Annotated in this window: 810 protein-coding genes, 11 pseudogenes and 3 riboswitches (2 of these 824 only partly in view); of the genes and pseudogenes, 491 read left to right on the top strand and 330 right to left on the bottom strand. The window is 64.8% G+C overall.

Going from position 1 to position 922,746, the window contains the following annotated elements:
* Positions 1-576: the 5' portion of a glycogen synthase GlgA gene (gene glgA, locus AB5K84_RS33235; RefSeq protein ID WP_038965823.1), read on the bottom strand. It extends 840 nt beyond the left edge of the window; 576 of the gene's 1,416 nt are visible here — the first part of the coding sequence; the start codon lies at positions 574-576; its stop codon lies off the left edge, out of view.
* Positions 577-770: 194 nt separating this feature from the next.
* Here glgA and AB5K84_RS33230 point away from each other — a divergent pair, with 194 nt between their 5' ends.
* The 3 genes from AB5K84_RS33230 to AB5K84_RS33220 all read left to right on the top strand — a co-directional run bounded on the left by AB5K84_RS33230 (position 771) and on the right by AB5K84_RS33220 (position 4,376).
* On the top strand, positions 771-1,943 hold the full coding sequence (locus tag AB5K84_RS33230; RefSeq protein WP_011085563.1) for a CaiB/BaiF CoA transferase family protein: 1,173 nt from the start codon (positions 771-773) through the stop codon (positions 1,941-1,943).
* A 172-nt stretch (positions 1,944-2,115) separates the two neighbouring features.
* Positions 2,116-3,183, top strand: a complete 1,068-nt coding sequence (locus AB5K84_RS33225) for an alcohol dehydrogenase (RefSeq protein ID WP_011085564.1) — start codon at positions 2,116-2,118, stop codon at positions 3,181-3,183.
* Between the two features lie 113 nt (positions 3,184-3,296).
* Positions 3,297-4,376, top strand: coding sequence for an isocitrate/isopropylmalate dehydrogenase family protein (locus tag AB5K84_RS33220; protein ID WP_038965830.1), 1,080 nt, complete (start codon positions 3,297-3,299; stop codon positions 4,374-4,376).
* A gap of 41 nt (positions 4,377-4,417) precedes the next feature.
* Here AB5K84_RS33220 and AB5K84_RS33215 read toward each other — a convergent pair whose 3' ends face one another.
* The 5 genes from AB5K84_RS33215 to AB5K84_RS33195 all read right to left on the bottom strand — a co-directional run bounded on the left by AB5K84_RS33215 (position 4,418) and on the right by AB5K84_RS33195 (position 8,958).
* Positions 4,418-4,702: a hypothetical protein gene (locus tag AB5K84_RS33215; RefSeq protein ID WP_011085566.1), complete on the bottom strand. Its 285-nt coding sequence runs from the start codon at positions 4,700-4,702 to the stop codon at positions 4,418-4,420.
* A 105-nt stretch (positions 4,703-4,807) separates the two neighbouring features.
* A complete protein-coding gene (locus tag AB5K84_RS33210; protein ID WP_011085567.1) occupies positions 4,808-5,623 on the bottom strand; it encodes an enoyl-CoA hydratase in 816 nt (271 codons plus the stop codon).
* A 127-nt stretch (positions 5,624-5,750) separates the two neighbouring features.
* Positions 5,751-7,100 carry a L,D-transpeptidase family protein gene (locus AB5K84_RS33205; protein WP_011085568.1) on the bottom strand — a complete coding sequence of 450 codons (1,350 nt, stop codon included), beginning with the start codon at positions 7,098-7,100 and terminating at the stop codon, positions 5,751-5,753.
* 410 nt (positions 7,101-7,510) lie between these two features.
* Positions 7,511-7,882: a helix-turn-helix domain-containing protein gene (locus AB5K84_RS33200; RefSeq protein ID WP_014497036.1), complete on the bottom strand. Its 372-nt coding sequence runs from the start codon at positions 7,880-7,882 to the stop codon at positions 7,511-7,513.
* A 29-nt stretch (positions 7,883-7,911) separates the two neighbouring features.
* Entirely contained in the window at positions 7,912-8,958 is a 1,047-nt protein-coding gene (locus AB5K84_RS33195) for a LysR family transcriptional regulator (RefSeq protein WP_011085570.1), read from the bottom strand.
* Between the two features lie 482 nt (positions 8,959-9,440).
* Between AB5K84_RS33195 and AB5K84_RS33190 the strand changes: the two genes are divergently transcribed.
* Together AB5K84_RS33190 and AB5K84_RS33185 are read left to right on the top strand one after the other, a co-directional pair.
* Complete coding sequence (locus AB5K84_RS33190; RefSeq protein ID WP_011085572.1) at positions 9,441-9,707, top strand: hypothetical protein; 267 nt, start codon at positions 9,441-9,443, stop codon at positions 9,705-9,707.
* A gap of 203 nt (positions 9,708-9,910) precedes the next feature.
* Positions 9,911-10,642 (top strand): cytochrome c biogenesis CcdA family protein, encoded by a 732-nt coding sequence (locus AB5K84_RS33185; RefSeq protein ID WP_011085573.1) that lies wholly within the window; start codon positions 9,911-9,913, stop codon positions 10,640-10,642.
* A gap of 25 nt (positions 10,643-10,667) precedes the next feature.
* Here the strand turns inward: AB5K84_RS33185 and AB5K84_RS33180 are convergent, their stop codons facing one another.
* From AB5K84_RS33180 to AB5K84_RS33150, 7 genes are all read right to left on the bottom strand, one after another.
* Positions 10,668-11,324, bottom strand: a complete 657-nt coding sequence (locus AB5K84_RS33180; protein ID WP_011085574.1) for an HAD family hydrolase — start codon at positions 11,322-11,324, stop codon at positions 10,668-10,670.
* 148 nt (positions 11,325-11,472) lie between these two features.
* Positions 11,473-12,390 (bottom strand): MBL fold metallo-hydrolase, encoded by a 918-nt coding sequence (locus tag AB5K84_RS33175; RefSeq protein ID WP_441232717.1) that lies wholly within the window; start codon positions 12,388-12,390, stop codon positions 11,473-11,475.
* Positions 12,391-12,494: 104 nt separating this feature from the next.
* Positions 12,495-13,700 (bottom strand): NAD(P)/FAD-dependent oxidoreductase, encoded by a 1,206-nt coding sequence (locus AB5K84_RS33170; RefSeq protein WP_011085576.1) that lies wholly within the window; start codon positions 13,698-13,700, stop codon positions 12,495-12,497.
* A gap of 121 nt (positions 13,701-13,821) precedes the next feature.
* Positions 13,822-14,112: a hypothetical protein gene (locus AB5K84_RS33165; protein ID WP_162494074.1), complete on the bottom strand. Its 291-nt coding sequence runs from the start codon at positions 14,110-14,112 to the stop codon at positions 13,822-13,824.
* Between the two features lie 97 nt (positions 14,113-14,209).
* Entirely contained in the window at positions 14,210-15,169 is a 960-nt protein-coding gene (locus tag AB5K84_RS33160) for a helix-turn-helix domain-containing protein (protein WP_370165409.1), read from the bottom strand.
* 294 nt (positions 15,170-15,463) lie between these two features.
* The gene (locus tag AB5K84_RS33155) at positions 15,464-16,921 is read right to left on the bottom strand and encodes a sensor histidine kinase (RefSeq protein ID WP_011085579.1); all 1,458 of its coding nucleotides are present in this window, start codon (positions 16,919-16,921) and stop codon (positions 15,464-15,466) included.
* Between the two features lie 342 nt (positions 16,922-17,263).
* Positions 17,264-17,608: a DUF1236 domain-containing protein gene (locus AB5K84_RS33150; RefSeq protein ID WP_011085580.1), complete on the bottom strand. Its 345-nt coding sequence runs from the start codon at positions 17,606-17,608 to the stop codon at positions 17,264-17,266.
* 138 nt (positions 17,609-17,746) lie between these two features.
* On the opposite strand from AB5K84_RS33150, the gene AB5K84_RS33145 reads away from it, so the two are divergent.
* Entirely contained in the window at positions 17,747-17,980 is a 234-nt protein-coding gene (locus AB5K84_RS33145) for a hypothetical protein (RefSeq protein ID WP_011085581.1), read from the top strand.
* Positions 17,981-18,102: 122 nt separating this feature from the next.
* Here AB5K84_RS33145 and AB5K84_RS33140 read toward each other — a convergent pair whose 3' ends face one another.
* Entirely contained in the window at positions 18,103-19,377 is a 1,275-nt protein-coding gene (locus AB5K84_RS33140) for a serine hydrolase domain-containing protein (RefSeq protein WP_011085582.1), read from the bottom strand.
* Positions 19,378-19,539: 162 nt separating this feature from the next.
* On the opposite strand from AB5K84_RS33140, the gene AB5K84_RS33135 reads away from it, so the two are divergent.
* Positions 19,540-20,457, top strand: a complete 918-nt coding sequence (locus tag AB5K84_RS33135; protein WP_011085583.1) for an intradiol ring-cleavage dioxygenase — start codon at positions 19,540-19,542, stop codon at positions 20,455-20,457.
* A gap of 15 nt (positions 20,458-20,472) precedes the next feature.
* Here the strand turns inward: AB5K84_RS33135 and AB5K84_RS33130 are convergent, their stop codons facing one another.
* Positions 20,473-22,212 carry a bifunctional protein-serine/threonine kinase/phosphatase gene (locus AB5K84_RS33130; protein ID WP_038965821.1) on the bottom strand — a complete coding sequence of 580 codons (1,740 nt, stop codon included), beginning with the start codon at positions 22,210-22,212 and terminating at the stop codon, positions 20,473-20,475.
* A 61-nt stretch (positions 22,213-22,273) separates the two neighbouring features.
* The gene (locus AB5K84_RS33125) at positions 22,274-23,113 is read right to left on the bottom strand and encodes a formate/nitrite transporter family protein (protein WP_038965820.1); all 840 of its coding nucleotides are present in this window, start codon (positions 23,111-23,113) and stop codon (positions 22,274-22,276) included.
* Between the two features lie 677 nt (positions 23,114-23,790).
* Between AB5K84_RS33125 and AB5K84_RS33120 the strand changes: the two genes are divergently transcribed.
* The 10 genes from AB5K84_RS33120 (at position 23,791) to AB5K84_RS33075 (ending at position 36,476) form a co-directional block, all read left to right on the top strand.
* Positions 23,791-25,110: a CmpA/NrtA family ABC transporter substrate-binding protein gene (locus tag AB5K84_RS33120; protein ID WP_011085587.1), complete on the top strand. Its 1,320-nt coding sequence runs from the start codon at positions 23,791-23,793 to the stop codon at positions 25,108-25,110.
* Positions 25,111-25,169: 59 nt separating this feature from the next.
* On the top strand, positions 25,170-26,066 hold the full coding sequence (gene ntrB, locus AB5K84_RS33115; protein WP_011085588.1) for a nitrate ABC transporter permease: 897 nt from the start codon (positions 25,170-25,172) through the stop codon (positions 26,064-26,066).
* A gap of 12 nt (positions 26,067-26,078) precedes the next feature.
* Positions 26,079-26,873: an ABC transporter ATP-binding protein gene (locus tag AB5K84_RS33110; protein ID WP_011085589.1), complete on the top strand. Its 795-nt coding sequence runs from the start codon at positions 26,079-26,081 to the stop codon at positions 26,871-26,873.
* Between the two features lie 338 nt (positions 26,874-27,211).
* Positions 27,212-28,591, top strand: a complete 1,380-nt coding sequence (locus AB5K84_RS33105) for an MFS transporter (protein ID WP_011085590.1) — start codon at positions 27,212-27,214, stop codon at positions 28,589-28,591.
* 123 nt (positions 28,592-28,714) lie between these two features.
* The gene (locus AB5K84_RS33100; RefSeq protein WP_011085591.1) at positions 28,715-29,143 is read left to right on the top strand and encodes a globin family protein; all 429 of its coding nucleotides are present in this window, start codon (positions 28,715-28,717) and stop codon (positions 29,141-29,143) included.
* Positions 29,144-29,153: 10 nt separating this feature from the next.
* On the top strand, positions 29,154-30,371 hold the full coding sequence (locus AB5K84_RS33095; protein WP_162494075.1) for an NAD(P)/FAD-dependent oxidoreductase: 1,218 nt from the start codon (positions 29,154-29,156) through the stop codon (positions 30,369-30,371).
* A 14-nt stretch (positions 30,372-30,385) separates the two neighbouring features.
* Positions 30,386-33,091, top strand: a complete 2,706-nt coding sequence (locus AB5K84_RS33090; RefSeq protein WP_011085593.1) for a nitrate reductase — start codon at positions 30,386-30,388, stop codon at positions 33,089-33,091.
* A 276-nt stretch (positions 33,092-33,367) separates the two neighbouring features.
* Positions 33,368-34,207, top strand: coding sequence for an aldo/keto reductase (locus AB5K84_RS33085; RefSeq protein ID WP_038965817.1), 840 nt, complete (start codon positions 33,368-33,370; stop codon positions 34,205-34,207).
* A gap of 187 nt (positions 34,208-34,394) precedes the next feature.
* A complete protein-coding gene (locus AB5K84_RS33080) occupies positions 34,395-35,336 on the top strand; it encodes a DMT family transporter (protein ID WP_028174794.1) in 942 nt (313 codons plus the stop codon).
* Between the two features lie 60 nt (positions 35,337-35,396).
* Positions 35,397-36,476 carry a zinc-binding dehydrogenase gene (locus AB5K84_RS33075; protein ID WP_011085596.1) on the top strand — a complete coding sequence of 360 codons (1,080 nt, stop codon included), beginning with the start codon at positions 35,397-35,399 and terminating at the stop codon, positions 36,474-36,476.
* Positions 36,477-36,587: 111 nt separating this feature from the next.
* Here AB5K84_RS33075 and ppk2 (AB5K84_RS33070) read toward each other — a convergent pair whose 3' ends face one another.
* Both ppk2 (AB5K84_RS33070) and AB5K84_RS33065 read right to left on the bottom strand, forming a co-directional pair.
* Positions 36,588-37,511 (bottom strand): polyphosphate kinase 2, encoded by a 924-nt coding sequence (ppk2, locus tag AB5K84_RS33070; RefSeq protein WP_441232716.1) that lies wholly within the window; start codon positions 37,509-37,511, stop codon positions 36,588-36,590.
* Between the two features lie 96 nt (positions 37,512-37,607).
* Positions 37,608-38,069 (bottom strand): Lrp/AsnC family transcriptional regulator, encoded by a 462-nt coding sequence (locus AB5K84_RS33065; protein ID WP_027546512.1) that lies wholly within the window; start codon positions 38,067-38,069, stop codon positions 37,608-37,610.
* 133 nt (positions 38,070-38,202) lie between these two features.
* Between AB5K84_RS33065 and AB5K84_RS33060 the strand changes: the two genes are divergently transcribed.
* Together AB5K84_RS33060 and AB5K84_RS33055 are read left to right on the top strand one after the other, a co-directional pair.
* A complete protein-coding gene (locus tag AB5K84_RS33060) occupies positions 38,203-40,566 on the top strand; it encodes a transketolase (RefSeq protein WP_011085599.1) in 2,364 nt (787 codons plus the stop codon).
* A 269-nt stretch (positions 40,567-40,835) separates the two neighbouring features.
* Entirely contained in the window at positions 40,836-42,266 is a 1,431-nt protein-coding gene (locus AB5K84_RS33055; protein ID WP_028174796.1) for an aldehyde dehydrogenase family protein, read from the top strand.
* Positions 42,267-42,484: 218 nt separating this feature from the next.
* On the opposite strand, the gene AB5K84_RS33050 is transcribed toward AB5K84_RS33055, so the two are convergent.
* Positions 42,485-43,453 carry an SMP-30/gluconolactonase/LRE family protein gene (locus AB5K84_RS33050; RefSeq protein ID WP_011085601.1) on the bottom strand — a complete coding sequence of 323 codons (969 nt, stop codon included), beginning with the start codon at positions 43,451-43,453 and terminating at the stop codon, positions 42,485-42,487.
* A gap of 91 nt (positions 43,454-43,544) precedes the next feature.
* On the opposite strand from AB5K84_RS33050, the gene AB5K84_RS33045 reads away from it, so the two are divergent.
* The 3 genes from AB5K84_RS33045 (at position 43,545) to AB5K84_RS33035 (ending at position 45,886) form a co-directional block, all read left to right on the top strand.
* Positions 43,545-44,369, top strand: coding sequence for an NAD-dependent epimerase/dehydratase family protein (locus AB5K84_RS33045; RefSeq protein WP_011085602.1), 825 nt, complete (start codon positions 43,545-43,547; stop codon positions 44,367-44,369).
* 328 nt (positions 44,370-44,697) lie between these two features.
* Positions 44,698-44,994, top strand: coding sequence for a hypothetical protein (locus tag AB5K84_RS33040; RefSeq protein WP_028174799.1), 297 nt, complete (start codon positions 44,698-44,700; stop codon positions 44,992-44,994).
* Positions 44,995-45,106: 112 nt separating this feature from the next.
* The gene (locus tag AB5K84_RS33035; RefSeq protein WP_011085604.1) at positions 45,107-45,886 is read left to right on the top strand and encodes a hypothetical protein; all 780 of its coding nucleotides are present in this window, start codon (positions 45,107-45,109) and stop codon (positions 45,884-45,886) included.
* Positions 45,887-45,938: 52 nt separating this feature from the next.
* Here AB5K84_RS33035 and AB5K84_RS33030 read toward each other — a convergent pair whose 3' ends face one another.
* On the bottom strand, positions 45,939-46,844 hold the full coding sequence (locus AB5K84_RS33030) for a transglutaminase family protein (protein WP_011085605.1): 906 nt from the start codon (positions 46,842-46,844) through the stop codon (positions 45,939-45,941).
* Positions 46,845-47,037: 193 nt separating this feature from the next.
* Between AB5K84_RS33030 and AB5K84_RS33025 the strand changes: the two genes are divergently transcribed.
* Entirely contained in the window at positions 47,038-47,301 is a 264-nt protein-coding gene (locus AB5K84_RS33025) for a GlsB/YeaQ/YmgE family stress response membrane protein (RefSeq protein WP_038965812.1), read from the top strand.
* A gap of 23 nt (positions 47,302-47,324) precedes the next feature.
* The gene (locus AB5K84_RS33020; protein ID WP_011085607.1) at positions 47,325-47,738 is read left to right on the top strand and encodes a hypothetical protein; all 414 of its coding nucleotides are present in this window, start codon (positions 47,325-47,327) and stop codon (positions 47,736-47,738) included.
* A gap of 44 nt (positions 47,739-47,782) precedes the next feature.
* On the opposite strand, the gene AB5K84_RS33015 is transcribed toward AB5K84_RS33020, so the two are convergent.
* Positions 47,783-48,712: a hypothetical protein gene (locus tag AB5K84_RS33015; RefSeq protein ID WP_441232715.1), complete on the bottom strand. Its 930-nt coding sequence runs from the start codon at positions 48,710-48,712 to the stop codon at positions 47,783-47,785.
* Between the two features lie 225 nt (positions 48,713-48,937).
* The gene (locus AB5K84_RS33010) at positions 48,938-49,621 is read right to left on the bottom strand and encodes a GntR family transcriptional regulator (RefSeq protein ID WP_028174804.1); all 684 of its coding nucleotides are present in this window, start codon (positions 49,619-49,621) and stop codon (positions 48,938-48,940) included.
* Between the two features lie 175 nt (positions 49,622-49,796).
* On the opposite strand from AB5K84_RS33010, the gene AB5K84_RS33005 reads away from it, so the two are divergent.
* The 4 genes from AB5K84_RS33005 to AB5K84_RS32990 all read left to right on the top strand — a co-directional run bounded on the left by AB5K84_RS33005 (position 49,797) and on the right by AB5K84_RS32990 (position 54,697).
* Complete coding sequence (locus AB5K84_RS33005) at positions 49,797-51,515, top strand: IlvD/Edd family dehydratase (protein WP_038965811.1); 1,719 nt, start codon at positions 49,797-49,799, stop codon at positions 51,513-51,515.
* Between the two features lie 61 nt (positions 51,516-51,576).
* Entirely contained in the window at positions 51,577-52,572 is a 996-nt protein-coding gene (locus AB5K84_RS33000) for a TRAP transporter substrate-binding protein (protein WP_011085611.1), read from the top strand.
* Between the two features lie 209 nt (positions 52,573-52,781).
* The gene (locus tag AB5K84_RS32995; protein ID WP_011085612.1) at positions 52,782-53,360 is read left to right on the top strand and encodes a TRAP transporter small permease; all 579 of its coding nucleotides are present in this window, start codon (positions 52,782-52,784) and stop codon (positions 53,358-53,360) included.
* Positions 53,357-54,697: a TRAP transporter large permease gene (locus AB5K84_RS32990; protein ID WP_011085613.1), complete on the top strand. Its 1,341-nt coding sequence runs from the start codon at positions 53,357-53,359 to the stop codon at positions 54,695-54,697. Before AB5K84_RS32995 ends, AB5K84_RS32990 begins: the two co-directional genes overlap by 4 nt.
* Before the next feature lie 2 nt (positions 54,698-54,699).
* On the opposite strand, the gene AB5K84_RS32985 is transcribed toward AB5K84_RS32990, so the two are convergent.
* Positions 54,700-55,494: an enoyl-CoA hydratase/isomerase family protein gene (locus AB5K84_RS32985; RefSeq protein WP_028174808.1), complete on the bottom strand. Its 795-nt coding sequence runs from the start codon at positions 55,492-55,494 to the stop codon at positions 54,700-54,702.
* A 228-nt stretch (positions 55,495-55,722) separates the two neighbouring features.
* Here AB5K84_RS32985 and AB5K84_RS32980 point away from each other — a divergent pair, with 228 nt between their 5' ends.
* Positions 55,723-56,943, top strand: coding sequence for an NAD(P)/FAD-dependent oxidoreductase (locus AB5K84_RS32980; protein ID WP_011085615.1), 1,221 nt, complete (start codon positions 55,723-55,725; stop codon positions 56,941-56,943).
* Positions 56,944-56,994: 51 nt separating this feature from the next.
* Here the strand turns inward: AB5K84_RS32980 and AB5K84_RS32975 are convergent, their stop codons facing one another.
* Both AB5K84_RS32975 and AB5K84_RS32970 read right to left on the bottom strand, forming a co-directional pair.
* Positions 56,995-57,903, bottom strand: coding sequence for a ribokinase (locus AB5K84_RS32975; RefSeq protein ID WP_011085616.1), 909 nt, complete (start codon positions 57,901-57,903; stop codon positions 56,995-56,997).
* Positions 57,904-57,920: 17 nt separating this feature from the next.
* Positions 57,921-58,814: a sugar kinase gene (locus tag AB5K84_RS32970; RefSeq protein ID WP_011085617.1), complete on the bottom strand. Its 894-nt coding sequence runs from the start codon at positions 58,812-58,814 to the stop codon at positions 57,921-57,923.
* Positions 58,815-59,038: 224 nt separating this feature from the next.
* Here AB5K84_RS32970 and AB5K84_RS32965 point away from each other — a divergent pair, with 224 nt between their 5' ends.
* The 9 genes from AB5K84_RS32965 (at position 59,039) to AB5K84_RS32925 (ending at position 68,492) form a co-directional block, all read left to right on the top strand.
* The gene (locus AB5K84_RS32965) at positions 59,039-59,887 is read left to right on the top strand and encodes a VOC family protein (protein WP_028174812.1); all 849 of its coding nucleotides are present in this window, start codon (positions 59,039-59,041) and stop codon (positions 59,885-59,887) included.
* Between the two features lie 181 nt (positions 59,888-60,068).
* Complete coding sequence (locus tag AB5K84_RS32960) at positions 60,069-60,776, top strand: TetR/AcrR family transcriptional regulator (protein ID WP_171463747.1); 708 nt, start codon at positions 60,069-60,071, stop codon at positions 60,774-60,776.
* A gap of 266 nt (positions 60,777-61,042) precedes the next feature.
* Complete coding sequence (locus AB5K84_RS32955; RefSeq protein WP_011085620.1) at positions 61,043-61,852, top strand: ABC transporter permease; 810 nt, start codon at positions 61,043-61,045, stop codon at positions 61,850-61,852.
* A 51-nt stretch (positions 61,853-61,903) separates the two neighbouring features.
* Positions 61,904-62,896, top strand: coding sequence for an ABC transporter substrate-binding protein (locus tag AB5K84_RS32950; RefSeq protein ID WP_038965807.1), 993 nt, complete (start codon positions 61,904-61,906; stop codon positions 62,894-62,896).
* A 118-nt stretch (positions 62,897-63,014) separates the two neighbouring features.
* Positions 63,015-63,863: an ABC transporter ATP-binding protein gene (locus AB5K84_RS32945; RefSeq protein ID WP_011085622.1), complete on the top strand. Its 849-nt coding sequence runs from the start codon at positions 63,015-63,017 to the stop codon at positions 63,861-63,863.
* Between the two features lie 4 nt (positions 63,864-63,867).
* Positions 63,868-65,265: a hypothetical protein gene (locus AB5K84_RS32940; RefSeq protein ID WP_011085623.1), complete on the top strand. Its 1,398-nt coding sequence runs from the start codon at positions 63,868-63,870 to the stop codon at positions 65,263-65,265.
* Positions 65,262-66,413 carry a Gfo/Idh/MocA family protein gene (locus AB5K84_RS32935; RefSeq protein ID WP_011085624.1) on the top strand — a complete coding sequence of 384 codons (1,152 nt, stop codon included), beginning with the start codon at positions 65,262-65,264 and terminating at the stop codon, positions 66,411-66,413. Before AB5K84_RS32940 ends, AB5K84_RS32935 begins: the two co-directional genes overlap by 4 nt.
* A gap of 10 nt (positions 66,414-66,423) precedes the next feature.
* Positions 66,424-67,629: a dihydrodipicolinate synthase family protein gene (locus AB5K84_RS32930; RefSeq protein ID WP_038965806.1), complete on the top strand. Its 1,206-nt coding sequence runs from the start codon at positions 66,424-66,426 to the stop codon at positions 67,627-67,629.
* A complete protein-coding gene (locus AB5K84_RS32925; RefSeq protein WP_011085626.1) occupies positions 67,629-68,492 on the top strand; it encodes a sugar phosphate isomerase/epimerase family protein in 864 nt (287 codons plus the stop codon). The genes AB5K84_RS32930 and AB5K84_RS32925 overlap by 1 nt, the downstream gene beginning before the upstream one ends.
* A gap of 28 nt (positions 68,493-68,520) precedes the next feature.
* On the opposite strand, the gene AB5K84_RS32920 is transcribed toward AB5K84_RS32925, so the two are convergent.
* Genes AB5K84_RS32920 through AB5K84_RS32910 form a run of 3 tightly spaced genes read right to left on the bottom strand, consistent with a single transcriptional unit; the run spans position 68,521 to position 72,008 of the window.
* On the bottom strand, positions 68,521-70,026 hold the full coding sequence (locus tag AB5K84_RS32920; RefSeq protein WP_011085627.1) for an adenylate/guanylate cyclase domain-containing protein: 1,506 nt from the start codon (positions 70,024-70,026) through the stop codon (positions 68,521-68,523).
* 26 nt (positions 70,027-70,052) lie between these two features.
* Complete coding sequence (locus AB5K84_RS32915; protein WP_063921428.1) at positions 70,053-71,192, bottom strand: substrate-binding protein; 1,140 nt, start codon at positions 71,190-71,192, stop codon at positions 70,053-70,055.
* Positions 71,193-71,252: 60 nt separating this feature from the next.
* Positions 71,253-72,008 (bottom strand): hypothetical protein, encoded by a 756-nt coding sequence (locus tag AB5K84_RS32910; protein WP_011085629.1) that lies wholly within the window; start codon positions 72,006-72,008, stop codon positions 71,253-71,255.
* A gap of 963 nt (positions 72,009-72,971) precedes the next feature.
* Between AB5K84_RS32910 and AB5K84_RS32905 the strand changes: the two genes are divergently transcribed.
* A complete protein-coding gene (locus tag AB5K84_RS32905; RefSeq protein ID WP_011085631.1) occupies positions 72,972-73,208 on the top strand; it encodes a hypothetical protein in 237 nt (78 codons plus the stop codon).
* A 513-nt stretch (positions 73,209-73,721) separates the two neighbouring features.
* Positions 73,722-75,443 (top strand): SulP family inorganic anion transporter, encoded by a 1,722-nt coding sequence (locus tag AB5K84_RS32900; RefSeq protein WP_011085632.1) that lies wholly within the window; start codon positions 73,722-73,724, stop codon positions 75,441-75,443.
* A gap of 147 nt (positions 75,444-75,590) precedes the next feature.
* Here the strand turns inward: AB5K84_RS32900 and AB5K84_RS32895 are convergent, their stop codons facing one another.
* The 4 genes from AB5K84_RS32895 to AB5K84_RS32880 all read right to left on the bottom strand — a co-directional run bounded on the left by AB5K84_RS32895 (position 75,591) and on the right by AB5K84_RS32880 (position 79,989).
* Complete coding sequence (locus tag AB5K84_RS32895) at positions 75,591-77,264, bottom strand: Spy/CpxP family protein refolding chaperone (protein WP_261340605.1); 1,674 nt, start codon at positions 77,262-77,264, stop codon at positions 75,591-75,593.
* Between the two features lie 304 nt (positions 77,265-77,568).
* The gene (locus AB5K84_RS32890) at positions 77,569-78,390 is read right to left on the bottom strand and encodes a 6-phosphofructokinase (RefSeq protein WP_441232714.1); all 822 of its coding nucleotides are present in this window, start codon (positions 78,388-78,390) and stop codon (positions 77,569-77,571) included.
* 64 nt (positions 78,391-78,454) lie between these two features.
* Positions 78,455-78,754 carry a 6-phosphofructokinase gene (locus AB5K84_RS32885; RefSeq protein WP_441232713.1) on the bottom strand — a complete coding sequence of 100 codons (300 nt, stop codon included), beginning with the start codon at positions 78,752-78,754 and terminating at the stop codon, positions 78,455-78,457.
* Between the two features lie 89 nt (positions 78,755-78,843).
* Positions 78,844-79,989, bottom strand: coding sequence for a fructose-1,6-bisphosphatase (locus tag AB5K84_RS32880; protein ID WP_011085635.1), 1,146 nt, complete (start codon positions 79,987-79,989; stop codon positions 78,844-78,846).
* A 621-nt stretch (positions 79,990-80,610) separates the two neighbouring features.
* Here AB5K84_RS32880 and AB5K84_RS32875 point away from each other — a divergent pair.
* Positions 80,611-80,973 (top strand): hypothetical protein, encoded by a 363-nt coding sequence (locus tag AB5K84_RS32875; protein WP_038965801.1) that lies wholly within the window; start codon positions 80,611-80,613, stop codon positions 80,971-80,973.
* Between the two features lie 535 nt (positions 80,974-81,508).
* Here AB5K84_RS32875 and AB5K84_RS32870 read toward each other — a convergent pair.
* Positions 81,509-83,215, bottom strand: a complete 1,707-nt coding sequence (locus AB5K84_RS32870; RefSeq protein WP_051000275.1) for an adenylate/guanylate cyclase domain-containing protein — start codon at positions 83,213-83,215, stop codon at positions 81,509-81,511.
* 173 nt (positions 83,216-83,388) lie between these two features.
* On the opposite strand from AB5K84_RS32870, the gene AB5K84_RS32865 reads away from it, so the two are divergent.
* On the top strand, positions 83,389-84,342 hold the full coding sequence (locus AB5K84_RS32865) for a hypothetical protein (protein ID WP_011085638.1): 954 nt from the start codon (positions 83,389-83,391) through the stop codon (positions 84,340-84,342).
* 293 nt (positions 84,343-84,635) lie between these two features.
* Here the strand turns inward: AB5K84_RS32865 and rocD are convergent, their stop codons facing one another.
* On the bottom strand, positions 84,636-85,850 hold the full coding sequence (rocD, locus tag AB5K84_RS32860; protein WP_028172441.1) for an ornithine--oxo-acid transaminase: 1,215 nt from the start codon (positions 85,848-85,850) through the stop codon (positions 84,636-84,638).
* A 194-nt stretch (positions 85,851-86,044) separates the two neighbouring features.
* Entirely contained in the window at positions 86,045-87,277 is a 1,233-nt protein-coding gene (locus AB5K84_RS32855) for a cytochrome P450 (protein ID WP_011085640.1), read from the bottom strand.
* A gap of 105 nt (positions 87,278-87,382) precedes the next feature.
* Here AB5K84_RS32855 and AB5K84_RS32850 point away from each other — a divergent pair, with 105 nt between their 5' ends.
* The 9 genes from AB5K84_RS32850 to cnbZ all read left to right on the top strand — a co-directional run bounded on the left by AB5K84_RS32850 (position 87,383) and on the right by cnbZ (position 98,841).
* Entirely contained in the window at positions 87,383-87,925 is a 543-nt protein-coding gene (locus tag AB5K84_RS32850) for a phosphonopyruvate decarboxylase (protein WP_028172439.1), read from the top strand.
* A complete protein-coding gene (locus AB5K84_RS32845; RefSeq protein WP_011085642.1) occupies positions 87,922-88,512 on the top strand; it encodes a thiamine pyrophosphate-dependent enzyme in 591 nt (196 codons plus the stop codon). Before AB5K84_RS32850 ends, AB5K84_RS32845 begins: the two co-directional genes overlap by 4 nt.
* A gap of 137 nt (positions 88,513-88,649) precedes the next feature.
* Positions 88,650-89,351 carry a TetR/AcrR family transcriptional regulator gene (locus tag AB5K84_RS32840; RefSeq protein ID WP_162185826.1) on the top strand — a complete coding sequence of 234 codons (702 nt, stop codon included), beginning with the start codon at positions 88,650-88,652 and terminating at the stop codon, positions 89,349-89,351.
* 1 nt (position 89,352) lies between these two features.
* Complete coding sequence (locus tag AB5K84_RS32835) at positions 89,353-90,543, top strand: efflux RND transporter periplasmic adaptor subunit (protein ID WP_028172437.1); 1,191 nt, start codon at positions 89,353-89,355, stop codon at positions 90,541-90,543.
* A gap of 73 nt (positions 90,544-90,616) precedes the next feature.
* Positions 90,617-93,712 (top strand): MexW/MexI family multidrug efflux RND transporter permease subunit, encoded by a 3,096-nt coding sequence (locus tag AB5K84_RS32830; protein WP_011085645.1) that lies wholly within the window; start codon positions 90,617-90,619, stop codon positions 93,710-93,712.
* A 160-nt stretch (positions 93,713-93,872) separates the two neighbouring features.
* Positions 93,873-96,455, top strand: coding sequence for a sensor histidine kinase (locus tag AB5K84_RS32825; protein ID WP_011085646.1), 2,583 nt, complete (start codon positions 93,873-93,875; stop codon positions 96,453-96,455).
* Positions 96,452-96,841, top strand: coding sequence for a response regulator (locus tag AB5K84_RS32820; RefSeq protein WP_011085647.1), 390 nt, complete (start codon positions 96,452-96,454; stop codon positions 96,839-96,841). Before AB5K84_RS32825 ends, AB5K84_RS32820 begins: the two co-directional genes overlap by 4 nt.
* Positions 96,838-98,085 carry an adenylate/guanylate cyclase domain-containing protein gene (locus AB5K84_RS32815; RefSeq protein WP_011085648.1) on the top strand — a complete coding sequence of 416 codons (1,248 nt, stop codon included), beginning with the start codon at positions 96,838-96,840 and terminating at the stop codon, positions 98,083-98,085. The genes AB5K84_RS32820 and AB5K84_RS32815 overlap by 4 nt, the downstream gene beginning before the upstream one ends.
* 9 nt (positions 98,086-98,094) lie before the next feature.
* Positions 98,095-98,841, top strand: coding sequence for a 2-amino-5-chloromuconate deaminase CnbZ (gene cnbZ / locus AB5K84_RS32810; RefSeq protein ID WP_011085649.1), 747 nt, complete (start codon positions 98,095-98,097; stop codon positions 98,839-98,841).
* A gap of 48 nt (positions 98,842-98,889) precedes the next feature.
* On the opposite strand, the gene AB5K84_RS32805 is transcribed toward cnbZ, so the two are convergent.
* The 12 genes from AB5K84_RS32805 to AB5K84_RS32750 form a co-directional block, all read right to left on the bottom strand.
* The gene (locus tag AB5K84_RS32805) at positions 98,890-99,780 is read right to left on the bottom strand and encodes an ABC transporter permease (protein ID WP_011085650.1); all 891 of its coding nucleotides are present in this window, start codon (positions 99,778-99,780) and stop codon (positions 98,890-98,892) included.
* Positions 99,781-99,784: 4 nt separating this feature from the next.
* Positions 99,785-100,726, bottom strand: a complete 942-nt coding sequence (locus AB5K84_RS32800) for an ABC transporter permease (RefSeq protein WP_011085651.1) — start codon at positions 100,724-100,726, stop codon at positions 99,785-99,787.
* Between the two features lie 31 nt (positions 100,727-100,757).
* Positions 100,758-102,269: an ABC transporter substrate-binding protein gene (locus AB5K84_RS32795; protein ID WP_038965798.1), complete on the bottom strand. Its 1,512-nt coding sequence runs from the start codon at positions 102,267-102,269 to the stop codon at positions 100,758-100,760.
* Positions 102,270-102,292: 23 nt separating this feature from the next.
* Positions 102,293-103,393 carry an ABC transporter ATP-binding protein gene (locus tag AB5K84_RS32790; protein WP_039184056.1) on the bottom strand — a complete coding sequence of 367 codons (1,101 nt, stop codon included), beginning with the start codon at positions 103,391-103,393 and terminating at the stop codon, positions 102,293-102,295.
* Entirely contained in the window at positions 103,393-104,382 is a 990-nt protein-coding gene (locus tag AB5K84_RS32785; protein ID WP_011085654.1) for an ABC transporter ATP-binding protein, read from the bottom strand. The genes AB5K84_RS32790 and AB5K84_RS32785 overlap by 1 nt, the downstream gene beginning before the upstream one ends.
* Positions 104,379-105,089, bottom strand: coding sequence for a DUF1028 domain-containing protein (locus AB5K84_RS32780; protein WP_011085655.1), 711 nt, complete (start codon positions 105,087-105,089; stop codon positions 104,379-104,381). Before AB5K84_RS32780 ends, AB5K84_RS32785 begins: the two co-directional genes overlap by 4 nt.
* Positions 105,090-105,099: 10 nt before the next feature.
* The gene (locus AB5K84_RS32775) at positions 105,100-106,905 is read right to left on the bottom strand and encodes a gamma-glutamyltransferase family protein (protein WP_011085656.1); all 1,806 of its coding nucleotides are present in this window, start codon (positions 106,903-106,905) and stop codon (positions 105,100-105,102) included.
* 87 nt (positions 106,906-106,992) lie between these two features.
* Positions 106,993-107,982 (bottom strand): ABC transporter ATP-binding protein, encoded by a 990-nt coding sequence (locus tag AB5K84_RS32770; RefSeq protein WP_011085657.1) that lies wholly within the window; start codon positions 107,980-107,982, stop codon positions 106,993-106,995.
* Positions 107,979-108,965, bottom strand: coding sequence for an ABC transporter ATP-binding protein (locus AB5K84_RS32765; RefSeq protein ID WP_011085658.1), 987 nt, complete (start codon positions 108,963-108,965; stop codon positions 107,979-107,981). Before AB5K84_RS32765 ends, AB5K84_RS32770 begins: the two co-directional genes overlap by 4 nt.
* A gap of 13 nt (positions 108,966-108,978) precedes the next feature.
* Positions 108,979-109,950, bottom strand: a complete 972-nt coding sequence (locus tag AB5K84_RS32760) for an ABC transporter permease (protein ID WP_011085659.1) — start codon at positions 109,948-109,950, stop codon at positions 108,979-108,981.
* Positions 109,951-109,960: 10 nt separating this feature from the next.
* Positions 109,961-110,941 carry an ABC transporter permease gene (locus AB5K84_RS32755; RefSeq protein WP_038965796.1) on the bottom strand — a complete coding sequence of 327 codons (981 nt, stop codon included), beginning with the start codon at positions 110,939-110,941 and terminating at the stop codon, positions 109,961-109,963.
* A gap of 104 nt (positions 110,942-111,045) precedes the next feature.
* Positions 111,046-112,641 carry an ABC transporter substrate-binding protein gene (locus AB5K84_RS32750; protein WP_011085661.1) on the bottom strand — a complete coding sequence of 532 codons (1,596 nt, stop codon included), beginning with the start codon at positions 112,639-112,641 and terminating at the stop codon, positions 111,046-111,048.
* A 399-nt stretch (positions 112,642-113,040) separates the two neighbouring features.
* Here AB5K84_RS32750 and AB5K84_RS32745 point away from each other — a divergent pair, with 399 nt between their 5' ends.
* From AB5K84_RS32745 to AB5K84_RS32720, 6 genes are all read left to right on the top strand, one after another.
* On the top strand, positions 113,041-113,298 hold the full coding sequence (locus AB5K84_RS32745; RefSeq protein ID WP_011085662.1) for a DUF6489 family protein: 258 nt from the start codon (positions 113,041-113,043) through the stop codon (positions 113,296-113,298).
* Positions 113,298-114,098: an esterase/lipase family protein gene (locus AB5K84_RS32740; RefSeq protein ID WP_011085663.1), complete on the top strand. Its 801-nt coding sequence runs from the start codon at positions 113,298-113,300 to the stop codon at positions 114,096-114,098. The genes AB5K84_RS32745 and AB5K84_RS32740 overlap by 1 nt, the downstream gene beginning before the upstream one ends.
* A gap of 47 nt (positions 114,099-114,145) precedes the next feature.
* Positions 114,146-115,696, top strand: a complete 1,551-nt coding sequence (locus AB5K84_RS32735; protein ID WP_011085664.1) for a WS/DGAT/MGAT family O-acyltransferase — start codon at positions 114,146-114,148, stop codon at positions 115,694-115,696.
* Between the two features lie 10 nt (positions 115,697-115,706).
* Positions 115,707-116,702 (top strand): alpha/beta fold hydrolase, encoded by a 996-nt coding sequence (locus AB5K84_RS32730; RefSeq protein WP_028172427.1) that lies wholly within the window; start codon positions 115,707-115,709, stop codon positions 116,700-116,702.
* Positions 116,703-116,831: 129 nt separating this feature from the next.
* Complete coding sequence (locus AB5K84_RS32725) at positions 116,832-120,068, top strand: bifunctional cytochrome P450/NADPH--P450 reductase (RefSeq protein ID WP_011085666.1); 3,237 nt, start codon at positions 116,832-116,834, stop codon at positions 120,066-120,068.
* Between the two features lie 76 nt (positions 120,069-120,144).
* Positions 120,145-120,819, top strand: a complete 675-nt coding sequence (locus tag AB5K84_RS32720; RefSeq protein ID WP_011085667.1) for a spermidine synthase — start codon at positions 120,145-120,147, stop codon at positions 120,817-120,819.
* Here the strand turns inward: AB5K84_RS32720 and AB5K84_RS32715 are convergent.
* Positions 120,816-121,730, bottom strand: a complete 915-nt coding sequence (locus tag AB5K84_RS32715; protein ID WP_011085668.1) for an alpha/beta fold hydrolase — start codon at positions 121,728-121,730, stop codon at positions 120,816-120,818. The genes AB5K84_RS32720 and AB5K84_RS32715 overlap by 4 nt on opposite strands.
* 167 nt (positions 121,731-121,897) lie before the next feature.
* Here AB5K84_RS32715 and AB5K84_RS32710 point away from each other — a divergent pair, with 167 nt between their 5' ends.
* The 16 genes from AB5K84_RS32710 (at position 121,898) to AB5K84_RS32635 (ending at position 135,806) form a co-directional block, all read left to right on the top strand.
* Positions 121,898-122,281, top strand: coding sequence for a hypothetical protein (locus AB5K84_RS32710; RefSeq protein ID WP_038965792.1), 384 nt, complete (start codon positions 121,898-121,900; stop codon positions 122,279-122,281).
* Complete coding sequence (locus AB5K84_RS32705) at positions 122,278-123,360, top strand: PHA/PHB synthase family protein (RefSeq protein ID WP_011085669.1); 1,083 nt, start codon at positions 122,278-122,280, stop codon at positions 123,358-123,360. The genes AB5K84_RS32710 and AB5K84_RS32705 overlap by 4 nt, the downstream gene beginning before the upstream one ends.
* Positions 123,357-123,950 carry a GNAT family N-acetyltransferase gene (locus tag AB5K84_RS32700; RefSeq protein WP_028172421.1) on the top strand — a complete coding sequence of 198 codons (594 nt, stop codon included), beginning with the start codon at positions 123,357-123,359 and terminating at the stop codon, positions 123,948-123,950. Before AB5K84_RS32705 ends, AB5K84_RS32700 begins: the two co-directional genes overlap by 4 nt.
* Positions 123,951-124,153: 203 nt before the next feature.
* Entirely contained in the window at positions 124,154-124,609 is a 456-nt protein-coding gene (locus AB5K84_RS32695) for a phasin (protein WP_011085671.1), read from the top strand.
* A 135-nt stretch (positions 124,610-124,744) separates the two neighbouring features.
* Positions 124,745-126,031, top strand: coding sequence for a DUF445 domain-containing protein (locus tag AB5K84_RS32690; RefSeq protein ID WP_011085672.1), 1,287 nt, complete (start codon positions 124,745-124,747; stop codon positions 126,029-126,031).
* A gap of 188 nt (positions 126,032-126,219) precedes the next feature.
* Positions 126,220-126,990 carry an alpha/beta fold hydrolase gene (locus AB5K84_RS32685; RefSeq protein WP_038965790.1) on the top strand — a complete coding sequence of 257 codons (771 nt, stop codon included), beginning with the start codon at positions 126,220-126,222 and terminating at the stop codon, positions 126,988-126,990.
* A gap of 198 nt (positions 126,991-127,188) precedes the next feature.
* Positions 127,189-128,052: a phenylacetic acid degradation operon negative regulatory protein PaaX gene (paaX, locus tag AB5K84_RS32680; RefSeq protein WP_011085674.1), complete on the top strand. Its 864-nt coding sequence runs from the start codon at positions 127,189-127,191 to the stop codon at positions 128,050-128,052.
* Between the two features lie 76 nt (positions 128,053-128,128).
* Entirely contained in the window at positions 128,129-129,121 is a 993-nt protein-coding gene (gene paaA / locus AB5K84_RS32675; RefSeq protein WP_028172418.1) for a 1,2-phenylacetyl-CoA epoxidase subunit PaaA, read from the top strand.
* Positions 129,122-129,131: 10 nt separating this feature from the next.
* On the top strand, positions 129,132-129,419 hold the full coding sequence (paaB, locus tag AB5K84_RS32670) for a 1,2-phenylacetyl-CoA epoxidase subunit PaaB (RefSeq protein ID WP_038965789.1): 288 nt from the start codon (positions 129,132-129,134) through the stop codon (positions 129,417-129,419).
* Positions 129,419-130,195, top strand: coding sequence for a 1,2-phenylacetyl-CoA epoxidase subunit PaaC (gene paaC, locus AB5K84_RS32665; protein WP_038965788.1), 777 nt, complete (start codon positions 129,419-129,421; stop codon positions 130,193-130,195). The genes paaB and paaC overlap by 1 nt, the downstream gene beginning before the upstream one ends.
* Entirely contained in the window at positions 130,189-130,692 is a 504-nt protein-coding gene (gene paaD / locus AB5K84_RS32660; RefSeq protein ID WP_011085678.1) for a 1,2-phenylacetyl-CoA epoxidase subunit PaaD, read from the top strand. The genes paaC and paaD overlap by 7 nt, the downstream gene beginning before the upstream one ends.
* Before the next feature lie 2 nt (positions 130,693-130,694).
* Positions 130,695-131,777 (top strand): 1,2-phenylacetyl-CoA epoxidase subunit PaaE, encoded by a 1,083-nt coding sequence (paaE, locus tag AB5K84_RS32655; RefSeq protein WP_038965787.1) that lies wholly within the window; start codon positions 130,695-130,697, stop codon positions 131,775-131,777.
* A gap of 101 nt (positions 131,778-131,878) precedes the next feature.
* Positions 131,879-132,328 (top strand): hydroxyphenylacetyl-CoA thioesterase PaaI, encoded by a 450-nt coding sequence (paaI, locus tag AB5K84_RS32650; RefSeq protein ID WP_038965794.1) that lies wholly within the window; start codon positions 131,879-131,881, stop codon positions 132,326-132,328.
* 32 nt (positions 132,329-132,360) lie between these two features.
* Positions 132,361-133,692, top strand: coding sequence for a phenylacetate--CoA ligase PaaK (gene paaK / locus AB5K84_RS32645; RefSeq protein WP_038965786.1), 1,332 nt, complete (start codon positions 132,361-132,363; stop codon positions 133,690-133,692).
* Between the two features lie 51 nt (positions 133,693-133,743).
* Positions 133,744-134,748, top strand: a complete 1,005-nt coding sequence (locus tag AB5K84_RS32640) for a quinone oxidoreductase family protein (RefSeq protein ID WP_011085682.1) — start codon at positions 133,744-133,746, stop codon at positions 134,746-134,748.
* Between the two features lie 2 nt (positions 134,749-134,750).
* Positions 134,751-135,806 carry a YeeE/YedE family protein gene (locus AB5K84_RS32635; RefSeq protein WP_038965785.1) on the top strand — a complete coding sequence of 352 codons (1,056 nt, stop codon included), beginning with the start codon at positions 134,751-134,753 and terminating at the stop codon, positions 135,804-135,806.
* Here AB5K84_RS32635 and AB5K84_RS32630 read toward each other — a convergent pair.
* The gene (locus AB5K84_RS32630; RefSeq protein WP_011085684.1) at positions 135,785-136,699 is read right to left on the bottom strand and encodes a DMT family transporter; all 915 of its coding nucleotides are present in this window, start codon (positions 136,697-136,699) and stop codon (positions 135,785-135,787) included. The two genes, AB5K84_RS32635 and AB5K84_RS32630, sit on opposite strands and share 22 nt — an antisense overlap.
* 101 nt (positions 136,700-136,800) lie before the next feature.
* Here AB5K84_RS32630 and pdxR (AB5K84_RS32625) point away from each other — a divergent pair.
* Positions 136,801-138,229: pseudogene (gene pdxR / locus AB5K84_RS32625) on the top strand (MocR-like pyridoxine biosynthesis transcription factor PdxR).
* Between the two features lie 9 nt (positions 138,230-138,238).
* Here the strand turns inward: pdxR (AB5K84_RS32625) and AB5K84_RS32620 are convergent.
* The 5 genes from AB5K84_RS32620 to AB5K84_RS32600 all read right to left on the bottom strand — a co-directional run bounded on the left by AB5K84_RS32620 (position 138,239) and on the right by AB5K84_RS32600 (position 143,008).
* Positions 138,239-139,462 carry a bifunctional alpha/beta hydrolase/OsmC family protein gene (locus tag AB5K84_RS32620; protein ID WP_011085686.1) on the bottom strand — a complete coding sequence of 408 codons (1,224 nt, stop codon included), beginning with the start codon at positions 139,460-139,462 and terminating at the stop codon, positions 138,239-138,241.
* 26 nt (positions 139,463-139,488) lie between these two features.
* A complete protein-coding gene (locus tag AB5K84_RS32615) occupies positions 139,489-140,151 on the bottom strand; it encodes a sulfite oxidase-like oxidoreductase (RefSeq protein WP_011085687.1) in 663 nt (220 codons plus the stop codon).
* Positions 140,152-140,155: 4 nt separating this feature from the next.
* Positions 140,156-141,478, bottom strand: a complete 1,323-nt coding sequence (locus AB5K84_RS32610; RefSeq protein ID WP_011085688.1) for an MFS transporter — start codon at positions 141,476-141,478, stop codon at positions 140,156-140,158.
* 33 nt (positions 141,479-141,511) lie between these two features.
* On the bottom strand, positions 141,512-142,732 hold the full coding sequence (locus AB5K84_RS32605) for a cytochrome P450 (protein ID WP_011085689.1): 1,221 nt from the start codon (positions 142,730-142,732) through the stop codon (positions 141,512-141,514).
* A 66-nt stretch (positions 142,733-142,798) separates the two neighbouring features.
* The gene (locus tag AB5K84_RS32600) at positions 142,799-143,008 is read right to left on the bottom strand and encodes a ferredoxin (RefSeq protein WP_011085690.1); all 210 of its coding nucleotides are present in this window, start codon (positions 143,006-143,008) and stop codon (positions 142,799-142,801) included.
* A 156-nt stretch (positions 143,009-143,164) separates the two neighbouring features.
* Between AB5K84_RS32600 and AB5K84_RS32595 the strand changes: the two genes are divergently transcribed.
* Positions 143,165-143,812 carry a TetR/AcrR family transcriptional regulator gene (locus tag AB5K84_RS32595; RefSeq protein WP_011085691.1) on the top strand — a complete coding sequence of 216 codons (648 nt, stop codon included), beginning with the start codon at positions 143,165-143,167 and terminating at the stop codon, positions 143,810-143,812.
* On the opposite strand, the gene AB5K84_RS32590 is transcribed toward AB5K84_RS32595, so the two are convergent.
* From AB5K84_RS32590 to AB5K84_RS32575, 4 genes are read right to left on the bottom strand one after another with little or no spacing between them, the layout of a single operon-like run.
* On the bottom strand, positions 143,809-144,447 hold the full coding sequence (locus tag AB5K84_RS32590; RefSeq protein WP_011085692.1) for an aspartate/glutamate racemase family protein: 639 nt from the start codon (positions 144,445-144,447) through the stop codon (positions 143,809-143,811). The genes AB5K84_RS32595 and AB5K84_RS32590 overlap by 4 nt on opposite strands.
* A 49-nt stretch (positions 144,448-144,496) precedes the next feature.
* Complete coding sequence (locus AB5K84_RS32585; RefSeq protein WP_011085693.1) at positions 144,497-145,510, bottom strand: amino acid ABC transporter substrate-binding protein; 1,014 nt, start codon at positions 145,508-145,510, stop codon at positions 144,497-144,499.
* A 12-nt stretch (positions 145,511-145,522) separates the two neighbouring features.
* On the bottom strand, positions 145,523-146,872 hold the full coding sequence (locus tag AB5K84_RS32580; RefSeq protein ID WP_011085694.1) for an aspartate aminotransferase family protein: 1,350 nt from the start codon (positions 146,870-146,872) through the stop codon (positions 145,523-145,525).
* Positions 146,873-146,875: 3 nt separating this feature from the next.
* A complete protein-coding gene (locus AB5K84_RS32575) occupies positions 146,876-147,748 on the bottom strand; it encodes a MurR/RpiR family transcriptional regulator (RefSeq protein WP_011085695.1) in 873 nt (290 codons plus the stop codon).
* A gap of 87 nt (positions 147,749-147,835) precedes the next feature.
* Here AB5K84_RS32575 and AB5K84_RS32570 point away from each other — a divergent pair, with 87 nt between their 5' ends.
* Entirely contained in the window at positions 147,836-149,023 is a 1,188-nt protein-coding gene (locus AB5K84_RS32570; protein ID WP_038965781.1) for an amino acid ABC transporter permease, read from the top strand.
* 2 nt (positions 149,024-149,025) lie between these two features.
* Positions 149,026-150,132 (top strand): amino acid ABC transporter permease, encoded by a 1,107-nt coding sequence (locus AB5K84_RS32565; RefSeq protein WP_011085697.1) that lies wholly within the window; start codon positions 149,026-149,028, stop codon positions 150,130-150,132.
* Between the two features lie 186 nt (positions 150,133-150,318).
* On the opposite strand, the gene AB5K84_RS32560 is transcribed toward AB5K84_RS32565, so the two are convergent.
* Positions 150,319-151,737, bottom strand: coding sequence for an amidase (locus AB5K84_RS32560; RefSeq protein WP_038965780.1), 1,419 nt, complete (start codon positions 151,735-151,737; stop codon positions 150,319-150,321).
* 126 nt (positions 151,738-151,863) lie between these two features.
* Positions 151,864-152,640, bottom strand: a complete 777-nt coding sequence (locus AB5K84_RS32555) for an SDR family oxidoreductase (protein WP_011085699.1) — start codon at positions 152,638-152,640, stop codon at positions 151,864-151,866.
* 155 nt (positions 152,641-152,795) lie between these two features.
* On the opposite strand from AB5K84_RS32555, the gene AB5K84_RS32550 reads away from it, so the two are divergent.
* Positions 152,796-153,869: a tartrate dehydrogenase gene (locus AB5K84_RS32550; RefSeq protein ID WP_011085700.1), complete on the top strand. Its 1,074-nt coding sequence runs from the start codon at positions 152,796-152,798 to the stop codon at positions 153,867-153,869.
* A 173-nt stretch (positions 153,870-154,042) separates the two neighbouring features.
* On the opposite strand, the gene AB5K84_RS32545 is transcribed toward AB5K84_RS32550, so the two are convergent.
* The 4 genes from AB5K84_RS32545 to AB5K84_RS32530 form a co-directional block, all read right to left on the bottom strand.
* Positions 154,043-155,116: a malate/lactate/ureidoglycolate dehydrogenase gene (locus tag AB5K84_RS32545; RefSeq protein ID WP_011085701.1), complete on the bottom strand. Its 1,074-nt coding sequence runs from the start codon at positions 155,114-155,116 to the stop codon at positions 154,043-154,045.
* A 12-nt stretch (positions 155,117-155,128) separates the two neighbouring features.
* Entirely contained in the window at positions 155,129-156,040 is a 912-nt protein-coding gene (locus tag AB5K84_RS32540; protein WP_011085702.1) for a glycerate dehydrogenase, read from the bottom strand.
* A 12-nt stretch (positions 156,041-156,052) separates the two neighbouring features.
* The gene (locus AB5K84_RS32535) at positions 156,053-157,303 is read right to left on the bottom strand and encodes a Zn-dependent hydrolase (RefSeq protein ID WP_011085703.1); all 1,251 of its coding nucleotides are present in this window, start codon (positions 157,301-157,303) and stop codon (positions 156,053-156,055) included.
* Positions 157,304-157,422: 119 nt separating this feature from the next.
* Positions 157,423-158,340 carry a LysR family transcriptional regulator gene (locus AB5K84_RS32530; RefSeq protein WP_011085704.1) on the bottom strand — a complete coding sequence of 306 codons (918 nt, stop codon included), beginning with the start codon at positions 158,338-158,340 and terminating at the stop codon, positions 157,423-157,425.
* A gap of 119 nt (positions 158,341-158,459) precedes the next feature.
* Between AB5K84_RS32530 and AB5K84_RS32525 the strand changes: the two genes are divergently transcribed.
* The 6 genes from AB5K84_RS32525 (at position 158,460) to AB5K84_RS32500 (ending at position 164,040) form a co-directional block, all read left to right on the top strand.
* Entirely contained in the window at positions 158,460-159,275 is an 816-nt protein-coding gene (locus AB5K84_RS32525; RefSeq protein WP_011085705.1) for a putative hydro-lyase, read from the top strand.
* A gap of 89 nt (positions 159,276-159,364) precedes the next feature.
* The gene (locus AB5K84_RS32520; protein WP_038965775.1) at positions 159,365-160,609 is read left to right on the top strand and encodes an ABC transporter substrate-binding protein; all 1,245 of its coding nucleotides are present in this window, start codon (positions 159,365-159,367) and stop codon (positions 160,607-160,609) included.
* Positions 160,610-160,762: 153 nt separating this feature from the next.
* A complete protein-coding gene (locus tag AB5K84_RS32515; protein ID WP_028172393.1) occupies positions 160,763-161,641 on the top strand; it encodes a branched-chain amino acid ABC transporter permease in 879 nt (292 codons plus the stop codon).
* Complete coding sequence (locus AB5K84_RS32510) at positions 161,641-162,624, top strand: branched-chain amino acid ABC transporter permease (protein ID WP_038965773.1); 984 nt, start codon at positions 161,641-161,643, stop codon at positions 162,622-162,624. The genes AB5K84_RS32515 and AB5K84_RS32510 overlap by 1 nt, the downstream gene beginning before the upstream one ends.
* Positions 162,621-163,352, top strand: a complete 732-nt coding sequence (locus AB5K84_RS32505) for an ABC transporter ATP-binding protein (protein ID WP_011085709.1) — start codon at positions 162,621-162,623, stop codon at positions 163,350-163,352. The genes AB5K84_RS32510 and AB5K84_RS32505 overlap by 4 nt, the downstream gene beginning before the upstream one ends.
* Entirely contained in the window at positions 163,336-164,040 is a 705-nt protein-coding gene (locus AB5K84_RS32500) for an ABC transporter ATP-binding protein (RefSeq protein ID WP_011085710.1), read from the top strand. Before AB5K84_RS32505 ends, AB5K84_RS32500 begins: the two co-directional genes overlap by 17 nt.
* 161 nt (positions 164,041-164,201) lie before the next feature.
* Here AB5K84_RS32500 and otnC read toward each other — a convergent pair whose 3' ends face one another.
* The gene (gene otnC, locus AB5K84_RS32495; protein ID WP_038965772.1) at positions 164,202-164,882 is read right to left on the bottom strand and encodes a 3-oxo-tetronate 4-phosphate decarboxylase; all 681 of its coding nucleotides are present in this window, start codon (positions 164,880-164,882) and stop codon (positions 164,202-164,204) included.
* 104 nt (positions 164,883-164,986) lie between these two features.
* Here otnC and ltnD point away from each other — a divergent pair, with 104 nt between their 5' ends.
* The 10 genes and pseudogenes from ltnD to AB5K84_RS32445 form a co-directional block, all read left to right on the top strand.
* Positions 164,987-165,904, top strand: coding sequence for an L-threonate dehydrogenase (gene ltnD, locus AB5K84_RS32490; protein ID WP_011085712.1), 918 nt, complete (start codon positions 164,987-164,989; stop codon positions 165,902-165,904).
* 16 nt (positions 165,905-165,920) lie between these two features.
* Positions 165,921-166,703 (top strand): 2-oxo-tetronate isomerase, encoded by a 783-nt coding sequence (gene otnI, locus AB5K84_RS32485; protein WP_011085713.1) that lies wholly within the window; start codon positions 165,921-165,923, stop codon positions 166,701-166,703.
* Positions 166,700-167,974 carry a 3-oxo-tetronate kinase gene (otnK, locus tag AB5K84_RS32480; protein WP_011085714.1) on the top strand — a complete coding sequence of 425 codons (1,275 nt, stop codon included), beginning with the start codon at positions 166,700-166,702 and terminating at the stop codon, positions 167,972-167,974. The genes otnI and otnK (AB5K84_RS32480) overlap by 4 nt, the downstream gene beginning before the upstream one ends.
* Before the next feature lie 170 nt (positions 167,975-168,144).
* A complete protein-coding gene (locus tag AB5K84_RS32475; RefSeq protein ID WP_011085715.1) occupies positions 168,145-169,836 on the top strand; it encodes a methyl-accepting chemotaxis protein in 1,692 nt (563 codons plus the stop codon).
* Positions 169,837-170,014: 178 nt separating this feature from the next.
* Positions 170,015-172,207 carry a methyl-accepting chemotaxis protein gene (locus AB5K84_RS32470; protein ID WP_162603503.1) on the top strand — a complete coding sequence of 731 codons (2,193 nt, stop codon included), beginning with the start codon at positions 170,015-170,017 and terminating at the stop codon, positions 172,205-172,207.
* A gap of 237 nt (positions 172,208-172,444) precedes the next feature.
* Complete coding sequence (locus AB5K84_RS32465) at positions 172,445-174,139, top strand: methyl-accepting chemotaxis protein (RefSeq protein WP_011085717.1); 1,695 nt, start codon at positions 172,445-172,447, stop codon at positions 174,137-174,139.
* 169 nt (positions 174,140-174,308) lie between these two features.
* Positions 174,309-177,488 carry an efflux RND transporter permease subunit gene (locus AB5K84_RS32460; RefSeq protein ID WP_011085718.1) on the top strand — a complete coding sequence of 1,060 codons (3,180 nt, stop codon included), beginning with the start codon at positions 174,309-174,311 and terminating at the stop codon, positions 177,486-177,488.
* A pseudogene (locus AB5K84_RS32455) lies at positions 177,475-178,353 on the top strand (efflux RND transporter periplasmic adaptor subunit); the annotation flags it as partial. The gene AB5K84_RS32460 and the pseudogene AB5K84_RS32455, both read left to right, overlap by 14 nt.
* A gap of 63 nt (positions 178,354-178,416) precedes the next feature.
* Positions 178,417-179,177 (top strand): IS5-like element ISBj2 family transposase gene (locus AB5K84_RS32450; RefSeq protein WP_110115815.1). Its coding sequence is split into 2 segments (ribosomal slippage): positions 178,417-178,756 and positions 178,756-179,177, totalling 762 coding nucleotides; the frame shifts between segments, so codons are not numbered across the junction.
* Positions 179,178-179,186: 9 nt separating this feature from the next.
* Positions 179,187-179,513 (top strand): annotated as a pseudogene (locus AB5K84_RS32445) (efflux RND transporter periplasmic adaptor subunit); the annotation flags it as partial.
* A 149-nt stretch (positions 179,514-179,662) separates the two neighbouring features.
* Here the strand turns inward: AB5K84_RS32445 and AB5K84_RS32440 are convergent.
* A complete protein-coding gene (locus AB5K84_RS32440; protein ID WP_011085720.1) occupies positions 179,663-181,180 on the bottom strand; it encodes an acetyl-CoA acetyltransferase in 1,518 nt (505 codons plus the stop codon).
* A 116-nt stretch (positions 181,181-181,296) separates the two neighbouring features.
* On the bottom strand, positions 181,297-182,430 hold the full coding sequence (locus AB5K84_RS32435; protein WP_011085721.1) for a nitronate monooxygenase: 1,134 nt from the start codon (positions 182,428-182,430) through the stop codon (positions 181,297-181,299).
* 268 nt (positions 182,431-182,698) lie between these two features.
* Between AB5K84_RS32435 and AB5K84_RS32430 the strand changes: the two genes are divergently transcribed.
* Positions 182,699-184,357, top strand: a complete 1,659-nt coding sequence (locus AB5K84_RS32430) for a flavin-containing monooxygenase (RefSeq protein WP_011085722.1) — start codon at positions 182,699-182,701, stop codon at positions 184,355-184,357.
* A 113-nt stretch (positions 184,358-184,470) separates the two neighbouring features.
* Entirely contained in the window at positions 184,471-185,346 is an 876-nt protein-coding gene (gene yghU, locus AB5K84_RS32425; protein ID WP_011085723.1) for a glutathione-dependent disulfide-bond oxidoreductase, read from the top strand.
* A gap of 175 nt (positions 185,347-185,521) precedes the next feature.
* On the opposite strand, the gene AB5K84_RS32420 is transcribed toward yghU, so the two are convergent.
* From AB5K84_RS32420 to AB5K84_RS32410, 3 genes are all read right to left on the bottom strand, one after another.
* Complete coding sequence (locus tag AB5K84_RS32420; RefSeq protein ID WP_028172378.1) at positions 185,522-186,799, bottom strand: acyl-CoA dehydrogenase family protein; 1,278 nt, start codon at positions 186,797-186,799, stop codon at positions 185,522-185,524.
* A 285-nt stretch (positions 186,800-187,084) separates the two neighbouring features.
* Positions 187,085-187,465, bottom strand: a complete 381-nt coding sequence (locus AB5K84_RS32415) for a VOC family protein (RefSeq protein ID WP_028172377.1) — start codon at positions 187,463-187,465, stop codon at positions 187,085-187,087.
* 131 nt (positions 187,466-187,596) lie between these two features.
* Positions 187,597-188,376, bottom strand: a complete 780-nt coding sequence (locus AB5K84_RS32410) for an SDR family NAD(P)-dependent oxidoreductase (RefSeq protein WP_038965770.1) — start codon at positions 188,374-188,376, stop codon at positions 187,597-187,599.
* 179 nt (positions 188,377-188,555) lie between these two features.
* Here AB5K84_RS32410 and AB5K84_RS32405 point away from each other — a divergent pair, with 179 nt between their 5' ends.
* From AB5K84_RS32405 to AB5K84_RS32395, 3 genes are read left to right on the top strand one after another with little or no spacing between them, the layout of a single operon-like run.
* A complete protein-coding gene (locus AB5K84_RS32405) occupies positions 188,556-189,344 on the top strand; it encodes an enoyl-CoA hydratase/isomerase (protein WP_011085727.1) in 789 nt (262 codons plus the stop codon).
* The gene (locus tag AB5K84_RS32400) at positions 189,341-190,327 is read left to right on the top strand and encodes a phosphotransferase family protein (RefSeq protein WP_011085728.1); all 987 of its coding nucleotides are present in this window, start codon (positions 189,341-189,343) and stop codon (positions 190,325-190,327) included. Before AB5K84_RS32405 ends, AB5K84_RS32400 begins: the two co-directional genes overlap by 4 nt.
* Positions 190,328-190,330: 3 nt before the next feature.
* A complete protein-coding gene (locus AB5K84_RS32395; protein WP_011085729.1) occupies positions 190,331-190,708 on the top strand; it encodes a DUF6285 domain-containing protein in 378 nt (125 codons plus the stop codon).
* A gap of 249 nt (positions 190,709-190,957) precedes the next feature.
* Here the strand turns inward: AB5K84_RS32395 and AB5K84_RS32390 are convergent, their stop codons facing one another.
* Positions 190,958-191,737 (bottom strand): enoyl-CoA hydratase-related protein, encoded by a 780-nt coding sequence (locus AB5K84_RS32390; protein ID WP_063921431.1) that lies wholly within the window; start codon positions 191,735-191,737, stop codon positions 190,958-190,960.
* Between the two features lie 210 nt (positions 191,738-191,947).
* Between AB5K84_RS32390 and AB5K84_RS32385 the strand changes: the two genes are divergently transcribed.
* A complete protein-coding gene (locus AB5K84_RS32385) occupies positions 191,948-193,222 on the top strand; it encodes an acyl-CoA dehydrogenase family protein (protein ID WP_038965763.1) in 1,275 nt (424 codons plus the stop codon).
* A gap of 117 nt (positions 193,223-193,339) precedes the next feature.
* Here AB5K84_RS32385 and AB5K84_RS32380 read toward each other — a convergent pair whose 3' ends face one another.
* Positions 193,340-194,917: a fatty acid--CoA ligase gene (locus tag AB5K84_RS32380; RefSeq protein WP_011085732.1), complete on the bottom strand. Its 1,578-nt coding sequence runs from the start codon at positions 194,915-194,917 to the stop codon at positions 193,340-193,342.
* 223 nt (positions 194,918-195,140) lie between these two features.
* Entirely contained in the window at positions 195,141-196,013 is an 873-nt protein-coding gene (locus tag AB5K84_RS32375) for an SDR family oxidoreductase (protein ID WP_011085733.1), read from the bottom strand.
* A gap of 105 nt (positions 196,014-196,118) precedes the next feature.
* On the opposite strand from AB5K84_RS32375, the gene AB5K84_RS32370 reads away from it, so the two are divergent.
* The 6 genes from AB5K84_RS32370 (at position 196,119) to ppc (ending at position 204,091) form a co-directional block, all read left to right on the top strand.
* A complete protein-coding gene (locus AB5K84_RS32370) occupies positions 196,119-196,928 on the top strand; it encodes a crotonase/enoyl-CoA hydratase family protein (RefSeq protein ID WP_011085734.1) in 810 nt (269 codons plus the stop codon).
* Between the two features lie 138 nt (positions 196,929-197,066).
* Positions 197,067-198,611 (top strand): acyl-CoA synthetase, encoded by a 1,545-nt coding sequence (locus tag AB5K84_RS32365; RefSeq protein ID WP_011085735.1) that lies wholly within the window; start codon positions 197,067-197,069, stop codon positions 198,609-198,611.
* Positions 198,612-198,742: 131 nt separating this feature from the next.
* A complete protein-coding gene (locus AB5K84_RS32360; RefSeq protein WP_038965766.1) occupies positions 198,743-199,537 on the top strand; it encodes an enoyl-CoA hydratase/isomerase family protein in 795 nt (264 codons plus the stop codon).
* A gap of 87 nt (positions 199,538-199,624) precedes the next feature.
* Positions 199,625-200,710 carry a rhomboid family intramembrane serine protease gene (locus AB5K84_RS32355; RefSeq protein ID WP_011085737.1) on the top strand — a complete coding sequence of 362 codons (1,086 nt, stop codon included), beginning with the start codon at positions 199,625-199,627 and terminating at the stop codon, positions 200,708-200,710.
* Positions 200,711-200,759: 49 nt separating this feature from the next.
* Positions 200,760-201,164, top strand: coding sequence for a YccF domain-containing protein (locus AB5K84_RS32350; protein ID WP_011085738.1), 405 nt, complete (start codon positions 200,760-200,762; stop codon positions 201,162-201,164).
* 128 nt (positions 201,165-201,292) lie between these two features.
* Positions 201,293-204,091 carry a phosphoenolpyruvate carboxylase gene (gene ppc, locus AB5K84_RS32345; RefSeq protein ID WP_011085739.1) on the top strand — a complete coding sequence of 933 codons (2,799 nt, stop codon included), beginning with the start codon at positions 201,293-201,295 and terminating at the stop codon, positions 204,089-204,091.
* A gap of 90 nt (positions 204,092-204,181) precedes the next feature.
* Here ppc and AB5K84_RS32340 read toward each other — a convergent pair whose 3' ends face one another.
* The 4 genes from AB5K84_RS32340 to AB5K84_RS32325 all read right to left on the bottom strand — a co-directional run bounded on the left by AB5K84_RS32340 (position 204,182) and on the right by AB5K84_RS32325 (position 208,006).
* A complete protein-coding gene (locus AB5K84_RS32340) occupies positions 204,182-205,300 on the bottom strand; it encodes an SMP-30/gluconolactonase/LRE family protein (protein ID WP_011085740.1) in 1,119 nt (372 codons plus the stop codon).
* Positions 205,301-205,428: 128 nt separating this feature from the next.
* On the bottom strand, positions 205,429-206,343 hold the full coding sequence (locus AB5K84_RS32335) for an SDR family oxidoreductase (protein WP_011085741.1): 915 nt from the start codon (positions 206,341-206,343) through the stop codon (positions 205,429-205,431).
* Positions 206,344-206,449: 106 nt separating this feature from the next.
* Positions 206,450-207,589: a thiolase C-terminal domain-containing protein gene (locus tag AB5K84_RS32330; protein WP_011085742.1), complete on the bottom strand. Its 1,140-nt coding sequence runs from the start codon at positions 207,587-207,589 to the stop codon at positions 206,450-206,452.
* A gap of 3 nt (positions 207,590-207,592) precedes the next feature.
* Positions 207,593-208,006 carry a Zn-ribbon domain-containing OB-fold protein gene (locus tag AB5K84_RS32325; RefSeq protein ID WP_038965765.1) on the bottom strand — a complete coding sequence of 138 codons (414 nt, stop codon included), beginning with the start codon at positions 208,004-208,006 and terminating at the stop codon, positions 207,593-207,595.
* A gap of 179 nt (positions 208,007-208,185) precedes the next feature.
* Between AB5K84_RS32325 and AB5K84_RS32320 the strand changes: the two genes are divergently transcribed.
* From AB5K84_RS32320 to AB5K84_RS32300, 5 genes are all read left to right on the top strand, one after another.
* Positions 208,186-209,535, top strand: coding sequence for an amidase (locus AB5K84_RS32320; RefSeq protein ID WP_011085744.1), 1,350 nt, complete (start codon positions 208,186-208,188; stop codon positions 209,533-209,535).
* Positions 209,528-210,214, top strand: coding sequence for a DUF2848 domain-containing protein (locus AB5K84_RS32315; RefSeq protein WP_011085745.1), 687 nt, complete (start codon positions 209,528-209,530; stop codon positions 210,212-210,214). The genes AB5K84_RS32320 and AB5K84_RS32315 overlap by 8 nt, the downstream gene beginning before the upstream one ends.
* Positions 210,215-210,496: 282 nt before the next feature.
* Positions 210,497-211,243 carry a 2OG-Fe(II) oxygenase gene (locus AB5K84_RS32310; RefSeq protein WP_011085746.1) on the top strand — a complete coding sequence of 249 codons (747 nt, stop codon included), beginning with the start codon at positions 210,497-210,499 and terminating at the stop codon, positions 211,241-211,243.
* 9 nt (positions 211,244-211,252) lie between these two features.
* A complete protein-coding gene (gene alkB, locus AB5K84_RS32305) occupies positions 211,253-211,906 on the top strand; it encodes a DNA oxidative demethylase AlkB (protein ID WP_038965755.1) in 654 nt (217 codons plus the stop codon).
* Between the two features lie 56 nt (positions 211,907-211,962).
* Positions 211,963-213,207, top strand: a complete 1,245-nt coding sequence (locus AB5K84_RS32300) for an MFS transporter (protein ID WP_441232712.1) — start codon at positions 211,963-211,965, stop codon at positions 213,205-213,207.
* Here the strand turns inward: AB5K84_RS32300 and AB5K84_RS32295 are convergent.
* The 6 genes from AB5K84_RS32295 to hpaH all read right to left on the bottom strand — a co-directional run bounded on the left by AB5K84_RS32295 (position 213,185) and on the right by hpaH (position 219,590).
* Complete coding sequence (locus AB5K84_RS32295) at positions 213,185-214,810, bottom strand: thiamine pyrophosphate-dependent enzyme (RefSeq protein ID WP_011085749.1); 1,626 nt, start codon at positions 214,808-214,810, stop codon at positions 213,185-213,187. The genes AB5K84_RS32300 and AB5K84_RS32295 overlap by 23 nt on opposite strands.
* Before the next feature lie 25 nt (positions 214,811-214,835).
* Positions 214,836-215,705: a fumarylacetoacetate hydrolase family protein gene (locus AB5K84_RS32290; RefSeq protein WP_011085750.1), complete on the bottom strand. Its 870-nt coding sequence runs from the start codon at positions 215,703-215,705 to the stop codon at positions 214,836-214,838.
* Between the two features lie 3 nt (positions 215,706-215,708).
* Positions 215,709-216,692, bottom strand: a complete 984-nt coding sequence (gene hpaD, locus AB5K84_RS32285; protein WP_011085751.1) for a 3,4-dihydroxyphenylacetate 2,3-dioxygenase — start codon at positions 216,690-216,692, stop codon at positions 215,709-215,711.
* Positions 216,693-216,822: 130 nt separating this feature from the next.
* Complete coding sequence (hpaE, locus tag AB5K84_RS32280; protein WP_011085752.1) at positions 216,823-218,361, bottom strand: 5-carboxymethyl-2-hydroxymuconate semialdehyde dehydrogenase; 1,539 nt, start codon at positions 218,359-218,361, stop codon at positions 216,823-216,825.
* On the bottom strand, positions 218,354-218,752 hold the full coding sequence (locus AB5K84_RS32275; protein WP_011085753.1) for a 5-carboxymethyl-2-hydroxymuconate Delta-isomerase: 399 nt from the start codon (positions 218,750-218,752) through the stop codon (positions 218,354-218,356). Before AB5K84_RS32275 ends, hpaE begins: the two co-directional genes overlap by 8 nt.
* A 31-nt stretch (positions 218,753-218,783) precedes the next feature.
* Positions 218,784-219,590, bottom strand: coding sequence for a 2-oxo-hept-4-ene-1,7-dioate hydratase (hpaH, locus tag AB5K84_RS32270; protein WP_011085754.1), 807 nt, complete (start codon positions 219,588-219,590; stop codon positions 218,784-218,786).
* 111 nt (positions 219,591-219,701) lie between these two features.
* Between hpaH and hpaR the strand changes: the two genes are divergently transcribed.
* From hpaR to AB5K84_RS32185, 17 genes are all read left to right on the top strand, one after another.
* Complete coding sequence (hpaR, locus tag AB5K84_RS32265) at positions 219,702-220,220, top strand: homoprotocatechuate degradation operon regulator HpaR (protein WP_011085755.1); 519 nt, start codon at positions 219,702-219,704, stop codon at positions 220,218-220,220.
* Between the two features lie 90 nt (positions 220,221-220,310).
* Entirely contained in the window at positions 220,311-220,538 is a 228-nt protein-coding gene (locus tag AB5K84_RS32260) for a hypothetical protein (protein ID WP_011085756.1), read from the top strand.
* A 115-nt stretch (positions 220,539-220,653) separates the two neighbouring features.
* Positions 220,654-221,430: an HpcH/HpaI aldolase family protein gene (locus AB5K84_RS32255; protein ID WP_008549964.1), complete on the top strand. Its 777-nt coding sequence runs from the start codon at positions 220,654-220,656 to the stop codon at positions 221,428-221,430.
* Between the two features lie 168 nt (positions 221,431-221,598).
* Positions 221,599-223,122, top strand: coding sequence for a UxaA family hydrolase (locus AB5K84_RS32250; RefSeq protein ID WP_011085758.1), 1,524 nt, complete (start codon positions 221,599-221,601; stop codon positions 223,120-223,122).
* Positions 223,123-223,293: 171 nt separating this feature from the next.
* Positions 223,294-223,815: a PAS domain-containing protein gene (locus tag AB5K84_RS32245; RefSeq protein WP_011085759.1), complete on the top strand. Its 522-nt coding sequence runs from the start codon at positions 223,294-223,296 to the stop codon at positions 223,813-223,815.
* Complete coding sequence (locus AB5K84_RS32240) at positions 223,793-225,097, top strand: methyl-accepting chemotaxis protein (RefSeq protein WP_028172347.1); 1,305 nt, start codon at positions 223,793-223,795, stop codon at positions 225,095-225,097. The genes AB5K84_RS32245 and AB5K84_RS32240 overlap by 23 nt, the downstream gene beginning before the upstream one ends.
* A gap of 294 nt (positions 225,098-225,391) precedes the next feature.
* Positions 225,392-228,661 (top strand): transglutaminase family protein, encoded by a 3,270-nt coding sequence (locus tag AB5K84_RS32235; protein ID WP_011085761.1) that lies wholly within the window; start codon positions 225,392-225,394, stop codon positions 228,659-228,661.
* A 27-nt stretch (positions 228,662-228,688) separates the two neighbouring features.
* Entirely contained in the window at positions 228,689-231,202 is a 2,514-nt protein-coding gene (locus AB5K84_RS32230) for a circularly permuted type 2 ATP-grasp protein (protein ID WP_011085762.1), read from the top strand.
* Entirely contained in the window at positions 231,199-232,077 is an 879-nt protein-coding gene (locus AB5K84_RS32225; RefSeq protein ID WP_011085763.1) for a transglutaminase family protein, read from the top strand. Before AB5K84_RS32230 ends, AB5K84_RS32225 begins: the two co-directional genes overlap by 4 nt.
* Before the next feature lie 315 nt (positions 232,078-232,392).
* Entirely contained in the window at positions 232,393-233,220 is an 828-nt protein-coding gene (locus AB5K84_RS32220) for a metal-dependent phosphohydrolase (protein ID WP_028172344.1), read from the top strand.
* Between the two features lie 120 nt (positions 233,221-233,340).
* Positions 233,341-234,237, top strand: coding sequence for an alpha/beta fold hydrolase (locus AB5K84_RS32215; protein ID WP_038965754.1), 897 nt, complete (start codon positions 233,341-233,343; stop codon positions 234,235-234,237).
* A 78-nt stretch (positions 234,238-234,315) separates the two neighbouring features.
* Entirely contained in the window at positions 234,316-235,833 is a 1,518-nt protein-coding gene (locus AB5K84_RS32210; protein ID WP_038965761.1) for an FAD-dependent oxidoreductase, read from the top strand.
* Positions 235,834-236,018: 185 nt separating this feature from the next.
* Complete coding sequence (locus AB5K84_RS32205) at positions 236,019-238,652, top strand: ATP-binding protein (RefSeq protein WP_051000272.1); 2,634 nt, start codon at positions 236,019-236,021, stop codon at positions 238,650-238,652.
* A 3-nt stretch (positions 238,653-238,655) separates the two neighbouring features.
* Entirely contained in the window at positions 238,656-239,771 is a 1,116-nt protein-coding gene (locus AB5K84_RS32200) for a sensor histidine kinase (RefSeq protein ID WP_011085770.1), read from the top strand.
* 129 nt (positions 239,772-239,900) lie between these two features.
* The gene (locus AB5K84_RS32195; protein WP_028172340.1) at positions 239,901-240,482 is read left to right on the top strand and encodes an HdeD family acid-resistance protein; all 582 of its coding nucleotides are present in this window, start codon (positions 239,901-239,903) and stop codon (positions 240,480-240,482) included.
* Between the two features lie 119 nt (positions 240,483-240,601).
* The gene (locus tag AB5K84_RS32190) at positions 240,602-241,813 is read left to right on the top strand and encodes an ABC transporter substrate-binding protein (RefSeq protein WP_038965753.1); all 1,212 of its coding nucleotides are present in this window, start codon (positions 240,602-240,604) and stop codon (positions 241,811-241,813) included.
* A 222-nt stretch (positions 241,814-242,035) separates the two neighbouring features.
* Positions 242,036-243,253, top strand: coding sequence for an acyl-CoA dehydrogenase family protein (locus AB5K84_RS32185; RefSeq protein ID WP_011085773.1), 1,218 nt, complete (start codon positions 242,036-242,038; stop codon positions 243,251-243,253).
* Positions 243,254-243,336: 83 nt separating this feature from the next.
* On the opposite strand, the gene AB5K84_RS32180 is transcribed toward AB5K84_RS32185, so the two are convergent.
* A complete protein-coding gene (locus AB5K84_RS32180; protein WP_051000273.1) occupies positions 243,337-244,287 on the bottom strand; it encodes an MBL fold metallo-hydrolase in 951 nt (316 codons plus the stop codon).
* 617 nt (positions 244,288-244,904) lie between these two features.
* On the opposite strand from AB5K84_RS32180, the gene AB5K84_RS32175 reads away from it, so the two are divergent.
* Positions 244,905-245,396 (top strand): septal ring lytic transglycosylase RlpA family protein, encoded by a 492-nt coding sequence (locus AB5K84_RS32175; RefSeq protein WP_011085776.1) that lies wholly within the window; start codon positions 244,905-244,907, stop codon positions 245,394-245,396.
* Positions 245,397-245,639: 243 nt separating this feature from the next.
* Here AB5K84_RS32175 and AB5K84_RS32170 read toward each other — a convergent pair whose 3' ends face one another.
* Together AB5K84_RS32170 and AB5K84_RS32165 are read right to left on the bottom strand one after the other, a co-directional pair.
* Positions 245,640-247,370: a methyl-accepting chemotaxis protein gene (locus tag AB5K84_RS32170; RefSeq protein WP_011085777.1), complete on the bottom strand. Its 1,731-nt coding sequence runs from the start codon at positions 247,368-247,370 to the stop codon at positions 245,640-245,642.
* 81 nt (positions 247,371-247,451) lie between these two features.
* Positions 247,452-248,798: an IS5-like element ISBj5_B family transposase gene (locus tag AB5K84_RS32165; protein ID WP_011084757.1), complete on the bottom strand. Its 1,347-nt coding sequence runs from the start codon at positions 248,796-248,798 to the stop codon at positions 247,452-247,454.
* Positions 248,799-249,112: 314 nt separating this feature from the next.
* On the opposite strand from AB5K84_RS32165, the gene AB5K84_RS32160 reads away from it, so the two are divergent.
* From AB5K84_RS32160 to AB5K84_RS32145, 4 genes are all read left to right on the top strand, one after another.
* The gene (locus AB5K84_RS32160; protein ID WP_038965750.1) at positions 249,113-250,495 is read left to right on the top strand and encodes an ethanolamine ammonia-lyase subunit EutB; all 1,383 of its coding nucleotides are present in this window, start codon (positions 249,113-249,115) and stop codon (positions 250,493-250,495) included.
* 152 nt (positions 250,496-250,647) lie between these two features.
* The gene (locus AB5K84_RS32155) at positions 250,648-252,234 is read left to right on the top strand and encodes a B12-binding domain-containing radical SAM protein (RefSeq protein ID WP_028172333.1); all 1,587 of its coding nucleotides are present in this window, start codon (positions 250,648-250,650) and stop codon (positions 252,232-252,234) included.
* Between the two features lie 6 nt (positions 252,235-252,240).
* Positions 252,241-253,026, top strand: coding sequence for an ethanolamine ammonia-lyase subunit EutC (gene eutC, locus AB5K84_RS32150; RefSeq protein WP_011085780.1), 786 nt, complete (start codon positions 252,241-252,243; stop codon positions 253,024-253,026).
* A gap of 205 nt (positions 253,027-253,231) precedes the next feature.
* Positions 253,232-255,598 (top strand): efflux RND transporter permease subunit, encoded by a 2,367-nt coding sequence (locus tag AB5K84_RS32145; RefSeq protein WP_011085781.1) that lies wholly within the window; start codon positions 253,232-253,234, stop codon positions 255,596-255,598.
* 28 nt (positions 255,599-255,626) lie between these two features.
* Here AB5K84_RS32145 and AB5K84_RS32140 read toward each other — a convergent pair whose 3' ends face one another.
* Both AB5K84_RS32140 and AB5K84_RS32135 read right to left on the bottom strand, forming a co-directional pair.
* The gene (locus AB5K84_RS32140; RefSeq protein WP_011085782.1) at positions 255,627-256,460 is read right to left on the bottom strand and encodes a hypothetical protein; all 834 of its coding nucleotides are present in this window, start codon (positions 256,458-256,460) and stop codon (positions 255,627-255,629) included.
* Between the two features lie 75 nt (positions 256,461-256,535).
* Positions 256,536-257,033 (bottom strand): hypothetical protein, encoded by a 498-nt coding sequence (locus AB5K84_RS32135; protein ID WP_027544089.1) that lies wholly within the window; start codon positions 257,031-257,033, stop codon positions 256,536-256,538.
* Between the two features lie 459 nt (positions 257,034-257,492).
* Between AB5K84_RS32135 and AB5K84_RS32130 the strand changes: the two genes are divergently transcribed.
* The 6 genes from AB5K84_RS32130 (at position 257,493) to AB5K84_RS32105 (ending at position 263,667) form a co-directional block, all read left to right on the top strand.
* Complete coding sequence (locus tag AB5K84_RS32130) at positions 257,493-257,726, top strand: hypothetical protein (RefSeq protein WP_028172330.1); 234 nt, start codon at positions 257,493-257,495, stop codon at positions 257,724-257,726.
* 191 nt (positions 257,727-257,917) lie between these two features.
* Complete coding sequence (gene hpnC, locus AB5K84_RS32125) at positions 257,918-258,802, top strand: squalene synthase HpnC (RefSeq protein ID WP_038965749.1); 885 nt, start codon at positions 257,918-257,920, stop codon at positions 258,800-258,802.
* On the top strand, positions 258,792-259,631 hold the full coding sequence (gene hpnD, locus AB5K84_RS32120) for a presqualene diphosphate synthase HpnD (protein ID WP_011085786.1): 840 nt from the start codon (positions 258,792-258,794) through the stop codon (positions 259,629-259,631). The genes hpnC and hpnD overlap by 11 nt, the downstream gene beginning before the upstream one ends.
* Positions 259,631-260,887 carry a hydroxysqualene dehydroxylase HpnE gene (gene hpnE / locus AB5K84_RS32115; protein WP_011085787.1) on the top strand — a complete coding sequence of 419 codons (1,257 nt, stop codon included), beginning with the start codon at positions 259,631-259,633 and terminating at the stop codon, positions 260,885-260,887. The genes hpnD and hpnE overlap by 1 nt, the downstream gene beginning before the upstream one ends.
* Before the next feature lie 51 nt (positions 260,888-260,938).
* Positions 260,939-262,921 (top strand): squalene--hopene cyclase, encoded by a 1,983-nt coding sequence (gene shc / locus AB5K84_RS32110; protein WP_011085788.1) that lies wholly within the window; start codon positions 260,939-260,941, stop codon positions 262,919-262,921.
* Positions 262,918-263,667 carry a phosphorylase gene (locus AB5K84_RS32105; RefSeq protein WP_028172326.1) on the top strand — a complete coding sequence of 250 codons (750 nt, stop codon included), beginning with the start codon at positions 262,918-262,920 and terminating at the stop codon, positions 263,665-263,667. The genes shc and AB5K84_RS32105 overlap by 4 nt, the downstream gene beginning before the upstream one ends.
* Before the next feature lie 77 nt (positions 263,668-263,744).
* Here the strand turns inward: AB5K84_RS32105 and hpnH are convergent, their stop codons facing one another.
* A complete protein-coding gene (hpnH, locus tag AB5K84_RS32100; RefSeq protein ID WP_011085790.1) occupies positions 263,745-264,905 on the bottom strand; it encodes an adenosyl-hopene transferase HpnH in 1,161 nt (386 codons plus the stop codon).
* A 35-nt stretch (positions 264,906-264,940) separates the two neighbouring features.
* The gene (gene ispH, locus AB5K84_RS32095; RefSeq protein ID WP_011085791.1) at positions 264,941-265,867 is read right to left on the bottom strand and encodes a 4-hydroxy-3-methylbut-2-enyl diphosphate reductase; all 927 of its coding nucleotides are present in this window, start codon (positions 265,865-265,867) and stop codon (positions 264,941-264,943) included.
* A 451-nt stretch (positions 265,868-266,318) separates the two neighbouring features.
* On the opposite strand from ispH, the gene AB5K84_RS32090 reads away from it, so the two are divergent.
* Positions 266,319-268,907 carry an MMPL family transporter gene (locus AB5K84_RS32090; protein ID WP_011085792.1) on the top strand — a complete coding sequence of 863 codons (2,589 nt, stop codon included), beginning with the start codon at positions 266,319-266,321 and terminating at the stop codon, positions 268,905-268,907.
* Here AB5K84_RS32090 and AB5K84_RS32085 read toward each other — a convergent pair.
* Entirely contained in the window at positions 268,875-269,516 is a 642-nt protein-coding gene (locus AB5K84_RS32085; protein WP_441232711.1) for a DUF2147 domain-containing protein, read from the bottom strand. The two genes, AB5K84_RS32090 and AB5K84_RS32085, sit on opposite strands and share 33 nt — an antisense overlap.
* A gap of 141 nt (positions 269,517-269,657) precedes the next feature.
* Between AB5K84_RS32085 and hpnO the strand changes: the two genes are divergently transcribed.
* The gene (gene hpnO, locus AB5K84_RS32080) at positions 269,658-271,049 is read left to right on the top strand and encodes an aminobacteriohopanetriol synthase HpnO (RefSeq protein WP_011085794.1); all 1,392 of its coding nucleotides are present in this window, start codon (positions 269,658-269,660) and stop codon (positions 271,047-271,049) included.
* Between the two features lie 8 nt (positions 271,050-271,057).
* Here hpnO and AB5K84_RS32075 read toward each other — a convergent pair whose 3' ends face one another.
* The 6 genes from AB5K84_RS32075 to AB5K84_RS32050 form a co-directional block, all read right to left on the bottom strand.
* A complete protein-coding gene (locus tag AB5K84_RS32075; RefSeq protein WP_011085795.1) occupies positions 271,058-271,366 on the bottom strand; it encodes a HigA family addiction module antitoxin in 309 nt (102 codons plus the stop codon).
* Between the two features lie 11 nt (positions 271,367-271,377).
* Complete coding sequence (locus AB5K84_RS32070) at positions 271,378-271,659, bottom strand: type II toxin-antitoxin system RelE/ParE family toxin (protein WP_011085796.1); 282 nt, start codon at positions 271,657-271,659, stop codon at positions 271,378-271,380.
* A 71-nt stretch (positions 271,660-271,730) separates the two neighbouring features.
* Positions 271,731-272,498, bottom strand: coding sequence for an anti-sigma factor family protein (locus tag AB5K84_RS32065; protein ID WP_011085797.1), 768 nt, complete (start codon positions 272,496-272,498; stop codon positions 271,731-271,733).
* Entirely contained in the window at positions 272,495-273,043 is a 549-nt protein-coding gene (locus AB5K84_RS32060; RefSeq protein WP_028172321.1) for a sigma-70 family RNA polymerase sigma factor, read from the bottom strand. Before AB5K84_RS32060 ends, AB5K84_RS32065 begins: the two co-directional genes overlap by 4 nt.
* Positions 273,044-273,170: 127 nt before the next feature.
* Complete coding sequence (locus tag AB5K84_RS32055) at positions 273,171-273,506, bottom strand: cupredoxin domain-containing protein (RefSeq protein WP_011085799.1); 336 nt, start codon at positions 273,504-273,506, stop codon at positions 273,171-273,173.
* 25 nt (positions 273,507-273,531) lie between these two features.
* The gene (locus AB5K84_RS32050) at positions 273,532-274,476 is read right to left on the bottom strand and encodes a metallophosphoesterase family protein (protein WP_011085800.1); all 945 of its coding nucleotides are present in this window, start codon (positions 274,474-274,476) and stop codon (positions 273,532-273,534) included.
* 179 nt (positions 274,477-274,655) lie between these two features.
* On the opposite strand from AB5K84_RS32050, the gene AB5K84_RS32045 reads away from it, so the two are divergent.
* Positions 274,656-275,522 (top strand): helix-turn-helix transcriptional regulator, encoded by an 867-nt coding sequence (locus AB5K84_RS32045; protein ID WP_011085801.1) that lies wholly within the window; start codon positions 274,656-274,658, stop codon positions 275,520-275,522.
* 22 nt (positions 275,523-275,544) lie between these two features.
* Here AB5K84_RS32045 and AB5K84_RS32040 read toward each other — a convergent pair whose 3' ends face one another.
* The 3 genes from AB5K84_RS32040 to AB5K84_RS32030 form a co-directional block, all read right to left on the bottom strand.
* Positions 275,545-275,868, bottom strand: a complete 324-nt coding sequence (locus AB5K84_RS32040; protein ID WP_011085802.1) for a putative quinol monooxygenase — start codon at positions 275,866-275,868, stop codon at positions 275,545-275,547.
* Between the two features lie 45 nt (positions 275,869-275,913).
* A complete protein-coding gene (locus AB5K84_RS32035) occupies positions 275,914-276,276 on the bottom strand; it encodes a hypothetical protein (protein WP_011085803.1) in 363 nt (120 codons plus the stop codon).
* Positions 276,277-276,423: 147 nt separating this feature from the next.
* Positions 276,424-278,043, bottom strand: coding sequence for a GMC family oxidoreductase (locus AB5K84_RS32030; protein ID WP_011085804.1), 1,620 nt, complete (start codon positions 278,041-278,043; stop codon positions 276,424-276,426).
* A 174-nt stretch (positions 278,044-278,217) separates the two neighbouring features.
* Between AB5K84_RS32030 and AB5K84_RS32025 the strand changes: the two genes are divergently transcribed.
* Entirely contained in the window at positions 278,218-279,390 is a 1,173-nt protein-coding gene (locus AB5K84_RS32025; RefSeq protein ID WP_011085805.1) for a M20 aminoacylase family protein, read from the top strand.
* Positions 279,391-279,562: 172 nt separating this feature from the next.
* On the opposite strand, the gene AB5K84_RS32020 is transcribed toward AB5K84_RS32025, so the two are convergent.
* Together AB5K84_RS32020 and AB5K84_RS32015 are read right to left on the bottom strand one after the other, a co-directional pair.
* The gene (locus tag AB5K84_RS32020; RefSeq protein ID WP_011085806.1) at positions 279,563-281,191 is read right to left on the bottom strand and encodes an inorganic phosphate transporter; all 1,629 of its coding nucleotides are present in this window, start codon (positions 281,189-281,191) and stop codon (positions 279,563-279,565) included.
* Positions 281,192-281,289: 98 nt separating this feature from the next.
* Entirely contained in the window at positions 281,290-282,699 is a 1,410-nt protein-coding gene (locus AB5K84_RS32015) for a UdgX family uracil-DNA binding protein (RefSeq protein ID WP_011085807.1), read from the bottom strand.
* 166 nt (positions 282,700-282,865) lie between these two features.
* Between AB5K84_RS32015 and AB5K84_RS32010 the strand changes: the two genes are divergently transcribed.
* The 3 genes from AB5K84_RS32010 to AB5K84_RS32000 are packed head-to-tail and all read left to right on the top strand — an operon-like array spanning position 282,866 to position 288,652.
* The gene (locus AB5K84_RS32010) at positions 282,866-283,651 is read left to right on the top strand and encodes an ImuA family protein (RefSeq protein WP_011085808.1); all 786 of its coding nucleotides are present in this window, start codon (positions 282,866-282,868) and stop codon (positions 283,649-283,651) included.
* On the top strand, positions 283,551-285,200 hold the full coding sequence (locus AB5K84_RS32005) for a Y-family DNA polymerase (RefSeq protein ID WP_063921433.1): 1,650 nt from the start codon (positions 283,551-283,553) through the stop codon (positions 285,198-285,200). Before AB5K84_RS32010 ends, AB5K84_RS32005 begins: the two co-directional genes overlap by 101 nt.
* Positions 285,197-288,652, top strand: a complete 3,456-nt coding sequence (locus AB5K84_RS32000; protein WP_011085810.1) for an error-prone DNA polymerase — start codon at positions 285,197-285,199, stop codon at positions 288,650-288,652. Before AB5K84_RS32005 ends, AB5K84_RS32000 begins: the two co-directional genes overlap by 4 nt.
* Positions 288,653-288,899: 247 nt before the next feature.
* On the opposite strand, the gene AB5K84_RS31995 is transcribed toward AB5K84_RS32000, so the two are convergent.
* Positions 288,900-289,670, bottom strand: coding sequence for an SDR family NAD(P)-dependent oxidoreductase (locus AB5K84_RS31995; RefSeq protein ID WP_038965747.1), 771 nt, complete (start codon positions 289,668-289,670; stop codon positions 288,900-288,902).
* 228 nt (positions 289,671-289,898) lie between these two features.
* Positions 289,899-290,186: a hypothetical protein gene (locus tag AB5K84_RS31990; RefSeq protein ID WP_011085813.1), complete on the bottom strand. Its 288-nt coding sequence runs from the start codon at positions 290,184-290,186 to the stop codon at positions 289,899-289,901.
* 121 nt (positions 290,187-290,307) lie between these two features.
* Here AB5K84_RS31990 and AB5K84_RS31985 point away from each other — a divergent pair, with 121 nt between their 5' ends.
* The 3 genes from AB5K84_RS31985 (at position 290,308) to AB5K84_RS31975 (ending at position 296,273) form a co-directional block, all read left to right on the top strand.
* Positions 290,308-291,708 carry a CoA transferase gene (locus tag AB5K84_RS31985; RefSeq protein ID WP_038965744.1) on the top strand — a complete coding sequence of 467 codons (1,401 nt, stop codon included), beginning with the start codon at positions 290,308-290,310 and terminating at the stop codon, positions 291,706-291,708.
* Positions 291,709-291,873: 165 nt separating this feature from the next.
* Entirely contained in the window at positions 291,874-293,118 is a 1,245-nt protein-coding gene (locus AB5K84_RS31980; protein ID WP_011085815.1) for an efflux RND transporter periplasmic adaptor subunit, read from the top strand.
* 38 nt (positions 293,119-293,156) lie between these two features.
* A complete protein-coding gene (locus AB5K84_RS31975) occupies positions 293,157-296,273 on the top strand; it encodes an efflux RND transporter permease subunit (RefSeq protein WP_011085816.1) in 3,117 nt (1,038 codons plus the stop codon).
* A 20-nt stretch (positions 296,274-296,293) separates the two neighbouring features.
* On the opposite strand, the gene AB5K84_RS31970 is transcribed toward AB5K84_RS31975, so the two are convergent.
* The 5 genes and pseudogenes from AB5K84_RS31970 to AB5K84_RS31950 all read right to left on the bottom strand — a co-directional run bounded on the left by AB5K84_RS31970 (position 296,294) and on the right by AB5K84_RS31950 (position 300,912).
* Positions 296,294-297,256, bottom strand: a complete 963-nt coding sequence (locus AB5K84_RS31970; RefSeq protein ID WP_011085817.1) for an amidohydrolase family protein — start codon at positions 297,254-297,256, stop codon at positions 296,294-296,296.
* 73 nt (positions 297,257-297,329) lie between these two features.
* Positions 297,330-297,617: pseudogene (locus AB5K84_RS31965) on the bottom strand (hypothetical protein); the annotation flags it as partial.
* A 23-nt stretch (positions 297,618-297,640) separates the two neighbouring features.
* A complete protein-coding gene (locus AB5K84_RS31960) occupies positions 297,641-299,071 on the bottom strand; it encodes a TolC family outer membrane protein (protein ID WP_011085819.1) in 1,431 nt (476 codons plus the stop codon).
* 187 nt (positions 299,072-299,258) lie between these two features.
* Positions 299,259-300,038: an enoyl-CoA hydratase gene (locus AB5K84_RS31955; RefSeq protein ID WP_011085820.1), complete on the bottom strand. Its 780-nt coding sequence runs from the start codon at positions 300,036-300,038 to the stop codon at positions 299,259-299,261.
* Positions 300,039-300,219: 181 nt separating this feature from the next.
* On the bottom strand, positions 300,220-300,912 hold the full coding sequence (locus AB5K84_RS31950; RefSeq protein ID WP_028172305.1) for a hypothetical protein: 693 nt from the start codon (positions 300,910-300,912) through the stop codon (positions 300,220-300,222).
* Between the two features lie 290 nt (positions 300,913-301,202).
* Here AB5K84_RS31950 and AB5K84_RS31945 point away from each other — a divergent pair, with 290 nt between their 5' ends.
* Both AB5K84_RS31945 and AB5K84_RS31940 read left to right on the top strand, forming a co-directional pair.
* Complete coding sequence (locus AB5K84_RS31945; RefSeq protein WP_028172304.1) at positions 301,203-301,748, top strand: sigma-70 family RNA polymerase sigma factor; 546 nt, start codon at positions 301,203-301,205, stop codon at positions 301,746-301,748.
* A 2-nt stretch (positions 301,749-301,750) separates the two neighbouring features.
* Positions 301,751-302,389: an NrsF family protein gene (locus AB5K84_RS31940; RefSeq protein WP_011085823.1), complete on the top strand. Its 639-nt coding sequence runs from the start codon at positions 301,751-301,753 to the stop codon at positions 302,387-302,389.
* Here the strand turns inward: AB5K84_RS31940 and AB5K84_RS31935 are convergent.
* Both AB5K84_RS31935 and AB5K84_RS31930 read right to left on the bottom strand, forming a co-directional pair.
* The gene (locus AB5K84_RS31935; protein ID WP_441232710.1) at positions 302,386-303,489 is read right to left on the bottom strand and encodes a DUF2336 domain-containing protein; all 1,104 of its coding nucleotides are present in this window, start codon (positions 303,487-303,489) and stop codon (positions 302,386-302,388) included. The genes AB5K84_RS31940 and AB5K84_RS31935 overlap by 4 nt on opposite strands.
* Positions 303,490-303,551: 62 nt before the next feature.
* Positions 303,552-304,709, bottom strand: coding sequence for a GGDEF domain-containing protein (locus tag AB5K84_RS31930; protein ID WP_011085825.1), 1,158 nt, complete (start codon positions 304,707-304,709; stop codon positions 303,552-303,554).
* 439 nt (positions 304,710-305,148) lie between these two features.
* Between AB5K84_RS31930 and AB5K84_RS31925 the strand changes: the two genes are divergently transcribed.
* The 4 genes from AB5K84_RS31925 to AB5K84_RS31910 all read left to right on the top strand — a co-directional run bounded on the left by AB5K84_RS31925 (position 305,149) and on the right by AB5K84_RS31910 (position 309,395).
* A complete protein-coding gene (locus AB5K84_RS31925; RefSeq protein ID WP_038965738.1) occupies positions 305,149-305,718 on the top strand; it encodes a sigma-70 family RNA polymerase sigma factor in 570 nt (189 codons plus the stop codon).
* Entirely contained in the window at positions 305,715-306,410 is a 696-nt protein-coding gene (locus AB5K84_RS31920) for a hypothetical protein (protein WP_011085827.1), read from the top strand. Before AB5K84_RS31925 ends, AB5K84_RS31920 begins: the two co-directional genes overlap by 4 nt.
* Positions 306,411-306,425: 15 nt before the next feature.
* A complete protein-coding gene (locus tag AB5K84_RS31915; RefSeq protein WP_011085828.1) occupies positions 306,426-308,111 on the top strand; it encodes a S8 family serine peptidase in 1,686 nt (561 codons plus the stop codon).
* 486 nt (positions 308,112-308,597) lie between these two features.
* Positions 308,598-309,395 (top strand): TIGR03809 family protein, encoded by a 798-nt coding sequence (locus AB5K84_RS31910; protein ID WP_051000271.1) that lies wholly within the window; start codon positions 308,598-308,600, stop codon positions 309,393-309,395.
* A 120-nt stretch (positions 309,396-309,515) separates the two neighbouring features.
* Here AB5K84_RS31910 and AB5K84_RS31905 read toward each other — a convergent pair whose 3' ends face one another.
* From AB5K84_RS31905 to AB5K84_RS31830, 16 genes are all read right to left on the bottom strand, one after another.
* Entirely contained in the window at positions 309,516-310,886 is a 1,371-nt protein-coding gene (locus AB5K84_RS31905) for a TIGR03808 family TAT-translocated repetitive protein (protein ID WP_011085830.1), read from the bottom strand.
* Between the two features lie 213 nt (positions 310,887-311,099).
* Positions 311,100-311,747, bottom strand: a complete 648-nt coding sequence (locus tag AB5K84_RS31900) for a pyroglutamyl-peptidase I (RefSeq protein WP_011085831.1) — start codon at positions 311,745-311,747, stop codon at positions 311,100-311,102.
* The gene (meaB, locus tag AB5K84_RS31895) at positions 311,744-312,733 is read right to left on the bottom strand and encodes a methylmalonyl Co-A mutase-associated GTPase MeaB (RefSeq protein ID WP_011085832.1); all 990 of its coding nucleotides are present in this window, start codon (positions 312,731-312,733) and stop codon (positions 311,744-311,746) included. The genes AB5K84_RS31900 and meaB overlap by 4 nt, the downstream gene beginning before the upstream one ends.
* 51 nt (positions 312,734-312,784) lie before the next feature.
* Positions 312,785-314,296: a tripartite tricarboxylate transporter permease gene (locus AB5K84_RS31890; RefSeq protein ID WP_011085833.1), complete on the bottom strand. Its 1,512-nt coding sequence runs from the start codon at positions 314,294-314,296 to the stop codon at positions 312,785-312,787.
* Between the two features lie 3 nt (positions 314,297-314,299).
* Positions 314,300-314,791, bottom strand: a complete 492-nt coding sequence (locus tag AB5K84_RS31885) for a tripartite tricarboxylate transporter TctB family protein (protein WP_011085834.1) — start codon at positions 314,789-314,791, stop codon at positions 314,300-314,302.
* A 161-nt stretch (positions 314,792-314,952) separates the two neighbouring features.
* Positions 314,953-315,945 (bottom strand): tripartite tricarboxylate transporter substrate binding protein, encoded by a 993-nt coding sequence (locus AB5K84_RS31880; protein ID WP_011085835.1) that lies wholly within the window; start codon positions 315,943-315,945, stop codon positions 314,953-314,955.
* 128 nt (positions 315,946-316,073) lie between these two features.
* On the bottom strand, positions 316,074-316,847 hold the full coding sequence (locus AB5K84_RS31875) for an RsiV family protein (RefSeq protein ID WP_011085836.1): 774 nt from the start codon (positions 316,845-316,847) through the stop codon (positions 316,074-316,076).
* Positions 316,848-316,879: 32 nt separating this feature from the next.
* Positions 316,880-317,176 carry a nucleotidyltransferase family protein gene (locus AB5K84_RS31870; RefSeq protein ID WP_011085837.1) on the bottom strand — a complete coding sequence of 99 codons (297 nt, stop codon included), beginning with the start codon at positions 317,174-317,176 and terminating at the stop codon, positions 316,880-316,882.
* Positions 317,177-317,213: 37 nt separating this feature from the next.
* On the bottom strand, positions 317,214-319,370 hold the full coding sequence (scpA, locus tag AB5K84_RS31865; RefSeq protein ID WP_011085838.1) for a methylmalonyl-CoA mutase: 2,157 nt from the start codon (positions 319,368-319,370) through the stop codon (positions 317,214-317,216).
* A 23-nt stretch (positions 319,371-319,393) separates the two neighbouring features.
* Entirely contained in the window at positions 319,394-319,858 is a 465-nt protein-coding gene (locus AB5K84_RS31860) for a GFA family protein (RefSeq protein WP_011085839.1), read from the bottom strand.
* Positions 319,855-321,726 (bottom strand): methylmalonyl-CoA mutase family protein, encoded by a 1,872-nt coding sequence (locus tag AB5K84_RS31855; protein ID WP_011085840.1) that lies wholly within the window; start codon positions 321,724-321,726, stop codon positions 319,855-319,857. Before AB5K84_RS31855 ends, AB5K84_RS31860 begins: the two co-directional genes overlap by 4 nt.
* 81 nt (positions 321,727-321,807) lie before the next feature.
* Positions 321,808-322,299 carry a 2-amino-4-hydroxy-6-hydroxymethyldihydropteridine diphosphokinase gene (gene folK, locus AB5K84_RS31850; RefSeq protein ID WP_011085841.1) on the bottom strand — a complete coding sequence of 164 codons (492 nt, stop codon included), beginning with the start codon at positions 322,297-322,299 and terminating at the stop codon, positions 321,808-321,810.
* A 1-nt stretch (position 322,300) separates the two neighbouring features.
* Positions 322,301-322,669, bottom strand: a complete 369-nt coding sequence (gene folB / locus AB5K84_RS31845; protein ID WP_027544155.1) for a dihydroneopterin aldolase — start codon at positions 322,667-322,669, stop codon at positions 322,301-322,303.
* Positions 322,666-323,526: a dihydropteroate synthase gene (folP, locus tag AB5K84_RS31840; RefSeq protein ID WP_028172291.1), complete on the bottom strand. Its 861-nt coding sequence runs from the start codon at positions 323,524-323,526 to the stop codon at positions 322,666-322,668. The genes folB and folP overlap by 4 nt, the downstream gene beginning before the upstream one ends.
* A 276-nt stretch (positions 323,527-323,802) precedes the next feature.
* Positions 323,803-324,210 carry a DUF4332 domain-containing protein gene (locus AB5K84_RS31835; RefSeq protein ID WP_011085844.1) on the bottom strand — a complete coding sequence of 136 codons (408 nt, stop codon included), beginning with the start codon at positions 324,208-324,210 and terminating at the stop codon, positions 323,803-323,805.
* Positions 324,211-324,234: 24 nt separating this feature from the next.
* The gene (locus AB5K84_RS31830; RefSeq protein ID WP_011085845.1) at positions 324,235-324,600 is read right to left on the bottom strand and encodes a hypothetical protein; all 366 of its coding nucleotides are present in this window, start codon (positions 324,598-324,600) and stop codon (positions 324,235-324,237) included.
* 347 nt (positions 324,601-324,947) lie between these two features.
* On the opposite strand from AB5K84_RS31830, the gene AB5K84_RS31825 reads away from it, so the two are divergent.
* The 3 genes from AB5K84_RS31825 (at position 324,948) to AB5K84_RS31815 (ending at position 329,477) form a co-directional block, all read left to right on the top strand.
* Positions 324,948-326,567: a helicase HerA-like domain-containing protein gene (locus AB5K84_RS31825; RefSeq protein WP_011085846.1), complete on the top strand. Its 1,620-nt coding sequence runs from the start codon at positions 324,948-324,950 to the stop codon at positions 326,565-326,567.
* Between the two features lie 132 nt (positions 326,568-326,699).
* The gene (locus AB5K84_RS31820) at positions 326,700-328,028 is read left to right on the top strand and encodes a glycosyltransferase family 87 protein (RefSeq protein WP_038965735.1); all 1,329 of its coding nucleotides are present in this window, start codon (positions 326,700-326,702) and stop codon (positions 328,026-328,028) included.
* A gap of 54 nt (positions 328,029-328,082) precedes the next feature.
* The gene (locus AB5K84_RS31815) at positions 328,083-329,477 is read left to right on the top strand and encodes a M20/M25/M40 family metallo-hydrolase (protein ID WP_011085848.1); all 1,395 of its coding nucleotides are present in this window, start codon (positions 328,083-328,085) and stop codon (positions 329,475-329,477) included.
* Positions 329,478-329,779: 302 nt separating this feature from the next.
* Here AB5K84_RS31815 and AB5K84_RS31810 read toward each other — a convergent pair whose 3' ends face one another.
* Positions 329,780-330,559 carry a class II aldolase/adducin family protein gene (locus AB5K84_RS31810; RefSeq protein WP_011085849.1) on the bottom strand — a complete coding sequence of 260 codons (780 nt, stop codon included), beginning with the start codon at positions 330,557-330,559 and terminating at the stop codon, positions 329,780-329,782.
* A 183-nt stretch (positions 330,560-330,742) separates the two neighbouring features.
* Positions 330,743-332,392 (bottom strand): glycosyltransferase family 39 protein, encoded by a 1,650-nt coding sequence (locus tag AB5K84_RS31805; RefSeq protein WP_011085850.1) that lies wholly within the window; start codon positions 332,390-332,392, stop codon positions 330,743-330,745.
* A 307-nt stretch (positions 332,393-332,699) separates the two neighbouring features.
* On the opposite strand from AB5K84_RS31805, the gene AB5K84_RS31800 reads away from it, so the two are divergent.
* Together AB5K84_RS31800 and AB5K84_RS31795 are read left to right on the top strand one after the other, a co-directional pair.
* Positions 332,700-333,563 (top strand): hypothetical protein, encoded by an 864-nt coding sequence (locus AB5K84_RS31800; protein ID WP_028172288.1) that lies wholly within the window; start codon positions 332,700-332,702, stop codon positions 333,561-333,563.
* 157 nt (positions 333,564-333,720) lie between these two features.
* Positions 333,721-334,137: a MucR family transcriptional regulator gene (locus AB5K84_RS31795; RefSeq protein WP_011085852.1), complete on the top strand. Its 417-nt coding sequence runs from the start codon at positions 333,721-333,723 to the stop codon at positions 334,135-334,137.
* A 134-nt stretch (positions 334,138-334,271) separates the two neighbouring features.
* Here AB5K84_RS31795 and AB5K84_RS31790 read toward each other — a convergent pair whose 3' ends face one another.
* Both AB5K84_RS31790 and AB5K84_RS31785 read right to left on the bottom strand, forming a co-directional pair.
* Positions 334,272-334,700: a SufE family protein gene (locus tag AB5K84_RS31790; protein WP_011085853.1), complete on the bottom strand. Its 429-nt coding sequence runs from the start codon at positions 334,698-334,700 to the stop codon at positions 334,272-334,274.
* A gap of 68 nt (positions 334,701-334,768) precedes the next feature.
* Positions 334,769-335,203: a DUF5330 domain-containing protein gene (locus AB5K84_RS31785; RefSeq protein WP_011085854.1), complete on the bottom strand. Its 435-nt coding sequence runs from the start codon at positions 335,201-335,203 to the stop codon at positions 334,769-334,771.
* A 389-nt stretch (positions 335,204-335,592) separates the two neighbouring features.
* Here AB5K84_RS31785 and AB5K84_RS31780 point away from each other — a divergent pair, with 389 nt between their 5' ends.
* The 4 genes from AB5K84_RS31780 (at position 335,593) to AB5K84_RS31765 (ending at position 338,994) form a co-directional block, all read left to right on the top strand.
* The gene (locus tag AB5K84_RS31780) at positions 335,593-337,497 is read left to right on the top strand and encodes a PAS domain-containing sensor histidine kinase (RefSeq protein WP_083860042.1); all 1,905 of its coding nucleotides are present in this window, start codon (positions 335,593-335,595) and stop codon (positions 337,495-337,497) included.
* Positions 337,490-338,233 (top strand): peptidoglycan-binding protein, encoded by a 744-nt coding sequence (locus tag AB5K84_RS31775; RefSeq protein WP_441232709.1) that lies wholly within the window; start codon positions 337,490-337,492, stop codon positions 338,231-338,233. The genes AB5K84_RS31780 and AB5K84_RS31775 overlap by 8 nt, the downstream gene beginning before the upstream one ends.
* A gap of 155 nt (positions 338,234-338,388) precedes the next feature.
* Positions 338,389-338,598 (top strand): hypothetical protein, encoded by a 210-nt coding sequence (locus AB5K84_RS31770; RefSeq protein ID WP_028172283.1) that lies wholly within the window; start codon positions 338,389-338,391, stop codon positions 338,596-338,598.
* A gap of 51 nt (positions 338,599-338,649) precedes the next feature.
* Positions 338,650-338,994 (top strand): DUF1491 family protein, encoded by a 345-nt coding sequence (locus AB5K84_RS31765; protein WP_011085858.1) that lies wholly within the window; start codon positions 338,650-338,652, stop codon positions 338,992-338,994.
* Here AB5K84_RS31765 and AB5K84_RS31760 read toward each other — a convergent pair whose 3' ends face one another.
* Positions 338,995-339,972: a DUF2336 domain-containing protein gene (locus AB5K84_RS31760; RefSeq protein ID WP_011085859.1), complete on the bottom strand. Its 978-nt coding sequence runs from the start codon at positions 339,970-339,972 to the stop codon at positions 338,995-338,997.
* 256 nt (positions 339,973-340,228) lie between these two features.
* Here AB5K84_RS31760 and AB5K84_RS31755 point away from each other — a divergent pair, with 256 nt between their 5' ends.
* Positions 340,229-340,417, top strand: coding sequence for a hypothetical protein (locus tag AB5K84_RS31755; RefSeq protein WP_028172280.1), 189 nt, complete (start codon positions 340,229-340,231; stop codon positions 340,415-340,417).
* Between the two features lie 14 nt (positions 340,418-340,431).
* A complete protein-coding gene (locus AB5K84_RS31750) occupies positions 340,432-341,193 on the top strand; it encodes a hypothetical protein (RefSeq protein WP_011085860.1) in 762 nt (253 codons plus the stop codon).
* On the opposite strand, the gene AB5K84_RS31745 is transcribed toward AB5K84_RS31750, so the two are convergent.
* Positions 341,177-342,052, bottom strand: coding sequence for a LysR family transcriptional regulator (locus AB5K84_RS31745; RefSeq protein WP_011085861.1), 876 nt, complete (start codon positions 342,050-342,052; stop codon positions 341,177-341,179). The genes AB5K84_RS31750 and AB5K84_RS31745 overlap by 17 nt on opposite strands.
* Before the next feature lie 93 nt (positions 342,053-342,145).
* Here AB5K84_RS31745 and AB5K84_RS31740 point away from each other — a divergent pair, with 93 nt between their 5' ends.
* The 3 genes from AB5K84_RS31740 (at position 342,146) to AB5K84_RS31730 (ending at position 345,440) form a co-directional block, all read left to right on the top strand.
* Entirely contained in the window at positions 342,146-342,973 is an 828-nt protein-coding gene (locus AB5K84_RS31740) for an MBL fold metallo-hydrolase (RefSeq protein WP_038965729.1), read from the top strand.
* A 323-nt stretch (positions 342,974-343,296) separates the two neighbouring features.
* Positions 343,297-344,289 carry a zinc-dependent alcohol dehydrogenase family protein gene (locus tag AB5K84_RS31735; RefSeq protein ID WP_011085863.1) on the top strand — a complete coding sequence of 331 codons (993 nt, stop codon included), beginning with the start codon at positions 343,297-343,299 and terminating at the stop codon, positions 344,287-344,289.
* A gap of 170 nt (positions 344,290-344,459) precedes the next feature.
* Positions 344,460-345,440: a tripartite tricarboxylate transporter substrate binding protein gene (locus AB5K84_RS31730; RefSeq protein WP_011085864.1), complete on the top strand. Its 981-nt coding sequence runs from the start codon at positions 344,460-344,462 to the stop codon at positions 345,438-345,440.
* 53 nt (positions 345,441-345,493) lie between these two features.
* Here AB5K84_RS31730 and AB5K84_RS31725 read toward each other — a convergent pair whose 3' ends face one another.
* Entirely contained in the window at positions 345,494-346,573 is a 1,080-nt protein-coding gene (locus tag AB5K84_RS31725; protein WP_038965728.1) for a Cj0069 family protein, read from the bottom strand.
* A 233-nt stretch (positions 346,574-346,806) separates the two neighbouring features.
* Here AB5K84_RS31725 and AB5K84_RS31720 point away from each other — a divergent pair, with 233 nt between their 5' ends.
* Genes AB5K84_RS31720 through AB5K84_RS31710 form a run of 3 tightly spaced genes read left to right on the top strand, consistent with a single transcriptional unit; the run spans position 346,807 to position 348,213 of the window.
* On the top strand, positions 346,807-347,040 hold the full coding sequence (locus AB5K84_RS31720; protein WP_038965727.1) for a hypothetical protein: 234 nt from the start codon (positions 346,807-346,809) through the stop codon (positions 347,038-347,040).
* A gap of 14 nt (positions 347,041-347,054) precedes the next feature.
* On the top strand, positions 347,055-347,288 hold the full coding sequence (locus AB5K84_RS31715; RefSeq protein ID WP_028172272.1) for a hypothetical protein: 234 nt from the start codon (positions 347,055-347,057) through the stop codon (positions 347,286-347,288).
* A gap of 37 nt (positions 347,289-347,325) precedes the next feature.
* On the top strand, positions 347,326-348,213 hold the full coding sequence (locus AB5K84_RS31710) for a DUF1259 domain-containing protein (RefSeq protein WP_038965726.1): 888 nt from the start codon (positions 347,326-347,328) through the stop codon (positions 348,211-348,213).
* 61 nt (positions 348,214-348,274) lie between these two features.
* Here AB5K84_RS31710 and arsC read toward each other — a convergent pair whose 3' ends face one another.
* The 7 genes from arsC to AB5K84_RS31675 form a co-directional block, all read right to left on the bottom strand.
* Entirely contained in the window at positions 348,275-348,676 is a 402-nt protein-coding gene (gene arsC / locus AB5K84_RS31705; protein WP_011085868.1) for an arsenate reductase (glutaredoxin), read from the bottom strand.
* Positions 348,677-348,753: 77 nt separating this feature from the next.
* Positions 348,754-349,809: an ACR3 family arsenite efflux transporter gene (gene arsB / locus AB5K84_RS31700; RefSeq protein ID WP_011085869.1), complete on the bottom strand. Its 1,056-nt coding sequence runs from the start codon at positions 349,807-349,809 to the stop codon at positions 348,754-348,756.
* On the bottom strand, positions 349,809-350,336 hold the full coding sequence (locus tag AB5K84_RS31695; RefSeq protein WP_011085870.1) for an arsenate reductase ArsC: 528 nt from the start codon (positions 350,334-350,336) through the stop codon (positions 349,809-349,811). The genes arsB and AB5K84_RS31695 overlap by 1 nt, the downstream gene beginning before the upstream one ends.
* Positions 350,329-350,691: an ArsR/SmtB family transcription factor gene (locus AB5K84_RS31690; protein WP_011085871.1), complete on the bottom strand. Its 363-nt coding sequence runs from the start codon at positions 350,689-350,691 to the stop codon at positions 350,329-350,331. The genes AB5K84_RS31695 and AB5K84_RS31690 overlap by 8 nt, the downstream gene beginning before the upstream one ends.
* 121 nt (positions 350,692-350,812) lie before the next feature.
* The gene (locus tag AB5K84_RS31685; RefSeq protein ID WP_011085872.1) at positions 350,813-351,355 is read right to left on the bottom strand and encodes a hypothetical protein; all 543 of its coding nucleotides are present in this window, start codon (positions 351,353-351,355) and stop codon (positions 350,813-350,815) included.
* Positions 351,352-352,626, bottom strand: coding sequence for an MFS transporter (locus tag AB5K84_RS31680; protein WP_162494076.1), 1,275 nt, complete (start codon positions 352,624-352,626; stop codon positions 351,352-351,354). The genes AB5K84_RS31685 and AB5K84_RS31680 overlap by 4 nt, the downstream gene beginning before the upstream one ends.
* Before the next feature lie 4 nt (positions 352,627-352,630).
* Complete coding sequence (locus AB5K84_RS31675; RefSeq protein ID WP_028172265.1) at positions 352,631-352,957, bottom strand: ArsR/SmtB family transcription factor; 327 nt, start codon at positions 352,955-352,957, stop codon at positions 352,631-352,633.
* A gap of 156 nt (positions 352,958-353,113) precedes the next feature.
* Between AB5K84_RS31675 and AB5K84_RS31670 the strand changes: the two genes are divergently transcribed.
* From AB5K84_RS31670 to AB5K84_RS31655, 4 genes are all read left to right on the top strand, one after another.
* On the top strand, positions 353,114-353,314 hold the full coding sequence (locus AB5K84_RS31670; protein WP_074077126.1) for a GDCCVxC domain-containing (seleno)protein: 201 nt from the start codon (positions 353,114-353,116) through the stop codon (positions 353,312-353,314).
* A gap of 90 nt (positions 353,315-353,404) precedes the next feature.
* Complete coding sequence (locus AB5K84_RS31665) at positions 353,405-353,722, top strand: ArsR/SmtB family transcription factor (RefSeq protein WP_028172264.1); 318 nt, start codon at positions 353,405-353,407, stop codon at positions 353,720-353,722.
* 47 nt (positions 353,723-353,769) lie between these two features.
* On the top strand, positions 353,770-355,140 hold the full coding sequence (locus AB5K84_RS31660) for an NAD(P)-binding domain-containing protein (RefSeq protein WP_011085876.1): 1,371 nt from the start codon (positions 353,770-353,772) through the stop codon (positions 355,138-355,140).
* 124 nt (positions 355,141-355,264) lie between these two features.
* Positions 355,265-356,473: an MFS transporter gene (locus AB5K84_RS31655; RefSeq protein ID WP_038965724.1), complete on the top strand. Its 1,209-nt coding sequence runs from the start codon at positions 355,265-355,267 to the stop codon at positions 356,471-356,473.
* Here the strand turns inward: AB5K84_RS31655 and AB5K84_RS31650 are convergent.
* Positions 356,459-357,259, bottom strand: coding sequence for an IclR family transcriptional regulator (locus tag AB5K84_RS31650; protein WP_011085878.1), 801 nt, complete (start codon positions 357,257-357,259; stop codon positions 356,459-356,461). The two genes, AB5K84_RS31655 and AB5K84_RS31650, sit on opposite strands and share 15 nt — an antisense overlap.
* Positions 357,260-357,440: 181 nt before the next feature.
* On the opposite strand from AB5K84_RS31650, the gene AB5K84_RS31645 reads away from it, so the two are divergent.
* The 5 genes from AB5K84_RS31645 to AB5K84_RS31625 all read left to right on the top strand — a co-directional run bounded on the left by AB5K84_RS31645 (position 357,441) and on the right by AB5K84_RS31625 (position 361,877).
* Entirely contained in the window at positions 357,441-358,601 is a 1,161-nt protein-coding gene (locus AB5K84_RS31645) for an aminotransferase class V-fold PLP-dependent enzyme (protein WP_162494077.1), read from the top strand.
* A gap of 19 nt (positions 358,602-358,620) precedes the next feature.
* Positions 358,621-359,529 carry an amino acid ABC transporter substrate-binding protein gene (locus tag AB5K84_RS31640; protein ID WP_011085880.1) on the top strand — a complete coding sequence of 303 codons (909 nt, stop codon included), beginning with the start codon at positions 358,621-358,623 and terminating at the stop codon, positions 359,527-359,529.
* 70 nt (positions 359,530-359,599) lie between these two features.
* Entirely contained in the window at positions 359,600-360,394 is a 795-nt protein-coding gene (locus tag AB5K84_RS31635) for an amino acid ABC transporter permease (RefSeq protein ID WP_011085881.1), read from the top strand.
* Positions 360,391-361,086, top strand: coding sequence for an amino acid ABC transporter permease (locus AB5K84_RS31630; protein WP_011085882.1), 696 nt, complete (start codon positions 360,391-360,393; stop codon positions 361,084-361,086). The genes AB5K84_RS31635 and AB5K84_RS31630 overlap by 4 nt, the downstream gene beginning before the upstream one ends.
* A 20-nt stretch (positions 361,087-361,106) precedes the next feature.
* Positions 361,107-361,877, top strand: a complete 771-nt coding sequence (locus AB5K84_RS31625) for an amino acid ABC transporter ATP-binding protein (protein ID WP_038965732.1) — start codon at positions 361,107-361,109, stop codon at positions 361,875-361,877.
* A gap of 325 nt (positions 361,878-362,202) precedes the next feature.
* Here AB5K84_RS31625 and AB5K84_RS31620 read toward each other — a convergent pair whose 3' ends face one another.
* From AB5K84_RS31620 to AB5K84_RS31610, 3 genes are read right to left on the bottom strand one after another with little or no spacing between them, the layout of a single operon-like run.
* A complete protein-coding gene (locus AB5K84_RS31620) occupies positions 362,203-362,787 on the bottom strand; it encodes a DUF1254 domain-containing protein (protein ID WP_011085884.1) in 585 nt (194 codons plus the stop codon).
* The gene (locus AB5K84_RS31615; RefSeq protein WP_011085885.1) at positions 362,784-363,362 is read right to left on the bottom strand and encodes a DUF1214 domain-containing protein; all 579 of its coding nucleotides are present in this window, start codon (positions 363,360-363,362) and stop codon (positions 362,784-362,786) included. Before AB5K84_RS31615 ends, AB5K84_RS31620 begins: the two co-directional genes overlap by 4 nt.
* Before the next feature lie 9 nt (positions 363,363-363,371).
* Positions 363,372-365,657: a transglycosylase domain-containing protein gene (locus AB5K84_RS31610; protein WP_011085886.1), complete on the bottom strand. Its 2,286-nt coding sequence runs from the start codon at positions 365,655-365,657 to the stop codon at positions 363,372-363,374.
* Between the two features lie 294 nt (positions 365,658-365,951).
* Here AB5K84_RS31610 and AB5K84_RS31605 point away from each other — a divergent pair, with 294 nt between their 5' ends.
* Positions 365,952-366,467 carry a YcgN family cysteine cluster protein gene (locus AB5K84_RS31605; RefSeq protein WP_011085887.1) on the top strand — a complete coding sequence of 172 codons (516 nt, stop codon included), beginning with the start codon at positions 365,952-365,954 and terminating at the stop codon, positions 366,465-366,467.
* Positions 366,468-366,619: 152 nt separating this feature from the next.
* A complete protein-coding gene (locus tag AB5K84_RS31600) occupies positions 366,620-368,206 on the top strand; it encodes an MDR family MFS transporter (RefSeq protein WP_063921435.1) in 1,587 nt (528 codons plus the stop codon).
* Between the two features lie 3 nt (positions 368,207-368,209).
* Here AB5K84_RS31600 and AB5K84_RS31595 read toward each other — a convergent pair whose 3' ends face one another.
* From AB5K84_RS31595 to AB5K84_RS31575, 5 genes and pseudogenes are all read right to left on the bottom strand, one after another.
* Positions 368,210-369,853, bottom strand: a complete 1,644-nt coding sequence (locus AB5K84_RS31595; RefSeq protein WP_011085889.1) for an alpha/beta hydrolase — start codon at positions 369,851-369,853, stop codon at positions 368,210-368,212.
* A 79-nt stretch (positions 369,854-369,932) separates the two neighbouring features.
* Entirely contained in the window at positions 369,933-372,971 is a 3,039-nt protein-coding gene (locus AB5K84_RS31590) for a GAF domain-containing protein (protein WP_038965721.1), read from the bottom strand.
* Between the two features lie 106 nt (positions 372,972-373,077).
* Positions 373,078-374,736: pseudogene (locus AB5K84_RS31585) on the bottom strand (thiamine pyrophosphate-requiring protein); the annotation flags it as partial.
* Positions 374,737-374,890: 154 nt separating this feature from the next.
* Positions 374,891-375,286 carry a hypothetical protein gene (locus AB5K84_RS31580; protein WP_038965720.1) on the bottom strand — a complete coding sequence of 132 codons (396 nt, stop codon included), beginning with the start codon at positions 375,284-375,286 and terminating at the stop codon, positions 374,891-374,893.
* A 232-nt stretch (positions 375,287-375,518) separates the two neighbouring features.
* Positions 375,519-378,272 (bottom strand): beta strand repeat-containing protein, encoded by a 2,754-nt coding sequence (locus AB5K84_RS31575; RefSeq protein WP_011085893.1) that lies wholly within the window; start codon positions 378,270-378,272, stop codon positions 375,519-375,521.
* Between the two features lie 337 nt (positions 378,273-378,609).
* On the opposite strand from AB5K84_RS31575, the gene AB5K84_RS31570 reads away from it, so the two are divergent.
* The gene (locus AB5K84_RS31570; protein WP_011085894.1) at positions 378,610-380,055 is read left to right on the top strand and encodes a hypothetical protein; all 1,446 of its coding nucleotides are present in this window, start codon (positions 378,610-378,612) and stop codon (positions 380,053-380,055) included.
* 1 nt (position 380,056) lies between these two features.
* Here the strand turns inward: AB5K84_RS31570 and AB5K84_RS31565 are convergent, their stop codons facing one another.
* The 3 genes from AB5K84_RS31565 to AB5K84_RS31555 all read right to left on the bottom strand — a co-directional run bounded on the left by AB5K84_RS31565 (position 380,057) and on the right by AB5K84_RS31555 (position 383,492).
* On the bottom strand, positions 380,057-380,740 hold the full coding sequence (locus tag AB5K84_RS31565; RefSeq protein ID WP_028172247.1) for a class I SAM-dependent methyltransferase: 684 nt from the start codon (positions 380,738-380,740) through the stop codon (positions 380,057-380,059).
* Positions 380,741-380,748: 8 nt separating this feature from the next.
* Positions 380,749-381,747 carry a glycosyltransferase family 2 protein gene (locus tag AB5K84_RS31560; RefSeq protein ID WP_011085896.1) on the bottom strand — a complete coding sequence of 333 codons (999 nt, stop codon included), beginning with the start codon at positions 381,745-381,747 and terminating at the stop codon, positions 380,749-380,751.
* A 182-nt stretch (positions 381,748-381,929) separates the two neighbouring features.
* The gene (locus tag AB5K84_RS31555) at positions 381,930-383,492 is read right to left on the bottom strand and encodes a hypothetical protein (protein ID WP_038965716.1); all 1,563 of its coding nucleotides are present in this window, start codon (positions 383,490-383,492) and stop codon (positions 381,930-381,932) included.
* A gap of 243 nt (positions 383,493-383,735) precedes the next feature.
* Between AB5K84_RS31555 and AB5K84_RS31550 the strand changes: the two genes are divergently transcribed.
* Positions 383,736-384,704 (top strand): phosphatase PAP2 family protein, encoded by a 969-nt coding sequence (locus AB5K84_RS31550; RefSeq protein ID WP_011085898.1) that lies wholly within the window; start codon positions 383,736-383,738, stop codon positions 384,702-384,704.
* 34 nt (positions 384,705-384,738) lie between these two features.
* Here AB5K84_RS31550 and AB5K84_RS31545 read toward each other — a convergent pair whose 3' ends face one another.
* From AB5K84_RS31545 to ku, 7 genes are all read right to left on the bottom strand, one after another.
* Positions 384,739-386,334, bottom strand: coding sequence for an MBL fold metallo-hydrolase (locus AB5K84_RS31545; protein WP_011085899.1), 1,596 nt, complete (start codon positions 386,332-386,334; stop codon positions 384,739-384,741).
* The gene (locus AB5K84_RS31540) at positions 386,331-387,251 is read right to left on the bottom strand and encodes a ribose-phosphate pyrophosphokinase (RefSeq protein ID WP_011085900.1); all 921 of its coding nucleotides are present in this window, start codon (positions 387,249-387,251) and stop codon (positions 386,331-386,333) included. Before AB5K84_RS31540 ends, AB5K84_RS31545 begins: the two co-directional genes overlap by 4 nt.
* Positions 387,248-388,789, bottom strand: a complete 1,542-nt coding sequence (locus AB5K84_RS31535) for a thymidine phosphorylase family protein (protein ID WP_011085901.1) — start codon at positions 388,787-388,789, stop codon at positions 387,248-387,250. The genes AB5K84_RS31540 and AB5K84_RS31535 overlap by 4 nt, the downstream gene beginning before the upstream one ends.
* Before the next feature lie 154 nt (positions 388,790-388,943).
* Positions 388,944-389,108 (bottom strand): Flp family type IVb pilin, encoded by a 165-nt coding sequence (locus AB5K84_RS31530; protein WP_011085902.1) that lies wholly within the window; start codon positions 389,106-389,108, stop codon positions 388,944-388,946.
* Positions 389,109-389,298: 190 nt separating this feature from the next.
* The gene (locus AB5K84_RS31525) at positions 389,299-389,502 is read right to left on the bottom strand and encodes a hypothetical protein (RefSeq protein WP_236842206.1); all 204 of its coding nucleotides are present in this window, start codon (positions 389,500-389,502) and stop codon (positions 389,299-389,301) included.
* Positions 389,503-389,685: 183 nt separating this feature from the next.
* A complete protein-coding gene (locus AB5K84_RS31520; RefSeq protein ID WP_028172241.1) occupies positions 389,686-389,922 on the bottom strand; it encodes a hypothetical protein in 237 nt (78 codons plus the stop codon).
* Positions 389,923-389,980: 58 nt separating this feature from the next.
* Positions 389,981-390,964, bottom strand: coding sequence for a non-homologous end joining protein Ku (gene ku / locus AB5K84_RS31515; protein ID WP_011085904.1), 984 nt, complete (start codon positions 390,962-390,964; stop codon positions 389,981-389,983).
* A 235-nt stretch (positions 390,965-391,199) separates the two neighbouring features.
* Here ku and AB5K84_RS31510 point away from each other — a divergent pair, with 235 nt between their 5' ends.
* From AB5K84_RS31510 to AB5K84_RS31445, 14 genes are all read left to right on the top strand, one after another.
* On the top strand, positions 391,200-391,355 hold the full coding sequence (locus AB5K84_RS31510) for a hypothetical protein (RefSeq protein ID WP_165448146.1): 156 nt from the start codon (positions 391,200-391,202) through the stop codon (positions 391,353-391,355).
* Between the two features lie 229 nt (positions 391,356-391,584).
* Positions 391,585-392,259, top strand: coding sequence for a response regulator transcription factor (locus AB5K84_RS31505; RefSeq protein WP_011085905.1), 675 nt, complete (start codon positions 391,585-391,587; stop codon positions 392,257-392,259).
* 94 nt (positions 392,260-392,353) lie between these two features.
* A complete protein-coding gene (locus tag AB5K84_RS31500) occupies positions 392,354-393,730 on the top strand; it encodes a sensor histidine kinase (protein WP_011085906.1) in 1,377 nt (458 codons plus the stop codon).
* 161 nt (positions 393,731-393,891) lie between these two features.
* Positions 393,892-395,295, top strand: coding sequence for a hypothetical protein (locus AB5K84_RS31495; protein WP_038965713.1), 1,404 nt, complete (start codon positions 393,892-393,894; stop codon positions 395,293-395,295).
* A 100-nt stretch (positions 395,296-395,395) separates the two neighbouring features.
* On the top strand, positions 395,396-395,665 hold the full coding sequence (locus AB5K84_RS31490; protein WP_028172238.1) for a hypothetical protein: 270 nt from the start codon (positions 395,396-395,398) through the stop codon (positions 395,663-395,665).
* Between the two features lie 131 nt (positions 395,666-395,796).
* Positions 395,797-396,906, top strand: a complete 1,110-nt coding sequence (ccmI, locus tag AB5K84_RS31485; protein WP_011085909.1) for a c-type cytochrome biogenesis protein CcmI — start codon at positions 395,797-395,799, stop codon at positions 396,904-396,906.
* Positions 396,907-396,940: 34 nt separating this feature from the next.
* Positions 396,941-397,450 (top strand): cytochrome c maturation protein CcmE, encoded by a 510-nt coding sequence (gene ccmE / locus AB5K84_RS31480; protein WP_011085910.1) that lies wholly within the window; start codon positions 396,941-396,943, stop codon positions 397,448-397,450.
* Complete coding sequence (locus AB5K84_RS31475; protein WP_011085911.1) at positions 397,447-399,429, top strand: heme lyase CcmF/NrfE family subunit; 1,983 nt, start codon at positions 397,447-397,449, stop codon at positions 399,427-399,429. The genes ccmE and AB5K84_RS31475 overlap by 4 nt, the downstream gene beginning before the upstream one ends.
* A gap of 4 nt (positions 399,430-399,433) precedes the next feature.
* Positions 399,434-399,916 (top strand): cytochrome c-type biogenesis protein, encoded by a 483-nt coding sequence (locus tag AB5K84_RS31470; protein WP_011085912.1) that lies wholly within the window; start codon positions 399,434-399,436, stop codon positions 399,914-399,916.
* 126 nt (positions 399,917-400,042) lie between these two features.
* Positions 400,043-401,386 carry a methyl-accepting chemotaxis protein gene (locus AB5K84_RS31465; protein ID WP_011085913.1) on the top strand — a complete coding sequence of 448 codons (1,344 nt, stop codon included), beginning with the start codon at positions 400,043-400,045 and terminating at the stop codon, positions 401,384-401,386.
* Positions 401,387-401,609: 223 nt separating this feature from the next.
* Complete coding sequence (locus tag AB5K84_RS31460; RefSeq protein ID WP_011085914.1) at positions 401,610-403,187, top strand: Do family serine endopeptidase; 1,578 nt, start codon at positions 401,610-401,612, stop codon at positions 403,185-403,187.
* 271 nt (positions 403,188-403,458) lie between these two features.
* Positions 403,459-404,139, top strand: coding sequence for a response regulator transcription factor (locus AB5K84_RS31455; RefSeq protein WP_038965709.1), 681 nt, complete (start codon positions 403,459-403,461; stop codon positions 404,137-404,139).
* Positions 404,123-405,583: a sensor histidine kinase gene (locus AB5K84_RS31450; protein WP_011085916.1), complete on the top strand. Its 1,461-nt coding sequence runs from the start codon at positions 404,123-404,125 to the stop codon at positions 405,581-405,583. The genes AB5K84_RS31455 and AB5K84_RS31450 overlap by 17 nt, the downstream gene beginning before the upstream one ends.
* A complete protein-coding gene (locus AB5K84_RS31445; protein WP_011085917.1) occupies positions 405,580-408,567 on the top strand; it encodes a bifunctional [glutamine synthetase] adenylyltransferase/[glutamine synthetase]-adenylyl-L-tyrosine phosphorylase in 2,988 nt (995 codons plus the stop codon). Before AB5K84_RS31450 ends, AB5K84_RS31445 begins: the two co-directional genes overlap by 4 nt.
* Here the strand turns inward: AB5K84_RS31445 and AB5K84_RS31440 are convergent.
* Genes AB5K84_RS31440 through AB5K84_RS31420 form a run of 5 tightly spaced genes read right to left on the bottom strand, consistent with a single transcriptional unit; the run spans position 408,524 to position 414,504 of the window.
* The gene (locus tag AB5K84_RS31440) at positions 408,524-408,757 is read right to left on the bottom strand and encodes a formate dehydrogenase subunit delta (protein ID WP_038965706.1); all 234 of its coding nucleotides are present in this window, start codon (positions 408,755-408,757) and stop codon (positions 408,524-408,526) included. The genes AB5K84_RS31445 and AB5K84_RS31440 overlap by 44 nt on opposite strands.
* Positions 408,747-409,574, bottom strand: coding sequence for a formate dehydrogenase accessory sulfurtransferase FdhD (gene fdhD, locus AB5K84_RS31435; RefSeq protein ID WP_011085919.1), 828 nt, complete (start codon positions 409,572-409,574; stop codon positions 408,747-408,749). The genes AB5K84_RS31440 and fdhD overlap by 11 nt, the downstream gene beginning before the upstream one ends.
* A 4-nt stretch (positions 409,575-409,578) precedes the next feature.
* Complete coding sequence (fdhF, locus tag AB5K84_RS31430) at positions 409,579-412,452, bottom strand: formate dehydrogenase subunit alpha (protein WP_011085920.1); 2,874 nt, start codon at positions 412,450-412,452, stop codon at positions 409,579-409,581.
* Between the two features lie 10 nt (positions 412,453-412,462).
* A complete protein-coding gene (locus AB5K84_RS31425; RefSeq protein ID WP_011085921.1) occupies positions 412,463-414,019 on the bottom strand; it encodes a formate dehydrogenase beta subunit in 1,557 nt (518 codons plus the stop codon).
* A complete protein-coding gene (locus tag AB5K84_RS31420) occupies positions 414,016-414,504 on the bottom strand; it encodes a formate dehydrogenase subunit gamma (RefSeq protein WP_011085922.1) in 489 nt (162 codons plus the stop codon). The genes AB5K84_RS31425 and AB5K84_RS31420 overlap by 4 nt, the downstream gene beginning before the upstream one ends.
* Positions 414,505-414,728: 224 nt before the next feature.
* Here AB5K84_RS31420 and AB5K84_RS31415 point away from each other — a divergent pair, with 224 nt between their 5' ends.
* Entirely contained in the window at positions 414,729-415,622 is an 894-nt protein-coding gene (locus AB5K84_RS31415; protein ID WP_011085923.1) for a LysR family transcriptional regulator, read from the top strand.
* A 2-nt stretch (positions 415,623-415,624) separates the two neighbouring features.
* Here AB5K84_RS31415 and AB5K84_RS31410 read toward each other — a convergent pair whose 3' ends face one another.
* From AB5K84_RS31410 to AB5K84_RS31350, 13 genes are all read right to left on the bottom strand, one after another.
* Complete coding sequence (locus AB5K84_RS31410) at positions 415,625-417,955, bottom strand: PAS domain-containing sensor histidine kinase (protein WP_011085924.1); 2,331 nt, start codon at positions 417,953-417,955, stop codon at positions 415,625-415,627.
* A 227-nt stretch (positions 417,956-418,182) separates the two neighbouring features.
* The gene (locus AB5K84_RS31405) at positions 418,183-419,556 is read right to left on the bottom strand and encodes a cation-efflux pump (protein ID WP_011085925.1); all 1,374 of its coding nucleotides are present in this window, start codon (positions 419,554-419,556) and stop codon (positions 418,183-418,185) included.
* Positions 419,557-419,727: 171 nt separating this feature from the next.
* Complete coding sequence (locus AB5K84_RS31400; RefSeq protein ID WP_011085926.1) at positions 419,728-420,696, bottom strand: zinc-binding dehydrogenase; 969 nt, start codon at positions 420,694-420,696, stop codon at positions 419,728-419,730.
* A 238-nt stretch (positions 420,697-420,934) separates the two neighbouring features.
* Positions 420,935-421,930, bottom strand: coding sequence for an NAD(P)H-dependent flavin oxidoreductase (locus tag AB5K84_RS31395; protein ID WP_011085927.1), 996 nt, complete (start codon positions 421,928-421,930; stop codon positions 420,935-420,937).
* Between the two features lie 1,076 nt (positions 421,931-423,006).
* Positions 423,007-423,654 (bottom strand): hypothetical protein, encoded by a 648-nt coding sequence (locus tag AB5K84_RS31390; RefSeq protein ID WP_011085928.1) that lies wholly within the window; start codon positions 423,652-423,654, stop codon positions 423,007-423,009.
* 58 nt (positions 423,655-423,712) lie between these two features.
* The gene (locus AB5K84_RS31385) at positions 423,713-423,916 is read right to left on the bottom strand and encodes a hypothetical protein (protein WP_018647766.1); all 204 of its coding nucleotides are present in this window, start codon (positions 423,914-423,916) and stop codon (positions 423,713-423,715) included.
* Between the two features lie 178 nt (positions 423,917-424,094).
* Positions 424,095-425,501 carry a hypothetical protein gene (locus AB5K84_RS31380; protein ID WP_063921436.1) on the bottom strand — a complete coding sequence of 469 codons (1,407 nt, stop codon included), beginning with the start codon at positions 425,499-425,501 and terminating at the stop codon, positions 424,095-424,097.
* Between the two features lie 298 nt (positions 425,502-425,799).
* Positions 425,800-426,585, bottom strand: coding sequence for a fumarylacetoacetate hydrolase family protein (locus AB5K84_RS31375; protein ID WP_038965702.1), 786 nt, complete (start codon positions 426,583-426,585; stop codon positions 425,800-425,802).
* Positions 426,585-427,604 (bottom strand): 2-dehydropantoate 2-reductase, encoded by a 1,020-nt coding sequence (locus tag AB5K84_RS31370; protein WP_011085931.1) that lies wholly within the window; start codon positions 427,602-427,604, stop codon positions 426,585-426,587. The genes AB5K84_RS31375 and AB5K84_RS31370 overlap by 1 nt, the downstream gene beginning before the upstream one ends.
* 101 nt (positions 427,605-427,705) lie before the next feature.
* Positions 427,706-428,134 carry a CBS domain-containing protein gene (locus AB5K84_RS31365; protein ID WP_011085932.1) on the bottom strand — a complete coding sequence of 143 codons (429 nt, stop codon included), beginning with the start codon at positions 428,132-428,134 and terminating at the stop codon, positions 427,706-427,708.
* Positions 428,135-428,335: 201 nt separating this feature from the next.
* Positions 428,336-429,658 (bottom strand): oxalate/formate MFS antiporter, encoded by a 1,323-nt coding sequence (gene oxlT / locus AB5K84_RS31360; RefSeq protein WP_011085933.1) that lies wholly within the window; start codon positions 429,656-429,658, stop codon positions 428,336-428,338.
* Positions 429,659-429,908: 250 nt separating this feature from the next.
* The gene (oxlT, locus tag AB5K84_RS31355; protein ID WP_011085934.1) at positions 429,909-431,195 is read right to left on the bottom strand and encodes an oxalate/formate MFS antiporter; all 1,287 of its coding nucleotides are present in this window, start codon (positions 431,193-431,195) and stop codon (positions 429,909-429,911) included.
* 247 nt (positions 431,196-431,442) lie between these two features.
* Positions 431,443-431,580 carry a hypothetical protein gene (locus AB5K84_RS31350; protein WP_165448147.1) on the bottom strand — a complete coding sequence of 46 codons (138 nt, stop codon included), beginning with the start codon at positions 431,578-431,580 and terminating at the stop codon, positions 431,443-431,445.
* A 343-nt stretch (positions 431,581-431,923) separates the two neighbouring features.
* Between AB5K84_RS31350 and AB5K84_RS31345 the strand changes: the two genes are divergently transcribed.
* Complete coding sequence (locus AB5K84_RS31345) at positions 431,924-433,255, top strand: Hsp70 family protein (protein ID WP_011085936.1); 1,332 nt, start codon at positions 431,924-431,926, stop codon at positions 433,253-433,255.
* A 161-nt stretch (positions 433,256-433,416) separates the two neighbouring features.
* Here the strand turns inward: AB5K84_RS31345 and AB5K84_RS31340 are convergent, their stop codons facing one another.
* Together AB5K84_RS31340 and AB5K84_RS31335 are read right to left on the bottom strand one after the other, a co-directional pair.
* Complete coding sequence (locus AB5K84_RS31340) at positions 433,417-433,860, bottom strand: SRPBCC family protein (RefSeq protein WP_038965703.1); 444 nt, start codon at positions 433,858-433,860, stop codon at positions 433,417-433,419.
* Between the two features lie 256 nt (positions 433,861-434,116).
* A pseudogene (locus AB5K84_RS31335) lies at positions 434,117-434,314 on the bottom strand (hypothetical protein).
* 366 nt (positions 434,315-434,680) lie between these two features.
* On the opposite strand from AB5K84_RS31335, the gene AB5K84_RS31330 reads away from it, so the two are divergent.
* The 3 genes from AB5K84_RS31330 to AB5K84_RS31320 all read left to right on the top strand — a co-directional run bounded on the left by AB5K84_RS31330 (position 434,681) and on the right by AB5K84_RS31320 (position 435,613).
* On the top strand, positions 434,681-434,890 hold the full coding sequence (locus tag AB5K84_RS31330; protein WP_011085938.1) for a cold-shock protein: 210 nt from the start codon (positions 434,681-434,683) through the stop codon (positions 434,888-434,890).
* A 98-nt stretch (positions 434,891-434,988) separates the two neighbouring features.
* The gene (locus AB5K84_RS31325) at positions 434,989-435,231 is read left to right on the top strand and encodes a hypothetical protein (protein WP_027546334.1); all 243 of its coding nucleotides are present in this window, start codon (positions 434,989-434,991) and stop codon (positions 435,229-435,231) included.
* Positions 435,232-435,388: 157 nt separating this feature from the next.
* A complete protein-coding gene (locus AB5K84_RS31320) occupies positions 435,389-435,613 on the top strand; it encodes a hypothetical protein (RefSeq protein ID WP_011085939.1) in 225 nt (74 codons plus the stop codon).
* Positions 435,614-435,655: 42 nt separating this feature from the next.
* On the opposite strand, the gene AB5K84_RS31315 is transcribed toward AB5K84_RS31320, so the two are convergent.
* The 4 genes from AB5K84_RS31315 to AB5K84_RS31300 all read right to left on the bottom strand — a co-directional run bounded on the left by AB5K84_RS31315 (position 435,656) and on the right by AB5K84_RS31300 (position 440,031).
* Entirely contained in the window at positions 435,656-435,838 is a 183-nt protein-coding gene (locus AB5K84_RS31315; RefSeq protein ID WP_028172216.1) for a hypothetical protein, read from the bottom strand.
* 360 nt (positions 435,839-436,198) lie between these two features.
* Positions 436,199-437,476 (bottom strand): formyl-CoA transferase, encoded by a 1,278-nt coding sequence (gene frc / locus AB5K84_RS31310; RefSeq protein ID WP_011085940.1) that lies wholly within the window; start codon positions 437,474-437,476, stop codon positions 436,199-436,201.
* A gap of 65 nt (positions 437,477-437,541) precedes the next feature.
* Positions 437,542-439,275 carry an oxalyl-CoA decarboxylase gene (gene oxc / locus AB5K84_RS31305; protein ID WP_038966066.1) on the bottom strand — a complete coding sequence of 578 codons (1,734 nt, stop codon included), beginning with the start codon at positions 439,273-439,275 and terminating at the stop codon, positions 437,542-437,544.
* 60 nt (positions 439,276-439,335) lie between these two features.
* A complete protein-coding gene (locus AB5K84_RS31300; protein WP_161537124.1) occupies positions 439,336-440,031 on the bottom strand; it encodes a GntR family transcriptional regulator in 696 nt (231 codons plus the stop codon).
* A gap of 346 nt (positions 440,032-440,377) precedes the next feature.
* Between AB5K84_RS31300 and AB5K84_RS31295 the strand changes: the two genes are divergently transcribed.
* The 11 genes from AB5K84_RS31295 to AB5K84_RS31245 all read left to right on the top strand — a co-directional run bounded on the left by AB5K84_RS31295 (position 440,378) and on the right by AB5K84_RS31245 (position 453,457).
* Positions 440,378-442,507 carry an acetate--CoA ligase family protein gene (locus AB5K84_RS31295; protein WP_038966065.1) on the top strand — a complete coding sequence of 710 codons (2,130 nt, stop codon included), beginning with the start codon at positions 440,378-440,380 and terminating at the stop codon, positions 442,505-442,507.
* Between the two features lie 166 nt (positions 442,508-442,673).
* On the top strand, positions 442,674-443,516 hold the full coding sequence (locus AB5K84_RS31290; RefSeq protein ID WP_038966068.1) for an IclR family transcriptional regulator: 843 nt from the start codon (positions 442,674-442,676) through the stop codon (positions 443,514-443,516).
* Positions 443,517-443,629: 113 nt separating this feature from the next.
* Entirely contained in the window at positions 443,630-444,598 is a 969-nt protein-coding gene (locus AB5K84_RS31285; protein ID WP_038966067.1) for a Bug family tripartite tricarboxylate transporter substrate binding protein, read from the top strand.
* Positions 444,595-445,080, top strand: a complete 486-nt coding sequence (locus AB5K84_RS31280) for a tripartite tricarboxylate transporter TctB family protein (protein WP_011085946.1) — start codon at positions 444,595-444,597, stop codon at positions 445,078-445,080. The genes AB5K84_RS31285 and AB5K84_RS31280 overlap by 4 nt, the downstream gene beginning before the upstream one ends.
* A complete protein-coding gene (locus tag AB5K84_RS31275) occupies positions 445,080-446,579 on the top strand; it encodes a tripartite tricarboxylate transporter permease (RefSeq protein WP_028172209.1) in 1,500 nt (499 codons plus the stop codon). The genes AB5K84_RS31280 and AB5K84_RS31275 overlap by 1 nt, the downstream gene beginning before the upstream one ends.
* A gap of 54 nt (positions 446,580-446,633) precedes the next feature.
* The gene (locus AB5K84_RS31270) at positions 446,634-447,431 is read left to right on the top strand and encodes an NYN domain-containing protein (RefSeq protein WP_011085948.1); all 798 of its coding nucleotides are present in this window, start codon (positions 446,634-446,636) and stop codon (positions 447,429-447,431) included.
* Positions 447,432-447,516: 85 nt separating this feature from the next.
* A complete protein-coding gene (locus AB5K84_RS31265; RefSeq protein WP_011085949.1) occupies positions 447,517-449,319 on the top strand; it encodes an adenine deaminase C-terminal domain-containing protein in 1,803 nt (600 codons plus the stop codon).
* A 152-nt stretch (positions 449,320-449,471) separates the two neighbouring features.
* Positions 449,472-451,262 carry a glyoxylate carboligase gene (gcl, locus tag AB5K84_RS31260; RefSeq protein ID WP_011085950.1) on the top strand — a complete coding sequence of 597 codons (1,791 nt, stop codon included), beginning with the start codon at positions 449,472-449,474 and terminating at the stop codon, positions 451,260-451,262.
* 11 nt (positions 451,263-451,273) lie between these two features.
* Positions 451,274-452,059 (top strand): hydroxypyruvate isomerase, encoded by a 786-nt coding sequence (hyi, locus tag AB5K84_RS31255; protein ID WP_011085951.1) that lies wholly within the window; start codon positions 451,274-451,276, stop codon positions 452,057-452,059.
* 12 nt (positions 452,060-452,071) lie between these two features.
* Positions 452,072-452,959, top strand: a complete 888-nt coding sequence (locus AB5K84_RS31250; RefSeq protein WP_011085952.1) for a 2-hydroxy-3-oxopropionate reductase — start codon at positions 452,072-452,074, stop codon at positions 452,957-452,959.
* A 114-nt stretch (positions 452,960-453,073) separates the two neighbouring features.
* Entirely contained in the window at positions 453,074-453,457 is a 384-nt protein-coding gene (locus tag AB5K84_RS31245; RefSeq protein ID WP_028172203.1) for a DUF1236 domain-containing protein, read from the top strand.
* Positions 453,458-453,496: 39 nt separating this feature from the next.
* Here the strand turns inward: AB5K84_RS31245 and AB5K84_RS31240 are convergent, their stop codons facing one another.
* The 3 genes from AB5K84_RS31240 to AB5K84_RS31230 all read right to left on the bottom strand — a co-directional run bounded on the left by AB5K84_RS31240 (position 453,497) and on the right by AB5K84_RS31230 (position 455,126).
* Positions 453,497-453,874, bottom strand: a complete 378-nt coding sequence (locus AB5K84_RS31240; RefSeq protein WP_038966059.1) for a VanZ family protein — start codon at positions 453,872-453,874, stop codon at positions 453,497-453,499.
* A 75-nt stretch (positions 453,875-453,949) separates the two neighbouring features.
* Entirely contained in the window at positions 453,950-454,558 is a 609-nt protein-coding gene (locus AB5K84_RS31235; protein ID WP_011085955.1) for a thiamine pyrophosphate-dependent enzyme, read from the bottom strand.
* Positions 454,559-454,568: 10 nt separating this feature from the next.
* On the bottom strand, positions 454,569-455,126 hold the full coding sequence (locus AB5K84_RS31230) for a thiamine pyrophosphate-binding protein (RefSeq protein WP_028172200.1): 558 nt from the start codon (positions 455,124-455,126) through the stop codon (positions 454,569-454,571).
* 267 nt (positions 455,127-455,393) lie between these two features.
* On the opposite strand from AB5K84_RS31230, the gene AB5K84_RS31225 reads away from it, so the two are divergent.
* The 3 genes from AB5K84_RS31225 (at position 455,394) to AB5K84_RS31215 (ending at position 457,420) form a co-directional block, all read left to right on the top strand.
* Positions 455,394-456,443 carry a hydroxyacid dehydrogenase gene (locus tag AB5K84_RS31225; protein WP_038966058.1) on the top strand — a complete coding sequence of 350 codons (1,050 nt, stop codon included), beginning with the start codon at positions 455,394-455,396 and terminating at the stop codon, positions 456,441-456,443.
* A 119-nt stretch (positions 456,444-456,562) separates the two neighbouring features.
* Positions 456,563-457,012: a flagellar basal body rod protein FlgC gene (locus AB5K84_RS31220; RefSeq protein ID WP_011085958.1), complete on the top strand. Its 450-nt coding sequence runs from the start codon at positions 456,563-456,565 to the stop codon at positions 457,010-457,012.
* A gap of 195 nt (positions 457,013-457,207) precedes the next feature.
* Entirely contained in the window at positions 457,208-457,420 is a 213-nt protein-coding gene (locus AB5K84_RS31215) for a hypothetical protein (RefSeq protein ID WP_028172197.1), read from the top strand.
* A gap of 3 nt (positions 457,421-457,423) precedes the next feature.
* Here the strand turns inward: AB5K84_RS31215 and AB5K84_RS31210 are convergent, their stop codons facing one another.
* From AB5K84_RS31210 to AB5K84_RS31200, 3 genes are all read right to left on the bottom strand, one after another.
* Positions 457,424-458,002 (bottom strand): GNAT family N-acetyltransferase, encoded by a 579-nt coding sequence (locus tag AB5K84_RS31210; protein WP_028172196.1) that lies wholly within the window; start codon positions 458,000-458,002, stop codon positions 457,424-457,426.
* A 6-nt stretch (positions 458,003-458,008) separates the two neighbouring features.
* Positions 458,009-460,366, bottom strand: a complete 2,358-nt coding sequence (locus tag AB5K84_RS31205) for an Orn/Lys/Arg decarboxylase N-terminal domain-containing protein (RefSeq protein ID WP_038966057.1) — start codon at positions 460,364-460,366, stop codon at positions 458,009-458,011.
* A 226-nt stretch (positions 460,367-460,592) separates the two neighbouring features.
* The gene (locus AB5K84_RS31200; protein WP_028172194.1) at positions 460,593-461,072 is read right to left on the bottom strand and encodes an Lrp/AsnC family transcriptional regulator; all 480 of its coding nucleotides are present in this window, start codon (positions 461,070-461,072) and stop codon (positions 460,593-460,595) included.
* A 141-nt stretch (positions 461,073-461,213) separates the two neighbouring features.
* On the opposite strand from AB5K84_RS31200, the gene ald reads away from it, so the two are divergent.
* A complete protein-coding gene (ald, locus tag AB5K84_RS31195) occupies positions 461,214-462,329 on the top strand; it encodes an alanine dehydrogenase (protein ID WP_011085963.1) in 1,116 nt (371 codons plus the stop codon).
* Positions 462,330-462,466: 137 nt separating this feature from the next.
* Here ald and AB5K84_RS31190 read toward each other — a convergent pair whose 3' ends face one another.
* From AB5K84_RS31190 to AB5K84_RS31180, 3 genes are read right to left on the bottom strand one after another with little or no spacing between them, the layout of a single operon-like run.
* Entirely contained in the window at positions 462,467-464,377 is a 1,911-nt protein-coding gene (locus tag AB5K84_RS31190; protein ID WP_011085964.1) for a flavin-containing monooxygenase, read from the bottom strand.
* Complete coding sequence (locus AB5K84_RS31185; protein WP_011085965.1) at positions 464,374-465,015, bottom strand: TetR/AcrR family transcriptional regulator; 642 nt, start codon at positions 465,013-465,015, stop codon at positions 464,374-464,376. Before AB5K84_RS31185 ends, AB5K84_RS31190 begins: the two co-directional genes overlap by 4 nt.
* A complete protein-coding gene (locus AB5K84_RS31180) occupies positions 465,012-466,505 on the bottom strand; it encodes an AMP-binding protein (protein WP_011085966.1) in 1,494 nt (497 codons plus the stop codon). Before AB5K84_RS31180 ends, AB5K84_RS31185 begins: the two co-directional genes overlap by 4 nt.
* Positions 466,506-466,676: 171 nt before the next feature.
* Between AB5K84_RS31180 and AB5K84_RS31175 the strand changes: the two genes are divergently transcribed.
* The 7 genes from AB5K84_RS31175 (at position 466,677) to AB5K84_RS31145 (ending at position 473,111) form a co-directional block, all read left to right on the top strand.
* Positions 466,677-467,936 (top strand): ABC transporter substrate-binding protein, encoded by a 1,260-nt coding sequence (locus AB5K84_RS31175; RefSeq protein ID WP_011085967.1) that lies wholly within the window; start codon positions 466,677-466,679, stop codon positions 467,934-467,936.
* A 90-nt stretch (positions 467,937-468,026) separates the two neighbouring features.
* A complete protein-coding gene (locus AB5K84_RS31170; protein ID WP_011085968.1) occupies positions 468,027-468,929 on the top strand; it encodes a branched-chain amino acid ABC transporter permease in 903 nt (300 codons plus the stop codon).
* Positions 468,926-469,945 carry a branched-chain amino acid ABC transporter permease gene (locus AB5K84_RS31165; RefSeq protein WP_011085969.1) on the top strand — a complete coding sequence of 340 codons (1,020 nt, stop codon included), beginning with the start codon at positions 468,926-468,928 and terminating at the stop codon, positions 469,943-469,945. Before AB5K84_RS31170 ends, AB5K84_RS31165 begins: the two co-directional genes overlap by 4 nt.
* Positions 469,946-470,090: 145 nt before the next feature.
* The gene (locus tag AB5K84_RS31160; protein WP_011085970.1) at positions 470,091-470,846 is read left to right on the top strand and encodes an ABC transporter ATP-binding protein; all 756 of its coding nucleotides are present in this window, start codon (positions 470,091-470,093) and stop codon (positions 470,844-470,846) included.
* Positions 470,843-471,556 carry an ABC transporter ATP-binding protein gene (locus AB5K84_RS31155; RefSeq protein ID WP_011085971.1) on the top strand — a complete coding sequence of 238 codons (714 nt, stop codon included), beginning with the start codon at positions 470,843-470,845 and terminating at the stop codon, positions 471,554-471,556. The genes AB5K84_RS31160 and AB5K84_RS31155 overlap by 4 nt, the downstream gene beginning before the upstream one ends.
* Positions 471,557-471,722: 166 nt before the next feature.
* Positions 471,723-471,941, top strand: a complete 219-nt coding sequence (locus AB5K84_RS31150) for a hypothetical protein (RefSeq protein ID WP_028172186.1) — start codon at positions 471,723-471,725, stop codon at positions 471,939-471,941.
* Between the two features lie 111 nt (positions 471,942-472,052).
* Positions 472,053-473,111, top strand: coding sequence for a YeiH family protein (locus AB5K84_RS31145; RefSeq protein ID WP_011085973.1), 1,059 nt, complete (start codon positions 472,053-472,055; stop codon positions 473,109-473,111).
* A gap of 134 nt (positions 473,112-473,245) precedes the next feature.
* On the opposite strand, the gene AB5K84_RS31140 is transcribed toward AB5K84_RS31145, so the two are convergent.
* From AB5K84_RS31140 to AB5K84_RS31120, 5 genes are all read right to left on the bottom strand, one after another.
* Positions 473,246-474,118, bottom strand: a complete 873-nt coding sequence (locus tag AB5K84_RS31140) for an ABC transporter ATP-binding protein (RefSeq protein WP_038966063.1) — start codon at positions 474,116-474,118, stop codon at positions 473,246-473,248.
* Complete coding sequence (locus AB5K84_RS31135) at positions 474,115-475,020, bottom strand: ABC transporter permease (protein ID WP_011085975.1); 906 nt, start codon at positions 475,018-475,020, stop codon at positions 474,115-474,117. The genes AB5K84_RS31140 and AB5K84_RS31135 overlap by 4 nt, the downstream gene beginning before the upstream one ends.
* Positions 475,017-476,438 (bottom strand): ABC transporter substrate-binding protein, encoded by a 1,422-nt coding sequence (locus AB5K84_RS31130; RefSeq protein WP_038966056.1) that lies wholly within the window; start codon positions 476,436-476,438, stop codon positions 475,017-475,019. The genes AB5K84_RS31135 and AB5K84_RS31130 overlap by 4 nt, the downstream gene beginning before the upstream one ends.
* A 181-nt stretch (positions 476,439-476,619) precedes the next feature.
* Positions 476,620-477,393 (bottom strand): Crp/Fnr family transcriptional regulator, encoded by a 774-nt coding sequence (locus AB5K84_RS31125; protein WP_171463750.1) that lies wholly within the window; start codon positions 477,391-477,393, stop codon positions 476,620-476,622.
* Between the two features lie 358 nt (positions 477,394-477,751).
* Positions 477,752-478,048 (bottom strand): gamma-butyrobetaine hydroxylase-like domain-containing protein, encoded by a 297-nt coding sequence (locus tag AB5K84_RS31120; RefSeq protein ID WP_038966062.1) that lies wholly within the window; start codon positions 478,046-478,048, stop codon positions 477,752-477,754.
* 215 nt (positions 478,049-478,263) lie between these two features.
* On the opposite strand from AB5K84_RS31120, the gene AB5K84_RS31115 reads away from it, so the two are divergent.
* The 16 genes from AB5K84_RS31115 to mmsB all read left to right on the top strand — a co-directional run bounded on the left by AB5K84_RS31115 (position 478,264) and on the right by mmsB (position 496,164).
* Entirely contained in the window at positions 478,264-479,037 is a 774-nt protein-coding gene (locus AB5K84_RS31115; RefSeq protein WP_011085979.1) for a ferredoxin--NADP reductase, read from the top strand.
* A gap of 102 nt (positions 479,038-479,139) precedes the next feature.
* On the top strand, positions 479,140-480,882 hold the full coding sequence (locus tag AB5K84_RS31110; protein WP_038966061.1) for a fumarate reductase/succinate dehydrogenase flavoprotein subunit: 1,743 nt from the start codon (positions 479,140-479,142) through the stop codon (positions 480,880-480,882).
* Between the two features lie 31 nt (positions 480,883-480,913).
* The gene (locus tag AB5K84_RS31105; protein ID WP_011085981.1) at positions 480,914-481,147 is read left to right on the top strand and encodes a 4Fe-4S dicluster domain-containing protein; all 234 of its coding nucleotides are present in this window, start codon (positions 480,914-480,916) and stop codon (positions 481,145-481,147) included.
* Positions 481,148-481,149: 2 nt separating this feature from the next.
* A complete protein-coding gene (locus AB5K84_RS31100) occupies positions 481,150-482,127 on the top strand; it encodes a HEAT repeat domain-containing protein (RefSeq protein ID WP_038966055.1) in 978 nt (325 codons plus the stop codon).
* Between the two features lie 132 nt (positions 482,128-482,259).
* Entirely contained in the window at positions 482,260-483,432 is a 1,173-nt protein-coding gene (locus AB5K84_RS31095) for a fumarylacetoacetate hydrolase family protein (RefSeq protein WP_011085983.1), read from the top strand.
* Positions 483,433-483,838: 406 nt separating this feature from the next.
* On the top strand, positions 483,839-484,804 hold the full coding sequence (ytfQ, locus tag AB5K84_RS31090; protein WP_011085984.1) for a galactofuranose ABC transporter, galactofuranose-binding protein YtfQ: 966 nt from the start codon (positions 483,839-483,841) through the stop codon (positions 484,802-484,804).
* A 117-nt stretch (positions 484,805-484,921) separates the two neighbouring features.
* Positions 484,922-486,466: a sugar ABC transporter ATP-binding protein gene (locus tag AB5K84_RS31085; RefSeq protein ID WP_038966054.1), complete on the top strand. Its 1,545-nt coding sequence runs from the start codon at positions 484,922-484,924 to the stop codon at positions 486,464-486,466.
* On the top strand, positions 486,463-487,455 hold the full coding sequence (locus AB5K84_RS31080) for an ABC transporter permease (RefSeq protein ID WP_011085986.1): 993 nt from the start codon (positions 486,463-486,465) through the stop codon (positions 487,453-487,455). Before AB5K84_RS31085 ends, AB5K84_RS31080 begins: the two co-directional genes overlap by 4 nt.
* Positions 487,452-488,432 carry a galactofuranose ABC transporter, permease protein YjfF gene (yjfF, locus tag AB5K84_RS31075; RefSeq protein WP_011085987.1) on the top strand — a complete coding sequence of 327 codons (981 nt, stop codon included), beginning with the start codon at positions 487,452-487,454 and terminating at the stop codon, positions 488,430-488,432. The genes AB5K84_RS31080 and yjfF overlap by 4 nt, the downstream gene beginning before the upstream one ends.
* Positions 488,429-489,199, top strand: coding sequence for a FadR/GntR family transcriptional regulator (locus AB5K84_RS31070; RefSeq protein WP_011085988.1), 771 nt, complete (start codon positions 488,429-488,431; stop codon positions 489,197-489,199). The genes yjfF and AB5K84_RS31070 overlap by 4 nt, the downstream gene beginning before the upstream one ends.
* A 2-nt stretch (positions 489,200-489,201) precedes the next feature.
* Positions 489,202-490,128 (top strand): Gfo/Idh/MocA family protein, encoded by a 927-nt coding sequence (locus AB5K84_RS31065; protein WP_011085989.1) that lies wholly within the window; start codon positions 489,202-489,204, stop codon positions 490,126-490,128.
* Between the two features lie 2 nt (positions 490,129-490,130).
* Positions 490,131-491,207, top strand: a complete 1,077-nt coding sequence (locus tag AB5K84_RS31060) for an aldose epimerase family protein (protein WP_011085990.1) — start codon at positions 490,131-490,133, stop codon at positions 491,205-491,207.
* The gene (locus tag AB5K84_RS31055; protein ID WP_038966051.1) at positions 491,207-492,085 is read left to right on the top strand and encodes an SMP-30/gluconolactonase/LRE family protein; all 879 of its coding nucleotides are present in this window, start codon (positions 491,207-491,209) and stop codon (positions 492,083-492,085) included. Before AB5K84_RS31060 ends, AB5K84_RS31055 begins: the two co-directional genes overlap by 1 nt.
* Before the next feature lie 72 nt (positions 492,086-492,157).
* On the top strand, positions 492,158-493,231 hold the full coding sequence (chvE, locus tag AB5K84_RS31050; RefSeq protein ID WP_011085992.1) for a multiple monosaccharide ABC transporter substrate-binding protein: 1,074 nt from the start codon (positions 492,158-492,160) through the stop codon (positions 493,229-493,231).
* Between the two features lie 168 nt (positions 493,232-493,399).
* Positions 493,400-494,977 (top strand): multiple monosaccharide ABC transporter ATP-binding protein, encoded by a 1,578-nt coding sequence (mmsA, locus tag AB5K84_RS31045; protein WP_038966050.1) that lies wholly within the window; start codon positions 493,400-493,402, stop codon positions 494,975-494,977.
* Positions 494,974-496,164: a multiple monosaccharide ABC transporter permease gene (gene mmsB, locus AB5K84_RS31040; protein WP_011085994.1), complete on the top strand. Its 1,191-nt coding sequence runs from the start codon at positions 494,974-494,976 to the stop codon at positions 496,162-496,164. The genes mmsA and mmsB overlap by 4 nt, the downstream gene beginning before the upstream one ends.
* A 102-nt stretch (positions 496,165-496,266) precedes the next feature.
* On the opposite strand, the gene AB5K84_RS31035 is transcribed toward mmsB, so the two are convergent.
* A complete protein-coding gene (locus AB5K84_RS31035; protein ID WP_091892367.1) occupies positions 496,267-496,422 on the bottom strand; it encodes a hypothetical protein in 156 nt (51 codons plus the stop codon).
* Positions 496,423-496,591: 169 nt separating this feature from the next.
* On the opposite strand from AB5K84_RS31035, the gene AB5K84_RS31030 reads away from it, so the two are divergent.
* The 15 genes from AB5K84_RS31030 to AB5K84_RS30960 all read left to right on the top strand — a co-directional run bounded on the left by AB5K84_RS31030 (position 496,592) and on the right by AB5K84_RS30960 (position 511,737).
* A complete protein-coding gene (locus tag AB5K84_RS31030) occupies positions 496,592-497,167 on the top strand; it encodes a cytochrome c oxidase subunit 3 family protein (RefSeq protein ID WP_011085996.1) in 576 nt (191 codons plus the stop codon).
* 2 nt (positions 497,168-497,169) lie between these two features.
* Positions 497,170-497,430, top strand: coding sequence for a cytochrome C oxidase subunit IV family protein (locus AB5K84_RS31025; protein ID WP_051000292.1), 261 nt, complete (start codon positions 497,170-497,172; stop codon positions 497,428-497,430).
* Between the two features lie 95 nt (positions 497,431-497,525).
* The gene (locus AB5K84_RS31020; protein ID WP_011085998.1) at positions 497,526-497,978 is read left to right on the top strand and encodes a c-type cytochrome; all 453 of its coding nucleotides are present in this window, start codon (positions 497,526-497,528) and stop codon (positions 497,976-497,978) included.
* A gap of 37 nt (positions 497,979-498,015) precedes the next feature.
* Entirely contained in the window at positions 498,016-499,362 is a 1,347-nt protein-coding gene (locus AB5K84_RS31015; RefSeq protein WP_011085999.1) for a cbb3-type cytochrome c oxidase subunit I, read from the top strand.
* A 62-nt stretch (positions 499,363-499,424) separates the two neighbouring features.
* On the top strand, positions 499,425-500,234 hold the full coding sequence (locus AB5K84_RS31010) for a CbbQ/NirQ/NorQ/GpvN family protein (RefSeq protein ID WP_011086000.1): 810 nt from the start codon (positions 499,425-499,427) through the stop codon (positions 500,232-500,234).
* A gap of 10 nt (positions 500,235-500,244) precedes the next feature.
* Positions 500,245-502,164 (top strand): nitric oxide reductase activation protein NorD, encoded by a 1,920-nt coding sequence (locus AB5K84_RS31005; RefSeq protein WP_011086001.1) that lies wholly within the window; start codon positions 500,245-500,247, stop codon positions 502,162-502,164.
* A gap of 73 nt (positions 502,165-502,237) precedes the next feature.
* Entirely contained in the window at positions 502,238-502,900 is a 663-nt protein-coding gene (locus AB5K84_RS31000; RefSeq protein WP_011086002.1) for an HAD family hydrolase, read from the top strand.
* Between the two features lie 6 nt (positions 502,901-502,906).
* The gene (locus AB5K84_RS30995) at positions 502,907-503,857 is read left to right on the top strand and encodes a sugar-binding transcriptional regulator (RefSeq protein ID WP_011086003.1); all 951 of its coding nucleotides are present in this window, start codon (positions 502,907-502,909) and stop codon (positions 503,855-503,857) included.
* 312 nt (positions 503,858-504,169) lie between these two features.
* The gene (locus AB5K84_RS30990; protein ID WP_051000291.1) at positions 504,170-505,480 is read left to right on the top strand and encodes an ABC transporter substrate-binding protein; all 1,311 of its coding nucleotides are present in this window, start codon (positions 504,170-504,172) and stop codon (positions 505,478-505,480) included.
* Positions 505,481-505,576: 96 nt separating this feature from the next.
* Positions 505,577-506,449 carry a carbohydrate ABC transporter permease gene (locus AB5K84_RS30985; RefSeq protein ID WP_038966047.1) on the top strand — a complete coding sequence of 291 codons (873 nt, stop codon included), beginning with the start codon at positions 505,577-505,579 and terminating at the stop codon, positions 506,447-506,449.
* A 3-nt stretch (positions 506,450-506,452) separates the two neighbouring features.
* Complete coding sequence (locus AB5K84_RS30980) at positions 506,453-507,283, top strand: carbohydrate ABC transporter permease (RefSeq protein WP_038966046.1); 831 nt, start codon at positions 506,453-506,455, stop codon at positions 507,281-507,283.
* A gap of 15 nt (positions 507,284-507,298) precedes the next feature.
* Positions 507,299-508,306: an ABC transporter ATP-binding protein gene (locus tag AB5K84_RS30975; RefSeq protein ID WP_011086008.1), complete on the top strand. Its 1,008-nt coding sequence runs from the start codon at positions 507,299-507,301 to the stop codon at positions 508,304-508,306.
* 30 nt (positions 508,307-508,336) lie between these two features.
* Positions 508,337-509,110 (top strand): SDR family NAD(P)-dependent oxidoreductase, encoded by a 774-nt coding sequence (locus tag AB5K84_RS30970; RefSeq protein WP_011086009.1) that lies wholly within the window; start codon positions 508,337-508,339, stop codon positions 509,108-509,110.
* A 39-nt stretch (positions 509,111-509,149) separates the two neighbouring features.
* Positions 509,150-510,796, top strand: coding sequence for an FGGY-family carbohydrate kinase (locus tag AB5K84_RS30965; RefSeq protein ID WP_011086010.1), 1,647 nt, complete (start codon positions 509,150-509,152; stop codon positions 510,794-510,796).
* A gap of 5 nt (positions 510,797-510,801) precedes the next feature.
* Positions 510,802-511,737 (top strand): carbohydrate kinase family protein, encoded by a 936-nt coding sequence (locus tag AB5K84_RS30960; protein ID WP_011086011.1) that lies wholly within the window; start codon positions 510,802-510,804, stop codon positions 511,735-511,737.
* Positions 511,738-511,744: 7 nt separating this feature from the next.
* Here AB5K84_RS30960 and AB5K84_RS30955 read toward each other — a convergent pair whose 3' ends face one another.
* Positions 511,745-512,632, bottom strand: a complete 888-nt coding sequence (locus AB5K84_RS30955) for a LysR family transcriptional regulator (protein WP_038966045.1) — start codon at positions 512,630-512,632, stop codon at positions 511,745-511,747.
* 134 nt (positions 512,633-512,766) lie between these two features.
* On the opposite strand from AB5K84_RS30955, the gene AB5K84_RS30950 reads away from it, so the two are divergent.
* From AB5K84_RS30950 to AB5K84_RS30925, 6 genes are all read left to right on the top strand, one after another.
* A complete protein-coding gene (locus AB5K84_RS30950; protein ID WP_038966044.1) occupies positions 512,767-514,188 on the top strand; it encodes an amidase in 1,422 nt (473 codons plus the stop codon).
* Positions 514,189-514,287: 99 nt separating this feature from the next.
* Positions 514,288-515,238 carry an ABC transporter permease gene (locus AB5K84_RS30945; RefSeq protein WP_011086014.1) on the top strand — a complete coding sequence of 317 codons (951 nt, stop codon included), beginning with the start codon at positions 514,288-514,290 and terminating at the stop codon, positions 515,236-515,238.
* Positions 515,235-516,128: an ABC transporter permease gene (locus AB5K84_RS30940; protein WP_011086015.1), complete on the top strand. Its 894-nt coding sequence runs from the start codon at positions 515,235-515,237 to the stop codon at positions 516,126-516,128. The genes AB5K84_RS30945 and AB5K84_RS30940 overlap by 4 nt, the downstream gene beginning before the upstream one ends.
* 2 nt (positions 516,129-516,130) lie before the next feature.
* Entirely contained in the window at positions 516,131-517,144 is a 1,014-nt protein-coding gene (locus AB5K84_RS30935) for an ABC transporter ATP-binding protein (RefSeq protein ID WP_038966043.1), read from the top strand.
* A complete protein-coding gene (locus AB5K84_RS30930) occupies positions 517,141-518,145 on the top strand; it encodes an ABC transporter ATP-binding protein (RefSeq protein WP_011086017.1) in 1,005 nt (334 codons plus the stop codon). Before AB5K84_RS30935 ends, AB5K84_RS30930 begins: the two co-directional genes overlap by 4 nt.
* Positions 518,146-518,199: 54 nt before the next feature.
* Positions 518,200-519,696: an ABC transporter substrate-binding protein gene (locus tag AB5K84_RS30925; RefSeq protein ID WP_011086018.1), complete on the top strand. Its 1,497-nt coding sequence runs from the start codon at positions 518,200-518,202 to the stop codon at positions 519,694-519,696.
* Positions 519,697-520,517: 821 nt separating this feature from the next.
* On the opposite strand, the gene AB5K84_RS30920 is transcribed toward AB5K84_RS30925, so the two are convergent.
* Together AB5K84_RS30920 and AB5K84_RS30915 are read right to left on the bottom strand one after the other, a co-directional pair.
* A complete protein-coding gene (locus AB5K84_RS30920; RefSeq protein ID WP_236842207.1) occupies positions 520,518-520,901 on the bottom strand; it encodes a hypothetical protein in 384 nt (127 codons plus the stop codon).
* An 8-nt stretch (positions 520,902-520,909) separates the two neighbouring features.
* Positions 520,910-521,083, bottom strand: a complete 174-nt coding sequence (locus AB5K84_RS30915; RefSeq protein ID WP_165448148.1) for a hypothetical protein — start codon at positions 521,081-521,083, stop codon at positions 520,910-520,912.
* A gap of 449 nt (positions 521,084-521,532) precedes the next feature.
* Here AB5K84_RS30915 and AB5K84_RS30910 point away from each other — a divergent pair, with 449 nt between their 5' ends.
* A complete protein-coding gene (locus AB5K84_RS30910) occupies positions 521,533-521,769 on the top strand; it encodes a hypothetical protein (RefSeq protein ID WP_038966041.1) in 237 nt (78 codons plus the stop codon).
* A 623-nt stretch (positions 521,770-522,392) separates the two neighbouring features.
* Here the strand turns inward: AB5K84_RS30910 and AB5K84_RS30905 are convergent.
* The 10 genes from AB5K84_RS30905 to AB5K84_RS30860 form a co-directional block, all read right to left on the bottom strand.
* Positions 522,393-523,946 carry a hydantoinase/oxoprolinase N-terminal domain-containing protein gene (locus tag AB5K84_RS30905; protein ID WP_011086022.1) on the bottom strand — a complete coding sequence of 518 codons (1,554 nt, stop codon included), beginning with the start codon at positions 523,944-523,946 and terminating at the stop codon, positions 522,393-522,395.
* Positions 523,947-523,952: 6 nt separating this feature from the next.
* Positions 523,953-525,059 carry a DUF917 domain-containing protein gene (locus AB5K84_RS30900; RefSeq protein WP_011086023.1) on the bottom strand — a complete coding sequence of 369 codons (1,107 nt, stop codon included), beginning with the start codon at positions 525,057-525,059 and terminating at the stop codon, positions 523,953-523,955.
* Entirely contained in the window at positions 525,056-525,742 is a 687-nt protein-coding gene (locus AB5K84_RS30895; RefSeq protein WP_011086024.1) for an AroM family protein, read from the bottom strand. Before AB5K84_RS30895 ends, AB5K84_RS30900 begins: the two co-directional genes overlap by 4 nt.
* A 2-nt stretch (positions 525,743-525,744) precedes the next feature.
* The gene (locus AB5K84_RS30890; RefSeq protein ID WP_038966039.1) at positions 525,745-526,827 is read right to left on the bottom strand and encodes an ABC transporter ATP-binding protein; all 1,083 of its coding nucleotides are present in this window, start codon (positions 526,825-526,827) and stop codon (positions 525,745-525,747) included.
* Positions 526,824-527,888: an ABC transporter substrate-binding protein gene (locus AB5K84_RS30885; protein WP_011086026.1), complete on the bottom strand. Its 1,065-nt coding sequence runs from the start codon at positions 527,886-527,888 to the stop codon at positions 526,824-526,826. Before AB5K84_RS30885 ends, AB5K84_RS30890 begins: the two co-directional genes overlap by 4 nt.
* A 28-nt stretch (positions 527,889-527,916) precedes the next feature.
* On the bottom strand, positions 527,917-528,783 hold the full coding sequence (locus AB5K84_RS30880; protein WP_038966038.1) for an ABC transporter permease: 867 nt from the start codon (positions 528,781-528,783) through the stop codon (positions 527,917-527,919).
* 8 nt (positions 528,784-528,791) lie between these two features.
* Positions 528,792-529,667, bottom strand: a complete 876-nt coding sequence (locus AB5K84_RS30875) for an ABC transporter permease (protein WP_011086028.1) — start codon at positions 529,665-529,667, stop codon at positions 528,792-528,794.
* Complete coding sequence (locus AB5K84_RS30870) at positions 529,664-530,446, bottom strand: IclR family transcriptional regulator (protein ID WP_011086029.1); 783 nt, start codon at positions 530,444-530,446, stop codon at positions 529,664-529,666. Before AB5K84_RS30870 ends, AB5K84_RS30875 begins: the two co-directional genes overlap by 4 nt.
* A gap of 178 nt (positions 530,447-530,624) precedes the next feature.
* A complete protein-coding gene (locus AB5K84_RS30865) occupies positions 530,625-531,251 on the bottom strand; it encodes an alpha/beta hydrolase (protein WP_011086030.1) in 627 nt (208 codons plus the stop codon).
* Entirely contained in the window at positions 531,248-532,186 is a 939-nt protein-coding gene (locus AB5K84_RS30860) for a ring-cleaving dioxygenase (protein ID WP_011086031.1), read from the bottom strand. Before AB5K84_RS30860 ends, AB5K84_RS30865 begins: the two co-directional genes overlap by 4 nt.
* 128 nt (positions 532,187-532,314) lie before the next feature.
* On the opposite strand from AB5K84_RS30860, the gene AB5K84_RS30855 reads away from it, so the two are divergent.
* Complete coding sequence (locus AB5K84_RS30855) at positions 532,315-533,238, top strand: LysR family transcriptional regulator (protein WP_038966037.1); 924 nt, start codon at positions 532,315-532,317, stop codon at positions 533,236-533,238.
* Here the strand turns inward: AB5K84_RS30855 and AB5K84_RS30850 are convergent.
* Both AB5K84_RS30850 and AB5K84_RS30845 read right to left on the bottom strand, forming a co-directional pair.
* Positions 533,231-535,924, bottom strand: coding sequence for a hybrid sensor histidine kinase/response regulator (locus AB5K84_RS30850; protein WP_011086033.1), 2,694 nt, complete (start codon positions 535,922-535,924; stop codon positions 533,231-533,233). The genes AB5K84_RS30855 and AB5K84_RS30850 overlap by 8 nt on opposite strands.
* A complete protein-coding gene (locus tag AB5K84_RS30845) occupies positions 535,921-536,952 on the bottom strand; it encodes an ABC transporter substrate-binding protein (protein WP_038966049.1) in 1,032 nt (343 codons plus the stop codon). Before AB5K84_RS30845 ends, AB5K84_RS30850 begins: the two co-directional genes overlap by 4 nt.
* Positions 536,953-537,246: 294 nt before the next feature.
* Here AB5K84_RS30845 and AB5K84_RS30840 point away from each other — a divergent pair, with 294 nt between their 5' ends.
* The 3 genes from AB5K84_RS30840 (at position 537,247) to AB5K84_RS30830 (ending at position 556,813) form a co-directional block, all read left to right on the top strand.
* Positions 537,247-537,993, top strand: coding sequence for a hypothetical protein (locus AB5K84_RS30840; protein WP_011086035.1), 747 nt, complete (start codon positions 537,247-537,249; stop codon positions 537,991-537,993).
* Between the two features lie 72 nt (positions 537,994-538,065).
* Entirely contained in the window at positions 538,066-555,123 is a 17,058-nt protein-coding gene (locus tag AB5K84_RS30835; RefSeq protein ID WP_441232708.1) for a leukotoxin LktA family filamentous adhesin, read from the top strand.
* Positions 555,124-555,127: 4 nt separating this feature from the next.
* Positions 555,128-556,813 (top strand): ShlB/FhaC/HecB family hemolysin secretion/activation protein, encoded by a 1,686-nt coding sequence (locus tag AB5K84_RS30830; protein ID WP_011086037.1) that lies wholly within the window; start codon positions 555,128-555,130, stop codon positions 556,811-556,813.
* A gap of 125 nt (positions 556,814-556,938) precedes the next feature.
* On the opposite strand, the gene bluB is transcribed toward AB5K84_RS30830, so the two are convergent.
* Genes bluB through cobU form a run of 3 tightly spaced genes read right to left on the bottom strand, consistent with a single transcriptional unit; the run spans position 556,939 to position 558,858 of the window.
* Complete coding sequence (gene bluB, locus AB5K84_RS30825; protein ID WP_011086038.1) at positions 556,939-557,571, bottom strand: 5,6-dimethylbenzimidazole synthase; 633 nt, start codon at positions 557,569-557,571, stop codon at positions 556,939-556,941.
* A gap of 4 nt (positions 557,572-557,575) precedes the next feature.
* Entirely contained in the window at positions 557,576-558,358 is a 783-nt protein-coding gene (cobS, locus tag AB5K84_RS30820; protein WP_011086039.1) for an adenosylcobinamide-GDP ribazoletransferase, read from the bottom strand.
* Positions 558,355-558,858 (bottom strand): bifunctional adenosylcobinamide kinase/adenosylcobinamide-phosphate guanylyltransferase, encoded by a 504-nt coding sequence (gene cobU / locus AB5K84_RS30815; RefSeq protein ID WP_038966032.1) that lies wholly within the window; start codon positions 558,856-558,858, stop codon positions 558,355-558,357. The genes cobS and cobU overlap by 4 nt, the downstream gene beginning before the upstream one ends.
* 127 nt (positions 558,859-558,985) lie before the next feature.
* On the opposite strand from cobU, the gene cbiB reads away from it, so the two are divergent.
* Positions 558,986-559,927 carry an adenosylcobinamide-phosphate synthase CbiB gene (cbiB, locus tag AB5K84_RS30810; RefSeq protein WP_038966031.1) on the top strand — a complete coding sequence of 314 codons (942 nt, stop codon included), beginning with the start codon at positions 558,986-558,988 and terminating at the stop codon, positions 559,925-559,927.
* Between the two features lie 11 nt (positions 559,928-559,938).
* Entirely contained in the window at positions 559,939-560,904 is a 966-nt protein-coding gene (cobD, locus tag AB5K84_RS30805; protein WP_038966030.1) for a threonine-phosphate decarboxylase CobD, read from the top strand.
* On the opposite strand, the gene AB5K84_RS30800 is transcribed toward cobD, so the two are convergent.
* The gene (locus AB5K84_RS30800) at positions 560,893-562,341 is read right to left on the bottom strand and encodes a cobyric acid synthase (RefSeq protein WP_011086043.1); all 1,449 of its coding nucleotides are present in this window, start codon (positions 562,339-562,341) and stop codon (positions 560,893-560,895) included. The two genes, cobD and AB5K84_RS30800, sit on opposite strands and share 12 nt — an antisense overlap.
* A gap of 11 nt (positions 562,342-562,352) precedes the next feature.
* Positions 562,353-562,988 carry a cob(I)yrinic acid a,c-diamide adenosyltransferase gene (cobO, locus tag AB5K84_RS30795; protein ID WP_011086044.1) on the bottom strand — a complete coding sequence of 212 codons (636 nt, stop codon included), beginning with the start codon at positions 562,986-562,988 and terminating at the stop codon, positions 562,353-562,355.
* A 40-nt stretch (positions 562,989-563,028) separates the two neighbouring features.
* Positions 563,029-563,248, top strand: a riboswitch (cobalamin riboswitch).
* 95 nt (positions 563,249-563,343) lie between these two features.
* Between cobO and AB5K84_RS30790 the strand changes: the two genes are divergently transcribed.
* The 7 genes from AB5K84_RS30790 to cobJ are packed head-to-tail and all read left to right on the top strand — an operon-like array spanning position 563,344 to position 571,266.
* Positions 563,344-563,718, top strand: coding sequence for a DUF1636 family protein (locus tag AB5K84_RS30790; RefSeq protein WP_011086045.1), 375 nt, complete (start codon positions 563,344-563,346; stop codon positions 563,716-563,718).
* Positions 563,715-564,764 (top strand): cobalamin biosynthesis protein CobW, encoded by a 1,050-nt coding sequence (gene cobW, locus AB5K84_RS30785; RefSeq protein ID WP_011086046.1) that lies wholly within the window; start codon positions 563,715-563,717, stop codon positions 564,762-564,764. The genes AB5K84_RS30790 and cobW overlap by 4 nt, the downstream gene beginning before the upstream one ends.
* Positions 564,764-568,012, top strand: a complete 3,249-nt coding sequence (gene cobN, locus AB5K84_RS30780; RefSeq protein WP_011086047.1) for a cobaltochelatase subunit CobN — start codon at positions 564,764-564,766, stop codon at positions 568,010-568,012. Before cobW ends, cobN begins: the two co-directional genes overlap by 1 nt.
* On the top strand, positions 568,009-569,172 hold the full coding sequence (cobG, locus tag AB5K84_RS30775; protein WP_011086048.1) for a precorrin-3B synthase: 1,164 nt from the start codon (positions 568,009-568,011) through the stop codon (positions 569,170-569,172). Before cobN ends, cobG begins: the two co-directional genes overlap by 4 nt.
* Positions 569,172-569,801, top strand: a complete 630-nt coding sequence (locus AB5K84_RS30770) for a precorrin-8X methylmutase (RefSeq protein WP_011086049.1) — start codon at positions 569,172-569,174, stop codon at positions 569,799-569,801. The genes cobG and AB5K84_RS30770 overlap by 1 nt, the downstream gene beginning before the upstream one ends.
* A gap of 2 nt (positions 569,802-569,803) precedes the next feature.
* Positions 569,804-570,535, top strand: a complete 732-nt coding sequence (locus AB5K84_RS30765) for a precorrin-2 C(20)-methyltransferase (RefSeq protein WP_011086050.1) — start codon at positions 569,804-569,806, stop codon at positions 570,533-570,535.
* Complete coding sequence (gene cobJ, locus AB5K84_RS30760; RefSeq protein ID WP_011086051.1) at positions 570,532-571,266, top strand: precorrin-3B C(17)-methyltransferase; 735 nt, start codon at positions 570,532-570,534, stop codon at positions 571,264-571,266. The genes AB5K84_RS30765 and cobJ overlap by 4 nt, the downstream gene beginning before the upstream one ends.
* Here the strand turns inward: cobJ and AB5K84_RS30755 are convergent.
* Positions 571,242-571,988 (bottom strand): cobalt-precorrin-6A reductase, encoded by a 747-nt coding sequence (locus tag AB5K84_RS30755; protein ID WP_011086052.1) that lies wholly within the window; start codon positions 571,986-571,988, stop codon positions 571,242-571,244. The genes cobJ and AB5K84_RS30755 overlap by 25 nt on opposite strands.
* On the opposite strand from AB5K84_RS30755, the gene AB5K84_RS30750 reads away from it, so the two are divergent.
* The 8 genes from AB5K84_RS30750 to cobT all read left to right on the top strand — a co-directional run bounded on the left by AB5K84_RS30750 (position 571,987) and on the right by cobT (position 579,189).
* On the top strand, positions 571,987-573,168 hold the full coding sequence (locus AB5K84_RS30750) for a bifunctional cobalt-precorrin-7 (C(5))-methyltransferase/cobalt-precorrin-6B (C(15))-methyltransferase (protein ID WP_011086053.1): 1,182 nt from the start codon (positions 571,987-571,989) through the stop codon (positions 573,166-573,168). The two genes, AB5K84_RS30755 and AB5K84_RS30750, sit on opposite strands and share 2 nt — an antisense overlap.
* A complete protein-coding gene (locus tag AB5K84_RS30745) occupies positions 573,165-573,533 on the top strand; it encodes a cobalamin biosynthesis protein (protein ID WP_028172124.1) in 369 nt (122 codons plus the stop codon). Before AB5K84_RS30750 ends, AB5K84_RS30745 begins: the two co-directional genes overlap by 4 nt.
* Complete coding sequence (gene cobM, locus AB5K84_RS30740) at positions 573,530-574,312, top strand: precorrin-4 C(11)-methyltransferase (RefSeq protein ID WP_011086055.1); 783 nt, start codon at positions 573,530-573,532, stop codon at positions 574,310-574,312. The genes AB5K84_RS30745 and cobM overlap by 4 nt, the downstream gene beginning before the upstream one ends.
* A complete protein-coding gene (locus tag AB5K84_RS30735) occupies positions 574,312-575,622 on the top strand; it encodes a cobyrinate a,c-diamide synthase (protein WP_011086056.1) in 1,311 nt (436 codons plus the stop codon). Before cobM ends, AB5K84_RS30735 begins: the two co-directional genes overlap by 1 nt.
* Complete coding sequence (gene cobA / locus AB5K84_RS30730; RefSeq protein WP_011086057.1) at positions 575,619-576,350, top strand: uroporphyrinogen-III C-methyltransferase; 732 nt, start codon at positions 575,619-575,621, stop codon at positions 576,348-576,350. The genes AB5K84_RS30735 and cobA overlap by 4 nt, the downstream gene beginning before the upstream one ends.
* A 45-nt stretch (positions 576,351-576,395) precedes the next feature.
* Positions 576,396-576,615, top strand: a riboswitch (cobalamin riboswitch).
* Positions 576,616-576,652: 37 nt separating this feature from the next.
* Positions 576,653-577,330: an energy-coupling factor ABC transporter permease gene (locus AB5K84_RS30725; protein WP_011086058.1), complete on the top strand. Its 678-nt coding sequence runs from the start codon at positions 576,653-576,655 to the stop codon at positions 577,328-577,330.
* A gap of 46 nt (positions 577,331-577,376) precedes the next feature.
* Positions 577,377-578,126: a precorrin-6A synthase (deacetylating) gene (gene cobF / locus AB5K84_RS30720; protein WP_011086059.1), complete on the top strand. Its 750-nt coding sequence runs from the start codon at positions 577,377-577,379 to the stop codon at positions 578,124-578,126.
* Between the two features lie 10 nt (positions 578,127-578,136).
* Positions 578,137-579,189, top strand: a complete 1,053-nt coding sequence (cobT, locus tag AB5K84_RS30715; RefSeq protein WP_011086060.1) for a nicotinate-nucleotide--dimethylbenzimidazole phosphoribosyltransferase — start codon at positions 578,137-578,139, stop codon at positions 579,187-579,189.
* Positions 579,190-579,195: 6 nt separating this feature from the next.
* Here the strand turns inward: cobT and AB5K84_RS30710 are convergent, their stop codons facing one another.
* Entirely contained in the window at positions 579,196-579,768 is a 573-nt protein-coding gene (locus AB5K84_RS30710; protein WP_038966025.1) for a histidine phosphatase family protein, read from the bottom strand.
* A 72-nt stretch (positions 579,769-579,840) separates the two neighbouring features.
* A riboswitch (cobalamin riboswitch) is annotated at positions 579,841-580,042 on the top strand.
* A gap of 113 nt (positions 580,043-580,155) precedes the next feature.
* Between AB5K84_RS30710 and AB5K84_RS30705 the strand changes: the two genes are divergently transcribed.
* Positions 580,156-582,504 carry a TonB-dependent receptor gene (locus tag AB5K84_RS30705; protein WP_162603506.1) on the top strand — a complete coding sequence of 783 codons (2,349 nt, stop codon included), beginning with the start codon at positions 580,156-580,158 and terminating at the stop codon, positions 582,502-582,504.
* A 12-nt stretch (positions 582,505-582,516) separates the two neighbouring features.
* Positions 582,517-583,938 (top strand): PepSY domain-containing protein, encoded by a 1,422-nt coding sequence (locus AB5K84_RS30700; RefSeq protein ID WP_011086064.1) that lies wholly within the window; start codon positions 582,517-582,519, stop codon positions 583,936-583,938.
* Between the two features lie 155 nt (positions 583,939-584,093).
* Here AB5K84_RS30700 and AB5K84_RS30695 read toward each other — a convergent pair whose 3' ends face one another.
* Positions 584,094-585,461, bottom strand: coding sequence for an amidase (locus AB5K84_RS30695; protein WP_011086065.1), 1,368 nt, complete (start codon positions 585,459-585,461; stop codon positions 584,094-584,096).
* A complete protein-coding gene (locus AB5K84_RS30690) occupies positions 585,442-586,632 on the bottom strand; it encodes an MFS transporter (protein ID WP_011086066.1) in 1,191 nt (396 codons plus the stop codon). The genes AB5K84_RS30695 and AB5K84_RS30690 overlap by 20 nt, the downstream gene beginning before the upstream one ends.
* Positions 586,633-586,658: 26 nt before the next feature.
* Between AB5K84_RS30690 and AB5K84_RS30685 the strand changes: the two genes are divergently transcribed.
* A complete protein-coding gene (locus AB5K84_RS30685; RefSeq protein ID WP_028172113.1) occupies positions 586,659-586,994 on the top strand; it encodes a hydroxyisourate hydrolase in 336 nt (111 codons plus the stop codon).
* Here AB5K84_RS30685 and AB5K84_RS30680 read toward each other — a convergent pair whose 3' ends face one another.
* From AB5K84_RS30680 to AB5K84_RS30665, 4 genes are read right to left on the bottom strand one after another with little or no spacing between them, the layout of a single operon-like run.
* Positions 586,995-587,810 carry an ABC transporter permease gene (locus AB5K84_RS30680; RefSeq protein WP_028172112.1) on the bottom strand — a complete coding sequence of 272 codons (816 nt, stop codon included), beginning with the start codon at positions 587,808-587,810 and terminating at the stop codon, positions 586,995-586,997.
* Positions 587,810-588,673, bottom strand: coding sequence for an ABC transporter permease (locus tag AB5K84_RS30675; RefSeq protein ID WP_011086069.1), 864 nt, complete (start codon positions 588,671-588,673; stop codon positions 587,810-587,812). The genes AB5K84_RS30680 and AB5K84_RS30675 overlap by 1 nt, the downstream gene beginning before the upstream one ends.
* Before the next feature lie 19 nt (positions 588,674-588,692).
* Positions 588,693-589,739 carry an ABC transporter substrate-binding protein gene (locus tag AB5K84_RS30670; protein ID WP_011086070.1) on the bottom strand — a complete coding sequence of 349 codons (1,047 nt, stop codon included), beginning with the start codon at positions 589,737-589,739 and terminating at the stop codon, positions 588,693-588,695.
* A gap of 29 nt (positions 589,740-589,768) precedes the next feature.
* Complete coding sequence (locus tag AB5K84_RS30665; protein WP_011086071.1) at positions 589,769-590,863, bottom strand: ABC transporter ATP-binding protein; 1,095 nt, start codon at positions 590,861-590,863, stop codon at positions 589,769-589,771.
* Positions 590,864-590,951: 88 nt separating this feature from the next.
* On the opposite strand from AB5K84_RS30665, the gene AB5K84_RS30660 reads away from it, so the two are divergent.
* Positions 590,952-592,331, top strand: coding sequence for an amidase (locus tag AB5K84_RS30660; RefSeq protein WP_011086072.1), 1,380 nt, complete (start codon positions 590,952-590,954; stop codon positions 592,329-592,331).
* On the opposite strand, the gene AB5K84_RS30655 is transcribed toward AB5K84_RS30660, so the two are convergent.
* Together AB5K84_RS30655 and AB5K84_RS30650 are read right to left on the bottom strand one after the other, a co-directional pair.
* Positions 592,332-593,081, bottom strand: coding sequence for an aspartate/glutamate racemase family protein (locus tag AB5K84_RS30655; protein WP_038966024.1), 750 nt, complete (start codon positions 593,079-593,081; stop codon positions 592,332-592,334).
* Between the two features lie 2 nt (positions 593,082-593,083).
* Positions 593,084-593,818, bottom strand: coding sequence for a GntR family transcriptional regulator (locus AB5K84_RS30650; protein ID WP_370163210.1), 735 nt, complete (start codon positions 593,816-593,818; stop codon positions 593,084-593,086).
* Positions 593,819-593,992: 174 nt separating this feature from the next.
* Between AB5K84_RS30650 and AB5K84_RS30645 the strand changes: the two genes are divergently transcribed.
* The 5 genes from AB5K84_RS30645 to hydA (AB5K84_RS30625) are packed head-to-tail and all read left to right on the top strand — an operon-like array spanning position 593,993 to position 598,770.
* Positions 593,993-594,997, top strand: coding sequence for an ABC transporter substrate-binding protein (locus AB5K84_RS30645; RefSeq protein ID WP_011086075.1), 1,005 nt, complete (start codon positions 593,993-593,995; stop codon positions 594,995-594,997).
* Positions 594,981-595,832 (top strand): ABC transporter permease, encoded by an 852-nt coding sequence (locus AB5K84_RS30640; RefSeq protein ID WP_011086076.1) that lies wholly within the window; start codon positions 594,981-594,983, stop codon positions 595,830-595,832. Before AB5K84_RS30645 ends, AB5K84_RS30640 begins: the two co-directional genes overlap by 17 nt.
* Positions 595,832-596,608 carry an ABC transporter ATP-binding protein gene (locus AB5K84_RS30635; RefSeq protein ID WP_011086077.1) on the top strand — a complete coding sequence of 259 codons (777 nt, stop codon included), beginning with the start codon at positions 595,832-595,834 and terminating at the stop codon, positions 596,606-596,608. Before AB5K84_RS30640 ends, AB5K84_RS30635 begins: the two co-directional genes overlap by 1 nt.
* A gap of 3 nt (positions 596,609-596,611) precedes the next feature.
* Positions 596,612-597,349, top strand: coding sequence for a maleate cis-trans isomerase family protein (locus tag AB5K84_RS30630; RefSeq protein ID WP_011086078.1), 738 nt, complete (start codon positions 596,612-596,614; stop codon positions 597,347-597,349).
* The gene (hydA, locus tag AB5K84_RS30625; protein WP_011086079.1) at positions 597,310-598,770 is read left to right on the top strand and encodes a dihydropyrimidinase; all 1,461 of its coding nucleotides are present in this window, start codon (positions 597,310-597,312) and stop codon (positions 598,768-598,770) included. Before AB5K84_RS30630 ends, hydA (AB5K84_RS30625) begins: the two co-directional genes overlap by 40 nt.
* A gap of 45 nt (positions 598,771-598,815) precedes the next feature.
* On the opposite strand, the gene AB5K84_RS30620 is transcribed toward hydA (AB5K84_RS30625), so the two are convergent.
* From AB5K84_RS30620 to AB5K84_RS30595, 6 genes are all read right to left on the bottom strand, one after another.
* Positions 598,816-599,652: an ABC transporter substrate-binding protein gene (locus AB5K84_RS30620; RefSeq protein ID WP_028172104.1), complete on the bottom strand. Its 837-nt coding sequence runs from the start codon at positions 599,650-599,652 to the stop codon at positions 598,816-598,818.
* A 71-nt stretch (positions 599,653-599,723) separates the two neighbouring features.
* The gene (locus AB5K84_RS30615; RefSeq protein WP_011086081.1) at positions 599,724-600,212 is read right to left on the bottom strand and encodes a MaoC family dehydratase; all 489 of its coding nucleotides are present in this window, start codon (positions 600,210-600,212) and stop codon (positions 599,724-599,726) included.
* Positions 600,213-600,221: 9 nt separating this feature from the next.
* Positions 600,222-601,805, bottom strand: coding sequence for an acyl CoA:acetate/3-ketoacid CoA transferase (locus AB5K84_RS30610; RefSeq protein ID WP_011086082.1), 1,584 nt, complete (start codon positions 601,803-601,805; stop codon positions 600,222-600,224).
* A 16-nt stretch (positions 601,806-601,821) separates the two neighbouring features.
* The gene (locus AB5K84_RS30605) at positions 601,822-602,964 is read right to left on the bottom strand and encodes an acyl-CoA dehydrogenase family protein (RefSeq protein WP_011086083.1); all 1,143 of its coding nucleotides are present in this window, start codon (positions 602,962-602,964) and stop codon (positions 601,822-601,824) included.
* A 15-nt stretch (positions 602,965-602,979) separates the two neighbouring features.
* Positions 602,980-603,348: a tautomerase family protein gene (locus AB5K84_RS30600; RefSeq protein ID WP_011086084.1), complete on the bottom strand. Its 369-nt coding sequence runs from the start codon at positions 603,346-603,348 to the stop codon at positions 602,980-602,982.
* Between the two features lie 3 nt (positions 603,349-603,351).
* Positions 603,352-604,437 (bottom strand): LacI family DNA-binding transcriptional regulator, encoded by a 1,086-nt coding sequence (locus AB5K84_RS30595; RefSeq protein WP_011086085.1) that lies wholly within the window; start codon positions 604,435-604,437, stop codon positions 603,352-603,354.
* A 184-nt stretch (positions 604,438-604,621) separates the two neighbouring features.
* Here AB5K84_RS30595 and dapA point away from each other — a divergent pair, with 184 nt between their 5' ends.
* The 11 genes from dapA to AB5K84_RS30540 all read left to right on the top strand — a co-directional run bounded on the left by dapA (position 604,622) and on the right by AB5K84_RS30540 (position 613,469).
* Positions 604,622-605,530 carry a 4-hydroxy-tetrahydrodipicolinate synthase gene (gene dapA / locus AB5K84_RS30590; RefSeq protein WP_028172098.1) on the top strand — a complete coding sequence of 303 codons (909 nt, stop codon included), beginning with the start codon at positions 604,622-604,624 and terminating at the stop codon, positions 605,528-605,530.
* A 14-nt stretch (positions 605,531-605,544) separates the two neighbouring features.
* The gene (locus tag AB5K84_RS30585) at positions 605,545-606,735 is read left to right on the top strand and encodes a CaiB/BaiF CoA transferase family protein (RefSeq protein ID WP_038966022.1); all 1,191 of its coding nucleotides are present in this window, start codon (positions 605,545-605,547) and stop codon (positions 606,733-606,735) included.
* Positions 606,732-607,895, top strand: coding sequence for an acyl-CoA dehydrogenase family protein (locus tag AB5K84_RS30580; protein WP_441232707.1), 1,164 nt, complete (start codon positions 606,732-606,734; stop codon positions 607,893-607,895). The genes AB5K84_RS30585 and AB5K84_RS30580 overlap by 4 nt, the downstream gene beginning before the upstream one ends.
* A gap of 11 nt (positions 607,896-607,906) precedes the next feature.
* The gene (locus AB5K84_RS30575; protein WP_028172095.1) at positions 607,907-608,314 is read left to right on the top strand and encodes a MaoC/PaaZ C-terminal domain-containing protein; all 408 of its coding nucleotides are present in this window, start codon (positions 607,907-607,909) and stop codon (positions 608,312-608,314) included.
* Positions 608,315-608,317: 3 nt separating this feature from the next.
* Complete coding sequence (locus AB5K84_RS30570; protein ID WP_011086090.1) at positions 608,318-608,749, top strand: MaoC family dehydratase; 432 nt, start codon at positions 608,318-608,320, stop codon at positions 608,747-608,749.
* A gap of 8 nt (positions 608,750-608,757) precedes the next feature.
* On the top strand, positions 608,758-609,699 hold the full coding sequence (locus AB5K84_RS30565) for a dihydrodipicolinate synthase family protein (RefSeq protein WP_236842210.1): 942 nt from the start codon (positions 608,758-608,760) through the stop codon (positions 609,697-609,699).
* A gap of 11 nt (positions 609,700-609,710) precedes the next feature.
* Entirely contained in the window at positions 609,711-610,013 is a 303-nt protein-coding gene (locus AB5K84_RS30560) for a DUF4286 family protein (protein ID WP_038966021.1), read from the top strand.
* A 121-nt stretch (positions 610,014-610,134) separates the two neighbouring features.
* Complete coding sequence (locus tag AB5K84_RS30555; protein ID WP_011086093.1) at positions 610,135-610,971, top strand: ABC transporter substrate-binding protein; 837 nt, start codon at positions 610,135-610,137, stop codon at positions 610,969-610,971.
* A 19-nt stretch (positions 610,972-610,990) separates the two neighbouring features.
* Positions 610,991-611,722: an amino acid ABC transporter permease gene (locus AB5K84_RS30550; protein WP_011086094.1), complete on the top strand. Its 732-nt coding sequence runs from the start codon at positions 610,991-610,993 to the stop codon at positions 611,720-611,722.
* Positions 611,719-612,510 (top strand): amino acid ABC transporter ATP-binding protein, encoded by a 792-nt coding sequence (locus tag AB5K84_RS30545; RefSeq protein ID WP_011086095.1) that lies wholly within the window; start codon positions 611,719-611,721, stop codon positions 612,508-612,510. Before AB5K84_RS30550 ends, AB5K84_RS30545 begins: the two co-directional genes overlap by 4 nt.
* 26 nt (positions 612,511-612,536) lie before the next feature.
* Positions 612,537-613,469, top strand: coding sequence for a dihydrodipicolinate synthase family protein (locus AB5K84_RS30540; RefSeq protein WP_038966023.1), 933 nt, complete (start codon positions 612,537-612,539; stop codon positions 613,467-613,469).
* 210 nt (positions 613,470-613,679) lie between these two features.
* Here AB5K84_RS30540 and AB5K84_RS30535 read toward each other — a convergent pair whose 3' ends face one another.
* Genes AB5K84_RS30535 through AB5K84_RS30510 form a run of 6 tightly spaced genes read right to left on the bottom strand, consistent with a single transcriptional unit; the run spans position 613,680 to position 619,246 of the window.
* Positions 613,680-614,984 carry an LLM class flavin-dependent oxidoreductase gene (locus tag AB5K84_RS30535; RefSeq protein WP_011086097.1) on the bottom strand — a complete coding sequence of 435 codons (1,305 nt, stop codon included), beginning with the start codon at positions 614,982-614,984 and terminating at the stop codon, positions 613,680-613,682.
* A 4-nt stretch (positions 614,985-614,988) separates the two neighbouring features.
* Entirely contained in the window at positions 614,989-615,747 is a 759-nt protein-coding gene (locus AB5K84_RS30530) for an ABC transporter permease (RefSeq protein WP_011086098.1), read from the bottom strand.
* Positions 615,744-616,559, bottom strand: coding sequence for an ABC transporter permease (locus tag AB5K84_RS30525; RefSeq protein WP_011086099.1), 816 nt, complete (start codon positions 616,557-616,559; stop codon positions 615,744-615,746). Before AB5K84_RS30525 ends, AB5K84_RS30530 begins: the two co-directional genes overlap by 4 nt.
* Entirely contained in the window at positions 616,556-617,572 is a 1,017-nt protein-coding gene (locus tag AB5K84_RS30520) for an ABC transporter substrate-binding protein (RefSeq protein WP_011086100.1), read from the bottom strand. The genes AB5K84_RS30525 and AB5K84_RS30520 overlap by 4 nt, the downstream gene beginning before the upstream one ends.
* A 22-nt stretch (positions 617,573-617,594) precedes the next feature.
* Complete coding sequence (locus AB5K84_RS30515; protein WP_011086101.1) at positions 617,595-618,386, bottom strand: class II aldolase/adducin family protein; 792 nt, start codon at positions 618,384-618,386, stop codon at positions 617,595-617,597.
* Positions 618,383-619,246, bottom strand: coding sequence for an ABC transporter ATP-binding protein (locus AB5K84_RS30510; protein ID WP_011086102.1), 864 nt, complete (start codon positions 619,244-619,246; stop codon positions 618,383-618,385). Before AB5K84_RS30510 ends, AB5K84_RS30515 begins: the two co-directional genes overlap by 4 nt.
* A 263-nt stretch (positions 619,247-619,509) precedes the next feature.
* Here AB5K84_RS30510 and AB5K84_RS30505 point away from each other — a divergent pair, with 263 nt between their 5' ends.
* From AB5K84_RS30505 to AB5K84_RS30445, 13 genes are all read left to right on the top strand, one after another.
* Positions 619,510-620,187 (top strand): GntR family transcriptional regulator, encoded by a 678-nt coding sequence (locus tag AB5K84_RS30505; protein WP_197535739.1) that lies wholly within the window; start codon positions 619,510-619,512, stop codon positions 620,185-620,187.
* A 68-nt stretch (positions 620,188-620,255) separates the two neighbouring features.
* Positions 620,256-621,035, top strand: a complete 780-nt coding sequence (locus AB5K84_RS30500) for an SDR family oxidoreductase (protein WP_011086104.1) — start codon at positions 620,256-620,258, stop codon at positions 621,033-621,035.
* 7 nt (positions 621,036-621,042) lie between these two features.
* A complete protein-coding gene (locus tag AB5K84_RS30495) occupies positions 621,043-622,188 on the top strand; it encodes a pyridoxal phosphate-dependent aminotransferase (RefSeq protein WP_011086105.1) in 1,146 nt (381 codons plus the stop codon).
* An 11-nt stretch (positions 622,189-622,199) separates the two neighbouring features.
* Positions 622,200-623,081 carry an alpha/beta fold hydrolase gene (locus AB5K84_RS30490; RefSeq protein WP_038966017.1) on the top strand — a complete coding sequence of 294 codons (882 nt, stop codon included), beginning with the start codon at positions 622,200-622,202 and terminating at the stop codon, positions 623,079-623,081.
* A 19-nt stretch (positions 623,082-623,100) separates the two neighbouring features.
* Positions 623,101-624,339: a Zn-dependent hydrolase gene (locus AB5K84_RS30485; RefSeq protein WP_244651875.1), complete on the top strand. Its 1,239-nt coding sequence runs from the start codon at positions 623,101-623,103 to the stop codon at positions 624,337-624,339.
* 8 nt (positions 624,340-624,347) lie between these two features.
* Positions 624,348-624,878 carry a flavin reductase gene (locus AB5K84_RS30480; RefSeq protein ID WP_038966016.1) on the top strand — a complete coding sequence of 177 codons (531 nt, stop codon included), beginning with the start codon at positions 624,348-624,350 and terminating at the stop codon, positions 624,876-624,878.
* Positions 624,865-626,805, top strand: a complete 1,941-nt coding sequence (gene pdxR / locus AB5K84_RS30475) for a MocR-like pyridoxine biosynthesis transcription factor PdxR (RefSeq protein ID WP_441232706.1) — start codon at positions 624,865-624,867, stop codon at positions 626,803-626,805. Before AB5K84_RS30480 ends, pdxR (AB5K84_RS30475) begins: the two co-directional genes overlap by 14 nt.
* 89 nt (positions 626,806-626,894) lie before the next feature.
* Entirely contained in the window at positions 626,895-628,904 is a 2,010-nt protein-coding gene (locus AB5K84_RS30470; protein ID WP_011086110.1) for a hydantoinase/oxoprolinase family protein, read from the top strand.
* The gene (locus AB5K84_RS30465; protein WP_038966010.1) at positions 628,901-630,481 is read left to right on the top strand and encodes a hydantoinase B/oxoprolinase family protein; all 1,581 of its coding nucleotides are present in this window, start codon (positions 628,901-628,903) and stop codon (positions 630,479-630,481) included. Before AB5K84_RS30470 ends, AB5K84_RS30465 begins: the two co-directional genes overlap by 4 nt.
* 11 nt (positions 630,482-630,492) lie before the next feature.
* Positions 630,493-631,788, top strand: a complete 1,296-nt coding sequence (locus AB5K84_RS30460) for a class-III pyridoxal-phosphate-dependent aminotransferase (protein ID WP_038966009.1) — start codon at positions 630,493-630,495, stop codon at positions 631,786-631,788.
* Complete coding sequence (locus AB5K84_RS30455) at positions 631,785-633,467, top strand: long-chain fatty acid--CoA ligase (protein WP_011086113.1); 1,683 nt, start codon at positions 631,785-631,787, stop codon at positions 633,465-633,467. Before AB5K84_RS30460 ends, AB5K84_RS30455 begins: the two co-directional genes overlap by 4 nt.
* A 111-nt stretch (positions 633,468-633,578) precedes the next feature.
* Positions 633,579-634,511 carry an N-carbamoyl-D-amino-acid hydrolase gene (locus AB5K84_RS30450; RefSeq protein WP_011086114.1) on the top strand — a complete coding sequence of 311 codons (933 nt, stop codon included), beginning with the start codon at positions 633,579-633,581 and terminating at the stop codon, positions 634,509-634,511.
* A gap of 5 nt (positions 634,512-634,516) precedes the next feature.
* Positions 634,517-635,185 (top strand): flavin reductase family protein, encoded by a 669-nt coding sequence (locus tag AB5K84_RS30445; protein WP_171463751.1) that lies wholly within the window; start codon positions 634,517-634,519, stop codon positions 635,183-635,185.
* Here AB5K84_RS30445 and AB5K84_RS30440 read toward each other — a convergent pair.
* Positions 635,182-635,844 (bottom strand): aspartate/glutamate racemase family protein, encoded by a 663-nt coding sequence (locus AB5K84_RS30440; RefSeq protein ID WP_038966008.1) that lies wholly within the window; start codon positions 635,842-635,844, stop codon positions 635,182-635,184. The two genes, AB5K84_RS30445 and AB5K84_RS30440, sit on opposite strands and share 4 nt — an antisense overlap.
* A gap of 56 nt (positions 635,845-635,900) precedes the next feature.
* Here AB5K84_RS30440 and hydA (AB5K84_RS30435) point away from each other — a divergent pair, with 56 nt between their 5' ends.
* From hydA (AB5K84_RS30435) to AB5K84_RS30375, 13 genes are all read left to right on the top strand, one after another.
* Entirely contained in the window at positions 635,901-637,370 is a 1,470-nt protein-coding gene (gene hydA / locus AB5K84_RS30435) for a dihydropyrimidinase (protein ID WP_011086117.1), read from the top strand.
* A gap of 16 nt (positions 637,371-637,386) precedes the next feature.
* On the top strand, positions 637,387-638,361 hold the full coding sequence (locus AB5K84_RS30430; RefSeq protein WP_011086118.1) for an NAD-dependent epimerase/dehydratase family protein: 975 nt from the start codon (positions 637,387-637,389) through the stop codon (positions 638,359-638,361).
* Position 638,362: 1 nt separating this feature from the next.
* Positions 638,363-639,112 carry an SDR family oxidoreductase gene (locus AB5K84_RS30425; RefSeq protein ID WP_011086119.1) on the top strand — a complete coding sequence of 250 codons (750 nt, stop codon included), beginning with the start codon at positions 638,363-638,365 and terminating at the stop codon, positions 639,110-639,112.
* Positions 639,109-640,539 carry an NAD(P)-binding domain-containing protein gene (locus AB5K84_RS30420; RefSeq protein ID WP_011086120.1) on the top strand — a complete coding sequence of 477 codons (1,431 nt, stop codon included), beginning with the start codon at positions 639,109-639,111 and terminating at the stop codon, positions 640,537-640,539. The genes AB5K84_RS30425 and AB5K84_RS30420 overlap by 4 nt, the downstream gene beginning before the upstream one ends.
* 124 nt (positions 640,540-640,663) lie before the next feature.
* Entirely contained in the window at positions 640,664-642,283 is a 1,620-nt protein-coding gene (locus AB5K84_RS30415; protein ID WP_011086121.1) for an ABC transporter substrate-binding protein, read from the top strand.
* 28 nt (positions 642,284-642,311) lie between these two features.
* Complete coding sequence (locus AB5K84_RS30410) at positions 642,312-643,346, top strand: ABC transporter permease (RefSeq protein ID WP_011086122.1); 1,035 nt, start codon at positions 642,312-642,314, stop codon at positions 643,344-643,346.
* Positions 643,343-644,191, top strand: coding sequence for an ABC transporter permease (locus AB5K84_RS30405; protein ID WP_011086123.1), 849 nt, complete (start codon positions 643,343-643,345; stop codon positions 644,189-644,191). The genes AB5K84_RS30410 and AB5K84_RS30405 overlap by 4 nt, the downstream gene beginning before the upstream one ends.
* On the top strand, positions 644,188-645,858 hold the full coding sequence (gene nikE, locus AB5K84_RS30400; RefSeq protein WP_011086124.1) for a nickel ABC transporter ATP-binding protein NikE: 1,671 nt from the start codon (positions 644,188-644,190) through the stop codon (positions 645,856-645,858). Before AB5K84_RS30405 ends, nikE begins: the two co-directional genes overlap by 4 nt.
* A 142-nt stretch (positions 645,859-646,000) precedes the next feature.
* A complete protein-coding gene (locus AB5K84_RS30395; protein ID WP_011086125.1) occupies positions 646,001-647,605 on the top strand; it encodes an ABC transporter substrate-binding protein in 1,605 nt (534 codons plus the stop codon).
* A 17-nt stretch (positions 647,606-647,622) separates the two neighbouring features.
* Positions 647,623-648,564: an ABC transporter permease gene (locus AB5K84_RS30390; RefSeq protein WP_011086126.1), complete on the top strand. Its 942-nt coding sequence runs from the start codon at positions 647,623-647,625 to the stop codon at positions 648,562-648,564.
* Entirely contained in the window at positions 648,561-649,484 is a 924-nt protein-coding gene (locus tag AB5K84_RS30385; RefSeq protein ID WP_011086127.1) for an ABC transporter permease, read from the top strand. The genes AB5K84_RS30390 and AB5K84_RS30385 overlap by 4 nt, the downstream gene beginning before the upstream one ends.
* A 19-nt stretch (positions 649,485-649,503) precedes the next feature.
* Entirely contained in the window at positions 649,504-650,493 is a 990-nt protein-coding gene (locus tag AB5K84_RS30380; protein ID WP_038966002.1) for an ABC transporter ATP-binding protein, read from the top strand.
* A complete protein-coding gene (locus AB5K84_RS30375; protein ID WP_011086129.1) occupies positions 650,490-651,476 on the top strand; it encodes an ABC transporter ATP-binding protein in 987 nt (328 codons plus the stop codon). The genes AB5K84_RS30380 and AB5K84_RS30375 overlap by 4 nt, the downstream gene beginning before the upstream one ends.
* 2 nt (positions 651,477-651,478) lie before the next feature.
* On the opposite strand, the gene AB5K84_RS30370 is transcribed toward AB5K84_RS30375, so the two are convergent.
* From AB5K84_RS30370 to AB5K84_RS30360, 3 genes are all read right to left on the bottom strand, one after another.
* Positions 651,479-652,423 carry an acetamidase/formamidase family protein gene (locus AB5K84_RS30370; RefSeq protein ID WP_011086130.1) on the bottom strand — a complete coding sequence of 315 codons (945 nt, stop codon included), beginning with the start codon at positions 652,421-652,423 and terminating at the stop codon, positions 651,479-651,481.
* A gap of 4 nt (positions 652,424-652,427) precedes the next feature.
* Entirely contained in the window at positions 652,428-653,846 is a 1,419-nt protein-coding gene (locus tag AB5K84_RS30365; RefSeq protein ID WP_038966001.1) for a cytosine permease, read from the bottom strand.
* A 289-nt stretch (positions 653,847-654,135) separates the two neighbouring features.
* Positions 654,136-654,630, bottom strand: a complete 495-nt coding sequence (locus tag AB5K84_RS30360; protein WP_051000287.1) for a MarR family winged helix-turn-helix transcriptional regulator — start codon at positions 654,628-654,630, stop codon at positions 654,136-654,138.
* 181 nt (positions 654,631-654,811) lie between these two features.
* Between AB5K84_RS30360 and AB5K84_RS30355 the strand changes: the two genes are divergently transcribed.
* The 10 genes from AB5K84_RS30355 (at position 654,812) to AB5K84_RS30310 (ending at position 665,559) form a co-directional block, all read left to right on the top strand.
* Entirely contained in the window at positions 654,812-656,089 is a 1,278-nt protein-coding gene (locus AB5K84_RS30355) for an amidohydrolase/deacetylase family metallohydrolase (protein ID WP_011086133.1), read from the top strand.
* A gap of 9 nt (positions 656,090-656,098) precedes the next feature.
* A complete protein-coding gene (locus AB5K84_RS30350; RefSeq protein ID WP_011086134.1) occupies positions 656,099-658,492 on the top strand; it encodes a xanthine dehydrogenase family protein molybdopterin-binding subunit in 2,394 nt (797 codons plus the stop codon).
* Positions 658,489-659,325 carry an FAD binding domain-containing protein gene (locus AB5K84_RS30345; RefSeq protein ID WP_011086135.1) on the top strand — a complete coding sequence of 279 codons (837 nt, stop codon included), beginning with the start codon at positions 658,489-658,491 and terminating at the stop codon, positions 659,323-659,325. The genes AB5K84_RS30350 and AB5K84_RS30345 overlap by 4 nt, the downstream gene beginning before the upstream one ends.
* Complete coding sequence (locus AB5K84_RS30340) at positions 659,322-660,521, top strand: xanthine dehydrogenase family Fe-S subunit (RefSeq protein WP_011086136.1); 1,200 nt, start codon at positions 659,322-659,324, stop codon at positions 660,519-660,521. The genes AB5K84_RS30345 and AB5K84_RS30340 overlap by 4 nt, the downstream gene beginning before the upstream one ends.
* 75 nt (positions 660,522-660,596) lie before the next feature.
* Positions 660,597-661,751, top strand: coding sequence for an ABC transporter substrate-binding protein (locus tag AB5K84_RS30335; protein WP_038965994.1), 1,155 nt, complete (start codon positions 660,597-660,599; stop codon positions 661,749-661,751).
* Positions 661,752-661,821: 70 nt separating this feature from the next.
* The gene (locus AB5K84_RS30330; protein ID WP_038965993.1) at positions 661,822-662,694 is read left to right on the top strand and encodes a branched-chain amino acid ABC transporter permease; all 873 of its coding nucleotides are present in this window, start codon (positions 661,822-661,824) and stop codon (positions 662,692-662,694) included.
* A complete protein-coding gene (locus AB5K84_RS30325; protein ID WP_011086139.1) occupies positions 662,691-663,737 on the top strand; it encodes a branched-chain amino acid ABC transporter permease in 1,047 nt (348 codons plus the stop codon). The genes AB5K84_RS30330 and AB5K84_RS30325 overlap by 4 nt, the downstream gene beginning before the upstream one ends.
* Positions 663,737-664,519: an ABC transporter ATP-binding protein gene (locus AB5K84_RS30320; RefSeq protein WP_038965992.1), complete on the top strand. Its 783-nt coding sequence runs from the start codon at positions 663,737-663,739 to the stop codon at positions 664,517-664,519. The genes AB5K84_RS30325 and AB5K84_RS30320 overlap by 1 nt, the downstream gene beginning before the upstream one ends.
* Entirely contained in the window at positions 664,512-665,216 is a 705-nt protein-coding gene (locus AB5K84_RS30315) for an ABC transporter ATP-binding protein (protein WP_028172051.1), read from the top strand. The genes AB5K84_RS30320 and AB5K84_RS30315 overlap by 8 nt, the downstream gene beginning before the upstream one ends.
* The gene (locus AB5K84_RS30310; RefSeq protein WP_236842212.1) at positions 665,209-665,559 is read left to right on the top strand and encodes a Rieske (2Fe-2S) protein; all 351 of its coding nucleotides are present in this window, start codon (positions 665,209-665,211) and stop codon (positions 665,557-665,559) included. Before AB5K84_RS30315 ends, AB5K84_RS30310 begins: the two co-directional genes overlap by 8 nt.
* Before the next feature lie 106 nt (positions 665,560-665,665).
* On the opposite strand, the gene AB5K84_RS30305 is transcribed toward AB5K84_RS30310, so the two are convergent.
* The 3 genes from AB5K84_RS30305 to AB5K84_RS30295 all read right to left on the bottom strand — a co-directional run bounded on the left by AB5K84_RS30305 (position 665,666) and on the right by AB5K84_RS30295 (position 669,405).
* Positions 665,666-666,526 (bottom strand): alpha/beta hydrolase, encoded by an 861-nt coding sequence (locus AB5K84_RS30305; RefSeq protein WP_011086143.1) that lies wholly within the window; start codon positions 666,524-666,526, stop codon positions 665,666-665,668.
* A 123-nt stretch (positions 666,527-666,649) separates the two neighbouring features.
* A complete protein-coding gene (locus tag AB5K84_RS30300) occupies positions 666,650-668,185 on the bottom strand; it encodes a glucosamine inositolphosphorylceramide transferase family protein (protein WP_011086144.1) in 1,536 nt (511 codons plus the stop codon).
* 29 nt (positions 668,186-668,214) lie between these two features.
* The gene (locus tag AB5K84_RS30295) at positions 668,215-669,405 is read right to left on the bottom strand and encodes a glycosyltransferase family 4 protein (protein WP_011086145.1); all 1,191 of its coding nucleotides are present in this window, start codon (positions 669,403-669,405) and stop codon (positions 668,215-668,217) included.
* Positions 669,406-669,683: 278 nt separating this feature from the next.
* Between AB5K84_RS30295 and AB5K84_RS30290 the strand changes: the two genes are divergently transcribed.
* Positions 669,684-671,780, top strand: coding sequence for a GumC family protein (locus tag AB5K84_RS30290; RefSeq protein WP_011086146.1), 2,097 nt, complete (start codon positions 669,684-669,686; stop codon positions 671,778-671,780).
* A gap of 7 nt (positions 671,781-671,787) precedes the next feature.
* Here AB5K84_RS30290 and AB5K84_RS30285 read toward each other — a convergent pair whose 3' ends face one another.
* On the bottom strand, positions 671,788-673,134 hold the full coding sequence (locus tag AB5K84_RS30285; RefSeq protein WP_028172046.1) for a lipopolysaccharide biosynthesis protein: 1,347 nt from the start codon (positions 673,132-673,134) through the stop codon (positions 671,788-671,790).
* 433 nt (positions 673,135-673,567) lie between these two features.
* Here AB5K84_RS30285 and AB5K84_RS30280 point away from each other — a divergent pair, with 433 nt between their 5' ends.
* Positions 673,568-674,791, top strand: a complete 1,224-nt coding sequence (locus tag AB5K84_RS30280; RefSeq protein ID WP_038965997.1) for an FAD-dependent oxidoreductase — start codon at positions 673,568-673,570, stop codon at positions 674,789-674,791.
* Between the two features lie 30 nt (positions 674,792-674,821).
* Here AB5K84_RS30280 and AB5K84_RS30275 read toward each other — a convergent pair whose 3' ends face one another.
* On the bottom strand, positions 674,822-675,958 hold the full coding sequence (locus AB5K84_RS30275; protein ID WP_011086149.1) for a GNAT family N-acetyltransferase: 1,137 nt from the start codon (positions 675,956-675,958) through the stop codon (positions 674,822-674,824).
* A 222-nt stretch (positions 675,959-676,180) separates the two neighbouring features.
* On the opposite strand from AB5K84_RS30275, the gene AB5K84_RS30270 reads away from it, so the two are divergent.
* The gene (locus tag AB5K84_RS30270; RefSeq protein WP_011086150.1) at positions 676,181-677,467 is read left to right on the top strand and encodes an O-antigen ligase family protein; all 1,287 of its coding nucleotides are present in this window, start codon (positions 676,181-676,183) and stop codon (positions 677,465-677,467) included.
* A 20-nt stretch (positions 677,468-677,487) separates the two neighbouring features.
* The gene (locus tag AB5K84_RS30265; RefSeq protein WP_038965991.1) at positions 677,488-678,513 is read left to right on the top strand and encodes a glycoside hydrolase family 5 protein; all 1,026 of its coding nucleotides are present in this window, start codon (positions 677,488-677,490) and stop codon (positions 678,511-678,513) included.
* A gap of 94 nt (positions 678,514-678,607) precedes the next feature.
* On the opposite strand, the gene AB5K84_RS30260 is transcribed toward AB5K84_RS30265, so the two are convergent.
* The 21 genes from AB5K84_RS30260 to AB5K84_RS30160 form a co-directional block, all read right to left on the bottom strand.
* Positions 678,608-679,234, bottom strand: a complete 627-nt coding sequence (locus AB5K84_RS30260; protein WP_011086152.1) for an FMN-dependent NADH-azoreductase — start codon at positions 679,232-679,234, stop codon at positions 678,608-678,610.
* Between the two features lie 3 nt (positions 679,235-679,237).
* On the bottom strand, positions 679,238-680,812 hold the full coding sequence (locus AB5K84_RS30255) for an isochorismatase family protein (protein WP_011086153.1): 1,575 nt from the start codon (positions 680,810-680,812) through the stop codon (positions 679,238-679,240).
* A 20-nt stretch (positions 680,813-680,832) separates the two neighbouring features.
* Entirely contained in the window at positions 680,833-681,681 is an 849-nt protein-coding gene (locus AB5K84_RS30250; RefSeq protein WP_011086154.1) for an MBL fold metallo-hydrolase, read from the bottom strand.
* Positions 681,682-681,712: 31 nt separating this feature from the next.
* The gene (locus AB5K84_RS30245; RefSeq protein ID WP_011086155.1) at positions 681,713-682,597 is read right to left on the bottom strand and encodes an amidohydrolase family protein; all 885 of its coding nucleotides are present in this window, start codon (positions 682,595-682,597) and stop codon (positions 681,713-681,715) included.
* A complete protein-coding gene (locus AB5K84_RS30240) occupies positions 682,594-683,721 on the bottom strand; it encodes a vWA domain-containing protein (RefSeq protein WP_441232705.1) in 1,128 nt (375 codons plus the stop codon). Before AB5K84_RS30240 ends, AB5K84_RS30245 begins: the two co-directional genes overlap by 4 nt.
* Positions 683,718-684,599 (bottom strand): AAA family ATPase, encoded by an 882-nt coding sequence (locus AB5K84_RS30235; protein ID WP_011086157.1) that lies wholly within the window; start codon positions 684,597-684,599, stop codon positions 683,718-683,720. Before AB5K84_RS30235 ends, AB5K84_RS30240 begins: the two co-directional genes overlap by 4 nt.
* 10 nt (positions 684,600-684,609) lie before the next feature.
* The gene (locus tag AB5K84_RS30230; protein WP_011086158.1) at positions 684,610-685,632 is read right to left on the bottom strand and encodes a xanthine dehydrogenase family protein molybdopterin-binding subunit; all 1,023 of its coding nucleotides are present in this window, start codon (positions 685,630-685,632) and stop codon (positions 684,610-684,612) included.
* Positions 685,633-687,219 carry a xanthine dehydrogenase family protein molybdopterin-binding subunit gene (locus AB5K84_RS30225; RefSeq protein ID WP_011086159.1) on the bottom strand — a complete coding sequence of 529 codons (1,587 nt, stop codon included), beginning with the start codon at positions 687,217-687,219 and terminating at the stop codon, positions 685,633-685,635.
* An 11-nt stretch (positions 687,220-687,230) separates the two neighbouring features.
* Complete coding sequence (locus AB5K84_RS30220) at positions 687,231-687,707, bottom strand: (2Fe-2S)-binding protein (RefSeq protein WP_027548905.1); 477 nt, start codon at positions 687,705-687,707, stop codon at positions 687,231-687,233.
* Between the two features lie 28 nt (positions 687,708-687,735).
* A complete protein-coding gene (locus tag AB5K84_RS30215; protein ID WP_011086161.1) occupies positions 687,736-688,554 on the bottom strand; it encodes an FAD binding domain-containing protein in 819 nt (272 codons plus the stop codon).
* Positions 688,545-689,000 (bottom strand): SRPBCC family protein, encoded by a 456-nt coding sequence (locus AB5K84_RS30210; RefSeq protein ID WP_011086162.1) that lies wholly within the window; start codon positions 688,998-689,000, stop codon positions 688,545-688,547. Before AB5K84_RS30210 ends, AB5K84_RS30215 begins: the two co-directional genes overlap by 10 nt.
* A gap of 5 nt (positions 689,001-689,005) precedes the next feature.
* The gene (locus AB5K84_RS30205; RefSeq protein WP_011086163.1) at positions 689,006-689,443 is read right to left on the bottom strand and encodes an SRPBCC family protein; all 438 of its coding nucleotides are present in this window, start codon (positions 689,441-689,443) and stop codon (positions 689,006-689,008) included.
* An 11-nt stretch (positions 689,444-689,454) separates the two neighbouring features.
* Positions 689,455-692,355: a flotillin family protein gene (locus AB5K84_RS30200; protein ID WP_011086164.1), complete on the bottom strand. Its 2,901-nt coding sequence runs from the start codon at positions 692,353-692,355 to the stop codon at positions 689,455-689,457.
* Positions 692,356-692,382: 27 nt separating this feature from the next.
* Positions 692,383-693,216 carry a phosphoenolpyruvate hydrolase family protein gene (locus AB5K84_RS30195; protein WP_011086165.1) on the bottom strand — a complete coding sequence of 278 codons (834 nt, stop codon included), beginning with the start codon at positions 693,214-693,216 and terminating at the stop codon, positions 692,383-692,385.
* A 3-nt stretch (positions 693,217-693,219) separates the two neighbouring features.
* Positions 693,220-695,436, bottom strand: coding sequence for an ABC transporter permease (locus AB5K84_RS30190; RefSeq protein ID WP_011086166.1), 2,217 nt, complete (start codon positions 695,434-695,436; stop codon positions 693,220-693,222).
* A complete protein-coding gene (locus tag AB5K84_RS30185; protein ID WP_011086167.1) occupies positions 695,429-696,211 on the bottom strand; it encodes an ABC transporter ATP-binding protein in 783 nt (260 codons plus the stop codon). Before AB5K84_RS30185 ends, AB5K84_RS30190 begins: the two co-directional genes overlap by 8 nt.
* Positions 696,204-697,286 carry a branched-chain amino acid ABC transporter permease gene (locus tag AB5K84_RS30180; protein ID WP_011086168.1) on the bottom strand — a complete coding sequence of 361 codons (1,083 nt, stop codon included), beginning with the start codon at positions 697,284-697,286 and terminating at the stop codon, positions 696,204-696,206. The genes AB5K84_RS30185 and AB5K84_RS30180 overlap by 8 nt, the downstream gene beginning before the upstream one ends.
* Before the next feature lies 1 nt (position 697,287).
* The gene (locus AB5K84_RS30175) at positions 697,288-698,298 is read right to left on the bottom strand and encodes a branched-chain amino acid ABC transporter permease (protein ID WP_011086169.1); all 1,011 of its coding nucleotides are present in this window, start codon (positions 698,296-698,298) and stop codon (positions 697,288-697,290) included.
* Positions 698,299-698,488: 190 nt separating this feature from the next.
* Positions 698,489-699,316, bottom strand: a complete 828-nt coding sequence (locus AB5K84_RS30170; RefSeq protein WP_011086170.1) for a helix-turn-helix domain-containing protein — start codon at positions 699,314-699,316, stop codon at positions 698,489-698,491.
* 123 nt (positions 699,317-699,439) lie between these two features.
* The gene (locus tag AB5K84_RS30165) at positions 699,440-700,690 is read right to left on the bottom strand and encodes an ABC transporter substrate-binding protein (protein WP_011086171.1); all 1,251 of its coding nucleotides are present in this window, start codon (positions 700,688-700,690) and stop codon (positions 699,440-699,442) included.
* Between the two features lie 236 nt (positions 700,691-700,926).
* On the bottom strand, positions 700,927-701,685 hold the full coding sequence (locus AB5K84_RS30160) for an SDR family NAD(P)-dependent oxidoreductase (protein ID WP_011086172.1): 759 nt from the start codon (positions 701,683-701,685) through the stop codon (positions 700,927-700,929).
* A gap of 168 nt (positions 701,686-701,853) precedes the next feature.
* Between AB5K84_RS30160 and AB5K84_RS30155 the strand changes: the two genes are divergently transcribed.
* The 6 genes from AB5K84_RS30155 to AB5K84_RS30130 are packed head-to-tail and all read left to right on the top strand — an operon-like array spanning position 701,854 to position 707,719.
* Entirely contained in the window at positions 701,854-703,113 is a 1,260-nt protein-coding gene (locus AB5K84_RS30155; protein WP_038965989.1) for an extracellular solute-binding protein, read from the top strand.
* Between the two features lie 2 nt (positions 703,114-703,115).
* Positions 703,116-704,057 (top strand): carbohydrate ABC transporter permease, encoded by a 942-nt coding sequence (locus tag AB5K84_RS30150; RefSeq protein ID WP_011086174.1) that lies wholly within the window; start codon positions 703,116-703,118, stop codon positions 704,055-704,057.
* Complete coding sequence (locus AB5K84_RS30145; protein ID WP_011086175.1) at positions 704,050-704,898, top strand: carbohydrate ABC transporter permease; 849 nt, start codon at positions 704,050-704,052, stop codon at positions 704,896-704,898. Before AB5K84_RS30150 ends, AB5K84_RS30145 begins: the two co-directional genes overlap by 8 nt.
* Positions 704,899-704,920: 22 nt before the next feature.
* Positions 704,921-706,018 (top strand): Gfo/Idh/MocA family protein, encoded by a 1,098-nt coding sequence (locus tag AB5K84_RS30140; protein WP_011086176.1) that lies wholly within the window; start codon positions 704,921-704,923, stop codon positions 706,016-706,018.
* Positions 706,019-706,028: 10 nt separating this feature from the next.
* Entirely contained in the window at positions 706,029-706,673 is a 645-nt protein-coding gene (locus tag AB5K84_RS30135; protein WP_011086177.1) for a ThuA domain-containing protein, read from the top strand.
* On the top strand, positions 706,670-707,719 hold the full coding sequence (locus tag AB5K84_RS30130) for a LacI family DNA-binding transcriptional regulator (RefSeq protein ID WP_011086178.1): 1,050 nt from the start codon (positions 706,670-706,672) through the stop codon (positions 707,717-707,719). Before AB5K84_RS30135 ends, AB5K84_RS30130 begins: the two co-directional genes overlap by 4 nt.
* Positions 707,720-707,775: 56 nt before the next feature.
* Here AB5K84_RS30130 and AB5K84_RS30125 read toward each other — a convergent pair whose 3' ends face one another.
* Positions 707,776-708,654: an IclR family transcriptional regulator gene (locus AB5K84_RS30125; RefSeq protein ID WP_011086179.1), complete on the bottom strand. Its 879-nt coding sequence runs from the start codon at positions 708,652-708,654 to the stop codon at positions 707,776-707,778.
* Between the two features lie 168 nt (positions 708,655-708,822).
* Between AB5K84_RS30125 and AB5K84_RS30120 the strand changes: the two genes are divergently transcribed.
* The 12 genes from AB5K84_RS30120 to AB5K84_RS30065 all read left to right on the top strand — a co-directional run bounded on the left by AB5K84_RS30120 (position 708,823) and on the right by AB5K84_RS30065 (position 721,561).
* Positions 708,823-710,457 (top strand): MFS transporter, encoded by a 1,635-nt coding sequence (locus AB5K84_RS30120; protein ID WP_063713265.1) that lies wholly within the window; start codon positions 708,823-708,825, stop codon positions 710,455-710,457.
* 60 nt (positions 710,458-710,517) lie between these two features.
* A complete protein-coding gene (locus AB5K84_RS30115) occupies positions 710,518-711,483 on the top strand; it encodes a nitrilase (protein ID WP_011086181.1) in 966 nt (321 codons plus the stop codon).
* Between the two features lie 7 nt (positions 711,484-711,490).
* Positions 711,491-712,108 carry a flavin reductase family protein gene (locus AB5K84_RS30110; RefSeq protein WP_011086182.1) on the top strand — a complete coding sequence of 206 codons (618 nt, stop codon included), beginning with the start codon at positions 711,491-711,493 and terminating at the stop codon, positions 712,106-712,108.
* A 108-nt stretch (positions 712,109-712,216) separates the two neighbouring features.
* Positions 712,217-713,167, top strand: a complete 951-nt coding sequence (locus tag AB5K84_RS30105; RefSeq protein WP_011086183.1) for a PDR/VanB family oxidoreductase — start codon at positions 712,217-712,219, stop codon at positions 713,165-713,167.
* Positions 713,168-713,184: 17 nt separating this feature from the next.
* A complete protein-coding gene (locus tag AB5K84_RS30100; RefSeq protein ID WP_038965985.1) occupies positions 713,185-714,525 on the top strand; it encodes a Rieske 2Fe-2S domain-containing protein in 1,341 nt (446 codons plus the stop codon).
* The gene (locus AB5K84_RS30095; protein WP_011086185.1) at positions 714,522-714,998 is read left to right on the top strand and encodes an aromatic-ring-hydroxylating dioxygenase subunit beta; all 477 of its coding nucleotides are present in this window, start codon (positions 714,522-714,524) and stop codon (positions 714,996-714,998) included. The genes AB5K84_RS30100 and AB5K84_RS30095 overlap by 4 nt, the downstream gene beginning before the upstream one ends.
* 7 nt (positions 714,999-715,005) lie before the next feature.
* On the top strand, positions 715,006-716,622 hold the full coding sequence (locus tag AB5K84_RS30090) for an ATP-dependent acyl-CoA ligase (RefSeq protein WP_038965984.1): 1,617 nt from the start codon (positions 715,006-715,008) through the stop codon (positions 716,620-716,622).
* A gap of 19 nt (positions 716,623-716,641) precedes the next feature.
* Positions 716,642-717,370 carry an SDR family NAD(P)-dependent oxidoreductase gene (locus AB5K84_RS30085; RefSeq protein WP_011086187.1) on the top strand — a complete coding sequence of 243 codons (729 nt, stop codon included), beginning with the start codon at positions 716,642-716,644 and terminating at the stop codon, positions 717,368-717,370.
* A 747-nt stretch (positions 717,371-718,117) separates the two neighbouring features.
* Positions 718,118-718,774, top strand: a complete 657-nt coding sequence (locus AB5K84_RS30080) for an antibiotic biosynthesis monooxygenase family protein (RefSeq protein WP_063713264.1) — start codon at positions 718,118-718,120, stop codon at positions 718,772-718,774.
* Positions 718,775-718,791: 17 nt separating this feature from the next.
* Positions 718,792-719,901 carry a D-alanine--D-alanine ligase family protein gene (locus AB5K84_RS30075; RefSeq protein WP_038965983.1) on the top strand — a complete coding sequence of 370 codons (1,110 nt, stop codon included), beginning with the start codon at positions 718,792-718,794 and terminating at the stop codon, positions 719,899-719,901.
* Between the two features lie 167 nt (positions 719,902-720,068).
* Positions 720,069-720,551 carry a GNAT family N-acetyltransferase gene (locus AB5K84_RS30070; protein ID WP_162603507.1) on the top strand — a complete coding sequence of 161 codons (483 nt, stop codon included), beginning with the start codon at positions 720,069-720,071 and terminating at the stop codon, positions 720,549-720,551.
* 128 nt (positions 720,552-720,679) lie between these two features.
* A complete protein-coding gene (locus AB5K84_RS30065; protein ID WP_011086191.1) occupies positions 720,680-721,561 on the top strand; it encodes a DMT family transporter in 882 nt (293 codons plus the stop codon).
* Positions 721,562-721,698: 137 nt separating this feature from the next.
* On the opposite strand, the gene AB5K84_RS30060 is transcribed toward AB5K84_RS30065, so the two are convergent.
* From AB5K84_RS30060 to AB5K84_RS30045, 4 genes are all read right to left on the bottom strand, one after another.
* The gene (locus AB5K84_RS30060) at positions 721,699-722,181 is read right to left on the bottom strand and encodes a MarR family winged helix-turn-helix transcriptional regulator (RefSeq protein WP_011086192.1); all 483 of its coding nucleotides are present in this window, start codon (positions 722,179-722,181) and stop codon (positions 721,699-721,701) included.
* The gene (locus AB5K84_RS30055; RefSeq protein WP_011086193.1) at positions 722,181-722,675 is read right to left on the bottom strand and encodes a MarR family winged helix-turn-helix transcriptional regulator; all 495 of its coding nucleotides are present in this window, start codon (positions 722,673-722,675) and stop codon (positions 722,181-722,183) included. The genes AB5K84_RS30060 and AB5K84_RS30055 overlap by 1 nt, the downstream gene beginning before the upstream one ends.
* A gap of 155 nt (positions 722,676-722,830) precedes the next feature.
* Positions 722,831-724,396: an indolepyruvate oxidoreductase subunit beta family protein gene (locus AB5K84_RS30050; RefSeq protein WP_011086194.1), complete on the bottom strand. Its 1,566-nt coding sequence runs from the start codon at positions 724,394-724,396 to the stop codon at positions 722,831-722,833.
* A complete protein-coding gene (locus AB5K84_RS30045) occupies positions 724,393-726,552 on the bottom strand; it encodes a thiamine pyrophosphate-dependent enzyme (protein ID WP_011086195.1) in 2,160 nt (719 codons plus the stop codon). The genes AB5K84_RS30050 and AB5K84_RS30045 overlap by 4 nt, the downstream gene beginning before the upstream one ends.
* A gap of 367 nt (positions 726,553-726,919) precedes the next feature.
* Between AB5K84_RS30045 and AB5K84_RS30040 the strand changes: the two genes are divergently transcribed.
* Genes AB5K84_RS30040 through AB5K84_RS30025 form a run of 4 tightly spaced genes read left to right on the top strand, consistent with a single transcriptional unit; the run spans position 726,920 to position 730,134 of the window.
* Positions 726,920-728,026 carry a cupin domain-containing protein gene (locus AB5K84_RS30040; protein WP_011086196.1) on the top strand — a complete coding sequence of 369 codons (1,107 nt, stop codon included), beginning with the start codon at positions 726,920-726,922 and terminating at the stop codon, positions 728,024-728,026.
* Positions 728,027-728,069: 43 nt separating this feature from the next.
* Positions 728,070-728,978 (top strand): fumarylacetoacetate hydrolase family protein, encoded by a 909-nt coding sequence (locus AB5K84_RS30035; RefSeq protein WP_011086197.1) that lies wholly within the window; start codon positions 728,070-728,072, stop codon positions 728,976-728,978.
* Positions 728,978-729,415, top strand: a complete 438-nt coding sequence (locus tag AB5K84_RS30030; RefSeq protein WP_011086198.1) for an acyl-CoA thioesterase — start codon at positions 728,978-728,980, stop codon at positions 729,413-729,415. The genes AB5K84_RS30035 and AB5K84_RS30030 overlap by 1 nt, the downstream gene beginning before the upstream one ends.
* A gap of 11 nt (positions 729,416-729,426) precedes the next feature.
* Positions 729,427-730,134 (top strand): hypothetical protein, encoded by a 708-nt coding sequence (locus tag AB5K84_RS30025; protein WP_246716298.1) that lies wholly within the window; start codon positions 729,427-729,429, stop codon positions 730,132-730,134.
* 2 nt (positions 730,135-730,136) lie between these two features.
* On the opposite strand, the gene AB5K84_RS30020 is transcribed toward AB5K84_RS30025, so the two are convergent.
* From AB5K84_RS30020 to AB5K84_RS30005, 4 genes are all read right to left on the bottom strand, one after another.
* Entirely contained in the window at positions 730,137-731,024 is an 888-nt protein-coding gene (locus AB5K84_RS30020) for an alpha/beta fold hydrolase (RefSeq protein WP_011086200.1), read from the bottom strand.
* A gap of 101 nt (positions 731,025-731,125) precedes the next feature.
* On the bottom strand, positions 731,126-731,581 hold the full coding sequence (locus AB5K84_RS30015) for a carboxymuconolactone decarboxylase family protein (protein ID WP_441232704.1): 456 nt from the start codon (positions 731,579-731,581) through the stop codon (positions 731,126-731,128).
* Positions 731,582-731,657: 76 nt separating this feature from the next.
* Complete coding sequence (locus tag AB5K84_RS30010; protein ID WP_011086202.1) at positions 731,658-732,992, bottom strand: epoxide hydrolase family protein; 1,335 nt, start codon at positions 732,990-732,992, stop codon at positions 731,658-731,660.
* A gap of 47 nt (positions 732,993-733,039) precedes the next feature.
* The gene (locus tag AB5K84_RS30005; protein ID WP_011086203.1) at positions 733,040-733,717 is read right to left on the bottom strand and encodes a VOC family protein; all 678 of its coding nucleotides are present in this window, start codon (positions 733,715-733,717) and stop codon (positions 733,040-733,042) included.
* Between the two features lie 149 nt (positions 733,718-733,866).
* On the opposite strand from AB5K84_RS30005, the gene AB5K84_RS30000 reads away from it, so the two are divergent.
* Positions 733,867-734,361, top strand: coding sequence for a MarR family winged helix-turn-helix transcriptional regulator (locus tag AB5K84_RS30000; RefSeq protein ID WP_162494078.1), 495 nt, complete (start codon positions 733,867-733,869; stop codon positions 734,359-734,361).
* Positions 734,362-734,422: 61 nt separating this feature from the next.
* Here the strand turns inward: AB5K84_RS30000 and AB5K84_RS29995 are convergent, their stop codons facing one another.
* Complete coding sequence (locus AB5K84_RS29995; protein ID WP_028172002.1) at positions 734,423-734,929, bottom strand: peptidoglycan-binding domain-containing protein; 507 nt, start codon at positions 734,927-734,929, stop codon at positions 734,423-734,425.
* Positions 734,930-735,411: 482 nt separating this feature from the next.
* Here AB5K84_RS29995 and AB5K84_RS29990 point away from each other — a divergent pair, with 482 nt between their 5' ends.
* Positions 735,412-735,654 carry a hypothetical protein gene (locus AB5K84_RS29990; protein WP_028172001.1) on the top strand — a complete coding sequence of 81 codons (243 nt, stop codon included), beginning with the start codon at positions 735,412-735,414 and terminating at the stop codon, positions 735,652-735,654.
* A 397-nt stretch (positions 735,655-736,051) separates the two neighbouring features.
* On the opposite strand, the gene AB5K84_RS29985 is transcribed toward AB5K84_RS29990, so the two are convergent.
* Genes AB5K84_RS29985 through AB5K84_RS29970 form a run of 4 tightly spaced genes read right to left on the bottom strand, consistent with a single transcriptional unit; the run spans position 736,052 to position 740,762 of the window.
* On the bottom strand, positions 736,052-736,765 hold the full coding sequence (locus AB5K84_RS29985; protein WP_011086207.1) for an ABC transporter ATP-binding protein: 714 nt from the start codon (positions 736,763-736,765) through the stop codon (positions 736,052-736,054).
* Positions 736,762-738,531: a branched-chain amino acid ABC transporter ATP-binding protein/permease gene (locus tag AB5K84_RS29980; protein ID WP_011086208.1), complete on the bottom strand. Its 1,770-nt coding sequence runs from the start codon at positions 738,529-738,531 to the stop codon at positions 736,762-736,764. Before AB5K84_RS29980 ends, AB5K84_RS29985 begins: the two co-directional genes overlap by 4 nt.
* Positions 738,528-739,571 carry a branched-chain amino acid ABC transporter permease gene (locus tag AB5K84_RS29975; RefSeq protein WP_011086209.1) on the bottom strand — a complete coding sequence of 348 codons (1,044 nt, stop codon included), beginning with the start codon at positions 739,569-739,571 and terminating at the stop codon, positions 738,528-738,530. The genes AB5K84_RS29980 and AB5K84_RS29975 overlap by 4 nt, the downstream gene beginning before the upstream one ends.
* Before the next feature lie 42 nt (positions 739,572-739,613).
* Positions 739,614-740,762 (bottom strand): ABC transporter substrate-binding protein, encoded by a 1,149-nt coding sequence (locus tag AB5K84_RS29970; protein WP_011086210.1) that lies wholly within the window; start codon positions 740,760-740,762, stop codon positions 739,614-739,616.
* A gap of 631 nt (positions 740,763-741,393) precedes the next feature.
* Here AB5K84_RS29970 and AB5K84_RS29965 point away from each other — a divergent pair.
* From AB5K84_RS29965 to AB5K84_RS29935, 7 genes are read left to right on the top strand one after another with little or no spacing between them, the layout of a single operon-like run.
* On the top strand, positions 741,394-742,185 hold the full coding sequence (locus tag AB5K84_RS29965) for an aspartate/glutamate racemase family protein (protein ID WP_038965978.1): 792 nt from the start codon (positions 741,394-741,396) through the stop codon (positions 742,183-742,185).
* 21 nt (positions 742,186-742,206) lie between these two features.
* Positions 742,207-742,635 carry an organic hydroperoxide resistance protein gene (locus AB5K84_RS29960; protein WP_038965977.1) on the top strand — a complete coding sequence of 143 codons (429 nt, stop codon included), beginning with the start codon at positions 742,207-742,209 and terminating at the stop codon, positions 742,633-742,635.
* A gap of 25 nt (positions 742,636-742,660) precedes the next feature.
* On the top strand, positions 742,661-743,839 hold the full coding sequence (locus AB5K84_RS29955; protein ID WP_011086213.1) for a thiolase family protein: 1,179 nt from the start codon (positions 742,661-742,663) through the stop codon (positions 743,837-743,839).
* The gene (locus tag AB5K84_RS29950) at positions 743,836-745,077 is read left to right on the top strand and encodes an SDR family NAD(P)-dependent oxidoreductase (RefSeq protein WP_011086214.1); all 1,242 of its coding nucleotides are present in this window, start codon (positions 743,836-743,838) and stop codon (positions 745,075-745,077) included. The genes AB5K84_RS29955 and AB5K84_RS29950 overlap by 4 nt, the downstream gene beginning before the upstream one ends.
* A gap of 34 nt (positions 745,078-745,111) precedes the next feature.
* Positions 745,112-745,894 (top strand): cyclase family protein, encoded by a 783-nt coding sequence (locus AB5K84_RS29945; protein ID WP_038965976.1) that lies wholly within the window; start codon positions 745,112-745,114, stop codon positions 745,892-745,894.
* A 57-nt stretch (positions 745,895-745,951) separates the two neighbouring features.
* Positions 745,952-747,109 (top strand): ABC transporter substrate-binding protein, encoded by a 1,158-nt coding sequence (locus AB5K84_RS29940; RefSeq protein ID WP_038965975.1) that lies wholly within the window; start codon positions 745,952-745,954, stop codon positions 747,107-747,109.
* A 9-nt stretch (positions 747,110-747,118) separates the two neighbouring features.
* Positions 747,119-748,783, top strand: a complete 1,665-nt coding sequence (locus tag AB5K84_RS29935) for an ATP-dependent acyl-CoA ligase (RefSeq protein ID WP_011086217.1) — start codon at positions 747,119-747,121, stop codon at positions 748,781-748,783.
* Between the two features lie 13 nt (positions 748,784-748,796).
* Here the strand turns inward: AB5K84_RS29935 and AB5K84_RS29930 are convergent, their stop codons facing one another.
* Positions 748,797-749,303, bottom strand: coding sequence for a MarR family winged helix-turn-helix transcriptional regulator (locus AB5K84_RS29930; protein WP_011086218.1), 507 nt, complete (start codon positions 749,301-749,303; stop codon positions 748,797-748,799).
* Between the two features lie 293 nt (positions 749,304-749,596).
* Here AB5K84_RS29930 and AB5K84_RS29925 point away from each other — a divergent pair, with 293 nt between their 5' ends.
* From AB5K84_RS29925 to AB5K84_RS29915, 3 genes are read left to right on the top strand one after another with little or no spacing between them, the layout of a single operon-like run.
* Complete coding sequence (locus AB5K84_RS29925; RefSeq protein ID WP_011086220.1) at positions 749,597-751,915, top strand: bifunctional salicylyl-CoA 5-hydroxylase/oxidoreductase; 2,319 nt, start codon at positions 749,597-749,599, stop codon at positions 751,913-751,915.
* A gap of 16 nt (positions 751,916-751,931) precedes the next feature.
* Positions 751,932-753,110 (top strand): acyl-CoA dehydrogenase family protein, encoded by a 1,179-nt coding sequence (locus AB5K84_RS29920; RefSeq protein ID WP_011086221.1) that lies wholly within the window; start codon positions 751,932-751,934, stop codon positions 753,108-753,110.
* Positions 753,111-753,128: 18 nt separating this feature from the next.
* Positions 753,129-753,569, top strand: coding sequence for a RidA family protein (locus AB5K84_RS29915; RefSeq protein WP_011086222.1), 441 nt, complete (start codon positions 753,129-753,131; stop codon positions 753,567-753,569).
* A gap of 11 nt (positions 753,570-753,580) precedes the next feature.
* Here the strand turns inward: AB5K84_RS29915 and AB5K84_RS29910 are convergent, their stop codons facing one another.
* The 3 genes from AB5K84_RS29910 to AB5K84_RS29900 all read right to left on the bottom strand — a co-directional run bounded on the left by AB5K84_RS29910 (position 753,581) and on the right by AB5K84_RS29900 (position 755,581).
* Positions 753,581-753,880: a hypothetical protein gene (locus tag AB5K84_RS29910; protein WP_038965974.1), complete on the bottom strand. Its 300-nt coding sequence runs from the start codon at positions 753,878-753,880 to the stop codon at positions 753,581-753,583.
* Between the two features lie 68 nt (positions 753,881-753,948).
* A complete protein-coding gene (locus tag AB5K84_RS29905; RefSeq protein WP_060911395.1) occupies positions 753,949-754,443 on the bottom strand; it encodes a flavin reductase family protein in 495 nt (164 codons plus the stop codon).
* A 55-nt stretch (positions 754,444-754,498) separates the two neighbouring features.
* Positions 754,499-755,581, bottom strand: coding sequence for an LLM class flavin-dependent oxidoreductase (locus tag AB5K84_RS29900; protein WP_011086224.1), 1,083 nt, complete (start codon positions 755,579-755,581; stop codon positions 754,499-754,501).
* A 123-nt stretch (positions 755,582-755,704) separates the two neighbouring features.
* Here AB5K84_RS29900 and AB5K84_RS29895 point away from each other — a divergent pair, with 123 nt between their 5' ends.
* Complete coding sequence (locus AB5K84_RS29895) at positions 755,705-756,622, top strand: LysR family transcriptional regulator (RefSeq protein WP_011086225.1); 918 nt, start codon at positions 755,705-755,707, stop codon at positions 756,620-756,622.
* Between the two features lie 12 nt (positions 756,623-756,634).
* Here the strand turns inward: AB5K84_RS29895 and AB5K84_RS29890 are convergent, their stop codons facing one another.
* A complete protein-coding gene (locus AB5K84_RS29890) occupies positions 756,635-757,519 on the bottom strand; it encodes an SMP-30/gluconolactonase/LRE family protein (protein WP_011086226.1) in 885 nt (294 codons plus the stop codon).
* 109 nt (positions 757,520-757,628) lie between these two features.
* On the opposite strand from AB5K84_RS29890, the gene AB5K84_RS29885 reads away from it, so the two are divergent.
* Complete coding sequence (locus AB5K84_RS29885) at positions 757,629-758,303, top strand: TetR/AcrR family transcriptional regulator (RefSeq protein ID WP_011086227.1); 675 nt, start codon at positions 757,629-757,631, stop codon at positions 758,301-758,303.
* A gap of 26 nt (positions 758,304-758,329) precedes the next feature.
* Here AB5K84_RS29885 and AB5K84_RS29880 read toward each other — a convergent pair whose 3' ends face one another.
* Positions 758,330-759,307 (bottom strand): tripartite tricarboxylate transporter substrate binding protein, encoded by a 978-nt coding sequence (locus AB5K84_RS29880; RefSeq protein ID WP_038965963.1) that lies wholly within the window; start codon positions 759,305-759,307, stop codon positions 758,330-758,332.
* Between the two features lie 188 nt (positions 759,308-759,495).
* On the opposite strand from AB5K84_RS29880, the gene AB5K84_RS29875 reads away from it, so the two are divergent.
* The 15 genes from AB5K84_RS29875 (at position 759,496) to fabI (ending at position 776,938) form a co-directional block, all read left to right on the top strand.
* A complete protein-coding gene (locus AB5K84_RS29875) occupies positions 759,496-760,266 on the top strand; it encodes an enoyl-CoA hydratase/isomerase family protein (RefSeq protein ID WP_011086229.1) in 771 nt (256 codons plus the stop codon).
* A gap of 1 nt (position 760,267) precedes the next feature.
* Entirely contained in the window at positions 760,268-762,391 is a 2,124-nt protein-coding gene (locus AB5K84_RS29870) for an acetate--CoA ligase family protein (RefSeq protein WP_011086230.1), read from the top strand.
* Positions 762,392-762,454: 63 nt separating this feature from the next.
* Positions 762,455-763,672, top strand: coding sequence for an ABC transporter substrate-binding protein (locus AB5K84_RS29865; RefSeq protein WP_011086231.1), 1,218 nt, complete (start codon positions 762,455-762,457; stop codon positions 763,670-763,672).
* Positions 763,673-763,729: 57 nt separating this feature from the next.
* A complete protein-coding gene (locus AB5K84_RS29860; RefSeq protein ID WP_011086232.1) occupies positions 763,730-764,941 on the top strand; it encodes an acyl-CoA dehydrogenase in 1,212 nt (403 codons plus the stop codon).
* A gap of 46 nt (positions 764,942-764,987) precedes the next feature.
* On the top strand, positions 764,988-765,758 hold the full coding sequence (locus AB5K84_RS29855; protein WP_011086233.1) for an SDR family NAD(P)-dependent oxidoreductase: 771 nt from the start codon (positions 764,988-764,990) through the stop codon (positions 765,756-765,758).
* 39 nt (positions 765,759-765,797) lie between these two features.
* Complete coding sequence (locus tag AB5K84_RS29850; protein ID WP_231166678.1) at positions 765,798-766,823, top strand: acyl-CoA dehydrogenase family protein; 1,026 nt, start codon at positions 765,798-765,800, stop codon at positions 766,821-766,823.
* A gap of 11 nt (positions 766,824-766,834) precedes the next feature.
* Positions 766,835-767,608, top strand: coding sequence for an SDR family NAD(P)-dependent oxidoreductase (locus AB5K84_RS29845; RefSeq protein WP_011086235.1), 774 nt, complete (start codon positions 766,835-766,837; stop codon positions 767,606-767,608).
* 13 nt (positions 767,609-767,621) lie between these two features.
* Positions 767,622-768,437, top strand: a complete 816-nt coding sequence (locus tag AB5K84_RS29840) for a carboxymuconolactone decarboxylase family protein (RefSeq protein ID WP_011086236.1) — start codon at positions 767,622-767,624, stop codon at positions 768,435-768,437.
* Positions 768,434-768,901 carry a tripartite tricarboxylate transporter TctB family protein gene (locus AB5K84_RS29835; protein ID WP_011086237.1) on the top strand — a complete coding sequence of 156 codons (468 nt, stop codon included), beginning with the start codon at positions 768,434-768,436 and terminating at the stop codon, positions 768,899-768,901. The genes AB5K84_RS29840 and AB5K84_RS29835 overlap by 4 nt, the downstream gene beginning before the upstream one ends.
* 12 nt (positions 768,902-768,913) lie before the next feature.
* Positions 768,914-770,413, top strand: coding sequence for a tripartite tricarboxylate transporter permease (locus AB5K84_RS29830; protein ID WP_011086238.1), 1,500 nt, complete (start codon positions 768,914-768,916; stop codon positions 770,411-770,413).
* A gap of 152 nt (positions 770,414-770,565) precedes the next feature.
* Positions 770,566-771,657 carry an AI-2E family transporter gene (locus AB5K84_RS29825; RefSeq protein WP_028171974.1) on the top strand — a complete coding sequence of 364 codons (1,092 nt, stop codon included), beginning with the start codon at positions 770,566-770,568 and terminating at the stop codon, positions 771,655-771,657.
* A 64-nt stretch (positions 771,658-771,721) separates the two neighbouring features.
* Entirely contained in the window at positions 771,722-773,941 is a 2,220-nt protein-coding gene (locus tag AB5K84_RS29820) for a TerB family tellurite resistance protein (protein WP_011086240.1), read from the top strand.
* A 29-nt stretch (positions 773,942-773,970) separates the two neighbouring features.
* Positions 773,971-774,933: a phosphate acetyltransferase gene (locus AB5K84_RS29815; protein ID WP_011086241.1), complete on the top strand. Its 963-nt coding sequence runs from the start codon at positions 773,971-773,973 to the stop codon at positions 774,931-774,933.
* A gap of 5 nt (positions 774,934-774,938) precedes the next feature.
* The gene (locus AB5K84_RS29810) at positions 774,939-776,153 is read left to right on the top strand and encodes an acetate/propionate family kinase (protein ID WP_011086242.1); all 1,215 of its coding nucleotides are present in this window, start codon (positions 774,939-774,941) and stop codon (positions 776,151-776,153) included.
* Positions 776,150-776,938, top strand: coding sequence for an enoyl-ACP reductase FabI (fabI, locus tag AB5K84_RS29805; RefSeq protein ID WP_011086243.1), 789 nt, complete (start codon positions 776,150-776,152; stop codon positions 776,936-776,938). Before AB5K84_RS29810 ends, fabI begins: the two co-directional genes overlap by 4 nt.
* Positions 776,939-776,967: 29 nt before the next feature.
* On the opposite strand, the gene AB5K84_RS29800 is transcribed toward fabI, so the two are convergent.
* From AB5K84_RS29800 to AB5K84_RS29785, 4 genes are all read right to left on the bottom strand, one after another.
* A complete protein-coding gene (locus tag AB5K84_RS29800) occupies positions 776,968-777,426 on the bottom strand; it encodes a MaoC family dehydratase (RefSeq protein WP_011086244.1) in 459 nt (152 codons plus the stop codon).
* Between the two features lie 13 nt (positions 777,427-777,439).
* Positions 777,440-778,090 (bottom strand): CoA transferase subunit B, encoded by a 651-nt coding sequence (locus AB5K84_RS29795; protein WP_011086245.1) that lies wholly within the window; start codon positions 778,088-778,090, stop codon positions 777,440-777,442.
* Between the two features lie 3 nt (positions 778,091-778,093).
* Positions 778,094-778,747, bottom strand: coding sequence for a CoA transferase subunit A (locus AB5K84_RS29790; RefSeq protein WP_011086246.1), 654 nt, complete (start codon positions 778,745-778,747; stop codon positions 778,094-778,096).
* Positions 778,748-778,975: 228 nt separating this feature from the next.
* Positions 778,976-779,146, bottom strand: coding sequence for a hypothetical protein (locus AB5K84_RS29785; protein WP_236842214.1), 171 nt, complete (start codon positions 779,144-779,146; stop codon positions 778,976-778,978).
* 101 nt (positions 779,147-779,247) lie between these two features.
* On the opposite strand from AB5K84_RS29785, the pseudogene AB5K84_RS29780 reads away from it, so the two are divergent.
* The 3 genes and pseudogenes from AB5K84_RS29780 to AB5K84_RS29770 all read left to right on the top strand — a co-directional run.
* Positions 779,248-779,373: pseudogene (locus tag AB5K84_RS29780) on the top strand (alpha/beta fold hydrolase); the annotation flags it as partial.
* 17 nt (positions 779,374-779,390) lie between these two features.
* On the top strand, positions 779,391-779,741 hold the full coding sequence (locus AB5K84_RS29775) for a phasin (protein WP_011086248.1): 351 nt from the start codon (positions 779,391-779,393) through the stop codon (positions 779,739-779,741).
* A 59-nt stretch (positions 779,742-779,800) separates the two neighbouring features.
* Positions 779,801-780,244 carry a potassium channel family protein gene (locus tag AB5K84_RS29770; RefSeq protein WP_011086249.1) on the top strand — a complete coding sequence of 148 codons (444 nt, stop codon included), beginning with the start codon at positions 779,801-779,803 and terminating at the stop codon, positions 780,242-780,244.
* 137 nt (positions 780,245-780,381) lie between these two features.
* Here the strand turns inward: AB5K84_RS29770 and AB5K84_RS29765 are convergent, their stop codons facing one another.
* Positions 780,382-781,065: a helix-turn-helix domain-containing protein gene (locus AB5K84_RS29765; RefSeq protein ID WP_011086250.1), complete on the bottom strand. Its 684-nt coding sequence runs from the start codon at positions 781,063-781,065 to the stop codon at positions 780,382-780,384.
* 326 nt (positions 781,066-781,391) lie between these two features.
* On the opposite strand from AB5K84_RS29765, the gene AB5K84_RS29760 reads away from it, so the two are divergent.
* Together AB5K84_RS29760 and AB5K84_RS29755 are read left to right on the top strand one after the other, a co-directional pair.
* A complete protein-coding gene (locus AB5K84_RS29760) occupies positions 781,392-782,024 on the top strand; it encodes a response regulator transcription factor (protein ID WP_162185827.1) in 633 nt (210 codons plus the stop codon).
* A 46-nt stretch (positions 782,025-782,070) separates the two neighbouring features.
* Positions 782,071-782,577 (top strand): response regulator transcription factor, encoded by a 507-nt coding sequence (locus AB5K84_RS29755; RefSeq protein WP_011086252.1) that lies wholly within the window; start codon positions 782,071-782,073, stop codon positions 782,575-782,577.
* Between the two features lie 21 nt (positions 782,578-782,598).
* Here AB5K84_RS29755 and AB5K84_RS29750 read toward each other — a convergent pair whose 3' ends face one another.
* From AB5K84_RS29750 to AB5K84_RS29740, 3 genes are read right to left on the bottom strand one after another with little or no spacing between them, the layout of a single operon-like run.
* Positions 782,599-783,177, bottom strand: a complete 579-nt coding sequence (locus tag AB5K84_RS29750) for an invasion associated locus B family protein (protein ID WP_028171962.1) — start codon at positions 783,175-783,177, stop codon at positions 782,599-782,601.
* A gap of 30 nt (positions 783,178-783,207) precedes the next feature.
* Positions 783,208-784,101, bottom strand: coding sequence for an alpha/beta hydrolase family protein (locus AB5K84_RS29745; protein WP_011086254.1), 894 nt, complete (start codon positions 784,099-784,101; stop codon positions 783,208-783,210).
* Positions 784,102-784,112: 11 nt separating this feature from the next.
* On the bottom strand, positions 784,113-785,801 hold the full coding sequence (locus AB5K84_RS29740; protein WP_011086255.1) for an aspartate:alanine exchanger family transporter: 1,689 nt from the start codon (positions 785,799-785,801) through the stop codon (positions 784,113-784,115).
* 143 nt (positions 785,802-785,944) lie between these two features.
* On the opposite strand from AB5K84_RS29740, the gene AB5K84_RS29735 reads away from it, so the two are divergent.
* The 3 genes from AB5K84_RS29735 (at position 785,945) to AB5K84_RS29725 (ending at position 791,264) form a co-directional block, all read left to right on the top strand.
* Positions 785,945-786,628 carry a YoaK family protein gene (locus tag AB5K84_RS29735; RefSeq protein ID WP_011086256.1) on the top strand — a complete coding sequence of 228 codons (684 nt, stop codon included), beginning with the start codon at positions 785,945-785,947 and terminating at the stop codon, positions 786,626-786,628.
* Entirely contained in the window at positions 786,625-788,316 is a 1,692-nt protein-coding gene (locus AB5K84_RS29730) for a SulP family inorganic anion transporter (RefSeq protein WP_011086257.1), read from the top strand. Before AB5K84_RS29735 ends, AB5K84_RS29730 begins: the two co-directional genes overlap by 4 nt.
* A 194-nt stretch (positions 788,317-788,510) precedes the next feature.
* A complete protein-coding gene (locus tag AB5K84_RS29725) occupies positions 788,511-791,264 on the top strand; it encodes a decarboxylase (protein WP_038965961.1) in 2,754 nt (917 codons plus the stop codon).
* 15 nt (positions 791,265-791,279) lie between these two features.
* Here AB5K84_RS29725 and AB5K84_RS29720 read toward each other — a convergent pair whose 3' ends face one another.
* The 3 genes from AB5K84_RS29720 to aspT are packed head-to-tail and all read right to left on the bottom strand — an operon-like array spanning position 791,280 to position 794,696.
* Positions 791,280-791,405: a hypothetical protein gene (locus AB5K84_RS29720; protein WP_257784510.1), complete on the bottom strand. Its 126-nt coding sequence runs from the start codon at positions 791,403-791,405 to the stop codon at positions 791,280-791,282.
* A 15-nt stretch (positions 791,406-791,420) separates the two neighbouring features.
* Entirely contained in the window at positions 791,421-792,971 is a 1,551-nt protein-coding gene (locus AB5K84_RS29715) for a TrkA C-terminal domain-containing protein (protein WP_011086259.1), read from the bottom strand.
* Positions 792,972-793,004: 33 nt separating this feature from the next.
* Positions 793,005-794,696: an aspartate-alanine antiporter gene (aspT, locus tag AB5K84_RS29710; protein WP_038965960.1), complete on the bottom strand. Its 1,692-nt coding sequence runs from the start codon at positions 794,694-794,696 to the stop codon at positions 793,005-793,007.
* Positions 794,697-795,042: 346 nt separating this feature from the next.
* Between aspT and aspD the strand changes: the two genes are divergently transcribed.
* From aspD to AB5K84_RS29695, 3 genes are all read left to right on the top strand, one after another.
* Positions 795,043-796,662: an aspartate 4-decarboxylase gene (gene aspD / locus AB5K84_RS29705; RefSeq protein ID WP_011086261.1), complete on the top strand. Its 1,620-nt coding sequence runs from the start codon at positions 795,043-795,045 to the stop codon at positions 796,660-796,662.
* A 68-nt stretch (positions 796,663-796,730) separates the two neighbouring features.
* Positions 796,731-797,165 (top strand): hypothetical protein, encoded by a 435-nt coding sequence (locus tag AB5K84_RS29700; RefSeq protein WP_011086262.1) that lies wholly within the window; start codon positions 796,731-796,733, stop codon positions 797,163-797,165.
* Positions 797,166-797,346: 181 nt separating this feature from the next.
* Positions 797,347-797,814: a hypothetical protein gene (locus AB5K84_RS29695; protein ID WP_011086263.1), complete on the top strand. Its 468-nt coding sequence runs from the start codon at positions 797,347-797,349 to the stop codon at positions 797,812-797,814.
* 94 nt (positions 797,815-797,908) lie between these two features.
* Here the strand turns inward: AB5K84_RS29695 and ppk2 (AB5K84_RS29690) are convergent, their stop codons facing one another.
* Together ppk2 (AB5K84_RS29690) and AB5K84_RS29685 are read right to left on the bottom strand one after the other, a co-directional pair.
* Positions 797,909-798,709: a polyphosphate kinase 2 gene (gene ppk2, locus AB5K84_RS29690; RefSeq protein WP_011086264.1), complete on the bottom strand. Its 801-nt coding sequence runs from the start codon at positions 798,707-798,709 to the stop codon at positions 797,909-797,911.
* Between the two features lie 42 nt (positions 798,710-798,751).
* Positions 798,752-799,204 (bottom strand): hypothetical protein, encoded by a 453-nt coding sequence (locus AB5K84_RS29685; protein WP_011086265.1) that lies wholly within the window; start codon positions 799,202-799,204, stop codon positions 798,752-798,754.
* A 180-nt stretch (positions 799,205-799,384) separates the two neighbouring features.
* On the opposite strand from AB5K84_RS29685, the gene AB5K84_RS29680 reads away from it, so the two are divergent.
* From AB5K84_RS29680 to AB5K84_RS29590, 19 genes are all read left to right on the top strand, one after another.
* The gene (locus AB5K84_RS29680; protein ID WP_038965970.1) at positions 799,385-799,819 is read left to right on the top strand and encodes a hypothetical protein; all 435 of its coding nucleotides are present in this window, start codon (positions 799,385-799,387) and stop codon (positions 799,817-799,819) included.
* Positions 799,812-801,044 carry an HlyD family secretion protein gene (locus AB5K84_RS29675; protein WP_011086267.1) on the top strand — a complete coding sequence of 411 codons (1,233 nt, stop codon included), beginning with the start codon at positions 799,812-799,814 and terminating at the stop codon, positions 801,042-801,044. Before AB5K84_RS29680 ends, AB5K84_RS29675 begins: the two co-directional genes overlap by 8 nt.
* A 467-nt stretch (positions 801,045-801,511) precedes the next feature.
* Entirely contained in the window at positions 801,512-803,425 is a 1,914-nt protein-coding gene (locus AB5K84_RS29670; RefSeq protein WP_038965958.1) for a sensor histidine kinase, read from the top strand.
* Between the two features lie 94 nt (positions 803,426-803,519).
* Positions 803,520-805,175 (top strand): DUF3300 domain-containing protein, encoded by a 1,656-nt coding sequence (locus AB5K84_RS29665; protein WP_038965969.1) that lies wholly within the window; start codon positions 803,520-803,522, stop codon positions 805,173-805,175.
* Positions 805,172-806,089 (top strand): DUF2950 domain-containing protein, encoded by a 918-nt coding sequence (locus AB5K84_RS29660; RefSeq protein ID WP_011086271.1) that lies wholly within the window; start codon positions 805,172-805,174, stop codon positions 806,087-806,089. The genes AB5K84_RS29665 and AB5K84_RS29660 overlap by 4 nt, the downstream gene beginning before the upstream one ends.
* Entirely contained in the window at positions 806,073-806,543 is a 471-nt protein-coding gene (locus AB5K84_RS29655; protein WP_011086272.1) for a hypothetical protein, read from the top strand. The genes AB5K84_RS29660 and AB5K84_RS29655 overlap by 17 nt, the downstream gene beginning before the upstream one ends.
* A gap of 657 nt (positions 806,544-807,200) precedes the next feature.
* Positions 807,201-807,548: a hypothetical protein gene (locus AB5K84_RS29650; RefSeq protein ID WP_011086274.1), complete on the top strand. Its 348-nt coding sequence runs from the start codon at positions 807,201-807,203 to the stop codon at positions 807,546-807,548.
* Between the two features lie 103 nt (positions 807,549-807,651).
* The gene (locus AB5K84_RS29645; protein WP_038965956.1) at positions 807,652-808,158 is read left to right on the top strand and encodes an A24 family peptidase; all 507 of its coding nucleotides are present in this window, start codon (positions 807,652-807,654) and stop codon (positions 808,156-808,158) included.
* A gap of 1 nt (position 808,159) precedes the next feature.
* Positions 808,160-809,113: a Flp pilus assembly protein CpaB gene (gene cpaB / locus AB5K84_RS29640; RefSeq protein WP_038965955.1), complete on the top strand. Its 954-nt coding sequence runs from the start codon at positions 808,160-808,162 to the stop codon at positions 809,111-809,113.
* Positions 809,113-810,315: an AAA family ATPase gene (locus tag AB5K84_RS29635; RefSeq protein WP_038965954.1), complete on the top strand. Its 1,203-nt coding sequence runs from the start codon at positions 809,113-809,115 to the stop codon at positions 810,313-810,315. Before cpaB ends, AB5K84_RS29635 begins: the two co-directional genes overlap by 1 nt.
* A complete protein-coding gene (locus tag AB5K84_RS29630; protein WP_011086278.1) occupies positions 810,312-811,688 on the top strand; it encodes a CpaF family protein in 1,377 nt (458 codons plus the stop codon). Before AB5K84_RS29635 ends, AB5K84_RS29630 begins: the two co-directional genes overlap by 4 nt.
* The gene (locus AB5K84_RS29625) at positions 811,685-812,617 is read left to right on the top strand and encodes a type II secretion system F family protein (protein ID WP_038965953.1); all 933 of its coding nucleotides are present in this window, start codon (positions 811,685-811,687) and stop codon (positions 812,615-812,617) included. The genes AB5K84_RS29630 and AB5K84_RS29625 overlap by 4 nt, the downstream gene beginning before the upstream one ends.
* Positions 812,614-813,522, top strand: a complete 909-nt coding sequence (locus AB5K84_RS29620; protein WP_011086280.1) for a type II secretion system F family protein — start codon at positions 812,614-812,616, stop codon at positions 813,520-813,522. The genes AB5K84_RS29625 and AB5K84_RS29620 overlap by 4 nt, the downstream gene beginning before the upstream one ends.
* A 2-nt stretch (positions 813,523-813,524) precedes the next feature.
* Positions 813,525-814,172 (top strand): methyltransferase family protein, encoded by a 648-nt coding sequence (locus AB5K84_RS29615; protein WP_011086281.1) that lies wholly within the window; start codon positions 813,525-813,527, stop codon positions 814,170-814,172.
* Between the two features lie 537 nt (positions 814,173-814,709).
* Positions 814,710-816,047 (top strand): TadG family pilus assembly protein, encoded by a 1,338-nt coding sequence (locus tag AB5K84_RS29610; RefSeq protein WP_011086282.1) that lies wholly within the window; start codon positions 814,710-814,712, stop codon positions 816,045-816,047.
* Entirely contained in the window at positions 816,047-816,463 is a 417-nt protein-coding gene (locus AB5K84_RS29605) for a TadE family protein (RefSeq protein ID WP_236842216.1), read from the top strand. The genes AB5K84_RS29610 and AB5K84_RS29605 overlap by 1 nt, the downstream gene beginning before the upstream one ends.
* Positions 816,464-816,850: 387 nt before the next feature.
* Positions 816,851-818,503 carry a type II and III secretion system protein family protein gene (locus AB5K84_RS29600; protein WP_011086284.1) on the top strand — a complete coding sequence of 551 codons (1,653 nt, stop codon included), beginning with the start codon at positions 816,851-816,853 and terminating at the stop codon, positions 818,501-818,503.
* 9 nt (positions 818,504-818,512) lie between these two features.
* Entirely contained in the window at positions 818,513-818,920 is a 408-nt protein-coding gene (locus AB5K84_RS29595) for a hypothetical protein (RefSeq protein ID WP_011086285.1), read from the top strand.
* A 79-nt stretch (positions 818,921-818,999) separates the two neighbouring features.
* Positions 819,000-819,536, top strand: a complete 537-nt coding sequence (locus AB5K84_RS29590; protein WP_236842217.1) for a tetratricopeptide repeat protein — start codon at positions 819,000-819,002, stop codon at positions 819,534-819,536.
* Positions 819,537-819,652: 116 nt separating this feature from the next.
* Here AB5K84_RS29590 and AB5K84_RS29585 read toward each other — a convergent pair whose 3' ends face one another.
* From AB5K84_RS29585 to AB5K84_RS29570, 4 genes are all read right to left on the bottom strand, one after another.
* Complete coding sequence (locus AB5K84_RS29585; RefSeq protein WP_236842218.1) at positions 819,653-820,150, bottom strand: hypothetical protein; 498 nt, start codon at positions 820,148-820,150, stop codon at positions 819,653-819,655.
* Between the two features lie 1,310 nt (positions 820,151-821,460).
* The gene (locus AB5K84_RS29580) at positions 821,461-822,540 is read right to left on the bottom strand and encodes a YeeE/YedE family protein (protein WP_011086289.1); all 1,080 of its coding nucleotides are present in this window, start codon (positions 822,538-822,540) and stop codon (positions 821,461-821,463) included.
* Positions 822,541-822,612: 72 nt separating this feature from the next.
* Positions 822,613-822,963, bottom strand: a complete 351-nt coding sequence (locus tag AB5K84_RS29575) for an ArsR/SmtB family transcription factor (protein WP_011086290.1) — start codon at positions 822,961-822,963, stop codon at positions 822,613-822,615.
* 37 nt (positions 822,964-823,000) lie between these two features.
* Positions 823,001-823,372, bottom strand: coding sequence for a hypothetical protein (locus tag AB5K84_RS29570; protein ID WP_011086291.1), 372 nt, complete (start codon positions 823,370-823,372; stop codon positions 823,001-823,003).
* 75 nt (positions 823,373-823,447) lie between these two features.
* On the opposite strand from AB5K84_RS29570, the gene AB5K84_RS29565 reads away from it, so the two are divergent.
* Positions 823,448-824,179, top strand: a complete 732-nt coding sequence (locus AB5K84_RS29565) for a cytochrome c biogenesis CcdA family protein (RefSeq protein WP_011086292.1) — start codon at positions 823,448-823,450, stop codon at positions 824,177-824,179.
* 1 nt (position 824,180) lies between these two features.
* Here AB5K84_RS29565 and AB5K84_RS29560 read toward each other — a convergent pair whose 3' ends face one another.
* The gene (locus AB5K84_RS29560; protein ID WP_162494079.1) at positions 824,181-824,900 is read right to left on the bottom strand and encodes a hypothetical protein; all 720 of its coding nucleotides are present in this window, start codon (positions 824,898-824,900) and stop codon (positions 824,181-824,183) included.
* Between the two features lie 54 nt (positions 824,901-824,954).
* Here AB5K84_RS29560 and AB5K84_RS29555 point away from each other — a divergent pair, with 54 nt between their 5' ends.
* The 14 genes from AB5K84_RS29555 (at position 824,955) to AB5K84_RS29490 (ending at position 835,728) form a co-directional block, all read left to right on the top strand.
* Complete coding sequence (locus AB5K84_RS29555; protein ID WP_011086294.1) at positions 824,955-825,569, top strand: SoxW family protein; 615 nt, start codon at positions 824,955-824,957, stop codon at positions 825,567-825,569.
* Positions 825,570-825,698: 129 nt separating this feature from the next.
* A complete protein-coding gene (gene soxX / locus AB5K84_RS29550; protein ID WP_028171929.1) occupies positions 825,699-826,142 on the top strand; it encodes a sulfur oxidation c-type cytochrome SoxX in 444 nt (147 codons plus the stop codon).
* A gap of 18 nt (positions 826,143-826,160) precedes the next feature.
* Positions 826,161-826,613: a thiosulfate oxidation carrier protein SoxY gene (gene soxY / locus AB5K84_RS29545; RefSeq protein WP_011086296.1), complete on the top strand. Its 453-nt coding sequence runs from the start codon at positions 826,161-826,163 to the stop codon at positions 826,611-826,613.
* Positions 826,614-826,630: 17 nt separating this feature from the next.
* Positions 826,631-826,957: a thiosulfate oxidation carrier complex protein SoxZ gene (gene soxZ / locus AB5K84_RS29540; RefSeq protein WP_011086297.1), complete on the top strand. Its 327-nt coding sequence runs from the start codon at positions 826,631-826,633 to the stop codon at positions 826,955-826,957.
* A 28-nt stretch (positions 826,958-826,985) separates the two neighbouring features.
* A complete protein-coding gene (gene soxA / locus AB5K84_RS29535) occupies positions 826,986-827,807 on the top strand; it encodes a sulfur oxidation c-type cytochrome SoxA (RefSeq protein WP_011086298.1) in 822 nt (273 codons plus the stop codon).
* 27 nt (positions 827,808-827,834) lie between these two features.
* The gene (soxB, locus tag AB5K84_RS29530) at positions 827,835-829,526 is read left to right on the top strand and encodes a thiosulfohydrolase SoxB (RefSeq protein WP_011086299.1); all 1,692 of its coding nucleotides are present in this window, start codon (positions 827,835-827,837) and stop codon (positions 829,524-829,526) included.
* 6 nt (positions 829,527-829,532) lie between these two features.
* Positions 829,533-830,804, top strand: a complete 1,272-nt coding sequence (gene soxC, locus AB5K84_RS29525) for a sulfite dehydrogenase (RefSeq protein ID WP_441232703.1) — start codon at positions 829,533-829,535, stop codon at positions 830,802-830,804.
* Positions 830,788-831,480 (top strand): c-type cytochrome, encoded by a 693-nt coding sequence (locus AB5K84_RS29520; RefSeq protein WP_038965950.1) that lies wholly within the window; start codon positions 830,788-830,790, stop codon positions 831,478-831,480. The genes soxC and AB5K84_RS29520 overlap by 17 nt, the downstream gene beginning before the upstream one ends.
* A 59-nt stretch (positions 831,481-831,539) precedes the next feature.
* Positions 831,540-831,941 (top strand): DsrE family protein, encoded by a 402-nt coding sequence (locus AB5K84_RS29515; RefSeq protein ID WP_231166726.1) that lies wholly within the window; start codon positions 831,540-831,542, stop codon positions 831,939-831,941.
* 14 nt (positions 831,942-831,955) lie between these two features.
* On the top strand, positions 831,956-832,861 hold the full coding sequence (locus tag AB5K84_RS29510) for an alpha/beta hydrolase (protein ID WP_011086303.1): 906 nt from the start codon (positions 831,956-831,958) through the stop codon (positions 832,859-832,861).
* 8 nt (positions 832,862-832,869) lie between these two features.
* Positions 832,870-833,313 carry a DsrE family protein gene (locus AB5K84_RS29505; RefSeq protein WP_011086304.1) on the top strand — a complete coding sequence of 148 codons (444 nt, stop codon included), beginning with the start codon at positions 832,870-832,872 and terminating at the stop codon, positions 833,311-833,313.
* Between the two features lie 101 nt (positions 833,314-833,414).
* Positions 833,415-834,506: a YeeE/YedE family protein gene (locus tag AB5K84_RS29500; protein ID WP_011086305.1), complete on the top strand. Its 1,092-nt coding sequence runs from the start codon at positions 833,415-833,417 to the stop codon at positions 834,504-834,506.
* A 107-nt stretch (positions 834,507-834,613) separates the two neighbouring features.
* Complete coding sequence (locus tag AB5K84_RS29495) at positions 834,614-835,165, top strand: YeeE/YedE thiosulfate transporter family protein (protein WP_011086306.1); 552 nt, start codon at positions 834,614-834,616, stop codon at positions 835,163-835,165.
* Between the two features lie 11 nt (positions 835,166-835,176).
* A complete protein-coding gene (locus tag AB5K84_RS29490; RefSeq protein ID WP_011086307.1) occupies positions 835,177-835,728 on the top strand; it encodes a YeeE/YedE thiosulfate transporter family protein in 552 nt (183 codons plus the stop codon).
* 11 nt (positions 835,729-835,739) lie between these two features.
* Here AB5K84_RS29490 and AB5K84_RS29485 read toward each other — a convergent pair whose 3' ends face one another.
* The 3 genes and pseudogenes from AB5K84_RS29485 to AB5K84_RS29475 form a co-directional block, all read right to left on the bottom strand.
* Positions 835,740-836,057, bottom strand: a complete 318-nt coding sequence (locus AB5K84_RS29485) for an ArsR/SmtB family transcription factor (protein ID WP_011086308.1) — start codon at positions 836,055-836,057, stop codon at positions 835,740-835,742.
* A gap of 418 nt (positions 836,058-836,475) precedes the next feature.
* A pseudogene (locus AB5K84_RS29480) lies at positions 836,476-837,515 on the bottom strand (Bug family tripartite tricarboxylate transporter substrate binding protein).
* 211 nt (positions 837,516-837,726) lie between these two features.
* Entirely contained in the window at positions 837,727-838,698 is a 972-nt protein-coding gene (locus AB5K84_RS29475; RefSeq protein WP_038965948.1) for a LysR family transcriptional regulator, read from the bottom strand.
* A gap of 161 nt (positions 838,699-838,859) precedes the next feature.
* Here AB5K84_RS29475 and AB5K84_RS29470 point away from each other — a divergent pair, with 161 nt between their 5' ends.
* The 21 genes and pseudogenes from AB5K84_RS29470 to AB5K84_RS29370 all read left to right on the top strand — a co-directional run bounded on the left by AB5K84_RS29470 (position 838,860) and on the right by AB5K84_RS29370 (position 861,916).
* Positions 838,860-839,480, top strand: a complete 621-nt coding sequence (locus AB5K84_RS29470) for a UbiX family flavin prenyltransferase (protein WP_011086312.1) — start codon at positions 838,860-838,862, stop codon at positions 839,478-839,480.
* Between the two features lie 25 nt (positions 839,481-839,505).
* The gene (locus AB5K84_RS29465; protein WP_038965946.1) at positions 839,506-840,921 is read left to right on the top strand and encodes a UbiD family decarboxylase; all 1,416 of its coding nucleotides are present in this window, start codon (positions 839,506-839,508) and stop codon (positions 840,919-840,921) included.
* Positions 840,922-841,045: 124 nt separating this feature from the next.
* On the top strand, positions 841,046-841,885 hold the full coding sequence (locus AB5K84_RS29460) for a helix-turn-helix transcriptional regulator (protein WP_011086314.1): 840 nt from the start codon (positions 841,046-841,048) through the stop codon (positions 841,883-841,885).
* Positions 841,886-842,027: 142 nt separating this feature from the next.
* Positions 842,028-845,021 carry a xanthine dehydrogenase family protein molybdopterin-binding subunit gene (locus tag AB5K84_RS29455; RefSeq protein ID WP_063921440.1) on the top strand — a complete coding sequence of 998 codons (2,994 nt, stop codon included), beginning with the start codon at positions 842,028-842,030 and terminating at the stop codon, positions 845,019-845,021.
* Entirely contained in the window at positions 845,018-845,833 is an 816-nt protein-coding gene (locus AB5K84_RS29450) for an FAD binding domain-containing protein (protein WP_011086316.1), read from the top strand. The genes AB5K84_RS29455 and AB5K84_RS29450 overlap by 4 nt, the downstream gene beginning before the upstream one ends.
* Positions 845,830-846,348, top strand: coding sequence for a (2Fe-2S)-binding protein (locus AB5K84_RS29445; protein WP_011086317.1), 519 nt, complete (start codon positions 845,830-845,832; stop codon positions 846,346-846,348). The genes AB5K84_RS29450 and AB5K84_RS29445 overlap by 4 nt, the downstream gene beginning before the upstream one ends.
* Entirely contained in the window at positions 846,341-847,885 is a 1,545-nt protein-coding gene (locus AB5K84_RS29440; RefSeq protein ID WP_038965939.1) for an AMP-binding protein, read from the top strand. Before AB5K84_RS29445 ends, AB5K84_RS29440 begins: the two co-directional genes overlap by 8 nt.
* 29 nt (positions 847,886-847,914) lie before the next feature.
* Entirely contained in the window at positions 847,915-848,721 is an 807-nt protein-coding gene (locus AB5K84_RS29435; RefSeq protein ID WP_011086319.1) for an enoyl-CoA hydratase/isomerase family protein, read from the top strand.
* Between the two features lie 77 nt (positions 848,722-848,798).
* Positions 848,799-850,129, top strand: a pseudogene (locus AB5K84_RS29430) (MFS transporter).
* A gap of 116 nt (positions 850,130-850,245) precedes the next feature.
* Positions 850,246-850,422 (top strand): hypothetical protein, encoded by a 177-nt coding sequence (locus tag AB5K84_RS29425; RefSeq protein ID WP_370163106.1) that lies wholly within the window; start codon positions 850,246-850,248, stop codon positions 850,420-850,422.
* A complete protein-coding gene (locus AB5K84_RS29420) occupies positions 850,361-850,645 on the top strand; it encodes a GMC family oxidoreductase N-terminal domain-containing protein (protein WP_028171913.1) in 285 nt (94 codons plus the stop codon). The genes AB5K84_RS29425 and AB5K84_RS29420 overlap by 62 nt, the downstream gene beginning before the upstream one ends.
* Before the next feature lie 152 nt (positions 850,646-850,797).
* Entirely contained in the window at positions 850,798-852,081 is a 1,284-nt protein-coding gene (gene otnK, locus AB5K84_RS29415) for a 3-oxo-tetronate kinase (RefSeq protein ID WP_038965938.1), read from the top strand.
* On the top strand, positions 852,078-852,725 hold the full coding sequence (locus AB5K84_RS29410; protein ID WP_011086324.1) for a class II aldolase/adducin family protein: 648 nt from the start codon (positions 852,078-852,080) through the stop codon (positions 852,723-852,725). Before otnK (AB5K84_RS29415) ends, AB5K84_RS29410 begins: the two co-directional genes overlap by 4 nt.
* Positions 852,726-852,739: 14 nt before the next feature.
* The gene (locus tag AB5K84_RS29405; RefSeq protein ID WP_011086325.1) at positions 852,740-853,528 is read left to right on the top strand and encodes a shikimate dehydrogenase family protein; all 789 of its coding nucleotides are present in this window, start codon (positions 852,740-852,742) and stop codon (positions 853,526-853,528) included.
* A 101-nt stretch (positions 853,529-853,629) separates the two neighbouring features.
* Entirely contained in the window at positions 853,630-854,760 is a 1,131-nt protein-coding gene (locus AB5K84_RS29400) for an ABC transporter ATP-binding protein (protein ID WP_011086326.1), read from the top strand.
* Complete coding sequence (locus tag AB5K84_RS29395; RefSeq protein WP_038965937.1) at positions 854,760-855,638, top strand: ABC transporter permease; 879 nt, start codon at positions 854,760-854,762, stop codon at positions 855,636-855,638. The genes AB5K84_RS29400 and AB5K84_RS29395 overlap by 1 nt, the downstream gene beginning before the upstream one ends.
* Positions 855,635-856,441 carry an ABC transporter permease gene (locus AB5K84_RS29390; RefSeq protein ID WP_011086328.1) on the top strand — a complete coding sequence of 269 codons (807 nt, stop codon included), beginning with the start codon at positions 855,635-855,637 and terminating at the stop codon, positions 856,439-856,441. Before AB5K84_RS29395 ends, AB5K84_RS29390 begins: the two co-directional genes overlap by 4 nt.
* A gap of 22 nt (positions 856,442-856,463) precedes the next feature.
* Positions 856,464-857,531 (top strand): extracellular solute-binding protein, encoded by a 1,068-nt coding sequence (locus AB5K84_RS29385; RefSeq protein WP_028171909.1) that lies wholly within the window; start codon positions 856,464-856,466, stop codon positions 857,529-857,531.
* 77 nt (positions 857,532-857,608) lie between these two features.
* Positions 857,609-857,932, top strand: coding sequence for a hypothetical protein (locus AB5K84_RS29380; RefSeq protein WP_236842222.1), 324 nt, complete (start codon positions 857,609-857,611; stop codon positions 857,930-857,932).
* Positions 857,922-860,183 carry a N,N-dimethylformamidase beta subunit family domain-containing protein gene (locus AB5K84_RS29375; RefSeq protein ID WP_011086331.1) on the top strand — a complete coding sequence of 754 codons (2,262 nt, stop codon included), beginning with the start codon at positions 857,922-857,924 and terminating at the stop codon, positions 860,181-860,183. Before AB5K84_RS29380 ends, AB5K84_RS29375 begins: the two co-directional genes overlap by 11 nt.
* A 35-nt stretch (positions 860,184-860,218) precedes the next feature.
* A complete protein-coding gene (locus AB5K84_RS29370; RefSeq protein ID WP_011086332.1) occupies positions 860,219-861,916 on the top strand; it encodes a N,N-dimethylformamidase beta subunit family domain-containing protein in 1,698 nt (565 codons plus the stop codon).
* 117 nt (positions 861,917-862,033) lie between these two features.
* Here AB5K84_RS29370 and AB5K84_RS29365 read toward each other — a convergent pair whose 3' ends face one another.
* Entirely contained in the window at positions 862,034-862,756 is a 723-nt protein-coding gene (locus tag AB5K84_RS29365; protein ID WP_011086333.1) for a GntR family transcriptional regulator, read from the bottom strand.
* Between the two features lie 234 nt (positions 862,757-862,990).
* Here AB5K84_RS29365 and AB5K84_RS29360 point away from each other — a divergent pair, with 234 nt between their 5' ends.
* The 4 genes and pseudogenes from AB5K84_RS29360 to AB5K84_RS29345 form a co-directional block, all read left to right on the top strand.
* The gene (locus AB5K84_RS29360; protein WP_011086334.1) at positions 862,991-864,217 is read left to right on the top strand and encodes an aminotransferase class III-fold pyridoxal phosphate-dependent enzyme; all 1,227 of its coding nucleotides are present in this window, start codon (positions 862,991-862,993) and stop codon (positions 864,215-864,217) included.
* A 334-nt stretch (positions 864,218-864,551) separates the two neighbouring features.
* The gene (locus tag AB5K84_RS29355; RefSeq protein WP_011086335.1) at positions 864,552-864,920 is read left to right on the top strand and encodes a hypothetical protein; all 369 of its coding nucleotides are present in this window, start codon (positions 864,552-864,554) and stop codon (positions 864,918-864,920) included.
* 719 nt (positions 864,921-865,639) lie between these two features.
* Positions 865,640-867,987, top strand: a pseudogene (locus tag AB5K84_RS29350) (TonB-dependent receptor).
* Positions 867,988-868,050: 63 nt separating this feature from the next.
* Positions 868,051-868,229: pseudogene (locus AB5K84_RS29345) on the top strand (ParB N-terminal domain-containing protein); the annotation flags it as partial.
* A gap of 179 nt (positions 868,230-868,408) precedes the next feature.
* Here AB5K84_RS29345 and AB5K84_RS29340 read toward each other — a convergent pair.
* The 3 genes from AB5K84_RS29340 to AB5K84_RS29330 form a co-directional block, all read right to left on the bottom strand.
* Complete coding sequence (locus AB5K84_RS29340) at positions 868,409-868,966, bottom strand: cytochrome b (RefSeq protein ID WP_011086339.1); 558 nt, start codon at positions 868,964-868,966, stop codon at positions 868,409-868,411.
* Between the two features lie 136 nt (positions 868,967-869,102).
* Positions 869,103-870,203, bottom strand: a complete 1,101-nt coding sequence (locus AB5K84_RS29335; RefSeq protein ID WP_011086340.1) for an ATP-binding protein — start codon at positions 870,201-870,203, stop codon at positions 869,103-869,105.
* Positions 870,200-870,886 (bottom strand): response regulator, encoded by a 687-nt coding sequence (locus tag AB5K84_RS29330; protein ID WP_011086341.1) that lies wholly within the window; start codon positions 870,884-870,886, stop codon positions 870,200-870,202. Before AB5K84_RS29330 ends, AB5K84_RS29335 begins: the two co-directional genes overlap by 4 nt.
* Before the next feature lie 216 nt (positions 870,887-871,102).
* Here AB5K84_RS29330 and AB5K84_RS29325 point away from each other — a divergent pair, with 216 nt between their 5' ends.
* The 3 genes from AB5K84_RS29325 to AB5K84_RS29315 all read left to right on the top strand — a co-directional run bounded on the left by AB5K84_RS29325 (position 871,103) and on the right by AB5K84_RS29315 (position 872,923).
* Positions 871,103-871,591, top strand: a complete 489-nt coding sequence (locus tag AB5K84_RS29325; protein ID WP_011086342.1) for a DUF2147 domain-containing protein — start codon at positions 871,103-871,105, stop codon at positions 871,589-871,591.
* Between the two features lie 199 nt (positions 871,592-871,790).
* Positions 871,791-872,288, top strand: coding sequence for an SH3 domain-containing protein (locus tag AB5K84_RS29320; RefSeq protein ID WP_011086343.1), 498 nt, complete (start codon positions 871,791-871,793; stop codon positions 872,286-872,288).
* Between the two features lie 137 nt (positions 872,289-872,425).
* Positions 872,426-872,923: a GNAT family N-acetyltransferase gene (locus tag AB5K84_RS29315; RefSeq protein WP_038965933.1), complete on the top strand. Its 498-nt coding sequence runs from the start codon at positions 872,426-872,428 to the stop codon at positions 872,921-872,923.
* 354 nt (positions 872,924-873,277) lie between these two features.
* Here the strand turns inward: AB5K84_RS29315 and AB5K84_RS29310 are convergent, their stop codons facing one another.
* Positions 873,278-883,903: a VCBS domain-containing protein gene (locus AB5K84_RS29310; protein ID WP_082901030.1), complete on the bottom strand. Its 10,626-nt coding sequence runs from the start codon at positions 883,901-883,903 to the stop codon at positions 873,278-873,280.
* A gap of 1,008 nt (positions 883,904-884,911) precedes the next feature.
* On the opposite strand from AB5K84_RS29310, the gene AB5K84_RS29305 reads away from it, so the two are divergent.
* From AB5K84_RS29305 to dhaK, 13 genes are all read left to right on the top strand, one after another.
* A complete protein-coding gene (locus AB5K84_RS29305; protein WP_236842223.1) occupies positions 884,912-885,241 on the top strand; it encodes a hypothetical protein in 330 nt (109 codons plus the stop codon).
* Between the two features lie 867 nt (positions 885,242-886,108).
* Entirely contained in the window at positions 886,109-887,467 is a 1,359-nt protein-coding gene (locus AB5K84_RS29300; protein WP_011086348.1) for an ABC transporter substrate-binding protein, read from the top strand.
* 70 nt (positions 887,468-887,537) lie between these two features.
* The gene (locus AB5K84_RS29295) at positions 887,538-888,512 is read left to right on the top strand and encodes a carbohydrate ABC transporter permease (RefSeq protein ID WP_011086349.1); all 975 of its coding nucleotides are present in this window, start codon (positions 887,538-887,540) and stop codon (positions 888,510-888,512) included.
* Complete coding sequence (locus tag AB5K84_RS29290) at positions 888,509-889,486, top strand: carbohydrate ABC transporter permease (RefSeq protein ID WP_051000396.1); 978 nt, start codon at positions 888,509-888,511, stop codon at positions 889,484-889,486. Before AB5K84_RS29295 ends, AB5K84_RS29290 begins: the two co-directional genes overlap by 4 nt.
* The gene (locus tag AB5K84_RS29285; RefSeq protein WP_011086351.1) at positions 889,483-889,683 is read left to right on the top strand and encodes a hypothetical protein; all 201 of its coding nucleotides are present in this window, start codon (positions 889,483-889,485) and stop codon (positions 889,681-889,683) included. The genes AB5K84_RS29290 and AB5K84_RS29285 overlap by 4 nt, the downstream gene beginning before the upstream one ends.
* A gap of 10 nt (positions 889,684-889,693) precedes the next feature.
* Entirely contained in the window at positions 889,694-890,791 is a 1,098-nt protein-coding gene (locus AB5K84_RS29280) for an ABC transporter ATP-binding protein (protein WP_011086352.1), read from the top strand.
* Entirely contained in the window at positions 890,784-891,812 is a 1,029-nt protein-coding gene (locus AB5K84_RS29275) for an ABC transporter ATP-binding protein (RefSeq protein WP_011086353.1), read from the top strand. Before AB5K84_RS29280 ends, AB5K84_RS29275 begins: the two co-directional genes overlap by 8 nt.
* Positions 891,813-891,824: 12 nt before the next feature.
* The gene (dhaL, locus tag AB5K84_RS29270) at positions 891,825-892,448 is read left to right on the top strand and encodes a dihydroxyacetone kinase subunit DhaL (protein ID WP_051000397.1); all 624 of its coding nucleotides are present in this window, start codon (positions 891,825-891,827) and stop codon (positions 892,446-892,448) included.
* Positions 892,445-892,837 (top strand): dihydroxyacetone kinase phosphoryl donor subunit DhaM, encoded by a 393-nt coding sequence (dhaM, locus tag AB5K84_RS29265; RefSeq protein WP_441232702.1) that lies wholly within the window; start codon positions 892,445-892,447, stop codon positions 892,835-892,837. The genes dhaL and dhaM overlap by 4 nt, the downstream gene beginning before the upstream one ends.
* A gap of 25 nt (positions 892,838-892,862) precedes the next feature.
* Positions 892,863-893,168: an HPr family phosphocarrier protein gene (locus AB5K84_RS29260; RefSeq protein ID WP_011086356.1), complete on the top strand. Its 306-nt coding sequence runs from the start codon at positions 892,863-892,865 to the stop codon at positions 893,166-893,168.
* A gap of 4 nt (positions 893,169-893,172) precedes the next feature.
* Entirely contained in the window at positions 893,173-894,792 is a 1,620-nt protein-coding gene (ptsP, locus tag AB5K84_RS29255; protein ID WP_011086357.1) for a phosphoenolpyruvate--protein phosphotransferase, read from the top strand.
* An 88-nt stretch (positions 894,793-894,880) separates the two neighbouring features.
* Positions 894,881-895,207 (top strand): hypothetical protein, encoded by a 327-nt coding sequence (locus tag AB5K84_RS29250; protein WP_370163087.1) that lies wholly within the window; start codon positions 894,881-894,883, stop codon positions 895,205-895,207.
* A gap of 36 nt (positions 895,208-895,243) precedes the next feature.
* A complete protein-coding gene (dhaK, locus tag AB5K84_RS29245) occupies positions 895,244-896,227 on the top strand; it encodes a dihydroxyacetone kinase subunit DhaK (RefSeq protein ID WP_028170688.1) in 984 nt (327 codons plus the stop codon).
* A gap of 170 nt (positions 896,228-896,397) precedes the next feature.
* On the opposite strand, the gene AB5K84_RS29240 is transcribed toward dhaK, so the two are convergent.
* Together AB5K84_RS29240 and AB5K84_RS29235 are read right to left on the bottom strand one after the other, a co-directional pair.
* Positions 896,398-896,721 carry a response regulator gene (locus AB5K84_RS29240; RefSeq protein WP_011086360.1) on the bottom strand — a complete coding sequence of 108 codons (324 nt, stop codon included), beginning with the start codon at positions 896,719-896,721 and terminating at the stop codon, positions 896,398-896,400.
* A gap of 136 nt (positions 896,722-896,857) precedes the next feature.
* On the bottom strand, positions 896,858-897,424 hold the full coding sequence (locus tag AB5K84_RS29235) for a hypothetical protein (protein ID WP_038967730.1): 567 nt from the start codon (positions 897,422-897,424) through the stop codon (positions 896,858-896,860).
* Between AB5K84_RS29235 and AB5K84_RS29230 the strand changes: the two genes are divergently transcribed.
* Positions 897,411-897,635, top strand: coding sequence for a hypothetical protein (locus tag AB5K84_RS29230; protein ID WP_162494080.1), 225 nt, complete (start codon positions 897,411-897,413; stop codon positions 897,633-897,635). The genes AB5K84_RS29235 and AB5K84_RS29230 overlap by 14 nt on opposite strands.
* Positions 897,636-898,395: 760 nt before the next feature.
* Positions 898,396-899,298, top strand: coding sequence for a hypothetical protein (locus AB5K84_RS29225; protein ID WP_011086363.1), 903 nt, complete (start codon positions 898,396-898,398; stop codon positions 899,296-899,298).
* A 124-nt stretch (positions 899,299-899,422) separates the two neighbouring features.
* Here AB5K84_RS29225 and AB5K84_RS29220 read toward each other — a convergent pair whose 3' ends face one another.
* Both AB5K84_RS29220 and AB5K84_RS29215 read right to left on the bottom strand, forming a co-directional pair.
* Positions 899,423-900,421 (bottom strand): hypothetical protein, encoded by a 999-nt coding sequence (locus tag AB5K84_RS29220; RefSeq protein WP_161535485.1) that lies wholly within the window; start codon positions 900,419-900,421, stop codon positions 899,423-899,425.
* A gap of 212 nt (positions 900,422-900,633) precedes the next feature.
* Positions 900,634-901,512, bottom strand: coding sequence for a hypothetical protein (locus tag AB5K84_RS29215; RefSeq protein ID WP_028170692.1), 879 nt, complete (start codon positions 901,510-901,512; stop codon positions 900,634-900,636).
* Positions 901,513-901,772: 260 nt separating this feature from the next.
* Between AB5K84_RS29215 and AB5K84_RS29210 the strand changes: the two genes are divergently transcribed.
* A complete protein-coding gene (locus tag AB5K84_RS29210; RefSeq protein WP_236842224.1) occupies positions 901,773-902,348 on the top strand; it encodes a hypothetical protein in 576 nt (191 codons plus the stop codon).
* 89 nt (positions 902,349-902,437) lie between these two features.
* On the opposite strand, the gene AB5K84_RS29205 is transcribed toward AB5K84_RS29210, so the two are convergent.
* The 9 genes from AB5K84_RS29205 to AB5K84_RS29165 form a co-directional block, all read right to left on the bottom strand.
* Positions 902,438-904,024: a methyltransferase regulatory domain-containing protein gene (locus AB5K84_RS29205; RefSeq protein WP_038967728.1), complete on the bottom strand. Its 1,587-nt coding sequence runs from the start codon at positions 904,022-904,024 to the stop codon at positions 902,438-902,440.
* 5 nt (positions 904,025-904,029) lie between these two features.
* On the bottom strand, positions 904,030-906,669 hold the full coding sequence (gene tssH, locus AB5K84_RS29200) for a type VI secretion system ATPase TssH (protein ID WP_011086368.1): 2,640 nt from the start codon (positions 906,667-906,669) through the stop codon (positions 904,030-904,032).
* 97 nt (positions 906,670-906,766) lie between these two features.
* Positions 906,767-907,831 (bottom strand): type VI secretion system baseplate subunit TssG, encoded by a 1,065-nt coding sequence (tssG, locus tag AB5K84_RS29195; protein WP_011086369.1) that lies wholly within the window; start codon positions 907,829-907,831, stop codon positions 906,767-906,769.
* Positions 907,795-909,762 carry a type VI secretion system baseplate subunit TssF gene (gene tssF, locus AB5K84_RS29190; RefSeq protein WP_028170696.1) on the bottom strand — a complete coding sequence of 656 codons (1,968 nt, stop codon included), beginning with the start codon at positions 909,760-909,762 and terminating at the stop codon, positions 907,795-907,797. The genes tssG and tssF overlap by 37 nt, the downstream gene beginning before the upstream one ends.
* Position 909,763: 1 nt before the next feature.
* Complete coding sequence (gene tssE, locus AB5K84_RS29185) at positions 909,764-910,312, bottom strand: type VI secretion system baseplate subunit TssE (protein WP_011086372.1); 549 nt, start codon at positions 910,310-910,312, stop codon at positions 909,764-909,766.
* Positions 910,313-910,494: 182 nt separating this feature from the next.
* Positions 910,495-910,980: an Hcp family type VI secretion system effector gene (locus AB5K84_RS29180; protein ID WP_011086373.1), complete on the bottom strand. Its 486-nt coding sequence runs from the start codon at positions 910,978-910,980 to the stop codon at positions 910,495-910,497.
* Between the two features lie 50 nt (positions 910,981-911,030).
* Positions 911,031-912,533: a type VI secretion system contractile sheath large subunit gene (tssC, locus tag AB5K84_RS29175; RefSeq protein ID WP_038967726.1), complete on the bottom strand. Its 1,503-nt coding sequence runs from the start codon at positions 912,531-912,533 to the stop codon at positions 911,031-911,033.
* Between the two features lie 16 nt (positions 912,534-912,549).
* Entirely contained in the window at positions 912,550-913,077 is a 528-nt protein-coding gene (gene tssB / locus AB5K84_RS29170) for a type VI secretion system contractile sheath small subunit (RefSeq protein ID WP_063713277.1), read from the bottom strand.
* A 139-nt stretch (positions 913,078-913,216) separates the two neighbouring features.
* Positions 913,217-914,530 carry an ImpA family type VI secretion system protein gene (locus AB5K84_RS29165; RefSeq protein WP_038967724.1) on the bottom strand — a complete coding sequence of 438 codons (1,314 nt, stop codon included), beginning with the start codon at positions 914,528-914,530 and terminating at the stop codon, positions 913,217-913,219.
* A gap of 347 nt (positions 914,531-914,877) precedes the next feature.
* Here AB5K84_RS29165 and AB5K84_RS29160 point away from each other — a divergent pair, with 347 nt between their 5' ends.
* The 6 genes from AB5K84_RS29160 to tssM all read left to right on the top strand — a co-directional run.
* The gene (locus AB5K84_RS29160; protein WP_011086377.1) at positions 914,878-916,746 is read left to right on the top strand and encodes a type VI secretion system Vgr family protein; all 1,869 of its coding nucleotides are present in this window, start codon (positions 914,878-914,880) and stop codon (positions 916,744-916,746) included.
* Between the two features lie 5 nt (positions 916,747-916,751).
* Positions 916,752-917,315, top strand: a complete 564-nt coding sequence (locus tag AB5K84_RS29155) for a DUF6931 family protein (protein ID WP_011086378.1) — start codon at positions 916,752-916,754, stop codon at positions 917,313-917,315.
* Between the two features lie 12 nt (positions 917,316-917,327).
* On the top strand, positions 917,328-918,707 hold the full coding sequence (gene tagH, locus AB5K84_RS29150) for a type VI secretion system-associated FHA domain protein TagH (RefSeq protein WP_038967723.1): 1,380 nt from the start codon (positions 917,328-917,330) through the stop codon (positions 918,705-918,707).
* A gap of 48 nt (positions 918,708-918,755) precedes the next feature.
* Positions 918,756-920,093 carry a type VI secretion system baseplate subunit TssK gene (gene tssK, locus AB5K84_RS29145; protein ID WP_027548748.1) on the top strand — a complete coding sequence of 446 codons (1,338 nt, stop codon included), beginning with the start codon at positions 918,756-918,758 and terminating at the stop codon, positions 920,091-920,093.
* Between the two features lie 308 nt (positions 920,094-920,401).
* Positions 920,402-921,616, top strand: a complete 1,215-nt coding sequence (gene tssL, locus AB5K84_RS29140) for a type VI secretion system protein TssL, long form (RefSeq protein WP_257784512.1) — start codon at positions 920,402-920,404, stop codon at positions 921,614-921,616.
* A gap of 43 nt (positions 921,617-921,659) precedes the next feature.
* Positions 921,660-922,746 carry the start of a type VI secretion system membrane subunit TssM gene (gene tssM / locus AB5K84_RS29135; protein WP_011086382.1) on the top strand. It continues 2,450 nt past the right edge of the window, so the window shows 1,087 of its 3,537 coding nt (coding positions 1-1,087); the start codon lies at positions 921,660-921,662; its stop codon lies off the right edge, out of view.

Below are 922,746 nucleotides of genomic sequence, written 5' to 3'. Positions count from 1 at the left end.
GAGGCCGTCGATGTGGAAGGCGCTTTCCGGTGCGCCGATCCGCCGCAGCGAGTCCTTCGGGAAGAGGCCCTGATAGGCGAGGTTGTGAATGGTCAGGATCGACGGCAGCTTGGCGCCGCGCCAGGCGAGATAGGCGGGCACGAGCGAGGCCTGCCAGTCGTTGGCATGGATCAGGTCTGCTGCCCAATTCTTGTCCAGCTTGCCCATGGCCAGCTCAGCGGCTGCCGAGGCAAAGCGTGCGAAGCGGATGTCGTTGTCCGGCCAGTCGCGTCCGGACTCGTCGCCATAGGGATTGCCGGGCCGGTCGTAGAGTTGCGAGCATAACAGCACATAGACCGGCAGGCCGTCCTTGGTCGCGGCCCGGCCGAGCGAGCAGGCCGGCAGATCCGCAAACGACGGGCAGCGGCCAACGATCTGAATATGCGTGAGTTGCTCGATGATGTCGCGATAGCCGGGCAACATGATCCGGATATCGGCGAAGGGGCGAAGGGCTCTGGGCAGGGCAGCGGAAACGGCTCCAAGTCCGCCGACGCGGACGAAGTCGTCCATTTCTGTCGTAACGAACAAGACCCTCAAGTACAGTTGCCCCTTGCCGATCCGGTTTGCTGCTATGCAAGAACGGGTCCAGTTGCCCCGCAATTCCCAAGCACGCCTGCGAAACGCCTCCGCTCGGTAAAGACTTTCCTACTCAGCCGCCGCCCTCTAGGGTCGGCGCACCAACAACAGAGAACATTCATTGTTCCTAGGATACGCCGGGAGACGCGGCACGCATGCAGCTAGCAGATAAGCATGAGAGCACGACGACAAAGGCCTTCGCCGGACTCAGGGTGCTGGATTTTTCGACCACCATCGCCGGTCCCCATTGCACGCGGATGCTCGCCGATATGGGCGCCGAGGTCATCAAGATCGAGACCGACGGCGGCGAGACAATGCGGACCCGGCCGCCGCTGCGCAAGGGGTGCAGCACCGTATTCGGCCAGCTCAATGTCGGCAAGAAGAGCGTCGTGCTCGACCTCAAGTCCGAGGACGGCAGGGAGGCGATCCTCCGGCTGGCCGCGACCGCCGACATCCTGGTCGAGAACTTCCGGCCCGGCGTGATGCACCGGCTGCGGCTCGACTACGACAGAATGCGCCCGGTCAATCCAAGGCTGATTTATTGCTCGATCTCGGGCTACGGCCAGAGCGGCCCCTCGGCCGAGCTGCCGGCCTATGCGCCGGTGATCCACGCGGCCTCCGGCTATGACATGGCGCATCTCGCCTACCAGCCCGGCCGTAACCGCCCCGACTATTGCGGCATCTACCATGCCGACGTCGTCACCGGCACCTACGGTTTTGGGGCGATTGCGTCGGCGCTCTATCAGCGCACGGTGACCGGGCTTGGCCAGCACATCGACGTCTCCATGCTGGAGTCGATGCTGACGCTGACTCTGATCGAGTTGCAGAGCTCGCAGTTCGCGGTGAAGCCGCCACCGCGCCCGATGTTCGGGCCGACCGAGACGGCCAATGGCTATGTCATGATCACGGTCGCGAGCGAAAAGACGTTTCAGTGTTTGATGGGCGTGATCGGACGCCCCGACTGGATTTCCGATCCGCGCTTCTCCGCCTACGCTGCGCGCCGCGAGAACTGGGCCGACTTGATGGACGGCGTCGAGGCCTGGTCGCGGCAGCTCTCGACCGAGGCATGCCTCGTCGCACTCGGTGCGGCCGGCGTGCCGGCCTCGGCCTATCGCACCGTCTCCGAGGCGCTGGCCGATCCGCAGCTCGCGCACCGGCAGGCGCTCTCGTCGGTGGAGGATGGGGGCGGCTCGTTCCAGGTTCTCAACCTGCCGTTCCGGATGTCCGGCGCCGATACGACGCCGGCCAGGGCGATGGCCGCGCTCGGCGAGCACACGGGTGCGTTGCGCGACGAGATTGGCCTCGCCGATGACGCGTCAATTCCGTGAGGCAAAACGGCCGCGCAAGGGTGACGGAAGGCTCGGTGCGGCGAGCAATGCGGCCTTGCGCGCGGCCGGCTTGCCACCGTCGGCCGGCGTAAACTAGACAGGTGCGCGTTTGTCTCGCCTCGCCGGCCGTGGCATGGTGGCGCGACAACAAGAAGCATGCGGGAGGACGCCGATGAAGAGTTTCAAGGTCGCCGATTTCAAGGCGCCGCTGCAGGAGTTCGACGAGCCCACGCCGCAGCCGTCGGGCACGCAGGTGCTGATCAAGGTGAAGGCCGCCGGCGTCTGCCACAGCGACCTCCATATCTGGGAAGGCGGTTACGATCTCGGCCATGGCCGCAAGCCGCTGTCGCTGAAGGACCGCGGCATCAATCTGCCGCTGACCATGGGCCACGAGACGGTCGGTGAAATCGTGGCTTTCGGTCCTGACGTGAAGCCGACCGACCAGGGTGATCTCAGGCTCGGCGATGTCGGCCTGGTCTATCCCTGGATCGGCTGCGGCAAGTGCGCGACCTGCCTTGGCGGCGACGAGAACATGTGCCTGACGCCGCGCTCGCTCGGCGTCTATTGCGACGGCGGCTATTCCGATCACATGTTGGTGCCGCATCCGCGCTATCTGCTGAACCTCAAAGGGCTCGATCCCGCGACCACCGCGCCCTATGCCTGCTCGGGCGTCACCACCTACAGTGCGCTGAAGAAGGTCGAGCAGCATTTCGACACGCCGATCGTGATGTTCGGCGCCGGCGGCCTCGGCCTGATGGCGCTGTCGCTGTTGAAAGCGATGGGCGGCAAGGGCGCGATCATGGTCGACATCGACGCCAGGAAGCGCGAGGCGGCGGAGAAGGCCGGCGCGCTTGCGACCGTCGATCCCAAGGCGCCGGACGCGCTGGAGCAGCTTGCCAAGAAAGCGGGCGGGCCGATCCGCGCCGTCATCGACCTCGTCGGCAATGCCGCGACGACGCAGCTCGGCTTCGACTGCCTGACCAAGGGCGGCAAGCTCGTCATCGTCGGCCTGTTCGGCGGTGGCGCGACCTGGGCGCTGCCGCTGATTCCGATCAAGGCGGTGACCATCCAGGGCAGCTATGTCGGCAATCTGCGCGAGACGCAGGAACTGCTCGACCTCGTGCGAACGAAGAACGTGCCGCCGATCCCGGTGACGCGTCAGCCGCTCGCCAAGGCCAACGACGCGCTGGTGCAGTTGCAGCAGGGCGCCGTGGTCGGACGCACGGTGCTGACGCCGTAGTTTCTCTTTACGTCATTCCGGGGCGATGCAAAGCATCGAACCCGGAATCTCGAGATTCCGGGTTCGGTCCTGCGGACCGCCCCGGAATGACGCCCGAAAATGCAGGAACCCCCATGTCCGCAAACAACGCCTTCCACATTGCCGTGCTCGCCGGTGACGGCATCGGCCCTGAAGTCATGGCCCCGGCGATCGAGGTGCTGCGCAAGATCGAACAGAAATCGGATTTGCGCTTCCGCTTCACCGAGGCGCCGGCCGGTGCCAACAATTATCTCGCCACCGGCAAGTCGATGCCCGAGAGAACGATCAAGCTGTGCGAGGAGGCGGATGCGATCCTGCTCGGGGCCTGCGGCCTGCCGTCGGTGCGCTACCCCGACAACACCGAGATCGCGCCGCAGATCGAGCTGCGCTTCATCTTCGATCTCTATGCCGGCGTGCGGCCGGCGCGGCTCATTCCGGGCGTGCCGAGCCCGATCGTCGGCGCCGACACGCGCGGTATCGACCTCGTCGTGATCCGCGAATCCACCGAGGGCCTGTTCGCCTCGATGGGCAAGGGCGTCGTCACCCATGAGGATGCGCGCGAGACCATGGTGATCACGCGCCGGACCTCCGAGCGCCTGTTCGAGTTCTCGTTTCGCCTCGCCGCACGCCGCAAGGCGCGCGGCAAGCCGGGGATGCTGACCTGCGTCGACAAGGCGAACGTGTTCAAGGCCTTTGCCTTCTTCCGCGGCATCTTCGACGAGATTGCCAAGAAGCATCCGGAGGTGAGGACCGACCGGCTCTATGTCGATGCCTGCTCGGCGATGCTGGTGAAGCGTCCCTGGGATTTCGACGTGATGGTGATGGAGAACATGTTCGGCGACATCGTCTCCGACATCACCGCGAGCCTGATCGGCGGTCTCGGCATGGCGCCGTCGGCCGACATCGGCGACAAATACGCCGTGTTCCAGCCTTGCCACGGCACCGCGCCCGATATCATGGGGCAGGGCAAGGCCAATCCGACCGGCATGATCCTGTCGGCCGCGATGATGCTGGACTGGATCGCGGACAAGCACGGCGTCGAGAGCGCGGCAGAAGCCGGCGAGACGATCGAACGTGCGGTGGACCAGGTCTATGCCGGCGGCATCAAGCCGATGGAGTTCGGCGGCAGCAACGGCACGGCCGACATCACGAAGGCGGTGCTGGGGGCGCTGTAGTCAGATGCCAAGAGAAAGGGGCCTCGCGGCCCCTTCGTCGTTCACCAGCGGTGCCAGTGGCGGTGACCCCAGCCCCATGGGCGCGGGCCGCCATAGTACCGGCGCGGGCCACCGTAATAGCCATAGGCGCCATAATAGTTCGGACGCCACCAGCAGCGGCCCCACTGATTACAGACCATTCGGACCTGATCGACGTTGGCGGCCGGACCGCTTGCGACGCGATCGGCCTGCGGAATCCCGTTCGGCATCGCCGCGAGCGCTTGCCCTGACGTCAGCGCAGCGCTGCCGAGCGCGGCCAGACCAAGCACAGCAAACTTGAGTTTCATCGCAATCTCCCTCGTTGGTGGCGGAAGAACTTGCGACGGATCAGTTGGTTGCTATCGCGGTGCAGGAGGCAGAGGAATTTAATCTTCCTGAATGCCGGTTCAGCTTCACCGCCCCGAAAATTGCGGCTTGCGCTTCTCCATGAAGGCCTGCCGGCCCTCGCGAAAATCGGCGGAGTCCATGCAGGCATGGCCGATCGCCTTGATCGCCTCCATGTCGCGACCGCTTTCGTCCTTCAGCACCTGTGCGATGGTGATCTTGGCGGCCTTGATCGCGAGCGGGGCGTTCTGCGAGATCGTCGCGGCGATCGCCATGGTCTCGCCCCAGAGCTGATCGTCCGGGACCACGCGCTCGACGAGGCCAATGCGCAGCGCTTCCGCGGAATCGATCCGCATGCCCGTGTACATCAGCAGCCGCGCCCAGGACGGGCCGACCAGCGACACCAGGTGCCGCAATCCGTCGTAGCCATAGGCGATGCCGAGCCTTGCCGCGGGAATGCCGAACTGGCTGCCAAGCGCAGCGATGCGGATGTCGGCAAGCATCGCGACCTGCATGCCGCCGCCGAGACAAAAGCCCTGGATGCAGGCGATCGTCGGCTTGGGATAGTCGGCGAGCAGCGCGCGCTGGGCGGCGCTGCGTCTGGCGTAATCCTCGGACGCCGCCGCGTTGTGGCGCGTCTTCTCGAACTGGCTGATGTCGGCGCCGGATACGAACGCCTTGCCGCCGGCGCCGCGCAGGATCACGACGCGCACCGCGTCGTCGTCGCGCAAGGCCGTCAGTGCCTCGCCAAATCCCTCCCACATCTCCAGCGACATCGCATTGCGCTTGTCGGGATTGTTGAAGGTGATCACGCCGACGCCATCAGTGGCGTGCTTGAGGATCTTGCCGTCGGCGTAGGAAGTTTCATTGGAAATGTCGGGCATCGCGCGCTCGCTTGTCGTAGGCCGGGCGCAATGTGCTGCCGGGCCGAGGTCCGGGTCAACCGCGGCGAGGCGAGGGGCTCTGCATCCGCCTGTGCCGCGATTGCATGGCGCGGCTACTGCGCCGATCCTAGCGCGTCATGTGCGCGGTCAGCGGATGGCTGCCGGCATTGCTGAAGAAGGCCGCCTCTTCCGCGGTCGCCTCCAGCAACTGCTCGTCCTGGTTATAGACGTCGTTGCGGAACTGGACGGTCTGGTCCTTGGTCATCCACGCCGTGAGATAGGTCCAGGCCACCGGGACCTTCTTCGCCATGGCGACGTCGAGGTGCTGGCCGGTCGCGATTTCAGCGTCGATCGCGGCGCGGCTCCACTTCGGCTGGTCCTTGAGCAGCCAGGCGGCGAGATCGCGCACGTTGTCGACGCGCGAGCAGCCGTGGGAATCGAAACGGTAGTCGTCGCTGAACAGATTGCGCTGGTTGGTGTCGTGCATGTAAACCGAGTAGGCGTTCGGCATGTCGATCTTCACCGCGCCAAGCGCGTTGAAGGTGCCGTTCTGCTGGCGCACAGTGAAGTTCGGCGTATGCGTGCCGGACCAGTCGACCGAATGCGGATCGATCGGATTGTCGTGGGCGTCGAGCACCTCCATGTGCATACGCGACAGGTAGGTCGGGTCCTTGCGCATATGCGCGGAGATTTCGGTCTTGGCGATCGATGACGGCACCGTCCAGGTCGGATTGAGAACGACGCTGGTGATCTGGGCCGTCAGTGTCGGCGAGGGCTTTTCGGTCTTGCCGACGATGACGCGATAGCGCCGCACCACGACGTCGTTCTCGACCGCTTCGGCAAAGGCCGCGGGGATGTTGACCACGACATAGCGCTGGCCGAAGCCGAAATTCATGTTCTCGAGCCGCTGGAGCGAAGCCTCCAGCTGCCGGATGCGCTTCTGCACGGAAACGTTCATCGCCGCGAGCGTGCGCGGCGTCACCATGCCGGTCGGCGCCAGCCCGTGGCGAGCCTGGAAACGCTTCACCGCGTCCGCGAGATCCTGGTCGAAGGCGCCGCTTGCCTTGTCGGCGGAAAGGTCGCCGGAGACGATCAGCCGCTTGCGCAGCAGGTCGTCATTGGCGCCCTGGACGCCGAGCGCGAATTTGGCGTCTGCCGGGATCGTCGGCCAGCCGCCGCGCACCGCGAGATCGGAATAGCTGAGCGCCGCGTCCTTGATGCGCTGGGCTGAGCCCTCGTCATAGGTCGGCTCGTGCGTCATCGCGAGCGCTGCGGCCGAGCGGCTTTCCGGCGTCGAGGCCGAGGTCGACGCGGCGGTTTTCGGCGCGGCCGCGTGGGCCGGATTGGCGGCGGCCGGCACGGTGCCGCCCGACGCCGCCGGGCTGGAGCCGGCCTGGCCCGTGGTCTCGGTCTGCGCGAGCGCGGAAGCGCTGGCGAAGAGGCCCATGGCAATCATCACGGCATGGCGCTTCGACATCTGTCTTGTTCTTCCCCTGAGGACGAGGCCCGGACGAGCGCTCGCATTGGCAATTTCCCGGTCGCCGCGCCGCGGGCGCCGATTGGTAAGATCGGCGGGAAGCTAGGGCATCAATATTGAGGTCCCATTAAGCACGGCAGTCGAAAACTCCGCGCGTCCAGTGCGGAGTCTCTCGATTGGGTCGCGGCAGGGTGGAGATGGGTTCGCGAAAACCGCGGGCGGGGGCAGGGAAAAGATGAAGAAAAAGATCAAGAAAAAGACCAAAAAAAAGGGCGGTCAGGCCGCCCCGAATGCCGCGCGCGGACGGCGCGCAGGCCAAATCCGATCCAGCAGGTCTCGTTCAATCCGGCCGCGCCCCCGTGACGCGGTGGATTGAACGTCGGCCTTGAAGGCCAGACCGCCGAGATGGATCAGGCTTCGTTCGCCGCGATCGATTCCATCAGCGAGACGAGCTGACGCTGCACCGTCTGGTCCTTGATCTTGCTGTAAGCGCGCAGCAGGCGGAGGCTGAAGGCCGAATCGAGGAACAGCAGGCTCTCGACTTCGCGCGCCTTGTTGTCGCCGTCGTAGAAGAAGGTCACGGGCACGTCGAGGGCGGTGGCGATCTGCTGAAGCCGAGCCGCGCCGACGCGATTGACGCCCTTCTCGTATTTCTGAACCTGCTGGAAGCTGACGCCGAGCTTCTCGCCGAGCTCGGCCTGCGAGATCTTCATCTCGACGCGCCGCAGACGGATCCGTTTGCCAAGCTCGATGTCGGGCTTGCCGGCACTGCGTTGCTTCATTCTCTTCGCCGCTGTTTTCATGTTCGTTCTCACCGTTCTTCGGTTGAAAATCCCCCGAAGAGCTGGGTCAGGGGTTCGCCCATATACGAGTCCTTGAATTCATGCGGGTGCACGAACTCTTCCTTAAACCACGGGAAGCGAGCCGGATTGAAAGCCTCGATCAGCCAGTCAATCATGTGCCGTACCCGCGGAATTCGGCCGCTACCGGGATGGTAGGACAACCAGATATCCAGCGGTCGGTTCAGCTCGACCTCCAGTGGAATCAACTTCCCGCCAAGCGCGACGGCGTAGCTCGGGAATACGCCGATTCCGGCGCCATTCGCGACAGCCCAGTAGTTGGCGCTTGAGACGTTGGTCTTCATGACCAGAAGGTCACGTTCAGGAACGCCCGGGAAGAAGCTCTCGAAAGTTTCCTTGGCGGCGAGCTGGTCGGCGAATTGCAGCACCAAGCGGTGCTTGATCAATTCCATTGCCGAGCGCGGAGCGCCATGTTTCTCGATGTATTTCTCGGAGGCCCAGAACATCAGATGCATGCGGCCGAGCCGCACCAGCTTGACGTCGAGCGCGGAAGGACGCGACAGGTGGATGGCGACGTCAGCCTCGTGGCGGGAGACGTCTGCGGATCGCATCGCGCAATGCAGGTCGACCAGAATCTTCGGATAGGCCTGCTGGAATTCGACCAGGCGCGGGGCGAGCCAGAACGTCCCAAGGCCCTCGGTCACCGCGACGCGGACCTCGCCGGACAGGACATTGGCCGTCGAATCGCTGGTGCGCAGCACGTCGAACGCAGCCGCCTCCATTCGTTCGACGGCGGAGACCACCATCGTGCCCTCGTCAGTCAGGTGGGTGCCGTGCACGTCGCGGGTGAAAAGGGTAGTGCCGGTCTGACGCTCGAAATCGTCGATGCGTCGGCGGACGGCGTTGATCGACAGCGACAGACGTTCGGCCGCCGAGCGGAAACTTCCGGATCGGACGACTTCCAGGAAAATCCGGGCGGCATCCCAATCCGAGAGGCCGCTGAGATTTGCTTTTTGGCGTTCCTCTAGTGGAACGCCCCTTTCCGCCAAGGAGTGCATACAAGTCCCTTCGGGTTGTTAAACTGGCAGAATCTGGCGCAAACCACAACCACGACGGGTTGGGGAATGGCGAGTTTTGAACGCCATCCTTACTACCTCGAAGGTGGTATCTGAGTGCGGCCAAGGGCTGGGAATCGGGCAAACTTTCGCCCGAATGAGGGGTGTCGCGTGAGTTCCGTTGCGAGCCGTGAAATGGCTGCGGGATTGTCGGCGCTGTCCGCAATGGATCTGCTTGCGAGAGAGGCGTTCCCGCCTTCCAGGACGGATCGATCACAGCGCATCGTGCGTTCTACCCTTCGTCGTTTCGCTGATGGCCAATTAAGCAGCGGGGCGATGTTCGCCGGAACCGCAGTTTCAACGCAGAAACACACTGAAATCATGTTCAGAGGCGCAGCGGCCTCGTGCTATCGTTGGCTCTCCATGGGGGCCAGAGGGGTCGTCACCAACACGTCTCGCAGGCCGAATTAACGGAAAGAACGCCGGTGTCGCATTCAGACGAACAGTTGCAGTCGGTGCTGGAAACGCTCGAGGAGTGCCGCAGGGTTCTCAACGAGATCAATAGCCGTGAGTCGGCCGAGCTGCTGTCCATTGTCATCCTGGACGTGCGGATGAAACTCAAAGGAATTGACAGTGCCGATCTCAAGGCATTGTGCGACGAAATGCTGCGGAGCGCTGCAAGCGAACCGCCACCCCCCTCCAAGCAGACGCAGGACCAGCCCCGGCGTCCGCTGCTCCGCGTGGTGAAGTAGCCGCGCCGCCGGATCTCGCTTTTTGGCGAGGTTTGTGCGCGTCCCGATGCCGCATCTGTGATTGCGGACGGCATCGGGAGGAGCCCTGGTTTTGTGCGCCTCTGTTGCGCATTTTCCGGCATCGGCTACACCAGAGCCGGTGCTCCGGGCCGCGCGCATTCCCCGCGCGCCGCGCCGGCGCCTGAGATGGCTCCGACTGCATCATGCAAAATGTTTCGATCCCGGCGGCGCTGATTGCCGGCCTCGTCAGCTTCCTCTCCCCATGCGTCCTGCCGCTGGTCCCGCCCTACCTGATCTATCTCACGGGCGCGACGATCGAGCATGTCGAGAGCGACGAGCCGTCATCGGCCTCCAAGCGCGCGATCATGATGTCGGCGCTTCTGTTCGTGCTCGGCTTCTCCACCGTGTTTGTGGCGCTCGGCGCCAGCGCCTCGCTGGTCGGCGGGCTGATCCGGGCCTGGTCGGCGGAGCTGTCGATCCTCGCCGGCGTCGTCATCATCGTGATGGGTCTGCACTTCCTCGGCCTGACGCGCATCGGCCTGTTGATGCGCGAGGGCCGGCTGCCGATCCCGAAACCCGTCGGCCTGTGGGGCGCCTACATCATGGGCCTCGCCTTCGCCTTCGGCTGGACGCCCTGCATCGGCCCGATCCTCGCCGCGATCCTCTCGATCGCCGCGGCCGAAGCCACGGTGACCAAGGGCGCAGGGCTCCTCGCGGTCTATTCCGCGGGCCTCGGCATTCCCTTCCTGATCGCCGCGCTGATGATCGAGCAGTTCTCCGCGCTGTTCGCGCGCATGAAGGGCCATCTCGTCAATGTCGAGCGCGCCATGGGCGTGTTGATGGTGATCACCGGCATCGGCTTTCTCACCGGCGCGGTCTCGAATGTGAGCATCTGGCTGCTGGAGACGTTTCCGGCGTTGCAGACGTTCGGGTAGGGCGTGTCGAATGGGAGTGCTGCAATCATTCCATGCTCAGCAAAGCCGGAAGGTCGCTCATGCGATGAAAGAGGTCGTCGCAGACAGCTGCTAACTCTTGCTCAATTTCCGGATCACCTCCGGTAAAGCCGAGGACCCTCATTCCTGCGGCCTTTGCTGCGCAAATCCCGGATAACGAGTCCTCAACAACGACGCAACGTGAGGGGTGAGCGCCCAACGTCTGCGCAGCATGCAGAAACAGGCCGGGGTCCGGCTTCCACGAACCAACCTCGTACGCACTGAATATGCGTCCTTCGAAGTGCCCCAGCAGGCTCGTCAATCCGAGTGCATGCGTGAGTTTCGACATGGGTCCGTTAGACGCCACGCAAACCGGAGCAGTGATTGCAGCCAACGCTGCATGGATTCCCTCGACAGGCCTCAGTTCGGCATCAAAAGCCAGCGCGGTTGCTTGCCGAACGTCGGCGACGAAAGTGTCTCGGACACTGCGGCCTAACCGGCGCTCGATTTCGCGCACGCAATCCGTCATCTTCACCCCTCGGAACGAACGTATCGCGTCTTCCATGCTGATCGACACGCCTTCCTCAGATGCTGTCCGGACCAGCACGGTCAGGGCAATGATCTCACTATCGACCAGGACACCGTCCGAATCGAAGATAATGAGTTCGGGACTTGCACAGGTCATCCTTGCGATGCTCCAAGCACATAGTTCATCGGTACTTCTCGCTATATCCGGGTCGGTGGACGGGGGCCATACCGGGCTGATTGAATTCAGGGCGCGTACTCACGAACGTCATGAGCACGCGCCCCGTTCGGCCTAACTCAACAGGCGGTCAGTAGTCCCAGAAGGCCGGCACAAAACGGAAGGCGTCGCCGTCGATCGCCACCCGGCCGATGGACGGGAACGGCAGGTGAGTGGCCACCAGCATCTCGCCGGTCTCGGCAAGCTCTCGCAAGAGACGGACACGAACGCGCGCGGCCTCCTCGGGATCGTGCTCGAAGCCGTTGTGCCAGTCGGGCTGTTCGAACCCGACCGCAAACACGGCGTCGCCGGCGAATGTCAGCGCATCGCCGCCGGACGCTACGCGCACCACGCTGTGTCCGGGGGTGTGACCGCCGGTGCGACGGGCGATGACGCCGGGCGCAATCTCGTGGGTCTCATCGAACTGCCGCAACTGACTGCCGTACTCGCTCACGAACCGCTTGGCGGTCGCGCGAAGCGCGTCCGGGAATCCCTGCGGCATGGCGGTCTGCGAGAAATCGGGCGACTCCCAGAATTTGACCTCGGCGGCGGCCACGTGGATCCGAAGGTCCTTGCGCAATCGCTTTTTCACCCCGTCGACGAGCAGCCCGCCGATGTGGTCCATGTGCAGATGGGTCAGCACCAGATCGGTCACGGACGACAGATCGATGCCGGCAGCCTCCAGTCGCTTGATCAACTGTCCGGCCCGCGGCAGGTGCAAGTTTGGGTCGGACCCCAGTCCAGCGTCGATCAGGATGGTCTTGCCGCCGCTGCGCACCATGACCGCATTCAGCACCCAGTCGAAGGCATCCTGCGGCAGGAACATGTCGTGCAGCCAGGCCGCACGTTCGGCCGGGGCGGCGTTGTGCGCCAACATCGTGGTTGGCAGCGGCAGCACGCCGTCGCTGACCACCAGCACGTCGATCTCGCCGACCTTCAGCGCGTAGCGCGACGGAACGAGCTCTTCAGGTCCGGATGACACGGGGTACGAGGTGTTGTGCAGATTCATGTCTGTCTCCTGTTTCATGGGAAAGTGGTTGGTCCTGGTTCTGGCTGGTCTTGGTTGAGCGGACCGCGTAGCCAGGAGAGCGCGGCCGTCATCGCCTCGTGTGGTCAGAGACTGGTCACGCGCTCCGGATCGGCCGACGCGAGCGCCGCGGCGCGCTCGGCCTTCGGCGGATAGATCCAGACGGTGTTGATCTCCTGCTTGGTCTTCTTGGCGACGTCGCCGACCAGCTCGACCTTGCGTTCCCAGCCGCGCGTGAACACCGCGCCGGCTTCGCCGAGATCGAGGCAGGTGACGTAGGCCTTCTGGTGATACGGCCTGGTCGGAACGCCCAGCAGCTCGGCGGCGGCGTTGTTACCGGCAAAGGCTCCCATGCGCGTGGCGTGCTGGCACGACATCAGTGCGTAATTGCCCTCGTCGTCGCATGCTGCGCGCGCAGCATCGCCGGTGGCGAAGACGCCGGCGACGACAGGCACGCGCAGATCTCGGTCCACCAGCAGGCGGCCGAAATTGTCGTGCTCGGCGGGAATCTGCGCGGTCAATGGCGCGGCGCGGATGCCGGCCGCCCAGACCACCGTCTCGGTTTCGATATGTTCGCCGGTCGATAGCGTCACGCCGGATTTGTCCAGCGAGACGACGCCGGCCCCGAGCCGCATCTCGACGCCGAGCTTTCGCAACGCATCCTCGATGAGCGGGCGGGGGTTTTCGCCCATGTCGGGCGCGATCGCGCTGTTGCGCTCGACGATGATGACGCGCGTCCTGGAGTCCTTGCCGAAGATGTTGCGCAGGCGCGCGGGCAGCTCGGTTGCCGCCTCGATGCCGGTGAAGCCGCCGCCGGCAACGACGACCGTGTCGCGTCCGTTCACGGCCGGCCGGTCGGCCAGACCGTGCAGATGCTTGTCGAGTGCGATCGCGTCATCGAGCGAGTCGACGCTGAAGCCGTGCTCGGCAAGGCCGGGAATGTTGGGGCGGAACAGCCGGCTGCCGGTGGCGATCACGAGGCGGTCGTAGGACAGTGTCGTGCGCGTGCCCCTGGGAGTGGCGATCTGCACCATCCGCGCCTTGGTGTCGATCGTCTCGGCGCTGCCCTGGATGTAGTCGACGTCGATCGCCCTGAGGACATCGAGCAGCGGTGCCGTCAGGGTTTCCGGCTTCGGCTCGTAGAGCCGCGGGCGGACCACCAGCGTCGGCTCCGGTGCGATCAGGGCGATTTCGAGATCGTCAGGCGAAACGCCCTGGATGTCGCGCAGGCGGGCCGAGGAGAGGGCGGCGTACATGCCGGCGAAGCCGGCGCCAATGATGAGCAGTCGCATGTGGTTGACTCCTGGGTTTGGTTCGTTCGGGACGTGCGCGCGTCATCGCCGCCGCCTTGTGTGGGCAGAGCCTGTGCGATCGACGATGACGCGACGAGGTGAAACGGAGACCGCCGGACCCTTACGGCGCGGCGCAGTTCGGCAGTGAGGACAGCAGCGCAGGGCCATCACATGCCGCCGGGCAGCTTCTCGGGCCCGATGTCCAGCCGCGCAGAGCTGCCGGCACCATCGGTTTTCTGGGCCAACCCTGATTGATCAGGATTGACGTCGCGGGATTGGCGTTTTGCGTCGCTTGTAAGGTCGCTTCTTCGGCTGTCGGCTGGGTGAAGCGTACGGTCAGCGAGAGCCCATACAGCAGCGCCGACGTGATGGCTTTCCGTCGCGGTGCGATTGCAAGGTGTTTCCAGTCCATCGTTGGTCTCCGTCCGCGTCGTGCGATGCCAAGATGTTTAGCGAACCAGATATCCGACTGCCCCAGAGCGATTGCCGTCCCTGTCGAGAGATTGCTGCTAACGCATGCGCCTGCGCCAATCGCTCGGCGTTTCACCCGTCAGCTTCTTGAAGGCCGCGGCGAAGGCGGTCTGCGAGGAATAGCCAAGCGCTGCGGCAACCGAGACGACCGATTCGTCGCTCTCCCGCAGCATGTTCATGGCCTGCTCGAGCCTGTGCTGGCGCAGCCAGGCATGCGGCGAGAGCCCGGTGCTCTCCTTGAAGGCACGGCAGAAGTGAAAGCGCGAGAGGCCGGCATCGGACGCCAGCGCATCGAGCGAGATGTCCGCATCGCTGTCCGAGCGCAACCGTTCGATCGCACGGAGAAGGACCTTCGGCGACAGCCCGCCCATGGTCTGTTGAAAATTGGTCGGCGAACCGGTGTGGGCAACCAGCAGGCGGGTGGCCAGAAGATCCGTCAGTTGATGACGGAACAACGTATCCAGGGCTCCGTTGCCCCCCAGCGCATCCGCTGCACTCAAGAGCAGTCTGGACGTGATGGGATCGGGATGCGCAGTCCGCTCCAGCAGGTCGGCCGGTTTTGCGGTCCCGGCTTCGTCGGCAACGCGCTTCAGTGTTGCATTCGGAAGATAGAGCTGGACCACATCGACAGGCTTCGGAATATCCCATCGGGAGCTCGATCCTTCTGGAATGATGATCACCACTCCAGGACGAAACGTGCCGATCGCAACCGATTTTCCCGACCGCCGCTCCATGCGCTGCATCATGCCGTTGTACGCCATGATCACATGGTGGCTCATGGGCTCGACGACGTCGTGCAATGGATCATGTTTCCAGTGGGCGATGCCGGCGCCGGAGGAATCCAATGCCATGCGAGCCGGTTCGGTCCTGAGCACCCGCGCCATCTCTGCGTCGGCGGCCCGCCGTTCGGAGGTCGAGCCATCGTCCGGCTGTGCGCCGGGTGCGGACGGCACGCCGTTGTGCGAGGGATTGCGCATGAGTGTGCTGCTCTCGATCATTGCGTGGCTCCTCCTGATCGCATCGAGCTTCGGATCAGGTGCCCGTATTTGTACGGGTCGGCGCACGTTCTAGGCGGCGCAAACTCCCAGCGTCTTTCCTGAAGCGGCCATGCTTTGTCCGATCCTGCTCCGGGCAGGCGCGCGTTTTCGAAAATGCACGACGGGCGGCGCTGAGTTGCCTGGGTCTTGAACGGAGATTTTGTGAAAGACGTTTTATGACAAAAGGTGCGAGGCCTTCACATGGCTATCGCTCTAACCTGCAAATCCGGCATTGGGGATGACCATCCCGTTGATTCACCGCGCCTCGTCCAGCGCGCAGGTCACCGTGCAGACGACGCCGCGCGGCAGGAAATCGACGGTTGCCTCGCCGCCGAGCTGGTCGCGGGCGCTGCGCTCGATCAGGCGCGAGCCGAAGCCGCGCCGCACCGGTGCCGTCACCGGCGGTCCGCCGATCTCGCTCCAGATCAGCCGCAGCCGCGGCTTCGGTGTGTCGGCGATGACTTCCCAGTCCAGCGTCACCCGGCCGGTCTCGTTGGACAGCGCGCCATATTTCGCGGCGTTGGTGGCGATCTCGTGCACGATCATCGACAGCACCACGGCAAGTCGCGGCGACAGCGGCACCGCGGGGCCGTCCATCCGGATGCGCTCGGGCGCATTGAGCAGGAACGGCTGGAGCGCGCGCGTGATCACCTCCTTCAGTTCCGAGCCGGCCCATTTCTCCTGGCTGAGCAGATTGTGCGCCTCGGCGAGCGCGCCGAGGCGGCCCTCGAACTTGGCCCGCTCCTCGCGGCTCGCGCTGCGGAAGGTCTGCACCGCGATCGCCTGCATCAGGGCCAGCGTGTTCTTGACGCGGTGGTTGAGCTCCTCGATCAGCAGATCGTGCAGCATCTCGCCGCGTGCGATCGTCGTCGCCATGCGGACAGCAAAGGTGAGGCCGGTGAGCAGCAGGATGCCGCCGATCAGGCTGGTGATGGCGATGTTGCGCCAGAGCGGGGCGATCAGTGAACTCTCGGCGACGCCGGCAGCCACGGTCCAGCCGGTCAGCCCCGAACGGGTGTAGGCGGCGGCGAGCGCGACGCCGTCGAGCGACACGGTCGGAAGTGCCGCCTCGTCGCTGCGGAACATCTCGGCGTAGAGCGACGGCGACGCGCGTTTGCCGAATGTCTCGCTGGGGTTCGGCGCGCGCGCGAACACGGTGCCCTTGGCATCGAGCAGGCTTACCGTCCATTGCCGGTCCGGGCGCTGCTTCTCCACCAGATCCTGAAAGATGTTGATCGGCGGGCTGAAGCAGAGGTCGTAGATCACCTCGCCGTTGCGAAACACCGGCACTTCGACGGTCAGAACCTGCCGCCCGTTGAGCGCGCCGGTGAACAGGTCGGAATATTGCGGCGCCCTGGTCGCAAACACCTTCTCGACGATCTCCAGATTGCCGCGCGGCGGCAGGCTCGCGGTGTCCTCCGTCGCCGAGGAGAACAGCAGCCGGCCCTTGCGGTCGGAGATCAGCACCAGGCCGCCCTTGCCATACTGGTCGAGGAAGCCGAGCGCGATGCGGCGAAAGTTCGGGAAGTCGTCGTTGCGCAGCGAGTTCGTCAGTGCGAGCACTTGCAAGCCGCCGGTCATCCGCTGCACCTCGGAATCCATCACCAGGCGCATGCTGCGCACGTTCTCCAACACGCGGCGCGTCGCGTCGCTGCGGTCCTGCTTGTAATTGTAGACGGCAATGCCAACCGCGAAGACGATCAGCGGCAACATCGTCCCCGTGACCAGGAGAGCGAGCCGGACCGGAAGGGTGAACCTAGACAAACGCGGGCGTCCCGATTCCAGCGCGACGGCGCCGGATTATGATTTTGTCAGACCATACGGTCAGGACGTGCGCCGCGCCATGATTTTTGCATTCAGCGAGCAGACCAGACGGAATCTTTGCAGCGCGGTCGCAGGTGTCTGCCGGTCAGCTCATGCCGATTGCGGCCAGCAACAGGCAGATGGCGTAGATGGCCGCCAGGCTGACACCGGCGATCCGGGCCTCTCGATGCGATGTCATTGTCAACTCCGGGAGGAGGCCGTCCTTGATGCGGCCCCCTCCATCACGTCTTGTCAGTCGATTTCCTGGACGACCGTCCGGGAGCCCGGATCCACCAACATCACGCGCTCGCCGGAATAGACGTAGCGGTACTTGGTGAGCGCGGGCCCCCAGTCGGCAGGAACCGCCTCGAGCTCGACATCGCTCGGCACCGTAGCGCCGACGATGATCTTCTCCTTCGTCGTCACGGGGCGAACGCGATGTTCGGTGATGTAGGATTTGATCCTAGTTCGGTATTCCGGCTCGATCTGAACGGCGGCCGCGTGCCCGGTTCCGGTGGTCGTCACCACGGTGGACTGCGCGAACGCGCCAGTCGAGATCATCACCGCCGCGGCGGAAAGCAGAAACAGCTTCTTCATCTTGTTCTCCTCGTTGGAATAAGTGCGGCGTCAACATCCCACTGCGGACGGCGTTCCTCTTGCTTAGGAACAAATTGCCATTTGTTCCCGTTCAAGAATCGGCCGGGCGGAAACGTCTGGCGATTGGAGGAGGATAAAATGAAGCTGAAGATCGCAACTGCAGCATTGATGGTTGCTGCATTGTCCCTGCCGGCGTTCGCGGCCGACGAGTTCTACGTCGTCCAGGACGTCAAGACGAAGAAGTGCACCGTTGTCGACAAGAAGCCCACGGACACGTCGATGACCGTCGTCAGTCCGTCGGGCACGATCTACAAGTCGCGCACCGAAGCCGAGAGCGGCATGAAGACCGTCAAGGTCTGCACGTCAAACTGAGGAGGATGGCAAACGGCGGTGCGTGTCGCTGTTCCTGCCGCGCCTGATCGTGCCGGAGATGCTCAAATGAGCGTCTGATATTGAGATTCCGCGGCCGACGGCCGCGGAATCGATTCAAGCGGTTACAGATTGCTCTCGGTGATCGCGGCATACACCATGCTGCGCAGCTCGCGCCGGAGCGGGTAGGCGCTCGACGGCAGCACCTGCGTCATGAAGATGGTGATCAATTCCTCGGCCGGGTCGATCCAGAACGAGGTCGTCGCCGCGCCGCCCCAATTGTATTCGCCGGGGCTGCCGGCGATCAGCGTCTCGGCCGGGCGCATCGTCACGGCAAAGCCGAGGCCGAAGCCGATGCCGTTATAGGTGGCTTCCGAGAACAGCGAGCGCGATACCTCGGGGAGGAAGCGGCCGCCCGGAATGTGGTTGGTCGTCATCAGTGCCAGCGTCTTCGGCCCGATCAGCCTGACGCCGCCGAGCTCGCCGCCGTTGAGCAGCGCGCGGCAGAAGGTGAGATAGTCCGCGGCCGTCGAGCACAGGCCGCCGCCGCCGGATATGAAGGAGGGCGGGGACAGGAACGAGCTCGTCGCCGGATCGTCCTGGAGCGTCAGGCCCTCGCGGCGCTGGCCGGCATGGAAGGTCATGCCGCCGCCCGGGTCCGCCGAATAGCAGGCAGCGAAGCGATGGGCCTTCGAGGCCGGCACGTGGAAATCGGTGTCGGTCATGCCGAGCGGATCGAGAATGCGTGCTTTGAGGAACTGCTCGAACGGCATGCCGGAAATCTTGCCGACGAGGTAGCCGAGCACGTCGGTCGCGACCGAGTAGTTCCAGGCCTCGCCCGGCGAGAACTCCAGCGGGATCTTCGCGAGCGCCTCGATCATGGTTTGGAGCGTGCCCGACTTCTCGACCTCGCCGATCTTCTCGGCGCGATAGGCGGCATCGACATTGGAGCGCTGCTGGAAGCCGTAAGTCAGCCCGGAGGTGTGGCGCAGCAGGTCGACGATCAGCATCGGCCGGGACGGCGGCCGGGTCAGGAAGGCCGGCGCGGTGCCGGCGACGAACACGCCGAGATCCTTCCATTCCGGAATGTACTTGGCGACGGGCTCGTCGATCGCGACGAGGCCTTCCTCGACCAGCATCATGAAAGCGACGCTGGTGAGCGGCTTGGTCATGGAATAGATGCGGTAGATGGTGTCGTCTTTGACCGGCACCTTGCGCGCGACATCGGCCAGGCCCTGGACCGAGCTGTGCGCGATCTTGCCGCGGCGGTAAACCAGAAGCTGGGTGCCCGGGAAGCGGCCGGCGTCGATGTACCGGTTCTTCAGGTGCGCATCGACGCGGTCGAGCGCGGCCTTGGACATGCCGACGGATTCGGGCGAGGCGGGGGTGGGGGCGAGCATCAGTTCCTCCGGGGCAGTTTCTCGACAAGGTGATAGCCAAATGGCAGCCCCATTCCAAGCCGGTTGCGCTTAACGCGGGCCGGCCGGGTGGTGTAGTGTCCGGCCTGGAACGCTTCCAGGGAGCCCGCCCGGGCCAACGAGAAAAATGCAAGGCAACGCACCATGACCCAGTTCAACGAGACCGAACTCACCGCAGCCGTGGTCGAAAGCTTCGACAAGACGCCGAACCCGCGGGCGAAATTCCTGCTCCAGGAACTGGTGAAGTCGCTGCACGATTACGTGAGCAAGACCGGTCTCACCTTCGAGGAATGGGAATACGCCATCGATTTCCTGACCCGCACCGGTCATAAATGCACCGACACCCGCCAGGAATTCATCCTGCTGTCCGACGTGCTCGGCGTCTCCATGCTGGTGGACGCGGTCAACCACAGGGATCGCGAGGGCGCCACCCAGACCACGGTGCTCGGCCCGTTCTATGTCGGCGAGCACAAGGTGACCGCGCACGGCACCGACATCTCGCCGAACAATCAGACCGGCGAGCGGATGTTCGTGCAGAGCCGCGTCACCGACCTCAAGGGCAAGCCGCTGGCGGGCGTTCCCGTCGACGTCTGGCATGCCGACGACGACGGCTTCTACGATTCACAGAAGCCGAACTATGACGAGGTCGGCGCCTCGGCGCGGGCGCGTTTCATCACGGACAGCGATGGCCGCTTCTTCTTCCGCACCATTTTGCCGTGCAGCTATCCGATCCCGACCGATGGCCCCGTCGGCGAGATGATCGTGCAGACCAACCGCCATCCGATGCGCCCGGCGCATGTGCACTTCCTCGTCAACGCAAAGGGCTACGAGCCGCTGATCACGCATGTCTTCATGGACGGCGACAAATATCTCGATTCCGACGTGGTGTTCGGCGTCAAGGATGACCTCGTCGCCAAGGTCGAGCCGCGCAACGACCTCGAGATGCCCGACGGCACCAAGGCGAGCGGGCAGTGGCATCTGATGACCTACGAATTCCACCTCAAGCCCGGCGGCGGCATGGCGCCGAAGCCGCTGGGGGTGAAGGCGGCGGAGCCGGCCTGAACCGACCTTGTCCGGCTATCGCAGCCGAAGCACCGCGAGCAGCGTGATGACCGCGCAGGCCAGGATCGCCGTGGTCAGCTTCCAGAACAGCAGCGGGTTGCGCTCCAGAAGCGGCGTGGTCCGCGTGGCGAGATAGGCCGGGTTGGGATTCCTGAGTTCGAAGACGAATTCGGAGAGGTCCTCGTGGCGCTTGTAGGGATCGGGATGCAGCGCCTTCCTGAGCGCGCCGTCGATCCAGCCCGGGATGCCCCGCTCGGCATCGATGGCCGGGCGATATCTCAACTTCCACGCGTCCGATCGTCCCCGGATTTTGGCGAGCTGGGCGCCGTAGGGGAGATGTCCGGTGAGCATATGGTAGCAAATGGCGGCCAGCGAAAACATGTCGGACCGCGGCGATCCCCCCTCGCCGAGGAAATATTCCGGGGCCGTGTACTGGACCGTGCCGAGAATTTCCTCGTCTGCCGATTTCGGCGCCGCCTCGGCGACGCCGGCGACCCTGACCGATCCGAAGTCGATGATCTTCGCAGTGCCGGTCTTGTCGATCAGGACATTGTCGGGCCTGAGGTCCTGGTGCAGCATCTCCATGCGATGGAAGGCGCGAAGCCCCGTGGCGATCTGCTCGACGATCCCTCGGACCGTCTCCAGATCGGGGCGTGGGTTGTCCAGCATCCACTGCCTCAGGGTCTGGCCCTCGATGAACTCGGTCGCGACGTAGAGGTAGCTGCGCCGCCGCGACTGTGACATCGGTTTGAGCACGTGCGGGCTGTCGATGCGGCGTGCGATCCACTCCTCCATCAGGAAGCGCTTGAGATAGGCCGCATTGTCGCGCAGGTCGATCGACGGCAGCTTGAGCGCGACCGGCCCCTCGGTCTCCGCATCGACGGCAAGGTAGATGTGACTGCGGCTGCTGCCGTGTATCTCCCGGACGATCCTGTAACCGTCGAACATCGCCCGTGGCTCGGGCAGCGCAGGAAGCGGCAGTTCGAAGGTCTGATTGAAGATGCCGGCCGAGTCGCGCTGCGGCACTGCGTCAACGCGGAGGATCTGGACGGTGATGTTGTCGTCGCTGCCGCGCCGGTACGCTTCGTCGACGATCGCCTTCGCGGCCCCGTCGAGCTCGGCTGCATGCTCGGCGATAGCGCTCGTGATGAAACGCTGGTCGACGAATTCGTAGGCGCCGTCGGTTGCGAGGATGAAGGTGTCGCCCGCCTCGATCTCGACCGTCTGGTAGTCGATCTCGAGCTGCGGGTTGATGCCGAGCGCGCGGCCGAGATAGGTCTGCTCCGACGACACGATGATGCGGTGATCGTCGGTCAGCTGCTCGAGCGCCTTGCCGGCGACGCGGTAGATGCGGCAGTCGCCGACATGGAAGATGTGCGCGGTGGTCGCCTTGATGACCATGGCGCTGAGGGTGCAGACATAGCCCTTGTCGCGGTCATAGGCATATTGGCTCTTGCGCGTCTGCGCGTGCAGCCAGGAATTGGTTGCGTCCAGCACGCGGCGGGCGGAGGTCTTCACCGTCCAGGATTCCGACGTGCAGTAATAGTCCATCAGGAAGCTCTTGACCGCCGACTCGCTGGCGATCTGGCTCACCGTGCTGCTGGAGATGCCGTCGGCGAGAACCGCCGCGATGCCCTTCAGGCTGAGCAGCGGCTCCTCCGGAATCAGGATGCCGTGAAAATCCTGGTTGACGGGCTTGCGACCCCTGTCGGAGTGCTGGCCGATCGAAATCAGGAGTCCGCGGGTCATCGTCATCACCGGCAAAGGAGAGCCTCACCCTGCTCGGGCGAGGCTCCCCTGTCGAGACGTTGTTTGATCAGGCCGCGACGCGGGACGGCGTGGTCTTGCCGGCCTGGCGCTTCGGCTGGGTCATGACGTGCGTGGCGTAGAGCGTCATGCCGGTGAAGGCGAGGCCGCCCACGAGGTTGCCGAGCACGGTCGGGATCTCGTTCCAGATCAGATAGTCCATGATCGAGAACTTCGCGTGCAGCATCAGGCCCGACGGGAACAGGAACATGTTCACGACGGAGTGCTCGAACACCATGTAGAAGAACACCAGGATCGGCATCCACATCGCGATGACCTTGCCGGGCACCGAGGTCGAGATCATGGCGCCGACGACGCCGGTCGAGACCATCCAGTTGCAGAGCATGCCGCGCAGGAACAATGTCGCCATGCCGGCCGCGCCATGCGCGGCATAGCCGAGCGTTCGGCCCTCGCCGATATTGCCGATGGCCGTGCCGATCTTGTCGGGGTCTTGCGTGAAGCCGAAGGTCGTGACGAAGGCCATCATGAAGGCCACCGTGAAAGCGCCTGCAAAATTGCCGACGAAAACGAGGCCCCAGTTGCGCAGCACGCCGCCAAAGGTGACGGCCGGGCGCTTGTCGATGAGGGCGAGCGGCGAGAGCACGAAGACGCCGGTCAGCAGGTCGAAGCCGAGCAGGTACAGCATGACGAAGCCGACCGGAAACAGCAGCGCCCCGACCAGCGGCTGGCCGGTGTTCACGTTGATGGTGACGGCAAACCAGGCCGCCAGCGCGAGGATGGCGCCGGCCATATAGGCCCGGATGATGGTATCCCGGGTGGACATGAAGATCTTGGACTCGCCCGCATCCACCATCTTGGTGACGAATTCCGAAGGCGCGAGATACGACATCAATGGTTCCTTTTGCTTCGTAAGTGAGATCGACACGCCCCCAAAGAGAGCGCGGCTGAACATCTTGGGCCGTGCGGACGGCTCTGCCGCGCACGAGGGCTATGGAGGTCTGGAAGCCTTGGGAATCGCGTCACGAGGACTGAGCCGAGAAGGGCCGCGAAGCAGTTGAGCTTCCGGTTTGCAGCCGCCAGAGGCTGCAACAATGCGGCAAGCCGCAGTCTTCGTTGACGACAATGGAAATGCAAGTCGCGTGCCGCTTGGGTGCGATAGAAAAGGTAAGCGATTTCAATTGGATGGTACGCGCCTCGACCCGGCTTTTGCCGGCTCTGCGGCCTTTTGCTTAGGCGGCTGCATAAGATTTGTGCGGCGCACAAGAAATGAGCAGTCCGCAAATTTCGCGTGCGCAGCAAAGCTGCGACAGACTGGCGCGGTGCATCTAACGTATTGAATTTTTGGATGTTTATGAGGTGTGGCGCTTGGCATGAAGCTTGAATAGTTCCAAGCCGACGCCATTGAAGCCGTCCCGCGAGACTTCTCATCCGATTTGCTGACGCCACCCGAACGGGGGTCTCCCCGTCGTGCGTTCGCATGCGCCTTTTTCTGGCGTCACGGACGGACGGGCTGCTCGTGCGCACTGACGCAATCATTCGCAACGACGCAAAAGGACGACACCGCCTATGACCAAGCGCATTCGCCGGCCTTCGGATACTGGCCTCAGCCGCCGTCAATTGTTGAAGGCCACCGGCAGCACCGCTGCCCTTCTTGCCGCCGCCAAGCTCAATTTCCCCGCCGGCGCGTTCGCGCAGGACGCCGGCCCCGAGGTCAAGGGCGCCAAGCTCGGCTTCATCGCGCTGAGCGATGCCGGTCCGCTCTTCGTCGCCAAGGACAAGGGCCTGTTCGCCAAATACGGCATGCCCGATGTCGACGTGCAGAAGCAGGCCTCCTGGGGCACCACGCGCGACAACCTCGTGCTCGGCTCGGAAGGCAACGGCATCGACGGCGCGCATATCCTCACCCCGATGCCGTACCTGATCTCGGCCGGCAAGGTGACGCAGAACAACCAGCCGACGCCGATGTACATCCTGGCGCGGCTCAATCTCGATGCGCAGTGCATCTCCGTCGCCAAGGAATATGCCGACCTCAAGGTCGGCGCCGATGCGTCAGTGTTGAAGGCGGCGTTCGAGAAGAAAAAGGCCGAAGGCAAGTCCGCCAAGGTCGCGATGACCTTCCCCGGCGGCACGCACGATCTCTGGGTCCGCTATTGGCTCGCCGCCGGCGGTATCGATCCTGACAAGGACGTCGAGACCATCACCGTGCCGCCGCCGCAGATGGTGGCCAACATGAAGGTCGGCACCATGGACGCCTTCTGCGTCGGTGAGCCCTGGCCCGGGCAGCTGGTCCACCAGGGCATCGGCTACACGGCCGTCAACACCGGCGAGATCTGGAGCAAGCATCCGGAAAAGTCACTCGGCATGCGCGCGGCCTGGGTCGACAAGAATCCGAAGGCGGCCAAGGCGATCCTGATGGCGATAATGGAAGCCCAGCAATGGGCCGACAAGATGGAGAACAAGGAAGAGCTCGCCACCATCATGGGCAAGCGGCAGTGGATCAACTGCCCGGTCGAGGACATCGCCGATCGCGCCAAGGGCAAGTTCGACTACGGCAACGCCGGCAAGGTGGTCGAGAACTCGCCGCACATCATGAAGTACTGGCGCGATCATGCCTCCTATCCGTTCCAGAGCCATGATCTCTGGTTCATGACCGAGGACATCCGCTGGGGCAAATACGAAGCCGGCTTCGACAGCAAGGCGCTGATCGCCAAGGTCAACCGCGAGGACCTCTGGAAGGACGCGGCCAAGACGCTTGGTGTCGCAAGCTCCGACATCCCGGCCTCCACCTCGCGCGGCAAGGAGACCTTCTTCGACGGCAAGGTATTCGATCCCGAAAATCCGGCGGCCTATCTGAAGTCGCTCGCGATCAAGCGCGTCGAAGTCTGACGGAGCCCTGCGGCCGCCGCGAGGCGGCCGCATCGTCCCGGAGCCGGAGAGAGATAGCGATGAACATGCCTGCCACGAAGATTGAGGTTGAGACCGCGACACCCGCGGGAAGCGCCGCGCCCGTCGTCGCGATGACGCCGAAGCGGCCGCCGCGGAGCGAGGCTTACGCGCGCATGGTGCGCGAGACCGCTGTGCGCGTCATCCCGCCGCTCGTCGTGATCGCGCTGCTGACGCTGGTCTGGGAGCTGGTCTGCCGCCGCACCGGCTCGGCACTGCCGCCGCCGTCGCGGGTATTCAAGGACACCAAGGAGCTGATCCTCGATCCGTTCTTCGACCATGGCGGCATCGACAAGGGTCTGTTCTGGCATCTCTCCGCCAGCCTTCAGCGCGTCGCCTTCGGCTATTCGCTCTCCGCGATCGCCGGCATCGCGCTCGGCGTGCTGGTCGGCCAGTCGGTCTGGGCGATGCGCGGGCTCGATCCGCTGTTCCAGGTCTTGCGCACCATCCCGCCGCTCGCCTGGCTGCCGCTCTCGCTCGCGGCGTTCCGTGACGGCCAGCCCTCGGCGATCTTCGTCATCTTCATCACCTCGATCTGGCCGATCATCATCAACACCGCGGTCGGCATCCGCAACATCCCGCAGGACTACCGCAACGTCGCGGCCGTCGTGCAGCTCAATCCGCTGGAGTTCTTCGGCAAGATCATGATCCCGGCGGCCGCGCCCTACATCTTCACCGGCCTGCGCATCGGCATCGGTCTGTCGTGGCTCGCCATCGTCGCCGCCGAAATGCTGATCGGCGGCGTCGGCATCGGCTTCTTCATCTGGGACGCCTGGAACTCCTCGCACATCAGCGAGATCATCCTGGCGCTGATCTATGTCGGCATCGTCGGCTTCGTGCTCGATCGCCTGATCGCGGGCCTCGGCAAGATCGTCACCCGCGGCACCGCGACGAACTGAGGGGAGGGACACATGACTGCCTATCTGAAGCTCGACCACATCGACAAGATCTTTACCCGCGGCGCCGCCACCACGGAGGTCCTGAAGGACATCAACCTGACCATCGAAAAGGGGCAGTACGTCTCGATCATCGGCCATTCCGGCTGCGGCAAGTCGACCCTGCTCAACATCATCGCAGGGCTGACCAACGCCTCGACCGGCGGCGTGCTGCTGGAGAACCGCGAGGTCAACTCGCCGGGACCCGACCGCGCCGTGGTGTTCCAGAACCACAGCCTGCTGCCCTGGCTCACGGTCTACGAGAACGTCAGGCTCGGCGTCGACAAGGTCTTCGCCAAGACCAAGACGCGGGCTGAACGCGACGCCTGGGTGATGCACAATCTCAATCTCGTGCAGATGGCGCACGCCAAGGACAAGCGTCCTTCCGAAATCTCCGGCGGCATGAAGCAGCGCGTCGGCATCGCGCGGGCGCTGGCGATGGAGCCGAAAGTGCTGCTGCTCGATGAGCCGTTCGGCGCACTCGACGCGCTCACCCGCGCGCATCTGCAGGACTCGGTGATGGCGCTGCACCAGAAGCTCGGCAACACCATTCTGATGATCACCCACGACGTCGACGAGGCCGTGCTGCTGTCCGACCGTATCGTGATGATGACGAACGGGCCGAGCGCGCGCATCGGTGAGGTGCTGGAGGTACCGCTGGCACGTCCCCGCAAGCGGCTCGAACTCGCCACCAGCACCACCTATCTGAAGTGCCGGCAGCGCGTGCTCGAATTCCTTTATGAGCGTCATCGCTTCGTCGAGGCCGCGTAAACGCGGCGTTAACGCGTGATGTGTCTCGCCTAATTTTGAGACATCAAGCTCAATCCTTGTGCGGCGCACAGGGATTGAGCGAATCGCAAAATTTGCGTGCGAAATAGCCCTGCAAATATTTCGGGCAATTCGAACAAGCCACTGAATTCCCTGTATTTCCCGAACGCGCGCAATTGGCACGGAAATTGAAACGTGTTTGCGCGACGCCAACGACGACGTCCCTCAACATCATCAATCAGCATCGTGAACTCGCCACCGGGGTGAAGCCTCGGAGCGCGCCTCCGTGGCCGGAGGCAGAGCCTGCAACGACGCAGCGGTGAGCCTAGAAGGGATACTCAATGACGAAGAATCCGACCTGGATTTCAGACTGGCGCCCCGAGGATGAGGCGTTCTGGAATGCGACTGGCAAGACTATCGCGCGACGCAACCTGATCTGGTCGATCGTGGCCGAGCATATCGGCTTCTCGGTCTGGCTGATCTGGAGCATCGTCACCACCAAGCTGCCGCAGGCAGGCTTCCATTACACCACCGACCAGCTGTTCCAGCTCGTCGCGGTGCCGGGCCTGATCGGCGCCTTGATGCGCTTTCCCTACACATTCGCGGTGACGACGTTCGGCGGTCGCAACTGGACCATTTTCAGCGCGGCCATCCTGTTCATTCCGACGTTGTCGCTCGCCTGGTTCGTCAGTCAGCCCGACACGCCGTTCTGGCTGATGCTGCTGATCGCCTCGACTGCCGGTCTCGGCGGCGGCAATTTCGCCTCCAGCATGACAAACATCTCCTTCTTCTTCCCGGACAGGATGAAGGGATGGGCGCTGGGCCTCAACGCGGCCGGCGGTAATATCGGCGTCTCCAGCGTGCAGCTCCTAACCCCGATCCTGATGACGCTCGCCGTCATTAACCTGTTCCAGGCAACCCCCGTCGACGGCGTGTTCCTTCAGAACGCCGGCCTGATGTGGGTGCTGCCGATCGCGATCGCGGTGTTCGGCGCGGTGTTCTTCATGAACAACCTGACCACGGCCAAGTCGTCGATCAGCAATCAGCTGGCGGTGGTCAAGCGCAAGCATACCTGGATCATGGCGTACCTCTATATCGGCACGTTCGGATCCTTCATCGGCTACTCCGCGGCGTTTCCGCTGCTGATCAAGACGCAGTTTCCGTCGGTGACGATCGCGATCGCGTTCCTCGGGCCTCTCGTTGGTTCGCTGTCGCGCCCGTTCGGCGGCTGGCTGGCCGACAGGATCGGCGGCTCGGTCATCACGTTCTGGAACTTCATCGTGATGGCGGGCGCCACCGTCGGCGTGCTCTATTTCGTCGGGCAGAAGGATTTCATCGGCTTCCTGTCGATGTTCCTGATCCTGTTCGTGACGACGGGCATCGGCAACGGCTCGACCTACCGCATGATCCCCTCGATCTTCCGCGAGCAGAACCTGTTCAAGGTGCGCGGCAAGGGCGATGCGGCGCGCGCAGCCGCCCTGAAGACGGCGAGTATCGAGAGCGGTGCGGCGGTTGGCTTCATCGGCGCGGTCGGCGCGGTCGGCGGCTATCTGATCCCGAGCGGTTTCGGCAAGTCGATCGCCATGACCGGCGGGCCGCAGCTTGCGCTCGCGATCTATCTCGCCTTCTACGCCTCCTGCCTCGGCCTGACCTGGTGGTTCTACCTGCGTCGCAGCCCGCAGCGTGAAGGCGCGCCAAGCCTCGCCGAAGCTCGCGTTTAGAGACTTGGTACGAATCTCGCTTCTCCCCGTACGCGGGGAGAAGACTCTCTGATGACGTTTGACCCATGAACCTTGTTCGCAACGACGCGGACAAAGGCAGACCGAAACAGACAGGAGAACATCATGACGCCCGAACAGATTACCCTCATCCAGCAGAGCTTCGCCAAGGTCGCGCCGATTTCGGAGACCGCCGCGGTGCTGTTCTACGATCGCCTGTTCGAGGTGGCGCCGTCCGTGCGCGCGATGTTTCCCGAGGACATGACCGAGCAGCGCAAGAAGCTGATGGGCATGCTCGCCGCCGTCGTCGGCGGCCTGTCGAACCTGGACTCGATTCTTCCCGCGGCGTCGGCGCTCGCCAAGCGTCACGTCGCCTACGGCGCCAAGGCCGAGCACTATCCCGTAGTCGGCGCGACCTTGCTGTGGACCCTGGAGAAGGGTCTCGGCGAGGCCTGGACGCCCGAACTCGCCACGGCCTGGACCGACGCCTACGGCGTGCTGTCCGGCTACATGATTTCCGAGGCCTATGGCGCTCAGGCGCAGGCCGCCGAATAGGAGATGCCTTGTGAGTGAACCGCTGGTCATCGTCGGTAACGGTATGGCGGCCGCGCGTCTGGTCGACGAGCTCGCCAAGACTTCGCTTGGCCGCTACGCGGTTGCCGTTATCGGCGATGAACCGAGGCTCGCTTACAACCGCGTGCTGCTCTCCTCCGTGCTGGCCGGCGAGACCGGCTCGCACGAGATCGAGCTGCGGCCGGCCGACTGGTGGCGCCATCGCGGCGTCACCGTGCGCTACGGCTACCGCGTCACCGAGATCGACACCGGCCGCCGCGAGCTCAAGATCGAGGGCGAGGAGAGCATGGAATATTCCAAGCTCGTGCTCGCCACGGGATCGACGCCGCTGCGGCTCAACGTGCCGGGCGCCGATCTCGCCGGCGTGCACACGTTCCGCGACACGCGCGACGTCGACCTGCTGCTGACGCTTGCGGCGGCGAAGAAGCGCGTCGTCGTGGTCGGCGGCGGTCTGCTCGGGTTGGAGGCGGCCTATGGACTTGCCAAGGCTGGCGCCCCGGTGACGCTGCTGCATCTGATGGACCGGCTGATGGAGCGCCAGCTTGATGGGCCGGCCGCCGATCTCCTCAAGACGCTGGTCGAGCGCAAGGGCATCCGCATCCTGCTCAATGCCAGCACGAAGTGCATCCATGGCGACGGCCACGTCGAGGCGGTCGAGCTTGCCGACGGCAGCCGCATCGAGGCCGATGCCGTGATCTTTGCCGCCGGCATCAGGCCCAACATCGCGCTGGCCAAGGACGCCGGCATCGCGGTCAACCGCGGCATCGTGGTCAACGACGTCATGCAGACGGCGTCACCCGACATCTTCGCGCTCGGCGAATGCGCCGAGCATCGCGGCACCTGCTATGGCCTGGTCGAGCCGGCCTATGAGCAGGCGCGCGTGCTGGCGCGGCATCTCGCCGGCCGGCCCGCCGCCTATCAGGGCAGCGTGGTCTCGACCAATCTGAAGGTCTCGGGCGTCAGCGTGTTCTCCGCCGGCGACTTCATCGGCGGGGAGGGCAGCGAGAGCCTCGTGCTGTCAGACCGCAGGCGCGGCACCTACAAGAAGCTCGTCATCGCCGACGGCCGGCTCACCGGAGCGGTGCTGATCGGCGATACCGTCGATGCGCTCTGGTACCTCGAGCTGATCCGCAACCGCGACAAGGTGGCGGCGATCCGTACCGACATGATGTTCGGCCGCGCGCTCGCGCGTCCTTCCAAGGCGGCTTGACAAGGCAGCTCGATATGACGGCGATCGACCCGAAGCTCCGGACCACCAAGACCACCTGCCCCTATTGCGGCGTCGGCTGCGGCGTGCTCGCAACGCCGGACGGCAAGGGCGGCGCGGCGATCGCCGGCGACCCCGATCATCCCGCCAATTTCGGCCGGCTGTGCTCCAAGGGCTCGGCGCTCGGTGAGACCGTCGGACTGGAGGGCCGGCTTCTTTACCCGATGATCCGCTGCAAGGGCGTGCTGGAGCGCGTTGCCTGGAGCGATGCGCTCGACCACGTCGCCCACCGCATGCAGCACATCGCGGCGCGCGACGGTGCCGACGCGGTCGCCTTCTATCTCTCCGGCCAGCTCCTGACCGAGGATTACTATGTCGCCAACAAGCTGATGAAGGGCTTTGTCGGCACCGCCAATGTCGACACCAATTCGCGGCTCTGCATGTCGTCCTCGGTCGCCGGCCACCGCCGTGCCTTCGGCGCCGACACCGTGCCCGGCTGCTACGAGGATCTCGACCAGGCCGACCTACTGGTCTTCGTCGGCTCGAACGCGGCGTGGTGTCACCCCGTGCTGTTCCAGCGCATGCTGAAGAACAGGCAGGAGCGCGGCGCCCGCATGATCGTGATCGACCCGCGCCGCACCGACACCGCGAGCGACGTCGATCTGTTCCTGGGGCTGAAGCCCGGCACCGACACCGCCTTGTTCTCGGGCCTGTTCGTCCATTTCGCCGACAGCGGCGCGCTGGACCAGGCCTACATCGCGAGCAACACGTCGGGCTTCGACGACGCGTTGGTGCGCGCGCGCAACATCGCCGGCAGCGTCACTGCGACCGCGCTGGCCACAGGCCTCTCCGAGCAGGACGTCGCGACCTTCTTCAAGATGTTCCGTGACACGCCGCGCGTCGTCACGCTCTATTCGCAAGGGGTCAACCAGTCGGCGCAGGGCACCGACAAGGTCAACGCGATCCTCAACTGCCATCTCGCCACGGGCCGCATCGGCAAGCCGGGCGCCTCGCCGTTCTCGCTCACCGGCCAGCCCAACGCGATGGGCGGCCGCGAGGTCGGCGGCCTCGCCAATCAGCTCGCCGCGCACATGAATTTCACGCCGCCGGACATCGACCGTGTCAGGCGGTTCTGGAAGGCTCCGCGCATCGCTACCCATGAGGGGCTGAAGGCGGTGCAGCTGTTCGAGGCGATCAACCGCGGCGAGGTCAAGGCGCTATGGGTGATGGGGACCAACCCGGCGGTGTCGCTGCCCGACGCGGACTTCGTGCGCGAGGCGCTGAAGAAGCTCGAGCTGTTCGTGGTCTCCGAGAACGTGCTCTCCAACGACACGGTCGAAGCCGGCCCGCACGTGCTGCTGCCCGCGCTCGCCTGGGGCGAGAAGTCGGGTACGGTGACCAACTCCGAACGACGCATCTCGCGCCAGCGCTCGTTCCTGCCGGCGCCGGGCGAGGCGCGGCCGGACTGGTGGATTCTCAGCGAGACCGCCAAACGTCTCGGCTTCGGCGACAGTTTTGACTACAAATCCGCCGCCGATATTTTCCGCGAGCACGCGGCGCTTTCGGCGTTCGAGAACGATGGCAGCCGCGATTTCGACATCGGCGCGTTGACCTCGCTCTCGAACGAGGCCTTCGACGCCTTGAAGCCCGTGCAGTGGCCGGTGCGCGAAGGCGGGGCGCCCGGCGAGCGCTTCTTTGCGAGCGGTGGTTTCTTCACCAATGACGGCAAAGGCCGCTTCGTCGCGCCGGAGGTGCCGGCGTTGCGTAGCGAGACCGGCGCGTCGCGCCCCTTACGGCTCAACACCGGGCGCATCCGCGACCAGTGGCACACCATGACGCGCACGGGCCTCAGCCAGCGGCTGGGCGCGCATCTGCCCGAGCCGTTCGTCGAGGTCCATCCCGACGACGCCGGCAAATTCGGCATCGCCCATGACGGCTATGCCCGCATCACGACCGATTACGGGCAGTGCATCCTGAAGGTGGTCGTCAGCGATCGGCAGCAGCGCGGCACGCTGTTCGTGCCGATCCACTGGAGCGCGATGAATGCCTCGCACGGCCGCGTCGGTGCGCTGGTGCAGTCCTTCACCGACCCGTTCTCGGGCCAGCCGGAATCCAAGGCGACGCCGGCCGCGATCGCGCCCTATGAATACGTCTTCCGCGGCTTCGCGCTGTCGCGCAAACAGCTCGACCTGCCGCCCAATCTGTTGTGGACGCGGGTCACGGTCAACGGCGGCTTCGGCTATCTCTTCGCCGACAACGCCGACCTGTCGCGCTGGCCCGCTTGGCTCGAGGGTGTCGCGGGCGAGGATGTCGCCGAGTACCGCGATTTCGGCGGCGGCGTCTATCGTGCGGCCTCGTTCGCGGGCGATCGCATCGAGACCTGCCTGTTCGTCGGACCCGCCCATGATGCCGGCGACTGGGAGGTGGTGAAGAGCCTGTTCGTGGCCGATCAGGTCACCGACGACCAGCGCGGCATGCTGTTGTCCGGCAAGTCCGGCGAAGGCGCCGCCGCGACCGGCCCGATCGTCTGCGCCTGCTTCGGCGTCGGCCGCGGTACCATCTGCGATACCATCGCGAGCGGCGCGCGCACGACGGCCGAGATCGGCGCCACGCTCAAGGCCGGCACCAATTGCGGCTCCTGCATCCCCGAGCTGAAGCGCCTGATCGCGACGACGGAGGTCGCGCCAGTGAAGCAGGTGAAGATCGCCGGTGCGGCGGGTTAGCGGTCGGCTCTTTCCATCGTCATAGCGAGCGCAGCGAAACAATCCAGCGTCTCTCCGTGGAGACAGTCTGGATTGCTTCGCTGCGCTCGCAATGACGATGTTGATGCATTGCGCAAACTAGCTCCCCATCGTCGTCCTGGCGAAAGCCAGGACCCATTATCCCGGTCAGCGTGGCGAAGGCACGCTGTGGCCACCATCTACTGCAACAACACCTCCCTGTGGTAATGGGTCCTGGCTTTCGCCAGGACGACATGAATGACGAAGATCGGACCGCACATGAACACAAACCCCTTCGGCAAGACCGGTGCCAACGTCTCCGTCATCGGGCAGGGCACCTGGTATCTCGATCATGGCGATCGCAAGCGCGCGATCGCGGCGCTTCAGCGCGGGCTCGATCTCGGTATGACCCATATCGATACCGCCGAGATGTATGGCGATGCCGAGCTGGTCATTGCGGACGCGATCGCGGGTCGTCGCGACGAAGTGTTCCTCGTGTCCAAAGTGCTGCCGAGCAACGCCTCGCGCCGCGGCACCATCACGGCCTGCGAGCGTTCGCTAAAGCGGCTCAAGACCGATCGCCTCGACTGCTATCTTCTGCATTGGCGCGGCTCCTATCCGCTCGAAGACACCGGCGCTGCGTTCGAGGAACTTGTGAAGGCTGGCAAGATCAAATCCTGGGGCGTCTCCAATTTCGATGCCGACGATCTCGAAGAGATGCTCGACGTCGCGGGCGAGGGCCGCATCGCCTGCAATCAGGTGCTCTATCATCTCAAGGAACGCGCGATCGAGCATGCCGTGATTCCGTGGTGCGAGCGGCACGGCGTCGCGGTCGTCGCCTATTCGCCGTTCGGCCATGACGATTTTCCGGCAAGCAACAGCAAGGGCGGCGCCGTGCTGGCGCGCATCGCGGAGGCGCGGCGCGTGACACCGCGTCAGATCGCGCTGAGCTTCCTCACCCGTGCGATTACGGTGTTCGCGATCCCGAAGGCGTCGTCGGCGGAACATGCCGGCGAAAATGCCGCTGCCGGCGATCTCGTGCTGACGAAAGAGGAGATTGCTGCACTGGATGCGGCGTTTCCGCGCGGTCCGAAGCCCCGAGGTCTGCCCATGCTGTAGTGCAGCAAGCGCGCATTCTTAATGGAGTATTGACGCGCGCAGCCCTCAGCGCATATCGGCATCCTGTTTTCGGAAGTTGTGAACGCGGCGCATTTGTCGTTTTTTACGAGCGCTCGATTCGCATTTTTCCCGAGTTCCAGCCGTGACCCCGCCGCCAGCCGCAGCCGCAAGGCTCGACAGTATTTCCGTGTCCATGCCCGAGAAGAAGCATGTCGGCCGCCGCGCACCTGCGCGCGTCGATCATCCCTTCAAGGGCATCGCGCTGATCCTGTTGTCGACGGTGTTTCTCGGGTGCTCCGACATCACCGCGAAATATCTTTCGACCAGCCTGCCGTCGATCCAGATCACCTGGATCCGCTTCCTCACCTTCGCGCTGATGTTCACGCCGGTGATGCTGCCGGCTTCGCCGCTCTACGCGATGCGCACCCAGCGCCTCGGCCTGCACGTGATGCGCGGTGCGGCGCTGCTCGGCTCCTCGCTGTTCTTCATCACCGGCCTGCGCTTCCTGCCGATCGCGGAAGCTTCCGCTACCGGCTTCGTCGCGCCGCTGTTCGTCACCGCGCTCTCGATCGTCTTCCTCGGCGAGAAGGTCGGCATGCGCCGCTGGTTTGCGACCGCGCTCGGTCTCATCGGCGTGCTCATCATCCTGCGCCCGGGCACCAGCGCGTTTCATCTGGCGGCGTTCTTCCCCGTGGTCTCGGCGGCCTGCTGGGCCGGCACGCTGATCCTGACGCGCATGATGAGCGGCCGCGAAGCGGTCATCACCACCATGGCCTATTCCTCGTTGACCGGTCTTGCGATCCTGACCGCGATGGTGCCGTTCGTCTGGGTCACGCCGTCCTGGACCGCGATCGCGCTCGGCATCTTCATCGGCGTCGCCTCCACCGCGGGCCAGTGGATCGTCGTGCTCGCCTATCGCTACGGCGACGCCTCGGTGCTCGCGCCGTTCTCCTATACGCAGCTGCTCTGGGTCAGCATTCTCGGCTTCTTCATCTTCGGCGAGGTGCCTGATGTCTGGACCGTCGTCGGCGCGGCCTTCATCGTCGCCAGCGGTCTCTACATCGCCCATCGCGAGCGCGTCCGCCGGGCCCAGCTCCTGGTGCTGGAAGAGCGTTCGCCGAACGCCTGACGCAAGTGCGCGCATCGCGCGTCGTGCTATCAATGCCTCCAACAACACGGGAGGAGCCGGATGCGCGCTGCGATCTTCAGGAACGGTGAGATTGTCGTTGGTCAGATGGTCGAGCCGAAGCCGGGCCCTGGCCAGGTGCTGGTCAAGACGCTCGCCTGCGGCATCTGTGGCTCCGACCTGCATGCGCGCCAGCACGCCCACCGCATGGTGGAGATGGCGCGGAAGGTTGGCCGCAAGCCGATGGACCTTACCCGCGACGTCGTGTTCGGTCATGAATTCTGCTGCGAGATCGTCGACTACGGCCCTAGCACCGCGCGCAAGCTCAAGCCCGGCACCCATGTCTGCTCGCTGCCGGCGCTGGTGACGCCGCAAGGCATCGAGGGCATCGGCTATTCCAACGATAATATCGGCGGTTATGCGGAAGCGATGCTGCTCAGTGAAGCGCTGCTGCTCGAGGTGCCCAACGGTCTGGCTCCCGAACATGCCGCGCTGACCGAGCCGCTCGCCGTCGGCGTCCACGCCGTCGCCAAAGCCAACATCAGCGGCGGCGAGGTGCCGCTGGTGGTCGGCTGCGGACCGGTCGGGCTCGCGGTGATTGCCGCGCTGAAGATCAGGGGGCTGCATCCGATCGTCGCCGCCGACTATTCGCCGGCGCGGCGCGCGCTTGCAGCTCAGCTCGGCGCCGACATCGTGGTCGATCCCAAGGTGTCGCAGCCCTACACGGCCTGGGCCGAGCACGCGCAGATGGCAGACGCCGAGAAGGCGGCGCGACCGCCGTTCCAGGCGATGCTGCCGGCGCTCAAGCCCGCGATCATCTTCGAATGCGTCGGCGTGCCCGGTCTGTTGCAGCAGGTGTTCGAGGGCGCCCCGCGCGATGCCAGGATCGTCGTGGTCGGCGTCTGCATGGAGAGCGACAGAAACGAGCCCATGCTCGGCATCATGAAGGAGCTCAACGTCCAGTACGTGCTCGGCTACACGCCGGAGGAGTTCGCAAGCTCGCTGCGCCTGATCGCGGAAGGGCAGGTGGACGCCGCAGCCATGGTGACGGCCGAGGTCGGCCTCGACGGCGTCGCAAAAGCCTTCGCCGACCTCGCCAATCCCGAGGCGCACACCAAGATCATCGTGCAGCCGTGGCGGTGACAGTGCCGTAGGGTGGGCAAAGCGAAGCGTGCCCACCATTCTCACCGCCAACGCGGGCACATGGTGGGCACGGCGCTACGCGCCTTTGCCCACCCTACGAAACTGCGGCCCTCAGTATTTCGCAGGCACGTACATCTCCTCCGGCGGGATCGGCCCGCGGTGGTAGTCGGGGTTACGGACGCGCGGCGGCAGCACCACCGGTGCGCGGCCGACCTCCCGGTAGGGGATCTGGCTCAGAAGGTGCGCGATGCAGTTGAGCCGCGCCCGCTTCTTGTCCACGGCATCGACGATCCACCATGGCGAGTCGGGCAGGTGGGTGTGCTCCAGCATCGTCTCCTTGGCCTTGGTGTACTGCTCCCAGCGGCTGCGCGCCTCGACGTCCATCGGGCTCAGCTTCCACTGCTTGAGCGGATCCCTGATGCGCATGCTGAAGCGGAACTGCTGCTCGTCGTCGGTGATCGAGAACCAGTACTTGACCAGGATGATGCCGGAGCGGATCAGCATCCGCTCGAACTCCGGCACCGTCTTGAAGAACTCCTGGTACTGATCTTCGGAGCAGAAGCCCATCACGCGCTCGACGCCGGCGCGGTTGTACCAGCTGCGGTCGAACAGCACCATCTCGCCGCCGGCGGGAAGATGCGCCACGTAGCGCTGGAAGTACCATTGCGAGCGCTCGCGCTCGCTCGGCGCGGGAAGCGCGGCGACGCGACAGATGCGGGGATTGAGCCGCTGGGTGATGCGCTTGATGACGCCGCCCTTGCCGGCGGAGTCGCGGCCCTCGAACAGCACCACGACCTTCTTCTTTTCGCTCTGCACCCAGTCCTGGAGCTTGACCAGCTCGCCCTGCAGCCGCAGCAGCTCACGGAAATAGAGCCTGCGATCCACCGTCGGGCGGAGCGTGCCGGTCTCGTCCAGCAGCTCGTCGAGCCTGCTGTCATCGAGCTCCATCTCCAGCTCTTCGTCGAGATCGTCGGTCATTTCCCGGATGATGCGCTCGCGTTTGGCCATTTCAGGGGTGCGGTCCGATGCGGTCATGGGTCCTTCTTTCGGCAGGGTGCCTGTCGCCCGTGACCATCGGCGGGGTTTATTGCGCCCTTGTGACACCGGTTCCGAAATAACCCGGTGGGGCCATCAGACCGGCAACGCGATCGAATATTTCACCTGACTGAGCGCAAAGCTCGACTCGATCGAGGCGATGCCGTCGAGCCGGGTCAGCTTGGTCTTCAGGAAGGTTTCGTAGGAGGCGAGGTCGGCTGCGACCACGCGCAACAGATAGTCGCGGTTGCCGGTCATCAGATAGCACTCCAGCACCTCGTCCCATTTCGAGATCGCGCGCGCGAAGCGGTTGAGGTCCTCCTCCTTCTGCCGCGCCAGCTTGATCGAGATGAAGACGCTGACATGCAGGCCGAGCGCCTTCTGGTCGACGGTCGCGATATAGCGCGAGATGACGCCGCGCTCCTCCAGGAGCTTGACACGGCGATGGCAGGGCGACACCGAGAGCCCGACCTTGTCGGCGAGCTCCTGCATGGTCAGCCGGCTGTCGTTCTGGAGGTAGCTGAGGATCTTGCGGTCGATGGCGTCGAGCTCGGGCATTGGGATGAAACCTGGGTCAGGGGGCATTCGATTGGTAAAATATCCCAATATCGGCAGGTATGGCGCGAAAAATTGAGAAGTTTGGCGGGGCCGGCAGGCGTATCATCGGGGCGTCATTTTCCGGAGCATCGCCATGCCCGTCGATTCCGCGCGCCTCGAAACCCTGACCGCCCTCAGCCGCAAGGCGCTGTGGCTGTCGTCATGGACCATCCACCACGCCAACCATATCCGTGCGAACGCGGACGGGTTGAAGGTCGGCGGCCACCAGGCCTCGTCGGCCTCGCTCGCCACCATCATGTCGGCGCTGTATTTCCATGTGCTGCGCCCTGAGGACCGCGTCGCAGTGAAGCCGCATGCGAGTCCGGTGTTCCACGCCATCCAGTATCTGTTCGGCCGGCAGAGCCGCGAGAAGCTGGAGAATTTTCGCGGCTTCAAGGGCGCGCAGTCCTATCCCTCGCGCACCAAGGACGTCGACGACGTCGACTTCTCGACCGGTTCGGTCGGCCTCGGCGTCGCGCAGACGCTGTTCGCCTCGCTGGTGCAGGACTACGTCAAGGCGCATGGCTGGATGAAGGACCGCCGCGAAGGGCGGATGATCGCGCTGGTCGGCGATGCCGAGATGGACGAGGGCAATATTTTCGAAGCCTTGGCAGAAGGCTGGAAGCACGGCCTGCGCAACACCTGGTGGGTGGTCGACTATAACCGCCAGTCGCTCGACGCCGTCGTGCGCGAAGGGCTCTGGGAAAAGTTCGAGACCATGTTCCGCAATTTCGGCTGGGACGTGGTCATCGTGAAATACGGCCGCCTGATGCGCGAGGCCTTCGCCGAGCCCGGCGGCGAGGCGCTGAAGAGGTGGATCGACAATTGCCCGAACGCGCTTTATGCGGCGCTGTGCTTCCAGGGCGGCGCGGCCTTCCGCAAGCATCTGCACGACGAGATCGGCGACCAGGGGCCGATCACCAAACTGATCGACAAGCGCAGCGATGAGGAGCTGCTGGCGCTGATGTCGAACCTCGGCGGCCACGACATGGCGAGCATGCTGGAAGCGTTCGAGTCCATCGACCACGACCGTCCGGTCTGCTTCATTGCCTACACCATCAAGGGCGTGGGCCTGCCGTTCCAGGGCCACAAGGACAACCACGCCGGCCTGATGACGGTCGCGCAGATGGAGAAATATCGCGAGAGCCAGAACATCCGCCCCGGCTACGAGTGGGACAAGTACGAGGGCCTCGCGCTGGCTCCCGCCGAGCTCGATGCCTTCCTTGCGCGCGTGCCGTTCAACCAGGACGGCCGCCGCCTGACCGCGCCGGTGGTCGAGGTGCCCGCGCAACTCGCCTTCAAGCCGGCGCCGCAGATGTCCACCCAGCAGGGCTTTGGCCTCGTGCTGAACGAGATCGCGCGCGGCGACAGCGAGCTCGCCAGGCGCATCGTCACGACCTCGCCCGACGTGACCGTTTCGACCAATCTCGGCCCGTGGGTGAACCGGCGCGGCCTGTTCGCAAACGCCGAGAAGGCGGACTTATTCCGCAGCGAGAAAATTCCGTCCACCTACAACTGGGACGCCTCGCCAAAGGGCCAGCATCTCGAGCTCGGCATCGCCGAGATGAACCTCTTCATCATGCTCTCGGCGCTCGGCCTGTCGCACCAGATCAACGGCGCGCGGCTCTTGCCGGTCGGCACGCTCTACGATCCCTTCATCGAGCGCGGCCTCGATGCGCTGAACTATGCCTGCTACCAGGATGCGCGCTTCATGGTGGCGGCGACGCCGTCAGGGATCACGCTTGCGCCCGAGGGCGGCGCGCATCAGTCGATCGCGACGCCGCTGATCGGCATGGCGCAGGATGGCCTCGCCTCGTTCGAGCCAGCCTTCGTCGACGAGCTCGCCGTGATCATGGGCTGGGGCTTCAATCACATGCAGCGCGATCCGGGCGAGGGCGGTTCCGTCTATCTGCGGCTCTCGACGCGCAGCATCGAGCAGGCGCAGCGGATCATGACGCCGGAGCTTCAGCAGGGCATCACCGACGGCGCCTATTGGCTGCGTAAGCCGGGCCCCAATGCCGAGCTCGTGATCGCCTATACCGGCGCGATGGCGCCCGAAGCGATCGAGGCGACCGGCTTCATCGGCGAGAGCCGGCGTGACATCGGGCTGCTCGCGATCACATCGGCCGACCGCCTGCATGCGGGGTGGACCGCAGCACGGAAATTGCGGCGTGACAGGCGCGGCGTGCAGCACCTCAGCCACATCGAGAAGCTGCTGGCGCCGCTGCCGCGCGACTGCGGCATCGTGACCGTGATCGACGGCCACCCGTCCGCGCTCGGCTGGCTCGGCAGCGTCCGCGGCCACCGCGTCGAGGCGCTCGGCGTCGAGCAGTTCGGCCAGACCGGCAGCATCGCCGACCTCTACCGCCACTACGGCATCGATGCCAACGCCATCATCGATGCGGCCGAAAGCCTCACCACCGGCGCGCCGGTGCTGCATCGGAAGATGGCGGTGTAGTTGAGGTAACTGCCCTGTCATTCCGGGGCGACGCGTAGCGTCGAGCCCGGAATCCATACTCCCGATCGTGGTCATGGATTCCGGGCCCGCGCCAAGTGGCGCGTCCCGGAATGACGCCTGAGGGAGCCTTGCCTCGTTCCCGCCATCGGCTCATATATCCTCCGTCCGCCGCAACGCTGGCCCCGCATATGGCGGGTTCAATTGCCGGCGCTTTCGTGCAAGGATGCCTGCCGAAACGCCCCCACCATGCCCCCAAGAAGAGGTTAACGATGGTCAATCGCATGCAATTCTACATCGACGGCGCCTGGGTCGATCCCGCCGTCAAGAAGTCCACCGCCGTGGTCAATCCGGCGACGGAAGAGGCGATGTACGAGGTTGCGCTCGGCTCCAAGGCCGATGTCGACAAGGCCGTTGCCGCCGCCAAGCGCGCCTTTGCAACGTTCTCCCAGACCAGCCGCGAGGAGCGCGTCGCGCTGCTCACGAAAATCATCGAGATCTACAAGGGCCGCCTCAAGGAGATCGGCGCTGCCGTCTCCGACGAGATGGGCGCACCGCTGCCGATGGCGGAGAAGCTGCAGGCCGGCGCCGGCCTCGGCCATCTCATGACCACGCTCGACGTGCTCAAGAACTATCATTTCGAGGAGCCGGTCGGCACCGCCATGGTGCTGCGCGAGCCGATCGGCGTGGTCGGCATGATCACGCCCTGGAACTGGCCGCTCAACCAGATCGCCTGCAAGGTCGCGCCCGCACTCGCCGCCGGCTGCACCATGATCCTGAAGCCGTCGGAGTTTACGCCGACCTCGGCGCTGATCTTCGCGGAAATCCTCCATGAAGCCGGCGTGCCGAAGGGCGTGTTCAACCTCGTCAACGGCCTCGGCCCCGAGGTCGGCGCCGCCATGAGCGAGCATCCCGATATCGACATGATCTCGTTCACCGGCTCGACCCGCGCCGGCATCGACGTGGCCAAGCGCGCCGCGCCGACCGTGAAGCGCGTCAGCCAGGAGCTCGGTGGCAAGTCGCCGAACGTCATCCTCGAAGGCGCCGACCTCACGAAGGCGGTGACCGGCGGCGTGATGCACATGTTCAACAACTCCGGCCAGTCCTGCAACGCGCCCTCGCGCATGATCGTGCCGCTGTCGAAGATGAAGGAAGTCGCCGCGATCGCGAAGGCCGTCGCCGACAAGACCAAGGCGGGCGATCCGCGCGCCGAAGGCACCACCATCGGCCCCGTGGTCAACCGCGGCCAGTGGGACAAGATCCAGGGCCTGATCAAGAAGGGCATCGACGAGGGCGCAACGCTCGTCGCCGGCGGCCCGGGCCTGCCCGAAGGCGTCAACAAGGGCTTCTACGTCCGTCCGACCATCTTCGCCGACGTCACTCCCGACATGACGATCGCCCGCGAAGAGATCTTCGGACCGGTGCTGACCATCATCGGCGCCAAGAACGAAGCCGACGCCGTGCAGATCGCCAACGACACGCCCTATGGCCTTGCCGGCTATGTCTCGGCCGACACGGTCGAGAGCGCCAAGCGTGTCGCCCGCCAGATCCGCGCCGGCAACGTCAACCTCCAGGGCGTGCCCAACGACCGCACCGCACCGTTCGGCGGCTACAAGCAGTCCGGCAACGGCCGCGAGTGGGGCAAGTACGGCCTCGAGGACTTCCTCGAAGTGAAGGCCGTCGCCGGCTTCAACGCGGCGTAAGGCTTAGCGCCTGAACCAACATGACGCCGGAGCGGGAAATCGCTCCGGCGTTTTTCGTTTGGTCTCTCTCCCGTCATTCCGGGGCGTCGCGAAGCGACGAGCCCGGAATCCATTTTGCCTCGGACGCTGCCGCACGATGGATTCTCAGATGCGCAATTGCGCATCATAGCTCGCGCCGAAGACGGCGCGCCCCGGAATGACGGAGGAGAGAGCTGCGCCTATCCCCCCAGCGCGCCTTGCGTGTTCACATACAGCGCGTAGATCGACTGGCTCGCCGCCATGAACAGGCGGTTGCGCTTGACGCCGCCGAAGCAGAGATTGGCGCAGCGTTCGGGCAGGGCGATGCGGCCGATCATGACGCCGTCGGGCGCGAACACCACGACGCCGTCGAGCTCGGGATCGCCCATGCCCCAGCCGCACCAGAGATTGCCGTCGATGTCGCAGCGCATGCCATCAGGCGTGCCGGGACCTGCGTCGATGTGCACGCGCTTGTTGGAGATCGTGGTGCCGTCGGCTGAGACGTCATAGGCGAGGATCTTGCGGTTCGGCACGCCGCGCGATTCCACGACATACAGAATCTTCTCGTCCGGCGAGAAGCACAGCCCGTTCGGCCCGAGCACGCCCTCGGCGACGATGTTCGCCTTGCCGGTTGCGGGATCGAGCCGGTAGACGTTCGGCTCGATCTCGGGCTCGGCCTTGTAGCCTTCGTAATTGCCGAGTAGGCCGAAGGTCGGATCGGTGAACCAGACGGAGCCGTCGGATTTCACCACGACGTCGTTCGGCGAGTTCAGCCGCTTGCCGCCGAAGGAATCCATCAGCACCGTGATGCTGCCGTCATACTCGGTGCGGGTTACGCGGCGCCCGCCATGCTCGCAGGTGACGAGCCGGCCCTGGCGGTCGCGCGTGTTGCCGTTGGCGAAATTGGAGGGCTTGCGGAACACCGAGACGGCGCCGGTCTCCTCCTCCCATTTGATGATGCGCTGGTTCGGGATGTCGCTGCACAGGAGATAGCGGCCGTCGCCGAACCACACCGGACCCTCGGCCCAGCGCAGGCCGGTCGTCAGCCGTTCCACCGCCGACAGTTTCAGCCAGTATTTTTCGAAGCGGGGATCGAGTGCCTTTATCGCCGGATCGGGGTAATAGGTCGCCGGCCGCCAGCCTTGAGTGTGGGACGATGCATCGTTCATGTGCAGGTCTCGTTGTTGCGTTCCCTCTGTCCAAGTCTGCTAGCATCAGTTATCTACGGCCGCAAATCGGTCACCACAGGCGAGGGAAGACATGCCGCGTATTCTGATGACGGGAGCTTCGGGTGGAATCGGCACGAGCCTGCGAAAGCTGCTGCCGCCGATCTATCCGGATCTCCTGCTCTCCGACATCAAGCCGCCCGCCGATCTCGGCGCGAACGAAAAATTCAAGGCGGCGGATCTCGCCGATCTCGCGCAGTGCGAGGCGATCTGCGAGGGCGTCGACGGCATCATCCATTTCGGCGGCTATTCGGTCGAGGGCCCGTGGGACGACATCCTCCAGGCCAACATCATCGGCGGCTACAATCTGTTCGAGGCGGCGTACCGCAAGGGCGTCAAGCGCGTGGTGTTCGCCTCGTCCAACCACGCCGTCGGCTTCTATCCCCGCCACCACAAGATCGGGACCGATGTCACCCCGCGCCCCGATGGCCGTTACGGCGTCAGCAAGGTGTTCGGCGAGGCCGTCGGTGCGCTCTACGCCGACAAGCACGGCCTGAAGGTGACGTGCCTGCGCATCGGCAATTTCGGCGACCTGCCGCTCGACCAGCGCCGGCTCTCGATCTGGCTGAAGCCCGACGACCTCGTGCAGCTTTGCCGCATCGGGCTCGAACATCCCGACATCCATTTCGAGGTCTTCTACGGCGCCTCCCTCAACGAGCGCGCCTGGTGGGACAACCACCGCGCCTACGAATTCGGCTATCGCCCCACGGGACGCGCCGAGGATTTCCGCGAGCACGCGATGGCCGAGCAGGCCAAGCTGAAGCCGGATCCGGTCGGCGACCACTACCAGGGTGGCGCATTCTGCAGCAACGAGTTCGACGGCGATGCGAGCCGCATCATCGACTGGACCAAGCGCTAGCGTCGTTGCCTGGAGGAATGCAGGTGCGCTCTCCCGGCCCCGCTTGCCGAGCCGGGAGAAATTCACTCGTGCGGTGAGCGTTGGGATTCCCGGTGGGGCGGGCCAGACTGGTGGAGGGGCCCCATCCCGAGTTGACGCGCATACGATCGTGATGGCGGCAGATATCCGAACGGCTCCTTGCGACTAACGTCTGTGTGCACACCGTAGAGTTCCGGATTTCCGTTTTTGGAAATAGGCGTTCTATTGTCGGAACACGTCAACGTTTCTTCTATGCATTGCGTTGCGCGGAAGTGACCGCCCTTTTCATTCTAGCGATTGTGGAAGCAAGATGCGCAAGATGGTTCTGTCAGGGGCCGCGGTGTTGACTGTCGTTCTCGTCGCGGCAGCATCCTGGCCAACGCCACGTCCGGATGTGGATCGATTCGGGGACAGTGTCTACGAAACCATCTGGTTCTGGCGCATCCCGGCCTACGCCTACAATCCGGCCTGGCGCGTGCGTTGGATGTGGAGCGATCCGCTCCGCGCGCAGGCAAGATGCTGCCGGATCACGCCGCAGCCAGTGTCTGGACCGGACTTGCGGGTTCCTCCGGCCGGTCAGACGATCGCGCGCTTGGCGGGCAAGTAGAGCGGCTCGCTGATCAAGAGCTTCATGGGACCGCGCGCAGAAATTCGCGCTTTCCACCTTGCGTGTGAATCGCAAGGGCGCCGAGCGTCTGATACGATCTTGAGGCGTCCGGGTGCGTCGCACGCTGCTGCCAGGCAGGCGCGTGGTTCCAGATATCTTGCATTTCTCTTCAAATGAGTTCCTTGCTTTAAGCTTAACCAGAAACCTGATCTTCGATTTACAGAAGCAATTCACAGTTTACCTTGTTCTTGAATCGGCAATTCAAGGACGCCAAACAATGCGCCGCTTAGCGCCCAACCTATGTCTTGTTATTGTTCTGGCGGCATCCAGTTTCAGCGCGCATGCCGACGAGAACAAATCTGGCGGCAGCTCCGCGTCGCTTGTTCCCCGCGCCAGGATCGAATGTTCGCTCAAGCGCAAGCCCGGCGAACCTCTCGATCCCCCGTCAACGGCGGCCATTCCCCACGCGGAATCCTTCGTTGCGAGCGAGCATTTCAAGGAGGACATCACGCCGACCGCGCCTGTCAAGATTGCGTGGCTCGGCGCGACCTTTGCGCGCCGGTTCGCCGTCAAGGTCGAAGCCGCGGACGATACGCCTCTGCAGACGCATGTTTTGAACAATCCCTCGAATTCCGGGCAGATCCTCGGCGAGCTGGGCGCTCGCGCCGAGAGCAAACTTGCCGACATCTGGTGTCTCTTGAGGCTGCAGGCCAACGGCGAAAGCGGGGCGCTGCAGACCAGCTCCGCTCCGAACCTCTTCTTTGTCCGTGACGGCGCGGGCGATCTTGGCGTGGTTGATGCCCTATGGGGTGGCGCTGGCTGGGAAATCGGGGCCAGTCCGGTCGGAAACCAACGGGCATGGACGTCAGGCACGCGCGTCTTCTCTCACTGACATCATCCGGCCCTCGCCCGGCCTCGGGACGTTTGACCGCCGCGCCTGTGGCCTATCCCTCCGAAGGATCGAGCATTTCGCTGAGCTTGCGAACGGCGACATTGATCGACATGCCGAGGTAGTCGCCGGAATCGCCGAACCACGAGCCGGCCAGCGGCACGGCCTGCCCCGGATGCCGCGCTATGGCCACGGGGATGAGGTCGAAGCCGGCGCTCAGGCTGTTCGTTGGATCGTAATCGAGCCAGCCGGCGCCGGGCAGGAATACCTGCACCCATGCATGGGTGGCGCCGGAGCCGGTCATCCCCACGGCGCCGCCGTCGAGCGCGGCGTCATAGAGATAGCCGCTGACGAAGCGCGCGGCAAAGCCGAGGCGGCGCAACGTCTCGATCATGAGCCAGGCGAAGTCCCGGCAGGTCCCGGATTTCGTACGCAGCGTCTCGCCGGGGGACTGGGTGCCTTCCGCATCTCTTCCGCGATAGCTGAACTCGCTGCGAAACAGGCCCAGCATCCGGCGCAGCACGTCGGCGGTCCGGTCCTGATCGCCGGCAACGAAGCTCTTGGTCCACGCCGCATGGCTGCCGTCTGGATCGTCGGCATGCGGACGCAGGTATCCTGCAAGATCGGTCCACTCATCCGGCGTGTACTGCACGGGGACTTCCTCGGCCCGCGGCTCCAGCGGAAACGTCTCCAGCCCCTTGACGCCGAAATAGATGCCGCGAACCTTGAAGGTGAAGGTCAGCTCGCTGCCGGGCTCGCTGAAGTCCATCACGGTGACGGCATTCGAGCGGGCGTCGGTGATCCAATGCACCTTTGATGGCAGACTGGTCGAAGCGGACCAGCGAAGCAGCCGGGTGGAGGCGCCGCGCCGCGGCAGGAACATGGCCCGGTGCGTGCCGAACGTCACCGGCTTTGCATAGCGATAGGTCGTCGTGTGCGTGATCTCGCCGATGATCGCCATGCATCATCCCGCTTCGCGTTGCGGAGCTCGTTGAGCGCCGTCTCACCAGGAAGAGCGGCCTGCAGCTTTCTGCTCGGCTGCTTTGGCCCATTGATCTAGATCAACGTCGTTCCCGGCGTCGTCTGGCCCATCAAGCGATCACGCATTCCTTCAGACGTTTGATGTCTCGAATTGACCGAATGGAGCGATGGACATGAGCATCCTTTGGACGATCATCATCGGATTTCTCGTCGGACTGGTCGCGAAGTTCATCATGCCCGGCGATAAGTCCGAGCCCAAAGGGTTCATTTTGACCACGGTCCTGGGAATTGTCGGCGCGTTCGTTGCGACCTGGCTCGGCCAGGCCGTGGGATGGTACCGGTTCGGGGAGGGCGCCGGCTTCATCGGAAGCGTGGTCGGTGCCATCATCCTCCTGTTTCTGTACGGCCTTTTCATGAGTCGTCAGGGGCGCGCCTGATCGATCCACATGATCGGCCGAGCATGAAAATCAAACTGCCAGCCGTCGCGTTGCTCGTACTAATCGTGTCAGGGCCGGCGCAGGCCGCGACGCTCAGCGAGGCCGAAGCAACGTTCCTCGACCAGCTCGTCACCGCATCCGCGGTGCTGGAGCAGCGATGCACCGGCTATGAGGTCGATGGTGCCGGCAGCGTTCAACTCGGCGCCCGACTTCTCGGCAGCCCTGATGCCGCGATGGCGATGATCGACGCCTATGCTGCGGCCATCAAGGCCCATGACGGCGAGAGCTACGATCCCGGAAAATTCCGCCCAGAGGTGGCCGAGTCCGCCGGAAGGACATTCAGGCGGGTCCGGACGGACTTGATCAGGAATCCGAAACGGGCCTGCGCCGGTCATGGCGAGACCAGCGTGGCGCGCGGCCTGTTGAGACGGTACTGAATGGTCATTGCGCGCCCGGCGACGAGCGAAGCGCGTCACCGAAATCAGCCGCTGGCGATGTCGCGGCTCATCTTTTGCAACCGCGCGAAAGCTGCCCACGCTTTTGGATATTCGGCGTGTCTTGAATCGATCGAGAGCAGCGCGCGGCATGCCTCGTTGATGTCCTCCGGTGATGGACGCATCGAAATGTCGGCCCATGACTCCGCCTGCTTCCAGCGGTCCTCGACGTCTTTCGCCAGGGCCAGTGCTTCGGACGGGGTTCGTTTCCGGGTTGATCTCGCCAATGCGTGATCCGGAGGAAATGTGGGCCACGCGGCAGGAGGTCGATCGGCTTGCCACTCACTCTCCTTGGCGACCCCACGGTTCGCGGTCGGGCCTGGTGGCTGTCCATTTGCAGCATCAGGCGGAACGGTCCGGGCGGCCAGCTCGCGGACCTGCTGCTCCATTGTGCCGCCAGATGACGATCCGCCCGCCGACGGTGCAGGCGTCGTCAGGCCGGGTGCAACCGACATGTGCACGTCGGGGGCGACTTTCTGAACGGTTCTGACGACCGACGACACGCCGGGTGACAGAGCCGGTCGCTGCTGCACGACCTTGTCCTCCTCAGTCGGGCAAGGTCTGTATCCCGAATGCTGATGCGTGATCCGACCGTCGTCATCGATGCGGGCAAAATCAATGGCCACGGTATAGACGAAAGCGGTTCCGATGGACTGGCCGGACTTGTCCCTTGCCTCGACACCGCCGCAAACATACCTCGCCGCGCCGGCCTCAATTGAACGCAAAGCGCTGAATTTGGCCGAGTCTGGATCGATCAGCGCTTTTCGGACTGCTGCGCGCGCTTTCATATGTTCCGAGGAGAACGTGCTAATCAAGACGTCCGGGTTGATGAAAGCGGGTTGATAGTACCACACATACTCCCCGGCAAAAAATGCTGCGCCAAAGGCCGTTGCGATCAGGAGACCAGGTACATTCATGCGATTGCTCCGGGCAATGGAACCCGGTATGGTTGTTATTTATTCCAGAAACCATTTGGGATAGAGTCCTCTAACAACCCGTTAATCGGTTGAGTGATTGAGCGGCATCTACCAGAAGATTATCGTCTGGTTGGATGAGTTCCGCCGGGTTCCATTGCCCCGGCGAGTTGTTCATCCTTCTCCGCATCGGCTGTTGCTGCGCCGGCGGGCCGACAGGCGCACGCGCTAGCGCTCGGTTTCGCCAGAAATCCGCGCCAGATAATCCGACTTGCTGAACTGCATGTGATCGACGCAGAGCTGCGCCAATGCCCAGCTGTCGCGGCCCTTCAAGAGCTCGATCATCAGCTCGTGCTGGCGCCGCGATTGCGCGAGCCCGTCGCGGTCGGCGAGGTTCTTGGCGCGCATCGGCAGCGTCAGGTTCATGTAGTCCTGGAGCGAGCGCACCAGATAGGGATTGCCGCAGGCGGAGAACAGCGCGAGGTGGAAGGCGTCGTTGGCCTCGTGGATGCCGCGCAGATCCTGCACGTCGGCCTTGGCGCAATATTGCCGTTGCAGCGTGGTCAATTCGTCGATCAGGCCTTGCGGCGCGGGCAGGGGGATCATCAGCGCGGCCTGCCGGGTCAGCATCTCCCGGACCTCATAGATCTGCCGAACCTCTTCTGCCGAATAGAACCGCACGGTGGCGCCGACATTCTTCTCGCGGCGGACGATGCCGCGCCGCTCGGCATCCACCAGTGCCTGACGCACGAAGTGGCGCGAGGTGCCGTAAGCCGACATCAGCGCGTCCTCGGTCAGGCGCGCGCCGGGCGCAAGGCGGCCGAAGATGATGTCCTCCTCCAGCCGCGCGACCACGTCGTCCGGATCGTCGCGCCGGACCGTCATGGCGTCTGCGGTGTGAATGTCGGACATCCTCTCAGCCTTCAGCACCGGGCCGGTCCGCCCTGTGGAGCAGGGAAGGGGCAGATTGTCAATAATTTGTGTCGCGGGCGGTGCCAGGAGCCGGAAATTGCCACCGTGGGCGCCTGCGTTATTGACAATCAGGGGGTAGCCTGTACGACAATGGCAAGGTGAACGGAGTGGCATGATGACGAGTGGCTTGCGCAAGGGTCTGACGAGCTATGGCGATGCCGGCTTCTCGCTGTTCCTGCGCAAGGCGTTCATCAAGGCCATGGGCTATTCCGACGACGCGCTGGAGCGCCCGATCGTCGGCATCACCAACACCTACAGCGACTACAATCCCTGCCACGGCAACGTCCCCCAGATCATCGAAGCCGCCAAGCGCGGCGTGATGCTGTCGGGCGCGATGCCGTTCGTGTTCCCGACCATCTCGATCGCCGAAAGCTTTGCGCATCCGACCTCGATGTATCTGCGCAACCTGATGGCGATGGACACTGAGGAGATGATCCGGGCACAGCCGATGGATTCGGTGATCGTGATCGGCGGCTGCGACAAGACTCTGCCGGCTCAGGTGATGGCCGCGATCAGCGCCGATCTGCCGACCGTTGTCATCCCCGTCGGGCCGATGGTGGTCGGTCATCACAAGGGCGAGGTGCTCGGTGCCTGCACCGATTGCCGCCGTCTCTGGGGCAAATATCGCGCCGGCGAAATGGACGATGCCGAGATCGAGGCGGTCAACGGCCGCCTCGCGCCGTCGGTCGGCACCTGCATGGTGATGGGCACGGCCTCGACCATGGCCTGCATGATCGAAGCGATGGGCCTGTCGTTGCCGATGAGCGCGACGATCCCCGCGCCGCATGCCGAACGCTTCCGCCTCGCTGAGGCGAGCGGCCGGGTTGCGGCCGAGATGGCCAAGACCAAGGGCCCGAAGCCGAGCGAGATCTTGACGCCGGCATCCTTCAAGAACGCGCAGGTCGTGCTCCAGGCGATCGGCGGCTCGACCAACGGCCTGATCCATCTGACGGCGATGGCGCATCGCTCGCCGCACCGGCTCGATCTCGAAGTGTTCGACCGGATCGGCCGCGAGGTGCCGGTGCTGGTCGATCTCAAGCCGTCGGGCGAGCACTACATGGAGCATTTTCATCACGCCGGCGGCGTGCCGAAGCTGCTGGCGCAGCTCGGCGATCTCGTCGATCTCGATGCGAAGACCATCACCGGCCAGACGCTGGGTGATATCGCGGCGAATGCGGAAGACGTGCCCGGCCAGGACGCGATCCGCCCGCGCAATAATCCGATCAAGAAGGAAGGCGGCCTTGCCGTCCTGCACGGCAATCTCGCCCCGCGCGGTGCCGTGATCAAGCAATCGGCTGCGAGCCCCAAGCTTTTGCAGCACACGGGGCGCGCGGTGGTCTTTGAATCCGTCGAGGACATGACCTTGCGGGTCGACGATCCCGATCTCGACGTGACTGCCGACGACGTGCTGGTGCTGCGCAACGCCGGCCCGAAGGGCGCGCCGGGCATGCCCGAGGCGGGCTATCTGCCGATCCCGAAGAAGCTCGCGCGCGGCGGCACCAAGGACATGGTGCGCATTTCCGACGCGCGGATGAGCGGCACGGCGTTCGGCACCATCGTGCTGCACATCACGCCCGAGTCCGCCGTCGGCGGGCCGCTGGCGCTGGTGAAGAACGGCGACATGATCCGGCTCGACGTTGCCAGGCGCAGCATCGAGCTGCTGGTCGACGCCGCCGAGCTGGAGCGCCGGCGCGCCACGCTCAAGCCGGCGGCGGCGCCCGAGGAGGCGCGGCGCGGCTACGCCTGGCTGTTCAACGAGACCATCATGCAGGCCGACGAGGGCTGCGACTTCGATTTCATGCAGAGGACTGGGAAGCAGACCGAGAAGGGGTGACCAACCACCCGAACGAACGCCCAGACCGCTGAAGCGGCGGGCGATAAAACAGGGGGAAACGATGATTGCACGATCCATGCGTGGGTTGGCGGTTCTGTCCGCCATGCTGTTCGTCACGGCGGCCGGGGCGCAGGAGGTGAAGCATTATCGCTTCGCCTACGACCAGCCGCGCAACACCGGCTATTCGATCGCGGGCGACCTCTTTGCCGACAAGCTCAAGGAATTGAGCAAGGGCACCATGATCATCGACCAGTATCCCGGCGCGCAGCTCGGGCAGGAGCCGCAGGTGCTCCAGCTCGTCAAAGCCGGCGACGTCGAGTTCGCCATCATCTCCTCGGCCAACACCGCGACGATCTCGCCGCAGGCCGGCGTGATGTCGCTGCACTTCCTGTTTCGCGACGAGAACCACGTCGTCAAGGGCCTGGCCGATCCCCGCGTGTTCGAAGCGCTCAAGACCATGATCGACGAGACCACGCAGGGCCTGCACGTGATCGCGACCGGCTCGCAGGGCGTGCGCCATATGTACAGCAGGCGGGAAATCCACAATGTCGGCGACGTCAAGGGCCTGAAGGTCCGCGTCCAGGCGACCGCGACCGAAGACCTGATGTTCCCGGCCTATGGCGCCCAGACCGTGCACATGCCGTTCGGCAGCGTCTACACGAGCTTGCAAACCGGCGTGGTCGACGTCGCCGAGAACAGCATCAACGTCTACCTCGTCAATAAGCACTACGAGGTCGCGCCGGTCCTCAACATCACCGAGCACGAAGCCAACAACGCGCTGGTGTTCATCTCCGACAAGCTCTGGCAGAGTCTGTCGGCGGAGCAGAAGGGGTGGGTGCAGGCGGCGGCCAACGAGATCAGCACCAAGGAGCCGCAGAAGGCGTTCGATCTCGAGCGCACGGCGGCCGACAAGCTGAAGAAGATGGGCGTCAAGATCGTCGACAATGTCGACAAGAAGAGTTTTACGGCAATCGCCGATCCCTATCTCGACAAGCTCGCCAAGGAGCTCGGCCCGCATGCCGAGAAGATCAAGAATTTGATCCGGTCGGTTAACTAACGTGATGCCGGAAGACGGTGCGCTCCCTCTCCCGCTCGCGGGAGAGGGTAGGGGAGAGGGTGTCTCCGCGGAGAGACTCCCAATGAGGAGGCAGCCCTCACCCGGCGCTCCGCGCCGACCTCTCCCGCAGGCGGGAGAGGTTCACCCAACCTGCAGTCGCCGATTCAACTGAAGCATTCTGCACTAGGCCCGGGACGACGGGGACGTAAATGGCCATCGCCGACAAACTGCTCGTTCAGCGGCAACGCCACCTGAAATGGCGCGGGCTCGACTGGCTCGAGCTTGCGCTGATGATCCTGTGCGGCGTGCTCTGCTTCGGCTTCTCGCTGTCGGTGACCGCCGACATCGTCACCCGCACCATCGGCCATCCCTGGCTGTGGCTTCAGGAGGTCACCTCGACGCTGTTCATCTACGCGATCTTCGTCGGCACGGCGGCCGCGACGCGGCGCAACGATCACCTCTATCTCACTGCGATATCCGAGGCGATGCACGGGACGCCACGGCTGATCGTCGAAGTCATCATCCGCCTGGTCGTACTCGGCGTCGCCTTCTGCCTGATCTGGTACGGCTACCAGAACTATCTCCGCGGCTTCGGTAGTTTTCGCCTGCCGTCGGGCACGCCGATCGCTTCGCTCTACGCGATCATCCCGCTCTCGGGCGTGCTGATCGGCCTGTTCACCATCGAGCAGCTCGTCAACGGCCTGCGCAACGGCTTTGACCATCCCGAGCCGCCGGACGAGGATGCCGCGCCCGGCCTCACAGAGGCGCAGATGAGGGCGCAGCCATGAGCGCACCTGTCGTCCTGGCGTTGATGTCGATCTGCTTCCTGTCCTTCGGTTATCTCGGCGTGCCCGTGCCGTTCTCGCTGATGGCCGGCGTCTTCATCGGCGCGATCCTGTCCGATGTGTCGCTCGCCGCCATCATCCAGAAGATCTTCGACGGCGTCGATTCCGAGGCGCTGCTGGCGATCCCGTTCTTCCTGCTGGTCGGCGAGCTCATGAGCTCGGCCAATGTGGTCGTGCGGATCGCCAACCTGTCGGTGTCGCTGGTCGGGCATATCAGGGGCGGACTGTCCCAGGTGGTCGTCGTCTTCAGCATGTTCTTCTCGGAAATGTCGGGCTCGACCACCGCCGACGTTGCGGTGATGAGCCGCGCGCTGGGTGGCCCGATGAAGCGCGAGGGTTATGAGCCCGCCTTCATCGCCGCGATCATCGCATCCGCCTCGACGATCGCAGCGCTGGTGCCGCCGAGCATCACGGCGGTGGTCTATGGCGCGGTCGGCAACGTCTCGATCGCCGGCCTGTTCATGGCGGGCGTGGTGCCGGGCCTGATGATCGGCATCGGCCTGATGATCTACTGCTACTTCTTCGGCCCCTCCGGCCTGCGCAAGCCGCGCGCGCCGCTGCGGCAGGTGGTGTTCGCGGCCGGCGATGCGGCCCTGCCGCTGATGATCCCGGTGATCCTGCTAGGGGGCATCTTGACCGGCTGGTTCACGCCCACCGAAGCCGGCGTCGTCGCGGTGGCCTGGATCGTCCTCGTGGTCATCCCCGCGCTCAACCGCGGCCACTTCACGAAGATCCCCTATGATTTCTGCCTCGCCGGGCTGATCTTCTCACTGCCGCTGATCACCATCGGCGCCGCCAACGCCTTCGGCTGGATGCTCGCTTACTTGCGCGGCGCCAGTTACATCGCCGAATTGATCACCTCGATCGCGGGTCACGATCCGCACCTGATCATGCTGCTGATGGTGCTGCTGTTCACCGTGGTCGGCGACTTCATCGAGCCGGTGCCGACCATCATCATCTTCATGCCGCTGGTCAACACGCTGACGGAGGCGGGCGACATCAATGCCGTGCATATGGGGGTGGTGCTGATCGCCACGCTCGCCTTCGGCCTGATCACGCCGCCTTATGGTTTGGTGCTGCTGATGGCGTCGAAATTCGTCGGCATCAGCTTTGCCAAGGCCCTGCGCGCCGCATTGCCGATCTATGTGGTATTCCTGGCGACGATCGCGTTCGCGATCTATTTCCCGAGCGTCGTGCTGTGGCTGCCGCGCCACGTGCTGCCGGAGTCGGTCGGCTGCTTCAAGTCGCCGGCGGGGACGGGCTATATCTGTCCGCAGTAGCGCTACTTGCCCTTGCTCGTGAATTTCTTCACGGCGAGCCGAAACTCCTCCGTGTTCATCGCCATGATGATCTTGTGCTCCTCGGCGTCGAGCTGCTGTTTCACCGGCGTGGTGGCCGCCTGGTAGACCAGCGACTTGGTGCCGGCGATCGCGGCAGGCGGGTTCTGCGCCAGACGCTCGGCGAGCTGCCGCGTCGCCGCCTTCAGCTCGGTCGCGGGAACGATCTTCGCGACCAGGCCCCATTCATGGGCCTGCTGCGCGGTAAAATTGTCCTCCGACAGGAAGATCTGGAGCGCGCGGCGGGAGCCGACCGTGCCGACGATGCCCACTGTAGAGCCGCCGTCCGGCGACACCCCGATCTTGGCATAGGCCGGCGTGAATTTGGCGTCCTCCGCGGCGATGCAGAGATCGGTGACGAAGGCGAGGCCCATGCCGGCGCCGGCGGCCGAGCCGTGGACGCTGGACAGCGACAGCTTCGGCATGCGCCGGATCGTCTCGATGAAGGCGTGATAGTGCTTGAGCAGCTCGCCGACGACAGGCGTCACCGTGCCCGCTTCGGCCGCAGCTCCAATCGTCTGCAGATCGCCGCCGGCCGAGAAGGCGCGGCCTTCGCCCTCGATCACCAGAACCCGGATGGCGTCGTCGCCCTCGATATAGGAGGCGAGCTGCTCGAGCTTTTGCGCAATGGCCAGGTTGATCGAATTGAACGCGGCGGGGCGGTTGAGCGTGATGGTCGCGATCGGGCCGTCGATCCGCAGCAAGGCGGGATCGTCGGGTTGGGAGATGGGAGCTGGCATCTTGGAAATCCCCGGCATGAGGTCGTTCGTGCAACTAAATCGCAGAAGGCGAGGGGAGACAATCCCCGCGCGCCGCTCTTGCGCAAGGCGGAACGATAGGCTCAAATGGGGCCGCCTTCGTTGAGGGACGGACACGAGCGCCGGCTCCTCCTAGGCTAGCCAAGCCAATATCAGCATGAGAGGAGACGACATGGGTCACGCTCGTGTCTCCGGAAGTGGGCTGTTCCAATGACTGGCGGTCCGGTGATCATTGTCGGTGCCGGCCATGGCGGCTACCAGGTCGCGGCATCCCTGCGGCAGGCGGGTTTTTCCGACCGCGTCTGCCTGATCAACGACGAGGCGCATCTGCCCTATCAGCGGCCGCCTCTGTCCAAGGCGTACATCAAGGGTTCGGCCGGGCCGGAGAGCCTGATGTTCCGGCCGGAGAAATTCTATGCGGATCAGAAGATCGAGCTGATCGCGGGCCGCGCGGTCTCGATCGACCGCGCCGGGCGCAGGCTGCATCTCGCATCGGGCGAGATGCTTGATTACGGCCACCTCGTGCTGGCGACAGGCGCGCGCAACCGGCTGCTCGATCTGCCCAATGCCAACCTGCCCGACGTCAAATATCTGCGCATTCTCGACGACAGCGAGGCGCTGCGAAAGATCATGCCGTCGAGGACGCGGGTGGTGGTGATCGGCGCCGGCTTCATCGGCCTCGAATTCGCAGCGACGGCCCGGATCAAGGGGCTGGAGGTCGACGTGCTCGAGCTCGCCCCGCGCGTGATGGCGCGCGCGGTGACATCAGAGGTCTCGGCGTATTTTCAGGCGCGGCATCGTGAGGCCGGCATCCGCATTCATCTCGGCGTGCAGGCTACCAGTATCGAGGCCGAGGACGGCAGGGTCACCGGCGTCTCCTTGAGCGACGGAAGGCATCTGCCCGCCGACCTCGTCGTGGTCGGCGTCGGCGTGCTGCCGAACATCGAGCTCGCGGCCGAGGCGGGGCTGCCGGTCGCTGCCGGCATCATCGTCGACGAATATCTCTCGACGGCCGATCCTGATATCTCGGCGATCGGCGACTGCGCGCTGTTCGCCAGCCCGCGCTTCGGCGGCTCGCTGCGGCTGGAATCGGTGCAGAACGCCACCGATCACGCCCGCTGCCTCGCGGCCCGGCTGACCGGCGACCGCAAGCCTTACGACAGCCATCCCTGGTTCTGGAGCGACCAGGGTGACGACAAGCTCCAGATCGCGGGCCTCACCACCGGCTACGATCGCGTCGTTCTGCGCGGCGATCCCGCCAAAAAGGCGTTCTCGGCGTTCTGCTACAGGGGCGACAAGTTGGTCGGCATCGAGTCCATCAACCGCGCCGGCGATCACATGTTCGGCCGCAGATTGCAGGGCATGGACCGCTCGATCACGCCGGAGCAGGCCGCGGACGAGAGCTTTGACCTGAAGAGCGCGCTGGCGTGAACTCTACTCCCTCTCCCCGCAGGCGGGGAGAGGCGGAGGAAGCGCCACGCTCTACAGAACGGCCGCCACTTCCGCGGCCGTCGGCATCGACGGCCCCGCGCCCATGCGCTGCACGCTGATCGAGGCGGCGGCGTTGGCGAAGGCGAGCGCCGTGCGCAGGGGGACTTCGTCGGCGAGTTGCGCCGCGAGCGCGCCGACGAAGCAATCGCCGGCGCCGGTGGTGTCGACCGCCTTCACCACGCGGCCGGGCACCGCAAACTCCTGGTCGCCGGCGAGGGCGAGCACGCCGCGCTTGCCGAGCGTGACGCAGATGGTCTGGTCCTCGCGCGCCTGAAGCTGCCGCGCGACCTGGATGATCCGCGCGGCCTCGTCGTTGTCGGACAGCTCGGTGCCGGCGAGGAAGCCGAGCTCGGTCTCGTTCAGCACGAGGATGTCGACCAGCTCAAGCAGCTCGTGGCCAAATTTTTGTGCCGGCGCCGGGTTCAGCAGCGTGGTGGCCTCCGCCGCCCGCGCCCGCAGGAAGAAGGCGGCAATCGTGGGGAGCGGAATCTCGAACTGGCTGATGGCGACATCGCCTTTGACGAGCGGGACGACACTGACGTCGTCGGCGCCGACCAGCGCATTGCTGCCGGGAATGACCACGATGGTGTTGTCGGCCGCCGCAACCGTGATGATGGCGGTGCCGGTGTGCGCCTCCGCCGTCTCCTGAACGTAGCCGAGATCGATGCCCTGACCGGCGAGGAACGCCCTCAGCTCGGTGCCGAATGAGTCCTTGCCCAGGCGGCCGATCAGCGTGGTCCGGGCGCCGAGCCGCGAGGCCGCGACGGCCTGGTTGGCGCCCTTGCCGCCGGGGAAATACAGCACCTGCTTGCCGGCGACGGTCTCGCCGACTTTTGGATGGCGGTCGGCCGTCGCCACCACATCCATGTTGATGCTGCCGGCGACGTAGACGCGCCCCATTTGAACCTCTGCGAAGACTAGGCCTTGACCTCGAACTCGTGCCTGACCTTGGCGATGTCGACAAGGGTCGGCAAGCCGGCCTCATTGCCGAGCCGCTGGATCTTGAACGTCGAAGCGGCGCGGGCAAAATCAAAGTGCTCGCGCCAGCTTTTGCCGGGATGGGCGAGGTAGGAATAGACATAGGCGCCGTGGAAGACGTCGCCGGCGCCGTTGGTGTCGATCACGCGCTCACGCGGGATCGGCATCGCCGGCATGATCTCGACCGCGCCTGTCTCGTTGTACCAGAGCAGGCCCTTCTCACCCATGGTGACGCCGCCGATCTTGCAGCCGCGGCTCTTCAGGTAATCGAGCATCTTCTCCGGCGTCAGGTCCATCTGCTCGCAAAGGCGCTCGGCGACGATCGCGACGTCGATGAATTCCAGGAGCTCGTGCGTGTTGGTGCGCAGGCCGCCGCCGTCGAGCGAGGTCAGGATGCCGGCCTCGCGGCAGACTTTTGCATAGTGGATCGCCGCATCGGGCTGGTGGCCGTCGATGTGCAGCGCGCGGCAGCCGCCGAGATTGAGGATCGGGAACGGATGGATGTGCTCGTCGTCGCGGCAGCGGACGATGGCGCGCTTGCCGTCCTTGGGCATGATGAAGGACAGCGAGGACTGGTTCACCTTTCGCGCATGCAGCGAGATCGCGTATTTCGCGCACATGTCCTGGAACATGCGCCCCAGCCAGTCATTGGCCGCCGTGGCGATCAGGTCGGGCACGATGCCGAGCTTGGCGCAGCAGAACGCCGCCGTCACCGCATTGCCGCCGAAAGAGACCGCGTAGTCGGTCGCCACGTGCTTCTCGTCGCCGGTCGGCATGTGGTCGGTGAGGAAGACGACGTCGATATAGGTCTGTCCGATAAAGAGAGCCTGCATTGGTTGTCCGTGATGCGCTGGGTGGTCCCGGCCGGCTGCTTACCTTAGCACCGCTTCGGCGGGAGCCAAAAATATTCGCAGAGCCAAAATATTTGCAGAGTCATGGCGATAGGCGCTTGAGGTCGGTATGGGGCCGGAATACGACCGTGGCAGGGCCAGCGTTGCCCGGGCAGAGCCGACGCCCCCAGGACGTTCGGTTCCGGCTCCGTCGGGAGGGAGGGAACATGATCACCGGCCTCGATCACGTCGTCGCTTTGGTCAGGGATATCGGTGCAGCCAAGGCGGCCTATCAGACGCTGCTCGGCCGCGCGCCGGCCTGGCAGAACTCGGGTGAGGGGGCCGACCGGGTGCTGTTCACTCTCGAGAACATGACGATCGAATTGATGGCGCCGAGCGGTTTCAGCGTGACCGCCGACCGGATGCGCGCGTTGCTCGACGACCAAGAGGGCGTGCTCGCCAGCCTGTGCTTTCGTGTCGCAGACATGAGCAGGATGCACCGGCGGCTGGAGCGGGTGGCCCTGAAGCCGGATCCGGTTGCCGAGGTCGAAAGCAGCGATTCTGAATCCGATGCCGTCCTGCATTGGAAACGCACGCGCGCCGCCACCGAACTCACGCGCGGCGTGCGGATGTTCTTCCTCGAGCTTGCCGAGGAGCGCCCCAGATCGGTCGCGACCGACATCGCGCCGATCGACGCGCTCGACCACGTCGTGATCACCACCGAGGATTCCGAGCGCGCCGCCGCGCTCTATGGCGCGCGGCTCGGGCTTGATCTCGCGCTCGACCGTTCGCACCAGGATTGGGGCCAGCTGATGTTCTTCCGTTGCGGCGACCTCATCGTCGAGGTGGTGCGCCGTCCTGTGGCGGGCGGTGACCTCGCGCATGACCGTCTCTGGGGCCTGAGCTGGCGGGTCGCCGACATCGACGCCACGCGCGCCCGCCTGATCGCGAGCGGCCTCGACGTCACCGAGGTGCGCAACGGCCGCAAGCCGGGCACGCGGATCATGACGGTGCGGAACGGCACCTGCGGCATCCAGACGGTGCTCCTGGAGCGGTCGCCGAAGCCGGCGGATTGAGATGGAGTCATTCCGGGGCGTCGCGCAGCGACGAGCCCGGAATCCATTCATCCATTGACCCTGCTGCACGATGGATTCCGGGCTCGCGCCCAAGCGGGCGCGCCCCGGAATGACGAAATATTCTCAAACGCGCGCCCGCGTGTTACACGCGTACTTTGAGAACCCCCAGCGAGCACCCGGTTTGGCAAAGGCAAAGAGAACTCTGAAATGGCAGCGCGATCCCGAGGGGATGCGGCTGCGCATTCTCGAGGCCGCCAAGCAGGAGTTTTCCGCCCATGGGCTTGCCGGGGCGCGCGTCGACCGCATCGCGGCCAAGGCCGGCGCCAACAAGCGCATGCTGTACTATCACGTCGGCAACAAGGACGAGCTCTATCTCGCGGTGCTCGAAGGCGCCTATGACAAGATCCGCAGCGAGGAGCGCGGGCTCGATCTCGAACATCTCGATCCGCCCGAGGCCATCCGCCGCCTGATCGAATTCACCTGGGGCTATTTCCTGCGCAACCCCGAGTTCCTCTCGCTGCTCCAGACCGAGAACCTCGCACGCGCCAAGCACCTGAAGCGCTCGACCAAGGTCAAGTCGATGCACTCGCCCTTCGTTGAGATGATCGGCACCGTGGTGCGGCGTGGCGTCGAGAGCGGCGACTTCCAGGTCGCGGTCGATCCGGTGCAGCTCTACATCTCGATCGCGGCGCTGAGCTTCTTCTATCTCTCGAACTCGGCGACGCTGAGCGTGATCTTCGGCCGCGATCTGCTGGCCAAGGACGCCAAGGATGAGCGCCTCGCGCACATGGCCGGCCTCGTGCTGGCCGCGCTGACGGGGCGGTCCACGGAGTTGCTGGAGATCGTCAAGGCGCCGAAGAAGCGTGCCGCGGTGGTGCAGACGGTTTAAGGCAAACTCTTTCCCCATCGTCGTCCTGGCCAAAGCCAGGACCCATACCGCGTGATCCATCGGTTGCGCGTGGTGCCAATCCCGAACGGCCGGCCTTCGCCAAACTTTGTCCTGTGGTTATGGGTCCCGGCCTTCGCCGGGACGACACTGAATTTGCGGAACCCCCGGCGCAAAACGCCACAGGGAAAGGTCTGGACAGTATTTATCCAACGAGTTAATTTCTCCCAAGAACGAACGAGAACGAAGAAGAATGCCGGGAGTGAGACGTGGCTGAATTGAAGCCGCAGAGTGCGGTGTCCAAGATGCTGAATGCGGCCTGGGTTCGGCCGTTCTTGTTCCTGGTCTTCATCGTGATCGCCTGGGATCTGGCGATCCGGCTGTTCAGGATTCCCGCCTACCAGATCCCGTCGCCGGGCGATGTCATCGCGGTGCTGCGCACCGAATGGCCGGAACTGCTGCGCCAGTCCTGGCCGACCACCTATGCGACGGTCTGCGGCTTCCTGCTGTCGGCGCTGTTCGGCATTCCCGTCGCCATGCTGATCGCGGGCTCGAAGACGGTAGAGAGCTACGTCTATCCGCTGCTGGTGTTCTCGCAGTCCGTGCCGAAGATCGCGATCGCGCCGCTGTTCGTGGTCTGGTTCGGCTTCGGCATCATTCCGAAGGTGATTTCGGCCTTTCTCCTCGGCTTCTTCCCGGTGGTGGTCTCGGCGGTGCAGGGCTTCAAATCGGTCGATCCTGACATGGTTGATCTTGCGCGCGCGATGCAGGGCAGCCGCTTCCAGGTGTTCCGTGCGGTGAACCTGCCGCATGCGCTGCCGGCGATCTTCTCAGGCCTCAAGGTCTCGGTGACGCTTGCTGTCGTCGGCGCCGTCGTCGGCGAGTTCGTCGGCTCCAATTCCGGCATCGGCTACGTCATGCAGCGCTCGATCGGCACGTTCGACCTGCCGACGATGTTCGCAGCGCTGGTGATCCTCGCGCTGCTCGGAGTCGTGCTGTTCTGGATCGTGGACCGGATCGAGAAGCTGGTCATTCCCTGGCATGTCAGCCAGCGCGAGGACGTGATTTTCGCCTCTTAACTTAAGCAACGGCCACCAACGGCCGAAACATAACGACAAGGGAGAGTGACGATGAAGCGGTGGATTGGGGCTGCATCGGTGGCGCTGATGGCGTTCGCGGCGATGCCGGCGCAGGCGGCCGACAAGGTCGTGGTGATGCTGAACTGGTACGTCTATGGCGAGCACGCGCCGTTCTATTACGGCAAGGCCAAGGGCATTTATGCAGCCGAGGGCATCGATCTCGAGATCCAGGAAGGCCGCGGCTCGGCTGCGACCACGCAGGCCGTCGCCGCCAAGACCGCCGATTTCGGCTATGTCGACGTGCCCACCATGATGCGCGCCGCCATCAAGGGCGCGCCCGTGGTCGCGACCGGCGTCCTGCTCCAGACCTCACCGATGTCCGCCATGGGCTTCGTCGACAAGAACATCAGGAAGCCCGAGGACATCAAGGGCAAGACGGTGGCGATCACGCCGGCGGACTCCATGACCCAGATCTGGCCGCTGTTCCTGAAGAAGACCGGCCTGAAGGAGAGCGACTTCCAGACGGTTGCGGGCGACGGCCAGACCAAGCTCAACGCAGTCATCAACGGCCAGGCCGATCTGCTGCTCGGCTACGTCATGGACCAGTCGATGAAGATCAAGGATGCCACCGGCAAGGACGTCTATCCGATCAAGTTCGCCGACTACGGCATCAACATGGTTTCCTCCGGCATCATCGCCAACTCCGACTATGTGAAGGCCAACGCCGATCTCGTCCGCCGCTTCATGTCGGCGACGACCAAGGCGGTCGAGGCCGCCGAGAAGGAGCCGAAGGCCGCGGCGCAGTCGATCCTCGATGCCAACCCGAAGGGCGGCAAGATCGACACGCTGACGCAGGGCTTCGAGCTGACCATTCCGCTCTACCGGACCGCGGCGACCAAGAGCAAGCGGCCGTTCCAGGTCACCGAGCAGAACATGACCGAGACCGTCAACCTGCTGGTCGAATATGGCGGGCTCGACGCCAAGGCCAAGGACAACCCGAAGGCCTTCTACACCAACGACTATCTGCCGAAGAGCGGCTCGTGAGCGACACACACCGTCATTCCGGGATGGTCCGAAGGACCAGACCCGGAATCTCGAGATTCCGGGTTCGCCCTTTGGGCGCCCCGGAATGACGGGCATATCGTCGAGTGGACCTGGTTAGATGAACCCAGCAACAAGACCGAACGACGCTAGCCAGCCGGCCGCGCATCTGAGACTGGTGAGCGACCGGGCCGCCGGCGAGGCGTCGGGCATCAAGCTATCAGGCGTGTCGAAGACCTACCGGACGCGCGACGGCGACGTGCCGTCGCTGCGGCCGCTCGACTTCCACATCAACGAGGGCGAGTTCTTCGTCGTGGTCGGCCCGTCCGGCTGCGGCAAGTCCACGCTGCTCAAGCTGATCTCGGGGCTGTTGCCGCCGACGTCAGGCGAGATCCTGGTCGAGGGCGAGAAGGTGACGAAGCCGCACGGCAATGTCGGCATCGTGTTCCAGAACGCGCTGCTGCTGCCCTGGCGCAACATCCTGTCCAACGTGATGCTGCCGATCGACATGAAACGGTTGCCGCGGCAAAAATATCTCGACCGCGCCAAGGCGCTGTTGAAGCTGGTCGGGCTCGAAGGTTTCGAGAAGAAGCTGCCGTGGCAGCTCTCCGGCGGCATGCAGCAGCGGGCCTCGATCTGCCGCGCGCTGGTGCACGATCCCAAGATCATGCTGATGGACGAGCCGTTCGGCGCGCTCGATGCGCTGACGCGCGAGCGCATGAATGTTGAGCTGATGCGAATCCAGCGCGAGACGAAGAAGACGGTGCTGCTGATCACGCATTCGATTCCCGAGGCGGTGTTCCTCGCGGACCGCGTGCTGGTCATGACCGAGCGTCCCGGCGCGGTCGCCGCGATCTACGACGTGCCGCTGCCGCGCCCGCGCTCGCTCGACGTGATGGCCGACCCGGTCTTCACCGAGCTCGTGCAGCGCATCCGCAAGCATTTCTTCTCGCAAGGGGCATTGGATTAAAGCCATGGCGCCGCGCCTGAAGCTTCGAGATATCACCTTCTTCGAACGTCCCGTGCAGTTCGCGCGGCCGTTCCGCTTTGGCGCCATCACCATCAACGCGACGACGCAGCTGTTCGTGCGGGTCGAGATCGAGGTCGAGGGCAGGGGAAGCGCCGTCGGCGCCAGCGCCGAGCTGCTGGTGCCGAAATGGTTCGACAAGCGGCCGGAGTTTTCTCCGGCGCAGACGGTCGACGGTCTGCGACGATCCCTGGAAATTGCGCGCGGGCTTTATCTGGCGCGGACCGGGTTCCTGACGGCGTTCGATCTGCATGCCGCGTGCATTGGTGCCCAGATCGCGACCTGCGCGAAGAAGAACATTCCGGCGCTTGCGGCGGCTTATGGCCTGGCGGAGATCGACAAGGCGATCCTCGATGCGCTGCTGCGCGGCGTTGAGACCGGCTTTTTCGACGGAATGGCCGGCAACGTTGCCGGCATCGATGCGCGACTATCGCCCGACCTGAAGGACGCGGAGATCGCGGCGTTTCTGTCCAGTCGGAAGCCGTTGCCGCGCGTTGCTATCAGGCATACCGTCGGCCTCGACGATACCGTGGAGGGCAAGGGCGGCGTCGCCGACGCTCATGAGAACGCCGGCGCGAGTTACTTCAAGCTGAAGCTGTCGGGCGATCCCGCAGCCGATGCAGCGCGATTGGCGCGGATCGGCAAGGAGCTCGATACACTTGGGCGCAGCTACAAGGTGACGCTCGATGCGAACGAGCAATACGCCGATCTCGCGGCGTTGCAGGCCCTGATGGATCGGCTCGATCATGATTCCGACTTGCGGCCGATCGCTTCTCGCTTGCTCTATGTCGAACAGCCGATGCCGCGTGACATTACACGGCAGTCGCCGCTCGGTTCGCTCGCCGCGCGCGGCTTCATCATCGATGAAGCCGATGATTCCTACGATGCCTTCCCTGCCGCTCGGGCTCTCGGCTATCACGGCATCTCCTCGAAATCCTGCAAGGGGCTCTACAAGTCCATCGTCAGCGCCACGCGCGCGGCAAAATGGAGCGGGGGCGGCGAAAAGTTCTTCGTCACCGGCGAGGACCTCACCTGCCAGGCTGGCCTTGCCGTGCAGCAGGACCTCGCACTCGGTGCCTTCCTCGGCGTCACCCACGCCGAACGGAACGGCCACCACTACGTCGACGGCTTCGGCGACACGCCGGCCGCCGAAGCTGCGGCCTTCGCGGCTGCGCATCCCGATCTCTACGCCGATGCCGGGCAGGGCATCCGTCTCTCCATTCACGACGGCGATCTCCTGACGGGATCGCTTCATGCGGCGGGCTTTGCGACGTCGGTCCATCCGGACTGGTCCGCGCTCCGCCCGCTCGAACAGCCAACATCACTTCAGGAGCAATTGGCATGACCACCCAACGCCTCGGCCTCATCATGAACGGTGTCACCGGCCGCATGGGGCTCAACCAGCATCTGATCCGCTCGATCGTCGCGATCCGCGACCAGGGCGGCGTCCGCTTGAAGAACGGCGACCGCATCATGCCCGATCCGATCCTGGTCGGCCGCAGCGCCGAGAAGGTCGAGGCGCTTGCAAAGCGCTTCAACATCGCGCGCTGGACCACCGACCTCGATGCGGCGCTGGCCGACAAGAACGACACCATGTTCTTCGACGCCGCGACCACGCAGGCGCGGCCGGGCCTGCTGACCCAGGCCATCAATGCCGGCAAGCACGTCTATTGCGAGAAGCCGATCGCGACGAACTTTGAAGAGGCCCTCGAGGTCGTCAAGCTCGCCAATTCCAAGGGCGTCAAGCACGGCACCGTGCAGGACAAGCTGTTCCTGCCCGGCCTGAAGAAGATCGCCTTCCTGCGCGACTCCGGCTTCTTCGGCCGCATCCTCTCGGTGCGCGGCGAGTTCGGCTATTGGGTGTTCGAGGGCGGCTGGCAGGAGGCGCAGCGGCCGTCCTGGAACTACCGCGACGAGGACGGCGGCGGCATCATCCTCGACATGGTCTGCCACTGGCGCTACGTGCTCGACAACCTCTTTGGCAACGTCCAGAGCGTGGTCTGCATCGGCAACACCGACATCCCCGAGCGTTTTGACGAGCAGGGCAAGAAGTACAAGGCGACCGCGGACGATTCCGCCTACGCGACCTTCCAGCTCGAGGGCGGCGTCATCGCCCATATCAACATGTCCTGGGTGACGCGCGTCTATCGCGACGACCTCGTCACCTTCCAGGTCGACGGCACGCACGGCTCGGCGGTCGCCGGCCTTTCCGATTGCATGATCCAGGCGCGGCAGGCGACGCCCCGGCCGGTGTGGAATCCGGACGAGAAGCGGCTGCATGATTTCTACGGCGACTGGCAGAAGCTGCCGGACAACGTCTCCTACGACAACGGTTTCAAGGAACAGTGGGAGATGTTCATCCGTCACGTCTACGAGGACGCGCCCTACAAGTTCACGCTGCTCGAAGGCGCCAAGGGCGTGCAGCTCGCCGAATGCGCGCTGAAGAGCTGGAAGGAGCGGCGCTGGATCGACGTCGCCCCGATCAAGGCCTGAGGAGGGAAGCATGAACAAGCCCGTCCTGCCCAAGCCTGCTCCTTCAATGTCGTCCTTGTCGCTCAAGCTGCCGAAAGCCGACCGCTCGATCGAGACCTACCGGCTCGCGGCCTCGCGAACGTTCCCGGCGAGGCTCGAAGGCCCGCTGAACCGCATCGCGTTCTCCGCCGTGCACACGGTCGCCGATCCCTTCGCCGACAACGATCCCTGGCTTTCGGTTGCCGTCGACTGGGACAAGACCATCGCCTTCCGCGAGCATGTCTGGGACCTCGGTCTCGGCGTCGCCGAAGCCATGGACACCGCGCAGCGCGGCATGGGGCTGGACTGGCCGACCTCGCTGGAGCTGATCACGCGCTCGGTCGCCGCCGCCAAGCGCCGCAACGCGCTGGTGTTCTCCGGCGCCGGCACGGACCATCTCGCGGTGGAGGATGCCAGGACCGTCGACGATGTGATCCGGGCCTATGAGGAGCAGATCTCGGCGGTCGAGAAGGTCGGCGGCCGCATCATCCTGATGGCGTCGCGCGCGCTGGCAAAGCTCGGCCGCAATGCCGACGATTATGCGAAGGTCTATGACCGCGTGCTGTCGCAGGTCCGCGAGCCCGTGATCATCCACTGGCTCGGCGACATGTTCGATCCTGCACTGACGGGATATTGGGGTACCAAGGACCTCGACAAGGCCATGGATGTTGCGGTGGCCGTCATCAACGCCAACGCCGCCAAGGTCGACGGCGTCAAGGTCTCGCTGCTCGACAAGCAGCGCGAGATCGACATGCGTCGTCGCCTCGACAAGCGCATCAGGATGTACACCGGCGACGACTTCAACTATGCGGAGCTGATCGCCGGCGATAGCCAAGGTTTTTCGCACGCGCTGCTCGGCATCTTCGACGCTATCGCACCGGCGGCGTCCTATGCGCTGTCGCGGCTGGCTGCCGGCGACGAGGCCGGCTTCCACGACGTGCTGGGACCGACCGTGCCGCTGTCGCGCCACATCTTCAAGGCGCCGACGCGCTTCTACAAGACCGGCGTGGTGTTCATGGCGTATCTGAACGGCCATCAGGATCATTTCACCATGGTGGGCGGGCAGGAGAGCGCGCGCTCGATGCTGCATCTGGCCGAGCTGTTCCGGCTGGCCGATCAGGCCGGCCTGCTCGCCAATCCTGAGCTGGCGACGCGGCGGATGACGACGGTGCTGGCCTCGCACGGGATCGAATCCTGATGCGCGATTTCTCTTCCGACCACCGCTGGCTGTCGCTGAATACGGCGACGGTCCGCAAGCAGGGTGACCTCGTCGCGATCATCGATGCCTGTGCGAAGCACGGCATCCGCGCCATCGACCCCTGGCGCGACCAGGTCGCATCCGTCGGTCTCGACCGTGCCGCGCGCGCGGTGCGCGATGCCGGCCTCGAGCTGTCAGGCTATTGCCGTGGCGGCATGTTCACCTCCGATGCCTCGCGCCGGGGCGAAGTGCGCGACGACAACCGGCGCTGCGTGGATGAAGCCAAGGCGCTGGGCGCGCCGTGCATCGTCCTCGTCGTCGGCGGCCTGCCGCAATATTCACGGCCGGGGAGCGAGCCGTCGAAGGACATCGCGGCCGCGCGCGGGCAGGTCGAGGAGGCGCTTGCCGACATGCTCGACTATGCCAGGCAGGCAGGCCTGCCGCTGGCCATCGAGCCGCTGCACCCCGCCTACGCCGCCGACCGCGCCTGCGTGAACACCACAAAACAGGCGCTCGATATCTGCGACCGGCTCGACCCCGGCCGCACCGGCATGCTCGGCGTCGCACTTGATGTCTATCACATCTGGTGGGACCCGGAGCTGATGAGCCAGATCGCGCGCGCGGGCAGGGATCGGCTGCTTGCCTTCCATGTGTGTGACTGGCTGGTGCCGACCAGGGACATCCTCAACGACCGCGGCATGATGGGCGACGGCGTCATCGACATCAAATCGGTGCGCAAAGCGGTCGAGGCGCAGGGTTTTGCCGGCTATTCCGAGATCGAGATCTTCTCCAACGACTGGTGGGCCAAGCCGATGGACGAGGTGCTGCGCACCTGCATTACGCGGCACAGGACGGTGGTGTAGGCGCCCCGCGCGCCGCCCTTGCGCTCGTTCAAGTCTGCGTCGGCGGGATTGTCATGCGATGGACCTCCATCTTTTGACCGATGCCCTTCAGGTTCTCGTAGTTGCGCGACACCGAGCGTGAATTGACGATGTCACCGACGCCCGGCGCCTCCATCGCGGTCGCACTGATGCAAACTTCGTCGACATCGGCGAGACCTTGCACGCGTGCGGCGATATTCACGTCCTGTCCGAAATAGTCGATCCGGTCGTTGAGATTCACCGCAATCGCCCGCCCCCTGTGGACACCGACCTTGAGGCCCAGCGGCCGCGAAGCGGTTTGGTTGAATCGCGACAGCTCTTCGATCATCTCGATGGCGGCGCAAACGGCATCCTGCGGACGCTCGAACCCGGCCATGACCGCGTCGCCGATCGTCTTGATAATGGTGCCGGATCGTTCCCGGATGATCCTGTTCAAGATCTCGAAGTGTTGGCGAACCAGAAAATACGCGTTCACGTCACCGACGCTTTCGTACAGCGGGGTCGACTTCTTCAGATCGGTGAACAGGAAGGTCATGTCTGAGACCTTGATGCTCTCGCCCTCATCCACCAGCTGCGCCTTGTAGAGTTCGCGGAAGCTCGGGGTGAGCAGCAACCGCTTGCCGGAAAGAAACGGTTCATACTCGACCAGATGGGGCGCGAAACCTGGGGGATACTGGACGAACCAGAAGCGACCGCGATCGTCGGTGCGGTTCTCGATCCGGATGGTGTGCTTGCCTGGGCTGAGATCGGCCGTCTGCCGGAACGAAAACTGCCCGTCGCCGAGGACCATGTCTTTCGGTGCCGTCGGCCGGTCCGGTACATGGAAGCGGCCCGACTCAAGTTGGACCAGCGTCTCTTGCGGCTCTGCCGGCTCCCCGTCCGCGAAGAAGACCAGAAGGAGTTTGTGGCTCAAATCCAGCACCTCGAAGCGGCCAGCCGTGACCTCGAAGTCGAAGCTGCGGTGCTCATGCGCCTCGATATCGGCGAATCCCCGTGAGAGCGCGGCAACGAGCTGCTGATGCGTCATTCCGTGCGGAGCGATGAAGCCCTTGGAGAAGTTGTAGCGCAGGTAAAAATCCTCGACAGACAGCCTTTCGGGATGGCGGAATATGATGTCGCGGACGCCGCTCGAGACCGTAAATGCGACCTGAATGTAGTCGTCCAGCGCCACATCATTGATCGCGTTGCAGAACGCGCACTGAAAGCGTGGATGGACCTGGTCGAGCTCGCGGAAGCTGCCAGCGACCTGCGGGCAATAGGCGCAGATCAGCAGCCAGTCCATATCGAACAGGCCCACCTTGGCAGCGTGCACGAACAGCTCGATCGCGTCGGCCTCGGACATGCGGACGGCGCCGCCGTATTGGATGGGGTTGACGCGAAGAAGATCATAGTCGTCGGCGGTCCGGATGAAGTGCTCGAGCTCCGGCAGAACATTCGGTGCCCAGCTTCTTGCCGCTCCGAGCGCGGCGAGACGCTGGCTCAGGAGACTCTCGTTGACTGGAGACGGGACACTCATCTCACGCTCCCTGCCTGATGGGCTGACTACGCTATTGGTCTCCGGCCGAACTCCGCGACGGACGGCACCATCGCCTCGTCCGGCGCGATAGGCCCCAGGCTCTCGACGATCTCGAAACGGCCGCTCTTTGCCCGCGCGATATACATGTTCATGCGGACGTGGTGCTGGCCGGGAACCATTTCCGCTGGACCACCCGGCCCCTCGGCGATCCCCGCGTGATCAAGCGCAGCGATGACGTCCTTCTGGCGCAGCGAGCCGGCCTCGTTCACGGCCGCCGCCCAGAGCTTGATCCCGCGATAGAGGCCGGAGCAGGCGCTGCCGCCCGTGAACTGCTCCTTGCCGGGATAGCGCTTGTCGTACGCGCCGAGCAGCGTCTTGCTGAAGGGATCGCTGACGTTCTGGTAGAAGTCGAGGCAGCCGTAGAGGCCTTCCACATGCGGCGCGGGCAGCAGGCCGAGCAGGTTCTCGTCGAAATAGGTGCAGATCAACTGCCCGCCGCGGTCCTGAAAACCGGCGTTGTGGAGTTGAGCGAAGAAGGGCACCACCCCGGGTGGAACGATGGTGTTGAACACCACTTCCGCGCCGCTGGACATGATCCTCGCAACTGTTTCGTCGTACTCCATGTGATCGAGGGGATGGTATTTCTCGCCGACGATGCTGCCGCCATTGGCGGTGACGAGCCGGCGGACCCTCTCGTTCATCACGTGCGGCCAGATGTAGTCTGCGGACGGCAGGTAGAATGTCCTGGCACCGGTCTTGTGCATCAGCCAGGGAATGAGCGGGTCGAGCTGCTGCGCCGGCACCGGGCCGGTGCAGAAGATCAGCGGGTCGCATTCCTGCCCTTCGTATTGCTCGGGGTAGATGTAGAGCGTCCTGCCCTTCACGACGGCGGGGCCCTTGATGGCCTGCCGCGTGGAGCTGTAGATGCCGCCGAAGATCACATCCACCTTGTCCTGCAACACAAGCTTGGCCGCCTTGGCCTCCGCGACCGCGTCGGTCGTTGCACCGTCCTCGAGGTAGAGTTCGATCTTCCGCCCCAGCAGGCCGCCATTGGCGTTGATCTCGTCAACCACCATCCTTGCCACGTTGGCGTTTGCGCGGCCCATGAACGAAAGTGCTCCGGTCTCCTCCGCGATCATGCCGACTTTGATCGACGCTTGTGTCATGGCAGACACTCCCCTGAGCTCTGTGCCCGCAAGTCGAGGCCGCTGCGCACACCAGGAAATTCAGCGACCGACTAGTGCTACGGCCTCCTGCTCCTCGGCAGGTGCGCCTTCATTGGTCCGCACAAATACAAAGCGGGATACCACGGAGATCTGTGCGTCGGCGCTGCCATCCTGGCCGATGAGAATGAGTCCCGCTCCGCCATTGGCTACATTCAAGATGACGGGGGCGCCCTTCCACGTCCTGATCGGCTCCATTCCGATGATGAGAAATTCGCCGATCGGCTGGTCAAAATATTGCAGCCTCAGCTGTGGCCCGACTTCTGCGGCCGCGAGTCCGAAACCCAGCTGCTTGGCGCGGGCATAAATGTCCGCCAGCGACGCGGTATCGGTCTTAAAGCCGAGTTCGGCTGCCGAGACCGCAAAAAGCTTTACGCTTGTTTTCGTGTCGCGAAGAGTAAAGGTCGGTCGTGCGAGAATTTCGCCGGCCGAGTTTCCGATACCGCAACCTACCGCATCCATTGCGTTACTGAGGGCAAAGAAATTTGCAAACGTCCCGATTGTGATCGTCTTCCACACGGGAACATCGACGGCGGATTCAATCGGGATTTGCGGCCTGTCAGCTGACGGAGCTTTCTTGAGCCTTAGTTGGTTCTGCAGGACATCTCGCGCCGTGCATTGAGCTCTGGCTTCGCTCGCAAACAGGAGAGTGCATGCGGTACAGAGCATCGCAACAATGAGAATGCCGCAGCGGCGCCATCCTGGCGAATGACACTGTATGGCACGGCAACTGACGTTCTTGCCAGCTGTTCGGTCCATAACGGACCCCTCTTGCGCTAATGCAGCGCCAAAAAATCAAACTGTCACTTCACAATGGTCGGGCCGGTTCACAGCAGAAAAGCCGTCGTTCTTGCAGCCTATAGAGTTTGGTCCCGGAAATCCCGCAAAGGTTCAGCGACGATGACGCGGGATGACGAACTCAATATAGGTCAGCGTGGGTGCACTTCTTGCGGAGGGGCTTGAGCGCACCAGGGTAGCGATAACGGAGCGGAAGGTGCGTACCGCGACGGCAGCGGAGATCGAGCTGCAGCTCGTGTTGGTCAGCGAGCTGGGAGTACCACCAATGATGAGGTGGACAGCCATCAGCTTTCAGGCAGAATGTCATCACCCCGATGCCGCAGCCTCGCCGCAGTATGTGCCAGATCGGATGTGGTAATCGGTGGCATCAACGATCAGCAGGCTCGGCGGATGTACCCACGCCTGATGATCTTGAATGGCCCCGACGTGTCATCCGTCGGGGCCATTGTTGTCGGGGCCATTGTTGTGATCGGCGTGCAAGACTGGCGACCTTTGCCGAGCCGGCGTGGTCCAGCCTGGGACCCGTTTCGTTGCGGCGAAAGGAAAGACCGCCGGAAGGCGGTCTTGCAGTCCAATGTGCCGGGCCAAAATAGTTTCGGGATCAAACTTTGTCCGGCCCGGTCTAATTGCAAGTTAACCATCATCCAGGGAAGGCCGCTCACAATTAAGATTTCAGTCCTGAAATGGAATGCACCGGCGACGTAGGCCTCTGGGGGGCCGCCGGACGCGCTGTCATTCTGCCCAGCGCCCCTTGCTGCCGCCAATGCCCGCGTCGTTCGGCTCGACTATTTCGCGAAAAGTCAGACGATTGCGCTGTCATCGATTGACCGTCAAACACCGGACTATCACTCGTCAATTCAATCTGCAAAGCTGTGACAACACAAATGCGCCTGTAAACAAACAAGCGCGCGAAGGAGGTTCGCAGTGGAGAAGGTGCAACGCTTGCGTGCGATGGGTTCGCTGTGCCGTCAACAGGCCGCATACAACAGCATGAACAAATGGAAGCTGCTCGCAGAAGCAGAATACTGGGATCACCTGGCCGATCTCGAGTTGTCTTCCTACTTCCAGCAATGCAACGCCGCTGGCTCGGACGAGATGGAGCGGTCTCAAGCGATCACAAAAACGGATGAGGCTGGGCAGAAGACGATTCCCGCCGCGTGAGGTCGGAACGCGGCTGTCGGCTGCATCCCGTGCCGTCTCGCAGGGAGCCGCGGCCCGGACTCGCGTGTTCTCGTCGAGCTTCGAAGCTGGGTGATTACGTTACCCCACATCGTTCGGCCGCTGCGCGATTGCAGCGAGAGAATACGACGCCGCCCTCATGGGCCTGCGACCTGTTGCAGCGTGTTGAAGTGCGCCTTCTGCTCGCTGCTCAGCGTGGCATAGAACTCGCCCAGGGTGGGCTCGACCACTTTGCGGCCCTCAGCATGGCCCCTCTGAATTGACTTCCGCTTTCAGCGGCAGAACGGACATTGGTCGGACTTGCCGCTGGATCGACCCGGTCGCGGGTGCCCCCAAAACGGACATGCCGCTGGCAACATTGGAGCGAATGAGCGGGGATGTGACATTTTTCCACTTGCCGAGAGACGCAACAGCCTAGACTGGCTTCCAGCTGGGCCAATCGCGGCCAATGTGTGCGTTGCCAACGAGCCTGGCCGGATCTGGAAGTGACCCCCAATGAAGCATTGGATCGATTGGCTGCCGGCAATCGAAACCCTCCGCCGATATGAGGCGGCGTGGCTTCCGCGCGATATCTTCGCCGGACTCGTCCTGGCGACGATGCTGGTCCCGGTTGGAATTGCCTACGCGACAGCATCGGGCTTGCCTGGCATCGCCGGTCTGTACGCAACGATCGTGCCGCTGTTGGTCTACGCGTTGTTTGGCCCCAGCCGCATCCTCGTGCTGGGACCTGACTCGGCGCTGGCAGCCGTCATCCTCGGCGTTGTCGTCCCACTGTCTGGCGGCGATCCTCTTCGCGCCGCGACGCTCGCTGCGATGATGGCGATCGTTTCGGGGACGGTATGCATTCTGGCCGGCATCGCGCGCTTGGGTTTTGTCACCGAGCTGCTCTCCAAGCCGATACGATACGGCTATATGAACGGAATTGCATTGACCGTTTTGATCAGCCAACTGCCAAAGCTCTTCGGCTTCTCGATCGAGAGCGAAGGACCTTTACGAAGCCTATGGGCGATCGCCGATGCAATCCTTGAAGGCAAGACAAACTGGATCGCATTCGGGATCGGGCTCGGCACGCTGACGGTCATCCTGCTGCTCCGGAACAGCAAGCGGCTGCCAGGCATTCTGATTGCGGTAGTCGGGGCGACCGCTATCGTCGGCGTGCTTGATCTTGGGACCCGTTACGGCGTGGCGGTTTTGGGTCCTCTTCCGCAGGGCCTGCCGGGTTTCGCGATCCCCTGGATCACCTACGGCGATATCGTGCCGGTACTGGTCGGCGGCTGCGCAATCGCGCTGGTATCATTCGCTGACACCAGCGTGCTTTCGCGCGCCTACGCCGCACGATTGGGCACTCATGTCGATCCCAACCAGGAGATGGTGGGGCTTGGCGCGGCCAATCTGGCAACCGGCTTTTTTCAGGGCTTCCCGATCAGCAGCAGCGCTTCGCGCACTCCCGTTGCAGAGGCGGCCGGCGCCCGTACCCAGCTAACCTCAGTCGTCGGCGCGCTTGCCATCGCCATCCTTCTGCTGGTGGCGCCAAACCTCCTTCAGCATTTGCCCACCGCTGCATTGGCGGCCGTCGTAATCGCCGCGGCGATCGGCTTGTTTGAGGTCACCGACCTCAAGCGAATCTATCGGATTCAGCAGTGGGAGTTTTGGCTATCGATGGTCTGCTTTGTCGGCGTGGCGGTGCTCGGAGTGATCCCAGGAATTGGTCTGGCAATAGCAATCGCCATCGCCGAGTTCTTGTGGGACGGTTGGCGCCCACACTCCGCCGTGTTGGGTCGCGCCCATGGCGTCAAAGGCTATCACGACATCACAAGATATCCGGATGCACGCCAAATCCCCGGGCTGGTCCTGTTTCGGTGGGATGCGCCGCTGTTCTTCGCCAACGCCGAATTCTTCAAAGAGCGCGTACTGGACGCCGTGGCGAAATCGCCGACGCCCGTACGCTGGCTGGTCGTTGCGGCGGAGCCTGTCACCAGCGTGGACGTCTCCGCCGGCGATACAATCGCCGAATTGGACGAGGCGTTGCACGCGCAGGGTATCGAGTTCTGCTTTGCCGAGCTGAAAGATCCAGTCAAAGACAAGCTGAAGAGATTTGGACTGTTCTCGCAGCTTGGCGAGCAATATTTCTTCCCAACCATTGGCGCAGCCGTTTCCAGTTACCTGGAAATCAATGGTGTAGAGTGGGAGGACTGGGAGGACCAAGCCAAACGTTAGGAAGTGGCATGCCGGGCTTGAATACACACGCCGATTGACCCCCGATTCCGGCCCTAATGCGAATATGCTTTTTGCAAAGCGCGCAATCAGTAAAGGTGCGCACCTGCATCGAGCGGCACAGGACGTGTAGCTCCCGCGACGCTGCCCTCACGGGCCTGCGATCTGTTGCAGCGTGTTGAAGCGCGCCTTCTGCTCGCTGCTCAGCGTGGCGTAGAACTCGTCGAGGGCAGGTTCGACCAGCTTGGCGGCCGCCAGCATGGCCTCAAGCCGGCGCTGCATCGCCTCCAGCCGTCCGACCGGCGTCAGCGGCACATCGTTCGGGCAGGCCGCCTGCAGGCCCTCAACGCCCTTCGCCGTCGCCTCGCTGAGGCGGTCGAGCGCCTCCTTCTGCTTGCCCGCGGGGTGGAGCACAGCCTCGATCCTCTGGATCGGCAGCTGGGTCAGGCCGGACTTCGGATCGCCGCATCCCTCTCCACTGGCTTGCTGCTGCGGCGGCGAGCGGTCGCCGACATTGGGGCCGAGCGCGTTGAAGCGGGCCTGCTGCTCGTCACTGAGCGAGTTGTAAAAATTCTCCAGTGCCGGGCGCACGATCTTGACCGCTTCCAGCGTCGCGCTGACGCGGTTCATCATTGCGCGCAAGCGGCCGGGCGGAGTTAGTGCGTAAGTGTCCGCGCAGGAGTCCTTGAACACACCGGCAGCGTTGGCAGCCGCGGTCTTCAATTGGTCGAGCAGCGCGCGTTGCTCCGGCGTCGGCCGCACCGCCCGCGCGATATCGGCAAGCGGCCAGGCGGTGACGCCCTTGTCCGGTGTGCCGCACAATTGCTGCAGCGTTTGCGGGCTCACGCTGGCGCGCTGGCGCGCGCGGGAGCCGCCGCCGGCTTGCGGATAGTCGTACGGGTTGATGCTGGCATAGGCGGCGTAGGGGCTGTCACCACCCCAGAACACGGTGTCGACGAAGTCGTCATAGGCGTACGCCCAATAGCCCGGCTCGTAGGCATAGGACCAGAACGTGTAGTCAAAAATGTCGGAATAGGCGTAAGGCCAGAACACGGGCCCAAGCCACGCCACGAACACCGCGGGATGGCGGTGTCGCCAGGCCTGCCGGGGCGCCCAGCCGCTCTGGCGGGCGACGAGGGCCGCCTGGGTTTGCGCAGAGGCCTGCTCGCGGAAGCGCTCGGCAAACCGCCCGCGCTCGGCGGCTCGCGCGGCGGCCGCCGCTGCGGTTGCCGTAGCGGCTGCAGTGGGAGCCTGCAGTCCCAGCCGCTGCTGGCGCGCCAGATCCGTCTGCTGCGTGCGCTGCTCGCGCTGCAGCAGGCGGTTCTGCGTCTGGAGCATCCGTTGCTGCTCGCGTTGCGCCCGCGCGCCCTCTGGCTTTTGCGACTGCAATTGCTGCACGCGCTGCTGCAGGCGATCGATGCGGGTCTGGCGCTCGGCGGTCTGGCGCGACAGCACCTCGCGCTGCCGCTGCTGCACCATCTGCTGGCGCTGCTGGATCTGTTGCTGATGCTGTTGCGCGCGCTGGTCGATCTGCTCCCGTCGCGACAGCCGCTCGCTCACGGCCGGCGCTGCGCCTGGGCCGGACGGGGCGGCAATATGCGGCGTCGGCCGCGGTGCCATGGCCGGACGTTGCGGCGCTGCCGGCGCGCGATGGAATTCAGGCCGCGGCGCTGCCACGTGCGGGGCGACCCGCTGCGGCGGTGCAGCGAAGTGGGGCGTCGGGCGCGGCGGTGGTGAGGCGATGTGCGGCGCGGGATGTGGCGCCATGGCCGGGCGCTGCGGCATGGCCGGGGGATGGAATGCCGGCGCGGCGGGACGCGCCATGGCTGGGGGCGCCGCCGGACGTGCCATGGCAGGTGGTGGTGCCGGCCGGGCCGCCGGCGCTGCGGCCGGACCCGGTGGTCCACCTCTTCCGTGTCCCTGGCCGAGTCCCTGGGCGGACGCGCCGACGCTCGTCGCCAGCACCGAGACACCAACCAGAAAGGCCCTCAGGCAAACGCCACGCGGACGCATGATCGTCGCTCCCAGCTCGTAATCGCCCACGACTTTCAACGCACGGGTAGCGGAATCGTTCGTTGTCGGCCGCGGCCGGCATTGCGATCTTCCGACGCAGGCAGCTTCCGGCACGCTAAGACGCGCGGTTGAGAAAGATCGGCAGCCCCTGCTTGTTGGCGTAGATGGGGCGGTAGCGCTCCGTGTTGTAGCTGCTCGCAACGTCCAATTTGCGCGGACCGAGCTTGGCGTCAGGGATGGGCACGAGGTCGTAGCGGCCCTCGACCAGCGCCGACATGAGGCCGGTCTTGCTTTCCAGCATGGCATCGTAGGCCATGTTACCGAAAGTCAGGGCCACAAGCTTGTCGATGAAGTCCGGATCGCCCGATCGCAGATCGTAGGTGAGATCGGAGGTGATCGTCTCCTCGCCGGTGCGCTGCTTGATCTCGTCGGCAAGCGATTCCGCCACGTTGGCCTTCTTGCGGTGACCGTAGGCGTCAGGCTCGCCGTATTCCCGCAGCTTGTAGCCTTCCCACTGAGCTCCCTCGCTGAGCACGATCAGCGCGTAGTTGCTTGGATTGGCGCGCTTGTCCTCGATGAGCAACTGGATCAGCTTGTCGAGGTCGACCTTATGCTCCGGTATGAGGCATCGTATCGAGGTCGCATACGCGGTGTAGAGTGCCGTAAATCCGGCATCGCGACCAAAGACGCGGAAAATGCCAATTCGCTCATGCGAGCCGACGGTGGTGCGCTGCCGCTGGATGGCATCGCTGGCGCGGGTGATCGCGGTCGAGAAGCCGATGCAGTACTCGGTGTTGCGGACGTCATTATCCATCGTCTTCGGGATGGCGATGATCTTGACGCCGAGTTCGTTGAGCTTGGCCGCATAACTGAGCGTGTCGTCGCCACCGATGGCGATCAGGTGTTCGATGCCAAGTCCCGAAAGGTTAGCGAGCACCCGGCTGGTGAGGTCCCATGTCTTTGTCGCGATGCCGCCGTTGGTGCTCAGCGAGACCGGAACCTCATTGCCGACGAGATGACCGGGCAGCTTTTGTATTTTGGAGGGATTGACGCGGCTCGTGCAGCACGGTGCCGCCGCGCCGGTCGATGGTTCGCGTGTTTTCACGGTTCAGCGGGATGACGTAGTGGGACCTGCTGTTTGGGTCGTCGAGGTTCAGGTGCGTGAGGGCCTCCCAACCACGGCGCAGACCGACAACCTCGATGTCGTCCTCACTGCCGCGATAAGTCACGCTCTTGATGACTGCATTGAGGCCGGCGACGTCGCCACCGCCCGTGAGAATGCCGATGCGTTTTCTTGCCATATCCACCTCCCGGATCGGCATGTCGTCATAGCGCCTGCATCTGTCGATTGAACGGTGAACATCGCTCCAGCTGTGATTGGAGGCGGCCGCTACTCGGCCGCTTCCGGCTTGCGGTCGTCGCGCAGTCGAAAACGCTTCAGCAGTCCGGACACGGTGTCGCGGAAGCCGCCATATTCCAGTTCGGAATAGGGTAGCATGGCGGCGCCGGACCAGCCTTGGCTGCGCATCTCGATGGCCTTGCGCTGGGCACGCCGGCGGACCTCATCCCATGCCGGGTTGTCGAAGAAATCGGTGTAGGATTCGGCAAAGCGGCCTTCCCTGTCGATCGAAAAGCCGACGCAAGAAACGATCGGCAGGCAGTACATGCCGGTAACGGGCGTGTTGAGTGGCACCGGCATGAGCGGCATCACATGCGAGCCGCGTGCATCGCCGCCCACGAAGTGCGCTTTGGCGAACGGCGAGATTATTTCCTCCGGAGCTGGGAAGATCCCCTGGTTCCTGACGATCGCGACTGGATCATCCTTGCCGGTGTACTTGCCTGCGATTGCGTGGAGGCGCTGTGCCGAAACGGCCACGACGACCTCGCCATGGGTTCGAGAAATGATGCGATCGATGCCGAAGCGCTCGTTGTCGCGAAGCAGGGCGGCAATGTGGTAGCTGTCGTCGGGTGCGTCGAGCTCGAGGAGGCTGTCGCCGGCTGTGTTGTCCATGTCGATGACATGGAAACGGAATCCCTTGATCATCGGAGGCAGCATCAGCCCCGCGCAGTACATGGGGTCGGCAAAGGCGAGATAGAGCGGCAGGTTGTAGGCGCCGGGGCCGCATTTGTCGGCCGCGAACACCATAAAGGACTCCGCGGGTCGCGCGCCGGAGAGGCTGTGGTCGAAGCTGAGCTCGGCGACGCCTGGGCCGGCGCCGCGAATGTTCCCGGAAGGCGCGTCGGCGAGAAGATCCTGGCCAGCGCCATAGAGCCCGGAGGTTTTCGCGACCGAGGTGGCCGCGAGGAACGTCTTCCAGGCGAGTTGATGGACCTCGGAGCTTCCTTCGCCCCGTGTGTGCGTCATGATGATCGCAATGTCGTCGCCGGTGTGGCAGATGAAACCGTCGATCAGCAGACCATTGCAGATCGCCTTGGCAACCTCGCCCTCGACAGTCGCCATCATGCGTGAAGACGGTTTCGTATGCCCGCCAACGGAGCCAACGTCAGCTTTGATGACTGAAAGAGTGAGTCTCATGAGCGTTTCTCCGATCAGCGCAGCTCAGCGCCTCCGGCTGCGCCGGGCACGGCGCTGCTCATTCGCGGACAAAAACGTCCGTCGCTCCGATAGGTTCCACGCACCCGTTCATCCGGTTGCCGGGATCATGCCGAGTTTTGCCTTAGGACCATGCGTCACTACTTGCTGCGCTGCACGAGTCCGGTTCTGGACCCGAAGCCAACGTTTCGGGCGTTTGCCACCTCGCCCAGCGCGTCAATGTAACCACGCGCAGACCCATCATCAAAAAGTGGAAGACCCGAGAACCTGAGGGTGAAGCCCAGCTTTTTCGACTATCGCCTTGCAGCGAGCTAACACCCCCAAAAGCGCGCTCTTGACCCTTGATCTAGATCAAACAGCGTTTGCGGCATTCTGCCCAATAGGCAGCATCCAGCGTGGTTTTCGATGTCTCCCGCAGAAGTCCGCCAGTCGGGGAAGATCGGAAGTGAGCGGCGCGCGGTCAAAGTGACGCGATTGACCCAAAGCCGTCCCAATCCTGGCGGTGCAATTTCCGCCGAAGTGGCACAGTCAGGCTCGCAAGCGTCGATAGGCGACTGCCAGACGTGGCATCTTGCGCCACGGTCCAACTGCAAGGAGCAAGCCATGATGAATCTAAAGGTTCTTGCCGCAGTCGTGATTGCGGCATCCGCCCTGTCCAGCTCTGCTGCACTGGCGCAGGCGGCCCTTTCCAATCCTGACGAATGCCAAGCTGAATTCGCGAGTTGCACGGGTCTTGGAACTGGGGGTACCCCCACCGGCGTCCATCGGCAATCAACTCGGCGCTCGGCGTATCGCCAGCCGGCGGCGGCGGCCGCTACCGTCGGCAGCTGGGGCAATTCCTACGCCATGTCCGGCGAGATGGGCTGGCACGGCAACTGGAATACGTATGCTGCCCGCAACGGCATCGTCTGCAAGCCCGGCACCTATTTCAAGGGTGCTGACGGTCTCCGGCATCTCTGCCAATAGGTCATCCGCTCTGATCAGGCGGCCCCAACGGGCCGCCTGTTTCATGCCGGAGAGTAGCTCTCGTTCTGAGTGGGCCAGCATGGAGGCAGGCAGGCGCTTGTCTGCCAGCTGATGACCGCTTCTGGCCCAGGCTGTGTGATAACCCTTTTGTCGACTGGCAGGTCGAGGGGCCCGGGATCGGTTTCGCGGCTAGAGTTGGCTCCGATACAAACTCCCCTACGCCTGCATCGCTTCCAGCAGCGTTCGGCAACCCAAGATCGCTATTACGCGTTTCATATTGTAGGCGAGCACATTGAGCGCCATCTCGGTCGCAACCTTGTGCCGTCTTCGCATCAGGAAGTGCGTCGCACCCATCCCGTCGTGCCGCGCGCCACGCATTGGCGCAGTCCTGAGCATCGAGAGTTCTACTTGACGGGCCTGCGCTTAGCCGCCGACGATGCGAAGTGACCGGCCCGCGCGCCAGATTTTTGAGCAGATCCCGGACTCGTCAGGGAAGGACTCGGAGCGGACAAATGGCTGGTTACGGTCCGCTCACTTATTTCTCAACGTGACGCCAGACACCGTCCCAGTCCGCGGCCGGAGGCGCGTGACCCAAATGCGCGATTCGTTCCAGAAAGACGCGCGTCGGACCGTCGTCGGGGATCTTGCACAGGCAGCTTTCGAACGCCGTCTGCGCAGTAGACCAGTTCCGGCTGCGATATGCGGCAAGTCCTTGCGCGAACAACACCCGCAATTCGTCCCGCGTGGATTCGAGCTCGCCGGCGCGACCCATCAACTCATAAATTCGCACCGGCTCGGTTTTTCCGGCGACCGTGATGGTGTCGATTTCGCGCGCTTCAATCGCGCCTTGTGCGAGCCGGAAAGTCTCCTCGCTGATGATGATGAGGGTTCCGTAGATCTTGTTCATGCCCTCGAGGCGCGAGGCAAGGTTTACGCTGTCGCCGATAACGGTGTAAGAACGAGCGGAATCCGAGCCGATGGTGCCAATCACGGCTTCGCCGGTGGCAATACCCATCCGGATCACCAGCTCCGGTGCGTTGCGCCGCATTCCAGTGATCTCCGGTACTTGCTCTCGCAGAGCGGCAATCGCGTCCTGCTGCTCCAGCGCCGCTCGGCAAGCATCGCTTGCATGTTCGTCTCCGTTTGAAAACGGCGGCACCCAGAACGCCATGACGGCGTCCCCGATGTATTTGTCGATGATCCCACGATGGCCGTGAATGACATTGGCCACCGCGCCGAAATAGTTGTTCAAGAGGTGAACGACGGCGCTGGCGGTTAGCTGCTCGCTGATGCCCGTAAACTGCTTGATGTCGGAAAAGAAGATGGTGAGGCTGCGCCGTTCGGCCTGATCCGCGCCACTGGCGATCAGCCGGCTGACGAGCCTGGGATCGACGAATTTTCCGAAGGTGTCCTTGACGCGGTCTCGCGCGCGCAACTCGTCGACCATCCGGTTGAACGAGAGTGCCAGCTCGCCGACCTCGTCGCGGGTGGCTATCAAAACCGGCTCGGCGTTCGTGCCCAGTTCAAGCGCCTTCGTGGTTGCGACAAGCTGACGCAGACCGGAGACCACGCGTGTCGATCCGATGGCGCTAACGCCCAGACCGATGCCGCATGCCGCAACGAAAAGGGCAAGGCTCAAATAGGTGTTCAACCGCTGCCTCGCGAGAACCCTGCGGGTCGACCGGTCGGTCAGATCGGCAAGCTCACGTCGAATCTGCGAGAGATCGGGGCCGAACGCCAGGGCGAATTTGGCAAATCCGCGCGAAATGGTCCGGGCCTCGTCGCGACGTCCCTCCGAGATAGCCGCAAGCGTGGCGTCCCTCACGGCGAGGAAGTCTTCCAGACTACGGCCCATGTACTTGAGGACGCCGGCCATGCGAGCCAGGTCGACGCGATCCTCAGTGTCGTAGCCGGGGTCGCCGGTTGCTTTGTGGAGCAAGGCTTCACCTGTCTTGACGGTATCGCGCAGCTCGTCGGCCGTTGCCCGCACTGCGGCCATCGCCGTCCGCTCCGTTCCAGCATCGGCTCGATCGGATATCAGGACACGCAAGACTTCGAGCTCGTATCTATCGGTAAGGACATCGAATTCAGAAACCATGCGCGATAACGGCAGCTCATATTCGGTGATGTTCCCGAGCTGATCGCTGTCGAGCTTTTGCGCGAAGCCGAGAACGCCGACGACTGCGCCGAAAATTGCCAGCAGAATGCCTGCAAGCAGAAAGATTTTCTTACGAATCGTCATGGTTAGCCATCGCCGCCACGGGTGAGCAAAAAGCGAAGACCGGGCGGACATGCAGTCCGCAACTCATCTAATCCTAAAGCAACGCCCTCTGACTACTCAAGGCCCCCCTTGAGCTTGCAATATGCTAATTTGAGCCGGCATGATCCCCGGTTTTTCAGCCCGGACGTTGCACCGTGACCGATGGTCGTCACCCGGCATGGACCGAGGAAAGCCGCTTCCGCGGTGCCCCCGACGATGTGGTTATCATCCCACTTGTTGTTATCACGCTCGCCACAAACAAGATCCTGCGTTTCGTTCTTTCGATCTTGATGCGGATGCTCGACTACGCCTTCCCTTTAGCAATGCAGATTGTCTGGCTTCCGCTCTTCGCGGCCAAGGTTCTTGGCGATGTCATCGTTACCGTCATAAACGGCGCGTTGCGCTTCCTTCTCCTATCCGAGGCGAAACGTCGACAGTGGAGTAGATCGATTCGCCGGAACTGGTTGTGGTTCCGGCGGAAGATTAGCTATCGGGCGTTCGAACAAGCTGTACATGATGCGTTTGAAGGCGGCATGGCATGGGTGTTCAGAGAATGCCGGCATCTCACGCCGAACACCGCATTGCTCGTGATCCTGTGCGCGGTACTTTGGCTGCCGATCTCTTTCGGGGCTGCAACGGCGATGCACGCGGTATTGTTTTCCAAGGTCACCTCCTGGCCAGCTTGGATGCAACTTTTGCATCCGCTCGCAACCGTCATAGCTAAGAGCAAGCTTTTGGTGCTACCGGTCTACCCGGCAGCCTGGCCGCAGGCCAAGAAACATCCATTCGTTCAGCTCGTATTCAAGGGCTACGAAACCATCAAGTGCGTGTATGTGATCAGAAAGGTCGGCTTTCGCTATCGGCAGGCAGAGATCGCCGGAATCGCGGCGGTTGAGAGGCTCGAGCGCACCGCCGGCCTCACATCGGCGGTGAGGTGGCTGCGCGAGACGCATGTCGCCGAACATTTCGGCGTCGAAAAGCCCACTCAGGAATTGCGTTCGTTCTTCGCGCGATGGTCAATTAAGTTTTCAGCTGAATACTACGAAGCGAAGGAACGGCAAGCGGGTGTCCCATCATCAAACAGCAGCAAGCCGCGAACGCTGAGGTGATCATCAGTCTTAAAACCGCCAACGGCCTCACCGTGCCGCCGTCGCTGCCTGGCTGCGCAACGAGGCGCAATTTGCTGCGATGCATGAGACCGGAAGTGGCCCATCGCGTCGTCTGGCCGCGGTGCGGAATTTGATCGCTACCAGGGTACAACGGACATTGGGCAAGCCTGCACCAATCAAGCTTGATTTCTGAGGACGCGCCCTGGCAATCGCCCACAACTTTCAGCGCACAGGTGGCGTAATGGCTCGTTGTTGGCCGCGGCCGGCATTGCGATCTTCCGACGTAGGCAGCTTCAGGAGAAATCCTGCGTCAGCGTCGTGGCGAACTGCTCCAGCGCCCAGTCGACCTCGTCGCTGGTGATCACCAGCGGCGGGGCGATGCGGATCGTGTGCCCGTGGGTGTCCTTGGCGAGGATGCCCTTGCCCTGGAGCGCCTCGCAGTAGCGGCGCGCGCGGCCGGCCTCGGGATGCAGCTCGACCGCCAGCATCAGGCCGCGCCCGCGTACCTCGCGGACCGTGTTGGCGCGGATGTCCTTCAAGCCTTCCAGAAGGCGCGCGCCCTGCCTGGCGGCGTTCTCGATCATGCCTTCCTCGACCAGCACGCGCATCGCCGCGCGGGCCACCGCGCAGGCCAGCGGGTTGCCGCCGAAGGTCGAGCCATGCTGCCCGGGTCGCAATGTCCCGAGCACTTCGTTGTTCGAGAGCACGGCCGACACGGGATAGAAGCCGCCGGACAAGGCCTTGCCGAGCAGGGTCACGTCCGCCTCGATTCCCTCGTGCTGTTCGGCGAGCAGCTTGCCGGTGCGGCCGAGTCCGGTCTGGATCTCGTCGAGCACCAGCATGACGTTGTTGGCCGTGCAGAGCTCCCGCACCTTGGTGAAATAGCCGGCCGGTGGAATGATGACACCGGCTTCGCCCTGGATCGGCTCGACCAGAAAGGCGACCGTGTTGGGCGTGATCGCTTGTTCGAGTGCCGCGGCGTCGCCGAACGGGATGATCCTGAAGCCCGGCGCGAACGGTCCAAAGTGTCCGCGGGTTTCAGGGTCCGTTGAGAAGCCGACGATGCCCAGCGTGCGTCCGTGGAAGTTGTCGGCGCAGACGATGATCTCGGCCTGGTCGTCCGGCACGCCTTTCACCTCGTAGCCCCATTTGCGCACCGACTTGATCGCGCTTTCGACCGCCTCGGCGCCGCTGTTCATCGGCAGCACCTTGTGGGAGCCGGTCAGCGCAGCGATCTCCTCGTAGAACGGGGCGAGCTGGTCGTTGTGGAAGGCGCGCGAGGTCAGCGTCAGCCGGTGTGCCTGTTCCACCATCGCCGCCAGAATCTTGGGGTGGCAGTGGCCCTGGCTGACCGCGGAATAGGCCGAGAGGCAATCGAGATAACGGTTGCCGTCGGTATCCCAGACCCAGACACCTTCGCCGCGCGACAGGACGACCCCGATCGGCTCGTAATTATGGGCGCCAAGGCGCGTTTCCGTTGCGAGGTAATCAATGACGGACGAGCTCATCTTTCGTCACTCCATTGCTGCGTGCCGGCGTCAACCGACTGCACCGCGCTCAAATCGGTCCGAGCCCGGCGCGATGCGCGAAGCCGCTGGTTTGCCTCCCTTTGTCAAATGGTTATGCGGATCCACCGAGGCAATCTTCCGTTAGCCTCCGCTACTGTGCATGGGGTTGTTTTCAACATTTTTGTTTCGAGGCCTCAGCCGATCGCGCAGGGCACGCTCAAAAAGCCGCGGAACCGCACCCGTCCGCCGCGCACCGGCCGGCCGTTCACGGCGTAGTTCGGGAAGCGCGCCAGGAAGCGCGAGATCGCGATGGCGACTTCGAGCCGCGCCAGCGCCATGCCGGCGCATTGATGCGCGCCGGTGGCGAAGGCGAGGTGCCGGTTCGGCGTCCGCGCGATGTCGAAGCTTTCAGGGTCGGGAAACTGCGCGGGGTCGCGGTTGGCCGCCCCGATGCACAGCGTCACCGACGTGCCGGCATCGAGCATGACGCCGCCGAGCTCGACCCGTTCGGTGGTCATGCGGTTGCCGAGCTGGTTGGAACTCTCGTAGCGCAGCATCTCCTCCACCGCCGTCTTGATCATGTCGGGGTGGTCGATCAGCCGCTGCTTCTGATCGGGATGACGGTCGAGCGCGACGAGGCCGTTGCCGATCAGGTTGGTGGTGGTCTCGTGCCCGGCATTGAGCAGGAAGATGCAGTTGTGCAGCAGTTCCTTCTCGGTCAGCCGCTCGCCGTTCTCCTCGCCGTTACCTTCTCCCTGGATCAGGCGCGTCAGCACGTCGCGCTCGGGATTGCCGGGCTTGCCGCGCCGGCGCGCGACCAGCGTTTCGAGATAGGAGAGAAAGTCCTTCACCGCCTTGTTGCCGCGCGCGGCCGCTTCAGGCGACACCACCGGTTCGAGGGCACCGAGGATCGCCAGCGACCAGTCGCGCAGCGGCGTGCGCTCGTCATGGGGAACGTCGAGCAGATTGCCGATCACCTCGATCGGGATCGAGGCGGCGAAGTCCTCGATCAGCTCGCAGCTGCCTTTGGCAGCGATGGCGTCGAGCAGGCCGTCGACCAGCTTGATGAGATCGGCCTCCATCCCTGCAATCGCCCGCGGCGACAGTGCCCCCATGATCAGGCGGCGTACGCGGGTGTGTGCCGGCGGATCGTTGAAGACCAGGCTCGTGGTGTGGTGCTCGTAGAGCGGGGTGTTGCCGTATTTCGGCGCGAACTCGCGCTTCTTGTCGGAGCTGAACGACTTGGTGTTCTTGTAGGTGGTGACGAGGTCGTCATAGCGGGTCAGGAACACGGTGCCGTTCGGCAGGCGCTTGACCGGCTCGTTCTCCCGCAGTGCACGATAGGTCGGGTAGGGGTTGTCGTAGAACTCCGGCGTCAGCTTCTCGAGGTCGAAGCTTGCCGCCAGCTCCTTCGCATCTGCGTTCATCCCGTTATACTCGCCGGTTAGGGCCGATATGCCGTTTTTGTTGTTCTGGTCGACGCGAGCATGCGTCTACAGTCTTCGCACCTTGCTAGCCGACCGGACAGGAAAATGCACGCACGCACGGATGCTGCCGACACGGCTCCTTCATGGCCGGACGATATTTTCGCGACCTTGCAACGCTTCGACGTCCGGCAGGTGCCTTACGTGCCCGATGCCGGCCATTCGAAGCTGATCCAGCGCGTGCTGGGGTCCTCCACGATGCGCGGCATTCCCTTGACGACGGAGGAGGAGGGCGTGGCGCTTCTCGCGGGCGCCTGGACGGGCGGCCAGCGCGGCGTCCTGCTGATGCAGTCGAGCGGGGTCGGCAATTGCATCAACATGCTGTCGCTGATCCCGATCCTGCGCTTTCCGTTCCTCACGCTGGTGACCATGCGTGGCGAGTGGGGCGAGTTCAATCCGTGGCAGGTGCCGATGGGATCGACCACGCAGGGCGTGTTCGAGCTCTCCGGCGTCAAGGTGCTGCGCGCCTCCAGTGCGGCCGAGGTGCCGGCGGTGATGGAGGCAGCCGCAGCGCAGGCCTATAACGCGCTCACGCCCACCGCCGTCCTGTTGTCGCAGCGCCTGATCGGCGCCAAGGTCTTCACCAAATGAGCAAGGCCAATCTCCTCGACCGCCGCCAGGTGGTCTCGACGCTGCTTGCGGACCGCAAGGACGTGGTTGCGATCGGCGGCCTCGGGGCCTCCACCAACGACATCTGCGCGGCCGGCGACCACGCCCGCAACTTCTATCTCTGGGGCGGCATGGGCGGCGCCGCGATGATCGGGCTTGGGCTGGCTTTGGCGCAGCCAAAACTGCCGGTGCTGGTCATCACCGGCGACGGCGAGATGCTGATGGGCATGGGCAGCCTTGCCACCATCGGGCTCCAGAAGCCGTCCAACCTCTCGATCGTCGTGCTCGACAACGAGGCTTATGGCGAGACCGGCGGCCAGACCAGCCACACCTCGGCGGCCGCCGACCTCGTCGGCGTCGCCCGGGCCTGCGGCATCGGGGACGCGCGCGCGATCTCGACCATGGCCGAGGTCGAGGCCTTTGCCAAAGCCGTCCACGACGTCTCGGCGGGCCCGCGATTTGCCAATGTGAAGATCGACAGCGCCAGCCTTGAGCGGATCTTGCCGAGCCGGGACGGGACCTACATCGTCAACCGGATCCGCGGCGATCTCGGCTTCCAGCCGATCTAGGTCCATTCCCCGCGGCGAACCTCGTCTGCACGTGCGCCGTGCAGGCGGGGCAATTTCCACTGAAATTACAACGCTTCAAGGTTGCGATGCAGCATAATGCTTGACTTTTGCGTGGGTGAGTGCTTACTCACTATCCTATGAGCTCACTGCGAATGACGAGCGACCTGAGGCGTCAATTGATCCTCGGCGCCGCAAAGCGCTGCTTTGCCCGACACGGCTATACCGGCACCACGACCAAGAGCGTGGCGGCCGCCGCTGCCATTTCCGAAGCCCTGCTGTTCAAGCATTTCCCCTCCAAGGCGGCGCTCTACGCTGAAATCCTCAGCGATGAATGCGAAGCCGATCCCGCGCTGACGGATCTTCTGGAGCGGGAGCCATCCACCGCCACCATGGTCGAGCTGATCCGCGGCATGGTCCAGCACTTCCTCCGCATCGCCGATGGTCCGGACCTGGAAGAGGCCCAGCGCCTGCGACTGATGGCCACGAGTCATTTGGATGATGGCGAATTCGCGCGTTTGCTATATGCCAAGATCGAGAAGCTGATCGGGGCGGTCTTCGTCGCCTCGCTCGAGCGTGCGGTTGCCGCCGGGGACGCGCGGCCCTGCACTGGCGATCCGCTCAACCTGTTCTGGTTCGCGCATCATTCGTTGATGACGGCGGCACTGACCAGGCTGCCGGCCACGCCCTGTCTCGCTTACGGCAAGGCGAACGATCTGGAGCGCCAGCTCTGTGAGTTTCTCCTGAGAGGTATCGGACTTAACGACGCCGCAATTGCTTCGCATTTGGGCCGCGATCAGGCCGCGGATGCGGGCAAGACGGCGATTGCAGAAAGCGCATGACATGAACATCGTAACCGAACACAAGATTTCGGGCGAACCGATCGACAAGGCTCCCAAGCGTCCGGTCCGGCCGGTGCTCTGGTTCGTCATTATCGGCACGCTGCTCGGCGCGCTCGTTGGCGGCCTCGTCTGGTTCAATTACTTCCGCGGCCAGATGATCAAGCAGTTCTTCGCCAACAACAAGCCGCCGCCGACCATGGTCAGTGCGGCCGAGGCGAAGTCCGAGGTGGTGCCTAACCTGCTGACTGCGGTCGGCGGGCTTGCCGCCGTGCATCAGGTCGACGTCAGCGCCGACGTCAACGGCCGCGTCACCGAGATCAAGTTCGAGCCGGGTTCGCATGTCGAAGCCGGCATGCCGCTGGTGCAGCTGTTCGACGCGCCTGATCAGGGCGACCTCGCCAACTACAAGGCGCAGGCGACCGTCGCGCAGCTCTCGCTCGATCGTGCCAAGCAGCTCGCCTCGCGCCAGTTCGGCCCGCAGGCGACCGTCGATACCGCGCAGGCCGCCTACGACCAGGCGATGGCCGGCATCGCCAAGACCGAGGCATTGATCTCGCAGAAGCTGGTGCGCGCGCCATTCTCGGGCGATCTCGGCATGCGCAAGGTCGAGGTCGGCCAGTATCTGACGGCCGGCACGGCGATCGTGTCGCTGACCGATCTGTCGGAGCTGTGGGCCAACTTCACGGTGACGGAAAAGGACTCGGGCAACCTCAAGGTCGGCCAGCCGGTCCGGCTGAAGGTTGACGCCTATCCGGGCCGCACCTTCGACGCCAAGATCACCACGATCGAGCCGCAGATCGCGACCGACACCCGCAACATCCGCGTGCAGGCGACCGTCGCCAATCCGGACAAGATCCTGAAGCCCGGCATGTTCGTGACCACCACGGTGGTGCTGCCGGACAAGCCGGCGGTGATCACCGTGCCGGAAACGGCGGTCGATTACACGCTGTACGGCGACTCGGTGTTCGTGATCACCGAGAAGAAGGAAGAGGATGGCAAGACCAGCCTCTCCGCGGTGCGCACTTTCGTGCAGACCGGTAGCCGGGTCGAAGGCCGCGTCGAAATCATCAAGGGTGTGAAGCCGGGCGACAAGGTCGTCGCCGTTGGCCAGCTCAAGCTGCAATCGGGCGCGCCGGTGTCGATTTCGACCGATCCGGCCCCGCAGATCCCGGCGCAGCCGCCGCGCTACTGACCCCTTGCCACCCTTAAGTGATCCGGCTCGGCCGGATCACTTTTCTAAAGAAAAAGAAATCGAGATCGCCGCGATGGCCTTTACCGATATTTTCATCAAGCGTCCGGTTCTGTCGGTCGTCGTCAGTCTGCTGATCCTGCTGATCGGCCTGCGCGCGGCGATGGTGCTGCCGATCCGGCAATATCCGAAGCTGTCGAACACGGTCATCAACATCACGACCGTCTATCCCGGCGCGTCCGCGGACCTGATCCAGGGCTTCATCACCACGCCGATCGAGCAGGCGGTCGCCTCGGCCGAAGGCGTTGACTACATCACCTCGTCCTCCGTGCTCGGCACCTCGACGATCCAGGTCTACATCAAGCTGAACTTCGATCCGAACCAGGCGCTCACCGAGGTGCTGGCCAAGACGAACTCTGTCAAATACCTGATCCCGAAGGAGTCGAACGACCCGATCGTCACCAAGACCACGGGCCAGACCACGGCCGTGATGTATCTCGGCTTCTCCTCCGAGGAGCTGTCGGGCTCGGCGATCTCCGACTATCTGACGCGCGTGGTGCAGCCGGTGTTGTCGACCGTCGACGGCGTGGCCTCGGCCGACATTCTCGGCGGCCAGACCTTTGCGATGCGGCTGTGGCTCGATCCCGTGAAGATGGCCGGCCGCAACGTGTCGCCCGCGGATGTTGCCGCCGCGATCGCCGCCAACAACTTCCAGTCCGCGGCGGGTCAGACCAAGGGCTATCTGATCGTCTCGAACATTTCCACGAACACCGGCCTGACCGACGTCAATCAGTTCAGGAAGATGATCGTCAAGGCCAAGGACGGCGGCTTCGTGCGGATGGAGGACATCGCCACCGTCGAGCTTGCAGCCCAGAGCACGGACGCGAGCGTCGCCTTCAACGGCGAGCATGCGATCTTCATCGGTGTGCAGGCGACGCCGCAAGGCAATCCGCTGACGCTGGTCAAGGGCGTGCGCGCGCTGTTCCCCGAACTGGAACGCAATCTGCCGCCGTCGATGAAGATGAAGGTCGCCTACGACTCGACCAAGTTCATCCAGTCCTCGATCGACGAGGTGGAGAAGACGCTGGGCGAAGCCGTGATCATCGTGATCGTGGTGATCTTCCTGTTCCTGGCCTCGCTCCGCTCGGTCATCATTCCCGTCGTCACCATTCCGCTGTCGATGATCGGCGTCTGCACGCTGATGCTGGCTTTCGGCTTCAGCTTCAACCTCTTGACGCTGCTCGCGATGGTGCTTGCGATCGGCCTCGTGGTCGACGACGCCATCGTGGTGGTGGAGAACATCCATCGCCATCTGGAGGAAGGGAAGACGCCGGTCCAGGCATCGCTGCAAGGCGCGCGTGAAATCGTCGGTCCCGTTGTCTCGATGACGATCACGCTCGCGGCCGTGTACGCGCCGATCGGCTTCCTCGGCGGTCTCACCGGTTCGCTGTTCCGCGAATTCGCCTTCACGCTCGCAGGCTCGGTGATCGTGTCAGGCGTGATCGCGCTGACGCTGTCGCCGATGATGTGCTCGGTGTTGCTCAAGAACACCGAAGAGGGCCGCTTCGCCAAGGCCGTCAACAAGGTGTTCGGCGCCCTGACGCGCTGGTATGGCCGCAGGCTCGATCGCTCGCTCGACTACAAGGCCATCACCGGCCTGTTCGCGGTGACGATCCTCGGGCTGGTCGGCTTCCTCTACATGCACACGTCGAAGGAACTGGCACCGGAGGAAGACCAGGGCATCGTGTTCGCGGTGACCAAGGCGCCGAAATACGCCAATATCGACTATGTCGATTTCTACGGCGAAAAGCTCGACGAGAAATTCCAGAAGTTCCCGGAGACCGATCTGCGCTTCGTGCTGAACGGCATCAACGGTCCGCAGGGCGGCATCGCCGGCATGCTGCTGAAGCCGTGGGAGGAGCGCAAGCGTTCGTCGATCCAGTTGAAGTCCTTGGTGCAGGCCGAGCTCTCCAAGATCGAGGGCGTGCAGGCTTTCGCCTTCAACCTGCCGCCGCTGCCCGGCGGACCCGGCGGCCTGCCGGTGCAGATGGTGATCAACTCCACCGCCGGATTCCAGACGGTCTATGAGCAGATGGAGAAGCTGAAGGACGCCGCGCGCAAGAGCGGCATGTTCATCGTCTCCGACAGCGACCTCGCCTATAACCAGCCGAACGTGCAGGTCACGATCGACCGTACCAAGGCCCAGGACCTTGGCATCAACATGCAGAACCTCGGCAGCACGCTCGCGGTGCTGCTTGGCGGCAATTACGTCAACCGCTTCAATCTCGAGGGGCGCTCCTACCAGGTGATTCCGCAGGTGCCCCGGGGCAATCGGCTGTCGCCGGAATCGCTCGGCGGCTACTATGTGACGACCAATACCGGCCAGCAGCTTCCGCTGTCGACCGTGGTCTCGATCAGGACCAAGACCGACCCGAACTCGCTGACCCACTACAACCAGCTCAATTCGGCGACGTTCTCGGCCGTGCCGATGCCTGGCGTGACTGTTGGTGCTGCGGTCGACTTCCTCGAAGGCGAGGCCAAGAAGCTGCCCCAGGGTTTCAGCCACGACTATCTCGCGGACTCCAGGCAGTATGTGCAGGAAGGCAACCAGCTCGCGATCACCTTCGGCTTCGCGCTGATCATCATCTTCCTGGTGCTGGCGGCCCAGTTCGAGAGCTTGCGTGACCCGCTGGTGATCATGATCTCGGTGCCGATGGCGATCGTCGGCGCGTTGATCCCGCTGTTCTTCGGCATGGCGACCATGAACATCTACACCCAGGTCGGTCTGCTCACCCTGGTCGGCCTGATCACCAAGCACGGCATCCTGATGGTGGAGTTCGCCAACGAGCTCCAGGTCAACGAGCGGCTCGATCGCCGCTCTGCCATCGAGATGTCGGCCCGCATCCGCCTGCGGCCGATCCTGATGACCACGGCCGCGATGGTGACGGGCCTGATCCCGCTCCTGACCGCGACCGGCGCGGGCGCCGCCAGCCGCTTCTCGATCGGTCTGGTCGTCGTTGCCGGCATGTCGATCGGCACGCTGTTCACGCTGTTCGTGTTGCCCGCCGTCTACGTGGTGCTGGCGACCGACCATCGCGCGGCGGCCGATTCCGAGCGGAACAAGCAGGTCAACGAGCTCGACCTCGGTGCCAAGGCGCTGCGGCCGACCTGAGGCCGGAAGCAACGAAGCAAAGGGCGGCAGCGGCCAATCCGCTGCCGCCCTTTTTTGTTGTGCCCGGCGACGCTGATGCGGCGGCCACCGCGGCCGTCGGGCGGGCCCTTTGCCGCGCTCGCGAGAGACAACGTCTCGTCTTCTTGCTAGATTCCGCCAGATGAGCCTCTCCCTGCATCCCGACGCCCCGCAAGCCAGGACGTTGCCGAGCGCGGCCCCGGATGGGGCCGTGGCCGGCGAGGCGGTGGGGCGGGGGATCAGGACCCGGCTGTTCACCAAATACGTCGCGCTGTTCGTGGCCGTCGTCGCCGTTGCGCTGCTCGCCAACGGGCTGTTCGAAGTCTTCTTCTATTATCGTGAGCACAAGGCCTCGCTGATCCGGGTCCAGCATGAGCAGGCCGAGGCGGCGGCCGCCAAGATCGGCCAGTTCGTCAAGGAGATCGAGAGCCAGCTCGGCTGGACCACGCAGCTGCCGTGGTCGGCGGGCTCGATCGAGCAGCGCCGGTTCGACGCGCTGCGGCTGCTGCGTCAGGTGCCAGGGATCACCGAGCTCGCCCAGGTGGATTCGAGCGGCAAGGAGCGGTTGCGGGTCTCGCGGTTGGCGATGGACGCGATCGACAGTGGGATCGACCTGTCGGGGGATCCAAAGTTCACCGAGGCGGTCGCGCACAAGGTCTATTACGGGCCGGTCTATTTCCGCAGGGACTCCGAGCCCTACATGACGCTGGCGCTGGCCGGCGCGCGCAAGGAAGCCGGCGTCAGCATCGCCGAGGTCAATCTGAAGCTGATCTGGGACGTCGTCTCCCAGATCAAGGTCGGCGAGCACGGGAACGCCTACGTGGTCGGGCCGGAGGGGCGCCTGATCGCGCATCCCGATATCAGCCTGGTCCTGCGCAACACCGACATGTCCGGGCTCGCGCAGGTGCGCGCCGCGCAATCCGGAGGCGGCACCATGTCCGATCCGCTTCCTGAAGCGCGCAACATCCAGGGGCGGAAGGTGCTGACCGCATCGGCCCCGATCGAGCCGCTGCACTGGACCATGTTCGTGGAGCTGCCGGTCGAGGAGGCCTATGCCGCGCTCTATGCCTCGTTGCAGCGGCTTGCGATCGTGCTGCTCGCGGCGTCGATCTTCGCGGTGCTTGCGGGGATATTCCTCGCGCGCCGCATGGTGGGACCGATCCAGGCGCTGCGCAGCGGCGCCGAGCGGATCGGGGGTGGCGACTTCTCCCAGCGCATCGCGATCCGGACCGGCGACGAACTCGAAGGGCTCGCCGACCAGTTCAACGAGATGGGCGCGCGCTTGCAGGAATCCTATGCCGACCTTGAAAACAAGGTCGAGCAGCGGACCGCGGAATTGAGCGAGTCGTTGCAGCAGCAGACGGCGACCGCCGATGTGCTGAAAGTCATCAGCCGTTCGGCGTTCGACCTGCAAACCGTGTTGAACACCCTTGTGGGCTCGGCGGCGCGCTTGTGTGACGCGGACGAAGGCACGATCTTTCGGCCTAGCGACGGCGTCTTCTATTTGGCGGCAAGCTGCGGGCTTGACGCGGAGCAGGAAAACAAGCTTCGGACATTCGCTTCCGTACCCGAGCGGGGAAGTGTGGTCGGGCGTACGCTGCTCGACGCCAAAACGGTTCATGTCCCGGATGTGCAGGCCGACCCGGAATATGCGCCTTCGTCCGCTCGAAGGCGTTCAAACGTGCGTACGATGCTCGGTGTGCCTCTGCTGCGAGAGGGGACGCCAATCGGCGTGTTTGTCTTGACGCGGCATATGGTGCGGCCGTTCAGCGACAAGCAAATCGAACTCGCCACCACATTTGCAGATCAGGCCCTCATCGCGATCGAGAATGTCCGATTGTTCGAGGAGGTCCAGGAACGCACCAGAGAGCTGTCGCGATCGCTCGATGATCTGCGCGCCGCGCAGGACCGACTGATCCAGACCGAGAAGCTCGCCTCCCTCGGCCAGCTCACCGCCGGCATCGCCCACGAGATCAAGAACCCGCTCAACTTCGTCAACAATTTCTCGTCGGTTTCGACCGAGCTGATCGACGAGCTCAACGAGGTGCTCGAAGCGGCAAAGCTCGACGGCAAGACCAAGGCGGAAGTTGACGAGCTGACCGCCATGCTCAGGGGCAATCTCGAGAAGGTGGTGCAGCACGGCAAGCGCGCCGATTCCATCGTCAGGAACATGCTGGTGCACTCGCGCCAGGGTTCCGGCGAACATCGCCCCGTCGATATCAATGCGGTCATGGAGGAGAGCCTCAATCTCGCCTATCACGGCGCGCGCGCCGAAAGGCCCGCCTTCAACGTCACGCTCCAGCGCGCGTTCGACCCCGCCGCCGGCCTGGTCGACATCTATCCGCAGGAGATCACGCGCGTCTTCCTCAACCTGATCTCGAACGGCTTCTATGCCGCGGCCAAGCGCAAGGAGAGCGTAGCGGACAGTTTTGAGCCGATCCTGAGCGCCGCAACCAGGAGCCTCGGCGACACGGTCGAGATCCGGATCCGCGACAATGGCACCGGGATTCCGCCCGAGGTGAAAGAGAAATTATTCAATCCGTTCTTCACGACCAAGCCGGCCGGTGAGGGCACCGGGCTCGGCCTGTCCATGAGCCATGACATCGTCGTGAAGCAGCACGGCGGCACGATCGACGTGAAGACCGAGCCCGGTATATTCACCGAATTCATCATCACGCTGCCGCGCACGATGGCAGCGGGCGACACTGCCGGAGGCAAGACTTGAACGTTTATATCCTGGTCGTCGATGACGAGCCCGACGTCGAGCCGCTGTTCAGGCAGCACTTCCGGCGCGACCTGCGCGCCGGCCGCTTCCAGATGGAATTTGCTCCCTCTGCGGCCGATGCGCTGAGGCGTGCCGCCGAAGTTCGCGATCCTTCGCTGATCCTGATTCTGTCGGACGTCAACATGCCCGGCATGAGCGGGCTCGACATGCTGCCGAAGGTGCGCGCCGACTATCCGCACGTTCCCGTCATCATGATCACCGCCTATGGCGACGCCGAGACGCGCAGAAAGGCGATCGAGCGAGGCGCCCACGCGCTCCTGACCAAGCCGATCGACTTTGCGCTGCTGCGCCAGGAGATCGACACGAGGCTCGAGCAAGCCGCATGACTGCCACCATCCTCTTCGTCGACGACGAGCCGGATCTCGAGGCGCTGATCCTGCAAAAGTTTCGCAGGCAGATTCGCGATGGGCTGCTCACCCTCATGTTCGCCCGCGACGGCCTCGAGGCGCTGCAGGCACTTGAGCAGAATCCGCATGTCGACATGGTGGTCTCCGATATCAACATGCCGCGGATGGACGGGCTGTCGCTGCTGGCGAAGCTCCAGGAGGCCGAGGACAAGAAGTCGACCATCATCGTCTCCGCCTATGGCGACATGAGCAACATCCGCATCGCCATGAACCGCGGCGCGTTCGACTTCCTGACCAAGCCGATCGACTTCGCCGATCTGGAGGCCACGATCCAGAAGACCATCGGTCACGTGGAGATGCTGCGCGAGGTGCGGCGGCGCCAGATGGAAGCCGAGCGCGCCCATGCCTCACTGTCGCGCTTCTTCTCGCCGGAGATCGCAAGGCGCCTGGCAGCGGATGTCGAAGGCAGCATGGAGGTGCAGTGGCGCGATGTCGCCACCCTCTTCACCGACATCACCGGCTTCACGTCGCTGGTCGAGAGCGCGGCCCCGCAGACGCTCGGCGAGCTCCTCAACGAGTATGTCGGCGGCATGACCGAGATCGTCTTCGCGCATGAGGGGACGGTCGCCAAAATCATCGGCGATGCGATTCAGGTGCTGTTCAACGCGCCTGGCGACCAGCTGGACTATGCGACGCGCGCGGTCGCCTGTGCGCATGATCTCGATGCCTGGGCGGAGGATTTCTCCGCGCGCTGGAAGGCGAGAGGCGTCAATTTCGGGGCGACCCGCATCGGCGCCCATGCGGGCCCGGCGCTGGTCGGCAATTTCGGCGGCAATCGTTTCTTCGATTACACCGCCTATGGCGACTCCATCAATATCGCGGCGCGTCTGGAGGCTGCGAACAAGCATCTGGGAACACGCATCTGCGTCAGTGCCAGCATCGCCGAGGGGGCCGCAAATTTCCATGGCCGTCCCGTCGGTGACCTGATGCTGCGCGGACGCAGCGAACCCCTGCGTGCGTTCGAACCGCTGGCAACGGCGAAATTCGAGTCGGCGGCGACAACGCGGTACTCCGAAGCCTTCGCCAAGATGGAGGCCGGCGACGCAGCCGCCATGCCGGCTTTTGCCGCGCTGGTCGGGATGCACGCCGACGATGCGCTGGCCGGTTTTCACCTGAGGCGCCTGCTCAACGGCGCCAAGGGCATTCGCATGCAACTGGAATAGGAGTTCGTCATGACGCGTGAGTTCTCTGCGGGCAATTATCGTTTCATTCCATCCGTGTTCCAGTATTCGGCCGGCGCGGCCGCGGATGACGGCTATGAGATCGAGCGCGTCCGGCTCGATCGCCTGGTGCCGCTTGCCGAGGGCTTTGCGCTCGCGGCGAAATTCATCCAGGAAGCCGGACGTCCGCTGACGGCGTTCTGCGCCTGCGAGTTGCGCTCACCGGCCGCCTTCAGCGAGGAGGGCTTTCGTGCGTTCAACCTGCACTATGTGAAGACGCTATCCGAATGGGGCATCTTCGACGGCACCACCAATCCGGTGGCGCGCAGCAATGTCTGTCCCGAGATCGATCCGCCGACCGAGCCATCGTTTTACGCGTTCTCCTTCACGCGCCCGACGCGGTCGAAGGCGCCGAGCTTCGTGATCGCTGGCGGTGCCGAAGCACGCGAGGGCAGCGGAACTTATGTCGAGCGCACGGTGCGCTACCGCGACCTTAGCCCGGAGGGGCTGCGCGAGAAGGTACGGTTCACCACCACCTCGCAGATGGAAAACCGGATGGCGGCCTTCGGCTTCGGCTGGAAGGACACCACCGGCGTGCAGGCCTATTCCGTGCATGACTTCCACCACGCGCTGGTCGACGAACTGGTCCGCCGCGGCGCGCTGCGCTCCGGCCTGACCTGGCATTATGCCCGCCCGCCGGTGGTCGATCTCGAATACGAGATGGATTGCCGCCGCGTGATGCGCGAGGCAGTGATCTAGCGCTGGCGGTTGATCTTTACCTCTCCCCGTCGGGGAGAGGAGCTAGCTTTATCGCTGCCTTGGATCGAGCGCGTCGCGCAGGCCGTCGCCCAGCAGGTTCAGCGACAGCACCACGAGGAAGATCGCAAGCCCCGGCCAGATCGCCATCCAGGGCGCCTGGGTCAGGAAGCGCTGCGCCGCGTTGAGCATGCTGCCCCAGGACGGTGCCGGCGGCTGCTGACCAAGGCCAAGGAACGAGAGCGCCGCCTCGGCGATGATGGCGGCGGCGATCGACAGCGTCGCCTGCACCAGCAGCGCCGGCAGGATGTTGGGCAGGATGTGCGAGAACGCGATCCGCCAGCCGGGGTTGCCGAGCGCGCGCGCGGCCTCGACATAATCCTCGGCCTTGACGCTCAGCACCTGGCCGCGGGTCAGGCGGATGAAGATCGGGGTCGCCGAGATGCCGATCGCGATCATCGCATTGCCAAGGCTCGGACCGAGAAACGCGGCCAGCGCGATCGCCAGGATCAGGAACGGGCAGGCCAGCATCGCGTCCGTGATCCGGCTGATCAGCGCATCGACAAATCCGCCGCGATAGCCGGCAAGCAGGCCGAGCGGCACGCCGACGCCGAGCGCGATCGCGACCGAGATCAGGCCCGCGAGCAGGGAGGCGCGCGCGCCGTAGACGACGCGGCTGAGGATGTCGCGGCCGAGCTCGTCGGTGCCGAACCAGTGCACCGCGGTCGGCGGCTTGCGTACCAGGCTCCAGCTCGTCGCGATGGGATCGTAGGGGACGATGAGAGGAGCAAGCGCCGCAAGCAGGATGAACGCCGTGATCACGACGAGTCCGAATACGGCGGCCTTGCGCTTGAACAACCGCCGCCGTGCGCGGCGCGCCGGGCCGTCTAGTTCGGACGCGTGCGCGGCGGAGGGGGCGGCGGGCAATGCGGCATCGGTCATGGCGCTAGCCCCGCAGCCGCGGATTGACGAGAATATAGGCGACGTCGGCAACGAGGTTGAGGGTGATGTAGACCGTGGCCGTCACCAGCACGACGCCCTGCACGACCGCGTAGTCGCGGTTGAAGACGGCGTCCACGATCAGCTTGCCGAAGCCGGGAATGGAGAAGATCTGCTCCGTCAGCACGGCACCCGACAACAGTGTGCCGAGCTCGAGCGCGCCGAGCGTGATGATCGGCGTCAGCGCATTGCGCATCGCATGCTTGAGGATGACGGAGCGCTCCGACAATCCCTTCGCACGCGCCGTGCGGACATAGTCGCTTTCCAGCACCTGGAGCATGGCACTGCGGGTGTGCCGCATCAGGATCGCGGAAATCGCGTTGCCGAGCACGAAGGCGGGCATGATGGTGGCGGCTAGGCTCGCGCGCCAGTCCTCGGTCAGCGGCACGTAGCCCGAGGCCGGCAGCCAGCCGAGCTTGATCGAGAACAGGAAGATCAGCAGGATCCCGAGCCAGAAATTCGGCGTCGAGATGCCCCACAGCGCAAACAAATTCGCGCCATAGTCCCAGGCCGTGCCCTTCTTCACTGCGGAGACGATGCCGGCGGGAATGCCGATCAAGAACGCGATCAGGATCGCCATCGAGCCGAGCTGGAGCGTCACCGGCAGCTTCTGCGCGATCAGCTCGCGCACCGGCATCTTGTTGCGCAAGGACTCGCCGAAATTGCCGGTGAGGACTCCCTTGAGCCAGTAGACATATTGCACGGGGATCGGCCGATCGAGCTTGTACTGCTGCCGGATCTGCTCGATCGCGGCGGGATCGCGTTCCTCGCCGGCCATCACCAGCGCCGGATCGCCGGGCAGCAATTGCTGGAGCGAAAAGATCAGCACCGACACGAAGAACAGTGTCGGCACGATCTGCGCGATGCGGTGGGCGAGGAAGTTCAGCATGGCCCCACGCGTTTCCCGGGTGATGTCGCGATCACTTGAACTTCAACCCGACCACGCGCACGAGGCCATCAGGCATCTGCCGGTAGCCCTCGAGCTTCTTCGTATGCGCGATCAGGAGCGTGCGATGATAGATGTAGATGATCGGCAGGTCGTCGAGCAGGATCTTGGTCAATTTGGCGTAGATCGCCTTGCGCTCCTCGACATTCGATGTGGCCCGTCCCTCTTCCATCAGCTTGTCGGCCTCGGGGTTCGAGTACACGCCGTCGTTCTGCGGCGCCTTGCTGCGCATGAAGATGTAGGAATTGCCGTCCGGGTCGATGCGTCCGCTCCAGTTGATCTGGAACACCTGGAACTCGCCGGCCTGCGCCTGCTTGAAGGTGGTCGCGAATTCGACGACGCGGACCTTGATGTCGAAGCCTGCCTCGGCGGCCATGGACTGCACGACCTGGGCGACGGCCTCGTACTCGGTGCCCTTTGGTACCATGTAGTCGACGGTGACGGGCAGGCTGACACCGGCTTCCTTCAACAGCGCCTTGGCCTTGGCGATGTCGCGACCCGGAATGGGGAAAGCCTTCTGATAGTATGGATGCGTCGGGCTGACCCATTGATTGCCCGGCGTGAACTCGCCGTTGAATACGACCTGGTTGATGGCCTCGCGATCGATCGACAGGCTGAGTGCCTGGCGCACCTTCGCCGATTGGCTGAGTGGCCCCTTGGTCTTGTCGTTTCCGATGTTGATGGTCAGGCCCTGATAGCCGAGCTCGGGAGCCGTCGACAGCACCAGCTTGGGATCGGCGCGGACGTCCTTGATGTCGGTGGCGAGCACGCGCTCGATCAGATCGAGCCCGCCGGACTTGAGGTTGGCAAGGCGCACTGTGGCATCGACGATCGGCAGGAATACGACGCGATCGATATGGATGTTGTCCTTGTTCCAGTAGTCGGCGAACTTCTCGAACACCATGCGATCCTGCTGCACGCGCTCGACGAACTTGTAGGGACCTGCGCAGACCGGATGCAGGCCGAACTTGTCACCGGCCTCCTTCGCCGCCTTGGGCGAGACCATCATGCCGGAGCGGTCGGTGAGCTGGGCGATCAGGGGCGAGTACGGCGTCTTGAGCACCAGCTTGATGGTCAGGGGATCGACGACCTCGACATGGTCGACGCTGGCGAGCTCGGACTTCCGGAACGAGGCCGGCAGCGTCATGTGACGTTCGATCGAGAATTTTGCCGCTTCCGCGTCCAGCGGCTCGCCATCGTGGAATTTGACGCCTGGCCGGAGCTTGATCGTCATCTCCTTGCCGTCGGCCGACGTCTCGTGAGACAGCGCGAGCTGCGGCACGATGTTGAGCTTCTCGTCGATGTCGAACAGCTTGTCGCAGAACGCGGAGAATACGATGCGGCCGACATAGGTGCGGCCGATGCTGGGATCGAGGATGTCGGGGTCTTCGGCGATCCCGATGCGAAGCGTGGTCTGAGCCTGGGCCGTGCCCACGAGCGACGTCAGCAAGGCCGACGCCAGGATTGTCAAACGCATAAAGCTCATCGCTCTCGACCTCTGTTTCACGGCTATGCGGGGTCCGTCCCCAATGAACTAACCCCGCCGCCGCGTGCTGCTTCCGGACCGCCGCTGAAGGCGGCAACCAATTTTTCAAGAACCGGCGAGAAGCCGCCATCCATGGGGACGATGGCCGCGGAGGACGGCAGTTCCGACGTTCGGTGGCAAGCTGTTGCATGTCCGATGCCATCCGAGACAAGCTGAGGCATTTCGCTGCGGCAGCGGTCCACGACATAGGGACAGCGGGTGTGGAAGCGGCATCCCGGCGGCGGATTCAGCGCGCTGGGGATCTCCCCCTGGAGCACAATCCGGCTGCTCTTTGCCCGCGGTTTAGGCACGGGAATCGCGGACAGCAGCGCGCGACTATAGGGGTGCCGGGGCGCGGCAAACAGCGCATCCGCCTCCGCGGTCTCGACGATCTGGCCGAGATTCATCACCGCGACGTGGTCGGCGATGTGCTTGACCACGGCGAGGTCATGCGAGACGAAAATGTAGGCAAGGCCGAGCCGGTCCTGGAGCTCGCGCAGGAGGTTGAGGATCTGCGAGCGGATCGAGACGTCGAGCGCTGAGACCGGCTCGTCGCAGATGATCAATTTTGGTTCGACCGCGAGCGCACGGGCAATGGCGATGCGCTGGCGCTGGCCGCCGGAGAATTCGTGCGGATAGCGTCGCTCGAGCCGCGGCTCCAGCCCGACCAGCCGCAGGATTTCCGCGACCCGTTCGCGTCGCCGTGCGGGTGGGACGAGATCGTGCAGCGCCAGCGGCTCGGTCAGGATCTGGCCGACCGTCATGCGCGGATTGAGCGAGGCGTAGGGATCCTGGAAGATGATCTGCGCTTCGCGGCGGAACGCGCGGAGCGCTCCGGCGTCGAGCGAGAGCAGGTCGCGGCCACCGAAACGGATCGTGCCCGCATCCGGCTCGATCAGCCGCAGCACCAGACGGCTGACGGTGGATTTGCCGCAACCGGATTCGCCGACCAGGGCCAGCGTCTTGCCGGCCTCGAGCGAGAAGCTGACGCCATCGACCGCCTTGACATGCGCGAGCGCCCGGCCGAACAGCGAGCGCTCGGCGACGAAATGCTTGACCAGACCTTCGACCTCGAGGAGCGCCATCACGACACCAGAAGTTCGAGCGGCGCGCGGATGCAGCGCGAGAGGTGACCCGGGCCGATTTCCACGAGCGGCGGCGGCGCCCTGGTGCAGGCGTCGAGAACGAAGGGGCACCGTGCGGCGAAGCGGCATCCGGCGGGCGGTTGCGCCATGTTCGGGACCATGCCTTCGATCGTCGCGAGCTGCTCGGCACGGTGGTCGAGCCGCGGGATCGAGCCGAGCAGGCCGACGGTGTAGGGATGCTGCGGGGCGGCGAACAATTCATCCACCGGCGCGCGCTCGACGATCTCGCCGGCATACATCACCGCGACCTCGTCGCAGACCTCGGCGACCACGCCGAGGTCGTGCGTGATCAGGATGATCGCCGCACCGCTCGCCGCCTTCAACTCGCGCATCAGTTCAAGTATCTGCGCCTGCAGGGTGACGTCGAGCGCGGTGGTCGGCTCGTCCGCGATCAGGAGGCGGGGGTCGCAGGCCAGGGCCATCGCGATCATCACGCGCTGGCGCATGCCGCCGGAAAGCTTGTGCGGATATTCGTCGACGCGCCGTTCGGGCGAGGGGATGTGGACGCGGCGCAACAGCTCGATCGCGCGCTCCCGAGCGCTGCGCCGCGAGCCGCCGCGATGGCGCAGGATGGTCTCGATGATCTGGTCGCCGATGGTGAAGCTCGGGTTGAGCGAGGTCATCGGCTCCTGGAAGATCATCGCGAGCCGGTTGCCGCGGAGGTCGCGCAAGGTCTGGTCCGGGGTCTTCAGCAAATCGAAGCCGTCGAAGCGGATCGCGCCCGATATCTCCGTGCTTTGCTTCGGCAGCAATCCCATGATCGCGAGCGACGTCACGCTCTTGCCGCAGCCGGATTCGCCGACGAGGCCGAGCGTCGCGCCATTGGCGACGCTGAGATCTACACTGTCCACCGCATGGGTGACGCGGCCATCGTCGCCGTGGAAGCGGATGCGCAGATCCTTGATCTCGATGAGAGGGCTTGTGCTCATGATTGTCTTGCACGGGCCGCGGCGATGCTCGCGTCGATGACGCTGCGATCGGTGTTGCCGGCCGGGTTCTGCCGCGTCGGCATGGAGTTGCGGAAATGCACCCAGAGCTCGTGGCTGACCCGTTCGAGCCGCTCGAGCTCGCCGAGCGGATCGGAATGGTCGTCGGCGCGAATGTCCAGCGCCGGCCATTCCTCCTCGCCGTGGATCAGGAGCGCAGCAGACTGCTTGCCGCGTTTGTCGCCGCCGGCGGCTTCGCCCGCGCGCATCGCCGCGAGCAGGCGGCGCGGGAAGGGCAGGCTGTCATTGGCGATGTAGGTCTTGGCGGTCTCGTCGAGCACGTCGGCACCCGCGAGCATGTTGCCGGCGATGGAGAAGCCGCTGCCCGCGATGTGGCCGCACCAGTCGACGCAGTCGCGCCCGGTGTGCGCAGCAATCTCGCCGCTCGCGTCCATGATGTGGATCTGGCGGCTTTCGCGCCCGTCGTCGGTCGCGAGCAGGCTGGCGAGTACGTCATGCGCGTTCAAGCCTTCACGCAAGAGCTTGACGCCGTCGATGCCGTAATAGGGATTCACGAAGGCCTGGGTTGCGATCGCGCCGAGGCCGGCGGCGATATAGGGCACGCGCGCGCCGACGGCGAAGAAGCGGGTCGCAACCGCGATGCCGAACTGGCCGGTGGCAGGATCGCGTGCGATGATCGACCAGGTCATATTCTGTCCATCAGCGTCCTGCTGCGTAGCCTTGCATGCCGCGCGGATTAGCGGCGGCGCGGCGGCGCACCCCGACGCGCGAGGCCGCAGTGAGGCGGCCTTCCGACCAGTCGGGCCCGATCTCGACGATATGTCCGCGCTCGCGCAGATTCTCGATCGCTGCCTTCGGTACGCGGTTCTCGACCACGAGCACGCCGGGGCGCGCGGTGCGCGGCCAGAACGAGATCGGGAAATGCTCGGAATGCCAGGCCGGTGCGTCGATCGATTCCTGAAGGTTGAGATTGCAATGGACGTGGCGCAGGAAGAATTGCGTGATCCATTGGTCCTGCTGGTCGCCGCCCGGCGAGCCCCAGGCGAGATACGGCTCGCCGTCGCGCAGCGCCATGGTCGGCGACAGCGTGGTGCGCGGCCGCTTGCCCGGCGCAAGCGCGGCGGGATGGTCTTCCTCCAGCCAGAACATCTGCGCGCGGCTGCCGAGGCAGAAGCCGAGCTCCGGAATGATCGGCGAAGATTGCAGCCAGCCGCCCGATGGCGTCGAGGAGACCATATTGCCGGCCTTGTCGATGATGTCGAAATGCACGGTGTCGCCGCGTACCTCGCCGAAGCGTCCGACCGTCGGCTCGCCGGCGCCGAGCGCGCCGACCGCTTCGCGCTGGCCTTCGGCGCGCCGCAGCTTGACGACACCGCCAAAGCCCTCGACCGAGCCGGGGCGGAAGTCGAGCGAGGCCTTGTCGGTGACGAGCTTGCGGCGTTCGTCGTTATAGGCATCCGACAGCAGCGTCGCGATCGGGATCTCGCTGAACTTCGGATCGCCGTAGAACTTTTCGCGGTCGGCGAAGGCGAGCTTGGCGCATTCGATCTGGAGATGGATGAATTCCGGCCCGGTCGGGTCGAGTCCGTCGAGCGCAAAGCCCTTGAGCAGTGCGAGCTGTTGCAGCGTGACCGGGCCCTGGCTCCAGACGCCGGCCTTGCAGACAGTGTAGCGGCCATAGTCGTAGGTAAGCGGCGCCTCGATGGTCGGCTGCCAGCGCGCCATGTCGTCGGCCGAGAGAACGCCGCGATGCGGCGAACCGCTGACGTCCATCACCTCTTGCGTGCGGCAGAATTTGTCGATGGCTTCCGCGACGAAGCCGTGCGACCAGGCCCTTCGCGCACGCTCGATCTCGGCGTCGCGGCCACCGTCGCCGCTCTCGGCCTCGCTGAGAATGCGGGCGTAGGTCGCGGCCAGCGTCTTGTTGGTGAAGAGCGTGCCGGGTTTCGGCACCTCGCCATTGGGAAGATACACCGCGGCCGAGGTCGGCCAGTGCTTGCGGAATAGCTGCTCGACGGTCTGGATCGTGGCGCAGGCGCGCTCGACCAGCGGATAGCCGTCGCGCGCGTAGGAGATCGCGGGCTCCAGCACGTCGCGTACGCGCATGGTGCCGTAGTCTCGCAAGAGCATCATCCAGGATTCGAAGGTCCCGGGCACGCAGGCGGCGAGCAGGCCGGTGCCCGGCACCATGTCGAGGCCTTCGCTCCTGTAATGCGCGATGGTGGCGCGCGCCGGCGCCGGGCCCTGGCCACAGATCACCTCGGTGCGGCCGCGCTTCACGTCGTGCACGATAACAGGCACGTCGCCGCCGGGGCCGTTCAGATGCGGCTCGACCACCTGGAGCGTGAAAGCGGTGGCGACGCCGGCATCGAAGGCGTTGCCGCCCTTTTCCAGAATGGCCATGCCGACGGCGGTCGCGATCCAGTGCGTGGTGGCGACGACCCCGAACGTGCCCTCGATCTCGGGGCGCGTCGTGAAGGGATCCGGATTGACGTTGCTGGCCATGGGATTTCGTTACCTTAGTTGTGGCGCGCGCAATTGATCACAGGCGATGCCGTGCCGCCAATGCGCAGGCCGCATGGCACGCGCGCGTCACGCCGGGACCGGCGCGGTGTTAACCGCATGGCAGGCGACGCCGCCGATCAGTTCCGGGGCTTCCTTGCGGCAGAGATCGAATGCCAGCGGACAGCGCGGATTGAAGGCGCAGCCGGGCGGCGGATGGATCGGGTTCGGAATCTCGCCCTTGACCGGAATGCGCTGGCGGCCGCTCATGGCAAGATCGGGCACGGCGCCCAGCAGCATCTTGGTGTAGGGCATGCGCGGCCGGGCAAACAGCTCGCGGCCTTCCGCGATCTCGACGATGCGGCCGAGATACATCACGCCGACGCGGCTCGCCATGTGACGGACCACGGCGAGGTTGTGGCTGATGAACATGTAGGTCAGGCCGAACTTGTCCTGGAGGTCGCGCATCAGGTTCAGGATCTGCGCCTGCACCGAGACGTCGAGCGCCGAGGTCGGCTCGTCGCAGACGATGAACTCGGCATCGGACGCGAGCGCCCGCGCGATCGCGATACGCTGGCGCTGGCCGCCGGAGAACTCGTGCGGAAACTTCAGCCGGTCGTCGGGATGCAGGCCGACGAGGCTGAGCAGCTCGCCGACGCGCGCCTGGATGTCGCGCTCGCCCTGGATCAGGTCGAAGGCGCGGATCGGCTCGGAGATGATGGCATCGACCCGGAAGCGCGGATTCAGGCTCGCATAGGGATCCTGGAAGATCATCTGGATGCGGCGGCGCAGCTTTCGCCGCGCCGGCGCCTGCCGCGGATCCCCCATCGAGACGCCGTCGATCTGGACGTCGCCCGAGCTCGGCGGCAACAGGCCGACCACCATCCGCGCCACCGTGGTCTTGCCGGAGCCGGACTCGCCGACCAGCGCAAAGGTCTCGCCCTTCCTGATGTCGAAGGTGACGTTATCGACAGCCTTGAGATATTCGAGATGCCCGCCTTCCAGCACGCGGTTGAGCCAGGGCTTCGAGACATCGAAGACGCGGCGCAGATTTGTGGCCTGGACGAAAGGGGCGCTCATGCCGCGCTCTCCGCCGGCACATTGTCATAGAGATGGCAGGCGACCGATTGGGCGCCTTGCGGCAGTGGCTCGGGCCGATCGACACGACAGCGGTCGAATGCGAACGCGCAGCGCGGATTGAACGAGCATCCGCGCGGAATCGCCGACAGGCGCGGCATGGAGCCGGGGATCTGCACCAGGCGCTTGTCCTCGCCCGCGAGCGTCGGGATCGCGCCCATCAATCCTTTTGCGTAAGGATGCAGCGGGTTCCTCACGACGTCCTGCACTGGACCGATCTCGGCGACGCGGCCGGCGTACATCACCGCGACGCGGTCCGAGGTCTCCGCGATCACGCCCATGTCGTGGGTCACCAGCATCACCGCGGTGCCGTGGTCGCGCCCGAGCCGCTTGATCAGTGAGATGATCTGCGCCTGCACGGAGACGTCGAGCGCGGTGGTCGGCTCGTCCGCGATGATCAGCTCAGGCTCGGCGCAGATCGCGAGCGCAATCACGACGCGCTGGCGCATGCCGCCGGAGAACTCGTGCGGATAGCCGTCGATGCGCTTTTCCGGCGCGGGGATGCCGACTTCGGCGAGCAGGTCGATGGCGCGGCGGCGGGCCGCCTGTTCGGACAAATTGAGGTGGGTCCGGATGGTTTCCACGATCTGGTCGCCGACCCGGTACAGCGGATTGAGCGAGGTGAGGGGATCCTGGAAGATCATGCCGATGCGTTTGCCGCGGATGCGGCGCATCTCTTCCGGCGGCAGATTGTCGATGCGCAGGCCGGCGAGATGAATCTCGCCGCCGGCGATGCGGCCGGGAGGATCAATCAGGCCGATTACCGCGAGGCCGGTGACGGATTTTCCGGCGCCGGATTCGCCGACTACCCCCAGCACCTCGCCCTTGGCGATGTCGAAGGAGACGTCGTCGATGGCGCGCAGCGTGCCGCGGCGGGAGGCGAACTCCACCTGGAGATTGCGCACGGAGAGAACAGGTTCGGTCATGGGCGACGCACACTCATCGAAGTTTCGGGTTGAGCGCGTCGCGCAGCCAATCGCCGAGCAGGTTGATGGAGAGGATCAGTGCGGCGAGCGCGAGCCCGGGGAAGGCGACGATCCACCATTCGCCCGCGAACAGATAGTTGTTGCCGATGCGGATCAGCGTGCCGAGCGAGGGCATGGTGTCGGGCAGGCCGACGCCGAGGAAGGACAGCGTCGCCTCGGTGATGATGGCGAGCGCGAGGTTGATGGTGGCGATGACCAGGATCGGGCCCATCGTGTTCGGCAGCACATGCCGCAGCATGATCACGGGCGCGGGCAGGCCGATCAGCTGCGCGGCGGCCACGTAGTCCTTGTTCTTCTCGACCATCACGGAACCGCGCACGGTCCGGGCATACCCGACCCAGAAACTCAGACCGATCGAGATCACCAGCACCACCAGCATGCTGGTGGCATCCAGCCGGTTGCCGAGGATCGATTTCGCGATGCCATTGACCAGCAGCGCGATCAGGATGGCGGGGAAGGTGAGCTGGACGTCGGCGATCCGCATGATCACGCCGTCGACCGCGCCGCCGAAATAGCCGGCCATCAGGCCGAGCGCGATGCCGAGCGCACCGGCGAAGATCACGCCGGCCACGCCGACGGCGAGCGAGATACGCATGCCGTAGAGGATGGCGGAGAACACGTCGCGACCCTGCTCGTCGGTGCCGAGCAGGAACGGGCTCTGGCCGTCGGCGGTCCATAGCGGTGAGATCCGCGAGTTCATCAGCTGAAGTTGCGCCGGATCGAACGGGTTCTGGACCGCAAGCCAGGAGGCAAAGATCGCGAGCAGGAAGAACAAGACCGTGATGGCGGCCGCAACCATGGTGAGCTTGGAGCGGCGGAAGGAATAGAAGACGTCGCTATCGAGCGCGCGGCTGAACCAGCCGCGGGCAGCGTGGGTCGGCTGCGTGCTCTGCTTGTCGGAATTGGAGACGACTGCGTCTGACATGCAGATTGCCCTATGTCGCGCGGCCGACGGTCGAGCGCAGGCGCGGATCGACCACGGTGTAGAGGATATCGACCACCAGATTGATGGTGACGAAAATCAGCGAGACCATCAGCAGGTAGGCGGCCATAATCGGGATATCGACGTTTTGCACGGCCTGAACGAACAGAAGTCCCATGCCCGGCCACTGGAACACGGTTTCGGTGATGATCGAAAATGCAATAACCGAGCCAAACTGGAGCCCGGCTACCGTGATCACGGGAATGAGCGTGTTCTTCAGCGCGTGGCCGAAATGGATGGCACGGGTGGTGAGCCCCCGGGCGCGGGCGAAGCGGATATAGTCGGTTCGCAGCACTTCCAGCATCTCCGCCCGCACCAGCCGCATGATCAGGGTCATCTGGAATAGGCCGAGCGTGATCGAGGGCATGATCAGCGCCTTCAGGCCCGACAGCGTGAGCAGGCCCGTCGTCCACCAGCCGAGCTTGACCACCTCGCCGCGGCCGAACGAGGGCAGCCAGCCCAGCGTCACCGCGAACAGATAGATCAGGAGGATGCCGATCAGGAACGTCGGCAGCGAGATGCCGATCAATGAGACCGCCTGGAATAATTTGGCGAGCGCGGTGTCGCGCTTGAGCGCCGAATAGACTCCCATCAGGATCCCGAACACCATTGCGAACACGGTCGCGCAGATCGCAAGTTCCAGCGTCGCGGGCATGCGCTCCATCAATAGCGCCGAGACCGGCTGGCGGAACTGGTAGGACACGCCGAACTTGAACTGCGCGGCATCGCCGAAATAGCGCACGAACTGCACCGGCACGGGATCATCGAGGCCGAGCGACTTGCGCACGGCTTCGCGTTCGGCCGCCGACGTGTCGATCGAGACGATCTGGTTGACGGGATCGCCGGCGAATCGGAACATCGAGAACGCGATGATGCCGACGGCAAACATGACGCCGATAGCCTGAACGGCGCGGCGTAGAGTGAAAGCGAGCATTTCTTCCACTGTCCTTGGGTGCGCTTACAGCCGACGACTTTGTCGGCCGGAAAAGGAAAGGTCCCGGAAGCCTGACGCTCCCGGGACCTCGTGTTCAACTGACGCTATTCCTTCTTGGTCGCCCAATGGAACATGACCAGATTGTCGGCGCGCTGCGGCAGGTTGACCTTCTTCGATACGCCCCAGGCCAGCGCCTGCTGGTGCAGCGGGATGTAGGACCAGTCCTTGTTGCCGATTTCGTAGGCCTGCTTGATCAGCTGGTTGCGCTTGGCGGTGTCGGTTTCGACCAGCACCTTGTCGGTGATGGCGTCGAACTCCTTGTTGCAGTAGCCGCCGAGATTGGCCTCGCCCCGTGAGGATTTCGCATCGTCGCGGCAGCCCATGATGTCAAAGAGCACGTTGTGGGAGTCCATCGTGCTCGGCGTCCAGCCCAGCATGTAGAACGAGGTCTGGTAGCCGCCTTGCTTCAGCACCTTGGCGAAGTACTGTGCCTTCGGCTGCGCCAGCAGATTGATCTTGACGCCGATGCGGGCGAGCATGCCGACCACGGCCTGGCAGATCGCGGCGTCGTTGACATAACGATCGTTCGGGCAGTCCATGGTGACCTCGAAGCCGTCGGGATAGCCGGCCTCGGTCAGGAGCTTCTTGGCGCCGTCGGGATCGAATTTCGGCCGCGTGAACTCCTTGGACAGTATGAACAGCTCCGGCGCGATCATCAGCGCCGACGGCGTCGCCAGCCCGCGCATCACGCGCGTCTTGATCAGCTCGATGTCGATCGCCTTGTAGAACGCCTCGCGGACCTTGATGTCCTTGAACGGGTTCTTGCCCTTGATGTTGGAGTAGAGCAGCTCATCGCGCATCTGGTCGAAGCCGATGAAGATGGTGCGCAGCTCCGGCCCCTTCAGCACCTGGGCATTCGGGCTGGAATCGACGCGGGAGATGTCCTGGATCGGCACCGGCTCGATGACGTCGACTTCGCCCGAGAGCAGGGCGGCGACGCGGGTGGCGTCGGAGGAGATCGGGGTGAAGATGATCTCCTTCAAATTGCCTTCGACCTTGCCCCAGTAATTGGGATTGGCCTTGAACACCGTCTTCACGCCGGGCTGATGGCTCTCGATGATGAAGGGGCCGGTGCCGTTCTCGTGGAGCGAGGCGTAGCTCGGCGTGGTCGCCGCCACCGGCGTCGGATCGACGACGTTGTTCTCCTCGGCCCATTTCTTGTCCATGATGTACCAGACATCCCACGCGTTATGCAGGATGGGGTTGGGCGAGGGCAGGACGAAATCGACGGTGTAGTCGTCGACCTTGACCACCTTGACGTCGGGCGCAAGGCGGGTCTGCATGTTGGACCCCTTCTTGCGGACGCGATCGGCCGAGAACACCACGTCGTCGGCGGTGAACGGGTCGCCATTGTGGAACTTCACGCCCTTGCGCAAATGGAAACGCCAGCGGGTCGGCTCCGGAGTTTCCCAGCTTTCCGCCAGCGCCGGAATGATCTTGAGGTCCTTGTCGCGCGCGGTGAGGCCTTGATAGACGTGACCGAGATGAGCGTGGGTGGTGCTCTCGTTGAGCGTATAGGGATCGAGCGACTTCAGGTCACCCTGGTTGGCATAACGTAGCGTCTGGCTCGACGCCGGCGAGACCGCCAACGCAAGCGTACCGGCGAGCGTCGCCGCAAACAGAGTTCGTCCGACTGACATTCTTGACCCTCTCCACTCTGCCGCGCCGTGATTTTTGATTGTTCGGCGGGGCTGATCGATCCATGTTGCCCAGAGTTCACGACCCGTGCAAGCGCCATTCCAGCAAGGAACGCGCCAAGTTGCACCGCTGTGCAGCAATGCTGACCGGCAATCTAGGGGAGGCTGGCGCGCGAACGACATTCGACTTTCGACCTGTGAAGTCCCGGGGTAAAGGGAAATTGGCCCTGTCGGCCGTTGGCGTCTCAGCCGTCCGAGCTGCGGTCGCGGCCGAGCAATTTGATTGACCATACCCGCCGATTGCGGGAGCCGGCGCCCCGCGGCGCGTCTGAGGTCGCTTGCGTTGCACACCGTGTCGCGGCGATACTCCAACAGAGTGCTCGAATCTCATCCGGAGGGGACATGAAAGTTAACATCGAAATCGACTGCACCCCCCTCGAGGCCCGTCAGTTCTTCGGATTGCCGGACGTCTCGCCGATGCAGATTGCCGTCATGGACAAGCTGCAGCAGCAGGTCCTGAGCAATATCGACAAGGTCTCGCCGGAATCGCTGATCCAGAGCTGGTTCACTTTCGATCCGAAGCTTGCCGAGCGGTTTCAGGACATGTTCGTCACCATGGCCGGCCTCGGCGGAACGCGCAGCAGCGATAAGAAGAAATAATGTCGGCCGGGCGGGACGGGCCGCAAGCGTCTGACCGGCTTCGTCCGCCGGGCCTTGGTTTGCTGCTCGCCGAAGCCCGCGGCCTGTTCGAGTTGAACGCCAGCCTGCTGTTGTCGCCGTTGCTGATGCGCGCGCCCAGGGGCGACGGCCATCCGGTGCTGACGCTGCCGGGCTTTCTCGCCAGCGATCTTTCGATGGCGCCGATGCGGCGCTATCTGAGTGAGCTCGGCTATGAGGCACATGCCTGGCGGATGGGCCGCAATCTCGGCGGGCTGGGGCGGATGCGGGAGGCCTTGCGCACCCGTCTCGCCGAGATCCACGCCGCGAGGGGGCGCAAGGTCAGCCTGGTCGGATGGAGCCTCGGCGGCGTCTATGCCCGCGATCTCGCGCTCCAGGCGCCCGACATGGTCCGTTACGTCATTACGCTCGGCAGTCCTTTTGCCAACGACGTGCGGGCGACCAACGCCACGCGGCTCTATGAGGCGCTGTCCGGCGAGCGGGTCGAGGATTTTGCCGAACTGCGCGAGGCGATCGCCGGCGATCTGCCGGTGCCGGCGACGTCGATCTATTCCCGCGCCGACGGCGTCGTGAACTGGCGGACCTGTCTGTTGCGCCCCTCGGACCATGCCGAGAACATCGAGGTGCACCTGGCGAGCCATATCGGGCTCGGCGTTAACCCCGCCGCGCTGTGGGCCGTGGCAGACCGGCTGGCGCAACCGGAGGGGGAGTTCTGGCCATTTGACCGGGCAGGGCCGTTTGCCATTGCATATGCCCCGCCGGAGCGGGCAATATCGGCCTGACGAGAAGCGCCGCCCAAGGCGCCCGTCAAATCTCGCGGGAGGGAACTATGGCTGACGGTAAGAAGCTGTCGTCGCTGGATGCGTCGTTTCTCTATCTGGAAACGCCGGAAATGCCGATGCATGTCGGCAGCATGGCGATCTTTCGCCTGCCCGACGATTACAGGGGCGACTTCTTCGAAGACTTCAAGGCGATGATCGTCTCGCGCCTGCACATCGCGCCGATCCTGAAGGCGCGGCTGGAGAAGGCGCCGCTCGACATCGACCATCCCTCCTGGGTCGAGGACGATCAGTTCGACATCGACCGTCACATCTTCCGCGCCAGCCTGCCGCAGCCGCGCGACCGCGCCACGCTGGAACGCATCGTCGGCTGGATGCACGCCAAGCTCTTGAACCGCGCCCGCCCGCTCTGGGAATTCTACGTGTTCGAGGGCATGAAGGACAACGAGGTCGGGCTCTATTCCAAGATGCACCATGCCGCCATCGACGGCGGTGCCGGCGCGGCGCTGACCAACATGATCTACGACATCTCGCCGATCCCGCGGAAGGTCGATCCGCCGGCGGCGGGAGCCAAGCCGGGGCAGGAGCCGCGTGACATCGCCGCCAACCTGCTCGATTCCTATCAGCAGCTTTTCAGCCAGCCGCTCGATGCTTCGGCCGCTGCGAAGAACCTGCAGCTGCCCCGCACCGGCAAGAGCGACATCGGCTCGATCCTGTTCGACAACGCGATGTACCAGATCGAGAGCGCGGTGCGCTTCGCCGGCAACATCCCGACCGTGCTCAAGAGCGTGTCCGACGTGCTCGGCAAGGTCGCCGATCCGAAGTCGCGCGAGAGCCTGGCCAGCATGGTGTCGCCGCCGACCATGCTCAACAAGACCATCTCCTCGGAGCGCAGCTTCGCCGGCGTGTCGATCCCGCTGTCGCGGGCGAAGGCGCTGGCCAAGCAGGCCGGCGGCAAGCTCAACGACGTCGTGCTGGCGCTCGCCTCCGGCGTGGTCCGCCGCTATCTCCAGCAATATGGCACGCTGCCGGCGAAATCCTTGACCGCCGCCGTGCCGATCTCGCTGCGCGAGGAAGGCAACACCGAGGCCAACAACCAGGTGTTCGGCATGATCTGCGCGATCGCGACCGACATCGACGATCCCAAGGCCCGACTGGAGGCGATCATCGCGCAATCGACCAAGTCCAAGGAGATGTCGCATCCGCTGCGCGCCCTGATGCCGCAAGTGTCCAACATCTCGATGCTGGGCGCGCCGATCATGGTGCAGATCCTGGCCTTGCTCTACAGCCGCTCGAACCTGTCGGACGTGCTGCCGCCGGCCGCCAACATCACGGTGTCCAACGTACCCGGGCCGCGGCAGACGCTCTACGCCGCCGGCGCGGAGCTGCTGCATATCTTCCCGGTGTCGATCTCGACGCACGGGCAGGCGCTCAACATCACGGTGCAGAGCTATCGCGACCAGCTCGATTTCGGTTTCATTGTCGGTGCCAACATCATTCCGCATGTGCAGGTGATGTGTGACATGCTGCCCGAGGAGTTTGCTGCGCTGGAGGCGGCCTATGCGCCGCCAGCGGCCGACATCAAGGGCGCTGCTGAGTAGGAATGTCCCGATGATCGAAATGCCGCCGCTCAAGTTCGTGCAGACGAACGGAATCCGCATGGGTTATTACGAGGCGGGTCCGGTCTCCGACACCCCGCCGATGGTGCTGTGCCATGGCTGGCCGGAGCTCGCCTTTTCCTGGCGCCATCAGATCAAGGCGCTGAGCGAGGCCGGAATCCGGGTGATCGCGCCGGACCAGCGCGGTTATGGCGCGACCGACCGGCCCGAGCCGGTCGAGGACTACGATATCGAGCACCTGACCGGCGACCTCGTCGGTCTGCTCGATCATCTCGGGATCGACAAGGCGATCTTCGTCGGCCACGACTGGGGCGGCTTCATCGTCTGGCAGATGCCGCTGCGGCATATCGGCCGCGTCGCCGGCGTGGTCGGCATCAATACCCCCCATACCAACCGGGCTTGGGCCGATCCGATCGAACTCCTGCGCGCGCGGTTTGGCGACAAGATGTACATCGTGCAGTTCCAGGACCCGTCGCGTGAAGCCGACAGGATTTTCGGCAGCCGCGTCGAGCAAACCTTCGATGCATTCATGCGCAAGCCGGCGCCGCGCCCGCCCGATGCGCCGGCGGAGGAAGTGATTGCCGGCGTGGGCGCTTCGCCGCGGGTCAATCTGGCGTTTCCGCAGATGATTGCGGCCTATGACGCCAAGCACGATCCGCGTACGCCGATCCTGTCGCCGGAAGAGAAGAAGGTGTTTGTCGACAATTTCACCAGGACCGGCTTCACCGGCGGCATCAACTGGTACCGCAACATGTCGCGCAACTGGATACGCTCCGAAGGACTCGATCATACGGTACGCGTGCCGTCGCTGATGATCATGGCCGAGAACGACGCGGTGCTGCCGCCGTCTTCCGCCGATGGCATGGACAAGCTGATTCCCGATCTCGAAAAATATCTGGTCCGCGACAGCGGCCATTGGACGCAGCAGGAGAAGCCGGACGAGGTCAGCGCCAAGCTGATCGAATGGCGTAGAAGGCGGTTTGGGTGACGATGCCGTCGTCAGTGTAAATGGAACGTCATTCCGGGGCGCCCGAAGGGCGAACCCGGAATCTCGAGATTCCGGGTTCGATGCTGCGCATCGCCCCGGAATGACGCGATCAGGGGGAAGCGCACGTCAATGTCATCCAAGAACCGTCTGGACCCGATCCCGCAGCCGCCGACCAAGCCGGTGGTCGGCAATATGCTGTCGCTGGACTCGGCGGCTCCCGTGCAGCACCTGACGCGGCTCGCCAAGGAGCTCGGCCCGATCTTCTGGCTCGACATGATGGGCTCGCCGATCGTCGTCGTCTCGGGCCACGATCTCGTCGACGAGCTGTCCGACGAGAAGCGCTTCGACAAGACGGTGCGCGGCGCGCTGCGGCGCGTGCGTGCGGTCGGCGGCGACGGCCTGTTCACGGCCGACACCAGGGAGCCGAACTGGAGCAAGGCGCACAACATCCTGCTCCAGCCGTTCGGCAACCGCGCGATGCAGTCCTACCACCCGAGCATGGTCGACATCGCCGAGCAGCTCGTCCAAAAATGGGAGCGGCTCAACGCCGACGACGAGATCGACGTCGTCCACGACATGACCGCCCTGACGCTGGACACGATCGGCCTGTGCGGCTTCGACTACCGATTCAATTCGTTCTACCGGCGCGACTACCATCCCTTCGTCGAGTCGCTGGTGCGCTCGCTCGAAACCATCATGATGACGCGGGGTCTTCCGTTCGAGCAGATATGGATGCAGAAGCGGCGCAAGACCCTCGCTGAAGACGTCGCCTTCATGAACAAGATGGTTGACGAGATCATCGCGGAGCGCCGCAAGAGCGCGGAGGGGATCGACGACAAGAAGGACATGCTCGCGGCGATGATGACCGGCGTCGACCGCTCGACCGGCGAGCAGCTCGACGACGTCAACATCCGCTACCAGATCAACACGTTTTTGATCGCCGGCCACGAGACGACAAGCGGCCTGTTGTCCTACACGCTCTATGCGCTCCTGAAGCATCCCGACATCCTCAAGAAGGCCTATGACGAGGTCGATCGCGTCTTCGGTCCAGATGTCAACGCGAAGCCGACCTATCAGCAGGTGACGCAGCTCACCTACATCACGCAGATCCTGAAGGAGGCGTTGCGGCTGTGGCCGCCGGCGCCGGCCTACGGCATCTCACCGCTCGCGGACGAAACCATCGGTGGCGGCAAGTACAAGCTCAGGAAAGGCACGTTCATCACCATTCTGGTGACGGCGCTGCATCGCGATCCCTCCGTCTGGGGGCCGAATCCCGATGCCTTCGATCCCGAAAATTTCAGCCGCGAGGCGGAGGCCAAGCGGCCCATCAATGCCTGGAAGCCGTTCGGCAACGGTCAGCGCGCCTGCATCGGCCGCGGCTTTGCCATGCACGAGGCGGCGCTCGCGCTCGGCATGATCCTCCAGCGTTTCAAGCTGATCGACCACCAGCGCTACCAGATGCACCTGAAGGAAACGCTGACGATGAAGCCGGAGGGCTTCAAGATCAAGGTTCGTCCGCGCGCCGATCGCGAGCGCGGTGCCTATGGCGGGCCTGTCGCGGCTGTGTCCTCGGCGCCGCGAGCACCGCGTCAGCCGACGGCGCGGCCCGGCCACAACACGCCGATGCTGGTGCTGTACGGCTCCAATCTCGGCACCGCCGAAGAACTCGCGACACGCATGGCCGACCTCGCCGAGATCAACGGCTTTGCCGTGCATCTCGGGGCGCTCGACGAATACGTCGGCAAGCTGCCGCAGGAGGGCGGCGTGCTGATCATCTGCGCCTCCTATAACGGAGCGCCGCCGGACAATGCGACGCAATTCGTCAAATGGCTCGGCAGCGACCTGCCCAAGGATGCCTTTGCCAATGTGCGCTACGCCGTGTTCGGCTGCGGCAACAGCGACTGGGCTGCGACCTATCAATCGGTGCCGCGCTTCATCGACGAGCAATTGTCGGGGCATGGCGCGCGCGCGGTCTATCCGCGCGGCGAAGGCGACGCGCGCAGCGATCTCGACGGCCAGTTCCAGAAGTGGTTTCCGGCAGCCGCGCAGGTCGCGACCAAGGAGTTCGGCATCGACTGGAATTTTACCCGCACCGCGGAGGACGATCCGCTCTACGCGATCGAACCTGTCGCGGTGACTGCCGTCAATACCATCGTCGCACAGGGCGGCGCGGTGGCGATGAAGGTGCTGGTCAATGACGAGCTTCAGAACAAGAGCGGGTCCAATCCGTCGGAGCGCTCGACGCGCCATATCGAGGTGCAGCTGCCATCCAACATCACCTACCGCGTCGGCGATCATCTGAGCGTCGTTCCGCGCAACGATCCGACGCTGGTGGATTCGGTCGCCCGCCGCTTCGGCTTCCTGCCGGCCGACCAGATCAGGCTTCAGGTGGCCGAAGGCCGCCGTGCGCAATTGCCGGTCGGCGAGGCCGTGTCGGTCGGCCGCCTGCTCAGCGAGTTCGTCGAGCTGCAGCAGGTGGCGACGCGGAAGCAGATCCAGATCATGGCCGAGCACACGCGCTGCCCGGTCACCAAGCCGAAGCTGCTGGCCTTCGTCGGCGAGGAGGCCGAGCCGGCCGAGCGCTATCGCACCGAGATTCTGGCGATGCGCAAATCGGTGTACGATCTGCTGCTCGAATATCCGGCCTGCGAATTGCCGTTCCACGTTTATCTGGAAATGCTCTCGCTGCTGGCGCCGCGCTACTACTCGATCTCCTCTTCCCCGTCGGTCGATCCAGCGCGGTGCAGTATCACGGTCGGCGTCGTCGAGGGGCCGGCCGCTTCCGGGCGCGGCGTCTACAAAGGCATCTGCTCGAACTATCTCGCCAACCGGCGCGCGAGCGATGCGATCTACGCCACGGTGCGCGAGACCAAGGCCGGCTTCCGGCTCCCGGACGATTCATCCGTGCCGATCATCATGATCGGCCCGGGCACGGGGCTGGCGCCGTTCCGCGGCTTCCTCCAGGAGCGCGCCGCGCGCAAGGCGAAAGGCGCTTCGCTTGGCCCGGCCATGCTGTTCTTCGGCTGCCGTCACCCCGATCAGGATTTTCTCTACGCCGACGAGCTGAAGGCGCTGGCGGCAAGCGGCGTCACCGAGCTCTTCACCGCGTTCTCGCGCGCGGACGGACCGAAGACCTATGTGCAGCACGTGCTCGCGGCGCAGAAGGACAAGGTCTGGCCACTGATCGAGCAGGGCGCCATCATCTACGTCTGCGGCGACGGGGGCCAAATGGAGCCCGACGTGAAGGCGGCCCTTGTCGCGATCCGTCACGAGAAGAGCGGTAGCGATACCGCGACAGCCGCGCGCTGGATCGAGGAGATGGGCGCGACGAACCGCTATGTGCTCGACGTCTGGGCGGGCGGTTAGGCCGAGCCACCTCCTGTAGCCCGGATTGCGGTTCGCTCCATCCAAGCTACGAAGCAAATCGTGCTAAAGCTCTCCCATGATTCCCTGGGAAAAGATCGACACCGCCAAAATCCCCGGCTCCGACGAAGAGCTCCGTCTGATGCGGCGGGGCAAGGAGTTCTCCATCAAGCTCGGCACCAACGAGCTGATGAACAATCGCCTGTCGGGCTCCGAGGCGGCACTTGCGACGCTGGCGGCGAAGCAGATCGAGACGGTCGGAAAGCCCGTCGTCCTGATCGGCGGCCTCGGCATGGGCTTTACGCTGCGCGCGGCGCTGGCCGTGCTCGGAGCTAAGGCGAAGATCGTGGTGTCCGAGCTCGTGCCGGCGGTGGTTGCCTGGGCGCGAGGTCCGATGGCGGAGGTTTTTGGCGACAGCCTCGACGATCCCCGTGTCAAGATCCGGGAGACCGACGTTGGAGAAATCATCCGCGCGCAGCGATCGGCCTTCGATGCCATCCTCCTCGACGTCGACAACGGGCCGGAGGGGCTGACCCGGAAGGGCAATGATGCGCTCTACAACGCGGGCGGGTTGAAGGCGGCCAAGACGGCGCTGCGGCCGGGCGGCGTGCTCGCCGTCTGGTCGTCGGGGCCCAACCCGGCATTCACCAGGCGCCTAAAGAGCGCGGGTTTCGACGTCAACGAAGTCAACATCCGCGCCACCGGCAGGGGCGGCGGCGCGCGCCATGTGATCTGGATGGCGAGAAAGCGCTAGGCAGCCTGTGCTGCCGCTCGACGCGCGTGCTTGTCGATGGCGCCGATGATCTCGGGCCAGAAACGCATCGGCAGCGCGTGGCCCATGCCTTCGACCATCAACAGCTTTGCGCCCGGAATTGATGCGGCCGTGTCCTTGCCACCTTCGGGATGGACCAGGGGATCAACCGTGCCGTGGATCACCAGCGTCGGCGTCTTCATGGCATGCAGCCGCTCCTTGCGGCTGCCCGAGGCAAGCACGGCGCGGAGCTGCCGGCCGACACCGGCCGGATTGAGCCCGCGCGCGAACACGCGCTCGGCACGATCAGGGTCGAGTGCTTCCTCTTCCGGAAAGGCCCCGGCGCGCAACACCTTCCAGGTCTGGCCGTAGCGGACGACGAACTCCTCCTTGCTGCGCGGCGGCGGCGCCATCAGCATGGCGGCGGCCTCGCGTGTCGGCGGCGGCACGCGCGGATTGCCCGTCGTCGACATGATCGAGGTCAGCGAGCGAACGCGCTCGGGAAACGACAGCGTCACCTCCTGCGCGATCATACCGCCCATGGAGGCGCCGACCAGATGCGCCGACTTGATGCCGAGCGCGTCCATCAGGCCGACGGTGTCCCTGGCCATGTCGATCAGCTTGTAGGTTGCGGCAACGGGAATCCTGAGGAAGCGGAGCTTCAACAGCTCGAGCGGCGTCAGCCGCTTGCCGCCCGTGAGATGGCTCGATTTGCCGATGTCGCGGTTGTCGAACCGGATCACGCGAAAGCCGTGCACGGCGAGCTGCTCGCAGAACGCATCGTCCCAATGGATCATCTGCGCCCCGAGCCCCATGATCAGCAGCAGCGGCTCGGCGTTGTCGTTGCCAAAAATCTCGTAGCAAATGTCGATGCCGTTGGCGCGGACGGTCTGGGGCGGCTGATGGGCGTTCACGGGCGCGGTCCCTCCTGCTGATCGATGCTGTATCGCACGGTTTTCCGCCGCAATGAAGCGGCGCGCGCATCAGCGCACCCGCTGCTTGCCGGTTGACCGGCACCGCGCAACGGTGTGGTATGGCAAAAAAGAAGGGCATCGCAGCTCTCGATACCAGGAGGACGCCGATGACCGACAAGACCAACGATCCCGTTGCCGTGTGGCAGAAGATGGTTGGCGAGATGGAGAAGGGGTTCAACTCTTTCGCCAATCAAGCCATGTCGTCGCCTGAGTTCTCGCAAGCGATGAATCGGGCCGGCGGCGTTGCTGCAGGTGCTCAGAAGCAGCTCGGCGAGCTCATGGAGAAATACCTCGTCAGCATGAATCTGCCGAGCCGGGAGCAGGTCACGGGTCTTGCGGAACGGCTGCAGTCGATCGAGGTCCAGATCGGCGAGATGAAGTCGATGCTGAGCCAGATGGCGGCAGGTTCCGGACTGTCGCAAGGCTTCGACGGTGCGCCGCGGCCGCCGCGGACGAAACGCCCGCCCTCCGAAGGCGGAGAGCCCAAATGAACGCGCCGACGGGACTTGATTTCGCTTCCATCCCGGAGCGCATCCAGTCCGAGGTGCAGCGCGCAATCCAGCGCAGCATCAAGGGCGTCGAATATTTCTCGACCTCCGGCCCGACGCTCGGCTCGACGCCGAAAGACGTGCTGCATTCACGCGGCACGATGAGCCTCTACCACTATCGGCCGATGTCGGACGAGATCTACCGGGTGCCGGTGCTGATCGTGATGGCGACCACCAATCGAGGCTACATCCTCGACCTCGTGCCCGGCCAGAGCTTCATCGAGTTCCTCCTGAGGCGCGGCTACGACGTCTACATGCTCGACTGGAGCGCGCCGCGTCCGGAAGAGAAGAGCCTGCGCATGGAGGACTACGTCCTCGACTTTATCCCGGATTGCGTCCGCCGCGTGCAGCAGGATTCCGGCGAGCAGGACGTCTCCGTCATCGGCTACTGCTTCGGTGGCGTGCTGTCGCTGCTCTACGGCTCGATCCACAAGGACGGGCCAATGAAGAACTTGATCTGCTTCACTACGCCGATCGACTTCCGCGAGATGAAGCTGTTCTCCAATTTCTCCGACCGCCGCTATTTCGACGTCGATCGCCTTGTCGACAGCATCGGCAACGTGCCGCCGGAGATGATCCTGTCCTCGTTCGAGATGCTGCGCCCGGCCTCGCGCACGGTGAGCCAGATCCAGCTCTGGGAAAACATCTGGAACGACGAGTTCGTCAAGTCCTACCGGATGTTCGATCGCTGGGCGACCGATACGCTGCCGCTGGCGGGCGAGTATTTCCGCACCATCACCAAGGACCTGATGTGGGACAACAAGCTGTTCAACGACACCATGTCGGTCGGCGGCCGTGCGGCGAAGCTCGAGGATATCAAGGTGCCGATCCTGCATGCGGTCGCCGAGCACGACCACATCGTGCCCTATGATGCCGCAAAACATTTGATCGCGAAGATTGGATCGGCGGACAAGGAAGAGGTGATGCTGAAGGGCGGGCACGTCTCGCTGGTCGCCGGCGCCAACGCGGTGAAACGGCTGTGGCCGAAACTGGACTCCTGGCTGGGGAAGAGATCGACATGAGTGAGCAGCGTTCCTATCCGCGTCAGGTCAAGACCGACGCCGGCGAGATCGAGATCCGCTTGATGTCGCCTGCGGACGAAGCCGCGGTGCTCGCCTTTGGCAAGGGCCTGCCGACGCACGATCTGCTCTTCCTGCCCCGCAACATCAGCGAGCCAAAAGTGCTCTCGGCCTGGGTCAAGGAGATCGAGCGCGGTGCGATCACGAGCCTGCTCGCCGTGAAGGACGGCAAGGTCGTCGGCTGCGGCACGCTGGTGCGCGATCCGCATTCCTGGTCGCCCCATGTCGGCGAGATTCGCATGGTGGTCTCGCTCGACGTGCGCGGGAAGGGGGTGGGGCGGGCGCTGTCGCAGGAGACCTTTGCGCTCGCGCTCGGCGCCGGCCTGGAAAAGCTCTCGGTCCAGATGACGGTCGACCAGCAGGCGGCGATCGCGGTGTTCGAAAGCCTCGGCTTCAAGGCCGAGGCGCTGCTGCGCGACCACGTCCGCGATGTCGACGGCAAGACCCACGACATTGTCGTGCTCGGCCACAACATCGCGCAGGTCCAGGCCCAGATGGAGGCCTATGGGCTGCCAGGTGCCGTCCAGCTCTAAAGACCGCGATCAGGCACGCCTTCGCCGGGATTGGTGAGGGAGGCATCATATTGCCTCCTGTTAAGGCTGTTCACGATTTCGTGATACTGCAGTGCAATATGAATGTTGCATCGCACAATTAACTATGCCATATAAGCCGTGCCCCGGGCCAATGCGGACGGGGTGAGCCCATAGCTCAGACCATTGAGGATGGAGAGAACCCCATGACCACTGAAACCAACACCGCTTTCGAGGGCTTCAAGGACGCTTTCAAGAACATCCAGAACCTGGAAGTTCCCGAGGCCGCCCGCGAATTCGTCAAGAAGACCGCCAACACCGCCAAGGACCGTGCTGCCGAGGTGTTCGCTGGCTCCGAGCGCGTGACCGCCGCCGTCGAGAACGCGGTGACCGAGTCCGTCACCGAGGCCGGCAAGATCAGCCGCAACATCCAGCAGGCGATCTACGAGGACGCTGAAGCGTTCTTCTCGGGCATCGACAAGCTCGCGTCCGCCAAGTCGTTCAGCGAAGCCGTCGAGATCCAGTCGAGCCTGCTCCGCTCCCGCGGCGAAGCGTTCGTCTCGCGCGCCAAGGCGACCACCGACTATCTCGGCAAGCTCGCCGCCAATGGTGCGAAGTCCGCTCAGGACAACTTTGCCAAGGTCTACAACAAGACCGCCTGATTGCGCGTCGCGTTGATAAACTGAATTTTGAGGCCCGCTTCGGCGGGCCTTGTTTTTTGCGCCGCCGTCATCGTCGGTCGTCATTCCGGGTCCGGTCCTGCGGATCGTCCCGGAATGACGTAAGCTCGGTGAATCATGACTTCTCCCGCCACCTTCTCCTTCGACACTCCCGGTGACGCCGAGCGGGCGGCCGAGTTGCGCCGCGTGAAAGCATTGGCGACGCTGGTGCTGGCCTCGATGCTGGCCTTGTTCGTCGTCGCGAAATGGCTTTTGCCCGTGCATCCTGTGTTCGGCTTCATCGCGGCCTTCGCAGAAGCCGCGACCATCGGCGGCCTCGCTGACTGGTATGCCGTGGTCGCGCTGTTCAAGCGGCCGCTCGGCCTGCCGATCCCGCATACCGCGATCATCCAGAGCAACCAGGCCCGCATCGCCGACAAGCTCGGCGAGTTCATCCAGGTGCATTTTCTCGAGGCCGGACCCGTCGAGGCCAAGCTGAACGAGATCGATTTCGGCTCCTTCGTTGCCGACTGGCTGCGCGATCGCAAGCGCAGCGAGGATCTCGCGCGCTTCGCGCTGCGTTTGTTGCCGGAGGCCTTCTCCGCGACCGAGACCTCCGGCCTGATGACCTTCATCATCCGCCGCATGTCCTCGCAGCTCCAGGCGATCGACCTCGCGCCGCTCGCCGCCGGCACGCTGCGCGGCTTCGTTGCGGAAGGGCGGCACCAGATCCTGTTCGACGATCTCCTGCGCGTGATGCATGACACGCTGAACCAGAAAGAGACGATGGCGATGATCCGCGAGAAGGTGCGCGCGGAGTTGCCGACCCTGCTCAGGCTCTACCGCGCCGACAAGTTTCTGGTGAACAAGATCGTGGCGTCGGCCACGGCCTTCTTCAACGAGGTGCGCAGCGATCCCAAGCATCCGTTCCGCGGCGAGTTCGATCGCATGGTGCTGACCTTCGTCGACCGGCTCGGCACCGACCAGGCCTACATCGATCGCATCGACGGCCTGAAACGCGATCTGCTGGCGCGGCCCGAGCTTGCAGATCTCGCCCGCACCGTCTGGGCCAACACGCGCTCCTTCATCGAGCGCAGCGCCTCCGGCGAGACACAGGTGCTTCAGCATCATCTCGTCGGCATGTTCGTCGCCGCGGGCGAGGCGCTCGCCGGCGATGCCGAACTGCGCGGCGAGATCAACAAGGGTCTGGTGACGGTGCTGCGCAGCTTCGTCGCCGACCAGAAGAGCGGCGTCTCCACCTTCATCTCCGACCAGGTCAAGGCCTGGGATATGGCGCAGCTGATTTCGCTGATCGAAATCAACATCGGCCGTGACCTGCAATACATCCGCTTCAACGGCTCGCTGATCGGCGGGCTGGCCGGACTTGCGCTCTACTCCGTAGAATTCCTGCTTCGATTGCTGTGACTTTTGCGTCACTGACGTTAGCATTAACGCGCGGGCCTATTGTGGCCCCGCGTCTCTCCCGCTTGAATGTCGGGCACCGGCCGCCTAGCTGATTCATGTTGCGCTGCGGAACGTTCAAGAAGCCGGCGTATTGGAATTCATGCCCATTTGCCGGCATCGCGGCCGGCGCCGTCCCAAGGGAAACATTGATGACCGCTACTGCCCAGACGCTGCGTCCGCCGTCCCGTACCCTGATGTTTCTGGAAGGGCGCGCGATCCACGAGTTCGGCGCATTCCTCGGCGCGCTGCCACTGCTGAGCCTCGCGCCGCGCGGCGATGGGCATCCGGTGCTGGTGCTGCCGGGCCTTGTGGCCTCCGACGCGTCCACGCGCGCGCTACGCACCTTTCTGTCAGGCAAGGGCTACGCGGTGAGTGGCTGGCGCCAGGGCCGCAACTACGGCCTGCGTCCGGGCGTGCAGCATGCGATGGTCGACCTGGTCCAGGAGCTCAGCGACACGCATGGCCGCAAGATCAGCCTGGTCGGCTGGAGCCTCGGCGGCCTCTATGCGCGCCAGCTCGCCAAGATGATGCCCGAGCGCGTGCGCCAGGTGATCACCCTCGGCAGCCCCTTTGCCGGCGATCCGCGTTCCACCAATGCCTGGCGTGTCTATGAATGGGCGAGCGGGCAGAAGGCCGATCAGGTCGATCCGCGCTTCGGCGGCGAACTCGCCGTTCCGCCGCCGGTGCCGACCACCGCCATCTTCAGCCGCACCGACGGCGTCTGCGCCTGGCAGGGCTGCATGGAGAAGTCCGGCGCGCAGACCGAGAGCATCGAGATCGAGAGCAGCCATTGCGGCATGGGGCATCACCCGGCTGCGGTTTACGCTGTCGCCGACCGGCTTGCGCAGAAGGAAGGCCAGTGGAAGCCCTTCGACCGCAGCGGCTGGCGCAGCCTGGCGTATCCCGATCCGCATAGGTAGCTTCTTTGCCTCTCCCCGCGTGCGGGGAGAGGCCGGATTGCATCGAAGATGCAATCCGGGTGAGGGGGAGTCTCCGCGAGTCCGTCTCTTACCGTTTTTGCAGAAGCAGCCCTCTCCCCGTAAGAACGGGGAGAGGGAGAGTAACGGCGTCGCTCCCGTCCATTGTCGCGCCTGCACCAAACGCGCTATGCCTCGCACATGGCGCATCCGCTCTCCCGCATCATCGACCAGCTCAAGCGCGAACCGTCGCGCACCGGCTCCATCGTCATCACCGTGTTCGGCGACGCCATCGTGCCGCGCGGGGGCTCGGTGTGGCTCGGCACGCTGCTGGAATTCTTCGAGAGCCTGGACATCGACAGCGGGGTGGTGCGCACCGCGATGTCGCGCCTGGCGGCTGACGGCTGGCTGACGCGTGAAAAGGTCGGCCGCAACAGTTTCTATCGTCTCGCCGACAAGGGCCACCAGACCTTCGAGGCCGCGACGCGCCACATCTACGATCCGCCGCCGTCGGACTGGACCGGGCGTTTCGAGCTGCTGCTGATCAATGGCGAGGACCGCGACGCCTCGCGCGAGGCGCTGCGCAATGCCGGCTTCGGCAGTCCGCTGCCCGGCGTGTGGGTTGCGCCGTCGGGCGTGCCGGTGCCGGATGAGGCTGCGGGCGCTATCCGTCTCGAGGTCTCCGCGGAGGACGACAGCGGGCGCCGCCTGCTCAGCGCAAGCTGGCCGCTCGATCGCACCGCGGATGCCTATCTGAAGTTCATGAAGACGTTCGAGCCGCTGCGCACCGCGATCGGCCGCGGAACGACTCTCTCCGACGCCGACGCCTTCACCGCGCGGATCCTGCTGATCCACCACTATCGCCGCGTCGTGCTGCGCGATCCGCTGCTGCCCGAGAGCCTGCTGCCTGCGGATTGGCCGGGCAGGGCCGCCCGCGAACTCTGCGGCGAGATCTATCGCGCGCTGCTTGCTCCGTCCGAACAATGGCTTGATGGCCATGGAACCAATGAAAAAGGGCCATTGCCGGCGGCGCGAAAACTCCTGGAACGGAGGTTCGGCGCCTGACCTTTATGTTACAGAAATATCTTGCATGACGTAATTTCTGTTATATATTATCTCCCAATAAAACGGGAGGATGCGCATGTACACCCAGGCGCTGAACACGGCCGAGACCGACGATCGCGGTCTTGAGGACGCAGGCAGGGCTGCGCAGTTCCAGGCCCGCATCGATGCGGAGGAGCGCATCGAGCCGAACGACTGGATGCCGGCGGCCTATCGCAAGACGCTCACCCGCCAGATCTCCCAGCACGCCCATTCCGAAATCGTCGGCATGCTGCCCGAAGGCAACTGGATCACGCGCGCGCCGACCTTGCGCCGCAAGGCCGCGCTGCTCGCCAAGGTGCAGGACGAATGTGGCCACGGGCTCTATCTCTATGCCGCCGCAGAAACGCTTGGCGCCTCGCGCGAGGAGCTGGTCGATGCCATGCTCGCCGGCAAGGCCAAGTACTCGTCCATCTTCAACTATCCGACGCTGACCTGGGCCGACATCGGCACCATCGGCTGGCTGGTGGACGGCGCCGCGATCATGAACCAGATCCCGCTGTGCCGCTGCTCCTACGGTCCCTATGCGCGCGCGATGATCCGCGTCTGCAAGGAGGAATCGTTCCACCAGCGCCAGGGCTACGAGATCATGCTGACGCTGTGCCGCGGCTCGGACGAGCAGAAGGCGATGGCGCAGGATGCGCTGAACCGCTGGTGGTGGCCGGTGCTGATGATGTTCGGTCCGCCCGACGCCACGAGCCAGCACAGCGACACCTCGACGAAGTGGAAGATCAAGCGCTTCTCCAATGACGAGCTGCGCCAGAAATTCGTCGATGCCACCGTGCCGCAGGCGCAATATCTCGGCCTCACCATTCCCGATCCCGGCATGACGCAGGATGCCGAGGGGCACTGGCGCTACAGCGAGATCGACTGGACCGAATTCAAGCAGGTGCTCGCCGGCAACGGCCCCTGCAATCGGGATCGCATGGCGGCACGCCGCAAGGCGCACGAGGAGGGGGCCTGGGTGCGCGAAGCCGCCGCCGCCTATGCCGCCAAGCGCGCGCGTCGCCAGACCGCGCAAGCAGCCGAGTAAGGAGATCACGATGGCCACGTCGAACACGCCGCTGTGGGAAGTCTTCATCCGCAGCCGCAACGGGCTCGCGCACAAGCATGTGGGATCGCTGCATGCCAGCGATGCCACCATGGCCCTCCAGGCAGCCCGCGACATCTACACCCGCCGCGGCGAGGGCCTGTCGATCTGGGTCGTGCCGTCCACCGCGATCACCGCGAGCGATCCGGCCGAGAAGGGCATGATGTTCGAGCCGGCGGAGTCAAAGATCTACCGGCATCCGACGTTTTATGAGGTGCCCGAAGAAGTGGGGCATATGTGATGCCGGTCGCCAACACCCAGGTCTCCGAAACGCCGCTGGTGCTCTACGCCCTGCGCCGCGCCGACGATGCGCTGATCCTCGGTCACCGGTTGTCGGAATGGTGCGGGCATGCGCCGATGCTGGAAGAGGACATGGCGCTCTCCAACATCGCGCTCGACCTCATCGGCCAGGCACGCGAGCTCTACACCTATGCCGCCAAGGCCGAAGGCAAGGAGAATGATGAGGACAAGCTCGCCTACCTGCGCGACGTCCGGCAGTACCGCAACCTGCTGCTGGTCGAGCAGCCCAACGGCGATTTTGCCCAGACCTTGGTGCGGCAGTTCTTCTATTCCGCCTTCGCCGACCTCTACTGGCGCGCCATGATGACCTCGCGCGACACGACGCTCGCCGCCATTGCCGCCAAGTCCGAGAAGGAGAGCGCCTATCATCTGCGTCATGCCTCGGAATGGATCATCCGGCTCGGCGACGGCACAGACGAGAGCCATCGACGAGCGCAAGCCGCGATTGATCACCTCTGGGCCTTCACCGGTGAGATGTTTGCCGTCGATGACGGCGAACGCGCCCTGATCCATGCGGGTATCGCCGTCGATCCGGGTATCTTGCGCGGTCGTTGGCTGAAGATGCTTTCCGATGTCGTCAGCGAGGCCACGCTCGAGCTGCCGCAGAATGACTGGATGCAGCAGGGCGGCCGCGTGGGCCGGCACAGCGAGCATCTCGGCCATCTCCTGTCGGAGCTGCAATCGATGCAGCGCACCTTCCCGGGGCAGACATGGTGACCGTGTCCGAGAGCGGTGCCGATCTGCGCCGGCGCGCCTGGGATGCTGCGGCGAGCGTGGTCGATCCGGAAATCCCGGTGCTGACGATCGCCGATCTCGGCGTGCTCCGCGATGTCGTTCTCGACGGCGACCATGTCGAGGTCGCGATCACCCCGACCTATTCGGGCTGCCCGGCCATGAACATGATCGCGCTCGAAATCGAGGTCGCGCTGGAGCGCGCCGGCTTCCATCGTCCGAAGGTCCGCACGGTGTTGTCGCCGGCCTGGACCACCGACTGGATGAGCGAGGAGGGGCGGCGGAAGCTGCGCGCCTACGGCATCGCGCCGCCACAGGCTTCAAACTCGCGCCGCGCGCTGTTCGGCGAGCAGTCTGTCGCGTGCCCGCAATGCGGTTCTGACAGGACCGAGCTGCTGTCCGAATTCGGCTCGACCTCCTGCAAGGCGCTGTGGCGCTGCAAGGCCTGCCGCGAACCCTTCGATTACTTCAAGTGTCATTGATCATGTCAGCAGCCGCACCGCGCTTCCATCGCCTGGCCGTCAACGATCTTCGCCGCGAGGCCTCGGACGCCATTTCGGTGACCTTCGCCATCCCCAGCGAACTCGCCAGCGATTACGCTTTCACGCCCGGGCAGTACCTGACGCTCCGCACGATGCTGGACGGTGAAGAGGTGCGCCGCTCCTACTCCATCTGCTCCGGCCCCGACGACGGCGAGATCCGCATCGCGGTGAAGAAGGTCGATGGTGGTGCGTTTTCGAGCTGGGCCGCCGATGAACTCAAATGCGGCGACGAACTCGACGTGATGACGCCGACGGGCCGCTTCGGCGCTGTCGCGCCGGCCGATACGGGGCGGATCCATGTCGGCTTTGCCGCCGGCTCCGGCATCACGCCGATCCTGTCGATCGTCAAGGGCGTGCTCGCACGCGAACCGGATAGCCGCTTCTTCCTGTTCTACGGCAACCGCACGACCGACAACATCATGTTCCTCGAGGCGCTCGAGGAGCTCAAGGACCGCTTCATCGACCGCCTCTCGATCTTCCACGTCATCTCCGGCGAGGAGCAGGACATTCCGATCCTGCATGGCCGGCTCGACGGCGACAAGGTGAGGGTGCTGCTGCGCTCGCTGGTGCCGGCGGGAAGCGTCGATCACGTCTTCATCTGTGGTCCGTCTGGCATGAGCGAGGACATCGAGGCGACCTGCCGCGATCTCGGTATCGCGGAGGAGCGCATCCACGTCGAGCGCTTCGTCTCGGAATTCGGCGGCAAGCCGCGGCCGAAGAAGGCCGTTGCACCCGACGCGCCACCGAAGGCGATCGCCTCGCTGATCATCGACGGCAAGCGCCGCGACGTGCCGGTCGCCGAGGACGAAGCGATCCTCGATGCCGCGCTGCGCGCCGGCGTCGACCTGCCCTTCGCCTGCAAGGGCGGCATGTGCTCCACTTGCCGCGCCAAGCTGGTCGAGGGCGAGGCGCCGATGGACATCAACTATTCGCTGGAGCCGTGGGAGCTGAAGGCCGGCTTCGTCCTGACCTGCCAGGCCAAGCCGTCGTCCGAGCGGGTCGTGGTCGACTATGACCATGTCTGATCGGGCGGATCAGTCCCCAACAATGCAAATGCGTCGCATTATTTGACAGCTCGAACCAACCAGCAGAACATCATGTGCAGGAAATTGGCCGGGAGAAGCGCGTGAACGTCAAAGCCGCCCTGTCGCCTGAGGATATTGCCCGCGCCTGCGCCGATGCGATGTGGGCGGAGGACGATGCCTCCAAAGGTCTCGGCATGGAGATCGTCGAAATCGGCCCGGGCTTCGCGACGCTGGCCATGACGGTGCGGCCGGACATGGTCAATGGCCAGCGCATCGCCCATGGCGGCTTCATCTTCACGCTCGCCGATTCCGCCTTTGCGTTTGCCTGCAACTCGCACAATGAGCGCGTGGTCGCGGCACAGGGCCAGATCACCTTCATCACGCCCGGCAGGCTCGGCGATCGTCTCGTCGCGAAGGCAAGAGAGGTCACCCGCAGCGGCCGCTCCGGCATCTACGACGTGCGCGTCACCGCCGGCGACATCGTCATTGCGGAATTCCGCGGGCATTCGCGCGTCATTCCCGGCACGTGGTTGCCGGCACACGACCAATAAAGAAAAGAACAGATCAATGTGGGGAAACGAGGATGGCTCTGACCAGGCTCAAGGAAGGTGGCACCAGCTATCGTGCCGAAATGGATGCGCATGAGCGCGCCTCACGTGACGAGATCATGGCGCTGCAGAAGCAGCGGCTGGGCTGGTCGCTGAAGCACGCCTACGACAACGTCGCGCATTATCGCAAGGCCTTCGACAAGGCCGGCGTGCATCCGTCCGACTTTCGCGAGCTCTCCGATCTCGCGAAGTTTCCGTTCACGGTGAAAACGGATTTGCGCGACAATTATCCTTTCAACATGTTCGCTGTGCCGCGCGAAAAACTGGTGCGCGTGCATGCCTCCTCCGGCACGACAGGTAAGCCGATCGTCGTGGGCTATACCCAACGCGATATCGACACCTGGTCGGAAGTCATGGCGCGCTCGATCCGCGCTGCCGGCGGCCGCACCGGCATGATCATCCACAACGCCTACGGATACGGCCTCTTCACCGGCGGGCTTGGCGTGCACTACGGCGCCGAAAAGCTCGGCTGCACGGTGGTGCCGATCTCGGGCGGCATGACCGAGCGGCAGGTGCAGCTCATCAACGATTTTCGCCCCGACATCATCACGGTGACGCCGAGCTACATGCTGGCGATTCTCGACGAGTTCAAGCGCCAGAAGCTGGATCCACGCCAGTGTTCGCTCAAGGTCGGCATCTTCGGCGCCGAGCCCTGGACCAATGCGATGCGCGGCGAGATCGAGGACGCCTTCGACATGGATGCGACCGACATCTATGGCCTCTCCGAGGTGATCGGCCCCGGCGTCGCGCAGGAATGCATCGAGACCAAGGACGGCCTGCACATCTGGGAGGACCATTTCTATCCCGAAGTGATCGACCCCGAGACGGGCGCGGTGCTGCCAGATGGCGAGAAGGGCGAGCTGGTGTTCACCTCGCTCACCAAGGAAGGTTTTCCGGTGATCCGCTATCGCACCCGCGACCTGACGCGGCTGTTGCCGGGCACGGCGCGGCCGGGCATGCGGCGGATGGAGAAGGTAACGGGCCGCTCGGACGACATGATCATCCTGCGCGGCGTCAATCTGTTCCCGACCCAGATCGAGGAGGTGCTGCTGGCCACCGACTGGTGCGGCGGCCACTTCATCCTCGAATTGACCCGCGAAGGCCGCATGGACGAACTGACCATCATTGCCGAGGCGCGGCCCGAGAGCTGGGACGGCCGCGGCCTCGTCGACCATGCCGACCGGATCTCGACCCACATCAAGAACACGATCGGCATCAGCTCCAACGTGCGGGTGGTCGCGCCCGCCACGCTGGAGCGCTCGCTCGGCAAGGCCAGGCGGCTCTACGACAAGCGCCCGAAGGATTGACTTGACCACCCGTAAGGGCGACAAGGCCCGCGAGAAATCGCGGGTCTTTCCATGTCACCAGCCGATACCAAAGCCGTCGAAGCGCGCTGTGTACGCCTCAATGCCAAGGCCGAGAACGCGGCCGCGCTTGCGCCGGTTGTCGAGCGTCAGACGCTCACGCGCGGTCCAAACGATCTCCTGATCGAGGTGAAGGCGGCTGCCGTCAATCCGTCCGACGTCAAGGCCGCGACCGGGCTGATGCCCTATGCCGTGTTTCCGCGCACGCCGGGCCGCGACTACGCCGGCGTGGTGATCGATGGACCGGCCGGCACGGTCGGCCGCGAGGTGTTCGGTTCCTCCGGCGATCTCGGTATCCGCCGCGACGGCACCCACGCAACCCATCTCGTCGTCGAGGCCGATGCTGTCGTGGAGAAACCCAGGACGGTGTCCTGGGAGGAGGCTGCCGGCATCGGCGTTCCCTTTGTCACCGCGATGGAGGGCTTTCGCCGCGCCGGCGTGCCGAAGGCCGGTGAGACCGTTCTGGTGTTCGGCGTCAATGGCAAGGTCGGCCAGGCCGCGGTGCAGATCGCGACATGGCAGGGCGCGCGCGTCATCGGCGTGGTGCGCAAGGCCGAGACCTATGAAGGCCATAGCAACGCGTCCATCGAGGTGATCGATGCCTCCGCGACCGATGTCGCCACGTGGGTGCGCGAGGTGACCGCCGGGAAGGGCGCCGACATCGTCTTCAACACGGTCGGCGATCCCTATTTCCAGGCCGCGCACAAGTCGCTTGCCTTGCGCGGCCGCCAGATCCTGATCGCCGCGATCGACCGCATCGTGCAGTTCAACATTCTCGAATTCTACAGAGGCCAGCACACTTACGTCGGAATCGACACGCTCGGCTTGTCCTCGACGGCGACTGGTGCGGTGCTGCGTGACCTCGGCCCCGGCTTTGCGAGCGGGCACCTCAAGCCGTTCCCGATCAAGGCGAATGCCATCTATCCGCTGGAGCGCGCCAAGGAAGCCTATGTCGCGGTCGCTGGCTCCTCGCGTGACCGCGTGATCCTGAAGCCGTGACGATGGAATCCACGCAACTCGTCATCCTCGCCGGCCTCGTCATCGGCCTGATCTACGGCGCCGTGGGTCTGCTGAGCGGCTTCTGCCTGATGAGCAGCATGCGCGGCCTTCTGGCGGAAGGAGACGGCCGGCTGGTGCGGTCCTATGCGCTGGCGATCGCTGTCGCGATCGCCGCAAGCCAGCTCCTGGTCGGCAGCGGTACCGTCGATCTCGGCAAGTCGATCTACCTGCAACAATCCTTCTCGGCGCCGGTGCTGTTCCTCGGCGGCCTGCTGTTCGGCTACGGCATGGTGCTGTCGAACGGCTGTGGCTCGCGCGCTCTGGTGCTGCTCGGCCGCGGCAATCTCCGTTCCTTCGTGGTCGTGATCGTGCTCGCCATCGCCGCGCAGATGACGCTCAAGGGCCTGGTTGCGCCGGCGCGCATTGCACTGGTTCAGGCCTCGCAAACCTCCGTCGGCGCCAATTCGCTGCCGTCCGTGCTGGCGACGCTCGGCCTTGCTGAAGCTCTCTCGCGCGCGATTGCCGCTGCCGTGATCGTCGTGGCATTGATCCTGTTTGCGTTCGCCCACCCGACATTCCGCCGTTCGCCTGGCCAGATCGCGGCGGGCGTCATCGTCGGCGTCCTCGTTGCCGGTGGTTGGTTCGTCACCGGCTATCTCGGCGCCGACGACTTCAATCCCGTCCCCGTGACCTCGCTCACCTTCGTCGCGCCGATCGCAGATGCCCTGCAATATGCCATGCTATCGACCGGCCTGACGCTCAATTTCGGCGTCGCGACGGTTGCCGGCGTCTTCGCCGGCAGTCTGGTGACGGCACTCGCTACTGGCCGCTTCAAGCTCGAAGGCTATTCATCGCCGCGCCATATGCTGCGCTCGGCGGGCGGCGCCGCGATGATGGGGATCGGCGGTGTGATGGCGTTCGGCTGCTCGATCGGACAGGGGCTTACCGGCGTGTCGACGCTGGCGCTGGGCTCGTTGGTTGCGCTCGCCGGCATCCTGCTCGGCACGACAGCGGGCCTGCGCGGCGCGCTTCGCGTTCAACCTCTCGCGATGGCCTGACTGCGCAGCAGGCGATCCCCGAGCGTTGCCAGGCCGATGCCGGCGACGATCAGTCCGGCCGCGACAGCAAGGCTCAAGTCGATCGGCTCGCCCAGCAGGACCGCCGCACTGGCGATGCCGACGAGTGGCGTCGCCGTGGTGCCGAGCGACGTCGTCAGCGCCGAGATGCTCTTGTTGACCATCGACATCGCCCAATAGGCAAGCGCCGTCCCGATCAGGCCGGAATAGAGGAACAGCAGCACGAGCCTCCACGACCAATTTACGTGCGGTATGCCGTCCACGATTGCCGCGGTGATCGACAGCACCACCGTTGCCACCAACACCTGCCAGATCAGGAGCTGAAGCGGGGAGGCGAGCCAGCGATGCGCGCGAATATAGATGATGTTTGCGGCCCACGCGATCGCTGCGAGGATGACCATGCCGGCGCCGAGCATGACGTTGCCATTGGTCCAATCGATCGATGTCGGGTTCAGGATCACGGCAAGGCCGATCAGTCCGAGCAGGGCGCCGGCGACCTTTGGCGCGGTCAGCGTGTCGTTCCCGATCAGGGGCGCGGCGATCGCGACCCAGAGCGGTGTGGTGTAGCCGAGCACGACGGCCTTGCCCGCGGGCAGGAAGCGCACACCGGCCGCAACCAGGACCGAGAACACCGTCATGTGCAAGAGGGCCACGCTGAGAACCACCGGAATGTCGCGCCGCTCCGGGATCACGAGATTGTTGCTCAGTCCAAGGATCACGAACAAGGCAGCCAGGGCGATCCAGCTGCGGATCGCCGAAGTCCACAGTGGCGAAAGGAACTGGACGAGCTGCTTCGTCACCGACCAGTTCACACCCCAGGCCAGCACGACGATGAGAAACAGGCCGACGGCGGCGCGGGGTGAAAGGGAGTTCATCTCGGAGGTCCTTGAAGCAGTCTGGCCTCGCGGATAGCATCCGGGCTGGCACCTGGAAAAGTGCCAGATCGAGCAGGAATAAGGTGCCAGTTTCAGAAGAGATGATCGCCGGCTTGATCGAGTTGAAGCGGACCGGTGAGGAAGGGCTGATGGCTCAACTGACGAGCCAGCTCAGGGAGCTGATCGGAAGCGGCCGCATCGGCAAGGGCCGCGGGCTGCCGTCGAGCCGACAGCTTGCGAGCGATCTCGGGGTCTCGCGCAACACCGTGACCTATGCGTTCGAGCAGCTTGCCGCCGAAGGGTATTTGGCTGCGTCGCACGGGCGGCGCCCGGTCGTGACGGTCGACGGCGGTGAGCGTATCGAAGCAGCTGGCGCCGCGACATCAGGTGTCCGCTCGGGCACGCCGCGCCTCTCTCCCTGGGCCTCAAAGCTCAAGCAGGCGGACTGGCCGATGTCCTATCTGGCGCAGCTAAAACCGTTGCGCCCTGGGCAAGGTGATTTCAGGGAGTTTCCGAACGAGGTCTGGGCTCGCTGTCTGCGCCGCAGCGCCGTGCGTGCGGCCAGGCGCGAGCTCGGCTCCGTCAACCGGCCGCGCTTACGCGAGGCGCTGGCGCATTATCTCGCGACCAGCAGGGGCGTTCGCGCCACGGCGGACCAGATCATGATCCTGCCGAGCGCACAGGCTGCGCTCACTTTGATCGCGGCTGTCGTCATCACGCAAGGTGACGAGGTCTGGGTCGAGGATCCCGGCTATCCCGGCGCCGCGGCTGCCTTTCGTGCCTCCGGCGCGCGTGACCGGCATCAGGCTGGACGAGCAGGGCATGCAGCGGATGCCTGGTGTCGCGGCTCCAACGCTGATCTTCATGACGCCATCGCACCAGCATCCGACCGGGCGGTTGATGTCGCTGGCCCGCCGCACCGAATTCCTGGGCATGTGCAAGCCCGGCAAGACCTGGATCGTGGAGGACGATTACGACGGCGAATTTCACTATGACAGCCGGCCGGTGCCGGCCTTGCAGGGGCTCGATACCCATGGCCGCGTGTTCTATGTCGGCACGTTCTCGAAGGCGATGACGTCGGATATCCGGCTCGGCTATCTCGTGGTGCCGCCGGCGCTGGTCAGCGCCCTGGAGATCGCGCAGCGGCATATCGGGCTGATCGCCGCCAGCCATGTCCAGGAAGCGCTGGCCGAGTTCATTGCCGACGGGCATTTTCTCGCGCATCTGCGCCGGATGCGCCGGCTCTATCACGCGCGCCGCGATCATCTCGTCGAGGGACTGGAGCGCCATCTTGGCGAGGTGCTTACGGCCGAGGTGCCCTCGGGCGGCATCCAGCTGGTCGCGCGCCTCAAGCGCGGTCGCGCTGATCAGGCCGCGGTCAAGCGCCTGGTCGCAGCGGGGGTTGAAACGCGCGCCTTGTCCAGCCTTGCGCTCGGCCGGCCGCGCGATCACGGCCTGCTGCTCGGCTTTGCAGCATGGCGCGAGAACGAGATCAGCGCCGCCGTGCGGACGATGGCATCGTGCTTCTAGCGCGCCGCGTTAGTCCATGGCCTTGGTCACGATGCGGATCTCGGAGGTCAGAGTGCGGTGCACCGGGCACTTGTCGGCGATCTCCATCAGCTTCTTGCGCTGCTCGGCGTCGAGCGCACCGTCCATCGCGATGTCGCGCTCGATCTGGTCGAGCATGCCCTCGCGCGTCTCGCATTCCGCACAATCCCTGGCGTAGATCTTGGAATGTTTCAGCGTGACAGTGACGCGGTCGAGGGGCAGCGATTTACGGTCGGCATACAGGCGCATGGTCATGGAGGTGCAGGCACCTAAGCCTGCGATTAGGAAATCGTAAGGTCCAGGTCCGGCATCCTCGCCGCCGGCGGCGACCGGCTCGTCCGCCACGAGGCGATGCGGGCCGATGGAAATGATCTGGTTGAACTTGCTCTTGCGGGTCTCCTGAACCACGACCTTGCGCGGCGCCTCCGTGAGATCCATCGCTTTGGCAGGCTTTGCGGCGTCGATATACCGGCTTGCCCAAGCCGCGATCACGTCGGCCGCATAGAGCGCGTCGGCCGGCCTGGTGAGGAGATGGTCTGCGTGGTCGAGCGAGACGAAGCTCTTGGGATGCTTGGCCGCGACGAAGAGCTTGGTCGCATTGTCGATGCCCACGGTATCGTCGAGCGGCGAGTGCATCACCAGCAGCGCCTTGTGCAGGCCGGTGACGTCCTTCATCAGCTCATGCTCGGCGATGTCTTCGAGGAATTCGCGCTTGATACGGAATGGACGCCCGGCAAGCGACACTTCGACCTCGCCCTGTGCGCGGATCGCGTCAACATGTTCCCTGAACAGGCCGGTGACGTGGGTGGGGTCAGATGGCGCTGCAATGGTCACCACCGCTTTCGCCTCGGGAACTTTGCTGGCCGCGGCCAGAATCGCAGCGCCGCCGAGGCTATGGCCGATCAGGATCGAGGGTGCCTTGCGCGTCGAACGCAGATGATCGGCCGCGCGCACGAGGTCGGCGACGTTCGAGGAGAACGTCGAATTGGCGAAATCACCCTCGCTGGAGCCGAGCCCGGTGAAGTCGAAACGCAGCACCGCGATGCCCTTGGCGGCGAGCGCGACCGAGATGCGCTTGGCCGCCAGCGTGTCCTTGCCGCAGGTGAAGCAGTGTGCGAACAACGCGAAAGCCGCGGGCTCGCCGTCCGGCAGCTCCAGCGCGGCCGCGAGCTGATGGCCGCCTTCGCCGGTGAATTGAAAGCGTTCCGTCGGCATGGCCTTCCCCCGTCTCTTGGTTGGACTTAATCGCCTGAATAGCGCTGCTCGGCCCAGGGATCGCCGCGGTTATGATAGCCGCGGACTTCCCAGAAACCCGGTGCGTCCTCGGTCTGGAATTCGATCGCCTGGAGCCATTTGGCGCTCTTCCAGAAATAGAGATGCGGCACGACCAGCCGCACCGGGCCGCCGTGCTCCTCCGTCAGCGGCTGGCCGGACCAGCTATGGGCGAGCAGGGCGTCCTCGGCGGCGAAGTCTTCCAGCGCGAGGTTGGTGGTGTAGCCGTCATAGGAATGCAGGACGACGAAGCGTGCATCCTCGCGCGGCTGGCAGGCCGCGAGCAGCTCGTGCGTGGCGAGGCCTTCCCAAAGGTTGTCGTAGCGCGACCAGGTCGTCACGCAGTGGATGTCGGAGGTGAACTGGACCTGCTTCTGCGCAGTGAACTCGGCGAAGGTCCAGAACACGGGATGTTCGATCGCGCCGTAGACGTCGAGCCGCCAGCGATCACGTGAGACCGGTGGCACGACTCCGAGGTCGAGCACCGGCCAGTCTTTCGTGAGGTGCTGGCCCGGCGGTAGCCTTTGATCTTCCGGACGCGTGATCTTGCCCGTGAGGAAGCGGCCCTCGCGCGCCCATTTCTCCTTGGTGCGCGTCAGCTTGCTGTCGGGCGGCTCGTTGTCGTCGGCCATCAGCTTACTCGTGGCGATGCATTGCGGAGGCGTGCTTGGTGTCGCGCATGGTGGAATAGATGATCAGCGACAGGCAGATGACGCCGCTGAGGTAGAAGTAGAACCATTCCTCGTGCCCGATGCTCTTGAAGTAGAGCGCGATCGCGGGTGCCGTGCCGCCGAAAATCGAGACCGTGATCGCATAGGGCAGGCCGACGCCGAGCGCGCGGACATTGGTCGGGAACAGCTCGGCCTTCACCACGGCGTTGATCGAGGTGTAGCCGGCGACGAACAGCCAGGCACAGCAGATCAGGATGAAGGCCATGAAGGGCGACTTCGTCTCCTTCAGTGTCATCAGCAGCGGCACGGTCGCCAGCGTACCGGCGACACCGAAGAAGATCAGCAGCGGCTTGCGGCCGATCTTGTCGGAGATCGCACCGTAGATCGGCTGCAGGATGGTCGCGAAGATCAGCGTGCCGAAGATCACGAAGGTGGTCTGGTCTTCGGTGAGCCCGACCGAGAGCTTGACGAAGGTCTGCATGTAGGTGGTGAAGGTGTAGAACGCGGCGGTACCGCCGGCGGTGAGACCCACCACCAGGAGCAGCTCGCGTGGGTAGCGCAGTAAATTGGTGATCGAACCGGTCGGCTTCACCACCTTTTTGGCTTCCTCGAAGGCCTCAGTCTCGTGCAGATTGCGCCGCATCACCGCGGCAAAAATCGCGAGCGCCGCGCCGATCGCAAACGGGATGCGCCAGCCCCAGGCCTTCAGCTCGTCGGGCGTCAGGAAGACCTTTTGCAGGAGCAGCAGCACGATGATTGCGGTGAGCTGACCGCCGATCAGGGTGACGTATTGGAAGCTGGAATAGAAGCCGCGGTGCTTGGGATCGGCGACCTCGCTGAGATAGGTGGCGCTGGCGCCATATTCGCCGCCGAGGCTGAGGCCCTCGATCACGCGGGCGAGCGCCAGGATCGCCGGCGCGGCGAACCCGATCGTGGCATAGGTCGGCGTCACCGCGATGATCAGCGAGCCGAAGCACATGAAGACGACGGACAGCGTCAGCGAGATACGGCGGCCGAAATGGTCGGCAAGGTAGCCGAAGAACCAGCCGCCGAGGGGACGCATCAGGAAGGTCGCCGCGAATACGACGGCGACGTTCAATTGCTGCACGACCGGGTCGTTGCCGGGGAAGAAGGCCGGGGCGAAATAGAGCGCGAACGCCGTATAGGCGTAGAAATCGTACCATTCGACGAGATTGCCGATCGAGCCGATGAAGATCGCCTTGATCCGCCGCTCGGCGTCGGCGACGTCAAAATGCTCGGAGGCCGGTTTGATTACTTGGTCTGTCACGTCCGGCCTCTCTCTATCCCTGTTTGGAGAGGCCTACATCGCCTTTCCGAGCAGAAATGGCAACTGCCGGGGGCCTCTCACCGTGCCCTGCGACCAGGTCACGGTGCCTGCCGGATCGAGGCGAAAATCCGGGATCCGCTTCAGCCATTCCTCCAGCGCAACCTGCATCTCCATCCGCGCAAGGTTGGAACCGACGCAGCGATGGATACCGAGACCGAACGCGGCGTGGCGGTTCTCCCGACGATCGATCACGACTTTGTCAGCGTCCGGAAACATTTTTGGATCGCGATTGGCGGCCGGGAAGGACAGCAGCACCATGTTGCCCGCCTTGACCGGGCAGCCCGAGATCGTGGTCTCCTTGACCACCTCGCGCGCCATGGTCACCGGCGAATAGGCCCGCAGCAGCTCCTCCACGGCGATCGGGATCAGACCAGGCTCGGCGATCAGCCGCTCGCGGTCGGCCGGCGTTCTGGCGAGATGCCAGAGCGAGGAGCCGATCGCGCTCCAGGTGGTGTCGATGCCGGCGATCAGGAGCAGGCGGAGTGAGCCCAGCACGTGGGACTCTTCCAGCGGCTGACCTTCCTTGTCCTTGGCGTTCATCAGATAGGAGATGAGATCGTCGGTCGGCCTCGATCTGCGCTCCTCGATATGCGTCCTGAAATAGGCGCTCATCTCCTGCACGGCCTGGAGCAGCATGGTCTCGTCCTTGATGCCGAGCTCCAGGATCATGTGGATCCAGTTCACGAAGAGGTCGCTGTCGCTCTCGGGAATGCCGAGCATATGGGCGATGGCCCGAACCGGGATGTATTTGCTGTAGCGCGCTGCGGCATCGACCTTGCCGTCGGAGATGAAGCCGTCGATCAGCTCGTTGCAGATGGTGCGGACCCGCGGCTCGAGCTTCTTCATCGCGTCCGGGGTGAAGGGCGGCAGCAGCAACTGCTTGGCCGGCTTGTGCACGGGAGGATCGGAGGTGATCGGCGGGGCGGCATTCCTGGCAATCTCCGGCCGCACGTCGCGGACGATGATGCGGCGCGAGGAGAAATGCTCGGTGTCGTTGGCGATCTCGCGCACCGCCTCGTAGGTCGTCGGCATGTAGCAGCCGAGGAATCGCTCGGTGTGCACGACCGGGCTTGCCGCGCGCAGCTCATCCCAGATCGGAAACGGATCGTCCGTCCATTGCGGATCGGTGTGGTCGAAATCGTTGACCCAGTCGGTGACGGGCGGATGGGCGACGGGCTCGCTGACGTCGGACATGTCGGGGGGAATCCTCGGCTGGTGGTCGCTGGAATCACGCGCACGCGGGCAGACAGGAAGCTCGCGCTACTCCTCGATCACATCGATTGCGATTTCCGGGCAGTTGGATTTGGCAAGCCACGCCTTCTCTTCGAGTCCCGGCGGGACCGTGCCATCGCCGGCTTCATGCGCGTTGCCGTATTCGTCGAGCTCGAACAGCTCCGGCGCCAGCGCCTTGCAGCGCGCGTGGCCCTGGCATTTGTCGGGATCGACGTGAACCTTCAGTCGCTCTGCCATTGCGGCTTCCCTGGTCGCTTGCGTGCGCGCGAAAGGCGGCCCGCGTTCCTCATGTCAATTTTATCGGCGGCATTTGCCGCTCGGTCTAAGTTATATGCTATTACATTCGCGGCGGGCTTCCCCTGTCAAGCGCAAACTTATAGGCTTTGCCGTAACATGCGTTCACAACTCGCTCGCAAGCCCGAGAATACCTACCACCATGGCGATCTCCGTGACGCCCTGATCAAGGCCGCGTTGCGCGAGGCAGAGCAGGGCGGCGCCGAGGCGATCAGCATCAAGGCGCTGGCAAAGCAACTCGGCGTCTCGCAGCCGGCGCCCTATCGGCACTTCGCCGACCGCGAGGCGCTGCTGGCGGCAGTGACGGCGGAGGCGTTCCGGCAGCTCAGCGCGATGCTGCGCGAGGCGATGGCAAAGCCCTCGAAGCAATCGAAATTGTCGAAGCTGGCGCAGGCGACGCTCGATTTCGGCCTGCGCCGCAACGGCATCTACCGCCTGATGTTCGCTTCGCGCACCGTCTCATGCGCGGCCAAGGGCAGCGAGCTGCACGAGGCGACGCGCGAGACGCTTGGGCTCGTGATCGAAGCCCTGGAATCGCCGGCGGTCGGTTATTTGCGCGAACGGCAAGCGCTGAAGATCTGGGCGGCGGTGCATGGCGTGGTGATGCTGGCTGAGCAGGGCCTGCTCACCGGCGAACCGGCGCATGCCACGCGCGAGGAACTGGTCGAGGATTTCGTCAGCGAAACGAAGGCTGCGCTCGCGGCGGCGATCAAGGGCGCACGGCGTCGGGGAAAGACCGGCGCTTAAGCCTTCGTCGCCAGCAACTTCATCAGTTTCTCAACAGCGCTGTCAGGCGTCGTCACGACCGGGCGGCCGGTGGCCTCCGCCACCAGAGGCGCCGTCGCCGCGATGCTGAACTGCGCGAGCGCAATGACGTCGCAATCGCGTAAGTCGCGCGAAGCTTCCACGATCAGCCGATCGTGCGTGGTGCGGTCGCCCCGATCGAGCGCCGCCAGTGCGCCCTCGGCGAGTTTCGGCACGATCTGGACCGAAGCGGGGAATTCCGGCGGCATCGAGACCAGCGTCGGCGGGAAGGTCGAGAGCAGGCCGATCCGCTTGCCCATCGTCACCGCGCGCTCGATCATCGCTTCGTTCGGCTTCAGCACTGGCATCGGCGCATGGGCGCGCGCCACCGCCTCGATACAGGGGCCGAAGGCCGAACAGGTGAAGAGGATCGCGTTTGCCCCCGTTGCCCCCGCGTAGTCGCCGAGCGCGAGGAAACGCTCGGTCATGGCGTCGGTGAGCTGGCCGTCGCGCGCGAGATCCGCAGACAGGCTGTCGTCGAGCAGGTTCATCAGTCGCGCCTCGGGCCACGCTGTCGCGAATGCCGCCTCGATCGGGGCAATGGAATGCTTCAGGGCGTGGATCAGGGCGATGCGCATGGGATTTCTCTTCTCCCTCTCCCCCTAAACGGGGGAGAGGGAGAATTCCTTACTTGAACGGCACGGCGTACATCAGGCCGCCCTTGCTCCAGAGGCCGTTGAGGCCGCGATCGAGCTTGAGCGGGCTCGCCTTGCCGACATTGCGCTCATAGATCTCGCCGTAATTGCCGGTGGCCTTGATCGCCGTGACCAGCCATTTGTTGTCGAGCCCGAGCCGCGAGCCGAGATCGCCGGAGGCCCCCAGCAGCCGCTGGATCGCCGGCGTCTGCGATTTCGCCATCTCATCGACATTGGCCTGGGTGACGCCGAGCTCTTCGGCCTCGATCAGCCCGTAATGCAGCCAGGTGATGATGTCGCTCCAGACCTCGTCACCGTTGCGGGTGAAGGGCCCGAGCGGCTCCTTGCTGATGGTCTGCGGCAGCACGACGTAGTCGGCCGGGTTGGGCGCTGCGGTCGTCACCGCGCCGGCAAGCGCGGACGCATCCTGGGTCATGGCATCGCAGCGGCCGCCGAAGAAGGTCTGGTACATGGTGTCGACGCGGTCGAACACCAGCGGCTTCCAGTCGATGCCGTTGGCGCGGCCGTAATCGCCGAGCGTAACCTCGTGCGTGGTACCCTGCGCGACGCAGACCGTGGCGCCCTTGAGGTCCTTGATGTCCTTTACGCCAAGGTCCTTCTTCACGACAAAGCCCTGGCCGTCGTAGAAGTTGATCGGGCCCTGGCGCAGGCCCAGTGTCACGCCGCGCAAATAGGTCTGCGTCGAGTTGCGGTAGAGCACGTCGATCTCGCCCGATTGCAGCGCGGTGAAGCGATTCTGCGCTGTCAGGGAGACGTAACGCACCTTGCTGGCATCGCCCAGCACGCCGGCCGCAAGCGCGCGGCAATAGTCGACGTCGAGGCCCTTGTAATTGCCTTGCGAGTCCGGCGCCGAGAAGCCGGCAAAACCTGCGCTGACGCCGCACACCAGCGTGCCGCGGCTCTTTACCGTGTCGAGCGTCGCCGCCTGCGCGGCCACCGCCGATGCTGCGAGCACGCCGGCTGCGATAACCACTTTCCTCATCATGCTACTCTCCCCTCAATGATTGACACTACGCAACACGTTGTCGACGGCGGTGCCGAGCTTGTCGACGATCAGGTCGATCTCGGCGACTGATGCGATATAGGGCGGTGCCAGCAGCACGTGGTCGCCGCGGACGCCGTCCACGGTGCCGCCGCCGGGATAGCAGCCGAGGCCGTTGGCGAAGGCCTCCGCCTTGATCTTCTGGTTGAGCTTGAGCGCCGGATCGAACGAGGTGCGGCTGGCGCGATCGGCGACGAGCTCGATCGCCCAGAACAGGCCGCGCCCCCTGATATCGCCGACATGGCGGTGATTGCCGAAGCGCTCGGTCAGTCGCTGCTCGAGCTGCTTGCCACGCTCCTTGACGCGATCGAGTAGGCCGTCCTCGCGGATCACGTCCTGCACCGCGAGCGCGGCCGCGCAGGCGAGGGGGTGCGCCAGATAGGTATGGCCATGCTGGAAGGCGCCCGAGCCTGACCGGATGGTGTCGATGATCCTGCCGCTCGCCAGCATCGCGCCGATCGGCTGGTAGCCGCCGCCGAGCCCCTTCGCGATCGCCTGGATGTCTGGGGCGACGCCTTCCTGCTCCCAGGCATGCGTGGTGCCGGTCCGGCCCATGCCGCACATGACTTCATCCAGGATGAGCAGCGCACCATGCCGGTCGCAGATTTCGCGCACGGCCCTGAAGTAACCGTCCGGCGCCGTCACCGCGCCGGCGGTGGCGCCGACGACGGGTTCGGCGAGGAACGCCGCAACGGAGTTGGGACCGAGCCGTTGAAATTCAGCTTCTAGCTCGGCTGCGAGCCGCGCTACGAACTGCGCATCCGACTCGCCGTCGTGTTTCTCATGATAAGCAAAGGCGGGAGTCACATGGCTGAAGGCGGCTGACAGCAGCGGCGCATAGGGCGCCCGGCGCCAGGCATTGCCGCCGGCGGCGAGCGCGCCGAGCGTATTGCCGTGATAGCTCTGCCGCCGCGCGATGAAATGCTGTCGCTGCGGCTCACCGCGCTCGATGAAATATTGCCGCGCGAGCTTGATGCTGGCCTCGATCGCCTCCGAACCGCCGCTGACGAAATAGGCGTAGGCGAGACCGCCGGGCTCGTGTCCGACCAGCGTCTCGGCCAGTGCTTCTGCCGGCTCGGACGAAAAGAAGGCGGTGTGCGCATAGGCGAGCGTCGACGCCTGCTTCGCCATCGCCGCGATCACACGCGGATGCTGGTGGCCGAGACAGGAGACCGCGGCGCCGCCGGAGGCGTCGATGACGCGCCGTCCGTCCTCGGCGAAGAGATAGATGCCTTCGCCGCCGATCGCCTTGGGCGGCGTTTCGCGTAGCGAGCGGTGCAGCACGCGGCTGGTGCGAGTGCTCATGGATCAACCTTTCTCCGAGACGTAGGTGGTAGCTGCGGCAAGCCGCGCCTCGGTATTCTCCAGACGCTTCTTCGCGGCGATGCCGCCGAGCGAGAACGTCACCGCGGCAAGCGACTGTGCAATCGCGATCGCGCCGGTGAGGCTTGGGAAAAAGCCCGGGGAAGAGGCTGCCTCGAACAGCAGCACATGGTCGGCGCCCTCGGCCATCGGTGCTGATACGCTATCGGCGATCGCAATCAGCGTCGCGCCGGCACGATAGGCGGCCTGCGCGACCCGGACGCTCGCGTGCGTATAGGGCAGGAAGCCGATGACGATGACGGCTTCGCCGGGGCGGAAGGCGCCAAGATCCAGATCGTCAGGACCGGACGCGCCGACGAGTTGCACCTGTTCGGGACGAAATAGCCGCAGTTCGTAGTTCAATAGTTCCGCGACGCTGCGGCAGCTGCGATAGCCCGCGATCCAGATCCGCTTGGCGTCGTGCAGCGCGCCGGCCGCCTCTGCAATCGGCTGCGCCGGAATGCGCGGAAGGCCGGCGGCCTCGGCCACCAGCTTGTCGGTAACGAGCGCGACGTCGGCGTGCGGACCATGACGCCGGCTCTTGGCGCGGCCGGAGAAGGGCGAGGTCTGCGATGGCCGCCGTGCCTCGGTCAGCGCCGCGCGCAACGCGTCCCAGCCGGAATAGCCGATGGCTTTTGCAAGCCGCGTGAACGCGGCGGGATCGGCGCCGGCAACGGCCGCGAGATCGCGCATCGAGCGGGTGGTGGCGTCGTAATCATTGGCGGCGACGAAGCGCCCGACCTCCTGCAAGCGCATCGGGAGCGATGGCAATGCAATGCGCAGTTCGCTCAGCGGCGAGGATTTCGCAGGCTCGGCCATGAAACATTTGTTGCATGAATTGGCTTTTGGTGCAACAGTTGACGTGCGCCGCCGGAAATCATTGCTTTTGAGAAGGATTTTTGCGCTGTGACATCAGATGGTCCGAGACCGCCGCCGCGCCGCCGCTTGTTCGGCGCCTTCGGACAACGGGAGCTGAAAGGCCTGTTCTGGCAGGTCCTGGTGGTCGGGATCGCGGTCGGGGTGATCGCCTTCCTCTGGTCCAACACCGTCACCAATCTCTCCGCTCGCCGGATCACCACGGGCTTTGCCTTTCTCGGCCGCGAAGCGGGCATGCCGATCGCCGACAGCCTGCTCGCCTACAATCCGCGCGACACCTACCTCTGGGCCTTCGTCGTCGGGATCGCCAACACTCTGCGCGTTGCGGTGATCGGCATCGTGCTCGCGACCATCCTGGGCACGCTGATCGGGATCTCGCGGCTGTCGGCCAACTGGCTGCTGTCGCGGCTCGCCGCCGTCTATGTCGAGACGCTCCGCGACATCCCGCTGCTGCTTCAGCTCCTGTTCTGGTACGTGCTGATGCAGGGGCTGCCGGCCGCGCGCGCGGCGTTCCGGCCGCTCGAGGGAGTGTTCCTCTCCAATCGCGGCCTGATCCTGCCGGCGATCCCGATCGGGGCGCCGCAACTCTGGGTGCTCGGCACGGCCGCGCTGGGCTGTGCCGTGTTCTATGTTTTCAGACGATGGCAGATCGCGCAGCAGATGCGGGACGGCAAGCCGCGGTCGGCATGGCCGTTTGCGCTCGGCCTGATCGTCATGCTGCCGGCGGCAGTGTCGGTGCTGCTAGGTGTGCCCTGGGCGATCGAATGGCCCGAGCTGCGCGGCTTCAACTTCGTCGGCGGGTTGACGCTGGCGCCGGAATATTTTGCGCTCCTGATCGCGCTCGTCGCCTACACCTCGGCCTTCATCGCCGAGATCGTGCGCAGCGGCATCCAGTCGGTGCCGCGCGGGCAGTGGGATGCCGCCAACGCGCTCGGCCTGCGCCGCAGCTTCATGCTGCGGCAGATCATCCTGCCGCAGGCGCTCCGCGTCATCGTGCCGCCGATGACGAGCCAATACCTCAACCTGACCAAGAACTCCTCGCTCGCGGTCGCGATCGGCTACCAGGACGTGGTCTCGGTCGCCAACACCACGCTGAACCAGACCGGGCAGGCGATCGAGGCGATCGCGCTGATCATGGCGGTGTTCTTGACCATCAGCCTCGGCATCAGCTTCTTCATGAACTGGTACAACGCGCGTATCGCGCTGGTGGAGCGCTGAGCATGACGGCGATCACCGATAGTCCGGATGCACCGCGCGCCGCGCGCCGCCCGCAGATGGGAAATCCGGTGCTGCGCTGGCTGCGCACCAATTTGTTCTCGTCGATCCCCAACGGCATTCTGTCGGTCGTGCTGCTGGCGATCCTCGCCAAGGGCATCTTCAGCTTCGTGCAGTGGGGCATCGCGAATGCAGTGTGGCTGACGCCCGCGAACGATTCCAGCGCGTGCCGTGCCGTCCGCGGCTTCGGCGCCTGCTGGGCGATCATCCCCGAGAAATATCGGTTCATCCTGTTCGGCACCTATCCGTTCGACGAGCAATGGCGGCCGGCGCTGTCGGTGGTGCTGTTCATCGCGCTGTTCTATCTCTCCAGCCGCCGTGCTTTCTGGCGGCGCGAGCTGGTCTATCTCTGGATCGGTGTGCTGGCGCTGATCAGCGTGCTGATGTGGGGAGGCGTGTTCGGCCTGTCCTTCGTGTCGCAGGACCGCTGGGGCGGACTGCCGGTGACGCTGATCCTGGCGACCTTCGGTCTCGCCTTCGGCTTCCCGCTCGGTATCCTCGTCGCGCTCGGCCGGCGCTCAAAGCTGCCGGCGATCCGCTCGCTCAGCGTGCTCTATGTCGAGCTGATCCGCGGCGTGCCGTTGGTCAGCCTGCTGTTCATGGCGAGCGTGATGTTTCCGCTGTTCATGCCCAGCGGCTTCAACATCGACAAGCTGCTGCGTGCGCAGATCGCGATCATCCTGTTTGCGGGCGCTTACCTTGCCGAAGTCATTCGCGGCGGCCTTCAGGCCGTGCCGCGCGGACAATACGAGGCCGCCGAGGCGCTGGGGCTGTCCTATTGGCGCAAGCACCGGCTGATCGTCCTGCCGCAGGCGATCCGCCACGTCATCCCGCCGCTGGTCAACACCTTCATTGCCTTCTTCAAGGACACCAGCCTCGTCCTCATCATCGGCATCTTCGACCTGCTGACGACGGCCAAGACGGCGATCATCGATCCGGCCTGGCAGCAATTCTCGGTCGAAGTCTACATCTTCGTCGCCGCGATCTATTTTGTGTTCTGCTTTGCGATGTCGCGCTATAGCCGCGGCCTGGAGGCGGCAAGCGGACGGTGAGGTGATCTTCCTTCTCCCCTTGTGGGAGAAGGTGGCGCGAAGCGCCGGATGAGGGGTTCTATCCTCGAGTTCGGACGGTGAGGGAGTCGCTCGCGGAGAGATACCCTCCCGTCTCGCCGCTTCGCGGCGAGCCACCCTCTCCCACGAGGGGAGAGGGGAACTACCGAGTACGTGTTGTAGATCGTGCTACTTCTTCACCTTCGGATCAATCGGCGTCGTGCCGCGCAGGCCCAGAATATCCTCCAGAACCTTCGCTCCCGCGAGCACTTGTGCATCAGCGCGGGGGGCTCCCACCACCTGGACGCCGACCGGCAGGCCTGACGCCGTGAAGCCGCAGGGCAGCGACAGCGACGGGCAGCACGCTAGCGTGATGGCGTAGACGATGCCGAGCCACTCGACGTAGTTGTCGAACCTCTTGCCCGCGCATTCGGCGACATAGCGGTCTTCGATCGGAAAGGGCGGCACGATCGTCGTCGGCACCAGCAGGAGATCGTAGGTCTTGAAGAACTCCACCGCGCGTGCAGTCATGCCGACGCGCTGCGCCTCGGCGCGCGCGAGCTGCTCGACGGTGAGCTTGAGGCCTTCCTCGATGTTCCAGATCACCTCGGGCTTGAGCAGGTCCCGCTTGGTGCGCAGCAGATTGGCCTTGGTGATGGCGAAATCGAACGCGCGCAGCACGTGGAAGCATTCATGCGCCTCGCGCCAGTCGGGATGGGCCTCCTCGACGATGGCGCCGGCCTCGGCAAAGCGCTCAGCGGCCTTGCGTGTGATGGCCTTCACCTCAGGATCGACGGGCGTGATGCCGAGATCGGGTGAATAGGCAATGCGCTTCGGCTTCTTGCCCGCCTGTGTCGCCGACAGGAACGACGTCGCAGGCGCAGGCAGCGACAGCGGATCGTCCGCATAGTCGCCGCTCATGGCATCCAGCAGCAGGGCGAGATCCTCGACGTTGCGTGCCATCGGGCCCACCACGCCGAGATTGCGATCGATCGCCGATTTGGGGGTATGGGCGACGCGGCCAATGCTCGGCCGCATTCCGACGACGCCGCAGAACGCCGCCGGGCTGCGCAGGCTGCCACCCATGTCGGAGCCCTGGGCGAGCCAGGCCATGCCGGTCGCAAGCGCCACCGCCGCGCCGCCTGAGGAGCCGGCGGCGGACTTGGACGTATCCCAGGGATTGAGAGTTGCGCCGAACACCTCGTTGAAGGTGTTGGCGCCGGCGCCGAATTCCGGCGTGTTGGACTTCGCGTAGACGACTGCGCCGTTGGTTTCGAGGTTCTCGACCATGAGGTCGGACTTCGCGGGGATGTTGTCCTTGAAGATCGGCGAACCCTGCGTGTTCAGCACGCCGGCGACGTCGGTCAGGTCCTTGATCGGCACCGGCAGGCCAGCGAGCAGCCCGCGCGCACCGGCCGGCTTCTGCATCAGCGCCTTCGCATTGGCCCGCGCGCGGTCGAAGCACAGCGTCGGCAGCGCGTTGACCTTGCCGTCGACCTCAGCGACGCGCTTCTCCAGCGCATCCAGCAGTTCGAGCGGCGAGACGTCGCCGGAACGCAACTTGTCGACGACGGTGCGGGCGGTTTCGCGGATCAGGTCTTGAGACAACTATTTTACTCCTATCTCTTGATTGTCATTCCGGGGCGCCCGAAGGGCGAACCCGGAATCTCGAGGTTCCGGGTTCGATGCTTTGCATCGCCCCGGAACGACGGTGGCTAAATAACCTTGGAGAAACTAACCCCACCCGGCACTGATGCCGCCATCCACCGTATAGATGACCCCGGACGTATAGCCGGCGCGATCCGACGCCAGGAACGCCATGAGGTCGCCGATCTCGCGCGCATGCGCGGGGCGGCCGAGCGGCAGGCTCTTCTGGAATTCCTTGTAGCGGCTCTCGTCGCCGAACTGGTGCATGGCCCGCGTCTTGAGCAGCGTGACGTGGCGGTCGGTGCCGACAGGGCCGGGATTGATGCCGACCACGCGGATGTTGTCGGCGAGGCTCTTGCCGCCGAGCGCGCGGGTGAACGCCATCAGCGCGGCATTCCCGGCGCTGCCGCAGATGTAGTTCGCGTCGAACTTTTCGCCGGCCGCACCGATGTCGTTGACGATGACCCCGCCGCCCTTCGCCTTCATCTGCGCGTAGATCTGCCGCGTGAGGTTAATGTAGCCGAACACCTTCAATTCCCAGGCGTGGCGCCAGGTCGCCTCGTCGATCTTGTCGATCGAGCCGCCGGGGATGTCGCCGGCATTGTTCACGAGGATGTCGATGTCGGCGGCTTCTGTGGCCAGCCGTGCGATGCCTTCGGTCTTGCGCAGGTCGACGATGCTCGTCGCGGCGTCGATCTGGTGAGCAGACCGCAAGCGGTCCGCCAGCGCCTTGAGCTGATCGCCGCTGCGCGCGGCGAGCAGGAGATGCGCGCCTTCCTCGGCGAACGCCTCGGCGGCGGCGGCGCCGATGCCCTTGGACGCGCCCGTGATCAGGACACGCTTGCCACGCAGATGCAGATCCATGGGGGTTACTCGCAAGATAGGAATACGATGAAATCAGTAGGCGGTCGGCCGTGCCACGGTCAACATTGCAGTGCAGCGTTGCACTGCCCGCGACTTTGGTTCATTGCAGGGCGATCAAAAGACGGCGGCTGCCGGACCAACCAAGGACGTTCTCGATGAGCAAAAAACAATACCGGATCGCGGTCATCCCCGGCGACGGCATCGGCAAGGAAGTGATGCCGGAGGGCCTGCGTGTTTTGGAGGCGGCCGCCAAGAAACACGGCGTGTCCCTGCATTTCGACCATTTCGACTTCTCGTCATGGGACTATTACGAGAAGCACGGCCAGATGATGCCGGACGACTGGAAGGAGAAGATCGGCAAGCACGACGCGATCTATTTCGGCGCGGTCGGCTGGCCGGCCAAGATTCCGGATCACGTTTCGCTGTGGGGCTCGCTGATCAAATTCCGCCGCGAGTTCGACCAATACGTGAACCTGCGGCCGGTACGGCTGATGCCCGGCGTGCCGTCGCCGCTCGCCAACCGCAAGCCCGGCGACATCGATTTCTGGGTGGTCCGCGAGAACACCGAGGGTGAATATTCCTCCGTCGGCGGCCGCATGTTCCCGGACACCGACCGTGAATTCGTCACCCAGCAGACGGTGATGACACGCACCGGCGTCGACCGCATCCTGAAGTTCGCCTTCGAGCTCGCGCAATCGCGGCCGAAGAAGCACCTGACCTCGGCGACCAAGTCGAACGGCATCTCCATCACCATGCCCTATTGGGACGAGCGCGTGGAGGCGATGGCCAAGAAATTCCCGGGCGTGAAGTGGGACAAGTACCACATCGACATCCTCACCGCGAACTTCGTGCTGCATCCTGACTGGTTCGACGTCGTGGTCGGCTCGAATCTGTTCGGTGACATCTTGTCCGATCTCGGCCCGGCCTGCACCGGTACCATCGGCATCGCGCCATCAGGCAACATCAATCCCGAGGGCGATTTCCCCTCGGTGTTCGAGCCGGTGCACGGCTCGGCGCCCGACATCGCGGGCCAGGGCATCGCCAACCCGATCGGCGCAATCTGGTCCGGTGCGATGATGTTCGAGCATCTCGGCGAGAAGGAAGCCGGCCGATCGATCGTGGAAGCGATCGAGCGCACGCTCGCCGAGCGCACGCTGCGCACCAGGGATCTCGGCGGCAACGCCGACACGACCGCCTGCGGCAAGGCGGTCGCGGATATGGTGGATTAAGCAGAGCTGCTAACCGAGGCGTCGTCCCGGCGAAAGCCGGGACCCATTACCCCAGGGAGTAGTTGCGGCGCGACGTTGGTGACTACGAGTCTTCGCCAAACCACCTTCTGTGGTTATAGGCCCCGAATCTGCGCTTCGCTGCGCTGATCCGGGACGACAGCAGTTGCGGTTTCCTACCCCACGATCTTCTCGATCGCGGCCTGATCCAGCCCGAACTTCTGCCCGGCCTCCAGAATCTCCTGCCAGGTGGTCGGATCGACCGGAATGCCTTCGGCGAGGCGCTTTTTCTTGGTCTCGCGCTCGGGCTCGCCGGCGATCTTGACCTTGTCGACGCCGGGGCCAGGCGGTGAGCCGGTGTGCCAGGCGACGAAGCTTTCGACTTCGCGTGCGAGGTTTTCGCCGGTGCCGAGCTTGCCCGGATCGATGATGATCGAGAGCATGCCGTTGAGGACGTTGTACTTGCCGTCGGACGGGCCCTTGACCACCTGTCCGCCGGAGAGCGCGCCGCCGAGGATTTCGCACACGAGCGCGAGCCCCGAACCCTTGTGCTCGCCGAACGGCAGAATAGCGCCGTACGGCGGGATCACGGTGTAGCGCGGATTGACCGTGGGCTTGCCTTCATTGTCGATGATGGTGCCGGGCTCCAGTTCGACGCCCTTGTTGTGGGCGACGCGGGTCTTTCCCTGCGCGATCCTGCTGGTGGCGAAGTCGAGCACGATCGGCTCTTTGCCCCTGCGCGGGATGCCGACGCAGAACGGGTTGGTGCCGTGGCGGGCATCGCTGCCGCCCCAGGGCGCCACGATCGGGCGCGAGATCACGTTGACGAAGTGAATCGATACAAGCCCGTGGTCGATGCACTGCTCGGCCCAGTGGCCGATGCGGCCAATGTGGTGCGCATTGGAAAGACCGACGAGACATACGCCGTTGCTCTTGGCACGCTCGGCTGCCAGCTCCATCGCTTCGTGGCCGATCACCTGGCCGTAGCCGGTGAGGCCGTCGAGGGTGAGGAGCGGGCCAGTGTCGAGCACGATCTTGACGTGCTGGTTCACGGCGAGGCCGCCGTTGGTGACGCTCTGGACATAGCGCGGGATCATGCCGACGCCGTGCGAGTCATGTCCCCTAAGATTGGCCTCGACGAGGTTGGCGGATACGAGCTCGGCCTCGCGGTCCGAGGAGCCGCCGGCCTTGACGATGGCGCGGACGACGCTGGTGAGCACTTCGGCCTTGATGGTGCGATAGTCAGCCATTTGTTGTTGCTCTTATCCCTTCACGATCCGGCGGCAGTGAATCCAGGCCGCTTCAATCAGGTTCTCGCTGGCCTCCGGCGTGCGGAACGCCGAATGCGCCGACAGTGTCACGTTCGGCAGTTTTGTCAGCGGATGATCGCCGGGCAGGGGCTCGACGTTGAAGACGTCGAGGCCGGCGTGACGGATGTGGCCCGACTTCAGCGCGTCGATCATGGCGACCTCGTCGACGACTGCGGCGCGCGCGGTGTTGATGAGGATGACGCCGGGCTTCATCGCAAAGATCTTCTCGCGCGTGATCATGCCGCGCGTTTCTTCGTTGAGCAGCAGGTGCAGCGACACCACGTCGCTGGTCGCCAGCACCGTGTCGAGATCGGTGAACGTGACGCCCGGGGAGCTCTTCGGCGAGCGATTCCAGGCGATCACCTTCATGCCGCTGCCGGACGCAATGCGCGCGACCTCTGCTGCGATGCCGCCGAAGCCGATAAGGCCGAGCGTCTTGCCGGTGAGCTGCATGCCGTCTTCGCGCAGCCAGTTGCCGACGCGCATCTCGCGGTCCATCATCGCGATGACGCGGGCCGAGGCCCACATCAGCGCGATCGCAGATTCAGCCACGGCGGTGTCGCCATAGCCCTTGATCAGGTGCACGGAGATGCCGAGCTCGGCGAGCTCTTCCGGATTCATGTAGCTGCGCGCGCCGGTGCCGAGGAACACGACGTGCTTCAGCCCCATGCATTTCTTCGCGACGTCCGTCGGCAGCGCGGTGTGGTCGACGATCGCGATCTCGGCGCCGTCGAGGATTTCCGGGTATTGCTCGGGCTTGATGTCCGGATCCCTGTTGATCCGCACCTTGGGATCGCCTGGTTTCTCCAGCCGCTCCATGATCACGGCGAGGGCTTCGTTGGCGTCGACGAAAACTCCGCGCATGGCTCTCTCCGGTCAGGCCGCGACGCCGGCGATCGCCAGCACGGTGTGCATCAGCACGTTGGTGCCTGCGGCGCAGTCGGGCTGCGTGGCATCCTCAAGCTCGTTGTGGCTGATGCCGTCCTTGCAGGGCACGAACACCATCGCCGCCGGCATGACGGTGTTGAGGTTGCAGGCATCGTGGCCGGCGCCGGAGGTGATGCGCCGAGAGGAATAGCCGAGCGTCTTCGCCGCGTTCTCGACCGCCGCGATCAGCTTGGGATCGAAATGCGTCGGCGGCTTGCGCCAGACCAGGTCGATCTTGACCTCGACCTTGCGGCGCGCAGCGATCTCGGCAATCGCGGCGCGTAGATCGCGATCGAGCGCGTCCATGATCGCGCCATCGGCACTGCGGCAATCCATGGTGAAGGCGATCTCGCCGGGAATGACGTTGCGCGAGGGGTTTGCGATCACGGCCTCGCCGATGGTGCCGACCGCGTTCGGCCCATGCTTCTTTGCAATCGCCTCCATCGCCAGCACGATTTCGGAGAGCGTGGCCAGCGCATCGCGCCGCAGCGGCATCGGGGTCGATCCCGCATGGCTCTCGAAGCCGGAAATCTTGCCGTCATACCAGAGCACGCCCTGGCCGGAATCGACGACGCCGATGGTCTTGCCCTCGGCCTCCAAAATCGGGCCCTGCTCGATGTGCAGCTCGACGAAGCAGCCGAGCTTCTGGAAGCCGACCGGCTTGTCGCCGCGATAGCCGATGCCGTCGAGCGCCTGGCCGACGGTGATGCCCTCGGCGTCCTTGCGTGACAGGATGTCGTCGGTGGTGAAATCGCCGACGTAAGCCGCGGACGCCATCATCGCGGGCGCGAAGCGCGAGCCTTCCTCGTTGGTCCAGTTGACCACACAGATGGGCGCCTCGGTCTCGATGCCGGCGTCGTTCAGGGTGCGGATCACTTCCAGCGCGCCGAGCGTTCCCAGGATGCCGTCATATTTGCCGCCGGTCGGCTGGGTGTCGAGATGCGAGCCGATGCCGACGGGCGGCTTCGACATGTCACGTCCCTTGCGCAGGCCGAACTGTGAGCCGAGCGCATCGACATGAACCTCGAGACCGGCATCCTCGCAGGCCTTGCGGAACCAGTCGCGCACCTGCTTGTCCTCGGCGCTCAGCGTCAGCCGCCGCACGCCGCCCTTGGCCGTCCCGCCGAATTGCGCGGTCTCGTGGATGGAGCCCCAGAGGCGGGCGGAATCGATTTGCAGATTGGTGGCGGCTCGGCTCATGCGGTCAGTCTCTCAGTTGTCATTCCGGGGCCCGACGAGCGAACCCGGAATCTCGAGATTCCGGGTCTGGTGCTTGCGCACCATCCCGGAATGACGTTGAAGGTTGTCCGGCATCCGTTTCAATGACGCGCCAGCGCGGGCGCGTCAACCGCGAGGCTGCTCTGCGCAATCTGACATGCAAGCTCGGCGACACGCTCCACCGCCACGACGTCGGGCGAGGCGAGCCAGCTCGCCGTGAACGTCAGCGGTGTGATTTCGAGATCGGTGTCGAGCAGTTGCAGCCGCCCGTCGGCGAGCTCGTTCTCGACGATGGCGTCGGGGATCACGGCGATCCCGAGGCCCTCGACCGCCATGTGGATAACGGTCGCGAGCGACGCAGAGGCATGCAGCCGTATCGGCGGCAATTCCGGCCGGTCGAACACCTCGCGCACGACCTCGTAAGGCTTGGTCTTGCGTGGGAAGGTGATGATCGGAAACCGTGCGAGCTCCGCCGGCGTCACCGGACCCTTGCCGAGCCCGAGCGAGGGGCTTGCGAGAAAGCCGATCGGGTAGTCGGCGAGCACGCGATTGTGCACGCCGGAGGCGGACAGCGGCCCAACCACGAAAGCAAGCTCGATCTCCTGCGCGAGGAGGCGTGCCGTGAGGTTCGGGGTGATGTCGACCTCGATCTCGAGCGACAGGTTCGGATAGATCTGGTTCACGCTTTTCACGAGGCGCGGCAGCCAGGTGTGCACGATGGTCTCGGCGACGCCGAGCCGCATCACGCCGCGCATCGCTGAGCGGTCGCCGATCTCCGCCATCATCTGAGCGCGGAGACCGATCAGCTTCTCCGCATAGACCATCATCTGCCGGCCGCTCGGCGTCGGCGAGGCCACGCGATGGTCGCGGTTGAGCAGCTTCACGCCCATCTCGCGCTCGAGCTGGGCGATGCGCTGGGAGATCGCCGGCTGGGTCGTGTTGAGGCGGGCCGCAGCGCCGCGGAAGCTGCCGAGCTTCACAACCCAGAGGAACGTCTCGATCGATCTGAAGTCCAGCATTGGAAGGATTTCCCCGATCGATAAATTGGATTTATCGATATTGATTAGAAAGGACGATTAGACTTTATAGCACGCTTGGTGTTGGCTGTCCTTGTCGAGTTTATAGGCAGGTCGATCAGATGACTGTTTTGGTGGCAGCGCAGCAAACTGAAACGCCCGACCCACTCCCGAGCCGCCAGGCGCGGCTCGCCTATCGCGGCGGCGAGGTGGGATCCACCGCCGGGGTCGCCCCCGGCTTCGTCCAGGGCAATCTGGCGATTCTGCCGGCGGAATACGCCAGCGCCTTTCACCGCTTCTGCCAGCTCAACCCGAAACCCTGCCCGATCATCGGCATGTCCGACGTCGGCAGTCCGCATATCCCCGCACTCGGCGCCGATCTCGACATCCGCACCGACGTTCCCCGCTACCGTGTCTGGCGCGATGGCGAAGTCGTCGACGAGCCGACCGACGTGACGGGCTACTGGCGCGACGATCTGGTGACCTTCGTGCTCGGCTGCTCGTTCTCGTTCGAGGAGGCGCTGCTCGACGAGGGCATGCCGATCCGCCACATCGAGCAGAACGTGCGCGTGCCGATGTACCGCACCAACATCGCCTGCGGCGAGGCCGGTCCGTTCGCCGGCCCCATGGTGGTGTCGATGCGTCCGTTCAAGCCGGCCGATGCGATCCGCGCCGTGCAGATCACCTCGCGCTATCCAGCCGTGCACGGCGCGCCCGTGCATCTCGGCCATCCGCATCTGATCGGCATCAAGGACATCGCCAAGCCCGACTATGGCGATCCCGTGCCGGTTGCCGACGACGAGATTCCGGTGTTCTGGGCCTGCGGCGTGACGCCGCAATCGGTGATCAACGCCGCCAGGCTGCCGTTCGCGATCACGCATTCTCCCGGCCTGATGCTGGTGACGGATCTCAAGAACAGGACCATGGCCGTGATATAGTGGGCAGCGTTTGCTGCTTCTTCGGGCTTTACCGCATCCATCAATCGCTTCATTCGATCAGCCGAAATTCCGTAACAGAGGACTTTGCCATGACGATCTCTCGCCGCGACGTGTTGCTGGGTGCCACCGCCACTGCAGCGCTGGTGCCGCTCGCTGCACGCGCCCAGACCTCGGAAGTCGTGATCGGCGTCATCTATCCGTTCTCCGGCGGCAGCGCGCAGCAGGGCGTCGATGCGCAGAAGGCCTATGAGACCGCGCTCGAGGTCATCAACAAGGACACCGATTTCGACCTGCCGCTGGCGAAGGGCGAAGGCCTGCCGGGCCTCGGCGGCGCAAAAGTCCGTCTCGTGTTCGCCGACCACCAGGCCGATCCGCAGAAGGGCCGCGCCGAGGCCGAGCGCCTGATTACGCAGGAGAAGGTCTCCGCCATCATCGGCACCTACCAGAGCGCGGTCGCCGTCACCGTCAGCCAGATCTGCGAGCGTTACCAGATCCCGTTCGTCTCCGCCGACAACTCCTCGCCGAGCCTGCATCGCCGCGGCCTCAAATATTACTTCCGTGCCGCGCCGCATGACGAGATGTACTCGGCCGCGATGTTCGACTTCTTCGACGCCATGAAGAAGAAGGGCACCAAGATCGAGACGCTGTCGCTGTTCCACGAGGACACCATCTTCGGCACCGACTCCGGCAACGCCCAGGCCAAGATCGCCGGCGAGCGCGCCTACAAGATCGTCACCGACATCAAGTACCGCGCCAACTCGCCGTCGCTCTCCGCCGAGGTGCAGCAGCTCAAGACCGCCAATGCCGACGTGCTGATGCCCTCGAGCTACACCACCGACGGCATCCTGCTGGTCAAGACCATGGCCGAGCTCGGCTACAAGCCCAACGCGATCGTGGCGCAGGACGCAGGCTTTTCCGAGAAGGCGCTCTACGACGCCGTCGGCGACAAGCTCGAAGGCGTGATCTCGCGCGGCACCTTCTCGCTCGACCTCGCGCAGAAGCGCCCGATGGTCGGCAAGATCAACGAGATGTTCAAGGCGCGGTCGGGCAAGGATTTCAACGACCTCACTTCGCGCCAGTTCATGGGCCTGATCATCCTTGCTGACGCCATCAGCCGCGCCAAGTCGACCGACGGCGAGAAAGTCCGCGATGCGCTGGCCGCCACCGACATCCCGGGCGAGCAGACCATCATGCCCTGGAAGCGCGTCAAGTTCGACGAGATGGGCCAGAACAACGACGCCGACCCGGTGCTGCTGCAATATGTCGGCGGCAAGTTCGTCACCATCTTCCCGCCGCAGGCCGCGATCGCCGAAGCGATCTGGCCGATGAAGTAAGCGTTTCGGAGAGCGGGAGCTCAGACTTGGCTCCCGCCCTCATCCTGAGGAGCGGGCGTAGCTCGCGTCTCGAAGGACGAGGGTGGGCCCATCCTTCGAGACGCGCGCCGCGGCGCGTTCTTCAGGATGAGGGCGTATTGTGGGGGACGACTTTTGACAGCTCAAGCCATTATCCAGAGTCTCGCGAGCGGCCTGCTCATGGGCCTGCTCTACGGACTGATCGCCGTCGGCCTCGCGCTGATCTTCGGCCTGATGGACGTCGTGAACTTCGCCCATGGCGAGTTCCTGATGATCGCGATGTATGTGAGCTTCTTCCTGTTCGCGTTCTTCGCCATCGACCCCCTGCTGTCGGCGCCGCTGGTCGCCGCGGCCCTGTTCGTGTTCGGGGCGGTCGTCTACCTCTTGATTGTACGCTTCGCGATGCGCGCCAAGGCAAACGCCGGCATGGTGCAGATCTTCTCGACCTTCGGCCTTGCCATCGTGATGCGCGGGCTCGCGCAGTTCTTCTTCACGCCGGACTATCGCAGCATTCCGCAGTCCTGGCTCGGCGGCAAGACGATCTCGATCGGCGGCATCTTCCTGCCGGAGCCGCAGTTGATCGGCGCGCTGGTCTCGATCGCGGCTTTCGCCGGCCTCTATTTCTTCATCAACCGCACTGACTTCGGCCGCGCGCTCGAAGCCACCCGCGAAGATCCCGGTGCAGTCGCACTCGTCGGCATCGACAAGAACCGCGTGTTCGCGCTGGGCTGGGGCCTGGGCGCCGCACTGGTCGGTCTCGCCGGCGCGATCATGGCGGTGTTCTTCTACATCTATCCGGACGTCGGCGCCTCCTTCGCGCTGATCGCCTATGTCACGGTTGCGCTCGGTGGTTTCGGCAGTGTGTTCGGCGCGTTCGCCGGCGGCATCATCGTCGGCCTCGTCGAGGCGACCACCGCCCTGGTGCTGCCGCCTTCGCTGAAATCGGTCGGCATCTACGCGGTCTATCTGCTCGTCGTCTTCATCCGGCCGCGCGGCCTGTTCGGATCGATGTGATGGACCAGAATTTTGCTACGCGGCGCCGCCGCGACCTGATCATCGCCGCGGTGCTGGCCGCGCTCGCGGCCCTTGCACCGCTGTTCATCAAGGATGTCTACGTCCAGAACATCCTGATCCTGACCCTGATGTACGCGGCGCTGTCGCAGAGCTGGAACATCCTGTCCGGCTATTGCGGACAGATCTCGCTGGGGCACGCGCTCTATTTCGGCATCGGCGCCTATACCACCGAGCTGCTGTTCACCAAGTTCGGCGTATTGCCCTGGTTCGGCATGCTCGCCGGCGGCGTGATTGCGGCCGTCATCGCAATGGGGCTTGGCTATCCCTTCTTCCGTCTGCGCGGCCATTACTTCGTGATCGCGACCATCGTCATCGCCGAGATCGGGCTGCTCCTGTTCCAGAACTGGGAATGGGCGGGTGCTGCGATGGGCATCACCATTCCGGTGCGCGGCGACAGCTGGCTGAAATTCCAGTTCATGCGCAGCAAGCTGCCTTACTTCTATTTCGCGCTGGTGCTGTGCAGCCTCGCCTGGTTCGTCACCTGGTGGCTCGAAGATTCCAAATGGGGCTTCTGGTGGCGCGCCGTGAAGGACAATCCGGAAGCGGCCGAGAGCCTCGGCGTCGTCGTGTTCAATTCCAAGATGGGCGCGGCGGCCGTCTCCGCCTTCCTCGTCGCCATCGGCGGTGCCTTCTATGCGCAGTTCCTCGCCTATATCGATCCCGAGAGCGTGATGGGCTTCCAGTTCTCGCTGCTGATGGCGCTGCCGGCCGTGCTCGGCGGCATCGGCACCCTGTGGGGGCCGGTGCTCGGCGCTGCCATCCTGATCCCGATGACGGAGCTGACACGCTCCTATATCGGCGGCTCCGGCCGTGGTGTTGACCTTATCGTCTATGGCGCACTGATCGTTGCGATCTCGCTGGCCCTGCCGCGCGGTCTGGTGAGCCTGTTCTCCCGTTCAAAAGCAAAGGGAGCCACGCGATGACCGCGCTCCTTGAAACCCGCGGCGTCTGGCAGCGGTTCGGCGGCCTCGTCGCCAACAGCGACGTGTCGATCTCGGTCGGCCGCGGCGAGATCGTCGGCCTGATCGGCCCGAACGGTGCCGGCAAGTCGACATTGTTCAATCTCATCGCCGGCGTCCTGCCGCCGACCCAGGGCTCGATCTGGTTCGACGGCGAGGACGTCACCCACATGCCGGCGGCCGAACGCTGCCAGCGCGGCGTCGGGCGCACCTTTCAGGTGGTCAAGAGCTTCGAGACCATGACCGTCATCGACAACGTCATCGTCGGTGCGCTCGTGCGCAACACGGTCATGCGCGAGGCGCGGCGCAAGGCGCATGAGGTGCTCGAATTCACCGGCCTCGCCGCGCGCGCCGACGTGCTTGCGAGCGATCTCGTGCCGGCCGAGAAGCGCCGCCTCGAAGTCGCCCGTGCGCTTGCGACCGAACCAAAGCTGCTGCTGCTCGACGAAGTCCTCACCGGCCTCACGCCGACCGAGGCGCAGACCGGTGTCGCGCTGGTGCGCAAGGTGCGCGATGCCGGCATCACCGTGCTGATGGTCGAGCACGTCATGGAGATCGTGATGCCGCTGGTCGACCGCGCCATCGTGCTCGACCTCGGCAAGGTGCTGGTCGAGGGCAAGCCTGCCGACGTCGTTCGCGATCCCAAGGTGATCAGCGCATATCTGGGAGATCGTCATGCTGTCAGTGCATGAAGTCACGACCGCCTATCAGGGTCTGGTCGCGATCTCCGCAGTCTCGATCGAGGTCGAGAAGGGCGAGATCGTCTGCGTCGCCGGCGCCAACGGCGCGGGCAAGTCGACGCTGCTGAAGTCCATCGCCGGCGCCGAACGCCCGCGTTCGGGCACCGTGACGTTCGACGGCAAGCGCCTCGACGGCATGGCGCAGCACCACATCACGGCCACCGGCATCGCCTATGTGCCGGAGAACCGCCGCCTGTTCCCGCGCCTGTCGGTGCGCGACAACCTTCGCCTCGGCAGCTATCTCTACCGCGGCGAGGCGAACCGCGAGGGACCGCTCGACCTCGTCTTCAACCTGTTTCCGCGTCTTCAGGAACGTTTGGAGCAGCGCGCCGAAACGCTCTCCGGCGGCGAACAGCAGATGCTCGCCATCGGCCGCGCGCTGATGACGCGCCCGCGGCTGCTGATGCTGGATGAGCCCTCGCAAGGCATCATGCCGAAGCTGGTGGACGAGATTTTCCAGGCAGTATTGCGCATCCGCGACGCCGGCATGACCGTCCTGATCGTCGAGCAACGCATGGCCGAGTGCCTGGAGATCGCCGACCGCGCCTACATCCTGCAAACCGGCCGCGTGCTGATGCAGGGCGCGGCGAGCGAGATCAAGGGCAATCCCGATGTGAGGAAGGCGTATCTGGGGCTTTAGCTAGACTGCCGCCGCAATCGCAGCCGTCATCCTGGGGGGGCGCGCTCTTTGCGCGCCTCGAAGGATGGGCCGCAAGCACCTGTAGCCCATCCTTCGAGGCTTCACCTTGCGATGCATTGCATCGCAAGGCTCGCACCTCAGGATGATGGCAGAGTATGCGGTTAATGTCCGTGCCCGTGCCCATGCTCCGGCAACGTCACCCCGAACACCTTCACCAGATCCGTCACCTGCTCCGGCGACAGATATTTCGGGTTCATCCCGCGCAGCAGCAGATAGAGCTTCGCCGTCTCCTCCAGCTCCTCCGTCGCGAACACCGCGGCCTCCAGCGTGTCGCCGGCGACCACCGGGCCGTGATTGGCGAGCAGGACGGACGAATATTTCCCCGCCAGCCCCTTGATCGCATCCGCCACTGCGGGATCGCCGGGGCGGTAATAGGGCACGAGCGCGGTCGCGCCGCATTTCATCAGATAATAGGCCGTCATCGGCGGCAGCGCGGCGCGCGGGTCGATCTCGGGCAGCATCGACAGTGCGACAGAATGCGTCGAATGCAGGTGTACGATCGCGCGTGCGCTACCGCGGGTGTCGTAGAGCGCGGTGTGCAGTGGAACTTCCTTGGTCGGTGCATCGCCCGAGATCGGCCGGCCTTGACTATCCAGCCGCGACAGCCGCGCCGGGTCGAGGAAGCCGAGCGAGGCGTTGGTCGGCGTCACCAGCCAGCCGCCATCGTCAAGCTTGACGCTGATATTGCCAGAGGAGCCCGGCGTCAGCCCGCGCTCGAACAGGGACCGTCCGAAGCGGCAGATATCCTCACGCAGCCTTGTCTCGTTGCTCATGGCCGTCATGCCTGCTTGTCTCACGCTTTGGCAGCGCGGCCAAGCCGTGTTATTCGGTTGCCAAGCTGCCGCAAAGGGCGGCTATTCGGGAAACGTTCGCAAGGGTCAGTTGCATGTCCGCCTCCACGTCACAGAATCAGCGTATCGCCGTCGTCGGGCTTGGCTCGATGGGGTTTGGCATGGCGACCTCGCTGAAGCGCGCCGGTCACGCCGTCACCGGCTGCGACGTCTCGGCTGATGCGGTGGCGCGCTTCGTGAAGGACGGCGGCGCGGGCGCCAAGACGCCGGCCGAAGCCGCCAGGGGCGCCGACGTCGTCGTCAGCGTCGTCGTCAACGCCGCGCAGACCGAGACGATCCTGTTCGGCAAGGATGGCGTCGCCGAAACCATGCCCAAGGACAGCGTCTTCCTGTCATCGGCCACCATGGATCCCGACGTGGCGCGGCGCCTGGCCAAACAGCTCGAGGCGACCGGTCGGCATTATCTGGATGCGCCGATCTCCGGTGGGGCGCAGCGCGCCGCGCAAGGCGAACTGACGATCCTCGCCTCGGGCAGCCCCGCCGCCTTTGCAAAGGCGCGGCCGGCGCTCGACGCCATGGCCGCAAAGCTCTACGAGCTTGGTGATGCCGCAGGGCAAGGCGCCGCCTTCAAGATGATCAACCAGTTGCTGGCCGGCGTGCACATCGCCGCCGCCAGCGAAGCGATGGCGTTCGCAGCCAAGCAGGGCCTCGACATCCGCAAGGTCTATGAGGTGATCACGGCCTCCGCCGGCAATTCCTGGATGTTCGAGAACCGCATGCCGCATGTGCTCGACGGCGACTATACGCCGCGCAGCGCGGTCGAGATCTTCGTCAAGGACCTCGGCATCATCCAGGACATGGCGCGCAGCGCCAGATTCCCGGTGCCGGTCTCCGCCGCCGCCCTCCAGATGTTCCTGATGACGGCTGCCGCCGGCATGGGCCGCGATGACGACGCCTCGGTTGCGCGCATGTATGCGCAGGTCACCGGCGTGAAGCTGCCCGGCGACAAGTAAGGATAAGAGGATTCCAATGCCCCGTTTCGCCGCCAATCTCTCGATGATGTTCACCGACGTGCCGTTCCTCGATCGCTTCGAGGCCGCCGCCCAGGTCGGCTTCACGGCCGTCGAGTTTCTCTTTCCTTATGAGCATCCGGCCGAGGCGGTCGGCGAGCGGCTCAAGCGCAACGGTCTGACCCAGGCGCTGTTCAACCTGCCGCCCGGCGACTGGAATGCGGGCGAGAAGGGTTTTGCTGCGCTCCCGGCGCGCTTCGCCGATCTCAAGGCGAGCCTCGAGACCGCGCTGCCTTACGCCAAGGCCACCGGCGTCAAGCGCCTGCACCTGATGGCCGGCCTTGCCAACCGCGGCGAGCGCGTCGCGATCGAGGCGTTCTACAAGTCGGTGGCGTGGGCGGCGGAGTTCTTCGCGCCGCATGGCATCGACATCGTGCTCGAGCCGATCAATGCCCGCAACGTGCCCGGCTACTTCCTCAACGATTTCGGCTTCGCGCGCGACCTGATCCAGGAGTTGCGGCTCCCGAACCTCAAGCTCCAGTTCGACATCTATCACTGCCAGATCATCCATGGCGACGTCACCATGCGCTTGCGCGAGATGATGCCGATCATCGGCCACATCCAGATCGCCAGCATTCCATCGCGCAACGAGCCCGACGGCGAGGAGCTGAACTATCCCTTCCTGTTCGAAGAGCTCGACCGGCTCGGCTATGCCGGCTTCGTCGGCTGCGAATACAATCCGCGCGGCAAGACCACCGACGGGCTCGCCTGGTTCAAGCCCTATGCGGGAGTGAAGCCGTGACTCTTGCACTGGGTTGCATCGCCGACGACTACACCGGCGCCTCCGATCTTGCCAACACGCTGACCCGTGCAGGCCTGCGCACCGTGCAGACCATCGGCATTCCTGCCGACGATCTGGCGCTGCCCGAGGTCGACGCTGTCGTGGTGTCCTTGAAGAGCCGCTCGATCGAAGCAGGTCTTGCTGTATCGCGCTCGCGCGCGGCGGAGACATGGCTGCGGGGCCGCGGCGCGAGCCATGTGCTGTTCAAGATCTGCTCGACCTTCGATTCCACCGACGCCGGCAATATCGGCCCTGTCATGGACGCGTTGCGCGACGATTGCGGCGAGGGCATCGTTCTGGTGACGCCGGCCTTCCCCGAGACCGGCCGCACCGTCTACCAGGGCAACCTGTTTGTCGGCGCCGTGCCGCTGAACGAGAGCCCGCTGAAGGACCATCCGCTCAACCCGATGCACGATTCCAGCCTGGTGCGGGTGCTGGCGCGCCAGAGCCGGACACAAATCGGCCTCGTCGATCTCGCCGCCGTCACGCGCGGCGCAGATGCCGTCCGGGCACGGCTGGCCGAACTCGCGGGCAAGGGCATTGGCGCTGCGATCATCGACGCCGTCTTCGATCGCGATCTCGAAACCATCGGCCTCGTCGCAGCCGAATATCGGCTGTCGGTCGGCGCCTCCGGCATCGGCCTTGGACTGGCGCGCGCGCTGGTGTCGACCGGCAAGGTCAAGTCGAATGCGGCAGGCGGCGAATCCGGAGCTGCCGTTGGCGGGCCGGCGGCGTGTCTTGCCGGCAGCTGCTCGCAGGCCACGCTCAAGCAGATCGCCAGCGCCGAACAGGTCATGCCGGTGTTTCATCTCGATCCGGACCGTATTCTTACGGGGGCGGACGAAGCGCAGCGTGCGCTGGACTGGGCAAGGCCGCGGCTGGCGGAGGGGCCGGTGCTGATCGCATCGAGCTCGACACCGGATCAGGTCGCCGCGCTTCAGGCACGTCACGGCCGTGACGCAGCCGGACATGCGATCGAGCAGGCCATGGCCGACATCGCCGAAAACCTTGTGAAATCAGGCGTGCGGCGATTGGTCGTTGCCGGCGGCGAGACGTCCGGCGCCGTGGTCGACCGGTTGAGGATTCCCGGATTTCTCGTGGGGGTGGAGATCGCTGCGGGTGTTCCGGTGCTGCGCGCGGTCGGCGCCGGGGGCGACATGCTGCTCGCTCTGAAGTCCGGAAATTTCGGTGGCCCGGAGTTCTTCTCCGATGCGCTTAGGCTCATGCGCTGAGCGCAGAGCGTTCTTAGCTGCCTGTTCATTTCTTTCAGGCTCCGTACTCGCACGGAGTCGTAGTTAACATCTGCTCAGTCGCTCTGTTGTCTGATGTCGGCGTCGCTCCCTTTGGTTGATTCTTTAGACCTCCCGGACGCGCGCCCGCGCCAGCATAAAGAGACCTGACTATGTTCGCCAAGATCTCCATCCGCGCCAAGATCATCAGTGTCGTGGCGTTCCTGCTGGTCGCGATGACCGGCATGGGCCTGCTCGCCGTCGTGAAGATGCGCGCGATGAACGCGAACACCACCGACATCACCACGAGCTGGATGCCCAGCGTGAGGGTGCTGGGCGAGCTCCGGGCCAGCGTCATCACCTATCGCAGTGTGGTCCGCGAGCACATGCTGGCCGAGACCCTGGAAGAAAAGCTCGCGATGGAAAAGATCGCGGTCACCACCAGCGAGACACTGGCCAAGGCCCGCCAGAGCTACGAGCCCATGATCACCTCGCCGGAGGAGCGGGCGCTCTACACCGAATGGTCCAAGCTGTGGGACGACTACAAGAAGAGCGCCGACGAGGTCTTTGCAGTGTCGCGCAAGGAGGTCGGCAAGGTCCCGCACGAGGCGCATGAGCTGAACGTCAAGACCGCCAACAAGATCGGCATCCAGTCCGACGAGGTCCTGCGCAAGGATATCGACCTCAACACCCGGGGTGGCGACCAGGCCGCGCGGGATGCCGCCGACAGCTATTCCTTCGCCTTCCTGCTGGTCGCGATCATCCTGGGCGCGGCCGTCCTGACAGGCATCGGCGTCAGCGTCTATCTCGTCCACGACGTCTCCAGCGGCATCAACTCGATCGTCGAGCCGATGCAGGCGCTGGGCAAGGGCGACCTCTCCGCCGAAGTCCCGCATCGCGGCGAGAAGACCGAGATCGGCGCCATGGCCGACGTGCTTCAGGTCTTCAAGGAGGCGTTGATCGCCAAGAAGGCCGCCGACGAAGCCGCCGCGGCCGACGCCGAAGCCAAGATCGAGCGCGGCCGCCGCGTCGACAACATCACCCGCGAATTCGAGACGATGATCGGCGAGATCGTCCAGACCGTGTCATCGGCCTCGACCCAGCTCGAAGCTTCCGCCTCGACGCTGACCTCGACCGCCGACCGCTCCCAGCGACTCGCGACCACCGTTGCCGGAGCCTCTGAAGAAGCCTCGACCAACGTGCAGTCGGTGGCTTCGGCGACGGAGGAGATGGCCTCCTCGGTCGGCGAGATCAGCCGTCAGGTTCAGGAATCGGCGCGGATGGCGGGCGACGCCGTCGGCCAGGCCCGAGCCACTACCGAGCGCGTCAGCGAGCTCTCCAAGGCGGCGTCCCGCATCGGCGACGTCGTCGAGCTGATCAACACCATCGCCGGCCAGACCAACCTCCTGGCGCTGAACGCCACCATCGAGGCGGCGCGCGCGGGCGAAGCCGGCCGCGGCTTCGCGGTGGTCGCCTCCGAGGTGAAGGCGCTCGCCGAGCAGACCGCGAAGGCGACCGGCGAAATCGGCCAGCAGATTTCCGGCATCCAGGCGGCGACCAACGATTCGGTCGGAGCGATCAAGGAGATCTCCTCGACGATCGAGCGTCTCTCGGAGATCTCGTCGGCGATCGCTGCGGCCGTGGAAGAGCAGGGCGCAGCGACCCAGGAGATCGCCCGCAATGTGCAGCAGGCGGCCCAGGGCACCCAGCAGGTCTCCTCCAACATCGCCGACGTGCAGCGCGGTGCGACCGAGACCGGCACCGCCTCCTCGCAGGTGCTGTCGGCGGCGCAGATGCTGTCGAACGACTCGAGCCGGCTCAAGACCGAGGTCAGCAAGTTCCTGACCAGCGTTCGCGCTGCGTAAGGCCGTCAGAGCAGGTATCGGACTACGCAAGAGCGGCGCCGTCGGCGCCGCTCTTTGATTTTGGCGCATGGCTTGGCGCCTGCTGACTTATTTTTCACGTGGGTCATACGGTTCCAATTCTTTACGGGTCCCCAACCCTGCGAACCTTAACTCGTTGCAGTGTTTTGGAGACTCAATCGTGAAGTTGTTTTCATTTTCCGCCATTCGCTCCATCCAGTTGAAGATCGCCCTGATCGCCGGCCTCTGCCTGGCCGTGACGTGCATCGTGCTGATCGGCTACGGCCTCTTCTCCACGCAGAGCATGAACCAGTACGTGACCCACGAGGTCATGCAGCTGGTCGACCGTCAGACCAAGGAGAGCCTGATGAACCGGGCCTCCACCGAAGCCAACGCCATCAAGGCTGAGCTGGAGGTCGGGTTTGATGCGGCGCGCACCACCGCACATGCCTTCGCGACCCTCGCCGACGAGAAGACCGGCACTCCGATCGCGGCGCGGCGGACCCAGTTCAACGCGCTTCTGCGTCACGTGCTCGAGCTCAACCCTGCCTTCAACGGCACCTACTCGGCCTGGGAACCCGGCGCGCTGGATGGTGACGATGCGTCGTTCAAGGGACGCAAGGAGGCGGGATCGGATAATACCGGCCGCTTTCTGCCCTATTGGACGCGCAACGCCAGCGGCGCCATCGCCGTTCAGCCGCTCGTCGAGTACGACAGCAGCGAGCGGCATCCCAACGGCCTCGTGAAGGGCGCCTGGTACATCAACCCGAACACCACGGGTAAGGAAAACATCCTGGGTCCGTTGCCCTACATCGTTCAGGGCAAGGCCGTCTTCCTCGCGACCATGTCGGTGCCGGTCATGATCGACGGCAAATTCCGCGGTGTCGCCGGCGCCGACTACAATCTCGACTTCGTGCAGAAGCTGGCCGTCAAGATCAACGGCTCGCTGTTCGAGGGCAAGGGCAAGGTCGCGATCCTCAACGACACCGGGCTGATCGTCGCCAACAGCGCCAATCAGGACGTGATCGGCAAGAACGCCTCCGAGGCCGACGCTCGCTGGAGTGAAAGCCTCGCCATCGTCAAGGCCGGCAAGGGCACGGTGCAGGACGATCCGAAGTTCGCCAACATCGACATCTATGCGCCGATCCGCTTCGGGCTCACCGAGAACGCCTGGTCGATCGTGATCTCGATCCCCCGCGACGTGGTGCTTGCGTCTGCAAGGCAACTCGACGCCTCGCTCAGTGCCCGTGCGACCTCGAACACGTTCTGGCAGCTCGGCGTTGGCCTGGTCATCGTGCTGGCGGCGATCTTCCTGATCTCGTTCGCCGCACGCAAGATCGCGCGGCCGATCCAGGATTGTGCCAATTTCGCCGATGGCATCGCCAAGGGCGATTTCAATCAGCAGCTCGGGATCGAGCAGGCCGACGAGGTCGGTAGGCTGGCGACGTCGCTCAGGTCGATGCAGGGCGACATCAAGCGCAGCATCGAGCAGCGTGCCCAGGACCAGGCGGCTGCCGACCGCGAGCGCCGGCGCGCGATGAACGAGCTGGCCGACAGCTTCGAAGCGTCGGTCGGCGGCATCGTGGAGACGGTGTCGGCCGCGTCCGGTGCGCTGGAATCCTCGGCCGGAACGCTCAGCTCGACCGCCGAACGGGCGCAACAGCTTACCAAGGTCGTCGCTGCGGCGTCAGACCAGGCATCGGGCAACGTGCAGTCGGTGGCCTCGGCAACGGAGGAGATGGCCTCTTCGGTCGGCGAGATCAGCCGTCAAGTGCAGGAATCGGCGCGGATGGCGAGCGACGCCGTCGGCCAAGCCCGAGCCACCACCGAGCGCGTCAGCGAACTCTCCAGGGCGGCCGCCCGCATCGGCGACGTCGTCGAGCTGATCAACACCATCGCCGGCCAGACCAACCTGCTGGCGCTGAACGCCACTATCGAGGCGGCACGCGCCGGCGAAGCCGGCCGCGGCTTCGCGGTGGTGGCCTCCGAGGTGAAGGCGCTCGCCGAGCAGACCGCGAAGGCGACCGGCGAGATCGGCCAGCAGATCTCCGGCATCCAGCTTGCGACCAACGACTCGGTCGGCGCGATCAAGGAGATCTCCTCGACCATCGAGCGTCTGTCGGAGATCTCGTCGGCGATCGCCGCCGCGGTGGAAGAGCAGGGCGCGGCCACGCAGGAGATCGCCCGCAACGTGCAGCAGGCGGCGCAAGGAACCCAGCAGGTCTCTTCCAACATCACCGACGTGCAGCATGGCGCGACCGAGACCGGCACGGCCTCTTCGCAGGTGCTGTCGGCGGCGCAAATGCTGTCGAACGACTCGGGCCGGCTCAAGAACGAGGTCAGCAAGTTCCTGACCAACGTCCGCGCCGCGTAGACCCTCGCACAACCCGTCGATCGAGCGAGGAGCGGCGCCAAAAACGCCGCTCCTTTCATTCTTCCGGTAGCATGATGTCGCTTTTAGGTGGCGTTACGAGGGGTACCCGTAGTCTTGCGGGCAGATCGTTTCATCGATGGTTAAAGCGGATTTTCAAGAATTGGGCGAGGGCGGTCTCGCGCTGCGGCAGTCCTGATTGGAATGATTTCAGACTGAATTCGGTCGTTGGGGGCTTCGATGCGCAAGAACTTTCCTGTCACTGATGTCGAATATCCGGTCAGTGACGAGACACTGATCGTCTCCCGGACCGACCTCAAGGGCAAGCTCACCTATTTCAACGAGGATTTCCTTGCCGCCGCGGGCTTCACGTCGGCCGAGCTGATGGGCCAGCCGCACAACATCGTCCGTCATCCCGACATGCCGCCGGAGGCGTTCGACAATCTCTGGGACACGCTGAAGGCCGGCAAGCCGTGGCTCGGCGCGGTGAAGAACCGCCGCAAGAACGGCGACTTCTACTGGGTGTTGGCGACGGCCTCGCCGATCCGCGAGAACGGCCATGTCACCGGCTATACCTCGATCCGCACCAGGCTGCCGGCCGACCAGCGCAAGCTCGCCGAAGAGGTCTATGCCGCGATCCGCGAGAAGAAGCCGCACGGCTATCGCGTCGATGCCGGCATCATCCGCCGCCGCTCGCTGCTCGATCGCTTCAGCGTCTTCACCGGGACGCTGAAGGCGCGCCTGGTCACGACGATGACGCTCCAGGCGCTGTTTATGCTGGCGCTCGGCATCGGCGGCGCGCTCTCCACCGGCGGTTCGACCAGCCTGGTTCTGACGCTGCTGGCCTTGGTCGGCATCGCCATCGTCGGCTTCGCCGGCCTTGCGACCATGCGCGCGATCCAGGGCCCGATGCGGCACCTCAACGACACCATGCTCAACCTCGTGCAGGACAAGCTCGACAACCGCATCGTCATCGAACGTGACGACGAGATCGGTGAGGCGCTGCGCAACCTCCAGACCGTGCAGACCATCATCCGCTTCAGCCGCGACGAGGTCCAGGCGGTGCAGCGCCGCGCCGAGGAGCAGCGCAAGGCCGGAATGACCAAACTTGCCGACGGCTTCGAGGCCGCGATCGGCGAGATCGTCGAGACCGTGTCGTCAGCTGCGACCGAGCTCGAGGCGTCGGCCTCGACGCTGTCCTCGACGGCGGGCCGGGCGCAGGAACTGGCGACGGTGGTCGCAGCCGGCTCGGAAGAAGCTTCCACCAACGTCCATTCGGTGGCATCGGCCGCCGAGGAGATGTCGTCGTCGGTCCACGAGATCGGTCGCCAGGTGCAGGATTCCACCCGGATTGCGAGCGAGGCCGTCAGCCAGGCGCACGCCACCACCGAACGCGTGAGCGAGTTGTCGCGGGCGGCCTCTCGGATCGGCGACGTCGTCGAGCTCATCAATGCCATCGCGGGCCAGACCAATCTCCTGGCGTTGAACGCCACGATCGAAGCGGCACGTGCCGGCGAGGCCGGCCGCGGCTTTGCGGTTGTGGCTTCCGAGGTCAAGGCGCTCGCCGAACAGACGGCGAAGGCGACCGGCGAGATCGGCCAGCAGGTCGGCGGCATCCAGGCGGCGACGCAGGAATCGGTCGGCGCCATCAGCGAAATCTCCGGCACCATTGCGCGTCTTTCCGAAATATCCTCGGCGATCGCCGCAGCCGTGGAGCAGCAGCGCGCGGCGACCCAGGAGATCGCCCGCAATGTGCAGCAGGCGGCCAACGGCACCCAGCAGGTGTCTTCCAATGTCGGCGACGTCCAGCGCGGCGCATCCGAAACCGGATCGGCGTCTTCGCAGGTGCTGTCGGCGGCGCAGATGCTGTCCCGCGACTCCAACCGCCTCAAGCTCGAGGTCGGCAAGTTCCTGAACTCCGTCCGCGCAGCGTGACGCGTGCGGCCGCATAGCTGCGATGCCGATTTCGCAGTGCGGTAGCAGGGAAGTGAATGCAGGAAAGCTGCCGGTGATTAGCGTTTCCGGCGGTGCTCAGGTAAAGGGGAAATAGGATCCCCGTGGGGGCGGATCCCGTATCCCTGCCTGACCTGGAATTGCCTGGCGCATGATTGCTCTGGTCCGTATTGCCCTGAGCCGACCCTATACGTTTGTCGTGCTCGCGCTCCTGCTCCTGATCATCGGACCGCTGGCGGCCCTGCGGACGCCGACCGACATCTTCCCCGACATCCGCATTCCCGTGATCGGCGTGGTCTGGCAGTACACCGGCCTGCCGCCCGACCAGATGTCCGGCCGCATCACGACGCCGTTCCAGCGTGCGCTGACGACGACGGTCAACGACATCGAGCATATCGTCGCCAACTCCTATAACGGCTTTGGCATCATCAAGATCTTCTTCCAGCCGAACGTCGACATCCGCACTGCCAACGCACAGGTCACAGCGATCTCGCAGACGTTGCTCAAGCAGATGCCGCCGGGCGCGACGCCGCCCTTGATCCTGAACTACTCCGCCTCGACCGTGCCAATCATCCAGGTGGCCTTGTCGGGCGACGGCCTGACCGAGCAGAACCTCGCCGATATCGGCATTAACAATCTGCGCACCCCGCTGGTCACCGTGCCTGGTGCGGCGATTCCGTATCCGTTCGGCGGCAAGCAGCGCCAGGTCCAGATCGACCTCGATCCGACCGCGCTCCAGGCCCGCGGCCTGTCCGGCCAGGACGTCGCCAACGCGCTGGCCGCCCAGAACCTGATCACGCCGGTCGGCACCCAGAAGATCGGCACCTTCGAATACAACATCCAGCTCAACAACTCGCCGCTGAAAATCGACGAGCTCGGCAACCTCCCGATCAAGACCGTCAACGGCGCGATGGTCTATGTGCGCGATGTCGCGACCGTCCGCGACGGCAATCCGCCGCAGACCAACATCGTTCATGTTGACGGCAATCGCTCGGTGCTGATGATGGTGCTGAAGGCGGGCGCGACCTCGACGCTCGATATCATCGCCGGCATCAAGCAGAAGGTGATCGAGGTCAAGGACCAGCTCCCGGACGCGCTGAAGATCGGCTTCATCGGCGACCAGTCGGTGTTCGTTCGCGGCGCGATCGAGGGCGTCGCCTTCGAGGGCGTGATCGCGGCGCTGCTGACCAGCGTCATGATCCTGCTGTTCCTCGGCAGCTGGCGCTCGACCATCATCATCGCGGTCTCGATCCCGCTGTCGGTGCTGGGCGCCATCATCATGCTCTCGGCGATCGGCGAGACGCTGAACATCATGACGCTCGGCGGTCTCGCGCTCGCCGTCGGCATCCTCGTCGACGACGCCACCGTGACCATCGAGAACATCAACTACCATCTGGAGCAGGGCAAGCCGGTCGAGCAGTCGATCCTCGACGGCGCCAACCAGATCGTCACGCCGGCCTTCGTCTCGCTGCTCTGTATCTGCATCGTGTTCGTGCCGATGTTCTTCCTCACCGGTGTCGCGCGCTTCCTGTTCGTGCCGATGGCCGAAGCGGTGATGTTCGCGATGATCTGGTCGTTCATCCTGTCGCGCACGCTGGTGCCGACCATGGCGAACTATCTGCTTAAGGCGCACGTCCATCACGAAGGCGAGCCGCCGAAGTCGCGCAATCCGCTGGTCTGGTTCCAGCGCGGGTTCGAGAAGCGTTTCGAACGCATTCGCGGCGGCTACCATGATTTCCTTGGGCTGGCGCTGGCGCATCGCGCGGTGTTCGTGATCGGCTTCCTCTGCGTGGTCGGCGCGTCCTTTGCGCTGGTGCCGTTCCTCGGGCGCAACTTCTTCCCCGCGGTCGATGCTGGCAACATCCTGATGCATGTCCGCACCCAGGTCGGCACCCGCGTCGAGGAGACCGCGAACCAACTCGCTGACGTGCAGAAGGCCGTGCGCAAGCTGATCCCGGGTGAGATCGAGACCATGACCGACAACATCGGCATGCCGATCTCCGGCATCAACATGACCTACAACAACACCGGCGTGATCGGCCCGCAGGACGGCGACATCCAGATCAAGCTGAGGGAAGGCCACAAGCCGACCGAAGAGCACGTCAAGGTGCTGCGCGAGCAGCTGCCGCGGCTCTTCCCCGGCGTCAGCTTCGCGTTCCTGCCGGCCGATATCGTCAGCCAGATCCTGAACTTCGGTGCGCCGGCGCCGATCGACCTTCAGATCCGCGGCGCCAATATCAGTGCCAACTTCGCTTACGCCAACAATCTGCTGGCCAAGGTCCGCAAGATTCCCGGCGTTGCCGATGCGCGCATCCAGCAATCGCCGAACAACCCGACTTTCAATATCGATGTCGACCGTACCCGTGCGCAATATGTCGGCCTGACCGAGCGCGACGTCACCAACAGTCTCGTGGTCAATCTTGCCGGTTCCTCGCAGGTGGCGCCGACCTACTACCTCAATCCGGATAACGGTGTGTCCTATTCGATCGTGATGCAGACGCCGCAATACCAGATCGACTCGCTCGGCGCGCTGCAGACGCTGCCGATCACCGCCACCGGCAACGCGCAGTCGCCGATCCTCGGCGGCATCGCCGACATCAAGCGCTCGACGTCGAGCGCGGTGGTGTCGCAATACGACATCCAGTCGATGGTGCAGATCTTCGCTACGACCTCGGGCCGCGATCTCGGCGCGGTTGCCGCCGACATCCGCCAGGTGATCGCCGACACCGCGAAGGAGGTGCCGAAGGGATCTTCCGTCGTGCTGCTCGGCCAGGTGCAGACCATGAACAGCGCCTTCACCGGCCTGCTGTTCGGCCTGCTTGGCGCCGTCGTGCTGATCTACTTCCTGATCGTCGTGAATTTCCAGTCCTGGTCCGACCCGTTCGTGATCATCACGGCGCTGCCGGCCGCGCTCGCCGGCATCGTGTGGATGCTGTTCATGACCGAGACCACGCTGTCGGTCCCGGCGCTCACCGGCGCCATCATGTGCATGGGCGTTGCCACCGCCAACAGCGTGCTCGTGATCTCCTTTGCGCGCGAGCGCTACGCGGAGCTCGGCGATCCCGTTGCGGCTGCGCTCGAAGCCGGCTTCGTCCGGTTCCGCCCGGTGCTGATGACCGCGCTCGCCATGATCATCGGCATGGCGCCGATGGCCTTGGGGCTCGGCGAGGGCGGCGAGCAGAATGCGCCGCTCGGCCGCGCCGTGATCGGCGGCCTGATCTTTGCAACCTTCGCCACGCTGATGTTTGTTCCCGTGGTGTTCAGCATGGTACACAAGAAACAAGGCGCCGAAGCCGCCGCCCCCTTGGAGACTCCGCATGTCGCCCACTGAATCCCGTTCCCCGGTGTCGCACCGGAAACTGGGCATCTTCGGCGTGGTGGCGCTGATTGCGGCAGGCCTTGTCGTCGGCACCGGCATCCGCGCGCGCGAGGAGCAGGGCTCCAAGTTGAAGGAATGGACCGATGATCAGGCCGTTCCCAGCGTCGCGGTGACCCAGCCTAACGCCAAGGCGCTCAACGCCACCCTCGATCTGCCGGGCCGGTTGGAAGCCTACTACCGTGCCCCGATCTTCGCGCGCGTGTCGGGTTACCTGAAGAGCTGGAGCGCCGACATGGGGGCCCGCGTCAAGGCCGGGCAGGTGATTGCCGAGATCGAGGCGCCCGACCTAGACCAGCAGCTCTTGCAAGCCCGCGCCGACCTCGCCAGCCAGCAGGCCAGCGCAAGGCTGTCGGAGGCAACGCTGAACAGGCGCAAGACGCTGGTCGCCTCCAACTTCGTCTCTGCGCAGGAGATCGACGAGCGCACCGCCGACCTCTCCAACAAGAACGCCGCGGTGCATTCGGGGCAGGCCAATGTCGAGCGGCTGGAGGCGCTGGCCGGCTACAAGAAGATCACCGTTCCGTTCGACGGCGTGGTCACGGCGCGCGATACCGACGTCGGTGCGCTGATCAATGCCGGCGGCGGCTCGGGCCCGGCGATGTTCGTGGTCTCGGACATCACCAAGCTGCGCGTCTATGTCAACGTGCCCCAGAATTACGTGCCGGCCATCAAGATCGGCGCCAAGGCCATCATCGCGCTACCGGAGTATCCGAACCGGACCTTCCAGGCGACGGTGGAAGCGTCTTCGCAGGCCGTCGACGTTGCCTCCGGCACCACGCGCATGCAGCTTGGCCTGGACAATTCCTCGGGCGAACTAGGGTCTGTACCTAAATAGCGCCACGTGATTCTCTTGCCTACGTGTTGATTCGGGGGCGAGAGAATGCGCGCTGGTTTGTTTTGGCTGAACGACAGGCAATGGGCGCGTATCGAACCGCATCTGCCGAGGGGACTGACGGGGCCGGATCGGGACGACGACCGACGCATCGTCAGCGGCATCATTCACATGCTGCAATCGGGTGCACGATGGCGTGATTGTCCACGTGAATACGGCCCTTACACGACGATCTACAATCGCTTCAATCGCTGGGCCAAGCGAGGACGATGGTGCGCAATCTTCGAAGCGCTGGCCAAGCCTGGCGAAGACGGCGTCGTACTGTCGCTCGACTCGACCTCGATTAAAGCTCACCGGTGTGCCTCCGGCGGAAAAGGGGGGAGCACAATCAAGCAATCGGCCGCTCGCGCGGAGGCCGCACGACAAAAATCCATGCGCTGAGCGATCCGCTCTGCCGGCCGGTCGTCCTGCATCTGACTCCAGGCCAGGATGCCGATATCGCTGCGGCTCCCGATGTCCTGGCGCTCGCGCCACCCATGAGCGTGCTCCTCGCCGACAAAGGGTATGATGGCGACAAGCTTCGCGGCGCAATCATTCGTCGCGGCGCCAAGCCCGTAATCCCCAATAAATCTAACCGTGTCGTCATCCATCGCTTCAACAAACGCGCCTACAAAGGACGAAATGTCATCGAACGCTGCTTTTGCAGGCTCAAGGACTTCCGGCGCATCGCCACGCGATATGACAAGCTCGCCCGTAATTTTTTGGCCGCTGTTCATCTCGCCGCTCTCGTCGCATATTGGCTCAATTGAGTCTGGACCCTAATGCCCGGCGGCTATGCCAGCGTGAAGTTGAGCCTCCAGCGCGACTCCGCGCCGCTCAGCATTCCCGCCAGCGCGCTGATCTTCAACGGCAGCGGCCTGCGTGTCGCGACCGTCGGTGCGGACGACAAGGTGCTGTTCAAGGCCGTGACGATCGCGCGCGATCTTGGCAAGGAAATCGAGCTCGCATCAGGCATCTCTCCGGACGATCGCGTCATCACCGCCCCGCCGGACGGCCTGTCCGATGGCGATCAGGTCCGCGTCGTCGGCGCCGGCGCCAAGGGCAAGCCGGCCACCGCGTCGGAAAAGCAGGCGCCGAAGGGCTAGCTTTTCTTCACCTCGCCCCGCTTGCGGGGAGAGGTCGAATTGCGAAGCAATTCGGGTGAGAGGGACTCTCCGCGAGTCTAACTCTCACGGTGTTTGCGGACGCAGCCCCTCACCCCGACCCTCTCCCCGTAAGAACGGGGAGAGGGAGATCAGGATACCCGCCACTCCGGTACGCCATCGCCGGCCATCGCGATCTCGCCAAGCGAGCCGACCGGCGTGCGATCCATGTTGAGGAGATGCGCCAGCGTCGCGGTATCACCCGCCGGAATCCGTGCCAGCGTGCGGCGGTCATCTTCCGTGCGCAGCATCACCACACCGTGCTCGACATCCCCGCCGCGGCCGTAGAGCACCGTAAAGCTCTCGACCTTGCCCTTGCCCGAGGCTTCCGCGACGAAATTCGGCACCGCGCGCTTGTTGCGGTCGGCCTCTTCTTGCACGCTCGTCTCCTGCGCCAGCGCCGCGCGCGGCGGCGCCTTCGAAACCACCAGCGCATGATGCTTGGTGACGAAGCCGCCCTGGCCGTAGAGCAGGCCGAGCCTGGCGCCATCGCGCAGGCGCCGCACCATCGCGCAGGCCGCATGCGTCATGTAGGTGTTGAGCGGCGCGCCGAAGAAGGTGAGGCCGCCGGTCACGGTCGGCTGCACGTCGGCGGAAAGGCCCAGCGTCCGCCGCGCCATCTTGGGCACGCAGGGGAAGCAGCTATAGAGCTCGATCGCTTCGAATGCCGTGCCGTCGCCGCCGGCGAGGTCCACCGCGGCTTTCAGCACCGCATTCTGCGGATGGCTCTCGTAGAACTGGTCGCGCAGGAGATAGTCGCGCGGCTCCTCCGCCGAGGCGCCGCCGAGCGGATAGACCAGTCTGTCCTCGGCGATACCCGCCGCGCGCGCCCTGGCAAGGCTGGTGAGCAGCAGCGCGCCACCCATGTTGACGCTGGGGTTGGCGACCATGAGCTTGTGGTAAGGCCAGGCGATGAGACGGTTGTCCGCGGTCGGCGTCGTGATCTCGTCCGGCGCATAGCGTCGCTTCAGCCAGGCGTTTGGATTTTGTGCGGCGGCCTCGGAATAGCGCGACCACAGTGTGCCCGATTCTGCCATCGCTTCGCGCGGCGTCTGGCCCCAATGAGCGGAGGAGGCCGCCTCGTAGAACGGATAGACCGTGACGGGCCGGAACACGCCAAGCTTCACGGCCAGCGGTTTCTGAAACGCTGCGCCGCGCTTCGGCTCCTCGACATCATGCGCGAACGGCGTCCAAGGCAGCTTTGCGCCTGCGCGCTCGGCCTTGGTCGCGGTCGACTGCGCCTCCGCACCGCAGACCGCGGCAACGCTGCATTCGCCGCGCGCGATGCGCTTTGCGGCCTCGTGGATGTAGCGGATCGGGCTCTCGCCGCCGACCGGGCCGTAATGGCAATGCGAAGGCGTGATCCCGAGTCGCTGCGCCAGCAGCTTCTCCGGGTCGCGGTAGCGCCAGCTCAGGAAGTTGACGACGTCGAGCGACTGCACCTCGCCGAGCAGCTTTGCCCCGGCATCCGCTTCGGCGCGCCGCAGCGCCTGTTCGAGCAGATCGAACGGCTCGAGGCCCTCGGTGATCTCCTTGGGGCGGTCGACGATCTCGCCGATGCCGACGATGACGGGGATGCGGTCTTCGGGGATGTTGGTATTGTCGGTCATGGCCTCAATTCACGATATCAGTTGCTTCGTCATTGCGAGCGAAGCGAAGCAATCCAGAATCTTTCCGCGGCGGCAGTCTGGATTGTTTCGCTACGCTCGCAATGACGATGTGGGTGCTACTCCGCCACCAGCTCATTCATGTGCTCGACGGCCTCGGCAAACTCTTCCTTGAACTCCTGCACCACCGCGCCCGCCGACTTCACGCTGTCGATCAGGCCGACGCCCTGGCCGACGAAGTAGCTGACGAGATCGCGCGCCCTGGCGTTGCCAGCCGCCGCCGCGCGGTCGATCGAATTGAAGGCGTCGCGGCTGATGATGCTTTGCAGCGGCATCGGCAGCGCACCGGGGCTCTCCGGCGCGCGGTCCCAGGCATCGGTCCACACCGAGCGGAGCTGCCGGGCGGGCTTTCCGGTACGTCCCTTCGAGCGCACCGCGTCACGCGAGGACGCGGCGATCATCTTTTCGCGGAAGATTTCCGTCGTCTCGGCTTCCACGGTCGCGAGCCACACCGAGCCGGTCCAGGCGCCGGCCGCGCCCATCGCCATGCAGGCCGCCATCTGCCGTCCCGTCATGATGCCGCCGGCCGCCAGCACCGGCACGTCGCGGATCTTCTTGATTGCCTTGATCACCTCCGGCACCAGCACCATGGTCGACACCTCGCCGCAATGGCCGCCGGCCTCGGTGCCCTGGACCACGAGGATATCGACGCCGGCCGCGACCTGGCGCAGCGCGTGCTCCTTGGCGCCGACGAGAGCTGCGACCGGCACGCCGTGCTTCTTGCCCATCTCGATCATCGCTTTCGGCGGCACGCCGAGTGCGTTCGCGATCAGCCTGATCGGATGATTGAACGAGACCTCGAGCAGTTGAAGCGCCGTCTTTCCGTCGAACGGCTGCGGCTGGTTGTCGGCCATTTCAGTGGTCGTCAGCTCGATGTCGTACTTCTTCAGGAGGTCGCGCGTGTAGTTGCGATGCTCTTGCGGCACGCGCGCTTCCAGGCTCTTCCAGGTGACGTCCTTCTCGCCCGCCGTCGAGATGTTCTCGGGGATCAGCACGTCGATGCCGTAGGGCTTGCCGTCGACGTGGTCGTCGATCCATTTCAGCTCGCGTTCGAGCGTATCAGGCGTGTGCACGGTGGCACCTAACACGCCGAAGCCGCCGGCGCGGCTGACGGCGGCGACGACGTCGCGGCAATGGCTGAAGGCGAGCAGCGGGAACTCGATGCCCAGCATGTCGCAGATCGGCGATTTCATGGCTCTCTCCCGGCGGCCGTCGCGTTGCTGTTATTGCTTTGCGTTCTTGTTGTCCTTGGCGAAGGCCGTGCGACGCTAACCCATCGTCGCCGGCGATGCCAAGCCGGATTTCGCCGCGCATCTTGCGTATAGGCGCCACGCCACACGAGGAGCCATTCCGTCGCGCAAAATAAGCGGAGCGGCGGCCGTGAATGAGCCTCTTGCGCTTTGGCCGACGTGAGAGAATGCTGGCGAACAACAACAGACAACAACGAGGGAGCGCCAACCGATGTCGCCAGCGCAATCGAGTCCGGCCGAGGCCAGTGAAGCCTATGACGTGGTCATCGTCGGCGCCGGCTTTGCCGGCATGTACATGTTGCATCGGCTGCGCAGGCTTGGCTTCTCGGCGCGAGTCTACGAGCAGGGCGGCGGGGTCGGCGGCACCTGGTACTGGAATCGTTATCCGGGCGCGCGCTGCGATGTCGAGAGCATGCAATATTCCTACTCGTTCTCGGAGGAGCTCCAGCAGGAATGGGACTGGACCGAACGCTACGCGCCGCAGGCAGAGATCCTGAAATACGCCAACCATGTCGCGGATCGTTTCGATCTGCGCCGCGACATCCAGTTCGACACGCGCGTCGAGCGCGCTGTCTTCGATGAACAGACTAATGGCTGGTCGGTGACGATTTCCGGCGGAAAGACGGTCGAAGCGAAGTTCGTCGTGCTCGCCACCGGCTGCCTGTCGAACGCGCGCAAGCCCGACATCAAGGGTCTCGAAAACTTCAAAGGTCCCGTCTACCACACCGGCAACTGGCCGCACGAGCCCGTGGACTTCACGGGCCTGCGCGTTGGCCTCATCGGCACCGGTTCATCCGGCATCCAGTCGGCGCCCATCATTGCCGAGCAGGCAAAGCATCTCACCGTCTTCCAGCGCACCGCGAATTTCTCGATTCCCGCCCGCAACGCCACGCTGACCGATGAGGAACGCGATGCGTTCCGCAACAACTATTCGGAGATCCGTCGCTTCGCCCGCGAGGTCGCGCGCAACGGCATCTATGCCGAGCAGCCCGATCGCGGCGCTCTCGACGACAGCGAGGATGACAGGCACGCCAGATACGGGGCGCGTTGGGATCGCGGCGGGCTCACCTTCATGTACGCCTACAACAATCTCGGCCTGGATCTGGCCGCGAATGACACCGCCGCCGACTACGTGCGCGGCAAGATCACCGAGATCGTCAAGGACGCCAGCACTGCGAAATTGCTCCAGCCGAACAGCCATCCGATCGGCACCAAGCGCATCTGCATCGATACGGATTACTTCGCGACCTTCAACCGGCCGAATGTCTCATTGGTCGACATCAAGACCAATCCGATCGAGGAGATCACCGCGAACGCTGTCCGTGTCGCGGGGGCAGATCACGAGGTCGATGCGCTGGTGATGGCGACCGGCTTCGACGCCATGACCGGATCGGTCGCCCGGATCGGCATTCGCGGTCGCGGCGGGCGGACGCCGAACCAGAAATGGGCCGAGGGCCCCAAGACCTATCTCGGCCTGATGAGCGCAGGCTTTCCCAATCTCTTCATCATCACCGGGCCCGGCAGCCCGTCGGTGCTATCGAACATGATCGTGTCGATCGAGCAGCATGTCGACTGGATCGCCGACTGCCTCCTCCACATGCGCAAGCAAGGCCTCGCCACGATGGAGGCGGACGGAGGGGCGGAGGACAAGTGGGTCGCGCACGTCAACGAAGTTGCCCATGGCACGCTCTATCCGCAGGCCAATTCCTGGTACATGGGCGCCAACATCCCAGGCAAGCCGCGCATCTTCATGCCCTATATCGGCGGCGTCGGGGTCTACCGGCGGATCTGCGACGAGGTCGCGGGGAAGGGGTATGAGGGGTTCGTGATGACACGGGCGGAGCAGCCGCGCAGGGTGGTGACGGGTTAGGCCGGATGCATGACACCGGCGTGAGGCCCGCGCCGGACGCAGAGCCGGCAGGGCTTGTCATCGGCCGCTCGCGGGCTAATTAATGCAGGCGCATCTTTCCGCCGGAGCCCCGCATGACTGACGTCCCCGCCTACGTGCCGCCCAAAGTCTGGACCTGGAACAAGGAGAATGGCGGGCAGTTCGCCAGCATCAACCGCCCGATCGCCGGCCCCACCCACGACAAGGAGCTGCCGGTCGGCCGCCATCCGCTCCAGCTCTATTCGCTGGCGACCCCGAACGGGGTGAAGGTCACGGTGATGCTGGAGGAGCTTCTGGCGCTCGGCCACAAGGGGGCCGAATACGACGCCTGGCTGATCAGGATCGGCAACGGCGACCAGTTCGGCAGCGGCTTCGTCGACATCAATCCGAACTCGAAAATCCCGGCGCTGATGGACCGCTCCGGCCCCGAGCCGGTCAGGGTGTTCGAGTCCGGCTCGATCCTGTTCTATCTCGCCGAGAAGTTCGGCGCCTTCCTGCCGAAGGACATCAAGACCCGCACCGAAGCGATGTCCTGGCTGTTCTGGCAGATGGGCAGCGCGCCGTACCTCGGCGGCGGCTTCGGCCATTTCTACGCCTACGCGCCGACCAAGATCGAATACGCCATCGACCGTTTTGCGATGGAAACCAAGCGCCAGCTCGACGTGCTCGACCGGCGCCTCGCCGACAACGAATATCTCGCGGGCAGCGAGTACACCATCGCCGACATCGCGGTGTGGCCCTGGTATGGCGCGCTCGCCAAGGGGCTGGTGTACGGCGCCGGCGAATTCCTCTCGGTGCAGGACTATAAGAACGTGCAGCGCTGGACCGACGAGATCGCCAAGCGTCCGGCCGTGAAGCGCGGCCGCATGGTCAACCGCGTCTCCGGCGACCCCGCCAGCCAGCTCCACGAGCGCCACGACGCATCCGATTTCGAAACCAAGACGCAGGACAAGCTCGCGCCGGCGACGTAGGTGTCGCTGTCTTCGCCTCTCCCCGCGTGCGGGGAGCTTCGTAGGGTGGGCAAAGCGGAGCGTGCCCACCACGTCATGCGAAGAGCCGAGATGGTGGGCACGGCGCGCGAAGAGCGCGCCTTTGCCCACCCTACGGGACTCTCCCCGCAAGTACGGAGAGAGGGACGGATAGAGTTCAGGCCATGCTCAGCTCGTGCCGGCCGACGACCATCCAGTGCACCTCGTCCGGACCGTCGGCAAAGCGCAGGTGGCGCACGTCCTGGTACATCTCGGCGAGCGGGGTCCAGTGCGAGATGCCGGTGGCGCCGTGCATCTGGATGGCCTGGTCGATGATCTTGCAGGCGCGCTCTGGCACCATGGCCTTCACCATGGAGACCCAGACGCGGGCTTCCTTGTTACCGAGCACGTCCATGGCCTTCGCCGCCTTCAACACCATCAGCCGCATCGCCTCGATCTCGCAGCGCGCCTGCGCGATGATCTGCATGTTGCCGCCGAGATGGGCGATCTTCTTGCCGAAGGCTTCGCGGGTCAGGCCGCGCTGCACCATCAGATCGAGCGCCTTCTCGGCCTTGCCGATGGTGCGCATGCAGTGATGGATGCGCCCCGGGCCGAGGCGGAGCTGCGAGATCTCGAAGCCGCGGCCTTCGCCGAGCAGCATGTTCTCCTTCGGCACGCGCACATTGTTGAAGCGCATGTGCATGTGGCCGCGCGGGGCGTGGTCCTGGCCGAACACGTACATGGGTCCGAGCACCTCGACGCCGGGCGTGTCGCGCGGCACCAGGATCTGCGACTGCTGCTTGCTCGGCGCCGCATCCGGATTGGTCTTCACCATCACGATGAGGATCTTGCAGCGGGGATCCCCTAGGCCGGAGATGTAATACTTCTCGCCGTTGATGACCCATTCGTCGCCGACGAGCTTGGCCGTCGTCGAGATGTTCTTGGCGTCGGAGGAGGCGACGTTCGGCTCGGTCATGACATAGGCCGAGCGGATCTCGCCGTTGAGCAGCGGCTTCAGCCACTTCTCCTTCTGCTCCTTGGTGCCGACGCGCTCCAGCACCTCCATGTTGCCGGTGTCGGGCGCCGAGCAGTTCATCGTCTCGGAGGCCAGCGGGCTCTTGCCGAGCTCGGAGGCGATATAGGCATAGTCGAGATTCTTCAGGCCCTGGCCGGTCTCGTCATCGGGCAGGAAGAAGTTCCAGAGGCCTTCCTTCTTGGCCTTGTTCTTGGCGACCTCGAGTACTTCGAGCTGCTTCGGCGTAAAACTCCAGCGGTCTTCCTTGCTCTCGCCAGCCTTGGCGAACTCGATCGACATCGGCTCGACGGTGTCGCGGATGAACTTCCTGACGTGATCGTAGAGCGGGCGAACCTGGTCCGACATGCGGAGGTCGTTGAGCTCGTCGCCCGGATTGAGCGTGTAGTTGGTGGTGCGGGGAATGTAGGTGTGTTTTGTCATTGTTCCTCCCGGGGGCGCTGAGTTCGTGCTGAACGCGAGAATAGTCGCAGCGTGGCCAAAGTGCGAGCGCGCATTTTTCGCGCGAGCCATGCCACGCGATGGAATATCGCGAGGGCGTTTGAAATGTTGTTTGAACGGAGTGGGTGGCAGGCGCGGGCCGCACTCACGGTTGTCATCGCCCGGCTTGACCGGGCGATCCAGTACTCCGTGACGTCAGCGACTCACGGAGAAGCCGCGGCGTACTGGATTCCCCGCCTTCGCGGGGAATGACAGCGTCCTGGGCAATCAGTTCGGCATCCGGTGCATCGCGCAGATCTTGTTGCCGTCGAGATCGCGCAAGTAGGCGAGATAAAGCTTGTTCCCCGCGCCCTCGCGGATGCCGGGCGGATTCTCGATCGGCGTTCCGCCGGCGGCGACGCCAGCCGCGTGCCACCTGTCGACCTGCTCAGGCGAGTTGGCGGCAAAGCCGATGGTGCCGCCGTTCGCGCAGGTCGCGGGCTCGCCGTTGATCGGCTTCGTCACCGAGAACACGCCGGTCTTGGTGATGTAGAAGATGCGATGGCCGTCGACCCGTGCAGGCCGCACCTCGAGCGTGCTGAGCAGCTGGTCGTAGAAAGCCTTCGCCTTGTCGAGGTCGTTGGTGCCGATCATGATGTGTGAAAACATTCGCCCTGTCCCCTCTGCGCTCACAAAACGAGAAGCCGTAGGGTGGGCAAAGCGCAGCGTGCCCACCACGGCCTTCGAAAGTATTTCTGGTGGGCACGGCGCAAGAGCGCCTTTGCCCACCCTACGAGATGTCAAAACGCGGTATAGCCGCCGTCGATCACGAACGTATCGGCCGTATGATACGACGACGCCCTGCTCATCAGATACACCGCGATGCCGCCGAAATCGCTGGCCTCGCCGAAGCGACGCTGCGGAATGCGCGGCATCACATTGGCGACGAACTTGTCGTTGGCCATGAGGCCGGCGGTCATGTCGCTCTTGATCCAGCCGGGCAGGATCGCATTCGCAGTGACGCCGTGGCGTGCCAGCTCGACGCCGAGCGCGCGCACCAGCGCGTTGATGGCAGCCTTGGTCGCGGCATAGTGCTCGTTGCGCGCGGTGCCGAAGATCGAGGCGAGGCTCGAGGTCGCGACCAGCCGGCCGAAGGGATCGCCGGCATTGGCGCGGTCGGTCATGTGTCTGGCGGCCGCCTGGAACGCGTGGAACACGCCGTCGAGATTGGTCGTAAACATCGTGCGCCATTCCTCTTCGGTGCGCTCGATGAAGGAGCGCCGGCCGCCGCCGCCGATGCCGGCATTGGCGAAGCAGCCGTCGACCCGGCCGAAGGTGTCGAGCGTGGCCTTCATCGCGGCATTGACCGATGCCGGATCGGTGACGTCGCAGACGCGGGTATCCACCTTGCCGGCGAGTCCCGCCAGGCTCGCGGCAGCGCTTCTGTTCTTGTCAGGATTGCGGCCCCAGATCGAAACGTTGCAGCCCTGGCCGGCCAGTGCCTGCGCGATGCCGAGCCCGATGCCGCCATTGCCGCCGGTGATCACGGCGACACGGCCGGAGAGGTCGAAAAGGTTCATGGCGCGTTTCCCGTTTTTGGCAAGACTTTCTGGCATGACGCGCATCAGCCGCTGCGCGCAAGATTGCTTGCTATGCTCCGATCACCATGGACAAGACCGCGCCAAAAATCAAATATGCGCCCCGGCAAAAGTAATTCCGGTCTGCGAAACTGACGCAGGCCGCAACTGACGAGGAAACCATGCAGTTCAAACACGTCACGCTCGACTTCGATGGTTCGGTCGCGATCCTCAAGCTCGACCATCAGGAGGTGATGAACGCGGTCTCCGTGGACATGCTGGGTGGCCTTGCCGAGGCGCTCGATGCGATCGAAGAGAAGAAAGACGAGGTGCGCTGCGTCGTGTTGACCGGCGCGGGGCGGGCGTTCTGTACCGGCGCTAATCTTCAGGGCCGCAACAACCAGTCGAAGAAGACCAAGGCCGGCCTGACGCTGGAGACCGGCTTTCACCCGTTCCTGCGCCGCATCCGCAATCTGCACTGCCCGATCGTCACCGCGGTCAATGGGCCGGCGGCGGGTGCCGGCATGAGCTTCGCGCTGCTTGGCGACATGATCCTGTGTGCGCGCTCGTCCTACTTCCTGCAGGCGTTCCGCCGCATCGGCCTCGTGCCGGATTGCGGGTCGACCTGGCTGCTGCCGCGGCTCATTGGTCGGGCCCGCTCGATCGAGCTGTCGCTGATGGGCGAGCGGCTCCCGGCCGAGAAGGCGCTGGAATGGGGCCTCGTCAATCGCGTCTACGATGACGGCGTGCTGATGGAGGAGGCGATGAAGCTGGCGCGCGAGCTTGCCAGCGGCCCGACGGTGGCGTTGTCGCTGATCCGCAAGCTCTATTGGGACAGCCCGGAAAATTCCTTCGAGGATCAGCTCAACCTCGAATTCCAGTGCCAGCTCCGCGCCGGCGACACCCAGGATTTTCGCGAGGGCGTCGGCGCGTTCCTGGAGAAGCGCCCCGCGCAGTTCAAGGGCAAATGATCGAAGCGCAACTCTCCCGCAGCGTCACGCGCTGGTGCGAGGGGGCGACCGGCGTCACCGGCGCGGCCAAGCTGTCCGGCGGTGCCAGCCAGGAAACCTGGCGCTTCGACATCGTGCATCCCGACGGGCCGATCGGTGCGATCCTGCGCCGCTCGCCGAAGGGTTATGGCGCGGCTCCGACGCGCGCGGCGGGGCTCGGCGCTGAAGCGCAATTGATGCAGCTCGCCTATGAAGCCGGCGTGCCGTCGCCGCGCGTGATGCATGTCTTGACGGCCGAGGACGATCTCGGCACCGGCTTCATCATGCAGCGGGTCGAGGGCGAGACCATCGCGCGCAAGATTCTTCGCGATGAAGAGTATGCGGCCGCGCGGCCGCTTCTCGCGCGGCAAATCGGCGGCGTTCTCGCGGGCCTGCACAGGCTGCCTTTGGACAAGCTGCCGGAGCTGCGCAGTCGCGGCGCGACCCAGGAGATCGGCGAATTCGAGCGCGACTATCGCAGCCTGAACTGGCCCAAGCCCGTGTTCGAGCTGGTGCTGCGCTGGCTGCGCGACCACGATCCCGGCCCCTCGGCCGAGGAGACGCTGGTGCATGGCGATTTCCGCAACGGCAATCTCATCATCGGCCCCGACGGCGTCCGCGCCGTGCTCGACTGGGAGCTTGCCCATCTCGGCGATCCCATGGAGGATCTTGGCTGGGTCTGCGTTAACTCTTGGCGGTTCGGCGAGATCGACAAGCCCGTCGGCGGTTTTGGCACTCGCGAGGAATTGTTCGCGGGTTACGAAGCGGCAGGCCGAAAAGTCGATCCCGCGCGCGTAAAATTCTGGGAAGTGATGGGCACGCTGCGCTGGGGCATCATGTGCGGCGGCATGATGCAGCGGTTTCGCGAAGGACCGGACCATTCCATGGAGCGCGCCATGATCGGGCGTCGCGCCTCCGAGACCGAGATCGATCTGTTGCGGCTCTTGGCGCCGCGCGGGAGTTGACACATGCAGGACGAACCGACACCGGTCGAGCTGACCAAGTCAGTCGCCGATTTCCTCCGCAGCGACATCGCACCGCTGATCTCCGGCCACCAGGCGTTCAAGCTGCGCGTCGCCATCAACATCCTCGACCTCGTCACGCGGCAGCTGACGCAGGAGGAGGGGAGCGATGCGAAAGAGGTGGAGCGGCTGCGTGCACTGCTCGGCATTGACGGCTCGGTGACGGACCTCAACCGCGTGCTGGCCGAGCGTATCGCCAGGGGCGAGGTGGATATCGCAACGCCGGGCCTCGCCGAGCATCTGTGGGCGACCACGATGGACAAGCTTGCGGTGGATCAGCCGAATTATGCGTCGTACAAGCGCGAGCTGGGGCGTGGCGGGTAGGCGGCGCTACATTCTCCGTCATTGCGAGGAGCCCCTGCGAGGAAGCAATCCAGAGTGTCCCCGCGGAGGCAGTCTGGATTGCTTCGCTGCGCTCGCAATGACGGCGTTGATGCAGTGGTGCGCCACACTCTCCTCGTCATTCCGGGGCGTCGCGAAGCGACGAGCCCGGAATCCATTTATCCGCGGTCGCCGTGGCCCGATGGATTCCGGGCTCGCGCCTGACGGCGCGCCCCGGAATGACAGGAGGGATTACTTCCCCACCCATTTCGGCGGCCGCTTCTCCGAAAACGCCTTCGGGCCCTCGATGTAGTCCTGCGAGGCCACCATCGCCTTCACCGCCGGATATTCGCGCTGCTCCTCGATCGCCTGCTCCAGCGAGACGCCAAGCCCCTTCTGGATCGCCTGCTTTGAAGCCCGGATCGACATCGGTGAGTTCTTGGTGATCATCTCCGCCCAGCGTAGCGCCGCCGTCAGCGCCTCGCCCTGCGGCACCACCTCGTTGACGAAGCCGAGCTCGTGACCCTCCTTGGCGCTGACATGGCGCGCGGTGAGGATCATGCCCATGGCGCGCTTCAGGCCGATCTGGCGCGGCAGCCGGTGCAGGCCGCCGGCGAGGGCGGCAAGGCCCACGCGCGGCTCGGGCAAGGCGAAGGTCGCGTTCTCCGCGGCGATGATCAGGTCGCAGGCCAGCGCGATCTCGAAGCCGCCGCCCATCGCAACGCCGTTGACGGCGGCAATGATCGGCTTGTCGCAGTCGAAGCGCGAGGTGAGGCCGGCAAAACCGCCCTTGTCCCAGCCGCGTTTGCCGCCGGCCGCCTGCCACTTCAGGTCGTTGCCGGCGCAGAACGCCTTGTCGCCGGCGCCCGTGACGATCGCGACCCATTGCTCGGCATCGGCCGAGAAATCGTCGAACACCTTCTGGAGCTCGAAATGCGCGTCGGTATGCAGCGCATTGTAGACCTCGGGCCGCGACAGCGTGACGATCGTGATCGGTCCCTTGCGTTCCACCTTGGAAAATTTTAGCTCCATCGCTCGCTCCCGCTTTTTCTCCTGAAGGAATATTGCCGTCATACTAGCGTGCACAAGCGCCGGGGCACCATCGAATTGCGCAATGCGCCTTGCGCAGCCGGCACGCCTCGGCTTGCTTGACTTGCGCGCGCTCTTCTCACCTTAATCGTGCGAAGCAAAAGCGTGCTTAGCGCCTTAACGCAAAACGAAAAAATCATCCGGGAGAGAGCCGTGGATTTCTCATTGCCAACAGATCTCGTCGCCTATCTCGGAGAGCTCGACCGTTTCATCGAACGCGAGATCAAGCCGCTGGAAGCGGCCGACGACAACATCCGCTTCTTTGATCATCGCCGCGAATGGGCGCGCACCGATTTCGAGAACGGCGGCCTGCCGCGGCACGAATGGGAGGCGCTGCTGCGCAAGGCCAAGGATCTCGCGGACGCCGCCGGGCACCTGCGCTTCCCGGTGCCGAAGCAGTATGGCGGCAAGGACGGCTCCAACCTCTGGATGGCGGTGATCCGCGAGCATTTTGCCGCCAAGGGCCTTGGCCTGCACAACGACCTTCAGAACGAGCATTCCATCGTCGGCAATTTCCCTGTCGTCACCATGCTCGACCGCTACGGTCGCGACGACCAGAAGGCGATGATCGACGGCTCGATCAAGGGCAAGTACCGCATCACCTTTGGCCTCACCGAGCCGCATCACGGCTCGGATGCCACGCACATGGAGACACGTGCGGTGCCGGCGACCCGCGACAACGTCAAGGGCTGGATCATCAACGGCGAGAAGATGTGGACGACGGGCATGCACGTCGCCACGCATTGCGCGCTGTTCGCACGCACCTCGGGCAATGACGGCGATGCGCGCGGCATCACCTGCTTCCTGGTGCCGGCCAAGAGCCACGGCGTCAAGGTCGAGGAGTACATGTGGACCTTCAACATGCCGACCGATCATCCCCGCGTCAGCTTCACCGACGTGTTCGTGCCCGAGGATGCGCTGTTCGGCGAGGTCGGCCGCGGCCTGTCGCTGGCGCAGTGCTTCGTGCACCAGAACCGCATCCGTCAGGCGGCGAGCTCGCTGGGCGCCGCCGGCTATTGCATCAATGAAAGCGTCAAATATGCGCGCGAGCGAAAACCATTCGGCAAGGCGCTCGCCGAGAACCAGGCGATCCAGTTCCCGCTGGTCGAGCTCGCGACGCAAGCCGAGATGCTGCGCCTTCTGATCCGCAAGACCGCCTGGGAGATGGATAAGCTCACCGAGGAGCAGATCGAGCGCACGCTCTCCGACCGCGTCTCGATGTGCAACTACTGGGCAAACCGCCTCTGCTGCGAATCCGCCGACCGCGCCATGCAGGTCCACGGCGGGATGGGCTATTCACGCCACAAGCCGTTCGAGCATATCTATCGGCACCATCGCCGTTACCGGATCACGGAAGGCAGCGAGGAGATCCAGATGCGCAAGGTGGCGGGGTTCCTGTTCGGATATATGGGACCGGGGAAGCATTGAGGCTTGCACGGCTGTCGTAGGGTGGGCGAAGCGAAGCGTACGCACGATCCCTCGAATACGAAACGAGACCGTGGGCACGGCGCGTTGCGCCTTTGCCCACCCTACGGCATCGCGCGATCAATTCACCCGCCGATCCTTCCCGGCCCAATACGGCTCCCTCAATTGCCGTCGCAAAATCTTGCCTGACGGATTCCTCGGCAGCGTCGGCAGAAACTCCACGCTCTTCGGCGTCTTGAACCCGGCGATGCGCTCGCGGGTGAAGTTGATGATGTCGGTGGCGGTCGCCTGCTTGCCGGGCTTCATCACCACCACGGCCTTCACCGCTTCGCCCCATTTATCGTCGGGCACGCCGATCACGGCGGCCTCGGCGACATCTGGATGATCGCACAGCGCGCTCTCGACCTCGGCCGGATAGACGTTCTCGCCGCCGGAGATGATCATGTCCTTGATGCGGTCGTGGATATAGAGGTAGCCGTCCTCGTCCATGTAGCCGGCATCGCCGGTACGCAGCCAGCCGTCGCCGCGCAGCGTCGACGCGGTCGCCTCCGGCAAATTCCAGTAGCCCGCCATGTTGGAGCCCGAGCGCGTCGCGATCTCGCCAACCTGGCGCGGCGGCAGCGGCTTGCCGTCCGCATCCAGAATGGCGATCTCGACACCGGGGAGCGCCTTGCCGGCCGAGCGCATCCGCTCCAGCCCCTCGACGTGATCCTCCGGCGGCAGCGCGACGATGGTGCCTGTCGTCTCGGTCATGCCGTACATCTGCACGAAGCCGCATTTGAAGACCTCGATGCACTCCTTCAGCAGCGCTGCCGGAATCGGCGAGGCGCCGTACAGCATGTATTTCAGCCTGGAGAAATCGACTGTCTTCGCGCGCGGCTGCCGCACCACGAACTGCATCGCTGCCGGCACCATGAAGAGCTTCGTGATGCCCGACTGCTCGAAGAAATCCAGCACCTTGGTCGGATCGAACTCGCGTGCGATCACGCCGCGGGCGCCGTGATAGAGACCCATCACGCCCCAGCCCGAGCCGCCAATGTGGAAGATCGGCATCGCGACCAGCGAGACGTCGTCAGTGGACCACCGGTTCCACTCCGGCTTGTCCGCGGCATTGCCTGTTTGCACCAGGTTGAGGAAGTTCGCGTGGCTCAGCATCGCGCCCTTCGGCTTGCCCGTGGTGCCGGAGGTGTAGAGCTGGATCGCGATGTCTTTCGTATCGATCGGTACCTTCGGATCGTCGCCGCTCTGCGCATCGCGCCAGGCCGTAAAATCCTGCCATTCAGGGGCGCCGCCCTCGGTCGTGATGATCGTGCGCACGCCCGGAATCTGATCCCTGATCTGACGGACCAGTGTGATGAACTCGGGCCCGACGAACAGCACCGGCGCCCTGCAATCCGCGACGATGAAGGCGACCTCGGGCCCCGCGAGCCGCCAGTTCACCGGCGCCATCACCACGTCAGCCTTCATCGCGCCCATCAGCAGCTCGAAATAGAGGTCGCTGTTCTTGCCGAGATAGGCGATGCGCTCGCCCTTCTTCACGCCCATCGAGATCAGCGCGTTGGCGACCCTATTGGTCTTGATGTCGAACGCGGCGAAGCTGGTGACGCGGCCCTCGAACTCGTAGGCGGTGGCATTGCCGCGACTCGTCGCGCGCTCGCGCACCATGTCGGCGAGATTCGCCAATGGCTGTGTGGACATGTTCCTCTCGTGACGTCTTGTTCTTATGCCGCGGAGTGTGGCGTCATCCGCGGGTGATGACAAGATGGAGGAGGGGCTCTCTCAACGATGTCGTCCTGGCGAAAGCCAGGACCCATAGCCGTAAAACGCAATTTGGCGAAGACCGGTCATGACCAATCTTCGCCAAACGACATTCGGTGGTAGTGGGTCCTGGCTTTCGCCAGGACGACTACGGAGAGAGCGACTACCCCCGCTTCGCCCGGTCCTTCTCGTTCTGGGCCATGATGCTCTCGCGCGCGGTCTTCCAGTCGTCGTCGCTCCAGTCGCGGAGCTGGTAGAAATTGCCGCCCATCGCGAGCGCCTGGGCGCCGTCCATGGCGATGGTCTCGCCGGAGATCCAGTCGCAGCCGCCGGAGATCAGGAACACGGCGACGTTCTGCAACTCCTCCATGGTACCGACGCGGCCCATCGGGTTCATCGCCTTGGTGCGCGCGCCGGCCTCGTCGCCCGGCTTGATGCGCTTGCTCATGCCTTCGGTCGGGATCTCGCCGGGCGCGATCGTGTTGAGGCGGATGCCGTATCGGCCCCATTCGGTCGCAAGCGACATCGTCATGGCGTGGATCGCCGACTTGCTCATCGCCGACGGAACCACATAGGGCGAGCCGTTGCGCACCCAGGTCGTGGTGATCGAGACGACGTTGCCCGGCTGCTTCAAGGCGATCCAGCGCTTGCCGACCGCATGCGTCACGTAGAACGTGCCGTGCATGACGATGTTGGCGACGGCGTCGAAGCCGCGCGGCGACAGCTCTTCGGTGCGCGAGATGAAATTGCCGGCGGCGTTGTTGATGAGATCGGTGAGGGGCGCTTCGCGAAAGATGTTTTCGATCATCTCCTCGACCGCGAGCGCGTTGCGGATGTCGACGCCGTGGCTGGTGACGCGTCCGCCATGAAGATCCATCAATTCGGTCGCGGTCTCGTCGCACACGATCTTGCGTCGGCCGCAGATGTGCACTTCGGCTCCAAGCTGGAGGAAGCGCGCCGCCATCGACTTGCCGAGCCCGGTGCCGCCGCCGGTCACGAGGATGCGCCGGCCGGCCAGAAGATTTTCCTTGAACATGGGTGTTTCCCCCGTAGGGATTGTCGGTTAATTGATCGATTGACTAAATCCGGCCGCCGGCTTCCTGTAAAGCGGCACTGAACAAGAACAGGGGAGAATTCATCCATGGAAGAGCGCGTCTCGATCTCGATCTCGGAAGGCGTCGCCGACGTGCGCCTGGTGCGCGCGGACAAGATGAACGCGCTCGATCAGGCCATGTTCGAGGCGCTGGTTGCCGCCACCGAACGGCTTTCGAAGGAAAAAGGCGTGCGCGTCGTCGTGCTCTCCGGCGAGGGCCGCGCTTTCTGCGCCGGTCTCGACATGGGGCGTTTTGCCGCCATGAAGGAAAAGGGCGGCAACGGAATTCCGGGTGGCGAAAATCGCGATCTCACCAAGCGCACGCATGGCCAGGCGAACTTTCCGCAACAGGCGGTATGGGGATGGCGCCAGCTTGCTGTTCCCGTAATCGCGGCCGTGCATGGCGTTGCCTTCGGTGGCGGCTTCCAGCTCTCGCTCGGTGCCGACATGCGCTTCCTCTCCCCCGATGCGCGGATGTCGGTGATGGAGATCAAATGGGGCCTCGTGCCTGATATGGCGGGCACGCCGATCCTGGCCAGTCTCGTGCGCGACGACATCCTGCGCGATCTCACCTATACGGGGCGCATCTTCTCCGCGCAGGAGGCGATGGCTTACGGCCTTGCCACGCGGATCTGCGACGATCCGCGGGCGGTCGCGCTGGAAGTGGCGCGCGAGATCGCCGGCAAGAGCCCCGATGCGATCCGCGCCGCCAAGCGCCTGCTCAACAATCTCTCGGTCGATCCGGGCCCGGCGCTGCTGGCCGAGTCCGTCGAGCAGCAGAAGCTGATCGGTAGTGCGAACCAGACCGAGGCGGTCCGTGCCAATCTGGAAAAGCGCGCGCCGAAGTTTGCGGATTAGTTCTCTGTCGTTCCGGGATGGTCCGAAGGACCAGACCTCAGGTGCGCAATTGCGCACCGGGGAACCTCGAGATTCCGGGTTCGATGCTGCGCATCGCCCCGGAATGACGGCCACTAACCACAACAAAGAAAAACAACAATGAGCGAAACGTCCCAATTCCTCGGCATCGTCTCCGGCGACCGCCGCCGTTCCCACGCCGAGGTCGCCAATCGCGCCGACCGCATCGCGAACGGCCTCAGCAAGATCGGCGTCCGCCCGGGCGATTGCGTCTGCATGCTGATGCGCAACGACATCGCCTTCCTGGAGGCCGCCTACGCCGCGATGCGGCTGGGTGCCTATGGCGTGCCGATCAACTGGCACTTCAAGCCGGAAGAGATCAACTACATCCTCAACGACACCGGCACGTCCGTGCTGATCGGGCATGCCGACATGCTGCACGCGCTGCGCGATGCGATTCCATCGGGCGTCGCCGTGCTCAGCGTGCCGACGCCGCCCGAGATCCTGTCCAACTACAAGATCGATCCGGATCATCTGGCAACGCCGGCCTTCGCGATCGATTTCGAATCCTGGCTCGCGCAGCATCAGCCTTATGACGGTCCAATCGTGCCGCAGCCGATGAGCATGATCTATACGTCAGGCACGACCGGCCATCCCAAGGGCGTGCGGCGCAATGCGCCGACGCCGGAGCAGCAGGCCGCCGGCGAGCGCATGCGCGCGATGATCTATGGTCTGAAGCCCGGCGCCCGCGCGATCCTGCCGGGCCCGCTCTATCATTCCGCGCCGAACTCGTTCGGCATCCGCGCGGGAAAACTCGGCGGCGCGCTGGTGCTGATGCCGCGCTTCGAGGCGGAAGAGTTTTTGGAGCTGATCGAACGCTACAGGATCGACACCGTCTTCATGGTGCCGACCATGTTCATCCGACTGATGAAGCTGCCCGAGGCGGTGCGCAGGAAGTACGACGTTTCCTCGCTGCGCCATATCATCCACGCGGCAGCGCCTTGCCCGGCCGACGTCAAGCGCGCCATGATCGACTGGTGGGGGCCGGTGATCTACGAATTCTACGGCTCGACCGAATCCAGCGCCGTCACGTTTGCGACCTCCGAAGATGCGCTCAAAAAGCCCGGCACCGTCGGCAAGATTTCTCCCGGCGCCGAGCTGCGCTTCCTCGGTGAGGACGGCCGCGTGCTCGGCGTGGGCGAGATCGGCGAGATCTATTCCCGCATGGCGGAGATGGCCGACTTCACCTATCACAACAAGCCGGAGAAGCGCGCCGAGATCGACCGCGACGGCTTCATCACCTCCGGCGACGTCGGCTACATCGACGAAGACGGCTACGTCTTCATCTGCGATCGCAAGCGCGACATGGTGATCTCGGGCGGCGTCAACATCTATCCGGCCGAGATCGAGTCCGTGCTGCACGCCGTGCCCGGCGTGCATGATTGCGCGGTGTTCGGTATCCCCGACGCCGAATTCGGCGAGGCATTGATGGCGGTGGTCGAGCCGCAAGCCGGCATCACGCTCGATGCCGCCGATGTCCGCGCGCGGCTGAAGACCTCGCTCGCCGACTACAAGGTGCCCAAGCACATCGAGATCCGCAGCGGGCTGCCGCGCGAAGACTCCGGCAAGATATTCAAGCGCCGCCTGCGCGATCCCTATTGGGAGCAGGCGGGGCGAAAGATCTGACAACTCGACGAGAACCCGTAGGGTGGGCAAAGCGAAGCGTGCCCACCATGACGATCGAGGTGCTGATGGTGGGCACGGCGCAAGCGCGCCTTTGCCCACCCTACGAGGGAAACGACAGGGAAACATTCGTCATGAGTGACGCCACCAAGGAAGTCCTCTATACAGTCGCCGATCACATCGCGACCATCACGCTGAATGCGCCGGAGCGCATGAACACGATCTCCGGGCCGATGCTGAACGATCTGGCGCGGCTCTTGACCGAGGCCAATGAGGACAAGAACGTCCGCGTCGTGATCCTCACCGGCAAGGGGCGGGCGTTCTGCGCGGGCCTCGACCTGCGCAAGGAGCGCGACGGCAATGGCCTCAGCGCGGCGTCCTCGCCGACCACGATCAACCTGCGCAACACACCGCCGACGGTCTTGCAAGCGATGGACAAGCCGACCATCTGTGCCGTCAACGGCGGCGCCGCCGGCTACGGCATGGACACCGCGCTCGGCTGCGACATCCGCATCATGGCGGAATCCGCAAAACTCGCCGCAGCCTTCGTCAAGCGCGGCGTGGTGCCGGAATCCGGCGGCACCTGGCTGCTGCCACGCATGCTCGGTTGGGCCAAGGCCTCCGAGCTGATTTTCACCGGCCGCACGCTGAGCGCACGCGAGTGCCTGGACTGGGGCCTTGCCAACGAGGTCGTGCCGGACGCCGACTTGATGAGCCGCGCCACTGCGATTGCCTGCGAAATCGCCGCCAACGCGCCGCTCGCGGTGCAAGCCTCCAAGCGCATGATGCGGATGGGCCTCAACGAGAACTTCTCCGACCACGTCCACCACGTCTATCTCCAACTCCTGCCATTGTTCAAAACCCAGGACATGGCCGAGGGCATGAAGGCCTTCATGGAGAAGCGCGAGCCGAAGTTCGAGGGGCGGTAGGCCAGGTCGGCTGGCACACGCAAGAGTGGCAATTATGGATCGGCTCGGCTAGATTGGCGGTCCCGCTCCAGCCGCTTGCGATCACCTATGCCCTCATTCCGCGCCAGCTTCTTCGAAGTCCCTCATGCGGCCGTCTACGCGCTGATGACGGTGACGGTCCTCACGTCGGGGTTTTGCTTCATCCAGGCGGGCGGTCCGTCGGCGCCGGCGGAGTTGCTGTATCGCTACGGGGGCATGTACACGACCGCAATCGCGCGGCATGAGTATTGGCGACTGCTCGCTTATGGCTTCCTGCACGTCAATTTCGTCCACCTCACGATGAACATGTTGTGTCTGGTGCTGTGGGGCGGGCATCTCGAGCGGCGGGTGGGACCGGCCTATTTCCTCATCATCTACCTCTGCGCGATGGTGTTCGGCGCCGTCATCGGCAATGGCATTCATTCCACGCCCTATTTGACGGTCGGCGCGTCCGGCGCCACATCGGGCATTCTGGGCGCGCTGCTTTGCCTGTGGATTCTCGGCAAGCTCGATGTCGGGTTCGATTTCTTCGCGATCAACATCGGATTGAACATCGCGTTTGCGTTCGGCAATTCACGGATTGACTGGGGTGTCCATCTTGGTGGTTTTGCAGCTGGCTTGATCGCCTGCGCATTGCTGGACCTCATCGAGAAGGCGAATATCCATGTGCTTCGGTGCAAGTTTCCGGAAGCGGTAAAGGTCAATCTTACCCTGCTTGCCTGCGTTGCCGCACTGTGGGCCTGGAGCGGCCAGGCTCAGGTGATCGCCGCCGGGGGCGCCGGATGGGGCCCCGCCCTCGTCGTCGTGGCCGCGTGTTGTGCCGTGGTGAAGATGGTTGATCTCATCCTCTCCATGAAGAAGGGCCTCGCGATCGTCGTGACGGTTCTGGCCGGAGCGAACGCTGCGGCCGTGATGCTTTCCGGTGGGGCTCTGGCATCGACTTGCAGCCCGCGCTGGCCAACTGGCTCCGTTCCGCTCGATAATCTTCTCGTCATATTCTGCCCCAATCCTGTTCTCATTTCGGGGCTGGCCGCGATTGGCGCCGCTGCGGTGACGCTTTGGCTCTGTTCGAAGGAGATTTCGCGCGGGATCGAGGATGTTGGATTCGTCGGCACGTCGTTGCGTGCCGAACGCGGCCGGCGTCGTGGACTATGACCGCGGAAGGCGTGCTATAAAGAGGGATCACCGACCTCCGGATAATCCCATGGCCCCTGTTTCCATCCTGCTCAACCTGCTCTGGATCCTCATCGGCGGCGCCTGGATGGCGTTCGGCTGGCTGGTCGCCGCCATCATCATGGCCGTCACCATCATTGGCCTGCCCTGGGCGCGGGCGGCGTTCAACATCGCCGTCTACACGCTGCTGCCGTTCGGCTCGAAAGCGGTCAGCCGCTACGAGGTCACGGGTGTCGAGGATATCGGCACCGGCCCGCTGGGCGTGATCGGCAATATCATCTGGTTCGTGCTGGCCGGCTGGTGGCTGGCGCTCGGCCACCTCGTGACCGCTCTGGTCCTGGCGATCACCATCATCGGCATCCCCTTCGCCTGGGCCCATCTGAAGCTCGCCGGCATCGCGCTCTGGCCGATCGGCAAGGTGATCGTGCCGGCCTAGCGGCAGTCCCGGTCCCAAGTAACACCCCAAGTGTGCGCCGCCCCCAACTTCACCTTGCGCTGCGGCAAAAAACTTGCACACTCGGCTGAACCGGGCAGTCAAGCGAGCTCGAACCAGGGGAGCGAGCCATGTCCCTCCAGACATTACCATCCGACGCCGCAGATTCTCGCCCCAATCGCCCGGAGGACGTCCAGGCGCTGGAGGCGGACGCCCGGCTGCGGGACGACATTCGCCTGCTCGGACGCATCCTGGGCGACACGGTGCGCGACCAGGAGGGCGCCGACTTGTTCGACCTGGTCGAGCGCATCCGCCAGACCTCGATCCGGTTCCACCGCGACGAGGACCGGCTCGCCCGACGCGAGCTCGAGCAGATCCTCGACAGCATGTCGACCTCCGAGACGGTGCGGATCGTCCGCGCCTTCAGCTATTTCTCCCACCTCGCCAACATCGCCGAGGACCAGAACAACATCCGCCAGATGCGCGCCCGCACCGCGGCCAAGATCGGCGGCTCCGGCGTGCTGGCGGACACGCTGGCCCATGCCAAGGCCGCGGGCATCGGCCCTGACGCCCTGCGCAACTTCTTCAAGACCGCGCTCGTCAGCCCGGTGCTGACCGCGCACCCGACCGAGGTCCGCCGCAAGAGCACCATGGACCGCGAGATGGAGGTCGCTAGCCTGCTCGACCGCCGCGAGCGCGTCGCGTTGACCGAGGACGAAGCCGCCGCCAGCGACGAGCAGCTCCGCCGCGAGGTGCTGACGCTGTGGCAGACCAATCTGCTTCGCCGGACCAAGCTCACCGTGCTCGACGAGGTCGCCAACGGCCTGTCCTTCTACGACTACACGTTCCTGCGCGAGGTGCCGCGGCTGGTCAACGTGCTGGAAGACCGGCTGGAGGAGGACGGCGACCAGGCGGCCAGCGAGCTCGCCTCGTTCCTGCGCATGGGCAGCTGGATCGGCGGCGATCGCGACGGCAATCCCTTCGTCACCGCCGACGTCATGCGCGGCACGCTGCGGCTGCAGTCGAGCCGGGTGATGCAGTTCTATCTGAACGAGCTGCACGTGCTCGGCTCCGAGCTGTCGATCGCGGCCCATCTCGCCGACGTCTCCGAGGAGCTGCGCACGCTGGCGGAGCGCTCGCCGGATACCTCGCCGCACCGGAGCGGCGAGCCGTATCGCCTCGCGGTCTCCGGCATCTATGCGCGCCTGACGGCGACGGCTGAAGCGCTCGAGGTCGAGATCACGCGCCGGCCGGTCGGCAAGGGCAGGCCGTACGAGAGCGTCAAGGAGTTGCAAGCCGATCTCGACGTGCTGCACCGCTCGCTGATCTCCAACAACGCCCGCGTCATCGCCCGCGGCCGGCTGCGGCTGTTGCGCCGCGCGGTGGACTGCTTCGGCTTCCATCTGGCGCGGCTCGACATCCGCCAGAACTCGGCGGTGCACGAGCGGACCATCGCCGAGCTGATGGACGCCGCCAACCCCGGCATGTCCTATCTCGCGCTCGGCGAGGACGCGCGCATCTCGCTGCTCACCAACGAACTCCGCAGCACGCGCGCGCTGGTGTCCCCGTTCGTCAAGTACAGCGACGAGACCATGGGCGAGCTCAACGTCTTCCACGCCGCCGCGGAGGCGCATGCGAAGTTCGGCTCGGACGCGATCCCCCAATGCATCATCTCGATGTGCAAGGGCATGTCGGACATGCTCGAGGTCGCCGTGCTGCTCAAGGAGGTGGGCCTCGTCCATCCCTCCGGGCGCAGCGCGATCAACATCGTGCCGCTGTTCGAGACCATCGAGGATCTGCAGGCCTCCAGCGCCATCATGGACCGCATGCTGTCGCTGCACGATTACCGCCGCCTGGTCGACAGCCGCGGCAGCGTGCAGGAGGTCATGCTCGGCTATTCCGACAGCAACAAGGATGGCGGCTTCGTCACCTCGGGCTGGGAGCTCTACAAGGCCGAGATCAACCTCGTCGACGTGTTCGAGCGCCATCACGTGCGCCTGCGCCTGTTCCACGGCCGCGGCGGCTCGGTCGGCCGCGGCGGCGGGCCGAGCTACGACGCGATCATCGCGCAGCCCGGCGGCGCGGTGAACGGCCAGATCCGCATCACCGAGCAGGGCGAGATCATCTCGTCGAAATATTCCAACGCCGAAGTCGGCCGCAACAATCTGGAGATCCTGGCCGCCGCGACGCTGGAGGCGAGCCTGCTGCATCCGCGCCAGAGCGCGCCGCGCCGCGAATACCTCACTGCAATGGACGAACTCTCAAGTCTCGCCTTTAGGGCTTATCGCGGCCTCGTCTACGAGACCGACGGTTTCGTCGATTACTTCTGGGCCTCGACCGTCATCAACGAGATCGCGACGCTCAACATCGGCAGCCGCCCGGCCTCGCGCAAGAAGACCCGCGCGATCGAAGACCTTCGCGCCATTCCCTGGGTGTTCTCCTGGGCGCAATGCCGCCTGATGCTGCCGGGCTGGTACGGCTTTGGCACCGCGGTCGAGCAATGGATCGCCGAGCATCCCGACAAGGGCATGCCGTTCCTCAAAGAGCTCTACAAGGAATGGCCGTTCTTCCGCATGCTCTTGTCGAACATGGACATGGTGCTCGCCAAAAGCTCGATCGCGATCGCCTCGCGTTATGCCGAGCTCGTACCGGATGAGGCGTTGCGCGAAAAAATCTTCGGCCGCATCCGCCGCGAATGGCATTCCTGCATCGAGACGCTGCTGGACATCATGGGCCAGGACCGGCTGCTGCAAGGCAACCCGCTGCTCGAACGCTCCGTGCGCCACCGCTTCCCCTATCTCGACCCGCTCAACCACGTGCAGGTCGAGCTGCTGAGGGAGCACCGCGCGCAGAACCCGGACGAACAGGTGCTGCGCGGGATTCAGCTCACCATCAACGGTATCTCTGCGGGGCTGAGGAATACGGGCTAACCTCAGCCGTCGTTCCGGGGCGCCCGAAGGGCGAACCCGGAACCTCGAGATTTCGGCTCTGCGAGCCGCCCCGGAATGACGGCGCACACATCAACAGAAATGCGCCCCCTGTGTCTCCACATAGACCGCATAGAGCGACTGGCTCGCGGTCATGAACAGGCGGTTCCTCTTCCTGCCGCCGAAGCAGACATTGGCACAGGTCTCGGGCAGCAGGATCTGTCCGATGCGCGCGCCGTCGTTCGGTGCGAACACCTGCACGCCGTCATAGCCCGGACCGACCCAGCCGGCGCCGACCCAGATGTTGCCCTCGGTGTCGACCCGCAGGCCGTCGGGGAAGCCTGACTTGCCGTCGAGCTTCATGTCGATCAGCCGCTTCGGGTTCGACAGCTTCGACCCGTCGATGTCGTAGGACCACACCACGTTCTCCGCCTGCGGATAATGCGTGATGCCGGTGTCGCAGACATAGAGCTTCTTGTAGTCGTGAGAGAATGCGATGCCGTTCGGCTTGAACGGCTCGTCGGCGACCTTCGCAACCTGTCCGGTCTGCGTGTCGAGACGATAGACCGCTTCCTTCTGATACGGCTGCAACGAGCCGGTATTGGCAAGCTTGCCCTCGTAGATGCTGATCGCGCCATAACCGGGATCGGTGAACCAGATCGCCTTGTCGTTGGGGTGCACGACCATGTCGTTGGGGCCGTTGAGCGGCTTGCCGCCAGCCTGCTCGGCCAGCGTCGTCACCGAACCGTCATGCTCGTAGCGGACGAGGCGGGTGCGCTCGGCGCTGATCTGGCGGCCCTCAGTGTCGAACGAGTTGCCGTTGGCCTCGTTCGACGGCTTGTGGAACTGCTCGGAGATGTGCCCGTCGTCGTCGAGATAGCGCAGCTGCCGGTTGGCCGGGATATCGCTCCAGACGAGATATTGGCCCTGCGCATTCCACGCCGGTCCCTCCGCCCACAGGCAGCCGGTATAGAGCCGCTTGATCGCGGTGTTGCCGACCTTGGCCTTGAAGCGCTTGGGGTCGATGGCAATGATGTCAGGGTCGGGATAGCGCTGCGGCTCGGCATTGGCGCCGAACTCGCGGGCGTCAGCGCGCGAGGCGAGCAGGGCGGTTGCGGCCACCGTGGCCGCGCCCTTGAGAAGAGTGCGGCGGCCGAGACCGCCACGCTCGCTTGCAGTCGTATCGTCGGAGTTGGTCAGTATTCTTGTCATGGTTTCCTCCCAAAGTTTTGTTGGGAGGACAGCATCCGCCTGCAATCGGGCGTAAACCGGGGCGATCTCTGATCGAGACAACCAGAGATCGCAGGGCAGGGATGCCGGAAATGCGGCTGGACGGATCCTTACACGGGATCCCAGGGGAAGATGTCGGCGGAGCGGTCGAGCTTGTAGAACGAGCCCTTCAGCGCCGGCATGCCGTGTTCCGCGATCGATTGCGGCGTCCAGCCTTCGCTGCGATGCACCGAGCGCAGCGGGCGGTTCTGGCTGAACAGGAACAGCTCGTTCATGCGCGCGCCGAAGATCTGCCCGCTGACGTCCTTGGCGGCATCGGACAGCAGATAGGCGCAGACCGGCGCGATCTTCTCCGGACCCATCTGCTTGATCTTCTCGACGCGTGCCTTCTCGGCTTCGGTCTCGGTCGGGATGGTGCCGATCATGCGGGTCCAGGCGAACGGCGAGACGCAGTTGGAGCGGACGTTGAAGCGGCCCATGTCGAGCGCGATCGACTTCGACAGGCCGACGATGCCGAGCTTGGCGGCGGCGTAGTTGGCCTGGCCAAAGTTGCCGATCAGGCCCGAGGTGGAGGTGAAGTGCACGAAGGAGCCGCTCTCCTGCTCACGGAAAATCCGCGCCGCGGCGTGGCTGACGTAGAACGAGCCCATCAAATGCACCTTGATGACGGCCTCGAACGCCTCCACGCTCATCTTGTGGAAGATCATGTCGCGCAAAATGCCGGCATTGTTGACGACGCCGTCGAGCCGGCCGAAATGATCGGTCGCGGTCTTCACGATCTTGCTGGCGGGAATCGCTTCCGCCACCGACTCGAAATTGGCAACCGCCGCGCCGCCGCGCTTCTTGATCTCCTCGACGACTTCCTCGGCGGGAGAAGCGCTCGAGCCGGCACCGTCGGCAGCGACACCGGGATCGTTGACGACGACCTTGGCGCCTTCCGCCGCGCAGAGCAGCGCGATCTCCCGCCCGATGCCGCGGCCTGCGCCGGTGACGATGATGACCTTGTCTTGCAGTGATTTTGTCATGTGGGTGCCTCCTGTTATGCCCGTCATTCCGGGATGGTGCGAAGCACCAGACCCGGAATCTCGAGATTCCGGGTTCGCGCTGCGCGCGCCCCGGAATGACGGTGCGTTACCTCTCGTTCGTAAACACGATCGTGCCCGATGCCGCGAACATGCCGCCGACGCCATGGCACACCGAAATCTTCGCGTTCGGCACCTGCGCCGGCGCGATGCCGCGCATCTGGCGCACGCTCTCCTGGAGCGCGTACATGCCGTACATGCCCGAGTGCATGTAGGAGAGACCGCCGCCATTGGTGTTGAGCGGTAGCTTGGCCCCGGGCCGCGTGTTGCCGTCGGCGATGAACTTCCCCGTTTCCTCATGCGGCATGAAGCCGAGATCGCCGAGGCCGAACAGCGGCAGATGCGCGAACGCATCATAGATCATGAGATGATCGACGTCCTTGTGCGCGATGCCGGCTTCCTTGAACGCGAGGGGACCCGCGGTCTTGAACGCGCGCGAGGAATTAAACGTCTCCATCTGGCTGACCATCGGCGTTTCCACGCTCTCGCCGGTGCCCATGATGTAGACGGGCTTGCGCGGGAAATCCCTGGCGCGGTCGGCCGAGGTCAGGATCAGGGCGCCGCCGCCGTCGGTGACGAGGCAGCATTGCAGCAGGCGGAACGGATAGGCGATCATGCGCGAATTGAGGACATCGGCGACCGTGATCGGGTCCTTCATCATCGCCCGCGGATTTTTCGCCGCCCATTCCCGCTGCACCACCGCGACCGCGGCAAGCTGCTCGTGGGTGATGCCATAGGTCTTCATGAAGCGCAGCACGGGGATCGGGAACATGCTGGGCGGGCCGTAGACGCCATAGGGGGCCTCGAACTGCCCGTTGAGGCTGTCCGCCGGCGTCGAGCGCGGCAGCTTGCCGATCATCGATTTGCCGCTCTCGGCATGGGTAATCAGCACGGTCTTGCACAGGCCGGCCTCGATCGCCGCGGCGGCATGACGAACATGCAGCATGAAGGAGCAGCCGCCGACCGAGGTGCCGTCCACCCAGGTAGGCCTAATGCCGAGATAGTGGCAGACCTGCTGCGGCGTTTCGACCGCTGTGGCAAAGCCGTCGATGTCGGAGAGTTTTAGCCCGGCATCGGCGATGGCGTTGAGCGCGGCGTCCGCGTGAAGCTGGAGCTGCGAGGCGTTGGGGACGATTCCGAGCTCGGTGGTCTCGGCCGCGCCGACGACGGCAACCTGGTTGCTACGCATGGCTTACCCCTTCGCCGGACGGAAGACGGGAAGGGTGATCTTGTCGTCGAGCTCCTGGAAGGCGACCTCGAGCTTCATGTCGAGTTCGAGCGCTTCCGGGGTCTGCGGGCAGTCAATGATGTTGCTCATCATCCGCGGCCCCTCGGCAAGCTCCACTACGGCGATCGCATAAGGCGGCGTGAAGCCGGGCGCGGCAGGACGGTGGTTGATCACGTAGCTGTAGAGGAAACCCTTGCCGCTCGCCTTGAAGATGCTGACCTTGCGCGTGGCGCAGGACGGGCAGAACGGGCGCGGCGGGAAGTAGACATGCGCGCAGGCGTCGCAGCGCTGCAGGCGCAGTTCGCCCGCTTTCGTGCCGTCCCAGAAATGCTGGGTCTCCGGCGTCGGTTTCGGTCGTGCGCGCTGCGGTTCGGCCATGTCGGCGGGTCCTCCCGGGCGGCAGGCCTTTGTGCCTGCCTGCTTCGACCTTGATGCGACAATCGACCATCGCGCGTCAACGGTCCAGCAATGCGCATGCATGCCATCATGCGCACAATGCTTGTGTCGAACTGAAGCAGCGCTATAGATTGCGCGCGCAAATATTCCGTGAGACAGACATGCCCGATTTTCCGACACTGGCGAAGCTCTCCGACGACCTCGAAAGCGGCCGCACCACCTCCCGCAAGCTGGTCGAGGCCTGTCTCGCCAGGATCGCCGACCCCGCCGGCGAGGGCCAGCGCACCTTCATCCACGTCGACAAAGACGCCGCGCTCGCGGCGGCGGATGCGATGGACGCCTTGCGCAAGGTCAAGGCCGCACCGTCGCGCTATGCCGGCATCCCGATCTCGATCAAGGACCTCTTCGACATCAAGGGCCAGGTGACGCGCGCCGGCTCCCGCGCGCTCGACGATTCCCCGGCGGCCGAGCACGACGCCGCGACGGTCGAGCGGCTGCGCAAGGCCGGCTTCGTCCTGATCGGCCGCACCAACATGACCGAGTTCGCCTATTCCGGCATCGGCATCAATCCGCATTACGGCACGCCGAAGGGCGCCTGGAACCGGGCCGAGGGCCACGTGCCGGGCGGCTCGTCCTCGGGCGCGGCGGTCTCCGTGCTCGACGGCATGGCGCATGGCGCGCTCGGCACCGACACCGGCGGCTCCTGCCGCATTCCGGCGGCCTTCAACGGCATCGTCGGCTACAAGCCGACGCAGCGTCGCGTGCCGCTCGACGGCGCGGTGCCGCTGTCGTTCTCGCTCGACAGCATCGGACCGCTGGCGCGATCGGTCAGCTGCTGTGCCATACTCGACGCGGTGCTCGCGAACGAGCCGGTCGTCGCGCTGAGGCCGCGCCCGGTGAAGGGCATGCGGCTGGCGGTGCCGACCACGATCGCGCTCGACGACCTCGACAAGGCTGTGGCCGAGACGTTCGAGCGCGCGCTGAAAACGCTGGCCGATCACGGCGCCATCATCGAGCGCATCGAGATGGCTGAATTCCACGATATCGGCCCGATGAACGCCAAGGGCGGCTTTGCCGCGTCCGAGAGCTACGCCTGGCACCGCTATCTCATCACGACCAAGGGGGACGTCTATGATCCCCGCGTATCCGTGCGCATCATGCGCGGCGAGGCGCAGAGCGCGGCGGATTACATCGATCTTCTCAACGAGCGCCGCTCGCTGATCGCCCGCGTCAATGCGCACATCGCCCCCTATGACGCCTTGGTGCTGCCGACCACCGCCAACACCCCGCCGAAGATCGCCGACCTTGCCGACGACAAGGCGTTCACCACCCAGAACCTGCGCGCGCTGCGCAACTGCACCCTGATCAACATGATCGACGGCTGCGCCATCTCGCTGCCCGCACATCGCGAGGGCGACGTTCCCGTCGGCCTGATGCTGGCGGGTGCGGGCGGATCGGACCGCCGTATCTTTGAACTTGCTGCCGGCATGGAGGCCGTAATTCGTGTTTGACCTGACTTTCACCGTCGATGCCCAGGACGCCACCACGCCGCTGACGCTGGCGATCGACCAGATGGTCATCGCCGGCTGGACCGGCCGCGATCCCGTCGCGCGCGACAAGCACATCGCCGAGCTGCAAGAGATGGGCATCGCCCCGCCGGCCTCGACCCCGATCTACTACCGCGCCTCGGCGCGGAGGCTGACCATGGAAGACCGCATCGAGTGCTGCGGCGGCGACTCGTCCGGCGAGGTCGAGTTCGTGCTGATCGGCTGGCAGGGCCGCATCTTCGTCGGCTGCGGCTCCGATCACACCGACCGCAAGGTCGAGGCCTACAACGTCACAGTCTCCAAGCAGATGTGCGACAAGCCGATCGCCTCGACGCTGTGGGAGCTCGAGGACGTCATCGGCCATTGGGACAAGATGATCCTGCGCTCCTATGCCACCATCAAGGGCGAGCGCGTGCTCTACCAGGAGGGCACGCTCGACGCGATGCTCCCCGTCGCCGACCTGATCGCGCGCGGCTTCGACGGCACCAGGTTCCCCGACGGCTGCGCCATGTTCGGCGGCACGTTTGCGGCCAAAGGTGGCATCCGCCCCGCCGACCGGTTCGACTTCGAGCTGGAAGACCCCGTGCTGAAGCGGACGATCAGGCATGGGTACGACGTGGTGACGTTGCCGGTAAGGGGCTGAAGGCTCTCGAGCGTCATTGCGAGGAGCCCTTGCGACGAAGCAATCCAGACTGGTTCCCCGGTGGGATTCTGGATTGCTTGGCTGTGCTCGCAATGACGGGGAGGCAGTCGGAAATCGGGTGGTTACGGTCGTCAGGACTTGCGACACAACCTCCGTCATTCCGGGGCGCGACGACGTCGCGAGCCCGGAATCCATTCATCCGCAGTCTCTGCGGCTTGATGGATTCCGGGCTCGCGCCCAAGAGGGCGCGCCCCGGAATGACGGATGTGGATAGGATGAGCCATGGGCGTCGCCAAACGTATTGCCGCAACTGAATCCGGAACTGACGTTGCCTCCCAGGTCGATGCCCTCGACTGGCCCCAGATCACCGGAGACCTCGATACCCAGGGCTGCGCCGTCCTCAAGGGCCTGCTCAGCCCGGACCAATGCCGCGCCATCGCCGCGCTCTATCTCGATGACGCGCACTTCCGCAGCCGCATCGTCATGGGCCGCCACGGCTTTGGCCGCGGCGAGTACAAGTACTTCTCCTATCCGCTGCCTGATCTCATCGCGCAGCTGCGCCCGGCGCTCTATGCGCACCTGCAAGGCGTCGCCAATCGCTGGAACGAAGCGATGGGGATTGACATTCGCTACCCCGCCGCGCACGCGGCGTTCCTGAAGCGTTGCCACGAGGCGGGGCAGGCGCGGCCGACGCCGCTGCTGCTGCAATACGAGGCGGGCGACTACAACTGCCTGCACCAGGACCTCTATGGCGAGCACGTGTTCCCGCTCCAGGTCGCGATCCTGCTCTCCGAGCCCGGACGCGATTTCACCGGCGGCGAGTTCGTGCTGACCGAGCAGCGCCCGCGCATGCAGTCCCGCGCCGAGGTGGTGCCGCTGGCGCAGGGCGACGCCGTCGCTTTCGCTGTGCATCACCGTCCGGTGCAAGGGACACGCGGCACCTACCGGGTTAACCTCCGCCATGGCGTCAGCCGCATCAGGTCCGGCCAACGCCACACGCTGGGTGTGATTTTTCATGATGCCAAATGAGCGCAGGCGTTGACGGCGGATTTGTTTGATAGCGTCGCCGAGGCGCAGCCCTCGCGCGAGGAGATCGCCGACGGCGCCGTCTTGCTGCGCGGCTTCGTCAGGCCGATCGAGAGCGAGCTGATTGCCGCCGCGCGCGCGATCGTGGCGCAATCGCCATTCCGGCGGATGACCACGCCCGGTGGCTATCAGATGTCCGTGGCGATGACCAATTGCGGTGAGCGCGGTTGGATCACCGATCACACCGGCTATCGCTACGATCCGGTCGATCCGCGAACCGGCGTGCCGTGGCCCGCGATGCCGCCGGCGTTTCGCGATCTGGCGCGCCGCGCTGCGGAGCAGGGCGGCTTCACGGGCTTTGCGCCCGATGCCTGCCTCGTCAATCGCTACGAGCCCGGCACGCGGCTGTCGCTGCATCAGGACAAGGACGAGCTGGACTACGCCGCCCCGATCGTCTCGGTCTCGCTCGGGCTGCCCGCGACCTTCCTGTTCGGCGGCATGGCGCGCAGCGACAAGCCGCGCCGTTTCCGGCTCGTCCATGGCGACGTCGTGGTCTGGGGCGGGGCTAGCCGGCTCGCCTATCACGGCGTGGCGCCGCTCGCCGACGGCGAGCACGCGCTGCTCGGACGGCAGCGCATCAATCTGACCTTCCGCAAGGTGCTCTGAAGCATTTCCTTAGGGCCAGTCTGTCGTCTAAGCTTCGGCGAGGGGGAGGCGGCGACATGACCACTGCACAGGTCTCGACTGGCGCGAGCGCAAACGCGGCTCGCACGGGACTTTATCTTGCCGTGCTGCAATTGGTGTTCACACTGGGCTGGACGACCTACGTCGTCTACCTGCCAAGGCTCGCGGCGGATGTCGGCCTCGCGCCGGCGGTCGTGATTTTCATCCTGATGCTGGACCAGGCCATCTTCACCATCGCCGATACCGCGATGGGGATTGCGGCCGACAGGATCGCGCCCGTCGTCGGGCGGCTCGGCCTGTTCGTCGGCGTGCTGGCGGCGATCTCCTGCGCGGCCTTCGTCGCGCTGCCTTTCGTGGCCGGGATCGGCGCGGGTGCGCAGGTAGGGTTGATCGCGCTGATCGTGGTCTGGTCGGTCACGTCGTCGGCCCTGCGCGCGCCGCCGCTGACCTTGCTCGGCAAGTACCGCGCCAGGCCGCAGGTGCCGTTTCTCGCGGCGCTGGCCATGCTGGGCTATGGCCTCTCCGGCGCCGTCTCGCCCTATCTCGGCGTGATGCTGCGCGCGCACGACGCGCGGCTGCCCTTCGTGATCTCCGGCGCGGTGCTGCTGCTGACGGCGCTCGGGCTGTCGCGGATCGAGTACGATGTGGCGCGCGACACCTCGCCGCCGACGCCGGCCGAGGCGGCCAAGCCGCTGGGCCTGGTGCCGATCGCCTTCATCGTCGCGATGGTGGCGCTCGCGCTCGGCTATCAGTTGCACTTCGCCATGAACAGCGCGCCGTTCTATCTGCGGTTCGCCAAGCCGGACGAGCTGCAGTGGCTGATGCCGGTGTTCTGGATCGGCTTCAACATCGCGATGTTTCCGGCGAGCCTCATCGTCAAGCACCGCGGCGGCCTGATCGTGATGGGCGCCGCCGGATTGCTTGGAGCGGTCGCGATCGCGGCAGCGGAGCTTGCCGGCAGCCTCAACACGCTGATCGCCGCGCAGTTTCTCGCCGGCGCGGCCTGGGGCTGCATGCTGATGAGCGCGATCTCGGCCGCGCTGGCGATCGGCTCGACCGGTGCGGAGGGGAAGGTCACCGGCCTCGTGTTCTCGGCGCTGGCGCTCGGCACCTTCGCGCGGATGGCGGCGGTCGCCGGCGGCTTGCAGAAAATGCCCGAGTACGCGCCGCTGCTGCACTGGGCCCCGGTCGCCTGCTGGTCGGTCGCAGGCGCGGGCCTGTTGGTGATCGCGGCGGCGCGACTTCAGGGCGCGCCCGGCCTCAAGGCTTCGGCGGGTGGATGAACGCCCACGGGCTGACTTCGGAGTCCCGCGTCACCTCGACCGAGATCAGATACGGCCCGCCGTGGCTAAGCGCCTTCTCCATCGCCGCCTTGAACTGGTCCGGCGCGGTGACGCGCGCCGCCGCCACGCCAAAGGATTCGGCGAGCTTGACGAAATCCGGGTTGACGAGGTCGGACGCCACCACGCGGCCGTCGAAGCGCTCGCGCTGGTCGCGGCGGACATTGCCGTAGGCGTTGTTGTTGAACACCAGCGTCACCACGCCGATGTTGAACTGCACGGCGGTGGCAAGTTCCTGCACGCCGAACATGAAGCCGCCGTCGCCGGTGATCGCCACCACCGGCTTGTCCGGGTTCGCCACCTTGGCGCCGAGCGCGGTCGGAAAGCCGGAGCCGAGCGTGCCCTGATAGCCTGACGTGATGAAGGTGCGCGGCTCGTAGATCGGGAAGCCGTACCAGGAGGCGAAGCCGACTTGCGACAATTCATCGGTGACGATCGCGTTCGCCGGCAGCACCTCGCGCAGGATGTTGAGATACGCCATCTGCGGCTGGATGCGCTGAATTTCCTGCTGCGCCGCTGCGGTGACCTCGCGGATCGCGCCGCGGCGGCCGGTGGTCTTGCTGTAGCCCGCCTTGCTGACGGCGGCGGCGAGATCGGCGGTCGCCGCCTTGGCATCGGCGACGATGGCGGTGTCCGAGATGAAGCGCCGCATCTCGACCGGATCGATGTCGATGCGGATGCTCTTCAACCCGTCGGGGCGGTAGGGCCAGCGCGACATGGTCGGCAGCTCCAGCCGCGAGCCGATGCCGATCATGAGGTCGGTGTTCGGCCACAGCTTGTAGGCGGCGGCCATGGTGAGGCCGAGCTCGTGCGCATTGGAGACGATGCCGCGGCCGCTGCGGAACGCGACCACGGGCGCGTCGATCATCTCGGCGAGCTCGAGGATCTCCTCGCCTGCGTCGATCGCGCCGCTGCCGACGAAGATCATCGGCGCTTTGCTCGCCTTGATCAGCGCGGCCGCCTGCTTGATCATATCGGGGTCGGGAAGCGGTGCGGGCAGGGGCTCCAGCACCTGCGCCGCAGCCGTGTCCGCGCGCTGGGTGAAGATATCCCAGGGCATTTCAACCGAGGCGGGCCCGCGCCGTCCCGATGCCATCTCCTGGAAGGCGCGCGCCACGGTGGTTGGCGCGTTGCCGGGCGCTTCGATCCGGTCGGCCCATTTCACATAGGTGCGCAGGGTCGCGAGTTGGTCCGGCATTTCGTGCAGATGGCCGCGGCCTTTGCCCAAAAACTGCGTTGGCACCTGGCCGGTGACGCATAGCACCGGCTCGTTGCAGCCGTATGCGGTGAGCAGCGCCGCGCTGGCGTTGAGCACGCCGGGGCCGGGCACCACGCTGAACACGCCGGGCCTGCCGCTGGAGCGCGCATAACCGAACGCCATGTAGCCGCAGGCCTGCTCGTGCCGCGCGCCGATCACCTTGAGCTGCGCCTGGTGGAAGGCGTCGAACAGGCCATAGATTTGCGCGCCGGGCAGGCCGAACACGGTATCGACGCCATGGGCAACAAGGCCACTTACGATCGCTTCGCCGCCGGTGAGGGTGGTCATTCTGCTATTCCATTTCAATCGTTGGTCAGGCTTCGTCGACGACGCCGTTCCGCAGGCGCCCGATGCCCTCGGCTTCGATCTCGATCACATCGCCGGGCTTCAGGTATCGCGGCGGATCGAACCGCGCACCGGCGCCGGTCGGAGTGCCCGTGACGATGACATCGCCGGGAACGAGCGTTGCGAAGGTCGAGATATAGCTGATGAGATAGCGGAACGGAAACATCAGCCGGCTGGTACGGTCGTCCTGCCGCAGCTCGCCGTTGACATGTGTGGTGAGCCTGATGTCGGTGATCTGCGATTCCCGCATGTAAGGCACCAGCCACGGGCCGAGGCTGCCGCTGGAATCAAAATTCTTGCCCTGCGTGACGTTGAACTTGGCGTGGCGAAGCCAGTCGCGCACCGAGCCTTCATTGCAGAGCGTGAGGGCGGCGATGTGGTCGAGCGCCGTGCTTTCCGGAATGTGCCGGCCGGCTTTGCCGATCACCAGCACGATCTCGCCTTCATAGTCGAGCTGCGCGGAGGCACGCGGGCGCACCAGCGGCGTATCATGGCCCACGAACGAGCGGGGCGAGCGCATGAACATGCTCGGATATTTCGGCGCGTCCTGGCCGTCCTTGTACTCGGCATTGCGGTCGGGATAGTTGACGCCGATGCAGATGATCTTTTCCGGCGCAGGCACCGGCGGCAGCCAGGTGATCTCGCCGAGCGCGTGAACCGGCGTGCGGCCCGCGGCTTCCTCGGCAAGGCTGACGAGCTTTCCGGCGGCGATCACCTCGCGCAGCGTCGGATAATCCTTGGCGTAGCGCGCGGAGAGATCGACGATGCCGCCCTCGAGGACGGCGCCGTACCTGGGTTCACCCTTGACGGAATAGGTGGCGAGGCGAGGGAGCTTCATCGCTTAATCCGCCACCAGCACATCGGCGACGAATTTCGGCTCGCGCACGGTCTGGCCCGTGAAGGGTGAGCCTTGCTCGAACCAGGAGCGCGGGGCAGGTGCGCCCCACAACGTCTGGCGGCGCGGATCGCGCAGCGACCAGCGCAGCGGCTCGTGGTCGTGATCCCCGGTGAAATAGTCGCTGGTGTAGAGCTCGAGGCGGTGTCCATCGGGGTCGCGGACGTAGAGGAAGAACGCGTTCGAGATGCCGTGGCGTCCGGGGCCGCGCTCGATGTTCTTGACGAAGCCCGAGGAGGCCATGACATCGCAGAGATGGATGATGTTCATCGCCGTCGGCGTCCAATAGGCGAAGTGATGCAGCCGCGGCCCCTTGCCGTTGGTGATGGCGAAGTCGTGGACATTGCCCTTGCGATGCATCCAGGCGGCGGCGATGCGCCCGTTCGGCCCGTCTTCTTCCGCGTACTCGGTGAGGCGGAAGCCAAGCCGCGCATAGAAGTCCACGGTGTCCTGCACCTCGGCGGCGAAGACGTTGAAATGGTCGAGCCGCTGCGGGTGGCAGCCCCGGTAGAGGTCGTAGCGGCGAAGCAGATGCGGCCGCTTGTCCATCGCCGCATAGAGCTCGATCTGGAAGCCGAAGGGATCGGTGAATTGCAGGGTGCGGCCCTGGAAGGGCTGGTCGGCGAAGGCGTAGGCGAGGCTGTTCTCGGAGAGGAACGCGGCGGCCTTGTCGAGGTCTTTGTCGTTGCCGACCTTGAAGCCGAGCCGGGCGCAGGCGGGAGCCGCCGCCTTGCGCAGCACCAGCGAGTGATGCTGATGCTCCTCGGCGGCGCGCAAATACACCACCTTGTCGTCGGCATCCTCGACATGCAGGCCGACGGTGGTCTCGTAGAACGCGCGGCTGAGCTTCAGATCGGTCACGTCGAGCACGACGTGGCTCGAACGGATGATGTTGAAGGGCGGCTCGAAGATATGTTGCGGTACCGGCATTGGCGTTTCCCCTCGGTCCTGTCATTGCGGGGCGGCTCGCAGAGCCGAACCCGGAATCCATCGCGCAGCAGAGTTGGTGGATGAATGGATTCCGGGCTCGCGCCTTGCGCGCCCCGGAATGACCGTTTCCCTAAATTCCCAGTTTCTGAATCTTGTGCGTGCCCCGCGCCAGCGAAACGTGCTTGGTTTCCATGTAGAAGTCGAACGAATAGTCGCCGCCGTCGCGGCCAATGCCTGAGGCCTTCATGCCGCCGAACGGCGTCGGCAGATGGCGGACGTTCTCCGAGTTCAGCCAGATCATGCCGGCCTCCAGCGCGTCGGCGACGCGCAATGCGCGGCCGACGTCGTTGGTCCAGACATAGCCGGTCAGGCCATAGCGGATGTCGTTGGCGACCTCGATCGCGTCGGCTTCGTCCTTGAAGGGCAGCACGGTGAGGAACGGGCCGAACACCTCTTCCTGCGCGACGCGCATCTTGCCATGCGCGCCGGTGACCAGCGTCGGCTCGACATAATGTCCGCCGCCGGGGCCGTCATAGGCCTTGCCGCCGACCGCAATCGTTGCGCCGTCCTTCCGCGCGACGTCGAAATAGGAGCAGACCTTTGCGAGGTGCCGCTCGTGGATCAGCGGTCCGATCTCGGTTGAGGGATCGAGGGGATGGCCGACCTTCAGCGCCTTCACGCGCGCGGTCAGCTTCTCCACGAACTTTTCCGCGATGCTTTGCTGAATCAGCAGCCGGCTGGACGAGGTGCAGCGCTCGCCATTGAGCGAGTAGATCATGAACACGACGGCATCGAGCGCGCGGTCGAGATCGGCATCGTCGAACACGATCACCGGGTTCTTGCCGCCGAGCTCGAAATGCACGCGCTTCAAGGTCGGTGCACCCTGAACCATGATTGCCGAGCCGGTCGCGCTCTCGCCGACGAAGCCGATCGCCTTGATGGCGGGATGCTCGGTCAGCGCCTTGCCGGCCTCTTCACCGAAGCCGTGCACGGTGTTGAGCACGCCGTCGGGGACGCCGGCTTCCTTGACAAGTCTTGCGAGAATGGCGGCCGTCGCTGGCGACCACTCCGCCGGCTTGTGCACGACGGTGCAGCCGGCGGCCAGCGCAGGGGCGATCTTCCAGGTCGAGAGCATGAACGGCGTGTTCCACGGCGTGATCACGCCGACCGGGCCGATCGGCACGCGGGTCGAGACGTTCCAGTGCTCATCGCTCGGCGTGTTCTGGCCGTCGCGGGCTTCCGCGCATTTGTCGGCGAAGAAACGAAAATTCTCGGCGGCGCGGATCGCGGCCTTGGCCATGAAGCGATAGGCCTGCCCGGTGTCGATGCATTCCAGCACGGCGATGTCGTCGGCATTGTCCTCGATGGCATCAGCCACGCGATGCAGCAGCTTCTTCCGCATCGCGGGCCCCATCTCGCGCCACGACTTGAAGGCGAGCGCTGCGGCGGTTGCCGCGCGATCGATATCCTCGGCATTGCCGCGCGCAACGCTCGCGAGCACAGCGCCATCGACCGGCGACTTGGTCTCGAAGGTCTCGCCTGAAATCGAGGGGACGATCTTGCCGTCGATCATGTGGCCGATGCCGTCGGCGCGCAGCGTCTTCAAGAGCGGCGCGACGCGGTCGCGGTTGGCCTGGAACACATCGGCTTTCGGCGTGGGCTTATCCATGGGTGGCCTCCACTTTCAGGGCGTCGTGGATGTTGTTGCGCTTCCAGCTGGTGTCCTTGTCGTTGATCTGCATATCGAACGAGAGGGCGAACTTGCTGGCGGCGAAGACGGGATCGAGATGCCGCGAGAGGGCCTGGAAGACGTGCTCGCCGGCTGTCTTGCGGGTGGGGAGGTCGCGGCCCTCACCGATGCGCAGCACCATGTCGAGAAAGCCGTAGTCCTGCCTGCTATCCGCGATCGCATAATGCTCACACCTGACAGCGCGGACGCGGATGCCCCCGAGCGGGAAGATGCCGGTCTCCACCGCCGCCTTGCGCACCACTTCGCAGACCGCGCCGATGTCGAGGCGGCCGTCGAGATTGGCCGAATACTCGATCGTGAAATGCGGCATGGCGGTTTCACTCCCTGTCTTTTTTGTTCGCCTAGGCGAAGTAGCAGCTCACCGAGCCGTAGGCGCCATAATCGGCCTGAATTGTGTCGCCCTTGCGGGTCTCGATCGGACGGATGAAGGAGCCGGCGAGCACGACCTGGCCGGGCTCCAGCGCAAGGCCGAGCGGCGCGATCTTGTTGGCAAGCCAGGCGACGGCGGTGGCGGGATGATTGAGCACGCCCGCGGCAAGGCCGGTCTCTTCCAACTGGCCGTTCTTGAAACACAGCGCGCCGATCCAGCGCAGATCGGCCTCCAGCGGGCGGATCGGCCGGCCGCCGAGCACGATGCCGGCATTCGCCGCATTGTCGGCGATGGTGTCGAAGATTTTTCGCGTCGCTTTGGTCTTGGGATCAACGCGCTCGATCCGCGTGTCCAGGATCTCCAGTGCCGGCACCACGAAGTCGGTAGCGTTGAGCACGTCGAACATCGTGCAGTCGGGGCCGGCGAGGCGCTTGCTCATGACGAAGGCGAGCTCGGCCTCGACGCGCGTCGCGATGAAGCGCTCGGTCGGAATGATCCCGCCGTCGGCGAAGAACATGTCGTCGAGCAGCACGCCGGAATCCGGCTCGTCGATGTTGAGCGCACTCTGCATCGCCTTCGAGGTCAGGCCGATCTTGTGGCCCTTGACGAGGCGCCCCTCGGCGATCTTGACGTCGACCCAGGCCTTCTGAATCGCGTAGGCGTCAGCGATGGTGATGCCAGGGAAATCCTGCGAGAGCTGCCGGATCTGCGTGCGGGTCTTCTCCGCCTGGTGCAGACGTCTCGCGCAAGCTTGGATATCGTCGTTGGAAAGCGCCATCTGTGATCTGACAAATCGTGGTGCGGGGAGATACTTAACATGTTAAGTGAATGCGTCAAACAGAATCTGACCTTGCTGCACTGCAAACATTTTGCGGCTTGAAAGGGCGTCATGACGAAGAGACCGGCTGATCCCGCCAACGCTAGCGCGCCTGCCGCACGGCAGGTTCCGATGCGCGATTTCTCGCGCTCGCTGCCGATGTCGCTCTTGCGCGCGCGAGAGGCGGTGATGCGGCAGTTTCGTCCCTCGCTGCGTGAGCACGGTTTGACCGAGCAGCAATGGCGCATCCTGCGTGCGCTGGCGGCCATCGACGCCGCAGAGGTCACGGAACTCGCGCGCACGGCGTTTCTGCTCGGGCCGAGCCTGTCACGCATCCTGCGCGATCTCGAGGCGCGCAACCTGATCGAGCGCAAGACCGCGAAGGCGGACCAGCGCCGCAGCATGGTCTCGATCTCGAAGGAGGGCGTGAAGCTGATGGCCTCCGTCGCGCCGACGTCGGAGGCGATCTACGCCGAGATCACCAGCCGCTTCGGCGCCCGCAAGCTCGCCGAATTGCAGGAGATGCTCGGCGAACTCGAACAGAGTCTTGCGGGGCTCGGCGCCGGCAACGAGGCAAGTGCCGAGGAGTGAGGGCCGGGGGCGCGCTGACCGGAACCGGGGCCACCTCCTGCGGCCGGCGCTTTGCCGACCGCATGCTGGCCTTCCCTGTCGATCCCCAAGGTGGTCGATACCTACCATGTGTTCGATGCAGAGGTCTTGCGCCATGTCGACTTCAAGCCGGTAGCAGGGCTCGATCAGGTGCTGATTCCCGGCGATCCCGGGCGGAAAACCCGCATCCAGCGCACCCAAAACGGCATCCCCTTGCCGGATGACACCCGGGCGGCGATAGTGAATACCGCCCGCGAGGTCGGCGTCAGCGAAGGCAGCATCCAGAGGGCGACTGCATAGGTCTTGCGTCATTGCGAGCGTAGCGCGGCGCTCCGGTTCGCGCTAACAGCGGGGCCGTGCTGTCGCGGCGCTCGTCATGGTGACGACGGCCCAAACAACAAAGAAGGAAGGCAACGTGGCGAACAAGGTCAAGGAAATCTGGAAGTCGGGCAAGGCCGTGGTCAACGCGTGGCTCGCGATTCCCTCCGGCTTCTCGGCCGAGATGATCGCGCAATGCGGCTTCGACAGCGTCACGGTCGACATGCAGCACGGCGTGCAAGACTATCTGTCGATGGTGCAGTGCTTCCAGGCCATGGACAAGCATCCGGTGACCCCGATGGTCCGCGTGCCCTGGAACGAGCCCGGCATCATCGGCAAGGTGCTCGACGGCGGCGCCTATGGCGTGATCTGCCCGATGGTCAACACGCCGCAGGAGGCCAGGAACCTCGTTTCCTATTCGAAATATCCACCGCAGGGCGTCCGCTCCAACGGCCCGATCCGCGCCGGCATGTACGGCACCGCGGGCTCCTACCAGAAGACGGCGAACGCCGACACCATTCTGCTGCCGATGATGGAGACCAAAACCGCGGTCGAGAACATGGAAGCGATCCTCGACGTCGAGGGCATCGACGGCGTCTATATCGGCCCGTCCGATCTCGGCTTCTCCTACGGTCTCGAGCCGAAGCTCGACCGCAGCGAGCCGGAGATCCTCGCGATCTACGAGAAGATCATCAAGGAGTGCGGCAAGCGGGGCCTCAACCCGGGCATCCATTGCAGCGGCGCCGAAGGCGCGGCGCGCGCCATCAACATGGGCTTCAAGCTCGTGACGCTCTCGAACGAGGTCGGCCTGATGACCACCTATGCCAAGATGCAGGTGAATGCGACCCGCAAGGATTCGGGCGGCAAGGCCTAATCTCTCGTGTCCCGGACGCGATGCGGCGCCTAGCGCCGCTTCGCAGAGCCGGGACCCAGAAGCCAGTGAAGTACATGACGTAACAACTGGGCCCCGGATCTGCAGCGCACGGCTTCGCGCTGCGCAGCGTCCGGGGCACGATACGTTGAAGACCTAAGGAGACCTCTGATGACCATCAGCCCCGCCATCCGCCTGCATCCCGATGATGGCGTGCTGATCGCGCGCGCCAGCCTGCCGCCTGGAACAGCGGTGGCCGACGGCGTGACGACGGTCGAACGCATTCCCTCCGGCCACAAGGTCGCGATCAAGCCGATCGCGGTGGGCGAGCCGATCAAGCGCTACGGCCAGATCATCGGCTTTGCCACGGTGCCGATCGCGCCCGGCCAGCACGTGCACACCCAGAATTGCGGCATGGGCGATTTCGCCAAGGACTATGCCTATTGCGCCGACGTCAAGCCGACGCCGAACTTCGACCTGCCGGCGACCTTCGAAGGCATCCGCCGCCCGGACGGCCGCGTCGCCACGCGCAACTATATCGGCATCCTCACTTCGGTGAATTGCAGCGCGCATGTCGCGAGCCTCGTCGCCGACGTCTTCAAGAAGAACCCCTTCAGCGGCGACAACCCGCTGGCCGATTTCCCCAACGTCGACGGCGTGGTCGCGCTGACGCACAAGACCGGCTGCGGCATGACGCAGAACGAGCCGCTGGCGCTGCTCCGCCGCACGCTCGGCGGCTACGCGCGCCACGTCAATTTCTCCCACGTCATCGTGCTCGGCCTCGGCTGCGAGGTGAACCAGATCGGCGGCCTGATGGAGGAGCAGAAGCTCGCCGGCCGCCTGCGCGCGATGGACATCCAGGAGGTCGGCGGCACCCGCAAGACGGTGGAGGCGGGAATTGCCTTCGTGCGCGAGGCGCTCGCCGACGCCAACAAGGTGAAGCGCGAAACGGTGCCGGCAAGCGAGCTCACCGTGGCCCTGCAATGCGGCGGCTCCGACGGCTATTCCGGAGTATCAGCCAATCCGGCACTGGGCGCCGCCAGCGATCTCATCGTGCGTCACGGCGGCACCGTGATCCTGTCGGAGACGCCGGAGACCTACGGCGCCGAGCACCTGCTCACCCGCCGCGCCGTCAGCCGCGAGGTCGGCGAGAAGCTGGTCGATCTCATGCGCTGGTGGGACGCCTACACCGAGCGCGAAGGCGCCGAGATGAACGCCAATCCGAGCCCCGGCAACAAGGCCGGCGGCCTCACCACCATCCTGGAAAAGTCGCTCGGCGCGATGGCCAAGGCCGGCACCACCAACCTCGTCGAGGTGCTGCGCTACGCCGAGCCCATCACCAAGAAGGGTTTCGTGTTCATGGACACGCCCGGCTACGATCCCGTCGCGGCGACCGGGCAGGTCGCCGGCGGCGCCAATCTGGTCTGCTTCACCACCGGCCGCGGCAGCGTGTTCGGCTGCAAGCCGGCGCCGTCGATCAAGCTCGCCACCAACACGCCCATGTACAAGCGCATGGAAGAGGACATGGACGTCAATTGCGGCACCATCCTCGAGGGCGAGGAGAGCGTCGAGCAATGCGGCCAGCGCATCTTCGAGCTCATCCTCAAGACGGCCTCGGGACAGCCGACCAAGAGCGAGAGCTTCGATTTCGGCGGCGCCGAGTTCGCGCCCTGGGTGCTGGGCGCGACGATGTAGCGGTGCTGATGCACCTCGCTGCAGGACGCGGACACCTAAGTAGTCATACGTAGGTGTCATATGACCGCAGGAGCTCCTGCGGTCACTCGGGATTAACATTTCGCACCGTAATCGTGAGGTGATGCGGGCGACTCCTTCGAGGGCGCCGCCCTTCGTGAGGATTCGTCAACGATGACGCGTGCGATACGGCCGACTGGCGTGGAAAATCTCCTCGGTGAGGAGGAGCTGATCGTATCGAAGACCGACCTCAAGGGCCGCATCACCTACGCCAACGACATTTTCATCCGCATGGCGAAATACAGCTATGCCGAGCTGATGGGCGCCCCCCATAGCCTGATCCGCCACCCCGACATGCCGCGCTGCGTCTTCAAGCTACTCTGGGACACGCTTCAGTCCAAGCAGGAGATCTTCGCCTACGTCGTCAACCTGGCGAAGGACGGCAGTCATTACTGGGTGTTCGCCCACGTCACGCCGACGTTCGACGAACGCGGCAATATCGTCGGCTATCACTCCAACCGTCGCAAACCGGATCCGGCGCAGGTCGAGCGCATCAAGCCGATCTACAAGACGCTGTGCGCGGAAGAAGCGCGGCATGCCAATGCCAAGGACGGCATGCATGCGAGCTTCGATGCGATGGTCGGCCTGCTCAAGCAACAGGGTGTCGGTTACGATGAATTTGTGCTCTCTCTCTAAGGCGCAGGGAGCGACCGCGCTCGCGTGTATCCTTGCCGTCGTTGCCTTCGGACTCTCGCTTCTCGGTGTGACTGGAATCATCAGTGCGGCGCTGTCAGGCGCGACGGTCGCGCTGCTCGGCTATGCCGTCTGGTGCCAGCGTCGCACGGCGGTGGCCGTCGATGAGGTCGCGGATGTGTGCCGCAAGGCGGCGCGCGGCGATCTCGAGGCGCGCATCCTGAGCGACCGTCAGGCCGGGCGGATCGGCGCTATCCAGAAGTCGGTCAACGACATGCTCGACATCACCGACGCCTATCTGCGCGAAGCCTCGGCGTCGATGGAGTATGCCAGCCGCGGCAAGTATTTCCGCAAGATCCTGGCGCGCGGATTGCCCGGCTCGTTCCGCCGTTCGGCCGCCGTGATCAATTCCGGCACCGACAGTCTCGGCCGCAGGGTCGTCGAGATCGCGGACCTCGCACAGCAGTTCGGCACGCATCTCGACCAGGTGGCCGGCACCCTCATGGGTGCCGCGACCGATCTCGAATCCGACGCCGGCCAGATGGCGGCGGCGGCCGAGAAGACCAGCCGGCAGACCTCCGGCGTGCTCAGTGCGTCCGATCATGCCTCGCGCAACGTCGCCACCGTCGCCAGCGCAGCCGAACAGCTTGCGTCCTCGATTGCCGAGATCGGCCGTCAGGTGACCGGCTCGACCGCGAGCACCGGACGCGCCGTGAACGAAGCCAATCGCGCCGGCAGCGAGATCCGCACGCTTGCGGATGCGGCGATGCGGATCGGCGACGTCGTCAAGCTGATCAGCGAGATCGCCGAGCAGACCAACCTCCTGGCGCTCAACGCCACGATCGAGGCGGCGCGTGCGGGCGAGGCCGGTCGCGGCTTCGCAGTGGTGGCCTCCGAGGTCAAGAGCCTCGCCAACCAGACCGCGAAGGCGACCGAGGAGATCAGCGCCAAGGTCGGCGAGATGCAGCAATCGACGACCAATTCGGTCGCAGCGGTCGAGGCGATCGCGCAGACCATCGCCGAGATCGACGGGATCACCGCTTCGATCGCGACCGCGATCGAGCAGCAAGGTCTTGCCACCCGCGAGATCGCCCACAACGTCCAGGAGGCGTCGGCCGGCACCTCCCAGGTCTCCTCCAACGTGACAGGCATCAGCGAGGCCGCCGCCGACACGGGGCGGGTTGCAAGCCGCGTCAACAGCGCCTCCGAACGCGTCCATGGCGAGGTCGAGACGCTCAAGCGCGAGGTCACGCAGTTCCTGCAGCGGCTGACCTCGGCGGCGTAGCGTCACCCTACAAGAGGTCGTCATGCCCGGGCTTGTCCCGGGCATCCACGTTCGTAGGGTGGGCAAAGGCGATCTTGCGCCGTGCCCACCATCGATCCACACGACGAAAGCGGTGGGCACGCTTCGCTTCGCCCACCCTACGATACTGCCCGTGTAGCTCGGATTACGCTTCGCTCCGTCCAGGCCTACGGGGCAACGACGGATACTTCCTAGGCACGGTCTGCCCGTTGTTAGTGCTTGATCGCACTGGCGTCAGGTGTTCTGCTCAAAAAAGCTGCTGGAGCACCGTACCCCGTGTCGATCTACGTCGCGTTACACCACGTCACGCACTACAAATACGACCGCCCGATCGATCTTGGTCCGCAGACCATCCGTCTGCGGCCGGCGCCGCACACGCGCACGCCGATCCTGAGCTATTCGCTCAAGGTCACGCCGGCCAACCATTTCGTGAACTGGCAGCAGGATCCGCAGGGCAACTGGCTGGCGCGCTACGTTTTTCCGGAGAAGACGACCGAGCTGAAATTCGAGGTCGATTTCACGGCGCAGATGACCGTGGTCAACCCGTTCGACTTCTTCGTCGAGCCCTATGCCGACAGCTTCCCGTTCGAATATCCCAAGGACCTGAAGACGGAGCTGGCGCCCTATCTCGAGACCGTCAAGCCGGATCGCCTGTTCGCGAAATTTCTCGACACGATCCCGCATGAAGCCCCGAACACCGTCAACTTCCTGGTCGATCTCAATCGCGAGCTTCAGAAGCACGTCCGCTACATCATCCGCATGGAGCCCGGCGTGCAGACGCCGGAGGAGACGCTCTCCTCTGGCGCCGGCTCGTGCCGCGACTCCGCCTGGCTCCTGATCCAGACGCTGCGTCATCTCGGGCTCGCCGCCCGCTTCGTCTCCGGCTACCTGATCCAGATCCGTCCCGACATCGATCCGATCGAGGGACCGCCCGAGGTCGAGAACGACTTTACCGACCTGCACGCCTGGGCCGAGGTCTACCTGCCGGGCGCGGGCTGGATCGGGTTCGACGCCACCTCCGGCATGCTGGCGGGCGAGGGGCATATCCCGGTGGCCGCCACGCCGCATTATCGCTCGGCCGCGCCGATCTCCGGCGGTGCCGGCTTTGCCGAGGTCGAGTTCGCCTTCGACATGAGCGTGAAGCGCATCCGCGAGGCGCCGCGCATCACCAAGCCGTTCTCCGACGAATCCTGGGCGCGGCTCAACGATCTCGGCGAGCAGGTCGACGGCGATCTCGCGAGCGCGGACGTGCGGCTCACGATGGGCGGCGAGCCGACCTTCGTCTCGGTCGACGATCTCGAGGCGGGGGAGTGGAACACGGAGGCCGTCGGCCCGACCAAGCGCGCGCTCGGCGACGATCTGATCCGCCGCCTGCGCACGCGCTTCGCGCCGGGCGGGCTTCTGCATTACGGCCAGGGCAAATGGTACCCGGGCGAGAGCCTGCCGCGCTGGGCCTTCGGCCTCTATTGGCGCAAGGACGGTGTGCCGATCTGGAAGAATGTTGACCTGATCGCCAAGATCGAGAATCCGCGGCCGGCCCGGGCGAAGGACGCTGAGGCCTTCATGGAGGGCGCGGCGCTGCGGCTTGGGCTCGATCCCGGCTACATCATGCCGGCCTATGAAGACACCGCACTCTGGCTTCAGAAGGAGGCCGAGCTTCCCGTCAACGTCGATCCGACCGACTCCAAATTGTCCGATCCGGAGGCACGTGCGCGGATCGCGCGGGTGTTCGAGCAGGGACTCAACACCCCGCGCGGCTTCGTGCTGCCGGTGCAGCGCTGGAACGCGCCGCCGCGCTGGCGCAGCGAGCGCTGGACGTTGCGGCGCAATCATCTGTTCCTGACGCCGGGCGATTCCCCGCTCGGCCTGCGCCTGCCGATCGGTTCGCTCGGCTACGTCCCGCCGAACCAATATCCCTACATCATCGAGCGCGACCCGATGGAGGCGCGGGGCAAGCTGCCGGTGTTCACCCTCGCGGCGCGCCCGGAAGCGCCGCCGCGGGTCGCGCCCGAGCATCTCAACACGTCGATCCCGGTGCGCACCGCGATGTCGGTCGAGGTCCGCGACGGCGTGCTCTGCGCCTTCATGCCGCCGGTCGAGCGGATCGAGGATTATCTCGAACTCGTCGCGGCGCTCGAAGCGACCGCCGAGGAGATGCAGCTCCAGGTCCATGTCGAGGGCTATCCGCCGCCGTTCGACCCGCGCATCGAGGTCATCAAGGTGACGCCCGATCCCGGCGTCATCGAGATCAACATCCAGCCGGCCAAGAGCTGGCGCGACGCGGTCGACATCACCTCCGGCCTCTATGAGGACGCGGCGAAGGTTCGCCTCGGCGCCAACCGCTTCCTGGTGGACGGCCGCCACACCGGCACCGGCGGCGGCAATCACGTCGTGGTCGGCGGCTCCTCACCTCAGGACTCGCCGTTCCTGCGCCGGCCCGATCTGCTCAAGAGTCTGGTCTTGTACTGGCAGCGGCATCCGTCGCTGTCCTACTTCTTCTCCGGCCTCTTCATCGGCCCGACCAGCCAGGCGCCGCGCATCGACGAGGCCCGGCACGACAGCATCTACGAGCTCGAGATCGCGCTCTCGCACGTGCCGCCGCCGGGCTACCAGACGCCGCTGTGGCTGGTGGACCGGCTGTTCCGGCATCTGCTCGTCGACATCACCGGCAACACCCACCGCGCCGAGATCTGCATCGACAAGCTCTATTCGCCCGATGGTCCGACGGGGCGGCTCGGCCTCGTCGAATTCCGCGCGCTCGAAATGCCGCCCGATCCGCGCATGTCGCTAGCGCAGCAGCTCCTGATCCGCGCGCTGATCGCAAAGTTCTGGCGCGAGCCGCAGCAGGGCAAGTTCGTGCGCTGGGGCACGGCGCTGCATGACCGTTTCATGCTGCCGCATTTCATCTGGGAAGACTTCCTGGACGTGCTCTCCGAGCTGAAGCAGTTCGGCTATCCGTTCGAGCCGGAATGGTATCTGGCCCAGCTCGAATTCCGCTTCCCCGCCTTCGGCCGCGTCCATCATGGCGGCGTGACGCTGGAATTGCGCCAGGCGCTGGAGCCTTGGCATGTGCTCGGCGAGGAGGGGTCGGCCGGCGGCACCGTGCGCTATGTCGACTCGTCGGTCGAGCGCCTCCAGGTCAAGGCGGAGGGTTTCGTCGAGGGCCGCCACATCGTGACCTGCAACGGCCGCCGCCTGCCGATGACCTCGACCGGTCGCTCCTCGGAGGCCGTGGCCGGCGTCCGCTTCAAGGCCTGGCAGCCGGCCTCCGGCCTGCACCCGACCATTCCGGTTCACGCGCCCCTGACCTTCGACCTGATCGACACCTGGAACGGCCGCTCGCTCGGCGGCTGCGTCTATCACGTCGCCCATCCGGGCGGGCGCAGCTACGACACGAAGCCGGTCAACACCTATGAGGCCGAGGCGCGGCGGCTGGCGCGCTTCCAGGACCATGGCCATACGCCGGGGCCGATGCAGCCGCCGCCCGAGGAACGCACAAATGAGTTTCCGCTGACCCTCGACTTGCGAACCCCGCTCCTGCAATGAGTATGAGGGTGGGGCAGGGAGAGGCGCATGGGCGAGGGCGCAGCCGAAGAGGACGACAAGGCGGGTAAGGCGCAAAGCCAGCGCCGGCTCGCGCAATGGGTCCGCGACTATAGCCGCCTGCCCGGCATTCCCGACGAGTTCCTGGGGCCCGACGGCGCCCCGCGCGCGGTCTGGAGCCGCTTCTTCGATGCCTTCGGCGCGCTTGCGCCCGACGAGATCGAGCGGCGGTTCGGCATGGCCGACCGCCACCTCCGCGAGGCCGGCGTCACCTACCGCGCCCCCGGCGACAGTGCCGACCGGCCGTGGTCGCTCAGCCATCTGCCGCTGCTTATCGACGAGGCCGACTGGAAGCAGCTTTGCGACGGCATCACCCAGCGCGCCGAGCTGCTCGAGCTCGTGCTGCGCGACATCTATGGCGAGGGCCGGCTGGTCGCGGAAGGCGCGCTGCCGGCGGCCGCGATCGCCGGCAGTCCCGAATATCTCCGTCCCGTCTGCGGCGTGCCGCCGCCGGGCGGGCGCTATCTCTCGCTCTACGCCGCCGATGTCGGCCGCGGGCCCGACGGTCGCTGGTGGGTGCTCGGCGATCGCACGCAGGCGCCCTCAGGCGCGGGCTATGCGCTGGAGAACCGCCTCGTGCTCTCGCGCGCTTTCTCCGATCTCTACAAGTCGATGAACGTGCCGCGCGTCGCGCCGTTCTTCGAGGCGTTCCGCGACAGCCTGCGCGCACGCGCCGATCGCGACGAGCCGCGGATCGGCGTGCTCACGCCCGGCAGTTTCAGCGAAACCTATTTCGAGCACGCGACGCTGGCGCGCTATCTCGGCTTCCTCCTGGTCGAGGGCGACGATCTCGCCGTCAGCGACAACCGCATCCACATCCGCACCGTCGCCGGCCTGAAGCGGCTCGACGTGCTGCTCCGCCGCGTCGATTCCAATTCGCTCGATCCGCTCGAGCTCGATGCGTCTTCGCGGCTTGGGGTGCCCGGCCTGATCGACGTGCTGCGCAAGGACGGCGTCGTCGTCGCCAACATGCCGGGCTCCGGCGTGCTGGAGGCGCGGGCGCTGCTCGGCTTCCTGCCGGCGCTCAGCCGCCGCCTGCTCGGCGAAGAGCTGAAGATGCCGCACATCGCGACCTGGTGGTGCGGCCAGCGCATCGCGCGCGACGAGGTGTTGTCGCGGCTCGACGAGGTCGCGATCGAGGGCGCCTACCGCCGCGGCGTTCCCGGCTTCGACAGCAACGGTCCGGTGCTGGCGAGCGAGCTCGACGCCGCCGGACGCCAGCGCCTGATCGACGCCATCGGCGCACGCGGCATGGACTATGTCGGCCAGGAGGTGGTGCGGCTCTCGACCATGCCGGTGTGGGAGCAGGGCCAGATCACGCCGCGCCCCTTCGTGCTGCGCGTGTTCGCAGCCGCCACACCTGACGGCTGGGCCATCATGCCCGGCGGCTTCTGCCGCATCGCCGAGCAGGCCGATGCGCGCGCGGTGTCGATGGGCGACGGCGCCCGCGCCGCCGACGTCTGGGTCGTCTCGGGCAAGCAGGTCTCGACCGCGACGCTGCTGCCCGCGACCGACAAGGTGCGGATCCGCCGCATCGCGGGCGTGCTGCCGAGCCGCGCCGCCGACAATCTGTTCTGGCTCGGCCGCTATCTCGAGCGCGCCGAGGCGACCTTGCGGCTGGTGCGCGCGCTCGGCTCGCCGAGCGGGCCCAACAAGGGCACCGCGGCCTCGCTGCAATCGGCCGAACGCATCCAGCGCCTGCTGGTGGCCTGGGGCGCGATCTCGCAGACATCGCGCGCGGCCCCCGGGCGGATCGCTGCCGAGGCGTTGCAGAGCGCGGAGCGTTTCGGCTCGGCCCTGTCGCTGGTGCGCGCGGCGCTGCGCACCGCGACCTCCTTGCGCGAGCGGCTGTCGCCCGATGCCTGGCAGGTCATCACCGAGATGGCCGAGCGCCTCGCCTACGAGGTCGAGGACGACGACAGCGTGCTGAGCGCGGCCGAGCTGACCTTGCAGGAACTGGCGAGCTTTGCCGGCCTTGCGCAGGAGAACATGAACCGCGCCGCCGGCTGGCGCTTCCTCGACATCGGCCGCCGCACCGAGCGCGCCATCAACACGGCGCGATTCGCGCGCCAGTTCGCCTATGACGAGGCCGGCGACGAGGATCTCGACATCCTGCTGACACTGGTGGATTCCCAGATCACCTACCGCTCGCGCTATCTGCTGGCGCCGATCCTGGCGCCGGTGCGCGACCTCGCGGTGCTCGACGGCTTCAACCCGCGTTCGGTCGCGTTCCAGGTGGCGACGCTGAACGAGCACATCGCGGCGCTGCCGAGCCTGAAGGAGCACGGCCTGATCGAGCAGCCGCAACGGCTCGCGGTGGCGGTGCAGGCGATGCTGGCGACGGCCGAGGCCGAGAAGCTCGAGGTCAAGACGCTGTTCTCGCTGGAGCAGGATCTGCTCAGCCTCGCCGAGGCGATCGGGCTGCACTACTTCCCGCATGGCCCCAATGCCAGCCGGCCGGAAAAGCTGACGGGGCTGGCGTGATCTACGACATCCGTCACGTCACCACCTACGAATACGAGAGTCCGGTCAGCTTCGCCCGCTGCACGCTGCGGCTGGAGCCGAAGAGCGGCAGCGGTCAGGAACTGATCTCGCACCAGGTCGAGATCCGTCCGCGCCCGTCCGAGCGCAATATCCGCCGCGACTTCTTCGGCACGCTGACCGAGAGCGTGGTAATCGAAGCCGCGCATCGCAATTTGCGCATCGACTCGCGCTCGCGCGTCGCCGTCTCGCGCCAGCCGCCGGCGCGCGATGCTGTCAGCCCGGCCTGGGAGAGCATCCGCGACATCGCATTCGAGGCAACCAGCCTCGGGCCGTCATCCCCGGTCGGCTACGTCTTTGCGAGTCCGCTGGTGCCGGTGCTGCGTCCGGTCAGCGCCTATGCGGCGGAGAGCTTTCCACCCGGCGAGGGCATCGTCAAAGGGGCGGTCGATCTCATGCACCGCATCCGCAACCAGTTTCGCTACGATCCCAAGGCGACGGTGATCTCGACGCCGCTCAACGAGGTCTTCGACAAGCGGCACGGCGTCTGCCAGGACTTTGCCCATGTGATGATCGCAGGGCTGCGCGGGCTCGGCCTGCCGGCGGCCTATGTCAGCGGCTATTTGCGCACCATCCCGCCGCCGGGCCAGCCGCGGCTGCAAGGCGCCGACGCCACCCACGCCTGGCTGTCGCTGTGGTGCGGGACGGAGCTGGGCTGGGTCGATTTCGATCCGACCAACGATCTTCTGGTCGCTGGCGACCATATCGTGCTCGCGGTCGCGCGCGACTTCTCCGACGTCTCCCCGGTCGATGGCATCATCGTCGGTTCGCCGAAGCAGAAGCTCGGCGTCGCCGTCGACGTGCTGCTGGTGGAATGACCGCGGGTCTCCGCCGTCCAGGACGATGCAGGCGCATGCGCCAGGCGGCGGCCCGTTCCCGTGGTCTCTTGTCAACATCCGATAAAGCGAATTTGATTTGTGTTGGGCGGCCGCAGTCCTGCCGAGCCCGCCCCGGGTGTATCGCGCCGTGACCGCAAACGCGATGTCGCAGCGCGCAACGCAACATATTTCCGTATTTTTGTTCCGGGATTTGGTCACCCGGCAAAAGATGGGCTATGCTGGCCTTTGCGTCGAGGACATGAATGAGACGTGGGGAGTTGGCGTGGAACACCACCGACAAGCGGGGCTGCATCCATGATCACGTTACCGAGGCTGGCGGCCGAATCCCTGGAGAAGTTGCTCGGTACGTTCATGCGTCGCCGGTACGACGAGACTTCTGCAAGTATCGTCGAGAGCGCGACCCGCACCGCGATGGAATGCATCGGCAATAGCGATGCGCTCTATCACAATATCGAGCATACGATGCTGGTGACGCTGGCCGGCCATTCCATCCTCAGTGGCCGAAGTCTTCATACGCATCTGTCGGCCGCGGATTACGTCCATATCCTGATCGCCTGCCTTGCCCACGACATCGGCTATGTGCGCGGCCTGTTCGAGGAGGATGACGTCGACGGCTTCGTGATCGATGCCGCCGACACCAAGATTTGTTTGCCGCGCGGCGCATCGGATGCCAGCTTGATGATGTATCACGTCGATCGGTCGAAGCTTTACGTGACGCGGCGGCTGCGACATATTCCCGGACTCGATCCGGAACGCATTGCCCGCGCCATCGAGGGCACGCGGTTTCCGGCCCGGGAAGGCCAGGACTATGACGACGAGGCCTCGATCCTGCGTGCCGCCGACTTCATCGGCCAGCTCGGAGATCCCAACTATTTGCGCAAGGCCAACGCGCTCTACTACGAGTTCGAGGAGGTCGGCATGAACCGACAACTCGGCTACGACTCGCCCGCCGACATCGTGAACCGCTATCCACAGTTCTATTGGAACAGCGTCGCACCGCATATCCAGACCGAGATCGGCTACCTCAACAAGACCGAGATCGGCCGGCAGTGGATCGCCAACCTCTACAGCAACGTGTTCCGCGCCGAACGCGACATCTCGCTGTCGGGCCCGCAGAAGTAGGGGACGCTTGTAGCCTTGTAGCCCGGATGAGCGAAGCGATATCCGGGTCCGGTGTCGCCAATCCCCGGATGTCGCTGCGCTCATCCGGGCTACGACCTCGCGCAAATCCGTAAGCAAATCATGCGACAAAAAACCATCACCACGGATGTCCTCGACATCGCCTATCTCGAATACGGCACGCCTGACGGCTGGCCTTGCATCATGGGCCACGGCTTCCCCTACGACGTGAATGCCTATGCCGAGACTGCGCCGATCATCGCGCAGGCCGGCGCTCGGGTGCTGGTGCCCTGGCTGCGCGGCTACGGGCCGACGCGGTTTCGTTTCCCGGAAACGCTGCGCTCCGGCGAGCAGGCGGCGCTGGGCGCCGATCTGCTGGCCTTCATGGACGCGCTTCGCATCGAACGCGCGGTCGTCGGCGGCTATGACTGGGGCGGCCGCGCGGCCTGCGTGGTTGCGGCGTTGCACCCCGCGCGCGTTGTCGGGCTCGTCTCCGGCAATTCCTACAACATCCAGGACATCGCCCGCGCCATGGAGCCCGCGGCACCGGCGCATGAGGCGGCGCTCTGGTATCAATATCTCTTCCACAACGAGCGCGGCCGCCGCGCGCTGGAGCGCAACCGGCGCGGCTTCGCCCGCCAGCTCTGGTCGATGTGGTCGCCGACATGGGCCTTCGACGATGCGACGTTCGAGCGGAGCGCAACCTCGTTCGACAATCCCGATTTCGTCGAGGTCGTGATCCACTCCTACCGCCACCGTTACGCGCTGGTCGCGGGCGATCCCGCCTATGCCGGGATCGAGGAAAAGCTTGCGGCACAGCCGCCGATCCGCGTCCCGACGATCGCAATCGACGGCGACAGCGACGGCGTCAATACCGGCACCGCCCATCACGCGCGCAAGTTCGAGGGCTTTTTCGAGCGGCGCGTGTTCGCAGGCGCCGGTCATAACCTGCCGCAGGAGCGGCCGGCCGAATGGGCGCAGGCCGTGGCCGACGTGCGCAAGGCGGTTGCCGGGTCCTGATTTTAGCGATCGCGGGAACTTTTCGCCGGTCCCGCCGTCCAATCCTGAGCTGCGCGTTGAGTTGCGAGGGAGATGACCATGAGCGAGGAAAGCAAGCCCAGCGGACCGGATCTGACCGAAGGCGTGGCGCTCACCGCGTTCAGGGACGGCAAGCTGCTCGGCCATGTCGGCGCGGAAGATGTGCTGCTGGTCCAGGCGGGCGGCGAGGTCTTCGCGATCGAACCCGCCTGCAGCCATTATCACGGCCCGCTCGCCGAAGGCCTGGTGGTGGACGACACCATCCGCTGTCCCTGGCATCACGCCTGTTTCTCCTTGCGATCGGGCGAGGCGACGCGCCCGCCGGCCTTGAGCGCGCTGGCCGTATGGGAGGTGACGCGGGACCAGGACAGGATCATCGTTCAGCGCAAGCGTGAGGCACCGAAGCCGACCGCCCGCAGCGCGCCGGCGCCCGAGAAATTCGTCATCGTCGGCGGCGGCGCGGCCGGCTTCGCGGCGGCCGAGATGCTCCGGCGCGAGGGCTTTGCCGGCGCCATCACCATGCTCAGCGATGACGGCGCCATGCCGGTCGACCGGCCGAACCTCTCCAAGGACTATCTTGCCGGCAACGCACCGGAGGATTGGCTGCCGCTGCGGGGCGAGGACTATTATCGGGATGCGGGCATCGATCTCCGGCTGAACACGAATGTCTCCGCGATCGATGCGAAGACACGCAGCGTCACGCTGGGCAATGGCGACAGACTGCCGTTCGACCGGCTGCTGCTCGCGACCGGCGCCGAGCCGGTCAAATTGCAGATTCCGGGCGCCGACCAGCCCCATGTCCACACCTTGCGCTCCGTCGCCGACAGCCGGGCCATCATCAAGGCCGCCGGCAGCGCCACGCGCGTGCTGGTGATCGGCGCCAGCTTCATTGGCCTCGAAGTCGCGGCCTCGTTACGGGCACGCAAGCTGGAGGTCCATGTGGTCGCTCCGGAGGAGCGGCCGATGCAGCGCGTGCTCGGACCGGAGATGGGCGATTTCGTTCGCGCGCTCCATGAAGAGAATGGCGTCAACTTCCACCTCGGGGACACTGTGGAGAGGCTCGACGGTACGCGCGCGACGCTGAAGAGCGGCGGCGTCATCGAGGCCGACCTCGTCGTGGTCGGCATCGGCGTCAAGCCGCGCCTTGCGCTGGCCGAGAAGGCGGGGCTTGCGGCGGATCGCGGTGTCAGCGTGAGCGAATATCTCGAAACCAGCATCGCCGGCATCTTTGCGGCTGGCGACATCGCGCGCTGGCCCGATCCGCATTCGCGGCAAACCATCCGCGTCGAGCACTGGGTGGTCGCGGAGCGGCAGGGCCAGACCGCGGCGCGCAACATGCTGGGCCGGCGCGAACGCTTCGATGCCGTGCCGTTCTTCTGGAGCCAGCACTACGATGTGCCGATCAACTATGTCGGCCACGCCGAGAGTTTTGACGACATCGTGATCGACGGCAGCATTGCCGGCAGGGACTGTCTGCTGAAGTACCGCAAGGCCGGCCGCGTGCTTGCGGTCGCCTCGATTTACCGCGATCTCGACAGCCTCAAGGCCGAGCTCGACATGGAGCGGCGGGGCCTGTGAGCCGCCGCCGTCGCTCCGGCGGTGCCCCCGGCGCGCCAATTCACCTGCCGGATCGTCGCAGGCGAGCAGCCGCGGCTCTGCCGCTTCCCTCGCGGTTGCTGCACGTATAGATTGCATACGCTGCAAAAAGGGCGGAAACATCGCTGACGTTCGATTCGAGCCGTCCCTTTCTCAAAGATAGCGATATGGACAGCGGGGCCAGCACTGCAAATCGATCGCTCAGTGTCGCGGGCGTCCTGATCGCCTTTGGCATTGGCAGCGTGTTTCTGCTCGGCGCCGGACGACAGAACTATCCGGAACTCCACACCATTCTCGACACCAGCATCACCCTCATCACGGGGCTGCTGGCATTGCTGCTCTGGGATATGGGCGCGCGCATCGAACAGCCGCTGTCCAAGCGGCTCGCGATCGCCTTCGGCGCGACCTTCGTCCTGGAGTTCCTCCACGTGCTGGTGATCGTGGAATGGTCGGGGTCGCTGGCGTTCGTCATGCAGCTGCGGGAATTTCTCCGGCCGGCGACATGGCCGCCGGCCGCCCACATCCTCGCGATCGGAATTCTCGCCGCGATCTGGTCGGCGCGGCGGGATCGGGTCGGGATGCCGGCCTTTGCACTGTTCATGGCCGTCGTCGCGGTGCTGCTGATTGCGATCTTCCAGCGCCTTCCGCCATATCGCCCGCCGGGCCTGCTCGATATCACCCGTCCGGTGTTGATCGTGGCGCCGCTGTTGTGGGCGATCACCTGCGTTCTGTGCTGGCGGCTGCGAGCGACGGACCGCATCTTCGGGCCGCTGGCCCTGATGGGGGCGGTCGTTCTGCTCGGCCACGTCGCGATGCTCTACTCGCAGGCACCGCACGACACCGAGGCGATGGTCGCTCACCTCGGCAAGGTCGCCGGGCGCCTCGTCCTGCTGCTCTCGATGATGCGGATGGCCTCGTCGGACATGCTGGAGCGGATGCGGGCGGAAGCCCAGCTCGCGCGCTTGAACGAGGAGCTGGAAGTGCGTGTCGAGGAGCGGACCGCACAGCTTGCAGCGTCCAATCTTGCGCTGGAATCCGAAATTCTCGTGCGCAGGCACGCGGAGCAGAAGGCCCAGGCGCAACTCGCCCGATTGAGCCTACTGCACCAGATCACCCGCGCGATCGGCGAGCGGCAGGATCTCAACAGCATTTTCCAGGTGGTGGTTCGCAGTCTCGAAGACCAGTTGCCGGTGGATTTCGGCTGCCTGTGCTTTCACGACGCGGTCGATCACGTGCTGACGGTGGAATGCGTCGGGATCAAGAGCGGTGCGCTGGCCATGGAGCTAGCGATGCCCGAACGGTCGCGGATCGACATCGACGAGAACGGCCTTTCGCGTTGCGTGATGGGTCAGCTCGTCTATGAGCCTGACATCACGCGGTCGTCCTTTCCGTTCCCGGTCCGACTCGCGCGGGGCGGGCTGCGGGCGATGGTGCTGGCCCCGCTCCAGGTGGAGAGCCGGGTGTTCGGCGTCCTCGTCGCGGCGCGGAAGGAGCGGGACAGCTTCAGCAGCGGCGAATGCGAGTTCCTGCGGCAATTGAGCGAGCACGTCGCGCTCGCCGCCCATCAGGCGCAGCTCCATGGCGCCCTGCAACAGGCCTACGAGGATCTGCGGCAGACCCAGCAGGCCGTGATGCAGCAGGAGCGGCTGCGCGCCCTTGGGCAGATGGCGAGCGGCATTGCCCATGACATCAACAATGCGCTCTCGCCGGTGTCGCTCTACACCCAATCGCTGCTGGAACGGGAGCCGGGCCTGAGTGCGCGCACGCGCGATTATCTGGAGACGATCCAGCGGGCGGTCGAGGACGTGGCCCATACCGTGGCGCGCATGCGCGAGTTCTACCGGCAGCGAGAGCCGCAATTGACGCTGATGCCGGTTCATCTCAACCAGCTGGTGCAGCAGGTCGTCGACCTCACGCGGGCGCGGTGGAGCGACATGCCGCAGCTTCGCGGAACCGTGATCGCGCTGCGCACCGAGCTCGCGGAGCAATTGCCCGCGATCTCTGGCATCGAGAGCGAAATCCGCGAAGCGTTGATCAATCTCATCTTCAATGCCGTCGATGCGGTGCCCGGCGGCGGCACGCTAATGCTGCGCACCAAGCTTGCCGGCGGCGCGGACGGGCACGGCCAGGTGCGGGTCGAGGTCGGTGACGACGGGCTGGGCATGGACGAGGAGACCCGCCGGCGCTGCCTCGAACCGTTCTTCACGACCAAGGGGGAGCGCGGAACCGGATTGGGCCTGGCGATGGTCTACGGCGTCCTCCGGCGGCACAACGGCGAGATCGAGATCGACAGCGCCGTCGGTCGCGGCACCACCGTGTCGTTGAATTTTCCGGTCCCGCAAGCGGCGCCGGCCACGCCGTCGCAGGACAGGCTCGAATCCGCGAGGCTCTCCCGGCTGCGCCTGCTGCTGGTCGACGACGATCCGCTCCTGCTGAAATCATTGTGCAATACGCTGGAGGCGGAGGGGCACGTCGTGACGACGGCCAATGACGGCGTCGCGGGCATCGCCGCGTTCCGCGCCGCCTCCGCGCGCGGCGAGACCTTCGCCGCCGTGATCACCGATCTCGGCATGCCTGATGTCGACGGCCGCAAGGTGGCGAGCGCGATCAAGGCCGCGTCGCCCGCCACGCCCGTGATCATGCTGACCGGATGGGGCAAGCGCCTGATGTCCGAGGATGACATGCCGGCCCATGTCGACTGCCTCCTGAGCAAGCCGCCGAAGCTTCGCGAATTGAGGGAAACGCTGGCGCAATGCTGCGAGCCCGGCCGCGCACAGGGTGCGATAGAGGTGAGCGAATAGGAAATGCCGACCGCAAAGTCAAAGGCCCGCATCCTGGTGGTTGACGACGAGGCTGCGCAGATGCGGGCGCTGTGCGACACGTTGCCAGTCGAGGATTACGATGCGGTCGGCTTCACCGACGCCAGATCCGCGCTGGCGGAGCTGCAGCGCACGAAATGCGACCTCCTGCTCGCCGACCTGATGATGCCGGGCATGGACGGCATCGAGCTGCTGCGGGCCGCGCGGGAGATCGATCCGCATCTGGTCGGCATCATCATGACCGGCGACGGCACCATCGCGACGGCGGTCGAGGCCATGAAGGCGGGGGCGCTCGACTACATTCTCAAGCCGTTCAAGCTCAGCGTCGTCATTCCCGTGCTGGAGCGCGCGCTCGCGGTGCGGCGCCTGCACCTGGAGAATGCGGAGCTGGCGCTGCGGGTCCGCGAGCGGACCCTCGAGCTCGAAGCCGCCAACCGGGAGCTCGAGGCATTCGCCTATTCCGTCGCGCACGATCTGCGCGGTCCGCTCTCGGTCATCGTCGGCTATGCGGAGACGCTGATCGAGGATCATTCCGCGCAATGGCCGGACCAGCCGCAGCAGCTGGCCGGCGCCATCCTGGCAAGCGGCGAGCACATGCAGCGCCTGATCGACGGACTGTTGCGCCTGTCGCGGTTCGGCCGCCAGCCGCTGTCGAAGGGGCCGGTCGATGTCGGAGCACTCGTCGGCGAGGTCGTCGACGAACTGCGCCGGCAGCATGCCGGCCGTGAGGTCTTCGTCCATTTGGGCGAAATTCCCGGATGCGTCGGCGATCAGGCTCTGCTGCGGCAGGTGCTCGTCAATCTGCTCTCCAACGCGTTCAAGTTCACCCGCGCCCGGGAGAAGCCGCTGGTCACGGTGATCGGCTGGACCGAAGGGCGCGAGACGGTCTATTGCGTGCGCGACAACGGCGCCGGCTTCGACATGCAGCAGGCCGACAAGCTGTTCGCGGCGTTCCAGCGATTTCACGATTCCGATGAGTACGAGGGCACGGGGATCGGCCTCTCGATCGCATCGCGCATCGTGCAACGCCATGGCGGACGCATCTGGGCCAGCGCCGAGGTGGGCAAGGGGGCGGCGTTCTATTTCAGCATTCCGGACTGAAGCGCCGCATTCGATCTTGATTTGCGTCAATGTTGCTGCCGGTGAAGGCTGCTCTGCTGGCTGTTGCCCGGGTGCGGTGCATGCTAGTCTGGCGTGTGCCCGCGGGCTTCGCATGCAGGAGTGGCCGCCATGACAAGTGCTTCGGATACGTCTCACCATCCCAGTCTCGGCTCGGGCATCACCGCGCTGCATGCCAAATGGGGATGGATCGTCGCGCTCGGTGTCGTTTATCTCGTCGCCGGCTTCGTAGCGCTCGGCAGCATGGTCATGGCGACGGTGGCGAGCGTGATCGTGGTCGGTGCGATGATGATCGTGGCCGGGGTCACCGAAATCATCGGGGCGTTCCAGATGAAGAGCTGGGGCAAGTTCTTGATCTGGGCCCTGCTCGGCGTGCTCTACGTCGTCGCGGGCTTCCTGACCTTCGAGAATCCGCTGTTCGCCGCCGTCCTGTTGACGCTGTTCCTCGGCGCCTCGCTGCTCGCTTCCGGCGCGGTCAGGTTGTTTCTCGCCTTCAGCATGAAGCGCGAAAGCCCGTGGGTGTGGGTGGCGCTATCGGCCGTGATTACGCTGCTGCTCGGATTGTTGATCCTGGCGCGCTGGCCGGTCAACAGCGTCTACATCCTCGGCCTGTTCCTCGGCATCGACCTGATCATGGCGGGCGCGGGCTGGGTCAGCCTGGGCTTCAGCTTGCGGCGGCGCCACACTAGCTAACCAGCAACTCGACGCAAGACCGTGTTGCGGAACTCCGGTGATCTGACGCGCTGACAAAAAGCAGCGCGTCGCGCGTTCGCCTGATGGCGTCGCGCGGCGATAATCATCGGGGAGAAACCATGAAAGCCGCTTTGGCCCTGGCCGCAGCATTGGCTGCCGCCTGCCTGTCCACGCCCGCTTCCGCGCAAAAATCCTACGGTCCCGGCGTCAGCGACACCGAGATCAAGATCGGTAACACCATGCCCTATAGCGGGCCGGCTTCGCCACTCAGCATCACCGGAAAGGTCATCGCGGCCTATTTCGATGAGGTCAACGAGAAGGGCGGCGTCAACGGCCGCAAGCTCAATCTGATCTCGCTCGACGACGCGTTCTCGCCGCCCAAGACCATGGAGGCGGCGCGCCGGCTGGTCGAGAGCGACGGCGTCGCCTTCATCTTCGCCACCATGGGCACGGCGCCGAGCTCGGCGATCGCGAAATATCTCAACAGCAACAAGGTGCCGCAGCTCTTCTTGATCAGCTCCGCCTCGAAGTGGAACGATCCCGTCAACATGCCGTGGTCGATGGCGCTGCCCTGGGCGCCGAACTACACCAGCGAGGCCGCGATCGACGTCGCCTATGCCCGCGCCAAGAACCCGAATGCGCGGTTCGCCGTGCTCTATCAGAACGACGACGCCGGCAAGGAATATCTGCGCGGCGTCAAGGAAGCGCTCGGCGCCGATGCCGACAAGGCGATTGCGATGGCCTCGAGCTTCGAGGTTGCCGATCCGACCGTCGATTCCCAGGTGCTGACGCTCGCCAACACCAAGGCCGATGTCTTCCTGATCTATTCGGTGACGCCGCGCGCCTGCGCGCAGGCGGTCCGGAAGGCGCACGAGGTCGGCTGGCAGCCGCAGCGCTTCATCGCCAGCGGCTGCGCCAACAAGGCCACCGTGATGGTGCCGGCCGGCCTCGATGCCGGCAAGGGCGTGCTGTCGCTCGGCTCGCTCAAGCCGTTCGTCGAGGCGCCGAAGGACGATCCGGCGATGACGGCCTATATCGACTTCATGAAGAAGCGCCTGCCCAATGCCGACATCAACAATGTCGCGGGTCTCTACGGCTACACCGTCGCCGAGGCCCTGGTGGTCCTGCTGAGGCAGTGCAAGGACAATCTGACGCGCGAGAACATCATGGCGCAGGCGGCCAACTTAAAGAACGTGCCGCTGTCGCTGCTGATGCCCGGCATCACGCTCAACACCACGCCGCAGGATTTCCGCCCCATCAAGGACGGCTATATGCTCCAGTTCGACGGCAACGACTGGGTCGTGGCGAGCGAGCTGTTGCGCGGGACGTGAGGCGAATAGGCCGGCAAGCAACCACGGAGAAGGTGCACCCTCTCCCCCCTGTGGGAGAGGGTGGATGCGCGAAGCGCAGCCGGGTGAGGGGTATCTCTCCGCGACTCGTCTCTACATTTGAATGCGCGGATACAACCCCTCATCCGGCGCTTCGCGCCACCTTCTCCCACAAGGGGAGAAGGGAAGAGGCATCTGCTTTGGCGGCACGAACAGGAGACCCCAATGGACTTTCAACACTCCGCACGTTCGCTTGAATTGCAGGAGCGCGTCCGCCGGTTCATGCGGACGCATGTCGAGCCGGTCGAGGAGCTCTATTACGAGCAGGTGAAACCGGAAGCCACGCGTTACAAGACGCCGCAGGTTCTCCAGGACCTGAAGCGGCTGGCGCGCGAGCAGGGGCTCTGGAACCTGTTTCTGTCAGGCGAGCACGGACCCGGATTGACCAACCTCGAATACGCGCCCGTAAAGGAGATCATGGGCCGCATCCTCTGGGCGCCCGAGGTCTTCAACTGCTCGGCGCCCGATGTCGGCAACATGGAGGTGCTGGCGAACTACGGCACGCCGGCGCAGCAGGAGCGCTGGCTGACGCCGCTGCTGGAGGGGCGCATCCGCTCCGGCTTCTCGATGACGGAGCCGCAGGTCGCCTCCAGCGACGCCACCAACATCCAGTGCGAGATCAAGTGCGACGGCGACAGCTACGTCATCAACGGCCGCAAATGGTTCACGTCGGGCGCGATGAACGAGGATTGCGAGATCCTGATCGCGATGGGCAAGACCGCGCCCGATCATCCCGACCGCCATCGTCAGCAATCCATGATCCTGGTGCCGAAGGCGACGCCGGGCGTGCGCATCGTCCGCGACATGCTGACCTACGGCTACGACGACGCCCCGGTCGGCCATCCCGAGATCGTCTACGACAACGTCCGCGTGCCCGCGGAGAACATCCTGCTCGGCGAGGGCCGCGGCTTCGAGATCGCGCAAGGGAGGCTCGGCCCCGGCCGCATCCATCACTGCATGCGGCTGATCGGTTGCGCCCAGCGTGCCCTCGAATTGATGTGCCAGCGTGCGGTCTCGCGCACAGCCTTCGGCAAGCCGCTGGCCGAGCAGGGCTCGGTGCGCGAGGACATCGCCAACTCCTTCTGCGAGATCGCGCAGGCGCGGCTCTTGACGCTGCAGGCCGCCGACAAGATGGATCGCGAGGGCAACAAGGCGGCGCGCGACCTGATCGCCGCGGCCAAGATCGTGGTGCCCAGCATGGCCGCCCGCGTCATCGACCGCGCCATCCAGATCCACGGCGCCGCCGGCGTCTCGCAGGACACCTTCCTCGCCCGCGCCTATGTCTACGCCCGCTTCATCCGCATCGGCGACGGGCCTGACCAGGTGCATCTGGCCGCGGTCGGCAAGGAGCTGATCAGGCGGGGCGGGGTGGGCGTGGCGTAACGACGCGGGCGCCGTGAACTAACCCAGTCGCTCCCGGATTTCGACTTGATCGGCCGATGGCAGCGCCGCTCTCTCGCGGGAAATCAGTCTTCGCGACTGGCAAGCTTGCGATAGACCGCGAAATCGTCAAGCGCCGGCGCCTCGCCACGCCGGACGTTGGAATTGATGTCGGGCCCGATAACCAGCGATGTGCCGAGACCGGCATAGATGTATCGCGCGCCGAATGCCTTCTTCAGCGCCGCAAACGTCGGTTCACCCGTGCAGTGACCGGGGGCAATGTTCTCGACCCGGAACTTGTCCTTGAGGGCGATCACGATCTTCTCGATGGCGTCGTCGGTGGCAACCACAAGGTGGAAGCCGCCGGCAACGAGATGAATCTTCGGATTGATGACTGTTGCGGCCTCTACGATGCGTTCGATTCCGGGATGCGAACAGCCGACCACGAGAACCACACCATCCGGCGTGTTCACGGCAAGAGAAAGTTCCTTGAGTTCCTTCGTCCCGGGAAGATCGGAGATCAGAGCGATCAGGGTGATGCCCGGCATGATCTCCGTCGTCTGATCGATCAATTGGAAGTTGGCAGTGGGCCAGGCGGTGCCGAACTCCATGATTTTCGGCGGTTTGCCGCTGTAGTATCGCATCTCCTCGGGCAGGGAGTCGTCCTTGCGATAGAACGTCGAGGGGAGCGATGAACCGTAGATGCCAAATCCTTCCTTGGGTGCGTAAATCGTGATCTTCGGGTTCACACTCAGGACATGGCTCAATCCAGCCATGTGATCGGCGTGACGATGGGAGAGAACGACGAAATCGAGCGTGGTAAGATCAACCCCCTTCGCCTTGACATTCTTCTCGAAGATCTCGGCGTTATCTCCAGTGTCAAAGAGAATGCGCTTTCCTGCGACTTCCACCAGCGCAGAGAAACCCCAGTCCTTTGTCATTGCTGGATCAGCGCCGAACGCGTCATACAAGATCGTAATCCTGCCAGTCGGCTCAGCTGCGATGGTGGCCGGAGAGATCGCCGTTGTGGCGCACATCGAAAGGGCGGCGATGAAAATCCATCTTGCGAATTTCATGGTCGTGCCTCCTCTTCGGTTGGGATGGGCCGAAACAGTACTCCTGTAGCTTGGCTGCGGCGCATTGCGTGCGCGGGGCCTCCGCCTGACGACGGTTTCGGCCTAATGCGTTATCTTCGGATGCTATCGACCAACCAGCAACACGATATTTGCACGCTAAAGACTTAACCCTTTCGGCGACTCCAAAGCTGGGAGCGCGTCAATACCTCCAGGTCGTCGCGATGTCGTTGTTTGTATGTGTGCGGTTGTTTGCCTGCGCGATCTCTTTGATCTTGGAGCTGGACGATCCCTTCGCGGGACTCTTCGGGATTGCAAGCTCGATACTGCGCACTTTTACCGCCGTACTCGTGCGGTCGCGCGTCGCTCTCGTCGGTCATTCTGCTGACGCAATCCCTGTCTTAGACGGCGAGAATTAAAACACTCCGTGGGACCGCTCTGGTTCCCACAACGGTTCCGTAGCCAGGGGTTGGCTTCGAATCCGCAAAAGATTGGCGCAAGTTCCTGAACGCTTCAGCGTTCGCTTGTCCATGTCTTGCGGCATCCGGAACCGGACGATCGAGAAAATCAAAGGAGATATAATGGTGTTCCGCTCGAGCGCCGCAATTTGCGGCGCCGTGGTTGCGCTTGCCGTTTCTGTTACCGTTGCTCGAAGTGAAACGGGTGGAGCTCACTCAAGCGCTATCGTCAATGCCGCCTCTGGGGATGCGATCGTTGGCGCAGCATCCATGTACAATCCGTTCAAGCCCGGCAAGGAGGAGGGCGGCCCAAGCACAGCCTCGGGCGAGCGTTATGATCCCTCGCTGTGGACGGCTGCCATCAAGACGAGTTTGCGTCAGAAATTTGGTGGGGTCCAATTTGGCGCTCGGCCGAAATATGCTCTCGTCGAGGCCGCAGGCAAGAAGGTCATCGTCAAGATAAACGACGTGGGGCCGCTCAGGCCTGGCCGCATCATTGATCTCAATGAGCGGACGATGCGCCATTTCGATCCGAGCCTGGAGCTCGGGGTCATTCCCGACGTAACAGTGAGGCCGCTTTCCGGCGACGATTGGATTCCCGGACCGGTTGGCTGAACAAAGAGGCAGAGCACAGCAGTTCGGGACGGAAGGGTACGGTTCGGCGAACTGCACCGCCGCCATGGTGACATCATGCCGGTGTTTTGCCCGACCAGTCAAATCGACTTCGTAAAATCCGCACAGTGTCGCGCCGCCGGCCAAGCTATTGAAAAAACTGTCCCCGGCTACTGTGCATGGGGTTGTTTTCGCGTTTTTTGTCTGGGGCATGCCCCCGCCGGCTTCACGGCGGCGAACGCGCCGCTATCCCGCCCTGGCGGCGCGGGCATCCGACCGCAGGTTCTGGAAGAACTTCTCCACCTCGCGCGACAGCGTCTCCGCGGTCGCGGTCAGGCTGCTCGCCGCGGTCAGCACGGAGGATGCCGCCGTATCGGTCTCGCCGATGGCGTCGCGCAGCGAGGTGATGTTGGCGACCAGCGTCTCGTTGCCCTGGGCGGCGCTTTGCGCGTTGGAGGAGATCTCGCGCGTCGCCTGGTCCTGCTGGCCGACGGCGCCGGCGATCGCCGAGGTGACCTCGTTGATCTCGCGCACCGCGCCGCCGATCTCGCGCACGGCATCGACCGCGTTGCGGGTGGAGGCCTGGATCATGGAGACGTTCTCACCGATCTCGGCGGTCGCCTTGGCGGTCTGGCCTGCGAGCGCTTTCACTTCGTGCGCGACAACGGCAAAGCCGCGGCCGGCGTCGCCGGCGCGGGCGGCCTCGATGGTGGCGTTGAGCGCTAGCAGATTGGTCTGCTCTGCGATCGCCTGGATCAGGTTGAGCACGCCGTCGATGCGCTGGGTGGCGGCGGCGAGGCTCTCGATCTCCGAGATCGATTTCTCGGTGCGCTGGCCGGTCTGCTCGACCGCGCCGGCGCTCTGCCGGACCTGCCGGCCGATCTCTTCGACGGAGGCCGACAGCTCCTCGGCCGCGCCTGCGACCGCCGTGACATTGTGCGAGGCCTGCTGGCTGGCGTTTGCGGCCATGCCGGCCCGGTTGCTTGCATCCGCGGTGACGCGCGTGATGGTCTGCGCGGTCTCGCGCATGACCGAGGCGTTGTCGCCGAGGCCGCGCATGATCGCGCCGATCGCGTCGCGAAACTCCTCGACGGATTGTTCGATATGGCGGGCGCGCTGCTCGCGCGCGGCGGAATCCTGCGAGACCTGCGAGGCGAGGTTGCGGTTGCGCCCCATCGCGTCCTGGAAGATCTGGATCGCGCGGGCCAGCCCGCCGATCTCGTCGGCGCGGTTGCCGTACGGCACCACGACGTTCTCGGCGCCATCGGCGACCTGCTTGATGGTGGCGGTGATCGAGGCGAGCGGCCGGGCGATCGAGCGGGCGATGATGACGATGCCGATCACGACGAGCGCCAGCGCCACGCCGGCAAGGCTGGTCAGGACGAAGGACAGGGTGCGATTGGTCTCGGTCTGCCGGGCGATCTGTTTGCCGCGCTCGGCATAGACCTTGGACAGCGCCTCGAGATCCTTGTTCAGCGCCGAGCGCACGGCGCGGTTGGCGTCGTTGTCGCCCCATTCGCGGCCCGCGGCCGCATTGATTTCGACGCCGCGGCGGACCAGCTCCTTGCGAAACTCGACGAACTGCTCGATGCGCTTCCTGAAGGTGGCGAACTGCTCGGCATCGTCGTCCCTGACGATGGTTTCCCAGCGCTTCACGACGTCGAGGATCTGCGCGTTGAACTTGAGCAGGCCCTCGCCGTATTTCTTCACGACGGCAGGCTCCGTCGACATGTAGACGCCGCGCGATTCCATCACCACCGCATAGACCAGCGAGTTGACGCGCTCGACGTTCAGCGCGGCCGCGTTCGCCGTCTCGATCGCGCTGGTCAGGTCGGCGCTGCGGCGGCTGTTGTAGTCGGACAGCATCGCAATCGCCGCCGTGAGCAGTGCGAACAGCGCGAAGATCGCATAGAGCTTGGTGGCAAGCGTGAAGCGGCCGGCCAGGCCGGCGGCATTCCCAGATTGGTCGATGGTCATGGTTTTCAGGGGCCCGAATGGCCTGAGGCGGCCGGTGAGCGCGGTCGTGTAAAAATCTATGCAAAACTATGCAGTCGTCCGTTAAGAAGCCGGATTGATCGAGGCTGGCCGGGCGAGCGTGCGCCATAGCTGGGCCAGGAACAGGCACAAGAGATATCTCAGCCAGGCGAGGATGCGGCGGAAGTTGTGTCCGACGGCTGAGAGGACGACGTTGGCGGCATCGCCGGCGCGGCCTTTGAGGTAGCAGCGCCCGAGGTGGCCTTCCGCCTTCAGGTGTCCGATGATGGGCTCGATGGCGGAGCGGCGGCGCAGCTCGCGCTTGATGACACCGAAAACGCCGCGCTTCTGGCCGGAGATGAAGACGCGACGGGGATTTTGTGCGTCGTGGCCGCGGTATCCCTTGTCGACATAGGCCCGCTCGATCGGACAGCCGGTGAGTGTCTCGGTGCGGTCAATGACGTCCCGCAAGGTGTGACCGTCGTAGGGGTTGTCGGGCAGTGCGCTGGCGTGCAGCACGAACAGGCCACCGGGAGCCCGGCGGTTGTTGGTGACGATGGAGGCCTTCACGCCGAACTCGTAAGGCGCGCTGGCCTTGCCCTTGCCGATGCACTCCACTTCCGGGGCATGGAAGGAATAGAGCTTCCAGCCGCGCTGGCGCTGCTGCTGCGAGCGGATCTGCGTGGCCCGGCCGAGCGGGAGGGCGAACGCCTGCTCCAGTGCTGGCTGGCCTTCGATCTTGCGGCGGATGTCGCGGATGATCCGGCCCAGCCGGCTACGCAGGATACGCAACTGCCGCTGATGCCGCCTGAACTGTTTGGCATGGGCGTAGCGGCCGGCCATCATCGCGGCGGCCTTGGCGATGCGAGCATAGGATTGCCGCAGCCTGACGCCGTGCCTGATCGCCAGGCGGTTGAGCCCCTTGATGGCCGCATGCAGCAGCTTGGCATCGGTCGGAAAGGTGATGGCCTTCGGCTGCACCGTGGTGTCGACCGTAACCCGCTTGAGGTCCTGGCTGCGTAATGCACCGGCCTCGTGCGCTACCCGCAAGCTCTCGGCCAGCAGCAACTCCAGCTTGTCGCCAAGCCGCTTGCGCCAATGGCTCAGGTCCGAGCGCTCGTGCGGGAACGTGTGCTGAAAGAACTCTTCCCCGGTGAAGAACTGGAAGTATGGGTCATGGACCCAGCGCTCGCACACCTCCTCATCGGACAGCCCGTAAATGTGCTTGAGCAACAGCAGACCGATCATGAAGCGCGTCTCGATCCCGGGCCTGCCGTTCTCGCTGTAGAGCGGCGCGATCTCGCCGTCGATCCAGTCCCAATCGACCTTGCCGGCGAGCAGAACCAGCTCGTGCTTCATATTGATGATCTGGTCGAGCCGAGCCCGGAACAGATCGTTCGATCCCGTCGTCTTGTGCTTCTTCGGCCGCATCGTTCCCTCCGATGCAGACAAGGAATCATGCTTCCCGCTTCGAGGGAATCCACGAAAACCAAATCGCAAGGTTCTGACGCCCAAAGCATCAAAACCTTGCAATCTGGAAATGCCCCTTAGCCCAAATCGAGATTCCCGATCAGTGGCTTAGTCCTTCTTCACGGACGACTATGCAGAACGAAGATGGACGCGGCGTTAACGCGCCTTTGTCCTTGGTCGAAAGAAAGGTAAGTTATTTCAGCGTCTTGATCCGAAGGTATAGTTTCAGGATAGTCCTGGAGTCGGCCTTTGGCCGACGAACCCCGGAGGGGACCTTGGTCTATCGCCATACCATCGACGCCACGACCTATGCCTTCCCGGATCTGCGCGACCTGCTCGCCAAGGCGACGCCGCCGCGCTCCGGCGACCGGCTGGCCGGAATTGCCGCTGCCAGCGCCGAGCAGATGATCGCGGCGCGGATGGCGCTCGCGGATGTTCCGCTCGGACAGTTCTTGCAGGAAGCGCTCATCCCCTACGAGACCGACGAGGTCACCCGCCTCGTCATCGACAGCCATGACGCAAGGGCCTTTGCGCCGGTGGCCTCGCTCACGGTCGGCGCCTTCCGCGACTGGCTGCTGTCGGACGCAGCGACGCCCGAGATCCTGCGCAAGCTCGCCCCCGGCATCACGCCGGAAATGGCGGCCGCGGTCTCGAAACTGATGCGCAACCAGGATTTGATCCTGGCGGCGCGGAAATGCGAGGTGACCACCGCCTTCCGCAACACCATCGGGCTGAAGGGCCGGATGAGCACGCGGCTCCAGCCCAACCATCCGTTCGACGATGCCAGGGGCATCACCGCCTCGATCCTCGACGGCATCCTGCTGGGGGCCGGCGATGCCTGCATCGGCATCAATCCCGCCAGCGACGACCCGACCGTCATCGCCCAATTGCTGCGCCTGCTCGACGAGATCATCGCGCGGCTGAAGCTTCCGACGCAAGGCTGCGTGCTCACCCATGTCACGACGACGCTGTCGCTGATCGGGCAGGGCGTGCCGGTCGACCTCGTCTTCCAGTCGGTCGCCGGCACCGAGGCCGCCAACCGTAGCTTTGGCGTCGATCTCGACTTGCTCCGGGAGGCGCAGGAGGCCGGGCGGTCGCAGCGGCGCGGCACGGTCGGGCAGAACGTGATGTATTTCGAGACCGGCCAGGGTTCGGCGCTGTCCGCCAATGCCCATCACGGCGTCGACCAGCAGACCTGCGAGGCGCGCGCCTATGCGGTCGCACGCGCCTATGCCCCGCTGCTGGTCAACAGCGTGGTCGGCTTCATCGGCCCGGAATATCTCTACGACGGCAAGGAAATCATCCGGGCGGGGCTGGAGGATCATTTTTGCGGCAAGCTGCTCGGCCTGCCGCTCGGGGTCGACATCTGCTACACCAACCACGCCGAGGCAGACCAGGACGACATGGATAACCTGCTGACGCTGCTCGCCGCCGCCGGCGTCACCTTCATCATGGGCGTCCCCGGCGCCGACGACGTCATGCTGAATTACCAGTCTACGTCTTTTCACGACGCGCTCTATGTCCGCGACGTCTTCGGTTTGCGCCGCGCGCCGGAATTCGACGACTGGCTGGCGCAGTCGGGCATCGTGGGCGCCGATTTCCGCCTTGCCGGCGATGCAGGCCTGCTGCCCGATTTTGCCTCCCGGCTGATCGCCTGAGGTGAGGGAGGCGCCAGCTCGCCCCCGGAAACCATTGGCCGCTCTCGGAATTAAGCTCACGCCACAATATTGAGAAATTCCGGCGACAGCATTACGCTATGTGTCTGGCTGGCAATTTCCGCAACCAGGTCGAGCGTGGCGGGGGAGCTTTGATGCGAGCTGAAAGCAACGGTACGTCGCGGCGGATTCTTTGCGTGTTTCCGCGTTACACGTCGTCGTTCGGTACGTTCGAGCATTCCTATCCGCTGACCGATGGCGTCCGCGCCTTCATGCCGCCGCAGGGGCTTTTGCTGCTGGCGGCCTATCTGCCCGAGGACTGGCAGGTCAAATTCGTCGACGAGAACCTGCGCCGCACCACGAAAGAGGAGTTCGGCTGGGCGGAAGTCGTCTTCGTCAGCGGCATGCACATCCAGCGCCAGCAGATGAACGACATCTGCCGCCGCGCCCATGAATTCGATCTCCCGGTTGCGCTCGGCGGGCCCTCCGTCAGCGCCTGCCCGGATTATTATCCGTCCTTCGACTATCTGCATGTCGGCGAGCTCGGCGACGCCACCAACCAGCTGATCGAGATTCTGTCGCGCGACATCTCGCGCCCCGAGACCCAGGTGGTGCTGACCACCAAGGACCGGGTGCCGATGACGGAGTTTCCGATCCCGGCCTACGAGCTTGCCGACGTGAAGAAATACTTCCTCGGTAGCATCCAGTATTCAAGCGGGTGTCCCTATCAGTGCGAGTTCTGCGACATCCCCGGCCTCTACGGCCGCAACCCGCGCATCAAGTCGCCGGAGCAGATCATCGCCGAGCTCGATCGCCTGCGCGAATGCGGCATGACCGACACGGTCTATTTCGTCGACGACAATTTCATCGGCAATCGCAAGGCGGCGATGGATCTGCTGCCGCATCTGATCGAATGGCAGAAGAAGACCGGCTACGTGGTGCGGCTCGCCTGCGAGGCGACGCTCAACATCGCCAAGCGCCCCGAGATCCTGGAGAAGATGCGCGAGGCCTATTTCATCACCATCTTCTGCGGAATCGAGACGCCCGATCCCGATGCGCTGAAGGCGATGCACAAGGACCACAACATGATGGTCCCGATCCTGGAGGGCGTGCGCACCATCAACTCCTACGGCATGGAGGTGGTGTCCGGCATCATCATGGGGCTCGACACCGACAAGCCGAACACTTCGGAGGCGCTGCTCGCCTTTGTCGAGGAGTCCCGGATTCCGCTGCTCACGATCAACCTGCTCCAGGCGCTGCCGAAGACGCCGCTGTGGGACCGTCTGGAGCGGGAAGGGCGCCTGATCGAGGACGACGGCCGCGATTCCAACGTCGACTTCCTGTTGCCCTATGACGACGTCGTCGCATCCTGGAAGCACGCCATGGGCGTCGCCTACGAGCCCGAGAAGGTGTTCGCGCGCTTCCAGTATCAATGCGACCACGTTTATCCTCATCGTCTCAAGATGCCGGTGGCGGACGAGATGAAGACCTGGCCCAACATCAGGCGCGGTCTCGTCATGCTGCGCAACATCTTCTGGAAGGTCGGCGTGCTCGGCGACTACAGGCGCGTGTTCTGGAAGTTCGCGTTGGGTCGCATCAAGCGCGGCGACCTCGAAGGCCTGATCGGCTGCACCCTGATCGCGCACCATCTCATCACCTTTGCCCGCGCGGCCTCCAGCGGCAAGCAGAACGCCTCGAACTATTCGATCCGGCTGCGCGAGGCTTCCGTTCCCGCCGAATGACGCAACATGTCTGATCCGGCCGTCCCGCGCCGCCCGACCCTCGATCTGCGGTCGTTCACGCCTGCGCGCGTTGCGCTCGGCCGCAGCGGCGCAAGCGTGCCGACACGCGCGCTGCTCGACTTCACGCTGGACCACGCCCGGGCCCGCGATGCCGTGCATGCAGTCTTCGACGTACCGCGGCTGCTCGCGGATCTCGGTGCGCTCGGCCTCGCCGTCACCGAGGCGAGGAGCCGGGCGGCCGACCGCAGGGACTATCTGCGCCGGCCGGATCTGGGGCGGCAGCTTGATGCCGGCTCAATCGAGGCTCTGGCGCGAATTGCCTCAAGGCCATGCCAGCTTGCGATCGTGATCGGCGACGGCCTGTCGGCGGCGGCGGTCCACGCCCATGCGGTGGCGCTGGTGACGCGCCTGCTGCCGCTGCTCGCAGCCGACGATGCTGTCGCGCTCGGCCATGTTGTCGTCGCCTCCGGCGCGCGCGTCGCGCTCGGCGACCAGATCGGCGCCATTCTCGGCGCGCGCATGGTCGTGACGCTGATCGGCGAGCGACCCGGCCTGTCCGCGCCCGACAGCCTCGGCGCCTATCTGACCTTCGCGCCGACGCCGGGCCGCACCGATGCCGAGCGCAATTGCGTGTCGAACATCCACCACGCTGGGTTGAGCAATGACGAGGCCGCCTTCAAGATCGCCTGGCTCCTCCGGGAGGGGCTGGCAAGGGAGGTCACCGGCGTCGCGCTGAAAGACGAGAGCGCGGACCGGGCGCCGCGTCGAATTGGCACGTCCTTGCCCGAATAACGGGCATTCCGGCAAAATCGCTACAGCTTGATCGATTTGGCCACACTTCGCCTGCTTGCGAGGGAGGCTATGGACCTGCTAAACCCCTCGCGGCGATTTTCCGCGCATTTTCAAGGGGCAAGCCTCCCATTGGTATGGCGTTTTCAAGCCGTTCGCGGAGCGCAATAAGCTCACAGACCGAGCCGATTTAGGAACTGGATAAGGCATGCTCGAAAAGCACAGCGAGAGTGAGGTTCATGTCGACAAGGTCGAGCAGGGACCCGCGTCCTCCATCGCCTTCGGGTTGGAGCGCATCGGGCTGATCGCCGTCCGGGCGCCGATCGTCTCCTGCATCGTCCTGCTCGTCCTGATCGTGGGCGCCGTTTTCGGCATCCACCGGATCAAGATCGACGATTCGCTGTCGCAGCTGTTCCGCTCCGACACCCGCGAATTCCACCAGTACGAAGAGGTGACGAAGAAGTTTCCGGCCGAGGAGTTCGACGTCCTCGTCGTGGTCGAAGGCAAGAACCTCCTGGCTCGGAACAACCTCGAGAAGCTGCGCGACTTCATCACCGACATGCAGCTGGTCGAGGGCACGCGTGGCCTCGTCTCGCTGTTCTCGGCGCGTCAGGCACCGGCGCCGGGCAAGCTGCCGGCGGCGCTGTTCCCGCCCGAGCTGCCCGAGGGCGCGGCCTATGACAAGTTCATCGAGACCGTCAAGAACAACGAGATCATCCGCGGCAAGTTGTTGTCGGAGGACGGCACGCTGGCCCTGATCGTGCTGTCGCTCGATCCGGAGGTGGTCGCCTCCAGCAAGCTGACCAAGACCGTCGCCGACATCCGCGCGCTGATGAAGGAGGATCTCGGCGACACCGGGCTCAACGTGCAGCTCTCCGGCGTGCCGGTGATGCAGCTCGAGATCCGCAACGCGGTCGAGCGCGACGGGCTGACCTACAACATCCTCGGCATTCTCGCCGGCTGCGTCATCGCCATCATCTTCTTCCGCAAGATCTCGTTCATGATCGCGGCCGCGTTCCCGCCGATGATCGCGATCCTGTTGGCGCTCGGCGCGCTGGGCTGGGCGAACTTCAATCTCAACATGTTCCTGAACGTGATGACGCCGCTCATCATGGTCATCAGCTTCTCGGACTCGATGCAGCTGACTTTCGCCGCGCGCGACAGGCTGATCGCGGGCCAGGACAAGTTCACCGCGTTCAAGAACGCCGTGCTGGTGGTGGGACCCGCCTGCGTGCTGACGCACGGCACCGCCGGTATTTCCTTCATCGCGCTCCAGTTCTCCAGCTCCGACCTGATCCGCAAGTTCGGCGAGGCGGGGCTCGCCGCCACCATCATCGCGCTGGTCGCGGTGCTGTCGCTGGTGCCGGTGTTCGGCGTGCTGTTCGTGCGCAACGAGAAGGTCTTCGCGGTCAAGTTCCAGGGGGCGGACGCCGGCGTCCAGGCGCTACGCAATTTCTGCTACTGGATCGCGGTGCGCATGGTCGGCCGGCCAGGCCTGTTCAGCCTGATCGCGGTGCTGTTCGTCGGCGGCCTCGGCGTCATCTACGCCAATCTGGAGCCCCGCTACCGGCTTGCCGACCAGGTGCCGGACAAGCGCCAGGCGGTCGCCGCCAGCGACCGGCTCGACGCCAAGCTCACCGGCGCCAACCCGGTCAACGTGCTGGTCCAGTTCCCCAAGGGTGAATCGCTCTATTCGCCGGAGACGCTGCAGACGATCGCCGACGTGCATGCGACCGTGGAGAAGGCGGCCGGTGTCGGCAACGTCTGGTCGGTCGAGACCCTGCGCCGCTGGCTCGCGGAAAAGGCCGGCAGCGCCGACGTTGCGACGCTGAAGGAATATATCGGCGTCATTCCCGAGCATCTGGTGCGGCGGTTCATCGACGCCGAGCAGGATGCGGTCGTGGTCGCAGGCCGCGTGCCGGACAAGGATTCCAGCCAACTCCTGCCGATCGTGGACAAGCTCGATTCCGAGCTCGACGCCGTCCGCAAGAAGCATCCCGGCTACGAGGTCGCGGTGACGGGCCTTGCCGCCATCGCGGCGCGCAATTCCGCCAGCATGATCGAGAAGCTGAACCGCGGACTCACCGTCGAATTCGCGCTGGTCGCGATCTTCATCGGCCTCGCCTTCCGCTCCTGGGTGGTGATGTTCGCCTGCATCCTGCCGGGCATCTTCCCTGTCGTGATGTCGGGAACGGTGCTGTGGGCGATGGGCGAGGGCCTGCAATTCGCCAGCGTCGTCGCGCTCACCGTCTCGTTCGGCCTGGGCTTGAGCGCCACCATCCACTTCCTCAATCGCTTGAGGCTGGAGAGCAAGCCGGGCGTCGGCTCGGCGCTCGCGGTGGAGCGGGCGACCGTGCTGGTCGGACCGGCACTGATCCTGACCACGGTGGTGCTGGCCTGCGGCCTCGTCGTCACCGTGTTCTCCGACCTGCCGTCGCTGCGGCTGTTCGGCTGGCTCAGCGCCTTCTCGATGGTCATGGCCCTGGTCGCCGACCTCTTCATCCTGCGGCCGACGGCGATGTGGCTGATCAACCTGCACGCCAAGCTTCAGGGCGCGGACAAGCGCGCAATCTAAGCGCGGGGCGGCGAACGCTGCCCTGCGCTCAGGCTTCGATGCTAATGATGCCGTACGGGTTGAACTTGAAGTCGTCCTCGGCGTAGTCCTGTTCCCGCGAGAGCGTAAGCTTGCGATCGCGCAGCGTCGCGTCGATGCCGCGCTCGGCCATCGCGTTTGCGATCTCCTCCATGAGCATCACTGCGGACCATTCGTTGCCGCGCGATTTCGCGACATAGACCTCCGGCAAACCGAGGAGGTGATAGCCGACGGTCTCGTAATAGCGATCGCCGCCGAGCGGGCGCTTGGCGAAGGCAAGACGACAGGCCTTCGCGAGGGCGAGCGTCATGCCAAGGCCCTCGCTGGTCTTTGCGCCTGTGCGTGCCTGATCGGCGAGACTGCGCCATCGCGCAAGCCCGTGGGCAACGCCTGCGCTTTCGCCCTTCACGGCGGTGGCACCGGCCTCGATCATCTCCTCGACGATACGCAAGGCCGCTGCCGAATAGGCGACCGTCTTCTGCTTGTCCATCGGCGGGCTCAGCACGTAGAGCACCGATTTGTGGTTGGCCACGGCTGCTTCGTCGGCGGCAGACCATGCATTGGGAAAGACACGGTCCCAGCACACGCCGAACGACCGCTCCATGTGCGGATCGGGCTTGGCTTGCGAATACGTGCGGTCGATCTCGAAGTTGAAATCCGCGATCGTCCTGGCCACCGCCTTCGGTGGCTGCAGCAGGCTGTCGTCCTTGCCGAGGAAGCAGAGCACGTGACGTGGTTTCACGGACGAAGGCTGCATGCTCGTTCCCTGCTGGTCATTTGCGAAGGCGCGACTGGCGACGATAAGGCCGGCGGCCTTGAGCAGATGTCTGCGAATTGGGTCCATATCCGCAACAATGTCAGCAAAAAGCCCCCGGCTCGCGAGAACCGGGGGCGTGTTCCTCTCGACGCGGGAAGGGCGTCAGCCCTTCGTCATCGTGATGTTGACGCCGCGGATCTCGCCCTTGGAGCTGATCTGCACCGTCTGCTTGGTGCCGTTGGTGCGCAGCGACAGGTTGGCGGCGAAGCCGTTGGCCTCGACGAACACCTCGATCTGGCCGCCGCCGGCGGTGCCCTGGAGATTGCCGAAGATGTTGCGGCTGGCCTCGCTCCAGTTGCCGGAGATGCGGTCGCCCTGGCTCGTCACGTCGCTGGTGAGGTCGAACTTGTAGCTGTCGGACGCGCAGTGCAGCGCCTGCTTCAGGTTGAGACCGCTGCCGGCGACCTTGTAGTCGGCCTTGCAGCGGATGCGCTCGGTGGAACCGTCGGACAGCGACACCGTGCCGGTGCCGGTCCACGCGCCGTCAAAACCGGCAAACGGTCCGGACGACTGTGCGTGGCTTGCCGAAACCGAGAAGAGCAGCGCAGCCCCGATGCCGGCCGCCTTGATTGCCAGTCCAGATCGCCCAAAGAATTTCATCACAAATATCCCGTTTTGGAACGACGTCCGCTCAAGATCGGGACGTCTCGCCACATCGAAGGTTTAGTGCTTCGAGCCCGTGTCAGGTTCAAAGCCTGGCCGCCAGAGATGGCGGTTCATGAGGCCTTGCGCCATGCCCGGCGGCTGCGATTTCCCGGGTTTTGGCATGTTTCCGGCCGAAACGGAGGGGCTGAGCGATGCAGCTCTGCAACAGGCGTGCAGTAAAATGCGGACCGCCTGAATTATGACGTAGTATCAACCCCTTACATCTGCCAATGAAGGCGCAGGGAAGACCTGATTTGGTGGATGTGGCGCCAATTTGGCCGCATTTGCCAGTGCTTGTGCCTTCTCCGAGGCCGCACGCTTCGCGGCGACTTGCCATCAGAACATTCCGTTCCGGTCGTCCGCCCTGTGCTGTCCGGGATTGGTGCGATTCTGCCGTCAGAATGAAGGAATACAATGCGTAAGCTTCTCGTCGCTCTCACCCTGCTGTCGGCGTCCCTTTCCACGGCGGCATTTGCCCAGCAAGGGCGTGGCACGGACTCCGAGCAGAAGGCCTGCACGCGCGATGTGCAGAAGTTCTGCCGTCCGGTCATCGATCAGGGCGATTTCACCATCCTGGCCTGCCTGAAGGAGAACCGGACCAAGATCTCGCAGGCCTGCGACCAAGTTCTGAAGAACCACAACCAGTAAGCTCGGCCACTGGCCCACAAGGGCGGCCCCGGGGCCGCCTTTTTCAGGCCGGATCCGCAGGGCAGCCTTCGAGAGACAGGATTGGTTTTGCGGCCGTATTCCCCTATATGGGGGCCGCGGCGGCATCGCCGGCACGAGCCCGCGCGAGCGAAAAAGCTCTTCCTGTCCAAACGATTGTAAACCAGCCCTCGATGACCTCTGCGAGCGAATTGCGATCCGGCAAGGGTGACCGCGACGAGAATTTTCCCGTCGCGTCCTGGATCATTCATCCGCGTCATCGCGCGCTGATCCTGGCGTATTACAATTTCGTCCGTACTGCCGACGACATCGCCGACCACGCGACGCTGCCAGGCGACCAGAAGCTCGCCTATCTCGACCTGCTCGAGGCGGAACTGCTCGGCAAGGGCGACACCCAGGCCGAAGCCGTCGTCTTGCGGCGCGCGCTGGCCGAGCGCGGCATGGCGCCGCGCCACGCGCTCGACGTGCTCATCGCCTTCCGCATGGACGTCACCAAGCTGCGCTACGAGAACTGGGACGAGGTGATCCACTATTGCCGTTACTCGGCGATGCCGGTCGGCCGTTTCATGCTCGACGTCCACGGCGAGAGCACCTCGACCTGGGCCGCGTCGGACGCGCTTTGCGCGGCGCTCCAGATCAACAACCACCTCCAGGATTGCGGCAAGGATTTTCGCGAGCTCAACCGCGTCTATCTGCCGCGCGATGCGCTGGCCGCGAGCGGCGCCTCGGTCGAGCAGCTCGGCCTTGCCCAGTCGCCGCCGGCGATGCTGGCCTGCCTGCAGTCGCTCGCCGTGCGCAACGAAGCGCTGCTGGACGAGGGCAGGTCGTTAACTGCGGAGATCCGGGATTTCCGCCTCGGCATCGACGTCGCGGTGATCCAGGCCTATGCCGACCGCATCGTGCGCCTGCTCAAGGTGCGCGATCCCCTGCGCGAGCGCGTGCATCTCAACAAGTTCGAGCTCCTCACCTTCAGCCTCGCCGGCATGATCGGCGAAGTCGGCCGCCGCGCGATCGGACGCAAGGCCATTTCCAGACCGGGGACTGCACATGACGCTTGAGGCGACCTCGCCCGGCGCCAGTTATGGCTCGACCGCATCCGGCAGCTCGTTCTACGCCGCGATGCGCATCCTGCCGCATGACCAGCGCGAAGCGATGTTCCAGATCTACAGCTTCTGCCGGCAGGTCGACGACATCGCCGATTCCGACGGCCCGCGCGAGGAGCGGCTCGCCGCGCTTCAGGCGTGGCGCACCGACATCGACGCGCTCTATCAAGGCAATCCGCCGCCGCGGCTGAAGGACTACGTCGCCTCGGTGAAGACCTTCGGGCTCAAGCGCGAGGATTTCCTGGCCATCGTCGACGGCATGGAGATGGACGTGCCGCAGGACATCCGCGCGCCCGACATGGCGACGCTCGATCTCTATTGCGATCGGGTCGCCAGCGCCGTGGGGCGGCTGTCGGTGCGGGTGTTCGGCCTGCCCGAAGAGGACGGCATCCAGCTCGCCTATCATCTCGGCCGCGCGCTTCAGCTCACCAACATCCTGCGCGACATCGACGAGGACGCCGGCCTCGGCCGGCTCTATCTGCCGCGCGAAGCGCTGCTGCATGCCGGCATCACCTCCAACGACCCGAACCGCGTCATCGCCGAACGCGCGCTGCCGAAGGTCTGCCTGCCGCTGGCGCAGCGTGCGAAGGTGCATTTCGAGAAGTCGGACGAGATCATGAACCGCAACAAGCGCCGCACCGTGCGTGCGCCGCGGATCATGTCGAAATACTATCATTCCATTCTGGACCTCCTGATCGCGCGCGGCTTCAACGCGCCGCGCGAGCCGGTGCGTGTGTCGAAGGTCACACGCATCCTGATCCTGCTCCGTTACGCTTTCATCTGATGCAAAACACAGCTCACATCATCGGCGCTGGAATTTCCGGCCTCTCCGCCGCCGTGCGGCTCGCCAATGCCGGCTTCAAGGTCGCCGTGCACGAGGCGACGCACCAGGCCGGCGGCCGCTGCCGTTCCTATTTCGACGGCGCAACCAACCTCACCATCGACAACGGCAATCATCTGCTGCTGTCGGGCAACAGCCATGCGCGCGCCTATGCGCGCTCGATCGGGACCGAGGCGGGCCTGGTCGGTCCTGAAAGCGCGCAGTTTCCCTTCGTCGATATCAAGACCGGGCAGCGCTGGCAGATCGATCTCGGCACCGGCCGGCTGCCGACCTGGGTGCTCGACGAGAGCCGCCGCGTTCCCGACACAGGCCTCACCGACTATCTCAAGCTGGCGCCGCTGATCTGGGCCTCGGAGGAGACGCTGGTCGGCAAGTCCATTCCTACCGAAGGCGTGCTCTATCAGCGCCTGGTGCAGCCGCTGCTGCTCGCCGCGCTCAACGTCGATCCGCCCGAGGGCTCGGCCGGGCTCGCCGGCGCGATCGTGCGCGAGACGCTGCTTGCCGGCGGACAGGCTTGCCGTCCCTTGATCGCGCGCGACGGCCTTAGCGCCGTGCTGATCGAGCCCGCCGTGAAGTTCTTGCAGGAGCGCGGCCACTCGGTTCAGCTCGGCCATGAGCTGCGTGCGTTCGTGACCAGTGACGGCAAGGCCGGCGCGCTGAATTTCGGCGGCGAGGACGTGATCCAGCTCGCCGACGGCGATGTCGTCGTGATGGCGGTGCCGCCGCGTGCCGCCGCCAGCCTGCTGCCGGGCCTGAAGACGCCGACCGAATTCCGCGCCATCGTGAATGCACATTTCCGTTTTGAGCCGCCGCCGGGTTCGCCGCCGATCCTGGGCGTGATCGGCGGCATCGTGGAATGGCTGTTCGCGTTCCCGAACCGGCTTTCCGTGACCATCAGCAACGGCGACCGTCTCGTCGACATGCCGCGCGAGGAGCTCGCGCAAGCGATCTGGAACGACGTCTGCGAGGCAGGCGGCGTTTCCGGCGAGCTGCCTCCCTGGCAGATCGTGCGCGAGCGGCGCGCCACCTTTGCCGCCACGCCGGCGCAGAACGCCCTGCGTCCGGGGCCGGTTACCGCGCTGAAAAACCTGTTCCTCGCCGGCGACTGGACTGCTACGGGATTGCCTGCAACCATCGAGGGATCGGTCCGGTCCGGTGATCGCGCCGCCGATCTGGTGCTGGCCGCACAGCGGCCCTGACGGGAATTTGTCCCGGTCAATTCAAATTAACTATCGGAGTAATCGAGCCAGATGGATTCCGTGAACGCGACCGCCCGCGAAGCCAAGGAATCCAAGATCTCGGAATCGGAGATCTTGGAATCGAGCATTGCGTCAGCCACGCAAGGCGTCCTCGGCTTCCAGCAATCCGACGGCCATTGGGTGTTCGAGCTCGAGGCCGACTGCACGATTCCGGCCGAATACGTTCTGTTGCGCCACTATCTCGCCGAGCCGGTCGACACCGTGCTCGAGGCCAAGATCGGCAATTATCTCCGTCGCGTGCAGGGCGCCCATGGCGGCTGGCCGCTCGTGCATGACGGCGAGTTCGACATGAGCGCCAGCGTGAAGGCGTACTTCGCGCTGAAGATGATCGGGGATTCCATCGACGCCCCGCACATGGTGCGTGCGCGCGAGGCGATCCACGCCCGCGGCGGCGCTATTCACAGCAACGTCTTCACGCGCTTCATGCTCGCGATGTTCGGCATCGTGACCTGGCGCGCGGTGCCGGTGCTGCCGATCGAGATCATGCTGCTGCCGTTCTGGTCGCCGTTCCACATCAACAAGATCTCCTACTGGGCGCGCACCACCATGGTGCCGCTGATGGTGATCGCCGCGCTGAAGCCGCGCGCGAAGAATCCGAAGGGCGTCGGCATCGACGAGCTGTTTCTCCAGGATCCGCGCTCGATCGGCATGACCGCGAAGGCGCCGCACCAGAGCATGGCCTGGTTCCTGCTGTTCCGTTCGCTCGATGCGATCTTGCGCGTCATCGAGCCGCTGTTTCCGAAGAGCCTGCGCAAGCGCGCCATCGACACCGCGCTCGCCTTCAGCGAGGAGCGGCTCAACGGCGAGGACGGCATGGGCGCGATCTATCCGCCGATGGCCAACCTCGTCATGATGTACGACGCGCTCGGCAAGGACGAGAACTATCCGCCGCGCGCGGTCACGCGCCGGGGCATCGACAAGCTGCTCGTGATCGGCGACGACGAGGCCTATTGCCAGCCCTGCGTCTCGCCGGTGTGGGATACGACGCTGACCGCCCACGCGCTGCTGGAGGCCGGCGGCGACAAGGCGGTGCCTGCGGCGAAGCATGGCCTCGACTGGCTGATCCCGAAGCAGGAGCTCGAGGTGAAGGGCGACTGGGCCGTGAAGCGGCCCGACGTGCGCCCGGGCGGCTGGGCGTTCCAGTACAACAATGCCTACTATCCCGATCTCGACGACACCGCGGTCGTGGTGATGTCGATGGACCGGATGCGCCGGGAGCACGGCGTCACCGGCTATGATTCCGCGATCGACCGTGGCCGGGAGTGGATCGAGGGCATGCAGAGCGACGACGGCGGCTGGGCCGCCTTCGACGTCAACAATCTCGAATATTACCTGAACAACATCCCGTTCTCGGACCATGGCGCGCTGCTAGATCCGCCGACCGAGGACGTCACCGCGCGCTGCGTCTCGATGCTGGCCCAGCTCGGCGAGACCGCCAAGACCAGCAAGCATGTGGCCGACGGGGTCGCCTACCTCCGCAAGACCCAGCACCCGGAAGGGTCCTGGTACGGCCGCTGGGGCATGAACTTCATCTATGGAACCTGGTCGGTGCTCTGCGCCCTGAACATGGCCGGCGTCCGCCACGACGACCCGATGATTCGGAAAGCCGCCGACTGGCTGGCCTCGATCCAGAACAAGGACGGGGGCTGGGGCGAGGACGCCGTCAGCTACCGGCTGGACTACAAGGGCTGGGAAGCCGCCCCCTCGACCGCCTCGCAAACGGCATGGGCCTTGCTTGCCCTGATGGCGGCAGGCGAGGTTGATCACCCGGCCGTCGCCCGCGGGGTGGAGTACCTGATTGCAACACAGAACGAAAAAGGACTGTGGGACGAGCAGCGGTACACCGCCACAGGCTTTCCCCGTGTATTCTATCTACGGTATCATGGTTACTCGAAGTTCTTCCCGCTGTGGGCGCTGGCGCGGTACCGGAACTTGCGGAACACCAACAGCAGGGTGGTAGGGGTCGGAATGTGACTTTGGGGACGGGGGACTATCTTACCGCGGGCAATGCCATTGATCCGCGGCCAATACTCATTGTGACCGGTCTGGTTCAGGAGGCCCGCATCGCGGCGGGCCCCGGAATGGCCGTCATCTGCTCGTCCAGCAGCCCGACCCAGTTGCGGGCGCTCCTGACCGTGGTGGATCCTGAGACGATTCGCGGCGTGATCTCGTTCGGCGTGGCCGGCGGGCTCGACCCGACGCTGCGCTCCGGCGACGTCGTGCTGGCGACCGAGGTGCTGTCAGGCGACACCCGTTGGGCCGCTGGCCTATCGCTCGGCGACGACCTGATCGACCGCCTCACGTCAGGGCGCCGCCGCGTGGTGCGCGGCAGCCTCGCCGGCGCCGAGGAAGTGGTCACCGGGCGGTCCTGCAAGGCGGCGCTGCATTCGGAGACCGGCGCCTCCGCCGTCGACATGGAAAGCCACATCGCGGCCGCCTACGCCGCCGAGGCGGGGCTGCCCTTTGCCGCGGTCCGCGTCATCAGCGACCCCGCCCATCGCGCGCTGCCGGCGCTCGCCCGCGCCGCCATCAAGCCGAACGGCCAGATCGACCTCGCGGCCGTGCTGCGCGGAATCGTGCGCAACCCGACGACGCTGCATGCGCTGGTCTCGACCGGCATCGACTTCAACCGCGCGCTGCGCTCCCTGCGCGGTTGCCGCGACTTCCTGATCGGCACCGAGCTGGTCGACAGCGAGGCGTTGGTCGCCGAGACAGTCTGAGCGTCTCGATCTGACAAAAGAAAAGGCCCGGTCGCGATGGCGACCGGGCCTTTTTGTTCGTGGTGCTGTTTCTCGCCTTACGCGGCCGTCGAGGCCTTCCGTGCGGCCTTCTCCTGCGCGGCGGCGGCCTCGTCCTTGCGGATCTCGGAGAGCTTCTTCTGGACCTGCTCCGAGAAGATGTACTGCGCCGGGCGCTGCTTGCTCATGTCGATCTCCGGCGCCATCGGGCCAGAGGTCTTGACGCCGCGCAGCGACACCCACATCGCCTTCAGCGGGTTGTTCAGCGCTGCGGTCGCCGCGGTCGGCTCGTAGCCGCAATGGGCCATACAGTCGGCGCACTTCTCGTACTTGCCGGTGCCGTAGGTCTCCCAGTCGGTGGTGTCCATCAGCTCCTTGAAGGTCTTGGCATAGCCTTCACCGAGCAGATAGCAGGGCTTCTGCCAGCCGAAGATGTTGCGCGCGGGCATGCCCCAGGGCGTGCACTCGTATTCCTGGTTGCCGGCGAGGAAGTCGAGGAACAGGCCGGAATGCATGAAGTTCCACTTCTTGCCCTTGCCCATCGCGAAGACGTCGCGGAACAGCTTCTTGGTCTTGGTGCGGTTGAGGAAGTGCTCCTGGTCCGGCGCACGCTCATAGGCGTAGCCCGGCGACATCGAGACGCCGACACCGAGCTCGACAGTGAGGTCGAGGAACTTCGCGATCTCCTCGGCCGGATGGCCGTCGAAGATGGTGGCGTTGACGTTGACCGTGAAGCCGCGCGCCTTGGCCGCCTTGATCGCGGAGACGGCGCGGTCGAACACGCCCTTCTGCGACACCGCCTTGTCGTGATGGTCCTTCAGGCCGTCGAGATGCACGGAGAAGAACAAATACGGGGAGGGCTCGAACAAATCGAGCTTCTTCTCGAGCAGCAGCGCGTTGGTGCAGAGCGAGACGAACTTCTTGCGCGCGACGAGGCCGCGCACAATCTCGCCGATCTCCTTGTGGATCAGCGGCTCGCCGCCGGGAATGGCGACCATCGGCGCACCGCATTCGTCGGCCGCGTCCCAGCACTCCTGCGCCGTCATGCGGCGGTTCAGGATCGCATCCGGATAATCGATCTTGCCGCAGCCGACGCAGGCGAGGTTGCAGCGGAACAGCGGCTCCAGCATCAGCACGAGCGGATAGCGTTTGCGGCCAAGCAGTTTCTGCTTGAGCAAATAGCCGCCGATACGCATTTCCTTGAAGAAGGGGATAGCCATTACACGTTTCTTTCTGGGCTTGAAATTCGGGTGGGTCAGCTCGCAGCCAGTTCGGCCGGAAGCCGGAATTCGATGTTTTCCTCGCGGCCCGGCAGCACCTGGACCTTGACTGGTCCGATCCGCCGCATCGCTTCGATCACGTCATCCACGAGTACCTCGGGCGCCGAGGCGCCGGCCGTGACGCCGACGGTCCTGGCATCTTTCAACCACTCCGGATTGAGTTCGCTGCCGTCGGCAATCAAATAACTCGCGACACCGGCTTCAGTGCCGATTTCGCGGAGCCGGTTCGAGTTCGAGCTATTGGCAGCGCCCACCACCAAGATCACGTCGACCAGCTTGCTCAAGTCCCTTACCGCAGATTGGCGGTTCTGTGTCGCATAGCAGATATCCCGGATATCCGGGCCTTGAATATCTGTAAAGCGGGCCTGAAGGGCCGAAATGATGTCCCTGGTGTCGTCCACCGACAGGGTGGTCTGGGTGATGTAGGCCACTGGCGTATCCGCCGGCAGCGTGAGGGCGTTAACCTCTTCGACGCTTTGAACAAGCAGCACGGGGGCGGGAACCTGGCCCATCGTGCCCTCGACCTCGGGGTGGCCGGCATGGCCGATCAGGATCAGGGTGCGGCCCTTGGTGATATAGCGCTTCCCCTGATTGTGAACTTTCGTGACCAGGGGGCAGGTGGCATTGAGCACCGGAAGGTCGCGCGCGGCGGCCTCTTCCTCGACGCTGCGGGCGACGCCATGGGCGCTGAAAACGGTCACCGCCTTCGGCGGAACCTCGGACAGCTCCTCGACGAAGATGGCGCCCTTGTTCTTCAGGCTCTCGACCACGTATTTGTTGTGCACGATCTCGTGGCGCACGTAGACGGGCGGGCCGAACTTCTCCAGCGCCCGTTCCACGATCTCGATCGCCCGCACCACGCCCGCGCAGAAACCGCGCGGTTGCGCTAGATAAACTTCCATAGGACGCCCATCACGCAAGTTGCACCAATCCGCTTCAAAGTTCCCGGCGGCACCTCGATACTGACCAATGAGTTGCAATATCCGCACCATTGGTTTCGCGCACGCGGTAGCCACCCACCCCCGTCGGGGCTCCGGCGCATGGAGGCGCAATACTTTGTGTCAAAAAATCGGCAGAAAGGAAAGGTCGGATAGACCTTTGGTTCCCCGCCGGGTATTATAGTATGGAAATTGCGATGAGCAAAATGGCGACATTTGTGCTCACCCCTTCGTCACTTTCCCGCCTCAACTCCCCGGCTATACCGACCGCCCCGCATGATTTTGCCACGGTCCGCGCCGTTTACCTCGAACCTTCTTGCGGCGAGAGCCACTTAAAACAGCAATAGGTTTCGCCCGGGAACTCCGATAAACAGCGGGCGTTTTCGGCAAGCTGTTAACACCAGAAAGAAAAGATGTGCTGCAAAGCGTAGTCGTTGCCATCGTCAGGGCCTGTACCCGGTTTGCCTCCCTCGTCGTCGTTCTCGGGCTCCTGCTTGCGGTGGGGGCCGGCTATTACACGTCCAAGCACTTCGCCATCAACACCGACATCAACTCGCTGATTGCCCAGAATCTGGACTGGCGCCAGCGCGACCAGCAATTCGACCGCGCCTTCGACCGCGACGCGACGATTACGGCAGTGGTCGAGGCAAAGACGCCGGAAATGGCGACCGCGGCATCGGACGCGCTGTTTGCCAAGCTGAAGGACGACAAGACCAACTTCCAGTCGATGCAGCAGCTCGGCACCGGCGAGTTCTTCGAGAAGAACGGCCTCTTGTTCCTGCCGACCGAGGAGGTCGCCAAGGTCACCGGCGAGTTCGAATCGGCGGCGCCCCTGATCGAGATCATGGCGGGCGACCCCTCGATCCGCGGCCTGACCGGCGCGCTGGAGACGGGACTTGCCGGCGTCAAGCGCGGCCAGGTCAAGCTCGACAATACCGCGCGGCCTTTCAACCTGATCGCGCAGACGGTCGAGACCGTGCTCAACAAGGGCAATGCGAGCTTCTCGTGGCGCGAACTCGTCAGCGACGAGCCGCTGTCGGATTCCGACAAGCGCGCCTTCATCGAGTTCAAGCCGATCCTCGACTACAACGCGCTGGAGCCCGGCAAGGGCGCTACCGACGCGATCCGCAAGGCTGCGGCGGATCTGGATTTCGCGACCAAATACCAGGCGCGGGTGCGACTGACCGGCCCGGTGCCGATCGCCAATGAGGAATATGCCACCGTCCAGGAAGGCGCCGTCGTCAACGGCGTCGGCACCGTCCTCGTCGTGCTGCTGATCCTGTGGCTGGCGCTGCACTCGGCGAAGATCATCTTCGCGGTGTTCGTCAATCTCTTCGTCGGCCTTGCCATCACGACCGCCGCCGGCCTGATGATGGTCGGATCGTTCAATTTGCTGTCGATCGCGTTCGCGGTGCTGTTCGTCGGCCTCGGCGTCGATTTCGGCATCCAGTACAGCGTCCGCTACCGCTCGGAGCGCTACAAGCACAACGACCTTTCGGGTGCGCTGGTGCTGGCAGCGAAGCGCTCTGCGGTGCCGCTGTCGCTTGCGGCGATGGCGACCGCGGCAGGCTTCCTTTGCTTCATGCCTACGGACTATCAAGGCATCGCGGAGCTCGGCCAGATCGCCGGCGTCGGCATGCTGGTGGCTTTCCTCTCTTCGATCACCGTTCTGCCGGCAATGCTGAAGCTGCTCAACCCACCCGGCGAGAAGGAGCCCGTGGGCTACGCCTTCCTGGCGCCGCTCGATCACTTCCTGGAGAAGCATCGTGTGCTGGTGGTGGGGGGCACGCTGCTGCTCGCGCTCGCCGGCTTGCCGCTGCTCTATTTCATGAAGTTCGACTTCAACCCGATGAACCTGCGCAACCCGAAGGCCGAATCGATCGCGACCTTCCTCGACCTGCGCAAGGATCCCAACACCGGTGCCAATGCCATCAACGTGATGACGACGTCCGAGGAGCAGGCACGGCAGGTCGAGGCGAAGCTGGAGAAGGTGCCGGAGGTGCTGCGCGTGATGTCGCTCGACAGCTTCGTGCCGCAAGACCAGCAGCCGAAGCTGAAGCTGATCGCACAGGGCGCCAAGGTGCTGAACCCCGCGCTCAATCCCGACCAGATCGATGCCGCGCCGTCGGACAAGGAGAACGTCGATGCGCTGAAATCCTCGGTCGACAATCTGCGCCGGACCGCCGGCGATGCGAAGGGGCCGGGCGCGGTCGCCTCGCGCCGCCTTGCGGACGCGCTCGAGAAGCTCGCCAATGCCGACGAGGCCATGCGCAACAAGGCGCAGGACGTGTTCGTCACGCCGATGAAGATCGTGTTCGACCAGCTCAGGAACGCGATGCAGGCCGAGCCGGTCACCCTGAAGTCATTGCCGCCCGATCTGGTCAGCGCCTGGAAGAGCAAGGACGGCATCATCCGCGTCGAGGCGCTGCCCAAGGGCGATCCCAACGACAACGACACGCTGCGCAGATTTGCGGCGGCGGTGCTCGTTGCCGAGCCGACCGCGATCGGCGGGCCGGTCTCGATCCTGAAATCCGGCGACACCGTGGTGAAGGCGTTCATCCACGCCGGCGTCTACGCACTGCTGGTGATCGGCCTTCTGCTGTGGATCACGCTCCGCCGGTTCGTGGACGTGCTGATGACGCTGGTGCCGCTCCTGGTTGCCGGCGCGGTCACGCTCGAGATCTGCGTGCTGATCGGCCTGCCGCTCAACTTCGCCAACATCGTCGCGTTCCCGCTGCTGCTCGGCGTCGGCGTCGCCTTCAAGATCTACTATGTCGTGGCCTGGCGCTCGGGCAGAACAAACCTGCTTCAGACCAGCCTGACACGCGCGATCTTCTTCAGCGCGCTGACGACGGCGACGGCATTCGGCAGCCTGTGGCTGTCGAGCCATCCCGGCACGTCCAGCATGGGCAAGCTGCTGGCGCTCTCACTGGTGACGACGCTCGCCGCCGTGCTGCTGTTCCAGCCGGCCCTAATGGGCAAGCCCCGCAATCTCAGGGAGTAGGCAGATGTCGCCGACGGGGTCGGCGGCGCCCTTCTGACCGGGCTTGGCCGCCGTGGCGGTTTTCGGGGCCGGCGCAGGCGCTGTGGCGCCCGTCGTGCCTTGGGGTGGTGCAGTGCCTTGGGCTTTCGGCGCCGCGCCGGTGGGCTTCGGCGCGCCCTTGGCCATGGCGTTGGCGGGGCTCAAGGGGATCGGCGGTCCGACCCGGGTCCAGGTTTCGCCGCCGCAGAGGAAGCCCATCACGCAGCCCTTGATCTCAAGCTGGTCGGTACCGGCCGGAGTGATGGTCGCGCTGTAGAGCTGGCCGTCTTTCGCGTTGTAGACCTGTCCTTCCCACTGATCGACGCCGGGCTTCTTCTTCATGTCGATCAGGGTCGCCATGCCCAGCGTCGGCCTGTTCTGTTTCGAGACATCCGGGTTGTTCTCGTCACGGCCGCCAGGCTGCTTTTCCCAGGAAACCGCGCCCCACATGCTGCCATTGCATTGGGCGACACGGATGTTGGCGACGCCGTCGGCGACCCGCCAGTCGCCGGTGGGGTCGGCGGCGAGAGCAGGAGTCAGGCAGGCGTAACCGCCAGCCAGTATAATTCCGGTGTAAAGGGCCAAACGCATGAGTGTTCCTTGGCAGTGCAACATGGTTTAAAGCTGTGCTTGCGAAGATGGTCCGAAAAAGGGCAAAAGGCCGCACAGACCGTTTTCTGTAACGGTCCGTTTCCAGTTGACGAGACGGCCCTCAACCGAAGTATGTAGCGGATGCACAGCCCAAATCCAGACATGTCTCAACTGTTCGCGGACCGTCAGGCCCAGCGCAGTGCCCTGCATAATCGGTATCTGAACGAGCAGTTCGTTCGGGTTCTCAAGACCATCGGCTACGACGTCGGCTTCCAGAAGGGGCAGGGGCAGTACCTCTACGACCGCGACGGGGCGCGCTATCTCGACCTGTTGTCCGGCTTTGGCGTGTTTGCGATCGGGCGCAATCATCCGGTCATGCGCGACGCGCTCAAGAGCGTGCTCGATGCCGACCTGCCCAACCTCGTCCAGTTCGACGTCTCGACGCTCGCCGGCGTGCTCGCCGAGCGCCTCCTGAAATACGTTCCCTATCTCGACAAGGCGTTCTTCGCCAATTCCGGAGCGGAATGCGTCGAGGCCGCGATCAAGTTCGCACGTGGCGCCACCGGCCGTCCCGGCATCGTCTATTGCGCCCACGGCTATCACGGCCTGACCTATGGCGCGCTGTCGCTGACGGGTGACTCGAACTTCCGCACCGGTTTCGAGCCGCTGCTGCCTGGCTGCACCCCGGTCCCCTTCAACGATCTCGCCGCGCTCGAAAAGGCGCTGGCCTCGCGCGAGGTCGCGGCCTTCGTCGTCGAGCCGATCCAGGGCAAGGGCGTCAACATGCCCACCGACGAGTTCCTGCCCGGTGCGGCCGCACTCTGCAAGAAATACGGCACGCTGTTCGTAGCCGACGAGATCCAGACCGGCATGGGCCGCACCGGCCGCTTCCTCGCGGTCGAGCACTGGAACGTCGAGCCCGACATGGTGCTGCTGTCGAAGTCGCTGTCGGGCGGCCACGTGCCGGTCGGCGCGGTGCTGACGCGCAAGGGCATCTTCGACAAGATCTTCAACCAGATGGATCGTGCGGTGGTGCACGGCTCCACCTTCTCCAAGAACGATCTGGCGATGGCCGCGGGCATCGCTACGCTCGATGTCATGGAGTCCGAGAAGCTGATCGAGTCCGCCGCCAAGCGCGGCGCCGAGCTGCGCCTTGCGCTGACGCGCATGGTGCCCGGCTACGAGCTGATGAAGGAAGTGCGCGGCAAGGGCCTGATGATCGGCGTTGAGTTCGGCCCGCCGAAGTCGCTGCGCCTGCGGGCGTCCTGGAACGTGCTGGAGGCCGCCAACAAGGGCCTGTTCTGCCAGCTCATCACCGTGCCGCTGTTCAAGGATCACAAGATCCTCACCCAGGTCGCCGGCCACGGCAGCCACACCATCAAGCTGCTGCCGCCGCTCACCATCACCGAGGAAGACTGCGGCTGGATCGAGCGTGCCTTCGACGACGTCATCGCCGGCAGCCACAAGGTCCCCGGTGCGATCTGGTCGCTCGGCAAGACGCTGGTGGACAACGCGGTGAGAAGGTCGGCTTAGTTGGGCCGTCATTCAGCCGCTTGCGGCCTGTTCACGGTCTCGATGCGGTCAAGTGCCTTGCCGAGATCGCGCTTCGCGATCTGGATGTCATAATCATTCTGAAGATTGAGCCAGAGTTCGGCCGTTGTGCCGAGCGCCTTGGCCAGTCGAAGCGCGGTGTCGGCGGTGATTCCGGTCTGCTCATTCGCGATCCGCTCGATGCGCGTGCGCGGCAAGCCGCACGTCTTGGCGAGCGCGCCAGCGGACATGTTCAGTGGGACTAGAAACTCCTCCCGTAGAACCTCACCGGGGTGCATGGGCTTGAGTTTTTTGGCCATTGTCGCGTTCCCTAGTGATAGTCCACAATCTCGACCTCGACGGGCCCTTGCGGTGTCCAGATGAAGCACACTCGGAACTGATCATTGATCCTGATCGAGTGCTGTCCCTTGCGATTGCCGCTCAGGGCCTCCAGACGGTTGCCGGGCGGCGCCCTTAGATCGCCGAGCTCGCCGGCAGCGTGCAGATAACGCAGTTTCCGGCGTGCAACCTTCACGAGATCGGCTGGAAAGCCTTTGGGACTTTCTCCGTCGAAGACTGCCTCAGTCGTTTTGTCCCGAAACGTTCTGATCACCCAATCAATGTATCATTATCTGATACATTTGGCAATACCCGCGTATCGCGGAATGATACATCATCGAGCCGCTACCCCTCCACATTCACCTTCATCGCCGCCCCGAACTTGTCGACGAACTCGGCGAGCTCGTCGGCGCCGAGATCGCTGACCGCCCAGAAATTCAGGCCGCGATCGCCCCAGCGGCGGCAGTTGAAGCCCTGCATGGTCTGGGTCTTCGGCGGCCGGTGTTCGGTGCTCGAGGTCTGCGACACGAACAGGTTGATCACGTGCTGCCGGCGCCGGTAGACGACGGCGCCGATGGCGCGGGCGTCGATATAGTCGAGCCGGCCGCCGACCAGCGTAAAACCCTGCGCGGTGAGGTCGATCACGGGCGGGGCGACGTCGAGCTTGCCGTTGAACCAGGGTTTGACGGTGTGCTGGTCGGTCGAGATCACGTCGGTGAGATGGCCGGCCTGTAGCGAGCGCAGATGGGCGGAGACGACCTCCGACAGGATGCGCTGCTGGTCGTCCTGGCGCAGCACCACGGCGACGACGCCGGAGGCGGCGAGCGCGGAGACCGCCGAGCCCATCGCAAAGCCGCGCAACACGGAGCGGCGGGTCGGTTGCAGGCGCTGCGGCTGAGGCATCGAGGCCTCGATGCGGGCGCGCAGGCTCGCCGGTGCGGTGTAGCGCAAATCGGTGTCGGCGAGCACGCGCTGCATCTCGCGTTGTGCCGCAAGCTCCGCGGCGCAGGCCGGGCAGCCGGCGATATGGGCTTCGACTTCGCGCGCGTGGCCGGCATCGAGCTCGTTGTCGATCAGCGCGTGAAGCAGGATTCTTGCCTCGTCGCAGGTCATCTTGGATGCTCCTCTTCCGCCGTCCAGGCCGCGCGCAGCATGGCGCGGGCGCGGGCGAGGCGGGACATCACGGTGCCGACGGGGGCGCCGACGGCCTCGGCGATTTCACGATAGGACAGGTTGTTGATCTCGCGCAGCACGAAGGTTTCCTTGAACGGCTCGGCGAGCGTGTCGATCAGCTTGCGGATGGCGCCGGCATCGCGGCTGCGCAGCACTTCGGTTTCCGGGCTTGCCCCGGTCTCCTGCCAGATCGGCGTCTGCTCGGCGGCGCCGGGCGTATCCTCGATCGCGCTGGGCCTGTGCGCGCGACGCGCATATTCTGCGTTGCAGACGTTGCGCAGGATCGCGAACAGCCAGGGCTTCATCGCCGGCCCGCGATAGCTGTCGAAGTGCTTCAGCGCGCGCAGATAGCACTCCTGCACCGCGTCCTCGGCATCGGAGGCGTCGCGCAGCAGATAGCGCGCGAGCGTGTAGACGTCGTCGAGATAGGGCAGCGCCGCTTCGCGGAAGCGCTGCGCCTTCTGCAGATCGTCGGTGGCGGGCATCGCTCCTCGCTTTGCCTCTTGTTCTGCCTGTGGCTTCGTTCCGTCCCTGTGTGTGACGGAACGCACAGGAGCCCGGCCGGCGTGGGACCACCGGCCGGGCAAGACGTTGATGCCTTGGTTGGAGACGTTACTCAACCTTGATCATCCCCGTCATGTGCGGGTGCAACGAACAAAAATATTTGTAGTCGCCCGCATTGGTGAAGGTGAAGGAGAACTTGTCGTCGGTGTCCAGGGTCTTGGACCTGAACTTGCCGGCCGAGACGATCGTGTGCGGGATGTCGTCCCGGTTGGTCCAGGTCACGGTGGCGCCGACCTTGATCTTGAGCTCGGCCGGCTGGAAAACGAAATTGTCGATGTGCACGTCCATGTCGTCGGCCCGGGCGGTTGTTGCGGGCAGCAGGACGGCCGCGGCCAGAGCGAGACCGAGGTCGACGCCGAAGTCGCGGCGATTGAGTGTCTTCATTGTCAGCTTCCATTCAACCTTGGATTCAGCCCTGGAGCGGTGTGTCGATGATCGCGAGCCGCTGCTCGTTCTGCTTGAAGTTGATGCTGGCGACGCCGAGCATCGAGCGCAGCCTTGCGTCCTCGACCTTCATCGGTCCGGGCGAAGGAGCTGCCCCCGGCGCCGGCTGCGGGAAGGCGGTCGAGCGCGCGGTGTGGAAGGTGACGTTGCCTTCGACCTTCTGCATCACCTGGTGGATGTGGCCGTTCAGCACGGTGACCGAGCCGAAGCCCTTGACGTATTCGAGCGCGCGGCCGCCATCCTCGGTGCCCCAGCCCCATTCCGGATAGACGGTCCAGAGCGGGATGTGGGCGAACAGCACGACCGGCGTCGATTTCGACTTGCCGCGCAGGTCGTCCTCCAGCCAGGCAAGCTGCTCGGCGCCGAGATTGCCGAGGCCGCCGGCCTTGAGGTCGACGACGTTGACGAGGCCGACGAAGTGCACGCCGCCGGCATCGAAGGAGTACCAGCCGTGCCCCTTGGTGCCGCGGCCGTAGCGCTCGCGATAGAGCTTCACCTCCTCGTCGATGAAGTCATGCTCGCCGGGGACGTAGTGCACGTCGAGCTTGGTCTGCGAGATGATGCGTTCGGCATTGTCGAACTCGGCGGCCTTAGACAGATGGGTGATGTCGCCGGTGTGGATCATGAACGACGGCTTGGCCGGCATCGCGTTGATCTTGTTGATGGCTTCCTCCAGCGTGCCGAGCGCGTTGGGATTGGCCGGCTTGTCGAAGCCGACATGGCTGTCGCTGATCTGGAGGAAGGTCATGCCGGGCGCGGCCGCGGTCGCGGCTTGCGCGGAATCGATGATGCCGAGCGAGCGCGGCACGCCGCCCGTGATGGTCCAGAGCACCCCGGTGCCGGCCCAGGTCATGCATTCCAGCACCTTGCGGCGGTTGACGCCGTCATCCCCGTGATCGTGTCCGCTCATCGCAACGTCTCCACTTCGCCCGGAATTGGGCTTCGGGGAGGTGATTGGGGGAGGGCGGGGTTTATTCCTGGATGGGATGACGATTTCGTGAAGTCGGAAGGTGGCGCGACTTGGAATGCATGGCAATCTTGACCTCGGAGGTCATTTTCTATGGCTGGGCCCAAAGCTAGGCTGGCCCCATGACAGCGCACCAGCTTCCTTTCGGGATCCTCTTGAGACGTTGGCGCGAGCGGCGACGCCTCACGCAGACTGATCTGGCTCTCGCGGCCAATAGCTCAACCCGGCATTTGTCATGCCTCGAAACCGGGAAAGCGCAACCAAGCCGGGCCATCATCAACCGTCTGACAGACCTTCTCGATGTTCCGCTTCGGGATCGCAACAGATTGCTGCTCGCGGCGGGGTTTGCGCCAGCGTACGAGGAGACGTCGATCGACGGCCTCGAAGCAGCGAGGGCGGCGATGGATCGCATTCTCCAGGCACACAAGCCCTTTCCCGCCTTCGCAGTGGATCGGCGTTGGAACGTGGTGCTTTCAAATGGCGCGCTTCCCCAGCTCTATGAAGGATGTTCGGAAGCACTCCTAGAGCCACCCATCAACGCGATGCGTCTCATGCTGCATCCGGAAGGCATGGGACCGCGAATCCTGAACCTCGCGGCATGGCGCGCCTATTGCTTGAGTGTGTTGCGTCAGCAGATCGAGGCCGGGGCCGATCCCTGGCTGCAAAATCTGCTCGCAGAGGTCGCAGCGTATCCCGCCCCGTCAGACTCGACCACCAGCATGGGCTTCGAGCAGTCCGAGCGGCTAGCCACCCCGCTGCGTATCACGACGCGCCTCGGCACCATGTCCTTTCTGAATACCGTGACCGTCTTCGGCACCGCCACTGACATCACCTTGGCCGAACTCGCCCTCGAAATGCTGTTTCCGGCAGACAACCGTACGATCGAGCTTGCAAACCTGATGCAGTCGGAGCTTGTCGATCAGGCATCGCCGGTCGCTGTCGAGAGGGGACGGGCAGGCGCCAGAGAGCACGTGCTCATGCGCAGATAGCGCCGCCCGATTCTCCACGAGGTCATCTGGTCTTCGGGGAGCGCTTCGGATCCGCCCTAATTGGTTCCCACACGCCGATTTTGCGCTCACTCGCCAGTATTCTCGGGAGAGCATCATGCCACGCGTGCCGGTAGGGACGGTTCAGTTGCACGTTGACGACATCATCGTGGTTGTCCCACGTCTCGTAGAGCATGAAGTGGTTTTCGGACGTCGGATCCTGGTGCAGGACCGCCTCACAATATGTCGTCTCGACCTTCATCGCGTCCAGGACTTCACAGAGGCGCTCCAGAAATTCCTCCCGCTTGCCGGGGACAACTTGAAACTCGATGGCATATGAAACGGGCATGAATCACTCCGCCTTCGTGTCGTCGGACATTGCGATGCGGGCCTGTCAGGCCGGATAGAACTGGTAGTCCTGGACTATCTTTCCAGCATCCGAGACGACAACGAATTCCAGGCCTTTGCCCAGCACGGTATCCGCGTTGGCCGGCAACATCTCCCAATAGAATGCCACCACGTTGCCTTCCCGGCGAGCGCCGGGCACTGCGCGAAAGCGATTTCCCGCATCGCGCACGAATTCGTTGTGCGATTCAATGATGCGCAGCTCGAGCGCATCATGCCCAACGACCTTGCGCGACTCGACATAGTGCTCACCTTGCGGAATCCATAATTCCGCGACTTGTCGCTTCCGCTTTTCAGAGTCCCGCTCGTTCCACACAGCCACATATCGATCGGCAAGCTCGTTCAAATTCATTTTCTGCTTCCTCGTCTTGCGTCACCCGCTGAGAGCGCAGACGCCTGTCCGCGCTGCGCCTGGCCCTCATACCTGCAGGCCGACGGGCGGTCGATGACGTGGGAAGTCAAAAACGAAATCATCCGACCTAAGGACTGGAAGTTCGACTTACTTCGCATCCTCCAAAATCATCGTCGCACCTTTCTCGGCGATCATTGCGGTCGGCGTGTTGGTATTGCCCGACGTGATCGTCGGCATGATCGAGGCATCGACGATGCGAAGGCCGCTGAGGCCGTAGAAGCGGAGGCGTTCGTCGACCACCGCCATCGGATCGTTCGCCGCGCCCATCTTCGCCGTGCCGACGGGATGGAAGATGGTGGTGCCGATATCGCCCGCGGCTTTGGCGAGCGAGGCATCGTCGTCGCCGACGGAAGGGCCGGGCAGATATTCGCTCGGGTGATATTTTGCCAGCGCCTTCTGCTGCATCAGGCGGCGGGTGGTGCGGATGGCGTCGGCGCCGACCTGGCGGTCGTCGTCGGTCGACAGGTAGTTCGGCGCGATGATCGGCTTCTCGTCCGGGCTCGCCGAGCGCAGCCGCACGGTGCCGCGCGAGGTTGGCTGCAAGTTGCAGGCGCTCACGGTGATGGCGGGGAAGCGGTGCAGGGGATCGCCGAACTTGTCGAGCGACAGCGGCTGTACGTGGAACTGGATGTTGGCGCGTGCGCGCGTCGCATCGGAACGCGTGAAGATGCCGAGTTGCGACGGCGCCATCGTCAGCGGTCCGCGGCGGCGGAAGGCGTAGTCGAGCCCCATCAGGCCGCGGCGGAACAGGTTGTAATAGGTCTCGTTCAGCGTGCGCACACCCTCGACCTTGTAGATCGCGCGCTGCTGGAGATGGTCCTGCAGATTGCGGCCGATACCGGGCTTGTCCATCATCACGTCGATGCCGAGCGGCGACAGCCAGTCGGCAGGCCCGATGCCGGAGCGATGCAGCACCTGCACCGAGCCGATCGCGCCGGCCGACAGGATCACCTCGCGCTTCGCGCGCGCTTCGATGATCTCGCCGTTCTGGACGAAACGCACGCCGACGGCGCGGCCCTGCTCGATGATGAGACGGTCGACCAGCACGTGCTTCTCGAGCCGCAGGTTGGGGCGGTTCAGCGCGGGCTTGAGGAAGCCGCGCGCCGAGGACCAGCGCCGGCCGCGCTTCTGGTTGACGTGGAAATAACTGGTGCCTTCGTTGTCGCCGGTGTTGAAATCCGGGATGCGCTTGATGCCCATTTCTTCTGCGGCATCGCCGACGGCATCGAGAACCTCCCACGACAGCCGCGGCGCCTCGATGCGCCAGCCCCCGCCGACGCCGTGATGCTCGCTCGCGCCCAGGAAGTGATCCTCGATCCGCTTGAACAGCGGCAGCACGTCGTCATAGCCCCAGCCGGTCATGCCGAGCTGGCGCCAATGGTCGTAATCGGCGGCCTGTCCGCGCATCGAGATCATGGCGTTGATCGCCGAGCAGCCGCCGATCACCTTGCCGCGGGGATAGGCCAGCGCGCGGCCGTTCAGGCCCGGCTCGGCCTCGGTCTTGAACATCCAGTCCGAGCGCGGATTGCCGATCGCGAAGAGGTAGCCGACCGGAATGTGGAACCAGATCCAGTTGTCGTCGCCGCCGGCTTCGAGAATGAGGACGCGATTTTTCGGATCGGCCGATAGGCGGTTGGCGAGAATGCATCCTGCCGTGCCTGCCCCGACGACAATGTAGTCAAACTCACCTTCGAGCCGCCTTGGCATTCTGCTTCCACCCGGATGGTCACTTGATGTTCCGTCCTAATAGGCAGACGCAGCGGTTCGGGACAAGTCCGGCCATGACGAGAGGGCAGGGCTCCCCCCGATCCGCGGCGGTTAGGTGGACTGCGGCTTGCATGGTAGACAGTCCTGTATTCCCAACAAAGCTTGAGACCATCCATGCCCATCGTGAACCGCGTCGCCGACCTTCAACCCGATATTCAGGCCTGGCGCCGGGACATCCACCAGCATCCCGAATTGCTGTATGACGTTCACCGCACCGCAGCATTCGTCGCGGACCGTTTGCGTGAATTCGGCTGCGATGAGGTCGTGACCGGCCTCGGCCAGACCGGCGTGGTCGGCGTGATCAAGGGCAACAAGCCAGCCGGCGAAGGGCTCAAGACCATCGGCCTGCGCGCCGACATGGACGCGCTGCCGGTCGAGGAGCAGACCAACCTGCCTTACGCCTCGAAGAATCCGGGCAAGATGCACGCCTGCGGCCATGACGGCCACACCGCGATGCTGCTTGGGGCGGCCCGCTACCTCGCCGAGACCCGCAATTTTGCCGGCGATGCTGTCGTGATCTTCCAGCCGGCCGAGGAGGGCGGTGCCGGCGGCGCGGCCATGGTCAAGGACGGGCTGATGGAGCGCTTCGGCATCGAGCAGGTCTACGGCATGCATAACGGCCCGGGCATCCCGATCGGCTCGTTCGCGATCCGGCCGGGCCCGATCATGGCGGCGACCGACGAGGTCGATATCATGATCGAGGGCCTCGGCGGCCATGCCGCGCGTCCGCACAAATGCATCGATTCCGTGCTGGTCGGCGCGCAGGTGATCACCGCGTTGCAGTCGATCGTGGCGCGCAGCGTCGATCCGCTGGAATCGGCGGTGATCTCGATCTGCGAATTCCACGCCGGCAACGCCCGCAACGTCATTCCGCAGACCGCGACGCTGAGGGGCACCATCCGCACGCTGTCGCCGGACGTGCGCAAGCTGGTCGAGAAGCGCGTGCACGAAGTGGTGGCGGGCGTGGCGCAGATCACCGGCGCGAAGATCGACCTGCACTACAAGCGCAACTATCCCGTCGTGAACAACCACGCCGCGGAGACCGAGGTGGCGCGGCGTATCGCAAGGCAGGTCGCGGGCGAAGCCAATGTGCACGAGATGCCGCCGCTGATGGGCGGTGAGGATTTTGCCTATATGCTGGAAGCGCGCCCCGGCGCCTTCATCTTCTGCGGCAACGGCGACAGCGCCGGCCTGCATCACCCCGCCTATAATTTCAACGACGAGGCGATCGTGTTCGGCACGTCCTACTGGGTCAAGCTGGTCGAGGAGTCGCTCGCAGCGTCGTAGGCGCGGCGTCCTTCACCTCGCCCCGCTTGCGGGGCGAGGTCGGATTTTTCGCGAAGCGTAAAATCCGGGTGAGGGGGACTCTCCGCGAGTCCGTCTCTCACCGTGATCGCGGAGGCAGCCCCTCACCCCAACCCTCTCCCCGTAAGAACGGGGAGAGGGAGAGGAGAGGTCTTCAGAAGATTCGCGAGAAGATCACGTAGAGCGTGGCCGACAGCATGATCGCGCAGGGCAGCGTCAGCACCCAGGCCATCAGCAGGTTGCGGATGGTCGCCATCTGCAGGCCCGAGCCGTTCGCGGCCATGGTGCCGGCGACGCCGGACGACAGCACGTGGGTGGTCGAGACCGGCAGGCCGAACACGTCGGCGGCACCGATCGTGGCGGCGGCGACGAGCTCGGCGGAGGCGCCCTGTGCGTAGGTGAGATGGGTCTTGCCGATCTTCTCACCGACCGTGACGACGATGCGCTTCCAGCCGATCATGGTGCCGAGGCCGAGCGCGATGGCGACCGCGATCTTCACCCAGTTCGGGATGAACTTCGTGGCGGCGTCGAGCGAGCCCTTGTAGGCGTTCAGGGTCGCGACCTCGTCCTTGTTGAGATCGTTCTCCTTGTCCTTCATCAGGAAGCGGATCGCTTCCGAGGTCAGGTACATGTCGTTGCGGGTGTTGCCGACGGCTTCCGCCGGCACCTTGTTCAGCGTGCCGTATTTGGCGACCTGGTCGCCGACATCCTTCACCAGCACGGCGAGCGAGGGATAGGTGCCCTCGTTGATCTGATGCAGTGCGATGTACTGCGTCACCGCCGGACGGGGATCGCCGATGATGCTGTGCCCGGCGCCCTTGGCCGAGATCACCCTGGCGGCGGCCTCCGAGGTCTTCTGGAACTGGGCGACCTGGGATTCCGGCAGAGCGCGGTTGAGCGCGTAAGCGGTTGGAACGGTGCCGATCAGGATCAGCATGATCAGGCCCATGCCCTTCTGGCCGTCGTTCGAGCCGTGCGCGAAGCTGACGCCGGTGCAGGTCAGGATCAGGAGGCCGCGGATCCAGAGCGGCGGCGCCTTGTTGCCTTCGGGCGCGGCGTACAGAGCCGGGTTGCGCACGATGAACTTGAGCACCAGCAGCAGCACGGCGGCGCAGGCGAAGCCGACCAGCGGCGACAGCAGCAGCGCGTAGCCGATCTCGGTAGCCTTGCTCCAGTCCACGCCCGAGGTGCCGTCGCGGCCGCGCATCACGGCGTTGGCGATGCCGACGCCGATGATGGAGCCGATCAGCGTGTGCGAGGAGGAGGCGGGCAGGCCGAAATACCAGGTGCCGAGATTCCACAGGATCGCGGCGATCAGCAGAGCGAACACCATTGCGAAGCCGGCGCTGGAGCCGACCTGGAGGATCAGCTCGACCGGCAGCAGCGAGACGATGCCGAAGGCGACCGCGCCGGAGGACAGCAGCACGCCGAGGAAGTTGAAGAAGCCCGACCACATCACGGCGACTTCAGCCGGGAGCGAATGGGTGTAGATCACGGTCGCCACCGCATTGGCGGTGTCGTGGAAGCCGTTGACGAACTCGAAGCCGAGCGCGATCAGCAGCGCAACGAACAAGAGGATGTAGGGCAGGAAGGTCGTGACCCGCGTGCCGGTCGCGTTGACGTCGGCATAGATGCTGTAGGCGACGAACAGCAGACCCGCGGCGAGGATGCCGAAGAACAGGATCATCGTCAGCGGATTGAAGCCCTTGTCGAGATTGGGCCGTGAGGCCGGCTGGATCGGCGCGGGATCGGCTACCGCGCGGTCGAATGCTACATCGGTCATGTCTGGACGCCCCTTAACTTTCAGGTAAGGGTATTGTCCGCGATGGATTTGAAGGCTGGATGACAAGCGGTGGTTGAAAGGCGTTTTCCCGCCCGTATTTAGGCGGCGCGCGCGGATTTCCTCTGCAGGCTGGCGGCGATCTTCAGGTCTTCGACAAAGCGCTGATATTCCAGCACTTTGGCTTCCGGGTCGGGCAGTCGCAGCAGATAGGACGGGTGCACCGTCACCAGCGCCTTGCGGCCGTCGGGAAGGTCGATGAGCCGGCCGCGGGTCTTGCCGATTGGGGTGATCTTGCCGAATACGCTTTGCGCGGCGGTGGCGCCCATCGCGACGATGAGCTCGGGCTGGATTGCCGCAACTTCCCGCTCATACCATGGCCGGCACGCTTTGATTTCCGGTGTTGCCGGCTTCTGGTGCAGGCGGATCTTTCCGCGCGGCACGAATTTGAAGTGCTTCACCGCATTGGTGACATAGACCTTCTTGCGGTCGACGCCGGCTTCCTCCAGCGCGCGGTCGAGCATCTGCCCGGCCGGTCCGACGAAGGGATGGCCGGCGAGGTCTTCCTTGTCGCCGGGCTGCTCGCCGACCAGCATGATGGTGGCGTCTTTCGGGCCTTCGCCGAACACGGTTTGCGTCGCGTCCTTGTAGAGCGGGCAGGCACGGCAATGCGCGGCCTCCTCGCGGAGCGCTTCGAGATCGTTGGCGGCGGCTTTGTGTCCCATGATGGCTTCCGGACGTGGGGAGATCCGTCCGCCGGTCCAGCGTTCGGCATCGGCGAGCAGGGGTCCAAGTATCGATCCAAGTACCGATGCGTCCTGGAGGTTCCTCCGGCGCTTCACCGGCGCGTCGGTCGTCGTCAGCCGGCCGGGCTGGAAATGGCGCCGCCAGGTTTCCTCCAGGCGGCCTGGTGCCGGCCACTCCGTCCGGCTGATTCCGGGCGTGAAGGAGATCGCGTGACCGTTCCAATGGGCACAAACGTCAGGCGTGAGGATCGACCAGGGCATGTCGGCAAAACGACGCGCAAAGAACGGCGCGGCGAATGCGACGATGTGATGCTCCGGCTCGAACCAGGCGGCGTAATGCGCCTTCTGCTCGCGCCCGATCTCGCGGAAGCGGACGAGATCGCGCATCCGCTGTGCATCGCGCTGCACGCTGCCAGCCATCGCGGTTGCCTGCGCCACGTCGGGATCGCTCATCGTTACGAGCAGGTCGTGATCGGCCTTCAACCGCCAGAGCAGGCGATAGAGCAGCGCAAAACGCTCGCCCTCGCGATGCAGGATCGCGATGCGGGCAAGCTCGATGAAATTGGCCGGCACGGTGAACGTGCTCTCGGTCTCGATCGGCGGAAGGCTCGGCGTTTCGGACAGGCCGGGCGGCATCTGGTCTTTCGTCTGGCCTTGCACGTGCCACACCACGTCCGCCGGGGCGACGTGATGCAGCGCGAATGCGCGTGCGGCTTTACGCCAGCCGTCGAAATCGGTCTCGCTGTCCAGGGTGACGAGGTACATGGCACTCGAATCCTCTTGATTCCGCTCATGAATCCATGGGCGCGCCAATTCGATTGACTCCAGGGGCGCCGTTAGCTTTATATTAGAACATATCATGAACAAATGAGCCAGCCGCTGGTTCTCTTTTTGAGAGCCACCGGCAATCACCTCTGAAGGAGCGGCGTATATGAGCGGCGCACGCACAAGCGCGCTTGCGACCTTGCGCAGCCAGATCGAGCGCATCGAGACGGCGGAGGTCGTGCATCAGCATGATCGCGTCGCGCTTGGCCACGGCGAGGTCGACAGCGCGCTGAAGGGCGGGCTCGCGCGCGCGGCGATCCACGAGGTGTTTTGCGAGGGGCGCCAGGGCGCCGCCGCGACCGGGTTTGTCATGGGCGTTGCGGGACGCGTGACCGCGCGCCGGCCGCTGTTGTGGGTGCGGCAGGATTTTTCGGAACTGGAAGCCGGCGCGCTGTCGATGAGCGGGCTCGCCGAGCTCGGCCTCGACCCGCGCCGCGTGGTGATGGTGCGCGCGGCCGATGTCGAGAGTGCGCTGCGCACTTCGGCCGATGCACTGGCCTGCGATGCGCTCGGCGCGGTCGTGCTCGAGCTCTGGGGCGAGACGCGGCAATTCGATCTCGTGGCGAGCCGCAAGCTGACGCTGGCCGCGCAAGGCTCCGGCGTCACCGGCCTGCTGTTGCGGATGGCCGCGCAGCCGCTGCCCTCGACTGCCGAGACCAGATGGATGCTGCGCGCGGCGCATTCGCCGCCGGGCACGATGTGGAATGCCTGGGGCGCGCCGCGCTTCGATGCCGAGCTGTTGCGCAATCGTCATGGCCCGTGCGGCCGGTGGATCATGGAATGGAAATGTGATGAGTGCCAGTTCAGTGAACCGTCGACGTATTCTCAGCTTGTGGCTGCCGCGCCTGCCCATCGACCGGATCCAGCGGTTCTTCAACGGCGGGCTGGGTAAGACCAAAGCGTTTTCGAGCGAAGTGGGTACCGGTTCGCGTGAAGAAAACGCGTCAAAACAAAAAGACGAGCCTAGCATCGTCGTCATCAAAGAGACCAATGCGCTGGTGATCCATGCGCTTGACGATGCGGCGTCGCGGCTGGGCCTGCATATCGGCCAGCCCCTGGCCAATGCGCGGGCGATGTGCCCGGACTTGCGGGTGTTCGATGCCGATGTCGTCGCCGATGCGAAGACGCTGAGCGACATCGCCGACTGGTGCGACCGTTTCACGCCGCTGGTGGCGCTCGATCCGCCGCACGGGCTGTTCCTTGATATCACCGGCTGCGCGCATCTGTTCGGCGGCGAAGCCGCGCTGTTGCAGACGCTCATTCGCGCGCTCGGCCGACAAGGCTTTGCCGTCAGCGCGGCGATTGCCGGCACCTCGGTCTGCGCGCGGACGCTGACGCGCCAGGTCACAGGCACCATCGTCGCCGATGGCGGGGAGGCGGAGGCGATCAGCCGGCTGCCGGTGTCCGCGCTCGGCGCGGGCGAGGCCATCACCACCGGCCTGCGCCGTGCCGGCCTGAAGACCATCGGCGATGTCGCATCGCGCGGCGCCCACGAGATCACGGCGCGGTTCGGCGCGCGGTTCTCTACGCTGCTCGCGCATGCGCTGGGGCAGGGCGATGCGCCGATCAATCCGCGAAAGCCGCTGCCTGACTACATCGTAGAGAAGCGCTTTGCCGAGCCGATCGCGACCGACACGATGATCGCGATGACGCTGTCGCGGCTCGCCGACACGTTGATCGCGTCCATGGAGAAGCAGGGCAAGGGCGCGCGGCGGCTGGAAGCCGCCTTCTTCCGCACCGACGGCGTGGTGCGGGCGATCATGGTCGAGACCGGACGGCCGGTGACGCGAAGCGCCGTCATCGACCGCCTGTTCCGCGAGCGGCTCGATGCGCTCGCCGATCCCCTCGATCCCGGCTTCGGCTTCGACATGGTGCGGCTGTCGGCGAGCCGCACCGAGATCGTGGTGCAGGAGCAGCGCGATCTCGACGCCCATGTCCACGACAATGACGAGCTCGCCGCGCTGATCGACCGCATCGCGGCGCGGATCGGCGGAAAGCGCGTCGTCGTGCACCTGCCGCAGGACACGCATGTCCCTGAATGTGCGGTGCTGGCCGCGCCGGCGCAGCATCACCTTGCCGCCGCCATGCAGGCCGAATGGCCGGCGCGCGCCGAGGGCGAGCCGCCGCTGCGCCCCCTGCGGCTGTTCGACAAGCCGGAGCCGGTCACAGTGCCGTTCGCGACCGTGCCGGATGGTCCGCCGCATCAATTCACCTGGCGGCGCGCGAAACACGCGGTGGTGCGGGTGGAAGGGCCCGAGCGCATCGCGATGGAATGGTGGCGTCAGGACGGCAAGCAGTTGACGCGGGATTATTTCCGCATCGAGGATGCCGAAGGCCTGCGCTTCTGGATTTTTCGCGACGGTCTTTACGAGGGAGAGGTGTTCGACGCCGACGGCAAGCCCGCTCCTCCCAACTGGTATGTGCACGGTCTCTTCGCATGAACACGCCTGCTTATGCCGAGATCGGCATCACCACCAATTTCTCCTTCCTGCGGGGCGGTTCGGATCCGCGGGCCTATGTGCACCAGGCGAGCATCCTCGGCATCTCCGCGATCGGCATCGCCGATCACAACACGCTGGCCGGCGTGGTGCGGGCCTACAAGGAGCTCGACAATGACAAGGTGCTGCACAAGCCGAAGCTGCTGATCGGCGCGCGCATCGTCTTCATCGACGGCACGCCCGACATTCTTGTCTATCCGCGCGACCGTGCGGCCTATGGCCGGCTCTGCCAGCTCCTGACCCGGGGCAAGCGTGGCGACGACGTCACGCGGATCGAGAAGGGCGAATGCCGTCTCACCTTCTCCGATCTCCTCGCGTTTTCGGAAGGCCAGCTCCTGGTCTTGACCCTGCCGCATCGCTTCGAGCCGGCGCAGGCGCTGGATGTCCTTGCAAAGCTCAAAGCGACCCGCGCCGAGGGCGTGTGGCTGGCGGCGAGCCTGGTCCATCGCGGCGATGACCGACGCCGCCTGGCGCGGCTCGACGATCTCGCGACGACGGCAAAGGTGCAGTTGCTCGCGACCAACGAGGTGCTCTATCACGATCCTGCGCGCCGTCCCCTCCAGGACGTGCTCACCTGCATCCGGGAAAAGACCACGATCGAGGCGGTCGGACGAAAGCTCGAGGCCAATGCCGAGCGCTTTCTCAAAACTCCGCGCGAAATGTCGCGGCTGTTCCGTGACTTCCCCGACGCGATCGCGGAGACCATGCGCTTTGCGAACAAGATCGACTTCTCGCTCGACCAGCTTAGATATCAATATCCGGACGAGCCGGTGCCGCCGGGCAAGACCGCGCAAGGGCATCTGGAGGACCTGACCTGGGCGGGCGTCGATAAATATTTCGCCGGCAAGATCGATGACAAGCTGCGTGCTACGCTCAAGAAAGAGCTCGCGCTGATCGCCGAGCTGAAATACGCGCACTATTTCCTCACCGTGCACGACATCGTCCATTATGCGCGCAGCCAGAACATCCTGTGCCAGGGGCGGGGATCGGCGGCGAATTCAGCGGTGTGCTACGTGCTCGGCATCACCTCGGTCGACCCGACCAAGGTCGATCTCTTGTTCGAGCGCTTCATCTCCAAGGAGCGGCTGGAGCCGCCCGACATCGACGTCGATTTCGAGCATTCGCGGCGCGAGGAGGTGATGCAATATGTCTATCGCCGCTATGGCCGTCACCGCGCCGCGATCATCGCCACGATCATCCATTATCGTCCGCGTAGCGCCATCCGCGACGTCGGCAAGGCGCTGGGCCTGACCGAGGACGTCACCGCCGCGCTCGCCGACACCGTCTGGGGAAGCTGGGGCAGTGGCCTCAACGACATGCAGGTGAAGCAGGCCGGGCTTGATCCGCAAAACCCCATGATCAACCTCGCGGTCGAGCTTGCGACCGAGCTGATCGAATTCCCGCGCCATCTCTCCCAGCATGTCGGCGGCTATGTGCTCACCCAGGACCGGCTCGACACCTATGTGCCGATCGGCAACGCCGCGATGGACGACCGCACCTTCATCGAATGGGACAAGGACGACGTCGACGCGCTCAACATGATGAAGGTCGACGTGCTTGCGCTGGGCATGCTGACCTGCATCCGCAAATGTTTTGACTTGATCGACCAGCACAAGGGCGAGCGCTGGGTTCTGGCGAGCGTTCCGCAGGACGATCCCAAGGTCTACGACATGCTGTGTGACGGGGAGTCGCTCGGCGTGTTCCAGGTCGAGAGCCGCGCCCAGATGAACATGCTGCCGCGCCTGAAGCCGCGGACCTTCTACGACCTCGTCATCGAGGTCGCGATCGTGCGGCCGGGGCCGATCCAGGGCGACATGGTGCATCCGTATTTGCGACGACGGAACGGCCAGGAGAAGGTGAACTATCCCTCGCCATCGCCCGAGCATGGTCCCGCGGACGAGCTCTACAAGGTGCTGCACAAGACGAAGGGCGTGCCGCTGTTCCAGGAGCAGGCAATGCGCATCGCGATCGAGGCGGCCAAATTCACCTCCGAGGAGGCCAACGGCCTACGCCGCTCGATGGCGACTTTCCGCAATGTCGGCACCATCGGCAAATACGAAGACAAGCTGATCGGCAACATGGTCGCGCGCGGCTACGATCCCAACTTCGCCAGAAGCTGCTTCGACCAGATCAAGGGTTTTGGTTCCTACGGTTTTCCGGAGAGCCACGCCGCGAGTTTTGCTCAGCTCGTCTACATTTCGTCATGGCTGAAATATCATCATCCCGATGCGTTCTGCTGCGGCCTCTTGAACTCGCAGCCGATGGGCTTTTACGCGCCGGCGCAGATCGTCGGCGATGCCCGCAAGAACGGCGTCGAGGTGCGCGACATCGACGTGTCCTACAGCTTTGCGCAGAACACGCTGGAGCAGGGGAGCGGCAAATACTGCGCGGTGCGCCTCGGCTTCCGCCAGATCGACGGTTTTCATTGGCTGGACGAGGATGAGGAACATCTGAAACGTTCCCTGCTGTCATTCCGGGGCGCGCCACTTGGCGCGAACCCGGAATCCATCGGGCCGCATATGCCTGGCGGAATGGATTCCGGGCTCGACGCTGGCGCGTCGCCCCGGAATGACAAGAAGGAAGACTGGGCCAACCGCATCGTCGCCGCCCGCAACCGCCGTCCCTTCACCTCGCTCGAAGATTTCGCCCGCGACACCGGCCTGCCCAAGCGCGCGCTGATCCTGCTCGCCGATGCCGACGCCTTCCGTTCGCTCGGGCTCGATCGCCGCGAGGCGCTGTGGCAGGTGCGGCGGCTGCCAGATGACGTGCCGTTGCCGCTGTTCGAGGCCGCCACCGCCCGTGAGCAGCCCGACGAGCATGCAAAGCCATTGCCCTTGATGCCGCGCCCCGAGCAGGTGGTCGCGGACTACCAGACCATCCGGCTATCGCTGAAGGGCCACCCGATGGAATTCCTGCGCGAGATGTTATCGCGCGAGCGCGTCGTCGCCTGCAAGGACGTCAATCATCAGAACGAGCGGCGGCGTGTCCGCTGCGCCGGCGTGGTGCTGGTCCGGCAGCGGCCGGGCAGCGCCAGCGGCGTCGTGTTCATGACGCTGGAGGACGAAACCGGCATCGCCAATGTCGTGGTGTGGCCCAAGATCATGGAGCAGTACCGCAAGGAGGTGATGGGCGCGCGCCTCATCCTGGTCGAAGGCTATATCCAGAGCAGCCCCGAGAAGGTGACGCATCTCATCGCCCAGCGCATGGTCGACCGCTCGCACGATCTGATCGGCCTTGCCAATGACTCGCTGACCCGCAAGCATCCGGTGCCATCAGGCGACGCGCTGATCGAGCCGCTCAACGACGACCGCCGCGACCACGCGGATGCTCCGGCACAGAAAATCCGCCACCCTCGCAACGTCCGCATCCTGCCGCCGTCGCGGGATTTTCATTGAGGTTGTCGCGCGGGATGCTGCCACGCCGTCATTGCGAGCGTAGCGAAGCAATCCAGACTGTTGCCGCGGAAAGATTCTGGATTGCTTGCGCTCGCAATGACGAGTTTGTTGAAGCGATCGCGCCTCACTCTCAGTCGTCATACCCCGCAAAGGCGGGGTATCCAGTACGCCGCGGCCTCTCGGTTCTAGCCGCACTGTCTCTGGAATACTGGACCGCCCGCCTTCGCAGGCGATGACAGCGTGCCCCTCAAAAATTCACCCGGTTCGAGATCGCCCCGTCCACGACCAGATTCGATCCCGTGGTGAACCCCGACACCGGGCTGGCCAGAAACACCGCCGCGCTTGCGATCTCCTGCGGCGTCGCCATGCGGCCGGTAGGGTTGCGCTTCATCGCATCCTTGTAGCGCTCGGGCATGTTCTGCTCGATCGTGTTCCAGACGCCGCCCTTGAAATAGACGGTGCCGGGCGAGACCACGTTGACGCGGATCTTCTTCTTCGCATATTGCCGCGCCAGCCCCTTGGCCATGTGGATCAGCGCCGCCTTGATCGGGCCGTAGGAGCTCGCGAGATCGGCCTGTGCCGCCGAGATCGAGGCGATGATGACGAAGGCTGCGTCGCCGCTTGTCTCGCCGCTCGCCTCGAGGAACGGTCGCGCGGCATCGAACGCATGCACGGCGCCGAGCACGTCGAGCCGGAAGTTCTGCTCCCAGGACGCTGCATCCTGACCTTGCGCCATCGCGCCGGCATTGGAGAACAGCATGTCGATGCCGCCGAGCTCCTTTGCAGCGCCCTCGACCCAGGACTTCAACGCCGCGCCGTCGGTGACGTCGACCGGGCTGCCGGTGGCGCGGATGCCGCTCGTCTTCAGCTCAGTGACGGTGGCGGCAACCTGATCCGCATTGCGCGCGCACACCGCGACATTGGCGCCTTCGCCGGCCAGCGTCGCCGCAATCGCCCGCCCGATGCCGCGCGTGCCGCCGAGCACGATGGCGTTCTTTCCCTTGAGACCGAGATCCATTGTTTTGTCTTCCTTGTTGTTGGTCGCGCGCCGTCGTCGCGAACGAAGCGCAGTGCCTCCTCCAATGTCGTCCTGGCGAAAGCCAGGACCCATTACCACGAACTTGCGCTGCTGTGCGATGTTGTGGCCAAGACGTGCTGTAACAACATTCGACCGGGGTAATGGGTCCTGGCTTTCGCCAGGACGACACCGAGCGTGTGGTTAGTTGCTTCGCCTGCGGCGACGACCTCACTCCGGTGCCGCCCCCACCGGCGGGCCGCCGGGCGGGCGGTGCAAGTAAGTCAGCGAGACGTAGGCGCCGGCCCAGGAGCCGAGCGCCGCGAAAGCGACATAGAAGGCGTTTTCGGTGTAGCTGATCACCGCGTAGGAGGAGAGCAGGTACCAGACCGCGCTCCAGTTCGCCGCTGGCACGCGCTTGCGCGCGATCACGGCGGAGGTGAACATGACATAGACCGCGTCGGTGGCCGCCGTTGCGATGAACACGGCGCCGGCGGTAACGGGATCGATGGCGGCCATTGCATTCCTTTCTGCGATCATGACATGGTCGCGAAAAGTACAGCATGATCCGGAAAAGTGCGCAGCGGTTTTCCGGAAGGATCGTACGCAAAACAACAACCCGAAAGGGAGAGAAGCGGCCATGCAAAGCCCTGCCGATATTCTCGAGGGCATCTGGACCTCCGCCGGCGGCGATAAGGCCGCGCTTGCACGCGTGCGACTGACCGGCGAAGAGCCGCAGATCCCGTCCTCGTTTCGTGTCGCTGTCGCCGGCCAAACCACAATCGCTGCCGCGGGCCTTGCTGCCGCCGAAATCACGCGATTGCGCAGCGGCGAGGTGCAGGACGTCCATGTCGACATGCGCCATGCCGTGGCCGAATGCCGTTCCGAGCGCTATTTGCGGCTCGACGACAAGCCGCCGCCACCGGCCAGGGACGCCATCGCCGGCGTCTACAGCACAGGCGATGGCCGCTTCGTCCGCTGCCACACCAACTTTCCACATCACCGCGACGCGGTCTGCAAGGTGCTGGCTTGCGAGGCGGAGCGCGAGAAGGTGCAGGCCGCGTTGATGCGGTGGAAGGGCGAGGATTTCGAAACCGCGGCCTACGCCGCCGGCGGCGTGGTTGCCCTGATGCGCACCCACGACGAATGGTCGGCGCTGCCGCAAGCGCATGCGCTCGCCGAACTGCCGCTGATCTCGATCGAGAAGATCGGCGAGGCCCCGCCGAAGCCGTGGCCTGAAGGCGATCGCCCGCTCGCCGGCCTCCGCGTGCTCGATCTCTCCCGCGTCATCGCGGGCCCCGTCGCCGGCCGCACGCTCGCCGCGCACGGTGCGGATGTGCTCCTGGTCTCGGGGCCTGAGTTGCCCGCCATTCCCTGGCTCACCATCGACACCGGCCGCGGCAAGCTCACCACCTTCATCGAGCTGAAGAGCGAGGCGGGCAGGGCGCAGATGCGTGCGCTGTTGAAGGATGTCGACATCTTCTCGCAAGGCTATCGCCCGCACGCGCTCGCAGGTCTGGGTTTCTCGCCCGAGGAGGCAGCGGAGATCAATCCCGGCATCGTCTACGTGACTTTGTCAGCCTACGGTCATGCCGGACCCTGGGCCGAGCGGCGCGGCTTCGACTCTCTGGTGCAAACCACCACCGGCTTCAACCATGCCGAGGGGAAGGCCGCCGGCATCGACGGTCCCAAGGAATTGCCGGCACAGATACTCGATCACGCCACCGGCTATCTCATGGCGTTCGGCGCGATGATGGCCAGGGCGCGCCAGGCCCGCGAAGGCGGCAGCTGGCACGTGCGCGTGTCGCTGGCGCAGACCGGCCGCTGGTTGTGGAATCTCGGCAGGCTCGACGGCGGACTGGACACCCCGGATCTTACGGGCGAGGCTGTACATGCAGCGTTCATCGAGAGCATGCCATCTGGCTTCGGCACGTTGAAAGCGGTGCGCCATTCGGCGCTGCTGTCGAGAACGCCGGCGCAATGGAGCCGTCCGGCGATGCCGCTCGGCAGTCATCCGGCACAGTGGCCGGCGAGAAGCTGACACTGAGCTTACTTGGCTTACTTGGAGCTGACGCGTCGCAAAATTTTAACGCAAACGGAAAGGTGCCGGGCGTTTTTTAGGTTGTTTGAAATCTGAATTCGGCACTATTAGCGCGACCGATGAGGCAATTGTTTGCCGAGATCGTCGCAGACATGACCGGGCCCCATGGTAGTTGAAAATACCAAGCGATTGCAGGTGCTTACAAAACAGCGGGTGATCTCATCCGTAGTTTTACTGGCACTCGCCGGCGCCGGTGCCTACGGCTTCCTCTATGCGGGGGCCAAGGAAAAAAGTCATTCCGAGGTCTCCAGCCAGTCGCGCAGGAATGCGCAGAATTTCACGCCGACCCCGTCCGAATGGGCGACCCTGACGATCGAGCCGGTCAAGGCCAAGACCTTCCGGGCCGAATATGTCACCGAGGGCAAGGTCGCGGTCGACGAGGACCGCTCGACGCCGGTGTTCTCGCCCTATGCGGGCCGGGTCACCAAGCTGCTCGCCAAGCCCGGCGAGATGCTGAAGCAAGGTCAACCGCTGTTCACGATCGAGGCCGCCGACACCGTGCAGGCCCAGAACGATTTCATTGCGGCGATGACCTCGCAGAACAAGGCGAAGTCGGCGATCGATCTTGCCGACATCCAGTTCAAGCGGGCCAAGGATCTCTATGAGGGCCACGCGATTCCGCTGAAGGACTATCAGCAGGCGGAAGCCACCCAGGTCCAGGCGCAGAACGACATGCGCTCCTCGGCGACGGCGCTGGAAGCCGCACGCAACAAGCTGCGGATTCTCGGCTTCACCGACGAAACCATCAAGGCGTTCCAGGACAAGGGCGTCATCGATCGGGAGATCACGATCTACTCGCCGATCTCCGGCACGGTCGTGCAGCGCAAGATCGGCCCGGGCCAGTACGTCAATTCCGGCGCCAGCGATCCGGTCTTCGTGATCGGCGACCTTTCCACGGTCTGGCTCACCGCCTTCGTGCGCGAGAGCGATGCGGCCGCGGTGTGCATCGGGCAGGACATCACCGTCAACGTGATAGCGCTGCCGGGCCGGCCGCTGACCGCCAAGATCAACTACGTCGCCGCCGCGATCGATCCCAGCACCCGCCGTCTGCTGGTTCGCGCCACCATCGACAACAAGGACGGCGCGCTCAAGCCGGAAATGTTCGCCAACGTCACGATCTATTCGGCCGGCGACCGCGCGGCACCTGCGGTGCCGAAACAGGCGTTGATCTATGAGGCCGACAAGGTTCGCATCTGGGTGGCGCGCGAAGACAAGTCGGTCGAGCTGCGCCAGATCAAGATCGGCCTGATCAACGGCAACCTCGTCGAAGTCACGAGCAACCTGCAACCCGGCGAGCAGATCGTCACCAAGGGCAGCCTGTTCATCGACCGCGCGGCGTCCGGCAGCTGATCGACGACCCAAAAACTGAAAACAAACTGAAGACCTGAATGGATCGTCTCGTCGCCCTTGCCGTCAACCGGCGCTACCTGATGGTCGGCATGTTCGTTGCCGTGCTGATCGGCGGCTTGATCGCGTTCAACCAGCTCAATATCGAGGCCTATCCCGACCCGACCCCGCCGATGGTCGACATCGTGACGCAGAGCCCGGGCCTGTCGGCCGAGGAAATCGAGCGTTACATCACGATCCCGATCGAGACCCAGGTCGCGGGTCTGAAGAACCTCACGACCATCCGCACCATCTCGCTCTACGGCCTCTCCGACATCAAGCTCCAGTTCTCCTTCGCCTACACCTACGACGAGGCGTTGCAGCAGGTCTTGAACCGCCTGGCGCAGCTCGCGCCGCTGCCGGGCAATGTGCAGCCGCAGATCTCGCCGCTCAGCCCGATCGGCGAGATCTTCCGCTACCGCCTGGTCGGCCCGCCGAACTACAGCGTGCTCGACCTCAAGACCATCCAGGACTGGATCCTGCAGCGCCGCTTCCGCGCCGTGCCGGGCGTCATCGACGTCACCGGGTGGGGCGGCAAGAGCAAGACCTACGAGCTCCAGGTCGATTTCAACAAGCTCGTCGCCAACGGCCTGACGCTGCCGCAACTGCTCCAGGCGGTCGGCAATGCGAACGTCAATGTCGGCGGCAACACCGTCAATATCGGCCAGCAATCGGCCGTGGTGCGCGGCGTCGGCCTGATACGTTCGATCGACGACCTTGCCAACACCATGGTCTCGCAGACCAACGGCAACCCGGTGCTGGTCAAGGACGTCGCCACAGTCACAGTCGGGCAGAGGCCTCGCCTCGGTATTGCCGGCATCGACGATGCCGACGACATCGTGCAGGGCATCGTCCTGATGCGCCGCGGCGAGCAGAGCTCGCCAACCATCAAGCGCGTTCACCAGCTCGTTCAAACCATCAACAACTCCAGCATCCTGCCGCCCGGCGTGCGCATCGAGCGCATCTACGACCGCGGCGACCTGATTGAGCTCACCACCCACACCGTGCTGCACAACATGGTGGTCGGCATTCTGCTGATCGTGCTGTTGCAGTGGATCTTCCTCGGCGACCTGCGTAGCGCGCTGATCGTCGGCGCCACCATTCCGTTCGCGCTGTTCTTCGCGGTGATCATCCTGGTGCTGCGCGGCGAATCGGCGAACCTGCTGTCGGTCGGCGCGATCGATTTCGGCCTGATCGTCGATGCCACCGTCATCATGGTGGAGGCGATCTTCCGCCGCCTGACGCAGACGACCCCGGTGTCCGAATCCGAGCACATGTCGTCCGAGACGCTGTTCGGCATGAAGAGCCACGCCATCCTCAGCGCCGCGGCCGACGTGTCGCGCTCGATCTTCTTCGCCGCCGCCATCATTATCGCGGCCTTCCTGCCGCTGTTCACGCTCTCCGGCGTCGAAGGCAACATCTTCGGACCGATGGCGCGCACCTATGCCTATGCGCTTGCCGGCGGGCTGCTGGCCACCTTCACGGTGACGCCGGCGCTGTCCGCGATCATCCTGCCCGCGCATGTCGAGGAAACCGAGACCAAAGTCATGTTGATCCTGCACCGGATCTACATGCCGGTGCTGCATTGGGCCGTCGCCAATCGCGGCATCATGCTCGGCGGTGCGGTCGGCCTCGTGCTGATGACGGTGGCGCTCAGCCGGCTGCTCGGCCTCGAATTCCTGCCCAAGCTGGAAGAGGGCAATCTCTGGATCCGCGCCACGCTGCCGCCGACCATCTCGCTCCAGGAAGGCAACACCTACGTCAACGAGATGCGCAAGGTGATCCGCGCCCGGCCCGAGGTGGAATCGGTGGTGTCGCAGCACGGCCGTCCCGACGACGGCACCGACGCGGCCGGCTTCTTCAACGCCGAGTTCTTCGCGCCGCTCAAGCCCGTGAGCCAATGGCCCGGCACGCGCGACAAGGAAGAGCTGACCGCGCAACTGCTCAAGCAGCTCGACGACCGCTTCCCCGGCGTCGAGTTCAACTTCTCGCAATATCTCCAGGACAACGTCTCCGAGGCCGTCTCCGGCGTGAAGGGCGAGAACTCGATCAAGCTGTTCGGCAGCGATCTGCAGGCGCTTACCGACACCGCCAACAAGATCAAGCAGGTGCTGTCGACGGTGCAGGGTGTCACCGACCTTGCGGTGTTCACCTCGCTCGGGCAGCCGACCATCCAGATCGACATCGACCGCGCCAAGGCCGCGCGCTACGGCCTCGCACCGGGCGACATCAACGCCACCATCAAGGTCGCGATTGGCGGCGACACCGCGGGCGATCTCTACGAGCCCGGAAGCGACCGCCATTTCCCGATCATCGTTCGGCTTGCGCCGGAATACCGCCGGAGCGCAGAGGCGATCCAGAATTTGCGGATCGGTGCGCCGGGGCCGAACGGCACCGTCACGCAGATCCCGTTGAGCGAGGTCGCCAGCATCAGCCTCGTCTCGGGCGCGGCCTACATCTACCGCGAGCAGCAGGAGCGCTACCTGCCGATCAAGTTCTCGGTCCGCGAGCGCGATCTCGGCAGCGCGATCCGCGAGGCGCAGCAGAAGATCGCCGACCAGGTGCAACTGCCGCCCGGCTCGCACATGGACTGGGTCGGCGAGTTCGGCAATCTCCAGGACGCGATCCGGCGCCTGTCGATCGTGGTGCCGATTTCGCTGGCGCTGATCGGCGTCCTGCTCTGGTTCAATTTCGGCTCGATGACCGACACGCTGCTCGCGATGAGCGTGATCCCGATGGCGATCTTCGGCGGCGTGCTCGGGCTGTTGATCACCGGCACGGCGTTCAGCGTCTCTGCGGCGATCGGCTTCATCGCGCTGTTCGGCATCGCGGTCATGGATGGCATCATCATCCTGTCGCAGTTCAACCAGCTCATCGAGGAAGGCATGGACCGCGTGAGCGCGGTGATCCGCACCGGCGAGCTTCAGCTTCGGCCCGTGCTGATGACCTGCGTCGTCGCCGGCGTCGGCCTCTTGCCCGCTGCCCTGTCGGAGGGCATCGGATCGCAGGTGCAGAAGCCGCTCGCGGTCGTCGTCGTCACCGGCATGATGCTGGCGCCGGTCGTGATCCTGGTGACCTTACCGGTCCTGATCTCCTTCTTCTCCCGCCGTGCGCGCTGATCGCGGGCGGCCGTCGCGACTCAGAATCCGTAGAGCCGCCCCGGATTGTCGACCAGGATCTTTTTGCGCACATCCGCATCCGGTGCCCACACCGGAAGCTGGTTGAGCAGGCGGCCGTCATCGATCTGGTAGAGAGGCGCGATGTCGGTGGCTTTCCGTCCCTCGACATGGCTCGAATCCGGATGCGGCCAGTCGGTGCCCCAGACGATGCGATCCGGATTGGCCTCGATCAGCGCGCGCGCAAAGGGCACCATGTCCTGATAGTCCGGCGCGAGTTTTGACGAGCGATAGGCGCCGGAGATCTTCACATAGACCTTGCCGGATTTGACGAGCGCGACCAGGTCGGAAAATCCCGGCTGCTCCAGCCCGAGCGAAGCCTCGAGGCCGCCGAAATGATCGAACACCGCGGGCACGGGCGCGGCCAGCACCAGGTCCTTGATCGCCGAGATCATCGGCAGCGTGGTGTAGAGCTGCACGTGCCAGCCGCGCGCCTTCATGCGCTCGACGGCCGCAGTGAAGCGGGCCCGGCCGACATTGGGATCGCTGATGCCGCCGGTCGCAAGGTTGATGCGGATGCCGCGGAAGCCTTCCTGCTGCATCGCGTCGAGCTGCGCTTCGGTCGTCTTGTCGTCGATCACGGCGACCCCGCGCGCGGTCCCGCCACGCGCCTTCATGCCGAACAGAGTGGAGGAGTTGTCGGTGCCGTAGACGCTCGGCGTCACGATCACCACGCGCTCGATATGCAGCGCCTTGTGCAGCGCGGCCATTTCTTCAGGGCTCGCCAGCTCCGGCGTATAGACGCGGCCTGCGAAGAACGGAAACTTTTCGGGATCGCCATGGATGTGGGTGTGGCAGTCGCAGGCATGCGCCGGAACGTCGAAATTGACCGGCGTCGCGGGCTGCGACGCGCGGGCGTGGGCTTTGCTGGTCATGGCTACTCCGGCGGCAAGTGAGGCAAGCAGGACGCTGCGTCGGTCGAGCATGGTTTCTCTCCCTGCTTCGTTATTTGGAGGTTGGACCGGGACAGTATCACATCAGCCCGGCAATCGCTCCGCTTCGCGGTGCGGTGACGAAGACGACGAGATCGAACAACGGAGCGAGTTCCTCGCCCCAGCCGGTGACCGATCCGCTGAGCACCCAATCGAGACGCGGCAGAAACATCTCGCGCATCAGGCGCAGGCGCTCCGCGCCGGGGCGCGTCGTCTGGTAGGGCGGCGCGGTCGGCAGCCAGAAATAATCATCGCTGTCGTGATGCGGAAGCGCAAGCCGCCCGGCGAGCGCGCGGCCGAGCGTCGTCACGCCGGACCCCGAAGCTCCCATCAGATGGATGCGGCGGCTCTTCATGGCACCGGGCCAAAAGATTGAAACTACTGCCCCGACGGCGTGCGCAGGCCGTGCCAGGCGTCGCGGACCTGCTGGTAGTGCACCTCCGGCAGGTAGTCCGGCGTGTTCAGGCTCAAGGTCTTGACGTCGAGATGGCCGACGGCGCTGAGTAGCGTGTAGGAGGCGATCACGCGGTCGCGCAGCGCGCCGATCAGACGGGCCTTGGCCTGGATCAGATCGGCCTGCGAGTTCAGCACGTCCACCGTCGTGCGCTGTCCGCCGGCGGCCTCGCGCTGCACGCCCTGGAGCGCGACGGTCGCCGCCTTCACTTCGGACTCGGAGGCCGAGACCGCGATCTTGGCGCCTTCGTTCGCAACCCAGGCGCTGACCGCCGCGGTGCGAGCCTGATTGCGCACCTGGTCGAGCACGAGCCGGCTCTGAGCGGTGATCTCCTTGGCCTGCCGGGTCTGCGCGGCGGCCTGGCCGCCGTCATAGATCGGCGCGGTGACGTTGGCGACGATCGAGGCCTGGTCCTCTGCGAAGGTGCCGAGTGTGGGGTCGTTGTTGCGGCTTTTGCTGGCGCTGCCCTGGATGCTGGCGCTCGGCAGCAGGGCGCCTTCCGCGACGCGGATGTTGGTGGAGGCGACATCGACGTCGAAGCCTGCCGCCATCACGGCTGGATGCTGGCGGATCGCCATTGTCAGCGCATCCTCGCGGCTCTTCGGCAGATAGCGGTCGACCACTTCGGCGGCCCGAAGCTGCGATGGCGCATTGCCGATCACCTGCGCGTATATTGCCTGGCTCACCGCGAGCGCGACTTCGGCGGCATTGAGGTCGGAGAGCCCGCGGTTGAGACGGGCCTCGGCCTGCGCGGTGTCGGTCGGCGTGACGTCGCCGGCGTTGAGGCGGCGCTGGGTGACGGAAAGCGTCTCGCGCAGGAAGGCGACGTTGGAGCGCTGCGCCTCCACCAGCGACTGATTCGCCAGCACATTGGTGTAGGCGGTGACCGCGTCGAGCAGCACGCCCTGGCCGACATTGCGCAGCGCCTCGCGGCCCGACTGCACCTGGAGCTCGGCGGCCCGCACGTTATTGGCGGTGCGGAAGCCGTTGAACAGGGTCTGCGTCACGGTGACGCCGATGACCCATGGCGTCAGATTGGCGGTCTGGATCGTATTGTTGGGCAACAGGTTGCGTACCGATTGCAAGCCGGCGCTGAGGCTTGCAACGAGTTGCGGCCGGTAGCCGGCGAGCGCCTGCGGCACGTTCTCATCGGTCGCACGCTGCCGCGCGCGCTCGGCATTGAGCTGCGGGTTGGTCTGGTAGGCCTTGGCCAGCGCCTCCGGCAGGGCTTCGGCCCCGGCGGCCGAGGGCAGGGCGCAACAGAGCGCCAGCGCGGTCCATGTCGCGAGCACAGGACCCACGCCCGATCGATGCCGCGTCATCACGCGACCAGCTCTGGCGGCACGCCCAATCATGTAATCCCGCTAAACCCCGGCTGTCCGCCCCCGCCGACGGTGGCCTCTTAACTGTTTAACCAGCCGGGGTCCCGCAGGCAAACTGCCGCGGGGAAAACCCCCATGTATTCCGTGCTTGTTGCAGGCGCGTCACAGGGGTTGTGCGGGAAAGCGTCAGAGCCTTACACCGGCCTGACCAGGTGCCGCCTCAGCGGTTCTTGTTCACCGGCTTGCGCTTCTCGATGAACGCGGCCATGCCCTCGGAGCGGTCTTCCAGCGCGAAGGTCGAGTGGAACAGGTTGCGCTCGACGCTCATGCCCTCGGCGAGCGTGGTCTCGAAGGCGCGGTTCACCGCTTCCTTGGCCATGGCGACGGCGGGCCGTGACATCGACGCGATCTTTTCGGCGGCCGCCATCACCTCGTCCATGAGCTTGTCGGCGGGCACGATGCGGCTGACGAGGCCGCTTCGCTCGGCTTCCGCCGCATCCATCATGCGGCCGGTGAGGCAGAGGTCCATCGCCTTGGACTTGCCGATCGCGCGGGTCAGGCGCTGGGTGCCGCCGATGCCGGGAATGGTGCCGAGCGTGATTTCGGGCTGGCCGAACTTGGCGGTGTCGGCGGCGATGATGAAGTCGCACATCATGGCGAGCTCGCAGCCGCCGCCGAGCGCGTAGCCCGCAACAGCGGCGATGGTCGGCTTGCGGCAGCGCGCAACGCGGTCGCCGCCGATCGCGGCGAAATCCTCGGAGAACATGTCGATGAAGCCCTTCGGCTGCATCTCCTTGATGTCGGCGCCGGCGGCAAAGGCCTTCTCGCTGCCGGTCACGACGATGCAGCCGATGGCATCATCGCCCTCGAGATCGTCGACGGCGGCCGCAATCTCGCGGAAGACGCCGAAGGAGAGCGCATTGAGCATCTTCGGCCGGTTCAGCTTGATGATGCCGACCGCGCCTTGGCTTTCGACGATGATGTGTTCGAACGTGCTCATGCTCCACCCACGCTTTTGATTGGGCGGGCAATGTGCCTGCTGCCGCGGTGGCCTTCAAGGGGCCTGAAAAGCTGCCGGAACAAGGCCGCCCGGGACGCGCAGCCAACTGCGCGTCCCGGGCGAGGTCCGTCGGGCCAAAAGATCAGGCCAAAAGATCAGGCCAAGAACTCAGGCCAAGAAATCAGGCCATGAACATCCGCGCGGCGGAGGCCAGGGTCAGCAGCGTGCCGACGCCGATGAAGATCTTGCCGATCAGGGAGCTTTGGTCCCAGGCCGAGCTCTGGTGGCTGCTCGCCATCACCGGCGCGGGTCGCGGCTGCGCGTCGGTTGCGGCGATCACCGCGTTCTGCTTCTGCGCCGGCGGGCTGTCCTGTTGCAGGGCGCGGTCGAGATCGTTGAGCTGGTCGGGCGCCACCACCTGGCTCTCGGCATTCGGGGCGGCGGTATTATCGGCCGCTGCCTGGACGTTGTCGTTGGCGCGGTCCGTCATCGCGGAGGCCGCAGCCGCGGGCGGCGTATCGGCGGCGGCGAGCTGAGCCTTAGCGTTGGCGACCTCCGGCGGCATCTGGCTCGAGGCCGGCACATCGCCACCAGCCTTGTTGTCGGCCTTGCTGTCAGCCCTGGCCGCATCGGTCTTTGCCGCAGCGTCCGTCTTGCCGGCCTTGTCGTCGGAGGACTTCTGCGCCGTCTTGCTGCTGGTACGGCGCGCAGAGTGACGCCGGTGCTTGCTCGGCTGGACTGCATCAGCCTGTTTGCCTGCGCTGTCCGATGGGCTGCTCGCAGCCGAACTCGGCGCCGCCTGTGCAGCGCCTCCGAACAGCAGGAAAAGCCCGGCCAAAAGAATCAGGGCAGCGCGCCCGCTGGCTTTGATCATGTTGACGATCTCCCCAATCCACCCATGCCCGGACCGAACAGAGACGCCGTGGCGTGACGATAGCGGGGCAAAAAATGGGAATCTTCGGGCTAGACCGGGCAAAAACGGGGCAAGCCGCCCCCTCCGGGGCCGGCCGCAGGATGCGAACGGGACCGATCGGTGTTATGAGCCGTCGCGGATTTTCCACGGCCGCATTGGACGGTGGCACAGCGTCAATCACGAAACCGTGATCGTACCGGTGCCGGCGTAACAAATTGAAAGAGCGGCCGAATTGCATGATGAGGGCGCGGGTGCGCGGACGTGAGGACGAATGGACCGGCCTGATGCGGTCGGCCATGGCGGGCGATGATGCGGCGTATCATCGCCTGTTGAAGGCAGTCACGCCGGTGCTGCGCGCTGCCGCGAGGCGCGGGCTGGCGCGGGCCGGCCAGCCTCCCGACCAGGCCGAGGATATCGTGCAGGAGATTCTGTTGGCGGTGCATCTGAAGCGGCACACCTGGGACAGCGAAGCCCCCTTCGCACCCTGGCTGTTCGCGATCGCCCGCAACAAGCTGATCGATGCGCTAAGACGACGTGGCCGGCGGGTCTTCGTCAACATCGATGATTTCGCCGAGACCCTGCCGGGCGAGACGCCGCAGGAGACGGCTTCGGCGGGCGAGGTCACGGCGCAGCTCAACACGCTGCCGCAGCGCCAGCGCGACGTGTTGCAGTCGATCGCGGTCGACAGCGCGTCGATCAAGGACACGGCGGCAAAGTTTTCGATGAGCGAGGGCGCAGTACGGGTCGCGCTGCATCGCGGACTTGCGGCGCTCACGGCCAAACTGCGGGACCACTAGTCATGGATACCGATCAACTCATTCGCTCGCTTGCGGCCGACAACGCCCATCGCACCCCGCGCGTCGGCGCCGTGCTGACCATGGCGCTCCTGGTCGCCGCGCCGCTGTCGATCCTGATCTTCGCGACGTTCCTCGGCGTGCGGCCCGACGTGATGAGTGCCATGCACAACCCGTTCTTCGACATGAAGTTCGCCGTGACGCTGTCGCTCGCGATCCCCGCGATCATCGTCAGCCTGCATCTGTCGCGGCCCGAGGCCTTGCTGCGCGGCTGGGGCTGGCTGTTGCTGCTTCCCGTCGGCCTTCTTGCGGTCGCGATCGGCGGCGAGACGATGATGGCGCCGGCCATGCCGATGTCGATGCGCTTGATGGGCAAGAACTCCAGGGTTTGCCTGCTGGCGATCCCGGCGATGTCGCTGCCGCTGCTGGCGGGGGCGCTGTTCGGCCTGCGCCACGGCGCGCCATCGCACCCCGCGCTCGCCGGTGCGCTCGCCGGCCTGGTGTCGGCCGGGCTCGCTGCGACGCTCTACGCCTCGCACTGCACCGACGACTCGCCGCTGTTCGTCGCGACCTGGTACACGATCGCGACGGCGCTGGTAGCCGCGATCGGAGCGCTGCTCGGGGCGAGGGTGTTGCGGTATTAGGCCGCGGGCGTCGTGCCGTGCTGCATGTGGTGGAAACGCAGCACCTGCTGCGCGGTCGATGAGCGCAGGGCCTCGTAGGTGTCGCGCAGCGTCAGCATGTCGGTCTGCGAGCCGCCCGAGAGCTTTTCGCGCAGGGCGATGATTGCGCGCACGCTCGCCCACGACATGCCCGCGACCTTGGCGAGGATCATCACGCCCTCGGTGCGGCTCTCGATCATCATGTTCTCGGCGGTCTCGACCGCAACGCCGGCGAGCGCCGCGAGGCCCGCATTGGTCTCGTCGAACTTGCCTTGCTCGGCGAAGGCGGTGACCTGGAATTCGTTGAGGCGGCCGTCCTCGTGGAGCGACTTTACCAGCGCGCGCGCTATCTCGGTTTGCCGGGTCATGGCCGCGGCGCGGACCCGCTGGGCCGCTTCCTGGACCACGCTCGACACCTCGTCCGCGAGCTCCGGATGCGCGGCCTCGAGCTTCCTGCGCACGCTCAGGGACGCCTTCGCGACCAGCTTCAGGTAGTGATGGCGCGGCAGGTCGGGCCGCAGGCCGATGCATGTGGCGAGGTCGTCATCGCGCTCGGCCCGCATGACGAGGTCGGAGAGGCTGTCCTCGGAGAGCTGTGCGCCGGGATTGCCGACGGTCGATTGCACGACGTCCTCGTTGCCGCGCGTCACCAGCACGTCGGTGAGTGCTGCCGACAGCACCCGCCGCAGCGAGATCGCCTTCAGATGCGCCTGACCCCGCGTGCGCGCGATCTCGATCAGGGTCGCCTCGTCCAGCCGTTCCGATTTCGACAGCACCGGTCCTGCGACCTCGATCACCTCGTCGAGCGCGAGCGTGCGGATGATCTTCGGCGGTGCCTCCGCGATCGGTGCGAGGCGGTCGGCGAGCAGCGTCCTCGCCGAGGTCTCGATCTGTTCGATCAGGCACTGGAATACGTCGTCGAACACGCGGATGTGCTCGTCGGAGTAATCCACTGCATTGCCCACGAACAGATCGGTGACGCGGCGCAGCGCCTCGACCCGGCGCACAACGGTGCCGTGCGAGAGCGCAGCCTGCAATTCCTCGAGCAGGTTCTCGGATGGTCTGGCGGATCTGGATTTCATTGCCCTGTCCTGGAGCGTTTGGTCCGGCGGCGGCTTCTCACGTGCCGGAGAAAATGGGTTGGTCAGTTCGTTGCAATACGGTTGCGGCCTTGCGCCTTGGCTGAATAGAGCGCGCTGTCGGCGCGCGCGAGAAACGTGTCGGCAGTATCAACGTCGCGCAGCGTCACGACGCCCGCGGAAATCGTCACGCGCATGCCGGGGGAGAATGCGCTCCAGTCGAGATCGGCGACGATGCTGCGCAGGCGCTCGAGCATGCGCGAGGCCGCCTCGCCGTCGGTGTCCGGCAGCAACAGCAGGAATTCCTCGCCGCCGTAGCGGCCGAAGCAGTCGGTCGGGCGGATGTTGGCGAATATGGTGATCGCGAAGGTGCGCAGCACCTCGTCGCCGATGGGATGGCCGTGGGCATCGTTGATGCGCTTGAACCAGTCGAGATCGATCAGCGCGATCGCGCAAGATGTCGATGCCCGCCGCGACTTGTCCATCTCGGCGTCGAGCAGTCGCATGATGCAGCGGCGGTTGTAGGACCCGGTCAGCTCGTCGAGCTCGGCCAGTTCCTCGATGCGCTGATAGGCAGCCTTCAGCTCGATGCTGCGCTGGTACAGGATCTTGCGCAGCGTGGCGCCGAACAGGCCGAGGAAGGCGCACTGGCCGATCACCAGCACGAAGCACAGCATCGAGGCGGTCCGCTGCAGCCGGGTAGCAACGGGCATGCCGATCGGCAGGTCGGAGGCGAGGAAGACGGCGGCAAGGCCGATGGCCGCGAGCGTCCAGGTGATCATCGCCTGGGCCGAGGTCATGCGCAGCGTGCCGAAGGCGAAGATCAGGAACAGCACGCAGATGAAGGCGATGCCGATGGTCGGGACCGACAGCAGGAACACGAATTGCAGCGCCATATGCGCCGAGATCTGGAAGACGGTGAGGTAGTGGTCGGTGAATCTGTCGCCGATGCCGGCTTCCGACAGCACGGTGAACGTGCCGATGATCAGGAGGCCGCCGAACCAGAACAGCGAGGCAATGTCGACCGAGATCGTGCCGTCATAGGCGTAGATCAGCAGGACCGAGGCGCCGAGCGAGTAGCTCGCCACCTGGCCGACATACATCTGGCGGCGCTGCCGGGCCCGGCGCTCGCGGACTTCGGGGGCCGCCGCCTCGGGCGCGAGAACGAGTTCCGCGACCTCAGCGGCATTCCTCTCCGGAAAGGACGTCGCGGCCGTGTTCATGGTCCCGCCAATGGTGGATGTCAGCCCAAAAATCTACGTGGCAAGCCTTTAGGTTTGGTATCCTTTGAAAGCGAATCCGAACCGTGCAGCGCAGAACAGGGTGATGTCGGTCGCTGGGGGAATTTGCCGGCGATTAGGCATCGTTTGCGATGCGGTCGAGCCAAAGCAGGCCTTCGTGAGACATACGTCGTGCAGGACTGCTATGGAACCGAACTTGGTCGGCCCGCCCGTGACCGGGCAGGCGTTCCGCAGGGAAATGTTGCAGTATTATGTTACCGATCTGGATCCAAACGGCCGACCCGCACGGGCGGGACAGGAAAAATCCGCGTATGTGGGGTAGATCACACAAGCTCCCGTATGACTGCGGTAAGTTGAACAATTTTGCACCTTCCGTCGAACCGTCCGCTGCATCGACCCGACCAACCTTGCGAGACGGCCTTTGAGCGTGACACAGGCGGCTTCGGACGAGATCCTCATCGCCAGGATCGCTCAGGGTGACCGGCTTGCCATGCAGGTGCTGTACGGGCGGCACCATGTCAGGGTCTACAGGTTCGGCCTCAGGCTCGTACGGGACGAGCAGGCGGCGGAAGACCTCATCAGCGAGGTGTTTCTCGACGTCTGGCGTCAAGCCGGCAAGTTCGAGGGTCGATCCGCAGTTTCCACTTGGCTGCTGGCCATTACCCGATTCAAGGCCCTCTCGGCGCTCCGGCGCAGGAAGGACTTTGAGTTGGACGAAGACGCCGCGAACGCGATTGAGGATACGTCCGACAATCCGGAAACGGTGGTGCAGAAGAAGGATACCAGTGAAGCGTTGCGGGAGTGTCTGACGGGCCTCTCGCCGGAACACCGGGAAATCGTCGATCTCGTCTACTACCACGAGAAGTCCGTGGAAGAAGTGGCCGAAATCGTCGGGATACCGGAGAACACTGTAAAGACGCGCTTGTTCTATGCGCGCAAGAAACTGGCCGAACTGCTGAAGGCAGCCGGCGTTGAGCGAGGCTGGCCATGATGGCTTTGAGCAAAAAGATGCTGGAGCAAGAGCCCAGTGAGATTGAACTGCTGCTGCCGTGGCACGCGGCCGGCACGCTGAACGCGCGCGACGCCCGCCGCGTCGAGGACGCGCTGGCGCGTGATCCCGAGCTCGCGAAACAATATGCCGCGATCCGCGGCGAGTACGAAGAGACCATCCATCTGAACGAGAGCCTGGGGGCTCCGTCGGCACGCGCGATGCAGAAGCTGTTCGGCGCGATCGACGCCGAGCCGGCGCGTGAGACCGGATCGCTGCCGCTGTCGGCGCGCATCGCGACCTTCTTCGCGAGCCTGTCGCCGCGGACCCTGGCCTGGTCGGCGAGCCTCGGTGCAGTCGCGCTCGTGCTCCAGGCCGGCATCATCGGCGCGGTGCTGATGAAGACCCAGCCCACGACCTTCCAGACCGCCTCGCTTTCGACCAGCGCGCCGATCACGCGCGAGCTTGGCGCTGCCGTTGCGCCGGCGCGCGCGCTGGTGCGCTTCACGCCCGAGGCGCGGGTCGCCGACATCACGGCGCTGCTCGACAGCTACCAGGCCTCGATCATCGGGGATGCCAAGGGTGGCATGTTCCGCCTCCAATTCGACAAGGCGATGAGCCAGGACGAACTCGCCTCGCTGCTCGGCAGGATGCAGCGCGAGAAGTTCGTCAACCTCGCCGTCGCGGCGCCGTAAGGCGCCGCTGAACCGATGACGCGCAAGTCCGAGAGTAAGTCGCGAGCCGGGGCCTACGCTTCGTCGGTCGGAGCCGCGCTCCTGCTCGCCGCCAGTCTCGGCGTCGAGGTTGCGCAGGCGCAGGCGATCATGCGCACGCCCACGATCAGCGTTCCCTCGCGCACGCCGACCATCTCTCCCAACGTCGCTGCGCGGGCGGTGAGCATTGATCGCGGCCCGCGCACGATGACGACCGCACGTATCTCTACGCCCCGAATCGGGCCGGCGCCGGTGCTGCCTTATGCGCGCTACTCGCCGAACCTGTATCCGTCCTGCACGGCACCGTACCGCGACGCCGACGGCGAATGCCTGGCGCAGCCAAATACAGGCGGTGACGGCGCCGGCAAGTCCGGCAAGAAGAGCGCGGGCAAGGGGCGCGGCAACAACACGCCCGTCGCCCTGAACCAGCGCATCTTCGCAGGCGAATTCGTCGCCGAGATCGACGGCGCGCTATCGGTGACCGAAGCCGACGAGCTCGCGCGTCGCCACGGCCTCGCGCGCGTCGCGTCCGAGAATTTCCCGCTGATCGGGGCGACCTTCGGCCTGTTCCGCATCACCGACGGCCGGCCCGCCGAGACGGTGCGGCGCGAATTCGCCGCCGACGGTAGCGTGCGCTCGGTCCAGCCCAACTTCCGCTACGTGCTCCAGGACCAGAAATCCTCCGTGCCGACCGAGGGCGATCCCGCGCAATATGTGCTGACAAAGCTTCGCCTCCCGCAGGCGCACACGCTGGCGCACGGCGCCAACGTGACGGTTGCCGTGATCGACTCCGGCATCGACGCCAAACATCCCGAGCTCGCCAATTCCATCGCCGACAATTTCGACGCGCTCGGCAGCGCCGAGGGCCCGCATATTCACGGCACCGGCATCGCCGGGGCGATCGTGGCGCATGCCCGGCTGATGGGCAGCGCGCCCGAGGCGCGCATCATCGCGATCCGCGCCTTCGGCGGCACCACGGGCGGCGCCGAGAGCTCGTCCTACATCATCCTGCGCTCGCTGAACTACGCCGCCGAGCACGGCGCGCAGATCGTCAATATGAGCTTCGCCGGTCCGAAGGATGCCGTGATCGAGCGGGCCATCGCGGCGACCGCCGCGCGCGGCCTCGTGCTGATCGCGGCTGCCGGCAATGCAGGTGCGAAATCGCCGCCGCTCTATCCCGCCGCCAATCCCAACGTGATCGCGGTCAGCGCGACCGACCAGCAGGACAAGCTGTTCACCGCCTCCAACCGCGGCAACTACATCGCGCTGGCGGCGCCGGGCGTCGACATCTTCCTGCCGGCGCCGGAAGGCAAATATCAGATGACGTCGGGAACCTCGTTCTCGGCGGCCTATGTCTCCGGCGTCGCGGCGCTGCTGCTCGAGCGCAACTACGCGCTCAAGCCGGAGGCGCTGCGCATGACGCTTGCGAAGACCGCGCGCGATCTCGGCTCACCCGGGCGTGATGATCTGTTCGGCGACGGCGAGGCCGATGCGTTTGCCGCGGTCATGGCTGTTCCCGCCGACAGCGCGACGCCGGTTGCGGCCGCGTCCGGTACAACAAAACGTGAAGATGGGCAGCCACATCGCGACGAGCCCGGCATCCGCGCGATCGAGCAGCCCTCGCTGTCGAGCTCGGATGATAAATCCACGATTTCTCAGGTGGATAGGCCGGCGACGCGATAGGCGCTGCGACAACTTTGCGCGCGGGCCGAAGGTTAAATAATCGAACGCCGCATTGAACGTTCAGCCGGCTGCCACGACCAAATTATGTGGGAGCGGTCATCCCTCCCCATCAGTCATATCAGGCGCGAGCGCCCATCCACCCCAAGCGCCCATATGGCTCGACCCGTCCGGTTGTCCCCCCGGACGGGTCTTTTCTTTTCGGGGCATCCGATTCCTTGAAGCCGTGTTTGAGATCAGCTTCCGGTAGAGCGATCGCGCTTGCGTTCATCGCCATCGGTCGGCCGGCATCCCGCACGCCCGCTATGCTTGTGCGAAGCTTGACTCGAAAACACAGCAAATCTCCGCACGACTACGGTCTTTGACGACGAACGAGGTGTCGTTGCTGGACAAGTCAAAACTTTTCCACAAAATATTCATGTCGCGTCTAAATTGATTCGTGTGCGTTGCGTCCCCCGCGTCCGTATTTTTCTCCTGACGGGCTGGTCCATGACACATCGCCAAGAGTCTGTTCGCGATCTTGTTCGCGGCGCGGCTGGTAGCCGTGAGATCGCGGCACGCTGGTGCGTTCTCGCCGAACAGCGGCTGCAACATCTCTCCGAAATGTTCGAGACCGGACGCTGGCGCCGCTATCACTCCGAGATCGCATTCCTCGAAAACATCCAGGAAGCCAAGCGCGCCGTCCAAACCTGGCGCGCCATCGCCACCGGCGGGGACGTTGCCGCGGCGGCCGCGAGCGTCACCCCCGCATTCGGCTGGTCGCCGGCGACAATGCCCCGCATGGCGCCGCGCGAGCAGCAGGCCCAGACCATGCAGCCGAAGGCGGTCCACATCGCCCCCGAGACCGCCGTGCCGGTCAGGCTCGCCCCCACGCCGAATGTGCTCGCCGAGGTGACCGAAGCCCCGCTCGTGCCGCTCGCTCCCAGCGCACCGCTCGCGGCGCCCGCTGCGGTGGCATCGTTCACTGCACCCGCCGCCGTCCCCCCGCTCAAGGCTCCCGCGGCGAGGGCGCTGCCGACGGTACCTGTCGTGAGGACGCCGTCCGCAGCGCCTGCTGCGTTGGCGCCGCGCACCGCGCCTCCCGTGAGGTCGCCGTTCGCCGAACCCGCTGCAATAGCATCGGTTGCCGCACCTGCAGTGAAGGCGCCTGCCGCGGTGGCAACGCTGCTGCAGCAATTCTCGCCCCCGGCGGACGAAATCGTCGCCGCCCCCGAGCGCGTCGTCGAATTCACCCTCAGCCTCGACGGCATCGAAGCGAAATACCCGCTGCTGCGGAACGCGTTCTGAAGGTAACGTTCAGAGAGAGCGGTTGCGTCTTCCCAGCTCTGTCAGCCTGAGGCGCGAGTTCCGCGGTGTACCGCGGGGCGAGCCTCGAAGGATGAACGGCCCCGTCTGCCAACCGCGCAGCTACCGCCGCACCGCGTTCCCGCCGACCACCACCTGCGCAAAGCGCTGCGCGCCGTCCGCCGACAGATCCGCCGTCACCGCGCGGGCGTGATCGAGGCCGACCACGGCGCCGCGCGGGGTCTCGGAGATCATGTTGTTGTTGACGAGCGCGGTGCCGGCGCCCGGCACCACGGAGACGCCGATTCCGGCCAGCGCCTTGCGGATCACGTTGCCCGTGATCGCGACGTCGCGCAGATATTTGCCCCAGCCGGCGACGATGCCGTAGGACGGCACGTTCTCGATCACGTTGCCGGTCACCGAGGTATCCGCCTCGATGTAGATGCCGACGCCGGCATCGTCGTCAGGCGCGGTGCCGATCGGCCGCTTCGGGATCAGATTGCGGATGATGTTGCCCTGGACCACCGCGATGCGGCCGCCCTCGTTGAAATTGCAGACGGAGACACCGACGGCGGCGCCGTCCACAATGTTGTTGGCGATCACCGCCGCCTCGAACGCGAACTCGGAATAGAGCGCGACCTCGCGCACATCGCTGACGCTGTTGCCTGTGATGTGGATGTTGGAGGCGGAATTGCCGCGCACCGCGGAATAGTCGCAATTTTTGATGCGGTTGCCGCGCACGATCACATTGCCGGCGCGGAAGGCGTTGATGGCGTTGCCGTACTGGCCGGAGCCGCCGGGGCCGGCCTTGATGTCCTCGATGCGGTTGTCTGCGACCAGCGTGCCGTCATCGCCGATCGCGCTGCGCAGGATCTCGATGCCGTTGTCGTTGGTGCCGATGATGGTGTTGCGGGCGACGCTGAGGCCCTTGGCGTCGAACGAGACCACGGCCGTCACCGCGATGCTGGTGAAGATGTTGCCGGAGATATCGCCTGAGATCTGCTCGAGCCAGATGCCGCTGCCGCCGGAGCCTGTGATCTCGCAATCGGTGATGCGGACGTCGCGGCCGCCGAGAACGTGGATCAGTCCGCGCCGTGTCGGCAGCGGGATGCCGCCACCGTCGAAGGTGATGCCGGAAAGGCCGATCGCATCGGCGCCGTCGCTCTGGATCGCCGACGGCCCGCCGGTGAAGACGAATTTCGTCGCGCCGCGCACGCCGATCAGTTGTGTGCCGTTCGGCAGCCGTAGCAATCCGCTGCGGTAGACGCCTGGCGGCAGCGCCAGCGGCATCTGCGCTCGCGCGGCCTCGTCGATGGCGCGCTGGAGTCCGCGGGTCTGGTCCTCGCTGCTGCCGGGCCGCACGCCATATTGCGTGGCATCGCGGCCGAGCAGCGACGTCAGCGGCGCCGCGCGCGCAGCGTCGGCCGGCATGGCCAGCGCGCCGGCGATGCCGGCGGTCGAGGCTCCGATGAGATGACGCCGGTTGAGGTCCATGGATGCGTCCTCCGGCGGACGCGGGAAGTGTCCGCAGCGGTTAGGTAGCGCAGAAATGGCGCACGGCGGCCGGGGCGATGAGGATTGTTCGCGGTAGGGTTAAATGTTTACGCAAAGCGAGATGCCGTAGGGTGGGCAAAGCGCAGCGTGCCCACCATTGTCACCCGGATCGAAAGAGATGGTGGGCACGGCGCAAGTGCGCCTTTGCCCACCCTATGAAGTGCGGGCCTTCCGGGCCAATCGCACCATTTCCATCAGCATGGCTTCCCCGGCATCCACCAGTTCCTCCAGCGTGATCCGTGGCGCACCCTTGAGCCGCACTGCACCGCTGCGCGCAAGCAGCGGAATATGGATGAACGCCGCCAGCCGTGGCCCGCCGTCCCTCGCGTTCTCGATCGCGCGCCAGCTTAAGTAGTTGCAGAGATAGGCGCCGGCATCGCGCGAGGCGCGTGCATCGATGCCGGTGAGGCGTGCCGCGCGCAGCAGCCTTGCGGTGTGCGGGCCGAACAGCATCGCATCCGCATGGCCGGCGATGCCGCGCTTGCTCGAGCGGGTGTTGGCGGCATCGGGCCAGAGCAGGGTGACCGCGTTGCGCGCGCGGGTCTCGATGCGCAGGTACGAGGTCCGCGCCGCGAGGCCGAACATCAGCAGCGCGTCCGGTTTTTGCGCCGCGAGCACCTCCGGCAATTGCCGGTCAACGGCGGCATAGGTCACAGGGAAAATGTGGGTCGCAAGCTCGACGTCGTCGAGTGCCGGGCGGCGCAGCCGCGCCAGCCGTGCCACCAGCGGCTGTGTCGGGTTATAGGGCGCGCCGGGGAAGGGACCGAAGCCGGTCAGGAGAACGCGGAGCTTTTGGCTCATTGCAGCAGCCCCAGAATTTGCTCGGCGGCGAGCGCCGGCGTGAGATGACCATCGGCGACTTCGGCCTCGATCTTCCGGACCCTGGTCCGCACCGATGCCTCGCTGCGCAGCCGCGCCAGCATGCGCTGCTCCAACATCGACCACATCCATTTCACCTGCTGCTCGCGCCGGCGCGCGGCGAAATCGCCGGACGCGTTCATCGCCTTGTGGTGATCGAGGACCTTTTGCCAGATCTTTGCGATGCCGTCGCCGGTCAGCGCCGAATAGGTCTCGACCGGCGGGTGCCAATGCTCGGACCGCGGCGCCAAAATATGCAGCGCGCTGCGATAGTCGGCGGCGGTGATGTTGGCGCGCTTGAGATTGTCGCCGTCGGCCTTGTTGATCGCGATCATGTCGGCGAGCTCGACCAGGCCCTTCTTGATGCCCTGGAGCTCGTCCCCGCCGCCGGGCAGCATCAATGCGAGGAAGAAGTCGGTCATGTCGCAGACCGCCGTCTCGGACTGGCCGATGCCGACGGTCTCGACCAGCACGACGCCGAAGCCGGCCGCCTCGCATAGCAGCATCGCCTCGCGCGTCTTCGCGGCGACGCCCCCGAGCGTGCCCGAGGATGGCGAGGGGCGGATGAAGGCGTCATCCGACGCCGACAGCCGCGCCATCCGCGTCTTGTCGCCCAGGATCGATCCGCCGCTGCGCGCCGAGGACGGATCGACCGCGAGCACTGCGACCTTGTGGCCCTGCTCGATCAGATAGGTGCCGAGCGCGTCGATGGTGGTGGACTTGCCGACCCCGGGCGAGCCGGTGATGCCGACGCGAAACGCCTTGCCGGTGTCGGGCAGCAGCATTTGCACGAGCTCCCGCGCCAGCGCCTGGTGGTCGCCGCGCCGGCTCTCCACCAGCGTGATGGCCCGGGCGAGGGCCGCGCGACTGCCGGAGCGGAGGTCGCGCGCGAGGGATTTGATGTCCAGTGAAACCTTCTTCTCAACCATGCCTTGCTTTACAACGCCCCGGCGGGGCAGGCGAGGGCCGCCCGCCCCCTATCACCGGGATGTTGCTGCCGCCGTCTGCACCGGTTTCACCTTGCGCCAGACCCATACCATCACCGGCCACAGCAGCGCGCCGATCGCCATGGCGGCGAGGATGGCGGCGACGGGGCGTTCGAAGAACGGCAGGATACTGCCGTCGGACTTGATCAGCGAGGTCACGAAGGCCTGCTCGACCATGGTGCCCATGACGATGCCGAGCACCATCGCGGCGACGGGATAGCCGTTCGCCTCCATCACGTAGCCGATCACCCCGAAGGCGGCGACGGTGACGACGCCGAACATGTTGTTGCCGATCGCGAACGAGCCGACCGCGCAGCACAGCATGATGATCGGCATGATGGCGGAGCGCGGTGCCAGCAGGATGTAGGCGGCGATCCGGATCATGGCGATGCCGAGCGGGATCATCAGGATGTTCGCGATGATGAACATCAGGTAGATCGCGTACATGCTCGACGCCTTCTCGGTGAACAGCGTCGGGCCGGGATTGAGCCCCTTCATGTAGAGCACGCCGATCGCGATCGCGGCGATGGTGTCGCCGGGGATGCCGAACAGCAGCGAGGGCACCCAGCCCGAGGCGATGCTGGCATTGTTGCTGGCGCCGGCCTCGACCAGGCCTTCGACATGGCCGGTGCCGAATTTCTCCGGCTCCTTGGAGAAGCGCTTGGACATCGCGTAGCTGACCCAGGCGGCCATGTCGGCGCCGGCGCCGGGCAGAACCCCGATGATGATGCCGACGATGTTTCCGCGCGTCATCTGCCAATGGTATTTCCTGGTCAGCTTCCACTGGCCGGCCATGATGCTTCCGAATTTTCGACGCGGCAGTGGAGGTGGTTCCGGCGTCAGCATCGCGCGCATCACCTGCGCCACCGCGAACACGCCGACCAGCGCCGGGATCGGCTCGATGCCGCCGAACAGGTCGGTGATGCCGAAGGTGAAGCGCGGCACGCCGCCCGGATTCTCGATGCCGATGCAGGAGACGAGCAGGCCGAGGAACATGCCGGCGATCGCCTTCACCGGCGAGGAACGCGCGACCAGGGTGGCGCACATCAGGCCGAGCAGCGCCAGCCAGAAATATTCGAAGGTGGAGAACGACAGCGCGACCTCGGCGAGCGGCGGCGCCAAGATCATCAGCGACAGCACGCCGGCGATGCCGCCGACCGCTGAGAACCAGACGCCGGCCCCGAGCGCCAGCTCGGCCTGGCCCTTGCGCGTCATGGCATAGGCTTCGTCCGCATAGGCGGCGGACGCGGGCGTTCCGGGAATGCGCAGCAGAGCGCCGGGAATGTCGCCGGAGAAGATCGCCATCGAGGACGCCGCGACGATGGTCGCGATCGCGGCGATCGGCGACAGATAGAAGGTGACGGGGACGAGCAGGGCGGTCGCCATCGTCGCCGACAGGCCCGGCAGCGAGCCGATGACGAGGCCGTAAACGGAGGCCGCGAACATCGCGATGACCACCTCCCAGGTGGAGATCAGCGCGAACGCTTCAATCAGGGTCTTCAGCATGGATCACCAGGGCGTCGGCAGCAGGCCGGCAGGAAGCGGCACGCGCAGCAGCTTGCCGAAGATGAGGTGGATGGCGAAGGGCGACAGCGCGGCGAGCGGCAGCGCCAGCTTCCACTTGGCGCCGAGCGCGGTCGAGGTCACGTAGACCATGATCGCCGCGGTGATGATGAAGCCGAGCCGGTCGGCGGCGACGACGTAGAACAGCAAAAGCGCCGGCGGCAGCAGCGCACGCAGGCCGTAGAGCTTGCCCTGCGGCGGCGGGCTTGCGGCCTGGCCGCCCTCCAGCGGGATCAGCTCTTCCTCCTCCTCGAAGGAATGGCCGATGCCGAACACGATCGCGAGCCCGCACAGCGCAAGCCCGGTGCCGATCACGAGCGGAAACACGTTGGGGCCGACCGGCTGCCCCGGCACCGGCGGCAAGATGTAGCCGCCATAGGCAGAAGCGGCGCCGAGCACGACGAGAAACGAGCCCGTGACGGAGTCGGGAAGACGCATGGGAGGAGTCCTGTGGGGTTTCTTCTCCCTCTCCCGTTCTTACGGGGAGAGGGGGACTTTCCGCGCGGACGGTGAGAGTTGGACTCGCGGAGACCCCCCTCACCCGAATTCGAGCGGAGCTCGAATTCGACCTCTCCCCGCACGCGGGGAGAGGTGAAGGTTCACGCCTTGCTCAAACCTGCGGCCTTCATCGCTTCGCCCATCTGGGCGTCGCCCTTGTCCATGAAGCCAGCGAACTGGCCGGCATCGCCCCACACCGTGCCGAAGCCGCGATTGCTCATGAAGTCCTTGAACTCGGCGGAGTCGAAGACCTTCTTCAGCGCCGCGGTGAGCTTCGTTGCGAGCTCCGGGGGCAGGTTCTTGGGTGCGCCGATGCCGCGCCAGGCGCCGGTCGCGTATTCGATGCCCATCGCCTCCTTCAGCGTCGGCACGTCCGGGAAGATCGGGTTGCGCGCCGGCGCCATGATGGCGAGGCTCCTTGCCTTGCCGGCCTCGATGATGGCGCGCGCTTCCGGCACCGAGCAGGTGGTGAGGTCGAGGCCGCCGGCGGCGAGATCCTGCATCGCGGGCGCGGCGCCGTTCGACGGCACCCAGGCGACCTGGTTGGCGGGCAGGCCCATCGCCTGCATCCAGCCGACCAGCGCCAGATGCCAGATGCCGCCCTGGCCGGTGCCCGAGGCCTTGAACTTGCCGGGCGGCGCGGCCTTGATCGCTTCGGCAAGGTCCTTGACCGTCTTGTAGGGCGAGGAGGAGGAGACCTGGATGCCGGGCGGGTCCTCGTTCATCAACGCCAGCGGGGTGTAGCTCTTCGGCGTCAGCTCGGTGAGGCCCTGCCAGTGCATCATCGAGATCTCGACCGTGAGCATGCCGATCGTGTAGCCGTCGGGCTGCGCAGTCGCGATCGCGGTATGGCCGACGACGCCGGAGCCGCCGGTGCGGTTCACCACGTTGAAGGGCTGGCCAAGGTCCTTTTCCAACAGGGCTGCGACAATGCGCGCAGTCGCGTCGGTGCCGCCGCCGGCGCCCCAGGGCACGATCACGGTGACCGGCCGCGCCGGATAGGCTTGGGCGCGGGCGGGCGTGAGACCGAATGCGGCGGACGCCGCGACCGCGGCGGATGAAGCCGCAAAAGCGCGGCGCGTAATCTTGGACATGAATGCCTCCCAGCGGCGCCCGTGACACCGGGCGCTCTTAATGACGGCATTCTAGTCAGCTTTGCAGCGCGGCTGCAAGGTAGCGCTACCAGAGCACTGTGAGCAATGTGTCGCTGCTCACACGACGATCATTGCGGCTCCTCCGCATCGCCCTTCGGCCGTGCGCCGCCGAAAATGCGCGTGCCTTCCGCGGTGAGGTAAGGCTTCAGCGTCTCCCACGGCACGAATGCGACATATTCGCCTTCGGCGTAGGGACCGACCGCGTAAGGCGGATAGTGGAACGTGAGCCCGGAACTCTTGCCGGCCTCGGTCGACGGGGCGAGCGTCACGGCGCCGATCTTGAGCAGGCTCGGCTCCACGCTTTTGAACCACTCGTCGGTTGCGGTCTCGCTGGTGTCGCGCTTCTTCTTCTCGGCCTTGAGCGAGGCGATCACGGCTTTCAGCATCGCCTTCATGGTCGGGCCGCCATCGGCGGTCTCGTTGAAGAACGGGCGGATCGAGATGCGCTTGCGCTCGGTCTTGTCCCAGAGGATCGTGTTCACGTCCGAATTGGGATGGGCGCCGTGGGTGTCCATGTAGTCGTTGCGCAGGATGCTGGCATAGCGGTCGGCAACGACCGAGCGGATCGCATATTTGCGCTCGAAGTCCCAGCCGCCGTCCTTGAAGAACTGCGGATCTTCTTTGCGCGCGGCGGCGGCCTCGGCCGCGTTCTTGTCGAGCCACTTCCTGCCTTCGGCCAGGCAATCCGCCGCGAGCGCTGCATCCGCCTTGATCCTGTCGTCGAGGAAGACGCGCGCCTCGATGCTCTTGGTCTTGACGATGGCGTCGGGCTTTGGATCCGCGGCGAAGGCGGAGATCACGCACGTTGCGCCAAGCGCCATGGCGACGCTCAAACCGATCATGAACTTCAAGGGGAGTGCTCCTTACGTGAGCGTCAGAATATTTCGAGGATGTCGTCTGCGATCTGCTGCGCAGAGTGGGGGGAGGCGGAGCGCCGGACAGTCGCCTGCGCCTGCAAGCCGGTCGCGTCCTCGATGATCTGCTCGACGTCGATCAGGTTGAGCAGCGAGAAAGAGGCCTCCGGTTCGACCTCGACCAGGACATCGATGTCGCTGTCCGGCCGATAGTCGGCGTCGGCCCGCGAGCCGACGATGGCGAGCTTCGAGACGCCCTTGGCTTTGATGGCATCGGCGTTCTTGCGGATCGCAGCGATGATCTCATCACGTGTCATGAAGACAACCCGACCGGTGATACGGCCAGCGTAGCATCTACTCCGCCGCCTCGCTATGCCCGAGCCGGGCGTTCAGCTTGCGGATCAGCTCCTCGGCGGCGTCGGCGATCACCGTGCCGGGCGGGAAGATCGCTTCGGCACCGGCCGCGTAGAGCGCCTCGTAATCCTGCGGCGGCACCACGCCGCCGACGATGATCATGATGTCGTCGCGGCCCTGCTTCTTCAGCGCGGCCTTGAGCTCAGGCACGGCGGTGAGGTGGGCCGCGGCAAGCGAAGAGACGCCGAGGATGTGCACGTCGTTCTCGACGGCCTGTCGCGCCGCTTCATCGGCGGTGGCAAACAGCGGCCCGATGTCGACGTCGAAGCCGATATCGGCGAACGCCGAGGCGATCACCTTCTGGCCACGGTCGTGGCCGTCCTGGCCGATCTTGGCGACCAGGATGCGCGGGCGGCGGCCTTCCGCCTCCTCGAAGGCGTCGATCAGCGCCTGAACCTTCTCGACCCGGTTACCCATGCTGGACGCCTCCCGCTTGTAGACGCCGGTGATGGACTTGATCTCGGCGCGGTGCCGGCCGAACACCTTCTCCATCGCGTCCGAGATTTCGCCGACGGTCGCCTTGGCCCGCGCCGCGTCGATGGCGAGCGCGAGCAGGTTGCCGTTGCCTTCGCCGGCCGAGCGCGTCAGCGCGGCGAGCGCGGCATCGACGTCCTTCTGGTTGCGCTCGGACTTCAGCCGCGTCAGCTTGTCGATCTGGAGCCGGCGGACATTCGTGTTGTCGACCTTGAGGATATCGATCGGGGCCTCGTCGGTCGGCTTGTACTTGTTGACGCCGATCACCGCCTGCTTGCCGGCGTCGATGCGGGCCTGGGTCTTGGCGGAAGCCTCCTCGATGCGCAGCTTGGGCACGCCGGCCTCGATGGCCTTCGCCATGCCGCCGAGCTCCTCGACCTCCTGGATGTGGCTCCACGCCTTGGCGGCGAGATCGCGCGTCAGACGCTCGACATAATACGAGCCGCCCCAGGGATCGATGATGCGGGTGGTGCCGCTCTCCTGCTGGAGGAACAGCTGGGTGTTGCGGGCGATGCGGGCCGAGAAATCGGTCGGCAGTGCCAGCGCCTCGTCGAGCGCGTTGGTGTGCAGCGACTGGGTGTGGCCTTGCGTTGCCGCCATCGCCTCGACCGTCGTCCGCATCACGTTGTTGAAGACGTCTTGCGCGGTCAGCGACCAGCCCGAGGTCTGGCAATGCGTGCGCAGCGAGAGCGAGCGCGGATCCTTCGGATTGAAGGGCTTCAGGAGCTTCGCCCACAGCAGGCGCGCGGCGCGCATCTTGGCGACTTCCATGAAGAAGTTCATGCCGATCGCCCAGAAGAACGACAGCCGCGGCGCGAAGCGGTCGACGTCGAGGCCTGCGGCAAGACCGGCGCGCAAATATTCCACACCGTCGGCCAGCGTATAGGCGAGCTCGAGATCCTGCGTCGCGCCGGCTTCCTGCATGTGATAGCCGGAGATCGAGATCGAATTGTATTTCGGCATCTTCGTGGAGGTGTAGGCGAAGATGTCGGAGATGATCCGCATCGACGGCGCAGGCGGATAGATATAGGTGTTGCGCACCATGAACTCTTTCAGAATGTCGTTCTGAATGGTGCCCGAGAGTTTTTCCGGCGGCACGCCCTGTTCGCCCGCGGCGGCGACGAACAGCGCGAGGATCGGAAGCACCGCGCCGTTCATGGTCATGGACACGCTCATCTGGTCGAGCGGGATGCCCGCAAACAGCGTGCGCATGTCGTAGATGGAATCGATCGCCACGCCGGCCATGCCGACGTCGCCGCCGACGCGCGGATGATCGCTGTCATAGCCGCGATGGGTGGCGAGGTCGAAGGCGACCGAGAGGCCCTTCTGTCCGGCAGCTAAGTTGCGGCGGTAGAACGCGTTGGAATCCTCCGCCGTGGAGAAGCCGGCATATTGCCGGACGGTCCAGGGCTGGTTGACATACATGGTCGGGTAGGGGCCGCGCAGGTAGGGCGCGATGCCCGGATAGGTCTCGAGGAAATCGAGCCCGGCGAGGTCGGCCTCGCCATAGGCGGGCTTCACCAGGATGCCCTCGGGCGTCAGCCACGGCTCGGCGCTGCCGGCCGGCGCGGCGGTGGTTGCTCTCTCGAAGGCGACATCGGCGAAATTGGGAATGCGGCTCATGGTTTCGACCATATCATAGACGCTCAATCATGGTCCGGATGCTGATGGCTGACGATGGTCGCCATCTTCTCCGGCCCGTAATTCTGTTGCGTGGTCTGGCTCGGCAAATTGGCGATCCCGACCACCCAGCCGAGGCGGGATTCGGTTCCATATTGCCGTGTCGGCACCACGTGATCCGGACGATCGAACGTACCGGTCATGATCTCGATGCGTGGGCCGTCGATGCGGCGGAAGCTCAGCGGCGTGCCGCAGGCGGCGCAGAAATCGCGCATCGCGATGGACGAGGAGCGGAACGCAGAGGGCGTGCCCTTGGTCCAGGCGAAATCACCCTTCTCGATGTCGGCGTAGGAGGCGAACGGCGCACCGGTCGCCTTCTGGCACATCCGGCAATGACAGATGCTGATCTTCGCCGGCGCTGCCAAGACCGCAAAGCGGATGGCGCCGCATTGGCAGCCGCCGGTGAGAACTGGTTTGCCTGGCTCGGTCATGCCTGCTCCATCCGTCGATAGGCGTCTTGCAGCGTGGCAAGCGCATCGCCCCCGGCGAAGACAAAACCCGTGACGCCGGCGGCCCGTAAACCTGCCTCGGCCTCGGTCGGGCGGCCTGCCAAATAGATATGTCTGGTGCCTGCGGTTTGCAGGGCCTTCGCCGCGGCTTCGGCGTGTTCCGCATAGACCTTGTCGCTGGAACAAAGGCAGGCAAGCTCTGCACCGGAGGCCCTGAACGCGGCGACCAATTTGGCCGGATCAGCAAAACCCTCGCTGTCGATGGCCTGGATGCCGCCGGCCTCGAAGAAGCTCTTCGCAAAAGTTGCGCGCGCCGTGAAATCGGCGGGCGTGCCGAGATTGGCGAGGAACACCTTTGGCCGCGCGCCGCGCGCCTTCAACGCCGCGTCGGATTTGTCGCGCAGCGCTTCGAACGGTTCCGACAGCCGGATCGGCGGCAGCGCGTCGAACTTGTATTTCTGTTCGCCGTAGGGTGCGAGCGCGACCGGCGTCGCCTTCAGCACCGCCGTCTCGCGCTCATGCAGGTTCGGAAACTCGCTCGCGCCGGTCAGGACGTCGCGGCGTTTTGCGATGTTGGCATCGCGCGCTTTGCGGGCGGCCGCGACCTTGCTCTGGAACAGGGCCTGCTGAAGCGCGGCAAAGGCGCCGCCGGCCTTCTCGCTCTCCTGGAACAGCGCCCAGGCCGCCTCGCAAAGCTGTGCCGTGAGCGTCTCGATGCCGCCTGCGCCCGCCGCGGGATCGCTGACCTTGGCGAGGTTGCTCTCCTCCAGCAGCAGCAGTTGCGTGTTGCGCGCCACGCGCCGCGCGAACGGATCGGGTAGTCCGAGCGCCAGCGTGTGCGGCAGCACCGTGATCGCGTTGGCGCCGGCAAGCCCCGCCGCGAACGTCGCCATGGTCGCGCGCAGCATGTTCACATAGGGGTCGCGCTGCGTCAGCATGCGCCAGGCAGTATCGGCGGCGATGAACAACGGCTTCGGCGTCAGTCCGCATGCCGTCTCGATGCGCGCCCACAAGAGCCGCAGCGCGCGGAATTTTGCCATGGTCAGGAACTGGTCGGCGTCCGCGGCGAGCCGCGCATAGACCATGCCCTGCGCGGCTTCCAGCGGAACGCCGGCGCCTTCGATCGCGCGAAGATAGGCGACGCCACAGGCGAGCACGAAGGCGAGCTCCTGCACTTCCGAGCCGCCGGCATCGTGGATCACGCGTCCGTCGGCGGACGCAAACGGCCCCTTGAAGCCGAGCGCGGCGAGACCCTTGATCGCGCCGGTGAGGGCAGGAGCGATCTCCTCCCAGGTGTAAGGGCTGTGGCCCCACACCGCGCAGGCGGCGAGCGGATCGAGACCGAAGCGGATGTCGCAGGCCGCGGGGTCGAGGCCCTTGCTCTTTACATATTCCGCGACATGGATCGCGGCCATCCGCGATTGCGGACCGATTTGAAGCTCGATGCCGATGCCGGCATCGAGATGAATGTCCTTCAAGACCTTTGCGACCGCGTCGGCTGTCGGTTCCAGGCCGAAACCGTGGGCGTCATTGCCACCGGCGAACACCAGCGCGAGCCCGGTCGCGCCATTCTCCAGATCCTGCAAGGCCTGCGCGTTCGCGGCCGCCGCGTCGGGATGGTCGATCCGCTGCATGATCTGCCACGGCGCGGCAGCAGCCCGCCCGACCACGGGCGCAACGCCCCTGGCGCGCGGATAGAGCGGATCGATCTTCAGGCCGTCATAGGTCTTGCCGACCAGCTTCTCGAACGGCGCGCCCTTGAGCACGCCATCGACCAGCTTGCGCCAGTCTTCGACCGTTGCCTTGGGAAAATCCGCCGCCAGCGGCAGGTCGTCAGTCACGGAGGTCATGCGGCGAAGGGCTCCCGAAAATCTTGTTGTTCGCAGGCGAAATTGCCACGGCGGACCGTCCCTGCAAACGGTTGTTTTTGGTTAACCGGTATCCGGAAGCCGCTCAATGCCTTGCGTCGAGATGCTGGAAAGCCCGTCGCGCACGCGAATGCCTGAGATCACGCGGTCGGGCGCAATCTCGGCCAGCGGCACCAGCACGAAGGCGCGCTCGAACAGACGCGGATGCGGCAAGGTCAGGTCGGGCTTCTGCAGCCTGACATCGTCATAGGCGATCATGTCGAGATCGAGCGTGCGCGGCCCCCAGGGCCGCTCCTTGGTCCGCGTGCGGCCGAATTTCTGCTCGACCTTCTGCAGCACGAACAGCAGCGCGTGCGGATCGAGGCCGGTTTCGATCTCGATGCAGGCATTGATGAAGGGATCCTGCTCCTCATCGCCCCAGGGCGGCGTTGCATAGTCCGAGGAGCGCGCGGTCAGCGCGGCCTGCGCCATGCCGCAGATGTGCGCGATCGCCTTGCCGAACGTCGCGCGGACATCGCCGACATTGCCGCCCAGTGCGATCAGCACGCTCGCCATATCAAGGGTGCCGCGAGCGCGTCAGCATGATGCCGACATCGTCGAAGATCGCAGCGATCGGCGCATGCGGCTTGTGCACGGTGATCTTCACGGCGCGGATGCGCGGGAAGTGCGACAGGATGGCGTCGGCCACCGCGCCGGCGGCGCGTTCCAAGAGCTTGTAATTGGTGTTCTTGAACGCCGCCGTCGTGGTCGCCACGACTTCGGCGTAGGACACCGTATCGGCGAGCCGGTCGGTGCGCGAAGGCTCCGACAGGTCGGTATAGAGCTCGAGATCAATCACGAAACGCTGGCCGACTTCGGTTTCGTGATCCATGACGCCGTGGCGAGCGTGGATCGACAGGCCGGTCACGAAGATCGTATCGGTCATTGCTTGCTCTCGATTGCGTTCGCGACCCGCAGGGCCTGCAAGGTCTCGGCGACGTCATGGGTCCGGATGATCCTGGCGCCGCGCTGCGCGGCGATGAGATGCGCCGCGATCGAGCCGGCGAGCCGCTCTTTCGGTTCCGACGGCGACACCGAGGCGATGAAGCGCTTGCGCGAGGCGCCGACCAGGATCGGCAGGCCGAACATGTCGAATTCGCGCAGCCGCGCCAGCGCGGTCATGCTCTGCTCGGCGGTCTTGCCGAAGCCGATGCCGGGATCGAGCACGATCTTGTCGCGTGCGATGCCGGCCTTGGCGGCGATATCCAGCGAGCGCAGGAAGAACGCCTTCATGTCCGCGATGATGTCGATGGCGGAATCCACGCTCTCGCGGTTGTGCATGACGATGACGGGGACGCCTCTGGCGGCTACCAGCGGCGCCATGCCGGCATCGCGTTGCAGGCCCCAGACGTCGTTGGCGATCGCCGCGCCCTGGTCGAGCGCGAAGGCCACCACCTCCGCCTTCATGCTGTCGATCGAGACCGGCACGCCGAGCGCAACCACGCCCGATAGCACCGGCCTCAGCCGGGCAAGCTCGTCCTCGGCCGTGACGGCCTTGGCGCCCTTGTAGGGCCGGGTGGACTCCGCGCCGATGTCGATGATGTCGACGCCATCGGCGATCATCGCCCGGGCCCGTTCGAGCGCCAGGTCGGGCGCGATGAAATCGCCGCCGTCGGAGAAGGAATCCGGGGTGACGTTGAGCACGCCCATCACCGCCGGGAGTGGCCGTTCCAGCAGTGTCCGCAGCACGTCACGCCCGGCCGAGCCGGCCGGCGGGACGGAAGGGGATGGCAAGGCATTCATGCGCGTGGATGTGCGCGGTCGGGGAGGGGGAGTCAAGACGGGATTGGGGGCGATCCGGTCGCGCCGATCCGTTCCGGGGCCAGTGAGGGAACGATGCTCTTGCCCACGCTCCGTCATTGCGAGCGCAGCGAAGCAATCCAGAATCTTTCCGCGGCGGCAGTCTGGATTGCTTCGCTGCGCTCGCAATGACGTTGTTGAGACAGCCGTCCACTCTTACCCCCGGTGTCGTCCCGGCGAAGGTGTGGCTTCAGCGCTCGTATGCAGTGAGCAGCAGGCCTAATACGTGATCTTCGGCGGCAGCTTCTTGGCCTTGGCGATGATGTCGCCGACCGATTTCTCCGAGGGCAGGATGCGGAGGAGCTTCTTCTTCTCGTTGGCTTCGCGCATGCTCTGGGCGAGTCTTGCCGGATTCCGATAGGCGAGCTCGCGCACGGTGGTGACGCCGGCGGCACGGACCAGGCCGACCTTGGCACGGCCCATCCCGGGAATGCGCATGTAGTCGGAGACGTTGGCCCATTCCAGAAGCTGCTGCTCGCTGATGCCGGTCTTGGCGGACAGCGCCTTGCGGCCCTTCACGGTTGAGGCCGCCTCGAGCAGCGCGTCCGTCGTGCGGATTCCTTGCGCCTTCAACTTGTTGGCGGCAAAGGCCGGCAGGCCCTCAATCTCGGAAATCGGATATGTCATGATGCTCGATATGAAAAGCGTAGCTCAGGCAAATTGGCTGAGGCCCGGCGTCCCTGCGATGATCTTGCCCATCTGATCCGCTCCGATTTTGTCTCGGCCGAAGCGAAAAAGTTCACGAGCAATGGTCTGAATCTCGGACATGCCAAGTCCCAAGCCCATCAGGCGCGTGCCAACCGCCATCAGGCCGCCGCCCATCAGCCGCGACAGTCCGCCACCGCTTTTGGACGCCTCGATCGCCGCTTCCGCGCCGGGAATATGATTGATCAGGGCTTCGACGTTCTCGGAAGGGCCTTCGTTGCGAAGGAAGCCCAGGATAATGCCGACCGTCTTTTCAGCGACAGCACTATCTATGCTGGCGTTCGTCGCCAGCCGCCCGATCAGCTCGTCCATATGGCCTGCCCCTCAGCCGGTTCACATGCCGGAGTATTGTTTTCAAAATGATCTTGAGCCGGTGTGGTGTGAAATACAAGCTATGAACGGAGGCGAACATGCGATTCAGCTTAGAACCCGCGAAAAGTGTTGCAGCGATGCAAGAGCGGAGACGAAATCAGCAGTAAATTACCGCGGTGCGAACGCGCAGTTCCTACTTTCGGCGGATGTCGTGCACTTGTTTTCCGACAATGTCGCATGATCAGGTCGCGCTGAACGGTTTCAATCGGCGCGCGACATGCGTTAAACTACGGAACTGGCATTTGAGTTTCAATACGCGAAATACGGCAGACGGATCAGAGAGAATAATGACCGCACAGGACAGCAAGCTCGGCGACACCGACGACAAGATCTTCGTCGGCAAGGGAGACGAGCAGGCATGGCTGACGCTGGCGCTCGCCAATCGCCACGGCCTCGTCACCGGTGCAACCGGAACCGGCAAGACGGTATCGCTGCAAGTCATGGCAGAGGGATTTGCGCGCGCCGGTGTTCCGGTCTTCGCGGCCGACATCAAGGGCGACCTCTCCGGCATCTCCGAGGTCGGCGTGCCCGCGGACTTCATCGTCAAGCGCGCCACCGAGATGGGGCTGACGTTCCAGCCCGACCAGTTCTCGACGGTGTTCTGGGATGTGTTCGGTGAGCAGGGCCACCCGGTGCGGGCGACCGTCACCGAGATGGGGCCGCTTCTGCTCGCGCGCATGCTCGACCTCAACGACGTGCAGGAGGGCGTGCTCAACGTCGCCTTCCGTGTCGCCGACGACAACGGCCTTGTCCTGATCGACATGAAGGATCTGCGGGCGTTGCTCGATGCCATCGTGCCCGACAGCAGCAAGAAGGGGCCGGACGCCGCCGACGATCCGCTTGCCGACATCCGCAAGGCCGCCCAGGGATTTGGCAACGTCACCAAGGCCACCGTCGGCACCATCCAGCGCCAGCTCCTCGTGCTGGAGAACCAGGGCGCCACCAAGTTCTTCGGCGAGCCGGCGCTGACGCTGAAGGACTTCATGAGGACCGACCGCGACGGCCGCGGCATGGTCAACATCCTCGTCGCCGACAAGCTGCTCCAGAGCCCGCGGCTTTACGCGACATTCCTGTTGTGGATGCTGTCGGAGCTGTTCGAGGAGCTGCCCGAGGCCGGCGACCTGCCGAAGCCGAAGCTGGTGTTCTTCTTCGACGAGGCGCATCTGCTGTTCAACGACGCGCCCAAGGCGCTGATGGACAAGATCGAGCAGGTGGTCCGCCTGATCCGCTCCAAGGGCGTCGGCGTCTACTTCGTGACGCAGAACCCGATCGACGTGCCCGACCGCGTGCTCGGTCAGCTCGGTAACCGGGTGCAGCACGCGCTGCGCGCCTTCACCCCGCGCGACCAGAAGGCGGTCGCTGCCGCGGCCCAGACCTTCCGGCCCAACCCGAAGCTCGACACCGCCAAGGTGATCATGGAGCTCGGCAAGGGCGAAGCGCTGGTGTCCTTCCTCGAAGGCAACGGCACGCCGGCGATGGTCGAGCGGGTGATGATCCGGCCGCCGTCGGCCCGGATCGGATCGATCACGCCGGAAGAGCGCAAGGCGATCATGGATGCGAGCCCGGTGAAGGGCAAATACGACACCGCCGTTGATGAAGAGTCCGCCTACGAGATGATCCAGAAGCGCATCGCCGGCACCGCGGCGACGGCGGATGCTCCGGCGGGCGGCGGCGGTGGCATCCTCGGCCAGATCGGCTCGATCGTCGGCACCATCTTCGGCACCAATGTCAAGCGCGGCCGCCTGTCGGCCGGCCAGGTCATTGCGCGCGACGTGACGCGATCGGTGACCAACCAGGTGATCGGAGGGATGGCCGCCAATCTCGGCAAGTCGGTCGGCGGCCAGCTCGGCGGCTCGATCGGCCGCACCTTGGTCCGCGGCGCGCTCGGCGGCTTGCTGCGTCGGTAGGCAGAAAGCCCGATTGGAGGCAATCCGCGCGCTGGCGCGGCCGCCTCGCCACGGGTACAATTTCAGGTGAGGTGCTCTCCAACCGTTCGTCGGTCTGCTACGTGCTATGTCGACGCTGGACTGGACCCTATTGTGACCTCAACCGACCCGCTAGCCAAACCTGATGCGCCGAGACGCCTGTCGCTGCGCGCGCCGCTGGACCTGCTCTTCCTCTTTTGCTGCTTCATCCTGACCGCGGACGTCCTCGGCCCGGAGATTTTCGGCCACGGCAAGACCAAGGACTATGCGCTTTGGTATTGGGCCGGGCAGCAGGTGCTGCATGGTGGCTCGCTCTATCCGAGCGACTTCCGTTATCCGTTCGATTTCATCTATCCACCCCTGCCGGCGATCCTGCTGGCGATCCCGAGCTGGTTCGGCAAGATCCCGCTCTACATCGTGCTGTCGGTCCTGAATGCGCTGGCGTGGTGGTACACCGGGACACTCTCCAATGTCATGACCGGCTCGGGCCGCAAGCCCGGCCCCTGGCTGGAGGCACTGCCCGCCTTCGTCACCGTGACCTTCGTGTTCGACATGTTCGACCTCGGCCAGCCGAACCTCGTCCTGCTGGCGATGATGCTCTACGGTTTTTGGTGCTTGCAGCATCAGCGCGTCTGGCTCGCGGGCTTGATGTTCGCGCTCGCCACCGCCATCAAGGTGTTTCCGATTGCGGTGCTGCCCTATCTGGTCTGGCGGCGGAAGTGGGCGGCTGCCGTCGCTACGGCCGCCTTCACCGGCATCCTTCTCTATGTTGTGCCGGCGCCCATTCGCGGCTTCGAGCGCAACGCGGCCGAGCTTGCGATCTGGTATCAGGGCATGGTCGGGGCGAGCTCGGAAAAGGGCTTTGGCCAGCGCGACGAGCAGAACTGGTCGTGGGTCAACCAATCCATCATTGCCGTCACGCACCGCCTGGTTCGTCCGATCAACTACAATCAGGAGGATCCCAGCAAGCCGCCGCGCACGATGAATATCATCGACGTCGATTACAGGACGGCGAACTGGATCGTGCTCGCGCTGTCGGCGTTGCTCGGGCTCGGCTTCGTCGCGGTCATGCCGCCGCAACGGCTTCGAACGGCGCGCTCGGATGCCGAGGAGCTCGGCATTCTGTTCTGCCTGATGACGGTGGCATCGCCCCTGGCGCGGCAATACTACTTTATGTGGCTGTTCTTCCCGATGACGGTGCTGATGCATCGCGCCGCCTTCGACGAGCGGGCGAATGTGCGGCTGGGAACCTGGCTTGCCCTCGGCGCGGGCGGATGTCTCATGCTGCTGGCACTGCCGTGGTTTCCCAATGCCTTCCAGGCCTGGGGCAACAACCTCCTCGCCACAGCCATCCTCGCGGGGAGCCTCGCATGGCACATCCGGCATCCGCCGGTTACGGCTGGCTCCGGCGCCGCGGCAGCGCTAAAACCCAAGACCTCTTGAAACCCAAGACCTCTTGAGAAGCCATCTTGAGACTCGAAAGTCAGGAATCCGACCATGGCCAATGCCCAGCTTCAATCCGTGCTCGACCACATCGACAAGGATTTCGACAACAGCCTTGAGCGCCTGTTCTCGCTGTTGCGGATCAAGTCGATCTCGGCGGATCCGGCCTTTGCCAACGACTGCAAGGCCGCGGCCGAGCATCTCGCCAAGGATATCGCGAGCCTGGGTGTCGCCACCGAAGTGAGGCCGACCGCCGGCCATCCCGCCATCGTCGGCAAGACCGGAGCGGGCGGGCGACCGCATGTGATCTTCTATGGCCATTACGACGTGCAGCCGGTCGATCCGCTGGACCTCTGGCACCGTCCGCCGTTCGAGCCTGCCGTCACCGATCATGCCGATGGCCGCAAGATCATCGTCGCCCGCGGCGCCGAGGACGACAAGGGCCAGGTAATGACCTTCGTCGAGGCCTGCCGCGCCTGGAAGAAGGTGACGGGCTCGCTGCCGATCGACGTCACCTTCCTGATCGAAGGCGAGGAGGAGGTCGGCTCGAAGAATTTCGTGCCTTTCATCGAGGCCAACAAGGACGAGTTCAAAGCCGATTACGTGCTGGTCTGCGACACCGGCATGTGGGACCGCAACACGCCGGCGATCACGACGTCGCTGCGCGGCCTGCTCTATGAAGAGCTGAAGATCACCGCCGCCAATCGCGATTTGCATTCCGGCGTGTTCGGCGGCAGCGCGATGAACCCGATCCGGGTGCTCACGAAAATTCTCGGTGGGCTGTTCGACGACGATAACCGCATCACCATCCCCGGCTTTTATGACGGGGTGAAGGACCTGCCGCCCGATATCCTGGAGCAGTGGAAGAAGCTCAACCTGACGCCGGAGATGTTCCTGAAGCCGATCGGCCTGTCGATCCCGGCCGGCGAGAAGGGCCGGCTCCTGATCGAGCAGGCCTCCTCGCGTCCGACCTGCGACGTCAACGGCATCTGGGGCGGCTATATCGGCGAAGGCTCCAAGACGGTGATCCCGTCGCATGCGTCCGCCAAGGTCTCGTTCCGTCTGGTCGAGGGACAGGACCCCGCAAAGATCCGTAAGGCCTTCCGCGACTACGTGACGGCACGGCTTCCCGGCGACTGCAAGGTCGAGTTCGGCGACCATTCCGCCGCGCCCGCGGTCGCGCTCGACTGGAACATGAAGCCGCTCGCCGCCGCCAGCAAGGCGCTGACCGAGGAATGGGGCAAGGAGACCGTGCTGATGGGCTCGGGCGCCTCGATCCCGATCGTCGCCGACTTCAAGCGCACGCTGGGACTGGACTCGCTGCTGGTCGGCTTCGGCTTGGATGACGACAACATCCACTCGCCGAACGAGAAGTACGACCTCCGCAGCTTCCAGAAGGGCATCCGCTCCTGGGCGCGCATCCTCGCCGCGCTGGCCGAGGTGAAGTAGCACACGGTGCCGTAGGGTGGGCAAAGGCGCGCTCTTCGCGCGCCGTGCCCACCATCTCTCCGCGATTGCGATCGAAGGGGTGGGCACGCTTCGCTTTGCCCACCCTACGAAATCTCTATCTTCGTCATTGCGAGCGAAGCAATCCAGAATCCCGCCGCGGAAACAGTCTGGATTGCTTCGTCGCAAGAGCTCCTCGCAATGACTGCCGCCCCAAATAAAAACGCCGCCCGGAATTGGGCGGCGTTTCATTCCAGAACGTGCAGAGGTAGTTGAGAGCTACCTTACACGAAATCCCGAAAATCTCAAGACCGATAGCCCGGCAGCTCGCGGTCGAGCTTGCGCAGCAGGGGCGGCCAGACGAGGTTGGTCGCACGCAGCTCGGCGCGGTCGCGGTTGGCGAGCAGCTCGGTGTTCTTCTCGATCGCAATCTCCTCGACCGGATAGACCGGCGTGCCGAGCGCGCGCGTGCGCACCTGCATCGAGCAGGCGCGCTCGAGGTGATACATGCGCTCGAAGGCCGAGGCGACCGAGCGGCCGACCGTCAGCGTACCGTGGTTGCGCAGCAGCATGTGGTTGTGGTCGCCGAGGTCCTTCTGCAGCCGCGGCCGCTCGTCGTGGTCGAGCGCGATGCCTTCATAGTCGTGATAGGCAAGGTCGTGGGTGACGAGCTGGGCGGTCTGGTTCAGCGGCAGCAGCCCTTCGGCGCTGCTCGAGACCGCGGTGCCGTCGAGGGTGTGGAGATGCAGCACGCAGATCGCGTCCTCGCGCACCTCGTGGATCGCCGAATGGATGGTGAAGCCGGCCGGGTTGATGCTGTACTCGCTCTCGGAGAGCTGGTTGCCGTGCAGGTCGACCTTGACGAGGCTCGAGGCCGTGATCTCGTCGAACATCAGCCCGTAGGGGTTGATGAGGAAGTGATGCTCGGGGCCGGGCACGCGGGCGGAGATGTGGGTGTCGACCAGATCGTCCCAGCCGTACAGCGAGACGAGGCGATAGCAGGCGGCGAGGTTGACCCGTTGCTGCCACTCGGCCTCCGTCATGTTCGACGGCACTTCCTTCAGGCGCGCTTCCGCTGGTGACATGGCAAATCTCTCCGAACCTCGTTGTTGCGGAGCAAGAGCCTAGTCTCGGGTGAGGTCGGCGGCAAGGCGCTCAAAGCGCGGCAGTTCAGCGTCGCCCGCATGGAGTGCGCGTTTGAGGTTCCGGATTTCAGAACCGTCCGACGCGACGTTTCGTCTACGCGGCCGTACGATCGGACAATGATCTTACGGTGCCGGGATCGAGAGCAGGCTGGAAATGCTGCTGCCGCGGATGTCGTAGACGCGGGCGAACACCACGTCGTCGCGCTTGATCTCGACCATGACGGGCGCGGTCAGGCCCTTGCAGTAGAACTCGCCGAGCGTCATGGCGAAATCGGCGGCATTGGAGTCCCAGCCGATGGTGAAGTCGGGCCCGAGCGCGACCTGCGCCGGACGCTGCGGACCGCACACCGCGACCTTCCATTTGCGGTTGCGCGGCGGCACTTCCTGGCGCTCGACCAGCTGCTCGCGCAGCTCGTCGGAGGCCTGCTTCAGCGCGAGGCCCCAATAGTCCAGCATGAAGCGGTCGTCGGCGGCGCGCACCGTGCCGGCGATGTGGTTGAAGTGGGTGTATTGATAGGGATGCAGCCGGATCATCTCGGCGAGCGGGAGCGCAAGGCCAAAGCAGAAGGTGGCGAGCACGACCGGCTGCCAGGTTCGGTGGTTGGCGCGCAGGCGCTCCATGGTCCAGGCGAAGGCGACGCCGCCGAGCACTGCCATCGGCGGGATCACGAAGACGAAATGGCGGATGCCGTTGTACAGCGCGGGCCGCTTCACCATCGCGATCGCGAGCGGCAGGGTCGCGGCGAGCGTCAGCATCAGCAGGATGGTCTTGCGGCGGGCCGGAACCTCGCCGCGCGGCAGCAGCGCGAAGGTGCTGACCACGGCGCCGGTCATCAGCACCAGCATCACCTCGGGCAACTGAAGCGCGAACAGCGTCGGCAGATAGGACCAGGGCATGTCGGGGACCGACACGATCGCGCCGTCGAACATCTCCTTCCAGGGCTTCTCGAAGAAGTGCGAGAAGTAGGTCAGCGCCTCGAAGGGATTGCCGGGCTCCATGATCGACCACGGCCAGATCAGGCCCATCACGAGATAGCCGAACACAAGGCCGGGCAGCAGCAGGTAGACGACATGGGCGAAGCGGCGGGCCGCTTCGCGAACGCCTTCGGTGCGCAGTTCCTCCAGGAACAGCGGGATGAAGCCGATCAGGGCGTAGACCAGCGCAAGCCCGCCGAGGATGCGGCAGCCGATCGACAGGCCGGCACCTAAGCCGACGATCAGGATCGTGCGCGGCGAAGGCTGCGGATATTCCTCCGCGAGCCGGACGAGGCCCAGCATCAGGATGATCATGGCCACCGCGAAGGGCGCGTCCTTCGGGTTCATGAACATGTGGCCGTAGAAGATCGGGCAGAGCGCGAGCAGAAGCAGCGCAGCGAGGCCTGCGAGCGGCCCGCCGATGCGGCGGCCGAGCCGCCACGTCACGGCAAGCCCGATCACGCCGACGATCGCGCCGACCAGGCGGCGCGTCTCGAACAGCTCGAGCGGAATGACCTTGTGCAGGAGGGCCGCGACCATGTCGAAGCCGCCGCCATACATATAGAGGTTGGCGAAGGAGAGCGCCGCGGTGTCCTTGAAGCCGGAACCGAACATGCGCAGCAACAGATCGGCATATTCAGCGTGGGTGTAGTCGTCCCAGCCGAGCCCGTAATCGCGGAAGGTCAGGCCTGCGATGACGGCGACCGCGGCCAGCACCAGCATGGCGAGATCGTCGCAAGTCCGTTCGACCGAGCGCCGCAGAGGCGTGTCGATCGCCGAAGTCGTGATGGATGTCATGGCTATTGGTGACCCGGAATCCCCTCTCGGCCCTGCTGGTGCGCGCGGGCCTGCTCCCCGGACTCCGTATAGCGCAGTTCCATTACCAAGTAATTGGGCATTATGGCTAAATTCCTGATGCGACGCAGCAAATCCAGAAACTCAAGAGCACTGTAGCAGTAGCAATCCGTAGCTGAAGGGAATGTGAATAAGTCCCTGATTTCCTTCCCTTTAGGAACGCTGATCGCAATTCGTCGTTGGCGAGCAACACAGGAAGACGGTATCGTGGCGTGTGTCGCGTATGGATGCGCGGCCGGGGGTGAGTTCGATGACGTTGGCATTATTGATCGCGGGGATTGTCGCCGTCCTGGCGGGCCTCCTTGCGATCCTGTTTGGCTTCACCGTCAGGGAGTTCAGCCTCGGCAGTACCCTCATAATCTCGGGCACGATCGGCGTCTGCTCCGGAATGTTACTGGCGGGCCTCCATTTGGTGGTGCTGGAACTGAAGGGCATTGCCCGCCGGCTGGCCGGTGCCGCCGCACCGTCCGAAGTGCGCGTCAGGCCCGTGCTGCCGGGTCTCGCGCTGCCCGGCGCGCCTGCGCCCGAGCCTGCTCCGGCGATGCGCGCCGAGCCGACGGCCCCGCCATCGCCGGCCGCGCCGCCGCCATGGCAAGGCGAGGCACCGATGCGCGAGCGGCCGCGCGTCGAGCCGCCACCGGAGCCGGAACCTCCGGCTCCGCCCGCAGCTCCGGAAGTGCCGCGCCGGCGCAACCTGCTGTTCGCCTCGACCTCGCGAAAGGAACGCGAGCGTGCGGAGGCCAAGGCCACCGAGGGCCCGCCGCCGCATGCCGAGCCCGCGGCGCCTGCCGGCCCGGACACGCCGCCTGCAAGCTTCGACGACGCCTGGCCGAAGCCGGATCGTATGCGCCCGCCGGAACCGCCGGCCGCCTCGCGCCGCCCGCCACCGCGCTCGCCCTCGACCTTTGTCGAGGCTACCCCGCCGCCTGCACCCGAGCCGGAGTCGGAGCCGGCGGTCGAGCAGGCGCCCGTGACCGTGCTCAAATCCGGTGTCGTCGACGGCATGGCCTATTCGCTCTATTCCGACGGCTCGATCGAAGCGCAGATGCCGGAAGGCATGATGCGCTTTGCCTCGATCGACGAGTTGCGCGCGCATCTTGACCAGCGCTCCTGAGGACTGCCGGGGCCAAGTAAAGCGCCAGCTTTCTTGTCACTTCGCCAGTCATCAGCCCATAGTCGTCAGTCCTGTATTTTGGCCGAACGTATTGTTGACACGGAATACTTCGAAGTCGTCTCTCCCGTGAGACGCAAGGTGGAGAAAGGTCGGGCCCATGTCGGATGCCGGGGCTAAGAATTTCATTGAGCTGACAGCGAGCATCGTCTCGGCCTATCTCGGCAACAACCCCACGCCGGCCGCGGAGATCCCGAACCTGATCAGCCAGGTGCACGGCGCGCTGGTGCGGGTCTCGTCGGGCCGCGTCGAGGCGGCGCCGCTCGAGCCGGCCAAGCCGGCGGTGTCGCTGAAGAAGTCGATCGCGCCGGACTATCTGGTCTGCCTGGAAGACGGCAAGCGCTTCAAGTCGCTGAAGCGCCATCTGCGCACCCAGTACAACATGACGCCCGAGCAGTACCGCGAGAAATGGGGCCTGCCGGCCGACTATCCCATGGTCGCGCCGAACTACGCGGTGGCGCGCTCGCAACTGGCAAAGCAGATGGGTTTGGGACAGCAGCAGCGGAAGCGGAAGTAGAGCCGGCCTCGAATCTCGTAGGGTGGGCAAAGCGAAGCGTGCCCACCATCCGGCTCACAATTGTTGATAGATGGTGGGCACGGCGCAAGTGCGCCTTTGCCCACCCTACGCAGCGCTTCCCACCATGAGGATCTTCAGGTGGCTTCCGCCAGCGCCTCTTTCGCGTCGGTCTTGATGCGCTCGACCATCGAGCGCAGGCCGTTGGAGCGCTGCGGCGTCAGGTGATCGCGAAAGCCGAACTCGTCGAACACCGCGATCGCGTCGGTCGCGAGGATCTGCTGCGGCGTGCGGCCCGAATAGAGCGCGAGCACGATCGCGACCAGGCCGCGCACGATATGAGCGTCACTGTCGCCGCGATATTTCAGGATCGGCGCGCCGCCATCGCGCTCGACCAGCTTCTGGAGCCAGACCTGGCTGACGCAGCCATTCACCTTGTTGGCGGCCGAATGCTCGGCCTCGGGCATCGGTTCCAGGGTGCGGCCAAGCTCGATGACGTACCGGTAGCGGTCGTCCCACTCGTCCAGAATCTCGAAATTGTCCCTGATTTCGTCGATCGTCGTCATGCTGGCCTATCGTTCCCGTTCAGCCCAATATAAGGACGCGAAGTCGTGAAATCGATAGGGTTTGGGGGCTAATTCGCGAGCCCCGGTCCGCGCCATTCCAGCGCGAGGTCGTCCTGGGTCAGGGTGTCGCGCGGCGCCTCGCTCCCAGCAGTGTCGCCTTCGCCGGCCAGTGCTATCGAGCCGGTGTGGTCGGGCGCCTTCTTGTCGCTCTTCTCGTTCTTCTCGTTGGTGATCTGCTCTTTCTTGTCGTTGATGATCTGATAGATCTTCTTCGCGCCGTCCTGGGCGCGCTGGCCGATGATCGACGCGGCCTGTCCGCCGACCTCGCAGGCCGCCGGCTGGCGCTTGCAGAACTGGGTCATGTCGGAGACGGCCGCGGTCGCAGCCTGCACCGCGTCGGCGGCGCCGATCTGCGGCAGCTTCTCCGATTCGGGCGTCTTGTCCCGCGGCAGGAGCACCAGCACCAGCCCGAGCCAGAATGTGATGCGGAGCAGAAAGCGCATCTTATCGACCTGTATGTTAGATCCCGCCGCGGCGATTTCCGCAGAGCGCGTCGGACCTAGCAACTCTCGATAAATCGCAAGTGATTGCCTTGAGCTTAATTCGCGGAATTTTTACGCAAAAAACTTCGAAAATGGCGGCCTCGTAAATTTTCCATTGATGCCGAGCCCCCGTGATCTTGCGGTCTTCCGCATCTACTAATTCGAAACCATGCCGGCCGGGGTGAAACCCTGTGTTCACCATCCTCGCCGAAGACGTCGTCAAATCGTCTAAAAAGCTCCGCGATGACACGCTGTCCGGCGCCGGGCCGTGCCGCCTTAGCACTCGTTTAAGGTCGCTCTGACACGGTGGCTCAACGACAAGGAGGCGTTCCGGCGCGTCTCTCCGACGAATGAGCCGAAGCGCGAGACCCGTGACAGTTTTGAGTATCATCCGCGATTGTCTCGATGCGCTGCTGCATCCCTCCGCGCGTTACGACGCGCTGACGCGAGCGCGCCATCGTGCCTTCATGGCGCCGCGCCTGCTCGGCAGCCTGGCAGCGTTTGCCGCATTCCCGATCTATCTCGCCATGCGTGGCGCACCGAGCGCGGTCGAGGTCGCGGCCTTTGCCTGGCTGATCGCGCCGATCATGTTGTCCTGGTTCCTGTCGCGCACCGGCCGCTACGAAGGCGCGCATGTGCTGTCGTCGCTGGCGCTCGCCGGCCTGATCATGGCGGTCGCAATCACGACCGGCGGCATCGAATCATTCGCCGCGGTGTGGCTGATCGTCGTTCCCCTCGAGGCTGCGCTGTCGGCATCGCGACGCGTCGCCGCCTTTGCCTCGCTGCTCGCGCTCTCCTGCGCGGGGATACTGATTTTCGTCGGCCAGCTCGGCTGGCTGCCGCTGGATGCGCCGGGTGCCGCGGAGCGTAGCCTGCTGATGGCGTTTGGCGTCGCCTCGGCCACCCTCTATGCTGCAGGCCTCGCTTTCGGCGCGGAGTCGCTCGCACGCACCGGCGTTGCGCTGCTGTCGCGTGAGGAGGAGCGTTATCGCCTGCTTGCGCGCAACATGAGCGACGTCATCTCGCGGCATCGGCGCAACGGCGCGGTGCAGTTCATCTCGCCGGCCGCCGAGGCCATGCTCGGAATGCCCGTCGCGCAGCTGCACGGCCACGGTCTGTTCGATCGCGTCCATGTCGCCGACCGGCCGGCCTATCTCACCGCTTTGTCCGATGCCGCGCGCGGTAATGTGCGCAGCGTCGAGTTCCGGCTGCGGCGGGAGCCGACCGGCTCGGAGCGCGGCCAGGTTGACTTCATCTGGGTCGAGATGCGCTGCCGGCCGCTCGACCAGGATCTCGGCCGCCAGGATATTGACCGTGATGTCGCACGCGAGACGGAAGTCGTCGCCGTGATGCGCGACGTCACCGATCGCAAGCTCTCCGAGCAGGCGCTCGATCAGGCCCGCAGCGCCGCCGAAGCGGCCGACGCCGCCAAGACGCGCTTCCTCGCCACCATGAGCCACGAGCTGCGCACGCCGCTCAACGCCATTATCGGCTTCTCCGACATGATCGCGCAGGAGCAGGCCCTGATGCTGGGTGCGGCCCAGCGCAAGGAATATGCCCAACTGATCAACGATTCCGGCCAGCATTTGCTGTCGGTGGTCAACGGCATCCTCGACATGTCCAAGATGGAATCGGGCAATTTCGAGATTGCGTCGGAGCCGTTCGCGCCGCGCGCCTCGCTGATGCATTGCTGCAATCTGCTGGCGCTGAAGGCGCGGGAGAACGGCATCGACCTCATCACCGACGCGCCGCAGGACCTGCCTGTCATGACCGGCGATCCCAGAGCCTTCAAGCAGATCGTGCTCAACCTCGTCGCCAACGCCATCAAGTTCACCGAGCGCGGCGGCCAGGTCTCCGTATCAGCCGCGGTGTCGGGGTCGCACCTCACGCTGCGTATCAGCGATACCGGCGTCGGCATCGCGCCCGACGACCTCAAGCGTATCGGTGCGCCGTTCTTCCAGGCCGGCAAGACCTATCAGCGCCGTCACGAAGGCACCGGACTCGGACTTTCGATCGTGAAGAGTCTTGTGGCGTTGCATCTCGGCGATTTGACGGTACAAAGCAGGCTCGGCGAGGGCACCGCCGTCACCGTCAAGCTGCCGCTGGTTTACACGTCGCCGCAAGCCAAACCTGCCGATAGAATGCCGGCCGAGAGCAAGATCGCGACTTTGACGCCGGTGCCGCGCCAGGAACATCACGACCAACATCACGACCAACTTCAGGACCAACCTGCTCTGGTGAAGAAAAGTGCCTAAGAAGTCTGCAAAGGACGAAGCTGCTCCGCGCCGTCGTGGCGCCAAGGCTGCGGCTGTCGACGTTGAGACCGAGCGCAACCTCGTGATGCGCGTGCTGCTGCACAGTCCCAAGGATACGCTGGCCGGCCTCGTCGCCGTTGCCGCCATCAGCGCGATCGTTGCCAATGCGCTGTTCCTCCAGACCGGAAGGCATCCGGCACCGATGTTCGGCACCGTGATCAATCTTCCCGCGCCGTCGTCCGTGCCGCTGTCGAACCCCTTGCCGCGTCCGCGCCCCGTCGGCGCCGATACCTCGCCGCTCGAGCCGAGAGCGACGGAGTTCCGCGCCGAGCCCAAGTCCGTAGAGCCCAAGTCTGTAGAGCCCAAGCCTGTCGAGAGAGTTGCCGAGAGGGCGCCGGAGAAGCCGGTCGAGGCGACCGCATCGACTCCGCGCTCGGCCGATCCTTTGACCAACCTGGTCAAGCAAACGACGTCGACGCCGTCCTCCGTTGCCGTCGCGCGTCCGCCGGCCCCGATCCCGGCGCAGCAGAGCCCGGCCGTACGGCGTATCGCCGGCGTGCAGCGCGCGCTGTCCGAATACGGCTGCGGCAATTTGAAGGTCACGGGCGCGATGAGCGGCGAGACCCAGTCCGCGATCCAGAAATTCGAGCGCGAGCACAAGATGCAGGTCACCGGCCAGGTGTCCGATCGCCTGCTGCGCGAGCTCGCCGCCGCGATCGGTCATCCGGTCGAATAGCGACATTTGTCGTCGTCATTGACGCGGATCAATTGGCCGCGCGTGATCCGCAAGGGGATGCCAGCCCTGCGCCGGCGTGATTTGTCCGGGATCAATGACTGTCGGCGGCGTCAGGGAAGATGATCGCTCATCCTCATCAAGGAAGAGAGGTCATCATGTTCAAGGTCTCGATTCTCGTCTGGATCATGCTGGGTACCGTGCTGGCGGGCGTCAGCCTGATCGTGGTGCTGATGGTGCCGAGCCTTGCCGCGGAGGCGATCAAGAACATCCCCTATGCCGCGGCCATCGGGTTTGCGCTTGCGATGCCGCTGTCATATCTCGTCGCACGCCAGATCGGCGGCGGACAGGGTGCAGGCAAGGCGTAGCGCGCGCGCCGAGACTGGCGGGACGCGTCGTACTGGCCTATCGTCCGACTCATGCGTTTGAAATCCAACATATGGGTCGCGGCTTATTTGCGCCGGTGCCAGAGCGAGGGCGTGTTCGGGGCGGTGCGCCGTCGCGGCGCCGAGGAGGCGGGCGCGGTGTTCGTGAAGGTGTCGCTGCTCGACGGCAATGCGATGCTCTACGTGCCGGCGCCGCAGACCGTCTATGACGACGGCCGGCCCGTCGACCGCTTCTTCGTGCCGGTTGCATCGCAGCCGCTGCCGGAGCCCGCGGTCGAGGAACGGCTGACCAAGGAAATCCGCTTCGATTCGGATGCCTGGATCGTCGAGACCGAAGACCGCGCCGGGCGGCACTTCCTGGAATTGGCGAAGACCTGACTAGTGATCCGACGACCCGCCGGTGCCGGTCCGCACCGTTGGGCTGGAGCCGGGCTGCACGCCGGGCCGCGTCTGGCTTGCGCCCGCACGCGCACGCTGGCGTTCCCCATCGTGCAGCGACGACTGATACTTTGCCCGCGTCACCGCGAGCGCGGAGCCGCGCCAGGCGGCCAGCATCACCAGCGCGGAGCGCTCGCCGAGGCGATCGTAGAGCCGCGACAGCCGGTACACGTTGTTCACGGAGTTGCCGATCTCCGGCTTGAAGAACAAGAGGATGCGCTGGAAGTTCGGGCTCGGCATGTCGAGCGCGCGCGCGGCGACCGCGAGCGCTTCGCCGCCGGGATCGTCGACGATCTCTGCCGCGACGCGCGAGGGCAGGATCAGGCTGTCGCCGAGCTCGTAGGTGAAATTCTCGACGTCGCCCGCGATCGCCGCCATCTCCAGGATCTGGATCGCGCGCTTGGCGCGCACGGTCGGAATCCGCGGCGCGGCCTTCAGCGGCGTCTGCTCCAGATTGTGCAGGATCAGCGCGCGCTGGGACGCATCGGCGTGGAAGAACATGTCGTGGATTTCGGCGGCGTCCGTCGGCTGCATCGCCATGTTCGAGGCCATACGCTGCTCGGCCTCGGTCGGCGCGCGGACCGGGGAGGGCGCGGGCGGGGGCGCCGCGATTTCGCGCGCGAGCGGAACCCTGCGGCCTTCCTGGGCGGCGACCAGCCCGAGCTTCTGCAGGATCGGGACGGGCGTCTGCGGATAGACCGCAAGCCGCGCCTTGACGGCGGCGCGCGTCGCATCGTCCACCTGGTCGATCAGTCGCGTGGCGAGTTCGACGAATTGCCGCTGTTCGTCCTCGCTGTGGACGCGCGTCTGGACATAGAGGTCGGTCAGCACGCGCAGCAGCGTCGGGCGAACATCGACGCCTTCGCGACGGGAGAGGGTCATCAGCCCGTCGAATCCGGGAAACAGCGACTTGGTCATGGAGGCGTACGCAACTCGGAAAAGAGACTTGCGAGTGAGCCTAGCGCAGGTTCTTTTAAAGCCTCGTTAAGGAAAACGAGGCGTGAAGCCGCCCCCGCAATTCAAGGCATTGTCGTGCCGCAACGGGACGGCGCGGCGGGTTCCGTGCGGCTACGGTCCAGAGCACATCTTTACACCCCGTTAACCATGAGCTGATCTTAATGATCCGCATGTTGCAGGGGCGCGTTTGGTCGCGCGGCAATTGAAGAGAGCTGACATGGGGACCATCATCGAATTTCCGGCCGGTCGCCGGGTAGGCTCGTCGGGGGACGTCGCACCGCGCGCGGACATGGGGACGATTCTGATCCTTCCCGTGATCCGCATCGAGCGCGAGGCGGACGAAACCAGCGGCGATCGCGGGCCGGAAGCGGGCACAGCGCCGGGGCGCCGTCGTCGTCGCCGCTAGATCCGGCTTTTGCAATGCCGGACACCATCCACCAGATCCGGCCCTTCGTATCGGCCGTCCTGCTCGCGCTGCTCGGCGCGACGCTCGGGGCCTGTAGCGGCGGCGATTTCGGCCGCACCCGCGCCGATATGCGCAGCGACGACATGCATCGCTGGCTCGGCACCGAGGCCGCCGGCAGCGTCGGGTTGAGACCGTCGCAATTCCAGCTCACCGACGAGGAGCGCCAGCTTCGCGACCTCGCCTATCCCCTGATCGAGCCGCCGCTGTCGCGCCCCGCATGGAAGAGCGTGTTCGGCGACTACAAGGCCTTGCCGTCACCGTGGCGGCAGAAGGTCGTGTTCGACCGCACCATGTACGGGCGCACGCTGATCGACGAGCCGCACCGCTCGCACTCCTCGCGCTATGCGCAGCTGATCGAGGACGTGCGCAACGACACCACCCGCTTCGAGCCGTTCTTCGCCTCCGCGATCAAGGTCATCGACCTCGACAGGAAGCGCGATGCCAGCATGGCGCGCGTCTCCGTCCTCTCTCCGAGGGAGAGAGACGACGCGGTCGCGCGCATGCAGGAGAACTCGCTGATCATCCAGTGGGTGCAGCAGTGCCTGGAGCAGCGCGTCTCCTCCTATCGCTGGGCGTTGGAGCGCCTGGTGATCCAGGCGCCCGACGGCATGGCCGCCGACGCCGACCGCCTGATCGGCGAGCTCGCGGCCCAGACCGCCAATCCGCCGGTCCAGGCGCAGCCGCCTTACGGCCGCGCGGTCATCTCGAAGGGCTGAGCGTCTTGCGCACACTGCGCTGGCGCGCGATCCGATCGGGCTTCCGCCGCTGCTTCTGAAGTTTCCCGACAAGATCCTTCAGCGCGTCCGCCAGCGGCACTGATGCGCGGTAGGCGAGGCCGACCTCGCGCTTGACCTTGACCTCGATCTCACGCACCGCGACATCGGGATTGCCGCGCGCGACGCCCTCGGGGACGATGGCGATGCCGATTCCGGCGGCGACCAGCGCCATGGCCCAGTCTTCCGATTGCGCGATCGCCGCGGTCTGGCGCCGCTGCGCGGCGCGGCCGAAGAATTGGCTTTGCTCGCAATGGCAGCGGTCGATCATGGCAGCGCCGGCGAGATCGGCGGCACGGAGCTTCTCCTTCAGCGTCAGCGGATGCGACGGCGGCAGCGCGGCGACATAGCGCTCGCTCCACAGCGCGACGAAATGCTCGTCGGCGCGCAGCATGGACTTCGAGATGATCCGCGCATCGGCGCGCTCGTCGCTGCCGACGAGGCGCAGCGCGATGTCGCTGCGCGCCGTCAGCGGCTTCAGCAGCGCGATCGTTCGGGGCACATCGAGCGTGCGCATCAGGCCGAGCGTGACCGTGGTCCTGGTCGCCTGCTTCCTGAACAGGCTGCGCGCGGCGTCCGACTCGTCGATGATGCGGCGGGCCAGCGCGTGAAACTGCTCGGCCGAGGCGGTGGGCGCGACGCCCTTCTTGTGCCGGATGAAAAGCGTGGTGCCGAGCTCGGCTTCCAGATTGGTGATCGCGGTCGAGATCGATGGCTGCGACACGAAGCAGGCCCGCGCCGCGGCGGTCAGGTTGCGCGCGCGATAGACGGCGGCGAAGTAGCGGAGTTCGCGGATGTCCATAGGATGAGCCTAGAGATATGATCAATATTCAATATTTTACCTATGGATCGGACGATGACAAGAACGCCCTGTTCACAACGGGCGAGGTCCTCCATGAAAATCCATCATCTCAACACCGGGACGATGTGCCCGATGGGCCGCCGCCTGGTGAACGGCACCGGCGGCCTGTTCCAGCGTGCCCGCATGGTCTGCCACTGCCTGCTGGTCGAAACGGGTGACGGGCTTGCCCTGGTCGATACCGGCATCGGGCTTGGCGATATCGCAGCCCCTGACCGGCTCGGACGGCGATGGCTGCGCCAGACCGCGCCAAGGCTCGATCCGTCCGAGACGGCGCTCGAGCAGGTGAAGGCGCTCGGCTATTCGCCCGCCGACGTGCGCCACGTGCTGCTGACGCATCTCGATCGTGATCACGCCGGCGGCGTGCCCGACTTTCCCCATGCCGCGATCCACGTCCATCGCGCCGAATACGACATGGCGGTGCAGAGCAGGCCGGCGCCGCCGGAAGGGCGCTATGTCACCGGGCAGTGGAGCCATGGTCCAAGCTGGACGTTCTATGGCGAGGCCGGCGAAGACTGGTTCGGCTTCAAGGGCGTGCGCGCGCTCGGCGACAAGGAGGCGGACATCCTGATGATCCCGCTCGCCGGCCATACGCTCGGCCATTGCGGCATCGCGGTCCGATCAGGCGACACATGGCTGCTGCATGCCGGCGACAGCTATTTCCATCACGGCCAGCTCGCGGCATCCCCGCGCATGCCGCTGGTGCTCGGCTATTTCCAGCGCCGCGCCGACATGGACCGCACGCAGCGGATCGCCAACCAGGCGCGGCTGCGCGCGCTGAAGCTCGCCCACGGCGACCGTGTGAGGATCGTCAACAGCCACGATCCCGTCGATTACGAGAACTGCCGGTGCGGGACGCACTGAGTGCGCGCCGGACCCGTCAACGCTTCATGCGCGCAGACGTCCGACGCCTTAGGTCCCCCGATGCGCGCGCGTGAGGCGGCCGCCGGCCGCCCTCGCAAGCCCGAACGGCGCCCCGGCTTTTTCCGGCTGGCGTGTTATTTTCGAAAATGACCGGGACGGCAGCCACCGCGCGTCGGGATCACGGCGATTTCCTATCTTCGTCCTTCCGATGGTAGCCGGCCGATTCCACTTCAGGAGAGATCTTCGCGCGACGACCGCCTTGCAATAATTTTCGTAAACAGTATTATTTTCGAAAATGCAGTTTGGGGAGGCGGGGCGAAATCATGAGGGCGGTGCTGGTGCGTCAGCCGGGTGGGCCGGATGCACTCGAATTGGTCGAGCTCCCGGTGCCCGTGCCGGGCGCCGGGCAGGTGCAGATCCGGGCCGAGGCGTTCGGGGTCGGGCAGCCCGACGCGCTGATCCGGCGCGGCGTCTACAAATGGATGCCGCCGCTGCCGGCCAATCCCGGCAATGACGTCGCGGGCCGCATTTCCGCGCTCGGGCCCGGCGTGGAGGGCCTTGCCGTCGGCCAGAAGGTGCTGCTGAGCGCGCGCGACCTGTCGCAACGTGGCGGCTGCTACGCCGACTACGTGGTTGCCCCGGCGGACGCCGTTCACGCATTGCCCGACCATGTCGATCTGCAAGCCGCCGTGTGCCTGTCGAACTATCAGGTCGCCTACGCACTCCTGCACGAATGCCGCCACCCGCGCGCGCCGACAAGCGTGCTGGTGATCGGCGCGGCCGGCGGCGTCGGCACCGCGCTGGTGCAGCTCGCCAAGCTCGCGCAGATGACCGTGATCGGCACGGTCTCGACCGAAGCGAAGGCGGAGTTCGCGAAGGCGAACGGTGCCGATCACATCATCTTCTACCGCCGCGAGGATGTCGTGGCGCGAACCCGCGAGCTGACCAACGGCGAGGGCGTCGGCCTCGTGCTCGATCACGTCTGCGGGCCGGAGTTCACCGCCTATCTCGGCGCGCTCGGCAAATGGGGGACGCTGCTCTCCTACAACGCCTTCGCGGGCCTTCCGGAAGAGAACCTGATGGTGGCGATGCGCAATCACCTCGACATCTGTCCCGCCGTGCGCTGCTTCTCCTTCCACATCTACGACCACGATCGCGACGGCCGCCGCGCCCTGATGCGCAGCGTGATCGAGGCCCTGAGCCGCAATGCCATCAAGCCGGCCGTCTCGGCGGTCCTGAAGCTGGACCAGGTCAGGCAGGCCCACGCGCTGCTCGAGCAGGGCGCGGCGCTCGGCAAGATCATCATGACGCCATGAGGGGATGGACGGCACGATGACATCACACGCCGAACTTCGCCCGTGCGCCCGTTCGGAGCATGCCGCCATCGCCTGAATGCGCCGGGTTCGCCCGTTGGGCAGCCCGGTCCGGAGAACGCCGCCTTCGCTGCGGCCAACGATAGAACGGTCAAAAAAGGGAGAACGCATCCATGCGATGGATGAGACGGCTTGCTGCGGCAACGTTTCTGCTTGGCGGGTTTCTCGCCGCCGGCACAGTGGCACTTGCGGACAATTATCCGTCGCGCCCGATCCGCCTGCTGCACGGATTTGCCGCAGGCGGCGCGGCCGACACGCTGTCGCGCATCATCGCCGACGGGCTCGCGAAGCGGCTCGGGCAGCCGATCATCGTCGAGGCCAAACCGGGCGCCGGCGGCAACCTCGCGGCGGATGCCGTCGCCAAGGCGGCGCCTGACGGCTACACGCTCGGGCTCGTCACAGGCGCCCACGCGATTTCCGCGGCGACCTATAAGAGCCTCGCCTACCAGCCCGCGGACAGTTTCGAGATGATCTCGACGCTGGTCTACTACGCGCTCGTCATTGCCGTGCGCAGTGACTACTCGGCGAAGTCGCTGGGCGAGCTCGTCGCCATGGCGAAGGAGAAGCCCGGCTCGCTCAGCTTCGGTTCGGTTGGTTTCGGCAGCACGCATCACCTTGCGGGCGAGCTGCTGAACGCAACGGCCGGCATCGAGATCGTGCATGTGCCGTATCGCGGCGATTCGCAGTCCGTCACCGCGCTTCTCGGCGGAGAGGTTCCGGTCATCGTCGGCACGCCGGTCCTGCTCGCGCCGCAAATCCAGAGCGGCGCGATCCGCGGCCTTGCGGTGACCTCGCCGACGCGGACTGCGCTATTGCCTGACGTCCCGACGGTTCAGGAGGCCGGCATCAAGGGATACGACGTGCGCACCTGGGCCGGCCTGCTGGCCCCGAAGGGAACGCCGCCCGCCATCATCGCCGCGCTCAATGCAGCGACGCTCGATGCGCTCAAGGACCCAGACCTCAGGCAACGTCTGGAGACGGCCGTCGGCGGCGAGGTCCGTGGCAGCTCGCCGGCGGAGATGAAGGCGCTGATCGAAACCGAGATCACCAAATGGTCGGGCGTGGTCGAGCGGGCGAAGATCCCGAAGATCTGATCCACGGGGGCCGCAGCGCCGCTGCTGCGGCCCCCGTCAGATGCCGTCTTCTCCTATCTGCCGGAGCCGGCCTCCTGGGTTGTCAGCAGGCGGTGCTTCACCGTCCGCGCAATCGCCGCAGGTGCCTCTTCGGGAATCGCAAAACAGGAACTCGCGTTGATCTCGCACAGGACGTAAGTGTCGGCGCCTGCCGCGTTGCGAGGTCCGTAGAGGAAGTCCGCGTCCCAGATCACCGGCAGCGAGGATTCATCGATGTCGAGCGTGTCCATCATCTGCGGCGTCCATTCGTTCTCCATCGATCTTCGCAGCGCCTGGAACGGTGGAGCATCGGGTCCGTGCATGATGCGCGGGCCGGGTTGCGCCTCCGCTGCATCGGGGCCTTCCGGCGGCGGCGGGATCAAGGCCTTGATCCGTTGCTGGCCAAAGCCCGCGACCTTGGAGCCGCTCATGTAGCAGCGGATCATCCCGTCGGGCAGGCGCGATTGAAATGCCTGATCGATGATGCAGCCGCCCCAGCCGAAATAGGGTTCGCACCGGGCGATGAAGGCATCGAGCGGCATGTCCTCAGGCAGGCTGCCGCGCGTTGCATGGAGGACGCGAACCATGGCGCTCGCCTCTGCAATGGCCTCCACTTTCCAGACGCCCTGGCCTCCATTGCCGCGGTTTTGTTTCAGCACGCGCGGTCCGTCGGTCTGAAGGCGCGACGGAAACTCGGCGCGGAAGCTTGCGGTCGTGTCGTAGCGATGCGTGTCGGCGCCCCAGCCCAGGTGGCGCGTTCTGTAAAGGACTTCCTTGACGCCCATCTTCAGGATGACGTCCGGGTGCGCGCTCACCCATGGCCCTCGCGCCGCGACGTCGCGGAGCAGGGGATCGAGGTCAGCGCGTGTCTTGCCTTGATGGATCGGGTCGACCCAGACGAGCACGCCGTCGACCGCAAGCAATTGATCGCGGACGGCGTCGGCAAAGGTTTCGTCGTAGATGACGGGCCGGGCTTCGATGCCGGCGGCGGCGAGTGCCTCGAAGACGCGGACGAAGCGGCTGTTCTGCGGTGTGGCATCCGCCCGCGCGGCGGCATCGCCGCGTGAGAGGATGGCAACGGTGGATCGGAGAGGAAAGTGTTGTTCGGTATCCATGCGCAAGCTCCACGAAGTGCGTGCTGCGCAGAGCTTGGACCGAAGTCTCATGGGGGGTCTGCATTGCCCCCATGCGGACGACCTTACGTGAGATCGGCCTCGGCTTTCAAGACGGTCGCGCGGTTCCACCCGGGGCCTACCCGGTGCTTTCGCGCGACGCGCAGGTTGACAGCTCGGCGTTCCGGGTTTTCTATTTCAGGCAACGGGGATGTGCGATCTCCCCGTGAGGCGTCATGCCCAAGAATCGCGTCCTGATCGTCACCAAGGGCGCAGCATGTCACCCCACACTCCGAATTCATCTGACAGATCGTTTCGGCTCATCGCTCCCGCGCGGCGCGCCGGAGCCTGTCGGCGCGCATACCGACAAGGGCGTCCCGGCGGACCTGCGTCAGGGGCGTGACCTCTCGACCTGCGCCATTTGGAAGGGCAGCGTCGCAAAAGCGGACTTCACCTGGGGCGGGACATGACCGGGAGAACGACCATGCGAACATGGACAATCCTTCTCGCCTTCCTGTTTCTGGCGATCGCGGCTGGCGTGCCGACCGCACGCGCACTGACTCAAGACGAGTTGATCGCCAGGATCCAGGCGGCTGGTTACACGCAGGTCAGCGAGATCAAGTCGACGGCGGAGGGGACGACCGCCAAGGCGGTCAAGAACGGCAAGCCGGTGCGGCTCCTTATCGACGGTGCCGGCCAGATCAAAGAGCAGAACTGAACTCCGGAAACCGGATTTCGCTCGAGGGAGCAGATCAATGCGAAGTGCAATTCTGCCGCTGATGGGCATCGGCGCATGCTTCATCGCGACCGCTCACGCGCAGGATGTCGACTGGCAGAAGGTCGATGATGCGCTGGGCCGAAAGCCGGCCGTCGCCGGCGACGTGCATCGTTATGGCTTTCCCCGCACCGACCTCACGGTGACGCTCGACGGCGTCACCATCAAGCCTTCGCTGGCGCTGGGCGGCTGGGTCGCGTTCAAGCCCGCGCATGGCGCCGTCATGGCAATGGGCGATCTGGTGCTGCTCGAATCGGAAATCAACCCGGTCATGCAGAAGATGATCGAGAGCGGGTTGGAGATTACGGCCGTTCACAACCATCTGCTCGGCGCGGTTCCGGCGACATTCTACATGCATGTGGCCGGGCACGGTGATCCGCTCAAGATCGCGACCGCCATCAAGACCGCGCTTGCCGAGAGCAAGACGCCTATGTCGGCGCCGGCTCCGGCGGTCCCGCCGCCTGCCATTGATCTCGACACGGCCAAGCTCGATCAGATCATCGGCGTCAAGGGGCAGGCCAACGGCGGTGTCTATCAGTTCAACGTTCCCCGCCGCGATCCGATTACCGAGCACGGAATGCAGTTAAGTCCCGTCGGCCCCATGGGCGTTGCGACCGGTGTGAACTTCCAGCCGACCGGCGGCGGCAGGGCGGCCATCACCGGCGACTTCGTGCTGATCGGCGACGAGGTGAATCCCGTGATCATGGCGCTCCGGTCCCATGGCATCTCCGTAACGGCGCTTCATAGCCACATGCTGGACGAGCAGCCGCGCCTTTTCTTCATGCACTTCTGGGCGAACGACGACGCGATCAAGCTCGCCAATGGCGTGCGTGCCGCGCTCGACAAGACGGCGAGTACGAAGAACTGATGTCCGATCTGTCTCGGTCTCTGATCGGGCCGTCGGGGCAAAATGCGTTCTTCGTTCGTGCCTACCTGGCTTCGATCACCTCGCCATCCTCCTTCACAAACCGGCCGAGGGGATTGTCCAGGAGGTCGACGACGGCTTCGGAGGGCCGGCACAGCCGCGTGCCCTTCGCCGTCACCACGATCGGACGATTGATCAGAATGGGATGTGCCATCATCGCGTCGAGCAGTTCATCGTCTGTCCATTTGGGGTCGGCAAGGCCGAGCTCCTTGTACGGCGTCCCCTTCTCGCGCAGCAATGCGCGGACCGATATTCCCATCGCTGCGATAAGTTGCTTGAGCGTTTCGCGCGACGGTGGGGTCTTGAGGTATTCAATAACGGTGGGCTCGGCACCGCTCTGCCGGATCATCGCGAGCGTATTGCGTGAGGTTCCGCATTCAGGATTGTGATAGATCGTGACGCTCATCGGAATGTCTCCGCGATTGGGACCGGGGTCTGGCTCGTGATCGTTGTGTTGCGCGCGGTTGGCGGCTTATGGCGACGTCACTGGCGGGCCTCCGCCGGCGTGGAGACCTTGCCGGCACCGGCTTCGTACCAGCCTCTGGTCGCCTTCACGATGCGGACGACGGACAGCATCACCGGGACCTCGACAAGGACGCCGACGACGGTCGCAAGCGCCGCGCCGGAGTCGAGGCCGAACAGGCTGATCGCGGCAGCGACCGCCAGTTCGAAGAAATTGCTCGCGCCGATGAGGGCGGCTGGAGCGGCAACGCACCAGGCCACGCCGAACCGCCGGCTGAGCCAATAGGCCAGGCCCGCATTGAAATAGACCTGAACGAGGATCGGGACGGCGAGGATCGCGATGACGCCGGGCTGCCTGACGATCTGTTCTCCCTGAAAGCCGAACAGCAAAACCAATGTCGCCAGAAGCGCGGCGAGCGAAAGAGGCTGCAGCGTCCGCAGGCTGCGGGCGAAGGCATCGCCGCCCTTTTGCAGCAGCACCCTTCGCCACGCTTGCGCGACGATCACGGGGACCACGATGTAGAGCAAAACCGAGAGCAGCAGCGTGCCCCAGGGAACGCTGATGGAGGCGACCCCGAGCAGCAGTCCGACCAGCGGTGCAAACAGGAAAACCATGATCACGTCGTTGAGCGCGACCTGGCTCAGCGTATAGTGCGGCTCCCCCTCGCACAAATTGGACCATACGAACACCATCGCGGTGCAGGGCGCGGCGGCCAGCAGGATCAGGCCCGCGATGTAGGACGGGATCTGGCCCGCCGGCAGCATGGGTGCGAACACATGGCCGATGAAGAACGAGCCGAGCAGCGCCATCGAGAATGGCTTGACAGCCCAGTTGATGAAAAGGGTGACGCCGACGCCGCGCCAATGCTCACGGACCTGGCCCAGCGAGCCGAAGTCGATCTTCAGCAACATCGGCACGATCATCAGCCAGATCAGCACCGCGACCGGCAAATTGACCTTGGCAATCTCGGCGGTCGCGACCGCACCGAAGAAGCTGGGCATGATATGTCCCAGCGCCACGCCGGCAACGATGCAGAGCGCGACCCAGAGGGTCAGGTATCGTTCGAACAGTCCCATCAGCCTGCCTTCGGCGTTGAATGGCTCGCACCATCGGCGCGGCCGATCTCGCGCAGCCTGGTGCCGAGCGAGAGCTTGTCGATGCTCCTCAGTGGAAGATTCACGAAGGTGTCGATCCGGTTCTTGAGATAGCGGAACGCGGTGACGAACGCCGCCTGCCTCTGCAACTCCGTGCCGTCTGCCGCGGCCGGATCCTCGATGCCCCAGTGCGCGGTCATCGGCTGTCCCGGCCAGATCGGGCAGGACTCGCCGGCGGCATTGTCACAAACGGTGAACACGAAATCCATCACCGGCGCGTCGAGCGCAGTGAACTCCAGCCAGCTTTTCGATCGCATCCCGTCGGCAGGATAGTCCATGCTCTCGAGCGTGCGCAGTGCCAGCGGGTGAACTGCACCTTTCGGCGTGCTGCCGGCGGAGAAGGATTGAAAGCGGCTGGCTCCGTCCTTCCTGAGGATCGACTCGGCGAGGATCGAGCGTGCTGAATTGCCGGTACACAGGAACAGGACATTGTAGATTTGATCAGGCACGGATACGCCCCTTTCGCTTTGGAGAGCAGCAGGCTTGGAGGCTTTCGACGACCGGCTCGCACACCTCCGGCCGCCCGCCGCAGCAATCGCGAAGCAGGAAAACCGCAACGTCCCGGAATTCGGCGAGGTTGGCGCGATACACAATCGAACGGCTGTGCCGCTCGGATGTGACCAGACGCGCGCGCGTCAAGATCGACAGATGGGCCGAGAGCGTGTTGGGCGGCACTTCCAGCTGGCGCGCGAGGTCGCCTGCCGCAAGGCCATCGGGCTCATGTTTGACCAACGTCCGGAAGGCCTCCAGACGGGTCGATTGGGACAGCGCCGCGAGGGCGAGAACGGCTTCTTCGGATTCCATGTATCCAGATTTATGGAATTATTAGATGCTCGTCAATCCGAAATCCGGAGGGCCCGTCAAGCGTCGGAAGGAGCTATTCGGCCGCATTGGCTTGAGGGCATCGATTGGCGCGCATCGCAAATTACCGCATCAAGTGGAAATCATGGCGGGCGGGTGCCAACGGCGGCCACAGAAGCGCGCGAACGATAAGCGGAATACCAACGGCCAGCGGTATCAGCCAGTACATGAAATGGGGCAGGTCCTTCCAAAGCGGAAGCTGCCTTCCATTGTCTACGTAGAAAGCAACCAGCACCAGTATGTACGACAGGCCCATCCCAGCTATATGCAGCCTGACCCAATACCACCAGCGGCGCCGGAGCGCGGTGCGCCCGATCCAGGCGCAAGTGAATGACAACACACCGAGTACGAACAAGTGATGGTTTTCGGCCCAGCGCATAAGTGACAGTAACGTCGCGGACGCGACGAGCGCCAGCAGTGACCAGAAATAGGTCGTCCCAAGTCTCGAATGACGCCCGCGACGCTTCTCACTCGACATCGCGATTGCGCCGATCGCAACGCACGCAAGGCCCAGGGGAATATGCAGCCCCAGGACCACCGCCAGAAAGAAGGCGTCGGTCGAAGGAATTTCGATGCCAGCCACGATGGTCGTTTCTCCGCCTGTCATGGCGTTGCTCCCATCTTGCAGTTCATCATCGACTCGGCCGACGAGAACGGTCGTTTGACGGCGAATGCTCCGGCGCCGCAGATAATGCAAAGCATGCAGCAACCGATCAGGACGGCCGCATAGCTTCCGGCCCAATCGACGCTTGCCGCGAAAGGCAGCGGGCCGAACGCTGCGCCGGCAATGCCGAAGACGAACGACGCGCCCCTGATTGCGCCGAGATGGTCGCGGCCGAAATACTGCGCATAGCCGGCGGCGTTGATGGCTTGCTGCGAACCGTACGCCCCTCCCAGGCTCAGCGCGTACAGCACACTGATGGCGACGCCGCTGCTAAACGCCGGAAGAGCCGTCGCCAGCGCAAGCATGAACATCGCGATCGGAACGAGGTGCCGGGGTTCATAGCGATCCACCAGAAATCCGGTGCCGAGTGTCGCAACGGCTTGAACGCCGGCAAGAAGCGACAGCAGTAGCAGCGCGTCGCTGTGTGCGATCCCGGCCGTCCGCATGATTGAGAAGTGATTGAGCAAGAGCGCGGTGCCGATGGCATTGGTGAGAAAGCCTGCCGCGCACAGCAGCCAGAATACGCCGGTACGGAGCGCCTGCTTGCGCGTAAACGAAGACTCCTCCCGTAGATCTTGCGTAGTCGGCGGCAACCCGGCGTCCGTGCTGAGGCCGTATTTCTCCGGCCGATCGCGAAACAGGGCAGCCGCAACCGGCACAATGGTGAGTGCAACAAGTCCGGCGAGGGCGAGATAGGCGCCTCGCCAGCCGTAGAGCGAGATCAGGCTATCGATCAGCTTCGGGAAGGTCATGGAACCGGCCGCGAGTCCGAGACTGGCTGCTGCAGCGGCAATCCCGCGCCGACGTACGAACCATAGATTGACGACCTGCTGACTGACGAGGCTGAGGCCTCCGATTGCAGCGCCACGCAACACTGCGAAGCCAATAAGCAGCATCACTGCGGATTGAACCATCGCCATGAGAGCGCAGGCCAGGGCGAGGCCACACGCGATGATGGTCGCCGCCAGGCGGGGTCCCCGCCGGTCGATCCAACGACCGATGACCGGTGCCGGGAGGATTCCCGCAAGCGTCCCCACTGCATAAGCGATTGAGGCTGATGTGCGAGAGATTCCGAGATCGGCGGTGATGGGGTCGAAGAAAACGGAAACGCCTGCTGTTTGGCCGGGCAGCGTCATGAACGAGCCGAATGTGCCCGCGCCCAGTACGATCCAGCCATAATGGAGAGCCGACGTTCGGGGGCTCACCATCCGCATCTGATCAACTCGCCCGGCGTGTCGCCGCCGCCGGCGCGTCACTCGCAAATCCCTCGCAGCAATGCTCGCGCAAGAACGCGATGACTCCGTCCATGCGATCGTATCGAGCGCGGCAGATCACCGTGCGCCCGTTTTTTTCCTGTGCGACGAGGCCAGCGGTGACCAGCCCGCGGAGATGAAAGGCGAGCGTCGAGGCCGGTACGTCGAGGCGGGTCTGGATATCGGTGATGCTAAGGCCGGGCGGCCCGGCTCGAACCAGCAGCCGATATATGTCCAGGCGCGTCAAATTGCCTAGTTCCGCCAGACAGCGCGCAGCGATTTTCCGGTTCATGGGTTCCACGATACCGCAAACCCTAGGGAATTACAACTATAATGCTAGTTTTATGGTCTGATGGAGGTCGAGCTCCGAAAGTAACGCGACCTTTGTTGGCGCGTTGGCGCCAAACGACTAGAATGGGTCTTGTCTTGCGATCGCGGAAAGCCGGCAATGCAAACGCAATCGGTTATTACGTGTCCGGTCTGTCATCACGCGTCAGCCGAGACCATGCCGACTGACGCCTGCCAGTTCTTCTACGATTGCAAGGGGTGCGGGGCCCGGCTCAAGCCCAAGAGCGGCGATTGCTGCGTCTTTTGTTCGTACGGATCGGTCCCTTGTCCGCCGATCCAGCAGAACGGAAAGTGCTGTTGATGCCAGCCTCCGCCGGAGCGGTCTCAACTGTATTTCCAATATTCTAGAAATATAGTTGACCGCGCCGGCGGCTCGGTGCATTGTCTCGTCATGAAGATCGACGACGCAGCAGCACGCCTGGAAGCCCTGGGTAACCGGACACGGCTTCAGATCTATCGGGCCCTGGTCCGGGCCGGACGGTCGGGCATGCCCGTCGGCCGCTTGCAGGACAAGCTGAAGATCCCGGCCTCGACGTTGTCGCATCACATCAAGTCTCTGGTCGCGGTCGGACTCATCAGCCAGGTCCGCGAATCGACGACCCTGGTCTGTCACGCGAACTATGACTTGATGCGGGGCCTGGTCGATTTCCTCGCGGCGGAGTGCTGTGCGGACGAAGTCGGATGCAAGGGCGCCCGGACGGCGGCCTGATTTTTTCGGCCGGTTATTCGAAATTTCTAGAATTATAGGATGACAAGATGCGTGATGGGAAGATGGTAGCTATCGTCGGGGCAGGGCCCGTCGGCCTCGCTGCGGCCGCGCATGTGCTCGCACGGGGCATGTCGCCCGTCGTGCTGGAGGCCGGGCCGGAGGCTGGACATGCGATCCGCCAGTGGCAGCACGTGCAGCTGTTCTCGCCGTGGGAGTACAACATCGACAAGGCCGCCGCGCGTCTGCTCGCGCCGACGGGATGGAATTCGCCGGACCCTCAGTCCTATCCGACCGGCGGCGAGCTGCTCGATCGATATCTCACGCCGCTTGCGACGCGAACGCCGCTGCGTGAGGCGATCCGGACCTCCAGCCGCGTCTCGGCGATCAGCCGTGTCGGCTTCGACAAGGCCAGGACCAGGGGACGCGAGCAGGCGCCGTTCGAGATCCGCTACCGGAACGGCAGCGGCCCCGAAGTGCTGCGCGCGGATGCTGTGATCGATACGTCAGGCACATGGTTCTCCCCCAATCCGGCCGGGAGCAACGGTTTGCCGGCGATCGGCGAGCCCGAGTGCGCCGGCCGCGTCGCCTACGGCATGCCGGATGTGCGAGGCGCCGCCCGTTCCAGATATGCCGGGAAGACCGTTGCCGTCCTGGGCGCCGGCCATTCCGCCGTGGGCACGCTGATCGATCTCGTGCATCTCGCGGGCGAGGTGCCGGGTACGCAACCGGTCTGGCTCTTGCGCGGCGCCGATCCCGCCAAGGCTTTCGGCGGCGGCCGCAACGACAAGCTGGCCGCGCGCGGCGAGCTCGGCAGCGCCTTCGCCGCGCTCGTTGCCGCCGGGAAGATCAGGATCGAGACCGAATTCGGCGTCACGCACCTTACGGACTCCGAGGGCCGGCTCAAGATCGCCGCCGGCGCCTTGAGCGGTGCGCGACACGTGATCGCGGACGAATTGATCGTGTCGACCGGTTTCCGTCCCGACTTTTCGTTCCTGTCCGAGCTGCGCCTGCGGCTCGATCCTGCCATCGAGGCACCGGTCGCGCTGGCGCCGCTGATCGATCCCAACGAACATAGCTGCGGCACGGTGCGCCCGCACGGCGCCCGCGAGCTCGCGCATGACGAGCCGGGTTTCTACCTGGCCGGCATGAAGTCTTACGGCCGAGCGCCGACCTTCCTCATGATGACGGGTTATGAGCAGGTCCGCTCGATCGCGGCCGATATCGCCGGCGACAAGCGCGCCGCGGCGAGAGTCGAGCTTGTGTTGCCCGAGACCGGCGTCTGTACGCGCGGCGGCCTTGAGACCGCTGCCGCCGCGTCGGGATGCTGCGGCGGACCGCCGAAGGACGTTTCGTCGGCCTGCTGCGCCGCCGACGAAACCGCGAAGACGTCGGGCGCTTCGGGGTGTGGCTGTTCATGAGGCACTCCGCTCCGCACCCGCTCGCCGAAAGACCGGCGCTCGGCACCCTGCCAACCCCGGCGCTGTCTTCCCCGCAATGGAGGGCAAAATTCGAAGCTTGAGCGGCCGGTCTCTGATTGCGGTGATGTGCATCGGCCAGGTCGGCAACCTGCTGCCGCATGTGACGCTGTCCGCGAACCTGGCGCAGCACCTGATGCCGGCGTGGGGACTTTCCGCGGCCGAAGGCGGCCTGATGGCAAGCGGCTATGCGTTCGGCTACATGCTCGCAGTGCCGGTGCTGACGACGCTGACCGACCGGATCGATGCGCGGCTGGTCCTGCTCTGGGGCTCGATCGTCAGCGGGCTCGCCACCGCGGCGTTCGGCATGTTCGCGCAGGGGTTCTGGTCGGGCACGGCGATCTGGTCGCTTGCAGGGCTCGGATTTGCGGGCGCCTACATGCCCGGCCTGAAAGCCCTGACGGACCGGCTTCCCGCGGGCGACACCTCGCGGGCCGTCACGCTGTACACGTCGAGCTTCTCGGTGGGTGTCGGCCTCTCGTTCCTGGTGGCGCAACTGATCGCCGACAGGTGGGGTTGGCGGACGGCTTTCCTCGTGACCGGCTTCGGTCCGGTCGCAATGGTCGGCGCGTGCCTCCTGATCGACCCGCGGCGACCCGTGCCGAAAGCCGGGCGTCTGCTGAACTTTGCTCCCGTCTTCGCCAACCGCGAGGCGCTCGGATACATCCTCGGCTATGGTGCGCACTGCTTCGAGCTCTATGGCATCCGCACCTGGCTGGTGGGGTTCTGGACGTTCGTCGTTGCCCATCAGGGCGCGCCGGCGTGGTTGAGCCCCGTTGTGCTGAGCTTCTGCTTCGCGGTGATCTCGATGCCCGCTAGCATCCTTGGCAACGAGGCGGCGCTGAAATTCGGCCGCCATCGCGCGATCACGATCGTGATGATCGCGTCGGCTTGCGTCGCGCTGGTCATTGGCCTCAACGCGACGGCCCCGGCATGGCTGCTCGCACTGCTGCTGCTCCTCTATGGCCTGACCGTGCCGGCCGATTCCGGCGCGTTGACCGCGGGCATGTCGGCCGCCGCCGCATCCGAACATCGCGGCGCGACGCTCGCCTTGCACTCGACGGTTGGTTTCGGCCTGTCAGCGGTTGGCGCGTGGGGGACCGGCGCTGCGCTCGACGCGGCCGGAGGCCCGCAGAGCGCGACCGGCTGGCTGCTGGCGTTCATCGTCCTCGCCGCCGGCATCGCGCTGGGGCCGCTCGCGCTGCTGTGGGCGCGGAGCGGCGCCGACGGGGGCCGGAAGCGGACAATCAAACGGGCAGGACTAGAACGTCTCTGATGCCTCGCTCGCGCCGTCATCGTCGGCCTGGAGGATGGTCTCCGACAGCAGCGCAGCGGCTTTCTGCAGCGGAGCGATGAACCGATCCAGCTCGGCGAAGCTCACGCGGGCCACGGGAACGGAGACGCCGAGGCACGCGATCAGTTCGCGATCCGGAGACAGGATGGGAACGGCGCAGCCGACGACCCCTCGCACATACTCTTCGTTGGTCTTGGCCCAGCCGCGTTTGCGCGTCTCGTCGAGGACTTTCATCAGGCTTTCGACGTCGACGATCGTCGTCTCGGTGTATTTGGTGAGCGTGAGTGCGCGGCACAGCTTCTCGCGCGCTCGCTCCGGCAATCGACTCATGTAGATCTTGCCGGTTGACGTGCAGTGGAGCGGTGCCGCTTCGCCCGGATTGAATTGGAGCCCCTGCGGTTGCGACACGCGGACGCTGTCGACGTAGGCGACGACATTGTCCCGCACGACACCGATCTCGCATTGCTCGCCGATTTCGGCCGCGACTGCGCGGAGCACGGCGTGCCGGCGCGCGGTGCGGAAAGCTGCGCCGATGACCTTGGCCGACAGCGTGACCAGCTGGTTGCCGACCACGTAGCGCTTCGTTCCCAGGGCTTTCTGAAGAAGCCCGCGCTGCTCCAGATTGCCGATCAGGCGATGCGCCGTCGGCAGCGGGAGAGCCAGCGCGTTGGCGATTTCCGCAACCGAGACAGCTCTGACTTGACCGGCGACATGGCCAACGATGGCGAAGGCCCGGTCGAGCGGTCCGTCGGAATTGGTTTGCGGCATCTACTCATCCTTGCGTGACATCCCATATAATTATCATTTTTCGGAATAAATACTATTGAAATATGAAAATTACTCTTGGCCGCACCGGCGGATTGCTCATATCGTTGGCGCCGCCGAAAGGTGATCAGGATTTGTGCAGCGCAGCCAGAGCCCTGCCGGGCGCGCTCATCAGGAGAGTGGGATGTCTCGCCATTACGACGTCGGTGCCGTGCGGAAGGAATTTCCGGCTGTCGAGCGCATCACCTATCTCGACGCCGGCTTCCAGACGCCGCTCGCGCGCCCGGTCAAGGCGGCGATCGATCTCTTCCTCCGCGAGGGCCTTGAGACGGCCGGCCCCAAGAGCGTGTGGCTCGATCGCGTCGAGCTGACCCGCGAGAAGCTGGCGCGGTTTCTCGGCGTAGCGGCCGACGAGATCGCCTTCACCAAGAACACCTCGGAAAGCATGAACATTGCCGCCAACGCGCTGCCCCTGCGCGCCGGCGACAAGGTGCTGATGATCCATGGCGATCATCCCAACAACGCCTATGCGTTCCTCAATCTGCGGCGCAAGGGCGTGACGGTCGAGTTCGTGCCGATGACGGAGATCGTGAACGCCGACAGCCTTCGTCCGCACATCGACGCGAGCACGCGGGCGATCTCGATGTCGCAGGTGACCTTCCACGCCGGTCATCGTTTTGACGTCGAAAGCGTCGGCGCCCTCTGTGACGAGCAGGGGCTCTATTTCGTCGTCGACGTCATGCAGGCGATCGGCGTCGTGCCGATCGACGCCAAGGCGATGCGTGCGACCTTCATCGGGTCGGGCAGTCACAAGGGGCTGCTCGTGCCGCAAGGGCTTGGGCTGCTGTATTGGGACAAATCGAGGATCGAGCTCGAGCCCGCCTATCTCGCCGCCGCCAGCCTTGCGGAGGTCCCGGCCGATCTCATCGCCCGGCCCGACCAGCTCGAACTGGCCCCGAGCGCGCGCCGCTTCGAGCTCGGCAATTTCAATCTTCCGGCGATCCATGCGCTCGGTGCCTCCCTCGACATGATCGAAGCGCTGGGCGTGCAGAACATCCAGAACCATTGTCTCGATCTCGGCGATCATCTCATCGCGGGGCTCGACGCGCTGGACGTTCGTCTCGTCGGTCCCCGCGATCGGCAGCACCGCGCGCCGCACATTTACGTCATCGCGCTTCCCGCCGCCGAATGGCTCGGCCATTTCGAGCAGAACGGTGTGCGCGTCTCGCCGGAGCGCGATGGCATTCGCGTGTCGTTCGGGATGTTCAACACTTTCGCCGATGTCGATCGCCTGATCGACATCATCAAGCGGCGCGGCGTGAAGCCGTCGTCCAGGGCCGCCTAGGCTGTTCTTCGGAGGGGAGATGCACATGACGAGTTTTGCGCGTGTATGGGGCGGCCTAATCGGCCTTGCGGCCGTCGGCACCCTCGCTGGGCCGTCGATCGCGGCCGACAGTCCCACGCTCGCCAAGATCAAGTCGAGCGGTGCCATCACCATCGGTCACCGCGAGGCCTCCATTCCGTTCTCGTATCTCGGTCCCGATCAAAAGCCGATCGGCTTTTCGCTGGACCTCTGCGCCGGCATCGTCGAGCGCATCAAGGCGGAGCTCAGCCTGCCCAATCTCGCCGTCAACTACACGCCGGTGAACTCGTCCAACCGGATCCCGCTCATCCAAAGCGGCACCGTCGACATCGAGTGTGGCGGCACGGCGAACGACAGGAAGCGGCAGGAGCAGGTCTCGTTCTCGGTCGCCACCTTCGTCAGCCAGCCGCGCTGGCTGGTCAAGGCGGACAGCGGCCTGAAGACGGCCGGCGATCTCAAGGGCAAGACGATCGTCGTGACCCAGGGTTCCAATGCCGTCGGCTTCGCGCAAGGCGTGAATGCAAAGGAGCAGCTCGGATTCAACATCGTCCAGGCGAAAGACCATGCGGAATCCTTCCTGATGCTCAACACCGGCCGCGCGGCCGCCTTCATGGAGGACGACATCCTGCTCGCCGGCCTCAAGGCCGCAGCGCCGAAACCGGATGCGCTGATCTTCCTCCCCGAGGGCTATGCCAAGATCTATTATGGTCTGATGTTCACGAAGGGCGATGCCGGCTTCAAGGCGCTCGTCGACGACGTCTTGTCGAAGCAGATGGCGTCGGGGCAGTTCGAAAAGACCTACGCGAAGTGGTTCACGCGGGGGATTCCGCCAAAAGGCGAGAATCTTGCCTTTCCGCTGACCGACGAACTGAAGGAACGGATCGCGCATCCCAGCGATGCCGTCGATTAGTCGGAGAACCATATCGCGGAATCTTTCCGCACGCTGATCCTCTCTTGTATCCGGAGCTTCGAGGTTCGCCATGTTCGCGGTGCTCTTTGAACAGACGGCGGATGGCCAGCGCTACATCGACTGGCTTCTGTCGGGCCTCGGCTGGACCCTGGCCCTGGCGTTCTTCGGCTGGTGGATTGCCTTTGCGATCGGGATCGTCGTCGGGATCGGCCGCACCGTGCAGAACCGGGCCATCGCTGCGCTTGCGCGCCTGTATGTGGAGATTTTCCGCAACATCCCCGTCCTGGCGCAGATGTTTCTCTGGTACTTCGTCCTGCCGGAGATTCTTCCCGTCACGCTCGGAAATGCCATCAAGCAGATTCCGCCGCCCTGGGGATCATTCGTCCCCGCACTTCTGTGCCTCGGCCTCTACACCGCGGCCCGGATCGCCGAGCAGGTTCGGGCCGGGATCGAGGCCCTGCCGAGAGGGCAGACCGAGGCGGCAAGCGCACTCGGACTCACCGCCTATCTGACCTACCGCCATATCATCGTGCCGCAGGCGCTGCGTTTGATCGTGCCAAGCCTCACCAGCGAGGTGATGGGCATCTACAAGAACACCTCGGTCGCACTGACGATCGGGCTGATGGAGCTCACGGCTCAGGCGCGCCAGATCAGCGAGGCGACGTTCCAGACCTTCACGGCTTTCGGCGCCGCGACCCTGATCTATCTCGCGCTGGCGCTGATCGCCTATCAGGGGATGGCGCTGATCGACAGGGCCGTGCGCATTCCGGGCACAGGGCGTGCGGAGGATGCGATCGAGCCGAGCCTGGCCGACGACGTCGGGCAGGCCGGCTCGTTGCCCTCAGGGATGGAGGTCGTGAAATGAACAGCCTCGATTTCTCGATTGTTCTGCAGGCGTGGCCCTATCTCTGGTCCGGATTGCTGTTTTCGCTGGCGCTGACCGCGGTGGCCTTCGTGGTCGGCATGATCCTGGGCACCTGCCTTGCGCTGTTGCAGCACTTCGAAGTGCCGGTGATCGGGAAGGTCGTGCGCGGCTACATCGCCCTGATCCGCTCGATCCCCCTGATCCTCGTCCTGTTCTGGTTCTTCTTCCTGGTGCCGATCGTGCTCGGCCATCTCAGCGGAAACGGTCGCCCGATTCCGATCGGCGCCACCTGGACCGCCTTCATCACCTTCGGCCTGTTCGAGGCGGCCTATTATTCGGAAATCATCCGCGTCGGATTGCGCGCCGTGAACCGCGGACAGTTCGAGGCGTGCCAGGCGCTCGCACTGTCCACCTTCGAGACCTATCGCAGCGTGATCCTGCCGCAGGTGCTCCGCGTGGCGAGCCCGATCATCCTGAGCCAGACCATCATCCTGTTCCAGGATACCTCGCTGGTCTACGTGCTCTCGCTCACCGACCTGCTCGGCGCGGCCTCGAAGCTCGCGCAGCTCAACGGTCGTCTCGTCGAGATGTATCTCGTGGTCGTCGTGGTCTACCTCGCCATCAGTTCGGCGGCATCGCAAGGCGTCGCATTGCTGCGCAAGCGCTATGCCATCGCCGGAGTGCGCCGATGAGAAACCTTAGGGAGAAGAAGATGGCTCGGGAGATTGCCGCGAACGAGACGGGCCGATCCGCGGCCATCGTCACCGTGGAAAACGTGGTGAAGCGGTTCGGCGGCTTCACGGCCCTGAGTGACGTCAATCTCAGCGTGAGGGCAGGCGAGAAGATCGTGCTTTGCGGACCTTCGGGCTCGGGCAAGTCGACGCTGATCCGTTGCATCAACCACATCGAGAAGCATGACGGCGGCCGCATCGTCGTCGACGGCATCGAGCTGTCGGACCGGATGAGCGACATCAACGACGTCCGCCGCGAGGTCGGCATGGTGTTCCAGAGCTTTAACCTGTTTCCGCATCTCTCAGTCGTCGAGAACTGCATGCTGGCCCCGATCAAGGTGCGCGGTCTGTCGCGCGCGGAGGCGCATGAGCGTGCGATCGGTGTCTTGCGCAAGGTACGCATCCACGACCAGGCGAGCAAATATCCGGGACAGCTCTCCGGCGGCCAGCAGCAGCGCGTTGCCATTGCCCGCGCCCTCTGCATGCAGCCGAAGATCATGCTGTTCGACGAGCCGACCTCCGCACTCGATCCGGAGATGGTCAAGGAGGTGCTCGACACCATGGTGGAGCTCGCGCGCGACGGAATGACCATGGTGTGCGTCACGCACGAGATGGGCTTTGCCCGCGAAGTCGCCGACAGGGTGGTCTTCATGGATCGCGGCGCCATCGTCGAGGAGGCGGATCCCGAAACCTTCTTCCGCGCGCCGAGGACGGAGCGGGCGAGGGCGTTCCTCGGCCAGATCATTCATTGATCGGGAGCGGCGTCAGGTTTCAGGAAGATGGCGGCACGCGACTGCGAATTCGTATGCTTGCGGGAGCCTGGCATCCAAATCCAACTCTAGGCTCCGACATGAAAACACCCGCGGCGGATTGCTCCGCGCGGGTGTTACGAACTTTCGATCTTGCCATTCTGCCAGTGTTTTGCCCGACAAGTCAAAGGCGGCAAAAATGGTCGCGTGGCCGAGGTCGCGCGGCTGCTGATGGGTCGCTTAAATTAGCTAACAGTTTCAATGCCCCCGCTACTGTGCATGGGGTTGTTTTTTCAGTTTTGTTTTGAGCGTGCCTTAGCAATCGTGCTCAGCGCCGTCCGCGCGGCGTCTCGGCCTTGGCCGGCACCTCGGTCTGCGGCGCGCAGGTCGCGGCCGCAAGCGTCGCTTGCGCCTGCGGCATCAGGCCGGGCTCGGCGGCGAGCGCCTTCATCACGATCAGGCCGGTTGTAGCAGGGGAATCGATGATCAGGCGGTCGGCCGCGGTGATCTCCTCGTCCTCGGGCAGCTCGTTGTGCTGCGCTTCCGTCATCAGGTCGAGCTCGATCACCTTCTTGCCCGCGGAGCGGTCGTTGATGGCGTAATAGGCGATCTCGTTGCGGGTGTAGAACGACACCGAGGTGTAGGCTTGGCTGACGGGGACGGTGAGCTTGATCGGCCCGCCCGACAGGTCGTAGCGGCAGATCGCCAGCGCAAAGGCCGGGTCCATGAACGGCATCGGCGAGGTGTTGGGATCGGCGAGGGGAAGCTGGGTGACGCCGTTGAGCTTCGTCATCGGCGTCAGCCGCGAATAGGCGTCCTGCGTCGCGATGCGCGGCAGCGCCAGCACGCTGACGAGATGGACGACGAGGCCGAGCACCACGCCGGCAACGATGGTGAAGGCGAGCCGGATCATGAGCAGCCCACCGTCGAGATCGTCGGCATCGGCGCATCGCGCTGGGTGCGCGTCGCAACGCCGACCGGGGTGTCGTAGAGGCGCAGCATCAGGGCGTAGCGCTCGATGCCGCCGGTCGGCAGCCAGTTGCCGGAGCGCGAGCGCGAGGCGATGCGGATCTCGAATGTGCCGTCGGACTGCCGCACGATCTCCTGGCTGGTGAAGCCGTAGCGCTGCAGCGAATTGGCGACGAGATGCCCCTTGCGGTCGTACAGCGTCAGCGTCCAGAACCGCGCCGGCGGCGTCACGCCGGAGACGATCACATCGCAGCGGCCGTCGAGCGCCTTCTTCTTGTCGTCGGCGGTGGCGGTGAAGGCGACCCCGTCGCCGGTGCCGATCGGCAGCTCGCCGTTGCGCACGATGGTGGCGCGCGAATAGGGGTCGACGTCGGCGGTGCCGGTGCGCGGGCGCGCGGTCCAGGGGCCGATGGTCAGCGCGCCGATCTCGGTGCCGCGCGTCGTCGTCATCCAGGTCGCGCCGACGCCCACCACGGTCGCGAGCAGGAGGGCAGTCAATGTGGTCAGGATCAGCCGCACGGGTTTCGATCAGTTCTTACGCGGGGCGGATGCGTTCGCATTCTCTTCCGCATAGTTCTGCGGGAAGGCGAGCGCGCTTGTCGATGAGGCCGGCCTGGCGGGCTTGCCGTCGCTCGCGGCCGACTTGTTCGCGGTCTTGGCCGCTTCATCCAGCAGCTTCTCGACGCGCACCAGGATGTCGGCGCCGCGCTTGGTCAGCACGGGCGGCGGACCGGGCTTGGTCTCCAGCACTTTTGGCGCTGCATTGGCTTGCGCGGCCATCGGCTGCGGCGGCAGCTTCTGGCCCATGCCGATGCCGGGGATTTCCCGGACCTCGACGCCTTGATGCGCCGCGACCATGATGTCGTGCCAGGTCTGCGCCGGCAGCGAGCCGCCGGTCATGCGGTTGGTCGGCGAATAGTCGTCGTTGCCGTACCAGACCGCGCAGGTGAAATTGCCGGTGTAGCCGACGAACCAGGCATCGCGATACGCATTGGTCGTGCCGGTTTTGCCCGCGGTCGGAATGCCGTCGAGCGCGGCGCGGCGCGCCGTGCCTTCGCTGACGACGTGGCTCATCATCCCGGCCATGTCGGCGGCGATGTTCGGCGGAATGGCCTGCTTCGGCTTCGGGCCGTCGCGGTCCCAGCGCCAGACGAGATCACCGGCGCCGGTGCGCACCTCCAGCACCGAATGCGGCGTCACCGACTTGCCGCGATTGGGGAAGGTCGCGTAGGCAACCGCGTGCTCGAGCACGGTGACTTCGTCCGAGCCGATCGGCAGCGAGGGCGTGTCGGGCAGCGGCGCCTTGAGGCCGAAGCGGCGGGCGACCTCGACGATCTTGGCGCGGCCGATCTTGGCCGGGTTCGGCGCCTTCGGCTGCTCCTTCTGCCCGATCGCGATCGAGAGCTTGACCGGCACCACGTTGATCGAGCGCGTGATCGCCTGCGTCAGCGTCACCGCGCCGGAATAGGAATGGCCATAGTTCTGCGGACACCAATTGCCGATGCAGACCGGGCCGTCGACCACGATCGAGTTCGGCGTGAAGCCGTTCAGAAGCGCGGTGGTGTAGACGTAGGGCTTGAACGAGGAGCCGGGCTGGCGATAGGCGTCGGTGGCGCGGTTGAACTGGCTGGCGCCGTAGTCGCGGCCGCCGACCATGGCGCGGATGCCGCCGTCGAGATCGGAGACGACGGTCGCGGCCTGGGTCGCGTGATAGTCGCGGCCGAACTGGCGCAGCTGGTTCTCGATGGCGTCTTCCGCGGCCTTCTGCACGTTGGCGTCGATGGCGAGGCGCACCACGAAGACGCGCTCGGTGTAGGACTTCGGGAAGGTGTCGACCAGCTTGCGCATCTCGTCGAAGGCGTAGTCGAGATAGTAGTTCGGCGAAGCCTCGTCGCGGCGGTCGACCGCGAAGGCGGGGTTGCGGCGGGCGCCGAACACCTGGCCCTCGGTCATGAAGCCGGCATCGACGAGGTTGTCGAGCACGACGTTGGCGCGGGCGCGCGCGGCAGGCAGGTTGATGTGGGGGGCGTATTTGGTCGGCGCCTTGAACAGGCCGGCGAGCATCGCAGCCTCCGCCAGCGTCACGTCGCGCGCGGACTTGTTGAAGTAGAAATGCGCCGCGCCGTCGACGCCGAACGTGCCGCCGCCCATATAGGCGCGGTCGAGATAGAGCTTGAGAATCTCGTTCTTGGTCAGGCGCCATTCCAGCCAGACCGCGAGGAAGGCTTCGTTGACCTTGCGCTCGATGGTGCGCTCGTTGCTCAGGAACAGGTTCTTGGCGAGCTGCTGGGTGATCGAGGAGCCGCCCTGGCGGACGCCGCCGGCCTGGGCGTTGGTGACGAGCGCGCGCGCGGTGCCGGCGATGTCGATGCCGAAATGCTCGTAGAAGCGGCGGTCCTCGGTCGCCAGCGTCGCCTTGATCAGCACGTCAGGAAAATCTTCCAGCGGGATCGAGTCGTTGTGCTTGATGCCGCGGCTGCCGATCGGGTTGCCGTAGCGGTCGAGGAAGGTCACCGCGAGGTCGGATTTCTTCAGCCAGTCCTCGTCCGCGGTCTCGCGGAAGGCGGGGATAGCGAGCGTGAGCATCACGACGAGGCCGCCGAGCCCGAGGGTCGCGGCTTCCGACAGCGGCTCGATGAACACCCAGCGCTTCCACCGCCCGACATAGAAGCGGTCCATGAAGGTCGAGTAGCGCTCGTAGAGCTCGCGGATGCCCTTGGCCGAGGAGAACAGCGAGGAGTCGATGCGCGCATCGAGATCCAGGAAGAAATTCCGGACCTTCTGCTTCCAATGCGGTGGTATGATCTGGCGCACCTAGAACCCTTGAGGCTCGGTTCGAAACCGTTCAAGCACCCGGCCGGGGCGGCATCGAGACGTCTTGAGGGAATGTTGCGGCAAACCCAAGGCGCCCGGTTCGCGTCCTTTGGGGACTTGCTGTTCCTTCTAGCCGAGCAGGGCCTATAAACCAATGGTCAGGCTCGCGATTTTGAACAACAGGCCTAATTGACCCCGGGTCATTACGGGCCTCCCGGGGGCGTTGCTTGCAGCATCGCAGGCACACGGCCTAGATGGGTTAACCGTAGCTCTTTCGAACTCTTGTTGAGGCGCATGACCGCAGCTCCCAAACGACCTTCAGGCCAGGAAGGATTCTTCTGGAAAACCAAGACGTTGGAAGAGATGTCGGGGGCCGAATGGGAGAGCCTGTGCGACGGCTGCGGCCGCTGCTGCCTGAACAAGCTCGAGGATGAGGACACCGGCGACATCTATTTCACCCATGTCGGCTGCAAGCTGCTCGATGCCGGGACCTGCGGCTGCAAGGACTACCCGAATCGTTCCGACAAGGTTCCGGACTGCGTCCGCCTGACCCCGGCCAATGTCCGCACCCTGAACTGGCTGCCGCCGAGCTGCGGCTACAAGCTCGTCGCCGAGGGCCGCGACCTCTATTGGTGGCATCCGCTGGTATCGGGTGATCCCAACACCGTGCATGAGGCGGGCGTCTCCGTGCGCGGCCGGGTCGAGGGCAGCGAGGAGGAGATCCCGGACGCGGACCTCGAGGACCACATCGTGCAATGGCCGGCCCTGCTGCCGAAACGGGCACGCCTGAAGCGACGTCCGAAGGACTGATCTGCCGCACGGATCACGTGTTCGGGATGACCCGGCGGCGGGATGCACCCATGCGCCGCGGTGCCTGCCTGGGAAGAACTTTGCTGTCTACATTGGACTGCATAGAACGAATCCTTCGCGGCGTTGCGCCGCCTCAACGGCTTCCGATCGAGATGAACAAGTTCGACCGGCAGAGCAGTTCTGCCGACATCCAGGCGTTGCCCGACGACATTGCCGAAGAGCTGTCCCGCCTTCCGAGCGAGGTCATCAGCGTCGATGACGCGCCGTCCATCGCGCCGCCGGTGCCGCTGACCTCCGACGAGGTCCGCACCATCGTGATCAGCCTGATGCTGACGATGTTTCTGGCAGCCCTCGACCAGACCATCGTCGCGACCGCGCTGCCGACCATCGGGCGCCAGTTCAACGACGTCTCCAATCTGTCCTGGGTCATCACGGCCTATCTGCTCGCCTCGACCGCGGTCGCACCGGTGTTCGGCACGCTGAGCGACATCTACGGCCGCCGCGTCATGATCATCATCTCGCTCAGCCTGTTCGTCGCCGGCTCGGTGCTGTGCGCGATCGCGCCGAACATGCCGATGCTGATCCTGGCGCGCGGTCTCCAGGGACTGGGTGGCGGCGGCATCATGCCTGTCGTGCAGACGGTGATCTCCGACGTCGTGAGCCCGCGCGAGCGCGGCCAGTACCAGGCCTATTTCTCCAGCGTCTGGATGGTGGGCGGCATCCTCGGCCCGGTCATCGGAGGCGTGTTCGCCGAGCATCTGCACTGGTCGATGATCTTCTGGATCAATCTGCCGCTCGCCGCCGCGGCGATCGCGATGCTGCTGCCGAAGATGAAGAAGATTCCGGTGTTCCACCGCAAGCGCAAGGTCGACTGGCTCGGCGGCATTCTGCTGATGGCCTCCGCGGTCGTCTTCATGCTGGTGCTGACCTGGGGCGGCACGCGCTATCCGTGGCTCTCGCCGACCGTGCTTGCGATGGTGGGCGGCGCTGTCGCGCTCGCGGTCACCTTCGTCTGGCACGCGCGCCGCGCCGACGAGCCGTTCCTGCCGCTGAAGCTGCTGACGGGATCGGTGGCGCCGTTCGCGCTGACGGCCGGCGGCTGCGGGCTCGGCGCGATCACGGGCCTCACCGTGCAGCTCCCGCTCTATTACGAGTCGGTCTACCATCTCAGCGCCAGCGAGGCGGGGCTTGCGCTGATTCCGCTCGCGGCGGTCTCGACCTGCGGCGCAGCAATCGCCGGCCGCACCATGGCGCGCGCCAAGCACTACAAGCGCGTCGCCATTGTCGGCACGTCCTGGGCCGCGATTTGCGCGCTGGGCCTGACGCTCACCACCTTGCCGCTCTGGGGCCTGCTGACGCTGATGGCCGCGTTCGCGCTCGGGCTCGGCACGACCTTCCCGGTCTGCGTGGTCTCGCTGCAGAATTCGGTCGCGCGTCCGCAGGTCGGCACCATCACCGGCGCGATGAACTTCTTCCGCTCGCTGATGTCCTCGTTCACGGTCGCGGCCTTCGCCGCCATCCTGCTGATCGCGCTCGGCACCGACATTCCGCTCGCGGGCGAGCATCACGCGGCCGGCGGCATCCCCGCGATCCCCGCCGACGACATGCGGCACGCGTTCCGCTACGTCTTCGGCGCCGCGACCGCGCTGATGACCACCGCCTCGCTCTGCCTGATCATGATGGAGGAGCGGCCGCTGGCCGGCCCGACCGTCACGCAGCAGGTGGAGATGGCGGAGTAGCGGCTAGCCGCCGCGATCGGGATCATCGTCGGCATTGCCTGCGCCGGTCTTCCGCGCTTTCGCAGCAAGCTGCTCCCTGAGCTGCGCCAGCGCGTCGGTAGACCAATCACGGACATCGGTGACCGCCACCCAGGCATCGACGTAGTGCTCGGGCGCGTAGACATGGCCGAAGCCCATCGGCGTATTGGTCGCGACCGCCATGTCGAGCGCGAGCTGCAGCATCGTCACGATCGGATACCATCGCAGCTCGGGCGACACGTCGGGTCCGCGCGGTGCGCTCATCCAGGCTGGAGCCTGATAGGCATCGCGGTAGTCGAAGAAGGTGATCGCGTCGCTGGCATATTGCAGATAGACGACGCGCATCGGACCCCAGGGCGCATCTGCTGGCACCGTAGGTCCGTTCTGGTTCATGAAGCGGACGAAGCGGCTGTCGCGGAACTCAGGTAGCCAGGCCGGCGTACCCGGATTGCGGTTCGTGGTGACCGAGCGCCAGATGCGGCTCTCGAACGGCGCCCCGCTCCACAGCGCGCCGGCAATGGGATCGCCGATCGTCTCGAACAGTTCCGCGGATTTTTCCGAGTTCATGGCGCCGAGGCTCAGTCCGTGCAAATACAGCTTCGGCCGCTTGTCCTTCGGCAAGCCCGTCCAGTAGCCGTAGATCTCCGTGAACAGGGCGCGCGCCGCCTCCGCGCCGTACTCGGGCTGAAACATCAATGACAGCGGGCTGTTGAGATAGGAATATTGCATCGCGACGCTCGCGACGTCGCCATGATGGAGATATTCGACCGTGTCCATCGCGGACGGATCGATCCAGCCGGTGCCGGTCGGTGTAATGACGATCAGAATCTTTCGCTCGAAGCCGTGTTGGCGCTTGAGCTCCTCGAGCGCAAGCTTGGCGCGCGCCTGCGCCGTGTCGCGGCTAGCGAGGCCCACATAGACGCGCACGGGGTCATGCGCAGGCCCTCCCGTAACGGCGCTGATCTCCGCTGCGGTTGGACCCGAGGCAATGAATCTGCGCCCCATGCGCCCGAGCTCCGTCCACTTCACCAGCGACGCAGAACTTCCTGTTTGATCCGGGGCGGCCGGTTGCGGCCGCTCGGGCTCTTGCAACGCGTCGAGCTCGCGGAAGGAGGAGTCGAGCGCGTTGAACGCCGTGCGGATCAGGACATTGCTGGCAATCGACCAGAACAGCAGGCCTGCGACCAGCACGCCGAGGACGTTGGCGACCTTCCGCGGAATCACGAGCCTCGCGCGCGTAGCGAGGAAGCGGACGACAACCGCGAACAGCCGCCCCAGCACCAGCAGCACTGCGAACGTGATCAGGGCGATGACGCAGACCTTGAGCGGATGGGCGGTCTCCACCGGCGCCATCTTCATCACAGTGCGGATCGAGTTCTGCCATTCGGCGGCGCGCCACAGGAAGATGATGACGATGAGCAGGCAGATTGCTGCGGCCAGCGCATTCGCGATCGATCGCGCCCGCGCCGAAGGCTCGGGCAGTTCGAGATAATGCCACAGCCGGCGCCACAGGATTCCGGCGAAATAGCCGATCGCAAAGCAGCCACCGGCGAGGGCACCTTGCGTGAGATAGCTGCGCGGGATCAGCGTCGGCGTCAGCGCGGCCGCGAAGAACAGCGCGCCCAGCATGAGGCCGATACCTGATAGCGAGAGGAGTTGTCGCCGAATGAACCACGCGAGACTCTTCAAGACATCCTCCGGGGTGATGCTATTTCTTGTTGTTCTCCGCAAAGCTGCTCTTGCGCGGCAGCAGGATCGTGAATTCCGTGAACTTGCCGGGCTCTGTCGTGACGTCGATCGTGCCGCCGTGCTGCTTCACGATGATGTCGTGGCTCATCGACAGCCCGAGACCGGTACCTTCGCCGGCAGGCTTGGTCGTGAAGAACGGATTGAACATCTTCTCCTTCACCTCGTCCGCGATGCCGGTGCCGTTGTCGCGGATGCGGATCTCGATGCTATCGCCGCGATCGCGCGTCGTGGCGATCACCACCGGCTCGTAACCGGCGGCGCCGCTGCCCATCTGGCGCTTGGTCACCGCATAGAAGCCGTTCGAGATCAGGTTCAAAAGCACCCGGGAAATCTCCTGCGGAAACACCTCTGCCGAACCTGCCGCCGGGTCGAGCTCGCTCTTCAGCGTCACGTCGAAGAGCGGCTTCTCGGCACGCGCGCCGTGATAGGCGAGGTTGAGGCTCTCCTCGACCAGCGCGTTGATGTCGCTCAGCCGATGCTCGCCGCCGCCCTCGCGCGAATGCAGCAGCATGTTCTTGACGATGGAATCGGCGCGCCTTCCGTGCTGCACGATCTTCTGCAGGTTGCCCTTGAGCATTCCGGACAGTTCGTCGACCTCCTCGCGGGTCGTGTCGGTGAGCTTTGTGTCCGCAAGCGACCGGTTTAGCTCGTCCATCAGTTCCGCGGAAACTGCCGCGAAATTGTTGACGAAGTTCAGCGGGTTCTTGATCTCGTGCGCGATGCCGGCCGTGAGCTGGCCCAGCGAAGCAAGCTTCTCGGTTTGCACCAGGCGATCCTGCGCGGCGCGCAGGTCGTCGAGCGATTTTGCAAGCTCCCGGGTGCGGGCCTGCACTTGCTCGAACAGCCGCACATTGCCGATCGCGATCACGGCCTGGTCGGCAAAGGTCTGCAGCAGAGCGACCTGCTTGTCGGTGAACGGATGCACCTCGTTGCGGCGGAGTACGATCGCGCCGATGCTCTCGTTCTCCTGCAACAGAGGCACGCTCAGAATGCTGCGGTGGCCCATGCGCAGCGCGTGTGCACGTCCTTCCGAGAACTCATCGCTCTCGCTGAGATCGGCGACATGCACAGGGAGCCGGTCGACGAAGGCACGGCCCGCGGTCCAATTGCGATTGATCGGCCATTTCTCGAGGTTGATCGGAATCGGCCCATGGTGGGCGCTGAAGCGCAAGCTGTCGCCGTCCTTCAGCGCTACGGCGGCGTCATAGGCATCGCAGAGCTCGCAGGCGCTCTCGACGATCGCCTTCAGCGCCGGTCCGACATCGGTCGGCGAGGACGCGATCACCTTCAGGATGTTGGCGCTGCCGGTCTGGTGTCTCAGCGCCTCGGTCAATTCCTCGGTGCTCCCGCGCAATTCGCGGAGCAACCGGGTATTCTCGATGGCGATCACGGCCTGCGCGGCGAACTGCTGGAGCAGCCTGATCTGCTTGTCGGTGAATCGGCGCTGCTCCTGCCTGAAGATCATCACATTGCCGACGACGCGGTCGTCCTTGATCAGAGGCACGGTCAGCAGGCAGCGCGCGCCGCCGAGATCGACCAATGCCCGGCGATTGGCATCGCCGCTTCGATAGGCCACCGTATCGTCGAGATTGTCGATCTCGACATACGGCTCGCCCAGCAGCAGGCGAGCCGGTGCCGTGCCCGGGCCGTATTCGAGCGGCTGCATGCGCCGGTATTCGTCGTAGGCGGGCGGCAAGCCGTAGGTCGCAGCGCTGTGGAACGACTTGCCGTCAAAAGTGTTGAGCACGCCGAAATTGGCGCCGCAAAGCTGCATCGCCTTGGCGAGCATCGCATCGAAGACCGGAACGAGGTCACCGCCCGAGCTGGAGATGACGCTCAGGACTTCGGCCGTCGCTGTCTGTTGCTCGAGCGCTTCGGTGAGCTCATTCGTGCGCTGCTGCACCTCGTTGAACAGCCGCGCGTTCTCGATCGCGATCACGGCCTGGTCGGCGAAGGTCTGGAGCAGCCTGACATGGTGCTCGCCGAACGCGCCGGTCTCCCGACGCGTGGCGATGATGACGCCGATCGCCTCGCCCTCGCTCATCAGGGGTGCGAACAGCATGCTGCGGTAGCCGCGGGCGCGCGCGATGTCGCGTGCGGCCGGCTCGAGCTCGGTGTCGGGCAATTGCGCCGCCGCACCATTGGCCACAAGCGGGTAGGGCGGAAACCGTGCGAACGGCACCGGGAACGAGGATTGGAGCACGCGATCGCCGGCCGGATCGGTCGGCGTGAACGCCGCAAGGTGCGCGGCGCCGTCGAGATAGCGCAGCACCGCGGTGGAGAAGCCGCCGATCAGCCGGTTGGCGTTGGCGGCGATGGCGTCGAACACCGGCTGCACGTCCGAGGGCGAGCCGGCCATCACCTTCAAGATGTCCGCGGTCGCGGTCTGGCGCTCCAGCGTTTCCTTCGTCTCGTTGAACAGCCGCGCATTCTCGATCGCGATCACGGCCTGGTCGGCGAAGGTCTGGAGTAGCTGTACGAGATCGGGCGCGAACGCGCCGGGCTCGGCGCGTGTGACACTGATCATGCCGACCGCCGCGCCCCGGTTCATCAGCGGCATGAAGAGGACGCTGCGGAAGCCGCGCAGCCGCGCCAGATTGCGGTTCAGCTCCGGGACGTGCTCGGCCTCGCTGTCGGGAAACTGGATCGTCTCGCCGCCGCGAACGAGGGCAAAGGTCGGAAAATCCTCGATCCGGCGCGGGAACGATGCCTTCAGCCCTTCGTCCGCGTCCGGGCTGGTCGGCGTGAACGCCACGAGGTGCAGCTCGTCGCCGATGAACTGAAGCACGGTGGCGGAGAAGCCGCCGAGCAGGCGCTTCGAGCTGGACGCGATCGCGGCGAACACCGGCCGGGCATCCGAGGGAGATGCCGCAATGGTGCGCAGAATCTCGGCACTGGCGTTTTGCCGATCGTGCAGGCGCGCATTCTCGGCTGCGGCCGACTGCAGTTGCCGTTTGAGCTCGTCGATCCCGGCGACATCGTTAGAAGGGGTGGTCATTCGCAATCCGGCCTGGTGCCGCGACGGGCGCCGCACCGGGCCGGATTATCACATCTCCTGCGGCCGGAGCCAGCGCCCGCGGCCCTGCCGCTCAGACCGGGCTGCCTCACGTGCCCGGCCGCGACACCTCGGTCTCCTTGCTGGTGATGAACTCCAGCAGCACCGGCACGCCTTCCTTCGTCTTCTGGATGCCGCGCTTGATCGCCGGGATGATGTCCTCCGGTCTGGTCACGCGTTCGCCATACCCGCCGAAGGCGCGTGCCATCGCGGCATAGTCGCCGGAAATGTCGGTCGAGCGATATTTCTCGGTCGAGACCGGCATCACCTTCAACTCGATCGCCATGGAGAAATTGTTGAGCAGGATCGACATGATCGGGATGCGCTCGCGCACAGCGGTCTCGAAATCCATGCCGGTGAAACCGATCGCGGCATCGCCCCAGACATTGATGCAGAGCTTGTCGGGCTTTGCGAGCTTGGCGCCCATCGCGAGGCCAAGGCCGTAGCCGAGCTGCGTCGTCTTGCCCCAGCCGAGATAGGAGAGGGGCTCCACGGCCTTCCAGAACGGCGAGAGCTGGTCGCGCGGGCTGCCGGCATCATGCGTGATGATGGTGTTGCTGATGTCGACGGTGTGCTGAAGGTCCCACAGCACGCGATAGGGGCTCAGCGGCGCGTCGTTGCTGGTGAGTTTCGGCATCCACTTTGCCAACCACTCCCTGTGAGAGGCGGCGATCTCCGCCGCGACGGCCGAGGCATCGCGATCCTTCGTGACGGTCTTGCCGATCTCCTCCAGCAGCGCATCGAGCACGAGGCCGGCATCGCCGACGAGGCCGATCTTCGCCTCGACATCCTTGTTGAGATGGTTCGGATCGAGCGTGGAATGGATGATGGTCTTGCCCTTCGGCATCGCGACGCCAAAACTGGTCTCGGTGAAGGAGCAGCCGATGCCGAAGATGACGTCGGCCTCGCTGAGGAACTTCGGAACCGCGCGCGGCACCGCAAGACCGCCGGAGCCGAGCGAGAGCGGATGTGTCTCCGGAAACGACGACTTGCCTCCCAAGCTGGTGGTGACGGGAATGGCGAGCCGCTCGGCGAGCCGTTTCAGTTGCGGCCACGCCTGCGCATAGTGCACGCCCTGGCCGGCATAGATCACCGGCCGTTTGGCGTTGACGAGCAGGGCGGCCGCTTCCTTCACATGCACGGGATCGGCGCCGTAGCGGGTGCGCAGCACCGGCGTGTAGTTCAGCGGCTCCGGGACCTCCTCGTTCCACATGTCGGAGGGGATTTCGACGATGACGGGTCCGCCGCGGCCGTTCTTGAGTTTCGTGAAGGCGCGGCGGAAGATGTTGGCGACTTCCGCCGCGAGGATGATCGGCTCCGAGGACTTCGCGAACGGCTTCATCGCCTCGCTGGAATTGAAGTTCGGCTCGATGTGCGCCAGCCGGCGCGGATAGCCCATCGGCAGCACCAGCACGGGCACGGATTCGCCAAAGCATTGCGCGACTCCGCCCATTGCATTTTCCGCGCCCGGCCCATGCTGCATGCAGAACGCGCCGATCGTGCGTCCCGAGGTCACGCGCGAGATCGCGTCCGCCATGTGGATCCCGACGCGCTCCTGCCGCACCATCACGGGACGGATCTCGGCCTTCGCCGCATGCTCGATCAGGTGGTTGACCGGATAGCCGCAGAGGATCTCGATGCCCTCGCGCCTCATGATTTCCGCAATGGCGGTGCCGAGCTTCATGGCGTCTCTCTCCCTGGCGAGGCCGGTTGCTCCGGCCGATTGAGGGAGAGAGGATCAGGAATTTGGGGAAGGGTAAAGCGCGGGACTGCGAAGGAGGCGGTAGGTCAGGTATGCAGCGCCGGCGTCCAGCCGCACGGACCCGCAAGGCCATTGCATCAGCGCTTCGGTGCCGTGGCCTCTACTTGCAGTTTTTGCAGATCGTCAGCCTACGTTTTAACGCCTCATCTTCTTGATCGATCGATTGCTGCGCCGTATCCGGATTGGGCTTGGAACCCTTTGCTGCGCGCGACGTCGTGGCTCGCGTCGCCGGCTCCGGAGTGTCGTTGTCGTCGACGGCGCTAAAGCCGTCATAGTCGGCGGCAGGATTCGGCGATTGTGGAGGTCCGCCAGTCGCTGGTGTCGACGACACCCTGTCGGACGCTGCCGGGGAATTCTTGGCGCTCGCCCGTGGCAGCGATGCCTTGGGCGGAGCAAGCGAAACCGGCGGCGCGGCCGAAGTCTGTCCCTTCGCGCTGTCGTGCGACCATGCGCCGACAAGCATGAGGCCAAGAGCCAAGAGCGTCACGCTTCTCATCCGCATCCTCTCGGCAGCTCTGGTTCAACGATCGATGGCATGGCCCGCCGAGCCACGACGGCGTGCAGAGTATCAGGACTCACATGGCCGTGAAAGCGCCGTAGCCCGGGTGGCGCGCGGCCTAATCCGGGACGACCGCATCGATTCGCGGGCCCGCGATTGCCTTTCGCGCCATCCGGGCTGCGCCCGACAGGCAAAACACACGATCGCCGGGCGACCGCGATCGTCGGCCTCAGATCAGCGTGCCGGCGTGGAAGCTCGCATGGGCGAGCAACGACTGGATCACGACGTTGTCGCCGGGCCCTCCGTCCAGCACGTCGACGCCGCCGCCGCCAATCAGCACGTCGTCGCCGAGCCCGCCAAGCAGCGTATCGTTGCCCGCGCTGCCGAGGAGCAGGTCGTCGCCGGCGCCGCCGTCGAAAATGAGGTGCGGCCCGCCGGGGCCGACGCCCGACGCCTCGATCACGTCGTCGCCGCCGAGGCCATTGATGGTGATGGTGTCGTTGAAGTCGAAGTTCTCGATCACGATCTGGCTTGCGAGACCGTCAATCACCAGCGCGCCATTGCTGTTGAGCGAAAGCGAGATGACGTCGTCCCCGCCCGTGCCGTTGATCACGATCTTGTCGGCGGCGCCGTCGCCGCCAGGGGTGCCGGGAACGCCGCCCAGATCGATCTTGACCTCCGTCACGTCGGTGCCGCTCATGTCGCCGACATTGATCGTGTCGGCGCCGCCGCGGGCATTGAACGCGATCGTCTCGACGCCGTGCGTGTCCATCGTGATCGAGGCGACGTCCCGCGTCAGCTCGGCACGCGAGCCGTTGGCGAAGATGTTGATGGTTTCGGCGATGTTGGCGCCGTTGAACAGCAGCGTGTCGGTGCCGCCCTGGCCCTCGATCGTGTCGTTGTCGTCGCCTGGATTCCAGACGAAGGTGTCGTTGCCCGCGCCCATCAGCGCGACGTCGTTTCCGTCGCCACCATTGATCAAGTCGTCGCCCTGACTGCCACGGATGGTGTCGTTGCCAAGTCCGCCGTTGATCGTGAGTTGCAGCACGCCGGCCGCGAGCCCGCTCGCATCGATCACGTCGTCGCCGCCGAGGCCATTGAGTGTCAGTTGATCGGTTGCGTCCATGGAGGCCAGGTTGGTGGCCGCGTGGAGGCCGAAGATCGTCACGCCGCCGGCATTGCCGGCGACGCCGAACGTGTCGGCACCCTGGGTCGCATCGACCGTGACGGTGTCGATGGCGCCGTCCGGCGTTCCGGCCGATCCGCCGAGGTCGATGTTCACCCGCGTCACATCCGTCCCGGTCAGGTCGCCCACCACGATATGGTCGGCGCCGCCCAGCGCGTGGATATCGACGTGCTCGACCCCGTGCAGGTCCATCGTGATGTTGCCGACGTCGCGCGTGAGCAGGGCGTGATCGCCGTTCGCCGTTATGATGAGGTTCTCGGCGACGTTGGCACCGGAGAACTGCAGCGTGTCGACACCGGCGCCGCCTTCGATGGTGTCGCTGCCATCGCCCGGATTCCACTGGAACATGTCGCGGCCGGCGCCGAGCTGCACGAGGTCGTTGCCGCGGCCGCCGACGACGGAATCATTGCCGTCGCCGCCGATCAGCGTGTCGTCGCCGGCGCTGCCAACGATCGTATCGTTGCCGGCGCCGCCGTCGATCGTCAGGTGCACGACCCCCGCGGCAAGCGTCGCCGCCGAGATCGTGTCGTTGCCGCCGAGGCCGTCGATGACGAGCGCGTCGTTTGCGCCTTCCGCGTTGGTAATGGCGAGAGCGGCGGGCAATCCTGTGACCGAAATTGACGTGCCCGAGCCGGACACCTGGATCGTATCGGCTGCGCTCGTGCCGTCGAGCGTCACCGTATCGGCCGCGCCGTCCCCGGTCCCGGTCGATCCGAGATCGACATTGACCTGTTTGACATCGGTTCCCGCGAGATTGTTGACAACGATGTTGTCGCTGCCGCCGCGCGCATTGATCGTGATGGTCTCGATGCCGTTCAGGTCCATCGTGATGTTGCCGACATCGCGGGTCAGCAGCGTGCGTCCGTCATTTCCAGCGGAAACAACGATGTTCTCGCCGATGTTCGAGCCATTGAACAACAGGGTGTCGGCTCCGGCCTGTCCTTCGACCTTGTCGCTGCCGTCGCCCGGGTCCCACTGGAAGGTATCGTTGCCGGCGCCGAGCATGGCGGTGTCGTTGCCCTGGTTGCCGTCGATGAAATCGTTGCCGTCGCCGCCCAGCAGGTAGTCGGCACCGTTGCCGCCGAGGATCGTGTCATTGCCGGCGCCGCCGTCGAGCGTCAGCGTGATGAGCGCGGCGAGGTTGCCGCTGGCGGTGATGGTGTCGTCGCCGCCACCGGCATGGACCACGAGGTTTTCGGTGGTGCCGATGTCCAGCGAGAACGGCGCCGGGTCGACGCGGTCGAAGCGCACGCGCGTGCCGTTTGCCGTGATGGAGAAGGTCTCGCTGCCGTTGCCGCCGTTCACCTCGGCGGTGTCGATGCCTTCGCCGCCTTCCATCAGGTCGCTGTCGTCGCCGGGATTCCAGATCATGCGGTCGTTGCCGGCCTCACCGAACATCTGGTCGTTGCCGTCGCCGCCGATCAGCACGTCATTGCCGGCGCCACCGAACAACAGATCGTTGCCGCCTTTGCCGAGCAGCGTGTCGTTGCCGGACTGCCCGAACAGCATGTCGCCGCCGGACCCGCCGGTCAGCGTATCGTTGCCGGCGCCACCGAACAGATTCGCCGCAGGCATCGCGCCGTTGCTCTCGTCGATCGTGATGGTGTCGTTGCCGTCTTGGCCGAAGGCCTGTATCAACTTGGTGTTGGCGACCGTCGCGGGTCCGCCTTTGATCGCGACCGCGCCGCCGTTGACAACGATCGTTCCGGCCGCATTGCGGCCCAACGCGATTGTGTTGTTCTGGCCGTTGCCAAAGGTGGTGAGAATTCCGGCGGAAAAGTTTGCTGTGACAGCCATGTGCGCTTCTCGCTCGCGTCATCGTCGGAACGAACCGTATGGCAGGATCATGACGCGTTTTGCGATGCCACCGGCGTGAACGGACGACGGCTGTAGGCCGAGATGCAAGTTCCAGCTTGGTGGAATCCTTCGGGAGGGCTTTTGTTTGTCTTGAGAACAGCTTGATTTTCCGGAGAGCCGCCGCATTACCGGCTGATGGATCTTCGCGGCCGGTAGGATGCGTCCGCCCAGCGTCAAGAACATGGTTCACAAACCGTAACCTGCCCGCCCTGCGCTGGACCAGGCGCGGTGAGCACCAAAGAAGAATTTAACGCTTGGGCCTTAAGTTGCGCTCGCCATGAGTGAGCAGGTCGTGCACAGCGAGGTTCAACCGTTTTCGGCGCGTGCGGCGCTCCCCTGGCTGGTGAGCCTTGGCGTCTATGCCACGGTGCTGATCCTCGGACAGCGGCTGCTCAATGATCCCGACAGCTATTCTCACATCGAGGTCGGGCGCTGGATCATGGCGCATGGCGCCCTGCCGGCGAGCGACCCTTTCTCCTTTTCGATGCACGGCGCGCCCTGGATCACCTTCGAATGGCTCTCGGAGATGGTCTACGCCGGAGTCTACGCGCTGTCCGGCTGGCCGGGCGTCGTCGTCGTCGCCGCCGCGGCGATCGCGCTCGCCTTTGGCCTGCTGACGTTCTTCCTGCTGCGCGAGCTCTCGCCAAGCCTGACGCTGCTCATGGTGATCGCGGCCGTCATCCTGTCGGCGCCGCATATGCTGGCGCGGCCACACGTCCTCGTGCTGCCGGTGATGGTGACTTGGGCCGCTGCCCTGGTGCGCTGTATGGATCGTGGGGGGGCTCCGCCCTACTGGGCCCTGCCGCTGCTGGTCCTGTGGGCCAATCTGCACGGCAGCGTGGTGCTGGCGCTTGGGCTGATCGGCCCGGCGGTGCTCGAGGCGCTGCTGCGTGAGGGGCGAAGCGGATGGTCGCACGTGCTGTTGCGATGGCTGCCATTCGCGGCGCTCGCGCTCGCTGCGTCCTGCCTGACGCCCTACGGGCCGGAACCGCTGCTGATGCCGCTGACGACACTCGGCCTCGGCCCCGCGCTGGCCTGGATCTCGGAATGGCGGCCGCAGGATTTCAGCCGCATCGGCGGCTTCGAGCTGCTGCTGCTGGCCGGCATCTTTGCGCTCTCGCGCGGCGTGACGCTGCCGCTCGTGCGGGCCCTGGTGGTGATCGGCCTGCTCCATTTCGCTTTGGCGCAGATACGCAATGCGGATCTGCTGGCCATGCTGGCGCCGCTTTACCTCGCGGCTCCGCTGGGTCGGAAGTTCGGCGGACCGACCGGCGACGATGCGGCCGGCTCGTCGCGCGGTTTGACTCTGGCCGCGTTCGCCGGGTTGATCGCGGTGAGCGCGGCGGCCCTGGCGCATGACATCCGGCCGGCTCCGATCATCACCCCTCAGGCTGCCATCGCTCAGGCCGACCTCGCCAAGGCGGGGCCCGTGCTCAACGACTATTCCTTCGGCGGCTATTTGATCTTCGCCGGCATTCCCACCTTTATCGATGGTCGCGGCGAACTGTACGGGGGACCGTTCATCGACCGCTACAATCGCGCCGTAGCGCTGGTCGACCTCGGAGATTTTCTCAAGTTGCTCGATGAATACAAGATCGGCGCCACGCTGCTCGCACCGCGGACGCCGGCGGTCGCGATGCTCGACCGGCTGCCTCAGTGGCAGCGCGTCTACAGCGACGATGTGGCGGTCGTGCACAAGCGGCGAGATGCGCCGCTGAGATAAGTCAAGCGGTCCCGAAGGCCGCGTATTGGCCTCCGAGCGACACGCCGCTCAGGGCACCTTCCAGGCGCCGCGCCGGTTTGGTGTCCCAAGGGAGCAGCAGGAAATGGCGCGAGCCGATCTCGCGTAGACCGTCCGCGGCCATCAACTTTCGGGTCGTGCCGGCGCTGAGCAAGACGGCATCCCGGTCGAACTCGCAGCGCGCAACGGCAAGGCGTGTCAGCGGGTTGTACGGATTGTGCTCGATCACGCAGACGAGCCCGCCGGGGCGCGTCACTCGCCGCATCTCGGCGATGAACTGCGCCCATTCGGCCGGCACGACATGGTGCATCACGCAGACGGCCGTGACCAGATCGAAGCTGGCGTCGTCGAAAGGAAAGCTGCGGCCGTCGAACTCACGGTAGTCGACCCCGCGGTTGTCGGCGCGAGCCTGCGCCAGGCTGGCCGAAGACACGTCGATACCGCTCAAGCGGCCGACCATGCCGTGCAGCAGGGGATGAAGGCTGCCGACGCCGCAGCCGACGTCCAGCATTTCGGGCCGCTCTGCGTCGAGCCGCTCCGCGATCAGATCGCGCAGGAGATCGGCCTTGGCGCGCATGAAGAAATGATGCGGCAAGCCCGAAAAGTCGATCGATGATTGGACCACGTCACGGTAGTTGTCGTGATAGCCGTCGAAGAGCTCGGTCATGCGCCGGGTCACTCGTTGACGGCGGGGATCGCGGGTGCCGCGGCCGGCGCCTCGCTGCGATCGAAGCCGGCGCGCGTCTGCACCACGTAGAGCGGGCGGCGTTTCACCTCGGCATGGATGCGGCCGACATAAAGCCCCACGATGCCCGTCATCAGCATGTTGATTCCGCACAGCAGGGACACGACGACGATCGTCGAGGACCAGCCGGTCACGAGATGACTATCCTTGCTGAGCCACAACAGGATCACCCAGCCGCCGTAGAGGAGTGCGAGTCCGGAGACCGTCAATCCGCACCAGATGGCAAGCCGCAAGGGCAGATCCGAAAAGCCAAGCGCGGCGTTCATCGCGAGCCGCACCATCTTGAACAGCGGGTATTTGGTTTCGCCCGCCGCGCGCTCGAGACGATGGAAGGTGACCTCGGCCTGCCGGAAGCCGAGCCAGGCGATCATGCCGCGGACGAAGCGGTCCTGCTCCGGCATCTGCCGAAGTGCGTCGAGCACCTTGCGGTCGATCAGGCGGAAGTCGCCGACATCGGCGGGGATGCCGACAGAGGACATCCTGCCGAGAAGCCGGTAGAAGAGATGTGCGGTCGCACGCTTGAATCGGCTTTCGCCGTCGCGCGACAGGCGGCGGGCGTGGACGATGTCGTTGCCTTCCTTCCATTTTGCGATCAATTGCTCGATCACTTCGGGAGGATCCTGCAAATCGGCATCCATGACGATGATCGCTTCACCTTGCGCGGCGTCCATGCCGGCGGTGATGGCGACCTGATGACCGAAATTTCGCGACAAGCCGATATAGCGGAAGCGCGGGTCGCGCGTGGCGAGCGCCCGTAGCACGATAGAGCTGGAATCGCTGCTGCCGTCGTCGACAAAGATCGCTTCTGCGGGCCCGTCGAGCCGGGACAAGACCAGGTCGAGCCGGCGCAGCAGGATCGGCAGCACGGCTTCCTCGTTGAACACGGGGATGACGAGGCTGTAGCGGATCGATTTGAAACTGGCCGCCATGCGAGAGGGTCCAACTCGGTTGCAGGGGCGGAAGCCTAATCCGTGGGTGGTTAAGGTGGCCTTGCCGCAACTGTTAAGGATCTAGGGCTCCCGGGCGATGCGGACGCCCGCGGGCGGCTGGGGGGCCGGCGGGAGCCGGTGGTGATGTCCCGTTAACCACACCGTGCAGCGGCGGCGTCGCGCTACGACCTGCGGCGGATCTTGTAGAGGACAAATCGTTCCGAAGCGTCCAGATCGTCCAGCAGATCCGGCAGCGGGTTGGGGGCGTGCGGTCCAAGCAAATAGAGATAGTCGAAATCCTGGTACCAGGTCCGGACGAACGGCGGAGCGTCCGCCGGCGGGCGGCCTGTCGCAATCGCCGCTAGCAGGCCCGACGGCACCGGCCCTCCATAGGGAATGGCAAGACGGCGCACGGCCTCGCGTGCCCGCACCGGCTGCTTGCCCGCTTCCGTGAATAAATTGGGCACGAAGGCGTTGGCATAGTGCACGGCCAGCGTCGGCGCATAGAACATTGGATAGGACGTGAGGTCGGCGAAGGGCGGGTCTCCAACGTCGCCCGTGCTGCCGACGAGGACGCGTGAGCCGCGATCGATCTTGTGGAACGACGCGACGATAGCAGCATAGTCGGCGCGGTAAGGTAGCCACACCGCGAGGACCACGGCGAGATTGATCAGGGTAATTCCGCTGATCACAGCGAGCGCAGCCATTCCCCAGGCACGGCTGGGCAGCGACAGCGAGCAGAAGGCCGGCAGGATCAGGGCCGCGGCGGGAATCACGCGGAGGTCCACAAACGAGGTTCCGAACAGCTTCGAGGGAATGATCAGGTACAAGACCGCAAAGCCGATCGCGAGCCAGATTCCGGCCGGCTCGAGCTTGAGAACGCCGCGTCTTGCGGCGAAAAGCAGCGAGATCATCAGCGCCAGTCCGGTCATTGCCGATACCGTCAAGCTGTAGCCGCTCATGATGCGTAGCGGCCAGATCGGCTTGAATCCGAGGAACCAGCTCGTGCCTTCGCTTCCGATCGAGCCTGCAGTCATATGCATGATCCCGAACAGGACGAGCGCCGGTATGGCCAGCGCACCAAGCCGCGCGGCCGCGGCCCGGTACGATATTCCCTGGTGGCGGATGCGCCAGAGCTCGAAAAGGCCCAGCGTCGCGCCGTAGATGCCGAGGGAGAAGAAATGCGCCGCATACAGCGCAGCGACGAAGATCGCGTTGACGGCGAAGCGCGCTGGCCATGGGCCTTCTGCCAGCATCAGATAGACGGCGATGCCGCAGAGGGCGAGGCCCAGTCCGAACTCGAAATTGATGAAGCCCCAGCTGAACGGCAGACAGTAGAGGAAAGCGAGCGCCGCAAAGCCGGCGAGATGAACACGTCCCTTGCGGGCCCATTCGAGCAGAAGCGCGCCCCCTACGATCAACAATTGGCTGAGGAGCAGGAACAGCCGTGTGGCGCTCTCGACGCTCATCAGCCGCGCCATCTGCGGGACCAGCAGGTCCATTCCAAGGTTGGGATAGAACGCCCAGGCCACCTCGTAATGCGGATTGGCGTTGGGAGTGCCGCTCTGGCTCAAAATGTACATGCGGGCGAGGTGATTGGGATAATCGACCATCGCGGGAATAGGGGTCAGCAGCACCGGAAGAAACGAGACGGCGGCGAGCATTGCAAGAACGGTGATCGTTACCGATCGGTCCGAGCCAAGACGAGCCCGGATCGTCAAGGTCGGCCTGTCGGAAGAAGCCATGTGATCGGGCCGCCGGAGTTCGAGCCTACGCTCTGCAAAGGTGCAATTGCACGACACAACGCCATAACGCGAACATCGTAAAGATCAAACGTCACGCGGCAGTAGGGTGCCGTTGCCGTCGGCACAGCACTAATGAAAAGGAAATTCCGCCGTGTTCGTGTTGTTGCGTTAACGCAGGCTCAATTTTGCCTCGCTAGCGTGGCGACAGGGCCGTGGTGACCAGGCCGGCGATCGGATGCCCCCATGCCAGACAGGCTGAGTCTGCCAGATATCCACCTTGTCCAATTGGAGCGTGCCGATCGTGTCGTCTGGATCGCGATCGGGGCCTCGGCCGGCGCTGTGTTGATCGCGTCGACGCTTGGGCCGTTTCAGATGGAATGGCTTTCATTCTGGAAACCCGCCCTCGTTGCCGGCCTGCTCGTATTGATGAGCTGGTTCTATGCGACCATCAGAAGGGACGCGGCTCTCGCCGACGCGCTGGTCAGCGCCGCCCAGGTCGTCGCATTTGCGGCGGTGGGAGCTCCGCTGTCATACGTCGCGGCAAGCGCGGCATTTCCGCTATGGGACAGCGAGTTCGCCGTATTGGACCAGCGGCTTGGCTTTGACTGGATGGCGTGGCTTGCGGCGATGAATGCTGCGCCGCTTCTGCATAGGATCCTGGCGGGTGCGTATGCGAGCTTTGCCGTGCAAACGACGGCCGTCGTCCTCGTATTGGCCGCGGCGGGCCATGCCCTGCGATTGCGCATCTTCATGCTGAGCTTCGTTCTGACGACGCTTCTGACCATCGGCGTTTCCGCTTTCATGCCGGCGCAGGGTGTTTGGGGGCATCTGCATCTGTCAGCAGTCGATTCTCCCGCCATCGTGCCGATGACGCGAGATCTGCCGCTTCCCGTATTCTTTGGATTGCGGGACGGGACCTTTCGCCATCTGGTCGCGGAAGGCGCCGAAGGGATCATCAGCTTTCCGAGCTTGCACGCCGCGCTTGGACTTCTCTTCCTGTTGGCGCTTTGGCCGGTCAGATATGTGGGTTGGATCGCCGTGCTGCTCAATGTTGCGATGATTGCGGCCACGCCGGTGGATGGAAGCCATTACTTTTCCGATGTGGCCGCGGGTCTGGCGATCGCACTCCTGAGCTGGGTCACGATGCAACGTGCCCTCACCGCGAGTGGACGAATGGAAACGGCTCGCGCGTTGTATTCGCGCGCGTTTTAGCCCCTTTCCGACAAGGGCGACATTCCGCGTCGCTCTACTCATTCTCCTGCAGCGCGCGCCGCAGCCTGCGGATGATGACGCCGCGGGCGCGGTCGTCGGCGGCGGCTGCGACCTTGTCGCTGATGTCGAGCATCAGCTCCGACATTTCGTTGTGCCAGTCGAGATGCGTGACGGCCTCGGGCGCCAGCCGGCGGCGATGGTCGACGTCGAGCACGCGCGGCTCGGGCGCCTCGAGCTCGTAGATGTCGTCGAGCACCGGCTGATAGATCTTTGCGGCCGGGACAATGCGTTCGCCCAGCCGTTCGGCAAGCCCGGCGATTGCATCCTGCTCGCCGTGGGTGAGGAACAGGCCGCGGGCGATCGGGCGGCGTGCCGCGATCCAGCCGGCGATGCCGGCGGCGTCGGCATGTCCGGAATATTCGTCGATCATCCGGATGCGCGCAGCGACCCTGATCTCGTCGCCCTGGATCCGCACGGCCTTGGCGCCGTCCTGGAGGAAGCGGCCGAGCGTGCCGTGCGCCTGGAAGCCGGAGAGGAGCACAGTCGCGCGCTCGTTCCACAGCCAGCGCTTGAGGTGATGGCGGATGCGGCCCGCGTCGCACATTCCGCTGGCGGCGATGATGATGTGAAAGCCGGTCAGGCGCATGATCGCCTTGCTCTCGGCAACCGTCTCGGTGAATTTGAGATGCGGCGAGTTGAGCAGGCGGTCGACGTCGACGCCGGGATCGAGGCTCGCGGCATGCTCGCGGAAGACTTCGGTGGCATGGATCGCGAGCGGGGAATCCAGAAAGATCGGCGCTGCCGGAACTTCGCCGCGCTCCATCAGGTGGACGATGTCGACGATCAGCTCCTGGGTCCGCTCGACCGCGAAGGCGGGGATGAGCAGGGCACCCTTGGCCGCGGCGGCATCGCGGATCTCGCTTGCGAGATGCTGCCGGCGCTGCTCGGGCGTGGTGACGGGGCGCACGCGGTCGCCATAGGTGGATTCGCAGATGACGTAGTCGAGGTCCACCGGCGCCTCGGGATCGGGCTGGAGCAGTTTAGCTTCCGGCCCGACGTCGCCCGAGAGCAGGACGCGCAACGGACGTTCCCGCCCGTCCTGGCCGAATTCCAGCTCGATCGAGGCGGAGCCGAGCAGGTGGCCGGCGTTCCAGTAGCGCGCGCGAACGCCGGGGATCACGTCGGCCCAGCGCTCATAGTCGACCGGGCGGAACGATTGCAGCGAGGTGACCGCATCGGCCTGCGTGTAGATCGGTTCGACCTCGTTCCGACCGCGTGCCGCGTTGCGCCGGTTGAGCTGCGTGACCTCGGACTCCTGGATGCTGCCGGCGTCCGGCAGCATCCAGGAGCAGAGGTCGATGGTGCCGCGCGTCGCCAGGATCGGTCCGTCAAAACCCTCGCGCATGAGTTTCGGCAGCAGCCCGCTGTGGTCGATATGGGCGTGCGTGAGCAGCACCGCCTGGATGTCGGCGGGGCGGAAGGGAAAGGCGCCGTAATTGAGTGCCTTGAGCGTCTTCTGTCCCTGGAACAGGCCGCAGTCGACCAGGAAGCGCCCGGTCGCGGTCTGGAACAGGTAGCTCGAGCCGGTCACGGTGCGGGCGGCGCCGCAGAATCGAACAGTCACGCTCATGTCGTTGTCTCCGGCGGAAGTATCGTGTTGAGCTCGCGCTTGAGAGCCGCGGCCAGAATTTCGTCGAGCGCGATCGCGTTGGTCGGATGTGGCACGCTGTCGCTCGAGCGAATGGAGCGGATGCCTGCGTCGGCGAATGCCGCGCTCATCGCGGGTGGAAACAACGCGTGCGTCACGACCGAATCGACAGCGCTTGCGCCCATCGCTCGCAATGTTTTCGCCGCGACCATCAGCGTCGTCCCGGAGGAGACGATGTCGTCGACCATCAGCGCCGGCCGTCCCGCGAGCAGGGCGGCGTCGGCAAAATCGATCTCAACGGAGCGATCGCCGCGCCGGAGCTTTCGCGCGACCGTGTGCTGCAAGTCCAGCCGTCCCGCGAGGTCTCTCACCCAGGGCTCGGATTCGGCGTCGGGGCCGATCACGACGGTCGCGGGATCGATGCCGGCCGCGACAAGCGCGTTCGCAATCGCGGGCATCGCGGACAGGTTCTCGGCCTCGATGCCGGGAAACACGGCGGCGATGTCGGGGGTGCGGTGCAGGTGCGCATCCACGGTGACGACGCGGTCGACGATCGTCGCAAGCAGAGTGCCCATGGCGCGCTGGCTGATGGCCTCGCCCGCATGAAACGCAATGTCCTGCCGCATGTAGCACAGATAGGGCGCGACCAGGACCAGCCGCTTTGCGCCGCCGCGACGCAGCGCCTCTGCGGCGAACAGCAGGGCGATCAGCTTGTCGTTGGGTTGATCGAGCGCGGCATAGAGGATGGTGGTGTCGGCTGCGGGCGCGACCGTGACGCGCAGCTCGCCGTCCGGGAAGCGGTGCAGGGTCATCTCGTCGGAGGCAAGCCCAAGCCGCGCCGCGAGACGCTTCGCCGCCTCGGTGCCGAACGGCAGGGTCTGGAACGCGATCATGCTCACGACGCCGTCTTGCTCGGGAGCGCGTCGTGACCATCGACGGCGTAGCCGTTCCCTGCCGCTGCGGCGGAGGCTGCGAGATCATGCTCCGGCTGATCGAAGGCGTAGACGCGGTAGAGCGGCTCGCCCTGCTCGACGTGGTCGCCGATCTTCTTGAACAGGCGGATGCCGGCGCCCTTGTCGAGCGGCGCGCCGGCGGTGCGGGCGAGCCGGTTCAACCGCAGACAGTCGATCGCGGACACCGTGCCGTCATGCGCCGCCTTGATGTCGAAGCTGAGCGATCCCAGTTCGGTGCTGCATGTCGACGGGCCCTGGGCGTCGATGATCTTCTGCATCTGCTTCAGCGCCGCGCCGCTGTCGAGCAATTCGCGCGCCCGTGCGTAGCCCGCGCCGCCGCGCAGCTTCGGATCGTATTCCAAGAGATGGGCGGCGAGCCGCAGTGATTTCTCGCGCAGGTCGCGCGGGGCATCCTTATCGTTACCGAGCACCGCCATCACGTCGTTGGCCTCGAGCACCGGCCCGATGCCGTTGCCGATCGGCTGGCGGCCGTCGGTCGTGATCACTTCGACCGTGCGGCCGAACCGGTCGCCGACGAATTCGAACAGCTTTCGCAGCCGCATCGCCTCGACGGCGCCGGTGACCTTCGCGGTCGGCCCGACCGGAATGTCGATCAGCAGATGCGTCGAGCCCGCCGCGATCTTCTTGGACATGATGGAGGCGACCATCTGCTCGCGAGTATCGAGGCTCAGCGGTCGCTCGACCGAGATCAGGACGTCGTCGGCCGGCGACAGGTTCACGTGGCCGCCCCAGATCAGGCAGCCGTTACAGGACGAGACGATCGCCTTCATCTCCTCGACACCGACATTCACCCGCGCCAGAACCTCCATCGTGTCGGCGGTGCCGGCGGGCGAGGTGATGGCGCGCGAGGAGGTCTTGGGGATCGGCAGGCCGTGCGCGGCGACGATCGGCACCACCACCATCGAGGTGCGATTGCCGGGAATGCCGCCGATGCAGTGCTTGTCGACGACCACAGGGTCCGGCCACACCAGTTGGGTGCCGGCCTGGGCCATCGCCCCGGTGAGGGCCAGGAGCTCGTCGCTGGTGATGAAGCTCGCCGAACCGATCAGGAAGGCGGCGATCTCCATGTCGGAGTAGCGATAATGCGCGAGGTCGTTGATGATCGCGCCGATCTCCGCCTGGCTCAAGGTTCGCCCGCGGATCTTCGCACGCACCGCTTCAAGGCTCTCCGGTGGCGTGGCGGGCGTCACCGCGACCAGCGTGCCGACCGGTTCGGCGAAACGGCGGAATGCGGGCTCGGAGAGGCCGATCTCGTCCTGGGCGGCCAAAGTGTCGTCGTCAGTGATCAGCAGCGTCGCCAGCAGCACCTTGCCGTTGAGACGGAGCTCGACGCGGCTGAAGCCGCGGAAGATCTCTGCGCGCAGCGCCTTCGATTGCCTGGAGATGACGACGACGTTCTCGCGGCCGGTATCGAGGCGAACGCGGCGGATCTTCAGTTGGGAGTGGGGGAGGTCTGGGTGCATGGACGGGCCGGCAGGGAGGAAGCTCGGCCTCCATGCTTAGCCGTCGCCGCCTTTGTGCTGTTGACCCAGATCATGGTCTGCCACGCCGGCAGGCCTTGCGTGCCGGCACGGTCTCGCCGATGTCAGAAGATGACTTCGGGCCGGGGCATGCGGCCTACTTCGTGGCCGCGTCGATCGAGTTGAACTTGTTGTTCAGGAGCGCGCTGCCCGTGTTGTTCACGACCGTGACGATCACGAGCGCGATGCCGGCGGCAATCAGGCAATACTCGATAGCGGTGGCTGCACTTTCATCGGCAAGAAAGGACTTGAGCAATGCCATCGTCAACTCCCGTTCATCCGTCCAACGTAGGCTGGCGCCGTTTTCGGAATGGTAAATTGATTCACTAAATTTCGCAGGGCGCGCGTCAAAGTGCTGGCGGGGCGGTCCCGACCTCAGGCCTTATATGCTGGCATTCATTGACTTAAGGTTTCGTCACCCAACTCGGGTGGATTTGACGGCGTCGTCGCTTTCAGGACTTGATCGCGCGTCCAGGGGTGGTCTTGCCAGGGCGTCTCAGCGCCGCTGCGAGGCGTCCGACCAGATAGCTCATGACGCGCGGCTGTGACCGCGCCGCGCTGTCTGCAAGGCGCTTGTCCTCGCTCGTGTCGTTCACGAGGCCGATGTAGTTCTTTCTGGCGTCCTGCTGCTGCACCGCGTGCAAACCCTGGTTCAATCGACCGCGCGACCTTGTGGTGCGCAATGGGAATCGAGGGTTAATTTTGTCTTCCGTAGGATTACTTGGTGCCTCGCCGGCGAGCGCCGAAGGCGATGGCGCCGCTTAACCGATTGTTGAGGCTATGTCTCGGCGGCGCGAGGGAGGGCGAATGCTGCAAGGCGCCGCCGCGTCAGGTGGGGCTTACTTGCGACTGACGTCCGCGTTCAGCGCCCGCAACATCGCGATGCGGGCGAACATCGTCCAGCCGCCGCCCGTCTCGGCCGCGTGGATCAGGGTCTCGATCGCGGTCTGCCAGTGGCTCGCGTGCTGCGCGTCCTCGGGCAGCTGCATGATGTGATCGGCCGCCTGTTGCAGCGTCCGCAGCTTGCGCCCGTTGCGCAGCGAGATCGGATCGTCGAACGCCGCCGACCAGGGCATGTCAGGCCGGCCGACGGGCGAGGGGAGACATCACGGCGCGATCGTAAGCGGCGTGCCGCTAACCGGCCTTCTTCGCCCGCGCCGGCGCGCGCACCGGCTTGTCGGCCTTCTTCGAGGCTTCCTTGGGGGCCGTTTTCGCCGCAGCTTCCTTGCCGCCCTTGCCGGCGATCGGCAGCAGCATCTCGCGCTGGCCTTCGACGCGCTTCTTCGGCTTCTTGCCCTTGACGGTCTCCTTGACGACCTTCGCGATCGGAGCTGCGTCCTTCTCGCTCGCGAGGCTCTTCTTGAGAGCGTCCATCAGGTTGATGACGTTGCCGCCCGTCTTCGGCGCCGCTTTGGCCGCGATCGGGGCGCCCGAGCGCTTCTTGTTGATGAGATCGATCAGCGCGGCCTCGTAATGGTCCTCGAACAGCTCGGGCTCGAACGCTCCGGACTTCTTCTCGACGATGTGTTTTGCAAGGTCGAGCATGTCCTTCGTCAGCTTCACGTCCTGGATGTCGTCGAAATATTCCTTCTCGCTGCGGACCTCGTAGGGGTAGCGCAGCAGCGTGCCCATCAGGCCGCTCTCGAGCGGCTCCAGTGCGATGATGTGCTCGCGGTTGGTCAGCACCACGCGGCCGATCGCGACCTTGTCCATGCTGCGGATGGTCTCGCGGATCACCGCAAAGGCGTCGTGGCCGACCTTGCCGTCCGGCACGAGATAATAGGGGCGGATCAGATAGCGATTGTCGATGTCGGCCTTCGGCACGAATTCGTCGATCTCGATCGTGTGCGTCGAGTCGAGCGCGATCTCGTCGAGCTCGTCCTTGGTGACCTCGATATAGGTGTCGGTGTCGACCTTGTAGCCCTTGACGATGTCCTCGGAGGTCACCTCGTCACCGGTCTCGGCGTCGACCTTGAGGTACTTGATCCGGTGGCCGGTCTTGCGGTTGATCTGGTTGAAGGAGACCTTCTCGGTATCCGAAGTGGCCGGATAGAGCGCGACCGGGCAGGTCACGAGCGACAAACGCAAAAAACCCTTCCAATTGGCGCGGGGGGCCATGGGCTACTCCAAACGCAACGGGGACAGACTTATGAGGATACCATCGGGGAACACCGAATCAAACACGGCGCGGTGCGGAATCTTGCAACTGCGTTAACCAGCCGCCCCGCGTCCGGTTGCTGCCCGAGCCCGCGGCAAAAGCCGGAACATCGTATCGGATCGGGCGTTGCCTCAGGACACAGGGCCGTGAGGCGGTCGCGGTCATCGGAGGCGACACGCAGAGATTGAGGGCATCATGGCAACCACGCGAGACCAGCATCAGATCGTCGAAACTGCAACCGAGGCGCGCCAGGGCGAACCCGGGCCGTCGGTGGCCGCGCTGCTCGCCATCTCGACCGGGCTCGCGATCCTGATCCTCGCCGTCATCTGGTTCGTATTCTTCCGGACCTGACGGCCGGATCCGAACGTCCCGGGCCTTCCGACTCGCCGCGTAACGCGGCACATTGCGCCCGCCATGCCGCCGGCTCGTCCGGCAGCCTGGCGGGCGCAGTCGCGTCGGCGCGTGACAGGGCGTATATGACCAAAAAGTAACGCGGCCGGTTCCCCGCGTTCATATTCAGTTCACGCCGGAATTGCTCATCTGAGGCTGTTGTTCATGCGGCCTATCTTTGGAGAGAAGCGTGCGCCTGCTCGTTGTTGAGGACGACCCCGATCTCAATCGCCAGCTCACCAAGGCGCTGACGGACGCCGGCTATGTCGTCGACCGCGCCTTCGACGGGGAGGAGGGGCACTATCTCGGCGACAACGAGCCGTACGATGCCGTCGTACTCGACATCGGCCTGCCGAAGAAGGACGGCATCTCGGTGCTGGAGGCCTGGCGCCGCAACGGCCGCACCATGCCGGTCCTGATCCTCACCGCGCGCGACCGCTGGAGCGACAAGGTCCAGGGCTTCGATGCCGGCGCCGACGACTATGTCGCAAAGCCGTTCCATCTCGAGGAGGTGCTGGCGCGCATCCGCGCGCTGCTGCGCCGTTCCACCGGCCATGCCCAGAGCGAACTCAGCTGCGGCCCGGTCACGCTCGACACCAGGACCGGCCGGGTCAGCGTGTCCGGCAATCCCGTCAAGATGACCTCGCACGAATATCGGCTTCTGGCCTACCTGATGCACCATTCCGGACGCGTGGTCTCCCGCACCGAGCTGGTCGAGCATCTCTACGACCAGGACTTCGACCGCGACTCCAACACCATCGAGGTCTTCGTCGGCCGTATTCGCAAGAAGCTCGACGTCGACATCATCCAGACCGTCCGCGGCCTCGGCTATCTCCTGACCCCGCCGCCCGCTCCGGGCGCCTGAGGCGTTGCGGGCTTGACGGGAGGCCGAACAGGGGGCCTTGGTCCGGTTATGACGTCCGACGCCCTGCCATCCTGCGCCTCCCGGGATCGTTCCGATGCCCGCTAGCTCGCTTGCCAACCGCCTGTTCCTGTCGGCGACGGCGTGGCTCGTGGTGATCCTGGCCATCACCGGCGTGGTGCTGTCGTCGGTCTACAAGAACGCGACCGAACGCGCCTTCGACCGCCGGCTCAATCTCTATCTCCGCACGCTGATCGCGGAGGTCGCGACCCCGGACGAGCCCCCGGACCGCCAGTTCCAGTCGCTCGGCGAGCCCCTGTTCGAGCTGCCGCTGTCCGGCTGGTATTGGCAGATCACGCGCACCGACACCGAAAAGCCGGAGGTGCGCTCCTCGCGCTCGCTCTGGGACAAGAAGCTGCCGAAGCTGGAGGAGCACGGTGCCGAGCTCACCGCCGCCGGCATCCGGCTCGGCTATGTCGATGGTCCCGAGGGGCAGAACCTGCGGATGGTGGAACGGCCGGTCGATCTCGGCGCCGACGGCAAATATCTGGTCAGCGTCGCCGGCGACGACAGCGAGATTTTCGACGAGACGCGCAGCTTCGACTATTACCTCGGCGGCACCTTCACCGCGCTCGGCATCGTGCTGCTCCTGACCACGGTGTTCCAGGTCCGCTTCGGCCTCGCGCCGCTCAAGCGCATCTCGGAGTCGATCGCCGACATTCGCTCCGGGCGGGCAGAGCGGCTCGAGGGCGAATTCCCGGTCGAGATCGCGCCGCTCGCGCGCGAGACAAACGCGCTGATCGATGCCAATCGCGAGATCGTCGAGCGCGCGCGCACCCATGTCGGCAATCTCGCCCATGCGATCAAGACGCCGCTTTCGGTCATCGTCAACGAAGCCGGCGTTCACGCTGCCGATCCGTTCGCGGCCAAGGTGATGGAGCAGGCGGACGTGATGCGCGACCAGGTCGCCCATCACCTGGAGCGGGCGCGCATCGCCGCGCGCGTCTCGGTCGTCGCGACCGTGACGGAGGTGGCACCCGCCATCGAGGCGCTGCGGCGGACGATGGAGAAGATCCACCGCGACCGCGGCATCATGGTCGAGGCCAAGGCCGATCCGTCGGCAAAATTCCGGGGCGAGCGGCAGGATCTGGAGGAGATGGTCGGCAATCTCGTCGACAATGCCTGCAAATGGGCGGCCTCCCGGGTCTTCATCGAGGTGCTGGTGGAAGTGCCGCATAAGGCCGGCGCCGGTCCGCGCCTGAGGATCATTGTCGACGACGACGGCCGCGGCCTGTCGGAGGCGGAGCGCACCCAGGTCTCCCGGCGAGGCCAGCGGCTCGACGAGTCCAAGCCCGGCTCGGGGCTCGGGCTTTCCATCGTGGTCGACCTTGCCGCGCTCTATGGCGGCAGCCTCTCCCTCGGCGCCGCGCCAATCGGCGGCTTGCGGGCCGAGTTGGTCCTCCCCGGAATATAATCCTTTGTTTCAACAGGATTTTTTGGTTCCGGGACGGCCGATCCGCAAGCAAACGGGAGGATTCGGGCCAACGTCCTCAACGGCTTCTTAAGGCGCAGCCTTCTATGATCGCGCTCGGACGCATCCCATGTCCGCCACTTTACCGTGCATTACCTGGGCGCATGAGCCAGACATCGATCGAGCGGCTGAGGGAATATCTCGCGCAGCTCCCGCCGCAGTCGCAGGCGCTGCTGATGCGGGAGTTCGAGCGCGCGCTCGAGCGCGGCCAGGACATGGCTGTGGCGACCCTCGTGCTCGAGCAGCTGCGCAGGATCGTCCGCAAGACGGAGGCCGACGAAACCCCACCCCCGCGGACGGACGACCTGTCGCGGCTCCTGTTCCAGGTGCTGGAACCGTTCCTCGTCGAGGCGGGCGCCCCGATCCGGGTCGGACAGATCCGCCGCTCCTCGCTGCATCCGATCTGGCAATGGCTCGGCCGTGACGGTGCTCCGGACAAGCTGAACGAATTCGAGGCGGCGCTGGCGCGCATGCCGGCCGCTGACAGTGCGGGGCAGGTCGAAGCGCTCGCCCAGAAGCTCCAGGCGGTGGCTGCGGACGCCATCTTCCAATTGACGGGGCCGGGCGGCGGCGACAAGTCGCGCGCGCTGGCCCGCGTCGGCCCGCCCAACGTGATCGAGGACCTCTATTCGGTCGGAGCGGTACTCCAGGTCCGAGAGGCCATCGCCACCCTGAACGAGAAGCTGCCGCGCTTCCTGCGCGCCTTCGGCGACTCCCAGATCGCCTCGGTGACGTCGGCGCTCAACATCCCCGTCCTCCAGACGCCGCAGATGCTGCCCTTCGCGCTGTCGATCGTCGTGCAGCGCATGACCGCGCCGTGGCAGATCATCCGCCTCGCCATCAAGATTGCCGCATCGGACGACGAGATCCGCGTGGCGGCAACGCCCTATGGCGTCGCCGTCACGATCGCCCTGCACGATTTGTCCTGCGTCGCCGCGATCCTGCGCATGGACATCAAGCGCGGCCAGTTCGACAACGTCGCCGACAATCTCAAGGCGCTGCACGACGGTGTGCGCGGCCTGCGCACCGAGCTCGACCTGCGCAACGATTCCGCCTGGGGCAAGCAACTGACCTCGATCCGGGCCGATATCTCCAATGCGCTGCAATCCGAGATCGACAGCGTTCCCGGCCGCGTTCGCCGGATCCTGCGCCAGCGCCCCGAGAAGGACATTCCGCCGGGCGCGCGGATCGACAGCACCGAGGTGGAGGAAACCGCGGCGCTGATCGATTTCGTCGCGACCTGCCGCAACTACGCCAGCGAGCTCGCGATCAACGAGGTGACGCTGCGCACCTATTCCGACCTGCAGCAATATGTCGAGCGCTCGACCGAGCAGCTGGTGCAGTCGCTGCGCGCCGCCGATCTCAAGGTCCGCACCTATCGGCAACAGCAGGTGCAGGCTGCGATTCGCTTCTGCCAGGTGCTGTTCGGCGATGACTACGCCTCGCTGATGAGCCGCGCCGCGGAGAACGCACTCACGGGCGAGCGCAAATCGTCGCGCGCAAGCTGATTCAAGCGCATATTTTTGTGATCACAATTTGTGGTTGACGCTGTCGGTGACGGGCCCTACGGTCCCGATGCAAGTCCGGGGAATTTCTATTTGTGGGCGCATGAAACCCGTTATCAGCTCCATCGAAATCGAGAACCGCGTCATTGTTGCCAAATATCAAAGGCTGATGGTCGGCGCGAAGGTGGTGCTGGTCGAGAAGGCAAGCGGTCGGCAACTGCCTGAGACGGTCACGAGGGTTGCATCTCCGGTTCCGGTCGGAGCGTTGCGCATCAGATTGCCTGACGCCATCGAGCCGGGAACATACTTCCTGAAGGCCCTCAACGGTCACGGCGAGGACGCGGCTCGAAGTGTGGACTTCGAGATCGGCTAAGCCGTTGGATTTTCGCCGTTTCGGGGCTGTGGCCGGTCGCGCCGAATTGACAATTGTCAATTGCCGCATCGTCCGGCCGTGGTGTAAAGCCACCTATGGGCGCGGGTGGCGCGCTGCCGGAAGCTTGCCAGATGACGTTATGGTTCGTGTTCGCGCTGATGACGGTCGCGGCGATTTTCGCCGTGCTCTGGCCGCTCGGCCGCAGCGCGCGCGCGCAAAATCAGGGCAGCGAGGTCGTCGTCTACAAGGACCAGTTGACCGAGATCGAGCGAGACCTTGCCTCGGGACTGATCGCTGCGCCTGAAGCCGAGGCTGCGCGTGTCGAGATCAGCCGCAGGCTGCTCGCTGCCGCCGGCAGCGAGCCTGTGTCGGAGCCCAAATCGAGCCTCAAATGGCGCCGCGCGGCAGCGGTGCTGGCGCTTGTCGGTCTGCCGCTCGTTGCGATCGGCGTCTACATGCCGCTCGGCTCACCCCGGCTTCAGGACTTTCCGCTGGCGCAGCGGGAGCGCGGGTCCGGCTCCGGCATGGCGGGATCTCTGGAGAACCTCGTCGTGCAGGTCGAGCAACATCTGGAAAAGAATCCGACCGATGGACGCGGCTGGAACGTGCTCGCGCCGGTGCTGGAGCGGCTCGGCCGCTTCGACGATGCGGTGCGGGCCTATCGCAACTCGATTACCTACAATGGTGAGAGCCCGGAGCGCAGATCCGATCTCGGCGAAGCAATCTCGGCCGCTGCGGGCGGCGTGGTGACCGCCGAGGCCAAGACCGAGTTCGAACGGGCGCATGCCCTGAACGCAGACGATCCCAAGGCGAACTACTTCCTCGGTCTCGCCGCCGAGCAGGACGGCCGCAAGGACGATGCCGCCACCATCTGGCGCGCGCTGCTGGCCAAGGCTCCGGCGGATGCGCCGTGGCGGCCCCTGGTGCAGTCCTCGCTGGTGCGGGTCGGCGGCGGCACGATGCCGGCACTGTCCGATGAGACGATCGCCGCATCGAAGGACATGAGCGAGGGCGATCGCGGCGCCATGGTCCGCGGCATGGTCGAGCGACTGGCGACGCGCTTGAAGCAGAACAGCGACGACGTCGAGGGTTGGCTGCGCCTCGTGCGTGCCTATCTCGTGATGGGCGATCGCGACAAGGCGGTCGGCGCGTCGAGCGATGCCCGTCAAGCGGTCGCCAAGGATACCGAACGGCTCCGCCAGCTCAATGAAGGCCTCAAAACTCTCGGGCTCGACGGATGACGATGTCAGGACGAGACGAGAGAACGGATACGCCATGACCCGCAAGCAGCGACGCATGACCATCATCGGCGGCTCACTCGCCGTGCTCGCGCTCGCCGCCGCGCTGGTGCTCAACGCGCTGCGCGACTCCATCGTGTTCTTCTCGACCCCGACCATGGTCGCCGAGAAGCACGTTCAGGCCGGCAAGCGGTTTCGCCTCGGCGGCCTGGTGCAGCCGGGCTCGCTCCAGCGTGGCGACAATCTCGCGGTAAGCTTCGAGGTCGCCGACGGCAACGCCAAGCTGCCGGTCGCCTACAAGGGCATCCTGCCCGACCTGTTCCGCGAAGGGCAGGGCGTTGTCGCCGAAGGCGCGCTCGATGCTAACGGCGTGTTCAAGGCCGACACGGTGCTTGCCAAGCACGACGAGACCTACATGCCCAAGGACGTCGCAGATGCCCTGAAGAAGCAGGGGCACTGGAAGGACGATTACGGCGGCAAGGCTTCTGATGGCGTCAAGCCTGCGGCCACGACAGCACAGGGCAACCCGCAAGGAGCGGTGCGGTGATCGCGGAATCCGGGCATTACGCGCTGGTGCTGGCGCTCGGGCTGGCACTGATCCAATCCATCGTGCCGTTGATCGGCGCGCGGCTGCGCGACGATGCGCTGATGAGCGTGGCGCGCTCCACCGCGCTGGCGCAGCTGCTGTTCGTCGGCGCCTCGTTCGTGGCGCTGGTGATGCTGCATGTGAATTCGGATTTCTCCGTCGCCAACGTCTACGAGAATTCGCATTCGATGAAGCCGCTGCTCTACAAGATCACCGGCGTCTGGGGAAACCATGAAGGCTCGATGCTGCTGTGGGTGTCGATCCTGGCGCTGTTCGGCGGATTGGTCGCGGCGTTCGGCAACAATCTTCCGCTGTCGCTGCGCGCGCATGTGCTCGCGGTGCAGGCCTGGATCGCCAGTGCCTTCTATCTCTTCATCCTGGTGACCTCGAACCCGTTCCTGCGTATCGCCAACCCGCCGATCGAGGGACGCGATCTCAATCCCGTGCTGCAGGACATCGGTCTCGCCGTGCATCCGCCGATGCTCTATCTCGGCTATGTCGGATTCTCGATCTCGTTCTCCTTTGCCATCGCGGCGCTGATGGAGGGGCGGATCGACGCCGCCTGGGCGCGCTGGGTGCGGCCGTGGACGCTGGTCGCGTGGATCTTCCTGACGCTCGGCATCGCGATGGGCTCCTACTGGGCCTATTACGAGCTCGGCTGGGGCGGCTGGTGGTTCTGGGATCCGGTCGAGAACGCCTCGCTGATGCCGTGGCTTGCCGGGACGGCGCTGCTCCATTCGGCGCTGGTGATGGAGAAGCGCAACGCGCTGAAGGTCTGGACCATCCTGCTGTCGATCCTGACCTTCTCGCTATCGCTGCTCGGCACCTTCCTGGTGCGCTCGGGCGTCATCACCTCCGTGCATGCCTTTGCCACCGATCCGACCCGCGGCGTGTTCATTCTGCTGATCCTCTGCCTGTTCATCGGCGGCAGCCTGTCGCTGTTCGCAGGCCGCGCGACATCGTTGAAGCAGGGCGGCCTGTTCGCGCCGATCTCGCGTGAGGGCGCGCTGGTGCTGAACAATCTGCTGCTGACCGTCGCCTGCGCGGTCGTGCTGTTCGGCACGCTCTATCCGCTGGCGATGGAGATGCTCGCCGACTTCAAGATGTCGGTTGGCGCGCCGTTCTACAACCTCACCTTCGCACCGCTGTTTGCCCTGTTGCTGCTCGCCGTGCCGTTCGGGCCGATGCTGGCGTGGAAGCGCGGCGATCTGCTCGGCGTCACCCAGCGGCTGCTCGCGGCCGGCGTTGCCGGGCTCGTTGTAGTCGCGATCGTCTGGGCCTGGACGCGTGGCGGCAGCGCGCTCGCACCGCTCGCGATCGGACTTGGCGTCTTCGTCATCGCCGGCGCCGTCACCGATCTGGTCGAGCGGACGGGCCTGGTTCGTCTGCCGCTCGCAACAGCGCTGCAGCGGGCGCGCGGCCTGCCACGCTCGGCCTGGGGCGCGGCATTGGCGCATGCCGGCCTCGGCGTCGCGCTGATCGGGATCGTCTGCGAGACCACCTGGAACAGCGAATATATCGCGACGATGAAGCGGAGCGACGTCGCCCATGTCGCCGGCTACGACGTGAAGCTCGACGGGTTGTTTCAGCGTCAGGGCCCGAACTACCGCGAGATGATCGCCGAGTTCAACGTCAGCCGCGACGGTGAGACACTGAGCGTCATGACGCCGTCCAAGCGCAGCTTCACCACCCGCGGCTCCTCCACCACGGAGGCCGCGCTGCTGACCCGCGGGGCGAGCCAGCTCTACATCTCGCTGGGCGATGCCAATGCCGAGGGCGCGATTGCCGTGCGCATCTATCACAAGCCGCTGGTGCTGCTGATCTGGTGGGGTCCGGTGCTGATGGCCTTCGGCGGCGTGCTGTCGCTGTCCGATCGCCGCCTGCGGGTCGGCGCGCCAAAACCGGCGCGGGCCAAGCAGCGCCTGCAGCCGGCGGAGTGATCCGATGCGCCGGATGATGGCCGCGTTCGTCGCGCTTGCGCTGCTGGCTTCGCCCGCGGTGCATGCCGTGCAGCCCGACGAGATCATGTCGGATCCGGCGAAGGAGACGCGCGCGCGCGACCTGTCGCGCGAGCTGCGTTGCATGGTCTGCCAGAACCAGTCGATCGACGATTCCGATGCGCCGCTGGCGCGCGACCTGCGGCTCCTGGTGCGCGAGCGCATCGCGGCCGGCGACAGCAACTCGCAGGTGCTCGACTTCCTGGTCGCGCGCTATGGCGAGTTCGTGCTGCTCAAGCCGCGCTTCGAGCGGCAGACCTTGCTGCTGTGGCTGCTCGGCCCCCTGCTGCTGACCGGCGGTGGCCTGGCGCTGTGGCTGCAAATCCGGCGTCGCTCGCGGAGCGGTGCAGACCTACCTGCGCCGCCGCTCACGCCCGATGAAGAGGCGAGACTCGCGGCATTGATGTCGGACGAGGCCAAATCGTCCTAGCGACGTGAAATCCTCCCGGCTACGTATTGATACGTAATCTGCCGGCCGCCGCCGGGTGTTTCATGCTATGTTGACCTTTGTCTGGAAGCTTGTCCCGAGATTTGATTCCAGACTCTGAGTTCCCCGATGTTCGCGAACAGCAATCTGACGATCCGCTTCCTGGTCGGCGCCGTTGTCGCTGCATTATTGTTCCTGCTGGGCATCGGCGGCGGCACCGGATTCGTCGCGGTGCTCTATCTCAACAACGAGATCACCAGCCTGTCGTCGGACTTTGCTGCGCTGAGCGGGCCCGCACGCGATCACGCGATGCAGATCTACCAGCAGGCACAGGCCGCATTCTCGTATTTCCTGATCGCCTGCGGCGTGATCGCGGTCGTCGCCTGCGCGATCTGCCTCACGACCTGGTTTGCGGTGCGCAACGGCATCCTCAGTCCGTTGGCGGCGATCGTGCATGCCATGCGCGAGGTCGCCGACCAGAAGTTCGAAACCCCCGTGCCGGGGCTCGGCGGCACCAACGAAATCGGCCTGCTCGCCGGCGCGCTGGAGGTCTTCAAGACCAACGGGCTCGAACGGCGCCGCCTCACCGAGCAGCAATTGCGTGAAGCGCAGCACCAGGCCGAGCGGTCGAAATTCCTGGACGCCCGGATCAAGCGCTTCAACGATCTCGTTGCCAGCGTCGTCGATAGCGTGGCCTCGTCGGCCGTGCATCTGAAGAGCAATGCCGAGACGCTGTCGCGGACGGCCAACGACACCAGCACCAAGGCCAATGCGGTGGCGAGCGGAGCGAGCCAGGCCAGCGCCAGCGTGCAGACGGTCGCGGGTTCCGCCGAGGAGATGACGAATTCGATCGGCACGATCAGCCGACGCGTCACCGATGCGACCCAGCGCGCCGAGGGCGCGGCGGCGCAAGCCGAGAAGAGCCGCGACACCATCCACACGCTGTCGGACGCCGCCGACAAGATCGGCGAGGTCGTGCAGCTCGTGCAGGCGATCGCATCGCAGACCAACCTTTTGGCGCTCAACGCCACCATCGAGGCGGCGCGGGCGGGGGAGGCCGGCAAGGGGTTTGCCGTCGTCGCCTCCGAGGTGAAGAGCCTCGCGCACCAGACCAGCAAGGCGACGGAGGAGATCACCTCCCATGTCGCCAGCATCCAGGGCATCACCGCGGAGACGCGCGGGGCGATCGACGGCATCTCGAAGACGCTGTCGGAGATCTCGTCGATCATGTCCGGCATCGAGGTCGACACTGCCCAGCAGCGCAACGCCACCCAGGACATCTCGCGCAGCGTCCAGGACGCCGCGCGCGGCACGCTCGACGTGTCCAACCACATCGCCCAGATCACCTCGACCTCCGCCGAGACCGGTCGCATGGCGGCCGAGGCCCGGGATTCTGCCGTCGATCTGTCGCAGCAGGCCGAGACCCTGAAGCGTGAAGTCGACGAGTTCATCGTCAGCGTCAGGGCAAGCTGAGGTCGCCTAAAACCTCGCCGGGGAGGCGGTCACCGGAACTCGAATAAGTTCCTGTAAGACCACAACTTTCGGTCTGCGCTAAACTGCCGCATCAACGCCGCCCCTTCATTACGAAAGTTTAACCCCGCCGCCAGCGCACGGTAAGGCGCGAGCCCCCATCTTCAGGTCCGTAAGGTGCTGCCATCCCGCACCAAATGGATTTCAAGGCCTTGGAGAGCTCTGCATGACCGAACGTCCCGACCTTTCGAACCTTCCGTCCTACCGGCAGCCGCGCCGGTCGGTCTTCTCCGCGCGCAAGATCGCGCTGATGGCCTCGGTCGTCGCCGGCTTCGGCGCAGCCGTCTACGGCTTCAGCCCGTCCGTGTCGCCGGCCGACCTGTTCTCGAGCCCGGCGCATGCGCAGGTCAACAACGAGGTCCGGAAGGTTGAACGCCCGGTCGGCTTCGCCGACATCGTCGAGCGCGTGAAGCCGTCGGTGATCTCTGTGAAGGTCAACATCAAGGAAAAGACCGCGAGCAACGATGACGGCGACGATTCCTCCTCGCCGTTCCAGCCGGGCTCGCCGATGGAGCGCTTCTTCCGGCGCTTCGGCGGTCCGGATGGCATCCCGGGCATGAAGGGCGGCCGTGGCCGCGTCGTGCAGGGCCAGGGTTCCGGCTTCTTCATCTCGGCTGACGGCTTTGCCGTGACCAACAACCACGTGGTCGACGGCGCCGACAAGGTCGAGGTCACCACCGACGACGGCAAGACCTATACCGCCAAGGTGATCGGCACCGACCAGCGCACCGACCTTGCCCTGATCAAGGTCGAGGGCGGCTCGAACTTCCCGTTCGCAAAGCTTGCCGACGGCAAGCCGCGGATCGGCGACTGGGTGCTCGCAGTCGGCAATCCCTTCGGTCTCGGCGGCACCGTGACCGCGGGCATCGTCTCGGCCAGCGGCCGCGACATCGGCAACGGTCCCTATGACGATTTCATCCAGATCGACGCGCCCGTGAACAAGGGCAATTCCGGCGGTCCGGCCTTCAACACCGACGGCGAGGTGATGGGCGTCAACACCGCGATCTACTCGCCCTCCGGCGGCAGTGTCGGCATCGCGTTCTCGATCCCGGCCAACACCGTGAAGACGGTTGTTGCCCAGCTCAAGGACAAGGGTTCGGTCAGCCGCGGCTGGATCGGCGTGCAGATTCAGCCGGTGACGTCGGATATCGCCGACAGCCTCGGCATGAAGAAGGCCGAAGGGGCGCTGGTGGCGGAGCCGCAGGCGAACGGTCCGGCGGCGAAGGCCGGCATCGAGTCCGGCGACGTGATCACCTCGGTCAACGGCGAATCCGTCAAGGACGCCCGCGAGCTCGCCCGCACCATCGGCGGCATGGCGCCCGGTGCGATCGTGAAGCTCAACGTGCTGCACAAGGGCCAGGACAAGGTCGTGAACCTCACCCTCGGCCAGCTGCCGAACACGGTCGAGGCCAAGGCCGATACCGATAACGACAGCGGCAAGGGCGCGACCAAGGGCACCGACGTGCCCAAGCTCGGCATGACCGTTGCGCCCGCGAACTCCGTGGCCGGCGCCGGTAAGGAAGGCGTCGTGGTTACCGAAGTCGATCCGAAGAGCGCCGCGGCCGAACGCGGGTTCAAGGAAGGCGACGTGATTCTCGAAGTCGGCGGCAAGAGCGTGAGCACCGCCGGCGATGTCCGCGAGGCCATCAACACGGCGCGGACCGACAACAAGAACAGCGTCCTGATGCGCGTGAAGAGCGGCGGCCAGTCGCGCTTCGTCGCGATTCCCCTCGCCAAGGGGTAAGCGTCAGGAGGCTACGCAATGAAGGGTGTCGCCGGCATCAGTCGCCCCAGCCGCCGGCGCCCTTCGGGGGAGCAGCGTAACATTCGCTTCCCCAATCTACCTTCCGGTGGAATTACGCCCCCCTCCGTCGGAAGGCCTAGGGCGGTGAGGTCCCCCCAGCTTCACCGCCCGCCTTTTTCTCGACCCGAGACTCTCCCACTCGGCTTGCATGCGATTGCCGCTCGCGCCATGTTTAGAGAAGGTGACCTCCTTGACCGCCGCCGAACGCACGATGCGCCTCCTCATCATTGAAGACGACCGCGAATCCGCCGACTACCTCGTGAAGGCGTTTCGCGAAGTCGGACACATTGCCGACCACGCCCCCGACGGCGAGGAAGGCCTCGCCATGGCCGAGAACGGGGACTACGACGTGCTGGTGGTCGACCGCATGCTGCCCAAGCGCGACGGCTTGTCGTTGATCGGCGCGCTGCGCGACAAGGGCAACACCGCGCCGGTGCTGATTCTCTCCGCGCTCGGGCAGGTCGACGACCGCATCAAGGGCCTGCGCGCCGGCGGCGACGACTATCTGCCCAAGCCCTATTCCTTCGCCGAGCTCCTGGCGCGGGTCGAGGTGCTGTCGCGCCGCCGCGGCGGCCCGGCGGAGGACACGCTCTATCGTGTCGGCGATCTCGAGCTCGACCGGCTCTCCCATCGCGTCGCCCGCGGCAAGGACGAATTGACGCTTCAGCCGCGCGAATTCCGCCTGCTCGAATACCTCATGAAGCACGCCGGCCAGGTGGTGACGCGCACCATGCTGTTGGAGAACGTCTGGGACTATCATTTCGATCCGCAGACCAACGTGATCGACGTGCACATTTCGCGGCTGCGCTCCAAGATCGACAAGGGTTTTGAGCGGCCGCTGCTGCACACGATCCGCGGCGCCGGGTATATGATCCGTGACGGCATTCGGTAAACTGATCCGCACCACGGCATTCCGGCTGACGCTAGTCTACCTGTTTCTGTTCGCGATTTTCGCAGCCTCGCTGCTCGCCTATTTCGCCTGGAATACGCGGCGGCTCATCACCGAGGAAATCACGCAGACGGTGAATGCCGAGACCTCGGAGATCAACGAGATCTACGGCCGCCGCGGCCTCGTCGGCCTCGTGCGCGCGATCGAGTATCGGGCGCTGCGGCCGGGTGCCAATCTTTACCTCGTGACGACGCCGACGGGGCAGGCGGTGGCCGGCAATGTCGGCTCGCTGGCGCCGGGCGTGATGGCAACGCGCGGCTGGACCGAGACGGCCTATCGGCGGATCGAGGACGCCGACGAGCGCGATCACCGCGCGCTCGTGCGCGTCACCGAACTCGAAAACGGCTTCCGGCTGCTGATCGGCCGCGACCTCGCCGAGCGGCGTCGTCTGTTCGGCATCGTCGCCAAGGCCGCGCAATGGTCAGTCCTGATCGTGGTCGTGCTCGGGCTCGGCGGCGGCGTCTTCGTCGCGCGCAGAGTGCTCAGGCGCATCGACGCGATGAGCGGCACGGCGCACCGCATCATGACCGGCGATCTCAGCGAGCGCCTGCCGGTGGGGCGCAGCGGCGACGAGCTCGACCGCCTCGCCGAAAACCTCAATGCCATGCTGGAGCGCATCGAGGCGCTGATGGCGGGGCTGAAGGAGGTCTCCGACAATATCGCCCACGATCTCAAGACGCCGCTGACACGCTTGCGCAACCGCGCCGAGGAGGCGTTGGCGAAATCGGGCTGCGAGGCCGACTACCGCGCCGCGCTGGAGCGGACCATCGAGGAATCCGACGGGCTGATCCGCACCTTCAACGCGCTGCTGATGATCGCGCGCGCCGAGTCCGGCCAGGCGCGCGGCAACATGGACGATTTCGACGCCGCCGATGTCGCGGGCGGCATCCACGAGCTCTACGAGCCGCTCGCCGAAGACGACGGCATGACCCTGAAGGTCAAGGCCGATCCGACGCCGGTTCACGGCAACCGTGAGCTGATCAGCCAGGCGCTCGCCAATCTGGTCGAGAATGCCATCAAATACGGCAAGCCGGTCACGCAGGCCGGCGGAACCGTGGTCAGCATGGACTCTGGGCAGATCATGATCGAGGCGAAGCGCGAGGGCGACCAGGTGCTGCTGAGCGTCACCGATCGCGGCCCCGGTATTCCGGAAGCCGACCGCAAACATGCTGTCGAACGATTCGTCCGGCTTGAAGCTAGCCGCACGCTGCCGGGCTCCGGCCTCGGCCTCAGCCTTGCCTCCGCAGTTGCGACGCTCCATGGCGGAGAATTGCGGCTGGGCGATGCCCATCCCGGCCTCGTCGCCACGCTGGTGCTGCCGGCGCGCGCGGGCGCGGGCGACAGGGTTGCTCCTCCAATACCGGATGTGCCACAGAAGGTGGCATGAACCACTCCGCGCCGGGAAACGCGGACAAGCATGGTGAGAGCCTGGCCGCACGCTTCGCGGAGGCTCCCCATATTGCCGCTTCCACAACCGACGAACGACGTTTTGAAAGCTGGCTGGCCGAGCTCGAGCCGGCACAATCGGCTCGTCTCGAAGCGCTGCTGGTTCAGCCCTTCGGCCGGAATATCCTCGTCGGCATCGCGGAATTCTCGCCCTATCTGTTCGATCTGGTGCGCGCCGATCCGCTGCGCCTGATCCGGCTGCTCGAATGCGATCCGGATACTCATCTCGCCGCACTGATCGCGGAGGCGAGGGGCGCGGTGCTCGCGGCACCTGACGAGGCCGAGGTGATGCGGCTGCTTCGCCGCATGAAGGCGGAGGCGGCGCTCCTGACCGCGTTGTGCGACATCGGCGGGGTATGGCCGGTGATGCGGGTGACGTCGGCGCTGACCGATGTCGCGGTCTCCTCCGTGCAGGCGGCGCTCCAGTACCTGCTGCGGCAGGAAGCCGCACGAGGAAAGCTTTTCCCGCCTAATCCCGAGGCACCGGAAGAGGGCTGCGGCCTGATCGTGCTCGCGATGGGCAAGATGGGGGCGGGCGAGCTGAACTATTCCAGCGACATCGACCTCATCGTGTTCTTCGACCCTGACGCCACGACGCTGGCGCCGGATATCGAGCCGCAGCCGTTTTTCGTCCGCGTGACGCAAGGCATGGCGCGCATTCTCCAGCAGCGTACCTATGACGGCTATGTCTTCCGCGTCGATCTGCGCCTGCGCCCCGATCCGTCCTCGACGCAGGTGGCGATCTCACGGGACGCCGCGCTGCATTACTACGAGCGGGAAGGGCGCACCTGGGAACGCGCCGCGATGATCAAGGCGCGCGCCTGTGCCGGCGATGCCAGGGCAGGCGAGGCGCTGCTCGCCGAGATCGCCCCCTTCGTCTGGCGCAAGCATCTCGACTTCGCCGCGCTTGCCGACGTCCACGACATGAAGCGGCAGATGCAGACCTATCGCGGCCAGAGTGAGGTCGCGGTCGAAGGCCACAACGTCAAGGTCGGCCGCGGCGGCATCCGCGAGATCGAGTTTTTCGCGCAGACCCAGCAGCTGATCGCCGGCGGCCGCCATCCGGAATTGCGGGTGCGGCCGACGCTCGCCGCGCTCGATGTGCTCGCCAGCAGCAACTGGATCACCCTTGCGGCGCGCGACGAGCTCGCCAGGGCGTACGAATTCCTGCGCCGGGTCGAGCATCGCCTCCAGATGGTCGCCGACGAGCAGACCCATGCGCTGCCCGACGACAGGGAAGCGGTCGAGCGCTTTGCCCGGTTCTTCGGCTATCCGGATCGCGAGGCCTTTGCGCGCGACCTGCTGCGGCAGCTCGAGATCGTGCAGGGGCACTACGAGAAGCTGTTCGAGGGCGATGACCCGACCGGCACGGCAAAGCTGCCGGCGCTCGACTACAGTGCAGGTCCCGACGATCCGCGCCTGTTCCAGCACCTGACGACGCTCGGTTTCAAGAAGCCTGCCGCCGTGGCGCAGACCGTGCGAGACTGGATCACGGGCGACTATCGCGTGTTCCGCAACGAGGCGACGCGAAGCGCCTTCATCGAATTCGTGCCGGCCCTGATCGACGGCCTCGCCCTCGCCGAGGAGCCGGACCGCGCCGTCGTGGCGTTCGATCAATTCCTTGGGGCGCTCCAGCGTGGCGGCCGGCTGATCACGCTGCTTGGCCAGAACCGCGATCTCGTCGCGCTCGTGGCGCTGGTGCTGGGCGCGGCGCCGCGGCTCGGCGAGATGCTGGCGCGGCAGCCGCAGCTCATGGATGGGTTGATCGATCCGCGCTTCTTCGGCGCGATGCCGGACAGGCGGGAATTGTCCGGGCGGCTCGCCGCCACCGTGCAGGATGCCGCCTCATATGAGGAATTCCTCGATCGCCTGCGCCTGTTCGGGCAGGAGAGCCTGTTCCTGATCGGCACGCGCATCCTCTCCGGCACGGTCTCGGCGCAGCAGGCGAGCACGGCCTTTGCCGACGTCGCCGAAGGCGTCGTCCACACAGTGCATGACCTCGTTGCCGATCGCTTTGCCGCCCAGCACGGCCGGATCAAGGGGCAGGAGACGGCGATCATCGCGATGGGCCGGCTCGGCAGCCGCGAAATGACCGCGTCGTCCGATCTCGACCTGATCCTGCTGTACGATTTCGACAGCGAGAATCCGGACTCGGACGGGCCGAAATCGCTTCAGGGCGCGCATTATTTCGCGCGCTTCACCCAGCGCCTGATCAGCGCCTTCACGACGCGCACCAATTACGGCGTGCTCTATGAGATCGACATGCGGCTGCGCCCGTCGGGGCGGGCCGGCCCGGTGGCCTCGAGCCTTGCCTCCTTCGCGGATTATCAGGCCAACGAGGCCTGGACCTGGGAGCACATGGCACTGACGCGTGCCCGCGTGGTGTCGGCATCGGCTGAATTCGGCGAGCGGATCGCGGGCGTCATCCGCGATGTCCTGACCCGCCGCCGCGATCCTGCCACCATCGCCAACGACGTCGCCGACATGCGGCGCGCGATCGCGCAGGAGAAGGGCGAGACCGACTATTGGGATCTCAAATATGCCGCCGGCGGCATGATCGACATCGATTTCATCGCGCAATATCTCCAGCTCGTGCATGCCCATCACAAGCCGGATATTCTCGACGTCAGCACGCTTCAGGTGCTGGACAATGCGGCGAGGCTCGGCGTGCTGCCGCAGTCGGAGGCCGAGATCCTGCGTGCCGCGGCGCGGCTCTATCACGACCTGACGCAGATCCTGCGGCTCTGCGTCAGCGACCGCTTCAAGCCGGAAACCGCCGGCACCGATCTCCAACGCGTGATGGCGCGTGCCGGCGACGCGCCGGATTTCTCGTCGCTGGAGGCGCGTGTGAAGGAGACGCAGAGCGAGGTGCGGCGCGTGTTCAGGGCGTTGCTGGAAGGGACGTCGCCGGCTTCAGCGAGGTGAGGGCCTCGCGGACATTGGGCTCCAGGCCCACGCCGCCGGCGTCGAGATGGGCGAAGATCGCGCGCTTCATCCGGGGATCCCAGAACTTCTTGATATGCTCGGCGATTCCCGGCACGGCCTTGTCGTGGCCCTGGCTCTGGAAGAACCTGCCGATCTGGTTGGCCATGTAGATCAGGCGGTCAGGCGACATCGGCAACCTCCGTGGCATGGCAGGCGACGATGCGGCCGCCATGCGTAAACACTTCGAACCCGTCTTGCCGGGCAATGGCGATCAGCGTGATGCCGGCGGCTTCCGCGGTGCGGACCGCGAGCGCGGTCGGCGCGGAGACCGCGACCATCAGCGGGGCGCCTATCGCGGCGGTCTTCTGCACCATCTCGACCGAGACGCGGCTCGTCAGCAGCACCATGCCGCCGCGCGCATCCGTCCGGCTGCGCGCCAGCGCACCGGCAAGCTTGTCAAGCGCGTTGTGGCGGCCGACATCCTCGCGCAGCGCTACGATGTTGCCGGCAGGAGACCAGAACGCGGCGGCGTGAACGGCGCGGGTTTGCATGTTGATCGATTGCAGCGGTGCGATGGCCTGCATCGCCGTCATGATCTGCTCGGGCGTGAAGTTCTGCCCCGGCGGCACGACGGCCGCAGGCCGCACGGCTTCTGCAATGGACTCGATGCCGCAGATGCCGCAGCCGGTCGGGCCGGCGATATGACGCCGCCGTTCGCTGATGCGCGCGGCTTGGTCCGGCGCAAGCCACATGCGCAGCTCGATGCCGTCGTCGAGGCGGACTATTTCGAGCGACCGGATGTCGTCGACCGATCTGACGATGCCTTCGCTGAGGCTGAAGCCGACTGCGAAGTCCTCGAGGTTTTGCGGCGTCCCCATCATGACGGCGTAGGTGCCGCCATTGTAGGTCAGCGCCAGCGGCGTCTCCTCGGGGATCAGCCGTGTGCCTTCGGACGCAACGCTGTGGCGCCAGATTTCGCGGTCGATGGCCTGGACCGGCACGTGCATGCGCTTACTCCGCAGCCTCGGCGGGCGCGATGCGGCGGGAGTGCCGCGCCTGCGCGTCATAGGACTTCTGCCAGTCGGACGGGCCGTTCGACGGCGAGATCTGCACCGCCGTGACCTTGTATTCGGGACAGTTGGTCGCCCAGTCCGAATAGTCCGTCGTGATGACGTTGGCCTGCGTGTCCGGGTGGTGGAAGGTGGTGTAGACGACGCCCGGCGCGACGCGATCGGTGATCTCCGCGCGCAGCGTGGTCTCGCCCGCGCGGCTCTTCAGCCGCACCCAGTCGCCGTCGCGCACGCCGCGCTGCTCGGCATCGTGCGGGTGGATCTCCAGCCGGTCCTCGGCATGCCAGACCACGTTCTCGGTCCGCCTTGTCTGCGCGCCGACATTGTACTGGCTGAGGATGCGCCCCGTGGTGAGCAGCAGCGGGAAACGTGGGCCGGTCCGCTCGTCGGTCGCGACATATTCGGTGACGATGAACTTGCCCTTGCCGCGGACGAAGCCGTCGATATGCATCACCGGCGTGCCCTCGGGCGCCTTCTCGTTGCACGGCCACTGCACCGAGCCGAGCTCGTCGAGCTTGGCATAGGAGACGCCGGTGAAGGTCGGCGTCAGCGCCGCGATCTCGTCCATGATCTCGGACGGGTGGCTGTAGTTCATCTCGAAGCCCATGGCCTTGGCAAGGCCGATGGTGACTTCCCAGTCGGCCATGCCGTTCTTCGGCGTCATCACCTTGCGCACGCGCTGGATGCGGCGTTCAGCGTTGGTAAAGGTGCCGTCCTTCTCGAGGAAGCTCGAGCCGGGCAGGAAGACGTGGGCGTAGTTCGCGGTCTCGTTCAGGAACAGGTCGTGGACGATCACGCATTCCATCGCCGCCAGCGCCGCCACCACATGCGAGGTGTTGGGGTCGGACTGGAGGATGTCCTCACCCTGCACATAGATGCCCATGAACGTGCCCTCGATCGCGGCATCGAACATGTTGGGAATGCGCAGGCCCGGCTCCGGGTTGAGCTTGACGTTCCAGAGCGCCTCGAACTGGTCGCGCACGGCATTGCCCGAGATGTGGCGGTAGCCGGGCAGCTCGTGCGGGAACGAGCCCATGTCGCAGGAGCCCTGCACGTTGTTCTGGCCGCGCAACGGGTTCACGCCGACGCCGGGACGGCCGATATTGCCGGTCGCCATCGCGAGGTTGGCGATCGCGATCACCGTGGTCGAACCCTGGCTGTGCTCGGTGACGCCGAGACCGTAATAGATCGCGCCGTTGCCGCCGGTGGCGTAGATGCGGGCCGCTTCGCGCAGCGCCTTGGGGTCCACGCCCGTGAGGATCGCCGTTGCTTCCGGGCTGTTGTTCGGCTGGGCGACGAAGGCGGCCCATTCCTCGAACTCGGTCCAGTCGCAGCGCTCGCGCACGAAGGCTTCGTTGACGAGGCCCTCGGTGACGATGACATGCGCCAGCGCGGTGACGACCGCGACGTTGGTGCCGGGCATCAGCGGCAGATGCAGCGCCTTCACATGCGGCGATTCCACCATCTCGGTGCGGCGCGGATCGATCACGATCAGCTTGGCACCCTGGCGCAGGCGCTTCTTCAGGCGCGAGGCGAAGACGGGGTGTGCGGAGGCCGGATTGGCGCCGATGACGACGGCGACGTCGGTGTTCTCCACGGAGTCGAAGTCCTGGGTGCCGGCCGACGTGCCGAAGGTCTGCGACAGGCCATAGCCGGTCGGCGAGTGGCAGACGCGGGCGCAGGTATCGACATTGTTGTTGCCGAAGCCGGCCCGGATCAGCTTCTGCACCAGATAGGTCTCTTCGTTGGTGCAACGGGACGAGGTGATGCCGCCGATGGCGTCGCGACCGTACTTCTTCTGGATGCCGCGCATCCTGGCGGCGGCGAAGGAGAACGCCTCATCCCAGGACACTTCGCGCCAGGGATCCTCGATCCGTTCGCGGATCATCGGCTTGAGGATGCGTTCCTTGTGGTTGGTGTAGCCCCAGGCGAAGCGTCCCTTGACGCAGGAATGGCCGCGATTGGCCTTGCCGTCCTTGTACGGCACCATGCGCACGACTTCCTCGCCGCGCATCTCCGCCTTGAAGGCGCAGCCGACGCCGCAATAGGCGCAGGTTGTGACGACCGAATGCTCGGGCTGGCCGATCTCGATGACGGATTTTTCGGTCAGCGTCGCGGTCGGGCAGGCCTGCACGCAGGCGCCGCAGGAGACGCATTCGGAGCCGAGGAAGCTCTCGCTCATGCCGGGCGAGACGCGGCTGTCGAAGCCGCGGCCCGAGATCGTCAGCGCGAAGGTGCCTTGCACCTCCTCGCAGGCGCGGACGCAGCGCGAGCAGACGATGCACTTGGAGGGATCGTAGGCGAAGTAGGGGTTGGACTCGTCCTTCGGCATCCAGGCGGCGTTGACCTCGCCGTTGGATTTCGCGAAGACGTGGTTCTCGCCCTCGTAGCCGTAGCGCACGTCGCGCAGGCCCACGGCGCCGGCCATGTCCTGCAACTCGCAATCGCCGTTGGCGCCGCAGGTGAGGCAGTCGAGCGGGTGATCGGAGATGTAGAGCTCCATCACGCCCTTACGCAGCTTCTTCAGCCGGTCGGTCTGGGTGTGCACGACGAGGCCCGGCATCACGGGCGTAGTGCAGGATGCCGGCGTGCCGGCGCGGCCCTCGATCTCGACGAGGCAGAGGCGGCAGGAGCCGAATGCATCGACCATGTCGGTCGCGCAGAGTTTCGGGATCTGGTGGCCGGCTTCCATCGCTGCGCGCATGATCGAGGTGCCCTCGGGCACCGAGATCTCCTTGCCGTCGATGGTCAGCGTCACCATCGTTTCCGATTTGGCGCGCGGCGTGCCGAAGTCGATTTCTTCGATCAGAGACATTGTCGTTCTCCTATTCCGCGGCCTGAAGCGTGGTCGGCGCCGGGACGAAGTCCTCCCGGAAGTGCTTCAATGCGCTGAGCACAGGATAGGGCGTGAAGCCGCCGAGCGCGCAGAGCGAGCCGAATTTCATGGTGTTGCAGAGGTCTTCGACGAGCGCGAGGTTTTCGCTGACGCGTTCGCCGTTGATGATCTTCTCGATGGTCTCGACGCCGCGGGTCGAGCCGATCCGGCAGGGCGTGCACTTGCCGCAGGATTCGACGGCGCAGAATTCCATCGCGAAGCGCGCCTGCCTGCGCATGTCGACGCTGTCGTCGAACACGACGATGCCGCCGTGGCCGATCAGCCCGTCACGCGCAGCAAAGGCCTCGTAGTCGAACGGCGTGTCGAACAGCGCGCGGGGGAAGTAAGCGCCAAGGGGCCCGCCGACCTGCACCGCACGGACCGGGCGGCCCGTGAACGTGCCGCCGCCGATGTCGTCGACAAGCTCGCCCAGCGTCACGCCGAAGGCGGTCTCGTACAGGCCGCCATGGCGGATATTGCCGGCGAGCTGGATCGGCATCGTGCCGCGCGAGCGGCCCATGCCGAAATCGGCATAGGCCTTGGCGCCTTCGGCGAGGATGAAGGGGATCGCCGCGAACGACAGCACGTTGTTGATCACGGTCGGCTTGCCGAACAGGCCGTGATGGGCCGGCAGGGGCGGCTTGGCGCGCACGATGCCGCGGCGGCCTTCGAGGCTCTCCAGCAGCGACGTTTCCTCGCCGCAGACATAGGCTCCGGCGCCGACGCGGACTTCGAGGTCGAAGCTGTAGGTCGAGCCGCCGATCTTGTCGCCGAGATAACCGCCGCGCTTCGCAGCCTGGATCGCGGCCTTCATCGCCTCGACCGCGTGCGGATATTCGCTGCGAATGTAGATGTAGCCCTTGGTCGCGCCGACGGTGATGCCGGCGGTGGTCATGCCCTCGATCACCAGGAAGGGATCGCCTTCCATGATCATGCGGTCGGCGAAGGTACCGCTGTCGCCTTCGTCGGCGTTGCAGACGATGAACTTGCGGTCGGCCTTGGCCTGGGCAACCGTCTTCCATTTGATGCCGGTCGGAAAGCCCGCGCCGCCGCGGCCGCGCAGGCCCGATGCGGTGACCTCGGTGAGGATGGCCTCCGAGCCGAGCGACAGCGCGCGCTCCAGCCCTTTGTAGCCACCGTGGGCGCGGTAGTCCTCGAGCGAGCGCGGATCGATCACGCCGCAGCGGGCGAAGGTGAGGCGGGTCTGGCGCTTCAGCCAGGGAATCTCGTCGGTCGCCCCTAACCGCAGCAGATGCGGCGTATTGCTGGCGAGGGCGTCGAGCAGGGAGGGTACATCGGTCTCGGTGACCGGGCCGAACGCGATCCGGCCCTGCGGCGTCGCGACCTCGACCAGCGGCTCCAGCCAGTACATGCCCCGCGAGCCGGTCCTGATGATCTCGACGGCGACGCCGCGCTTGGCCGCAGCCTGTTCCAGCGCCAGCGCAACCTCGTCGGCGCCGACGGCCAACGCACCCGCGTCGCGTGAGACGAAGAGACGCATGCTCATCGCTGTGCCTCCGCAACCAGCGCATCGAGACGCTTCTCGTCGAGCCGGCCCACGAGGCGACCGTCGAGCATCGCGGACGGTGCGGTCGCGCAGAGTCCGAGGCAGTAGATCGGCTCCAGCGTGACGCGATCATCGGCCGTCGTGTTGCCAAGCGACACGCCGAGCCTGGCCTCCGCACGCGCCGCCAGCGCATCGCCGCCCGCAGCCTGGCAGGCCTCGGCGCGGCAAAGCTTCAGCACGTGGCGGCCGGCCGGCTTGTGCCTGAAATCATGATAGAACGTGAATACGCCATGCACCTCGGCGCGCGACAGATTGAGCGCTTGCGCCACCATGGGAATGGCCGCCTCCGGCACGTAGCCGAACGCCGCCTGGAGCGCATGCAGGATGACCAGCGTCGCGCCCTCCTGCCTTGCATGTTCGGCGATGATCTCGGCGCCGCGCGTCTCGTCCCAAGGCTCGTAACAAGGCTCGTAAGTCGCTGTCATTCTTTGTTCTCAACCTGAGCGTTCCTGCCTCGCAAACTATTTGGAATCATTCGAAGATCAATAAAGCTGTCTCATGCTGCGATTGCGAATTCAGATCGATTGGCGGATGCAATCGATCGATGCGGAAGTGCAATTAATCGCATTTCGCCTGCCGGTTTTTCCGTGTTGGCAAGGACCTGCCGTGCTAGCTTGCATGCCACGACAGAATTCGAGGGGACGTCCGGTTGATCGACAAGCTTGAACTGCTGCTGGCGCTGGCGAAGGAACGGCATTTCGGACGCGCGGCGGAAGCCTGCGGGGTCACCCAGCCGACGATGTCGACCGGGCTCAAGCAGCTCGAGGAGATCCTCGGCGTGATGCTGGTCCAGCGCGGGTCCCGCTTCCAGGGCTTTACGCCCGAGGGCGAGCGGGCGCTGGACTGGGCGCGGCGGATCGTTGGCGATGCCCGCGCGATGCGCCAGGAGATCAACTCGCTGAAGGACAAGCTCTCCGGTGAGATCCGCATCGCGGCGATCCCGACCGTGCTCGGCATGGTTGCCGCGCTGACGACGCCGTTCCGCGCCAGGCATCCCGAGGTGCGCTTCCGCATCCAGTCCACAACGTCATCGGAGGTGCTCGGGCTGCTCGAAAATCTCGAGGTGGACGCGGGGCTGACCTATATCGAGAACGAGCCGATCGGCAAGGTGCGCACCATTCCGCTCTACAACGAGAGCTATCGCCTCCTCACCGCGCCTGATGCGATGTTCGGTGATCGCGAGACGGTGACCTGGACCGAGGTCGGGCAGGTGCCGCTGTGCCTGCTCACGCCCGACATGCAGAACCGCCGCATCATCGACCGCGCGCTGCGCTCGGTCGGCGCGGAGGCGACGCCGACGCTGACCTCGAACTCGCTGCTCGTGCTGTTCACGCACGTGAAGACGGGGCGCTGGGCGAGCGTGATGCCGGCCAAGCTCGCCGAGACGCTTGGCCTGTCCGATACCGTGCGTTCGATCCCGATCGTCGACCCCGAGGTCAATTACAGCATCGGCATGGTGATCCCGCAGCGCGATCCGATGACGCCGCTGATCGCGGCGCTGGTCAATGTCGCGCGCGAGGTCGCGCCGACGCTGCAATTGTAGCTTCAGGCCGCGGCCGATATCCCGGACGCCGCCTTGACGGCGTCGCGCGGCAGCGTCACGCGGACGACGGTGCCGACATCGATCTTCGAGCGCAGCCGCATCGAGCCGCCGTGGAGCTGCGCCAGCGAGCGGGCGATGGCGAGGCCCAGCCCCGAGCCGTGATAGGTTTTCGTGAGCTGGCTCTCGACCTGCTCGAACGGGCGTCCGAGCCGCGCCAGGGAGTGCGGGGCGATCCCGATGCCGGTGTCGGCGATCATCAGCACGATCCTGTCGTCGAGCTGCCGGCTGCGCACGACGATGCGTCCGCCGTCGGGCGTGAACTTCACCGCGTTCGAGAGCAGGTTGACGATGATCTGCTTGGTGGCGCGGCGGTCGGCGACGACGGAGATCGATTTCTCGATATCGGCATCGAGCGTCAGGTGCTTGTCCTGCGCGCGGCCGGAGACGACGCGCAGGGATTCCGCGAGCGTCCGCGCGAGGTCGAGCTCCTCCATGTCGAGCTTCATGCGGCCGGCCTCGATTTTGGACATGTCGAGGATGTCGTTGATGACTTCGAGAAGGTAGTGGCCGCTGGTCAGGATGTCCTGGCAATATTCCTGGTACTTCTCGCTGCCGAGCTCGCCGAACAGGCCCGAGCCCATGATCTCGGAGAAGCCGATGATGGCGTTGAGCGGCGTGCGCAGCTCGTGGCTCATATTGGCGAGGAATTTCGACTTGGTCTGGTTGGCTTCCTCGGCGCGGGTCTTCTCGCGCTGGTATTTTTCCGCGAGATCGGCAAGCTCGTTGGTCTGGCGTTCGAGCGCGGCCTGCGAGCGCTTGAGGTCGATGACGGTGGCGCGCAGGCGCAGATCGTTGTCGACCAGCTTCTGCTCGTGCTCCTTGATGCGGGTGATGTCGGTGCCGACCGAGACGTAGCCGCCGTCCTTGGTGCGGCGCTCGCTGATGTGCAGCCAGCTGCCGTCGTCGAGCTGCGCCTCGAAGGTGCGCGCGCCCGGGCCTTGGGCAGCCGTCTCGTTGTGGCGGGTGCGCACCTCCGGCATGCGGCCGACTTCGAGCACGGTTTCGTAGGAGGTGCCGGGAATGACGGCGCTGTCGGGCAGCTTGTGCAGGCGCTGGAAGTGCGAGTTGCAGAGCACGAGGCGGTCGCTCGCGTCCCACAGCACGAAGGCCTCCGGAATGGTCTCGATGGCGTCGCGTAGACGCAAATCGGCTTCCACCGTGCGCTCGGCGAGGCTCTTCTGCTCGGTGATGTCGACGGCGATTCCGATCAGGTGAACGCTGGAGTCGGTCGCACCGCTCGTCTTTTCGCAGCGGACACGGAGCCAGATCCAGTGACCGTCGACATGCTGCATGCGGAAGGTCTGGTCGATGTGGTCGATCTTCTCGGAGATGAGCTGGTCGGCGATCTCGAACAGGTCGATGTCGTCGGACTTCACCAGCGCGTTGACCTCGCCGAAGGTCAGGAGCTCGTTGCGGCCGTCGAGGCCCAGCATCGAGAACATCGACTGCGACCAGAAGATCCGGCCGCGCGACAGGTCCCAGTCCCAGAGGCCGCAGCGGCCGCGGTTGAGCGCGGTGTCGATGCGGCCGCGCACCGCGTCGTTGATGAGATCGCCCTCGCGGGCGCGGGTCGACTGCCAGTGGAAGGCGAAACCGAGGATCAGGACGACGAAGCCGGTGGTGGCCGACAGCGTCACCGAGAGCGCGGCGTCCGAGCCCCAGATCGGCTCGTTGCGCTCCTGGATCACGGTGACGAAGCCGGGCAGCGACTTGATCTGCCGCGAGATCGCCATCGCGGCGTTGCCGTTCGGCAGCGTCATGTCGGAGATGTTGCCGTCGCGCGGCGGCGCCGCGAGCAACTGCGCCGTCGTGATTGAATCGAGCAGGCGGTCGTTGCCCGAGGGATCGCTGTCGACGGGAATGCGGGCGAGGATGCGGCGGTCGACGCCGGCCGAGGTGACGATGACATGGCGGCCCGTGGCCGTGCCCCAGGACGGGATCAGGTCGGGCAGCAGCGCCGGCAGGCTTTCGATGTTCTTCAGCCGTTCCTGCCGCGAGGAGGTGAGGCGGTCGATGCGCTCGGCGAGCAAATCGGCGAGTGCCGAGATGTCATGGCGGATCACCAGCCGCTTCTGGCGCGTCTGGTCGACGACCTGCACGAACGCGCCGAGGCAGATCGTGATCAGGAACGCGATGATGAGCGTCGGCACGGCGCGACGCAGCGCCGGCTCCGCGATCAGCAGCCGGTGATAGGCAGGTTTCGCGATCGATTGCGCCAATCCTTTGATCGAATCGGATTGGACGCACGCGTTCGCGGCGTCTGCACGCGACATGCCTTCGGCCCCCTGGAAAACTTGCTTGCAACTTGAGTTCGGAAGCAGCCCCACATCGCTTCCGAATCACACCGATTTGAATCCAGTTTTGCCGGGCTGTCGAGAGTCAACGAATCGTTAACGCGAATTTATTCTTATCCAATGAGCAGTTTGCGCGTCGCGTGCCCGCAAACTCACGTGCGTGACGAGTCCGAAACGAGAACGTGTGACTCCTCGCACATTCTGCGTCACGTGCGCGGCGGCTCGGCGTGGCTGATCACGCGCTTCACGCTCGGGAACGCGCGGCGCAACGCGCGCTCGATCGCGTCGACATGCTCGTGCACCTTGATCACGCTCATCGACGGCGTGGCGCGGCAATGAAAGTTGACGATCTCGCCGGCATCGGTGTTGCGGACGCGCACATTGTGGATGTCGTGGATCTCGCCCTCGCCGGCGAATTCGGCCAACGCGGCGGCGATGGTCTGCACCCGTTCCGGCGCGGCATCGACGCCGAACGGCAGTTCCGGTTCCAGAGGCTCGATATGGACGTCGACCTCGACGTCGGCGCCGAACTCCTCCTGGATGTTCCGCTCCAGCGTGTTGGCGACGTCGTGGGCGGCGTCGAGCCGCATGCCGGCGTCGACCTCGAGGTCGATGCTGACGATCAGCTTGGCGCCGAGGTCATGCACCGTGACGTGGTGGACGGCGAGGCTCGAATTGCGGGCGATCACCATGATGCGGTCGCGTACGGTCTCGTTGTCGCGGGCGACGGGGACCGGGGTGAAGGTGAGGTCGGCATCGCCGAATGCCTTGTCGACGGCGGCCTGCACCTTGCGCTTGATCTCCTCGACGCGGTCGATCGGATAGGTCCGCGGCACCTTTGCGATGGTGTCGATGAAGGTGGTCGCGCCGACCATGCGCACGCGCAGCCGCTCGACGCCGATCACGCCGGGCACGCTGCGGATCGCGGCCGTGGCCTTCTCCTGCGCGCCCTCCGGCGCGCGGTCGACCAGCGTCTGCACGGTCGAGCCGGCCATGCGCAGGCCGAGCGCCGCGATCATCACCGCGACCGCCGCGGCCGCCGCCGCGTCGCCCCACCAGAAGCCGAGAGCGGCGAGGATCAGGCCCACGATCACGGCGAAGGAGCCCATGACGTCGGAGGCGAAGTGCAGCGCGTCGGCGGCGAGCGCCTGGCTGCGCGTCTCCCGCGCGGCGCGGTGCAGGGCGCGGGCGCGCCACAGGTTGACGACGATGTCGATCACCAGCACCACGAACGGTATGGCCGAAATGGTCGGCGGCGGGGTTCCCTCGCGCAGCCGGCTGTAGGCCTCGACCAGGATGCCGCCGGCGAGCACGTAGAGCAGGGCGGTGACGCCGAGCGCGGAGATGCTCTCCAGCTTGCCGTGGCCGTAGTGATGCTCGTCGTCGGCCGGCTTGTCGGACACCCGCACCACCGCCCAGGTGATGATGGTCGCGACCAGGTCGACCGAGGAGTGCAGGGCTTCCGAGATCAGCGCGAGCGAGCCGATCGCCACGCCGACCACGAACTTCGCCGCCGCCATGCTGCCGCTGGCGAAGATCGAGATGGCCGCGACCGAGGTCTTGTTGTGCTGGGAGGTCATGGCGGGGGATTTAGCAGCCCGGCGCGGGACATCAAGCGATGATCCACAGGAGTAGTCGCTAGTGAGTTGCAGGAGCGGTCACGATGTCATTCCGGGGCGCCCGAAGGGCGAACCCGGAATCTCGAGATTCCGGGTTCGGCTCTTCGAGCCGCCCCGGAATGACGGCCACCCTCACACCGTCACGACAATCTTCCCCAGATGCTTGTTGGCCTCCATGTGCTCGAACGCCTTGTCGATGTCGGCGAAGGCAAACACCCTGTCGATCGGCAGCTGCAGCTTCCGCGATTCCACCGCGCCCCAGATGTCCTTGCGGACCTCCTCGAAGATCTCGCGGACCTCCTCGATGGTGCGGGTGCGGAAGGTGACGCCGACATAGTCGATCCGGCGTGCGGCGTGCAGGTCGAAGTTGAAATCGGCGTGGGTACCGCCGAGCCGGCCGACATTGACGATACGGCCCTTGATCCTGGTGGCGGCGAGGTTCTGGTTGGCGACCTTGCCGGAGACCTGGTCGACGATCAGATCGACGCCTTCGCCGTTCGTCGCCTTCAGCACCTCCTCGACCCATTTGGGATCGGAGGAGTCGACGGCGAGGTCGGCGCCGTACTCCGTCAGCCGGCCGCGCCGATAGGCGTCGGTCGACGAGCCGATCACCAGCCTGGCGCCCTTGAGCTTGGCGATCTGCATCGCCATCAGGCCGACGCCGGAGCTGGCGCCCTGGATCAGCACGCTCTGGCCCGCCTGCACGCCGCCGACGGTGACGACCGCGTTGTGCATGGTCGCGAGCGCGACGGGAAGGGTGGCGGCCTCCTCGAAATTCATATTCGAGGGCGCGCGGAACAGCCGGCCGTGATCGGCCAGCGTGTACTCGGCAAACGCCGCGCCGCCCGAGCCCATGATGCGGTCTCCGACCTTCACGCCCTTGGCATCCGGTCCGAGCTCGGCGACCTCGCCGGCCCATTCCATGCCGAGCACGGTGCCGACCCCGCCGGCCGCGCCATGGGCGTGGCCCTTGCGCATGCCGGTGTCGGCACGGTTCAAGCCGCAGGCACGGACGCGGACGAGCACCTGTGTGCCCTTAGGTTTTGGTTGAGCGACGTCGGAAATCCTAGCGCCCTCAGGGCCGTAGACGTAAGCCTTCATGCATTACCTCGGAGCTCAATTAAGTTTGTAGGTGAAGAGCGGAGCCGTTCTTCGCCTCTCCCCGCTTGCGGGGAGAGGCCGACGCGCGGAACGCGCGGCGGGTGAGGGGGGGTCCCCGCGAGTCCAATTGTCACCGTCAGCGCGGAGACTCCCCCTCACCCCAACCCTCTCCCCGCAAGCGGGGCGAGGGAGCATACCTTCGGCGTGGCGGGCGTCGTGTTCAAATCACTTCAGCGAATTATTCCGCCGCTTCGCGTTGCGGCTGAACGATCATTCCCTCCAGCCGGCTTCTGATGATGGCTTGCGCTTCGGACACGATGCGGGAGACGAGCTCGGCGCAGCTCGGGATGTCGTGGATCAAGCCCTGGACCTGGCCGGCCGACCAGATGCCTTCGTCGGAGTTGCCGGTGGCATAGACCATCTTGCCGCGGGCGCCGGCGACGAGCTCGCGGATGTCCTCGAACTTGGCGCCTTCCTTCTCCATGGCGACGACCTTGGTCGAGACCGCGTTCCTGGCGACGCGGGAGGTGTTGCGCATGGTGCGGAAGATCAGCTCGGTCTCGCGCTCGTCATTGGCGACGATCTTCTCCTTGATGGACTGGTGGATCGGGCTCTCCTTGGTGGCCATGAAGCGGGTGCCCATGTTGATGCCCTCGGCGCCGAGCGCCAGCGCCGCGACGAGGCCGCGCGCATCGGCGAAGCCGCCGGAGGCGATCATCGGGATCTTGACCTTGTTGGCGGCGGCCGGGATCAGGATCAGGCCGGGCGTGTCGTCCTCGCCGGGATGGCCGGCGCATTCGAACCCGTCGATCGAGATGGCGTCGACGCCCATGCGCTCGGCCGAGAGCGCGTGGCGGACGCTGGTGCATTTGTGCACGACCTTGACGCCGTGCTTCCTGAACTCGTCGACATGCTCCTGCGGCTTGTTGCCGGCGGTCTCGACCACCGTGATGCCGCTCTCGATGATGGCGGCGCGGTATTCGGCGTAGGGTGGCGGCTTGATCGCGGGCAGGATGGTGAGGTTGACGCCGAACGGCTTGTCGGTGAGGTCGCGGCAGCGCGCGATCTCCTTGGTCAGATCCTCAGGCGTCGGCTGGGTCAGCGCCGTGATGAAGCCAAGCGCGCCGGCATTCGCAACGGCGGCGACCAGCTCGGCGCGCCCGACCCATTGCATGCCGCCCTGGACGATCGGGTGCTCGACGCCGACGAGCTTGGTGAACCGTGTCTGCAACATGATGCGTTTCCCCCGCCTGCGCGGCAGGCCCTGTTATCGATTGATGGCGGCAGGATGCCGCCCAGGTCGGCAAAAGTCTATTGCGCCGGCGTGCGGTGAGGGCGGGGCGATCATGCGGGAGGCGGGGGGATTCCGTGGGACGGATAATTGGGGGGCTGCAGTATTCGTCCCGTCATGACCGTCATAAAATTAAGCTCGCGGCCGCAACTCGCTCCCATACCGCAAGGCACACCTTCGCCTTCTCGCGGCATGGTCCGCCCGAGCTCTGCTTCATCGCATTGCCCTCATCGGAACAAGGGCGCAGGGAAGGCCGGGCGCGGCTGGCACCCGCAAGTCCGTGCGCTACAAAAGATGCACACGGGGTGGACCACAGGTCTCGCCGGACGCCCGGCCTTCCCTGCGCGATGGGTTACGGCTTACTTCGTGCTCTCCCCGGGGAGCGATGCACTATTGCCCCCGTCGCCTTGCGGATGGCTGATGCACGCGGTCCGGTCGGGCCGCGCATATCACCACAAGACTTGACGCACAGACCCCGGGCGTCAGGACCACACGACTTCGCCGTCCGCGCACGTCCTCGCTGGGACTTCGAGAGCTGGCGTGTGCTCGCGCCCGAAGCCATGCGAAGACGCTGCCGGCGCCGTGTCGTTCGTGCGAGCGCTCCTTGCTCACGGTTTCCCGCCCTGCAATGCTGCCCGCGCCCGACGCCGTCGCGTCCATCGCTGCCCGGCCCGCGGTTCGTGACGATCGCGATCCGCCCCTTGTCTCGGGCCAGGGTGTTTCGTGTGTACGATAAATCCGAATTTCGGTAAAGTGGAATATATCTGCGGCGGCGGATTGACAGGCGAGGCGGGAGATTTGTGCGGGGTGTCTTGCCCGACGGGCGAGGTGCCGCTCCACCCTACGCTGTCATGCCCCGGCTTGACCGGGGCATCCAGTACGCCGCGGCGTCTTCGTGTTACCGCGCCGCCTCTGGAATACTGGATTGCCCGCCTTCGCGGGCAATGACAGCGAGGGGGTGATAACGGGACCCGAATGTTCGCGAGATGTCGTCGCCCGCAAGGGCTTTGAGGCTTCGGCTACTCCGCCGACAGCCGCACCATCTGGCGGCCGCGGTTCATTTCCTTGAGGCTGTTGACGAAGTTCTCCGGGCGCTGCCAGCGATAGGGGACCTTCAAGCCCATGAACTCGGCGATGTCGCCGATAAAGCCGGTGCAGTTGGTGGTCTCGGCGTTCCAGACCGGCGAGCTCGACTGCAATTTCTTGATGTAGGCGAACACGCGCTTGGCGTCGGCTTCGTTCAGATAGACGCGATAGCTCGCGGTCAGATATTCCGGATCGAGATCGCCGTAGCTCGCGCCGGTCTCCGACGGCACCCAGGTGAGGTGACCGAGCACGTAAGCAAGGGTGTCGCCGGCGGGCGTCAGGCCCGCGACCTCGACGGCGCGCTCGCTGGTCTTGCCGTACCAGACGAAGGCGTGGCCCCAGCTCGCCGCCGTCCGGGCGCGGAAGTCGACGTAGTAGGGGCCTTTCTCCGCACGCGCGACGGGCCGCCGCGACTGCGGCGCCGGTCGCGATGCGGTGTCGGTCGTCGCAAGCGCATTGGCGTCGGCCATGCGCTTGTTCGCTTCGTGGGCCGAGGCCGAGGGCGTCGTGCACGCGATCATCGCCGCGAGCGCGAACCCCGCAAGGATGCAGGATCCCGATCGATCAGGTTTGTTCGTCACGCTGTGCCCCCTCGACTGTCGGCCGCTTACGCAGATGCTGCGCGTATGTCGCCGTGCGTCAGTAGCGCGCCGCGACCGGGCCGGGCGCCTTGCCGATCGGGGCCTTGCCAACCGGGCTCTTGCCAATCGGCATCTTGCCGATCGGCGCCTGCTCCGCCGGATAGACAGGCACGGGCTGCCGGCGCGGCAAATCGGCAGCGTTCGCAGCCGTCACCAGAGCAAGCGTCGCACCCAGAACAAATACAATCTTCTTCACAGTCATACCCCTGAAGGTTTGGTCCAAACACGGCAGTGCCGTGCCCCCAGACACGCCTCACAGAAGGGCGGCCGAATGCGTCCAAGTTGCGGCGCGCGCGGGACATGTTGGCGGCATATGTCGGGCGCGCGGAGATGTGATGTGTCTGGATGTTTCGGCAGCGTCCACGGCCGCGAGCGTTTCCTCACCCGATCCGGTTCAGGCTGTTCCTGATCGTCGAGAAGATGCCGCCGATGTCCTTGCGCAAGGCATCGAGCGCATTGAAATTGTCGAAAATGCGGGCGAGGCGGTCTTCGACGTCGCGCTTGCTTTTCGCCAGCGCGTCAACGCGCGAGGCGAGGGGCACGCCGCCGTTCGCCTCGATCTCGCCGACGGTTTTGGCGAGGAGGTCGCGGGTGGTTCCGACTTCCGCGATCAGCGCCTCGATGCCGAACACCGGAGCCTTCAGCGGCACGAGGTCGGCCTGCGATTTCGACAAGTCCGTCTTGAAGGCGTTCAACGTCGCCAGCGTCTCCTGCAACGCGCCGAGGCGTTGGCGCGACTGGAGGACGAAATCGTTCAGCGCGTTCTGGCGGTCGGCGAGGGTCTTGCCGTCGGGATCGGTCTCGATCTCCGCAAGCGAGCGTTCGAGCTGGGCCTGGCGCTGGCCGAGCTCCTCGAAGTCGAGGCGGATCGTCTTGAGGATGTTGAAGCTGTCGTCGATGCGGGCGAGGCGCTGCTCGATCTCGATCCTGTTCTTCGACAGCGTCTCGACGCGGGTGCCGAGCGGCGCTTCGCCGCCGGTCTCGAGCTCGTCGATGCTCTTGGCGAGGCGGTCGTGGCTGAGGCCGAGCTCGCTGATCAGCGCGTTGATACCGGCGTCCGTCGATCGCAGCGGCATGAGCTCGGCGTGGGATTTCGCCAGATCTTCCTTGTACTGGTTCAGGGTCGCAAACGTGTCCTGGACCGTGTTCACCCGCGCGAGCAGCGCCGAGATGTCGTGCGCGATGTCCTTGAGCCGGTCGGCGAGGTTGTTCTTGCGGTCGTCGGTCTCGAGGTCGTGGAGCGACCGTTCGAGCTGATTTTGGCGGTCGCGGATCTCGGTGAAAATCGGCTCGACCGCGCGGCGCTGCTCGGCGACCTTGCCGACCATCTCGCGCAGGCCTTGCTGGCGGCGGCGGATCTCGGCGAGCTGGTCGTGCATGTCGGTGGATTCGTTGCGGCCCTGCTGGAGCAGGGCGCGCTGCTCGGTCTCGCCAAGCTTGTCGTGGAGGGCGGAGACGGCCTCCCTCGGGTCGCTCTCGATCAGGTGCTGGACGGTGGCGTCGAGGTGGTTTTGCAGGGCGTGCGCGACGACGACGTCTTCGCGGGTCTTCTTCAGGCGGTCGCGCAGCTTGCCCAGTCGCCGATCCTGGCGCGAGAGCCGAAAGGCGGTTGCGCCGATCAGCGCCAGCGCCACGGCCAGCAGCGCGCCGGTCGCGATGCGCTGCGGCATGGGAAGGCCCGCAAACAAGGCGGGCAGGTGGGTGACGTCGTAACCGAACGCCTGCTGGGCGAAGATCGCGATGGCAGCGAGCAGGACGAACCAGGCAACCAGGAAAAACAGCCACATCGTGACTTCCTCACGCCGGCACACATTTTTGCCATGATTGCTATTGGAGAGCGGAACCGAGATCAAGGGGCGCGCGGGCGAGCGGTATGTATCCGGCCGCGCGATCCACGACTGATTGCATCAGCCGACCGGTGGAGAGCAGCATGAGGTGCCGAGTTTCCCCGAGGGGGCTGCGGCCCTTCGCTGTCATTCCGGGGCGCGACGAAGTCGCGAGCCCGGAATCCGTCGGGCGGCAGAGACTGCGGATAAATGGATTCCGGGCTCGGCGCCTTGCGCCGCCCCGGAATGACGACGGGAGCTACAACCGAAACTCGTTGGTGAGCTCGCCGATCTCGTCGATCGCGACGGTGACCGTATTCACCGGCTCCTTCATCACGCCCACGCCGACCGAGGTGCCGACCGCGATGAGGTCGCCGGGCAGCAGGGTCATGTCGTGGGAGATCCTGCTCACCAGCTCCTGCGCGCTGAAGATCATGTCCGAGATCGGGTAGTTCTGCCGCTCCGCGCCGTTGAGGATGGTGCGGACCACGAGCTTGGCCGGATCGAGGCCGGTCGCGATGACGGGGCCGAACGGGCCGTAATCGTCGATGCCCTTGGCGCGCGCCCATTGCGGGAAGGTGGGATCGCTGGTCAGGATGTCGTTGGCGGTGATGTCGTTGACGCAGGTATAGCCGAAGATGAAGCTGTCGGCCTCGCCAGGCGAGACGCGGGCGCAGGTCCTGCCGATCACGATGCCGAGTTCGCCCTCATAGGTGGTCTTGCCGTCGTAATAAGAGGGACGGCGGATCACCGCGCCGGGGGCCGCGATGCTGGTCGTGGCCTTCAGCAGGTAGAGCGGCTCCGGCGGCTCGGGCTGGTTCAGCTTGGCCGCGAGCGCGTGAAAGTTGTTCCAGAGCGCGACGATCTTGCTGGGCGCGCAGGGTGCGAGCAGCTCGACCTCCGACAGCGCCAGCGTCCTGCCGGTAGCTGCATGGCGGCCGAACATCTCGCCCTCGTGCACGCTGATGCCGGATGAGGTCAGCGTGCCGAAACCGGTCGCTCCATTATTCCGGAAGCGCAGCCATTTCCTGATCTCGCCGGTCATCACGCCACCGCCAGCGCGCGGGGATCGGTGGGCGCGGAGACACCGTCATAGAGACCGGCGATGCGGGCGCGCTGGGTCACCATCGCCAGCACCGAGTCCAGTGCGGGCGTGGAAATGCCGGTGAGGCGGCCCATCTCCTGCACCACGGTGACGAGCGGGTCGATCTCCATCGGGCGGCCGCGCTCGAGGTCCTGGAGCATCGAGGTCTTGTGCGCGCCGACCTTGCGGGCGCCCTCGATGCGGCGCTCGACATCGACGCGGAATTTGACGCCGAACGTCTCGGCGATGCCTTGGGTCTCCACCATGATCGCGCGCGACAGCGCGCGCGTGGCCGGATCGGTGCAGATCACGTCGAGCGTTGCGTGCGTGAGCGCGCTGATCGGGTTGAAGCAGACATTGCCCCAGAGCTTGAGCCAGATCTCGTCGCGGATGCGGTCGAGCACCGGGGCCTTCAGGCCGGCCGCGACGAACAGATCGGCGAGGCGCTGCACGTCGCCAGTGATCTCGCCGGAGGGCTCGCCGAGCGGGAAATTGTTGCCGTAGACGTGGCGGATCACGCCGGGCGCCTCGATCTCGGTGGCGGGATAGACGATGCAGCCGATGGCGCGCTCGGCGCCGATCTCGCGCCATTGCCGCCCGCCGGGGTCGATGCTCTCCAGCGTCGAATTCTCGTATTTGCCGCCGTGCTTGTAGAAGTACCAATAGGGGATGCCGTTGACCGCGGTGACGATGCGGGTGTGCGGGCCCAAGAGCGGCTGCATCTTCTCGATCACGCCGGTGATCGAATGCGCCTTGAGCGTGATGATGATGTAGTCCTGCACGCCGAGCTCGGCGGGATCGTCGGTGCAGCGCGGATGCACGGTGTGCGTCTCGTCGCCCGCGAGAAGCGTCAGGCCGCGCTCGCGCATCGCGGCGAGATGCGCACCGCGTGCGACCAGGCTGACGTCGGCGCCGGCGCGCGCCAGCTGAACCCCGAGATATCCGCCGATTGCGCCGGCGCCGTAGATGCAGATCTTCATGAAATCCTCGCGGGTGACCGGAATTTTGGGACGAAGGATCCGGTCCGGCGCGGAGGGATCCGAGCCGGGGCCGGTAGTCGCAGGGGAAGGGTCGTGGCGCTTTAAGCTGCTGCTTGCGGCGTGCCGTTGATCGCCTCGTCAACGGCAGCGGCGATGTCGCGCATGCTGATGACGGAGATGAGGCTGTAATCGTCGATCACGGGCAGGTGGCGGATGTGATGACGGTTCATCAGATGCCGCACGTGCTCGATCGTATCGATCGAGGTGCAGGAGACGAGCTGCTGCACCGACACGAGCTGCGAGACCTTGACGTTGATGGCATTGGCGCCGTGCTCGGCGACGGCGCGCACTACGTCGCGCTCGGTGAACATGCCGACCGCGGTGTTGCCCTCGGAGCGGACCACGTCCTTCACCACGAGGGCGCTGATGTTGTTGGCGCGCATCAGCTTGGCGGCGATACCCACCGTTTCGTTCATTCGCACCGTGACAACGCGCGGCGTCTTCTTGCGCAGAATGTCTCCGACCAGCATTGCAACCTCCCTAGGTGAATGACGAGGTAAGTGTGGTATACATAATGCCAATCGTCAAGCGCTGGATTTGGCGGATCCGAAAAATCTTGCGACAGCATTATTGACGTTTGCGGTGCCTCCGGCCTCGGCCAAAAAAACTTGGCCAAAAAGAAAGGGGCGCATTCTGCGCCCCTTTTTCAACCGTGCAAAGTGTGCGGCTTGTCACGCCGTCTCGGTCTTGGCGCCGCCGGTCGCGGTGGCGGCGCTCTCGGCTTCCTTGCCCAGGATGAAGGAGCGGCGCAGCGGCTTGATCACGAACAGCGCCGTCAGCGCCGCCGTCGCGTTCAAGGCGACAGCGACCACGAACACGGCCTTCCAGCCGTACGTTGCCGAGATCACGCTTGCGAGCGGAACGAGCAGGGAGGCGGTGCCCTTCGCGGTGTAGAGCATGCCGTTGTTGGTGGTCGCGAACTTCGAGCCGAAAGTGTCGCCGCAGGTCGCGGGGAACAGCGAGTAGATCTCGCCGAACACGCCGAAGTAAATGGCGGTCGCGAGCACGAACACGATCGGAACGTGGCCGTAGGCTGACAGCGTCAGCAGCATCACCGCGGCGGTGCCGAAGGCGATGAACATGGTGTGCTCGCGGCCGATCGTGTCGGAGACCCAGCCGAAGAACGGACGTCCGAACCCGTCGAAGATGCGGTCGAGCGAGATCGCGAAGGTCAGCGCCGCCATCTGGAAGCCGGCGAGCGTCACCGGCGTGTCGGCGATCTTGAAGTCGTGTGCGATCGGGCCGATCTGCGCCGCGGTCATCAGGCCGCCGGAAGCGACCATGACGAAGACGAGGTACATCACCCAGAAAATAGGGGTGCGCAGCACTTGCGGCGGGGTGAAGTCGATCTTGGTCTGCGGCAGGTTGAGCTGCTTCTTCTTCGGCGGGATCGAGATCCGCGGCGGCTGGATGAAGAAGGCGAGCACGAAGACGATGAGGCCCTGGCCGATGCCGAAGGTGAAGAACGCGCTCTGATAGCCGCTTGCGGCGATCATGGTCGCGATCGGCACGATGGTGAGCGCGGCGCCCGCGCCGAAGCCGGCGGCCGTCGCGCCGGCGGCGAGGCCGCGGCGGTCGGGAAACCATTTCAGCGCGTTGCCGACGCAGGTGCCGTAGACGGCGCCCGCGCCCATGCCGCCGACGATCGCGGCCGCATAGAGCAGGGTGAGCGAGTCGGCGTAGGAGTTGAGCACCCAGGACAGCGCGATCATCACGCCGCCGAACATGATGACGATGCGGGGGCCGTACTTGTCGACGAACCAGGCCTCGACCGGCACCAGCCAGGTTTCGGTGACGACGAAGATGGTGAAAGCGAGCTGGATCGCGGCGCGTCCCCAATGGTGGGCCGCATCGATCGGATCGACGAACAGCGTCCAGCCATATTGCAGGTTGGCGATCATCGCCATGCAGACGATGCCCATGGCAAGCTGGAACCAACGGAAACCTGTGCGAAGAGGCGCGGCCGTGACGGCGCCGTCCGTGCTGGAAATCATCAAGAACCTCCCAACGCGCTTGTCTGGTCGACACCGGTTGCCAAGATGACCTGATGTCGCAAATATTGTGGCTTATCGTCGCAAGCGCGGCCCAAAGCTTGGTATACCATATCCCAGAATGCAAGCCCAATCTTGGCTTGCCCGTTACAAAATCGGCAGTTCCGTTCGGACACGGGTTCCGAATCCTCAAAACGAAAACGCCCGGCCATGAGGCCGGGCGTCCCGTCGGAATGAAGTGTGGTGAAGCGCGTCAGACCGTGGACTTCGCTACCACGACCTTGCGCCAGGGCTTGAGCACCGCGATCGCCAGCGCCGAAGCCATGATGTTGGCGCCGGCTGCGATGATGAACACGCTGTCCCAGGTCCCCGACGACTGCTGCATGTAATTGGCGATCGGAACCAGCAGCGCGGCTGTGCCCTTTGCGGTGTAGAGCAGGCCCGCATTGGTGGTCGCGAACTTGGCGCCGAACGTGTCGGTGCAGGTCGAGGGGAACAGCGAGTAGATCTCACCCCAGGCGAAGAACACGAAGCCCGAGAGCAGCACGAACCAGATGGGATCGTGGCCCCAGAGGTAGAGCATCCAGATGCCAACACCTTCCATGCCGAAGGCGATGAACATCGTGTTCTCGCGGCCGATCATGTCGGAGATCCAGCCGAAGAACGGACGCGTCAGGCCGTTGAGCACGCGGTCGATCGTGGCTGCGAAGGTCACCGCGGTCATCGTCACCGCCATCAGCGTCACCGGAACGCTGTCGACCTTCCAGTCAACCGCGATGGGCTTCAAATTGGCCGTCACCATCAGGCCGCCGGCGCCGACGATCACGAACATGAAGTACATCAGCCAGAAGATCGGCTGACGCAGCACCTCAGTCGGCTGGTAGTTGCGACGCGTCTGCACCAGCGCGGCGTTCGCCACGACGACCGGCACCTGGCCAGGCTTCGGCGCCAGCAGGAAGAAGGCGAGGATGCAGATGATGAGGCCTTGCCCGAGGCCGAAATACAGGAAGGTGGTCTGGAAGCCACTGTCCTTGATCATGGCCTGGATCGGCGCGACGGTCAGCGCGGAGCCCGCACCGAAGCCGGCCGCCGTGATGCCCGCGGCAAGACCGCGCTTGTCCGGGAACCACTTCAGCGCGTTGCCGACGCAGGTGCCATAGACGCCGCCCGCGCCGATGCCCGCGATGATCATGCCGAGATAGTAGCCGTTGAGCGTGGTGGCCTGTGCGTTGATCGCCCAGCCCATGGCGCAGAGCACGCCGCCGACCAGCACGACGATGCGCGGACCGTATTTGTCGACGAACCAGCCTTCGACCGGCACCAGCCAGGTCTCGAACAGGACGAAGAGGGTAAAGGCCCATTGGATCGACGCGCGATCCCAGCCGAACTTTTTCTGGATGTCGGGGACGAAGAACGTCCAGCCATATTGATAGTTGGCGATCATCACCATCGCCGCTACACCGATCGCCAATTGCGCCCAGCGATACGTGTCGCTAACGCGCGCGGTTGTAGGGGCCGTTGCCTGCACCATGTCCGTCATAAAGCCTCCCGTGGCGCCTCTAATTTTTCTGCGAGCGCTGGAGAGGCATTCTTGTATTCATTATGCCAAGGTTCAAGCGCTGGTCCGGTCACCGTGCGCAAATGCCGCAGGACCCTTCTCCGGCCGCGGCAGTGACTCAGGACAGCACAAGTAGAAATGGCCCCGTCCTGCGGGGCCATTCATCAAAAGTAGCATGTCGACACCTGTGAAACCGGCGTGCGGCTCCCGCGGCGCAGGAAGCGCGCGCTTACAGGCCGAAACGCGGCAGGTCGCCGTTGTGATTCGAGATCTCGGCGCTGGCCATCAGGAAGCGGTCGACCGCGGCCATGAAACGCGCGAACAGGGTGGAGGAGGGGGCGAGAGCGACGGAAGCGGTCTTGGACATCGGAATTCCTTTCTTGAGACGGTCAGTAGCGCTGTCTCATTTCGAAAGGCAATCTATGTATACCAGATGCCAATGTCCATGCATGCCATTGCATAGCAGCATGCATCATCCCGCATTGCAGCATAATGCTCCGTTAAAGGGGCCGTACCGGGCCTAAAATTGCTGGAAGGGCGGTCGAAACGAGCTGCCGGCTCCGAAATGCCCAGTTTGCCGCCGCAACTGGCTTAAACGGTCGCCCTACGGGCACGAATTCCGGCGGGGGCAAGCCGCGGGCCGGGTCTTGGCACGGCAAGTCAAAGCCGCTAGTGGTCTGCCCCCTTCCAATCATCTGTCAGAGTGGTTCATGTCGAGCGCCTCGCCCGCCGTCTCGATCGGCATCGATTTTGGGACCAGCAATACGGTCATTGCCCTCGCGGCGGACGACCGCCGGGTCGAGGCCATCCGCTTCGATCACGGCGGACAGCGCCACAGCGTCTATGTGTCGGCCCTGTGCTTCTGGGAGGACCGGCCGGGAGCCGGCGCCCAGGCCGAGGGCGGCCCGTGGGCGATCGAGCAGTTTCTCGAAGGACGCCACGTCTACCGCTTCCTCCAGTCGTTCAAGACCTTCGCCGCGAGCAGCAGCTTCAACACCACCCAGGTGTTCCGGCAGCGCTACAAGTTCGAGGATATTCTGGCGGCGTTCCTGCGCACGCTGGCGCGCCATGGCGGCGACCGGTTCGGCTTCGAGACGTCAACGATCACGGTCGGCCGTCCCGTGCGCTTCGCCGGCGGCAATCCCGACGAGGCGCTGGCGATGCAGCGCTACCGGGCCGCGTTCGAGCGCCTGGGCGCCGGCCACGCGCGCTATGTCTACGAGCCCGTGGGCGCCGCGTTCTCCTTCGCCCGCCGCCTGGAGCGCGATGCCACCGTATTGGTCGCGGATTTCGGCGGCGGTACCAGCGACTTCTCCGTGATGCGCTTCTCGCGCAAAGGCGGCGCCTTGCGCGCCGAGCCGCTCGGTCATGCCGGCATCGGCATTGCGGGCGACACGTTCGATTACCGCATCGTCGATCACGTCGTCTCGCCGCGGCTGGGCAAAGGCTCCAGCTTCCGCTCGTTCGACAAGGTGCTCCCGGTCCCCAGCGGTCACTACACCAACCTCGCGCGCTGGCATCAGCTCGCGATGATGAAGAGCAACGGCGATCTGCGCGAGCTCCGCGAGCTTGCGCGTAGCGCGCTGAAGCCGGAGCTGCTCGAGGATTTCATCACCATCGTCGATCTCGACCTCGGCTTTTCGCTGTACCGCGCGGTGTCGAACGCCAAGGTCGCGCTGTCGGCGCAGGATCAGGTGGACTTCCGCTTTAAGGGCGGCGGGGTCGACATTGGCTCGACCATCACCCGGAAGAACTTTGAATCCTGGATTGCCGACGATATCGCCAGGCTGGGGGCGACCGTCGACAAGGTGCTGGGCGAAGCCCGCATCACCGCGCGCGAGGTGGAGAAGGTGTTTCTGACCGGCGGCACATCGTTCGTCCCCGCCGTCCGAAAGCTGTTCGCCGACCGGTTCGGCAACGAGCGGCTGATGTCGGGCGACCAGTTCGAGTCGATCGCCTACGGCCTCGCGCTGATCGGACACAGTCCAGATCCCCATCGCTGGACCGCAGACGGTGGGCTGGCGCCGAAGGCGGGCGGGTAGGGCACCCTCTCGGCCTTCATGGTTCGAGACGCGCCGTGAGGCGGCGCTCCTCACCATGAGGGACTAAGACTTCGCCGCGAAGCACGACCTCATCCTGAGGAGCCCGCCAAAGCGGGCGTCTCGAAGGATCGGCCGCAAGGAAGCTCCCCACCCAGTCATTGCTATTGCTTGATGTCGGGCTCGACGAGCTTCGCGAGATTCCGTAGCGATTCCTGCCAGCCGAGATAACAGGCTTCCGGCGGGATGAGGTCCGGGATGCCGGCCTGCGTGATGTCCACCTCGGTGCCGACCGAGACTTTCTTCAGCAGCACGGTCACCTGAATTTCGCCGGGCAGATTGGGGTCGTCGAACTTGTCAGTGTAGCGGAGACGTTCGCCGGGGACGAGCTCGAGATACTCGCCACCGAAGGCGTGGCTGTTGCCCGTTGTGAAGTTCCGGAACGACATCTTGAACGTGCCCCCGACCTTCGGCTCGAAATGATGCACGGTGCAGGTGAAGCCGTTCGGCGGAAGCCATTTTGCCAGCGCATCGGCCTCGAGGAAGGCGCGATAGACTTTCTCGGGGCTGGTCGTGAGAACGCGGTGCAGGCGGACCGTGCTGGGCATGTTCATTCATCCTCTTGCATTGGCGGGCGCGACATCAACGTCTGTTGCCCGTTCATGATACGAGGACGAGCAAGACGTCGTTGACCCGACAGGACATCCCGGGCTGGCCGTATGTTCCACACTGCGGCGATATCCTGCGGCGTTGCCGCAATTCTGCCTACGCATATGCACTGACGTTCCGGCAGGATTCGACCGGGCGGCTTTTCATAGCGGCGAATTGACCAGCTCTATCCCGCGAAACCCCGATATCGCTGCGTTACGTCGGCGCCCTCAGGCCCGGAGAGCTGAGCCACGCGTCGATCTGGATGGCCGTCTCGTCCTGCCGCACCCTTCGCAGCAGCATCTAGCGGCGCCGGCCGGGAGGGAGTAAGCGGGCCTCGTCGCGCAGACGGCCGACCTCATTGACGAGCCGCTGTTTCAGAGTTTGACTTTGTTTGAAGCGACGCCGTTCCATGACAATGCTCCCCTTGTTCGGATGGGGGCGGGAGCGCAACTGGCGTTCTCATCACCGGTAGAAGCCACGGGCCGGGCGGTGATGAGGAAGCATACCCACAAATCCGTGGCGTGTATGTCTACTAAGACACGTTGTTCGCCGGGAAGTGTCGCGAGCTTCAACCGTTCCGCCGGCGCGGGCGCGCAATTAAATCCGGCCCAAGCCTTGTAACTGACCGTGATGGGGTATAGCCTATCGCCATTCGTTCAGCCGCTGTGCCTTGTTGAATGCGCCCGCGGGCTCCTTTTTCCAGAGACATCGACGAATTGAATCGATTCTGCGTGAGCGTCACGCGGGTTACGCGCATGCGCGCTTTGGAGAAGAACAATGCCGACAGGTACAGTGAAGTGGTTTAACGGCCAGAAGGGCTTTGGATTCATTCAGCCCGACGACGGCGGCAACGACGTGTTCGTTCACGTCAGCGCGGTCGAGCGGGCTGGTCTTTCGGGTCTCGCCGAGGGCCAGAAGGTCAACTTCGAGGCCAAGACCGACAAGATGCGGGGCAAGGTCAGCGCTGAGAATCTCTCGCTGGCCTAAGCTCTCCAGTGCCGTTTCACGGATGTACTGAAACGGCCATGCGACCCGCTCGATCCCTGGATTGAGCGGGTTTTGTCCGTTGCCAACTAGGGTGGAAGATGAGCGCCAGGAAATCGGCAGAACCTTCGCCCGCAGGCATCGCGCGTTCCAACCGCCAACGCCTGGCGGCTGAAGAGGGCGCGCGCGCGATGGCGGATGCCGAACGGCAGTCCGCCGAACTCCGCAAGAACATGGCGCGGCTACGCGAGTTGCGGGAGGCCAAGGAAGCGGCCGACGCGGATATTCGCGCGTCGTTGCCGGCGCCTGTGCCGAAGAAGCGCGCGCGGAAATCGCCGCGCTAGAGCGTTTTCGAGCGAAGTGGATACCGGTTCGCGGCAGGAAAACGCGTCAAGACAAGAATCTAGAGCCCCGTTCCGATTCCATCGGAACGGGAAAGGCTCTAGTCGGGCTCGATAGCGCCGACGATCATTTCCGAGGGGGCCGGTCACATGCCAAAGAGTGCGGATCGTGCCTAGGATCAAGCCGGATGGCGGCGGCACAATCACCTTTTTCCTCGCGCTTGGCGCGGGTCGTCAGATGTGCCGGCTTGCCACCACGTTTCAGACGCAGAAACAGGCCTTCAGCTATCTTCAGAAGTACCGGACCGAGTTCGAGCGTATCGCGCGGATACGGCTGGCGTCCGGCGAACTTGAAGACGGGATCGTCGTGCTCTCGATGCTATAGGCCAAGCGCGCGCCGAACGTGACGCGCCCCTTCAGCCGCTCCCTATTCGGAGCGGTCACTCGGCTTGGTCTCGCGGGCCAATCGCTCCGCCTTCAGACGCTCACGGTTCTCGTTGAGGGCGTGCTGGTCCTTCGCATAGTCGCTCATCGGCTTGTGCGTGTTGGCGGGCTTGAACGCCTTGTTGGCTTCACGCTTGGCGCGATCAGAGGATTGATGTCTCAACATATCGACCTCGTTTGATCAACGGGCGTGGTCCCGGCAAGTGCTGGACGCGACGCCTCCCGCTCGCAAGCTGAGATGGGTCGACTTGTCACCCTCGGGACGAGGAGGACAATTCTTCAGCGTTGGGCAGGTATTCTGCGAGGCGCCTGGTCACTCGCTGTGGAGGCGGCTCGCTCGCATTTCCGGGAGCGCGCCGGCAAAAGAATAACGGCCGGCCACCGCATTTGTTCCCCCGGACCCATCCTCAATTCGGTGTCGGCTGGTTCATCGCAGCAGGCGTGCCGATTGCGGGATGCAGTCCCTCTCGCCACCAACAAAAAGGCCGCCGAAATCGGCGGCCTTTCGTGTCTCTGGTCGAACCGCTTACTCGGCGGCCTGCTTCTGCGGCGGGGCGAGCGCGCCGGACTTGTGGATGTCGGCGACCTGGTGATCCGAGAAGCCGAGCACGGAGCGCAGGATCTCGTCGGTGTGCTCGCCGAGCAGCGGGGAGCGCTGCACGTCGCTCGGGGAATCCGACAGCTTGATCGGGTTGCCGACCGAGATGTACTTGCCGCGGGTCGGGTGGTCGACCTCGACCACGGTGCCGGTCGCGCGCAGCGACTGGTCCTCGGCGATCTCCTTCATCGACAGGATCGGGCCGCAGGGGATGTCGTCCTTGTTGAGGATCTCCATCGCCTCGAACTTGGTCTTGGTCATCGTCCACTGCTCGATGCGGGCGAAGATCTCGTTCAGCCGCGGCAGGCGGGCCGCCGGCTTGGCGTAGTTCGGGTCGGTTTTCCAGGTCGGCTCGCCGATCACGTCGCAGATCTTCTCCCAGACCGGCGCCTGGGTGATGAAGTAGATGTAGGCGTTGGGATCGGTCTCCCAGCCCTTGCACTTCAGGATGCGGCCGGGCTGGCCGCCGCCCGAGTCGTTGCCAGCGCGCGGCACGGCATCGCCGAACGGAATGCCTTCGCCGAACTGGCTGTATTCCCTAAGCGGGCCGTGGGCGAGGCGCTGCTGGTCGCGCAGTTTGACGCGGGCGAGGTTGAGCACGCCGTCCTGCATCGCAGCGGTGACGCGCTGGCCCTTGCCCGAATGCGTGCGCTGATAGAGCGCGGTGACGATGCCGAGCGCCAGATGCAGGCCGGTGCCGGAATCGCCGATCTGCGCGCCGGTCACGAGCGGCAGGCCGTCGCGGAAGCCGGTGGTGGAGGCGGCGCCGCCGGTGCACTGCGCGACGTTCTCATAGACCTTGCAGTCCTCGTACGGTCCGGGGCCAAAGCCCTTGATCGAGGCGACGATCATCTTCGGGTTGATCTGCTGGATCTTCTCCCAGGGGAAGCCCATGCGGTCGAGCACGCCGGGGCCGAAGTTTTCGACCAGCACGTCGCACTTCTTGATCAGCTCGGTGAGGACTTCCTTGCCCTTGGGGTTCTTGGTGTCGAGCGTGATCGAACGCTTATTGTGGTTCAGCATGGTGAAATACAGGCTGTCCACGTTCGGGATGTCCTGCAACTGGCCGCGGGTGATGTCACCCACGCCCGGGCGTTCAACCTTGATCACGTCGGCGCCGAACCAGGCGAGCAGCTGCGTGCAGGTCGGTCCGGACTGGACGTGGGTGAAGTCGAGAATGCGAACGCCCGTGAGCGCTTTGGTCATCGTATTGCTCCGTATACTCTGTCTGCCCCTGCACCCGCAGGGAGTAATGGGTTGAAGGGGAGGACTTACTTCTTCTTCTGCAGGACGCTCTGCGGATTGAGATTGCCGATGCGGCCGCTCTCCGAGCCTGCGGCCGGATCGATCACCGCGTTGATGAGCGTCGGCTTGCGTGAAGCCATCGCCTCGTTGACGGCGCGCTTGAGCTCGTCGGGCGAGGTGGCATTCACGCCGACGCCGCCGAAGGCTTCCATCATCTTGTCGTAGCGCGCGCCCTTGACGAACACGGTCGTCGCGGGATCCGCGTTGACGCTGTTGACGTCGGTGCCGCGATAGATGCCGTCATTGTTGAAGATGACGACGCAGATCGGGAGGTTGTAGCGGCAGATGGTCTCGACCTCCATGCCGGAGAAGCCGAATGCGCTGTCGCCTTCCACCGCGAGCACGGGGTGGCCGGTCTCCAGCGCGGCCGCAATCGCCTGGCCCATGCCGATGCCCATCACGCCCCAGGTGCCGACGTCGAGACGCTTGCGCGGCTTGTACATGTCGATGACGCCGCGGGCGAGGTCGAGCGTGTTGGCGCCTTCGTTGACGAGGATCGCCTCGGGATGATCCTTGATGACGTTCTTCAGCACGCCGAGCGCGCCGTGATAGTCCATCGGCGACTTGTTGTTCATGAGCTTCGGCGCCATCTTGGCGACGTTCTCTTCGCGCTTGGACACGATCGCCTTGGTCCAGTCGGCGGGCGGGGTGGTCCAGCCCGAAGCCATCGCCTGATTGAAGGCGGAGACGACCGAGCCGATGTCGCCGACAACGGGCGCGACGATCTCGACGTTGGAGTCCATTTCCCGCGGCTCGATATCGACCTGGATGAACTTCTTGGGCGCTTCGCCCCAGCTCTTGCCCTTGCCGTGCGAGAGCAGCCAGTTCAGCCGCGCGCCGATCAGCATGACGACGTCGGATTCCTTCAGTACCGTCGAGCGAGCCGCGCCGGCGCACTGCGGATGCGTGTCGGGAAGGAGGCCCTTGGCCATGCTCATCGGCAGGAACGGCACGCCGCTCTTCTCGACGAAGCTCTTGATCTCCTCATCGGCCTGCGCGTAGGCCGCGCCCTTGCCGAGGATGATGAGCGGACGCTTTGCGCTCTTGAGCACGTCGAGCGCGCGCTTGACCGACGCGGGCGAGGGGATCTGCGCGGGTGCTGCGTCGATCACCTTGACCAGCGACTTCTGGCCGGCCTCGGCGTTCATCACCTGGCCGAACAGCTTTGCCGGCAGGTCGAGATAGACGCCGCCCGGACGGCCCGAGACCGCGGCGCGGATGGCGCGGGCGAAGCCGATGCCGATGTCCTGGGCGTGCAGCACACGATAGGCCGCCTTGCACAGCGGCTTCGCAATCGCGAGCTGGTCCATTTCCTCGTAGTCGCCCTGCTGGAGGTCGACGATCTCGCGCTCCGAGGAGCCCGAGACCAGGATCATCGGGTAGCAGTTGGTGGTCGCGTGCGCGAGCGCGGTGAGACCGTTGAGGAAGCCGGGCGCGGAGACCGTGAGGCAGACGCCGGGCTTCTTGGTGAGGTAGCCGGCAATGCCCGCGGCATAGCCGGCGTTCTGCTCGTGGCGGAAGGAGATCACGCGAATGCCTGCGGCCTGCGCCATGCGGCCCAAGTCCGTGATCGGGATGCCCGGCACATTATAGATGGTGTTGATGCCGTTCAGCTTGAGCGCGTCGATGACGAGATGGAAGCCATCCGTCAATTCCTGCTCGGTGCCCGGTGCCTCGGACTTGGTCGCGGTGTTCAGCATGGGCCTTGTCTCCCTGGTCTCAATACTGGGGCGAATGTTTCGCCCTTCTGGTGAACGTTGCTAGGTAAAGAGTTCCTGACCGTGCGCTTCGACGTAAGCGGCAAGGCCAAGGGTGTGGTCGCGGGCGCGCTTCTCGGCGAGCTCGGTGTCGCGCGCTTCCAGTGCTTCGATCATGCCGAGATGCTCGGGCAGCGAGGTCGCGGTGCGGTCCTTGCGTCCGATGGTCAGCTGCCGGTAGCCGCGCACGTGCAGCAGCAGGTCGTTGGTGAGATCGACCAGCACGGGGGATTCCGACAGCGAGATCAGCGCCTGGTGGAAGGCGATGTTGGCGCGCGAATATTCCTCGACGTGATCCTCGGGCAGGCGGTCCTTGCCGAAGTCCTTGAAGAAGTCGCGCAGCGCCGTGATGTCCTTCTTGCGCGCGGTGGTGGTGATGAGGCGGGCCGCCATGCTCTCCAGCGCCGCCCAGGCGCGGATCATGTCGACGATCTCGCTCTTGGTCCGGCGCACCACCATGATGCCGCGGCGCGGAACCGTCTTCACGAATCCGTCCTGCTCGAGCATCGCGATCGCTTCGCGGATCGGTGTGCGGCTGACACCCAGGCGCTCGGACAGCGCGCGCTCGTCGAGCATCACCGGCTCGGGCGTCGAGTAGATGTCCATCTTGAGGATGGCTTCCTTCAAGGCGTCATACGCCTTGTTCTTGAAGCTGCTCTCCGGGGCAATACGAACGATTGCGATATCTGCCTCGGCCATGTTCGGCAACGCCTTGGTTGGTTTCCGCAGTGACACGACGAATCTCCTCCAGTGGGAGTCGTCTTTTACAGGATTATTAACGGGAAAGTTTTTGGCATACCACATGCCAGAATGTCAAGCTGCCTATTTTTTGCGGCGTTCCAGGGGGCGCCGCAGCTTGACAAATTGGCTTCTGGCATACCAAATGCCATCGCCAGCCATTTTTGATCCAAGCGGGCGGAGTAATCTCGGGCTTTATGCCACTCCGTTCCGCCGCATGGAACAGAGCGCGGCGAATGGCAAGCATCACGGGCAGCCGCAATACGCGCGCTTTGCAAAGAACGAACCAGGTCAAGGGAGAAGCCACATGTCCAATTCCAAAGATGCCGTCCGCAAGGTGCTCGACCAGGTCAAGGCGGACAACCGCACGAGCCTGACGGCGCCGGAAGGCAAGCTGGTCTGCGACGCCTACGGCATTCCGGTGCCGAAGGAGGGCGTGGCAAGGTCGGCAGGCGAGGCCGGCAAGATGGCCGCCTCGATGGGCTTCCCAGTGGTGATGAAGATCGTCTCGCCGGACATTCTCCATAAGACCGAAGCCGGCGGCGTCATCGTCGGCCTCAAGACGGCGGAGGATGCCGAGAAGGCCTACGAGACCATTCTCGGCAACGCCAAGAAGTACAAGGCCGATGCCAAGATCGAGGGCGTCCAGGTGCAGCAGATGCTGGCCGGCGGCACCGAGGTCATCGTCGGCTCGATCACCGACGGCTCGTTCGGCAAGCTGGTCGCCTTCGGCCTCGGCGGCGTGCTGGTCGAAGTGCTGAAGGACATCACCTTCCGCCTCGCGCCCGCGACCAAGGAAGACGCGCTCTCGATGCTCGACGGCATCCAGGCCCATGAGATCCTGAAGGGCGTGCGCGGCGGCGAGCCCGTGAACCGCACGGCGCTTGCCGACGTCATCGTCAAGGTCTCGCAGCTCGTCACCGATTTCCCTGAAATCGTCGAGCTCGACCTCAATCCGGTGTTCGCGACGGCGAAGAGCGCGATTGCGGCCGACGTGCGCATCGTCGTCGACTTCGCCTATGTGCCCAAACCGAAGCCGCGCCCGACCGAAGAGATCGTAGCTGCCATGAGCCGCATCATGCAGCCGAAGGCGGTCGCCGTGGTCGGCGCCTCCGCCGAGGACGGCAAGATCGGCAACTCCGTGATGAAGAACCTCATCAACGGCGGCTACAAGGGCGACATCTATCCGATCCATCCCAAGGCCACCGAGATCCTCGGCTACAAGGCCTACAAGAGCGTCAAGGACGTGCCGGGTGTGATCGACACGGCGGTGTTCGCGATTCCCGCGAAGTTCGTGGCTGCTGCGCTGACCGAATGCGGCGAGAAGAAAATTCCGGGTGCGGTGCTGATCCCGTCGGGCTTCGCCGAGGCCGGCGCGCCGGAGCTGCAGGCCGAGATCGTCGAGGTCGGCAAGAAGTACGACATCCGCCTGATGGGGCCGAACATCTACGGCTTCTACTATACGCCGGCCAATCTCTGCGCGACCTTCTGCACCGCCTACGACGTCAAGGGCCACGCGGCGCTGTCGTCGCAGTCGGGCGGCATCGGCATGGCCATCATCGGCTTCTCGCGCTCGGCCAAGATGGGCGTCTCGGCGATCGTCGGCCTCGGCAACAAGTCGGATATCGACGAGGACGATCTGCTCGCCTTCTTCGAGCAGGATCCCAACACCAACCTGATCGCGCAGCACTGCGAGGACCTCAAGGACGGCCGTGCCTTCGCGGAAGCCGCCAAGCGCGTCTCCAAGAAGAAGCCGGTCGTCGTGCTCAAGGCCGGCCGCACCTCGGCCGGCGCCAAGGCGGCCTCCTCGCACACCGGCGCGCTCGCCGGTAATGACAAGATCTACGAGGACGTCCTGGCGCAGTCCGGCGTGATCCGCGCCCGCAGCTTGCGGCAGCTGCTCGAATTCGCCCGCGGCGTGCCGGTGCTGCCGACGCCGAAGGGCGAGAACGTGCTGATCATCACCGGTGCGGGCGGCTCGGGCGTGCTGCTGTCGGACTCCTGCGTCGACAACGGCCTGTCGCTGATGTCGATGCCGCCGGATCTGGATGCGGCCTTCCGCAAGTTCATCCCGCCGTTTGGAGCCGCCGGAAATCCTGTGGATATCACCGGTGGCGAGCCGCCGATCACCTACGTCAACACCGTGAAGCTCGGCCTGTCGGACGAGCGGATCCATTCGCTGATCCTCGGCTACTGGCACACCATCGTCACCCCGCCGATGGTGTTCGCCCGCAACATGGTCGAGGTGAAGAAGGAGATGGAGGCCAAGGGCTTCGTGAAGCCGATCGTGGCCTCGCTCGCCGGCGACGTCGAGGTCGAGGAAGCCGCCGAATATCTCTACCAGAACGGCATCCCGGCCTACGCCTATTCGACCGAACTGCCGGTCGAGGTCCTGGGTGCCAAGTACAAGTGGGCGCGCGGGGCAGGGCTGCTCTGAGCCTCATCTCACACGTCATCCCGGGGCGATGCGACGGGACCGCGCAAGCGTGGCCCGGAGCATCGAACCCGGGTCTCGAGATTCCGGGTCTGGTACGCCAGGCCCGCGCTGCGCGCAGTCCCGGCGCACCATCCCGGAATGACGGATGCACAAGCGGCAGGTCGCGATGAGCAAGAACGTGATCCGGCGCAAATCGCTCGAGCCCAGGTCGCCTTCGGAGGCCGACCATGACGCACGCGACGGCGGCGTGCAGTCCGTCGACCGCGCGCTGTCGATCCTCGAGACGCTGGCCGAAGACGACGAGGGCTATCGCCTCAGCGATCTCGCCGTGCGCACCGGCCTGTCGGCCTCCACCGTCCATCGCCTGCTGGCAACGCTGGAAAGCCGCCGCTTCGTGCAGTTCGACCGCGCCGAATCCAAATGGCATGTCGGCGTGCGCGGCTTCACGGTGGGCGCGAGCTTTGCCCGGCGGCGTAATTTCTCCACGCAGGCGATTCCCTATTTGCGCAAGCTGCGCGATCTCACCCGCGAGACCGCTAATCTCGCCGTCGTCGACGATGAGTTCATCATCGTGCTGACCCGCATGGAGAGCCGCGAGATCATGCGCTCGCTGACCCAGGTCGGCGGCCGCGTCGCCATGGTGACGTCGGGCGTCGGCAAGGCGGTGCTCGCAACCTATTCCGACGAGGACGTCGGCGCCGTCATCCGCCATCACGGCATGCCGCGCCTGACCGAGAAATCGATCGTGCGGCCGAGCGACCTGTTCAAGGAGCTCGCGACGATCCGCAAGCAGGGCTTTGCGATCGATGACGAAGAGGCCTGCACGGGCCTGCGCTGTATTGCCGCAGTCGTCTACAACGACTGCGCCGAGCCGCTGGCGGCGATCTCCGTCTCCGGCATGACCAGCCGTCTGACCGACGACAGGCTGCCGGAAATCGGGCGAATTGTGCGCGATGTCGCCGGTGAGCTGACGGTTGCGCTCGGCGGGGTGATGCCGAACTCCCGCTGAAGGAACACCGGCGCCGTCGCTGGACAGCATCGGCCGTTTTGGCTGATATGCGACCAAACGACACAATGCGGCAGCTGATCAGCAACGTCCGCACGAGCCTGGAGAATGCCCTCATGTTTCGATTTCCCGCGCGCCTTGTCGGCGCAGCCGTTGCGCTGACCCTTGCGGCAGCCACGCCGAGCCTTGCCCAGCAGCTCGAGCTCAAGCTGATGGCGCCGGCGGCACCGGGCGGGGGCTGGGACCAGACCGCGCGCTCGATGCAGCAGGCGCTTGTCGCCGCGGGCGTCGCGCGCAGCGTGCAGGTCACCAACGTTCCTGGCGCCGGCGGCAGCGTCGGCATCGCGCAGTTCGTCAACGGCGCCAAGGGCGACGGCAACCAGCTGATGGTCAACGGCTTCGTCATGGTCGGCGCGCTCGCCATGAACAAGTCGCCGGTGACGCTCGAGCAGGTGACGCCGATCGCGCGCCTCACCGAGGAAATCCAGGTGATCGTGGTGCCCGCGAATTCGCCGATCAAGACGGCGCAGGATCTCGCCGCTGCGGTGAAGGCCGATATCGCCAAGGTGACCTTCGCCGGCGGCTCGGCCGGCGGCGTCGACCATGTCATGGCGGCACTGTTCGCCGGCGCCGTCGGCGCCGATGCGAAGAAGATCAACTACATCCCGTTCTCCGGCGGCGGCGAGTCTCTGGCGGCGATCCTCGGCGGCAAGGTCACCGCGGGCATTTCGGGGATGAGCGAATATGAAGGGCAGATCAAATCCGGCAAGCTGCGCGCAATCGGCGTGACCTCGGAGAAGCGCATCGCGGGCAGCGACATCCCGACCTTCAAGGAGCAGGGCATCGACCTCGTGATCGCCAACTGGCGCTCGGTGGTCGCGCCTCCCGGCATCACCGCGGAGCAGCGCAAAACCCTAGGCGATGCGGTCGAGAAGATGGTGAAGTCGGACGCCTGGAAGGACATCCTCAAGCAGAAGGGCTGGGAGGACGCCTATCTCGGCGGCGACGCTTTCGCCGACTTCCTGAAGAAGGAAACGGTGCGCGTCACCGACGTGCTGAGGTCGGTCGGCCTGGTCAAGTCATGACCTCAGGCGATCCCGCCCAGCCGCCGCGGCGCGTCGATCGCGCCGGCGTCGTCATCGCTGCACTGCTCGCAGGTCTTGCCGCGGTGCTGGTCTGGGACGCGCGCGGCCTGCAATCCACCACGATGTACGGGATGGGGCCGGAGGCGATGCCGGTGGTGATCGCCACCGGCCTCGCGCTGCTCGCGATCGGCAATCTCATCGACGCGCTGCGCGGCAACCTGCCGGCGCGCGAGAGCGCCGATCCCGTGCCTGTGGTCTTGATCCTCGCCGGCCTTGCGCTGCTGATCGCCATCATCGGCTTCGGCGGCGGCTTCATCCTGGCGACGTCGGCGCTGTTCGTCACGACGTCGGCGGCGTTCGGACGCCGTGCCGTCCTTGTCGATTCCGTCATCGCGCTCGTGATGTCGACCCTCATCTATCTCGCGTTCGACCGGCTGTTGACGCTGAGCCTTCCCGCTGGCCCCCTGGAGCGACTGCTGTGATGGACACCTTCGCCGCGCTGGCGCACGGCATGGCGGTCGCCGTCCAGCCGATGAATCTGCTCTATGCGCTGATCGGCGTATTCCTGGGCACCGCCGTCGGCGTGCTGCCCGGCATCGGCCCGGCATTGACGGTCGCGCTGCTGTTGCCGGTGACCTACAAGCTCGATCCCGGCGGCTCGCTGATCATGTTTGCCGGCATCTATTATGGCGGCATGTATGGCGGTTCGACCACCGCGATCCTGATCAACACGCCGGGCGAGAGCGCCTCGATGGCGACCGCGCTCGAAGGCAACAAGATGGCCAAGGCCGGCCGCGGCGGGCCGGCGCTCGCGACCTCCGCGATCGGCTCCTTCGTCGCCGGCACCATCGCCACCATCGGGCTTGCCTTTCTCGCGCCCTGGCTGGTCGATTTCGCCGTGCGCTTCGGCCCCGAGGACTATTTCGCGCTGATGTGCGTCGCCTTCGTCACGGTGTCGGCGACCTTCGGCGATTCCCCGGTCCGCGGCCTCACCAGCCTGTTCATCGGCCTGACGCTCGGCCTCGTCGGCATCGACAAGCTGACCGGTCAGGCGCGGCTGGCGTTCGGCGTCCCCGAACTGCTCGACGGCGTCGAGGTGACGACGCTCGCGGTCGGCCTGTTCGCGCTGGGCGAGGCGCTCTACGTCGCATCGCGCCGCCACCACACCGAGGAGAAGCTCGAGCCGGTGCGCGGCTCGCTGTGGATGACGAAGGAAGACTGGAAGCGGTCATGGAAGCCGTGGCTGCGCGGCACCATGTTCGGCTTCCCGATCGGTGCGCTGCCGGCGGGCGGCGCGGAGATCCCGACCTTCCTGTCCTATTCGACCGAGAAACGGCTGACCAAGCACCCGGAAGAATTCGGCAAGGGCGCGATCGAAGGCGTCGCGGGACCGGAGGCCGCCAACAACGCCTCGGCCGCCGGAACGCTGGTGCCGCTCTTGACGCTGGGATTGCCGACCTCGGCGACGGCCGCGATGATGCTGGCGGGCTTCCAGCAATACGGCCTCAATCCGGGGCCGCTGCTGTTCGCCGAGCGGCCGGACCTCGTGTGGGGCCTGATCGCGAGCCTCTTCATCGCCAATTGCATGCTGTTGGTGCTCAACCTGCCGCTGGTCGGGCTGTGGGTGCGGTTGCTCGCGATCCCGCAGCCGTGGCTCTATGCCGGCATCCTCGTGTTCGCGACCATGGGCACCATCGCGGCCAAGCCGTCGGTGGTCGAATTGTCGATGCTGGCGGGCTTCGGCGTGCTCGGCTTCCTGATGCGCCGGTTCGACTTTCCGATCGCGCCCGTCGTCGTCGGCCTGATCCTCGGCCCGATCGCCGAGAGCCAGTTGCGCAGGGCGCTCGCGATCAGCCTCGGCGATCCCATGACGCTGCTCCAGAGCCCGATCTCGGCGACGCTGCTCGTCATCGCGCTGGTTGCGCTGCTGGCCCCGTTCGTGCTGAAGGGGATGGGGCGCTTCAAGGCGAATGAGGACTAGCCGTCCCGGCGCGCGCGTCCTTGAATGCTGCGTCCAGCTCGTTGAGGAAACGCCATGCCGTCGGAACTTCGCTCGCCCCGTCTCGCCGTCCTGATCGATGCCGACAACGCCTCCGCAAAGATCGCGGATGGCCTGTTCGAGGAGATTGCCAAGATCGGCGAAGCCAGCGTTCGCCGCATCTATGGCGACTTCTCCAGCTCGCGGTCCAAGGGGTGGGCTGATATTCTGTCGAAGCACGCCATCATCCCGCAGCAGCAATTCGCCTATACGACGGGAAAGAACGCGTCCGACATCACCCTGGTCATCGACGCCATGGACCTGCTCCACAGCGGCCGGTTCGACGGCTTCTGCCTGGTGTCATCCGACAGCGACTTTACCCGTCTGGCCGCCCGCATCCGGGAACAGGGCGTCGACGTCTTCGGGTTCGGCGAGCAGAAGACGCCGGAAAGCTTCAGGCAGGCCTGCCGAAGGTTCGTCTACACCGAGAACCTGCTTGCCGCCCCGACGACCAACCAGGACGCCGCCGCAAGATCGACGTCGCTTCAGCCGCTTGATGCAGCGACCCCCATCATCAAGAAGGTCATCACCCAGATGGAGAGCGAGGACGGCTGGGTCGCGCTCGGGGAAGTCGGACGGCAGCTCGCCAATCTGGCGTCCGATTTCGATCCGAGGACGTTCGGGTTCCGCAAGCTGAGCGACCTCGTGCGCAAGACCAACTCGTTCGAGATCGACGAGTCAAAGGGCCGCTCGATGCGGATTCGGGTCAAGCCCGCTGCCGCAGCGCCGCCGAGAAGGCGGAACCCGCGCAGGCCTGCAAGGGCGGCGACGGGCGGCTCGGCGCCTAAGGCGTAAGCAGGGCCTGCCGTTATATTTGCGCTTGCCCGCTATGGCGCGGGGCGTAACCATCGCTGGGCCGTAACGCCACGCGAGGGTCCCGATGACCAGACTTACCCGCTTCGCCGTCGCACCGCTGCATTCGATGACCCGGCGTCTGGCCGATGTCGCCTCCGCGCGCGTCGCGCCGGATCTCGTGGTCACGGGGGCCCGAGTGCTTTCGACCTATTCGGAGCGCATCCACGCGAACCGCGAGGTCTGGATCACCGGCGGCCGTGTCGCCGCGGTCAAGCCGGCTGGAACGGCCAGGAAGGCGTGGAGCGGTGTTGCCCTCTACGACGCGGCCGGCGCGATCATCGCGCCGGGGCTGGTCGATCCGCATATCCACATCGAATCCTCGATGGTGACGGCCTGCGCCTACGCCGAGGCCGCACTGCTGAACGGTACCACCACCATCTTCTGCGACAGCCACGAGATCGGCAACGTCATGGACGTCGCCGGCGTCGAGGCGATGCTGGAGGACGCGCGGCAGGCGCCGCTCTCGATCTTTTTGACGGTGCCGTCGACCGTCCCGGCCACGTCGGCGGAGCTTGAGACCGCAGGCGGCGACCTCACGCCCGACAAGATCGCTGGCCTGTTCGACCGTTGGCCCGAGGCGGTGGCGCTCGGCGAGAAGATGGATTTCGTGCCGGTGACCATGGGCGACGAGCGGAGCCACGCCATCCTCGCCGCCGCCTTGAAGCGCGGACGCCCGGTGTCCGGCCACGTCTACGGCCGTGAATTCGTCGCGGCCTATGCGGCGAGCGGCGTCACCGACACCCATGAGGCGATCGACCGCGACATCGCCGACGATCTGCTCGACGCCGGCGTCTGGGTGTTCCTGCGCGGCGGCCCGCCGACCACGCCCTGGCACTCGCTGCCGCAAGCGATCCGGACGATCACCGAGCTCGGGGCCTCGCACAAGCGCACCGCCGTGTGCACCGACGACCGCGACGCCGACGATCTCCTGCTGTTCGGCCTCGACTGGGTGGTGCGCGAGGCGGTGAAGGCGGGCATGTCGCCCGAACAGGCCTGGTCGATGGGCTCGCTGCACGGCGCCACCCGCTTCGGCATGGAGGGCGATATCGGCGGGCTCGGCGGCGGCCGCCGCGCCGATCTCGTGCTGATGGACGATCAGCTCAAGCCGCAATGCACCTGGTATGGCGGCGAGCTTGTGGTCGAGCACGGCAAGATCACGCCTCGGCTCGATCAGGCGCTGTCGCAGCGCTATCAATATCCGAAGGCGGCCTATGCGACCGTGAAGCTCCCGGAGAAGGTCAAGCTGACGCCGGAGCTGCCGGCGAAAGCCTGCACCGTCAACGCCATCAAGACCGCGCTGCCGGGCATCACCTTGATCCACGAGAAAGTCGCAATCGAGCCGGCCAAGGACTGGCCGACGCTGTTCGCACGCTACGGCCTGTGCTTCGTCACCGTCGTCGAGCGCCACGGCAAATCGGCCGGCAATGTCGCCTATGGCCTGCTGAAGGATTTTGGCCTGAAGCGCGGCGCGGTCGCCTCCAGCGTCGGGCACGACAGCCACAACATCATCGTTGCCGGAACCAACGAACCCGACATGCAGGTCGCGATCGCGGCGATCAAGGAGCACCAGGGCGCTGTCTGCGTCGTCGCCGACGGCAAGGTGAGAGCGCTGGTGCCGCTGCCGATCGCGGGGCTGTTGTCCGACAAGCGTGTCACGGAGGTGGCCGAGGAGGTCAAGGTGCTGAAGAAGGAATGGGCGGAAGCCGGTTGCACCATCCCCTACATGGGCTTCAATCTGATTCCGCTATCGGTCATTCCGGAAATTCGCATCACCGACAAGGGCCTCGTGCTGGTGCCGCAGATGGAGCTGGCGCCGCTGTTCGAGTGAAGCGCTTTCACGGATATCTCGATCTAACTGATTGACACGCCCACGATTTTTCCACGGCTGCCGCATCGTGGAAAATAAAATCGATCTCGTTGAGATCGCACCTTGCGCGCCCGATGATCTCGCTCGCTGACGCAACTTGAGCGAGGTCCGATATGGCGAAGATGCGAGCTATCGATGCGGCCGTGCGAATTCTGGAGAAGGAAGGCATCTCGACTGCCTTCGGCGTTCCAGGAGCCGCGATCAATCCGCTTTACTCGGCGTTGAAGAAGCGCGGCTCGATCCGCCATATCCTGGCGCGTCATGTCGAGGGCGCCTCGCACATGGCCGAGGGCTATACGCGGGCGAAGGCCGGCAATATCGGGGTCTGCATCGGTACGTCGGGGCCGGCCGGCACCGACATGATCACCGGGCTCTATTCGGCGATCGCCGATTCGATTCCGATCCTCTGCATCACCGGGCAGGCGCCGCGGGCGCGGCTCTACAAGGAGGATTTTCAGGCGGTCGATATCGAGTCGATCGCAAAGCCCGTGACCAAATGGGCGGTCACCGTGCGCGAGCCGGCGCTGGTGCCGCGGGTGTTCAGCCAGGCGTTTCACGTCATGCGCTCAGGGCGGCCGGGGCCGGTGCTGATCGACATGCCGCTCGACGTGCAGCTCGCCGAGATCGAGTTCGACGACGAGACCTATGAGCCGCTGCCGGTTTACAAGCCGGCCGCGACCCGCAAGCAGGTCGAGAAGGCGCTGGAGATGCTCAACGCGGCCGAGCGGCCGCTGATCGTGGCGGGCGGCGGCATCATCAACGCGGACGCCTCGGACCTCCTGGTCGAATTCGCCGAGATCGCCAATGTGCCGGTCGTGCCGACGCTGATGGGGTGGGGCGCGATCCCCGACGATCACGTGCTGATGGCCGGCATGGTCGGCCTTCAGACCAGTCACCGCTACGGCAACGCCACGATGCTCGAATCGGATTTCGTGCTCGGCATCGGCAACCGCTGGGCCAACCGCCACACCGGCTCGGTCGAGACCTACACCAAGGGCCGCACCTTCGTGCATGTCGACATCGAGCCGACGCAGATCGGGCGGGTGTTCAATCCCGATCTCGGCATCGTCTCGGACGCCAAGGCTGCGCTCGAGCTCTTCGTCGCCGTCGCCAGGGAGTGGCGCCGGTCAGGCAGGCTCCGCGAGCGCCAGGCGTGGCCCGCGGCCTGCCGCGATCGCAAGCGCTCGATGCTGCGCAAGAGCCATTTCGACAACGTCCCGATCAAGCCGCAGCGCGTCTACGAGGAGATGAACAAGGCGTTCGGCCGCGACACCACCTATGTCACCGTGATCGGCCTGTCGCAGATCGCGGGTGCGCAGTTCCTCGGCGTCTACAAGCCGCGCAACTGGATCAATGCGGGGCAGGCGGGGCCGCTGGGCTGGACGCTGCCCGCGGCGCTCGGCGTGCGCGCGGCCTGCCCGGATCGCGACATCGTCGCGCTGTCAGGCGATTACGATTTCCAGTTCCTGATCGAGGAGCTCGCGGTCGGGGCGCAGTTCAACCTGCCCTACATCCACGTCGTCGTGAACAATTCCTATCTCGGCCTGATCCGCCAGGCCCAGCGCGGCTTCGACATGGACTACCACGTCCAGCTCTCGTTCGAGAACATCAACGCGCCCGAGCTCGGCGGCTACGGTGTCGACCATGTCGCCGTCGCCGAAGGCCTCGGCTGCAAGGCGATCCGCGTCACCGATCCCAAGGACTCGCAGGCCGCGTTTGCGACGGCGCGCGAGCTGATGGCGAAGCACCGCGTGCCCGTGGTGGTCGAGTTCATCCTCGAACGCGTCACCAACATCGCGATGGGGACGGAGATCGACAACATCGTCGAGTTCGAGGAGGTGCTGGACCTGGCCCTCGACGAGGTCGGGACCAAGCGGCCCGGCGTGCTTCAGCCGGCGGAATAGGGGACAGCATCATGCCGAAGTTTGCCGCCAACCTCACCATGCTCTTCAACGAGATGCCGTTCCTCGACCGCTTCGCCGCGGCGAAAGCGGCGGGCTTTGCCGGGGTCGAATATCTCTTCCCCTATGATTTCGACAAGGCGCAGCTCCGAGAGCAGCTCGAGGCCCACGGGCTGACGCAGGTGCTGCACAATCTACCGGCCGGCAATTGGGCCGGGGGCGAGCGCGGCATCGCGATCCTGCCGGATCGCACCGCCGAATTCCGCGACGGCGTGTTCCGCGCCATCGATTATGCCAAGGCGCTCGATTGCGACCAGCTCAACTGCCTCGTCGGCATCGCGCCCGCCGATGCCGATCCGCGCGAGCTCAACGAGACCCTGGTCGGCAATCTACGCTTTGCCGCCTCGACGCTGGCGCGGGAGAACATCAGGCTGCTGGTCGAGCCGATCAACACGCTCGACATTCCCGGCTTCCATCTCAACGGCACCGAGCAGGCGGTGCAGCTCATCTCTGAGGTGCGGTCGAACAATTTGTTCATCCAGTACGACGTCTACCACATGCAGATCATGGAGGGCGATCTCGCCCGCACCATGCAGGAATATCTCCCGCAGATCGCCCACATCCAGCTCGCCGACAATCCCGGCCGTCACGAGCCGGGCACCGGCGAGATCAACTACCCCTTCCTGTTCCGCCACCTCGACGCGATCGGCTATCGCGGCTGGATCGGCTGCGAATACAAGCCGCGCACCACGACGCTGGAAGGCCTGTCCTGGCACGCGGCGCAGACATTCGAGACCTGAGGAAAATTAGACATGATCGACATCGGCTTTATCGGACTTGGCACCATGGGACGGCCGATGGCCGGCCATCTTCTGGCCGCGGGCCATCGCGTGCTCCTGCACGACGTTGCGCCGGTGTCGCCCGAGCTGATCGCGGCGGGCGGCATCGCCTGCAAGTCGGGCAGGGAGGTCGCGGAGGAGGCGGATGCCGTCATCATCATGGTGCCGGATACGCCGCATGTTGAGGCTGTGCTGTTCGGCAAGGACGGCGTCGCGAGCGGCATCTCCAAGGGTAAGATCGTCGTCGACATGAGCTCGATCTCGCCGCTGGCGACGAAGGAGTTTGCCAAGAAGATCGAGGCGCTGGGTGCGGACTATCTCGATGCGCCAGTATCGGGCGGGGAGGTCGGGGCGAAAGCTGCGAGCCTCACCATCATGGTCGGCGGGCCGGAGCGGGCCTTTGGCACCATGAAGCCGATCTTCGACAGGATGGGCAAGAACATCACGCATGTCGGCGCCAATGGCGACGGACAGACCACGAAGGTCGCCAATCAGATCATCGTCGCGCTGACGATCGAGGCGGTGAGCGAAGCGCTGCTGTTCGCATCGAAGGCCGGGGCGAACCCCGCGCTGGTGCGCAAGGCGCTGATGGGCGGCTTTGCCTCGTCGCGGATTCTCGAAGTGCATGGCGAGCGCATGGTAAAGCGCAATTTCGATCCCGGCTTCCGCATCGAGCTGCACCAGAAGGATCTCAATCTCGCGCTCGAAGGCGCTCGCTCGCTCGGACTGTCGCTGCCGAGCACAGCGGTGGCGCAGCAATTGTTCTCATCCTGCACCGCGCATGGCGGCAAGGGCTGGGATCATTCGGCGATGGTGCGCGCGCTGGAACTGATGGCGGGGCACGAGATCGCCGCGGCGTAAGCGTTACGCGGGAACACTCTCCAGATTTGACCTGTCTTTCGTCCCGCGGGAACCGGAACAATGGTCCGCTCCCGCGGGTTGGGAGTGCATGACAATCACTGGAGAGATAAGCGCATGAAAACCCGTCTTGCGATTTCGTTGGCTGCCGCGTCGCTGCTGGCGTCGAGTGCGGCCTTTGCTCAGTCGACGACCGAAGAGGGCGCGAGGAACGGCGCGCGTGCGGGCGGCGATATCGGTGGTCCGGTCGGAGCGATGGTCGGCGGCACCGTCGGTGCGGCCGTCGGCGCCGGCCTCGAAATCCCGAATGCGATCCTGGGCGGAATCCCGCGCGATGACTCTGTCGTGATCCACGAGCGCGTCGTGGTCGGCGAGCCGCTGCCCCCGACCGTGGTGCTGCGTCCCGTGCCGAACTACACCGAATATCGCTATGCGGTCGTGAACGACCGCCGCGTCATCGTCGAGCCGCGGACCCGCCGCGTCGTCAAGATCATCGACTGACCGGCATAAGCGTTGAGTGAAAACGGGCCCTGCGGAGCGTCACTCCGCGGGGCCTTCGCTTGTGACGGATACGCTCGGGCGTAGCCGTGTCATGACCCAATCGGCTGCGGCTGCGAGCGCGAAGCCGGCGCAGCCGGTGGCGGCATCGACCAGAAAATCCTCCAGCCGTGCATGGCGTCCCGGCGTCCAGAACTGCATCAGCTCGAGCAGGCCGATCAGGATGACCGAGACGGCCGCCGCTGCCAGGCGTCGCTTCCGATAGGCGAGGCCGAAGGCCAGCCCGACCAGGATGAAGGCGAGCGCATGCTCGCCGTCCTGGCCGAGGTCGGAATGGGGGCGCAGGCCGGGCGGACCGAGGGTTGCAAAGGCAACGGCCGCAGCGAGCAGCCAGGCAAAGGCACGAACCAAAATGGACATCCGCACCGCTTAGCATGGTTTTGCAGGGCCTGCGCGGGCTGCGGATCAGATCGCCGTGTAGTTAATGACGAAACGTTAAAGTGGCTCGCGCACGCCGAGGCCCTGCATGAAACGCTCCCGGATCTGCACGGGATCGCGCCGGGTGGTGCCGACGCCCGGCTTGTCGTCGATGCGGACCGCGATCAGGCTCGGCTCGGGGGCCGACATGGCCTCCTCGACCAGGCGCTCGAAATCCTCCTCGTCCGCGGCCCAGGCGCTGTTGGCGAGCCCCGAGCCGGCGGCGATGGCGACGATATCGGCGACGTCAGCGGCCGGCGTCGGCTGCGCGCCGGTGATCTGGTAGATGCCGTTGTCCATCACGATCATGATCAGGTTCTTCGGCTTCAACGCCGCAATCGTCGAGAGTGCGCCGAGCTGCATCAGCAGCGAGCCGTCGCCTTCGAGCGCGAAGACGCGGCGCTTCGGCTGCGCCAGCGCAACGCCGAGCGCGATCGGGAAGGCGAGCCCCATGCTGCCGAGCATGTAGAAATTCTGCGGGCGGTGGCCGGCGGCCCAGAGGTCGAAATTGGTATTGCCGATGCCGCCGATCACGGCCTCCTCGTGCTTGAGCTTTGCGATCAGGCGCGAGGTGACATCGAAGCGGTTCATCACCTTGGTGTTGCGCGTGTTCATGTTTGAACTCATTTGGCCGGCCTCACTTGTCGAAGACCTTGCCGCCGGTGAGCAGCGGGTTGAGGATCAGGGCCACCGGCGCCTGCGTGGTGATCGCCTGCTTGATCGAGCGGTCGGCGATGAATTCAAGCTCGTCGAGCCGGGTGATGGTGTGATGCTCCAGCGCCAGCGAATCCAGCACCGGGCGCATGGTGCGGCAGACCAGCGACTGGCCGTAGTTGAACTCGCCGAGCGTGCCGCGCTCGGACACGAACATGATCAGCGGGATCTGGTAGGGCACCGCGAGCGAGGCCAGCACGTTGGCGAGCGTGGCAAAGCCCGAGGTCTGCATCAGCACCGCGCCGCGCCGTCCGCCCATCCAGGCGCCCGAGACGATGCCGACGGCTTCCTCCTCGCGGGCGGTGGCGAAGGTGGTGAAGAAGGGATCGGCATGCAGGTTCTTGATCAGCGGCGTCAGCACGCGGTCGGGCACGTAAGGGATCAGGCTGATCTCGTTCCGCTTCAAGGTCTGCAGGACGATGCCGTGCCAGCTCCCGTCGCCGGACCCCTGCGTCGAGGTCTGCTGTTCCGCAATCGCCATTGCGCTCTCCCTTGGCGTATTCCTTGGGCCGCGCATGCTTCTTGGTCTTTGCCATTGCCCTGGCCGTCGCGGCGATCCGCCGAACTTGACGCAGGCCGCGGGATTGTCAACATGTCCGGGCCGGCACCGTGATCTGCGCCAGGCGGCCTGCCGTGGCCGGCACCGCCATGTCATAAGCGGCGACAATGAGAAATTGGGAGGAAGGCATGGACGGGCGCGCGCCGCGCTGACCTTGTGGGCCTCCTCGAGAGAGCCGGAAGGGTCCTGATGTCCGTCAACAACAAGCGCGTCTTCTACGTCAAATATCTGGCCAATCCGATCTATATCGACATCCTCAAGGCGCGACCCGACGTCCGGCTCGACCGCATCGAGAACGAGAGCCCCGAAGACTTCTATGCGCCGATCGTCTCGGCCGCCCATGTCTACCAGATCGGCGCGGCCCGCGACGAGCTCGCCCCGCACTTCCATGTCGATGCCGCCTTCCTGAAACGGACGCCGAATTTGCTGCTCGTCTCCAGCAACGGCGCGGGCTTCGATCCCGTTGACGTCGAAGCCTGTACCGATGCGGGCGTGCTGGTCGTCAACCAGTCCGGCGGCAACGCCCATTCGGTCGCCGAGCATGCGCTGGCGATGATGCTGACGCTATCCAAGCGCATCATCCAGTCCGACCGTCGCCTGCGCCGCGAGCGCGACGTCAATCGCAATGACCTCGTCGGCAACGAGGTCGAGCACAAGACCGTCGGCATCATCGGCCTCGGCAATGTCGGCCGCCGCATCGCCGCGCTGTGCAACGGCCTGCTCGGCATGAAGGTGCTGGCCTATGACCCGTATCTAACCGCCGAAGTGATGGCCGAGCGCGGCGGCGAGAAGGTCGAGCTCGACGAGCTGCTGCGCCGCGCCGACTTCGTCTCGATCTCCTGCCCGCTCAACAAGGGCAGCCGCAACATGATCAGCGTGCGTGAATTCGCGCTGATGCAGCCGCATGCCTATTTCATCACCACCGCGCGCGGCTTCATCCACGACGAGGACGCGCTGCTCCAGGCGCTGCGCGACAAGCGCATTGCGGGGGCCGGTCTCGACGTCTGGTCCAAGGAGCCGCCGCCGCCCGAGCATCCGCTGCTCCAGTTCGACAACGTGCTGGCGAGCCCGCATACCGCGGGCGTGACGACCGAGGCGCGCCAGAACATGGGCCGCATCGCCGCCGAGCAGGTGCTGGACACGCTCGACGGCAAGCGCCCGCCGCGCATCATCAATCCCGAGGTCTGGCCGCGCTACGCCGAGCGCTTCAAGCAGGCGTTCGGCGTGATGCCCGGGTAGGGACGCGCACGAAGGTCGATTGCGCTCCAATCATTGGTTACCGCGATGAGAATACAAAGTCGTGCATCTTATCGATTGCGTGAGGGAACGCGTATTTCTTGTCCTGTAGATGAAAGGCCATGAGCATATTTTCGATTGCCACATCCGGACTTTCTGCAGCGAGTTTGCGCGTGAGCGTGGCCGCGAGCAACATCGCCAATATCAGCACGACCGGCCCGTTACCTGCGTCAGGCGGATCGAGCACATCGGCCGGTGCGGGCAGTTCGGGCATTGGTCCGACCTTTCCCGCGGCTTATGTGCCGCTGCGCGTCGATCAGGTCTCCCAATCGAGCGGCTCGACGCCGGGCGGTTCGGTCGCGACCGTGTCGGCGGTTTCGCCGAGCTATATCGCACAGTCGGATCCGAGCGCTCCCTTCGCAAACGAGGACGGCCTGGTCGCAGCGCCGAATGTCGATCTCGCCGGCGAATTCGTTGAACTGGTGACCGCGAAGTACAGCTTCATTGCCAATGCGAAGGTCATTCAAGCTTATGCCGAGACGACAGAGTCGCTGCTCGATATCACGACGTAATGATTGATGTCGGCCCGTGCGCCTCGTGTCGCGCGCGCCTTCCGCGAGGCTTTGGGCAGGGCGGGGCGGCTGACGGATCGAACCGACGCCTGGACCGGCGGCGGGAACCGTTGCCGGCCTTGATCCCGGTCAAAATCTGCCTCCCCGAAACCGGGTAAATGGGATTAGAGTGCTGCCGAGGCAGCAGGAGGTCCCATGTCCACTTATGTCGTCAGGTTCATGAAGGACGTGCTCGGGGAGTACGGCCGGCAGATCGAGGTCTGCCAGGGCACGCTCGAGATCGACGCCGCCGACGAGGACGAGGCCAGGGAACGGGCGAAGGCGCGGTTTTGCAAGGACCAGGCGTTGTGTGACTGGTCGCTGCATGCCGATCGCATCCACGTCAGACCGGCCGACTTCCCCTCGTAAGGCTTACCGGCCGGGTGCCGTTGCCGGCGGCGGCGCGGTTGCGCCCGCGCCGAGCGAGCGTTGCACCATGACGGTGTCGGACCAGCGGCCGTGCCGGTAGGCGACGCCGCAGAGCAGGCCGGCGCGCGCGAAACCGAACTTTTCGTGCAGCGCCAGCGAGGGCGCGTTGTCGGCGTCGATATAGCCGATCATCTGGCGGAAGCCGGCCGCCGCACAAACATCGACCAGCTCCTGGAGCAATAGCCGTCCGACGCCGCGGCCGAGATGCGCGTGGTGGACGTAGATCGAGTGTTTGGCGGTGTAGCGATAGGCCGGGCGCTTGCGGAACAGCACCGCATAGGCGTAGCCGACCACCTCGCCGCGATAGGTCGCGACCAGATGCGGCAGGCGGGTCTGCTTCAGGTTCTTGCGCCGGTCGCGCAGATCGTCCGGCTCCGGCGCGCCGGTTCCCTCGACATCGCGCGGCACGCCGTTGCGGACATGATGGCGGTAGATCGCTAGCATCGCCTCGACATCGCTCTCGCGCGAGGGGCGGACCTGGACCGGCTCGTCATCCGCGCGGATTGCGGCTGTCTCGTTCATCGGCACCTACTCGGCAACGACGTAAGTATAGAGCCCGATACGGCCCTGGGCATCGATCTCCTTGTAGACGCCCTGGATTTCGACGTCGAAGCCCGGGAACGTGTTGAAGCAGGTCTCGAACATCTTGAGATAATCGACCATGGGCTTGGCGCGTTCCGTCAGCCGCTCGCCGGGCACGATGGTGGCGATGCCGGGCGGATAGACTACGAAGGGCGTGGTGGCGATGCGGCCCGCGATCGCCTCGATCGGCAGATAGTCGACGTCGTTGCGGAACAAATAGCGGGCGGCATCGCGGGGCGACATCGCGATCTCAGGCATGTGCTCGGGCATGAACTGCCGCGCCTGGAGCGCGCTGACATCGGCGGCGCGGAAGAAACGGTGCATGTCGCCGCAGAGATCGCGCAGCCGCACGCCGGCATAGCGCGCCTGCCGCCGCTGGTAGAATTCCGGGATTGCGTCCGCCAGCAACGCATTGTCGTCGTGCAGCCTCTTGAAGGCGACGAGGCCGGAGATCAGCGTGCCGGCCTTGCTCGCCTCGACGCCGGGAGTGAGCAGGAAGAGCAGGGAGTTGAGGTCGTTCTTCTCGGGCACGATGCGGTTCTCGCGCAGATATTGCGCGACGACGGGGGCGGGGATGCCGTGCTCGGCATAGGCGCCGGTGGTGCGATCGAAGCCAGGCGTGAGCAGCGTCAGCTTGTTCGGATCGGTCATGGCAAAGCCTTCCGCGAGATCGGGAAAGCCGTGCCAGTTGGTATCCGGAGAGAGTTGCCACAAGGCGGGATTGGTGGCGAGCTCGTCGGTGGACAGCGTCTCCCAGGCGACATTGTGGGCGGCGCCGGGGCGACTGACGTCGGGGATGGCGACGCGATCCGGGACGAAGGGCTCGAAGAACCAGCGCCGATCGGGGTTCTGCTCCTTCTCCTCGAACTCACGCCGCATTGCGCGGATCTTCTTGCGCAGCTCGATGCCGAGCCGGATCGTGTCGTCCCACAGCACTTCGCCGGAGCGCCCCTTCATCATCTGCGCGCCGACGTCGAGGGATGCGAACAGCGGATAGAACGGTGACGTGGAAGCGTGCTGCATGAAGCTTTCGTTGAAGCGGCGATGCTCGACGCGCCGCTTCTGGCCGCGGATGTGACGGTCCTTGATGTGGATTTGCGAGGCCTGCGAGAAGCTCGCGAGTTGCTTGTGGGTCGACTGCGTCGCGATGATGCCGGGCGCTTCCGGGGGAAGGTTCGCGAGGCCCATGGCGAAGCGGCCGGCATAGAGCGGGTGGAATTTCATGAAGCCGGCCCAGGCCTCGTCGAACAGGATGTATTCGCAGAGATGGCCGATGCGCTTCAGGATCATCTCGGCGCTGTGGATCGAGCCGTCATAGGTGCACTGTTCGACCACGGCGACGCGGAACGGCCGTTCCTTGCGCCAGGCGTCGCGATCCCTAACCAGCGGATGGTTGCGGATCGCCTCGCGCAGCGCCTTCTCGTCGAGCACGTCCCAGCGCATCGGGCCGATCAGGCCCCAGGCGTTGCGAATGGTCGGGACGTAGACCGGGATGCCGCCATTGATCATCAGCGCGCCGTGATGAGCGGCCTTGTGGTTGTTGCGGTCGAACAGCACGAGATCGCCGTCGGTGACGAGCGCGCCGAGCGCGACCTTGTTCGAGGTCGAGGTGCCGTTGAGCACGAAATAGGTCTTCTCCGCGCCGAAGATCGCCGCTGCCTCCTTCTGCGCCTTCAGCGCCGGGCCCTCATGGGTAAGGAGGTCGCCGAGGTCGAGCACGGAATTGTCGAGGTCGTCGCGGAACACGGATTCGCCGAGATGCTCGACGAACACCCGGCCGATCGGGCTGCGATTGTAGAACACGCCGCCATTGTGGCCCGGACAGGTCCAGAGCTGGTTGCCTTCCTCGGCATAGTCGACCAGCGCGCCGAAGAACGGCGTCTTCAGCGTCTCGGCATATTGCTTGAGCCGGCTGATCAGGTTCTTGGCGATGAAGGTCGGCGTCTCCTCGGAGAGGAAGACATAGCCGTCGATGAAGTCGAGCACCTCGACCGGCAGATCCTCGAACCGCTTGCGCCGGATCAGCAGGATGATCGGGAAGTCGAGGCCGCGGCGCCGCATCAAATTGATCAGCGCCGAGGTCTTGCCCTCCAGGCCCTTCTTGCCCCAGTCCACCACCATGCAGCCGATCGCGGCGTCGGTCTGCACCGCGATCTCCGCGTCCTCCAGCTTGCGGGCCCGGACGACCTCGAAGCCGGAGCGCTGGATTTCCTCGATGATCTGGTTGAAGCGGACGCCTTCGAGGTCGTCGGCGTCGAACACGGGTGCGGCGAACAGGAAGTTGAAGCGCTTGAAATAGTCCATTGTCTGTCCCGAATGTACTGGAGACACAGCTCTCGGCACATTCGATGACAGTTGGATGACAGGAGCTGCGGCTGGCGTTTCGCCTCTCCCCGCTTGCGGGGAGAGGCGGATTGCGCAGCAATTCGGGTGAGGAGGAGCTTCCGCGAGTCCGACTATCACCGCCTTTGTGGGTGCAGCCCCTCACCCCAAGCCCTCTCCCGTAAGAACGGGGAGAGGGAGAAGTCCGCTACCGCTTGGCCTCGCTGAACACCACCGTCGGCACGGCGCGGTTGACGACTTCACGCAGCGCAAAGCTCGATTGCACCCGCGCGACGCGCGGCAGGCGTGACAGCTCGGTGCGGTGGATGCGCTCGAAATCCTGGATGTCGCGCGCGAGCACGATCAGGATGTAGTCGTCGGTGCCCGACATCAGGAAGCAACGCACGACGGAGGGGCATTTCACCACCTCCGCCTCGAACGCTTTCAGCGCCTCGTCGCTCTGGCTCTCCAGCGCAATGCGCACCAGCACCGTCGTGGTGAGGCCGAACTGCGCCAGGTCGAGCGCGGCCTGATAGGCCTGGATGTAGCCGTCGTCCTCCAGCGCCTTCTGCCGCCGCGCCAGCGCCGTGCTGGATAGTCCGACCTTGTTGGCAAGCTCGGTGTGGCTGGCCCGCGCGTTGGTCGTGAGTTCCGCGAGGATGGCGAGGTCTTTCCGGTCGAGGGCCAATGTTTCGTTTCCAGCGTGAAAGGGCACTTCGGCGCCGGAAACCGGCGCGGAGATCGCGAAACTAGCTGATATTTGCACGAAACCAAACTGGACCCGTCGCTACCATGGCGAGGTGAATCAAGACGTTGGAAGGAGCCCAGGATGCGTGTCGGTGTGCCCAAGGAGATCAAGGTGCAGGAATATCGCGTCGGGCTCACCCCGGGCGCGGTCCGTGAATATGTCGCGGCCGGGCATCAGGTGACGGTCGAGACCGGCGCCGGCAGCGGCATCGGTGCCTCCGACGAGGTCTATCGGCGGGCAGGGGCGGAGATCGCCGGAAGCGCCCGCGACGTCTTCGCCAGCTCCGACATGATCGTGAAGGTGAAGGAGCCGCAGAAGAGCGAATGGACCCAGCTTCGCGAAAGCCAGATCCTGTTTACTTACCTCCATCTTGCACCGGACCCCGAACAGGCCAAGGGCTTGCTCGCCTCCGGCTGTACGGCGATCGCCTATGAAACCGTCACCGACGCGGCCGGTCGCCTCCCCCTGCTTGCGCCGATGAGCGAAGTCGCCGGCCGCCTCGCCATCGAGGCCGCTGGCGCCGCGCTCAAGCGGTCGGCCGGCGGTCGCGGGCTTTTGCTGGGCGGCGTGCCCGGCGTGCAGCCGGCGCGGGTCGTCGTGCTCGGCGGCGGCGTGGTGGGAACACAGGCCGCGCGCATGGCCGCGGGCCTTGGCGCGGAGGTCACGGTGATCGATCGCTCGATTCCCCGGCTGCGCGAGCTGGATGATGTCTTTCTCGGACGGGTGCGCACCCGGTTTTCAACCATCGAGGCGGTCGAGGAGGAGGTCTTTGCCGCCGACGTCGTGATCGGTGCGGTGCTGGTGCCGGGCGCGAGCGCGCCGAAACTCGTCACGCGCGCGATGCTGAAATCGATGCGGCCGGGCGCGGTGCTGGTCGACGTCGCCATCGACCAGGGCGGTTGCTTCGAGACCTCTCATGCGACCACGCACACGGACCCGACCTACGAGGTCGACGGCGTCGTGCATTATTGCGTCGCCAACATGCCGGGTGCGGTGCCTGTCACGTCGAGCCAGGCGCTGAACAATGCGACGCTGCCGTTCGGCCTGATGCTCGCGAACAAGGGTTTTGCGGCGGTGCTGGAGAACCCGCATTTGCGCAACGGCCTGAATGTCCACCGTGGCCGCATCACCAACAAGGCGGTCGCGGAAAGCCTCGGGCTGGAGTTCGCTCCGGTGGAGACCGGGCTCGCGGCGTAGACGGGCCGCCAGTTCCGTCATTGCGAGCGTAGCGAAGCAATCCAGAGTATCTCCACGCAAAGATTCTGGATTGCTTCGCTGCGCTCGCAATGACGACGTGGAGAGAGGGTGCGCCGGCGTTGTGGGCGCCATCAACTCTACGCCTTCGTCAGCCTGTACTGCCCAAGATCCGGATCATGCGTCATGCGCCAGTAATCCACGAAGCGCCAGGGCATCGCGGAAAACACGCGGCCGCTTGAGTTGCGATAGTAAGTCGTCATGCCCGGATGGGTCCAGATCATGCCCTCGTGCTCGGCGTCGACCTTGCGGACGTAATCGTCGAGCACGTCCGGACGGACGTCGATCGCTGCGACATCGCGCTCGATCATGTCGGCCAGGCACGCCGAGATGTAGCGGCTCTGGCACTCCGACTGGAAGATGACGCTGCCGCCATGCGCGGGACCTGAGTTCGGGCCGAGCATGCAGAAGAAGTTGGGGAAATCAGGCACGGTAAGGCCGAGGAACGCGGTCGGATTGTCGTTGCCCCAGGCCTCGCGCAAATTCTTGCCGTTGCGGCCGCTGATGTTCAGGCGCGCCGCCATCTCCGTGACCTTGAAGCCGGTCGCGACCGCGATGATATCCGCGGGGCGGCGCTTGCCGTCCGCGGTGACGATGCCGCCCTGGTCGAAACGGTCGATCGCGTCGGTGACGAGCTCCACGTTCGGTCGCGTCAACGTCTTGAACCAGTTGTTGTCGAGCAGGATGCGCTTGCCGTAAGGCGGATAGGTCGGCACGCATTTTTCGATCAGGTCGGGGCGGTCCTTCAGCTCGGTGAGGATGAAGTCGGTCAGCTCCTGCCGGTGGCGGTCGTTGCCCTTGTTGACGGCGCGCTCCGGATGCGGCCAGGCCGGGTCCTTGCGCAGGAACGGCAGCAGGCCGTCGCCATAGCGCCAGAACATGTTGAAGCGATACCACTGCACATAGAACGGCAGATGCGCCAGCAGCCAGCGCGCACCCTCGCTGATCGGGTCGGAATAGCCCTTCACCGGCCGCGCCCATTGCGCGCTGCGCTGATAGACGGTGACCGAGGCAACACGGCCGGCAATCGCCGGCACCAGCTGCATCGCGGTCGCGCCGGTGCCGATCACGGCGACGTGCTTGCCGTCCAGATCGATATCGCCGGACCATAACGCCGAATGCAGGATCGTGCCCTTGAAGCTTTCTTCGCCTTTGAAGCGCGCGCGGGAGGGATCGTTGAGCTGGCCGATCGCGCTGACCAGCGCGGTGGATTCGAAGGTCTCTTCTCCGTCCTTGGTCCTGAGCGTGGAAATCCAGCGCCTCTTGCCTTCGTCCCAGCGCGACGAGGTCAGCTCGGTGTTGACGCGCAAATGCTCGCGGATGCCGTATTCATCGGCGACCTTCAGGAGATAGCCGAGCAGCTCCTCGCGCTGGCAGAAGTACCGCGTCCATGCGTTGCGCGAGCCGAACGAATACGAATAGGAATGGTTCGGTGTATCGACGCCGCAGCCGGGATAGCGGTTGATCCACCAGGTGCCGCCGAGCTCGTCGTTCTTCTCGACGATGGTGTAGGGGATGCCGAGATGACCGAGCGCCACGCCGAGCGCGATGGCGCAGACGCCGGCGCCGACGATCAGAACGTGCTGCTCCGCGAGCTTGTCGTCGGAAGGACGCGTCGTCCATCGTGTCTCGCGCGGCACAAAGCCCATCTCCTCGCGCATCAGGGGCGCATATTCCGGCGCGACGTTCTCGCCGAGGCAGGCGCGCATCATCTTCAAGAGCAGCTCTTCGCCGGGGTCGGTAATGACCGGCTGCGGCGAGCCATTGGCGAAGAGGTTGACCACCGCGGCGCGGATTTCGTCCTGGATCTCCTTCGGCACGCCGGCTTCGGGATCGGGAATGAGGCGGATGTCGCGCTTGGGCAAGTACGGCGGCTCGAGCCAGCGCGCCTCGCCGGTCATGTGCACCAGCACCATCAGGAGGCAGCGGATGTCGCCTTCGGCGATCGCCGAGGCGACGTCGAGCGGGTGGTGGGGAGATGCGATGTTCATGGCGTTTCCTGATCTCCCGGTGAACTGAACAGGCCGCGCGTCATCAGCTTGCGATAGGCGGAGATGACGTGGTCGGGCACGGCGGTGACGCCGCCTTCCGAATAGGAGTAGCGGCGGCTGAGATAACCGCGCGCGCCCATCAGCATGTGGACGATCGCCTCGAATTCCTCGTCGCTGTAATCCTCGATCGCACCCGCAAGGCGGGCGCGGCGCAGGATGCGGACATAGGCGACCGAGATGTTGTCGAGATGTTTTTGGTAGCCGATCGGGGCAAAAAATTCGGCCTCGTTGAGGATGCGCAGGAATTCCGGCACCTCGCGGATGAAGTCGAAGAAGGCGGAGAAGCGCTCGATCTCCTGCCGCGCCGCATCCGCCGTGCCGGTGCGGGCGCGGATGAACCCGACCATGTCGAGGCCGATCTTGGGCAGCAGCTGGTCGAGCAGCTCCTGGCGGTTCTCGAAATGGTTGTAGAAGGTGCCTTGCGCGACGCCGGCCTGCTCGGTGATGCGGGCGACGGAGGCTTCGGCATAACCATGCTTGCCGACGACCTTGGTCGCGGCGTCAAAGATCTTCTGCTTGGTCCAGGCGTTGCGCTCGACGCGGTTGAGCTTTGTGACCTTGGCATTCGCTTGCGTCATTCAGACGTCTCCAGCTCGGCGCGCAGCACGCGCTTGAGGATCTTTCCGCTCGGGTTGCGCGGCAGGCTGTCGCGGACGACGAGCTGCTTCGGCACCTTGAAACTCGCCAGCCGCGCGCGGCAATGTTCGGTAAGGGCAGGGAGCTCGAGGCTCGCACCTTCCGCCAGCACGACGATGGCGACGGGCCGCTCGCCCCAGCGCGCATCGCGCAGGCCGATCACCGCGACCTCGCGCACCTCTGATAGCTCGTAGATGACGCGTTCGACCTCGGAGGAGGCGATGTTCTCGCCGCCGGAGATGATCATGTCCTTCTTGCGATCGGTCAGATACAGAAAGCCCTCGTCGTCGAGATAGCCGACGTCGCCGCTGCGGAACCAGTCGCCGAAGAAAGCCGCAGCCGTCTTCTCCGAGTCCTTCCAGTAGCCGCGGGTGATCTTCGGCCCGCACAGGCAGATCTCGCCGTTGACGTTCGGCGGCAGCGTCCTGCCCTCCTCGTCGCGGATCTCGATCTCGACATGGGCGATGGCGCGCCCGGTCGAGCCGATCTTCTCGATCTCGCGGCCGGCCTCCATGAAGGTGTCGCCGCCGACGGTCTCGGTGAGGCCATAGGCGTCGATGTAGCGCGCATTGCGGAAATATTCCGAGAAGGCGCGGATGCGCAGCTCCGGCGTCTTCTCGCCGCCGCCGATCGCCCATGTCAGGCTGGAGACGTCGTAGCGATCGCGGGTGGGGCAGGTGAGCATCGCCGTGGTCATGACCGGCGCGAACCAGGCGGCGTTGAGCCTGTCTTCGGCGATGGCCGCAAGTGCGGTCTCCGGTTCGAAATTGCGTTCGATGCGGATGAAGCCGCCATGCCAGAGCACGGCAATGCCGGGCAGGTCGAGTGCTCCGACGTGATAGAGCGGACCGACGACGAGGAGGCGCGTCTCGGCGCTGAGACCCAGCGCGATGGTCTGGTCGGCGGACTTCCAGTAGAAATTATCGTAAGACAGCATCACGCCCTTGGGGCGGTCGGTCGTGCCCGAGGTGTACATGAGCCGCATCAGGTCGGACGGCGCCCGGACGTGCATTGGCGCAGCCGCAGCGCCGCCCGCGAGACGCGTAACGCTCTGCTGGGCGGCTTCGTCCAGCACGACGATCTTCGCGCCCGCCGCGTTCGCGGCCAATTCCTCATCGACCATCAGAAGGCGCGCGCCGGCATTGCCGGCGATGTAGCCGACCTCGTCACGGGAGAGGCGGAAGTTGATCGGCAGAAAAACCGCGCCGAGATGGCTGGTGGCGAACACCAGCTCCAGGAACGCCGCGCTGTTCTTCATCAGCACGGCCACGACATCGCCGGCGCCAATGCCCTGCGCGGCCAGCCAGCCGGCCGCTTTCCGGATGCGCGCGTCGAAGACGGCGTAGGAGATCTCCTCGCCGCGGTATTTCAGCGCGGGCCGCTCCGGCGTGCGCCGGGCATGAAAGGCGATAAAGCTCGACAGGTTGATCATTGTGCGGGTTTTGGGCCGGTTGCGGCCTCATGTCCTCCCTTGATGAATTCTGACTCGTAATTCATCTTTGGCTTGACGTCACCCCCCTACCTCTGAAATCCTTGGGAACACGGAGACGAGACGATCTCCGACAGGGATTTGGAAACGCCGACCCGACAGAGGGAGGGAAAAATGACGAGAACCCGCACGCCGGGCATCAGCCGCCGTTCAACGCTGGCGCTGATGGGCGCCGGTGCGATGAGTGTTGCAGCGCCCTGGGTGGCGCGCGCCCAGGCCAAGACCATCAAGGTCGGCATGCCGACGATTCTGTCGGGCCGCGTGGCGCAGCTCGGCACGTCCTCGCGCAACGCGGTGATGCTCGAGGTCGACAAGGTCAATGCCGCCGGCGGCCTTGCCGGGCGTCCCATCGAGATGGTGATCCGCGATTCCAAGGGCCAGCCGCAGGAAGCCGCGCGCGTCGCGCGCGAGCTCGTCAACACCGATGGCTGCGAATGGCTGATCGACGGCGAGGCCTCGTCCGGATCGTTCGCGGTGCACGAGGTGGCGCGCGATCTCGGCGTGCTCTGCGTCCACACCTGCTCGGAGGCATCCTCGCTCACCGCCGATCCGAAGCAGCACATCCCGAACGCGTTCCGCTGCGTGCGCCAGGGCATCCACGATTCCATCGTCGGCGGCAGTTATGCAGCGGCGATCTCCAAAGCCAAGGGCCTGAAGAAGTGGGCGACCTGTTCGCCGGACTATGCCTATGGCCGCGACACCACCGGCGAGTTCACGCTGTACCTGAAGCGCTTCGCGCCGGACGTCGAGGTCATCAGCGAGTCCTGGCCAAAGCTGTTCCAGCCCGACTACACCGAAGTGGTGACCAAGATCCTCCAGGCCAAGCCGCAGGCGCTGTACTCCTGCCTGTGGGGCGGCGATCTCACCTCCTACATCGACCAGGCCAACATCTACGCGATGTTCAGCCAGATGGAGGTGTTCGCGGTCAACATGGCCGACTACACCGCGCTCACGGTGGTGAAGAACCTGCCCAAGGGCATCCACTCCGGCAACCGCTACATCAAGACCTTCCCGACCACGCCGGAGAATGCCGCCTGGGGCGATGCCTACAAGTCCAAGTACAACGAGTACCCGACCAACTGGTCGTGGCAGAACGCGACCGCGGTGATGTTCCTGGCCGAAGCCGCCAAGAAGGCGAACGCCACCGACGGCAAGAAGATCGCCGAGGTGCTGGCCGGCCTCACCATCAAGTGCCCGTTCGGCGCCGACGGCACCGTGACCATGCGCGGCGATGATCACACCCTCGTCGGCTACGCCATCGGCTGGGGCACCACGATCCCGCAGGAGCCTTATGTGCCCGAGGTCAAGGCCGGCGACTGGAAGACGATCTTCGAGCTCGAGGCCGAGTGGAAGAAGAGCAAAGGCTACACCTGACCGCGCGCGAGGCGGAGGCGACCAACCGTCTCCGCCTGTTTCGTTTGATTCTCCGCGCCAGGTCCGGCGCGCTGCAATGAAAGTGCTCCCGTGGATCTCGACGCGCTCGCCGGCTGCCTCTCCAGCTCCGCCTGCCTGGTGACGCAAACCACCAGCGGCCTCATCATCGGCATGCTGCTGTTTCTGGTCGCGGTCGGGCTGACGCTGATCTTCGGTGTGCTCAAGGTCGTCAATTTCAGCCACGGCGCCTTCTATATGTTCGGCGCCTATTTTGCGATGACGGCCTATCATCTCACCGACAGCTTTGCGCTGGCGATGCTGGCGGGTGCGGGCGGCACCGCCATCCTCGGCCTGATCTTCGAGCGCGTCTTCATGAGCCGCGTCTATGGCGCCGACGTCTTGATGCAGCTCCTCGTCTGCTACGCCTTCGTGCTGATCTTCGATGATGTCGTGCGCATCATCTGGGGCCCCGAGTTCAAGTCGATGGGCATGCCTGCGGCGTTCCAGGTGATGCCGCTGTTCATCGCCGGCGGCGTGGTGCCGCCTTATTACCTGCTGCTGATCGGCGTCGCGCTCGTCGCGGCCATCGTGCTCGGCATTGGGCTGTCGCGCAGCCGCATTGGCAAGGTGATCCGCGCCGCCGCGCACAATCCCGGCATGGTGTCGGCGCTCGGCATCAACACCGGCCTGATCTATGGCGGCGTGTTCGCGCTCGGCGGCATGCTGGCGGGGCTGGCTGGTGCACTTGCCGCGCCGGTGCGCTCGCTCACCCCCGGCATGGGATTCTCGGTGCTGATCGAATCCTTCATCGTCACCGTGATCGGCGGCATGGGCTCGATCCTGGGCGCACTGATCGGCGCGCTGCTGATCGGCCTGATCCGCTCGTTCGGCTCGCTCGGCTTTCCCCTGTTCACGGAAGGTCTGATGTACCTGTTCATGGTGATCGTGCTGGTCTCCAAGCCCACCGGCCTGTTCGGCAAGGAGGCGGCATGACCGAGCTGGAGGCCGGACGCGCGCAGACGCTGGCGCCGGTGCGCAGCGGCGCGGCACTTCATCGCTACCGCGACGTCCTGATCGCGCTGGTCGCCTTCGCCGTGCTGGCGAGCCTGCCGCTTTTCACCGGCAGCAAGGCGCTGCTCGACTTCGTCATCCGCTGCTCGGCTTACGGCCTGTTCGCGACCTCGCTCAACCTCCTGGTCGGCTACACCGGGCTGACCTCGTTCGGCCACGGCATGTTCTTCGGCCTTGGCGCCTACAGTTTCGGCCTGATCATGCAGAAGCTTGGCCTGCCCATTCCGGTCGCCTTCGTCGCGACGCTGGTGATCACGGCGCTCATCGCCGCCGTGATCGGCGCGATCTGCGTGCGGCTGAAGGAGATCTACTTTGCCTTCGTCACGCTGGCGTTCCAGATGCTGATCCACTCGACCATCCTGTCCTGGGCGTCCTTCACCGGCGGTGACCAGGGCCTGCGCGGCGGCATCCCGCGTCCCGCGTTCCTTGGCATCGATCTGTCGAACCACGTCCATCTCTATGTCACGAGCTGCGCGCTCCTTGTCCTTGGCCTGCTCGCGATGCGCCAGATCGCGCAATCGCCGTTCGGCTACACGCTGCGCATGATCCGCGACAACGCCGCGCGCGCAAGCTTCCTCGGCATCGACGTCTGGCGCGCAAAGCTCACCGTGTTCGTGCTGGCGGCGCTGTTCGCGGCGATGGGCGGCATGGTGATGGCGCTGTTCGTCTCCGGCGCCTATCCGGAATTCGCCTATTGGACCATCTCGGGCGAAGCCATCTTCATCAACATGCTCGGCGGCGTCTCGACCTTCCTGGGGCCGATGGTCGGCACCGTGCTGCTGCTGCTGCTCAATGACACCGTGACGCGGTACACCGAGTACCACGGCATCGTGCTCGGCGTGGTCATCCTGTTCTTCGCACTGGGCCTGCGCAAAGGCCTGCTCGATTTCGTCGCCGAATGGTTCGCACACCGGCGCGACGCCGGCGAGGGACGCTAGCGATGTCAGGTGTATCCATCGGGCAGTCATTCCGGGGCGCACGAAGTGCGAACCCGGAACTTCGAGATTCCGGGTCTGGTCCTGACGGACCATCCCGGAATGACAATGCCAGACAACGGCGCGAGACAGGCGAGGGGCGCTAGCGATGCTCGAGATCCGCAACCTCGCAAAGTCCTTTGGCGGCGTGAAGGCGACCAACGACGTGACGCTCGACTTCCCCGATGGCTCGCTCACCGCCGTGATCGGCCCGAACGGCGCCGGCAAGAGCACCTTCTTCAACCTGATCACCGGCGCCTTGAGGCCGGATTCCGGCGAGGTCCTGCTCGACGGCGTCGATCTCGCCGGGCGTTCGCCGCCGGAGATCGTGCGCCACGGCATCGGCCGCGCTTTCCAGGTCGCCAGCATCTTCAAATCGCTGACGGTGCAGGAAACCATGCTCGCCGCGGTCAGCGCCGATCAGCGCACTTCCGCAGTGCTGCACAAGCGCTTTCCCTTGCCCGAGACGCGCGATCGCGCCGAGCATGTGATGGAGCTGTTAGGCCTGTCCGGCAAGCGCAACCGCACCGCGGCGACGCTGTCGCATGGCGATCAGAAGCTGCTCGACATCGCGCTGGCGCTCGTGCTCGAACCAAAGGTGCTGCTGCTGGACGAGCCGACCGCCGGCATGGGCCCGGAGGAGCGCTGGCGCATGATCGACAAGGTGCGCGAGCTCTGGGAGACGCAAAAGATCACCGTCGTCTTCATCGAGCACGACATGGACATCGTGTTCAAGATCGCGCCGAAGATCGTCGTGCTTTGCTATGGCCGCATCCTCGCCACCGGCACGCCCGACGAGATCCGCAACAACAGCGCGGTGATCGAGGCCTATCTCGGCACCGAACATGCGGGAGCGGCCGCATGAGCGCAGCCATCATCGAGGTCGCCGATCTCGACGTCTATTACGGTACCAGCCAGATCCTGTTCGGCGTCGGCCTTTCCGTGCGGCAGGGCGAGACCATGGCGCTGCTCGGCCGCAATGGCGCCGGCAAGTCGACGACCATGAAGGCGATCATGGGTCTGGCGCCGCCGCGGCGGGGCAGGGTCAGCCTGCGCGGCGCGGTGATATCAGGCCGGAAGCCGCACCATATCGCCCGCGCCGGGCTCGGCTTCGTGCCGGAGGACCGCCAGATCTTCCCGGAGCACACGGTCGAGGACAATCTCGTCATCGGTCGCAAGAAGGGGCCGGAAGGCCAGGACGAGTGGCCGATCAAGCGCATCTATGAAGTCTTCCCGCTGCTGGAGCCGCTGCGCCATCGCATCGCCGGACGCCTGTCGGGCGGTGAGCAGCAGATGCTGGCGATCGCGCGCACGCTGATGGGCAATCCGGCGCTGCTGCTGCTCGATGAGCCCAGCGAAGGGCTCGCGCCGATCATCGTGCAGCGGATCGGCGAGCTTTTGCGCCAGCTCCGCCAGCTCGGCTCGACCGTGCTGATCGCCGAGCAGAACATGCATTTCTGCCTTGGCCTGGCGAGCCATGCCACGGTGATCGACAAGGGCCAGATCGTCTATGCCGCCGGAATCGACGAGCTGAAGGCCAACGAGGCGATCCGGCGGCGTTATCTGGCCCTGTAGCCTGGGCGCCGGTGTCCAAATAGGCCGGAAGAAGAAAACTATTGTCCCGGGGGTGTCCGACGGAAGGAGTTTCCCCGTCGAGGCGCAAAAACGCCAATCGCTTCCATTGCCGTTTGGGGCCGAAACGACGACATTCCGTTCAGAATTTGATGGATTGGCGCAAGCTATGGAACGCACTCGATTTGAACCCTTCGGCGAGCAGCTGGTGTCCGCGACGGACACCCAGCCCAAGTCGCGCGCCTCGAAGCTCCTGTTGCGGGCCGGTACCACGCTGTTCTGGTCGCTGGTCGCGGGCATCGTGCTCGCGCGCGCGGCCTTCTTTGAGCCGGGCATCTATGACGGCTTCAGCCGCGTCGCCTCGCTGGCCAAAAACCTGATCTTCTGAGCCGGTTTATTCCGGGTCGAGGACAGAACTTCCCTCGGCCCTGATATGTCGAAAACTTATTTCCCAATTGGATCGTGCTGCGTATAAATCTTTCTCCTCTGGGAGAGATTTGTGTCGCAGAATCAAGCATCCAGCCCGGCCGATGCCAAGCCGGCCACCGCCATAAGCCGCATTGCGGCGCTGATTCCGGGCATCCTCCTCTGCATTGCCGTCGCCGGCGTCTCCGCCCTGCTGGAGCGGGCGGAACTGGGCGTGTTCGAGCATCCCTATGTCGAGGCGCTGGTGATGGCGATCCTGCTCGGCATGGCCTTGCGCAGCTTCTGGAAGCCCGCGCCGCGCTGGCAGGCCGGCATCGCCTTCAGCGCAAAACAGCTGCTTGAAGTCGCAGTCATGCTGCTGGGAGCCTCGATCAGCTTCGCGGCCATCGCCGCCTCGGGCATCGCGCTGCTGGCATCGATCGCCGCGGTCGTCGTGATCGCGCTCTGCGTCTCCTTCGGCCTCAGCCGGCTGCTCGGCCTGTCGACCCGGCTGTCGATCCTGATCGCCTGCGGCAACTCTATCTGCGGCAATTCGGCGATCGCGGCCGTGGCGCCGATCATCGGCGCCAACAACGACGAGATCGCGTCCTCGATCTCCTTCACGGCGATCCTCGGCGTCATGATGGTGCTCGGCCTGCCGCTGCTGATCCCGCTGCTGCAACTCTCCGCCACGCAATACGGGATTCTCGCGGGCCTCACCGTCTATGCGGTGCCGCAGGTGCTCGCGGCGACGGTGCCGGCCGGCCTCGTCTCGACGCAGATCGGCACGCTGGTGAAATTGATGCGTGTGCTGATGCTCGGACCGGTCGTCGTCGGCCTGTCCCTCGTCGCCTCGCGTTGGCAGAGCGACGCCAAGAAGACCAATGTCGGCTTCTTCCGCCTGGTCCCGTGGTTCATCCTCGGCTTCCTCGCGCTGGCGACGCTGCGCTCGCTGGAGATCGTCCCTAGCACGGTGGTCGGACCGGTGACCAAGATCACCAGCTTTTTGACGGTGGTGTCGATGGCGGCGCTGGGCCTCGGCGTCGACGTCCGCGTGCTCGCCAATGTCGGCGGACGGGTGACGGCTGCGGTGACGCTGTCGCTGATGCTGCTGCTCGGCATCAGCATCGCGCTGGTGCATTGGTTTAAGTGATTAGAACGAACTGCCGTAGGGTGGGCAAAGGCGCGAAGGCGCCGTGCCCACCACGTATCCACATTCATGATGAAGATGGTGGGCACGCTTCGCTTTGCCCACCCTACGAGGCCCGCAAACGGGGCGAGGTTAAGTCAAATCACATCTGCCAGCGAATGCCCGTGCAGCTCGATGTTCAGCCCCTGCATGCCCATGTCGGTGATCTCGCCGCCCATCGCCTTCAGGCTTTCCTCGCGGATCAGCGACATCAGCCCGCGGCGCAGGCCCAAAAACTCCGACGACATCATCATCGCTTGCTGCCGCGGCCGCTCCAGCGGGATCGGAATCTCCGCCTTGATCGAGCCGGGGCGGGCGGTCATGCAGTAGACGCGGTCGGACAGGAAGATCGCCTCGTCGATGTCGTGGGTGACGAACAGCACCGAGATCTTCAGCCGCTGCCACATATTGGTGAGGATCTGCTGCATGATGACGCGGGTCTGCGCGTCGAGCGCGCCGAACGGCTCGTCCAGCAGCAGCACCTTCGGTCCCGTCGCGAGCGCACGGACGATGCCGACGCGCTGCTTCATGCCGCCGGAGAGTTTTTCCGGATAATGCTTCTCGAAGGCCTCTAGCCCGGCAAGTCCCAGCAGCGTGCGCGCGGCGCGCTCGCGCTGCGAGCGCGCCATGCCGCGCATCTTCAGGCCGAACTCGACATTCTCCCGCACCGTCTTCCAGGGAAACAGCGAATATTGCTGGAACACCATGCCGCGCTCGGCGCTGGGGCCGTTGACGCGCTCGCCGTCGACGGTGACGATGCCTGTGGTGGGCTTGAGGAATCCCGCGACCGCGTTGAGCAGCGTGGACTTTCCGCAGCCGGAGGGACCGACGATCGAGACGAACTCGCCGGGCTTCACATGGATCTGCGTATCGGTGACGGCCTGAACCGGTCCCTCGATACTGTCATAGCTGAGCGAGAAGTTCCGGACTTCGATATGGCCCTTCGACGGGTTCGCGAACATCTCGCTCATGTCGACCTCCACGGCATCACCAATTGTCCCGCGCCCCTGATGAGCAGGCTCGATCCGAGGCCGAGCACGCCGATCGCGATCATGCCGAGCGCGATGTCGGCATACTGGACCAGCGAATAGGCCTCCCAGGTGAAGTAGCCGATGCCGTACTGACCCGAGATCATCTCGGCGGCGATCAGCGACACCCAGGCGACGCCCATGCCGACTGTGAGGCCGGTGAAGATGTGCGGCAGCGAGGCCGGGAAATACACCTCGCGGAAGATCGAGCGTTCGCGCGCGCCGAGACACTGCGCGGCGCGCACCAGAACGGGATCGACCAGCGACATGCCGTGCAGCGTGTTGACCAGGATCGGGAAGAACGAGCCGAGGAAGGTGATGAAGACGATGCTCTGCTCGTTGGTCGGCCACAGCATGATCGCCATCGGCACCCAGGCGATCGCCGGAATCGGCCGCAGCACCTCGGCGACCGGGAAGATGATCTCATGCACCAGCTTGAAACGGCCCATGATCAGGCCGAGCGGCACGCCGACGATGGCCGCGAGCGAGAAGCCGATGAAGATGCGCCGGCAGCTCAACACGATGTGCATCAGGAACTTGGGATCGTGGATCGCCTTGGTGAAGCTGGCATAGACCGCGAGCGGCGAGGGCACGTTGGTGAAGCGCACGAAGAACACGACGCGGTAGGTCGTGAGCAGGTGCCAGACCAGCAGGAACGCGATCAGCGAGGCGATGCCAATCGCGGTCGCGCGCAGCCGGCCCTGGTTGAGACGATACCAGCGCAGCGCGAGCGTGCCGAAGGAGGGCGGTGTCTTGGGCGGAGCGGTGGGCGCCGGGCCCGCCTCCGCGACTGCTGTTGCCGGCATGCTGTCCTCGGGATGTCTGAGGAGGGCGGGACTGCTCACGTCTTGCCTCCGCCGACCGCCGCCTTCACCGCATCGTCGAAGCCGAGCACCTTGCCGCCGATCTTGGCCGCATGGGCTTCGGCATCCTTCTTCAGCAGGAACGGCGCGACGTCGCCATTGCCGACCGCGAAGAAGGCCTGGTCGGCGAACAGCTTGATGCCGCGGGTGGTGTCGAAGACGTAGGCCACGTTGATCTTCTTGCCCTTGGCCTTGAAGTCGGCATAGGCGCCTAACGTGCAGGCCGCGGACGCGAACGGTAGGATGCCGGCTTCATCCACCCAGACCTCGCCGGCCTTGCGCGGATCGGTGATCGGCTTCTTGCAGAAGCTGTCTTCGCCCGTGATTTCGTAGTTCTTGGTGCTCGCAAGCTGCGCGTCATAGTCGAGCTTCATCTCGGCATAGGCCTTGCGGATGTAGCTGTCGTCGACCCATTTCTTCGGATCGAACTCCTTCATGCGGCCGAGGTTCTGCAGCACCTTGACATCGGTCGTGGCGGCATCGATCAGCGCCGGCTTGATCGTCGGGTCTGTGGTCATGTTGCCGCTGGGGCCGAGGAAGATATAGACGACCTCCTTGTTGATCCCGGTCCACTCCTGGATCTTTTCGGCGGCAAGCTTGGGATCGTCGCGTAGCCACTGGTTGGCGGCGATCAGCGCCTTGAAGTAGGCGACGACGACCTCGGGATATTTTTCCGCGAAGTCGGTGCGGACCACGATGCCGTGGAAAGTCGGCAGATTGGTCTCGACGCCGTCGAAGATCTTTCGCGCGAAGCCGCGGAACGGCAGCAGCTCGGCGAAGGGGACGAAGTCGGCATGCGCGTCGATCTTCTTTTCCTGGAGATTGGTCGAGCCGACCTCCGGGCTCTGGCTGACGAGCTGGAAGAAGTCGGATGTGTAGCCGCGGTCCTGCATCGCCTTGAGCACCATGCCGTGCGCGGCGGAGCCGAACGGCACGCTGACCAGCTTGCCCTTGAGATCGGCGAGATCGTAGTAGGGCGAGTCCTTGTGGACGACGAGGCCGTTGCCGGAGCCGGACAGGCTGTAGGCGGCGATGCCGATCAGGCGGCTCTTGCTCTCCGGATTGCTCTCGAAGGTGAAGCCGTTCACGATCAGCGGATAGTCGCCCATCATGCCGATCTGCAGCTTGTTCGCCATCATCGCGTTGGTGACGGGCGGGCCGGAGGTGAAGTTCTGCCACTCCAGCTCGAACTTGATGTTGGCGTATTTGCCTTCCTTCGGCAGATATTTTTCGAGGAGATGAAGCTGGCGGATCACGACGCCGGCGGTCACCGTGTTGGTCGTGGTGTCCTGCGTTCCGATGCCGAGCGTCACGGTTTCCGCCGAAGCCGGCTGCGCGAGGATCAGCGCCAGCGACGTCACCGACATCGCGATCGAGAGCGTGGGAAGATGGCGGACCATTCTCATCCTCATTCGGTTGGATGTGCTGTGGTTGCCATGATTGGGTGAGGGCCTGGACAGGGCAAATCCGGAATGAGCGCCGCAGTCGATTAGTTGCCGGGAAAAGCTAATTGCATACTCCTTGGGCAGTCCTGCACTATAAAGCCGCTTGCCTGTGCAGCGGCCGTGGTCGCGGGCTCCCTTAATCGGACGCCTGGCCGCGCATCTCCTCCAGCACGTCGGTCCGGCACACCACGATCTGCGAGCGCTTGGTCACGACGATTCCCTTCTCCTGCATGCGCTTCAGGCTGATCGTGACCCATTGCCTGGTGGCGCCGACCATGTGGGCGATGTCGGCATGGGTGAAGGCGGCCGCGATCACCCGGCCGTCCGCATCATCGACGCCGTAGAGCTCGACGAGATGCAGCAAGAGATGCGCAAGGCGCTGGGTGATCGAGCGCGTTCCCAGCATCTGCGCCAGCGCGGAATAGCATTTGCCCTTGAAGGTGAGGCCTTCGATCAGGCCGATCGCAAGGTTCGGGATCTCTGCGGCAAGGGACCGCAGTTCCTTTCCGGGAAGGTGCACCACGCTGCAATTGCTGGATGCGACGCCGGACCATTGATGCACGGTGCCTTCGAACACCTCCGGCCCGCCGACGAAATTGCCGACATGCCAATAGGCCAGCGTGATCTCGCGTCCGAGCGGGGAGGTGTAGAACACGCGGATGCGGCCGCTCTCGATCAGCCAGATGCCGTCATGCTTGCCGCCCTGGCTGAACAGCGTCTGGCCGCGGTTGAGCACCTTGCGGCGGCCCTGCTTCAGCACCAGCTCCCGCTCGCGCGGCGTCAGCTTGTCCATCAGCGCCGGCGGTCCGCCGATCCATTGCTGGTTCTCGGTGAGCAGCAGCGAGGAGCTTCCGGCAGGCCGGACTGCCGGGGGAACAGCCCCGCGAACCACATTGGCCGCCTGCAACATCACCTGCCTCCGGAACGTTCAAGTCGTTCTAAAGAGGAGCAATGTCCGTGCCAGATTCACTCCGCTGTCATCGCCCGGCTTGACCGAGCGATCCAGTATTCCAGAGGCGTCAATGGGTTATTGAGAGGCCGCGGCGTACTGGATTCCCCGCCTTCGCGGTGAATGACAGCGGAATTTGTGGCTTGGCTAGCGCGCCTCACCAACATCGTCGTCCTGGACAAGCGAGCGAAGCGGAGCGCTGATCCAGGACCCATTACCACACGTGTGCGTTGTTGCGCGGCCATGTTGCCACAGCCCGCTTTTGCAACTTGCTCTTGGGGTAATGGGTCCTGGCTTTCGCCAGGACGACATCGATGGGTTAGCGCCCCGCCAAGCTCAGCAGATACGGCTTGGGGTAAATCCCCCGGTTATGCCCATCCGAAAACGAGATGTTGAGCCCATATCCGAGATCGCCGATCTCGGTGATGGCAATCCCCGGAAACGCGTCCGGGAAGCGGCCGTCGAAGCGGGCGCGGGTGCAATGGGCGCACTTGCAGGAGAGGCGAAGCTGTTCGGCGGGCAGGCTCAAGGCATCGTCCTGCGTGGTGCGGACGAGGAGCGCGGCGAGATCGGCGCTGGCTTCGTAGTCGGCTACGGTCGGTGCCACCAAAGTCATGGTCATGACGAACCTCCGACTCCTCTCTACGTCGTTGTGACACAACTGCGATAGCAACTAATTGCCAGCGCGCGTGCGCTCGCCTGACCTTCGCTGCCTGCTCTTCAGTCACCGCCCGCGAAATGTGAAACTAATCGACCGGAAATTTCACTTACGAATTGCCGGACTCTCCTCGCTCCGAAACCTTGGGCGTCGTCGATGGCCAAGGAGAGACCATGAGCGCATTTCAGAGGGAAACGGTTTTGTCGGTCAGGCACTGGACCGAGTCCCTGTTCAGCTTCACCGCGACACGCGATCCGGGCTTCCGCTTCCAGAACGGCCAGTTCGCCATGATCGGCCTGGAGGTCGAGGGCAAGCCGTTGATGCGGGCCTACAGCATGGCGAGCGCCAACCACGAGGAGGCGCTCGAGTTCTTCTCGATCAAGGTGCAGGACGGCCCGCTGACCTCGCGCCTCCAGAAGATCAGGGAAGGCGACATCATCCTGGTCGGCCGCAAGGCGACCGGCACGCTGATCACCGGCAACCTCATTCCCGGCAAGCGCCTCTTGCTGCTCTCGACCGGCACGGGACTCGCGCCGTTCGCCAGCCTGATCAAGGACCCTGACGTCTACGAGAATTACGAGACCATCGTGCTCGCCCATGGCTGCCGCCAGGTCTCGGAGCTTGCCTATGGCGAGCACCTCGTCGAAGGCCTGCGCAACCACGAATTCTTCGGTCCCCTGATCCGCGACAGGCTGATCTACTACCCGACCGTGACCCGCGAGCCGTTCCGCAACCGCGGCCGCATCACCGATCTGATCGCCTCGAACCAGCTGTTCGACGACATCGGGCTGCCGGGCCTCGATATCGAGACCGACCGCATCATGCTGTGCGGCAGCCCGGCGATGCTGGAGGAACTCCCTGCGATGTTTTCCGCGCGCGGCTTTGTCGAGGGCAATCACAGCCAGCCCGGCCATTTCGTGATCGAAAAGGCCTTTGTCGAGCGCTGAGGCGCAAATCGCGGCCCGGCGACAACTAATTGCTATCGCCGGAACGTCACCTGAACAAATCTGATGCAAAGGCGCCGGCTATCGGCGAACCAGGAGCAAGCGATGGCACTAGATCAGATCGTCGACGGACTTTCGGAGGTTTCCTGCGATGTGCTGGTCATCGGCGGCGGCACGGCCGGCCCGATGGCGGCGCTCAAGGCGAAGCTGAAGAATCCGAAGGCCAATGTCGTCCTGCTCGAGAAGGCGAACGTCAAGCGCTCCGGCGCGATCTCCATGGGCATGGACGGGCTGAACAACGCGGTCATCCCCGGTTACGCGACGCCGGAGCAGTACACCAAGGAAATCACCATCGCCAATGACGGCATCGTCGACCAGAAGGCGGTCTATAAATACGCGCAGAACTGCTACAAGATCATAGAAGAGCTCGACAGTTTCGGCATCCGCTTCCTGAAGAACGAGAACGGCGACTACGCCGTCAAGAAGGTGCATCACATCGGCACCTATGTGCTGCCGATGCCGAACGGCGAGACCGTGAAGAAGGCGCTGTACCGTCAGCTCCGCCGTGCCCGCATCCTGATCTCCAACCGCTACATGGCGACGCGGCTGCTGAAATCGTCTGATGGCCGCATCGCCGGCGCGATCTCCGTCAACACGCGAACGGCCGAAATGCTGGTCATCAAGGCCAAGGCGGTGATCCTGTGCATGGGCGCCGCCGGCCGCCTCGGTCTGCCGACCTCCGGCTACATGTTCGGCACCTATGAGAACGCCGCCAATTCCGGCGACGGCTACTCCATGGCCTATCACGCCGGCGCGGCGCTCGCGAACCTCGAATGCTACCAGATCAATCCGCTGATCAAGGACTATAACGGCCCGGCCTGCGCCTATGTCGCCGGTCCCTTCGGCGCCTTCACCGCCAACAACGAAGGCTCGCGTTTCATCGAATGCGACTACTGGTCCGGCCAGATGATGCTGGAGTTCTACAACGAGCTCTTGTCCGGCAAGGGGCCGGTGTTCCTCCAGCTCAAGCATCTTCACCCCGACACCATCTCGGAGATCGAATCCACGCTGCACAAGGTCGAGCGTCCGACGCGCGGCCTGTTCCAGCAGGGACGCGGCGTCGACTACCGCAGCGAATCGATCGAGATGCACATCTCCGAGATCGGCTTCTGCTCCGGCCACAGCGCCTCCGGCGTGTTCGTCGACGACAATGCCCGCACCACCGTGCCCGGCCTCTACGCCGCCGGCGACATGGCGAGCGTGCCGCACAACTACATGCTCGGCGCCTTCACCAACGGCTCGGTCGCCGGCATCGACGCGATGGAGTTCGCCGACAGCCACGACTTTGCGGAGTTCGACGCCGCCGATGTTGCGATGGAGCGCGACCGCGTGATGGCGCCGACCAAGCGCGAGGACGGCATTCCGCCGAACCAGGTCGAATACAAGACCCGGCGCCTGGTCAACGACTATCTCCAGCCGCCGAAAGTCACGCGCAAATACGAGCTCGGCATGCGCCGCCTTGCCGAGGCGCGTCAAGACATGCAGGAACACATGATCGCGCGCAACGCGCACGAGCTGCTGCGCGCGCTCGAAGTGCAGTCGATCATGGACTGCGCCGACTTGGCGGTGCATGCCTCGCTCTACCGCGAGGAGAGCCGCTGGGGCCTCTATCACTGGCGCACGGATTTCCCGGAGAAGGACAACGAGAACTGGTTCTGCCACACGCTGCTCAGCAAGCAGGACGGCAAGATGACCAGCGAGAAACGTGCCGTGGAGCCGTACGTCGTGCCGATCGCCGACGACGAGAAGGACCTCTACGACAAGCAGCGCATCCGCGCCTCCGCCTGATCCACCAGACCATAGCAACAGGAGACATAAAATGCCTCTCGCGTCCTATCAAACATCGGTTCCGGTGGTCGTCGACGATGCCAAATGCATCGCCGACAAGGGCTGCACCGTCTGCGTCGACGTCTGCCCGCTCGACGTGCTCCGCATCAGCGAGATGACCAACAAGGCCTACATGGCCTATGACGAGTGCTGGTACTGCATGCCCTGCGAGGCCGATTGCCCGACCGGCGCCGTCACCGTCAACATTCCCTATCTGTTGAGGTGATCATGTCGAGCCCGTTCGAATCCTACGACGATCTCGAAGACGCCGACGAGCGGCTTCAGGCCGCCGATCCCGCCGAGCGCCGCGTCGCCATCATCGCGCTCGGCCATTCCGGCGATCCCGCCGCGGTCGGCCATCTCGCCAACATGGTCGCCGATCCCGATGCCGGCGTGCGCCAGCAGGTCGCGATGGCGCTCGGCGAGTTCGACGGGCCGGAGGCCGCGAGCGCGCTGGTCAAGCTGCTGGTCGATCCTGAAAGGATCGTGGCATCGGCCGCGGCCGACAGCATGGCCGAGTTCAAGGATCCGGCCTGTGCCGAAATCATCCTGCCGCTGGTCAAGCATGCCCACGCTTTCGTCCGCATGGGCGCACTGCGCGCGCTGAAGGAGTTGCGCTGCAAGGACACGTTGAAGCCGGCGCTGGAAGCGCTCCAGGACACGGACGCCGCCGTGCGCGTGCAGGCGATCGGCGTGATCGGCTTCCTCAAGCTGGAAGAATCCATCCCGGCGCTGACCGCGCTGATCAACGACCCTGATGCGCATGTGCGCCGCGCCGCCGTGAGTGCGCTGGCGTTCTCGCAGATGAAGCCGGCCGCCGAGACGATCACACGCGCGCTGAAGGACAGCGATTGGATGGTGCGCGAGATGGCGGCCGAAACGCTGGGCCTCAATGTCAACGGCTCGCTCGCCGCAGAGCAGCTCGTGGCTTCGCTTGGCGACGAATTCTGGCAGGTGCGGCTGAAGGCGATCCGCAGCCTCGGCAGGATGAAGATCGAGCGCGCGGTGCGCCCGATCGGCAATTGCATCAACCATGACCAGGCCAATTTGCGGAAAGAGGCGGCCGCCGCGCTCGGCGAGATCGCCCATCCCGACGGCGAGGCGTTCCTCGCCGTCATCGCCGACGATGCCGACCCTGATGTCCGCAAGAACGCACGCTGGGCACTCCAGCAGATCGCGGCCCGCAAAGCGCGCGCAGGCGCATAGAGGCGCGGGCAGGGGCATAGCGGGTCTTCGCGGCCGGTCTGGACTTCCCCTGCCAGACGTTTATTGGTCTTCGCCAACGGGATCGGCGGCTGTAAACGCGGCTGATCCTTAGAAGCAGCGAGGACGCCGGCCATGACCACACTGACAGTCAAAGACCTTCTCCCCGAGGACGGCACGCGGGGAACACTCGTCGGCCGCGTCTGGCTGCCGCAGGTCAATGGTCCGGCCGTGGTCGCCGTGCGCGGCGACGGTGTCTTCGACGTCACCGCCAAATTTCCGACCGTCAGCGCGCTTTGCGAAGAGGACAATCCCGCCAAGGCGCTCGCCGCGACCGGGGGGGAGCGCATCGGCGATCTCGACGCCATCGTGGCCAATACGGCCCCCGATGGACGTGACCCCAAGAAGCCGTGGCTGCTCGCGCCGGTCGATCTCCAGACCCTGAAGGCGGCCGGCGTCACCTTCGCGATCTCGATGCTGGAGCGCGTCATCGAGGAGCGCGCCAAGGGCAATCCGGCCTCGGCCGAAGCGATCCGGAAAGAGGTGACGCGGCTGATCGGCGACGATCTGTCAAAGCTCAAGCCGGGCTCGGACCAGGCGATGCACCTGAAGCAGGTGCTGATCGATCAGAACGCCTGGAGCCAGTACCTCGAGGTCGGCATCGGTCCCGATGCCGAGGTCTTCACCAAGGCACCGACCCTGTCCTCGGTCGGCACCGGCATGGACGCCGGCCTGCATCCGAAGTCCACCTGGAACAACCCCGAGCCGGAGCTGGTGCTGTTCGTCTCGAGCCGCGGCAAGATCGTCGGCGGTTCGCTTGGCAACGACGTCAATCTGCGCGACTTCGAGGGGCGCTCGGCGCTCTTGCTCTCGAAGGCCAAGGACAACAACGCGTCCTGCGCGATCGGTCCGCTGCTGCGCCTGTTCGACGACACCTTCACGCTCGACGATGCGCGCAAGCTCGACATCAGCCTGAACGTGAAGGGCACCGATGGCTTCGTCCTCGATGGCCATTCCTCGATCAGCAAGATCAGCCGCGATCCGACCGACCTCGTCGAGCAGACCATCGGCAAGGTCCATCAATACCCTGACGGCTTCGTGCTGTTCCTCGGCACCATGTTCGCGCCGGTCAAGGATCGCGATGCGCCGGGGCAGGGCTTCACTCACAAGCGCGACGATATCGTCACCATCGCCGCGCCCCAGCTCGGCAAGCTGGTCAACCGCATGCGCACCAGCGACGAGTGCGAGCCGTGGACCTTCGGCTTCAGTGCGCTGATGAAGAACCTCGCGCAGCGGAAGCTGATCTAGCTTCTTTTTCGCCTCTCCCTGCTTGCGGGGAGAGGCCGGAATTTGCGCGAAGCGCGAATTCCGGGTGAGGGGGAGTCTCCGCGAGTCGATTTGGTCGACCTACGCCGAGCTCCACACATCGTCATTGCGAGCGCCCTCACCCCAACCCTCTCCCCGCAAGCGGGGCGAGGGAGCGCACCTTCATCTCCTCGTTGCATCGCTGGAACAAAATCGCGCTGGGTGTGTCATAGAGCCACCCAGTCCGCCAACGCGCGGTTTCCTCCAAATAGTCAAATAATATGACTAGTCGGAACCGATCTTCCGTGAAATAGTGCCTCCCGCCGCCCGCAAAGGGCGGTCTGCAGGTGCCATGCTACCAATCGGCGCCTGAGATAAACACAAGATCACTTCTTGGGAGACACGCCTGATGATCCTCAAAGCCCTCTTTGCAGCCAGCGCCACGGCCGCGTTGCTGCTCGCGCTGCCGGCGAATGCCGCCGAGCTCACCATCGGCTTCTCGCAGATCGGATCGGAATCCGGCTGGCGCGCGGCCGAGACCTCGGTCTCCAAGCAGGAGGCCGCCAAGCGCAAGGTCAATCTCAAGATCGCCGACGCCCAGCAGAAGCAGGAGAACCAGATCAAGGCGATCCGCTCCTTCATCGCGCAGAACGTCGATGCGATCTTCCTCGCGCCCGTCGTCTCGACCGGCTGGGACTCGGTGCTGAAGGAAGCCAAGGAGGCCAAGATCCCGGTCGTGCTGCTCGACCGCGACATCGATCCCTCCGGCAAGGAACTCTATCTCACCGCCGTCACGTCGGACAGCGTGCACGAAGGCGAGGTCGCCGGCGACTGGCTGGCCAAGACCGTCGGCGGCAAGGCCTGCAACATCGTCGAATTGCAGGGCACGGTCGGCGCCAGCGTCGCTGCCAACCGCAAGAAGGGTTTTGACACTGCCATCGCCAAGCACGCGAACCTGAAAGTGGTGCGCAGCCAGACCGGCGACTTCACCCGCGCCAAGGGCAAGGAAGTGATGGAGAGCTTCATCAAGGCCGAAGGCGGCGGCAAGTCGATCTGCGCGGTCTACGCGCACAACGACGACATGATGGTCGGCGCGATCCAGGCGATGAAGGAAGCCGGCCTCAAGCCCGGCAAGGAGATCCTCACCGTCTCGATCGACGCGGTTCCCGATATCTTCAAGGCCATGGCCGCCGGCGAAGCCAATGCCACGGTCGAGCTGACGCCGAACATGGCGGGCCCCGCACTCGATGCCATCGCGGCCTTCAAGGACAAGGGCACCGTTCCGCCCAAGTGGATCCAGACCGAGTCCAAGCTCTATACCGCGGCCGATGATCCGCAGAAGATCTACGACAGCAAGAAGGGCCTCGGTTACTGAGGCGGGCGCCGTGCCGGACCGCCCATTTGTGGTCCGGCACCCCCTTCGGCACCGCTGCGCGAACGAATAGGCTGGGTGTCCGCAGCATCAGCGGACGCCGGTGGGAGTGACGTCGTTATGGAGAACAGCCCCGATCCTGCTCCGCCCCTTCTGGAGGTGCGCGGGATCAGCAAGAGCTTCGGCGCTGTGCGTGCGTTGCAGGAGGTCGACTTCACGCTTCGCGCCGGCGAGATCCATGCGCTGCTCGGCGAGAACGGCGCCGGCAAGTCCACGCTGATCAAGGTCGTCACCGGCGTATTCCCGCGCGACGCCGGCATCGTCAGGCTCGGCGGCGAGGAGGTCGCGCCGCGCTCGGCCAAGGCCGCGCTTCAGGCCGGCATCGCTACGGTCTACCAGGAGGTCAATCTGCTGCCGAATCTCTCGGTGGCGCAGAACCTGTTTCTCGACCGCCAGCCGATGCGCTTCGGCATCGTGCGCGACGGCGAGATGCGCCGCCGCGCCAAAGCGCTGCTCGCGGAGTTCGGCCTCGACATCGACGTATCAGCGCCGCTCGGCAGCTATTCCGTCGCCGTGCAGCATGTCACCGCGATTGCGCGCGCCGTGGATCTGTCCGCGCGCGTGCTGATCCTGGACGAGCCGACCGCGAGTCTCGACCGTCACGAGGTCGAGATCCTCTTCGGCATCATGCGCCAACTGGCGAAACGCGGCATCGGCATCGTCTTCGTCAGTCATTTCCTCGACCAGGTCTACGAGATCTCCGACCGCATCACCGTCTTGCGCAACGGCCGCCTGGTCGGCGAACGCGAGACCGCCTCGCTGCCGCGGATCGAGCTGATCCGCATGATGCTCGGCCGCGAACTGGCCGAGACCACCGGCGCGCGGGCGGCGACACGCGAGCATCAGGCGCGCGAGATCTGCGCGAGCTTCGAGAATTACGGCAAATCCGGCTATGTCGCGCCGTTCAATCTCGAGCTGCGCCATGGCGAGGTCGTCGGCCTCGCCGGCCTGCTCGGCTCGGGTCGCACCGAGACGGCGCGGCTGGTGTTCGGCGCCGAGCGCGCCGATCGCGGGCAGGCGAAGGTTGAAGGCGCGCCCGTGCGGCTGCACTCGCCGCGCGACGGCGTGCGCCACGGCTTTGGCTATTGCCCGGAGGAACGCAAGACCGACGGCATCGTCGCCGAGCTCAGCGTGCGCGAGAACATCGTGCTGGCGCTCCAGGCCAAACGCGGGCTGCATCGGCCGCTGTCGCGCCGCGAGCAGGACGAGATCGCGCGCCGCTACGTCAGGATGCTGGACATCCGTCCGTCCGATCCGGAGCGCCCGGTGGGCCTGCTCTCCGGCGGCAATCAGCAAAAAGTGCTGCTGGCGCGCTGGCTCGCGACCTCGCCGCGGCTGCTGGTGCTGGACGAGCCGACCCGCGGCATCGACGTCGGCGCGCATGCCGAGATCATCCGCCTTATCCGCGACCTCTGCGACGACGGGCTCTCTCTGCTCGTGATCTCCTCGGAGCTGGACGAGATCGTGACCTATTCGGATCGGGTCGTGGTGCTGCGCGACCGCGCCCATATCGAGGAGCTCGCGGGCGAGGCGATCGACGTCGGCAACATTCTCGCGGCCATCGCGGCCGACGGCGCCGCCACAGCGCATGAGGGGCGGGCATGATAGCGCTGTTGCCGCGCCGCGGCCTTGCCCAGATCCTCGCACTGATCGTCATCCTCGCGGTCGACCGCGTGGTGTCGCCGCAATTCTTCGATTTGCGCCTTCAGGACGGCCGTCTGTTCGGCAGCCTGATCGACGTGCTCAACCGCGGCACGCCGGTGGCGCTGCTCTCGCTCGGCATGGTGCTGGTGATCGCGACGCGCGGCATCGACCTCTCGGTCGGCGCAATCATGGCGATCTCGGGCGCGATTGCGGCGAGCCTCGCCGACAGCCACGGGCTTCCGATCGTGCTGGCGGCCGCGCTTGGCGCCGGCCTCGTCTGCGGATTGTGGAACGGCTTTCTCGTCGCCGTGCTCGGCATGCAGCCGATCGTGGCAACGCTGATCCTGATGGTGGCGGGGCGGGGCATCGCCCAGCTCATCACCGAAGGGCGTATTGTGACGTTTTCCTCGCCCGACCTGGTCTGGCTCGGCAATGGTGCCATCCTCGGCCTGCCGGTTCCGGTCGCGATCGCCTTGGTCATGCTGATCCTCACCGGCGCGGTGGTGCGCGGCTCGGCGCTCGGGCTTCTGATCGAGGCGACCGGCGGTAATGCGCGGGCGAGCGAGCTTGCCGGCGTCGGCACCCGCGCGATGATTCTTTCGGTCTATGTCTGGTGCGGCGTCTGCGCCGCGCTGGCCGGCGTGATTGCGGCCGCCGACATCATGGGCGCGGATGCCAACAATGCCGGCCTCTGGCTCGAGCTCGACGCGATCCTGGCCGTGGTGATCGGCGGCACCTCGCTGTTCGGCGGCCGCTTCAGCCTCGTTCTGGCCGTACTCGGCGCGCTGATCATCCAGACCATGAACACCGGGATCCTGCTGTCCGGCTATCCGCCGGAGTTCAATCTGCTGGTCAAGGCGGTGGTCGTGCTCGCGGTTCTGCTGCTGCAATCGCCGAAATTCTCGGGGCTTGCCGGTATCGCGGCGCGGCTGCGGAGGGCGAAAGCATGAAAGGCCTGCCGCCCGTCCTGATCACGGCCATCGTGCTCGTCGCGGGCTTCGCGCTCTGCGCCATGCAATTCCCCAACATCGCCTCCACCCGCGTGGTCGGCAATCTCCTCACCGACAACGCCTTTCTCGGCATCGTCGCGACCGGCATGACCTTCGTCATCATCTCCGGCGGCATCGATCTGTCGGTCGGCTCGGTGATCGGCTTCACCACCGTCTTCGTCGCGCTCGCGATCGAGCGCTGGGGCGTGCCGCCGCTGGTCGCCTTCGTCGCCATCCTCGCGCTCTCGGCGGCGTTCGGTGCGGCGATGGGCGCGGTCATCCATGTCTTCGATCTGCCGCCTTTCATCGTGACGCTGGCGGGGATGTTCCTGGCCCGCGGCGCGAGCTTCCTGCTCTCGACGGAGTCGGTCCCGATCACCGCGCCGGTCTATTCCACCGTGTCGGACTTCGCCCTGCGGATGCCCGGCGGCGGGCGGCTGACCGCGATTGCGATCATCATGCTCGTGATCGTGATCGGGGGCGCCTTGCTGCTGCATCTCACGAGGTTCGGCGCCAATGTCTATGCGCTCGGCGGCAGCCGGACCACTGCAAGCCTGATGGGCGTTGCGGTCGGCAAGATGACGGTGAAGATCTACATGCTGTCGAGCCTGCTCGCAGGCATCGCCGGCATCGTCTTCTCCTTCTACACCAGCGCCGGCTACTCGCTGTCCGCCGTCGGCGTCGAGCTCGACACCATCGCCGCCGTCGTGATCGGCGGCACGCTGCTCACGGGCGGGCAGGGCTCGGTGATCGGCACCTTCCTCGGCGTGCTGATCCAGGGCCTGATCCAGACCTACATCAATTTCGACGGGACGCTGTCGAGCTGGTGGACCAAGATCGCGACCGGCGTGCTACTGTTCGCCTTCATCGCCTTGCAGCAGGGGCTGGTCGCGCTCGCGCGCCGGCCCGTGGCCAAGAGCGCAGGAGCTGCCACATGACCTCGCGCATCGTCGTCATCCCGACGCGCCGGGCCCACTCCAACCACGCGGAGGTGGCCCGCTCGATCGGCGTCGACATCATCGCCGGCCGTTACGCGGAGGGGACACGCCTGCCTGGCGATGCCGAGATGATCGCGATGTTCGGCGTGTCGCGGCCGGTGCTGCGGGAGAGCGTGAAGACGCTGGTGGCCAAGGGCCTGCTCACCACCAAGGCCCGGGTCGGCACCGTCGTGCGCGAGCGTGCGGCCTGGAACATGTTCGATGCCGACGTGCTGGCCTGGCATCTCGACGCCGGCATCGACAAGCGCTTCCTCAACGACCTCGCCGAGATCCGTCTGGCGGTCGAGCCGCGCGCGGCCGAGCTCGCAGCGAAGCAGCGGTCCGAGGAGGACGTCGCCGAGCTCCGGCGCAGCATGGAGCGCATGCGGCGTGAAGCCTCCGACTCGGTGGGCTTTGCCGATGCCGACCTCGCGCTTCACGTTGCCGTGGCGCGGGCCTCCGGCAATCTGTTCATGCGCTCGATCGGGCATGTCATCGAAGCCGCCTTGCGCGCCTCGTTCCTGCTCAGCGCCCCGGTCGAGCCGGAGGACCGCGACGCCGTGCTGCTCTGGCATCAGAAGATCGTCGACGCGATCGCGGCCGGCGATGCCGAGGCGGCATCGGAGGCCATGGTCTTTGTCATTCACAACGGCATGAGCCGCCACGAGGACACGGTGATCGAGACCGCCCCGGCCGAGGTGCTGCCGTCAGCCGATACTGGAGAATAAGCGTGACCGACCTTCGCATTGCCATCGTCGGATTCGGCAAGATCGCGCGCGACCAGCATGTCGGTGCGATCGCGGCGGTACCGGGCGCGACGCTCGCGGCTGTTGCCAGTCGCAATGCTTCGCTGCCGGAGCTGCCGCATTTTGCCACCATCGAAGAGCTGCTGGAGAAGGGCCCGGCGATCGACGCGGTCTCGCTCTGCACGCCGCCGCAGGTGCGGCGCGCCCAGGCCGCCACGGCGCTCGCCGCCGGCAAGCACGTCATGCTGGAGAAGCCGCCCGGCACCGGCGTTGCCGAGCTCGATCCGCTGGTCGCGATGGCGGCCGATGCCAGGCGCACGCTGTTCGCGACCTGGCATTCGCGCTATGCGCCGGCGGTCGAGCCGGCCCGCGAATGGCTGGCGACACGCCGGATCAAGTCCGTGCACATCAACTGGAAGGAAGACGTCCGCGTCTGGCATCCCGGCCAAGCCTGGATCTGGGAGCCGGGCGGGCTCGGCGTGTTCGATCCCGGCATAAATGCGCTGTCGATCCTGACCCGCATCCTGCCCAAGCCGGTGTTCGTCACCGCGGCCGAGCTTGCCTTTCCGGCCAACTGCCAGGCCCCGATTGCCGCGAACCTGACGCTGACCGATATCGGCGGCCTGCCGGTCACCGCCGAATTCGACTTCCGCCAGACCGGGCCGCAGAGCTGGGATATCCTCGTGGAAACCGATCAGGGCCGGATGAATTTGTCCGGCGGCGGGCGTCGGATGGCTGTCGACGGCAAGGCCATTGCCGAGGCGCCCGATCAGGAATATCGCGAGCTGTACCGGCGCTTTGTCGAACTCGCGGCGACCGGCGCAAGCGATGTCGATCTGGCGCCGTTGCGTCTCGTTGCCGACTCTTTCCTGCTCGGCAGGCGCACGATCGTCGAACCGTTTGTGGACTGAACATGGCTGGCTCAAAAATAACAAAAGACGTCTTCGGAACGCTGCCGGACGGCCGCAATGTCGAGCGCATCGTGCTGCGCGGCGAGGGCGGCTTTGAAGCCCGTATCATCACCCATGGCGCGGTGATCCAGGCGCTGATCGCGCCGGACGCCAAGGGCGGCTACGACGATGTCGTGCTCGGCCACGACGCCTTCGCCGGCTATCTCGCCGAACGAAAATTCCTGGGCGCCACCGTCGGCCGCTACGCCAACCGTATCGCCAGGGGACAGTTCTCGCTCGACGGCGAGACGGTGCAGCTTCCCGTCAACAATGGCCCGAATGCGCTGCATGGCGGCCTCGACGGGTTCGACCGCAAGCTCTGGGCGATCGCCGGGATCGAAGAGGGCGCCGAGCCCGCGGTGACGCTCACCTATACGAGCCCGCACGGCGAGGAGAATTATCCGGGCCGGCTCGATGTGCGCCTGACCTATCGCGTCACCGGCCCCGCCGAGCTGTCGCTGATGATGGAGGCGCGGACGGACCGGCCGACCATCGTCAATTTGACCAACCACAGCTTCTTCAATCTCGAAGGCGCGACATCAGGCACGTCCATTCTCGACCACAGACTGACGGTCGCAGCCGAGCATTTCCTCGCGATCGATCCCACCGCCATTCCGCTGCCGGAGCCGCCGCGCGCGGTGGCCGGCACGCCGTTCGACTTCCGCAACCCGCATGCCGTAGGCGAGCGCATCCGCGAAAACGATCGGCAATTGCAGAGCGGCAGGGGTTACGACCACACCTACTGCCTCGGCCGCGACGGCAAGCTCGCGCTCGCGGCACGGCTGGAAGCCCCGCGTTCAGGACGCATCATGGAGCTGTTCACCAATCAGCCCGGCATCCAGGTCTATTCCGGCAACTATCTCGACGGCACGATCTCGGGCAAGGGCGGCAAGCTGATCCGACAATCGGACGCCATGTGTCTCGAGCCGCACATCTGGCCCGACGCGCCGAACCGGCCGGACTTTCCGAGTCCGCGCCTCGATCCCGGCCAAGTCTACCGGCATCACACCGTCTATCGCTTTGCAGTGAGGGCGCCATGATGGAAGAAGTGCCGACCTCCGTGCTCTCCGCCGAGCAATGTCATCTCGGCGAGGGGCCGACCTATGACGTTACCACCGATACCGCCTGGTGGTTCGACATCCGCGAAGGACGCCTGTTCGAGGCGCATCTCGGCGGCGGCAGCATCCGCGTCCACGCGCTCGGCCGAATGGCGAGCGCGCTCGGACGCATCGATGCCGACCGGCAGTTGATCGTCGCGGAAGACGGCCTCTATATCCGCAGTCTCGCCGACGGCGCGATGACGCTGTTCTGCCCGCTCGACGCCGACAATCCCACGACGCGCTCCAATGATTGCCGCGTGCACCAGTCCGGCACGTTCTGGATCGGCACCATGGGCAAGAAGGCCGAGCCGAGGGCAGGGGCGATCTACGCGCTCCATCGCGGCAAGATCTCGACGCTGTTTCCCGGCATCAGCATTCCCAACTCGATCTGCTTCTCGCCGGATGGCGCGACCGGCTACTTCACCGACACCCCGCGCGCGGTGCTCTACGCCGTCCCGCTCAATCCTGCGACCGGATTGCCGCGCGGCGAGCCGGAGGTGCTGCTCCGCCACACCGGCATCGGCGGCCTCGACGGCTCGGTGTGCGATGCCGACGGGCAGATCTGGAATGCGTGCTGGGGCGCGAGCCGGATCGACGTCTACTCTCCGCAGGGCGAGCGCCTGCGCTCGCTGAGTGTGCCGGCCAAGCAGGCGAGCTGCCCGGCCTTCGTCGGCCCTGACCTGTCGCGTCTCCTCGTCACCTCGGCCTGGCAGGATATGGACGCGGCGGCACGCGCTGCCGATCCGCAAGCCGGCTGCACGTTTTTATTGGAGGCATCCGCGCGCGGTCGCGCGGAGCCCGACGTCAAGCTCGCATAGGAGGCCCGGAGCCGCACACGACGAACGTTCTCGACGACACGAAAAACAGTCTGACACCCAAGGGAGTGAAGCATGCTGAAACTGAAGACGACATTCCTCGCGCTGGCGCTGGCCGGCGCTGCGACGATGGCCGCGGGCGTCACCGCCTCCGCGCAGGACAAGGCGACCGTCGGCATCGCCATGCCGACCAAATCGTCGGCGCGCTGGATCGACGACGGCAACAACATGGTCAAGGTGCTGAAGGAGCGCGGCTACAACACCGACCTGCAATATGCCGAGGACGACATCCCGAACCAGCTCTCGCAGGTCGAGAACATGGTGACCAAGGGCGCGAAGGCGCTGGTGATCGCCGCGATCGACGGCACCACGCTGTCCGACGTGCTCAAGCAGGCGAAAGCAAAAGGCATCACGGTGATTGCCTATGACCGCCTGATCCGCGGCACGCCGAACGTCGACTATTACGCGACCTTCGACAATTTCCAGGTCGGCGTGCTCCAGGCGGAGTCGCTCGTGCAGGGTCTCGGCCTGAAGGACGGCAAGGGTCCGTTCAACATCGAGCTGTTCGGCGGCTCGCCCGACGACAACAACGCCTACTTCTTCTACAACGGCGCCATGAGCGTGCTGAAGCCCTACATCGACAGCGGCAAGCTCGTCGTCGTGTCCGGCCAGATGGGCATGGACAAGGTCGCGACCCTGCGCTGGGACGGCGCCACCGCGCAGGCCCGCATGGACAACCTGCTCAGCGCCTACTACGGCAACAAGAAGGTCAACGCCGTGCTGTCGCCCTATGACGGCCTCTCGATCGGCATCATCTCCTCGCTGAAGGGCGTGGGCTATGGCAGCGCCGACCAGCCGATGCCCGTCATCTCGGGCCAGGACGCCGAGGTGCCCTCGATCAAGGCGATGCTGCGCGGCGATCAGTATTCGACCATCTTCAAGGACACCCGCGATCTCGCCAAGGTGACCGCCGACATGGTCGACGCCGCGCTCGCCGGCAAGCAGGTCACGGTCAACGACACCAACACCTATGAGAACGGCGTCAAGAAGGTTCCGTCCTATCTGCTCAAGCCGGTCGTGGTCTACAAGGACAATTGGGAGAAGGTTCTGGTGGACAGCGGCTACTACAAGAAGTCGCAGTTCCAGTAAGACTCTTTCGTCTCCCTCGCCCCGCTCTTGCGGGGAGAGGGCGGGGTGAGGGGCTCTCTCCACACGGGCAGTTACCCTTGCGGAGACTCCCCCTCACCCGATCGCTACGCGATCGACCTCTCCCCGCAAGCGGGGAGAGGTGAAGTCAGCGACCAAGGGACAACGACGATGACCGCCATGCTGGAGATGCGCAACGTCAGCAAGAGCTTTGCCGGCGTCCAGGCGCTGCGCGACGTCAACTTCTCGGTTCACGCCGGGCAGATCCACGCGCTTGTCGGCGAGAACGGCGCAGGCAAGTCCACGCTGATGAAGGTGCTCAGCGGCGTCTATCCGCACGGCAGCTACGAGGGCACCATCATCTTCGAGGGCGAGGAGCGCCGCTTCCGCGACATCAACGATTCCGAGGCGCTCGGCATCATCATCATCCACCAGGAGCTGGCGTTGATCCCGTTGATGTCGATCGCCGAAAACATCTTCCTGTCGCATCCGCCGTCGAAATTCGGCGTGATCGACCGCGACGAGGTGTACCGGCGCACGCGCGAGCTGCTGGCGCAGGTCGGCCTGAGGGAATCGCCGGATACGCTGATCACCGACCTCGGCGTCGGCAAGCAGCAGCTGGTCGAGATCGCCAAGGCGCTGTCCAAGCGGGTGCGGATGCTGATCCTGGACGAGCCGACCGCGAGCCTCAACGAAGCCGATAGTGCCGCATTGCTCGAACGCCTGATGGCGTTCCGCGAGCAGGGCATCGGCTCGATCCTGATCTCGCACAAGCTCAACGAGGTGGCCAAGGTCGCCGACCACATCACCGTGCTGCGCGACGGCCGCACCGTCGACAGCATCGACTGCCGTGCCGAGCCGATCCAGGAAGACCGCATCATCCGCAGCATGGTCAACCGCGATCTCGCCCATCGCTTCCCCGAGCGCAGCGTGAAGATCGGCGAGCCCGTGCTCGCCATCGAGAACTGGTCGGTCTATCACCCCATTCATCCCGAGCGGCAGGTCATCAAGAACGTCAATTTCGGCGTCAAGCGCGGCGAGGTCGTCGGCATCGCCGGGCTGATGGGCGCCGGCCGCACCGAATTCGCCATGAGCCTGTTCGGCCGCTCCTGGGGCACCAATATCAGCGGCTCGATCCGGCTCGAAGGCAGGGAGATCGTGCTGCCGAGCGTCGCCGCCGCGATCGACGCCGGCCTTGCCTATGTCACCGAGGACCGCAAGCAGCTCGGGCTGATCCTCGCCGACGACGTCCGCAAGAACATCACGCTCGCCAGCCTCGACCAGGTCGCGCCGGGGAGGGTGATCGACGACATCGCCGAGCTGAAGGTTGCCAGCGACTACAGGAACCGCATGCGCATCCGCTGCTCGGACGTCTACCAGGAGACCGGCCAGCTCTCCGGCGGCAACCAGCAGAAGGTGGTGCTGTCGAAATGGCTGATGACCGACCCCAAGGTGCTGATCCTGGACGAGCCGACAAGGGGCATCGACGTCGGTGCCAAATACGAGATTTACTGTATCATCAACGAGCTTGCGGAGGCCGGCCGCGGCGTCGTGGTCATCTCCTCGGAGATGCCCGAGCTGCTCGGCATCTGCGACCGCATCTGCGTGATGAACGACGGCGCTTTCGTCGGCGAGTTCTCCGGCACGGAAGCGACGCAGGAGAAGATCATGCGCGCCATCATGCGCAACCAGAGAAGCAACGGAAACGGCGTGCCTGAGGCCGCGGAGATGGGAGGATTGCAGCCATGACCGACAAGACGGTTTCGCTGCCCGAGGAGCGCCGGCACGGCAGCTTCATCAAGAATAATTTGCGCAATTACGGCATGCTGATGTCGCTGATCGCGATCATGCTGTTCTTCCAGGTCATGACCGGCGGCACGCTGCTCCAGCCGCTCAATTTGACCAACCTGGTGCTCCAGAACAGCTACATCGTCATCATGGCGCTCGGCATGCTGCTGGTGATCGTCACCGGCCATATCGACCTCTCGGTCGGTTCGGTCGCGGGCTTCGTCGGCGCGGTGGCCGCCGTGCTGATGGTGACCTACAAGGTCGACTACACGCTGGCCTTCATCGCCTGCCTGCTGCTGGGCGCCGCGATCGGCGCGGCGCAGGGCTATTGGGTGGCCTATTTCAAGATCCCGTCCTTCATCGTGACGCTGGCCGGCATGCTCGTGTTCAAGGGTCTTGCGCTTGCGGTGTTGCAGGGCCAGTCGCTCGGGCCGTTCCCGGCGACCTTCCAGAAACTGTCCTCGGGCTTCATTCCGGAGATCCTGCCCGAGGCCGGCACGCTGCATCCGACCTCCATGCTGATCGGCGCCGTGCTCGCGCTCGGCCTCGTTTATGTCAGCGCCAAGGGCCGGTCGCGCGAGCAGTCGCACGGCATCGAGGTCGAGCCTTATGCCTTCTTCCTCGGCAAGAGCATTTTGCTGGCCTGCGCCGTGCTCTACTTCACCTATCTGATCGCCTCGCATCGCGGCCTGCCCAACGTGCTGGTGATCATGGGCGCGCTGATCGCGCTCTACGGCTTCGTCACCCGTCGCACCGTGATCGGGCGGCAGATCTACGCGGTCGGTGGCAATGCCAAGGCGGCAAGCCTGTCGGGCATCAAGACCGAGCGGCTGACCTTCCTCACCTTCGTCAACATGGGCGTGCTGGCCGCGCTCGCCGGCCTCGTCTTCGCCGCGCGTCTCAACACCGCGACGCCGAAGGCGGGCCTGGGCTTCGAGCTCGACGTCATCGCCGCCTGCTTCATCGGCGGCGCCTCGGCCTATGGCGGCGTGGGCCGCGTCGGCGGCGCCGTGGTCGGCGCCATGATCATGGGCGTGATGAACAACGGCATGTCCATCCTCGGCATCGGCATCGACTATCAGCAGGTCATCAAGGGCCTGGTGCTGCTGGGAGCGGTGTGCATCGACGTGTATAATCAGCGGCGGTGAGTGGACTGTTGTAGGGTCGGCAAAGGCGCGTAAGCGCCGTGCCTACCACCTTTCTACGATCGCGCGAGAAGTGGTGGGCACGCGTCCACCCTACGGCAGCCGCTACTGCGTCGTGAATAGCACCGCCGCGATGGCGACGGAGAGGCTGACCGCCGAGACGGTCGCCACGGTTGACAGTACCCCCATGCGCCTGAGTGCGATGGCGAACGCGATGATGATGGGGGTCGCGGTCATCAGCCCGATTTGTGCGTCGCTCATATCGTTGCTCGCCGCTCCCTGAAATCCTGAGGTGGTTCCTACCGTGATCCGGGCGGGCGGACGTTGCGTCGGCGCAAACAAGCCGGCGCATTCCACCAGTTTGTCCGCCGACAAACTCGGATCGGGGCAGGCGGGCTAAGTCTGTCCGGTGTCCTGATCCGGAAGGCAGATGTCGGCAACCGATTGCGAACAACAGGGAACCGGCTGGGGCATCCTCGAGGATCTCCCCGGCGATCCCATGATCTGGGTGCTGATCTTCAGCGAGCTGGCCGCGTTCGGCCTGTTCCTCGGTGCCTTCATCGTCGCCCGCGCCATTCATCCCGCGATGTTCGCGGCCGGACAGGCCACGCTCGATGCGCATCTCGCCGGGCTCAACACAATCGTCCTGGTGACCAGCGGCTGGGCCGCCGCCCGCGGCACGGCCGCCGCACGGGCTCGCCGCAAGCAGGCCGCGCGCGGCTGGCTGTTCGGTGCCATGGCCCTCGGCGGCGTCTTCATCGCGATCAAGCTGCTCGAATATGCCGGCGAGATCGCGCAGGGAAACGGGCTGGAGACCAGCCCGTTCTTCACGCTGTACTTCCTTCTCACCGGCTTTCATCTTCTGCATGTCGGCCTCGGCATCGTGATCCTGGCCGTGGTTTCCCGGAGGGCGGAGGTGATCGGCGTCGAGACGGGGGCCGCCTTCTGGCACATGGTCGACCTGCTCTGGATCGTCATGTTTCCGATCCTGTATCTGGTGCGCTGATGATGCCGGATCGTCTCGACCTCACATGGATCGTGCTGGTCGGCCTCGCGCTCGCGACCGTCCTGGTGCCATCCCTTGTGACGCGTCCGCTGCTCGGCAACGCCCTGCTGCTGACCTTCGCCGCACTCAAGGGCCGCCGGATCGTGCTCGATTTCCTCGATCTCCGCGCCGCGCCGGCGCTCTGGCGCGGCCTCGTGAGCGCCTGGGTCGTCATCGTCGTGCTGTTTGCCTGGTCCGTGTCGGCCGTCGTCGCCCTGATCTGACGCGCTCATTGCGCCCTGACAAAGAACCGGCCGCGCGAAGCGGCAATAAATCGCAGCATCGGACCTCGACAGGAATCAACCGGAAAGGATTGGCAATGGCTGAACGCCTGACCAAGTCGGCCGCTCGAAACGTCTTCTACGGCGGCTCGGCTTTTTTCTTCGCCATCTTCATAGGGCTGACGGCGCACAGCCATTACTACATGGCCACGACCTCGACCGACGCGTCGACGCTGACGTCGTCGGTCGCCCGCGGCAAGCATGTCTGGGAGAAGAACTCCTGCATCAACTGCCACACCTTGCTCGGTGAGGGCGCCTATTTCGCGCCCGAGGTCGGCAACGTCTGGGATCGCTGGGGCGGCAAGGAAGATCCGGCAAGCGCGCGCGAAACGCTGAAGGCCTGGATGCAGTCGCAGCCGTCGGGCGCCGAGGGCCGGCGGCAGATGCCGCAGTTCAACCTGACCGACCAGGAGCTCAACGATCTTGCCGACTTCCTGCAATGGGTGAGCACGATCAAGCGCCAGGACTGGCCGCCGAATAAGGCCGGTTGAGCGCCGCTAATCCTCTTTCAAGACAGAGAGAACCGAGATGAAATATCAGACCCAGAAAGTCGCGATGCTGTATTTCTACGGCGCGCTGACGCTGTTCCTGGCCCAGGTCCTGTTCGGCCTGCTCGCCGGAACCATCTACGTCCTGCCCAACACCCTGTCGACCCTCCTGCCGTTCAACATCGTCAGGATGATCCACACCAACGCGCTGATCGTATGGTCGCTGATCGGCTTCATGGGTGCGACCTACTTCCTGCTCCCGGAAGAGACCGAGACCGAGCTGTACAGCCCGCTGCTCGCCAAGATCCAGTTCTGGATGTTCTTCGGCGCGGCCGGCGTCGCCGTGGTCGGCTATCTCTTCCACTACCACGAGGGCCGCGAATTCCTCGAGCAACCCTTCATCATCAAGGTCGGCATCGTCGTGGTCTGCCTGATGTTCCTGTTCAACGTGACCATGACGGCGCTCAAGGGCCGCAAGACCACGGTGACCAACATCCTGCTGTTCGGCCTGTGGGGCGTTGCGATCTTCTTCCTGTTCGCGTTCTACAATCCGGCGAACCTCGCCGTCGACAAGATGTACTGGTGGTACGTCGTCCACCTCTGGGTCGAGGGCGTCTGGGAGCTGATCATGGCCTCCGTGCTCGCCTACCTGATGATCAAGCTCAACGGCATCGACCGCGAGGTGGTCGAGAAGTGGCTCTACGTCATCATCGGCCTTGCCCTGTTCTCGGGCATCCTCGGCACCGGCCATCACTTCTACTGGATCGGCGCGCCCGGCTACTGGCAGTGGATCGGCTCGCTGTTCTCGACGCTCGAGGTCGCGCCGTTCTTCACCATGGTGATCTTCACCGTGCAGATGACCTGGAAGGCCGGCCGCAAGCATCCGAACCGCGCCGCGCTGCTGTGGTCGGTCGGCTGCTCGGTGATGGCGTTCCTCGGCGCCGGCGTCTGGGGCTTCCTGCACACGCTGTCCTCGGTGAACTACTACACCCACGGCACCCAGGTCACCGCCGCGCACGGCCATCTCGCCTTCTTCGGCGCCTATGTGATGCTGAACCTGTCGGTGATGGCCTATGCGATCCCGCAGCTGAAGGGACGCGCGCCCTACAACCAGTGGCTCAGCATGACGAGCTTCTGGATCATGTGCACGGCCATGATGACCATGACCTTTGCGCTGACCTTCGCCGGCGTGGTCCAGGTCCATCTCCAGCGCGTGCTCGGCCAGAGCTACATGGACGTGCAGGACCAGCTCGCTATGTTCTACTGGGTCCGGCTCGGTTCCGGCGTGTTCGTCGCGATCTCCGCGCTGATGTTCGTCTGGGCGGTGCTGGTGCCGGGCCGCGAGAAGCAGGCGACCGTGTCCGCCGCGCTGCAGCCGGCTGAGTAAACGCAAATGGCGGCCGCGGTTCGCCGCGGCCGCCTGCTTCCTGGAAAGTCCGGAGAGACATCATGAAACCTGCCCTTCACACGGTGACCTCGGCGCCCGCGTTGCCGGCCTATGTCGCAACCGGCAATGAATGCGCGCTGTTCGAGCACGCCTGGCGTCATCAGCTTCCGGTCCTGCTCAAGGGGCCGACCGGTTGCGGCAAGACGCGCTTCGTCGCGCATATGGCGGCACGGCTCGGACTGCCGCTCCACACCGTGGCCTGCCACGACGATCTCACCGCCGCCGATCTCACCGGCCGCTATCTGCTGAAGGGCGGCGACACCGTATGGACCGACGGTCCGCTGACGCGCGCGGTGCGCGAGGGCGGCATCTGCTATCTCGACGAGGTGGTGGAAGCGCGCAAGGACGTCACCGTGGTGCTGCATCCGCTCACCGACGATCGCCGTATCCTGCCGCTGGAGCGCACCGGCGAGGAGCTGGCGGCACCGAAGAGCTTCATGCTCGTCGTGTCCTACAATCCAGGTTACCAGACGCTGCTCAAGGCGCTGAAGCCCTCGACGCGGCAGCGCTTCGTCGCCATCGAGTTCGGCTTCTTAGCCCCCGAGCAGGAGATCGCGGTGGTGTCCGCCGAGAGCGGGCTGCCGCCGGATCGCGTGCGGCCGCTGGTTGCGCTGGCCGGGCGGCTGCGCGCACTTAGGGGGCACGATCTGGAGGAGGGCGTCTCGACGCGCCTCGTCGTCTATTGCGCGACCCTGATCGCCGCGGGCACGCCGATCGCCGACGCCGTGCTGGCCGGCATGATCGAGCCCTTGACCGACGATTCCGACGTCAAGGCCGCGCTGCTCGACGTCGCGCGCGCCGTGATCGGGTGAGGACGGGCCCATGCTCGACTTCCTCGAACTGGAGGAAACGGTCGGCCGTGCCTGGCACCGGATGGTTGGTGGCACCGCGAGCTATCCGGTTCACGCCGATCACGCGGTGTCGCTTTCGGAGGTGAGAGGCCGGATCGCGGTGATGTTCCGCGCGCTGGGCGGCGAGGCCGGCGTGCAGATCGCAAGCGCCGGCGCCCGCAAGTCCGGGCACCGGCTCGGCTGGCGGCAACGCATCGGCCTCGGCGACGAGCGCCTCAAGCAGCCGGGCCGCGACGCCGCAACCATCTTCCTGCCCGATCGCATGGCGATCTTTCCCGACCGCGAGCTCAACGCATGCCTCTATCGCTGGCTCGCGGCATGGTTCGCGGTCGCGCCGATCGAGACGATTGTGGAGGCCGATCCGCTTAGGCGCGATCTGCTGGTGTTGCGCCGCGCCGCCGAAACGGCGGTCTTTGTGCTCACGCAGTTTCCCGGGCTCGTCGCCGATTACGCGCAGCTTGCCGCGGCAACCGCCGCGGCCCGGCCGCGGCGTCCGTTGCCGCGCATCGAGCAGGAGATCGAGCAGATCGTTCTCGCTCTGCTCGGAGCGGGACCTGCGCCCGTGGGCAAATTATGGCCGGCGATGATGGGAACGGAGCCGCTGCCGGACAAGGCGCCGCCGGGCTATCATTCGATCCTGCCGTGCCCGCTCTGGGGCGATTGCTGGACGCGCGAGCTGTCGCCCGCGCATGCCGGCGAGGACGAGTGCGCTGATGGCGCGGAGCCCGCAGCCCAGGACAATCGCAAGCGTTTCGCCGTCCGCGAGCGCGAGGACGGCGCCAATCGCCGCGATCCCTTCGTGCTCAACCGCTTCGAGAAGATTTTGGCGATGGCCGAGATGGTCAATGTCGATCGCCCGGCCGACGACAGCGATGACGAAGACGCACAGAAGGCGGCCGACGATCTCGAGGAGATCACGCTCAGCCGCCGCAGCGGCAAGCCGGCGAGCCGCTTCAAATTCGATCTCGACCTGCCGCCGGAAGCCCTCGACGCCTCGCGCCTGAACGCGGATTTGACCTATCCCGAATGGGATTATCGCAGCAGCTCCTATCTGTCCGATCATTGCCGCGTGCTCGCCGGCGCGGCCTCCGAGCGAGGTGAGAGCTGGACGCCGGACGAGACCATGCGCCGGCACATCCGCCAGGTGCGCCGCCGCTTCGAGATCCTGCGGCCGCGCCACGAATTGATGCGTGCGCAGGCCGACGGACACGATCTCGATCTTGATGCGCTCGTGCGCGCGCGGTGCGATCTTCGCGCCGGCGGCAATGGCGCGGGTCTTGATCGCGTCCACATGGCGATGCGGCCGCAAGGGCACGATCTCGCCGTCACGCTGCTCGCGGACGTCTCACTCTCGACGGATGCCTGGGTTGACGGCTACCGCGTGCTCGACGTCGAGAAGGAGGCGTTGCTCGTGCTCGCACACGGGCTGTCGGCCTGCGGCGACCACCACAGCATCCTGACCTTCACCTCGCGCCGGCGGTCCTGGGTGCGGCTCGAAACGATCAAGGCGTTCGGCGAGCCGATGAGCGGACTGGTCGAGCGCCGGATCGGCGCGCTCAAGCCCGGTTATTATACGCGGATCGGCGCCGCAGTGCGCCACGCCTCGGCCGAGCTGGCGCGCCAGCCGCAGCGCAAGAAGCTGCTGCTCGTCCTCACCGACGGCAAGCCGAACGACGTCGATCACTATGAGGGGCGCTTTGCGGTCGAGGACACCAGGAAGTCCGTGCAGGAAGCGCGCCGGCTCGGCATCGCCGTCTTCGGCGTGACGGTCGACGCGACCGCGCAATCCTATTTTCCAACGCTGTTCGGGCGCGGCGGCTATGCGATCGTCGGCAACATCAAGCGATTGCCTGCGGCGCTGCCGGCGATCTACCGGCAGGTGGCGCATTGAGGCGGGAACGCCGCGGCACCGCGTTCTTGCCTGAGCTATTGCTCATGCGGTGAGTATATGATCGAATGTCCGAATGGACCAAGGCCGGCCAAAACCCGATCTCATCATCTTCGATTGTGACGGCGTGCTCGTCGATAGCGAGCTCTTGAGCTGCCGGTGCTTGTCCGAGGTGCTGGCCGAATTCGGCCTCGCGCTCAGCGAGGAGCAGGCGCTCGAGCTGTTTCTCGGGCGCAGCACCAGGGCGATCGAGCAGCACTACCGTGATCTCGGGCAGGTCGTGCCGGATGGCTTCCTGCCGCGATTGAAGTCGCGTGTGCTGGAGACGTTCTCTGCTTCGCTCGAGCCGATCCCCGGGGTAGGGGCGGTGATCTCCGGGCTCGCCGCGCCGTTCTGCGTGGCCTCGTCCAGCGACATCGACCGAGTCTCGCTCTCGCTCGATGTCACCGGCCTTCGGGCGCATTTCGGCGCGCGGCTCTACACAGCGCAGATGGTCAGGCACGGCAAGCCGGCGCCGGATCTCTTTCTTCACGCGGCGGCGCAGATGGGCGCGGAGCCCGCGCGCACGCTGGTGATCGAGGACAGCGTCAGCGGTGTGCAGGCCGGCAGGGCGGCCGGCATGACCGTATGGGGATTTGTCGGCGGCAGCCATTATCGCGCCCGCGACGGCCGCGCTATATTGTCCGCCGCCGGGACCGATCGGGTCTTCGCGCGCATGAGCGATTTCTGGGAGATGTGAGCCCGCATGGCCGCCGAGAACGACAAGTCGAGACTCGACGACGCCGCGCGGGCCGGCTGGCTCTATTTCATTGCCGGCCACACCCAGGACGAGATCGCAAAAATGCTCCAGGTCTCGCGCGCCTCGGCGCAGCGGCTGGTCTCGCTCTGCCTTGCCGAGCGGCTGATCACCTTCCGGCTCGAACATCCCATCGCCGCCTGCATGGAATTGGCGGCGCGTCTGAAGGAGCGGTTCGATCTCGTCCATTGCGAGGTGGTGCCAGAAGATCCCGCCGCGCCGCAGGCGACCGCCGGCATTGCCGAGCGCTGCGCCAACCTGCTCGATTCCACGCTGCGCTCCGAAACGCCCGTCATCGTCGCGCTCGGCACCGGGCGGGCGGTGCGCGCCGCGGTCGAGCGCGTCACGCCGATCGACCGGCCCAATCACCAGATCGTTTCGCTGGTCGGCAACATCTCCGCCGACGGTTCGGCGAGCTTCTACGACACCGTCGGGCGGCTCGCCGACCGCACCGGGGCGCGGCACTACCCGATGCCGCTGCCGTTCCTCATGTCGTCGGAGGACGAGCGCAACAGGATGGTGCGCATCGAGCCGATCGCCAAGGTGAAGGCGGTCGCGGCCAAGGCGGATCTGCGCCTCGTCGGCATCGGCCAGATGGACCAGAAGGCGCAGGTCCATATCGACGGCTTCGTCACCCGCGACGAACTGTTCGAGATGATGCGGCAGGGGGCGATCGGCGAGATTACCGGCTGGGCCTATGACGCCAAGGGCCGCCTGCTCAAGGCCGGCACCAACAAGCGCCTCACCAGCATCCCGCCGGAAGTTCCGGCGAAGACCACGACCATTGGCGCCGCGGTCGGCGCCGCCAAGGTCCCGGCGATCGCGGCAGCCTTGAGCGGAGGGCTGATCAACGGCCTGATCACCGACGAGGCGACGGCAAGGGCGATCCTGGAGCGCTGAGGAGCCAGCACGTCAGCATCCTTGCGAGGCGGACGGTCTTTCCCCGCACAACACTGTCATCATCCGCGCAGGCGGATGATCCAGTACGCCGCGGCCTCACTTGGGGCAAACCAACAGACAGCACGGCGTACTGGATGCCCCGCCTGCGCGGGGCATGACAGGGGAGGGTGCGCAACAGCCCGCCCTCCCGCATCGCAGCACTCATAAGTTGCCGAAACACCCGCGCGCCTGCTTGACAAGCGGTATCCCTCATCCGAACATACGCCCAACGCGTGGGCATATGCTCAAAACGCGAGTTTGAGGGAGGTCACCGTGAAACACGTCCTCGGCGCCGTCTGTGGCGCGTCCGTCCTGCTGGCCATCCCCGCGATGGCCGAAACCACCCTGACGATCGCCACCGTCAACAACGGCGACATGATCCGCATGCAGGGGCTGACCGGTGAATTCACCAAGAAGAACCCCGATATCAACGTGAAATGGGTGACGCTGGAGGAGAACGTGCTGCGCCAGCGCGTCACCACCGACATCGCCACCAAGGGCGGCCAGTTCGACGTGCTGACCATCGGCACCTATGAGGTGCCGATCTGGGCCAAGAAGGGCTGGCTGGTGCCGCTCGCCAATCTCGGCGCCGATTACGACGTCGCCGACCTGCTGCCCAGGATCAAGGACGCGGTCTCTGCCGACGGCAAGCTTTATGCCGCGCCGTTCTACGGCGAGAGCTCGATGGTGATGTACCGCACCGACCTGTTCGACAAGGCCGGCCTGAAGATGCCGGAGAAGCCGACCTGGGATTTCGTCATCGACGCCGCCAAGAAGCTGACCGACAAGAACGCGGGCGTCTACGGCATCTGCCTGCGCGGCAAAGCCGGCTGGGGCGAGAACATGGCGTTCCTCTCCGCGATGGCCAATTCCTACGGTGCGCGCTGGTTCGACGAGAAGTGGGTGCCGCAGTTCAATACGCCGGAATGGAAGACGACGCTCACGACCTATGTGAACCTGATGAAGGACGCCGGCCCTCCCGGCGCGAGCTCCAACGGCTTCAACGAGAACCTGGCACTGTTCAACGCCGGCAAATGCGCGATGTGGATCGATGCGACGGTGGCGGCGTCCTTCGTCACCAATCCCAAGGATTCCAAGGTCGCCGACAAGGTCGGCTTTGCGCTTGCGCCCAACACCGGGCTCGGCAAGAACGCCAACTGGCTGTGGGCCTGGAATCTCGCGATCCCTGCCGGCTCGAAGAAGGCGGAGGCGGCCGAAAAGTTCATCGCCTGGGCAACGAGCAAGGACTACACGAAACTCGTGGCCTCGAAGGAGGGCTGGGCCAACGTGCCGCCGGGCACGCGCACCTCGCTCTACCAGAACCCTGAATACCTGAAGGTCGCGCCCTTCGCCAAATTGACGCTGGCCTCGATCGACGCCGCCGATCCGAACAAGCCGACGGTGAAGCCGGTGCCCTATGTCGGCGTGCAATACGCAGCGATCCCCGAATTCCAGGGCATCGGCACCCAGGTGGGGCAGCAGTTCTCGGCGGCGCTTTCGGGCTCCATGACGGTCGATGCCGCGCTCACCGCCGCGCAATCCGTGACCGAGCGCGAGATGAAGCGCGCCGGCTACATCAAGTGAACCCGAGCTCTCCCTCCTGAGCTCAAACTGGCGGCCATCCTCCAGCCCAGCCCCGGATGGATGGCCGCCTTCTTTCGGCAAGCGGAGAAGTCAGGGATGGCAACCCGGCAGACGCAGTTTCTGGCGCGCGCGCTCCTGACCCCGGCCGTCGGGCTGCTCTTCATCTGGATGATCGTCCCGCTCGCGCTGACGATCTATTTCTCGACGCTGCACTACAGCCTGCTCGATCCCGGCTCGGAAGAATTCGTCGGGCTGGAAAACTTCCGCTACTTCCTCACCGATCCCGCTTTCCTCGCGTCGCTCCAGAACACGCTGGTGCTGGTCGGCTCGGTATTGGCCATGACCATTCTGCTCGGCATTCCCTTGGCGTTGCTGATGGACCAGCCCGTGATCGGCCGCAACATCGTGCGCCTGATGGTGATCGCGCCGTTCTTCGTGATGCCGACGGTGAGCGCGCTGGTCTGGAAGAACCTGTTGATGCACCCGGTGTCCGGGCTGTTCGCCTGGCTCGCCAAGCTGTTCGGATTGACGCCGATCGACTGGTTCAACGACGTGCCGCTGTTCGCGGTGATCCTGATCGTCGCCTGGCAATGGCTGCCGTTCGCGACGCTCATCCTGCTGACCGCGCTGCAATCGCTCGACGAGGAGCAGAAGGAGGCCGCCGAAATGGATGGCGCGAGCGCCGTCTCGGCCTTCATCTACATCACGCTGCCGCATCTGGCGCGTCCCATCACCGTGGTGATCCTGATCGAGACCATTTTCCTGCTCACCGTGTTCGCCGAGATCTTCGTCACCACCGGCGGCGGGCCGGGCCTGCAGACCACCAACATCGCCTTCCTGATCTATTCGCAGGCGCTGATCCAGTTCGACGTCGGCAGCGCCTCCGCCGGTGGCCTCGTCGCGGTGGTGATCGCCAACGTCGTCGCCTTCTTCCTCGTCCGCATCGTCGGCCGCAATTTGGAGGCCTGAATCATGGCGCGGATGGCAACGACGCAGCGGGTGGTGATCTCGACGATCGGGGCGTGGTTCTTCGGCTTCCTGATCTTCTTCCCGATCCTCTGGATGGTGCTGGCAAGCTTCAAGACCGAGCTCGAGGCCTTCGCCATTCCGCCGTCCTTCCTGTTCTTCCACTGGACCACCGAAAATTACGCGACCGTGCAGGAGCGGAGCGACTATCTGCACCACGCCATGAACTCGGTCATCATCGCGGGCGGCTCGACGCTCATTGCGCTCTTGATCGCCATCCCGGCGGCCTGGTCGATGGCGTTCGCGCCGACCAAGCGCACCAAGGACATCCTGCTCTGGATGCTCTCGACCAAGATGATGCCGCCGGTCGGCGTGCTGGTGCCGATCTACCTGATCTACAAGACCTTCGGCCTGCTCGATTCCCGCATCGGCCTCGTCTTCATCCTGTGCCTCGGCAATCTGCCGATCGTGATCTGGATGCTGTTCACCTATTTCAAGGAGATCCCGCGCGACATCCTCGAAGCCGCGCGCATGGATGGCGCCACCATCGGCCGCGAGCTGGTCTACGTGCTGACGCCGATGGCGATCCCGGGTCTGGCATCGACCCTGCTGCTCAATCTGATTCTGGCCTGGAACGAGGCGTTCTGGACGCTGAACCTGTCGACCTCGAACGCCGCGCCGCTCACCACGTTCATCGCCTCCTATTCGAGCCCGGAAGGGCTGTTCTGGGCAAAGCTGTCGGCGGCCTCGACGCTGGCGATCGCGCCCATTCTCGTCCTCGGTTGGTTCAGCCAGAAGCAGCTCGTGCGCGGGCTGACCTTCGGCGCGGTGAAGTAGAGGGGCTGCCGGATCATGGGTCAGATCACACTTCAGGACGTGCAGAAATCCTTCGGCCCCGTGCACATCATCAAGGGCGCAGATCTCGACATTGCCGACGGCTCCTTCGTGGTGTTCGTCGGTCCCTCCGGCTGCGGCAAGACCACGCTGTTGCGGCTGATCGCCGGCCTCGAGGACGTCTCCGGCGGCAAGATCCTGATCGACGGCAAGAACGTCGTCGACACGCCGCCCGCCAAGCGCGGGTTATCCATGGTGTTCCAGTCCTACGCGCTCTATCCGCACATGAGCGTGCGCGGCAATATCGGCTTCGGCCTGAAGATGGCGGGGCTGCCCAAGGACGAGATCAACCGCAAGGTCGAGGCCGCCGCCGCGACGCTGAACCTCACGCCCTATCTCGACCGCAAGCCGCGCGAGCTTTCCGGCGGCCAGCGCCAGCGCGTCGCGATCGGCCGCGCCATCGTGCGCGAGCCCAAGGCGTTCCTGTTCGACGAGCCGCTGTCGAACCTGGATGCCGCGCTCCGCGTACAGATGCGCATCGAGGTGACGCGGCTCCAGAAGCAGCTCGGCACCACCGCGATCTACGTCACCCATGACCAGGTCGAGGCCATGACCATGGCCGACAAGATCGTCGTGCTCAACGGCGGCAAGATCGAGCAATATGGCTCGCCGCTGGAGCTTTACGAGAAGCCTGCCAATCTCTTCGTCGCCGGCTTCATCGGCTCGCCCAAGATGAACTTCGTCACCGGCGAACTCGCCAGGCAGCAAGGCGCGGCCACGATCGGCGTGCGTCCGGAGCACCTCAGGATCGAGCGCGATGGCGCCGGCGGCTGGCAGGGGACGATCGCGGTTGCCGAGCATCTCGGCAGCGACACCTTTCTCTACGTCGATGCCGGTCCGCTCGGCATGCTGACCGCGCGCTACATCGGCGAATTGAGCCTGCATGCCGGCGATCACGTGTCGCTGGTGCCGGACCCCGCGCGGATCCACCGCTTCGATGCGAGCGGCAACGCGCTTCGCGGCTGACAAGAAACGGCAAAGAACGGAAAGACCAACATGTACCTGGAAAAATTCAAGCTGGACGGCAAGACCGCGTTCATCACCGGCGGCGGGCAGGGCATTGGGCTGGCCTGCGCCGAGGCGCTCGCCGAAGCCGGCGCCAGGGTCGTCATCGGCGACCGCGACAGCAAGGTCGCGGACAGCGCCAAGGCCAGCCTGAAAGCCAAGGGGTTCGACGCCGAGACCGCGATCATGGACGTGACCGATACCAGGCGCGTCGCCGAGGTCGCCAATGACCTCGTCGCCCGCCACGGCAAGGTCGACATCCTCGTCAACAATGCCGGCATCGCCCGCAGCGAGACGCCGGCGGAGACCGTGACCGACGAGCATTGGCTCAACGTCATCGACGTCAACCTCAACGGCACCTTCTGGTGCTGCCGCGAGTTCGGCAAGCACATGCTGAAGGCGCAAAGCGGCGCCATCGTCAATGTGGGCTCGATGTCCGGCTTCATCGTCAACAAGCCGCAGGAGCAGTGCTTCTACAATGCGTCGAAGGCCGGTGTGCACCATCTGACCAAGTCGCTCGCGGCGGAATGGGGCGCGCGCGGCATCCGCGTCAACGCGGTGGCGCCGACCTATATCGAGACGCCGCTCAACGCCTTCGTGAAGAGCAATCCCAAAATGTACGACGCCTGGATCGGCGGAACCCCGATGGCGCGGATGGGGCAGGTCGAGGAGATCGCCTCCGTCGTGCTGTTCCTCTCCTCGGAAGCCGCGAGCCTGATGACCGGCAGCATCGTGCTGGTGGATGGCGGCTACACTTGCTGGTAGGCTTACCGTCAAAACTGACGAGAGCGACCGGGAGCGACAATGCCGCGAGCGTATATCGGCGTCGACGTGGGGACCACCAGCACGCGGGCAGGGGTGTTCGACGAGGCCGGCACGCTGCTGGCGACGGCGCGGCACCCGATCAGGATCTGGCATGAGGCCGGCGATATCGTCGAGCAGTCATCCCGGGACATCTGGGAGGCCTGCGCAAAATCCGTGCGGGCGGCGATGGCGGAAGCTGCCATTGCGCCCGACAGCGTCGGCGGCATCGGCTTCGACGCCACCTGTTCCCTCGTGGTGCTCGACCGCCAGGGCGGGCCGCTCACCGTCAGCGCCTCAGGCGAGGCGCAGCGCAACGTCATCGTCTGGATGGACCATCGCGCCACCGCCGAGGCGCGGCTGATCAACGAGACCGAGGATGCGGTGCTGCGCTATGTCGGCGGCTCGATCTCGCCCGAGATGGAGATGCCAAAACTGTTGTGGCTGAAGCGCCATCTGCGCGCGAGCTTCGATGCCGCAGGCCACTTCTTCGATCTGGCAGACTACCTGACCTGGCGCGCGACCGGCTCGCTGCAACGCTCGACCTGTACCGTCACCTGCAAGTGGAACTATCTCGCCCATGACGGTGGCGGCTGGAGCGCGCAATTCTTCAAGCGCATCGGGCTGTCCGACTTCGTCAGCGAGAAATACGCCCGCATCGGCACCGAGATCGTCGCGCCGGGCACCCGGCTCGGCGCAGGCCTCACCCGCACGGCCGCCGCTGAGCTCGGCCTGTCGCCAGGAACGCCGGTCGGCGCATCCCTGATCGACGCGCATGCCGGCGGCATCGGCGCGATCGGCGGTCGCGACGGCTCGGGCGGAACGACCGATGTCAGCGACCGCCTCGCCTACATCATGGGAACGTCGGCCTGCATCATGGCGACGACGAAGGAGCCGTGCTTCGTGCCGGGCGTGTGGGGGCCTTATTATTCCGGCATGGTGCCGGACTTCTGGCTCAACGAGGGCGGGCAGTCGGCGGCGGGCGCGGCGATCGACCATCTCCTCAAATCGCATCCGGGCTTTGCCGAGGCGAGCGCGGCTGCGCGCAACAAGGGCCTCGACCTCATCGACTTCCTCGAGCGCCGCATCATCGCGCGCGCCGGTGATGCCAGCCGCGCCGCGCTGCTCGCCCGCGATGTCCACGTCCTGCCCGAATTCATCGGCAACCGCTCGCCTTACGCCGACCCCGATACGCGCGCGGTGATCGCGGGCCTCGATCTCGACACCGATGTCGCTTCTATGGAGCGGCTGTTCGTCGCCGGCCTTTGCGGGCTCGCTTACGGGCTTGCCGAGGTGATCGAGGCCTTTGCCGCGCATGGCGTCCGCTCCAGCATCATGATCATGGGCGGCGGCGCCAGCCGCAGTCCGCTGGTGCGCCAGATCATGGCCGACACCACAGGCCTCACCGTCGCGCTGCCGCAGACCAGGGAGCCGGTGCTGCTCGGCGCCGCGATGCTCGGGGCGGTGGCTGGCGGCGCCTGTGCCTCGATCGGCGAGACCATGGCAAAGATGTCGGCGCTGGGACGCAAGAGCGAGCCGACCGCGCCTGATATGGCCGCGTTTCACGCCCGCAAGCGCGAGGTGTACAAGTTGCTGCGCGAGGTCGATCGCGGCAGCCGTGCCGCGATGCGCGACATCGCCAGAGGTTGAGACGAATGCTGATTGCTAGCGGCGATGCGCTGATCGATTTCGTGCCGACGCGAAACGCCGACGGACGCGAGGCGGTGATGCCCGCGGTCGGCGGCTCCTGCCTCAACGTCGCGATCGGCATGGCGCGGCTGGGCGCGCCGACCGGCTTCGTCGGCGGCATCTCCACCGACCTGTTCGGACAGATGATCGCAGACCACGCAACCGCCTCGCATGTCGAACTCGGCCTTGCCACCCGCAGCGATCACCAGACCACGCTGGCTTTCGTGCGCATCGTCGCGGGCGAGTCGCATTACGCCTTCTACGACGCCGAGACGGCGACCCGGAACTGGACCTACCGGCGCGGGTCCGTTGCCTTCGATACGGTCGAAGTCCTCCATGTCGGCTCGACCACGCTGGTCAACGACGAGGGCGCCGCCGAAACGAAAGCGCTGATCGCGGACGCGCGGATGTCGTCCACGATCTCGTTCGATCCGAACTGCCGCCCCAACCTCGTCAGGGACAAGCCGGCTTATCTCGCGCGCATGGCCGAGTTCGCGCAAAGCGCCGATCTCATCAAGATGTCGGACGTCGACTTCGCCTATCTCTTCGGCGACGAGCCCTATCAACAGCGCGCGAGCACGCTGCTCGGGCAGGGCACGAGCCTCGTCGTCGTCACCCGTGGCAACAACGGCGCGATCGCGTGGCACGCGGGAGCAGGGCGGATCGAGGTGCAAGCACCCAGGGTCGAGGTCGCCGACACCATCGGCGCCGGCGATAGTTTTCAGGCGGCGCTGCTGTTCGCCCTGCACAAGCAGGGACGTCTGGCGCGGCAGCAGCTGAAAGTCATCAATGCCGACGAGCTCCGCCGCGCGCTGTCCTTTGCCGCCAATTGCGCCGGCCTGACCTGCACCCGCCCGGGCGCCGATCCGCCCTGGAGCCACGAGATCACCTGGAGCCCGTAGCGCCGCGTCACATCCGCGCGACGGCCTTCTCGGCGCATTTGATGAAGGTTCCGATCAGCGGGCTCTGCGAATCCCGCCGCCAGCACACCGCGATGTCGAGGGAGTCGGTGGCATCGCGGAGCGGCCTGAACACGATGCCGCGCGGGGCGCCGAGCTGCGCGCAGGCCGGCAGGATCGCGAGGCCTTCGCCCGCCAGCACCAGGCTCATCGCCGAATGCACCGTCTCCACGCGGCTCGCGATCGGCATCACCACCTGGTGCCGGCGCAGCAGGGGGACCACGGCGGACGATGCGGGACCATGGTCCGGATGCGGCAGCGCGATCAGCGGACGTCCGTGCAACCGGGCCATCGGCACGGAGCCCAGGCGGGCGAGCGGCGAGCTGGTCGGCATCGCCAGCATGAAGCGCTGTGCACCGATCCGCGCCACCTGGATCTCGGGATGGTTGATGGCCGGCATGCACAGCGCGACCGTGACGCTGCGATCGAGCACCCGCGCCTCGCGCGTCGATGCGCTGAGCTCGGCGAAGTCGAGGTCGACACCGGGAACCGAGCGGCGCAGCTCGGGGATCAGCCGCGGCAGGATCGCATTGGCCAGCACGAACATGTAGCCGACCGACAGCCGCCCGCGCTTGCCGGATGCGACCGCGCGGGCGGCCTCGATGCCGTCGGACGCCAGCGCCAGCGCCTCGCTGGCGCGCACCAGCAGCGCCTGGCCCGCCTCGGTCAGGTCCATGCCGCGGGTGCCGCGGCGGAACAGCGGCGCGCCGATCTCGGCCTCCAGCTTGCGGATCTGGACCGAGAGCGGCGGCTGCGCCATGCGCAGCCGCTCGGCGGCCTTGCCGACGCTGCGTGCCTCGGCGACGGCGACGAAATAGCGGAGCCGACGAAGATCCATTGGCATACCGAAAACGTATGGGTTGGCGACCAAAATCGTATTGGACGGCGAGTTAACAAAACTGTCATTCTGGCTGTCAATGGCTTGTCTAATGCCTTGGCCAACGGTGGCCGGCTTCGGAGCGTGATGTGACGATGAACGGCGATCCCTGCCTGCTGTCCGCAACCGAACTGCGCGGCCTCATCGCCGACAAGCGGATCTCGCCCGTCGAGATCACCCGGGCCGTGCTCGCGCGCGCCGAGGCGCTCCAGCCCCAGTTGAACTGCTTCATCACGATCTGCGGCGACGAGGCGATGGCGGCCGCGCGCGCCGCCGAGCGCAGGGTCATGGCCGGCGAGCCGCTCGGCCTGCTGCATGGCATTCCCTACACCGTCAAGGACATCGTCAACACCAGGGGGGTAAAGACCACCTTCGGCGCCGTTCCCTACAAGGACAATGTGCCTGTTGAGGACGCGGTGGCGGTCGCGCGGCTGCGCAGCGAGGGTGCGATCCTGATCGGCAAGACCACGACGCCGGAATTCGGCAGCAAGTGCTTGACGGATTCGCCGCTGTTCGGCCGCACTCGCAATGCGTGGGACGCCTGCCGCTCCTCCGGCGGCTCCAGCGGCGGCGCGGCGGTTGCTGTGGCCAGCGGCATCGCGCCGCTCGCGGTCGCGACCGACGGCGGCGGCTCGACGCGGATTCCCGCGGCCTGCAACGGCGTGGTCGGCCTGAAGCAGAGCAACGGAATCATCCCGCACAGCCAGGCGCTGGATGTGTTCGGTAACCAGACCTACGTCACGCCGACGACGCGCACCGTCGCCGATACCGCGCTGATGATGCAGGCGATGGCCGGCGAGGACCCCTGCGATCCCTGGTCGATCGGCGTTCCCGTATCCGACTTCGTCGGCACCGCCGCCCCGCGCGGCGATCTGCGCGGGCTGAGGATCCTGTACTGCCTGACGCCGCCGGGCCGTCCGGTGTCCGCCGAGGTCGCGGCCAGCTTCAGGGCGAGCCTCGACCGGCTGGCCGGGCTCGGCGCCGAGCTCGAGGAATTCTCCGGCGAGGGTTTCGACATCGAGCCGATCTGGCGCGCCATCAACCACACCGTCTGGCGCACGCGCTTTGCAAAACTCGCGGCCGAGCACAAGGACGAGCTGAGCGAGGCCTTCCTCAAGCAGCTCGCGCTTGCCACCGAGGTCAGCGGCGTTGACTACCAGGAGGCGATGTTCGCGCGCACCGCGCTGTTCCGCCGCGTGCAATCCCTGCTTGCGCGCGGCCACTTCCTGGCGATGCCGACGCTCACGCGCTCCGCGCTGCCGATCAAGCAGGATTTGTTCGGCACCATCGAGATCGACGGTCGGCATTTCGACAGCGTCCGGCCGCACTGGTTCCCCTGGACCATGCCGTTCAACATGACCGGGCATCCCGCCGTCAGCCTGCCCTCGGGCTTTGGCCGCGACGGCCTGCCGATCGGGCTTCAGCTCGTCGGCCGCTTCCGGGCTGATGCGGAATTGCTCCGCGTCAGCACGCTGTTCGAGGCCTCCGTCGACCTTCTGTCCCGCTGGCCGGAATAACGACATGCGCATGCAGCAAAGCACTTGCGCGCAAAGGACTTGCGTCCGCCGTCCGGACATGTTGATCGTGCCGCGGATGAGCTTCGAAACCGGGCGCGCATGAGCGTATTTGTCCTCCGACGTGTCTTGACCTTGCTGGCGACGCTGGTCGGCGCGTCGCTGATCATCTTCCTGGTGCTGGATGCGCTTCCCGGCAACGCCGCGCAGATGCTGATGGGCGCCGATGCCTCGGCCGACGCGGTCCGCGCGCTCACCGTCAAGCTCGGGCTCGACCAGCCGCTGGCGGTTCGCTACCTGCAATGGATCAAGGGCCTGCTCGTCGGCGATCTCGGCAACTCCTATGTCTACGGCACGCCGATCGCCAGCCTGATCGCGGAGCGGCTGGTGCTGACCATTCCGCTCGCGATCATGGCCATGTCGATCACGGTGACGCTGGCGCTCTCGGCCGGCATCTACACCGCCGCCAACCACAACAAGCTCGGCGATGTCGGCGTGATGTCGCTGACTCAGGTCGGCATCGCGCTGCCGAACTTCTGGTTTGCGATCCTGCTGGTCCTGTTGTTCTCGGTGCGGCTGCAATGGCTCTCGGCGGGCGGCTTCGCCGGCTGGGAGGACGGCATCTGGTCAGGCGTCAAGTCGCTGCTGCTGCCGGCGGTCTCGCTCGCGGTGGTGCAGGCTGCGATCCTCGCCCGCGTCACGCGCTCGGCGGTGCTCGAAGTGCTGCGCGAGGATTTCGTCCGCACGGCACGGGCAAAGGGGCTCGGCAAGCGCGAGGTGCTGTGGCGCCACGTGCTGCGCAACGCAATGATCCCCGTGATGACGGTGATGGGCCTGCAATTCGCCAATCTGCTCGCCGGCACAATCGTGATCGAGAACGTGTTCTACCTGCCGGGCCTCGGCCGCCTGATCTTCCAGTCGATCGCCAACCGAGACCTGATCGTGGTGCGCAATTGCGTGATGCTGCTGGCAACCATGGTCGTTATCGTCAATTTCGTGGTCGACGTGCTCTATGCCTTCATCGATCCCCGCATCAAGGTTCACGACCTGTGAGCGCGCCCCTGACCACCCCGATTGACGCAGCAGTCGCGACGCGTCCGCTGCCCGCGCGCACGTTCTGGCGCCGTGCGCTGCGCCATCGCAGCTTTGTCCTCGGCGGCGCGCTGAGCCTGCTGGTGCTCGCCTCGGCGCTGCTTTCGCTGGTGTGGACGCCGTGGTCGCCCTACGAGATCGACATCGCCTCAAAACTCCGGCCGCCGTCGGCGGCGCACTGGCTCGGCACCGATTCCTTCGGCCGCGACATCGTCTCGCTGCTGCTCGCCGGCGCCCGCTCCACCATCATGGTCGGCATCATCGCGGTCAGCATCGGTCTCACCTTCGGTGTCTGCCTCGGCCTGATCGCCTCGGCGCGGCGCGGCTGGACCGAAGAGATCATCATGCGCTTCTCCGACTTCACCTTCGCCTTTCCGGCCGTGCTCTCCGCGATCATGCTCGCCGCGGTCGTAGGGCCGGGCATGGTGACCTCGATCGTCGCGATCGGCATCTTCCAGATCCCGACATTGACTCGGCTGACGCGCGGCTCGGCCAACGCGATCTGGGCGCGCGAATTCGTGCTGGCCGCGCGAGCGTCGGGGAAGGGAAAATTCCGCATCACCATCGAGCACGTGCTGCCCAACATCCTGTCGATCCTGATCGTGCAGGCGACGATCCAGTTCGCACTCGCGATTCTCGCGGAAGCCGCACTGTCCTATCTCGGCCTCGGCACGCAGCCGCCGCAGCCATCCTGGGGCCGCATGCTGAACGATGCGCAGACCCTGCTGTTCCAGTCGCCGATGCTCGCGGTCTATCCGGGGGCCGCCATCGCGGTCGCCGTGCTCGGCCTCAATCTCCTCGGCGACGGCTTGCGCGATCTGCTCGATCCACGACTGGCGCGGGAGCGATGAGGATGGCTGAGCGCTCCACCATGCCGCTGATCGAGGTTGATAATCTCGGCGTCCGCCTCAACACCAGCCGCGGGCCGGCGCAGGCCGTGCGCGGCGTCAGCTTCTCGCTGAAGCGCGGCGAGACGCTCGGGCTCGTCGGTGAATCCGGCTGCGGCAAGTCGGTGACCGCGATGTCCCTGATGGGCCTGTTGCCGGACAGCGCCGTCGTCACCGGCAGCATCAAACTTGATGGCAGCGAGCTCGCCGGGCTTGCGGACGCGGATTACTGCCGCCTGCGCGGCAACCGCATCAGCATGATCTTCCAGGAGCCGATGACCGCGCTCAATCCGATGCACACGATCGGCCACCAGGTCGCCGAGCCGCTGCGGCGTCACAAGAACTACTCGGCATCGCAGGCGCGGAAAGAGACGATTGCCTTGCTCGACCGCGTCGGGCTGCCCGATCCCGCGCGGCGCGTCGATGCCTATCCGCACCAGTTCTCCGGTGGCCAGCGCCAGCGCATCACCATTGCGATGGCGCTCGCCTGCGAGCCGGACCTGTTGATCGCGGACGAGCCGACCACGGCGCTCGACGTCACCATCCAGGGCCAGATCCTCGACCTCATCGCCGATCTCGTCGAGGAGCGCGGCATGTCGATGATCCTGATCTCGCACGATCTCGGCGTCATCGCCGAGAACGTGCAGCGCATGATGGTGATGTATGGCGGCACCGTGGTCGAGAGCGGGCCGACCGACGAGGTGTTCCGCCGCATGGGCCATCCCTATACGCAAGGCCTGTTCCGCGCCCGTCCGAAGCTCGGCGCGCGCAAGGGGACGCGGCTGAAGACGATCTCGGGCACCGTGCCGGAGCTCGCGGATCTTCCGGCCGGCTGCACCTTCTCCGCGCGATGTCCGCTCGTGATCGATCGGTGCCGCGCCGCGCTGCCGCCGATGGTCGAGGTCGGACCCGGTCATGTCGTGCGCTGCGTGCGCACCGATGTCTCGATGGCCGAGAATGTCGGAGCCCTGTCCGCATGAGCACCGCGCCTCTTCTCGACGTCAGGGATCTGGAGCAGCGCTACATGCTGCCGCGCGAGAGCCTGTTCCGTCCGCCCGGGCAGGTGCGCGCGCTCAACGGCGTGAGCGTGCAGGTCCTGCCCGGCAAGAGCCTCGGCATCGTCGGCGAGTCCGGTTCGGGCAAGTCGACCTTCGCGCGCGTCGTGATGGCGCTGGAGCGGCCGACGTCGGGGCAGGTCGCGCTGCTCGGCCGCGACCTTAACCGCCTCCCGGCCGACGAGCTGCGCCGTGCGCGCCGCGATTTCCAGATGGTGTTCCAGGACCCCTACGGCTCGCTCGATCCGCGCCAGACCATCGCGCGCATCGTCGCCGAACCCTTGACCGTGCTGGAGGGCGCCGATCGCACCACGTTCCGGGAACGCGTCGCCGCGGTGCTGCGCCAGGTCGGCTTGCGCGATGCCGACATGGAAAAATATCCGCACGAGTTTTCCGGCGGCCAGCGCCAGCGCATCGCGATCGCGCGCGCGCTGATCACCCAACCGAAGCTGATCGTCGCGGACGAGCCGGTCTCGGCGCTCGACGTCTCCGTGCAGGCCCAGGTCCTGAACCTGATGCAGGACCTCCAGGACCAGTTTGGCCTGAGCTATGTCCTGATCAGCCATGACCTCGCCGTCGTCGACTATCTCTGCGACGAGGTCGCGGTGATGTATCTCGGCCGGATCGTCGAGCAGGGGCGGCCGGAGGATCTGTTCGAGCGCAGCGCCCATCCCTATACGCGGGCGCTGCTGGATGCCGTGCCGCGGGCGCGCGCGGGCGGCGGCCGGCGCCGGCGCGGGGCCCAGGCGATCGCCTCGCAATCGGCGGCCGCCACGGGGTGTCCCTATGTCGCGCGTTGCGCGCTCGCCGACCAGCATTGCCGCGAGGCCCTGCCTGAGCTACGCAAGGTGGGCGAGGGACACCTTGCCGCCTGTCACAAGGCGGAGGCCGTGATGGCGTTGCCGCCGCCTGCTGCGGAGGGTTAGTCTCGGGCGCAGGATTGGCGTAGACTGGGAATTGAGAAGGCAGGGGAGTTACGCATGTTCAGGAAACTATCCATCGTCGCACTCACTGCCGCGTTTGTCGCGGCGCCGCTGCCGGTGCTGGCACAAAGCAAGAAGGACAGCGTCGTCATGGCGATGGCGCTGGAGCCGCCGGGGCTCGATCCCACCAACGCGGCCGCTGCCGCGATCGCCGAAGTCGCGCTCTACAACATCTATGAGACCCTAACCAAGATCAACGAGGACGGCACCACCTCGCCGCTGCTGGCGGAGAGCTGGACCGCTTCGCCCGACCTGAAGACCTACACCTTCAAGCTGCGCAAGGGCGTCAAGTTCCACAATGGCGAGCCGTTCGACTCCGCGGCGGTGAAGTTCTCGTTCGAGCGCAACGCGGTGCCCACCAGCACCAACAAGGACAAGAGCCTGTTCCAGAGCTTCGAGTCTGTCGCCGCGCCCGACGCCGACACGGTCGTGATCACCCTGAAGAATTCCGAGCCGAACCTGCCGTTCCTGCTGGGGCAGGCAAGCGGCTCGATCGTCGAGCCGAAGAGCGCGCCGACCAACGTCACGCAGCCGGTCGGCACCGGGCCGTATCAGCTCGGCGCCTGGGCCAAGGGTTCCTCGATGACCCTGACCAAATGGGCCGACTATCGCAACGCCGCGGCGATCAAGCTCTCGAAGGTGACGATCCGCTTCATCTCCGATCCGTCGGCGCAGACCGCGGCGCTGCTCTCCGGCGACGTCGATGCCTTCCCGCGCGTCGCGGCCCAGCGCACCATCGCCCAGTTCAAGGCCGATCCGCGTTTCACGGTTCTGGTCGGCGGCTCCAAGGCCAAGACCATCGTCGCGATCAACGAGCGCAAGAAGCCGCTCGATGACGTCCGCGTCCGCCGCGCCATCCTCGCCGCGATCGACCGCAAGGCCATGATCGACGGTGCCGTCGACGGCTTCGGCACGCCGATCGGCAGCTTCTACGTGCCGGGATCGCTCGGCTATGTCGACACGACAGGCATCAACCCCTACGATCCCGAGAAGGCCAAGAAGCTGCTCGCCGAAGCCGGCGTCACCACACCGCTCGAACTGTCGCTGAAGCTGCCGCCGCCATCCTATGCGCGGCAGGGCGGCGAGATCGTCGCAGCCCAGCTCGCCAAGGTCGGCATCATCGCCAAGATCGAGAACGTCGAATGGGCGCAGTGGCTGTCGCAGGTATTCGCCGGCAATGGTCCGCACAATTTCGACCTCACCATCGTCAGCCATGTCGAGCCGTTCGACCTCGTCAAGATCACCGAGCCGGACTACTATCTCGGCTACAACAACGAGGCGTTCAACGCGCTCTACAAGCAGATCGTCTCCACGCCCGACGAGGCCGCCCGTGCAAAACTGCTCGGCGACGCCCAGCGCATGCTGGCCACCGACGCCGTCTCCGCCTACATGTACCAGCCGCAGCTCATCACCATCACAGCCAAGAAGCTGAAGGGCGTCTGGAAGGACGTCCCGCAATACGAGAACGATTTCTCGACCTGGTATTGGGAGTAGGGGGCCCTCGTCGTTCGAGGCGCGCGCCGCCCGTTGCAGTGCCCTCTCCCCTTGCGGGAGAGGGCGGCGACGCCGGTAGACACTGACTCGCAAGGTGAGGGGTCTGTCTCCGCACACGAATCTCGCGAGATGAATTCGCGGAGAGCGCGATTTTAAGCCGACCATCCGGTGGCGGTCTCTAGAGCCCTGGCCTCAGCCCACGGCGCGCCGATCCAGACATCGCGCTCGTTAAGGAACTGGTTACCCGTCACTGTCACCATTTGCATATAGCTCGTCGCCATGCGCGGCAGCGTATTCTAAGAACGGTTGGATATTTCGACACGCCCGGTTGGCGGTCTCTTTCAGGAGAGGCCCAATGTTTAAGGGCTTTACGGTGGCAGTTGTGGCGCTGATTAGCACAGCGCAAGTGGATCGATACCTAACCAACGGTCGGTACACCGACGCGGCCATGGCCATGCTGCGGCAGATCAGGCACGCGTTTGGGTTTTGAGATACCCTTGGGGACAATTTTTAGGTGCTTTGATGGAAGGCATCTTGTGGACTGATCTCGACGCGGATGAGCAACGCGCCCTTGCGACCTTGGGAGCCGGACTTTCTATCGAGCTGTGTGACCCCGTTGCTCTCCTGACTTTAAGGCGGCTCGGTCTGATCGTAGGCTCTCATTTGACGGCTGCTGCGCACGAGTTGCGGAGGGGCGTTGTTCTGGACGAACTCAGGCGCGTGATTGCATGATGTAACCAAGCGCACGGCCGCGAACAGGCAGTCGAAAGTCCTCGCCCGCGATAAGCGGTATGCAGGATCGCTTAGGTCGTTAGTATCGGTCAGTCATGCCCTGTGTTTGAGCTGGAGATGATCCTGGCACGCCATCGCTCTTCAAAAGTGTCAGAGCCCTCTTTCAGTGCCAACGCTCGTGCATCCAGGGGATTGCCGGGCTTGCTAGCTATGACAATGCCTGTCGCTTCTCCGCGAGCACCGAGTTGGGGGGACCGCTCCATAGGCCATTCCAGCAATGCTTTCGACAGCATGGGCTTACCCGCGTACCAGCATTTTTGTCCGTCAATGAGACGATAAGACCACCATTGCCCTTGCGGATTTGGCGGCATTGCGGTCCTGCATTGTTGCTTGGCATGCACGCTAGTCATTTCGAGCAATGAGAGCGCAGCAATGCAAACGGTTAAAGCAAACGATTGAAGGGGTTTGCTCATGGACGCGCTCAATTGCCCTGTTGCTGCAATCGACTTACGGCAACGATCAAGGCAGGCCGTTCGAGGACTTCCACCAACTTTTCAAGGATAAGCGCATTATCCTTGGGGCAGGGCTGAAGGTATTCTTCCAGTATGAGTTGCGCGTCGCTAATCGCTTCCAGGGCTAATTGCTGATCAGTCATCACTGCTTACTCATCAATTAGTTGCGCCAGGAAAGCGAGCGGAGAGAGAAATCAAGTCAGCTTTGAGGAATATCCCCGCTCTTCTTTTCACTTTTTATTTCAAGTTCTCGGCTTCCCGCTGTTTGTCTCGATGTCGTCGGGGTCAATGTTGCGCAAATAGTCCCCGTACCAGCTCGGCGCTTGGGCCAAGGGCTCCTCGATCACGCTCAACAATGGGCCGACCACCGCAACGCCTCGGCGATCAAGCTGTCGAAGGTGACGATCCGCTTCATCTCCGATCCGGTCGCTCAGGCCGCACCGCTGCGTTGCCATCAACGAGCGGCCTGTATCTCAATTCCCACACTTGCGAGCAAAAGAGATCCGTTTGTCGCGTTTCGAACAGACGGAAAAAGCCCGGTCCGTTCCAATTCCCCAACGATTGAAAACAGTCATCGGTTGGGGGAGACGAAATGGAACGTTCCCTGTTAATTGAGCTGGCGCGCGACAAGTATGTCGAGCGTTGCAAGCAACGGGCCTTCGATCATCTGGACCGAGGCGATCTCAAGAACGCGGTCGCCTCGTTCGTCGGCAATATGAACGCGCGTCCCGATTGCGAACTGCCATCCTACTTGGCAACGCTTGGCGCTTTGCTGCTGACGGCGAACGATGCGTTCGGCTGGAGAGCGCTGATTGAAGGATTGAGGTGATGATCCGATAAACGCGGGCGTTGGGAGGTGTGGGGATGGCTCACTACAGGGCTTACCTTTTGGATCAGCACCGTCACGTGATAAGCGTAGCCAAATTGCAGTGTGCCGACGAGCAGGAAGCACGAGAACGTGCTGCGCAACTGGTTGACGTCAACGACGTCGAGCTATGGCAACTCGATCGCCGTATTGCGGTCTTTGAGGTCCCCGCAAGCCGAACCTCGCAGGCGGCGAGAAGGGAAAAGCCGCAGCGCCCCAGGGACAAATGAAGCAGCCTGTCAGTACGCGAATTCTTCAGCGCATTGATGGGGTAGCTTGGCTTTGCGGATTTTCCGATGTTGGCAATATACCCCTGTTTTGCCCGACGGGTCAAACCGCGGCGATGACCGTTGCGGTGCCGTCTCCCCTCGCGGGAGAGGGCAGCGACTCCGGTGGACGCAGACTCACTCGGGTGAGGGGTCTGTCTCCGCGGATGCACCTCTCTCAGTCCTAAGCAGCTCTATCCGCGTAAGCCATTGATCTCGCTATCCCCGGCTACTGTGCATGGGGTTGTTTTCGAGTTCTATTTTGACAGGGGTGGAGGCCGACACGCGAGGTCGTCGTGCCGGGCTCCCGGCCCGCATCCGCTACGCCGCCGCCGGCAGATCCGGATCGGCGATCGCGCCGGCGACACGGACACGCACGCGCAGCGCGTTGCCGGGCAGATAGGCGATCGGCATGTCCTCGACATCAACGGTCTTGAGGCTGTCGCGCGCTGCTCCCGCCTGCACCGCACGGTCGGCCGCGATATCGCGCGCGGCGGCGATCGCGTCCTCGCGGGTGAGATCGCGGAACACCTGGTCGGCCTCGCCGCTGACCTGTGCGATCGCGGCACCGACCGCGTTGGCGCAGTCGCCATGCGGCACGCGCACGATCTCGGAGATGCCGGGCAGGCGATCCGGCACCAGGAAGGCGCCGCCGCCGACCGCGAGCAGCGGCACGTCGCCGGCTTCGGTCTTCATGCGGTCGATGTCCTCCTCGAGCTTGCGCCAGGCGTCGCGCAGCGCGGCATCGATCAGGCGTTTCGGCAGCCTGGCGACGCGCGAGCGGTCGCCGATGTCGATCAGACCTGCGGCCACCGCAATGTCGGTGGAGGTGAGGCGCGAGCCGCCGAACACCAGCGCATCCGTCGTCAGGCGATAGCCGACGCTGAGCGGGCCGACGCGGACCGGATCCTCGTCGACATGACTGCCGCCGCCGAGCCCGATCGAGAGCAGGTCTGGCATCCGGAACAGCGTGCGCACGCCGCCGACCTCGACCACGGCATTCGCCTCGCGCGGGAAGCCGTGACGCAGCTGGCCGATGTCGCTGGTGGTGCCGCCGACATCGACGACCATGGCGTCGTCGAGGCCAGAGAGGTGGGCGGCGCCGCGCATGGAATTGGTGGCGCCGGAGGCAAAGCTCATCACCGGGAAGGCGGTGGCGATCTCGGCCTGCATCACCGTGCCGTCGTTCTGGGTCAGGAACAGCGGCGCGTCGATGCCGCTGTCGGCGATCGCCTTGCGGAAGGCCGCAACCGTGGTGACCGCGAGGTCGTGCAGGGAGGCGTTGAGCAGCGCGGCATTCTCGCGTTCGAGCAGGCCGATGCGGCCGAGATCGTGCGACAGCGTCACCGCGACGTCAGGACAGATCTCCGCGAGGATTTCGCGCGCGGTGGTTTCGCAGGAGGGATCGAGCGGGGAGAAGCTCGAGCACACCGCGACCGAGCGCAGACCCTTGTCCCTGATTTTTCGCGCGGCCTCCTTCAGCCCGGCGGTGTCGAGCGGCATGAACGGGCGGCCGTCGTAATCGTGGCCGCCCTCCAGCATGAAGATCTCGCCGTTGACGAGGCTGGCCAGATCCGTCGGCCAGTCGCAGAACGGCGGCAGCGAGGCGCTTGCCGGCATGCCGATGCGGATCGCGCCGATCTTCTGCACATGGCGGCGCTGTACCACTGCATTGATGAAGTGCGTGGTGCCGATCACGACCGCATCGACCTTCACCGCGGCGGCGGGCTCGGCGCGCAGCGCCTTGAGGGCGTCGAGGATGCCCGAGGTCACGTCGGCGGTGGTCGGACGCTTGACGAAATGGACGACCTTCTCGTCGACGATCAGCACGGCGTCCGTGTTGGTGCCGCCGACATCGATGCCAATACGCTTCATGGGATCTTAAGCTCCTGCCTCAGCGGGCGCGAAGAGGGAACGGTAGTCGAGGTCGTAGCCGAAGGCGCGCGGGCCGACGAATTCGAGACCCCGGGGACTCGTCAGCACGGCCGGCGCCGGCAGCGCCACGACGGTGACGCGCTGGCCATAGCGCACCGTTTCGGTGCCGACGCCGTGGCCGTTGACGCTGTCGAGCACGCAGATCAGATCGGGCGATGTCGCGATCGCTTCCTCGCCGCGCCAGGCCACGATCCATTCGTTCTGGAACGAGAGTGTTAGCTTTGTGCCGCGATCCGCGTCGCTGCCGTCGACCATGGCCGAACCGCGCAAGAATCCTTCCGTCGTGCGCCGGGCGACGTCGACGATCTTGCCGGTGAAGAGTTTCTTGCCGCCTTCGGTCGAAAGCAGCGCGGCGATCGGATCCTCGTGACGACGATTTGCCTCCTGCACGGCGCGACCGATGCGGATCGCCTTGGTGGTCGTGAAGTGGATGCCCCAGTCCTTCACCTCGCGTCCGGTGCGCGGCGCCTTGCTGGTGGAGGCGATCGAGCCCATCTCGACGCAGATCTTGCGGCTCGCCCGCTCCATCCACTTCCAGCTCGGCACCTTGGTGACGACGGCCTCGATGCCGCGGGGATCGTAGAGGGTGCAGGGATAGGGACGCAGGTCCCCGATCGCGACCGAGGTCATCTGCGCCTCGGGGAAGGCGCGGCCCATGCAGTCGGCGTCGACCACGGGAATGCCGAGATGCGCGGCCGCCATCAGCGCCTGCACGCCGTTGCCGCCGCCGATCTCGACCGACATCACGGCGCGGAACTTGATGCCATTGATCTCTTCCTGCATCCGCACGGCGCGCGCGATGTTGCGGCTGTCCGCGAGGCGCTCCTGTCCGACCAGCGGCGCGCCCATGTTGGAGACCACCGCGACCCAGTCCTCGTCGTCGAGATCGAGCGGCGACATCAACTGCACACGATGGCCTTCGGCGTAGAGTCGGCGCAGATTGAGCAGGCCGAGATAAGGGCTGCCGCCGCCGCCGGTGCCGAGAATCCAGGCGCCGACCGCGAGCGCCTCGATCTCCTCGAGGCTGATCGTCTTCAATTCCACCTTGCTCACGACACCAGCTCCTCGACGATGCGGGCCGCGGCGGCAATGCCGAGGATCGCGGGACCCGGATAGGCCGTGCGCACGCGCGCCTTGTTGGCGCTGGTGTAGCTGATGCAATCCATCACCACGAGATCGGGCTCGAGGTCCGCCATCGTGCGTGCGGCTTCGTCGACGACGGCGTCGCTCGAACCGGGACGCAGCGTGATGCCGACGACCTCGACGCCGTCGCGCTGCCATTTCTTGTCGATCAGTACGGTCTGCTCGGGCAGCGGCGAGAACACGCCGAGCCGGCCTTTCGGCAGCACGGCCTCGACGAGATTGTGCAGGATGGCCGAGGGCAGGATGACGAGGCCATCCGCCGCGAGGTTGGGAAACTTGCCGGTGCAGGCCATCAGCGTCACGCCGACGCCCTCGTGCTTGAAGCGGGTGATCTGCTGGCTTGCGCGGCGCTCGACTTCCTTCTTGCTGATCGTGACGCCGTCGCCGTTCGGCAGCAGCGTGAACAGCGTGTCGTAGCCGTCCATCGGCGGGATGGCGTCGATCTCCGCGCGGCTCATGCCGTCGAGCGCGCCGCGCAGCTCGATCTCGATGCCCGGCGACAGCACGGCAGCGATCTCGGAGGCGACGGTGGGGCGCGGGCTCTGGCCGATCACGACCACCCCGATGCGCTGGTGCTTCAATGGCATGTTCATGTCTAGTCCTTCAAGACGACGAGATCGGCCGGCGTCCAGTCGAGCGTGACACCGTTGCCGGGGACGAACAGGCGGCTCGTGCCTGCATTGGGCTGTTGCACGAGGACACGATGGCCGCCCTCGAGCGTGATCCGGTAGAGCACCGCGCCGCCGAGGAAGTTGGTATTCTCGACGATGCCATGGGCGGAGCTGCCGGCTGCGGTGGCGTCAGCGCGCGGCATGAAGCGAATCTTTTCGGGGCGCAGAGCGACCGAGAGAACGCCGGTGCCTTGCGCCTCGGAGGACGGCAGCGCCAGGATCAGACCCTTGCCGACGTCGAGCGCCGGGCCGCCCGCGCTCGTCGTGGTGCGCTCGCCACGAAAGATGTTGGTGTCGCCGATGAAGTCGGCGACGAAGCGCGTCGTCGGCTGGTTGTAGATCTCGGTCGGGGTGCCGACCTGCTCGACACGGCCGCTGTTCATCACGGCGATGCGGTCGGACATCGCCAGCGCCTCCTCCTGGTCGTGGGTGACGAAGACCAGGGTCAGGCCGAGCTTCTTCTGGAGCTGCTTGAGCTCGAACTGCATCTGCTGACGCAGCTTCTTGTCCAGCGCGCCGAGCGGCTCGTCGCAGAGCAGGACGCGCGGCGCGATCACGATGGCGCGGGCAAGCGCCACGCGCTGCTGCTGGCCGCCGGAGAGCTGGGCAGGGCGGCGGTCCTCGAGGCCGGACAGCTCGACCATGGCCAGCGCCGCCTTCACCTTGGCTGCGATGCTCGCCTTGTCGAGCCCGCGCATGCGCAGGCCGAAGGCGACGTTCTCGGCGACGGTCCGATGCGGGAACAGCGCGTAGTTCTGGAACACCATGCCCATGTCGCGCTTGTGCGCGGGCACATGGGTGATGTCGGCGCCGTCGACGCGAATCGCGCCCGCGCTCGGGGTTTCGAAGCCGGCGATCATGCGCAGCGTCGTGGTCTTGCCGCAGCCGGACGGGCCGAGCAGGGAGAAGAACTCGCCCTGCCTGATGTCCATCGCGACCGCGTCCACCGCGCGCACGCCGCCTTCATAGACCTTGCTGACGCTGGCGATCTCGATCGACGCGCTCATGCGCGGAAGATCCGGTTGACGCGCTGGTCGATCTCGTCCTTGCGCTCGTTGTACCACTTCCAGTCGACCTGGATCAGCTTCGAGACCTTCTCGGGCGTGGTGAGCAGCTTGGCGTCATACTTGGCGTCGAGCTTCACCTGCCTGTTGGCCGGCGAATACCACACGGTCTCCGCAAGGCGCTTCTGCACCTCCGGGCGCAGCATGTAGTTCACGTAGGCGTTGGCAAGCTCCTTCATCTTGCTGCCGGGCGTGATGGTCAGGACCTGCTCGAGCGATAAGACGCCTTCGCTCGGCGCGACGAAATCGGTCGGCTGGTTCTGGCCGTCATAGCGGTAGATGCCGGAATCGTGGATGACGCAGAGGCCGACTTCGCCGGACAGCAGCATCTTCTCCATCGCGCCGGTGAAATCGACGATCTTGATCGGCTTGAGCTTCTCCAGCGCGGCATAGGCCGCGTCGAGATCGGTCTGGCCCTTGCCGAACAGGGTACCGCACATCATCAGGAAGGCCTGGCCGAGGCTGTTGACGGGAATGACGTAGCCGCCGCGGACGCCGTTGTATTTCGCGTCCCACAGCTCCTTCCACGAGGTGATGTTGCCGTAGCCCTTGTCGGTGCGAAGTCCAAGGCCGATGGCGCTGGTGAAGATCGAGACGCCGACGATCTTGTCGCTGATCGCGTAGGGGTAGACGTCGGCAAGGTTCGGGACGAGCTTGGGATCGATCTTCGGCTCGACCAGGCCCATCTCGGCCGCCGCCCACTGTTCGTTGGAATTGGTGTGCAGCACGTCGTAGATCGGCGCCGAGCGCGAGCTTGCCTGGAGCTTCGGCAGATAGGGGAAGGCGGAGTCGGTCTGGAGCTTGCACTTGAACTCGCTCTCGAAGGCGGGGCCGATCTCGGCCTTCATGATCTCGCCCCACTTGCCGCCCCAGCCGGTGATGCGCAGCGTCGGATCGTCGGCGCGCGCGACATAGGGTGCGGCGATCGTGCCGATGCCGAGCGAGGCGCTCGCGGTCAGAAAGCGGCGGCGGCTGAGCCGTGAGGATCCCAGAGCTTTCATCATGTCTCGATTCCTTCGGTGCAATGAGCGGTTACAATTTGACGTAGGAGCGCAGGCCGACGGTGCGGTCGAGCCCGATGACGACGACAAAGGCGAGGACGATGGAGACCACCGAGGCGGCGCCGATGGTGCCGTCCAGATCGAACTTGAGATAGTTGAACAGCGTGACCGGCAGGGTCTCGTTGCCCGGTGAGACCAGGAACAGCGACACCGGAAATTGGTCGAAGGAAACGATGAAGGCGAAGATCGCGCCCGCCAGCACGCCCGGCTTGATCAGCGGCAGCGTCACCTCGAAGAAGGTGCGCAAGGGACTTGCGCCGAGATTGCGCGCGGCTTCCTCGAGGCGCAGGTCGAAATTATGCAGCACGGCGAGCGTGGTACGCACCACGTAAGGCAGCGTCACCAGCGTATGGCCGGCAACGAGGCCCCAGGTCGGACGTCCGACATCGAGCAGCACATAGGTCTGGAACAGTGCAAGGCCCGTCAGGATCGCCGGCAGCATCAACGGCGAGAGCATCGTCGCGACGATCAGCCGCGTGCCCGGCAGATTGCCGCGCGCGAGCGCGAGCGCGGCGGAAGCGCCCAGGATCGTTGCCGATATGGTGGTGAGGACGGCGACTTCGAGGCTGAAGCCCAGCGCATGCATGAAATCGCGCGAGGCGAAGAACTTCTCGAACCAGCGCAAGGACACGCCGACCGGCGGAAACTGGATGAAGGGCGTCGGGTTCAGGGCGAACACGACGACGATCGCGATCGGTGCCAGCAGGAAGATCAGGATGGCGATGTTGACGGCGAGATAGAGATAGCGGCCGTAATGCCTGACGCGTCCGGCCGTCCGCGCGGGAGCCGCCTGCCGGGCCGCCGCGAGCGATGGGCTGTGCGAGGCGGTGGTTTGCATCGTCGGCCTCACTGCAATTCGCGCTGGCCGGAGACGAGGCCGAGCGCGCGGTTATAGGCGACGACGAGCCCGAGCGAGATCATCAGCAGGACGATACCGAGCGCGGCGGCGAAGCCGACGTTGAAGTTCGCCGAGATCTGCTGGTAGATCAGGATCGGCAGCGTCATGATCTGGAAGCCGCCGAGCAGGATCGGCGTGACATAGGCGCTGATCGCCAGCGCAAACACCAGCAGCGAGCCGGCGAGGATGCCGGGCAGGCTGAGCGGCAGCGTCACCTCGAGGAACGCACGCAAGGGGCTCGCGCCGAGGTTTTCCGCGGCCTGCTCCAGCCGCTCGTCGATGCGGCCGATCACGCCGGTCAGCGTCAGCACCATGAACGGAACGTAGATGTGGACGAGACCGACCACGATTCCGGTCTCGGTGTACATCAGCTTGAGCGGCTGGCTGATCACGCCGAGCGACATCAGGGTCTGGTTGACGACGCCCTTGTCGGAGAGCAGCGTCATCCAGGCGAAGGTGCGCACCACGATGCCGGTCAGCATCGGCGCCAGCACCGCCATCAGCAGCAGCGCGTGCCCGGTGCGGCTCTTGATGCGCGCCATCCAGTGCGCCAGCGGATAGCCGATCGCGAGCGCGACCAGCGTGGTCACGAGCCCGATCCGGATCGTGGTCCAGATCACCTCGAGATAAAAGGGATCGTCGATCATGCGGGCGTAGTGGCGCGTGGTGAAGGCGACCTTCGGCGCCACCACCGGATTGCCGGTGAGCACGCTCATCAGCGCCATCAGCCCGATCGGCAGGAAGAAGAAGAGGGCGAACAGCAGCGCGCTCGGCAGAATGAAGAGCGCAAGGCCGTTGGGGCGCTGGGTGGTGGCGCTGCTCATCGCGTCCCCGTCTGAACGCGCGCTGTATCCTGGTCGAGCGGATCGCCGGTCATGCGCCGCAATTTTGCGGCCATCGCCGCCAGCTCGCGGCGGACATTGGCGCGCTCGGCGGCAGTGGTCGCCTGCACCGAATAGGACACCGCGATCCCGATCATCTCGCCGGTCTCGCCGCTTTTCAGCGCAAAGCCTTGGGAGCCGACGCCCTCGATCGATTCATCGGCTGCCTCGGACACGCCGGTGCGGCGGATCTCGTCGAGGCGGGCCATCAGCTGCTTGAAGTTCTGCGGCGAGTTGCGCGGCAGCTTTGGATAGGTCGCAGGCACCCGCGCGCGGACGTCCTCGTCGGCGAGGCGGGCGAGCATGGCGCGGCCGTTCGAGGTGGCGAGCGCCGGCGTGCGCTGGCCGGGCGGATTGACGACACGCAGGGGATTCGAGCCCGGAACGATCCGGAGCACGACCTGCTCGTAGCCGTCGAGCACGGCGATGTAGCCGGTGTGGCCGGTGCGCGCGCAGACCTCGCGCAGCTCGCGCTCGGCCATGCTGATGAGATCGTCATGGGCGCGGTGCAGCCGGCCGAGCTCGAAGGTGAGGAGGCCGGGGCGGTAGCGGCGGGTGTGCGGGTCCTGCTCGAGCAGGCCGCAGTCGCGCAACGACCGCAGCAGCCGCGAGGTCGAGCTCTTCGGCTTGCCCGTCAGCGCCATCACGTCCGCGAACGACAGATCCGGCCGCGCGCTGGAAAAGCAGCGCAGGATCTCGATCGCGTTGGTGAGGGCGCTCATGCAGGTCGGTCCAAGGTAGTTCCATATTTCGGAACCTTGTCCCAAATTTTAAGCCTGGCGCGGAAACGAGCAAGCGGAAATTTCAGGCAGGGTGGTGCCCGATTGCGCAGATGCGGCGGAAGGTCGCTCGGATATAACGAAGCGGCGCACCGCGGTCAGGCGGTACGCCGCTTTGGGATCAGGCCGCCTCCACGGCGACGTTGCCGATCCAGTCGCGGGCGAGCGTCACGTCGGCTTGCGACAATTGATGGCCCGCTGGCAGGACCCTGTGATCGACACGCGCACCCGCTTCCGACAGCAGCGTAGCGAGCCGGGCCGAGTTGCTCGCCGGCACGATCGGATCAGCCTGTCCGGACAGGAGCAGGACGGGCTTGCCGCCGAGCTCGGCCTTGGGCGGATCTGACAGTGGCACCATGGCGCGCAGCAGGATCGCGCCTGCCAGCACGCCCGGCTGCAGCAGCAACAGCGCGGCTGCGATGTTGGCGCCGTTGGAGAAGCCGACAGCAACCGGCGCGGCGATGCCGTAGCGCTGCCGCGCCTCGCCAACGAAATCGCCGAGCTCGCGCGCACGCCGGCGCACATCGTCCTCGTCGAACACGCCCTCGGCAAGGCGGCGGAAGAAGCGCGGCATGCCGTGCTCGAGCACGCGGCCGCGCGGCGAGAGCAGGGCGGCACCGGGCGAGATCATCTTGCCGAGCCCGAGCAGGTCGTTCTCGTCGCCACCGGTGCCGTGCAGCAGCAGGAGCGGGGCCGAGCCCGCGTCGCGCGCGGGCTCGAAACGATGGATGAATGCACTCTCGGTCATGACACGCTCTCTTCCAGGCTCGGCAACACACCCTCGATCTGCTTGCGATGCGCTTCGAGGAAGGCCGGCAGCTTCAGGTCGCGTCCCAGCGTCGCAACGGGTTCGTCGACGGCGAAGCCGGGAATATCGGTCGCGATCTCGAACAGCACGCCGCCGGGCTCGCGGAAGTAGATCGAGCGGAAGTAGTTGCGGTCCCTCTGCTCGGTCGGGTGCAGGCCGTGATTGCTGACGAGCTTTTGCGCCATCGCTCCCTGCTCGGCGTCATCGGCCGCACGGAAGGCGATGTGGTGCACCGAGCCGCCGCCCTGATGGCCGCGCAAGAAGCCCTTGGCCTCGTAGATGTCGACGACGCTGCCCTCGGCATCGCCCGGCGCCTTGAAGCGGATCACCGAGCCCTCGCGTCCCGTCTCCTTGAAGCCGAATACGTCGGTGAGGACGGCGGCCGTCTTCGCCGCGCTGTCGAGCAGCAAGGTCACGCCGTGGAAGCCGCGGATCGCATGCTCGGCCGGCACGTCGCCATTGCTCCAGCCGGGCTCGTTCTCGGCACCGGGAACGCCGACGAGCGCGAGCGCCATGCCATCGGGGTCGGTGAACGGCAGCACGGACTCGCCGAAGCGCTTCTCCAGGGCTTCATAGGCGATGCCCTTCTCGGTGAAGCGCTGCGTCCAGTAGCCGAGCGAACGCTGAGGCACGCGGAAGGCGGTCTGATGGGTTTCGCCGACGCCGCGGCGCCCAGCCGGCACGCCGGCCCAGGGGAAGAAGGTCAGGATAGTGCCGGGGCGGCCGGTCTCGTCGCCATAATAGAAGTGATAGGTGCCGGGATCATCGAAATTGACCGTCTTCTTGACGAAGCGCAGGCCGAGATCCCTGGTGTAAAAGCCGAAATTCCTGATGGGATCGCCGGCGATCGCGGTGACGTGGTGCAGTCCAGACATTGTCGTCCTCCAAATTCGGGGAGCAGTCTTGCTCTGGCCGGAAATATCGTTCCGCTTTGGATTGGAGACAATCCATGCAAATATGACGTGTATGTCTACGATTTGGAAACAATCGCTGGAGCGGCAGCTTGGATAAGGTCGCTAGCCTCCGGGCCTTCGTGAAGGTGGTCGAAAGCGGCAGTTTTGCCGAGGCGGGCCGTCAGCTACGGCTGTCGCGGTCGGCGATCAGCAAATACATCGCCGACCTCGAGGAGAGCCTCGGCGTCCAGCTCCTGAACCGGACCACCCGCCACGCGAGCCCGACCGAGAACGGCCAGCGTTATTTCGAGCGCGCGGTCGTGATCCTCTCGGAGATCGAGGCCGCGGACCAGGCGGTGGCGCAAGCCCAGTCCGCGCCGCGCGGGCTGCTGCGCGTCAACGCGCCGATGTCGTTCGGCACCATGCGGCTCGGGCCGGTGCTCGCCGATTTCATGGCGCGCTATGGCGAGCTTCAGCTCCAGATCGTGCTGAGCGACGATCTGCTCGATCCGGTCCAGGACGGCTTTGACGTGACGCTACGGATCGCGGAGCTGGAATCCTCCAGCCTGATCGCGCGCAAGATCACGCCGGTGGCGCGCATGATCTGCGCCTCGCCCGATTATCTCGCGCGGCACGGCACGCCAAAGCATCCGCAGGATCTGCGCGAGCATGCGTCGCTGACCTACGGCTTCCTGCTCACCGGCAATCAGTGGAAGCTTACTGGCAGCGATGGCGATCACTGGATCCAGCCGGCCTGGTCGCTCTGCGTCAACAACGCCGAAGTGCTGCGCGACGTCGCGATCAAGGGCAGGGGGCTCGCGCTGCTCCCGGAGTTCATCGCCGCCGACGCTTTGCGGAAGGGCGAGTTGCTGACGGTGCTGGATGATTATTCGGCGCCGCCGCTCGCGCTCTATGCGGTCTATCCGCCGACGCGGCATTTGTCGGTGAAGGTACGGCTGTTCATTGATTTTCTGGTCGAGCGGTTTGGACGGGAGGATGAGGCGGGCGTACGCAGCCGCGCCGCGGCTAGCTGACCGAACGCTGTTCGACGGGCAGAAGCAATTCGTCCAGCGCGCTCATCGAAGCTTTCTGGAGGGCGGCAAGTTCGCGGGCGGCACCGTGGCATTCGGATGCGGACATCGTGGCTACCGCCAGCTCAACCTCGCGGCAGCGTTCGAACAGGCGAACGAGGCCGAGCGCGCTCGCCGCGCTGCCAAGCTGGTGTGCGGATCGCGCCAGCTGCAGGTGATCGTCGATCGCCGCAGCCTCGGCGATATCCTCGATCCGTTGTTGGCTCGTTTGCCGCAGAAGCTGGTGGAGCTTGGCGATTTGCGTGGCGCCCAGCAGTTCTTTCTGGTCGTCGAGGAAATGCCGGTCGATCAACGCGCCTGCGGCGAGCCGCACTTCTGCCGGCTGGTCCGGCGGATCGTCCTCGATCGCCTCGCGCAGGGCATTGATCAGGATCGGCTTGCTGACAACCTTGGCGATCCCTGCACTGGCGAGCCGCTCGCGTGCGCTGCGCGAGACGTCGGCGGTCACGGCGATGATGCGCGGCATCCTCGGCAGACCGAGCTTGCCGATCTGCGAGGCCGCTTCCACGCCGTCCATGTCGGGCATGTGCAGATCCATCAGGATGATGTCGAACGCCTGATCGCGGGCGAGTGCGACGGCCGACGCGCCGTTTCTGGCGATGGTGGGATGATGGCCGAGCCGGTTCAGGATGGCTTCGCCGACCTGGCAATTGACGGGATCGTCGTCGACCAGCAGCACGCGAAGCCGCCGCGACGGCGGCGGAAGCGCACCTTGCGCGATGCCGCTCGCGGCAAGGCCGAGCGGTACTTCAAGCGCGAACGTGCTGCCTGCGCCCGGCGTGCTCTCCACCGTCAGCTCGCCGCGCATCAGGCGCGTCAGCCGCCGCGCGATCGCAAGGCCAAGGCCGGTGCCGCCGAACCGCCGTGCGATGCTATCGTCCGCCTGTACGAAATCCTCGAAGATCCGCTCGTGCATGTCCGGCGCGATGCCGATGCCGGTATCGCGAACCGTAATGCTCAGCAGGATGTGATCCTCGTGCTGCTCCGCTGACGCCTTCAGGCCGATCCCGCCGCGCGGAGTGAATTTGATGGCATTGCCGATCAAATTGAGCAGGATGCGATTGAGCCTGACAGGATCGCCGTGCACGGACGTGTTGACCGTCACGTCGCTGGCGAGATCGAAGGTCAGTCCCTTGCCGAAGGCCTGTGGGCGCATCAGATCGGCGGCGGCCTCGATGAGCTGATCGAGACGGAAGTCGCGCATCTCCAGCGTTTCGGCGCTGGCCTCCAGACGGGCATATTCCAGGATGGCATCGACCAGCGCGATCAGCGTCTCGCCCGATGCGGCGGCGGTGGCGAGATGGCGTCGCTGCGCTTCGCCGAGGCTGCCGTCGTCCAGCAGTTGCAGCACGCCCATGACGCCGTTCAGCGGCGTGCGCAGCTCGTGGCTGACGACGGCGAGGAAGCGCGACTTGGTCTCGTTGGCCTGCACGGCAATGCTGCGCGCACGTTCGGCCGCGTCATGCTCGGCGAGGGCGTGGTCGCGCGCCTTCTCGAGCTCGGAGGTCCGCTCGATGACCTTGCGCTCGAGCGTCGCGTAGGATTCGCGCAAGTGCGCGGCCATCCGGTTGAACTGGTCGCCGAGCGCCTCCAGCTCGTCGCCGGTCTTGATCGCGAGCCGCAGGCCGAGATCGCCGCTGCCGATCCGGCGCGCACCCTGTGTCAGGATCTGGATCGGCACGGTCATGCGCCGGCTGAGAAAGAGCGAGACCAGCACCGCGCAGGCGAGCAGAGCGACCAGGAGAAACGTCGAGCGGCCGATCGACGCGTAGATCGGCGCATAGGCTTCGGTGAGCGGAAGCTCGACGAATACCAACCAGCCGAGCGAGGGCACCGTCGCATAGGTCGACAGCACGCGTTGACCGGACAGATCTTCCTTGACCAGGCCGCCTGACGGCGGCCCGGCGCCATCGAGTGCGGCTCGAACGTCGGCATGTCCCGAAAGATCGCTGCGGCGTAGCGCCGGCCACAAATCGGGATGTGCGATCAACAGCCCCATGCGGTCGACCACATAGGCCTTGCCGGTGTTGCCGACCCTGATCCCCGCGACGAGGTCCCAGATGAAGCGCAGATTGACCTCGGCGACGATCACATTGGGACCGCGGCCGACCCCGCGCGCGGCGAGGGTCATGAACGGCTCGGTGTCGCCGATGAAGTAGACCGGCCCGTAATAGGTCCGGCTTTCGTTGGCGCCGCGGAAGGCGGGCGAAGCGGACAGGTCGATCTTGCTGCCGACCCTGTCCGCGACACGGCGCGACACGCGCACCTGCTCGCGGCCCTGCGCGTCGAGCTCGGCAATCTCCGCGATCGCAGGCGAGAGGCGCAGGAGGCGGATCGCGTTCAAGCGCTCGTCCTCGTTCGTCGACAGCTCCGGGGGCAGGCGGGAAAGCCATCTGATCTGGTTTTCGATCTGGCCGATGAACTGGCCGATCTGAATCGCCGCAGACGCTGCCTGCTCGCGCTGGGTTGCCGCGAGGAGCTGCTTCTGCTCGCGATAGGAGAACCAGACGTCGAAGCCGGTGTTGATGGCGAGCGCGGCAAAGGCGAGGGCGACGATCGAGTAGAGATATTTGCGGAACAGCCGGCCGGGAGGCGTCCGCAAATGTCCCTGGTCGACCTGCTCGTTCACTCGCGGATCTCGTCGGCGCGTGCCAGCAGCGTGAACGGTATGGTCAAATCCAGCGTACGGGCGACCGTGCGGTTGATCAGCAGCTCGTATTTGCGTGGCGATTGCACCGGGAGATCGCCGGCCTTGGTGCCGCGCAGGATCAGATCGACATAGTCGGCCGAGCGCACTTCGAGCGTCGGCCCGTAGCTCATCAGCCCGCCCGCATCCATGAAATAATGGAACGGATAGATCGTGGGGACGCGATATTTGGCCGCTGCCGCCACGACCGCCTGCCGGTGGATCACGAGGAAGCTGTCGACCAGCGCAACCATCGCCGCTTTGGGCGGTTCGGAGAGGCGCCCGATGACTTCGTCAATTTCCGTTGGCGCGTTGACGGGGGCGGGGACCACGGAGACGCCGGATGCTGCGGCCTCTTGCTCGATGGAGTCGAGGAAGAAGCGCCCGCCGCGCGGCGTGGTCGCCGGGTTGAACAGCACACCGACGCGCGCAACGTCAGGCACGGCCTCCCGGATGAGCTGAAGCCATTTGCCGCCCATCTCGGCGGAGCTGTTGGTGAAGCCGGTGACGTTGCCGCCGGGATGCGCGAGGCTCTCCACGAAGCCATTGCCGACGGGATCGTTGGCCGTCGCGAAGACGATCGGGATGGTTTTGGTGGCTGCCAGGACTGCCGCGGTTTCGATCGTCGAGCCGGTCAGGATCACGTCCGGCTTCAGCTCCAGCAATTCCTGGACCGCGGTCTTCAGTCTATCGGAGCTGCCGAAAGTCGAACGGAGTTCGAGGCGGAAGTTGACGCCTTCGACCCAGCCTCGCTGCCTCAAACCCACGATGAGGCCGCCGAGGCGGGAGGTCGGGCTGTCGGTCATGCTCCTTCTGGTCAATTCGTCGTCGAGCGGTAATCCCGTCAGCGAGGCGACGATCCGCATGCGATCAGATGTTGCGCCGAGCGCGAGCCATCCCGCAGCGCTTGTCCCCGCAAGGCGAATGAACCCGCGGCGATCGACCGCGAAAGCGGAAGGCCGTTCGGTCATGAAATTCTTTGCATGATGATTGCCCCAAGGCGGATGCTTAGCGCGAACCGCCGGCATCCACAATTGATGAAAAAATGCGCTTGTGAATGTTCATTCGCAGCGTTTGGCAACCCGATACCGTATTCCTACGCCGCTGAGGAGTCGCTGTTTCGAGCCTTGTCTGCTCCGTGATGTTTTGTAGCGCCTTATGGCATTGCAACATTTTCCGTCTCGGTTGCGACGGCGGTTCGGAGAAGCCGATTTCGTGACTGCCGATTTTTGAAGCGTTCTTTCAAGTTGTTTCGAAGGTTCTCGATGCGCAAAATCTATCTCGTTCCGGCCCTCGTCGGCCTTCTCACCTTTGTGGCTGCAGGTCCGGTGGCGGCTCAGGGCGCCGTTCCAAAGCAGAAGGCGGCGCAGGCCCCGAAGGCTGCTGCGGCTGGGGCTGCTCCGGCGGCCGGCGCCCCGGCGGCGGCCACGACCGAGGCGCCGAGCGCCGGCGCGGATGACAAGGCAAAGTCGATCGACGGCTTCCGCTCCGCCAAGTTCGGCATGGGCGAAGCCGACGTGCGCGCGGCGATGATCAAGGACTTCAACGCCAAGCCCGACGCCATCAAGGCGCAGGACAACGCGTCCGAGCTGACGCATAGCATCCTCATGTCGGTTCCCGAGCTGCTGCCGAACGGCGGTACCGCCGAGCTCTCCTACGTGTTCGGCTACAAGTCCAAGTCGCTGATCCAGGTCGGCGCCGTCTGGTCGAAGGGGACCGACGCGGCGATAACGCCGGAAAAGCTGTTCTCCAACGCCAACATCCTGCGCGCCCATTTCATGGGCGAAGGCTTCAAGCCTGATTCCATCGCAGTCAACATGCCGGTTGCCGGCGGCATCGTGATGTTCCGCGGCAGCGACGCCAAGGACCGCTCGGTGATCCTGCTGCTCCAGGGCACGTTCGAGAACAAGGACAACAACCAGCGTGTGCTGACCCCGACCAGCCTGCTGCTGTTCTACGTGGCCGACGCCAAGAGCCCCGACATCTTCAAGCTGCCGCCCGGCCAGTTCTGATGCCGGACGCCTTCGACGTCATTCTCCCACCCGGTTGTGGATCGGCGCCAATGCCGATGAAGAGGATATGAAATGCGCGGACCATCTGCGACGCGAAACAACGATGAGCTGACGACGCTGCGGGGGCTTGCGCGCTTCCGCTCGATGTCGCTGCTCTGCGCGATGCAGATGGTCTTCCTGCCGGTGTTCAGCGTCCGCGTTCAGGCGCAGACGGCGAACGTCATCGTTCCGGACGGACGCACCGGGACGTCCTTGCAGACCTCCGGCGGCGTCACCAACGTCACGACGTCGACGGTCTCCGGCAACAACGCCTTCAACTCGTTCTCGCAGTTCAGCGTCGGGCAGGGCAACACCGTCAACCTGCAACTGCCGACCGGCACGCAAAACCTCGTCAACATCGTTCGCGACGCGCCGGTCTACGTCAATGGCACGCTGAACTCCTACATGAACGGTGCGATCGGCGGTAACGTCTATTTCGCCGATCCCAAGGGGTTCGTGGTCGGCCGTTCCGGCACGGTGAATGTCGGCAGCCTCAACGTCTCGACGCCGACGCGCGAGTTCACCGACAGCCTGATCGGCGCGGGCGGGGCGATCAACCAGTCGGCCGTCGGCAATCTGATGGCCGGCTCGTTCCCGGTCTCGCCCGACGGCAACATCCGCATCTACGGCCGGGTCAATGCGCAGGATGGCGTGCGGTTGACCGGGCAGAACGTCTATGTCGGCGGCGCCACCCAGCGCGATATCGCCAATCTCGATCATGCCGCGAAATTTGCGGCCTCCGTCAACTCCAAGGGTCTGCGCAGCGCCAGCTCGATCACCGTCAGCAACGGCTCGATCCATATCGGTGCGGTCAACAATGCCAGGGTCAACGGGCGTCTGACCGCGCAGAGCAAGACCGCAACGCCAAGCAACATCACCGTTCAGGCCGGCAACAACATCGATGTCGGCAAGAAAGCCAATCTCAACATCGCAAGCGCAAACGGCAATGCCGGAGAGATCCGCCTGAAGGCGGCGCAGAACCTGACCGTCGCGGGCGGCGCCAGGTTCGATGCCAGCGCGAAGACGGGCAATGCCGGTCTCGTCGACTTCAGCGCGAACGGGATCATCGACATCGGGAAAGGCATCAAGGTCGATCTCAGTGCGGACAACGGCAAGGCCGGCACGCTGCTGATCGACCCCACCGACGTGGTCGTGGGCGATGCCGCCCAGGGCGACTCCGGCGTGACGCTGTCGAACAGCTCCATCGCTAATGCGCTCGCCGGGCTCAGCGCGGGTGCCGACTACCTCATCCAGGCGGATCATTCCATCACGCTCGCCGCGCATGCGATGATCGATGCCCGCCGTCTCGATGGCTCCGGCCATTCGACCGGCAACGCCAACAACGTCATCATCGACGCGCCCAACATCGAGATCATGAATGGCGCGCAGATCCTGGCCCAGTCGGTCAATTTCGGCGGGACCACCTACGCCGACGGTAACGTGACGCTGAGGGCGACGGCGAGCGACATCAAGCTGTCCGGCCAGGCCACCGCCGCGACGGCGATCACGGTCGACGGCAAGATCACCGGCGGCATCATCTCGATCACCGCAACCTCGACCGCCGTGTCAAGTTTCCTGAACGGTTCTGTGGCCGGTGATTTCGCGCTTGTCGGCTCGACGCTGGCCGCCTCGCTGCTCGGGCTCAATGGCGGCTATGTCGCGGCAAGCGCCACTGCGACCATCAACATCAACAGCCATGCCGACATCAACGGCCGCGGCGATGTCACCATTTCCGCGCATGCCACGGAGACCGCGTCGGATCCGGCGGTCGCCTCCACCTTGCTTGGCAGCCTGACGCCGGTCGCGGCCGGCGTGGTCGTCGGCAAGATCGACGGCACTGCCACGACCAACGTGGCCTCGGGCGCGACGGTCAACGCCGGCGGCAACCTCGAGGTCAAGGCGCTCAACGACGCGACCATCGCCGTCACTGCCCTCGCGGCATCGACGAGCGCGCAGATCGTCCCGACGGTGGCCTATTCCAAGGGATCAGTGTCGACGACCGCCAACGTCGCGACCGGCGCGCATATTGCGGCGGGCCTGGTGAACACGAGCGGCAGCACGCTGAAGGTGCGCGCGATCAACAACAATTCCTTCTCGACCAGCGCAACGTCGGTCGCGGCACCCGGGACGGGGGCGAGCGGCGCCGTCGGCGGGGCGTTCGCCATCAGCGACATCACGACGTCCGCGACCGCGACGCTCGGCGCATCGCTCGGAACCGATACCGCCAACCGGATGAACGGCTCCGTTCTCGTTGAAGCGACGTCGGACACGACGAGCAATTCCACGATGGCCTCGTCCATCGCCGGCCTGCCGGCGCTGATCGCGGCGATCGAACGAGGACTGCGCGCCGTCACCTCGCCGACGTCGATCATCAGGGACCATATGGGCTCGCTGATGCCGTTGAGCTTCGATTTCAAGGTCGCAGGCGCGCTGTCGCTGGCCAACAGCAGCCAGAGCGCGACCGCTGCGATCGCGCAAAATCCGAGCGGCGGCGCGCCGAGCATCTATGCCAGCGGCAACGTTGCCGTTGCCAGCAATGTCATCGATCGCGGCGTTCGCAGCAATGCGACGTCCAGCGCGATCACGAAGGATCCGGTGTCCGGCGAGAGCACCGCGATCAGCGCGGCCGTCGCCTGGGGCAATTTCACGCATAATTCAAACGCCTATGTCGGCAATGGCACACTGATCAACGCAGCGAACATCGCCGTCGATGCCACCACCGAACTGCCGATCACCAATTCCTGGCTGAAGTGGGATGGTTTGGGCGCGGTGCTGAGCCACCTCAACGGCAATCTCGGCGTCGGCGGCAACATCCTGACCAGCTACGCCAATGCCACCGCGGACGCCGGCGACACGATCGGCATCGCCGGTTCGCTGAATCATTTCGTCGTGAACAACAACACGACGGCGTGGGTGGCCGGAAGCGCGAGCCTGACGGCGACCTGCGCGACCGCGGCCTGCGGCAGTGGCACCGGCTGGTCGGTCGGGATGGACAATGGCGACGTCCATACCTACAACGCCAGCATCCAAATCGCGGCCACCACGACCACGGCGTCGATCGACGCCGCCGGCAATGTCGGCACGCTCGGCTTCCTGTTCGGCAACACCTCGGGCGGCTCCTCCGTCGGCGGCGCGCTCAATCTCGTCCAGTTCAACACCAATACCATCGCCGGCGTTTCGGACCGCGCGACGCTGCGTGCGGCGGACGACATCGCCGTCAACGCGATCACTTCAGACCGGTTCGTCGCTGTCGCACCGTCGTCCGGCAAGGCTGCCGGCACGCTGGCGCTGAATGGCATCACTTCGCTCGGTTTCCTGAACAACACGACGCACGCGTCGATATCGAGCCAGGCCACCGTCTATGCACCGACCGTCGGCATCCTGGCGCAGCAGGATCTGTCGGTCGTGACGCTGTCCGGCGCGATGAGCTATAACGGGAGCGGCGGTTCGGCGGTCGGCTTGTCGGTCGCCTATCTCGGCGCAAATACCGACACCGCCGCCTATGTCGGCGACAACCATTCCGACATCCGGCCCGGCGTGTTCAGCTCCAACGATCCGTTCGCTGGCACCAGCGGCGGAAGCGGGGCGGTCAATGTCGACAATCTGACACTCAGCGCGACCACGTCGGGGCGAATCACCGCGGCCGCCGTGGCGGCAGCCGTCTCCGACCCGGCGTCGTCGAATTTCTCCGACAAGGCAGGCGCTGCCGGCGCCGCCTCGACCGGAGGCACCGCCGGCGTGACGACGGCGGCGGGCAAGATCGGTTCGACCTCGGGATCGAGCACCAGCGGCTTCAGCCTCGATCTCGCCGGCAGCTCGTCGGTGAGCGACGTCTCGCTCGGCACCAGCGCCTATATCAAGAACACGACGGTCAACAAGTACACCACGACCAGCGCCGTTCTGACCAATACGATCGTTCAGGCGCTCAACGACACCATGCTCAACAATGGTTCCGGCTCGGCGGCGCTCAATCTGGCCGGAGGGTCCGCCCAGGGGGCTGCGATCGGCGGTGCGATCGCGGCGGCGATGTCGAACAACGCGACACTCGCCTATATCTACGGCACCACCGTGAACAACCAGAGTTCGGTGACGGTGCAGGCGCTCAACGGCGGCTCGGAGACCGTCGTCGCCATCGGCGTGGCGGGATCGAAATCCAACGCGGCGTCGCTGTCGGCCTCCGTCGGCATCATCACGGACAGCGCCAACGCCTATATCGAGAGCTCGACGATCACGGGGCAAGCCACCGGCGTCAATCGCGCGCTCGAGGTCGACGCCTACCAGACCACGAACATCGCGATCGGCGGCGGGTCGCTCTATATAACCGGTGGCCAGGCCGGCGTCGGCATCGGGCTGACCTACGCGTCGATTGCCGATCCCACGGGTGGGAACGCGACCGACGCGCATATCCGCAGCACCTCGATCTCGAACTACGACACCCTGCTGGTGATGGCCGACAGCGCCAGCGTGATCGCGGCCGGTGCGGCCTCGGGCGGGGCAGGGTCCAACGGGCTTGCCGGCGCGATCGTCGTCAGCGAGATCTCGCCGACCACGACGGCCTATATCAGCAGCGGGGCCACGGTGAGCATCGACGTTGGCCGCGTAACGGTGCTGGCGGACAGCGGCGCAGTGTCGGCGCTGGATACGGCTCTCGGAAACCTCGTCAAGAAGTCGAACAACAATCATCTCGCCGAGGACACCTGCACGGTCGCCGGCGGCACGGGCGGGCAGAACTGCATCGACTTCGGCGCGGCTGCGCTCAATGACGGCGCGGGCAACGGTCCGGGCGCCAGCATCGTCTCCGTTGCGGGCCTGATCCAGGCCGGCAAGAACAATGTCGGCGCCTCGATCGTCTACAACACCGTTGCGACGACGCACTCGGCCTATATCGCCAACGTCCTGATGACGGCCGGCAGCAACGGCAATGTCAGCGTGAGCGCGATCGATTCCTCCAAGATCCAGGCTGTCACGATCGGCTTCGGCCTTGCGACCGGACAATTTGCCGGCGTCGGTGGCACCACGATCAGCAGCATCTCCAACACCGTCTCCGCGGCCATCGGCAACAACCAGTCCAGCACGACGCAATCGTCCGTCACGGCCAAGAACATTTCCGTCAGCGCGACCGACAATTCCAGCATCACCGGAACCGCCGCCATCGCGGGGGCGTCGACGCAAGGAAGCGCCGCGGGTCTGGCGCTCGTCTACAGCAGCATCGCCAACAACGTCAGCGCCGGCGTCACCGGCTCCAAGCTGACCGCCTCAGGTAATGTCGCGGTCGGTGCGAACTCGAACGCCAGCATCTCGACGGTCGCCGTCGGTATCGCGATGTCCTCGCAGGTCGGGCTGGCCGGCTCGGTCGCCACCAATCTGATGGGGACCAACGTCACCGCCAGTATCACGGCGGCAGGTACCAACGGTATCAATGGCGCCGACGTCATCGCCACCAACAACGTCGCCGTGATCGCCGGCAACAACGACAAGGTTGGCGTGTTCGGCGGCGCGGTGTCGATCAGCAAGGGGGCGGCGGGCGGCGCGGGCTCGCTGGTCACCAACCAGATCACGGGAACCACTGCGGCCTATATCAGCGGCGCGAACACCAAGGTCGACGCGCTCGGGACCAGCAGCACCGATACGCTGTCGGTCAACAACGGCTCGCTGGTGCATGCCTTCGATCTCGGCACCGCGCACGCGCCGACCGACACCACGCCCGACCTCACCGAGAACCAGGACACCGTGCGCGGCCTTGCCGTGGTCGCGAGCTCGCACCAGGCTGTCGTGACCAACGTCGCGTCGGTCGCCGCGAGTGGCGGCATCTCGATCATGATCAACCCGATCACTAACGTGATGAGCGGGGCGACACGAGCCTATATCGACAGCGCGTCCATCGACACGCGCCTGACCTCGTCGACGCTCAAGCCGCAGATCGAGGTGGCCGCATCGAGCTTCTCCTATTCCGGCGCATTCGGCGCAGGCATCGCCTACGGCAGCAGCGGCGGCGGTGGCGCGACGATTGTCTCGACGACGATCTCGCGCGAGACCTTCGCCTATATCACCAATGCCACGGTCGGCGGCGTCCAGTCGTCGAGCGCGACGTTGGGCGCCGTGACCGTGAAGGCCAATGCGGAGCAGGATGCGTCCTCGATTGCGATCGGCTTCAACAGCGGCTCGGTCGGCCTGAACGTCTTCCAGGCGACCACGGAAGCCTATGTCGACGGCGGCGCGCTGACCGCTTCGTCGCTGACGGTCAACGCCAACAACAACACCGGCATCTTCTCCGCGAACGGCTCTGGTGCCTATGGCAGCCAGGCCGCGATCGGCGCGGCGTTCCTGGTCCAGGTCTCCTCGAACCGGACGCTGGCCTATGTCGGCGATGAGTTCCGCTATCAGGGCAATGGCGCCGCGCACACCACCGCGCTCAATTTGAGCGGTGCGCTCGACGTCGAAGCCAAGACCAAGAACCGCTTCGAGGCCTATGCAATCGGTGGTGCGCTCTCGACGGGCACCGCCGCGATCGCCGGCATGGCGAACATCGAGGTCGCCAACAACAACACCATCGCCGGCGTCTACGACACCACGCTGCAGGGGGTGACGGGCGGTGCGGCCGGCGCGGTCACGGTCAACGCCAACGAGGACGTCGCGATCAAGGAGATCGCGGGCGCGCTCGCGGTCGGCGCCAGCGGAGGAGGGGTCGGCGTCGGCGCTGCGGCCAACGTCATCGTGTTCAAGAGCCGGACCGTTGCCGAGAGCTGGAACAGCAATCTGAACTCGTCAGGCGCGATCAACGTCAACGCGCTCAGCACCAAGGAGGTGCTGTCCTACGCGGTCACCGCCGGCATCGGCGGCAGCGCCGGCATCGGCGCGACCGTCGGCGTCATCATCATCGGCACCAACACCGCGGACGCCGACACGCAGGGCCAGCAGACCGGCCAGCTCAACCAAGGTGGCAACGGCACCATCGCGTCCGTCAACAGCGGCACCAGCAACACGCATGGCAGTGGTGCCGTCGCGAGCGGCACGGCCGGCAATCCGAACAGTGCCAATGTCAGCTCGACCTACGACGTCAGCAATATCCTGAGCGGCGGCAATGACGCGGTCATCGCCCAGATCGCGGGCGGCAACGTCACGGGCACGCAAGTCAACGTCTCGGCCACCAGCGCCAACGCGGCCAAGATGTATCTGCTCGGCGCGGGCTTTGCCAAGAATCTCGGCATTGGCGCCGGCATCGGCTACACCAGCGTCAACAGCACCGTGGTCGCCAACCTCAGCGACTACGGACGCAACGGCGCCGGCGTGCTGGTGGCCGCGGATACGCCTTTGGCCGTCGCGGCGCCCGCCGTCAACGTCCTGGCGGTCGTCAAGGATGCGACCGACGGACCTTATGCCGGCAAGACCATCGATACCGAGGCGATCGCCGGCGGTGCGGCGCTTTACTTCGGCGCTCAGGCCTCGGTGGCGGTCGGCAATGTCAGCAACACCGTGGTGGCCTTGCTTGGCGGCCAGATCACCGGCACGGGGGGCAACGGCGTCGCCGTCCTGGCGCAGGATTCAACGAGCCAGGTCGTCTTCACCGGCGGCGCAAGTGCCGGCGCCGTGGCCGCCGGCGCTTCGGTCGCAACGGCAAGCCGAAACAGCTCCGTCACAGCGCGGGTCCTGGACGACGCTACCGTCAACACTTCGACATTGGGTGTCGGGGCCTCGGGCGCTGGCACCTTGACGACGACGGCAACGGCGCTCTCGGGCGGTATCGTCGCCGGCGCCGGCGCGGATGCAGAGGCCCACGAAAACTCGGGCGTGCTCGCCGAGATCGGATCCGGCGCAGTCATCACCACGTCTGCGACCGGCGACGGCACGCTGGTAGGAGCCGCGATCAAGCCGAATCTGTTGAGCGAGGCGATCGGCGTGTCGGTCGGCGGCGGCGCGGTCGGCGTCGCCATCGCCCAATCGACCGTCGGAGCCACGGTCACGGCCGATGTCGGTGACAACACCAGCTTCTCGGGTGGCAAGCTCGCCGTGACCGCCATGGCGCTCGTCCCCATCATCGGCACGCAAACGAACGGAACCACGACCACGCCGATCTATGGCACGACGACCTGGGCCAAGGCGCTCGCCGGCGGCGGCGGCTCGCTGATCGGCGCGCAGGGCAGTTTCGCAAGGGCCTCCGAAAACGCGACGGTCAAGGCCTATGGCGGGGCGGGAATCCGGCTCCCCAATGCCGACGTGTCCATCACGGCTGAAAACGACAGCTCGCAATATGCCGAGGGGACCGGGCTTTCGAGCGGCTTCCTGGCCCTCGGCGCCACCGTGGCCCAAACGTCGTCGGACGCGAAAACCTACGCCTATCTGGGCGCGCCCGCAGATATGGACGCCCTGAACCGCGCCGCCTACACCGGCAAGCTCACGATCCAGGCGGACGGCAGGGACACGAATTTCTCCAACGCGATAGTCGGCGCGGGCGGTACCTATGCCGGTGCGGCGGCGGTCGCCACCACCAGCTCGACCGCCGTAACCAATGCGCGGTTCGACGGCGGCTCGACGGACGACACGCTCTATCTCGGCGGCCTCACGATCAAGGCGACGCACACCACGAATTACGCCGCGAGCGGCGACGCCTATCAGGCGTCCACGGCGGGCGTGTCCGCCGGCAAGACCAGGAACGACGTCGACTCCACCACGACAGCCGAGATCGGGACGCATCTGATCATCAACTCGGCGGCCGGCGACATGGTCGTCATCGCCAACGACATCGTCAACCAAGCCGGCGGCGGCGCGCGATCGGGCTCGGGCGGCTCATTCTCGGGAGCGGCGGCGCTGAGCGAGTCCTTCGTGACCCAGCGCGTCAATACCAATATCGGCGCCGGCACGGTGCTGAGCCTCAACGACGATCCCAGGACCTCGACCGCGGTGATCAACATCGAGGCCTACAACACGCTGAGCACCAACGATACCGCGAGCCTCGCCACCGCCAGCTTCTTCGCCGGCGGCGGCGCCGAATCCAACATGACGGCGAATGCCACGCTCGCGGTCAACATCAACGCCCGCGAGCTGTTCAGCGCCGGCAAGATCTATGTCGGCACGGCCGCGAAGATGGCGGCGGCGAACAACGCCAATGCCAGCCTCTACGGCGCGATCGCGGGCGTCGGCGCCAGCACCAACAGTTGGGTCCATGCCAACCAGTCCGTCAATGTCGGCGACAACGCGAAGATCGTGGCCTGGCGTGACATCACCATGTATGCCGGCCTGTCCGGCGATGGCACCGTCTTCAGCAGCGTGCAGGCGACGGCGACGACGGTGGTCTACAACAACACCGCCATTCCGATCTCGGCGCTCTATCGCGGCACGGCCAATGCCGACGACACCACGAGCCTGACGCTCGCTCCGACCTCGAGCATTCTCGGCGCGCGCGACATCTATCTCGGCGCCACGCAGGGGCAGGTCACGGCCACCGGCAACGGCAGCAATTACAACCCGTATCTCGACATCTTCAGCGCCAAGAACAGCGAAAACCACAGCCACACCAGTGGAACCGGCGACGTCGCGCTCAACGGCCGGGTGGTTGCTGGCGTCAACAACGATTTGACGATCACGATCAATCTGGGCGCATCCACGCCGACATTGAGCACGACCAGTCCGGACTCGACGCTGACCAACGGCTCCTCGTCGGTCCTCGAGTCCGTCTCCGACGTCAACCACTTCAGTCCGGTGATGAGCTGGAACCACCAGACGGTTCAGTACACTATCGTCGGCAACTTCAATCCTTACGATCTGGTCGTCAGCCAGCTGGCGACGCTGACCGGCCTGACCGCGACGCAGGTCCGCGCGCAGCTCGCGGCGGCGACTCCGACGGCGCCCGCCATCATGTCGCCGTCCGGCACCGATCCGACCGGCGACATCCAGCGGCAGATCGACACGCTGATCAAGCAGGCGCCGTTCACCTCCGACGCGCCCGGCAACGCCTTTGCGTTCGGCGACATCCTGGTGTCCGCCGGCAACGTCTCGATCCTGGCGCAGAAGCTCACCGGAAACAGCGGCACGAATCCTGCCGCGCCCGCGGTCATCGCGCGCAGCTCGCCATTGATCAAGATCGAGAACAAGGGCCTCGACTTCATGAGCCTGGGCAACCTCACGGTCACCGATGTGACCGGAGGTAACATCACCTATCGCCAGATCGACCATGTCGACCCGGATTCGCATTCCAATGTGACCTTCACCGCGATGCCGAGCGCGACGCCGGTCATCGACGTCTCCGCCACCTACAACCGCCTGGATCCCGACTCCGGTCAGGGCATTGACCAGAACGGCAACGTGCTGACCCGCACGCCCGACATCTATTTCAATGGCGCCGTTAACAACGCGAACGGCCTGCTCAAGATCATCAACAATCTCGGCAGCGTCGTCGCATCGCAGTCGCTCAGCGCCGCGACCGTCCAGATCGTGGTGCCCAAAGGCACCTTCACCTTCCTCGGCGGTATCGGGAGCTTCTACGACAGCGGCAGCGCGGTCACCTCGCAATGGGCCACCACTGAAAACAGGCCGGAAGACACGCTGACCGCGGTGATGACGGCGGCGACCTATCTCGGCGCCTACGGCGACTACTATACCGCTCCGCATATCGCTTCGGGAACCGATCACCCCTATTTCTATTACTGCTGCACCGACGGCAGCCACGGAGTGTATCAACCCGTCGGCAACGCCGACGCCAGCACGATCTTCACCGCGCGCATGCTGATGACGTATTACGACGGCACCTCGCTCTATTCATCGATCTTCCTGCCGGTGGGCAGGGGTACGCCTGGGAACACCAGCACTCCCGATGCCGGCAGCGTGCCTGACATCGCGACCCTCAAGATCATCGAGGGGCAGTCGCAGGACTCGGCCAATGTCGTGCTCGCGCAGTGGAAGAAAACGACTTATGACGGCCGCAACGTCTACACCGATAGCGGTCCGTACAAGACGCCGTTCAACTGTGCGTCAGCCTGCGACAGCTCGGGCTTCTTCCAGGTGATCAACATCCAGCCGGATGCGATCACGCCGAAGACCGCGGATTCGCCGGCCACCGCGACAGCCACCCGGACCATCAGCGGCCAGGCGGTCATCATCTCGGCGTCGGTGATCAACATCAACGGCATCATCCAGGCCGGCTCGAGCAGCAACTACTCGGTCAACATCGGCGCCGCTGCGTACGATGCCATCTATGGCAGCAACGGCCTCAAGAATCGCAACGGCGGCGCGGATTTTGCCGCGGCCCAGGCCAATGCGCGGAACGGCGTCTATTACGACATCTCGGGCTCCGTGACGGCGTCGGCCAGCGGCGACGCCAAGATCGGGGTCAGGTACAACGCTCTCACCGACCAGCTCATCCTGAATGGCGTGGCGCAGGGCGCCGGCGGCTACGTCTACCTCAACGGCAAGATCATCTCGACCTCGACCGACAACACCCAGACCCAGGGTAACATCGAGATCAAAGGCGGCGCCGGCACGGTCGCCGTCAACAACACCAGCGGGCTCCAGCTCGTCACCAACACCATCAATACCAGCGTCACTGCCCAGAGCGTGGTCGAGATCGTCGACCAGCTCAAGGGGAAGACGACGTGGTGGGTTTACGATCCCAAGGCTGCAAGCAGCCAGCAGGTGTCGCGGTACGAGACCAACAGTGTCACTGCGGCCGCGATCGACCCGTCGATGCTTACGGCCAGGACCGGTACGGCGGGCGTCCAGTACGCGACGCAGGAGAACATGCTCTATCAATGGGTCGACACCGCGACGCTGGATCGTCTACCCACCAGCACGCAGTTCGACTATGGCTGGAGCTTCACGCCCAATCAGGTCACCGGCGAGAACTGGACCCGCTCGACCAACCTGGTTTCAGGCACGCAGAGCAGCAACTATCAGAAAGTCACCACCGCCACAGGCAGCTATCACTGGGCGGGAGGCGTGAATCCGGATGGGAGCCCCGTTGGACTCAACACCCATTCCAACGCGTGCTGCGGCGCGGACGCCCAGTACAACTGGTACCAGGCGATCTATGATCACCTGACGCTCACGCTGACCAACACGGTCAAGGCGTCGAACCCGATCAACATCAAGTTCATCGGCGGCAGTAGCAGCGACGTCGTGGTCAATTCGACCTCCGGCATCGTCATCAACGGGTCGATCAACAACCAGCAGGGCACGACGACGCTTGCCGCCACCGGCACCAACTCGTCGATCACCGTCGGCGCCAATGCCAACAACCCGGTGATCTCGGGGACGAGCGTGACGCTTCGGGGTGACGGCGGTATCGGCACGCTCGGCACCACCAAGGCGCCCGTCCAGGTGCAGCTCTATGGCGGCAGCCTGACCGCGAGCTCGATCGACCGCGACATCGCGATCTCGGCCATCGGGGCGCTGTCGATCAACCAGGTGAAGGTGAATGCCGCGGGCGCCACGCCGCAGGGCAACGTCTTCCTGTCGGCGACCGGCGACATCAACTCGGCTTCCGCCTACAACGTCGCCAACCCGGTCGTGATCGGCAAGAATATCGAGATCAACTCCACGTCCGGTGCGATCGGCGCGACGAGCGCCGTTGTCAACAACGCCTCCACCCTGACCAATATCAATCCGCTGGTGATCCAGGCGACGGGGACGGTTCAGGCGAGCGGCGCCGTCGATGGCGGCGTGCTCGACAGCTCTTCGGCCACGGGCACCTACATCATCCAGTCCAAGGGCGACCTTCGCCTCGGCACGATCCAGTCGACCGGCGGTCCGGTGTTCCTTGAGGCTGCCGGCTCCGACGGCAACCAGGCCAGCATCCTGAACGGCCGGGCGGCGGTCGGCCTCACCCAGGCGCAGAGCCAGCATCTGCAGGATGTCTGGGCCAGCCTCGACCTGCTCAGCGGCAACGCCGCCACCAACGCCGTCAACAGCTACCAGTCGATGGTGACGTCGGCCTATAACGACTACTTCCAGCTCAGGAACATCGCCTTCCCGAACGGCAGCACCTACAATCCGACCTCAGTGGGGCAGACGGTGCTGCGGGCGCAGGTGGCGGCCAAACTCGGCATCGACCCGGCCGACGTCACCACGACGCAGATGAAGACCGAGGCCACGACGCGGTTCCTGCGGGATCAGTTCCTGCTCGGCAAGATCACCACCGACGAGCTCAAGACCTCGCTGACCAGCCTGCTCGGCAGCGCTCCTTCGGATCCGCTCGGAACGCTGTTCGGCAGCTCGCTGTCGTCGACCCTGTTCACCAAGTTGTTCGACGGCGTCTCGACGGCCAATCAGCGCATGCCGACCAATACGGCGCTGCAGACGGCGCTGAACGCCTATAATGCGACCTACAGCTACACGCTGGCCTCGACCGAGCGGGTCTACGGCATCATCACGGCGGGCTCGCAGTGGACGCAGAGCCAGCTCGCCTACACGGTGTCGTCGTCGGCCGTCGGCGCGGCGCCGCCGCCGATCGACGACAACGTGGTCGCCAATGTCAGTGCGAACCAGATCATGCTCTACGCGCCGCGCGGCTCGGTCGGCAATTCGGCGGCGCCCCAGACGTTCACCTTCACCAGCGTCGATGCCTCCTCGCTGACGCCGGAGCAGAGGGGATTGCTGGCCACCGCCGGTCCGGGCCAGCTCACCGTCGGTGCGGTCACCGATCCCACGACCCATGTCACGACCTATACGGTCAGCCTGTCGCAGCAGAACCTCGTCGTGGTCGACAACCCGATCGCGATCTCGGCCAAGGCGCTGACCAACATCTACCTCGGCAGCAAGAACAGCCTCGCGCTCGGCGGCGTCGCCGCGAATTACGGCCCGATCGCGGCCGCGCAGGCTGGCGGCATCCAGGTGACCGGCCGCGGCGACGTCAAGCTCGACGCCGTGACCAGCATCTTCGCCAATGTGAGCGGGCCGGTCATATCAGGTGATATCGGCAACCTGACCCTGATCGCGGAGCGCGGCAATGTCGGTGCAGCCGGGGCCGCCGGAAGCAATCCCGCGACCAACACGAACGCGCTTCAGATCGCGTTCGCCGATCCGAGCAACGACCAGCTCGACCAGGTTTCGTCGGCGCAGGGCATCCACGTGAAGCAGACCACCGGCGATCTCGTCCTCGGCAATATCGCCGCCGGCAATGCGATCCAGCTCGCCGCGACGGGCAGCATCTACGCCGAATCCGACTTCACGGATCGCACGGCGATCCACATCCTTGGCACCGACCTCGATCTGCGCGCCGGCGGCAACATTGGCTTCAACGGTTCGACCTTCCAGCCGCTGCAGGTGAACATCTCGGGCGCGGTGACCGGCTCGGCGGTCGGCGACCTCAGCATCCTCGCGGTCGCCGGCGATCTGATGGTCGGCACGAGCGGCGCCTATGGGGCGCTGACGGCCGGCGGCGCACTGACGCTGAACGTGCCGCGCGGCGCGCTCACCATCAATACCAGCATCACCAGCGCTGGCCTGATGCAACTGCTCGCCAACCGCGGCATGACCTTCGCGGCCGGCACCAGCGCGGCGCCGGTGGTTGCGACCAGCAGCTCGGGCGGCGTGACGCTGGTCGGCGCGACGCTGTCGATGGGCGCCTATTCGGCCATCAACGCGGCTGGTGTGATCTCGGTGACCACCACGGGGGATGCGACGATCGGCCAGGTGAATTCGTTGCTGTCTTACGCGGCGGCCTCGAACGCGCCCTCGATCATCGTTACCGCAGGCGGCGTCGCCTCGCTCGGAGCGATCATCGACAACGGCGACGGCCAGACCAAGTTTGTGGCATCCGGCGCGGGCGCCGGGGTGTCGCTGAACGCGTCGAACGGCATCGGCAACGCGACGAGTCGGTTCACGCTCAACGCGGTACGGCTGTCGGCGAGCGCGAGCGCCGGGGGCATCTACCTGAAGGCGCTGACCGACACCGAGGCGAGCCTGCTCTCCGCGGTGAAAGGCAACGTGGACATCATCGGCGCCGGTGGGCTAACGCTCGACCAAGTGCTGGCGGGCACCGCGACCGGCGCGAGCGGCAGCTTCAGCGCGGTCGCCAACAACGGCAGCATCGTCATCGGCACCGCCGACAGCAGCGGCTCGCAGACGGTCCATGCCGGCCAGAATGTGACGTTCAAGTCGCTCGCGACCACCGGCAACAGCGGTGACGTCGGCAACATCAATGTCACCGCCGACAACGGCTTCATCCTGGCCCAGACCGTGACATCAGGCGGCGTGACCACCCTGGGCGCGGTCTCGGCCAACGGCTCGGCGACGCTGCTTGCCGCCACGACCATCACCGGCAACACGCTCGCTACGACGACGGGCTCGGCGCTGCTGACGGCCGGCAGCGGCCCGATCAACTGGAATACGCTCAACGTCGGCACGACGCTGGGCGCGATGGCAAGCCAGGGCAGCATCACCTTCCGGACCGCGCAGAGCGGCGGCACGCAGACCATCCGCGCCCGCGACAACGTGACCTTCAACGCCCTGACCGCCACGGGCATCACCGGCGATGCCGGCAGCATCAATGTCACCGCTGACAACGGCTTCATCCTGGCGCAGACGGTGACGTCGGGCGGCGTGACGAGCCAGGGCTCGGTCTCGGCCCATGACTCGGCGAGCTTGGTTGCCGCCACGACCATCACCGGCAACACGTTCGCCGCCACGACCGGCGCGGGGCTGCTGACGGCCAGCGGCGGCCCGATCAACTGGAACGTCCTCAACGTCGGCACGACGCTGGGCGCGACGGCGAGCCAGGGCAGCATTGCGCTCCAGACCGCGCAGAGCGGCGGCACGCAAACCATCCGCGCCCACGACAGCGTGACGTTTAACGCGCTGACGGCGACGGGCATCAACGGCGATGCCGGCAGCATCAACGTTACCGCCGACAACGGCTTCATCCTGGCGCAGACGGTGATGGCCGGTGGCATGCCGACGCTGGGCTCGGTCACGGCCAACGGCTCGGCGCGGCTGATCGCGGCGGGCACCAACACCGGTCATAACCTCACGGCCTCGACCGGCAACGCGGTCCTGGGCGGAACGGTCGTTCATTGGGATAATCTCAACGTGGGCGGCACGCTCGGCATCACCGCGACCGCCGGAGGGATCACGGTTGGCACCGCCATCAGCGGCGGCACGCAGACCCTGCATGCCGTGAACGACATTGTCTTCAGCCAGCTTACCACGACGGGTATCCCGGGCGATGCCGGTGACCTCGACGTCAAGTCCGACACGGGCTCGCTCCGCGGCGGATCAATCTCAGCGCACGGCGATACACATTTCGAGGTGGCCGGATCGGTCTCGTTCGACCGGATCAGCGGCGACACCGTCAAGATGACCTCGTCGGGTGACCTGACGATCGGCTGGGTCAGCGTCGTCAGGGAGCTCGATCTTGCGGCAGACACGATCAACGTCAGGGGCGAGCAGATCCGCTCGAACCCAGCGGTCCCGCTGATCATGAACATCACCGGCTACAACGGCGGCGTTGCGAAGTCCGCCAACATCTCGATCGATCCGGACAGCATCATCGTCAACCAGTTCAAGGTGGTGGACGCGAACTTCTTCACCGATGCGCACGCCGTGACGATCCTGAACGGCTATGTCCCGGGCCAGCTCCTGCTCACCACCGCCACGCAGCAGGTGTTGCTCAACAACCGCACGCTGGCGCCGTCCAACGGGCCGACGATCCAGCTGTACCAGCCGGACGGCGTGTTCACGATGAGCCAGGTCGGCAACGCCAATGTCAGCAATGCCTATGTGGTGTTCTACACCGGCGACATCTCGGCAACCGTCACCAATTACGGTCCGAACCACATCTGCTGCAGCAACTTCACCGGCGCCAGCATGGTGCGCAACATTTCCGTCGACGGCGAGGGTAGCGAGAGCATCGAGACCTGGCTCGCGAAGAAGGACGGAGGAACGTTCTACCTGCTCGGCCTCTCCGGCCAGGCGCGTCTCGATGCGCTGCTGACGCCGCGACCGGTCGAAACCATCGGTTCCGGTCCCGCCGTCAATATCGAGGGGCTGAGCGACATGCGCAAGCTGCGCCGCCAGGGGCAGCGTACGGGACGTCAGGGCTGGAAGGACGCCGCGATTGAAACAGCGAAGCCGGCCATTGGTCGCCTCGCGGAAGCGTGGTAGCGGGATGCGGATTCTGGGGGCAGCATTGGGGGTCGGGCTGGCAGCTTGCTGCATTGTCTCCGCGCGCTCCCAGTCGATCAATCCCGGCGTGATCCAGAACGACGTCGACCGGCAGCGCCGGCAGCTCGAACAGCAGAGCGCGCCGCCCAAACTCAACGGGCCGGCGGTGATTGGCGGCGAGCGGGAGAAGTCCCAGCTGTTGAAACCGGGCGGGCCGAAATTCCGCCTGCGCAAGGTGGAGTTTGACGCGTCGAAGTTCATCACGCCCGCGGAGCTCGACGAGATCGCGAAGAAATATGTCGGCAAGGATGTCGACATCGCCTCGCTGTTGCAGCTCGTCGCCGACATCAATGCCATCTACACCGCGCGCGGCATCGTCACCGGCATCGCGACGCTGCCCGATCAGGATGCCAAGGGCGGGGTGGTCAAGATCAAGCTGACCGAAGGCCGGCTCCAGAAGACGACCATCGAAGGCAACAAGCAGACTCGCACCGACTACATCCTTCAGCGCGTCAAGGAGCCGGAAGGCGAGGTCCTCGACGTTTCAAAGCTCAATCGCGACGTGATCTGGTTCAACCGCACCAACGATGTGCAGATCAAGGCGCTGCTCCAGCCCGGCACGAGCTTCGGCCTGACCGATCTGCAGTTCGCTGTGATCGAGCCGCCGATCGATACCTTGCAGCTCTTCGTCGACAACCAGGGCGTGGAGAACACCGGCCGTTGGGAAGGCGGCACGTTCTACAAGCGCCACGGCCTGTTCGGCGTCGACGACCGCCTGACCTTCTACGGCGTCCGCTCCGACGGCAATCTCAACGGCAACGCCGCCTACAGCATTCCGGTCAATCCCTGGGGCGGCCGCGTCGGCGTCAGCTACACCGAAGGCAAGATCAAGATCATCCAGGGACCGTTCGTCGCGCTCGACGTCACCGGACGCTCCAGCCAGGCCGCGATCAATTTCAGCCAGCCGATCTGGGTGACACAGAACTGGCTGGTGCTGTTCAACGCCGCCGAGACCGAGGGCAAGACGGTGAGCCGCTTCGCCACGGTCGCCGTCACCGACGATCATTACGACAAGGCTACGGCCGGATTTTCGGTAACCAATTCCGGCAACAGCTATTCGATCACGGTCTCGCCGGCGGTGAACTACATCGCGTGGCAGGACCACGTGCTCGGCAACAACCGCGCGTTCAACACCTATACCGGCTCGTTGATCGCGACCAGCGCGGCGGGACCGGCGAATTTCAGCGCCAACGTGCTTGCGAGCTGGCAGTACACGCAGGAGAAGCTGCTGCCGGGCGACCAGATCTTCTCGATCGGCGGTCCGACCACCGTGCGTGGTTATCCCTCCAACTCGGCGTCCGGCGACAGCGGCTATTATTTCAACGCCGAGCTGCACTACAATTGGTCGTCATGGCTCAAGGGCTTTGACACCTACGTCTTCACCGACTGGGGTGCGGTATATTCGACATTCCCCGGCGTCACCGAACTGGGCTCGGTCGGCGTCGGCTTCTCCTGGACCTACGCGCCGTTCATGACCTTTGAGGCAAACTACGCGACGCCGCTGAAGATGGCGGTCTCGACCCAGAACCACTACGAGGCCTATGGCCGCATCATCTTCCGGCCGCTGTTGATGTTCCAGAAACAGGAAAGCGTCGCGCCTGTGGCGGCGGTTGCTGGCAGCAAGTCGTAGTGGCAGGTTGCCTCTCTCTCAGTCGTCATTGCGAGAAGCTCTTGCGACGAAGCAATCCAGACTACCTCCGCGGCAAGATTCTGGATTGCTTCGCTGCGCTCGCAATGACGGAGGAGGGCGCCGCCCTAGCGCCGCAGCGTGAATTCGTTCGCGCTTCGCCGGTGCTCCCATTTCGCCTGCTCCAGCTCGGGCTGGTCGCATTCGACTTCCGGATAGCCGATGCAGAGATAGGCGATGAATTTCCAGGTATCAGGCACGTCGAGAATGGTGTGGATGCGATCGGGATGCAGGATCGACACCCAGCCCAGGCCGATGCCTTCCGCACGCGCGGCGAGCCACATTGCGGTGATCGCCGCGACGACAGAATACTCCGTCGTCTCCGGCATGGTCGCGCGCCCGAGGCCGTGCCCGGTGTCGCTGGCCTTGTCCGCGAACACGGCGAGGTGGCCGGGGGCCTGTTCGAGGCCCGACAGCTTTAGGGTGGCATAGCGCGCGGCGCGTTCACCGGCATACGCATTCAGCGCGTCGCCGTTGCAAGTCCTGAAATCGTCGATCACGGCAGTGCGCCGTGCGGCATCGTCGACGATGACGAAGCGCCAGGGTTGGCTGAGGCCGACCGACGGGGAAAGACAGGCCGTCTCAATCAGGCGTTCCACCGCGCCGTCCGGCAAGGGATCGGTGCGAAAGCGGCGCACGTCACGGCGCCATACGAACAGCTCGCGCAAGTGTTGGCGGAAGGTGTCGTCGAACTCGACCATGAGGTCATCGTCCCATCTGGAAGGCCGCGGCAACGAGCAGGATCACGATTTCGCCGGTCTGCTCGAAGGCGCCGAGAATGTCGCCGGTCTGCCCGCCGATCTGGCGGATGGCAAGCCGTGCCAGGATCAGGCCCGCGAGCGACAGCAGGATCAGGCCGACCAGTGCCTTGCCCGGTCCAAGTGCGAGGGTGAGAACGAGAGTTCCAACGGCAAAGGCGATGGCGACGCTGCGGCCCGGCGGCGCTCCGGCGCTTGCCGACAGGCCGTCAGGCCGCGCCGGCGGTACCAGCGACATGAACGCCGGCACGCCCGCGCGGGCTGCGCAATGCGCAGCGCACAGCGCCAGCGTCACCAGCCACGGATTGGCGATCGCCGCGAGCGCGCTCCAGCGCAGGCCGAACGACAGGATCAGTGCGCAGACGCCATAGGTCCCGATGCGGCTGTCGCGCATGATCTCGAGCTTGCGCTCGCGCGTGCGGCCGCCGCCGAGCCCGTCGGCGGTATCGGCAAGCCCGTCCTCGTGCAGCGCGCCGGTGATGAGGGCGGTCGTGGCCAGTGCGAGCAGGGCGGCAAGGTTCGGCGTCAGTCCGAGCCGGCTGGAGATCTTGTAGACCAAGGCGCCGGCAAGTCCGACCAGCAGTCCCGCGACGGGCAGCGCCCAGGTCGCGCGCGCGATGGCGCCGTCGGCCGCAGGCTTTGACGATCCGACCGGCAGGAGCGTGACGAACGACGCCGCGATCCTGAGATCGGCGATGACATTCCGGATCGTCTCGGTGCCCGGTATCATTTCAGCTTCATCGGCAGTCCGGCGACCACGAATTCGACCTCGTCGGCAACGCCGGCGAACGTCTGGTTCATGATTCCGGCGGCATCGCGATAGGTGCGCGCCAGCGCGTTGTCGGGCACGATACCGAGGCCGACCTCATTGGTGACCATGATGACGGGACTGCGCAAGCGAGGGAGAACCTCAGCGAGGTGTGTCACCTCGCGCGACCAGTCGCGCTCGGAATGCAGCAGGTTGGACAGCCAGAGCGTCAGGCAATCAACCAGTCTCGCGCCGCCGCCCTCGGTCTCGACCAGGGCCTGCACCAGGTCGAGCGGCACCTCGCGCTCGATCCAGTCGGCTCCGCGTCGCGCGCGGTGCTTTGCGATGCGGTCCTCCATTTCGGCGTCGAGCGCCTCGGCTGTGGCAATGTACACAGGCCGGCCGGGAAAGGCCTGCGTGCGCGTCTCCGCACGCCGGCTCTTGCCCGATCGCGCTCCGCCCGTGATCAAGATGACGGCCATAAAAGTCTCCTGTCGGCCAGCACTAATCACCAAACGGGGCCAAAGACAAAGCCGAAATCAGGCGGCCAGGGGCTTGCACTCTTCCGCCGTCTTGCGCAACAGGGGCGGAGCGAGACGGGAGATTTGTGTGGGCTTGGCGGGTGCGATGGCGGTGGCGATGGCGGTGGATGCCCTGTTGGGCTGGCCGGCCCCGCTGTTCGCACGGATCGGCCATCCCGTGACCTGGCTCGGCCGCCTGATCGCGGCCATCGACACCGCCTGGAATCGCGGGTCCGATCCGCCGGCGCTGCGCCGTGCCGCGGGCATTGCCGGAGCGTTCCTTGTGATCGCGGTCTCGGCCGCACTCGGCTGGGCGCTTCAGTCGTTGCTCCCCTCGGGCTGGATCCAGATCGTGCTGGCGGGGGTCCTGGCCTGGCCGCTGGTCGCGCTGCGCTCGCTGCATGATCATGTTGCCGCCGTTGCCGCACCTTTGCAGGCCGGCGACATCGCCGGCGCGCGCGACGCGGTCTCGCGCATCGTCGGCCGCGATCCTGCGGCGCTCGATGAAGCCGGCATCGCGCGCGCGGCGATCGAGAGTCTTGCGGAAAACGCCTCCGACGGCATCGTGGCGCCCGTGTTCTGGGGCGCGCTGTTCGGTCTGCCCGGCATTTTGGGTTACAAGGCTATCAACACGCTGGACTCCATGATCGGCCATCGCAGCGAGCGACACGAAGCCTTTGGCTGGGCGGCGGCGCGGATCGACGACGTCGCCAATTTCATTCCGGCGCGGCTGACCGGGTTTCTGTTCGTGCTGCTGGCGCCGCACAGGGCGGAGGCATTGTCGTGCATGACGCGCGATGCGCGCCGGCATCGCTCGCCCAACGCCGGCTGGCCGGAAGCGGCGATGGCCGGCGCGCTCGGCGTGCGGCTCAGCGGTCCCCGGATCTACCACGGCAGCATCACGAACGAGCCCTGGCTGAACGAAGGTGCGCGCGATCCGCTCGCCGCTGACATCTGCGAGGGACTGACGGTCTACCGCCGCGCCATGCTGCTGCTCGCCGGCCTCCTTGCGATCCTCAGCTTCGCGTGAAAGAACAGGACATGCGTGAGCACGGCGGAAATCTCGATCTGGCCCAGCAGCGTTTTGGCGGACGCGCGGAGGACTGGATCGATCTCTCGACGGGGATCAACCGGCTGCCTTATCCGGCGGGCGAGGTGAGCATGCGCGCGTGGAGCGCGCTGCCGTCGCGTGCCGAGATCGATGCCTTGCATCAGGCGGCGCAGCACGCCTACCGCACGAGCGCGGCGCTCGTCGCGATGGGCGGCGCGCAAGCCGCAATTCAATTGCTGCCGCAGCTTGGGCCGCGCGGCCGCGCCCGCATCCTCGCGCCGACCTATAACGAATATGCCGGAGTCCTGTCGGCTGCGGGCTGGGATGTCCTGGAGGTCGGCGATCTCGACGCACTGGTGGGCGCGGATCTCGCCATCGTCGTCAACCCCAACAACCCCGATGGCCGGTGCCATACGCCGCAGGATTTGCTGGCACTGCTGCCGCGCGTCGGCCGTCTCGTCATCGACGAGAGCTTTGTCGACGCCGTTCCGCAGCTGTCGCTTGCGCCGGAAGCGGATCATCCGGGGCTGCTGATCCTGCGCTCCTTCGGGAAGTTTTATGGTCTGGCCGGCCTGCGGCTTGGGTTTGCACTCGGTAGCGCGGCCGACATCGCCAGGATTGCGGCGATGTCGGGGCCATGGCCGGTCTCGGGGGCGGCGATCGCGATCGGCTGCCGCGCATTGCGTGATGATGCCTGGGCGGGGTCCACGTCAGCGCGGCTTGTGCGCGACTGTGCCCGTCTCGACGACATGGCGCGAGCGCAGGGCTGGCGGTTCGTTGGCGGCACGCCGCTGTTTCGTCTCTACGAGACGCCGGATGCGCTGGCCGCGCAGGAGAAGCTCGCGCGCGGCCAGATCTGGTCGCGCGTCTTCGTGCAGAAGCCGACATGGCTGCGGCTCGGACTCCCGGGCAGCGAGCCCGAATGGACGCGCCTCGCCGAGGTCCTAGCGCGCTAGCGAAAGCAGGCCTTCGACGTCGAGATGCTTTTCGATGTGATCGGCGAGCGCATCGAGCGCGCTCTCGACCCTGCTGTGATAGGGCTCGTCGCCTGCCGGGATGTCGAGCTTGGTCAAAAACGCTTTCCGGAAATCATCCGACGTGAACAGGCCGTGCAAATAGCTACCCTGAACGCGGCCATCGCTGGAGATTGCGCCTTCAGGCTCGCCATTCAGTTTGGCGAACGGACGGGCGCGATCGGGCCCGTCGGTGCGGCCGATGTGGATTTCGTAAGCCTGGATCGGCTGGTTGGTTGCCGCATGCACGGCCGTGACCCGTGTCAGTGTTTTCTGCGGGCTCATCACCGTTTGCACATCCAAGAGCCCGAGGCCCGGTGTGTCGCCGGCAGGGCCTTCGATCCCGTCGGGGTCGGCAACGCTGCGTCCGAGCATCTGATAGCCGCCGCAGAGGCCGAGCACGTGGCCGCCGCGGCGATAATGCGCCAGGAGATCAATGTCCCAGCCCTGCGCCCGCAGGAAGGCGAGGTCGCCGCGGGTGGATTTGGAGCCGGGGATGATGACGAGACGCACATCGCCGGGGATCGCTTCACCCGGCCGCACCATGACGAGATCGACGGCCGCCTCGAGCTTGAGCGGATCGAGATCGTCGAAATTGGCGATCCGCGACAGCGCGAGGCAAGCGATCTTGCATTGGCCCGGCTTTCGCGCGTCACTCAGGCCCAGCGCGTCCTCGGCGGGCAACTCGCCGGCGCGCGCAAACCAGGGCAGCACGCCAAAACCGCGCCAGGCGGTCTTTGCTTCGATCAGCTTGTAGCCGTCATCGAACAGTGTGGGATCGCCGCGAAATTTGTTGATGACAAAACCCTGGATCATCGCAGCATCGTCGGGGTCGATCACAGTCTTGATGCCGACGAGCTGGGCGATGACGCCGCCGCGGTCGATATCGCCGATCAGCACCACGGGCACGTCGGCCTTGCGCGCAAAACCCATGTTGGCGATGTCGGCCTTGCGCAAATTGACCTCGGCGGGGCTGCCGGCGCCTTCGACCAGCACGAGATCGGCGCGCGCCTTCAGCCGCTCAAAGCTCTCCAGCACCGCGCCCATCAATGACGGTTTCATCGCCGCGTATTCGCGCGCCCGCGCGGTCGCGATGCGTTTGCCGTGGACAACGACCTGCGCGCCGACATCGGTCTCGGGCTTCAGGAGCACCGGGTTCATGTCGGTGTGCGGCTCGACGCCGGCGGCGAGGGCTTGCAGTGCTTGGGCGCGGCCGATCTCGCCGCCGTCGACGGTCACGGCGGCATTGTTCGACATGTTCTGCGGCTTGAAGGGAAGCACGCGCAGCCCACGCCGCGTGAAGGCGCGCGCAAGGCCGGCGACGATGAGCGACTTGCCCACGTCCGAGCCGGCCCCCTGGATCATCAATGCGCGCGCCATCGCGTGTGTCTTCAGAACTCGACGCCGGCTTGCGCCTTGATGCCGGAGCGGAACGGATGTTTCACCAGCGTCATCTCGGTGACGAGGTCGGCGATCTCGATCAGCTCGTCCTTGGCATTGCGCCCGGTGAGCACGACATGTGTCATCGCAGGCTTTTGCGTCGTCAGGAACTCGACGACCTCAGCGATATCGAGGTAGTCGTAGCGCAGCGCGATGTTGATCTCGTCGAGCACGACCATGCGCAAGCTGGGATCGAGAATCAGCTCCTTGGCCTTCTCCCAGCCGGCGCGCGCAGCGGCGATGTCGCGGGCGCGGTCCTGCGTCTCCCAGGTGAAACCTTCGCCCATCGCGTGGAACTGGCAGAGATCGCCGAAATGGCCGGTGAGGAGGCGCCGCTCGCCTGTATCCCAGGCGCCCTTGATGAACTGCACGACCGCGCAGGGGTAGCCATGGGCGACGCAGCGCACGATCATGCCGAAGGCGGAGGAGGACTTGCCCTTGCCGGCGCCGGTATGGACGATGATGAGGCCCTTCTCGCCGCTCTTGGTCGCCATGATCTTGTCGCGGGCGGCCTTCTTCTTCGCCATTTTCGCGGCGTGGCGGGCATCGGTTTCCTCGGCCGTTTGGGTATCCGGTTCAGGCGTCATCGGACGGGGTCCTTCGGCTTGACAAGAGGCGGCCAGGGGCAAATGGTGGCCCGGCGTTGGTTCCTGTCCTATGACAGGCGAAGAGGGAATGCGATAGGGTCCGAATCGGCAAGATTTGGGTCCAAAATGCAGCCGCCCCCGCGACCGTGACCGGAGAGATGCCCGAGGCCACTGATCCCTGACGGGATCGGGAAGGCGGGGATCGAAGGGCAAAACCCTGCTCCGCAAGCCGGGAGACCTGCCAGCGCGGACGATTTTGGACCGGCGGACGGGGTGTTCCGCGACGGGGAAACGGACCCTCGCAAGACCGGTTCGTGGGCCTCTTCGCCTCCCGCTGTTTATTCTGGAAGAGGCGATGAGCGTCACACTTCACGTCTGCATTACCTGCCGTGCCGGCGAGACGCTTGGCGAGGGCGAAGTCACGCCGGGCAAGCGCCTTCACGGTGCGATTGTCGACGCCGGCGTGCCCGATGGTGTCACTGTGGTTCCGGTCGAATGCCTGTCGGCATGCAGCCAGGGCTGCTCGGTGGCGCTCAGTGCGCCCGGCCGCTGGTCCTATGTCTATGGCCGCCTGTCGGACGCCAACGCGCGCGACGTGATCGCAGGCGCCGCCGCCTATGCGGCCGCGCCCGACGGCCTTGTGCCCTGGCGCAGCCGTCCCGAGATCTTCCGCAAGCAGTCGCTTGCGCGCATTCCCCCCATTGCCGTCGTGCCGGAGGCCGCCGAATGAACTCGCTCGCAAAAGTCCCGGTCACGGTGGTCACCGGCTTTCTCGGCTCCGGCAAGACGACGCTGATCCAGCATTTGCTCGCCAACCCCAACGGCAAGAAGCTCGCGGTGCTCGTCAACGAGTTCGGCAGCGAGGGCGTCGACGGCCAGATCCTGAAGTCCTGCGCCGATGCCAATTGCCCGGAGGAAAACATCGTCGAGCTCGCCAATGGCTGCATCTGCTGCACCGTTGCCGACGATTTCATCCCGACCATGGAGCTGTTGCTGGCGCGGCCGGTGAGGCCCGATCACATCCTGATCGAGACCTCGGGCCTGGCGCTGCCCAAGCCCTTGCTTAGGGCGTTCGACTGGCCGGAGATCCGTTCGCGCATCACCGTTGACGGTGTGATCGCGCTGGCCGATGCCGAGGCCGTCGCCGCCGGCCGTTTCGCGCCGGACCCGGCCGCAGTGGAAGCGCAGCGGGCGGCGGACGAAAATCTCGATCACGAGACGCCGCTGTCGGAAGTGTTCGAGGACCAGATCGCCTGCGCCGACATCGTGCTGCTGACCAAGGCCGATCTTGCCGGCCCGGCGGGACTCGAAGCGGCCAAGGCTGCCATCACCGCCGAGATGCCGCGCCGCGTGCCGATGCTTGCCGTTACCGACGGCGCGATCGATGCGCGCGTCATCCTCGGTCTCGGTGCCGCCGCCGAGAATGATCTTGCCGCGCGCCCGTCGCATCACGACGGCGAGGAGGAGCATGAGCACGACGATTTTGCGTCCGTCGTGATCGATCTTCCGGAAGTCGGCGACGTCGATGCGCTGGTCGCCTCGGTTCAGCGCCTGGCGCGCGAGCAGAACGTGCTGCGTGCCAAGGGTTACATCGCGGTCGCGGGCAAGCCGATGCGCCTGCTGCTCCAGGCCGTCGGCGAGCGCGTGCGTCACCAGTTCGACAAGCCCTGGGGCGCGCTCGCGCGGCAGTCAAAGCTCGTCGTGATCGGCGAGCACGGCGATATCGACGAGGCCGCGATAAGAGCGGGACTTGGTCTTTCAGGATCTGGCATCTGATGCACGTCGTCTTCCGCGAGAGCCGCGGTCTCGAGGAGACCGCGACGCCAAGGGACATCGGCCAGGACCCGGCCGATCTCGTGGTGCTCTCGTATTCGGATTCCGATCTTGCCGCGTTCGCGGCCGGCTGGCGGCGTGGCCGCGACAGCCTGCCGTCGCTGCGGCTCGCCAATCTCGCCGAACTGCGTCATCCGCTTTCGATCGACACCTACATCGAGCGCACGCTGGCCCAGGCACGCGGCATTCTGGTCCGCCTGATCGGCGGCGAGTCCTATTGGCCCTACGGTCTCGCGGCTCTCCAGCAACTCGCGCAGGCGCGCGGTATCGTGCTCGCCGTGCTGCCGGCCGACGGCCGCGACGACACGCGGCTCGATGCATACTCAACGCTGCCTGTCTCGACGCTGCGCCGGCTCAAGGTGCTCTGCGACACCGGCGGTCCGGTCGCAGCGCAGGCCGCGATTGCGCAACTTGCGCTGGCCTCGGGACTCTATGCCGGTCCGGTCGTCGGCGAGACGACCGTGCCCGAGATGGGCTTTTACGAGCCCGCGCGCGGTGTCATCGCCGTGCCGACCGCCGGCGAGGGCAAGCCTCGCGCGCTGGTGACGTTTTATCGGTCGTACCTGACCGCCGCGGACACCGGCCCGGTCGATGCGCTGATTGCCACGCTGCGCGAGAAGGGATTTGACGCCTATGGCGTGTTCGTCACCTCGCTGAAGGCCGCGGGCGTCGCGGACTGGCTGCGGCTCCAGCTCGTGGAAAATCCTCCGGCCGCGATCGTCAATGCGACCGCGTTCTCCGCGATCGGCGACGACGGCACGACACCGTTCGATGCGGCATCGTGTCCCGTGTTCCAGGTCGCGCTCTCCACCGCGCGGCGCGAGGACTGGGCGGAATCGCTGCGCGGCCTGTCGCCCGGCGACCTCGCGATGCATGTGGTGCTGCCCGAAGTCGACGGCCGCCTGTTTGCGGGGGTGGTGAGTTTCAAGTCGGCTGCGGAACGTGATCCCGACCTGCAATTCGCGCATCTGGCCCATCGCCCGGATCCAGGGCGCGTGAAGGCTATCGCCGCGCGCGTCGCGGCCCGGCAGAAGCTCGTGGTGAAGCCGGCCGGCGAGAAGCGGCTGGCGATCGTGCTGTCCAACTATCCGGGCCGCCCGCACCAGATCGCGCACGCAGTGGGTCTTGACGCGTTGGCCTCGGTCGAAGCCTTGATGTCCGATCTTGCGGGGACCGGCCTCGATGCCGTGCCGGTCCAGGCTCTCGGTGAGACGCTGCTGAGGCGGCAACTCACCTGGAGCGTCGCCGAATACAGCGCGGCGCTCTCGCGTCTTCCGCAATCCTTGCCGGATGATCTCGCGCAAGCCTGGGGCGCGCCGGAGAGCGATCCGAGCTGCCGCGGCGGCGCGTTCCACTTCGCCGCAATCCAATGCGGCAAGTCGATCATCGCGGTTCAGCCGGAACGCGGCGATGCAACCACGCGCGACGCCGACTATCACGATCTCGCCCGCACGCCGCGCCATGCCTATGTCGCGTTCTATCTCTGGCTCCGCCAGCAGGGCTGCGATGCTGTCGTTCACATGGGCGCGCATGGCACGCTGGAATGGCTGCCGGGAAAATCCGTGGCGCTGTCATCGAGCTGCTGGCCGGAAGCCCTGATCGGTGACCTCCCTGTCATCTATCCCTTCATCGTCAACGATCCCGGCGAGGCCGCGCAGGCCAAGCGGCGCATCGGTGCCGTCACCATCGGCCACCTGCCGCCGCCGCTCGAAAAGTCCGCCGTGCCGGATGGCCTGCGCAGGCTCGAACAGCTCCTCGACGAATATTCGACGGCCGATGGTCTCGATCCCGCCCGCCGCCAGCGGCTGATCGCCGCGATCCGGGACGAAGCCCGCGTGGCCGGACTGGAGGACGATCTCGGCCTCGATGCATCGGCAGCGCCAGCCGAAGCGATCCCGCGGATCGACCGCTTCGTCTGCGATCTCAAGGAAAGCCAGTTCGGCGACGGCCTGCACGTGTTCGGCCGCGGCGCCTGCGGCGAAGCGGAGCGGGACGCGCTGCGTGCCGCACTTGCGGGCCGGCGCATCGCGCCGGGGCCGTCGGGCTCGCCCTATCGCGGGCGCCAGGACGTTCTGCCGACGGGACGCAATCTCTTTGCCGTCGATCCGCGCGCCGTGCCGACGCCCTCGGCGCATGCGCAAGGCATCAAGCTCGCGGAAGAGCTGCTTCGCCGCCACTTGCAGGATCACGGCGACTGGCCGAAGGGCCTCGTGGTCGATCTCTGGGGCTCGGCGACAATGCGCACCGCCGGCGAGGAATTCGCGATGGCGCTGCATCTGGCGGGTCTTGCGCCGCGCTGGGATCGCGCCTCCGGCCGCGTCACCGGCTATGACATCATCGCGCCGGCCGAGCTCGGCCGTCCCCGCATCGACGTCACGCTGCGGCTGTCGGGCCTGTTCCGCGATGTCTTCTCCGGCCTCGCCCAGTTGTTCGAAGCGGCGGCCGAGGCGCTCGCCGCGCGCGAGGAGGAGGGCGACGAGAATCCGTACCGACACCGTGCGTCCCGCGTGTTCGCGCCGCGTCCCGGGCAATACGGCGTCGGCCTCTCGGCGATCCCTGATGCCTTCACGGCGGAGACGCGCGATGCGGCCGGCGAGGCCTGGCTGTCGGCGTCGTCCTGGGCGTTCTCCGCCGACGGCGAGATCAAGCCCGATCGCGCCGGCATCGAGAAACGGCTCGCGTCGGCCGATGCTTTCGTCCACGTCCAGGACTTGCCGGAAACCGATCTTCTGCTCGCCGCCGACTATGCCGCGCATGAGGCCGGCGTTGCCGCGGCCGCAGCACATCTCGGCGCGGCGGGACCGTCGCTCTATCATCTCGACGCGACGCGTCCCGATCAGCCGCATGCGCGCACGCTGACGGAGGAAATCTCACGCGTGGTCCGCGCGCGCGCGGCCAATCCGGCCTGGATCGCCGGCATGATGCGCCATGGTTTTCGCGGCGCCGCCGAGATCACCGCGACACTCGAGCACATGGCCGCCTTCGCCCATCTCGCCGGCGCCGTGCCGCCGCATCTGTTCGATCTCTACTACGACGCGACGCTCGGCAACGACGACGTCCGCGCCTTCATGGCCCGCGAGAATTCCGCCGCGCTCGCCGCGATGGAGACGTGCTTCACCCGTCTGCATGAGGCCTCACTCTGGCGAACGCGTCGCAATTCGATCGCGGCAGCGTTGCGGGAGGCGTCATGAGCGCGGCCATGGTCAAGGGCTGGTGCCCCGGCGCGCTGCGGCCGATGCAATCGGGCGACGGGCTCGTGGTCCGCGTGCGCCCGTTCGGCGGCCGGCTCGATGCGGCGCAGATCTCTGGACTGGCGCGTCTGGCCGAACGCCATGGCAACGGCCTGATCGATGTCACCAGCCGCGCCAATCTCCAGATCAGAGGCGTCAGCGAAGGCAGCCACCGGCTGCTGCGCGACGGTCTTTCGCAACTGGCGCTGCTCGATCCCGACGCCGACACCGAATCCCGGCGCAACATCCTGGTGACGCCGTTCTGGCGCGCGGGCGACGAGACCCAGGCGCTTGCCGCCGAGCTCGAGGAGGCGCTCGAGAATAGCGTGCTCGCGCTTCCGACGAAATTCGGCTTTGCCATCGATGACGGCACTTCGCGCGTGCTCGCCGGCGATTCCGCGGATGTGCGGATCGAGCGCGATGGCGCCGGCGGACTGCTGGTGCGGGCCAATGGCGCCAGCCTCGGCCGTTCCGTCGGACGCGGCGAGGCTGTGACCGCCGCCCTCGCGCTCGCAACCTGGTTCGTGACATCAGGCGGTGCCCGGGACGGGCGAGGGCGGATGGCGGCGCATCTTGCCGCTGGCGCAGCCCTGCCTGACGCGTTGCGCGGGGAGGCCGAGCCGGTGCCGATCATGGCTGCGGCGCGCCCCGGTCTTTATCCGCAGGGCGCGATGGTCGGCGTCGCCTTCGGGCAAATGCCGCATGCGACGCTCAGCCAGTTCGCCGGCTGCGGACATGCCCTGCGCATGACGCCGTGGCGGATGGTTCTGAGCGAGGGCAAGCGGACCATGCCGTCCACGCCCGGCCTCATCACCGAGGCCTACGATCCGGCGCTGCGTGTCATCGCCTGCAGCGGCGCGCCGCGTTGCCGCGAGGCGCATGCCGATACCCGCGCGTTGGCGGCAGCGCTCGCGCCGAACATCGGCGCGGCCGCACGACTTCACGTCTCCGGCTGCGCCAAGGGCTGCGCTCATTCTGGTGCGGCCGCGATCACGCTGGTCGCGACCGGCGCCGGCTTCGATCTCGTGCGCGGGGGGTCGACGCGCGACGAGCCCATCCTGCGCGGCTTGAACCGCGATGACATCGTCGGCAATCCCTCCATGCTGATGGGAGGGCACTGATGCCGCATGTCTACGAGACCGACGGCGCGGCGATCTACCGGCAATCCTTTGCGACCATCCGCGCCGAGGCCGATCTTGCCCGCTTCACGCCCGATGAGGAACCGGTCGTCGTGCGGATGATCCATGCCGCCGGCATGGTGGGCCTGGAAGCGCATATCCGCTTCACATCAGGCATGGCGACCGCCGCGCGCGTAGCGTTGCAGAAGGGGGCGCCGATCCTGTGCGATGCGCGCATGGTCTCCGAGGGCATTACGCGCGCTAGACTTCCGGCGGCCAATGCCGTCATCTGCACCCTCGGCGATGCCGCGGTCCCGGCGCTGGCGCAATCCATGCGCAACACCCGCTCGGCCGCGGCGCTGGAGCTGTGGCGGCCGCATCTCGCCGGCGCGATCGTCGCGATCGGCAACGCGCCGACCGCGCTGTTTCATCTCCTCAACATGCTGGAGGACCGCGACTGCCCGCGGCCGGCGGCGATCATCGGTTGTCCGGTCGGCTTCGTCGGCGCGGCTGAATCCAAGGCCGCGCTGATGGCCGATCCGCCGGTGCCGGCGTTGACGGTCGAGGGCCGCCTTGGCGGTTCCGCGATCACCGTTGCGGCCGTGAATGCGCTGGCGAGCCGGAGCGAATAGTCATGGGACGCATCATCTGCTGCGGTCTCGGCCCGGGTGATCCTGACATGATGAGCGTGCGCGCCGATCGTACCGTGCGCGGCGCACAGCACGTGGCCTATTTCCGCAAGAAGGGCAGGCCGGGTCAGGCGCGCCGCATCGTCGAGGGCATGCTCGCCGGCGATGTGACCGAATATCCCATGGAATACCCTGTTACGACCGAGATCGCTTTCGACAGCGCGGAATACGTCCAGTTGCTCGCCGGCTTCTACGACGAATGGGCCGAGCGCCTGGCGCGGCTGGCGCGCGCGGTCGACGTGGTCGTGCTCTGCGAGGGCGACCCCTATTTCTACGGCTCTTTCATGCATCTGCACACGCGCTTGCAGGGACGCGTCGAGATCGAGGTGATCGCGGGCATTCCCGGCATGGTCGGCTGCTGGAATGCCGTCGGCCAGCCGATCGCGCTCGGCGACGACGTGACGACGGTGCTGATGGGCACGCTCGCGGAGGACGAGCTCGAGCGCCGCATGCGGGACTCCGATGCGCTGGTCGTCATGAAGACCGGCCGCAATCTTGCGAAAGTGCGCCGCGCGCTTGCCGCCGCCGGAAGGCTGGACGATGCCTGGCTGGTCGAGCGCGGCACCATGCCGGGCGAGCGCGTCGCGCGGCTCGCCGAGATCGATGCCGCCGACTGTCCCTATTTTGCGATCGTGCTCGTGCACGGCAAGGGCCGGCATCTGGACGCCGCCGAATGACGGGCACGCTGACCATCGCGGGCCTCGGCCCGGGCAGTGACGCGCTGGTGACGCCCGAGGTCTCCGCCGCGCTGGGCTCCGCCACCGATATTCTGGGCTATGCGCCCTATGTCGCGCGCGTGCCGCCGCGACCGGGGCTCACGCTGCATCCATCCGACAACCGCGAGGAGCTCGCGCGAGCGAGCGAGGCGCTGCGCCTGGCCGCCGAAGGCGGGCAGGTCGTCGTCGTCTCCTCCGGCGATCCTGGCGTCTTCGCGATGGCATCGGCCGTGTTCGAGGCGCTCGAGCAGGCGCCGCAATATCGCGAGCTCCCGATCCGCGTGCTGCCCGGCATCACTGCGATGCTGGCGGCGGCCGCGCGTGCCGGCGCGCCGCTCGGCCATGATTTCTGCGCGATCAATCTCTCCGACAATCTCAAGCCATGGGCGCTGATCGAGAAGCGCCTGCGGCTGGCCGCGGAAGCGGATTTCGCGATCGCTCTGTACAATCCGCGTTCGGCGAGCCGGCCGGAAGGATTTGGCCGCGCGTTGGCCGTGCTGAAGGACGCCGGCTGCGGCGAGCGGCTCGTGATCTTCGCGCGCGCGATCAGCGCATCCGACGAGACGATCGAGACCGTCACGCTCAACGCGGCGCGGCCCGAGATGGCCGACATGCGAACGCTGGTGATCGTCGGCAACTCGCAGACGCGCCGTGTCGGCCGCTGGATCTATGCGCCGAGGCAGGTGCGATGACCAAGCCACTGCATGATCTCGGCCACGCTCTCGACCCGCTGACGCTCGGGCAACTCCGGCCGCGCGATCATGATCACGGGCAGGCCGAGCGTGCGGGCCGCGTCGATCTTGGCGCGCGCGCCATCGCCGCCGGAATTGCGGGCGACGATCCATATGACGCCGCGCGTACGCAGCATCTCCAGCTCGCCATCAAGCGTGAACGGTCCGCGCGACACGATCACGTCAGCCGGGAAGGGCAGCGGCGCTTCGGGCGGATCGACGAAGCGCAGTGTGTAGGCGTGCTGCGGTTTATTCCCGAACGGCGCGATGTGCTGGCGGCCGATGGCGAGGAACACGTTTGCCGGCGACTCGGGCAGAGCGGCGACCGCTGCATCGACGTCGCCGACCTCGATCCAGTTGTCACCGGGTGTTTTAGCCCAGGGGGTGCGTTCGAGCGCGATCAACGGCGTGCCGGTTTCCGCGCATGCCGCGACGGCGTTGCGGCTCATCTCGGCAGCGAAAGGATGCGTCGCGTCGATCACATGCGTGATGCCTTCACGGCGAATGTAATCGGCGAGCCCGCACACGCCGCCGAAGCCGCCGACGCGGGTCGGCAGCGGCTGGTCGGCAGGCGCACGGGTGCGGCCGCCATAGGAATAGACGGCATCCATGCTGGCGTGCGCGATCTCCGCGGCAAGCTGACTCGCATCGCTCGTTCCGCCCAGAATGAGGGCGCGTGTCATGGCTGATCCCTGGCTGACCATCATCGGTATCGGCGAAGATGGCCTTGCCGGGCTGTCGGACGCAAGCCGAAAGGCGCTGCGTGAGGCCGAAACCATCTTCGGTGGTGAGCGTCATCTCGCGCTTGCCGGTGTGACCGGGCGCGGCCATCCGTGGCCGGTGCCGTTCGATGCGGAGGCCGTGCTCAGCCGCCGCGGCCGGCCGACCGCGGTGCTGGCCTCCGGCGATCCGTTCTGGCACGGCGCCGGCGCAAGCCTTGCCGAGAAGCTTGAGGCGGGTGAGTGGGTCGCACATTCTGCGCCGTCGACATTCTCGCTCGCCGCTGCGCGGCTCGGCTGGCGTCTTGAATCCGTCGTCTGCCTCGGTCTCCACGCCGCGCCCTTCGAGCGCCTCGTGCCACACCTTGCGCCTGGCGCGCGCATCATTTGCCTCGTGCGTGACGGCAAGGCCGCAGGCGACCTTGCAAAGTGGCTGAGCGAGCGCGGATGGGGCGCCTCGGCATTCTGGACTCTCGCCGCGCTCGGCGGGCCACGCGAAAGCATTGCGGAACATCGTGCCGATGGTTTTACTGGCGATCTCGCCGGAAACCTGGTCGCGGTGGCCGTGGAGGCGAAGGGAGCTCAGGGCATTCCTCGCAGCTCGGGACTTCCCGACGATCTCTTCGCTCATGACGGCCAGATCACCAAGCGGCCGGTGCGTGCGCTCGCGATTTCTGCGCTGGCACCACGCCCGGGCGAACGGTTGTGGGATATCGGCGCCGGATCGGGTTCGATCTCGGTCGAGTGGGCGCTTTGCGGCGGGACGGCGACGGCAATCGAGATGCGCGAAGATCGCGCCGCGAATATCCGCAGCAATGCGGCGGCGTTCGGATTGGCGCATCGGATCGCTGTTGTCACGGGCCGTGCGCCAGAGGCTCTCGCCGGGCTGGACGCGCCGGATGCGGTCTTCTTCGGCGGCGGTCTCGATAGCGCGATGTTCGATGCCATCTGGTCGCGCATCGGGGCAGGCACACGGCTCGTTGCGCATGCGGTGACGCTGGAGACGGAAGCGCTGCTTGGCGAACTGCACCAGCGCCACGGCGGCGAGTTGATGCGGGTCGAGATCGCCCATGCCGGCCCGCTCGGCCGCTACCGATCCTGGGAAGCGGCGCGTCCCGTGGTGCAGTGGAGTGCGGTCCGATGAAGGTCGCCGGGCTCGGATTCAGGCAGGATGTCACGCTGGCCTCGTTGCGTGAGGCGCTGCTGGCGGCGGGCGGCGCTGAAGACCTTGCGGCGGTGGCGACCGTCAGCGACAAGGCCGATGTAGAAGCGCTGCAGCAGCTCGCGCGCGAATGCGGTGTGCCGATCAGGGCGGTGTCGCCCGAGGTGCTGGCCGGCATCGACACGCCGACGCAGTCCAGGCTCATCGCGGAAAAGTTCGGGACCGGATCGGTCGCCGAAGCCGCGGCGCTCGCCGCGGCCGGCCCTCGCGCCCGATTGATTGCGACCCGGGTGATTTCGCAGGACCGTACCGCGACGGCCGCGATCGCGGAAGGAGACGGTGCATGACGGTGCATTTCATCGGCGCCGGGCCGGGTGCTCCCGATCTGCTGACGTTGCGCGGACGCGACCTGATCGCCGCCTGTCCGGTCTGCCTCTATGCCGGCTCGCTGGTGCCTGAGGGCGTGCTGGCGCATTGCCCGCCGGGCGCGCACATCGTCAACACCGCGCCGTTGTCGCTTGACGAGATCATCGCGGAGATCGCCGCCGCGCATGCGGACGGCAAGGACATCGCGCGGCTGCATTCCGGCGATCTCTCGATCTGGTCGGCGATGGGCGAGCAGCTCCGCCGTCTCCGTACGCTTGACATTCCCTTCACCGTGACGCCCGGCGTTCCGTCTTTCTCGGCCGCCGCCGCGGCACTCGAGGTGGAGCTGACTTTGCCGGGGCTCGCTCAGACCGTGGTGCTGACGCGCACGCCGGGCCGCGCCAGTGCGATGCCCGAAGGGGAGAAGCTCGCCGCCTTCGCTGCGACCGGTGCGACACTCGCCATCCATCTGTCGATCCATCTGCTCGACCAGGTGATTGCGGAGCTGCTGCCTCACTACGGCGCGGATTGCCCGGTCGCCATCGTCTGGCGCGCGAGCTGGCCGGACCAGTGCATCGTCCGCGCCACGCTTGCGACGCTCGATGCCGCCGTCGGCGCCGAGATGGAACGCACCGCGCTCATTCTCGTCGGCAAGACGCTTGGCGCCGCGGATTTCGACGAGAGCCGCCTCTATGCCGCCGACTACGACCGCCGCTATCGGCCGGTCGGCGCCGAGCCGCGCTTTCCGGAGGCCTCCTGATGCCGGCAGGGCTCGTCATCTCCGCGCCTGCCTCCGGTGTCGGCAAGACGACGCTGACGCTGGCGCTCGCGCGCGCCTGGCGCAATCGCGGACTGAGCGTGCAGTGTTTCAAGAGCGGGCCCGACTATATCGACCCCGCCTTCCATGCCGCTGCGACGGGCCGCGCCTCCGTCAACGTCGATAGCTGGGCGATGGATCGCGGGGGAATCGCGCATCTCGTCGGCCGCGGCGCCGACGCCGATGTCGTGCTTGCCGAGGGCTCGATGGGTCTGTTCGACGGCGTCGCCGCGCGTGGCGTCTCCGGCACAGGCGCCACCGCCGACATTGCGGAGATGCTGGGTTGGCCGGTGCTGCTGGTGATAGATCCCTCGGGACAGGCGCAGACGGCGGCGGCGATCGCTGCGGGCCTTCGCGACTACCGCCCGGGCGTGCGCCTTGCCGGCGTCGTGCTCAATCGCGTCGCCAGCCCGCGCCATGAAGACCTCGTACGGCGCGCGCTTGACGACGCCGGTATCGCCGTGTTCGGCGCGCTGCCGCGCCATGCCGAGATCAGCCTGCCGAAGCGGCATCTCGGCCTGGTGCAGGCCGAGGAGCAGGCGGAGATCGGAAAACTGATCGACGAGGCCGCGCGTTTCGTCGCCGAGCATGTCGATCTCGATGCGGTGCTGCAATCGGCTGCCGCCTGGGCGCCGCAACCCGCTGCGAACGGTCTGAACGTGACGCCGCCCGGGCAGCGCATTGCGCTTGCCCGCGATGCGGCATTCTCGTTCGTCTATCCGCATATGCTGGAAGCCTGGCGCGCGGCGGGTGCCGACATCTCGACCTTCTCGCCGCTTGCCGATGAGGCGCCCGACGCGAGCGCCGATGTCTGCTGGCTGCCCGGCGGCTATCCCGAGCTTCATGCCGGGAAGATCGCCGCCAATGCGCGCTTTTGTAGCGGCTTGCGCGCCTTCGCCGAGACACGACCGGTGCATGGTGAATGCGGAGGCTATATGGTGCTCGGAACCGCTTTGACCGACGCCGACGGTGTCCGCCATGAGATGGCGGGCCTGCTCGGCCTGGAGACGAGCTTTGCCAAACGCCGCATGCATCTGGGCTATCGTCTCGCCGAACTCGCCGCACCGATGCCGGGACATAGCCCCGGCGCGCGCCTGCGCGGCCACGAATTCCACTATTCGACGATTGCCGCCCAGCCCGACATGCCGCTCGCGGTGGTGCACGACGCGACCGGTGCGGTCATCGCCGAGACCGGTTCGCGCCGAGGCAATGCCACCGGCACGTTCTTCCATCTGATCGCGGAGGACCGGTGAGCGGTTTTGTCTCCTTCATCTCCGCCGGTCCCGGCGACCCCGAGCTTCTCACGCTCAAGGGTGCCGCGCGGCTGCGCGAGGCCGATGTCGTGCTTTATGACGACCTCGCGTCCGGCGCGATTCTCGATCTCGCCCGTCCCGGCGCCAATCTCGTTGCGGTCGGGAAACGGGCCGGGCGGCCCTCGACCAAGCAGCATCACGTCAACCGCCTGCTGGTCGATTATGCCGCGACCGGCGCGCGCGTGGTGCGGTTGAAGTCGGGCGACGCCGGCATCTTCGGACGGCTCGAGGAGGAGCTCGAAACGCTGCGCGAGGCCGGCATCGGCTACGAGATCGTTCCCGGCGTCACCTCGGCCTGCGTGGCCGCTGCGCAAGCCGGCATCCCCCTGACCCGGCGCCACACCTCGCGTCGCGTGCAGTTCGTGACCGGAGCCGACGTCACCGGCGAGCTGCCGCAAAACCTGAACTGGGCGGCACTGGCCGATCCGGAGGCGACTACCGTGGTCTATATGGGCCGCCGCACCTTTCCGGCGCTTGCCGCAAAATTGATCGCGCACGGCCTCGCGCCGACCACCCCGGCGCTGTTCGCCGAATCCCTCGGCCGCCCCGACGAGCGGCTGGTCCGCACCACGATTGCCGAGCTTGCCGAGCAGCTTGCGCGGGGCGGGGCTGCCTCGACGGCCGCCGTGATCCTGTTCGGCGCACTGGCGGGAGAATACCCGTCATGACGGCCACCGCCGCCGTTCGGCCCTTGACGCAGGCTGCGCGAAAGGGGCACACAGGACGGGCATGGTGCTCGAGGTGGCGCAAAGCGCCGGAGCATAATCGGGAATGGGGATGGGCGGACCCAGTTGCGGCGCCCAAAACCCCAGCCGCCCCCGCGACTGTAAGCGGTGAGGGGCTCCGAACCGCCACTGGGCCGCAAGGTCCGGGAAGGCCGGAGAACCCCAGTGAACCGCGAGCCAGGAGACCGGCCGTGCATGTTTTGAGGCCAAGGCCGTCGGGTGTGACGGCAGGAAAGGACTGAGCCATGCATATCGAACCCGGAGTCGTCACGGGCGCCAAGCTCGCGTTGAGTTACGCAACCGGCATCGCCGCAGGCGGCGTTGCGCTGAAGCTCGCGGCTGAGACCGTGCGCGAGCAGGGCATCACGTCGTTCGCGGCGCGGACACTCGCCACCACGGGCCTCGTGTTCACCTTCTTCGAGATCCTGCCGCACTTCCCGGTCGGCGTGTCCGAAGTGCACTTCATCCTCGGCTCGACCTTGTTCCTGCTGTTCGGTGCTGCGCCCGCGGCCTTCGGCCTCGCGCTCGGCCTGCTGTTCCAGGGCGTGCTCTTCGAGCCGGCCGACCTGCCGCAATACGGCATGAACGTCACCACGCTGCTGGTGCCGCTGTTCGCGATCCAGGCGATCGCCACGCGGATCATTGCCCGCAACACCGCCTATGTCGATCTCAGGTATCGCCAGGCGCTGGCGCTTTCGACGACCTATCAGGCCGGCGTCATCGGCTGGGTGGCGTTCTGGGCGCTCTATGGCTCCGGTTTTGCCATGACCAACCTCGTCAACATCGCGACTTTCGCGGCCTCCTATGCGCTCGTCATCGTGATCGAGCCGCTGGCCGATCTCGCCGTGCTGGCGCTGGCGAAGTCGCTGCGCGGCGTCACCGCGCCCGGCCTCGTCACCCCGCGCCTGCACAACGCGGCCTGAGAGACAAGCGAAAGGGCGGCCGTCATGGCCGCCCTTCGCGAACACGATGCTCGCGCTCTCCCTGATAGGCATCGGTTGCGGCGATCCCGAGCAGCTCACGCACGCCGCGACCCGCGCCATCAACGCAGCCGATCTCGTTCTGATCCCGCGCAAGGGGAGCGCAAAGTCCGATCTCGCCGATCTCAGGCGGACGATCTGCGCGGATGTGCTGACCAGCGACAACACGCGCATCGCCGAGTTCGATCTTCCCGTGCGCGACGCAGGCGAGGCGGACTACCGCAAGGGCGTGGACGATTGGCACGATGCGGTCGCCGCGAAATGGTCGCAGACCATCACGAGCCATCTCGAAGGGGATGGCAGGGTCGCGCTGCTAATCTGGGGCGATCCGTCGCTCTACGATTCCTCGCTGCGCATTGCGGGCCGGCTCGATCCCTTGCCGGAGATCGAGGTCATCCCCGGCATCACTTCGATCCAGGCGTTGTGCGCGGCGCATGCGCTGCCGCTCAACGACATCGGCGAGCCCTTTCTGGTCACGACAGGCCGCCGCTTGCGTGAAGGCGGCTGGCCGGTAAGCGCAGACACCGTGGTCGTGATGCTCGATGGCGGCACGGCGTTTCAGTCGCTCGATCCGGTCGGGCTCCAGATCTGGTGGGGCGCCTATCTCGGCATGCCCGATCAGATCATCATGTCCGGCGCGCTGGCCGAGGTGGGCCCGCGCATCGCCGCGCTGCGGCAGGAGGCGCGCGAGCGGCACGGCTGGATCATGGACTGCTACATCCTCAAGCGCAGGCCGTAAGCGAGGCAGCATGCTCCCCGAATGGGTCTACCATAAGTGCCCCGAAATCTCCGCGGTCCATCGCGACGCGGCGATCGTGCGGCAGGCGCAACTGACGAAGCCGACCGGCGCGCTCGGCCGGCTCGAGCAACTCGCGATCGAGCTCGCGGGCCTGCAAGCGACCGAGCAGCCACGCGCGGCACGCGTGCCGATCATCATCTTCGCGGGCGACCACGGCATCGTTGCGCAAGGCGTGTCGGCCTATCCGCAAGCCGTGACCATCGCGATGATGGCAAATTTTGCTTCGGGCGGCGCCGCGATCTCGGTGCTGGCGCGCGAGTTGGGTTCGCACCTGGAAGTCGTTGACGCCGGCACGCTGTCGCAAGACGAGATGATAGGCATCGTCACCGACAGGCCGCGCCATGGCACGCGCGATTTCAGCGTCGAGGCTGCGCTCACGCTTGCAGAGCTGGCCTTCGCCTTCGAGGCCGGCGAGCGTGCGGTTGCGCGCGCGGCAGCCAGCCAGCCCGATCTTCTGATCTTCGGCGAGATGGGCATCGGCAACACCACGACCTCGGCGGCGATCGCGGCGAGTCTGCTCGGCGTGAGCGCCGAGGAAATCGCGGGCAGCGGCACCGGCGTCGATGCCGCCGGCCGTGCGCACAAGGCGCGCGTGATCGATGCCGCGATTGTGCGTCATGGCGTTGCGGCTGCATCGCCCGAAAAAATCCTGTGCGCCGTCGGCGGCCTCGAGATCGCGGCCATCTGCGGGGCCATCATTGCGGCCGCGCAGCGCCGCATTCCCGTATTGATCGACGGCTTCATCGTGTCGGTCGCGGCGCTGGCGGCCGTGCGCCTCAATCCGTCGTGCCAGCCTTTCCTGCTGCCCTCGCATCAATCGGCGGAGCAGGGGCATCGGCTGGTGCTTCGCGCACTGAACGTGCAGCCGCTGATCAGCCTCGATCTCAGGCTCGGCGAGGGATCGGGCGCCGCCATCGCGCTGCCGCTGGTGCGATCGGCCTGTGCGCTTCACAACGGCATGGCGACGTTCGCGCAGGCCAATGTGCCGGATCGCCCGGCCTGATCCGGCTCACACCACGCGCTGATTGACCGACACGACGCGCCAGCCGGTCGCGAGCCGGTCGATCCTGGTCAGCGACAGCGGATCGATCACGAAGCGCAAGGCGGATTGCGGCGCAAGATCCAGCGCGATGCACAGTGCGGCGCGGATTGTGCCGGAATGCACGACGAGCGTAGCTGGCCCGGCTCCGATCCGTGACAGCCCATGCCGGACGCGCGCGACCTGATCCTCAAAGCTTTCACCTCCCGGTGGCCGCGCGTGCGCCGGATCGCCCCAGAATTGCGCATAGGCTTCGCCGCCGCTCGCGGCGAGTTCGTCATGTCGCCGGCCGGTCCAGTCGCCGAAATCCTGTTCGCTGAAGTTGCCCACCAGATCCGGTTCGAGCCCCAGCGCGCGCGCCGTCTCGACCGTGCGCCGCGACGGGCTGGCATAGCTCGCAGAGTCCCGCGGCAGGCGCTGCCGCAACGCCTGCAGTTGCGCGCGATCGCCGAGATCGGCGGGCGCGTCCGGCGCGTGAATCGTCCCCGCGACGCCGTCGACGGGTGCATGGCGTATCAGCCAGAGGAAGGTCTCGCCTTCCATGCTTATCTCCAAGGAAGTTGGTCGCTGTGGCAATAACGCCGCAACTGCCACATTGACTCTGTCTCGATCGTAATCCTAGATGCTCGCGACGGGTTCCCCCGAGAGGGGATGAAAAGGGAATGCGGTGCGGGGATGTTTCCCCAATGCCGCGGCTGCCCCCGCAACTGTAAGCGGATAATCCTTCGTCAGAAGCCACTGGGTCCTCGGTCCCGGGAAGGCGACGAAGTGGTGACGACCCGCGAGCCAGGAGACCTGCCGTCAGCCGTGGTCACACGCGAAGATGTCGGTCGGGGAGTACAGACATTCGGCTTCATCGGAGGGCTGACAAGCCCAGGGTGAGACCTCGTTCGCTGTGACGTGCCACTGACGTCATACCGAGGTCCCGCTGTGTCTTCCATCCGTATTGTACGATCGCGCCGATTCCTGCTCGCCTCTGCTGCTCTCACGTCGTTTACAGTCGCCGACCTGCCCGCCGCGCTGGCGCAGCAGGTCCGCGAACCGCTGCCGCCTGTCGAGGTGTCGCCCGCCCAGTCCCGCAAGCCGGCCAAGCCGGCTGCCCGGGACGCGCAGAGTGCGCGCCGCGCAGCAGCACGCAGGCCAGTGGTCGCATCGGCGGCGCCCAAGCCCGCCGTGCCGGCCGCGGGGGCGCCAACGCCGCTCAACAGCAATGCGGTGGCTGAGAGCGCCTCGCGTCTCGGCCTCACCGTGCGCGAGACGCCCGCGACCGTCGAGGTGATCTCGGCCGAGACCATGCGCGAGCAGGGCTATCGCACCGTGTCCGAGGTGGCGCAGGGCGCAGTCGGCGTCACCTCCGGCGACGCGCCGGGGGAGCCGGCGGGCTTCTCGATGCGCGGCTTCACCAACAGCCAGATCAACACGCTCTACAACGGCATCAAGATCGGCCCGCAGAACATGACCTCGCGGATCATGGACACCGCCAATCTGGAGGCCGTCGAATTCCTGAAGGGCCCGGCCTCGCTGATCTCGGGCGAGGGCGCCGCCGGCGGCTCGATCAACCTCGTCACCAAGCAGCCGCACACCGGAGCGATCCGCAACGAGGCAGACTTCTCGTACGACTCCCTGAACTCGTTCCGCGCGCATTACGGCTCGGGCGGCAGCACCAACGTTCAGGGCCTCGACTACCGCTTCGACATCAGCCGCTCCTCGCTCAACGGCTTTGTCGACGACACCAACACCAAGACGCTCGACGTGTCCGGCCAGCTCAACTACCGCATCTCCGACAGCCTCAAGGTCTGGGGTGCGATCGAGTACCGCGAGGATCGCGGGAAGGCCTATTGGGGCGCGCCGCTGGTGCCGATCGCTTTCAGCGGCTCGCATGCGACGACGGGGATTGTTTCCGGCACCTACTTCAACAGGACCGACCTCGGGGCCGTCACGATCGATGACCGCACCTTCAACACCAACTACAACGTTCTCGACAACCGAAACGTAGCGCAAGAGGTCTGGTTGCGCGGCGGCTTCGAGCTGAAACTGGCGCCGGACCTGACGCTGAAGAGTCAGGCCTATGGCTACGGCGCGGAGCGGTCGTGGTTCAACAACGAGATCGAGGCGTTCGATTCCACGAAAAACCAAGTGTATCGCGAGCGCTTCTATGTCGCGCACAGCCAGCGCCTTGTCGGCAATATCACCGACCTGATCTGGGACACGAACATCGCAGGCTTCGACAACCGGCTGGTCACGACGCTGTCGTCGAGCTATCTCGACTTCGTCAGGCCAGGCGCGGCGAAATTCCCGAACGACTATGTTCCGCTGGTCGATTTCGATCGTGGCTATTACGGACTGCTCGCGACCAAGCAGCAGACCGCGCGCATCGACAACGAGGCGCTGTCGTTCGAGGACCGGCTGAAGCTGACGCGGACCTTCGCGCTGATCGGCGGGCTGCGCGTCGAGCATATCGGGCTCGACCGCAACTCGACCGACGAGAACGGTCTGGTGAACGCGGGCTTTCCGTTCACCAAGGACTGGGCGCCGGTGACGGGACGCATCGGCTACACCTGGGAGGCCGTTCCGGGCCTCACCTTCTTCAGCCAGTACGCGACCGGCGCTGATATCTCCGCCAACAACATCTTCCTGCTGCTGCCGACCCAGCCGCTGGACCTCACGACCGCGCGGACCTACGAGACCGGCGTCAAGCACCTGTTCTGGGACAACCGGGCGGAGTGGTCGTTCTCGGCCTACGACATCCTGCGCAAGAACGTCTATGCGGCGGCCGGCGGGCAGGCGCTCAATATTGCGGGACGGCAGGAGTCGAAGGGCGTCGAGCTCGCCGCCTCGGTGCGGCCGATCGAGCCCCTTCGGCTGTGGGGCAACATCGCTTATGTCGATGCGCGCTATGCCGACTACAATTTCGTCGGCGGATCGTTCTCGGGCAACACGCCGCCGAACGTGCCGCGCATCGTTGCCAATGCTGGCGCCTCGTACCGCTTCTTCACGCCGTGGCCGGTTGAAGTCGGCATCACCGGCCGTCATGTCGGCGACCGCTACAATACCGATGCCAACACGGTGACGATGAAGGCGTATACCGTCGCCGACGTCTATGCCTTCGTCGACATTCCCAAGACGGTATTCAACGCGGTCGATCAGGCTCGCCTGACCTTCCGCGTGCGCAACATCGCCGACAAGCGCTACGCGATATGGGGCGATCCGTTCTATCCCGACCAGATCTTGCTGGGCGCGCCGCGAACCTATGAACTCTCGGCCGCATTCAAATGGTAGGGCGCTGACCACATGATGGGCGCGATCGTCCTGCTGCATCGCTGGCTCGGGATCGCGTTCTGCCTGCTGTTCGCGATGTGGTTCGCGACGGGAATCGTGATGCACTTCGTTCCGTTTCCATCGCTGACGGAAGCAGAGCGGATTGCCGGTCTCGCGCCGGTGGATCGTACGGAGGTGAGGATCGGCGTTGCCGATGCCGTGGCCGCGAGCGGCATCGCCGATGCTACGCGCCTGCGCCTGATTCAGCGGAGCGATGGGCCGGTCTATGTCGTGTCGGGGTCCTCGCACCTTCGCGCGGTTCGCGCGACAGACGGACAGGATGCATCGGTGCGGTCGCCCGAGGCCGCGCTCGCCATCGCGCAGGTGCATGCGCGCCAACGCGGGCTCGATGCCGCGCATGCGGCTGTCGTTGCGCAGGCGGACTACGACCAGTGGAGCGTGCCGAACGGCTTTGATCGTCACCGGCCCTTGTTTCGCGTGGCCCTCGGAGATGCGGCCGGAACGGAGCTCTACGTCTCGTCGCGCACCGGCGAGGTTGTGCTGGATACGACGCGAAGCGAGCGCGGCTGGAACCTCGTCGGCAGCGTCCTGCACTGGATCTATCCGACGGTCCTCAGGAGCAACTGGGCGCTGTGGGACGGCGTGGTCTGGACGCTGTCGCTGTTGGCGCTGATTGCAGCCATGCTGGGTGCAGTGCTCGGAATCGTGCGGTCCAGGATGCGAAGATACCGGATCTCCTCGCCTTATCGCGGCTGGCACGCCCTTCATCATATCATCGGCCTCGTGGCGACCGTCTTCGTGCTGACGTGGATCTTCAGTGGATGGCTCTCCATGGATCACGGCCGGCTGTTCTCGCGAGGGCAGCTGACCCCGGCCGAAGCCGGCGTGATCGATGCATCGCCGGACTGGACGACCGCCCCATCGGCGGAACGGAAGCGAATATCGCCCTCGGCCCGAGAGGTCGAATGGTTTGCCGTTGACGGCAGCCTCTATCGACGCGAGCGGATTGGTCTCGAGAAACAGGTTGTGGTTGGGCCCGACAGTGAGGAGGCGCCGATCGTCAGTGCGCGGGTGATCGGGAGCATGGTGACGAAGCTTGCGACAGCCTGCAATGCGCCGTCTATTCTCGCGGATAGCGACGATTATCCCGCGCAGTCCGTCGTTCCCGGTGGACCCGTCTACCGTTCCCGCTGCGGCGGCCTCTGGTTCGACATCGACAGCGCCGACGGCCGTGTGCTGCAAAGGCTGGATGCGTCGCGGCGAGCCTATCGCTGGTTCTACGGCGCGCTGCACACGCTAGATTTTCCAGTCCTGCAGGCGCATCCGCGTTTGCGCGATGTCCTGATCGTGGGCCTCTGCGCGCTCGGACTGGTGTTCTCCATCACCGGCATCGTCATCGGCTGGTGGCGGTTGCGTCTGTCTTTCGTCAGCTAGGACGTCCGATCAAACAAAAAGTGCGAAAACAACCCCATGCACAGTAGCCGGTGATAGTGGAATCAACGGCTTACGCAGGCATCGGCGCGATTTGACCCGTCGGGCAAAACAGGGGTATATTGCGACTATTCCGAAATCGTCGCGATCTCGCAAAGCTACGCCTGCAACTGCGCCTCGATATGCCGCGCGGCGCGCAGCAGCGTGCGGTCCTGGCCGCGCCGGGCGATGATCTGGAGGCCGAATGGAAGCCCGCGGGCGTCGGTGCCGCAGGGAAGTGAAATCGCCGGCAGGCGGGCGTGATTGACGAACGGCGTGAACACCGCATGCGCGCGCGGGCTCGCTGCACGGCCGCCGATCATGTCGGGTCCGAGCTGGGTGAACGGCCAGGCGACGCAGGGGACTGTCGGCGTCAGCAGCAGATCGACCTCGGCGAAGAAGGCCGCGAAGGCATTGGCGATCGCGGCGCTCGCGACCAGCGCACCCGCGACGTCCGCGCCTGACCAGGACAGCCCTCGCTCGATCTGCCTGGCGATGTCAGGGTCGAAGACAGTCGGGTCCTTGCGAAAAGCGTCTCCATGGAGCGCGGCAAGGCCAGCGTGCTGAAGCGGCATGAGGGCCTCTTCCGTCGCACCCGCCGGCCAGGTGGGATCGCGCAGCGCGATGCTGAGTCCTGCGGCGGAGAGACGCGCGACTGCGGAAACGAGCCCGTTGGCGACAACGTCATCGACCGCAACGTCGAGCCCGAGCCGCGGTGAGAAGGCGATACGAAGGCCGGCGATGTCCTCGGCTTCTTGCGCAATGCCGGCTGCATCCGGATCGCGCGGATCGGCGCCGGCCATGGCTTCGAACGCCAGCGCGATATCGGCAACATCGGCGGCGATCGGCGCGATGACCGACAGGCCGAAGAACGGCTCGGCGAAACCGGGCCCATAGGGGATCGCGCCATAGGACGGCTTGAAGCCGGCGACGCCCACATGGGCCGGCGGCCTGCGGCTGGAGCCGCCCGCATCGGTGCCGATCGCGAGGGGCACGAGGCCGGCTGCGACGGCGGTGGCGGGTCCACCCGAAGAGCCGCCCGGCGTCAACGCGGGATCGAGGGGATGTCGCGTCGGGCCGTACAGCGGCGATGTCGTGACGCCCTTGCTGGCGAATTCGGAGGTTGCGCCAATGCCGACGATGACCGCGCCGGCCTTGCGCAGGCGCTCGATCGCAATTGCATCCTGTGGCGCGATGAAATCGGCGAACAGGCGCGAGCCCTGCGTGATGCGCCAGCCGCTGGCCCAGATGTTGTCCTTGACGAGGATGGGGACGCCGGCCAGCGGCATTGTCTCGCCGGCACGCAGGCGATCGTCGACCGCCGCCGCGTCGGCCAGCGTGCGTGCGGGATCGGTCGTGACCACTGCGTTCAAGGCCTTGGCGGCGTCTATGCGGCCAAGGGCGGCCTTCGCCGTGTCGACGGCGGTCATCCGCCCGGCGGTGACGGCGGCTGCGATCTCGCGCGCACTATGCGTCGGTTTTGTCATGGCCTCCCCACATCAGCGCCAATGTGCCGCAGAGGGCAAGACAGGCCAAGGCGAAGAACGCCGCGCCAAGGCCGGCCACACCGTCCAGGATCGACACCACGGCCGGCGCCGCCAGTAGGCCCGCATAGGACGCGGTCAGCACCGCGCCGGTGGTCTCGCCGATCCGGTCCTGCGGGGCGAGGCGCGCGATCTCGGCGATGAAGACGCCGTTCCAGCCCGAGGCCGTCAGGCCGAACAGCGCCGCAACTGCGAACTGCCAGTTGCGGCTGAGCGATCCGCCGTCGAGGCCGAGCAGCGCGGCGCAGAAGGCCATGCCGAGGCCGATGACGATGAGCACGGCGCGGGGGGCGTCGAGGCGCATGGCGACGTAGCCCCAGCCGAGCCGGCCGACGAGACCGCCGGCTTGCGCGCAGGCGAGCGCCATGCCGGCCTCGATATGGCCAAGACCAAGCTCGCGGGTGCCGAGCGTGACGAAGACGGTGTTGAGCGACACCTGCATCGCGCTGAACGGCATCGATGCCAGCGCCAGCATCGCGATCCGCCGGTCCGCGGTCACCAGTGCCAGCCGCGCGCGCAGATCGAGCTTTGGGGGCGGGACGAGCTTGCCGGCGTAGGCCGGCCGCAGCCACTCGAACAGCGCGATCGCGAACAGCGCCAGGGCAGCAACGGCCGCATAGCACCAGGCCGGCCCGAACGCGATGGCGATCGCGGGCAGGGCCAGCGAGCCGCAGACCGCGCCGATCTGGTTGCCGGTCTGGCGCACCGAGAAGACGAAGGCGCGGCGCTCGGCGGTCACCAGCCGCGCCAGCAGCGCTGCGCTTGCCGGCGTCTCGGGGCCCATGGCAAGGCCGAGGCAGAGGCCCGCGGCGAGCAGGGCGGCGCTCGATCCGAGCGAAGCCAGTGCCATGCTGACGACGATGGCCGCCGCGCACAGGCTCGCGATCCGCAGCGAGCCAACCCGCGCGATGAAGCCGCCGCCCCAGAACGAGGCGGGGATACCGACGGCGAACACCGCGCATGAGAACATCGAGAGCTGCCAGACCTCGATATGGGCGCGCGGCGCGACCACGCCGGGCGCGAACAAGGCGAGCGCGACCAGCGCCTGGAGCCAGGTCATCGCGCCCAGGGCTGGCAGCAGTGCTGGCCGAGCGGCGGCGTTTCCGTCTACCATGGCGGCACGCTCAGGGGAGGGACATGATGGCAGGCGGTATTTCCATTCACGCGGTCGATGTGGCGAGCGGACGGCCCGCGCAGGGGCTGCGCGTCGAGATCTGGCGGATCGATCCCGACTCCTCGCGCATCGCCGACGGGCGGCTCGGCGCCAATGGCGTGCTCGATCACCCCATAGTGCAAGGCGCCGGTGTGACGGCCGGCGAGTACGAGGTCCTGTTTCATCTCGGCGAGTTCTTTGCGGACAGCGACGGTTTTCTCACGGTGACGCCGTTCCGCTTCCGCATCAAGAACGTTGACGAGCATTTTCACCTGCCGCTGAAATTCACGCGCTGGGGGTATTCGCTGTTCCGCGGCGCCTGATCAATTCGTCAGCCGCCGCGACAGGCCCGTGACGCGCTCCATGACGGCAACCAGCGCGACGGTCGCAATGATCAGCACGCCCGACAGGGCAGCGATGGTCACATCCAGCTTGCCCTCGAGGTCTTGCCACATCCGGATCGGCAGCATGTCGGTGGCGGCGTCGCGCAGGAACAGCGACACCGGCACATTGTCGAACGACGACATGAAGGCGATGAAGGCACCCGCGATGATGCCCGGCCGGATCAGCGGCAGCACGATCCGGCGGAACGTGTAGAGCCGGCTCGCCCCCAGCACCGCCGAGCTCTCCAGCAAGGTCGGCTCGAGCTGGGCGAGCGCTGCGACCGTATTGCGCACGACGTAGGGCACGCACACCACGGTGTGGCCGATCACCAGCGTCAGGGGCGAGACCGGCAGGCCGACCAGTGAGAACAGCATCAGGGCGGCAAGCCCGAAGGCAAGCGCCGGCAGCACCAGCGGCGACATGAACAGGGAATCGAGCAGTCGTGCCGACAGCGTCCGCGAGCGCGAGATCGCAAGCGCGGCGGCAACGCCGAGGACGACGGACAGGCCCGTCGCCCACAGCGCGACGATGAGGCTGTTCTTCGCCGCGAAGTGAAGCTGCCAGGCCTCCCACAGTTCGGCGTACCAGCGCAGTGAGTAACCCGGCGGCGGGAAGCGCAGCGAGAAGCCGCTGGTGAAGGAGACGATCAGCACCACCAGCGACGGCGCGATGATGATGATCAGCGCGATGACAGCGATCACGGTCATGGCCAACTCGAAGCTGATCGCCTCCAGGGTGCGCTTGCGACCGCTCATCACGCGCCTCCATAGCCGCGCGACAGGCGGCCGAGCGTGGTGAAGACGGAGACGACCGCGAGCACGGCGAGCAGGAAGATGATCGAGATCGCGGATGCAAAGGGCCAGTTCTGCAGCGTGGAAGCCTGCTGATAAAGATACATCGGCATGAACAGCATCTGTCCGCCGCCGATCAGCGACTGGGTGATGAACGCCGTGATCGCGGCGGCATAGGTCAGCGTGCAGCCGGCGATGACGCCCGGCAAGGACAGCGGCAGCACGATCCTGAAGAAGGTGCGCCAGCTCCCGGCGCCGAGCGAGCAGGAGGCATCGTCGAGATTGGGATCGATGCGGCCGAGCGCGGTGATCAGCGGCAATGTCATCAGCGGCATCTGCACCTGCGCCAGCGCGATCACGACGCCGAACTGGGTGTAGAGCAGCTTCAAGGGCGTATTGATGATGCCGAGCGATTGCAGCGTCGCGTTGATGATGCCCTGGCGGCCGAGGATGACGATCCAGGCGAAGGTGCGGACCACGACGCTGGTCAGCAGCGGCAGCAGCACGATCAGGATGATGATGGTCTGGAGCTTTGGCCCGACCCGCTGATAGAGCCAGGCGATGGGAAAGCCGAGCACGAGGCAGACGGCCGTCACCTCCGCGCCTAGCAGCAGCGTCGAGCCGAGCACCCCGAGGCTGAAGGGATCGGTGAGGAAGTGCAGGTACTGGCCGAGCCCCCAATGGAGCCCGGCCGTGTCGTTGTGCAGCGAGAGCCAGAGCAGTTGCAGCAGCGGCGCCACGAAGAAGACCAGGAAGAACAGCGCCAGCGGCACTGCCAATCCCATCCCGTAGGAGGTCACGTCCCGTGATGCCGGTGCTGCGCCCATCGTCAGGTCCTTGGAGCTCTTAGATCTTGATCTCGCGGTTGAAGCGCTCGATCCAGGCCGAGCGCTGCTCGTTGATCTTCTTCCAGTCCTGGAACACGAACTTCTGCTTCAGCTCGGCGGTGTCCTTGGCGAGCACGCGCGCGATCTCGCCGCCCATCGTCACCTTGGAGTTGGTGGGCACGATCAGGTAGGGCGGGTTCATCAGCGTGGTCTGCACCTCGGGCGTCAGCGCGGCCTCGATCAGCTTGAAGGCGAGCTCGCGGTTGGGCGAGTTCTTGACGATATGGATCGTGGTCTTGAAGGCGATGGCGCCTTCCTTCGGGGCCACGAACTCGACCGGCACGCCGCGCGCCTTCAGGATCTGGATGGCGTTGAAATTGCCGGGTGAGATGTCGATCTGGCCTTGCTGGAACAGGGTCGCGAGCGCGCCGGGATTGGCGGCGACCGCGGCGAGATTGGGCTTCAACTCCTCCAGCGCCTTGAAGCCGGGATCGACATTGGCTTCCGAGCCGCCGCGCATCTTGGCGATCTCGACCAGCCAGCCGGTGCCGAGCGTCGAGTTGAGATTGGTGATGCCGACGCGCCCCTTGAACTCCGGCTTCCAGAGATCGGCCCAGGAGGTCGGCGGCGTCTTGACGGCTTCCGGATTGTAGGTGAGGCCGACGACCTGGAAGAACGGGGCGGGGCCCATCGGCTCCTGTGCCTCGGCGATCAGGTCCTTGTAGTAGGCGCTCTTCTCGACCGGATAGGGCTCGACCAGGTCCTGGCCGATCGCGACGAGGGCGGGGCCGGGATCATGCAGCATGACGTCGATCGGCGGATTGGCCTTGGCGGCATTGACCTTCGCGATCTGGTCGACCGAGAGCATGGGATCGAGCACGATCGCGGCGTCCGCGTTGGCTTTCCGGAACGCCGGCACCAGCACGGCCTTGTGCGCCTCCTCCCAGCTTCCGGTGAAGGTCGCGAACACCAGCGGGCGGGCCTGGGCGAAGCTCAGGCCGGGAAACGCCTTCATGGCGCCGAGTGTGAGTGCGGTCGTCATCAGGCTTCGGCGGTTCATGATCATGTGGAACTCCCTCTGGACAAGAACTGGATCTAAAGCGTTGCGGGAAAGGCGTTGGCGAGCGATGGGGCGAGCGGTGCGAGGCGCACCGCCGCGCCGTTCTCCAGCGCGCGCGTCTCGCCGATGCGCGCCTGCGAGACCTTGACGCCGGAGCCGTCGGCGGTCGTGACTTCGTGCACGACGGTGGCGCCCAGCGGCAGCGACATGCCGACCACGCCGGCAAAGCCGGTTTCGTCGCCGACGAATTGCAGATGCTCGGGCCGGATGCAGACGGTGACGCGGCCACCTTCGGCGAGCGCGCCGCCCGCGGGACGTGCGATGATCTCCGCGCCGGCATCGAGGCGGACCTTTGCGGCGGTGCGGTCCGCCGAGATCACGACACCGGGCATGCGATTGGTCGAGCCGACAAAGGTATTGACGAACAGCGTCTGCGGACGGTCGTAGACGTCGGACGGCGAGCCGAACTGCTCGAGCTTGCCATGGCTCAGCACGGCGACGCGGTCGGCCATCGACAGCGCCTCTTCCTGGTCGTGCGTCACGATCAGCGTGGTGATGCCGGAGACGCGTTGCAGCCGCTTGACCTCGATCTGCATGTCGAGCCGCAAATTCTTGTCGAGCGCGGCAAAGGGCTCGTCGAGCAGCAGGATCGACGGCTTGATCGCGAGCGCGCGGGCGAGCGCAACGCGCTGCTGCTGGCCGCCGGAGAGCTGCCGCGGCAATCGTTCTGCCATGGTCGGTAGTTGCACCAGCTCCAGCAGGCGCTGCGCCTCGCGCTGGCGGCTCGCCTTGTCGATGCCGCGCGCGGCGAGCCCGTAGGCAACGTTCTCGCTGATCGACAGGTGCGGAAACAGCGCGTAGTTCTGGAACACGATGCCGACCGCGCGGCGGTTCGGCGGCAGCGAATCGACGATGTCGTCGCCGATGATGATGCGCCCCTGCGTCTGCGCGATGAAGCCGGCGATGATCCGCAGCAGGGTGGTCTTGCCGCAGCCTGACGGACCGAGCAGGGCGATGATCTCGCCGCCCTTGATGTCGAGATTGATGTTCTCGACCGCGAGTGCGCCGCTCGGATAGCGGTGCGTGACCGCATCGACGACGAGCGAACGTCCGCTTGGCGCATCAGCCATGGTGTTGCCTCCCGTTGCTCCAGAGGAGAAAGCAAGTCTCGTGCCCGAAGCGCTCGCCTTTCGATGCGCGTTTTGGCATGGTGGGCCGATGACATCGGTTTGCGACCTCACGGCCACGGAGCTTGCGCGCGCTATCGCGAGAGGCGAGCTGTCCTCGCGTGACGCCGTCGAGGCGCACCTCGCACGGATTGCGGACCTCGATACCCGATTGGCGGCGTTCGTCACGGTCGATGCGGAGGGCGCCCGCCGTTTGGCGGAAATCTGCGATGCGGCGCCCGCGCCGATCGGACCGCTGCATGGCGTGCCGATCGGGATCAAGGACCTCACCGATACCGGCGGGCTGACCACCACCTACGGCTCGGCTTTGTTCCGCGATCACGTCCCGGCCGAGGACGAGCTCGTGGTCGCGCGGCTGCGGCGCGCCGGCGCGATCATTCTGGGAAAGACCAACACGCCGGAATTCGGCTTCGGTGCGGTCTGCACCAACCGGTTGCGCGGGCCGACGCGCAATCCCTTCGATCCCGCGCTGACCTCCGGCGGATCGTCCGGCGGCTCTGCCGTTGCGGTCGCGGCCGGCATGGTGCCGCTGGCGCACGGCACCGATTTCGGCGGCTCGGTGCGCACGCCCGCAAGCTTCTGCGACGTCGCCTCGATCCGGCCGACGCCCGGCCGCATCCCGTCGCCGCGCCGCCCGCTCGGCTGGGATATGCTGGCCAGCCACGGCTTCCTCGCCCGCGGCGTCGACGATCTCGCGCTTGCGCTGTCGGTATGCGCGGGAAGCGACGCGCACGATCCGCTCTCGGCCCGCGTAGTCAGTGACGATCGAGCGATCGCAGGACGTCCCCGGATCGCCGTCACGCCTGACTTCGGCGTCGCGCCGGTTGCACGCGAGGTTCGTGCGCGTTTCGCAGCGGCTTGCGAGGCGCTCGCGCGCGTGGCCAATGTTGTGCCGTCCTCGCCCGATTGCGGCGGCGCGATCGAGACGTTTCGTACGTTGCGCGCCGCGCACATCGCCAATAGCTATGGCGATCTTTTGAAGACGCGTCGCGCCGAGCTCACGCCCACCGTGATCTGGAATATCGAGGCGGGCGCAAAACTCTCCGCCGAGGACTATCTCACCGCCGAGCGCCGCCGTACGGCGATCTACCGCAGCTTTCGCGAGCTGTTCACGCGCGCCGATTTCCTGGTCGCGCCGGCGGCATCGGTCTTGCCCTGGCCGAACGAGATCAGCGACGTCACCGCGATCGACGGCGCCGCGCTGGAGACGCCGATCGACTATCTCGCTGTCACCTTCATCGTGTCGCTGGTCGGGTTTCCGGTCCTGACCTTGCCGGCACCCAGGGATGTGAACGAGCTGCCGTTCGGCATCCAGATCATCGCGCCGCCCGGCGGCGAATCCCGCTTGTTTGCCTTCGGCCGTGCCATCGAGAACGAATTGGGGTTTTCGCATCGCCGGCCGCCTCTCTGATCAGCTGTCGCGATGCTCGAGCCGGGCGGCGAGCGCCTCGGCAAGACCGATGGTCGGCTTGGCGGCGGGCCGGCGGAACGTGCCCGCCGTTGCCTTGCGCAGGCGCAGCGCATGAAGCGCTTCGGCCTGCTTCACTGAGGCGACGACTTGATCGACGACGGGGACGGGAATCCGGTCGGCCACGCGTTCGGCGAGGCCCGAGAGCGGCGCGCCCGCAAAAATCAGCACGTCGGCGTCATCCTCGACGATGGCGCGCTGGGCGAGATCGACCAGCACATCCTCCTTCTCGGTGCCGACCTCGGAGATCGCCTGGAACGGCGTGTCGAGCATGCGGATGCCGGCGCAGCGCTCCCATAGCCCGTGGGCGCGGACGCATTCCTCGTACCAGGGGCCCAACGCCTGCGCGAAGGTGACGATGGCGAAGCGGCGGCCGGCCATGCAAGCCGTCAGCATCGCGGCTTCCGCCATGCCGACCACGGGAATGTCGAAGGTTTCGCGCGCCGCGAACAGGCCGGGATCGCCGAAGGCGGCGATGATCGCGGCATCGACGTTCCGGTGCTGCTCGGCCAGCATCTCCAGCGCAATGGCGCCGCCGATCTGCGCCTCGGTCCGCGTCGCGATATAGGGCACGCCGCGGGTCGCGGTGCAGGGGATCAGCTCGGTGCCTGATGAGGCCGCGCGCTGCCCGACCCCCATCATCAGGTGCGTGACTTCGGTGCTGGTGTTCGGATTGAGCAGCAGCAGCTTCATGGTCACGCCGCCGTCTGCTTGGCTTGAGAGGCGGCGATCACTTCGAGCAGGGCAGTGCCGGTGCGCCGGACATGGGCGCCGAGCAGGCGGCCGGCCGCTTCGCTGTCGCGCGCCTCGAGCGCTGCCAGGATATCGGCGTGCTCGTCGACCGAATTGCTCCAGCGGCTGTTAGCGCCGAGCGCGAGGTAACGCGCGCGTTCGGCGCGGGAGATCAGCGTCTCGTGCGCCTCGCGCAGCGGCGTGTTGCGCGCCATGCGGACGATGGTGTTGTGGATCTCGCCGTTGATGGCGAAGTAATCGTCGAGCTTGCCGTTGCGGTGATGACCCTCCATGCGGGTCTGAAGCGTGCGCAGGCGGGCGAGATCGCGCTCGGTGGCGCGCTCCGCGGCAAGCTCGGCGGCCAGCCGTTCGATTCCGGACAGCGCCTCGAACAGCTCCGAGATGCCGTCGACCGCGATGTCGGCGATGCGCGGGCTTCGATTGGGGCGTAGCTCGATCAACCCTTCGGCCGCCAGCACCTTCATCGCCTCGCGCAACGGCGTGCGCGACACGCCCAGCTCCTTCGACAGCCTGGTCTCCTGGGTCTGCGATCCCGGCGGCAGCTCGCCGCGGATGATCATCGTCCGCATCCGCGCGGCGGCGCGCTCATGCAGGCCCATCCGCTTGAGTTTGGGCGACTTTCGTCCCTTCGGCGCTTCCGATTTCTGCTGCACGCGTGCCTCACTGCTTCCGCTCATCTTAGCCGTTTCCAGCCCTTTGACTTGCCCAAAATACCGACGCATCTCGCTGAAAACAATGGCACAACGCGCAAATTGTATGCAGCATGCAGAATCCCCGTTGCGCTGCCGCAAAGGCCGACCGATGATCTCTGGTGACGCGCGAGACCTCGCGCCTTCGAAACGGAGTGAGCGATGCGGACGAGTTTGCGATGGGGCCTCGTGGTGATGGCGGCGATGTTCGGTGGCAGCGATCTCGCCTCCGCGCAGACAGCCAAGATCAAGCTCGGTTACGCCAAATGCGCGCACTGCCTGCCGATGTCGCTGATTGCAGGCATGGCGAAGGGTGTCGAGGTCGAGGCCACCGGCTTCAACTCGGGCAATGACGTGCTCACCGCGCTGGTGTCGAAGAGCATCGACGTCGCGCAGGTCACTTACCTCCACTACATCACCGCGCTCGACAAAGGCTTCGACGTCGTCGCCGTGTCCGGCCAGATCAATGGCGGCTCGGAATGCCTCTCCTCCGCGAAGCTGAACCTGCCGCCTGAGGATTGGACCACTTTCAAGACGACCGCTCTGAAGGCGAAGAGCGACGGTCAGCCGCTCAAGGTCGCGGCGTCCCGCGGCAATGCGCAGGACATCCACATGCGCGGCGCGTTCCTGAAGCAGGGCGTCGATCCCAACAAGGACATCCAGTTCATCAACATTCCCAACCCGTCGGACCATCTCGCGGCGCTCCAGCGCGGCGAGGTCGACATGATCTGCTCGGTCGAGCCGTTTGCCTCGCAGATCCGGCTCGCCGGCGCCGGCAAGCACTTCGTGCTGCCCTACGACCAGGCCGCGGGGAATCTCACCAACCTGATCGTCACCCGTTCCGACGTGATCGCGAGCCAGCGCGCCGGCGTCCAGGGCGTCGTCAGCGCCGTGGTCGAGCTCGACAACAAGCTGATCGCCGACAAGGGGCCGTGGATCGAGGTCATCAACAAGCTCACCGGCCTCGACAAGACGGTCGCGACCGAGGCGCTGAAGAACGCTTCGCCAGATCCCGCGATCCATCGTTCGCAGACGCTCGCGATCGCCGCGATGATGCGCGACCTCAAATACATTGCGAAGGACGTCTCCGCGGAAGCGGAGAAGAACATGGACTATTCGTTCCTGGAGCAGGCCACGGGAAAAGCCAAGAATGACCTCGGTTATTGATGCCGCGCCGGTCAAGCCGGCGTTCCGGCTGACACGGGCGTTCCAGGGGCTCGAACGCGTCGTCGTCCCCGCGCTGCTGATCGCGGGCTGGGAAGCCTTTGCCCGCAGCGGCATGCTGCCGCCGGCGCTGCTACCGGCGCCGAGCGCGGTGCTGCATGCGCTCGGCGACTGGGTGTTCGGCTTCGACGAGACCACGCAGACCTATTCGGGGCACTGGCTGCGCGATGCGCTCGCCAGCGCTCTTCGCGTCTTCGGCGGCTTTGCGCTGGCAAGCGCGCTCGGCATTCTCGCTGGCGTCGCGATCGGCTGGTCGCGCCTGTTCGAGAAGACGCTGGAGCCGACGCTGCAGATGCTGCGGCCGATCCCGCCGGTGTCCTGGATTCCGCTGGCGATCATCTGGTTCGGCATCGCCGACAAGCCCGCGATCTTTCTCGTCTTCCTCGGCGCCTTCTTTCCCGTGCTGATGAACAGCATTCACGGGGTGAAGACCGTGGACCACAATCTCGTGCGTGCCGGCGCGATGATGGGCGCAAGCCAGCGGCAGATGTTGACCGATATCGTGCTGCCGGCGGCGCTGCCCTCGATCTTCGCAGGCCTGCGCATCGCGGTCGGCTCGGCCTGGATGCTAACGGTCACCGCCGAGATGGTGGCGGTGAAGAGCGGCCTCGGCTACGTCCTGTGGGATTCCTACTACTTCCTGCGCTACGACATCGTGCTTGCCGCGATGATCTCGATCGGGCTGCTAGGCTATCTCTCCGACCTCGGCCTCAAGGCGATCATGGCGCGCACGCTGCGCTGGCAGCAGACGACCACCGTGCAGGGCAGGGCAGGCTGATGGCGGCAATCGAGCTTCGCAACATCGTCAAGGTATTCTCCGACAAGCGGCGCGGCCGCGATCTCCTGACGCTGGACAACATCAATCTCGACATCGAGGCCAATGACTTCGTCTGCCTGCTCGGCCCGTCCGGCTGCGGCAAGTCAACCTTGCTCAACATCATCGCCGGCTTCGAGCAGGCGACGAGCGGCCGCACGCTGGTCGGCGGCAAGCAGGTGGAGCGGCCCGGCTCGGACCGCGGCGTGGTGTTCCAGCAGCCGACCCTGATGCCGTGGCTGACGGCGATCGACAACATTGCGTTCCATCTCAAGCTCAAGGGCGTCGGCAAGGCCGAACGGCACCACCGCGCCATGGAGTTCATCGATCTCGTCGGCCTGCGCGGCTTCGAGCACCATCATCCCTCCGAGATGTCCGGCGGCATGAACCAGCGGGTCGGGATCGCCCGCGCGCTGCTGATGAACCCGAGCGTCATCCTGATGGACGAGCCGTTCGCGGCGCTCGACGCCCAGACCAAGCTCGAAATGCAGGAGGAACTGGTCGCGATCTGGCAGAAGCGCCGCTGCACCATCGTGTTCGTCACCCACAGCGTCGACGAGGCGCTGGTGCTCGGCAACAAGATCGTGGTGATGACCAAGCGGCCGGGGCGGATCCGCGAGGCCGTCAATTTCGACCTGCCGCGTCCGCGCGACATCACCAGCCCCGAATTCAACGACGCCAAGCGCCACATCCTGGCTCTGATCCGGGAGGAGTCGACGCGCCTCGCGCAGGCGTCGTAGAGTATGGTCATGCGCAAGCGTCTCGGCATGATCACGCCATCGTCCAACTCGGTGCTCGAGCCCGTCACCAGCGCCATGCTGCATGGCGTGGCCGATGTCACCGCGCATTTCTCACGCTTCCGCGTCACCGAGATTGCGCTGGACGCCGCCGCGCTGAGCCAGTTCGACGCCTCGGTGATGCTGCCGGCGGCGGACCTGCTGGCGGATGCGAAAGTCGACGCCATCGCCTGGAACGGCACGTCCGCAAGCTGGCTCGGCATCGGCCGCGACAGGAACCTTTGTGAGGCGATCACGGCGCGCACAGGCGTGCCCGCGACGACGTCGACGCTCGCCTGCATCGATGCCGCCCGGGCGCTCGGTGCCAAACGCGTCGGCCTGGTCTCGCCCTATACGGACGACGTGCAGCGGCGGATCGCAGAGGTGTGGGCCGAGGAGGGGATCGCCCCGCGTGCCGAGCGGCATCTTGGACTGCGCGACAATTTTTCCTTCGGCGAGGTCGCGCCGGCGACGATTGCGGGTATGATCCGCGCGGTGGCGGCGGAAGGATCGGATGCGATCGTCATCCTCTGCACCAATCTCGACGGGGCCGCGCTGGCCGCCTCGCTGGAGCGGGAACTGGATATCGCCGTGCTCGATTCGGTCGCGGTCACGCTGTGGCGGACCCTGAGCCTTGCCGGCGGCGACATTGCGGCTCTTGCGGAATGGGGCCGGATATTCCAGACAATGTCAGCCATCAAGTGACGGAGACATCAGTGACGCAGCTCGATCTCGCCATTCGCGGCGGCACCATCGTGACGGCCAGCGACGAGTTCCGCGCCGATATCGGCATCCGTGACGGCCGCATCGTCAGCATCGCCGATCATCTCGAGGGCGCGGCGCGCGAGATCGACGCGACGGGCCTGCTGGCACTGCCGGGCGGCATCGACAGCCACGTCCACATCTCGCAAGCCTCCGGCCCTGACGTGGTGATGGCTGACGACTTCGCCTCGGCGACGCGCGCGGCGGCCGCCGGCGGCAACACCATGGTGCTGCCCTTTGCGCTTCAGGAGAAGGGCACCTCGCTGCGGACCTGCGTCGAGAACTACCGCAAGCTCGCCGAAGGCGAGTGCTACATCGACACCGCCTTCCATCTCATTATCTCCGATCCGACCGCGGTCGTGCTCGGGCAGGAACTGCCGGCCCTCGTCAAGGACGGCTACACCTCGTTCAAGGTGTTCATGACCTATGACGACCTCGTGCTCAGCGACAAGCAGTTGCTCGAGGTCTTCGACGTCGCGCGCCGCGAGGAGGCGCTGGTCATGGTCCATTGCGAGGGCTACGACGCCATCCGCTTCCTGACCACCAAGCTGGAGCGCGAGGGCCATATCGCGCCCTATTATCACGGGGTCTCGCGGCCGCAGGCGGTCGAGCGCGAGGCGACCCATCGCGCCATCAGCCATGCCGAAATCGTCGGCGTCCCCATCATGATCGTCCATGTCTCCGGCCGTGAGGCGATGGAGCAGGTGCGTTGGGCTCAGCAGCGCGGATTGCCTGTTCATGCGGAGACCTGTCCGCAATACATCACGCTGACGGCCGACGACATGAAGGGCCTGAACATGGACATTACGGGCGCGAAATACGTCTGTTCGCCGCCGCCGCGCGATGCCGAAAGCCAGCAGGCGATCTGGGAGGGCATTACATCAGGCGTGTTCCAGACCTTCTCGTCCGACCACTGCCCGTTCCGCTACGACGACCCGAAGGGCAAGCTGACACCGAATTCGCGCACCTCGTTCCGCTGGGTGCCGAACGGCATCCCCGGTGTCGAGACGCGGCTGCCGATCCTGTTCTCCGAGGGCGTGTCGAAGGGAAGGATCAGCCTACAAAAATTCGTCGAGCTGACCGCGACCAACCATGCGCGCATCTACGGCCTCTATCCGCGCAAGGGCTCGATCGGTGTCGGCTTCGATGCCGATATCGTGCTGTGGGACCCCAAATTGAAGAAGCCGATCCAGCAGGCCGATCTGCATCACGGCGCGGACTACACGCCGTGGGAGGGCTTTGACGTCACAGGCTGGCCCGTCACCACGGTTGCCCGCGGCCGCGTGGTGTACGAGCACGGCAGGATCGTCGGCGACAAGGGCGCGGGCGAGGTGCTGAGCCGCGGCAAGTCCAGCCTGGTGTGATCCTCACACGATGTGAGGATCACATCGGGTCGGCGATCTCCGCCGTCAGTTCGTCGGTCCGTCGCCGCGGATGGCGAATGTCGTGGTTTTCAGCTTGGTCATGCCGAACTTGTCGAACAGCTTGTCATAGGTGCCGTCAGCGCGGATCGCGGTGAGCGCATCGGCAACGGCCTGGGCCAGCAGCTTGTCGCGGAAGGCGAGGGTGATGTCGGTGCCGGCGATGTCGCGGACCCAGATCTTTGCGATGCCCTTCTGTTCGAGCGAGTTGGCGGTCTCGTTGATGTTGAGCGCGGCCTCGAGCTGACCGGCACGCAGCGCCGCTGAGGTGGCGGTGACAGTGGTGAAGGTGCGCAGCTCGATCGGCTTCAGGCCCTTGGCCTCCATCGCGGTGCTGAACTCGCGCGCCTTGCGCTCGGTGTAGGTCGCCGATTCCACGCCCACGACGCGGCCGGCGAGATCCTCGAACTTCTCCAGCTTCAGGCTGGAGGAGGGATCGGTGTAGATGCTGATCGCCTGCTGCGCGTAGGGCACGAGGTAGAGCATCTTGGACCGCTCCTCGGTCCAGAACAGGCCGGTGTTGATGGCATCGAAGCGGCCCGAGCGCAGCGCCGGGATCATCGGCGGGAAGTCCATGCGCAGAAACACCGGCTCGACGCAGATGCGCTTGGCGATCTCGCGGGCGAGCTCGACATTGAGGCCCTGCAACTCGCCCTTGTCGTCGACGAATTGCTGCGGCGGCAGCGTCGGGTTGATCGACATCTGCCACTTCGGCGCTTCGATCAGGCTCGAGGCCGGCACCTTCGGCGTGCAGGTCTGGGCGCCGGCGGCCTGGGACAGGCCGACCAGCAGGGCGAAGGCGGAGAAGATCTTGAGAAATCGCATCTGAATACTCCGATCAAATCGTGGGTGGCAGAGGAGCCGTTCTCCGGTCCGACGTCTTCTTCATTGTCTCGTCAAATGGCCGCCGTCACGTCGCGATCGGCCTGCCGGGTCAGGATCAGCGAGGTGTGGCGGGCGGTGGTCACCACCTCATCGCGCTGGTTGAGAAGGTCGAGCGTCTCGATGACGATGCCGCGCGCGGGATTTTTGGTCGGCCGCTTCTCGACGAAACGGAAACGCACGCGCAAGCTATCGCCGGCGACGATAGGACCTTTGAATTTGACTTCGTCCCAGCCAAGCGAGGCGACCGAGGTCTCTTCGTACAGCTTCAACTCCGACTTCAGCCCTTCCATCAGCGACAGGCCGAACAGTCCGTGGCCGATCACCGCGGGAAAACCGCGCGACTTCGCATAGCCGGCATCGAGGTGGAGCGGATGATGGTCGCGCGTGACGTCGGCGAAGACTGCGATATCGGCCTCCGTCACGGTGTGCGCGGCGGTCTCGAACTCCGCGCCGAGCGCAATGTCCTCATAGCGGAGATTGATCGGGACGCTGGTGTCCATGCCCAATCCTCAGGCGACCTTGCGCGGCCGCGCCGGCAAGGCCTTGAAGCTCTGCGCGATGCCCATGGGCCCGGAGCGGAAGATGCGCGGATCCATGTCCTTCAGTTGCGGGCTAATGCGCGGCCGAAAGCCCATATGGGCGAGGATGTCCTCCTCCAGGCGGGCGCCCGGCGCGATCTCGGTCAAGGTCACGCTGCCGTTCTCCAGTTCGAACACGGCGCGCTCGGTGACATAGCTGACGTGCTGGCCGCGCTGCGCGGCAAGCGAGGCACTGAAGCTGATCTGACCAACCTGCGGCACAAACTTGCGGAAGGCGCCGTCGCGCCGGATCGCAAGGCGCCCGTTCTCGACGCCGATATCGAACTTGCCACCGGTCATGGTGCCGCTGAAGATCAATCGCTTGGCGTTCTGCGTGATGTCGATGAAGCCGCCGGAGCCGTCGCGGCGATCGCCGAAGCGGGTGACGTTGACGTTGCCGGCCTCGTCCACCTCGGCGAAGGAGAGGAAGGCGCAAGACAGCCCGCCGCCGTCGTAGAAGTCGAACTGATAGGCCTGGTCGAGAATGACGCGCGGATTGATCGCGGTGCCGAATTCGCGCGCATGGCCCGGCACGCCGCCGACCACGCCGGATTCGACCGTCAGCGTGATCAGGTCGGAGATGCCTTCCTCGGCCGCGACGTTCGGGATCATCGCGGAGATGCCGACGCCGAGATTGACGACGTCGCGCGGGCGTAGCTCGAAGGCGGCGCGGCGGGCGATCACCCGGCGCTCGGTCAGCGGATCGGGCGTGATCATCGCCTCGGGCACACGCGTTTCACCGCAGCGCGCCGGATCGTAGGCGGTGCCGTAGGTCTGCATCTGATCGGGCTCGAGCACGATATGGTCGATCAGGAAGCCGGGGATCTTGACCATCTGCGGATGGATCGAGCCGCGCTTTACGATCCGCTTGACCTGGCAGATCACGGTGCCGCCCGCATTGTGCACGGCCTGCGCGATCGAAAGATCCTCGCGCGTCGTACCCTCGTGCTCCATGCTGACATAGCCGTCTTCGTCGGCGGAGGTGCCGCGGATGATGGCGACATCGGGCGGGGCGGGGACGCGGTAGAGCAGCCACGACTGGCCGTGCAGCTCGAGCAGGTCGACCAGCGGAGCGGTGGTGCGCTTGTTCATGCGGCCGCCGTCCTGGCGCGGATCCATATAGGTGTTGAGACCGACATGGGTGAGCACGCCCGGATGTTTCGCCGCCATGGCGCGGCAGAGCTGGCTCATCACGCCTTGCGGAAAATTATAGGCGTCGATCAGCTCGTCACGAACGAGGCGCATGAACGGCACTTGCAAGCCGAAATTGCCGCCGATCACGCGCGCGACCAGGCCTTCATGGGCGAGATGGCAGAGGCCTTTCTCGGTCACGGCGCCGACGCCGGTGATGTTGATCAGGGTCAGATTGTGCGGACCCTGGCCACTGATGAAGCGCTGCTCCAGCGCGTCTAGAATGGCTTCGGCTGCCCCCGTGCCGCCATTGCCGCCGACGATCAGCGTGTCGGCATCGCGGATGAGGCGGGCGGCCTCTGCCGCCGTGATGATGCTCAGCATGATTGCACGCCCCGCATCACGCGGCCTCCTTCTCGACCTGGCGGGCGATGATGAGCCGCTGGATCTGGTTGGTGCCCTCGTAGATCTGGGCGAGGCGGACGTCGCGGAACAGCCGCTCGATGCGATATTCGCGCGAATAGCCGTTGCCGCCGTGGATCTGCAGCGCGTTGGAAACGTGCTTCATCGCCATGTCGGTCGTGAACAGTTTGGCCTGCGCCGCCTCCTTGGCGATCGGCTCGCCGGCATCGTGCAGGCGCGCGGCGTGGTGGATCAGAAGCCGCGCGGCGGCGATGTCGGTCGACATGTCCGCGAGCATGAACTGAACCGCCTGGAAGCCGATGATGGCCTGGCCGAACTGCTTGCGGTCGCGGGCATAGGCGGTGGCGTCCTCGAACGCGGCCTGCGCCATGCCGAGCGCCATCGAGGCCATCATCAGCCGGCTGAAGTTGAAATTGCTCATGGCCATCTTGAAGGCCTGGTTCTCCGGCCCCATCACACTGTCGGCCGGCAGGCGCACGTCGGAGAAGGTGATCTGGCAGTCGTCGAGGCCGTGCATGCCGAGCAGCTCCTCGTTCTTGCCGCGGGCGATGCCGGGCAGGGCGCCGTCGACCAGCAGGCAGGAGATGGAACGGTGGCCCGCCTCGCTGCCGGTGCGCGCGAACACCATGATGCGGTCGGCGACACCGCCGAGCGTCACCCAGGCCTTGGTGCCGTTGAGCCGCCAGCCGTTGCTCTCGCGCACCGCATGGGTGCGGATGCCGGCGACGTCGGAGCCATGGTCGGGCTCCGAGACGGCGGTCGCAGGAATAATGTCGCCGCTGAGAATTTTCGGGATCAGTGCCTTGTGCGCGTCGGTGCCGTGATGGTCGAAGAACAGCACCGCCTCGACGGGGATCGCGAAGGCATTGGCGACTGCGCCGGAGCATCGCGCCAGCTCCTCCATCGCGATGCAGGCCGCGACTGCATCCAGGCCGGCGCCTCCGGCGCCTTCGCGCAGGCAGATGCCGAACAGTCCGAGATCGGCCATGCCCTTGTAGAGCGTGCGGTCGAAGCGGTCCTCGCGGTCGATCGTGGCGGCGCGCGGGAGGATCTCAGCCTCCGCGAAGCGGCGCGCTGTCTCGCGCAGGGCTTTCTGGTCTTGAGAGTAGAAGCGGTCCATGGCGTGCGGCTCCCGTCAATCGCTGGCGAGCTTGGAATCGTGGGAGACCTCGCTGCGGTCGCGATCGAGGAAATAGACCGCGACGTCGTCGCCGGGCACGCCATAGGCGCTGCATACGCCGCGGGTCAGCGCGATGGCGGCGGCGCGGCGCTCGGCCTCGCTGCGGCGGAACGCATGCACCTTGAGCAGGATGCGCTGGCCGGTGGCCTGCGCGCCGAACGTGCCGGCATGGGCGTAGTCATCGGGCGCAATGTTCAGGAAATAGAGCGTGACCGTATCAGCGGTGACGCCGAACGCCGACATCAGGCCGTCGGTCACGGACTTCGCCAGCGCAGCCTTGCGCTGGTTTGGGGCTTGCGGGGCGAGCACTTCGACATAGGGCATCGATCAGACCTTCGCGGATTTGGCCGCAGATGATTTGGATGAAGATGATTTGGACTTCGCGGATCTCGCAGGGGGCGGGGCATCGAACTGGCGGCAGGAGTCGCGCTTGATCAGCCGGGCGCCGACGCGATATTCGCGAACGCCGTCATTGCCGTTGCCCTTCGCATCCATGCGTTGCAGCAACCGGTCGACGGCGAGATTGGCGAGATCGCGCGCGCCGTTGTCGACGATGCTGATGGCGGGGCGATGCCATTCGAACCACGGCATGTCCTCGTAGCAGAGCAGCGAGAGGTCGTCGGGGATCGCGATGTTCCGCTCCGCCGTCACGCGCAGCACGCCGAGCGTTGCCTCGTGGTTGGCCACGAAGATCGCGCTCGGCGGGCGAGGGAGGTCCAGCAGCTTGCGGCAGCCCGTCGCACCGGTCTCGGGGACGAAATGGCCGGCGTGAATCAATGTGTCGTCCTTGGCGATGCCGGCCTCGCGCAGCGCGCGGACATAGCCGGACAGTCGCTCGCGGCCGGACGTCGTGTCCTGGCGGCCGACGATCAACCCGATGCGCTTGTGGCCGAGCTCGATCAAATGGCGTGTGCCGAGATAGGCGCCTTGCGGATCGTCGGCGAGCACGGTCTCGAGATCGGTTGCGTCGTCGCGCCGCACCAGGCAGACGATCGGGACGTCCTTCGCCAACGCCTTGAGCTGCGGGCCGTTCTTGCCGGTGGGCACCACGATCAGCCCGTCGATACGATGGTCGACCAGCGTGGTGAGGGTGTCGCTCTCCTGCTGCGGATCGTCGCCGCCGATGCACAGAAGCATCTGATAACCCAGCGCCTTCAGGCGCGCCTGCACCACTTCGGCCATCACCTGGAACGAGGCGTTGGTGAGGTTGTGAACCAGAAGCGCGACGAGCCGCGATTGTCCGGTCTTCAGTCCGCGCGCGATGGGGTTCGGCCGATAGCCTAGCTCGCGCGCGATGCGCGTCAGGCGCTGCTGCGTGCGCTCGCTGGTCAGACCGGTTCCCGTCAGTGCGCGCGAGGCGGTACTGACCGAAACGCGGGCCGCCTGTGCCACATCTTTGAGCGTGACGGTCATCAAACCTGCCGATAGACTGCAATCGATTGCAGAAACGCTATGAGCTTATTCCACGCGGATCAAGCTCAAAAAGTGGATGGTGTTGCCCAATGCAGAGCCATTTATGCAAACGATTGCATAAGGCGTGCGGATATTCCGCAGGCGGCACCCATCGCCTGAATTCACCCGAGCACCCGGCAGTTCCCTGATGAAGACGTTCCGCGGCACCTACACCGTCATGATCACCCCGTTCACGGCAGCGGGGGAGGTCGATGTCGCAGCCTTGCGCGCCTTCGTCGACTGGCAGATCGCGGAGGGCATTCATGGGCTGATCCCGCTCGGCTCGACCGGCGAATTCCTGTCTCTCGACGACGACGAGAAGGCGCTGGTGGCGGAGGTCGTCATCGGCCAGGCCGCGGGGCGCGTGCCCGTGCTGATCGGCACCGGTGCGGAGGATACGCGCGAGGTGGTTCGCCTCAGCCGCCGTGCCGAAAAGCTGGGCGCCGACGGCGTCATGATCATTCCGCCGTTCTATTCGACGCCGACCGACGATGAGCTCGTCCATCACTACAAGACGGTGGCCGACGCGATCGCGCTGCCGATCATGGTCTACAACAACCCGGCGACCGCCAATGTCGATCTCAAGCCACAGCTCGTGGCGCGCATCGCCGAGATTGACAACTGTCTCTATATCAAGGAGTCGACGCTGGAGGTGACGCGGGTGCGCGACATCATCCGGCTCTGCGGCGACAGGATGACCGTGTTCGGCGGCATCCTCGGCTTCGAATCCTTCGTCGAGGGCGCGCAAGGCTGGGTCGCGGTGGCCTCCAATGTGGTGCCGTCCGAGATGGCGCGCATCTTCAGCCTCGTCGCAGACGAGGGCGCCATCAAGGAGGCGCGCGAGCTCTATCTGAAATATCTGCCGGTGATCGAGTTCGTCGGCGGCCAGGCCTATGTCGCCGGCAGCAAGGCGCTGCTCGGCCATATGGGCCTTGCGGTCGGCGGCCCGCGCCCGCCGCGACTGCCGCTGCCGGCCGCACAGGACGCGGCCGCGCTGGCGCTGGTCAAGTCGTTCGGTCTGGCGTGGCGCGGCGCGTCCATTGCAGCCGCTTAAACCAGGTGTGATCGATGAACCTGCTCGATGGCGTCAAGATCCTCAGCTTCAATCATTACCTCGCGGGCCCGCTGGCCGCACAGACGCTCGCCGATCTCGGCGCCGACGTCATCGCGGTCGAGCCGATCGAGGGCGCGTTTCAGCGCAACTGGGCGGTGGCCAATCATTTCGTCGCGGGTGATAGCGTCAATCACCTGGCGACCGGGCGCAACAAGCGCAGTCTCGCCGTCGATCTCAAGCATCCCGACGGCATCGCCGCGGTGAAGAAGCTGGTCGCGACCGCCGATGTCGTGATGGAAAACTTCCGGCCGGGCACCATGGCCAAGCTCGGCCTCGGCTACGACACTCTCAAGGCGATCAACCCCGGCCTGATCTATGCGGTGGCGACCGGGTTCGGATCGGAAGGTCCCTACAAGGATCGTCCCGGCCAGGATCTGCTGCTCCAGGCGATGTCGGGCCTTGCGATGCGGACGGGGCGGGCGGACGGCGAGCCGACCGCTGTCGGCGCGGTGATCGTCGATCAGCATGCGGCCTCGCTCTATGCCATGAGCATTCTCGCCGCACTGTTTGCCAGGACCAGGACGGGGAAAGGGCAGCTCGTCGAGGTCAACCTCTATCAGGCCGCCCTCGATCTCCAGGTCGAGCCGCTGACCGCCTGGCTCAATGGCGCGCCGTCGCCGACGCCACGCGGTCCGGCCGGAATTGCCGCCTGGTTCAGCCCCGGGCCTTACGGCATTCATGCGACGGCCGACGGCCATCTCGCGATCTCCATGGCGGCGCCCAAGGCGCTCGCGGCAGGGCTTGACTGCGAAGAGTTGAAGCGGTTCGGCGAGGCCGACAGTTTCTCGAAGCGCGAGGAGATCACGCGGATCGTCGCGACGCGTCTGAAGCAGAAGTCGACGGCCGATTGGCTGCCCTCGCTCGAGGCGGCGCGGATCTGGCACGCGCCGGTGCAGGATTATCGCGACCTCGAGGCCGATCCCCAGCTCAAGCATCTCGGCGTGTTCAAGAGCGCCGAGAGTGCCGGCGGCGCGCAAATCCGGATGGTGGCGCATCCCGCTCGCTATGACGGCCGGACGCCGGAGGTGCGGCTGGTGCCGCAGCGGCTAGGTGCGCAGACGCGCGAGGTGCTCGGCGAGATCGGCTACGGCGCTGCCGACATTGACGCGATGATCGCCGGCAAGGCGGTGGGAGTGGCGCGATGATCGACTTTTCAATCCCTGAGGATACGCGCCTGCTGGTCGACACCGTCCGCCGTTTCGTTGAAACAGAGGTGCAGCCGCTCGAAGACGTGGTGGAGCAGACGGCCAAGGTGCCGCCCGATGCGCTGGCGGTGACCAAGGCCAAGGCGCAGAAGCTCGGTCTTTATGCCATGAACATGCCGGCGGATGTCGGCGGCGGCGGGCTGTCCTGCGTCGAGCACTGCCTCGTCGAGGAAGAGTTCGGCAAGACCTCCGATGCGTTGATCCGCCGCGTGTTCGGCCAGGTCTATCCGATGCTGATGGCCTGCAAGGGCGATCAGGTCGAGCGTTATCTGCTGCCGACGGTGAAGGGCGACAAGATCTGCGCCATGGCGATCACCGAGCCGGGCGCCGGCTCCGACGCCGCCTCGATCAGCACGACCGCGCATCTCGAGGGCGACCAGTGGGTGCTCAACGGCACCAAGCATTTCATCAGCGACGGCGACATCGCCGATTACGTGATCCTGATGGCGCTGACCGACAAGGAGAAGCGCGCGCGGGCCGGCATCACGCTGTTTCTGGCCGATCGTGGCACGCCTGGCTTCAAGGTCGCACGCACGCAGCCGATGATGGGCCACCGCGGCTATGGCCACGCCGAGCTGGCCTTCGAGGACTGCCGCATTCCGAAAGCGGCCGTGCTCGGCGAGGTCGGCGGCGGGTTCAAGCTGATCATGCAGAGCGTGCTCCAGATCCGTCTCGCCCATATCGGGGCGCGTGCCGTCGGCATGGCGCAGCGTGCGCTCGAGATGATGCGCAAGCATGCCGGCGAGCGGCGTCAGTTCGGCCAACTCATCGGTGACTTCCAGATGGTGCAGAAACTCATCGCCGATTCCGCCACCGAGATCTTCGGTGTCAAGATGATGGTGATGAACGCCGCCTGGGACATCGATCAGGGCCGGGATGCGCGCGACAAGGTCTCGATGATCAAGGTCGCGGCCTCCGAGATGCAGGGCCGCGTCGTGGACCGCGCCATCCAGGTGTTCGGCGGCATGGGCTTCAGCAAGGACCTGCCGCTGGAGCGCATGTATCGCGACGCGCGCGTCACCCGCATCTATGACGGCACCTCCGAAATCCACCGCATGCTGGTGGCGCGCAGCACCATCAAGAATGGCTTGCAGCTCTAGGGAAACGACCGATGTCTCACGCACCTCTCAAGCCCGGCGCCGTCTTCGCCTTCCGCAAGACCATGACGGTCGCGGAGCAGGCGATGTTCACCGGCATCAGCGGCAATCTCGGCGGTCTCTATGTGGACGCCGTCCGCGCCAGGAAGGCCGGCGCCTCCAACATGGTCGCCTTCGAGCTCGCGGTCGGCGGCCTTGCCACGACCTGCCTCAGCCAGCTCGGCGGACCGACGCGGCGGATCGGCAGCATCGCGCTGAACTTCGCTGCGCCGGTGATTGTCGGCGAGTCCGTCGAGGCCAAGGCCGAGATCGTCTCGGTTGCCGGTGATGACGCGGTCTGCCGCGTCACCTGCACGCTGTCGCCCTCGGGGGCGACCGTGGTGGACGGCACCGCGACGCTGGTTCCGTTCGCGAAGGGCTGAGCCATGTACGAGCCGAAATCCTTCGACGATCTGAAGGTGAACGACAGGGTCAGCCTCAGCAAGACCATCACCGAGGCGGATGGTGCGCTCTATATTGCTGCGACCGGCGATTTCGGCCCTGTTCATGTCGACGAGGTCTACGCGGGCGCAACGCGCTTCGGCCGCAGGCTGGCGCCCGGGATCATGGTCGCCGGCCTCTGCACCAGCATCCTCACCAGCGAACTGGTCGGCACGATCGGCGTCTCTGTCGAGGACCGCTTCTGGTTCACCGGCCCGGTGTTCTACGGCGACACGCTCACCTTCGACGTCTGGATCGCCGAGCAGCACGACGAGACCCGCACCATCATCTGGGAGGCGAGCGCCCGCAACGAGGGCGGCCTCGAAGTGCTGAAGGCGCGCGCGAGCCTGAAATTTCCACGGCGGAAACCGTCATGAGCAAGCCGATGAGGAAACCTGACCTGCGCGGCGTCACGGTCGCGACCGTGCTGCCCTTCAAGGACGACAGCTCGATCGACTGGGACGGCTACGCTCGCGTGCTCGACTATTGCGCCTGTCCGGACGGAATCGCGGCCGTGTTCGTCAACGGACATGCCGGCGAGGGCGGGTCGCTCTCGGACGACGAGCGGCAGGCGGTGATCGAGCGGACGCGCAAGCACATCGGCGGCAAGCCGCTGCTTTCAGGCATCATCGCGCATTCCACCGCGGAAGCGATCCATCAGGCGCAGCTCGCGGAAGCGGCCGGCGCCGATTGTGCCGTGTTGTTCCCGCCGGCGCCGCTTGGTGGCGGTGCATCGGCGACCTCGCGAGCACCGGTGGCCTTCGTGCAGGCGGTCAGTTCCGCCATCGGCATTCCAGTGTCGATCTTCCAATATCCACTGGCGTCCGGATTTGGCTACTCACCGGAGACGCTGGCGAAGATCGCAGCGCTCGACGGCGTCATCGCCATCAAGGAGGGCAGCGACAGCATCTTCGCCTATGACGAGAATCGCCGGGCGGTGAAGCGGGCCGATCCCTCCGTTGCGATCCTGCCGTCGAACTTCAACTGGTTCCTGCCGCAGCTCGCCATCGGCGGCGACGGCATTCTCTCGGGCCTCGTCAGCCTCGCGCCGGATCTGTTCGTCGCGCTTTGGCAGGCGGCGCTCGCCGACGATCTCACCGCGCTGCGCGCGGTCAACGAGCGGCTCTATCCAATCGTCCGCGCGATCTATGGCCCGGCGCCGATCATGGACATGCACACGCGCATGAAAGTCGGGCTCAAGGCGCTCGGCTTGATCGGCAACGCCGATCCGCGGCCGCCGCTGCTGCCGGTCGTTCCGGCGTTGTGCGACGCCATCGCAACGACGCTCGGTGCGGCGCGCGCGACCGGCGACATTCGTCTGGCGTGAGGGACGAACCCATGGCCGACGAAGCCTTCATTCACATCGTGCGGGTCGACATCGATCCCGAGCACGAGGCCGCGTTCAACGCCTGGTACGAGCAGAGGCATTTTCCTGATTTGCTCGCCTGTCCCGGCTGGCTGTCCGCAAAGCGCTTCGTCTCGATCGGCGACGGGCCGAAATACGCCGCGATGTACGAAGTCGCGGGACGATGGGCGTTCGAAACGCCGGAGTTCCTGAAGGTGAAGGGCTTCGGTCCGTTCGAATCCCTGGTGAAGAACTTCATGCGAATCCAGCTCAAGCCGACGTCGGGACCGACTTGAGGGGGCGAAGACGATGCTGCCTGTCGTGTCGTGAGATCCGGCCGGCCGCATCCAACAAACATTGAGGGGAATCCCGGGCGAGGGACTGCATCGGTCATTGGCGTCTTACTGGAGGTATCACATGCTCTCGACACTGCTTCGCCTGAGTGCGGCTGCCGCGCTCGCTTTCGCATCCACGGCTGCGCATGCGGCCTGTACGCCTGGGATTACCGACGACAATCTGATTGCGCCCGGGAAGTTGCAGCTCTCGATCAATCCGACCAACCCGCCGCAGCAATTCGTCGACAAGGACGGCCAGTTGCAGGGCCTCAACGTGGAACTCGCCGCCGAGCTCGGCAAGCGGTTGTGTCTTCCGGTCGAACTCGTCCGGATGGATTTTCCGGCGATGATACCGGCCATGGCCGCGGGCCGCATCGACGGCATCGACACCGGCATGTTCTGGACCGAGGAACGTTCGAAGCTGATGTACATGGTGCCGTACGCCATTCAGGCGATTTCGGTCGTGGTTGCGCCCGACAGCGGCACAAAAATTGCTACCGAAAATGATCTGATCGGAAAAACATCCGCCGTCGAGGTCAGCACCTACCAGATGAATTGGCTCAAGAAGCTCAGCGATGCGAGCGTGGCGAAGGGCGGCGCAGCCGTCGAGATGCGGACCTTCCCCACCGCCACCAACGTCGTCAGCGCGCTGCTGGCCGGGCAGGTGGACAACGCGCTGCTCGTCGACAGCGTGGCGCGTGATCTCACCGGCCGTGGTCGCGTGAAGGAAGTATTGAGCGGGCTCGGCACGGCGCGTACCACGCTCGGTTTCCGCAACAAGACGGTGGTCGATGCCGTCGTCAAGGCGCTGAACGCCATGCGTTCCGACGGCAGCTACCAGGCGCTGTTCGACAAGTTCGGCCTGACCAGCATGCCGGCCGATCAGCCGCTTGCGATCGCCGGCCCGGGTCCGGCCTGATACCTACGGAGACGAGCCGATGAGCCATTTCAGTCCGACGGCCGCCGTCAACTACTTCTTCAACTACTTCCTGATGAAGGGGGTGCTCGTCACCATCGGCCTGACGGTGGCGGCGGTCATCGGCGGATTGATCCTCGGCATGGGCATCGCGTTGATGCGCATGTCGTCCAACCCGGTGCTGTCGGGCGCGTCGCGCTTCTACATCTGGTTCTTCCGCGGCACGCCGCTGCTGATCCAGCTCGTGGTGATCTACAGCGGCTTGCCGCAGCTGGGGATCAAGTTCTCCGTTATCACCTGCGCGCTGGTCGGCCTGATCCTCAACGAGGCGGCCTACCTCGCCGAGATCGTGCGCAGCGGCTTCATGGCCGTTTCGGCGGGACAGCGCGAAGCCGCCTGGGCGCTCAGCCTGTCGCCCTGGGTGACGTTCCGCCGGGTGACCCTGCCGCAGGCGTTCCGGCTGATGATCCCGCCGCTCGGCAACTCCATCAACTCGCTCTTGAAGGCGACGTCGCTCGCCTCGGTGATCTCGGTCGAGGAGCTCATGCGCCGCAGCGACATGCTGATGCAGGAGCATTTCCAGATCCTTGAAGTCTATGCGGCGGCCACGGCCTATTACCTGATCCTCACCTCGGTCTGGGATGCGGTTCAACGCCGGCTGGAGAAGCACTTTGGTCGGTCGAGCGCTGCGAAGTCGAGGCGCGTCGCGGCGAGGGCGCCGGTTGCGCAGGCGAGCGTGGAGGCCCGGGCATGAGCGAGATATCGATGAATGCGGCTAGCGGCGTCGAAGGTGCAACGCAGCTCCGCGATGTGCCTGCGGTTCGCATGGAGGCCGTCTACAAGCACTATGGCGACTTCACCGCGTTGAACGAGGTCGATCTCAAGGTCGCCAAAGGCGAGAAGATTGTGGTCTGCGGTCCCTCCGGCTCGGGCAAGTCGACGCTGATCCGCTGCATCAACCACATCGAGAAGCACGACGAGGGCCTGATCTACGTCAACGGCGTCGAGCTCGATCGCCAGCGCAAGAACATCGACGCGGTCAGGCGCGACACCGGCATGGTGTTCCAGAGTTTTAATCTGTTTCCGCACATGACCGTGCTGGAGAACTGCATCCTGGCCCCGATGACCGTGAACAGCATGAGCGAGGCAGAAGCCAAGGACCTCGCCATGCATTTCCTGACAAAAGTCCGCATTCCGGACCAGGCCGAAAAATTTCCCGGGCAGCTCTCGGGCGGCCAGCAGCAGCGCGTCGCCATCGCACGCGCGCTGTGCATGCGGCCGAAGATCATGCTGTTCGACGAGCCGACCTCCGCGCTGGACCCCGAGATGGTCAAGGAGGTGCTGGAGACCATGAAGAAGCTCGCGGAGGAGGGTATGACCATGCTGTGCGTGACGCACGAGATGGGCTTCGCCCGCGAGGTCGCCGACCGCATCGTGTTCATGAACGAGGGCAAGGTCGTGGAGCAGGCCGCACCGGAGGAGTTCTTCCAGCATCCGAAGTCCGAACGGGCGCGGACGTTCCTCGACCAGATCATCCATTAGCGGGCGCGGCTGCGGTGTCCGGCGAGATGACGCAAACATTCAGCGATCGCCTTCGCGGCATTCATGCCGCCACGATCGTGCCGATGACGGCTGAGTTCGAGATCGATGAGACAAGTCTGGCGGCGCATCTCGCCGCGGTCGCGTCCACGCCGGGCATCAATGGGCTCCTGGTCAACGGCCATGCCGGTGAGAATTTTGTGCTGTCGCTCGCCGAAAAACAGCGCGTGGTGGAGCTGGCGCGCGAGTACGCACCGAAAGACTGCCTGATCGTCTCTGGCGTCAATCACGAATCGAGCCTGGAGGCCGCGCGCGAGGCGGCTGTGCTGGAGCGGGCGGGCGCGGACGGGCTTCTGGTGTTTCCTCCCAACAGCTGGGCGCTCGCACACGCCGATGATTGTGTCATCGCACATCACCGCCATATCCGCGATGCCACCTCCGTGCCGCTGATGCTCTACGCCGCGCCGGTCGGTGCGGGTGCCATGGCTTATGCACCGTCGCTGCTGGAGCAACTGGTTGCCGACCCTCGCTTCGTTGCGATCAAGGAGGGCAGCTGGGAGGTCGCGACGTACGAACAGAACCTGCGGCTGATCCGCAAGCTGCGTCCGGAGTTCATCGTGCTCGGCTCCGGCGACGAACATCTGCTGACAAGCTACCTCGTCGGCTCGGCCGGCAGCCAGGTCAGCCTTGCCTGCGTCGTGCCGGAGCTTGTCGTCAGCCTCTGGAATGCGGCTGAAGCCGGTGATTGGGAGCGGGCGCGGGCCGCGCACGAGAAGCTCTATCCGCTTGCGGTCGCGATCTATCGCGATGCGCCGGGAGGACGCGCGACGGTGCGACTCAAGGCCTGCCTGAAATTGCTTGGGCGTCTCTCATGTGACGCGGCGCGACCGCCGCAGCCGCGGGCAACTTCAAATGAGTTGCGGGCACTCGAGCAAGCGCTGCGGAGCGCCGGCGCGCTCTGAAGCCTGATGGCTTTTGGTTGACTCGATCTCGCGGCGGGATCGGCCACCTCTCCCGCTTGCGGGAGAGGTCGGCGCATTTGCGCCGGGTGAGGGTTCTATCCTCTTGGGGAATCCCACCGCGGAGACACCCTCTCCCCAACCCTCTCCCGCAAGCGGGAGAGGGAGCGTACCTGCCTCGCGGCTCGCAGTCAGACCTGACTTCATCATCTTCTAAGCCGCGAAGAACGGATTGGCCGGCCGCGCAAGGCCGAGGTGATCCCGCAACGTCGTCCCCTCATAGTCCGCGCGGAACAGCCCACGCTCCTGCAGGATGGGTACGACGAGCTCGACGAAATCCTCGAACCCTTCGTGGAAATAAGGCGGCATGACGTTGAAGCCGTCGGCGGCGTGCTGCTCGAACCATTGCTCGAGCGTATCGGCGATGCGCTCGGCCGAGCCGCACAGCACCCAATGGCCGCGGGCGGCGGCGGTGAGATTGTAGAGATCGCGCAGCGTCATGTTCTCGCGGCGGCCCTTGGCGAGCATGACGCTGGCGAAACTGTGATAGCTGTCGGACGGTGCGATGTCCGGGATCGGCCCGTCGAGATCGCAGGCCGACATGTCCCGGCCGAAGCGATCGGACAGGATCGCGAGCGCATTGCTGCCGCTGACAAAGCTCTGGAGCACGTTGAGCTTCTCGAACGCCTCCTTGTCGGTGCGGCCGACGACGGGCATCACGCCCGGCAGCACCGTGACATCGTCGGTCTTGCGGCCGAAGGCCGGCAGCCGCGTCTTCAGCGAGGTGTAACCGGCCTTGGCCTCCTCGAGATCCTGCACCACCGAGAACACGATATCGGCGGTGCGCGCGGCGAGCGCCTGTCCGGCCTCGGAACCGCCGGCCTGGAGCACCACGGGGCGACCTTGCGGGCTGCGGCCGATGTTGAGCGGGCCCTTTACCTTGAAGAAGGCGCCGTCATGGTCGATCGGGCGGAGTTTTGCCGGATCGATGTAGACGCCACTGCTGCGGTCGGCGACGATGGCGTCATCCGCCCAGCCGTCCCACAGGCCCTTGACGACGTCGAGGAACTCGCCGGCCATCTCGTAACGCCGCGCGTGGTCGGGATGGGTGGTGCCGAAATTCGCAGCGGTCGCCGGATTGGCCGTCGTCACCGCATTCCACGCCGCGCGGCCCCTGGAGATGTGGTCGAGCGAGGCGAACACGCGCGCGACCGAGAACGGATCGCTGTAGGTGGTCGAGACGGTGGCGCCCAGCCCGATATGGCTGGTCGAAGTCGCGAGCGCGGCCAGCATCGTCAACGGCTCGAGCCGCAGCGTGTAGGAGGGATGGGCGGCGGCATCGGCATAGAGATTGTCGCCCATGAAGATCAAGTCGAACTTGCCGCGCTCGGCGGTGCGGCCGATCTCCTGGATCGCTGCAAAGTCCTGGAAGCTGTCGACCGCGCCTGGATAGCGCCAGCCGGCGACGTGGCTGCCGGTTCCCAGGATGAACAGGCCGAGATGCATCTGTCGTTTCATGGCGTCATGTCCAGAACAGGATCTTGCGTTCGAGGAAACCGATCAGGCCGAAGAAGGCGAGGCTCGCCGCCGATGCGACGACGATCGCCGCCCAGACCTGGACGAAGTCGATCTGGAGCACGGCCTGGTAGATCACCCAGCCGAGCCCGCCATGCGCGCCGAGCATCTCGGTGACGATCGCGACGATCACGCTGCGCACCGTCGAGACGCGCATGCCCGCGAGCAGCAGTGGCAGGGCCGTCGGCAGGCGCAGGCGCCACAGCACACCGAAGCGGCTTGCGCCAAAACTCTTCATGAGATCGACGGCGCGGCGGTCGACACGGTCGAGCCCGGCCAGCATCGAGAGCAGGATGGTGAAGCTCACCGCCATCGCCACCATCACGATCTTCGAGCTGACGCCGATGCCGAACCAGAGCAGGATCAGCGGCGAATAGCCGACCACGGGCACCGAATTGATCGCGGTGGCCAGCGGCAGGATCGCACTGCGAAGCGCCGGAACCAATGCGATTGCGACGGCGAGGCCGATACCGATCAGGCAGCCGAGTCCGTAGCCGACCAGCGCTTCGAGCAGGGTGTAACCGGCAGCGTCGATGAGCGTCGCGCGCTTGGACCAGAGGCCGGCGAGGATGTCGGTGACGGCGGGCAGGACATAGGCCGGCAGATGCAGTCCGCGCGCCGCGCCTTCCCAACACGCGATCAGCAGGACGGCACCGAGAATACCGCGCTGGACGGCGAGCGAGGGGGAGGCGATCGCGCGGCTCATTGCTCGGCGCTCCAGAACACCAGCCGTCGCTCCACCGCGGCGACCACCGCATAGAAGCCGGTGCCGAGCAGCGCCGCGGCGAGCAGGGCGGCCCAGATCGCGACGACGTTCTCGGTGAACATGGCCTGGAGCAGCAGCACGCCGAGCCCGGTGGTGTCGCCGAACCATTCGCCGACGATGGCCCCGACGAGGCTCAGCGATGCAGCAAGGCGCAGCGCGACGAAGATCTGTGGCAGTGCGGTTGGAAGCTGCAAGCGGAGCAGGAGCTGGCGGTTGGAAGCGCCAAAGCTGTGCATCAAGGCGACCTGCTTGGGATCGACGGTTTCGAGGCCCAGCAGCGTGTTCACCGTCACCGGAAAGAAGGTCAAATAGAACGCGATGATCGCCTTGGCGAGCAGTGTATTGCCAAACCACAGCACCACGAGCGCCCCGAAGGCGATGACCGGAATGGTCTGCGACACCACGAAGATCGGAAACACCATCTCGCGCAGCGCGCGGATGCGGAAGAACACGACGCCCATGAGCACGCCGAACGCCCCGCCCGAAGCAAAGCCGATCAGCGTTTCGGCGAGCGTGCGCAGGAAGCCGTCGACATAGGCGCGAGGCGTCGCCGCGATCGCCATCAGGATCGTGCTGAGGCGCGGCAGGTAATAAGGCCGGATGCCGAACAGCTGCACCGAGCCTTCCCAGATCACCGCCGCAATCGCAAGGCCCAGCAGGAGCCGGACCAGCTTGCGCAACGAAGCCGGCATCGCGATGCGCTGCGCAGCAACCCAGCTCTTGCCAAGCGATGCCGCCGAAGGGCTGCTCACGGCAGCCGGTCCGCCAGCGGAACGCTCTGGATGAAGCTTGCATCATACGCGGCGGCAAGATCCAGCGGCTTGGAAATGACGCCGTACTTCAGGAAGAAGTCGTGGGCGGTCTTGACCGCGTCGGCATCGATCCAGAACATGCCGTTCTTCGCCGCCGTGCCTGCGGTCATCAGGCGCTTTACCTCGGTGAGCATGAACTCCTGCTGCGCGCGGTCGAGCGTCGGAGCCGCGGCCATCACGGTATCGACGGCACCCTTGGGGTCTGCGAAGGCGTCCTTCCAGCCTTTGAGAGAAGCGCGCAGGAACGCCTTGACCAGCTCCGGCTTCTCCTTGGCGGTCGCCTCGGCCACGATCAGCGTGTCGCGCGGGAAGGTGATGCCGTAGTCCTCGGCGACGAAGGTCTTCAAACTGTCCTTCGGCATGCGCGACTGGATGGTGTAGAACTCGTTGTAATAGGTCGCCGTGACCACATCGACGCTGCCGTCGACGAAGGGCGTCACCGAAACCTGCTGCGGCTGGATCTTCAACTCATCCGGCTTGATGCCTTCCTTGGCCAGCATGCCGTTCAGCACATGGTTGGCGCCGGTAAACCAGGTGGTGACGGTCTTGCCCTTGAAATCCTGGATCGTCTTCACCGGCCCGTCCTTGCGGGTGACGAAGATGAACGGGGTGATCTGGTGCGACACGCCGATGCAGACGATCGGCAGTCCCTTGTCGCGCGCCGCGAAGACGCTGTCGGTGCCGCCGGAGAGGCCGAACGTGTCGGCGCCGGTCGCGACCAAGTTTTCGGTGAGCAGGTTGGGTCCGCCGGGATTGATGGTGAGGTCGATGCCCTCGGCCTTGTAGTAGCCCTTGGCCGCCGCAACGTAGAAGCCGGCGAACTGCGCCTGCGGCAGCCATTTCAAGCGCAGGCTGGCCTTCTGCAATTCGGCGGCGGGCGCGGCCGTGACAAGCGAGCCGGTCGCCAGTGCGATGGCGGAGAGGACGGAGAGGGCGTGGCGTCGGCTCAACATGGTCAAACTCCAGGCGGTGAAATCAATGGCGGTAGGACGGATCGGTGCGGTCGAGCTGGCGCATCAGCGCCGGCCATTCGCGTTCGCCGGGCACGAGGATGTCGCCCTGCAATTCCCAGAACTGGCGCGCTGCTTTCTCGCAGACCTCGTGCGGCGGCATCACCAGCTTGGCGCCGGCTGCGGCCGCCGCCTGCATCTGGAGCTGGATCCGCGCGGCGCGTTCGAAATAATACAGCAGCATGAAGGCCTCGCCCGGCGTCCGTCCGACGGTGAGGATGCCGTGATTGCGCATCAGCATCACCTTGTGCGGGCCGAGGTCGCGCACCAGGCGAACCTGCTCGTCGAGGTCGATGGCGACGCCTTCGTAGTCGTGAAAGGCCTGGCGGTCGTAGAAGCGCATCGCGAACTGGCTGAGCGGCAACAGGCCTTTCTCTTGCCCTGAGACCGCGACGCTCGCGTCGGAATGGGTGTGCAGCACGCAGGCCGCGTCGTGGTTCGCGGTGTGGATCGCGGCATGGATGACGAAGGCCGCGACGTTGACCGCCTGCGGCGTGTCGTCGAGCTTGTTGCCCTTGGTGTCGATCTTGACCAGGCTCGATGCCGTGATCTCGTCGAACAGCAGGCCGTAGGGATTGATGAGGAACTGGTCCTCGTGGCCGGGCACGCGCAAGGAGATGTGGTTGTAGATCAGGTCGTCCATCCCGAGCTTGGCGACCATGCGATAGCAGGCCGCGAGCTTGACCCGGGCATCCCACTCGGCCGGTTCGATGCCGCGCGGCGCGGCTTGCGGCTCTCTCGCTGACATCGCATTCACGGCGTCTTCTCCTGCGCGATGGAGGATTGGAACGACTTCATGCTTTCCTCCTCGATCGCATCGAGCAGCGTGCGCTTGAGGCGCACGAATTCGGGGGAGGTGACGATTTCGGGCCGGCGCGGGCGGGGCAGGTCGACGACCTGTTCGAGCTTCACCGAGCCGGGACGCGCGGTCATCACCAGCACGCGGTCGCCGAGGAAGATCGCCTCGTCGACGTCATGGGTGATGAAGAGAATGGTGCGGCGGTATTTCTGCCAGACGTCGAGCAGCCAGCGCTGCATCATCGCCCGCGTCAGCGCATCGAGCGCGCCGAACGGCTCGTCCAGCAGCATCAGGTCGCGTTCGAACAGGAAGGTGCGCATCAGGGCGACGCGCTGGCGCATGCCGCCCGACAATTGGTTGGGATATTGCTTCTCGAAGCCGGCGAGCCCGAACTCGGGCAGCATCTTCAGCGCCTTTGCGCGCGCCTGCTCGCGCGGCATGCCCTCGACCTCGAGCGCGAGGATGGCGTTGTCGACGACATTGCGCCAGGGAAACAGCAGGTCGCGCTGCGGCATGAAGGAGACGCGGCCGAGCAGGTCGGCGGCGTGGCAGCTCTTGCCTTCGAAGCGCAGGATGCCGCCGGCGTCGGGCTCTTCCAGGCCGGCGACAATATTAAAGAGGGTGCTCTTGCCGCAGCCGCTCGGGCCGACGACGGTGACGAACTCGCCGGGGGCGACGCTCGCCTGAAGTCCGGACAGTGCCGCAACGGAGCCGAAGGTCTTGTCGATCGCGCGCAGCTCGAGCAGCGGCCCAGGCTTCGGGTGAGCCTGAGGGGCCTCGATGGCCGGTCCGGGATCGGGGAGGCGGGCAGCCTGCACCGGGATGTCCTTGTATAATGGCGGCGGCCATTCGCATACGAAAGCGGACCGCGTCGAAATCTCTTAGCAACTCGTGTGCCAGTGCGATTTCGCGGCAAATCAGGCATAAGATTTGCGAGTTGGCAGGTGGATATCCCGGAGATGCACGCGTCTCCGCCAGAAAATCGGCCGGCTCACTGGAAGGTTGGTGCCATTTTGTATACGTATATCGATATCGGAGAAACATGATGGCGGATATTGGTGCACATGCCGGAGGCAGGCGCGTGAAAAATGGGCACGAAACCCTGGCGGCGGGCCCCGGCATGACGCTCGCCGAGAGCCTGCGCCAGAAGCTCGAAGGGGCGATCGCGGCGGGGCATCTCGAGCCGGGCAGCCGGCTCGACGAGCAGGAGATCGCCCAGCGCTTCGGCGTCTCGCGCACGCCGGTGCGGGAGGCATTCCGTCTGATGGCCGCCAACAATCTGGTCGAACTGCGCGGCCGGCAAGGGGCGACGGTCCGCAGCATCAAGGCGCAGGCGCTGATCGAGATGTTCCAGGTCATGGCGGAGCTGGAAGGGCTCTGCGCGCGGCTCGCCGCGCGGCGCGTCTCCCAGGCCTGGGGGACTGAAATTGGCGAGATTCACCAGCGGCTTGTGGCGGCAGGTGAAACCGGCGACATCGATGTCTTCTACGACATCAACCAGGAATTTCACGAGGCGATCTATGAGGCCTCGCGCAACGCCTTCCTGGCCGAGCAGACCCGCAAGCTGCGCAACCAGGTGGCGGCGTATCGCCGCCGGGTGACGCGCATGCCGAACCGGATTGCCGACACCGTTCGCGAGCATGAGGCGATCATGCAGGCGATCCTGGCCCACGATCCCGAGCGGGCGCACAGCGCCATGCGGGACCACGTCAACCTGCTCGGCGACAACCTTCTGGACTTCCTCGCCGCCTTCGAATGACCCCTCGGGTCGCTTGGTATGCAAATTGCTAGACCTTGTATATCTAGCTTGCATCCTGGAGACCCGGAGTGGACCTGAAGCTGACGAACAAGACCGCCCTGATCACCGGCGCGTCGAAAGGAATTGGACTTGCGGTGGCCGAGCTCTTCGCCGCGGAGGGCTGTCACCTGCATCTGGCCGCCCGCAATGGCGAGGCGATGCTCCAGGCCAAGCGTGATCTGGAAGCCCGCTTTGGCGTGAAGATCACCATCCACGCGCTCGACCTGTCGAGCACGGCCGCGATGGAGAAGCTCGCGGCCGAGGTCGGCGACATTGACATCCTCGTCAACAATGCCGGCGACATCCCGGCCGGCTCGCTGGAAATCCTCGATGATGCCGCCTGGCGGCGCGGCTTCGATCTCAAGGTGTTCGGCTACATCACGCTGTCGCGTCTTTATTATCCGCGCATGAAGGGCAAGGACGGCGTCATCATCAACATCATCGGCAATTCCGGCGAGAACTGGGACGCGAGCTACATCGCCGGCTCGACCGGCAACGCGGCGCTGATGTCCTTCACCAAGGCGCTCGGCGGCCGCAGCCTCGATCACGGCGTGCGCGTCGTCGCGGTCAATCCGGGGCCGGTTGCCACCGACCGCATGCTCAAGATCATGAAGCGCAAGGCGATCGACATGCTCGGCGACGAAAGCCGCTGGGAGGAGCTGTTCGACAAATATCCCGGCAAGCGCCCCGCGACGTCGGAGGAGGTCGCCGATCTCGTCGCCTTCCTGTCCTCGCCGAGGTCCGGCTACATCACCGGCACGGTGGTGACGATCGACGGCGGCATCGCCGCGCGCGGCTCGGTGATCTGAGGCCTCGATGTCGAAGCCTCAATCCGCGGCACTGGTCCGCAACCGCTATTTCGACGAGCTCTCGGCGACGCCGGGGCTCTACTGGCTCGGGCAGAACACCAACCATATCGAGAGCCACCCCGCCGTGCGCGAGGCGATGCTGCGCTCGATCGAGGCTGGCGAGTTCAATGCCTATGCCCCGCCGCTCGGCTTCGAGGCGCTGCGTGCCGCGATCGTCGCCGACCTCGGTGTGCCCGGCGCAGAGGCGCTGGTGACCGAGGGCGGCGTCAACGCGCTGGCGATGATCTGCCGTGCGCGCTGCAAGCCCGGAACGACGCTGGTGACGACCGATCCGACCTGGAAATGGCCGTGCCTGTTCGCGCGCCAGCAGGGCGCCGAAGTGATCGAAATTCCGATCTACGATCCGGCCTGCAACTACCGCCTGACGCCCGAGGCGTTGAAGGCGAATGTCGACGAGCGCACCGCGATCATCTATCTCGTCGATCCCAACAATCCGCTCGGCATTCGCTACACCCGCGAGGAGATCGAGAGCTTCGCGGCGATCGCGCGCGATTGGGGCGCGCTGCTGGTGCACGACTGCACCTACCGCGATTTCGCCGACGGCCACACCCCGTCGCTCCACGTGGCGCCGCAAGGCTCGGTCGTCTCGACCAGCTTTTCGAAATGGCTCGGGCTTGCCGGCCTGCGGATCGGCGCTCTGGTCGCCGCGCCGGACCTGTTCGAGGAACTGGCGCTGACATCCACGAGCGTGCTCGGTGCGAGCGTGATCGCCCAGCGTGCGGCGCAGGCGGGACTTTCCGTCAAGGCTGAGTGGATGAAGAAGGTCCGCAGCACCGACCGGTCCAACAAGGCGATGATCCAGGAGGCGGCGGCCGCGATCGAAGGGCTGGCGCTGCCGATCATGCCCTCGCACGGAAACTTTCTGGTGCTGGAGACCATCGCAGCGGGCATCCGTCCCGAGGCGCTGGTCGAGTGCTATCGCCGCCAGGGCATCATGATCCGCCAGGGCACGTATCATACGCAGCGCTTCGGCGACCGCTTCGTCAAGATCAGCACCTCCGTGCCGCAGGCGTGGGTCGAAAAGCTCTGCACGCTGCTGCCGGACATGGTTGCGCAGGCGCGCACGCTCAACGACCTGCCGCCGCAATTCTAGGGAATATGCCGATGACGATGATCACCACCAAAGACGGTGTGAAGCTCCATGTGGAAGAGGCGGGCGCGGGCACGCCGATCCTCTTCATCCATGAATTCGGCGGCAATCACGAAAGCTGGGAGCCGCAGCTGCGCTATTTCAGCCGGCGCCATCGCTGCATCACCTACGCCGCGCGCGGCTATCCGCCGTCGGATGTGCCCGACAGCGTGGAAGCCTATTCGCAGGCGATTGCCGCGGACGATGCGGTCGCCGTGCTCGACGCGCTCCGAATCGAGAAGGCGCACATCGTCGGCCTGTCGATGGGCGGTTTCTGTACGGTGCATTTCGGCCTGCGCACGCCGGAGCGTGCCTTGTCGCTCACGGTGGCCGGCGCAGGCTATGGCTGCGAGAAGGAGTTCGAAGAATATTTTCGCGGCGTCTCGCTCGAAGTTGCCGACAATTTCGAGAAGCAGGGCGCCAAGGAATTTTCGAAGATCTACGCGCTCGGCGCGAGCCGGGTGCAGTTCCAGAACAAGGATCCGCGCGGCTGGAAGGAATTCGCCGATTGCCTTGCTACCCATTCCGATCGCGGCGCCGCCAACACCATGCGCGGGGTCCAGGCACGGCGGCCGTCCTTCTACGATCTCGAAGACGGCCTGAAGAAGATGATGGTGCCGACGCTGGTCGTCGTCGGTGACGAGGACGATCATTGTCTCCAGCCCGGCATCTTCCTGAAGAAGACCATTCCGGCCTGCGGTCTCTCGGTCTTCCCCAAGACCGGCCACACGCTCAATCTCGAGGAGCCGGCGGCGTTCAACGCGCTGCTTGCCGAGTTCATCGCCCAGGTCGAGGCCGGGCGCTGGCTGCCGCGCGATCCGCGCGCGCTGCCGGGCCAGATCATGCGCACGAAGTAGGTCGATGGGATCGAGCACCTTGATCAACGCCGATCGGCTCTGGACGCGCCTGATGGCGCTCGCCGAGATCGGCGCGACGCCGGCCGGCGGGGTCAACCGCCAGGCGCTGAGTGACGGCGAGATTGCCGCCTGGCGCCGTGTTATCGGCTGGGCGCGCGAGGCGGGCTTGACGCCGTCGACGGATGCCGCGGGAAACCTGTTCCTGACGCTGGCCGGGCGCGATCGCGCCGCGTCGCCGGTTCTGCTCGGCAGTCATCTCGACAGCCAGCCGACCGGCGGGAAATTCGACGGCGCGGCCGGTGTCATGGCGGCGTTAGAGGCGGCGGTCTCGCTCGCCGAGCAAAGTGACAGGCCGGCACGCGATGTCATCGTCGTCGCCTGGATGAACGAGGAAGGCTCGCGCTTCGCCCCGGGCATGATGGGTTCGGAGGCCTTTACCGGCGAACGCAACATGGATGCGATCCGCGCCGCGCGCGATGCCGACGGCATCAGCGTCGGCGAAGCGCTCGACCGCCTCCACCAGGCTTTGCCTGATGTGCCGCACAGGCCACTCGGCTTCGCGGCCGGAGCGTATCTCGAATTGCACATCGAGCAGGGACCATTGCTCGAGGCAGCCGACTGCGCGATTGGAGTCGTCACGGGCATCCAGGGCAAGAAGACGTTTCAGGTGGTGGTCGAGGGCGCCGAAGGACACGCCGGCACGCTGGCGCAGCAGGAGAGGCGGGATGCGCTCGCGGCCTTTGCGCGGATGGCGTCGGCGCTCCATGCCGAGATCGGCACGGTCGATGCCGACATCAAGTTCACCATCGGCCGCGTTGCCGTGGTTCCGAACGCGCCGTCGGTGGTGCCTTCGCGCGTCAGCTTCAGCATCGATCTGCGTCATCCTGATAATGCGGTGCTCGATGCCGCGGGCGCGCGCATCGCGGCTCTTTGCCAGCAGAACGCCGCACCGTGCGCGGTCACGGTGACACCGCTCGTCGATGCGCCGTCAAACGCCTTCGATCCGCGCCTGCGGGCAAGCATCGCAGAAGCGGCGCGCGCGCAGGGGCATTCCGCCATGGAGATCCTCTCCGCCGCCGGTCACGACGCCCGCCATCTTGCCAAGATCTGTCCCGCCGCGATGATCTTCATCCCGTGCCGCGACGGCGCAAGCCATGTCGAGCACGAATGGGCTGAGCCCGATCATGTTGCCGCCGGCGCCTCCGTGCTGGCCCAGGTGCTGCGCGAGCTGGCGTTTGCGCCTGGCATTGCGGTGTGAGGATGCGGATGCAGGATGTGGCCCCACAGGACTACCGCGATGCGATGGCCTGTCTCGGCGCGGCCGTCAACATCGTGACCACAGACGGCAGCGCGGGGCGCGCCGGATTTACCGCATCCGCCATTTGCAGCGTTACCGACGATCCGCCGACGCTTCTGGTCTGCATCAACCGCGGCTCCTCTGCCTACTCCAGCGTGACGCGCAACGAGGTGGTGTGCGTCAACGTGCTCTCGGCCCGGCATGAGCCGCTGTCCCGGCTGTTCGGCGGCAAGGTGCCCGCCGACGAACGGTTTGCCGCGGCCGCGTGGTCGACGCTCGCAACCGGTGCGCCGGTGCTGGCCGACTGTTCCGCCGCGTTCGACTGCCGGATTGCCGATACCGTCAATGTCGGTACGCATGACGTGCTGTTCTGCCGCGTCGTGGCCCTGCAGAGATTCGGTTGCACCGACAATCTGATCTATTTCGGCCGCGCCTACCACACGGTCGGGGTGACCGATCCAGCCGAGGCTGGACCCGAATCCGCTCTTGACGCATCCTGAGGTGAGGCTGGCGATCGCCGGCCGTTCCAACAATCACCTCTGCGCGATGGACAAGAGCCGTCAACCGAACAAGCGCGTATCTCTCGCCGGGATGCACATCGACCGGGCGTCGGCTGTGCCGCTGCACTTGCAGATCGCGGCCCACATCCGGGGCTGCATTCTGCGCGGCGTCTTTCCGGCCGGAACGCAATTTCTGGGTTCGCGGGAGATCGCGCGGGAGCTGGGCTGCTCGCGCACGGTGGTGTTGACCGCGTGGGATCTGCTCTACGCCGAGGGCTATCTTGAATCGACGCCGCGCGGCAGCGTCATGGTGGCGTCAGTCGCAACACCGCATGCGGAGCCGCCGTCGGTGGCGTCGCCCGCGGCCGTGCCCGCCCATATGTCGAAGCGCTGGCAATCACTGCTGGCGTTCGACTACGAGACCAACTGGCCGTCGGAGTTCAGTCCCGGCGCACCTGATATCTCGACGTTTCCCTTCAAGGACTGGTCGCGCCTGCTGCGCCAGACCTGGCAAAATCCGAGGGAGCAGGAGTGCCTCGATCTCCCTCCCGAAGGCCATCCGCGCCTGCGCAGCGAGATCGCAAATTTCCTCGGCTCGGTGCGCGGGCTGGTCTGCGCGCCGGAGGAGGTCGTCGTCACGTCAGGCACATCGGGGGCGCTCGATTTCTGTAGCCGGATGATCCTCGATCCCGGCGACGAGGTCTGGGTCGAGGAGCCCGGCTTTGTCGAGGCCCGGTGGGCGCTCACGGCGGCCGGCGCCAAGCTGGTTCCGGTTCCGGTCGACGACAAGGGGCTGGTGGTCTCGGAAGGGATTCGACGCGCGCCGGGTGCCCGGCTGATCGTGGTCACGCCGTCGCATCAATATCCGCTCGGCGTCAGCATGGGCCTGGAGCGGCGTCTCGAGCTGCTCGACTGGGCCAACAAGAACGATGTCTGGGTGATCGAGGACGACTACAATTCGGAGTTCAGGCACCAGGACAGCATGATCGCCTCCTTGCGTTCGCTCGATCGCGAGGGGCGGGTGATTTATTTCGGCACCTTCTCGAAGATCATGATGCCGAACCTGCGGCTCGGCTACATCGTCGCCAACAGGCATTTCATCGATGGCTTCTCCAAGGGCCGCGCGCGGATCGACGTCCATACCTCCGGCGTCGGTCAGCTCGCGCTCGCCGAATTCATGCGGGAGGGACATCTGCTGCGGCACCTGCGCGGGATGCGCCGGGCCTATGCCACCAGGCGCAAGGCGCTGATCGATGCGATCGCCACGCTGATGCCTGACGATCTGACCGTGTCCGCGGCGGTGACGGGACTGCATCTGGTGGCGCTGTTCACCGAGGCGATGCGGGCGCGGATGAGCGACCGCGAAGCGGCTGCAAGCCTGAAGCAGGCTGGCATCCATGTGCAGCCGCTGTCGCAGAATTTTCTGGAGCAGCCGACGTTGCAAGGTCTGGTGTTCGGATCGGCTGCGCGTCGAGGATGCATCTCCGCTGCTTGCGAGAATCGCGGCTTGCATCGGCAGCAGCTCCCGCAATGCATCATCCGACCCGGCAATATCGTCTCGTACTGTTCGTACAATAAAGAGAGGCAGAGCCGATCGTGGTGCATAGCTCATAGGCACCCGACGATCCCGCAGCGCCGTTCGATCGCCTGCAAATTAGACATACGATTTCAGACGTTCGGATTGCAGCGCAGCAGGAGTTGCGATTTGCCCGGAGAATTCCGTGGTGCGCTGCACGTTTTTCGCGTGAGCCGGCCCGTGTTCGCGTGCTCTCTCTGCGGGCACGACTGCACCAAAACGTGCAGCAGGTGGCGTGGCGCACGGCGCCGGTCGCGCGCTGGTCTAGTGGTTTGCGACAACTCTGGCCCTATCCCGTGCCCATCGCTCTGTCGCACGCTCTCGGTCGGTGGCATGACAAGGGATGCATGATGAGCGCTCTGGTTTCGGCATTGGACGTTGCGATGAACGGCAAGGACCCGGCGTCCGGTTCGGACGTCACGCGTAGCTGATCCCTGCACATGAGCTCTTCCGAACATCACTGGGAAGTCGGCACCGATATCGGCGGCACCTTCACCGATATCATCGCGATCCGGCGCGACTCCGCGGAGGCGCGGATTGCGAAGGTGCCGTCGCGCCCGCAGGCGCCCGTTCAGGCGATGCTTGAGGCCATCGAGGCCGTCGGCCTGCGCAAGAGCGAGGTCAAGCGCTTCGTCCACGGCACCACCCGCGTGACCAACGCCATCGTCGAGGGCCGGCTGCCGAAGGTTGCGCTGGTCGCGACCGAAGGCTTTGCCGATGTGCTCGAGATCGCGCGCTATCGCCGCCGCGATCTCTATCGGCTCGACATTCCCCCGAAATCGCCGCCTCTGGTGCCGCCCGAACGATGCTTTGGACTCGCCGAGCGCCTCGATCACGAAGGCAGGGTGCTGAAGGCGCTTGAGGACGCCGAGATCGCGCGTCTGGTGGCCTGGCTCAAGCAGACCGGCGTTCAGAGCGTCGCGGTGGCCTTGCTGCACGCCTACGCCAATCCGGTGCATGAAAAGATTCTCGGCGAGCGGCTCAAGGACGTCGTCGCCCACGTCTCGCTGTCGCACGAGATCAATCCGGAGGCCCGCGAATATGAGCGGACCTCGGCAACCGTGTTCAACGCGGCCGCGATGCCGATCGCGGTGGAATATCTCAGCGAGCTGGAGCAGCGGCTGCCGATTGGAGCCGGCCTGCAGGTGTTTCATTCGGCCGGCGCCATGATCCCGATCTCGGCGGTGAAGCGGCGGCCGCTCGTGATGGCGATGTCGGGTCCTGCAGCCGGCGTCTCGGCCTCGGTCAGTATCGCGCGCCAGCTCGGCACGTCGCGCATGCTGACCTTCGACATGGGCGGCACCACGACCGACGTGTGCCTGATCGTGGACGGCCAGGCCGAGATGACCGACGGCCGCATGCTCGGCGACAAGCCGCTGCGCCAACCGATGCTCGCGGTTCATTCCATCGGTGCCGGCGGCGGATCGATCGTGCGCAACGGTCCGGGCGGCCTGATGGTCGGGCCGGAGAGCGCCGGCTCCGAGCCGGGGCCGGCCTGCTACGGCCGCGGCGGAACCGAGCCCACCATCACCGACGCCAACGCCGTGCTCGGCTATCTCAATCCCGAGACCAAGCTTGGCGATCGCATCGGCATCGACATCGAATCCGCCAAGCGCGTCATCGCGCCGATCGCGCAGGCATTGGGGCTGAGCCTGACCGAAACGGCGCTCGGCATCATCAAGGTTGCGAACGCGACGATGGCGCGCGCGCTCCGCCGCGTCACGGTCGAGCGTGGCATCGACGGGCGCGATTGCACGCTGCTCGCCTTCGGCGGCGGCGGACCGATGCATGCTGCGGGTCTTGCCGATCTCTACGGGATTGCGCAGGTGGTCGTCCCGAGCGCGTCGAGCGCGTTCTCGGCGCTGGGCTGCCTCACCGCCGATTTCAGTTTTCTCCAGCAGCAGACGCTGCGCGCCGCCCTCGACGGCATCGATCTCGCCCGCGTGTCGGAGCGGATCGGCACGCTGATTGACGATGCCTCCGCGCCGCTGATCGCCAATGGCGTTGCGCAGGCGGAGATCCAGGTCGAGCTGGTGGCCCTAATGCGCTACACTGCGCAGAATGATGCCATCCCGGTATCCTTCACGCTTCCGCTCGACGTCGCACAGTTGAAGAGAGACTTCCTGACGCGGCATCACGAGCTTTTCGGCTATGCGACCGGCGAGCCCTGCGTCATCGAATCCGTGCGGGTGCAGGCGCGCCGCCCGTCGACGACCGTTGTCAGCCGGCCGGCGACCGTGGCCCGCGCGGTGTCCACCGGCCGGCGCACCTGCTCGTTCGACGGCTTCCACGACATCGCAACCGCGATCATCGACCGCGCTGCACTGACCGAAATCGTCAGCGGTCCGGCCATCATCGAAGACGCATGGTCAACGGTGGTGGTGCCGCCTGGCTGGCAGGCAAAGCCCGACGCCGCCGGCAACCTGTTCCTGACGCGGAGGGCGGCATGAAGCTCGACCCGTTCGTCGTCGAAGTCATCAGGCACGGGTTGTCCGCCGCCGCCGAAGAGATGAGCCTGGTGATGACGCGCTCGGCGCGCTCGCCGCTGTTGCGCGAGGCCGGCGACCTGTCGTCCGCGATCACCGACGGTCGCGGCGGCCTGGTCGGGCAGGGCCGTGACATCCCGATCCATCTCGGCGCGATGGCCTACACCATTCCGGAACTGCTGAAGGTCGTGCCGATCGAAACCCTGAACGACGGCGACGTGCTGATCTACAATGTCGGCGCGCTCGGCGGCAACCATCTCAACGACGTCAAGGTCGTTCGTCCTGTCTTCGTCGACGGCGAGATCGTCGCCTTCGCGGTCAGCCTCGCGCATTGGCCGGATATCGGCGGCACCTGGCCCGGCAGCTATTTCGCCAAGGCCATCGATACCTTCCAGGAGGCGATGCGCATTCCGCCGGTGCTGATCGCAACCTCCGCCGGCGTCAATACGCCGATCGTGCAACTGCTCAAGGCCAACGTCCGCGACCCCGAGTCCTGCGAGGGCGATCTTTTGGCCCAGATCGCGGCGACCAAGGCCGGCGAGAAGCGCATCGTCGAGCTCTGCCGCGAGCACGGCAAGGCGGTTTTCACGGCAACGCAGTCGCGCCTGCACGATCTCTCCGAGATCGAGATGCGCGAGGCGCTGCGCGCGCTGCCGGACGGCGTCTACGAAGGCGAGGATTATCTCGACGACGGCAGCGAGAACAACGCGCCCGCGCGCATCCACGTCAAGATCACGATTCGCGGCGATGAGGCGACCTTCGACCTCTCCGGAAGCTGCGACCGCGTCTCGAACTTCTGCAACACGACGCCGTTCATGGCCCGCTCGGCCGTCGCCTACGCCGCGCGCATCATGAGCGGACGTGACATGAACCAGAATGCGGGTGCACTCCGGCCCCTGACCATCATCACGCGCCCGGGCTCGATCCTGGAGCCGGGCTGGATGGCTTCGGTTGCCGCCGGCAACCACGAGACGTCCATGCGCATCGTCGATGCGATCTTTCGCGCGATGCAAGACACGATCCCGGAACGTCTGTCGGCAGGGGGCGCGACCACCGCGGGCGTGCTGTTCTTCGCCGAACCGCGTCAAAACGGTTCATGGAAGATGCTCTACGAGGTCCATGGCGGCGGCGAGGGCGCGCGGCACAATCGCGCCGGCATGTCGGCAACCCGGGTGCATCTCTCCAACACCTCGAACACGCCGGTCGAGGTGATCGAGGCGAACTACGCGATCCGCCTCGAGCAGCAGGCCATTCGCCGGCAGTCCGGCGGCGCAGGCGCCCATCCCGGCGGTGACGGTTCCGTCCGTACCTACCGCATCCTGGCGCCGTCGATGCATCTGACCACCTGCATCGAGCGCATGGTGATTGCACCCTGGGGCATGCAGGGCGGCGAATCCGGCAAGGCCTGCCGCATCTCGCTCGTCAGGCATGGCGCAAACGTGGCCATCGACGGCAAGTCGAACCTGGTGCTGCAGCAAGACGATCTCGTCACGATCGAGATGTGCGGCGGCGGTGGCTACGGCGCCGCTGCCGCGGAGTGAGGGGACCCGCGATGAGCAGATTGTTGCGAACCGGACTGAATGCGGGCGAGGCCGCGCCGATGGCCGTGGTCGGCGGCGAGGGCGTCTACTTTCACCTGTCCGACGGCCGCCGCCTCATCGACGGCAGCAACACCGGCGGCGGCCTCGGGCATCGTCATCCCGCGATGGTGGAGGCGATCCGCCGTGCGGCCGATACGCCGGTCGTGAATGAGGGGTGGACCTGGGTCGGTCGCGAGCAGGCCGCGGACGACCTGATGGCCACCGCGTTCGGGGGCGAAGAGGATTGGGTCGGTGCGGTCCGCTTCTGCATCAGCGGCAGCGAGGCCAACGACATGGCACTTTCGCTCTGCCAGGCGCTGACGCAGCGCTCTGCATTGGCGACGCGCGAGCGCGCCTATCATGGCATCACCGGCCTGTCGCGCAGCATGACGGTGCAGCCGCAATGGCATGGCGGGCTCGCGGTGCACTCAGGCGGTTCGCAGCTGCCGGCACCGATGGCGCCAGTACGGATTTTGCCGGCACCGAATGGCGCGATCTACGGCGCACCGGCCAATAATACGCCGCCTAGCGAATATCTGGCGGATGCCACGCGCCTGCTCTCTGACACGGCGGCGACGATCATCGACTACACCCAAGGGGGCATCTACTACGACGGCGCCTATCAAGACGAGGTGGCGCGCCGCGCGCGGCAGGCGGGCTCCTACTGGATCGCGGACGAGGTCGTCACCGGCGCAGGTCGCGCGGGCCGCTGGTTCGCGTTTCAGGGCGCGGAGAGCCGCCCCGACATCGTGACGCTCGGAAAGTCGCTCGGCGGCGGTGCGGCGGCGGTGGCCGCGGTCGTGGTGTCCAAGGACATCGTCGAGCGGCTCAAGGGCACGAGCTGGCAGAACTATGGCACGCTGCGCGGCCATCCGATCAGCATGGCGGCCGTCAGCGCCTATCTGAAGGTCGTCAGCGACGACAAGATTCTGGACCACGTGCAAAGCCTCGAAAAGCTGTTCATCCGCCGCCTGCTCGCGATCGCGCAGAAACATCCGAGCGTGCAGCGCGTGGCGGGGCAGGGACTGCACTGGACGGTGGAGCTGCACGGCCCGGACTGGCGCACCTGGCATGCCGACACGACCGAGGTGCCGATCGCCTCGCGCGTCGCGGAGCGCGCGCTGGAGGCCGGCGCGGTGATCGGGACCAGCGGCGAGCAAACCTCGCTGTTCCTCGCGCCACCACTGGTGATCTCCGAGCACGAGGCTACGCTCCTTCTCGACGCGCTCGACCACGGTCTCGACGTCGCGGACGAGGAGCACGGGTGAGTATAGATCACGCACCATCCCGTCGTCCGCCGGCCTGGCCGGTGGATGAGCCCTGGCATCTCACGATGCCGGAAGGGACGCTGTACGACGCGCTGGCACGCGCGGCGAACGACCGGCCGTCGCATCCGGCGACGGTGTTTTACGGTGCAAGCCTGAGCTACGCCGAGCTGCGCGAGCGCGTCGATGCGTTGGCGGGTTTCCTGCAAGACGCTTGCGGCATCAAGCGCGGCGACCGCGTCATGATCGCGCTGCAGAACTCGCCGCAATATGTCATCGCCTATTATGCGGTGATGCGGGCGGACGCCGTGATCGTGCCGGTCAATCCCATGAACAAGACCGCCGAGATGGCGTATCTCGCCGCGGACAGCGGCGCGAAGGTCGCGATCATCGGCAGCGAACTGAGCGATGTGTTTGCTCCGCTGGTCGGGGATGCCATTGCGTATGCAATCGTCGCGCAGTATCGCGACGAGGTTCCGGTCGCCACGCCCTATACGCTGCCGTCCTGCGTGACCGAAGCGCCGTCGGAGATGCCGTCGTCGCCGGGCTGGCACTTTTGGTCGTCCGCGATCGCGCAAGGCTTGCGGCCGGGTGCGATGGCCGCCGGGCCGGACGACCTCATGATCCTGCCCTACACGTCGGGAACGACAGGCAAGCCCAAGGCCTGCATGCACAGTCATCGCAGCGCGCTGTTCACCGCGGCCTTGCAGGCGCGCTGGTACGGGCTCGACGGCGGCGACGTGATGACTGGATTCATGCCGCTGTTCCACGTCGCGGGCATGCAGGGTTCGATGAATGCCGCGATCGTCGCCCGCGCCACGCTGCTGTTGATGGCGCGCTGGGACAAGGATCTGCTGCCGGACCTGTTCGAAACCTATGGCGTGACGTTCTGGAACGCGGCACCGACCATGATCGTCGACGTGCTCGCAAGCGTCCGATTCCGCGACCGGTGTTTTGCGAAGCTGAAGGTGCTGACCGGTGGCGGCGCGGCGATGCCGACGGCGGTGGCCGAGCGGCTGAAGGGACGCTTCGGTCTCGATTTCGTCGAAGGCTACGGCATGACCGAGACCATGTCACCGACGCACCTCAATCCGATGGCGGCGCCGAAGCGGCAGTGTCTCGGCATCGCCGTGCAGGAGACCGACGCGCGGATCGTCGATCCCGAGAGCCTGATCGAGCTGGACGACAACGTCGTCGGTGAGATCGTCGTGCACGGGCCGCAGGTGCTGCAAGGCTACTGGAACCGCCCCCAGGCCAATGCTGAATCCTTCATCGAACTCTCAGGCAAACGGTTCCTGCGCACGGGCGATCTCGGTTATCGCGATGCTGACGGCTATTTCTTTGCGGTGGACCGCCTCAAGCGGATGATCAATGTCAGCGGCTTCAAGGTGTGGCCGGCCGAGGTGGAGGCGGCCATGTACCAGAACCGCGCCATCCGGGAGTGCTGTATCGTCTCGGCGCCGGACGATTATCGCGGCGAGACGGTCAAGGCCCTGGTGGTGCTGGACGAGGCGATGCGCGCGACGACGTCGGCGGACGATATCATCGGCTGGGCGCGCGGCGTCATGGCGAGCTACAAGGCGCCGCGCGCCGTTATCTTCGTCGATCATTTGCCGCGGACCGCGAGCAACAAGATCAACTGGCGACTGCTGCAAGACGCCGAATGGGGGCGGACCGCATGAGAAGGCGCCCGGCTGGAAATTCCGGACGCGGCTGCGCTATGCTGCCGGCGCCGGCAAATCGTTGAGGCTGCGATGTTCAGCTTCGTCCAAGAGGTCACCAGGAACCCGCTTATGCGTATCGTCAATGTTGCCGCCGCCCAGATGGGCCCGATTCAGAAAGCCGACAGCCGCGAGGCCGTGGTCAAGCGCATGATCGCGCTGATGGACGAGGCGAAAGCAAAAGGCGCCGATCTGATCGTCTATCCGGAGCTGGCGCTGACGACGTTTTTTCCGCGCTGGTACGTGGAGGACCGGGCCGAGTTCGACAACTGGTTCGAGCGCGAGATGCCGAGTGCGGCGACGAAACCGCTGTTCGAGCGCGCGGCGCAGCATCAGATGGCGATGAATTTCGGTTACGCGGAGCTGACGCCGGACGGCCATCACTTCAATACCGCCATCCTCACCGACAAGTCCGGCAGGATCGTCGGCAAATATCGCAAGATCCATCTGCCGGGCCATGTGGAGTACGACACCAAGCGTTCGCACCAGCACCTGGAGAAGCGCTATTTCGAGCCGGGTGACCTCGGCTTCAAGGTCTGGCGCGAGCTGGGCGGCATCATCGGCATGGCCATCTGCAACGACCGGCGCTGGCCCGAGACCTATCGCGTCATGGGCTTGCAGGGCGTCGAGATGGTGCTGATCGGCTACAACACGCCGTCCGTCAATGCGGAGAAGAGCGAGGAGGGCGTCGAGAAGCGCCTGTTTCACAATCGCCTTTCGGTGCAGGCCGGCGCCTATCAGAATGCAACCTGGGTCGTCGCAGTGGCCAAAGCCGGCAATGAGGATGGCCACCCGCTGTTTGGCGGCAGCCTGATCGTCGACCCCAACGGCGAGATCGTCGCCGAGGCCAAGACTGACGACGACGAGGTTCTGGTTCACGCCTGCGACCTCGATGCCACTACCTTCGGCAAGACCACGATCTTCGATTTCGCCCGGCACCGCCGCATCGAGCATTACGGCCTGATTACCAGCCAAACCGGCGCGGTGCCGCCGCCGGAAAAGTGACGCCGATGGCCGACAAGGGCACATCAGGCATTCCCTTAGCCGAGCTCGATCCGCGCGACCGCTACAAGCTGCTCTGCGGCGTGGTGGTGCCGCGGCCGATCGCGCTGGTGACGACGCTGGACGAGAACGGTGCGGTCAATGCCGCGCCGTTCAGCTTCTTCAACGTCTTCTCCGAGAGTCCCGCGCTGATCGTGCTGGGGCTTCAGCACAAGCCGGATCACAGCCCGAAGGACACGACCCGCAACATCCATCGCGACGGCGAGTTCGTGGTTCACATGGTGGACGAGGCGCTGTCGGTGGCGATGAACGACTGCGCGGTCGATTTTCCTTCCGGCGACAGCGAGGTCGCTGCGACCGGGCTCGCCACGCTTCCCTCGGTCGACGTGAAGGTGCCGCGTCTCGCTGCGGCACCCTTTGCGCTGGAATGCCGGCGCCATGTCGTGATGACGTTCTCGCCGGATCGCGAGCTACTGGTCGGCGAGGTGCTCAGGGTTCACGCCCGCGAGGGCCTCGTCGATGAGGCCAACATGTATGTCGATCTCGACGCCTACCGGCCGATCGGCCGCATGTTCGGCAATCTCTACACGACGCAGCGGGACACGTTCGCACTGGTCCGCGAGAGCCACGCGCAATGGCGCGCGCGGCAGGACGCCAAAGAGCTGAAGGACGCCTAGTGAGCCGAGAACTGCACCGTTCCGAGCGCCATGGTGACGGCCGCCTGTGTCGGGTCGATCACGGGAATACGAAGCGCATCTTCCAGCGGGCGGCGATGGCGGGCCATGCCGGCGCAGCCCATCACGATGGCGCGGGCGCCGTCCTCGTCGCGCAGCGCGCGGCCGATGTCGATCATCTTGGCCAGCGTGCCTTCGCCCGAGGCGGTTTCCGCAACGCTCATGTTGAGCGGCCGTTCGCCGGCGAGGCGGTCGGTCAATCCCATCTGCCTGAGATAGCGCATGTGCCGCGGGATCGAGCGCTGGGCGATGGCGATGACGCCAAAGGTTTCGGCGCGCGCCAGCGCCGTCAGCACGCCGCACTCGGCGATGCCGAACACCGGGCGGTTGGTGCCCTCGCGGCAGACCTGAAGCCCGGGATCGCTGTAGCAGGCGATGACGAAGGCGGCGGAGCTGTTGTCGCTTTCGACCAGCCGGCGCAGCGGCATCGCGACGCTGTCGACGTCGGCCTGGCTTTCAATGCCGAACGGACCCTCGGCCAGCGTCCGACAAACCACTTCCGGTCCGCCCTCGAAATCGAGCGGCTTCAAGGCGTCCTCCAGCCCCTGCGTGACGGTGGGGTTGGAGTTCGGATTGATGACGAGAATGCGCGGCCGGGGCATGATGGTCTTTCCAAGAAATTGCGATCACGTGCGTTGAGCCTATCACGGAGTGCCTCATGACTGAACCCACCTACGACCTGATCATTCGCGGCGGCCGCGTCGCGACCACGACTGACGTCTTCGAGGCCGACGTCGCCATCTCCGGCGAAACCATCGCAGCCGTCGGCCGCGGCCTTCCGGCCGCCAAGCGCGAGATCGACGCGCGCGGCAAGCTGGTGCTGCCCGGCGGCGTCGACAGCCACGCCCATATCGAGCAATTGTCCGCGGCCGGCATCATGAATGCCGATACGTTCGAGAGCGCGACCGTGTCCGCGGCGTTCGGCGGCACCACCACGGTGATCCCGTTCGCCGCCCAGCATGTCGGCATGAAGCTGCCGCAGGTGGTCGAGGACTATCACGCGCTGGCGAAGAAGGGCGCGGTGATCGACTACGCCTTCCACATGATCATTGCGGACGCGACCAGGGAGACGGTCGAGGAGCACATCCCGGCGCTGGTAAAGCAGGGGCATGCGTCGATCAAGATCTTCATGACCTACGACCGGCTCAAGGTCGACGACGAGCCGCTGCTCGACATCCTCCTTGCCGCGCGCCAGTCCGGCGCGATGCTGTGCGCGCACGCCGAAAACCACGGCATCATCGCCTGGATGGTGAAGCGCCTGCTCGCGCGCGGCTACACGCTGCCGAAATACCACGCCGTCAGCCACGCCCGTGTGTCGGAGGCCGAGGCGTTCACCCGGCTGATCGGAATGGCGGCGCTGATCGACCAGCCGATCATGATCTTCCATGTCTCCACCGCCGAAGGCGCCAAGGTCATCCGCGACTCGCGCGGGCAGGGGCTCAAGGTCTTTGCCGAGACTTGCCCGCAATATCTGTTCCTCACCGCTGCCGATCTCGACAAGCCCGGTGCGGACGGCGCCAAATGGATGTGCAGCCCGCCGCCGCGCACGCATGCCGACCAGGAGGCGCTGTGGCAGGCGCTGTCGCTCGGCGATCTCCAGACCATCTCGTCGGATCACGCGCCGTATCGCTTTGACGAGACCGGCAAGCTGCGCGCCGGCCCCAATCCAAACTTCAAGCAGGTCGCCAACGGCCTGCCGGGGCTGGAGCTGCGGCTGCCGCTCTTGTTCGACGCGATGGTGTCGAAGGGCCGGCTCGGCCTCGAAAAATTCGTGGAGCTGACTGCGACCGCGCCGGCAAAAATCTACAATCTGCATCCGCGCAAGGGCTCGATCGTGGTCGGCGCTGACGCCGATATCGCGATCTGGGATCCCAATCGCGAGACCGTGATCGCCGACGAGATGATGCATGATCTCGCCGGCTACACGCCGTTCGCAGGCCGCAAGGTGAAGGGCTGGCCGGTGTCGGTGCTGTCGCGCGGCCGCGTGATCGTCGAGGGCAACAAGTGCCTCGCGAGCGCCGGCAGCGGAAAATTCCTGGCGCGCAGCGGCGGCGAGGCGGCGAAGCCGACGGGCCGGCTGGTCGCGGACATGGATCCGGAACGGAATTTCGGGGCGAAGCTGCTGTGACGGTGGATTGCGTGCGATGAAGATCGTCATCTTCGGCGGCACCGGCTTTGTCGGCCTCAATGTTGCCGAGGTGTTGCTTGCGCGCGGCCATGAGGTGACGCTGTATGATCGTAAGCAACTTCCGGCTGGCGCGGAGCGGTTCTTTGCTGACCACCGGGAGCGGCTCTCGATTATTCAGGGCGAGATCACGGACATCGAGAGGATCGACGCGCTGGTAAAGCAAGGCTTTGATGCGATCATCCTTGGCGCTGCCATAACCGCCGGGGACCAGCTCGAGCGGACCACGACCTCGAGCATCCTCGAGATCAATGTGATGGCTCAGATGCCGATCCTGAGCGCTGCGATCCGCCGTGGCGTTCGGCGCGTGATCAATCTCTCCTCTGCGTCCGCCTATGGTGCCGCGGGGCAACGCTATCCGGTACTGGACGAGGAGACGCCGTGCGATCCCGTCTCATTTTACGCGATCAGCAAATTCACGTCAGAGAGATCCGTGGCGCGGCTTGCCGAGTTGTGGGGAGGCGATTTTCTGAGTGTGCGGTTAAGCGCCGTGTTCGGTCCGTGGGAGCAGATCGGGAAGGTGCGCGATACGCCGAGCCTCCAGTTCCAGATCCTTGCTGCGTTCGCCCGCGGCGAACCGGCCCTTCTCCCTGCGCCAGGCATCAAGGATTGGACCTACGCGCCCGACGCCGCCGAAGCGGTGGCGGTGCTGATCGAAGCCGAGCGGCCACGCCACCGGCTCTACAACATCTCAAGCGGCGCGGCCTGGTCCGCGCTGCAATGGGGTGAGGCGTTCGCAGCCCTTCATCCCGGGCTGGAGTGCCGGCTCGCGTCACCCGGAGAGAAGACCTTCATCAAGCTCCACGGCGGGGATCGTGCGCCGATGTCGGTCAAGCGAATGGCCGATGAGTTCGGCTGGCGCGCCCGGTTCGGCTGCGTGGAGTCGGCCGCAGCAATGAGCGCCTGGTGGATGCAGCACAAGGAAGGGATCTGACATGCGGCTGCAGGGGCGCACGGCCATCATCACCGGCGCGGGCTCGGGCATCGGCCGGGCCAGCGCGAAGCTGTTCGCGGCGGAGGGCGCGCGTCTCGCGCTGGTCGATCGCGATGCCGCGGGTCTTCAGGAAACGCTGGGCCTCGTGAGAGAGGCAACGGTGCATGTCGGGGACGTCGGCGATGCCGCATTGGCCGAGACTGTTGCCGGCGATGTCGTGGCGCGCCACGGCCGGCTCGATATCCTCATGACCGCTGCCGGCTTCTCCTGCGGCGGCACGGTGCTGACGACGAGCCCGGACGACTGGGACGCGGTGTTCCGCGCCAATGTCGGCGGCACCTGGCTGTGGGCGCGAGCCGCGGTGCCTCACATGCAGCGGCAGCAGAGCGGCTCGATCATCACGCTGGCATCGCAGCTCGCCATCGCCGGCGGCAAGGGCAACAGCGCCTATATCGCCGCCAAGGGCGCGATCGTGAGTCTCACGCGGACGATGGCGGTGGATTTCGCCACCGACGGCATTCGCGTCAACGCCATCGCGCCCGGCGCGATCGACACGCCGATGCTTCGCCGCAGCTTTGCCCGTCACGCCAATTCGGACGAGGTGCGCGAAGCTTCGCGCAACCGCCACGCCATGAAGCGGTTTGGCACGGCGGAAGAGATCGCGCAGACCGCGCTGCATCTCGCCAGCGACGCGTCGTCCTTCACGACCGGAACCGTAATGGTGGTTGACGGAGGCTGGCTCGCGGCATGACCGACGCGCTGGGAGAGCTCGAAGCTGACGTTCGCGCTGATCTCGCCATGATCGCGCATCCGGGCGCGGCATGGCTTGAGCCGAAGATCGGGCCTGATGGCAAACCGGCGCTGGACGTGCTCGTCGTCGGCGCCGGCCAATCCGGCATCGCCATCGGCTTCGGCCTCATGCGCTCCCGCGTCAGCAACATCCTGCTGCTCGACAAGGCCGAGGAGGGGAAGGAGGGTCCGTGGCTCACTTACGCCCGCATGCCGACGCTGCGCAGCCCCAAGGACTACACCGGTCCCGACCTCGACATTCCGAGCCTGACCTACCAGTCCTGGCACGAAGCCCGCTTCGGCAAGCAGAGCTGGCAAGAACTCGGCCTGATCGAACGCGGGCATTGGGCTGAGTATCTGCTGTGGCTGCGCCGCACGGTCGGCTTGCCGGTGCGCAACGCTTGCGAACTCCTGGAGATCGCGCCTGCGTCTGACGGCTTGCTCACCGCGCGAGTAAAACGGGCAGGAGAGGTCGAGACGCTCTACGCCCGCAAGATCGTGCTGGCGACGGGGCAGGAGGGGATGGGCGGCTGGATGATCCCGGAACCGCTCCGCCATCTGCCGTCAGGTTCGGTCGCGACCGTCGCCGACGACATCGACTTCGAAAAGCTGCGCGGCAAGCGCGTCGCCGTAATCGGCGCCGGTGCGTCCGCCTTCGACAATGCGGCGACCGCGCTGGAGGCTGGCGCCGCCGAGGTGCATCTGCTGTGCCGCCGTACGCAGATCCAGGTGATCCAGCCCTATCGGTGGCTGACCTTTCGCGGCTTCCTGCGTCATCTCAGCGATCTCGACGATGCCTGGCGCTGGCGCTTCATGCGCACCATCCTCGAAATGCGGGAAGGCTTTCCGCAAGCAACCTATGATCGCTGCGCGCGTCATGCCAATTTCACACTGCACGAGGGCGCGCCGGTCGAGGCGGCCCGGGAGACGGGCAAAGGCGTCGAATTGCAGACGCCGCGCGGCGCCATCCCGGCGGATTTCGTCATCTGCGGTACCGGCATCGACATGAGCTTTGCAGGGCGCGGCGAGCTCGCTGCATTCGCCGGCAACATCGCGACCTGGGCCGACCGCTATCAGCCGCCTTCGAGCGAGCGCAACGAACGGCTCGGCCGCTTTCCCTATCTCGCCGACGATTACGCCTTCACCGAGCGCGTGCCGGGCGAGACGCCCTGGATTTCCGACATCCATCTCTTCGCCATCGCCTCCACCATGAGCTTCGGTCCGTCGGGATCGTCGATCAACGCGATGACGACCGCCGTCCCGAAGCTGGTCCACGGCCTGACGCGCGGCCTGTTTCGCGCCGATATCGCGCGGCACTGGGCGTCGCTCAGCGCCTATGACGTGCCGCAGGCCGTGGTCACGCGGCCGGCGCGAAAGACGGGGGAATAGCGATGATCATCCATGCGCCGCCGCGACGAAGCGTCCCCACGCGCGACCCGTGAGACTGGCGCGCAACTTGCTTGTTTCTTAACCTGCCTTGCTGGCGTTCTTGTCGAAATTCAGGGAAAAACGAATGCGTTTTGTGTCTTTCAGGCCGGCGTCCTCGATGCTCGCCACCGTTGCGCTTCTGCTCATCGCGAACGCGCCTTCGCAGGCCCAAACCAGGGCGGAAACGCTGCGCTATGTGACGGGCGCATCCGTCAACACGCTCGATCCCAACATCCCCGGCTCGACGCGCGAGTCCTTCGCGCTGAGCATGAGCACTTACGACCGGCTGGTGGCGTTCGGCCGCAAGCAGCTCAACGGCAAATGGGTGTTCGATCTCGACACGATCACCGGCGAGCTCGCCGAATCCTACGACGTCAGTCCCGACGGGCTGAAGCTCACCTTCCGCCTGCGCAAGGACGCCAAGTTCCAGGACGGCTCGCCTGTTACGGCCGACGATGTGAAATGGTCGCTCGATCGCTGCGTCACCGCGCCGATCCTCGGCAAGGCGCAGCTCCTGACCGGCTCGTTGACGTCGGCCGATCAGTTCAAGGTGATCGATCCCCTCACCATCGAGGTGACGCTGCCAAAGCCCGACAAGCTCGCGCTGCCGAATTTGGCGACCGTCTATCCCATGATCATCAACTCGAAGGTCGCCAAGGAGCACGCGACCGCGGATGATCCCTGGGCCACCGCCTGGCTGAAGGAGCACACCGCCGGCAGTGGCGCCTATGTGGTCGAGACTTTCAAGCCGGGTGAGCAGGTGATCCTCAAGCGTGACGAGTCCTGGAACCGCGGCTCGGCCAACAAGCCCGCCTTCTTCAAGCGTGTGATTGTGCAGTCGGTGCCGGAACCGGCGACCCGCGCCAACCTGGTCGAGCGCGGCGATGCCGACATCGTCGTCGATCTCCAGGCGAGCGACGTGCAGTCGCTCGAGGCCAAGGGCAAGCTCAAGGTGATCTCGACGCCGCAGTACAATGCGATCACCTTCGTCTCGATGAACAACCAGATCCCGCCCTTCGACAACGTCAATGTCCGCCGCGCCATCGCCTTCGCGCTGCCGTATGACGACATGTTCAAGGCCGCGCTGTTCGGCCGCGGCGCGCCGCTGTTCGGCGCGAGCTGGCCGGACGGCAAGCCTGTGAACGGCATCTATCCGTTCCAGGCACCGGTGAAGACCGATCTCGACAAGGCCCGCGAATATCTCAAGGCCGCCGGCCTTCCCGAAGGATTTGCGACCACCTTCAGCTTCAACGTCGGCCAGGCCTCGACGGCCGAGCCGATGGCGTCGCTGGTGAAGGAATCGCTTGCGAAGATCGGGATCAAGGTCGACATTCAGAAGCTGCCGGATGCGCAGATGTCGACGCAGATCAACGAGAAGAAGCTGCCGTTCTTCACCGAAGGCATCGTCGCCTGGCTGCCGTCGACCGACTACTTCTACCGCAACTTCTATACCGGCAATCAGCGCTGGAACTACAGCTCCATCAACAATCCCGAGCTCGCCGCGATCGCGCAGGAAGCCCGCTTCGAGCCGGACAAGGCCAAGTACGAGGACGACGGCCGCAAGCTCAACGCGATCCATTTCAGCGAGATGCCGCAGATTCCGCTGTGGCAGCCGAACCAGGACGCGGTGATGGCGTCGTCGATCGAGGGCTATACCTACGAGTTCCACCGCCAGGTGGATTATCGCGACGTCAGCCGCAAGTGAGATCGGCAAACGAGAGGGGCTCTGAAAGGTGATGACCGGTCTTGGCGCAACGATGATCCGGGCGGGCAGGCGGCTTCTGTCGTCGCTGCCGGCGCTGTTCGGTGTGCTGGTCTTCACCTTTCTTCTGATGCGCGTTCTACCCGGCGACCCCGCGGTGTTCTTTGCCTCGGGGCCCAACGCCGGCAAGGAGGAGATCGAGCAGATCCGCAAGCAGATGGGGCTCAACAGGTCGGTGCCGGAGCAGCTCGTGTTCTACCTCTCAGACATCGGCCACGGCAATCTCGGCCGCTCCATGATGACCGGGCAGCCGGTGCTGAAGGATCTGCGCGAGCGGCTGCCGGCCTCGCTCGAGCTCACCTTCACGGCACTGCTGATCGCGCTGATCGCGGCGGTGCCGCTCGGCGTGGCCGCGGCGCTGCGGCCGGGATCGATCGTCGATCACGGCGTGCGGCTGTTCTGCGCGCTCGGCGTCTGCGTGCCGACCTTCGTGTCGGGCCTGCTGCTGATCTACGTCTTCTACTACCTGCTCGGGCTCGCGCCCGATCCCACGGGCCGGATTGACGTCTTCACCTCGCTGCCGCCGCAGCGCACCGGCTTCCTCTCGATCGATTTCCTGCTCGCAGGAGATTTTGAAGGCTGGTGGGCAGCTTGCAAGCAGCTGGTCCTGCCGGCGGTGAGCATGGCCCTGTTCGTGATCGCGCCGCTGGCGCGGATCACGCGCGCCTCGATGCTGGTTTCGCTCGGCAGCGATTTCGTGCGCACCGCGCGCTCTGTCGGGCTGTCGTGGCGCAAGGTGGTCGTCACCTATGCGCTGCGCAATGCGATTCTCCCCGTCATCACCATCGCCGGCATCGTATTCTCGACCATGCTGGGCGCCAATGTCCTGGTGGAGAAGGTGTTCTCCTGGCCGGGCGTTGCTTCCTACGCGCTCGATGCGCTCTTGTCCTCCGACTATGCGCCGGTGCAGGGCTTTGTGCTGCTGATGGCCAGCCTCTTTGTGCTGGTCAATCTCGTGGTCGATGTCTGCTACGGCATCGCCGATCCCAGGGTGTCGATCGAATGACCAGCGCAACCCTCCGCCATTCGGTCTGGATCCTGCGCGGCAATCCGCTTACGGCCGTCGCCGCGGCCGGCGTCTTTCTGTTCGTCCTGCTCGCGATCTTCGGCCCCTGGATCGTGCCTTACGATCCCGTGGTCTCCAATGTTTCGGAAGCGCTGCAGCCGCCGAGCGCAGCCCATCTCGCCGGCACCGACCAGCTCGGGCGCGACGTGTTCAGCCGCCTCGTGATCGCGGCGCGGCTCGACCTTGCCATCGCGGTCTCCGCGGTCGGCATCTCCTTCGTGATCGGTGCCGTTGTCGGCTCGTTCTGCGGTTATGCCGGCGGCAGGCTCGACCGGGGCGTCGGCCGCTTCGTCGACGTGATGATGGCCTTTCCGCTGTTCGTGCTCGCCATGGCCATGGTCGCAGCCCTCGGCAACCGCATCGAGAACATCGTGATTGCGACAGCGATCATCAATCTTCCGTTCTACATCCGCTTCGCCCGCGCCGAGGTGAACGTCCGCCGCAATGTCGGCTGGGTCGAGGCCGCGCGCGCCTGCGGCGAGAGCCATTTCTCCGTGGTGCTGCGTTTCCTGCTGCCGAACATCCTGCCGGCGATGGCGGTGCAGATCTCGCTCAATCTCGGCTGGGCCATTCTCAATGCCGCGGGCCTTTCCTTCATCGGTCTCGGTGTCAAGCCGCCGACGCCGGAATGGGGCATCATGGTCGCGGAAGGCGCGCGCTTCATCTCGACCGGACGGTGGTGGCTGGTGGCCTTCCCCGGCCTTGCGCTGATGCTGGCCGTGCTCTGCTTCAATCTCCTCGGTGACGGGATGCGGGACATTCTCGATCCCCGCATGCGCACATGAGCAAGGAACTGCTCAGGATCGACGACCTCCACGTCTCGTTCTCGACGCGGCGCGGCATGGTCGAGGCCGTGCGCGGGGTCACGCTCACCGTCGAAGCGGGCGAGATGCTCGGCCTCGTCGGCGAGAGCGGCTCGGGCAAGTCGGTTACGGGGTTCGCAACGACAAGGCTGCTCGATGCAGCCGGCCGCGTCACCGGCGGCAAGATCCTGTTTCGCGGGCAGGACGTGACAAAACTCCGGGGCGACGATCTCCGTCAGCTCCAGGGCGCCGCGATGTCCATGATCTTCCAGAACCCGCGCGCGGCGCTCAACCCGATCCGGGCGATCGGCTTGCAGATCGCAGACGCGATCCTCACCCACAAGCGCATCTCGAAGGACGCCGCGCGCGCCGAGGCGCTGGAGCTGCTGCGTGCGGTCCAGATCCGCGACCCCGAGGCGCGGATGAATGCCTATCCGCACGAGCTCTCCGGCGGCATGTGCCAGCGCGTGATGATCGCGATCGCGATCTCCTGCAATCCCGCACTGCTGATTGCCGACGAGCCGACCACCGGCCTCGACGTCACCACGCAGAAGGTGGTGATGGATCTTCTGGCGGACATCGCCGCCGCGCGCGGCATGGCGACGATCCTGATCACGCACGATCTCGGGCTCGCGGCGCGCTACTGCCGTCGCATCGCGGTGATGGAGCGCGGTCGCATCGTCGAGGAGGCCAGTCCCAGGATTCTCTTCACCACGCCGCAGCACGCCTACACCAGGCGCCTCGTTGCGGCATCGCCGACCGCGACGTCCCGGATCGAGGATCTCGTGACGGAGGAGGAGCGGGAAGGCTACGCGGCGGTTGTCAACATGCCGAGGCAGGAGCCCGCGCACGGTACGCCGCCGCTGCTGGAAGTGCGCAAGCTTGCCAAGCGTTTCGATCAGGGCTCCGCGGCGGTCGCGGATTTCTCGATGACGATGGCCGGCGGCGAGAGCGTCGGTCTCGTCGGTGAGTCCGGCTCGGGCAAGAGCACGACGTCGCGGATGATCTGCCGCCTGATCGATCCGAGCGAAGGCGACATCGTGTTCGACGGGCAGTCGATCGGTCATGTGGCGTCGCGTGATTTTCACCGCTCGTCCTTGCGCAAGGACATTCAGATGGTCTTCCAGGACCCGAACGAGAGCCTCAACCCGCGCTTCACCGCCTTCGACTGCATCGCCCATCCCCTGATGCGGCTCGACGGCATGCGGACGGGCGACGCGCTGCGCGCGCGGGTCGAGGAATGCGCGGAGCGCGTGGGGCTGCCGCTCGATCTCTTGCCGCGCTTCCCGCACCAGCTCTCCGGCGGCCAGAAGGCCCGCGTCGGCATCGCCCGCGCCATCGCCTGCCGGCCCCGGCTTCTGGTGCTGGACGAGCCGACCGCCGCGCTCGACGTCTCCGTGCAGGCGGTGGTGCTGCAACTGCTCGATCGCTTGCGCCGCGAGAACGACATCGCGCTGCTGTTCGTCAGCCACGATCTCAACGTGGTGCGCATGCTCTGCGATCGCACCATCGTGCTGCGCAATGGCGGCATCGTGGAACAGGGCGAGAGCCGGGCGCTGTTCGACAATCCGAAGACCGACTACACGCGCAAGCTGGTCGAGGCGATCCCGCATATCGAGACCGGGCCGACGCTGGCGGCGGCGCTTTGAGGTCTCGATCGACCCAAAGTCACGATGAGATCCCGCTGGCGAAGGCCTGGTTACTGGCATACCATTTGCACGCCAATGGGCTTCGGTTTCACTGCTCTTGGCCAATGATTGGCCGGCATCACGGCATTACTGGGAGGACTTCATGGACCGCAGGACCGTATTGAAGGGACTGGCTGGCGCAAGCGGCCTGGCATTGACGGGCGGCCTTTCGGCCCCGGCGATCGCCCAGGGTGCCGCGGCGCGTACCCTGCGCTTCGTGCCGCAGGCCAATCTCGCCAATTTCGATCCGATCTGGGGCACGCAATATGTCGTGCGCAACGCTGCGGCGCTGGTCTGGGACACGCTTTACGGCATCGATTCCTCGCTCCAGCCGCAACGCCAGATGGTGGAGTCCGAGGAAGTCACCGACGACGGTACGACCTGGACGTTCAAATTGCGGCCGGGGCTCAAGTTCCATGACGGCGAGCCGGTGCTGAGCAAGGACGTCGTCGCGAGCCTTACGCGCTGGTCGGCGCGAGATCCGATGGGGCTCATGATCAAGGCGCTTCAGCAGGAGCTGACGGCCGTCGACGATCGCACCTTCAAATGGGTGCTCAAGCAGCCCTTCCCGAAGCTGCTCTACGCGCTGGCCAAGAACAACTCGCCGTGCGCCTTCATCATGCCGGAGCGCATCGCGCAGACCGATCCGTTCAAGCAGATCACCGACTATGTCGGCTCCGGGCCGATGAAGTTCGCCAAGGGCGAATGGGTGCCCGGCGCGAAAGCGGTGTTCGAGAAGTTCGCCGACTACGCGCCGCGGCAGGAGAAAGCGTCGTGGCTGGCCGGCGGCAAGCAGATCATGGTTGACCGCATCGAATGGATCGTGATGCCGGATCCGGCGACCGCGGCCGCCGCCTTGCAGAACGGCGAGGTCGACTGGTGGGAAAGCCCGATCGCCGACCTCGTTCCGGTCCTGAAGAAGAACAAGAACATCAGCGTCGACATTGGCGATCCCCTCGGCAATGTCGGCTCGTTCCGCATGAACTTCCTGTATCCGCCCTTCAACGACGTGCGGGCGCGGCGCGCGGTGCTGATGGCAATGAGTCAGGAAGACTACATGCGCGCGATCGTCGGCGACGACACCGCGTTGTGGAAGCCGCTGCCCGGCTATTTCACGCCGGATACGCCGCTCTATTCCGAGGCGGGCGGCGAGATCCTGAAGGGCAAGCGCGATCTCGACGCAGCCAAGAAGCTGCTCGCCGAGAGCGGTTATTCCGGCCAGCCCGTGACGTGCCTCGTGGCGCAGGACCAGCCGATCACCAAGGCGCAGGGCGACGTGACCGCGGACCTCCTGAAGAAGCTCGGCATGAATGTCGATTTCGTCGCGACCGACTGGGGCACGGTCGGCTCGCGCCGTGCACAGAAGACGCCGCCGGGACAGGGCGGCTGGAACATGTTCCACACCTGGCATGCGGGCGCGGACTGCATCAACCCTGCGCCGTACACCGCCATTCGCGCCAACGGCGACAAGGCCTGGTTCGGCTGGCCCACCAGCCCCGGCACCGAAAAGGAGGTCGCGTCCTGGTTCGAGGCCAAGAACCTCGATGAGGAGAAAGCCGCCATCGGCCGCCTCAACAAGGCGGCGCTCGATGACGTCGTCTACGCGCCGACCGGCTTCTTCCTGAGCTACACCGCGTGGCGCAAGAACGTCTCCGGCATTACCAAGGGGCCGCTGCCGTTCTTCTGGGGCGTGTCGAAATCCGCATGATCGCGCGCTGAGGCCAGATGCTCTCCTACATCCTCCGTCGCATCGTCGCGACCTTGCCGGTGATGGCAATCGTCGCGCTGTTCGTGTTCAGCCTGCTTTACATCGCGCCGGGTGATCCGGCCGTGGTGATCGCGGGCGATCAGGCGAGCCCGGAGGATGTGGAGCGAATCCGCCAGAGCCTCGGTCTCGACCGGCCGTTCCTGATCCAGTTCGGAAGCTGGGTCTGGCGCATCCTGCACGGCGATCTCGGCACCTCGATCTTCACCAATCTGCCGGTCTCGACGATGATCGGGCAGCGTCTCGGACCGACGCTGTCGCTGATGATCGTCACGCTGCTGCTCACCATCGTGGTCGCGGTGCCGCTCGGCGTGGTGGCGGCGTGGAAAGCCGGCAGCCTGATCGACCGCGTCATCATGGGCTTTGCCGTGTTCGGCTTCTCGCTGCCCGTCTTCGTGGTCGGCTACATGCTTTCCTACATCTTCGCGCTCGAACTGGAATGGCTGCCGGTGCAGGGCTACACGCCGCTTGCCCAGGGCTTTTGGCCCTGGCTGGAGAACTTGATCTTGCCGGCGGTCGCGCTGGGCTGTGTCTACATCGCGCTGATCGCGCGCATCACCCGCGCCACCATGCTCGAAGTGCTGCAGCAGGACTATATCCGCACCGCGCGGGCCAAGGGCCTCGGGCAGGGCGGCATCCTGTTTGTTCACGCGCTGAAGAACGCGGCGGTGCCGATCGTCACCGTGATCGGGATCGGCATCGCGCTCCTGATCGGCGGTGCCGTCGTCACGGAAAGCGTGTTTGCGATTCCCGGCCTCGGCCGGCTCACGATCGATGCGATCCTGCGCCGCGACTATCCCGTCATCCAGGGGATCGTGCTGCTGTTCAGCTTCGTCTACGTCCTCGTCAATTTGATGATCGACGTCATCTATACGCTCGTTGACCCGAGGATTCGCTATTGACCGACACCACCGTCAACCCGCAATCGCTCCCGGCCGGTCTAGTCCTCGCGCCGCAACTGCCGGAGATCCTTCGGCCGGTCAAGATCCGGCGCGGCTTCATCGGCTTCCTGCGCGGTCATCCGACGGTCGCCATCGGCGGTGCGCTGCTGCTGACGCTGGTCCTGATCGCGATCTTCGCGCCTTATCTCGGAACGGTCGATCCGACCGCGCTCGCGCCAGCCAAGCGCACGCGCGCGCCGTCGGCGGACTACTGGTTCGGCACCGACGTGCTCGGCCGCGACATCTATTCGCGCGTGCTCTTCGGCGCGCGGGTCTCGCTCACGGTCGGCCTGTCGGTTGCGATGTTCGCGTCTGCGGTGGGCCTTGCCATCGGCATCGTCTCCGGCTTCATCCGCTGGGCCGACGGCATCCTAATGCGCTTCATGGACGGCTTGATGTCGATCCCGCCGATCCTGCTGGCGATCGCGCTGATGGCCTTGACGCGCGGCAGCGTCGGCAACGTCATCCTGGCCATCACCATCGCCGAGATCCCGCGCGTCTCGCGCCTCGTCCGCAGCGTGGTGCTGTCGCTGCGTGAGCAGCCCTATGTGGACGCGGCGGTGGCCTGCGGCACGCGCACGCCGATGATCATCCTGCGCCACATTCTGCCCAACACGCTCGCGCCCATGCTGGTCCAGGCGACCTATATCTGCGCCAGCGCCATGATCACGGAGGCGATCCTGTCCTTCATCGGTGCGGGAACGCCGCCCACCATTCCGTCCTGGGGCAACATCATGGCCGAGGGCCGCGCGCTGTGGCAGGTCAAGCCCTACATCGTGTTCTTTCCGGCGGCCTTCCTGTCCGTCACCGTGCTTGCCGTGAATCTGCTCGGCGACGGCCTTCGCGATGCGCTCGATCCGCGCATGGCCAAGAGCCTCTGATGTTGCGAGGCTGATCACGATGGCGCTGCTCGAAGTCGAGAACCTTCAGGCCCACTTCCGTACGCCCAGCGGCATCAACCGCGCGGTCGACGGCGTGTCCTTCCATGTCAACGAGGGCGAGACGCTCGCCATCGTCGGCGAATCCGGCTGCGGCAAGTCGGTGACCTCGATGTCGCTGATGCGGCTGATCCCGGAGCCGCCGGGCAAGATCGCGGGCAGCATCCGCTTTGCGGGCAGGGACCTCCTCAAGCTGTCCGACCGCGAGATGCGCGCCATCCGCGGCAACGACATCTCGATGATCTTCCAGGAACCGATGACGAGCCTCAATCCGGTCCTGACCGTCGGCCGCCAGATCCGCGAGACGCTGATGATCCATCAGGGCCTGGACAAGCAGGCCGCCGAGGCGCACGCGATCGAGATGCTGACGCTGGTCGGCATTCCCGAGCCGAAGCGGCGCGTGCGCGAATATCCACACCAACTCTCCGGCGGCATGCGCCAGCGCGTGATGATCGCCGTTGCGCTGGCGTGCAATCCGAAGCTTCTGATCGCGGATGAGCCGACCACGGCGCTCGACGTGACCATCCAGGCGCAAATCCTCAAGCTGATGCTCGACCTCAAGAGCCGGGTCGGTGCTGCGATCATCCTGATCACGCACGATCTTGGCGTCGTTGCCGAGATCGCCGAGCGCGTCATGGTCATGTATGCTGGCCGCAAGGTCGAGGAGGCGCCGGTCGCCGAGCTGTTTCGCTCGCCCCGGCATCCCTATACGCAAGGTTTGCTCGGCGCCGTGCCGCGGCTTGGTTCGTCGCTGACGGGCACCGCGAGACGGCTGGCCGAGATTCCCGGGCAGGTCCCCGATCTCCGCAAGCCGATCACCGGCTGCGTCTTCGCCGGACGCTGTGCGCTCGCGACCGATCTCTGCCGCCAATATGCGCCGGGGCTCGAGGAGAAGGGCCCACGCCACGTCGCGGCCTGTCATTACGCAGCGAAGGGAGCGGTCGCGGCATGAGTCCTCCTCTGCTCCAGGTCAACGACCTCAAGAAGCATTTTCCGGTCAACAAGGGCCTGTTCGGCCGCAAGTCCGAATGGGTGTATGCGGTCGACGGCGTGTCTTTCGAGATCGCGCGCGGCGAGACGCTGTCGCTGGTCGGGGAGTCCGGCTGCGGCAAATCGACGGTCGGCCGCGCCATCCTGCGGCTGTTCGACATCACTTCCGGGCAGGTGATCCTCGACGGCCAGCGCATCGACGATGCCGCGCCGGCCACGATGCGCCAGATGCGCCGGCGCGTGCAGGTCGTGTTCCAGGATCCGTTCTCCAGCCTCAATCCGCGCATGCGCGTGCGCGACATTCTCGCGGAGCCGATCCGCAATTTCGGCCTCGCCAAATCCGCGGAAGATCTCGAGGTGCGCGTCACGGCGCTGATGGACACCGTGCGCCTGCCGCGCGAGGCGCTGAACCGCCGGCCGCACGAGTTCTCCGGCGGTCAGCGCCAGCGCATCGGGATCGCGCGGGCGCTGGCGGCCGAGCCCGAGCTGATCGTCTGCGACGAGGCGGTCTCCGCGCTCGATGTCTCGGTCAAGGCGCAGATCGTCAACCTGCTCCAGGATCTCCAGCAGAAATTCGGCCTCGCGCTGCTATTCATCAGCCATGACCTCGCCATCGTCGAGCACATGACCCATCGCGTCGCGGTGATGTATCTCGGCAAGATCGTCGAGGTCGCGCCGCGCCGGGAGATCTTTGCCGCGCCGAGGCATCCCTACACCAAGGCGCTGCTCTCAGCGGTGCCGCTGCCCGAGCCGGGCGCCCAGCGCAACCCGATCATCCTCGGCGGCGACGTGCCGAGCCCGATCAATCCGCCGAGCGGATGCCGCTTCCACACCCGTTGTCCATACGTGTTCGACCGTTGTCGCACGGAAGAGCCGGTGCTTCGGACGACTGGACCCGAGCAGTGGGTGGCGTGCCACCTCGACGAGGCACTAGAGGCACCATAAGTTTAGAGGCATGGCATGCGGGATTTCGCCAGCACGCAGTGAATGCCCTTGTTGCCGTCGACCATCTGCGTGACCCGCAGGTCCGCGGCGATCGAGCAGAGCGTATAGGCATCCTGTGCGCCGAGGCCGCTGTGCTCGCGGATCAGCGCGATCATGTCGCGCAGCGCGGCCTTGGCCGCGTCGTCGAGATCCTCGTCAAAGCCCATGGTGATCCAGTCGGACGCCGTCTCGGCGCGGGGCGAGGTGAGGCGGAGATCGCGGCGGACGTGGAATTCGAAGGTGCCGGTGAGCGCCGCCTCGATCGCGGTCAGGCAGACTTCGCCGTCGCCCTGGAGCGCGTGGCCGTCGCCGGCGGAGAACAGCGCGCCCGGCACGAAGACCGGAAAATAAAGCGTGCTGCCGGCACCTAACTCCTTGTTGTCCATGTTGCCGCCGAATGCCCGCGGCTCCTTTGAGGACAATCGGCCCCAGGCGAGCGGCGGCGCGACGCCGAAATTGCCGAAGAAGGGGGAGAGCGGCAGCTCCTGGCCCCAGGGGAGTTTTGCGACGTTGCGCGCGCGGTCCAGCGGAATGTGGATGCGGCGGAACTCGGGGAAATCCTCAGGGAGAGTGCCGAGCGTCGGGACCTGGAGATTCCAGCCCCAATTGCAGCGCAGCTCGATGCTCAGCACGCGCACTTCGAGGACGTCGCCAGGCTCGGCGCCCTCGATGTAGACAGGCCCGGTGAGAAGGTGCGGCCCCGGACCGCGGAAGGCGCTTGCGAGCACCTCCGCATGTCCGGGCACGACGTCAAAACCGAGCGATGGATCGGGCAGGTCGTCCGGCTCGCCCGAGAGCGTCTCGATGGTCACGCGGTCTCCGGATGCGATCCGGAGCACCGGCTTCAGCCGTCCGTCCCAGAGTCCCCACTGGACGTTTCCAGGAGTGGATCGCAGAACGTAGTCCATGCCTTCACCGGCCTGCGCTGCTCGCAACGATCGAGGAGGGCGACGTGACGTGCTTGCCCAGCGCCAGATAGACCAGCCCCGAGACGCCGATCCCGAACAGCCAGCTCAGATCGGCTCCGCCCAGGAGGTTGATCGAGACCGGCCCCTGAAGCGCGCCGACCAGGCCGTCTTCCACCAGCCATCCGGCGACAAGGCCGGCGAAGAACGCGATCATGCCGGCCCAGTTGATGTCGCCATAGGCGCTGGTCTCCGGCGAGCGGTAGAGCTCGGCGACGTCGATCTTGCCCTTCCGCTTGAGGAAGAAATCCGCGAGCACCACGCCGGCCCACGGGCTCATCCACAACAAGAGGCTGATCATCCAGTTGTCGAACGCTTTGGCGAAGGACGGCGCGAAGATGAAATACAGCGTGACCAGATAGCCGGCGACACCGACGATGACGGTGAGCCAGAAGCGCGAGAACTTCAGCCCCGCGCTCAGCGCCGCCAGGGTCGCCGAGTAGACGTTGAGGATGTTGGTCGCGATCGGGCCATGCAGCACCATCAAGAGGACCAGGATGCTGACCGGCCCGCCGAACACCGCGCTGACCATTTTTGCGGGATCGGTGTCCAGCGTGGTCGAGGCGATGGTCGCGCCGAGGATGCCGAGCCAGACCGTCGGCACGAACATACCGACATAGCTGTACCAGAACACGGATTTCGACGGCACGCTTTTCGGCACGAAGCGCGAATAGTCGGAGGCCCAGGTGACCCAGGAAATGCCCCAGCCGACGCCGATCGCCGTCATCAGCAGGGTCAGCATCGCCAGATGCGCGCCCGGCGGCAGCGAGGTCGTGAGGCTCCAGTTGACGACGCCGGGGCGCGTCCAGGCCAGCACGCTCATCAGCACCATGATGGCGATGGTCGGCGGCACCGTGTATTTCTCGAAGGTGCGGATCGCGTAGAAACCGTACACGCCGATCAGGACCTGCGCCGCCATCACCAGCGTGATGATGACGATCTCGATCAGCCAGGTGTCGGGCACGCCGAACTGGCCAAGGATTCCGATCGAAACCTTCACCGGGAAGTAGGTGTTGACGCCGATCCAGCCGAGCGTCATCACGAACATCAGGATGCTGGGCAGGTAGGCGCCGCGGACGCCGAACGCGGACCGGCTCAGCACCATCTGGTTGACGCCGGTCTTGTGCCCCATCACGGTGAAGGTCGCGAAGATCGCGCAGCCGACGATGTTCCCGAGCACGATGACCGCGATCGTCTCCATCAATCCCAGTTTCAGGATGATGCCGAGCGCGCCGAGCGCCCAGTTGACCGGCGCGATGTTGGCGCCGGCCCAGATCCACATCTGCTGCGGTCCAGTCGAGTCCCGGTCCGCATCGGGAATTGGTTCGATGCTGTGAATATCAGCGCGAAGTTCGGAATCCGTCATGACATCCCCCAATACGAAGCACGCTTCGGATCGTTGCAGCATAAATCGTGCCATTGGTTGCACAACCGCCGGAGCAGGGCGTGCGCCGATGCCGGATGCAATAAGGTTTGCGCCGGATTGTCATTGGAAATTCAAGCGTGCCCTGAACTCACGCGCGGGTTCGCCACCGTGCCCGCGAGACGCTGATCTCCTCCGCGCGCTTGCGGGCGGGAGGCAAAAGACGTTGCACGGTCGTGCAGCGGTACGATGATAAATTAAGCAGCCCCACCCAAAAGCGCAGCAGCCGCTTCTAATCGAATAGGGAAGCGGCGCTGTCGCGACTTGGGTTGCCGGCCACGATGCGCTGCATCATTTCGATGAAGAGCGCCTGTTCCCGCTCGCTCAAATCGCCGAGCGTCGCACGATGCGCCCGCCGTGCCGCGCCCTCGATCTTGACCAGAAGCGCCGCGCCGGCCGGCGTCAATCGGCACAGGCGCGCGCGGCGATCGTCCTTGTTGATGGCGCGCTCGACCAGGTTCCGTGCAGCGAGCCGCTTCAGCGCACCGGTCGTCGTGGTCCGATCGAGGGCGATATCGGCCGCCAAAGTGGTCTGATCGGCGGTTTCGCGCACGGCCAGTGCCGAGAGCAGGCTGTATTGCAGCGGCGTGACCTCGAACGCGCCGCACGCTTCCTGAAACAGCGCGACGTGAATCTGGTGCAGCCGCCGGATCAGATAGCCGGGACGTTGCGACAATGGCCAGGGGCGGTGCTTGCCCCCGCTGCGACTTTTCCTGACTTGCCGCAATGCACGCTCTCCCAACCAAAACTCCGTCGCGCTTAGCTCGATTCGAACGCGGCTGCCACCGCCTGATCATGGCATGATGCTTGCTTTTGTCAAAATACGAAGCATACTTCGTATTTAAATGCGAAGCATGCTTCGTAATCCGGGGCGGGGCAACCGCCTGCGCGGGACCGAGGAGAGCGTCATGTCAGTTACTGCCAGCTTCGACCTTCTGCTGCGAGGCGGTCGCGTGATCTGTCCGGCCTCGGGCGTGGACGGCATCAAGGACGTCGCCATCCGGGGCGGCAAGATCGCAGCGGTCGCGGCGGATATCCTGCCGACCAGCGCCAAGGAGGTCGTCGACGTCGGCGGCAAGCTGGTGCTGCCCGGCCTGATCGATACCCATGCGCATGTCTATCAATATGTCTCCGGCCGCTTCGGCATGAACCCCGACATGGTCGGCGTGCACTCGGGCGTGACGACGTTGGTCGATCAGGGCGGTCCGTCCTGCATGACGCTGCCCGGCTTTCGTCATTTCATCGCCGAGCCCTCGGCCTCGCGCGTCTACGCCTTCTTGTCGGCCTATCTCGTCGGCGGACTGGAAGGACATTATTATCCGCAGCTCTATAGCCCCGACGGCGTCGACATCGATGCGACCGTCAAGGCGGCGACGGCCAATCTCGACATCGTGCGCGGCATCAAGGCCCATGCCGAGATCGGTGGCTTCGCGCGCTGGGGCATCCGCGTCATCGAGATGGCGGCGGAGATCGGCAAGCGCGCCGACCTGCCTGTCTATGTCCATTTCGGCCAGCTCTGGGGCCTGCCCGAAAGCGGCGCCAACGGCGAAGATGCCGACACCATCCTCACCCGCGTGATCCCGCTGCTCCGCGAGGGCGACGTTCTCGCCCATCCGTTCACGCGCCACCCCGGCGGCTTCGTCAACCGCGAGGGCGAGGTGCATCCGGTGATCCAGGCGGCGCTCGATCGCGGCCTGAAGGTCGATGTCGGCCACGGCAGCCATTTCTCGTACCGGCTTGCGAAGAAGGCGATCGCCGCCGGCATCATTCCGACCACGCTCGGCGCCGACATCCACGGCTACAACACCCATGTGCCCGCGCCGGCCGGAACGCCCGACGAGCACGAGGACGAGGAGAACCATCCCTTCGCGGGGCAGGCCAAGTTCAGCCTGGTCCAGGCGATGAGCTCGATGATGGCGCTCGGCCTGTCGCTCGAGCAGGTGGTGCCGATGGTCACCTCCAATCCGGCCAAAATGCTCGGCCGCAGCGCGGAGATCGGCGCGCTCAAGGTCGGCATGGACGCCGACGTCTCCGTGCTCTCGGAGAAGAAGGGGCGCTTCATCCTCAAGGACAACGAGCAGAACGAGGTGATCGCCGAGCGCCTGCTTCAGCCGGCCTTCTGCCTGCGTGCCGGCGCGCGCTTCGACGCGGTCGCACCGATCCTGCCGCAGGCCGTCGCGGCGTAAGGCCAGGCGGTGAAGGAGAACGCGGAGTTGCGCAACGAGCGAGAGTTTCCCTCTGGAAGGTCCGGGCAGGGCGTCGGCGCGCGCCTGCCGCGGAAGGAGGATGACCGCCTGATGCGCGGCCGCGGCCAGTTCGTCGCGGACATCAGGCTTGCGGGCCTTCAGGATGCCGCCTTCGTGCGCAGCCCGCTCGCGCATGCACGCATCCGCGGCATCCATGTGCCAGAACGTTATCGCGGCAGTGTGTTCACGGCGGCGGACCTCGTTGGTATCAAGCCAATCCGCGCGGTATCTGGATTGCCGGGCTTCAAGATCTCGGAGCAGCCGGTGCTGGCCTCCGGCAAGGTGCGCCAGGTCGGCGAGCTCGTCGCCATGTGTCTCGCGCCGACGCGGGCCGAGGCCGAGGACATCGCGGCCTCCGTGACGCTGGATCTGGAGGAGCTGCCCGCGGTCTATGACATGCTGAAGGCGCGCGAGCCGGGCTCGGCGCTGGTGCACGAGCATTGGGGCGACAACGTCTTCCTCGAGACCAATTACGAGGTCGACATCTCCTTAGCGCTCGACGCGCCGATCAAGGTGACGCGCGAGATCTCCACCGCGCGGCAATGCATGTCGCCGCTGGAGGGCCGCGGCGTGGTCGCGACCTTCGACCGCCGGCTCGACCAGCTCACGCTGCATTCGGCGGCTCAGATGCCGCACATCACGCGCAGCGGCCTTGCCGAATGCTTGGGCATGGAGGAGGGCCAGATCCGCGTCATCTCGCCCGATGTCGGCGGCGGTTTTGGCCACAAGGGCATTCTGCTGCCTGAAGAGGTCTGCCTGTCCTGGCTGACCATGCAACGCGGCCATCCCGTGCGCTGGACCGAGGACCGCCGCGAGCATCTCGTCGCCAGCTCGAATTGCCGCGAGCATCATTACAAGATCACGGTCTATGCTAACAGCGACGGGACCTTGCGCGGCATCGATTGCGAGGCGACGGTCGATTCCGGCGCCTACTCGTCCTATCCGTTCTCCGCCTGTCTCGAAGCCGCGCAGGTCGCGAGCATCCTGCCCGGTCCGTACAAGATGCCGGCCTATCGCTGCCGCACCTTTTCGGTTGCCACCAACAAATGTCCGATCCTGCCCTACCGGGGCGTCGCGCGCACCGGCGTCTGCTTTGCGCTGGAATTGATGCTCGACCTCGTCGCGGTGGAGGCCGGGCTCGAGCCCGGCGAGGTGCGACTGCGCAATCTGGTGCGCCCCGAACAGATGCCGTTCGACAACATCACCAGGAAGCATTTTGACAGCGGCGATTATCCGGAAGCGATGCGCCGCGCGCTCGCCGCGATCGATGTCGACGCCATTCGCGCGAAGCAAAAGCAGGGCGCAGCGGACGGCCGCCGCATCGGCGTCGGCGTCTCCATCTATTGCGAGCAGGCGGCGCACGGCACCTCGGTCTATTCCGGCTGGGGCATCCCGATGGTGCCGGGCCACGAGCAGGCATCGGCACGGCTGACGCCGGATGGCGGTCTCGAGCTGCGTGTCGGCGTGCATTCGCATGGGCAGGGCATGGAGACGACGCTCGCCCAGGTCGCGCATGAAATGCTGGGAATAGACGTCGCAAAGATCCGCATCATCCTCGGCGACACCGCGATGACGCCCTATTCGACCGGCACCTGGGGCTCGCGCTCGATGGTGATGGCGGGCGGTGCGGTGGCGACGGCCTGCCGCGAGCTCGGCGAACGTGCAAGGCGCATCGGTGCCAAACTGTTGCAGCACGAGCCGGCTTCGGTCGTTTTGCAGAACGGCGAGGTGCGTGGCGTCAACGGCAGCGTTAGTCTGAAGGCGATCGCCCACACCTGGTATCGCCGCCCGCAGGATCTGCCGGCCGATGTCGATCCCGGCGGGCTCGAGGTGACGCAGGGCTACAAGCCCGTGCGCGACAGCGGGACGTTCAGCTACGCCGCGCATGCGGCCGTCGTCGCGGTCGATCCTGATCTGGGCGAGGTGGAAATCCTCGACTACGTGATCGTCGAGGACGGCGGCGTGCTGGTCAATCCGCTGGTGGTCGACGGCCAGATCTATGGCGGTCTCGCGCAGGGCATCGGCACCGCGCTCTACGAGGAGATGCCGTTCGACGCCTCCGGCCAGCCGCTGGCGACGACGCTGGCCGACTATCTGCTTCCCGGCGCGACCGAGGTTCCGGCGGCGCGCCTCGATCACATGGAGACGCCGTCGCCCTATACGCAGTTCGGCGTGAAAGGCATCGGCGAGGGCGGTGCGATTGCCCCGCCCGCCGCGATCGCCAATGCCGTCAACGACGCGCTACGCCCGCTCGGTGTCGAGCTGATGCAGTCGCCGATCACGCCGCATCGCGTCGTCGCGGCTGTGCTGGCCGCTCGCGCGGGCGAAAGGAGCGCGGCATGAAACCGGCGCCCTTCGCTTATGAACGCCCGCGCGATCTCAATTCGGCGCTGTCGATGCTGGCAGCGGCAGGCGGATCGGCGAAGATCATCGCCGGCGGCCAGTCGCTTGGGCCCATGCTCAATCTGCGGCTGGTGCAGCCGGAGCTGATCGTCGACATCTCCGGGCTTGCCGAGCTCAAGCGCGCGGAGGTGTCCGGCGGCGAGCTCGTGCTGGGTGCCCTGGTCACCCATGCCGATATCGAGGACGGCCGCACCGCCGACGTGACGCGTGGCGCGATGCGCGGCGTCGCCGCCAACATCGCCTATCGCGCCGTGCGCAACCGCGGCACGATCGGCGGCTCGCTCAGCCATGCCGATCCCGCCGCGGACTGGTTTTCGGCGCTCGCGGCCTTGGGTGCGCAGGTGACATTGCGCAGTCTTGCCGGTGCGCGCACGATGGCGATCGAGGCGTTTGTCGTCGGTGCGCTGGAATCGGCGCTGCACGCCGGCGAAATCGTCGAGGCGATTCACGTGCCGGCCCGATCGGCCTCCGCGCATTGGGGCTATGCCAAGAGCTGCCGCAAGACCGGCGAGTTCGCCCATGCCATTGGTGCGGTCCTGGTCGACCCGGCCGCCGCCACCGCGCGCATCGTGATCGGTGCGATCGATACAGCGCCGATCGTCGTGACCGATGCCGCCGGGTTGTTCGGCGGCCGGATTGCGGCCGACTACAAGCAGCGTTTCGACATCCGCGTCGCCGATGCGCTTCTGATGAAGGCCGGCATCGACGATGCCGCGCAACGCCATATCCATGTCAGCGTGTTGAAGCGCGCCGTGCTGGGGGCCGCTGCATGAATACGATCGCGCTTCATGTCAATCGCCGTGCGGTGGAGCTATCGGCCGAGCCGCGCACCAGCCTTGCCGATTTCGTGCGCGACAAGCTCGACCTGACCGGCACGCATCTCGGCTGCGAGCACGGCGTTTGCGGCGCCTGCACCGTGCTGCTCGACGGCGTGCCGGCGCGCTCCTGCATCACCTATGCGGTGGCCTGCGAGGGCGCCGATATCACCACGATCGAAGGCCTCGACGAGGACGAGGTCACGACCGAGTTGCGCGCCGCCTTCACCCGCGAGCATGCCCTGCAATGCGGCTATTGCACGCCCGGCATGCTGGTCTCGGCGCGCGACCTGGTGTTGCGCCTGCCTGACGCCGACGAGCGGCGCATTCGCGTCGGCCTCAGCGGCAATCTCTGCCGCTGCACCGGCTATGTCGGCATCGTGCGGGCGGTGCAGTCCGTGATCGAGGCGAGGCGTGCGCGCAACATTGCGCCGCAGGCCGGTGGCGGCCGGACCAGTCTCGGCCCCGCCGGATCGGGGCGAGCCGCATCTGGCCAAATCGAGCCGCGGCCTGCGCGGCAAGCGTTGGTCGCGGCATCAGACAGTGTCGTGCCGGGTACCATTCCCGACTTCACCCCAGCGACCGTTCTCGATCAGCGCTTCTCGCTGCCGTATCCACCGGCGAAAGTGTTCGCGATGTTCGATGATATCGCGGGTATTGCAGCCTGCCTTCCCGGCGTATCGCTCGCGGCGCCGCCAAGGCCCGAGTGTGTCGAAGGCGTGATCCGCGTCAGGCTCGGGCCGATCGCAGCAAGCTTCGAGGGGGCCGCGCGCGTCGAACGCGATCCCGCGACGCTCTCCGGCCGCATCGTCGGCATCGGCACCGACCAGCGCAACCATTCGGCGACGCAAGGCGAAATCCGCTATCGCCTGATCCCGCTCGATGGCGGCGCGGCGACCTCCGTCGACCTGTCGATCGGCTACACGCTCACGGGCATGCTGGCGCAGGTCGGCCGGCCGGGCCTCGTGCGCGATCTCGCCAGACGCCTGGTCGCTGAGTTCGCGGGAAATCTCGACCGCCACATGTCGGGCGCGCCGTCGGGGCAGGCCGCCCCCGCGGAGCTCAGCTTCTGGTCGCTTGCATCAGACGTTTTGCGCGCTCGGCTCGCGCGCATGTTTGGCCGCGTCTTCACCGGAAAAGGTGGCGCGGAATGATCGGCGCGCTCGCGCCGCGGAGTGACGAAGGCTGGACTGCCTAGAGATCAACAGCGTTGGATTTGGAGAGACAACATGACACGAGCACTCGGACTGGTTCGGACAATCGCGCTGGCGACGGCCTTGTTCGGCGGCGCGGCAGGGGCGCAGACCATCAAGATCGGCGTCAACGAACCGCTCACCGGCGCGTTCGCGGCCTCCGGCACCTACGTCGTCAACGGCGCCAAGATCGCCGCCGACGAGATCAACGCCAAGGGCGGCATTTTGGGCAAGAAGATCGAGCTGGTGATCGAGGACAACAAGAGCAACCCGACGGAGGCTGCCGCCGTCGCGGAGAAGCTGATCACCAGCGACAAGGTGCCGGTGCTGATGGGCGCCTGGGGCTCGAGCCTGACGCTCGCGGTGATGCCGAAGCTGATGGAGTATGAAACCCCGATGGTGGTGGAGACCTCGTCCTCGGGCAAGATCACGACGACAGGCAATCCCTTCATCTTCCGCATCTCGCCGCCCTCGGCGGTCGAGGCCGCGGCGTTCAAGGGCATCGTCGACAAGCTCGCCCTGAAGAAGGTCGACTTCCTCGTCATCAACAATGACTGGGGCCGCGGCACCGCCGAGGACTTCAGCAAGATGATGAAGGACAAGGGCATCAGCATCGGCTTGGTCGAAACCATGGACCAGGGTGCGCAGGACATGAGCGCCCAGCTCTCCAAGATCAAGAGTTCGGATTCCGAGACGGTCATCGTCACGACCGCCGTCGACCAGTTGACGCTGATCTTCAAGCAGGCCGCTGCGCTCGGCCTGAAGAAGCGCATCATCACCACCGGGGGCTCGCAGAACCCCGACCAGATCATCGCCCAGGCCGGAGCCGCCGCCAACGGAACCATGCATCTGACGACCTTCCTGCCGTGGTTCCCGGACAAGACGCCGAACCCCGAGGCAACCAACTACTTCATCACGGAATGGAAGAAACGCGGCTTCGAGTTCGCCGGCTGCACCGAAAGCTTCCGCGGCTATGACGGCATCCGCACCGCGGCGGCCGCGATCGAGAAGGCGGGCAAGGCCGAGCCGGCTGCGATCAAGGCGGCGCTTTGGAACATCAACATCAAGGGACTCAACGGCGACATCGTGTTCCGCAAGTCCGGCCCCGAGGGCAAGGAGAGCGGTCAGAGCCAGCCGAACGTCTATCTCATCGAGATCAACGACGGCAAGGTCGGGATGAAGACGCTCTGACGTCGTTTATTCGGGGGCGAGGGCGGCGCACCGCCGCTCTCGCCGCATTGCGGGTGATACGGGAACGGCTTTGAGCGAGTTTCTCCAGCATCTGGTCAACATGCTCGTGCTCGGCGGCACCTATGCGCTGCTTGGCATCGGGCTGACCTTGATCTTCGGCATCATGAACGTCGTGAATTTCACGCACGGCGTGCTCTACACGTTCGGCGCCTACATCATGTTTATCGTGGTGCAGCAGCTCGGGCTGAACTTCTTCCTTGCGCTGCCCGTCGCCGTGCTGGCCGGATGGCTGTTGGGGGCGGCTATCGAGCTGACATTGCTGCGGCCCCTGCGCGGCTCCGACATCGACACCACGATGCTGGTCATGATCGGCGCCTGGATCGCGATGCAGTCGGGCACGCTGTGGATCTGGGGCGGGGTCGCCAAATCGGTGGCGACGCCGTTTCCCGAGGCGCCCCTGGTGCTCGGACCTGTCTCCGTGTCCTGGCTGCGGCTGTTCGTGCTTGCCGCCGCGGCACTGCTGATCCTGGTGACGTATCTCCTGATCAACAGGACGAGCCTCGGCCGCGCGATGCGGGCGACGTTCCAGGACCACGACACGGCCTCGCTGATGGGCGTCAATGTCGACATGATCTACACCTCGACCTTCTCGATCGGCTCCAGCCTTGCCGCCGCGGCGGGGGCTCTGCTCGGCCCGGTCTACGTGATCTTCCCGCAAATGGGGGATCTTGCCGCCGTCAAGGCCTTCGCCATCGTCATCCTCGGCGGTCTTGGCAACATCACGGGTGCGGTGATCGGCGGCTTCATCCTGGCGCTCGCCGAGGAGCTCGGCGCGGGCTACGTCTCATCAGGCTATCGCGACGCGATGGGCTTCGTGATCATCATCGCGGTTCTCATCTTCAAGCCGACCGGCCTGTTCGCGCGCGCGGAGCGCGTCGGATGAGAATAGCCCTCACCATTCTCGCCGTCGCGGCCCTTGCCTCGGTGCCGCTCTGGCTGCGCGATCCCTATCTCCTCAACGCGCTGATCACGACCGGAATCTTCGTCATCGGCGCGATGAGCCTCAATCTCCTGCTCGGCTTCACCGGGCAGCTCAGCCTCGGCCACATCGCCTTCTTCGGCATCGGCGCCTATGTCAGCGCGCTGACATCGCTCGGTTTCGACATCGGGCTGCCCGGAGACCTGCGCCTTGTTCACACGCCGTGGCCGCCCATTGTGGGCTTCGTGCTCGCGATCCTCATCGCCGGGCTGTGCGGTTATTTCGTCGGGCTGCTCTCGTTCCGCGTTCGCGGCGCCTATTTCGTCATTGTCACGATCTCCTTCGCCGAAGTCGTGCGGCTCGTCGCGCTGAACTGGGTCGAGTTGACGCAAGGCCCTCTGGCGCTGACCAACATTCCCTCCATCGCGCTGCCGTTGCCCGGCCTCAGTGAGCTGACGCTGCGCACCAAGATGCAGAACTACTATCTCGTGCTGGTCGTGGCTCTCATCGCCTATCTCCTGATCGCGCGTCTCGTTCATTCCCATTTCGGCCGCGCGATGCGCGGATTGATGGAGAATGAGACGCTCGCGGTCTCCGTCGGTATCGACGTGACCAAGACGCTGACGCTGGCGGCGGTGATTTCCGCCGCGATCGCTGGCGCCGCCGGCAGCCTCTATGCGCACTATATCCGGATCATCGATCCGGAAGTGTTTGCCTTCATCAACACCGTCACCATGGTGATCATGGTCATCAGTGGCGGCAAGGGCTCGCTGGCGGGGCCCGTCGTCGGCGGCCTGATCTTCGGGCTGCTGCCAGTCGCGCTGCGTCCGATCATGGCGCCGGAGGCGCAATGGATCGCCTATGGCGGCGTGCTGATCGCCATCCTGTTCGTGCTGCCGCGCGGCATCGTGCCCTCGCTCGCGCAGCGATTTCGCAGGAGACGGAGCGGCACGACGGCGCTGGCGCCGGTGGCCCTCGCCGAGACAGCGGTCAAGGAGCGGGCGTGATGACGGCACGCAGCGTTGCCATGACGATCGAGCAGGTCGCGGTCCGTTTCGGCGGGCTCGTCGCGATCTCCGACATGAGTTTCACCGTGGGCGAGGGCGAGATCGTCAGCCTGATCGGACCGAACGGCGCCGGCAAGACCACGGCCTTCAACGTCATGACCGGTTTCCTGACGCCGAGCGCAGGCCGTGTCACCTATCAGGGCACGACGCTTACCGGGTTGAAGCCGCATCAGATCGCGGACCTCGGTCTGATCCGGACCTTCCAGCGCACCAGCGTGTTTCCCAATGACACCGTGTACGACAATCTCCTGATCGGCCTGCATCGTCAGGGCCGGGTCCGGCTGCTCGACGCCATCCTCGGGCTGCCGGGCGCGCGCGCCTCGGAGCGCAGGCTGCGGCAGCGGGCAAGCGAGCTGATCGAATGGGTCGGTCTCGAACGCCGTGCCCACGATGCGGCCGGCTCGCTCTCCTACGGCGAGCAGCGCCTGGTCGGCGTTGCGCTGGCGCTCGCGGCGGAACCCTCGATGCTGCTGCTCGACGAACCCGTCTCGGGCATGAATGCCTCGGAAACCCACCGGTTCGTCGAGCTCATTCGCGACATCCGCGGTCGCGGCATCACGATCCTTCTGGTCGAGCACGACATGCCGATGGTGATGACCGTCTCGGACCGCATCGTGGTGCTCAACTACGGCCGCATCATCGCCGAGGGGACGCCGGACGTGATCCGCAACGATCCCGCCGTGATCGAGGCCTATCTCGGACATGGAGCGGCGCGTGCTTGAGATCCGCGACATGGTGTGCGGCTATGGCGGCGTCACCGCGCTGCGCGGCATTTCGCTCGACGTGAAGGCCGGGCAACTGGTGGCGCTGATCGGGGCCAACGGCGCCGGCAAGAGCACGACGCTGCGCGCGATTTCCGGACTTGTGCCGCCGCGCGCGGGCCAGATGCGGTTCGAGGGCATCGACATCACCGGGGCGAGGCCCCCGCGCGTGCTGGCGAGCGGGATCGCGCATTGTCCGGAAGGGCGGCGCGTGTTTCCGCACATGAGCGTCGAGGAAAATCTCGACATGGGGGCTTACCTCCGTCGCGGTTCAGGCGAGATCGCAGCCGATCGCGATCGCATCTATACGGAATTTCCGCGGCTCGCCGAGCGGCGCCGGCAGGCGGCGGGCACGCTGTCCGGTGGCGAGCAGCAGATGCTCGCGATCGGGCGTGCGCTGATGTCGCGGCCGCGGCTGATCATGTTCGACGAGCCTTCGCTCGGCCTTGCCCCCAACATCGTCGAGCGCACCTTTGCGATCATCCGCGGCATTCGCGATGCCGGCACCACGGTACTGCTGGTCGAGCAGAACGCGTTCGCCGCGCTCGAGATGTGCGACCACGCCTATCTGCTCGAGAACGGCCGCATCGTGTTGTCCGGCGCCGGCACGGAGCTGATCGAGAACGAGCATGTGCGGAAGGCCTATCTCGGTGGATGACGAGGCTGTCCATTCGGACGAGCCGGCGTGGATTCCGGTCTGTGACCTCAGCCGGCTGAAGGCAGAGACGATCGTCCGCGTTGCCGGGCGCGATATGCTTGTGATCTGGAACGAGGGCGATGTCGTCGCGTGCGACCGTGCCTGCCCCCACGAACAGGCCGATCTTGGTCTTGGACAGGTGACAGCGGGCCGGCTGCAGTGCCCGCGCCATGCCGCATCATTCGATTTGCGCGACGGGGCGATTACAGCGGGCTGGCCAAGTCCGCCATTGCGGCTCTATCCGGTCAAGGTCACGGGAGAGCAAATCTGGGTTGAAGAGCCTGAGCGGCGATCGGGGCGATGATGGCATCATGCCCCTGTTTTGCCCGACGAGTCAAAACGATCCGCGTCGTAGATTTTGCCTTTGGAAACAACGGCGTTCTACTGTGCATGGGGTTGTTTTCGCGTTTTTAGTCCAGCAACCGGCGTGCAGCCTCCACCAGAACGCCGTCCGGCCGACGCAGCGCCTCGAGGATGGTGAAATGGTCGGCGCCTGCGACCGGAATGAGCTTGCCGGGCGCCTGCGCGGCCGCACGCTTCTCATGAAGGTTGATTGAATCCAGCACCAGGGCGGGGAGTTCGTTGCTGCCATAGGCGATGTCGAGCCGCTTCTGTGTCACGGGCAGGCGAAGCGGCGAGAGCTTGGCGATTTCTTCGTCCGTCAGCTTCAGCGCGCTGTTGAGGCCGGTATCGCGGATCGGCGCCAGATCGTAGACGCCTGATATCGCAAGCCCCGCATGGACACGCGGATGGTCCAGCGCCATCGCCACGAGATGGGCGCCGGCGGACCAGCCCGACAGCACGACCGGCCCGCCGATGCCATAGGATGCGCCATGCGCGGCGAGCCAGTCGAGCGCGCGCGGGATTTCGGCGACGATGTCGGTGAGGGACACCTCGGGCGCCAGCGAATAGCCGGGAATCGCAACTGACCAGCCATGTGCGGCAACGCCTTCGACCAGCATGGCGAACAGCTCGCGCGAATTGCGCTGCCAATAGCCGCCATGCACGAACACCAGGCAGGGCGCATCGGGCTTTGCGGCGGGGTAGAGATCGAGCTTGTTATTCGCCCGCTCGCCGTAACGCAAATCGAGATGGGACTTCAGCGTACCGCGCAGCCGGCTGGAAGCTTCGTTACGCTCCGCGATCAGGGCAGGGCTGTTCTTGACCGCCGCATTGTTGTCATAGGCGGCGCTGCGTTCCGCCTGGGACAGTTCGGCCCATTTGCTGCGGGGATCGAACGGCCGATGTGTCGAGCTTGTGTTGTTGACCATGGAGTCTCCGAGCGGCCGGTCGTGGCAATGACCGGCGTCGCTCGCTCCTGTCTGCCACGAATCCCGCTCGAATTGCAGATCGCTCGTGCTCAGACGAGGGATGCGCCGTTCGCGGAACTTGTTTCAACTGGCGGTGGAGGGACGGGTCCGGGGCGGCAAAGCCGGCGACGGAAATTGACGCGCAAAGGCGCTGGTCTTCGGCTGAACACGCGATCCGTCGATCACCTCCAGCCGGCCGCAGCGGTTCAGGGTGTGCAGCTTTCGGCCGGGCCATGCGGGTCCCGGCTTCAGGGAGTGGCGGACGATCTGCTTGAATGTCGTGGGCGACAGTTCGATGACCTCCGCCAGGGCGAGCGCCGCGCCGTATCCGTCGGCACAATTCTGGACCGGGCGCCACAGTCTTTCGTTGATGGTGACGAAATTCCCGGCCGGTCGCGTACTCGCGCGATCGATCAGGACCGGGTTGCTGGCATGAGGCAGCCAGGGGCCGAGCAGGTGGTCGGCGTAGTAGATCGCAAGCGAATCCGAATAGCCGCCGGCTCCGTCGCGCCAGGCGCCAAACAGGTAGTTCAGGCCGTTGTGCCGCGTGATCGTCGCGTCGGCGAGCTCCAGGCCCGAAAGCAGCGTCGCATGCCGCTCCCATTGGTCCGGAAACCGAACGCATTTGTAGAGGGCGACGTCCCCGTTGATCGAGCTCTCCGGGATCATCCACAACTCGCCGTCGTCCTCGATCAGGAACGGATAGGACAGGTGCCAGGGCTCTTCCAGCACAGGCATGACGTCGCGGACTGGCCCGGTGTCACCGAACTCGATCGCCGAAATGATTCCCTTGCCGACCCGGTGATCGAGATCTTCAAAAAAGACGAACGTTCGTCCGCGCCAGGTGACGGGAAAGGGATCGGCGTAGAAGTGGTTTCCGGGATCTCCCAGAACGTTCCAGCGAGGCCCGGATAGATCTCCGGTCTGCCAGACGCCTGCGCCGTCATTGAAGCGCCATCCGATATGCCAATGCGGGGCGTAGCAGCAGAGGCGATAGATTTCCTTGGCGATTGAGACGACGAGGCCGCGCACGACGTAGCCGACAGGTCCACGTCGGTTCATGGCGCCGGCGGGACGCGACAGTTGTGGCAGAATGCGCGGCCGTCCCGACAGGATTGCCGCCACCATGGTCAGGGTTCGCGCCATGACCGTTTCGAGCGCGCCGCTCAGGCCGGCTGCAGTTTCTCCCGACGGGTGGCCGCGATCGAGGACGGCGCCGTCGATCTCGTTGACGATGTCGATCACCGGCATGTCGCCGGCAAGAATGGCGGCGAGCGCGGCGTTTTCTCCTGCAGTTCCGTTGAACAGCGGGCGCAGATACAGCGAAGCCGAGCAGTCCCGATCGCGCGCGCCGCCTGTGAAATCGACGATCACGTCGGCCGTGCCGGTGCGAGCCTGCGTCCGCTTGGGAATGATCTTCAGCCCGTCGGCACCGCCGGGTTTGCCCTTGTGCAACACCATGCGTTCGAGCGCGAACAGCGCGTCGAGACCCGCAGGCCGTGACTCCGCCGTCGCCGTCCAGGCGATCTGGACCGGAACGTCCCGCCCGTCGACCGACAGCGTCTCGCGGTGCATCCACCGCCGCGCATGCTCACGTTCACAGCGAAACTCGATGATCATGTCGAGCCAATCTATTCCAGCGGATCAGGTCAAATGACTTGGCCGAGAATTCGAACGTATTCCTCAACCATGGAGTCCACCGAATACCGCAACCTCAGGCCTTTGGCGTTTTGTCGCAGTTCGTCGCGCAGGGTTTGGTCGGTCAGGAGCTTCGAGACGGCGGCCGACAGCTTCGCATGATCGGAGGCATCCACGAACAGTGCTGTCGGTTTGCCTTCGAAGGACAGCACCTCGCGCAGGACGGGAAGATCGGTGACGACGGAGGGAACGCCGGCGTTTGCGGCTTCGACCGCGGCAAGGCCGAAAGTCTCGGCTTGTGTCGGAAATACGAACACGTCCAGGCAGGCGAGAAAGTCGGCCATCTGGCGCGGGGTGATTTCCCCGAGCAGATGCAGTCTGTCCGAGACTTTCAAATCATCCGCCAGCTGCCTTAGCCGAACCTCGTCGGCACCCTGGCCGGCCAGTGCGAGATGCCAGGACGGTTGATCCGGCAGCAGGCGTATCGCTGCATCGAGCCGCTTGTGCGGGTGCAGCCTGGCTGCGCAGCCAAGCAATATGCGGTCCGGCGGAAGATTGAACTTCTGTCGCGCAGCTTCCTTCGGCAGGGTGAGGGCCTTGTCGTCGAAGCCGTGCGGGACATGCACCATGCGCGACCGGTAGGCCGCAGGGTAGCGCGAATATTCGCGCTGCATGTCCAGCGAGTTCAGCGTGATGCGGTCGAAGAAGCCGAGGCTGCCCATGACGATGTCGGCCGTGCGGATCGGCCAGCTCATCGACAGTGCGGACGACACCTGATTGGCGATGACGGGCGCGCGGCAGACGAGGCGAGACACGCCCGCGCCGATGACGTTGCCGAAATGCTGAAAGGTCAGAACGGCGTCGGGCCTGGTGGTCCTGATATGACGGCCGAGCGTCCACAGCATTTGCAGCAGGGCCAGTGGATGTCCCGGCCGGCGCGATGCGCAGTAGAGCGTATCGGGCGGCTCGTCGAATGAATCCGATTTGCGGAAGAAGAACAGATTGGTGACCCGATAGCCGCGCGCGGTCAGGCCGGCGCCGAGTAGCCTGGAAATCTCCTGGGCGCCCGCATTCTCGGCTTGCGTCTGGACGAGAAGCACGTGCGGCTTCGGTCGGCCGCTGCCCCGACTTGCGAGTGCTGCCGCGGTCGACGGCAGCTTCGGTGCCTCGCCCAGTTCTGCGCCTGGCTGGTAATGCAGCACGGATCCCGACCCGCTAATGAAACGTTCACCTTCTTAACGCCGTACCTATCATGCGAGCGTCGCGCGGACACCGGCTAGCAACAAACGGAGTTAATGCCCTGTCCGCCGGAACGGCATCGTTCACAGGAGAATGGCAGCGGTTTGCGGACGGAGCGAAGCGAGCGCGTTAACCAATTGGTCATCTTCGCGCGGAGGCGGGTAACCGCGGATTAACCATAGATATTTACGGTGGCGCAGGCCACTGAACAGTGCTTGCCAGTTGAATCCGAGTAAAGTCCATGACGTTCGGTCGCCGCGCAGACCCGACAAGTTCCGGATCGACCGGTGTCTCCGCGTCGTGGCAGACTCAAGATGCGTCGAACGGTGAGGCTGGCGGAGCCGCAGCTCGCCTTGGCGGTGTGCTCACCGCCGCAGGCGCGCTCTCCTTCATTCGGGACAATGCTCGCCGTATCCTGGCGCTCGCTCTTGCGATCTTCGCCCTCGGCGTCATCCTTCTGCTGGTGATCCCGGTTCGATTTGCGGCGACCGCGCTGGTCGTCGTCGATCCCCGCGAACAACGCGTGACCGCGGATCAGGACGTTCTGCCGGGCATAGGGCAGGATAGCGCCGCGCTGCAAAGCCTGGTCGAAGTGGCGAAGTCCGACGGCTTTCTCAAGCCGCTGATCGAGCAGCTCAAGATTCGGGATGACGAGGACATTTCCGGGGGACATACCGACCCCGCGCGCCTGCTCGAGAGGTTCCGCAACCGTCTCGACATTTCCCGCCGCGGGCTCACTTACGTCATCGCCATCCGCTTCACGTCGAACCGGCCGGAGCGGGCGGCCTATTATGCGAACGCGATAGCCGAGGCGTTCGTCGCGAGCCAGAGTCGCAACCGCACCGATGCGACCGACGAGGCGGCCGACTGGCTCAGTGGCCGGCTCAAGACATTGAACGACCGGTTGAGGGCGTCAGAGGACGCCGTGGCCACGTTCAAGCTCGAGCACAGGATCGTCAACGCCGGCAAGGATTCCACGACCCAGCAATTGCGCGTGACCGAGCTGTCGCAGCAGGTCGCCGCCGCGCGCGCCCGGACCGAAGAGGCCAAAGCCCGCTACGAGCAGGCGCAGCGCGACGTGAAGGCGAATGTCGAGGGTCCGGCCAAGCAGGATCTCCTGAGCGCGCTGCGCGCGCAGCGGTCGGCGCTCAATGATCAAATCGCGCAGAAGCGCGCGGTGTTCGGCGATCGCCATCCCGACCTCGTCATGTCCTACAGCCAGCTGAACGATCTCAACAGGCAGATCGAGGTCGAGCGGGCCAAGAGCATCGACACCGCAAAGTCGGAGTACGAGGCCCAGCGCGAACAGCAGAAGGCCCTCGAAGGCCAGATGAAGGCGGCTGAATCGCAGCTCCTGGTCGACGGTCAGGCTCTGGTCAGGCTCCAGGAGTTGCAGCGCGACGCCGAGGCGAACAGAAACATCTACGAACAATTCCTGTCGCGCTCGAAGACGACGAACGAGCAGCGTCTCCTGCAGAGCTCCCAGACCAAGATTGCGTCGTCCGCCATTCCGCCGCTTCGCTCGACCCTTCCGCCGCTGCCCTTGCTGCTTGCCGCGCTCGCGATCGGCTCGCTGCTGACATCGACGGCGGTCGTTGCCGCTACGGGACGCCGATCGGACAAGCCCGTCGAAGACGTTCGTGCCCCCGATCCGGCTCCGCGCCAGCCCGCGTCGTGGCCACGCCCGCCCGTGTGGGCCCGCATTCCCGACTTGCTGCCGGGCGATGTGCCCCGAAACATCTGGCAAGGTCCGGTCTCAGCGACGGCTGCGCTCGATCTCAGTCCACATTTGCGCCCGCTGCTCGACCGGCTGGAGAAATTGCCGGGAGCCCGGGGCAAGGTCGCGCTCGTGATGTCGGTCGGCAAGCGGGCCGGCGGCAACACCGTCGCGCGGTCGCTGAACCGGTGGGCGGTGAACAAGGGGAAGTTGAGCGTCCTGATCCGGGTCGAGCCGGACCTCGGTGGTGCCGCGGTTAGCCTCGTCAAGGAGCAGGCGGACGGCATGACCACGGCGGACTTTCGCAGCGTCGACGCGCTTCTGGGCGCCGGCAAGCGGCCCGAGGCGTCGCCCGCGGATGACATTCGTTCGGAGTTCGATCTGATCGTCGTCCACGCCACCTCGCTGGCCTTGCAGCCGGAGGCGGCGGCGCTCGCCGCTCACGCTGATCTGGTCGTCCTGGTCGCTTGCGAAGACGCGGTCGATTCCGCTGCAATGCGCAGGGCAATGGCGGCGCTGTCCCGCTTTGGCAGCGTGCCGACCGGGCTCGTCATCAATCGTGTCCCGCCCGATCCGTCGGCGGCGCGTCGTCGGGGCGAAGTGTTGGGCCTGGCCGGTTGATCGACGCCTAATCGCCGGAGTCGGCACCGCGGACCGCAAAGGCGCCGCGTTTCGATGCCGAGAAGCGCAGAAGCACGAGAATTGAAGGGTCGACTCCGGTTCGCCGGCGACAGAGGATGTTGAGCGCGATGGTCGCGAACGCCAGCGACACGGTCGCCGAGATCGCCGCGCCAAGCACGCCGAGCCAGGGAATCAGGACGAGAAATCCGACCAGCCGCAGTGCGACGTTCGCCGCGACGACGGGGACATAGATGCGCTCATGGCCGGTCAGCTGCAGGATCGCCGCGGATGGACCGCCCGCCGCCTGGAAAGCCGTGCCGATCGCGAGCACGATCAGGACCCAGTGCTGTGCGGCGAAATGAGGCCCGAACAGGTTGAGAAGATGGGGGCCGCCGATCCAGATCAGGAGAAGTCCGCTGGCCACGCAAAGTGCGGTCACTTCCGCCATGAGCCGCAACGTTCGCCCGAACTCCTGGTGGTTCTTGCTGAAGTACAGCGAAGGAAGCCGGCGCGCCCCGAAACTGTACAGCGCCGCCGACAGCATGGCGAAGATGTTGGCCAGGCGCGAGGCGGCGAAATAGATTCCAGCGGTCGCCGGATCCAGCATCCAGTAGACCAGGATGACGTCGAAATACTGGTTGGCCGCTTCCAGGATGGACGCGACCCAGAAATGAAGCGCGCTGGCTCTCCAGCGAGAGGTCTCGTAACGCGCCGCTGTGCTGCGCAAGTCCGGCAGGGCTCGCGCAATCGCAACGACCTGCGCGACAAGGCCCACCGACATGGCGATCGTCATCACGGCGAACAACTCGGCGGGATCGAGCTGCCGATGGCCGAACAACATGGCAAGCAGAAACAGGACGACGATGACCCGCCAGAAGAGCTCCCGGTTTCCTTCGCCCATGAGAATGCTGACCAGCGAGCGGGCGATCTGGCTGCCGAGCATCAGTCCGGCATTCACCGCCGTGTAGGCCGAGAGAGCAAGGATCAGCAGCCACCAATCGCCCCTCAAGCTCGCGGCCAACGCGACCGCGGCGATCGCGATCAGCATCGCGACGGAGGTCATCTTGAAGCTCGACAGGAGGACCCCTTTGGTGAGGTCGGGCCTGTCTTCGACCTGATACTCGTTCAAAAATCGCACCAGAAGCGACTCCTGGCCGACCAGCCCCACGACCGCTGCGATCTGGGCAACGGAAAGCCAGGTCGCAAAGATGCCGAATCCATCAGGCGACATCGTTCGCGCCGCCAGCGAGAACAACGCAAACGCAAGCGCGCCGCTGCCAACCTTGAGGAGGATGGTCCCGACAACACCGCGCGTCACGTCGCGCCGCAGGAACTGGACGATGGATTCGATCATGGACGTTGAGGGACGACTTTCCCCTGGAGATACGCGCTGCGATGGCGGTGACAGCCTAGCATGGTGAAAAACCGCGAGTGTTGATGGGGCCTCTGGAGTCCTGTTGGTTGCGGCCGATGTCGGCGAAACATCCGCTGCGTCACGGTGGGACACCTTCGTTCCGGCTGTCCCAGTTAGAGCGCAGGCCGGCTTCGTCGAAAAGCGACGTGATGTCGCTCTGACGAGAAGCAGCCATGCGTTCCGCCGTGGCGTCGCCGAACACCGGTTCTTGTCGAACATCCCGAGCAAGACGCGTGCCGAAACATCGTCCGGCCAGATCGAGTCTTCGGTTCGTTAACCTCGATCGACGGAAATGATCGCGTTCGGTCCTGCGATGCGACATCAGGCGGGATAATTGCACATGGAACCACCGTTAACCGTGGGAGCCTGGACCATGACGGCGGATAGCACCGTGACTGAGCCGATCGCCGCAGCTGCGACCACGACGATCGTTGCGGACGTCGCGATTGTCGGAGGTGGCCTTGCAGGTTCGCTCGCGGCTGCTGTCCTTGCGCGGGCAGGGCATCGCGTCGCGCTGGTGGACAAGCGCGCGGTCTATCCGGACGAGTTTCGGGTCGAGAAGATCGGAGGCCCGCAGCTGGAGATGTTCCGCAGGCTGGGCTTCATCCGCGGCCTCGCGAGCGTCGCTTGTCCATACGATCAGGTGCTCAATGTCAGGGAAGGCAAGGTGGTCGATGTCAGCGTCGGCCAGGCTTACGGGCTTCCCTATGCCGGTCTCGTTGCCATGGCGCGCGGCCAGATACCCGATCCGTCCAGCCTCATCGTCGACGAGGTCACCGCAGTCACCTGTAGCGACGACGTCCAGCATCTGGAGCTTGCCTCCGGGCGCCGCCTCAATGCGCGTCTTGTCGTTCTGGCGACGGGCATGGCCGGAGCCCTCGGCTACAAGCTGGGCATCAGGCGGCGCGTGCTGGCCGCAGGCCACTCGGTCTCGTTCGGCTTCACGATCGTGCGCCGTGACGGCACGCCGTTCGATTTCAAGGCGCTGACCTGTTACGGCGAGCGCACCTCCGACGGCGTCGATTATCTCAGCCTGTTTCCGGTACCCGCCGGCATGCGGGCCAATCTCTTCATGTTCCGCGACCCGACCGATCCGGTCATGCGTGATCTGCGTCGCGACACGGAAGCGACAGTCCTGCGGCTGCTGCCGGGATTGCAGCCCTATCTCGGCGATTTTCGCGTGACGGATCGGGTACAGAACTGGGTGATGGATCTGTCCGTCGTCGAAGGACATCTCCAGCCCGGCGTCGTGCTGATCGGCGATGCGTTTCAGACCAACTGTCCCGCCGCCGGAACGGGCGTCGCCCGCCTGCTGGTGGACGTCGAGCGTCTCTGCACCGAATATGCACCGCGGTGGCTTGCGACCGAAGGCATGGGCAAGGAGAAGATATCGGAGTTCTATTCCGATCGCGACAAGATCGCCGCGGACCAGCAGTCACTGAAGATGGCGCGCTTCCGCCAGGCGCTGACGTCGCGCGACGATATCAGCTGGGACGTGCGGCGACGGCTGCACTTCCTGCGGCGGAGCATTACCCATCGGGTCGATCAGATGCGGCCGGGCTGGCTCGCGCAGGTCCGCAGCGCGCTGCGCGCCTGAGGGCTGAAACCCGCCAGCGCCTCGCGCCGGTCAGCGCGTTGGCGTCGAGGTGCGGGTCGGCGAGAGCCTGACCTCCGAAATTCGCTTCGCGGCAAGTTTGAGCCAGGGCGCCTGCTTCAGTGCGAACAGGGATATCGCGCCTGTGGTGCTGCCGGCCTGCGTGACCGCCCACATCGGCGAGGCCTGCGCGCCGAACAATTTCTTGTATGGCTCGTCGCCAATGGTGAAGTCGAGCATCTGATCTCCGCGCTCGATGCAGTCCTTCGCCACCTGCTCGAACATCAGCGCGCCCAGCGACTGGCTCTTGTATCCGGCAATGTCGAAGGCACTCATGATGACGAGGAAGCTATCGCGGTGGTGCAAGCCGAGCACGGCGGCGATCACCTCGCCATCCATCTTCATGGCATAGAGCCGCGCAAGGGAACCGAGACCGCGGACCGCGACGTCGGAATAGAAGTCGTAATATGCGGGGCGCTGGAGTAGGTCTCCGTCGCCCTGCGCCTGGAACCGCGGACCGCGAAATTTCCTCATTACGTCCAGCGCCTCGAGGACGGCAGCGCCGTCGCTGCAGCACGAGAAGCTCAGCGCGCCCTTCTTCTGGAGCTGCCGATACTTCTTTGCGAGCTCCTTCTGATAGGAACGATCCATCGCACTGGCCCGCCATTGCTCGAATGGGGCGACGAGAACGGTCGCGTAGGCATTGGTGTCCATCGCGACGCGGCGGGGCGCGGCCAGAAGGCTCTCGATCGGCAGCCGCCCGTCCGGCAGCTTGGTCATTCGGAGCAGGTCGAAAGGGCGAACGAGGCGGCGAATCCGGGCGCATGCCTCCGCATCCCCAAGCAGTTCGGAAAACACCGTCGGACTGCAAACCGGCGCCAGATAGTCGGAGACGCGGAGATCTGCGAATTCGACGGTCCGTATCGGACCGCGCCGGATCCGGAGCAGGGGCAGCACCATCGCAAGGGCGCGCGTCGCGCGGTAGCGAACCACGACAACCAGAGGGGTTGCTCCCGCATGAGACGCGAGCCTGCTGTAGAGGCTGTGCAGCCAGAGCGGATGCTGGAACGCGGTGGCGGCCGAGTGGTCGAACAGCTCTGCATAGTCCGCCGACAGGAAGTCGAATGCCGGCTCGACGGCGATATCGAACGTGTTGCCGGGCGTGTTCATGCGTAACCAGGGAGGCCAGGGAATTCGGGAGTGCTCGATCGAGCTGAGGGCTTATAGCAGGGGAGTGACGGTCGAGATACCGAGGTGGTACGATTTGCATCAAATGGACTGAGCCGGGTTCGTATCGTTACCGAAGTCTTAAGGCTTCGCGGCCGCGGAGGCTGCGATGTGGAGACCTGGCCGCGCTAGCAAATAATTAACCGCGTTTAAGGAAGGTCAATCATGGCCAGCCTACAGACCGAGGTGGACTCCGGGGCTCCCGGGAGCGCGATCTGGAAGACGCGCAGCGTTGGCGTTGAGAAGATTGCCAGGGCCGCGATTGGCTGTTCGATCACCATCAACGTCGTCGCGTCGATGGGCACCTTCAACACCGGGCTGTTGCCGGCGGAGCTGACCTATCTGCAGCAGGCTGTCGCGGTCCTGATGTGGGGCGTCCTGATCTACGCCAGCGCATTCGTGCGTCCGCCCCTGCGTTTGCAGTTCAATCCCGATCTGATCGTGCTGGTCGCATTCTACGCCTTCGCCGTCATCTCCGTGTTCTGGACCAGCCTGAATGCCGCCGCGATCATGAAGAGCCTGGCGCTCGCGATGACGACCTTCGGTGCCTTCTGTCTCATCACGCGCATCGACATGGACGAGGTTGTCAGGGCCACGGCGTTGGGCCTTTTCATATTGGTCGCCGCGTCGGCCTTCGTTGCGCTCGCCGTACCCGATATCGGGATAGACCACAGCTGGATGCATAACGGTCAATGGCAAGGCGTCTATGAATCGAAGCAGACCCTCGGTTTCGTCGGCGCGTATCTGATGTTCTTCGCCTGCTATCTGAAGATGAAGGGGCAGGGGTGGCCGGCTTTCCTCCTGACCTTCGTTCTGGCGTCCACATGTGTCCTCGCGTCGGAATCGCGGGGCGCCGGTGCCGTTGCCCTGGCCGCATGCGCATTGCTGTTGACCTCGATGTGGTCGGTCATCTGCATGAGACTCTATGCGGTCCTGCCGTTCGTCATGTGTTTGCTGGCCGGCGCGCTGATCTTCTATTTTTACGCGACGGGGTATGACGCGATCCATGTCGGCGACGCGTCCGTCGATTTGACCGAGCGGACGTTCATCTGGCATTACGCCATCAGCCATTTCGATGACGCGCCGCTGCTCGGCTTCGGGATCAACGGCTTCTGGACGATCCCGTCGATCTACGACTATTTCGAGCAGAACCATGGCTGGGTGCTCGACAATTATCACAGCGGCTATATCGCGATCCTGATGGAGACGGGGTTTCTCGGCTACACGCTCTTCGCCGCGAGCGTCCTGCTGTTTTCGAGCAAGGTTCTCCATCTGATTTCGGCCCGCGCGATCGACCGGTCGCACTGCGCGCTGATCATCGGATTTGCCGTTCTCAGCTTTCAGACCAATTTTACCGAGACGACGTTCCTTCGTTCGACGATGTTCACGTCGGTGCTGCTGGTGGCGTTCTTCTTCGCGACGTGCAGGCCTGTGCCGCAGACCGATCTCTAGTCTCAACGAATGGAAGCAAGATGAGAGCCATCCGCGCTCGCTGGACGAGAAGCTTCAATCTTGCGGCAACGGCAGTTTTCCTCGCGTCGTTTGGCTTCCATGCCAATGGGGCCGGGCAGGCTGCTTCCCGTGACCTGCCGAAATTGGGGCGCGGCATCAATATTCTCGGCTATGACGGGATCTGGGAAGGCGGCCGGAACGCGCCATTCCGCCTGGACAATCTGACGGCAATCAGGAAGGCCGGATTTTCGCACGTCAGGATCAACTTTTTCGGCTTCAAGTTCATGGGCCCGGGGAACGTGCTGGACGAGATCGTTCTGAGGCGGCTCGATGCCGTCATCGAGGACGTCCTTGCAAGAAACCTCATTCCGATCGTTGACGAGCACGACACCCATATCTGCCAACGCGACGTTTCCGAATGCGGCGAGAAGCTCAGGGCATTCTGGCGGCAGATCGCCGAGCGCTATGCCGGAAAATATCCCGCGCTGGTCTTCGAGGTCCTGAACGAGCCTGGCGGGCAAATGACGTCCGGCGACTGGAATTCGCTCCTCAACGAATGTCTTGAAATCATCCGCCGCACCAATCCGGCGCGGCCGGTCATTGCCGCGGTTCTCAATACGGACGACATCCCCGTCGACGACCTGGCTCTGCCGGCCGACGACAGGAACCTGATTGTCACGTTTCACTATTACGCGCCGATACGATTCACGCATCAGGGCGCACCGTGGTCCCCGACGTTTTCGCGGATCGGGCCGCTGGATTGGGGCAGTCCCGACGACGAAGCCAAGGCTGCTGCTGACTTCGAGAAGATGAATCTCTGGGCGGAGAAGGAGAAGCGCCCCGTCTATCTCGGCGAGTTCGGGGTATACGAGCGTGCGCCATCCGACAGCCGCGCAAGATATCTGTCGTTCATGGCGAGAAGCGCCGACAGGCTTGGCTGGTCATGGGCCTATTGGCAATTCGACCATGATTTCGCGGCCTTCGACAGCGCGCGTCAGGCCTGGAAGCCGGACATCCTGCGTGCGCTGATTCCGCCGCAGCGTTGAAGCGGCGGTCGCGATTTCGCTGACAGTCTTGTCGGCCGTCGCGCGAAATCTGCCGCGCTCTCGCCGCTCGCAATCGCCTAGCGTGGCGCGTCGATCAAAACCATGTGGCGATCTCGCGGAGGCGTCGATACGCCGTCTCGCGCGCGGCGAGGATCGGGTCCGCCGGGCCGGTGGTCGGCCCGATCGGCACGAAGCGCACGTCGCTGATGCCAATGAAACGCAGCGCCTCGCGCAAATAGGGTGTCGCCATGTCGGTGCGGCCGCGATTCATGCCGGTGACGAAGTCGCTGCCGCTGGCGAGAATGACGAGGGTCGGCCGGTCCTTGAGCAGCGGGAGGTATCCCGACGCCGGGTCGTACCGGAAGGTAAGCCCGGGCTGGACGATGATGTCGAACCACTGCTTGAGCTTGTAGGGGATGCCGAAATTCCACATCGGCGTCGAGATCAGCACGCGTTCGGCGAGCGACAAGCGCGTCGCCATGCGCTCGGCCTCGGCAAAGCTGTCGCGCTGGGCGTCGTCGAAGGCCTCGGCCTTCATCCGCGCATATTTGGCCTCGACAATCGGCCCCGCAAACTCCGGCATCCGCTCCCGCCAGAGATCCATGACGTCGATGTCCCAGTCGGGACGCATCTGGCGAAATCCGTCAAGGAAGACGCGCGCGCCGGCGCTCGACTCCGAGTCGGGGCGCGGCGAGCAGGAGAGGTGCAGGAGCTTTGCCACCGCTCATCCCAGCGCTCTGATGACGGCATCCGCCCGCGTGACGATGGCGACGTTCTGCATGGCAAAATTGATCGAGGCCGAATGCCAGTCGGCATTCATGGTCGAGCAGCAATCCTCCGGCACGATCATGAAATAACCCTTGTCGGCGCCGGTGCGCGCGGTGTGCTCGACCGACATGTTGGTCCAGGCGCCGGTGTTGATGATCATGTCGCGGCCAGTGGCCTTCAGGATCGTCTCCAGCCGCGTGCCCTCCCAGGCGCTCATCCGCATCTTCTCGACGACGAAATCGCCGGGCCGGGGCTCCAGGCCCGAGACCGGCGCCGCGCCCCAGCTGCCTCGCACCATCGCCTTGCTGTCGACCAGACCCTCGAACAGCGGCGCGTTCAGCGTCACGCCGGGGGCGCCGGGCTCGACCACGAACCAGACATGGATGATGGCGACGCCGCGCGCCCGCGCGGCCTCGGCAAGACGCCGGACATTCTCGACCACATGCTGCTGCTTCGCGTGAGCGGGCGCGCCAGACCCGTCGAATGCGCCGCCATCCATGATGACGTCGTTCTGAAGATCCTGGATGATCATGGCGCAGCGCTGCGGATCGAGCCGCATCTCGCCGTCGGTGAGGATGGGCGCTGCGGCCGCAGGGCCGGCGCTTGCGCCGGCGCCGCCGCGCCTGCCGCTCATATAGGGCTCGTGGCGCGGTCCCACCCTGGTCGGGATGGCATAGACCGAGTGCGTCGAGGTCAGATAGAGCGTGCGGAAATCCGGCCCGCCCCAGGCGAGGTTGGCGACGAGCTCGGGCACACGAACCTTGCCGAGCAGTTCGCCGCGCGGCGAGTAGACCCAGACGCCGCCGGGTGCGGTGACCCAGACATTGCCGTGCTGGTCGCACTTCATGCCGTCGGGCAGGCCAGGCTCGAGCTCGGACTTGATGCTACTTGCGAACACCCGCGCATTCGAGAGCGTGCCGTCGGCATTGACGTCGAATACGCGGATCAGCGCCTGCACGGTGTCGTTGACATAGAGCAGCCGTTCGTCGGGCGAGAAGCACAGTCCGTTCGGCTGGTCGAACAGATTGCGGTCGACGACGAGCTTCGGCTCGCCGCCGGGCATGACACGATAGACGCCCTGGAAGCCAAGCTGCCGCGGCCGCTCGACGCCATAGACCGGCATGCGGCCGTACCAGGGATCCGAGAAATAGATTGCGCCCGAGGAGTGCACGCAGACGTCGTTGGGGCTGTTGAGCTCCTGGCCCCCGAAATGCGAGGCCAGCACCTCGCGCCGGCCGTCCGGCCGCTCGCGGATCAGCGACGAGGTCGCGTGCTCGCAGACGATCAGATTGAGCTCGGCGTCGTAGGTCATGCCGTTGCATTTGTTCGACGGGCGCTTGACCTCGGCCATGCCGCGCCGTGCGTCCCAACGCCGCCGAACGTCGCCAGGCATGTCCGAGAACAGGAGGTAGTGATCGATCGGATGCCAGATCGGGCCCTCCGTGAAGTCAAAGCCTGTTCCGACCTGCGCGACCGGCGCATAGGGATCGATCAAGGTCTCGAACTCACTTCGCAAGGTGACATGCGTCATCGGTCGATCCTTCGAGCGCGTCAGGCCGGGAACCAGTTGCGCGGGGGCAGCGACTGCACGATCGGGCCGGGGACCTGGTCGTGCAGACGGCCGACGACCATGCCGCCTTCGATCTTGGCCGGCCTGTCGTGCACCGGCAGCAAATAGCGCGAATTGCTCAGCAGCTTCTTGATCGAGGCCTTCTCCGCCCGCTTGCTGGTGCCGTGGTTGCCGGTCGTCCGCGGCTCCCAGTCGTGAATCTCGTTGAACGGCGTGACGATCTGGTCGTTGAAATCGTAGATCACGTCGCCGCAGATGGTGGCGATCCCGTCGGCGGTCTCGACGATGATGTTCATGGAGCCCTCGGTGTGGGCGTTGGCGGCGTCGCAATAGACGCCGGGCATCAGCTCGATCGGCCCGGTGATCTCCAGATCGAGGAAACGCAGCGCGCTCTTGGTGTGCAGGCGGTCGATCAGGTGCTTGATGTCGGGCGCCGGATATTGCGGATGCATCAGGCCGGAGACCGAATATTCCAGCTCCTTGCGATTGAGGACGACGGTCGTGTTCATCGGAAACAGATCGTCCTTGCCGGCGTGGTCGATATGCAGATGGGTGTGGCAGACGAAGCGCACGTCGCCCATGCGCACGCCATGGCGGGCAAGCTGGTTCTCGATCATGTGCTCGTGGTACTGCAGCCCGCGCATGCCCAGCGTCTCCATGATCTGGTTGGAGCGGTAGCCCGTGTCGACCACGACCGGATATTTGCCGCCGAGGATCAAAAAGCCGAGCGTGAGGACGCGGCGGGTGCGGCCGCAGTCGCGGCCGAGAACCAGAAAGCTCGATTCCAGCTCGATATCGCCATAGTCCAGGATCTTGATCTCCAGCGCCATCCGTGTCTCTCCCTGTCTCGTTTCTTGTCTGTCAAAGCCGGTAGACGCGCGCCGCGGTGGTCCTGAAGATCGCGTCCTGTTGCCCGGTACTCAGCGGAGCGGCCGCCGCGCGAAACGCGTCGACGAGCTCGCGATAGCTGGTCCACAATTTCTCGATCGGGAAATTCGATCCGAACAGGCAACGCTCGGCGCCGAAGATCGCGACCGTGTCGGTCAGCACCGCGGCGATATGCGCGGGATCGTTGCGGTGGATGAACGTGCCGAGCCCGGACAGCTTCGACACCACGTTCGGACATGCGGCGAGGCGCGCCATCCCCGCGCGCCAGGCCGCGCGGCCCGCCGGCGAAAGGTCCTCCAGCATCCCGGCGTGCTGGAGGATGAACGTCACCTTCGGACAGGCCTCGGCCAGGTGCGCGGCATCCGGCATCTGCGGCGTGAACACCTGAAGGTCAAAACTCCAGCCGTAGTCGGCGAGGTATCCGACGTTGCGGCGGATCAGGGGGTCGAGACAGAGATCAGGCCGGGTGGCAAACCGATAAAGCGGGCTCTCGTGCCAGTGCAGCTGCATCCGCATGCCACGCACGAGCGGGTAACGCTTGAGGCGGTCGAGCTGCGGGCGGACGTCGTCGACCGCGAAATTGGCATAGGCGACGATGGCGTGGGGCCAGCCTTGCTCGTCCGCGGTCTGCTGCACCCAGGCGGCCTCGTCCTCGAAACGATCGTTGGCCCAGTTGGTCTGGACGTAGACGGAGCGATTGACGCCGGTGCCCTTGAGATCGCCGAGATATTCCTGGATCGGATAGTCGCGCCGGATCGGCTCGTAGGGTCCGAAGATGCGGGGCTGCATGGGGCCGATCAGCCAGGGCAGGTCCGCCTGCCGCCAGATGTGATGATGGCCGTCGACAATCCCGGTCACGCAACTCTCCTTCGTCCCAGTGCCAGTACATGCGCGACGATCGACGCGCTCGACCCGCCGTCGACGAGATCGTCAACGAAGCGTTCGATGGCGACGAGCGCTTCGGTCTGGGGGCGAAAGCCCGGACCCGTTGCGAGCGGCGTCAGCCAGCTCATGCGCCAGGCCCGCCGCGACAGTCTTGCCACGGCGTCGCGCAGCGCGTCGGGCGCGCCGCGCTCCAGCCCGTCCGAGACGACGATAACGGCCGCCCCGCGCGCATAGCCGCCGAACCGTGGCACCGCGAGAAAGGCTTGCAAGGCATCGCCGATCCGGGTGCCGCCGTCCCAGTCGCTGACGAGATGGGCGGCCGCGCTCAGCGCCTGTTCGCGCCGCTTGAGCCGCAGCGCGCGGGTGACACGGGTCAGGCGCGTGCCGAAGGTGAAGACCTCGACATTGGGATTGGGCGCTGCCTGCACCAGCGCGTGGGCGAGCTTCATGTTCTCCTCGGTGCGGCTCTTCATCGAGCCGGAGACGTCGATCAGCAGCAGAATTTTTCGCGGGCGCTGCCTGCGCTTCAGGTGGCCGAGACGCAGGACCTCGCCGTCGCTGCGCACGGAATCGCGCAAGGTCCGGCGAAGATCGGCGAACGGACCGCGCCGGGCCTGCATGCGCCGGTGGCCGCGTCGCCTGGGCAGACGCCGCGGCGCTTCGCGGGTCAGGCGGCGCAGCGCATCGCCGGGAGAGAGTTGCGCAAAGCGGCGCTCGACCAGCGCCTCGCTGCGCGTCGCGGCGAGGCCGGATTCGTTGGCGTCGTCGGAGAGCAGAGGCTCCTCGTCTCCGCGGCCTTCTTCCTGAAGCCGGACGGTCTCATCGTCCTCGCCGTCGTCATCGCGCGTGACGGCCTCGCTGCCGCGGAAATGCAGATCGAACAGCCGGTCGAAGGTCGCGCGGCGTTCGGGCGGCGGGGCGAGGGTGGCCAGCGCCGCCTGGCGGATATCGCCGAGGTGGCGCGGGCCGAGCAGCTCGATCGCGGTGAGGAACGCGGTGGTCTGCTCCGGGGCGACGGCAAAGCCGTTGGCGCGCAGCAGTGCGACGAAGGAGACGAACACGCGCGCCGCCTGCGGCACTTGCAGTTCGGGACTCATGCGGTTGCCTCCGCAAGCATCGCATCGAGCCGGGGCGAGATGAAGTGCAGGTCCTCCTCGTCCTTGAGCGCCACGCCGATCGAGCGCCTGAAGGCATCGGGCCAGCGCGCGCCGCCCTTGTGCAGCAAGGTCGCCGCCTCGGCCCAGTCGACGGCTTCAGCGATGCCCGGCGCCTTGCTGAGCGGCTCGCGTCGCAATTTGCCGACCGCCGCAACGACAGCGCGAGCGGTTGCCTCCGCGACGCTGGAGGCGCGCAGCATCACGATGCGCGCCTCGCGCTCTTCGGTGGGATAGTCGATCCAGTGATAGACGCACCGGCGGCGCAGGGCCTCGTGCAGGTCGCGCGTCCGGTTCGAGGTCAACACCACGACGGGACGCTCCGCCGCGCGGACCGTGCCGCGCTCGGGGATCGAGATCTGGAAGTCGGACAGGAATTCGAGCAGGAAGGCCTCGAACTCCTGATCGGCACGGTCGATTTCGTCGATCAGCAGTACGGTGGAATCCGGCGCGCGCAGCGTGGCGAGCATCGGCCGTTCGATCAGGAACGTCTCGCCATAGATGTCGATGCTCTCGTCGCCGGCCTGGCGGATCGCGAGCATCTGGCGCGGGTAGTTCCACTCGTAGAGCGCCGCGGACGAATCGATGCCCTCATAACATTGCAGCCGGATCAATCGCCGCCCCAGCACGGCGGCGATGGCCTTCGCCGCCTCGGTCTTGCCGACGCCCGGCGCGCCCTCGAGCAGCAGAGGCTTGCCGAGGGCGAGGCCGAGATAGGCTGCGGTCGCGAGTCCCTCGTCGGCGAGGTAATAGGCCGCGCGCAGCGCCTTCTCCAGCGCTTCGGGGCTGTCGATGCCGACGATGTTGCTGCGAACCGCCATTCCAGGACCTCTAGCGCCGTGCCTGCGGTCGCGCGCCGCCCTGGGACTTGATGGCGCGCAGCACCTTTTCCGGGGTGATCGGCAGATCGTCGATGCGGACGCCGACCGCGTTGAAGATCGCATTGGCGACGGCCGGTAGCACCGGATTGGCGCACATCTCGCCGGGGCCCTTGGCGCCGAACGGGCCATCCGGCGCAGGACGCTCCAGCACGGCGATGTCGTGCGGGCAGATATCGCCGGGGCCGGGCATCAGATATTCGACGAAATCGCGGGGGCCGTGAACGGGATCGGGATAGTAGGGCTCAGGCGTCTCGTATAGCGCGTGGCTGACGCCCATCCAGGCGCCGCCGACCAGCTGCTGCTCGACCAGGCGCGGATTGAGCGCGCGGCCGAGTTCATAGGCGGAGTCCATGCGCACCATCGCGACCTCGCCGGTCTCGTCGTCCACCTCGACCTCGGCGACAAGGCAGGCATGGGCGTAGCAGGTTGCCGGCGACATCTCGCCGGTTTCCGGATCGACGTTGGAAAGAGGGACGAGGAAGATGCCGCGGCCGGAGATGGTCTTGCCCTGCTTGAACTGCGCGGCGATCGCGACGTCCTTGGTCGAGATCGACCGGTGCGGCGCGCCCTTGACGTGGATGTTGCCGCGCCCGTCGGTCTCGAGATCGGCGGCATTGACCTCCAGCTCCTCGGCGGCGGCCTCCATCATCACGCCGCGCGCCTCGCGGGCGGCGGCCATCACGGCGTTGCCGACGCGGTGGGTGCCGCGCGAGGCGAACGAGCCCATGCAGTGCGGGCCGGTGTCGGAGTCGGCCGTGTCGACATAGACGTCCTCGACCGGCACGCCCAGCGTCTCCGCGCAGATCTGCCGTGTCACCGACTTCATGCCCTGGCCGAGGTCGATCGACGACAGCGCGACGGTGAACTTGCCGCTCGGATTGGAGTGCACCAGCGCCTGGCTGGGGTCGCCGCCGAGATTCATGCCGATGGGATAGTTGATCGACGCCATGCCGCGTCCGCGATGCCGGGTCATCTAGCGCCTCCTGGTGCCGAAGACGGAGGAGAAACGGGTCGCGCCATGCGAGGGCGCAGCGGGCCGCGGGGGAGGCGGTGCCGGCGGTGGCGGCTCGCGCGGCGGCTCGCGGGTGACCGTCGGTGGAAGCCGGTCATAGGTCGTGCGCTGCTGCGCGGCCACAGCCGGCCTTGGGTGCGAATCCGTCGGTGTCGGCGGAATCACGGCGCGGCTGCCGCCGCCGTCCTTGCGCGAGGACGCGCGCTTGAACTCGTCGCGGATCGGCCATTTGGCCTTTTCGGCCGCGACCTGGACGCACTCGATCAGCGCGGTGTTCTTGGCTTCGCGCCGATGTGCCTTCATGTCGCCGTCGCGATAGGCGTTCAAGATGCGGAACTCCATCGGGTCCATGCCGACGAGGTTTGCCAGCTTGTCCATCTGACACTCGATGGCAAAATCCATCGCGGTGACGCCGAAGCCACGCATCGCGGTCGCAGGCGTCCGGTTGGTGAAGACGCAATAGACGTCGCCATAGACGTTCGGGATGGTGTAGGGGCCGGGCAGGTGGGCGGCGCATTTCACGGCGGCGTAGCTGGACAGCCGCGTATAGGCGCCGCTGTCGAAATAGGCGCGGATCTTGCGCGCGACGATGCGGCCGTCGCGCATCACGCCGTCCTTGATGTAGATGAGCTCGGCGCCGCGCGGCGGGCCGTATTGCATCTCCTCCTCGCGGCCGAACACGTAGCGCACGGGCCGCCCGGTCAGCATCGCTCCCAGGATCGCGAGCGGTTCCGTCAGCGTGTCCACCTTGCCGCCAAAGCCGCCGCCGACGGTGCCGCCGATGAAGTGGAAGGTGTTGGAGGGCACGTCCAAAATCTTGGCGCAGGTGTCGACCGAGAAGAACAGCGCCTGCGTCGAGGTGTAGACGACGTAGCGGCCGTTGGTGTCGGGCGCGGCGATCGCGCCGTTGGTCTCGGTCGGCGCGTGCTCGATCGGCGACATCTGGTAGCGCTGCTCCAGCACGTGATCGGCGGTCGCGAGCGCCGCATCGGCGTCGCCGAAACGCAAGCGCTGGTGATCGTAGACCTCGTGATAGGTGAATGTGTTCTTTGGGTAGGTCTCGTTGACCACGGGCGCGCCGGGCTTGAGCGCGTCCTCGACGTCGAACACCGCCGGCAGCACCTCGTAGTCGACCTTGACCTTGGCAATCGCCTCGAACGCCTCGCGCTCGCTGTCGGCAACGATGGCGACGATCGGCTCGCCCTTGTAGCGGACCTTGTCGACCGCCAGCGAAGGCTCGTCGTCCTTGCCGAAATTGATCAGGCTCAGCAGCGTGTTGAGATTGACCGGCACGTCGGTGCCGCGGATGATCCGGCGCACGCCGGCCGAGCGCTCGGCCTCGGTGGTGTCGATACGGCGAATCCTTGCATGCGCCTCGGTCGAGCGGACGACCTTCAGGTGCAGCATGCCCTGAAGTTTATGGTCGTTGAAATAGCTCGACGTGCCCGTGACGTGGCCGAGCATGTCCTGGCGCTGCGTCCCCTTGCCGATCTCTTTCAAATTATCGTCGCGCTCGTCGGCGAAGATGTCCTTGCGCAGTTCCAGCATGATGGGGATCCTCAGGCACTCGCTCGGCTGCCGGAAGCAGCGAGGATGGCGTCGATGATGGGCTCGTAGCCGGTGCAGCGGCAGATATTGCCGGAGATCGCCTCGACGACCTCGGCGCGGCTCGGGGCGGGGTTGCGGTCGAGCAGGGCCTTTGCGGCCATCAGCATGCCTGGCGTGCAATAGCCGCATTGGGCGGCAAAATGGTCGGCGAAGGCGCGCTGGAGCGGATGCAAATTCGGGCCCTGCTTCATGCCGTCGAGGGTCTCGACCGCGCGGCCCGCGACGGTCTCGGCCAGCGTCAGGCACGAGAGGTGCAATTCGCCGTCGATCAGCACGCTGCAGGTGCCGCAGCCGCCCTGGCCGCAGCCGAATTTGGGCGTCATGTCGCCGATCAGCTCGCGCAGCGCCACCAGCAGATTGGTGCCGCCGTCGACGAAGATCGCGACGTCGCGGCCGTTGTGACGAAATTGCAGGGGTATCTTGGACATGACGACCTATTCCCTGTCTATTCTTGATCTATTCCTGGCCGGACAGCAGACGCCGCAGATGGACGCCGACGATTTCGCGGCGATACCAGGCGCTGCCGAGCGCGTTGTCGGATGGCGATGTTCCTTCGGTCGCTGCGGATGCGGCGGCCGCGATGGTCGCGGCATCCAGCGAGCGGCCCTCGAGCGCACGCTCGGCGGCGCGGGCGCGGATCTGCGTCGGCGCCATCGAGCCTAGCGCGATGCGGGCGCCCGCGATCCGGCCGCCGCTGACCGGCAGATGCGCGGCAAGGGTGATGACCGAGCCGCCCTTCGGCTTGATGCGCGCGATCTTGCGATAGCGGAAGGCCTCGCTGCTGGCCGGCCGGGTGCAGGACACCGACAGCACCAGCGTCCCGGCCTGGCGGTCGCGCGCCTGCAAGAACTCTTCGATCGGGACGTCGCGCGCGCCAAAGCCGCCCTGCACGGCGACGGTGGCGTCAAGCGCCAGCAGCGCGACGGTGAAATCGCCATAGGGAGTGGGCGCAAAGAGATTGCCGCCGACGGTGCCCATGTTGCGCACGGCGGGACCGCCGATCGAGCGGGCAGGGGCATGCAGGAAGGCGAGGTCCCGTTCGGCGAGGATGCGCGCGAAGGTGACCCCGGCCCCGAGCGTCACGCGCGGACCGGATGCGTCGATCCGGGTCAGCGCCTGGTCGTGGGCGCGAACGACGGTCGAGATCGTCACGTCGCCCTCGTTCAGCGCGCGCATCACAAGTGTGCCGCCGCCGAGATAGCGCGCGCTGCGGTCCGAGGACAGCGCCCCGGCCGCCTCGCTGGCGCTGGTGAACGTCTTCACTGTCACGGCCATGATGATGCGGCCTCCTTCAGATGCCGGCGGATCGCCTCGAACCCGGCCTGATAAATGTCTTCGGCGACCATGTGGGTGATGCGATCCTTGTCTTCCGGCCTGGTCGTGAAGCGTGACTCCCAGTGCCAGAAGGTGCGGTCGCCGTCGGTGACCGGCAGCAGCCGGACATGGGCGACGTAGTTGAACATCGGCACCGGCGTATCGAGCAGGCAGTAGCTGAAGGACTGCTCCAGGTCGGACAGCGCCAGAAGCTGCTCCCGCAGCTCGGAGCCGTCCTTCAGCTTGAAGCGCCTGACACAGCCGATCTTGTCGGAGGGCTGCGCACGCTCGATCATGGAGGTCGCAACCGCCGGGTGCCAGCGGTCGTGCCCGTTGAAATCGCGCAGCACGGACCACGCCGCATCGGTCGGCGCGTCCAAAATCGTGCTTTTGACGATATGCGGCACGGGTGTCAGCCTCCGAACACGCGCTTCAGCGCGTCAAACCCGCCCTGGAACACGCCGCCGCCGATATTGTTGACGAGCTCCGTCTCGCGCTCCGGCGCGCAGTCGAACTCGGCGGTCCATTCCATGAACGTCTGGTCGCCGTCGGTGACGGGCGTGAGCCGCAGGGTGGCGACGTAGTTCTCCACGCCCATTGGCGATTCCAGGATCGAATAGGTGCAGAACATGTCGTAGTCGGAGAGGCCGAGCAGCTTCTCGCGGATGCGGTCGCCGTTGCGCAGGCGAAAATCCCTGACGCAGCCGATCTTGTCCGAGGGCTCGCCGCCCTCGATCCGGCTCTCCGCGATCGCCGGGTGCCAATTCGGCAGGCCGTTGAAATCGCGCACCCGCGCCCAGACGCGGTCGTTGCGGGCGTTGACGACGGTGGAGACGTAGACGCGGGCCATGAACGCGATCCTCAGCTCTTCTTCCGCGGCCCGCGCTCGGCCGGCGGTTCGCCGCCGCCCTCAGTCGCAGGCGGGGAGGCGGCTGGCTTGTCGCCGCCGCCCTTGCGCGCGGACTCCTTGATGCCCTGCATGTCGCGGGCTTCGCGGATCAGGCCCGGCATCTTGGCGAGGCTGCCGCCCTCGACGCCGATGTCGGCGAGGATCGAATCGATCAGAGGCGCCTGGACGCGGTAGCGCAGCGCCGAGTCGATCACCTCGTCGGTGGCGCTGCGGCCGCCATTGCCGCCATGGCCATTGCCGTTGAGCCCGTCGACCTGGAGGATGCGGATGCCCTCGATCTTCTCCATCGGCTTGACGCTTTCGCGCACGATGCCTTCGATGCGGTCGAGCAGCTTTCGGCGGAACAGCGAGTAGCGCGCCTGATCCGTGAGGACGTTCTCGGCCTCGTTGAGCATCCGCTGCGCTTCGGCCTCGACGGTGGCGCGGACACGCTCGGCGTCGGCCGCGATCCGGGTCTCCTCGGCCTGCTTCTCGGCGAGCAGCACCTCGACCGTCTTGCGCCGCCTTGCGATCTCGCTCTCGCGCGCGGTGATGACGCGCTCGGTGGCTTCCGTCGCATGGATGCGGGCTTCCTCCGCGGCAGCACGCGCTGCGGACTCTTCCAGCGACTTCTGATGAATCGCGATGGCCTTCTCCATCAGCACCGTCTCGACGTCCTTTTCGCGGTTGACCTCGAGCTTGCGCAGCTCGCGCTCGCGGCCGATGCGCGCCTCATCGAGGCCGCGGTCGGACGCGATCCGCGCGCGCTCCACCTCTTCGCGCGCGGCAATCTCGGCTTCCTGCAGCGACTGGACGCGGGCGACCTCGAGCTGCTCGATGGCGCGGCGGCGCTCGATCCGCGCCGCTTCCAGCGCCTGCTCGCGCGACACGTCGGTGGTCTCGACGTCCTTGCGCGCGACGATCTCGGCCTGCTTGACTTGGCGGTCGGCGTCGATCCGTTCCGAGCGCTTGGTGGAGAGCGCGATGACGCGGTCCTCATCCGCGATCTCGATCGCCTTCTTCTGCTCGATATTGAGCACCTCGCGCTTCTTGGACGAGTTGATTCGCTCCGCCTCGAGCGCGAGATCGACCCCGATGCGCTGGCGCTCGATCGCGTCGCGCCGCTTCAGCTCGGCGGCCTCCAGAACGCCGGTGCGCTCGATTTCGAGCGCGCGGGTTTCGCGCTCGGCCTGGATGCGCTCGGCCGCAACGGTCTTCTCCTGCACGATCCGGGCGGCCTCGATCGCTTCGCGCGAGGCGATGTCGGCTTCCTCGACGGCGCGGTTGCGGGCGATTTCCAGCGAGCGCACCCGCTCCTCCTGGGCGATGCGGGAGGCTTCGGTCGCCTCGCGCGCCGCAATTCCCGCGACATCGAGCGTCTGGTTGCGCTCGATCTCGAGCTGCCGCGTGTTCTGCTCGGCGGCGATGCGCTCGGCGGCCAACGTCCGTTCGCGGGCGATACGGGCGGTCTCGACCGCGCGCTGCGCCTCGATCTCGGCCTCCTGGATGGTGCGGACCTGCTGGATTTCCAGGGCGCGGGTCCGCTCGTCCGAGGAGATGCGCTCGACATTGACCGTCATGGTCTGGGCGATGCGCGCCTTCTCGGTGGCTTCGCGTGCGGCGATCTCGGCCTCGTCGACGGCGCGGGTGCGCTCGATCTCGCGGCGCCGCGTCTCCTCCTCGTTGGCGATGCGGGCATCGGTGACGACGCGGTCCTGCTGGATGCGGGCCTTCTCGATCGATTCGCGTGCGGCGATTTCGGCCTCCTCGACGGTGCGCATGCGCTCGATCTCGCGCTGGCGCACCTCGCGCTCCGAGGCAATGCGGGTGGTGTCGATCGAGCGCTGGTTGGCGATCCGGGTCTTCTCGATTTCCTCGCGCGCCAGCAGCTCCTTTTCCTCGATGGTGCGGGTTCGCTCGATCTCCTTCTGGCGGGTCTCGCGCTCCGAGGCGATGCGGGCCTCGGCAATGGCCTGGTCATTGGCGATCCGCGCGCGCTCGATGGTCTCGCGAGCGGAGATCTGGGCCTGTTCGGCCTCGGTCTCGCGCAGTGCGCGTTCGCGGGCGACTTCCGTGCGCTGGAGCGCGCGGCGCATCTCGATGTCGCGTTCCTGCTCCAGCCGCGCCGTCTCGCTCTCGCGCTCGATCTCCAGCGCCTGCCGCTCGGCCTCGAGATTGCGGGAGCGGATCTTGATCATCGAGTCCTGCTCGATGTCGTTGCGCAGCTTGCGCTTGGCCTCGATGTCCTCCATCAGGCGGGTCAGGCCTTCGGCGTCGAACCGGTTCGACGGGTTGAAGAATTCGAGATCGGTCTGGTCGAGATCGGTGATCGCGACGGATTCGAGCTCGAGTCCGTTCTGGGCAAGTGCCTCCGCCGCATTGGTCTTGACGCGCACGACATAGTCGCCGCGCCGTTCGTGCATCTCTTCCAGGGTCATTTCGGACGCGACCGACCGGATTGCGGAAATGAACTTGCCGGCCAGCAGCGCGTGGAGCCGTTCGGGTTCCATGGTGCGGCGGCCGAGTGTGGCGGCCGCGATCGAGACCGCCTCCTTGGTGGCCTGGACCCGGACGTAGAAGTCGGCCTCGATATCCACGCGCATGCGGTCGCGGGTGATCACGGCGTCCTGGCGGGAGCGGACGATGCCCATCGGCAGCACGTTCATGTTGACCGGCGTGTAGTCGTGGATGAAGGGCAGCACGAAGGCACCGCCGTTGATCACCACGCGCTCGCCGAGGAAGCCGGTTCGGACGAATGACGTCTCCTTGGAGGAGCGATGGTAGAGCCAGTTCACGATGTAGACGGCCACGACGATCACGACGATCGCGACGATCAGCCAGAGGATCAACTCGCCGACCAATATCCCTGACATCTTGTCCTCCCTCGAACCTTAAAGGCGTTATCGCGCGCCGATCGCCTTGAATTGACGCACCTGTTCCGTCAGGGCCCTCTCCACGGGCAGTCGCTCCATCGAGGACGCGCCGTAGAAACCGTGACAGTTGCGGGTGTTCTTCATGATGAAATCGGCGTCGGCGGGATCGGCGATCGGCCCGCCATGCGCGAGCACCAGAATCTCCGGATTGACGCTGAGCGCGGCCGAGGCCCAGGTGTCGATGCGCGCCGCGCAGTCCTGCAATTTCGGCGCGGTCTGCGCCCCGATCGTGCCGCCGGTGGTGAGCCCGAGATGGCAGACGATGATGTCTGCCCCGGCGATCGCCATCGCGGCGGCTTCCTTCTCGCTGAAGACGTAGGGCGTGGTCAGCAGGTCCTTCTCGCGCGCCTTCGCGATCATGTCGATCTCGAGCGCATAGGACATCCCGGTCTCTTCGAGATTGGCGCGGAACACGCCGTCGATCAGGCCGACGGTCGGAAAGTTCTGCACGCCGGCGAAGCCGAGCGCCTTCAACTGGTCGAGGAACACGTCCATGTCGCGGAACGGATCGGTGCCGTTGACGCCGGCGAGCACCGGCGTCTTGCTGACGACGGGCAGCACTTCGCCGGCCATCTCCAGCACGATGGCGTTGGCATCGCCGTACGGCATGAGCCCCGCGAGCGAGCCGCGGCCAGCCATGCGGTAGCGGCCGGAATTGTAGATGACGATGAGATCGACGCCGCCGGCCTCCTCGCATTTGGCCGACAGCCCGGTGCCGGCGCCGCCGCCGACGATCGGCTCGCCCCGCCTGGCCATGCCGCGAAATCGCCTCAGGAGTGCTGCGCGCTCAAACCTGGCCATCGGTCACCTCGCTAGTCTCCGGCGCGCCCCGGTGCGGCCGAACAGCGTTCGGAACGCAGCTGCGATGGTCGAGGCGAACTCGGGATCGTTGATGTTTCTGGGGACGCGAATGAGCTGACGGTTGCCAGTCTGCCGCACGGTGCGTTCCAGGGTGCGGAACAGCGCGGCGTCGGCATCCGGATCCCAGAACGGCTGACCACGGGTATCGAGCGCGGAGACGCCGCCCTCGGGCAGGAAGAAGCGCACGGGCCCGTCCATCTGGTTCAGCTTTTCGCCGATCCAGCGGCCGATGCGCTCGTTCTCCTCGGCGGTGGTCCGCATCAAGGTCACCTGCGGATTGTGAACGTGGAACTTGCGGCCCCGGTAACGCTCCGGGATGGTGTCGGGCGCGCCGAAATTGACCATGTCGAGTGCGCCGACCGAGCCGACATAGGGCGCGCGCGTGCGGATGATCGCACCGAAACGATCCTCGGTCGCGGGAAACACGCCGCCCATCAGGAGGTCGCAGACTTCGGTCGTGGTCAGGTCTATGACGCCGGCGAGCTGGCCGGTCTCGACCAGCTTCTCCATCGAGCGGCCGCCGACGCCGGTGGCGTGGAAGACGAGGCACTCGAAATCCTCGCGCAGATCGGCGGCGATTCTCTGCACGGCCGGCGTCGTCACACCGAACATGGTGATGCCGATCGACGGCAGGCTGGCGGCGGTCGCGCGCTCCCTGGCTTCGCGCTGATCGAGGCGCGCCTTCACCATGCCGGCGATGGCATTCGCACCGTTCGAGAGCACCGCGCGCGAGATCGCGTTGAGCCCCTGCACGTCGGTGACCGAATACATCATGGTGATGTCGGCGGGCCCGACATAGGGCCCGACATCGCCGGAGGCGACGGAGGAGATGATCAGCTTCGGCACGCCGACGGGGAGGGTACGCATGCCCGGCGCAACGAGCGATGCCGCACCCGAGCCCCCGGCCGTGATCACGCCGGCGATATTGCCTTGCCGCCGCAGCCAGTTGGCGAACGCATCCGCCATCGCGGTGACGGCGGCGCCGCGGTCCGGGCCGAACACGGCCGAGCCGCCGCGTCCGTGGTTCAGCGCGATCTCCTGCGCGGAGACATCGCAGCTCGCGTGCCTGCCGCTGGTGGAGACGTCGACCAGGCGTGTGCGCAGGCCGCTTCCCGTGATGATGTCGCGGATGAAGCGCAGCTCGGCGCCCTTGGTGTCGAGCGTGCCGACGACCAGCACCACCGGCGGTCCGGATGCCTGCGCGGTCGCCGGCTCGCGCTTGCGCCGCGCGGTCTCGTCGAGACGCGCAACCTGCGTCGAGAGCGCGCGTGCGGCGGCTTCGATCCGTGCGATCGGGACCGGTTGGGACCAGCGCGTCGGCAAGATGGGGTTGGAGATGTAGATCCGGATCGGCCCGCTCGGGCGCGACGGCTGCGGAGCCGGCTTCGGCTCACTGCCGGCAGCGGGCGCGTCGGTATCGGGCTCGAGCGTCGCATGCAGTCCGACACCGAGCAGGCGCTGCTGGAGCTCGCGATCGGCGGCAAGCCGCGCCGAATCGATGATGCGGTTGATGCGGCCGTTGACCATGATCGCGACATTGCGCGAGATCGCGGTGGCGACGCCGATGTTTTGCTCGATCACGAGCACGGCCATGTCGCCGTCCTCGCCGAGCCGCAGCAGCATCTCCTCGACCTGCGCCACGATGACGGGCGCAAGCCCCTCGGTCGGCTCGTCCATGATCAAGAGATGCGGATTGGTGAGCAGCGCGCGCGAGATCGCGAGCATCTGCTGCTCGCCGCCGGACAGCTGGCCGCCGCCATGGTCCTTGCGCTCGGCGAGGCGCGGGAAGGTGTCGTAGATGCGCTCGACTGTCCAGGCGCCGGATCGCATGCTGCCAGCGAGCCGCAAATGCTCGTCGACGCTGAGCGAGCGCCAGAGACGGCGACCCTGCGGCACATAGCCGACGCCGAGGCGGGCGATGTGGGCCGGCGAGCGCCGCGTGATGTCCTCGCCGCGGATGCGGATCGACCCGCCGCTCACCGGCACCAGTCCCATGATCGCCTTGCACAGCGTGGTCTTGCCCATGCCGTTGCGGCCGACGACGGAGAACACGCCGCTCTCCAGCGCGAGGTCGACGCCTTGCAGCGCGTGCGAGTGGCCGTAGTAGACGTCGAGGCCGCGGACCTCGAGCGCGGCGGCTGTGCGGCGGACCTCATTCATGGCCGCCTCCGAGGTAAAGCTCCTGCACCTCGGGATCGGACTCGATCTCCTGCGGCAGGCCTTCCTTGAAGACGCGGCCGTTGTGCATCATCGTGACGCTCTCGACGACGCGCAAGGCGACGTCCATGTCGTGCTCGATGATGATGTAGCCGATATGGGCGGGCAGCGAGGTCAGGATCTCGATCAGCTCCTGCCGTTCGGTCGGCGACAGGCCCGCGGCCGGTTCGTCGAACAGCACGAAGCGCGGGGCGCCGGCGAGCGCGAGCGCGATCTCGAGCTGGCGCTGCTGGCCATGCGCGAGCTCGGCGACGCGCTGGTCCTTCACCGCGGTCAGGTGCACGGCCTGCACCAGGTTGTCGGCTGCGTGCATCAGGGCGTCGTTCTGTCCCGGGCGCAGGAACGAGAAACGTCCGCGCGAGATGCCGCGGCAGGCGAGATAGACGTTGTCCTGCACGGTGAGGCCGGGGAACAGCGCCGAGATCTGGTAGGTCCGGCGCAGCCCGCGGCGGATGCGTTCATAGGGCGGGAAGTGGGTGACGTCCTCGCCGAAGAAGCGGATGGTGCCCGAGGAGGGCGGAAAGTCGCCGGTGATGCAGTTGAACAGCGTGGTCTTGCCGGCGCCGTTCGAGCCGAGCACGGCGCGCCGCTCGCCGGGACGCACGGTGATGGTGACGTCGGTCAGCGCCGCCAGCGCGCCGAACAGGCGCGTCACGCCGCGCAGCTCGAGCGCGGCGCCGGCGCCGACGGCGGAGAGGCGCTGGGCGACGCTATCCATGGCCGCGCGCTCCGCCCGAACGGCCCGTCGTAGGGCGAGGGCTCTGGCGCCAGCGCTGCCACAGGCCGATCACGCCGTCCGAGGACCAGAATACGATGGCGAGGAAGCCGAGCCCGATCAGCAGCCGGAAGCGGTTGCCGTCGAGCCCGAACTTGATCAGGACATCGAGCGCGAAGGTGCGCAGCAGCACGAAGATCAGCGCGCCGATGAAGGGACCGATCGGGCGCGTGATGCCGCCGACCACGGCGATGATCAGCACGTCGATGCAGGCGCCGACGCTGACCGAACCCGGCGAGATCTGGCGGTAGTTCCAGACCTGGAGCACGCCGGCGAGCGCGGCGACGAACGACGCGAAGGCGTAAGCCGCGACGCGGTGCGCATTGACGTTGAAGCCGAGCGCGGCCATGCGCCGCGGATTGTCGCGCACGCCTTGCAGCGCCAGGCCGAACGGTGCGCGGGAGATGTAGTCGACGGCGAAGTAGCACAGCGCGGCAACCGCGAGCACGATATAGTAGAACGGGATGTCGGCGCGCCAGTTGACGCCCCAGAAATGCGGCGTCGCGACGGTGTTGATGCCGGTGTGGCCGTTGAAGATCGCCCAGTTCTGGTTGGTGAAATAGTAGAAGGCCGCGCCGATCGCGAGCGTGATCATGATGGTGTAGATGCCTTCGGTGCGGACGGCCAGCGCGCCGCCGAGCGTGCCGAAGACGGTCGCGAGCGCGAGCGCCACCGGAACCGCGAGCCACCACGGCCAGCCGAGGCTGATATTGGTGTTGGCGCTGACGCCGAACACGGCGACCATGTAGGCCGCAAAGCCGGCGATGGTGAGCTGCATCAGGCTGACCATGCCGCCGTAGCCGGCGAGGAACATCAGGCTCAGCGCCATGATGCCGAGGATCAGCGTGGTGGCGAAGATCTCGATCAGGAAGAAGCCGTTGGCGATCAGCGGCATGATCAGGAGGAGGACCGCGACGATCCAGGCGGCGGGATTGTCGATCTCCGGCCATGCCCGCGCGGAACGCTCCGCCAGGTCGGCGGGGCGGACGGCAACGCGGGCGTCGTGGGCGAGGGACATGTCAGCGCCTCGCCAGGAGGCCCTGCGGCCGGATTGCCAGCACCAGCACCATGATCAGAAAGGTCACGACGATGGCGTAGGTCGGGATGTAGACCGAGCCGAGCTGCTCGGCGAGGCCGATGATGAGCGCACCGAGCGCCGCACCGGGGATCGAGCCCATGCCGCCGACGATCACCACCACCAGCGAGGCCAGCAGGAAACGAATGTCCTCGCCGGGGGACAGCGACTGGAAGGTGCCGCCGACGACGCCAGCGATGCCGGCGAGCCCGGCGCCGAACGCGAACACCAGCACGAAGACGAGCTGGATGCGCACGCCGGTGGCGGCCAGCATGTCGCGATCGTCGACGCCGGCGCGGATGATCATGCCGATCCGGGTGCGGTTGAGCGCGAGCCACATGCCGACGCCGATCACGACGGACGCCGCGAAGATCACCAGCCGCACCACCGGATATCGGAGATAGACCGGCTCGCCCGAGGATTTCACCGCCGTGATCAGCGGCAGGTCCACGGGCCCGATCAGCCAGCTCGGGGTCTGGATCTGGTAGAAGTCGCCGCCGCAGGCCCAGAGCATCAGGTCGGCAAACACGATCGAGAGCCCGATCGTCACCATGGTCTGCCTGAGGTCCTGGCCTTCCATGCGCCGGAACACGATCACCTGAAGCAGCACGCCGACCAGTGCAGTCAGGACGAAGGCAACGATGAAGCTGAGGAGCCAGGAGCCGGTGGCTGTGCTGATGGCGTAGCCGACATAGCCGCCGAACAGATAGAGAGAGCCGTGCGCCAGGTTGACGTTGCGCATCAGGCCGAAGATCAGCGTGAAGCCGCTCGCGACGAGGAAGTAGAGCCCGCCGAGCGTGATGCCGTTGAAGACGGCGTTGAGGAAGACGCGCTTGCGCCCGATTGCCTCTTCGAGGCCCGGCGGCCAGACTGCGAAGATCAGCCACAGCGCGATGGCGATCGCGATGATCGAGATCAGCGCCCAGGCGGGATGGCGTTCGATGAAACGGCTCATTTGCGCCGCCCGCTTGTCCAGGCGCCGCGCCGAAGCTCCACCGAATGCAGGTCAGACAGCCTTGCAGCGGCTGCTCGCCTCGCCATGAACGTGCGCTCCCGTCGTCGCGACCATCTGGGGGTCGCGTTGCGCTCATCCTAGCCGGGCTTTAAGTGCGACATTTGATCGTGAGTATCTTTTCGCGCGGCGGTCAGGCGCGCAAGACCTTGGCGGCGCGACGATAGTCGGTCGGAGCCATCCCCACATTGGCGGCGAAGAAGCGGGTGAAGCCGCTCTGCGAGGAGAAGCCGAGATCGAAGCCGATATCGGCGATCGGTGCCTCGCTGGCGACCAGCGCTTCGAGCGCCTGTTCCATGATCAGCGTGTTGAGATAGAGGTTCGGCGTGACGCCGGTCTGGACGCGGAACAGCCGGTAGAAGTGAGGTCGCGACAGGCCGGACTCGCGCGCGATGGTGTCGAGCTCCATCTCCGCCCCCGGACTCTCGGACATCAGCTTGATGCATTTGCGCACGCGGAAGTCGGTCACGGCGCCGCTCGCCCGCGCATCGCGTACGGTCTCCGCCTGTTGCCAGCTTTCATCATAGCAAATGTCGATCAGCCGCCGGAGCTCGGAATCGAGGCTGGAGAGCGATGGTGCGCCGCACACCAAGGCGGCTGTTCGCCGGATGTGCTTGTCGAGCGCGACAGTGCGCTTGAACTGCGTGCGGCCGAAGCGCAGCCGGTCGGTGCCCGATGCATCGGGCGCAAACCATTCGGGATTGACATAGAGCACGAAGAAGATCGCGCCGCCGTCGAGGTCGGTCGGCAGAAAATTGTGCGGCTCCCAAGGATTGACGGCAACGACCGAGGTTTCGTTGAGATCGTAGTGGCCGGCGGAGACATCGATGCATGCGGGCATGCCGCCGACATGGAAGATCAGATGACCTTCACGATGCGCGTGGATATTGAAAGGGCGGTTCAACTGATAAACCGTCGCCCGACCGAACCGGCCGTGGAAGACGGCGAGCGCACGGCTCATGCCTTCCCTCCCGAATGTTCTTGTCTTTTTAGCCAGCGTTCAACAACGCCGCCGAGATTGCAAGAGCGGAGAGCGCCCGCGTCAGCAAGTCGCTCCCCGCTCGTCTGATGCCGATGTGATGCGTCAGTATTTCTTACATTCCGGCACAGTGCGGCTCGGCAGCCCGATCTTCGAGAACACGGCCGGGTCGTAGCCGAGCGTCTGGTTCACGTTCGGGATCACCTTCACGACCTTGCTGAACAGCGCGCCCTTGCCATCATCGACGACTTCGGTGACGAAGTTGGTGCCGATCGCCTGACGATTGGAGTCGAGCTTGATCTTGCCGTTCGGCGCGTCGAGCTCGATCTTCGCCAGCGCAGTCCTGAACTTCGATTGGTTGTCGCTGAGATCGCCATTGACCTCGCGCAGCGCCAGGATCAGGGCCATCGTCGAGCCATAGTAATTCGTCGCGAGCAGTGACGGGCTTGGGAAGCGCTTGTTGGGCGGGAAGGCGTCCTGATAGGCCTTCACGAACTTCTGCCAGCCCGGATCCTCCCAGGTATCGGCCTGGCCGCTCGCTGCGATGGTGCCGATCAGCGCGTTCTTGGCATTCCCCTTTGACGACAGGATGGTCTGGTCGATCATGATGGAACCTCCCATCAGATGCGCCTTGCCGCCGGCCTGCTGATACTGATTGAGGAAGTTGACGGCGTCCGCCCCGCCAAGCCCAAGATAGATGGCATCGACATCGTCGGGCAGCGCGGCGATGACGGAGGCAAAGTCCTTGGTGCCGAGCGGAACCCATTGCCGGTTGGTGACCTGGCCGCCGGCGCCGCAGAACTCGAGCACGAGGCCGAACACCTGGGTGTAGATGAAGGAATAGTCTTCGCCGACGGTCGCGATCTTGCGATACTTCTTGTCGTCATAGGCGTATTTGCCGAGGCCGACCTGCCACTGCGCGCCGTCCATGTTGTAGCGGAAGAAGTTCGGGGCAGGATCGACATAGGTCGTTTCCTGGGCGCCGGATGCCGCATTGATGAACGTCAGCTCGGGATGGGTCTTCGCAAAGTTCTTCACCGCGATACCCTCGTCGCCGGAGAGCGGCGACAGCAGGATCTGCACCTTGTCCTGCTCGATCAGCTTGCGGACGGCGCGCACTGCCGAATCCGGCGTCGCGTCGGTCGATGCGACGATGAATTCAAGCTCCTTGTCGCCGATTTTCTTGCCCAGCACGTTGAGTGCCGTCTGGTGGCCGCGCATGCCGTCCTCGCCCAGCACCGTGTAGGTGCCTTCGAGGGTTGCGGTCACGCCCACCTTGATCTTTTCCTGGGCGATCGCCGCGCTCGAAAGAAACAGGCTGCTCAGCGCAAGCAGTCCCACACCGCATTTCGACATTGTGCTCCTCCCTGTGTCGTCGCTTTGTTGCCGCGCCGAACCGGGCGCGACGCCCGTGGCTCTCGAACGGCCCGCGGCTTTGGAGGGAAGCTAGCTGAAGTCGAATGCGGTGCCTGCGTGGGCGCCGCGTCCGGTTTGACGGGCAGTCTCATTTTTGAATGTTGCGGCGCAAGTGGTTTTGCAGTGCAATCGGCGACCGTGCCGCGCCCTGATGCACCCACCAACCCTAGGGCATCTCACACCCAGCCGCCATCCACGACGTAGTGCTGCGCGGTGCAGGCGGAGGCCTCGTCGGAGGCGAGGAAGACGGTGAATTTCGCGACCTCGTCCGGCACCAGCCGGCGCTTCAGGCACTGTCGCTGCTGCAGTTCGATCTCGCCCGCCGGCGTCATCCATTTCTCGAGCTGGCGCTCGGTCATGATCCAGCCCGGCGCGATCGCGTTCACCCGAATATTGTAGGGACCGTAGTCGCGGGCGAGGGAGCGCGTGAGACCGACGACGCCCGACTTGCTGGCCGTGTACGCCGCCATGCCGCCCTGTCCGGCCATCCACGACACTGAGCCGAAATTGATGATGGCGCCGGCCTTCGCCGCCTTCATGTCCGGCAGCACGGCTTGCGCGGCGAAGAACTGGTGCTTCAGGTTCACCGCGATGCGGTCGTCCCAGTATTCCGGCGTCATCTCCTCGGTGTTGTGCCGTTCGTCATGTGCGGCATTGTTGACGAGGATGTTGATCGCGCCGTGCGCTTTGCGCGCCGCCGCGACGCCGGCGCGCAACGCGGCGATATCGGTCAGGTCGACGCGCTGGAAATGCGCAGCCAAACCCTGATCGGACAGCTCGCGTGCCAGGCGTTGGCCCTCGTCGGCCTTGATGTCGAAGAACACGACATTGGATTTCTGCTGCGCGAAGCGCCGCACGATCGCAGCGCCAATCCCCGATGCGCCACCGGTGACGAGAACGACCTTGTCGGCAAGGTCGGAATAAACGGCGGCCATGGGCACCTCTTTTTCTTGTGTTGCGGGCGGTGCAAGGCGCCGCCCAGTTGTCCCGCCAACCTTAGCCGCTTCCGCCGTGAGGTCCATAGATCAGAATTTTAGTTGCGCACCTCAAAAATCGAAGGCAGGATTGCAGCCAAAGAATAAGAGCCGATCGGGAGGGATGTGATGAGACTGCTCGGGAAGCTGGGACTCGCCGCTGCCGCATGCCTGCTTTGGGCCAACTCTGCCGCAGCCGACACGACGGTCAAATGGCTCCACATCGAGGCCAATCCGGCCCAGGTGAAGATCTGGGAGGAGGTCGCGCGCGCCTATGAGGCGTCGCATCCGGGCGTCAAGGTCGAGATGCAGTTCCTCGAGAACGAGGCCTACAAGGCCAAGCTGCCGACCATCCTGCAATCCAAGGATCGGCCGAACATCATCTACAGCTGGGCCGGTGGCGTCCTGAAGGCGCAGATCGAAGCCGGCGTCCTCGACGACATCACCGATTCCGTGAAGGGTTACAGCGACAGCCTGACGCCGGCAGCGCTCGCTGCCTTCACCAGCAATGGCCGCGTCTATGGACTTCCGACCGCGCTGTCGCAGGTCGGCTTCCTCTGCAACAGGGAACTGATGGCCAAGGCGAAGGTCGATCCCGCGGGGATCAAGAGCTGGGATGATCTGCTTGCCGCCGTCAAGACGTTGAAGGCCGCAGGCGTGACGCCGATCGTGGTCGGCGGCGCCGACAAATGGCCGTTGCACTTCTATTGGACGCATCTTGCCGTGCGCATTGGCGGCAAGCCGGCCTTCGACGCGGCGCTGCGCGGCGAGAACGGCGGCTTCGCCGGCGAAACCTTCCAGAAGTCCGGCGAGCTGTTCAAGCAGCTCGTCGATCTTCAGCCGTTCCAGAACGGTTTCCTGGGCTTCAAGAATCCGCAGGCCGTCGGCTATTTCGGCGACGGCAAGGCCGCAATGACGCTCGCCATCAGCACCGTCTATCATCTGCAGCGCGCGCTCGCCGCCGACAAGGTGGGCCTCTCCGAGGACAAGATCTGCTGGTTCGACTTCCCGGTCGTCTCGGGCGGCAAGGGCGCGCCGACCGACACGCTCGGCGGCATCACCGGCTGGCTGATCACCAAGGGCTCGCCGAAGGAGGCGGTCGACTTCCTGAAATACTTCGTCTCCAAGGACGTACAGACGCGGCTTGCGGCGGGCAATTTCATCATCCCGGTGGTGCAGGGCGCGGATGCCGGCCTCAACAATTCCTTCATGAAGCTGATCGCGGCCAATCTGGCGAAGTCGAACTATCACCAGAACTTCTACGACCAGAGCCTCGGTCCCTCGGTTGGCCGCGTCGTCAATGACGTTACTGCCGAAATCGCCGGCGGCAGCATGAGCCCGCAGGACGCCGCGAAAGCGATCGAGGCGGCCTGGAAGCAGGGTAACTGACGGTGGCGCGACCGATCGCGAGCGCGCCGGCGATGAGCGTTGCGCAGACATCGGTCTCGCCGACGGCGGTGCGCGGCCCCGGCTGGGACGGCCGCTTCACGGTGCTGATCCTGTTCCTGCCGCCGGCGCTGCTGTTGTTCACGCTGTTCGTGGTGGTGCCGATCGGCGAGGCGGCCTGGTACTCGGCCTTCAACTGGAACGGCTTTGGCCGGCCGACCAACTGGATCGGCTTCGACAATTACCGCTTCGTGCTGGAGACGCGCGCCTTCTGGCTCGCGTTGCGCAACAACGGGCTGATCATCGCGGTCTCGCTGCTGATACAGCTGCCGCTGGCGCTCACGCTCGCCTTGATGCTCGCCGAGCGTTTCCGCGGGGCGGTGGCGCTGCGCATGCTGTTCTTCATGCCCTATATCCTGGCCGAGATCGCAACCGGGCTGATCTTCTCGTTCGTCTACGACGGAGACTACGGCCTGGTCGCTTCGATCTGGCGCACCTTCGGCGCCGAGCCGCCGCATCTGCTGGCCTCGACCGACACGGCGATGCTGGCGGTGCTGATCGTCATCGTATGGAAGTATTTCGGCTTCCACATGATGCTGTTCATCGCCGCGCTTCAGGGCCTCGACAAGAGCCTGGTCGAGGCGGCCACCATCGACGGCGCGACGCGCTCGCAGACGCTCCGCCACGTCGTCATCCCGTTGCTGTATCCGACCATCCGGCTCTCGGTGTTCTTCGCCATCATCGGCTCGCTGCAGCTGTTCGATCTCGTCATGCCGCTGACGCGCGGGGGACCGGCGGATTCCTCCAACACCATGGTGAGCTTCCTCTACAACAACGGCATCTCGCGCATGCGCGTCGGCTATGGCAGCGCCATCGGCGTCATCCTGTTCGTGATCTGCGTGACCTTTGCCTTCACCTACAAGCGATGGTTCATGCGCGATGAATGACGCCGAGCCCGCCCGTATTCCGTTCGATCCCGCCATCCTGTTCAAGGCGCTGTTCCTCGCCGTGATCGCCGTCTTCGTGCTGGTGCCGCTGCTCGCGACCCTGCTCGGCGGCTTCAAGTCGCTCGGTGAGCTGCGCGTCAATCCGTTCGGCTTGCCAAGGCACTGGGAATGGCAGAACTATGCCGACATCCTGTTCTCGGCGCGCTACTGGCAGCTGCTCCGCAACTCGCTGGTCATCTCGACGCTCGCGGTGACGCTGACCCTGATCGTGGCTTCGATGGCCGCGTTCACCTTCGCTCATGTCAGGTTCTACGGCTCATCGATGCTGCTGAGCTACCTGACGCTCGGCCTGCTGTTTCCCGCCGCGACGGCGGTGTTGCCGCTGTTCATCAAGGTGCGCGATCTCGGGCTGCTCGATACGTATTTCGGCGTCGCGCTGCCGCAGGTCGCATTCAGCCTGGCCATGAGCGTGCTGCTGCTGCGGCGCTTCTTCAAGGACATTCCCTATGAATTGCTCGAAGCCGCGCTGGTGGACGGCTGCAGCTACATCAAGTTCTTTCGCTACGTGACGCTGCCGCTGTCACGGCCGATTCTTGCCACCGTCGGCACCATCACCTTCGTCAACAGCTGGAACGCCTATCTGCTGCCGCTGGTGATGCTCAACACCGATGCGCTCTATCCCTGGCCGCTCGGTATCATGGTTTATCAAGGCGAGTATTCGTCCGAGTGGCACCTGATCCTGGCCTTCATCACGCTGACCATCCTGCCGACGGTCATTCTCTTCCTTCTGGCGCAGAAGCACATCGTCGCCGGCCTCACCGCAGGCGCGGTCAAGGGATGAACGGAATCTCACGGAGATCACAATGAGAAGAATAGGCGTCGGAATCATCGGCTGCGGCAACATCAGCACCGCCTATCTGAAGGCGGCCCAGCGCTTCCCGGTCATGGAGGTCAAAGCGCTCGCCGACATGCGCAGCGATGCCGCGGAGCGCCAGGGCGCGGCCTTCGGCCTACCGGGGATGCGGGTCGATCAGTTGCTGAGGCGCGACGACGTCGAGATCGTCATCAATCTCACGGTGCCGCTCGCCCACACCGACGTCAGCCTCGCCGTGCTCAATGCCGGCAAGCATATCCATTCCGAGAAGCCGCTCGGCATCAACGTCGCGGAGGCGCGCAAGGTGATCGATCTCGCGGCGCAGAAGAACCTTCGCGTCGGCTGCGCGCCGGATACGTTCCTGGGCGGTGGACACCAGACCGCGCGCAAGCTGATCGACGACGGCGCGATCGGCACGCCGGTTGCGGGCAGCGCCTTCTTCGGCTGTCCCGGCCACGAGCGCTGGCATCCGGCGCCAGGCTTCTATTACCTGCGCGGCGGCGGGCCGATGCTGGACATGGGGCCGTATTACATCACCGATCTCGTCCAGCTGCTCGGCCCGGTCGCGAGCGTGATGGGCTCGACCGCGCGTCCGAAATCCGAGCGCGTGGTGACCAGCCAGCCGATGAACGGCACGCTGATTCCGGTCGAGGTCTCGACCCATGTGGCGGGCACGCTCGAATTCGAGAGCGGGGCGGTCGTCTCGATCGCGATGAGCTTTGATGTCCCGAAGCACCGGCACGCGCCGATCGAGATCTATGGCGACAAGGGCAGCATGCTGGTGCCGGACCCGAACCGCTTCGGCGGCGAGGTGCAGGTCGCGAGGACCGGCGGTGAATGGGAGACGGTGCCGCCGACGCACGGCCATGTCGACGGCGAGTTCCGCTCGATCGGCGTCGCCGACATGGCCGCCGCGATCCTGAACAACCGGCCGCATCGCGCCAGTGGTGCGCTCGCCTTCCACGTGCTGGAGGTGATGGAGGCGTTCCAGACCTCCGCCGACGACGGGCGGCGCGTCAAGATCGAGAGCCGCGTCGAGCGGCCGGCGATGCTGCCGGCCGGACGCGAAACCGGACAGATCGACTGAGGACAGAAACATGCGCAAGGCAATGATAGTTTGGGGCGGCTGGCCGGGACACGATCCGGATCTCTGTGCCTCGATGATCCGCGGCTGGCTGAAGGCGGAAGGCTTCGAGGTGCGGATCGAGACCACGACGGCGGCATTCGCCGATCCCGCGATTCACGATCTGTCGCTGATCATCCCGATCTACACCATGTCGAAGATCGAGAAGGCGGAAGCGCTCAATCTCTGCGCGGCGGTGCGCAGCGGCGTCGGGCTCACCGGCCATCATGGCGGCATGTGCGACGCGTTCCGCGATTCCGTCGACTACCAGTTCCTGTGTGGCGGGCAGTGGGTCGCGCATCCTGGCAACATCATCGACTACAAGGTCGACTTGACGAAGCCGGACGACCCCATCATGAAGGGTCTGAAGAGTTTCGAGCATCGTTCAGAGCAGTATTACATGCATGTCGACCCCGCCAACGAGGTGTTGGCGACGACGACCTTCACCGGCGAGCACGCGCCCTGGATCGAGGGCGTGGTCATGCCCGTGGTGTGGAAGAAGCGCTACGGCGCGGGCAGGGTGTTCTACTCCTCGCTCGGCCACCGTGCCTACGAGCTTGACGTGCCGGAGATCCGAACGCTGATGACCCGCGGCATGCTGTGGGCGGCGCGCGAATGACAGCCGGCGCGGCGCAGCCGGTGCTTCGTGCCACGCTCGAGGATGTCGCGCGCGCGGCGGGCGTTTCGCTCGCCACCGTCGACCGCGTCGTCAACCGGCGCGAGGGCGTGCGCGCCAAGACGGTTGCGCGCGTCGAGGCCGCGGTGGCAAAACTCGGCTATCGTGCCGACGTCGCGGCCGCGCGGCTTGCCCGCGGCCAGACGTTCCGCTTCGCGTTCGTGCTGCCGACCGGCAGCAACAGCTTCATGACCAACCTGACCGAGCAGGTCCAGCGCACCGCGGACTGGCTCGCCGGCCAGCGCGGCTTCATCGATATTCTCCATGTCGACGTGTTCGATCCGGACGTGCTGGCCAGCGCGCTGGAAAACTTGTCGCCGGCCTATCAGGGCGTCGCCGTCATCGCGCTCGACCATCCGAGGGTACGCGCCGCGATCGACGAGCTCGCAGGCCGCGGGGTCGCCGTGGTGACCCTGGTGTCGGACGCGCCGAGCTCGCGCCGCCTGCACTATGTCGGTATCGACAACCCGGCCGCGGGGCGGACCGCGGCCACGCTGATGGGACGCTTCCTCGCCGGCAACGAGGGGACGGTCGCGGTGATCGCGGGATCGTTGTCGCTGCGCGATCACACCGAGCGGCAGTTCGGCTTCCACCAGATCCTGTCCAGCGAGTATCCGGATTTGCGCGCGCTCCCGGTCATCGAGGGCCGCGACGACAGCGACCGAACGCGGAAGCTCACGGCCGCGCTGCTGGCGCGCCATGCCGATCTCCGCGGCATCTATTGCTGCGGCGCCGGGAACCGTGGCATTGCTGATGCGCTCGAGGCCTCGGGACGGGCGCGCGAGGTGGTCTGGATCACCCATGAGCTGACTCAGTATACGCGGCGCTTCCTGGTCCGCGGCACGCTCGACGCCATCATCAACCAGGACCCCGGCCACGAGGCGCGGTCCGCAGCGCGCGTCCTGCTCGCGCATTGCTCGGGTGAGCCCATCAGCCCCGACCAGGAACGCATCCGCATCGACATTTTTCTGCGGGACAATCTGCCGTAACTGCGAGCTCTGATGCGCGGCCGCTGCTCTCGCCCGATCGAGCCGGCGAGGGCGGTTCAGCCTCCGCCTTGCCAGCCGGCGGTCGCGGAGAGGGCGCGCGCGTGGGCGCTCAGGGCCGTCGCTGTCGGACCTTTCAGGTCATCGTCGAGAATACCGATGGGTCCCATCATCGTGATGGCCGCGATCATGAACCCGCCCTGGTCGAAGATCGGCGCGGATAGGGAGGTGAAGTTCGGCAGCAGCGCGTCACGACAACGGCTGATGCCGTCGCGCCGGATCGTGTCCATCATCTCCTCCACCTCGGCCTTGGTGGTTGGCGCGTCATCGACCCGCGTCTCGCGCGAGCGTTCCTCCTTGAGCTCCTGATCCAGCATCTCGCCCGTCAGCGAGCGCGGCAAATGTGCAAGAAAGTTTCGCCCCAGCGCGGACCGCAGCAGGCTCAGGACGCTTCCGACGCGCAGCTCGATGATGGGCCGGCTGGCTCCGCCCTCGACGCGATAGATGATGGTCGGTCCGCGATTGCCCCACACGCCGAGAAATACGGTGTGGCCGATCGTCGTTGCGAGTTCGGTCATGGCCGGCCGCGCGACGGCGAAGACGTCGAATTGCTCGATGGCCGCCATGCCGAGCTTCAATGCGTAGGGGCCGAGGGCATAGCAGCCGGTGTCGCTCTCCTGTCGGACGATGCCCACCGCCTGAAAGCTCACGAGATAATAGTGGACGTTGGCCGCGGACATTCCGGTGTTGGCGGCGATCATCTTCAGCGGCACGGGCCGCATTTCGGTCCTGAGGTAGTCGAGGATCTTGAAGCCGATCTCGATCGACTGAATGCCGCGCCGTCCGGGCCGTTCCGCCTTGGTGGTCTTGCCGGGTTTGGCTCCTCGTGCGGATGCGGGCGCCGGATCCGGCGGACGGGGTCGGCGCGGCTTCTTCACTGAAAATCCTTATAGATCAGGGTGTTACGGCGGGTGTCGTGCTGGCGCATTATTGGGCGCGTCGCGCCGGATATTCAAGCTTGCTGTATTTGACGACATCATATGTATATGACTAAATAAAATTGCTTGAAGCGGGGCTGGGTTTGGCCGCGAAACAGGGGAATGACGATGGATGCACGAGCGACGGCGGTACCCGCCGACCAGAATCTGACGCGCAGCGAGGAGCGGCAGGTCGTTCTCGCCTCGACCCTCGGCACCGTGTTCGAGTGGTACGACTTCTTCATCTACGGCTCGCTGGCCGTGTTCATGAGTTCGGTATTGTTTCCGCCGGACAACCCGACCGCCGCCGTGCTTGCGTCGCTCGGCGCTCTTGCGGCAGGCTTCGTGATCCGGCCGATCGGCGCAGTGGTCTTCGGCCGCATCGGCGATCTGGTCGGTCGAAAATATACCTTCCTCATCACCATCGTGATGATGGGCGGCGGCACGGCCTTGATCGGCTTCCTGCCCACCTATGCCAGCGTGGGTCATGCTGCATGGATCTCGCTGGTCATGCTGCGATTGATCCAGGGCCTCGCGGTCGGCGGCGAGTATGGCGGTGCCGTCATCTACGTTGCGGAGCATTCGCGTCCGGACCGGCGCGGGCTTCTGACCGGCTGGATCCAGATCACATCGTCGGTCGGGCTGGCGCTCTCCATCGCGGTCATCATCGGCACGCAGAGCGTCATGAGCGAGGCCGACTTCAAGGCCTGGGGATGGCGCGCTCCCTTCATCATCTCGATCGCGATGCTGGCGTTCTCGATCTACGTCCGCGCCAAGCTGCATGAATCGCCCGTCTTCACGCGTCTCAAGGCCGAGCGTCGCCTGTCCAGGAGCCCGGTCAGAGACACGTTCGCCCGGTGGTCCAGCCTTCGCCTGGTGTTGATCGGGCTGTTCGGTGTGACCGCGGGGATGGGGTCCACTTACTTCACCGGCCAGTTCTACGTGATGATCTTCATGCAGCAGATCGCAAGGATCGACCTGCAGACATCCTATACCCTGATGGCCATCGGCCTCGTCATCGGTGCGCCGGCTTTCGTTTTCTTCGGTTGGCTGTCCGATCGGGTCGGACGCAAATGGCTGATGATGACGGGTCTCGTACTTTCGGCGCTGTGCTACCGGCCGATGTTTTCGTCGCTGCTGGAGGCAGCAAATCCGCAGCTCGTGGCCGCGACCCGCAGTGCGCCGGTGACGGTGCACGCCGACACCACCAGCGAAGCATGCCGGTTCGGCCTTGCGGCCGCATTGCTGAGCTCGCATGGCGATCATGGCAAGCCTTGCGTCCAGGCCAAGAAGCTGTTGATCGGAAGCGGCATCAACTTCAGCTATGCCGCCCCGGTCGATGGCCAGGCCGTAGCCATGACGGTCAACGGCAAGACGATTGCCGGATACGATGCGGCGGCTTATCGCAAGGCCCTGTCCGAGGCGGGTTACCCCGCCAAGGCGGATCCCGCGAAGGTGTCGTCAGCCTACATCGTCTTTCTGCTGGTCGTCATGACCGTCATCGTCGCGATGGTCTATGGGCCGGTGGCGTCGTTCCTGGTCGAGGTGTTTCCGGCCAACATCCGATACACGGCACTTTCGTTTCCCTACCACATCGGCGCCGGCATCTTCGGTGGCTTCCTGCCGTTCTTTGCAACCTATCTTTCGCTCGCGGTCGGCGACGTGTTTGCGGGGCTCTGGTATCCGGTCGTCATTTGCACGGTCGTCGCCGTGATCGGATCGATCATGCTGCCGAACAGGCCGCAAATCGAGACGGATCACTGAGTATGACATGCCGGCGGGCCGCAGCAGCGGCCCGCTCTCCGTTTCCGTGCCCGGGATGACATGATGGATAGCAACCGACCGAACACCTACAAGGCGGCCGTCGTTCAGGCCGCGTCAGATCCGACAAGCTCGCTGGTGTCGGCGCAAAAGGCGGCGGCCCTGATCGAGAAGGCCGCTGGCGCCGGCGCGAGGCTGGTCGTTTTCCCTGAAGCCTTCATTGGCGGCTATCCCAAGGGAAATTCGTTCGGCGCTCCCGTCGGCATGCGCAAGCCCGAAGGACGCGAGGCGTTCCGTTTGTATTGGGAGGCGGCCATCGATCTCGATGGCGTGGAGGTCGAGACGATCGCTGCGGCGGCCGCCGCAACCGGTGCCTTTACCGTCATCGGCTGCATCGAGCGAGAGCAGGGCACGCTCTACTGCACGGCGCTGTTCTTCGACGGGGCGCGTGGGCTCGTCGGCAAGCACCGCAAGCTGATGCCGACTGCGGGCGAGCGGCTGATCTGGGGTTTCGGCGACGGCTCGACCATGCCGGTGTTCGAGACCTCGCTCGGCAATATCGGCGCCGTGATCTGCTGGGAGAACTACATGCCGATGCTGCGCATGCACATGTACAGCCAGGGCATCAGCATCTACTGCGCTCCAACCGCGGATGATCGCGATACCTGGCTTCCGACCATGCAGCATATCGCCCTGGAGGGACGCTGCTTCGTCCTGACGGCCTGTCAGCATCTCAAGCGCGGCGCCTTCCCGGCGGACTACGAGTGCGCGCTGGGTGCCGATCCCGAGACCGTGCTCATGCGCGGCGGCAGCGCCATCGTCAATCCGCTCGGCAAGGTGCTGGCGGGTCCATGCTTCGAGGGGGAGACCATCCTGTATGCCGACATTGCGCTCGACGAGGTGACGCGCGGCAAGTTTGATTTCGACGCCGCGGGGCACTATTCCCGTCCGGACGTTTTCCAGCTCGTCGTCGACGATCGACCGAAGCGGGCAGTATCAACCGTCAGCGCCGTTCGCGCGCGCAATTGAGGGACCGATGCTCTTCGACATGGGCCAGCTTCCGGCGGATATCCGCTACAAGATTCTCACCGCGACCGTTACGCCGCGCCCCATCGCGTGGGTGACGACCCGCTCCCGAGACGGCGCCGCCAATGCCGCGCCCTTCAGCTTCTTCAACGTCCTCGGGCATGAACCGCCGACGGTCGTGCTCGGCCTGCTGCGCCATCCGAACAAGGGCTTGAAAGACACGGCGCAGAATATCGTCGAGACGGGCGAGTTCGTCGCTCACCTGGTGTCGCACCAGATGGCTGAAGCCATGAACGCGACGGCCGTCGATGCTCCGGCCGGTGTCGACGAGATGGAGATCGCGGGACTTCAAACATGTCCTTCGCAGATGGTTGCGCCTCCGCTCATCGAGGGGTGCCCGGTGGCGTTCGAATGTCGCTCCCTCACGGTTCACGAGACCGGGCCCCGGCAGATCGCGGTGATCGGCGAAATCGTCTGTGCTCATGTGGCCGAGCAGTTCGTGATCGATGCACAGAGAGGCTATATCGATACGGTCGGCCTCGATCTCATTGCCCGCATGCACGGGTCGGGCTGGTATGCGCGGCCCCGCGATCTCTTCCAGCTGGTGCGGCCGGCGCCGATCGAATAGGCGGCCGGCGCCGGGGCCTCCCGCCATGGCCGCCCCATGAGCCCGATTGACATCCAATTATTACATGTCTAAAAATATGCAAATTCATATAATTCGTGAGATGCCTGAATGGACGCGCATCCGCTCAAGCTCAGGGTCAGGTCGTATGCCGCGGAGACGCCGTTCGTACGGAGCCTTGTGCTTGGCGTGGAGGACGGCCCCGTGCCGCCATGGCGGGCAGGCGCACATATCCGCGTGGCGCTCCCGAACGGAGGGGACCGGCCGTACTCGCTGATGGCCCTGCCGGGTCTTGCCGAGGATGCGCTGGCGCTCGGGGTGCTGCGCGAGGAGGCCTCGACCGGCGGCTCGCAGTTCATGCATGCGCTGAAGATCGGCGATGTCTTGAAGGCAAGCGCGCCGGTGAACAATTTTCATCTGCACGAGGGGCCGGCGCCCGCGCTGCTGTTTGCCGGCGGCATCGGTGTCACGCCGATCCTGTCGATGGCGGCGGAGCTCACCGCCCGCGCAAGTCCGTTTCGCCTGCATTACGCCGGCCGCACGCAAGGACTTCTGGCGTTCCTGCCGCATCTGCGGGACATCTGCGCTAAAGGCCTGTCCGTTCATTACGACAGTGACGAGTCCCGTCTGGATCTTGCCGCGGCGCTCGGAGGAGCAGCCGCGAACGCCCACATCTACGTCTGCGGTCCGGCGGGGATGATAGACGCGGTGAAGGCGGCCGCGCTTGCCGAGGGCGTCCCGGCGGACCGCATTCACTACGAGCTCTTCAAGGCGGAGCAGCCGTCTTCACCCGACCTGCCGTTCGAGGTCGAGATCAGATCGACCGGACAGGTCGTCGGCGTCGCAGCCGGCCAAACCATTATCCAGGCGCTGGAGGCGGCGGGGCTCGACGTGCTCTACGATTGCCAGCGCGGCGATTGCGGCATCTGCCAGTGCGGCGTGGTCGAAGGGGTGCCCGACCATCGCGACGTCATCCTCAGCGACGACGAGAAGGCCTCCAACAAGGTCATGCAGATCTGCGTGTCGCGCGCGAAGTCGGAACGACTGGTGCTGGATTTGTGAGGGAGGCGAGGGACGCCATGGCGAAATACGGAAGGGACGCCCACGCGATTGCCGCGCTGGTGCGCGAGGCTGAGGTTCATCGCGACGTCTATGTCGACCCCGAGATCTTCGAGCTCGAGATGGAGCATCTGTTCCCGAACAGCTGGGTCTATGTCGGGCATGCCAGCCAGTTGGCGAAGCCCGGCGATTTCATCACCGCCACGATCGGCCGCCAGCCGGTGTTGGCGAGCCGCCATACCGACGGCTCCATCCATGTGTTCTACAATCGCTGTCCGCACAAGGGCGTGAAGATCGCCTCCGAGCCCTGCGGCAATACCGGAAAGTTCTTCCGCTGCCCCTATCACGCCTGGTCCTTCAAGACCGACGGCTCGCTGCTCGCGATCCCGCTGAAGAAGGGCTACGAGGGCACCGGCTTCGGCGACACCCAGGCGAATGAGGGGCTGTCCAGGGTCAAGAACGTCGTGATCCATCGCGACTTCATCTTCGCGCGGCTCAGCGACAGCGGCGTCTCCTTCGAGGACTATTTCGGCGAAAGCCTTTCAACCATCGACAACATGGTCGACCGCTCGCCGGAGGGCAAGCTCGCCGTCCTGGCGACGCCGATCCGCTACATGCACACCTGCAACTGGAAGATGCTGGTCGAGAACCAGACCGACACCTGCCATCCGATGGTGGCGCATGAGAGCTCGGCCGGCACTGCGGTCAAGGTCTGGAAGCGCGAGCAGGGCGATTCCACGGAAACGCCGATGGCGGTGCAGCTCTACGGTCCCTTCATGAGCCCGTACGAGTTCTACGAGCAGAGCGGCATCAGGATCTGGCCGAACGGCCATGGCCACACCGGCGTCGCCAACTCCATCCATTCGAACTACTCGGATGTCCCGGGCTATCTCGACCAGATGGTCGCGGCCTACGGCGAGAAGCGGGCGCACGAGATCCTCGGCGAGGTCAGGCACAACACCGTCTATTTCCCCAATATCATGGTCAAGGGCGCCGTCCAGATCCTGCGCAACTTCATCCCGATCGCGGTCGACAAGACGCTGGTCGAGAGCTGGGTCTATCGCCTGGTCGGCGCGCCCGACAAGCTCTACGAGCGGGCGCTGATGTACAACCGCTTCATCAACGCGCCGACCTCGATCGTCGGCCACGACGACCTTGAAATGTACGAGCGGGCGCAGGAAGGCCTGAAATCCAACGGCAATCAATGGGTCAATCTCCGCCGGCTCTACGAGGGCCATGAAGAGCAGGACGTCACGGCGGTGATCAACGGCACCTCCGAGCGGCAGATGCGCAACCAGTTCCACGCCTGGGCGAAATTCATGACCATGGACATGGACAAGCGTGTCGAGGCCGCCGAATGATCACCGAGAAGACGATCACGGACTTCATCTATCGCGAGGCCGAGCTGCTCGACACGATGCAGTGGCAGGTCTGGCTCGATCTGTTTCACCCCGAGGGGCGCTACTGGATGCCGCTCGAATGGCAGCAGCAGGATCCGGTGCTCCAGCCGTCGCTGATGTATGAGGACCTGCTGCTCCTGAAGGTACGGGTCGAGCGTCTGGCCGGCGAGCGCACCTTCAGCCAGAAGCCGAAGAGCCGTTGCCATCATCTTTTGCAGGCGCCGCAGATCGTGGCGTGCGATACGGCTGCCGGCGTGTTCAGGGCGCGGACGTCCTACATCTACACCGAGACGCGCGGCGACATGCTGGAGCGCTATTCGGGATGGGCCTCGCACGATCTCGTCCAGGTCGGCGATGCCCTGAAGATCAAGCTCAAGCGCGTCGATCTCGTCAATTTCGACGCGCCGTTCGGCAACATCCAGCTCTTCATGTGAGACGAATTTGACCGCTGCGACCACAGTCTACGCCCGCTTTCGCGAGACCGCGCTTCGCCGCGGCGAGGCGGGCTTCCTCAACGTGCTGCCGGAGACATCAGGCATCTACGGCATCGCGGCGGGCGAGATCACCTATCGCGCCATGCTCGAACGGGTCGAGCGCTGGCGCGCCGCGTTCGCGGGCCGCGGCTACGGCGAAGGCCACAGGGTCGGGCTGCTGCTCCAGAACAGGCCGGTGTTCGTCGAGCTGTGGTTCGCGCTCAACGCGCTCGGCGTCTCCGTGGTGCCGATCAATCCGGATTTGCGGCTGAGCGAGCTGGAATACATCATCGCGCATTCCGAGATGAACGCCGCGTTCGTGCTTGTCGAGCGGCGCGACGAGGTCGAGACGGCGGCGCGCCAGGCCGGTCGGCCGATCCCCGTCGTGACCAGCGAGGACGACGTGCCCGCGCCATTCGGCGGCGTGCGGCCGGCGAGCACGGGTGACGGCGCGACCGAATGCGCGCTGCTCTATACGTCGGGGACGACAGGTCAGCCCAAGGGCTGCGTGCTCACCAACACCTATTTCCTGCATTCCGGAAACTGGTATCGCGACGTCGGCGGGCTGATCGCGCTCAAGCCCGACGGCGAGCGCATGATCACGCCGCTGCCGCTGTTCCACATGAACGCGATGGCGGTGTCGCTGATGGCGATGCTGTCGGTCGGCGGCAGCCTGACCATGCTCGATCGCTTCCATCCGCGCAGTTGGTGGGCTTCCGTGCGCGACAGCCGCGCGACCTGCCTGCATTATCTCGGCGTCATGCCCTCGATGCTGATGAGCGCGCCGCCGTCGGAGCAGGACCGCGCGCACACCGTTCGCTTCGGCTTCGGTGCCGGCGTCGACAAGCTGCTGCACGCGCCGTTCGAGGACCGCTTCGGCTTTCCGCTGCTGGAGGCCTGGGCGATGACCGAGACGGGCAGCGGCGGCGTCATCGCCGCCAATGTCGAGCCGCGCAAGATCGGCACCAGCTGCTTCGGGCGACCCGCACCCGAAGTCGACGTTCGTATCGTCGACGACGGCGGCAATGACGCCCCAATTGGGACGCCGGGCGAGCTCCTGGTGCGGCGGGCTGGCGCCGACCCGCGCTACGGCTTCTTCCGCGAATATCTGAAAAACCCGGAGGCGACCGCCGAGGCGTGGGAGGGCGGCTGGCTGCATACCGGCGATATCGTGTCGCGCGATGTGGATGGCGATCTCCATTTCGTCGATCGCAAGAAGAACGTGATCCGCCGTTCCGGCGAGAACATTGCCGCGGTCGAGGTCGAGTCCGTCCTCAACCGCCACCCCGCGATCCGGCAGGCCGCGGTTGCGGCGACGCCCGATCAGGTGCGCGGCGACGAGGTTGCCGCCGTCATCATCGCCGAGGAGGCCGGCGCCGGCCGCGCGCTCGCCGAAGACATCGTCCGCTGGAGCCTGGAGCAGATGGCCTATTACAAGGCGCCGGGCTGGATCTGCTTCACCGACAGCCTGCCGCTGACCGCAACCGAGAAGATCCAGCGCGGCGGGCTGAAGGATTTTGTCGCAAGGTTGATGTGCGATGGCGCTTTCTTCGACCTCCGCGACCTCAAGCGGCGTCAGGTCTGACGCGGGGAGGGAGGCGATCATGAGCGAGATACGCACCACACTCATTACCGGCGGCAATTCGGGGATCGGCGAGGCGCTGGCGAGAAAGCTCGTCGAGAAGGGGCAGCGCGTGGTCTCGGTCGGGCTGGAAAAGCCGGACTGGACCCATGATCTGCTCGCGGCCTATCGCGCCGATCTGACTGACATCGCGGAGACGCGCGCGATCGCGCAGGAGATCGGCCGGAATCACGCCATCGACTGCCTCGTGCACAATGCGGGCGTCATCCTGCCGAATCTGCTGCCCGACGCGAAGCCGGAAGACATTCTGATGCTGGCGCAGTTGCACCTCGGCGCGCCGATGCTGCTGACCCAGGCGGCGCTGGAAGGGATGCTGTCGCGTCGCTTCGGGCGCATCGTGTTCGTCTCTTCGCGGGCGGCGATGGGCGCGGTGACGCGCTCGGCCTATTCGGCGACCAAGGCCGGCGTGCATGGCATGGCGCGGACCTGGGCGCTGGAGCTCGCCGCGAGCGGCATCACCGTGAACGTGGTCGCGCCGGGGCCGATCCTGACCGACAATTTCTGGGGCGTCATTCCCAAGGGCTCCGAGCAGCAGGCGCGGATGGCGCGCAACGTCCCGGTCGGGCGGCTCGGCTCGCGCGAGGACGTGGCGCACGCCATCACCTTCTTCCTCGACGAACGTTCCGATTTCGTCACCGGCCAGGTGCTCTACGTCTGCGGCGGTACCAGCCTCGTGGGCCTGGGGCCGTAAGCGCTATTCGGCGGGCAAAATTGGACGCCGCCGATTGACGGTCATCTAGCGGGAGCTATCCGGCCGACACTCCGCGCTGCATGACGGCCCCGCATTGTGCACGTCAACGGATTATCCGGTCGACAACCCGTGTGGCACGGTCGATCTCCCTCTCATTCCATGCCGCAAATCCAAGAAACAATCCTCGCTCTTTTGATTTGTGAAACAGCTTGCCCGACAACCGGCGATATTGCGCCAGCCTCGAAGAGTTGTGCCGTAAGTTTCCCCGGCTTGAAGGGCGTGGACGCCATCGGCGGCCAAGCTGCGCGGCACATGGAGGCGTTGGCCGGTGGTCGGGCGTCCGCTCGTAATGAGCGTCCTCACCCCCCAAGACAGTTGCAGCAACAAGGTCCGCTCACTCCCGGCGACAAGAGCAGCGTCCCCTCCAGCAAGAGCATCTTTCTGGCTCTCTGTATTTTTTAGAACTGGCCCTTTTCATAGAGCCACCTGAAACCTTATGCAAAATGCAAATTTGGTCGCGCTATTTGAGCGGAATGTCCCAGGGTTTACTTGCGATTCCAGACGTTGGCATCATGAGCGCCGCCATCAGCCTCAATGACCCCGTTGAGCCATCGTAGTTTCTGGCAATGGGCCTAATCATCGGCGGGATCGCTCTTGGCGCATCAAGAACGGAACTCAGAGTGATGATATGCGGTCCCACCTCCAACCGCGCGGTGCATGCAGACCCGACAATCTAGTGGAGCGGATATGATTGGATTGTTCTTCGAAGTTATGCCGCGACCAGGACACGAGCAGGCCTATTTCGATATTGCCGCCGGTCTACGACCCGAATTGGACAAGAATCCCGGCCTTCTGTTCATTGACCGCTTCAAAAGCGTCGGTCGGCCAGGCATCGTGCTTTCGCACTCTCACTGGCGCGATGAGGCAAGCCTTGCCGGATGGCGTACCCACGCAAAGCATCATGCCGCGCAAATCGCGGGAAGAAAGCTGCACTTCGAGGACTATCGCCTGCGCATCGGCCAGCTCGTCTGCGAGTGGACTCCTCAAGCCGGCGCTCCGCGTCAATTCGAAACCACCAACAGCTACAACGACCCGGTTCTGCGGCCAGAACGATTCATGATCGTTTCCACCGCCAACTCGCCCATCCAAGCGGGCGTTGAAGGTGACATTCTGGCGAGCATTTCTCGCGAGCGAGAATACATCGTCCTGGCCCTGGCATCGTCGCTTGCAGACGGGCTTCGAATGGCAGAGGAATTCTTGTTGGCAGGCGTCGTGACATCGATCCGATTGTATCTCGTGTCTCGCGACTACGGCATGTTCGATCGAAAGGAGGCGCCTCAATATTATCCGCCCGTGACCCAGGTTCAAGAGCATGGCTCGAAGCCGGCTGATGCTGGTTTGTGACAGCATACGGTGGAGAGATGACGAAAGAGCGACGTAAGATTACCGTCGGGCTGCTGTTTGGAGGGCGCTCGGCTGAGCACGAAGTCTCCAGGGCATCCGCTGCCAATATCCTTCGAGCTCTGAACAGCGATCGCTATGACGTTTATCTCATAGGCATATCGCGAGATGGTCGCTGGTTTGCCTGCGATTCAGGGAATGGCGCGGGAACGGGTTCTACAGCGCTCACAATTTCGGACGAGGCACCGGAGATCGGCCTTGTGCCGGGCGGGCGAGGCCGCCTCGTTCATTGCGACGGACCAACAGGAAGTGACGCGGGGAGTATCGACGTTGCATTTCCGATCTTGCACGGGCCGAACGGAGAAGACGGGACGGTGCAGGGAGCACTGGAATTAGCCGACGTGTCGTTCGTCGGTTCGTCGGTGACGGGTTCTGCCGTGGCGATGGACAAGGAAGTTTCCAAGCGGCTGATGCGCGACGCTGGCCTTCCCGTGGTGCCGTTCCTAACAACGACTGCCTCGTCCCGAATCGAATACGCTGCGGCAGTTGCCGCGCTCGGGACGCCGGATTTGTTCGTAAAGCCCGCCAATCTGGGATCATCGGTCGGCGTCTCCCGCGCGCGGTCCGAGGAGGAATTCGCAGCGTCGTGTGCTCTCGCGTTCCGCTACGACCGCAAGATCCTGGTCGAGCAAGCTCTGAACGGAGCGCGGGAGATCGAGTGTTCTGTCCTGGAGGAATCGACAGGTGATATTCGAGCGTCTGGGCTCGGCGAGATTGTTCGGGCGAGCGAGCACGGCTTCTATTCGTATCAGGCAAAATATATCGACGCCGATGGCGCCGCTCTGCACATCCCGGCAGACCTTCCCCTGCTACAGGCTCGCCGTCTTCAGGAACTTGCCGTTGAAGTCTTCAACGTGCTCTGCTGCGAAGGTATGGCCAGAGTCGACTTCTTTGTTCAAGGCGATGAAGTCTTTGTCAACGAGGCGAACACGTTGCCAGGGTTCACATCGAGCAGCATGTACCCCAAGCTTTGGGAAGCAAGCGGCTTGTCTCAAACCGACCTCATGGACAAGCTAATCGCGCACGCGTTTGCGCGCCACGAGCGACGTCGTGCCTTAAGCTTCGGTTGACAAGAATGCGGCGGATAGGACCCAACTAAGGAGCCCTCTGATCTCGCCGCGGAACCAGAGCGACGCGTTACATCTGCATCCGCGTGCTGCCGGCTGGGGAGTGGCGCCGAGGGGAAATATGAGGAAGACGGTGTGACGCACGATCTATTTGAAGGCATGGACCGATGATGAACCTTAAGATCGAGCGCGCGTTCAAGACGGATTTGCCATTCGTGATGATGACCGAACGGTCGGAAGGATACCATACACTAGTCGGCCGGTGGGACGAGGCGCGGCATCTGGCGGCTATCGATGACAATCACTATGCCTATTTCATTGCCAGGGATTGCGCGGCTTCTGTTGGATTCGCCATTGTCCGGGATTGGGGGGCTCCGGAGAGAGTGACCTGTCTGAAACGGATAGCGGTGTCGAACCCTGGCAAGGAGCTAGGGAGGCGGATCGTTCGCGCGGTTGTTGGCACCGTCTTTCGGGAAACCGAAGCTCACCGTGTTTGGCTAAGCGTTTTTCCAGAGAATGAACGAGCCCGCAGAGCGTATGAAGCTGTGGGCTTCAAGGCAGAAGGCATCGCACGTGGCAGCGCCTATTTTGGAGGAATCCATCGCGATGAATTGATAATGGCCGTCCTCAGAACGGAGTGGACTGCGGTTTAGGCAGGCGACGTAGCCCCATGATCGACTTGCCGGGGGATGTCCATACTCATTTCAAACGCAAAGAAACGCTGATCGAGAATGGGTAATCGTCATCTTGGCCTGCAGCCCGGCCCCCCGAGGTTTCTGCAATGACCAAAGCGAAAACCCGCCTTGCATACATGGGCGCCGGCGTCGCCGTCGTGATCTGGGGAGCTACTCCTGCAGCAACCGCCATCGTTGCCCGCGAATTGTCACCTGGGTTGATCGGGTTGGCCCGGCTGTTGCTATCGGCCACCATTCTCATCCCCATCGCCGTCTCATTGAAGCCAGAACTCCCGAGCGACCGGGGTGGTTGGATCGCGCTGCTGATCAGCGCCCTGGTCGGGTTCGCCGGATCATTCGTCCTGCAGGGCGTCGGCATTGCACGCACCAGCACCTCGCACGCCGCCCTCGTCCTTGCCTTGGCTCCGATCTTCACGGCGACCGTCCATTTCCTGCTTTCCCGCTGCTGGCCAAGGCCGCTCTGGTGGCTTGGAAGCGCGATCGCGCTCATGGGCGTGGCAATTCTCATTCCCGGCCGCAACCCTGCCGGAAGCGTGGCAGCGCCGACGCTCTTCGGCGACCTTCTTGTTCTTGCCGGTACGGTCACGGTCAGCGTTGGCTATGTCGCAGGCGCACGGCTCTCAGCGCGGATCGGCCTGTTCGCGGCGACCTGCTGGTCGCTTCTTCTCGCTGGGTTGATCACTCTTCCCGCATTTCCGGCCTTGGCTTCCGCTCTTGGTCAACTCTCGTTCGCCGTCTGGGGCGCGCTCGGTTTCCTGGCCGTCTTCTGCACGCTGATCGGCTTTGCAGTGTGGTTTTGGGCGCTTGAGCACGGTGGCGTCACCTCGATCGCCCCGCTTCAGTTTGGCCAGCCGCTGGTGAGCCTCGTGATCGCCGTAGCTTTCCTGTCTGAGGATATTTTCCCGGCGACCTTGTTGGCGTTGAGCCTGGTCATCCTCGGCGTCCATTTATCACGTCGAGCTGCTTGATCCTGCTCCACTTTCTGGAGAGGAAGGCTGTCAAAACGAAGCTGGATGTATCCATCAGGGAAACCGCGTCCCCAACCGCTGGCTTTCCCCGCGACAAACGCGGAACGCGATTGCGCGGAGATGCTCAAGCAACAACGTCAGATCTGGTTCTGGCGGATGTTCTCGACCATCTTGGCCAGCACCCGCGCGCAGACCTCGATGTCGTCAGGGGCGATGCCTTCGATCAGCTTGTCATAGTTGTTCGCCATGACCGGCCAGATCTTGCGCAGCAGCGCTTCGCCGTCAGGCGTCAGACCCACGACGCGGCGGCGCTGGTCCTCCTCCGCGATCTCGCGCTTGACGAGGCCCGACGTCACCATGGATTCGACCATGCGGCTCGCCGTCGACTGCTCGGTCACAGCGAGAACGGCGATCTCGTTGACGGTGAGGGTCTTGTAGATGAACAGCACCGACAGCGTCCGGAACACGACATTGTTGACGCCATGCTCGCTCAGGTCGCGGTTCTGGTCGAGATTCCAGCGATTGGCGAGCCGGTTGAACAGATACGGGATGTAGGTCTGCAGCTGGTCCCTGGTCCTCGGCGGACCCGACTTCCATCTGCTCTTGGATTCTCTGGCCATTATCTCTTGCGACTTTGCTTCTTGCCGTCAGTGTGAAGTTTTGAAGAAAGGGATTTCAGCACGGACAGCGCGGTATCCAGCTCCTGGGCCGAAACGTTCTCGAGCCGTTTGCCGAGATGCTTCTTGTGGATTTCGGCTGCCTTCCTGAACAGCGCTTCGCCTTTCGGCGTCAGGCGCACGATGAAGGACCGCCGGTCCTCGCTCGACATCTCCCTGCTGATGAGGTCGTCGGCGAGAAGACGCTGCACGAGGCCCGACACATTGCCGCCGGTCACTTTCAGGTTTTGCGACAACTGACCGAGCGCAAGCCCATCCCGGTAGCGATCGAGCTGGGCCAGCACGTCGAATTTTGCGAGCGACAGGCCGAACTCGGAGTTCAGCATCGAATTCAGCGAGGCGAACAGCTCGCCATGCAGCGACAGCAATTGGAGCCAGAGCCGGGTTTCAATCTGCCCGGGGACGGGAACTATGTTCTCTTTGAGTGCTGCCGGCATCGCATGACCATCGAGGACAAGGTGTCTCGTCAATTGGAGGGATTATCGCGGGTCTTTCGCTCCGATTAGCAACCTAACAATCGCAGTCAAGCCGTTTGATCCTGACGTTCTCCGGTCCGAACGGCAATCCAATCCTGTGCTGGGCTCGACCCGCATCACGCAAAAGTCTTGATGGTCTGGATCACGCCGTCGAGCTCCTTGCCGGCGCTGTCCTTCAGCGCAGCCTCGCGCAGGCGCCGCGCCCAGTCGGCGGCATCCTCGCGTCGCTCGACCAGCTTGATCGCCGCCAGCGTCTTGTCGAATTTCGACAGCCCCCGGCTGTGAGTATCGGAATAGCCTTTCACGAGGCGGCGGCATTGCAGGATCTCGACACCGAGCTGGTAGTTGGTGCCGACTGCGTCGGTGGCGGCCTTGAGCCATCCGTCCCGGTGCGCCGTCTCGATGGCGTGCCGCAGCGAGCGGCGGCGCAGGCCGCGTAGGCCGCCCACGACATAGAGCGCCAGGAACCAGGGCAGCGAGTAGGTCCGCACCCGGCGCCCCCGGTTGACGCGGCGATCGAGCCAGCCGAGCAGGCGTGGCCGCGCGCCAAGCCAGCGACCGAAGCCCGCGGGCAGCACGCCCATGACCTCCTCCATGCGGGGATGCATGAACTCGGTGGTCTGGAGCACCTGTCCTTCCGACATCTCGAGCTCGCTCTCGATGCGGGCGCGGCGACCGGCGCGCGTCTTGAGGTCGGCGACGCGAATGACGTCGTCATAGGTCATGGCGTTGGCAAGATACTTTGCCGCGGCTTCCGTGAAGGCATAGGTCCGGGCCGCACCGCCGGCGCTGCGGTCGGCCGCGTGCAGCGTCTTGAGAATGTCGAGGTACTCGGTGCCATAGGCGACGTCCTGGAAGTCGACCGCCTTCTTCAGGCCGGCGCGGGCCATGGTGAGCGCGGGCTCGGGCAGCTCCTGCGTCAGCCTTGCGACAAGCCCGGCGAGATCCGGATCGGGCGTTGCGGGAGAGGGGATATTGCCGGCCTGTTTCGGTTGCGGCGGCGCCACAACGTCGGGTGAGCCGGTCTTGACCCGGTCGAAGGCGGCCTCGAAAGTCCCGATGCTGGCCTTCGCGCCTTTCCCACCCGCGCGGATGACGTCGAGATAGCTGTCGCGGCTGAAGGGCAGCACACCGGCCGCCGCGAGCGCGCCGAACATCGCGGCCGAGATGACGCTGCCATGCGCGATCGCCAGCGCGTTCAGGTCGAAGATGATCTCGGTCTTGGCGGCGATCCCGATGGCGCCGGTGACGGCGCCGCCGTCGGCGATGCCGTTGCCCGGCGCGATCTTCTCGCCGATCGCAAAGGACCGGTGGTTGGATGCGATCAGCGTGGTGCGGTCCGGCGTCACAAGGCCGCGCAGGATCGATCGGCCGGCCTCCATGAATTCCGCCGCCATCACCACGTCGACGTCGCCGGGCGTCGGCATCAGCGACAGGATTGGCTTGCGGCCGTCGAGCGGCGGCATCGTCTCGATATAGTAGATCGTGGCGCCGGTGCGCTGCGCGACGCCGGGCACCGAGGTCGACTGCGCGACCCAGCCGTGGTTCTCGGCAAGCTGGACGATCCAGTCGGTCAGGACGCCGCCGCCCTGGCCGCCCATCGCGACGATCGCGATCGAGATCGGCCGCTCAGTTGCCTCGCCCGCGGCGGGGAGGGCCAGCCGGATCGTCTCGTCCCTCATGCCAGTGCCTCGAGCGCCGGACGCCGGCGATCGCGCCGCCGTTGCAGCCAGCCGATCACGGCCATCGCGACTTTGGATTTGAACATGTCCCAGCGGGTCGGATTATGGATGACGTCGGCGCGGTAGAACGAGGGGCAGAGCACGGCGGCCTCGGAGACCTCGCCGCAATTGCCGCAGCCGACGCAGGAATTGTCGATCGCCGCGACCGGATCATCGCGCAAGGGATCGTCGAGCTGCTTCACCGACAGCGATGGGCAGCCGGAGAGCCGGATGCAGGCGTGGTCGCCGGTGCACACGTCCTCGTCGACGCCGAAGCGCTCCTTGACGGTACGGACGCCGTCCTTGATCGCCTTGTTGATCAGCGGCTTCACGCGGCGCTGCTTGTTCAGCATGCATTCGGAGGACGCGACGATGACCTTGGGACCTTCGTCCTTGGTCGTCAGCGCTTCCTTCAGCGTGTCGCGCATCTTGCCGACGTCATAGGTGCGGTCGATCTGACGCACCCATTGGCCGCCGATGCCCTTCACGGCCTGCACGATCGAATTGTTGGTCTTGCGCCGCTTGTTGGTCGCGCGCGACGACAGGATGTCCTGACCGCCGGTCGCCGAGGTGTAGAAATTGTCGACGATGACGAACACGCCGTCATGCTTGTTGAACACGGCATTGCCGATGCCGCTGGTCAGTCCGTTGTGCCAGAAGCCGCCGTCGCCCATCACCGCGATCGAGCGCTTGTCGGCCTTGACGTTGAAGGCCGAGGTCGAGGCCGGGCCGAGGCCGAAGCCCATGGTGGTCGCGCCGATATTGAAGGGCGGCAGGATCGAGAACAAATGGCAACCGATGTCGGCGGAGACGTGGTGCTGGCCGAGCTCTTCCTCGACCAGCTTCATGGCGGCGAAGATCGGCCGCTCCGGGCAGCCGGTGCAGAGCCCGGGCGGGCGCGCCGGCACGACCTGCTTGAGCTTCTCGACCGCGGGGTGATTGAGCACGGGCGCGGCATCCGGCGCCGGCGGCCGGTTGCCGAGCAGCCGCGGCTCGGTCTTCTCCAGGAATTCCCTGACGCCGCCGAGCAGGACCTGCGCGGTGTAGTCGCCGCCCATCGGCAGCACGTCCTTGCCATGGATGCGCGCCTGGATGTCCCTGCGGCGCAGCACCGTGTTGATCGCCTGCTCCAGATATTCCGGCTGGCCCTCCTCGACGATGAGCACGGCATCCTTGTCGACGCAGAACTCCGCGACCTCGGTGTCGATCACGGGGTAGGTGACGTTCATGACGTAGAGCGGGACTTGCGTGCTGCCATAGGCATCCGACAGCCCGAGATACTGCAGCGCGCGGATCACGTTGTTGTACATGCCGCCCTGCATGATGATGCCGACCTTGCCGTGCTTCGGCCCCATCCACTCGTTCAATTTGTTGTCCCGGATGAAGCCGACAGCCGCGGGCATCCGCGTCTTGATCTTCTCCTGCTCATGCTCATAGGCCGCCGGCGGCAGCACGATGCGGTTGACGTCCCGCTTGGGATTGTTGAGCGCGTCCTTGATGGTGTGCGCCGGCTTGACGTTGTCCTTGCAGGCGAAGGTGCCGTGCATGTGACAGGCGCGGACGCGAACCTCGAGCATCACCGGGGTGTTCGAGACCTCGGAAAGCTCAAAACCCTTCTCGATCAAATTGACGATGCATTCATGGTCGGGGCGGGGGTCGAGCAGCCACATCTGCGATTTCATCGCGAAGGCATGGGTGCGCTCCTGCATGATGGAGGAGCCTTCGCCGTAGTCCTCGCCGACGATGATCATGGTGCCGCCGGTGACGCCGCCCGAGGCCAGATTGGCCAGCGCGTCGGAGGCGACGTTGGTGCCGACGGTCGACTTCCACGCAACCGCGCCGCGCAGGGGATACATCACCGAGGCCGAGAGCATCGCCGCCGCGGCCGCCTCGTTGGCGGAGCTCTGGAACACGACGCCGAGATCGTCGAGCACGTCCTTGGCGTCGGCGAGCACGTCCATCAGGTGCGAGATCGGCGAGCCCTGGTAGCCGCCGACATAGGCGACGCCGGATTGCAGCAGTGCCTTGGTGATGGCGAGGATGCCTTCGCCGCGGAACGTATCGCCGTCGCCGAGCCGGAGATCCTCGACTTCGCGAGCAAAAGACCGTTCAGCCATTGCACCCTCCAGAAATATGCGATAGCATACGTTTACATGTGAAGTAAGTCAACGCCGCGCCATGCTATCACGCTTGCGGATCTTCTCTCCGGCAAGGCGGTCATGAGCCAGCGACAGGGTAGGGCCGATGCTGAAGCTGCCTCGCTTTAGAGCTGCCGCCGTCCAGGCTTCACCCGTCTATCTCAACGCCGGCGCGACAGCGGACGAGGCGGCTTCACCGGTCCGTGAAGCCGCAGCGAATGCACGACATCGTCGATCTGCGGGTCAATCGGCGTCCGCTGGCGCCGCTTGGCCCGCGCGCAAACCGGAATGAAAGCTCGGGACGCGTCGCACCGACGACGCCACGAGACAGGACTTGGAGGATAGGATGCGCGAAAACACCATCGGCCGGGCCAATGTCGAGGACACCCCCGAGCTCAAGGCCTATTACAAGGATCTCGAAAAGTACGAAGCCGGCGCGCTTTGGACGGTCGCCAACAAGATCGAGCCATGGGCGCCGCAATCGGCCTCCATTCCCGTGCTCTGGCGCTACAGCGATCTGCGCGAGCACGTGCTGCGTTCGGTCGAGCTGGTCTCGCCGGAGAAGGCGGGACGACGGGTGATCTACCTCAACAATCCCGGCCGCCGCGACGTCTCGGCCGCGGTCGGCTGGCTCTATTCGGGATTGCAGGTGATGCACCCCGGCGAGGTCGCATCGGCCCACGCGCACTCGGCCTCTGCCCTGCGCTTCATCATGGAAGGGGCGGGCGCCTACACCATCGTCGACGGCCACAAGATGACCCTGGGGGCGCGGGATTTCGTGCTGACGCCGAATGGCACCTGGCACGAGCATGGGGTCGACGGCAACGGCTCGGTCTGCATCTGGCAGGACGGCCTCGACATCCCGCTCGTCAATGCGCTGGAGGCGAACTTTTTCGCGGTCCATCCGAAGGTGCAACAGGAAGACTCCGGCTATCCCGTGGACGACATGACCAAGACCTGGGGCAATCCCGGGCTGCGGCCGGCGGATTCGAAATGGTCGAAGGGCTATTCCCCCATGTTCAAATACGAGTGGGAGCCGACCTACGAGTCCTTGCGGAAATACGCCGCCGCAACCGACGGCTCGCCCTATGACGGCATTCTCATGAACTACGTCAATCCGATCACCGGCGGGCACGTGATGCAGACGATCGGCGCGAGCATGCAACTGCTCCGGCCGGGCGAGAAGACGAAGTCGCATCGGCACACCGGCAGCTTCATCTACCAGGTCGCCAAGGGCCGAGGCTATTCGATCATCGGCGGCACGCGTTTCGCGTGGGAGGAGCGCGACATCTTCTGCGTTCCCTCCTGGGCCTGGCACGAGCACGGCAATGCGTCGGAGAGCGAAGACGCCTGCCTGTTCTGCTTCAACGACCTGCCTGTCATCGAAAGTCTCGGCTTCTATCGTGAAGAGGCCTATGGCGATAATGCCGGCCACCAGCCAGTGGCTGCCTGACGTACCCTCGCAGAATTCAACCGAAAGAGCCGGATAAAGCTTCATGCGCCTTGTTACCTACACTTTGGGCTCCAGCGGTGCCCGTCTCGGGGTCCTCGTTGACGGATTGGTCGTGGACGTCGAGCACCTCGGTGCGTCGCAAGGCTTTGCATGGCCGAGCGACATGCTGTCGCTCATCGACAACAGCGTGACACTGCTGCCGGCGCTCAGGGAATGCCTGGACAATACCAATGGACGCCTGCCGGCCGGCTCCGCCGTTCCGGTCGAGGACGTCAAGCTGCAGGCGCCGATCCCGCGTCCGCGAAAGAACATCTTCGGCATCGGGCTGAACTACCGCGCGCATGTGGCGGAATCCGCCAAGAGCCTGGATACGGACAAGGACCTGCCGAAGCAGCCGGTCGTCTTCTCCAAGCCGCCGACTTCCGTGATCGGCCCGGGCGCGGCGATCCAGCACAACGCGAAGATGACGCAGCAGCTCGACTGGGAGGTCGAGCTCGCCGTCATCATCGGCAAGACCGCGACGCGCATCGCGACCGAGAAAGCGATGGAGCACGTCTTCGGTTATTCGGTGATGATCGACATTTCCGCGCGCGACAATCGCCGCGCCGGCCAGTGGATCTTTTCCAAGGGCATGGACACCTATGCACCGTTCGGCCCGTGCATCGTCACCGCGGACGAAATTCCCGATCCGCATGACCTGCGGCTCTGGCTGACCAAGAACGGGGTCATGAAGCAGGACTCCAACACCAAATACATGATCTTCGACATCCCGGTGCTGATATCGGACATTTCGTCGGGCATGACGCTCGAGCCGGGCGACATCATCGCGACCGGAACGCCCGAAGGCGTCGGGGCCGGCATGAGCCCGCAGGAATGGCTGTGGCCGGGCGACGTGGTGGAAGCGGGGGTCGACGGCGTCGGTGTCATCAGGCACCCCGTTGTCGCGATCTGATGACGACGTTTTCGTTCGATCGCGAGCTGAGGTTCGGCGATTGCGATCCCTCGGGCATCGCGTACTTTCCGTCCTATCTGAACATCCTCAACGGCGTCGTCGAAGAGTTTTGGGCGGAGATCGGTTTTCCCTGGCCGGAATTGATCACGGTTCGGAAGATCGGAACGCCCACGGTGCATCTGACTTGCGACTTTTCCCGGCCGTCGATGTTCGGCGATCGCCTGACGTTCGGATTGCGCATCGCCCGGGTCGGCGGATCGTCGCTCCATCTGGAACATGTCGTCTCGGGCGCGAATGGCATGCGCTGGCGCGCCCGCCAGGTCGTTGCCGCGACCTCGCTGCTGGATCACCATGCGATCCCGTGGCCCGATGACATTCGCGCCGCGCTCATGGCGCACGTGAGCGAGGGCGAGGGCGCTGAGGCAACGCCGGCATGATCTCGCTCTTCATGACGTTCTCCGATCCTTCTGGTGAACGGTGGATTCGTTCCGACGAGGTTGCCGCCGTCGCTGAGCTGGTCGGATCGATCCCTGGGATGACCGAGGGCCTGCTGTTCACGCCGCTGCAACAGTCGGTCGATCATCCCTACAAAGCCGATGGCTCGGGCCCTGTGCTTGCGCTTCAACTGCGCTTTCCCGACCTGCTCATATGCGAAGCGGCGATGGATCGCGGCGGCGTCTTGGCCAGCTTGGCGACAGGTGCCGGATTGTCAGGCCTCGCCGGATTGTACGTCACGCATCAGGTGATGGTGACGCGGTCATTCCCCGTCGATGTCGCCGAACATCCGGCAGGAACGACAACTCCGTGCAGTTACCTCGTGCACTATCCCGGCCCGGCCGAGGACATGAACGCCTGGAACCTGCATTATCTGGAGCACCACCCGGCGATCATGCGGACCTTCCCTGATGTCCGCCAGATCGAGATCTACACCCGCATCGATTGGGTCGACCGGCTGCCGTCGCAGCGGGTCGAGCACATGCAGCGCAACAAGCTGGTGTTCGACAGCCCGCAATCCCTCGCGCACGCGCTCGGCTCCGACGTGATCAAGCGCATGCGCGCGGACTTCGTGAAATTCCCGCCATTCGCTGGCGGCAACAAGCATTTTCCGATGCTGACGCGGGCCGTGCGGCCCCCGCGAGATCCGAGAGCACGGTGAGATCAAGTTGACGTGCCGCGTAGCGAGGCGCGAACCTCGTCGACGGTGCGCTTCGGGTCCTGGAGGTGAGGGTAGTGCCCGATGCCGGGAAGAAGCGCCAACTCGGCGTCGATCCTTGCGGCGAGCTCTATTCCCATCTCCTTCTTGATGTAGAGGTCCTTCTCGCCCCAAACCACCTTCACCGGGGTTTTGAGCCGGGCTAGTTGCGATTCGAAGTGGTCTTGGTCTCGCGTGAAGTGCGAGTAGTAGTGGGAGAACGCGTCTACGGTCGTCATCGCGCCGTGGCTCCATCCGTGGGACATGTCGTCCCTAAACTGCTGCGAAACTTCGAACTGCGCTTCCTTGGGCAAGCCTCTTGTGAAGATGTTTTCCAGGATCTCGTCGCGGTTACTGTTCATGTTGGCGCGGACCTGCTCCATGGCAGGCCCCGCCTTCAGATTTTGCAGCTTCTCGGACATGAACTGCGGCCTGTTGAACGGGGCGAAGTCGCCAACGATGATTGTCCTTGCGATATCGGGTTTTTCCACCGCCAGCAGGAGTGCCGGTAGGGCCCCGATGTCCGTTGCGTAAATCGTGAGCCTCGACGTGTCGATGCCTGCTTTCACGATGTACTGATCCAGAACATGCGCGTAGTCCTTCGGCGCATAGGAGAACCTGTCGACCATTGGCCTCGATGAAAGACCGTAACCCGGCCAATCGAAAGCGTGGACTTCGTAGTCGTCGGCGAGGGCCTCGGCAATGTCCTTCCAGGCGGACAGGGTCTCCGGAAAGCCGTGCAGAAAGAGAACGGTCCCCTTCGGTCTCGGGTTACGCAGAACCACTCTTCTGAGCGTGATGTCTTCGTTGATCTCGAAGAAATCGATTGTTGTGTTGTTGATCCGGTATGACATGATCAGCGTCCTTTCGTCCCGTTATCCGATCAGCGTGCAGGCCAAGTTGATCTGGAGTCTGAAAGAAGCTCGGCAGAGAACTTCCCGGCGCCTCCTGGGGCTTACGTCCCGAGTGCTGCCTGTGGCGTGTTCCGAAAGCTGATCGCCATGCGATTGTAGGCGTTCATCAGGCCAATCGCGATCGTGAGGTCCACGAGTTCTCGCTCGTCGAACACGGCGCGGGCGTCCTGATAGGCTTCATCCGGCACGCCGGTATCCGCGACGCGCGTCACCGTTTCGGCCCACGCAAGGGCGGCGCGTTCACGCTCGTCGAAGAGGGCGCCGGCTTCCTTCCACGCCTGCACCAGCGCGATCTTTTCGATCTTCACTCCCTTCTTGAGCAGGTCACGGGTGTGCGTATCGAGGCAGTACGCGCAATTGTTAATCTGGGAAATTCGCAGGTTGACCAGCTCGACCAGCGTAGGGGAAAGGCCGCTCTGCATGACGTAGCCACGGACACCGCCCAGCGCTTTCACGCCTGCCGGTGCAATCTGATTGTAGTCGAGACGCTGACTCATGTTTTGTTCCTTGGTGATGAATTCTGCTCGATGGAGATCATTTCGTGCTCTCTTGGTTTGGGCAGAATGTTCAGATCTATTTGCGCAGCGGCCGGAAGCCTGCGCGAACCTCTTGCGTGAAAAGCTGCGGCTGTTCCCAGGCCGCAAAGTGTCCGCCTTTGTCGACCTTGTTGTAGTGGATGAGCTTGTGGTAGGCCCGCTCGGTCCAACTGCGCGGAGCCTGGTAGATTTCGCCGGGAAAGACGCTCACGGCGGTGGGAATCGAGATGTTGACCGCGTTCAGCGCGCTCATTCCCTTGTTTTCCCAGTAGAAGCGGGCCGCCGAGATCGCGGTGTTCGTCAGCCAGTAGAGCGTGATGTCGTCGAGGACGTCGTCGCGGGTCACGGCGCCGGCTGGATGCCCGTTGACGGTGCGTCCGAGCACGGCCGAAGTGATCGCCGCCGCCGGCTGCGCGTCACCGTCGCCGTGATCGAGAATCCACGCGGCCAGGCCGACCGGCGAATCCGCCAATCCGTAGAGTGTCTGCGGCCGGGTCGCCATCATGGCTGCGTAGGCAAAATGCTTGGCGCGGAAATCCTTCACCTGGTCGAAGGCGTGTTGCTCGTCGGCCGAGAGACCGGAGGGTGCCTCACCGCTCTGCAGCGCCTTGGTGATCTCCGGCGGAATCGTGCCGGGGAAGTTGGTGTGGATGCCCAGCAGTTCCGGCGGCGCCTGCTCAGCCATCGCATTGGAAATGAGGGCGCCGATGTCGCCGCCCTGCGCGACAAAGCGTGCGTAGCCAAGGCGCTTCATCAGCGCGACCCAGGCGCGCGCGACGCGGGCAGGGCCCCAGCCGCTGGTGGTTGGCTTGCCCGAAAACCCGTAGCCGGGAACTGACGGGATCACGACATGGAAGGCGTCCGATGCGCTCGCGCCGTACGCCGTGGGATTGGTGAGGGGATCGATGATCTTCAATTGCTCGATGATCGAGCCTGGCCATCCATGCGTGACGATGAGCGGCAGCGCATCTTCGTGCTTCGAACGAACGTGAATGAAATGAATGTCCAGCCCGTCGATCTCTGTGATGAACTGCGGCAGGGCGTTCAGCTTTACCTCGATCTTTCGCCAGTCGTAGTCCGTCGCCCAATAGCGCGCGAGGTCCCGGAGGATCGCAAGCTGCACGCCCTGCGATTCGTCGGCGACTGTTTCCTGCTCCGGCCACCTCGTCGCGTTGATGCGTCTGCGCAGATCGATCAGCGCCTCTTCTGGAACGTCGATCCGGAAGGGGCGGATTTCGTCAGCTGTGGCCGCCGGCGCCGGGTGCGCGGGGAAAAGGCTCGCGGCGGCCGCCGCGGCCATTCCCACCGCGGCGGAACGCAAAAGCTGGCGCCGGTCCGGGTTGATGACTTCAGAAACTGATTGCGCACGCATTGGGACTCTCCCTCACTCTTTCGGTTGGGTGACGTCGCAGCCGCGGCTCAGACCGGGAGCGGCTGGCCGGCCTGCTCACGGGCGATGTAGTCGGCGTACCAGTCCGGCCAGTTCGCATCGTACTGACCGCCGTTCCGCTTCTCGTGCTCGCCGTGTGCCGCGGACGCACGCCGGAGCGCGCTCGCAAGCTCGGTCGAGGAGGTGAATGTCGTGTCTGCTGCCTCGACGCGTCCCGGCAATCGCGTGGTCACCTCCTGGAACAGCCAGCCGTTGCCGTCGGGATCGTGGAACGAAACGTACGAACGATAGCTGCGGTGCGCGGGCTCCGCACCACCAATCCGACGTCGCCCGAACAGATAGGGTTCGTCCGGGCCGGTGTGCACGTCGCCTCCGGCGTGGAAGACCTCGCTGACCTCGACGCCGCGATCGCGCAGATCGTTTCGCGCAGCTTCGATGTCGGAGACGACCAGGTACAGGCCCTGGGCGGAGCCGGGTGCCGCCGCGGTGACGTTCTTGCCGAAAATGACCGAGGAGGGGGAGCCGGGCGGCGTGAACTGGATCACGCGGTAATCATCAGGCCCCGCGAAATCGGCATCGAGCCTCCATCCGAGGTTTGCATAGAACTCCTTGGCACGATCGACGTCGGAAACGGGGATCACGACGACTTCGAGCTTCATGTCGATCGTTGGTGCTCTGGTGGTCTTCTTTGCATTTGTGACTGGCATGGTTCTCTCCTGATTTGGCGCGTATACGATATAATCGGGTGCGAGTCATAAAGTGCCGCCAGGCTCTGATGTCAACCCTTTCGATTTAATCGGATGCGATATATATGCATGCGAGACTTCACATATCCGTGTCTGAAAGGGCGTCCACAATGAGCCTTACGAACGGTCTCAGAGCCGATTCCAGAGATAATTCAATAGACAATCAGAACCAGGAACCGGCCGCGGGCGACCGGAGCCTCGCTGATTTCCTGTGCTTCGCGATCTATTCGGCCAACCTCGCCTACGGGCGGGCCTACCGGCAGGTCGGCCTGACCTACCCGCAATGGATCGCCATCGTGGCGCTGTGGGAGCAAGATGACCAGACCGTGAGTGAACTCGGCGACAGGATGTTCCTGGAATCCAACACCCTGACGCCGATACTAAAAAAGCTCGAGGCGATGGGCTATTTGCGCCGCGAGCGCGATCCCGCCGACGAGCGGCAGGTGCGCGTCAGCCTCACCGACGCCGGCCGACGCCTGCGCGAGAAGGGCATGCACATGAATCTCGTGAAGTCGAGCGGGCTCAAGCAGGATGATTTCGCGCGGCTGCAGAAAAGCGTCGTCACGCTCCGCGACAATTTGATCAAGGCGACGAAGGACGAGTGACGAGTGACAGGCCCTCTCCCTGTGAATCGGTCAGGGATGTGGACGTCAAGCGGGCAGGGCGTCACCTGCGTCCGAACAGTCCTCCCAGCACGCCGCCGATCAGTCCACCGGGACCGCCCCCACTGTGCTGATGGTCCGCACCCGCGCGACGGCGGGCCGAACGGTCGTCATCGGATTTATCGCTGCCGCTGAAGCTGGCATGCGCCGCCGAGGCGGACTCGGTCAGTAGCGCCTGATGTTGCAGCGGGTTCAGGAAGCCAGTCCTGGGATAGCCGCGTGCCGCCTGCCAGCGCGTGATGACGGCGCGGGTCGACACGTCGAACCGTCCGTTGACCTTGGTGTCGAAACCGAGACCGGTCAGCCGGCGCTGCACGTCGCGACGCTTTCCCTTGTTGAGGCCGATCTGATCTTCGGTTTCCTGAGTTGCCTCACCGGCAACGATCGCCGGATCGATGGATGCGATCAGTTCGCGGTCGGTCGTGCTCGGACCGGCTGCGGCAGCATTTGCACCGAGGAGAACTCCCAAGAAAATTCCCAAGACTGATAACGCGAGGATGAAGACGCGCAATGGCATATCCTTCGCTGATCTTGAGTCTCGCAATGATTTCGCGTTGAACACCTGTATCGGTTCAAATGCACCGCTGTGACACTCGAATTTCGGGTGGTGTCTAAATCAAAGGTCAACTCCGGGTTCCGTCGCTGGCAACTGTTACAGGAGGCACTTGTTCCTTGGCGGGCGTAGCTTGTTACACGGAATTGCGTCGGGACTGCCCGACAGGCGCTTGGCTAACGACCTCGGCACGTTGGGATGCGCACAGGCGGTCATCCGTTCTGGCGCACATTTCGGACCCACGTCGACATCGCGGCACTTCCGGAAAGAGTCCAACAGCGGATGCTCGGGATTTGGGCTGCCGCCAAGTCGCGCCTGCTTGCGAGAGTTCGCGGTCAATTTCGTCCGCCGGTTGCACGGATGGTCGATCTGGTATAGTTTTGTGTTAATTCGAGCTTTTGCTTTTTTACCTGTGACTTTTTACTTACCGGATATCGGTAATGATTTACCAGAACGTCGACAGAATTGCTGTCGGTATGCGTTTCAGGATGAGCAAGCTTGGTGCTGCTCGATGCCCGGAGCTTGCTGACCGGAGCGGCATCGTCATTGACGTGAGCCGTCGTACCACGGGCCTCACCGTGCTGTTCGATGGCGCCCGAAGACCAACTTGCCTGCACAGAGATTTCATATCGCCCATCTCGGATGGGGAGGTCGCCGCACCTTCCATCGCTTCAGACGAATGAGGGTCCGTGAAGTTTTCAAAACCGCGCGAATGGTCTAGGCACGACGCGCAGCGATTGAAGGCTCTTGCGCGTCAGAAAACCTGCGCCGGAGACATAGCCCGGGAGCTTGATCGCCATGTCACTTCAGTAAGAAAGAAGGCACGCGAACTCGGCTTGCTACTCCCGAAGCGGGCCGTCGTCTCGCAAGTACGTGGGAAGTGAAATCATTCAATGTGGCGCATCGCGCGCCACCGCCGGGATGATGGCATCATGCCCCTGTCTTGCCCGACGGGTCAAACGATTTCGAAAGAACAGCAGTCCCTGCACCGGGCCATCAAGCCATTGATATCGCTGTCCCCGGCTACTGTGCATGGGGTTGTTTTTCGACTTTTTGTTGTGCGGCCTGCAAGAGCCGGCCCTAGTGTCCGCCGAGATAGGCCGTGATCAGCCGGGGGTCGTGGATGAGATCCTTGGCGGGGCCTGACTGCACCACCTCGCCGGTTTCGAGAACGTAGCCGTAGTCGGCCGTCTCCAGCGCGGCGCGCGCGTTCTGCTCGACCAGCAGGATCGACACGCCGAGGTCGCGCAGCGACGCGATGGTGCGGAAGATCTCGCGCACGATCAGCGGCGCAAGGCCGAGGCTGGGCTCGTCCAGCATGAGAAGCTTCGGCTTGGCCATCAGTGCACGGCCGAGCGCGAGCATCTGGCGCTCGCCGCCGGAGAGTGTGCCGGCGGCCTGGCGCTGCCGCTCCTTCAGCCGGGGGAAGCGATCATAGACTTCGTCCAGCGTCTTCTGGACGCCCGAGCGGTCGCGCAGGCTGTACGAGCCGAGGAGCAGATTGTCGGCGACCGACATGTCGGAGAACAGCTCGCGCTTTTCCGGGACGAGGCACAGCCGGCGCTCGACGCGGTCCTCGACGGACATCCTCCCGATATCGTTGCCCTGAAACACCAGGCGGCCGCGCGATGCGAGCAGCCCGATGGCGGCCATCAGCAGCGTGGTCTTGCCGGCGCCATTCGGGCCGATGACGGTGACGATCTGCCCTTCCTCGACCGACAGCGAGACGTTGCGGACCGCTTCGACATTGTCGTAGCAGACGGTCACGTCGGTCATCGAAAACATCTCGCTCACGCGACGCCTCCAAGATAGGCCTCTTGAACCCGCTCGTCGCTGCGGATCGCCGCTGGAGCGCCTTCGCAGAGCTTTGAGCCGAAATCGAGCACCACGATGCGGTCGACCAGCGACATCACGAACTCCATGTCGTGTTCGACGATCAGGATGGTCAGGTGGTCCGACCGCAGCGACCTGAGCAGCTCCGCAAGCCGCAGCTTCTCCTGGCGGCGAAGGCCGGCCGCCGGCTCGTCCAGCACCAGCAGCGCCGGGTCCGCGGCGAGCGCACGGGCGATCTCCAGGATGCGCTGATTGCCGAGCGGCAGATTGCCCGCGAGCTCGAACGGCTTTTCGCCGAGCCCGACGCGCTCGAGCTGCATCAGGGCCTCGTGCCGCGCGCTGGCCTCCTCGCGCTGGTTGAGGCGGAAGGCGCTGGCGAACAGGCCGGTGCTGGTGCGGGCGTAGGTGCCGAGCATCACGTTTTCGAGCAGGCTCATGCGCGGCCGCAGCTTCACATGCTGGAAGGTCCGCGCGATCCCGGCCTTGGCGATGCGGGATTGCGCGTCGCGCGTGATGGGGCGTCCCGCAAAGACGATCTCGCCCTTGTTGACCCGGAGCGCGCCGGTCAGGCAGTTGAACATCGTGCTCTTGCCGGCGCCGTTCGGGCCGATGACGGCGAGGATCTCGCCGGACCGCACCTCGAAGCTGACATTGTTGACGGCGACGAGGCCGCCGAACCGCCGCTCGGCGCCATCGACCTTCAGAAGCAGTTCGCCCGGGGTCGGCTGCGCGCGGCGGGGCAGGGGCGGCGCCGGCAGCGGCCGATCGCGCCGGACCTTCGGCAGAAAGCGCGCAACGAACGGCACGATGCCCTGCCGCGCCCATTGCAGGAACAGGATGAACAATGCGGAGAAGGCGACGATCTCGAGCTGACCGGAAGCGCCCTTGGCGATCAGCGGCAGATAGTCTTGCACGCTGTTCTTGAGCAGGGTGACGACGGCGGCACCGACGACGCCGCCGAGAAGGCTGCCGGCGCCGCCGACCATCGACATCATCAGATATTCGATGCCCATGCCGGCATCGAACGGGCCAGGGCTGATGAACCGGCTCATATGGGCGTAGAGCCACCCTGAGAGCGAGGCCAGGAAGGCCGCGATCACGAAGGTCACGAGCTTGATCTGGAAGGCGTTGATGCCGAGGCTCTCGACCAGCGTGTTGCCGCCGCGGAGCGCGCGCATGGCGCGGCCGAGCCGGGAGTCCAACAAATTATATCCGAGCAGCAGGACGGCGGCGACGATGCCCCAGATCAGGAAATAGATCTGCGCGCTCGAGACCAGCGCGATCGATCCGATGCTGATCGGCGGGATCGACGAGATGCCATTGAAGCGGCCGAGCCCCTCGACATTGCCGAACAGGAAGCCGATCGCGAGGCCCCATGCGACGGTCGAGAGCGAGAGGAAATGGCCCTGAAGCCGCAAGGTGACGACGCCGAGGATGGACGCCACCGAGCAGGTCAGCGCCACGCCGAACAGGAGGCCGAGCCACGGGGAGTACCCGTTCAGCGCGGAGACCCAGGCCGTTGCATAGGCCGCGACGCCGACGAACGCGGCCTGTCCGAACGACACGATGCCGCCGACACCGGTGAGCAGGGCAAGGCCGATGGCGACCAGCGAATAGATGCCGATGTAGTTCATCAGCGTGATGCTGAATGGACTGAGCACGAAGGGGGCTACCGCCAGACACACCAGCGCCGCCATTGCCGCAAGCTGAATTTGGAAGCGCGTCATTCCTCGATCTCCTCCTCGGAATGCAGCGAGGCGAGCGATCGCCAGATCAGGATCGGGATCAGAAGCGAGAACACGATGACGTCCTTCAGCGCGCTGCTCTCGAAGGATGCGAAGCTTTCGAGAATACCGACGCCGACGGCGCCGATCGCCGCGCCGGGATAGCTGGTCATGCCGCCGACGATGGCGCCGACGAAGGCCTTGAGGCCGATCAGGAAGCCGGAATCGTAGAACACGGTGTTGACCGGTGCGATCAGGATGCCCGATACGCCGGCCATCAGCGAGCCCAGCAGATAGGCGATCGTGCCGGCGCGGGCGGGCCGTATTCCCATCAGGCGGGAGCCGGTCCGGTTCACGGCGGTGGCACGCAGCGATTTTCCGACCAGCGTGAAGTCGAAGAAGAGAAAGAGCAGGCCACTGAAGACGAGGGCTGCGATCACGATCAGCATGGTCTGGCCCGAGACCAGCACGCCGGCGAACTCGGCCGACAACGACGTCAGCGGTTCGGTTCTGACGCCTTCAGGTCCGAAGAACAGCAGCCCCAGGCCCACCAGCGCGAAATGCAGCGCGACCGAGACCGTCAGGAGCAACAACACCGTTCCGTCCGCGATGGGGCGGAAGACGATCCGATCCAGCAGCGGAGCGATCGGCGTGATCAGCATCAAGGCAAGCACGAGCCTGACGGCGAGCGGAGGATCGGCGCGCATCGTCAGCCAGGCGAGGCCAACCACGGCCACCGGAAGCACGAGGTAGAACAAGAGCGCGCGCGGCAGCAGCCGGGTTTCGCCGGCGCGTACCAGCGAGATGATCTCGATCAGGGTCGCAAGGCAGGCCAGGATGACCACCAGCGCCCCCGTGCCCGGAAAGCGCTTCGCATCGAGGGCCGCCAGCGTCAGCGCGGTGAACGCGGCGATGTCGCCGAAGGGAATGAAGATGACCCTGGTCACCGTGAAGATGAGGACGGTCCCGATCGCCACCAGCGCATAGACTGCGCCGGTGGCGATCCCGTCGATCGCAAGAATGGCTGCGATGTCACTCGTCATTGAGACGTCGTTCCCCCGTTCTGACTGTCTGCCGCCTTCCGACTACGGCGCGTACTTCCAGGCACCGCCGGTCAGCCGCACTACGACGAGCGCGCGTTCGTCGACGCCGGTCACCGCACCGGGCTTGAAGTTGTAGACGGCATGCACGCCCGGCAGCTCCTTGGTGCTGAGGATCGCATCCCGCAACGCAGCGCGGAATTCCGCCGTTCCGGGCTTGGCGATCTTGAGCGCGCGCTCGGCGGCGTTGGCGAAGATCAGCCAGGCGTCGAAGGAGTAGGCGGAGAAGCCGTCCGTGGTCGGGATGTTATGGGTCTTCTGGTAGACGCTGCGGAAATCCAGCGCGATCTTCTTGGCAAAGTGCTCGTCGGGAAGCTGCTCGGCGACGATCACGGGACCCGCGGAGACCTGAATGCCGTCGGCCGCCTTGCCGCCGACGTTGACGAAGTCCGGATTGACCAGCGCGACGGTACCGTAGGTGTTTCCCTTGAAGCCGCGTTCCGCGAGGCTGAGCAGAGGCAGCGCGCCCTGGGTGCCCGAGCCGCCGTCCAGCACGGCGTCCGGCCGCGCCGCAAGCACCTTCAGGGTTTGCGCGGTGACCGAGGTGTCGGTGCGGGCATAGCGCTCGTTGGTCTGGACCTTGATGTCGCCGGCGGCTTCGGCGGCCTTGGCGCCGTTGTAGACGAGGTCGCCCCACGCGTCGGAGAAGCCGATATAGCCGATGTTCTTCATGCCGTCGCGCTTCATGCGGTCGGCGACGATCTTGACGAGGAGTGAAGCCGGCTGCGGCACCGACACCACCCACTGCTCCGGCGTATCAGGCAATTTGGCGATCGGCGAGACCGCGATCATCGGCACCTTCAGCTCGCTCGCCACGGCCGCCATGGCGATGGTCGAGGGGGCCGTCGCGGTGCCGATCAGGAGGTCGACTTTCTCTTCCTCCACCAGCTTGCGCGCATTGCGGGTCGCGGCCGACGGGTCGGAGCCGTCGTCGAGCTGGATCAGGCGAATGGTCTCGCCGTTGATGGTCTTCTTGTATTCATAGGCGGCGTTGATGCCCCGCCCATAGGGGATTCCGATCGACGAGCCGTTGCCGCTGAGCGAGGTGACGAAGCCGATCGTGATGTCGGCCCGCGCAGCCGGGGCTGCGAAGATTCCGGCGACAAGTGCAAGTAGGCTCAGAGTCTTGCGCATTTGCGTTCTCCTCCGTTGATGCTGGATAGGAATGCCTTGATGCCGCCACGCGGGGAGCCCGAACGACGAACGAACCGATTGAAAGCATTGCTGCAGCGCCAAATCCCGGGCGCGGCCGAAGAGAGTTTGCTCGGGCGGGCGTCAGCAGCCATGGCCCTGGTTGCCGTTCGAACAACGAGCCCATCGGCGAATGCGGGCGGGCCTTTTCTGAAGCAATGAAAGGTCGTTGGCCCTGCCGCGATGCGCGACCGGCGGTGCTGCTGCTGCCGGCTGTTCGAGCACGGCGACTGTCCACACGATCGAGTCTCTCAAAATCGGTGCCCTGCAACATCATTGTCATGGCCACCGGTCCCTGACCGGCGAGGAATTACTTAAAGCCTAAAGTATTATCGGTGGGGCCGTCAACACGTGTCACGGTGCTGTCAGAAAAAAATGTCGTTGCATACAATTTCGCCAGAGCGCGGCGCTTCTTTGCCATTCGATTGGACGAAAAGGCCGTGCCTGCCTTGCCGTGGCGGTGGCCGTCGCCAGCGTCGCGGCGTGCATTTGACGCGTGAATTAGTTTATGATTGAAATATATTCATCGGCAGCCGACGACCGATCCTCCGATCACCGCTTGAGGAGAAGGACGATGCGCATCTTCTGGCAGAGCTTCGTTGATGCGAGCGTGAACGCGCCCTACATGGCGCGGCTGTCGGAGTACCTCAACAACATCGCCGCATCCGGCACGACGGTTCATGTCGAGGGCATTTCGCCGCCGGACCGCGAGTTCGGACGGCTTGCGGAATTGCGCTGCGCCGTCCAGGCGATCGACAACGGCATCGCGGCCGAGGAGGGCGGGTTCGACGCCTTCGTCATGGGGCACTTCCAGGATCCGGGTCTCTACGAGCTGCGCTCGACGCTCGACATTCCCGTGATCGGGACCGGCGAGGCGACGTTGCTGGCGGCCTCGCAGCTCGGCCGGCGATTAGGCCTTGTGACGCTCGATCCTGTCTTCGAGGTCTGGCATTACGAGCAGGCCGAGCGCTACGGCCTCGGCGATCGCGTGGTCCACGTGACGGGCCTTGGCTGCAAGCCGGCGGATTTCGCCGATGCGTTCGCCGGAGATCAGGCCGCGCAAGCCCGCATGATCGAGGATTTTGTCGCCTGCGCACGTCCGCTGGTCGAGCGCGGCGCCGACGTCGTGATCCCCGCCGGTGTGCTGCCGGGCCTCCTGATCGGCAGGGAGCATGGCCTGAAGGTCGGCCACGCGCCCGTGGTCAACTGCGCGGCCGTGGCCCTGAAGAGTGCGGAGATGTGGGTGCAGCTCCGGAAGCTCAATGGCACCGAGCCCAGCCGCGGGCCGAGCTTCAAGCGGGCCAGCGCACAGGCGCGCGACGATTTTCGCGCACTTCTCGCCCGCAACAGCCGCCAGTCCCGGTGAACCAGCCTTGGAGAACCAGCCATGATGACTCCCGAAAAGATCCTGTACGAGACCGAGGTGACGGCGACCGGAGGTCGGGATGGCAAGGCCGCCAGCACTGACGATCGGCTGTCGGTCTTGCTGTCCGTGCCGAAATCGCTGGGCGGCCCCGGCGGCGAGGGCACCAATCCCGAGCAGCTCTTTGCGGCCGGCTATGCCGCGTGCTTTCTCGGTGCGGTCAAGCTGGTCGCGCGCACCCGCAAGGTCGCGCCATCCGCCGAGCCCTCGGTGACCGCGAAGGTTGCAATGGGGCCGGTCCCCGTCGGATATGCGCTCGCCGTTGAACTGAAAGTCAACCTGCCGGGTGTCGAGAAATCTGTGGCCGAAGAGGTCGTCGCCGGCGCGCACGAGCGTTGCCCCTATTCGAACGCAACCCGCGGCAATATTGCCGTGAAACTGACGGTGGTCTGAGGCGGATGAACGAGGCGGGCGCTCGGTGACCAATTCCTTACGCACACCGTACGGCGGCGTCGTGATTGCGGCTCCCGTCACGATTCCCTATGTGCGCTACTCCATCGAAAGCGCGCAGTGGTGGATCGGCCGTGCGCTCAGCGCGCTCGTCGCGCAGGCCGGCATCAAAGCCTCCGACGTCGACGGTCTGTGCGTCTCCAGCTTCACCATGGGGACTGACAGCGGGATCGGATTGACGCAGCATTTCGGGCTTTGCGTGCGATGGCTGGATACGATCCCGCTCGGCGGCGCCAGCGCCGTCGCAGGATTGCGAAAGGCGGCGCGTGCGGTTCAGGCTCATGACGCCGACATCGTGGCGTGCGTGGCGGGTGACACCAACCACGTCGATTCCTTCCGGCTGACGCTCGAGAATTTCTCGCGCTTCAACCAGGATGCCGTCTATCCCTATGGCGCGGGCGGCGCCAATGCGAGCTTCGCGCTGATCGCGCGCAACTATATGCGCACCTTCGGCGTCACGCGGGAGGATGTCGGCAGGATCGCGGTCGCCCAGCGCGCCAATGCGCTGCGCAACCCGCACGCGTTGATGAAGGCACCGTTGACGCTCGAACAGTATCTCGCGGCCCGACCGATCTCCGATCCCATCCATCTGTTCGACTGCGTGATGCCCTGCGCCGGCGCGGAAGCGTTCCTCGTAATGCGCGAAGATACTGCGGCATCGCTGGGGCTGCCTGCGGCGCGACTGCTGTCGACGATCGAGCGGCACAATGCCTTCGCCGACGATCCGATGCAGGTGCGTGGCGGCTGGGCGATGGACATCGGCGAACTCTATGCGATGGCCGGCGTGAAGCCTGATGATCTCGATGTCGTGCAGACCTATGACGACTATCCCGTCATCACGATGATGCAGTTCGAGGATCTCGGCTTCTGCAAGAAGGGGGAGGGGGCCGAGTTCGTGCGCCAGCACGATCTCACCATCGATGGCGACTTTCCGCACAACACCTCGGGCGGACAACTCTCGGCCGGGCAGGCCGGCGCGGCCGGCGCCTATCTCGGCCTCGTCGAAGGGCTGCGGCAGGTTCTGGGGACTGCAGGCTCCACCCAGGTCAGGAATGCGAACCTCGCCTTGGCCTCGGGGTTCGGTATGATCAATTACGACCGCGGTCTCGCCTCGGGCGCCGCGATCTTTGCAGGGCCGTCGCGATGATAGAGCCGATCAATCCGCCCCGGCGCAAGAACCCGCTGCTGCGGACGCGGCTGCCTGCTTCGCCACCGCGACCGCGCAGCAGGACGTCGCATGGGTTCACGCGGGCAGCCGCCGAAGGCCGCTTCATGCTGCAGCAGTGTGATGCCTGCGGTGCCTTCGCCTATCCCGCGCGGGAGGCTTGTCCGTCTTGCCTGTCGGCCAACCTCGCGTTCGCCGATGCGCCACGACGAGGCGTCCTTCTCGCGGAAACGACGGCACGCGTGCCGAGCGACGTCTATTTCCGCGAACGGGCGCCCTGGCGCATCGGCCTCGTCAAGATGGACTGCGGTCCGACGATCGTCGCACATCTCCATGCCGACGCCGCGGAGGGCGCGCCCGTCCGCATGTCGTTTCAACTCGACAAGAGCGGCCAGGCGGTGGCTTTTGCCCATCCCGAGGGGGAGACTCCCAACATGGCAGACGACAAGCAGTGGCGGGAAATGACGGCCGATCCGAAATTCCGGCGCGTGCTCGTGACCAACGGCCGCAGCGTGATCGGCCAGGAAGCCGTCGCCGCATTGAAGGCGGCAGGCGCCAAGACGGTCTTCGTCGGTGTTGCCCAACCATGGCGGCCTTTCGCCGGCGAGAATCTGCTGCGCGGTCAGGACGGGATCGAAATCGTGACCCTTGATGCAGCCGACGAGAAATCCGCAGCTGATCTCGCCGCCGACATCGGCGGCAAGGTCGATATCCTCGTCAACACGACGGAATATGTGCGGCCGGGCGGCCTGCTCGACCGCAGGGGCACGAGCATCGCGCGGGACGAGATCGACCAGGCCTATCTCGGCTTCATCAACCTCGCGCAGGCCTTTGGCCCCGGCATGCGGATGCGGGGAGCCGATGGCATCAATAACAGCGCCGCGTGGGTCAACATTCTCTCGGTCTATGCGCTGGCGAACTGGCCTGCCTTTGGCGCCTACTCGGCCTCGCAAGCGGCGTGCCTGTCGCTCTCGCACTGCCTTCGTGCCGAGCTCAGGCCCGGCGGCGTCAAGGTGATGAATCTGTTCACCGGGCCTGTCGACACCGAATGGTTCCAGACCGTGCCGCCGCCGAAGGTCGCGCCGCGCGCCATCGCGCAGGCGATCGTATCGGGGCTGAGAGGCGGGCTCGAGGAGATGTATGTCGGAGATGTCGCCGAAGAGATACGGCAACGTCTCGCGGCCAATCCGAAAGCGCTCGAGCGCGAGCTCGACAGGTGACATCGAGATTTCAACCAAGCCGGAGGACGTGACGATGCAAAGCAACAATCTCCTGGAGCTGGCGGGTGCGATTTCTTCCGGCGCGGTGCGCGTCGTCGATCTGACTTTCACGCTCAGTCCGGACTTTCCGGTCATCGTGCTGCCGCCGGAGTTCGGCCAGGCGGCGCCGGTCCGTATCCAGGAAATCTCGCGATACGACGGTCGCGGCCCGGCCTGGTATTGGAACAATGTCACGTTCGGCGAGCACACCGGCACGCATTTCGATGCGCCGATTCACTGGTTCACCGGCAAGAACCTGCCGAACAATGCCGTCGACACGATGCCGGCCAAGGACATGATCGCGCCGGCCTGCGTCATCGACTGCTCCGCGCAGGCGGCGCAGGATCCCGATTTCCTGCTGACCGTCCCGCTCGTGGAAGCCTGGGAAGCCAAGCACGGCCGGATCCCCGAGCGGAACTGGGTGCTGCTCAGGACCGACTGGTCGAAGAAGGGCTGGCGCGACTACTCCAATCTCAGGGATGACGGCGCGCACACGCCGGGCCCGAACCCTGATGTCATGAAGTGGCTGGTGGAGGAGCGCGGCGTCATCGGATTTGGCACCGAGACCATCGGCACGGATGCAGGGCAGGCCGGCCATTTCGAGCCGCCTTATCCGGCGCATCACTTCCTGCACGGCGCGGGTCGCTACGGCCTGCAATGCCTGTGCAACCTGGATCAGCTTCCCGCCACCGGGGCTGTCATCGTCGCCTCGCCGCTGAAGATCCAGAATGGCTCCGGCAGTCCGCTTCGCGTCATCGCGCTGGTTTCGTCAACCTGAACTGAATCCATGGCGCTTGCCAATCGGAACAAGACATTCTCACGAAGGACAGGTGCCATGAACTTGATCAAGAGTCTGCTGGCCTCCACTGCGTTGCTTCTTGCCGTCCCGCACATTGCGCAAGCCGATATTCTCGTCGGCTTCGTCACCGGTCTCAGTGGGCCGGTGTCGTCGATTGGGATTCCGAACGCGAAGGGGATCGCGGCGGGCCAGGCCTATATCGGCGAGATCGGCGGCGAGAAGATTCGGGTCATCCAGCTCGATGACGGCTCCGATCCGACGTCGTCGGCGCGCAATGCCCGCAAACTCGTCGAGCAGGAAAAAGTCGATGTCCTCATTGGCACGTCCGGTGCGCCCCAGACGCTCGCAATGGCGACTGCGGCTATCGAGATGAAGATTCCGATGATCGCGGTGTCCCCGATCGCGCCGGTGCCGCCGGGCGAGGGCGGTCCCTGGGTCGTGCAGACGCCGCAACCGACGCCGCTGCTGTTGCAGGGCATCGTCGACAACATGAAGGCGAAGGGATTGAGGAGCGTCGCCTTCATCGGCTTCTCCGACGCGTTAGGTGACCTCTTCTACGATTCCCTGGTGCAGGCCGCCAAGTCGGCGGACATCAAGGTGATCGCCAATGAGCGCTACGCGCGTTCGGACTCTTCGGTCACGGCCCAGGTGCTGCGCGCGATCGCCGCGCGTCCCGATGCGATCATGCTGGGTGGAACGGGAACGCCCGGTGCGCTGCCGGTCATCGCGCTGTCCGAGCGCGGCTACAAGGGGCCGCTCTACGGCAATCACGGCATGATCAGTGCCGATTTCCTCCGTCTTGCCGGCAAGGCCGCCAACGGCATCATCTGTCCGACCGGACCGGTGACCGCGGCGGAGCAGCTTCCTGCCAGCAATCCGATTCAGAAGGTTGCGCTGGATTTCCGTGCGGCCTTCGAGAAGGCCAACGGCGAGGCGCCGACGGATTCATTCTCGTCCTATTCCTTCGACGGCTGGCTGGTGTTCGCCGATGCCGCCAAGCGTGCGATGGCAACCGGCGCCAAGCCCGGCTCGCCGGAATTTCGGACCGCGCTTCGTCAGGCGCTGTTCACGACCAAGGAGGTCGTGGGGACGCAGGGCGTCTACACCTACACGCCGGCTGATCGGCATGGCGTCGACGATCGCTCGCGCATCCTGGTCCAGATCGAGGACGGCAAATACAAGCTGTTGCCCTGAGGCGGACGCATGATCGTGGCGGAAAACGAGGGGCCGGCGAACGCCGGCGCAGCGGCCGGACGGGAGAACGCGACGCCGGCCTGGGCGCGCGCGGTGACGTCGTTTCCACCGTCGGAGCGGATCCTTTCCACCATCCTCACGCGGCAGGCGGAACGCTATGGCGATCGCGTCCTGCTGGTCGCGGGCGAGACGCGCTGGACCTTTGCGCAGACCGCGGCGATCGCGGCCGCGGCGGCCCAGGCGCTCGTCGATGCGGGGATCAAGCCGGGCGATCGGGTCGCGCTGATGTGTTCGAACCGTCCGGAGTTTTTACAGGTCTACCTCGGCTGTGCGTGGCTCGGGGCCATCGCGGTCCCGATCAATACAGCGCTCCGCGGCTTCCAGCTCTCCCACATCTTCCGCAACTCGCGTCCCGCGCTCCTTGTCGTCGAGGCTCAGTTCGTTGCCGCGATCGAGAGTGTCGAGGCAGGTGTCGAGCTGCCGCCTCGGACCTGGATCGTCGGAGCTGCCGGCGGGGCGGTCGATGCCGGGCTTTCCGCGTTGCCATTGCCGGCTCTCGGAGCCGCGGCCCCGGCGGGCGCCGTGCGCCCCGGCGACACCGTTGCGATCCTCTACACATCCGGCACCACGGGGCCCGCAAAGGGCGTGTGTTGTCCGCAGGCGCAACTGTTCTGGTGGGGCATCTATTCGGCGCGGGCGCTCGGCATCCGCGAGGGCGATGTGCTGTTCACGACGCTGCCGCTGTTCCACACCAACGCGCTGAATGCGTTCTATCAGGCGCTCCTGAACGGATGCACCTATGTGCTGGAGCCGAAGTTCTCCGCCTCCGGCTTCTGGGCCGCCGCGCAACGGCACAATTCGACGGTCGGCTATCTGCTCGGTGCGATGGCATCGATGCTTCTGGCGCAGCCGAAGAATGCGAACGATTCGGCGCATCGTCTTCGCGTTGCGCTTGGCGGCGGTGTGCCGCCGCAAATCCACGCGCCGTTCCTCGAGCGATTTGGCGTGCCGCTGGTCGACGGCTATGGCTCGACCGAGACCAATTTCGTGTTCGCCGGCACGATCCCGTCCGATCGTCCGGGAACGATGGGCTATCTGGCCGACGGCATCGAAGCGCGGATCGTCGACGAGAATGATTCAGCGCTTCCCGATGGACAGGCCGGGGAGCTCGTGCTTCGCGCAAGCGAACCCTTTGCTTTCGCCACCGGCTATTTCGGCATGCCGGAGAAGACGATCGAGGCCTGGCGCAATCTGTGGTTCCACTCGGGTGATCGGGTCGTTCGCGATGCCGACGGACATTATCGCTTCATTGACCGCATGAAGGATTCGATCCGCAGGCGTGGCGAGAACGTATCTTCGTGGGAGGTCGAGCAGACCATCCAGTCCCATCCCGCGGTCGCCGCTTGCGCGATCTACCCGCTGCCGTCGGAATTGGGAGAGGACGAGGTTGCGGTTGCGGTCCTGCTGGAACCGGGCCAGTCGCTGGAGCCCGTCGACGTCGTCAAGCATTGCGAAGGGCAGATCGCCTATTTCGCCATCCCGCGCTATGTGCGCATTCTGAGCCAGATGCCGTTGACGGAGAACGGCAAGATCAAGAAGGGCGTGCTGTGCGAAGCGGGCGTCACCGCGGACACATGGGATCGCGAGGCAGCCGGAGTAAGGTTGCGACGCTGACCGTCGCGTCCGCTCAGGGTTTTTGCAGCGCGTCCCTGACGGCGCCCTTGAGGTCGTCGAGCTCGCCGATCAATCCGTCGAACCGGTCCGCCGGGAAATCCGCCAGCAGCTCGGCGAGCCATGCGCCGTGGCTCTTGGCCATTCGCCTGAAGGTCTTGCGGCCTTCGACCGTCATACAGACGATCTGCACGCGGCGGTCGAGGTTCGACGCTGTGCGGGTGATGTATCCATCCGCGACGAGGCGGTCCACGATCGGCGTGAGGTTCCCGGCCGAGACCATCAGGCGCTTGGGCAGCTCTCCCAGCACGAGACCGCTCGGCTCGCGGTCGAGCTGGGCGAGAACATCGAAGCGGGGCATGGTAAAATCGAACTCTTCACGGAACCGGCGCCGCAGCTCCCCCTCGATCAAGGTCGTGCAGGCGAGCAGCCGGAGCCAAACTCGCGTTTGAGCCCTGTACTCGGCCTCCTGATCCGCCCCATTCCTGGCTGAAACAGGCGTGGACTCCTTCGCGAGCGCCAATCGAATCTCCCGGGCTTGGTGGCCTGATGAAAGCTGGTGCAGCTCTCGTGGATGCCCGCAAGATAGTTCGTGCCAAAAGTAAATTCAAGGCTGAGCCTGGGTGCCTCGGATTCGGCTCTGCCGTGTGTCCACCTTGCATTGTATCTCAAGATCGGCGCTGTGGCGCCGGGCGCGTCGCCCAGGCTCCTTGCAGAACCCACCTTGACAAGGCCCATGCCGACAAAATACTTTATGCTTAAAATAATTCGAGCGAGAGCTCAGGCACACGGCGCGGCGCGCGAAAGCGAGGGATCATGCGCATAGTCTGTATCGGCGGCGGCCCGGCGGGTCTCTATCTGGGCCTGCTGATGAAGCGCCGGCATCCGGATCACGTCATCACCGTCGTCGAGCGCAACAAGCCCTACGATACGTTCGGCTGGGGGGTCGTGTTCTCCGATGCCATGATGTCGGCGATGCGCCTTGCCGACCCCGAGAGCGCGACCGAGATCGAGGACGCTTTCAATCACTGGGACGATATCGAGCTCGTCTTCAAGGGCACGCGCCAGCGCACGACCGGCCATGGCTTCATCGGCATCGGGCGCAAGCATCTGCTCAATATTCTTCAGAGGCGCTGCGAGGCGCTGGGTGTCGAGCTCGTCTTCGAGCGCGACGTCGAGTCCGATCTCGAATTTCCCGAGGCCGACCTGATCGTCGCCTGCGACGGCGTCAATTCCAGAATCCGCGCGCGCTATGCCGAGCAATTCCAGCCCGACATGGTGATCCGGCCGAACCGCTACATCTGGCTCGGCACCAAGAAGGCGTTCGACGCCTTCACGTTCGATTTTCAGAGGACCGAGCACGGCTGGTTCCAGGCGCACATCTACAAGTTTGACGCGGAGACCTCGACCTTCATCGTCGAGACCACGGAAGAAGCCTACAATGCCCACGGGCTTGGCGAGCTCGATCAGCAGGCCTCGATCGATTTCTGCGAAAAGATCTTCGCCGAGACGCTCGATGGCGCGAAGCTCCTGACCAACGCCCGCCATCTGCGCGGCTCGGCCTGGCTCAATTTCAGCCGCCTGATCTGCGGCAAATGGAGCGTGTTCAACGGCAAGTCTCATGTCGTGCTGATGGGAGACGCCGCGCACACCGCGCATTTCGCGATCGGGTCGGGCACCAAGCTCGCGCTCGACGACGCCATCGAGCTCGCCAATCAGTTCGATCGCCACGGTCACGGCCGCGCCGGCATCGAAACCGTGCTGGAAGCGTATGAGGAGGTGCGCCGCGTCGACGTGGCGCGCATCCAGAACGCGGCGCGCAACGCCATGGAGTGGTTTGAGGTGGTCGGCCGGCGCTATGCCGATACGCTCGAGCCGCCGCAATTCTTCTATTCGATGCTGACGCGCTCCCAGCGCATCAGCCACGAAAACCTTCGTTTGCGCGACCGCACCTGGCTGGAAGGTTTTGAGCGCTGGTTCGCCGCGCGCTCGGGCATCGCTGTCAAGGACGGCGAGCGGGTGCTGCCGCCGATGCTGACGCCGCACCGCGTGCGCGGCCTTTCGCTCGCGAACCGCATCATGGTGTCGCCAATGGCGATGTATTCGGCTGAGGACGGTCTCATCAACGACTTCCACATCGCCCATCTCGGCGCGCGCGCCATGGGTGGCGCTGCGCTGATCTTTGCCGAGATGACCTGCGTTTCGCCGGATGCGCGGATCACGCCGGGTTGCCTCGGGCTCTGGAACGATGCGCAAGAGGCGCAGTGGCGCCGACTGGTTGGCCTGATCCACAGCCTGGGACACGCCAAGGTCGGAATCCAGCTCGGCCATGCCGGGCGCAAGGGCGCGACTAGAGTGCCATGGGAAGGGATCGATCAACCCCTTGAATCCGGTGAATGGCCTCTGATCTCCGCGTCGGCCTTGCCGTATCTGCCCCACAGCCAGTTGCCGCGCGCCATGGACCGCAGCGACATGGACCGCGTGCGCGACGATTTCGTCGCGGCAACACATCGTGCGGCGTCGGCCGGCGTCGAGTGGCTCGAGCTCCATTGCGCCCACGGCTATCTGCTGTCGAGCTTCCTGTCGCCGCTGACCAACCGGCGCACGGACGAATACGGTGGCAGCCACGAGAACCGTGCGCGCTTTCCGCTCGAGGTGTTCAAGGCGATGCGCGCGGCGTGGCCGTCCGATCGGCCGATGTCGGTGCGCCTGTCCTGCCATGACTGGACCGAAGGCGGCAACACTCCGGCCGATGCGGCGATCTTCGCCGCGATGTTCAAGGAGGCGGGTGCGGACGTGATCGATTGTTCGTCGGGGCAGGTCTGGAAGGAAGAGCGGCCGATCTATGGACGCCTGTTCCAGACGCCGTTCGCCGACCTGATCCGCAACGAAGTCGGCATCGAGACCATTGCAGTCGGCGCGATCTCCGAGGCCGATCACGCCAACTCGATCCTCGCGGCCGGCCGCGCCGACCTCTGCGCCATTGCGCGGCCGCATCTGGCCGACCCGGCCTGGACGTTGCACGAAGCCGCGCGCATCGGCATCACGTCGGTCAATTGGCCGAAGCAGTATCTGTCCGCCAAGGGGCAATACGAAAGCAATCTGGCGCGCGCCGCGGCAGCTAGCGCGCAGTGAGCGGAGGAGGGATCAGATGAGCGCCGTGGCAAAGGTCATCAAGCGCGACTGGCTGGACTGGCCGTTTTTCGAACCGCGCCATCACACGATCGGCGAGCGGCTCGACCGCTTCGTGCAGTCGGGGGCGCTCGAGACAATCGATCATCGCGATGTCGATGGCGCCTGCCGCAAGCTCGTGCGCGCGATGGGCGAGGCGGGCCTGCTCGATTGCGCGGTCGCGGCGCCCGACGGCGATGCGACGACGATCGATTCCCGCTCGATCTGCCTGTCGCGCGAGTCGCTCGCCTATGCCGACGGCCTTGCCGATTTCGCCTTCGCCATGCAGGGGCTCGGCTCCGGTGCGATCGCGCTCGGCGGTTCGGCCGAGCTGCGCAAGGCCGTGCTGCCGAAGGTTCGCTCCGGCGAATGGCTTGCGGCCTTCGCGCTGTCCGAGAAGGAGGCGGGATCGGATGTCGCGGCGATGTCCTGCGCGGCGCGCGCCGACGGCGACGACTACGTCATCGACGGCGAGAAGACCTGGATCTCCAACGGCGGCATTGCCGACGTCTACACGCTGTTCGCCCGAACGGGCGAGGCGCCGGGCGCCCGCGGCATCTCGGCTTTCGTCGTCTTTCCCGATGATCCTGGTTTCGGTATCGCCGACCGCATCGACGTCATCGCGCCGCATCCGCTGGCGACGTTGCGCTTTGCCAATTGCCGGATCCCGGCGAGCCGTCGCCTCGGCGCGCCGGGCGGCGGGTTCAAGCTGGCGATGCAGACGCTGGACATTTTTCGCGCGTCGGTCGCGGCCGCGGCCCTCGGCTTCGCCCGGCGGGCGCTCGACGAGGCGCTGTCGCACGCGCGCAGCCGACGCATGTTCGGCGCGACGCTGGGAGATCTCCAATTGACCCAGGCCGCGCTCGGCGACATGGCAACCGACACCGACGCTGCCGCGCTCCTGACCTATCGCGCAGCCTGGCGCCGCGATGCCCAGAAGCTTCCGACGACGCGCGAAGCGGCCATGGCGAAGCTGACGGCGACCGAGACCGCACAGCGCGTCATCGACCGCGCGGTCCAGATGTTCGGCGGACGCGGCGTGCGCAAGGGTGAGGTGGTCGAAAGCCTCTACCGCGAAATCCGGGCGTTGCGCATCTACGAGGGCGCGACCGAGGTTCAGAAACTGATTGTGGCGCGCGATTTACTGAAATCGCGCTGAGACGATAGAGAGAAACCGATGAGTGTGACGAGACAGCCGGGCGCAGCGGCGCGCGACATGGCGAACGGTTTGCAGGTGCTCCAGCCCGGTGGCTGGCCGCAGCCAAAGGGATATGCGAACGGCATGATGGCCGACGGGCGCTTCGTCGTGACCGGCGGCGTCGTCGGCTGGGACGTTTCAGGCCGGTTTGGCGATGGATTTGTTGCGCAGGTCCGCCAGGCGCTCGAGAACGTCGTCGCGATCCTGGCCGAAGGCGGCGCAAGGCCGGATCATCTGGTTCGTCTGACCTGGTATGTCGTGGACATGGACGAATACGTCTCCAATCTCAAGGCGCTCGGCAAAGCCTATCGCGAGGTGATCGGCACCCACTATCCGAGCATGGCGCTCGTTCAGGTCGTGCGCCTTGTCGAGCCGGCAGCGCGCGTCGAGATTGAAGCGACGGCTGTCGTTCCGCGCTGAAGGATTGCGGCCTACAGGGCTGGTTCGACGTGGGCCCGGATCGCATTTCGCGGGATATCGATCCAGCCATGCTCGCGGGCCTTGGCCACCATCTCGGCATGTTGCCGATCCCAGCTTGCATCGTTGGGGCGGCCCTCCAGGGTGGGGACCAGATCAATCGAGACGAGCGCATCGCGATCATCAAGAAGCGTGATCCCGGTCCGGGCCAGCACTTCCGGCGATGCGCCGGCATGCAACACCAGCTTGAACTTGCGAAAGTCGAGCGGTTCGTCCAGTCGGACGCTGCCGCCGGCGAAGCATTCGATGATCACGGTGCCGCTCCTTTGATTCTGGCGCGCCGGGACGCGATGGTACCGGCCTCGGCAGGCCTGAAGTCCATTTAACCCTGCGGCAACGCGCGCAGCGCGCCCTGAAAATTGACCAGGGGATTGCCGTTCCCACCGCGGGTGGCCACGATCCTGCCGATGAAGAGGCCGTGCGTGCCGACCATTTGATGATGGTGCAGCACGCATTCCAGCGCGCCGATCGCAGGCTCGAGCAATGGCACGTCAAGCACGCCTTGCTCCCACGGCGCCGTCGCGAAGCGGTCGATGCCCTTGGCGCCACCGGCGAAACGCAGCGCCAGATCTTCCTGCCCGCTGCCGAGGAGACTGATCCCGAAGCGGCCGTTGGCTAGGATGGCGGTGTGGGTTTCGGAGCTCGAATTGACGCCGACGAGCAGGCAGGGCGGGTCCATGCACAGCGAGGTCACGGAGCTGACCGTCAGCCCGCGCCGCGCCGTCTCTGTTCCCGTCGCCACGATTGCGACGCCGCTCGCGAGGTTACGCATGGCCAGCCGAAACTCCGCGGCTTCGACTGAGCGGAAATCGGTCATTTGAGACATCTGACATCCCATGACGTACCTCCGGGCTCGCTTCTCGCCGGTTGCGTTACGCCGAAACGGCTTCGCCTGCGACCTTGCCACGGCCGGATTTCAGCTCTTTCCGGATCGCGGGAATGATCCTGCTGCCCCATAGCTCGATCTGGCGCAGCATCGTGCGCTGGTCGAAATCGCCGAGCTGGGTCTGAAGCGCGATGTGGGTCGGTCTGAGAATGCTGATCTCTTCCAGCATGCGGTCGATCACCTGGTTGACGCTGCCGACGGGCAGGTTGTCCCGCATCGTCTCCAGGCTCATGTCGTTCGGCCCGGCCTCTTCCTTGATCAGATAGCCGTCGTCGCTCTGGGCGCGTCGGAACTTCAAGCTTTCGGAGAGCCGGCGCTGGAAGCGCGCATTGTCCAGGTACGACTGGATCTCGCTGTCATTGTCGCTGGCATAGGCGCAGCGCAGGAAGCCGAAGCGCGTGTCGTCGATGGAGCGGCCTTCGTTGGCGGCGATCCCCTCGAGGCGTTCGCGCAGGGCCTTGATGGCATCGAGGCCGTTCAGCAGCGCAGTGACGAACAGATTGTGGTTGTCGCGAATGGCGCGGCCGAGCGTCTCGCCGTGGCCGGACGTGACCCAGATCGGCGGCATCGGCTTCTGCACCGTGCGCACCGCGATGGCGGTCGGCGGCATCTTCAGGTGCTCGCCGGAATAGGAGAAGATGCGCTGCTGCATGCCCGCGTGAAGGACGTCGTAGAATTCGGCGAACAGCGCGTGCGAATGTTCGAGGTCCACGCCAAAGCGGTCGAACTCGAACTTCTGGTAGCCCGAGCCGATGCCGAGATCGAGACGCCCGTTCGAGACCGTGTCGGCAAAGCCGATTTCGCCGAGCAGCCGCGCCGGGTGATACAGCGGCAACACGCAGACGGCAGAGCCGAGCCGGATGCGCTTGGTCAGGCCGGCGCAATGCGCGACCATCATCAGCGGCGAGGGGCAGAGGCTGTAATTGTTGAAATGGTGCTCGGCATACCAGGCCGTATCGAAGCCGGCCTGCTCGGCGGCTACGGTCTGCTCGACGGCGTTGTTGATGACCTGCTGCGAGCTCTGATGATAGCCGCGCTGCTGCGCCAGAATGAATACGCCGAATTCCATCAGTTGCTTCCTCCACCTGATCGTGGTCGCTCTTGCGATCCGTTCTCAGCAAGCTACGGGCTTGAGCGTTTTCGAACAATTGACGTATTCTGAGCATGTCCTTTGCAGAATCTGAAAAGATCGATGAATCGCCTCCAGGCCATGGAATTGTTCGTCAGTGCCGTCCGTGAGGGCAGCTTTTCCGCGGCCGGGCGCCGTGTCGGGCTCTCCCCGGCGTCCGTGTCGCGCTACATCGGCGAGCTCGAGGCGCAGCTCGGCGTGCAGCTCCTGAACCGCAGCACGCGCCATCTCGGATTGACCGACGCCGGCAAGATCTTCTTCCAGCGGACCGAGCAGGTCCTGCACGGTATCGAGGACGCCGAAGCCGCAGCGCTTTCGTTGCAGACCGCGCCGCGCGGAACGCTACGGGTGCACTCGCGGACGCTGTTCGGCATCAGGGTGCTCTCGCCGCTGATCCCGGGCTTTCAGAAGCTCTATCCGGAACTGAAGGTGGAGCTGCGCCTGTCGGAGCGCCGTCCCCAGCTTCGCGAAGATGAATTCGACGTCGATTTCCAGATCCAGGCGGCGAAAGACCCAGGCCTCATGCTGCGAAGGCTGCTGCGGAGCGAGCGGATTCTCGTGGCCTCGCCGGACTACGTCGGCCGGATGCCGAAATTGCGCGAGCCGGAGGACATCACCCGCCACAATTGCCTGACCTACTGGATGGGCCCTGACGACGTCGTCTGGAAGTTCATGCGCAGGAACAGGCTGCGCGAGATTGTCGTGCCGTCGTCCTTCGGCAGCAACAATGGTGTGGTGCTGTGCGATCTCGCCGTTGCCGGCCACGGCATCGCCCTGTTGGACGACTATACCGTGGCGGAACAGCTGAAGAGCGGGCGCCTGGTCCGCCTGTTGCCGGGCTTCCGGGTGACGAACTCCACCTTCGACGAAGGAATCTACGCCACCTTCCTCCAGAGCAGCTATCTGCCGGAGAAGATCAGGGTCTTCGTGGACTACATGGCCGAGAACGTGCCAAGGCAGGTCAAGAGATCGGCGCAGTAGTGGAGGGGCCGCTCAGGCCGGGCCAAACCGGTGCGCCGGCGGTCCGCGAACGCCGAGGCCTTCGACGGCGAACAAGCCGCCGGCATCCGGGCGGTCATCGCCGAGAGCGTGGCTGCGCGAGATCGATGTCACGTACAGAATATCGAGATCGGTTCCCCCGAACGTCACGCTGGTCGGATGGCGGATCGGCATGTCGACCGTCCGCACGATCGTGCCGTCAGGCGCAAACCGCGCGATCTTGCCGATGCGCACGAGGACCGACCAGATATACCCCTCCGCATCGATCGTCGCGCCATCGCAACCGGAGTCTTGCGCCTCCGTGTTGACGAAGACGCGCTTGTTCGCGAGGGGGCCATCCTGGCTGTAGTCATAGGCCCAGATGATCCGTCTTGCGCTGTCGGCAAGATAGAACGTCCGTCCGTCGGGGCTGAAGCACGGTCCGTTACTCACGGCGAGGTCCGTCTCCAGCAGCTCCAGCGCGCCCGATGCGTCCAGGCGGTAGAGGCCGCCGAGCGGCGCTTCATCCGGGGCGCGGTCGCCGTGCATCGTGCCTGCCACGAACCGTCCATAGGGATCGGCCTTTCCGTCGTTCAGCCGCACCTTCGGGTGGTCGAGCCCGATCGACGGACCTTCGGTCAGCACGCGCATGTCGAAATCGTAGCGCGCAAATCCGTGGCGTAGTGCGAGCACAGCGCCGCGGTCGCGCCGCAGCGCCAGCGACCCGATCGGCGCGGGCGCGCCGAATTGCTCGGTCGCGCCGGTGACGGGGTCGAGGGCGTGGATCGATCCGGCCAGCGCGTCGATCCAGAAGAGGCGCTGTCGGCGCTCATCCCAGACCGGGCTTTCGCCGAGCTGGTCCTTCGTCGTGCCGATTCGCGTGATCCGGACCGCGCTCATGGTTCCTCGCGCAGGGATCGCCGGGCTTGACCGATCGGTCCGTGAAAACCTAGTTTCATTCTAAAGACCCTCATGTTGGCGCCAGGCTGACGAACGGATTGCGGAGTTCATGACCGAACTGTCAACGATGAAGGATGGCGTTGCGAACCAGGCCGAGGCCTCGGACCGCGTGCTTCAGATCCTCGCCGAGGCCGGGCGGCTGTTCGCCAGCAAGGGATTTGAGGGGACTTCGATGCGCGACATCGCGCTCGCCTGCGGCATCTCCAAGTCGCTCCTCTACCATCATTTCTCCAACAAGGACGAGATCTACGCGCGGGTGGCGGTCGGCTCGACGCTCGAACTCTACCTTTTCGTGCGCGACCGCATTCCCGACGGGCCGCCGTCGCAGAAGATTCGTGCTTTCATGGTCGCCACGGCGGAATACTTCCGGCGCTATCGCTGGGCCTGGATCGCCTCCACGACCGCCTTCTGGAACGATCCCGACCGACGGCGGCACAAGGAGAGGCTGACGCGCCGCGACCGTTTCGAGAACTTTCTGCGCGGCCTGATCCAGGAAGCCATCGACGCCGGCGAAATCCGCAAGGTCGACGTTCCCATGACCGGCCGGCTGATCCTCTCTTCGCTCAATTGGATGCATCGCTGGTACAATCCCAACAAATCCGCAACCCCGGAACAGATCGCGGAGATATTCTTCGACATGCTGTTCAACGGGCTGCGGAGCGGGGAGTTGATCGAACTTCCCGGCGCCGAGCCGCCTCGCGCCGGCCGGCGAAAATCACGCTGACCGGTGGCGGCACCGCGTGCAACGCCTCATTCCAGGGCGATGTTCTGCGCCTTGATCACCGGTCCCCAGAGCGCGGCGTCCTTGGTCAATTGGGCGTCGAGCCGCTCCGGTGCGCCGGTATCGACCATCAGGCCATCGGTTTCGAGCTGCTTTGCGATCTCGGGCTTCTGCATCGCGGCGTTGGCTGCCGCGTTCAGCCGCGCGATGACATCGCGCGGCGTGCCCGCCGGGGCGTGGAGCGCGGTCCAGAACGATGCGGTGAGGTCGGGATAGCCGGATTCGGCGAGCGTCGGTATCTCGGGCAAGCTCGTCATGCGCTTGTCCGAGGAGACCGCGAGGATGCGAAGCTGGCCGCCGCGCGCATGCTCGATCACGGCGGCGGGCGTTGCGAAGTTGAGATCGCATTCTCCTGACAGTGTCTCCATGATGGAGGCCGGATTGTTGCGATAGGCAACCTCGGTGACGGCAAATCCCATCGACTTGCCCATCATGATCCCGAACAAATGCGTGACGCTGCCCGGACCGAGCGTGGCGTAGAACAGCGGCTTGTCGCGCCCCTTGGCGTAGGTGACGAAGCTCTTCACGTCGGCGGCCGGCGTCCGTGCGTTCACGGTCAGCGACAGCGGCCCGTTGCAGAGCATGGCGACCGAGGCGAAGTCCTCGAGCTTGTAGGGCAAGTTCTTGCGGAGCAGCACGTTCAGCGAAATCGGCCCGGTGCCGCCGGCCAGCAGGACCGATCCGTCCTTCGGCGCGCGCGCGACATATTGCGATCCGACGATACCGTTGGCGCCCGGCTTGTTGTCGACGAGAACGGGCTGGTCCAAGGTTTCCGCCATGGCCTTCGCGATCGAGCGCATCAGGCTGTCGATGGAGCCGCCGGGCGCATAGGGCACGATGATGAAGATCTGCGACGCGCGGGCCCTCACGATTGCAGGCGCGCCAAGCGGGGCGACGAGGGCGCCGGCGATGAGAGTTGTCGCCTGGCGTCGGCTGATCCTGGGCATGGGAGTCCTCCTCACGGTCGTTCTTGCTTGTCGCGAAATCTAATAACTGACCGATCGGTCGGTCAATAGGACATCGATAGGATATTGCAAGTCGCCGCGCTTGATGTTATCAGCGCAAAAAGCTGACCGATCGGTCAGGAATAGCAAGCAAGACAAACACAAGACAAGCAGAAGCCCAGGAGGAAGCCATGTCAGGAGATATCGTCACCCTCGAAGTGTCCGATCACATCGCGCTGGTGACGCTGAACCGTCCTCCCGTGAACGCGCTCGATCGTGCCATGCGCGATCGCATCGTGAGCGTGTTCGACGAGATTTCCGAGCGTAGCGATGTCAGGGTCGCGATCCTGACCGGAGCCGGAAAGGTGTTCTGCAGCGGCGCGGATCTGAAGGACCGTCCGGACCCGACCAAGATCGGCGCGTTTCACAGCCACAACCGGATCACACGCGAGGCCGGCAATTGCATTCGCGAATGCTCCAAGCCGGTCATCGCGGCGATCAACGGCGTTGCGCTCGGCGCCGGTGTCGGCCTGATGGCCTCCTGCGACATCTTCTACGCCTGCGAAGAGGCCGTCTTCGGCATGCCCGAGATCAACGTCGGGCTCGCCGGCGGTGCCGCCATGCTGAACACGTTGTTCGGCCGCTCCCTGATGCGCCGCATGTTCTTCACCGGCTATCGCGTGCCGGCCACCGAGCTCTATCGCCTCGGCATCATCGAGGCTTGCACGACCAAGGAGAACCTGATCCCCGAGGTGATGAAGCTCGCCCGCGAGATCGCCTCGAAGAGCCCGATCGCGATGGAATATGCCAAGAATGCGGCGAACATGGTCGAGCTCATGCCGCCGCGCGATGCCTACCGCTTCGAGCAGAACATCACGATGGCTCTCTCCAAGACCGAGGACGCCAAGGAAGCGCGGATGGCGTTCCTGGAGAAGCGCACGCCGGTGTTCAAGGGGCGCTGAGATGCGGCCGGGAGAAGGTCTCGACGCGCTGATGTCGCCGCGCTCGATCGCGATCATCGGCGCCTCGCAGGAGGCGACCAAGATCGGCGGTCGGCCGGTCGACCTGTTGCGCCGCCACGGCTATGCAGGCCGTATCTATCCGGTCAACCCGAAGGCTGTGACGGTGCAGGGACTGAAGGCCTATGCTTCCGTCGCCGAAGTGCCGGAGGCGCCGGATCTCGCCATCATCGCGGTCGATGCGGAGCGCGCCGGCGAGGCCGTGGAACAATGCGCGGCCCGCGGCGTCCGCAGTGTCGTCGTGTTCTCGTCGGGCTTTGCCGAGCTCGGCGAGCAGGGCCGCGCGATGCAGGACCGGCTGCGCCTGGCCGCGCGCAACAGCGGCATGCGCTTGCTGGGGCCGAACTGTCTTGGCGCGGTCAGCGTCGCCGAGAAGAGCATCGCGACGTTCTCGATCGTGCTCGAGCACAGCATGCCGGCGGCCGGCTCGCTCGGCATCGTGTCGCAGAGCGGCAATCTCGGCAGCTACACCATGCGGCTCGCCAGCGAGCGCGGCGTCGGCGTCAGCCGCTTCATCACCACAGGTAACGAGTGCGACGTCGATATCGCCGACGGTATCGCCTGGATGGCGCGCGATCCCGCCACCAAGGTGATCCTGTGCTGCCTCGAGGCGTGCCGCGATGCCGGCCGCCTGATCTCCGCACTTGAAGAGGCGCGCGATGCCGGCAAGCCCGTCATCGCCATGAAGATCGGCACGTCCGCGGCAGGCCAGGCCGCCGCGGCCTCGCACACCGGGGCGATGGCAGGATCGGACGCGGTGTTCGACGCGTTGTTTGCCCGTTGCGGTGCGGTGCGCGTCCGCAGCATCGACGAACTCATCGATCTCGGTCATGCGGCATCGATCCTGCTGCCGGACCGGCTGCCGAAGGGCCCAGGCATCGCGATCCTCACGGCGTCGGGCGGCTTCGGCGTGTTGCTCGCGGATGCCGCGCAGTCGGTCGGGTTGACGCTGCCGGAACTCGGCCAGGAGACGCAGCGCCAGATTCTTGAGCTGGTGCCCTTTGCATCGGCCCGCAACCCGGTCGACGCCACGGCGCAGATGTCGAGCCGCCCAGATCTTCTGGAGAAGATCATGACCGCCGTCGTGGCGGACGATCGGGCCGATACGGTGATCCTGCCGCTGCCGTTCTCGCTGCATCTGCCGCGCTTGCGCTCCATCTACATGGACACGCTGCGCAACATCCGCGCGCAGTTCCCCCAGCGTCCGATCGTCCTTTGCGTCGACGGCCCGGAGGACGCGCTGACCGAGCTGCACGCGCTGGGCTTTCCGACGGTGGAAAGCTTCGATGGCTGCTGCGCAACTATCGCTGCCTTGGTGCGGCTGCAGGGGGTGTCGAAACGGCCGCAGGACGTGCCAGCTGCGATCGAGCAGGCGGGGCCGCTGGCAGCCGATGCATTCCGCCACGAGCTCGGCGCCAAGCGCGCACTTGCCGAGGCCGGTGTGCCGGTGCTGGCCGAGCGTCTGGTACAGGATGCGGATGCAGCGGCGCGCGCTGCCACCGAGATCGGTTATCCCGTGGTGCTAAAGATCGCCTCGCCCGACCTGCCGCACAAGACGGAGGTCGGCGGCGTGGTCGTCGGCGTTGGCTCGGAAGCCGAAGTCCGGCGCGCCTATGCCCAGATGCTCGACCGCGTCGCCACCAATGCGCCCAACGCGACAATCGACGGCGTGATCGTGGCGCCGATGGCCAAGGGCGTCGCCGAGCTGATCCTGGGCAGCCGCATCGATCCGTTGTTCGGGCCGGTGGTGATGGTCGGCCTCGGCGGCATCTTCGCGGAGAGCCTCCAGGATTCTGCCGTGCAGATGGCGCCGGTCAGCGAGACGCAGGCCATGGCGATGCTGAAATCTCTCAGGGCGTTCGCGGTGCTCGACGGCGCGCGTGGCCGGCCGCGCGCCGACCTCGACGCCGCGGCCCGGGCCGTTGCCGCGTTGTCGCGCTTTGCCGCCGCGCATACCGACACGATCGCGGAGATCGACGTCAACCCGTTGCTGTTACGCGCCAAAGGCGAGGGAGCCGTGGCGCTCGACGCGCTGCTGATCCCGCGCGGTGCGCCGCCAACCCACTGAATCCCAACAAATAGAGCCGGCAGAAGCCGGCCCAGAGGAAACGCGTAAAAGCAGGAGGAAACGGTGAAGAGATCGACAATCACGGCGCTCGGCATGATTGCCTTGCTGCTGACCCATGCGCCCGTGTCCGCACAGGGCATATCGGGCGATGTGGTCAAGATTGGTATCATGAATGACCAGAACGGTCCCTATGCCGACAATTGCGGCCTCGGTTCGGTCGCGGCCGCCAAACTCGCGGTCGGCGATTTCGGTGGAGCGGTCAACGGCAAGAAGATCGAGCTCGTGATCGCCGACGACCAGAACAAGCCAGATGTCGGCGTCGCCATTGCGCTGCGGTGGGTCGACAATGAAGGTGTCGATGCCATCGTCGGCTGCTCGGCGTCGTCGATCGGGCTTGCGGTGCAAGACATCATGAAGAACCGCAAGAAGCCGTACATGCTGGCCGGCACCGCGGGATCGTTCTTCACCAACGACAAATGCTCGCCCATGACCACGCAGTGGGTCGTCGATACCTATGCCCAGCCGAAAGCCACGGTGAAGGCCCTGCTCGCGCAGGGCATCGACTCCTGGTTCTTCCTGACGGTGGATTATGCCTTCGGCAAGGCCTGGCAGGCGGACGCGACGAAGTTCATCCAAGCGGGTGGCGGCAAGGTGGTGGGCTCGGTGCTGCATCCGCTCAACTCGTCGGATCTCTCCTCATTCCTGCTGACGGCACAGGCCAGCGGCGCCAAGGCAATTGCGCTCGCCAATTCGGGTGCGGATTTCGCCAATGCGATCAAGCAGGCCCAGGAGTTCGGGCTGACCAGGACGCAACTCCTCGTTCCCCTCGGCCTCATGATCAGCCAGACGCATGGCATCGGGCTCAAGGACCTCCAGAACGTGCGGCTGACGACGCCGTTCTACTGGGACATGACGCCGGAGAGCCGGGCGTTTGCCAAACGTTATGCCGAGGCGACGAACGGTCAGCTTCTCAACGAGGGCAAGGCGGCCACCTACAGCGCCATCACGCATTATCTGAAGGCGGTGGCCGCCGCCGGCTCCGACGACGGCGATGCCGTGATGCGGCAGATGAAGAACACGCCGATCAACGATTTCGAGATGAACAACGTCAGCATCAGGGCTGACGGCCAGGTGATGCGTCCGCTCTATGTCGCGCGGATCAAGGCTCCGTCGGAGTCCAAATACACCTACGATTATTACGAGATCACCGGCACGATCGCGCCGGAGGATGCGTGGCGGCCGGCCTCGGAGAGCGCCTGCGATCTGCTCAAGTCGCAGTGAAGAACGGACAGGCGGCCCAGACATGACGGCACGTATGGCGAAGGCGGGAAGCAGGCGATGAGTGTAGTTGAAGCGGTGTCGACGTATCCGGTCGCGAGCGAGAGCCTGGCGGGCGCGGCCTATCGCGATGCGGTGCATCGCTGGCTGCATGCCAATCTGCCCGCCAGCTTCCGCGGCGACAGTGCCGCATTCGCGCCGCCCACGCTCCAGCAGTCCGTGACGTGGGAGGCGGCGATGTACCGCGCCGGCCTGACCGGCATTACGTGGCCCCAGGCCTATGGCGGGCACGGCCGCTCCTTGCGCGAGCATTTGATCGCCAATCAGGAGATCGGCGCGCTGGCGATGCCGGAGAGCGTCAACTCGATCGGCAAGGAACTCGCCGGTCCGATCATCCTGGCCGTCGGCAGCGAGGAGCAGAAACGGCGGTTCCTGCCCGCCATCCTCGAGATGCGCAACATCTGGTGTCAGGGATTTTCCGAGCCCGAAGCGGGGTCCGACCTTGCCGGGCTTCGCACTCGCGCCACGCGAAATGGCAACGACTGGCAGATCACCGGCCAGAAGATCTGGACCAGCGGCGCGTACCGGGCGCAACGCTGTCTCGTGCTCGCCCGCACCGGTCCGCTGGAGGATCGTCATCGCGGCCTTGCCATGTTCGCGGTGCCGCTCGATGCCGACGGCGTGCGCGTGCGCACCATCAAATCGATCGACGGACGCGAGAGCTTCTGCGAGGTCTTCTTCGACGACGTCGAAGTGGCCCAGGCCGATGCGATCGGCGCGCCGGACGAGGGCTGGGCCGCAGCCATCCGCGTGCTGGAGATCGAGCGGGCGACCAACCGCATGTACCGCGCCTGGCGCTTCGAGAACGAACTGCGCCACCTGATTTCGGCTTGCAAGACGGACCCGGCGCTGTCGGCAATGGTCGCGGACCGGCATTACGCCGTCAGGCTCGGCGAGGTCGCCGTCGAGATCGAGGTGCTGAAGGCGCATGTCGAGACGGCCGTCGAGGCGCTCGTCAACGGCGACAAGATCGGAGCGCGCGGCAGCCTTGCGAAGCTCTATTGGAGCGAATCGCATCAGCGCTTTGCGGCGCTTGCGATTGAACTGCTCTCGCAGGCATCGCTGCCGCAGAACCCGGCGATCACGGTGGCGCGGCGCCGGTTCGAAGCCATCTACCTTCAGGCGCGCGCCGAGACGATTTATGCCGGCACGACCGAGATCCAGCTCGGCATCATCGCCGATCGCATCCTCCAGCTGTCGCGAGGCAAGTGATGGTCTTCCCGCGCATTGCCTCGTTACGAACAACAGGGAGCCGGTGATGTCCGACGGACGGGGGCAGGCGGGCTTGTTGAAGGATCGTCTCGTCGTGGTGACGGGAGCGGGCCAAGGGATCGGGCGCGCCATCGCGTTGGGCGCGGCCGCTGCCGGGGCAAGGGTCGTCGTGACCGATCTGGGGCAGGACCGGGCAGACTCCGTTGCACGCGAGATCCGGGACGGAGGCAAGGAGGCAATCGGCTGTTCGCTCGACGTGACTGATGCTTTGGCCTGCGGCGAGGTGGCCAGGCGGGTCGATGAGGAGCTTGGCCTCGCCGACGTCGTCGTCAACAACGCCGGGATCATCATCCGCGAGCCGATCGACAGCCCGCGCGCTCACGAGAATTGGCGGCAGGTGTTCGATGTCAACGTCAACGGCACCTTCAACGTGGTTCATGCGTTCATTCCCGCGCTACGCAAATCGCCGGGAACCATCATCAACGTTGCCTCCGTCGCGGCCTTCGGTAGCATGGGTGGTACGGTTGGCTATTCATCGTCCAAGGGGGCGGTGAGGCTGTTCACGCAGGCGCTTGCCCGCGATCTCGCGCCCGATGGCATCCGGGTCAACGCCGTCGCGCCCGGCATCATCGCGACCGAAATGAGCGAGAGCACCCGTGGGAATCCGGCGCGGCTGTCCGGCCTGATGGCGCGCACGCCGTTGAAGCGCGTGGGACAGCCCGAAGAGATCGCAGCGCCGGTGATCTTTCTCGCCTCGGCGATGGCGTCCTATGTCAACGGCGTCATCCTGCCCGTCGACGGCGGGTATCTTGCCTAGTGAGCAATTGTAGTCGCGCAGTTTTCGAAGAGGACAGTGATGATCATGGCCGAAGGACTTCAGCCCGACGAGTTCGCCGCAACCGCGGCACGCGCCGTGACCGCATGTGCAGGCCTGGCTGTTCGCGAACAGGCGCAAAATCTCGCCGGTGACGGTCTGCTCGGCGTCATCGCGGATGAGGAGGTCGGGGGGCTGGCCCTGCCGCTCGGCTTCGCGGTGCCGGTGATCGCGGCCGCTCATGCGGGATTGCTCGGATTTCCGCTCCTGGAGACCATCCTCGTCGGTCGCCTGCTGCAGTCGTCGCTGACGCGTCTTGCCGCCGCGATCGTTTCCGGCGAGAAATTGGCAACGATCGCCTGGCAGGGTGAGGCCCTCGCCGAACGGGAAGGGGGGTTGCAGGTGCTGAGCGGCACGGTCGCGCGCGCGGCCTGCGCGGCGAAGGTCGACTACATCCTGGTACGGATGAACGCGGGCACCGCTGCATTGATCCCGACCGATGCCGAAGGCGTTGTGGTGGAGGAAGCGGCCGGCCTCGATCTGACCGTGCCGGAGCACGTGGTGCGGCTCCAGAAAGTTGAAGTCCCGATCGGCTCCGTCCTGCCGGCTGGCACATGGGATTTGCTCAACTCGGACGCCAACGTGCTCCGCGCCGCCGCTATCCTGGGATCCGCCGAAGCATGCCTGGCGCTCGCGCAGGAACATGCGTCGACGCGCCGCCAGTTCGGCCACGCCCTGTCCTACAATCAGGCCATCCGGCATGCCTTGGCGCGCCAGAAGCTCGGGCTCGAAAGCATCCGTCACGCGATCACGCGCTGCCTGTCCGAGGGGGGCGGTCCGGTCCAGCGTGATGCGGCGTTCCTGGCCGCGGCGACCTATGGCAGCTCGATCAGCGAGGGCGCGCTACAGATTCACGGCGGCATGGGCTTCACATGGGATGTGCCGGTGCATCGCCATCTGCGCCGCATCCGTACGCTTCAGGCCCAGGGCGATGCCAGCGGCCTGATCAGCACGTTCGGCCGCCGTTACGTATCGGAAGTTGCACCGTTCGCCGAGGCGGAAGCATGAAGGAGACGACCATGACCGAGACCAGGGATCAGACGCTCGCGGGGCGCGTCGCACTTGTCACCGGCGCCGGAAACGGCATCGGCCGTGCGACTGCGCTTCGGCTCGCCGGACGCGGTGCGATCGTCGGTGTCAACGACCTGAAGCCGGAATTCGTCGATGGCACGGTGGACGCGATCAAGGCGGCCGGCGGCAAGGCCGTAGCCGTCACGCAGGACGTGTCGAGCCGCGACGGCATGCGGCAGGCGGTGCTTGGATTGGCGGAGCAGCAGGGGCGTTTCGACATCCTCGTCAACAACGCGGCCTGGGTCCGCTATCAGTCGGTCGCGGACATCGCGCCGGAGACTGTCGAACGCATGCTCAACATCGGTTTCAAGGCGGTGATGTGGGGTATCCAGGCCGCCGCCGAGGTCATGGATGCGGAACGCGGCGGCGCGATCGTCAACGTCGCTTCGGTGGCCGGCCTGATCTCGGCGAAGAACAGCATCGTCTACAGCGGCATCAAGGCGGGCGTCATGGGCATCACGCGCGCTGCCGCAGCCGAGCTCGGTGCGCGCAACATCCGCGTCAACGCCGTGGCGCCCTCGGCGATTCCGACCGAAGGAACGATGCGCAATCGTAACGCCGAACTCGATGCACGCCGCGTCGCGAGAACGCCGCTGGGGCGGCTCGGCACGGTCGACGATATCGCCAAGGCCATCTGCTTCCTCGCCGGTGACGAGAGCGGCTTCATCTCGGCGCAGGTGCTCACCGTCGACGGCGGCATCACCCTGACGAACATTGCCTGACGGGACCATTGCGATGTCCAATCTGACGCCGGAACAGCAGGTACTGAAAAATGCCTACGTCAAGGCGCGGGGCTATTGGCGGCCCTGGACGGAGGGGCTGCTGCGGCTCGATCCGGCGTTTCTCGACGCCTACGGAAAATATGCGGGTTATGCCGTAGAGAACGGACCGCTGTCGCCCAAGATGCGCGAGCTGATCTACGTCGCGCTCGACGGATCGGCGACGCACCTGTTCCGATCCGGCCTCGCGCTGCATCTTCGCCTTGCACTTCAGGAGGGGGCGTCGGCGCGGGAGATCATCGACGTGTTTCGCCTCGCGACGGTTCAGGGGCTCGACGGCTGCAATCTCGGCATCGGCATCCTAGCCGAGGAATTGGCGAGCGCGGGGCTTCAGGTCGATCATCCCGAACTGACGCATGAGCAGACGGCGCTGCGGGATGCCTATGTGGCGCAATTCGGGGATTGGCCCGATTTCTGCGAGCAATGGCTGCGGAGCGATCCCGGCTATTTCGCCGTCTTGCTGGATCTCCTCGCGGGCGGGCAGACCGGGGATGGTCTCGACCATTGCTCGCAATGTCTGATCTCGCTCGCATTGAACGCCTGCTTCACGGCACTCAATCCGCATGGACTGCGGGTGCAGATCAGGCGGGCTTTGCGGCTCGGCATCGGCCAGCGGGAGATCCTTCAGGTTCTCCAGATGACTGCACATCTTGGCGTCCATGCCTGCGCGATCGGCGTACCGGTTCTGATGGAAGCCCTCGACGAGCGTTCCTCGAAGGCCGGTGCCGGCGAGGAGAGCAAGGGACCGGGTGAGGGAGGAGGACGGAAGTGAAGGGATTGGCGATCCGCAATCACAGGGCGTTCGCGTCCGGCGCTCTGTTCCTCGCATTTGCAGTCCTCTTCTTCGTGGCGGCGCTGAACTATCCCGCGGGGACAGCCGCGCGAATGGGGCCGGGTTATTTTCCGCGCCTGCTCGCAATCGTGCTCGCGGCCATCGGTCTGGTCGTGATCCTCAGTGCGATGAAGCCGACCGCGGACGGGCAGGCGCTGCGCAACTGGGATCTCAAGGGGCTCGCCTGGATCACCGGATCCGTGATCCTGTTCGGCGCCTTGCTGTTTCCGCTCGGTCTGGTCGGTGCCTTGTTCGTTCTGATCATGGTGTCGAGCCGGGCCAGCCCCGAGTTCACCTGGATGGGCGCGCTGGCGAACGCTGCGGTGCTCATCGCGCTGTGTCTGGCCGTATTCGTCTACGGTCTCGGGCTGCAACTGCCCGTCTGGCCGTCTCTCCTCAACTGAACGAGCCGATCGATGGATCTCTTCCACAATCTGGCGATTGGCTTTGCGACGGCAGCCCAGCCCGCCAACCTGCTCTATGCCTTCCTCGGCTGCCTGCTCGGCACCTTGATCGGCGTGCTTCCCGGCCTCGGCCCGCTCGCGACCATCGCTATGCTGCTGCCGATCACCTATGCGCTGCAACCGGACGCCGCGCTGATCATGCTCGCCGGGATCTATTACGGCGCGCAGTATGGCGGCTCGACCACGGCGATCGTGGTCAATCTGCCTGGGGAGTCTTCGTCGGTCGTGACCACGATTGACGGCTACCAGATGGCGAAGCAGGGGCGCGCCGGCGTGGCGCTCGCGACCGCTGCCATCGGCTCGTTCTTCGCCGGATGCGTGGCAACGCTGGTCTTGGCGGCCCTTGCGGGCCCGCTGACCGCGACCGCCTTGCTGTTCGGCCCGAAGGAATTCTTCGCGCTCATGATCCTGGGGCTGATCCTCGCCTCGGTGCTGTCGAGCGGGCCGTTCATCGAGGGCATCGGCATGGTCGTGCTCGGCAGGCTCCTGAGCCTCGTCGGCACCGACCTGAACAGCGGCAGCCAGCGTTTTGCCTTCGGCGTTCCCCAGCTCTTCGACGGTCTCGATTTCGTGCCGCTGGCGATGGGCATCTTCGGCTTCGCCGAGATCGTCAAGAATCTCGAGCAGGACGACAAGCTGTCGCTGGTCACCCAGAAGATCACCAATCTGTTTCCGACGCGCGACGACTTCCGTCGGATGGTGCCGGCGATGCTGCGCGGCACGGCGCTGGGGACGCTGCTGGGAGTCCTGCCCGGCGGCGGCGCCGTGCTCTCGTCCTTCGCATCCTATACGCTGGAGAAGAAGCTGTCGCGACATCCCGAGCAGTTCGGCAAGGGCGCCATCGAGGGCGTTGCAGGCCCGGAGTCCGCGAACAACGCCGGCGCCCAGACCTCGTTCATTCCGCTGCTGACGCTCGGGGTTCCCTCCAATGTCGTGATGGCCCTGATGGTGGGCGCCATGAACATTCACAACATCCACCCGGGTCCGGAGGTGATGACGAAGAATCCGACCCTGTTTTGGGGCCTGATCGTCTCGATGTGGGTCGGCAATCTGATGCTGCTGATCCTCAATCTTCCGCTCGTCGGGCTTTGGGTGAAGCTGCTCACCATTCCCTACCGCTATCTGTTTCCCGCGATCATGGTGTTCTGCTCGATCGGCGTCTATTCCATCAACAGCGGAACGTTCGAGGTCTACGAGGCGGCCGTGTTCTGCGTGTTCGGTTACGTCCTGATCAAGCTGCAACTTCCGGCGGCGCCGCTGCTGTTGGGCCTGGTTCTGGGTCCGGCCATCGAGGAGAATTTCCGCCGCGCCATGGTGCTCTCGCGCGGCGACGCCACCGTGCTGCTGACTTCGCCGCTCTCGGCGAGCCTGCTGGCCGCGGCCGCCATCGCGATCCTCCTGATCATGTTGCCGACGATCCGGGCGCGGCGAGAGGAAGCGCTCCAGGATTGATACACCGCGATTCCCATGCAGGCAGGTTCGCCCTGATCATGCCCGACGTCAGCCGATCAGATCGCCGTATCCGCTCGGGTACTTGATCCAGATCAAGATCGCAACGCTAAAGCGCCGACTACGCTGCCTTTGGACTAGATCTGGACACGGCCTTGAAGACACTTCGCCAGCTTCTCACCGGAGAGGACGTGATCCAGCTCGTGATCAGGCTCGGATTGCTCGCTCTGTTGATCTTCTGGACTTTGTATCTGATCCGCCCGTTCGTTACGATTCTGGTCTGGGCCCTCGTGCTCGCAGTTGCGTTCAATCCGATCTTCCTCGTGCTCGCCAAAATCCTGGGAGGCAGGGCGAAACTCGCGGCGGGGCTTCTCACCGCGATTAATCTCGCCATTGTCATCGGGCCGGCGGCTTGGCTAGGTCTCGGTGCGGTGGACGGGATCAGGGACTTCGCCGGTGAGCTGGCCGCGGGCGATCTGGTCATCCCTTCACCGCCCGCAGCGATCAAGACCTGGCCGCTGATCGGAACGCCGCTCTACGAGTTCTGGGATCAAGCCTCGACCAATCTCCGTTCGGTCGTGCAACGGATTGCGCCGTATCTGAAGCCGTTCGCGGGTACGCTCCTTGGCATCGCGGGCGATGCCGGTGTGGGCACCATCAAGTTCCTGCTGTCGGTCGTCGTCGCCGGCTGCCTGTTTCCCTATGGACCGCAGCTCGTGGCGGCGGGCAGGAGCTTCCTGTCGCGGATCGTGCCCGAGCAGAGCGAGCACTTCCTGGATCTCGCGGGCGCGACCATCCGTGCGGTAGCCCAAGGTGTGATCGGCATCGCCGTCGTTCAGGCGCTGCTGGCCGGTATCGGCTTCAAGTTGGCGGGCATTCCGATCGCCGGCTTGCTTGCGCTCCTGGTGCTGTTGCTCTCCATCGTGCAGATCGGCGGAGCCATCATCATGCTCCCCGTGATGATCTGGATCTGGACCGACAAGGATGTCACTGTCGCAGTGCTGCTGACATTGTTCCTCGGAATCGTCAGCATTCTCGACAACATACTGAAACCGTTGGTGATGGGACGCGGCCTGACGACGCCGGCGCTCGTCATCCTGATCGGCGTGATCGGCGGAACGCTGGGCCACGGAATAGTCGGCCTTTTCATCGGACCTATTGTCCTGTCGGTGGCTTGGGAGCTCACCGTGGCCTGGATCAGGACCGATCGCGCCAGCGCGGCGTCGCAGGCGACCATCGACCGTTGACCTAAATCAATGTCGGACGCCTCGGAGCGCCTTGGATGACGTCGCGCGACGACGAGGTCGGAACATGTCAATGGAAAATCCCAACCTGCCGGGCGGCCCCTTGTCCGGACTTGTGGCTTCGGCCGTGGAATACATGGTCGACGCGAGCCAGCGGAGTGTGCTGTTCCTGGACATCATGCGCCAGCGCGGCGATCAATACCGGGAGCACGTTGCACAGACGGCGCCGCATGTCCTGCAATACGCTGCGGAACTGATTATGGACGGCCGCAAGCTGGACGAGCCGGTCAACTACGCGCTGGTCCGTATCATCCCGCCCAAGGACGTGGAGATTGATCTCAAGCGACGGCCGTTTGTCGTGATCGATCCGCGCGCGGGCCATGGCCCGGGCATCGGCGGCTTCAAGGCCGATAGCGAGATCGGCGTCGCGATGAAGGCCGGGCATCCCTGTTACTTCATCGGCTTCCTGCCGGAGCCGATGCCCGGTCAGACCATCGAACGCATCGCGCGCGCCGAAGCCATTTTCATCGAAAAGGTCATCAGCCGTCATCCGGACGCGGACGGAAAGCCTTGCGTGATCGGCAATTGTCAGGCCGGCTGGGCCGTCATGATCCTGGCGTCACTGCGGCCGGAACTGTTCGGGCCGCTGATCATCGCGGGGGCGCCGCTTGCCTATTGGGCGGGCGTGCACGGCAAGTATCCGATGCGTTATTCCGGCGGCCTTTTGGGTGGAAGCTGGCTCACCGCGCTGACCAGCGATCTCGGCGCCGGAAAGTTCGACGGTGCCTGGCTGGTGCAGAACTTCGAGAACCAGAATCCATCGAACACCCTGTGGACCAAGCAGTACAACGTCTATTCCAAGGTCGATACCGAGGCGAACCGCTATCTCGAGTTCGAGCGATGGTGGGGCGGGCATGTCAACCTGAATGCCGAGGAAATCCAGTTCATCGTCGACGAGCTCTTCATCGGCAATAATCTCGCCGCCGGCAAGATCGAGATGTCCGACGGCCGCAGGGTGGATTTGCGCAATATTCAGTCGCCGATCGTGGTGTTCTGCTCGGAGGGCGACAACGTCACGCCGCCGCAACAGGCGCTGGACTGGATTCTGGATTGCTATGCGGACGTCGATGAGATCAGGGCCTATGGGCAGACGATCGTCTATACCGTCCACAAGAGCATTGGGCATCTCGGTATCTTCGTGTCCGGCGGCGTCGCCAAGAAAGAGCACGCTGAGTTCTCGAGTAACATCGACCTGATCGACGTGCTGCCGCCGGGGCTCTATGAGGCGACATTCGAGGCCAAGGGCGAGGAGACAACGAGTTCCGATCTCGTGGTCGGCCAGTGGGTGATGCGCTGCGAGGCGCGGACGCTCGGCGACATCCGCGCCATGGGTGGCAATTCGCCCGAGGACGAGCGGCGCTTCGCTGCCGCCAAACGCGTCTCGGAGCTTAACCTTGCCGCCTACCAGAAGTTCGTGCAGCCCTGGATCAAGACGCTGGTCACGCCGCAGATGGCAGAGACGATGCGCAACCTGCATCCCCTGCGGCTGCAGTACGAGGCGCTGAGCAGCCAAAATCCGTGGATGACGGCGGTGAAGTCGGCCGCGGAGGACATCGAGGACAATCGCAAGCCGGTCGCCCAAGACAATCCGTTCCTTGCGTTTCAGGAGCAGATGTCCAAGCAGATCGTTCACGCACTCGACAGCTGGCGTGACGCACAGGAGGCATTGAGCGAAGCGATCTTTCTCAACCTCTATGGCTCGCCGGCGGTGCAGACTGCGCTCGGGATCGATCCGAAGTCCGAGCCGTCGCGCCGTCGCGAAATGTCAGCCGAGCATCGCGCCATGCTGGAGAAGCGGGTCGCGCAGCTGAAATCCGGGATCGGCGAGGGCGGCCTGCGCGAGGCGGCCATTCGCAGTCTGCTTTACATCGGGTCGGCGCGGGGAATGGTTGATGAGCGTAGCATTGAGGCGCTGCGCCGGATCCGTCGCGACTACAGTGGACAGCGAATGACGCTTCCGGAGTTCAAGATGCTGGTCCGCGAGCAGTTCTTCATGCTGCTGATCGATCGGGAAGGTGCCTTGGCAGCCATTCAGAAGCTGTTGCCCGAGGATGTCAACCAGCGGCGTGCGGCCTTCGCGGCGATACGCGAGGTGCTCTCCGCAAGCGGCGAGATCGCGGGGGAACGCGCAAGTCGCCTGCGGCGCGTCGCCACGTTGTTCGGCGTCGATACAGGTGAAGGGGAATCGAACGTCGCCCCTTTCGATCCAAAGGCGAAGGCATCGTAAGTCTGTCTGGAGGGATTGGGAGCGAGATCATGTCAACCGAAGGAAGGCAAACGCAGTCTCCTAGCAAGTATGACCGGTTGATTGCGGCAGCAAAGGCGGTGCCGCCGGTTCCGACTGTCGTGGTGCATCCTTGCGATGAAACCTCGCTGCGCGGCGCCGTTGAGAGTGCTGAGGCCGGCATCATCCGGCCGATTCTGGTCGGGCCCGCGAGCAAGATCGGCGATCTCGCGCGCAGGTGTGGCCTCGACATCTCCGGCTTCGAGATCGTCAACGCCGCACATAGCGAAGAGGCAGCCGCCAAAGGTGTCGAGCTGATCCACGCAGCCAAGGGCGAAATGCTCATGAAGGGCAGTCTTCACACCGACGAGTTGATGCGCGCGGTGACCGCAAAAGTCGGCGGCCTGCGCACCGAACGCCGTATCAGCCATGTGTTCGTGATGGACGTGCCCGCCTATGCCGAAACCCTGCTTGTGACGGATGCCGCGATCAACATCTTTCCCGATCTCGACGCCAAGCGCGACATCATCCAGAACGCCATCGATCTCTACAACGAGGCCGGATTCGGCAAGACGCCGCGGGTGGCAATCCTTTCGGCGGTGGAGACCGTGACGTCCAAGATTCCCTCGACGATCGAGGCGGCCGCGCTCTGCAAGATGGCTGATCGCGGGCAGATCACCGGCGGCGTGCTCGACGGCCCGCTCGCGTTCGACAATGCCATTGATCCCGAAGCCGCGCGCATCAAGGGCATCAAGTCCGAGGTCGCCGGCCGGGCTCAGATCCTCGTCGTTCCCGACCTCGAATCGGGCAATATGCTGGCGAAAAATCTGGCCTACTTTGCCAAGGCCGACGGCGCCGGCATCGTGCTCGGCGCCCGGGTGCCCGTCGTGCTGACGTCACGGGCGGACTCGCCGCGGGCGCGCATGGCATCCTGCGCGGTGGCGTCGCTCTATGCCAATGCCCGGCGTCAACACGCCCCGACAGTTGCTGCGTGACCATCATGGATACGATCCTCGTCGTCAACGCGGGCTCCTCGAGCGTCAAGTTCCAGGTCTTTTCGGTCGAGGGAGAGGGCAGGCTGCGGCGGCAGCTCAAGGGCCAGATGGACGGCATCGGCAGCCGCCCACGGTTGAGGGCGAGCGGCGCGAATGGCGATCCGCTCGCCGACCGCGCCTACCCGATCGAGACGGTCCCCGATGTTCCGGCCGCGATGGGCGTCGCCGGGGAATGGTTGCGGGACGAGCTTCGTATTCACCCCATCGCCGTCGGACATCGTGTCGTGCATGGCGGTCCCGAGTATGACCGGCCGGTGCTGATCGACCACGGCGTCGTCGCCCGCCTGGAACGGTTCGTCAGCCTCGCACCGCTGCATCAACCGCACAACCTGTCGCCGATCCGGTCGATCCTCGCGGGCTTCCCGACCTTGCCGCAGGTCGCCTGCTTCGACACCGCCTTTCACCGCACGCATAGTGCAGTTGCAGATCACTATGCGATCCCGCATCAGCTTCACGCCGAGGGCGTGCGGCGCTACGGTTTTCACGGGCTGTCCTACGAATACATCGCGAAGACCCTGCCGCAGACCGCGCCCGGCGTTGCGAAGGGCAGGGTGATCGTCGCCCATCTCGGTAGCGGCGCCTCGATGTGCGCGCTGAAGGGAGGACAGAGCGTCGAAAGTACCATGGGCTTCACGGCGCTGGACGGGCTTCCGATGGGAACGCGCCCCGGCCAGATCGATCCCGGGGTCGTGCTCTATCTGATCTCGGAAAGGGGAATGTCGGCATCGAACGTGCAGAACTTCCTCTATCGCGACTGTGGACTGAAGGGACTGTCCGGCGTCAGCAACGATATGCGGGAGCTCGAGGCCAGCCAGGATGCCAAGGCGAAACTGGCGATCGACTATTTCGTATATCGGATCGGCCTCAACGCCGGCATGCTTGCGGCTGCGTTGCAGGGCCTGGATGCCTTCGTCTTCACCGCCGGCATCGGCGAGAATTCCGCGAGCATACGCGCCCGAGTGGGCGAGCAGCTCGGTTGGTTCGGTGTCAAGCTGGATCCGACCGAGAATTCCCGCAACGCGCGGCTGATATCGCGTCCCGACAGTCTCATTCCCGTCTATGTCGTGCCGACCGACGAGGAACTGATGATCGCACAGCACACGCTGGCGCTGCTGGTCAACACGCCATCGACCAACCCCAGACAAGAGAGGGTGTCATGATTCCCGTGTTCCCGGATACCAAGGTTGCCCTGAAGGGGAAAAAAGGCCTCATCGTCGGTGTCGCCAACGACCAGTCCATCGCCTGGGGATGCGCCAGGGCGTTTCGTGGGCTCGGGGCTGAACTCGCCGTCACCTATCTGAACGACCGCGCCAAAAAGCACGTCGAACCGCTCGCGCAGGCGCTGGAGGCACCGATCTTCATGCCGCTCGACGTCATGGTGGAGGGGCAGACCGAGGCCGTGTTCGAGCGGATCGGGAAGGAATGGGGCCAGCTCGATTTCCTGCTGCACTCGATCGCTTTCTCGCCGAAGGAGGCGCTGCACGGCCGCGTGGTGGATGTCGGCCGCGACGGATTCCTGAAGACGATGGATGTCTCCTGCTGGTCGTTCCTGCGCATGGCGCATCTCGCCGAGCCGCTGATGAAGAACGGCGGCACGATGTTCACCATGACGTACTATGGCAGCCAGATGGTTGTGGAGAACTACAACATCATGGGCGTGGCCAAGGCGGCGCTTGAAGCAGCCGTTCGCTATGCCGCCGCCGAATTGGGGCCGAAGGGCATCCGCGTGCACGCGATCTCGCCGGGACCGCTCGCCACCCGCGCGGCGTCGGGCATCCCGGAGTTCGACGAGCTGATGGACAAGGCTCAATCGAAGGCGCCGGCGCGCAGCCTCGTTAGCATCGACGATGTCGGCAATGCCACGGCGTTTCTGGCACTCGACGGCGCCAAGCTGATCACCGGTGGCGTGCTCTATATCGACGGTGGATATCACATCATCGACTGAACGAAAACGACGGGCGCCTCGTGCGCCGCTCAGCGATAGTGCAGTGCGATCAGCTCGGCGACGCAGGCCGGCTTCTTGCCGCCTTCGATCTCGATCACGAGATGGTAGTTCACGCGCAGGCCGTCGGGTGGAACGTCCTCGGCCTCGGCGACGGTGACACGGCCGCGCAGCTTCGAGCCCGCTGGCACCGGTGCCAGATATCTTATCCGGTCTGCGCCGTAATTCAGGGTGTTGCGTAGGCCCTTGAGGCCCATCACCGATCGAATGAAGAGCGGTGCAAGTGCAAGCGACAACAGGCCGTGGGCGATGGTGGTGCCGCCGGGCGATTCCTTCCTGGCGCGCTCCTGATCGACATGGATCCACTGCTGGTCGCAGGTCGCCTCGGCAAACTGGTTGATGCGATCCTGCGTCACCTCGACCCAGTCGCTGACGCCGATCTCGGTGCCGACGGCAGATTTGATTTCGCTGAAGTCGCTGAATATCCGCATGTCGGTCACCTGCTCAGATCTTCATTTCCGGGATCTTGTCGTGTACGACAAGTTCGGCGTCCGTCACCGCCATGACCTCGCCGACACTGATGCCGGGCGCGGTCTCCAGCAGGGTGGCCCTGCCGTCAGGGAACGCGATCACGGCCATGTCGGTCACGACCAGGTGCACCGGTCGCGCCGATGTCAGGGGCAGAGAGCATTTGGCGACGATCTTGGACTTGCCCTTCGCCGCGTGCTGCATGGCGACGATGACCCGCCTGGCGCCGCTGACGAGATCCATGGCCCCGCCCATGCCCGGCACCATCTTGCCGGGGATCATCCAGTTGGCGAGATGGCCCAGCGCATCGACTTGCAGGCCGCCGAGGACGCTGACGTCGACATGGCCGCCGCGGATAAACCCGAACGACATCGCGCTGTCGAATGTGCTGGCACCTGGCAGCGCACTGATCGGGCGCCCGCCCGCGTCCGTCAGCAGGGGGTCGCTCAACCCCTGCTCGGGGATTGGTCCGGTGCCGATCAAACCGTTTTCCGACTGAAAGAACACCTTGAGATCAGGCGAAACGTAGTTGGCGACCAGCGTTGGGATGCCGATCCCCAGATTCACGAGGTCGCCGGAATGAAGCTCCTGCGCGACGCGCCTCGCGATGATCTCCTGTGCGTCCATGTTTCACCCGTTCGGGTTCGTAATGAGGTAGTCGACGAGCGGCGCCGGTGTCAGCACGTGGTCGGGTGCGATGACGCCGACGGGCACGATGTGCTCCGCTGTCACGATCACGGTGTCGGCCGCCATCGCCATGACCGGATTGAAGTTGCGTGCCGTGAGCGCGTAGGAGAGGTTGCCGAGATAGTCGGCGAGAAAGGCGTGGACCAGGGCGAACTGCGCCCGCAGCGCGGTCTCGAGCAGGAATGGCCTGCCGTCGATCTCGATCTGGCGCTTGCCTTCGGCGACGAGGGTGCCCACGCCTGTCGGTGTGAGCACACCGCCGAGGCCGCACCCGCCTGCGCGAATGCGCTCGGCGAAGGTGCCCTGCGGAATGAGATCGACGGCGATCTGATTGGCCAGCATCTGCTGCTGCGCCTTCGGATTGAGGCCGATATGGGTCGCAATGAGGCGCGAGACGAGAGCCGCGTCGAACAGCTTGCCGACACCTTTTCCGGGCGTCGCCGCGTCGTTGCTGATGACCGAGAGACCGGTCTTGTGTTGTCGCACAACCTCGTCGAGCAGGCGCTCCGGCGTTCCGACGCCCATGAAGCCGCCGACCATGATGCTCGCACCGGACGGGATCATCGCGACGGCTTCTTCGACGGAAACGGCCCTCATGATGGGAACTCCAGTCAGCAAAGGCGATCAAAGGAAGGCGACGGTGAGACGATGTTGGCGAGCGGTCGGCACGCTCCTTTGATCTGCGTCAAGGCTTCTCATCGTTCCCACGCCGGGTGGTGATGCCTATGCTCTCAAGGGCTTCTGCCCATAGTCTTCGGACTTCCGCGTGGCGCCGCTCAAGCGCCGCGTTGACGGCGTCGCGAAACGGCACAAGGCTCTCGCCCTTCAGGAAGAGAAAATTTGCGCCTGCAGCAGCCGGCCGCTCCCGAATTCGATGCGGCGCAATGCCGACACGAAGGCATCGTTCGCATTGGCGCCTGGCGGCAGCAGGGAGGCCGGGCGGATTCCGGCGTGAACGGCGTGGGCCAGCGTCGCAAGATCGATCGGCAGGGCCAAAGGTAGATTGGTTATCCCCGGAAACCGCAAAGGTGTTTTGAAGCTCCGCCAACGAATTCCATTGAGTTAGATCAAGCCTCCCCCGGTCGAGCTCCCTAGCCATGGCCGAGGCGATGCCGGATTGTCGGCTCGTGGTCGTCCCAAACATCGGACATTCGATGAACCTGGAAGTGCCGGCCCTCTACGCCGGCTATTTCGGCGCCTGGTTCGGGGGGCTTGCGGCATAACCACAGGGAGTAACGTCATGGCAGAGATCAACCCATCCGCCGAGAACATCCGCGGGATGCTCACCGAAGCGCTCGTGCGGTTGCGAAAGGCCAATGCGGAGTATTTTGAGCTGCTGGAGAGGGGACTCAGTTCCTCGCCGCTACCGATCGCGGACCAGGCCAAGCAGTTTTGCAGTTTCATGCAGCGCAACGCCAGCGCGACGTTCGACTTTGGCGACAAGCTCGTTCAAGCCAAGGACGTTCAGGACGCGCTCAAGCTTCAGTCCGAATTCTTTCAGGGGCAGATGCAGGCCTTGACCGATCAGGCCAGGAGCATGGGCGAGTCGGCCATGAAGGCGGCGACGGGCGCGTTCACGCCCAAAAACTGAATGGACTGAACCCAGGCGTGAGGCGATGAACAGCCGTCCGCCTTGCCCATGCGAGCACAATGGCGCTTCAATTCATCGTCGGCGCGATCGTCAGCGTCATCAACATCATGATCCACGCCCTGGTGACGGTGGGAGCCATCGGTATCGCCCGCACAGCCGGGCTGCGGCATGATGCGTGGCCGCGGCTGCATCTGATGGCCGTCATGGTCGCAACAGCGTCGGCGCTGATGGTGGCGCATACGATGGAGGTTCTGGTCTGGGCGCTGGCCTATGCCTTGGTCGGTGCCGCGCCTGCCGGCAGCGACCTGATCTATTTCGCCTTCGTCAACTACACCACGCTGGGCTACGGCGACATCACGCCCATACAGGCGTGGCGGCTGACGGGTCCGATGACCGCGATGAACGGCATCTTGATGTTCGGCTGGTCGACCGCAGTCCTGTTCGAGGTCTTGCGCAAGACGCTCGACGATCTCGGAGTGACGAGGCTGCCGGACGGCAGGTGATCTGATGCTGACGAATGGCAGTTCCATGGATCGACTGCAACATTGGCGCTAGCCAGTGTGGTGTGCAGCTTTTACCGCTTGCCGACAAGGCCACTCTGCGGCAGCCAAGACGCAGGCAAGTGCCCGCTCTCAGGCGCTCAGTGTTGCAGGTCGAGACTGGCGAGCTGCTGCCGGTTGAGCAGCACGATCTGGCGCTGGGTATTGCCGATGAAGCCGAGGACGCCGAGATCATGAAGGTGCGATATCGCCCGCGAGACGGTCTCCAGCGTCAAGCCGAGGTAATCGGCAATATCGCGCCGGGACATCGGAAGTGCCATGACATTGACCCCGGAGAGCCGCTTGTCCATTTCGAGCAGGAAAGCGGCGACGCGCTCCAAGGACGTCTTCCGGCCGAGCAGGAGCATGTGGTCCTCTGCGTGTTGCAGGTTGCTGGTCGTCATGTTGAGCAAGTTGCGCGCGACCATCGCGTCGCTCTCCGCCACCAGCTCCAGGCTTTGCCGCTTGATCAGCCGGACGGTGGTATCCACGATCGCCTCGGCGGTGAACCGATGCTCGCTGCCGTTCTCAAGTCCGAAAATGTCTCCGGCGAGGTGGAAGGCGCCGATCTGCCGGCGACCGTCCGACAGGAGTTTATAGCTTCGCACTGCACCAGACTTGACCTGGTAGACGTAATCTGCAGGTTCCTTCTCGCCGTAGATCTCAGTGCCCTTTTTATATGTAAATTCGTTTAAACTGACGATTGGATTTGAATCGCTCGTCATGCCGAGGTCTTTGAGCGAATTGGGGCGGGGAGACGCGTCTGTCGTGATGCGAACAAACATAGGCCCAACTCCTCAACTGATCGCTGAATTGGTCTGCCAGGCTGATATTTCGCCAGGAGAGGTGCCGCCGATGTCGCACTCCGGCTCGGGTCGGTTTACGACTAACGCCGTATTCTTCACCATTGTCTCATGGTTCATTGTACCAAGGGACAGGTCGGTGGGATGGATGCGCGGAATGAGAAGAGCGGGCTCCTGCGTCGGATCAAGCTTCGCGCCACAAACTCCGGCCTGCGAAACCTTCGGCACTAACGGGATGGCTAGAGCTCAAGCCCATCCAGGTGTTAGGTAAGCGGTTAAAGCAGATTGCAGGAAGCAGAGAGGGTCCATTGCCCGGCCTTGTTCACGTGGTCGACGACGATGCCTCGTTTCGAACAGCGATCGAGCGTCGGCTTAAACTTGCGGGCTACGACGTCGCGACCTATGCATCCTCGCAGGACCTGCTCGATCATCTGCCCCGCGATGAGCTGCCGAGCTGCATCCTCCTCGATGTGCAGATGCCGGGCCTGAGCGGACCGGATCTACAGAAACGTCTTAGTGAGCTTGGATCGACCGTCCCGATCGTGTTTCTCACCGGACACGCCGATACCGCGACGACTGTGCGGGCGATCAAGGCCGGCGCCGAGGATTTCTTGACCAAGCCGGTATCGTCGGGGCAACTGATTGAAGCGATCGAGCGGGCCTTGTCACAACAGGAGACCGCGCGCGGGCTGCGCAGCCGGCTCGATTCGCGTCGCGCTCATGTCGCGTCGCTGACGCCACGCGAGCGGCAGGTGTTTGACCTCATTGTGCGTGGGAAGATCAACAAGCAGATCGCGTATGAATTGGGAACGACCGAACGCACGGTCAAAGCACATCGACACCAGGTGATGGAGAAGATGCAGGTGAGCTCGCTCGCGGAACTGGTTTCAACGGCGCAGCTGCTTGGTATGCTGGATCCCGAGAGCGGCTCACACGGCTAGGCGATAACCAATTCGCAGGTTCCCCTGTGACTTGCACCAAAGGTCAATGGAAATCTCCCTGAGAGGGGTATTTCAACAAGCCGACGTGTTGGCTCCCCGGGAGACGAAGAACCGCGAGGCGCTTGACGCGTTCACGCAAGTCCATCGTGTTCTGCCAAGCTTTCCCTGTATGGAGTTGAGCCACTTGCAGCGCCGCAAGTCCATTTTCGTTGTCGATGATGACCCTTCCATGCGCAGGAGCATGAAGCGGCTGCTGCAGGAGCACGGCTTCGAGGCAAAGCTGTTCGAATCCGCCGAGGCGCTGGTAAATCATGACAACTTTCAGCAGGCATTCTGTATCATTCTGGATATCAATCTGGATGGAGAATCTGGAATTGATTTGCGACGCTGGCTTGCGGAACAGCAGGTCCAGGTTCCGATTGTCTTTGTCACCGGCAACGACACTCACGAAAGCCGCGCGGCGGCAATTGCATCGGGATGCATCGCCTATTTGACCAAGCCCTTTGCCGCGGCCTCGCTCATCGAGAGTGTGGAGAGAGCCTGGGGCAGCTAGGCTGGACAAGTCAGCTGCGCGCTATTCGTCGATCTGCTGGTCGAACGTTTGGGCCGGCGGCCCCTTGTGAGCAGATGCGAACTGAGCAAGTGGCAGGGAGGCGGTAACCGACAGCATGTTGGGGTCGACAACCTCCAGCGCGAGCGTCTTGCCCGTTTCCATCTCCCTTATCAGGCCGGGTTTTGCCACATCGGCGGCTATGCAGGCGTTGTTCAGGCACCATGTGTACGGTACGGCATAGGTGTTGCCTTTGTCGACCGTGAGCTTGACGGGCACCTGGACAAACATGCCGACCGGCACGAACATCTGGAGCCGTGCCGTGCGGTCGCCCTCACGTTCGATCAAGTCCAACCGAACCGCCGTCTGCCCCGTGTCGAACGTGCCGGTGATCGAGGTCCGGCACACGGTCTTGGCGCCGCCCGGCTTGAAGCATAGTTTTCGCCAGTCGCCGTATTTGATATCATTCGCCATGCGCTGCCCCCGCGGTGAAATCTCGGCGGAGGCCGGCATGGTGGTGGTGGCGACGAGCAGCAGAAGCGCGAACTGCGCGGTCGCGTGATTGCGTGTCATCCGGATGGATTGACGATGTGAGCGTGCCATTGTGTCGCCTCCGGAAATCGAGCGCGTCGTCTATTTGATCTCGTCGAGAAATCTGCTTACGAGTGGCGACCAGATCGGAATGGCATCCGGCGAGCCGACGAAGAAATGCCCCTCATCGCCGAACGGCGGAACCAGATGGTATTGCGCCTTGCCCCCGGCCGAGGTGAAGGCCTCATGCATCCGCTTCGACAACGCGGGGCCGAAGAACGTGTCATTTTCGATATAGATCCACAGCATCGGCACCCGGGAGGTGCGACCGAAATCCATCGTCGCCTCGACCAGTTTATCCGGGGCGCAATTATTGTTCGGCTTGCCGCCGACACGCCCACCGCGGCCAGCGGCAAAGGTGATGATCGCTCCGATCTGCGGCGGGTTCATGCTGGAAAGCGCGATGGATGCCCAGCCGCCCGCAGACTGACCGACAACGACGACATCCTTCGGTGTGATGCGTTTTTCGGCAGCCAGGAAATCGATGATCCAGAGGTCGACCTGTGCCACCGCGAGGCCGGCGTCATGGAAATTGGGATTGGAGCACTTGCCGACCTTGGAAAAGAACGGTCCATAGAGTCCGCGTTCGGGAATATCGTTGGCTGAGGCGCCGTAACCGGTGCCGACGGGAGCGACCACGAAGTAGCCGCGCCTTGCGAACCATTTCGCCGCGTCGCGGAACTCGACGAGTGGAAAGAAGCTGCGCTGTTTAGGGTCGAGCGATACGCCGTGGTTCATGATTGCGAGCGGGAACGGGCCATCGCCGACGGGTCGAACGACATAGGCGAACATCGGCAACGGTAACGGCAATGCCCACACTTCCTCCTGGATGCGGCGCGACGCGGCCTCATTGTCTGCCCATGACGGTGCAATCAAGGAGGACGCAAGCAGCTGCACGACCACCAGTAGCGGCTGGATCCATGTCCGTGGCTGCATTTCGTCCTCCCTCAGCCAACAAAGGTGCAGGCTACGATAATCGGCCCGAGCACGGTCAGAACCACATTGCCGACGGCGTAAGGCACGGCAACGCCGAGCACCGGCGTCTGGCTCTCGGCGATCTCGCAAGCCCCGGTCACGGCTGCATCGACCGTCATGGCGCCGGCGAGGGCTCCACAGGTGATGACCGGGTTCATGCGCAGGACGTGATAGGCAAACAGCGTCGCGACGACCAGCGGCACCAGTGTGACCACGAGGCCCATGCCGACCAGCAACAGGCCGTGCGCCTGGATCGCGACCCAGGCGGCGTGACCGTTGGCCAGGCCGATCGCCGCGATGAATCCACCGAGGCCGAGATCGCTCAGCGTCTGCTGCGCGGCTGGCGGCATTGCGCCCATCGTCGGCCGGCGCGAGCGCAGCCAGCCACAGAGGAGACCCGCGATCAGTGCGCCGCCACCGCCGCCGAGCGTCAGCGCGATGCCGCCGACCTTGAAGCTGACGAGCCCGGCCAGCAGCCCGGCGGCAATACCCGCCGCAAGGAAGGCAATGTCAGTACGGTCGCCGGAGCGCACGATCTGCCCGACCTGCTTCGCCGCGCGCTCGATGTTGCGGGTGCTGCCGACCAGCGTCATGACGTCACCGACATAGACACGCGTGTCCGCGCTCAGCGGGGCTTCGCGCCCATGCCGCGTCAGGGCGCGCAAAAACACACCGCGTGCATCGCCGCCGATGCGATCGGCCACATCCCGGATGGATCGGCCGTGGAGGTTGCGGTTGTCCACCAGCACGTCAAGCACATTGCCGGGGATCGCCTTCAGGATCTCGTCGGCATCGATCTCGGTGCCGATGATCGGCTTGGCGGCGACAATGGCGGCAGTTCGACCGGCGATGACGATGTCGTCGCCCGCCTCGAGCACGGTGTCCAGACGCGGTTCGATATCGGCGCCCTGGCGCACGATCCGTTCGATCACCGTGCGGCTGCCGATGTCCTCCTCGATCGCCTTGACGGTTCGGCCGGCCGCAGCCGTGACGCGATAGGCGCGAGCCTGGAACTTGCGATAGGATAGGTTCTCGGTCTTCGGCGGCGCGCCACCTGAAAGCTCGACCTCCAGCTTTTTCGCCTCGTCCTTGAGATTGACCCCCATCAGTTTCGGCGCCGCGAAGGGGACGTAGAGCAGTGTCAGAATGTAGCCGAGCACATAGGTGACGGCATATCCCGCTGCGATATTCGCTTCCTGTTGCTCCAGCACGGTCTTCGGCAATCCGAGCTGCGCCAGCGCGCCCGAGGCCGTGCCGATCACGGAAGACTGCGTCAGCGCGCCAGCCGCAAGCCCGGATGCCGTGCCGGGATCGAGCTTGAGGGCGAACGCAAAGGCCAGCACGATCACGAGACCAGTCCCGCCGAGCACGAGCGCCATGGCAACTTGGGCCAGGGTGCGGACACTCAACGAGGCGAAAAACTCCGGTCCGGATTTGTAACCGATCGTGAATACGAAGAGACTGAACAGCACGATCCTCAGCAGCGCGGGGAACGTAAAGGTGCCGAGTTGTCCGATCAGGACGGACACGATCAGGATGCAGGCCGTGGTGCCGATCGCGAAGCCGTGGATCTTGAGGCGTCCAAGCATGGTGCCGATGGCAACCGCAAGCAGCAGGAAGATCTCCGGAGCGGTGGAAATGATCCACCTGACAGTATCCATGATCGCAAATTCCCGGGCGCAACGATTGACGTCGAATTCGCGCCCGGGAACCGGGCGACTGCTTGATTTAGATCAATCCCAAGCTATCCTCGCTGCGGCGTCTTTTGGCCGATGCAGGTTCTGCGACATCCGAAGTCCGCGCCATGAGCACTCTGGATCTAGCTGCGGGCGCATCGTTGCGGCGCGATGAGACGCTTGAGGTCGCGCTGCTGCTCGCCTTCGCCGGCGGCTATCTCGACGCCTACACATGGATGATCCACGGCGTCATGGCGAATGCCCAGACCGCCAATCTGGTCCTGCTCTGGGTCTATGGTTCGGTGGGCAATTGGGCCGCGGCGCTCCATTTCGTGCCGCCGATCCTGTCATTTGCGATCGGTGTCTTGGTTGCGGCATGGCTGCGCCACGCGACGGGAGATCGGGCCAGCGTCATCAGCACGCTGATCGAGATACTGCTTCTGATCGCAATCGAAATCCTGCACAACCGGCTGCCCGATCTTGCGGGCACGCTGGGCATTTCCTTTGTCGCGGCGATGCCGACCGCAATTTTCACCAAGGTCGAAGGCGTGGTCTACAGTTCGGTGATGATCACCGGTAACATGCGCCAGGCGATTGAGGGTGCGTTTGCGGCGGTCGTCGGCGGAGGTCCGCCGGGACCGCTTCGCCGCTCGGGCATGTTTGCAGCGCTGTGCGTCATGTTCGGCGTGGGAGCGGCGGTCGGGGCCTTCGCGACAAAGTCCTTTCCGAACCTGGCGCTCGGCATGCCCGTGATCGCCTTGCTGATCGTGTTGCTGCGCTGCGAGGTGGATCGCAGCGAGGCCCGTGCATGAGCGCCCCGTCTGGGCTGCAGGGGAGCTGGTTGCGGTACTTTCCGCCGTCGAGCTGGCTTGCGACCTATCGCAGGTCGTGGTTGCCATCGGATGCTGTCGCCGGCGTCACGCTTGCCGCTTACGCAATTCCGGTATCGCTGGCCTACGCCGCGCTGGCCGGGCTGCCGCCGCAGGTCGGGATCTACGGCTACATGCTCGGCGGCTTCGGTTACGCCTTGTTGGGCTCGTCGCGCCAGCTTGCGGTCGGCCCGACTTCGGCAATCTCGCTGATGATCGTGGGCACGGTAGGGCCGCTCGCCGCGGGCGATCCGGTGCGTTATGGGCAAATTGCAAGTCTTGCTGCCTTCGCGGTCGCGGTGTTGTGCCTCATCGCCTGGCTGTGCAAGCTCAGCGTCCTCGTCCGTCTGGTCAGCGACAGCATTCTCGTCGGCTTCAAGGCTGGCGCCGGGCTCACCATCATCATGAGCCAGCTGCCGAGCCTGTTCGGTGTTGCCGGTGGCGGCCATGACTTCTTCGAACGCGGCATTGAGCTCGCCGGGCAGCTCGGTGACGTGAATCCGCTGGTGCTCGCCGTCGGTCTGGTGGCATTCCTGCTTCTGCTGACCGGCGAGCGGCTGCTCCCCGGTAGGCCGGTCGGGATCGCGGTTGTGGCGCTGGCGATCGCGGTGGCAACCGCGCTCGGTCTGCCGGCTCTCGGCGTGCCCGTGACGGGAAGAATCCCCCAGGGCCTGCCGGTGCCTGGCTTGCCCACGTTCGGCCTGCTGGAGTTCGACGATCTCTTTCCGCTTGCCGCCGGATGTGTGCTGCTCGCCTACATAGAGGGTGTTTCGGCGGCTCGGAGCTTCGCCGCCAAGCATGGTGACAGCCTTGACGTCAGGCAGGAGTTCTTGGGCCTCGGTGCGGCCAATCTCGCTACGGCCTTAGGTCATGGCTATCCTGTGGCTGGCGGGTTGTCGCAATCCGCCGTCAATGACAGCGCGGGTGCCCGCACACCGTTGGCGCTGGTCATTTGCTCTGGGACGCTGGCGCTGTGTCTCTTGTTCTTCACAGGGCTACTGACCAATCTGCCCAAGGCGGTGCTGGCCGCCATCGTCTTTGCCGCCGTGTACCGGCTCGTCGACATCCGTACGTTGGCGCGGATGTGGCGCGTCAGCCGCATCGATTTCTACGCGGCGGTGATCGCATTGGTATCCGTCCTGCTGCTCGGCATCCTGCAAGGTGTCCTGCTGGCGTCGATCGCCTCCATCTTCCTGCTGCTGGCGCGCGCGTCACAGCCGAATGTGGCATTTCTCGGCAGGCTCCCGGGCAGCGGCCGGTATTCCGACAGCGCCAGGCACGAGGACGTGGAGCCGCTGGTTGGAATCATCGCGTTCCGCCCCGAAGCCTCGCTGCTCTATATTAATGCCGAGATGATCCTGGAGGTCGTTCTGAATGCGCTCCAGAGGTCGTCGGATGTCAGGCTCGTTGCCTGCGACCTCTCGGCGTCGCCCTACATCGATCTGGCCGGCGCGCATATGCTCCGGAATCTCCACGACGAACTTGCGTCACGCCATGTCGCGTTCTGCATCGCCGGCGCGCATGCGCAATTGCGCGATTTGCTGCGCGCCGAGGGGCTCGCCGAGAGGACCGACAGCGGGCAATGGTTGCGTTCGCTCGACAACGTGCTCGGCGACAACCAGGCCAGATAGCGCCCGGGACATTTGCCGATCTCCGGCGCGACTTTCGTTCAGTCGCGCGTCCGTGTTGCATCGCGAAGCGTGCACGCTGCTCGCAGGCCGACTGATTTCATGCGCGACCGTTGACTTGGATCAATGGAGCTCTCCCGCGCGATACCCACGATCCGCCATCACCTTCGCCTCAAGAGCCAAGGATGGGGAGAGACATGCCCAAGGACGCCAAGCCTGCGCAGCAGCGCATCGATCAGTTCTTCTCCGGGCCCGGCGGACGGGCGGACAATTGGCGCGATCTGGTCGACGCGGCCAAAGCATGGTCCCGCGGCGGAGACCGTGCGAAGTATGACGCTGCGCTGGCCGATCTCTTCGTGACGGAGGAATTTCACGGCTATCCTGGCCTGCAGCTCATGGCAGCCTTGCGGGAGGCAGCCACGACTGGCGATGCGGCAACTTCGCTGGCGCTCGCCACGCGGTTGACGCAGGCCCTGACGACGAGATCCTTCCGTCAGCATGCGGGCGACTGGAATACGAATGACGAAGGCAACGGCGAGACGCCCGATCTGGTGCCGCAGATGTTCGGTCCGCACGCGGCGCGCCGTCCCTATTTCGAGACGCTGATCGTCACCGGCCTCACGTCCGGCAGTTGGCCCGCACTCGCCAACGAATGGCGCAAGCTTCGGCGTCCGGTTGATCAGTTTGTCTACGAGCCGGTTATCGTCGGCAGCCTCGAGGACGCCTTCTGCGCCACGATCCTGAACCCGAACCTCGCAGCCGTCGTCATCAACGAAGGCTTCGCGCTACGCTCACGTCACGACGCGCCCGTGCTCCGCCCCCTGACTTCGTCGGCGGGATTGAAGGACGAGTCCGACGCTTCGGCGCTGCGGCTCGCCCATATCATCAAGCACGTCCGCCCCGAGCTTGACCTCTATCTGATGTCCAATCGCAACGTGGAGGAGATGGCCGGAAATCCCGAGGCCGATGTCGTCCGCCGGATCTTCTATTCGGTCGAGGAACTGCTTGAGCTGCATCTCTCGATCCTTGAAGGCGTGCAGGATCGCTACGACACGCCGTTCTTCGACAATCTGAAGAAATATGCGCAGCGTCCGATCGGAACGTTCCATGCGCTGCCGATCGCGCGCGGCAAATCGGTCTTCAAGTCGGACTGGATCCGCGACATGGGCGAGTTCTACGGCCTGAACCTGTTCCTGGCCGAAAGTAGCGCAACCACCGGCGGCCTGGACAGCCTGTTGGAGCCGACCGGCAACATCAAGAAGGCGCAGGACAAGGCCGCGCGCGCGCTTGGCGCCGATCGCGTATTCTTCGTGACCAATGGCACCTCGACGTCGAACAAGATGGCGGTGCAGGCGCTGATCGGGCCGGGCGATATCGCCATCGTCGATCGCAATTGCCACAAATCGCATCACTACGGGATGGTGCTGGCCGGCGCGCAGCCGCTCTATGTCGAAGCCTTCCCTATGACGGAATATTCGATGTACGGCGCCGTGCCGCTGAAGACCATCAAGCAGGCTTTGTTGAGCGCTAGGGCCGACGGCCGGCTCGACCGCGTCAAGCTGCTGGATCTGACCAACTGCACTTTCGACGGCCACATCTACAATACCCGCCGGGTGATGGAGGAGTGCCTTGCCATCAAGCCCGACCTGATCTTCCTGTGGGACGAGGCCTGGTTCGGCTTCGCGCGCTTCTCGCCGTTCCTGCGACGGCGCACCGCGATGGGCGCCGCTAGCGAGATCGAAGCCTGGATGCGCGATCCGAGATCGGTCGCGGCCTACGAGACGCAGCAGGCCGAGCTCGGCAAGAGTCCTTCGGACCAGGTGCTGCTCAAGACCCGGCTGATCCCCGATCCACGTCAGATTCGCCTTCGCGTGTACCAGACCAATTCGACCCACAAGTCGATGTCGGCGATCCGGCAGGGCTCGATGCTGGCGGTCAAGGACGTCGAATTCCACACGGTCGAGCAGCAGTTCAAGGAAGCCGTGTTCACGCACGCCTCCACCAGTCCGAACCAGCAGCTGATCGCGAGCCTGGATGTCTCGCGGCGCCAGATGGAGCTGGAGGGTTACGGTCTCGTGGCCAATGCGATCGAGATCGCGCTGGCCATCCGACAGGCAGTCAACACCAATCCGCTGATCTCGAAATATTTCCGTATCCTCGGTGCCGACGCCATGGTGCCGGCGCAATATCGCCAAAGCGGGTTCACCGATTATCTGGCGGCCGGCACGAACTGGGCGAGTGCCCTTAAGAGCCTGGACGACGACGAGTTTTGCCTCGATCCAACCCGCATGACGCTGGTGTGCGGCACAGCCGGCTTCGACGGCACGCAGTTCAAGGGCATCCTCGCGAACGACTACAACATCCAGGTCAACAAGACCTCGCGCAATTCGGTGCTGCTCCAGTCCAACATCAACAACACGCGCAGCGACGTGGCACATCTCGTCAGGGTGCTGGCGGAGATCGCCGGCGAGGTCGACCGTGGCCTGACCCAGGGCGGAGCCAATGCGAAGAGGGCCTTCGAGGCGCGGGTCAAGAGCTTGATGACCGACGTGCCCGACTTGCCGAACTTCTCGCACTTCCACCAGAGCTTCCGCGGCGACGCCGGCGCCAAGACCAACGAAGGCGATATCCGCAGCGGCTTCTACGCGGCCTATGACGCGGCTGGTTGCGAATTCATTCGCCTCGCCGACCCCGAGATCGACCGGCGCCTGAAGGCCGGTCCCGACCTCGTCTCAGCCAGTTTCGTGATCCCGTATCCGCCGGGCTTCCCGATCATGGTGCCGGGACAGGTCATCACCCAGGAAACCATCGACTTCATGCGGAAGCTCGATGTGAAGGAGATCCATGGCTACGACGCCAAGGAAGGCCTGAAGCTCGTGCGGGCCGAGGCCTTGGCGAAGATCGGCAGGCCCAAACCCGGCGCGCAGCCGAAGCTGAAGGCCGCCTCATAACAGGGGACAGAACATTTAGGTGGCGAGAACGGCCACCATGATCGATCCCCAGGTCGTGAGCAGGATGTTCGCGATGGGATAGGCGGGGGTGTAGCCCAGCACCGGCACAGGGCTTCCCGAGCGCTCCTGGAGGGCCGCCATTGCCGCCGTTACCGTCTACGCCCCGGTCAAACCGCCGAGCAGAAGGATTGGATTCATGCGCAAGACAAAATGACCGAAGCAGAATCCGACGATCTGTGGCAGCAGGGTCACCACCATGCCGCCGAGCAGCAGGCTGATGCCGGAGTCTCGCAGGGCGGAGAGGAAGATCGGCCCGGCATGGATCCCGGTGAGCCCGACGAACGCGGCCAGTCCGAGCGACGTCATCAGGCTGATGGCGCCGTCCGGGATTCGTCCGAAGCGCGGATCGAGCGTGCGGAGGTGACCGACCAGAAGCCCGGCAAGCAGCGTCCCGACGCTCGTGCTCAGTGCGATCTTGATGCTGCCGACGGGAAAGCTCACGAGAACGCCAACAACGCCGCCGAAGAAGATCGCAAGCCCCAGCACCACGAAATCGATGCTGTTGCTGGGCGCAACGATGACGCCGATATTCTTCGCCGCGTTCTCGACAACCGGTTCGGGGCCGACGATGCGCAGCAGGTCGCCACGCTGGAGGACGACGCCGGGAGCAATCGGAAGTTCCTGGCCGCCCCGGCTCAACGAGCGCAGATAGAGGCCGTGTGTCCAGTCCTGCTGCGAGGCCTCTTGCAGGTTCATGCCCGCGAGCTTGGCGTTGATCAGGAACACGTCAGCGGAGATCAAGGGAATGTCGAGCAGTTCCCTGTCTTCGACCTCCTCGGCGCGGGAGCCGATCAGCTCCACGATGATCTGGCGCGGCGCCGATATCGTGATGACGTCGCCGGGCGCGAGGATGGTGCCGGGCTCCGCTTGGAGTACGCGTTCTCCACGGCGGATCCGATGGATGAACAGGCGATGCTCCGGGCGAGCCTCGGCGGCCGCAACTGTCGATCCGATGAGGGGAGAGTGCTCGTCGAGGCGATAGGCGCGCAGCTCGAACTTTCGCCACGCGGATGCCAGACCGGGCTTGGCGCGGCTCATCCCCAGCGACCGCTCGAGCTTGAGCGCCTCGTCCCGCAGGTCGATCTTCAGGAGTGCCGGTGCGACCACCGTGCACCACATGATCACGCCTGCATAGCCAAAGATGTAGCAGACCGCATCGGCTACCGCGATGTGCGAGATATAGAGGGCGCGCTGCGCCTCGGGCACGGCGAGGCCGTTGACCGCGTCGGTCGCCGTCCCCATCGCCGCGCTTTGGCTGAGCGACCCCGACATCAGCCCTGCCGCAAAGCCGGGATCGAGCCCGAGTATCCTGCCCACGGCGATTGCGGCCGCAAGGCCGGTGAGGCACACGACGACGGCGAGCAGCACCGGCTTCAGCCCGTCGCGCTTCATCGCCTGCACGAATTGCGGACCGACGGAATAGCCGACGCCGAACAGAAACAGCAGAAACAGGAAGGATTTGGTCATGCTGGAAACAGGCACATGCGCGAAGTCGCCGACCACGAGGCCAGCGAACAACGCGCCTGTGACCGGGCCCAGACTGAAGGCGCCGATCTTGAAGCTTCCGATCCAGTAGCCCGCGGCGATCACCAGGAACAGCGCGAGCTCCGGATAGCGGATGAGAAACTGTTCCAGCCAAGTCAGCATCTCGGGCCGCCGATTTCTACGTCATCAGGATTTCTACGTCATCAGCATGACGAGCACCATGCCCCAGATCGTCAGCAGCGTGTTTCCGACCGCGTAGGTGACGGTATAGCCAAGACCCGGAATCTGGCTCTTGGCGCGATCGTTGACCATACCGAGCGAGGCAGTCGTGGTCCGCGCACCGGAACAGCATCCAAGCACGATGGCGTCATGGAAGCGGAACACGTATTTGCCGACATACATTGCGAGGATCAGCGGCGCGGTCGTCGCCACGACGCCCCACAGGAACAGGCCGAAGCCGAGCGCCTTCAGGCCGGCAACGAAGCCCGGTCCCGATGAGATACCAACTATGGCAATGAAAACGTTCAGGCCGACGGAGTTCATGAACCAGACAGTCGGCGAGGGAATCCGGCCGAAGGTCGGCCGCACCGACCGCAGCCAGCCGAAGAACAGGCCCGAGATCAGCGCTCCGCCGGAGGTGGATAGCGTCAGCGGCACGCTACCGATCTTGTAAACGATCGCGCCGACCAACGCGCCGATGGCAATAGCAGCGCCGATGAAGGCAACGTCGGCCATATCGGTTGCCCGATCCGGCCGGCCAAGCATCTTTGTCGCGGCTGCGACATCGGGCGTGCGTCCAACAATGGTGACGATGTCGCCCCGATTCAGCTTGGTGTTGGGAAGGATGGGGATCTCGACCGCGATCGCGCCCCTCGTGATCTTGCGCAGGAACACGCCGCGCGCCGCCGGGGCCTTCGCCAGCTGCTCGAGCGTCTTGCTGTCGACGTCCTTGCTGGTCACGTAGACATCGACGCCTTCGATCGGCATCGCGAGCAGCTCGCGATCGTCGACTTCCTCCGCCTGTTCGCCGATGAGCTGGACCAGCACGTCGCGCCGGCCTGCCACCGCCACGACGTCGCCGGCGTGAATCACGGCATCGGAGGTGGCATCGACGATCTTCCCCTCCTGTCGCAGCCGCAGGATGAACACCCGTTGATCCGGGATCAGCGCTTCGGCCTCCTGCACCGTCTTCCCCACCGCCGGCCCGCGCTCGCGAACGCGAAATGCACGGACGTCGAACTGGTGCCACGCGGTGCCTGGGCCGCCCAACTGCTTCTTGCCGCCGTACTCCTCCTCATATCTTTTGCACGCCGCCTCGAGATCGATGCCGAGCAGGGCCGGGCCAAGCAGAGCGAGAACGATCGCGGATCCGACGGTGCCGAAGATATAGGTGACGGCGTAGGCGACGGGCATCCCGTCGAGGATTTTCTTCGTCTCTTCCGGCGACAGCCCGAGCCGGTTGATGGCGTCGGTGGCGAGACCCATGGACGCCGAAATCGTCTGGGAGCCGGCATAAAGTCCCGCGGCCGAACCGACATCGTAACCGGCAATCTTCGCCGCGACATACGGGGCGAGAAGGCAGAACACGCACACGACGGCGGCGAAGATCGCCTGAGGAACGCCGTCCTGCGCGATGCCGCGCACGAATTGCGGCCCGACTCCGTAGCCGATGGCAAACAGGAACATCAGGAAGAAGAACGGCTTGAGCGGGCCTGTAATCGTGATCCCGATCTGGCCGATGATAACAGCGGCAATCAGCGTCGCGGTGACGGCCCCCAGTCCCAGGCCCTTGTAGGTGAAGGAGCCGAAATAGTAGCCCAAGGCCAAGGACAGGAAGATCGCGATTTCCGGATAGCTTTTGAGCGTATGAAAGAACCAGTCAATCATGATGTCACCCATTCATGCCGTCGGCTCGCGCGGCCGCTTCGCTTCGGCGCGGATCGAAGAGCCGACGACGAGAGCTGAAGCCGTATCGATCTGGATGAAGCGAGCCGCCCGAACGGGTCATGTTGATCTATGTCAAGCGCGCTGGGCCTCGTGGCACCTGCGATACCGCCGGCGAAATCATCCTGCTGCGTTGCGACGTGGCGGCGATCCGGAGCGCTCTCGTTGCCCGGACGTTGAGGTAGATCAATGGAGGTCACCCGACGCCGATCATCCTGAGCGCGAACTCGCAGGTAAGGGGAGCCTGGTCCACCTCGTTTCAACAGCTCGCACAGCTCGGGAGCGTCACATGGCCGACATCATGACCCTGAAGAAATTCGAGGCGCTGAGCCCGTTCGAGATCAAGGACGAGCTGATCAATCTCGCCAAGGCGACATCGAAACGGACTCAGGCCGCGTTCCTGAACGCCGGCCGCGGCAATCCGAACTGGGTGGCCACCACACCGCGCGAAGGTTTTTTCCTGCTGGGCCAGTTCGCGATCACCGAAAGCAAGCGGGTCATGGAGCACCCGGCCGGGATTGGCGGCATGCCGCAGGCGAAGGGCATTGCGGCACGCTACGAGGCCTGGCTCGCCAAGCATTCCGACATGCCAGGCGCGAGCTTCCTGTCGGACATGCTGCCCTTTTCCGTCAAGAAATTCGGCTTCGAGCCGGACGCCTTCGTCCACGAACTCGTCGATTCCATCATCGGCGACAACTATCCGGTGCCGGACCGCATGCTGGTGCACAACGAAAAGATCGTGCACGAATATCTGATGTGGGCGGTTTGCGGTGAGCCGCGGCCGGCCGGCAAGTTCGACATCTATGCGGTCGAGGGCGGCACGGCGGCGATGTGCTACCTCTTCAAGTCGCTGAAGGCCAACCGCCTGCTGCTTCCCGGCGACACCATCGCGCTGGGAACGCCGATCTTCACCCCCTACATCGAGATGACGCATCTGGAGGATTACGACCTCAAGGTCGTCCAGATCAGGGCGCCGCAGGAAAACAAATTCCAGTTCACCGACGATGAGATCAAGAAGCTGGAGGACCCGAAGATCAAGGCCTTCTTCATTGTCAATCCCGCCAATCCCTCCGGGATGGGGGTCAGCCCGGAGACCATCGCCAAGCTCGGCAACCTGGTCAGGACCAAGCGACCCGACCTGATGCTGCTCACTGATGACGTCTACGGGACCTTCGTCCATGGCTTCCGCTCCCTGCTGGGCGAGCTCCCGCTCAACACCATCGGTGTCTATTCCTATTCGAAATATTTCGGCTGCACCGGGTGGCGTCTCGGCGCCATCGCCATTCATGAGGACAACATCTTCGACAAGATGATCGCGAAGCTGCCCGACGACGCCGTGAAGGCGCTCGACAAACGCTACGGGCCGCTGACGCTGGAGCCGCGCAAGCTGAAATTCATCGATCGCATCGTTGCCGACAGTCGCGACGTCGCGCTCAATCACACGGCCGGCCTGTCGCTGCCGCAGCAGGTGATGATGAGCCTGTTCTCTCTCGCGGAGATGATGGACGCGAAGAAGGCCTATCAGGCCGCCTGCATGGAGATCGTCAACAAGCGCCTGTGGGCGCTGCTCGACGGCCTCGGGCTTGCCGACAAGCTGTCGCCCAATCCGAACTACGACGCCTATTACGGCCTGATCGATTTCGAGTTCTGGGCGCGGAAGAACATCGGAGACGAAGCCGTCGACTATCTGAAGAAGCACATCCACCCGCTCGATCTCGCGTTCCGCTTGGCGGAAGCCCACGGGATCGTGCTCTTGAACGGCGGCGGCTTCGATGCCCCCGAATGGTCGCTGCGTGTGTCGCTGGCAAACCTTCCGGACGATGTCTACGACGATATCGGACGGGGTGTTCGTAGCATTGCGCGTGGCTATCGGGACGCCTACGAGGCGGCCAAGGCCGGCTCGAAGTAACGGCGAACCAATGGGGGTGCCGGTCGATCCGGATCACTCCGATATCAAGCCAAAGGGGAACGAAAGTCATGAGATACACTGCCATCGCCGCCGTCTTGATTGCTGCGTCCGCCGCCGTTGCCGGCTTCAGCACGCCGTCGCGTGCCGAGACCGGACAGGTGGCAGTCGTGTTCACCAAGGGCGGCTTCATCGTCGGCGTCGGCGGTGGCGAAGGTGTTCTGCTCCTTCGGGGTAAGAAATATCCCTTTACCGTATCCGGCATGAGCGTCGGCTTCACGATCGGCGCCTCGACCACCAAGCTGGTTGGCCGCGCCCTCAATTTGAGGGGACCGGCATCCATCGAGGGCTCCTACGCGGTGGGCGGAGCAGGTGGCGCCATTGCGGCGGGTGCGGGAGCCGTTCAACTGCAGAATGCCAACGGCGTGATCCTGCAGCTCAGCGGTCCGAAGGTCGGCGCCGAAGTGTCGGCTGCCGTGGGTGGTGTGACCATACGTTTGAAATAGACGCGGAGCGATCGGGCCGCCTCAGCGCGGCGCGATGCGCGCGGTCGAGGGTCGGCGTCCCTCCTGATCGAGGTCGAGCCAGGGAGTCGCCGGACATATTGCCATTGGGTGCCGTCCGCGATTTCGCGAGGCATCGTCGAAGGGCGGATCACGGCACCCTAATATCGAGGGAGGACTAGCCATGCTTCGTTATCTTCTCGCAGCTGTTGCGGCGTTCGTTCTTCTCACCGCTACTCTCATCCCCGATGATGCCTACGCCCGTCGTGGTGGCGGTGGTGGCGGTTATCGCGGCGGTGGAGGAGGCATGCGGGCCGGGGGCTTTCACGGTGGCGGCTATCGTGGCGGCGCGGTTCACGCCGGACGGATCCACGGCGGTGGCGGGCGCGGCTATCGCGTCGGAGGCCCACGACCGAGCCATCCGATCGCCGGTCGTCCGGGCCGTCCAGGTTACCCCGTTGCCGGTCGGCCAGGCCGCCCGGTCGCCGGTTATCCCCGCTACGGCTACCGCGGCGCAGCCTACGGTGCCGCCGCCGGGGCCGCCGCAATCGGAGCCTATGGATACTACAACAACAACTACAACAATGGCTGTTATCAGGACACCTACGGCAATTGGGTCTGTCCGCAGTATCCTAACCAGTATCGATACTGAGAACGCGCTGCTGACGGTCGGGACGGTGGTCCGTCAGCGGTGAGGGTTCCGGCGTCGAGCGATCGGGCCGCATCATCGCGCGGCCCGATCCTCGTCAATATCGTTCAGCGACGAAATTCATCCCGCGCAAGCTTGCCTGGTCATTGTAGCGGCCCTTGTCCGAGCGCCTCGGCAATTTGACCTTGTCCTTCTTGATGCGCTTGCAGGGAATTGACTTCAGCACATGTGCGATACAATTCAGCCTTGCGCGGCGTTTGTCGTCGGAGCGGATGATGTACCATGGCGCGTGCTTGGTGCTCGTCTTCCTGAGCATCAGGTCGCGGGCCCGCGAATAGTCGTACCAGCGCCGATAGGATTCCAGATCCATCGGGCTCAACTTCCATTGCCGCACCGGATCGTCGATGCGGGCCCTGAAACGGCGCTCCTGCTCGTCCATCCCCACTTCCAGCCAGATCTTGATCAGGATGATGCCGCCGTCGATGACGTATTTCTCCATCTGCGGACAGAGCGAGAGAAAGCGCTCGTGCTCGGCGGGCGTACAGAACCCCATCACATACTCGACGCCGGCGCGGTTGTACCAGCTCCGGTCGAAGATCACGATCTCGCCGCCGGCGGGAAACTGCTGCATGTAGCGCTGGAAGAAGAGCTGCGTCTTCTCTCGGTCGGATGGCGCCGGCAATGCAACCACGCGGAACACGCGCGGGCTGACTTTTTCGGTGATGGCCTTGATCGTACCGCCCTTGCCGGCGGCGTCGCGGCCTTCGAACAGGATGATGACCCGCAGCTTGTTCGCTCGGACATAGTCCTGGAGATGACACAGCTCGACCTGGAGCTTCTCCAATTCCTTCTCGTAGTCCTTGCGCTTCATCCGCTCGGCAGGCTTGTCCTTGGCCATGCTCGCCCTTTCGCCGTCAGGTCTCAGCTGGCGGTCCCGCGCTCAATCACCCCAGGAAATCGTGATGCCGATGTCCCCCGGCACGCCGCCGGGAAAATCGATGATCTGGTAGGCGATGCGATAGCCGCGTGGCTTCAGATGGTCGGTCCAGAGTTGGAAGATTTCCTTCGGGATGCCGGTCAACGTGCTTTCCCAGCCCTTCTCCATCTGATTGATGGCGCGGCCCTTGTCGGTGCATAGCGTGTTGGGGAAGCGATAGACCTGAACCTCGGTCAAGCCATTTCGCACCGCACGCTGGATGATGGTCGAGGCGAGCTTGACCTTCTCCTCTTCGGTCTTGCCAGAAGGCTTGCTGAGGCGTTCAATCAGGGCCCGTTTCTCGGCTTCGGCGGCGGCGGCAAGCCGCGCATATTCGTCCGCCTTCTCGGCCTCCTTGAGGGCTGCTTCCTTGCGGATCTGCGTGGCACTGGGGATGAGGTCATCGATGCCGGGCATGGCGGGCGGCTCCTGTTGGGCTGTTGCGCGTCGGCTTTCAGGCGAGGCTAGGTAGGGCCGCTCCAGGTCCGTTGATTCAGATCAAGCAATTGCGAGACCCGGTACCGACACTGCATTCGCCGCATTGACGTGAACACGCGGGCCGAAAGGGAGAGACCGTTGAGCGAGCAGCTTCATCCGATGGCCCCGCATCATCTGCCGTTCTATCTCGCGCCGGGAAGCGGGGTGGACACGCTGATGGTCGTGATGGGCATCTTCCTGATCGGTACCGTGCTCTGGGTTGGCACGCTTTATTGGAAACTGCACAGCCTGCCCGAGCGGATGGCGCACAAGTCACAGAAGCTGCAATTCGAATTCGTAGCCGTGCTCGGCCTGATCTCGCTCTTTACCCATATGCATATCTTCTGGGTGGCGGGCCTGTTGCTTGCGCTGATTGATCTCCCCGATTTCGGCACGCCGCTGCGCAGCATTGCCGGCTCCGTTGAGAGGATTGCTGACGCAACGCCGAGCGAAGCAGGCGACGTGGTGGCCGAGTCCCAATCGGACGCCGGGGCCGGTATACCGCCGACGGGGAAATCCGGTCCCGCGAAGGAGAAGGAGCACAGCCATGTTTGAGCTCATGTTCTGCTCTCTCCTAACGATCCTGCCCGACTATCTCTACCGCCGCTATGCCCAGGGCAAGCGCTTCGGCAAGGAGATCACCTTCTTCTCAATCTGGTACGAGCTGAGATGGGGCATCACGGGCTGCCTGATGCTGACGGTGTCGCTCATCACAATGATCTTCTACTTCCATCCTTCCACCACGTCGGCCGCGCTCTATTTCCGCACCGTGCCGATCCTGCCCGAAGGGGCGGGGCGGGTGGCCGAGGTCAAGGTTGGTTTCAGCGAACCGGTGAAGCAGGGTGACGTGCTGTTTACGCTCGACAGCTCCAGGCAGCGGGCCGCGTTCGAGACCGCCGCGCGCAAGGTCGCCGAGGTCGAAGCGTCCATGTTGGCGGCGCAATCCGACGTGGTCAGGGCCGAAGCTCAGATCCAGGAGGCCAAAGCCAATTATCAGCAAGCCAGGGATGAGCTCGACACCAAGTCCGACCTTCAGCGCCGCAATCCCGGCATCGTGCCGCAGCGCGACATCGAGAAGCTTCAGGTGCTGGTCGATCAGCGCCAGGCCGGCGTTGACGCGGCGACAGCCGTAAAGCAATCGGCGGCCTTGCAGGTCTCGACGCTCATTCCGGCGCAGAAGGCGAGCGCCGAAGCGGCGTTGGCTCAGGCCCAGGTCGATCTCGACAAAACCGTCGTTCGCGCCGGCGTAGACGGCCGTGTCGAGCAGTTCCTGGTCCGCACCGGCGACGTCGTCAACCAGTTGATGCGGCCGGCCGGCGTGCTGATCCCGGAAGGCGCCGGCCGCGGGGCCCTACAGGCGGGCTTCGGCCAGATCGAGGCGCAGGTGATGAAGGAAGGCATGCTCGCCGAAGCCACCTGCATTTCGAAGCCCTGGGTGATCATCCCGATGGTTGTGACGACGGTGCAGGACTACATCGCGGCCGGACAGTTCCGCTCCGGCGAACAGTTGATCGATCCGCAGAACATCGCGCGGCCCGGCACCATCCTGGTTTATCTCGAGCCGCTCTACAACGGCGGCCTTGACGGCGTGACGGCGGGCAGCAGCTGCATTGTCAACGCCTATACCAGCAATCACGAGGAGATCAGCGCAAAGGACACAGGCACCTTCCGCAAGATCGCGCTGCATGTGGTCGATGGCGTCGGCCTTGTGCACGCGCTGCTGCTACGTATCCAGGCGCTGCTGCTGCCGATCAAGACGCTCGTTCTGAGCGGACATTGATGCGGCGAGCCCCCCGCGGGCGCCAGCAAGGTCGACCTTGACTCCGCTGCCATGGCCGATTTCGACGAAATTACACCGGGCACACCGTCAGGAGCGAAGAAATGACCCAGTCGCGCAAATTCATCGTTTGCGCGTCCGCGGCACTCGCCCTTGCCGCGGGATTGTCCATGAATGGGACAAACCGTCTCGCTGACGGCGCCCTCTTCTCAGAGGCGCAGGCAAGAGTAGGGCGGCCGCTGACCCCCATGAGCTATGCCGGGGTGGCCCGTCGAACGACCCGACTGGCGGTGGCTGTTGGCGCAGCGGCGGGTGCGGCGGGAGCCTATTATGGCTCGTCCTGCGTGCAGGTCGTGGACGCCTACGCCCGGGTCACAACGCGCTGCTGATGCGATGGCGCGAGGAAGATTGGCGCCTGCACGATTTGCGCTAGAGTGTGGCCGGGAGGCGGTTACTCTCGTGGAGAAAGCATGAGCGGGCGCATCGCTATGGCCCCGATCAAGTCAAGCTGGCCGATCATCGTTGCACGTCTCAGTCTGTGTTTGCTGGTCTGGGGCGCAATGGTGCCGGCGGCCCTTGCCGCCGATCGCAACGAGCCAAAACGGCTCCTGCTGCTCCATTCCTTCGGCCGGGATTTTCGTCCTTGGAGCGAATATGCCCGGAGCATCAAGGCCGAGTTCGAACAGCAATCCTCGTTTGCGCTGGACATCCAAGAGCACACGCTTCTCTCAGCGCGGTTCAACAGTCCCGGACCGGAGGCGCCGTTCGTCGATTATCTGCGCTCGCTTTACCGGGCCAGTCCGCCCGACCTCGTGATGAGCCTCGGAGCGCCGGCGGCGCGGTTCGTTCAGAAATATCGCGAGCAGCTCTTCCCGGATACACCGCTGGTGATGACGGCGGTCGAGCAGCGGCTGGTGAACCGGGGGGCACTGACCCAAAACGATGTCGTCATTCCGGTTCGCAACGACTTCACAGCATTCTTCGGCAGCATTCTTCAGGTGTTGCCGGAAACCCGGACCGTTGCCGTCGTCATTGGCGCCTCGCCGCTGGAGAAGTTCTGGCTCGACGAAGTCAAACGGGAGGCTAAGCCCTTCGAGGACCGGTTCGAATTAATCTGGTACGCAGACCTGTCGTTTGAGGAGATATTGAAGCGCGCCTCCACGCTGCCTCCACATACGGTGCTGTTCTGGCAACTGATGTCGGTCGATGGTGTCGGCGTCGCCCACGAAGGTGATCTAGCATTGCGCCGGCTGCACGCGGTCGCCAACGGGCCGATCTTCTCCTATCAGGAAGCATTTTTTGGCCGCGAGACCGTCGGCGGCCCGATGCACTCGATATCCGAGTCCAGCAAGGAGACTGTCAGCGCGGCGCTTCGCATCTTCGCGGGCGAAAAGCCGGGCGACATCAAGATCGAACCGATCGGATTTGCCGCGCCGAGATACGACTGGCGCGAGATGCAGCGTTGGGGCATCAGCGAGAGCGATTTGCCGACGGGAAGCGAGGTTCTATTTCGCGAGCGGGGGCTCTGGGAAAGATATCGTTGGCAAATGGCAATGATCGCAGCAGCGTTCCTAGTCCAGGCCGGGCTGATCAGCGGGCTACTCCACGAACGTCGCCGGCGCCGTCTGGCGGACGTCGAGTCGCGGCAGCGCCTGGCGGAGCTCGCGCATCTCAGCCGCTATGCGGCCGCCGGGGAGATGACGACCTCCATCGCGCACGAGCTGAACCAGCCGCTCGGCTCGATCCTGACCAACGCCGAGACGGCGGAGCTCATGCTGAAGAGCGCCTCGCCGAACCTCGATGAACTCAGAGCCATCCTGGCCGACATCAGGCGCGACGATCAGCGGGCAAGCGAAGTGATTCGACGGCTGCGCAGCATGCTGAAAAAAACGCCCTTTGAAATTCGAGACATTGAACTAAACAATACCGTGCGGGATGTCATCGGGTTCGTCGCAGATGTGGCCAAGGGACGCGGCGTCGTGTTGAACTACCTTCCGGCGACGGCCGAACTTCGTGTCCGGGGCGATCCGATTCACCTGCAACAGGTTGTTCTCAATCTCGTTGTCAACGCCTTGGACGCGATGTCCGAAATTCAGACAGGCAAACGCGAAATCAACGTAACGACGAACGTTTCCGGTGCTTGGGCGGAGATCCGGGTTGGCGACACCGGCGCCGGCATTGCGACGGATGATCTCAAGAGCATTTTCAATCCATTTTTCACCACCAAGCCGCAGGGCATGGGCATGGGCCTGGCCATAGCCCGCACCATCGTCGAGGCGCACCACGGCACGATTTCCGCCGCGAACGCGCCCTCCGGCGGGACGCTGTTCAAGATCAAGCTCCCGATCGCGCGCCAGGCTTTCGCGTTGCAGCAGCACGATTAGCGCAGCCGAGACGCAGCCATTTCCCTTGATCTTTGTCAAAGAACGGTCGGGCCGCGGACCGATCCTCCAAATTGTGACTCCGATGGAGGATGTGATGCTTCGCTGTGCCAGGACCGTGATCGCGCTTGCGCTGTTGATGGCCATCCCGTCCGTCGCCTCGGCGCAGACGGCCGACAAACCTGCTGCTCCAACCGCTCAGCCGCAAGCGGCAAGCCAGGCTCCGCCAAGCGCCGAGCTCCTGAAGCCCGAGCAGCTCGAAGCACTGGTGGCGCCGATCGCGCTCTATCCTGACGAGCTGCTGGCCAATGTGCTGGCCGCGTCGACCTATCCGCTGGAAGTGGTGCAGGCCGATCGCTGGCTCAAGGAACACAAGTCGCTGAAGGGCGATGCGCTCAAGACCGAGGTCGAGAAGCAGGCCTGGGACGACAGCGTCAAGGCGCTCGCCAGCACGGCGGACGTTCTGACGATGATGAGTGACAAGCTCGATTGGACCAAGAGCCTGGGTGATGCCGTGCTCGCGCAGCAGCCGGACGTGATGGATGCGATCCAGCGATTGCGCACCAAGGCCTATGACAACAAGAAGCTCGTTACGACCAAACAGCAGAAGGTCAGTGTTCAGACGCAGGAAAACAAGCAGGTGGTCGTCATCGAGCCGGCCGAGCCGGGAACGATGTACGTGCCGTACTACGAGCCGGCCACCGTTTACGGGGCCTGGCCCTACGCGGACTACCCACCTTATTACTTCGGGTATCCGTCCTATATCGGCGCAGGCGTGATCGCGGGGGGGCTCGCTTTTGGGACCGCCTGGGCGATCGGACGCTGGGGCAATTACTGGGGCGGCGGCTGCAACTGGGGCAACCGCAACGTCTATGTCAATCACCGGACCACCAACATCGGAAATGGCTGGCAGCACAATCCGGCGCACCGCCAGGGCGTGCGTTACAACAACACCAATGTTCAGCAGCGTTTTGGCAACAACAATCTGAAGGCGGGCGCCGCGGACCGGATGGATTTTCGCGGCCGCGACGGCCAGCAGGTACTCAAGGATCGTCCGGGCGCCGGTGCCGCTGATCGTGCAGGAGATCGAGCGGGTGACCGCACCGGCGACCGCGCGGGTACGCGGGACCGGCCCGGTGGCGGCGATCGCGCCGGCGCTGCGGACCGCGCCAAGGGGAGTGCGAAGGGCGGAGGCGATCGAGCCAAGGGCGGTGGTGACCGCGCCAAGGCCGCCAACCGCGGCGGCGCTGGTGCCGGCAACCGCGCAGCGTCTGCCAATCGCGGTGGTGGAGGTAGCCGCGGCGGTGCCATGAACGTTTCCTCTGGCCGGGCGGCTGCAGCGGCCTCCGCCCGCGGGCGGTCGAGTATGGCGAGCATGCCCCGCGGTGGCGGTGGGGCGAGCTTCGCCGGGCGTGGCGGTGGCGGCATGTCTGCCGGAGGCGGCTTCCGAGGAGGCGGCGGCGGACGGGGAGGCGGCGGCGGCCGGCGCTCCGACATTGCGCTGAAGCACGATGTCGTCTTGCTCGGCTATCTCGCCAACGGCCTCGGCTATTACCGCTTCAGCTATCTCGGCAGCCACAAGGCCTATGTCGGTGTCATGGCGCAGGAGGTCGAACGCGTGAAGCCGGAGGCGGTGACCCGCGGCAACGACGGTTATCTGCTTGTCCACTACGACAAGCTCGGATTGAAATTCCGAACCTACAGCGATTGGCTCGCCCGTGGTGCGAGGATCCCTGCGGAGGTCGCGCCATGAATGTTCTGAAGTCACTTCATCGCGCGGCGTTGCCAGGCATCATGGCGCTGGTACTGCTGAGTTCGACGGCGCCCGCGCAGCAATCCTTTTCTACGCCCGAGGATGCAGCGGCAGCGCTTGCCTCTGCGGTCAAGGGAGGTCCGGCCGATATTCTCAAGGTGCTCGGCAGGGCTGCTGACGACATCGTCTCGTCCGGCGACGAGGTCGCCGATGCAGACATACGCCAGCGCTTCACGTCGATGTATGATGCCAAGCATTCGATCAAGGCGGAAGGCAACAAGAAGGCCACGCTGATGCTGGGGCCGGACGACTTCCCGTTCCCAATTCCACTCGTCAATGCAAAGAGCGGCTGGGAATTCGACACGGCCGAGGGACGGATCGAGGTTCTCTATCGTCGCATCGGCCGCAACGAGCTCGACGCGATCCAGACTGCGCTCGCCTATGTCGATGCCCAGAATGAATATGCCGACAAGGATCGCGGCGAGGGCGTGGGCGTCTACGCGCAACGCATCGTCAGCAGCCCGGGCAAGAAGGACGGCCTGTTCTGGCGCGACGATAGCGACCCGAGCCCACTCGGTGCACTGGCGGCGGAAGCCTCGGCCGAAGGCTATAAGGCCGGAAGTGCAGAGCCGAGCCCATATCATGGATACTATTTCCGTATCCTGAAGGGGCAAGGGGCGGATGCGCCCGGCGGTGCTCTCAACTACGTCGTCAAGGGCAAGATGATCGGTGGCTTCGCCCTGATCGCCTGGCCAGCCGAATACGGCAATTCCGGCGTCATGACCTTCCTGGTCAATCACGCTGGTACCGTCTACCAGAAGGACTTGGGAGAGCGCACCGAATCTATCGCCCAGCGCACGACGCTGTTCGATCCGGACCAGACCTGGAAGAAGGTCGATGCCGCAAAACCCTGAGAGCAGCAGGCGAGCGTGGCTGCGTTGGATTGCCCGGTACCTGGCAGCAATCGCGTTGCTCGCGTTCATCATTCCCGCCACGCCGTCACATGCGCAAGCTAGTGGTCACGTCGAGGTCAAAATCGCGAAGGCGGGATTGCTGATTGGCGGTGGCGCCGGCAGCGGGGTACTGACCTATCGAGGGCGCGTCTATCCCTTCAGGGTGTCGGGCCTGAGCTTCGGCATCACCGCCGGCGCAACCGTCGGGCGACTGGCGGGGCGGGCGTCAGGCATCAGAGAGGTGCGCGATTTCGCCGGCACCTACACCTCCGTCGGCGGCGGAGCCGCCCTCGTCGGCGGCATCAACGGCGCTCACCTGCGCAACGAAAAGGGCGTCACGATCGTGCTGCAAGGTCCCAAGGCGGGCATGGAATTCGCCGCCAATCTCAGCGCAATCACGATTACGATGAGATGAGGCGGTTTTGAAATGGTGCTGCCGCCGGTCCTGCGCAAGACCGGATCACATCTCGCGTCATGTCGCGATCGGACTTGCGAGCGTCTTTGGGAGCAGTCAGGATAAGCGAGCTACGGTAATCAATTCCAAACCGGAAGACGCTGATGCGAACACTCTTTCCATTCTGTGTCGCCCTGGCCTGTCTCTGGGCAGCGATGACCCTGAGCTCGTCCAGCGCGAATGCAGTATTCTGGCGTGGCCTGACCGCACCAACCAACATCGACTACCACGGCTACACAATCATCAAGGAGCCTCGGCCAAGCCCCTGCCAGTGGATACGGGTCAACGGCTATTACGTCCGCCAATGCGTACGCTAGCTGCTGTCCGTGCTTCGTGTGAAGTGCCGGCGATTGGTCATCTCGGTGCTGTCCGCTATTCAAGGTCGGGAATGGCTGGATTCGGCCGATCGGTAGAACAGAGCGCACCGACATTGGCGGCTGAATAGCGCCCTCAGTCCGCGATTGCGTTCAACTCCTCAACGCTCTTTCTGCGATCGACAACGCCGTGCATCGTCATGCCCACGATGGCTGAGCGATCGGCAAGCGCCAGCGCGTTGTCGCGCGTCGACCGAACGCCGGCCGCTCGGCGAAATGGTTAATCGAGCGAGGAGTACCCCTTATGCTCCGCATCACCCCTCTATGGAGCACGCGAAACCCTCCGAGCGAACATTATAAAAGAATCCAGTTGGCGCAGGGGTTTTTCGCCAACGAACATTCCGAAGTCTGTCATCTCCAAGGAAGGGATCCTCCTATGTTGACGTACTATATTGAGACGAGAGAAGCGTTGAAGCGTCTGCGCACGGACCAGGACGGCGTGGTGTCGTTCGAGTACATTATCGTCGCAGTTTGTATCGTTGGCGCAGTCGGTGCTGTGTTCGGTGGTGGAGCTGGTGGCCAGATCGGCGCAGCGCTGACTACCGGGATCACCGCTATCACCACTGCTTTCGCTACGGCCATCGCTGGTTGATACAGCCATTTTGACGCCAGAGGGGGGCAATCCAGGCTGCCCCCCCTCCTGCAAGAGTGCTCCCCAACAAATTTGCCTTCCGCTTCTTTGAGGCGTGCATTTGATGAATTGGATTGCTCCCACAGCCTCGCTTCTGCAAATCCTATTGTTGCTCTATGTCGCAACGATCGATGTCGCGACGCGCTTGATCCGAAACGAAATTTGTCTGGTGCTGGCGTTCCTCGGGATCGTCACTCAATTGCCCAACGCGATCCAAATTGCCGAGTCGCTGATAGCCGCCGCGATCCTCTTTCTGCTGCTGTTTGTCCTATACACGCGCGGTGGAATTGGCGGCGGCGACGTCAAGTTGCTGACTGCGTTGGCGATCGGCTTTCCGCTGACGGGCGTAATTCAGTTGCTGACCGTTACCGCATTGGCTGGCGGCATTCTCGCCCTGGTGCATCTGCTGATGCGCCTCCTGCCATATCCCAGGCTCGCGCCCGCCGGCTCGTCGCTCATGCGCCGCGTCTACGCGGTCGAGCGGTGGCGACACTTGCGACACGCACCGCTGCCTTACGGGGTGGCCGTAGCATGCGGTGGCATTTGGACCATTTTCAGTCGAGGACTTTGACATGTCATCCGCGTTGCGTCTCTCGATCATCATAGTTCTGTTGCTGGCAACCGCCGCGTTCGGGCTTATTGCCTACAACATGAACCTGCCGAAACAGGTTCCGGTAGCGGTCACGGAGCAGGGGCCGGCGCCTCCTTCGACTGTCGGGTACTTTGTTGCGGCACGTCCGCTATCGAGAGGTACATTGGCCCGCGATGAAGATTTCGCTGTGCGGTCGGCGCTGCCTGAACGTCTTCCAGCCGGGGCGATTCTCGAAACGCCCGACGCGAAGGCCGGACTTACCGGCTCTCTGGTTCGCAAATTCGTCGAGGCCGGCAGTCCAATTACCCTGCAGGACGTGCTGCGGCCGCGAGATCGCGGTTTCCTGGCCAGCGTCTTGGCCCCGGACAGCCGGGCAATCAGCATCAAGGTTGACGAGGAGTCGGGCGTCTCGGGGCTGATCAGGCCCGGTGATCATGTCGATGTCTTGTTGACCCAGGTGTTCGAGAAGGCAGACCCCGCGCGTCGGGCCCTGAGCGAAGTCGTTCTGGGCAACGTTCGAGTCATTGCGATTGACCAGGAGATTGTGCAAGGCGGGCGAACCGTTAGCTCTTTGGCCGGCAAGCAAGCGCAAACAGTGTCGTTGGAGCTTGCGCCAGACCAGGTCAAGAAGATCACAGTCGCAAAGCAGATCGGAACGATCTCGCTGGCCGTACGGGCAGCAGTCGAGCAGTGGGATACGGCGGACACTGGCGCCATGTCCAGCTGCGATGTGTCGCCGGAAATTGCTCGCCAGAATGCAGTTGCCGGCCGGACTGCTGCGGTAGTCATTCATACTGGCGGTCAGGTCAAGCAATACTCAGTCAGGAAGGACTCAGGCGACGGGGACGCTATGGTCAACTGCGATGGGTCGGAAGTTTCCCACCGGGGTGCGACGATGGTGGTGCAGGCAGGCAAGTTGCTGGAGAAACGTTGATGAGCGTTAACATTGCAGTCGTCAGTTCGCCTGAAGAAGCTACATCTGTTCTAGCTCGCAACCGGATCGTCTGTTTTGTAAATGACGAGCTTAGTGCTGCGGCTCTGCGCAAGGGCCTCGAAGGCAGCAACATATCGATCAGGCGTGGCACGATCCGTAACGCCATACGGATGCTCGAAACCGACACGGATATATCCGCGTTGGTGACGGACATCAGCGGCATCGATGACCCATTTGCCGAGCTGGAAAGGCTGGCCGGCGTCTGTCCACCCGACGTCCGGGTGGTTCTGATCGGTGAGAGCAGGGAGATCACATTCTATCGCGAGCTCATGGAACTCGGCCTGACCGAGTATCTGCCGAAGCCGATTACGCGGGATATGGTACTGGACCAGCTGCGCCCAAAGCTGCTTGGCGATGTGGCCCATAGTCAGCCTGATCGTGGCGGGCATGTGATCTCGATCTGCGGGGCGCAGGGCGGCGCCGGAGCGACGAGTATCGCCATCAACCTCGCCCTGCAGCTTGCCGAGACCACCAAGGCCAAGGTCGCGCTGCTCGACCTTCACCTACAAGCCGGCGAAACAGCCGTGATGTTGGGTGTACGGCCTGGGCCAGGGCTCCGTATCGCCTTGGAGAACCCGATGCGGGCGGACACGTTGTTCCTCGAGCGCGCGGCAATTGAGGTCAACGAGCGGGTTTGCCTGATTTCCGCTGATGAGGAGCTGGATGCGCAGCTCGACATCACCGAAGCGGGCGTGAGGCACGTGCTCGGTCTGCTCCGCCAACGGTTCAATTACATCGTCGTCGATGTACCGGTCCCATTTCCGCCATCCATCCATCCGGTGATCACTCTTTCTCGTCACGTGCTGGTGCTACTGGAAGCCGAGGTGACCGGACTTCGCAACGCGCATGCACTGCGCGCCGCTGTCACCAACATCGCCGGCAAGGATCGGGTCTTCACTTTGCTTAACCGTGCCGATCGCCCCGGCGGCCTCCCCAGAGCCGCGATTGTCAAGGCCTTGGGGGCAGAACCAGACATGGTGGTACCCGATCTCGGGAAGGGGATGACTCAGGCGGTCAATCTCGGAATTCCCGCGCTCAAGCACGTATCAGCACTGCGGCGTCACCTCGCCCCGATTGTAAGGGAGATCACGGGGCTCGGCGCCGAGCGGAAGGGACGGTTGAGGAGGCTTCTGGGACTATGAAGACCTTCGGTAGGCGCGACGACGATACGCCAGCTCCTTTGCCTGCAGTGACGCCATTGCCTGCGTCGACGCCGAGCTTGCCTGCATCTGCGCCCAGGCAAGCGCCTTCGACTCACCGGCCCTTGATGCCAGCCTCGCTTCGCGAGCGAGTCATCGAGCAGATTGATCCGTCGGTTGCCGCAACGGTTTCGCGGGATGTCCTTCGGCGGCAGATCGAGGAAATCATTCATGGAATCGCCAACGAGGAACGACTTGAACTGTCGGGTCGCGAGCAGATTCAGCTAGCGGACGAGATTGCGGACGACATGACCGGCTATGGGCCGCTGCGTCCGCTTCTGCTCGATCAATCAATCAACGATATCATGGTGAACGGTCCGAGCAACGTCTACGTGGAGCGAAGCGGCAGGCTGGAACGAATTGCGGTGCGATTCCGCGACAATGATCACATCGCCTCCGTCGCTCAGAAGATTGCCGCGCAGGTTGGTCGGCGCGTCGACGAATCCAGCCCGATGGTGGATTGTCGCCTGCTGGATGGAAGCCGCGTCAACATCATCCTCCCGCCGCTGGCGATTCATAGTCCGTGCATCTCCATCCGAAAATTTCCAAGCCTTCGTTTGGATATGGCCGGATTGATCGAAAACGGCTCAATGACCGCGGCCATCGGACAATTGCTGGAGGTCGCCGCCCGGTCTCGGCTCAACGTTCTGGTCTCCGGCGGCACCGGATCCGGTAAGACGACGCTCTTGAATGCGATGAGTCAGTACATCGATCACAGCGAACGCATTGTCACGATCGAGGATGCGGCAGAATTGCAGCTTCAGCAGCCGCACGTGGTCAGCCTGGAGACCCGGCCTCCCAGTCTCGAAGGCACAGGGCAGGTGACACAGCGCGATCTCTTGTGGAATGCGCTGCGCATGCGTCCTGACCGGATCGTCGTGGGCGAGGTGCGCGGCGCGGAAGCATTTGACATGCTGCAGGCGATGAACACCGGCCATGATGGTTCCATCTCCACGGTGCATGCCAACAGCACCCGTGATGCCCTGACCCGCATCGAGAACATGGTGCAGATGGGGCAGGTTAATCTACCGTCGCGCGCCATTCGAACTCAGATCGTCGCGGCGCTGGATCTCATTGTGCAGGTCGAACGCATGCGGGACGGACAGCGCCGTATCATTCAGATCAGCGAGGTAATCGGGCTGGAGGGGGACGTGATCACCACCAATGACATCGCAGCCTTCGAGTACCAGGATGAGGATGTGCATGGGCGGTTATCGGGCACCTACAGGTGCAACCTTGCAACCCCGAAATTCAAAAGCCGTCTTGTCTATTACGGGCTGGATGGAGCTTGGGCCGAGGCGATGAGGCAAATATGATGCCGGAGTCCGTGATCGTCACTGTTCTGGCGCTCGCGATGTGCGCAGCAGCCACTGCGTTGTGGCTCGACGCTCGGGAAAGGCGCATCGATCGCCGGCTGGCGGTTGCGCTGCCAGCCTCACATCCAGCCAACCTGCTGTCCATTCGCCGCACGGAGACCGGATCCCAGACTCTGTTCCTTCATCGGCTGGTCAATTACAGTCCCGAGATACCGAACATTTGGCATCCGGCCTATGTGTTGGTTGCCGGTGCGTTCGCAGGGGCAGCAACCCTCTATGCGATTAGCCAGCTTGGATATTCCATTCTCTACGGGGGAATTGCCGCTGCAATCGCAGCCATCAGCGTGATGCGAGGGCTGTTTGGATGGCAGCAACGTCGCGTCGCCCTTCAGCTTTTTCGACAGCTGCCTGATGCGATCCAGCTGGTGACGAGTACGGTTCGATCGGGTTTGCCTGTGCACGAAGCATTCCGCGCCCTCGCGCGCGAAATGCCGCAACCAACAGCTGGGCAGTTTGCCATCGTATGCAACGAGGTGAATCTGGGGAGACCTCCAGCGGAAGCTGTCGAAGGTGTCTATCGCCGAACGCAAGTGGCCGAGTATGCGATGTTTGCGGTGACACTTGCAGTCCAGTTGAAGTCAGGTGGCAGCTTGGCCGAAACCTTGCAGAACCTGGGCGACACTGTGAGGCAGCGTGTTGCGCTAGCTGCTCGCGCCAAGGCGCTGGCGGGAGAGGTGATCTTTTCCTCGCGAGCGCTGACAATCTCGCCCTTGATTGGAGGCGGGGTACTCTACGCGTCCAATCCACAAACAGTTGATCTCTTGTTCACCGATCCGGTTGGAAACAAGCTGCTCGCTTACGCGGTAGCCTCGGTGCTTGTCGGAGCCTTGGTGATAAGCTGGATGGTCAGAAGGGAAACACAACTATGACTTTTGGTCTCGGTCTGGTGGCCCTCGCAGTGGCAGCGGGGAGTGCGACCAGCCTGTTGATTATCCGCGAGATACACATTCGTACTGTGGATGCACGGGTGGCAAACGCAGTGATGGGCGGTGCTGGCGGGGCAACACCCTTCCAAGACGTGACCGGTTGGTTTTCATGGCTCGGCACGCGGTATCGCCGTTTCTACGCTGAGGAGAATCTGGATCAACTACGAACGATCCTTCAATCATCAGGTTTTAATCATCGTCGAGCGTTGCCGACCTGGATCGGTGTCAAAGCCGTCGCCATGTTCCTATGCCCAATCATCGCCGGGTGTGTCGCTCAGCTTTTCGCGAAGTCAATGACGGATGTACTGGTCTTCACACTCATGGGCGTGATGGTCGGAATCTTGGGGCCACGATTGATACTGGCGGTGCTGAAGCGGCGGTTTGATGCTGCCATTCGGGTGGGCACACCGGATATGATCGATTTGCTGGTCGTGTGCAGCGAAGCGGGAATGGGCCTGGAGAGCGGGCTCGCTCGCGTCGCGCAAGAAATGAGCGAGACCAATCCCCCTATGGCCCGGGTCCTACACTGCCTTCTTGATGATCTCCGGATACTGCCAAATCGCAGCGACGCATTCGATAAACTAGGAACTACATCGGATGGGCTTCGCCGATTCGGCACCATGGTCGCTCAAAGCCTGCAATACGGAACGCCGGTGGGCCAGGCTCTGCGGAATATCGCTGTCGACCTCCGGCGAGAACGCATTACCAAGCTTGAAGAAAGAGCACACAAGTTAGGCGCCAAGCTGACCATTCCGATGGTGCTGTTCCTGCTTCCAGCCATGTTCGTCGTTTTGGGAGGAAGTCCCATTCTGCACCTGGTGCGTTCGTTCGCCAGCTTCGGTAAATAGCGATGAGCACGGTTGCCCTGTCGAAAACCTCCTCTTACGACCGGACGATGCAACTGTTCGGCGGTATGTGGTTCATGCTGCTGGCGCTTGGTGTCGCCTTCAATATTGGATCATCGGCCGATAAACCGTGGCCGTCGCTCCTGTCGAGTGTTTGCCTTGGTGCCTTCTACGTTCTTCTGGCGCTATTGACGATGACGCGGTCGCCGGCAAAGGCGCAAGCGGATGGCGTCCTCCCAAGAATAGCGGCGTTCGTCGGCACCTATATGCCATGGACGATCGCCTTCTTCGGCAAGAGCGACCAAGCGTTACCAAACCTGGCATCCACCGCTTGCGTGTTGATCGGCATGATCATGATGCTGATCACCATCCGACACCTTGGTAGGTCATTCAGTCTGGTGCCACAGGCGCGCAATGTGGTGCAAACGGGCCCGTACCGGTGGATCAAGCACCCGCTCTACCTTGCGGAAGAAATCGCGGTGTTGGGAGTAGTGCTGAGAAATCCGACGCCGCTGACCGCGGTCTTGCTCGTCCTGCATATCGGCGTCCAGGTATGCCGAATTCTTTACGAAGAAGACCTGCTTCGGCGCAACTGCCCTGAATATTCCAGCTACGAGGCATCGCGTTGGAGAGTGGTCCCTTATGTTTGGTGAACGACTATGCGTGGCCGAATTGTCATGGACGTGGTTCAAGTCGCTACTGCTCGGGCTCGGCGATCGGGAGTGGTAAGTATCGGTCGAGCCAGGCGCGCGTGTGCTAAGAATTCTTTCATCGCGCATCAGCGCGGCGCCGTCGCGTTCGAGACATTGATCGTTTACCCGGTCTTGGTGGCGTTCCTGCTCATGCCGCTCGCCGACGTAGCCGCCGCGGGCTTCCAATTTATCTCGGCGTGGACGGCGTTGCGCTCCTTCGGGCAGTATGTGCAGTACTATAATCCGCTCGGCCCCGACGGCACGGTGACCTGGAGGCCGGGGCTACAGACAACAGTCGCTGGTCATACGATCGGCAATCTCCGGGTTGTATGCGGAGACGCAGGCGCTACCTGTTCGCCGAGCAATATTGATTTCCCCAAGTATATTACATTTTCGACAACCATCACTTTGGCTCCGATTGTCTTGAGACGGGTACTGTGCCCCACCACCTGTACGTTCACGCTGCCTTACTCAGAACGCTTCCAGTAGGGTGTTTCCATGCGTAATCTGCTCCGTTCGCGACAAGGCTCGGCCGCATTCGCAACAGTCATCGCCCTCGTGCCGCTCATCGGAGCGGTCGCACTCGGGGCGGAGGCCGGATCATGGTACGTCACCCACCAGCACGCGCAGAACGCCGCCGACTCGGCGGCCTACTCGGGCGCCTTGCGGCTTTCATGCACGATGGCTGGCGCGGCCTGCGGTACACAATCGGTGGATTATCTGGCCAAGGAATTTGCGGCACAGAACGGGTTTTGCAACTCAAGTCCGCAGGACAGCACGCCCTATCCCGGCACCCAGTGCGCGCCCAGTCTTCCGAACAGAATCTCGCGAGCCGTGCAGATCGATATCGGCACATACACTGCGGGCACGTTCACAACGCCACCTGCAGGCACCGGCAACGCCGTTCGCGCCAGGGTCAGCCAGCAACAACCGGCCTACTTGGCGGCAGTGCTGGGTTTGACGACCGTCAACATCCCGGCCCAAGCCATCGCGCTGGTCCAGCAGCCGACCAAGGCGTGCGCTTTGGCGCTTGGACCTGACTCAGGCGCACTTAAGCTTGCCGGTAACCTCAGCAACAACGGAACTGGCTGCGCGCTGATGTCGGATACCAGTGTTCAACTTGCGAGCACTCCATCTTTCACCGGTTCGGGATGGGCGGTTTATGGTGTAAGTGGCTGCACCCCCTCAGGCACCTGCAGCAATATTAGCGTGCCGCACAACTATTTCATGACGTACGCTAACAATCCGCTCAGGAAACTGGACACCGAATCGTTCAACAGTAGGACTGGCAATACAAGCCCGTCATGCCCTGTTCAGGCGGATGGGTGGAAGCATTGCGCGCCGAATAGCGCGGGGACAGGAGCTTACGGCAATTTCACGGTGCAGAACGGGGACAAGTACGTCTTGGACCCGGGAACATACATCTTCTCCAAGGCAACTATAAAGGTCACCGGCGGACAACTGAAAGGCACAGGCGTAACCTTGGTATTGCTCGGAGATTCGCAGCTTACCATCAACGGGGGTACGGTTGACCTCTCCGCACCTGCCACGAACAGTTTCTCTTCTGATCTGAATGGCGTCCTGATTGACGATCAGGCTCCGACCAAGACCAGCAACAAGGTCACCATAAACGGTAGTGGTCTAGTTAGCCTGGGCGGGGCCATGTACTTCCCCAAGGTCGACGTTAGCTGGAGCGGAACGACTGCCAGTACCAATACGACCTGTTCACAAGTGATCGCGAAAACGCTCGACATGAGCGGTGGCGGCTACCTGAGCACGCAAGGGTGTGCTCCGGCGACCATCATTTACACCCAAGTTGTCGCGTTGGTGCAATGATGAGAAAGCTCGACAATCGCGGCGCCTCGGCCTTCGAGCTTATCCTCGTGTTCGTGCCGCTTTTTACATTGATGTTCGCCATCATCGATCTCGGACGCTATGCAATCACGATGCAGTCCTTGCGGACGCTCGCGAGCGCCGGCGCCCGGGCGGTCATGATTAGCTGCTACACGCCCGACATGGTCCAAAGCCCGCCGCAGTCGCCGGCCGGCTGCACCGGGGATCCCCTGTCCTTGACGGCTAAGCAGAATGCGGCGCCATTCCTGTATTTCGGCCGTCTCACGCCGACGCTGACCGTGGGGGCCAGCACCGACAATTTGACTGTTACGGCTTCTCAAGCGGGCTTTACCATGCTGATGCCGATATGGGGCACAGCATTGAACGCGCCGAGCGCGTCTACCAAGATTCCTTTCTAGTTGGTCGCCTGGAATGCACCCGGGTACCGTAAGCGACAGACCAGGCCCCTTTGCCTGAACAGGTTTTCCGAAAACCGATAGGGTGGTTCCATGGGAGAGCAGCGGGAGCCCGCCTCAAGGTCGCGACGCTATGGGATAGTTCCCGATATGCGAAAAGTGGTGCGCGCTGGCAACATCGGAGAGTTTTCTCTGCTGTTGTGGCAGTGCGGTAAGGCTCTCATCTTGCAAGGAGGCGCCATCAGGGAGGATGATGTTGGAAATACGAAATAACGATTTGTAATGGGATGAACTGTAATCTCTGCAACGTGGTACGCGCAGGGGAACTTTTGGGGACATCGAGCACGTAGATTTGCGGGGACGGCCGCGGATCGCGGTGGGGGGACTCGAATGGGCGGCGGTCGCGTTTCAGGTAAGACGGTAGCGAGGCTTCTCGCCTTCGGCGTGATGGGTCTTGGCGCAGCGGTGGCCTTGTGTGGGCCCGCTGACCGCGCGGAGGCTGCAGACCGGCGGGGTTCCTCCGGCGGCGTCTTTGTCAGCGAAATGAACGACGTCCAGCGGGTCAGGGTGGTCGTCAACAAGTCGCGCACCTTCAAGGTCGATACCGCTTTTGCGACGATTATCGCGGGCTCGCCTGACATCGTCGACGTGAAGTCGCTGAGCGACCACATGATCTATGTCCAGGGCAAGCAGACCGGCACCACCAACGTCATTCTGTTCGACAGCGCGATGAAGCAGATCGGGGTCCTCGACGTCGAGGTCGTGATCGATACGGGCAATTTGCAGCAGAACATCCGGACCGGCACCGGCATGCAGGGTGTTCGCGTCTCGGCCTCCGAGGGCCAGGTGGTGCTCAGCGGAACCGCCGTCGACGCGGTTGCGGCCGAGCGGGCTATGGCAATCGCCACCAGCACCGTTGCGAAAGGAGGCACCGTCGTCAACGCGATGAGCGTCGCGGCACCGCAGCAGGTGATGCTGGAGGTGCGCTTCCTTGAGGTCAGCCGGGAGGCCGGTCGAAACCTCGGGGTGAACCTTTCTGCGGCGAACGCCAACGGCACTAACATTGGTAATTCTGGGCTAGGTCGTGTGACCGCCGCCGGTCGAACACCGATCGGTGGTATCAACACCGCCAACGGTCCCCTCGGTGCGGGCGGGGGGCCTGTTGGTAGTGCCCCGACAGGCAGCCTTCCGGTACTCGGAACTCTGGGGACGCTCGCCGGTACTGCAGGAGGCATCGCGCCGGCCCCCTTCGGAACCTTGTTGACCAGTCTTATTCGAACCAGCAACGGCGGTTCGGTGGACATGCTGATCTCTGCATTGGAAACTAAGGGACTGGCACGCCGGCTGGCGGAGCCGAACTTGACTACGCTGTCCGGCGACGCCGCCCGCTTCCTCGCCGGCGGTGAGTTTCCAGTGCCGATACCGACCCAGACGACGAACGGTTTTCCCACCATCACGATTGAATACAAAAAGTTCGGTGTTGAGCTCGCCTTCGTCCCTACCGTGCTCTCCCGCGGCGTGATCAACCTTCGGGTTGAGCCGTCGGTGAGTGAACTTGATTTCGCCAATGCGGTGACGATCCAGGGGACGACCGTTCCTGCGCTGACCCGCCGCGACGCGCGAACCACGGTTGAGTTGCGCGATGGCCAGAGCTTTGCAATCGCCGGCCTGTTGCAGACCCGCAATCGCCAGGACGTTTCGCAATTGCCCTGGATCGGCTCGGTGCCAGTGATTGGAACCTTGTTCAGCAGCAAGTCGTACCAGCAGGAGGAAACGGACCTCGTCATCATCGTCACGCCGCGCCTGGTTGCGCCGGCGGCACCCGGTCAGCAGCTGGCGTCTCCGCTCGACTCCCGCCTTCCGGCCAATGACGTCGATTTCTTCCTCAATGGCCAGATGGAAGTCCGCAAGCGCTACGATGACTACGTCAATTCCGGTGGCGACGTGAAGGGTCCTTACGGCCACATCATCGCTCCTGAGCTCAGGACGCCCGTTCCGCCCCCGGCCGCCGCCAACCAGCCGGTCGTAAAGACCCTCAACTAGGAGCGAGAGATGACCAAAAGGTATCTGGTTCTGTTCGCGCCTTTGCTGCTCGGGGGATGTTACGGCCTCGCCGGTAACGACGAGATGGACCGCTACTTCCAGCGTTCCAATACCATCACCATGAGCGCCGGCGATGCCAAAGAGGTCAACGCCGTCACACATACGATCCATCCATGGCCGCGTAACGTCGGTGATCGCAGGATCGCATATGACGCTCGGCGCGTGGGCGCCGCGGTCACACGCTATGGCAAAACGCAACAGCCGGTGGATCAGCTTCCCGACATAAGCGATCCGACGAGGCAAATGGGCGTGCGGACGACGCCGACGCAGAACGTCAACATCGAGGGATTGGGGGCAGGTTCGTCAACCGGCGTGTCGGTACCGGTCGGCGGAACTGGCGGAGCACCGAACAGGTAGAGGAGCCAAGGGCCTTAGCTTTGGGAAATTCAACGATGCTATTTCAATGAGTCCGATGAGCCGGGCGGGGACAACAGTTATGCGGCGCATCATCTTAATGCTGATCTATTGCTGCTTGGGGACAGGCCTTGCGGGGTGTGACTACACGCTGAGGGAGGCCGCAATTGTGGCCCCCGTGGATCCGCCGGGCGGGGACCCCGTGCAGGAGCCGACCGACGTCAAATATTACCCATCAGACGAGCCCGTTCGGCTGGGGCTGGAGCATTTCAACCGCGGCAGCTACGGACTATCCCAGCGCTATTTCAAGGACGCCGTCGAGAAATCACCGAAGGACCTGACGGCCTGGATTGGGCTCGCGGCAAGCTATGACCGCCTGCGTCGTTTTGACCTGGCTGATCAGGCCTATGCCCAGGCGATTCGGCTGGGGGGCGAGACCGTTCAAATCCTGAATGATCAGGGTTATTCGTACATGCTGCGCGGCAATCTGAGTGCGGCGCGACGGAAGTTCGAGAAGGCTTATTCGCTCGATCCAGGTAACCCGGTCATCGCCAATAACCTTGAGCTTCTCAATGGTAGCCGTCGGTTCATCGAAAGGCCGCCGAATAATCAGCCTTAGGTGGAATAACTACCGGTAAAGGGCTGATGCCGGTCGGATATGCACGCTAACGTGCTTTGGGAGGCATGCCTCGTCGCGGGTATGAGCCAGTTGCGCGTGGCATGGGTAGCCCCTGATTAGTTGGGCCCGATCACAACATCAGCGTGACGGCTGCCGATGCGGCTGATGACGATCACGCCGTTGCGGATGGTAAATCTCGCGCCGAGCAGTTTGCGGACCTTCTCCGTGATCGGAGAAGGGAACGGGATTGTTTCTCCCGTGACGGGATCGCCGACCCTGATCGACTCTGTCGCGGAGCCCGCAACCGGGGCGGGCTTGATATAGTCGCGGATCAGCTGAATCTCTTCGCGCGACAGGACGAGAACTGCCTGGTCGGGGCGAGTCTCGGCCGGCGGCTTGGGTGCTTCGGTGCTTGGCTTGTCGCGGGCCTCATTGGCGCTTGCGATCTGATCGAGCCTGGCTACGCGGAGCTTGAGCGCGATGATTTCGCGTTGCAGCGTGGCGATCTCCGCTTTGAGCGCCGTGGCCTGCATCAAGACAATGGTCGCGCAAACGCAACTCACGATGACGAGAACGCTCAGCAACGCGAGCAACCAGCGCTCGATGTTTCCCATCGACCCTCCGGTTGCCTCGGGGAGTTGATCGCGCTGGAGGTGCCCGCGCCAGATGCGGCGTCCTCGCTGCATCCAATTCGCGATCGCTGTCACACGTCCGGACTCCTCCTGCCCGGAGCCGAAGTGCGCAGACGACAAGGCGGGGGCCTCGTGGGGCGGGTGAATTATGGGCGCACTGTTGCCGTGATCGGTGCGTGGCTGCGGCCCTCGGTCCTCGGCGACGTGATCGTCAGCCGGAGGATGAGAGGCGGCGTGCGGATGAGGGCGGGACGGATCATCCTCCATCTGGTGATTAAGCCGGCCCGTATCCGTTCTCGGTGGTGCCATCTACCAACTTCAGCGGTTGTTCCGCCCGGAGCATCAAATGAGGCGGTCGTGTTGCACGCTGCGCGTTTGCGGGCCGACGCCGCCGGATCTGCAAATCATTCCAGCATCGATATGGACGTAAACCGTGCCGATAAGCGAGCCCTGTGTCAATTGAGGAAAAGGGCATCAGCATCGAACCGGGATATCCGCAGATGGTCTCAGTCGCGCCAGCCCTGGGCGCGGGGCCGCGCGCGACGGTTCACCCTAAAGACGCGCACGCCAGATCGAGGCCTTGGAACAACTGTGTCTGTCAAAAATCAACCCGGACGAGGCGTCATCCTGAGGTTTGATCCGAGATTGGGAGAATCGGTCTCTGGTTCCGTTTCGCGTTCGCGAACCCGTGAGGAGACTTCATTCGCCCGCGAAGACGAAACAAATGACATCGGATTGAAACCACTTTCCAGCAACCTCGAAGTCAGGGAAACACATTGCCGAGCTACTATCTCCAAGCCTTCTAACTGGGAGAGCCAGCAATGCGATCTCACCGAGATTTAGTCGCGCCAGTCATCATTCTGTGCTGCTCAGCTTTGAGCATCGCCACTCTTGTGATGGTCGGAGCATGGTGAATCCTTGGCCACACATCCATGCGTGAGGAATTCACATCTCTTGCTTTCTTGGCGGTTACGCTCGCGGGCGTCGCCTTGCTTGGCTCCGGCCTGCTCGCGCTGGTAATCGTGGGGTAGAGCGCGGCCCGACGCACGCTGATATCCGAGAGGGAAGCTGGTGCGCTGCCGATCTGCCGCGGCGAGGGCCCCTCGCTCCGAAGCCGAATTTCGTCTCCACATGATGACGCCGATCGCCATGAACGTCGGACAAGCCAGCATGTCGGCCTGGTCAATGTACTTCTGGACGCAGTACCAATCAGTGGGAGCGTGTCGGTAGTTTGGGAAGTCTGTGCGGGTTGAACGTCGTCGGCATCAATCCGGGAATTGTTTCCGGCTCCACTACGTCGAGACGCCGAACAGCTTGCGCACTGCTGGCAGCCACTCGCCCGTCATCGTGAACTCAAGCCCGAGCCGCGCTCCGACGGCAATCGCCAGCATTGTGATCGGCGCCGAGAGAGCGAGTGTTGAGAATGCGGTCAATCCCTGGCCAATGGTGCATCCCATTGACATGATCCCGCCTATCCCCATCAGAAGCGCGCCGCTCATGTGACGCTTCAATTCACGGGCGTCGTCGCAAGCCTCCCAGCGAAAGCCGCGCCCGAGCATGGCGGCCGCAAACGAGCCGGCGACGACGCCGGCGACCGAGCCGATGCCAAAGTTCAACCGCGCGCCGGAAAAGGTGGCAATGTAAAGGATAGTGTCGCCAAGCGGGGCAACGAAGGTGAGCGAGGAGACGCGCGCGGGATCGAATTCGTCATCCGCGAGCCACCCCGTCGCGAACCATCCGAACGCAATCGCGGCGCCGACGGCAAGACCGGAAACCAATAGTCGCGGCGACCGGATCAGCCGGCCATCCGCGAGTGCCCAGAAAGCGAGCGCGGCGGCAATCGACATGACGAGGATTGCATGCGTCGTGCTGCCGGCCCCGAGCAGTGAAGTCAGAGTCTGGTTGTTGCCTTCGGCGAGGCGCACCGACAATGGCTCGATCAGCTTCACGCGGAGCATGCCGGTGATGCCGCGCATAGTCGCGAGCGCGGACAGGCCGAGCACGAGAAAGACCACGATGGCACGCAGATCGCCACCGCCGATGCGCACCAGCGTGCCGAAACCGCAGGTGCCGACCAGCGCCATGCCGACGCCGAACATCAACCCGCCGATGATCGCGCCGCCCAGGCCGATCGATGCTGTGAGATAGATCGATCGCGACAGGTCTATGATGCCGAACTCGGCCAGCGCTTGGGTCGTAAGCAGGGCGACCGCCGCGGCCAGAGCAAAGGATCTGAGCCGGCGAAAATCCGATCCGAAGAACGCATCCTCGAGCATTGCGAGCGTGCAGAAGCGGCCCGCACGGCCGGAAACGCCGAGCACGGCACCGGCGGCAAGCCCGCATGCAAACGCTATGGTCGAAGAGCCCAGCATTCCTCCCGGGGATGTTCGTTCTGCTTGTTAGACAGTCTGCGCCGGGAAGGCGCGAAAATCCAGAACGGAAAATTACCGGCGGCGCCGCCGCACCGGCTCGCAGAACACGTCGTAGACGGCGGTGAGAATCTTGCGGACGTCCTCGTTGGCGAGGCTGTAGTAGATCGCCTTGCCGTCGCGGCGGGTGGTGACCAGCCGATCGAGTCTGAGCCGCGCGAGCTGCTGGGAGACGGTTGACTGCCGTTCGCCGAGGAACTGCTCGAGCTCGGTCACCGATTTCTCGCCCTCGGCGAGGATGCAGAGCAGCAGCAAGCGGGACTCGTGCGATAGCGCCTTGAGCATGTCGCTCGCCTCGCGTGCCTTCTCCATCATCTGCTCGAGCTCGGCGGAGCCCTCGATCTCCTTCAGCTTTGGCAGCGGCATCGTCTCAAATTCCCCTGAGCAAAATCCTTGAGAGCGGTCACGACCTGCCCGGTTCGGATCCTGTGCTGGACAGGATCCGGTTCAGGAGGCCGAAGAAGAAGGCATCCCCCGGATAACCGCGAATGCGCCCGATCTCACGGCCCTCTTTTACCACGACGAAGGTCGGCGTGAAGGCGCCGGGATCGATTCCGGCGAGGTCAGCGGGCGGGGGCCTATTCAGGTCGACCCGGCGCAGCGGCGCGGTCTGGCTTTCCTCGGTCTTGCCATAGATCGGCGCGATCTCGGCATTGAAGCGTGCGCACCATACGCAGCCGGCCCGTTCGAACATGACGAGCTCGTCCGCGCGCGATCCCGTTGCGGACAGCGCGAGCGCGACAATGACTGCGAGCCAGGCGATGATTCTGTTCATCCTGCGTAACGGACCTCTGGACTTCCTTGGCGCTTTATATCATTAAATTCGCATATGTTCTAGGGATGAGACGCAATGACCTTGGACGTCACGCTGGGGGCGGCCTTCGTCGCGGGGCTGTTGTCGTTTCTGTCGCCCTGTATCCTGCCCCTGGTCCCGCCCTTTCTCTGCTACATGGCCGGCGTCTCGGTCAACGATCTCTCCGGTGGCAAGCCCGACCTGCGGCCGCGCATCCTGGTCTCCGCACTCGCTTTCGTGGCGGGCTTCTCGCTGGTTTTCGTCGCGCTCGGCTCGACCGCCTCGCTCGCGGGACGCCTCATCTCCGCGCATCTCTCAACGCTCGGCATCGTCGCCGGCGGCCTGATCATCGTCATGGGCCTGCATTTTCTAGGTGTGCTGAGGATTCCGCTGCTCTATCGCAGTGCGACGGTGCAGGTCGACAACCGGCCGGCCGGGGTGGCGGGGGCCTTCGTCATGGGCCTGGCATTCGCGTTCGGCTGGACGCCCTGCGCAGGCCCCATTCTCGCCGCTGTCCTGCTGATGGCAGGCTCGGAGGACACGACCGGACGAGGAGCCCTGCTGCTTTTCGCCTATTCAATCGGGACCGGCATTCCGTTCCTGATCGCGGCCGCGTTCACCGGTAGGTTCATTGTCGCGCTTGGCCGCGCGCGCCGGCATCTTGGCCTGGTCGAGAAGACGATGGGCGTCTTTCTAGTCGCGACCGGCCTGATGTTCTTGACCGGTCTAATGCCGGCGGTTTCAGAGTGGCTGCTGGAGCGTTTTCCGGGGCTGACCACCATCGGCTGAGCTAGCCGTAGCGGAAATCGAGCAGTTGGGCATAGGACTGCAGTTCGATCAGGTAACGATGCACGAGCGGCCCTTCGCCGGCCATCGCTGCATGGGCGATCTCTCCACTGCTCGCGATCGCGCCGTCTATGAGGCGGCGGAACTCGCCTTGTCCGGCGATCTCGGTGCTTGCCCATTCGTTGCAGCGCTGCAGACGATCGCGGAATGCGCTTGCGGCGGCAACGGTTTCCTCGGCGTATGCCTGCGCCGGCTGCTGGCCATACCGCGTGGCCGCCACCCGTAGCTTTTCCATGGCCGGCGCGATCTCGAATACGCAGTCGCCGAGATCGTAGAGGCCCGAACGACGCCTGAGTTCATGAAAGGACCTGCGCAGCGCAAGCAGTTCGCGACCGGCGGCGACATTGTCGCCGCCGTCCAGCGCGCGCGTTGCGGCCGCGAGCCGTTCACCGCCGTCACCAAGAAATTCCGCCAGTGCGGCCGGAGCATAAGCGGGCAGGGGACCGGACGCGTTTGGCTCAAGCCGTTTCCACGTGGTCGCCGCCGCGTCGGTCTCCATCTGTGCCAGCGCGATGCTTCCGGTGCGCGCATAGCTCGCCGCGCTGCGCAGATTATCCATGATCGGCCCCATCACCGATACGAAATCCGTGGGTTTGCCGGCCTCCGCGCCGAGAACGAGCGCGCTCGACGTCAGCCATGCCAACAGGGCGATGATGCAGCGCAAGATCGGAAATCCTTGTCACATTCGTAGATATGAATATCATAATGAAAGTGACCGATGCGCAAGATCCTTCCAAAGCACAAATCCCTGACGTCGCCCGGCTGGCTGACGCGACGCGGCTTTCTCGCATTGGCATCGGGCGCGGCTCTTGTCGCCCGCCGCGGCGAGGCGGCCGCTGAGCCGGCGCTTGGAGAAGATGGGCTCTATCACGAGCCCTGGTTTCTGCAGAGCTTCCTCGATCTGCGCGAGGACCTCGAAGGCGCTGCCGCCGGCGGCAAGCGCCTTGCGATCATGTGGGAGCTGCGCGGCTGCCCCTATTGCCGTGAGACGCATCTGGTAAACTTTGCCGATGCGGCGATCACGACCTACATTCGCGACAATTTCGAGGTGTTGCAGCTCAATCTGATCGGCTCCCGCAAGGTTACGGATTTCGATCGCCAGGAATTGTCCGAGAAGGATCTGGCCCAGAAATACGGGATCAGGTTCACCCCGACATTCCAGTTCTTTCCTCCATCGTCCAACGGCATTGAGGCAAAGGAGCCGATGGCGCGGGAGGTGGCGCGGGCACCCGGCTATCTCAAGCCGCAGCATTTCCTGGCGATGTTTCGCTTCGTGCGGGAGCGGGCTTACGAGCGCGGCTCGTTCCGGGATTTTCTTACCACAAACGGCTAGTTGACACCGGCCCTGCGAATTTGTCTTGACGCCGCTTCTTATATGAACATATCATAATAACTGAATTTGATGGATTGTGAGTCCATCGCAAACGAGGCGGGCGTCACCTCGCCATCAAGGGTAGGGAACATGCGGCGCTCGCTCGCGGCTGCGTTTGCGCTATGTCTTTCGGCCGGAAGCGCCTGCGCGCAAGAGCCGATCAAGCTCGACGTCGTCAATGACGCTCTGCCCAAATCGCTGACCGGCGCACCCGGCAATCCCGATGCCGGCAAGAAGGTGTTCCTGACGCGCACGCTGGGCAATTGCCTCGCCTGCCACCAGGTCACCAGCCTGAAATCCGAGGAATTCCACGGCGAGTTCGGCCCGTCGCTCGACGGCGTCGCCGGCCGCTACAGCGAGGCACAGTTGCGCCTCATCGTCGCCGATCCCAAGCGCATCTTCACCGACACGGTCATGCCGGCGTTCTTCAAAAGCGACGGCTTGAGCCGTGTGCGCCCGGAGTTCGTCGGCAAGTCGATTCTGTCGGCCGCGCAGGTCGAGGACGTGGTCGCTTATCTCAAAACGCTCAACTGACGGCGAGGAGGATCTGGAATGAAAGCCATCAATCGACGGCAGGCATTCGCGCTCGGGGGTGGCTTCGTCATGCTGACCCTGATGCCGATGGCGGCCGACGCCGAAGTGAGCAATGACGCCGCGAAGTGGATCGAGAAGTTCACCGGCGGCAAGCAGCCGGTCAAGGGCAAGATCGCGCTCGACCTGCCGGAGATCGCGGAGAATGGCAATACCGTGCCTCTGTCGCTCACGGTCGAGAGCCCGATGACCACGGAATCCTACGTCAAGGAAGTCATGATTCTCGCCGACGGCAATCCGAACGCCGGCGTCGCGACGCTGATGTTCACACCGGTCTCGGGCAAGGCGGAGGCCTCGATCCGGATCCGGCTCGCGGCCACGCAGAACGTGGTTGCGATCGCGAAGATGAGCGACGGCGCGCTGTTCACGGAGCAGAAGACCGTGAAGGTAACGATCGGCGGCTGCGGCGGCTAGGGCGCAAGGAGAGAACAATGGCAGACAAACCACGCATCAAGCTTCCCAAGGAGGCGGCCAAGGGCGAGGTCATCCAGATCAAGACCTTGGTCTCGCACGTCATGGAATCGGGCCAGCGCAAGGACGCGCAAGGCAAGCCCATCCCGCGCAGGATCATCAACAGGTTTGCCTGCGAATTCAACGGCAAGCCGGTCTTCGCCTGCGCGCTCGAGCCAGCGATCTCGGCCAACCCCTACATCCAGTTCGATGCGAAGGTGGAGGAAGCCGGGACCTTCAAGTTCTCCTGGACCGATGACGACGGCTCGGTGATCACGGCCGAAGAGAAGATCGCGCTCAAGGCGTAATGCCGGAGAGCTTCGAGGGAGACAGCGGATGCTTTCGCGATACGTTGGACTCGCCGTTGCGATCGTCGCGGTCGCATCGCTTGCGACGCGTGCTTTCGCGCAGGAGACCGAACGCAAAGGCATCTCCGCGCCGCCTGGACACGTCTTCAAGACGATCGTCTCCGGCTACCAGTTCCGCAGCAAGGAAACGCGGGCGCTGCAGGACGACGACCTGGAGAACCCCGGCTTTCTGGCGGTGGAGCGTGCCGCCGACGTCTGGAAGAGGGCGGAGGGCAGCGAAGGGAAGTCATGCATGAGCTGTCACGGCGAGGCCGAAACGAGCATGAAGGGCGTCGGAGCCGCCATACCGAAATGGGACGACAAGCGGAAGAGGCCGGTCAATCTCGAGCAGCGCATCAACATCTGCCGCACCGAGCACATGAAGGCGGAGCCCTGGAAATTCAAGTCCCAGGAACTGACCGACATGACCACCTTCGTGCGATACCAATCGCACGGTATGCCGGTGGCGGTGAAGACCGACGGTCCGATGTCGCCCTGGTTCGAGCGCGGCAAGCAGATCTATTACACGCGCTACGGCCAGCTCGATTTGGCCTGCGAGTCGTGCCACGAGCGCAACAACGGAAAATTCATGCGCGCCGATTTTCTCAGCCAGGGCCAGACCAACGGCTTTCCGACCTATCGGTTGCGCGACCAGCGCCTGGTGCCGCTGCATGAGCGCTTCGAAGGCTGCATGTTCGATGTACGCGCCGAGCCGTTCAAGCCGCTCTCCGACGAGTTTCTCGCGCTTGAGCTCTATGTCGCCTGGCGCGGCATCGGGCTGCCGGTCGAGACGCCCTCGGTGCGCAATTGAAACGATGAGCCTGCAGGAGCATTGCGCATGATCTCTCGTCGCGAGTTCATCCAGGTTGCTGCAGCAACGGCGACACTGGCGACCAGTACCGGTTCGAGCCTGACCCGGGCGTTCGCCCAGCAGCGCCTGACCCAGAAGGAATTGCTGGCCTTCGAGCCGCTCGGTAACGTCACGCTGGTGCATGTGACCGACATTCACGGCCAGCTCATGCCGCTTTACTTCCGCGAGCCTTCGACCAATCTCGGCGTCGGCGAGGCGAAGGGGCTGCCGCCGCACGTGACGGCCAAGGAGTTTCTCGCCCGCTTCGGCATCGCACCCGGTTCTTCGGCCGCGTACGCACTGACGTCGGAGGATTTCGAGGCGCTGGCCAAGACCTACGGCAAGATCGGCGGGCTCGATCGGGCCGCCACCGTGATCAAGGCGATCCGCGACGAGCGCGGCGACAAGGTCGCGCTGCTCGACGGCGGCGATACCTGGCAGGGCTCGTGGTCTTCGCTGAAGACGCGGGGCCAGGACATGATCGACTGCATGGCCCTGCTCAAGCCCGACGCCATGACCGGACATTGGGAATTCACCTACGGCACCGAGCGGGTCAAGCAGGCGATCGAGGGGCTCGGCTTCCCCTTCCTCGGCCTCAACATCCGCGATACCGAGTGGAACGAGGCGGCGTTCGAGCCTTCGACTATGATCGAGCGCGGTGGCGTCAAGATCGCGGTGCTGGGCCAGGCGTTCCCTTACACCCCGGTCGCCAATCCGCGCTGGATGATCCCGAACTGGTCGTTCGGAGTCCGCGAGGAGGACGTGCAGGCCCAGGTCGACAAAGCGCGCAAGGACGGGGCGCAGCTCGTCGTGCTGCTCTCGCACAACGGCTTCGACGTCGACCGCAAGCTGGCCTCCCGCGTCAAGGGCATCGACGTCATCCTGACCGGCCACACCCATGACGCGCTGCCCGAAGCGGTCAAGGTCGGCAAGACCCTGCTGATCGCGTCGGGCTCGTCCGGCAAGTTCGTGTCGCGGCTCGACCTCGACGTCCGCGACGACGAGGTCAAGGCCTACAGCTTCAAGCTCATTCCGCTGTTCTCCGATGTGATCGCGGCGGATGCCGAGATGGCCGCGAAGATCGCCGAGGTACGCAAGCCCTTCGCGCCCGAGCTATCGAAGGTGCTCGGCAAGACGGATTCGCTGCTTTACAGGCGAGGCAATTTCAACGGCACCTTCGACGACCTGATCTGCCAGGCCCTGTTGCAGGAGCGCGACGCCGAGATCGCGCTCTCGCCGGGCTTCCGCTGGGGCACAAGCGTGCTGCCGGGACAGGACATCACCTTCGAGGACGTCACCAACGCGACCGCGATCACCTATCCGGCGGTCTATCGCATGGGCATGACGGGTTCGCGGTTGAAGGAGATCATCGAGGACGTCGCCGACAATCTCTTCAACGTCGATCCCTACTATCAGCAGGGTGGCGACATGGTGCGCATCGGCGGTCTGTCCTATGCGATCGATATCGCGAAGCCGCAAGGCAGCCGCATCTCCGATATGCAGCTGCTCAAGACCGGTGCGCCGATCGATCCCGCGAGGGAATATCAGGTCGCAGGTTGGGCCAGCGTCAACGAAGGGACCGAAGGGCCGCCGATCTGGGAGGTCGTGGCCAATTATCTGACCCGACAGAAGACGGTTCGCCTCGAACCCAACAGAGCTGTCAAAGTGACGGGAGCGTGAGAAGCGATGTCGAAGATGGACAGTCCCCAGCAATCCCGACGCAGTTTCCTGGCCGCTGGCGCCGGCGTTGCGGCGTCGGTGCTCGCGAAGCCCGCCTTGGCCGGCAGCGGCAATCCGGCGAACCAGCCTCCCAACGTCCCGGAATGGACCAAGTCGCTCGGCGAGGGCGTCGCCGTGCGCCCCTACGGCAAGCCTTCGAAGTTCGAGAAGGATGTCGTCCGGCGCGACGTCGAATGGCTGACCGCCTCGCGCGAGTCCTCGGTGAGCTTCACCCCGCTGCACGAGCTCGAAGGCATCATCACGCCGAACGGCCTCTGCTTCGAGCGGCATCATGGCGGCATCGCCGAGGTTGATCCGGCCGATCATCGCCTGATGATCCATGGGCTCGTCGAGCGTCCGCTGATCCTCACGCTGGAGGAGTTGAAGCGCTATCCGCGCGTCAACCGCATTCACTTCATGGAATGCGCAGCAAATTCCGGCATGGAGTGGCGCGGCGCGCAGCTCAATGGCTGTCAGTTCACCCACGGCATGATCCATTGCGTGCAGTACACCGGCGTGTCGCTGCGTACGCTGCTCGAAGAAGCAGGGGTCAAGACCAACGGTAAGTGGCTGCTGGTCGAGGGCGCCGATGCGGCCGCGATGGATCGCAGCTTGCCGATCGAGAAGGCGCTCGACGACTGCATCATCGCCTACAAGATGAACGGCGAGGCGCTCTATCCCGAACAGGGCTATCCGATGCGGCTCGTGGTGCCGGGTTGGCAGGGCAATCTCTGGGTCAAGTGGCTGCGCCGCATCAAGGTCGGCGATCAGCCCTGGCACACCCGCGAGGAGACGTCGAAATATACCGACTTGATGCCCAACGGAAAGGCACGTCGGTTCACCTGGTCGATGGACGCCAAGTCGGTGATCACGAGCCCTAGTCCGCAGGCGCCGATCAGGCACGGCAAGGGCTTCACCATCGTCTCCGGGCTGGCCTGGAGCGGAAACGGCAAGGTCAGGCGCGTCGACGTGTCGCTCGATGGCGGCCGCAACTGGTGGCCGGCACGGCTCGACGGCCCCGTGCTCGACAAGGCACTGACGCGCTTCTACTACGAGTTCGACTGGAACGGCGAGCCGCTGCTGCTGCAATCGCGCGTGCAGGACGAGACCGGCTACGTGCAACCGAGCAAGGCCGAGTTGCGCAAGATCCGTGGCGTCAACTCCATCTATCACAACAATGGCATCCAGACCTGGCATGTGCAGGCCAATGGTGAGGTCGAGAATGTCGAAGTCGCTTAAGTTTGCTGCCGCGGCACTGCTCATTTGCGCAATGTGCGCGCCCGCGCCCGCGCAGCAGAAGACCGATCCCAAAGCCGGTCCGCGCTATCACGTCGGCCGCGCGCCGACCGCGGCGGAAATCCGCGGCTGGGATATCGACGTGCGGCCCGATGGTCAGGGCCTGCCGGAGGGCAAGGGCACGGTCGCCCAGGGCGAGAAGCTCTTCATGGACAACTGCTCGACCTGCCACGGCGAGTTCGGCGAGGGTAACGGCCGCTGGCCAGTGCTGGCGGGCGGCAAGGGTTCGCTGACATCAGACAATCCGGTCAAGACGGTGGGCTCGTACTGGCCCTACGCTTCGACCGTGTTCGACTACGTCCGTCACGCCATGCCTTACGGCAATGCGGAGTCGCTCTCGGTCAACGAGTATTATGCGCTGGTCGCCTACGTCCTGTACCTGAACGACGTTGTCACCGACCAGAATTTCGAGCTGACCAACAAGAACCTTGCCACGATCAAGATGCCGAACGAGCAGGGCTTTGTGATGGACGATCGGGCGACGAGCGAGAAATCGTTCTGGCAGAAGGACCCCTGCATGAGGGATTGCATCGAGCCGGTGAAGATCACCGCGCGCGCTGCCGTCATCGACGTGACCCCTGAGGATACCAGGGACGGAAAGTCGCGGGGCGTGGAATGATCCGCGGCCGGGCGAGCCGCCGTGGGTTGCTTCGCAGTTTGTTCGCTGCCGCCTTCATCATGACAAGTCCCGCCGCTCCGTCCCGGGCGACCGAACCGCACCGGCTCGCGCTGCAGATCAGCGACGACGACCCGGCCAAGATGCGCGCCGTCCTCGATGTTGCGGCGAACGTCTCGCGGCATTATTCCGGGCAGGGCGACGACGTCGAGATCGTGGTGGTTGCCTTCAATGGCGGCCTCGACATGCTGCTCGACGACCGCTCGCCGGTGAAGGAGCGCCTGTTGAATTTCCTGAAATCGATGCCCAATGTGAGCTTCATCGCCTGCGGCAATACCCTGGAGACGCTTGCGGTGAAGGAAGGCAGGCGACCGCCGCTGATCGAGGGCATCAGCGTCACCCGGGTTGGTGTTGCCGCACTGATGGATCTCGCGGAAAAGAACTGGACGATTGTCCGACCGTAAGGAGAGAGCCGCCGATGCGATGGTTGATGGGATTGGCTGTCTTGCTCCTTCTCGCGCCGCCCGCCGGCGCGGCCGAGCAGGAGCTCGAACTGTCGGCCGGCGGCCGCACGACCCTCGCGACACTGCGCACACCTGCCTCGATGGGACCGGATACGCCGCTGGTCGTGATGACCCACGGCACGCTCGCCCACAAGGACATGGAAGTCATTCAGGGCGTCGCGAAGGCGCTTGAGCAGCGCGGCATCGCTTCGCTCGCCCATACCCTGTCGCTGGGGCTCGACCGCCGCAAGGGCATGTATGACTGCGCGGCGCGGCACGACTATGTCGTTGACGATGCGGTTGCTGAGATCGGTGCCTGGGTGATCAAGGCGAGGGGCATGTCGCGGTTCGTCTTCACCCTCGGTCACTCGCGCGGCGGCAACCAGGTCGCGCGCTATCTGGCGGCGGGCGAACCCCCGCCGGTCGCGGGTGCCGTGCTGCTGGCGCCGGTGACGGCGAAAGCCGAGGCCGACTTGCGCGCCTCCTATGCCCAGACCTACGGCAAGCCGCTCGAACCGTTCCTGAAGCAGGCAACGAGGACCGTCGCGGCGGGCCGCGGTGGCGAGTGGATGGACGTGCCGGGCTTCATCTATTGCCGCAACGCGGTGGTGACGGCGCGCGCCTTTGCCTCCTTCTATGCCGCCGACACCGGCCAGGACGCTGCGGCGCTCGTGGCGCGGCTCAAGCTCCCTGTGCTGGTGCTCGCCGCGACCAAGGATACGGTCGTGCCCGACGTGGTAGCGTCCTTTGCACCGCTTGCCGATTCGAGCGGCGGCAGGGTGCAGCTCGATAGAATCGAGGACGCCGATCACTTCTTCCGCGACCTGTTCGCGGAAGATGCTGCCGATCGTATCGCCGAATTCATCAAGCAGACACGTTAGGAGGGACCATGCAGCGTCGATCCATGCTTGGCGCGAGCCTTGCCGGACTATTTGGTGCTCTTGCCGTGCGCGAAGCGGCAGCGGCGACGGAAACACCGGCGCGACAGCGCGTCGTCTATCACCTCGCCGATGCCGACCGCGTCGTCTTCGTTCTGGGCAACCTCCAGAACCATGTCGATGGCGCTGGTGGCCCCGGCAAGGCCGATATCAGGCTGGTCGTGCATGGGCCCGCGCTTCGCGCCTTCCACGCGCTCGCCGCCGAAGATCACACCGTTGCGATGATGAAGAAGCTCGCCGACGCTGGCGTCGGATTTGATGCCTGCGCCAACACCATGAAGGCGCAGGGGGTCAAGCTCGACGACCTCACGCCCGGCTTCGTGGTAGCCGAGAAGGGCGGCGTGGTGCGGCTCGCCGAGCTGCAACAGCAGGGATATGCCTATCTGCGGCCCTGAGCAGGCGTGGCGCCGATGCGGCCGGGCCTTGATTTGGCTCATACGGCGCGACCGCAGCGAGCGATAGACTTGGCAGACCTCAAAGGAACACTGAGGCGGCCGTGCTGACGACACTCATCGATCTCCTGGGGGAAGACCGCCTGTCATGGCTCGGCGGCCTTCTGGTCGGCGGCGTCTTTGGATTCTTCGCCCAGCGCAGCCGCTTCTGCCTGCGCGCCGCCGCCGTCGAGTTCTCCCGCGGCGAGGGCGGCCCGCGCCTTGCGGTCTGGCTCCTGACCTTTGCCGCGGCGCTGGTGGGCACGCAGGCCTTTGTCGCGCTCGGTCTGCTCGACGTCTCCGAGGCGCGCCAGCTCGCGCAGCAGGGCAGCATCTCCGGTGCGCTCGTGGGCGGCATGATGTTCGGCTGCGGCATGATTCTGGCCCGCGGCTGTGCCAGCCGGCTGCTCGTGCTCTCGGCCAATGGCAATCTCAGGGCGCTGCTGTCGGGCCTGGTGTTTGCGGTGACGGCGCAGGCTTCTTATCGCGGCCTGCTGTCGCCTGCGCGCGAGTGGGTGACCAATCTGTGGCTTGTCGACGGCGGGCCGTCGCGCGACATCATGGCGGCGTTCGGCGGCGGTACGCCCGAGAAGCTCGCTTTCGGTGGACTATGGCTGATCGCGGGGCTCACCTTCGCCTTTCGCAGCCATTTGCCGCGCCGGCTGATCTTCGCCGCGCTGGCGACGGGCGTAGCCGTCGTCGCCGGCTGGCTCTTCACCTACCAGCTGTCGCAGGCCTCCTTCGCACCGGTGACGCTGAAAAGCCTCACCTTCAGCGGACCGTCGGCCGAATTGCTGATGCTGGTCTTGAACAGCTCGCAGATCCGGCTCGGCTTCGACCTCGGCATCATTCCCGGCGTGTTTCTCGGCTCGTTCGTCGCTGCGGCAAGCGCGCATGAGCTGAAGCTCGAGGGATTTTTCGACGGGCTCGGCATGCGGCGCTATCTGCTCGGCGCGGTGCTGATGGGTTTCGGCGCGATGCTCGCCGGCGGCTGCGCGGTCGGCGCGGGCGTGACCGGCGCCTCGATATTCGCGCTCACCGCCTGGCTCGTGCTCGGCGGCATGTGGCTCGGGGCTGGACTCACCGACCTCTTCGTCGACCGTGCCGGTACGCCACAACCGCAGCAGGCCGCTGGCTCGCCCGCAGCGGGCGCGTGATCAGATATTTTATGGTTTGCTAAATTACATTTTTTGAATATGATTTTCGCAAATGCGGGCCGATTGCGCCGCAACAATGCGGGCGCGCCGCCCTCGGGGAAACGCACATGACCACCATCACGGAAAGCTACGTTCGCGAAGCGCCGCGCACTGCGCGCATCGACTGGTCGCCCTATCTCGTCGGCGCCGGGATCGGGCTGTTGAGCTGGATCGCCTTCGCAGTGTTCGGCGATCCGCTCGGCGTCACCACCGCCTATTCGCGCGTCGCCTCGCTGTTCGCCGTTCCGGTGATCGGGCCGGAGGCTGTGGCGCAGAATTCCTACTGGAAGAGCATGCCGCTGAAGTGGGACTACGGCGTCTGGTTCCTCGTCGGCATCCCGCTCGGCGCATTCCTCTCCGCAGTGATGTCGGGCACGTGGCGGCTCGAGCTCGTGCCGGAAGTCTGGAAGGAGCGGTTCGGACCATCGATCGCCAAGCGCTTTGTCGGCGCGTTCCTCGGCGGCATCGTGATCATGTACGGCGCACGGCTTGCTGGCGGCTGTACCAGCGGACACGGCATTTCCGGCGGTTTGCAGCTCGCGGTGTCGAGCTGGCTATTCCTGGCGGTGATGTTCGCCACAGGACTCGGTATCTCCGCGCTCATGTTCCGCAAACGGTGAAGGGAATCAAGATGACCGCGATGATGACAATCCTTGGCCCCGTGCTAATGGGCGCTGCCTTCGGCTTCCTGCTGCAGCGTGGCAAGGTGACGAACTGTAATGTGATCGAGAACCAGTTTCGCCTGCGCGATTTTACTGTGCTGAAGGTGATGGGCACGGCGATCGTCGTCGGCGGCATCGGCGTGCTGCTGCTCGTCGATACCGGCAACACGAAGTACTACGTGAAGGATGCCAACATGCTGGCGATCGCGCTCGGCGCCGCTTTGTTCGGTATCGGCATGGTGGTCTATGGCTATTGCCCGGGAACGGCGCTCGGCGCCATCGCCACCGGCAGCATCCATGCCTTGGTCGGCGCGCTCGGCATGGTTGCCGGTGCTATCCTTTACGCGCTGAGTTTCGATTGGCTGAAAGCGCACGTGCTCAACGTCTGGGCGCTCGGCAAAGTCCGCCTTCCGGACGTGACGAACATCCCGGACATCATTTGGTTCGCCGCTCTTGCAGTCGGCGCCGGACTGTTCTTCTGGTGGATCGAATCTGTGGAAGCTGAGCAGAAGCGGATGTAGCAGATCACAGGTCACCGTTTTGGTGTCTTGCAGAAGAGCCTGTGCAGCGTTGAAAACAGCTCTTCGATCCTCCGGTCTGCGACACGGTACCACATCGTCTGACCATCGCGCCGACAGGCGACGATGCGCTGTGTCTTCAGCTTTGCAAGGTGCTGCGATAGGGCCGAAGCGGAAAGGCCGACATCCTCGGCAAGCGCGCTCGCGCTGATTTCGCCATATTCGACGAGCTTGCAGACGATGAGCAGACGATGCTCATTGGCAAGCATGCGCATCAGGGCGGCCACCCCCTTTGCCTGCCTTTCGAGTTCGTTCGTATTCATTCGGCGCATGACGGTGTTTCGTTAGCACTTGCGTGCCAGCCGTTAAATATGAGAGCGAAATCCGGGTTTGGCCGGTTAATGAATGGCCCGCGATTGAATCGGCGCGGCATAAGCATGCGAATTATACTCACATCGCTGAATGAGTATAACCGAAGCCCATCGTTCTCAAGGATCTCTGACATACGCCATACGAGTGACGTGTGCACTCCCGCTCCCGGTCCAATCACATGAAGGACTGATCTGAGTTAAAATACCTCAATAAAATGAATATGTTAGACCGAAAATTTGCCGCGGCGCGCATGATGGACTGGAGCGATGGTGTTTTTCAACTGGTTAGAGGGCGGCATGTGCACGACGTGTGCACCTGGAGATCAAGAAAAACCTGACGACAGCCAATGCGGGCAGGTCTTCTACACAAGAGCTTGGCTCACATCGGCTCGATGCCGATCTTCTTGATGACCCCGATCCATTTCGTCGTTTCCGAGGTCATGAAATTCTTCAGGCCCTGGGGATCCATCACCAGCGGCTCGGCGCCCTGCTCGACGAAGAGGGCGCGCACCTTCGGATCGTTTACGGCTTCGACCATCGCTTTGTAGAGCTTGTCGACGACGGCCCTATCGGTGTTCGCTGGCGCAAGAAGCGCAAGCCAGGCGGCGCTCTCGTAATTCTTCAGGCCGGCTTCGGCCGCAGTCGGGACATCAGGCACCGCCGTCATGCGCTTGTCACTGGCCACCGCGAGCGGGCGCGCATCGCCGCTTTTGATCAGGCCGAGGACGTTCGGCAGGAGCTGGAATCCGAGCGGGACCTGCCCTGCGATGAAGTCCGGCGTGTAGGCTGCGATGTTGCGGTAGGGAACGTGCGTGAGCTCGGTGCCTGTGAGCTGCTCGAAATAGGCGGCCGCCAGATGCTGCGAGGAGCCGACCCCGACCGTCCCGTAGTTCAGCTCGCGGGGATGTCCTTTCGCGTAGTCGATCAGCTCGCGCAGCGATTTCGGCGGCAGCTTCGAATTGATCACGATGACATTCGGCAGCGTCGCGAACAGGCCGATCGGGGCGAGGTCCTTCAGCGGATCGTAGGGGAGGTCCTTGTAAAGCGCCTTGTTCGCAGCCAGCGGGCCGGAGGTGCTCATCAGCAAGGTGTAGCCATCAGGTGCGGCATGCGCCGCGGCAGCGGTGCCGATATTGCCGCCAGCGCCGGGACGATTGTCGACCACGAAGGCCTGTCCAAGTGACATGGACATGCGGTTGAGCAGGATACGGTGATCACGTCGCTGGCGCTGCCGCCGGCGAAGGGCACGAGCACCTGGATCGGTCGGGCGGGATAGTCTTGGGCGTTCGCAGCCTGCATCCCCGCGGCTGCGAGCAGGGCACCACCGCCGAGTGCGAGCAGCGACCTCCGGTGAGGATGAAATCCCTCGCTCTGCCGCTGAGAAATGTCCGTGATCTTGCTGCGACCGAACTTTGTCATCTCGGACCGAATCTCCCGACTGTGTCTTGTTCTGCGAGGCCAGGGAGCGTCCGTGACAAGAGCCGTCCGGGATGAGCGCCAGGTCGCGATTATTGCGCCTGGACCGTAGTTAGCGGCTTGATGCGACTGCCATGCCGGCTGGTCTCAAAACTTACCAACCCGTCTCATTTTGCGGCGGGCGCGACATCTTGTCCGAGCCGAAATCCTGCATCTAAGAGATCGTTTTCCGCCGCGGCGTTCTGCGCCTTTTTCGGGAGGACGAGCTTGTGCCACCGGAGGTAGGCTCCACGAACTCCTTTGCCACGGCGGCGGCCTGCGCGAGGTCGCGGCTGATGACGTCGAGCACGGCCTTCGCCGCGACCGACACCGTTCGCCGCGGGTGATGCACCCAGGCAATCGAGCGCACGATCCGTTGCTCGTTGAAGCGATGCGCCCGGATGGCTCCGCTCGCGAGCGATTGCCGGAGTGCGATGGTCGGCAGCACGGTTGCGAAATCCGTGGTGGCGATCACATCGCAGAGCGCAGGCAGGGTGTCGAGTTCGAGACGCGGCCTCAGGTCGATGCCGACGGCGGCGGCGTGCTCGTCCAGGATTAGCCGCAGGCCGTGCCGTTTCGAGGGCAGCACGAGGTCGACATTGGCGATGTGGTCGAAACGCAGTCTTGCCGGCGGCTTGATCGGGCCGTCCTTACGGCAGGCGAACACCATCTCCTCGTCCATGACGTGATGCGCGGCCAGCGGAGTCCTGCGGCGCGGCACGTTGATCAACGCGAAATCGAGCTGGCCGGTGTTGACCCAGTCGACCAGCGTCTCGGTGTAGCCCTCGCAGACCGACAGCGTGATCTCGGGATAGCGGCTGGCGACGGTCGCCGACGACCTCGCCATCGTGCTTTGCGCCACCGACGTGATGAGGCCGACCGAGACGCGGCCCGAGATGCGCCCGCCGAGCTGTGCCATCTCCTGCCGGGCATATTCGGCATCGCGCACGATCGGCGCCGTCAGCCGCACCAGCGCTTCGCCGGCGCTGGTCAGCGTCATGCCCCGGACGCTGCGGTCGAACAGTTTTTGCCCGAGCTCGGCCTCGAGCTTGGCGATCTGCATGCTCAGCGCCGGCTGCACGATATTGAGCTGGCGCGCGGCCCGGGTGACGTTCTTTTCCTCGGCCAGGCACAGGAAATATTGCATCTGCCTGAGTTCCACGGGGCTATCCTTCGGTCGCTGATCCTGCTCGCGATCCATCATCTCAGGTGATCGAATATATAATCAATCATTATTTGTGATGATGGTTGTGATTGCCTAGTCTTGCTGATCGAGGGGCGCGGGCCCCAGGGAGCGAGACCAAAGATATGCAGGACGTCAGCCCCAAGCGGATGATCATCGGCATTTCCGGCGCTTCGGGCGTCACCTATGGTGTGCGCCTGCTCCAGCTCCTGCGCAATGCCGGCGTCGAGACGCATCTGGTGATGTCGAAGACCGCCGAGCAGACGTTTGCCTATGAGACCGACCTGAAGATCGCGGAGGTGAGGGCGCTCGCCAATGTCAACCATGCGATCGACGACATGGCCTCCGCCATCTCCAGCGGCTCGTTCCGCACCGCGGGCATGATCGTGGCGCCGTGCTCGATGCGCTCGATGTCCGAGATCGCGTCCGGTGTGACCACGACACTGCTGACACGGGCTGCCGACGTCGTGCTCAAGGAGCGCCGGCGCCTGGTGCTGATGGTGCGCGAGACGCCGCTGCACACCGGGCATCTCCGGACGATGACGGCACTCTCGGAGATGGGCGCGATGATCGCGCCGCCCGTGCCGGCCTTCTACGCCAAGCCCGAAAGCCTCGACGACATGGTCGAGCACACGGTCGGCCGCGTGCTCGACCTCTACGACATCGATATTGGCGTCGTGCGCCGCTGGGGCGAGGACGAGGCGCTCAAGCGCCGCTCGCTGTCGCTGCGCAAGATCGCGCCCTGACCTGAGACCTTAAGGAAAGACCCGTATGCGAATGGAAGATGTTGCGAGGAAGGGCCCGCCCGCCGATCTGCGCGCCTGGCTCGCTTATCTCGCCGAGCGCGGCAAGCTCGCGATCGCGCGCGAGGGCGTTGCGCTAGCGGACGAGCTCGCCGCCATCGCCAAGCGGCTGGAGCGCGACAGCGCCGTGCTGTTTCCGCGCCCCGACGGGCACGCGATCCCGGTCGTCGCCAACCTCTTTGCCGGCCGCGACTGGGTCGCAGAGTCCATCGGCGTCACCGAGGACCAGCTGCTGCCGCAGCTCCTCGCTGCCGCGAGCCATCCGCTGCCGACACATGAAGTGGCGAGCGGGCCCGTGCAGGAGGTCGTGCATGAGGATATCGATCTGCTGCGCCAGCTTCCGGTCCCCAAGCACAATGAGCGCGACAGCGGCCCCTACATCACCGCGGGCCTCTTGATCGCCCGCAATCCCAAGACCGGCGTGCAGAACGTCTCGATCCACCGCTGCCAGATATCTGGCAAGAACCGCATCGGCGTGCTGCTGCTGCCGCGGCATACATTCTCCTATTATCGCCTCGCGGAAGAGTTGGGCCAGGCGCTGGAGATCGCGATCGTCATCGGCGCGCATCCAGCCTTGCTGCTTGCATCCCAAGCCATCGCTGCGCTCGACGAGGACGAGATGGCGATTGCCGGTGCTCTGCTGGGCGAGCCGGTGGACGTCGTCAAATGCCGCACCAATTCGGTCCGCGTGCCCGCGCATGCGGAGATCGTGATCGAGGGACGGATCTTGCAGGGCGTGCGCGAGCCGGAAGGCCCGTTCGGCGAATTCCCCCAATATTACGGTCCGCGCGCCAATCGCGAGGTGATCGAGGTCGATGCGATCACGCATCGCAAGGCGCCGATCTTCCACACCATCGTCGGCGGCGGTTTCGAGCATCTCATCCTTGGCGGCGTGCCGCGCGAAGCGACGCTGCTGCAGCATCTGCGCCGCAGCTTTCCTGGCGTGATCGACGTCCGCCTGACTCGCGGCGGCACCTGCCGCTATCATCTCGCGATCAAGATCGACAAGGCCAATGACGGCGAGCCCAAGAACGTCATGATGTGTGCCTTCGGTGCGCATTACGACATCAAGCAGGTCATCGTGGTGGACAAGGACGTCGACATCTCCTCGTCCGAGGAGATCGAATGGGCGGTGGCGACGCGCTTCCAGGCCGATCGCGATCTCATGGTCGTTTCGGGCGCGCTCGGCTCGAAGCTCGATCCGACCACCGATAATGGCATCAGCGCGAAGATGGGCCTGGACGCGACCGCGCCGGTCAGCGCCCCCGAGCTCGCCTTCAAGCGCATTCGCGTCAAGGGCGAGGAGGAGGTTGATCTCGCCACGGCCTTGCAGGCCGATCCCAGCGCCGCGGTCGCGCGGTTGCTTGCGGGGGCGCGCGCATGAGCCGATTACCGCGAGAAGGCAACTTGCGTCCGTTTGCGCGGTTGGAATATGTAGCTGACGCCGCTTATAGTGCCGCGCCAGCTAGCCAATCGTTTTGCAGCGCAACGCTGGGAGGAAGGAACTGATGTCGACGGCCCTGCGCATCGCTCACGGCGCTTTCGGCAGGGTCGCTCTGCTCGACATGGATCGTTCGCTGGTCCGTCACGCCCATCATCATTGCCACGTCCTGCTCAAGGTCGAGGGCGCCGACACCCAGTTTCTGGTTGGCGATCAGGTCACGCCGCTCACGGACATGGCCGCCGTGCTGGTCGACGGCTGGAAGCCGCACGCCTATGTGCACGACGCCAGCCGTCCGCGCACGCTCATCATGGCGCTCTATATCGAGCCCGAATGGCTGAAGGAGTTCCGACCCGGATGGGCCGCGAGCGGCGCGCCGGGCTTTTTCGAACGCCCCTCGGGCGAGGTGTCGCCGCGCATCCGCCAGCTCACGCTGCATCTCGCAGCCGAAATGATGGCGAATCCGGACGCGGTGCGGACCCACGAGCAGACGCTGTCGGATCTCATGATCGCGGTGATCGAACGCTTCACGCCCTGGCGCAGCTTCCCGACCTCGATCCGCGGCATGAGGGCGGTGAGCTGCGACTGGCGCATCCGCCGCGCGATGGACGCGATGCGTGTGCAGGATTCCTATGGCAGCGTCGATCAGTTCGTGAAGGGCGCAGGGCTCTCGCGCGCGCAGTTCTTCCGCCTGTTCGAGACCTCGCTCGGCGTCTCGCCAAAAATCTATCTCAACGTCGTCCGCATGGAGCGCGCGCTCGATGCCGTCATGCGCGAGGACACGCCGCTCGGCGAGCTCAGCGAGCGCTTCGGCTTTCCGGAGCCGGCGCATTTCACGCGCTTCTTCCGCGACCATGCCGGCGTCAGCCCGCGCGAGTTTCGCAACGTCTCGCGTCTTGCGGGCTGAGTCTAGCGGCTAATTTTGCGCTGCACGCGCTCGAATGAGACGATTTGGTAAGTCGTGAGAGCCGGCGGTATGGCCCGCGCAGCCCCTGTCCTGACAAGTGTCACCGTCGCGTCAGAGAACGCGTCGGGAGGTATGCCGGGACATGTTGCAGGCGGTCAAATCCGCAAATCCGGGAAGTAGCGATGAGCCGTGGGTTGGGCGCTCGATCGAGCGCGTCGAGGACGCCGCGCTGCTCTCTGGCCGCGGTCGCTTCATCGACGATCTCGGTGTCCAGCCCGGCACGCTGCACGCGACCATCCTGCGCTCGCCGCACGCACATGCCGACATTCTCTCCATCGATGCTGAAGCTGCAAAACGCCTGCCGGGCGTTGCCGCGGTTCTGACCGGCAGCGACGTCAAGGCCGTCACGACAAGCCTGGTCGTCGGCGTGAAGGCGCCGGTCGAATGCTGGCCGATCGCGACGGACCGTGTGCGCTATGTCGGAGAGCCGGTTGCTGTGGTCGTGGCCACCGACCGCGCCCGAGCCGAGGATGCGGCCGAGCTGATCAACGTCGAATATCGCCCGCGCGGCGCCGTCGTCGATCCGCTTGGTGCAATCGCACCGGGGGCGTCGGTGCTGCATGACGGCTTTCCCGGCAATCTCGCCAGCGACCGCTCATTTCGCTACGGCGATCCTGAAGAAGCCTTCGCGGATGCGCCGCATCGCTTCTCCATCGACATCCGATATCCCCGCAACTCCTGCACGCCGATCGAGACCTATGGCGTCGTCGCCTCGCACGATGCGGGCGAGGACGCGTTCGAGGTGCTCGCCAATTTCCAGGGCCCGTTCAGCATCCACACGGTGATCGCGCGTGCGCTGAAAGTGCCGGGCAATCGCTTACGGCTGCGCACGCCGCCGGATTCCGGTGGCAGTTTTGGCGTCAAGCAGGGCGTGTTTCCCTATATCGTGCTGATCGCCGCGGCGGCGCGCGTCACGGGGCGGCCGGTCAAATGGATCGAGGACCGGCTCGAGCATCTTACCGCTTCGGTGTCGGCGACCAATCGCGCGACGACGCTGTCGGCGGCGGTTGGCGTCGATGGAAAGATCCTCGCGCTCGACTGGGACCAGGTCGAGGATTGCGGCGCTCATCTGCGCGCGCCCGAGCCGGCGACGCTTTATCGCATGCACGGCAATCTGACCGGCGCCTACGACATAAGCCACGTCAAGGTCCGCAACCGCGTCGTCGTCACCAACAAGACGCCGACCGGCCTCAACCGCGGTTTTGGTGGTCCGCAGGTCTATTTCGCGCTCGAACGGCTGGTGCAGCGCATCGCGATCGGCCTCGGGCTCGATCCGCTCGACGTCATCAAGCGCAATCTGATCGAGGCGAACGCGTTTCCCTATCGAACAGCGATGGGCGCGCTCCTGGATTCCGGCAACTACCACGAAGCGATCGCGCGCGCGGTCGAGCAGGGCCGGCTTGCCGAACTGAAAGCACGGCGCGACGAGGCGCGGGCAGAGGGGCGTCTCTACGGCATCGGCTTCACCGCGGTAGTCGAGCCCAGCGTTTCCAACATGGGCTACATCACCACCGTGCTGACGGCGGCCGAGCGCCGCAAGGCCGGACCGAAGAACGGCGCGCAGGCGACCGCGACCGTCGGGCTCGATCCGGTCGGCAGCGTCACGGTGCATGTGGCGTCCGTGCCGCAGGGGCAAGGCCATCGTACTGTGGTGTCGCAGGTCGTTGCCGATGTGTTTGGCCTCCAGCCCAGGGATATCCGCGTCAACACCGAGATCGACACCGCCAAGGATGCCTGGTCGATCGCATCGGGCAACTATGCGAGCCGCTTCGCGGCGGCGGTGGCCGGCACCGCGAAGATCGCGGCCGAGCGCGTCGCCGGCAAGCTCGCGCGCATCGCCGCCAGCCAGTTGAACGTCGAGGCGCCGGACATCGTGTTCGCGCGGGGATTCGTCGCATCAAAACACAATCCCGAGAACCGGATCGCGTTCTCGCGCGTCGCCGCGCTCAGCCACTGGTCGCCGGGTTCGCTACGCGACGACGCAGGCCAGACCATCCGCGAGACTGTGTTCTGGACGCCGCCGGAGCTGACGCCGCCGGACGATGAGGACCGCATCAATTCCTCGCTTTGCCACGGTTTCATCTTCGACTTCTGCGGCGTCGAGATCGACCGCACGACGCTGGAGACGCGCATCGACCGCTACGTCACCATGCACGATTGCGGCACCATTTTGCATCCTGGCATGGTCAACGGCCAGATCCGCGGCGGCTTCACTCAGGCGCTCGGCGCCGCACTCTTTGAGGAATATGCCTACACCGAGGACGGCAGCTTCCTGACGGGAACGCTCGCCGACTATCTGCTGCCGACCACGACCGAGGTGCCGGAGCCCGAAATCATCCACATGGAGACGCCGTCGCCGTTCACCCCGCTCGGCGCCAAGGGCGTCGGCGAAGGCAATTGCATGTCGACGCCGGTGTGCCTTGCCAATGCGGTCGCGGATGCGCTGGGCGTTGCCGACATCACCTTGCCGCTGGTGCCGGCGCGCCTTGCGGAGATGGTGCGCGGTGCCGAGCCGCCGCCGCCAGCAGGCGGTGCGACCGCAGCGCCCGTGCGCGAAGGCGACCGGCGGCTGCGCGGCGAGGGGCAGGCCTCGGTCAAGAGCGCGCCGGAGCAGGTCTGGGCCATGCTGCTCGATCCCGCGACGCTGCAATCGGTCATTCCCGGTTGCCAGAGCGTCGACAAGGTCACCGAGACGCATTTTCGCGCCGACGTGACGCTCGGCATCGGCCCCGTCACCGGCCGCTATCGTGCCGATGTGGAATTGTTCGATCTCGATCCGCCGCATGCAGTGACCTTGCGCGGCGGTGCCAGCGGCGCGCTGGGTTTTGGCAGCGCCGATGGACGCATCACGCTCGCGCCCGACGGCAACGGCGGAACGAAGCTCACCTACAGCTATGACGCTGCCATCGGCGGCAAGGTCGCCAGCATCGGCGGGCGGCTGCTCGATGGCGCGACGCGCGTCATCATCGGCCAGTTCTTCACCGCGCTGGCCCGCAAGGCCGGCGGTGGTGGCGCGGAGGGCGGAGGTTTCTCGCTGTTCGCGTTGCTGGCCGGCCTGTTCGGGGGGCGCCGATGAAGCCGCCCGCATTCGACTATCTCCGCGCCGAGAGCATCAGTGATGTCCTTGATGGACTGGCACAGCAGGGCGGCGATGCCCGCGTGCTCGCGGGCGGGCAGTCACTGATGGCGATGCTCAACATGCGCCTTGCCAAGCCAAAACTGTTGATCGACATCATGCGTCTCAGGGAGCTGCGCCAGATCGAGCGGAAGGGCGACGCCGTCGTCATCGGCGCCGGTGTACGCCAGGCCGATCTCCTGGCCTGGCCAGATCTTGCCGAGACCCTGCCGCTGGTGGCGCTGGCGCTGCCCTGGGTCGGGCACATGCAGACCCGCAGCCGTGGCACCATCTGCGGTTCGCTCGCGCATGCCGATCCCAGCGCCGAGATTCCGCTGACGCTGGTCGCGCTTGGCGGTGAGGTGTTCTTGCGCAACGCTAAACGACGCCGCCGCGTGGCGGCAAAGGACTTCTTCTCCGGCATGATGCTGACCGCGCGCGCTGATGATGAGCTGATCGAAAGCATATCGCTGCCTGTCATCAAGGGATCGCGCGTCGCTTTCCGCGAGGTCGCGCGCCGGCACGGTGATTTCGCGATCGTCGCCTGCGCAGCCATGAAGACGCCAACGGGTGTGCGCCTCGCTGTCGGGGGCGTCGCGGATGTGCCGACCGCGCGCGATTGGCCGCGGCTCGATGGGACCGCGCTCGACGACGCCCTCAACGCCTTCGCTTACGAGCTTGGCGCCCACGACGACGTCCACGCGACCGCGCGCTACCGCCGCGACCTCGTGCGCATGATAGGCCGCGACCTGATCGGCGAGGTGCTGCAATGACCCGTCTCAAGGCGGACCGCCGCCATGCCGTCCGTTTCGCGCTCAACGGCAATCCCGTCGAGGGCGAGGCCGAGCCGCGGATGCTGCTCTCGGATTTTCTGCGTCACCAGCTGGGGGCGACCGGCACCCATGTCGGCTGCGAGCACGGTGTCTGCGGCGCCTGCACAATCGTCGTCGACGGCATGCTGACGCGGTCGTGCCTGACGCTCGCGGCGCAAGTCGATGGCTGCGAACTGAAGACGGTCGAAGGGCTCGCGCCGTCGGCCGATCGGCTTGGCGTGCTGCAGCAGGCCTTCCGCCGCAACCACGCGCTCCAGTGCGGCTTCTGCACCGCCGGCATCTTGATGTCGCTGGACCATTATCTCGCGAATAACCCGGCGCCGACCGAGGCGGAGATCCGGGATCTTCTCAGCGGGCATATCTGCCGCTGCACCGGCTACACCCCAATCATCCAGGCGGCGCTCGAAGCCGCCGCCGAACTCGCTTCATCCAAAAATGAGACGTCCGATGCTTGATCTCGCCAGCAGCTTCATGGCCAGCGCCGCGCGCGATCCCAATGCGATTGCCTTGGTCGACGGCGACCTTCGTCTGACCTATCGGCAATGGTACGACAAGATTTCCGCGCTGGTGGCGTCGTTCGACCGCCTCGGCCTCAAGCCCGGCGATCACGTCGTCACGCTGCTGCAGAACCGCTGGGAGGCGGCGACGCTGCACTGGGCCTGCCAGATCGCGGGCCTCGTGATCACGCCGATCAACTGGCGCGCCAAGGCCGACGAGCTCGATTATTGCATCGAGAACGCCGAGGCCTGCGCGGTCTTCCATCAGGACATCTCTGCCGAGCCCGTGCAGGGTTCGGCGCTGGCAGGCAGGCTGCTGCGCGTGTCCGTCGATCCCGGGACCGGTGAGGCCACCAGCTTTTCTGACCTGATCAAGGACCGCGCGCCCGACGCGGAGCCGCGTGTCGGTGCCGATGCCTGGTCGATCATGCTCTACACCTCGGGCACGACGTCTCGGCCAAAGGGCGTGCCGCGCCGGCACCGCGCCGAGCGAGCCGCAGCGATCGCCCATGTCGCGCAGAATCTCTACGGCCGCGGGGAGCGCACGCTCGGCGTCATGCCGCTCTACCACACCATGGGCGTCCGCTCGCTGCTGGCGATGTCGCTGATCGGCGGCACGTTCATCTGCCTGCCGCGCTATGACAGCCGCCAGGCGCTGGCGCTGATCGAGAAGGAGGAGATCACCAACCTCTATCTGGTGCCGACGCTCTATCACGACCTCGTCCATCACGAGACGTTTGCCGGGACCAACGTCTCCAGCGTGCGCAAGCTCGGTTTCGCCGGCGCCTCGATGACCGATGGCCTGCTGAAGAAGCTGAACGAGGCGTTCAAGCCAAACCTGTTCGTCAATCATTACGGCAGCTCGGAGATCTACACCTTTACCATCGATCAGAACGCCGCGGCAAAGCCGGGCTCGGCCGGCAAGGCGGGGCTGAACCAGCACGTCAAGGTTGTTCGCATCGGCGCGCGGTCGGTCGCCGAGCTTGCTGCGGTTGGCGAGGAGGGCGAGATCATAGCGACGCTCGCCGGTGACGAGGCTTTCGAAGGTTACTGGCGGCGTCCCGAAGCCGACGCCAAGTCGCTGCGCGAGGGCTGGTACTTTACCGGCGACACCGGCTACGTCGATCCCGACGGCGACCTGTTCGTCACCGGCCGCGTCGACGACATGATCATCACCGGCGGCGAGAACGTCTCGCCGGTCGAGATCGAGAGCTGCCTGTCGCTGCATCCTGATGTCGATGAGGTCGCCGTGGTCGGTGTCGCCGACGAAAAATGGGGCAAAATCGTCGCCGCCTTCGTCAAGCGCAATCGCAACGTTTCCGAGAGCGAGCTGGAGCAGTTCTGCCGCACCTCGGGGCTCGCCAACTTCAAGCGGCCGCGCCGCTACGTCTTCGTCGACGCGATCCCGAAGTCGCCGGTCGGCAAGCTGCTGCGGCGCCTGCTCGTCGCCGGAGAATACGAGACCGAGCGCCGCCCGCCATCGGACGCCGCTTGATCATCACGCATCAACAGAAGGAAGCGAAGATGCCGTCATCCTATACTTTTGCCGATCCCCGGCTTGCCAAGCTCGACGGGTTCAAGGTCGAGATCGACGAAGCGCACGAGCGCGCGGACATCATCCTGGGACGTCCGCCCTACAACGTCGTGGCGATGCCGCAGCGCGACCAGCTTCGGCTGACCTTCGAGACTCTGGACGAGGATCCGCGCGTGCGCATCATCGTGCTGCGCGGAGAGGGCGAGCATTTCTCAAGCGGCGGCAATATCGGAGGCTTCATGGAAGCGAGCCCCGAGCACGTCTCCAAGCTCGCCTGGAACATCGCCGCGCCGGCGCGTTGCGCCAAGCCTGTTATCGTCGCCAATCGCGGCTACTGCTTCGGCGTAGGCTTCGAGTTGTCGCTGGCCTGCGACTTCCGCATCGCATCCGAGACCACGCAATATGCGCTCCCGGAGCAGAAGCTCGGCCAGATCCCGGGCTCGGGCGGCTCGGCCCGCCTGCAGAAGATGGTCGGCATCACCCGCACCAAGGACATCGTGATGCGCTCCAAACGCATCTCGGCCAAGCAGGCCTATGAATGGGGCATCGCCACCGAATGCGTGCCGGATGCCGAGCTGGAGAAGGCGACCGACACGCTCGTCGACGAGCTTCGTACCTTCTCGCCGCTGGCGCAGCGCACCGCCAAGAAGCTCCTCAACGACACCGAGGACTCGACGCTCGCCATCGCCATCGAGCTCGAAGGCCATTGCTACAGCCGCCTGCGCCAGTCGGAAGACTTCAAGGAGGGCGTCGAGGCCTTCAACGCCAAGCGCCCGCCGAGATTCGTCGGCCGCTGAGACGCGACGCAAGCGCAATGCCGCGGTTCGCAATGGCGCGGACCGCGGCGCCGTTCAAACGGGGGAGGTAAAACAACATGGCTGAGATGGATATGCCGGTCGCCGGTGCACAGGCATCGGCTGACAACAAGCAGATGGTCAATGCGATCATCGCATCGGTGCTCGGATGGGCGCTCGATCTGTTCGATTTGTTCATTCTGCTCTACGTGGCGCCGGTCGTCGGCGCGCTGTTCTTTCCGTCGAGCAATGCCGCGCTCTCGCTGGCCGCGGTCTATGGCTCGTTCGCGGTCACGCTTTTGATGCGGCCGCTCGGCTCGGCGGTGTTCGGCCATTATGCCGACGTGCACGGCCGCAAGCAGGCGATGCTGATCGCCATTGTGGGCGTCGGCCTCAGCACGGCGGCGTTCGGCCTGCTGCCGACCATCGCGCAGGTCGGCGTGATCGCGCCGATCATGTTCCTGATCCTGAGGCTGGTCCAGGGCATCTTCGTCGGCGGCGTCGTGGCGTCCACCCATACCATCGGCACCGAGTCCGTGCCGCCGCAATGGCGCGGCGCGATGTCGGGCCTGGTCGGCGGCGGCGGCGCGGGCATCGGTGCGCTGCTCGCATCCTTCATCTTCCTGATCACGTCCTCGGTCTTCCCCGGCGATGCCTTCGCGGTCTGGGGCTGGCGTTTCATGTTCTTCTCGGGCCTGCTGAGCTCGCTGCTGGGCTGGTTCATCTTCCGGAACCTCGAGGAATCCCCGTACTTCAAGGAGCTGAAGCGCCAGCAGGGCAACAAGCAGGCGAAGGTCTCGAAGGCGCCGGTGAAGGACGTGTTCTCCGGCCAGTATCGCGGCGTGCTGCTGGTCAATTTCTCATCACCTTCGGCGGTGGAGCCGGCTATTACCTGACCTCGGGCTACCTGCCGAGCTTCCTGAAGGTCATCAACGCGGTCCCGAACCAGACTTCGTCGCTGATCCTGATGGGCGCGAGCGTGTCGGCGTTCTTCTCTGCGGTGCTGGTCGGCGCGCTGAGCGACCGCATCGGCCGCAAGAAGACGTTCCTTCTGATCGGCGCACTGGCGGCAGTGCTGCTGCCACTGTGCTATCTCAATCTCGCTGCGACAAAGGACACGACGCAGATCACGGTCTACGCGCTGGCAATCGCCTTCATCGGCAATGCCGGCTATGCGCCGGTGCTGATCTTCCTGAACGAGCGCTTTCCGACTGCGCTGCGCGCGAGCGGCACGGGCTTGTCCTGGAACATTGGCTTTGCGCTGGGCGGCATGATGCCGACCTTCGTCTCGCTGGTGAGCGGCAGCCCCGCAGAGATTCCGATCTCGTTGGCCTATTTCGCGGTCGGCGTGTTCGTGATTTATCTGATCGGCGCGATCGTGATCCCGGAGACCAAGGGCAATTTCCGCTAGGCCAAATCGGCGCGGCTGCACCCGCGGCCGCGCCGATCCATCGAATTGCGCAACGAGACGGGTATGGATGGACTGCATCAGACGACCTGATCGTCGGCGGCGGGGCGGCGGGCCGCGTGCTCGCTAACCGGCTTTCCGCCGATGGGCACCGCCGCGTTCTCCTGATCGAAGCCGGAATGGACATGCCGCCGGGAGCAAGCCGGTCGCCCGTGTCTATGAGCAGGGCCGGTGATGGGCGGCGGCTCCAGTATCAATGCGCAGTCGGCCAATCGTGGCTTGCCGCGCGACTATGACGAATGGCGCGATCTCGGAGCGCGAGGCTGGGGCTGGGCGGACGTGCTGCCGTACTTTCTCAAGCTCGAGACCGATCTGGATTTCGACGGCCCGTTGCACGGCCGAAGCGGCCCGATCCCGGTCCGCCGCATCGCGCACGAGGCGATGCCGCCGTTTGGCCGCGCCGTCGGCGAGGCGTTGTCGGCGACGGGCCTGCCGTTCCGAGAGGACCAGAACGGCTAATTCGAAGACGGTATCTTCCCGCCGGTCGAATGCCGGACGAAGGAACGCCGAGCGTCCGCTCGGACCAATATCGCGGCGCCAAGCTCTATTGTAATATTTGATATATCATGTATCAACGCTGAGGCGGTGGCGTGAAATCGTGTAAGGGCATCATGAAACCAGTTTTTGGGGTGGTGGCGGACGATCTAACCGGCGGTATGGAGACCGCCGCCATGCTCATCGCTGCCGGTATCGACTGCGCGTTTGTCACCGACCCCGAACTTGTTGCGACGATCGGCGACATCCCCGCCATCGTGGTTGCGCAAAAAACGCGCGTCATCCCGGCTGACGAAGCTGTTGCCAGGAGCGGGAAGGCGGCGCGGGCTTTGCTCGCGCGTGGCGCGCGTCAGATCTTCTTCAAGTATTGTGCGACATTCGATTCCACCGACCGCGGCAATATCGGTCCCGTGGCGGACATGCTGATGCAGCTCACGGGCGCGGACCACACTGCGTTTTGCCCCGCCTCTCCCTCGCTTCGTCGCACCGTCTACAACGGCCATCTCTTTCTCGGGACCGAGCTGATCTCGGACTCGCCGAAGCGCAACGATCCGCTGACGCCGATGACGGATCCCGATCTCGTTCGCGTGTTGCAGAGGCAGACGCCAACCAGGGTCGGCCTTCTTGCCCATCCTTCGGTCAGTGCCGGCCCTGCACATTTGGAGCAGGCTATCGCGTCCGCGACCGGGCAGGGTGTTCGCTACTTCATTACGGATGCGATCTATGATCGCGATCTCGATGTGCTCGCCGAGCTGACTTCCGACTGGAAGTTGATGACGGGCAACGCAACTATCGTTCAGCACTACCCTGCGATCTGGAAGGCGCAGGGGCTCGTCGCCCCAACGAGCAACCGGGCGCGCTTGCCCGCAGTGGATGGCAGCGGGGTGGTTCTTGCCGGCAGTTGCGCGGAACGCACGCTCGAGCAACTCGCCGAATTCGAACGACACCGCCCAGTGCTTCGGATGAATCTCCTGGCGGCCGACGATGTCGGGTCAGCAGTCGGGGTGGCGCTCGACTGGGTGCGACCGCGGCTGAAGGACGGGCCTATCGCCATCTCAACCTCGGAGTCTCCCGAAGTCGTCAAAATGGTCCAGGAGCGATATGGGCGCGAAGGTGCTGCGCAACTTGCCGAGACCATCCTCGGCCGTCTCGCTGTTTCTCTTCGTGGTGCCGGAGTCCGCCGCTTCGTCGTCGCCGGCGGCGAGACCTCGGGTTCGATCGTTGATCACCTTGGCATTCGAAGCCTGCGGGTTGGCCCCTATGGCGGCCCGGGCATCGGCACGGCCACGACCGACGACGCGGATCCGATCGCCCTTTGCCTCAAGTCCGGCAAGCTCGGGCCGGTCGACCTGTTCATGACGACGCTGAAATCGATGCTGAATCCGGAGGATGCCAATTGAACGAGCTCGAAACCAGGCAATCGCTGCTAAACATCGTCGAGACGCTTGAAAAGAAGGGGTTCAATCACGGCAGCAGCGGCAATGTAAGCTGCCGCCTCGGGGAGGACATTCTCATCACGCCGAGTGGTGGCAACAGCGGCAACACGACGCCCGATCGCCTGGTGCGGCTGAAGCACGACGGAACCGTGCTCGGCGGCGGCCTGCCGTCCAGCGAATGGCATATGCACCTCGCCATCCTCAAGGCCTATCCGCACGTGAATGCGGTCGTACATACACATGCCGACTGCTGTGTCGCGCTGGCATGTCTTGCGAAGCCAATTCCGGCGTTCCACTACATGGTCGCGGGTTTTGGCGGGAACGACGTGCCGTGCGTTCCCTACGCGACATTTGGAACACGAGCGCTCGCCGAAGGCGCGGTCGCCGCGCTTCGGAAGCGCAAGGCCTGCCTGCTGGCCAACCACGGGATGATCGCCGCGGGCGCAAGCCTGCAGGCGGCTTTCGATCTCACCGTAAAGCTTGAGACTCTTGCCAGGCAGTATCTGCTCGCCTGTCAGGCCGGCGCGCCGACGATCCTTCCCGATGATGAAATGGCGCGGGTGCTCGAACGCTATGCGAGCTACGGCCGAGTTGCTTTACCAGCCTGATCGAAGGAGGGCCCATGGAGATCACCGGCAAGACCAAGATCATGTTCGTGCTGGCGCACCCGGTCGACCATGTTCGCGCAAGCGCTGTCTTGAACACCTATTTTCAGTCCATCGACGACGACGTGGCGGTATCGCCGCTTCATGTGCTGCCGGCCGATCTGGGGGCAGTTCTCGCGAGCGTCAGGCTGATGCGCAATGTCGTCGGCTTTGGTGTCACGATCCCGCACAAGACAGGCGTGATCGAACATCTGGATGAGACGACGCCAACGGCGGCGCTCATCGGCGCCGTCAATTTCGTCAAGCGAACGGCTGACGGACGCCTCATCGGCGACAATCTGGACGCGCGGGGTTTTGTCGCCAGCCTTGCGCAGCATCAGATTGCGGTTCGTGGCCGGAAAGTGCTCCAGGTCGGAGCAGGCGGTGCGGGGCGCGCAACCGCATTCGGCCTGGCCGAGGCCGGCGCACGCGAGCTGACCATCATGAATCGGGATGGAGCGAAGGCGCATGCGCTCGCCGAGGCGGTGTCACGGCGCTATCCGGAGACGAAGGTCAATGCCGGGCGCGCTGAGGCACGCGCGTTCGACCTCATCGTCAATACGACGTCGCTCGGCATGAAGACGGATGACCCTCTGCCGCTCGATATCGAGGGAGTGGGTCCCGCGACCGCCGTCAGCGACATCATCGTCACCCCCGAGGTGACCCGGCTTCTGGAACAGGCCGCAGCTCAGGGCGCGAGAACCATCGGCGGCAAGCCGATGCTCGACGCGCAAATGGCCCTTGTCGCGCGCTTTATTGCGCGATAGCCTGATATATCAAATATTATATCGCGAGCGGCCGCCGTGGATCGAGGTCCCCGGCATCAGTGTAAGGGGCATTTGCCTCCCGCGTCGTACCAGGCGGTCAGATGGGAAACGAGATCTTCGTGAAGGCTGCATCGACCACACCGGCAACAGCGGGCGCATCCATCCGCATCAGCCGTCTGGAAAAACGCTTCGGCCCGGTTTTTGCCGTCGACGGCGTGGATCTCGATATTGCCGCCGGCGAATTCATCGCTTTGCTTGGACCTTCCGGCTCCGGCAAGACCACCATCCTGATGAGCGTTGCGGGGTTCGAGTTTCCGACAAGCGGCACCATCCAGGTGGATTCCGAAGACCTCACCTATGTGCCCTCGAACAGGCGCAACCTGGGAATGGTATTTCAGAACTACACGCTGTTCCCGCACATGACGATCTTGGACAACGTCGCCTTTCCTCTGAAGATGCGTGGACTGCCGAAGGCCGAGCGTCATGCGCGCGCCGAAGCTGCGCTCGAAACGGTGCGTCTGGGCGGTTACGGCAACCGTCGTCCCAACGAGCTCTCCGGCGGCCAGCAGCAACGCGTGGCGCTCGCGCGAGCCGTCGTCTATCAGCCGCGCGTCCTGTTGATGGACGAGCCACTCAGCGCACTCGACAAGAATCTGCGTGAGGACATGCAGCTCGAGATCAAGCGCCTGCATGCCGAGCTCGGCATTACCGTCATCTTCGTCACTCACGATCAGAGTGAGGCCCTGACCATGGCCGACCGGATCGCCGTCCTGAAGGATGGTAAGATCAAGCAGATCGGGCCGGCACGCGAACTCTACGAGAGGCCCGCAAATCTCTTCACCGCCGGCTTCATCGGCGAGATGAATTTCGTTGACGTCACGGTCGAAAGCGTCGGCGACGTTGTCTCGGTGGGGCTGCCATGGGGTGAGACGTGGCAACTGCCGGCGACCGCAGCGGTCGATGCAGTGAAGGCCGGCGAAGCCGCGGTGATGGCCGTGAGGCCCGAGCGGCTACGGCTCGGCGCGAGTGCGGCAGGGCAAATCGTCAACGTCACGCTGAGCGACATCGTCTATGCGGGGTCAGCCATGCTCCTGATCGGCCGCCTGCCGGATGGTACCGAGATGCGTGCGCGCATTCCGGGCGAATCGCAGCTCAGCTCCCTGGCTCCCGGAGACGTTGCGTCCTTCACCGTGCCTGCGGCGGCGATCCTGCTCTACCGAGGGAAGCGGTGATGACGAAGGAGGTGCGATCGCAGTTCTGGTACTCCGATGGCCGCAGGCTGAGCGGCCTGTCGACGCTGCTGCTGCTGCTACCGTTCTTCGCCGTCATCGCCTTCGTCTTCATTTATCCGATTGCGCAGCTCCTCCTGATCAGCTTCTTGGAGCCGCATCCGACCTTGGACAACTACGCCCGCGTCGTCGACAACCCGGTTCACGCGCGCGTCCTGATGCGCACGCTCTGGACTGCTGCGCTCGTGACAGCCCTGTCCGCGGTTCTCGGCTTCCCGGTGGCCTACTATATGAGCCGGACGAAGGGGGCGCCCGCCGCCCTTGTCGCGGTCTGCGTGATCCTGCCGCTCTGGTCGAGCGTACTGGTGCGCACCGCCGCCTGGTCTTTCCTGTTCCAGCGCAATGGGCTGATCAACTCGGCGTTGATGGCCCTCGGCCTGACCTCGCAGCCGTTCAAGCTGCTCTACACCCAGAGCGCGGTGGTCATCGCCATGACTCACGTGTTGCTGCCGTTCATGATCCTACCGATCTACGGCGCCTTGCGCAGCATTCCGAACGACTATACGCGGGCGGCCGCCGTGCTTGGCGCGACGCGCCTGCGGACCTTTCTCGAAGTCATTCTTCCATTGAGCCTGCCGGGCGTCGTTTCCGGATCGCTGCTGGTGTTTCTCACGGCGCTTGGTTTCTTCATCACGCCAGCGCTTCTCGGCTCACCGCAGGAGATGATGATCTCGACCCTCGTGTCAAAGCAGATCCGCGAGGTCCTTGACTGGCCCTTCGCCGCCGCATTGGTGGGGGTGCTGACGTTCTTCGTGACCTTGCTCGCGATCGTGTTCAGCAAGACGTTGCGTTTCGACCGGCTGATGGGGAGCGCCTCGTGAAACCGCCGACCGACCGAGGTTCCCTCGTGCTGGGCGCCTATGTTTATGCTGTGCTGGCATTCATCATTGTGCCGCTCGTCATCGTCATTCCAATGTCGTTCAGCCAGAACGACTACCTGGCATTCCCGCCGACCGGTTTCACCTTGAAATGGTACGCCGAGTATTTCGACAGCAGGCAGTGGCGTGCGGCCACCTGGCTCAGCGTGCAAGTGGCGCTTCTGACGGCAGCCTGTGCTTCGCTGATCGGAACCGCAGCCACCTATGCCATGGTCCGTGGTCGCAGCCGGCTCGTGACCCTGTTCCAGATCCTCCTGATAGGGCCGATCATCGTGCCGCATATCGCGCTCGCCGTCGGTCTCTACCTGTTTTTCCAGACGATCGGTCTCTCGGGAACCGTTCCCGGCTTTGTGCTTGCACATACGGTTCTGACCCTGCCGTTCGTCGTGTTCACGATGGCGGCGGCCCTGGGCAGCGTCGACGCCAATCTCGAAGCGGCGGCGATGAGCTGCGGTGCGACGCGCTTTCAGGCCTTTCGCTTCGTGACGCTGCCGCTGGTCCTGCCGAGTCTTGCGAGCGGCGCGCTGTTTGCCTTCATCATCTCCTTCGACGAACCCGTCGTGTCGTTCTTCCTGTCCGGCATACGCCAGAAGACGCTGCCGCGTCGTATGTTCGAGGACATCGAGCAGAATCTGACACCCATAATTCCTGCGATCGCGACGCTGCTGATCGTCCTGTCCATCGCGATCTTGCTGGGAGGCCATGCACTCCGGTCCCGCAGCAAGACTCAGTCAAGCGCCGGATGAGAGCTCAAAGAGGAGAACGTCGATGTCGAAGAAGACCTGGAAGCGGACCTCAGCACTGCTTGCGCTGGCTTCCGCTCTTTCTGTAACGTTGCCGGCTGCCGCTCAGAAGCTCGAAGATCAGCTGGTGATTGCCACGACCGGTGGTCTGATGGGCAACACGCTGGCGAAATACTTCTACGAGCCCTTCAACAAGGCCAGGAATGTCGAGGTCGTCCCGGTCGCGGTCGAAGTTCCCGACCAGTGGGCGCGCGCCAAGGCAATGCAACGAACCGGCAAGATGGAGTTCGACATCGTCACGGCAACCGGTCCAGATCTGGTCGGGCGCACCGACATGCTCGAGAAGATCGACTGCGCCAAGCTGCCGAGCGTCCAGAAGTTCGGCGTCTCCGATGCCTGCCAGCCCTACGGTGTCGCTCGCACGACCGGAGGCATGCTGATCACCTACAATACCGAGGCGTTCAAGGAGAAGGCACCGAAGACCTGGGCCGATTTCTGGGACGTGAAGCAATTCCCCGGACCTCGTGGCCTGCCTGATACCGGCGACAGCGACTGGTGGGTGCCCGTGGCCGCGCTCCTCGCCGACGGCGTCAAGGCGGACCAGCTCTTTCCGCTCGATCTCAATCGCGCCTACAAGAAGCTTGACGAGATTCGTCCCAATGTCTCCGTCTGGTGGAAAACAGGCGATCAGGTGCAGCAGATCATGCGCAGCCGCGAGGTGGTCTTGGCCATGAGCTATTCGGGACGCGCGCTCGCCGTCGTGAAAGAGGGCGCTCCGGTCGCCATGTCCTGGGATCAGGCCATTCGCGACACCGGCTATATGGCTGTTCTCAAGGGCGCGCCGGACCTCAACGCGGCCATGGCCTATCTCGACTTCTTCTATGCGAGCCCCGACGCCCACGTACCGTTCATGCGGGCCGTCAACTATGCAACTGCCAGCAAGTCGGCCATCGAGTTGCTGAAGCCGGAAGAGCGCAATCTCTATGCGACCTCGCCGGAAAACTACGAAAAGCTGGTCAAACCCGATTTCGCCTGGATCGGCGAGCACCGCAACGAATTGCGCGAGCGGTGGATGGCCTGGCTGACGCGCTGAGCCGCGACAGCGTCTCCCGCGGCTTCGCGTTCGCAAGATGAGGACGGACCATGGATCACACCAGTGACCCCAGTGCGATGCGCTACGTCATCGATCCGAGCAGGCTCGATCTCGTAGAGGAATTCCGCGCGAGCCCGCTCGGTGTGCACAGTCCGGAGCTCCGCAAGCTGCTGGCGCGGATGCGATGGGGCAGGCCGGAAGGGCGACTTGTCCTGATCGTGCTCGAGCCGGGCAGGGCCTGGCGGCTGTCGTGTATCCCCAAGCGGCGGGGCGATCCCATGCCTTTCGTCGATGATCGCGTCTTCACCTCTCTCGCTGAAGCGGAGTGGCATGTTTTCAAGCTGCGTTGGCAGGAAACGACTGGCGCGACGCTGCCTGCGGAGGTTTCGGGTGATTTATAGGACGAACGAGTATCTCGGCTATCCGGACCGCATCAGCGTTCCAGCAGGCGAGACGGTCCGCTTCCAGTTGAGCAGCAAGCGGCCGAACGTGAAGGTCGAGGTGCTGCGGTTGCGCTGCGGCGATGTCGATGTCAACGGTCCGGGCTTCAAATACGAGGTGATGACGAGCAACGTCGACGGCGAGCACGCCTGTCTCGATCAGCCAATCCGGCCGGGATCCAACGCGATCGTCGAGCACGATGGCGCTCTCGCTCCGACCGGGGGACACTGGTGCTTCGGCGCCTACGTCTGTCCGACGCGCATCGCCGACAATGCCAAGGCCGTGATGGGCAATTGGTGCGAGGCCTCGGGGCGCGGCTACGCTCTCGAGCTTGATGAGGAAGGATGCCCGGTTCTGGTCCTCGGCCAGTCAACCGGAGCGTCGGCCCGTTTTACCCTCGACGTGAAACTGCGACAGCGCGTCTGGGCGTTCGTATCGGTCGCGATCGATCTCGTACGGCGATCGGCAACGCTGTCGTTGATCGTTCCGGCGAATGGCGTTCAGCCGACGGTCGCCCACGCGAAATCATTCGCTCTGCCGCTGGCGCTTGCGCTCGACTCGGGATTGCCGTTCCTGATTGCGGCCCATCATCTGAACGGGGAGCAGCAATACGCGTCTCATTTCGACGGCAAGATCGAGGCGCCGCGGATCTTCTCGCGTCCGCTGGAGGCGGAGGCGCTGCGCGTGTTCGATTGCCAGCCGCGGACAGGTGCGACCGAGGCCGGCCTTGTCGCTTTCTGGGATTTTGCGGACGGGATCTCGACGCTGTCTGTCAAGGACCTGTCGCCCAACGGTCTGCACGGCAGCCTGCGCCAGCTGCCCCGCAGGGGCGTCACCGGCTTTCATTGGTCGGGGAGCGTCCATGACTGGCGGCTCTCGCCGCGCGAATATGCGGCGATCCATTTCCACAGCGATGACATCTACGATTGCGGGTGGCAGACCACGTGCGCGCTCGATGTGCCGGCCGATTGGCGATCGGGCGTCTATGCGCTGCGGTTGACGCCTGGCGGGAATGACCCTGAGGCGAACTGCGAAAGCTATGTCACTTTCTTCGTGACCCCCGGCAGGAAGTCCAGGCGAGCCGATTTCGTCATCGTCGCTTCGGTGGCGACTTATCTGGCTTATGCCAACAGTGCATTGCGGCTCTATCAGGTTCACTTCGAGACTCTGATGGAGCACGTCCTGTGGCTGCCGCAGGACGACGTCTTTATGCAGGAGAACCCGGAGATCGGGCAATCGACCTATGATTGCCATGTCGACGGATCGGGGCGCGCCTACAGCTCCTGGCTGCGGCCCATCCTCAACATGCGCCCGCGGGGCTACTGGTTCAATCTGATCAACGACACCCACATCCTCGATTGGCTCGAGGAGAAAGGGATTTCCTACGATCTGATCACGGATGTCGAGCTCGATCGCGAAGGGGCACGGGCGCTCGCGCCTTATCGGGTCGTGATGACGCCGACCCATCCCGAATACTACAGTTTCAGCATGATGAACGCGATCATGGCGCACCAAAACGCCGGGGGGCGGCACATCTCGATGGGAGGCAATGCGTTCTACTGGCGCTGCGGCTTTCATCCGGCCGCGCCCGCGGCGCTGGAGGTCCGCCGCGGCATGGCCGGAACGCGGACCTGGGAGTCGGAGCCGGGCGAGGTTCATCTTGCCGGCACCGGCGAGCCGGGCTCGTTGTGGCGGCACTCCGGCTTTGCACCGCAGAAGCTCGTGGGCGTCGGCTTTTCGGCGATGATCAACGACACTTGCGGCTACTATTTGCGCACGGCCGAGAGCGAGGACGCGCGCGCCGCCTTCATCTTCGAGGGCGTGGACCGCGACGAGAAGCTCGGTGACTTCGGCTTTCGCTACAATGGTGCGGTCGGTAGCGAGATCGACCGCTACGATCTCGATCTGGGAACGCCGCGGCACGCGTTACGGATTGCGACCTCCGAAGGTCTGGGGGCAGGCGCGCTCCCGACGCCGGAAGAGTTTCGTACCGTGGTTGACGGGCTTGACGGCACCCAGAACGCCTTGGTCCGCGCCGACATGGTGTTCTTCGAAACCGCCAATGGCGGTGCGGTATTTGCCACTGGCTCGATCACCTATGGCGTGTCGCTGGGCCACAACAACTACGACAACAACATCAGCGCTATCACCCTGAATGTCGTGACACGGTTCCTTGATCCGGCGCCGTTCGTCATCCCCGCCCAGGCTTAGGGCACGGACACGGCTTCGATCAGAAGAGATCTCCCATGACTGACAAGCGCCATTTCCAATCTCCGGAATTGGGAGCCATCAACGTCGCGCCGCGAAAGGTGCGCCCGATGCATGCGGACGAGCATTGGGGTAGCCAGCCCTGGTACGAAGCGCCGCGCGAAGACCCCGAAGTGCCGGAGGTGTACACCTATACCGACGCGATGTCTTACGATCCGGGAGGGGAGGTTGCCTTCCATTCCAGCGCGACGGCGAAAACCTGGCGGTTGCAGGTCTATCGCGATGGCCTTGAGCCGGAAATGGTGCATGAGGTCGATGCACTGGACGGTGTGTTCGCGCCCACGCCACCTGACGCCTACCGCAATGGATGTAACTGGCCGGTCACGCACCGGTGGAGATTGCCGTCCGATCTGCGCTCCGGGTTCTATCGCGTGATCTCGTCCTGCGAGCGGGCGAATGGCGGCCGATTCGTCCAGCATCACTTTTTCGTCGTGCGCCCATTGGAAAGGACACGGCGTGCGAAGATCCTGATGATCCTGCCGACGGGTACCTGGACTGCCTACAACGATTTCGGTGGTGCCAATCACTACTTCGGCGTCGAAGGTCCGGGCCGGGACGAGCCGTCGCCGGTGTTGTCGCTCGAGCGACCATGGACCCGCGGCATGGTCTGGCTCCCCGCAGGTGCGCCCCGCATCTGCGCCGATCCTGCGCCCGAGATGGGCGATGCCCCGCGCTATCCGATGAAGGAGTGGGCCTTTGCCAATGGCTTTGGCCAGTATTACGCGGCGGCTGGCTGGGCCCAGTACGATCGTCATTTCGTGTTGTGGGCGGAGAAGGAAGGCTATGCCCTCGACATGATCACCCAGACCGATCTCCACTACCTGCCTGAATTGCTCGACGGCTATCCTTGCGTGACGATCATCGGCCATGACGAGTACTGGACATGGGAGATGCGTGAGGCGATCGAGCGCTATGTGGAAAGCGGCGGACGGCTCGCGCGTTTCGGTGCCAACTTCCTGTGGCAGATACGACTTGAAGAGGATGGCAAGCGGCAGGTCTGCCACAAGTTCAAGGCGATCCACAAGGATCCCATCGCCGGCACGGGCAGGACGCATCTCATGACGTCGGCCTGGGAAGACCGTAACGTGCGTTGGCCCGGCGCCTCGACAGTGGGTGTGAACGGCGCACACGGCCTCTATGCGTCCTGGGGAGGTTTTGCACCGAACGGCCAAAAGGGCTTTACGGTCTATCGCCCCGAACATTGGGCCTTCGCCGGCACCGGGCTGCACTATGCCGACATCTTCGGCGACAAGCAGCACATCTTTGCCTACGAGGTCGACGGACTCGACTACACTTTCCGCAACGGCCTTCCGTTTCCCGTTCCCGCCGACGGGCAGCCCGAAACCATCGAGATATTGGCCATGGCACCTGCCGTCCTCGCCGAGGACGAGCCGCAAGGCGAGGGCTTTCGCTACTACGTGCGCAGCAGCGATCACGAGGGCCTGGTGGAATGTCTTACCGGCGAAATCACGCCGGAGGGACTTGCCCGCTACAAATACGGATCTGGCATGATGGTGCACATGACCCGTGGCAAGGGCGAGGTTCTGACCGCCGCGACCTGCGAATGGGTGATGGGGCTAAAGCGCGGCGACCCGTTCACGCAGCGGATCACCCGAAACATTCTCGACCGGTTCACGTCGTCGACGCCTGCTGTGCCGCGAGAGAAGAGGGCGTGATCGGGCAAGCCACGCGTGAACGACAGCCCGCGCCATGCACAACGGACATCGCGGAGTTTGAACCCATCGCGCGATCATCGACGCTGTGACGGAGGCGCGAAAGATGCGCCGCTGAGGTCAATCCTCCCCAGGCGTCATGTTGCGGGTGCCGCCATGCTTTTCCAGGAGCCGCACGAGGTTTTGGCCGCCCTCCATCATGTCGGCCTGGATCGCTTCCCGCACCTTATCGGGACGGCGTTGTCGCAAATAGTTGAGCACGGACAAGTGCTGATGCTCGTTCGGATAAATTGGTGGCGCGTGCGGATAGTGAAAATTCAGCAAGGGACCGTTGCGCATCCAGATATCGTCGAGAATGGCAAGCACCTCGGGAAGTCCAGATCCATCGTACAGGCCGCGATGGAATTGCCAGTTGGCGCGAACCGCGTCCGACCACCGACGCTCTTTTTCGGCGCTGATCAACTCGTGATGGATTGCTTCCATCTTGTCGATGCCTGCTTCGGAAATGCGCGTCGTGGCGTGCTCCCCGGCGAGGCCTTCGAGAAACAGCCTCACGGTCCTGAGCTCGATATACTGCTTGGCTGTCATGTGAGCGACCATGATCGAACGGCCAGCCTGCATCTCGAGGGCGCGCCCGCGCACGAGTTGCATCAATGCCTCGCGAATGGGTGTCTCCGACACGTTCATCGTCGCAGCGAGCTCGCGGATCTTGAAGCGGTGGCCCGGCCAGAACCGGCCCTCCATCAGCGCCTGTCGCAGGTTGTTGTAGACAAGGCTTGTCAGGCTATCGCGGGCGACGGGACCAACTCCGCTCTCGCCAGGCTTCTGTTCCACGTCGTTCATTTCGGTCCCTCGCAAGGGTTTGGCCGTTTGTGCCAACCCCACCACCTGCTCGAATCCACTTTATATATAATATAGGAAGGCAGATTTGCCGAAATCATTAGCCGCTGGCGCCGATTCTGCCGAAAGGAGGTCACTCCTTGTGGTCGGGTTGCTGCACATCGGCATAGGGAGACAGCCACTTGCAATTCACCTGATAATATATGATATATCGTCTTGGAGTTGGAGAGGGCCGTCATGCCGGGATTGAACCGAACAAGGGACACCACGCTGCGCGCACGCGCGGAGAAGGTCGTGCCGGGCGGGATGTGGGGGCACCTCCACGCGGCCAAGCTGCCGGACGGCTATCCGCAATTCTTCCGGCGCGGCGAGGGCGGGGTGCTCTGGGATGTGGATGGTAACCGGTACGTGGATTTCATGTGCAGTTGGGGACCCAATCTGCTCGGCCACCATCATCCCGAAGTGGAGGAGGCTGCCGAGCGTCAGCGCCGTGAGGGGGATTGTCTGAACGGCCCGGCGGAAGTCATGGTCGAGCTGGCCGAGCTCGTCGTGGATATGGTGGGTCACGCCGACTGGACGCAATTCCAGAAGAACGGCACCGACGCGACTACGACCTGCGTCACCATCGCGAGGGCAGCAACGGGCCGGCGAAAGATTTTGGTCGCCAAGGGCGCCTATCATGGTGCTGTGCCTTGGTGCTCCCCGTCGTTGCTCGGTGTGACTGCAGAGGATCGCGCCCATCTCGCATATTTCACTTTCAATGATGTCGAGAGTCTCGAGGTGGCGGCAAAGGCGGCCGGCGACGATCTCGCCGGCATCCTGGTCTCGGCATACCGCCACGATCTCGGGCTCGACCAGGAACTTCCCACCGTGGAGTTCGCGCATGCGGCACGCCGCATCTGCGACGACAGAGGGGCTGCGCTGATCATTGATGAAGTCCGCGCAGGCTTGCGCCTGAACGCTGCCGGGAGCTGGGAAGGGCTTGGTGTCCGCCCCGACCTGTCCGCCTGGAGCAAGGCGATCGCCAACGGCTATGCCCTGGCGGCTGTCACCGGAGCCAATTGGCTCCGCGGTGCCGCGTCCCAGGTCTTTGTCACCGGGTCATTCTGGGCCGGCGCTGTCGCGATGGCTGCCGCCGTGGCGACGTTGAAGATCGTGCGCAGGGACAATGTGCCGAGCCGTCTTGCACAGCTCGGGCAAATGCTGCGTGAGGGCCTTGAGACACGTTCGCGCCAGTTCGGCGTGTCAATTCGCCAATCGGGGCCTGCGCAGATGCCGACTCTCCTGTTCGACCAGGATCCGGCTTACCGGAAGGGTTCGGCCTTCTGCAGCGCGATGTTGGCGCGAGGCGTTTACTTCCATCCCAAGCACAACATGTTCCTCTGCGCCGCGCACACCGAGGCGGACATCGCCGAGGCGCTCCAAGCCGCCGAACATGGCTTTGCTGTGGTAGCAGGGCTGTGATTCCTTGCTCTGCTTGCCGTTTCCAGGTTTAGTCAGCCGTGCCGATGCGGGCCTTTAAGGCCATCCTCGCCTATTCGGATCGGGTGTTCGATCAGCTCCCGTTGGCTCCGGAATCAATCTGCTTCAAGCCAGATTGGTCGGTGCAGAATCATCGGACCTGCGCCCAAATGGCGTCAGGGCCAGACTTGGAAGCTTATTGACGGCACCGTTAATGCTGATCCGGCTTCTGTAGCTTCTCGTCCCGCACGGATGTGTTCATTGGCGAGCTCGATACCGGATACCTCGGTAGCTCCGCGCGGCTGGCAGTCATCAAGCGAGCGCCGCTACTGCTTTCGTGTGGGTTCTGGCCGGTATTTCCCTAGTCGACGAAGCGCTTGCGGCGGCGTTGCTGACCGCGGCGGCCGACGAGCGACGCGAAAAATCTGCACTCCAGGAGGCGATCCGGTTACTGCTCGGTGAGCGCGATATCTTCGGCGCCTACGACAAGGAGACTCTGGAGGACGCCTCTGACCGATCACTTCGGCAGAGTGCTCACGACGTGACCCAGACATTGTCGACCTCAAAGCTGATCGACATTGGTGTCCTCAGGGCAGATGCCATTCGTACGGAGACAGTAGGCAACCTGGCGGACATAAGAACTCCATACTCTCCGATTCTATCAACTCTCTATGCAACCGAAAAATTCATAGGATGGAACGTCTAGCGTGTCACCCTTTGCCGTACTCATCGCCGGCTGGTTCGGCGTCGCGCCTGACGCCGTCCGGATGATCACGGACGGCGTCAACAAAACTCTTCGCGTCGTGAGCGATCATGATGACGTATTCGCACGCTTCTCGCCTACCTCCTTGCACAGTCGTGAAGCCCTTGAAAGCGCAACGCTCCGACACACATTGGTCTTATAGAGGTCATTGCTCAAATGCCTTCTTCGATTTTGCGCCATCGCGCCCCAATCGTGATCCGATAGCAGCAACGGTTGTTTCTTTCCTTGATCTATTGGAGTCGAATCCAGCATCGATCACATTCCTCGTTTCCGAGGCAAGTGCCGAGGTGGCAGGCTTTTCGGTCGCGCGAATAACAGTCCGTCGGGTCAGGGAGATCCAGATCGGTGCGCATGCTGCGCAAAGAAATCGTGGGATCGGAGGCGCATTAATGAGCTGGGGATCGTCAAAGCGCCTTTGGAAGTTTTCCAAACGCAGGCCAACTGGCTCGAGTCGTCAATGATCGAGGCATTCTAAGTCGCACCGCACGCATTTGCGTTGCGGTGACGATAGCGTCTCACTAGAGAAGCGATGTAGATAGTGAGCAATCGGACGTTGCCGATATAAACGCAGGCAACTGATCTGAATACGAGTCTGCGGAGGAGCTGAATCACAAGCGATAAGCGTCGGCCGCGCGCAGACGCGGCGAGCCGATCTTGGATCCATGATCGTTGCAGGTCGAGCGTGGAGCCAGTTCACGTTGGGCGACGTGTTGCTGTTGAGGGACTTTCTGGAAATGCGACGTGCAGTTGAGGTTGGGACGGCAGCTCGCTTTGGTGCGACACTGCTAGGTGGAGTGATGTTGCTGGCGTGGTTCGAATCGCCCGCTCAATCCCAAACCTCGCAAGGCGCCAACTCGCTTCCACCCGTTACTGTCGATGCTCCAACGCAACAGACGATCCATCGCACGCCGAGCAAACGAGATGCGTCTCGGGTTCGATCAACTTCACGGCGCGTCACGGCGCCTGGTGCCCTGCAAGCCGAAGCTGTCGCTGCGCAGTCGCAGCCGTCGCGGTCGGGTGTCGTGCCCGCCTTCGCAGGCGGCCAGGTCGCTCAAGGCGCGCGACTAGGACTGCTCGGAAACACCGGCACGATGAAGTCACCGTTCAACGTGACGAGTTACACGGACAAATTCATTCGCGATCAGCAGGCAGCGACGGGGGCGGACGCCTTGATCCTCGATCCTTCCGTACGAAGTTCCCATCCAACGGGCGGTGTGCTCGATTCGTTTTACATCCGTGGCTTCCCGGTCAACGAAGGCAATAACGGTGAATTTGCCTTCGAGGGCCTGTACGGGATCGCGCCGACATACCGCATCTTTACGGATTACGTCGAGCGCATCGAAGTGCTCAAGGGTCCCTCAGCCGCGCTCTCGGGCATCGCGCCCAATGGCGGCGTCGGCGGCGTTATCAATGTCGTGCCTAAACGCGCGGGAGAGGATTTGACGCGCTTCACCGTGGATTACGGCTCGGCTGCACGGTTTGGCGGTCACTGGGATGTTGCGAGGCGTTACGGCGACAGCAAGGAATGGGGCGTACGCGCCAGCGGTAGCCTGCGCGACGGCGACACGCCCATCGATCGCCAGTCCGAAACGACCGGGGTCGGGTCGCTGGCCCTCGACTATCAGGGCGAACGGTACAGGTCCTGGCTCTACCTCATCGCCCAGACCGATCGGTTCGATGCTCCGTCACGTCCGTTCCTTATGGCTGCCGGCGTGCCGGTGCCAAAGGCGCCGGACGGCCGGCTGAACGTGACGCAGCCCTGGGAATGGTCGCGCATCAACGACCAATCGGTCTTGTGGCGCAACGAATACGATGTAACCGATCAGGTTACGCTGTTCGCCGACGTGGGCGGCTCGCGGACCAATGTCGAGCGATTCTTCGGTCTTCCGACGATCACCAACACCAGGGGCGACACGACCTCGACGCCCCAATTCTTCGGGCTCAGCATCGATCGACATACATATGATGGCGGCGTCCGGGCCCGCTTCGATACCGGGTTCGTTCGTCATGCCGTCACCTTCCAGGCCTCGGTCTATCACGACGAACTGTACCGGCGGCTTACCAATGGCACGCTGGTTACGTCGAACATCTATAGTCCGACAGTCGCGCCAACTCAGTTCGCAAACGAGATCGCAGGACGCCCTCGGCTTTCGGACAGTCAGCTCACAGGGCTATCGATTGCCGACACCTTGTCCGTTCTCGACGAGCGCGTCCTGTTGACGTTGGGTGTCCGGCGCCAGGGCGTCGAGGCGAACAACTATGTTTCCAATGTCGGAACGCTGGCGAACTCCTACGACAAGAGCGCGACCACTCCCGTGGTCGGCCTCGTCGTCCGGCCCCGAGACAACGTCTCCCTGTATGCAAACTACATCGAAGGTCTAAGCAAGGGCGATATAGCGCCGCAGCAGACGGGTGTTTCCAATGGCGGCGAGATACTCCCGCCCTACATCGCCAAACAGTACGAGGCCGGCGTCAAGGTGGATTTCGGGCGGGTCGCAACCACCTTCAGCGCCTTCGAAATATCGAAGGCGAGCGGCGAAACGTTGGCCGGGCGCTTCGGGGCGACTGCCGAAACGCAGGTGCGCGGGCTCGAATTCAACGTCTTCGGCGAGCTCAGGCCCGATGTTCGCGTCCTCGGGGGCGTTTCGCTGCTGGATGGTACCCTGACGAAGTCCGCCATCACGTCACGTGTGGGCAATACGCCGATCGGCGTTCCGAACGTGCAGGCCAATGTCGGAGCCGAGTGGGATCTCCCGTGGGCTTGAATGGCGCCGTCATCTATACAGGCCGGCAGTTCGTCGATGCGGACAACAAGCAGCCGATCCCGGATTGGACGCGGCTCGATCTCGGCGCCCGCTACACGACGGCGATCAACGGCAGGAAGACGGTGTTCCGCGCGAACATCCAGAACGTGACCGGTACGACTTATTGGTCCAGCGTGGCCTCATTCGGAACGTTCTTCCTGGGAGCACCGCGCACGTATCTGCTGTCGATGACCGTCGACATGTAATCGCTGCTCTCACAGAGCGGTGAGACGCTTCGGATCCTGCTGACAAAAAGCAGGCTGGTCGATGTGCAAGTGTGCCTTCTTCCGCCAACGTGCTCTGTCCCGACCGAAGAGGTAGATCCCGACAGGGTAGCGGAGCTCCACGCGCAAATTCGAAGGACGCCCTGTACGTGATGGACAGTCTTCACCGGCTAACAGTCGCGCACCGTCTGCGACTGCCGCTGGTGCCAGTGGTTCTCTTGGACCTACCAGTCGGGCACGGGAACGCCTGCGGGCGATGAGGTCGGCGATCCGGGCGGCGGACCAAGATCACCGTCCGGTCACTGGTCCGCGGAGCGTTGCCGACATCCGCGATGAACTTCCGACTGTGAAGGACCGAAAGCGGGTTTGAAGATGTAATTTCGGCGCAGTGTCGGCAACCGGATTAGATGATGCGTGGGAGAACGTCGGTGCGCCGGTCCTTGTCGAAATAGCGGTGCTTCAACGCACCGGCGACGTGCAATATGACCAGAGCCAGCAGGCTGTAGGCGAGGGTCTTGTGCAAAAACTGGAACAGTCTGAATCGATCATCATCCTTCGGCAGAAGTTCAGGAAGGTGGATGCCGAAGAAGAACACCCCGTCGCTGTCGGTGAAAGAGCTGGACATCGCATAGCCCATTAGCGGGACAAGCAGCAGCAGCGCGTACATCGCGACGTGCACGGCCTGCGACAGGAGTCTCTCCTGGGCGGGGAGCGGCGCCGGTCCGGGCAGGCGTGACATCGCGCGGATCGCAAGCTGCGCAAGAACGATCAGGAACACCAGCACGCCGAAGGATTTGTGCCAGGGATAAAGCAGGGTGAATTTCTCCGTGACGGTATCAGCCAGCACGGTCATCATCCAGCCGGCCGCGATGAGGCCCAAGGTCAGCAGGGCGCGCACCCAGTGCAGGATCCGCAGTGCCGCCGGATACTTATCGTTCGTTGGGTCAACGTCGTGAATCATGCTTTAGACTCCTTGCCGGGAACGGTCTAGAATGCACATCGGGCAACGGGCATCCACGAAGGTGCGGTTCAGGTAATGTCGGTAGGGGGGTGAACATCCGTGAAGTCGGTTCTTCCCGCTTGGTGCGCGAGACATGTTAGGTTTGAATCGACGCGTCGGGTGCAACATTGGATTCATGGTCCTCAAGCGGAAGTGTGATCTCAAAAATGGCGCCTCCGCGTGAGGATGTCCGATACGCGACACGTCCGCCATGTGCCTCGGCGATGGCGCGAACGATGGATAGGCCCAGCCCAGATCCGCCATAACGTGGCGAGCGCGATAGGGCGCCACGTGCGAACGGATCGAATGCCCGCTTGGCAAACTCCGGCGGCATTCCGGGACCGTCATCCTCGACGCGAATGATGGCGGAGTTGCCAGACTTCAGAGTCGAGAGTTCGATACGGCCGGGCTTCGCGTAGCGTTGAACATTATCGAGAAGGGCGAGCAACGCCTGGCGAATGCGAATCCCGTCGCCGAGAGCGACCAAATCTGCCAGCGTGAGTTCGAGCGAGAATCCGGCGTTTGCGAGCACGGGCTCCAGCAGGTCGGCGACGTTTTGAATTTCCGCGGCGAGCGCGACCGGCCCTCTCCCAAGATCCAGGCGCCCGCTATCGGCCAGCGTGACTGTACGCAAATCGTCGACGAGCCGCGAGAGCCCGTCGATCTGCAGCAGCAGATTTCCGATTGACGCTTCATCGGGCGTGAAAACGCCGTCGGCGATGCCCTGTAGCCGGCCCTTCAGGATCGTGAGGGGCGTTCTGAGCTCGTGTGCGATCGCGGCATTCCAAGCGATCATGTCGTCTGCGTTATCTTGCAGCCTCTGTGCCATCGCGTTGAAATCGGCTACCAGATGAGCCGTCTCGCCGAGCGACCGATCGCCGGGGGACGCGCGCGCTGACAGGTCTCCTGCAGCTATTTTGCGCGCGGTTTCCGCCAAGGAGTTCAGCGGAGCCAGGATTCGTTTCGTCAGCCGGAGCGCGACAACGATCGCAAGGGCCAGTCCGACAAGAAGGAAGACTGCGATCATCACCAAGTCCGGCGCTTCTGGCAAAAGGGGAGGCGGCCCGGGTGGTGGCGGAAAATAGCTTAGATAAATTCCATAGAAGACGAATGAACCGACGAAGACGATCAGCATCGCGATGGTCGCCACGACGCTCATTGAGACGATGATCTGCTGACTTAGGCGATACCGCTTCATATCGCGGCCAAACGATAGCCGATGCCGCGAACACCGGACAGCATGCCAGGCGCGCCGGCCACGTCCAGCTTTTTGCGAAGATTGCTGATATGGCTGTCCACCGTCCGCTCGAGGGCGTCGCTGCCGGGTAGGCAAGCATCGACCAGTTCACTTCGCGTGAAGGCTTTGGTCGGTGTTCGCGCCATGTGAGCCAGGAGACGAAATTCGGTCAGTGTGACCGGCAGTGGTTGTGCCGTTCCATCCACTTCGACCTTTACCATGTGGCCATCGAGATCAATAGCAACGCAATCGACGCGCAGCATGCCGCCGGCGCTTGACCGGCCAGCCCGCCGCAATACCGCTTTGGTGCGAGCAACCACTTCGACCGGATTGAACGGCTTCACGACATAGTCGTCAGCCCCGATGCGCAGTCCCTGCAATCGATCGATATCCTGGTCGAGCGCAGTGATCATAATGACGGGTGTATCGCCCCGGCGGCGGATCTCGGCCAACACCTCCCATCCGTCGAGGCGGGGCATCGTCACGTCGAGAAGGATGAGGTCCGGTTTCAGCGCAAGGTGCAGGTCGAGTGCGGCTCGGCCATCGCCGGCGCGGACCGTGCGGAAGCCCTCACGCGTTAGATAGGCGTCGAGAATTTCGCAGATCTGCGGTTCATCTTCGGCAATGAGGATAAGGGCGTTCATCGGAACACGAGGTCAGGCGTCACTGGATGGGGTCTCTTGGCATAGGGTGAGAGTCCCGTCGACCTATTACAGGCCTTCTCCACCAAGTCTCCATCAATTCTCCATGGTCGATCGACCGTTGCCAGCGATGACGCGGCATACCGGTCCTGCCCGGCGGGCTGGTGGAAGCCGAAGCCGCTCTTGGATCGCCGCGACGCTCTGTAAGGACCATTTCGCATGCGCATCGACCCTGTTCGCACCGCCATTTACGGACTTCCGGTGGTTTTGGCTATTACGCTCGTCTTCGCTATTGCGCTCGTTTTCGCGCGCGACGTCGCGGCAGGACGCACCATGCCGAGAACCGGTCCCTTTGGAGCCTGGCTGACTCAGGCGGGCGACGCCAAGGTGGTGGTGAAGCCCTGCGGCGCGGCAATATGCGGCAAGGTCGTGTGGCTGAAGCAGCCGATCGATAGCGCAACAGGCAAACCTCAGACAGACGACAAGAACCCGGATCCGTCTCTCAGAACGCATCGCATCGTGGGGCTTCAGCTCTTCCTCGATATGCTGCCCTCCACATCGAACTCATGGTCGGGGCGAGTCTATAACGCGGATGACGGCAAGAGCTACGCCAGCACAGTTACCCTACTTGATGCAGCACGACTGGAAGTGCGGGGGTGCGCCGGTTCGGTGTGTGGGAGCGAAATATGGACTCGGGCTGCGCGATAGCCCCGGCATTTAGATGTGAGGTCGCATCATCGCCTGCGACGTCTTCCACAACAGTGGCTTCAGCGTGAAGTCCTCCACCAAATCCCAACTTGGCCTCGACTCTGCGTCAACAGCCGCGAGGCAATGCGCAGGGAGCGAGACGGTGGCCGGGCCGCAGCCCACCTGGCGTGCCACTTCGATACTTTCCATTGGAGAAACTATGAAAAATCGCCCCATTGTCTATGCAACCACGCTGCTCCTGATCGCCTTTGCTGGCGAGGGCCATGCCGGAACAAACGACGGATATTCCGGCGTGAATCTCAACGTGCGGTCCGGACCGAGTGTTCGATTTCAAGCGGTCGGGAGGTTGATGGCCGGTTCATCGCTGACGATTCACGGATGCCTGGCACGCTATACTTGGTGCGACGTGAGCGCATCTGGTGTTCGCGGCTGGGCGTCGGGAGCGCATGTTCAGTTCGTTCACGAAGCGCGCCGCGTCTACGTTCCTGCCTACGCGGCGCAGGCGGAAATCTCCGTCGTAACGTTTAACCTCAGCAGCTATTGGCGTGACTACTATCGTGACTATGGCTTCTACGGCGAAGCCGACCGTTGGAACGACCATCGCTGGGAGGACGACGGCAATCCGCCCGGTTGGCGCGACAATTGGGATGATGACCATGTCGACCCCGAAAATGAGCCCGCGCCGGACAACCACTAGGCGGCTCGATACGCCCATCATCGTCATCTGGAGCGCGTACTCATGAATCGGACCGGAAGGTATGTCCGTAACTGATCGATCTCCTGGGTCTCATCGGCGTGCAACCACCCGTCATTCATTCAATGAAAGGCCCATCCATGAGTGACCTCCTCGTCCGCCTCTACGATCTTCCCGACGTTCGGACCGAGGAGAAGATCGCTTCCCACGGGATCACGGTTCGTCGCGCGATGGCTGCGGAGGCGCATATCGTGCTTCCCTGGATTGAGAGGCATTTCTACAATCCCTGGGTGAGCGAAGCGACACGCGCCTTCACGCGCTCCCCGGTCATGGTCTGGATCGCTGTGCGGCATAACGAGTTGCTGGGCTTCGCCTGCGCCGACTGCTCCATGCGCGGCTTCTTTGGTCCGACGGGAGTAGCGAAGGCTGCTCGTGGGCAGGGCATTGGCGAGGCGCTCCTCTTCACCACCCTGCGCGGCATGCGTGAGGCGGAATATGCCTATGCGGTCATCGGTGGCGTTGGGCCCTTGGCATTTTACCGAAAGCACCTCGACGCGATCGATATCCCGGGCTCCGAAGAAAGCATCTACGGTCCCATGCTGCACGACGACAAAGGGCGAGATTTCGACGACTTTTAGAGCGGCCAGCGCCGCACCGGAAGGAAGAAAGACGTTGCCTTCGTGAAGCGCGCCCGTGCGAACGTTCCGGACCACGCGTGGCTTGGACGCTCCGTTGCGATCGATATTGCGCTCCATTTCGAGCGGCCATTCTTCTCCGTCCTAGCTACAAACTTGATCCAAAACTAGGCCGCCGCACCGTGCCGCAGGAAATTGCCGACGACCTCGCCAAGCACGGCATTGTCTTGGACGTGGACACCGTGCGGAACTGGTTGAAGTAAGCAGCGGACTTACTGCCGGGGCGAATAGTTGGCATTACGCTCCGAATATACGCGATGAGGATGCGCTCCATCGAAGATCGCGATTAACCCGCCTTTAGGCCAGATGGAAATCGTGGTAGCTGACCAACGTTCCGGTCGTCTTGTCCGCCTCGATCTGGAAGCCGGTGGGATCAAACGTACCCAACAAAGCGATGTTGGCGGTATGGGCTCCGTCGGTGATGCTCAGAGTCCCGCCGCTGCTGTCCGCGTTGGGGGTGTAGTTCAGCGTCGGCGCGCTAGCGAAGTTGAAGTCGAGAAGATCAATATGATCGTCTGCGGTCATCCCGGACACGGTCCCTGAGAAGTTGAAGGAATCGCCAAGGATGAGGGTTCCGGTTGCGCCTGCAGCAAACGTGGTATTTTCCGCCGAAGCATGTGCAAACGCCAACGTCGCGGTCCCACTGATCAGCGCTGAACCGTTGCCGCTGACGTTGCCGTCGATCGTGACGTCGCCGTCGTTGGCCCACAACACGCCCGTATTGATGACATCGCTGTGGATGACAAGCCCGCCGGCGCCGGTTGCCTCGAAGGTTCCGGAGTTGGTGATGGCGTTGGTCCCGGTATCAATGTCGAGAGAATTGGTGCCGGTAGCGATAATGGTACCCTCATTGACGAGGGTCATCACTCCATCCCCAAGGTGTCCCGCGCCGGCGATGGTGTTGTCGACGTTCGTGAGCGTGACGTCCGCGACCGTTCCGGTGATCACGTTCTCGCTGCTGTCGGTAAGTTCAACATGGCCGCCGCCCTGCAGGGTGATGCCAAGCTCGATCAACTGCAGATCGGCCTCGTTTCCGGTTGAGTTCAACTCAATGGTGCCGGTGTTGTCGATGATGCCGGATAGCGGCAGGATCGCCCCGTCGCTGATCACCATGTGGCCTGGATTCTCGGTGACCGGCGTGTGATCGAAGACGAAGTCATCAGCAGTGAGCGAAGACGCATCGACCCCGTTCAGTGTGATCGACTGGCCATCGGCGAGCGTGATCACTGCATCCCCGGCAGCATCGTTGGCCATGTGCGCCTGGATGTCGCCAAAACCGGTGAAGTTTGCGTAGCCGATCAGATCGATCTGATCCGAGGCAGCGTCGAAGCTGTAGATCACGTCATGCCCGATCGGCTGGGAGAACACGAACAAGTCGTCGCCGGTGGAGCCGGTCAGGTTGTCGTCGCCTGAGAGCGCGAAGATTGGGGAGCCTTGTCCATAGGCTTCGACGTTGTCGGCGATCATGGCCAACCCGGTGCCGCCCGTAGAATCCGTCCAAGTTTGCGATATATGCAGCGACACCGCGCCCGCGTAATCATCAAGCGTGGTGATAGTGAGTGCGGTGACATCGTTTGTCTGCACCGACCAGGTCCCATCGCCGTTGTCGGTGCCCTCGCTCAGCGTCCAACCCGCCGGAATGCCACTGACGCTGACGCTGACCGTGCCAACGTGATCCACCGGGTTTGTCAGTCCAAGGTTGATGGCTTCGCCGGCAATGCCTGCGGGAGCGAGATGTGCCTGACTGATGTTGGTCAGGGTGACCCCTACGAGATCGACCAGGATGTCGTTAGCGGCGTTCGGAGTTGTGCCGACCTGCTCAAAGACATAGCTATGGGCAGTTCCGGCGATGTTCGCGACAAAAGCAACCGCTGCGCCGGTGCCGGTGGCTATATCGTTGTTGTGAAGGTACTGCACGACGGCTGCGACGTTAGCGGTGGACGTCAGGGTTAGTGCTGACGCAAAGGCATTGGCATCATCGAATGTGATGACGCCGTTCGTGATGGCATGCGATTTCACCGTCTGACCGGAAATGGTCAACGTGGAGTCAGTACCGTTAGTGCCGGCAGTATTGGCCGTCACGTTGGTGACCGGCAGATCAAGGATGTCGTTGGTGCCGGTCGTGGCGAAGTCGTTGATCGCGTCATAGCCGGAAATCGTGCCGGCATCCCCGGAGCCCCCAACGGTGCCGAGAGATTGTCCGCTGTTAATGACAAACGTGTCGCTACCGGCTCCGCCGGTCATTGTATCAGCGCCGCTGCCTCCAGTAATGCTGTCGGCGCCGGAGCCGCCGGCAAGCGTGTCATTTCCGGAGCCGCCGATCAGCGTGTCATTCTGTGCTGAACCGGTGATGGCCGCCGCTGCGCCGGTGTTGGTGACTGTAAAGCCGTTGGCGCCGGTCGCCGCGCTCAAGTCAACGGCAAAGCCGTTGCTGCTCAGGTTTGCCGTACCAGCGTTGCTGGTCGATGACGTGGCCGTAAAGGCTGCAGTGACGGTAGCGTTGGCCGTGGCCCCTGCGCTTATGACAAGGACATCATTCCCTGAAAGATCGGTGACGCTGTCAGTGCCAGAATTGACGTTGAACGTGTCGTTGCCAGCACCACCGGTAAGGGTGTCGTTACCCAAGCCGCCGGTGAGGGTGTCGTCGCCGGAACCAGTCTTGAGAGTGTCGTCACTGTCTCCGCCGATAACAATGAAAGCTCCGGACGTGACTGCGCTTGCATCCAAATTGAGCTTTCCATTGCCACCGATACCAGTCGCGTCGACGGTCAGTGCCCCATTATTTTGGAAAGTCGAAAGGAACGTTACGTTGTCGGTATGATTTCCGCTGTTGGTGTCGACCAGTTTGAAAACTTCAAAATTTGTGAGAAAGAGGTTTCCCACGCCATTCCCAAATGTGAATGGTCCAGGGGAGCCGCCGGTGACGATGAGCGTGTCCGTGCCGGTTCCGCCGGTGATGCTATCTGTACCGTTCAAGGTCAGATTGGTTGCATTTACCGTGTTCGTGCCGCTGGCGTAGAAGATGACGTCGGTCGAACTCGTCGTCAGCGTACCCGGGTTAGGGCTGTCCTGATTGATGGTAACGGTGTCGCTATCGCTCAATCCACCCTGATCCGTCGTCGTGATCGTCAAAGTATCGGCGCCGACGAAAGTATCGGTTGGATTGTAGAGAAGACCATTCAAGGCGTTGTTGATGTTCGCCGCCGTGCCGGAGAAGGTCATGGTCGCGTCGGTCGTACCGTCGCCGGTGGTGAACGAGAGGCCGGTGGTGCCCGATAGCGTCAGCGTGCCGTGCGCGACCGACAGCGTCACTGTCTCGGTCCCAGCGCCTACGTCAACGTCCGAGATTGAGATGAGTTTGGCGCCATTGAATGTCACGTTGGTATTTTGTACCACCTCCTGCGTACCGGGCACCGTATTCACCGGCGCATCGTTGGCGCCGTTGATGGTGACCGTGAGCACCGCGGTGTCGGTGAGATTGCCCGGGTCCTTTACGGCATAATTGAAGCTGTCGGTAATGGTCTGGCCGCTGTTGAGCGCCTGCACCGCCGAGTCGCTGTCATTCACAACATAGGTGTAGGAGCCGTTGGCGTTGAGCGTCAGCGTGCCGTGTGCACCCACTAGGCTGGAGCCTAGCGTGCCGGCCGTGCCGGAGCCTTCGACCGCCCCAGTGCGGATCGCCGATACCACCAGAGATGCGTTGGTGTTGTCGACGTCTGTATCGTTGGTCAGCACGTTGCCGGTCGCGTTCGAGCCCGCGGTGCCATTGCCGGTGCCGCCCGCGTCGGTGGCCGAGCCGGTGTCGTTGACGCCCACCGGCGCATCGTTGACCGGCGTCACATTGATCGTGTCGGTCACGGCCACGCTGTTGGCGGTCCCGTCATTGGTGATGATGGTGACAGTGCGGGCCAGGCCCGACGGGTTATCGCTGGTGTTGAGGTAGGTCACCGAGTCCAGCGCGGTCTGGTAGTTCGCGACGCTGGATGAACCGGTCAAGGTGAGCGTCCCGGTCGCCGCGTTGAACGATCCGGTGATGCCGTTCTGGTTGGTGAAGCCCAGCACGTCCTGGCCGGTGACGTAGTCGCCGGTGATCTGCACCGTCGCCGAGGCCAGATTGGCACTGTCGATGTCGGACACCGTCAGCGCAGGGTCGATCGCGGTGGCGGCCTGGTTTTCCGTGTAGCTCAGCGTATGACCAGCGACGACCACCGGCGCATCGTTGACCGGCGTCACATTGATCGTGTCGGTCACGGCCACGCTGTTGGCGGTCCCGTCATTGGTGATGATGGTGACAGTGCGGGCCAGGCCCGACGGGTTATCGCTGGTGTTGAGGTAGGTCACCGAGTCCAGCGCGGTCTGGTAGTTCGCGACGCTGGATGAACCGGTCAAGGTGAGCGTCCCGGTCGCCGCGTTGAACGATCCGGTGATGCCGTTCTGGTTGGTGAAGCCCAGCACGTCCTGGCCGGTGACGTAGTCGCCGGTGATCTGCACCGTCGCCGAGGCCAGATTGGCACTGTCGATGTCGGACACCGTCAGCGCAGGGTCGATCGCGGTGGCGGCCTGGTTTTCCGTGTAGCTCAGCGTATGACCAGCGACGACCACCGGCGCATCGTTGACCGGCGTCACGTTGATCGTGTCGGTCACGGCGACGCTGTTGGCAGTCCCGTCATTGGTGATGATGGTGACCGTGCGGGCCACGCCCGACGGGTTGTCACTGGTGTTGAGGTAGGTCACCGAGTCCAGCGCGGTCTGGTAGTTCGCGACGCTGGATGAACCGGTCAAGGTGAGCGTCCCAGTCGCCGCGTTGAACGATCCGGTGATGCCGTTCTGGTTGGTAAAGCCCAGCACATCCTGGCCGTTGACGTAGTTGCCGGTGATCTGCACCGTCGCCGAGGCCAGATTGGCATTGTCGACGTCGGACAGCGTCAGCGCCGGGTCGATCGCGGTGGCGGCCTGGTTTTCCGTGTAGTTCAGCGTATGACCAGCGACGCCCACCGGCGCATCATTGACCGGCGTCACCGCCACTGTCGAAGTCACAATGTTGCTGGCGTGGTTTGCCGTCTGGCCGTCATCAACCTGATAGCTGATGGTGCGGGTCGTACCCGACGGGTTGTCGCTCGAATTGAAGTATGTCACCGACTCCAGCGCCGCCTGGTACTGGGCGACAGTCGCAGAACCGGTCAGCGTCAGCACGCCGGTCGATGCGTTGTAGCTGCCTGTGATGCCGTTCTGATTGCTGAAGCCGAGCACATCCTGGCCGGACGTGAAGTTGGCCGTGATCGACACCGTCGCCCCGGTCAGATTCGCACTATCGACATCCGACGCCGTCAGTACGGTGTCGATCGCCGTCGCCGCCTGGTTCTCGGTGTAAGGCAGCGATCCACCATTGGCGTTCAGCACCGGGGCGTCGTTGGTGCCGGTCAGCGTGATGGTCAGCGTCGAGCTCGAGGTCGCGCCGTGCTCGTCGGTGACGGTGTAGTTCGCCACCACGTCGGTGGTGGCGCCCTGCGCCAGGTGCTGGTAGGCGGCATTGGCCGCGTCAAGGCTGTAGCTGCCGTCCGGGTTCAGCGTCAGGCCAGCCACCGCCGCATCGAGGCTGTAGCTCAGAGTGGCGCCATCATCGACGTCGCTGTCGTTGCTCGCGACCGTGCCGGTGATGGTGCTGTCTTCCAGGCCGCTGTTGGTATCCGCCACCGCAACCGGGGCGTCGTTGGTGCCGGTCAGCGTGATGGTCAGCGTCGAGCTCGAGGTCGCGCCGTGCTCGTCGGTGACGGTGTAGTTCGCCACCATGTCGGTGGTGGCGCCCTGCGCCAGATGCTGGTAGGCCGCATTGGCGGCATCGAAGCTGTAGCTGCCGTCCGCGTTGATCGTCAGGCCGGCGACCGCGCTGGTCTGCGCGTAGGTCAGGATCGCGCCGTCATCGACGTCGCTGTCATTGCTCGCGACCGTGCCGGTGATGGTGCTGTCTTCCAGGCCGCTGTCGGTGTCCGCCACCGCGACCGGGGCGTCGTTGGTGCCGCTCAGCGTGATGGTCAGCGACGAGTTCGAGGTCGCGCCGTGCTCGTCGGTGACCGTGTAGTTCGCCACCACGTCGGTGGTGGCGCCCTGCGCCAGATGCTGGTAGGCCGCGTTGCCGGCATCGAGGCTGTAGCTGCCGTCCGCGTTGATCGTCAGGCCGGCGACCGCGCTGGTCTGCGCGTAGGTCAGGACCGCGCCGTCATCGATGTCGCTGTCATTGCTCGCGACGGTGCCGGTGATGGTGCTGTCCTCACTGCCGCTGTTGGTATCGGCTACCGCGACCGGCGCATCGTTGGTGCCGGTCAGCGTGATGGTCAGCGTCGAGCTCGAGGTCGCGCCGTGCTCGTCGGTGACGGTGTAGTTCGCTACCACGTCGGTGGTGGCGCCCTGCGCCAGGTGCTGGTAGGCCGCATTGCCGGCATCGAGGCTGTAGCTGCCGTCCGGGTTCAGCGTCAGGCCGGCGACTGCCGCATCGAGGCTGTAGCTCAGAGTGGCGCCGTCATCGACGTCGCTGTCATTGCTCGCGACGGTGCCGGTGATGGTGCTGTCTTCCAGGCCGCTGTTGGTATCCGCCACCGCGACCGGGCCGTCGTTGGTGCCGGTCAGCGTGATGGTCAGCGTCGAGCTCGAGGTCGCGCCGTGCTCGTCGGTGACGGTGTAGTTCGCCACCACGTCGGTGGTGGCGCCCTGCGCCAGGTGCTGGTAGGCGGCATTGCCGGCATCGAGGCTGTAGCTGCCGTCCGAGTTCAGCGTCAGCCCGGTCACCGCCGCATCGAGGCTGTAGCTCAGAGTGGCGCCGTCATCGACGTCGCTGTCATTGCTCGCGACGGTGCCGGTGATGGTGCTGTCTTCCAGGCCGCTGTCGGTGTCCGCCACCGCGACCGGGGCGTCGTTGGTGCCGCTCAGCGTGATCGTCAGCGTCGAGTTCGAGGTCGCGCCGTGCTCGTCGGTGACGGTGTAGTTCGCCACCACGTCGGTGGTGACGCCCTGCGCCAGATGCTGGTAGGCCGCATTGTCGGCATCGAGGCTGTAGCTGCCGTCCGGGTTGAGCGTCAGACCGCCCACCGCGCTGGTCTGCGCGTAGGTCAGGCCCGCGCCGTCATCGACGTCGCTGTCGTTGCTCGCGACCGTGCCGGTGATGGTGCTGTCTTCCAGACCGCTGTTGGTATCCGCCACCGCGACCGGGGCGTCGTTGGTGCCGGTCAGCGTGATGGTCAGCGTCGAGTTCGAGGTCGCGCCGTGCTCGTCGGTGACGGTGTAGTTCGCCACCACGTCGGTGGTGGCGCCCTGCGCCAGATGCTGGTAGGCCGCGTTGCCGGCATCGAGGCTGTAGCTGCCGTCCGGGTTCAGTGCCAGGCCGGCGACCGCGCTGGTCTGCGCGTAGGTCAGGACCGCGCCGTCATCGATGTCGCTGTCGTTGCTCGCGACCGTGCCGGTGATGGTGCTGTCTTCCAGACCGCTGTTGGTATCCGCCACCGCGACCGGAGCATCGTTGGTGCCGGTCAGCGTGATGGTCAGCGTCGAGCTCGAGGTCGCGCCGTGCTCGTCGGTGACGGTGTAGTTTGCCACCACGTCGGTGGCGGCGCCCTGCGCCAGGTGCTGGTAGGCGGCATTGGCCGCGTCAAGGCTGTAGCTGCCATCCGGGTTCAGCGTCAGCCCGGCCACCGCCGCATCGAGGCTGTAGCTCAGAGTGGCGCCGTCATCGACGTCGCTGTCGTTGCTTGCGACGGTGCCGGTGATGGTGCTGTCCTCACTGCCGCTGTTGGTATCGGCCACCGCCACCGGGGCGTCGTTGGTGCCGGCCAGCGTGATGGTCAGCGACGAGTTCGAGGTGGCGCCGTGCTCGTCGGTGACGGTGTAGTTCGCCACCACGTCGGTCGTGGCGCCCTGCGCCAGATGCTGGTAGGCGGCATTGGCGGCATCGAGGCTGTAGCTGCCGTCCGCGTTGATCGTCAGGCCGGCGACTGCCGCATCGAGGCTGTAGCTCAGAGTGGCGCCGTCATCGACGTCGCTGTCGTTGCTCGCGACGGTGCCGGTGATGGTGCTGTCTTCCAGGCCGCTGTTGGTATCCGCCACCGCAACCGGGGCGTCGTTGGTGCCGGTCAGCGTGATGGTTAGCGTCGAGGGGGCGCTGGCGCCGTGCTCGTCGGTGACGGTGTAGTTCGCCACCACGTCGGTGGCGGCGCCCTGCGCCAGGTGCTGGTAGGCGGCATTGGCCGCGTCAAGGCTGTAGCTGCCATCCGGGTTCAGCGTCAGCCCGGCCACCGCCGCATCGAGGCTGTAGCTCAGAGTGGCGCCGTCATCGACGTCGCTGTCGTTGCTTGCGACGGTGCCGGTGATGGTGCTGTCCTCACTGCCGCTGTTGGTATCGGCCACCGCCACCGGGGCGTCGTTGGTGCCGGCCAGCGTGATGGTCAGCGACGAGTTCGAGGTGGCGCCGTGCTCGTCGGTGACGGTGTAGTTCGCCACCACGTCGGTCGTGGCGCCCTGCGCCAGATGCTGGTAGGCGGCATTGGCGGCATCGAGGCTGTAGCTGCCGTCCGCGTTGATCGTCAGGCCGGCGACTGCCGCATCGAGGCTGTAGCTCAGAGTGGCGCCGTCATCGACGTCGCTGTCGTTGCTCGCGACGGTGCCGGTGATGGTGCTGTCTTCCAGACCGCTGTTGGTGTCGGCCACCGCGACCGGGCCGTCGTTGGTGCCGGTCAGCGTGATGGTCAGCGACGAGTTCGAGGTGGCGCCGTGCTCGTCGGTGACGGTGTAGTTTGCCACCACGTCGGTGGTGGCGCCCTGCGCCAGGTGCTGGTAGGCGGCATTGGTGGCATCGAGGCTGTAGCTGCCATCCGGGTTCAGCGTCAGGCCGGCGACCGCGCTGGTTTGCGCATAGGTCAGGACCGCGCCGTCATCGACGTCGCTGTCATTGCTCGCGACCGTACCGGTGATGGTGCTGTCTTCCAGGCCGCTGTTGGTGTCGGGCACCGCGACCGGCGCATCGTTGGTGCCGGTGATGTCGATCGTGACCTGCTGGGTGGCGAGGCCGCCATGGTGGTCGTCGACCTCGACCGTAAAGCTGTCGGCGAGATGCTCGCCGACGGCGAGCGCATCGACCGCGCCGCTGTCGAGCACAGTGTAATGCCAGGTGCCGTCGGGATCGACGGTGGCGGTGCCGTGGGCGGCGGCGACGCTGACCGACAGCGTGTGGGTGTCGATGGCATCGACGTCGGAGAAGCTGACCTGGCCGGTGGCGGTCTGCGCCGCGGCCGGGAGGTCGTCGCCTTCCGACACGGTGCCGGACTGCGTGGCGCTGGTGATCACCGGGGCGTCATTGGTGCCGACAATCGTCACTGTCACGGTCTGCACCGCGGTGCCACCGTGGCCGTCCGAGATCGTCACGTCGTACTTCTGAGTCAGCGTTTGGCCAGCCTGCAGATAATCGACGGCGCCGTCGGCGACCGAGAAGCTCCAGCCGATCGCGCCGCCATTGCCGGTGTCGTGGTTGGTGGTATCGAGCGTGAAACTGCCGAGGTAGCCGCCGCCCTGCGGCGCGAAGCTCGCGGTATGGCTGTCGAGCGTGTCGACGTCGGTGAAGGCCACGGCGCCGGAGGCGGTATGCGGTGTGTTGGCCGCCTCGGCCGCCGACATATCCGCCCACTCCGTCGCCAGGCCGCTCTGCGCCGACGAGATGATCACCGGCGCATCGTTGGTGCCGACAATCGTCACTGTCACGGTCTGCACCGCGGTGCCACCGTGGCCATCCGAGATCGTCACGTCGTATTTCTGGGTCAGGGTTTGGCCGGCCTGCAGATAATCGATGGCGCCGTCGGCAACCGAGAAGCTCCAGCCGATCGAGCCGCCATTGCCGGTATCGTGGTTGGTGGTATTGAGCGTGAAGCTGCCGAGATAGCCGCCGCCCTGGGGAGCGAAGCTCGCAGTGTGGCTGTCGAGCGTGTCGACGTCGGTGAAGGTCACCGCGCCGGAGGCGGTATGCGGCGTGTTGGACCCTTCGGCCGCCGACAGATCCGCCCACTCCGCCGCCAGGCCGCTCTGCGCCGACGAGGTGATCACCGGCGCATCATTGGTGCCGGTAACCGTGATGGTCAGGTTGGCAGTGCACGAGCCGCTATGATTGTCGGAATTGGTGTAGCTGAAAGTGTCGTAAACCAGCTGGTCTGCCGCTAACGCCTGCACATTGGCCTGGGCATTGTTGAGCGTATAGGTGTACGTGCCATCGGAGTTGAGGTGCAGCGTGCCGTAGGTGCCGACCACATCAGCACCGACCTTGGTGGCAGAGCCGTTGATGGCCGTGACGCTATGACTGTCGTGCGTATCGGCGTCGGTATCGTTGATGAGTACGTTGCCGCTGACTGAATTCGGCGCGGTGTCTTCCTTCACCGCACTTGTGTCGGCCGCTGCAACGGGGCCATCGTTGACCCCGGCAATTCTCACTGTGGCGGTCGCCCAGCTCAGCGTCCCATTGCCAAGCCGGATAGCGTAAATGAATGAATCTGTGAAAAAATCCCCTGCTGACAGGGCAGCGACTTGAGCGCTTAATGCTGACGCGTCATACCCGACTTTACCATCCGCCGTGATCCAGATTTTTGCGCCATTCAAGCTTGTATCGCTGCTGGTGGCTTCGACGCGCGCGGTATCCTGAGTCAGCAAATCAGCCGCACTATAGCCGCTCATGGCGCCGCTGTTATTAATGCCGTTGTCGATGGAAAAGAGGGTCTTGGCATTGCCCCCAAGGTCATTTCCCATGACATCGAAAAAGACAGGCTGAAGGTTATCCTCCGTCAGCGAAATGGATACACCGGCGGCGGTCAGGCCACTCGTAAAAATATCGTTCGTCGCTTGCGGTGTGTTGGAGAATGAAGTGGTGCTGCCGCCGCCGGTTGCCTGAGTAGCCATGTCTTCGACCTCAAAACGCGTAGAATATGAAAGTCATTTGGGAGCAACCCGAACACGGGTGAGCAACGTGACGGATTCGGGCGACCTTGAAGCGGCCCAGAACTCTGCAGTCGTGTCCTGACGAGGAGATAGCGAAGGTGCGCCGTCGCTCGACGAGGTCTGCAGATCGGCTGAATCGATCACCGGAGCCGCCGTCACCCGGGAGGCAATCGCAACTGCCATAGACAGCTCGACCGAAAGATCCGATGGTCGAGATGAACTCGAATTGTCCTTGAGGTGAGAATTAGTTTCAGACCAGCCGGCGGCTCGTAAAGACGTCGAGGTGAATAAGGCGCTGCTCACAACACACTCCACTCTGCCGATGCAGAGCAGGTGCAATCGCATTCGAAGAGCAACTCACAGGAGAGCGCCGGCAATGAGCGCCCGTTCAGCGCCTACGCGCCGCCGCCAGAAGAAACTCTGGCCTGTTGTGAAAAGATCCCGACGCCATTAACTCCTGCCCCGTTCGTGCTCGGCCTCCTGACGACCGCGCACGGCTTATGATTTTCCAATAACGTTTCTTGCTTTAGTAAGGTCCCTTCAGAGATCGAACCCGACAGTCGCCCGCGGCACAGGGGCGTTCGCACGTATGGATCAGCGTAAGAATCCCAATCCGGGCTGGAAAACGCTGTGCGCATCCCCGCGTCGGCGATTCGTTTGAAATGTGAGACGAGCAATCGCGCAGCCCCTGCTTCTCGTACATCGGGATGCTCGCTAGGAATCTCGGTCGGGGCAACGGCCCAAGAGGGGTACTCCGTCGGGACCACGTAAGACTACGGTTGCGCATGCTGATCGACCGCACCTGCGGCACATTATCGACGAATTCGCAGATAGCTAATTGGCGCTTCTTTGCCGCCCGGGGTCAGCAAGACTAAGTGCCGGCTTCTTAGTCTTGCTCAGTCTAAGCATGGCATCCGGCCCCAAGGCTTTCGCCTCCCGGTCAACGAGGAGCTGGCCGCGGAGTTCGGCGTGTCACGCGTCACGATCCGGCAGGCCGTCGAGTTGCTTTCAGCCGACGGCGTCATCGAGGCGCGGCAGGCCCGCAGCAGGCGCGGTGCGGAAGGACCGCTGGCTCAAGGTCGAAACTACGCTGTCGGTTCTCGCCGATATGTACCGCGACACTTCGCTGGAGATCGTCAACATCTCGGCGAGGCACAGCGACGCGCCGGCGTCTCCCGAGGACGGCAACGGCCGACTTCATGCGCCGGCTTCATTCGCCACTCGGTCCGTCGCACCGCGGCCGAAACAGGCCGTCATGCGATCAGTTGCCTAACTTGGCACAAATCGAGCCAAGCCTGACAAGTTGCTAGTGTGTTGCTGTACCTAGCTCAAATCGGCCCATGATGGATTGGAGCGAGAGTTCAAGTTCTTCAATTGCTTGGAAGGCGGCGTATGCACCGGGAGATCAAGAAAAATCTCGACACAGCCAATGTGAGCAGACCTCGTGAGATGAGATTGGGCTGCCTCGGGTCGGCGGAAGAGCATGCCCATTGTTTCCGAGGGCAGGGGAGATAGGTGAGTGCTGACGATCAGCAACAGTTGTTGGAAACATGAGGCGCCACCCTCTCATCTCGCTCCGTGCAGCCCCGCTGGTCGAACTTGCTGCACCCATGCTTGAGTTCGATCGCGTTAGCTGCGCTTTGGCGAGGTCGTTTCTGGGGCGAAACAGGTGTGGTCCGCGGCGATGGCAGACTTCGGCCGATGAGGAGACTGCTCACGCTCTTAATCGCTTTGTTGAACGTTCAGTAAAGCCATTTGCTAAACATGCTTGGCGATGGCCAACTTCTGGCTCGCCGGTTATCCAGGCGGGCTGGATTGCTCCGCGGCGCCAGATCGGCAATCGAAGCTTTCGACAAAATCCAGGCATTTCGCTGCGCTGCGAACATCCCGCTTGCGCGCGCGAACGTCGCGAATCTTTTCGCCAGGCTAGCGACAAACCGGCTTGACGGGCTCCAAAATTTAGTAATACGTTTAGTCCTACAAAAAACTAAACATCACGCATCGAGCCGATGTGTGGGAGGAGCCCAAGCCCTTCCGGACCCGTTTCCGGAAATGGTCCGTCTCGTTCTCCACTCATCGCTCCTCAAACTCGGTTTCAGGATCTTGGCGTCGTTCCGGCAGGGAGCGCCGAGCGGGTTGGATGCTTCAACGAGAGAGGAAACGGATATGCGGACATTCAATTGGCTAAGAAGCTCGGCGGCAACCACGGTCCTCGGCACGGCGCTGCTGGGGATATTTGGCGGAGGCGAAGCCGCAGCTCAGGGCAAGCAGCTTACGCTGTGCTGGGCGGCATGGGATCCGGCCAATGCGCTGGTCGAGCTCGGCAAGGACTTTACCAAGCAATCCGGCATTGAGATGAAATACGAGTTCGTCCCGTGGACGAGCTATGCCGATCGCTTCCTCAACGAGCTCAACTCCCACGGCAAGCTCTGCGACCTGATCATCGGCGATAGCCAGTGGATCGGCGGCGCCGCCGAGAACAAGTGGTACGTCAAGCTCAACGATTTCTTCGACAAGGAGAAGATATCGATGGACGACTTCGTCCCGGCGACGGTCGTCGGCTACTCGCAGTGGCCGAAGAACTCGCCGAACTATTGGGCGCTGCCGGCTATGGCCGATGCGGTAGGCTGGACCTACCGCAAGGATTGGTTCTCGCGGCCCGAGATTCAGTCCGCCTTCAAGGCAAAGTACGGCCGCGACCTGGCGCCGCCGAAAACCTATGACGAGTTGAAGCAGATTGCGGAGTTCTTCCAGGGCCGCGAGATCGACGGCAAGAAGGTCTATGGCGCCTATATCTTCACCGAGCGCGGCTCGGAAGGCATAACCATGGGCGTGACCAACGTGCTCTACAATTACGGCTTCAGCTACGACAATCCAAAGAAGCCGTATCAGATGCAGGGCGTCGTCAATTCACCCGAGGCGGCCAAGGGGCTCGAGTTCTACAAGGAACTTTACAAGTGCTGCACCGCGCCGGGCATGACCAACGCCTACATGCAGGAGGGGCTCGATGCCTTCAAGTCCGGCCAGGTGGCGATGCAGATGAACTGGTTCGCCTTCTTCCCCGGCCTCTACAAGGATCCGAATGTCGGCGGCGACAAGATCGGATTCTTCGTCAATCCGGCCGGCCCGAATGGACACTTCACGCAGCTTGGTGGACAGGGCATCTCCGTGGTGGCGACCTCCGACCGCAAGGACGACGCGCTCGCCTATATCAAATGGTTCGCGCAGCCCGCTGTGCAGCAGAAATGGTGGCAGCTCGGCGGCTACTCGGCCCTGAAAGCGGTGGTCGATGCGCCCGACTTCCCGAAGAGCGCGGCGTTCGCGCCGCAATTCTTGGAGTCGATGGGAATCGTGAAGGACTTCTGGGCCGAGCCGTCCTACGCGCAACTGCTACTCGACATGCAGAAGCGGGTGCACGATTACGTCGTCGCCGACAAGGGTACCGCGCAGCAGGCGCTCGATCTCCTGGTCAAGGATTGGACCAAGGTCTTCAAGGAGCAGGGCAAGCAGGTCGCGTCGCAATAGGCGCGGCGCTCGCATCAACTGAACCGGTTTCCCCGGGGGTGTCCCCCGGGGAAACCGAACCAGCCAGCCGATGGACCAGATGACGACGATCCTTCAACCTGATGATGCTACGATTGCCGGCATGAGCGAGCCCGCCAAATCTCGCGACGCACGGCGCGTGCGCGGCCTTTCCGACCGCACCATTGCGTGGCTGTTCGTTGCGCCGACGATCGCGCTGTTGCTGGCGATCAACATCTTTCCGCTGGTGTGGATGATCCGGCTGTCCTTCACCAGCCTCAACCTCAGCATGTCCTATCTGCCGCTGCGGTTCGTCGGGCTCGACAATTTCACCGACATCCTCACCGACGAGGACGTCTGGTTCCGGCTCCAGACCACGGCGCAATTCGTGATTTGGTCTGTGGCACTACAGGTGGTCATCGGCTATGGCCTGGCGCTGTTGATCAACCGCCAGTTTCGCGGTCACAGCTTCTGGACCACGATCATCCTGCTGCCGATGATGTTGTCGCCGGCGGTGGTCGGCAACTTCTGGACGCTGCTGCTGCAGCCGCAGATCGGGCCCTTCAACTACGTGATCAGCCTGTTCACGGGGGTGCCGCCGAGCTCGTTCAGCATGACCGGACAGGTCTCGCTCGCGTCCTGGACCATCGTACTGGTCGACACCTGGATGTGGGCGCCTTACGTCATGCTGATCTGCCTCGCCGGGCTTCGCTCCATTCCCCACTACATCTATGAGGCGGCCGAGGTCGATCGCGCCTCGCCGTGGCGGCAATTCTGGTCGATCACGCTGCCGATGACGGTGCCGTTCCTGATGCTCGCCGTGCTGTTCCGCGCAATCGAGAACTTCAAGATGTTCGACATGGTCAACCTCCTGACGTCGGGAGGCCCGGGATCGACCACGGAGCTCGTGTCGATCACGCTGAAGCGCGCGGCATTCGAGAAATGGCGCACCGGCTATTCCTCTGCGCTCGCCATCATCCTGTTCGTGACCGTGTTCGGTGCCGCCAACATCTACGTCAAAGCGCTCAACAAGGTGAAGCAACGATGACCGCTGCACTCGCCAAGTCAGTCCTGGCCAAGTCCACCGCTCATTCCATCGTCGAAGCCTCGCCGCGTTCGAAGGCCGTGGCAGGTGGCCTCGTCATTCTCTATGCCGTGATCACGATCCTGCCGCTACTCTGGATCGTCGCTACCGCATTCAAGTCGCAGAGCGACGCCATCGCCTATCCGCCCAAGGTGCTCTTCGAGCCGACCCTCGAAGGCTATGTCAACCTTTTCACCGTGCGCACCCGCCAGACGCCGGACTTCATCGCCAAGCTGCCGCCGCCGGAGACGTGGTACGACACGCTCGTGCGCCAGCGGGACATGGTCATTGCCGGGCCATCGAAGGTCGTGCCGCGCTTCGTGAACTCGCTGATCATCGGGTTCGGCTCGACGTTCCTGGCCGTGTTTCTCGGCACGCTCGCGGCCTACGCTTTTTCGCGCTTTCGCATTCCCCTGGCTGACGACCTGCTGTTCTTCATTCTCTCGACGCGAATGATGCCGCCGGTCGCGGTCGCGATCCCGATCTATTTGATGTACCGCCAGCTCAATCTGACCGACACCAGGCTCGGAATGATCCTGCTCTACACCGCCGTGAACGTCTCGCTCGCAGTCTGGCTGCTCAAGGGGTTCATCGACGAGATCCCGCGCGAGTATGAGGAGGCCGCTCTCGTCGACGGCTACACGCGACTCCAGGCCCTGCGCAAGGTGGTATTGCCGCAGGCCGTCACGGGAATTGCGGCAACCGCGATCTTCTGCCTGATCTTCTCGTGGAACGAATACGCCTTCGCGGTTCTCCTGACGAGCGGCGAAGCGCAGACCATGCCGCCATTCATCCCATTCATCATCGGCGAGGGCGGGCAGGATTGGCCGGCGGTGGCTGCCGCGACTACGCTGTTCGTTGTCCCGATCGTCCTGTTCACCGTGTTGTTGCGCAAACACCTGTTGCGCGGCATCACATTCGGAGCTGTGCGCAAATGAGCGGTTCTGCGGTTGCCAAGGGCGGAGTGTCTCGCTGGTTCCGTCGCGGGCCTTGGGAGGCCGGCGCGATGACCCTGATCGGAGGCGGCATCATCATGCTGGTGCAGCCCTGGACGATTGATCTGTACAGCTATTCGTTCGTGACGATCCTCATCGGCACGGTCGGCTACGTGATCGTGAGCCATTTTCCGGAATAGGGCGGTCAACATGGCACAAATTCGCGTCGAAAACCTGCGCAAGTCGTTCGATCAGTTCACGGCCGTGCAAGGCTCGAACTTCACGATCGACGACGGCACCTTTTTCGCGATGCTCGGGCCCTCCGGCTGTGGCAAGACGACCACGCTGCGCATGATTGCGGGCCTCGAGCTGCCGACCGAGGGCAAGGTCCTGCTCGACGGCGAGGACGTGACGTTCCGCCGTGCCGCGGCCCGCGACATCGCCTTCGTCTTCCAGCTTTTCGCGCTCTATCCGCACATGAATGTTGCCGACAATATCGGCTTTCCCCTGAGGTGCCAGGGCATGGGCCGGCGTGCGGTCCGCGAGCGCGTGCAGGAGACGGCGCGGCTCCTGCGGATCGAGCATCTCCTGTCGAGCAAGACGTCAAAGCTGTCGGGTGGCGACCGCCAGCGCGTGGCGCTGGGGCGCGCTATGGTCCGGCGGCCCAAGGCCTTCCTGATGGACGAGCCGCTCGGGGCGCTCGACGCCGAGTTTCGGCATCTGATGTGCGGCGAGCTTCGCGACCTCCATGATCGCATTGGTGCAACTACGGTCTACGTGACACATGACCAGCTCGAGGCGATGTCAATGGCGGACCGGATTGCCGTCATGAACAAGGGGCGCGTCGAACAGATCGGCTCGCCGCAGGAGATCTATGACCGGCCCGCGAGCATGTTCGTGGCCGATTTCATCGGCTCGCCGTCGATGAACTTCTTGCGCTTTGAGGGCGGCCTACGATCCGGAGATCGGGCCATCGCCTTCCATGATGCCAGCATCGCGGTCCCGGAGATCCGCGAGGATCGCGCGAGCGCGCCGCTGGCGCTCGGGATACGCCCGGAGCATATCCGTTTCGCCGATGCAGCACCCGTCCGCGGCGAGGTGTTCGGCGCAGAATATCTCGGCACGACGCAGATCGTCACGGTCGACACGGCGCATGGACGCGTCGCTGCCCGGCTGCCCTCCAGCGCGTCGGTGCGGATCGGCGAGACGGTCGGTCTCGAATTCCATTCCGAGCGACTGGCGTTGTTCGATGTTGGCAGTGGCATGGCGATCCGGACCGCCAATGAGGGGAGCCCGCGCCATGGCTGACGTCATTCTGCGCAACATCAGCAAGCGCTTCGGCACGATAGAGGCGGTGCGCGAGCTCTCGCTGGCGATCAATGACGGGGAATTCCTGGTCCTGCTTGGGCCGAGCGGCGCCGGCAAGACCACGACGCTGCGGCTGATCACCGGGCTCGAGAGCCCCGACACCGGTTCGGTCATGATTGACGGCCATGACGTGACGCATGATCCGCCGGGATCGCGCGATATCGCCTTCGTCTTCCAGCAGTACTCGCTGTATCCGCATCTCACTGTCTATGACAATCTGGCATTCCCGCTACGCTCGCCCGCGCGGCGCGTGCCCGAGCCCATCATCCGCAAGCGTGTCGAACAGACGGCGGAGCTGCTGCATATCGCAAGCAAGCTGAACAACCGTGCAACCCGCCTGTCCGGCGGTGAGATGCAGCGGGTGGCGATCGGCCGCGCATTGGTTCGCGATCCCGCGATCTACCTGATGGACGAGCCGCTCTCGTCGCTGGATGCGAAGCTCCGTTCGGAGCTGCGTCTCGAGCTCAAGCGGATCCAGCTCGAGCTTGGCGCGACTATCCTTTACGTGACCCACGACCAGGTCGAGGCTATGACCATGGCCTCCCGGATCGGCGTGATCAAGGATGGCCAGCTCCTTCAGCTCGGCACGCCGCGGGAGATCTACGAAAGCCCCTCCAGCTCCTATGTCGCCTCGCGTCTCGGTACGCCGCAGATCAATTTCCTTCCGGCACGTCTCTTGTCCGACGTGTCGGTGCCGCCGGAAACGGAGACCGTCGGCATCCGTACCGAGCATCTGAAGGTCGGTGCGCGCAATGGCGGACGGATGGTCGGCCGCGTCCACCGGGTCGAGCACCTCGGCGAACAGAATCACGTTCATCTGGACTATAAGGGCGAAATGCTGGTGACGCTTGCGGATCCGCATCAGCAGCCGCTAAAGGCAGGTCAGGAGGTCGAATTGCACCTGGTACATCCGCTCTGTTTCGATCGCGCGGGGCGACGCATCCCCGCGATGATTCTCTAGAGGATCATGTCGATGTCGCTGCAACCTGGGACGTTCAAGTCGTTGATTAAGGTGGCCGCAGAGCAGGTTATCGCCAGTGCGCCGGAGCTGACGAGCCTGGATCAGGCGATCGGCGATGGTGACCACGGAATCAACATGAAGCGCGGATTCGAAGCGGTTCTGGGCAAGCTCGATGCGATCTCCGCGCAACCGCTCGACGAGGCGCTGAAGATGATCGGCAAGACCCTGGTGATGACGGTCGGCGGCGCGTCCGGGCCGCTTTACGGGAGCTTCTTCCTCGCCGCCGGCGAAGCGCTCTCGCACGACAAACACTTACCGGACGACCTCGCGGACGTTTTCGGCAGTGGCGTGAACGCGGTGAGCGCGCGTGGCCGGTCGCAGGCCGGTGAGAAGACGATGCTCGACGTGCTTGTTCCCGTCCTGGAAACGCTGAGGACTGCGGCCGGCCAGCCGGATCTGATCGCGCGCGTCCGGACCACCGCTGCCGAGGCGGTCGAGCGGACCGCGCCGATGCAGGCCACCAAGGGGCGGGCGTCGTTCCTCGGGCCACGCAGCGTCGGGCACGTCGACCCCGGCGCCCGCTCGAGCTGCGTACTCGTGCAGGCGGTCTGCGCGAGCCTGGAGGGACAGCAATGACCGACACTGTGGGTATCGTGATCGTCTCGCACTCGAAGGACATCGCCAAGGGCACCGCCGACATGGTGCGGCAGATGGTCGGCAGCGAGGTCAAGGTGGCTTTTTGCGGCGGCAATCCCGACGGCGGATTGGGCACCAGCGTCTCCCTGATCATCGACGCCATTAATGATGCCTGGTCTGCCAAGGGCGTCGCAATCCTCGTCGACCTCGGCGGGGCCGAAACCAACAGCGAAATGGTGGTCGAGATGCTGGAGCCTGCGCGGCGCGATCTCGTTGTCGTATGCAACGCGCCGATCGTCGAGGGCGCCGTGATGGCGGCAACCGAGGCCGCAGGCGGCAGCTCACTGGCCCAGGTCAAGGCCGTGGCCGAGGAACTCTCTGCCGACTGAGACGTCGGCGAAGCGATGATGGAAGATGAGCATGCTGGACAAAGCGGACGGAAAGATTTTCACCGGAAATGTGCGGCTGGTGCACGCGGTTGGCATGCACGCGCGCCCCGCGGTCAAGCTGACCAAGCTCGCCAAGAAGTTCCAGGCCCAGATTTCCGTGCGGGTCGCAGGCGCGGCCGAGTGGATCAATGCCAAGAGCGTGGTCAAGATCATGGCGATGCGTGCGGCCCACGGCAGCACGATCGAGATCAGGGCGTCCGGCAGTGATGCGGAAGCCGCCGTTGCGGCGCTGGTCGACCTGATCGCAACCGATTTTCCGGACGGGGCTTAGCAGCATGCAGGGTAGCGCGACAGGACTGGCCTACCGCGGCAGAACCGCCTCGATCGGCTTTGCCCATGGCCCGCTCGTCCGGGTCGGCGCGGACACCAACGGCGAGCGTGTCGCGGGCAACCTGGCTGAAGAGGCGCTTGCGCTTCGTGCTGCGATTGACGCGGCAAGTGGGCAGATCGCGGATCTCGCCGGGATCGCCGGCGGCGAGGCTGCACAGATTCTCGAATTCCAGGTCGCGCTGCTGGAGGATGAGGATTTCATCCAAGCGATCTTCGCATCGATTGGCGATGGCGATCCGGCGGATGTCGCATGGCGTTCGGCGCTCGACGCGCAGATCGCGGACTACAATTCAGCTGCGGACGAATATCTGAAGGCGCGCTCTTCGGACCTTGCGGACCTGCGCGACCGCGTGATCAACATTTTGCGGGGCGATGGGGGCCCGGCGCTGGAGATTCCGAGCGGCGCCGTCGTCTGCGCCGACGATCTGCCGCCCTCGCGATTCCTGGAGATCGACTGGTCCGGCGGCGGCGGTCTGGCGCTCTTGCGTGGCAGTCCCACGAGCCACGTCGCGATGCTGGCGCGCGCGCGGGGCATTCCCATGGTCGTGCAACTCGGCGCCATTCCGGACGTCAGAGCCAACGCGCTGCTCGATGGTGAAGGCGCGACGCTCGAGCTCGATCCCAGCGCGGAGCAGGTTCGCCTGTTCGAGAAGCGGCGCGAAAGCCATCGCAAGAGCAGGGCGTCCGCCCGTGCGATCCTGCGGCGGCCCACCGCATCATGGCGCGGCGAGCGGATCAAGCTGTTTATCAACATCCAGCGCGTCGACGATCTCGAGCATCCCGACGCGCAATATGCCGATGGGATCGGCCTGATGCGCACCGAGTTTCTGCTGACGGAGAGGGGCAGTTTGCCCGATGAGGAGACACAGTTTCAGGCTTACGATGCGGTGCTGCGTTGGGCCGACCAGCGCCCGGTCACCATTCGCACGTTTGACGCGGGCGGCGACAAGCCGGTCGCCGGCTTTACGCTGGACGGCGAAGCCAATCCGTTCCTCGGAGTTCGGGGCTTGCGGCTTTGCCTGGCCCGGCCCGAGATCTTTGCCATTCAGCTCCGCGCGCTGGCACGGGCCGCCGTGCGCGGAAACCTCAAGGTCATGTTTCCGATGGTCACGTCTGCGGCTGAGCTCGAGGCGGGGCGGAAGCTGTTTGCCGATGTCGTGCAGCGCTTGCAGGCGGACGGCATTGCCGCGATGCTTCCCGAGCTGGGAATCATGGTCGAAGTCCCGGCGGCGGCCCTGGCTATTACGAGCTTCAAGACGTCCTTCTTCTCGATCGGCTCGAACGATCTCGCGCAATATGTCCTCGCCTGCGATCGTTCCAATGGAGCGCTTGCCCCCTTGATGGACCCGCTGCATCCGGCGGTGCTCGAATTGATCGCGCGGACCGCCGAGCATGGGCGGCGCGCCGCGATCAGCGTCAGCCTATGCGGCGACATGGCAAGCGATCCGCGCTGCCTTCCCGCATTGCTGAATTGCGGCTTGCGCGAGCTATCTGTGAATGCATCGGCGCTCGCGCAGATCAAGCAGACGATCGACCGGCTGAGCAGCGGAGGGGGCCTTGACTGACACGGCGATCGATGAGCCGGCAGAAGCCGGCGCTGTTGCAGTTTACAAGCGCATCTTCAAGGAAGTGCTGGAGAGCCGCCCCTCGGGCATGCGGCTGCGTCTGGCGCATGCCATTGGGAAGAACCGCAGCTTCGTCAGCCAGATCAGCAATCCCGCCTATCCGGTGCCGATACCCGTGCAACATCTCAATACGATCTTCGATGTCTGCCACTTCCCTCCGCAGGCGAAGACCGCCTTTCTTCGCGCATATGCACGCGCGCATCCGCGCCGGATCGGCCGACTGACCGAAGGATCGCATGAGCGGACCTTGACGCTGCATTTGCCAGATCTCGGCAGTGCGAAGCGGAACGCCGAGCTCGATGCGCTGCTCCAGGAATTCGCGCGGCGCTTGATTGCCATCATGCGGGAAAAATAAGGCGTGAGGCCAAAGGGAAGAAGCGGGGAGGAGACAATGAAGAAGTTCATCAATTCGGTCGACGGCGTGCTTGCGGAGAGCCTCGACGGACTTGCGGCCGCGCATGCCGATCTCGTCGCGCTTGGGCCGGAGCGGAAATTCGTGCGGCGCCGTGAGCTGAACCCGAAGAAGGTCGCACTCGTCTCGGGCGGCGGCAGCGGGCATGAGCCGCTGCATGCGGGCTTCGTCGGCTATGGCATGCTCGACGCCGCCTGCCCGGGACAGGTCTTCACGTCGCCGACGCCGGACCAGATCGTCGAGGCCGCTCAGGCGGTTTCGGGTGAGGCCGGCGTGCTGTTCATCGTGAAGAACTACGCGGGTGACCGCATGAATTTCGAGATGGCGGCCGAGATCGCCGAGGGGCTCACGGCGACCATCGTCACCGACGATGACGTCGCGGTCGAGAACTCGACCCACAGCATCGGGCGTCGCGGCGTGGCTGGCACGCTCATCGTGGAGAAGATCGTCGGCGCGGCAGCCGAGAAGGGCGCCGACCTCAAGGGCTGCGTTGCGCTCGGCGAGCGCGTCAACGTGCGCACGCGTTCGATGGGCGTGGCGCTGACGAGCTGCACGGTCCCGGCTGCGGGCACGCCGACCTTCTCGCTCGGCCAGGACGAGATGGAGATGGGGGTCGGCATTCACGGCGAGCCGGGACGCCGCCGCGTCAAGCTGGAGCGGGCAGACGCGATCGCGGACGAGATGACGACGGCGATCGCGCAGGATCTCGACGCGCGCGACGGGGCCGAGGCCCTCCTGCTCGTCAACGGATTTGGCGGAACGCCAACGATCGAGCTCTATCTGATGTACAACGCGGCCCGCCGGATGCTTGAGAAGCGCGGCTTGCGCATCGCTCGCTCGCTGGTCGGCAGCTTCGTCACCTCGCTGGACATGGCCGGGTGCTCGCTCACCGTCAGCCTGCTCGATGCTGAGACGACCGCGCTCTGGGACCATCCCGTGCGCACGGCGGCATTGAAATGGTAATCGCGGTTGTGAGCGGCAGGTGATCGCTTTCGCGCCGGCGAAGGATCAGCGGCGACGGCCCACTCCCGCTTCGGATTGTGCCAGTCTTCCCTCACTGAAACTTGCCGCGTCTCGCGGACACGGCGTCTCTTTCGCATTGACTGGGAAGCGTCGATGCAAAGTGTGTTGCCTCAAAGAAAACGCAGCGATTTGGAAACGTACCCCTTGACGCCGATGTCGATCGCGGTTGCCACGAATACAGGATCGTCGTTGACGCTAAACATCACGATGCGCGCTTCGGCATCTCTTCCAAAGATCTGTCGAGCGAGCTCCATGCCGGAGACGGATGGCAGGTTGATGTCTATGGCGCAGACCTCAGGAGGTCCGGCAATAAAGGACGCCAATCCACTGGCCGCATCTGCCGCTCCTGTGACGATGAAGCCTGCCTCGTCGGCAAACAAGGCCTGGCAAGCAGCTATGATGATGGGATGATCGTCGACGATCAGTACTCGCATCAGGCTCCGTGCAGCGATATTGGTGGCCTAGACGATGTTGCAGTAACGCGCATCGCAGGCGGACATTACCGACGGATTACGACCGCGAGGCCCGCGCGGCCTCAACGTGCTGAAGGGATGCCGAGAATGATTGTTCTCACCATGCGTTGAAGTTGGTGACGAGTTGCTTATCCAAGGACAAGCTTTCCATGCCACTGGAAAGCAAAATACCGCTTCGGTTATGGTGTCCACTCCCGGGCATGTTTCGTTTGTGGTGCAAGAAGTGCCCGATCTCGTGCGCCATTACACCAATGAACGCTTCGCCAAGATCGAACACGGGCGGATTACCTTGGTCAACAACCACGAATACCTGCTCATCAGGCAGATACTCCCCAGCCGCCTCAGTATCCATTGCAGCATAATCACCGACCAGAAAGCAGGTGAGATCGGCGCCGCGCCTCTTCAATGGTGCGATATCCTTTCGAAAAACATCCCGCGAGATTTTTGGTCCTAAGGCTTTCTGGACCGTAATCCATTTGGCATCGACCAGCGTGAAAAAGATGTTCGTCTGAGCCCCGAAGACCCAGTTCAGCCTGGTGAGGAACCAGGGCACGTCATCCGGCGTCCATTTCGTGGCGTTGATGACTTTGCCTGACTGATCGAGGTGCTTGAGAAATCTGAACGCGATCGTGAAGTCTTTGCGCTGCAGAATGGCGACCTCCAACTTGATGGCCGTGTTCCGGAATACCGACACCTTTGGCAACGACCTTGAGGCCGCGCGCACTGCCATCCAGTCGCGCAGTGCGATACAGCGCTGTACGCAGGCGCAGCAATTGATCATCGCGCTCCTGACCTTTTTGCTCTCCATAGCGACTGTTGATGTATTCCCGAGCGACGCGTTCGACTTGCTCGAAACGCACATCCTCAACCTGTAACCGGTCGCGATCATACGATAGGTGAACGTCCTTGCTGTCGCGCAGGCAGACCAAGTTGAAGCCTCCCCGAGGAACGATCATGAAGCTTTGCGCCGCGTACACACCAGAATCCTGCAAGAACTGAGCGAAGCTTGCCATAGCTTTCCCAAACCTTAGATCACGATAGTGTCGCGCTCGGACCACCGCGCCGGGGATAACCATCCGTCACCATTGCTCGCCGGTTGAGCCAGCAACATACTGGAAATTAGCCATGCGGGGCAATGCGCTGGCGTCGATTTTGCGGTCTGGACTTCGTTGGCGGTTGCGAGGGCGAGCGAGTTGTACGTCGAGTGGCTATTCTGACAGCGGATGTCGTTAGCTATTCACGCCTTATGGCGGTGACGGGCGCGGCGCGCTAGCGACGCGGAAAACCGTCTGCCAAGACGTCGTAGACTCAACGATTGCGAGCCACGGCGGGCGCATCATGAAGACTGCCGATGACGAGTTGCGGTTCATTAGGTATACTGGCGATGCGTGCCGTCTGCTCTTCGACGGAAAACCATGCCTGGCGTTGGCGACACATGGAAACGCAGCAACACAACTGCCGATTTTCATCGGGGAACATCATATGCTCCCGGCTGGATGCGGGCCGCACGTGAAGGAGAATCCCGGCAAATCTTCCCGACTACACCGGCCGAAGTCCAGTTAGGAGTAACCTGCCGTTTCTTTTGCCGGAGCGTAGCCGGACGACTATTGCTCAACCACGCAAGGAAGGTAGGTCATGCCACTGACCGAAGGCGACGTCCTGGACACACTCAGCGACTCGGTTGCGCTTGGCATCGAGTTTTACGTCGACAAGATCCATATCAAGGGCGAGTACTTAACGACAGTTCGCGATCACATTCGTGCCGGCAATATATTGGTGAAGGGCGGCACTCAGGATCTCGCCTTCTACGATCAGGCCACGGATATTCTCTTGACGCAGAAGAAGTCGCCTCCCGCAAATGATAGCGATCGGGCGCTGCTCCTGCATGAATGCGTCCACGCCATGATCGACGTCTATGATCCTGACGGCGCTGTTACGCGCCACATGGGCGAACTGGCCGCCTACCTCACTCAAACGACATATAGCGTTCGCAGGAATCCGTCGTCTAACCGCAACGGCACCGCCCCCTGGGACAAATTCTGGGGCGACCTCTACGCCACGGTGCGCGCCAACAAGCTCGACACCAGCGCGGGCAACGGCGTCCGGATCCCGTCGGCGACGCTCGAAAATCTGCGCCGGCAACTCGCTGCGCTGCCTTTTGTGAACTATGGAAAGTTCGCTAAAGAGGCGACCGGCGTGTCGGATGGGCTGATCCGCAGGAACTTATTTCTGTCGAGCGATGAACCTGTGTCCATGCGATCATCGAGCGTTTCCCACGAAGCTTATGTTGATCCGAGCGATGACTATTTGATACGCACCTTGATGGATGCCTACGCGAGCACCGATGTTAGAGGTTATGGCAGCCGCCTGCGCCGGCTACGTCGTGATTTTCTCTATTGCTCGCTGTCTCGCGCCCATGAGCTCCAGAAGAGGTTCTCGGTGCGGAAGCGTGGAGACCGGCTCTCCGAACTGTTTCACGATCGCCTGTCGCATGGCGGCCGCGCAATTCTTCTCCGTGTGCTTGCGCTGCGAAGCTGACCAGCACGCTGGACAAGTCGGAAAAGTGCTCTCAAGAGGAAGAATGCGCTACCGCACCGCGTCGAATTCTCGGTGTGTTGGTGCATCATTAAGTAGACTCCCGACCACTCCTTTGCAGCGGATTCTAGTCCAGGTGCCTTGCGCGCAGATCTTGAAGGTCCTTTTTCAATGCCACCAGATCTAGCCCGCGAGGAAAAGTGAGGCGTCCAGAGCGGATCACGAGCCGGACATAAGGATACCGTTCTTCGGCAAGCATCGGAGAACTAATCTTGTACTTGTGCCAATCTTCGACGATGTGTGCCTGTTGTTCGACGTTGTATGAGTCCCAGCTATCCCCGGGCGTGTAGTCGTAGCCGGCACCGACCGTCTGCGCCCAGAAGGAGCGTGCCATTGTCCAGTTTGAATCGTTGAACGCCTGCCACACGTGGGTCATTTCGTGCACGAAGAGGTCGCAAATGCGACCGAAGTCGTCGCACAAGAGGCCGAAGGTGGGGCTAGGCGATGCCAGGTTACTGAACGCGACATTGCCAAGATTGATGGCATACCGCATGCTCGGCACCATGGGATTGCTTCCTCTAAAGAATGGTCCATCGTTCGTCCACGGTCTTCCGCCTGCTCCCAGGCCATTGGTAATCGCGATTGTCTCCCATGGCGGCAACGTCGGGCCAAAGACGTTGCGCGCGAAATCCCGTTCGCTGACGTCTAGGACGCGCGCGAAGTCGGGTCGGCTTCCTCCACATTCCGGCGGGGTCGGAGCCGCTGGGGTGGGCGCAACCGGTGGAGTGGGCGCAATCGGTGGGGGAGGCGGCGTACCTGGCGGCAGATAGATGAATCCCCCTCGCCATCCACCTTTCCCGCCGGTCGTACCGGATGAAAACGCAAAATTCTGGCGGTCGGGCGACATCGCGCGGCAGCCTACATACTCGGCCAGGTACCAGTTCACCTGCCGTGTGGCTTGTTGGAAATCGCGCTGTTTGACGAGCCTGATGCCTGGAAAATTGAACTCGATGAGGTCCCAAGGGTCGATGCCGATCCGCTTGGCGAGGGATATCCAGGTCTCGCCTGCCGTCACCGCATGCCGGATTCCTGCTGGCGGTACATAGCTTTCGACGATAGGCTTCAAGGGCCTTTCCTGGTTCGGCAATGTGAGATCTCCCCCCTGCTGGTTCCTGCGGAACTACGCGGTCTCGCAACCAATATCGTGGTCGCCGCTACCTCGAGGCGGTTCGATAGTTCCATTCATTCGGGCCACGAACTGGCAGTGGCAAATCGAGGAGCCTCATTCGTAGCTTGGAGGCGTAGACACGGAGCAATGCCGAACGAGCAATGTCCGCTTTAGCGCCTGCCTTTCGACTTCGAACCGAGCAGATCATGCGTTCCGCTGATGCTCACCGTTCCCGAGCACTCGAAACCACCGAAAATTCCGCAGGAGCCGGTGACCGTAACGCGCAAGTCTTTGCGTTGGTACATGTCGACCGAAATGCCCACGCGCGAAAAGTCGTTCGCGCTGTTCGGCAGGATCAGATCGATGTGCTCTGCGGCCCATTGCGGTATATGCTTGTTGCTCTTCCAGAACAGTTCATTGCCGGCGTGATGCACGAAGTTCGGCCCGACCGTAAGCGCACCGTCCACGCCCTCGAACACGAAGCCTGTTTCGTCGATGTGCACGTTCACCCGATCGGGTGCTACGGCGAAATGCAGCGAGGTGATGTCCTGGGGCTGCGGGTCCTTGCCGAATTGCGAGCTGTAGGCGTCGCTCCATTGTCCGCGGTCGCGCCCGAGCCCGAAGCCGTGGCGGCCCGGGAGATCCCGCGTTGAGAGTGGCTTGTCGGACAGTTTGGGGCGCCAGATCTCCCGAAACCCCTTGCCGATCGTTGCCGCCATCGACAGATCGAGGGCCCAATGCGACGCCTTCTCCGGGCTTTGCCCTTCGGCGAATGCGTCGAATCCGTCCGTCGTCTTGGCAATGCGCAGCTTCTTGATCAGCTCTTCCCAGTCCTTGGGCAGGAAGGTGACGCCATCGAGCGTGGTCGTCGCGGCAGCGACACCATACTTCTCGAGTTGGTGTCGGATGTAGGGCTTCTCGTCATAAAGGCGCACATCCGGGTTGGGGCCGGCAAAGTAATTCTTCAAATCGATCTGCGGCCGAAGCATGGTCAGTCGCGCCGCGATCTTCCGGTAAGTGTCGGTCGTCGTCGGATCAGTCGTCGTCATGGAACGCCCTCCGAGCCAATCCTTGCCTCAGATTGGTCTCACCCGAACGGGCTCGGGTTCAATGCCGGCTCGCTCGATCAAGCTGCCGCCCGGCCCAGGTCATTCGAATTCCTGGCGCGCCAGCGCAGTCACTGTTTGAACCTGCCGATCGGAAATGGCGACCACCATCCGTGGGGTAGTGTAGTGTGAACAACGAGGACGATCAAATGTCACTGCGGAGCAGGGTGTTAGACGTACTCAGTGGCCCGGCGGTCGCACGCATGCGGTTCCGGTTTCCGATCCGCGGCAGCCATGTGACGATTGCGCCGCAAACGTTCCATCACGTCGCCCGCGCTATCCGGTTGGGGCAGGTCACCGTCAGACCTCCGACGGATCTCGCGGCAGGCGTTGCTGCACAATACAACGATGTCGCGAGAACCAGGGCGGACGGCACAGCGGTTGCGGCGAACACGCTGGAGGTCGTGTCGGCGACGGGGCGGCTGGACGAGGCCTATATCGTCCACGAAAGCCTGCATGCGGCATATGATCTGTTGCGTACCGGCCTCGATGCCAATGCGGAAGAGGCGTCTGCGTACGTCTGCACGGCGCTCTATTGCCGCATGACAGGCCTGCCACGCCCGCGCTGGGCCAACGGGCCGATCTACGCCAATGCCGCAGAGGTCGCCCGAACGCTGCTGTCCCAGTATCAGAAGGGCGATCCCGGGATTCCCTGGGTCGGCGAGCATGAATGGAAGATGCTGCGTGCAGGTGTTGGCCTCGATCCGGTCTATGCCAGCGGACCCGGCGGTATTCTCACGGGATGGCTCCTCGGCCAACAATATACCCACGACGGCTAGAGTGACGGGGGCCGCATCCGTTTCAGGAAATGGCAGGAGCTTCCAACTCCTGCCGTGCATCGCCAACGGAGCCGACGCACTTGAGCGCGTCATGCGACCAGCAGGCCCAGCTTGCCGACCATCGCAAGCGAGCGTTGAACACTTTCTCGCGTTGACAGCAACAACGGATCGGCAGGCTTCCCGGCACTATCCTTCTGGTCTACCTGGATGGTCGGGCCGAATTTTTCGGTCATTTCGGCCGTGATCTGGTCGATGGTCCGCGCACCGTCGAGCAATTGCAGAAAATCCCTGGTCCGGTCGTCCTCCAACTGTACCGTCTGGTGGAGGAGGTTGGTGACGAGCGGACCTGTTTGCGCTTGTCTTCGTGCGAGCAGGCTCGCCTGCGGATACTCGGTAGCTTCCTTCAACAGAAATGGGCGCGACAGCAGGAAAGAGACCTCGCCGCTGCAAGCCAGGATGAACATTGCCTCCGTCAGCACCTTTTCGGCATCATCCGTGTGCCGGCCGCCCAGCAGCGCGCCGGCGCCATCGAGCAGCTCGCCAAATGATAATGCGCGCGGCCAGGCCCGGCCGAGACATAGATACGCAGCCTTCAAGAGCGGATTGGTTACCGTGACCCTGCTGCCGTCCTGGTTCTCGAATTCCATCGCGGAATCGTCGGTCACGCAGGCGTCGGGGTCAACCGGGTTGGTCGTGCTCAGCAAATGGAACTTGGTGACGAAATCGAGGTCGATCTGGCGGGATAGCGAAATGCTGTCGTGGCAGAGCAATGTGCGCCGAAAGCCGTTGCCGTCGATGAAGTCCTGATATTGATCGCGCGCCATGAACTCGCTCTCCGGGAAGCGCTGCAGCGTCGCGCGAACCTCCTCGGAATAGCCGGCAAGATAGCGTCGTGAGAAATCAGCGTCGCTCAGATATTGCAAGCCGTGGCGGCTTGCGTCTTCGGCAACCTCATGCAGCAGGAGGGCCTCGGCGCCATCATCGAGATCGTCGTGAAATAAGAGCTCGTCGGGGGACTTGAGGACGCGGTTGTACTGGTCGCGCATAACTGCGCCGTGCACCGAGTTGGCCTTCGAGCCGTCGCTCAGGAACTTCAAGATCGCGCGGGCCTGTCCTACCTTCTCCTTCATGTCGGTGAGACGGCGGGTGTGATACCGCATCATGTCGCGGACCAGGTCGCGAAGATGCGAGAACGGGTGCGCGTTGTAGCTGACGTAGCAGACCCCGCGCGGAGCCATGTTCTGCTTGAAGATCATCATCATCTTCTCGCGCACCGCCGGCGGAACCCAGGAATACACGCCGTGCGCTATGATGTAGTCGAATTGCCCGAAGCTTTCGTCGACATTCATGATGTCGCAGTGCAGGAGCTTGATATTGCTGAGGCCCAATGTGGCGATATTTCGCTGGCCGCGCTCGATCGTCACGCCGCTCAGGTCGACACCGACGAATTCGCTGTTTGGATATTGAAAGGCCATCGGCAACAGGTTGCCGCCAACGCCGCAGCCAAGCTCGAGCACCCGGCAACGCTCGACCGGAGCCGCCTGCATGCCGTAGACGGCAGCAATGGTAGCGAGATGGTTCGGATGAGTGAGCCCGTAGACGTGGCCAGGGTAGTAGACCTCGTCGTATGGCGTGGGACCGGTGCTCGGGTGGCGATGCTCGGTTTGAATGTTCATCGTCCTCAATTCCACGAATATGCGAACTTGTCGTTCTCGATCGAGACCCGCGCTTGCTTGACTTCTTCCTTGGCAAGCGACTTGCTGAGGAATTCGCGTGACAGCTCCGGGAGCAGGGTGTTGGTGATGATGTTGTCAATCATTCGCCCGCCAGAGTCCGGGTCGTTGCAACGTGACACAATGTGCTCCACGACCGCGTCATCGTAGCTGAATGCCGCGTTATGGTTGTCACGGAGGCGTCGTCCGATCCGGTCGAGCTGCAACCGAGCGATCCCGGCGAGCATTTCGTCGGATAGCGGGAAGTACGGTATCGAGACGATGCGTCCGAGCAGCGCTGCCGGAAACACCTTCAGCAATTCCGGCCTCAGCATCTTGGCGAGCTCTTCCGGTTCGCTGCGATACTTTGGATCTCGCGAGAGGCCCATGATCAGATCGGTGCCGACGTTGGTGGTCAGGATGATCAACGTGTTCTTGAAGTCGATCCGCCGCCCGTTGCCGTCCTCCATGGTTCCCTTGTCGAACACCTGGAAGAAGATCTCATGGACGTCGGGATGAGCTTTCTCGACCTCGTCGAGCAGGATGACGCTATAGGGCTTGCGCCGGACAGCCTCGGTGAGGCGTCCACCTTCTCCATAGCCGACATAGCCGGGAGGCGCTCCCTTCAAGGTCGAGACGGTGTGCGCTTCCTGGAACTCCGACATGTTGATCGTGATCATGTTCTGCTCGCCGCCGTAGAGGGTCTCGGCAAGCGCCAGGGCGGTTTCGGTCTTGCCCACGCCGGATGGACCAGCCAGCATGAACACGCCGATCGGCTTCGACGGGTTGTCCAGTTTGGCGCGGCTGGTCTCGATTCGCTTGGCGATCATCGTCAGCCCATGAGACTGGCCGACGACGCGGCGGTTGAGGATCTCCGGTAGTTTCAGCACGGTTTCGATCTCGTCGCGCATCATCCGGCCGACCGGGATGCCAGTCCAGTCAGAGACAACGGACGCCACCGACTGCTGGTCCACATAGGCATAGACCATCCGCTTTTCCGGATTGATGCTCTCAAGCGTGTCGAACTTGCCGCGCAGCTCCGCGCGCCTGGCAGCCGGATCGTCGCCTTCCATGGGTTCGGACAGGATCTCCCGAATGCCCCGGATGTCCTTGACGAGCTCCTGCTCTGCGGCCCAATCGGCTTCGAGGTTCGTCAGCTTGTCCTTCAATGCTGCGACGTCGTTGTCGATCGCTACGATGCGCTCGTCGTCCTCAATCCCAAGATCGCTGTCGCTGACGAGTGCTGATCGCTCAGCTTCACGGGCGGCAATCGCAACGCGTGCATCCTCGATCAGGGCCGGAGTCGCGCTCTGGCTGATCGCCACGCGCGCCGAGGCGGTATCAAGCAGGCTGACCGCCTTGTCGGGTAACTGCCGTGAAGGAATGTAGCGGTGGGACAGGTTGACCGCTGCGACGATCGCGGCATCCGAGATGCGAACGCCGTGGTGCTTTTCCATCGGACCGAGGAGTCCGCGCAGCATGATGCAGCAGGTTTCCACATCGGGTTCATCGATCTGGATCGGCTGGAAGCGTCGTGTGAGCGCGGGATCTTTCTCGATATACTGGCGATATTCTGCCCACGTGGTGGCGGCGATCGTGCGCAGCGTGCCACGCGCAAGGGGAGGTTTCAGGAGATTGGCTGCATCACCGGTGCCGGCCGCGCCGCCGGCGCCGATCAGTGTGTGGGCTTCATCGATGAACAGGATGATGGGGGTGGGTGAGCTCTGGACCTCGTCGATCACCGACCGCAAGCGCTGCTCAAACTCGCCCTTCATGGAGGCACCGGCCTGCATCAGGCCGATGTCGAGCGCACAAAGCCTTACACCGCGGAGCGGTGGCGGCACGTCGCCGGCGGCGATACGCTGGGCGAAGCCCTCGACAACTGCGGTCTTGCCGACGCCAGCCTCGCCGGTGAGGATTGGATTGTTCTGCCGCCGACGCATCAACACGTCGATCAGTTGGCGGATTTCTTCGTCCCGACCAAGGATCGGATCCATCTCGCCCGATTTGGCCTTGGCGGTGAGATCCTGGGAGAACCGGTCGAGCGGCGTCGTCCCCTTTGGACCCGCTTGGGCCGCGCCTTCCGTGACGGCGCCGACCAGGCCCGAACCGTCCATCGGTCGCATGGTCTCCTCGTCGGAGCCGGCCCAGACGGCGCGACGCTCCGCGGCCAGTGCGTCGACGTTGACCTTGGAAAATTCCTGCGAGAGGTTGTTCAGCGTGCGACGAATATCGTTCGATTTCAGGCCTGCCACAAGCAGATGACCGGTGCGGATCTGGGTCTCGCCAAAGAAGAGCGTGGCATAATGCCAGCCCCGATCGAGCAGATCGATGACCGAATTGGCGACGCCCGGCATGTCGGTTTCGTTCTTACGAAAGCCATTGATCACGCCGGCAAGGTCCGACAACAAGCGTGCGCGGTCGAGCTTGTAATGATCGACCGAGAGGCTGAGATCGTTGCGTTCCTGCTGCAGGATATGAAACAGCCAGTGCGCAAGCTCGACGTTGCGATTGCCGGCGCTCTTTGCGTGGCGCAGGGCCTGTAAGAAGGCATCATAGCCGGCCCGGTTCAGCTTGCCCGTTACAGCTTCAATGCTGATGTCGGTCACGGCGGCTCCTCCTGCTCAATTCCTCCGCGGATGCGTGCCATCATGCGGAAATTGCCTCAAATTCCATAGCATTAGGCGATCAGCGCGATGGATAGGTTCAAATCGCCGCGGCATTCGCTGTGGCACTCCGGCGGGCTCTCAATCGTTCGCCGAGCTGAAAGCGGGCATCGCGGCGATATTCTTCCGTGGAGGCCCAGTTCGGCGAGACCCAGGTGGTCCATCCAAGTCGCCCACTCTGTCCAAGCCTGACCGGGACGACCTCTCCCGCCGGAATGGCGAGCTCGACCTCCCATTCCAATTCGTCGCCGATATAGAAGAAAACGGCGTCGGCCAGCGGCGCCGACAGGTTGGGTGTTTCGGTCGGCAGGAATTGTTCGTACTGAGCAAAAGTTCTGACAAAGACCCGAACTCTGATCTTGTCCTCGACGCTGAACACACGCGAGCCGAGAAGGGCGTCCTGGCCGAGCCTCGCATGCGTTCCGCCGAGCCGGCTGCAGTGACTTGGGTCGAATGAGAGCCAGGTGCCGACGAATTCGTCGATCTCGACTTTGACGTCGAACAGTCCTTGCAGGAACCGCGTCAATCGTGATGCACACTTCGCCCTGGGCGCGACCAGTCCAGCGAAGCTGAGCTTCGCCATGTCCGGAACCGCATCGCGATCGGCGAAAACATCGGAGCCCAAGCCGGCGAAGGAGCCGACATAGGCAATGAAGCGATCGTCCGCCGGGCGGTCATGCTGCGCGATCGGGCGCGCGTCGGCCCAGGCACGAAAGAAGAGTTGCAGGAAGCGTCCGTTGAGGAGGTCGAGAAAGCGGGGGAAGGCGTCATCCCGCATCAGCCACCAGCTGAGGCTTTCATCGGTGGTGGCAAGGGGCAGGGCGCCCTGCGGGCCCAGGAGGCCGAGAAATTTGACGAGTATCCTCAGCCGGGCACCCTGGTCGTCCACCGCCGCGAGGTTCGAGGCGGGGAACTCCAGATAAGGCACCTGGCCGAGGTCGATATATTCGTCGCGACGCGCGGCACTGTCGCCGATCCGCGGTCGATCCGGGTTGGCGCGCTCGAACTGGCGTAACGTATGGAAGAAATCGAAGCGCCAGGGCTCGGCCTTCATCTGGTCGATCAGCGTCATAGCGGTCTCCGCGTGCCCATGCGCGGTGGCCACCGCATGATCTCGCCGCGCTCCGGCGTCGAGATGACCGTCTGAGTGAAGGTGTTGAAGCCCGAATAGTCGGCGAAGAAGCGCTCCAGTATTGCTCCGAGCAAAAACACGCCGCTGCCCTCAAATGCCTTCTCGTCGAGCGTAACGGTAATCTCCAGGCCCCGTGCTGCGCCGCTACCCGTGCGCTCGCGCACGCGCCGCACGACAGGTCGGCTTTCTATGCTGCGCACGCCGCGGATCTTGCGCTCCGTGGCGTCGTCGAACTGATCGGCGAACAAGGCCAGCATCTCGCGCAGCGCTCCGGCGTTCTTGCCGCCACCGCGTTCGACGAGGCCAAGATAGTTGAGGCTGAGCATGTTGATCAGCCGCCAGCTGACAATCCCACTGTTGGCGATTTCGCTGCGGCTGCGCAGTTGGGCAACCACCGGCTCACGCGGTGGCGTGGGACCAGCGACACACATCAGATCAAGGGAGGTATCGTCCAGCAGCCGAAAGTCGGCGCCGCCCTGGCCGACCGGCAAGTGCTCGGTGAGATGGCGATTGGAGCACAGAGCCCGGACGCTCAGTTCGGCGACGGAGCCTCCGCCACTCAATTCGCCGGGCTCAAGCAGCGACAGGAACATGTCCGTCCCGGTGTAGTCTGAGGAAGTACCGTATGTCTTCTCCTCTACTGTGCGGCGCCGGGGTAAGCGGCGGACGGTGAAATAGAGCCCGTCGACCGATCCGCTGGTCCGGTCGACGGCGGCCGAATAGAGCGGGCGCACGGGCCGTTTATCCTTCTCTGCCGGCAGGTGCGCGTAGACCTCGAGCACCTGGTGCGGTTCGTATTCCAGATAGCGGCTGCGATCTGGCACCACATGGTACTCGTAAGTATTCGACTTGACAGGAATGCGATCGCTCGTTTTCTCGAACAGATTGATCGCCGGTGCAGTATAGAGCCTGAAGGTCTCGGGGCGCACCGAGGCAGCCAGCCGCGAATTGTGTTCATCGAAAGCGAAGACAATATCGATCGATTTGCTGCGCAGTCGCGACATCACGCTGCGTAGTCCCGTCAGGTTTATGCCGAGGAACTTGCGTGGAAACATGAAATATTCTCGCAGCAGCTCCGAACCGCGAAAGATCCGATTGTCGTTAGGGAACAGCGACTCGTTTTCGTCGAAGCCAATTTGCTGCACGCAATCATGGGGCGCACGAGTCACCACCGGATCGCCGAAGTCGTCGAGATGCCGGAAGTAGACTCCTTTGCAATTCGAGATCAATTGCTCGTAGAGCGCGATGGCGTCGGATTCCGCGCCTGAGAGGTAGATCGGAAGTTCGCTCACGCGGCAGCCTGCGAACCAGGTTTCCGGCTTGGCTCGGGCCTCTGCGTCCGGTAGTTCCTCGTCGAGCCGGGCTGCGGTACGATGGGTCAGCGACAGCTTCAGCCCCGCGATGACGTCGCCTCCGACCGGGATCCCGAGCGCCTGCAGAGTGCCCGCTGTGGAGAAATACTCTGCGCTGGTGACGTCGAACGGCCAGAGCACGATGTCGCGGCAAAGTCGAAACCGGCAGGAAAGACTTCGTTCTCTCTCGCGGTAGGTCGCGTCGAAATAGGCGCCGCGTACAATCTTCTTGCCGTCGCGCAGCGCTGGGTCGGCGTAGGGTGGCCGTGCCGCGACGAGCATCGCCGACGGTGTGGGCGCAAGATAGTTCGGTACCAGCTGCTCAAGCAGGTTTGCAGTGAATTCCGGGAATTCGTGCTTGAGCTTGAGCTGAACGCGGGCGGCAAGAAACGCGGCGCCTTCCAATAGTCCCGTGATCATCGGGTCCGAGCGGTCCCGGATGAGGCCGCCGAGGCGCTCTGCGATGCCAGGATATTCTTCGGCGAAATCTCCTGCCTGCTCGTACAGCAATGACAGTTCACGATTGTAGAAATCGAGGAATTCGCGATTCATGCTAAAGTCGATTGATTTGGATGTCGCCGCTGTCGAGGTCGACGTCGGCGACAAATTCCACGGGGACGTTGAGCGGCTCAGCCTTGAGGTCGGCGTGAACGATGAAGCGCAGCTTCAGCTGCTCGGGACCGACCGAGCCGTCGCGACGGACCCGGATCGTCTTGCGATCGAGTCTTGGCTCGTACGTCGTCAGAGTCTCGCGCAGGGCGCCGGTGAGTTCGTCGTCCGTGACCTCGTCGATCGAACGGTGGGCGATATCGGGGAAGCCGTAGTTCAGGATCGAGGTTCGAACGCTATCCCGCCCGCTCAGATCCAAGGTCGATTCCAGAGCAATGGTATTGAGGAGCGTTTCAAGGTCATGGGAGACCTCCCGCCGCAACAACGTTTCCGAGATCGGAAAGCGGCCTGCGCTGCGCCGCCCGGCAATGATCCGCTCACCGAACTCATCGCGCAGATTGAGCTTCTTGCGCGCATCGCGTGCTTCATGAGCGGAGCGAAAGGCCAGCATTAATGGGGGAGAGAGCCGATCCCTCTTTGGAGCAATGGTCATTGACTGTCCCCAAGATCTCCGGCTCGCTATGCTGTTTCGCGGAGCAATAGCTGGTCTCCGGGATGATGTCGCCTCAGCAGGCGGTCGGGCCCGCAACCGGTCAAGTCGAGACTTGCGACCGCAATCGCGTCGCCTGGCGCCGGTTCGCGCTTATCGCAACCGGCGCCAGGTAGGGCCGACAATCAGGCCCATTCCTTGTTGGCGGGAACGTCCCAGCCAAACACCGGCGCAGCTCCAGCGCCGCCTTTTTCTGTCTGGGTCTTGTAGGTCATCTTGACCTTCGCGAAGTTCAGACTCACGTTTTCGGTGAGGCGATCTTCACCGTGCGATCCGCCCGTCGATACGCTGGTGACTAGAATGTGCTTCATCTCGATCTTGAGATACTCCAGCGGATTTTCGCCCGCCTTGCGGACCGTGAGGATCGCCGTGTCAATGTGCTTGCCGTTCGCGCAGACCTTGAAAAGCTCCGGCGTGGCCTTGTCGACGAAGTGCGTAAAGTGGAGATCCTGGACGCTGACCTTGCCGGCGCCGCCGCCCGAACCGCTGTGGAAAGTGCCTGACTGGCTTTCGCCGAAAGACCAGCTCAAAATATCGATTTCGTCCTTGTGCTTGTCGTCCAGCGACTCGCCCTTGATCGGATCGAGTTTCAAGAAGATGTCGACAGCCATAGCGTAGTCCTCTCAAATTTCTGCGTGGTTACGGTTGCGATGTTGCGGCATCAGGAAGCGGGGCCGGGTAGGCGTGAAACCAGGCTGAGGCCGACGTCCATCGCCTCCAACTGAAAGTGTGGACGAAGAAAGAAGCGCGCGTTGTAATATCCCGGATTCTCCTCGTTTGCGATGACTTCAACCTTCGCAGCGGCCAGTGGCTTGCGCGCTTTCTGAGCTTCTGACGAGAGGGCTGGGTTGGCATCAACGTATTCGTTGATCCAGGTTTGCAGCCAGATCGTCAGCTCATCCTTCTCCTTCATGGATCCGATCTTGTCGCGAACCATGCACTTCAGATAGTGGGCAAAGCGGGACACTGCGAACATGTAAGGTAGTCGTGACGACAAGTTGTCGGACGCGGTGGCATCCACGCCCTTTTCGCCGAAGTACTTCTTCGGCTTGTAGAGTGACTGGGCGCCGATGAAGGCGGCCTTGTCGGTGTTCTTGCGATGGATCAGCGGGATGAGGCCCGCCTTTGCAAGTTCGTGCTCGCGGCGATCACTGATGGCGATCTCGGTCGGGCATTTCAGGTCGACGCCGCCGTCATCGGTCGGGAATGTGTGCGTCGGCAGGTTGATGACTTCGCCACCGGACTGCACGCCGCGGATCCGCGTGCACCAGCCAAATTCCTTGAAGGCGCGGTTGATGTTGACCGCCATTGCGTAGGCGGCGTTGATCCAGCCGTATTTATCGCCGGTGTGTCCGTCCGTCTCCTCTTCGAAGGCGAACTCTTCCACGGGCTCCGATTTCGCGCCGTAGGGGAGGCGGCCGAGCGCGCGGGGCATGCACAGGCCGAGATAGCGCGAGTCGTCCTGATCGCGCAGCCCCTTCCATGCGGCATACTCCGGCGTGTCGAACACCTTACCGATGTCGCGAGGGTTGGACAGCTCGGTCCAAGAGTCCATTCCCATCAGCGTCGGCTCGGCGCCGCTGAAGAAGGGAGCGTGCGCGGCGCCGGCGATCTTGCTGAGATCGCGGAGCAACTGTACGTCGGTTGGGAGGTGGCTGAAATAGTAGTCGCCGATCAGGCAGCCAAACGGTTCGCCGCCCAGCTGGCCGAATTCATACTCGTAGATCTGCTTGAACAGGGGACTCTGGTCCCAGCGCGCATCGGGGTAAAGCCGCAGATTCCGATACAACTCGTTCTTGGAGACGTTCATCACCCGGATCTTGAGGTTGGCGTCGGTCTCGGAATTGAAGACGAGGTAGTGGAGGCCGCGCCAAGCACTTTCGATTGACTGGAACTCAGGTGTGTGAAGAATTTCGTTCATTTGCGCGGTCAGCTTCTGGTCGATCCGCGCGATCATCTCCTCGATGGTGTCGAGGACGTCCGACTTGATGACGCTCGTGTCCTTCAACGCCTCTTGAACGAGCGTGGATACCGCGTTTTCGACTTCGGTCGCTGCGCGTTCTGTGCGGGGTTTGAAGCTTTGCTTCAACAGAGTGGCAAACTCGTCAGCTTCGACGGTCTTGACCTGGGTGGTGCTCTCTTTGTGAACAGCTTCTTTTGCCATGGTCCCCATTCCTTCCTTAGCTCTCGGTGCCAGGTTCGGTCGACTGGCTTGTCGCGCGTTCCCGAAGCGCCGCCATCAGTTGAGGATCGGCGAGAAGTTTTTTGAGCTGGTCCTCGGCGGCCACCTTGCCATCCATGTAGCGCAGCAGGTTGGCGAGTTGTTCGCGCGCCTCGAGCAGCTTGGCAGCAGCCGGCACCTGGCGGGCGACGGCCACCGGCGTGAAGTCTGCCATCTTGTTGAAGCGCAGGTTGACCGAGATCTTTTCGTCGGATCCATCGCTGAGGCGATTGGCGACACGCGCCGTCACGCCGGGCTGGATTGCCGCCATGCGGTTGTCGAAATTGTCCATGTCGAACTCGAGGAACTTGCGCTCCTCGACCTTCGTCTTCTCGACGCCAGGGTTATTGCCGGAGAGGTCGGAGAGGACGCCCATGACGAACGGCAGTTCGATCAGCCGCTCGGCGTCGTAAGGATCTTCGTATGTGATGTGCACGCGTGGTGCGCGGTTTCGCCGAATGAATTTTTGACCGCTGTCTGTAGCCATGGTTCCCTCACTACGAAATCGCATTAGACATCGAAAAAGACATCGAATTTGCGCGACGCAGATTGGCTAGGGCGCTTCAAGTTGCTGCGGTCGGCAAACATCCTTGTGTCCAATTAGTGCCCTCGAGCGAAAGCTGGGTTCAATGCGATCTGTCGATTGTTTTAAGGGCTCCCTCAGGAAGAACATCATTCAAAAGGCTGAGAAAATCTCGTTGCGCGAGGTCGCGCGCGCGATCGACCAAAAAGGGGATGGGGCTGGACGGCTCCGCGGTTCGGAAAAACGACGCCACCTTCGTCAGCAGGCCTAAGGCCTGCGCCCTGTTTTCTATTGAAAATACAATATCTTGAGCGCTGCTCTCTGCCGTCGATGAGAGCGAGGTAGCGAGTTCCGCCATCCGTTCGATCGGCAGGTCGAAGACCTTGTCGCGCCCGATGTTGATCGCAGCGCTCTCCACGTGCGCAGGCACCAGCATCCGCATAACTTCAATGAATGACTTGCCCACCATCTCCTGCGCTTGACGCACCAGCAACAGTGCCGGGTTGGATGGTTCCATTCGGGCAAAATAGTCGGCCGCCGCTGCAAGCGCTGCAGATGCCTGTGCGGATGAAGTCACCACCCCGCTCGTGTCTGACGGCGCCTGTGTATCGACAGGACCGACATCTTCCGCGGTTGCAGCGATCGCGGCCGGATCGCGCAACGCGACAAGACCCGCAAGCCAGGCAGCCATGCCGTTAACCAGGCCGGAGAGCCTGTCGAGGCTGATCGGTTGCCCCGCGTTCAACTTCTCGTGCCAGGTTTGTTTGATACCCGCGATTTCAGCCGCGACCGCGGAGCACCGCGCGCTGGTTGCCTTGAGAGTGTCGAGATCCGTCTCGCTGACGATGCGCTCGATGGCCGCCAGATCAGGTCCGTCGGCGTCGGCGTCGCCGGCGGGAATTTCGCCCATGGCGACCTGATAAGCACGGTAGTTGAGGTTGCCGTGTCTGCGGTTCTCGATCAGGGGAAGGAACTGGAGCGGGTTGATCACGGTCGGGAACACGTCGATTGCCTCGACCGTGACGGCGCGAAGGGCGTAGTCGCCGTCCTCGCCCTTCGGATGCACCGCTTCCCACTGCTCGCGCAGCAGGAAGTTGGTCGCCTTCAGGCAGCAGAGAAAGCCGTCGAGATCGCGGTTGAGGATTGAAAACTTGGCCAGCAGCAGGTTTAGGCGCAGATCGCGGGTACGCTCCAGGAGGGGCTGCGCGGCGGCGAATTGGCCGGCAAAATCGACTGCCTTTGGATCGAAGCGTCCACGCTCTCCGTTGGCATTGACGACCTCGAAGAACGACATCGGCAGCAGCGATTCCGCACCTGCGAAGAAGTTCAGATACTGGATGTCTCCGATGGCGTCGAGATCCGGCCCGCAGGGATCGTCAGCGGCAACGGGGTGCGTCAGGGAGGCGACATCAAGCATACAACGATCGTCCATCTGCTCGGTCACGGCCCCGCTGCCGAGCCCGTGGCGACTGCCGGATCGCGGGGGGATCCATGATCCGAGTCTATATCCATGGGTCAGATGCCTGCTGGTGTTGGTTCATTCCCGAAGATCATGCCATTTTCGCGTGAACCGGCAAGCTCTTGGAGCCGACTACTTGATGACCGGGGCGGTTCCTTGGACCGCTGTTGTGAAACGTCCGGACCAGCCCTGGGGCGGACCTGCCGGCACTGCCGGGGGCGGGCAGGATTTCCGTGGTTCTTGCATAGCGTCTGATCAGCTCTTCGCAGCGGGTCATTCGATCGAAGGAGGGAGTTTAAGCCCACATGGGCCAGCTTACTCAGGATACCCGCCTCTGCGAACTCAAGACGCCTCTTGGCAAGGACGTTCTGGTTTTTGCCGGGTTCGAAGGCTCGGAAGGTCTCAGCGAACTGTTCGAGTATCGCATCGAGTGTCTCAGTGAGGATGCCGACCTCGACTTCGATCGTGCCATCGGTCAGCAGTGTACGCTGACCATAAAGCTGCATGAAAAGGAGCGCGAGTTCAGTGGCATTCTGACGGAGGCCCAATGGCTCGGGGTGAAGAACGACTATTTCAGCTACCGGATCGTTCTGAGGCCCTGGTTATGGCTGTTGTCGCGGACAACTGATTGCCGGATCTTTCAGGACAAGAAGGCGCCCGACATCATCAAGGAAGTATTCAACGAACGTGGCTTCACCGACTATGAATCCAAACTGACCGAAGAGGGTTCCTGTCCGAAGCTCGAATATTGCGTTCAGTACCGCGAGACCGACATGAATTTCGTGTGCCGGCTGATGGAGCAGCACGGCATCTCCTACTTCTTCAAGCATGAGGGCGGCAAACACACGCTGGTGTTGGCGGACTCCAAATCGTCGCACAGCCCGATCAAAGGTCTTGCTACGATTCCCTACATCCCGCTGACGGGTGCCGATCGTCGAGGCGAGCAGCACATCTATGAATGGGTGTCGGAGCGCCGGTTTCGCACCGGCAAGATCGAACTCAACGACTACAACTACCAGAAGCCAAACGCTCAGTTGATCAGCGATGCCAAGGGCTCCGAGCATTACACTCGGTCGGAGATGGAGTATTACGACTATCCCGGGAAGTTCAAGGAAAAGTCCGACGGCGAGCGCTACGCGAAGATCCAGCTCCAGGCGGAGCAGGCGATGGACCGGCGGCGTCGCGGCAATGGTGACGCGGTCAACCTGTTCCCCGGTGGGCTGACGAAGCTCGAAAAGCACTCCAAGGACTCGCAGAACGTGGAATATCTCGTGGTGCGAGCCACGCACTCGTTCTCGCTCGAATCTTACCGCACTGGCGGTCCCGGCGACGCCGGGCAACATGTCTATTTCGGTAGCTATGAGTTTCTGCCAAGCGATCGGCCGTTTCGAGCGCTGATGATGACGCCGAAGCCAAGGATTAACGGCATCCAAACGGCCAAGGTGGTGACCAAAGACGATAATTCGAACGAGGAAATCGACGTTGAATCGCTGGGCGAAATCTATGTCCGCTTTTTCTGGGATCGGAAGAAGAAGCGGTCGTGCCGGTTGCGCGTGGCTCAGGTTTGGTCTGGCAAGCGCTGGGGCGGCCAGATCATCCCGCGCGTCGGACAGGAAGTGGTTGTCGAATTCCTGGAGGGGGATCCGGACCGGCCCCTGGTGATCGGCACCGTGTACAACGACGAATACAAGCTGCCCTATGATTTGCCGTCGAAGAAGACGGTTGCAGGATTGAAGTCCGACTCCACCAAAGGTGGTGGCGGCTTCAACGAGTGGAACTTCGAGGACAAGAAGGGATCCGAGAAGATCACGGTGCATGCTGAGAAGGACCACGACGTGACGGTCCGCGACACCGAGACACGGACCATCGGCGAAGCTGCATTCGGCGGCGACACCCGCAAAACCACGCTCAAGAAAGGCAATGATAAGCTCGATATCGAATTGGGCGGTCAGCACATCACGCTGGCCATGGACCAGTCTGTCAAAGCGGGCATCAGCATCACGCTCACGGCCAATGCCAATATCACCCTACAGGTTGGTCCCAGCCAGATTATCCTGAGCCCGGCGGGCATCGTCATCAACGCGCCGACGATCGCCATGACAGCGCAGGCCGGCATGGCGCTTGCCGCCGGCGGTCCGCTGGTCGCGCACGGCACTCCAACTCTTGTCGGCTGACGGTCATGGGGCAGGTTCGGTTCGGCACGGTACGGGATCTGTTTCAAGCCTATCCCTTGGCGCGTTATGATGTCGGCAAAGCCGATGCCGACAAGCCTTCGCTGGATTTCCTTCAGGAGGCCGCCGATGCCCGCAACTGGTACCAGGCCGTATCTTACTGCGCCTATCTGCTTCCCAGGCGCGTGGCGATCGCCTGGGGATGCCGCTCTCTGCGACGGATGTTCGACCATTTCGACGCCTACGACAGCAGGTCGCTGAATGTTGTGGAGACCTGGGTCCGGCAACCGGACGAGCAGTCCCGGAACAAGGCGCTGGCCGTCGGCAATGCCAACGATCCTGAGCAGCCAGCGACATGGCTGGCGCTGGCGGCCGGCTGGTCCGGCGGAAGCGTGGTTCCCCCGGAATTTGCGCCCGTGGAAGCCAAGCCAGATCAGGCCGCACGGGCGGTGCGTGCAGCGCTGCTGATTGGCCTCTGCCGGCTCCCCCGTGACTCCCGGGACCAGATAATGACGTCATGCCTGGAGGATGGTATTCAATTGGCACGCGGCGAACCGCGCCCTCCGCGCTAACGAGACGATGTGATGGTGCTTCGCTTTAATATCGAGAACGAACCGAACCTTCCGGACGGCGGACCTGTGTCGTTTACGGTCACCGGCAGGCGCTCGGTCGATATTGGCCGGGATCGTCACCTCGACTGGACGCTGCCGGATCCGGCGCGGACGATTTCCGGAAAGCACTGCGAAGTGCACTTTCGCGACGGCGGCTATTGGCTGCACGACGTCTCAACCAACGGCACCTTTCTCAATGGTGCCGACCAGCGCATGCGGGGGCCGCACCGCTTGCGCGACGGCGACCGACTGACGATTGGTCACTACATCATCGGAGTTTCGCTGGAGGATGAGGCTGGCGGGCGCAGCCCAAACCATGAGGCGCAACTGCACGACCCCTCGGTCCAGCAGCATGCCGATTACGGAGAGCTTTGGACGGCCGATCGTGACGTTCCGCCGCCGATCGATCCGCACCTGTTGAAGAAGCCACGCGAGGCTGCGCGGCCCGTTAATCCGGGGTTCCTGGATTGGGCGGCGAGCGTCCCGGCGCCGGGTGTAGACCCATTTCGACCGTCATCGCCGACGTCTCCGTACCAACCGTCCGTGCAGGACGACGACATGAACTGGGCAGCGGGTCCGGTCACCGCGCCGAAACCGCAAGTCGAGCGCCCCCCAGTCAAGCCGACCCCACGCCGGCCGTCGGTGTGGATCGATGATGAACCAGCCGGTGCACAGCCGCCGGCATCGCTATCACACCAAGAGGTTGCGACGCCGCGCAAAACGCAAGCAGCGGGCGAGGGGCCTGTCACGGCCAAGCCAGTCGGCGGTACCGAGTTCGCGCGACTGGTGGCGCGCGCTGCTGGATTGCCGGACAATTTTTTTGCCAACAAGTCCGACGCCGAACTCGCCGAACAGCTTGGCATCATCTTGCGTATGACCGTGGATAATCTCATGGCGCTGCTGCAAGCGCGAACCCAAGCCAAACAGCTGACCCGCAGCACCAGCCAGACCACCGTCCAAGCCCTCGAAAATAATCCGCTGAAATTCTCGCCGACCGCGGAAGAGGCGATGCGCATTCTCTTTGGGCCGCCGACGCGTAGCTACCTCGACGCACAGCGCGCCTTTGCACAGGGCTTCAGTGATCTCAAATCACATCAGTTGAAGACCTACATGGCGATGCAGCACGCTGTCCATGAGCTGATTGCGGACATAGATCCGACGCTGATGGCGCGCGAGCTCGAGCTTCAGCGTGGCGCAAGCTCCTGGCTCGGCACGAACAAGGGCAAACTCTGGGACGAGTTCTTGACGCGCTGGAAGGCGCATCTTGGCCGCGATAACAGCGCGCCGATCGAAATCTTTATGTTGCACTTCTCGGACTATTACGACCGCGGCGACAAGCCCGGTTCAAAGTAAGCTGTCGGCGACCATGCGGTCGCCGACATTTTCTAAGTGGATGTAGGAATGTCTTGGTACAGCAAGGTTTTCTGGTCGGAAGGTCTGTTTCTGCGGCCGCATCATCTGCAGCAGAACGACCGCTACATCGAACACTTGCTGGAAAAGCGCGTTCGCTACACGACACCATACCCCTGGGGCTTTGCCCAGCTGGAGATCGATAAGGATCTTACCGAACAAAGCAAGTTCGCGGTGCGCAATGCGTCCGGCGTTATGCCGGACGGTACGCCGTTCGATATCCCTGCGGACAGCCCAATTCCCGAAGCGATCGATGTGCCGGAGACGGCCGCAGGCCAGATCGTCTGGCTGATGATGCCTGTCGCGGCACCAAACACCCGCGAGGTCGACGAGGACCGCACCGACAGCGCCAGTCGTTATGTTCGTACTTCGGAAACCTTCATTGACTCGACCTCGGCGCTACGCATCGAGGAAGAGATCGACATCGCTTATCCGCGCTTGTCGTTCGAACTGCGCAAGACCAGCAAGCCCGGATACATGGGCCTCGGCATCGCGCGCATTCTGGAAGTGCGCGACAAGAACATCCTGTTCGACGACAAGTTCGTGCCGCCGATGCTGGTCTGCGCCGCGCATCCGATCATCGATGGTTGGCTCAACCGCATCATCGGCTGGGTTGAGACCAAACTCGACGAGCTGGCGCGTTACGCGGTCGATCCGTCATCCGGCGGTGGGTTGCAGAGCGTCGACTATTTGGTCCTGCAAGTGCTGAACCGTACCATTCCCGTGCTGACTCATTTCCAACGCTCCGGCAGCGTGCACCCCGAGCGCCTGTACGAGGAATTGCTGAGGTTCGCGGGTGAACTTGCGACTTTTTCCACGGCGGAACGGCGGGCGCGCAACTATCCGGCGTACGATCATGACGATCTCGAGAACGTCTTCACACCATTGGTGAGCGACATCCAGGACTTCTTGAGCGCGCGGCTGGGCCGGCGGGCGATCCGTCTGGAGATCATCGAGCGCGCGCAGAATGCGTTCGTATCGCCGATCCGCGATCGAGCGCTATTCCGAAATGCGACCCTGGTGCTGGAGGTTGCCGCACGGCGGCCACTCGTGGAGATCCAGAACGATTTCCCGCACCTGTTCAAGGTCGGGCCGAACACCAAGATGAACGAGATCGTGCACGCAAACTTGCCGGGCCTGACCTTGGTGCATTTGCCGACGCCACCGCCGCATATCCGGGCCATCACGGATCACGTCTATTTCTATCTCGACCGCAAGTCGCCGCTGTGGCCCGAGTTCAGCACGGCGGCCTCGATCGGAATGCACTTCTCCGGCGACTGGCCGGAGCTTGAGCTGTACCTTTGGGCTATCCTGGAAGACAGGCCATGAGCGACAGGGACAAGCCGGTCAATCCTTTCGGTCGGGGCGAACGGACGATCATCCGTCCCAACCCCGGCGGGAAGTTGCCGCCGGCGCCGACCTCTCAGCCTCCGCCGGGCGAGGGGCCTGCAGCACGTCCGGCCTATTCGCCGTCACCCGTACCTTCTCCCGGCGCGCCAACGCCACCATCATCCTTTTCGCCCGTTCCACAGGGCTCGAACTACGCCTCCGCGCCGGCCATCCATCCAACCGAGGAATGGATCTCGACACCCGCGCAAGGCCAGGTGCCGCAACCCATGCTGCCGGCAGGGCCGCCGTTGCGCGTCGACGATCTCGTCGCGCCAAATGCCAATCCAGTGATGCGCGCTGCGGGCCCATTGCTGCAACTGCTCGGTCGGTTGCGGGTGGCGCTCATGCGCGCGTCATTCGCGAGCCTGATGGAGCAGGTCGCAGACGCTATCAAATTCTTTGAGAAGGACATCCGTTCAGCGGGCATTTCCGAGCACCAGGCCAACACAGCGAAATATATCCTGTGTGCCACTGCCGACGATATCGTGCAGCACATCCCGACCGAGGAGCGTCACGTCTGGACGCAATACTCGATGCTGAGCCGCTTCTTCGGCGAGCGTGTCGGCGGCGTCCGTTTCTTTGAGATCCTCGACCATTTGAAGATTGATCCACTGGTCAATTATCCGGTCCTCGAACTTCAGCACGCCTGCTTGGCGCTTGGTTTTCAGGGCATTCACCGGACGTCAGGGGCCGGACTTGCGAACCTGCAGCTGATCCAGCGTAACCTCTATGAATTGCTGCGCCGGGTCCGGCCGAAGACGATGACCGACCTGTCGCCCAACTGGCGCGGGCAGGCGCTGGCGGGGCGCCGGCAGCGTTTGCGTGTTCCGGTCTGGCTCGTGGCGGCCGTCGTCGCCGCGCTGCTGACCGGGTCCTATTTCGTCCTGCGGACGCTCCTCGCTGGCCGGGCAGAGAATGCTGCCGAGGTGGCGCTCGCGCTCCATCCGGCCGGCCCGATCGAGCTCAAGCGCCAGGTCGTTGCACCACCGCCGCCACCTCCGCCTCCGCCGCCACCGGATCGCATCACCCAGTTGCAACGCATCCGCAACGCGCTCGCGAAGGAGAACACAGCCTGTGCCATGACCGCGGACCAGACCCCCAGTTTCATCGTGATCAGGGTCTGCGATCTGGCCTTGTTTGCATCGGGCCAGGCGACCATCCTCGACGGTTTCAAGCCGATCGCACTCCGCGTCGCAGCAACCCTCGACAAGGAGCCGGGACGGATCCGGGTCGTCGGCCATACCGACAGTTCGCCGATCCGCACAGTCCGCTTCCCGACAAATTTCGAGTTGTCGGTCGAGCGCGCCAAGGCGGTTGCTGCGGCACTGAAGCCTGGCTTGACCGATGGTTCGCGCGTCGACGTCGAGGGCAAAGGAGCAGATGCGCCAATCGCCAGCAACACGACACCCGAGGGACGCGCCAAGAACCGGCGCGTCGAGATCTTTATCGAACGCAGCGAATAGGCAGATTCCACCGGGTCAGGTGGTTTGCGACAGGTACGGTTAGATGCTTGCCAAGGACGTTCTTCGCATCGTTCTCTACGGGGTCGGGCTCAGCTCGCTCGGAGCGGTGATCTATTTCGCCGGTCCCTTCATTGCGTTCGGCGATTGGCGGCCGCTGGAGAACCATATCGTCCGGCAGATCGCTATTCTGCTGCTCACCACGATCGTCGCAGGCATCGTTGGCCTCAATCTGTTCAAGCGGCGCAAGGGTGCCAAGGAGATTGCCGATGGCATCGCTGGTGCGGACCAGCCCGTCAGCGATGAACCGGTGCTCAAGGAGCGCATGAAGGATGCGCTCGCGACGCTGAAGACCGCCAGCGGCAACAAATCGGGCTTTCTCTACGATCTGCCGTGGTACGTCATCATCGGTCCGCCCGGCGCCGGCAAGACCACGGCGCTGGTCAATTCCGGGCTCAAATTTCCGCTCGCGCGCGGGGCGACGCCCGCGGCGATCGCGGGGGTCGGCGGTACCCGCTACTGCGATTGGTGGTTTACCGAGGAGGCGGTGCTGATCGATACCGCCGGCCGCTACACCACCCAGGACTCCAATAGCAAGGCCGACAAGGACAGCTGGCTGGCGTTCCTGGACATCCTGAAGAAAAGTCGATCACGCCAGCCGATCAACGGCGTCCTTGTCGCCATCAGTATCGAAGACATTCTAACGCTGCCGAAGCAGGAGCTCGCACTTCACGCCGATGCCATCAGGATGCGCCTGCTCGAGCTGCATCAGAGGCTCAAGGTCAGCTTCCCGGTCTACGCGCTATTTACCAAAGCTGATCTCGTTGCCGGCTTCACCGAGTATTTCGCCTATCTCGGGGATGCCGGCCGCCGCCAGGTCTGGGGGGCCACGTTCCAGACCGCCGACAAGACCCAGAATCTGGTGGGGCAGATCCCGGTCGAGTTCGACCGTCTGCTGGAGCGCCTGAGCGAGGAGACGCTCGACCGTCTGCAGGACGAGCCGACGCCCCAGCACCGCGTGCAATTGTTCGGCTTTCCGGCACAGATGGCGCGGCTCAAGCCGCAGATCCACGATTTCCTCAACCTGATCTTCGAGCCGACGCGCTATCACGTGAACGCGAACCTGCGCGGTT

Source organism: Bradyrhizobium sp. 1200_D9_N1_1 (genome assembly GCF_052075915.1).
GTDB classification, from domain to species: Bacteria; Pseudomonadota; Alphaproteobacteria; order Rhizobiales; family Xanthobacteraceae; genus Bradyrhizobium; species Bradyrhizobium diazoefficiens.
Note: the sequence above shows the minus strand (reverse complement) of the source record. Positions and strands in the feature narration are given on the sequence as shown.

Bases quoted from the DNA above. Each gene is read 5' to 3' on its own strand.
- AB5K84_RS32730 (WP_028172427.1), top strand. From the start codon at position 115,707: ATGATCGAAATGCCGCCGCTCAAGTTCGTGCAGACGAACGGAATCCGC.
- oxc (WP_038966066.1), bottom strand. From the start codon at position 439,275: ATGCTGAACACCGCGACCAAGTCCGAGGCACCGGGCACCGAGCAGGAA.
- AB5K84_RS31385 (WP_018647766.1), bottom strand. From the start codon at position 423,916: ATGACTGTGAAGAAGATTGTATTTGTTCTGGGTGCGACGCTTGCTCTG.
- AB5K84_RS30700 (WP_011086064.1), top strand. From the start codon at position 582,517: ATGATGGGCGCGATCGTCCTGCTGCATCGCTGGCTCGGGATCGCGTTC.
- AB5K84_RS32250 (WP_011085758.1), top strand. From the start codon at position 221,599: ATGACCATCAGCCCCGCCATCCGCCTGCATCCCGATGATGGCGTGCTG.
- AB5K84_RS29515 (WP_231166726.1), top strand. From the start codon at position 831,540: ATGACAAGTCCCGCCGCTCCGTCCCGGGCGACCGAACCGCACCGGCTC.
- soxB (WP_011086299.1), top strand. From the start codon at position 827,835: ATGATCTCTCGTCGCGAGTTCATCCAGGTTGCTGCAGCAACGGCGACA.
- AB5K84_RS29510 (WP_011086303.1), top strand. From the start codon at position 831,956: ATGCGATGGTTGATGGGATTGGCTGTCTTGCTCCTTCTCGCGCCGCCC.
- AB5K84_RS32600 (WP_011085690.1), bottom strand. From the start codon at position 143,008: ATGGCAGAGCGACTGAAGGTTCACGTCGATCCCGACAAATGCCAGGGC.
- AB5K84_RS32965 (WP_028174812.1), top strand. From the start codon at position 59,039: ATGATCACCGGCCTCGATCACGTCGTCGCTTTGGTCAGGGATATCGGT.
- AB5K84_RS31665 (WP_028172264.1), top strand. From the start codon at position 353,405: ATGAAGATCGACGACGCAGCAGCACGCCTGGAAGCCCTGGGTAACCGG.
- AB5K84_RS33040 (WP_028174799.1), top strand. From the start codon at position 44,698: ATGCGCAAGATGGTTCTGTCAGGGGCCGCGGTGTTGACTGTCGTTCTC.
- AB5K84_RS32575 (WP_011085695.1), bottom strand. From the start codon at position 147,748: ATGGCCGAGCCTGCGAAATCCTCGCCGCTGAGCGAACTGCGCATTGCA.
- AB5K84_RS31225 (WP_038966058.1), top strand. From the start codon at position 455,394: ATGTCCGTCAACAACAAGCGCGTCTTCTACGTCAAATATCTGGCCAAT.
- AB5K84_RS31715 (WP_028172272.1), top strand. From the start codon at position 347,055: ATGCGAACATGGACAATCCTTCTCGCCTTCCTGTTTCTGGCGATCGCG.
- AB5K84_RS32525 (WP_011085705.1), top strand. From the start codon at position 158,460: ATGACTGTTTTGGTGGCAGCGCAGCAAACTGAAACGCCCGACCCACTC.
- AB5K84_RS32475 (WP_011085715.1), top strand. From the start codon at position 168,145: ATGTTCGCCAAGATCTCCATCCGCGCCAAGATCATCAGTGTCGTGGCG.
- AB5K84_RS31750 (WP_011085860.1), top strand. From the start codon at position 340,432: ATGCCGGACACCATCCACCAGATCCGGCCCTTCGTATCGGCCGTCCTG.
- AB5K84_RS30420 (WP_011086120.1), top strand. From the start codon at position 639,109: ATGACCGACGCGCTGGGAGAGCTCGAAGCTGACGTTCGCGCTGATCTC.
- AB5K84_RS32760 (WP_011085659.1), bottom strand. From the start codon at position 109,950: ATGTCAGACGCAGTCGTCTCCAATTCCGACAAGCAGAGCACGCAGCCG.
- AB5K84_RS30305 (WP_011086143.1), bottom strand. From the start codon at position 666,526: ATGGTCAACAACACAAGCTCGACACATCGGCCGTTCGATCCCCGCAGC.
- AB5K84_RS30545 (WP_011086095.1), top strand. From the start codon at position 611,719: ATGAGCGAGATATCGATGAATGCGGCTAGCGGCGTCGAAGGTGCAACG.
- AB5K84_RS29670 (WP_038965958.1), top strand. From the start codon at position 801,512: ATGAGCGGGCGCATCGCTATGGCCCCGATCAAGTCAAGCTGGCCGATC.
- AB5K84_RS32995 (WP_011085612.1), top strand. From the start codon at position 52,782: ATGGCCATCGCCGACAAACTGCTCGTTCAGCGGCAACGCCACCTGAAA.
- AB5K84_RS32830 (WP_011085645.1), top strand. From the start codon at position 90,617: ATGGCCTTTACCGATATTTTCATCAAGCGTCCGGTTCTGTCGGTCGTC.
- AB5K84_RS32685 (WP_038965790.1), top strand. From the start codon at position 126,220: ATGACCGCTACTGCCCAGACGCTGCGTCCGCCGTCCCGTACCCTGATG.
- AB5K84_RS30615 (WP_011086081.1), bottom strand. From the start codon at position 600,212: ATGGACACCAGCGTCCCGATCAATCTCCGCTATGAGGACATTGCGCTC.
- AB5K84_RS29570 (WP_011086291.1), bottom strand. From the start codon at position 823,372: ATGAACAGAATCATCGCCTGGCTCGCAGTCATTGTCGCGCTCGCGCTG.
- AB5K84_RS30025 (WP_246716298.1), top strand. From the start codon at position 729,427: ATGACGTTCTCCGATCCTTCTGGTGAACGGTGGATTCGTTCCGACGAG.
- AB5K84_RS30960 (WP_011086011.1), top strand. From the start codon at position 510,802: ATGCTGATTGCTAGCGGCGATGCGCTGATCGATTTCGTGCCGACGCGA.
- AB5K84_RS32785 (WP_011085654.1), bottom strand. From the start codon at position 104,382: ATGAGCACAAGCCCTCTCATCGAGATCAAGGATCTGCGCATCCGCTTC.
- AB5K84_RS29465 (WP_038965946.1), top strand. From the start codon at position 839,506: ATGCGAATGGAAGATGTTGCGAGGAAGGGCCCGCCCGCCGATCTGCGC.
- AB5K84_RS31885 (WP_011085834.1), bottom strand. From the start codon at position 314,791: ATGCGTCTTCCCGACTCCGTCACGGGCTCGTTTCTCGTCGTGCTCGGC.
- AB5K84_RS30300 (WP_011086144.1), bottom strand. From the start codon at position 668,185: ATGATCATCGAGTTTCGCTGTGAACGTGAGCATGCGCGGCGGTGGATG.
- AB5K84_RS33145 (WP_011085581.1), top strand. From the start codon at position 17,747: ATGAAGCTGAAGATCGCAACTGCAGCATTGATGGTTGCTGCATTGTCC.
- AB5K84_RS29595 (WP_011086285.1), top strand. From the start codon at position 818,513: ATGACCAAAAGGTATCTGGTTCTGTTCGCGCCTTTGCTGCTCGGGGGA.
- ppk2 (WP_441232716.1), bottom strand. From the start codon at position 37,511: ATGACCGCATCGGACCGCACCCCTGAAATGGCCAAACGCGAGCGCATC.
- AB5K84_RS32210 (WP_038965761.1), top strand. From the start codon at position 234,316: ATGAGCGAGGAAAGCAAGCCCAGCGGACCGGATCTGACCGAAGGCGTG.
- AB5K84_RS31290 (WP_038966068.1), top strand. From the start codon at position 442,674: ATGAGCAAGAACGTGATCCGGCGCAAATCGCTCGAGCCCAGGTCGCCT.
- fdhD (WP_011085919.1), bottom strand. From the start codon at position 409,574: ATGCACGTGCCGGTCCAGGCCATCGACCGCGAAATCTGGCGCCACAGC.
- AB5K84_RS29880 (WP_038965963.1), bottom strand. From the start codon at position 759,307: ATGCCCAGGATCAGCCGACGCCAGGCGACAACTCTCATCGCCGGCGCC.
- AB5K84_RS29485 (WP_011086308.1), bottom strand. From the start codon at position 836,057: ATGCGCCGAATGAATACGAACGAACTCGAAAGGCAGGCAAAGGGGGTG.
- AB5K84_RS31630 (WP_011085882.1), top strand. From the start codon at position 360,391: ATGAACAGCCTCGATTTCTCGATTGTTCTGCAGGCGTGGCCCTATCTC.
- AB5K84_RS30325 (WP_011086139.1), top strand. From the start codon at position 662,691: ATGAGAATAGCCCTCACCATTCTCGCCGTCGCGGCCCTTGCCTCGGTG.
- AB5K84_RS30430 (WP_011086118.1), top strand. From the start codon at position 637,387: ATGAAGATCGTCATCTTCGGCGGCACCGGCTTTGTCGGCCTCAATGTT.
- AB5K84_RS29455 (WP_063921440.1), top strand. From the start codon at position 842,028: ATGTTGCAGGCGGTCAAATCCGCAAATCCGGGAAGTAGCGATGAGCCG.
- AB5K84_RS29295 (WP_011086349.1), top strand. From the start codon at position 887,538: ATGGACCAGATGACGACGATCCTTCAACCTGATGATGCTACGATTGCC.
- paaC (WP_038965788.1), top strand. From the start codon at position 129,419: ATGCCGGTCGCCAACACCCAGGTCTCCGAAACGCCGCTGGTGCTCTAC.
- arsC (WP_011085868.1), bottom strand. From the start codon at position 348,676: ATGAGCGTCACGATCTATCACAATCCTGAATGCGGAACCTCACGCAAT.
- AB5K84_RS30120 (WP_063713265.1), top strand. From the start codon at position 708,823: ATGGATGCACGAGCGACGGCGGTACCCGCCGACCAGAATCTGACGCGC.
- AB5K84_RS30640 (WP_011086076.1), top strand. From the start codon at position 594,981: ATGACCTCGGTTATTGATGCCGCGCCGGTCAAGCCGGCGTTCCGGCTG.
- AB5K84_RS29945 (WP_038965976.1), top strand. From the start codon at position 745,112: ATGCAAAGCAACAATCTCCTGGAGCTGGCGGGTGCGATTTCTTCCGGC.
- AB5K84_RS31420 (WP_011085922.1), bottom strand. From the start codon at position 414,504: ATGACAGCGACTTACGAGCCTTGTTACGAGCCTTGGGACGAGACGCGC.
- AB5K84_RS29180 (WP_011086373.1), bottom strand. From the start codon at position 910,980: ATGGCTGTCGACATCTTCTTGAAACTCGATCCGATCAAGGGCGAGTCG.
- AB5K84_RS32460 (WP_011085718.1), top strand. From the start codon at position 174,309: ATGATTGCTCTGGTCCGTATTGCCCTGAGCCGACCCTATACGTTTGTC.
- AB5K84_RS31210 (WP_028172196.1), bottom strand. From the start codon at position 458,002: ATGAACGAGACAGCCGCAATCCGCGCGGATGACGAGCCGGTCCAGGTC.
- AB5K84_RS32770 (WP_011085657.1), bottom strand. From the start codon at position 107,982: ATGAGCGCCCCTTTCGTCCAGGCCACAAATCTGCGCCGCGTCTTCGAT.
- ptsP (WP_011086357.1), top strand. From the start codon at position 893,173: ATGCAGGGTAGCGCGACAGGACTGGCCTACCGCGGCAGAACCGCCTCG.
- AB5K84_RS32990 (WP_011085613.1), top strand. From the start codon at position 53,357: ATGAGCGCACCTGTCGTCCTGGCGTTGATGTCGATCTGCTTCCTGTCC.
- AB5K84_RS32855 (WP_011085640.1), bottom strand. From the start codon at position 87,277: ATGAACGCAGATGCGAAGGAGCTGGCGGCAAGCTTCGACCTCGAGAAG.
- AB5K84_RS32400 (WP_011085728.1), top strand. From the start codon at position 189,341: ATGATCGAAGCGCAACTCTCCCGCAGCGTCACGCGCTGGTGCGAGGGG.
- AB5K84_RS31330 (WP_011085938.1), top strand. From the start codon at position 434,681: ATGCCGACAGGTACAGTGAAGTGGTTTAACGGCCAGAAGGGCTTTGGA.
- AB5K84_RS29915 (WP_011086222.1), top strand. From the start codon at position 753,129: ATGAGTGTGACGAGACAGCCGGGCGCAGCGGCGCGCGACATGGCGAAC.
- AB5K84_RS32805 (WP_011085650.1), bottom strand. From the start codon at position 99,780: ATGACCGATGCCGCATTGCCCGCCGCCCCCTCCGCCGCGCACGCGTCC.
- paaK (WP_038965786.1), top strand. From the start codon at position 132,361: ATGGCTCTGACCAGGCTCAAGGAAGGTGGCACCAGCTATCGTGCCGAA.
- AB5K84_RS33155 (WP_011085579.1), bottom strand. From the start codon at position 16,921: ATGTTGCCGCTGATCGTCTTCGCGGTTGGCATTGCCGTCTACAATTAC.
- cobU (WP_038966032.1), bottom strand. From the start codon at position 558,858: ATGGCCGTCATCTTGATCACGGGCGGAGCGCGATCGGGCAAGAGCCGG.
- AB5K84_RS32980 (WP_011085615.1), top strand. From the start codon at position 55,723: ATGACTGGCGGTCCGGTGATCATTGTCGGTGCCGGCCATGGCGGCTAC.
- AB5K84_RS29875 (WP_011086229.1), top strand. From the start codon at position 759,496: ATGTCAGGAGATATCGTCACCCTCGAAGTGTCCGATCACATCGCGCTG.
- AB5K84_RS29810 (WP_011086242.1), top strand. From the start codon at position 774,939: ATGGATACGATCCTCGTCGTCAACGCGGGCTCCTCGAGCGTCAAGTTC.
- AB5K84_RS29635 (WP_038965954.1), top strand. From the start codon at position 809,113: ATGAGCGTTAACATTGCAGTCGTCAGTTCGCCTGAAGAAGCTACATCT.
- mmsA (WP_038966050.1), top strand. From the start codon at position 493,400: ATGACCGCCATGCTGGAGATGCGCAACGTCAGCAAGAGCTTTGCCGGC.
- AB5K84_RS31080 (WP_011085986.1), top strand. From the start codon at position 486,463: ATGATAGCGCTGTTGCCGCGCCGCGGCCTTGCCCAGATCCTCGCACTG.
- AB5K84_RS29605 (WP_236842216.1), top strand. From the start codon at position 816,047: ATGAGAAAGCTCGACAATCGCGGCGCCTCGGCCTTCGAGCTTATCCTC.
- AB5K84_RS30910 (WP_038966041.1), top strand. From the start codon at position 521,533: ATGGAACGTTCCCTGTTAATTGAGCTGGCGCGCGACAAGTATGTCGAG.
- AB5K84_RS31295 (WP_038966065.1), top strand. From the start codon at position 440,378: ATGTCCAATTCCAAAGATGCCGTCCGCAAGGTGCTCGACCAGGTCAAG.
- AB5K84_RS32060 (WP_028172321.1), bottom strand. From the start codon at position 273,043: ATGCCCGCCACCGACGATCTGCAGAAGGCGCAGCGCTTCCGCGAAGCG.
- AB5K84_RS32500 (WP_011085710.1), top strand. From the start codon at position 163,336: ATGCTGTCAGTGCATGAAGTCACGACCGCCTATCAGGGTCTGGTCGCG.
- aspD (WP_011086261.1), top strand. From the start codon at position 795,043: ATGGCCGACATCATGACCCTGAAGAAATTCGAGGCGCTGAGCCCGTTC.
- AB5K84_RS32545 (WP_011085701.1), bottom strand. From the start codon at position 155,116: ATGGCTGACTATCGCACCATCAAGGCCGAAGTGCTCACCAGCGTCGTC.
- AB5K84_RS29885 (WP_011086227.1), top strand. From the start codon at position 757,629: ATGACCGAACTGTCAACGATGAAGGATGGCGTTGCGAACCAGGCCGAG.
- AB5K84_RS31085 (WP_038966054.1), top strand. From the start codon at position 484,922: ATGGAGAACAGCCCCGATCCTGCTCCGCCCCTTCTGGAGGTGCGCGGG.
- AB5K84_RS29365 (WP_011086333.1), bottom strand. From the start codon at position 862,756: ATGAACGACGTGGAACAGAAGCCTGGCGAGAGCGGAGTTGGTCCCGTC.
- AB5K84_RS31770 (WP_028172283.1), top strand. From the start codon at position 338,389: ATGTTCAAGGTCTCGATTCTCGTCTGGATCATGCTGGGTACCGTGCTG.
- AB5K84_RS29300 (WP_011086348.1), top strand. From the start codon at position 886,109: ATGCGGACATTCAATTGGCTAAGAAGCTCGGCGGCAACCACGGTCCTC.
- eutC (WP_011085780.1), top strand. From the start codon at position 252,241: ATGTCTGATCCGGCCGTCCCGCGCCGCCCGACCCTCGATCTGCGGTCG.
- AB5K84_RS33225 (WP_011085564.1), top strand. From the start codon at position 2,116: ATGAAGAGTTTCAAGGTCGCCGATTTCAAGGCGCCGCTGCAGGAGTTC.
- AB5K84_RS30575 (WP_028172095.1), top strand. From the start codon at position 607,907: ATGTCTCACGCACCTCTCAAGCCCGGCGCCGTCTTCGCCTTCCGCAAG.
- AB5K84_RS31470 (WP_011085912.1), top strand. From the start codon at position 399,434: ATGCGCCGGATGATGGCCGCGTTCGTCGCGCTTGCGCTGCTGGCTTCG.
- AB5K84_RS31375 (WP_038965702.1), bottom strand. From the start codon at position 426,585: ATGACCGGCGAGATCAGGAAATGGCTGCGCTTCCGGAATAATGGAGCG.
- hydA (WP_011086079.1), top strand. From the start codon at position 597,310: ATGGGGCCGGATATTCCAGACAATGTCAGCCATCAAGTGACGGAGACA.
- AB5K84_RS30035 (WP_011086197.1), top strand. From the start codon at position 728,070: ATGCGCCTTGTTACCTACACTTTGGGCTCCAGCGGTGCCCGTCTCGGG.
- AB5K84_RS30450 (WP_011086114.1), top strand. From the start codon at position 633,579: ATGCGTATCGTCAATGTTGCCGCCGCCCAGATGGGCCCGATTCAGAAA.
- AB5K84_RS32800 (WP_011085651.1), bottom strand. From the start codon at position 100,726: ATGCTGAACTTCCTCGCCCACCGCATCGCGCAGATCGTGCCGACACTG.
- AB5K84_RS30105 (WP_011086183.1), top strand. From the start codon at position 712,217: ATGGACGCGCATCCGCTCAAGCTCAGGGTCAGGTCGTATGCCGCGGAG.
- AB5K84_RS29895 (WP_011086225.1), top strand. From the start codon at position 755,705: ATGAATCGCCTCCAGGCCATGGAATTGTTCGTCAGTGCCGTCCGTGAG.
- AB5K84_RS31670 (WP_074077126.1), top strand. From the start codon at position 353,114: ATGCAAACGCAATCGGTTATTACGTGTCCGGTCTGTCATCACGCGTCA.
- AB5K84_RS31680 (WP_162494076.1), bottom strand. From the start codon at position 352,626: ATGCGGATGGTGAGCCCCCGAACGTCGGCTCTCCATTATGGCTGGATC.
- AB5K84_RS30380 (WP_038966002.1), top strand. From the start codon at position 649,504: ATGGCGCTGCTCGAAGTCGAGAACCTTCAGGCCCACTTCCGTACGCCC.
- AB5K84_RS30425 (WP_011086119.1), top strand. From the start codon at position 638,363: ATGCGGCTGCAGGGGCGCACGGCCATCATCACCGGCGCGGGCTCGGGC.
- AB5K84_RS32185 (WP_011085773.1), top strand. From the start codon at position 242,036: ATGGACTTTCAACACTCCGCACGTTCGCTTGAATTGCAGGAGCGCGTC.
- AB5K84_RS30585 (WP_038966022.1), top strand. From the start codon at position 605,545: ATGAACCTGCTCGATGGCGTCAAGATCCTCAGCTTCAATCATTACCTC.
- AB5K84_RS33210 (WP_011085567.1), bottom strand. From the start codon at position 5,623: ATGCCCGACATTTCCAATGAAACTTCCTACGCCGACGGCAAGATCCTC.
- oxlT (WP_011085934.1), bottom strand. From the start codon at position 431,195: ATGACGGACATGGTGCAGGCAACGGCCCCTACAACCGCGCGCGTTAGC.
- AB5K84_RS29565 (WP_011086292.1), top strand. From the start codon at position 823,448: ATGACCTTGGACGTCACGCTGGGGGCGGCCTTCGTCGCGGGGCTGTTG.
- AB5K84_RS30235 (WP_011086157.1), bottom strand. From the start codon at position 684,599: ATGGCGGTTCGCAGCAACATCGTCGGCATCGACAGCCCCGAAGCGCTG.
- AB5K84_RS33110 (WP_011085589.1), top strand. From the start codon at position 26,079: ATGACTGCCTATCTGAAGCTCGACCACATCGACAAGATCTTTACCCGC.
- folP (WP_028172291.1), bottom strand. From the start codon at position 323,526: ATGAATGCCTTGCCATCCCCTTCCGTCCCGCCGGCCGGCTCGGCCGGG.
- AB5K84_RS32205 (WP_051000272.1), top strand. From the start codon at position 236,019: ATGGACAGCGGGGCCAGCACTGCAAATCGATCGCTCAGTGTCGCGGGC.
- AB5K84_RS29730 (WP_011086257.1), top strand. From the start codon at position 786,625: ATGAGCGCCCCGTCTGGGCTGCAGGGGAGCTGGTTGCGGTACTTTCCG.
- AB5K84_RS31575 (WP_011085893.1), bottom strand. From the start codon at position 378,272: ATGGCTGTCACAGCAAACTTTTCCGCCGGAATTCTCACCACCTTTGGC.
- AB5K84_RS29795 (WP_011086245.1), bottom strand. From the start codon at position 778,090: ATGGACGCACAGGAGATCATCGCGAGGCGCGTCGCGCAGGAGCTTCAT.
- AB5K84_RS29735 (WP_011086256.1), top strand. From the start codon at position 785,945: ATGAGCACTCTGGATCTAGCTGCGGGCGCATCGTTGCGGCGCGATGAG.
- shc (WP_011085788.1), top strand. From the start codon at position 260,939: ATGGATTCCGTGAACGCGACCGCCCGCGAAGCCAAGGAATCCAAGATC.
- AB5K84_RS33160 (WP_370165409.1), bottom strand. From the start codon at position 15,169: ATGATCGAGAGCAGCACACTCATGCGCAATCCCTCGCACAACGGCGTG.
- AB5K84_RS29585 (WP_236842218.1), bottom strand. From the start codon at position 820,150: ATGGGAAACATCGAGCGCTGGTTGCTCGCGTTGCTGAGCGTTCTCGTC.
- AB5K84_RS30010 (WP_011086202.1), bottom strand. From the start codon at position 732,992: ATGCGTGCGCAATCAGTTTCTGAAGTCATCAACCCGGACCGGCGCCAG.
- AB5K84_RS29445 (WP_011086317.1), top strand. From the start codon at position 845,830: ATGACCCGTCTCAAGGCGGACCGCCGCCATGCCGTCCGTTTCGCGCTC.
- AB5K84_RS32350 (WP_011085738.1), top strand. From the start codon at position 200,760: ATGGCCCCTGTTTCCATCCTGCTCAACCTGCTCTGGATCCTCATCGGC.
- paaB (WP_038965789.1), top strand. From the start codon at position 129,132: ATGGCCACGTCGAACACGCCGCTGTGGGAAGTCTTCATCCGCAGCCGC.
- hpnE (WP_011085787.1), top strand. From the start codon at position 259,631: ATGCAAAACACAGCTCACATCATCGGCGCTGGAATTTCCGGCCTCTCC.
- AB5K84_RS32710 (WP_038965792.1), top strand. From the start codon at position 121,898: ATGACCGACAAGACCAACGATCCCGTTGCCGTGTGGCAGAAGATGGTT.
- AB5K84_RS29370 (WP_011086332.1), top strand. From the start codon at position 860,219: ATGACTGACAAGCGCCATTTCCAATCTCCGGAATTGGGAGCCATCAAC.
- AB5K84_RS29790 (WP_011086246.1), bottom strand. From the start codon at position 778,747: ATGAGGGCCGTTTCCGTCGAAGAAGCCGTCGCGATGATCCCGTCCGGT.
- AB5K84_RS33005 (WP_038965811.1), top strand. From the start codon at position 49,797: ATGACGAGTGGCTTGCGCAAGGGTCTGACGAGCTATGGCGATGCCGGC.
- AB5K84_RS32045 (WP_011085801.1), top strand. From the start codon at position 274,656: ATGACAGCGCACCAGCTTCCTTTCGGGATCCTCTTGAGACGTTGGCGC.
- AB5K84_RS29580 (WP_011086289.1), bottom strand. From the start codon at position 822,540: ATGCTGGGCTCTTCGACCATAGCGTTTGCATGCGGGCTTGCCGCCGGT.
- AB5K84_RS30045 (WP_011086195.1), bottom strand. From the start codon at position 726,552: ATGGCTGAACGGTCTTTTGCTCGCGAAGTCGAGGATCTCCGGCTCGGC.
- AB5K84_RS31910 (WP_051000271.1), top strand. From the start codon at position 308,598: ATGACACATCGCCAAGAGTCTGTTCGCGATCTTGTTCGCGGCGCGGCT.
- AB5K84_RS31730 (WP_011085864.1), top strand. From the start codon at position 344,460: ATGCGATGGATGAGACGGCTTGCTGCGGCAACGTTTCTGCTTGGCGGG.
- AB5K84_RS32595 (WP_011085691.1), top strand. From the start codon at position 143,165: ATGCGTTCACAACTCGCTCGCAAGCCCGAGAATACCTACCACCATGGC.
- AB5K84_RS31860 (WP_011085839.1), bottom strand. From the start codon at position 319,858: ATGACCGAGCCAGGCAAACCAGTTCTCACCGGCGGCTGCCAATGCGGC.
- AB5K84_RS30000 (WP_162494078.1), top strand. From the start codon at position 733,867: ATGAGCCTTACGAACGGTCTCAGAGCCGATTCCAGAGATAATTCAATA.
- paaD (WP_011085678.1), top strand. From the start codon at position 130,189: ATGGTGACCGTGTCCGAGAGCGGTGCCGATCTGCGCCGGCGCGCCTGG.
- AB5K84_RS31060 (WP_011085990.1), top strand. From the start codon at position 490,131: ATGGCTGGCTCAAAAATAACAAAAGACGTCTTCGGAACGCTGCCGGAC.
- AB5K84_RS29320 (WP_011086343.1), top strand. From the start codon at position 871,791: ATGAAAAATCGCCCCATTGTCTATGCAACCACGCTGCTCCTGATCGCC.
- AB5K84_RS30835 (WP_441232708.1), top strand. From the start codon at position 538,066: ATGCGCGGACCATCTGCGACGCGAAACAACGATGAGCTGACGACGCTG.
- AB5K84_RS30055 (WP_011086193.1), bottom strand. From the start codon at position 722,675: ATGCCGGCAGCACTCAAAGAGAACATAGTTCCCGTCCCCGGGCAGATT.
- AB5K84_RS30845 (WP_038966049.1), bottom strand. From the start codon at position 536,952: ATGACCGAACGGCCTTCCGCTTTCGCGGTCGATCGCCGCGGGTTCATT.
- AB5K84_RS31380 (WP_063921436.1), bottom strand. From the start codon at position 425,501: ATGTGGCTGTTTTTCCTGGTTGCCTGGTTCGTCCTGCTCGCTGCCATC.
- AB5K84_RS31955 (WP_011085820.1), bottom strand. From the start codon at position 300,038: ATGAGCACGTTCGAACACATCATCGTCGAAAGCCAAGGCGCGGTCGGC.
- AB5K84_RS32155 (WP_028172333.1), top strand. From the start codon at position 250,648: ATGCGAGCTGAAAGCAACGGTACGTCGCGGCGGATTCTTTGCGTGTTT.
- AB5K84_RS33175 (WP_441232717.1), bottom strand. From the start codon at position 12,390: ATGAATCTGCACAACACCTCGTACCCCGTGTCATCCGGACCTGAAGAG.
- AB5K84_RS30365 (WP_038966001.1), bottom strand. From the start codon at position 653,846: ATGACGGATTCCGAACTTCGCGCTGATATTCACAGCATCGAACCAATT.
- AB5K84_RS29765 (WP_011086250.1), bottom strand. From the start codon at position 781,065: ATGTTTGTTCGCATCACGACAGACGCGTCTCCCCGCCCCAATTCGCTC.
- AB5K84_RS30490 (WP_038966017.1), top strand. From the start codon at position 622,200: ATGACGATGATCACCACCAAAGACGGTGTGAAGCTCCATGTGGAAGAG.
- AB5K84_RS29385 (WP_028171909.1), top strand. From the start codon at position 856,464: ATGTCGAAGAAGACCTGGAAGCGGACCTCAGCACTGCTTGCGCTGGCT.
- AB5K84_RS32930 (WP_038965806.1), top strand. From the start codon at position 66,424: ATGAACAAGCCCGTCCTGCCCAAGCCTGCTCCTTCAATGTCGTCCTTG.
- AB5K84_RS30945 (WP_011086014.1), top strand. From the start codon at position 514,288: ATGAGCGTATTTGTCCTCCGACGTGTCTTGACCTTGCTGGCGACGCTG.
- AB5K84_RS29650 (WP_011086274.1), top strand. From the start codon at position 807,201: ATGCTCCGCATCACCCCTCTATGGAGCACGCGAAACCCTCCGAGCGAA.
- AB5K84_RS31230 (WP_028172200.1), bottom strand. From the start codon at position 455,126: ATGGCGATTGCGGAACAGCAGACCTCGACGCAGGGGTCCGGCGACGGG.
- AB5K84_RS31300 (WP_161537124.1), bottom strand. From the start codon at position 440,031: ATGGCCGAGGCAGATATCGCAATCGTTCGTATTGCCCCGGAGAGCAGC.
- AB5K84_RS32410 (WP_038965770.1), bottom strand. From the start codon at position 188,376: ATGAACCTTTTCGACCTCTCCGGCCGTGTCGCCGTGATCACCGGCGGC.
- AB5K84_RS32915 (WP_063921428.1), bottom strand. From the start codon at position 71,192: ATGACACAAGCGTCGATCAAAGTCGGCATGATCGCGGAGGAGACCGGA.
- AB5K84_RS29625 (WP_038965953.1), top strand. From the start codon at position 811,685: ATGATGCCGGAGTCCGTGATCGTCACTGTTCTGGCGCTCGCGATGTGC.
- AB5K84_RS31985 (WP_038965744.1), top strand. From the start codon at position 290,308: ATGCAAAGCCCTGCCGATATTCTCGAGGGCATCTGGACCTCCGCCGGC.
- hyi (WP_011085951.1), top strand. From the start codon at position 451,274: ATGCCGAAGTTTGCCGCCAACCTCACCATGCTCTTCAACGAGATGCCG.
- AB5K84_RS30660 (WP_011086072.1), top strand. From the start codon at position 590,952: ATGACATCGGTTTGCGACCTCACGGCCACGGAGCTTGCGCGCGCTATC.
- scpA (WP_011085838.1), bottom strand. From the start codon at position 319,370: ATGAGCCGCATTCCCAATTTCGCCGATGTCGCCTTCGAGAGAGCAACC.
- AB5K84_RS32465 (WP_011085717.1), top strand. From the start codon at position 172,445: ATGCGCAAGAACTTTCCTGTCACTGATGTCGAATATCCGGTCAGTGAC.
- AB5K84_RS32430 (WP_011085722.1), top strand. From the start codon at position 182,699: ATGTCGCCAGCGCAATCGAGTCCGGCCGAGGCCAGTGAAGCCTATGAC.
- AB5K84_RS31250 (WP_011085952.1), top strand. From the start codon at position 452,072: ATGATCGACATCGGCTTTATCGGACTTGGCACCATGGGACGGCCGATG.
- AB5K84_RS31520 (WP_028172241.1), bottom strand. From the start codon at position 389,922: ATGCCCTGGTCGGCGGCGTTCGACGATCCGATCTCGCTGCGCAACGGG.
- AB5K84_RS31970 (WP_011085817.1), bottom strand. From the start codon at position 297,256: ATGCTCGACCGACGCAGCGTCCTGCTTGCCTCACTTGCCGCCGGAGTA.
- AB5K84_RS29800 (WP_011086244.1), bottom strand. From the start codon at position 777,426: ATGCGGATATTCAGCGACTTCAGCGAAATCAAATCTGCCGTCGGCACC.
- AB5K84_RS31720 (WP_038965727.1), top strand. From the start codon at position 346,807: ATGCCCAAGAATCGCGTCCTGATCGTCACCAAGGGCGCAGCATGTCAC.
- cpaB (WP_038965955.1), top strand. From the start codon at position 808,160: ATGTCATCCGCGTTGCGTCTCTCGATCATCATAGTTCTGTTGCTGGCA.
- AB5K84_RS30610 (WP_011086082.1), bottom strand. From the start codon at position 601,805: ATGCTGAGCATCATCACGGCGGCAGAGGCCGCCCGCCTCATCCGCGAT.
- AB5K84_RS31855 (WP_011085840.1), bottom strand. From the start codon at position 321,726: ATGACCTCCGTGACTGACGACCTGCCGCTGGCGGCGGATTTTCCCAAG.
- AB5K84_RS32320 (WP_011085744.1), top strand. From the start codon at position 208,186: ATGCCCGATTTTCCGACACTGGCGAAGCTCTCCGACGACCTCGAAAGC.
- tssF (WP_028170696.1), bottom strand. From the start codon at position 909,762: ATGAATCGCGAATTCCTCGATTTCTACAATCGTGAACTGTCATTGCTG.
- AB5K84_RS30375 (WP_011086129.1), top strand. From the start codon at position 650,490: ATGAGTCCTCCTCTGCTCCAGGTCAACGACCTCAAGAAGCATTTTCCG.
- AB5K84_RS29900 (WP_011086224.1), bottom strand. From the start codon at position 755,581: ATGGAATTCGGCGTATTCATTCTGGCGCAGCAGCGCGGCTATCATCAG.
- AB5K84_RS30470 (WP_011086110.1), top strand. From the start codon at position 626,895: ATGAGCTCTTCCGAACATCACTGGGAAGTCGGCACCGATATCGGCGGC.
- AB5K84_RS32310 (WP_011085746.1), top strand. From the start codon at position 210,497: ATGGGCGTCGCCAAACGTATTGCCGCAACTGAATCCGGAACTGACGTT.
- AB5K84_RS29755 (WP_011086252.1), top strand. From the start codon at position 782,071: ATGGAAATCTCCCTGAGAGGGGTATTTCAACAAGCCGACGTGTTGGCT.
- AB5K84_RS32300 (WP_441232712.1), top strand. From the start codon at position 211,963: ATGACCACTGCACAGGTCTCGACTGGCGCGAGCGCAAACGCGGCTCGC.
- AB5K84_RS32355 (WP_011085737.1), top strand. From the start codon at position 199,625: ATGCCCTCATTCCGCGCCAGCTTCTTCGAAGTCCCTCATGCGGCCGTC.
- AB5K84_RS30965 (WP_011086010.1), top strand. From the start codon at position 509,150: ATGCCGCGAGCGTATATCGGCGTCGACGTGGGGACCACCAGCACGCGG.
- AB5K84_RS32935 (WP_011085624.1), top strand. From the start codon at position 65,262: ATGACCACCCAACGCCTCGGCCTCATCATGAACGGTGTCACCGGCCGC.
- AB5K84_RS31725 (WP_038965728.1), bottom strand. From the start codon at position 346,573: ATGGATACCGAACAACACTTTCCTCTCCGATCCACCGTTGCCATCCTC.
- soxA (WP_011086298.1), top strand. From the start codon at position 826,986: ATGCTTTCGCGATACGTTGGACTCGCCGTTGCGATCGTCGCGGTCGCA.
- AB5K84_RS29720 (WP_257784510.1), bottom strand. From the start codon at position 791,405: ATGGCGGCCCTCCAGGAGCGCTCGGGAAGCCCTGTGCCGGTGCTGGGC.
- aspT (WP_038965960.1), bottom strand. From the start codon at position 794,696: ATGATTGACTGGTTCTTTCATACGCTCAAAAGCTATCCGGAAATCGCG.
- AB5K84_RS32325 (WP_038965765.1), bottom strand. From the start codon at position 208,006: ATGGCCGAACCGCAGCGCGCACGACCGAAACCGACGCCGGAGACCCAG.
- AB5K84_RS32775 (WP_011085656.1), bottom strand. From the start codon at position 106,905: ATGGCCAGCAACGTCAATCCGGATCCCTTCACGACGCGCCCCGAGATC.
- AB5K84_RS32370 (WP_011085734.1), top strand. From the start codon at position 196,119: ATGGAAGAGCGCGTCTCGATCTCGATCTCGGAAGGCGTCGCCGACGTG.
- AB5K84_RS32900 (WP_011085632.1), top strand. From the start codon at position 73,722: ATGAAGCATTGGATCGATTGGCTGCCGGCAATCGAAACCCTCCGCCGA.
- AB5K84_RS32335 (WP_011085741.1), bottom strand. From the start codon at position 206,343: ATGACAAAATCACTGCAAGACAAGGTCATCATCGTCACCGGCGCAGGC.
- AB5K84_RS30655 (WP_038966024.1), bottom strand. From the start codon at position 593,081: ATGAAGCTGCTGCTGCTCAATCCGAACACCAGCACCGAAGTCACGCAC.
- AB5K84_RS31530 (WP_011085902.1), bottom strand. From the start codon at position 389,108: ATGGCATTGCTCAAGTCCTTTCTTGCCGATGAAAGTGCAGCCACCGCT.
- AB5K84_RS30665 (WP_011086071.1), bottom strand. From the start codon at position 590,863: ATGGCTGATGCGCCAAGCGGACGTTCGCTCGTCGTCGATGCGGTCACG.
- AB5K84_RS30230 (WP_011086158.1), bottom strand. From the start codon at position 685,632: ATGACCCGGCATCGCGGACGCGGCATGGCGTCGATCAACTATCCCATC.
- AB5K84_RS33135 (WP_011085583.1), top strand. From the start codon at position 19,540: ATGACCCAGTTCAACGAGACCGAACTCACCGCAGCCGTGGTCGAAAGC.
- AB5K84_RS30250 (WP_011086154.1), bottom strand. From the start codon at position 681,681: ATGGCGCTGGAGATCAAGATCCTGGACTATGGCGATATCGAGCTGGAA.
- AB5K84_RS30215 (WP_011086161.1), bottom strand. From the start codon at position 688,554: ATGGCCGTGACAGTGAAGACGTTCACCAGCGCCAGCGAGGCGGCCGGG.
- AB5K84_RS30725 (WP_011086058.1), top strand. From the start codon at position 576,653: ATGCATATCGAACCCGGAGTCGTCACGGGCGCCAAGCTCGCGTTGAGT.
- AB5K84_RS30635 (WP_011086077.1), top strand. From the start codon at position 595,832: ATGGCGGCAATCGAGCTTCGCAACATCGTCAAGGTATTCTCCGACAAG.
- AB5K84_RS30280 (WP_038965997.1), top strand. From the start codon at position 673,568: ATGACGGCGGATAGCACCGTGACTGAGCCGATCGCCGCAGCTGCGACC.
- AB5K84_RS30560 (WP_038966021.1), top strand. From the start codon at position 609,711: ATGGCCGACGAAGCCTTCATTCACATCGTGCGGGTCGACATCGATCCC.
- AB5K84_RS31160 (WP_011085970.1), top strand. From the start codon at position 470,091: ATGCTCGAGATCCGCAACCTCGCAAAGTCCTTTGGCGGCGTGAAGGCG.
- AB5K84_RS32005 (WP_063921433.1), top strand. From the start codon at position 283,551: ATGAGTGCCAGTTCAGTGAACCGTCGACGTATTCTCAGCTTGTGGCTG.
- AB5K84_RS33015 (WP_441232715.1), bottom strand. From the start codon at position 48,712: ATGAATGTACCTGGTCTCCTGATCGCAACGGCCTTTGGCGCAGCATTT.
- AB5K84_RS29290 (WP_051000396.1), top strand. From the start codon at position 888,509: ATGACCGCTGCACTCGCCAAGTCAGTCCTGGCCAAGTCCACCGCTCAT.
- AB5K84_RS31270 (WP_011085948.1), top strand. From the start codon at position 446,634: ATGCCGTCGGAACTTCGCTCGCCCCGTCTCGCCGTCCTGATCGATGCC.
- AB5K84_RS29575 (WP_011086290.1), bottom strand. From the start codon at position 822,963: ATGCCGCTGCCAAAGCTGAAGGAGATCGAGGGCTCCGCCGAGCTCGAG.
- AB5K84_RS31405 (WP_011085925.1), bottom strand. From the start codon at position 419,556: ATGACCTCCCAGCACAACAAGACCTCGGTCGCGGCCATCTCGATCTTC.
- AB5K84_RS30080 (WP_063713264.1), top strand. From the start codon at position 718,118: ATGATTGGATTGTTCTTCGAAGTTATGCCGCGACCAGGACACGAGCAG.
- AB5K84_RS30190 (WP_011086166.1), bottom strand. From the start codon at position 695,436: ATGAATGAGGTCCGCCGCACAGCCGCCGCGCTCGAGGTCCGCGGCCTC.
- AB5K84_RS30030 (WP_011086198.1), top strand. From the start codon at position 728,978: ATGACGACGTTTTCGTTCGATCGCGAGCTGAGGTTCGGCGATTGCGAT.
- AB5K84_RS32970 (WP_011085617.1), bottom strand. From the start codon at position 58,814: ATGCAGGCTCTCTTTATCGGACAGACCTATATCGACGTCGTCTTCCTC.
- AB5K84_RS32780 (WP_011085655.1), bottom strand. From the start codon at position 105,089: ATGACCTGGTCGATCATCGCACGCGATCCTGCCACCGGCCAGTTCGGC.
- AB5K84_RS30065 (WP_011086191.1), top strand. From the start codon at position 720,680: ATGACCAAAGCGAAAACCCGCCTTGCATACATGGGCGCCGGCGTCGCC.
- AB5K84_RS32815 (WP_011085648.1), top strand. From the start codon at position 96,838: ATGACTGCCACCATCCTCTTCGTCGACGACGAGCCGGATCTCGAGGCG.
- AB5K84_RS31445 (WP_011085917.1), top strand. From the start codon at position 405,580: ATGAACCACTCCGCGCCGGGAAACGCGGACAAGCATGGTGAGAGCCTG.
- AB5K84_RS31205 (WP_038966057.1), bottom strand. From the start codon at position 460,366: ATGGACTATTTCAAGCGCTTCAACTTCCTGTTCGCCGCACCCGTGTTC.
- AB5K84_RS30890 (WP_038966039.1), bottom strand. From the start codon at position 526,827: ATGAGCGCGTCGATCGAGATCGCCAGCGTCAGCAAGGTCTATGAAGGC.
- paaE (WP_038965787.1), top strand. From the start codon at position 130,695: ATGTCAGCAGCCGCACCGCGCTTCCATCGCCTGGCCGTCAACGATCTT.
- AB5K84_RS30765 (WP_011086050.1), top strand. From the start codon at position 569,804: ATGGGACGCATCATCTGCTGCGGTCTCGGCCCGGGTGATCCTGACATG.
- AB5K84_RS31605 (WP_011085887.1), top strand. From the start codon at position 365,952: ATGACCGCAGCTCCCAAACGACCTTCAGGCCAGGAAGGATTCTTCTGG.
- AB5K84_RS31395 (WP_011085927.1), bottom strand. From the start codon at position 421,930: ATGTTGCAGACACGGTTCACCAAGCTCGTCGGCGTCGAGCACCCGATC.
- AB5K84_RS31555 (WP_038965716.1), bottom strand. From the start codon at position 383,492: ATGGCTTCTTCCGACAGGCCGACCTTGACGATCCGGGCTCGTCTTGGC.
- AB5K84_RS30015 (WP_441232704.1), bottom strand. From the start codon at position 731,581: ATGAGTCAGCGTCTCGACTACAATCAGATTGCACCGGCAGGCGTGAAA.
- AB5K84_RS29450 (WP_011086316.1), top strand. From the start codon at position 845,018: ATGAAGCCGCCCGCATTCGACTATCTCCGCGCCGAGAGCATCAGTGAT.
- tssC (WP_038967726.1), bottom strand. From the start codon at position 912,533: ATGGCAAAAGAAGCTGTTCACAAAGAGAGCACCACCCAGGTCAAGACC.
- AB5K84_RS29310 (WP_082901030.1), bottom strand. From the start codon at position 883,903: ATGGCTACTCAGGCAACCGGCGGCGGCAGCACCACTTCATTCTCCAAC.
- AB5K84_RS30630 (WP_011086078.1), top strand. From the start codon at position 596,612: ATGGTCATGCGCAAGCGTCTCGGCATGATCACGCCATCGTCCAACTCG.
- AB5K84_RS29325 (WP_011086342.1), top strand. From the start codon at position 871,103: ATGCGCATCGACCCTGTTCGCACCGCCATTTACGGACTTCCGGTGGTT.
- AB5K84_RS30495 (WP_011086105.1), top strand. From the start codon at position 621,043: ATGTCGAAGCCTCAATCCGCGGCACTGGTCCGCAACCGCTATTTCGAC.
- chvE (WP_011085992.1), top strand. From the start codon at position 492,158: ATGCTGAAACTGAAGACGACATTCCTCGCGCTGGCGCTGGCCGGCGCT.
- AB5K84_RS30040 (WP_011086196.1), top strand. From the start codon at position 726,920: ATGCGCGAAAACACCATCGGCCGGGCCAATGTCGAGGACACCCCCGAG.
- AB5K84_RS29335 (WP_011086340.1), bottom strand. From the start codon at position 870,203: ATGAAGCGGTATCGCCTAAGTCAGCAGATCATCGTCTCAATGAGCGTC.
- arsB (WP_011085869.1), bottom strand. From the start codon at position 349,809: ATGGGACTGTTCGAACGATACCTGACCCTCTGGGTCGCGCTCTGCATC.
- AB5K84_RS30755 (WP_011086052.1), bottom strand. From the start codon at position 571,988: ATGACACGCGCCCTCATTCTGGGCGGAACGAGCGATGCGAGTCAGCTT.
- AB5K84_RS31755 (WP_028172280.1), top strand. From the start codon at position 340,229: ATGGGGACCATCATCGAATTTCCGGCCGGTCGCCGGGTAGGCTCGTCG.
- hpnH (WP_011085790.1), bottom strand. From the start codon at position 264,905: ATGGCTATCCCCTTCTTCAAGGAAATGCGTATCGGCGGCTATTTGCTC.
- AB5K84_RS30020 (WP_011086200.1), bottom strand. From the start codon at position 731,024: ATGTCATACCGGATCAACAACACAACAATCGATTTCTTCGAGATCAAC.
- cobF (WP_011086059.1), top strand. From the start codon at position 577,377: ATGCTCGCGCTCTCCCTGATAGGCATCGGTTGCGGCGATCCCGAGCAG.
- AB5K84_RS32075 (WP_011085795.1), bottom strand. From the start codon at position 271,366: ATGGCCAAAAAACTCAAGCCCATGCACCCCGGTGAGGTTCTACGGGAG.
- AB5K84_RS30555 (WP_011086093.1), top strand. From the start codon at position 610,135: ATGCTCTCGACACTGCTTCGCCTGAGTGCGGCTGCCGCGCTCGCTTTC.
- AB5K84_RS32795 (WP_038965798.1), bottom strand. From the start codon at position 102,269: ATGAGCTTTATGCGTTTGACAATCCTGGCGTCGGCCTTGCTGACGTCG.
- AB5K84_RS31685 (WP_011085872.1), bottom strand. From the start codon at position 351,355: ATGACAGGCGGAGAAACGACCATCGTGGCTGGCATCGAAATTCCTTCG.
- AB5K84_RS31000 (WP_011086002.1), top strand. From the start codon at position 502,238: ATGGACCAAGGCCGGCCAAAACCCGATCTCATCATCTTCGATTGTGAC.
- AB5K84_RS33140 (WP_011085582.1), bottom strand. From the start codon at position 19,377: ATGCTCGCCCCCACCCCCGCCTCGCCCGAATCCGTCGGCATGTCCAAG.
- AB5K84_RS30115 (WP_011086181.1), top strand. From the start codon at position 710,518: ATGATGGATAGCAACCGACCGAACACCTACAAGGCGGCCGTCGTTCAG.
- AB5K84_RS31915 (WP_011085828.1), top strand. From the start codon at position 306,426: ATGACGCGCAAGTCCGAGAGTAAGTCGCGAGCCGGGGCCTACGCTTCG.
- AB5K84_RS31280 (WP_011085946.1), top strand. From the start codon at position 444,595: ATGACCTCAGGCGATCCCGCCCAGCCGCCGCGGCGCGTCGATCGCGCC.
- AB5K84_RS30580 (WP_441232707.1), top strand. From the start codon at position 606,732: ATGATCGACTTTTCAATCCCTGAGGATACGCGCCTGCTGGTCGACACC.
- AB5K84_RS32985 (WP_028174808.1), bottom strand. From the start codon at position 55,494: ATGCCAGCTCCCATCTCCCAACCCGACGATCCCGCCTTGCTGCGGATC.
- AB5K84_RS30570 (WP_011086090.1), top strand. From the start codon at position 608,318: ATGTACGAGCCGAAATCCTTCGACGATCTGAAGGTGAACGACAGGGTC.
- AB5K84_RS32745 (WP_011085662.1), top strand. From the start codon at position 113,041: ATGAAAGTTAACATCGAAATCGACTGCACCCCCCTCGAGGCCCGTCAG.
- AB5K84_RS31815 (WP_011085848.1), top strand. From the start codon at position 328,083: ATGGCCAATGCCCAGCTTCAATCCGTGCTCGACCACATCGACAAGGAT.
- AB5K84_RS33215 (WP_011085566.1), bottom strand. From the start codon at position 4,702: ATGAAACTCAAGTTTGCTGTGCTTGGTCTGGCCGCGCTCGGCAGCGCT.
- AB5K84_RS32875 (WP_038965801.1), top strand. From the start codon at position 80,611: ATGATGAATCTAAAGGTTCTTGCCGCAGTCGTGATTGCGGCATCCGCC.
- AB5K84_RS32415 (WP_028172377.1), bottom strand. From the start codon at position 187,465: ATGTTTTCACACATCATGATCGGCACCAACGACCTCGACAAGGCGAAG.
- AB5K84_RS29490 (WP_011086307.1), top strand. From the start codon at position 835,177: ATGACCGCGATGATGACAATCCTTGGCCCCGTGCTAATGGGCGCTGCC.
- AB5K84_RS31055 (WP_038966051.1), top strand. From the start codon at position 491,207: ATGGAAGAAGTGCCGACCTCCGTGCTCTCCGCCGAGCAATGTCATCTC.
- nikE (WP_011086124.1), top strand. From the start codon at position 644,188: ATGAGCAAGGAACTGCTCAGGATCGACGACCTCCACGTCTCGTTCTCG.
- fdhF (WP_011085920.1), bottom strand. From the start codon at position 412,452: ATGTCTCTGATCGAAGAAATCGACTTCGGCACGCCGCGCGCCAAATCG.
- AB5K84_RS32880 (WP_011085635.1), bottom strand. From the start codon at position 79,989: ATGAGACTCACTCTTTCAGTCATCAAAGCTGACGTTGGCTCCGTTGGC.
- AB5K84_RS33085 (WP_038965817.1), top strand. From the start codon at position 33,368: ATGAACACAAACCCCTTCGGCAAGACCGGTGCCAACGTCTCCGTCATC.
- AB5K84_RS31570 (WP_011085894.1), top strand. From the start codon at position 378,610: ATGAGTGAGCAGGTCGTGCACAGCGAGGTTCAACCGTTTTCGGCGCGT.
- AB5K84_RS31950 (WP_028172305.1), bottom strand. From the start codon at position 300,912: ATGATCAAAGCCAGCGGGCGCGCTGCCCTGATTCTTTTGGCCGGGCTT.
- AB5K84_RS32910 (WP_011085629.1), bottom strand. From the start codon at position 72,008: ATGGACCGAACAGCTGGCAAGAACGTCAGTTGCCGTGCCATACAGTGT.
- AB5K84_RS29645 (WP_038965956.1), top strand. From the start codon at position 807,652: ATGAATTGGATTGCTCCCACAGCCTCGCTTCTGCAAATCCTATTGTTG.
- dhaM (WP_441232702.1), top strand. From the start codon at position 892,445: ATGACCGACACTGTGGGTATCGTGATCGTCTCGCACTCGAAGGACATC.
- AB5K84_RS30975 (WP_011086008.1), top strand. From the start codon at position 507,299: ATGGGTCAGATCACACTTCAGGACGTGCAGAAATCCTTCGGCCCCGTG.
- AB5K84_RS31875 (WP_011085836.1), bottom strand. From the start codon at position 316,847: ATGATCGGTTTGAGCGTCGCCATGGCGCTTGGCGCAACGTGCGTGATC.
- AB5K84_RS30110 (WP_011086182.1), top strand. From the start codon at position 711,491: ATGCTCTTCGACATGGGCCAGCTTCCGGCGGATATCCGCTACAAGATT.
- AB5K84_RS32440 (WP_011085720.1), bottom strand. From the start codon at position 181,180: ATGACCGACAATACCAACATCCCCGAAGACCGCATCCCCGTCATCGTC.
- AB5K84_RS30595 (WP_011086085.1), bottom strand. From the start codon at position 604,437: ATGACCGTCACGCTCAAAGATGTGGCACAGGCGGCCCGCGTTTCGGTC.
- AB5K84_RS29680 (WP_038965970.1), top strand. From the start codon at position 799,385: ATGGCCCCGCATCATCTGCCGTTCTATCTCGCGCCGGGAAGCGGGGTG.
- AB5K84_RS30155 (WP_038965989.1), top strand. From the start codon at position 701,854: ATGAGACTGCTCGGGAAGCTGGGACTCGCCGCTGCCGCATGCCTGCTT.
- AB5K84_RS30355 (WP_011086133.1), top strand. From the start codon at position 654,812: ATGTCAGTTACTGCCAGCTTCGACCTTCTGCTGCGAGGCGGTCGCGTG.
- AB5K84_RS30790 (WP_011086045.1), top strand. From the start codon at position 563,344: ATGAGCGTCACACTTCACGTCTGCATTACCTGCCGTGCCGGCGAGACG.
- AB5K84_RS29630 (WP_011086278.1), top strand. From the start codon at position 810,312: ATGAAGACCTTCGGTAGGCGCGACGACGATACGCCAGCTCCTTTGCCT.
- AB5K84_RS31650 (WP_011085878.1), bottom strand. From the start codon at position 357,259: ATGCCGCAAACCAATTCCGACGGACCGCTCGACCGGGCCTTCGCCATC.
- otnI (WP_011085713.1), top strand. From the start codon at position 165,921: ATGCCCCGTTTCGCCGCCAATCTCTCGATGATGTTCACCGACGTGCCG.
- cobM (WP_011086055.1), top strand. From the start codon at position 573,530: ATGACGGTGCATTTCATCGGCGCCGGGCCGGGTGCTCCCGATCTGCTG.
- AB5K84_RS33205 (WP_011085568.1), bottom strand. From the start codon at position 7,100: ATGTCGAAGCGCCATGCCGTGATGATTGCCATGGGCCTCTTCGCCAGC.
- AB5K84_RS29855 (WP_011086233.1), top strand. From the start codon at position 764,988: ATGTCCGACGGACGGGGGCAGGCGGGCTTGTTGAAGGATCGTCTCGTC.
- AB5K84_RS31510 (WP_165448146.1), top strand. From the start codon at position 391,200: ATGGCAACCACGCGAGACCAGCATCAGATCGTCGAAACTGCAACCGAG.
- AB5K84_RS29655 (WP_011086272.1), top strand. From the start codon at position 806,073: ATGCCGCAAAACCCTGAGAGCAGCAGGCGAGCGTGGCTGCGTTGGATT.
- AB5K84_RS31560 (WP_011085896.1), bottom strand. From the start codon at position 381,747: ATGGCGGCCAGTTTCAAATCGATCCGCTACAGCCTCGTCATCCCCGTG.
- ppk2 (WP_011086264.1), bottom strand. From the start codon at position 798,709: ATGGCCAAGGACAAGCCTGCCGAGCGGATGAAGCGCAAGGACTACGAG.
- AB5K84_RS32620 (WP_011085686.1), bottom strand. From the start codon at position 139,462: ATGCCGACGGAACGCTTTCAATTCACCGGCGAAGGCGGCCATCAGCTC.
- hpaR (WP_011085755.1), top strand. From the start codon at position 219,702: ATGACGAAGAGACCGGCTGATCCCGCCAACGCTAGCGCGCCTGCCGCA.
- AB5K84_RS29980 (WP_011086208.1), bottom strand. From the start codon at position 738,531: ATGACGCGCTTCCAAATTCAGCTTGCGGCAATGGCGGCGCTGGTGTGT.
- AB5K84_RS29420 (WP_028171913.1), top strand. From the start codon at position 850,361: ATGGGCGGCGGCTCCAGTATCAATGCGCAGTCGGCCAATCGTGGCTTG.
- AB5K84_RS29830 (WP_011086238.1), top strand. From the start codon at position 768,914: ATGGATCTCTTCCACAATCTGGCGATTGGCTTTGCGACGGCAGCCCAG.
- AB5K84_RS31905 (WP_011085830.1), bottom strand. From the start codon at position 310,886: ATGGACCTCAACCGGCGTCATCTCATCGGAGCCTCGACCGCCGGCATC.
- AB5K84_RS31365 (WP_011085932.1), bottom strand. From the start codon at position 428,134: ATGCTGGTCGGAGACATTCTGCGCAAGAAGACGCCGCGCGTTGTCACG.
- AB5K84_RS30670 (WP_011086070.1), bottom strand. From the start codon at position 589,739: ATGATCATGAACCGCCGAAGCCTGATGACGACCGCACTCACACTCGGC.
- AB5K84_RS31105 (WP_011085981.1), top strand. From the start codon at position 480,914: ATGCCTCTCGCGTCCTATCAAACATCGGTTCCGGTGGTCGTCGACGAT.
- AB5K84_RS29495 (WP_011086306.1), top strand. From the start codon at position 834,614: ATGACCACCATCACGGAAAGCTACGTTCGCGAAGCGCCGCGCACTGCG.
- AB5K84_RS31545 (WP_011085899.1), bottom strand. From the start codon at position 386,334: ATGAGCGTGACTGTTCGATTCTGCGGCGCCGCCCGCACCGTGACCGGC.
- AB5K84_RS32640 (WP_011085682.1), top strand. From the start codon at position 133,744: ATGTCACCAGCCGATACCAAAGCCGTCGAAGCGCGCTGTGTACGCCTC.
- cobT (WP_011086060.1), top strand. From the start codon at position 578,137: ATGCTCCCCGAATGGGTCTACCATAAGTGCCCCGAAATCTCCGCGGTC.
- AB5K84_RS32630 (WP_011085684.1), bottom strand. From the start codon at position 136,699: ATGAACTCCCTTTCACCCCGCGCCGCCGTCGGCCTGTTTCTCATCGTC.
- AB5K84_RS29660 (WP_011086271.1), top strand. From the start codon at position 805,172: ATGAATGTTCTGAAGTCACTTCATCGCGCGGCGTTGCCAGGCATCATG.
- AB5K84_RS30265 (WP_038965991.1), top strand. From the start codon at position 677,488: ATGAGAGCCATCCGCGCTCGCTGGACGAGAAGCTTCAATCTTGCGGCA.
- hpnD (WP_011085786.1), top strand. From the start codon at position 258,792: ATGACGCTTGAGGCGACCTCGCCCGGCGCCAGTTATGGCTCGACCGCA.
- AB5K84_RS30530 (WP_011086098.1), bottom strand. From the start codon at position 615,747: ATGAGCCGCGCGATCGCCTCCCCCTCGCTCGCCGTCCAGCGCGGTATT.
- AB5K84_RS30985 (WP_038966047.1), top strand. From the start codon at position 505,577: ATGGCAACCCGGCAGACGCAGTTTCTGGCGCGCGCGCTCCTGACCCCG.
- AB5K84_RS31550 (WP_011085898.1), top strand. From the start codon at position 383,736: ATGCCAGACAGGCTGAGTCTGCCAGATATCCACCTTGTCCAATTGGAG.
- AB5K84_RS30465 (WP_038966010.1), top strand. From the start codon at position 628,901: ATGAAGCTCGACCCGTTCGTCGTCGAAGTCATCAGGCACGGGTTGTCC.
- AB5K84_RS31900 (WP_011085831.1), bottom strand. From the start codon at position 311,747: ATGAGCCAAAAGCTCCGCGTTCTCCTGACCGGCTTCGGTCCCTTCCCC.
- AB5K84_RS29990 (WP_028172001.1), top strand. From the start codon at position 735,412: ATGATTTACCAGAACGTCGACAGAATTGCTGTCGGTATGCGTTTCAGG.
- AB5K84_RS31580 (WP_038965720.1), bottom strand. From the start codon at position 375,286: ATGAGAAGCGTGACGCTCTTGGCTCTTGGCCTCATGCTTGTCGGCGCA.
- mmsB (WP_011085994.1), top strand. From the start codon at position 494,974: ATGACCGACAAGACGGTTTCGCTGCCCGAGGAGCGCCGGCACGGCAGC.
- AB5K84_RS30920 (WP_236842207.1), bottom strand. From the start codon at position 520,901: ATGAGCAAACCCCTTCAATCGTTTGCTTTAACCGTTTGCATTGCTGCG.
- AB5K84_RS32750 (WP_011085661.1), bottom strand. From the start codon at position 112,641: ATGTCAGTCGGACGAACTCTGTTTGCGGCGACGCTCGCCGGTACGCTT.
- AB5K84_RS30225 (WP_011086159.1), bottom strand. From the start codon at position 687,219: ATGCTGGAACTGCGCAAGGACATCTTCGCCGACGAGCGCGACGATAAT.
- ald (WP_011085963.1), top strand. From the start codon at position 461,214: ATGCGTGTCGGTGTGCCCAAGGAGATCAAGGTGCAGGAATATCGCGTC.
- AB5K84_RS32195 (WP_028172340.1), top strand. From the start codon at position 239,901: ATGACAAGTGCTTCGGATACGTCTCACCATCCCAGTCTCGGCTCGGGC.
- AB5K84_RS31010 (WP_011086000.1), top strand. From the start codon at position 499,425: ATGAAACCTGCCCTTCACACGGTGACCTCGGCGCCCGCGTTGCCGGCC.
- AB5K84_RS30650 (WP_370163210.1), bottom strand. From the start codon at position 593,818: ATGAGCGGAAGCAGTGAGGCACGCGTGCAGCAGAAATCGGAAGCGCCG.
- AB5K84_RS30950 (WP_038966044.1), top strand. From the start codon at position 512,767: ATGAACGGCGATCCCTGCCTGCTGTCCGCAACCGAACTGCGCGGCCTC.
- AB5K84_RS33125 (WP_038965820.1), bottom strand. From the start codon at position 23,113: ATGTCGTATCTCGCGCCTTCGGAATTCGTCACCAAGATGGTGGATGCG.
- AB5K84_RS29340 (WP_011086339.1), bottom strand. From the start codon at position 868,966: ATGATTCACGACGTTGACCCAACGAACGATAAGTATCCGGCGGCACTG.
- tssB (WP_063713277.1), bottom strand. From the start codon at position 913,077: ATGGCTACAGACAGCGGTCAAAAATTCATTCGGCGAAACCGCGCACCA.
- AB5K84_RS30680 (WP_028172112.1), bottom strand. From the start codon at position 587,810: ATGAGCGGTCGCAAGCGCACCCTGGAGGCGATCAGCTTCGAGTTGGCC.
- AB5K84_RS31025 (WP_051000292.1), top strand. From the start codon at position 497,170: ATGCCGGATCGTCTCGACCTCACATGGATCGTGCTGGTCGGCCTCGCG.
- AB5K84_RS32340 (WP_011085740.1), bottom strand. From the start codon at position 205,300: ATGACAAGAATACTGACCAACTCCGACGATACGACTGCAAGCGAGCGT.
- AB5K84_RS31960 (WP_011085819.1), bottom strand. From the start codon at position 299,071: ATGATTGGGCGTGCCGCCAGAGCTGGTCGCGTGATGACGCGGCATCGA.
- AB5K84_RS31800 (WP_028172288.1), top strand. From the start codon at position 332,700: ATGACGTTGGCATTATTGATCGCGGGGATTGTCGCCGTCCTGGCGGGC.
- AB5K84_RS30340 (WP_011086136.1), top strand. From the start codon at position 659,322: ATGAATACGATCGCGCTTCATGTCAATCGCCGTGCGGTGGAGCTATCG.
- AB5K84_RS30100 (WP_038965985.1), top strand. From the start codon at position 713,185: ATGGCGAAATACGGAAGGGACGCCCACGCGATTGCCGCGCTGGTGCGC.
- AB5K84_RS31220 (WP_011085958.1), top strand. From the start codon at position 456,563: ATGAGCATATTTTCGATTGCCACATCCGGACTTTCTGCAGCGAGTTTG.
- AB5K84_RS29475 (WP_038965948.1), bottom strand. From the start codon at position 838,698: ATGCAATATTTCCTGTGCCTGGCCGAGGAAAAGAACGTCACCCGGGCC.
- AB5K84_RS29745 (WP_011086254.1), bottom strand. From the start codon at position 784,101: ATGCAGCCACGGACATGGATCCAGCCGCTACTGGTGGTCGTGCAGCTG.
- AB5K84_RS31185 (WP_011085965.1), bottom strand. From the start codon at position 465,015: ATGACGCAAGCGAATGCCAAGGTCACAAAGCTCAACCGCGTCGAGCGC.
- AB5K84_RS32050 (WP_011085800.1), bottom strand. From the start codon at position 274,476: ATGAGCGGACACGATCACGGGGATGACGGCGTCAACCGCCGCAAGGTG.
- AB5K84_RS29920 (WP_011086221.1), top strand. From the start codon at position 751,932: ATGAGCGCCGTGGCAAAGGTCATCAAGCGCGACTGGCTGGACTGGCCG.
- AB5K84_RS31810 (WP_011085849.1), bottom strand. From the start codon at position 330,559: ATGTCACCAGCGGAAGCGCGCCTGAAGGAAGTGCCGTCGAACATGACG.
- AB5K84_RS32025 (WP_011085805.1), top strand. From the start codon at position 278,218: ATGCCCATCGTGAACCGCGTCGCCGACCTTCAACCCGATATTCAGGCC.
- frc (WP_011085940.1), bottom strand. From the start codon at position 437,476: ATGACCAAAGCGCTCACGGGCGTTCGCATTCTCGACTTCACCCACGTC.
- AB5K84_RS32035 (WP_011085803.1), bottom strand. From the start codon at position 276,276: ATGAATTTGAACGAGCTTGCCGATCGATATGTGGCTGTGTGGAACGAG.
- AB5K84_RS30860 (WP_011086031.1), bottom strand. From the start codon at position 532,186: ATGTCTGGACTGCACCACGTCACCGCGATCGCCGGCGATCCCATCAGG.
- AB5K84_RS32845 (WP_011085642.1), top strand. From the start codon at position 87,922: ATGAGCAAGGCCAATCTCCTCGACCGCCGCCAGGTGGTCTCGACGCTG.
- AB5K84_RS31115 (WP_011085979.1), top strand. From the start codon at position 478,264: ATGAGCGCATTTCAGAGGGAAACGGTTTTGTCGGTCAGGCACTGGACC.
- AB5K84_RS29210 (WP_236842224.1), top strand. From the start codon at position 901,773: ATGCGGTTCCGGTTTCCGATCCGCGGCAGCCATGTGACGATTGCGCCG.
- oxlT (WP_011085933.1), bottom strand. From the start codon at position 429,658: ATGATTTCCAGCACGGACGGCGCCGTCACGGCCGCGCCTCTTCGCACA.
- AB5K84_RS31150 (WP_028172186.1), top strand. From the start codon at position 471,723: ATGGAACGCACTCGATTTGAACCCTTCGGCGAGCAGCTGGTGTCCGCG.
- AB5K84_RS31785 (WP_011085854.1), bottom strand. From the start codon at position 335,203: ATGCGCTTTCTGCTCCGCATCACATTCTGGCTCGGGCTGGTGCTGGTG.
- AB5K84_RS31935 (WP_441232710.1), bottom strand. From the start codon at position 303,489: ATGAAATCCAGATCCGCCAGACCATCCGAGAACCTGCTCGAGGAATTG.
- AB5K84_RS29970 (WP_011086210.1), bottom strand. From the start codon at position 740,762: ATGCGCAAGACTCTGAGCCTACTTGCACTTGTCGCCGGAATCTTCGCA.
- AB5K84_RS32240 (WP_028172347.1), top strand. From the start codon at position 223,793: ATGAATTTGTGCTCTCTCTCTAAGGCGCAGGGAGCGACCGCGCTCGCG.
- AB5K84_RS29905 (WP_060911395.1), bottom strand. From the start codon at position 754,443: ATGACCGATTTCCGCTCAGTCGAAGCCGCGGAGTTTCGGCTGGCCATG.
- AB5K84_RS29260 (WP_011086356.1), top strand. From the start codon at position 892,863: ATGAGCATGCTGGACAAAGCGGACGGAAAGATTTTCACCGGAAATGTG.
- AB5K84_RS30095 (WP_011086185.1), top strand. From the start codon at position 714,522: ATGATCACCGAGAAGACGATCACGGACTTCATCTATCGCGAGGCCGAG.
- AB5K84_RS31835 (WP_011085844.1), bottom strand. From the start codon at position 324,210: ATGACATATCCGATTTCCGAGATTGAGGGCCTGCCGGCCTTTGCCGCC.
- AB5K84_RS31870 (WP_011085837.1), bottom strand. From the start codon at position 317,176: ATGACACGTGATGAGATCATCGCTGCGATCCGCAAGAACGCCGATGCC.
- AB5K84_RS30535 (WP_011086097.1), bottom strand. From the start codon at position 614,984: ATGAAACGACAGATGCATCTCGGCCTGTTCATCCTGGGAACCGGCAGC.
- AB5K84_RS32030 (WP_011085804.1), bottom strand. From the start codon at position 278,043: ATGCCAAGGCGGCTCGAAGGTGAGTTTGACTACATTGTCGTCGGGGCA.
- AB5K84_RS30075 (WP_038965983.1), top strand. From the start codon at position 718,792: ATGACGAAAGAGCGACGTAAGATTACCGTCGGGCTGCTGTTTGGAGGG.
- AB5K84_RS33050 (WP_011085601.1), bottom strand. From the start codon at position 43,453: ATGAACGATGCATCGTCCCACACTCAAGGCTGGCGGCCGGCGACCTAT.
- AB5K84_RS32215 (WP_038965754.1), top strand. From the start codon at position 233,341: ATGCGACAAAAAACCATCACCACGGATGTCCTCGACATCGCCTATCTC.
- AB5K84_RS29440 (WP_038965939.1), top strand. From the start codon at position 846,341: ATGCTTGATCTCGCCAGCAGCTTCATGGCCAGCGCCGCGCGCGATCCC.
- AB5K84_RS32555 (WP_011085699.1), bottom strand. From the start codon at position 152,640: ATGGATCTGCATCTGCGTGGCAAGCGTGTCCTGATCACGGGCGCGTCC.
- AB5K84_RS30275 (WP_011086149.1), bottom strand. From the start codon at position 675,958: ATGAACACGCCCGGCAACACGTTCGATATCGCCGTCGAGCCGGCATTC.
- AB5K84_RS30980 (WP_038966046.1), top strand. From the start codon at position 506,453: ATGGCGCGGATGGCAACGACGCAGCGGGTGGTGATCTCGACGATCGGG.
- AB5K84_RS32290 (WP_011085750.1), bottom strand. From the start codon at position 215,705: ATGAAGCTCCCTCGCCTCGCCACCTATTCCGTCAAGGGTGAACCCAGG.
- AB5K84_RS30930 (WP_011086017.1), top strand. From the start codon at position 517,141: ATGAGCACCGCGCCTCTTCTCGACGTCAGGGATCTGGAGCAGCGCTAC.
- AB5K84_RS31940 (WP_011085823.1), top strand. From the start codon at position 301,751: ATGGATACCGATCAACTCATTCGCTCGCTTGCGGCCGACAACGCCCAT.
- cobW (WP_011086046.1), top strand. From the start codon at position 563,715: ATGAACTCGCTCGCAAAAGTCCCGGTCACGGTGGTCACCGGCTTTCTC.
- AB5K84_RS31890 (WP_011085833.1), bottom strand. From the start codon at position 314,296: ATGCTGAAGACCCTGATTGAAGCGTTCGCGCTGATCTCCACCTGGGAG.
- AB5K84_RS31005 (WP_011086001.1), top strand. From the start codon at position 500,245: ATGCTCGACTTCCTCGAACTGGAGGAAACGGTCGGCCGTGCCTGGCAC.
- AB5K84_RS32735 (WP_011085664.1), top strand. From the start codon at position 114,146: ATGGCTGACGGTAAGAAGCTGTCGTCGCTGGATGCGTCGTTTCTCTAT.
- AB5K84_RS31140 (WP_038966063.1), bottom strand. From the start codon at position 474,118: ATGAGCGAGATGTTCGCGAACCCGTCGAAGGGCCATATCGAAGTCCGG.
- bluB (WP_011086038.1), bottom strand. From the start codon at position 557,571: ATGGTCGAGTTCGACGACACCTTCCGCCAACACTTGCGCGAGCTGTTC.
- AB5K84_RS31125 (WP_171463750.1), bottom strand. From the start codon at position 477,393: ATGTTGCAGGCGGCCAATGTGGTTCGCGGGGCTGTTCCCCCGGCAGTC.
- AB5K84_RS30995 (WP_011086003.1), top strand. From the start codon at position 502,907: ATGGCCGCCGAGAACGACAAGTCGAGACTCGACGACGCCGCGCGGGCC.
- AB5K84_RS30745 (WP_028172124.1), top strand. From the start codon at position 573,165: ATGAAGGTCGCCGGGCTCGGATTCAGGCAGGATGTCACGCTGGCCTCG.
- AB5K84_RS31340 (WP_038965703.1), bottom strand. From the start codon at position 433,860: ATGCCCAGCACGGTCCGCCTGCACCGCGTTCTCACGACCAGCCCCGAG.
- AB5K84_RS32420 (WP_028172378.1), bottom strand. From the start codon at position 186,799: ATGACAAAACACACCTACATTCCCCGCACCACCAACTACACGCTCAAT.
- AB5K84_RS32590 (WP_011085692.1), bottom strand. From the start codon at position 144,447: ATGCGCATCGCCCTGATCCACGCCCTGAAGCATTCCATTGCCCCGATC.
- AB5K84_RS31465 (WP_011085913.1), top strand. From the start codon at position 400,043: ATGTTCGCGAACAGCAATCTGACGATCCGCTTCCTGGTCGGCGCCGTT.
- AB5K84_RS30135 (WP_011086177.1), top strand. From the start codon at position 706,029: ATGCGCAAGGCAATGATAGTTTGGGGCGGCTGGCCGGGACACGATCCG.
- AB5K84_RS30255 (WP_011086153.1), bottom strand. From the start codon at position 680,812: ATGACGCATGTCACCTTGCGAAGTGAGTTCGAGACCTTGATCGATCCC.
- AB5K84_RS31410 (WP_011085924.1), bottom strand. From the start codon at position 417,955: ATGTCGCGTGCAGACGCCGCGAACGCGTGCGTCCAATCCGATTCGATC.
- AB5K84_RS31120 (WP_038966062.1), bottom strand. From the start codon at position 478,048: ATGACTTTGGTGGCACCGACCGTAGCCGACTACGAAGCCAGCGCCGAT.
- AB5K84_RS31635 (WP_011085881.1), top strand. From the start codon at position 359,600: ATGTTCGCGGTGCTCTTTGAACAGACGGCGGATGGCCAGCGCTACATC.
- AB5K84_RS33185 (WP_011085573.1), top strand. From the start codon at position 9,911: ATGCAAAATGTTTCGATCCCGGCGGCGCTGATTGCCGGCCTCGTCAGC.
- AB5K84_RS31100 (WP_038966055.1), top strand. From the start codon at position 481,150: ATGTCGAGCCCGTTCGAATCCTACGACGATCTCGAAGACGCCGACGAG.
- AB5K84_RS32020 (WP_011085806.1), bottom strand. From the start codon at position 281,191: ATGACCGATGTAGCATTCGACCGCGCGGTAGCCGATCCCGCGCCGATC.
- AB5K84_RS29360 (WP_011086334.1), top strand. From the start codon at position 862,991: ATGCCGGGATTGAACCGAACAAGGGACACCACGCTGCGCGCACGCGCG.
- AB5K84_RS29435 (WP_011086319.1), top strand. From the start codon at position 847,915: ATGCCGTCATCCTATACTTTTGCCGATCCCCGGCTTGCCAAGCTCGAC.
- AB5K84_RS32870 (WP_051000275.1), bottom strand. From the start codon at position 83,215: ATGACGATTCGTAAGAAAATCTTTCTGCTTGCAGGCATTCTGCTGGCA.
- AB5K84_RS31460 (WP_011085914.1), top strand. From the start codon at position 401,610: ATGACCGAACGTCCCGACCTTTCGAACCTTCCGTCCTACCGGCAGCCG.
- AB5K84_RS29250 (WP_370163087.1), top strand. From the start codon at position 894,881: ATGCGGCTGCGTCTGGCGCATGCCATTGGGAAGAACCGCAGCTTCGTC.
- AB5K84_RS33100 (WP_011085591.1), top strand. From the start codon at position 28,715: ATGACGCCCGAACAGATTACCCTCATCCAGCAGAGCTTCGCCAAGGTC.
- AB5K84_RS32835 (WP_028172437.1), top strand. From the start codon at position 89,353: ATGAACATCGTAACCGAACACAAGATTTCGGGCGAACCGATCGACAAG.
- AB5K84_RS30085 (WP_011086187.1), top strand. From the start codon at position 716,642: ATGAGCGAGATACGCACCACACTCATTACCGGCGGCAATTCGGGGATC.
- AB5K84_RS31240 (WP_038966059.1), bottom strand. From the start codon at position 453,874: ATGTCCATTTTGGTTCGTGCCTTTGCCTGGCTGCTCGCTGCGGCCGTT.
- AB5K84_RS32180 (WP_051000273.1), bottom strand. From the start codon at position 244,287: ATGTGCGCCACAACGGCGATCTCTCCGGCCACCATCGCAGCTGAGCCG.
- AB5K84_RS31245 (WP_028172203.1), top strand. From the start codon at position 453,074: ATGAAAACCCGTCTTGCGATTTCGTTGGCTGCCGCGTCGCTGCTGGCG.
- AB5K84_RS30520 (WP_011086100.1), bottom strand. From the start codon at position 617,572: ATGTTGAGCCGACGCCACGCCCTCTCCGTCCTCTCCGCCATCGCACTG.
- AB5K84_RS29850 (WP_231166678.1), top strand. From the start codon at position 765,798: ATGATCATGGCCGAAGGACTTCAGCCCGACGAGTTCGCCGCAACCGCG.
- AB5K84_RS33065 (WP_027546512.1), bottom strand. From the start codon at position 38,069: ATGCCCGAGCTCGACGCCATCGACCGCAAGATCCTCAGCTACCTCCAG.
- AB5K84_RS31565 (WP_028172247.1), bottom strand. From the start codon at position 380,740: ATGACCGAGCTCTTCGACGGCTATCACGACAACTACCGTGACGTGGTC.
- AB5K84_RS31035 (WP_091892367.1), bottom strand. From the start codon at position 496,422: ATGAGCGACGCACAAATCGGGCTGATGACCGCGACCCCCATCATCATC.
- AB5K84_RS29775 (WP_011086248.1), top strand. From the start codon at position 779,391: ATGGCAGAGATCAACCCATCCGCCGAGAACATCCGCGGGATGCTCACC.
- tagH (WP_038967723.1), top strand. From the start codon at position 917,328: ATGGTGCTTCGCTTTAATATCGAGAACGAACCGAACCTTCCGGACGGC.
- AB5K84_RS32925 (WP_011085626.1), top strand. From the start codon at position 67,629: ATGCGCGATTTCTCTTCCGACCACCGCTGGCTGTCGCTGAATACGGCG.
- AB5K84_RS31980 (WP_011085815.1), top strand. From the start codon at position 291,874: ATGGTAGTTGAAAATACCAAGCGATTGCAGGTGCTTACAAAACAGCGG.
- AB5K84_RS33000 (WP_011085611.1), top strand. From the start codon at position 51,577: ATGATTGCACGATCCATGCGTGGGTTGGCGGTTCTGTCCGCCATGCTG.
- AB5K84_RS30970 (WP_011086009.1), top strand. From the start codon at position 508,337: ATGTACCTGGAAAAATTCAAGCTGGACGGCAAGACCGCGTTCATCACC.
- AB5K84_RS33090 (WP_011085593.1), top strand. From the start codon at position 30,386: ATGACGGCGATCGACCCGAAGCTCCGGACCACCAAGACCACCTGCCCC.
- gcl (WP_011085950.1), top strand. From the start codon at position 449,472: ATGGCGAAGATGCGAGCTATCGATGCGGCCGTGCGAATTCTGGAGAAG.
- AB5K84_RS30345 (WP_011086135.1), top strand. From the start codon at position 658,489: ATGAAACCGGCGCCCTTCGCTTATGAACGCCCGCGCGATCTCAATTCG.
- AB5K84_RS29285 (WP_011086351.1), top strand. From the start codon at position 889,483: ATGAGCGGTTCTGCGGTTGCCAAGGGCGGAGTGTCTCGCTGGTTCCGT.
- AB5K84_RS32040 (WP_011085802.1), bottom strand. From the start codon at position 275,868: ATGCCCGTTTCATATGCCATCGAGTTTCAAGTTGTCCCCGGCAAGCGG.
- paaA (WP_028172418.1), top strand. From the start codon at position 128,129: ATGTACACCCAGGCGCTGAACACGGCCGAGACCGACGATCGCGGTCTT.
- AB5K84_RS32140 (WP_011085782.1), bottom strand. From the start codon at position 256,460: ATGGACCCAATTCGCAGACATCTGCTCAAGGCCGCCGGCCTTATCGTC.
- AB5K84_RS31095 (WP_011085983.1), top strand. From the start codon at position 482,260: ATGACCACACTGACAGTCAAAGACCTTCTCCCCGAGGACGGCACGCGG.
- AB5K84_RS32510 (WP_038965773.1), top strand. From the start codon at position 161,641: ATGGACCAGAATTTTGCTACGCGGCGCCGCCGCGACCTGATCATCGCC.
- AB5K84_RS32130 (WP_028172330.1), top strand. From the start codon at position 257,493: ATGCGTAAGCTTCTCGTCGCTCTCACCCTGCTGTCGGCGTCCCTTTCC.
- AB5K84_RS31350 (WP_165448147.1), bottom strand. From the start codon at position 431,580: ATGTCCAAGACCGCTTCCGTCGCTCTCGCCCCCTCCTCCACCCTGTTC.
- AB5K84_RS31710 (WP_038965726.1), top strand. From the start codon at position 347,326: ATGCGAAGTGCAATTCTGCCGCTGATGGGCATCGGCGCATGCTTCATC.
- AB5K84_RS30405 (WP_011086123.1), top strand. From the start codon at position 643,343: ATGACCAGCGCAACCCTCCGCCATTCGGTCTGGATCCTGCGCGGCAAT.
- AB5K84_RS29960 (WP_038965977.1), top strand. From the start codon at position 742,207: ATGATGACTCCCGAAAAGATCCTGTACGAGACCGAGGTGACGGCGACC.
- AB5K84_RS31400 (WP_011085926.1), bottom strand. From the start codon at position 420,696: ATGAAGGCTTACGTCTACGGCCCTGAGGGCGCTAGGATTTCCGACGTC.
- AB5K84_RS30875 (WP_011086028.1), bottom strand. From the start codon at position 529,667: ATGAGCAGCGCCACCACCCAGCGCCCCAACGGCCTTGCGCTCTTCATT.
- AB5K84_RS32175 (WP_011085776.1), top strand. From the start codon at position 244,905: ATGGTGTTCCGCTCGAGCGCCGCAATTTGCGGCGCCGTGGTTGCGCTT.
- AB5K84_RS29890 (WP_011086226.1), bottom strand. From the start codon at position 757,519: ATGAGCGCGGTCCGGATCACGCGAATCGGCACGACGAAGGACCAGCTC.
- AB5K84_RS32605 (WP_011085689.1), bottom strand. From the start codon at position 142,732: ATGTCCGACGTCAGCGAGCCCGTCGCCCATCCGCCCGTCACCGACTGG.
- AB5K84_RS30830 (WP_011086037.1), top strand. From the start codon at position 555,128: ATGCGGATTCTGGGGGCAGCATTGGGGGTCGGGCTGGCAGCTTGCTGC.
- AB5K84_RS29460 (WP_011086314.1), top strand. From the start codon at position 841,046: ATGTCGACGGCCCTGCGCATCGCTCACGGCGCTTTCGGCAGGGTCGCT.
- AB5K84_RS32885 (WP_441232713.1), bottom strand. From the start codon at position 78,754: ATGGCAAGAAAACGCATCGGCATTCTCACGGGCGGTGGCGACGTCGCC.
- AB5K84_RS31805 (WP_011085850.1), bottom strand. From the start codon at position 332,392: ATGACATCCATCACGACTTCGGCGATCGACACGCCTCTGCGGCGCTCG.
- AB5K84_RS32695 (WP_011085671.1), top strand. From the start codon at position 124,154: ATGACCACTGAAACCAACACCGCTTTCGAGGGCTTCAAGGACGCTTTC.
- ytfQ (WP_011085984.1), top strand. From the start codon at position 483,839: ATGATCCTCAAAGCCCTCTTTGCAGCCAGCGCCACGGCCGCGTTGCTG.
- AB5K84_RS32615 (WP_011085687.1), bottom strand. From the start codon at position 140,151: ATGGCCGACGACAACGAGCCGCCCGACAGCAAGCTGACGCGCACCAAG.
- AB5K84_RS30695 (WP_011086065.1), bottom strand. From the start codon at position 585,461: ATGACAAAACCGACGCATAGTGCGCGCGAGATCGCAGCCGCCGTCACC.
- AB5K84_RS30550 (WP_011086094.1), top strand. From the start codon at position 610,991: ATGAGCCATTTCAGTCCGACGGCCGCCGTCAACTACTTCTTCAACTAC.
- AB5K84_RS29155 (WP_011086378.1), top strand. From the start codon at position 916,752: ATGGGGCAGGTTCGGTTCGGCACGGTACGGGATCTGTTTCAAGCCTAT.
- ntrB (WP_011085588.1), top strand. From the start codon at position 25,170: ATGAACATGCCTGCCACGAAGATTGAGGTTGAGACCGCGACACCCGCG.
- hpaH (WP_011085754.1), bottom strand. From the start codon at position 219,590: ATGGCGCTTTCCAACGACGATATCCAAGCTTGCGCGAGACGTCTGCAC.
- AB5K84_RS31275 (WP_028172209.1), top strand. From the start codon at position 445,080: ATGGACACCTTCGCCGCGCTGGCGCACGGCATGGCGGTCGCCGTCCAG.
- AB5K84_RS30925 (WP_011086018.1), top strand. From the start codon at position 518,200: ATGTTCAGGAAACTATCCATCGTCGCACTCACTGCCGCGTTTGTCGCG.
- AB5K84_RS31780 (WP_083860042.1), top strand. From the start codon at position 335,593: ATGAGCCGAAGCGCGAGACCCGTGACAGTTTTGAGTATCATCCGCGAT.
- AB5K84_RS29695 (WP_011086263.1), top strand. From the start codon at position 797,347: ATGCTTCGTTATCTTCTCGCAGCTGTTGCGGCGTTCGTTCTTCTCACC.
- AB5K84_RS32635 (WP_038965785.1), top strand. From the start codon at position 134,751: ATGGAATCCACGCAACTCGTCATCCTCGCCGGCCTCGTCATCGGCCTG.
- AB5K84_RS31155 (WP_011085971.1), top strand. From the start codon at position 470,843: ATGAGCGCAGCCATCATCGAGGTCGCCGATCTCGACGTCTATTACGGT.
- AB5K84_RS30710 (WP_038966025.1), bottom strand. From the start codon at position 579,768: ATGGAAGGCGAGACCTTCCTCTGGCTGATACGCCATGCACCCGTCGAC.
- AB5K84_RS32375 (WP_011085733.1), bottom strand. From the start codon at position 196,013: ATGTTCAAGGAAAATCTTCTGGCCGGCCGGCGCATCCTCGTGACCGGC.
- AB5K84_RS31790 (WP_011085853.1), bottom strand. From the start codon at position 334,700: ATGACGACGATCGACGAAATCAGGGACAATTTCGAGATTCTGGACGAG.
- AB5K84_RS31995 (WP_038965747.1), bottom strand. From the start codon at position 289,670: ATGGATCTCGGTCTCAAGGGAAAGAACGCCATCGTGCTCGGCGGCACG.
- AB5K84_RS33105 (WP_011085590.1), top strand. From the start codon at position 27,212: ATGACGAAGAATCCGACCTGGATTTCAGACTGGCGCCCCGAGGATGAG.
- AB5K84_RS31130 (WP_038966056.1), bottom strand. From the start codon at position 476,438: ATGGTCCGCCATCTTCCCACGCTCTCGATCGCGATGTCGGTGACGTCG.
- AB5K84_RS30895 (WP_011086024.1), bottom strand. From the start codon at position 525,742: ATGAACATGCCATTGAAGCACCAGCGCATCGGGGTGGTCGTGATCGGC.
- AB5K84_RS29840 (WP_011086236.1), top strand. From the start codon at position 767,622: ATGTCCAATCTGACGCCGGAACAGCAGGTACTGAAAAATGCCTACGTC.
- AB5K84_RS29160 (WP_011086377.1), top strand. From the start codon at position 914,878: ATGGGCCAGCTTACTCAGGATACCCGCCTCTGCGAACTCAAGACGCCT.
- AB5K84_RS33230 (WP_011085563.1), top strand. From the start codon at position 771: ATGCAGCTAGCAGATAAGCATGAGAGCACGACGACAAAGGCCTTCGCC.
- AB5K84_RS31215 (WP_028172197.1), top strand. From the start codon at position 457,208: ATGTCCACTTATGTCGTCAGGTTCATGAAGGACGTGCTCGGGGAGTAC.
- AB5K84_RS30955 (WP_038966045.1), bottom strand. From the start codon at position 512,632: ATGGATCTTCGTCGGCTCCGCTATTTCGTCGCCGTCGCCGAGGCACGC.
- AB5K84_RS33200 (WP_014497036.1), bottom strand. From the start codon at position 7,882: ATGAAGCAACGCAGTGCCGGCAAGCCCGACATCGAGCTTGGCAAACGG.
- hpaE (WP_011085752.1), bottom strand. From the start codon at position 218,361: ATGGATAAGCCCACGCCGAAAGCCGATGTGTTCCAGGCCAACCGCGAC.
- AB5K84_RS31345 (WP_011085936.1), top strand. From the start codon at position 431,924: ATGTCGAGCGCCTCGCCCGCCGTCTCGATCGGCATCGATTTTGGGACC.
- AB5K84_RS31590 (WP_038965721.1), bottom strand. From the start codon at position 372,971: ATGACCACCCCTTCTAACGATGTCGCCGGGATCGACGAGCTCAAACGG.
- meaB (WP_011085832.1), bottom strand. From the start codon at position 312,733: ATGGTTGAGAAGAAGGTTTCACTGGACATCAAATCCCTCGCGCGCGAC.
- AB5K84_RS30840 (WP_011086035.1), top strand. From the start codon at position 537,247: ATGCGCAAAATCTATCTCGTTCCGGCCCTCGTCGGCCTTCTCACCTTT.
- AB5K84_RS33075 (WP_011085596.1), top strand. From the start codon at position 35,397: ATGCGCGCTGCGATCTTCAGGAACGGTGAGATTGTCGTTGGTCAGATG.
- AB5K84_RS31490 (WP_028172238.1), top strand. From the start codon at position 395,396: ATGAAACCCGTTATCAGCTCCATCGAAATCGAGAACCGCGTCATTGTT.
- AB5K84_RS30145 (WP_011086175.1), top strand. From the start codon at position 704,050: ATGAATGACGCCGAGCCCGCCCGTATTCCGTTCGATCCCGCCATCCTG.
- AB5K84_RS31990 (WP_011085813.1), bottom strand. From the start codon at position 290,186: ATGGCCGCCATCGATCCCGTTACCGCCGGCGCCGTGTTCATCGCAACG.
- AB5K84_RS30735 (WP_011086056.1), top strand. From the start codon at position 574,312: ATGCCGGCAGGGCTCGTCATCTCCGCGCCTGCCTCCGGTGTCGGCAAG.
- AB5K84_RS31675 (WP_028172265.1), bottom strand. From the start codon at position 352,957: ATGAACCGGAAAATCGCTGCGCGCTGTCTGGCGGAACTAGGCAATTTG.
- AB5K84_RS31495 (WP_038965713.1), top strand. From the start codon at position 393,892: ATGAGCCAGACATCGATCGAGCGGCTGAGGGAATATCTCGCGCAGCTC.
- AB5K84_RS31020 (WP_011085998.1), top strand. From the start codon at position 497,526: ATGGCTGAACGCCTGACCAAGTCGGCCGCTCGAAACGTCTTCTACGGC.
- AB5K84_RS32565 (WP_011085697.1), top strand. From the start codon at position 149,026: ATGACGGCGATCACCGATAGTCCGGATGCACCGCGCGCCGCGCGCCGC.
- AB5K84_RS33055 (WP_028174796.1), top strand. From the start codon at position 40,836: ATGGTCAATCGCATGCAATTCTACATCGACGGCGCCTGGGTCGATCCC.
- AB5K84_RS29205 (WP_038967728.1), bottom strand. From the start codon at position 904,024: ATGAACATTCAAACCGAGCATCGCCACCCGAGCACCGGTCCCACGCCA.
- AB5K84_RS30605 (WP_011086083.1), bottom strand. From the start codon at position 602,964: ATGGACCGCTTCTACTCTCAAGACCAGAAAGCCCTGCGCGAGACAGCG.
- AB5K84_RS29965 (WP_038965978.1), top strand. From the start codon at position 741,394: ATGCGCATCTTCTGGCAGAGCTTCGTTGATGCGAGCGTGAACGCGCCC.
- AB5K84_RS30460 (WP_038966009.1), top strand. From the start codon at position 630,493: ATGAGCAGATTGTTGCGAACCGGACTGAATGCGGGCGAGGCCGCGCCG.
- AB5K84_RS31175 (WP_011085967.1), top strand. From the start codon at position 466,677: ATGACGAGAACCCGCACGCCGGGCATCAGCCGCCGTTCAACGCTGGCG.
- AB5K84_RS32790 (WP_039184056.1), bottom strand. From the start codon at position 103,393: ATGGCGCTCCTCGAGGTCGAAGGTCTGGTCAAGCATTTCGTCGCCGAG.
- AB5K84_RS30750 (WP_011086053.1), top strand. From the start codon at position 571,987: ATGGCTGATCCCTGGCTGACCATCATCGGTATCGGCGAAGATGGCCTT.
- AB5K84_RS33030 (WP_011085605.1), bottom strand. From the start codon at position 46,844: ATGGCGATCATCGGCGAGATCACGCACACGACGACCTATCGCTATGCA.
- tssK (WP_027548748.1), top strand. From the start codon at position 918,756: ATGTCTTGGTACAGCAAGGTTTTCTGGTCGGAAGGTCTGTTTCTGCGG.
- AB5K84_RS30185 (WP_011086167.1), bottom strand. From the start codon at position 696,211: ATGGATAGCGTCGCCCAGCGCCTCTCCGCCGTCGGCGCCGGCGCCGCG.
- AB5K84_RS32705 (WP_011085669.1), top strand. From the start codon at position 122,278: ATGAACGCGCCGACGGGACTTGATTTCGCTTCCATCCCGGAGCGCATC.
- folB (WP_027544155.1), bottom strand. From the start codon at position 322,669: ATGACCGATACGATCTTCGTGACCGGCCTGTCGATCCACGCTCGCCAC.
- AB5K84_RS33130 (WP_038965821.1), bottom strand. From the start codon at position 22,212: ATGACGATGACCCGCGGACTCCTGATTTCGATCGGCCAGCACTCCGAC.
- AB5K84_RS29820 (WP_011086240.1), top strand. From the start codon at position 771,722: ATGTCAATGGAAAATCCCAACCTGCCGGGCGGCCCCTTGTCCGGACTT.
- AB5K84_RS31425 (WP_011085921.1), bottom strand. From the start codon at position 414,019: ATGAGCATGCGTCTCTTCGTCTCACGCGACGCGGGTGCGTTGGCCGTC.
- AB5K84_RS32135 (WP_027544089.1), bottom strand. From the start codon at position 257,033: ATGAAATTCTTTGGGCGATCTGGACTGGCAATCAAGGCGGCCGGCATC.
- AB5K84_RS30050 (WP_011086194.1), bottom strand. From the start codon at position 724,396: ATGAGGGACGAGACGATCCGGCTGGCCCTCCCCGCCGCGGGCGAGGCA.
- AB5K84_RS29165 (WP_038967724.1), bottom strand. From the start codon at position 914,530: ATGCTTGATGTCGCCTCCCTGACGCACCCCGTTGCCGCTGACGATCCC.
- AB5K84_RS32940 (WP_011085623.1), top strand. From the start codon at position 63,868: ATGGCGCCGCGCCTGAAGCTTCGAGATATCACCTTCTTCGAACGTCCC.
- AB5K84_RS31070 (WP_011085988.1), top strand. From the start codon at position 488,429: ATGACCTCGCGCATCGTCGTCATCCCGACGCGCCGGGCCCACTCCAAC.
- AB5K84_RS32435 (WP_011085721.1), bottom strand. From the start codon at position 182,430: ATGAAATCGCCGATCTGCGACATGCTGGGCATCGAGTTCCCGCTGCTC.
- AB5K84_RS32720 (WP_011085667.1), top strand. From the start codon at position 120,145: ATGATTCCCTGGGAAAAGATCGACACCGCCAAAATCCCCGGCTCCGAC.
- AB5K84_RS29590 (WP_236842217.1), top strand. From the start codon at position 819,000: ATGCGGCGCATCATCTTAATGCTGATCTATTGCTGCTTGGGGACAGGC.
- AB5K84_RS33060 (WP_011085599.1), top strand. From the start codon at position 38,203: ATGCCCGTCGATTCCGCGCGCCTCGAAACCCTGACCGCCCTCAGCCGC.
- paaX (WP_011085674.1), top strand. From the start codon at position 127,189: ATGGCGCATCCGCTCTCCCGCATCATCGACCAGCTCAAGCGCGAACCG.
- AB5K84_RS29520 (WP_038965950.1), top strand. From the start codon at position 830,788: ATGTCGAAGTCGCTTAAGTTTGCTGCCGCGGCACTGCTCATTTGCGCA.
- AB5K84_RS29470 (WP_011086312.1), top strand. From the start codon at position 838,860: ATGCAGGACGTCAGCCCCAAGCGGATGATCATCGGCATTTCCGGCGCT.
- soxX (WP_028171929.1), top strand. From the start codon at position 825,699: ATGCGGCGCTCGCTCGCGGCTGCGTTTGCGCTATGTCTTTCGGCCGGA.
- AB5K84_RS29330 (WP_011086341.1), bottom strand. From the start codon at position 870,886: ATGAACGCCCTTATCCTCATTGCCGAAGATGAACCGCAGATCTGCGAA.
- AB5K84_RS30205 (WP_011086163.1), bottom strand. From the start codon at position 689,443: ATGGCCCGCGTCTACGTCTCCACCGTCGTCAACGCCCGCAACGACCGC.
- AB5K84_RS30070 (WP_162603507.1), top strand. From the start codon at position 720,069: ATGAACCTTAAGATCGAGCGCGCGTTCAAGACGGATTTGCCATTCGTG.
- AB5K84_RS30195 (WP_011086165.1), bottom strand. From the start codon at position 693,216: ATGGCCAGGTTTGAGCGCGCAGCACTCCTGAGGCGATTTCGCGGCATG.
- AB5K84_RS32275 (WP_011085753.1), bottom strand. From the start codon at position 218,752: ATGCCGCATTTCACGATCGAGTATTCGGCCAATCTCGACGGCCGCCTC.
- AB5K84_RS30165 (WP_011086171.1), bottom strand. From the start codon at position 700,690: ATGTCGAAATGCGGTGTGGGACTGCTTGCGCTGAGCAGCCTGTTTCTT.
- AB5K84_RS31640 (WP_011085880.1), top strand. From the start codon at position 358,621: ATGCACATGACGAGTTTTGCGCGTGTATGGGGCGGCCTAATCGGCCTT.
- AB5K84_RS32550 (WP_011085700.1), top strand. From the start codon at position 152,796: ATGAGCAAAAAACAATACCGGATCGCGGTCATCCCCGGCGACGGCATC.
- AB5K84_RS32330 (WP_011085742.1), bottom strand. From the start codon at position 207,589: ATGCGTAGCAACCAGGTTGCCGTCGTCGGCGCGGCCGAGACCACCGAG.
- ispH (WP_011085791.1), bottom strand. From the start codon at position 265,867: ATGGAAGTTTATCTAGCGCAACCGCGCGGTTTCTGCGCGGGCGTGGTG.
- AB5K84_RS30480 (WP_038966016.1), top strand. From the start codon at position 624,348: ATGCAGGATGTGGCCCCACAGGACTACCGCGATGCGATGGCCTGTCTC.
- AB5K84_RS30915 (WP_165448148.1), bottom strand. From the start codon at position 521,083: ATGACTGATCAGCAATTAGCCCTGGAAGCGATTAGCGACGCGCAACTC.
- AB5K84_RS31190 (WP_011085964.1), bottom strand. From the start codon at position 464,377: ATGAACATCGCATCTCCCCACCACCCGCTCGACGTCGCCTCGGCGATC.
- AB5K84_RS30445 (WP_171463751.1), top strand. From the start codon at position 634,517: ATGGCCGACAAGGGCACATCAGGCATTCCCTTAGCCGAGCTCGATCCG.
- AB5K84_RS30690 (WP_011086066.1), bottom strand. From the start codon at position 586,632: ATGGTAGACGGAAACGCCGCCGCTCGGCCAGCACTGCTGCCAGCCCTG.
- AB5K84_RS32365 (WP_011085735.1), top strand. From the start codon at position 197,067: ATGAGCGAAACGTCCCAATTCCTCGGCATCGTCTCCGGCGACCGCCGC.
- AB5K84_RS30140 (WP_011086176.1), top strand. From the start codon at position 704,921: ATGAGAAGAATAGGCGTCGGAATCATCGGCTGCGGCAACATCAGCACC.
- yghU (WP_011085723.1), top strand. From the start codon at position 184,471: ATGACTGACGTCCCCGCCTACGTGCCGCCCAAAGTCTGGACCTGGAAC.
- ku (WP_011085904.1), bottom strand. From the start codon at position 390,964: ATGGCCCCCCGCGCCAATTGGAAGGGTTTTTTGCGTTTGTCGCTCGTG.
- AB5K84_RS30390 (WP_011086126.1), top strand. From the start codon at position 647,623: ATGCTCTCCTACATCCTCCGTCGCATCGTCGCGACCTTGCCGGTGATG.
- AB5K84_RS32230 (WP_011085762.1), top strand. From the start codon at position 228,689: ATGGGCGAGGGCGCAGCCGAAGAGGACGACAAGGCGGGTAAGGCGCAA.
- AB5K84_RS30370 (WP_011086130.1), bottom strand. From the start codon at position 652,423: ATGGACTACGTTCTGCGATCCACTCCTGGAAACGTCCAGTGGGGACTC.
- AB5K84_RS30240 (WP_441232705.1), bottom strand. From the start codon at position 683,721: ATGAGTCCCGAACTGCAAGTGCCGCAGGCGGCGCGCGTGTTCGTCTCC.
- AB5K84_RS31535 (WP_011085901.1), bottom strand. From the start codon at position 388,789: ATGCACCCAGACCTCCCCCACTCCCAACTGAAGATCCGCCGCGTTCGC.
- AB5K84_RS30270 (WP_011086150.1), top strand. From the start codon at position 676,181: ATGGCCAGCCTACAGACCGAGGTGGACTCCGGGGCTCCCGGGAGCGCG.
- soxZ (WP_011086297.1), top strand. From the start codon at position 826,631: ATGGCAGACAAACCACGCATCAAGCTTCCCAAGGAGGCGGCCAAGGGC.
- AB5K84_RS32055 (WP_011085799.1), bottom strand. From the start codon at position 273,506: ATGAAGACACTCAATCGCCGCGACTTCGGCGTCGACCTCGGTCTCGCT.
- AB5K84_RS30685 (WP_028172113.1), top strand. From the start codon at position 586,659: ATGGCAGGCGGTATTTCCATTCACGCGGTCGATGTGGCGAGCGGACGG.
- AB5K84_RS31180 (WP_011085966.1), bottom strand. From the start codon at position 466,505: ATGATCAACCTGTCGAGCTTTATCGCCTTTCATGCCCGGCGCACGCCG.
- AB5K84_RS32010 (WP_011085808.1), top strand. From the start codon at position 282,866: ATGAGCGGCGCACGCACAAGCGCGCTTGCGACCTTGCGCAGCCAGATC.
- hydA (WP_011086117.1), top strand. From the start codon at position 635,901: ATGACTGAACCCACCTACGACCTGATCATTCGCGGCGGCCGCGTCGCG.
- AB5K84_RS31745 (WP_011085861.1), bottom strand. From the start codon at position 342,052: ATGGACATCCGCGAACTCCGCTACTTCGCCGCCGTCTATCGCGCGCGC.
- AB5K84_RS32360 (WP_038965766.1), top strand. From the start codon at position 198,743: ATGAGTGACGCCACCAAGGAAGTCCTCTATACAGTCGCCGATCACATC.
- AB5K84_RS30935 (WP_038966043.1), top strand. From the start codon at position 516,131: ATGGCTGAGCGCTCCACCATGCCGCTGATCGAGGTTGATAATCTCGGC.
- AB5K84_RS29725 (WP_038965961.1), top strand. From the start codon at position 788,511: ATGCCCAAGGACGCCAAGCCTGCGCAGCAGCGCATCGATCAGTTCTTC.
- AB5K84_RS30060 (WP_011086192.1), bottom strand. From the start codon at position 722,181: ATGGCCAGAGAATCCAAGAGCAGATGGAAGTCGGGTCCGCCGAGGACC.
- AB5K84_RS30870 (WP_011086029.1), bottom strand. From the start codon at position 530,446: ATGAGCGCCCTCACCAACGCGATCGAGATCCTGCGCTGCTTTTCCAGC.
- AB5K84_RS32295 (WP_011085749.1), bottom strand. From the start codon at position 214,810: ATGACCACCCTCACCGGCGGCGAAGCGATCGTAAGTGGCCTTGTTGCC.
- dhaK (WP_028170688.1), top strand. From the start codon at position 895,244: ATGAAGAAGTTCATCAATTCGGTCGACGGCGTGCTTGCGGAGAGCCTC.
- hpnO (WP_011085794.1), top strand. From the start codon at position 269,658: ATGCACAGCCCAAATCCAGACATGTCTCAACTGTTCGCGGACCGTCAG.
- AB5K84_RS30200 (WP_011086164.1), bottom strand. From the start codon at position 692,355: ATGTCAGGGATATTGGTCGGCGAGTTGATCCTCTGGCTGATCGTCGCG.
- soxY (WP_011086296.1), top strand. From the start codon at position 826,161: ATGAAAGCCATCAATCGACGGCAGGCATTCGCGCTCGGGGGTGGCTTC.
- AB5K84_RS31455 (WP_038965709.1), top strand. From the start codon at position 403,459: ATGCGCCTCCTCATCATTGAAGACGACCGCGAATCCGCCGACTACCTC.
- AB5K84_RS30865 (WP_011086030.1), bottom strand. From the start codon at position 531,251: ATGACCGAGAGTGCATTCATCCATCGTTTCGAGCCCGCGCGCGACGCG.
- AB5K84_RS29860 (WP_011086232.1), top strand. From the start codon at position 763,730: ATGAGTGTAGTTGAAGCGGTGTCGACGTATCCGGTCGCGAGCGAGAGC.
- AB5K84_RS33170 (WP_011085576.1), bottom strand. From the start codon at position 13,700: ATGCGACTGCTCATCATTGGCGCCGGCTTCGCCGGCATGTACGCCGCC.
- AB5K84_RS32065 (WP_011085797.1), bottom strand. From the start codon at position 272,498: ATGACCTGCGACGAGGCAAGAATCCTGCTTCACGCGCTGATCGACAAC.
- AB5K84_RS31655 (WP_038965724.1), top strand. From the start codon at position 355,265: ATGTGCATCGGCCAGGTCGGCAACCTGCTGCCGCATGTGACGCTGTCC.
- AB5K84_RS29395 (WP_038965937.1), top strand. From the start codon at position 854,760: ATGACGAAGGAGGTGCGATCGCAGTTCTGGTACTCCGATGGCCGCAGG.
- AB5K84_RS31110 (WP_038966061.1), top strand. From the start codon at position 479,140: ATGGCACTAGATCAGATCGTCGACGGACTTTCGGAGGTTTCCTGCGAT.
- AB5K84_RS33220 (WP_038965830.1), top strand. From the start codon at position 3,297: ATGTCCGCAAACAACGCCTTCCACATTGCCGTGCTCGCCGGTGACGGC.
- AB5K84_RS30180 (WP_011086168.1), bottom strand. From the start codon at position 697,286: ATGTCCCTCGCCCACGACGCCCGCGTTGCCGTCCGCCCCGCCGACCTG.
- AB5K84_RS31370 (WP_011085931.1), bottom strand. From the start codon at position 427,604: ATGAAGATCTGCATCTACGGCGCCGGCGCAATCGGCGGATATCTCGGG.
- AB5K84_RS30160 (WP_011086172.1), bottom strand. From the start codon at position 701,685: ATGGCCGCCGTTTATTCCGACCTTGCCGACAAGGTCGTTCTCGTCACC.
- AB5K84_RS31265 (WP_011085949.1), top strand. From the start codon at position 447,517: ATGACCAGACTTACCCGCTTCGCCGTCGCACCGCTGCATTCGATGACC.
- AB5K84_RS33120 (WP_011085587.1), top strand. From the start codon at position 23,791: ATGACCAAGCGCATTCGCCGGCCTTCGGATACTGGCCTCAGCCGCCGT.
- AB5K84_RS32840 (WP_162185826.1), top strand. From the start codon at position 88,650: ATGAGCTCACTGCGAATGACGAGCGACCTGAGGCGTCAATTGATCCTC.
- AB5K84_RS31235 (WP_011085955.1), bottom strand. From the start codon at position 454,558: ATGAGTTCAAACATGAACACGCGCAACACCAAGGTGATGAACCGCTTC.
- AB5K84_RS31740 (WP_038965729.1), top strand. From the start codon at position 342,146: ATGAAAATCCATCATCTCAACACCGGGACGATGTGCCCGATGGGCCGC.
- AB5K84_RS33150 (WP_011085580.1), bottom strand. From the start codon at position 17,608: ATGAAGAAGCTGTTTCTGCTTTCCGCCGCGGCGGTGATGATCTCGACT.
- AB5K84_RS29940 (WP_038965975.1), top strand. From the start codon at position 745,952: ATGAACTTGATCAAGAGTCTGCTGGCCTCCACTGCGTTGCTTCTTGCC.
- AB5K84_RS31165 (WP_011085969.1), top strand. From the start codon at position 468,926: ATGACCGAGCTGGAGGCCGGACGCGCGCAGACGCTGGCGCCGGTGCGC.
- AB5K84_RS31930 (WP_011085825.1), bottom strand. From the start codon at position 304,709: ATGAACACGGCCGCGACGTCCTTTCCGGAGAGGAATGCCGCTGAGGTC.
- ppc (WP_011085739.1), top strand. From the start codon at position 201,293: ATGTCCCTCCAGACATTACCATCCGACGCCGCAGATTCTCGCCCCAAT.
- AB5K84_RS32740 (WP_011085663.1), top strand. From the start codon at position 113,298: ATGTCGGCCGGGCGGGACGGGCCGCAAGCGTCTGACCGGCTTCGTCCG.
- AB5K84_RS29685 (WP_011086265.1), bottom strand. From the start codon at position 799,204: ATGCCCGGCATCGATGACCTCATCCCCAGTGCCACGCAGATCCGCAAG.
- AB5K84_RS30800 (WP_011086043.1), bottom strand. From the start codon at position 562,341: ATGGCGCGCGCATTGATGATCCAGGGGGCCGGCTCGGACGTGGGCAAG.
- otnC (WP_038965772.1), bottom strand. From the start codon at position 164,882: ATGACGGCCATGAGCAACGAGACAAGGCTGCGTGAGGATATCTGCCGC.
- AB5K84_RS32200 (WP_011085770.1), top strand. From the start codon at position 238,656: ATGCCGACCGCAAAGTCAAAGGCCCGCATCCTGGTGGTTGACGACGAG.
- AB5K84_RS29405 (WP_011086325.1), top strand. From the start codon at position 852,740: ATGGAGATCACCGGCAAGACCAAGATCATGTTCGTGCTGGCGCACCCG.
- AB5K84_RS32825 (WP_011085646.1), top strand. From the start codon at position 93,873: ATGAGCCTCTCCCTGCATCCCGACGCCCCGCAAGCCAGGACGTTGCCG.
- AB5K84_RS31030 (WP_011085996.1), top strand. From the start codon at position 496,592: ATGTCGGCAACCGATTGCGAACAACAGGGAACCGGCTGGGGCATCCTC.
- AB5K84_RS30540 (WP_038966023.1), top strand. From the start codon at position 612,537: ATGACGCAAACATTCAGCGATCGCCTTCGCGGCATTCATGCCGCCACG.
- AB5K84_RS32540 (WP_011085702.1), bottom strand. From the start codon at position 156,040: ATGCGCGGAGTTTTCGTCGACGCCAACGAAGCCCTCGCCGTGATCATG.
- AB5K84_RS32945 (WP_011085622.1), top strand. From the start codon at position 63,015: ATGAACCCAGCAACAAGACCGAACGACGCTAGCCAGCCGGCCGCGCAT.
- AB5K84_RS32405 (WP_011085727.1), top strand. From the start codon at position 188,556: ATGCAGTTCAAACACGTCACGCTCGACTTCGATGGTTCGGTCGCGATC.
- AB5K84_RS32765 (WP_011085658.1), bottom strand. From the start codon at position 108,965: ATGACCGAACCTGTTCTCTCCGTGCGCAATCTCCAGGTGGAGTTCGCC.
- AB5K84_RS30130 (WP_011086178.1), top strand. From the start codon at position 706,670: ATGACAGCCGGCGCGGCGCAGCCGGTGCTTCGTGCCACGCTCGAGGAT.
- AB5K84_RS30600 (WP_011086084.1), bottom strand. From the start codon at position 603,348: ATGCCCTATGTCGAAGTGCTCGCCCCGCAAGCCCCAAACCAGCGCAAG.
- AB5K84_RS31920 (WP_011085827.1), top strand. From the start codon at position 305,715: ATGATGGCTTTGAGCAAAAAGATGCTGGAGCAAGAGCCCAGTGAGATT.
- AB5K84_RS32015 (WP_011085807.1), bottom strand. From the start codon at position 282,699: ATGTACCTCGTCACCCTGGACAGCGAGACCGATTTCGACGGCTGGCGT.
- AB5K84_RS29770 (WP_011086249.1), top strand. From the start codon at position 779,801: ATGGCGCTTCAATTCATCGTCGGCGCGATCGTCAGCGTCATCAACATC.
- AB5K84_RS31690 (WP_011085871.1), bottom strand. From the start codon at position 350,691: ATGGAATCCGAAGAAGCCGTTCTCGCCCTCGCGGCGCTGTCCCAATCG.
- cobN (WP_011086047.1), top strand. From the start codon at position 564,764: ATGCACGTCGTCTTCCGCGAGAGCCGCGGTCTCGAGGAGACCGCGACG.
- AB5K84_RS32245 (WP_011085759.1), top strand. From the start codon at position 223,294: ATGACGCGTGCGATACGGCCGACTGGCGTGGAAAATCTCCTCGGTGAG.
- AB5K84_RS31660 (WP_011085876.1), top strand. From the start codon at position 353,770: ATGCGTGATGGGAAGATGGTAGCTATCGTCGGGGCAGGGCCCGTCGGC.
- AB5K84_RS32725 (WP_011085666.1), top strand. From the start codon at position 116,832: ATGTCATCCAAGAACCGTCTGGACCCGATCCCGCAGCCGCCGACCAAG.
- AB5K84_RS29700 (WP_011086262.1), top strand. From the start codon at position 796,731: ATGAGATACACTGCCATCGCCGCCGTCTTGATTGCTGCGTCCGCCGCC.
- AB5K84_RS30415 (WP_011086121.1), top strand. From the start codon at position 640,664: ATGCGTTTTGTGTCTTTCAGGCCGGCGTCCTCGATGCTCGCCACCGTT.
- AB5K84_RS32000 (WP_011085810.1), top strand. From the start codon at position 285,197: ATGAACACGCCTGCTTATGCCGAGATCGGCATCACCACCAATTTCTCC.
- AB5K84_RS29615 (WP_011086281.1), top strand. From the start codon at position 813,525: ATGAGCACGGTTGCCCTGTCGAAAACCTCCTCTTACGACCGGACGATG.
- folK (WP_011085841.1), bottom strand. From the start codon at position 322,299: ATGGCGAGCGTGCTGATCGCACTGGGCGGCAATGTCGGCGATGTCCGC.
- ltnD (WP_011085712.1), top strand. From the start codon at position 164,987: ATGTCCGCCTCCACGTCACAGAATCAGCGTATCGCCGTCGTCGGGCTT.
- AB5K84_RS29815 (WP_011086241.1), top strand. From the start codon at position 773,971: ATGTCAACCGAAGGAAGGCAAACGCAGTCTCCTAGCAAGTATGACCGG.
- AB5K84_RS29750 (WP_028171962.1), bottom strand. From the start codon at position 783,177: ATGGCACGCTCACATCGTCAATCCATCCGGATGACACGCAATCACGCG.
- AB5K84_RS29845 (WP_011086235.1), top strand. From the start codon at position 766,835: ATGACCGAGACCAGGGATCAGACGCTCGCGGGGCGCGTCGCACTTGTC.
- AB5K84_RS30440 (WP_038966008.1), bottom strand. From the start codon at position 635,844: ATGCCCCGGCCGCGCATTCTCGTCATCAATCCGAACTCCAACCCCACC.
- AB5K84_RS30880 (WP_038966038.1), bottom strand. From the start codon at position 528,783: ATGCAAACCACCGCCTCGCACAGCCCATCGCTCGCGGCGGCCCGGCAG.
- AB5K84_RS29675 (WP_011086267.1), top strand. From the start codon at position 799,812: ATGTTTGAGCTCATGTTCTGCTCTCTCCTAACGATCCTGCCCGACTAT.
- AB5K84_RS31595 (WP_011085889.1), bottom strand. From the start codon at position 369,853: ATGCTGGGCGCGCTGTTCTTCGCGGCCGCGCTGACGCCGACGCTGATC.
- yjfF (WP_011085987.1), top strand. From the start codon at position 487,452: ATGAAAGGCCTGCCGCCCGTCCTGATCACGGCCATCGTGCTCGTCGCG.
- AB5K84_RS32690 (WP_011085672.1), top strand. From the start codon at position 124,745: ATGACTTCTCCCGCCACCTTCTCCTTCGACACTCCCGGTGACGCCGAG.
- ccmI (WP_011085909.1), top strand. From the start codon at position 395,797: ATGACGTTATGGTTCGTGTTCGCGCTGATGACGGTCGCGGCGATTTTC.
- AB5K84_RS33195 (WP_011085570.1), bottom strand. From the start codon at position 8,958: ATGCACTCCTTGGCGGAAAGGGGCGTTCCACTAGAGGAACGCCAAAAA.
- AB5K84_RS32380 (WP_011085732.1), bottom strand. From the start codon at position 194,917: ATGTCCACACAGCCATTGGCGAATCTCGCCGACATGGTGCGCGAGCGC.
- AB5K84_RS31600 (WP_063921435.1), top strand. From the start codon at position 366,620: ATGAACAAGTTCGACCGGCAGAGCAGTTCTGCCGACATCCAGGCGTTG.
- AB5K84_RS32145 (WP_011085781.1), top strand. From the start codon at position 253,232: ATGCTCGAAAAGCACAGCGAGAGTGAGGTTCATGTCGACAAGGTCGAG.
- AB5K84_RS29740 (WP_011086255.1), bottom strand. From the start codon at position 785,801: ATGGATACTGTCAGGTGGATCATTTCCACCGCTCCGGAGATCTTCCTG.
- otnK (WP_038965938.1), top strand. From the start codon at position 850,798: ATGAAACCAGTTTTTGGGGTGGTGGCGGACGATCTAACCGGCGGTATG.
- AB5K84_RS31880 (WP_011085835.1), bottom strand. From the start codon at position 315,945: ATGTCCAAGATTACGCGCCGCGCTTTTGCGGCTTCATCCGCCGCGGTC.
- AB5K84_RS33020 (WP_011085607.1), top strand. From the start codon at position 47,325: ATGAAAATCAAACTGCCAGCCGTCGCGTTGCTCGTACTAATCGTGTCA.
- AB5K84_RS30335 (WP_038965994.1), top strand. From the start codon at position 660,597: ATGACACGAGCACTCGGACTGGTTCGGACAATCGCGCTGGCGACGGCC.
- AB5K84_RS29870 (WP_011086230.1), top strand. From the start codon at position 760,268: ATGCGGCCGGGAGAAGGTCTCGACGCGCTGATGTCGCCGCGCTCGATC.
- AB5K84_RS29225 (WP_011086363.1), top strand. From the start codon at position 898,396: ATGCCACTGACCGAAGGCGACGTCCTGGACACACTCAGCGACTCGGTT.
- AB5K84_RS31015 (WP_011085999.1), top strand. From the start codon at position 498,016: ATGAAATATCAGACCCAGAAAGTCGCGATGCTGTATTTCTACGGCGCG.
- AB5K84_RS29275 (WP_011086353.1), top strand. From the start codon at position 890,784: ATGGCTGACGTCATTCTGCGCAACATCAGCAAGCGCTTCGGCACGATA.
- AB5K84_RS29400 (WP_011086326.1), top strand. From the start codon at position 853,630: ATGGGAAACGAGATCTTCGTGAAGGCTGCATCGACCACACCGGCAACA.
- AB5K84_RS32895 (WP_261340605.1), bottom strand. From the start codon at position 77,264: ATGGCGCGTCCCGCCGCGCCGGCATTCCATCCCCCGGCCATGCCGCAG.
- AB5K84_RS33165 (WP_162494074.1), bottom strand. From the start codon at position 14,112: ATGGACTGGAAACACCTTGCAATCGCACCGCGACGGAAAGCCATCACG.
- AB5K84_RS32220 (WP_028172344.1), top strand. From the start codon at position 232,393: ATGATCACGTTACCGAGGCTGGCGGCCGAATCCCTGGAGAAGTTGCTC.
- ccmE (WP_011085910.1), top strand. From the start codon at position 396,941: ATGACCCGCAAGCAGCGACGCATGACCATCATCGGCGGCTCACTCGCC.
- AB5K84_RS33045 (WP_011085602.1), top strand. From the start codon at position 43,545: ATGCCGCGTATTCTGATGACGGGAGCTTCGGGTGGAATCGGCACGAGC.
- AB5K84_RS30885 (WP_011086026.1), bottom strand. From the start codon at position 527,888: ATGATGAAAGCTCTGGGATCCTCACGGCTCAGCCGCCGCCGCTTTCTG.
- AB5K84_RS32520 (WP_038965775.1), top strand. From the start codon at position 159,365: ATGACGATCTCTCGCCGCGACGTGTTGCTGGGTGCCACCGCCACTGCA.
- AB5K84_RS30620 (WP_028172104.1), bottom strand. From the start codon at position 599,652: ATGCGATTTCTCAAGATCTTCTCCGCCTTCGCCCTGCTGGTCGGCCTG.
- hpnC (WP_038965749.1), top strand. From the start codon at position 257,918: ATGACCTCTGCGAGCGAATTGCGATCCGGCAAGGGTGACCGCGACGAG.
- AB5K84_RS30320 (WP_038965992.1), top strand. From the start codon at position 663,737: ATGACGGCACGCAGCGTTGCCATGACGATCGAGCAGGTCGCGGTCCGT.
- AB5K84_RS29665 (WP_038965969.1), top strand. From the start codon at position 803,520: ATGCTTCGCTGTGCCAGGACCGTGATCGCGCTTGCGCTGTTGATGGCC.
- rocD (WP_028172441.1), bottom strand. From the start codon at position 85,850: ATGAGCTCGTCCGTCATTGATTACCTCGCAACGGAAACGCGCCTTGGC.
- AB5K84_RS30170 (WP_011086170.1), bottom strand. From the start codon at position 699,316: ATGAGCCGTGCGCTCGCCGTCTTCCACGGCCGGTTCGGTCGGGCGACG.
- AB5K84_RS32700 (WP_028172421.1), top strand. From the start codon at position 123,357: ATGAGTGAGCAGCGTTCCTATCCGCGTCAGGTCAAGACCGACGCCGGC.
- AB5K84_RS29715 (WP_011086259.1), bottom strand. From the start codon at position 792,971: ATGCTGACTTGGCTGGAACAGTTTCTCATCCGCTATCCGGAGCTCGCG.
- AB5K84_RS29925 (WP_011086220.1), top strand. From the start codon at position 749,597: ATGCGCATAGTCTGTATCGGCGGCGGCCCGGCGGGTCTCTATCTGGGC.
- AB5K84_RS32390 (WP_063921431.1), bottom strand. From the start codon at position 191,737: ATGGAGCTAAAATTTTCCAAGGTGGAACGCAAGGGACCGATCACGATC.
- AB5K84_RS33025 (WP_038965812.1), top strand. From the start codon at position 47,038: ATGAGCATCCTTTGGACGATCATCATCGGATTTCTCGTCGGACTGGTC.
- AB5K84_RS32530 (WP_011085704.1), bottom strand. From the start codon at position 158,340: ATGCTGGACTTCAGATCGATCGAGACGTTCCTCTGGGTTGTGAAGCTC.
- AB5K84_RS29600 (WP_011086284.1), top strand. From the start codon at position 816,851: ATGGGCGGCGGTCGCGTTTCAGGTAAGACGGTAGCGAGGCTTCTCGCC.
- AB5K84_RS32585 (WP_011085693.1), bottom strand. From the start codon at position 145,510: ATGATGAGGAAAGTGGTTATCGCAGCCGGCGTGCTCGCAGCATCGGCG.
- cnbZ (WP_011085649.1), top strand. From the start codon at position 98,095: ATGACGCGTGAGTTCTCTGCGGGCAATTATCGTTTCATTCCATCCGTG.
- AB5K84_RS31325 (WP_027546334.1), top strand. From the start codon at position 434,989: ATGAGCGCCAGGAAATCGGCAGAACCTTCGCCCGCAGGCATCGCGCGT.
- AB5K84_RS31440 (WP_038965706.1), bottom strand. From the start codon at position 408,757: ATGTCGCCTGACCGCCTGATCTACATGGCCAACCAGATCGGCAGGTTC.
- AB5K84_RS29935 (WP_011086217.1), top strand. From the start codon at position 747,119: ATGATCGTGGCGGAAAACGAGGGGCCGGCGAACGCCGGCGCAGCGGCC.
- AB5K84_RS31315 (WP_028172216.1), bottom strand. From the start codon at position 435,838: ATGTTGAGACATCAATCCTCTGATCGCGCCAAGCGTGAAGCCAACAAG.
- AB5K84_RS31975 (WP_011085816.1), top strand. From the start codon at position 293,157: ATGGATCGTCTCGTCGCCCTTGCCGTCAACCGGCGCTACCTGATGGTC.
- AB5K84_RS29280 (WP_011086352.1), top strand. From the start codon at position 889,694: ATGGCACAAATTCGCGTCGAAAACCTGCGCAAGTCGTTCGATCAGTTC.
- AB5K84_RS30005 (WP_011086203.1), bottom strand. From the start codon at position 733,717: ATGCCAGTCACAAATGCAAAGAAGACCACCAGAGCACCAACGATCGAC.
- AB5K84_RS32535 (WP_011085703.1), bottom strand. From the start codon at position 157,303: ATGAGCCGAGCCGCCACCAATCTGCAAATCGATTCCGCCCGCCTCTGG.
- AB5K84_RS30285 (WP_028172046.1), bottom strand. From the start codon at position 673,134: ATGATCGAATCCATCGTCCAGTTCCTGCGGCGCGACGTGACGCGCGGT.
- cobS (WP_011086039.1), bottom strand. From the start codon at position 558,358: ATGATACCGGGCACCGAGACGATCCGGAATGTCATCGCCGATCTCAGG.
- AB5K84_RS31795 (WP_011085852.1), top strand. From the start codon at position 333,721: ATGTCGGATGCCGGGGCTAAGAATTTCATTGAGCTGACAGCGAGCATC.
- fabI (WP_011086243.1), top strand. From the start codon at position 776,150: ATGATTCCCGTGTTCCCGGATACCAAGGTTGCCCTGAAGGGGAAAAAA.
- AB5K84_RS31830 (WP_011085845.1), bottom strand. From the start codon at position 324,600: ATGGACGAGCTGATCGGGCGGCTGGCGACGAACGCCAGCATAGATAGT.
- AB5K84_RS33010 (WP_028174804.1), bottom strand. From the start codon at position 49,621: ATGTCCGACATTCACACCGCAGACGCCATGACGGTCCGGCGCGACGAT.
- cobJ (WP_011086051.1), top strand. From the start codon at position 570,532: ATGACGGGCACGCTGACCATCGCGGGCCTCGGCCCGGGCAGTGACGCG.
- AB5K84_RS29505 (WP_011086304.1), top strand. From the start codon at position 832,870: ATGCAGCGTCGATCCATGCTTGGCGCGAGCCTTGCCGGACTATTTGGT.
- AB5K84_RS33180 (WP_011085574.1), bottom strand. From the start codon at position 11,324: ATGACCTGTGCAAGTCCCGAACTCATTATCTTCGATTCGGACGGTGTC.
- cobG (WP_011086048.1), top strand. From the start codon at position 568,009: ATGAGCGCGGCCATGGTCAAGGGCTGGTGCCCCGGCGCGCTGCGGCCG.
- AB5K84_RS32755 (WP_038965796.1), bottom strand. From the start codon at position 110,941: ATGCTCGCTTTCACTCTACGCCGCGCCGTTCAGGCTATCGGCGTCATG.
- AB5K84_RS32190 (WP_038965753.1), top strand. From the start codon at position 240,602: ATGAAAGCCGCTTTGGCCCTGGCCGCAGCATTGGCTGCCGCCTGCCTG.
- AB5K84_RS31645 (WP_162494077.1), top strand. From the start codon at position 357,441: ATGTCTCGCCATTACGACGTCGGTGCCGTGCGGAAGGAATTTCCGGCT.
- hpaD (WP_011085751.1), bottom strand. From the start codon at position 216,692: ATGCCGGTACCGCAACATATCTTCGAGCCGCCCTTCAACATCATCCGT.
- AB5K84_RS32170 (WP_011085777.1), bottom strand. From the start codon at position 247,370: ATGACCATCGACCAATCTGGGAATGCCGCCGGCCTGGCCGGCCGCTTC.
- AB5K84_RS31620 (WP_011085884.1), bottom strand. From the start codon at position 362,787: ATGATCCGGCTCGCCTTCACCATCGTTGCCGGCGTGGTGCTCGGCCTC.
- AB5K84_RS30565 (WP_236842210.1), top strand. From the start codon at position 608,758: ATGAGGAAACCTGACCTGCGCGGCGTCACGGTCGCGACCGTGCTGCCC.
- AB5K84_RS29975 (WP_011086209.1), bottom strand. From the start codon at position 739,571: ATGACGAGTGACATCGCAGCCATTCTTGCGATCGACGGGATCGCCACC.
- AB5K84_RS29215 (WP_028170692.1), bottom strand. From the start codon at position 901,512: ATGACGACGACTGATCCGACGACGACCGACACTTACCGGAAGATCGCG.
- AB5K84_RS32950 (WP_038965807.1), top strand. From the start codon at position 61,904: ATGAAGCGGTGGATTGGGGCTGCATCGGTGGCGCTGATGGCGTTCGCG.
- soxC (WP_441232703.1), top strand. From the start codon at position 829,533: ATGTCGAAGATGGACAGTCCCCAGCAATCCCGACGCAGTTTCCTGGCC.
- AB5K84_RS32395 (WP_011085729.1), top strand. From the start codon at position 190,331: ATGCAGGACGAACCGACACCGGTCGAGCTGACCAAGTCAGTCGCCGAT.
- AB5K84_RS29610 (WP_011086282.1), top strand. From the start codon at position 814,710: ATGCGTAATCTGCTCCGTTCGCGACAAGGCTCGGCCGCATTCGCAACA.
- AB5K84_RS29230 (WP_162494080.1), top strand. From the start codon at position 897,411: ATGGCGACCTCCAACTTGATGGCCGTGTTCCGGAATACCGACACCTTT.
- AB5K84_RS30770 (WP_011086049.1), top strand. From the start codon at position 569,172: ATGCCGCATGTCTACGAGACCGACGGCGCGGCGATCTACCGGCAATCC.
- cobD (WP_038966030.1), top strand. From the start codon at position 559,939: ATGCGTGAGCACGGCGGAAATCTCGATCTGGCCCAGCAGCGTTTTGGC.
- AB5K84_RS31625 (WP_038965732.1), top strand. From the start codon at position 361,107: ATGGCTCGGGAGATTGCCGCGAACGAGACGGGCCGATCCGCGGCCATC.
- AB5K84_RS30220 (WP_027548905.1), bottom strand. From the start codon at position 687,707: ATGTCCAAGATACCCCTGCAATTTCGTCACAACGGCCGCGACGTCGCG.
- dhaL (WP_051000397.1), top strand. From the start codon at position 891,825: ATGTCGCTGCAACCTGGGACGTTCAAGTCGTTGATTAAGGTGGCCGCA.
- AB5K84_RS29380 (WP_236842222.1), top strand. From the start codon at position 857,609: ATGCGCTACGTCATCGATCCGAGCAGGCTCGATCTCGTAGAGGAATTC.
- AB5K84_RS29240 (WP_011086360.1), bottom strand. From the start codon at position 896,721: ATGCGAGTACTGATCGTCGACGATCATCCCATCATCATAGCTGCTTGC.
- AB5K84_RS32085 (WP_441232711.1), bottom strand. From the start codon at position 269,516: ATGCGTTTGGCCCTTTACACCGGAATTATACTGGCTGGCGGTTACGCC.
- AB5K84_RS29620 (WP_011086280.1), top strand. From the start codon at position 812,614: ATGACTTTTGGTCTCGGTCTGGTGGCCCTCGCAGTGGCAGCGGGGAGT.
- AB5K84_RS30395 (WP_011086125.1), top strand. From the start codon at position 646,001: ATGGACCGCAGGACCGTATTGAAGGGACTGGCTGGCGCAAGCGGCCTG.
- AB5K84_RS31735 (WP_011085863.1), top strand. From the start codon at position 343,297: ATGAGGGCGGTGCTGGTGCGTCAGCCGGGTGGGCCGGATGCACTCGAA.
- AB5K84_RS31760 (WP_011085859.1), bottom strand. From the start codon at position 339,972: ATGACCAAGTCGCTGTTTCCCGGATTCGACGGGCTGATGACCCTCTCC.
- AB5K84_RS31285 (WP_038966067.1), top strand. From the start codon at position 443,630: ATGTTTCGATTTCCCGCGCGCCTTGTCGGCGCAGCCGTTGCGCTGACC.
- AB5K84_RS32975 (WP_011085616.1), bottom strand. From the start codon at position 57,903: ATGGGGCGCGTCTACGTCGCCGGCAGCATCAACATGGATGTGGTGGCG.
- AB5K84_RS30645 (WP_011086075.1), top strand. From the start codon at position 593,993: ATGCGGACGAGTTTGCGATGGGGCCTCGTGGTGATGGCGGCGATGTTC.
- AB5K84_RS32850 (WP_028172439.1), top strand. From the start codon at position 87,383: ATGCACGCACGCACGGATGCTGCCGACACGGCTCCTTCATGGCCGGAC.
- AB5K84_RS30175 (WP_011086169.1), bottom strand. From the start codon at position 698,298: ATGAGCCGTTTCATCGAACGCCATCCCGCCTGGGCGCTGATCTCGATC.
- AB5K84_RS29950 (WP_011086214.1), top strand. From the start codon at position 743,836: ATGATAGAGCCGATCAATCCGCCCCGGCGCAAGAACCCGCTGCTGCGG.
- AB5K84_RS32920 (WP_011085627.1), bottom strand. From the start codon at position 70,026: ATGAGTGTCCCGTCTCCAGTCAACGAGAGTCTCCTGAGCCAGCGTCTC.
- AB5K84_RS32580 (WP_011085694.1), bottom strand. From the start codon at position 146,872: ATGAGCACTCGCACCAGCCGCGTGCTGCACCGCTCGCTACGCGAAACG.
- AB5K84_RS29315 (WP_038965933.1), top strand. From the start codon at position 872,426: ATGAGTGACCTCCTCGTCCGCCTCTACGATCTTCCCGACGTTCGGACC.
- AB5K84_RS29555 (WP_011086294.1), top strand. From the start codon at position 824,955: ATGCGCAAGATCCTTCCAAAGCACAAATCCCTGACGTCGCCCGGCTGG.
- tssE (WP_011086372.1), bottom strand. From the start codon at position 910,312: ATGACCATTGCTCCAAAGAGGGATCGGCTCTCTCCCCCATTAATGCTG.
- cobO (WP_011086044.1), bottom strand. From the start codon at position 562,988: ATGACGCCTGAACCGGATACCCAAACGGCCGAGGAAACCGATGCCCGC.
- AB5K84_RS31825 (WP_011085846.1), top strand. From the start codon at position 324,948: ATGACCGCACAGGACAGCAAGCTCGGCGACACCGACGACAAGATCTTC.
- AB5K84_RS31765 (WP_011085858.1), top strand. From the start codon at position 338,650: ATGCGTTTGAAATCCAACATATGGGTCGCGGCTTATTTGCGCCGGTGC.
- AB5K84_RS32505 (WP_011085709.1), top strand. From the start codon at position 162,621: ATGACCGCGCTCCTTGAAACCCGCGGCGTCTGGCAGCGGTTCGGCGGC.
- AB5K84_RS30905 (WP_011086022.1), bottom strand. From the start codon at position 523,946: ATGAAGCGTATTGGCATCGATGTCGGCGGCACCAACACGGACGCCGTG.
- AB5K84_RS30290 (WP_011086146.1), top strand. From the start codon at position 669,684: ATGACGTTCGGTCGCCGCGCAGACCCGACAAGTTCCGGATCGACCGGT.
- AB5K84_RS31500 (WP_011085906.1), top strand. From the start codon at position 392,354: ATGCCCGCTAGCTCGCTTGCCAACCGCCTGTTCCTGTCGGCGACGGCG.
- AB5K84_RS32165 (WP_011084757.1), bottom strand. From the start codon at position 248,798: ATGCGGCCGAAGAAGCACAAGACGACGGGATCGAACGATCTGTTCCGG.
- AB5K84_RS30675 (WP_011086069.1), bottom strand. From the start codon at position 588,673: ATGGGCGCAGCACCGGCATCACGGGACGTGACCTCCTACGGGATGGGA.